Origin of the sequence: Kaistia sp. UC242_56, from assembly GCF_044452255.1 — a bacterium.
GTDB classification, from domain to species: domain Bacteria; phylum Pseudomonadota; class Alphaproteobacteria; order Rhizobiales; family Kaistiaceae; genus Kaistia; species Kaistia defluvii_A.
This window is the reverse complement of record NZ_JBIOAN010000002.1, coordinates 3,795,134-4,487,500: the sequence shown is the minus strand read 5'-3', so window position 1 is coordinate 4,487,500 and position 692,367 is coordinate 3,795,134. Positions and strand designations below refer to the sequence as shown.

General features: G+C 65.9%; 633 protein-coding genes, 3 tRNA genes, 2 rRNA genes, 1 other RNA gene, 8 pseudogenes and 1 riboswitch (2 of these 648 only partly in view). Of the genes and pseudogenes, 316 read left to right on the top strand and 331 right to left on the bottom strand.

What is annotated here, in order from left to right:
• The 6 genes from ACHMWQ_RS23820 to ACHMWQ_RS23795 form a co-directional block, all read left to right on the top strand.
• Window positions 1–1,782, top strand: a 23S ribosomal RNA gene (locus ACHMWQ_RS23820) (it extends 970 nt beyond the left edge of the window).
• An 89-nt stretch (window positions 1,783–1,871) separates the two neighbouring features.
• Window positions 1,872–1,986 (top strand): 5S ribosomal RNA (gene rrf / locus ACHMWQ_RS23815).
• Window positions 1,987–2,985: 999 nt separating this feature from the next.
• Complete coding sequence (locus tag ACHMWQ_RS23810) at window positions 2,986–4,212, top strand: efflux RND transporter periplasmic adaptor subunit (protein WP_396309372.1); 1,227 nt, start codon at window positions 2,986–2,988, stop codon at window positions 4,210–4,212.
• Window positions 4,209–7,304 carry an efflux RND transporter permease subunit gene (locus ACHMWQ_RS23805; RefSeq protein WP_396309371.1) on the top strand — a complete coding sequence of 1,032 codons (3,096 nt, stop codon included), beginning with the start codon at window positions 4,209–4,211 and terminating at the stop codon, window positions 7,302–7,304. Before ACHMWQ_RS23810 ends, ACHMWQ_RS23805 begins: the two co-directional genes overlap by 4 nt.
• Window positions 7,305–7,388: 84 nt before the next feature.
• Window positions 7,389–8,615, top strand: a complete 1,227-nt coding sequence (chrA, locus tag ACHMWQ_RS23800; RefSeq protein ID WP_396309370.1) for a chromate efflux transporter — start codon at window positions 7,389–7,391, stop codon at window positions 8,613–8,615.
• Window positions 8,616–8,745: 130 nt separating this feature from the next.
• A complete protein-coding gene (locus ACHMWQ_RS23795; protein WP_396309369.1) occupies window positions 8,746–9,687 on the top strand; it encodes an alpha/beta hydrolase family protein in 942 nt (313 codons plus the stop codon).
• A 43-nt stretch (window positions 9,688–9,730) separates the two neighbouring features.
• Here ACHMWQ_RS23795 and ACHMWQ_RS23790 read toward each other — a convergent pair whose 3' ends face one another.
• From ACHMWQ_RS23790 to ACHMWQ_RS23780, 3 genes are all read right to left on the bottom strand, one after another.
• Window positions 9,731–11,236 carry a DHA2 family efflux MFS transporter permease subunit gene (locus ACHMWQ_RS23790; protein ID WP_354551502.1) on the bottom strand — a complete coding sequence of 502 codons (1,506 nt, stop codon included), beginning with the start codon at window positions 11,234–11,236 and terminating at the stop codon, window positions 9,731–9,733.
• A gap of 27 nt (window positions 11,237–11,263) precedes the next feature.
• Entirely contained in the window at window positions 11,264–12,325 is a 1,062-nt protein-coding gene (locus ACHMWQ_RS23785) for an HlyD family secretion protein (protein WP_396309368.1), read from the bottom strand.
• Window positions 12,326–12,429: 104 nt separating this feature from the next.
• Window positions 12,430–13,056: a MarR family transcriptional regulator gene (locus tag ACHMWQ_RS23780; protein WP_354551500.1), complete on the bottom strand. Its 627-nt coding sequence runs from the start codon at window positions 13,054–13,056 to the stop codon at window positions 12,430–12,432.
• 22 nt (window positions 13,057–13,078) lie between these two features.
• Between ACHMWQ_RS23780 and ACHMWQ_RS23775 the strand changes: the two genes are divergently transcribed.
• Window positions 13,079–13,840: a sulfite exporter TauE/SafE family protein gene (locus ACHMWQ_RS23775; protein ID WP_396309367.1), complete on the top strand. Its 762-nt coding sequence runs from the start codon at window positions 13,079–13,081 to the stop codon at window positions 13,838–13,840.
• Window positions 13,841–13,950: 110 nt separating this feature from the next.
• Window positions 13,951–15,120 (top strand): OpgC family protein, encoded by a 1,170-nt coding sequence (locus ACHMWQ_RS23770; RefSeq protein WP_396309366.1) that lies wholly within the window; start codon window positions 13,951–13,953, stop codon window positions 15,118–15,120.
• A gap of 62 nt (window positions 15,121–15,182) precedes the next feature.
• Here the strand turns inward: ACHMWQ_RS23770 and ACHMWQ_RS23765 are convergent, their stop codons facing one another.
• Window positions 15,183–15,362 (bottom strand): DUF465 domain-containing protein, encoded by a 180-nt coding sequence (locus ACHMWQ_RS23765; protein WP_354551497.1) that lies wholly within the window; start codon window positions 15,360–15,362, stop codon window positions 15,183–15,185.
• Window positions 15,363–15,622: 260 nt separating this feature from the next.
• On the opposite strand from ACHMWQ_RS23765, the gene ACHMWQ_RS23760 reads away from it, so the two are divergent.
• The gene (locus ACHMWQ_RS23760) at window positions 15,623–15,829 is read left to right on the top strand and encodes a YdcH family protein (RefSeq protein WP_266330330.1); all 207 of its coding nucleotides are present in this window, start codon (window positions 15,623–15,625) and stop codon (window positions 15,827–15,829) included.
• Here ACHMWQ_RS23760 and ACHMWQ_RS23755 read toward each other — a convergent pair.
• Window positions 15,802–16,503 (bottom strand): GGDEF domain-containing protein, encoded by a 702-nt coding sequence (locus ACHMWQ_RS23755; RefSeq protein WP_396309365.1) that lies wholly within the window; start codon window positions 16,501–16,503, stop codon window positions 15,802–15,804. The genes ACHMWQ_RS23760 and ACHMWQ_RS23755 overlap by 28 nt on opposite strands.
• A gap of 156 nt (window positions 16,504–16,659) precedes the next feature.
• Between ACHMWQ_RS23755 and purE the strand changes: the two genes are divergently transcribed.
• The 4 genes from purE to ACHMWQ_RS23735 all read left to right on the top strand — a co-directional run bounded on the left by purE (window position 16,660) and on the right by ACHMWQ_RS23735 (window position 22,668).
• On the top strand, window positions 16,660–17,124 hold the full coding sequence (gene purE / locus ACHMWQ_RS23750) for a 5-(carboxyamino)imidazole ribonucleotide mutase (RefSeq protein ID WP_396309517.1): 465 nt from the start codon (window positions 16,660–16,662) through the stop codon (window positions 17,122–17,124).
• The gene (locus ACHMWQ_RS23745; protein WP_396309364.1) at window positions 17,114–18,208 is read left to right on the top strand and encodes a 5-(carboxyamino)imidazole ribonucleotide synthase; all 1,095 of its coding nucleotides are present in this window, start codon (window positions 17,114–17,116) and stop codon (window positions 18,206–18,208) included. Before purE ends, ACHMWQ_RS23745 begins: the two co-directional genes overlap by 11 nt.
• 228 nt (window positions 18,209–18,436) lie before the next feature.
• Window positions 18,437–21,589 carry an isoleucine--tRNA ligase gene (ileS, locus tag ACHMWQ_RS23740; RefSeq protein WP_396309363.1) on the top strand — a complete coding sequence of 1,051 codons (3,153 nt, stop codon included), beginning with the start codon at window positions 18,437–18,439 and terminating at the stop codon, window positions 21,587–21,589.
• A gap of 86 nt (window positions 21,590–21,675) precedes the next feature.
• On the top strand, window positions 21,676–22,668 hold the full coding sequence (locus ACHMWQ_RS23735; RefSeq protein ID WP_396309362.1) for an LLM class flavin-dependent oxidoreductase: 993 nt from the start codon (window positions 21,676–21,678) through the stop codon (window positions 22,666–22,668).
• Between the two features lie 36 nt (window positions 22,669–22,704).
• Here the strand turns inward: ACHMWQ_RS23735 and ACHMWQ_RS23730 are convergent, their stop codons facing one another.
• The 4 genes from ACHMWQ_RS23730 to ACHMWQ_RS23715 form a co-directional block, all read right to left on the bottom strand.
• Window positions 22,705–23,265, bottom strand: coding sequence for a biotin transporter BioY (locus ACHMWQ_RS23730; RefSeq protein WP_396309361.1), 561 nt, complete (start codon window positions 23,263–23,265; stop codon window positions 22,705–22,707).
• Between the two features lie 129 nt (window positions 23,266–23,394).
• Window positions 23,395–23,994, bottom strand: a complete 600-nt coding sequence (locus ACHMWQ_RS23725) for an energy-coupling factor transporter transmembrane component T family protein (RefSeq protein ID WP_396309360.1) — start codon at window positions 23,992–23,994, stop codon at window positions 23,395–23,397.
• A complete protein-coding gene (locus ACHMWQ_RS23720; protein ID WP_396309359.1) occupies window positions 23,991–24,665 on the bottom strand; it encodes an energy-coupling factor ABC transporter ATP-binding protein in 675 nt (224 codons plus the stop codon). Before ACHMWQ_RS23720 ends, ACHMWQ_RS23725 begins: the two co-directional genes overlap by 4 nt.
• 84 nt (window positions 24,666–24,749) lie before the next feature.
• Entirely contained in the window at window positions 24,750–25,748 is a 999-nt protein-coding gene (locus ACHMWQ_RS23715; protein ID WP_396309358.1) for a 3'-5' exonuclease, read from the bottom strand.
• 168 nt (window positions 25,749–25,916) lie between these two features.
• On the opposite strand from ACHMWQ_RS23715, the gene ACHMWQ_RS23710 reads away from it, so the two are divergent.
• Entirely contained in the window at window positions 25,917–26,294 is a 378-nt protein-coding gene (locus tag ACHMWQ_RS23710) for an antitoxin Xre/MbcA/ParS toxin-binding domain-containing protein (RefSeq protein ID WP_396309357.1), read from the top strand.
• The gene (locus tag ACHMWQ_RS23705) at window positions 26,254–27,048 is read left to right on the top strand and encodes an RES family NAD+ phosphorylase (RefSeq protein ID WP_396309356.1); all 795 of its coding nucleotides are present in this window, start codon (window positions 26,254–26,256) and stop codon (window positions 27,046–27,048) included. Before ACHMWQ_RS23710 ends, ACHMWQ_RS23705 begins: the two co-directional genes overlap by 41 nt.
• Window positions 27,049–27,812: 764 nt before the next feature.
• On the opposite strand, the gene ACHMWQ_RS23700 is transcribed toward ACHMWQ_RS23705, so the two are convergent.
• Window positions 27,813–29,015, bottom strand: coding sequence for an MFS transporter (locus ACHMWQ_RS23700; protein ID WP_396309355.1), 1,203 nt, complete (start codon window positions 29,013–29,015; stop codon window positions 27,813–27,815).
• Window positions 29,016–29,808: 793 nt separating this feature from the next.
• On the opposite strand from ACHMWQ_RS23700, the gene ACHMWQ_RS23695 reads away from it, so the two are divergent.
• Together ACHMWQ_RS23695 and ACHMWQ_RS23690 are read left to right on the top strand one after the other, a co-directional pair.
• Window positions 29,809–30,450: a 2-dehydro-3-deoxy-phosphogluconate aldolase gene (locus tag ACHMWQ_RS23695; RefSeq protein WP_396309354.1), complete on the top strand. Its 642-nt coding sequence runs from the start codon at window positions 29,809–29,811 to the stop codon at window positions 30,448–30,450.
• Window positions 30,451–30,713: 263 nt separating this feature from the next.
• The gene (locus ACHMWQ_RS23690; RefSeq protein WP_396309353.1) at window positions 30,714–31,664 is read left to right on the top strand and encodes a tellurite resistance TerB family protein; all 951 of its coding nucleotides are present in this window, start codon (window positions 30,714–30,716) and stop codon (window positions 31,662–31,664) included.
• 257 nt (window positions 31,665–31,921) lie between these two features.
• Here the strand turns inward: ACHMWQ_RS23690 and ACHMWQ_RS23685 are convergent, their stop codons facing one another.
• The gene (locus ACHMWQ_RS23685; protein ID WP_396309352.1) at window positions 31,922–33,106 is read right to left on the bottom strand and encodes a pyridoxal phosphate-dependent aminotransferase; all 1,185 of its coding nucleotides are present in this window, start codon (window positions 33,104–33,106) and stop codon (window positions 31,922–31,924) included.
• A 135-nt stretch (window positions 33,107–33,241) separates the two neighbouring features.
• Between ACHMWQ_RS23685 and ACHMWQ_RS23680 the strand changes: the two genes are divergently transcribed.
• From ACHMWQ_RS23680 to ACHMWQ_RS23650, 7 genes are all read left to right on the top strand, one after another.
• A complete protein-coding gene (locus tag ACHMWQ_RS23680) occupies window positions 33,242–35,038 on the top strand; it encodes an IlvD/Edd family dehydratase (protein WP_354551471.1) in 1,797 nt (598 codons plus the stop codon).
• Between the two features lie 705 nt (window positions 35,039–35,743).
• Entirely contained in the window at window positions 35,744–36,037 is a 294-nt protein-coding gene (locus ACHMWQ_RS23675) for a hypothetical protein (protein ID WP_354551470.1), read from the top strand.
• Between the two features lie 16 nt (window positions 36,038–36,053).
• Window positions 36,054–36,233, top strand: coding sequence for a hypothetical protein (locus ACHMWQ_RS23670; RefSeq protein ID WP_396309351.1), 180 nt, complete (start codon window positions 36,054–36,056; stop codon window positions 36,231–36,233).
• A 127-nt stretch (window positions 36,234–36,360) separates the two neighbouring features.
• On the top strand, window positions 36,361–37,194 hold the full coding sequence (locus tag ACHMWQ_RS23665) for an isocitrate lyase/phosphoenolpyruvate mutase family protein (RefSeq protein ID WP_396309350.1): 834 nt from the start codon (window positions 36,361–36,363) through the stop codon (window positions 37,192–37,194).
• A complete protein-coding gene (locus ACHMWQ_RS23660) occupies window positions 37,191–37,898 on the top strand; it encodes a GNAT family N-acetyltransferase (RefSeq protein WP_396309349.1) in 708 nt (235 codons plus the stop codon). Before ACHMWQ_RS23665 ends, ACHMWQ_RS23660 begins: the two co-directional genes overlap by 4 nt.
• Complete coding sequence (locus ACHMWQ_RS23655) at window positions 37,895–38,368, top strand: GNAT family N-acetyltransferase (RefSeq protein WP_396309348.1); 474 nt, start codon at window positions 37,895–37,897, stop codon at window positions 38,366–38,368. Before ACHMWQ_RS23660 ends, ACHMWQ_RS23655 begins: the two co-directional genes overlap by 4 nt.
• Complete coding sequence (locus ACHMWQ_RS23650) at window positions 38,365–39,120, top strand: SDR family oxidoreductase (protein WP_396309347.1); 756 nt, start codon at window positions 38,365–38,367, stop codon at window positions 39,118–39,120. The genes ACHMWQ_RS23655 and ACHMWQ_RS23650 overlap by 4 nt, the downstream gene beginning before the upstream one ends.
• A 301-nt stretch (window positions 39,121–39,421) precedes the next feature.
• Here ACHMWQ_RS23650 and ACHMWQ_RS23645 read toward each other — a convergent pair whose 3' ends face one another.
• Window positions 39,422–40,387: a 2-hydroxyacid dehydrogenase gene (locus ACHMWQ_RS23645; RefSeq protein WP_396309346.1), complete on the bottom strand. Its 966-nt coding sequence runs from the start codon at window positions 40,385–40,387 to the stop codon at window positions 39,422–39,424.
• A gap of 230 nt (window positions 40,388–40,617) precedes the next feature.
• Between ACHMWQ_RS23645 and ACHMWQ_RS23640 the strand changes: the two genes are divergently transcribed.
• The 4 genes from ACHMWQ_RS23640 to hdhA all read left to right on the top strand — a co-directional run bounded on the left by ACHMWQ_RS23640 (window position 40,618) and on the right by hdhA (window position 44,425).
• Complete coding sequence (locus ACHMWQ_RS23640; RefSeq protein WP_354551456.1) at window positions 40,618–41,517, top strand: NAD(P)-dependent oxidoreductase; 900 nt, start codon at window positions 40,618–40,620, stop codon at window positions 41,515–41,517.
• Between the two features lie 448 nt (window positions 41,518–41,965).
• Window positions 41,966–42,808 carry a cytochrome b/b6 domain-containing protein gene (locus ACHMWQ_RS23635; RefSeq protein WP_396309345.1) on the top strand — a complete coding sequence of 281 codons (843 nt, stop codon included), beginning with the start codon at window positions 41,966–41,968 and terminating at the stop codon, window positions 42,806–42,808.
• Window positions 42,798–43,580 carry a molybdopterin-binding protein gene (locus tag ACHMWQ_RS23630; protein WP_396309344.1) on the top strand — a complete coding sequence of 261 codons (783 nt, stop codon included), beginning with the start codon at window positions 42,798–42,800 and terminating at the stop codon, window positions 43,578–43,580. Before ACHMWQ_RS23635 ends, ACHMWQ_RS23630 begins: the two co-directional genes overlap by 11 nt.
• Window positions 43,581–43,657: 77 nt before the next feature.
• Window positions 43,658–44,425 (top strand): 7-alpha-hydroxysteroid dehydrogenase, encoded by a 768-nt coding sequence (gene hdhA, locus ACHMWQ_RS23625; RefSeq protein WP_396309343.1) that lies wholly within the window; start codon window positions 43,658–43,660, stop codon window positions 44,423–44,425.
• A gap of 106 nt (window positions 44,426–44,531) precedes the next feature.
• Here hdhA and ACHMWQ_RS23620 read toward each other — a convergent pair whose 3' ends face one another.
• The 4 genes from ACHMWQ_RS23620 to ACHMWQ_RS23605 all read right to left on the bottom strand — a co-directional run bounded on the left by ACHMWQ_RS23620 (window position 44,532) and on the right by ACHMWQ_RS23605 (window position 48,947).
• Complete coding sequence (locus ACHMWQ_RS23620) at window positions 44,532–45,731, bottom strand: MFS transporter (protein ID WP_396309342.1); 1,200 nt, start codon at window positions 45,729–45,731, stop codon at window positions 44,532–44,534.
• Between the two features lie 145 nt (window positions 45,732–45,876).
• On the bottom strand, window positions 45,877–46,803 hold the full coding sequence (locus tag ACHMWQ_RS23615) for a DMT family transporter (RefSeq protein WP_396309341.1): 927 nt from the start codon (window positions 46,801–46,803) through the stop codon (window positions 45,877–45,879).
• A 98-nt stretch (window positions 46,804–46,901) separates the two neighbouring features.
• Complete coding sequence (locus ACHMWQ_RS23610) at window positions 46,902–47,441, bottom strand: MarR family winged helix-turn-helix transcriptional regulator (RefSeq protein WP_396309340.1); 540 nt, start codon at window positions 47,439–47,441, stop codon at window positions 46,902–46,904.
• 63 nt (window positions 47,442–47,504) lie between these two features.
• A complete protein-coding gene (locus tag ACHMWQ_RS23605; RefSeq protein ID WP_396309339.1) occupies window positions 47,505–48,947 on the bottom strand; it encodes an outer membrane beta-barrel protein in 1,443 nt (480 codons plus the stop codon).
• A gap of 233 nt (window positions 48,948–49,180) precedes the next feature.
• Here ACHMWQ_RS23605 and ACHMWQ_RS23600 point away from each other — a divergent pair, with 233 nt between their 5' ends.
• On the top strand, window positions 49,181–50,149 hold the full coding sequence (locus tag ACHMWQ_RS23600) for an SIS domain-containing protein (protein WP_396309338.1): 969 nt from the start codon (window positions 49,181–49,183) through the stop codon (window positions 50,147–50,149).
• A 168-nt stretch (window positions 50,150–50,317) separates the two neighbouring features.
• Here the strand turns inward: ACHMWQ_RS23600 and ACHMWQ_RS23595 are convergent, their stop codons facing one another.
• From ACHMWQ_RS23595 to hemH, 3 genes are all read right to left on the bottom strand, one after another.
• Window positions 50,318–50,764 (bottom strand): NfeD family protein, encoded by a 447-nt coding sequence (locus ACHMWQ_RS23595; protein WP_396309337.1) that lies wholly within the window; start codon window positions 50,762–50,764, stop codon window positions 50,318–50,320.
• Window positions 50,764–51,753 (bottom strand): SPFH domain-containing protein, encoded by a 990-nt coding sequence (locus ACHMWQ_RS23590; RefSeq protein ID WP_354551440.1) that lies wholly within the window; start codon window positions 51,751–51,753, stop codon window positions 50,764–50,766. The genes ACHMWQ_RS23595 and ACHMWQ_RS23590 overlap by 1 nt, the downstream gene beginning before the upstream one ends.
• 77 nt (window positions 51,754–51,830) lie before the next feature.
• Window positions 51,831–52,883, bottom strand: a complete 1,053-nt coding sequence (gene hemH, locus ACHMWQ_RS23585) for a ferrochelatase (RefSeq protein WP_354551438.1) — start codon at window positions 52,881–52,883, stop codon at window positions 51,831–51,833.
• Window positions 52,884–53,053: 170 nt separating this feature from the next.
• Here hemH and ACHMWQ_RS23580 point away from each other — a divergent pair, with 170 nt between their 5' ends.
• Window positions 53,054–54,556 (top strand): bifunctional metallophosphatase/5'-nucleotidase, encoded by a 1,503-nt coding sequence (locus ACHMWQ_RS23580; RefSeq protein ID WP_396309336.1) that lies wholly within the window; start codon window positions 53,054–53,056, stop codon window positions 54,554–54,556.
• 184 nt (window positions 54,557–54,740) lie between these two features.
• Here the strand turns inward: ACHMWQ_RS23580 and ACHMWQ_RS23575 are convergent, their stop codons facing one another.
• Window positions 54,741–55,868 carry a TRAP transporter substrate-binding protein gene (locus tag ACHMWQ_RS23575; protein ID WP_396309335.1) on the bottom strand — a complete coding sequence of 376 codons (1,128 nt, stop codon included), beginning with the start codon at window positions 55,866–55,868 and terminating at the stop codon, window positions 54,741–54,743.
• Window positions 55,869–56,070: 202 nt separating this feature from the next.
• Between ACHMWQ_RS23575 and ACHMWQ_RS23570 the strand changes: the two genes are divergently transcribed.
• Entirely contained in the window at window positions 56,071–56,856 is a 786-nt protein-coding gene (locus ACHMWQ_RS23570; protein ID WP_396309334.1) for a gamma-glutamyl-gamma-aminobutyrate hydrolase family protein, read from the top strand.
• Window positions 56,857–57,039: 183 nt separating this feature from the next.
• On the opposite strand, the gene ACHMWQ_RS23565 is transcribed toward ACHMWQ_RS23570, so the two are convergent.
• The 5 genes from ACHMWQ_RS23565 to ACHMWQ_RS23545 form a co-directional block, all read right to left on the bottom strand.
• Complete coding sequence (locus tag ACHMWQ_RS23565; protein WP_396309333.1) at window positions 57,040–58,143, bottom strand: nickel/cobalt transporter; 1,104 nt, start codon at window positions 58,141–58,143, stop codon at window positions 57,040–57,042.
• On the bottom strand, window positions 58,140–58,784 hold the full coding sequence (locus tag ACHMWQ_RS23560; RefSeq protein WP_354551430.1) for a DUF1007 family protein: 645 nt from the start codon (window positions 58,782–58,784) through the stop codon (window positions 58,140–58,142). Before ACHMWQ_RS23560 ends, ACHMWQ_RS23565 begins: the two co-directional genes overlap by 4 nt.
• A gap of 376 nt (window positions 58,785–59,160) precedes the next feature.
• Window positions 59,161–60,069 carry a LysR family transcriptional regulator gene (locus tag ACHMWQ_RS23555; RefSeq protein WP_354551428.1) on the bottom strand — a complete coding sequence of 303 codons (909 nt, stop codon included), beginning with the start codon at window positions 60,067–60,069 and terminating at the stop codon, window positions 59,161–59,163.
• 71 nt (window positions 60,070–60,140) lie between these two features.
• The gene (locus tag ACHMWQ_RS23550) at window positions 60,141–61,325 is read right to left on the bottom strand and encodes an amidase (RefSeq protein ID WP_396309332.1); all 1,185 of its coding nucleotides are present in this window, start codon (window positions 61,323–61,325) and stop codon (window positions 60,141–60,143) included.
• Between the two features lie 115 nt (window positions 61,326–61,440).
• Complete coding sequence (locus ACHMWQ_RS23545) at window positions 61,441–63,030, bottom strand: gamma-glutamyltransferase family protein (protein WP_396309331.1); 1,590 nt, start codon at window positions 63,028–63,030, stop codon at window positions 61,441–61,443.
• Window positions 63,031–63,780: 750 nt separating this feature from the next.
• On the opposite strand from ACHMWQ_RS23545, the gene ACHMWQ_RS23540 reads away from it, so the two are divergent.
• The 5 genes from ACHMWQ_RS23540 (at window position 63,781) to ACHMWQ_RS23520 (ending at window position 68,499) form a co-directional block, all read left to right on the top strand.
• Entirely contained in the window at window positions 63,781–64,914 is a 1,134-nt protein-coding gene (locus tag ACHMWQ_RS23540; RefSeq protein WP_354551425.1) for a type III PLP-dependent enzyme, read from the top strand.
• Window positions 64,915–64,927: 13 nt separating this feature from the next.
• The gene (locus ACHMWQ_RS23535) at window positions 64,928–65,500 is read left to right on the top strand and encodes a GNAT family N-acetyltransferase (protein WP_396309330.1); all 573 of its coding nucleotides are present in this window, start codon (window positions 64,928–64,930) and stop codon (window positions 65,498–65,500) included.
• Between the two features lie 124 nt (window positions 65,501–65,624).
• Window positions 65,625–67,055: a homospermidine synthase gene (locus tag ACHMWQ_RS23530; RefSeq protein ID WP_396309329.1), complete on the top strand. Its 1,431-nt coding sequence runs from the start codon at window positions 65,625–65,627 to the stop codon at window positions 67,053–67,055.
• A gap of 496 nt (window positions 67,056–67,551) precedes the next feature.
• Window positions 67,552–67,698, top strand: coding sequence for a DUF1127 domain-containing protein (locus ACHMWQ_RS23525; protein ID WP_266330395.1), 147 nt, complete (start codon window positions 67,552–67,554; stop codon window positions 67,696–67,698).
• A 438-nt stretch (window positions 67,699–68,136) separates the two neighbouring features.
• A complete protein-coding gene (locus ACHMWQ_RS23520; protein ID WP_354551419.1) occupies window positions 68,137–68,499 on the top strand; it encodes a hypothetical protein in 363 nt (120 codons plus the stop codon).
• Window positions 68,500–68,713: 214 nt separating this feature from the next.
• On the opposite strand, the gene ACHMWQ_RS23515 is transcribed toward ACHMWQ_RS23520, so the two are convergent.
• The 12 genes from ACHMWQ_RS23515 to ACHMWQ_RS23460 form a co-directional block, all read right to left on the bottom strand.
• Window positions 68,714–69,697: a WD40 repeat domain-containing protein gene (locus ACHMWQ_RS23515; RefSeq protein ID WP_396309328.1), complete on the bottom strand. Its 984-nt coding sequence runs from the start codon at window positions 69,695–69,697 to the stop codon at window positions 68,714–68,716.
• 124 nt (window positions 69,698–69,821) lie between these two features.
• Entirely contained in the window at window positions 69,822–70,898 is a 1,077-nt protein-coding gene (locus ACHMWQ_RS23510; protein ID WP_396309327.1) for a CobW family GTP-binding protein, read from the bottom strand.
• Window positions 70,899–71,328: 430 nt separating this feature from the next.
• Window positions 71,329–72,315 carry a dipeptide ABC transporter ATP-binding protein gene (locus tag ACHMWQ_RS23505; RefSeq protein ID WP_396309326.1) on the bottom strand — a complete coding sequence of 329 codons (987 nt, stop codon included), beginning with the start codon at window positions 72,313–72,315 and terminating at the stop codon, window positions 71,329–71,331.
• The gene (locus ACHMWQ_RS23500; protein ID WP_396309325.1) at window positions 72,312–73,319 is read right to left on the bottom strand and encodes an ABC transporter ATP-binding protein; all 1,008 of its coding nucleotides are present in this window, start codon (window positions 73,317–73,319) and stop codon (window positions 72,312–72,314) included. Before ACHMWQ_RS23500 ends, ACHMWQ_RS23505 begins: the two co-directional genes overlap by 4 nt.
• 1 nt (window position 73,320) lies before the next feature.
• Window positions 73,321–74,229 (bottom strand): ABC transporter permease subunit, encoded by a 909-nt coding sequence (locus ACHMWQ_RS23495; RefSeq protein ID WP_396309516.1) that lies wholly within the window; start codon window positions 74,227–74,229, stop codon window positions 73,321–73,323.
• Window positions 74,230–74,233: 4 nt separating this feature from the next.
• Window positions 74,234–75,244 (bottom strand): ABC transporter permease subunit, encoded by a 1,011-nt coding sequence (locus tag ACHMWQ_RS23490; RefSeq protein WP_396309324.1) that lies wholly within the window; start codon window positions 75,242–75,244, stop codon window positions 74,234–74,236.
• A gap of 204 nt (window positions 75,245–75,448) precedes the next feature.
• Window positions 75,449–77,038 carry an ABC transporter substrate-binding protein gene (locus ACHMWQ_RS23485; protein ID WP_354551408.1) on the bottom strand — a complete coding sequence of 530 codons (1,590 nt, stop codon included), beginning with the start codon at window positions 77,036–77,038 and terminating at the stop codon, window positions 75,449–75,451.
• Window positions 77,039–77,180: 142 nt separating this feature from the next.
• Window positions 77,181–78,107: an NAD(P)-dependent oxidoreductase gene (locus tag ACHMWQ_RS23480; protein ID WP_396309323.1), complete on the bottom strand. Its 927-nt coding sequence runs from the start codon at window positions 78,105–78,107 to the stop codon at window positions 77,181–77,183.
• Window positions 78,108–78,211: 104 nt separating this feature from the next.
• On the bottom strand, window positions 78,212–79,018 hold the full coding sequence (locus tag ACHMWQ_RS23475) for a creatininase family protein (protein WP_396309322.1): 807 nt from the start codon (window positions 79,016–79,018) through the stop codon (window positions 78,212–78,214).
• A gap of 81 nt (window positions 79,019–79,099) precedes the next feature.
• On the bottom strand, window positions 79,100–80,503 hold the full coding sequence (locus ACHMWQ_RS23470; RefSeq protein ID WP_396309515.1) for an 8-oxoguanine deaminase: 1,404 nt from the start codon (window positions 80,501–80,503) through the stop codon (window positions 79,100–79,102).
• A 15-nt stretch (window positions 80,504–80,518) separates the two neighbouring features.
• Complete coding sequence (locus ACHMWQ_RS23465) at window positions 80,519–81,874, bottom strand: 8-oxoguanine deaminase (protein ID WP_396309321.1); 1,356 nt, start codon at window positions 81,872–81,874, stop codon at window positions 80,519–80,521.
• 85 nt (window positions 81,875–81,959) lie between these two features.
• Window positions 81,960–82,349 (bottom strand): RidA family protein, encoded by a 390-nt coding sequence (locus ACHMWQ_RS23460; protein ID WP_396309320.1) that lies wholly within the window; start codon window positions 82,347–82,349, stop codon window positions 81,960–81,962.
• A 414-nt stretch (window positions 82,350–82,763) separates the two neighbouring features.
• Between ACHMWQ_RS23460 and ACHMWQ_RS23455 the strand changes: the two genes are divergently transcribed.
• From ACHMWQ_RS23455 to ACHMWQ_RS23420, 8 genes are all read left to right on the top strand, one after another.
• Window positions 82,764–83,777, top strand: a complete 1,014-nt coding sequence (locus ACHMWQ_RS23455) for an ABC transporter substrate-binding protein (RefSeq protein WP_396309319.1) — start codon at window positions 82,764–82,766, stop codon at window positions 83,775–83,777.
• Between the two features lie 96 nt (window positions 83,778–83,873).
• Window positions 83,874–84,695, top strand: a complete 822-nt coding sequence (locus ACHMWQ_RS23450; protein ID WP_354551397.1) for an ABC transporter ATP-binding protein — start codon at window positions 83,874–83,876, stop codon at window positions 84,693–84,695.
• Complete coding sequence (locus ACHMWQ_RS23445; protein WP_396309318.1) at window positions 84,692–85,570, top strand: ABC transporter permease; 879 nt, start codon at window positions 84,692–84,694, stop codon at window positions 85,568–85,570. The genes ACHMWQ_RS23450 and ACHMWQ_RS23445 overlap by 4 nt, the downstream gene beginning before the upstream one ends.
• Before the next feature lies 1 nt (window position 85,571).
• Complete coding sequence (locus tag ACHMWQ_RS23440) at window positions 85,572–86,885, top strand: cytosine deaminase (RefSeq protein WP_396309317.1); 1,314 nt, start codon at window positions 85,572–85,574, stop codon at window positions 86,883–86,885.
• A gap of 2 nt (window positions 86,886–86,887) precedes the next feature.
• On the top strand, window positions 86,888–88,303 hold the full coding sequence (locus ACHMWQ_RS23435) for an FAD-binding oxidoreductase (RefSeq protein WP_396309316.1): 1,416 nt from the start codon (window positions 86,888–86,890) through the stop codon (window positions 88,301–88,303).
• A gap of 1 nt (window position 88,304) precedes the next feature.
• Window positions 88,305–88,886 (top strand): NAD(P)H-dependent oxidoreductase, encoded by a 582-nt coding sequence (locus tag ACHMWQ_RS23430; protein WP_396309315.1) that lies wholly within the window; start codon window positions 88,305–88,307, stop codon window positions 88,884–88,886.
• A gap of 4 nt (window positions 88,887–88,890) precedes the next feature.
• The gene (locus ACHMWQ_RS23425; RefSeq protein WP_396309314.1) at window positions 88,891–89,478 is read left to right on the top strand and encodes an NAD(P)H-dependent oxidoreductase; all 588 of its coding nucleotides are present in this window, start codon (window positions 88,891–88,893) and stop codon (window positions 89,476–89,478) included.
• A 722-nt stretch (window positions 89,479–90,200) separates the two neighbouring features.
• Entirely contained in the window at window positions 90,201–90,818 is a 618-nt protein-coding gene (locus tag ACHMWQ_RS23420) for an ankyrin repeat domain-containing protein (protein ID WP_396309313.1), read from the top strand.
• Between the two features lie 57 nt (window positions 90,819–90,875).
• Here the strand turns inward: ACHMWQ_RS23420 and galU are convergent, their stop codons facing one another.
• Complete coding sequence (gene galU, locus ACHMWQ_RS23415; protein ID WP_354551387.1) at window positions 90,876–91,754, bottom strand: UTP--glucose-1-phosphate uridylyltransferase GalU; 879 nt, start codon at window positions 91,752–91,754, stop codon at window positions 90,876–90,878.
• A 149-nt stretch (window positions 91,755–91,903) separates the two neighbouring features.
• Here galU and galE (ACHMWQ_RS23410) point away from each other — a divergent pair, with 149 nt between their 5' ends.
• The 3 genes from galE (ACHMWQ_RS23410) to ACHMWQ_RS23400 all read left to right on the top strand — a co-directional run bounded on the left by galE (ACHMWQ_RS23410) (window position 91,904) and on the right by ACHMWQ_RS23400 (window position 95,608).
• On the top strand, window positions 91,904–92,896 hold the full coding sequence (galE, locus tag ACHMWQ_RS23410; protein ID WP_396309312.1) for a UDP-glucose 4-epimerase GalE: 993 nt from the start codon (window positions 91,904–91,906) through the stop codon (window positions 92,894–92,896).
• 97 nt (window positions 92,897–92,993) lie between these two features.
• A complete protein-coding gene (locus ACHMWQ_RS23405) occupies window positions 92,994–94,247 on the top strand; it encodes a lytic murein transglycosylase (RefSeq protein ID WP_396309311.1) in 1,254 nt (417 codons plus the stop codon).
• Window positions 94,248–94,303: 56 nt separating this feature from the next.
• Entirely contained in the window at window positions 94,304–95,608 is a 1,305-nt protein-coding gene (locus tag ACHMWQ_RS23400; protein WP_396309310.1) for a DUF459 domain-containing protein, read from the top strand.
• A 304-nt stretch (window positions 95,609–95,912) separates the two neighbouring features.
• Here the strand turns inward: ACHMWQ_RS23400 and ACHMWQ_RS23395 are convergent, their stop codons facing one another.
• The gene (locus ACHMWQ_RS23395; protein ID WP_396309309.1) at window positions 95,913–97,334 is read right to left on the bottom strand and encodes a glutamate synthase subunit beta; all 1,422 of its coding nucleotides are present in this window, start codon (window positions 97,332–97,334) and stop codon (window positions 95,913–95,915) included.
• A gap of 10 nt (window positions 97,335–97,344) precedes the next feature.
• Window positions 97,345–102,037: pseudogene (gene gltB, locus ACHMWQ_RS23390) on the bottom strand (glutamate synthase large subunit).
• Window positions 102,038–102,620: 583 nt separating this feature from the next.
• Between gltB and ACHMWQ_RS23385 the strand changes: the two are divergent.
• Complete coding sequence (locus tag ACHMWQ_RS23385; protein ID WP_396309308.1) at window positions 102,621–103,682, top strand: threonine aldolase family protein; 1,062 nt, start codon at window positions 102,621–102,623, stop codon at window positions 103,680–103,682.
• A 54-nt stretch (window positions 103,683–103,736) separates the two neighbouring features.
• On the opposite strand, the gene ACHMWQ_RS23380 is transcribed toward ACHMWQ_RS23385, so the two are convergent.
• Window positions 103,737–104,201, bottom strand: a complete 465-nt coding sequence (locus tag ACHMWQ_RS23380) for an Hsp20 family protein (RefSeq protein WP_354551374.1) — start codon at window positions 104,199–104,201, stop codon at window positions 103,737–103,739.
• 283 nt (window positions 104,202–104,484) lie between these two features.
• On the opposite strand from ACHMWQ_RS23380, the gene ACHMWQ_RS23375 reads away from it, so the two are divergent.
• On the top strand, window positions 104,485–104,898 hold the full coding sequence (locus tag ACHMWQ_RS23375) for a hypothetical protein (RefSeq protein ID WP_396309307.1): 414 nt from the start codon (window positions 104,485–104,487) through the stop codon (window positions 104,896–104,898).
• Window positions 104,899–105,114: 216 nt separating this feature from the next.
• The gene (locus ACHMWQ_RS23370; RefSeq protein ID WP_396309306.1) at window positions 105,115–106,059 is read left to right on the top strand and encodes an alpha/beta fold hydrolase; all 945 of its coding nucleotides are present in this window, start codon (window positions 105,115–105,117) and stop codon (window positions 106,057–106,059) included.
• A 7-nt stretch (window positions 106,060–106,066) separates the two neighbouring features.
• Here ACHMWQ_RS23370 and ACHMWQ_RS23365 read toward each other — a convergent pair whose 3' ends face one another.
• Complete coding sequence (locus ACHMWQ_RS23365; protein ID WP_396309305.1) at window positions 106,067–106,546, bottom strand: Lrp/AsnC family transcriptional regulator; 480 nt, start codon at window positions 106,544–106,546, stop codon at window positions 106,067–106,069.
• Between the two features lie 128 nt (window positions 106,547–106,674).
• Here ACHMWQ_RS23365 and ACHMWQ_RS23360 point away from each other — a divergent pair, with 128 nt between their 5' ends.
• The 3 genes from ACHMWQ_RS23360 to ACHMWQ_RS23350 all read left to right on the top strand — a co-directional run bounded on the left by ACHMWQ_RS23360 (window position 106,675) and on the right by ACHMWQ_RS23350 (window position 109,227).
• Complete coding sequence (locus ACHMWQ_RS23360; RefSeq protein ID WP_266330250.1) at window positions 106,675–106,992, top strand: DUF1330 domain-containing protein; 318 nt, start codon at window positions 106,675–106,677, stop codon at window positions 106,990–106,992.
• 57 nt (window positions 106,993–107,049) lie between these two features.
• A complete protein-coding gene (locus tag ACHMWQ_RS23355) occupies window positions 107,050–108,297 on the top strand; it encodes a PLP-dependent aminotransferase family protein (protein ID WP_396309304.1) in 1,248 nt (415 codons plus the stop codon).
• A 192-nt stretch (window positions 108,298–108,489) separates the two neighbouring features.
• On the top strand, window positions 108,490–109,227 hold the full coding sequence (locus tag ACHMWQ_RS23350) for an SDR family oxidoreductase (protein ID WP_354551365.1): 738 nt from the start codon (window positions 108,490–108,492) through the stop codon (window positions 109,225–109,227).
• Window positions 109,228–109,275: 48 nt separating this feature from the next.
• Here the strand turns inward: ACHMWQ_RS23350 and hisN are convergent, their stop codons facing one another.
• Together hisN and ACHMWQ_RS23340 are read right to left on the bottom strand one after the other, a co-directional pair.
• Complete coding sequence (gene hisN, locus ACHMWQ_RS23345) at window positions 109,276–110,061, bottom strand: histidinol-phosphatase (RefSeq protein ID WP_396309303.1); 786 nt, start codon at window positions 110,059–110,061, stop codon at window positions 109,276–109,278.
• A 351-nt stretch (window positions 110,062–110,412) separates the two neighbouring features.
• Window positions 110,413–111,303 (bottom strand): N-formylglutamate amidohydrolase, encoded by an 891-nt coding sequence (locus tag ACHMWQ_RS23340; RefSeq protein ID WP_354551688.1) that lies wholly within the window; start codon window positions 111,301–111,303, stop codon window positions 110,413–110,415.
• Between the two features lie 203 nt (window positions 111,304–111,506).
• Between ACHMWQ_RS23340 and cpdR the strand changes: the two genes are divergently transcribed.
• Entirely contained in the window at window positions 111,507–111,869 is a 363-nt protein-coding gene (gene cpdR, locus ACHMWQ_RS23335; RefSeq protein WP_244670002.1) for a cell cycle two-component system response regulator CpdR, read from the top strand.
• A gap of 102 nt (window positions 111,870–111,971) precedes the next feature.
• Window positions 111,972–112,046, top strand: a tRNA-Val gene (locus ACHMWQ_RS23330).
• Window positions 112,047–112,161: 115 nt separating this feature from the next.
• On the opposite strand, the gene ACHMWQ_RS23325 is transcribed toward ACHMWQ_RS23330, so the two are convergent.
• Window positions 112,162–113,358, bottom strand: a complete 1,197-nt coding sequence (locus ACHMWQ_RS23325) for a succinylglutamate desuccinylase/aspartoacylase family protein (RefSeq protein WP_396309302.1) — start codon at window positions 113,356–113,358, stop codon at window positions 112,162–112,164.
• A 271-nt stretch (window positions 113,359–113,629) separates the two neighbouring features.
• Window positions 113,630–114,148, bottom strand: a complete 519-nt coding sequence (locus ACHMWQ_RS23320; RefSeq protein WP_396309301.1) for a hypothetical protein — start codon at window positions 114,146–114,148, stop codon at window positions 113,630–113,632.
• Between the two features lie 252 nt (window positions 114,149–114,400).
• On the opposite strand from ACHMWQ_RS23320, the gene sugE reads away from it, so the two are divergent.
• Window positions 114,401–114,718, top strand: a complete 318-nt coding sequence (gene sugE, locus ACHMWQ_RS23315; RefSeq protein ID WP_396309300.1) for a quaternary ammonium compound efflux SMR transporter SugE — start codon at window positions 114,401–114,403, stop codon at window positions 114,716–114,718.
• A 55-nt stretch (window positions 114,719–114,773) separates the two neighbouring features.
• Here the strand turns inward: sugE and ACHMWQ_RS23310 are convergent, their stop codons facing one another.
• From ACHMWQ_RS23310 to ACHMWQ_RS23290, 5 genes are all read right to left on the bottom strand, one after another.
• Window positions 114,774–115,490, bottom strand: coding sequence for a sugar transferase (locus tag ACHMWQ_RS23310; protein WP_396309299.1), 717 nt, complete (start codon window positions 115,488–115,490; stop codon window positions 114,774–114,776).
• Between the two features lie 91 nt (window positions 115,491–115,581).
• Window positions 115,582–116,589 (bottom strand): UDP-glucose 4-epimerase GalE, encoded by a 1,008-nt coding sequence (gene galE, locus ACHMWQ_RS23305; RefSeq protein WP_396309298.1) that lies wholly within the window; start codon window positions 116,587–116,589, stop codon window positions 115,582–115,584.
• A gap of 603 nt (window positions 116,590–117,192) precedes the next feature.
• On the bottom strand, window positions 117,193–118,086 hold the full coding sequence (locus tag ACHMWQ_RS23300) for a sugar phosphate isomerase/epimerase family protein (RefSeq protein WP_396309297.1): 894 nt from the start codon (window positions 118,084–118,086) through the stop codon (window positions 117,193–117,195).
• A gap of 26 nt (window positions 118,087–118,112) precedes the next feature.
• Window positions 118,113–119,150 (bottom strand): LacI family DNA-binding transcriptional regulator, encoded by a 1,038-nt coding sequence (locus tag ACHMWQ_RS23295; protein ID WP_396309296.1) that lies wholly within the window; start codon window positions 119,148–119,150, stop codon window positions 118,113–118,115.
• Window positions 119,151–119,313: 163 nt separating this feature from the next.
• Window positions 119,314–120,114 carry an IclR family transcriptional regulator gene (locus ACHMWQ_RS23290; RefSeq protein ID WP_396309295.1) on the bottom strand — a complete coding sequence of 267 codons (801 nt, stop codon included), beginning with the start codon at window positions 120,112–120,114 and terminating at the stop codon, window positions 119,314–119,316.
• A 237-nt stretch (window positions 120,115–120,351) separates the two neighbouring features.
• On the opposite strand from ACHMWQ_RS23290, the gene ACHMWQ_RS23285 reads away from it, so the two are divergent.
• Genes ACHMWQ_RS23285 through ACHMWQ_RS23270 form a run of 4 tightly spaced genes read left to right on the top strand, consistent with a single transcriptional unit; the run spans window position 120,352 to window position 124,862 of the window.
• Complete coding sequence (locus ACHMWQ_RS23285; RefSeq protein WP_396309294.1) at window positions 120,352–121,404, top strand: substrate-binding domain-containing protein; 1,053 nt, start codon at window positions 120,352–120,354, stop codon at window positions 121,402–121,404.
• 10 nt (window positions 121,405–121,414) lie between these two features.
• Entirely contained in the window at window positions 121,415–122,923 is a 1,509-nt protein-coding gene (locus ACHMWQ_RS23280; RefSeq protein ID WP_396309293.1) for a sugar ABC transporter ATP-binding protein, read from the top strand.
• Window positions 122,920–123,891, top strand: coding sequence for an ABC transporter permease (locus ACHMWQ_RS23275; protein ID WP_396309292.1), 972 nt, complete (start codon window positions 122,920–122,922; stop codon window positions 123,889–123,891). Before ACHMWQ_RS23280 ends, ACHMWQ_RS23275 begins: the two co-directional genes overlap by 4 nt.
• A complete protein-coding gene (locus ACHMWQ_RS23270) occupies window positions 123,888–124,862 on the top strand; it encodes an ABC transporter permease (RefSeq protein WP_354551343.1) in 975 nt (324 codons plus the stop codon). The genes ACHMWQ_RS23275 and ACHMWQ_RS23270 overlap by 4 nt, the downstream gene beginning before the upstream one ends.
• A 15-nt stretch (window positions 124,863–124,877) precedes the next feature.
• Here ACHMWQ_RS23270 and ACHMWQ_RS23265 read toward each other — a convergent pair whose 3' ends face one another.
• Complete coding sequence (locus ACHMWQ_RS23265; protein WP_396309291.1) at window positions 124,878–126,146, bottom strand: D-amino acid dehydrogenase; 1,269 nt, start codon at window positions 126,144–126,146, stop codon at window positions 124,878–124,880.
• A complete protein-coding gene (gene alr, locus ACHMWQ_RS23260; RefSeq protein WP_396309290.1) occupies window positions 126,143–127,309 on the bottom strand; it encodes an alanine racemase in 1,167 nt (388 codons plus the stop codon). The genes ACHMWQ_RS23265 and alr overlap by 4 nt, the downstream gene beginning before the upstream one ends.
• Before the next feature lie 127 nt (window positions 127,310–127,436).
• Between alr and ACHMWQ_RS23255 the strand changes: the two genes are divergently transcribed.
• A complete protein-coding gene (locus ACHMWQ_RS23255) occupies window positions 127,437–127,892 on the top strand; it encodes an Lrp/AsnC family transcriptional regulator (RefSeq protein WP_396309289.1) in 456 nt (151 codons plus the stop codon).
• A 137-nt stretch (window positions 127,893–128,029) separates the two neighbouring features.
• Here ACHMWQ_RS23255 and ACHMWQ_RS23250 read toward each other — a convergent pair whose 3' ends face one another.
• A complete protein-coding gene (locus tag ACHMWQ_RS23250) occupies window positions 128,030–128,161 on the bottom strand; it encodes a hypothetical protein (RefSeq protein ID WP_396309288.1) in 132 nt (43 codons plus the stop codon).
• A 285-nt stretch (window positions 128,162–128,446) separates the two neighbouring features.
• Between ACHMWQ_RS23250 and ykgO the strand changes: the two genes are divergently transcribed.
• Both ykgO and ACHMWQ_RS23240 read left to right on the top strand, forming a co-directional pair.
• A complete protein-coding gene (ykgO, locus tag ACHMWQ_RS23245) occupies window positions 128,447–128,572 on the top strand; it encodes a type B 50S ribosomal protein L36 (RefSeq protein WP_018181353.1) in 126 nt (41 codons plus the stop codon).
• A gap of 73 nt (window positions 128,573–128,645) precedes the next feature.
• Window positions 128,646–129,236 carry a hypothetical protein gene (locus ACHMWQ_RS23240; RefSeq protein ID WP_396309287.1) on the top strand — a complete coding sequence of 197 codons (591 nt, stop codon included), beginning with the start codon at window positions 128,646–128,648 and terminating at the stop codon, window positions 129,234–129,236.
• A gap of 185 nt (window positions 129,237–129,421) precedes the next feature.
• Here ACHMWQ_RS23240 and pyk read toward each other — a convergent pair whose 3' ends face one another.
• The 3 genes from pyk to ACHMWQ_RS23225 are packed head-to-tail and all read right to left on the bottom strand — an operon-like array spanning window position 129,422 to window position 132,427.
• Window positions 129,422–130,861: a pyruvate kinase gene (pyk, locus tag ACHMWQ_RS23235; protein WP_396309286.1), complete on the bottom strand. Its 1,440-nt coding sequence runs from the start codon at window positions 130,859–130,861 to the stop codon at window positions 129,422–129,424.
• A complete protein-coding gene (locus tag ACHMWQ_RS23230) occupies window positions 130,858–131,466 on the bottom strand; it encodes a DUF1036 domain-containing protein (protein ID WP_396309285.1) in 609 nt (202 codons plus the stop codon). Before ACHMWQ_RS23230 ends, pyk begins: the two co-directional genes overlap by 4 nt.
• 52 nt (window positions 131,467–131,518) lie before the next feature.
• Window positions 131,519–132,427 carry a DMT family transporter gene (locus tag ACHMWQ_RS23225; RefSeq protein WP_396309284.1) on the bottom strand — a complete coding sequence of 303 codons (909 nt, stop codon included), beginning with the start codon at window positions 132,425–132,427 and terminating at the stop codon, window positions 131,519–131,521.
• Between the two features lie 67 nt (window positions 132,428–132,494).
• On the opposite strand from ACHMWQ_RS23225, the gene ACHMWQ_RS23220 reads away from it, so the two are divergent.
• From ACHMWQ_RS23220 to ACHMWQ_RS23210, 3 genes are all read left to right on the top strand, one after another.
• Entirely contained in the window at window positions 132,495–133,319 is an 825-nt protein-coding gene (locus tag ACHMWQ_RS23220) for an N-formylglutamate amidohydrolase (protein WP_396309283.1), read from the top strand.
• A 61-nt stretch (window positions 133,320–133,380) separates the two neighbouring features.
• On the top strand, window positions 133,381–133,686 hold the full coding sequence (locus ACHMWQ_RS23215) for a DUF1244 domain-containing protein (RefSeq protein WP_396309282.1): 306 nt from the start codon (window positions 133,381–133,383) through the stop codon (window positions 133,684–133,686).
• A 91-nt stretch (window positions 133,687–133,777) separates the two neighbouring features.
• The gene (locus tag ACHMWQ_RS23210; protein WP_266330224.1) at window positions 133,778–134,029 is read left to right on the top strand and encodes a DUF2312 domain-containing protein; all 252 of its coding nucleotides are present in this window, start codon (window positions 133,778–133,780) and stop codon (window positions 134,027–134,029) included.
• 78 nt (window positions 134,030–134,107) lie between these two features.
• Here the strand turns inward: ACHMWQ_RS23210 and ACHMWQ_RS23205 are convergent, their stop codons facing one another.
• The 4 genes from ACHMWQ_RS23205 to ACHMWQ_RS23190 all read right to left on the bottom strand — a co-directional run bounded on the left by ACHMWQ_RS23205 (window position 134,108) and on the right by ACHMWQ_RS23190 (window position 139,922).
• Window positions 134,108–134,281 (bottom strand): hypothetical protein, encoded by a 174-nt coding sequence (locus ACHMWQ_RS23205; RefSeq protein WP_266330223.1) that lies wholly within the window; start codon window positions 134,279–134,281, stop codon window positions 134,108–134,110.
• Window positions 134,282–134,595: 314 nt separating this feature from the next.
• Entirely contained in the window at window positions 134,596–136,296 is a 1,701-nt protein-coding gene (locus ACHMWQ_RS23200) for a DUF882 domain-containing protein (RefSeq protein WP_396309281.1), read from the bottom strand.
• A gap of 343 nt (window positions 136,297–136,639) precedes the next feature.
• Window positions 136,640–138,367, bottom strand: coding sequence for a murein L,D-transpeptidase (locus ACHMWQ_RS23195; protein ID WP_396309280.1), 1,728 nt, complete (start codon window positions 138,365–138,367; stop codon window positions 136,640–136,642).
• 55 nt (window positions 138,368–138,422) lie between these two features.
• Entirely contained in the window at window positions 138,423–139,922 is a 1,500-nt protein-coding gene (locus ACHMWQ_RS23190; protein ID WP_396309279.1) for a sigma-54-dependent transcriptional regulator, read from the bottom strand.
• Window positions 139,923–140,167: 245 nt separating this feature from the next.
• Here ACHMWQ_RS23190 and ACHMWQ_RS23185 point away from each other — a divergent pair, with 245 nt between their 5' ends.
• On the top strand, window positions 140,168–141,976 hold the full coding sequence (locus ACHMWQ_RS23185) for a M3 family oligoendopeptidase (protein WP_396309278.1): 1,809 nt from the start codon (window positions 140,168–140,170) through the stop codon (window positions 141,974–141,976).
• A 137-nt stretch (window positions 141,977–142,113) separates the two neighbouring features.
• On the opposite strand, the gene ACHMWQ_RS23180 is transcribed toward ACHMWQ_RS23185, so the two are convergent.
• Window positions 142,114–143,046: an AraC family transcriptional regulator N-terminal domain-containing protein gene (locus ACHMWQ_RS23180; protein ID WP_396309277.1), complete on the bottom strand. Its 933-nt coding sequence runs from the start codon at window positions 143,044–143,046 to the stop codon at window positions 142,114–142,116.
• 76 nt (window positions 143,047–143,122) lie between these two features.
• Between ACHMWQ_RS23180 and ACHMWQ_RS23175 the strand changes: the two genes are divergently transcribed.
• Window positions 143,123–143,950, top strand: coding sequence for an oxidoreductase (locus tag ACHMWQ_RS23175; RefSeq protein ID WP_396309276.1), 828 nt, complete (start codon window positions 143,123–143,125; stop codon window positions 143,948–143,950).
• A gap of 153 nt (window positions 143,951–144,103) precedes the next feature.
• Here the strand turns inward: ACHMWQ_RS23175 and ACHMWQ_RS23170 are convergent.
• A pseudogene (locus ACHMWQ_RS23170) lies at window positions 144,104–146,003 on the bottom strand (ABC transporter ATP-binding protein).
• Window positions 146,004–146,226: 223 nt separating this feature from the next.
• On the opposite strand from ACHMWQ_RS23170, the gene ACHMWQ_RS23165 reads away from it, so the two are divergent.
• From ACHMWQ_RS23165 to ACHMWQ_RS23130, 8 genes are all read left to right on the top strand, one after another.
• Window positions 146,227–146,451 (top strand): AbrB/MazE/SpoVT family DNA-binding domain-containing protein, encoded by a 225-nt coding sequence (locus ACHMWQ_RS23165; protein ID WP_266330218.1) that lies wholly within the window; start codon window positions 146,227–146,229, stop codon window positions 146,449–146,451.
• Complete coding sequence (locus ACHMWQ_RS23160; RefSeq protein ID WP_396309275.1) at window positions 146,448–146,840, top strand: type II toxin-antitoxin system death-on-curing family toxin; 393 nt, start codon at window positions 146,448–146,450, stop codon at window positions 146,838–146,840. Before ACHMWQ_RS23165 ends, ACHMWQ_RS23160 begins: the two co-directional genes overlap by 4 nt.
• Before the next feature lie 100 nt (window positions 146,841–146,940).
• Window positions 146,941–148,296, top strand: a complete 1,356-nt coding sequence (locus ACHMWQ_RS23155; RefSeq protein WP_396309274.1) for an ABC1 kinase family protein — start codon at window positions 146,941–146,943, stop codon at window positions 148,294–148,296.
• A 202-nt stretch (window positions 148,297–148,498) separates the two neighbouring features.
• Window positions 148,499–148,624 (top strand): aa3-type cytochrome c oxidase subunit IV, encoded by a 126-nt coding sequence (locus ACHMWQ_RS23150; protein ID WP_354551313.1) that lies wholly within the window; start codon window positions 148,499–148,501, stop codon window positions 148,622–148,624.
• Between the two features lie 105 nt (window positions 148,625–148,729).
• A complete protein-coding gene (locus ACHMWQ_RS23145; RefSeq protein WP_396309273.1) occupies window positions 148,730–149,929 on the top strand; it encodes a Re/Si-specific NAD(P)(+) transhydrogenase subunit alpha in 1,200 nt (399 codons plus the stop codon).
• A gap of 2 nt (window positions 149,930–149,931) precedes the next feature.
• The gene (locus ACHMWQ_RS23140) at window positions 149,932–150,423 is read left to right on the top strand and encodes a proton-translocating transhydrogenase family protein (RefSeq protein WP_354551310.1); all 492 of its coding nucleotides are present in this window, start codon (window positions 149,932–149,934) and stop codon (window positions 150,421–150,423) included.
• 10 nt (window positions 150,424–150,433) lie between these two features.
• The gene (locus tag ACHMWQ_RS23135; RefSeq protein ID WP_354551309.1) at window positions 150,434–151,840 is read left to right on the top strand and encodes an NAD(P)(+) transhydrogenase (Re/Si-specific) subunit beta; all 1,407 of its coding nucleotides are present in this window, start codon (window positions 150,434–150,436) and stop codon (window positions 151,838–151,840) included.
• 369 nt (window positions 151,841–152,209) lie between these two features.
• Window positions 152,210–152,959: a DUF6065 family protein gene (locus ACHMWQ_RS23130; protein WP_396309272.1), complete on the top strand. Its 750-nt coding sequence runs from the start codon at window positions 152,210–152,212 to the stop codon at window positions 152,957–152,959.
• A gap of 49 nt (window positions 152,960–153,008) precedes the next feature.
• Here ACHMWQ_RS23130 and ACHMWQ_RS23125 read toward each other — a convergent pair whose 3' ends face one another.
• The 5 genes and pseudogenes from ACHMWQ_RS23125 to ACHMWQ_RS23105 form a co-directional block, all read right to left on the bottom strand.
• Window positions 153,009–153,914, bottom strand: coding sequence for a tetratricopeptide repeat protein (locus ACHMWQ_RS23125; RefSeq protein WP_396309271.1), 906 nt, complete (start codon window positions 153,912–153,914; stop codon window positions 153,009–153,011).
• Window positions 153,915–154,055: 141 nt separating this feature from the next.
• Window positions 154,056–154,286 carry a 30S ribosomal protein S21 gene (gene rpsU, locus ACHMWQ_RS23120; protein ID WP_018181327.1) on the bottom strand — a complete coding sequence of 77 codons (231 nt, stop codon included), beginning with the start codon at window positions 154,284–154,286 and terminating at the stop codon, window positions 154,056–154,058.
• Window positions 154,287–154,739: 453 nt separating this feature from the next.
• Window positions 154,740–155,462 (bottom strand): cell cycle transcriptional regulator TrcR, encoded by a 723-nt coding sequence (locus ACHMWQ_RS23115; protein ID WP_354551306.1) that lies wholly within the window; start codon window positions 155,460–155,462, stop codon window positions 154,740–154,742.
• 218 nt (window positions 155,463–155,680) lie between these two features.
• Complete coding sequence (locus ACHMWQ_RS23110) at window positions 155,681–155,968, bottom strand: hypothetical protein (RefSeq protein WP_396309270.1); 288 nt, start codon at window positions 155,966–155,968, stop codon at window positions 155,681–155,683.
• A gap of 302 nt (window positions 155,969–156,270) precedes the next feature.
• Window positions 156,271–157,270: pseudogene (locus ACHMWQ_RS23105) on the bottom strand (NAD(P)H-quinone oxidoreductase).
• Here ACHMWQ_RS23105 and ACHMWQ_RS23100 point away from each other — a divergent pair.
• Both ACHMWQ_RS23100 and ACHMWQ_RS23095 read left to right on the top strand, forming a co-directional pair.
• Window positions 157,239–157,559, top strand: coding sequence for a DUF1192 domain-containing protein (locus ACHMWQ_RS23100; protein ID WP_396309269.1), 321 nt, complete (start codon window positions 157,239–157,241; stop codon window positions 157,557–157,559). The pseudogene ACHMWQ_RS23105 and the gene ACHMWQ_RS23100 overlap by 32 nt on opposite strands.
• 238 nt (window positions 157,560–157,797) lie before the next feature.
• Window positions 157,798–158,325 carry a DUF1465 family protein gene (locus ACHMWQ_RS23095; protein WP_396309268.1) on the top strand — a complete coding sequence of 176 codons (528 nt, stop codon included), beginning with the start codon at window positions 157,798–157,800 and terminating at the stop codon, window positions 158,323–158,325.
• A gap of 109 nt (window positions 158,326–158,434) precedes the next feature.
• On the opposite strand, the gene rpmE is transcribed toward ACHMWQ_RS23095, so the two are convergent.
• On the bottom strand, window positions 158,435–158,659 hold the full coding sequence (gene rpmE, locus ACHMWQ_RS23090) for a 50S ribosomal protein L31 (RefSeq protein WP_266330388.1): 225 nt from the start codon (window positions 158,657–158,659) through the stop codon (window positions 158,435–158,437).
• A gap of 236 nt (window positions 158,660–158,895) precedes the next feature.
• Here rpmE and ACHMWQ_RS23085 point away from each other — a divergent pair, with 236 nt between their 5' ends.
• Window positions 158,896–160,698 (top strand): ABC transporter transmembrane domain-containing protein, encoded by a 1,803-nt coding sequence (locus ACHMWQ_RS23085; protein WP_396309267.1) that lies wholly within the window; start codon window positions 158,896–158,898, stop codon window positions 160,696–160,698.
• A gap of 193 nt (window positions 160,699–160,891) precedes the next feature.
• On the opposite strand, the gene ACHMWQ_RS23080 is transcribed toward ACHMWQ_RS23085, so the two are convergent.
• The 6 genes from ACHMWQ_RS23080 to tkt form a co-directional block, all read right to left on the bottom strand.
• A complete protein-coding gene (locus tag ACHMWQ_RS23080; RefSeq protein ID WP_354551299.1) occupies window positions 160,892–161,920 on the bottom strand; it encodes a peptidoglycan -binding protein in 1,029 nt (342 codons plus the stop codon).
• 3 nt (window positions 161,921–161,923) lie between these two features.
• Window positions 161,924–162,937, bottom strand: a complete 1,014-nt coding sequence (locus ACHMWQ_RS23075) for a flagellar motor protein MotA (RefSeq protein ID WP_396309266.1) — start codon at window positions 162,935–162,937, stop codon at window positions 161,924–161,926.
• A gap of 244 nt (window positions 162,938–163,181) precedes the next feature.
• Window positions 163,182–164,213, bottom strand: a complete 1,032-nt coding sequence (locus tag ACHMWQ_RS23070) for a class I fructose-bisphosphate aldolase (protein ID WP_396309265.1) — start codon at window positions 164,211–164,213, stop codon at window positions 163,182–163,184.
• 188 nt (window positions 164,214–164,401) lie between these two features.
• On the bottom strand, window positions 164,402–165,601 hold the full coding sequence (locus ACHMWQ_RS23065; protein WP_354551294.1) for a phosphoglycerate kinase: 1,200 nt from the start codon (window positions 165,599–165,601) through the stop codon (window positions 164,402–164,404).
• Window positions 165,602–165,713: 112 nt separating this feature from the next.
• Window positions 165,714–166,721, bottom strand: coding sequence for a type I glyceraldehyde-3-phosphate dehydrogenase (gene gap / locus ACHMWQ_RS23060; RefSeq protein WP_396309264.1), 1,008 nt, complete (start codon window positions 166,719–166,721; stop codon window positions 165,714–165,716).
• 90 nt (window positions 166,722–166,811) lie between these two features.
• The gene (gene tkt, locus ACHMWQ_RS23055) at window positions 166,812–168,794 is read right to left on the bottom strand and encodes a transketolase (protein ID WP_354551292.1); all 1,983 of its coding nucleotides are present in this window, start codon (window positions 168,792–168,794) and stop codon (window positions 166,812–166,814) included.
• 241 nt (window positions 168,795–169,035) lie between these two features.
• On the opposite strand from tkt, the gene ACHMWQ_RS23050 reads away from it, so the two are divergent.
• From ACHMWQ_RS23050 to ftsH, 23 genes are all read left to right on the top strand, one after another.
• Entirely contained in the window at window positions 169,036–169,362 is a 327-nt protein-coding gene (locus ACHMWQ_RS23050; protein ID WP_354551290.1) for a DUF4164 domain-containing protein, read from the top strand.
• A gap of 112 nt (window positions 169,363–169,474) precedes the next feature.
• Window positions 169,475–169,846 carry a cell division protein ZapA gene (locus ACHMWQ_RS23045; protein WP_266330198.1) on the top strand — a complete coding sequence of 124 codons (372 nt, stop codon included), beginning with the start codon at window positions 169,475–169,477 and terminating at the stop codon, window positions 169,844–169,846.
• A gap of 105 nt (window positions 169,847–169,951) precedes the next feature.
• Window positions 169,952–170,111, top strand: a non-coding RNA gene (gene ssrS, locus ACHMWQ_RS23040) — 6S RNA.
• 33 nt (window positions 170,112–170,144) lie between these two features.
• Entirely contained in the window at window positions 170,145–170,717 is a 573-nt protein-coding gene (locus tag ACHMWQ_RS23035; protein ID WP_396309263.1) for a 5-formyltetrahydrofolate cyclo-ligase, read from the top strand.
• A 19-nt stretch (window positions 170,718–170,736) separates the two neighbouring features.
• Entirely contained in the window at window positions 170,737–171,558 is an 822-nt protein-coding gene (locus ACHMWQ_RS23030) for a TIGR00282 family metallophosphoesterase (RefSeq protein ID WP_396309262.1), read from the top strand.
• Window positions 171,559–171,671: 113 nt separating this feature from the next.
• Window positions 171,672–172,466 (top strand): inositol monophosphatase family protein, encoded by a 795-nt coding sequence (locus ACHMWQ_RS23025; protein ID WP_354551284.1) that lies wholly within the window; start codon window positions 171,672–171,674, stop codon window positions 172,464–172,466.
• A gap of 230 nt (window positions 172,467–172,696) precedes the next feature.
• Entirely contained in the window at window positions 172,697–173,230 is a 534-nt protein-coding gene (locus ACHMWQ_RS23020) for a thiamine phosphate synthase (RefSeq protein ID WP_396309261.1), read from the top strand.
• 16 nt (window positions 173,231–173,246) lie between these two features.
• The gene (locus ACHMWQ_RS23015) at window positions 173,247–174,338 is read left to right on the top strand and encodes a tetratricopeptide repeat protein (protein ID WP_396309260.1); all 1,092 of its coding nucleotides are present in this window, start codon (window positions 173,247–173,249) and stop codon (window positions 174,336–174,338) included.
• Window positions 174,339–174,426: 88 nt separating this feature from the next.
• Complete coding sequence (locus ACHMWQ_RS23010) at window positions 174,427–175,176, top strand: YebC/PmpR family DNA-binding transcriptional regulator (protein ID WP_354551278.1); 750 nt, start codon at window positions 174,427–174,429, stop codon at window positions 175,174–175,176.
• Window positions 175,177–175,311: 135 nt separating this feature from the next.
• Window positions 175,312–175,917 carry a hypothetical protein gene (locus ACHMWQ_RS23005; protein WP_396309259.1) on the top strand — a complete coding sequence of 202 codons (606 nt, stop codon included), beginning with the start codon at window positions 175,312–175,314 and terminating at the stop codon, window positions 175,915–175,917.
• Window positions 175,918–176,009: 92 nt separating this feature from the next.
• Complete coding sequence (gene ruvC, locus ACHMWQ_RS23000; protein ID WP_266330190.1) at window positions 176,010–176,519, top strand: crossover junction endodeoxyribonuclease RuvC; 510 nt, start codon at window positions 176,010–176,012, stop codon at window positions 176,517–176,519.
• 75 nt (window positions 176,520–176,594) lie between these two features.
• A complete protein-coding gene (gene ruvA, locus ACHMWQ_RS22995; RefSeq protein WP_266330189.1) occupies window positions 176,595–177,212 on the top strand; it encodes a Holliday junction branch migration protein RuvA in 618 nt (205 codons plus the stop codon).
• A gap of 28 nt (window positions 177,213–177,240) precedes the next feature.
• Window positions 177,241–177,711, top strand: coding sequence for a hypothetical protein (locus ACHMWQ_RS22990; protein ID WP_396309258.1), 471 nt, complete (start codon window positions 177,241–177,243; stop codon window positions 177,709–177,711).
• Window positions 177,708–178,742, top strand: coding sequence for a Holliday junction branch migration DNA helicase RuvB (gene ruvB / locus ACHMWQ_RS22985; RefSeq protein WP_354551271.1), 1,035 nt, complete (start codon window positions 177,708–177,710; stop codon window positions 178,740–178,742). The genes ACHMWQ_RS22990 and ruvB overlap by 4 nt, the downstream gene beginning before the upstream one ends.
• A 77-nt stretch (window positions 178,743–178,819) precedes the next feature.
• Complete coding sequence (ybgC, locus tag ACHMWQ_RS22980) at window positions 178,820–179,287, top strand: tol-pal system-associated acyl-CoA thioesterase (protein ID WP_396309257.1); 468 nt, start codon at window positions 178,820–178,822, stop codon at window positions 179,285–179,287.
• Between the two features lie 231 nt (window positions 179,288–179,518).
• On the top strand, window positions 179,519–180,229 hold the full coding sequence (tolQ, locus tag ACHMWQ_RS22975; protein WP_266330185.1) for a protein TolQ: 711 nt from the start codon (window positions 179,519–179,521) through the stop codon (window positions 180,227–180,229).
• 3 nt (window positions 180,230–180,232) lie between these two features.
• Window positions 180,233–180,685 carry a protein TolR gene (gene tolR, locus ACHMWQ_RS22970; protein ID WP_354551267.1) on the top strand — a complete coding sequence of 151 codons (453 nt, stop codon included), beginning with the start codon at window positions 180,233–180,235 and terminating at the stop codon, window positions 180,683–180,685.
• A gap of 3 nt (window positions 180,686–180,688) precedes the next feature.
• On the top strand, window positions 180,689–181,633 hold the full coding sequence (locus ACHMWQ_RS22965) for a cell envelope biogenesis protein TolA (RefSeq protein WP_396309256.1): 945 nt from the start codon (window positions 180,689–180,691) through the stop codon (window positions 181,631–181,633).
• 125 nt (window positions 181,634–181,758) lie between these two features.
• On the top strand, window positions 181,759–183,138 hold the full coding sequence (tolB, locus tag ACHMWQ_RS22960) for a Tol-Pal system beta propeller repeat protein TolB (RefSeq protein WP_396309255.1): 1,380 nt from the start codon (window positions 181,759–181,761) through the stop codon (window positions 183,136–183,138).
• 257 nt (window positions 183,139–183,395) lie between these two features.
• Window positions 183,396–183,914 carry a peptidoglycan-associated lipoprotein Pal gene (pal, locus tag ACHMWQ_RS22955; protein ID WP_266330181.1) on the top strand — a complete coding sequence of 173 codons (519 nt, stop codon included), beginning with the start codon at window positions 183,396–183,398 and terminating at the stop codon, window positions 183,912–183,914.
• A 154-nt stretch (window positions 183,915–184,068) separates the two neighbouring features.
• Complete coding sequence (gene ybgF, locus ACHMWQ_RS22950) at window positions 184,069–185,043, top strand: tol-pal system protein YbgF (protein ID WP_396309254.1); 975 nt, start codon at window positions 184,069–184,071, stop codon at window positions 185,041–185,043.
• The gene (gene tilS, locus ACHMWQ_RS22945; protein ID WP_396309253.1) at window positions 185,030–186,361 is read left to right on the top strand and encodes a tRNA lysidine(34) synthetase TilS; all 1,332 of its coding nucleotides are present in this window, start codon (window positions 185,030–185,032) and stop codon (window positions 186,359–186,361) included. Before ybgF ends, tilS begins: the two co-directional genes overlap by 14 nt.
• 138 nt (window positions 186,362–186,499) lie before the next feature.
• Window positions 186,500–188,422 carry an ATP-dependent zinc metalloprotease FtsH gene (gene ftsH, locus ACHMWQ_RS22940; RefSeq protein ID WP_354551259.1) on the top strand — a complete coding sequence of 641 codons (1,923 nt, stop codon included), beginning with the start codon at window positions 186,500–186,502 and terminating at the stop codon, window positions 188,420–188,422.
• A 67-nt stretch (window positions 188,423–188,489) separates the two neighbouring features.
• Here ftsH and ACHMWQ_RS22935 read toward each other — a convergent pair whose 3' ends face one another.
• The gene (locus tag ACHMWQ_RS22935) at window positions 188,490–189,053 is read right to left on the bottom strand and encodes a cysteine hydrolase family protein (RefSeq protein WP_396309252.1); all 564 of its coding nucleotides are present in this window, start codon (window positions 189,051–189,053) and stop codon (window positions 188,490–188,492) included.
• Window positions 189,054–189,347: 294 nt separating this feature from the next.
• Between ACHMWQ_RS22935 and glmM the strand changes: the two genes are divergently transcribed.
• Both glmM and ACHMWQ_RS22925 read left to right on the top strand, forming a co-directional pair.
• A complete protein-coding gene (gene glmM, locus ACHMWQ_RS22930; protein WP_396309251.1) occupies window positions 189,348–190,691 on the top strand; it encodes a phosphoglucosamine mutase in 1,344 nt (447 codons plus the stop codon).
• 287 nt (window positions 190,692–190,978) lie between these two features.
• Window positions 190,979–191,755 (top strand): outer membrane protein, encoded by a 777-nt coding sequence (locus ACHMWQ_RS22925; RefSeq protein WP_396309250.1) that lies wholly within the window; start codon window positions 190,979–190,981, stop codon window positions 191,753–191,755.
• Between the two features lie 78 nt (window positions 191,756–191,833).
• Here ACHMWQ_RS22925 and ACHMWQ_RS22920 read toward each other — a convergent pair whose 3' ends face one another.
• Entirely contained in the window at window positions 191,834–193,522 is a 1,689-nt protein-coding gene (locus tag ACHMWQ_RS22920) for a glycosyltransferase family 4 protein (RefSeq protein ID WP_396309249.1), read from the bottom strand.
• A 194-nt stretch (window positions 193,523–193,716) separates the two neighbouring features.
• Between ACHMWQ_RS22920 and ACHMWQ_RS22915 the strand changes: the two genes are divergently transcribed.
• A complete protein-coding gene (locus ACHMWQ_RS22915; protein ID WP_396309248.1) occupies window positions 193,717–194,889 on the top strand; it encodes a phosphoserine transaminase in 1,173 nt (390 codons plus the stop codon).
• 207 nt (window positions 194,890–195,096) lie between these two features.
• Window positions 195,097–196,683 (top strand): phosphoglycerate dehydrogenase, encoded by a 1,587-nt coding sequence (gene serA, locus ACHMWQ_RS22910; protein ID WP_354551247.1) that lies wholly within the window; start codon window positions 195,097–195,099, stop codon window positions 196,681–196,683.
• 278 nt (window positions 196,684–196,961) lie between these two features.
• On the opposite strand, the gene ACHMWQ_RS22905 is transcribed toward serA, so the two are convergent.
• Window positions 196,962–197,891: a DMT family transporter gene (locus ACHMWQ_RS22905; protein WP_396309247.1), complete on the bottom strand. Its 930-nt coding sequence runs from the start codon at window positions 197,889–197,891 to the stop codon at window positions 196,962–196,964.
• 158 nt (window positions 197,892–198,049) lie between these two features.
• On the opposite strand from ACHMWQ_RS22905, the gene ACHMWQ_RS22900 reads away from it, so the two are divergent.
• The 7 genes from ACHMWQ_RS22900 to ACHMWQ_RS22870 all read left to right on the top strand — a co-directional run bounded on the left by ACHMWQ_RS22900 (window position 198,050) and on the right by ACHMWQ_RS22870 (window position 206,624).
• Window positions 198,050–198,562: a ClbS/DfsB family four-helix bundle protein gene (locus ACHMWQ_RS22900; protein ID WP_396309246.1), complete on the top strand. Its 513-nt coding sequence runs from the start codon at window positions 198,050–198,052 to the stop codon at window positions 198,560–198,562.
• A 131-nt stretch (window positions 198,563–198,693) separates the two neighbouring features.
• Window positions 198,694–200,352 (top strand): mucoidy inhibitor MuiA family protein, encoded by a 1,659-nt coding sequence (locus ACHMWQ_RS22895; protein ID WP_396309245.1) that lies wholly within the window; start codon window positions 198,694–198,696, stop codon window positions 200,350–200,352.
• Window positions 200,353–200,502: 150 nt separating this feature from the next.
• The gene (locus tag ACHMWQ_RS22890; RefSeq protein ID WP_396309244.1) at window positions 200,503–201,795 is read left to right on the top strand and encodes an adenylosuccinate synthase; all 1,293 of its coding nucleotides are present in this window, start codon (window positions 200,503–200,505) and stop codon (window positions 201,793–201,795) included.
• 51 nt (window positions 201,796–201,846) lie between these two features.
• Window positions 201,847–203,694 carry a hypothetical protein gene (locus ACHMWQ_RS22885; protein WP_396309243.1) on the top strand — a complete coding sequence of 616 codons (1,848 nt, stop codon included), beginning with the start codon at window positions 201,847–201,849 and terminating at the stop codon, window positions 203,692–203,694.
• A 23-nt stretch (window positions 203,695–203,717) separates the two neighbouring features.
• Window positions 203,718–204,635 (top strand): lipid kinase YegS, encoded by a 918-nt coding sequence (gene yegS / locus ACHMWQ_RS22880; RefSeq protein ID WP_396309242.1) that lies wholly within the window; start codon window positions 203,718–203,720, stop codon window positions 204,633–204,635.
• A 51-nt stretch (window positions 204,636–204,686) separates the two neighbouring features.
• Window positions 204,687–204,792, top strand: a riboswitch (TPP riboswitch).
• A 64-nt stretch (window positions 204,793–204,856) separates the two neighbouring features.
• Window positions 204,857–205,786 carry an ABC transporter permease gene (locus ACHMWQ_RS22875; protein ID WP_396309241.1) on the top strand — a complete coding sequence of 310 codons (930 nt, stop codon included), beginning with the start codon at window positions 204,857–204,859 and terminating at the stop codon, window positions 205,784–205,786.
• The gene (locus ACHMWQ_RS22870) at window positions 205,680–206,624 is read left to right on the top strand and encodes an ABC transporter substrate-binding protein (RefSeq protein WP_396309240.1); all 945 of its coding nucleotides are present in this window, start codon (window positions 205,680–205,682) and stop codon (window positions 206,622–206,624) included. Before ACHMWQ_RS22875 ends, ACHMWQ_RS22870 begins: the two co-directional genes overlap by 107 nt.
• A 72-nt stretch (window positions 206,625–206,696) precedes the next feature.
• On the opposite strand, the gene ACHMWQ_RS22865 is transcribed toward ACHMWQ_RS22870, so the two are convergent.
• The 3 genes from ACHMWQ_RS22865 to ACHMWQ_RS22855 form a co-directional block, all read right to left on the bottom strand.
• Window positions 206,697–208,505 carry an adenylate/guanylate cyclase domain-containing protein gene (locus ACHMWQ_RS22865; protein WP_396309239.1) on the bottom strand — a complete coding sequence of 603 codons (1,809 nt, stop codon included), beginning with the start codon at window positions 208,503–208,505 and terminating at the stop codon, window positions 206,697–206,699.
• Between the two features lie 184 nt (window positions 208,506–208,689).
• Window positions 208,690–209,607, bottom strand: a complete 918-nt coding sequence (rpoH, locus tag ACHMWQ_RS22860) for an RNA polymerase sigma factor RpoH (RefSeq protein WP_354551230.1) — start codon at window positions 209,605–209,607, stop codon at window positions 208,690–208,692.
• Window positions 209,608–209,730: 123 nt separating this feature from the next.
• Window positions 209,731–210,741 carry an RluA family pseudouridine synthase gene (locus tag ACHMWQ_RS22855; protein WP_354551228.1) on the bottom strand — a complete coding sequence of 337 codons (1,011 nt, stop codon included), beginning with the start codon at window positions 210,739–210,741 and terminating at the stop codon, window positions 209,731–209,733.
• Between ACHMWQ_RS22855 and ACHMWQ_RS22850 the strand changes: the two genes are divergently transcribed.
• Window positions 210,740–211,129 carry a hypothetical protein gene (locus ACHMWQ_RS22850; RefSeq protein ID WP_396309238.1) on the top strand — a complete coding sequence of 130 codons (390 nt, stop codon included), beginning with the start codon at window positions 210,740–210,742 and terminating at the stop codon, window positions 211,127–211,129. The two genes, ACHMWQ_RS22855 and ACHMWQ_RS22850, sit on opposite strands and share 2 nt — an antisense overlap.
• A gap of 125 nt (window positions 211,130–211,254) precedes the next feature.
• A tRNA-Glu gene (locus ACHMWQ_RS22845) sits at window positions 211,255–211,329 on the top strand.
• 79 nt (window positions 211,330–211,408) lie between these two features.
• Here the strand turns inward: ACHMWQ_RS22845 and ACHMWQ_RS22840 are convergent.
• Window positions 211,409–212,308, bottom strand: coding sequence for a LysR family transcriptional regulator (locus tag ACHMWQ_RS22840; protein ID WP_396309237.1), 900 nt, complete (start codon window positions 212,306–212,308; stop codon window positions 211,409–211,411).
• A 95-nt stretch (window positions 212,309–212,403) separates the two neighbouring features.
• On the opposite strand from ACHMWQ_RS22840, the gene ACHMWQ_RS22835 reads away from it, so the two are divergent.
• On the top strand, window positions 212,404–213,384 hold the full coding sequence (locus ACHMWQ_RS22835; RefSeq protein ID WP_396309236.1) for an NAD-dependent epimerase/dehydratase family protein: 981 nt from the start codon (window positions 212,404–212,406) through the stop codon (window positions 213,382–213,384).
• A gap of 7 nt (window positions 213,385–213,391) precedes the next feature.
• On the opposite strand, the gene ACHMWQ_RS22830 is transcribed toward ACHMWQ_RS22835, so the two are convergent.
• Both ACHMWQ_RS22830 and ACHMWQ_RS22825 read right to left on the bottom strand, forming a co-directional pair.
• Window positions 213,392–214,510 (bottom strand): hypothetical protein, encoded by a 1,119-nt coding sequence (locus ACHMWQ_RS22830; protein ID WP_396309235.1) that lies wholly within the window; start codon window positions 214,508–214,510, stop codon window positions 213,392–213,394.
• 211 nt (window positions 214,511–214,721) lie between these two features.
• Complete coding sequence (locus ACHMWQ_RS22825; protein WP_354551219.1) at window positions 214,722–215,297, bottom strand: DUF1134 domain-containing protein; 576 nt, start codon at window positions 215,295–215,297, stop codon at window positions 214,722–214,724.
• A 264-nt stretch (window positions 215,298–215,561) separates the two neighbouring features.
• Here ACHMWQ_RS22825 and chpT point away from each other — a divergent pair, with 264 nt between their 5' ends.
• On the top strand, window positions 215,562–216,338 hold the full coding sequence (gene chpT / locus ACHMWQ_RS22820) for a histidine phosphotransferase ChpT (RefSeq protein WP_396309234.1): 777 nt from the start codon (window positions 215,562–215,564) through the stop codon (window positions 216,336–216,338).
• A 202-nt stretch (window positions 216,339–216,540) separates the two neighbouring features.
• On the opposite strand, the gene ctrA is transcribed toward chpT, so the two are convergent.
• Entirely contained in the window at window positions 216,541–217,242 is a 702-nt protein-coding gene (gene ctrA, locus ACHMWQ_RS22815) for a response regulator transcription factor CtrA (RefSeq protein ID WP_266330150.1), read from the bottom strand.
• Window positions 217,243–217,703: 461 nt separating this feature from the next.
• Between ctrA and ACHMWQ_RS22810 the strand changes: the two genes are divergently transcribed.
• Window positions 217,704–218,111 (top strand): flagellar export protein FliJ, encoded by a 408-nt coding sequence (locus ACHMWQ_RS22810; RefSeq protein ID WP_266330149.1) that lies wholly within the window; start codon window positions 217,704–217,706, stop codon window positions 218,109–218,111.
• A 57-nt stretch (window positions 218,112–218,168) separates the two neighbouring features.
• Here the strand turns inward: ACHMWQ_RS22810 and ACHMWQ_RS22805 are convergent, their stop codons facing one another.
• A complete protein-coding gene (locus ACHMWQ_RS22805; RefSeq protein WP_396309233.1) occupies window positions 218,169–218,798 on the bottom strand; it encodes a GNAT family N-acetyltransferase in 630 nt (209 codons plus the stop codon).
• Window positions 218,795–219,088 (bottom strand): DUF3572 domain-containing protein, encoded by a 294-nt coding sequence (locus ACHMWQ_RS22800; protein ID WP_354551214.1) that lies wholly within the window; start codon window positions 219,086–219,088, stop codon window positions 218,795–218,797. Before ACHMWQ_RS22800 ends, ACHMWQ_RS22805 begins: the two co-directional genes overlap by 4 nt.
• A gap of 95 nt (window positions 219,089–219,183) precedes the next feature.
• Here ACHMWQ_RS22800 and ACHMWQ_RS22795 point away from each other — a divergent pair, with 95 nt between their 5' ends.
• Together ACHMWQ_RS22795 and ACHMWQ_RS22790 are read left to right on the top strand one after the other, a co-directional pair.
• Window positions 219,184–219,555: a response regulator gene (locus ACHMWQ_RS22795; RefSeq protein WP_354551212.1), complete on the top strand. Its 372-nt coding sequence runs from the start codon at window positions 219,184–219,186 to the stop codon at window positions 219,553–219,555.
• Window positions 219,556–219,933: 378 nt separating this feature from the next.
• Window positions 219,934–220,878: an IS110 family transposase gene (locus ACHMWQ_RS22790; protein ID WP_396309232.1), complete on the top strand. Its 945-nt coding sequence runs from the start codon at window positions 219,934–219,936 to the stop codon at window positions 220,876–220,878.
• Window positions 220,879–221,013: 135 nt separating this feature from the next.
• On the opposite strand, the gene rpmG is transcribed toward ACHMWQ_RS22790, so the two are convergent.
• From rpmG to ACHMWQ_RS22775, 3 genes are all read right to left on the bottom strand, one after another.
• Window positions 221,014–221,181 carry a 50S ribosomal protein L33 gene (gene rpmG / locus ACHMWQ_RS22785; protein ID WP_018181260.1) on the bottom strand — a complete coding sequence of 56 codons (168 nt, stop codon included), beginning with the start codon at window positions 221,179–221,181 and terminating at the stop codon, window positions 221,014–221,016.
• A gap of 87 nt (window positions 221,182–221,268) precedes the next feature.
• Complete coding sequence (locus tag ACHMWQ_RS22780) at window positions 221,269–222,471, bottom strand: MFS transporter (protein WP_396309231.1); 1,203 nt, start codon at window positions 222,469–222,471, stop codon at window positions 221,269–221,271.
• A gap of 416 nt (window positions 222,472–222,887) precedes the next feature.
• Complete coding sequence (locus ACHMWQ_RS22775) at window positions 222,888–223,337, bottom strand: DUF983 domain-containing protein (RefSeq protein ID WP_396309230.1); 450 nt, start codon at window positions 223,335–223,337, stop codon at window positions 222,888–222,890.
• A 220-nt stretch (window positions 223,338–223,557) separates the two neighbouring features.
• Here ACHMWQ_RS22775 and ACHMWQ_RS22770 point away from each other — a divergent pair, with 220 nt between their 5' ends.
• From ACHMWQ_RS22770 to dprA, 4 genes are all read left to right on the top strand, one after another.
• The gene (locus tag ACHMWQ_RS22770; protein WP_266330142.1) at window positions 223,558–224,514 is read left to right on the top strand and encodes an aspartate carbamoyltransferase catalytic subunit; all 957 of its coding nucleotides are present in this window, start codon (window positions 223,558–223,560) and stop codon (window positions 224,512–224,514) included.
• A gap of 7 nt (window positions 224,515–224,521) precedes the next feature.
• Complete coding sequence (locus tag ACHMWQ_RS22765) at window positions 224,522–225,844, top strand: dihydroorotase (protein WP_396309229.1); 1,323 nt, start codon at window positions 224,522–224,524, stop codon at window positions 225,842–225,844.
• Between the two features lie 69 nt (window positions 225,845–225,913).
• Complete coding sequence (plsY, locus tag ACHMWQ_RS22760; protein ID WP_396309228.1) at window positions 225,914–226,531, top strand: glycerol-3-phosphate 1-O-acyltransferase PlsY; 618 nt, start codon at window positions 225,914–225,916, stop codon at window positions 226,529–226,531.
• A 1-nt stretch (window position 226,532) separates the two neighbouring features.
• On the top strand, window positions 226,533–227,843 hold the full coding sequence (gene dprA, locus ACHMWQ_RS22755; protein ID WP_396309227.1) for a DNA-processing protein DprA: 1,311 nt from the start codon (window positions 226,533–226,535) through the stop codon (window positions 227,841–227,843).
• Between the two features lie 48 nt (window positions 227,844–227,891).
• On the opposite strand, the gene ACHMWQ_RS22750 is transcribed toward dprA, so the two are convergent.
• On the bottom strand, window positions 227,892–228,107 hold the full coding sequence (locus ACHMWQ_RS22750) for a hypothetical protein (protein ID WP_396309226.1): 216 nt from the start codon (window positions 228,105–228,107) through the stop codon (window positions 227,892–227,894).
• Window positions 228,108–228,347: 240 nt separating this feature from the next.
• Here ACHMWQ_RS22750 and topA point away from each other — a divergent pair, with 240 nt between their 5' ends.
• The 3 genes from topA (at window position 228,348) to ACHMWQ_RS22735 (ending at window position 235,377) form a co-directional block, all read left to right on the top strand.
• Window positions 228,348–231,113, top strand: a complete 2,766-nt coding sequence (gene topA, locus ACHMWQ_RS22745; RefSeq protein WP_396309225.1) for a type I DNA topoisomerase — start codon at window positions 228,348–228,350, stop codon at window positions 231,111–231,113.
• 133 nt (window positions 231,114–231,246) lie between these two features.
• Window positions 231,247–233,634 (top strand): ribonuclease R, encoded by a 2,388-nt coding sequence (gene rnr, locus ACHMWQ_RS22740; protein ID WP_396309224.1) that lies wholly within the window; start codon window positions 231,247–231,249, stop codon window positions 233,632–233,634.
• Between the two features lie 99 nt (window positions 233,635–233,733).
• The gene (locus tag ACHMWQ_RS22735) at window positions 233,734–235,377 is read left to right on the top strand and encodes an acyl-CoA dehydrogenase family protein (RefSeq protein WP_396309223.1); all 1,644 of its coding nucleotides are present in this window, start codon (window positions 233,734–233,736) and stop codon (window positions 235,375–235,377) included.
• Here the strand turns inward: ACHMWQ_RS22735 and ruvX are convergent.
• Together ruvX and ACHMWQ_RS22725 are read right to left on the bottom strand one after the other, a co-directional pair.
• The gene (ruvX, locus tag ACHMWQ_RS22730; RefSeq protein WP_396309222.1) at window positions 235,356–235,883 is read right to left on the bottom strand and encodes a Holliday junction resolvase RuvX; all 528 of its coding nucleotides are present in this window, start codon (window positions 235,881–235,883) and stop codon (window positions 235,356–235,358) included. The two genes, ACHMWQ_RS22735 and ruvX, sit on opposite strands and share 22 nt — an antisense overlap.
• Before the next feature lie 8 nt (window positions 235,884–235,891).
• The gene (locus ACHMWQ_RS22725; protein WP_396309514.1) at window positions 235,892–236,506 is read right to left on the bottom strand and encodes a YqaA family protein; all 615 of its coding nucleotides are present in this window, start codon (window positions 236,504–236,506) and stop codon (window positions 235,892–235,894) included.
• Window positions 236,507–236,673: 167 nt separating this feature from the next.
• On the opposite strand from ACHMWQ_RS22725, the gene ACHMWQ_RS22720 reads away from it, so the two are divergent.
• The gene (locus ACHMWQ_RS22720; protein ID WP_396309221.1) at window positions 236,674–237,375 is read left to right on the top strand and encodes a metal-dependent hydrolase; all 702 of its coding nucleotides are present in this window, start codon (window positions 236,674–236,676) and stop codon (window positions 237,373–237,375) included.
• A gap of 507 nt (window positions 237,376–237,882) precedes the next feature.
• Here ACHMWQ_RS22720 and ACHMWQ_RS22715 read toward each other — a convergent pair.
• Complete coding sequence (locus tag ACHMWQ_RS22715; protein WP_026303994.1) at window positions 237,883–238,158, bottom strand: DUF1153 domain-containing protein; 276 nt, start codon at window positions 238,156–238,158, stop codon at window positions 237,883–237,885.
• Window positions 238,159–238,487: 329 nt separating this feature from the next.
• Here ACHMWQ_RS22715 and mnmA point away from each other — a divergent pair, with 329 nt between their 5' ends.
• The 5 genes from mnmA to ACHMWQ_RS22690 all read left to right on the top strand — a co-directional run bounded on the left by mnmA (window position 238,488) and on the right by ACHMWQ_RS22690 (window position 241,560).
• Complete coding sequence (gene mnmA, locus ACHMWQ_RS22710; protein WP_396309220.1) at window positions 238,488–239,681, top strand: tRNA 2-thiouridine(34) synthase MnmA; 1,194 nt, start codon at window positions 238,488–238,490, stop codon at window positions 239,679–239,681.
• 9 nt (window positions 239,682–239,690) lie between these two features.
• Window positions 239,691–240,380, top strand: a complete 690-nt coding sequence (locus ACHMWQ_RS22705) for a class I SAM-dependent methyltransferase (protein WP_354551189.1) — start codon at window positions 239,691–239,693, stop codon at window positions 240,378–240,380.
• A gap of 82 nt (window positions 240,381–240,462) precedes the next feature.
• Window positions 240,463–240,539 (top strand) — tRNA-Met (locus tag ACHMWQ_RS22700).
• Between the two features lie 103 nt (window positions 240,540–240,642).
• Window positions 240,643–240,918 carry an Arm DNA-binding domain-containing protein gene (locus ACHMWQ_RS22695; protein WP_396309219.1) on the top strand — a complete coding sequence of 92 codons (276 nt, stop codon included), beginning with the start codon at window positions 240,643–240,645 and terminating at the stop codon, window positions 240,916–240,918.
• A 48-nt stretch (window positions 240,919–240,966) separates the two neighbouring features.
• A complete protein-coding gene (locus tag ACHMWQ_RS22690) occupies window positions 240,967–241,560 on the top strand; it encodes a tyrosine-type recombinase/integrase (RefSeq protein ID WP_396309218.1) in 594 nt (197 codons plus the stop codon).
• Between the two features lie 257 nt (window positions 241,561–241,817).
• Here the strand turns inward: ACHMWQ_RS22690 and ACHMWQ_RS22685 are convergent, their stop codons facing one another.
• Genes ACHMWQ_RS22685 through ACHMWQ_RS22660 form a run of 6 tightly spaced genes read right to left on the bottom strand, consistent with a single transcriptional unit; the run spans window position 241,818 to window position 248,007 of the window.
• Window positions 241,818–243,080 carry a polysaccharide biosynthesis/export family protein gene (locus ACHMWQ_RS22685; RefSeq protein WP_396309217.1) on the bottom strand — a complete coding sequence of 421 codons (1,263 nt, stop codon included), beginning with the start codon at window positions 243,078–243,080 and terminating at the stop codon, window positions 241,818–241,820.
• Window positions 243,077–244,342: a hypothetical protein gene (locus ACHMWQ_RS22680; protein ID WP_396309216.1), complete on the bottom strand. Its 1,266-nt coding sequence runs from the start codon at window positions 244,340–244,342 to the stop codon at window positions 243,077–243,079. Before ACHMWQ_RS22680 ends, ACHMWQ_RS22685 begins: the two co-directional genes overlap by 4 nt.
• Window positions 244,339–245,349, bottom strand: coding sequence for an SDR family NAD(P)-dependent oxidoreductase (locus ACHMWQ_RS22675; RefSeq protein ID WP_396309513.1), 1,011 nt, complete (start codon window positions 245,347–245,349; stop codon window positions 244,339–244,341). Before ACHMWQ_RS22675 ends, ACHMWQ_RS22680 begins: the two co-directional genes overlap by 4 nt.
• Before the next feature lie 53 nt (window positions 245,350–245,402).
• A complete protein-coding gene (locus ACHMWQ_RS22670) occupies window positions 245,403–246,095 on the bottom strand; it encodes a sugar transferase (protein ID WP_396309215.1) in 693 nt (230 codons plus the stop codon).
• Window positions 246,092–247,228, bottom strand: a complete 1,137-nt coding sequence (locus ACHMWQ_RS22665) for a DegT/DnrJ/EryC1/StrS family aminotransferase (RefSeq protein WP_396309214.1) — start codon at window positions 247,226–247,228, stop codon at window positions 246,092–246,094. Before ACHMWQ_RS22665 ends, ACHMWQ_RS22670 begins: the two co-directional genes overlap by 4 nt.
• Before the next feature lie 56 nt (window positions 247,229–247,284).
• Window positions 247,285–248,007, bottom strand: a complete 723-nt coding sequence (locus tag ACHMWQ_RS22660) for an NDP-sugar synthase (protein ID WP_396309213.1) — start codon at window positions 248,005–248,007, stop codon at window positions 247,285–247,287.
• 418 nt (window positions 248,008–248,425) lie between these two features.
• Here ACHMWQ_RS22660 and ACHMWQ_RS22655 point away from each other — a divergent pair, with 418 nt between their 5' ends.
• The gene (locus tag ACHMWQ_RS22655; RefSeq protein WP_396309212.1) at window positions 248,426–249,103 is read left to right on the top strand and encodes a LuxR C-terminal-related transcriptional regulator; all 678 of its coding nucleotides are present in this window, start codon (window positions 248,426–248,428) and stop codon (window positions 249,101–249,103) included.
• Here ACHMWQ_RS22655 and ACHMWQ_RS22650 read toward each other — a convergent pair.
• Entirely contained in the window at window positions 249,084–249,956 is an 873-nt protein-coding gene (locus ACHMWQ_RS22650; protein WP_396309211.1) for a sensor histidine kinase, read from the bottom strand. The two genes, ACHMWQ_RS22655 and ACHMWQ_RS22650, sit on opposite strands and share 20 nt — an antisense overlap.
• 681 nt (window positions 249,957–250,637) lie before the next feature.
• Between ACHMWQ_RS22650 and ACHMWQ_RS22645 the strand changes: the two genes are divergently transcribed.
• Together ACHMWQ_RS22645 and ACHMWQ_RS22640 are read left to right on the top strand one after the other, a co-directional pair.
• Window positions 250,638–251,252, top strand: a complete 615-nt coding sequence (locus ACHMWQ_RS22645) for a helix-turn-helix transcriptional regulator (RefSeq protein ID WP_396309210.1) — start codon at window positions 250,638–250,640, stop codon at window positions 251,250–251,252.
• Window positions 251,253–251,384: 132 nt separating this feature from the next.
• Complete coding sequence (locus tag ACHMWQ_RS22640) at window positions 251,385–252,344, top strand: aldo/keto reductase (RefSeq protein ID WP_396309209.1); 960 nt, start codon at window positions 251,385–251,387, stop codon at window positions 252,342–252,344.
• Between the two features lie 263 nt (window positions 252,345–252,607).
• Here ACHMWQ_RS22640 and ACHMWQ_RS22635 read toward each other — a convergent pair whose 3' ends face one another.
• From ACHMWQ_RS22635 to ACHMWQ_RS22610, 6 genes are all read right to left on the bottom strand, one after another.
• Window positions 252,608–254,059: a lipopolysaccharide biosynthesis protein gene (locus ACHMWQ_RS22635; protein ID WP_396309208.1), complete on the bottom strand. Its 1,452-nt coding sequence runs from the start codon at window positions 254,057–254,059 to the stop codon at window positions 252,608–252,610.
• A gap of 18 nt (window positions 254,060–254,077) precedes the next feature.
• On the bottom strand, window positions 254,078–254,869 hold the full coding sequence (locus ACHMWQ_RS22630; protein ID WP_396309207.1) for a hypothetical protein: 792 nt from the start codon (window positions 254,867–254,869) through the stop codon (window positions 254,078–254,080).
• Between the two features lie 70 nt (window positions 254,870–254,939).
• On the bottom strand, window positions 254,940–257,240 hold the full coding sequence (locus ACHMWQ_RS22625) for a GumC family protein (protein WP_396309206.1): 2,301 nt from the start codon (window positions 257,238–257,240) through the stop codon (window positions 254,940–254,942).
• A gap of 1 nt (window position 257,241) precedes the next feature.
• Window positions 257,242–259,230: an asparagine synthase (glutamine-hydrolyzing) gene (gene asnB / locus ACHMWQ_RS22620; protein WP_396309205.1), complete on the bottom strand. Its 1,989-nt coding sequence runs from the start codon at window positions 259,228–259,230 to the stop codon at window positions 257,242–257,244.
• A gap of 6 nt (window positions 259,231–259,236) precedes the next feature.
• Entirely contained in the window at window positions 259,237–260,493 is a 1,257-nt protein-coding gene (locus tag ACHMWQ_RS22615; protein WP_396309204.1) for an O-antigen ligase family protein, read from the bottom strand.
• Complete coding sequence (locus ACHMWQ_RS22610) at window positions 260,490–261,710, bottom strand: glycosyltransferase family 4 protein (protein ID WP_396309203.1); 1,221 nt, start codon at window positions 261,708–261,710, stop codon at window positions 260,490–260,492. The genes ACHMWQ_RS22615 and ACHMWQ_RS22610 overlap by 4 nt, the downstream gene beginning before the upstream one ends.
• Window positions 261,711–262,105: 395 nt before the next feature.
• Between ACHMWQ_RS22610 and ACHMWQ_RS22605 the strand changes: the two genes are divergently transcribed.
• Window positions 262,106–264,910, top strand: coding sequence for an AMP-binding protein (locus tag ACHMWQ_RS22605; RefSeq protein WP_396309202.1), 2,805 nt, complete (start codon window positions 262,106–262,108; stop codon window positions 264,908–264,910).
• 86 nt (window positions 264,911–264,996) lie between these two features.
• Here ACHMWQ_RS22605 and ACHMWQ_RS22600 read toward each other — a convergent pair whose 3' ends face one another.
• On the bottom strand, window positions 264,997–265,683 hold the full coding sequence (locus ACHMWQ_RS22600) for a hypothetical protein (protein WP_396309201.1): 687 nt from the start codon (window positions 265,681–265,683) through the stop codon (window positions 264,997–264,999).
• 17 nt (window positions 265,684–265,700) lie between these two features.
• Here ACHMWQ_RS22600 and ACHMWQ_RS22595 point away from each other — a divergent pair, with 17 nt between their 5' ends.
• Entirely contained in the window at window positions 265,701–266,396 is a 696-nt protein-coding gene (locus tag ACHMWQ_RS22595) for an alpha/beta fold hydrolase (protein ID WP_396309200.1), read from the top strand.
• Between the two features lie 184 nt (window positions 266,397–266,580).
• On the opposite strand, the gene ACHMWQ_RS22590 is transcribed toward ACHMWQ_RS22595, so the two are convergent.
• Window positions 266,581–266,832, bottom strand: a complete 252-nt coding sequence (locus ACHMWQ_RS22590; protein ID WP_396309199.1) for a GlsB/YeaQ/YmgE family stress response membrane protein — start codon at window positions 266,830–266,832, stop codon at window positions 266,581–266,583.
• Between the two features lie 390 nt (window positions 266,833–267,222).
• Here ACHMWQ_RS22590 and ACHMWQ_RS22585 point away from each other — a divergent pair, with 390 nt between their 5' ends.
• The gene (locus ACHMWQ_RS22585) at window positions 267,223–268,407 is read left to right on the top strand and encodes a GGDEF domain-containing protein (protein WP_396309198.1); all 1,185 of its coding nucleotides are present in this window, start codon (window positions 267,223–267,225) and stop codon (window positions 268,405–268,407) included.
• Window positions 268,408–268,451: 44 nt separating this feature from the next.
• Here ACHMWQ_RS22585 and ACHMWQ_RS22580 read toward each other — a convergent pair whose 3' ends face one another.
• Window positions 268,452–268,715 carry a hypothetical protein gene (locus ACHMWQ_RS22580; RefSeq protein ID WP_396309197.1) on the bottom strand — a complete coding sequence of 88 codons (264 nt, stop codon included), beginning with the start codon at window positions 268,713–268,715 and terminating at the stop codon, window positions 268,452–268,454.
• The gene (locus ACHMWQ_RS22575; protein WP_396309196.1) at window positions 268,712–269,140 is read right to left on the bottom strand and encodes a hypothetical protein; all 429 of its coding nucleotides are present in this window, start codon (window positions 269,138–269,140) and stop codon (window positions 268,712–268,714) included. Before ACHMWQ_RS22575 ends, ACHMWQ_RS22580 begins: the two co-directional genes overlap by 4 nt.
• Before the next feature lie 577 nt (window positions 269,141–269,717).
• On the opposite strand from ACHMWQ_RS22575, the gene ACHMWQ_RS22570 reads away from it, so the two are divergent.
• The 4 genes from ACHMWQ_RS22570 to ACHMWQ_RS22555 all read left to right on the top strand — a co-directional run bounded on the left by ACHMWQ_RS22570 (window position 269,718) and on the right by ACHMWQ_RS22555 (window position 276,013).
• Window positions 269,718–270,506 (top strand): SDR family NAD(P)-dependent oxidoreductase, encoded by a 789-nt coding sequence (locus tag ACHMWQ_RS22570; protein ID WP_396309195.1) that lies wholly within the window; start codon window positions 269,718–269,720, stop codon window positions 270,504–270,506.
• Window positions 270,507–271,083: 577 nt separating this feature from the next.
• Window positions 271,084–272,154, top strand: coding sequence for an HlyD family secretion protein (locus tag ACHMWQ_RS22565; RefSeq protein WP_396309194.1), 1,071 nt, complete (start codon window positions 271,084–271,086; stop codon window positions 272,152–272,154).
• A complete protein-coding gene (gene rbbA / locus ACHMWQ_RS22560) occupies window positions 272,151–274,901 on the top strand; it encodes a ribosome-associated ATPase/putative transporter RbbA (RefSeq protein ID WP_396309193.1) in 2,751 nt (916 codons plus the stop codon). Before ACHMWQ_RS22565 ends, rbbA begins: the two co-directional genes overlap by 4 nt.
• A complete protein-coding gene (locus ACHMWQ_RS22555) occupies window positions 274,901–276,013 on the top strand; it encodes an ABC transporter permease (RefSeq protein ID WP_396309192.1) in 1,113 nt (370 codons plus the stop codon). The genes rbbA and ACHMWQ_RS22555 overlap by 1 nt, the downstream gene beginning before the upstream one ends.
• 33 nt (window positions 276,014–276,046) lie before the next feature.
• Here the strand turns inward: ACHMWQ_RS22555 and ACHMWQ_RS22550 are convergent, their stop codons facing one another.
• Both ACHMWQ_RS22550 and ACHMWQ_RS22545 read right to left on the bottom strand, forming a co-directional pair.
• Entirely contained in the window at window positions 276,047–276,571 is a 525-nt protein-coding gene (locus ACHMWQ_RS22550) for a cupin domain-containing protein (protein ID WP_396309191.1), read from the bottom strand.
• Between the two features lie 126 nt (window positions 276,572–276,697).
• The gene (locus tag ACHMWQ_RS22545) at window positions 276,698–277,489 is read right to left on the bottom strand and encodes a phosphatase PAP2 family protein (RefSeq protein WP_396309190.1); all 792 of its coding nucleotides are present in this window, start codon (window positions 277,487–277,489) and stop codon (window positions 276,698–276,700) included.
• A 196-nt stretch (window positions 277,490–277,685) separates the two neighbouring features.
• Between ACHMWQ_RS22545 and ACHMWQ_RS22540 the strand changes: the two genes are divergently transcribed.
• Together ACHMWQ_RS22540 and ACHMWQ_RS22535 are read left to right on the top strand one after the other, a co-directional pair.
• Complete coding sequence (locus ACHMWQ_RS22540) at window positions 277,686–278,381, top strand: response regulator (RefSeq protein ID WP_354551086.1); 696 nt, start codon at window positions 277,686–277,688, stop codon at window positions 278,379–278,381.
• On the top strand, window positions 278,378–279,550 hold the full coding sequence (locus ACHMWQ_RS22535; RefSeq protein ID WP_396309189.1) for an ATP-binding protein: 1,173 nt from the start codon (window positions 278,378–278,380) through the stop codon (window positions 279,548–279,550). Before ACHMWQ_RS22540 ends, ACHMWQ_RS22535 begins: the two co-directional genes overlap by 4 nt.
• A 327-nt stretch (window positions 279,551–279,877) precedes the next feature.
• Here ACHMWQ_RS22535 and ACHMWQ_RS22530 read toward each other — a convergent pair whose 3' ends face one another.
• Window positions 279,878–280,600 carry a GntR family transcriptional regulator gene (locus ACHMWQ_RS22530; protein ID WP_396309188.1) on the bottom strand — a complete coding sequence of 241 codons (723 nt, stop codon included), beginning with the start codon at window positions 280,598–280,600 and terminating at the stop codon, window positions 279,878–279,880.
• Window positions 280,601–280,876: 276 nt separating this feature from the next.
• On the opposite strand from ACHMWQ_RS22530, the gene ACHMWQ_RS22525 reads away from it, so the two are divergent.
• On the top strand, window positions 280,877–281,839 hold the full coding sequence (locus tag ACHMWQ_RS22525; RefSeq protein ID WP_396309187.1) for a dihydrodipicolinate synthase family protein: 963 nt from the start codon (window positions 280,877–280,879) through the stop codon (window positions 281,837–281,839).
• Between the two features lie 176 nt (window positions 281,840–282,015).
• Window positions 282,016–282,873 carry an SDR family oxidoreductase gene (locus ACHMWQ_RS22520; protein WP_396309186.1) on the top strand — a complete coding sequence of 286 codons (858 nt, stop codon included), beginning with the start codon at window positions 282,016–282,018 and terminating at the stop codon, window positions 282,871–282,873.
• A gap of 67 nt (window positions 282,874–282,940) precedes the next feature.
• Here ACHMWQ_RS22520 and ACHMWQ_RS22515 read toward each other — a convergent pair whose 3' ends face one another.
• Window positions 282,941–284,131: an acetate/propionate family kinase gene (locus ACHMWQ_RS22515; protein WP_396309185.1), complete on the bottom strand. Its 1,191-nt coding sequence runs from the start codon at window positions 284,129–284,131 to the stop codon at window positions 282,941–282,943.
• 179 nt (window positions 284,132–284,310) lie between these two features.
• Here ACHMWQ_RS22515 and ACHMWQ_RS22510 point away from each other — a divergent pair, with 179 nt between their 5' ends.
• Window positions 284,311–286,707: a phosphoketolase gene (locus tag ACHMWQ_RS22510; RefSeq protein WP_396309184.1), complete on the top strand. Its 2,397-nt coding sequence runs from the start codon at window positions 284,311–284,313 to the stop codon at window positions 286,705–286,707.
• 53 nt (window positions 286,708–286,760) lie between these two features.
• Complete coding sequence (locus ACHMWQ_RS22505) at window positions 286,761–287,600, top strand: universal stress protein (RefSeq protein ID WP_396309183.1); 840 nt, start codon at window positions 286,761–286,763, stop codon at window positions 287,598–287,600.
• A 184-nt stretch (window positions 287,601–287,784) separates the two neighbouring features.
• On the opposite strand, the gene ACHMWQ_RS22500 is transcribed toward ACHMWQ_RS22505, so the two are convergent.
• The 4 genes from ACHMWQ_RS22500 to ACHMWQ_RS22485 all read right to left on the bottom strand — a co-directional run bounded on the left by ACHMWQ_RS22500 (window position 287,785) and on the right by ACHMWQ_RS22485 (window position 291,241).
• Complete coding sequence (locus ACHMWQ_RS22500) at window positions 287,785–288,768, bottom strand: zinc-dependent alcohol dehydrogenase family protein (protein WP_396309182.1); 984 nt, start codon at window positions 288,766–288,768, stop codon at window positions 287,785–287,787.
• A complete protein-coding gene (locus ACHMWQ_RS22495) occupies window positions 288,765–289,442 on the bottom strand; it encodes a CBS domain-containing protein (protein ID WP_396309181.1) in 678 nt (225 codons plus the stop codon). Before ACHMWQ_RS22495 ends, ACHMWQ_RS22500 begins: the two co-directional genes overlap by 4 nt.
• 679 nt (window positions 289,443–290,121) lie before the next feature.
• The gene (locus ACHMWQ_RS22490) at window positions 290,122–290,832 is read right to left on the bottom strand and encodes an autoinducer binding domain-containing protein (protein ID WP_396309180.1); all 711 of its coding nucleotides are present in this window, start codon (window positions 290,830–290,832) and stop codon (window positions 290,122–290,124) included.
• A 250-nt stretch (window positions 290,833–291,082) separates the two neighbouring features.
• Window positions 291,083–291,241, bottom strand: coding sequence for a hypothetical protein (locus ACHMWQ_RS22485; protein ID WP_396309179.1), 159 nt, complete (start codon window positions 291,239–291,241; stop codon window positions 291,083–291,085).
• 79 nt (window positions 291,242–291,320) lie between these two features.
• Here ACHMWQ_RS22485 and ACHMWQ_RS22480 point away from each other — a divergent pair, with 79 nt between their 5' ends.
• A complete protein-coding gene (locus ACHMWQ_RS22480) occupies window positions 291,321–291,581 on the top strand; it encodes a hypothetical protein (protein ID WP_396309178.1) in 261 nt (86 codons plus the stop codon).
• On the opposite strand, the gene ACHMWQ_RS22475 is transcribed toward ACHMWQ_RS22480, so the two are convergent.
• Complete coding sequence (locus ACHMWQ_RS22475) at window positions 291,565–292,293, bottom strand: GntR family transcriptional regulator (RefSeq protein WP_396309177.1); 729 nt, start codon at window positions 292,291–292,293, stop codon at window positions 291,565–291,567. The genes ACHMWQ_RS22480 and ACHMWQ_RS22475 overlap by 17 nt on opposite strands.
• Before the next feature lie 263 nt (window positions 292,294–292,556).
• Here ACHMWQ_RS22475 and ACHMWQ_RS22470 point away from each other — a divergent pair, with 263 nt between their 5' ends.
• From ACHMWQ_RS22470 to ACHMWQ_RS22440, 7 genes and pseudogenes are all read left to right on the top strand, one after another.
• Window positions 292,557–293,366 carry a carbon-nitrogen hydrolase family protein gene (locus ACHMWQ_RS22470; protein ID WP_396309176.1) on the top strand — a complete coding sequence of 270 codons (810 nt, stop codon included), beginning with the start codon at window positions 292,557–292,559 and terminating at the stop codon, window positions 293,364–293,366.
• A 30-nt stretch (window positions 293,367–293,396) separates the two neighbouring features.
• Window positions 293,397–294,368, top strand: coding sequence for a cyclase family protein (locus tag ACHMWQ_RS22465; protein ID WP_396309175.1), 972 nt, complete (start codon window positions 293,397–293,399; stop codon window positions 294,366–294,368).
• Window positions 294,369–294,523: 155 nt separating this feature from the next.
• Window positions 294,524–295,600: an ABC transporter ATP-binding protein gene (locus ACHMWQ_RS22460; RefSeq protein ID WP_396309174.1), complete on the top strand. Its 1,077-nt coding sequence runs from the start codon at window positions 294,524–294,526 to the stop codon at window positions 295,598–295,600.
• Window positions 295,601–295,635: 35 nt separating this feature from the next.
• Window positions 295,636–296,538 (top strand): ABC transporter permease, encoded by a 903-nt coding sequence (locus ACHMWQ_RS22455; protein ID WP_396309512.1) that lies wholly within the window; start codon window positions 295,636–295,638, stop codon window positions 296,536–296,538.
• A gap of 6 nt (window positions 296,539–296,544) precedes the next feature.
• The gene (locus tag ACHMWQ_RS22450) at window positions 296,545–297,393 is read left to right on the top strand and encodes an ABC transporter permease (protein ID WP_354551060.1); all 849 of its coding nucleotides are present in this window, start codon (window positions 296,545–296,547) and stop codon (window positions 297,391–297,393) included.
• A gap of 124 nt (window positions 297,394–297,517) precedes the next feature.
• Window positions 297,518–298,752 (top strand): annotated as a pseudogene (locus ACHMWQ_RS22445) (PotD/PotF family extracellular solute-binding protein).
• Window positions 298,753–298,843: 91 nt separating this feature from the next.
• The gene (locus ACHMWQ_RS22440; RefSeq protein WP_396309173.1) at window positions 298,844–299,932 is read left to right on the top strand and encodes an ABC transporter ATP-binding protein; all 1,089 of its coding nucleotides are present in this window, start codon (window positions 298,844–298,846) and stop codon (window positions 299,930–299,932) included.
• A gap of 96 nt (window positions 299,933–300,028) precedes the next feature.
• Here the strand turns inward: ACHMWQ_RS22440 and ACHMWQ_RS22435 are convergent, their stop codons facing one another.
• The 9 genes from ACHMWQ_RS22435 to ACHMWQ_RS22395 form a co-directional block, all read right to left on the bottom strand.
• On the bottom strand, window positions 300,029–300,739 hold the full coding sequence (locus ACHMWQ_RS22435) for a L,D-transpeptidase family protein (RefSeq protein WP_396309511.1): 711 nt from the start codon (window positions 300,737–300,739) through the stop codon (window positions 300,029–300,031).
• A 166-nt stretch (window positions 300,740–300,905) separates the two neighbouring features.
• The gene (locus tag ACHMWQ_RS22430) at window positions 300,906–301,043 is read right to left on the bottom strand and encodes a DUF1349 domain-containing protein (RefSeq protein ID WP_396309172.1); all 138 of its coding nucleotides are present in this window, start codon (window positions 301,041–301,043) and stop codon (window positions 300,906–300,908) included.
• A gap of 16 nt (window positions 301,044–301,059) precedes the next feature.
• Complete coding sequence (locus ACHMWQ_RS22425) at window positions 301,060–301,548, bottom strand: SRPBCC family protein (protein WP_396309171.1); 489 nt, start codon at window positions 301,546–301,548, stop codon at window positions 301,060–301,062.
• Complete coding sequence (locus ACHMWQ_RS22420) at window positions 301,523–301,879, bottom strand: ArsR/SmtB family transcription factor (protein ID WP_396309170.1); 357 nt, start codon at window positions 301,877–301,879, stop codon at window positions 301,523–301,525. Before ACHMWQ_RS22420 ends, ACHMWQ_RS22425 begins: the two co-directional genes overlap by 26 nt.
• 158 nt (window positions 301,880–302,037) lie before the next feature.
• Window positions 302,038–302,739, bottom strand: coding sequence for a VIT family protein (locus tag ACHMWQ_RS22415; RefSeq protein ID WP_266330095.1), 702 nt, complete (start codon window positions 302,737–302,739; stop codon window positions 302,038–302,040).
• Window positions 302,740–302,772: 33 nt separating this feature from the next.
• Window positions 302,773–304,131: a sensor histidine kinase gene (locus ACHMWQ_RS22410; RefSeq protein WP_396309169.1), complete on the bottom strand. Its 1,359-nt coding sequence runs from the start codon at window positions 304,129–304,131 to the stop codon at window positions 302,773–302,775.
• Window positions 304,124–304,804 carry a response regulator transcription factor gene (locus ACHMWQ_RS22405; RefSeq protein WP_354551051.1) on the bottom strand — a complete coding sequence of 227 codons (681 nt, stop codon included), beginning with the start codon at window positions 304,802–304,804 and terminating at the stop codon, window positions 304,124–304,126. Before ACHMWQ_RS22405 ends, ACHMWQ_RS22410 begins: the two co-directional genes overlap by 8 nt.
• Entirely contained in the window at window positions 304,801–305,376 is a 576-nt protein-coding gene (locus ACHMWQ_RS22400; RefSeq protein WP_396309168.1) for a cytochrome b/b6 domain-containing protein, read from the bottom strand. The genes ACHMWQ_RS22405 and ACHMWQ_RS22400 overlap by 4 nt, the downstream gene beginning before the upstream one ends.
• Complete coding sequence (locus tag ACHMWQ_RS22395; protein WP_396309167.1) at window positions 305,369–305,650, bottom strand: PepSY domain-containing protein; 282 nt, start codon at window positions 305,648–305,650, stop codon at window positions 305,369–305,371. Before ACHMWQ_RS22395 ends, ACHMWQ_RS22400 begins: the two co-directional genes overlap by 8 nt.
• Window positions 305,651–305,920: 270 nt before the next feature.
• On the opposite strand from ACHMWQ_RS22395, the gene ACHMWQ_RS22390 reads away from it, so the two are divergent.
• Window positions 305,921–306,808 carry a cation diffusion facilitator family transporter gene (locus tag ACHMWQ_RS22390; RefSeq protein ID WP_396309166.1) on the top strand — a complete coding sequence of 296 codons (888 nt, stop codon included), beginning with the start codon at window positions 305,921–305,923 and terminating at the stop codon, window positions 306,806–306,808.
• Window positions 306,809–306,811: 3 nt separating this feature from the next.
• Complete coding sequence (locus ACHMWQ_RS22385) at window positions 306,812–307,477, top strand: hypothetical protein (protein ID WP_396309165.1); 666 nt, start codon at window positions 306,812–306,814, stop codon at window positions 307,475–307,477.
• A gap of 29 nt (window positions 307,478–307,506) precedes the next feature.
• On the opposite strand, the gene ACHMWQ_RS22380 is transcribed toward ACHMWQ_RS22385, so the two are convergent.
• From ACHMWQ_RS22380 to ACHMWQ_RS22370, 3 genes are all read right to left on the bottom strand, one after another.
• Window positions 307,507–309,186 (bottom strand): EAL domain-containing protein, encoded by a 1,680-nt coding sequence (locus ACHMWQ_RS22380; protein ID WP_396309164.1) that lies wholly within the window; start codon window positions 309,184–309,186, stop codon window positions 307,507–307,509.
• A 633-nt stretch (window positions 309,187–309,819) separates the two neighbouring features.
• Window positions 309,820–310,476, bottom strand: a complete 657-nt coding sequence (locus ACHMWQ_RS22375; RefSeq protein ID WP_396309163.1) for a TetR/AcrR family transcriptional regulator — start codon at window positions 310,474–310,476, stop codon at window positions 309,820–309,822.
• 95 nt (window positions 310,477–310,571) lie between these two features.
• Window positions 310,572–311,516 carry a nucleoside hydrolase gene (locus tag ACHMWQ_RS22370; RefSeq protein ID WP_354551044.1) on the bottom strand — a complete coding sequence of 315 codons (945 nt, stop codon included), beginning with the start codon at window positions 311,514–311,516 and terminating at the stop codon, window positions 310,572–310,574.
• 103 nt (window positions 311,517–311,619) lie between these two features.
• On the opposite strand from ACHMWQ_RS22370, the gene ACHMWQ_RS22365 reads away from it, so the two are divergent.
• From ACHMWQ_RS22365 to ACHMWQ_RS22320, 10 genes are all read left to right on the top strand, one after another.
• Window positions 311,620–312,633 (top strand): isopenicillin N synthase family dioxygenase, encoded by a 1,014-nt coding sequence (locus tag ACHMWQ_RS22365; RefSeq protein ID WP_396309162.1) that lies wholly within the window; start codon window positions 311,620–311,622, stop codon window positions 312,631–312,633.
• 81 nt (window positions 312,634–312,714) lie between these two features.
• On the top strand, window positions 312,715–314,043 hold the full coding sequence (locus ACHMWQ_RS22360) for an NAD(P)/FAD-dependent oxidoreductase (RefSeq protein ID WP_396309161.1): 1,329 nt from the start codon (window positions 312,715–312,717) through the stop codon (window positions 314,041–314,043).
• A gap of 161 nt (window positions 314,044–314,204) precedes the next feature.
• Window positions 314,205–315,065 carry an ABC transporter substrate-binding protein gene (locus ACHMWQ_RS22355; RefSeq protein ID WP_396309160.1) on the top strand — a complete coding sequence of 287 codons (861 nt, stop codon included), beginning with the start codon at window positions 314,205–314,207 and terminating at the stop codon, window positions 315,063–315,065.
• A 75-nt stretch (window positions 315,066–315,140) separates the two neighbouring features.
• Window positions 315,141–316,085, top strand: a complete 945-nt coding sequence (locus ACHMWQ_RS22350) for an amino acid ABC transporter permease (RefSeq protein ID WP_354551038.1) — start codon at window positions 315,141–315,143, stop codon at window positions 316,083–316,085.
• Window positions 316,082–316,885: an amino acid ABC transporter ATP-binding protein gene (locus ACHMWQ_RS22345; protein ID WP_396309159.1), complete on the top strand. Its 804-nt coding sequence runs from the start codon at window positions 316,082–316,084 to the stop codon at window positions 316,883–316,885. Before ACHMWQ_RS22350 ends, ACHMWQ_RS22345 begins: the two co-directional genes overlap by 4 nt.
• 370 nt (window positions 316,886–317,255) lie before the next feature.
• A complete protein-coding gene (locus ACHMWQ_RS22340) occupies window positions 317,256–317,690 on the top strand; it encodes a cysteine rich repeat-containing protein (RefSeq protein ID WP_396309158.1) in 435 nt (144 codons plus the stop codon).
• A gap of 5 nt (window positions 317,691–317,695) precedes the next feature.
• Window positions 317,696–318,304: an OmpA family protein gene (locus tag ACHMWQ_RS22335; protein ID WP_396309157.1), complete on the top strand. Its 609-nt coding sequence runs from the start codon at window positions 317,696–317,698 to the stop codon at window positions 318,302–318,304.
• 167 nt (window positions 318,305–318,471) lie between these two features.
• Window positions 318,472–318,810 (top strand): YciI family protein, encoded by a 339-nt coding sequence (locus tag ACHMWQ_RS22330; RefSeq protein WP_396309156.1) that lies wholly within the window; start codon window positions 318,472–318,474, stop codon window positions 318,808–318,810.
• A gap of 98 nt (window positions 318,811–318,908) precedes the next feature.
• The gene (locus ACHMWQ_RS22325; protein WP_396309155.1) at window positions 318,909–319,265 is read left to right on the top strand and encodes a hypothetical protein; all 357 of its coding nucleotides are present in this window, start codon (window positions 318,909–318,911) and stop codon (window positions 319,263–319,265) included.
• 280 nt (window positions 319,266–319,545) lie between these two features.
• Complete coding sequence (locus ACHMWQ_RS22320) at window positions 319,546–321,276, top strand: FAD-binding protein (protein WP_396309154.1); 1,731 nt, start codon at window positions 319,546–319,548, stop codon at window positions 321,274–321,276.
• Window positions 321,277–321,429: 153 nt separating this feature from the next.
• On the opposite strand, the gene ACHMWQ_RS22315 is transcribed toward ACHMWQ_RS22320, so the two are convergent.
• The 3 genes from ACHMWQ_RS22315 to ACHMWQ_RS22305 are packed head-to-tail and all read right to left on the bottom strand — an operon-like array spanning window position 321,430 to window position 325,086.
• A complete protein-coding gene (locus ACHMWQ_RS22315; protein WP_396309153.1) occupies window positions 321,430–322,911 on the bottom strand; it encodes an aldehyde dehydrogenase family protein in 1,482 nt (493 codons plus the stop codon).
• Window positions 322,912–322,965: 54 nt separating this feature from the next.
• Window positions 322,966–324,594, bottom strand: coding sequence for a GMC family oxidoreductase (locus ACHMWQ_RS22310; RefSeq protein WP_396309152.1), 1,629 nt, complete (start codon window positions 324,592–324,594; stop codon window positions 322,966–322,968).
• A 60-nt stretch (window positions 324,595–324,654) separates the two neighbouring features.
• Entirely contained in the window at window positions 324,655–325,086 is a 432-nt protein-coding gene (locus ACHMWQ_RS22305) for a MaoC family dehydratase (RefSeq protein ID WP_396309151.1), read from the bottom strand.
• A gap of 424 nt (window positions 325,087–325,510) precedes the next feature.
• Between ACHMWQ_RS22305 and ACHMWQ_RS22300 the strand changes: the two genes are divergently transcribed.
• The 8 genes from ACHMWQ_RS22300 (at window position 325,511) to ACHMWQ_RS22265 (ending at window position 334,967) form a co-directional block, all read left to right on the top strand.
• Window positions 325,511–326,737, top strand: coding sequence for a CaiB/BaiF CoA transferase family protein (locus ACHMWQ_RS22300; RefSeq protein ID WP_396309150.1), 1,227 nt, complete (start codon window positions 325,511–325,513; stop codon window positions 326,735–326,737).
• Window positions 326,738–326,759: 22 nt separating this feature from the next.
• Window positions 326,760–327,218, top strand: coding sequence for a MaoC/PaaZ C-terminal domain-containing protein (locus ACHMWQ_RS22295; RefSeq protein WP_354551026.1), 459 nt, complete (start codon window positions 326,760–326,762; stop codon window positions 327,216–327,218).
• Between the two features lie 73 nt (window positions 327,219–327,291).
• Window positions 327,292–328,899, top strand: a complete 1,608-nt coding sequence (locus tag ACHMWQ_RS22290) for a choline dehydrogenase (RefSeq protein ID WP_396309149.1) — start codon at window positions 327,292–327,294, stop codon at window positions 328,897–328,899.
• Between the two features lie 89 nt (window positions 328,900–328,988).
• Window positions 328,989–329,969: an ABC transporter substrate-binding protein gene (locus tag ACHMWQ_RS22285; RefSeq protein ID WP_396309148.1), complete on the top strand. Its 981-nt coding sequence runs from the start codon at window positions 328,989–328,991 to the stop codon at window positions 329,967–329,969.
• A gap of 113 nt (window positions 329,970–330,082) precedes the next feature.
• Window positions 330,083–331,612 (top strand): sugar ABC transporter ATP-binding protein, encoded by a 1,530-nt coding sequence (locus ACHMWQ_RS22280; protein WP_396309147.1) that lies wholly within the window; start codon window positions 330,083–330,085, stop codon window positions 331,610–331,612.
• Window positions 331,609–332,631, top strand: a complete 1,023-nt coding sequence (locus ACHMWQ_RS22275) for an ABC transporter permease (RefSeq protein ID WP_396309146.1) — start codon at window positions 331,609–331,611, stop codon at window positions 332,629–332,631. Before ACHMWQ_RS22280 ends, ACHMWQ_RS22275 begins: the two co-directional genes overlap by 4 nt.
• A complete protein-coding gene (locus ACHMWQ_RS22270; protein ID WP_396309145.1) occupies window positions 332,631–333,656 on the top strand; it encodes an ABC transporter permease in 1,026 nt (341 codons plus the stop codon). The genes ACHMWQ_RS22275 and ACHMWQ_RS22270 overlap by 1 nt, the downstream gene beginning before the upstream one ends.
• A 192-nt stretch (window positions 333,657–333,848) precedes the next feature.
• On the top strand, window positions 333,849–334,967 hold the full coding sequence (locus tag ACHMWQ_RS22265) for a LacI family DNA-binding transcriptional regulator (protein WP_396309144.1): 1,119 nt from the start codon (window positions 333,849–333,851) through the stop codon (window positions 334,965–334,967).
• A gap of 67 nt (window positions 334,968–335,034) precedes the next feature.
• Here the strand turns inward: ACHMWQ_RS22265 and ACHMWQ_RS22260 are convergent, their stop codons facing one another.
• The 3 genes from ACHMWQ_RS22260 to ACHMWQ_RS22250 all read right to left on the bottom strand — a co-directional run bounded on the left by ACHMWQ_RS22260 (window position 335,035) and on the right by ACHMWQ_RS22250 (window position 338,810).
• Entirely contained in the window at window positions 335,035–336,249 is a 1,215-nt protein-coding gene (locus tag ACHMWQ_RS22260) for a CaiB/BaiF CoA transferase family protein (RefSeq protein WP_396309143.1), read from the bottom strand.
• 184 nt (window positions 336,250–336,433) lie between these two features.
• A complete protein-coding gene (locus tag ACHMWQ_RS22255) occupies window positions 336,434–338,056 on the bottom strand; it encodes a GMC family oxidoreductase (protein ID WP_396309142.1) in 1,623 nt (540 codons plus the stop codon).
• Window positions 338,057–338,084: 28 nt separating this feature from the next.
• Window positions 338,085–338,810, bottom strand: a complete 726-nt coding sequence (locus ACHMWQ_RS22250) for an FCD domain-containing protein (RefSeq protein ID WP_396309141.1) — start codon at window positions 338,808–338,810, stop codon at window positions 338,085–338,087.
• Between the two features lie 219 nt (window positions 338,811–339,029).
• On the opposite strand from ACHMWQ_RS22250, the gene ACHMWQ_RS22245 reads away from it, so the two are divergent.
• Window positions 339,030–340,505, top strand: coding sequence for an aldehyde dehydrogenase family protein (locus tag ACHMWQ_RS22245; RefSeq protein WP_396309140.1), 1,476 nt, complete (start codon window positions 339,030–339,032; stop codon window positions 340,503–340,505).
• 52 nt (window positions 340,506–340,557) lie between these two features.
• Window positions 340,558–341,658: a mandelate racemase/muconate lactonizing enzyme family protein gene (locus ACHMWQ_RS22240; protein WP_396309139.1), complete on the top strand. Its 1,101-nt coding sequence runs from the start codon at window positions 340,558–340,560 to the stop codon at window positions 341,656–341,658.
• Between the two features lie 199 nt (window positions 341,659–341,857).
• On the opposite strand, the gene ACHMWQ_RS22235 is transcribed toward ACHMWQ_RS22240, so the two are convergent.
• From ACHMWQ_RS22235 to ACHMWQ_RS22210, 6 genes and pseudogenes are all read right to left on the bottom strand, one after another.
• A complete protein-coding gene (locus ACHMWQ_RS22235) occupies window positions 341,858–342,064 on the bottom strand; it encodes a hypothetical protein (RefSeq protein ID WP_354551011.1) in 207 nt (68 codons plus the stop codon).
• A 172-nt stretch (window positions 342,065–342,236) separates the two neighbouring features.
• A pseudogene (locus ACHMWQ_RS22230) lies at window positions 342,237–345,181 on the bottom strand (PAS domain-containing protein).
• A gap of 289 nt (window positions 345,182–345,470) precedes the next feature.
• A complete protein-coding gene (locus tag ACHMWQ_RS22225) occupies window positions 345,471–346,730 on the bottom strand; it encodes an NAD(P)/FAD-dependent oxidoreductase (RefSeq protein ID WP_396309138.1) in 1,260 nt (419 codons plus the stop codon).
• Window positions 346,731–346,736: 6 nt separating this feature from the next.
• Window positions 346,737–347,204 carry an MgtC/SapB family protein gene (locus tag ACHMWQ_RS22220; protein ID WP_354551007.1) on the bottom strand — a complete coding sequence of 156 codons (468 nt, stop codon included), beginning with the start codon at window positions 347,202–347,204 and terminating at the stop codon, window positions 346,737–346,739.
• Window positions 347,205–347,293: 89 nt separating this feature from the next.
• A complete protein-coding gene (locus ACHMWQ_RS22215; protein WP_396309137.1) occupies window positions 347,294–348,331 on the bottom strand; it encodes a DNA topoisomerase IB in 1,038 nt (345 codons plus the stop codon).
• Window positions 348,315–348,551: a hypothetical protein gene (locus ACHMWQ_RS22210; RefSeq protein WP_396309136.1), complete on the bottom strand. Its 237-nt coding sequence runs from the start codon at window positions 348,549–348,551 to the stop codon at window positions 348,315–348,317. Before ACHMWQ_RS22210 ends, ACHMWQ_RS22215 begins: the two co-directional genes overlap by 17 nt.
• Before the next feature lie 238 nt (window positions 348,552–348,789).
• Between ACHMWQ_RS22210 and ACHMWQ_RS22205 the strand changes: the two genes are divergently transcribed.
• Both ACHMWQ_RS22205 and ACHMWQ_RS22200 read left to right on the top strand, forming a co-directional pair.
• On the top strand, window positions 348,790–349,185 hold the full coding sequence (locus tag ACHMWQ_RS22205) for a cupin domain-containing protein (protein WP_396309510.1): 396 nt from the start codon (window positions 348,790–348,792) through the stop codon (window positions 349,183–349,185).
• Window positions 349,186–349,300: 115 nt separating this feature from the next.
• On the top strand, window positions 349,301–349,975 hold the full coding sequence (locus tag ACHMWQ_RS22200) for an HAD-IA family hydrolase (protein ID WP_396309135.1): 675 nt from the start codon (window positions 349,301–349,303) through the stop codon (window positions 349,973–349,975).
• A 39-nt stretch (window positions 349,976–350,014) separates the two neighbouring features.
• On the opposite strand, the gene cyoD is transcribed toward ACHMWQ_RS22200, so the two are convergent.
• The 4 genes from cyoD to cyoA are packed head-to-tail and all read right to left on the bottom strand — an operon-like array spanning window position 350,015 to window position 354,086.
• Window positions 350,015–350,404: a cytochrome o ubiquinol oxidase subunit IV gene (cyoD, locus tag ACHMWQ_RS22195; protein WP_354551002.1), complete on the bottom strand. Its 390-nt coding sequence runs from the start codon at window positions 350,402–350,404 to the stop codon at window positions 350,015–350,017.
• Entirely contained in the window at window positions 350,401–351,087 is a 687-nt protein-coding gene (locus ACHMWQ_RS22190; RefSeq protein ID WP_396309134.1) for a cytochrome (ubi)quinol oxidase subunit III, read from the bottom strand. Before ACHMWQ_RS22190 ends, cyoD begins: the two co-directional genes overlap by 4 nt.
• Window positions 351,084–353,087: a cytochrome o ubiquinol oxidase subunit I gene (gene cyoB, locus ACHMWQ_RS22185; protein ID WP_396309133.1), complete on the bottom strand. Its 2,004-nt coding sequence runs from the start codon at window positions 353,085–353,087 to the stop codon at window positions 351,084–351,086. The genes ACHMWQ_RS22190 and cyoB overlap by 4 nt, the downstream gene beginning before the upstream one ends.
• Window positions 353,088–354,086, bottom strand: a complete 999-nt coding sequence (cyoA, locus tag ACHMWQ_RS22180; RefSeq protein WP_396309132.1) for a ubiquinol oxidase subunit II — start codon at window positions 354,084–354,086, stop codon at window positions 353,088–353,090. It abuts the gene before it with no gap.
• Between the two features lie 359 nt (window positions 354,087–354,445).
• Between cyoA and ACHMWQ_RS22175 the strand changes: the two genes are divergently transcribed.
• A complete protein-coding gene (locus ACHMWQ_RS22175) occupies window positions 354,446–356,071 on the top strand; it encodes a GMC family oxidoreductase (protein ID WP_396309131.1) in 1,626 nt (541 codons plus the stop codon).
• A 9-nt stretch (window positions 356,072–356,080) separates the two neighbouring features.
• On the opposite strand, the gene ACHMWQ_RS22170 is transcribed toward ACHMWQ_RS22175, so the two are convergent.
• From ACHMWQ_RS22170 to ACHMWQ_RS22145, 6 genes are all read right to left on the bottom strand, one after another.
• Window positions 356,081–357,052, bottom strand: a complete 972-nt coding sequence (locus ACHMWQ_RS22170; protein ID WP_396309130.1) for a LacI family DNA-binding transcriptional regulator — start codon at window positions 357,050–357,052, stop codon at window positions 356,081–356,083.
• 124 nt (window positions 357,053–357,176) lie between these two features.
• Complete coding sequence (locus ACHMWQ_RS22165; protein WP_396309129.1) at window positions 357,177–357,968, bottom strand: SDR family NAD(P)-dependent oxidoreductase; 792 nt, start codon at window positions 357,966–357,968, stop codon at window positions 357,177–357,179.
• Between the two features lie 45 nt (window positions 357,969–358,013).
• Window positions 358,014–358,973, bottom strand: a complete 960-nt coding sequence (locus tag ACHMWQ_RS22160; RefSeq protein WP_354550994.1) for an ABC transporter permease — start codon at window positions 358,971–358,973, stop codon at window positions 358,014–358,016.
• A gap of 4 nt (window positions 358,974–358,977) precedes the next feature.
• Window positions 358,978–360,534 carry a sugar ABC transporter ATP-binding protein gene (locus ACHMWQ_RS22155; RefSeq protein ID WP_396309128.1) on the bottom strand — a complete coding sequence of 519 codons (1,557 nt, stop codon included), beginning with the start codon at window positions 360,532–360,534 and terminating at the stop codon, window positions 358,978–358,980.
• Entirely contained in the window at window positions 360,531–361,529 is a 999-nt protein-coding gene (locus ACHMWQ_RS22150; RefSeq protein ID WP_396309127.1) for an ABC transporter permease, read from the bottom strand. Before ACHMWQ_RS22150 ends, ACHMWQ_RS22155 begins: the two co-directional genes overlap by 4 nt.
• Before the next feature lie 146 nt (window positions 361,530–361,675).
• Complete coding sequence (locus tag ACHMWQ_RS22145) at window positions 361,676–362,776, bottom strand: sugar ABC transporter substrate-binding protein (RefSeq protein WP_396309126.1); 1,101 nt, start codon at window positions 362,774–362,776, stop codon at window positions 361,676–361,678.
• A gap of 667 nt (window positions 362,777–363,443) precedes the next feature.
• On the opposite strand from ACHMWQ_RS22145, the gene ACHMWQ_RS22140 reads away from it, so the two are divergent.
• The 10 genes from ACHMWQ_RS22140 to ACHMWQ_RS22095 all read left to right on the top strand — a co-directional run bounded on the left by ACHMWQ_RS22140 (window position 363,444) and on the right by ACHMWQ_RS22095 (window position 374,740).
• Window positions 363,444–364,907: an aldehyde dehydrogenase family protein gene (locus ACHMWQ_RS22140; RefSeq protein WP_396309125.1), complete on the top strand. Its 1,464-nt coding sequence runs from the start codon at window positions 363,444–363,446 to the stop codon at window positions 364,905–364,907.
• A gap of 4 nt (window positions 364,908–364,911) precedes the next feature.
• The gene (gene xylB, locus ACHMWQ_RS22135; protein ID WP_396309124.1) at window positions 364,912–366,432 is read left to right on the top strand and encodes a xylulokinase; all 1,521 of its coding nucleotides are present in this window, start codon (window positions 364,912–364,914) and stop codon (window positions 366,430–366,432) included.
• A 31-nt stretch (window positions 366,433–366,463) separates the two neighbouring features.
• The gene (locus ACHMWQ_RS22130) at window positions 366,464–367,144 is read left to right on the top strand and encodes an HAD-IA family hydrolase (RefSeq protein ID WP_396309123.1); all 681 of its coding nucleotides are present in this window, start codon (window positions 366,464–366,466) and stop codon (window positions 367,142–367,144) included.
• Window positions 367,145–367,154: 10 nt separating this feature from the next.
• Window positions 367,155–367,997, top strand: coding sequence for a MurR/RpiR family transcriptional regulator (locus ACHMWQ_RS22125; protein ID WP_396309122.1), 843 nt, complete (start codon window positions 367,155–367,157; stop codon window positions 367,995–367,997).
• Between the two features lie 37 nt (window positions 367,998–368,034).
• Window positions 368,035–368,739: a ribose-5-phosphate isomerase RpiA gene (gene rpiA, locus ACHMWQ_RS22120; protein WP_396309121.1), complete on the top strand. Its 705-nt coding sequence runs from the start codon at window positions 368,035–368,037 to the stop codon at window positions 368,737–368,739.
• A 251-nt stretch (window positions 368,740–368,990) separates the two neighbouring features.
• Window positions 368,991–370,079, top strand: a complete 1,089-nt coding sequence (locus tag ACHMWQ_RS22115; RefSeq protein ID WP_354550983.1) for a substrate-binding domain-containing protein — start codon at window positions 368,991–368,993, stop codon at window positions 370,077–370,079.
• A gap of 98 nt (window positions 370,080–370,177) precedes the next feature.
• Window positions 370,178–371,704 carry a sugar ABC transporter ATP-binding protein gene (locus tag ACHMWQ_RS22110; protein ID WP_396309120.1) on the top strand — a complete coding sequence of 509 codons (1,527 nt, stop codon included), beginning with the start codon at window positions 370,178–370,180 and terminating at the stop codon, window positions 371,702–371,704.
• A gap of 58 nt (window positions 371,705–371,762) precedes the next feature.
• Window positions 371,763–372,776: an ABC transporter permease gene (locus ACHMWQ_RS22105; protein WP_396309119.1), complete on the top strand. Its 1,014-nt coding sequence runs from the start codon at window positions 371,763–371,765 to the stop codon at window positions 372,774–372,776.
• Between the two features lie 205 nt (window positions 372,777–372,981).
• Entirely contained in the window at window positions 372,982–374,019 is a 1,038-nt protein-coding gene (locus ACHMWQ_RS22100; RefSeq protein WP_396309118.1) for an amidohydrolase family protein, read from the top strand.
• Window positions 374,006–374,740: an iron-sulfur cluster assembly protein gene (locus tag ACHMWQ_RS22095; RefSeq protein WP_396309117.1), complete on the top strand. Its 735-nt coding sequence runs from the start codon at window positions 374,006–374,008 to the stop codon at window positions 374,738–374,740. The genes ACHMWQ_RS22100 and ACHMWQ_RS22095 overlap by 14 nt, the downstream gene beginning before the upstream one ends.
• Before the next feature lie 322 nt (window positions 374,741–375,062).
• Here ACHMWQ_RS22095 and ACHMWQ_RS22090 read toward each other — a convergent pair whose 3' ends face one another.
• The 5 genes from ACHMWQ_RS22090 to ACHMWQ_RS22070 all read right to left on the bottom strand — a co-directional run bounded on the left by ACHMWQ_RS22090 (window position 375,063) and on the right by ACHMWQ_RS22070 (window position 379,938).
• Window positions 375,063–376,247, bottom strand: a complete 1,185-nt coding sequence (locus ACHMWQ_RS22090; protein ID WP_396309116.1) for a saccharopine dehydrogenase C-terminal domain-containing protein — start codon at window positions 376,245–376,247, stop codon at window positions 375,063–375,065.
• 133 nt (window positions 376,248–376,380) lie between these two features.
• A complete protein-coding gene (locus ACHMWQ_RS22085; RefSeq protein WP_396309115.1) occupies window positions 376,381–376,875 on the bottom strand; it encodes an Lrp/AsnC family transcriptional regulator in 495 nt (164 codons plus the stop codon).
• A gap of 4 nt (window positions 376,876–376,879) precedes the next feature.
• Complete coding sequence (locus ACHMWQ_RS22080) at window positions 376,880–377,617, bottom strand: aspartate/glutamate racemase family protein (protein ID WP_396309114.1); 738 nt, start codon at window positions 377,615–377,617, stop codon at window positions 376,880–376,882.
• A gap of 36 nt (window positions 377,618–377,653) precedes the next feature.
• Window positions 377,654–379,363, bottom strand: a complete 1,710-nt coding sequence (locus ACHMWQ_RS22075; protein WP_396309113.1) for a GMC family oxidoreductase — start codon at window positions 379,361–379,363, stop codon at window positions 377,654–377,656.
• Window positions 379,364–379,461: 98 nt separating this feature from the next.
• Window positions 379,462–379,938, bottom strand: coding sequence for an Lrp/AsnC family transcriptional regulator (locus ACHMWQ_RS22070; RefSeq protein ID WP_396309112.1), 477 nt, complete (start codon window positions 379,936–379,938; stop codon window positions 379,462–379,464).
• 142 nt (window positions 379,939–380,080) lie between these two features.
• Here ACHMWQ_RS22070 and ACHMWQ_RS22065 point away from each other — a divergent pair, with 142 nt between their 5' ends.
• The 6 genes from ACHMWQ_RS22065 to ACHMWQ_RS22040 all read left to right on the top strand — a co-directional run bounded on the left by ACHMWQ_RS22065 (window position 380,081) and on the right by ACHMWQ_RS22040 (window position 388,411).
• The gene (locus ACHMWQ_RS22065; protein ID WP_396309111.1) at window positions 380,081–381,559 is read left to right on the top strand and encodes an aminotransferase class V-fold PLP-dependent enzyme; all 1,479 of its coding nucleotides are present in this window, start codon (window positions 380,081–380,083) and stop codon (window positions 381,557–381,559) included.
• Entirely contained in the window at window positions 381,516–382,442 is a 927-nt protein-coding gene (locus ACHMWQ_RS22060; protein ID WP_396309110.1) for an MBL fold metallo-hydrolase, read from the top strand. Before ACHMWQ_RS22065 ends, ACHMWQ_RS22060 begins: the two co-directional genes overlap by 44 nt.
• 43 nt (window positions 382,443–382,485) lie before the next feature.
• Window positions 382,486–384,234 carry a SulP family inorganic anion transporter gene (locus tag ACHMWQ_RS22055; RefSeq protein WP_396309109.1) on the top strand — a complete coding sequence of 583 codons (1,749 nt, stop codon included), beginning with the start codon at window positions 382,486–382,488 and terminating at the stop codon, window positions 384,232–384,234.
• 149 nt (window positions 384,235–384,383) lie between these two features.
• Window positions 384,384–385,808 carry an NAD-dependent succinate-semialdehyde dehydrogenase gene (locus tag ACHMWQ_RS22050; RefSeq protein WP_396309108.1) on the top strand — a complete coding sequence of 475 codons (1,425 nt, stop codon included), beginning with the start codon at window positions 384,384–384,386 and terminating at the stop codon, window positions 385,806–385,808.
• Window positions 385,809–385,812: 4 nt separating this feature from the next.
• Window positions 385,813–387,543, top strand: coding sequence for a GMC family oxidoreductase (locus ACHMWQ_RS22045; RefSeq protein WP_396309107.1), 1,731 nt, complete (start codon window positions 385,813–385,815; stop codon window positions 387,541–387,543).
• Between the two features lie 211 nt (window positions 387,544–387,754).
• Entirely contained in the window at window positions 387,755–388,411 is a 657-nt protein-coding gene (locus tag ACHMWQ_RS22040) for a TetR/AcrR family transcriptional regulator (protein WP_354550964.1), read from the top strand.
• A gap of 66 nt (window positions 388,412–388,477) precedes the next feature.
• Here the strand turns inward: ACHMWQ_RS22040 and ACHMWQ_RS22035 are convergent, their stop codons facing one another.
• Entirely contained in the window at window positions 388,478–388,690 is a 213-nt protein-coding gene (locus ACHMWQ_RS22035) for a hypothetical protein (RefSeq protein ID WP_396309106.1), read from the bottom strand.
• A 204-nt stretch (window positions 388,691–388,894) separates the two neighbouring features.
• Here ACHMWQ_RS22035 and ACHMWQ_RS22030 point away from each other — a divergent pair, with 204 nt between their 5' ends.
• The 6 genes from ACHMWQ_RS22030 to ACHMWQ_RS22005 all read left to right on the top strand — a co-directional run bounded on the left by ACHMWQ_RS22030 (window position 388,895) and on the right by ACHMWQ_RS22005 (window position 396,766).
• The gene (locus tag ACHMWQ_RS22030; protein ID WP_396309105.1) at window positions 388,895–390,487 is read left to right on the top strand and encodes an ABC transporter substrate-binding protein; all 1,593 of its coding nucleotides are present in this window, start codon (window positions 388,895–388,897) and stop codon (window positions 390,485–390,487) included.
• Window positions 390,488–390,554: 67 nt separating this feature from the next.
• The gene (locus ACHMWQ_RS22025; RefSeq protein WP_396309104.1) at window positions 390,555–391,547 is read left to right on the top strand and encodes an ABC transporter permease; all 993 of its coding nucleotides are present in this window, start codon (window positions 390,555–390,557) and stop codon (window positions 391,545–391,547) included.
• Between the two features lie 17 nt (window positions 391,548–391,564).
• On the top strand, window positions 391,565–392,389 hold the full coding sequence (locus ACHMWQ_RS22020; protein WP_396309103.1) for an ABC transporter permease: 825 nt from the start codon (window positions 391,565–391,567) through the stop codon (window positions 392,387–392,389).
• Entirely contained in the window at window positions 392,390–393,403 is a 1,014-nt protein-coding gene (locus ACHMWQ_RS22015) for an ABC transporter ATP-binding protein (protein ID WP_396309102.1), read from the top strand.
• Window positions 393,400–394,374 (top strand): ABC transporter ATP-binding protein, encoded by a 975-nt coding sequence (locus ACHMWQ_RS22010; RefSeq protein WP_396309101.1) that lies wholly within the window; start codon window positions 393,400–393,402, stop codon window positions 394,372–394,374. Before ACHMWQ_RS22015 ends, ACHMWQ_RS22010 begins: the two co-directional genes overlap by 4 nt.
• 61 nt (window positions 394,375–394,435) lie before the next feature.
• Window positions 394,436–396,766, top strand: coding sequence for a molybdopterin-dependent oxidoreductase (locus ACHMWQ_RS22005; RefSeq protein WP_396309100.1), 2,331 nt, complete (start codon window positions 394,436–394,438; stop codon window positions 396,764–396,766).
• A gap of 251 nt (window positions 396,767–397,017) precedes the next feature.
• Here the strand turns inward: ACHMWQ_RS22005 and ACHMWQ_RS22000 are convergent, their stop codons facing one another.
• The 6 genes from ACHMWQ_RS22000 to ACHMWQ_RS21975 all read right to left on the bottom strand — a co-directional run bounded on the left by ACHMWQ_RS22000 (window position 397,018) and on the right by ACHMWQ_RS21975 (window position 402,791).
• Entirely contained in the window at window positions 397,018–398,421 is a 1,404-nt protein-coding gene (locus ACHMWQ_RS22000) for an FAD-dependent oxidoreductase (RefSeq protein ID WP_396309099.1), read from the bottom strand.
• The gene (locus tag ACHMWQ_RS21995; RefSeq protein WP_396309098.1) at window positions 398,400–398,678 is read right to left on the bottom strand and encodes a (2Fe-2S)-binding protein; all 279 of its coding nucleotides are present in this window, start codon (window positions 398,676–398,678) and stop codon (window positions 398,400–398,402) included. The genes ACHMWQ_RS22000 and ACHMWQ_RS21995 overlap by 22 nt, the downstream gene beginning before the upstream one ends.
• Window positions 398,659–399,765: an NAD(P)/FAD-dependent oxidoreductase gene (locus ACHMWQ_RS21990; RefSeq protein ID WP_396309097.1), complete on the bottom strand. Its 1,107-nt coding sequence runs from the start codon at window positions 399,763–399,765 to the stop codon at window positions 398,659–398,661. The genes ACHMWQ_RS21995 and ACHMWQ_RS21990 overlap by 20 nt, the downstream gene beginning before the upstream one ends.
• Window positions 399,762–400,487, bottom strand: coding sequence for an aspartate/glutamate racemase family protein (locus ACHMWQ_RS21985; protein ID WP_396309096.1), 726 nt, complete (start codon window positions 400,485–400,487; stop codon window positions 399,762–399,764). Before ACHMWQ_RS21985 ends, ACHMWQ_RS21990 begins: the two co-directional genes overlap by 4 nt.
• A 153-nt stretch (window positions 400,488–400,640) precedes the next feature.
• Window positions 400,641–401,579 (bottom strand): 4-hydroxy-tetrahydrodipicolinate synthase family protein, encoded by a 939-nt coding sequence (locus tag ACHMWQ_RS21980; RefSeq protein WP_396309095.1) that lies wholly within the window; start codon window positions 401,577–401,579, stop codon window positions 400,641–400,643.
• A gap of 309 nt (window positions 401,580–401,888) precedes the next feature.
• Window positions 401,889–402,791: a hypothetical protein gene (locus ACHMWQ_RS21975; protein ID WP_396309094.1), complete on the bottom strand. Its 903-nt coding sequence runs from the start codon at window positions 402,789–402,791 to the stop codon at window positions 401,889–401,891.
• Between the two features lie 288 nt (window positions 402,792–403,079).
• Here ACHMWQ_RS21975 and ACHMWQ_RS21970 point away from each other — a divergent pair, with 288 nt between their 5' ends.
• A complete protein-coding gene (locus ACHMWQ_RS21970; protein ID WP_354550949.1) occupies window positions 403,080–403,472 on the top strand; it encodes a PRC-barrel domain-containing protein in 393 nt (130 codons plus the stop codon).
• A 232-nt stretch (window positions 403,473–403,704) separates the two neighbouring features.
• The gene (locus tag ACHMWQ_RS21965) at window positions 403,705–405,126 is read left to right on the top strand and encodes a PAS domain S-box protein (protein WP_396309093.1); all 1,422 of its coding nucleotides are present in this window, start codon (window positions 403,705–403,707) and stop codon (window positions 405,124–405,126) included.
• 19 nt (window positions 405,127–405,145) lie between these two features.
• Here ACHMWQ_RS21965 and ACHMWQ_RS21960 read toward each other — a convergent pair whose 3' ends face one another.
• The gene (locus ACHMWQ_RS21960; RefSeq protein ID WP_396309092.1) at window positions 405,146–405,517 is read right to left on the bottom strand and encodes a response regulator; all 372 of its coding nucleotides are present in this window, start codon (window positions 405,515–405,517) and stop codon (window positions 405,146–405,148) included.
• Window positions 405,518–405,794: 277 nt separating this feature from the next.
• On the opposite strand from ACHMWQ_RS21960, the gene ACHMWQ_RS21955 reads away from it, so the two are divergent.
• The 8 genes from ACHMWQ_RS21955 to ACHMWQ_RS21920 all read left to right on the top strand — a co-directional run bounded on the left by ACHMWQ_RS21955 (window position 405,795) and on the right by ACHMWQ_RS21920 (window position 414,591).
• Window positions 405,795–406,040 (top strand): hypothetical protein, encoded by a 246-nt coding sequence (locus ACHMWQ_RS21955; RefSeq protein ID WP_354550945.1) that lies wholly within the window; start codon window positions 405,795–405,797, stop codon window positions 406,038–406,040.
• A 273-nt stretch (window positions 406,041–406,313) separates the two neighbouring features.
• Window positions 406,314–409,418 (top strand): autotransporter domain-containing protein, encoded by a 3,105-nt coding sequence (locus ACHMWQ_RS21950; RefSeq protein ID WP_396309091.1) that lies wholly within the window; start codon window positions 406,314–406,316, stop codon window positions 409,416–409,418.
• Between the two features lie 113 nt (window positions 409,419–409,531).
• A complete protein-coding gene (locus ACHMWQ_RS21945) occupies window positions 409,532–410,296 on the top strand; it encodes a DUF4198 domain-containing protein (protein WP_396309090.1) in 765 nt (254 codons plus the stop codon).
• A gap of 71 nt (window positions 410,297–410,367) precedes the next feature.
• Window positions 410,368–411,009, top strand: coding sequence for a cobalt transporter CbiM (gene cbiM, locus ACHMWQ_RS21940; RefSeq protein WP_396309089.1), 642 nt, complete (start codon window positions 410,368–410,370; stop codon window positions 411,007–411,009).
• Entirely contained in the window at window positions 410,993–411,607 is a 615-nt protein-coding gene (locus ACHMWQ_RS21935; RefSeq protein ID WP_396309088.1) for a hypothetical protein, read from the top strand. The genes cbiM and ACHMWQ_RS21935 overlap by 17 nt, the downstream gene beginning before the upstream one ends.
• Window positions 411,604–412,374, top strand: a complete 771-nt coding sequence (gene cbiQ, locus ACHMWQ_RS21930) for a cobalt ECF transporter T component CbiQ (protein ID WP_396309087.1) — start codon at window positions 411,604–411,606, stop codon at window positions 412,372–412,374. Before ACHMWQ_RS21935 ends, cbiQ begins: the two co-directional genes overlap by 4 nt.
• The gene (locus tag ACHMWQ_RS21925; protein WP_396309086.1) at window positions 412,375–413,139 is read left to right on the top strand and encodes an energy-coupling factor ABC transporter ATP-binding protein; all 765 of its coding nucleotides are present in this window, start codon (window positions 412,375–412,377) and stop codon (window positions 413,137–413,139) included. It begins immediately after the preceding gene.
• Window positions 413,140–413,292: 153 nt separating this feature from the next.
• Window positions 413,293–414,591 (top strand): DUF1576 domain-containing protein, encoded by a 1,299-nt coding sequence (locus tag ACHMWQ_RS21920; RefSeq protein ID WP_396309085.1) that lies wholly within the window; start codon window positions 413,293–413,295, stop codon window positions 414,589–414,591.
• On the opposite strand, the gene nikR is transcribed toward ACHMWQ_RS21920, so the two are convergent.
• A complete protein-coding gene (nikR, locus tag ACHMWQ_RS21915; protein WP_396309084.1) occupies window positions 414,588–415,121 on the bottom strand; it encodes a nickel-responsive transcriptional regulator NikR in 534 nt (177 codons plus the stop codon). The genes ACHMWQ_RS21920 and nikR overlap by 4 nt on opposite strands.
• 131 nt (window positions 415,122–415,252) lie before the next feature.
• On the opposite strand from nikR, the gene ACHMWQ_RS21910 reads away from it, so the two are divergent.
• From ACHMWQ_RS21910 to ACHMWQ_RS21875, 8 genes are read left to right on the top strand one after another with little or no spacing between them, the layout of a single operon-like run.
• Entirely contained in the window at window positions 415,253–415,771 is a 519-nt protein-coding gene (locus ACHMWQ_RS21910; protein WP_396309083.1) for a Na+/H+ antiporter subunit E, read from the top strand.
• The gene (locus ACHMWQ_RS21905) at window positions 415,764–416,024 is read left to right on the top strand and encodes a monovalent cation/H+ antiporter complex subunit F (protein ID WP_266329985.1); all 261 of its coding nucleotides are present in this window, start codon (window positions 415,764–415,766) and stop codon (window positions 416,022–416,024) included. The genes ACHMWQ_RS21910 and ACHMWQ_RS21905 overlap by 8 nt, the downstream gene beginning before the upstream one ends.
• A gap of 1 nt (window position 416,025) precedes the next feature.
• Window positions 416,026–416,268, top strand: a complete 243-nt coding sequence (locus tag ACHMWQ_RS21900; RefSeq protein WP_354550935.1) for a hydrogenase subunit MbhD domain-containing protein — start codon at window positions 416,026–416,028, stop codon at window positions 416,266–416,268.
• A 2-nt stretch (window positions 416,269–416,270) separates the two neighbouring features.
• Window positions 416,271–416,645 (top strand): monovalent cation/H(+) antiporter subunit G, encoded by a 375-nt coding sequence (mnhG, locus tag ACHMWQ_RS21895; protein WP_396309082.1) that lies wholly within the window; start codon window positions 416,271–416,273, stop codon window positions 416,643–416,645.
• Window positions 416,642–417,520 (top strand): hydrogen gas-evolving membrane-bound hydrogenase subunit E, encoded by an 879-nt coding sequence (gene mbhE, locus ACHMWQ_RS21890; RefSeq protein ID WP_396309081.1) that lies wholly within the window; start codon window positions 416,642–416,644, stop codon window positions 417,518–417,520. Before mnhG ends, mbhE begins: the two co-directional genes overlap by 4 nt.
• A gap of 16 nt (window positions 417,521–417,536) precedes the next feature.
• Window positions 417,537–417,911 (top strand): cation:proton antiporter subunit C, encoded by a 375-nt coding sequence (locus ACHMWQ_RS21885; RefSeq protein WP_354550931.1) that lies wholly within the window; start codon window positions 417,537–417,539, stop codon window positions 417,909–417,911.
• Window positions 417,905–421,003 carry a complex I subunit 5 family protein gene (locus tag ACHMWQ_RS21880; protein ID WP_396309080.1) on the top strand — a complete coding sequence of 1,033 codons (3,099 nt, stop codon included), beginning with the start codon at window positions 417,905–417,907 and terminating at the stop codon, window positions 421,001–421,003. Before ACHMWQ_RS21885 ends, ACHMWQ_RS21880 begins: the two co-directional genes overlap by 7 nt.
• A gap of 7 nt (window positions 421,004–421,010) precedes the next feature.
• Window positions 421,011–421,691: an urease accessory protein UreF gene (locus ACHMWQ_RS21875; protein ID WP_396309079.1), complete on the top strand. Its 681-nt coding sequence runs from the start codon at window positions 421,011–421,013 to the stop codon at window positions 421,689–421,691.
• A 450-nt stretch (window positions 421,692–422,141) separates the two neighbouring features.
• Here the strand turns inward: ACHMWQ_RS21875 and ACHMWQ_RS21870 are convergent, their stop codons facing one another.
• The 7 genes from ACHMWQ_RS21870 to ACHMWQ_RS21840 all read right to left on the bottom strand — a co-directional run bounded on the left by ACHMWQ_RS21870 (window position 422,142) and on the right by ACHMWQ_RS21840 (window position 428,338).
• The gene (locus ACHMWQ_RS21870) at window positions 422,142–423,155 is read right to left on the bottom strand and encodes a L,D-transpeptidase (protein WP_396309078.1); all 1,014 of its coding nucleotides are present in this window, start codon (window positions 423,153–423,155) and stop codon (window positions 422,142–422,144) included.
• Between the two features lie 121 nt (window positions 423,156–423,276).
• Window positions 423,277–423,585, bottom strand: coding sequence for a hypothetical protein (locus ACHMWQ_RS21865; protein ID WP_396309077.1), 309 nt, complete (start codon window positions 423,583–423,585; stop codon window positions 423,277–423,279).
• A gap of 90 nt (window positions 423,586–423,675) precedes the next feature.
• Window positions 423,676–424,731, bottom strand: coding sequence for an urea transporter (locus ACHMWQ_RS21860; RefSeq protein WP_396309076.1), 1,056 nt, complete (start codon window positions 424,729–424,731; stop codon window positions 423,676–423,678).
• A gap of 404 nt (window positions 424,732–425,135) precedes the next feature.
• Window positions 425,136–426,839, bottom strand: coding sequence for an urease subunit alpha (gene ureC, locus ACHMWQ_RS21855; RefSeq protein WP_354550923.1), 1,704 nt, complete (start codon window positions 426,837–426,839; stop codon window positions 425,136–425,138).
• 1 nt (window position 426,840) lies between these two features.
• Entirely contained in the window at window positions 426,841–427,152 is a 312-nt protein-coding gene (locus ACHMWQ_RS21850; RefSeq protein WP_354550922.1) for an urease subunit beta, read from the bottom strand.
• 9 nt (window positions 427,153–427,161) lie between these two features.
• Window positions 427,162–427,464, bottom strand: a complete 303-nt coding sequence (ureA, locus tag ACHMWQ_RS21845) for an urease subunit gamma (RefSeq protein WP_266329972.1) — start codon at window positions 427,462–427,464, stop codon at window positions 427,162–427,164.
• Between the two features lie 25 nt (window positions 427,465–427,489).
• A complete protein-coding gene (locus ACHMWQ_RS21840) occupies window positions 427,490–428,338 on the bottom strand; it encodes an urease accessory protein UreD (protein WP_396309075.1) in 849 nt (282 codons plus the stop codon).
• Window positions 428,339–428,721: 383 nt separating this feature from the next.
• Here ACHMWQ_RS21840 and ACHMWQ_RS21835 point away from each other — a divergent pair, with 383 nt between their 5' ends.
• The 4 genes from ACHMWQ_RS21835 (at window position 428,722) to ACHMWQ_RS21820 (ending at window position 432,738) form a co-directional block, all read left to right on the top strand.
• Entirely contained in the window at window positions 428,722–429,255 is a 534-nt protein-coding gene (locus tag ACHMWQ_RS21835) for an urease accessory protein UreE (protein WP_396309074.1), read from the top strand.
• Window positions 429,256–429,306: 51 nt separating this feature from the next.
• Window positions 429,307–429,942, top strand: a complete 636-nt coding sequence (gene ureG, locus ACHMWQ_RS21830; protein ID WP_354550919.1) for an urease accessory protein UreG — start codon at window positions 429,307–429,309, stop codon at window positions 429,940–429,942.
• 342 nt (window positions 429,943–430,284) lie between these two features.
• Window positions 430,285–431,385 carry an NAD(P)/FAD-dependent oxidoreductase gene (locus ACHMWQ_RS21825; RefSeq protein ID WP_396309073.1) on the top strand — a complete coding sequence of 367 codons (1,101 nt, stop codon included), beginning with the start codon at window positions 430,285–430,287 and terminating at the stop codon, window positions 431,383–431,385.
• Window positions 431,386–431,775: 390 nt separating this feature from the next.
• A complete protein-coding gene (locus ACHMWQ_RS21820; protein ID WP_396309072.1) occupies window positions 431,776–432,738 on the top strand; it encodes an IS110 family transposase in 963 nt (320 codons plus the stop codon).
• A 16-nt stretch (window positions 432,739–432,754) separates the two neighbouring features.
• On the opposite strand, the gene ACHMWQ_RS21815 is transcribed toward ACHMWQ_RS21820, so the two are convergent.
• The 8 genes from ACHMWQ_RS21815 to ACHMWQ_RS21780 form a co-directional block, all read right to left on the bottom strand.
• Window positions 432,755–433,504 carry an SDR family oxidoreductase gene (locus ACHMWQ_RS21815; RefSeq protein WP_266329967.1) on the bottom strand — a complete coding sequence of 250 codons (750 nt, stop codon included), beginning with the start codon at window positions 433,502–433,504 and terminating at the stop codon, window positions 432,755–432,757.
• A 25-nt stretch (window positions 433,505–433,529) separates the two neighbouring features.
• The gene (locus ACHMWQ_RS21810; RefSeq protein ID WP_396309071.1) at window positions 433,530–434,297 is read right to left on the bottom strand and encodes an SDR family NAD(P)-dependent oxidoreductase; all 768 of its coding nucleotides are present in this window, start codon (window positions 434,295–434,297) and stop codon (window positions 433,530–433,532) included.
• Window positions 434,298–434,563: 266 nt separating this feature from the next.
• On the bottom strand, window positions 434,564–435,553 hold the full coding sequence (gene denD, locus ACHMWQ_RS21805; protein WP_396309070.1) for a D-erythronate dehydrogenase: 990 nt from the start codon (window positions 435,551–435,553) through the stop codon (window positions 434,564–434,566).
• 27 nt (window positions 435,554–435,580) lie between these two features.
• Complete coding sequence (locus tag ACHMWQ_RS21800; protein WP_396309069.1) at window positions 435,581–437,518, bottom strand: hypothetical protein; 1,938 nt, start codon at window positions 437,516–437,518, stop codon at window positions 435,581–435,583.
• On the bottom strand, window positions 437,515–438,492 hold the full coding sequence (locus ACHMWQ_RS21795; protein WP_354550911.1) for an ABC transporter permease: 978 nt from the start codon (window positions 438,490–438,492) through the stop codon (window positions 437,515–437,517). Before ACHMWQ_RS21795 ends, ACHMWQ_RS21800 begins: the two co-directional genes overlap by 4 nt.
• 17 nt (window positions 438,493–438,509) lie before the next feature.
• On the bottom strand, window positions 438,510–440,417 hold the full coding sequence (locus tag ACHMWQ_RS21790) for a sugar ABC transporter ATP-binding protein (protein ID WP_354550910.1): 1,908 nt from the start codon (window positions 440,415–440,417) through the stop codon (window positions 438,510–438,512).
• A gap of 97 nt (window positions 440,418–440,514) precedes the next feature.
• On the bottom strand, window positions 440,515–441,498 hold the full coding sequence (locus tag ACHMWQ_RS21785) for a substrate-binding domain-containing protein (RefSeq protein WP_354550908.1): 984 nt from the start codon (window positions 441,496–441,498) through the stop codon (window positions 440,515–440,517).
• A gap of 96 nt (window positions 441,499–441,594) precedes the next feature.
• A complete protein-coding gene (locus ACHMWQ_RS21780; RefSeq protein WP_396309068.1) occupies window positions 441,595–442,350 on the bottom strand; it encodes a FadR/GntR family transcriptional regulator in 756 nt (251 codons plus the stop codon).
• 331 nt (window positions 442,351–442,681) lie between these two features.
• Here ACHMWQ_RS21780 and ACHMWQ_RS21775 point away from each other — a divergent pair, with 331 nt between their 5' ends.
• From ACHMWQ_RS21775 to ACHMWQ_RS21725, 11 genes are all read left to right on the top strand, one after another.
• Window positions 442,682–443,641 carry a class I mannose-6-phosphate isomerase gene (locus tag ACHMWQ_RS21775; RefSeq protein WP_396309067.1) on the top strand — a complete coding sequence of 320 codons (960 nt, stop codon included), beginning with the start codon at window positions 442,682–442,684 and terminating at the stop codon, window positions 443,639–443,641.
• Complete coding sequence (locus ACHMWQ_RS21770; RefSeq protein ID WP_396309066.1) at window positions 443,638–445,929, top strand: glycosyltransferase family 4 protein; 2,292 nt, start codon at window positions 443,638–443,640, stop codon at window positions 445,927–445,929. Before ACHMWQ_RS21775 ends, ACHMWQ_RS21770 begins: the two co-directional genes overlap by 4 nt.
• A gap of 37 nt (window positions 445,930–445,966) precedes the next feature.
• Window positions 445,967–447,265: a glycoside hydrolase family 130 protein gene (locus tag ACHMWQ_RS21765; RefSeq protein ID WP_396309065.1), complete on the top strand. Its 1,299-nt coding sequence runs from the start codon at window positions 445,967–445,969 to the stop codon at window positions 447,263–447,265.
• Between the two features lie 144 nt (window positions 447,266–447,409).
• Window positions 447,410–447,973, top strand: coding sequence for a gluconokinase (locus tag ACHMWQ_RS21760; RefSeq protein WP_396309064.1), 564 nt, complete (start codon window positions 447,410–447,412; stop codon window positions 447,971–447,973).
• A 159-nt stretch (window positions 447,974–448,132) separates the two neighbouring features.
• Window positions 448,133–449,257 (top strand): ABC transporter ATP-binding protein, encoded by a 1,125-nt coding sequence (locus ACHMWQ_RS21755; protein WP_396309063.1) that lies wholly within the window; start codon window positions 448,133–448,135, stop codon window positions 449,255–449,257.
• A gap of 14 nt (window positions 449,258–449,271) precedes the next feature.
• A complete protein-coding gene (locus ACHMWQ_RS21750; RefSeq protein ID WP_396309062.1) occupies window positions 449,272–450,399 on the top strand; it encodes a spermidine/putrescine ABC transporter substrate-binding protein in 1,128 nt (375 codons plus the stop codon).
• 378 nt (window positions 450,400–450,777) lie between these two features.
• Complete coding sequence (locus ACHMWQ_RS21745) at window positions 450,778–451,668, top strand: ABC transporter permease (RefSeq protein ID WP_396309061.1); 891 nt, start codon at window positions 450,778–450,780, stop codon at window positions 451,666–451,668.
• Window positions 451,665–452,507, top strand: coding sequence for an ABC transporter permease (locus tag ACHMWQ_RS21740; RefSeq protein WP_396309060.1), 843 nt, complete (start codon window positions 451,665–451,667; stop codon window positions 452,505–452,507). Before ACHMWQ_RS21745 ends, ACHMWQ_RS21740 begins: the two co-directional genes overlap by 4 nt.
• 412 nt (window positions 452,508–452,919) lie before the next feature.
• Window positions 452,920–454,053 carry a pyridoxal-phosphate-dependent aminotransferase family protein gene (locus ACHMWQ_RS21735; RefSeq protein WP_396309059.1) on the top strand — a complete coding sequence of 378 codons (1,134 nt, stop codon included), beginning with the start codon at window positions 452,920–452,922 and terminating at the stop codon, window positions 454,051–454,053.
• 155 nt (window positions 454,054–454,208) lie between these two features.
• Window positions 454,209–455,579, top strand: coding sequence for an LLM class flavin-dependent oxidoreductase (locus ACHMWQ_RS21730; RefSeq protein WP_396309058.1), 1,371 nt, complete (start codon window positions 454,209–454,211; stop codon window positions 455,577–455,579).
• Between the two features lie 159 nt (window positions 455,580–455,738).
• Complete coding sequence (locus ACHMWQ_RS21725) at window positions 455,739–456,917, top strand: M24 family metallopeptidase (protein WP_396309057.1); 1,179 nt, start codon at window positions 455,739–455,741, stop codon at window positions 456,915–456,917.
• A gap of 3 nt (window positions 456,918–456,920) precedes the next feature.
• Here ACHMWQ_RS21725 and choV read toward each other — a convergent pair whose 3' ends face one another.
• The 3 genes and pseudogenes from choV to ACHMWQ_RS21710 all read right to left on the bottom strand — a co-directional run bounded on the left by choV (window position 456,921) and on the right by ACHMWQ_RS21710 (window position 460,020).
• On the bottom strand, window positions 456,921–458,099 hold the full coding sequence (gene choV, locus ACHMWQ_RS21720; protein WP_396309056.1) for a choline ABC transporter ATP-binding protein: 1,179 nt from the start codon (window positions 458,097–458,099) through the stop codon (window positions 456,921–456,923).
• A gap of 1 nt (window position 458,100) precedes the next feature.
• The gene (gene choW, locus ACHMWQ_RS21715; protein ID WP_354550890.1) at window positions 458,101–458,952 is read right to left on the bottom strand and encodes a choline ABC transporter permease subunit; all 852 of its coding nucleotides are present in this window, start codon (window positions 458,950–458,952) and stop codon (window positions 458,101–458,103) included.
• Window positions 458,953–459,068: 116 nt separating this feature from the next.
• Window positions 459,069–460,020 (bottom strand): annotated as a pseudogene (locus ACHMWQ_RS21710) (choline ABC transporter substrate-binding protein).
• 354 nt (window positions 460,021–460,374) lie between these two features.
• On the opposite strand from ACHMWQ_RS21710, the gene betB reads away from it, so the two are divergent.
• Together betB and betA are read left to right on the top strand one after the other, a co-directional pair.
• A complete protein-coding gene (betB, locus tag ACHMWQ_RS21705; RefSeq protein ID WP_396309055.1) occupies window positions 460,375–462,477 on the top strand; it encodes a betaine-aldehyde dehydrogenase in 2,103 nt (700 codons plus the stop codon).
• 116 nt (window positions 462,478–462,593) lie between these two features.
• Window positions 462,594–464,264 (top strand): choline dehydrogenase, encoded by a 1,671-nt coding sequence (gene betA / locus ACHMWQ_RS21700; protein WP_396309054.1) that lies wholly within the window; start codon window positions 462,594–462,596, stop codon window positions 464,262–464,264.
• Between the two features lie 7 nt (window positions 464,265–464,271).
• Here betA and ACHMWQ_RS21695 read toward each other — a convergent pair whose 3' ends face one another.
• The 12 genes and pseudogenes from ACHMWQ_RS21695 to ACHMWQ_RS21640 form a co-directional block, all read right to left on the bottom strand.
• A complete protein-coding gene (locus ACHMWQ_RS21695) occupies window positions 464,272–465,036 on the bottom strand; it encodes an electron transfer flavoprotein subunit beta (RefSeq protein WP_396309053.1) in 765 nt (254 codons plus the stop codon).
• A complete protein-coding gene (locus ACHMWQ_RS21690) occupies window positions 465,029–466,156 on the bottom strand; it encodes an electron transfer flavoprotein subunit alpha/FixB family protein (RefSeq protein WP_396309052.1) in 1,128 nt (375 codons plus the stop codon). Before ACHMWQ_RS21690 ends, ACHMWQ_RS21695 begins: the two co-directional genes overlap by 8 nt.
• A 1-nt stretch (window position 466,157) precedes the next feature.
• Window positions 466,158–468,053: a (Fe-S)-binding protein gene (locus tag ACHMWQ_RS21685; RefSeq protein ID WP_396309051.1), complete on the bottom strand. Its 1,896-nt coding sequence runs from the start codon at window positions 468,051–468,053 to the stop codon at window positions 466,158–466,160.
• A pseudogene (locus ACHMWQ_RS21680) lies at window positions 468,050–470,114 on the bottom strand (FAD-dependent oxidoreductase). Before ACHMWQ_RS21680 ends, ACHMWQ_RS21685 begins: the two are co-directional and overlap by 4 nt.
• A complete protein-coding gene (locus tag ACHMWQ_RS21675; protein WP_396309050.1) occupies window positions 470,114–470,641 on the bottom strand; it encodes a DUF5943 domain-containing protein in 528 nt (175 codons plus the stop codon). Before ACHMWQ_RS21675 ends, ACHMWQ_RS21680 begins: the two are co-directional and overlap by 1 nt.
• A complete protein-coding gene (locus ACHMWQ_RS21670) occupies window positions 470,638–471,636 on the bottom strand; it encodes a dipeptidase (protein ID WP_396309509.1) in 999 nt (332 codons plus the stop codon). The genes ACHMWQ_RS21675 and ACHMWQ_RS21670 overlap by 4 nt, the downstream gene beginning before the upstream one ends.
• Window positions 471,637–471,641: 5 nt before the next feature.
• Entirely contained in the window at window positions 471,642–472,760 is a 1,119-nt protein-coding gene (locus ACHMWQ_RS21665; protein WP_396309049.1) for a 2Fe-2S iron-sulfur cluster-binding protein, read from the bottom strand.
• A gap of 2 nt (window positions 472,761–472,762) precedes the next feature.
• Window positions 472,763–474,022 (bottom strand): SRPBCC family protein, encoded by a 1,260-nt coding sequence (locus tag ACHMWQ_RS21660; RefSeq protein WP_396309048.1) that lies wholly within the window; start codon window positions 474,020–474,022, stop codon window positions 472,763–472,765.
• Between the two features lie 106 nt (window positions 474,023–474,128).
• Window positions 474,129–474,698 carry a sarcosine oxidase subunit gamma gene (locus ACHMWQ_RS21655; protein ID WP_396309047.1) on the bottom strand — a complete coding sequence of 190 codons (570 nt, stop codon included), beginning with the start codon at window positions 474,696–474,698 and terminating at the stop codon, window positions 474,129–474,131.
• A complete protein-coding gene (locus ACHMWQ_RS21650; protein WP_396309046.1) occupies window positions 474,691–477,678 on the bottom strand; it encodes a sarcosine oxidase subunit alpha family protein in 2,988 nt (995 codons plus the stop codon). The genes ACHMWQ_RS21655 and ACHMWQ_RS21650 overlap by 8 nt, the downstream gene beginning before the upstream one ends.
• The gene (locus ACHMWQ_RS21645) at window positions 477,678–477,962 is read right to left on the bottom strand and encodes a sarcosine oxidase subunit delta (protein ID WP_396309045.1); all 285 of its coding nucleotides are present in this window, start codon (window positions 477,960–477,962) and stop codon (window positions 477,678–477,680) included. The genes ACHMWQ_RS21650 and ACHMWQ_RS21645 overlap by 1 nt, the downstream gene beginning before the upstream one ends.
• A 10-nt stretch (window positions 477,963–477,972) precedes the next feature.
• Window positions 477,973–479,226, bottom strand: coding sequence for a sarcosine oxidase subunit beta family protein (locus ACHMWQ_RS21640; protein ID WP_396309044.1), 1,254 nt, complete (start codon window positions 479,224–479,226; stop codon window positions 477,973–477,975).
• A 231-nt stretch (window positions 479,227–479,457) separates the two neighbouring features.
• On the opposite strand from ACHMWQ_RS21640, the gene ACHMWQ_RS21635 reads away from it, so the two are divergent.
• Both ACHMWQ_RS21635 and ACHMWQ_RS21630 read left to right on the top strand, forming a co-directional pair.
• The gene (locus ACHMWQ_RS21635) at window positions 479,458–480,486 is read left to right on the top strand and encodes a GlxA family transcriptional regulator (protein WP_396309043.1); all 1,029 of its coding nucleotides are present in this window, start codon (window positions 479,458–479,460) and stop codon (window positions 480,484–480,486) included.
• Between the two features lie 96 nt (window positions 480,487–480,582).
• Window positions 480,583–481,248: a hypothetical protein gene (locus ACHMWQ_RS21630; protein ID WP_396309042.1), complete on the top strand. Its 666-nt coding sequence runs from the start codon at window positions 480,583–480,585 to the stop codon at window positions 481,246–481,248.
• Between the two features lie 168 nt (window positions 481,249–481,416).
• On the opposite strand, the gene ACHMWQ_RS21625 is transcribed toward ACHMWQ_RS21630, so the two are convergent.
• On the bottom strand, window positions 481,417–481,596 hold the full coding sequence (locus ACHMWQ_RS21625; RefSeq protein WP_396309041.1) for a hypothetical protein: 180 nt from the start codon (window positions 481,594–481,596) through the stop codon (window positions 481,417–481,419).
• 144 nt (window positions 481,597–481,740) lie between these two features.
• Complete coding sequence (locus ACHMWQ_RS21620) at window positions 481,741–481,953, bottom strand: hypothetical protein (RefSeq protein WP_354550868.1); 213 nt, start codon at window positions 481,951–481,953, stop codon at window positions 481,741–481,743.
• Window positions 481,954–482,158: 205 nt separating this feature from the next.
• Here ACHMWQ_RS21620 and ACHMWQ_RS21615 point away from each other — a divergent pair, with 205 nt between their 5' ends.
• On the top strand, window positions 482,159–482,341 hold the full coding sequence (locus ACHMWQ_RS21615) for a hypothetical protein (RefSeq protein ID WP_354550867.1): 183 nt from the start codon (window positions 482,159–482,161) through the stop codon (window positions 482,339–482,341).
• Between the two features lie 116 nt (window positions 482,342–482,457).
• Here ACHMWQ_RS21615 and ACHMWQ_RS21610 read toward each other — a convergent pair whose 3' ends face one another.
• Window positions 482,458–482,832 (bottom strand): MmcQ/YjbR family DNA-binding protein, encoded by a 375-nt coding sequence (locus ACHMWQ_RS21610; protein ID WP_396309040.1) that lies wholly within the window; start codon window positions 482,830–482,832, stop codon window positions 482,458–482,460.
• On the bottom strand, window positions 482,829–483,908 hold the full coding sequence (locus tag ACHMWQ_RS21605) for a transporter substrate-binding domain-containing protein (protein WP_396309039.1): 1,080 nt from the start codon (window positions 483,906–483,908) through the stop codon (window positions 482,829–482,831). Before ACHMWQ_RS21605 ends, ACHMWQ_RS21610 begins: the two co-directional genes overlap by 4 nt.
• Before the next feature lie 387 nt (window positions 483,909–484,295).
• Between ACHMWQ_RS21605 and ACHMWQ_RS21600 the strand changes: the two genes are divergently transcribed.
• Window positions 484,296–484,658 (top strand): hypothetical protein, encoded by a 363-nt coding sequence (locus tag ACHMWQ_RS21600; RefSeq protein WP_396309038.1) that lies wholly within the window; start codon window positions 484,296–484,298, stop codon window positions 484,656–484,658.
• 55 nt (window positions 484,659–484,713) lie between these two features.
• Here ACHMWQ_RS21600 and ACHMWQ_RS21595 read toward each other — a convergent pair whose 3' ends face one another.
• Both ACHMWQ_RS21595 and ACHMWQ_RS21590 read right to left on the bottom strand, forming a co-directional pair.
• The gene (locus tag ACHMWQ_RS21595; RefSeq protein ID WP_396309037.1) at window positions 484,714–485,781 is read right to left on the bottom strand and encodes a D-TA family PLP-dependent enzyme; all 1,068 of its coding nucleotides are present in this window, start codon (window positions 485,779–485,781) and stop codon (window positions 484,714–484,716) included.
• Window positions 485,782–485,836: 55 nt separating this feature from the next.
• Window positions 485,837–486,592, bottom strand: coding sequence for an SDR family oxidoreductase (locus ACHMWQ_RS21590; protein WP_396309036.1), 756 nt, complete (start codon window positions 486,590–486,592; stop codon window positions 485,837–485,839).
• Between the two features lie 181 nt (window positions 486,593–486,773).
• Here ACHMWQ_RS21590 and ACHMWQ_RS21585 point away from each other — a divergent pair, with 181 nt between their 5' ends.
• From ACHMWQ_RS21585 to ACHMWQ_RS21545, 9 genes are all read left to right on the top strand, one after another.
• Complete coding sequence (locus ACHMWQ_RS21585; protein WP_354550859.1) at window positions 486,774–487,148, top strand: RidA family protein; 375 nt, start codon at window positions 486,774–486,776, stop codon at window positions 487,146–487,148.
• 284 nt (window positions 487,149–487,432) lie between these two features.
• The gene (locus ACHMWQ_RS21580; protein ID WP_396309035.1) at window positions 487,433–488,416 is read left to right on the top strand and encodes an HWE histidine kinase domain-containing protein; all 984 of its coding nucleotides are present in this window, start codon (window positions 487,433–487,435) and stop codon (window positions 488,414–488,416) included.
• Between the two features lie 6 nt (window positions 488,417–488,422).
• Complete coding sequence (locus tag ACHMWQ_RS21575) at window positions 488,423–488,803, top strand: response regulator (protein WP_354550856.1); 381 nt, start codon at window positions 488,423–488,425, stop codon at window positions 488,801–488,803.
• Between the two features lie 169 nt (window positions 488,804–488,972).
• Window positions 488,973–489,155, top strand: a complete 183-nt coding sequence (locus tag ACHMWQ_RS21570) for a hypothetical protein (protein WP_354550855.1) — start codon at window positions 488,973–488,975, stop codon at window positions 489,153–489,155.
• A 470-nt stretch (window positions 489,156–489,625) separates the two neighbouring features.
• Window positions 489,626–491,098, top strand: coding sequence for a M81 family metallopeptidase (locus tag ACHMWQ_RS21565; RefSeq protein ID WP_396309034.1), 1,473 nt, complete (start codon window positions 489,626–489,628; stop codon window positions 491,096–491,098).
• 345 nt (window positions 491,099–491,443) lie between these two features.
• Entirely contained in the window at window positions 491,444–492,874 is a 1,431-nt protein-coding gene (locus tag ACHMWQ_RS21560; protein WP_396309033.1) for an MFS transporter, read from the top strand.
• Between the two features lie 71 nt (window positions 492,875–492,945).
• Window positions 492,946–494,199 (top strand): aminopeptidase, encoded by a 1,254-nt coding sequence (locus ACHMWQ_RS21555; protein ID WP_396309032.1) that lies wholly within the window; start codon window positions 492,946–492,948, stop codon window positions 494,197–494,199.
• Window positions 494,200–494,546: 347 nt separating this feature from the next.
• Entirely contained in the window at window positions 494,547–497,174 is a 2,628-nt protein-coding gene (gene mprF, locus ACHMWQ_RS21550) for a bifunctional lysylphosphatidylglycerol flippase/synthetase MprF (RefSeq protein ID WP_396309031.1), read from the top strand.
• Window positions 497,171–498,577: a virulence factor family protein gene (locus tag ACHMWQ_RS21545; protein ID WP_396309030.1), complete on the top strand. Its 1,407-nt coding sequence runs from the start codon at window positions 497,171–497,173 to the stop codon at window positions 498,575–498,577. Before mprF ends, ACHMWQ_RS21545 begins: the two co-directional genes overlap by 4 nt.
• A gap of 124 nt (window positions 498,578–498,701) precedes the next feature.
• Here the strand turns inward: ACHMWQ_RS21545 and ACHMWQ_RS21540 are convergent, their stop codons facing one another.
• The 3 genes from ACHMWQ_RS21540 to ACHMWQ_RS21530 all read right to left on the bottom strand — a co-directional run bounded on the left by ACHMWQ_RS21540 (window position 498,702) and on the right by ACHMWQ_RS21530 (window position 501,693).
• Window positions 498,702–499,130, bottom strand: coding sequence for a DoxX family protein (locus ACHMWQ_RS21540; protein ID WP_396309029.1), 429 nt, complete (start codon window positions 499,128–499,130; stop codon window positions 498,702–498,704).
• Between the two features lie 98 nt (window positions 499,131–499,228).
• Window positions 499,229–501,127: a DUF2207 domain-containing protein gene (locus tag ACHMWQ_RS21535; protein WP_396309028.1), complete on the bottom strand. Its 1,899-nt coding sequence runs from the start codon at window positions 501,125–501,127 to the stop codon at window positions 499,229–499,231.
• Window positions 501,128–501,138: 11 nt separating this feature from the next.
• The gene (locus ACHMWQ_RS21530) at window positions 501,139–501,693 is read right to left on the bottom strand and encodes a LemA family protein (protein WP_354550845.1); all 555 of its coding nucleotides are present in this window, start codon (window positions 501,691–501,693) and stop codon (window positions 501,139–501,141) included.
• A gap of 240 nt (window positions 501,694–501,933) precedes the next feature.
• Here ACHMWQ_RS21530 and ACHMWQ_RS21525 point away from each other — a divergent pair, with 240 nt between their 5' ends.
• Entirely contained in the window at window positions 501,934–502,518 is a 585-nt protein-coding gene (locus tag ACHMWQ_RS21525) for a hemerythrin domain-containing protein (RefSeq protein WP_396309027.1), read from the top strand.
• Between the two features lie 12 nt (window positions 502,519–502,530).
• Here ACHMWQ_RS21525 and ACHMWQ_RS21520 read toward each other — a convergent pair whose 3' ends face one another.
• The 10 genes from ACHMWQ_RS21520 to ACHMWQ_RS21475 form a co-directional block, all read right to left on the bottom strand.
• Window positions 502,531–503,994, bottom strand: a complete 1,464-nt coding sequence (locus tag ACHMWQ_RS21520) for a patatin-like phospholipase family protein (protein WP_396309026.1) — start codon at window positions 503,992–503,994, stop codon at window positions 502,531–502,533.
• Window positions 503,995–504,076: 82 nt separating this feature from the next.
• Complete coding sequence (locus ACHMWQ_RS21515; protein WP_396309025.1) at window positions 504,077–504,925, bottom strand: ABC transporter permease subunit; 849 nt, start codon at window positions 504,923–504,925, stop codon at window positions 504,077–504,079.
• Entirely contained in the window at window positions 504,922–505,692 is a 771-nt protein-coding gene (locus tag ACHMWQ_RS21510; protein ID WP_396309024.1) for a taurine ABC transporter ATP-binding protein, read from the bottom strand. The genes ACHMWQ_RS21515 and ACHMWQ_RS21510 overlap by 4 nt, the downstream gene beginning before the upstream one ends.
• A gap of 285 nt (window positions 505,693–505,977) precedes the next feature.
• Window positions 505,978–506,994: a taurine ABC transporter substrate-binding protein gene (tauA, locus tag ACHMWQ_RS21505; protein WP_396309023.1), complete on the bottom strand. Its 1,017-nt coding sequence runs from the start codon at window positions 506,992–506,994 to the stop codon at window positions 505,978–505,980.
• A gap of 449 nt (window positions 506,995–507,443) precedes the next feature.
• Window positions 507,444–509,915 (bottom strand): membrane-bound PQQ-dependent dehydrogenase, glucose/quinate/shikimate family, encoded by a 2,472-nt coding sequence (locus ACHMWQ_RS21500; protein ID WP_396309022.1) that lies wholly within the window; start codon window positions 509,913–509,915, stop codon window positions 507,444–507,446.
• A 346-nt stretch (window positions 509,916–510,261) separates the two neighbouring features.
• Window positions 510,262–510,807, bottom strand: coding sequence for an RBBP9/YdeN family alpha/beta hydrolase (locus ACHMWQ_RS21495; protein ID WP_396309021.1), 546 nt, complete (start codon window positions 510,805–510,807; stop codon window positions 510,262–510,264).
• 236 nt (window positions 510,808–511,043) lie between these two features.
• Window positions 511,044–512,246, bottom strand: a complete 1,203-nt coding sequence (locus tag ACHMWQ_RS21490) for a lytic murein transglycosylase (RefSeq protein ID WP_396309020.1) — start codon at window positions 512,244–512,246, stop codon at window positions 511,044–511,046.
• A 143-nt stretch (window positions 512,247–512,389) separates the two neighbouring features.
• A complete protein-coding gene (locus tag ACHMWQ_RS21485) occupies window positions 512,390–512,737 on the bottom strand; it encodes an MmcQ/YjbR family DNA-binding protein (protein WP_396309019.1) in 348 nt (115 codons plus the stop codon).
• A 73-nt stretch (window positions 512,738–512,810) separates the two neighbouring features.
• A complete protein-coding gene (locus ACHMWQ_RS21480) occupies window positions 512,811–514,397 on the bottom strand; it encodes a peptide chain release factor 3 (protein WP_354550832.1) in 1,587 nt (528 codons plus the stop codon).
• Window positions 514,398–514,471: 74 nt separating this feature from the next.
• Window positions 514,472–514,831, bottom strand: a complete 360-nt coding sequence (locus ACHMWQ_RS21475) for a DUF423 domain-containing protein (protein WP_396309018.1) — start codon at window positions 514,829–514,831, stop codon at window positions 514,472–514,474.
• Between the two features lie 274 nt (window positions 514,832–515,105).
• On the opposite strand from ACHMWQ_RS21475, the gene ACHMWQ_RS21470 reads away from it, so the two are divergent.
• Complete coding sequence (locus tag ACHMWQ_RS21470; protein ID WP_396309017.1) at window positions 515,106–515,948, top strand: NAD-dependent epimerase/dehydratase family protein; 843 nt, start codon at window positions 515,106–515,108, stop codon at window positions 515,946–515,948.
• 223 nt (window positions 515,949–516,171) lie between these two features.
• Here the strand turns inward: ACHMWQ_RS21470 and ACHMWQ_RS21465 are convergent, their stop codons facing one another.
• The 3 genes from ACHMWQ_RS21465 to ACHMWQ_RS21455 all read right to left on the bottom strand — a co-directional run bounded on the left by ACHMWQ_RS21465 (window position 516,172) and on the right by ACHMWQ_RS21455 (window position 518,358).
• Window positions 516,172–516,732 (bottom strand): methylated-DNA--[protein]-cysteine S-methyltransferase, encoded by a 561-nt coding sequence (locus ACHMWQ_RS21465; protein ID WP_396309016.1) that lies wholly within the window; start codon window positions 516,730–516,732, stop codon window positions 516,172–516,174.
• A 42-nt stretch (window positions 516,733–516,774) separates the two neighbouring features.
• Window positions 516,775–517,575, bottom strand: coding sequence for a potassium channel family protein (locus tag ACHMWQ_RS21460; RefSeq protein WP_396309015.1), 801 nt, complete (start codon window positions 517,573–517,575; stop codon window positions 516,775–516,777).
• Window positions 517,576–517,662: 87 nt separating this feature from the next.
• Window positions 517,663–518,358, bottom strand: coding sequence for a GntR family transcriptional regulator (locus tag ACHMWQ_RS21455; RefSeq protein ID WP_396309014.1), 696 nt, complete (start codon window positions 518,356–518,358; stop codon window positions 517,663–517,665).
• Window positions 518,359–518,738: 380 nt separating this feature from the next.
• Between ACHMWQ_RS21455 and ACHMWQ_RS21450 the strand changes: the two genes are divergently transcribed.
• Window positions 518,739–520,133: an FAD-binding oxidoreductase gene (locus tag ACHMWQ_RS21450; protein ID WP_396309013.1), complete on the top strand. Its 1,395-nt coding sequence runs from the start codon at window positions 518,739–518,741 to the stop codon at window positions 520,131–520,133.
• Between the two features lie 49 nt (window positions 520,134–520,182).
• On the opposite strand, the gene ACHMWQ_RS21445 is transcribed toward ACHMWQ_RS21450, so the two are convergent.
• The 5 genes from ACHMWQ_RS21445 to ACHMWQ_RS21425 all read right to left on the bottom strand — a co-directional run bounded on the left by ACHMWQ_RS21445 (window position 520,183) and on the right by ACHMWQ_RS21425 (window position 526,141).
• Entirely contained in the window at window positions 520,183–521,181 is a 999-nt protein-coding gene (locus ACHMWQ_RS21445) for a LacI family DNA-binding transcriptional regulator (protein WP_396309508.1), read from the bottom strand.
• 294 nt (window positions 521,182–521,475) lie between these two features.
• Window positions 521,476–522,585 (bottom strand): substrate-binding domain-containing protein, encoded by a 1,110-nt coding sequence (locus tag ACHMWQ_RS21440; protein WP_396309012.1) that lies wholly within the window; start codon window positions 522,583–522,585, stop codon window positions 521,476–521,478.
• A 29-nt stretch (window positions 522,586–522,614) separates the two neighbouring features.
• Complete coding sequence (locus ACHMWQ_RS21435) at window positions 522,615–523,658, bottom strand: ABC transporter permease (RefSeq protein ID WP_354551656.1); 1,044 nt, start codon at window positions 523,656–523,658, stop codon at window positions 522,615–522,617.
• Between the two features lie 81 nt (window positions 523,659–523,739).
• On the bottom strand, window positions 523,740–525,245 hold the full coding sequence (locus tag ACHMWQ_RS21430; RefSeq protein ID WP_396309011.1) for a sugar ABC transporter ATP-binding protein: 1,506 nt from the start codon (window positions 525,243–525,245) through the stop codon (window positions 523,740–523,742).
• A 134-nt stretch (window positions 525,246–525,379) separates the two neighbouring features.
• Window positions 525,380–526,141, bottom strand: a complete 762-nt coding sequence (locus ACHMWQ_RS21425; protein ID WP_354550821.1) for an SDR family oxidoreductase — start codon at window positions 526,139–526,141, stop codon at window positions 525,380–525,382.
• Between the two features lie 169 nt (window positions 526,142–526,310).
• On the opposite strand from ACHMWQ_RS21425, the gene ACHMWQ_RS21420 reads away from it, so the two are divergent.
• The gene (locus tag ACHMWQ_RS21420; protein WP_396309010.1) at window positions 526,311–527,339 is read left to right on the top strand and encodes an L-idonate 5-dehydrogenase; all 1,029 of its coding nucleotides are present in this window, start codon (window positions 526,311–526,313) and stop codon (window positions 527,337–527,339) included.
• Window positions 527,340–527,644: 305 nt separating this feature from the next.
• Here the strand turns inward: ACHMWQ_RS21420 and ACHMWQ_RS21415 are convergent, their stop codons facing one another.
• Window positions 527,645–528,076 (bottom strand): hypothetical protein, encoded by a 432-nt coding sequence (locus tag ACHMWQ_RS21415; protein WP_354550819.1) that lies wholly within the window; start codon window positions 528,074–528,076, stop codon window positions 527,645–527,647.
• 267 nt (window positions 528,077–528,343) lie between these two features.
• Between ACHMWQ_RS21415 and ACHMWQ_RS21410 the strand changes: the two genes are divergently transcribed.
• The 3 genes from ACHMWQ_RS21410 to ACHMWQ_RS21400 all read left to right on the top strand — a co-directional run bounded on the left by ACHMWQ_RS21410 (window position 528,344) and on the right by ACHMWQ_RS21400 (window position 530,620).
• Window positions 528,344–528,871 (top strand): HPP family protein, encoded by a 528-nt coding sequence (locus tag ACHMWQ_RS21410; protein ID WP_354550818.1) that lies wholly within the window; start codon window positions 528,344–528,346, stop codon window positions 528,869–528,871.
• Between the two features lie 64 nt (window positions 528,872–528,935).
• On the top strand, window positions 528,936–529,862 hold the full coding sequence (locus tag ACHMWQ_RS21405; protein WP_354550816.1) for an ABC transporter ATP-binding protein: 927 nt from the start codon (window positions 528,936–528,938) through the stop codon (window positions 529,860–529,862).
• Window positions 529,859–530,620 carry an ABC transporter permease gene (locus ACHMWQ_RS21400; RefSeq protein WP_354550815.1) on the top strand — a complete coding sequence of 254 codons (762 nt, stop codon included), beginning with the start codon at window positions 529,859–529,861 and terminating at the stop codon, window positions 530,618–530,620. Before ACHMWQ_RS21405 ends, ACHMWQ_RS21400 begins: the two co-directional genes overlap by 4 nt.
• A gap of 59 nt (window positions 530,621–530,679) precedes the next feature.
• Here the strand turns inward: ACHMWQ_RS21400 and ACHMWQ_RS21395 are convergent, their stop codons facing one another.
• Window positions 530,680–531,066 carry a YciI family protein gene (locus tag ACHMWQ_RS21395; protein WP_396309009.1) on the bottom strand — a complete coding sequence of 129 codons (387 nt, stop codon included), beginning with the start codon at window positions 531,064–531,066 and terminating at the stop codon, window positions 530,680–530,682.
• A gap of 209 nt (window positions 531,067–531,275) precedes the next feature.
• On the opposite strand from ACHMWQ_RS21395, the gene ACHMWQ_RS21390 reads away from it, so the two are divergent.
• On the top strand, window positions 531,276–532,913 hold the full coding sequence (locus tag ACHMWQ_RS21390; protein ID WP_396309507.1) for a Na+/H+ antiporter: 1,638 nt from the start codon (window positions 531,276–531,278) through the stop codon (window positions 532,911–532,913).
• A gap of 204 nt (window positions 532,914–533,117) precedes the next feature.
• On the opposite strand, the gene ACHMWQ_RS21385 is transcribed toward ACHMWQ_RS21390, so the two are convergent.
• On the bottom strand, window positions 533,118–533,885 hold the full coding sequence (locus ACHMWQ_RS21385) for a glucose 1-dehydrogenase (RefSeq protein ID WP_396309008.1): 768 nt from the start codon (window positions 533,883–533,885) through the stop codon (window positions 533,118–533,120).
• Between the two features lie 242 nt (window positions 533,886–534,127).
• On the opposite strand from ACHMWQ_RS21385, the gene mgrA reads away from it, so the two are divergent.
• A complete protein-coding gene (gene mgrA, locus ACHMWQ_RS21380) occupies window positions 534,128–535,135 on the top strand; it encodes an L-glyceraldehyde 3-phosphate reductase (protein ID WP_396309007.1) in 1,008 nt (335 codons plus the stop codon).
• Between the two features lie 98 nt (window positions 535,136–535,233).
• Here mgrA and ACHMWQ_RS21375 read toward each other — a convergent pair whose 3' ends face one another.
• Window positions 535,234–535,950: a FadR/GntR family transcriptional regulator gene (locus ACHMWQ_RS21375; RefSeq protein WP_396309006.1), complete on the bottom strand. Its 717-nt coding sequence runs from the start codon at window positions 535,948–535,950 to the stop codon at window positions 535,234–535,236.
• Window positions 535,951–536,278: 328 nt separating this feature from the next.
• Here ACHMWQ_RS21375 and ACHMWQ_RS21370 point away from each other — a divergent pair, with 328 nt between their 5' ends.
• Window positions 536,279–536,776 carry a murein L,D-transpeptidase family protein gene (locus tag ACHMWQ_RS21370; RefSeq protein ID WP_396309506.1) on the top strand — a complete coding sequence of 166 codons (498 nt, stop codon included), beginning with the start codon at window positions 536,279–536,281 and terminating at the stop codon, window positions 536,774–536,776.
• Window positions 536,777–536,873: 97 nt separating this feature from the next.
• On the opposite strand, the gene ACHMWQ_RS21365 is transcribed toward ACHMWQ_RS21370, so the two are convergent.
• Together ACHMWQ_RS21365 and ACHMWQ_RS21360 are read right to left on the bottom strand one after the other, a co-directional pair.
• Window positions 536,874–537,458, bottom strand: coding sequence for a hypothetical protein (locus ACHMWQ_RS21365; protein ID WP_396309005.1), 585 nt, complete (start codon window positions 537,456–537,458; stop codon window positions 536,874–536,876).
• Entirely contained in the window at window positions 537,455–538,090 is a 636-nt protein-coding gene (locus ACHMWQ_RS21360) for a YjbE family putative metal transport protein (protein WP_396309004.1), read from the bottom strand. Before ACHMWQ_RS21360 ends, ACHMWQ_RS21365 begins: the two co-directional genes overlap by 4 nt.
• A 248-nt stretch (window positions 538,091–538,338) precedes the next feature.
• Between ACHMWQ_RS21360 and ACHMWQ_RS21355 the strand changes: the two genes are divergently transcribed.
• Window positions 538,339–539,568, top strand: a complete 1,230-nt coding sequence (locus ACHMWQ_RS21355) for a class I SAM-dependent methyltransferase (RefSeq protein WP_396309003.1) — start codon at window positions 538,339–538,341, stop codon at window positions 539,566–539,568.
• Between the two features lie 203 nt (window positions 539,569–539,771).
• On the opposite strand, the gene ACHMWQ_RS21350 is transcribed toward ACHMWQ_RS21355, so the two are convergent.
• From ACHMWQ_RS21350 to ACHMWQ_RS21325, 6 genes are all read right to left on the bottom strand, one after another.
• Window positions 539,772–540,878, bottom strand: coding sequence for a DUF1513 domain-containing protein (locus ACHMWQ_RS21350; protein WP_396309002.1), 1,107 nt, complete (start codon window positions 540,876–540,878; stop codon window positions 539,772–539,774).
• Complete coding sequence (locus ACHMWQ_RS21345; protein ID WP_396309001.1) at window positions 540,868–541,971, bottom strand: imelysin family protein; 1,104 nt, start codon at window positions 541,969–541,971, stop codon at window positions 540,868–540,870. Before ACHMWQ_RS21345 ends, ACHMWQ_RS21350 begins: the two co-directional genes overlap by 11 nt.
• Window positions 541,968–543,182 carry a di-heme oxidoredictase family protein gene (locus tag ACHMWQ_RS21340; RefSeq protein WP_396309000.1) on the bottom strand — a complete coding sequence of 405 codons (1,215 nt, stop codon included), beginning with the start codon at window positions 543,180–543,182 and terminating at the stop codon, window positions 541,968–541,970. The genes ACHMWQ_RS21345 and ACHMWQ_RS21340 overlap by 4 nt, the downstream gene beginning before the upstream one ends.
• A gap of 11 nt (window positions 543,183–543,193) precedes the next feature.
• On the bottom strand, window positions 543,194–544,606 hold the full coding sequence (locus ACHMWQ_RS21335) for a multicopper oxidase family protein (protein ID WP_396308999.1): 1,413 nt from the start codon (window positions 544,604–544,606) through the stop codon (window positions 543,194–543,196).
• Between the two features lie 119 nt (window positions 544,607–544,725).
• Entirely contained in the window at window positions 544,726–545,991 is a 1,266-nt protein-coding gene (locus ACHMWQ_RS21330) for an imelysin family protein (protein WP_396309505.1), read from the bottom strand.
• A gap of 48 nt (window positions 545,992–546,039) precedes the next feature.
• Window positions 546,040–546,540, bottom strand: a complete 501-nt coding sequence (locus ACHMWQ_RS21325; RefSeq protein ID WP_396308998.1) for a hypothetical protein — start codon at window positions 546,538–546,540, stop codon at window positions 546,040–546,042.
• A 420-nt stretch (window positions 546,541–546,960) separates the two neighbouring features.
• Here ACHMWQ_RS21325 and ACHMWQ_RS21320 point away from each other — a divergent pair, with 420 nt between their 5' ends.
• The 4 genes from ACHMWQ_RS21320 to ACHMWQ_RS21305 are packed head-to-tail and all read left to right on the top strand — an operon-like array spanning window position 546,961 to window position 549,860.
• On the top strand, window positions 546,961–547,212 hold the full coding sequence (locus tag ACHMWQ_RS21320) for a hypothetical protein (RefSeq protein ID WP_396308997.1): 252 nt from the start codon (window positions 546,961–546,963) through the stop codon (window positions 547,210–547,212).
• Window positions 547,213–547,219: 7 nt separating this feature from the next.
• On the top strand, window positions 547,220–547,972 hold the full coding sequence (locus ACHMWQ_RS21315) for a metal ABC transporter ATP-binding protein (protein ID WP_396308996.1): 753 nt from the start codon (window positions 547,220–547,222) through the stop codon (window positions 547,970–547,972).
• Complete coding sequence (locus tag ACHMWQ_RS21310; RefSeq protein ID WP_396308995.1) at window positions 547,972–548,844, top strand: metal ABC transporter permease; 873 nt, start codon at window positions 547,972–547,974, stop codon at window positions 548,842–548,844. The genes ACHMWQ_RS21315 and ACHMWQ_RS21310 overlap by 1 nt, the downstream gene beginning before the upstream one ends.
• 32 nt (window positions 548,845–548,876) lie before the next feature.
• On the top strand, window positions 548,877–549,860 hold the full coding sequence (locus ACHMWQ_RS21305; RefSeq protein ID WP_396308994.1) for a metal ABC transporter substrate-binding protein: 984 nt from the start codon (window positions 548,877–548,879) through the stop codon (window positions 549,858–549,860).
• Between the two features lie 186 nt (window positions 549,861–550,046).
• Here ACHMWQ_RS21305 and ACHMWQ_RS21300 read toward each other — a convergent pair whose 3' ends face one another.
• From ACHMWQ_RS21300 to ACHMWQ_RS21255, 10 genes are all read right to left on the bottom strand, one after another.
• Entirely contained in the window at window positions 550,047–550,637 is a 591-nt protein-coding gene (locus ACHMWQ_RS21300) for a protein-S-isoprenylcysteine O-methyltransferase (protein WP_354550793.1), read from the bottom strand.
• A 9-nt stretch (window positions 550,638–550,646) separates the two neighbouring features.
• Window positions 550,647–551,879 carry a lipase gene (locus ACHMWQ_RS21295; RefSeq protein WP_396308993.1) on the bottom strand — a complete coding sequence of 411 codons (1,233 nt, stop codon included), beginning with the start codon at window positions 551,877–551,879 and terminating at the stop codon, window positions 550,647–550,649.
• Complete coding sequence (locus tag ACHMWQ_RS21290; protein WP_396308992.1) at window positions 551,876–552,829, bottom strand: sugar kinase; 954 nt, start codon at window positions 552,827–552,829, stop codon at window positions 551,876–551,878. Before ACHMWQ_RS21290 ends, ACHMWQ_RS21295 begins: the two co-directional genes overlap by 4 nt.
• 83 nt (window positions 552,830–552,912) lie before the next feature.
• Window positions 552,913–554,088, bottom strand: coding sequence for an iron-containing alcohol dehydrogenase (locus ACHMWQ_RS21285; RefSeq protein WP_396308991.1), 1,176 nt, complete (start codon window positions 554,086–554,088; stop codon window positions 552,913–552,915).
• Window positions 554,089–554,230: 142 nt separating this feature from the next.
• Window positions 554,231–555,634, bottom strand: coding sequence for an aldehyde dehydrogenase family protein (locus ACHMWQ_RS21280; RefSeq protein ID WP_396308990.1), 1,404 nt, complete (start codon window positions 555,632–555,634; stop codon window positions 554,231–554,233).
• 10 nt (window positions 555,635–555,644) lie between these two features.
• Entirely contained in the window at window positions 555,645–556,058 is a 414-nt protein-coding gene (locus ACHMWQ_RS21275) for a type II toxin-antitoxin system VapC family toxin (RefSeq protein WP_396308989.1), read from the bottom strand.
• The gene (locus ACHMWQ_RS21270; RefSeq protein WP_396308988.1) at window positions 556,055–556,492 is read right to left on the bottom strand and encodes a hypothetical protein; all 438 of its coding nucleotides are present in this window, start codon (window positions 556,490–556,492) and stop codon (window positions 556,055–556,057) included. The genes ACHMWQ_RS21275 and ACHMWQ_RS21270 overlap by 4 nt, the downstream gene beginning before the upstream one ends.
• Before the next feature lie 73 nt (window positions 556,493–556,565).
• Window positions 556,566–557,930 (bottom strand): glutamine synthetase family protein, encoded by a 1,365-nt coding sequence (locus ACHMWQ_RS21265; RefSeq protein ID WP_396308987.1) that lies wholly within the window; start codon window positions 557,928–557,930, stop codon window positions 556,566–556,568.
• Between the two features lie 186 nt (window positions 557,931–558,116).
• On the bottom strand, window positions 558,117–559,697 hold the full coding sequence (locus tag ACHMWQ_RS21260; protein ID WP_396308986.1) for an amino acid permease: 1,581 nt from the start codon (window positions 559,695–559,697) through the stop codon (window positions 558,117–558,119).
• 194 nt (window positions 559,698–559,891) lie between these two features.
• Window positions 559,892–560,755, bottom strand: coding sequence for an N-formylglutamate amidohydrolase (locus tag ACHMWQ_RS21255; protein WP_396308985.1), 864 nt, complete (start codon window positions 560,753–560,755; stop codon window positions 559,892–559,894).
• 122 nt (window positions 560,756–560,877) lie between these two features.
• Between ACHMWQ_RS21255 and ACHMWQ_RS21250 the strand changes: the two genes are divergently transcribed.
• Window positions 560,878–561,717, top strand: coding sequence for a MurR/RpiR family transcriptional regulator (locus ACHMWQ_RS21250; RefSeq protein ID WP_354550778.1), 840 nt, complete (start codon window positions 560,878–560,880; stop codon window positions 561,715–561,717).
• A 275-nt stretch (window positions 561,718–561,992) separates the two neighbouring features.
• Here ACHMWQ_RS21250 and ACHMWQ_RS21245 read toward each other — a convergent pair whose 3' ends face one another.
• The 9 genes from ACHMWQ_RS21245 to ACHMWQ_RS21205 all read right to left on the bottom strand — a co-directional run bounded on the left by ACHMWQ_RS21245 (window position 561,993) and on the right by ACHMWQ_RS21205 (window position 572,045).
• The gene (locus ACHMWQ_RS21245; RefSeq protein WP_396308984.1) at window positions 561,993–563,375 is read right to left on the bottom strand and encodes an FGGY-family carbohydrate kinase; all 1,383 of its coding nucleotides are present in this window, start codon (window positions 563,373–563,375) and stop codon (window positions 561,993–561,995) included.
• 8 nt (window positions 563,376–563,383) lie between these two features.
• Window positions 563,384–563,746 carry an L-rhamnose mutarotase gene (gene rhaM, locus ACHMWQ_RS21240; protein WP_396308983.1) on the bottom strand — a complete coding sequence of 121 codons (363 nt, stop codon included), beginning with the start codon at window positions 563,744–563,746 and terminating at the stop codon, window positions 563,384–563,386.
• A gap of 23 nt (window positions 563,747–563,769) precedes the next feature.
• Complete coding sequence (locus tag ACHMWQ_RS21235) at window positions 563,770–565,140, bottom strand: FGGY-family carbohydrate kinase (protein WP_396308982.1); 1,371 nt, start codon at window positions 565,138–565,140, stop codon at window positions 563,770–563,772.
• Between the two features lie 5 nt (window positions 565,141–565,145).
• Entirely contained in the window at window positions 565,146–566,201 is a 1,056-nt protein-coding gene (locus ACHMWQ_RS21230; protein WP_396308981.1) for a class II aldolase/adducin family protein, read from the bottom strand.
• Between the two features lie 351 nt (window positions 566,202–566,552).
• Entirely contained in the window at window positions 566,553–567,659 is a 1,107-nt protein-coding gene (locus tag ACHMWQ_RS21225) for a substrate-binding domain-containing protein (protein ID WP_354550771.1), read from the bottom strand.
• A 68-nt stretch (window positions 567,660–567,727) separates the two neighbouring features.
• Complete coding sequence (locus ACHMWQ_RS21220) at window positions 567,728–568,678, bottom strand: ABC transporter permease (RefSeq protein ID WP_354550770.1); 951 nt, start codon at window positions 568,676–568,678, stop codon at window positions 567,728–567,730.
• Between the two features lie 7 nt (window positions 568,679–568,685).
• Window positions 568,686–569,672, bottom strand: a complete 987-nt coding sequence (locus tag ACHMWQ_RS21215; RefSeq protein WP_396308980.1) for an ABC transporter permease — start codon at window positions 569,670–569,672, stop codon at window positions 568,686–568,688.
• The gene (locus tag ACHMWQ_RS21210; protein WP_396308979.1) at window positions 569,672–571,180 is read right to left on the bottom strand and encodes a sugar ABC transporter ATP-binding protein; all 1,509 of its coding nucleotides are present in this window, start codon (window positions 571,178–571,180) and stop codon (window positions 569,672–569,674) included. Before ACHMWQ_RS21210 ends, ACHMWQ_RS21215 begins: the two co-directional genes overlap by 1 nt.
• Before the next feature lie 73 nt (window positions 571,181–571,253).
• On the bottom strand, window positions 571,254–572,045 hold the full coding sequence (locus ACHMWQ_RS21205; RefSeq protein WP_396308978.1) for a DeoR/GlpR family DNA-binding transcription regulator: 792 nt from the start codon (window positions 572,043–572,045) through the stop codon (window positions 571,254–571,256).
• Window positions 572,046–572,336: 291 nt separating this feature from the next.
• On the opposite strand from ACHMWQ_RS21205, the gene ACHMWQ_RS21200 reads away from it, so the two are divergent.
• The 4 genes from ACHMWQ_RS21200 to ACHMWQ_RS21185 all read left to right on the top strand — a co-directional run bounded on the left by ACHMWQ_RS21200 (window position 572,337) and on the right by ACHMWQ_RS21185 (window position 577,100).
• A complete protein-coding gene (locus ACHMWQ_RS21200; RefSeq protein ID WP_396308977.1) occupies window positions 572,337–574,439 on the top strand; it encodes a bifunctional rhamnulose-1-phosphate aldolase/short-chain dehydrogenase in 2,103 nt (700 codons plus the stop codon).
• Between the two features lie 299 nt (window positions 574,440–574,738).
• Window positions 574,739–576,031: an L-rhamnose catabolism isomerase gene (gene rhaI, locus ACHMWQ_RS21195; RefSeq protein ID WP_354550760.1), complete on the top strand. Its 1,293-nt coding sequence runs from the start codon at window positions 574,739–574,741 to the stop codon at window positions 576,029–576,031.
• A gap of 254 nt (window positions 576,032–576,285) precedes the next feature.
• A complete protein-coding gene (locus ACHMWQ_RS21190) occupies window positions 576,286–576,549 on the top strand; it encodes a glycine zipper domain-containing protein (RefSeq protein ID WP_266329816.1) in 264 nt (87 codons plus the stop codon).
• 287 nt (window positions 576,550–576,836) lie between these two features.
• Window positions 576,837–577,100 carry a glycine zipper domain-containing protein gene (locus tag ACHMWQ_RS21185; RefSeq protein ID WP_354550758.1) on the top strand — a complete coding sequence of 88 codons (264 nt, stop codon included), beginning with the start codon at window positions 576,837–576,839 and terminating at the stop codon, window positions 577,098–577,100.
• 97 nt (window positions 577,101–577,197) lie between these two features.
• Here ACHMWQ_RS21185 and ACHMWQ_RS21180 read toward each other — a convergent pair whose 3' ends face one another.
• Window positions 577,198–577,839, bottom strand: a complete 642-nt coding sequence (locus ACHMWQ_RS21180; protein WP_396308976.1) for an ABC transporter substrate-binding protein — start codon at window positions 577,837–577,839, stop codon at window positions 577,198–577,200.
• Between the two features lie 214 nt (window positions 577,840–578,053).
• Complete coding sequence (locus tag ACHMWQ_RS21175) at window positions 578,054–579,076, bottom strand: peptide ABC transporter substrate-binding protein (protein WP_396308975.1); 1,023 nt, start codon at window positions 579,074–579,076, stop codon at window positions 578,054–578,056.
• A gap of 193 nt (window positions 579,077–579,269) precedes the next feature.
• On the opposite strand from ACHMWQ_RS21175, the gene ACHMWQ_RS21170 reads away from it, so the two are divergent.
• From ACHMWQ_RS21170 to ACHMWQ_RS21160, 3 genes are all read left to right on the top strand, one after another.
• The gene (locus ACHMWQ_RS21170) at window positions 579,270–579,899 is read left to right on the top strand and encodes a hypothetical protein (protein WP_396308974.1); all 630 of its coding nucleotides are present in this window, start codon (window positions 579,270–579,272) and stop codon (window positions 579,897–579,899) included.
• 132 nt (window positions 579,900–580,031) lie between these two features.
• Window positions 580,032–581,291: a hypothetical protein gene (locus ACHMWQ_RS21165; RefSeq protein WP_396308973.1), complete on the top strand. Its 1,260-nt coding sequence runs from the start codon at window positions 580,032–580,034 to the stop codon at window positions 581,289–581,291.
• The gene (locus tag ACHMWQ_RS21160) at window positions 581,237–582,010 is read left to right on the top strand and encodes an FUSC family protein (RefSeq protein WP_396308972.1); all 774 of its coding nucleotides are present in this window, start codon (window positions 581,237–581,239) and stop codon (window positions 582,008–582,010) included. The genes ACHMWQ_RS21165 and ACHMWQ_RS21160 overlap by 55 nt, the downstream gene beginning before the upstream one ends.
• A 177-nt stretch (window positions 582,011–582,187) precedes the next feature.
• Here the strand turns inward: ACHMWQ_RS21160 and ACHMWQ_RS21155 are convergent, their stop codons facing one another.
• The 9 genes from ACHMWQ_RS21155 to ACHMWQ_RS21115 all read right to left on the bottom strand — a co-directional run bounded on the left by ACHMWQ_RS21155 (window position 582,188) and on the right by ACHMWQ_RS21115 (window position 589,999).
• On the bottom strand, window positions 582,188–583,273 hold the full coding sequence (locus tag ACHMWQ_RS21155) for a hypothetical protein (protein ID WP_396308971.1): 1,086 nt from the start codon (window positions 583,271–583,273) through the stop codon (window positions 582,188–582,190).
• A gap of 73 nt (window positions 583,274–583,346) precedes the next feature.
• The gene (gene yut / locus ACHMWQ_RS21150; RefSeq protein ID WP_396308970.1) at window positions 583,347–584,369 is read right to left on the bottom strand and encodes an urea transporter; all 1,023 of its coding nucleotides are present in this window, start codon (window positions 584,367–584,369) and stop codon (window positions 583,347–583,349) included.
• Window positions 584,370–584,486: 117 nt separating this feature from the next.
• On the bottom strand, window positions 584,487–585,395 hold the full coding sequence (locus tag ACHMWQ_RS21145; protein ID WP_396308969.1) for an urease accessory protein UreD: 909 nt from the start codon (window positions 585,393–585,395) through the stop codon (window positions 584,487–584,489).
• Entirely contained in the window at window positions 585,395–586,030 is a 636-nt protein-coding gene (ureG, locus tag ACHMWQ_RS21140; protein WP_354550747.1) for an urease accessory protein UreG, read from the bottom strand. The genes ACHMWQ_RS21145 and ureG (ACHMWQ_RS21140) overlap by 1 nt, the downstream gene beginning before the upstream one ends.
• 20 nt (window positions 586,031–586,050) lie before the next feature.
• The gene (locus tag ACHMWQ_RS21135; RefSeq protein ID WP_396309504.1) at window positions 586,051–586,782 is read right to left on the bottom strand and encodes an urease accessory protein UreF; all 732 of its coding nucleotides are present in this window, start codon (window positions 586,780–586,782) and stop codon (window positions 586,051–586,053) included.
• A complete protein-coding gene (ureE, locus tag ACHMWQ_RS21130) occupies window positions 586,754–587,380 on the bottom strand; it encodes an urease accessory protein UreE (RefSeq protein ID WP_354550743.1) in 627 nt (208 codons plus the stop codon). Before ureE ends, ACHMWQ_RS21135 begins: the two co-directional genes overlap by 29 nt.
• 31 nt (window positions 587,381–587,411) lie before the next feature.
• Window positions 587,412–589,133: an urease subunit alpha gene (locus ACHMWQ_RS21125; protein ID WP_396308968.1), complete on the bottom strand. Its 1,722-nt coding sequence runs from the start codon at window positions 589,131–589,133 to the stop codon at window positions 587,412–587,414.
• Window positions 589,134–589,173: 40 nt separating this feature from the next.
• Complete coding sequence (locus tag ACHMWQ_RS21120; RefSeq protein ID WP_354550740.1) at window positions 589,174–589,659, bottom strand: urease subunit beta; 486 nt, start codon at window positions 589,657–589,659, stop codon at window positions 589,174–589,176.
• Window positions 589,660–589,696: 37 nt separating this feature from the next.
• On the bottom strand, window positions 589,697–589,999 hold the full coding sequence (locus tag ACHMWQ_RS21115) for an urease subunit gamma (RefSeq protein WP_266329803.1): 303 nt from the start codon (window positions 589,997–589,999) through the stop codon (window positions 589,697–589,699).
• Window positions 590,000–590,842: 843 nt separating this feature from the next.
• Between ACHMWQ_RS21115 and aspT the strand changes: the two genes are divergently transcribed.
• Window positions 590,843–592,534 carry an aspartate-alanine antiporter gene (aspT, locus tag ACHMWQ_RS21110; RefSeq protein ID WP_396308967.1) on the top strand — a complete coding sequence of 564 codons (1,692 nt, stop codon included), beginning with the start codon at window positions 590,843–590,845 and terminating at the stop codon, window positions 592,532–592,534.
• Between the two features lie 266 nt (window positions 592,535–592,800).
• On the opposite strand, the gene ACHMWQ_RS21105 is transcribed toward aspT, so the two are convergent.
• The 5 genes from ACHMWQ_RS21105 to ACHMWQ_RS21085 all read right to left on the bottom strand — a co-directional run bounded on the left by ACHMWQ_RS21105 (window position 592,801) and on the right by ACHMWQ_RS21085 (window position 598,650).
• The gene (locus ACHMWQ_RS21105; protein ID WP_396308966.1) at window positions 592,801–594,357 is read right to left on the bottom strand and encodes a TolC family protein; all 1,557 of its coding nucleotides are present in this window, start codon (window positions 594,355–594,357) and stop codon (window positions 592,801–592,803) included.
• Window positions 594,354–596,228, bottom strand: coding sequence for an FUSC family protein (locus tag ACHMWQ_RS21100; RefSeq protein ID WP_396308965.1), 1,875 nt, complete (start codon window positions 596,226–596,228; stop codon window positions 594,354–594,356). The genes ACHMWQ_RS21105 and ACHMWQ_RS21100 overlap by 4 nt, the downstream gene beginning before the upstream one ends.
• 4 nt (window positions 596,229–596,232) lie before the next feature.
• Window positions 596,233–597,276 (bottom strand): multidrug transporter subunit MdtN, encoded by a 1,044-nt coding sequence (gene mdtN, locus ACHMWQ_RS21095; protein WP_396308964.1) that lies wholly within the window; start codon window positions 597,274–597,276, stop codon window positions 596,233–596,235.
• A 2-nt stretch (window positions 597,277–597,278) separates the two neighbouring features.
• On the bottom strand, window positions 597,279–597,527 hold the full coding sequence (locus tag ACHMWQ_RS21090) for a YtcA family lipoprotein (protein WP_354550730.1): 249 nt from the start codon (window positions 597,525–597,527) through the stop codon (window positions 597,279–597,281).
• Between the two features lie 226 nt (window positions 597,528–597,753).
• A complete protein-coding gene (locus ACHMWQ_RS21085; RefSeq protein ID WP_396308963.1) occupies window positions 597,754–598,650 on the bottom strand; it encodes a metallophosphoesterase family protein in 897 nt (298 codons plus the stop codon).
• 184 nt (window positions 598,651–598,834) lie between these two features.
• On the opposite strand from ACHMWQ_RS21085, the gene ACHMWQ_RS21080 reads away from it, so the two are divergent.
• Together ACHMWQ_RS21080 and ACHMWQ_RS21075 are read left to right on the top strand one after the other, a co-directional pair.
• Window positions 598,835–599,290, top strand: a complete 456-nt coding sequence (locus ACHMWQ_RS21080; RefSeq protein WP_354550726.1) for an NUDIX domain-containing protein — start codon at window positions 598,835–598,837, stop codon at window positions 599,288–599,290.
• Window positions 599,291–599,499: 209 nt separating this feature from the next.
• Window positions 599,500–600,000 (top strand): N-acetyltransferase, encoded by a 501-nt coding sequence (locus tag ACHMWQ_RS21075; RefSeq protein WP_354550724.1) that lies wholly within the window; start codon window positions 599,500–599,502, stop codon window positions 599,998–600,000.
• Window positions 600,001–600,270: 270 nt separating this feature from the next.
• Here the strand turns inward: ACHMWQ_RS21075 and ACHMWQ_RS21070 are convergent, their stop codons facing one another.
• From ACHMWQ_RS21070 to ACHMWQ_RS21055, 4 genes are read right to left on the bottom strand one after another with little or no spacing between them, the layout of a single operon-like run.
• Complete coding sequence (locus ACHMWQ_RS21070; RefSeq protein ID WP_396308962.1) at window positions 600,271–602,346, bottom strand: hypothetical protein; 2,076 nt, start codon at window positions 602,344–602,346, stop codon at window positions 600,271–600,273.
• Window positions 602,343–605,168, bottom strand: a complete 2,826-nt coding sequence (locus ACHMWQ_RS21065) for a DUF4159 domain-containing protein (protein ID WP_396308961.1) — start codon at window positions 605,166–605,168, stop codon at window positions 602,343–602,345. Before ACHMWQ_RS21065 ends, ACHMWQ_RS21070 begins: the two co-directional genes overlap by 4 nt.
• A complete protein-coding gene (locus ACHMWQ_RS21060) occupies window positions 605,165–606,121 on the bottom strand; it encodes a DUF58 domain-containing protein (RefSeq protein WP_396308960.1) in 957 nt (318 codons plus the stop codon). Before ACHMWQ_RS21060 ends, ACHMWQ_RS21065 begins: the two co-directional genes overlap by 4 nt.
• Entirely contained in the window at window positions 606,087–607,103 is a 1,017-nt protein-coding gene (locus ACHMWQ_RS21055) for a MoxR family ATPase (protein ID WP_354550717.1), read from the bottom strand. The genes ACHMWQ_RS21060 and ACHMWQ_RS21055 overlap by 35 nt, the downstream gene beginning before the upstream one ends.
• 131 nt (window positions 607,104–607,234) lie before the next feature.
• On the opposite strand from ACHMWQ_RS21055, the gene ACHMWQ_RS21050 reads away from it, so the two are divergent.
• The 4 genes from ACHMWQ_RS21050 to ACHMWQ_RS21035 are packed head-to-tail and all read left to right on the top strand — an operon-like array spanning window position 607,235 to window position 609,980.
• On the top strand, window positions 607,235–607,843 hold the full coding sequence (locus tag ACHMWQ_RS21050; protein ID WP_396308959.1) for a DUF1285 domain-containing protein: 609 nt from the start codon (window positions 607,235–607,237) through the stop codon (window positions 607,841–607,843).
• On the top strand, window positions 607,840–608,478 hold the full coding sequence (locus ACHMWQ_RS21045) for a CoA pyrophosphatase (RefSeq protein WP_354550715.1): 639 nt from the start codon (window positions 607,840–607,842) through the stop codon (window positions 608,476–608,478). Before ACHMWQ_RS21050 ends, ACHMWQ_RS21045 begins: the two co-directional genes overlap by 4 nt.
• Window positions 608,479–608,742 carry a DUF6111 family protein gene (locus ACHMWQ_RS21040; protein WP_396308958.1) on the top strand — a complete coding sequence of 88 codons (264 nt, stop codon included), beginning with the start codon at window positions 608,479–608,481 and terminating at the stop codon, window positions 608,740–608,742.
• Window positions 608,739–609,980 (top strand): CCA tRNA nucleotidyltransferase, encoded by a 1,242-nt coding sequence (locus ACHMWQ_RS21035; protein ID WP_396308957.1) that lies wholly within the window; start codon window positions 608,739–608,741, stop codon window positions 609,978–609,980. The genes ACHMWQ_RS21040 and ACHMWQ_RS21035 overlap by 4 nt, the downstream gene beginning before the upstream one ends.
• Window positions 609,981–610,031: 51 nt before the next feature.
• Here the strand turns inward: ACHMWQ_RS21035 and ACHMWQ_RS21030 are convergent, their stop codons facing one another.
• The 5 genes from ACHMWQ_RS21030 to ACHMWQ_RS21010 all read right to left on the bottom strand — a co-directional run bounded on the left by ACHMWQ_RS21030 (window position 610,032) and on the right by ACHMWQ_RS21010 (window position 617,181).
• Entirely contained in the window at window positions 610,032–610,916 is an 885-nt protein-coding gene (locus ACHMWQ_RS21030; RefSeq protein ID WP_396309503.1) for a cytochrome c1, read from the bottom strand.
• Window positions 610,917–610,944: 28 nt separating this feature from the next.
• Window positions 610,945–612,213, bottom strand: coding sequence for a cytochrome b/b6 (locus tag ACHMWQ_RS21025; RefSeq protein WP_266329781.1), 1,269 nt, complete (start codon window positions 612,211–612,213; stop codon window positions 610,945–610,947).
• Window positions 612,214–612,231: 18 nt separating this feature from the next.
• A complete protein-coding gene (gene petA, locus ACHMWQ_RS21020; RefSeq protein ID WP_354550709.1) occupies window positions 612,232–612,792 on the bottom strand; it encodes a ubiquinol-cytochrome c reductase iron-sulfur subunit in 561 nt (186 codons plus the stop codon).
• A 284-nt stretch (window positions 612,793–613,076) separates the two neighbouring features.
• Window positions 613,077–614,912: an ABC transporter ATP-binding protein gene (locus tag ACHMWQ_RS21015; protein ID WP_396308956.1), complete on the bottom strand. Its 1,836-nt coding sequence runs from the start codon at window positions 614,910–614,912 to the stop codon at window positions 613,077–613,079.
• A 418-nt stretch (window positions 614,913–615,330) separates the two neighbouring features.
• Window positions 615,331–617,181 carry an ABC transporter ATP-binding protein gene (locus ACHMWQ_RS21010; RefSeq protein WP_396308955.1) on the bottom strand — a complete coding sequence of 617 codons (1,851 nt, stop codon included), beginning with the start codon at window positions 617,179–617,181 and terminating at the stop codon, window positions 615,331–615,333.
• A gap of 61 nt (window positions 617,182–617,242) precedes the next feature.
• Here ACHMWQ_RS21010 and ACHMWQ_RS21005 point away from each other — a divergent pair, with 61 nt between their 5' ends.
• The 6 genes from ACHMWQ_RS21005 (at window position 617,243) to ACHMWQ_RS20980 (ending at window position 622,396) form a co-directional block, all read left to right on the top strand.
• Window positions 617,243–617,740: a tRNA (cytidine(34)-2'-O)-methyltransferase gene (locus ACHMWQ_RS21005; RefSeq protein ID WP_396308954.1), complete on the top strand. Its 498-nt coding sequence runs from the start codon at window positions 617,243–617,245 to the stop codon at window positions 617,738–617,740.
• Complete coding sequence (hemF, locus tag ACHMWQ_RS21000) at window positions 617,727–618,614, top strand: oxygen-dependent coproporphyrinogen oxidase (RefSeq protein ID WP_396308953.1); 888 nt, start codon at window positions 617,727–617,729, stop codon at window positions 618,612–618,614. The genes ACHMWQ_RS21005 and hemF overlap by 14 nt, the downstream gene beginning before the upstream one ends.
• Before the next feature lie 281 nt (window positions 618,615–618,895).
• Window positions 618,896–619,771 carry an S-methyl-5'-thioadenosine phosphorylase gene (locus tag ACHMWQ_RS20995; protein WP_396308952.1) on the top strand — a complete coding sequence of 292 codons (876 nt, stop codon included), beginning with the start codon at window positions 618,896–618,898 and terminating at the stop codon, window positions 619,769–619,771.
• Window positions 619,772–619,878: 107 nt separating this feature from the next.
• Window positions 619,879–620,421: an adenine phosphoribosyltransferase gene (locus tag ACHMWQ_RS20990; RefSeq protein WP_396308951.1), complete on the top strand. Its 543-nt coding sequence runs from the start codon at window positions 619,879–619,881 to the stop codon at window positions 620,419–620,421.
• Between the two features lies 1 nt (window position 620,422).
• Window positions 620,423–621,067 carry a glutathione S-transferase gene (locus tag ACHMWQ_RS20985; protein ID WP_396308950.1) on the top strand — a complete coding sequence of 215 codons (645 nt, stop codon included), beginning with the start codon at window positions 620,423–620,425 and terminating at the stop codon, window positions 621,065–621,067.
• Between the two features lie 69 nt (window positions 621,068–621,136).
• Window positions 621,137–622,396, top strand: coding sequence for a DUF4282 domain-containing protein (locus ACHMWQ_RS20980; protein WP_396308949.1), 1,260 nt, complete (start codon window positions 621,137–621,139; stop codon window positions 622,394–622,396).
• 100 nt (window positions 622,397–622,496) lie between these two features.
• Here the strand turns inward: ACHMWQ_RS20980 and ychF are convergent, their stop codons facing one another.
• The 3 genes from ychF to ACHMWQ_RS20965 are packed head-to-tail and all read right to left on the bottom strand — an operon-like array spanning window position 622,497 to window position 625,021.
• Window positions 622,497–623,591, bottom strand: a complete 1,095-nt coding sequence (gene ychF / locus ACHMWQ_RS20975) for a redox-regulated ATPase YchF (RefSeq protein WP_354550697.1) — start codon at window positions 623,589–623,591, stop codon at window positions 622,497–622,499.
• An 8-nt stretch (window positions 623,592–623,599) separates the two neighbouring features.
• A complete protein-coding gene (gene pth, locus ACHMWQ_RS20970) occupies window positions 623,600–624,355 on the bottom strand; it encodes an aminoacyl-tRNA hydrolase (protein ID WP_396308948.1) in 756 nt (251 codons plus the stop codon).
• A 39-nt stretch (window positions 624,356–624,394) separates the two neighbouring features.
• Complete coding sequence (locus ACHMWQ_RS20965; RefSeq protein ID WP_396308947.1) at window positions 624,395–625,021, bottom strand: 50S ribosomal protein L25/general stress protein Ctc; 627 nt, start codon at window positions 625,019–625,021, stop codon at window positions 624,395–624,397.
• A gap of 255 nt (window positions 625,022–625,276) precedes the next feature.
• On the opposite strand from ACHMWQ_RS20965, the gene exbB reads away from it, so the two are divergent.
• A complete protein-coding gene (gene exbB, locus ACHMWQ_RS20960) occupies window positions 625,277–626,194 on the top strand; it encodes a tonB-system energizer ExbB (RefSeq protein ID WP_354550692.1) in 918 nt (305 codons plus the stop codon).
• Between the two features lie 8 nt (window positions 626,195–626,202).
• Window positions 626,203–626,622: a TonB system transport protein ExbD gene (gene exbD / locus ACHMWQ_RS20955; protein ID WP_396308946.1), complete on the top strand. Its 420-nt coding sequence runs from the start codon at window positions 626,203–626,205 to the stop codon at window positions 626,620–626,622.
• Between the two features lie 169 nt (window positions 626,623–626,791).
• On the opposite strand, the gene ACHMWQ_RS20950 is transcribed toward exbD, so the two are convergent.
• The 5 genes from ACHMWQ_RS20950 to lgt all read right to left on the bottom strand — a co-directional run bounded on the left by ACHMWQ_RS20950 (window position 626,792) and on the right by lgt (window position 631,212).
• Window positions 626,792–627,724 (bottom strand): ribose-phosphate pyrophosphokinase, encoded by a 933-nt coding sequence (locus ACHMWQ_RS20950; RefSeq protein WP_266329763.1) that lies wholly within the window; start codon window positions 627,722–627,724, stop codon window positions 626,792–626,794.
• A gap of 150 nt (window positions 627,725–627,874) precedes the next feature.
• Window positions 627,875–628,312 carry a hypothetical protein gene (locus ACHMWQ_RS20945; RefSeq protein ID WP_354550690.1) on the bottom strand — a complete coding sequence of 146 codons (438 nt, stop codon included), beginning with the start codon at window positions 628,310–628,312 and terminating at the stop codon, window positions 627,875–627,877.
• 197 nt (window positions 628,313–628,509) lie between these two features.
• Window positions 628,510–629,280 carry a peptidoglycan editing factor PgeF gene (gene pgeF / locus ACHMWQ_RS20940; protein WP_396308945.1) on the bottom strand — a complete coding sequence of 257 codons (771 nt, stop codon included), beginning with the start codon at window positions 629,278–629,280 and terminating at the stop codon, window positions 628,510–628,512.
• 52 nt (window positions 629,281–629,332) lie between these two features.
• Window positions 629,333–630,391, bottom strand: a complete 1,059-nt coding sequence (locus ACHMWQ_RS20935; RefSeq protein ID WP_396308944.1) for a class I SAM-dependent methyltransferase — start codon at window positions 630,389–630,391, stop codon at window positions 629,333–629,335.
• Window positions 630,388–631,212: a prolipoprotein diacylglyceryl transferase gene (gene lgt / locus ACHMWQ_RS20930; protein ID WP_396308943.1), complete on the bottom strand. Its 825-nt coding sequence runs from the start codon at window positions 631,210–631,212 to the stop codon at window positions 630,388–630,390. The genes ACHMWQ_RS20935 and lgt overlap by 4 nt, the downstream gene beginning before the upstream one ends.
• Window positions 631,213–631,362: 150 nt before the next feature.
• Between lgt and ACHMWQ_RS20925 the strand changes: the two genes are divergently transcribed.
• The gene (locus tag ACHMWQ_RS20925; RefSeq protein WP_396308942.1) at window positions 631,363–631,659 is read left to right on the top strand and encodes an accessory factor UbiK family protein; all 297 of its coding nucleotides are present in this window, start codon (window positions 631,363–631,365) and stop codon (window positions 631,657–631,659) included.
• 135 nt (window positions 631,660–631,794) lie between these two features.
• Window positions 631,795–632,130, top strand: coding sequence for a GIY-YIG nuclease family protein (locus ACHMWQ_RS20920; protein WP_396309502.1), 336 nt, complete (start codon window positions 631,795–631,797; stop codon window positions 632,128–632,130).
• A gap of 73 nt (window positions 632,131–632,203) precedes the next feature.
• On the opposite strand, the gene ACHMWQ_RS20915 is transcribed toward ACHMWQ_RS20920, so the two are convergent.
• The gene (locus tag ACHMWQ_RS20915; protein ID WP_396308941.1) at window positions 632,204–633,091 is read right to left on the bottom strand and encodes a branched-chain amino acid aminotransferase; all 888 of its coding nucleotides are present in this window, start codon (window positions 633,089–633,091) and stop codon (window positions 632,204–632,206) included.
• 256 nt (window positions 633,092–633,347) lie between these two features.
• Here ACHMWQ_RS20915 and ACHMWQ_RS20910 point away from each other — a divergent pair, with 256 nt between their 5' ends.
• From ACHMWQ_RS20910 to ACHMWQ_RS20900, 3 genes are read left to right on the top strand one after another with little or no spacing between them, the layout of a single operon-like run.
• On the top strand, window positions 633,348–633,884 hold the full coding sequence (locus tag ACHMWQ_RS20910; protein ID WP_396308940.1) for a MarR family winged helix-turn-helix transcriptional regulator: 537 nt from the start codon (window positions 633,348–633,350) through the stop codon (window positions 633,882–633,884).
• 19 nt (window positions 633,885–633,903) lie between these two features.
• On the top strand, window positions 633,904–634,614 hold the full coding sequence (locus ACHMWQ_RS20905) for a response regulator (protein WP_266329752.1): 711 nt from the start codon (window positions 633,904–633,906) through the stop codon (window positions 634,612–634,614).
• A 43-nt stretch (window positions 634,615–634,657) separates the two neighbouring features.
• Entirely contained in the window at window positions 634,658–636,148 is a 1,491-nt protein-coding gene (locus ACHMWQ_RS20900) for an ATP-binding protein (protein WP_354550679.1), read from the top strand.
• 7 nt (window positions 636,149–636,155) lie between these two features.
• Here the strand turns inward: ACHMWQ_RS20900 and ACHMWQ_RS20895 are convergent, their stop codons facing one another.
• The 6 genes from ACHMWQ_RS20895 to ACHMWQ_RS20870 form a co-directional block, all read right to left on the bottom strand.
• Window positions 636,156–636,974 (bottom strand): VOC family protein, encoded by an 819-nt coding sequence (locus ACHMWQ_RS20895; protein ID WP_396308939.1) that lies wholly within the window; start codon window positions 636,972–636,974, stop codon window positions 636,156–636,158.
• A gap of 152 nt (window positions 636,975–637,126) precedes the next feature.
• A complete protein-coding gene (locus ACHMWQ_RS20890; protein WP_396308938.1) occupies window positions 637,127–637,480 on the bottom strand; it encodes a tRNA-binding protein in 354 nt (117 codons plus the stop codon).
• Between the two features lie 52 nt (window positions 637,481–637,532).
• Entirely contained in the window at window positions 637,533–638,198 is a 666-nt protein-coding gene (locus ACHMWQ_RS20885) for a TetR/AcrR family transcriptional regulator (protein WP_396308937.1), read from the bottom strand.
• Between the two features lie 58 nt (window positions 638,199–638,256).
• A complete protein-coding gene (gene proC, locus ACHMWQ_RS20880; protein WP_396308936.1) occupies window positions 638,257–639,081 on the bottom strand; it encodes a pyrroline-5-carboxylate reductase in 825 nt (274 codons plus the stop codon).
• Between the two features lie 191 nt (window positions 639,082–639,272).
• Entirely contained in the window at window positions 639,273–639,776 is a 504-nt protein-coding gene (locus tag ACHMWQ_RS20875; protein ID WP_266329747.1) for a YbjN domain-containing protein, read from the bottom strand.
• 341 nt (window positions 639,777–640,117) lie between these two features.
• Entirely contained in the window at window positions 640,118–640,330 is a 213-nt protein-coding gene (locus ACHMWQ_RS20870; protein WP_266330359.1) for a cold-shock protein, read from the bottom strand.
• A 607-nt stretch (window positions 640,331–640,937) separates the two neighbouring features.
• On the opposite strand from ACHMWQ_RS20870, the gene ACHMWQ_RS20865 reads away from it, so the two are divergent.
• On the top strand, window positions 640,938–641,135 hold the full coding sequence (locus ACHMWQ_RS20865) for a hypothetical protein (protein WP_396308935.1): 198 nt from the start codon (window positions 640,938–640,940) through the stop codon (window positions 641,133–641,135).
• A 24-nt stretch (window positions 641,136–641,159) separates the two neighbouring features.
• On the opposite strand, the gene ACHMWQ_RS20860 is transcribed toward ACHMWQ_RS20865, so the two are convergent.
• Together ACHMWQ_RS20860 and lepB are read right to left on the bottom strand one after the other, a co-directional pair.
• Window positions 641,160–642,329 (bottom strand): MFS transporter, encoded by a 1,170-nt coding sequence (locus tag ACHMWQ_RS20860; protein WP_396308934.1) that lies wholly within the window; start codon window positions 642,327–642,329, stop codon window positions 641,160–641,162.
• A 156-nt stretch (window positions 642,330–642,485) separates the two neighbouring features.
• Window positions 642,486–643,259, bottom strand: coding sequence for a signal peptidase I (lepB, locus tag ACHMWQ_RS20855; protein ID WP_396308933.1), 774 nt, complete (start codon window positions 643,257–643,259; stop codon window positions 642,486–642,488).
• Window positions 643,260–643,473: 214 nt separating this feature from the next.
• On the opposite strand from lepB, the gene ACHMWQ_RS20850 reads away from it, so the two are divergent.
• The 5 genes from ACHMWQ_RS20850 (at window position 643,474) to ACHMWQ_RS20830 (ending at window position 647,329) form a co-directional block, all read left to right on the top strand.
• Window positions 643,474–644,532, top strand: coding sequence for an LLM class flavin-dependent oxidoreductase (locus ACHMWQ_RS20850; RefSeq protein WP_396308932.1), 1,059 nt, complete (start codon window positions 643,474–643,476; stop codon window positions 644,530–644,532).
• A 332-nt stretch (window positions 644,533–644,864) separates the two neighbouring features.
• The gene (gene minC, locus ACHMWQ_RS20845) at window positions 644,865–645,569 is read left to right on the top strand and encodes a septum site-determining protein MinC (RefSeq protein WP_266329741.1); all 705 of its coding nucleotides are present in this window, start codon (window positions 644,865–644,867) and stop codon (window positions 645,567–645,569) included.
• A 20-nt stretch (window positions 645,570–645,589) separates the two neighbouring features.
• On the top strand, window positions 645,590–646,405 hold the full coding sequence (minD, locus tag ACHMWQ_RS20840) for a septum site-determining protein MinD (RefSeq protein WP_354550664.1): 816 nt from the start codon (window positions 645,590–645,592) through the stop codon (window positions 646,403–646,405).
• Complete coding sequence (gene minE, locus ACHMWQ_RS20835) at window positions 646,402–646,689, top strand: cell division topological specificity factor MinE (RefSeq protein WP_354550662.1); 288 nt, start codon at window positions 646,402–646,404, stop codon at window positions 646,687–646,689. Before minD ends, minE begins: the two co-directional genes overlap by 4 nt.
• A 172-nt stretch (window positions 646,690–646,861) precedes the next feature.
• Window positions 646,862–647,329 carry a DUF4126 family protein gene (locus ACHMWQ_RS20830; RefSeq protein ID WP_396308931.1) on the top strand — a complete coding sequence of 156 codons (468 nt, stop codon included), beginning with the start codon at window positions 646,862–646,864 and terminating at the stop codon, window positions 647,327–647,329.
• Window positions 647,330–647,439: 110 nt separating this feature from the next.
• Here ACHMWQ_RS20830 and ACHMWQ_RS20825 read toward each other — a convergent pair whose 3' ends face one another.
• The 7 genes and pseudogenes from ACHMWQ_RS20825 to ACHMWQ_RS20795 all read right to left on the bottom strand — a co-directional run bounded on the left by ACHMWQ_RS20825 (window position 647,440) and on the right by ACHMWQ_RS20795 (window position 650,517).
• The gene (locus tag ACHMWQ_RS20825) at window positions 647,440–647,670 is read right to left on the bottom strand and encodes a SlyX family protein (protein WP_354550659.1); all 231 of its coding nucleotides are present in this window, start codon (window positions 647,668–647,670) and stop codon (window positions 647,440–647,442) included.
• A 74-nt stretch (window positions 647,671–647,744) separates the two neighbouring features.
• Window positions 647,745–649,016: an RNA polymerase sigma factor gene (locus ACHMWQ_RS20820; protein ID WP_396308930.1), complete on the bottom strand. Its 1,272-nt coding sequence runs from the start codon at window positions 649,014–649,016 to the stop codon at window positions 647,745–647,747.
• Window positions 649,017–649,071: 55 nt separating this feature from the next.
• Entirely contained in the window at window positions 649,072–649,611 is a 540-nt protein-coding gene (locus tag ACHMWQ_RS20815; protein WP_396308929.1) for an SRPBCC family protein, read from the bottom strand.
• Window positions 649,612–649,634: 23 nt separating this feature from the next.
• Complete coding sequence (locus tag ACHMWQ_RS20810) at window positions 649,635–650,054, bottom strand: YciI family protein (RefSeq protein WP_396308928.1); 420 nt, start codon at window positions 650,052–650,054, stop codon at window positions 649,635–649,637.
• A gap of 41 nt (window positions 650,055–650,095) precedes the next feature.
• Window positions 650,096–650,227: a hypothetical protein gene (locus ACHMWQ_RS20805; RefSeq protein WP_396308927.1), complete on the bottom strand. Its 132-nt coding sequence runs from the start codon at window positions 650,225–650,227 to the stop codon at window positions 650,096–650,098.
• Between the two features lie 15 nt (window positions 650,228–650,242).
• A pseudogene (locus ACHMWQ_RS20800) lies at window positions 650,243–650,290 on the bottom strand (hypothetical protein); the annotation flags it as partial.
• Window positions 650,290–650,517, bottom strand: a complete 228-nt coding sequence (locus ACHMWQ_RS20795) for a YciI family protein (RefSeq protein WP_396308926.1) — start codon at window positions 650,515–650,517, stop codon at window positions 650,290–650,292. The pseudogene ACHMWQ_RS20800 and the gene ACHMWQ_RS20795, both read right to left, overlap by 1 nt.
• 204 nt (window positions 650,518–650,721) lie before the next feature.
• Here ACHMWQ_RS20795 and ACHMWQ_RS20790 point away from each other — a divergent pair, with 204 nt between their 5' ends.
• Window positions 650,722–651,750, top strand: coding sequence for an Ldh family oxidoreductase (locus ACHMWQ_RS20790; protein ID WP_396308925.1), 1,029 nt, complete (start codon window positions 650,722–650,724; stop codon window positions 651,748–651,750).
• On the opposite strand, the gene ACHMWQ_RS20785 is transcribed toward ACHMWQ_RS20790, so the two are convergent.
• Window positions 651,737–652,693 carry a DMT family transporter gene (locus ACHMWQ_RS20785; RefSeq protein WP_396308924.1) on the bottom strand — a complete coding sequence of 319 codons (957 nt, stop codon included), beginning with the start codon at window positions 652,691–652,693 and terminating at the stop codon, window positions 651,737–651,739. The two genes, ACHMWQ_RS20790 and ACHMWQ_RS20785, sit on opposite strands and share 14 nt — an antisense overlap.
• A gap of 109 nt (window positions 652,694–652,802) precedes the next feature.
• Window positions 652,803–653,558, bottom strand: coding sequence for a helix-turn-helix domain-containing protein (locus tag ACHMWQ_RS20780; protein ID WP_396308923.1), 756 nt, complete (start codon window positions 653,556–653,558; stop codon window positions 652,803–652,805).
• A gap of 97 nt (window positions 653,559–653,655) precedes the next feature.
• Between ACHMWQ_RS20780 and uvrB the strand changes: the two genes are divergently transcribed.
• Window positions 653,656–656,484 (top strand): excinuclease ABC subunit UvrB, encoded by a 2,829-nt coding sequence (uvrB, locus tag ACHMWQ_RS20775; protein ID WP_396308922.1) that lies wholly within the window; start codon window positions 653,656–653,658, stop codon window positions 656,482–656,484.
• Window positions 656,485–656,748: 264 nt separating this feature from the next.
• On the opposite strand, the gene ACHMWQ_RS20770 is transcribed toward uvrB, so the two are convergent.
• Both ACHMWQ_RS20770 and ACHMWQ_RS20765 read right to left on the bottom strand, forming a co-directional pair.
• On the bottom strand, window positions 656,749–657,465 hold the full coding sequence (locus tag ACHMWQ_RS20770; RefSeq protein WP_354550643.1) for an MgtC/SapB family protein: 717 nt from the start codon (window positions 657,463–657,465) through the stop codon (window positions 656,749–656,751).
• 85 nt (window positions 657,466–657,550) lie between these two features.
• The gene (locus tag ACHMWQ_RS20765) at window positions 657,551–658,276 is read right to left on the bottom strand and encodes a phytochelatin synthase family protein (protein WP_396308921.1); all 726 of its coding nucleotides are present in this window, start codon (window positions 658,274–658,276) and stop codon (window positions 657,551–657,553) included.
• A gap of 604 nt (window positions 658,277–658,880) precedes the next feature.
• Here ACHMWQ_RS20765 and chvE point away from each other — a divergent pair.
• The 3 genes from chvE (at window position 658,881) to mmsB (ending at window position 662,879) form a co-directional block, all read left to right on the top strand.
• A complete protein-coding gene (gene chvE / locus ACHMWQ_RS20760) occupies window positions 658,881–659,951 on the top strand; it encodes a multiple monosaccharide ABC transporter substrate-binding protein (protein WP_396308920.1) in 1,071 nt (356 codons plus the stop codon).
• A gap of 106 nt (window positions 659,952–660,057) precedes the next feature.
• A complete protein-coding gene (gene mmsA, locus ACHMWQ_RS20755) occupies window positions 660,058–661,590 on the top strand; it encodes a multiple monosaccharide ABC transporter ATP-binding protein (RefSeq protein WP_396308919.1) in 1,533 nt (510 codons plus the stop codon).
• A complete protein-coding gene (mmsB, locus tag ACHMWQ_RS20750; RefSeq protein WP_396308918.1) occupies window positions 661,587–662,879 on the top strand; it encodes a multiple monosaccharide ABC transporter permease in 1,293 nt (430 codons plus the stop codon). The genes mmsA and mmsB overlap by 4 nt, the downstream gene beginning before the upstream one ends.
• Before the next feature lie 283 nt (window positions 662,880–663,162).
• Here mmsB and ACHMWQ_RS20745 read toward each other — a convergent pair whose 3' ends face one another.
• From ACHMWQ_RS20745 to ACHMWQ_RS20730, 4 genes are all read right to left on the bottom strand, one after another.
• A complete protein-coding gene (locus ACHMWQ_RS20745; RefSeq protein ID WP_396308917.1) occupies window positions 663,163–663,990 on the bottom strand; it encodes an SDR family NAD(P)-dependent oxidoreductase in 828 nt (275 codons plus the stop codon).
• A 130-nt stretch (window positions 663,991–664,120) separates the two neighbouring features.
• Complete coding sequence (locus tag ACHMWQ_RS20740) at window positions 664,121–664,396, bottom strand: TM2 domain-containing protein (protein WP_354550633.1); 276 nt, start codon at window positions 664,394–664,396, stop codon at window positions 664,121–664,123.
• A 242-nt stretch (window positions 664,397–664,638) separates the two neighbouring features.
• Window positions 664,639–664,872: a hypothetical protein gene (locus tag ACHMWQ_RS20735; RefSeq protein ID WP_396308916.1), complete on the bottom strand. Its 234-nt coding sequence runs from the start codon at window positions 664,870–664,872 to the stop codon at window positions 664,639–664,641.
• Between the two features lie 212 nt (window positions 664,873–665,084).
• On the bottom strand, window positions 665,085–665,705 hold the full coding sequence (locus tag ACHMWQ_RS20730) for a glutathione S-transferase family protein (RefSeq protein WP_396309501.1): 621 nt from the start codon (window positions 665,703–665,705) through the stop codon (window positions 665,085–665,087).
• Window positions 665,706–665,871: 166 nt separating this feature from the next.
• Between ACHMWQ_RS20730 and modA the strand changes: the two genes are divergently transcribed.
• From modA to modC, 3 genes are all read left to right on the top strand, one after another.
• Entirely contained in the window at window positions 665,872–666,675 is an 804-nt protein-coding gene (modA, locus tag ACHMWQ_RS20725; RefSeq protein WP_396309500.1) for a molybdate ABC transporter substrate-binding protein, read from the top strand.
• Window positions 666,676–666,740: 65 nt separating this feature from the next.
• Window positions 666,741–667,436, top strand: coding sequence for a molybdate ABC transporter permease subunit (gene modB, locus ACHMWQ_RS20720; protein WP_396308915.1), 696 nt, complete (start codon window positions 666,741–666,743; stop codon window positions 667,434–667,436).
• On the top strand, window positions 667,433–668,500 hold the full coding sequence (modC, locus tag ACHMWQ_RS20715; RefSeq protein ID WP_396308914.1) for a molybdenum ABC transporter ATP-binding protein: 1,068 nt from the start codon (window positions 667,433–667,435) through the stop codon (window positions 668,498–668,500). Before modB ends, modC begins: the two co-directional genes overlap by 4 nt.
• A gap of 45 nt (window positions 668,501–668,545) precedes the next feature.
• On the opposite strand, the gene ACHMWQ_RS20710 is transcribed toward modC, so the two are convergent.
• Window positions 668,546–668,926 carry a septal ring lytic transglycosylase RlpA family protein gene (locus ACHMWQ_RS20710; RefSeq protein WP_396309499.1) on the bottom strand — a complete coding sequence of 127 codons (381 nt, stop codon included), beginning with the start codon at window positions 668,924–668,926 and terminating at the stop codon, window positions 668,546–668,548.
• Between the two features lie 200 nt (window positions 668,927–669,126).
• Complete coding sequence (locus ACHMWQ_RS20705) at window positions 669,127–669,918, bottom strand: DUF72 domain-containing protein (RefSeq protein ID WP_396308913.1); 792 nt, start codon at window positions 669,916–669,918, stop codon at window positions 669,127–669,129.
• 71 nt (window positions 669,919–669,989) lie between these two features.
• Between ACHMWQ_RS20705 and ACHMWQ_RS20700 the strand changes: the two genes are divergently transcribed.
• Window positions 669,990–670,229, top strand: a complete 240-nt coding sequence (locus ACHMWQ_RS20700; protein ID WP_396308912.1) for a DUF2892 domain-containing protein — start codon at window positions 669,990–669,992, stop codon at window positions 670,227–670,229.
• Window positions 670,230–670,249: 20 nt separating this feature from the next.
• Here the strand turns inward: ACHMWQ_RS20700 and ACHMWQ_RS20695 are convergent, their stop codons facing one another.
• Complete coding sequence (locus tag ACHMWQ_RS20695; RefSeq protein WP_354550619.1) at window positions 670,250–670,504, bottom strand: GlsB/YeaQ/YmgE family stress response membrane protein; 255 nt, start codon at window positions 670,502–670,504, stop codon at window positions 670,250–670,252.
• Between the two features lie 75 nt (window positions 670,505–670,579).
• Window positions 670,580–670,999, bottom strand: a complete 420-nt coding sequence (gene arfB / locus ACHMWQ_RS20690) for an alternative ribosome rescue aminoacyl-tRNA hydrolase ArfB (RefSeq protein WP_396308911.1) — start codon at window positions 670,997–670,999, stop codon at window positions 670,580–670,582.
• 110 nt (window positions 671,000–671,109) lie between these two features.
• Between arfB and ACHMWQ_RS20685 the strand changes: the two genes are divergently transcribed.
• Window positions 671,110–671,298: a hypothetical protein gene (locus ACHMWQ_RS20685; protein ID WP_354550615.1), complete on the top strand. Its 189-nt coding sequence runs from the start codon at window positions 671,110–671,112 to the stop codon at window positions 671,296–671,298.
• A gap of 143 nt (window positions 671,299–671,441) precedes the next feature.
• Here ACHMWQ_RS20685 and ACHMWQ_RS20680 read toward each other — a convergent pair whose 3' ends face one another.
• The 3 genes from ACHMWQ_RS20680 to ACHMWQ_RS20670 form a co-directional block, all read right to left on the bottom strand.
• The gene (locus ACHMWQ_RS20680) at window positions 671,442–671,765 is read right to left on the bottom strand and encodes a GYD domain-containing protein (RefSeq protein WP_396308910.1); all 324 of its coding nucleotides are present in this window, start codon (window positions 671,763–671,765) and stop codon (window positions 671,442–671,444) included.
• 127 nt (window positions 671,766–671,892) lie between these two features.
• Entirely contained in the window at window positions 671,893–672,150 is a 258-nt protein-coding gene (locus ACHMWQ_RS20675; protein ID WP_354550612.1) for a hypothetical protein, read from the bottom strand.
• A gap of 165 nt (window positions 672,151–672,315) precedes the next feature.
• Complete coding sequence (locus ACHMWQ_RS20670; RefSeq protein WP_396308909.1) at window positions 672,316–673,305, bottom strand: substrate-binding domain-containing protein; 990 nt, start codon at window positions 673,303–673,305, stop codon at window positions 672,316–672,318.
• Window positions 673,306–673,781: 476 nt separating this feature from the next.
• Here ACHMWQ_RS20670 and ACHMWQ_RS20665 point away from each other — a divergent pair, with 476 nt between their 5' ends.
• From ACHMWQ_RS20665 to ACHMWQ_RS20655, 3 genes are all read left to right on the top strand, one after another.
• A complete protein-coding gene (locus tag ACHMWQ_RS20665; RefSeq protein WP_396308908.1) occupies window positions 673,782–674,522 on the top strand; it encodes an ATP-binding cassette domain-containing protein in 741 nt (246 codons plus the stop codon).
• Window positions 674,523–674,555: 33 nt separating this feature from the next.
• Complete coding sequence (locus ACHMWQ_RS20660) at window positions 674,556–675,551, top strand: ABC transporter permease (protein WP_266329701.1); 996 nt, start codon at window positions 674,556–674,558, stop codon at window positions 675,549–675,551.
• Between the two features lie 292 nt (window positions 675,552–675,843).
• Window positions 675,844–676,209: a winged helix-turn-helix domain-containing protein gene (locus ACHMWQ_RS20655; RefSeq protein WP_396308907.1), complete on the top strand. Its 366-nt coding sequence runs from the start codon at window positions 675,844–675,846 to the stop codon at window positions 676,207–676,209.
• Window positions 676,210–676,212: 3 nt separating this feature from the next.
• Here the strand turns inward: ACHMWQ_RS20655 and ACHMWQ_RS20650 are convergent, their stop codons facing one another.
• The 5 genes from ACHMWQ_RS20650 to ACHMWQ_RS20630 form a co-directional block, all read right to left on the bottom strand.
• Window positions 676,213–677,454, bottom strand: coding sequence for an NAD(P)/FAD-dependent oxidoreductase (locus ACHMWQ_RS20650; RefSeq protein ID WP_396308906.1), 1,242 nt, complete (start codon window positions 677,452–677,454; stop codon window positions 676,213–676,215).
• A gap of 51 nt (window positions 677,455–677,505) precedes the next feature.
• A complete protein-coding gene (locus tag ACHMWQ_RS20645; RefSeq protein ID WP_354550603.1) occupies window positions 677,506–678,333 on the bottom strand; it encodes a lytic murein transglycosylase in 828 nt (275 codons plus the stop codon).
• Window positions 678,334–678,512: 179 nt separating this feature from the next.
• A complete protein-coding gene (locus ACHMWQ_RS20640) occupies window positions 678,513–679,010 on the bottom strand; it encodes a YaiI/YqxD family protein (protein ID WP_396308905.1) in 498 nt (165 codons plus the stop codon).
• A 297-nt stretch (window positions 679,011–679,307) separates the two neighbouring features.
• Complete coding sequence (locus ACHMWQ_RS20635) at window positions 679,308–680,543, bottom strand: lytic murein transglycosylase (protein WP_396308904.1); 1,236 nt, start codon at window positions 680,541–680,543, stop codon at window positions 679,308–679,310.
• A gap of 76 nt (window positions 680,544–680,619) precedes the next feature.
• Window positions 680,620–681,420: a DUF1194 domain-containing protein gene (locus ACHMWQ_RS20630; protein WP_396308903.1), complete on the bottom strand. Its 801-nt coding sequence runs from the start codon at window positions 681,418–681,420 to the stop codon at window positions 680,620–680,622.
• 169 nt (window positions 681,421–681,589) lie between these two features.
• Here ACHMWQ_RS20630 and ACHMWQ_RS20625 point away from each other — a divergent pair, with 169 nt between their 5' ends.
• On the top strand, window positions 681,590–683,104 hold the full coding sequence (locus ACHMWQ_RS20625) for a DHA2 family efflux MFS transporter permease subunit (protein WP_396308902.1): 1,515 nt from the start codon (window positions 681,590–681,592) through the stop codon (window positions 683,102–683,104).
• Here ACHMWQ_RS20625 and ACHMWQ_RS20620 read toward each other — a convergent pair.
• From ACHMWQ_RS20620 to ACHMWQ_RS20610, 3 genes are all read right to left on the bottom strand, one after another.
• Window positions 683,018–684,919, bottom strand: coding sequence for a diguanylate cyclase domain-containing protein (locus ACHMWQ_RS20620; RefSeq protein WP_396308901.1), 1,902 nt, complete (start codon window positions 684,917–684,919; stop codon window positions 683,018–683,020). The two genes, ACHMWQ_RS20625 and ACHMWQ_RS20620, sit on opposite strands and share 87 nt — an antisense overlap.
• Before the next feature lie 164 nt (window positions 684,920–685,083).
• The gene (locus ACHMWQ_RS20615) at window positions 685,084–687,147 is read right to left on the bottom strand and encodes an elongation factor G (protein ID WP_396308900.1); all 2,064 of its coding nucleotides are present in this window, start codon (window positions 687,145–687,147) and stop codon (window positions 685,084–685,086) included.
• A gap of 272 nt (window positions 687,148–687,419) precedes the next feature.
• Complete coding sequence (locus ACHMWQ_RS20610) at window positions 687,420–687,938, bottom strand: DUF992 domain-containing protein (RefSeq protein ID WP_396308899.1); 519 nt, start codon at window positions 687,936–687,938, stop codon at window positions 687,420–687,422.
• 240 nt (window positions 687,939–688,178) lie between these two features.
• On the opposite strand from ACHMWQ_RS20610, the gene ACHMWQ_RS20605 reads away from it, so the two are divergent.
• Window positions 688,179–689,153 (top strand): magnesium transporter CorA family protein, encoded by a 975-nt coding sequence (locus tag ACHMWQ_RS20605; RefSeq protein WP_396308898.1) that lies wholly within the window; start codon window positions 688,179–688,181, stop codon window positions 689,151–689,153.
• Here the strand turns inward: ACHMWQ_RS20605 and ACHMWQ_RS20600 are convergent.
• The 3 genes from ACHMWQ_RS20600 to ACHMWQ_RS20590 all read right to left on the bottom strand — a co-directional run.
• Window positions 689,150–690,592 (bottom strand): phospholipase D-like domain-containing protein, encoded by a 1,443-nt coding sequence (locus ACHMWQ_RS20600; protein WP_396308897.1) that lies wholly within the window; start codon window positions 690,590–690,592, stop codon window positions 689,150–689,152. The genes ACHMWQ_RS20605 and ACHMWQ_RS20600 overlap by 4 nt on opposite strands.
• 54 nt (window positions 690,593–690,646) lie before the next feature.
• Entirely contained in the window at window positions 690,647–691,051 is a 405-nt protein-coding gene (locus ACHMWQ_RS20595; RefSeq protein ID WP_396308896.1) for a VOC family protein, read from the bottom strand.
• Between the two features lie 212 nt (window positions 691,052–691,263).
• On the bottom strand, window positions 691,264–692,367 hold the 3' portion of the coding sequence (locus ACHMWQ_RS20590; protein WP_354550582.1) for a pyridoxal phosphate-dependent aminotransferase. Its footprint extends 99 nt past the window's final position; only the last 1,104 of its 1,203 coding nucleotides appear in the window; its start codon lies beyond the right edge, outside the window — the gene reads right to left on this strand; it ends in the stop codon at window positions 691,264–691,266.

Sequence of the window (692,367 nt, the reverse complement as noted above, 5' to 3'; positions counted from 1 at the left end):
CAACCCTGACCGCCAGCTAAGGCCCCCAAATCATGGCTAAGTGTGAAAGGATGTGGGGATCCCAAAACAACCAGGATGTTGGCTTAGAAGCAGCCATCATTTAAAGAAAGCGTAACAGCTCACTGGTCTAAATAAGGGTTCCTGCGCCGACAATGTAACGGGGCTCAAGCCATGTGCCGAAGCTGCGGATTTGATCTTCGGATCAAGTGGTAGCGGAGCGTTCCGTAAGCCTGTGAAGGAAGACTCGTGAGAGCTTCTGGAGGTATCGGAAGTGCGAATGCTGACATGAGTAACGACAAACAGTGTGAGAGACACTGTCGCCGAAAGTCCAAGGGTTCCTGCGTAAAGCTAATCTGCGCAGGGTTAGCCGGCTCCTAAGGCGAGGCCGAAAGGCGTAGTCGATGGGAATGAGGTGAATATTCCTCAGCCTGCGGGTAGTGACGAATGCCGTGTATTGTAGTGCCTTATTGGATTGGTGCTGCAGTGAAGGTGTTCCAGGAAATAGCTCCCGCTTATAGACCGTACCCTAAACCGACACAGGTGGACTGGTAGAGTATACCAAGGCGCTTGAGAGAATGGTGCTGAAGGAACTCGGCAAATTGCCTCCGTAACTTCGGGAGAAGGAGGCCCTCGTCTTGGGCAACCAGGGCGAGGGGGCACAGACTAGGGGGTAGCGACTGTTTACCTAAAACACAGGGCTCTGCGAAGCCGTAAGGCGACGTATAGGGTCTGACGCCTGCCCGGTGCCGGAAGGTTAAGAGGAGAGGTGCAAGCTTTGAATCGAAGCCCCGGTAAACGGCGGCCGTAACTATAACGGTCCTAAGGTAGCGAAATTCCTTGTCGGGTAAGTTCCGACCTGCACGAATGGCGTAACGACTTCCCCGCTGTCTCCAGCACCTACTCAGTGAAATTGAATTCCCCGTGAAGATGCGGGGTTCCCGCGGTCAGACGGAAAGACCCCATGAACCTTTACTATAGCTTTGCACTGGCATTCGTGTTTGCATGTGTAGGATAGGTGGTAGGCTTTGAAGCATGGGCGCTAGCTCGTGTGGAGCCATCCTTGAAATACCACCCTTGTGAATATGAATGTCTAACCGCGGTCCGTCATCCGGATCCGGGACCGTGCATGGTGGGTAGTTTGACTGGGGCGGTCGCCTCCCAAAGTGTAACGGAGGCGCGCGATGGTGGGCTCAGACCGGTCGGAAATCGGTCGTCGAGTGCAATGGCATAAGCCCGCCTGACTGCGAGACTGACAAGTCGAGCAGAGACGAAAGTCGGCCATAGTGATCCGGTGGTCCCACGTGGACGGGCCATCGCTCAACGGATAAAAGGTACTCTGGGGATAACAGGCTGATGATGCCCAAGAGTCCATATCGACGGCATCGTTTGGCACCTCGATGTCGACTCATCACATCCTGGGGCTGGAGAAGGTCCCAAGGGTTCGGCTGTTCGCCGATTAAAGTGGTACGTGAGTTGGGTTCAGAACGTCGTGAGACAGTTCGGTCCCTATCTGCCGTGGGTGTAGGAATATTGAGAGGATCTGTCCTTAGTACGAGAGGACCGGGATGGACGTACCTCTGGTGGACCTGTTGTGGCGCCAGCCGCATTGCAGGGTAGCTATGTACGGACGGGATAACCGCTGAAAGCATCTAAGCGGGAAACCCACCTCAAAACGAGTATTCCCTTGAGAGTCGTGGTAGACCACCACGTTGATAGGCCGGGTGTGGAAGTGCGGCAACGCATGTAGCTTACCGGTACTAATAACTCGATTGGCTTGATCATTCTCATTAATCCATGCTCATCCCAGGTGATCTCCAAGAGAGCACCGACAATGAACATCGATGACAAAACCAGTTTCTGTGCTTCGCCGGCCTGGTGGTCATGGCGAGGAGCCTGAACCCGATCCCATTCCGAACTCGGCCGTTAAACTCCTCTGCGCCAATGGTACTTTGTCTTAAGACACGGGAGAGTAGGTCGCTGCCAGGCCTGCAAAGCACAGAAAAAACAAACCCTTCGAGACACTCAATCTTCTCTCTACGATGACAAACACACAAAACCCCGCCGCGCCAAAAGCCGGCGGGGTTTTGTCGTTCTGGGCACAGGCAAAGGGAAATGGCGGAGCGCGAGGGGGCCGAGGTAAGGCCGCGTCATAGCTCCCAAGCCTAGCTCGGCCCGAGGCCAGGACGCGAAAGCGCCAGACCAGACCGCCGGAAAAACCGTCCCAGTACCAACGCGGAGGCCGAGCGGCAGAACCGCGTGCACAAGAAGCCCAGGCAATCCGGCGCCCCAGCGCGATCCTCCATCGAGAACACCGCAGACCCTGATCCGACCGCAAGTTCGAAGACCGCCGCCAATCCGACGTGCCAATGCCGTCGGTACAAGCAGCGCCGTTGCCACCAAGCGCATCGAGCGAACCTGCATTCCTGGCAATCGGATAATCCAGCCCGAAACCCGGCCCGATCGGCCCAACTGACGCGAGCCGTCATCCACCTGGCCCAGCCCCCTCCTTCTGCCGGCCTTTCCAGAAACCGCTTTGGCCCTCGGCAGGGGAGGAGCATTCTTCCTTCCGAGCTTCCGAGCTTCCGAGCTTCCGAGCTTCCGAGCTTCCGAGCTTCCGAGCTTCCGAGCTTCCGAGCTTCCGAGCTTCCGAGCTTCCGAGCTTCCGAGCTTCCGAGCTTCCGAGCTTCCGAGCTTCCGAGCTTCCGAGCTTCCGAGCTTCCGAGCTTCCGAGCTTCCGAGCTTCCGAGCCAAAAGAGCCCGTCCAAGTGGCGACGATCCAATCGACCGGTGTTGCGGAGTTAGCACGAGTTCAGAGCGAACGGCGGTGTTCGGCGAGCGGCACGTTGACAGTTCTGTACGCCAGGTACACTAATTCCGGCCTGATGATCGAGGAAGCAACCCTGCGTGGCGCGTTTCCGCGATCTTTGTTTTTGCCATGCGCCTGCCAGCTTTCAGACCGGCTTCGCGCTCACTGGATTGCCAATCATGAAGCGGTTTATCCTTGCTACGATCCTGCTCGTCGTCGTCGTGGCGATCTGCGGCGGCTTGATCTGGTTCAATTTCTTCCGCGACAAGATGATTGAGCAATTCTTTGCCGGAATGAAGGCGCCGGTCGTCACGATTTCGGCGATCACGGTCGAGCCGGCCCAGTGGACGCCCGGCATCGAGGCGGTCGGCACCGCGGCGGCGGCCGAGGGCGTCGATGTTGCCGTGCAGACGGGCGGCATCGTCGAGAAGATCCTGTTCAAGGCAAACGACAAGGTCCAGCAGGGCCAGTTGCTCGTGCAGATCGACGATGCGGTCGAGCGCGCCGGCCTGGTCAGCGCCAACACCGCCGTGGCCGTCAGCCAGGATGCGCTGAGCCGCGCCCAGGCGCTGCTGCAGCGCAATGTGAGTACCGTCGCCTCGCTGCAGGACGCCCAGAACAATCTGGACAAGGCCAAGGGCGCACTGACCCAGCTTGAGGCGACCCTCGACGAGAAGGCGATCAAGGCGCCCTTCGCCGGCACGATCGGCATTCCGAAGATTGATGTCGGCCAGTATGTGCAGCCGGCGACCGTCGTCGCGACGCTGCAGAATCTCGACCGCATCAAGGTCAATTTCAGCGTGCCCGAGCAGGAGCTCGGTTCGCTCAAGATCGGCCAGCCGGTCCGCTTCGGGCTCAAGGAAGACGAACTGAACTTCAGCGGCACGATCACCGGTATCGATCCGAAGATCGACGCGGCTTCGCGGCTGGTGAGCGTGCAGGCACTGCTCGACAATCCGGATGGCACGCTGCGTCCGGGCCAGTTCATTCGCGTGCGCGTCGACCTTCCCGTTGAATCCGACGTGATCGCCTTGCCGCAGACGGCGGTGACCATCAGCCTCTACGGTGCCTATGTCTATGCCGTGCAGGACGCTCCGGCCGACGCCAAGGCTTCAGAGACCAAGCCTGGGGAAGCCAAGCCCGCCGAGGCCAAGCCGGCCGAAGCCAAGCCCGCGGATGGCAAGCCGGCGGATGCGGCGGCGCCAAACCTCATCGCCAAACAGATCTTCGTGAAGGTCGGCCGTCGTTCGGGCGACATGATCGAGATCCTGGAAGGCGTGAAGCCGGGCATGCAGATCGTGACGTCCGGCCAGAACAAGCTTTCCAGCGGCAGCCCGGTCGCGGTCGATAATTCCGTCCAGCCGGTCAAGGGCGCCACCGTGAACCCGGAGGCTTCCAAGTCATGAGCTTCTCCGAACTCTTCATCCGCCGTCCTGTCCTCGCAACGGTCGTCAGCCTGCTGATGCTGTTGCTGGGCGCGCAGGGCATCCTGTCGATGTCGATCCGCCAGTATCCCAAGGTGGACGAGACGGTCGTGACCGTCACCACCGTCTATCCGGGCGCCAGCGCCGACGTCATCCAGGGCTTTATCACCTCCACCATCGCGAAGTCCGTTTCCTCGGCTGAGGGCGTGGACTACGTCACGTCCAAGAGCTCGCTCGGCGTGTCGACGGTTTCCGTCTACATGCGGCTGAACACCAATCCGGACAAGGCGCTGACCGAAGTCATCGCCAAGGTCCAGCAGGTGCGCGGCCAGCTTCCGGACGAGGCGGAAGACCCGGTGATCCAGAAGGGCACGGGCTTCCAGTTTGCCCTCATGTATCTGGCTGCGCGCAGCGACACGATGAATGCGCAGCAGCTCACGGATTACCTTATCCGCGTAATCCAGCCGCGTTTCGCCACCGTTGATGGTGTCGCCAATGCGGAGATCCTCGGCGCGCAGGAATTCGCCATGCGCGTCTGGATCGATCCGGTCGCGCTCGCCTCGCGCAATGTGACCGCGACCGATGTTCTGACGGCTATCAAGGGTTCCAACTTCCTGTCGGCTCCCGGCAAGACGAAGAACGAGTTCTACGCTTATTCGATCGAGGCGAAGACGACGCTGCAGGATCCCGAGACCTTCGGGGCGCTGCCGATTCGCTCCAATGGCGCGGATATCGTCCGGCTGCGCGACGTCGCCAACATCGAGCTCGCCGCGGCTTCGACCGATACGGAAGTCCGCTTCAACGGCAAGGAAGGCGTGTTCCTCGGCATCTTCCAGACGCCGTCGGCCAACCCGCTCGACGTGGCGTCGGGCGTCCGTCGCGAATTGCCGCTGATTGCGGATTCGCTGCCGGAAGGCATGCATATCGAGCTCGTCTACGATTCGACTGAGGCGATCAGCGCGTCGATCGAGGAGGTTATCCGGACGATCCTGGAGGCATCGGCCATCGTCGTGGTCGTGATCTTCCTGTTCCTCGGTTCGTTCCGATCGGTGATCATTCCGATCGTGACGATTCCGCTATCGTTGATTGGCGTCTGTTTCATCCTCTGGGCGCTCGGCTATTCGCTGAATACGCTGACCCTGCTCGCCATGGTTCTGGCGATCGGCCTCGTCGTCGACGACGCGATCGTGGTGGTGGAGAACATCCACCGCCACATCGAGGAGGGGCTGAAACCGATGAAGGCCGCGATCGTCGGCATGCAGGAGATCACCGGCGCGGTGATCACCATGACGATCACGCTGGCGGCTGTGTATGCGCCGATGGCCTTCACCCAGGGCGTGACCGGCGCGTTGTTCCGCGAGTTCTCGCTGACGCTCGCCGGCGCGGTGATCCTGTCGGGTTTCGTCGCCTTGACGGTGTCGCCCATGATGTCCGCCCGCATTCTGAAGCCAGGCGGCGGCCGCATCCAGCATTTCATCGACCGTGTCTTCGAAAGCTTCAGCCACTGGTATGCCCGCCGCCTGATCGGTTCGCTGAAGGTCCGGCCGATCACGCTGCTGATGGTCGCCGCCATCCTCGGCACCATGGTGTTCCTGTTCCTCAACACGGCGTCCGAACTGGCGCCGGAGGAAGACGAGGGCGCCATGTTCACGCTGATCACGGCGCCGCAATATGCGACGATCGACTACACGCAGCTCTATGTCGATGAGATCGCGCAGAAGACCGCCGATATTCCCGAGCGCCAAGCCCTGTTCTCCATCGCCGGTTCCGGTTCGGCCAATTCGGCCTTCTCCGGCCTGGTGCTGAAGCCTTGGGCCGAGCGCACGCGCGGCCAGCCTGCGGTGCAGGCGGAGGTCCAGGCGCGTCTCGACAAGGTGGCGGGCGTGCAGGCCTTCGTGTTCGCGGTGCCGTCTCTGCCGGGAACGGGCGGCGGTTTGCCGATCCAGTTCGTCATCCAGTCGACTGAGCCCGCCGATCGCGTCTACGCCGTGGCGGAGGAGATCAAGAACCGCGCCATGGCGTCGGGCAAGTTCATCGTCGTGCAGAACTCGCTCTCCTTCGATACGCCGAAGGTGAATGTGGTGATCGACCGCAACCGTGCCGCCGCGCTCGGCGTCTCGGTCGCCGAGATCGGCAATACGCTGACGCTGCTCGTGGGTGAGAACGGCATCTCGAAGTTCGATCGGGAAGCGCGCGCCTATGACATCATCACCCAGGTCCCGGAGAAGTACCGTCTGAATCCGGAAAGCCTCGGGACCTTCTTCGTCCGGTCGCAGGCCGGCGACATGGTGCCGCTCTCTTCGGTGGTGTCTATCAACACGGAAGGTTCGGCGCCGGCGATCGAGCAGTTCAACCAGCTCAATTCGGCCACGCTGGCGGCGCTGCCGCGTCCGACGGTGACGTCGGGCGATGGCTTGGCCACGCTGCAGCAGATCGCGAGCGAGGTGCTGCCGTCCGGCTACTTTATCGAATATGCCGGACAGTCGCGTACGGAATTGGAGACCGGCAACTCGCTGCTGATCGTGTTCGGCCTTGCCATCGTCGTCATCTATCTGGTGCTGGCCGCGCAGTTCGAAAGCTTCCGCGATCCGCTGATCATCATGATGTCGGTGCCGCTTTCGATCTTCGGCGCGCTGATCCCGCTCAATTTGGGCGCGGCGTCGCTGAACATCTATTCGCAGGTGGGCCTGATCACACTTGTGGGGTTGATTACGAAACACGGCATCCTGATGGTGGAGTTTGCCAACCAGCAGCGCGAGGAGCGTGGCCTCAACCGGCATGATGCGATCGTCGAGGCCGCGCGCGTGCGTCTGCGGCCGATCCTGATGACGACGGCCGCCATGGTGTTCGGCGTGCTGCCGCTGTTGTTTGCGGAAGGCGCCGGCGCCAAGGCCCGCTTCTCGATGGGCCTGGTCATCGCGACCGGCATGTCGATCGGTACGGTGTTCACGCTGTTCGTCGTGCCGATGTTCTACACCTACCTCTCCAGCGCGCATGCGAAGCGCGACGAGGACGAGGAGCAGCCGGCGGTTCCCGCCACGGCGACGACGGCCGGCGCGGCCCCGGCCCACTGACGCCGTCGAAATGAAGTTTGGAAAGCGGCGCCTTCGGGCGCCGTTTTCTTGTGGGTGTCATGAAAGGGGTGCAATCCTGCCGGGATGACCCGCCCCGCGATCGTTTCGACCGAAGTCCCTGGCCTTGCAAAGGGGACGCCGACGGTCGCGCGGGTATTCCGCGAGTTCCTGCGCCTCGGCCTGACCTCGTTTGGCGGCCCCGTCGCGCATATCGGCTATTTTCGCGACCGCTTCGTCAAGCGGCTCGGCTGGCTGGACGAGGCGGATTTCGCCGACCTGGTGGCGCTATGTCAGTTCCTTCCCGGCCCCGCCTCCAGCCAGGTCGGCATGGCGATCGGGCTGGAGAAGGCAGGTCTTGCCGGCGCGCTGGCCGCGTTTGTCGGTTTCACCCTGCCTTCCGCCCTCCTCATGGCGCTGATCGCCTATGGCCTCAGCTCCAACGGGGAGCTGATCGATGCCGGCGTGCTGTCGGGGTTGGCGATCGTGGCCGTGGCGGTCGTGGCTGAGGCAGTGCGGGGGATGGCGCTGTCGCTTGCCACCGGAAGGCTGCTCGGCGGTGTGGCGCTGGCCGCGACGGCGCTGGCGCTCCTCGTGCCCGGGAGCTTTGCCCAGATCGCCATCCTGCTCGGCGGCGGGCTGGCAGGCTATTGGTTCAGCCGCCCGGTTATCCGCGTCGTCGAGCTCGCGCCGGGCGCAACAATGTCCCGGCGCAACGGCATCGCAGCGCTCAGCCTCTTCGCCGTGCTGCTCGTCGCCCTCCCCATCCTGGCCGCGACGACCCATTCGCAGACCGCCGTTCTGGCCAGCGGGCTCTACCGGACGGGCGCGCTCGTCTTTGGCGGTGGCCATGTGGTGCTGCCATTGCTGAAGGATTCGGTCGTCGCCACCGGGCTGGTGGCGGAGCCGGCCTTCGTGGCCGGCTATGGCGCGGCTCAGGCGATGCCGGGGCCACTCTTCAGCCTTTCGGCCTATCTCGGCGTCGCGGCGGGGGTGCCGACGCCGTGGCTCGGTGGAGCCCTTGCCGTCGTCGCCATCTTCGCGCCTGCCTTGTTGCTGGTCGTGGGCGTCCTGCCGTTCTGGCGGCAGCTGCGGCGGGTGGAGGCCGTTCGCCGCGCTCTCAGCGGCGTTAACGCGGCGGTTGTCGGGCTGCTGGCGGCGGCGCTGTACGATCCGGTCTTCGTCACCGCCATACACGGCCCGCGCGATCTCGCCTTTGCCGTGCTCTGCTACGCGCTGCTGGTTTTCGTGCGTCTGCCGGCCTGGCTGGTGGTGCTGCTGGCGGCCGGCGCGGGCTGGATCCTCGGCGGCTGAACGGCTTGCGGATCGATGCCGAAAGCATCGATAGTGGTGAGGCAGGCCGTTACGCGGGGGCCTCTTGGGGCCAGGGACGGCGCTGATTTGAGATCGTTGACGACGACGTCGTGCTTCCAGGGGAAATTTGATGCTGAGAAAATGGCTGCTTGCCTCCGTCATGCTGGCTGCGATCGTCGCGCCGGCGGCGGCCGATGACGTGACCGCGAAGATGCGCGATGCGTCGAAGATCGCGCTTGCCCGCCCGGCCGGCGAGACGACGGAAAGCACGGTACGGATCGCGCGCGGCGACGAGACCATCGTCGGCACGCTCGCGCTGCCCAAGGGCGTCGAGAAGCCGCCCGTCGTGCTACTGTTGCACGGCTTCACCGGCAAGCGCGACGAGCTCGAGGTCGCCGGCACCAAGGAAGGCGTCTATTCGCGAACTGCCCGCCTGCTGGCCGAACGCGGCCTGGCCAGCCTGCGGATCGATTTCGTCGGCTCAGGCGACAGTTCGGGCAAGTGGGAAGATACGACCACCTTCAGCCAGATCGCCGATGCGGTGGCTGCCTTCGACTGGCTGAAGAAGCAGGACACTATCGATCCCGGCAGGATCCACGTCATCGGCTGGAGCCTCGGCGGGCTGGTGGCGTCGCACCTCGCTTCCGTGCGTCCGGTCGATAGCGCCACGCTCTGGGCGCCCGTCGCCAATCCGGCCTTCAGCTTCGGCGTCGTGCTGGGCCAGGATACCGTTAACAAGGCGATGGCGGCCACGGACCCCAACGAACTGATCGAGGGCACCTTGCCATGGGGCGCCAAGACGTCGCTCAAGGTTCCGTTCTTCAAGTCGCTGTTCGCGACGGATCCCGTCGCGGCGATCGCGCAATATGGCGGGCCGCTGCTGGTCATCGTCGGCACCAAGGACACCGTCGTGACGCCGCAGCCGGCGGCCGGCCAGCTCTTCCTGGATTATCACACGGGCGAGGAAGGGCTGATGGTGCTCGATACCGACCATGGCTTCGATGCCTTCACCGGCCCGGCGACCCTGGACGAGATGGTCGGCGCGACGCTGAGCTTCATCGAAGCGCACTGAACGACAGGCGTGCCGGCGGACGGATTCCGCCGGCGCGCTTCGCTCATTCGAGAGCGACGTGCTGGGCCGGGCCCTTCTGTGGCTTGTAGCGCATGAAGGCCAGCAGCGGGATCGTGGCCAGCGTCACGAACATCATGAGCTTGAAATCGTCGATATAGGCGATGAAGGCAGCGTCGCGGGTGATGACGGCGTTGATCCGCGCCAACGCTTCGAGATTGCCGGCGGCGGCGTCGGCCGGCATGGCCGGGTTGAACGGCGTCACATGGCCGGCCAGCACCTCGTGGCCGATCTGCGTGTTCTGCGACAGCAACGTCGCCACCAGCGAGACACCGATCGACGAGCCGAGATTGCGCACGAGGCTGAACAGGCTGGCCGCGTCGGTGCGCCAATGCGCCGGCAGGGTCGCGAAGGCGATCGTCGAGAGCGGCACAAAGACGAAGCCGAGGCCGAAACCCTGCACGATGCCGGTGGTCATGAACGGCCAGGCATCCATTTCCGGTGCCCAGGTCGTCATTTCGTAGAGCGACCAGGTGGTGGCGCCCAGCCCGACAAGGATCAGGATGCGCGGGTCGACCTTGCCCATCAGCCGGCCGACGACGAGCATCGCCACCATGGTGCCGACGCCGCGCGGCGCCAGGATCATGCCGGTGGTGATGACGGGATAGCCATAGAGGTTCTGCAGCATGGGTGGCAGCAGCGCCATCGTCGCCAGCAGGATGATGCCGATGATGAAGATGAAGACGAGCCCGGTGACGAAGTTGCGGTCCTTGAAGATGTGCGGATCGATGAAGGTGTTCTTGGCCGTCGCCATGTGAATGGTGAAGATCCAGAAGCCGATCGCCATCAGCGCCACTTCGATCAGGATCTCGGGCGAGGAGAACCAGTCGAGCTGCTCGCCGCGATCGAGCATCATCTGCAGTGCGCCGATGCCGAGGCTGAGGAAGGCGAAGCCGAAGAAGTCGAACTTGCGGGCGCGAAGCGGTCCTTCCGGCAGGAAGGCGCCGATGCCGAGAAAGGCGATGATGCCGACTGGCAGGTTGATGAAGAACACCCAGCGCCAGTTGAAGGCGTCGGTCAGCCAGCCGCCCAGCGTCGGGCCGATGATCGGGCCGACCATGATGCCGGCGCCCCACATCGCCATGGCCTGGCCGTGCTTTTCCTTCGGATTGATGTTGAGCAGCACGGATTGCGACAGCGGCACCAGCGCGGCGCCGAACAGGCCCTGCAGAATGCGGAACCCGACCATCTGCGTCAGGCTGCCGGAGAGGCCGCACAGCATCGAGGCGAGGGTGAAGCCGGCGACGCAGGTCATGAACAGGCGCTTGATGCCGATCTGGTCGGCAAGCCAGCCGGTGATCGGCGTGGCGATGGCGGCGGCGACGATATAGGAGGTCAGGACCCAGGTGATGGTGTCCTGCGCGGCGCCAAGCGAACCCTGCATCGAGGGCAGCGCGACATTGGCGATCGTCGTGTCGAGCACCTGCATAATCGTGGCAAGCATGATCGATACGGTGATGAAGCCACGATGCTGAACCGCTGGCGCGCTCATTCTGGCGACTTTCCGGTGCGCGGCGTCCTAGTTGGCAGCCGCGGCTTCCGCTGGAGGCGTGGAATTGGCGGCGATCGCATGGCTGAAGCCTGGGAGGGTCCGCTTGTATTCGGTATCGACTTCCACCGAGGCGCTGAGGCCCGTGCGGAGGGTCGAGAAGTCGACCGCGCCATCCAGGCGCAGCCGGACCGGCACGCGCTGCACGACCTTGACCCAGTTGCCGGAGGCGTTCTGCGCCGGCAGCAGCGAGAAGGCCGAGCCGGTTCCGGCGTCGATCGATTCCACATGCGCCGTGAACGGCCGGTCGGGATAGGTGTCGAAGGTAACCCGCGCCGTCTGTCCCACCTTCATGTGGGTCAGGTCGGTTTCCTTGAAATTGGCCTCGACATAGGTGGTGGCCGTCTCGACCAGGCTGAGCAGCGCCGTCGGCGCCATCGCCGGATTGGTCACATACTGGCCAATCCTAAGGCGGTCGGTCTGCGAAACGACGCCGTCGCTCGGCGCAAATACGGTGGTCTGCTTCAATGCCAACGCGGCTGCTTCCTGCGCGGCCTGCGCCTGCATCACGGTCGGATGCTGGTCGGTCGGCACGTTGGGATCGCCACCCAGCGCGGTGAGCGCGCCCGACACCTTCTCGCGCGCCTGGGCGACGAGCTGTTCGGCGACGCGAACATTGTTCTGGGCGGTGTCGAAATCGGCGTTCGACGTCACGCCGCGCGCCAACAGGTCCTGCTGGCGCTGAAATGTCTTCTGACGGTAGGCGAGCGTGTCCTCGCCGGATTGCTGCTCCGACAGCGCCTGCTGGTAGCTGGAGCGCAACTGATCGACCTGCAGCCGGGCGACGGCGACCGCCGCCTCTGCCTGGCGCAGGGCCAGCTGATAGGGCTCGGGATCGATACGGAAGAGCAGGTCGCCCTTCTTGACGTGATCGTTCTCGTGCACCGCGACCTCGACGATCCGGCCGGACTGGTCGGCCGTGATCGTAACGCGGTTCTGTTCGAGATAGGCATTGTCGGTCGAGGCATAGCGCCCGCCGGTCAGCCAGAGATAGCCGCCGCCAACGGCCAGAATCACCGGCAGCGCCAGCATGAGGAAGAGGCGTCCGCGGCGTGTCTTCCGCGGCGCAGGCTCGGATGCCGACTGCAGGACCGGAGGCTGGGCCTCGGACGTCCCGCCATCTCCCGCTTCGGCGCTCATAGCAAGGCCTTCTCGGACAGCTTGGTCGCGGCATCCTTGGCGGCTTCGCCGCAGCCGGATTCGAAGCCGCGGGTGGTCATGTTGCTGCGGATCCGGCTCAGCAGATCGATCAGCATCTCCGACTCTTTTTCGGAGATGCCTTCGAGCGCGGTAGCGATCACCTCGTTGCCGATGATCTTCATCTGGTCGAGCAGCGGGCGCACGCTTTCGGTCAGGTGCAGGCGGCGAGCCCGCCGGTCCGCCGGATCGGGAACGCGGGCGACAAAGCCCATCGCTTCCAGCCGGTCGATATGGCGCGACAGGGTGATCGGCTCGACATCCAGCGCATCCGCGACGGAGGCCTGGTTCGAGCCCTCATTGTGGAAGAGATAGGCCATAACCTGCCATTGCGCGCGGGTCAGGCTGCAGCTCTGCCCCTTCTGATCGAAGGCACGGCGAACCAGACGCGCGACGTCGTTGATCAGAAAGCCGAGGTGCTTGTCAGAAGGCAGCGTATTCATAGGTCGATATATAATAAGCTCGCGTATGTTACGCAATGTGAGTCTGTCGCCGCAAAAGGCTCCAAAGCAGGAGATATACTGGATTTTGGCGGCGAACGAGGGTAAATCGTTCCAACCTGCCATACTCCTCGCCAAGCGACACCGCATGTTCACCGAATTCGCATTCTACGCGGCTGCGATCCCAGCCGTGGCCGTCGCAGGCTTGTCCAAGGGCGGATTTGGCGGCGCGATGGGCATGCTGGCCGTTCCCATCCTGGCTCTGGTGATCTCGCCGGTTCAGGCGGCCGGCATCATGCTGCCGATCCTGCTCGTGATGGATGCGATCAGCCTCTATTTCTACCGCCGCATCTTCGATCGGCCGACGCTTGCCGTCATGCTGCCGGCGTCGATCGTGGGCATCGCGGTCGGCTGGGCGACGGCCGCCTATGTGAAGGAGGATTTCGTCCGCCTTCTGGTTGGCCTGATCTCCATCGTGTTCGCCCTGAACTACTGGTTTGGCGACCGGTTGCGGGCGCTGCCGGCGCGGCCCAACGGCGCCAAGGGGTCGTTCTGGGGGCTGCTGGCCGGCTTCACCTCGTTCGTCAGCCACGCCGGCGCGCCGCCGTTCCAGATGTACGCGCTGCCGCTCCGGCTCGACAAGCAGGTGTTCGTCGGTACCTCGGTGATCTTCTTCGCCGTCACCAATGCGGTGAAGCTCATTCCCTATTTCTTCCTCGGCCAGTTCGACGCCGCCAATCTGGAAACGGCCGCGGTGCTGTTTCCGCTCGCCGCGCTGACGACGGTTCTCGGCATCTGGATCGTGCGGGTGATGGACCAGACCGTCTTCTACGGTCTTTCCTATCTGTTCGTGATGCTGATCGGGCTCAAATTGACCTGGGACGGAGCCCTGTCCCTCCTGGCGCATTGAAACCGGCATCCACCGCCGCAAGCTTGCCTTGTTCGCCAGCTAGGCGAACCCGATACTTGTCCGTTCCTGTCATCTGAGGCTTCCGGGTGCATCGAGCATTGTCGACTTCCATGACGCGTGACTATCGGATCGATTTTTTCCGGGGTTTGGCGCTCATCTCGATTTTCGTGAACCACATCCCGGGTAACCTATATTCGAACTTCACGCACCGGAACTTCGGCCTGTCGGACGCGGCCGAGATTTTCGTGCTGCTCGCCGGCATCTCGGCGGCGCTTGCCTACTATCCGCGCTTCGTCTCGGGCCAATCGGGGCAGGCGGTCGGCCGTATTAGCAAGCGCATTGGCACGCTCTATGTCGCGCATCTCGCCTCGATCGCCTGCGGTTTTGCGATCTACGCCGGCGCCTCGCTCTGGCTGGATCAGCCGGGCCTGATGATCCCCGATGAACGCCACTGGATCGTCGAGCAGCCGGTGCGCGCCCTGGCGGGCATCGGCATGCTCACTTACCAGACCGGCAACTTCAACATCCTGCCGATGTACATGGTCATGATGGCGATGCTGCCGCTGATCATGCTGCTGGCCCGTATCCGCCTGTCGCTGGCGCTGGCGGCGAGCGTGGCGCTCTGGGCAATCGCCAATGCCTGGCGCCTCACGCTGCCGAGTTTCCCCGGTGGGGGCGGCTGGTATTTCAACCCGTTCACCTGGCAGCTGCTGTTCGTGATCGGTTTCGTCGGCGGCGTCATGCTGCGGCGGGGCGACCGGCTGGCCTTCTCGCGCCCGCTCTATGGGCTGGCGATCGCTTATCTCGTGGCCTCAGCCATCCTGGTGTTCGCCCATCTCTGGGACTATTTCCCGACCCTGCCCGAATGGGTCTGGCTCTCCGGCTTCAACAAGAGCTGGGTCGGATTCTTCCGCCTGCTGCATGTGCTGTCGATCGCCTATGTCGTGATCTACAGCCCGCTGCCGGCCATGCTGGCGGGCTGGCTCGACCAGGGCAACTGGATCGTTCGATTGGGTCGCCACACCCTGCCAGTGTTCTGGACCGGGACCATCCTGAGCGTCACGGGTCACATCATCCGCGAGAGCGTCTTCGGCCTGCCCAATGACCCGACCTTCACCGCCACGGGCATGGTGCTCGACACGGTGCTGATCGGTGTGGGGTTGAGCGTCCTGTTCGCGCTGGCCTGGTATCTCGACTGGACCGGACCTGCGCCGAAGTCCCGCCAGCGGCTCGAAGCGGAGGATCCGATCGGGCCGCGGCGCGCCGTTCCGGCCGAATAGTCCCTACTAAAGCAAAAGCGCCGCGTTGGACGCGGCGCTTCGCATGACCCTTTCGTCATCAATCAGTGAACGGTGTTCCCTACCTTCAGTCGGGCGATCTCGTCCTTCAGCTGCAGCTTGCGCCTCTTCATGGCCGCCAACTCGAGCGTATCGGCGCTCGGATGGTTCGTGACCTGGTCGATTTCCCTGGAGAGCGCCTCATGGCGACGCTCCAGCTCGGCAAGATGCGATTCGATGGACATTAAAACTGCCTCCCTTCGTTGATCGATGACGGCACGCGGATCGTGCCATAGACGGGGGTTGCTGTGAACCGGGAACTGTCACACGCCGGTCATATCAATCCGACCAGCCTGTAAACCGGCTCAGTTTGGATCTGTGCCTTGCGGCCGTCCGGTTCAAGGGGGGAAGGTGAGATAGGGTGCTCGCGCCCGCTGGGCGGAGCATGTATCGTCGCGCGTCGGCGCCGTCAGGGGCCGGGCGGAACTCGGCGAGGTTGGGGCGTATGACCGAGGAAGAAGAGCGGGAAATCCGGTTCGAGCTGGCGCGGTTGCGGCAGGAACACAGCGATCTCGACGCGGCCATTTCCGTCATGTCGGAGACCGGCAAGATCGATCCGTTGCGGATCCAGCGCCTCAAGAAGCGCAAGCTGGCGTTGAAGGACCGGATCGTCGCGCTGGAGGATCAGCTCCTGCCGGACATCATCGCCTGACCGCAGGCCATTCCCTCTAGCAGAAGCCGGTCCGCTGTGGCGATCACCTGGTCGGCGGTCGCGCCGGGCTCGATCATTACCACCGCCGATCGCGTGGCCAGGCTGGCGCCCGCTTCCAGAACGTCTTCCAGACCGGCGATGGCGCGCTGCAGGCCGAGCACGCGATGGCCGCAATCGGCCGTGGTGGAGTTCCACAGCACAACCGCGAACTGTTCGTTGCCGGTCCGGGCGGTCACGTCGCAGGAGCGGATGCCGGTGCGCAGCGTCTCGCCGATGAGGCGCAGCGCGCGGTTCAGCCCGCTTTGCCCCTGGGCATCTCGGATCGCGTCCATGCCGTCGACATCGATCAGCGCGATCCCGCAGGTCATGGGATAGCGCGTCTGGAAGGCGATCGCCCGCTCGATTTCGCGGATGAAGGCGCGGCGGTTGAACAGTCCGGAAATCGGCTCTTCGGCGGCCTCCACCTCCAGCGCGGCGATGCGGTGCTGGCTGGCGTCGAGCGCCCGGCGCAGCGCGGCGACCTCCTCCGAAAGCCGCATCACCAGCGAGCGCTGCTCGACGGGCAGGTCCGCCGATCCGCCGCCATCCTCGCTTTCGCGACGACGAGCGATCGGCCTCGGATCGTATCCGGAGACGACAAGGTTTTGCGGCTTGAGGACGGGTGCGCTGGACATGGGGCGATTTTGCCCGCGCTTGGTTCAATTCTGGTTAACGGCGGGTAAGGCTGTTTCCGCGCCTTGCGGCGAGGGCATCCCTCTCTATAATCCGCGCCTTCCCGCAATGTCGGAGACGAAAGCTTGGCAGAGACTACGGCGCCAATCGCCATCATCATGGGCAGCCAATCTGATTGGCAGACGATGCGGCACGCGGCCGAGACGCTCGATGCGCTCGGCGTCGCGCATGACGACCGGATCGTCTCGGCGCACCGGACGCCCGACCGGTTGATCGAATTCTCGAAGACGGCGCGCGACAAGGGCTTTAAGGTGGTAATCGCCGGCGCCGGCGGCGCGGCGCATCTGCCTGGCATGTGCGCGGCGATGACGCCGCTGCCGGTGCTGGGCGTCCCCGTCGAATCCAAGGCGCTCTCCGGCCAGGACAGCCTGCTTTCGATCGTGCAGATGCCGGGCGGCATTCCCGTCGGCACGCTGGCGATCGGCAAGGCCGGCGCGATCAACGCGGCGCTGCTCGCCGTCGCGATCCTCGCCCTCAACGACGCGGCCCTTGCGGCGCGTCTCGATGATTGGCGCGCTGCCCAGGCTGCGCGGGTTGCGGAAAGCCCTTCGGATGACCTCTGAAAAGATGCTGCCGCCCGGCTCGACCATCGGCATTCTCGGTGGTGGACAACTGGGCCGGATGCTGGCCACGGCCGCGGCCGAACTTGGCTTCCGCTGCCATGTCTATCGCCCCGACGGCGAGAGCCCGGCTTTCGACGTCGTCGCGGCGCGGACCACGGCGGCCTACGAGAACCAGTCGGCGCTCGCGGCGTTCGCCGGCTCGGTCGACGTCGTCACCTATGAGTTCGAGAACGTGCCGGCCGACACGGCATCCTTCCTGGCCGAGCAGGTCGACGTCCTGCCGAGCCCGCATGCGCTGGCCGTGTCGCAGGACCGCCTCACCGAAAAGGAGCTGATGCAGAGCCTCGGCATTCCGGTGGCGCCCTTTGCGCAGGTCGAGGATCTCGCGTCCCTGGAAGCCGCCCTCGAAGCGCTCGGCCGCCCGTCGATCCTGAAGACGCGCCGGTTCGGCTATGACGGCAAGGGCCAGGTGGCGATCCGCGCCGGCGATGACGTGGCAGCGGCCTGGGAGGCGATCGGCCGCCGGCCGGCGGTGCTGGAAGGCTTCGTCACCTTCGTCCGCGAGGTCTCGGCGCTGGTCGTGCGCGGCCGGGACGGCGAGACGTCGGTCTACGACACGGTCGAGAACGTGCACCGCAACCATATCCTCGCGACCTCCACGGTGCCGGCGCAGCTTTCGTCCGCCACCACCGAAGCCGCGCGGGAGATCGCGGCCAAGGTGGCGAGCGCGCTCGATTATGTCGGGCTGCTGGCGGTCGAGATGTTCGTGGTCGAGGAAGAGGGCAGCGAACGGCTGATCGTCAACGAGATCGCGCCGCGCGTGCACAATTCCGGTCACTGGACGCAGGATGGCTGCATCGTTTCGCAGTTCGAGAACCACATCCGCGCGATCGCCGGCTGGCCTCTGGGCTCGACCGAGCGCCATTCCAACGCGGTGATGACCAATCTGATCGGCGCCGAGGCCGACGACTGGGCGGCTCTTGCTGCCGAGCCCGGCGCCCGGCTGCATCTCTACGGCAAGGCCGAAAGCCGGCCGGGCCGCAAGATGGGGCACGTCAACCGGATTTCTCCGAAGGTCGGCTAAGTCGAAGACCCTCACCCTACCCTCGCCCGCCTGCGGGAGAGGGTAGGGTGAGGGTCTTTCTTGCCTTCCATACGGTCGGTCCATGCCGACCCTTACAACCTTGCCCGTCGCCTCCCATATCTGCGCTGCCCCCTGGGGGTGGCGCCCTTGCCGCAAAGGCGCTATCGAAGGCGCCAATTTCCGTCCCGGAATTCGCTGCCGTTTTCCGCCAGAATAAAGACATTCGCCATGACCGAGCCGAAGACCGTCTATCCCGCCGCCGAGCCGTCGCCGTCCTTCCCGAAGATCGAGGAAGCGATCGGCGCGTGGTGGAAGGAGAACACGATTTTCGAACGCTCGATCGAGCAGCGCCGGGAGCAGGGCGCGTCGGAATTCGTCTTCTATGACGGACCGCCCTTCGCCAACGGCCTTCCCCATTACGGCCATCTCGTCACCGGCTTCGTGAAGGATCTGGTGCCGCGCTATCAGACGATGCGCGGCAAGGTCGTCGATCGTCGTTTCGGCTGGGATTGCCATGGCCTGCCGGCCGAGCTGCAGTCGGAAAAGGAACTCGGCGTTTCCGGACGTCTCGAGATCCTGAAATACGGCATGGCGCGCTTCAACGAGCATTGCCGCACCTCGGTGCAGCAGTTCACGTCGGACTGGGAATATTACGTCACCCGTTCGGCGCGCTGGGTCGATTTCAAGAACGATTACAAGACGATGGATCTCTCCTTCATGGAGAGCACCATGTGGGCGTTCAAGCAGCTGCACGACAAGGGCCTGATCTATGAGGGCTACCGCGTCGTGCCCTATAGCTGGGCCGCGCAGACGCCGCTGTCGAACTTCGAGACCCGCCTCGACAATTCCTACCGCATGCGCCAGGACCCGGCGCTGACGGTCGGCTTCCTGCTCGACCCGGTCGCCGGCGAGAGCGTGCCGACGCGCCTGCTCGCCTGGACGACGACGCCCTGGACCCTGCCGTCCAACATGGCGCTCGCGGTCAAGGCCGATGCCAACTACGCCGTGCTGGAAAAGGACGGTCAGCGCGTCATCCTCGGCGCGCCGCTGGTCGCGAACTATGCGCATGAACTGGCCGACTTCACCGAAGTCGGAACGGTTTCGGGCGCCGATCTTGTCGGCCGCACCTATCAGCCGCTGTTCCCCTTCTTCGCCGGCGAGCGCGAAGCGGGCGCTTTCCGCGTGCATGCGGCCGCCTTCATCGAGATGACCGACGGCACCGGCGTCGTCCACATCGCTCCCGCCTTCGGCGAGGACGACATGGCGCTGTCGCAGTCGAACGGCATCCCGGTCGTCGACCCCGTCGACTTCGCCGGCAATTTTACCGAGCTGACGCCGCCCTACCAGGGCGTGAACGTCTTCGAGGCGAACAAGGACATCATCCGCGACGTCAAGGCCCAGGGCGCCGTGCTGCGCCACGAGACCTATGACCACAACTATCCGCATTGCTGGCGCACCGACCAGCCGCTGATCTACAAGGCGCTGCGCTCCTGGTATGTGAAGGTCTCGGCCTTCAAGGACCGCATGGTCGAGCTCAACCAGGGCATCGACTGGGTGCCGGGCCATATCAAGGACGGCCTGTTCGGCAAGTGGCTGGAGAATGCCCGCGACTGGAACATCGGCCGCAATCGCTTCTGGGGTTCGCCGATCCCGGTCTGGAAGTCGGACGATCCGAATTATCCGCGCCTCGACGTCTATGGTTCGATCGACGAGATCGAGCGCGATTTCGGCGTGCGCCCGCATGACCTGCATCGCCCCTATATCGACGACCTGACCCGCCCGAACCCGGACGATCCGACCGGCAAGTCGGTCATGCGCCGCGTCGAGGACGTGCTGGATTGCTGGTTCGAATCCGGCTCGATGCCGTTCGCGCAGGTGCATTACCCGTTCGAGAACAAGGACTGGTTCGAGAGCCACTTCCCGGGCGATTTCATCGTGGAATATGTCGCGCAGACGCGCGGCTGGTTCTACACGCTGATGGTGATGTCGACGGCCCTGTTCGACAAGGCGCCGTTCCGCTCGGTGATCTGCCATGGCGTCGTGCTCGACGAGAACAAGCAGAAGCTGTCGAAGCGGCTGAAGAACTATCCGGACCCGATCGAGGTGTTCAACACCTACGGCGCCGACGCGCTGCGCTGGTATCTGGTGTCGTCGCCGCTGCTTTCCGGCGGCGATCTCGCCATGCCGAAGGACGGCCGCACGATCGCCGAGACCGTGCGCCAGGTCCTGCTGCCGATCTGGAACGCCTATTCGTTCTTCACGCTCTACGCCAATATCGACGGCATCAAGGGCCGGATGGTCACCACCGCCGAGGCCGAACTCGACCGCTACATCCTCGCCAAGACCGCGGATCTGATCCGCGGCATCGACGCGGCGATGGAGAAGCTCGATCTCGCCGGCGCCACCAGCGCGTTCCCGCCCTTCATCGAGGCGCTGAACAACTGGTTCATCCGCCGGTCGCGCGAGCGCTTCTGGAAGGCCGAGAAGGACGCCGACAAGCAGGCGGCCTATGACACGCTCTACACCGTGCTCGTCACGATGACGCGTGCCCTGGCGCCGTTCCTGCCGTTCCTGACCGAGCATATCCATCGCGCTCTGGTGAATGGCGAAAGCGTGCACTTGGCCGATTGGCCGGATGCTTCGGCGCTGGTCGACGACAAGGCGCTGGTCGAGCGCATGGATCTCGCCCGCACGGTAGCCTCCGCCGCCGCCTCGATCCGCACCGTCAAGAACCTGCGCACGCGCCTGCCGCTCCGCCGGCTCACCGTCGCCCATCCGGGCTTCGAGAAGCTGGCGCTGCTGAAGGACGTCATCGCCGACGAGGTCAACGTCAAGGAAGTCGTGCTGGCGGTCGACCCGTCCGCCTTCGGCCAGGTCGTGCTCGCCGTCGATCCGAAGATCGGCAAGCGGCTCGGCAAGGGCTTGAAGGACGTGCTGAACGCGGCGCGGGCCGGCCAATGGGAAGATCTCGGCGGCGGCCGCTATGCGGTGGCGGGCCAGACCATCGAGCCCGGCGAATACGAGCTGCGCTTCAAGGCCAATGAAGGCCTGGACGCGGTCGCCTTCGATGGCGCCGCCGGCGTGGTCGTGCTCGATACGCATGTCGATGAAGCGCTCGAGCGCGAAGGCGTGGCGCGCGACTTCATCCGCCTGGTGCAGGTGGCGCGCAAGGATGCCGGCCTCAATGTTTCTGACCGCATCCATATCGAGGTGAAGATCGCCAACGGCCTCGGCGACGTGCTCGTCGACCATGCAGAGACGATCCGCGCCGAGACGCTGGCCGAGACGTTGCGCCCGACCGACGACCAGCCGGAAGGCTTCGTCTCGGAGACGAGCCTCCTGGAACAGCCGATCGCGATCGGCGTCCGCGTCGCTCGCTAAGATGCGGATCTAACGAATGTTATCGCCCGGCCGACCTCGGCCGGGCGAAGTCTTTTCCGGCCTTTGCCGCATGATTGGGGATTGCCATGACGCCCTTGTCCATTCTCGAACTCGTACGCGTGACGGAAGAGACGGATGCGCGGGGCGCGCTCGACAATGCCCGCGACCTCGCCGCCCATGCCGAACGATGGGGCTATAACCGCATCTGGGTGGCCGAGCATCACAACATGCACGGCATCGCCAGTGCCGCGACCTCGATCGTGCTCGCCCATATCGCGGCTGGAACGAAGACGATCCGCGTCGGCGCCGGTGGCATCATGCTGCCGAACCACGCGCCCTACATCATCGCCGAGCAGTTTGGCACGCTCGCCAGGCTCTTTCCCGGCCGCATCGATCTGGGCCTCGGCCGCGCGCCTGGCACCGACCAGATGACGCTCAGGGCGCTGCGCCGCTCGCCTGGCAATGCCGAGAACTTTCCGCAGGACGTGTTGGAATTGCAGGCGTTTCTGGCGCCGGCCGGACCGGACCAACGCATCGTCGCCGTGCCGGCGGCGGGCACCGAGGTGCCGCTCTGGATCCTCGGATCGAGCAATTTCGGCGCGATGCTGGCGGCCGAACTCGGCCTTCCCTATGCCTTCGCCTCGCATTTCGCGCCCGACCTGCTGCTGCCGGCGCTGGAGATCTACAAGAGCCGCTTCAAGCCGTCGGAACAGCTCGACCGGCCCTATGCCATGGTCGGCGTCAATGTGATCGCGGCGGAGACGGATGCCGAGGCGACCCGGCTGGCGACGACGCAGCAGATGTCGTTTACCGACATGTTCCGCGGCGCGCGGGGGCTTTCCAAGCCACCGATCGACGATATCGAGACCTATTGGTCACCCATGGAGAAGGCGCAGGCGATGGGCATGCTGGCCCGTTCGATCGTCGGGTCACCTTCGACGGTCCGCGCCGGCCTCGACGCGCTGGTCAAGGAGACGGGCGCCGACGAACTGATCCTGGTTTCGGACGTCTACGACCATTCGGCGCGGCTGCGCTCGGTCGAACTAATCGCTGAAAGCTGGGGGATCGGCGCCGGTTAACAGCGCCGATCCTGTTAGCCATCCGGTAACGCCGCGTTATCGCACCGTCTGCATCAGCGGGTAGGAGCGGCGCACCGTCTCGGCGATGACGGCGGCGACGCCGGCCTTGATCAGATCGCCCGGCACGAAGATCATCGAGCCCTTGGTCGCATCCCAGAGCGACAGCTTGGCGACCATGGCCAGCCACGGGATGCCGATCAGGTAGACGATGCCGATACCGCCAATGACAGAAAAGACGAAGAACCAGACCGTATTCATCCGTCGCCAGTTCAGTTCGGTCAGCCAGCCGGTGACGAAGGCGGCGATCGGCCAGGACAGGATGAAGCCGGCGGTCGGGCCGAAGAACACCGACAGGCCGCCGGCACCGCCGGAGAGCAGCGGCAGGCCGAGCGCGACCAACAGCACGAACAGCAGGATGGCGAGGCCGCCGCGCTTGGCGCCGATCAGCGATCCCGCCAGCATGACGCCGAGCGTCTGCGCGGTGATCGGCACCGGCAGGAAGCCGACCTGGATGGCCGGCACTAGATTGATCGCCGCCATCAGGGCCGCGAACAGCGCGATATAGACGATGTCGCGGGTCGATACGTCCTTGGTCATTGGATTGGGTCCCCTATCCCGATTTGTCACTCGTTTCAAACTCCGTCGCAGAAGTCGTCTGCCAAGACGCCCGCGCTTTACTTCACCTCTCCCTCAGGGAGAGGTGAGGGTAGGTTCTCCTCGTCCGCCTTAGCGCTCATAGCCGCGCGCCTCGATAGCGTCGGCGAGTTCGTCGGCGGATTTCAGCGTGCGGATGACGAGCGGCACGATCAGCGCCAACGGATTGGCGGCGAGCCCGCGCGCGGCCTGCGCCTCGCGGATATGGCGGAATTCCTCCGAGATCAGCGGCACGAAGCGGATGGCGAGCGCGATGGCGAGCCCGACCTTCTCGGGATTCACGCCGATCGGCTTCAGCGGGCCGAGCCCCCACTCGACCAGTTCCGCCATTTCCGAAATCGGCGTCGACAGCGTCACGGCGCTGGCGAGCAGGATCAGGGTGGCGAAACGGGCTACTGCCAGCAGGCCATCTGCCACCGAGCCAAACAGCAGGTGGAAGACGAAGACGAGGCCGAGCAGGATCGCCGGACCGCGCAATTGCGCCATCAACTGGCGGAAGGGCGCGCCGGTCGAGAGATAGACCGCAAAGGCGACCGGCACGCTCAAAAAGGCGAGCCAGATCGAGGGCGTGAGGAACAGCGCCAGCGAGGCGACTAGCAGGCCCGCGACCTTGGCGCCGGCGGAAAGCCGGTGTAGCGGCGAATGGCCGGGGTGATAGAGCCCGATCGTCATCGCATCCGCTCGCGATAGAAGGGCAGCACCTCGGAGGGCAGGCCGTCGGCGGCGACGCGGCCATTCTCGATCATCAGAATGCGCTCGAAGCCGGCGATCAGATCGAGATCGTGGCTGACCACGAGGGCCGGATGCGGCAGCGCATCGATGGCGGCCGCCACCCGGTTGCGGTTGCGGAGGTCGAGCAGGGTCGTCGGCTCGTCGAAGACGACGATCTCGGGGTCGGTGACCAGCACGGCGGAGAGCGCCACCAGCTGCTTCTCGCCGCCGGAAAGCAGATGCACCGGCCGTTCGCGCAGATCGCCGAGATTGTAGCGGGCCAGCGCCGCGTCGATGCGGCTGGCGATCTCGGCCTTCGGCACCTTGCGTGCCTTGAGGCCGAAGGCAAGATCCTCGCCGACGATCGGCATGACGATCTGGTGGTCGGGGTTCTGGAACACGAAGCCGACCTTGCGGCGGATCGCCTTGACGTCCTTCTTCGTATCCACGCCGTCGACCAGCACGCGGCCGATCTTCGGCAGGACCAGGCCGTTCAGCAGGCGCGCAAAGGTGCTCTTGCCGGACCCGTTGGCGCCGACGATGCCGATGCGCCGCTCGGGCAGGGCGAGGTCGATCTCGACCAGGACAGGCCTGTCATCGAAATCATGGCTGACGCCTTCCAGCACGATCATGGCCCGTTCGGCGCCCCTGCTTTGCGGATTGTGCACTGCCGCATGCGATAGAGGCTGTGATGCGCCGGGTCAATTGTCGCGCACTCAGTCGATCGTGTCGGTGGGGTGACAGGAAATCCGATAGCTGTAAGGGCCTATCTCGGAGATCGAGACCCAGTCGCCGGCCTGCGCGCCACTTGTGTCAAAGAACGCACTTACCCAAGCTCGCTTTCGAAACAGCTTCTTCGAACCATCGAGATCGGTGGCGATCACGCCGCCGCCCCAATGGATGCGGATCTCGCGACTGGCGGCCTCGGCCATGTTCGAGCCGCCGATCGCATCGGCCGGAAACCGATCGAAGAAGTCCTTCAGGTAGATGTGCTTGTGCTTCAGGTTGCCTTCCGTCAGCTGCGACACGCCGATATGCCGTTGCTGCGATTCGATTGCTTCGAGCTGCGCCGAGATCGAAAGCCGCGAGGGCGTGGACGGGCTTCGGCCGAGATCGCCACGGCTCGCGGTGCTGGCTGCCTTCGCCCGGACGCCCTCGGCGTGCAGGACCACTTCCGCCGCGGCGCGCGCGTCTTCGCCGGCGTCGTGGTGGTTGAACCGAAGGCCCAGATGCGCCTTCAGGCTGGCAAGGCCATGCCCGCCATTGCCCTTCAGCTCGGGCCAGGCTGCGCGCGCCACCTGGACGCTGTTGTGCCATTGCCAGGCGGGAGCCACGAGGTCGATATCGGCGCAGGCGGCGGCGACGGCGCTGCGGTCGAAGCCGGAATGCTGGTAGACCGTGTGGCCCCGCAGCGCCACCTCGAGCACCGGCAGCACATCCGCGAAGGTCGGCGCGCCCTCGACCCTCTCGGCCGTGATGCCGTGCAGGCCACTCCAGAGCCAGATTCGGGTCTGCGGATTGACCAGGGTCACCCAGGTCTCGATGCTGTTGTCCGGGCGGACGCAGGCGACGCCGATTTGGCAGATGCTGCCGCGGTGATTGTTGGCCGTTTCGACATCCAGCGCGAAGAAGCGGAATGGACCCTGAGGGAAGGGCGTCACGCGGGCGGAGGATAGTGCGACCGCCGCGAACAGGCTTTCTTCGATAGAGGGCAAGGAAACGCTCCGGGATCGCGGGGACGGCGGGCTCTGCCGGTTGTCCGAATGCGATAGAGCCTGCCCTGCGCCGGGTCAATCCGCGCGAGGCCGCACACAAGATCGGAGCGATCCATCCTTTCCATGGAAAGAATTTTGACCTATATTTCCTCTGGAAAGGAAATGGCGATGCTGAAGCTTCAACCTGCTGCCCGGCCCGAGGCCGGTCCGGTCATCACCAAGGCGGCCCTTCGCGCCGCGGACCAGTTGCGCCTGACCGCGCGGGTACTGGCGGCGACGATCGGCGTCAGCGAGGCGACGGTATCGCGGATGCGGCGCGACGAGTTCCGGCTCGAGCCGGGCACCAAGCCGTTCGAACTCGCCATTCTGTTCATCCGCCTGTTCCGCTCGCTCGACGCGATCGTCGGCGGCGATGGCGCCGTCGCCAAGGCCTGGCTGGACAATCCCAATCTCGTCCTCGACGCCCGGCCGATCGAGAAGCTGCAAACCGTGAGCGGGCTGGTCGATGTCATCGCCTATCTGGACGCGCGTCGAGCTCTCGTCTGAGTTCCGCAGTTTCGCCGGACCGTGCTGGCGCCTGGTCGAGGCGCAGCATCGGGTTTCGACGCTCAAGCTGACCGATACGCTGGCCGAGCAGGCCCTGCTGGAAGACCTGATCGAGGCGGCCAAGCCGGCGATTCCGCCGGAGTGCCGCCATCTCGATTTCCTGCTGGCGACGCCGTTCCGCTATGGCTCGATCTATCCCTATGGCTCGCGCTTCCGCCGCGCGGGACGGACGCTCGGCGTCTATTACGCCGCCGAGGACCCAAAGACGGCCGTGGCCGAGATGGCCTTCTACCGGCTGCTGTTCTTCGCGGAGTCGCCGGCCACCCCCTGGCCGAAGGATGCGGCCGAATACACGGCCTTTTCCGCCGAGGTGGCGACCGGGCGCCTGCTCGACCTCACTGCGCCGCCCCTATCCGACGACGCGGCGATCTGGACAAACCGCACCGACTATGAGGGCTGCCAGGCCTTCGCCGAGGCCGCCCGCGCGGCCGATGCCGACATGATCCGCTACCGGTCGGTGCGCGATCCGGCGGGCGGCGGCAATCTGGCGATCCTGATGTGCCGCGCCTTTGCGCGCCCGGTTCCCGGCGACCGCCAGACCTGGCGCATGCGTCTGAGCGCCAGCGGCGTGCAGGCGCTCTGCGAGTTTCCGCGCCAGGCGGTGGAGTTCCCGCGCGAGACCTTCGTGGCCGATCCCCGCATCGCCGGCCTGAACTGGGATCGGGCGGGTGTTGCGGGGCGGGTGCGTTCCTGATCGGTCGTTGAATGCTGGGTCGCTCAGGCCGGAAACGCGATCCTCTCTCGAGTGCCATTCGAAGACCTCGACCCTCATCCTGAGGTGCCCGGCGCAGCCGGGCCTCGAAGGAGGGTCCAGGGAAATCCCTTCTGGGGACGAATAAGGGTCGTCAAATTCCGGTGGTTGCCCACTGGAGCCTCCTTCGAGGCTTCGCTTCGCGAAGCGCCTCAGGATGATGGCGGAGGGGGCGGATGGAGATGGAGGTTCCGGAGGTTAGGATCGTCGCCACCAGCGAGCAAAACCGTCATTGACGGTAAGCAAGGCCCTCACCCAACCCTCTCCCGCAAGCGGGCGAGGGCTTTTCGGCCGGCGCCTTTCACGATGCCGGGGAAGGGCGCAGGCGGGCTCCCTCTCCCGCGTGCGGGAGAGGGTCGGGGTGAGGGGCGGGTGCGCTCCTGAGGGGCGGGCTCACAATTCGAAAACCTCGACCATCATCCTGAGGTGCCCGGCGCAGCCGGGCCTCGAAGGAGGGTCCAGGGAAATCCCTTCTGGAGACGGATAGGACTTCGTCGAATTCCAGCAATTGCCCCCTGGAGCCTCCTTCGAGGCTTCGCTTCGCGAAGCGCCTCAGGATGATGGCGGAGGGGATGGATGGGCCGGAAGTTCTGGAGACTGGATCGTCGCCGCCAGCGAGCAAAGCCCTCACGGCCGGCAAGCAAGACCCTCACCCAACCCTCTCCCGCGTGCGGGAGAGGGTCGGGGTGAGGGGCCTTTTCTTGCCCTCAAGCCGGCTGAAACCGCCGGCGGGGCAGCGGCGGGAAGGCGAGGGCGATCGCCACCGCGCCGAGGCCGACGATCGACGAGCCGATGAACAGCCACGCATAGTTCTGGAAGGTGTCGAAGATCCAGCCGCCGATCCAGGGCCCGAGCGCCATGCCGACGCTCGACAGCATCGTCGCGGCCCCGAGCACGGCGCCGAGATTCTTCTGGCCGAAATAATCATGCGCCAGCACCGCATAGAGCGGCATCACGCCGCCATAGGCAGCGCCGAAGATCATTGCGAGCAGGTAGAACTGCTCGAGCTGGCCAACGACGCTGTAGGCCGCGATGACGATCGCCTGCACCAGCAGGCCCGCCACCAGCACCGGCTTGACGCCGAGCCGGTCGGCGCCGACGCCGAGCAGGATGCGACCGCCGAGCCCGGCCAGCCCCTCGACGCTGTAGATGCTGACGGCCGCCATCGGCGAGACGCCGCAGACGATGGCATAGCTCACCATGTGGAAGATCGGGCCGGAATGGGCCGCGCAGCAGGCGAAGAAGGTGAGCCCGAGAATCCAGAACTGCGGCGAGCGCAGCACCTCGCGCATGGCCATGCCGCCGGATTCGACGGCCGGCGCCCCCGCCAGGGCTGGGGCAGGCGCTGCCGGAGGCCGCCGCAACATCAGCGTCGCAGGCAGCAGCACAACCCAGGTGCCGATGCCGATGGCGAGCATGGCGAAGCGCCAGTCATAGGCGGTGATCAGCCAGCGTGCGAAGGGCGAGATCGTCATCGGCGCCATGCCCATGCCGGCCGAGACCAGCGAGACGGCGAGGCTGCGATGGGTGGTGAACCAGCCGGTCACCGCCGCGGTGACGGGCGCGAAGAAGGCGCTGGCGGCGAGGCCGACGAGAATGCCGTAGGTCAGCTGGAAGGCGAGCAGCGAGGTCGCCCGGCTCGCCAGCACCAGCGCCAGTCCGAGCAGCAGCGACCCGATCAGCACGACGATGCCGGGCCCGAAGCGGTCGCTGGCCGTGCCCCAGGCGATGCCGGCGACGCCCATGACCAGGAAGTTGAGCGTCATGGCGCTGGAGATGCCGGCCCGGGACCAGCCGGTCTCGAGCGACATCGGATCGAGAAAGACGGCGAGCGAGAACATCGTGCCGACGGCGACACAGCCCATCAGCGCGCCTGCGAAGACGACGAGCCAGCGTTGGAAATTGCTCATGCTGCGAACCCCTCCAAGGAAGTTGGGCGGTCGCGAGGCTTGCCTTCCGCCGCCGATGAAACCTCGACGAACGAGGCAGCAAGGTTTCGACAAGTGGCGCGGATTTTCTTGAGGGAGTTTTCGGGAAGGAAGGGAAGGGAAGTAAGACCCTCACCCCAGCCCTCTCCCGCGCGGCGGGAGAGGGGGGGAGGCCGCGCCCGGCCTCGGCCCTGTGGCTAGCGGGCGCTCTGCCTCACCTCCCCCTGCGGATAACCTTGGAGAACCACCATCCTCAACATGCTGAGGAGGCCCGAAGGGCCGTCTCGAAGCACGCAGGGCGGCGCCGGCATCAAGCCCGGCCCCTAGGCAGGCTTCGAGACGGCTTGCTGCGCAAGCCTCCTCAGGATGTCGGATATCGAGACCTGCAGACAGATTTTCAGGCTGCGAACAGGGCGGCTGAGGCACTCCCGCCACGCGGGAGAGGGCGGGGTGAGGGTTTTGCGTCCGGCTGACGGCGACCGGAGTTGCCCTTCCCCTCTCCCATGGGGAGAGGTCGACGGCCGCAGGCCGGCGGGTGAGGGGTTGAAACCTCACCGTAGAAATCGCATCCCCTCACCCGGAGCTTCGCTCCGACCTCTCCCCATGGGAGAGGTGAAGGGGCGCTCCGTATCATGGACCATCCGCCTGAGGCGCCCGTCACAGCGGGGCCCAAAGGGAGGATCCATTGACCGCCTCCCCCTTTTCTTCGGTGTCCGAATGGGAAAGCGCCAGATCGCTCTTCCGCTCCGCCGACCCATTGGTTAGAAACACACTCATGACCCAGAACCTCACCGCTCTCCTCCCGATCGTGAAAGCCGCGCCGGTTGTTCCGGTGCTGATCATCGATGACATCAAGACCGCCGTACCGCTCGCGCGGGCGCTGGTCGCCGGCGGCCTGACGGCGCTCGAAGTGACGCTGCGCACGCCGGCCGCGCTCGACTGCATCCGCGCCATCAAGGCCGAGGTCGAAGGCGCCAATGTCGGCGCCGGCACGATCCTCAACCCGAAGCAGTTCGACGAGGCCGTCGCGGCCGGCTCGACCTTCCTCGTCAGCCCCGGCGCCAGCCCGAAGCTGATCGCGCATGCGGCCGGTTCGCCCGTGCCGCTGCTGCCGGGCGTCGCCACGGCCGGCGAGGCGATGTTCCTGCTCGAGGAAGGCTATGGCGCGGCGAAGTTCTTCCCGGCCGAGCAGGCCGGCGGCGCGCCCTACCTGAAGGCGCTGTCGTCGCCGCTGCCGGGCCTGATGTTCTGCCCGACTGGCGGCGTCAGCCTGAAGAATGCGCTGAGCTATCTGTCGCTGCCCAACGTGATGTGCGTCGGCGGCTCGTGGGTCGCGCCGGCAAGCGCGATCGCGGCCGGCGACTGGGCTGCGATCACCACCCTGGCGCGCGAAGCCTTCGAGCTGCGCGCCGCCTGAGCCCGCGATCTGGCGCTTCCCTCATCCGCTTGCGGGGAGGGCACTCCAAAGTCTTCGCCGGCAAAGCCAATCGTTTCGCAGCAATCACAACGAGTTCGTCAGGCCGCATCTGCGCAGAGCAGGGGCGGCCTTTCCTTTTCCGCCATCGATTTCGTCGCGATGATTTTGATCGTCGAGGCGGGATCTTGCCTTGTCGTGGCAACCGGTGCTCACTACTTCCCCCAAGGCGCATTGGCGCGGCTTTTTGGATAGGGAAGAGTGAGATGATCGACGGCAAGAGCATTCTCGACCAGCTACTCGGCGCGACGACCGGGCAAGGCGGCGGCCAGGGGCAGGGCGGCCTCGGTGATCTCAGCCGGATGAGCGGCTCGCTCGGCGGCGGCGGCGGTCAGCCGTCTTCGCCTGGCGCCGGATCCGGCGGCCTCGGTGACCTTCTGGGCGGCATGCTCGGCGGCGCGGGCGGCGGTGCGGCCGGTGGAGCCGGCGCTGGCGGTCTCGGCGACCTGCTCGGCGGCATCATGGGCGGCAATGGCGGCGGCTCGGCCGCCGGCGGGTCGCGTGGCGGCCTCGGCGACGTGGTCGGCAAGGTCACGGAATACGCCAAGCAGAATCCCGGCCTGTCGACGGCGGCGGCCGGCGGTCTCGCCGCGGTGCTGTTCGGCGGCAAGGGCCCGAAGCTCAAGGCCGATGCGCTGACGCTGGGCGGCCTCGCCGCGATCGGCACGCTCGCCTACAAGGCGTTCCAGCAATACAAGATCAACAATCCCGACGCGCCGGCTGCCCCGGCGTCGGCCGGAACCCCAGCGGCACTGCCACCCGCGGATTCGCCCTTCCATCCGGCCAACGCGCCGGGTGGCCCCGATGCGATGGCGCTGACGATCGTTTCGGCGATGATCGCCGCGGCCAAGGCCGACGGCACGATCGACGCCGAGGAGAAGCAGAAGATCCTCGGCAAGCTTGGCGAGGGCGGCCTGTCGGCCGAGGAGCGTGATTTCCTCAATCAGGAGCTCGCTGGCCCGCTAGACATCAACAAGGTGGTGAATTCGGCAACAGGCCCCGAGCACGCGATCGAGCTTTATGCCGCGTCGCTGCTGGCGATCGATCCTGACCATCCGGCCGAGCGCGCCTATCTCGACATGCTCGCCGCCCGCCTTGGCCTCGATAACGGGCTCAAGAGTGAGATCGAGCGGGTGATCGCCGGCGCGGCGGCGTAAGGGGCGAGTCCTCGCAAAAAAACCCTCTCCCGCATGCGGGAGAGGGTTTGGTGCTGATGACGGCGCTTGCTTCACCTCTCCCTGAGGGAAAGGTCGACGCACGCAGTGCGGCGGGTGAGGGTTTACGGTCTCATCCAGCCTGGCGCGTCGGAACTCTATTCGGATAGGTCCCTAAACCCTCACCCGGAGCTTCGCTCCGACCTCTCCCTCAGGGAGAGGTGAAGGGAAGGGGCCTGTCGCCCCATCCCCCAGCCCGCTTAGGCCGCCTTGATGTTCGCCTGCAGGAATTCGTCGATGCGGGCGATCGCCTTGCGGATGTTTTCCGTCGAGTTGGCGTAGGAGAGGCGGATATAGCCTTCGCCATGGATGCCGAAATCCGGGCCGCCGATCGTGGCGACGCCGGCCTGCTCCAGCAGAGCGGAGGCGAGCGGCTTGGCCTTCCAGCCCGTCGCCTTGATGTTCGGGAACGCGTAGAACGCGCCCTTCGGCGTCGCGCAGGAAACGCCCGATATCTTGTTCATCTCCTCGACCACGACATGGCGGCGACGGTCGAATTCCGCGACCATGGCATGCACCGCGTCCTGCGGGCCGGTCAGCGCGGCGAGGCCGGCGAACTGCGCCGGCGCGTTGACGCAGGACCAGCAATTCACGGCGAGCTTGCGCACCTTGTCGACCAGCACCGTCGGCCAGACCGAATAACCCATACGCCAGCCGGTCATGGCATAGGTCTTTGACCAGCCGTCGAGCAGGATGACGCGGTCGCGGATCTCGGGATAGGAGAGCAGCGAGGTGTGCTCCAGCCCGTCATAGATCATCTGGCCGTAGATCTCGTCGGACATGATCGCGACATTGGGCCACTTGGCGAGGCCGGCGACGAGCTTGTCGATCTCGCTCTTCGGCGTGACGCCGCCGGTCGGGTTGGCGGGCGAATTCAGGATGATCAGGCGGGTCTTCGGCGTGATCAGCGCCAGCGTCTCCTCGGCGGAGAAGGCGAAGCCGTTCTCCTCGCGGATCGGCACGGCGACCGGATTGGCGCCGGTGAACTCGATCATCGAGCGGTAGATCGGGAAGCCGGGATCGGGATAGAGGATATCGGCGCCGGGTTCGCCGAACATCAGGATCGCCGCGAACATCGTCACCTTGCCGCCCGGCACCACCACGACATTGTCGGGCGAGACCGGCGCGCCGGTGCGCTTCGCAACGTCGGCGGCGACCGCTTCGCGCAGCGGCAGGATGCCGGTCGCCGGCGTATAGCCATGCTCGCCGTCGCGCAGCGCCTTCACCGCCGCCTCGACGATATGCTCCGGCGTTTTGAAGTCGGGCTGGCCGATGCCGAGATTGATGATGTCGCGGCCCTGGCGGGCGAGATCGGTGGCGCGGGCGAGCACCGCGAAGGCGTTCTCCTCGCCGATGCGATCGAAATTGGCGACTGTCTGGAACATATGTAGCCTCCCTGGGTATGTCCTTGCGGCGGCTGATTTTGTTGCGCGCCGGGATCAGACGATCCTTGATTTCGTATGATGTTTCAGCGCATCCTCACGCCAAAATCAAACTCGATTTTCCGGGAGCCTCTTACCATGTCGTCCAACACGCCGCTCAAGCTTCGTTCGCAGTCCTGGTTCGATAATCCGGATAATCCCGGCATGACCGCGCTCTACATGGAGCGCTATCTGAACTATGGCCTGACGCGCAAGGAACTGCAGTCCGGCAAGCCGATCATCGGCATCGCCCAGACCGGTTCGGACCTGTCGCCGTGCAACCGCCACCACCTGGTGCTGGCCGAGCGCGTTCGCGAAGGCGTGCGCGAGGCGGGCGGCATCGTCATGGAATTCCCCGTCCATCCGATCCAGGAAACCGGCAAGCGCCCGGGTGCGGCACTCGACCGCAACCTCGCCTATCTCGGCCTGGTCGAGCTGCTCTACGGCTACCCGCTCGACGGCGTCGTACTGACGATCGGCTGCGACAAGACCACCCCGGCCTGCCTGATGGCGGCTGCCACCGTCAACATCCCGGCGATTGCGCTTTCGGTCGGCCCGATGCTGAACGGCTGGTACAAGGGCGAGCGCACCGGCTCGGGCACCGTCGTCTGGAAGCAGCGCGAGCGGCTCGCCGCCGGCGAGATCAACTATGAAGAGTTCATGGAGATCGTCGCCTCGTCCGCGCCGTCGACCGGCTATTGCAACACGATGGGCACGGCTTCGACGATGAACTCGCTGGCCGAGGCGCTCGGCATGCAGCTGCCGGGTTCGGCCGCCATTCCGGCGCCGTATCGCGAGCGCCAACAGATCGCCTACGAGACCGGCAAGCGCGCCGTCGAGATGGTCTGGGAAGACCTGAAGCCTTCCGACATCATCACCCGCGAAGCGATCGAAAACGCCATCGTCGTCAATTCGGCGATCGGCGGCTCGACCAATGCGCCGATCCACATCAACGCGATCGCCCGCCATATCGGCGTCGAGGTCTCGGTCGATGACTGGCAGACCGTCGGCCACAAGGTGCCGCTGCTGGTCAACCTGCAGCCGGCCGGCAAGTATCTCGGCGAAGACTTCCAGCATGCCGGCGGCGTCCCCGCCGTCGTCTCCGAACTGATGAAGCACGGCCTCATCCATGAGAATGCGATGACCGTCAACGGCAAGACGATGGGCGACAACTGCCGCAAGGCCGAGATCGAGCTGCCCGACGTCATCCGCACGTTCGATACGGCGCTGGTGCACGATGCCGGCTTCATCGTGCTGCGCGGCAATCTGTTCGACAGCGCCATCATGAAGACGAGCGTGATCTCGAAGGAATTCCGCGATCGCTACCTGTCGAACCCGAGCGATCCCGAGGCCTTCGAAGGCCGCGCGATCGTGTTCGAGGGCCCGGAGGATTACCACCACCGCCTCGACGATCCGGCGCTGGAGATCGACGAGCACTGCATCCTGTTCATCCGCGGCACCGGCCCGATCGGCTATCCGGGTGCGGCCGAGGTCGTGAACATGCAGCCGCCGGCAGCGCTCATCAAGCGCGGCATCCTCTCGCTGCCCTGCATCGGCGACGGTCGCCAGTCGGGCACGTCGGGTTCGCCGTCGATCCTCAACGCCTCGCCGGAAGCCGCCGCCGGCGGCGGTCTGGCGCTGCTCAAGATGAACGATCGCGTCCGCATCGACCTGAACAAGGGTTCGGCCAACATCCTGATCTCGGATGAGGAACTGGCCGAACGCCGTGCAGCGCTCAACGCCCAGGGCGGCTTCCATGTGCCGCCGAGCCAGACGCCGTGGCAGGAAATCCAGCGCGCCATGACCGACCAGCTCGCCGACGGCATGGTCCTGAAGCCCGCCGTCAAGTACCAGAAGGTCCACCAGACCTACGGTATCCCGCGCGACAACCACTAAGCCCTTCCGGGAAGCCCACGGCTTTCCGGATCGCTTTGACAGATCCTCATGACCGGCCCCCGTGGCCGGTCATGTTGTTTTCGGGGGGCTCTTCACCTCTCCCTGAGGGAGAGGTCGGAGCGAAGCTGCGGGTGAGGGTTTAGGGAACCATCCGGATCAAGCGCCGGTGAGGCCAGCCAGTCGCGGTGAAGCCGTAAACCCTCACCCGCCGGCCTGCGGCCGTCGACCTCTCCCTCAGGGAGAGGTGAAGGACATCCGCGCAGCGTCACCCGCCGCCGTCATCCCGGCGAAGGCCGGGATCCAGACGCGCTGGGGTCACACGGTCGAGCGCGGCTTCACCGCCGGTGTTCCTGGACCCCGGCCTTCGCCTTGGAGATGGCGGAGTAAGGGACCCTCACCCCAGCCCTCTCCCGCAAGCGGGAGAGGGGGCGGTTCCGGCCTCTCCCATGCGCCTCCGCGTCGATGACTCGCGCCGGCGGGAAGCCCTCGCCCGCTTGCGGGAGAGGGTTGGGTGAGGGGCTTGCTGGGACGTCGCCGGCGAGTTGCAAATCCCGCGACGTTGTCACCGGCGGTGTTCATGGGTCCCGGCCTTCGCCGGGGCGACGGCGGCGTTTGGCCCCCTTTGCGGAAAAGCCCACCCGGATCCAATTCCATCGCGCCCCATCTTCGCTTAAATAGCGCTTTGCCATGCAAGCGGAGGCTGCCTTGCCGCAACTCAGGATTTCGCCGGAAGGCATCGCCGAGCACTTCTGGCTCGTGCCGGACAACAAGCCCGCCTTTGTCATCGAACCGGACGATCTCGACCTTTCCGACGATTTGCTCGACCGGATCGAGGCTTGGGGCGACGCCTTCGACGCCGTCTTCGATCCGGCCAATCCGACCGCGACGCGCTTCGCCTCGCCGGAAGCCGAGATCGTATGGCGCGCCGAGGGCCATGCCATCGCCGCCGCCATCCGCGAGGAATTGGGCGACGAGTGGGACGTCGAAACGCGCTTCTGACGCCAAGGGGGGAACCATGAGCAAGCTGAACCGGGTGTGGCATGACGCCAATCCGATGCCGGAAAACCCGACGCTCGACCAGCGCGTCGAATGGCATCTGGCCCATACCGCCCATTGCGGCTGCCGGCCGATCCCTCGCCTCGTGCTGGAGGAACTGGCGCGGCGCGGCATCGCGGTGCCCGAGACCGTGCGCTGAGCCGCATCCCCTGACACAAGGTTGCCAGGGCTAACGCGTTGCAGGAGCGCGCTTTCTCCGCGCAAACCGCTTTCCACTTCGCCTGAAAACGCTCTAGGATCGAGGCGTCGGAGGGTGAGGGGAAAAGATGACATCGATATCGGCGCGGCGCGCCGCCTTTCGCAGGCTGCACGAGTCGGGATGCTTCGTCCTTCCCAACCCCTGGGACATCGGCAGCGCGCGGTTGCTCGCGGGGCTCGATTTCAAGGCGCTGGCCACCACCTCGGGCGGCTTCGCCTTCAGCCGTGGCCTGCCGGACGGCGCCGTGTCGCGCGACGTTATGCTGGCGCATGTCGGCGAAATCGTCGAGGCGACCGATCTTCCCGTGAACGCCGATTTCGGCAATGCCTTCGCCGATGACGCGGAAGGCGTCGCCACCAATGTCAGCCTCTGCGTCGATACCGGCGTCGCCGGCCTCTCGGTCGAGGACATGGCCCCGGACCGTTCGCTCTATGGCTTCGAGCATGCCGTCGACCGCGTGCGCGCGGCGCGCGCCGCCATCGACGCGTCGCGGCAGGACGTGCTGCTGACCGCGCGCAGCGAGGCGCTGCTGGTGGGCCACCCCGATGCGCTGAACGAGGCCTGCCGGCGCGTCGCTGCCTTCGCCGAAGCCGGCGCCGATGTGCTGTTCGTGCCGGGCAAGCTCGACGCCGCCGCCACCGCCGCGGTGCTTTCGGCGGGGGGCGGCAAGCCGGTCAACGTCATCGCGCTCGATCCGGCGCAGTCGATCGCGGAGATCGCCGCCCAGGGCGTGCGGCGGATTTCGCTCGCGACCGGGCTTGCCCGCGCCGCCTATGGCGGTTTCCTGCGGCTGGCGCGCGAAGTGGCGGGGGCCGGCACCTTGACCGAACTGGCGCAGGCCGAGCCCGGCGCCGATCTGAACCGCGCCTTCGCGCCCTTTGCCAGAGGCAGCCAATCGTGACATCGACCGCAACGCTGCCCGTCGGCATCGAACTCGACACCACGCCGGGCGAAAGACCCGGCCGCGTGACGCTTCAGGGCCGCTTCGTCGACCTCGTGCCCTTCGACCTCGCCGCCCATGGCCGCGATCTCTACGACGCCTCCAGTGGGCCGGAGAATGACGGGCTCTGGCCCTATCTCTGGCAGGGTCCCTTCGCCGATTATGAAAGCTTTTCCGCCCACTATGCGGAAGCGGCGAAGAAGGACGATCCGCTGCTGTTCGCGATCCTGGACAGGAAGACCGGCCGCGCCGTCGGGCATGCGGCGCTGATGCGGATCGTGCCGAATGACCGGGTCGTCGAGGTCGGCAACATCCTCTATACGCCGCTGTTGCAGCGCACGATCGGCGCCACCGAGGCGATGTATCTGCTGGCGCGCCATGTCTTCGACGATCTCGGCTATCGCCGCTACGAGTGGAAGTGCAACGATCTCAACGCGCCGTCGCAGCGCGCCGCCCGGCGCTACGGCTTCCGCTATGAGGGCACGTTCCGCCAGCACATGATCGTCAAGGGCCGCAACCGCGACACGGCCTGGTTCTCGATGCTCGACAGCGAATGGCCGCGCGTGAAGCAGGGTTTCGAGGCCTGGCTCGACCCGGCCAATTTCGACGACGAGGGACGGCAGATAGCGAGCCTTGATACTGGCGGGGCGGAGACGGCGTCGTGAACCGGCCGCCGCGTCGCGGCGGCCCGGACGATCGCCTCGCCATCGAGGCGCTGCAGCAGGCTGCCTATGCCCGGAACCGCGCCAGGCTGGGCGTCGAGCCGCTGCCGCTGCTCGCCGATTATGGCCGGCTGTTCGACACGCATGAATTCTGGCTGCTGGACGGGGTGATGGCGCCGCGGGGGCTTCTGGTGCTCGAAAAGCGGCCGAAGGACCTGCTGGTCTGGAGCGTTGCCGTCTCGCCGGTGGCGCAGGGCCAAGGCGTCGGCAACCGGCTGCTGGACTTCGCCGAGACGCGGGCGCGCGATCTCAAGCGCTGGAAGCTGCGGCTCTATACCGGCGAGAAGCTCGTCGAGAACATCGCCTGGTACCAGCGGCACGGATACGCGATCGAAGGGCGGGAGGTGCTCGAGGATCGCACGATCGTTCACATGCTCAAGACAATCGACAAGAACACGGGAGGAATTTCATGACGGGACGTCTCACGGGCAAGCGCGCCTTTCTGACGGCGGCGGGCGCCGGCATCGGCCACGCCACGGCGCTCGCCTTCGCGGCGGAGGGCGCCTATGTCATCGCCACGGACCTGAAGCCGGAGCTGATAGCGGATCTGAAGGCCGGCGGTGTCGCCGAGGTGCATGCGCTCGATGTGCGCTCGACGGCGGCGGTCGATGCGCTGGCGGCGCAGGTCGGGCCGGTCGACATCCTGTTCAACTGCGCCGGCTTCGTGCATCACGGCACGGTGCTGACGACATCGGACGAGGACTGGGATCTCTCCTTCGACATCAACGCCAAGGCGATGCACCGCACCATCCGCGCCTTCCTGCCGGGCATGCTGGCGAAGGGCGAGGGCTCGATCATCAACATCTCGTCCGGCGCGAGCTCCGTGCGCGGCATCCCGAACCGCTATGCCTATGGCGCCTCGAAGGCCGCCGTCGTCGGCCTGACCAAGGCGGTCGCCGCCGACTACATCCGCCAGGGCATCCGCGTGAACTCGATCGCGCCGGGCACGATCCAGTCGCCCTCGCTCGACGGCCGCATCGCCGAGCAGGCGGAAAAGCAGGGCAAGACGGTGGAGGAGATCCGCCAGCAGTTCATCGACCGCCAGCCGATGGGCCGCCTCGGCACCGCCGAGGAAATCGCCTCGCTGGCGATCTACCTGGCGTCCGACGAGTCGCGCTACACGACGGGCCAGGTCTATCTGTCGGATGGCGGATTCTCGCTTTGAGAAACTGGGGCTTCTCCCGGTTGGGCGCGAGTGGCGGGGATGCGACCCCTCCCCAAAACCGGATCTGCCGGTTTTGACCCTCCCTCAAGGGGAGGGTTCCAGAAAAGAAGAAGCCGGCAATCGAGGGATTGCCGGCTGCCAAAGATCTCGGGCGTCCCACCCATCCTCCGCGGCCGAACCCTCCCCTTGAGGGAGGGTCGAAAGCGTGGAGCGCTTTCGGGGAGGGGGCCTGCGCGAGCCCATATCTCGAGGCAAGATGTCCCTCTCCCTGAGGGAGAGGGACTTCCAAAGGGCCCGCGCCTTACTTCTTGTTCCAACCGGTGAACGGCGTCTCGGAGACGGGGCTGAGCGGCGGCTTGCCGTCGAGCCAGGCGGTCAGGTTATCGATGACGCGCTGGCCCATGGCGTCGCGCGTGAACACCGAGGCCGAGCCGACATGCGGCAGCAGCACGGCGTTTTCGAGCGCGATCAGCTCGGCGGGAACCTGCGGCTCCTTCTCGAACACGTCGAGGCCGGCGGCGGCGATCCGCTTTTCCTGCAGCGCCTTGATCAGCTCCGCCTCGTCGACGACGGTGCCGCGGCCGATATTGATCAGCACGCCGCGGGGGCCGAGCGCGTCGAGCACGGCGCGGTTGATGACCTTCTCGGTCGAGGCGCCGCCGGGCAGGACGCTCAGCAGCGTGTCGACGGCCCCGGCCATCTCGGTCAGGTCGGCGTAATACTTGTAGGAGACATCCTCGGCCGGGCGGCGGTTGTGGTAGACGACCGGGACGCCGAAGGCCTCGAGGCGGTGGGCGATGGCCTTGCCGATGCGGCCGAGGCCGACAATGCCGACCATGCGGTCGCGCAGCGAGCCGCTGAGCGGATAGTTGGCGGTCGGCCACTTGCCGGCGCGCAGATAGCGCTCGGAAGCGGAAAGCTCGCGCACCGTCATCAGCAGCAGGCCGAGCGCGGTGTCGGCGACTTCCTCGGTCAGCACGTCCGGCGTGTTGGTGACGATGATGCCCTTGGTGGCCGCATATTTCGCATCGACCAGGTCATAGCCGACGCCGAAGCTTGCCACGATCTCGAGCGCCGGCAGCTTGTCGATCAGCGCGGCATCGACGGCGCCGCCCACGGCGACCGCCTGGATGCGCGGCGCGACTTCGGCGAGCAGGGCGGCCGGGTCCTTGGCGTCATAGAGGCGATGCACGGTGAACTTGGCGTCGAGGGCATCGTTGACGTTCTTTTGCATGCGCCCGGGCATGAGAAGTTCGGGCCGAGACATGGGGGCTCCTTGCGGCTGGCTGTGCGCGAACCCGGTTGGCGCAGCGCCGGCACCGGATTCGTGTGATCGGTAACATGATTTCGGCGATCGATCCCGGCTGATCTGTGCCGTCGATCCGATCGGGTGGTGTTTCCTCGCGGGACCGGCGGTGGTTTGCCTTGTCCTGAACCGGTTTCGCACTCTAATCTGCGAATGAAATCAAATGCAAACACCCAGGGAGGGGTTGCGTCATGTCGAACCGCACCGTCGGCTTTATCGGGCTTGGATTCATGGGCGAGGGGATGGCGACCAACCTGCTCACCAAGGGCAACCCGCTGCTGGTCATGGCCAATCGCCGTCGCGAGGCGGTCGAGCGGCTGCTAGCGCTCGGCGCGCATGAGGTGGCGACGCCTGCCGACATGGCGCGCGGCGCCGACGTGATCTTCCTCTGCGTGACGGGCTCGCGCGATGTCGAGCAGGTGATCGAAGGCAAGGACGGCATCCTGGCCGGCGCGCGCAAGGGGCTGATCGTCATCGACTGCTCGACCGCCGAGCCGACCTCGACGCTGCGCCTCTCGGGCCGCATGGAAGCGCAGGGCGTGACGCTGGTCGATGCGCCGCTGGGCGGCACGCCGGCCGGCGCCGCCGCCGGCAAGCTGCAGGCGCTGGTCGGCGCCAGCGACGAGGTGTTCGCCTCGATCCAACCGCTGATCGCCTGCTGGGCGGCGACGATCGTGCATGTCGGCCCGGTCGGCGCCGGCCACAAGATGAAGCTGATCAACAACTTCCTCTCGCTCGGCTATGCCGCGCTCTATTCCGAGGCGCTGGCCGTCGGCCAGAAGGTCGGCATCACCCCGGACACGTTCCATTCGGTGATCAGCAAGGGCCGCATGCATTGCGGCTTCTACGATACCTTCATGAACTACGTCATCGACGGCAACGAGAACGCCCATCCCTTCACCATCTCCAACGCTTACAAGGATCTGCGCTATCTCGCGTCGATGGCGGATTCGGCCGGCGCGGTGAACACGCTGGGCGACGCGGTGAAGAACAATTTCGCCGCCATGGCCGCCTCCGGCCAGGCCGAGAAGTTCGTGCCGATGCTGGCCGACTTCATCGCCGCGCAGAACGGGACGAAGCTGAAGGGGTGATCGGCTCCTTCTTCCTTCGTGAAGGCGTGGGCTGCAGGAAGGCAGCCCACCGTCTCCGCCTGCCTTGATGCCTTAGGCCGCGGGGCAGCTCGCCAAACATCTGAGTATTCCAGGCCATCGACCGGCTCCGCCATCATCCTGAGGTGCTTCGCGCGAGCGAAGCCTCGAAGGAGGCTCCAGCGGGGCATTGCGGCTTGCAGACGAACTCAGGCAAAATCCGCCCCGCGATCTAATTCGGGCGTTCCCTGGACCCTCCTTCGAGGCCCGGCTTCGCCGGGCACCTCAGGATGATGGTCGTGTTTTGGGAATGACCTCCCGGGCGAATTACTTGGCGGGGCTACACCCGCGAATGCTTCGCGAAACTTCGCGGGCGAAAAGAGCGTAGAATGGTTGGGCCCGGAAAAGGGGCGGCCGTTTCGACCGCGTGCCGGGCCGGCGGAGTCCGGCCATGTCTGCGATCTCGGAAGAAGGCGTCCCGCGACGCCAGCTGATCTATCGCCACCGTCTCGTGGTCCGGATCACCCACTGGATCAACGTGCTCTGCATCACCGTGCTGCTGATGAGCGGGATGCAGATCTTCAACGCGCATCCAGCCCTCTATCTGGGCCAGCGCTCGCATTTCGACAGCCCGGTGCTGGCGATGCGGCAGGCGCCCGATACCGACGACAACCCGGTCGGCCTTACCACCATCCTCGGCCATGACTTTACCACCACCGGCGTTCTGGGCGTGTCGCGCGAAAATGGCGCCTCCGTCGAGCGCGGTTTCCCGAGCTGGGCGACGCTGCCGAGCTTCCAGGATCTCGCCACCGGACGACGCTGGCACTTCTTCTTCGCCTGGCTGTTCGTTGCCAACGGCCTCGTCTACCTCGCCTGGAGCCTCGCCTCCGGCCATCTGCGCGAACTGGTGCCCGACCGCGACCAGCTCCGCCATATCGGCGCGTCCATCTGGGAGCACATGCGGCTGAAATTCCCGCGAGGGGACGAGGCGCGTCACTACAACGTGCTGCAGAAGCTCGCCTATTTCGGCATCGCGCTGGTCGTGCTGCCGCTGCTGGTCCTGGCCGGCCTCGCCATGTCGCCCGGCATCGACGCAGCCTTTCCCTGGCTCGTCGATATCCTCGGAGGCCGGCAGACGGCGCGCACCATCCACTTTGTCTGCGCCACGCTGGTGGTGCTGTTCATCCTCGTCCACCTCGTCATGGTGCTGATCTCCGGCGTCTTCAACAATCTGCGCTCGATGATCACCGGCCATTACGCCATCGAACCCGAGGAGAAGTCCGATGCGCGCTGATAAGGGCTTCGACCGCCGCGGTATCCTGAAGCGCGCCTTCGTGCTGGGCGGGACGCTGGTGCTTGCCGGCTGCGACCAGCTTTCCAGCGCCGACTGGTTCCGCCGCATGCTGTTCCGGGCGGAAAACCTGACCCGCACGACGCAGCGCGCCATCCTCGGGCCCGATGACATGGCGCGCGAATATGGCGAGGCGGACATCTCGCCCGACTTCAAGCCGAATGGCAGCATCGATCCGCAGGACGAGGATTATCTCGCCCTGTCCGCCAATGGCTTCCAGGATTGGCGCCTGAAGGTCGGCGGGCTGGTGGAGCGGCCGATGGAATGGTCGCTGGCGGATCTGCGCGCCATGCCGTCGCGCACCCAGATCACCCGGCATGACTGCGTCGAAGGCTGGAGCTGCATCGGCAAGTGGAAGGGCGTGCCGCTGAAGGCGCTGCTCGACCAGGTCGGGCTGAAGCCGGAGGCGCGCTACATCGTGTTCTATTGCGCCGACACGCTGGAGCAGACGCTGGCCGGCGGCGCCAAATATTACGAAAGCCTCGGCTTGCCGGATGCCGAGCATGCCCAGACCATCCTCGCCTATGAGATGAACGGCGAGACCCTGCCGGTCGCGCATGGCGCGCCGCTGCGGCTGCGGGTCGAGCGCCAACTCGGCTACAAGATGGCGAAATACGTCATGCGCATCGAGGCGGTGGCCGATTTCGCGGCGATCGATGGCGGCCAGGGCGGCTTCTGGGAAGATCGCGGCTACGAATGGTATGCCGGGATCTGAACCGGCCGGCCGGATGACGGCGCTGGTCGATCGTGACAGAGTGAAGGGCTTTCCCTGGATCAATGTCGGGTGCCGTCATGACGATCAGCCAGCTCCTCAACCTCGATGCGGATGTCGCCATCGTCACGGGGGCAGCGGCGGGCATCGGCCGTGCCATCGCGACGACCTTCGCCGAAGCCGGCGCCGCGGTCGTGGTCACCGACCTGAAGCCGGAAGGCGCGATCCAGGTGGCCGACGCGATCGTCGCGAAGGGCGGCCGGGCGATCGGCATCGAATGCAACGTCACCGACGAGGCGCATCTGGCGCGCGCCGTCGAGCAGGCGGTGTCGCAATTCGGCAAGCTAACGATCCTTGTCAACAATGCCGGCGGCGGCGGACCCAAGCCGTTCGACATGCCGATGAAGGATTTTCGCTGGGCGTATGAGCTGAACGTCTTCGCGCTATTCCGCCTGATGCAGCTGGCGGCGCCGCAAATGGAGCAGGCCGGCGGCGGCGCGATCCTCAACATCTCGTCCATGTCGGGCGAGAACAAGAACCAGCGCATGGCGTCCTATGGTTCGTCCAAGGCGGCGGTCAACCATCTCACCCGCAACGCCGCCTTCGACCTCGGCCCCAAGAACATCCGCGTCAACGCCATCGCGCCCGGCGCGATCAAGACTGACGCACTGCAGAGCGTGCTGACGCCGGAGATCGAGGCGGCGATGCTGAAGCACACACCGCTCGGGCGGCTCGGCCAGCCCTCCGATATCGCCAATGCGGCGCTGTTCCTCTGCTCGCCGGCGGCGGCGTGGATCAGCGGCCAGGTGCTGACGGTCTCGGGCGGCGGCGTGCAGGAACTCGACTGATCGGCTAGAGCGTTTTCGAGCGAAGTGGCTACCGGTTCGCGTGAAGAAAACGCGATCTCACAAGGAGCTAGAGCCTTTCACCGCTTCAGGGAAACGGTGAAAGGCTCTAGGCGCGTCCGCGCCGCGACGGCCGTAGCACCATGCGGGCGGTGCTGTTGACCACGATCGTGCCGACGACGGTGAAGACCGTCAGGCACAGGAAGGCGCCGAACAGGCCGAGCCGGTCGCCAAGGAAGCCCAGCGCCAGCACCGGCAGCGCGTTGGCGAGATAGCCGGTGATGTAGAAGGTCGAGACCCAGGTGGCGCGCCGGTCGGGCGGGGCGATGCGGTTGACCACGCCGGCGCCGCCGACAAAGGCCGCGCCATAGCCGATGCCGCTGCCCAACGTGCCGAGCACGAACAGCAGTGGCGACGCGGTCCAGATGGCGAAGGCGCAGGCGAGGATCGCCAGCGCGATCAGCGTGGTGCCGAGCACCATCGCCTTGTTGGAATCGAGCCGCTGGCTGGCGAGCTGGCTGATGCCGGCGACGAGCTGGAAGGCCGCGACGATGACGCCGGATGCCGCCTGGCTGTTCACCTTCAGCAATTCATGCACGAAGGTGACCCCGAGCCCGGCAAAGGTCGAGCCGACGGCCCAGGCGATGATCAGCGCGCCCGCCGCGACCGTGAAGGCGGCGTAGCGGCCGGTCGGAACGACGTTTGCGGCGACCGTTTGCGGCGTCTCGACGATGCGCGAGGCCGGCTGCCAGGAGGCGGTGACCAGGCCCAGGATGGCGACCAGCGCCAGGGCGGCGATCAGGATGGAGGGGAGATGCAGCGGCCAGGCATCGAAATGGAGCGCCGCCGAGCTGATCACCGGCCCGAGCGCGCAGCCGCCGGTGAAGACGGCGGTGGCGAGAACGGCATTTGCGCGTGCGTCCGCCTTGGGATCGAGCTCGATCAGGGCGGCATTGGCGATGCCGGTCAGGCCGCCGGTGCCGGCGCCGGCCAACAGCCTTCCGATCAGCAGCGTGGCCAGATTGCCGGCCGAGGCGAAGATCAGCGCGCCGGCGATCACGATGCCGAGCGAGACGATGATCAGCAGCCGCCGGTCGGGCAGGCGGTCGGAAAGCCGTCCCAGAACGACCAGCGCGGCGAGCGTGCCGAAGGCGTAGATGGCGAAGATGAAGGCGACGGTGAACGCGTCCAGCGACCACATCACCCGGTAGCTCGTATAGAGCGGCGACGCGGCGGTGCTGTTCAGCAGCGCGACCATGATGGCGAGGGCGACGAAGAAGCGCGCCTGTCGGTTGGCGGGAAGGGCCATGGGGTATTCCGGGGAGAGCACGGTCTGGAGCCGCGCGCGGGAGCGGCGCGGAAGGGCGACGTTCGGGCGATGCGGTTCGCTGTCTTAGCGCGTTTTCGGGCGGGCGGCTGCGGCCTTTCTGCCGCGCCGGGCGAGAAGCCGAGGCTCAGCCGTCCAGAACGTCGACCGGCTCCTGCCGCTCCGGCGCCTTCACGCGCTCGCGGTAGAGCAGATAGAGGCCGCTGGCGATGATGATGCTGGCGCCGACCAGGGTGCGCGGCGCCGGCACGTCGTTGAAGACGACATAGCCAAGCAGGATCATCCAGATCAGGCCGGTATACATGAACGGCGCCAGCACCGGCACGGCGGTCTGCTTGTGCGCGCGGACCAGGCACCAGTGGCCTGCGAAGGCGAGCGCGCCGGTCATGAACATGCAGACCCCGACCAGCAGCGTCGGCGGCGCGCTGATCGTCGGCAGGGCAGTGGGCGACAGCACCAGCATCGGGATCAGCGCCGAATAGAGCAACAGGCCGGCGCTGCTGTCGGTGCGGGTCAGGAGCCGGGTCGAGAGGATGTAGAAGGCGTTGGAGAAGGCGGCGCCGAGCGACAGGAAGATCGCCGGCTTCAGCGATCCGAAGCCGGGCATGGTGATGACCAGCACGCCGACAAAGCCGACCAGGATCGCGGCCCAGCGGCGCGGCCCCGCCCATTCGCCAAGCAGCGGACCGGCCAGCGCCGCCGTGATGAAGGGCGCGGAGAAGCCGATCGACATGGTCTGGTCGAGCTGCAGCTCATGGATGGCGAGGAAATTGAACACCGTCGAGCCGGCCAGGAACATGCCGCGCATGAATTGCAGCACCGGCCGCCGCGTCTTGTAGAGCGCGATGGCGCGCCACGGCTGGAACACCAGGATGGCGAGCAGGACCTGGACTGCGAAGCGGAGCCAGACCACCTCCATGACCGGCACGAACTGGCCCGCATATTTGGCGCAGGCGTCGGTGCAGGCGAACAGCAGCATGGCGAGCGAGTAGATGGCGATGCCGCGCAGGCGCAGCGTGGCCTCCGCATCGGCGGTCGGCAACGGGGAAGACATCCGGGCTCCGGGAAGTCGGTCGGGGGAGGATGCCCGTGAGGGGGCAGGCGCTATCGGCGATCGGGCCTTGCCCAATCAAGCAGATTGCGCCGCCCGGCTCAAGCCGCCGTTTCGGCGTTCTCCGGCGCGATAGCGGCCGCGTCCGCCTTCGATTCCGTCTCCGGCTCGGCTTCCGGCTCGTCGATCGCGTCGTCTTCGCCGTCCTCGGGGATGGCCGAGAGGTTGCGCTCGATCTGGCGAAGGAGCTTGCGCAGGCGCTTGACGTCCTTGTCGTCGAGACCGGCGAGCGCTTCCTTTTCGAGGCGCTTCCAGCCCTTGTCGATGTCGACGATGGCGTCGCGGCCCTGCTGTGTCAGGTAGACATGCGCCTGGCGGCCGTCGCCCTTGGAAGCCTTGCGCTCGACGTAACCCTGGGCGGCGAGGCGGCTCACCATCTTGGTGACGGTGGGCGGCTGAACGGCCAGCGATTGCGCCAGCTGGCTCATCGAGAGGCCATCCTGCTCGGAGAGCGTCTTCAGAACGCTGTCCTGGCCGGGATGGAGCCCGATCCGCGCGAGATGACTACCTGAACGCCCACGAGCGGCACGCGCTGTCTGGGCGAGGCGGAAGGTGATCGTTTTGCGGTGATTGAAGGCCATGATGTCCCGCATAACCGGTGAACGTGTCGGGTTGATGACACGGCAAACGAAATCAGCTGAAAATCAACGCTGCAGGCGCAAACCGACCGTGACGGTGGTGGTCGGATAGTCTCCGCCCGGCTGCGCACTCTTGTAGTATTCCTGCGAGAAACGGCCGACAAGCCAGGCGGCGCGATTGATTTTCCACGTCACCCCGAAGCCGGCTTCATAGGTCACGTCGGCGGCGTTGATGCCCTGGTAGTCCTGGTACTGGTAGCCGAGGTCGGCCTCGAGCGTCAGGTTGCGGCGCAGCGCATGCTGGGCCTTCAGCCCGACATCGTAGACGATCGAGCCGGCGGAGCTCGAATCCGTCGTCGGATCGACATAGGTGGCGGCGCGCAAAGTGAAGTTGGTCAGCTCGGTCGGCGCCCACAGCACGTTGCCGTCAATGGTCATGGCATTCAGCGGCTGGAACGCATTGTCGTCATAGCGCTCGTGATGCCAGCCGATGGCGAGTTCGCCCCGGAGCACCGGATCCGCCGAATAGGCGATGCCGCCGCGCAGCGTCACGCCCTGGCTGGCGCGACTGAAGCCGTTGGGATCGATCTTCTGGCGGAAGCTGCGGTCGGAAAGCTCGGCCTCGACGAAGGGGGTGAGAACCGGCGTCACCTCGTAGCCGACGCGGGCGGCGGCGCTGACCAGGGTGTTGTCGCGGTAGCCCTGCGGGATGGTGACGTCGCCGGCCTTGCCGTCTTCATAGCCGGAATAGGCGATGTTGCTGCGCAGCTGCAGCACGGTGCGGCCCAGCGTGCCATCCAGCGTCGCCCCGGCCGCATAGGTGTTGATCCCCGGCGGGTTGTCGACGCCGGTCGGGTAATCGAGGTTGGAGAGCGACTGCGTCTCGTAATTATAGGCCGCCCGCAGACGCAGCGCCCAGTCGCGCGGCAGGTCGATGCGGGCATTGGCTTCGGCATCCACGGTCGGCTTCGGGGCGACGGAGGTGTCGGTGAAATAGTCGTAGGTGCCGTGGAACTTGAAGTCGAGCGCGTGCCGGCTCCAGTCCGACCTGACGATCAGGTCCGGCACCAGGGTCAGCAGCCCCGACGGTCCCCCGGTCGCGGAACCCGCCGCGTTCGAGGTATAGCCGCCGCGCAATTCGATCGAGGGCAGCACGGTGAAGCTGCCCATGCGGATGCCGAGCGGGTCGTAGCTGGAGGCATCGAGCGCATCGGCGGTGCGGTTGCGCGGCCGGGCCGGCTCGTCCTCCTCGGCGATGATCGGCGCGATGCGCTCGGTGCGCACGGCGCGGCCGGTTTGCAGCGGCTCGTCGCGGCCGGTGCCGGTGGTCTCTGTCGGCAGGGTGAGGTCGACGGCGGCCTGTCCGTCGCTGCCGCGCAGGCTGCCGAAGGCGTCGGTGTCGTCGAGCAGAGCGGCCGGCAGGGCGGCGTCCTGGGCCCGGGCAACCGTCGTCGATGCGAGCGCCGTGAGGAGCGCCGCCGACAGGATGAGCCGGACTGGAATGTGCATTGCCGCTTGCCGTGGCCTTCTGACGAAAACGGGTAGCGACCGGCGAGCCGGACACTATGGTTTCCGAACCGTAAACGGCCTTGGTTAAGAGAAGGTTGTCACGGCCTCTCCGCCGCACAGCGTTTTCCGGCGGCGCGGGCTGGCCGGGCATGCTAAAAGCCCGCCAGAAAACGGATGCGGAGTGAACGATGCCGGTGGCGGGCAAGACAGGCGAACATCGGACGAGCGTGGAGATGGCGGGTCCGTCGGTCGCCTCGGCGCTCCGGACGCTGGAAAGCGAGCGCGCCGGCCTCGATGCCCTCGCCGCCGCCTTCGCCGGGCCGCTGGCCGCGCCCTTCGCCGAAGTCGTCGACATGATCCGCGCCCATGGCGGCCGCGTCGTCGTCACCGGCGTCGGCAAGAGCGGCCATGTCGGCGTCAAGATCGCGGCGACGCTGGCGTCCACCGGCACGCCGGCCTTCTTCGTCCATGCCGCCGAGGCGAGCCATGGCGATCTCGGCATGGTCGGCCGCGACGACATTATCCTGGCGCTGTCCTGGTCAGGCGAGACGGCGGAACTGCGCGCTGTGGTCGAATATGCGAGCCGCTTCCGCACGCCGCTGATCGCCGTCACCTCCAATGCCGACAGCACGCTGGGCCGCCAGGCGAGCCATGTGCTGGCGCTGCCGCGCGCCGAAGAGGCCTGTCCGCATGGCCTTGCGCCGACGACCTCGGCGGTTATGCAATTGGCGCTGGGCGATGCGCTCGCCATTGCTCTGCTCGAGACGCGCGGCTTCACGGCGCAGGATTTCCGCCTGTTCCATCCCGGCGGCAAACTGGGCGCCAGCCTGCATTTCGTCCGCGACGTGATGCACAAGGGCGCGTCGATGCCGGTGGCGCCTTCCGGCGCGCCGATGACGGAAGCGATCGTGACGATGACCGCCAAGGGATTGGGCTGCCTCGGCGTGATCGACGGCGACGGCGCGCTGATCGGCATGATCACGGATGGCGACCTGCGCCGTCATATCGGGCCGGACCTGCTGTCGCGCAGCGTCGACCAGGTGATGACCCGCTCGCCGAAGACGATCCAGCCCGACATGCTGGTGGGCGCGGCAATCGATCGGCTGAACGCCGCCAAGATCACCGTGCTGTTCGTGGTCGAGGACGACCGGCCCGTCGGCGTGCTGCACATGCACGACCTGCTGCGCATCGGCGTAGCGTAGGGTTTTTTCACCTCTCCCATAGGGAGAGGTCGGAGCGAAGCTCCGGGTGAGGGGTTGAGGCTGACGTGGAGAGGACTGAACCCCTCACCCGCCGGCCTTTGGCCGTCGACCTCTCCCTGTGGGAGAGGTGAAGCAAGATCGAGGCTATCCGTCATCGATATTGGCTTGTTACGCCGCCACGACCTTCAGGACGGCGCCGTCGAAGCCGGTGACGCGGACGCGGGTGCCGGCCGGCAGGTCGGGGCCGGTGACGCTCCAGGTCGTGTCATCGATGCGGATGCGGCCATGACCGTTGGAAATCGGTTCGGCCAGTGGATAGACGCCGCCGACGAAGCGCGCCGCGCGCTGGTTCAGATGCGGCTGGTCGCCCGGGCGACGCTCGCGCGAATAGAAGCGCCGGCCGAGAATGACCAGGACCAGTGCCAGCGCGACGAACAGGATCGCCTGTGCCTGCCAGCTCACCACGACGAGAAGCGCCAGCGCGCCGACGATCAGCGCGGCGATGCCGAACCACAGGAAGAAGGCGCCGGGCGCCAGCACCTCGACGCCGAGCAGCAGCAGGCCGAGGATCCACCAGCTCCAGGGGCCGAGCTGCCGGACCGCCTCGACGATCATTAGAACGATCCTTCGCCGGAACGCGGCACGCTGGAGGTCTGGCGGCGGCGCTGGGCGGGTTCCGGGTCGGGGCCGCCAAAGGCGCCGCGCGCGAGTTCCGCGATGCCGCCAATCGAGCCGATCAGCGCCGTCGCCTCGACGGGCAGCATCAGCACCTTCTGGTTGGGGGCGGAGGCGAGCTTTTCCAGGGCCTTGGTATAGCCCTGCGCGACGAAATAGTTGATCGCCTGCACGTCGCCGGCCGCGATCGCCTTGCTGACCAGCTCGGTCGCCTTGGCCTCGGCTTCCGCCGAGCGCTCGCGCGCCTCGGCATCGCGGAAGGCGGCCTCGCGCCGGCCCTCGGCCTGCAGGATCTGCGCCTGCTTCTCGCCCTCGGCCTTCAGGATGGCCGACTGGCGCGCGCCTTCCGCCTCAAGGATCTGGGCGCGCTTCTCGCGCTCCGCCTTCATCTGCCGGCCCATGGAATCGACGAGATCGGCCGGCGGCACGATGTCCTTGATCTCGATGCGGGTGATCTTGATGCCCCAGGAAGCGGCGGCGGAATCGACGACGCGCAGCAGCCGGTCGTTGATCTCGTCGCGATGCGACAGCAGCTGGTCGAGATCCATCGAGCCCATGACGGTACGGATATTCGTCATGGTCAGGTTCAGCAGCGCGTTCTTGAGGCCGTTCACCTCATAGGCGGCGCGGGCCGCGTCCAGCACCTGGTAGAAGGCCACGCCATCGACCGAGACGGTGGCGTTGTCCTTGGTGATGATTTCCTGCGTCGGGACGTCGAGCACCTGCTCCATCATGTTCATCTTCGCGCCGATGCGGTCGATGAAGGGGACGATCAGGTTGAGGCCGGGCGACAGGGTGCGGGTATAGCGGCTGAAGCGCTCGACCGTATAGCTATGCCCCTGTGGCACTGTCTTGATGCCGGCGATCAGCACCAGAATGACAAGAACGACGACCACCAGCACCGTGATGTCGAAACCGAAAAATCCCATCGCCCAATCCCTCTGCCACGCCTGTCGCGGTCAGAGGAGGTGTAGGGATTTCGATCCGGCGACGCAATTGGCGCCGGTCACACCCAGCCGAGCAGTTCGCGGCGCACGAGGTGTTCCAGGAGGGCCATGCCTTCCGGGCTGTCGTTGAGACAGGGAAGGGCGGCAAACTGCTCGCCGCCATGGTGGCGGAAGATCTCGGCGTTCTCGCCGGCGATTTCTTCCAGCGTCTCGACGCAATCGGCCGAGAAGCCCGGCGTCACCACGGCGATGCGCTTGACGCCGGCCTTGGCCAGGGCCTCGACGGTCTTGTCGGTATAGGGCTGCAGCCATTCCGCCTTGCCGAAGCGCGACTGGAAGGTGGCGCGCAGCTTGTCCTTCGGCCAGCCAAGCTGTTCGCGCAGCAGGCGGGCGGTCTTCACGCAATGGCAGTGATAGGGATCGCCCAGCTCGAGATTGCGCTTGGGCAGGCCGTGGAACGACGCGAGCACGATCTCCGGCTCGAAATCGAGCGCCGCGATCGAGCGCTCGACCGAGGTGGCGAGTGCCGCGATATAGACGGGGTCGTCGTGATAGGCGGGCATGGTGCGGACGGCCGGCTGCCAGCGCATGGTGCGCAGCTTGTCGAAGGCCTTGTCGTTGACCGTCGCCGTCGTCGTAGCGGAGTATTGCGGATAGAGCGGCGCGATCAGGATCCGGTCGCAGCCGGCGCGCTTCAGCCCGTCGATCTTTTCCGCGATTGAGGGGGTGCCGTAGCGCATCGCCCACTCGACGACGATCTTGCCATTGTCGGCAAAGGCGGCCGAGAGCTTGTCGGACTGCGAGCGGGTGATGGTGCGCAAGGGCGATTCGTTGCGCTCCTTGTTCCAGATCGACTCGTAGTTCTTGCCGGATTTCTGCGGGCGCGTCGTCAGGATGACGCCGTTCAGCAGCGGCCACCAGATCAGCTTCGGCACCTCGATGACGCGCGGATCCGAAAGAAATTCCTTCAGATAGCGCCGCATCGACCAATAGTCGGTCGCATCCGGCGTTCCGAGATTGACGAGGAGCACGCCGACCCGGCCGATCGAAATCGGCGGATGGTCGGCAGGCTTGCTCTTGGGAGGGGCGATATCGGCGGTCTGGCTGGTCATCGTGCCGGAACTTACCCTCAACCTCGCGCGGCGCGAAGGGGTGGGGTGCATTTTCATCCGTCGCGCGTTGTCGCAGCGCCGTTCGCGCGTCGGCGCTATGCGATTGCAACATGAGCATGGCATGCTTGGCCTACACGCCCCTCGCACAACCCTGACCGGAGATCGCCCTCATGTTCGGACGCCAGCGCAGCCTGCGATTCGGCCTTCTCGCCTTCGCCGCCCTTGTCGCGATGCCGGCATGGGCCGCGCCGGTGACGATCACCTTCGTGCAGACCAACGACATCGACCGGATGGAGGAACTGGACGGTCGCGGCGGTTTTGCCAAGCTGGCCACCGTCGTCGAGGCCGAGCGCGCCAAGGGGCCGACTCTGTTCGTCCATTCCGGCGACACCATCTCGCCGTCGCTGCTCTCGGGCATCGACAAGGGCGTCCACATCATCGACATCCTCAACCAGATGAAGGTCGATGTGATGACGCCCGGCAACCACGAATTCGATTTCGGGCCGGACGTCTTTCACGCGCGCATCGGCGAGGCGACGTTTCCCGTTGTCACCTCGAACATCCGCGAAAAGGACGGCAGCCAGCCGAAGAACACGATCGACGAGAAGATCGTCGAGATCGAGGGCATCAAGATCGGCTTCTACGGCCTGACCACCGAGGACACGCCGGTGGTCGCCACCTCGGGCGACACGGTCTTCAACCCTTCGATCGAGACCGGCAAGGCCAAGGGCAAGGCGCTGCGCGAGGCGGGCGCGGATTTCGTCGTCGCCGTCGTGCACACGCCGCTTTCAGTCGATATCGCGCTGGTGCGCAACCACGCCGCCGATCTGGTGCTGTCCGGCCATGACGAGCACCTGCTGACCTTCTTCGACGGCAAGACGGCGCTGACGGAATCCGGCGCGCAGGCGGAGAGCATCGTCGTCACGCGGGTGACGATCGACAAGAGCGAGAAGGACGGCAAGACGAAGGTCGAGTGGCGGCCGCATTTCGAGATCATCGACAGCGCCACCGTGACGCCAGATCCGAAGATCGCCGGCGTGGTGAAGGCCTATCAGGACAAGCTCGACGCCGAGCTGAAGGTCGAGATCGGCACCACCCAGACGCCACTCGACAGCCGCCGCGCCACGGTGCGCGGCGAAGAAGCGGCGATCGGCGACCTGATCGCCGATGCGATGCGCGCCTCGGTCGGCGCCGACATCGCCCTCACCAATGGCGGCGGCATACGCGCCGACAAGGAATATCCGGCCGGCACCGTGCTGACGCGCGCCGATGTCTTCAGCGAGCTGCCCTTCGGCAACAAGACGGTGAAGCTGGCCGTCACCGGCAAGGCGCTGAAGGCGGCGCTCGAAAGCGGCTTCAGCCTGGCGGAGGCGGCGGCGGGCCGCTTCCCGCAGGTCTCGGGCCTCGTCGTCGAGGTCGACCTGAAGCAACTGCCCGGCATGCGGGTGAAGAGCGTCACGGTGAACCGTGAGCCGCTCGACCCGGACAAGAAATACACGCTCGCCACCAACGACTATGTCGCCGATGGCGGCGACGGCTATGTCGCGTTCAAGGACGCGGCGCGGCTGATCAGCCCGGTCGACGCCAAGCTGATGGCGAGCGACGTGATCGACTATATCGCGGCGCAGAAGACGATCGCCCCGAAGCCGGAAGGCAGGATCGTGTTCCGGTAGGTTCGGGAAGGTTAGGAAAGGCCCTCACCCCAGCCCTCTCCCGCGAGCGGGAGAGGGGGGGATCGCCGGCTCCCGGCATTTCCCAAGCTTCAGCGCGACTGGCACACTCCGGCATCATCCTGAGGCGCTTCGCTTCAGCGAAGCCTCGAAGGAGGATCCAGCGGAGGGACGATGGGCTTGAACCCTAGAGCCCCTTGGCCTGCTGGGCGAAGCCGAAGCTCTCGAACGAGAATTCGGCGACACGGAACGACTGGTAGATCTGGTCGCGGAACAGCTTCCACGGCTCGTAGATCGCCTTGAAGCGCGGGTGCTCTGCCGCGAGTTCGGCATAGAGCTCGAACGACGCCTTGTAGGCGGCCTCCAGAAGGTCGGTCGGGAAGGGCCGCAGTTGCACCCCCTTGTCGATCAGGCTGCGGATGGCCGTGTTGTTGCGCACATCGTAGCGGGCGAGCATCTCGTGCGAGGCCTGGCCGGCGGCCGTGCGCAGCGCCACCTTGTAGAGCTCCGGCAGCGCCTCGAAGGCCGGGCGGTTGACGAGCAGGTGGACGGACGGTCCGCCCTCCCACCAGCCGGGATAGTAGTAATAGGGCGCGACCTTGTAGAAGCCGAACTTCTCGTCCTCATACGGCCCGCCCCATTCGGCGGCGTCGATCGTGCCATCGGCCAAGGCGGCATAGATCCCCTCGGGCGCGATCTGCTGCGGCTCGACGCCCAGCCGGGCGAGCACGGTGCCGCCGACGCCGGCGATGCGCATCTTCATGCCGGCGATCTCCGGCAGGCTGCGGATCTCGCGCCGGAACCATCCGCCCATCTGCGCGCCGGTATTGCCGACGACGAAGGAGACCAGGTCGTAGTTGGCATAGAAGGTGTCGAGCAGGTGCTGGCCGCCGCCATCCGTGATCCAGGCGTCCTGCATCCGGGCGTTCATGCCGAAGGGCAGGGCGGTGCCGATCGCGAAGGCGGGGTCGAGATCCATATAATAGTAGGAACAGGTCTGGTGGGCCTGGATCGTGCCGTTACGAACGGCATCCAGCGTCTCGGCGCCGGGCGCGAAATGGCCGGGCGTCTCGATCTCGATGCGAAACCGGCCGCCGGTCAGCGCCGCGATCGTGCGCGCCATCGCCTCGGCGCTGCCATGAATGGTTTCGAGCGAGGCGGGGAAGCTCGATTGCAGCCGCCAGACGATGTCGGGCAGGCTGGACGTGACCGCGGGGGCGGCCAGCGCGGGGGCGGCGGCGCCTGCCACCGCCACGCCGGGGGCGATGACGGCGGTACGCAGGAACGTGCGTCGATCCGGTCGGTTCGGAGCCATTCCTTACCTCCTGGTTGGTCAGGGCAGCCATCGCGGCCGGGACTCAACGCCTTTCGGCGGCTGTCTCGGCCGGGGCTGCCGGCGTCCGGGGGAACGCCTATGGGGGGCTCGGTGGGTAGCCGGCAGAGTTGGCGAAAAGACGGCTTTTTGCCATGGTCCGGTGTAAAAGGAGCGAAATGCCTCACAGCAAGCGATCTGGATCATGACGGAACTGAAGAATGCCTCGCCTCTCGTGGCCGTTGCGGCCGATGTGCGCGAGTTCGAGGGCTATCGCTGGCACGCCGCTTCCGAGACCTATGTGAAGGCGGTCCTGACCGGCGCCGGCGGCATTCCGGTGATCGTGCCGTCACTGGGCGACGCGCTCGACATCGAGGCGCTGCTGGAGCGGGTCGATGGCGTGCTGGTCACCGGCAGCCGCTCCAACGTCCATCCTTCGCTCTATGGCGAAAGCGCCGATCCGCGCACCGAGCCCTATGACCCGGCCCGCGATTCGACCACGCTGCCGCTGATCCGCGCCGCGATCCGGCATGGCGTGCCGCTGCTCGCCATCTGCCGCGGCCAGCAGGAACTCAACGTGGCGCTCGGCGGCACGCTGATCTCGGAAGTGCAGGAGCATCCCGGACGCCACGATCACCGCGCGCCGGTTTCCGAGGTCCAGGCCGAGCGCTTCGCGATCCGCCACCCGGTCCGGATCATCGCCGATGGCTGTTTCGCCCGCATCGTCGAGCGCGACGAGATCGAGGTGAACTCGCTGCACCGGCAGGCGATCGGCGAACTGGCCGAAGGGCTGGTCGTCGAGGCGTTGGCGGCGGATGGCACGATCGAGGCGGTCAGCGTCCGCGACGCGCCGGGTTTCGCCGTCGGCGTGCAATGGCATCCGGAATATTGGGTGACGACCGACGCGCCCTCCGCCCGGCTGTTCCGCGCCTTCGGCGAGGCGATGCGGGCGCGCCTGGCCTCGCGCGGTCGCCTGGCTGCGGCGGAGTAGGGAGGAGGCCCTTCCTTCACCTCTCCCTGAGGGAGAGGTCGGAGCCAAGCTCCGGGTGAGGGTTTAGGGAACCATCCGGGTAGAGCTGCGCCTTGCAAGAGCCAGAACGGCGAGGCCGTAAACCCTCCCCCGCCGCACTGCGTGCGTCGACCTCTCCCTCAGGGAGAGGTGAAGGAAGCGAAATTAGCCTGCGGCCAAGGCGCCGCCGAGCATCAGCAGGCCGAAGAGCAGGATGCCGCTGGCGACGGCGATCTGCAGGCCGTTGACGACGCGCAGCTGCGTCCGCGTCTCGCCGCCAGAAAAGCGCAGCGCCAGGTCCTTGGCCTTGACCGCCAGGGTCGCCAGCGCCGAGACCGTCAGACCGGTGCCGAGCGCCATCAGCAGCACTGACAGGATGCCGGCCCAATAGAGCTTCTGCGATACGGCGAAGACCAGCACGATGATCGCGCCCGAGCACGGTCGGATCCCGACGGCGAGGATCGCCGTCCAGGCCCGGCCGACGGTCAGCGGGCGGTCGAGCTGGGACGGGTCGGGCGCGTGCGAATGGCCGCAATCGCAAGCGAGGCTGGTCGCCCCGGACGGGACGCGGCTGTCGGCGAGCCCCGTGGCCGAAAACCCCGCATTGGCGAGGCCGGCGGGAGCGACCCGGGGCCCGAAGGCGAGATTGCGGCCGAGCCGGTGATGGGGATGATTGCAGGTCGCGGGATCATGCTCGACGACTGGCGCATCCGGATTGGACTCCTGGCCGCGTCCCGACAGCTTCATCCAGAGCAGCCAGACGCCGCAGAGCGCGATCAGCGCGTAGCTGGCGATCTCCAGCGCATCGGTCGCCCGCGTCATGGTCATCGCGGTCACGTTGAGAATCAGCGTGCCGACGGAAACCACGAGGATGGCGGTCAGCGCCTGCACCAGGGCGGAGGCAAAGGAGATGACGATGCCGCGCTTCAGCCGGTCGCCGGTGGCCAGCAGATAGGAGGCGATCACCGCCTTGCCATGGCCGGGGCCGACGGCGTGGAACACGCCATAGGCGAAGGACAGCGAGACCAGGATGAGGGCGGCGTGGCCGCTCTGCGACAGGTTGGCGAGCGCGTCGGTCAGGTCGCGGTAGAACACCGATTGCTGGCGCGCGATCCACTGGAAGAGCGGGGCGAGGGGGCCGGCCCAGCCGACTGTGCCGCCGCCATCGGGCGTGGCGATGCCGAACGGGCTCGGCGCGGCGAGGGCAAGGGTCGGCATCGCGCTGGCGGCGACGGCGCCGATCCAGCGAAAGGCGCGGGATGGCTTCATGAACAGCGGATCGTGATCTGGGCCGCGAGGCTCGAGGCCGCGTCGGCGAGTTCATCGGGCAGGTCGCGCTGGTCGGCCGGGATCGCGGCAAGCTTGGCCATGATGTCGGCGTCGAGCTCATGCGGCGGCGCGTAATGCGCCGTGCAATTGGCCGGCGCGCCGGTGAGCGTGATGGCGTGGTGCTTCACGAAGTTGAAGGCGACGAAATATTCGGGGTCGAACACTTCCAGCGTCGTCGTCTCGCCGACCGCGGTCGGCGTCTTCAGCGGCAGCGTGTAGAACAGCGTCAGCCGGCTGTCGTGGAAGTCGAGCCAGTATTCGGACGGCGCCTCGACCGGCGCGCGGCGGCCATTGACCTTCAGCCGGGTGAAGTAGTGGTAGTCCTTCAGCGACTCGACATTGACCTTGGCGAGCGGCTGCAATTCCTCGTCCGACAGCTTGCCGTCGCCATTGGCGTCGAGGCCCTGGATGGCGAAGGCCGTGAAGGCCTGGTCGAACTGCCAGATATGGCGGATCGCCGACATCTTGCCGTCGGCGTCGAACAGGATCTCCTCCTTCGCATCGACAAAGACATGCGGATGCGCCTGGGCTGCGGTCGCGAAGAGCGCGGCGAAGGCGAAGACGATCAGGGATCGAAGCATGCGATGGGTCTCTGCGGAAAGGCGAACGGCCTGAAAGGGCCAGACAAGTGCGGCCAGATCGTGTCGAGCCGGAGGGGCTGACTATCAGAGCAAGATCCCTCTTGCCGGATTCGGCCTTCTCACCTCTCCCTGAGGGAGAGGTTCGCACAACGTGATCTAGCCGCAAGAAAACGTGTTGCTCCGTCGTCATCCCGGCGAAGGCCGGGATCCATACACACCGGCCTTATCGGCAAAAAGCTGACCACGGCTCACTTGGCCGGTGTTCATGGGCCCCGGCCTTCGCCGGGGCGACGAGCTTCCATGCACCTCATTCCGCGCGTTGTTGAGGTCGTGCAGAAGTCTCCTCAGGGAGAGGTGAAGAAGTGCACAAAGCCCTCTAGCAATTGCCGCCATGCGGGCCGTTCTTGTCGAACCACTTCACCAGGAAGTCGATGAAGCTGCGCACCTTGCCCGAGAGATGGCGGCGGTGCGGATAGACGGCGTGGATGGCAGCGCTGGCGGGCTCGTAGGCCTCCAGCACGACGCGCAGACGGCCGGCCTCGATATCGTCCTTGACCACCAGATGCGGGACGATGGCGAAGCCGAGGCCGGACAGTGCCGCGAGGCGCGCGGCGTTGGGGCTGTCGACCTCGACGCGGCCCTTGACCGGCACCGTCACTCGCTCGCCGTCGATCAGGAACGGCCAGTTGGTGCGGTAGGCGACGTTGGAATCGATGACGCAGGGCTTGCCGGAAAGCTCCTCCGGGCGCTCCGGCAGGCCATATTGTTCCAGCACGGCGGGGCTTGCGACGGCCGAGATGCGGAACGAGGCGAGGCGGCGGGCGATCAGGCTTGAATCGGTCAGGGTCGAAATGCGGATGGCGACGTCGAAGCCCTCATCGACGAGATCGACGAAGCGGTCCTCCAGATGCAGCTCGAGCGAGATCTCCGGCTCGCTGACCACGAATTCCATGATCGCGCGGCCGAGCTCGCCATCGCCGAAGGTGCGCGGCGCCGAGACCTTGAGGCGGCCGCGCGGCGCGGCATGGGCGTCACCGACCGAGGACTGCAGGTCCTCGATCCGCTGCAGGATCTCGGTCGCGTCGCGGGCATAGCCCTGGCCGACCTCGGTCAGCGACAGGGTGCGTGTCGTGCGGTTGAGCAGGCGGGCGCCCAGTTCGTCCTCGAGTTCGCGGACATATTTGGAGATCAGCGCCTTCGAGCGGCCCATCTTGCGCGCGGCGGCCGAAAAACCGCCGGCCTCGACGACCTCGACGAAGGTCTTCATCCGGGTGAGCGTATCCATCGTGCCGCCTAGGGTATTTCGAGCGAAGGGGGAGCCGGCCCGCGCGAGGCGGCGTGAGCCGGCGAAGCGGACTAGCCGGCCATGATCCGGGCGGCGAGATCGATCAAGGCGCGGTCGCGGCCGGCCGGCGCGATCAGCGAGACGCCCAGCGGGCATCCCTCATGGTCGGCGAGCGGCAGGCTGATCTGCGGCAGGCCGGCGAGACCGGCGGTGCAGAGCATGGAAAGCGCGCGGTTGCGGTAGGATTCGAGCTCGTCGCCGCCAAGCCCGATGCGCGGTGCGATGCCGGGCGTGGTCGGGATGGCAAGGACGGTATTGTCGCCGAGCAGGCCGCGCACGCGCGCCCGGACCTGGGCGCGGCGCAGGGCGGCGGCGTCATATTCCTCGCGGGTGACGTGGCTCGCCCATTCGAAGCGCTCGCGCACGCCGGGGCCGAAGCTCGGCTGGCGGCTCTCGATCCATTCGCCATTCGCCTGCCAGGCTTCATAGGCCTGCATGGTGCGGAAGATCATGCGCCAGGCGGCGAGCCCATCCGGCGCGACGATGACGGCGCCGGCCGGCTCCAGATGCGCGGCGATGCGCGGCGTCGCCGAACGGACGGCGGCTTCTTCCAGTTCGCCGAGCAGCAGGGCGTGGATGTCGTCGCCGACCAGGAAGCGGGTCAGCGGCGTGTCGCTCTCGTCCTCGCCCAGCAGCACGGCGCCGACGCGGGAGAAGGTATCGGCGTCGCGGGCGAACCAGCCGACCGTGTCGAAGGTCTCGGCCAGCGGCGCGACACGCGAAATGTCGATGCGTCCATGCGTCGGGCGGATGCCGAGCAGGCCGTTATAGGAAGCCGGCGCGCGCACCGAGCCGCCGGTGTCGCTGCCGAGCGCGAAATCGACCAGGCCGCCGGAGACGGCGGTGGCCGAGCCGGAGGACGAGCCGCCCGGAATGCGGCCGGGCGCGCGGACGTTGATCGGCGTGCCGTAATGGTGGTTTTCGCCATTCATCGAATAGGCGAACTCGTCCGTGTGGACCTTGCCGACGAAGCGGGCGCCGGCATCGAGCAGGAGTTGCACGGCGGGCGCGGTCTCCGTCTTGTCGCCGCTCTCGGCGCGCTTCAGCGGGTGGCCGACGCCGGTCGGATAGCCGGCGACGTCATAGAGATCCTTGATCGCCATGGTGAGGCCGACGAGCGGCCCGGTCGGGGAGGACGGCACTTCAACGGCGGGATAGTCGACGAACGCATGGACCGGATCATTGGCGAGAAGCATGGGCGTCTATCGACTCCTGGATGGGATATCGGGGCGACGCCATCGCGGCGTCGCTTTGCAGGCGATTCATAGCGCCATTCTCGGGTATTTGCCAAAAAAGAGCGCGCCGGGCGCGTCAGGCGGCGATGGCGGCGCCGTCGGAACGTGGATCGCTTGCGCCGAAGATTCGGCCATCCTTGCGCCGCACCAGCGCGCCGGCATGGCCCATGGTGTCGGAATAGGCCTCGTCCAGCACGGCGACCTCGTGGCCGGCCCGCTCCAGCGCGATCAGAAGGTCGGGATCGAACCGGTTTTCCACGCGCAGATTGGTGTGGTCCGAGCCCCAGGTGCGGCCGAGCAGCCAGCGCGGGGCGTCGATCGCCTCGCCCAGATCCATGCCGAACAGCGCATGCCGGCTCATCAGGGCGGCCTGCGTCTGCGGCTGGCCTTCGCCGCCCATCGTGCCATAGCTCATGATGCGGCCATCGTCGAAGCGGGCGAGCGCCGGGTTCAGCGTGTGGAACGGCTTGCGGCCGGGCTCGAGCGGATTGAGCGCGCGCGGATCGAGCGAGAAGCTGGCGCCGCGGTTCTGCCAGGTGATGCCGGTCGCCGGCAGCACGACGCCGGAGCCGAACTCCCAGAAGATCGACTGGATATAGGAGACGGAGAGGCCGGAGGCGTCGATCGCGCCGAGCCATACCGTGTCGCCCTTCTTCGCCACCTGAGGCCAGGGCGCGGCGCGGGACATGCTGATCTGCGCCGCCTCGCGGTCGAGCACGCGCGGCGACAGATGCACGGAGAGATCGCCGGCGAAGATCGGGTCGGTGACATGCTTGTCGCGGATCAGGAAGGCGCGCTTGGTCGCCTCGACCAGCCCGTGAACATGCTCGAAGCTCTCGCCGCGCTTGACGTTGAGCCGCTCGAAGATGCCGAGGATCAGCAGCGAGGCGAGGCCCTGGGTCGGCGGCGGCGAGTTGAAGACCGTGGCGCCCTCGAGCCGGACGGAGAGGGGGGCGCGCAGGCGCGCCTCATGCGCGGCGAGATCGTCGCGCGTCACCGGGCATTCGAAGCGCTCGAGATCGCCGGCGATCTCGCTGGCGACGTCGCCCTTGTAGAAGTCGAGGAAGCCGGCGCGGCCGAGATGTTCGAGCGTATCGGCGAGGCGCTCCTGGCGGATCGTCGCGCCAAGCTCCGGCGCCTTGCCGTCGACCAGGAACACGTCGTTGAAGCCGGGGGCGGCGGAGAGGTCGGCCAGATGCTGCGCCGTCAGCCTTGCCTGCGAGCGGGTGACGCTTATGCCCTTCTTGGCATGTTCGACGGCGTTGGCGAGCAGGGTGGGGCGGTCGATCCGCCCGCCCAGGCTCTGCGACAGTTCATAGGCGGTGTTCCAGCCGGAAACCGCGCCGGCGACGGTGAGCGCCGCGTCGGGGCCGCGCGTCGGGATCGTGTCATAGCCCTTGCCGCGATAGGCCTTGATGGTGGCGAGCGAACCGGCGCCGCCGCAGGCTTCGAGATAGCGCGGATCCTTGCCGGGCTCGCGGATCAGCCAGAAGCCGTCGCCGCCAATGGCATTCATATGCGGGTAGACCACGGCGATGGTGGCGGCGGCGGCGATCACCGCTTCGATGGCGTTGCCGCCGGCCCGGATGATCTCGGCCCCCGCTTCCGCTGCAGCCCTGTGGGGGGCCACAACCATGCCCTTTTCGCCGACGACGGTCTCGTTCACATGCAGCACTCCTGTTGCCGCTTCTGCATAGGCGATCGGGCCGATTGCCGGAAGCACGAATCAATCGCAGTGGCGGGCGCGTTAAGCCTGTTTGGCAGGCGGAATCCGGCTCCTGGAGGGGGCTGCCAAGCCCCTGTGGCGACACAAAAATGTCGTGATTCCGTCATGTCGGCAGCGCTGCGGCCGCCCCTGCATGATTTTTGTGCCCGAGGGGCAAAAACCGCTTGAATGTTAACCGCGTTGGGCCTACGTACCGCTTGCCCAATTATCGCACGTGCCTGTGGTTGCGTGCCGACCGGTGGGGCTTCGGACAAGAGGCCGAAGCGACGCCCAAGACCCTCACAAAGAGAGGGTCCCAGGAGTTCGGGAGAGATCCCGATAAGGTCGGCAGCCGGAAAGCGAAACCGGTGAACTCCGTCTCCGCGGAGGACGCGACTTGAAGCAACGACGTAGCGGGCTTTTTTGGTCTCGGACGGCTCTCCATCGGCCGTAGTCACTGAAGAGGCACTACATCCTTGCCGGGCGTGCGGATCGGGTCTCCCGTTCCAAGCGAAGGCAGCGCTCACGATAAACGCTGGCCGTTTGTCCCAAGCGACTGCTACCCGCGAAAACTGCCGGCTTACCCCGGCAAAAACGGCTCGTCTTCAACGTTCCGATCGCGTCCATAGCGCTCGGCGCGGCGATTTCGCTCCGGTTTCGTCCCGCTTCGCAACGCTTTTCTGGCCTTGGCAGGCCATCGGGGAGACCCTCATGACCGCTCGCATCATCGACTTCCTCAATAGCCGACGTCCCGAAGGCCCGTGCCTTGTCGTGGATCTCGATGTCGTGCGGGAGAATTATCTCACCTTTGCGCACGCCCTGCCCGACACCCGCGTCTTCTATGCGGTGAAGGCCAATCCGGCTCCGGAAGTGCTGGCGCTGCTCGCCTCGCTCGGCTCGAACTTCGACTGCGCGTCGGTCGCCGAGATCGACATGGCGCTGGCTGCTGGCGCGACCCCGGACCGCATCTCCTTCGGCAACACCATCAAGAAGGAGCGCGACGTCGCCGCTGCCTTCGCGCGTGGCATCGACCTTTATGCGGTCGATTGCGAAGCCGAAGTCGACAAGGTCGCCCGCGCCGCTCCCGGCACCCGCGTGTTCTGCCGCATCCTGTGCGACGGCGCCGGCGCCGAATGGCCGCTTTCGCGCAAGTTCGGCTGCGAGCCCCAGATGGCTGTCGGCGTGCTCGAGCATGCCCATCGCCAGGGCCTGCGCGCCTATGGCGTTTCGTTCCATGTCGGTTCGCAGCAGGCGAACACCGAAGCCTGGGACGGCGCGCTCGCGTCGGCCGCCGGCATCTTCCACACGCTCGCAGAGCGCGGCATCCAGCTGTCGATGGTCAATCTCGGCGGCGGCTTCCCGACCCGTTATCTCAAGGAGATTCCGGGCGTGGAGAACTATGCCTCGTCGATCGACTCGGCCCTGAAGCGCCATTTCGGCAACCGGATCCCCGAGACGATCATCGAGCCGGGCCGCGGCATGGTCGGCAACGCCGGCATCATCAAGACGGAAGTCGTGCTGATCTCCAAGAAGAGCGACTCCGCCGACGACCTGCGCTGGGTCTATCTCGACATCGGCAAGTTCGGCGGCCTGGCCGAGACGATGGACGAGTCGATCCGCTACCCGATCCGCACGGCGCACGACCACGACGAGAAGACGGCCTGCGTGCTTGCCGGCCCGACCTGCGACTCGGCCGACGTCCTTTACGAAAAGACGCCGTATCACCTGCCGGTTTCGCTCTCGATCGGCGACGAAGTGCTGATCGAAGGCACGGGTGCCTATACGACGACCTATTCGGCCGTCGCCTTCAACGGCTTCAAGCCGCTCGAATCCTTCGTGATCTGAGGGAATTCCATCGATGATTCAGATCGACGTGGAGGCGCCCGGCGAAGCCGGCGCCCGGGAAATGCTGCTTGACCGGACCATGGGGCCGGATCGCCACCAGAAGACCTCCGAACGCCTGCGGGAAAATCGCCTGCCGGCGTCCGGCCTGGCTCTCGTCGCCCGCGATGGCGACGCGATCATCGGTACGGTCCGTCTGTGGAACGTTGCGGCCGGCGGCCGCGACGCGCTGCTGCTCGGGCCGCTGGCGATCGCGCCGGAACGGCAGAGCGAAGGCCTTGGCGGCAAGCTGATGCGCGCCGCGCTGAACCGCGCCGCCATGTTCGGCCATGGCGCCGTGATCCTGGTCGGCGATGCCGAATATTATGCCCGCTTCGGCTTTTCCGCCGCGGCGACGCAGAGCCTGCTGATGCCGGGGCCCGTGGAGCGCAAGCGCTTCCTGGCCCTGGAACTCCGCGAAGGCGCTCTCGACGGCGCTTCCGGAATGCTGGTCGCGACAGGCGACTGGTCGGTCCCGCCGCTCTCCGCGCCGGACTTTCCGCTGGTTGCAAGCCCGTCCGGGCTCGACCTGGCCGACACAAGCCGCTAGGCTCCCGCTTCAAACCGGTCGTGGATGGAAGAGCTGACGCTCCTCCATCCACGACTTTTTGTTTGTCACGAAGGAAGGGTACGGTACCCCACTTGTTGATTTCGACTTTGAGGAGTGTCTCGCTATGACGACTTGGCCTGTCTACGGTCGCATCAATGGCCCCGTGGTCATCATCGGCTTCGGTTCGATCGGGCGAGGGTTCCTCCCGCTGATCAGGCGCCATTTCGCGCTCGACCAGCCGCAGATCACGGTCATCGAACCGAGCAGTGAAAACGTCGGACTGATGGCCACCTACGGCGTGAAGCACGTCAAGGCGGCGCTGACGCGGGAAAACTTCCGCGAGATCCTGGCGCCGCTGCTGGCTCCCGGCGGTTTCTGCGTCAATCTCTCGGTCGACACCTCCTCGCTCGACATCATGAAGCTCGCCCGCGAAATGGGCAGCCTCTATATCGATACGGTGATCGAGCCCTGGCCGGGCTTCTATTACGATCACAAGGCCGATCCGGCCTCGCGCTCCAACTATGCGCTGCGCGAAGAGCTGCTGACGGAAAAGCGCGCCAATCCCGGCGGTCCGACCGCGGTTTCCTGCTCCGGCGCCAATCCGGGCATGGTGTCGTGGTTCGTCAAGCAGGCGCTGCTCGACGTGGCGCGCGACCTCAACATCGAGCATGACGAGCCGAAGACGCGCCGCGAATGGGCAGCCCTGATGAAGGCGACCGGCGTCAAGGGCATCCACATCGCCGAGCGCGACACCCAGCGCGCCCGCGTCGCCAAGCAGCTCGACACCTTCATCAACACCTGGTCGGTCGAGGGCTTCATCTCCGAAGCGCTGCAGCCGGCCGAGCTTGGCTGGGGCACGCATGAGCGCTGGATCCCGGACCATGCCCGCACGCATGACACCGGAAGCGGCGCGGCGATCTTCCTGCTCGGCCCGGGCGCCGATACGCGCGTGCGCTCCTGGTGCCCGACGCCGGGCCCGCAGCTCGGCTACCTCGTGACGCATAACGAGGCGATCTCGATCGCCGACCACTTCACGGTGCGCGAAGAGGGCGAAGTCGTCTATCGCCCGACCTGCCACTACGCCTACCACCCGTCCAACGACGCGGTGCTGTCCCTGCACGAAATGTTCGGCCGCGCCGGCAAGCGCCAGTCGAAGCAGCACATCCTCAGCGAGGAAGAGATCATCGCCGGTCGCGACGAGCTCGGCGTGCTTCTGTACGGCCATGCCAAGAATGCCTACTGGTATGGCTCGCGGCTGACGATCGACGAGGCGCGCGAAAACGCGCCCTACCAGAACGCTACCGGCATGCAGGTGACGTCGGCGGTGATCGCCGGCATGGTCTGGGCGCTCGAGCATCCGACCGCCGGCATCGTCGAGGCGGACGAGATGGACTACCATCTCTGCCTGCGCATCCAGCGGCCCTATCTCGGCACCGTCGAGGGCATCTACACCGACTGGACGCCGCTCACCGATCGCCCGGGCTTCTTCCCGGAAGACATCGACGAGAGCGACCCCTGGCAGTTCCGCAACGTGCTGGTCCACAATCTGGGCTGACTTCTCCGACGCGAGGCGGAGTCCTTCGCCTCTCCCTCAGGGAGAGGTGAGCATGGCGCCTTCGCCGGCGCGACGCGTTCATTCTGAGAGTGGCGCTCAAGTCGAGCAAGACCATGAGGACCGGGCTTTGGCCCGGTCTTTTTTTATGCGCTTGCCGGGGCAGGGCGCATCCGCCGTCGATGCCGCCTGCCGATTAGGCAGGGCCCGCGGCTGCCGCGACATGCGTCACGGGCATGTCTCCGCCGGCTTGCCGCCCCGATGCGAGCACATTCGGTACCTGGGTGCCGCAATTCGGCCGCAGCGCTTAATGTGCAGTGCAATATGACAGCGAAATTAATGCTGCTCTGCGTCAGGCGCATCGCTGGCATGAGCTTTTTCGCAGTGCTCATTCCGTCGGCATCAGCCTATATCAGCGTCAACAAGAACGGCGACAGAGAAATCCGGCGCCAGTTCGACAGAGATCAGACCGAATTCAAAAGGACATCCGAAAATGGCTATGAACATCGTTGCTTCCTACAAGACCTGGCGCAAGTTCCGCGAGACCTACAACGAGCTTTCCCGCCTGAACAACCGCGAGCTTGCTGACCTCGGCATTCACCGCGGCGAGATCGAGCGCGTCGCCAAGCAGGCCGTCGGTTACTAAGACTTCCGACACGCGCTATAAGTTCAAGGAATTCGCAGGGAACCTCCTCCCCTCCAAGTCCCTGCGATCGGCGCCGCGCTGACCTCCTCCCCGGCAACGCGCCACCTTCAAACGCCCGTCGACCTCCTCCCCGACGGGCGTTTCTTCTTCGACGCCATGCCGTTTTCCTCCCAAAACCATGCGTCAGACGCCGGCAGACGCGACCGAGTCTCGAGCCTCCCCTTCGGCTCCCGGTCGCGCGCCGGCGTCATTTTTTTTGGGCCTTGGCTCTCCGCCCGCTCCGGGCCGGCACGCGCCCCAGGCGGGCAGACCGAACATCCCACCTTGGAATGATTTTGACTTACCTTCCGTAACGTCGTAACGGCGTTTCGGGGGCGTTTGACGGGATGAGTCGGCCCCGCTTCCGGAGGGGAATTCGACATGCCAAGAATTAGCCAGATGTTTATCGGGACCGCGGTGATTTATGTGATCATCGGCATGCTGGGCGGCATCATCATGGGCGCGCAGCAGGACTTCAGCCTTGCGCCGGCCCATGCCCATCTCAACCTGATCGGCTGGGTATCGCTCGCGCTGATGGGCTTTTATTACAACGCCAATCCCGCCAAGGCCGAGAGCCGGCTCGCGCTGATCCAGTTCTGGGTCTCGACGATCGGCCTCTGGATCATGATCCCGGGCCTGGTGCTGACGCTGCGCGGCGCACCGGCCGGCGAACCGATCGTCATCCTGGGATCGCTGATCACGCTGGTCGGCATGATCCTGTTCGCGACCGCGATCTTCCGCAAGGCCCCCAGCCTGCGCTGAAGTATTTGGCCCGCGCGTCTCCGCACCTCTCCCTGAGGGAGAGGTCGGAGCGAAGCTCCGGGTGAGGGTTTAGGGAACCTTCGGAAGAAGGCGCGACGGCCGGGAGACAGGTCGGTGAGGTCGTAAGCCCTCACCCGCCGACCTGCGGTCGTCGACCTCTCCCTCAGGGAGAGGTGAAAGGGCAGCCAGCTTCGTGAGCGTCTCGCTGGCCGTCTCAGCCGGCGAGGTCGATGACGCCGGCTTCGCCGCCTTCGGTGCCGAAGACGAGGCGGATGCCCTTCTTGTCCCAGGCGAGCGCGCTGATCGGGCCGCCATCGGCCGGCTTGCGCAAGATCGCTTCATCGCTGTCGGCAAAGCGAACCGCCAGCACCATGCCGTCCCGGTAGCCGATCGCCACGACTTCCTCGGTCGGGTGGCAGGCGACGAAGCTGACGATCTGGTCGCGCACGCCCAGCTGCAGCGGCTGCTTGCCCATGGGGCCGTCCTTGAAGTGGAACGGCCACAGCACGGCCATTTCCGCGCCCGACGTCGCGAGGAACCGGCCCTTGGCCGACCACGACATCGACTTCACCTTGCCCGGATAGCCCGACATGCGCATGTGGCCACCGCCGTCGGCGACGCGCCAGCCATGCAGCGAATTCTCCTGCATGGTCGTGATGACGTTCTTGCCATCGGGCGAGAAGGTGACGCCGAGATGCGAGCCCTTCCATTCGAACTCGGTCGGCTTGGCATCCGTGCCGATCCACCAGAGCGACACGCCATTGTAGCGCGCGACGGCGAGGCGCAGCCCCTTGGGCGCGAAGGCGAGGCCGGCGGCGGTGCGCTCATGCTCCAGCACGCGCTCCTTGCCATTGGCGAAGCGCACGAAAACCTGGCGGCCGCTGGCATAGGCGATCGTGCCGTCCGGGCCGCAGGCGACCTGGTCGATCCACTTCTTCGGCTGCACCGCGATCTCGTCGATCTTGCCGCTCGCGTCGATCGCCGTGACGCGACCGTCATCGCCGGTGGTGATCAGCCGGTCGCCATCGAGCGTGCGGGCGGCGGCAAGCAGGCCACCGGAATGGACGTCGTGCTTCTCGGCGGAGGGGCCGCTGACCAGGGCGACCTTGCCGTCGCCGAGCGCGAAGACCGGCTCGGAACCCAGAAACTCGGCGGCGACGACATAGGCGTCGAGAGGAAAGGACTGGATCGTGGGCAAGAGGCGTTTCCGGTCGATGTCTGTCGTGGATTTTGGGAGAGATCAGGCCGCGTCACCCGGAATGTCTTGGGATGACGCGGCCTTCAAGGGTAGAGGGCGGCGAGGGGCCGGCCCGTTCCGGGGCTCAGGCGGCGACGAGGCAATCCTCGAAGCTCTTGCGAAGCGCCTGCTCGTTCAGCTTGCGGCCGATGAAGACGAGACGGCTCTCGCGCTTCTCGCCCTCGGCCCAGGGGCGCTGATGCGTGCCTTCGACGATCATGTGCACGCCCTGCAGCACATAGCGGTCCGGATCCTTGTCCATCGCCAGGATGCCCTTCAGGCGCAGGATGTTCGGACCCTCGACCTGGGTGATCTCCTGGATCCAGGGGAAGAACTTGTTCGGATCGAGCGTGCCGCCGCGCAGCGAGACGCTGAACACGGATTCGTCATGGCGCGGATGGTGGTGGTGATGGTCGTGATCATGGTCATGACCGTGATGGCCATGGTCGTGGTCATGATGGTGGTGATCGTGGCCGCAATTCTCGTCATGGACGTGATCATGGTCATGATCGTCGCCCTCGAGGAATTCCGGGTCGAGCGTCAGGATGCGCTCGAGATCGAAAGCGCCGCGGTCGAGCACCTTGGTGAGATCGATGGCGCAGCGCTCGGTCCGGTGGATCGTCGCATGCGGGTTGATCTCGCGGATGCGGCGCTCGACGGCGGCGAGCTTCTCAGCGTCGACGAGATCGGCCTTGTTGAGCAGGATGACGTCGGCGAAGGCGATCTGTTCCTCGGCCTCCGGCGCGTCGTCGAGCCGGGTCAAAAGGTTCATCGCGTCGGCGACGGTGACGACGGCGTCGAGGCGCGACTTGGCGCGGACATCGTCATCCATGAAGAAGGTCTGCGCGACCGGGGCCGGATTGGCGAGGCCGGTGGTCTCGACCAGGATGCCGTCGAAGCCGCCCGGGCGCTTCATCAGGCCCTCGACGACGCGGATCAGGTCGCCGCGCACCGTGCAGCAGACGCAGCCATTGTTCATCTCGTAGATCTCTTCGTCGCTCTCGACGATGAGGTCGTTGTCGATGCCAATCTCGCCGAATTCATTGACGACGACGGCGTATTTCTTGCCGTGGTTTTCCGAGAGGATGCGGTTCAGCAGCGTCGTCTTGCCGGCGCCGAGATAGCCGGTGAGCACGGTGACCGGGATCTGGGTTTCCGTCATGAAATGTCTCCGGCGCGGAACATCAGCCCGCGCAAAAGGGGGAATGGGTTGCCGCCTGATATAAGGGATGTCGGCGCCGATTGCGATGGGTCACGCTGCGACAATGGCCGTTCGCGTCCGCGCAAAATTTCCATCTCCCAAACATCAATAGGGTGAGGAGCGGTCGCAGGCCGCGTCTCGATCCACGCGCGATTTCGGTGCGTCCTTCGAGACGGCCCTGAAGGGCCTCCTCAGGATGTCGAAGGCGGTGCGTGTTCCGTCCAGATGGCGCCGGCCCTTTACCTCCCCCTGAGGGGGAGGTCGGAGCGAAGCTCCGGGTGAGGGTTTAGGGAACTGTCCGGAGAGGCCGTAAACCCTCACCCGCCGGCCTTCGGCCGTCGACCTCTCCCTCAGGGAGAGGTGAAGGAAAGCGGCTTCCAATTGGGGGGACCTAAGCCGCCCGGTCATCCCGCTCGACGGCCCAGCAGGCGACTTCGGTTTCGCCGTGAAAGCGCAGTTCCGGGCGGTCGACGCGGCATTTGTCGAAGGCGAGCGGGCAGCGCGGGTGGAAAGCGCAGCCGGATGGCGGGTTGAACGGCGAGGGCAATTCGCCCTTCAGCCGGACCCGGTCGCGCTGGCGCTCGGGATCGGCCATCGGCGTCGCCGAAAGCAGCGCCTGCGTATAGGGATGCATCGGCCGCTCGAACAGCTTTTCACGGGGGGCACGTTCGACTACGCGGCCGAGATACATGACCAGGATCTCGTCCGCCATGTGCCGCACGACCGCCAGGCCATGGCTGATGAACAGGTAGGAAAGGCCGAGGCTATCCTGCAGCTCGACCAGCAGGTTGAGCACCTGCGCCTGCACCGACACGTCGAGCGCCGAGACCGGCTCGTCGAGCACCAGGATCTTCGGCCGCAGCATCAGCGCGCGGGCAATCGCGATGCGCTGGCGCTGGCCGCCGGAGAACATATGCGGATAGCGGTCGGCATGCTCGGGGCGAAGGCCGACCCGCTGCAGCATGTCGAGCACGGCGGCCTTGCGTTCGGCCGCGCTCATTTCCTTCCGGTTGATCACCAGCGGCTCGGCCAGCGCATCGATGATCCTCTGGCGCGGATTGAGCGAGCCATAGGGGTTCTGGAAGACGATCTGCACGTCGGAGCGCAGCTTCTTCAGCGCCGCCTTGTCGGCGGTGACGATGTCGGTATCGCCGATGACGAGCTGCCCCTCGCTCGGCTCCTCGATCATGGTGACGAGGCGGGCGAGGGTGGACTTGCCGCAGCCGGATTCGCCGACGACGGCCAGCGTCTTGCCGGCGTGCAGGGTGAAGCTGGCCTCGGCCAGCGCCTTGATGGTGGCGGCGGGCTTGAAGGCGCCGCGGCTCACCGAATAGAAGCGCGCCAGCTTGCTGGCTTCGAGGACGACGGGCGCGTTCATGCCGCGACCTCCCTGCCTTCGGGGTGGGGATGGCCGATCGGCCGGCCATGCGTCAGCGGATAGTGGCAGAGCGCGAAGCCGGCGATGGCGCCCTGGCGCGGCGGCAGCTTGGTGCGGCAGCGTTCGGTGGCGAAGCGGCAGCGCGGCTCGAACAGGCAGGCCGGCGGCCGGTCGAACTGGCCGGGCACGACGCCGGGGATCGAGGGCAGGCGCTTGCCCGTCGCGCGTTCCGGCAGGGCGGCCAGCAGCGCCGCCGTATAGGGGTGGTGCGGATCGGCGAAGAGTGGGCCGACCGGCTGTTCCTCGATCTTTTGCCCGGCATAATGCACCGAGACGCGCTCGGCCGTTTCGGCGACGACGCCCATGTCGTGGGTGATCAGCACCAGGCCGGTATGGGTCTCGCGCTGCAGCGAGACGAGCAGCTCCAGGATCTGCGCCTGGATGGTCACGTCGAGCGCCGTGGTGGGTTCATCGGCGATGATCAGCTTGGGCCGGCAGGCGAGCGCGATCGCGATCATCACGCGCTGGCTCATGCCGCCGGAAAGCTGATGCGGGAAGGCGGAAAGCCGCCGTTCGGGATCCGGGATGCCGACGGCCTCGAGCAGTTCGATCGAACGCTTTCGGCGCTCGCTCTTGGAAAGGCCGAGATGGACCTTCAGGCTTTCGCCGATCTGGTAGCCGACCGTGAAGCATGGGTTGAGGCTCGACATCGGCTCCTGGAAAATCATCGCCATGTCCTTGCCGACGAGCCGGCGCCGCTCGCGCGGCGTCAGCGTCAGCAGGTCGCGGCCGTCAAAGGCGAGCGTCTTGGCCGAGACGGTGGCGGTCCAGGGCAGCAGGCCCATCACCGCCAGCATGGCGACCGACTTGCCGGAGCCGGATTCGCCGACGATCGCCAGGATCTCGCCGCGGTCGACCGTGAGCGACACGCCGTCGACGGCGCGGAACTGGCCGGAGCCGGTCTTGAAGTCGACCGTCAGGTCGGAGATTTCGAGAAGCGGCATGTCAGCTCCTCCGCATTTTCGGGTCGAGCGCATCGCGCAGCCCGTCGCCGACAAGGTTGATGGCAAGCACGGTGATCAGGATGGCGAGGCCGGGCTCGGTGACGATCCAGGGCGCGGATTGCAGGAATTCGCGCGCCGAGGCGAGCATCGCGCCCCATTCGGGCGAGGGCGGCTGCGCGCCGAGGCCGAGGAAGCCGAGCGCCGCTGCCTCCAGGATGGCGTTGGAGATGGTCAGCGCCGCCTGGACGATGATCGGCGCCATGCAATTGGGCAGTACCGTCTTGAACATGATCCGCAGCGTGCCGGCGCCGCCGACGCGGGCCGCCGTCACATAGTCGCGCGTCTTCTCCTGCATTGCCGACGCCCGCACCAGGCGGACGTAATAGGGAAGGTAGACCACGGTGATCGCGATGATCGTGTTGGTCAGGCTCGGGCCGATGATGGCGACGATGACGATGGCGAGCAGCAGGCTCGGCACCGACAGGATGACGTCCATCGCCCGCATGATCACGATTGACGGCCAGCCCGGCGCGAAGGCGGCGACCAGGCCGAGCACGATGCCAACCACCATCGAGGCGACCACCACCGACAGGCCGATGAACAGCGACAGCCGGGCGCCGAAGATCAGGCGCGAGAGCATGTCGCGGCCGATCTCGTCGGTGCCGAGCAGGAAGGCGCTATTTCCCCCCTCGACCCAGGCGGGCGGGATGCGGGTGAACTCACGGAACTGCTCGATCGGCGAATAGGGCGCCAGGAAATTGGCGAAGATGGCGACGAAGACCAGCAGGCCGAGCAGGATCAGCCCGATCAGGGCGGCGCGGTTTTCGGAGAAGTCGCGGAAGAAGGAGGCGAAGGGACCGGGCGGCGCCTTCGGCTCGACCATGGCGGCGGCGGTCCGCTCGGCAGGCATTCTGTCAGCGGGCATGGCGGATCCTCGGGTTGAGCACGCCGTAGAGCAGGTCGACGAGAATGTTGATGACGATGACGATGCCGGAGACCAGCAGGATGCCGCCCTGCAGCACCGGATAATCGCGACGCTGGATCGATTCGATCAGCCAGGAGCCGATGCCGGGCCAGGAGAAGATGTATTCGGTCAGCACCGCACCGGCCATCAGCGCGCCAACCTGCAGGCCGATCACCGTGACGACGGGGATCAGCGCGTTGCGAAGCGCATGGATGCCGACGACGCGGAAGGGCGACAGGCCCTTGGCGCGGGCGGTGCGGACGTAATCCTCGCCGAGGATTTCCAGCATGGCCGAGCGGGTCATGCGGGCGATGGTGGCGAGCGGAATGGTGCCGAGCACGATGGTCGGCAGGATCAGATGCGATACGGCCGAGCTGAACGCGCCCTCCTGGCCGGAGAGCCAGCTGTCGATCAGCATGAAGCCGGTGACGGGCTCGAAATAATAGAGCAGGTCGATGCGGCCCGAGACGGGAGTCCAGCCGAGATCGACCGAGAAGAACAGGATCAGCAGCAGGCCCCACCAGAAGATCGGCATGGAGAAGCCGGTCAGCGCCGCGCCCATCAGCGTGTAATCGACGAAGGTGCCGCGCCGGGTCGCCGCGATCACGCCGGCCGGAATGCCGAGGATCGTCGCGAACAGCATGGCGCAAATGGCCAGTTCCAGCGTCGCCGGAAACAGCGTCGTGAATTCGGTCAGGATCGGCGTCTGCGTCGAGATCGAGGTGCCGAAATCGCCATGCGCGATCTGCCAGAGATAGTCGAGGAACTGTTTCCACACCGGCTGGTCGAGACCGAGTTCATGGCGGAAATGCGCCAGACGCTCGGGCGAGATGCCGCGCTCGCCGGTACGGGCCTCGACCGGGTCGCCCGGCACGAGCCGGATCGCGATGAAGGTGAGGAAGGCGATGGCCAGGAAGGTCGGAATGACCAGCAGCACGCGCCGGATGATGAAACTGAACATGGTGATACCGCCTGGAAGGCGAGGCGGGAGGCGCCGTCACGGCCGTCATCCCCGCGAAAGCGGGGATCCGCCCTGGCCCTTGCGGGCCGGCGGATCCTGGGGCTTGCGTGAGCCTGCCGGACCGCGCGCGACGCGGCCCGCCAGGCTCATGGCATTACCCGGAACGACGGAGGTGTGGTGCCCCCCGTCCTCGTCCGTCGCTTGCTACTCGAGACCGACTTCGGCGAATTCACGCCGTCCGAGCGGGCTGACCTTGTAGTTCGTCACGTTCTTGCGGATCGGCTCGTACACGATCGAATGCGCGACGTTGAAGACCGGCGCTTCTTCATGCGCGATCACTTGCATCTGCTCATAGAGCTTGGCGCGCTCCGCCACGTCGAAGGTCGACTTGGCCTTCTGGAACAAGGCCTCGAAGTCCTTGTTGCACCACTTCGACAGGTTCTGGCCGCCCGGACGGGCGCCCTCGCAGCCGAGCAGGAAGAAGAAGTTGTCGGGATCGCCATTGTCGCCGCTCCAGCCGAGCTGGCCCATCTGGTGCTCGCCGGCCTGCATGCGCTTGCGGTATTCGCCCCACTCATAGGAAACCAGGTGGGTCTTGATGCCGACCTTCTCGAAATCCGCCTGCATCAGTTCGGCGATGCGCTTGGCGTTCGGGTTGTAGGGGCGCGTTACCGGCATCCACCACAGATCGCTCTCGAAGCCTTCCGCGACGCCGGCGGCCTTCAGCATTTCCTTGGCCTTGGCCGGGTCATACTTGTAGGGCTCGATCGCGTCGTTGTAGCTCCAGATCGTCGGCGGAATGAAGTTCTTGGCCGCCTGGCCGGCGCCGCCATAGACGTCCTTGATGATCGTCGCCTGGTCGATCGCCATCGTCAGAGCCTGGCGCACTTCCTTCTTGTCGAAGGGCGGCTTGGTGACGTTGAACGACAGATAGGCGATGTTGAGGCCCGGCTGCGACAGCAGGTTGACGTTCGCGTCCTTGCCCATGGCGTCGAGGTCGGCCGGGTTCGGGCCGATCATCACCTGGCATTCGTTCTTCTGCAGCTTGGCCCAGCGCGCGGTCGGGTCCTTGGTGATGGCGAAGACGAGGTCGTCGATCTTGGCCTTCGGGCCCCAGAAGTCCGGGAACGCCTTGAAGCGGATGACGGCGTCCTTCTGGTAGGCGACGAAGGTGAAGGGACCGGTGCCGATCGGCTGCTGGTCGACCGTCTCGGGCTTGCCCGCCTTCAGCATCGCGTCGGCATATTCGGCCGACATGATGGTGGCGAAATCCATGCCGAGATTGGCGAGGAAGGGCGCGTTCGGCTTGGTCAGCGTGAACTTGACCGTGTAGTCGTCGACCTTGTCGATCGACTTCAGCAGCGTCGGCATCTCCATGTCGTTGAAGTAGTCATACGCGCCGCCGGAGACCTTGTGGTAGGGATTGTCTTCCTTCCACATCCGGTTGAACGAGAACAGCACGTCGTCGGCGTTGAAGTCGCGCGTCGGCTTGAACAGCTTCGACGAATGGAACTTCACGCCCTTGCGGAGGTGGAACGTGACTTCCATTCCGTCGGGCGACACGTCCCAGCTCTCGGCCAAGGCCGGGCGGATCTTGGTCGTGCCCGGCTCGAACTCGACGAGCTGGTTGAACACCGGCCGGGCGGCGTCGAACGACGTGCCGGTGGTGTTGATCTGCGGGTTGAAGTTTTCCGGGCTGCCTTCCGAGCAGTAGACCAGAGTTTTCGCCTCGGCCGCCGAAGCGAGGCCGGCGGCCAGCATGGTTGCCGCCAACAGGCGGGCAAAATTCCTCATTCAAAACTCCCCTGGCTAGCGCCATCCAAAGCGCTTTAGGCCCGCCTTTTAAACCGGGTTCCTTGAGGAACCTCATCTTGGCGGGAAAGCTGCAGTCGAGCCGAGGCCGGCCACTATTGCAAGAGGGATTTTGGCCGCTTGATCAAAGATTGAGCGCGCCACGAACTTTGGCAACGATCGCCGCCGAGGAGCGCAGGTGGGATTCGAGCGTCAGGTCGGCGATGCGCGGCGTCAGAACGAGATTGGGGACAGCGGCGAAGATCGAGCCGGCCTCGCTGTTGAGCGGCTCGGTTTCGAAGCCGTCGAAGGCGGCACCGCGCAGGCGGCCGATCGACAGCATGTTGGCGACCGCTGCTTCGTCGACGACGCCGCCGCCGCCGACCGAAATCAGCACCGCGGTCGGCTTCAGCCTGGCCAGCGCCACCGTGCCGACGCGACCGATCAGTTCGGGACGGGCGGGCAGGTGGACGCTGACCACATCGGATTCGCTGAGCAGCGCGTCGAACTCGACCCGCTGGACATCGCGCCAGACGGGATGGGCGGATTTCAGGAACGGATCCCAGCCGATCACCTTCATCCCGAGCGCCTGGGCGCGCTGGGCGGCGGCGCGGGCGCCGAAATCGAGCCCGACCAGGCCGATCGTGCGGCCGTTGATCTCGCGGCCGACGAGATGGCCGCGCGGCCACTTGCCGGCCATCACCTCGCGCGTCGCGAAGAAGGCGCCGCGCATCAGCATCATGGCGCTGGCGATGACATATTCGCCGATCGCGTCGGCCATCATGTCGGGCGCGCGGACGATCGAGACGCCGCGCGCCTCGCAGCTCAGCATGTCGATATTGTCGGAAACGGCGCCGACCTGGCCGATGACGCGCAGGTCGAGCGCCTGCGCGATCAGGGGGATGTCGACCACCGTCCGGTCGCGGATGATCAGCGCCTTGGCGTGGCGCACGGCGCGCGACAGGCTCGGCAGGTCGCTGCCGAGCGTCGGCTCGTAATGAACCTCGAAATCGCGGGAGAGATCCGCGATCGCGTTCTTGTGCATGAACTCGGAAATGACAATGTCGACCACGCCCGCCCCCGGACATACGCTCCGTCAGATGCGGCCGCGCTGTTGCGTCATGCTAGCAACAGACGCCTGACATTCCCAAGCGTTTTCGGTCGAATTCCGTAGTTTCAGGCCGGCGCCTTCCAGAGTCGGGCCAGATCGAAGCGGGCCATTTCCTGCAGCAGCTCGACGAAGGCCGATGCCTGGTAGTCGACCATCTGCCGGCCCCGATCGGCGGTTGCACGCGAGGCGTCGCCGACGGCGCCCTTGGGGTTGAGATCCTGCGCCTTCCAGGCCGCGCGCGCCGGGGCGCTGTGGAAGCGGAGGCGCTTGAACTCCTTCAGGAGGTCAAGCTGGGTCGAGCGGAAGTCCTCTGTCTTTGACATGTCGACCAGATCGGGCCGGAAATGCAGCATGATCGAGGTTTCGACGTCGCCGCCATGGATGCCGTAGAGATATTCCTCGGCCGGCACCATGCCTTCGGGTTCGCCGACGGCGGTCCAGCCGGTCGAGACCACCAGCATCTCGTGCTTGATGCGCAGCTCGCGGGCGATGATGTCGGCGACCGGCACGTTGCCGCCATGCGAGGTGACGATGACGAGCTTGCGGACGCCGGCGCGGGCGATGCTGTCGCCGATCTCCATCCACATGCGGATCGCGGTTTCCCACGTGAAGGTCAGCGTTCCGGGCGAGGAGATGTGCTCGTTCGACTTGCCGATCGACTGCAGCGGCAGGAAGGTCGCCGGCAGCCCCTCGGGCAGCATCTCGATGACGCGCTTCACCATCCCTTCGCCGATGCAGGCATCGGTGAACACGGGCAGGTGCGGGCCGTGCTGCTCGATGGCGCAAACCGGCAGGACTGCGATCCAGTCCTTTTCGCCGCCCAGGAAGGAAGGCGCCTGCATCTCATGCCAATAGGGGCGGGGAAGGGTCATTCCGAAGTCTCTTTCACGGATCGTTGCGATGGGGCCGGCGGACATGGGCCGCGCCTGCCGGGCAGGAAGGAATGCCTGTTGTCATAGCGCTTCCAGGAAGGCGCGCGAAGCCTGATGATGCTCGTGGCGAAGGCGCGCGACATCGACGCCGACCGGCGCGCCGTCCTCGACCCGCCATTCGCCCTTCACCATGACGCGGTCGGCCGCGTGCGCGCCGCAGAGCACGAGAGCGGCGATCGGATCGCCCGCGCCGGAGAAGCGCAGATCGTCGAGCGACCAGAACGCAATGTCGGCCTGCTTGCCGATGGCGATGGCACCCAGATCGTCGCGGCCGAGGCAGCGGGCCGAACCTTCCGTCGCCCAGCGCAGCGCGTCGCGATGGGCGACGCTCGCCGCATCATAGCGCAGCCGGCCGATCATCAAGGCGTGGCGGACGGCTTCCATCAGGTTGGAATTGTCGTTGGAGGCCGAGCCATCGACGCCGAGACCGACGGGTGAGCCTGCCGCTTCCAGCTCCTTCGTCCGGCAGATGCCGGAGGCGAGCACCATGTTGGAGGTCGGGCAATGGCAGATGCCGACGCCGTGGCGGCCAAGCTTCGTGACCTCCGCATCGTCGAAATGGATGCCATGCGCGAGCCAGGTCCGGTTCGACAGCCAGCCGCATTCCTCCAGATAGTCGACCGCCGACATGCCGTGCCGGGCATGGGCGAAATCGGCTTCCTGCTTCGTCTCGACGAGGTGGGTGTGCAGCCGACAATCGTGCCTCTCGGCCAGCGCCGCCGTCTCGCGCATCAGCCGCATCGACACGTCGAAAGGCGCGCAGGGGGCGAGCGCGACGCGGGTCATCGCGCCGTCCGAACGGTCGTGGTAGCGGCCGATGACGCGCTCGCAATCGGCGAGGATGACGTCGGTGTCCTGCGTCGCGCCGCCGGGCGCCACCGCCTGGCTGTCGTCGCCGGCCTTGTCGCCGACGACATCAAGCGCGCCGCGCGACAGGGTCATGCGCAGGCCGACGGCTTCCGCCTCCTCGGCCTCGATGTCGAGCGCGTGCTCGAGGCCGGCCGGGAACATGTAGTGGTGGTCGGACGCGCAGGTGCAGCCCGACATCAGCAGTTCCGTCACTGAAAGCCGGGCGGCGAGGCGGAAATTGTCGGCGTTCACATGCCGCGTCCAGATCGGATAGAGCGCCTCGATCCACGGCCAGAGCGATTTGTTGATCGCCTTGGGATGCGCCCGCGTCATGGTCTGGAAGAAGTGGTGGTGGGTGTTGACGAGGCCGGGCGTCACGACATGCCGGCCGGCGTCGAAGATCGTCTGAACCGGGTGGGCGGGTTCGGCGCCCTTGCCCACCAGCTCCACGATCCGGCCGCCTTCGACCACGACGCCGCGCTCGGCGCCATCCGCCAGCACGGCGATCGGGTCCTTGATCCAGGTGCGGGCGGTGCGCTTCGTCTCCCTCTCCCGTTGCGCGGGCGAGGGCGCCAGTGGGAGCCTGGCCACCTACACCGACTCCAGAAAGGCCTTCGCCGCCTGGCCGTGTTCGTAGCGGAGCCTGGCCAGGTCCATGCCGACCGGCACGCCCTCCTCGACGCGCCAGTCGCCCTTCACCATGACGCGGTCGGCCTTGTAGGCGCCGCAAAGGACGAGGGCGGCGAGCGGGTCGCCAGCGCCGGAAAAGCGCAGTTCGTCCAGCGTGTAGAGCGCCATGTCGGCCTGCTTGCCGACGGCGATCGAGCCGATGTCGTCGCGGCCGAGGCAGCGCGCCGAACCCTGCGTCGCCCAGCGGAACGCGTCGAAATGGGTGACGCTTTCGGCATTGTAGGTGAGGCGATTGATCATCAGGGCGTGGCGGACGCCTTCCATCAGGTTGGAATTGTCGTTCGACGCGGAGCCGTCGACGCCGAGGCCGACCGGCGAGCCCGCGGCTTCCAGCTCCTTCGTCCGGCACTGGCCGGAGGCGAGCACCATGTTGGAGGTCGGGCAATGCGAGACGCCGACGCCATGGCGGCCGAGGCGCATCACTTCCTCGTCGTTGAAGTGGATGCCGTGCGCCAGCCAGACCCTGTCGTTGAGCCAGCCGCATTCCTCGAGATAATCGACCGGCCGGTAGCCGAAATGCTCCATGCAGTAGTCGTTCTCGTCGCGGGTCTCGCCGAGATGGGTATGCAGCCGGCAACCGCAGCGCTCGGCGAGCGCCGCCGTCTCTACCATCAGCCGCTTGGTGACGTTGAAGGGCGCGCAGGGGGCGAGCGCCACCTGCAGCATCGAGCCTTCGGACTTGTCGTGGTAGCGGTTAATCACGCGCTCGCAATCGGCCAGGATGACGTCGGTATCCTGCACCGCGCCCTGGTCGGCATTGCCACCGTCTTCCGTCGTCAGGTTGAGTGCGCCGCGTGTCAGCGTCATGCGGACGCCGAGCTTGCCGGCCTCTTCCGCCTGGATGTCCATGGCGTCATCGAGGCCCGGCGGGAACAAATATTGGTGATCGGAAGCGGTGGTGCAGCCCGAGATCAGCAGCTCGGTCAGGGCCAGGCGGGTGGCAAGCCGCAGATTGTCCGGATTGACGTTCTTCGCCCAGATCGGGAACAGCGCCTGCAGCCAGGGGAACAGTTCCTTGTTGATCGCCGCCGGGTGCGCCCGGGTTAGCGTCTGGAACATGTGGTGATGCGTGTTGACGAGACCGGGCGTCACGACATGACGCGAGGCGTCGAAAACCTTGTGGACCGGATGGCTCGGCTCGGCGCCCTTGCCCACCAGTTCCTGGATCTTGCCGTTCTCGACGACGACTCCGCGTTCCGCCCCTTCGGCGAGGACCGCGATTGGATCCTTCAGCCAGACTCTCTCGCTCGTCGTCATGTCGTTTCCTGTCCTGTCGCGCGTCGCTGGACGCGGGGTGCCGCTGGCGGCCGGCATCGCAAGATGCGCGCCAGCCCCCGGCCGTTCATTCCGCCCGGGCGGCGACGGCCTCGATCTCGACCAGGAATTCCGGCCGGGTGAAGCCGCCGACAATGTAGAGGGTGGAAGCCGGCAGCGGGTCGCTGACGAAGCGATCGCGCACGTTCATGTAGCGGCGCATGTCCTCGCGCCGGGTGACGAAGGCGTTGAGGCGGACGATGTCGGAGAGATCCATGCCGCCGGCGGCGAGGATCGAGCGGATGTTCTCGAAGCAGATCTCGGCCTGCGCCTCGATGTCCTCCGGAATGCTGTCATCGGCGCGGATGCCGAGCTGGCCGGAGGTGAAGATGAAGCGGCTGCCGGCCGGGGCCTCGACGCCGTGGCTGTAGCGGCCGAAGGGCGGACGGATGTCCGTGGGGGTCAGGGGAAGGTTCACCGATGGGCTCCGGGGTCAGCAATGCGGGCGAGAAGGGTAGGGGCGGGACCGCTCCGGTGGCAAGGGCGGGCGCGTGGCCGAGGGCGCGGACAAGCCCTGGAGCGCAGGGCCGCCGTCGACTGCCTGCTCGCTGCGCAGCCGGGCCGGCATCGTTTCGCTTTGGGTGCTCAGAATCATGCCCGCTGCCGCTATCTTGGGCAGAGTTCGTCGCATAATATGCCGCGACTTTCCGAAGGGCAGGCGGAGGACAGGGCCTGGCACCGGGGCGCCGTCCGGCCACGCGAGGGGCGTTGCGTGGCATGTGTCTTGCGTCGGGAGCCTGATTTCTGGGCTTCGGGCCACGAACCGGGCAAGCCCGTTCGGAAACAACACGATCTGCGGCCGCTGGGGTTGCCGCAACAAGGGGAAGGCGAAGTGCTCATGACATCCATCAGGACTAAGTTCATCGGTCTGGCGGCCGGCGCGGCGGCGGTGGCCTTTTCCGGCCAGGCCTTCGCCCTCGACGAAGTCAGCTTCGGCACCAACTGGCTGGCCCAGGCCGAGCATGGCGGCTTCTACCAGGCCGTCGCCGATGGCACCTACGAGAAGTACGGTCTCAAGGTCACGATCGTGCAGGGCGGCCCGCAGGCGGCCAACCGCCAGCTGATGCTGGCCGGCAAGACCACCTTCAACATGGCCGGCAATCTGGTCGAGACCTTCGCCGCCGTCGAGGAAGGCATTCCGCTGGTCGAGGTCGCCGCGATCTTCCAGAAGGAACCGCAGGTCCTGATCGCCCATCCCGACGTCGAGAAGTTCGAGGACCTCGCCAAGCTCGACACGCTGCTGCTGTCGAAGGATGGCTATGCCTCCTATTTCCAGTGGATGAAGTCGGCCTATCCGGGCTTCCGCGACGAGCAGTTCAAGCCCTACACCTTCAATCCCGCGCCGTTCCTGGCGGATCCGAAGTCGGCCCAGCAGGGCTACATCACCTCCGAGCCGTTCGAGATCGCCAAGCAGGCTGATTTCAAGCCCAAGCTGTTCCTGCTCGCCGACCAGGGCTTCAGCACCTATTCGACGCTGATCGAAGGCACGCAGGAATATGTCGCCGCGAATCCCGACATCGTCCAGCGCTTCGTCGATGCCTCGACGGTTGGCTGGTACAATTATCTGTACGGCGACAACAAGGCTGCCAACGACCTGATCAAGAAGGATAATCCCGAGATCACGGACGAGCAGATCGCCTACACGATCCAGACCATGAAGGATTACGGCCTGGTCGATTCCGGCGATACGCTCGACAAGGGCATCGGCTGCATCACCGATGCGCGCGTGCAGGATTTCTACGAGAAGATGGTCAAGGCCGGCGTCACCAAGCCGGGTCTAGACCTGTCCAAGGTCTACACGACCAAGTTCACCTGCAAGGGCGTGGGCAAGGAACTGAAGAAGTAGGGGCGGCGACGCTCCAGGCATTGCCGGGCTCGGTCCGGCAATGCCATCGCCAGTCTGGTGGCGCGTTTCGCCACTTTAGTTGAGGAAACGGATTTCTTGTCTCTCGCACCCAGCAGCCCGCCCTCCGCCTTGTCCGGACGGCCTATCGTGCGCCTCGAGCATGTATCGAAGACCTTCTCGAACGGAACCATCGCGCTGAAGGACATGTCGCTGTCGATCGGCGCCGGCGAGTTCATCAGCCTGCTGGGCCCCTCGGGCTGCGGCAAGTCGACGGCGCTGCGGATGCTGGCGGGACTGGGCGAACCGAGCTCCGGCAAAATCGTCTGGCCCGACCAGCCCGAGCCGAAGGCCAGTGACAAGAGCGAGGGCGAGATCGGCTTCGTGTTCCAGGAGCCGACGCTGATGCCCTGGGCGACCGTGTTCAAGAATGTCTGGCTGCCGCTGCGCCTCAAGGGCATCTCGCAGGCCGCCGCGCGGCCCCGCGTGATGGAAGCGCTGGAGATGGTCGGGCTCGACAAGTTCGCCGATTCCTATCCGCGTGAGCTCTCGGGCGGCATGAAGATGCGCGTCTCGATCGCCCGCGCGCTGGTCACCCGCCCGCGCATCCTGCTGATGGACGAGCCCTTCGCGGCGCTGGACGAGATCACCCGCCAGAAGCTCAATGACGACCTGCTGCGCCTCTGGGAGCAGTTCGGCTGGACCATCGTCTTCGTCACCCATTCGGTTTTCGAATCCGTCTACCTGTCGAGCCGCATCGTCGTCATGGCCGCCCGTCCGGGCCGCGTCATTGACGAGATCGACGTCGATGCGCCGCATCCGCGCGGCATCGGCTTCCGCACCTCGCAGGCTTATGGCGACTATTGCCGCCGGGCTTCGGAATCCCTTCTTTCCGCCATCGGAGCGGCCGACCACCTATGACCAGCATCGATCAGGGCCCGTCCGTGGCCCATGCCGCGCAGGAGACTGCGCATCCGGAACCCGCCATCGTGCCGGCGCCGTCCATGCCGGTCACCGAGCGCGTGCTGCGCGTCGCCATCCCGCTCGTGATGCTCGCCGGCCTGATCGGCCTCTGGGCCTGGTATGTCGCGGCCTACAACATCCCGAAATACATACTGCCGGGCCCGGACCTGGTGCTGCAGTCGCTGATCAAGGATTGGCCGATCCTCGGTACCGCGCTGCTGGTGACGCTGAAGATCACCTTCGCGGCGCTCGGCATCGCGCTGGTCGGCGGCGTCGCGCTGGCGATCCTGCTCACCTCGTCCAAATGGGTCGAGCTGGCGCTGTCGCCCTACATGGTGATCCTGCAGGTGACGCCGGTCGTTGCCATCGCGCCGCTCATTCTGATCTATGCGCCGTCGACCCAGTCGGCGCTGCTGATCTGCGCCTGGATCGTCGCCTTCTTCCCGGTGCTCTCCAACACGACGCAGGGCCTGAAGAGCACGGACCACAATTTGCTCAACCTGTTCGAGCTCTATGGCGCCAGCCGCTGGCAAACGATGATCCACCTGAAGCTGCCGGCCGCGCTGCCCTATTTCCTGGCGGGCCTGCGCATCGCCGGCGGTCTCGCGCTGATCGCCGCCGTGGTGGCGGAATTCGCCGCCGGTTCGGCCGGCGCCGGCTCGGGCCTCGCCTTCCGCCTGCTCGAATCGCAATACCGCCTCAACATTCCCCGCCTGTTCGCGGCGCTGATCCTGCTCTGCGGCACCGGTGTCGTGATCTATGGCGCCACCAGCCTGATCTCGCACCTGGCGCTCCGCCGCTGGCACGAGAGCGCGATCCGGCGGGAGAATTGAGATGACGAAGGGTTTTGCCGCGATCCCCGATGCGGATCGCTATGTGCTGGCCAATGCGACGCTGCCCTCGGTCACCGTCGACGGCTTTGATGGGCGCGATGTCGGCGAGGGGCTGATGCGCGCCGATATCGTCGTCGCCGACGGCAGGATCGAGGCGCTGCGGCCGGCCGGCAGCGTCGCCGAGCTGCCGGTCTTCGATCTCGACAAGGGCCAGGTCTGGCCCTGCTTTGTCGACATGCACACCCATCTCGACAAGGGCCATATCTGGGCCCGCCGCGAGAACCCGACCGGCGATTTCGCCGGGGCGCTCGCCGCCGTTGATGCCGATCGCGACGCGAACTGGTCGACCGCCGACGTTCGGGCGCGCATGGAATTCTCGCTCCGCTCGGCCTATGCGCACGGCACGAAGCTGATCCGCACGCATATCGATTGCGTGCCGCCGCAGTTCCCAGCCTCCTGGCCGGCCTTCGCCGAGGCGCGCGACGCCTGGGCCGGCCGCGTCGACCTGCAGGCCGTGGCGCTGTCGCCGATCGAGCTGTTCCTCGACGAGACGGTGCGCAAGCGCCTGACCGACACGGTTGCCACCTATGGCGGCGTGCTGGGCGGGTTCACCTACATGACGCCGGGGCTGGAGACCGCGCTCGACCATCTCTTCGCCATGGCCTCGGAAAACGGCTTCGACATCGATCTGCATGTCGACGAGACTGCCGATCCGAATGCCCGTTCGCTCCAGGCGATCGCAGAAGCGGCGATCCGCACCGATTATGAGGGGCAGGTCACGGTCGGTCATTGCTGCTCGCTGGCGCGGCAGGAGGAGAGCGAGGCGGACCGGACGATGGATCTCGTCGCCGAGGCCGGCCTTGCCGTCGTCTCGCTGCCGATGTGCAATCTCTATCTGCAGGACCGGCATGCCGGCCGCACGCCGCGCTGGCGCGGCGTGACGCTGCTCAACGAGATGGAAGAGCGCGGCATCCGCGTCGCCGTCGCTTCCGACAATACGCGCGACCCGTTCTATGCCTATGGCGACCTCGACGCCGTCGAGGTGTTCCGCGAGGCGGTGCGCATCCTGCATCTCGACCATCCGCTCGATGGCGCCGCGCGTGTCGTCACCACCAATCCCGCCGCGATCCTGCGCCGTTCCGATGTTGGCCGCATCCGCGTCGGCGACCCGGCCGATCTGGTGCTGTTCCGCGCCAGGACCTGGTCGGAATTCCTGTCGCGCCCGCAATCCGATCGCATTGTTTTGCGCCAGGGCAAGGCGATCGACCGGACCTTGCCCGATTATCGCGACCTCGATTCCCTGTTTGGACACTGATCATGGCTCACCAATTCCGTAACGACCTCGAAGCGCTGAAGGCCGATCTCGACGGCATCGCCATCGAGGAGAATCCCGCGCTGGTGAAGCAGAAGAGCCGTGACTTCTTCTGGTACTCGCCCGTCCTGAAGGCCCAGCTCGACAACGTTACCGCCGATCTGGTGGCGACGCCGAAGGACGAGGCGGAGGTAATCCGCATCCTCAAGGCCGCCTTCAAGCACGACGTTCCGGTCACGCCGCGCGGCACCGGTACCGGCAATTACGGCCAGGCCATGCCGCTTTCCGGTGGGCTCATCCTGAACCTTGCCGAGATGAACAAGGTCAAGGAGATCCACCCCGGCCGCGTTATCGCCGAGCCCGGCGTCGTCGTCGCCCAGCTCGACGCCGAGACGCGCGCCCATTCCGGCCAGGAACTGCGCATCCATCCCTCGACCGCCAAGACGGCGACGATCGGCGGCTTCATCGCCGGCGGTTCCGGCGGCGTCGGCTCGATCCGCTGGGGCGGCCTACGCGATATTGGCAACGTGCTGCGGCTCCGGGTCGTCACCATGGAGGCCGAGCCGCGCGTCCTGGAACTGACCGGCTGGGAACTGCACAAGGTGATGCACGCCTATGGCACCAACGGCATCATCACCGAAGTCGAGATGCCGCTGACCACGGCCTATGATTGGGTCGACGTGCTGGTCGGGTTCGACGATTACATGGACGCGGTGCGCTATGCCGACAGCCTCGGCAATGCCGATGGCCTGCTGCTCAAGGAACTCGCCACCGTCGCGGCGCCGATCCCCTATGACTATTTCCTGCGCCACCAGAAATTCCTGAAGCCCGGCCAGTCGCTGGCGATCGTCTCGCTCGCGCCGCATGCGGTCGACGCCTTCGTCGCCTTCACTGAGCGGGCCAAGGGCGAGATCGTCTTCCGCTCCGACACGGCCGAGGATCTGAAGGGCCTGCCGCCGGCTTACGAGCTCGGCTGGAACCACACGACGCTGCGGGCGATCCGCGTCGATCCGTCGATCACCTATCTGCAGTCGATGTATCCGCCGCCGCACCATATCGAGAAGATCGAGACGCTGACGAAGCTGCTCGGCGACGAGGTGCCCGGCCATCTGGAATTCGTCCGCTTCGACGGCAAGATCACGCCGATGGGCCTGCCCATGGTGCGCTACACCACCGAAGAGCGGCTGGAGGAGATCATCCGCATCCATGAGGACCATGGCTGCCCGATCTTCAATCCGCACCGCTACACGCTGGAGGAGGGCGGCATGAAGCAGACCGACCTCGCCCAGCTCGCCTTCAAGCGCGAGGCGGACCCGAAGGGCCTGCTCAATCCGGGCAAGATGATCGCCTGGGAAGATCCGGACTTCGATTTCACCACTACCAAGACCTTCCTGTTCCCGGGACTGCAGCAGGCGAGCTGACATGCGCGTTCTGGTGCTCTACGCGCATCCGGTCGAGACGAGCTTCCACGCGGCGGTGCATCGCACCGTCGTCGAAGCTTTGGCGCGCGCCGGGCACCAGGTCGATGATTGCGACCTCTACGCCGAGGGCTTCGATCCCGTGCTGTCGCGACAGGAGCGGATCGACTACCACGACCTCGCCCGCAATCGCCGCAACGTCGATCCCTATGTCGAGCGCCTCTTGAAGGCCGAGGCGCTGGTGCTCGTCTATCCCGTCTGGAACTTCGGCTTTCCCGCAATCCTGAAGGGCTTCTTCGACCGGGTGTTCCTGCCCGGCGTGTCGTTCCGGATGGAAGGCGGCAAGGCGGTCAACAATCTGCAGAACATCCGCAAGCTCGCGGCGGTGGCGACCTATGGCGGCGCGCGCTGGAAGGCGCTGCTCGTCGGCGACCCGCCGCGGAAGAGCGTCCGGCGCGTGCTCCGGGCGCAGACCCGGCCCCTCGGCCGCGTGCCCTACTTGGCCCATTACGACATGAACCGCTCGACGGAGGTGACGCGCTCGGCGTTCCTCCGGCGCGTATCGAAAGAGATGGAACGTTTTTAGAGCCATGCGCGCCCTTGTCGTTTTCGCCCATCCCGTGCCGGAAAGCTTTGGCGCCGCCCTGCGCGACACCACCGTGGCCGCGCTTCGCAACGCCGGCCATGAGGTCAAGCTGCTCGACCTCTATGCCTCCGGTTTCGATCCGGTGATGGGGGCGGACGAGCGCCGCGTCTACAACGAGCCCGGCATCAACGAGCTTCCGGTCGCCGACCATCTCGCCCTGATCAAGTGGTGCGAGATCCTCGTCTTCGTCTATCCGACCTGGTGGTACGGCCCGCCGGCCATGCTGAAGGGCTGGCTGGAGCGGGTTTGGGTGCCGCATGTCACCTTCACCATGCCGACGGCGACGCAGGGGCCGCGCCCGGGCATGACCAACATCCGCAAGATCGCCGTGGTGACGACCTGCGGCGCCAGCTGGATGCTGTCGAAATTCGTCGGCGAGCCGGGTCGGCGCATTCTCCTGCGCGGCATCCGCACGCTCTGCCATCCGCTCTGCCGCACCAGCTATACCGCGCATTACAAGATGGACAGTTCGACGCCGGAAAGCCGGGCGCGCTACCTGGAGAAGGTTGGCCGAAAGATCGGCAAGCTGTAGCCCCGCATTGCCCGCATCAACGTGACCATTGCGAGCCACGGTGTGTTGCCTCATTTTCATGGAATGAGCGAGAGCCTGAAAAAGCATGAGCGGATGGAACTGCGGAAAGCCATTGGCAACCGTTCCATTCCTGCCCCGGCCGTCCGACCCTACTTACGAGGGCCGGACTATCTGATCTCGTACGCCTGCTTTGCTTGTAGGAAATCGTGGAAATGCAGTGGCGATACGGATCACGCGTGTCCCGAATGCCAAAGACCTCTCGCCTTGATGGGGCGCTCCTTCCGCGCGCCTAGAAGGCGCGACGTCGATCAGTGGGAGAAGATCAGCAGGCTGTGGGCAGCGGGGTTCCGATTTTGGAGCTATCGAAGCTTCCGTGGCGCAGAGCCGTATCCTGATGATCTCAGAGACGTCGATGACTGGATCCGTCGCAACCCCGGACATCCCATGCGAATACGGGGCTTGAGCGGGTAGCCTTCGACGCAGGGCGAGGCGATTTGACTCGCTGGACGCAGGATCCATGAGGAAAATGCGGTTCACGATAGGCGCCTCGGCGGTCTACAAGAGATGATGCTGGCGGGCCGATCCTGACCGTGTCCGTCCCTTAACTCAGCGCCAGGATTGCCATCATGCCGATCCGTCGTCCGCCTGCTCCGTCCAGACGAGCGTTTCTCCTCGGCGGCCTCGCCGCCGCCGTCACAACCCGTTTGATGGTGTCCGGTGTCATGACCGCTTCCGCCCAGACCTCCGCCTCGGACGCGCTGTTTGCCGCGGTCGGGCGCAACGACGAAACCGCCGTGGCCGATCTGCTTGCGAAGGGCGTGGATGTCGATGCCCGCAATGCCGATGGCGCAACAGTGCTTCTTGTCGCCACGCACCAGAATCGCGTCGGGGTCGCGCGACAGCTGATCCTGGCCGGCGCCGACGTCAACGCCAAGGACCGCATCCAGGACAGCCCCTACCTCTATGCCGGTGCGCGTGGCCATCTGGAGATCCTGAAGCTGGCGCTCGCCCACGGCGCGGACCTCAAAAGCACCAACCGCTATGGCGGCACGGCGCTCATTCCAGCCGCCGAGCGCGGCCATGTTGAAACCGTCCGCACCCTCATCGAGGCGGGCGTGGCGGTCGATCATGTCAACAATCTGGGATGGACGGCGCTGCTCGAGGCGATCCTGCTCGGCAATGGCGGCGAGCGCCATGTCGCGATCGTCAAGCTGCTGCTCGACGGCGGCGCGGACCCGTCGCTGCCGGATCGCGACGGCGTCACGCCCTTGCGGCATGCAAGGCAACGCGGCTTTCAGCCGATCGTCGCGCTTCTGACGAAGGCCGGCGCCCGCGAGTAGGCGCGGGGCAGGGGACACGAAGCGGGCGGGCCGCTTCGTGTCGTGTCGGTGGGCGCCTTAGCGTGCCAGCAGCTTTTCCAGCTCGGGACGGAATTCCGCCGCGATATCCGGACGGTCGAGCGCGAAAGCGACGTTGGCGGCGAGGAAGCCGACCTTGTTGCCACAGTCATAGGTCTCGCCGTTGAAGCGGCAGCCGTAGAAATACTGGCGGTCCATCAGGCGGAGCATGGCGTCCGTCAGCTGGATCTCGTTGCCGGCGCCCTTTTCCTGCTTGGACAGCAGGTCGAAGATCTGCGGCTGCAGGATGTAGCGGCCGTTGATGTAGAGGTTGGACGGCGCGACTTCCGGCTTTGGCTTCTCGACCATCGCATTGATGCGGAAGGCGGTGCCATCCAGCTCGTTGCCGATGCCGACGATACCGTACTGGTGGGTCTGAGACGGGTCGCATTCCTCGACCGCGAGGACGTTGCCGCCCCATTCCTCATAGACCTTGACCATCTGCTTCAGGCAGCCGGGCTCGCCCTTCATGACCATGTCCGGCAGCAGCACGGCGAACGGCTCGTTGCCGATCATCTCGCGCGCGCACCAGACGGCATGGCCGAGGCCGAGCGGAACCTGCTGGCGGGTGAAGCTGGTCGATCCGGGCTTCGGCAGGTCCTTGGTCAGCAGGTCGAGCGCCTCCTGCTTGCCGCGACCCGACAGCGTGGCCTCCAGCTCGTACTGGACGTCGAAGTGATCCTCGATGACCGCCTTGTTGCGGCCCGTGACGAAAATCAGATGCTCGATGCCGGCTTCGCGCGCCTCATCGACAGCATATTGGATCAGCGGACGATCGACGACCGTCAGCATCTCCTTGGGCATGGCTTTGGTCGCGGGGAGAAAGCGGGTGCCAAGGCCTGCGACGGGAAATACGGCCTTGCGGATCTTCGGGTTCATGGACGCCTCACAGATGCATCGGTTCGGTCAGCATATCGGTAGATTCCTAACAGGAACGCTAATGAAAAGGGTGAATATTTCAAGGCCATCAAGACTTCGTTCACCTATTCATAGTTCATTAACATTACGAATCTGCTTGGAGTTTCGAAGTGGCTGTTTTGGTGACGGGTGGAGCCGGATATATCGGTAGCCACATGGTGTGGCGTCTTGTTGACGCTGGTGAGGCGGTCGTGGTTCTCGACCGGCTGTCCACCGGCTTTCAATGGGCCGTGGCGCCGGAGGCAACCTTCATCCAGGGCGACATCGCCGACGAGGCGCTGGTCGAGCGACTGGTCGCCGAGCACGCCATCGACGCCGTGATCCATTTCGCCGGTTCGATCGTCGTGCCGGAATCGGTTTCAGACCCGCTCGGCTATTATCTGAACAACACCGTCAAATCCCGCGCGCTGATGGCGGCGGTGATCCGCGCCGGCGTGCGCCACTTCATCTTCTCCTCGACCGCCGCCGTCTATGGCGACACAGGCACCGAGCCCGTGCTGGAAAGCGCGGCCACCGTGCCGCAATCGCCCTATGGCCGCTCGAAGCTGATGACCGAGATGATGCTGGAGGACGCGGCGAAGGCGCATGACTTCCGCTATGTGGCGCTGCGCTATTTCAACGTCGCCGGCGCCGATCCGCGCGGCCGCACCGGGCAATCGACCAAGGGCGCGACGCATCTGATCAAGGTCGCCTGCGAAACCGCGCTCGGGAAGCGGGACCAGATCGAGCTGTTCGGCACCGATTACGACACGCCGGACGGCACCTGCGTGCGCGACTACATCCATGTCGCCGACCTTGCCAACGCCCATGCCGACGCGCTCGCCTATCTGCGCAGCGGCGGCGACAGCCTGGTGGCGAATTGCGGCTATGGCCACGGCTATTCCGTGCGCGAAGTGCTGGAGTCCGTGCGGCGCGTCTCGGGCAGGGAATTCCGCGTCGTGGAGAGGGAGCGCCGCCCCGGCGATGTTCCCGCTGTGGTCGCAAATTCGACACGGGCACGCAGCACGCTGGGCTGGACGCCCATGCATGACGATCTCGACCAATGCGTCGCGACGGCGCTGGCGTGGGAGGAGGCGCTCGGTCGGCGCAATCAGCGCGACTGAGACGGAGGGACCGGACTGGGGCCGGTCAAAGCGTGAGGAAGCATCCGGACGGGGGCCCGGACCAGCATTGATACCGATACAAGGAGTCTTCTGAGACATGGCATTTTTGAGCTCGCCCGTTTCCGTCATGCGGCCGTTCGCGGCTGCCGGAACCCGCGCAGTTTTGTTGGTCTTCCTGCTTTTGGCCGGGCTGTTACCCGCCATGGCGGATGCGGCAGGCGCGCGATGGGTGGCGAGTTTCTGGCCGACCGCCCAGAAGGCCGGCATCTCGCGCAGCGTCTATAACAGCGCGCTTGGCAACTTCACCCCCGATCCCGACGTGCTGGCCAAGGCCGGCTCGCAGGCCGAATTCGTCAAGCCGCTCTGGGAGTATCTGGACGGCGCCGTCTCGCAGAAGCGGCTGGAGAATGGCCGCGACGCGCTGCGCCAGTATGGCCGGCAGTTGCAGCAGATCGAGCAGGCCTATGGCGTCGACCGCAGCGTCGTCGTCGCCATATGGGGCATGGAATCCTCCTATGGCCAGGTCCTCTCCAATCCGAAGATCGTCAAGAACACCATCCGTTCGCTGGCGACACTCGCCTATCAGGGCGGCTCGCGCGCCAAATATGGCCGCCAGCAGCTCATCGCGGCGCTGAAGATCCTGGAGCGCGGCGACGTCGACGCCCGCCACATGGTCGGCTCCTGGGCGGGCGCCATGGGCCACACCCAGTTCATCCCGACCACCTACCAGGCCTATGCCGTCGATTTCGATGGCGACGGCAAGCGCAATGTCTGGACGTCGGAAATCGACGCGCTCGCCTCCACCGCCAACTATCTGGCCAAGATGGGCTGGCGGTCGGGCCAGACCTGGGGCTACGAGGTCGAACTGCCGGCGAGCTTCGACTGGCGCCACAATGATTCCGGCAAGGCGCTGACCCTCGACCAGTGGCGCAAGATGGGCGTTCATCGTGTTGCCGGGCGGCAGTTCCCGGCCTCGAACGACACGGCGACGCTTTATGCGCCGGCCGGCGCCGGCGGGCCCGCCTTCCTGCTGCTGCATAACTTCAAGGTGATCAAGCGTTACAACAACGCCAATGCCTATGCGCTCGCGGTTGGCCATCTGGCCGATCGGCTGCGCGGCGGCGGCGATTTCGTCTCGGGCTGGCCGCGCGACGTGCGGCCGCTGGCGGCGGCCGAAAGGGCGGAATTGCAGACATTGCTGGGACGGCGCGGCTTCTATTCCGGCACGGTCGATGGCAAGATCGGCGCTGGCACCCGCCAGGCAATCCGCTCGTTCCAGGCTTCGGCCGGCGACATCCCGGACGGCTACGCCTCAACGGGGGTGTTGCAGCGACTGCGGTCCGGCAGGTAGGATTATTCCTTTAGGGAAGGTCGCGAGGGCAGGCGACCTTGTGGCCGGATGTCGTCATGCTGGTTCGTATCCTTCGCGCGTTCGTCGCCCTTATCCTGGTTTCCGTCGCGCTGCTGAGCGCGACGGAGCCTTCGGTCGCGCAATATCGCCGTGGACCGGCCGGGTTCCTCGATCGGCTGTTCGGCATCGAACGGCCGCCGCCGGACCAGTTTCTCATGCCGCCGGAGGATGTCGGCCGCCGCCGGCAGCCCTCGGGGCAGCGTCCGCCGCGCCAGTCGGGCGACCAGCCGCCGCCGGTGCGCAAGAAGCGGCCCGCCGCGCCGGCCGAGCCGATCTACCCGGCGCTTGAAATCCAGCCCAAGAATCCCGACGCCCGGAAGGTGCTCGTGGTCGGCGATTTCGTCGCCGGCGGCCTCGCCTGGGGTCTCGATCAGGCCTTTGCCGAGGAGCCCCGGCTCGCCGTCATCGATCAGAGCGACGGGCCGTCCGGCTTCGTGCGCGATGATCATTTGGACTGGGCCGCCAAGATCGGCGAAAAGCTCGACGCCGAGAAGCCGGACATGGTCGTGGTGCTGATGGGCGCCAATGACCGCCAGCAGATCAAGACCGCGGACGGCCGCCTGTCGCCGGGAACGCCGGAATGGCAGAAGGCCTACCAGCAGCGCGTGGAGCGCTTCCTGCTGGCGCTCAAGGTCTATGGCAAGCCGGTTTACTGGGTCGGCGCGCCGCCGCTTCGTTCGTCGGACGCGTCGGCCGACATGGCGCAGCTCAACACGCTCTTCAAGGTAGGGGCCGACGCGGTCGGCGCCCATTTCATCGACGTCTGGGACGGCTTTGCCGACGAGAGCGGCAAGTTCATCGCCCGGGGCCCCGACGTCGACGGACAGATGCGCAACCTGCGCCTCAGCGACGGCATCAATTTCAGCAAGGCCGGCAAGCGCAAGCTCGCCTTCTTCGTCGAGCGCGACATCCGCCAGGATAGCGGGCTTGGTCTGCCGATGAGCGCGATCACGCCGACCAACCCGAACGCGGCGACCGAGATCGGGCCGGATGGCAAGGAGCGCCAGGTCGGCCCGGTGGTGTCCCTGACTGATCCGGATCCCGGCGCGGCCAGCGCCAAGCTGGCGGGAGCGGCCGACCAGGCCGGCCCCGGCCCCGCGGCCGACAGCCTGCAATACAAGCTGACGGTGAAGGGCGAGGCGCCGGCAGCGAAGCCCGGCCGGGTCGACGACTTTGCCTGGAAGCCGCCACATGCCGAGGACGACAGCGCCGCCTCGTCTTCCTCCAGCATCGTAGACGGCATCGTCATCCTGCCGGCCCCGACCGCGGGCGTTCGCGGCATGGCTCCGGCCGTGGAGTAGGGGGGAAGACCATCACCCCAGCCCTCTCCCGCGCGCGGGAGAGGGGGCGCGCATGCGTCCCTCGCCAAGCCACGAGATCGATGAAGAGCGCTGACCAAAACGCTCGCCCGCCTGCGGGAGAGGGTAGGGTGAGGGCTAGGGAACAATCCTGTGAGACCGTAAACCCTCACCCGCCGCCCTTCGGTCGTCGACCTCTCCCTCAGGGAGAGGTGAAGACATGGCTTGCGGAGAGCTGGCACATAAAAAAAGCCCCCGCCGGTAGCCGGCGGGGGCTTTTCATTTCCTTGGATGCTGCGAGCCGGCCTTACCAGGCGAGGTTCGAGGCGCCCATCAGGTGCTTGTCGATCGCATGGGCCGCCTGGCGGCCTTCGCGGATCGCCCAGACGACGAGCGACTGGCCGCGGCGCATGTCGCCGGCGGCGAACACCTTGTCGACCGAGGTCTGGTAGCTCTGCGTATCGGCGGCGAGGTTGCCGCGCTTGTCGAGCGTCGCGCCCAGTTCGGTCAGCATGCCCTCGTGAACCGGATGGGCAAAACCGATCGCCATGAAGACGAGATCGGCGCGGATGATGAACTCCGTGCCTTCGATCGGCCGGCGCTTCTCGTCGACGCGGGCGCACTGCACGCCCGTGACCTTGCCGTTCTTGCCGACAACGCCGAGCGTCGCGCAGGCGAATTCGCGTTCGGCGCCTTCGGCCTGCGAGGACGAGGTGCGGAACTTGGTCGGCCAATAGGGCCAGACCGCCAGCTTGTCTTCGCGCAGCGGCGGCATCGGGCGGATGTCGAGCTGGGTGACGGCAAGCGCGCCCTGGCGGAACGAGGTGCCGACGCAGTCAGACGCCGTGTCGCCGCCGCCGATGACGACGACGCGCTTGCCGGTGGCGATGATCGGCTCCTCGTGGATCTCCTCGCGGCCGACCCGGCGGTTCTGCTGGACCAGGAAAGGCATGGCGTAATGCACGCCTTCCAGTTCCGCGCCCGGCAGCTTCGGATCGCGCGGGGCCTCGGCGCCGCCCGTGAGCAGCACGGCGTCATGGTCGGCGACCAATTCGGCCATCGGCTTGTTGACGCCGATGTTCACGCCGTAATGGAAGGTCGCGCCTTCGGCCTCGATCTGCGCCACGCGCCGATCGATGAAGTGCTTCTCCATCTTGAAGTCCGGAATGCCATAGCGAAGCAGACCGCCGGCCTTCGCCTCGCGCTCGTAGACATGGACGTCATGGCCGGCGCGGGCGAGCTGCTGGGCAGCCGCCATGCCGGCAGGACCGGAACCGACGATGGCGATCCGGCGGCCGGTCTTGACCGAAGCGATCTCCGGCTTGATCCAGCCCTGGTCCCACGCCTTGTCGGCGATCGACTGCTCGACCGACTTGATCGCGACCGGCGTGTTCTCGAGGTTCAGCGTGCAGGCTTCCTCGCACGGGGCGGGGCAGACGCGGCCGGTGAACTCCGGGAAGTTGTTGGTCGAGTGCAGGTTGCGCGAGGCTTCCTGCCAGTCGTTCGAATAGACGAGATCGTTCCAGTCCGGGATCTGGTTGTGAACCGGACAGCCGGTGTCGCCATGGCAGAACGGAACGCCGCAATCCATGCAGCGCGCCGCCTGCCGAACGACGTCCTGGTCGTTCAGCGGCAGGGTGAATTCCCGGAAGTGCCGGATGCGGTCCGCAGCCGGCTGATACTTCTGGTCCTGGCGGTCGATTTCGAGGAAGCCCGTTACCTTACCCATTCTTTCCCCCTTACTCGGCCGCCACGCCGTAGCGCGCGCGTTCCATCTCGATCAGTGCCCGCCGATACTCGACCGGCATGACCTTGCGGAATTTCGGACGATAGCTCTCCCAGTTCTCCAGGATCTCCTTGGCCCGGCTCGAGCCGGTGTAGTGGAGATGCTTGGAGATCAGCAGGTGGAGACGCTCGTCATCGTGGCGATTCATGTTCGATGTGATGTCGATCCGGCCCTTGTGCTCGATGTCGCCGCCATGGTGGTGCAGCTTCTCCAGCAGGTCGTCCTCTTCCTGGACAGGCTCGATCTCGACCATCGACAGGTTGCAGCGCTGGGCGAAGGTTTCGTCTTCGTCGAGCACATAGGCGATGCCGCCGGACATGCCGGCCGCGAAGTTGCGCCCGGTCTGGCCGATGACGACGACAATGCCGCCGGTCATGTATTCGCAGCCATGATCGCCGCAGCCTTCGACGACCGCCACCGCGCCCGAATTGCGGACGGAGAAGCGCTCGCCGGCGACGCCGCGGAAATAGGCCTCGCCTTCGGTCGCACCGTAGAGAACGGTGTTGCCGACGATGATCGACTCTTCCGGCACGATGCGGCTGTTCTCGGCCGGGCGCACCACGATGCGTCCGCCGGAAAGGCCCTTGCCGACATAGTCGTTGCCTTCGCCGATCAGGTCGACCGAAACGCCGCGCGCCAGGAAGGCGGCGAAGCTCTGGCCGGCCGTGCCGCGCAGGGTGATCGCGATCGTGTCGTCCGGCAGGCCGTCATTGCCGTAGCGCTTGGCGACCTCGCCCGAGAGCATCGCACCGGCCGAACGGTCGGTGTTGTGGATCTCGGCCTCGATCTTCACCGGGGTGCCGGTGGCGAGCGCGGGCTGTGCCTCGGCGATCAGCTTGCGGTCGAGCACATGCTCGATCGGATGATGCTGGCGCTGCGTGTGACGGATCTCGTCCGGGCCGGCCTCGACCTTGTGGAACAGCTTGGTGAAGTCGAGCCCGGCTGCCTTCCAGTGGTTGACCGCCGCGACCTTGTCGAGCCGGTCGGACTGGCCGATCAGCTCTTCGAGGTGGCGAACGCCCATGGCGGCCATCAGCTGGCGAACTTCCTCGGCGACGAAGAAGAAGAAGTTGATAACGTTCTCGGGCGTGCCCTTGAAGCGCTTGCGCAGCACCGGGTCCTGGGTGGCGACGCCAACCGGGCAGGTGTTGAGATGGCACTTGCGCATCATGATGCAGCCGGCGGCGATCAGCGGCGCCGTCGAGAAGGCAAATTCGTCCGCGCCGAGCAGCGCGCCGATGATGACGTCCCGACCGGTCCGGAAGCCGCCATCGACCTGCAGGGCGATGCGCGAGCGCAGGCCGTTCAGGACGAGGGTCTGCTGGGTCTCGGCCAGGCCGATTTCCCACGGGCTACCGGCATGCTTGAGCGAGGTCAGGGGCGAAGCACCCGTGCCGCCCTCGAAGCCGGAGATCGTGATGTGGTCGGCGCGCGCCTTGGCGACGCCGGCGGCGACCGTGCCGACACCGACTTCCGAGACGAGCTTGACCGAGACGTCCGCCTGCGGGTTGACGTTCTTCAGATCGAAGATCAGCTGGGCCAGATCCTCGATCGAGTAGATGTCATGGTGCGGCGGCGGCGAGATCAGGCCGACGCCCGGCGTCGAATGCCGGACCTTGGCGATGGTCGCGTCGACCTTGTGGCCGGGCAGCTGTCCGCCTTCGCCGGGCTTGGCACCCTGCGCCACCTTGATCTGCATCACGTCGGAGTTGACGAGATATTCCGTCGTCACGCCGAAGCGTCCCGAGGCGATCTGCTTGATCGACGAGCGCATGGAATCGCCGTTCGCCATCGTCACGAAGCGCTCGGCTTCCTCGCCGCCCTCGCCGGTGTTCGACTTGCCGCCGATCCGGTTCATGGCGATCGCGAGGGTGGTGTGCGCCTCGCGCGAGATCGAGCCGAACGACATGGCGCCGGTGGCGAAACGCTTGACGATCTCCGAGGCCGGCTCGACTTCCTCGAGCGGCACCGGCGATGCGCCAACGTCTTCCGCCATCTTGATCTCGAACAGGCCGCGCAGCGTCAGCAACGCCTTCGACTGTTCGTTCATCGCCCGGGCATAGTCCTCGTAGCGCTCCCACGAGCCGACGCGGACGGCATGCTGCAGGTTCGCCACCGAATCGGGCGACCAGGCATGGCGCTCGCCACGGATGCGGAAGTTGTACTCGCCGCCGATGTCGAGCGTGTTGCGCAGCACCGCGCCATCGCCGAAGGCCTCGGCGTGACGGCGCACGGTCTCTTCCGCGATCTCGGCCAGGCCGACACCCTCGATGGTGGTGGCGGTGCCGAAGAAGTAGCGGTCGACGAACTCGCTCGCGAGGCCGATCGCATCGAAGATCTGCGCGCCGCAATAGGACTGGTAGGTCGAGATGCCCATCTTGGACATGACCTTGAGGATGCCCTTGTCGATCGACTTGACGTAGCGATGCACGATCTCTTCGTCGTCGACCTCCTCGGGGAAGTCCTTCTTCATGTCGGTCAGCGTCTCGAAGGCGAGATAGGGATTGATCGCCTCGGCGCCGAAGCCGGCCAGCACGCAGAAATGATGCACTTCGCGGGCCTCGCCCGTCTCGACGACGAGACCGACCGAGGTGCGCAGGCCCTTGCGGATCAGGTGATGGTGCACGCCGGCCGTGGCCAGCAGTGCCGGAATCGGGATCCGGTCCGGTCCAACCATGCGGTCGGACAGGATGATGATGTTGTAGCCGCCATGGACGGCTGCCTCGGCGCGCTCGCAGAGCCGCTCCAGGGCGTCAGCCATGCCTTCGGCGCCCTGTGCCACGGCATAGGTGATGTCGAGCGTCTTCGACTGGAACGGGTTGTCGTCCAGTTCGCCGATGGCGCGGATCTTCTCGAGATCCGGGTTCTCCAGGATCGGCTGCCGGACTTCGAGCCGCTTGCGGCGACCGGCGCCCTGCAGGTCGAACAGGTTCGGCCGCGGTCCGATGAAGGACACGAGGCTCATGACCAGTTCCTCGCGGATCGGATCGATCGGCGGGTTCGTCACCTGGGCGAAGTTCTGCTTGAAGTAGGTGTAGAGCAGCTTCGACTTGTCGGAGAGGACCGAGATCGGCGTGTCCGTGCCCATCGAGCCGACGGCTTCCTGGCCGGTGGTGGCCATGGGGGCCATCAGCAGCTTCAGGTCTTCGCCGGTGTAGCCGAACGCCTGCTGGCGATCGAGCAGCGTCACGTCGGTGCGCGGCGCGCGCGGCGGCACGGAGGGCAGATCTTCGAGCACGATCTGGGTGCGCGCCAGCCACTCCTGGTAGGGGAGCTTGGTGGCGAGCTCGGTCTTGATCTCCTCGTCGGAGACGATGCGGCCCTGTTCCAGGTCGATCAGCAGCATGCGGCCCGGCTGAAGCCGCCACTTGGTGACGATCTTCTCTTCCGGGATCGGCAGCACGCCGGATTCGGAGGCGAGCAGCACGTCGCCATCCTCGGTGACGAGGTAGCGTGCCGGGCGCAGGCCGTTGCGGTCGAGGGTCGCGCCGATGCGCACGCCGTCGGTGAAGGCGACGGCGGCCGGCCCGTCCCAGGGCTCCATCAGCGCGGCATGGTATTCGTAGAAGGCACGCCGCTGCTCATCCATGAGCGGGTTGCCCGCCCAGGCTTCGGGGATCAGCATCATGGCCGCGTGGGGCAGCGAGTAGCCGCCCTGCACCAGGAATTCGAGCGCGTTGTCGAAGCAGGCGGTGTCCGACTGCCCCTCATAGGAGATCGGCCACAGCTTCGAGATGTCGTTGCCGTAGAGCTCGCTGTCGACCGAGGCCTGCCGCGCCGCCATCCAGTTGACGTTGCCGCGCACCGTGTTGATCTCGCCATTATGCGCGACCATGCGGTAGGGATGCGCCAGGCGCCAGGACGGGAAGGTGTTGGTCGAGAAGCGCTGATGCACGAGCGCGATCGCGCTCTCGAAGCGCTCGTCGTGGAAGTCACGATAATAAGGCGCCGAGCTGCTCGGCGAGGAACATGCCCTTGTAGACGATGGTCCGCGCCGACAGCGACACGACGTAGAAGTCGTTGTTCAGGCCGGAATAGGCCGCGTAGATGCGGTTCGAGATCACCTTGCGGATGATGAACAGCCGCCGCTCGAACGCGTCCTCGCTCTCGATGTCCTTGCCGCGGGCAATGAACACCTGGCGATGATGCGGCTCGGTCGCCGCGATGTCGGGCGCCTTGGAGAGCGACGAGTTGTCGACCGGCACGTCGCGCCAGCCGAGCAGCACCTGGCCCTCGGAAGCGACGACTTCCTCGACGATCTTCTCCATGCCGGCGCGGACTTCCGCGTCCTGGGGCAGGAAGAGGAAGCCGACGGCATAGCTGCCCGGCTCGCTGAGCGCGAAGCCCAGGCGCGTAGCCTCCTCCGAAAAGAACCGATGCGGAATCTGCACGAGCATGCCCGCGCCGTCGCCCATCAGCGGATCGGCGCCGACCGCTCCGCGATGCTCGAGGTTGCGGACGATCTGCAGCCCGCTCTGCACGATGCGGTGCGACTTCTCGTTCTTCAGGTTGGCGATGAAGCCGACGCCGCAGGCATCGTGCTCATTGCGCGGATCATAAAGGCCTTGGGCGCCTACGCCGCCGGCCTTGTTGCGTGCGGCGGTGCTTTTGGCGGCGCGGGCCGTCGCCGCTGCTGCCATCTGCATTTCCGCTTCACGTAAGACCTTCGGCATCTGAGTGCCCTCTCATCCTCTATGGTTCATCATTCGACGTTGAAACCGGCCGCTCTCCCGCCCGTTCGCTGGAACGTTTGGATGACCAACCGGCGCATCGCCGTATTCATTATAAGACGCAACCGCGTCCAAACCGCCGCATCGCGCCGTCAGGCGTGCGACCCCGACCCGTCAGGGCCGCATCCTATCGCAAGCAAGGTTCATTCCGAACTCGCCCGCGCCTGCTTCGCATGTCGCCGAAACCATCGGCTCCGGACTCGATAATGGGACAGCAAGACTGTCCTAATTCAAGGCGCGCCAAAATGCCAGAACTCTTCTAGTTCGGCAAGCGCCTCGGTGATCACGCATTATGTTTGTTACGAAAGGAGCGTGGCAAGCACACTTAAGGTGATGATGATGCCATGGAAGCGCAACAAAATTGCGAAAGACGCGGTGGACGCTGCGGTAGCGGCTTCCGGCGAGCGGGCACGCCGATCGCGGCCGGGACGCTGTATTTTCACCGTCTCCGGGTGACAAAGGGGTTGCGCTGGGCGGCCCGTCCCCGCGATATGGCGCCATGATTTTTGCAAGCGATAACTGGACGGGGGCGTCCGACCGGGTGGCGGCCGCGCTCGTCGAAGCGGCGGGTGGCTATGCCCCCGCCTATGGCAACGATCCGCTGACGGCTGCGGTCGAGGCGGCCTTTTCGCGGGTGTTCGAGCGCGAGGTAGCGGCGTTCTTCGTCGCGACGGGAACGGCGGCAAACTCGCTGTCCCTGGCCCAGTTCTCCAAGCCGGGCGGCGTCGTGTTCTGCCACCGCGACGCCCATATCGCCGTCGACGAGGGCGGCGCGCCGGAGTTTTTCGGCGGCGGATCGCGATTGCACCGGATCGATGGCGCGGACGGCAAGCTGTGGCCGGCCGACCTCGCCGCCGCGATAGCGCTCTATCCCGCCGATTTCATTCATCACGGCCAGCCGGCCGCGGTCTCGATCAGCCAGCTGACCGAGATCGGAACCGCCTATAGCCCGGCGGAAATCGCGGCTCTCGCCGCGGTCGCGCATGAGGCCGGCCTGCCGCTCCATATGGACGGTGCGCGATTCGGCAATGCGGTCGCCGGGCTCGGCGTCACGCCGGCCGAGGCGAGCTGGCGCGCCGGCGTCGACGTCATGTCGTTCGGCGGATCGAAGAATGGCTGCTTTGCCGCCGAGGCGGTCGTCTTCTTCAATCCGGAGCAGGCGAAGGGCTTCGCGTTTCATCGCAAGCGCGGCGGCCACCTCTTTTCCAAGAGTCGATTCGTCGCGGCGCAGTTCTCGGCCTATCTCGAGGCGGATCACTGGCTGGGCCTGGCGTCGCATGCCAACGCCATGGCGCGGCGGCTGGCCGAGGGCATCGAGGCGGGCTCGGGCTCGAGCCTCGCCTGGCAGCCGCAGGGCAATGAGGTCTTTGCGTTGATCTCGAAGACTGCCGATGCCCGGCTGCGCGCGGCGGGCGCTGCCTATTATGAATGGCCGACGGCGGGACCGATTGCCGCACCCTTGGACAATCAGTCAATTCTTGTGCGGCTGGTGACCAGTTTCCAGACGCAGGCATCGGAAGTGGATGCGTTTCTGCAAATACTTTCGGCAGATGCGGCCTAAAAAATAGGCGTCCCACTTGCGTGGGACGCCCCATCCTTCAGGCTGTGGCGCTGCTTACGCAGCCTTGGCCTCGATCTGCTGGCTGACATTCTTGCCGCTGGAAATCGCGATGGTGCGCGGCTTCATGGCCTCGGGGATCTCGCGGACGAGATCGACATGCAGGAGGCCGTTCTCGAGGCTGGCGCCCTTCACTTCCACATGGTCGGCGAGCTGGAATCGGCGCTCGAACGAACGTCCGGCGATGCCGCGATACAGCACTTCCGAATCCTTGCCTTCCTCAGGCTTCTTCTCGCCCTTCACGGTCAGCGTGTTTTCACGCGACTCGATCGACAGATCGCTGTCGCCGAAGCCGGCTACCGCCATGGTGATGCGATAGGCGTTCTCGCCGGTGCGCTCGATGTTGTAGGGCGGATAGCCCGGCACGCCGGCTTCGACGCCGGAGGCCTGGTCGAGAAGGGAAAAGAGCCGGTCAAAGCCGACGGTGGAGCGATAGAGCGGGCTCAGATCAAACGTACGCATGGTTGTCCTCCTTGGAGCGACGGTTCGTTTCGAAGTTCACGACGGCTCCGCCATCCGATGGCCGGGGCCGCATGTCTCAGTCGCGGACCCTCTTTTGGCATCCGCAAGGAGGATGTGGGGACAAGTTCTGGGCGGTTCAAGAGGGGGGTGGACGCCGGCTTCTTCACAAGCCTGAACGCCATATGAACGACCAATTCGGATGATGTTCAGGCGCCTGCGGATAGGTTCACCATCAATGCCGGCGATGAAGAGATCGCTCGGTGCATCCGCTGGAGAGACATCAATGATGAAGTCCATTCTCGCCACCTCCGCCCTGGTCGGCGCCCTGCTGCTGCCGATCGCGGCGCAGGCACAGGATTACCGCTTCGAAGGCGGGCGCGGCGGCTACGGCGGTTACAATGACGACCGCGGCTATCGGGACGATCGCGACTATCGCCGCCCGCCGCCGCCCCGTCGCCAGCTTGACGGCCGCCAGATCTACCGGTTGCTCGCCCGCCAGGGCTACGCCCGCATCGACATTATCAACCGCCGCGGCGACGCCTATATCGTCCGCGCCATCGGTCCGCGTGGCCGGGACGTCATCGTGGTGGTCGATTCCTGGTCCGGCGAGATCGTGCGCCGCCGGGTGATCGAGAATGACTGGCGCGGCGATCGCGGTTGGCACGGTGGTTGGGGCAATGACTGGCGCCGCTGGTAGTCCCGTTTCCGGAGCCATTCGGCTATGACCGGTCGGTCGATCTCGAATCCGCCCCCCGCGCGAGGTCGGCCTGTCAGCCGGCGACATCCCTGGATGTCGCCGGTTTCTTCTTGTCCGGGCGAGGCCGGTTGCGGCCCGTCGCTTGTCGCTCTCCGGTTGGTCGGCTAAGACCGGTTGGCCCTGAATGCGATGCTCGAATGCGGAACCGCGTGGCGGATGAGTTTGCAATCCTCTCCTGACAATCCCGTCCCCGAAGGCGCCGTCGAGCAGACCGTCACGACCGTCGACGGGGTCAAGCTGCGCGCCGCTTACTGGCGCCCCCCGGGACAGCGGAAGGGTACGGTCTGCCTTATCCATGGCCGCGCCGAAGCGATCGAGAAATATTACGAAGTCGTCGGCGAACTGCTGCAGCGCGGCTTCGCGGTGGCGAGCTTCGACTGGCGCGGGCAGGGCGCTTCCGACCGGCGGCTCGCCAACCCCCGCAAGGGCCATGTCGACGATTTCTCCGAGTTCGAGCGCGATCTCGAGGCGTTCATGCAGCAGGTGGTGCTGCCGGACTGCCCGCCGCCCTTTTTCGCGCTGGCGCATTCGACGGGCGGCCTGGTGTGCCTGCGCGTCGCGCGCCGGTCGCGCCAGACTTTTGCGCGCATGGTGCTGGTGTCGCCGCTACTCGATTTCGGCGGCTTCGCGCCCTCGCGCGCGCTGATCAACTTCACGGCCGGCTGCTTTTCGCTGCTCGGCCTCGGCGATGCCTTCCCGCCCGGCTCGAAGATCGCCCAGGTCGAGGAGCGCGGCTTCAAGGGCAATCCGCTCACCAGCGATCCGCGCCGCTTCGCCCGCTCGATCGCCATTGGCCAGACGCGGCCGGAGCTGATGGTCGGCCCGCCCACCATTTCGTGGCTGCACGCTGCCTGCCGCGCCATGAACGAGGCGGCCGATCCCGCCTTCGCCGCAAGCATCCGCATCCCGACCCTGATGATCGCCGCCGGCGAGGACCGGGTGGTGTCGCCGCTGGCGATCGAGCGCTTTGCCCGCGAGATGCGGATCGGCGCGCAGATCGTCATCCCCGGCGCGCGGCACGAGATCCTGATGGAGCGCGATCCGATGCGCGGCCTGTTCTGGGCCGCCTTCGACGAGTTCATCCCCGGCTCCGAGGCGTGATGACAGGCTAGCGCCTGGCCCCGGTCTCGGCCGTCGACAGGCCGTTCGATTTGGTCGTGTCCAGAATGACCATGGTCGAGGTCTCGGCGACGCAGGGAATCGCCTGCAGAGCGGCGGAGATGAACTGCCGCAGCGCTTCGATATCCCTAACCCAGACCCGCAGCAGATAATCAACGCTGCCGGTGACCAGCAGGCATTCGGTGATCTCTGGCCTGTCCTCGATCGCGCTCAGGAATTGGCTCGCCGCATCCGGCGTCTGCTTGGCGAGGCGAACACTGACCACCACGCAGATCGAGAGCCCGAGCGCCAGCGGGTTGATCCGGGCCGAATAGCCCTGGATGACGCCGCTCTCCTCCAGCCGCTTGATGCGCCGGCTGCAGGGCGTCGGCGACAGGCCGACCCGTTCGGCCACTTCGAGGTTGGACATGCGGCCGTCGGCCTGCAGCACGGCCAAGATCCGGCGGTCAATCGGGTCGAGTTCGACCATTGGCGTTTTTCCCTAACGAAGCGGCCTCTGCGAGCGAGTTCTTGCGAGGCTAAGGCGAGCCCCACGAAAAATTGCACGGATTCGCTCGCCATTCGAGCGCTATTGTCTAGCAAACAAGGGAGACGACTATGCCGGCCTATGTGATCTGTACGATGGCGATCCACGACCCCGTGACCTACAAGAAGTACACCGACCGCACGCCGCCGATCGTCAAGCGGCATGGCGGCCGGTTTCTGACGCGCGGCGACGAGGTTTCTGCGGCCGAAGGCCCGCCTTTCACCGACCGCATGGTGATCCTCGAATTCCCCAGCAAGGCGCATGTCGATGCCTGGATCAAGGATCCCGACTATGTCGAGGCCTGCCAGTTCCGCTACGCCGCCTCGACCGGCCGGATGATCGTGCAGGAAAGCCGCGGCAATACCGAGGATCCCGATCCCAGGCTCTGACGCTTCCGGCGGGCGCGACGCCCGCCGAACTTTCCTGAACCTTCGAGGTTTCCGACGATGGCGAATGCCAAGGCAAGCACCACCCGGCCGCAGACGGCGGCCTGGCTCCGGTCCAGCAACGATATTTCGCAGCAGTTCCTGGCCTTTGGCGGTCGTGCCGACGTCGTCAGCCTCGCCGGCGGCCTGCCGGCGGCCGAACTCTATCCGGTCGCCGAGGTGCAGGCCGCGGCGCAGGCGGCGATCGCTCGCCATGGCGCGACGATCATGGAATATGGCCCGGTCGAGGGCCTGCCGGCGCTGCGCCAGCTGATCGCGGCGCGCGCCTCGGCCGAGACCGGCGGCACCTTCACGGCGGCGAACGTGCTGCTGACAACCGGCTCGATGCAGGCGCTCGACCTGATCGGCAAGGTGCTGGTTGATCCGGGCGAACTGATCGTCGCGCAGGCGCCAACCTATCTCGGCGCGCTCGATGCCTGGCGGCCGCGCGCCCCCAGCTATCGGCCGCTCGACTGGACGCTGACCGATCCCGATTTCGACGCGACGCTGGCGCGGGCGAAATTCGTCTATTCCGTGCCGAACTATTCCAACCCAACCGGCGTGCTGGTGTCGCAGGAGCGGCGCATCGCGCTGCTCGACAAGGTGCTGGAAGCTGGCACCTGGCTGGTCGAGGACGACCCGTATCTTTCGATCCAGCTCGACGGTTCGCCGGGTCCGAGCATCTTGAGCCATTCGGTCGCCCGCTCGACCCGGCCGGGACCCTATGACGGGCCCGTGATCTATCTCGGCACGGTCTCGAAGAGCCTGGTGCCGGGGCTGCGCGTCGGCTGGGTGATCGCCGAGGCCGGCATGATCCAGAACCTGGCCCTCACCAAGATGGCGAGCGACCTCAGCGGCAGTCTGCTGACGCAGGCGATCGCGCTGGAGCTGATGGAGCGCGAATTCGACCACCAGCATTCGCGCTCCATCGTGCCGGTCTATCGCGAGCGCCGCGACGCGCTGCTGCGCGAGGCGGATGCGCGGCTTGCCGACTGGTTCGAATGGGAGGTGCCGGTCGGCGGCATGTTCGTCTGGATGCGCTCGAAGGGCGACGCGATCGACACCGACGCGCTCTACAAATTCGCGGTCGAGGAAAAGGTCGCCTATGTCCCAAGCAGCGTTTTCGACTTCACCGGCGAAAACCGCTTTGCCATGCGGGTCAATTTCACCCGCAGTTCGCCAGAGGTGATTGCCGAAGGCGTGCGCCGCCTGGCGCGGGCGATCGAGCACTATCTCTCCGCCCGTCAGCAGCTCGACGGCGCGGCTTGAGGTGCGGCACATGGAAGGCCAGCAAGAATAGTCACCTCTCCCTGAGGGAGAGGTCGACGCACGTAGTGCGACGGGTGAGGGTTTACGGACTCACTGCATAGTTCCCTAAGCCCTCACCCGGAGCTATCGCTCCGACCTCTCCCTCAGGGAGTGGTGAGGGGACCGATTTTGCCAGATAGAGAGCGCTAAGCCATGGACCTGAAACTGAACGACAAGACCGCCCTCGTCTTCGGCGGCTCGCGCGGGCTTGGACGCGCCATCGCGGCCGAGCTGGCGGCGGAGGGCGCCAAGGTCGTGATCGTCGCGCGAGATCCCGCCCGCGTCGAGGCGACGGCCAAGGAACTCGGCGTCATCGGCATCGCCGGCGACGTTTCGAAGCCTGGCGCCGGCCGCGCGCTGGTGCAGCAGGCGGCCGAGAAACTGGGCCGCAGCGTCGATATCCTCGTCACCAATACCGGCGGTCCCGCGCCCGGCAATTTCGAGGCGATCACCGATCAGGCCTGGCAGGCGGGCTTCAACAATCTCTGGATGAGCTTCGTCGAAAGCGTCGGCGAGGCGCTGCCGGCGATGAAGGCAAACGGCTTCGGCCGTATCCTGGCCGTCACCTCCGTTGCGGCCAAGGAGCCGCAGCCGGGCCTGGTGGTCTCCAACGGCCTGCGCGCCGGCCTGCTCGGCCTCGTCAACGCGATCAGCCGCGACGTCGCGGCGTCGGGTGTGACGGTCAACGCGCTGCTGCCGGGCTACACCAATACGGACCGGATGAAGGAAGTCGGCGTCACCAGCGCATCGATGGGTTCGAAGATCCCGGCCGGCCGCATCGGCGAACCGGAAGAGTTCGCCGCGCTTGCCGCCTTCCTCGCCTCCGAGCGCGCCAGCTACATCACCGGCCAGGCGATCGCTGTCGATGGTGGCCTGCTGCAGTCGATCTGAAAGTCGCCTTCTTCACCTCTCCCCACGGAGAGGTGAAGAACTCCCCGCTCAGCCCGCGCGGTTCAGCGTCTCCAGGATCTGGTCGTGCAGGCGGGCGTCGCCGGATGCCACCACGCGGCCGCCGGATGCGGCCGAGCCGCCGTCCCAGCTGGTGACCCGGCCGCCGGCGCCTTCGATCACCGGGATCAGTGCCACGATGTCATAGGCATGCAGGCCAACCTCGATCACGGCATCCGCAAAGCCCGCGGCCACCATGCAATAGGCGTAGCAATCGCAGCCATAGCGGGCGAGGCGGACCTCGTTCTCGACCCGGTCATAGGCCTCGCGATCGCTGCCCTTGAACAGCGACGGCGTGGTCGTGAAGAGCACGGCATCCGAAAGCTTGTCGCAGGCTCGGGTCTTCAGGACCCGGTCGCCTTCCGGCCCGGTGTACCAGGCCCGTGCGCCGTTGCCGGCGAAGCGTTCGCCGGTGAAGGGCTGGGCCATCATGCCGAGCGAGGGCCTGCCGCCGGTGGTAAGGCCGATCAGCGTGCCCCAGACCGGCAGGCCGGAAATGAAGGCGCGCGTGCCATCGATCGGATCGAGCACCCAAACGTTCTCGGCGTCGAGATTCTCGTCGCCGAACTCCTCGCCCATGATGCCATGCGACGGGTAATGCTCGTTGATCAGCGCGCGCAGCGCCTCTTCAGAAGCGCGGTCGGCGACGGTGACCGGATCGAAGCCGGTGGCCGCTTTGTTCTCGACGGAATTGAGTGCGCGAAAATGCGGCATGATCGCTTTTCCGGCAGAATCAGCGAGCCGATCGAGGAAGGCAATCAGGGTCGGATCGGTCATTCTAGGCTCCAAAAGGCTGCTGCAGACGTGCCATGCGCTATATGCATAACGACACCCCGTTCAGGCGTTCCTGTCTAACAATCTGATTTCAAATGTCTATTTCAATTCGTTGGCGGGACGCTTCGCCGGCCGGGGCGTCTGACGTGGCGGAATCGTCGCACTCGGGCGCGAGCGTAGGAAAGGGTCTTGATCTTTTTGCAGTGCAAGCGCAATTTATTGCGGTGCGGTACATCGATTGGCGTCGATCTACCGCTGCCCTTCTTGGGCGTTTCCTCCCTAGACTTGGGCCGCCTCGTTTGACGAGCGGCCCTTTTTCTGCCCGCAGTTCCGTTTTCGCGATGGTGGGTAGGGCTACTCCGCCGCTTCGGCGAGCGGGTAAAGCGCGGCGTCCGGCAGGCTCGACAGCGCCGCCGCGAACCGCGCCAGATCGGCCGCGAGCCGATCATAGCCCGCATTGGGCTGCAGCGTCCGCTCGTTCATATAGAGCCCGCGATTGATCTCGATCTGCAGTGCATGCAGGCCGCGGCTGGGGCGGCCGTAATGCTCGGTGATGAAGCCGCCGGCATAGGGCTTGTTGCGGGCGACCGCATAACCCGCGTCGCTCAGGATCGAATAGGCGGCTTCCGAAATGCCCGGCGCGCAGCTGGTGCCATAGCGGTCGCCGAGCACGATGTCCGCCCGCGCCCTGCCGGGCAGGGTCCGCACGCTGGAGGGCATGGAGTGGCAATCCACCAGCACGCAATAGCCAAAGCGCTCATGCGTCGCCGCCAGCGTCTGGCGCAGCGTCTCGTGATAGGGCTTGTAGACCGTCTCGATGCGATGGAGCCCCACCGCCACCGGGATCGGCTCGGCATAGATCTCGACATTTTCCGAGACGACCCGGGCGATCGTACCCAGGCCACCGGCGACCCGAAGCGAGCGGATATTGGCATACGACGGCAGGTCGCCATCGAACATGCGAGGGTCCAGTTCGTAGGGCTCGCGGTTCACGTCCAGCCAGGCGCGGGGAAAATGCGCCCGCATCAGGGGCGCGCCGAGCGGCACGACGGACGCAAACAATTCGTCGACGAACGTATCCTCCGAGCGGCGGATCGTCTTCTCGTCGAGCTTCGAGGCCTCCAGGAAAGCCGCCGGGTAGACGCGGCCGCTATGGGGCGAATTGAACACGAAGGGTATGCGCTGCTCGGCCGGAGCCACCACCTCGAAGGGAAGCGCGTCTGCAAAATCCGGCGCGGCGTTGATGATCGTTCTCCTCGCGGTTGCGGCCGGGGCCGCGTCCTGTCCGAAGGGCCCATTCTATGTCGTCTGGCGCGCTTCGGGCAGGGGAAGTTTCGCTCCATTCACCCGATCTTTACTTCGTTCAGCCGTAATTCAATAACCAAATCGCCCAGGCCGCGCATAGTAGGCGCCTTGCGAACGAGATCGACCGTCCAGCCATGGATTCCCTGATGAACCGCATCCTGCTTGCCGAAGACGACAATGACATGCGCCGCTTTCTGGCGAAGGCGCTGCAGAATGCCGGCTATGATGTCGTGTCCTTCGACAATGGCCGCAGCGCCTATGAACGCATCCGCGAAGAACCCTTCACCCTGCTGCTGACGGATATCGTCATGCCGGAGATGGACGGCATCGAATTGGCGCGCCGCGCCACCGAGCTCGATCCTGATCTGAAGGTGATGTTCATCACGGGCTTCGCCGCCGTCGCCCTCAATCCCGATTCGAACGCGCCCAAGGATGCGAAGGTGCTTTCCAAGCCTTTCCATCTGCGCGATCTGGTCAATGAGGTAGAGCGGCTGCTCGCCGCCTGAGGGAGTTTTCAACAGGGTCGAAAAACGAGGCTTGAAGCTTCGGAAATCGCCCTGTATACCCTCGCTCACGCCGCCGGTCCCGCCGGTCGCGTTGAGAAGGATGGGCGTGTAGCTCAGCGGGAGAGCACTACGTTGACATCGTAGGGGTCACAGGTTCAATCCCTGTCACGCCCACCATCCTCCCTCCGCCGAAATCGCTGACCTCAAAGCCGCCGGCCTCGCGCCTCGGTTCGTCGTCGATTTTCCGGAAGCCTCCAGAGTCCAGACGCCTTCCCAAGCCTTCGGTCCCGGATCACTCGGGATAGGTCTCGGCCCCGTCCGGCGCGGACTGGTGGAAGAGAATGAAGGCGAGGGGATTGCCGGGCTCGGCCATCGCGTCGCTCCGCAGGCCTGTCACCTCGCCGGCCACGCCGCTGGAATATTCAGCCACCACTTCGCCGAAGCCGTTGCGCTGGATCGCGATTCTCTGCCCGGCTTCGACCTTGTCGTTGAGCTTGACCAGAAGCTCCACCAGGCCGCCCTGGGTCGCCAGGACGGGGAAGGCGCTGTTGCCGACAAACACGCCCACATCCTTGCCGGTGCGGCCCATCGCCCCCGCCAGGATGCCGTGGTGCTTGAGGACATTCATCGTGCCCTCCACGAACAGGGCGATCATGTCGAGGTCCAGGATGCGGGCAGCGCCGACCTCCGCGCAAAAGGACGGGACGCCCGCGTCGACCAGCGCATTGTGCAGGACCCCCGGATAGACGTGGTTGTCGAAGACCTGGCCGATCGGAAACAGATCCACCATCGCCTTGATTTCGGGCACATCCATGCCGGCGAGGTTGAAGGCCGCGACTTCGAACCCCGTCGTCCCGGTGTGGAAGTCGATCGCCGCGTCGGCGTTGGGCCGCAGCAGGCGGTTAAACAGAAGCCCTGCATGCCGGCTGGGCGCGGTGATGCCGTTCTCGTTGCCGGGCCATTCCCGATTCATGTCGATCAGGTCCTGGCCCCGGCCATAATTGGGCCACCGGCGCTGCAGGCTCTCGATGGCCGGGCGGGCGACATCCGTGACGGCCATGACCGTGCCCGACATCTCCGCGGGGTCAAGTTGGTTGATCACGGTCTGCACCGTGTGGATGGAGCTCATTTCGTCGCCATGCACGCCGCTCACCAGAACAACACGCTTGCCGGGCTTCGCGCCCCGGACGACGACAACCGACACATACCAGTGCTGTCCGCTCGGCATCTCCACGCCCTGGAGATACAGAAGATGCTTCTGCCCGGGCTCCAGGTCCTCGACATGGAGTGTGCTGACGACCTTTTTCCCCTGGATGATCTCGCCGGTGTAGACGGTGCCGTGCGCCGATTTGGACGCGGCGCCGTCGCCCGATGCCGTAGCTTCTTGGGCGCTGGCGCTGTGCGCGCCCAGGGCCGACGCTCCCACGGCCGCCAGCGAAGCCATCAGGAAGTCGCGCCGATCGGCGCCTTCTTTGGATTGGGTGGGCATGGCGGGCCTTCCTCCTGAGCTGCCAGGGCCGGGTGCGCTCTCCCGGACTTCGGCCAACCATACTGGCGCTCCCCGGCACCCCTGACCAGTCCGCATGCGGAGGAATTCTTCTGTGACTGCAAGGTGGCTCGGAACGCGGCGGAGATCCCGTGGGCGCGATAGGGGAATCGTGCGATCGGTAGAGCGGTATCGGTTGGCCGCCACTGGAGCCGGCACTCTGGGAGATTGCTGAGCGCCTGGCGTCGGCGAAGTCCGAGGGGGCCAGGGGGCGTCAGGCGCCGTCGGGAAGGCTCGACGCCCCGGCTTCGCCGGCAGCACAGGCGGATTGCCGCCGGGCTTGCACCGTCTTGCAGTCGAGCTTCGCGTCGCGGGACCATTCCAGCGCCCAGAGCGGCAGGTCCAGAAGCACGAAGTAATCGCCCTGCCGACCGCGCATCGCTTCGCCCACCCAACCGCCGACGATCATCGCCTCGACCCGGGCGAACTGGAAGGCGCGGACGTCGAGCGCATGAACCAGCGCCTCGGCATGGGAGTGCGCCAGGTATCCGACTTGCACGCCGTTGATCATAACCCGGACGGCGGTCGAATGGCCAAGGTGATCGCGCTCCGGGATCAGGTCTGCGACAACGGAAATCTGGTGTCCAAGCTCTGTCTTTCCGCCGGCAATCGTATCCAGGGCCGGTTGAAAATATCGTTCGCCTGCCGCCGCACAGGCGAAGTCGCCATCGCCGTCCACCCTCCAGACGCTGCTGCGAGGACGGCGGCGGAACAGGGCGAAAAACCAGCGCATCCGTTCATCTCCCGCTACGTCAACAAAGGCTACAGCGAGCAGGCAGTGGCCGTCGACTAAATTAGTTCAAATTTTGAACCAAAATGCGGATTAGCCGTCGGAACGCAGGCATTCATCGTCCCGGTTTGGGCCTCGCTACGAGGCTCGCACTCTTGCTCCACTGTCGTCGCGCAGTTATCTTTCGGGCAGAGGACGACCTCCCCATCATGGGAAACATTTCCGGGACGGCCCGGCCCTTTCGAGGAGGGCCTGATGGCCTGGGTTTATCTTCTGCTTGCCGGCGTGTTCGAGGTGGTCTGGGCTTCGACGATGAAGCACTCGGATGGCTTCACGAAACTCACCCCGACGATCATCACCATTGTCACCATGATCATCAGCTTCGGCCTGCTCTCGGTCGCGATGAAGTCGCTGCCGCTGGGCACGGCCTATGCGATCTGGACGGGCATCGGCGCTGTCGGCGCGTTCTGCGTCGGCGTCTTCGTCCTGGGCGAGGCGGCGACCCTGTTCCGCATCGCCAGCGTCGCCTTCATCATCCTCGGCCTAGTCGGCCTCAAGGTCTCGACGCCCTAGTGCGCGGCGCGGCGTTGCGCAGGGGATAGCCAGGCGCGCCGCGGCGAAGGCTTCGTCAGTATTCGCCGCGGCCCAGCAGGACCACCGGAATGGTCTGGGCCAGGATGGCCAAGTCCTGCAGGAGGCTCATCTGCCGGACATAGATCGCGTCGAGGCGGATGCGGGTGTGGTAATCGGTGTCGGAGCGACCGGAAACCTGCCACAGCCCCGTCATGCCGGGGCGGCAGAGATAATAGGCCTCGAAATGGCGCGTATTGTAGCGCTCAGCGTCGGCGATTTCGCGCAGCAGCCGTGGGCGCGGGCCGACCAGGCTCATCTCTCCCTTCAGGACATTGATCAACTGGGGGAGTTCATCGAGGCTGAACTGGCGCAGGAAGCGGCCCATAAGCGTGACGCGAGGGTCTCCTTTCAGCTTGTAGCGGGACTCGTAGTCGAGCCGTGCCTGGGGATTGTTGGCCAGATAGGTCTCCAGCCTGCGCTCGGCATCGGGCTCCATCGTGCGGAACTTGTACATGGCGAAGCGGCGTCCGCCGCGTCCGATGCGGTGCGAGCGAAAGAAGATCGGCTTGCCGCCAAGGCCAATCAAGCCGGCGATCAGAATGGCGACCGGCAGCAGCAAGAGAAGCATCGCTGCCGCCAGCACTATGTCAAAGCCGCGCTTGAGGCGGTATTCGCGGGCGTCGACTCCTCGGCGCCGTCGCTCCGGGGCGGAGGCCGGGATAATCGCATTTTCCAGGGATCTGGCCGAGGCGATTTCGAATTTCGGGTCCATCGCTCACCTACGCAAACTGGGTTCAAGGCCGGGCCGCCTTCTGTGCCGTATTCACAGCGTTGAAGCCGGCGGATGGGGTCGAGACTTCGAATTAAGTCGCTTGGACGATTGATTTCGGCTGGCGCGAGGCGAGTTCGGCCAAGGCCGTGCCGAGGATCGTGTCGATGTCGGAATGCTGCGTCGTGAAGCCGAGCGTGCGGCGCGCCAGGGTCGGGTCGGCATAAAGGATCGGTGGGTCGCCTTGCCGTCGGGGCTGGATGGTGCTCGGCACGGGATTGCCGGTCTGGCGCGCGGCGGCATCGAGGATCTGCTGCACGGAGAGGCCTTGCCCGGTCCCGAGATTGAGCGCGAGGCTCTCGCCACCCCGCGCCAGATGTACAAGCGCCAGGCCATGGGCCCGGGCCAGATCGGTGACATGGATATAGTCGCGCACACAGGTGCCGTCCGGCGTCGCGTGATCGTCGCCATAGATCTCGATCGAGGGCAGGATGCCATGGGCAGCCATCAATACCCGCGGTACAAGATGCGTCTCGGGCGAGTGCCACTCGCCGATCTCGCCCGCGGGGTCGCAGCCGCAGGCATTGAAATAGCGCAGGATCACGTGGCGGCTGTCATAGGCGTGGGCATAGTCCCGGATGATCTGCTCGCCCATCAGCTTCGATCGTCCATAGGGGCTGATCGGCCGTTGCTCGGCACCTTCCGGCACGGGCAGGACGTCCGGCTCGCCATAGGTCGCGCAACTGCTGGAAAAGACCAGCCGATCAATGCCTGTCCTGCGCGCGGCGTCGAGGACGGAAAGCGTGCCCAGGACGTTGTTGGAATAATAGGCCGCCGGATCGGCGACGGACTCGCCGACATAGGCGAGGGCGGCGATGTGGCAGATGGCGGCGGGCGTGTAGAGGCGGATGGCGCCTTCCAGAGCGGCCACGTCGCGAATGTCGCCCTCGACCAAGGGGCCCCAGCGCACGGCGCTGCGATGGCCGCGCGCGAGATTGTCGAAAGCAATGGGCAGGTAGCCGGCCATGGCCAGTTGCTTGCAGGTGTGGCTGCCGATATAGCCGGCGCCGCCCGTCACCAGGATCGCGCCCCGCGCCGTCATGTCGAACCCGCTTGTTCACGATGAGACGATCCAGCCGGGCAGCCGGCTTCGATAGAGATCTTCATGCGATACCCCCGCGGCATTCTCGCAAGATCCAGTTCATGGTCTGCAATAAACTCACCTCCGCCGGCCGATGACATGAGGCCATCGAACGACAGAAAGGCCGTTTCGGAAGATGAGGGCCCCCTGAAAGCACATGCATTGCAAGCCGGAAACGCTTACGTCTCTGGCGTCTGCCCCTCAAGGGGCTGGGAATGCTAGGAATCCGGCGCGTGCCAGCCAATAACCCGTCTGCATTTCGCAGGCATCGAGCGGATATTTAAAAATCCGTAATAATTCTACGCTAGTGGTTCGGATACTGGAGTCAAGAGGTTTTCGACTCGCCGGATCGGCTGCGGCTAGCGTATTGCGGGCGAGCATCAGCCGCGTTCGCTTGCCATCGCGATGTGAAGACTCGCGTATCCCTTCAGGGATAGAGATTTAAGCTTGCATTACGCTGGGTAACTTATGGGTTTCGAGCGTCCGGGCGAAGGCGGAGACGCCCGTCTCGCGATGAGTGTGCCGGTGCGGCGGGAGCGCCCGTCCCGCACCGGCTTCCTTGGATTACCAGTCGACGCTGCCGCCGATCGCCTGGGCCTGCTTGGCGGCGTGCATCTGGGCCTGGGTGAACTCCATCGCGTGGCGGCAGAGATCGGTGGAGTCGGTCCAGAGATTGCGCCAGATGCCGAGAATGCCGGTCAGCGGCTCGCCGGCGACGGCGGAGGAGAAGGATTCAAAGCAGATCGGGCCCTGATAGTTGGCCTTCACCAGCCCGCGGAAGATCTTCACGAAGTCGATCGAGCCGGTGCCGAGATAGCCGCGATGCGACTCGCCGGTGTGGAAATAGCCGAGATAATCGCCGGTATCGATGATCGCCTGCTCGGCGTCGGCTTCCTCAATGTTCATGTGGTAGCAGTCGAGGTGAACCTTGACGTTGGCCATGCCGACGCGCTTGCAGAGCTCGACGCCCTGGGCGGCGGTGTTGATGACGTTGGTCTCGTAGCGGTTCACCACTTCGAGGCCGAGCGTGATGTTGCTCTTGGCGGCTTCTTCCGCGACGCGCTGCAGAACTTCGACCGCGCCGGCGACGCCCTCCCTGGTGGCGGCGGTGAAATATTTCTGGAAGCCGGAATAGAGGATGCCCGTGATATGGGTGCCGCCGAGGTCGCGCGTGGTCTTCACAACCTGCATCAGATGCGCCTCGCCGCGCGCCTTCTTGCCCGGGTCGCCGGCCGAGATATCGCAGCTGTCATCGAGGCCGAGCGAGGTGGTGATGCCGAGCCCGGCCTTCTCCAGCTCCTTGCGGGTGAAGTCGATGTCGATGAGCGAGGGATCGAGCGCCGGCGCTTCGATATAATCGTAGCCCAGCGATGCCGTGCTCGCGATCGCGCGGGCCGCTTCCTCATGGCTCCAGCCGCCGACCCAGACCTGTGCGTGGACGCCCAGCTTGTTTTTCATGGTGTTCCTCCCTCGTATCTCGGAGCTCAAGCGGCCCCTGTTGAAATTCCGTCTTCTACCGAAGGCGCGGCCGTCGACGCCCGGATCTCCAGGCTGCATTTCAGCTGGATATGCGCCGGCGGCGAAACGTCGCCATCGATCCGTGCCTTGAGCCGCGCCCAGATCGCCTCGCCGATTTCCGTTACCGGCTGGCGGATCGCGGTCAGCGGCGTGGCGCGCGCCCGCATCCAGGCATAGTCGTCGAAGCCGATCAGCGAGATCGGCCGCGGAATGCCGATCTGCCGTTCCGCCAGTGCCGCGAGCGCGCCGAGCGTGGTGAAATTGGTCAGCGCCAGAATGGCCGTCGGCCAGCGGTTGGCATCGAGCCATTGCGAGAGACGGGTGGCGGCCAGTTCGAAATGGCCGCCCGCCTCGAGAGTGACGGGCGGCGGCAGGCCCGCGCGCGCCAGCGTCGCGCCAATGCCGGCGCAGCGCTCGCGGATGTTGCCAAGTGTGAGCACGGAGGCGGCGACCAGGATGCGGCTATGGCCGAGCTCGAGCAGATGCCGCGCGCCGGTGGTGCCGGCGTCTTCATTGTCGACCGATACGGTGTCGGCGGCGGGGTCGCGGGTGATGCGATCGGCGATGACATAGGGCACGCCGGCGTGCTCGATCCGAGCGCGCGCAGAAAAGTCGTCGGAGCAGGGGATGACGACCAGTCCCGCCGGGCGCCAGGCCAGCATGGCGGCGAGGCGCGAATGCTCGGTCGCCTCGTCGCCATTGGAACTGGCGACGATGAGTTCGTAGCCCTGGTCGCGCAGCGAGGTTTCGACCGCGGAAACCACCGAGGTGAAGAAGGGATTGTCGAGATCGGGGACCAGCACGGCGATGATCCGAGCCTTGCCGGTGCGCAGAAGCGCCGCCGCCCGGTCGGCCTGGTAGCCCAGTTCCCGCGCCGCCTGGCGGACCCGCTCCGCGAGCGCCGGATTGACCGGCTTGCTGCCATTCATGACATTCGAGACGGTGCCGGGCGACACGCCCGCCCGCTCGGCGACGTCGCGTATGGAAATCGGCTTGTCCGACATGGGGACGGCGACCTCTCGGCCGGAACGAAGCCCGCGGCTCGTCCCGAAAAAACGATTTACAAACCGTTTTAGGCCGACGCCGCTATCGCCGCAACACCCATCCTCTGCCATCAGAGCAGAATGGCGCTGATGGGAGGGACGAGATCTCCTGGGGGAGCCGCTACTATTCGCCGACCAGGCCGAGGCTGGCGGCGCGTTCGCGCAGCAGGGCCAGCAGTTCGATGCGGCGCGCCTCCGGCGTATCGATCGGCAGCACGAAGCAGAGCGTCAGGGTCATGGCGCCGCGTCCGTCGAGGATGGGCGCCGCCAGGCACCAGGTGAAGCGGTCGGCCAGAGCCGCGCTTTCGCTGTAGCCCTGCTGGCGCGCCAGCGCGATGGCGGCGAGGAACTCCTCCTGCGGCAACCACCGTCCATCCGGCAGCCGGTAATCCTCCGGCGGGATGAATGCACGGACGGCGTCCTCGTCCATGTGGCTGAGAAGCAGCCGGCCCGACGCGGTCCAGGGGATCGGCACCTCGACGCCGACCTGGCTGGAAATGCGGAACGGCCCGGCGGAATCGCGGCAATCGAGCACGACATATTTGTTGCCGCGCAGGCTGCAGAGCTGCACCGTCTCGCCGGTTTCGGCGGCCAGCCGGTCGAGCGTCTCGATGATGCGCGGATAATGCGCGTTGTGATGGCTGTAGGCCCAGCCGAACAGGTGCATGGCGTGGCCGAAATAGACATGCCCGTCGGTTCCCACCGTCTCCAGCATGTCGGCTTCGAGCAGGCGATTGACGATCTCGTAGGTCGTCGAGCGCGGCGCGCCGATCCGCCGGGCGATGTCGCCGACGCGCATCGGCGCCCGCTGACGCAGCAGCGCCTCCAGCAGGATGATGACGCGGTCGATGCCGCGCTTGCGCTCGCCCCCGGTTGCCGTTGCTGTCTCGGGCCGGCTTCTTTCTAGGGTCTCGGTTTCCGTCATGAGATGCCTGGTTCGTTGCTTGGATGGCGGGCGGGCGAAGGCCCTTGAAAGATATCGTGGCTCAGATTAGCCTCTCTTTTGTCCGATATACAGACGCACTGTCTAGTATATCGGACAAAAATGGGGGCCCGGGCGGAGAGTTCACGGCGATTGGCAGACAGGCCGCGTCATGGCGGCTGCGCGATCCTGCATTGTCGTTTCCCTGCGCGTCGAGGCACAACCTTCCAGGGGAACAACATGAAGAAGTCTTCGCTTTTTGCATCCGCAAGCGTGCTCGGCCTCGGTATCCTTCTGAACGTTCTGGGCGCCTCGCATGCCGACGCCGCCGCCAACTGCATCAAGGGTGACCGCAAGGCGCCCTATACGCTCGGCTGGGCCAACATCTACTCCGTGCCGACCTGGATGAAGCAGACCCAGGGCACGATCGAAGCGGAAGTCGAGCAGCTGAAGAAGGAAGGGCTGGTCGACAAGCTCGTCGTGACCGACGCGCAGGGCGACTCCAATGTCCAGATCCAGCAGATCCAGTCGATGATCGACGCCAATGTCGATGCCATCATCCTGATCGCCGGCTCGTCGACAGCGCCCGCCCGCGTGCTGGCCGATGCCTGCGCCAAGGGCATCGCCATCATCAATTTCGACAGCCTGGTCGACACCAATGACGTGACCGCCAAGGTCAATACGGACTCGCACCAGTGGGGCGAGCAGGCCACCAAGTTCATGATCGATGCGCTGGGCGGCAAGGGCAAGATCATCATCCTGAACGGCCCGGCCGGCGTCTCGGTCAGCGACGATCGCCGCGCCGGTGGCAATGACCTGCTCAAGGCCAATCCGGACATCCAGATCCTGGCCGAGACCAATACCGCCTACAACGTTGCCCCGGCGCAGGAGGCGGTGACCAGCCTGCTGTTTGCCAATCCGGAAATCGACGGCATCCTTTCCTTCGGCGGGGCACTTTCGGCCGGCGCCGTGCTGGCCCTCGACAAGCAGGGCCGCGAGCAGGTGCCGATCACCGGCGAGAATGCCCGCCAGTTCCTGGAACTCTGGAAGGAAAAGGGCCTGAAGAGCTGGGCGACGATGCAGCCGAACTGGCTGGGCGCCTTTGCGGCCTACACCGCCGTGCAGGCGCTGGAAGGCAAGGACGTGCCGGCCTTCGTCAAGGTGCCGCTGCCGATCATCGACAATTCCAACATCGACGAATACCTGGCCCGCGCCAAGGACTTCCCGGCCGACGGCTATATCTATTCGCCGTATGACCGCGAGCTGTTCGCCAAGCTTCTGGCCCAGAAGTAAGGCTCGAGCCGTGGCATCGTCCGTGCCCATCCTCGCCGCGCGCGGGGTGTCGAAGGCGTTCTTCGGCAACCCGGTCCTGCGCTCGGTGTCCATCTCCCTTGAGCCGGGCCGCATCCATGCGTTGCTCGGCGAGAATGGCGCGGGCAAGTCCACGCTGATCAACCTGCTGTCCGGCGCTCTGCGTCCGGACAGCGGGACTATCGAGATCGACGGCAAGGCCGTCTCGCGCCACAGCCCGCCGGAGGCGCGCCGCGCCGGAATCGCGGTGGTGCAACAGGAACTGAGCCTCACCAACTCGCTGTCGATCGCGGAAAATATCGGCCTCGGCGCCTATCCGCGCCGCTTCGGGCTGGTCGATTATCCGGCGCTGGCGGCCAGGGCCAAGGCGGCCTGCGACCTTGTCGGCCTGAACGAACCGCTTTCGACGCCGGTCGGGGAATTGTCGCTTGGCCGCCGCCAGATGGTCGAGATCGCCAAGGCGCTTTATCGCAAGCCGCGCGTGCTGATCCTCGACGAGCCAACCTCGTCGCTCTCCGCCACCGAAACGCGCATCCTCACCACGCTCCTGGAAAAGCTGCGCGGCGAGGGCATCGCCATTCTCTATATCTCGCACCGCCTGGACGAGGTGATGCAGCTTTGCCAGCACGTCACCGTGCTGAAGGACGGCACCTGCACCGCGGACCGCCCGCTGGAGGGCGTCAATGCCGCCGGGCTGGTGCGGCTGATGGTCGGACGCGATCCCGGCGATCTGTTTCCGCGCTGGGATAGCACGCGGACCGAGCGCGTGGCGGTTTCCGTCAACCGGTTTGCAGCCGGGCTCATGCGCGATGTCGATCTCGAAGTCCGCGCCGGCGAGGTCGTCGGCATTGGCGGCCTGGTCGGGCAGGGACAGGAAGACCTGCTCCTCGGCCTCTATGGCGCCATTCCCGCCAAGGCGGCCTCGGCCGTCATCAACGACGCGTCGGGACTTCCGGCCAACGTTCCCCAATCCAATACGCGCGGGCTGGCCTATGTGCCGGCCGACCGCAAGCGCGAAGGCCTGCACCTGATCCATCCGATCGTGACCAATCTGATGCTGCCCGCATTCGCCCGCATGCCAGCGCTGAAACTGCGCAGCCGCGCCCGCGAGCGCGAGACGGCGATGGGGCTCGCGCTGCAATTCGCCATCAAGGGCGATCTCGGTCGCGCCGCGCAGGCGCTTTCCGGCGGCAACCAGCAGAAGGTCGCGCTGGCGAAATGGATGCCGCTCGATCCCGCCGTACTGCTTCTGAACGATCCGACGCGCGGCGTCGATGTCGAGACCAAGCGGGAGATCTACGCCATGCTTCGCGCTTTCGCGGCCGCCGGCAAGGCAGTCGTGCTGCTCAGCTCCGACACGCCGGAGCTCGTCCATCTCTGCGACCGCGTCGCGGTCGTGCGCGAGGGGCGGTTGGTCACGCTGCTGGAGCGCGGCGAATTGAGCGAGGAGGCGATCGTCGCCGCCGCCATGGGCGCCGAGCCGGAAAGGGCGGCGGCATGAGCGACGCATCCATCTCCCCGCACGCCCGTTCGGGCTCGCTCTATTGGGCGATCCAGGTCAAGCGCAACATCGGCGTGCGCGGCCTGTTCGTCGTCGTGCTGGCCTTCATGGTCGCCTATGGCTTCCTGTTCCACGGCCTCTTCACCGGTTCGGGCTTCGCCAAGTTCACCCAGAGCTGGTTCCCGCTGGCCCTCGTCGCCATGGCGCAGGCAATCCTGATGCTGACCGGCGGCATCAGCCTCGCCATCGGCGCACTGGTCAGTCTCGGCGCGGTGCTGGCCGCCACTACCGTGACCGGCCCGCTCGGCGTCGCCGGCGGCACGGCGCTGGTCTGCCTCGTCGGTCTTGGCATCGGCGCGGTGACGGGCGTCATCGTGGTCAAGCTGCGGTTGCCGGCGATTGTCGTCACGCTGGCCGGCTCGTTCATCATCGCTGGCGCGGCCCTGCTGGTGCTGCCGCGGCCGGGCGGGGCGATCCCGCCTTGGCTGTCGGACCTGCTCGCCGGCAACACGCCCGCCGCCTTCGGTGTGCTGGTCGTCGTCGTGCTGCTCTGGAAGCTCTATCTGGCAACGCCGCTCGGCCTCAGCCTCTACGCGGCTGGTGAAAATCCGGTCGGTGCCTATCGCTCCGGCGTGCCGGTCGATGCGGCGCGCATCGCGGCCTATGCGATCAGCGGCCTGCTCTGCACCGGCGCCGGCCTGTTCGTCGCAGCGCAGACCGGCTCCGGCGACCCGATCATCGGCAATTCCTTCACGCTCAACTCGATCGCCGCCGCCGTTCTCGGCGGCATAGGCTTCCTGGGAGGCCAGGGCACCATGCGCGGCGCGCTCGCCGGCAGCCTGCTGCTCAGCCTGATGATCTCGGTGATGTTCTTCCTGGGCTTCACGCCGGTGGCGCAATATGTGGCGCAGGGCCTGATCATCATTGGCGCCGTCGCCATTCCGCAATTCCGCATGAGGGCCCGATGAGCATTCGCGACGCCGGATTTCTGTCCCGATCCCGCATCCTCGCGGTCGTCACCAGCCGGCCGTTCCTGACCTTCGCCATCGTGGCGCTGGTCTGGATCGTCGCCAGCTTCGTCTCGCGCGGCTTCGGCGCCTATGGCCATCTGCGCTATCTGGTCGAGCTCGCCGCCGTCATCGGCATCGTCGCGGCCGGCCAGACCTTCGTCGTCATCGCCGGCGGCATCGATCTCTCGGTCGCGGCGATCGTCACGGTCGCCGCCGTCGGACTGCCGCTCTTCGCCATCGACGCCGACCCGACCGGCCTGACGCCGATCCTCGCCGTGCTCGCCATGACCACGGCGATCGGCCTCGTCAACGGCCTCGGGGTCGCACTGCTGCGCGTGCATCCGATGATCATGACGCTGGCGATGGCGACCTTCCTGCAGGGTCTCTTGATCATCATCGCCGGCGGCAGCGCCGTCACCGCGGCCAACCCGCTGGTCAGCTGGGTCGGCAATGCGCGGCCTCTAGGCATTCCGGCCGGCATCCTCGTCTGGGTGGTCATCTCGGTCGTCGTTCTGGTCGTCATGCACGCGACGCCGTTCGGCGCGCGGCTGTTCGCCATGGGCGCCGGGCCGCTGGCGGCCAAGCTCTCCGGCGTGCCGATCGCCAGCACGACCATGGCCGTCTACGGCATCAGCGGCTTCATGTCGGGGCTTGCCGGGATCATCGTGCTCGGCATGAACGGGCAGGGCTATGTCGGCATCGGCGATCCCTACCTCCTCGCCTCGATCGCGGCCGTGGTCCTGGGCGGAACCTCGATCCTGGGCGGCCTCGGCACCTATGCCGGCTCGATCCCTGGCGCCATCCTGCTGGTGACGATCACGGCGCTGATCACCGTCGTCAACGCCTCGCCGGGCTGGCGCAGCATCCTGTTCGGCACGCTGATCCTCGCCCTGCTGCTGCTCTCGGGCCGGGAGGCGGCGCGACGCTAGGCGCGCCGCCTCGCTTCAGGCCGCCATCCGGCTGCCATAGCGCGCCAGGCTGAGATCGTCGGACTGGATATCCGGCTTCTTGCCGTCGATCAGGTCGGCGAGCAACTTCCCCGACCCGCAGGCCATGGTCCAGCCCAGCGTGCCGTGGCCGGTGTTGAGATAGAGATTGCTGTATTCCGTCGCGCCGATCACCGGCGTGCCGTCCGGGGTCATCGGGCGCAGGCCGGTCCAGTAGCTGGCCTGCGACTGGTCGCCGGCGCCCCCGAACAGATCTTCCACCGAATACACCAGCGTCGCCTTGCGGGATGGCGGCAGGTCGCGGTTGAAGCCGGCAATCTCCGCCATGCCGCCGACCCGGATCCGGTCGCCGAGGCGGGTGATCGCGATCTTGTAGGTTTCGTCCATGACGGTCGAGACAGGGGCGCGGCTCTCGTCAACGATCGAAACGGTGATCGAGTAGCCCTTGACCGGATAGACCGGCACGCGCAGCCCGAGCGGCTTTAGCAGCTGCGGCGTGAAGCTGCCCATGGCGGCGACGAAGCGATCGGCGGTGATTTCGCCGCGTGTCGTCTTTACCGCGACGATGCGCTTGCCCTCGGTGCGGATGCCGAGGATGTCGACGCCATACTGGAAGGTGACGCCCAGGGCCTCCGCGCGCTTGGCCAGTTCGTTCGTGAACTTGAAGCAGTCGCCCGTCTCGTCATGGGGAAGCTGCAGCCCGCCGACAATCTTCTCGCGCACATGGGCGAGGCCGGGCTCCGCCGCGATGCAGCCGGCCGGGTCGAGCACCGAGAACGGCACGCCGTCGCTCTTCAGCACGGCGATGTCCTTGCCGATGCCGTCGAGCTGCTTCTGCGTCCGGAACAATTGCAGCGTGCCCTTCGCGCGGCCGTCATATTCGATGCCGGTTTCCTCGCGCAGTGCGATCAGGCAATCGCGGGAATATTCCGCCAGCCGGACCATGCGGCTCTTGTTGACGGCGTAGCGGGCCGAGGTGCAGTTGCCGAGCATCGCGATCACCCAGCGCCAGGTGTCGGCATCCAGCATCGGCTGGATGATCAAGGGGGCATATTTCATGAACACCCACTTCATCGCCTTCTGCGGGATGCCGGGGGCGGCCCAGGGCGAGGAATAGCCGGGCGAGATCTCGCCGGCATTGGCGAAGCTGGTCTCCAGCGCCGGGCCCGGCTGGCGGTCGATGACCGTCACCTCGTGCCCCGCCTTGGCCAGATAATAGGCGGAGGTCACACCGATGACGCCGGCCCCGAGAATGGTGATCTTCATGACTGCCCCTGTCCGCCTTCGCGGCTTGACGGATATGCGTAGTGCCGATGGTAGCGCTGACCGAGACGGGTCAGGATCTCGTAGGAAATGGTGTCGGCGTCGGCCGCGACCGCTTCCAGCGTCTGGTTGGGTCCGATCATCTCGACCAGCGTGCCGGGCGCGAGGGCGTCTTCGGCAAGCGCCGTGACATCGACCATGAGGCTGTCCATCGAGACCCGACCGACAATTGGCAGCCGTTTTCCCTCGAACCACGCAGCACCGCGATTGCTAAGCGAGCGCGGCAGGCCGTCGGCATAGCCGGCGGCGAGCGTGGCGATGCGGGTTTCGCGCGGGGTGACATAGGCGCCGCCATAGCCCACCGCCGTGCCGGCCGGGACGGTGCGGGTCTGGATGACGCGCACGTCGAGCCGGACGACCGGGTGCATCGGGTTTTCCTCGGCCACGGTCGGGGCGGCACCATAAAGCGCTACGCCCGGACGGGCGAGATCGCCGCGATAATCCGGGCCCAGAAACACCCCGCCGGAATTGGCGAAGGAGACGGGAATGCCGGGGAAGAGAGCGCTGGCGGTTCGCATCGCGGCAAGCTGGCTCGGGCTCGCGGTGTGGTCGGGCTGATCGGCGCAGGCGAGATGGCTCATGATCAGGGTCAGGTGGAGGCCCGCCAGCCCGGCCGGGTCAGCCGCCAGCGCTTGCAGTTCCGGCAGGGAGAGGCCCAGCCGGGCCATGCCCGTATCGACCTGCAGCGCCGCCTGCAGTTCGATGCCGCGTGCCAAGGCCAGCGCCGACCAGGCCTTTGCCTGATCCAGCGCATTCAGGACGGGGATAGCACCGAGATCGGCGCAGGCTGTCTCGCTTCCCGGCATCAGCCCGTTCAGGACGTAAAGCCTGGCGTCGGCGGGCAGGAAAGGCTTCAGCCGCACCGCCTCGATGAAATGGGCCACGAAGAAGTCGCGGCACCCTGCCGAATGCAGCACCGGCACGACCTCCGCCGCGCCGAGGCCGTAGGCGTCGGCCTTTACCACGGCCGCGACCGGCGTCGGCGCCGCCGTCCGGCAGAGCCTGCGATAGTTTTCGACCAGCGCGGCGAGGTCGATGGTCAGCCGCCCGCAGGCGGCCGTCTCATCCACGCCGCTCGCCATTTTAAGCCTCACGGTCTCGTTCATCGATGCCCACCCCTTCGCCTCAGACCAGCATATTGCTTCATCCTGCGAACTTCCGATCGAAGAGTGCGCCTTTGTGCGATAGAAGAGGCTTTAAAGATCGTTTCTGCGACGGATTGAAAGAAACTGCATGTCGGGTCTCGACGCCATCGACCGCAACATCATCCGGCTGCTGCGCCTCAATGCCCGGATCAGCAACGCCAAGCTCGCGGAAGCCGTCGGGCTGTCGCCTTCCGCCTGCCTGCGGCGGGTCAACCTATTGGAGCAGACCGGAATCATCCGGGGCTATACGGCGCTGGTCGGGACCGGGGCGGAGGAGGGGATCGCCGTCATCGTGCAGATCACGCTCGACCGGCAGACGGAGGAATATCTGAACCGCTTCGAGGCGGCGGTGCGGAAATATCCCGAGATCCGCGAGTGCTTCCTGATGACCGGCGGCTCCGACTATTTCCTGCGGGTCGAGGTGGACGGCGCCGCCAATTTCGAGCGGGTGCACAAGGAGATCCTGTCCGCTCTGCCGGGGGTCGCCCGCATCCACTCGAGCTTCGCGATCCGCAACGTGCTGTCGTCGCGCCGGCCCGCGTGACTAAGGAGCGTGTGCCGATTCTCGATGGACCCCGGGCACGCAGCTCGGTGAGTCTTCTTGCAAAAAAAAAGACCCGCCCTGTGAGGGGCGGGTCGATCGGGAGGATCGATTGAGAGGGGGTCGATCCGTGGGCGCCGTCAGCGCTGGCCGCCCTTGTGCGACGGATCGTGATCCTTGTTCTGGGATCCATGCGAACCCTGCTGCGGGCCCTTCTCAGAGGTCTGGCCCTGCTGGCGCTGTCCGGACTGCTCTGCGCCCTTCTTGCCCATCTCGGAGGCTCGTTTCGGGTCGTTTGCAAAATTGCCAGATCCGGTGCGTTGATCTTTATTAGGCATCTCACTCACTCCGCTTAACCCCGTCCGCGTAAGAAACTGTCCAGCGGGGCAATCGTTCCGAACTTTGCCGCATAACGTTACGTCGCAGCTCGGAATCACCGGATTCTGGCCCGTTCGTGTTGACAAGCCATAGCCGCGCTGCCTATGGTCCGGCCGAATTTTCGAGCGGGCGCCCCGGCGCTCGTGTCGTTCCCAGAACCCTTTCGCGAGCGTCGCGCCATGAAGATCAAGAACTCGCTCAAGTCCCTTCTCGGGCGTCACCGCGCCAACCGGCTCGTGCGCCGGAAGGGCCGTGTATTCATCATCAATAAGGTCAATCCGCGCTACAAGGCCCGTCAGGGCTAAGGAGCGGGCGCGCCACGGCGTGCCATCTGGATTAGATTTTGACGATGCCCGCATGACGGCTTAAATTGCCATCATGCGGGCATTTGTCATTTCTATCGTCGCGTTGACCGCTCTTTCGTCGGTGGCTCTTGCCGCACCGCCTGGTGCTGCCGATTCGGCAGACAAGAGCGACCGTCTGGCGAGCCAGAGCATCGACCAGCTTTTCACCTCGCTTGCCAAGCCGGGCGACGAGGCGGCCGGTGCTGCCGTCGAGGCGGAACTGCAGCGCCGTTGGCGCAATTCCGGCAGCGATACGGTCGACCTGCTGATGCTGTGGGCGACCGAGGCGATCTCGGCCAAGAACTTCCCCCGCGCCTTCGATTATCTGGATGCCGTTACCACGCTGCGGCCCGATTATATCGAGGGCTGGAACCGGCGCGCGACGCTGTTCTTCCTGCAGGATGAATATGGCAAGGCGCTCTCGGACCTGGAAAAGGTGCTGGCGCTGGAGCCCCGCCATTTCGGCGCTCTGGCGGGCTTGGGCATGATCCTGAACGAGATCGACCGCAAGAAGGAAGCGCTGATCGCCCTTCAGAAGGCGATCGCCATCGATCCCTATCTCGACGACCAGGTCCGCGACGCCATCAAGAAGCTCGAGCCCGAAATCGACGGGCGAGAAATCTAGCGGCCGGCGCTCTCTCCGAACGATTTCGACAGTCCCGGCTCGCCTAAGCTTTCGCCCATAGAAAAAGCCGGCCTCCGCGAGGAGGCCGGCTTTTTTATCTCTGCGGCGAAGCCGGATAGGGAAGGGCAGGTCCCACAAGCGGCGGAACCGGTATCGGGCCGTCCCTAGGCAGCCCGGAGCGCCGCCTAGCGGCGACCCTCTTCCGCGCCGGTGCCGACATAGGCGATGCGCAGCATGTTGGTGGCGCCCGGCGTGCGGAGCGGCACGCCGGCCGTGATGATGATCCGGTCGCCGGGCTTCGCGAATTCCTCGCGGTTGGCGATGAAGCAGGCGCGGTTCACCATGTCGTCGAGATTGTAGGCATCGTCGCTGACGACGCAGTGCAGGCCCCACACGACCGACAGGCGCCGGGCCGTCGAGACGATTGGCGACAGGGCGATGATCGGGGTCTGCGGACGCTCGCGGGCGGCGCGCAGGCCGGTCGAGCCCGAGGCGGTGTAGCAGCAGATCGCGGCGAGGTTCAGCGTCTCGGCGATCTGGCGCGCAGCGGCCGAGATCGCGTCTGCGCCGGTTGCTTCCGGCTCGGTGCGCTGGGCGTGCATGATGTTCTTGTGGTTCGAATCGAGCTCCACCTGGGTGGCGATCCGGTCCATCGTCTCGACGGCTTCGATCGGGAAGGCGCCGGCGGCGGATTCCGCGGACAGCATGACGGCGTCGGCGCCTTCATAGACGGCCGTGGCGACGTCGGAGACCTCGGCGCGGGTCGGAACCGGCGCCGTGATCATCGATTCCAGCATCTGCGTGGCGACGACCACCGGCTTGCCGGCGCGGCGGCAGGCCCGGGTGATCTGCTTCTGGATGCCCGGAACCTGTTCCAGCGGCATCTCGACGCCGAGATCGCCACGCGCGACCATCAGCGCATCGGAGATCTCGATGATCTCGGCCAGACGCTGCACGGCCTGCGGCTTCTCGATCTTCGACATGATGCCGGCGCGGCCTGCGGCGATCTTGCGCACTTCGGCGACGTCGTCGGGACGCTGCACGAAGGAAAGCGCGATCCAGTCGACATTGGCCTGGAGGGCGGCGTCGAGATCGGCGCGGTCCTTCTCGGTCAGCGCGCCCGTCTTGATCGTCGAATCCGGGACGCTGACGCCCTTGCGGTCGGAGAGCTTGGTGCCGACTTCGACGGTCGTGAGCGCGCTCTTGCCATTGGTCGAGATCACGCGAAGGCGAACCTTGCCGTCGTCGATCAGCAGACGGTGGCCGGGTTCGAGCACTTCGAGGATTTCGGGATGGGGCAGGAAGACGCGACCCTGCGTGCCGGGGGTCGGATCGCTGTCGAGCGTGAAATTCTGGCCGACCGAGATGTCGATCGACTTGTCCGCAAAGGCGCCAAGGCGCAGCTTCGGACCCTGGAGGTCGGCGAGTATGCCGATCGGGCGGCCGACATCGGCTTCGACGGCGCGGATGATGCGAACGAGATCGTTCAGCTTCTCATGCGTCGTGTGGCTCATGTTGATGCGGAACACGTCGGCGCCGGCCCGGAACAGGGCCTCGATCATCTTCTTGTCGGAAGAAGCCGGACCCAGGGTCGCGAGAATCTTGACCTTACGCGACCGTCTCATTTGCGTTGCGCTCCTTGCTGTGCAGGTTCGTTGAGCTGGATCGTCCAGCTGGTTTGTTCGCCGGTATCGACTTCGAAGAAGCCGGAACGGTTAAATCCACGCGGCACGCAATCTTCGGTGCCTTCGATGGTAAACATTTTGTCTTTCGTGCACATCACGTATTTGCCGCTCCACTCGCCGCCGTGGTCGTAGTCGACCGCATAGACGTAATAGTAGCGTGACACGAGCGTGCCGCTGACGAGCGTCTCGCAGCTATTGACGGGGACGTTCCACCAGCCTTCGGTCGTCCAGATTTTCTTGTCCTTATAGCCGATGGCGACGCCGACACGACTGGGCGTCTTGTTGCAGAGGCGCAGATCGGCAGACGCCGGCGCCGATTGCAGGAACAACGCTCCCAAAGCGACAAGTAAGGCGAGAAGGGCCGAGCGCGGCCAATGTCGAAGCTCGTATGATCGCATCGATGAGGTCGCGAACCAGTTGAGGCAGGAGGCTGCTTTATGGCGCTGCTGCTTTCCAGCTGTCAACCTTGGGATAGGCGAAGCGACGGGCTCCAGAAGCCGCGTCCGATGCGGGCTTGCCGCCGATTTCAGTCCGATGAATCGCATTTCTCTGATAATCAAAATAAACGCGGCTGCATGATGGCTAAAACCCTTTTCGTCAACCGCCGCGTTGCGGTCGGGCGATGAAGATGCCGGCGAGGATGAGGGCGCCGCCGATGGCCTGCGCCATCGAGACGGCCTCGCCGAGAAACAGCCAGCCGGCCAAGGCCGCGGCGACCGCTTCCAAGAAGATTACCAGCGCTGAAAAAGCGGCAGGCAGATGGCCGAGCGCGAAAGCGAGCATGCCCTGGCCGCCGGCATGGCTGATGAAGGCAAGGCCGGCGAGCGAAGCGGCACTCTCGACTGAATCGGGCAGGATGCGCGGCTCCGTCGCCAGCGCTACGGCGAGCAGGATGATGCTGGTGACCAGCGTGGACAGGAAGGTGATCTTGCCGGCCGAGGATCGGCGGCGCGCTACCCGGACCGCCAGGAAATAGCAGCCGAAGAAGAAGGAGGTGATGACGCCGTAGAGATCGCCGTCGAGATGTTCGGGGCGGATGCGCCAGCTCATTCCGATCAGGAAGGTGGCGCCGAGCAGACACAGCGCGAGGCCGGCCAGCACGCCGCGCCCCACCTTTTCGCCGATCAGCAGGCCCGAGCCCAGCACGACCCAGACCGGCGCCATGGTGGCAAGGAAGGTGGCGTTGGCGACGCTCGTCTTCAGGATCGCCAGATGCCAGAACAGCAGGTCGCCGGCGAACAGTCCCCCGGCCACCAGGATCGCGCCGTCGATCCGCCAGATCGAGCTCAGCGGTGCGCCGGACCGGCGCGCTTCGAACAGCGCCCAGGCGAGCAGAAGCGGCAACGCTCCCCCGACGCGCCAGAAGGCGCTGGCGAAGGGGCCGACATCCGTCAGGCGGACGAAGATCGGCGAAATGCCCATCGCCATCGCGCCCAGGATGAGGGCGGGAATCGCGAAGGCGGCGACGGAGGCGGGTGGCGGCGGGGTTGGTGAAGCGGCGGGCAAGGCGATCTCGCGGGAAGGGCAGCACATTCCTATGGCAGCCGTCCGGCCGGGTCACTATGATTTAACCATGCGCGATGCTTTAAATCCGACGCCGGCTGCCGAAGCCGTGCCTGCCGATGCCGCCTTCGAGATCCTCCCGGGGGATGCGGGCGCGGGATTGATCCTGCTTTGCGACCATGCCTCCAGCCATGTACCGGCGGACTATGACTCGCTCGGCCTGCCGCCTTCCGAATTCGAGCGCCACATCGCCTATGACATCGGCGCGGAAGCCTTGACGCGGGCGCTGGCCGCGTGCTTCGGCGTGCCGGCCGTGCTGTCGCATTTCTCCCGGCTGCTGATTGACCCCAATCGCGGCCTCGACGACCCGACCCTGATCATGCGGCTCTCGGACGGCGCCGTGATCCCGCGCAATGCGCGGATCGACGGGGAGGAGCGCGAGCGCCGGATCGCGCGCTTCTACCAGCCCTATGACGATGCGGTGAACCACACGATCGAGGCCGGCATGGCCACCGGGCGGATCCCGATGATCCTGTCGATCCACAGCTTCACCCCGCTCTGGAAGGGGCGGCCGCGTCCTTGGCATGCGGGTATCCTGTGGGATGCCGACCCGCGGCTGGCCCGGCCGCTGATCGAGGGGCTGGCGCGCGATCCCGCCATCGTCGTTGGCGACAACGAGCCCTATCATGGGGCGCTGAAGGGCGACACGCTCTATCGCCACGCGACCCGGCGCGGGCTTGCGCATGCGCTGGTCGAGATCCGCCAGGACCTGATCGCTGATCCGGCCGGCGTCGCCGAATGGGCCGATCGGCTGGCCGGGGTGCTCACCGACCTCAAGGTTGGCGAAGCGCCGCACCAGGTCGAATTCTACGGCTCGCTCGCCGACCCCCGCTAGCGGCAACGGGCAAGCCCCGGCAACGGACCTTCGGGTCCCTCACTTTCGAAGGCAGGCTGTCATGACCCAACTTGACCCGCAAACGACGATCGAACTCGAGGCGGCGGCCTTCCGCAGCTTGGTCGAGCATCTGCGGACGCGCAGCGACGTGCAGAACATCGACCTGATGAATCTTGCCGGCTTCTGCCGCAATTGCCTGTCGAACTGGTATCGTGAGGCCGCCGAGGCGAAGGGCGTGGCACTCTCCAAGGAGCAGTCGCGCGAGATCGTCTACGGCATGCCCTATGCGGAGTGGCAGAAGCTGAACCAGCGCGAGGCGACGGCGGAACAGCAGGCGGCCTTCGCGGCCAATCGCCCGGACCATTGACGCACCGGCACGTCCTTTGTGGACTTGACCCATTCGGCTAAGTCGGGCACTCACGCTCGCCTGTCGCCAAACTTTTTTGAGGTTCCCCACCATGGCTGAAGACGAAGTCCAGGGCGTCGCCGCCGCCCAGCTCAGATCCATTGTCGAGCGGATCGAGCGACTCGAGGAAGAGAAGAAGGCGATCGCCGACGACATCAAGGACGTCTATGGCGAGGCGAAGGCCAACGGCTACGACACCAAGGCGCTGCGCAAGATCGTCGCGCTGCGCAAGCAGGACGCCAATGAGCGCGAAGAGCAAGAGGCGATCCTCGAACTCTACAAGAACGCGCTCGGCATGGTCTGATCCAGCCTATCCGTCCGACGGGGTCGATCGGAGCGCTGCTCCGATCGTGCGCCGCCGGCCGGCATGACGATGGGGGGGCTACTTGCCCTTGTTCTCGGCCGGCAGGTGCTGGCCATAGGCCCGCTCGCGCTCGTCGCGCGTCCGCACCAGGTCTTCATAGGCTTGGCGGGCCTCCGCCGACAGCGATACCCGCTTTACCGGGGCCGCCTTCTTGCGCGGGGCCTTCTTGAAGCGATCGTTCGTCTCGGTCATGGCGCGCGCTTCCTCTCAGGGCTGATCCACAGCCTATATCAGCCCCTTGCGGCAGCCGACAGGTCCCGTCCGCCGTTTTGAAGCGCGCCGCTCGCCGAGCCCCGCGCCGGCCCGCGTCCCAGCCCTCCGATTCCCTGAGCGATTCCGTACCCAGCGGCCGTCCATGCCGTGGGCAGGCTGATGCGAAAACCGCTCGGCCGTCCTTCATCCTGCTCGTCCAGGCGCGCTCGGACGGCGGGGTCAGAATCCGGCCAATAAAAAAGCGCCGCAGCATGTCGCTACGGCGCTTTTGTTTTCTGCAATCCTGCCGGCGGTCAGCGCTTCAGGAAGGCCGTCCGACCGATCGTCTCGAGCTGCGCGAATTCCTGCGTGCCGAGGTGATGGACCAGCGGGCCGGCGAAGCGGTCCGTCCGGAGCCCTTCATAGGCGATGCGACCAAAGCCGAGGCGGATCGAGCGCTCTGGTGCCGTGAACAGTTCCGGCATCAGGAAGGGCGTCGGCATCTGCAGGTTGGCGTAGGGCTTCTGACGGGTCGAGCCGGTGCGGGTGACCAGTTCGATCGTTGCAGCCTCATAGGCAACCGGCGTCAGGCGAGCCAGCGGATCGTTGGCCACCACCGGCGCCGCGGCCTGCAATCCCGAGGCATTGCCACGCGATGCGAGCTTGGCTCCGCCGGTAACCGAAGCCTTGGCGACGGTCTTGGCGGCGTGGCCGGCGACGATCGCGCCAGTCGCGGCGTCGATATGCGGCGCGGCGGTTTCGTCGAAGGTCAGCGGTGCGGCATAGGCCATCATCGCGTCGCTGGAGGGTTTGCCCTTGCCAACGGCCTCGGCGATGGCGTCCGCCGCGGTGCCGGACTTGCGCAGACCGGCGACCTGGGCGTTGGCCCTGGCCGAGCTGGTCGCTTCAAGCGCCGCGAGCGTATCGGTGATGCCGCTGCCATAGGCCGGCGCCGGCTGCACAGGCGATGCCTGCGGGATCGGCGCGACGCTGGCCATCGCCATGATGGGACGGGCGACCGGCGAACGGCGCGGAGCCGGCGGGAAAGCGCCAACGGCTTCGGTATCGGCGGCTGCGACGACGACGGCTTCGGCCTCGCGGTTCGGGGCCGGGCGCGGCAGCGGTGCGGACGCCGTTGCAAACGGCACGGCCTCCTCGGCTGCCGGTTCGTCCGTCTTGGCTACTGCCGCGACCTGGACGGCATCCGCATCGGCTTCCATCGCGGCCGGAGCCTTGCCCGGCTTCGCGACCGGAGCCGCGACGGCGGGGATATCGTCCTCGTCGGCGGAATCATTGCCGGTCAGGCGGCTGAACCAGGACTTGCCCTTGCTCGGCGAGGCGCTGGCCATCATGACCGAACCGCCGCCGGCCTTGCGGGCCTTGTAGGCAGCAAGCGCCTGCTCATAACCGGGAAGCGGCCGGCCATCGGACGGCACATGCAGCGTCTTGCCGTTCGGGAAGATCCGCACGAGCTGTTCGCGCGTCATCTTCGGCCAATGGCGGACGCTGCCCGTGTCCATATGGACGAAGGGCGAGCCGGAGGTGGGGTAGAAGCCGACGCCGCCAACCTGCATCTTCAGGCCGATGGCCCGGAGCTTGGCCAGCGGAACGTCCGGCATGTAGAAATCCATCGCCTTGCCGAGCATGTGCTGGCTCTGCTTGGCGACGCCGCGGGAACGCGAACGGAGCATGCCGTTGGTCGCGGGCGAGCGATAGCCGCAGATGACGGTGATCGGCACGCGCGACCCGGCCTGCTGGTACACTTCCCAGATCAGGTCGAAGAGCTGCGGGTCCATCTTCGTCGGCTCGTTCTTGCGCCAGTCGCGCAGGAACACGTTGAGCTGCTTCAGCCCGGCCGGGTCGTATCGGCCGTTGCGCTTGAAGACGATGGTGGCCGTCTCTTGTGTGTGGGCGTTGTGCAGCTTGAGCGCGCGGTCGCCCGCGGCGGCGTCTGCATCATCGATGGGCGCCGTGACGACCATTGAGCCGGCAACGACGGTGGTTGCGAGGAGCATGCGAAAAGCGGTGCTGCAACGCTGCAGCAGGCTCCGGTCTCGCTCGAACTGATCGGTTTGCTTAATCAATGTGCTTCTGCGTCCTTGCCCGGAATGGGCCCCCGTGAAGGGCAGAATGCTTGAAGAGAGTTAACCAGCATTTACCGTAATCGACCTTTCTTGGACCCCGTTTCCGGGGTTCACCTGCCGATCACGGCATTGTCATTTCGCAACAGTCGGCGGCAATCGTGGCATTTGAGGGGCAAAAAGAAAACCGCGCAGGACATCGTCCAGCGCGGTTTCGCACATTTCATCGCCGGAAACAGCGGGCCGGCGCCCTGCAACCCAAGGCGCCGGGCCGATTTCAGCCCTGCAGGCCGAGCGCTTTTTCGACCCTGGCGTTGAAGCCGTAAATGTCCGGGCGGGTCTGGACAACGCCATTATCGTCGACGAAAGCCGTGAAATAGGTCAGGTGAATCGGGATCCGATTCGGCAGATTGATCCATTTTTCCTTGCCGCCGACCATTTTGCGAAGGCGCTGCTGCGACCATCCGCCCTGATGCGCCAGCAGCACGTCGGCGAATTCCAGGGGATCCTGGACGCGGACGCAGCCATGGCTGAGCGCGCGGTCGTCGCGCTTGAAAAAGCTCTTCGACGGGGTGTCGTGCAGGTAGACGGAGTGCTCGTTGGGGAACAGGAACTTGACGTTGCCCAGCGCATTGTCATCGCCCGGCGGCTGACGGATCATGATCTGGCGCGCGTTGACATTGCTCCAGTCGACCATCTGCGGATCGACCGGGCGGAACTTGCCATCGACATTCGCCAGCACCTGATAGCCCTTGCGCGACATGTAGCTCGGGTCGCGCCGAACCGCCGGCAGCATTTCCTTCATCGTGATCGAAGCCGGGACGTTCCAGCTCGGATTGACGACGATCGATTCCATCGCGTCGGAGAAGACCGGGGTCTGGTTGGTGATCTTGCCGACCACAGCGCGGGTGGTGTGGATCACCTTGCCGTTCTCGACCACGCGAACGTTGTATTCGGGGATGTTCGCGATGATGTGGAAGGCGCCGAGGTCGCGCGGCATCCAGCGCCAGCGCTCCATATTGGCGATGATTTCCGCGGTGTTCGACTTGCCCGTGCCGTTGATGAAGGCGACCGTGGCGTTGCCGGCGATGCCATCCGCCTTCAGCCCCTTGTCGGCCTGGAAGCTCTTCACCGCCTGCGCCAGCGTCTCGTCATAGACCTCGGGCGCCTCGCTCGGCGCCGGCAGGTCGAAGCGGGCGCGCAGCAGCGGCACGCGCGGATCGGAGAGGCCGACCTTCATCGACTTGCCGCCGGGTACCGGCGCATGAACCGTCGCGGTCTCGCCGCCGCGCGCGGTAGCGAGCGCCTGCTTCAGGCGCAGATAGCCCTCGTGCTGCGGATTATAGCCGGCGATCGCCGCCGCGCCGTCGCTGGCGGTCGAGACGGTCGTCAGCACCTCGATCGGATCGGGCAGCAGCGGCTTCAGCGTGATCAGCTTGCTGATCGAGGACGGATCCAGCCGGCCCGCATAGGCCTGGCGGGCATAGGTGAGGACCGCCTTGCTGAGCAGCATGTCGACCGAGGCCGCGATGTCCGGGCCGGCCGGGGTGCTGGAGCCCAGGGTCGCCGGCGGCAGCTTGTAGGCGGCGGGGTCGAGCCCGTCTTCGGCGGCGGCCGCGATCCGGTCCATGATCCGGCGCGCCTGCGGCGTGTAGACGCCTTCGACCATCCAGACAGGCTGATAGTCACGCTCGGCATAGAACTCGACCATGGCGGCGCGGTCGCGCTTGTCGTTGAACGAGAGCTTTTCCTGCGGCGCGGTGAGCAAGCCCTTCAGGGCGCGCGCGGCCGGATCGCTGGCGACGTCGGCCAGGGTCAGGCTGGCGGCGCTGCCTGCGCGCTCGCGAAACGTCTTGCCTTCCGGCAGGTAGGCATGGGCCGAGCCGACCGACAACCCGATCAGCGCCGCGCCTGCCAGGAGTGTCTTCGTCGCCTTGAACATCATCTCGCCCGAACCCTTCATGACTTCCGAACCTTTCGAGCCGTACCGGAGCGATACCGTCACGGTCGGTGCCTGGCACCTGTAGACATCAATTCCATGGACCGCGCTGCGATCCACGTCACTCTGCCGCAATCTTCCCGGCCCCGGATTTCTCGCCCGTCTCGGCAATGCCGAGTTCTTTGAGTTTGCGATAGAGAGTCGAGCGGCCAATGCCGAGTTTCCGCGCCACCGTTGCCATGCGGCCACGGTAGCGATCGAGCGCCAGCCGGATCACCTCCGCCTCGATCTCGGCCAGCGGCCGGACGTCGCCGCCGGCATCGACGGCGGCGATCGTAGCGTCGCCCTGTGGCGCCAGGGCGGTTGGCGGCGCGTCGGATAGACGCGGCCGGTCGAATGGGATCACCGCGTTGCTCTCGATCGCGACCGGCGCGCTCGGGATGGCTTCGTGGCGGCTGGCGATCTGCGGGAAATCGGCCGGCGTGAGCATCGGGCCGTCCGCCAACGCGACGGCGCGGAAGACGGCGTTTTCCAGCTGCCGGACATTGCCGGGCCAGGCCTGCGACCTCAGCAGGTCCAGCGCTTCCGGCGCGATACCGCGTAAGCTGCGCTTGCCCTGTTCGGAAGCGAAGCGGGCGGCGAATTGCTGGACCAGGTCCGGAATGTCCTCCCGCCGGTCGCGCAGGGGCGGCACGCGGATCGGGAAGACGTTGAGGCGGTAATAGAGGTCCTCGCGAAACTGCCCCTGCCGGATGCGGTCGATCAGGTCGTGATCGGTCGCGGCGATCAGGCGGATGTCGATCCGGAGGGGGCGCTTGGCGCCGACCGGCTCGATCTCTCCCTCCTGGAGCGCGCGCAGCAGGCGAGCCTGGACGTCGAGCGGCAGTTCGTCGATGCCATCGAGGAACAGCGTCCCGCCCTGGGCCTGTTGCAGCTTGCCGGGATGTCGGGCGGAGGGGCCCGTCTGCAGGCCGAACAGGGTCGCATCCAGCAGGCCGGGAGCGAGCATGCCGCAGGAAACGGCCACGAAAGGCTTCGATTTGCGGTCGCCGCTGCCATGGATGGCGCGGGCGATGCGTTCCCTGCCGGTGCCGCTCTCGCCTTCGAGCAGGATGGGCATCGGCGATCCCGCGGCGCGCAGGCCAAGCTGGACGACCCTGGCCATGGCCGGGCTTGTCGTCACGAGATCGTCGAATGTGAGCGTGTCGCCGGCGGCGCGGCGGCTCCGCGCCAGTTCCTTTTCCAGCGCGCCCAGACGCAGCGCGTTCCGGATCGAGACTTCGATGCGTTCGGGCGAGGCAGGTTTGACAAGGAAATCCGTGGCGCCGGCGCGGATCGCGCTCGCGGCCTGGTCGGTGCCGCCCTGCGCCACCTGGACGATCACCGGCAGCGTCCGGCCGGTTCGGGACAGGCGTTCCAGCACACCGATGCCGTCGAGCTCGGGCAGGACGAGATCGAGAATCATCGCCTCGAAGCGCCCGCCATCCGGCGCGGCCAGCCGCTCGAGCGCGGCGCGGCCGTCCGACAGCGCGACGACGTCCAGGCCAAGCGCAACGGCCGCCGCTTCCAGAAGCCGCCTTTGCGCGGGATCGTCGTCGACGATGAGGATCTGGGCGGGCATGCGGCGCTTTGCAATTTCGGGATGAGAGCGGCACGGCGCAGAGCGGCGCCAGGGTGCCTGTCGGTCCATGATCGGATCGTCGCGTTAACGTCCTGTTACCCGTGCGGCCCCGATGCGCCGATGCGCACCGTTCGATCACGCGGGTTGATCGAGAGGGGGGTGGGCCCCTAAGTATGGACCATCTTTCTCGCGCTATCGGATCCTCCATGCCCTTCATCAATGCGATCCCGAAGAGCTCGGCTCACATGAGCTCCGCTCTTGCCACCCAGCCCGCCGATGCGGCGCTTGGCGCACTGCCGGAGTGGAATCTGGCCGACCTCTATCCCGGCATGGACTCGCCCGCGCTGGCCGCCGACCTCGCCCGGGCGCAGACCGATTCGGTCGCCTTCGAGACCGCCTACAAGGGCAAGCTGGAAGCGCTCGCCCGCGATGGCGGCCTGGTCGAGGCGATCGTCGCCTGCGAGACGCTGGAGGAATTGCTCGGCCGCATCATCTCCTATGCCGGTCTCGTCTATTCCGGCGACACCACCGATCCGGTCGGCGCAAAGTTCTATGGCGACGTGCAGCAGAAGATCACCGATGCCGGAACGCATCTGCTGTTCTTCACGCTGGAGCTGAACCGGATCGAGGACAGCGTGCTCGAGACCGCGATGCAGGCGGATGCCAGGCTCGCGCACTATCGGCCGTGGATCGAGGATGTCCGCAAGGAGAAGCCGTACCAGCTCGAGGATCGCGTCGAGCAGCTCTTCCACGAGAAGTCGGTCACCGGCCGCGGCGCGTGGAACCGGCTGTTCGACGAGACGATGGCCTCGCTCCGCTTCGACGTGAACGGCGAGGAGCTGACGCTCGAGCCGACGCTGAACCTGATGCAGGATCCGGACGAGGCCAAGCGCAAGGCGGCGTCCGATGCGCTGGCGGCGACCTTCAGGGAAAACATCCGCCTGTTCACCCTGGTCACCAACACGCTGGCCAAGGACAAGGAAATCTCGGATCGCTGGCGCGGCTTCGAGGATGTCGCGGCCTCCCGCCACCTCGCCAACCGGGTCGAGCCGGAAGTGGTCGATGCGCTGGTCGCGGCCGTACGCGAGGCCTATCCGCGCCTGTCGCACCGCTATTACAAACTCAAGGCCAAGTGGTTCGGCAAGGATGCGCTCGACCATTGGGATCGCAACGCGCCGCTGCCGAAGGTGCCGGGCCGGACGATTCCCTGGACCGAGGCGCGCGACACCGTGCTGTCGGCCTATGGCGATTTCGCGCCGGAAATGGCCGAGATCGCCAAGGAATTCTTCGACAAGAACTGGATCGACGCGCCCGTGCGCCCGGGCAAGTCGCCCGGCGCCTTCGCGCATCCGACGGTGCCCTCGGTGCATCCCTATGTCCTGCTCAACTACCAGGGCAAGACGCGGGACGTGATGACGCTGGCGCATGAGCTTGGCCATGGCGTGCACCAGGTGCTGGCCGCACCGCAGGGCGCGCTGATGGCGCCGACGCCGCTGACGTTAGCCGAAACCGCCAGCGTGTTCGGCGAGATGCTGACCTTCCGCGCGCTGCTCGACAGCCAGACCGATCCGGTCCAGCGCAAGGCGATGTTGGCGTCCAAGGTCGAGGACATGATCAACACGGTCGTGCGCCAGATCGCCTTCTATTCGTTCGAGCGCAAGGTCCACATCGCCCGGCGCGAGGGCGAGCTGACCTCCGACCAGCTGAACGCGATCTGGATGGAAGTCCAGGTGGAGAGCCTGGGCCCGGCGATCCGCCTCGGCTCCGGCTATGAGACGTTCTGGACCTACATCCCGCACTTCATCCATTCGCCGTTCTACGTTTACGCCTATGCGTTCGGCGACTGCCTGGTGAACTCGCTCTATGCCGTCTACCGGCAGTCGGAGAGCGGCTTCCAGGAGAAGTACTTCGACCTGCTGAAGGCAGGCGGCACCAAGCATCACTCGGAACTGCTGGCGCCGTTCGGGCTCGATGCGACGGACCCGTCCTTCTGGCAGAAGGGCCTTTCGGTGCTCGAAGGCTTCATCTCCGAGCTGGAAGCGATGGAGGCCTGAGGCTTCCGATCCTCTCTTAAGCGGGAAAGCTCGGCGCCATGGCGTCGGGCTTTTTTTTGTTCGAGGTACGATGCTAGGAGCCTGGCCCCGTTCCGTCTGGAATCATGATCGGCTGTGCGGACGATCCAGCCCCCTAGTCAGGCGATTTCGCCTAAATGGCGCCTGACCCATTTTGCTTCTTCCGACGCCGTGCGCCCGAAATGTCGCTTGAAATCCCGGCTGAACTGGGCGGGGCTCGCATAGCCGACCGACATCGCGACCTCCGCAATCGTTCTTTCCTGGCTGGCGATCATCAATCTTGCCTCGTGCAGCCGCATCTCCTTCACGTACTGGATCGGACTGCTACCCGTCAGTTCCTTGAAGTAGACGTGGTAGGAGGGGACGCTCATCCCGACAGCTCTGGCCAGATCGAGGATCGAGATTTCAGAGCCGTAGTTTTCCCGCAGCCATGCCACGCTTTGTATGACTTTTCCCGCGGTGCCGTTCTGTCGAACCGCCGCGATCATCGCGCCGCCTTGCGGACCGATCAGCATCCGGTAGTGCAACTCGCGCAGGAGACCTGGCCCCAGGACGCCGATTTCGGCTGGGCTGCCCAGCGCCTTCAGAAGGCGTAGGAGCACATCCTCGATATCGGCATCCATCCTACTGGAACCGAGACCTCGTGGCTTGTCGCTCTTCAGCGCCGCCTGCCGCTCTAATTGCATGGCGATTTCGGCGGCCAATTGCATGTCGAATTCTACATAGACCGCGATCAGCGGGCGCTCAGGGCTCGCGACCGAATCCATCCGGAAGGGGACCGGCACCGAAACGGCCAAGTAATGGTCCTCGTCGTATTGAAAGACTTCGCCTTCGAGGATGCCTCGCTTGCTCCCGCGCAGCACGAACACGGCGCCGGGTTTGTAGAGCACCGGGATGTCCTGCAGCACGGCCTCGGTGCGCAGGATGCGCACGCCGCTGAGCGCTGTCGGGTTATATCCGTGACGCGGCGCGAGACGATCCGCCAATGCCATCAGCGCGTCTCGCCGGGATGGTGTTTCCCCGTCTCTGATAGGAATTGGCAAGATATTCATAGAATGTGCAATCGATAGACCCATATCGCGATACTATTGATCAAGCCATCCCCTCCAGCAAGGATGTTGGCAGATCATGTCACCAAAGATCTTATTCATAACCGGCGCCAATTCGGGTTTCGGTCTGGCGATCGCAGCGGCTGCAATCCAGGCGGGCCACACGGTGATCGGATCCGTACGCTCCGAGGCCTCCCGCGCCACGCTCGCCAAGGCTCTTCCCGAGGTTCATTCTGTTCTCTGCGACGTGACGGAGTTCGATCGCCTGCCGGATGTTGTCCAGGAGGCGGAGGCGGCACATGGCCCCATCGACGTCCTGATTAACAATGCCGGCTACGGCCATGAGGGCGTGATCGAGGAGTCACCAATCGAGGAGATGCGCCGACAGTTCGATGTCAACGTTTTTGGCGCCGTTGCCGTCGCCAAGGCGTTTCTTCCAGGCTTCCGGTCGCGCCGCCGGGGCTTCATCGTCAACGTCACCTCGATGGGCGGCATGATCACAATGCCCGGAATTGCCTATTACTGCGGCAGCAAGTTCGCCCTCCAGGGAATCTCGGAGGTGATGCGCTCGGAAATGGCCCCGTTTGGCGTGCATGTGACGGCGCTTTGCCCTGGTTCGTTCCGGACGGACTGGGCCGGACGCTCGATGGTCCGCACCGAAAGATCGATCGCGGACTACGATTCTCTTTTTGATCCGATACGCGCGGCCCGGCGGGCCGTCAGCGGCAAGCAACTCGGCGATCCCGAAAAGCTGGCCGCAGCCGTTCTGACCTTAATCGAATCCGACAATCCGCCGCCGCAACTTCTGCTCGGCAGCGACGCCTACCGGCTGGTGTCGGCGAAAATCCAGCGCCTCCAGCAGGAAATCGAGACCTGGCGGGAGCTCACCCTGTCCACGGACGGTTAAGCCGCGGCCTGGATGGAGCGGGCGCGGCCGAGGCGACGCTTGCGATCCTGGCCTTGCCGGCTCTCGGAGAACTGTCTCGCCCGCCGGATCCTCCTGAGAGGCTTCGCTGACGCGAAGCCCCTCAGGATGTTGGCGCAGCCCGGAGAAGGCTGGCTATAAACTCGCCTGCGCCCGGTAGAGCCGGGCATAGGCGCCGTTCGCCGTGATCAGCGCTTCGTGGCTGCCTTCCTCGACGATGCCCGACTCGGTCAGCACGAGGATCCGGTCGGCCCGCTGCACGGTCGACAGGCGGTGGGCGATGACCAGCGTCGTGCGCGAGCGCGCCAAAGTAAGCAGCGCCTGCTGCACGGCCCGTTCGCTCTCATTGTCGAGCGCGCTGGTCGCCTCGTCGAAGATCAGGATCGGTGCGTCCTTCAGCATGGCGCGGGCGATGGTCAGCCGCTGCTTCTGCCCGCCGGAGAGCTTCACCCCGCGCTGGCCGATGTCGCTGGCATAGCCGTCCGGCAGCGCCAGGATGAAGTCGTGCGCGTTGGCAGCCCGCGCCGCCGCCTCGACCTCGGCATCGGTGGCATCGGGCCGGCCGTAGCGGAGGTTCTCCATCACCGTGCCGGCAAACAGGTAGACGTCCTGCTGCACGATGCCGATGTTCCGCCGCAGCGCATCGAGCCGGATGTCGCGGATGTCGATGCCGTCGACGAGGATCCGCCCCTCCGTCACGTCGTAGAAGCGCGGGATCAGCGCACAGAGCGAGCTCTTGCCCGCGCCGGACGCACCGACGAGCGCCACGAACTCTCCCGGCCGGATCGAGAGCGACAGGTTGCGGAGCACATGCGGGCCATCCTCCTCGTAGCGGAATCCGACCTTTTCGAAGGCGATCGCGCCGCGGGCGCGGCCGAGGGCGATCGCGCCGGGACGATCCTGGATGTCGGGCTCCGTCTCGAAGATCTCCATCACCCGCACGAAGCCGGTGAAGCCGCTCTGCCAGAGGCGGGCGAGGTTGGCGAGACGGTCGACCGGGTCGATCAGCACGCCGACGCAGAGCAGGAAGGTCAGCAGTTCGGCAACGCCGAGCCCCGCTTCAACGACCCGGACCGCGCCGGCGACGATCACCATGACCGTCACGATCTGCGGGAACACCGTGGTGCCCGACCAAAGAAACGCCTCGCTGCGATAGCCAATGCGCCGGCCTTCGAGAAAGCGCTGGTTGGCAATTTCGAAGCGCTGGTTCTCCAGCGCCTCGTTGGCGAAGGACTGCACGACGCGGATGCCGGCGAGGGAATCCTCGACCCGCTCGCTGACGCCGCCGACGCGCTCCTTCACCTGCAGCATGGCGGCATTGACGCGGTTGTTGAAATAGAGCGCGTAGAAGGCCGCCGGCGGAATGAAGGCGAGGATCATCAGGGCGAGCGGAACGTCGAGCGTGAACAGGATCGCTGTCACGCCGCCGAACTTGAGGACCGCGATGGCGAGGTCCTCCGGGCCGTGGTGATAGAGCTCGCCCACGTCGAACAGGTCGTGCGTGACGCGGCTCATCAGCTGGCCGACGCGCTGGCGGTCGTAGAAGCGGAAGGAGAAGCTTCTGGCAGTGGGCGAAGAGCTCGCGCCGGAGCGCCGCCTCCATCTTGGCGCCCATCATGTGGCCCTGATAGTCGACGAAGAGGGTCGCGAATGCCTGCACGACGAGCAGGGCCAGCATCAGCCCGCCCATGGCGTAGATCGCGGGTAGCGTCGACGACGGATCGTCCGCGCCGATCAGCAGGCGCGTCACATGGTTGGCGCAGAGCGGCAGCAGCAGCGCCGTCACGGAGATCAGCACGGCGCAGGCGAGGTCAAGCGCCAGCAGCGGCAGATAGGGCCGGTAGTAGCCGAGCAGCTTGGCAAGCCGCGCGCGGGTCAGCCGCGGCGTCGAGGCCTCGGTCGGATCTTCCGATAGCAAAGCCGCGCGCGGAAAGGCGCGTTCGGCATTCGCAGCGGATGGAGCGGGAAGAGGGGAGTGTTCGCTTTCGCTAGCGGCGTCGTCGCGCGCCTGCATTTCCGGAGAACGGATAAGCATAGAGTCTCATGTCCTGGTGGTTTTCAAAGGCTTCCTTCTGGTTGGACATGAGGGTTCTCATCGGATGCTCCCGGTCTCTCGTTTGGCGAGCCGGCACTATGATCGCGCGGGCCACGCCGGGCAATGTCGAGGGGGTGGAAACCGGCCGACCGTGACTTTTCGGCACCGGCGATGGCCATCTGGTCATGAATGTTGTACATTCTGTATAACTGGAGTGTGCGCCATGAAGCTTGAAATCAAGAAGATCGGCAATTCGACCGGTCTGATTTTGCCGAAGGAACTGCTGACGAGGCTCGACCTGCAGCAGGGCCAATGGCTGAGCGTGACCGAAAATGCCGATGGCTCCATCCGCCTTTCGCCCTTCGATCCGGAATTCGACAAGGCGATGCGCATCGTCGACGACGTCATGGACGAATATCGCGATACCCTGCGGGAACTGGCGAAGTGAGCGAGCCGCGCTGGCTCACCCTGGAGGAGGTGCTGGTCGCGCATGAGCGGCAGATCGCCAAATTCGGAGGGCCGGCGGGGATACGGGACGCGGGTGCGCTGGAATCGGCGTTGGGCCGGCCTCGCAACAAGTTGGCATATGGCGGAACCGATTTAGCCAGCCTGGCTGCGGCCTATGCGTTCGGCATCGCGCGCAACCATCCCTTTGTCGACGGTAACAAGCGCGCCGCCTTCGTTGCGATGATGCTGTTCCTGCGTCTCAACGATGTGCGTTTCGCGCCGTCTCCCGCCGAGGCGACGCTCGCCATTCTCGGGCTCGCCGCGGGCGAGATCTCCGAGGAAAACCTCGCGCGTTGGATTCGGGAGAGACTTCCCCCAGCGACCGAGTAGCGCGGCGGGTTTTTCGGGCGTCGGCTTGCTTATGGCTTTCGGCACCGCATCTTAGGGGCACGCTTCCCTTCGCGTCTCCTTCCCGAGAGAGCTTGCCCCCATGTCCGATTCCGAACGCAACCGTCTTACCGGCCGCCTCTCCCGCTATGCCCGCGTCGGCGTGAATGTCGGCGGCGTCGCGGCCAAGGTGGCGGGGGCGCGGCTGTTCGGCAGCTCCCTCGACAAAGGCAAGAATGCGTCGGAGCTGGCCGCCGCGCTCGGCGGGCTGAAGGGGCCGTTGATGAAGGTCGGGCAGATCCTCTCGACCGTGCCCGACCTCGTGCCGCCGGAATATGCCGAGGAACTGTCGCAGTTGCAGGCCAATGCGCCGCCGATGGGCTGGCCCTTCGTCAAGCGGCGCATGCAGGCGGAGCTCGGTCCGAACTGGGAAAAGCGCTTCCAGCTTTTCGAGCATGCGCCGGCCGCGGCCGCTTCGCTCGGCCAGGTGCATCGCGCCATCGCCGGGGATGGCAAGGCGCTGGCGGTCAAGCTGCAATATCCCGACATGCAGTCGGCCGTCGAAGCCGACCTCTCGCAGCTGAAGATCCTGTTCTCGGTCTATCGCCGGATCGACAAGGCGATCGACACCAGCGAGATCTTCGAGGAGATCGGCAACCGCATCCGCGAAGAGCTGGACTATGGTCGCGAGGCGCGCCACGCGCTGCTCTACAAGATCATGCTCGACGGCGAGACGCTGGTGCGCGTGCCGGAGGTGGAGCCGGCGCTCTCGACCAACCGGCTGCTCGCCATGCAATGGCTCGACGGCAACCGGCTGCTCGACTATCGCGACCGGCCGCTCGACGAGCGCAACCGCATCGCCACCGCCATGTTCAATGCCTGGTGGTCGCCCTTTGCCCGCTATGGCGTGATCCATGGCGATCCGCATCTGGGCAACTACACCGTGTTCGAGAACGAGGCGGGCGAGGCCGCCGGCATCAACCTGCTCGATTATGGCTGCGTGCGCATCTTCCCGGCCAAGTTCGTCGCCGGCGTGGTCGACCTGTTCCACGGGCTGCGCGACAACGACCGCGACCGGATCGTCTCGGCCTATGAGATCTGGGGCTTTGCCGGTCTTTCGAACGAATTGATCGAGGCGCTCAACATATGGGCGCGCTTCATCTATGGGCCGCTGATCGACGATCGCGTCCGCACCATCGCCGATGGCGTGGCGCCTTCGGAATATGGCCGCCGCGAAGCGTTCCAGGTGCATCAGGTGCTGCGGGAGAAGGGGCCGGTGACGGTGCCGCGGGAATTCGTGTTCATGGACCGCGCCGCCGTCGGGCTCGGTTCGGTGTTCCTGCACCTGAAGGCGGAAATGAACTTCCATCGCCTGTTCGCCGAAACCATCGACGGTTTCGACCGCGACATGCTCGATCACCGCCAGAAGGCGGCGCTGGGCGGGGTCGGCCTGGCCTGAGCCCTTTCTCGCGACATCGGTTGGCGGGGTAGGGGCTTGTTTGCCCCTCCGCCTGCGACATCACGCCCAATCGCCGTTTTTCAGCACCGCTAGAGTATGGCGAGGCCCGGTCCTTGCTATGGTGGCGATGGCGGATTGCCCGGCCTGCCCAAGTGTTGTAAAGGCCGCTCACGTTTGGTTTGCGCTGAAGGATGGATGCACCATGTCAGATAGCCCGATGGACTACCCGGAACATGAGAGAACCTATGCGTTCTTCACCGGCCTGACCAAATACGGCACGATCGCCTGCGTGGTGATCCTGGTGCTGATGGCGATTTTCCTGGTCTGAGTTCGACATAGACTCATCCGGCAGCCTGGCTGCCGGATGTCGCGATACCCGACGACTTGACTGAGCGGGCACATTGCGAGGCCCGCCGCTCCATAGGAAAACGCCATGAAGATTGGTGTGCCGGCGGAGGTGGACGGGCTGGAAAGCCGCGTTGCCGCGACGCCTGAGACGGTAAAGAAGTTCATCGCGCTGGGCGCCGAGGTGTCGGTGCAGTCTGGCGCCGGTGTCGCCTCGCGCATTCCCGATGCCGAGTATGCCGCTGCCGGCGCGACCATCGCGGCTTCCGCCGCCGATGCCGTGCGCGATGCGGATATCGTGCTCAAGGTTCGCCGGCCCCTCGCCGAGGAGCTGCCAAACTACAAGCGCGGCGCGCTGATCGTCGCGACCATGGACCCCTATGGCCATGAGCAGGATGTCGTCGCCATGGCCGGCGCCGGCGTGACGGCGATCGCCATGGAGTTCATGCCGCGCATCACGCGCGCCCAGGTCATGGACATCCTGTCGAGCCAGGCCAACCTCGCCGGCTACCAGGCCGTGATCGACGCGGCTTATGAATATGACCGCGCCCTGCCGATGATGATGACCGCCGCCGGCACCGTGCCGGCCGCCCGCATCTTCGTCATGGGCGCCGGCGTCGCCGGCCTGCAGGCCATCGCAACCGCCCGCCGTCTCGGCGCCGTGGTGACGGCGACCGATGTCCGCCCCGCCGCCAAGGAGCAGGTGGAATCGCTGGGCGCCAAGTTCGTCGCCGTCGAGGATGACGAGTTCAAGCAGGCCGAAACCGCCGCCGGCTACGCCAAGCCGATGTCGGCCGAATACCAGGCCAAGCAGGCGGCCCTCGTCGCCGAGCACATCAAGAAGCAGGACATCGTCATCACGACGGCCCTGATCCCCGGCCGCGCCGCGCCCCGCCTCGTCTCGGCCGCCATGGTCGCTTCGATGAAGCCCGGATCGGTTCTGGTCGATCTCGCGGTCGAGCGCGGCGGCAATGTTGAGGGCGCCAAGCCCGGCGAGGTCGCTATTGTCGACGGCAAGAAGATCGTCGGCCACCTGAACGTCGCGGGCCGCATCGCCGCGACCGCCTCGCAGCTTTATTCCAAGAACCTGTTCGCCTTCGTCGAGACGCTGATCGACAAGGCCGCCAAGACCGTGTCCGTCAACTGGGACGACGAGCTGGTCAAGGCGACCGTGCTGACGCGCGACGGCGCCGTCGTCCATCCGGCCTTCAGGCCGAAGGACGCGCCGGCGCCCGTGCCGGTCGAAGAGCCGAAGCCGATTCTCGTTGCTGAGCAGGGGGCCAGCTGAACATGGCAAGTCTTACGCCCGATCAGGCGGCTAGCGCCGCCAAGTCTGCTGCCGACGCCGCAAGCGCCGCGGCGAGCGCCGCGCAGGAAGCTGCCGCTGCCGCGCAGATCTATGCCGACCAGGCGGCCGGCGGGCTTGGCGATGTCGCCGGCGCCGTCGCCCATGCGGTTTCCGGCGGGGCCATCGACCCCTTCGTCTTCCGCCTCTCGGTCTTCGTGCTGGCGATCTTCGTCGGCTATTACGTCGTGTGGCAGGTGACGCCGGCGCTGCATACGCCGCTGATGTCGGTCACCAACGCGATCTCCTCGGTCATCGTCGTCGGCGCGCTGCTCGCGGTCGGCGTCGATGCGGCGGTCGATGCGGCCGCTGCCTCCGGCCATGCCTGGGCGCAGGGCTTCGGCTTCGTCGCCCTGATCCTCGCCAGCGTCAACATCTTCGGTGGCTTCCTCGTCACCAGTCGCATGCTCGCCATGTACAAGAAAAAGACGAAGTGAGGCCGCGCCGATGACAACCGCAAATATCACGGCGCTGCTCTACCTCGTCTCCGGCGTGCTGTTCATCATGGCGCTGCGCGGGCTTTCGAGCCCGGCAACCTCGCGCCAGGGCAATCTGTACGGCATGGTCGGCATGGGGATCGCGATCCTCACGACGCTCGTGCTGGCCGCGCCCAAGAGCGGCACGGCCTGGGGCCTGATCATCGTCGGCCTCGCCATTGGCGGCGGCGCCGGCGCGATCATCGCCCGCCGTATCGCCATGACGCAGATGCCGCAGCTGGTCGCCGCCTTCCACTCGCTGGTCGGCCTCGCCGCCGTCATGGTGGCGGCTGCGGCGCTCTATGCCCCGGCCGCCTTCGGCATCGGCGATATCGGCCACATCCATGGCCAGGCGCTGGTCGAGATGTCGCTCGGCGTCGCCATCGGCGCGATCACCTTCACCGGCTCGGTCATCGCCTTCGCCAAGCTGAACGGCAACATGTCGGGCAAGCCGATCCTGCTGCCCGGCCGTCATTTCACCAATGCCGGCCTGTTCATCCTTCTGGTAGCGCTGGTCGTCGCGCTGGTGTTCACGGAAAGCCACCTGATCTTCTGGCTGATCGTGATCGTCAGCTTGGTTCTCGGCGGCCTGATCATCATCCCGATCGGCGGCGCGGACATGCCCGTCGTCGTGTCGATGCTCAACTCCTATTCGGGTTGGGCAGCGGCCGGCATCGGCTTCACGCTGGGCAACACGGCGCTGATCATCACCGGCGCGCTGGTCGGCTCGTCGGGCGCGATCCTTTCCTACATCATGTGCAAGGGCATGAACCGCTCGTTCATCTCCGTCATTCTCGGCGGCTTCGGTGGCGAGACGGCGGGCCCCGCCGGCGGCGGCGCGGTCGAGCAGCGCCCGGTCAAGCAGGGCTCGGCCGAAGACGCGGCCTTCATCATGAAGAACGCGTCGAAGGTCATCATCGTGCCGGGCTACGGCATGGCGGTCGCCCAGGCCCAGCACGCGCTGCGCGAAATGGCCGACAAGCTCAAGGCGGAGGGCGTCGAGGTCAAGTACGCCATCCATCCGGTGGCGGGCCGCATGCCGGGCCACATGAACGTGCTGCTGGCCGAGGCAAACGTTCCGTATGACGAGGTCTTCGAGCTCGAGGACATCAATTCGGAATTCGCCCAGGCCGACGTCGCCTTCGTCATCGGCGCCAACGACGTGACCAACCCGGCCGCGAAGACGGATCCGACCTCGCCGATCTACGGCATGCCGATCCTCGACGTCGAGAAGGCCGGCACGGTGCTGTTCATCAAGCGCGGCATGGGCTCGGGCTATGCCGGCGTCGAGAACGAGCTGTTCTTCAAGGACAACACGATGATGCTCTTCGCCGACGCCAAGAAGATGGTCGAGAACATCGTCAAGTCGCTCGGCTGATCTTCAGGCCGATGCAATATCTCGAAAAGGCCGCCTCCGGGCGGCCTTTTTGCGTTGGCACGTCCGAAGCGCCAAGGTCCTTGCGGCCGGAAGGGTTGACGTAGGGGAGGGCTTTCTTCAGGCTGCTTGCCGGGGGCGATTCAAACCCAATGGGGGTCCATGGATGACTGATCGCAAGCCTTACGTTCCGCCTGTCCTGTCCAAGCGTTCGAAGATCGGCCCAATCGTCGCGGCGACATCGCCCGTCATCTGGACGTCAAGCTAATCGCTTTGCATGGTCCGTCGTCCGGACGGACCATGCATCAGATGCCGCGATCCGATCGCTGACGGCCATCGGGAACCAAGTCGGATGAAAGCGACCAGGCAAGCATGAAGCTCATCGCCTATGTGCTGGACGGCCACGAGCTCGACATCCGGCCGGCGCGGCCGAACCGCGCCTGGATGGATGCTTATTTCGAACGCTACGCCTATGGCTGCCTGCCGCTGCTGATGGCGAACATGCATGGTTGGGAGATCCTGTCGCCCGTGAGCTTCACGGCGATCTGGAACGGCGGCGCCAACAAGGATTGCGTCGCCATTCTCGAGGACGAGGATACGAACGGCGTCATCCTCAGCTTCTTCGGCGCTGGAATCATCACCTACAAGGTGCCGGCCGTGTTCCGGACCGAGCCGGGCTACGACCTGATCATCCAGGCCCCGCCGAACAATCCGGTCGACGGCGTGTCGCCGCTTACCGGAATCGTCGAGATGGATTGGGCCTCGACCGTCGTCTCGATGAACTGGCAGCTGACCCGGCCGAATTTCGCCGTCCGGTTCAGGAAGGGGCAGCCGATCTGCCAGATCGTTCCCGTGAAGCGGGGCGAACTGGAGAGCTTCGAGCCGGAAAAGAGAAAGCTCTCCGACGATCCCGAACTTGCCGAATACATGAGGCAATGGGGCGAGAGGCGGGGCGTGTTCCAGCAGGCGCTGAAGGATCCCGATTCACCCGAGCGGCGGCAGAAATGGCCCGGAAATTACCGGCGCGGCACGGATGTATTTGATGAGCGCGCGGCGCCGGGCGACCACCTGACCCGGCTTCGGCTGAAGCCCTTCGAGGATCCGGACGTCCAGCCAGACTAGCCGTCGCGACCGCAGGCGGGGCTCCGAGCGGTCCCCGCCCGATGTCGGCCTAGCTGGCGGGGGCCGTGCGGCGCATGCCGTCGCGGGCCGGGGCGTAGCCGGAATTGAGCGTATGGGCGCGGTTGAAGGCGGCGTAGGCCGCGTCGCGCTCGCCCAGCTTCTCCAGCGCCAGGCCCTGATTGGTCCAGCCCTGGTAATTGTCCTTGTCGCGACGGACGACGGCGTTGAAGTCGTCGAGCGCAGCCTTGTAGTCGGCGGTCGCGAGATAGGACAGGCCACGGCCGAGATGCGGGGCGACCGCGTTCGGCGCATAGGTCATCGACGCGGTGAAATCGGCGATGGCATCGTTGTGGCGGCCCTGGCCCTGATAGATCAGGGCGCGATTGTTGTAGGCCTTGGGATCCGTCGGCTCGAGCTCGATCGCCTTGGAGAAATCGGCGAGCGCCATGTCGATCTGGCCCTGCGAGCGATAGAGATTGCCGCGGCCGACATAGGCTTCGTTGTAGCTCGGATTGATCTCGATCGAACGATTATAGTCCGACAGCGCCTGGCCGTTCTGGTTCAGCTTGCGCTGGACGAGGGCCCGGTTCGAATAGGCCTGGTAGAAGCCCGGATTGATCTCGATGGCGCGGTTGAAGTCGGCGAGCGCCTGGTCGTAACGACCCGCGCGGCCGAGCGCCGTGCCGCGCACATTGTAGCCCGAGGCGTCGCTGGGATTCTGGTTCACGACCGAACTGAGCGACGAGATGTTCGCTTCCGAGCCCATGGCGCGGTCGACATCGTCGAAGTCATGAACGTTGGATGCCGTCTGGCAGCCTGCGAGCGCCAGCGCGCCGGCGAGCGCGACCCAGAGCGGCCGCTGCGCCAATCCGCCCATCGACCTCAAGGCAAGCGCCTGGCTGCCGATCGCGGTCGAGGCCGGGCTCGCGGATGAAAACCTGCCGAGCGCCATCATGAGCGTAGCTCCCAAACGGGCGCCCATGGCGAATGGAAAGGGCGCAAGAAAACAAAAGGAAACGAGCCCGAAACAACGGGCTCGTCACCTCTGAACTTCAAAGCGAAAAAGCAGGCGAAAGCAGGGCGACGCCCCGGCTTATCAACGCTTCGGCTTGGGAGCCGCGACGATGCCGCCTTCGCGCTGGGCGCGCTTGCGAGCCAGCTTGCGAGCACGACGGACGGCTTCCGCCTTCTCGCGTGCCTTCTTCTCCGAGGGCTTCTCGTAGAAGTTGCGCAGCTTCATCTCACGGAAGATGCCTTCACGCTGCATCTTCTTCTTGAGAGCCTTGAGCGCCTGATCGACGTTATTGTCGCGAACGAGTACCTGCACGCGGGAGCGTCCTATCTTGATCCGGTCCGGATGAAATCTCGGGGGAGACGAGGCAGGGCGACAAAAGCCGCTTATCAACACCGTCCCAATTGTGGTCGCTCTCATAGCAGAAGGGGGGAGGCGATGTCAAAGCGGAGAGCCGCCGAAACAAGGTAAATTCTCGTTTTCGCCGGGTCAGCGTGGCTTTTTGGCCCGCGTTCCGGGAACGAGAGCCCGGAATCCGCGAGCGCTAGAGGCCGCCACAAGGCTGATTCAAGCAGAATCCGGCGCTGGAAGCAATTCTTCGCGAGTGAGTCGCAATCGCATATCGCGCCCGCCTCGAGGAATCGTTGCCGCGGGCAAAAGAAAAGGCCCCGCCCGGTGGGCGAGGCCTTTATGTCGGCATCTCTCAGGCGCCGGCTAAGGGGCGGGGCGGCTGTGGGAGCCCCCTCCATCCGGCCGCGTGGCCCGGGATCAGGCCTCGTCTTCGTCCTCGTCGACGGGGCCCTTCAGCGACTTGAGCTTGGCAAAGACGGCGTCGGCGTCCAACTCGTCGTCCTGCGGCTCTTCCTGGCGATAGGAGCGCAGGGCAGCCGAGGCCAGGGCGTCGGCGGCGGTCGTCTCTTCCGTCGGCAGCAGGGTCTCGCCCTCGGCGCCGATTTCACGCGGCGGCGCGTTCTTGGCGGCCTTCTCGACTTCGAAATCGAGGTCGATCTGCGAGCACAGGCCGAGCATGACCGGGTCGGACGGCGTCAGATTGGTGGAATTCCAGTGGCTGCGGCCGCGGATCGAATCGATCGTCGGCTTGGTCGTACCGACCAGACGCATGATCGCGGCGTCCTTCAGCTCCGGGTGGTTGCGCAGCAGCCAGAGAATGGCGTTGGGGCGATCCTGACGGCGCGACACCGGCGTGTAGCGCGGACCCTTGCGCTTCTGCACGGGCACGCGGACGCGCGTCTCTGCCATCTTCAGCCGGTACTTCGGATCCTTCTGGGCGCGGTCGATTTCCTCGCGCGTCAGCTGGCCCGTCGTTACAGGATCGAGGCCCTTGATCGTCTGGGCAGCCTCGCCGTCGGCGATTGCCTTCACTTCGAGTGGGTGAAGCTTGCAGAAATCGGCGATCTGGTCGAAGCCGAGAGAGGTATTCTCGACGAGCCATACGGCGGTTGCCTTTGGCATCAGCGGGATAGTCGACATAATTCTCTCCTGGTCGCTCTCCCGGTGGTCGGCCGGAGGAGCAGAGCAATCGTCTGAATGACGGGAATGGGCCGATATATAGACCGGTGCCTTTCCCGACGCAAACAATGCTTGCCGAGGGAAACGCCAAGCTGGCCTTTCCCGATCCCTCGATCGACGACAAAAGCCGGATGCGACCGTGGTCGCATCCGGCAATCTTGCGTTCGCCCGCCGCAGAATTACGGGGCGGGGGTCGCCGGAGCCGGCGTTGCCGGGGCCGGGGTGGCCGGAGCAGGGGTAGCCGGAGCCGGCTCAGGGGTCGACGGCGCGGGCGCCGGGGCCGGAGCGGGCTCAGCAGGCTTCGCGGGTTCCGGAGCCGGGGTAGCCGGGGCGGGGGCCGGCGTCGACTGCTCGACGGCTGCCGGCGTGGGCGGCGCGACGGGCGTGCGGGATTTCCACCAGAAATAGGCGATCACCAGAACGATGATGACGACGACGACCCAAACCCAAGTATTTTGGCGTTGCATGTTGTCCTCCGGGGTGCGTGTTGCACCGACAAGCGCAATCTTACATCGAATCGTCCCCTTCCAAGAAGAGGAAACGATGGGTTACGTTTTACGCGGTCTCGAAATCTACTGCATGGAGGCTGATCAAGGGCGTAAGCCCGCCGATTCTCAGCCTCTATCCAGCGGATCTCGACGGGGAGCCACCGATGTTACGCTTGGCAGCGCCGGCGAACTTCGACGCTCCCCAGAGGGGCAACGACTCTCGCCCGCTCTGGTTTCAGCGGACGAACCATTTTCGCGCGGGAGGGGCGCGGCCGGGTCACTCAGACGGTCAGGACGATCTTGCCGATATGGCCGGAGCTCTCCATCCGCCGATGCGCTTCCGCGGCCTGCAGCAGCGGGAAGGTGGCATCGATCCGCGGCAGGAGCTCGCGGCGCTCGATGAGGGGCCACACCTTTTTCCTGGAGCGCGCGGGCAATGCCCGCCTTGAAGGCGATCGTGCGCGGGCGCAGCGTCGATCCCGTCAGGGTCAGGCGCTTGGCGAGCAGGCGGGTAAAGTTCACGTCGGCGATCGGCCCGTTCAGGAAGGCGATCTGGCCGATATGGCCGTCCAGTGCGGCGGCGTCGAAATTGCGCTCGATATAGTCGCCGCCCACCATGTCGAGGATGACGTCGGCGCCGTGGCCCTCGGTCACCGCCTTTACGACGCTGACGAAATCCTCCGTATGGTAGTTGATGGCGTGGCTGGCGCCGAGCTCGACGCAGGCGGCGCATTTCTCGGCCGATCCGGCCGTCGCCAGCACGGTGGCGCCGAACGCCTTGGCCAGCTGGATCGCCGTGGTGCCGATGCCGGACGTGCCGCCATGCATGAGGAAGACATCGCCCGCCTTCAGGCCGCAGCGCTCGAAGACATTGTGCCAGACGGTGAAGAAGGTTTCGGGCAGGGCGGCCGCCTCGACCAGACTCAGACCCTTGGGGACGGGGAGGGCATTGGTCTCGTGGACGGCGACATATTCGGCATAGCCGCCGCCGGCGACCAGCGCCGTCACGGTATCGCCGATGGCGAAGCGCGTGACATTGCGGCCGAGCGCCACGACATGGCCGGCGACTTCCAGGCCCGGCAGGTCGGAGGCGCCTTTGGGCGGCGGATAATGCCCCTGCCGCTGCGCCACATCCGGCCGGTTGACGCCGGCCGCCGCCACCTGGATCAGGATCTCGTGCTCGAACGGGTGCGGCACGGGGCGCTGGGTCGGCTGCAGAACGTCCGGCCCGCCCGGCTCGGAAATGGCGATGGCGGTCATGGTTTCGGGAACAGCGTTCATCAACGTCTCCTTGGACTTCGGCGCCCTGACTGGCAAAGGCCGATTCAATCTTGCTATCTTTGGACCAGGCGGGACCCAAAAACGAGTGGAGCGCATCATGGCCCTTTTCGACGACGTCCCGGTGGAAAAGCCGTCGCCGCATCGGATCGGCGAGGATCTGGGGCGGCTTTCGATCGATGAACTGACCGACCGCATCGCCTTGATGGAGGGCGAAATCGCGCGGCTGCGCGAGGCGATCGCCGCCAAGACGGCGTCGCGCGAGGCGGCTTCTTCCTTCTTCAAGACGTGAGGGACGGAGCGCCACGGCGGCGTTAACGGCTCGTTAAGGTTTCGGGAGCCTTAATGAGGCGATCCAGCGATCTGGATGTGACTGAAGCGTTCTGTTGGTCTCCTCCCTCTGTCGCCTCACAAGAGCCGTTCATCGCGGCTCTTTTTTTGACTTCCGGGTTCGCAGGAGTCAAAATCCGGAAAACTTGCGCCCCGCTTGCCCCTGGTGGACGAGCACGGCTGCGCAGCGGAATGGCTTCATGACAGACGATAGCCCTGGGCAAATCGATCCGCCGGTCGTTTTCGGCAGGCGGTTTGCGTTTTCGGACACTTTCCGTGGCCTTTTCCGGGAAGGGATGCTGCTCGTCGAAGAGACGGCGGCCTATCTGGACGGCGACGGCCGGGCCGAATCACGCGACCTCCCGCGCGCCGCCTCGCTCACCTACGCCACCGAATCGATGCGGCTGACGACCCGGCTGATGCAAATCGCCTCTTGGCTGCTGCTGCAGCGGGCCGTCAACGAGGGCGAGATGACCTTCGAGCAGGCGGGCACGGAAAAGGCCAAGGTGCGGCTGCGCGGCTTCGGCACGCTGACCGAGGGGCCGAACTGGCAGGACCTGCCGGTGCGCCTGCGCGAGCTGATCGAGCATTCGGTGCGGCTGCAGGAGCGCGTCATCCGCCTCGACGATGCCATGTACAACGTCGCCAATGCCGAGGAGCCGGCCGAGAACCCGGTCAGCCGCCAGCTCGGCCAGCTGGCGCGCGCGTTCGGCTCGGGCGGCGAATAGGCGCCCGGCGCTTCAGCGGTAGCAGCCCTGTCGACAGCCAACTTCCAGGCAAACAAAAACCCCGGCCAATGACCGGGGTTTTCTTATTCCAGTACTTCGAACGGGCGAATTAGCTGCCCATGAAGCCCTTGAACTTGTTGTTGAAGCGCGAGACGCGGCCGGCGCGGTCGAGCAGGGTCTGGTTGCCGCCGGTCCAGGCCGGGTGCGTCGACGGGTCGATGTCGAGGTTCATGACCGAACCTTCTTCGCCATAGGTCGACTTGGTCAAATATTCGGTCCCGTTCGTCATCACGATCTTGATCGTGTGGTAGTCGGGATGAATGCCATTCTTCATCGTCTGGTCCTCGCGGCTCGGTCCGTTGGACCGCATGGTCGTCGCCCGCCGAAGCGGAAGCGCCGTCCTGATCAATGGGGAAAACGGCTGCTTGCGACCGGCCGTCCTGTGGGGCGACGATATAGCCCAGCGTTCCGGCCGGCACAAGAGGCGGCTTGCCTTGAAACACTGCCGCCGTCGGTGCATCTAGGCGCCATCGAGGCGATCGCCTCCGGGAATGACTGAGACGGGTGCCGATGGCGGACCGAGACGCGATACCGAGCGACGCCGCGGGCGCTGCCAAGACTGGACGCCGCTCGCTGCGGCCGCTGGCCATGCTGCGGCCCTATGTGCTGCGCCGCAAGCCGCAGCTGGTCGGCGCGATCCTCGCGCTGGTGATGGCGGCGCTGGCAACCCTGACCGTGCCGCTGGCCGTCCGCCGCATGATCGACCACGGCTTTACCGCCGACAATGCCGGCACGATCAACGTCTATTTCATGGCGCTGATCGGCGTCGTCGCGGTATTGGCCACCGCTTCCAGCCTGCGCTTCTATTTCGTCACCTGGCTCGGCGAGCGCGTCGTCGCCGACCTCCGGGCCGACGTTTTCCGCCATCTTTCAGCCCTCGGCATCGATTTCTTCGACCGCAACCGTTCCGGCGAGATCGCCTCGCGTCTCACAGCAGACACGACGCAGATCAAGTCGGTCGCCGGCGCCAGCATTTCGATCGCACTGCGCAATCTGGTGATGTTCATCGGCGGCGTGGCGATGATGATCGTCACCAGCCCCAAGCTTTCCGGCCTCGTGCTGATCGCGCTGCCGATCGTCGTACTGCCGCTGGTCGGCTTCGGCCGCCGCGTCCGGCTGCGCTCGCGCAAGGCGCAGGACCTGCTGGCGGATGCCTCCGCCTATGCCTCGGAAGCGGTCGGGGCGATCCGCATCGTCCAGGCCTTCACAGCCGAGGCGACGGTGGCGCGGCGATTCGCCGAAAGCGTCGAGGGCGCCTTTGTCGCGGCGCGCAATTCGACGGTCGCCCGCGCGGCGCTGACCGGCTTCGGCATCTTCATGGTGTTCGCCAGCATGGTCGCCGTGCTCTGGTGGGGCGCGCAGGACGTCATGGCCGGCCGGATGACGCCGGGCACGCTCGGCCAGTTCCTGATCTATGCGGTGATCGGTGCCGGTGCGCTCGGCGAGCTGTCGCAGGTCTGGGGCGACATTTCCAACGCGACCGGCGCCGCGGAGCGGCTGGCCGAAATCCTGGCCGAGAAGCCGTCGATCGCCGCACCTTCGAAGCCGCGGCGACTGGCCGAGCCTGTCCGGGGCGCCGTGGCGTTCGAGGATGTCGGCTTCGCCTATCCCGAAGGCGGGCGGGGCCCGGCGATCCGCCATATCGGCTTCCGCGTCGAGCCGGGTGAACGCGTCGCCGTGGTCGGTCCGTCCGGGGCCGGCAAGAGCACGCTCTTCAACCTGATGCTGCGCTTCTACGATCCGCAGCAGGGCCGCGTGACGGTGGATGGCGTCGATATCCGCGATCTCGATCCCGTCGCCTTGCGCAGCCATATCGCCATCGTGCCGCAGGATACGGTGGTGTTCGCTGCGAGTGCGGCTGAGAATATCGGCATCGGCCGCCCCGGCGCCGACCGCGACGCGATCAAGCGGGCGGCCGTCTCCGCCCATGCCGACGCGTTCCTAGCGACACTGCCGGAGGGCTACGAGACCGAACTCGGCGAGCGCGGCGTGACGCTTTCCGGCGGCCAGCGCCAGCGCATTGCGATTGCCCGCGCCATCCTCAAGGACGCGCCGATCCTGCTACTCGACGAGGCGACCTCGGCGCTCGACGCCGAGAGCGAAGTCGCCGTTCAGGATGCGCTGGACGAATTGATGGTCGGCCGCACGACGATCGTCATCGCCCACCGCCTGGCGACGATCCTCAAGGCCGACCGCATCCTGGTCATGGAGGGTGGCGCCATCGTCGAGGAAGGCACGCACGAGGCCCTCGTGCGCCATGGCGGCCTCTATGCGAGGCTCGCCCGCCTGCAGTTCCGCGAAGACGCCGCCTGAGCCTCAGTCGGCGACGAGACGCGTGCTCGGTGACCCAATTTGGCGTCATCCCGGGCTTGACCCGGGATCCATGCAGCCGCGCGGTCGGGAGGCCATCTCCAGCGCTCCGGCTGCATGGATCCTCGCTTGCGCGAGGATGACGGCGGAGGGCTGGCCCGGGCGACCTGATTTCTCGGTCGCTGTCAGAGCGCGCCTACCGCTCGGTGAGCTTCAGCTCGATGCGGCGGTTGCGCGCGTAGGCGGCGTCGTCATTGCCCTGGACCAAGGGCTGGAACTCGCCAAAGCCGGCCGCGACCAGATGGATCGGCTGGACGCCCTGGTCGACCAGAAAGCGCACCACCGCGATGGCGCGGGCAGCCGACAGTTCCCAGTTGTTGCGATAGCGGCCGGACCCGGAAAGTGGACGGGCGTCGGTGTGGCCGTCGACGCGCAGGACCCAGGCGATCTCGGGCGGGATCTCGCCCTCCAGCACCTTGAGCGCATCGGCGAGCTTGGTCATCTCGACGCGGCCTTCGTCGTTGATTTCGTCCGAGCCGGACGGGAACAGCACTTCGGACTGGAAGACGAACCGGTCGCCGACGACGGTGATATCCGGCCGGTTGCCGAGGATCTCGCGCAGGCGGCCGAAGAAGTCGGAGCGATAGCGCGACAGTTCCTGCACGCGCTGCGCCAGCGCCACATTCAGGCGGCGGCCGAGATCGGCGATCTTCGTCTGGCTCTCGGTATCGCGCTTTTCCGAAGCGCCGAGCGCCTCTTCCAGCGCGCCGATCTGGCGGCGAAGGGCGGCGATCTGCTGGTTGAGGATCTCGACCTGCGACAGAGCCTTCTGGCTGACGACCTTCTCGTTTTCGAGCGCCTTGGTGATGATGGCGATCTGGCCCTCGGCGGAGCCGGCCGCCGCGGTCGACGTATCCGCCGCGCCTTTCAGCCGGTCGCGCTCGGCCTCGGCCGAGGCGAGGCTCGCCTGCAGGCTCGCTAGCTGGTCGGCGGCATCCTGCTTGCCCGCCCGTTCCATGGCCAGCAGCTCGGTTAATTCGGCGATCTGGCCGTTCAGACGGTTCAGCACCGTGTCCTTGCCGGTGATCTCGCGGGTCTGCAGGAATTGCAGCAGCGCGAAGATCGACAGCAGGAAGATGAAGACGAGCAGGAGGTTCGACAACACGTCGACAAAGGCCGGCCAGACATCGCTCCTGGCCTCGCGTCGGCGTCCGCGAACGGCCACCGCCTACTCCCCGGCCGGCTGCTTGAGGGCCTTGGCGATCACTTCCAGCAATTGCTGCATCTCGCGCTGCTGGTCGGCCTGCTGCTCGACCCAGCCGCGCACGACCTGCTGCTCGCTGCGCATGTGCTGCACCAGGCCCTGGATGCCTTCGGCCAGATTGGCCATCGCGGCCGTGGCACGCTGCGTCGACCCGCCGGAGCCGCCGCCGCCTTCATGCACGGCAGCCGTCAGCCGTTCGATGGCGACGCGCAGGTCCTCGCCCGAGGAAGCCGCGCCTTCGCGAACGTCGAGCATGCTCGGATCAAGGTCGGTGACCGTCGAGAGCCAGTCTTCCAGCTCGGTATAGAACTTGTTCTGCGCCTGTCCGGCCTGCAGGTCGAGGAAGCCCAGGATCAGCGATCCGGCCAAGCCGAACAGCGAGGACGAGAACGCCGTTCCCATGCCCTTCAGCGGTCCTTCGAGCCCGGACTTCAGGTCCTCGAAGATGACGGAGCTGTCGCCCGTGCCGACATTCAGGCTGCGGATCGCGTCGGCGACCGCGCCGACCGTCTCCAGCAGGCCCCAGAAGGTGCCGAGGAGGCCGAGGAAGATCAGCAGGCCGGTCAGGTAGCGCGAGGTGTCGCGGTCCTCGTCCAGGCGCATCAGGATCGAATCGAGGACCGAACGCATGGTCTGGGTCGAGATCGACATACGGCCGATGCGGTCGCCGAGGATGGCGGCCATCGGCGCCAGTAGAACCGGCGCGCGGTCCATCTCGATCGAGCGGTCGGCATTGCGGAAGCCGTTGACCCAGCGGATTTCCGGGAAGATCCGGATGACCTGGCGAAAGGCCAGCAGGATGCCGATGAACAGCACGCCGATGATGACGCCGTTCAGGGCCGGGTTGGCAAGGAAGGAGGTGTAGACCTGGCGGTAGAGGATCAGCGCCACGAAGGCGGCGATGATCAGGAAGATGATCATCCGCCACAGATAGACCTGTGGGCTGGCAAGTTTGTAAGGGTCGAAGTCTCTTGCCATCGTTCTCCGCCGGATCACGCTGCGTCTCGTTTCGCTCCGCATGTCCCGCCACCAGATGCTTGCGCTGGCCGAACTGCCAAGTCTCGGATCGAGAGTGCCAAGTCCTTTCCCAGCGTGCGGCGCGGCAGGCCGCGTCGCACTCCGGTGATCAAGGTTTAACGTGATTTGACGGAGGATAGAAAGTCCTTAACGCGTCGCGGCGCGAGCGGAAGACGCTTTCCCCTCCGTCATTTGCGCCCGGCGCTCAATCGGCCTGACGCTCCAACTCCGCCGTCCACTCGCCGAGCGAGGCGAGGCCGTTCATTCGCGCCCGATGCAGGAAGGCGTGCTGCCCCGCGGCGACGTTCTCCGGCTTGCCGGCCCAGGCCTTGAGGGCGGCTGCCTGGAGCGCGCGGCCGTAGGAGAAGGTGATCTTCCAGGGGCGGTTCGGGATCTGGTTGATCAGCGACAGATGCTCGGTCGCCAGCACGTCGGACTGGCCACCCGACAGGAAGGCGATGCCCGGAACGCTGGTCGGCACGGTTGCGTGGAACGCGGCGACGGTCCGCTCGGCAACCTCGGACGGGGCGGCGTTCTGGCCGCTATCCTTGCCGGGCACGATCATGTTCGGCTTGAGGATCATGCCGGTCAGGTCGACGCGGGCCTTTTCCAGTTCGTCGAACACGGCCTCGAGCGTCGCCTCCGTGACCTTCTGGCAGGTCTCGATCGTGTGGGTGGCGTTCGGATTGTCCATCAGGACTTCCGGCTCAACGATCGGGACGATGCCGTTTTCCTGGCAGAGCGCGGCATAGCGGGCGAGCGCATGCGCATTGGCGGAAAGCGCGCCCGGGGTCGGCAGGTTCGCGCCGATGGTGATCACGCCGCGCCATTTGGCGAAGCGCGCGCCCAGCTTGTAGTATTCGACCAGCCGTTCGCGCAGGCCGTCCAGGCCTTCGGTGACCGTCTCGCCGGGATAGAAGGCGAGGGGCTTCGCGCCCATGTCGACCTTGATGCCGGGAATCGAACCATTGGCCTGGATCAGTTCGACCAGCGTCCGGCCGTCGCGGGCGGACTGGCGGATCGTCTCGTCGAACAGGATGACGCCCGAAATGTGCTCGCGCATCGCCGTATCGGCCGAGAACAGCATTTCGCGATAGTCGCGACGGCTGTCCGCCGTCGATTCGAGAGCGATCCCATCGAAACGCTTCTTGATCGTGCTCGAGCTTTCATCCGCCGCGAGAATGCCCTTTCCGGGTGCGACGAGACGACGGGCAATATCCTGAAGGCCTTCGGTCATGCGGAGCGATCTCTTCCCAAACGCGGACCTGGACCGTCCAGGCCGCCCGTAGGCTGCATAGCGCGTCGGGTTAGGTTTTGCACTGCAAAATTAAACGTTTCCGAGCCGCTAAAGCTCGGAAGTTGTTTAATTTTACAGATCAAATTATCGCAAAGAGCGGAACCGTCTGCTGTTGCAGTGCGGGATACTCAGCCGTTCCGGCGCAGCACTTCGACGCCGGGGAGGGGCTTGCCTTCCAGCCATTCGAGAAACGCGCCGCCCGCCGCGGAGACATAGGTGAAATCTTCGCTGACGCCGGCATGGTTCAGCGCGGCTACGGTATCGCCGCCGCCGGCCACAGACAGCAGCTTGCCGGCCTTGGTGCGCTGGGCCGCGTGGCGGGCCACCTCGACCGTGCCGCGGTCGAACGGCTCCATCTCGAAGGCGCCGAGCGGGCCGTTCCAGACCAGCGTCGCCGCTTCGTCGATGGCGGAATTGATGCGGGCGACCGACAGCGCGCCGACGTCGAGGATCATGCCGTCATCCGGGATGGCGTCGATGCCATAGGTCTGGGTCGGCGTGTGCGCCTGGAAGTGATAGGCGACGGTCGCATCGACCGGCAGGATGATGGCGCAGTTGGATTCCTGCGCCTTGATCAGGATCCGGCGCGCGGTGTCGGCCAGGTCCTTCTCGCAGAGCGACTTGCCGATCGAATAGCCCTGGGCGTGCAGGAAGGTGTTGGCCATGCCGCCCCCGATCACCAGCGCGTCGACCTGGGTGACGAGGTTTTCGAGCAGCTCGATCTTGGAGGAGACCTTGGCGCCGCCGACGACGGCGATCACCGGGCGCTGCGGGCTGGTCAGCGCCTTCTCGAGCGCCTCGAGCTCGGCCTGCATGGCGCGGCCGGCATAGGCCGGCAGCTGGTGGGCAAGGCCCTCGGTCGAGGAATGGGCGCGGTGCGCGGCCGAGAAGGCGTCGTTCACATAGATGTCGCCCAGTTCGGCGAGCGCGCTGGTGAAGATCGGATCGTTCTTCTCCTCGCCCTTGTGGAAGCGGGTGTTCTCCAGAAGCAGCACGTCGCCGTCCGACATCTTGGCGATCGCGGCGGCCGCGTCATTGCCGATGCTGTCATTGGCGAAGGCGACCGGACGGCCGAGCAGCGTCTCCAGCGCGGGCACGACGGGGCGCAGCGTCATCTCCGCGACGCGCTCGCCCTTGGGGCGGCCGAAATGCGCCAGCAGGATCGCCTTGCCGCCGCGCTTCGTCACGTCGCGGACGGTCGGCAGGATGGCGCGGATGCGCGTGTCGTCGCTGACCATGCCGTCCTTCATCGGGACGTTGAGGTCGACGCGGATCAGGACGCGCTTGCCCTTGACGTCGGCGGTATCGAGGGTCCGGAAGGTCGACATGCGCGCTCTCTCCTACAGGGCGTGGATCGCCCTTCAATGTGAAAATGGCCCGGAGATCGTCCGGGCCATCTGGTTCTAGCTGATCTGGTTTCGCCGGATCAAATCGTCTCGATTAAATCGTCTTGGCGAAATAGGCCGTCATGTCGGCCATGCGGTTCGAGAAGCCCCACTCATTGTCGTACCAGGCCAGCACGCGGACGAAGTTGCCCTCGATGACCTTGGTCTGGTCGAGGTGGAACGTCGAGGAGTGCGGGTCGTGGTTGAAATCGTGCGAGACGTTCGGCTGGTCGGTGATCGCGAGCACGCCCTTGAGCGGGCCGGCAGCCGCGGTCTTCATCGCCGCGTTGATCTCGTCGACCGTCGTGTTGCGCTCGGCGACGATCTTGAGGTCGATCAGCGAGACGTTCGGCGTCGGGATGCGGATGGCGCTGCCGTCGAGCTTGCCCTTCAGTTCCGGGATCACCAGGCCGATCGCCTTGGCGGCGCCGGTCGAGGTCGGGATGGCCGAAAGGGCGGCGGCGCGGCCGCGGTAGAGATCCTTGTGCATCGTGTCGAGCGTCGGCTGGTCGCCGGTGTAGGAATGCACCGTCGTCATGTAGCCGTGCTTGATACCGACCGTCTCCTGCAGGACCTTGGCGACCGGCGCCAGGCAGTTTGTGGTGCAGGAACCGTTCGAGATCACCAGGTGGTCCTTGGTGAGGCCCTCATGGTTGACGCCGAACACGGCGGTGTAGTCGGCGCCGTCGCAGGGAGCCGAGACGATGACGCGCTTGGCCCCGGCCGTGAGGTGAGCGGCAGCCTTGTCGCGGGTCGTGAAGATGCCCGTGCACTCGAGCGCGATGTCGATGTCGAGCTCCTTGTGCGGCAGCTCGGCCGGGTTGCGGATCGCGGTGACCTTGATCCGGCTCTTGCCGATGACCAGCGTGTCGCCGTCGACGATCACTTCATGCGGGAAGCGGCCATGGACCGAATCGAAGCGGAGCAGGTGGGCGTTGGTCTCGACCGGGCCGAGATCGTTGACCGTGACGACTTCGATGTCGGTCCGGCCCGACTCGACGATCGCACGAAGGATGTTCCGGCCAATTCGGCCGAAGCCATTGATAGCAACCCGCACCGCCATATTCGATCTCCTTGAAGCGCGTGACGCGCCTTCGTCCGTTTCGGCCGGGCGCGTGCCCGGCCGGGGTTCAGTTCAGGGTTCCGGCTCGGCTTACTTCAGCCGTGCCAGCGCCGCCTCGGCGGCATGCTCGGCCGTTATGCCGAAATATTCGTAGAGCTTGTCGGCCGGCGCGCTGGCGCCGAAGCCGTTCATGCCGATGAAGATGCCGTCGACGCCGATGAAACGGTCCCAGCCGAGGCGGATCGCCGCCTCGATGCCGACGCGAACCTTCGAATTACCGAGGATCGACGCCTTGTAGGCGTCATCCTGCTCTTCGAACAGCTCGAAGCTCGGAACCGAGATGACGCGGGCCGTGCGGCCGGCTTCCTCGATCTTCGCCTTGGCGTTCATGGCGATCTCGACTTCCGAACCGGTCGCGAACAGCGTCACGTCGGCATTGTCGGGACCGGCCAGCAGGTAGGCACCCTTGGCCGACTTGTTTTCCGAGACGTGCTCGGTGCGCAGCGTCGGCAGGTTCTGGCGCGACAGGGCCAGCACGGAAGGATTGTGCGGGCTCTCGACGGCGATCTGCCAGACTTCCGCCGTCTCGACCGCGTCGGCCGGACGGAAGACGCGCAGATGCGGGATCGCCCGCAGCGCCGCGACATGCTCGACGGGCTGGTGGGTCGGGCCGTCCTCGCCGAGGCCGATCGAGTCATGCGTCATGACATAGATGACGCGCTCACCCATCAGCGCCGACAGGCGGATGGCCGGGCGGGCATAGTCGGTGAAGACCAGGAAGGTGCCGCCATACGGGATGAAGCCGCCATGCAGCGCGATGCCGTTCATCGCCGCCGACATGCCGAATTCGCGGATGCCGTAATGTATGTAGCGGCCGGCATAATCGTCCGGCGTCAGCGGGATCTGGATCTTCGCGCGGGTCAGGTTGGAGCCGGTCAGGTCGGCCGAGCCGCCGGCCAGTTCCGGCAGAACGGTGGCCAGCATGTCCAGCGCCATCTCGGACGACTTGCGGGTCGCGACCTTCGGCTTGGTCTCGGACAGGTTCTTCTTGTAGGCGTCGACGGCGGCGTCGAGGCCGGCCGGCAGTTCGCCCTTCATGCGGCGTTCGAATTCCGAACGCACGGCGGCGTCGGCCGCGGCAAAGCGGGCTTCCCAGGCGGCGCGCGGCGCTGCCAGTTCGGCAGCGGCCTTGTGCCAGTCGGCATAGACGTCTTCCGGGATCTCGAACGGCGCATAGGGCCAGCCGAGCGCCTCGCGGGCACCGGCGATTTCCTTGTCGCCCAGCGCCGAGCCATGCGAGGCATGGCTGTCGGCCTTGGTCGGCGCGCCATAGCCGATGATCGTCTTGCAGGCGATCATGGTCGGGCGGTCGGAATTGCGGGCGCGCTCGATGGCCGCGGCGACTTCTTCCTGATCCAGGCCGTCGACGCGCTCGGCGTTCCAGCCGCTCGCCTTGAAGCGCGCAACCTGGTCGACCGAGGTGGAGAGGTCGGTATGGCCGTCAATGGTGATGCCGTTGTCGTCGAACAGCACGATCAGCTTGTTCAGCTTCAGGTGGCCGGCAAGGTCGATCGCCTCGTGGCTCACGCCTTCCATCAGGCAGCCGTCGCCCGCGATCACATAGGTGTAGTGGTCGACGAGGTCGTCGCCATATTCGGCGTTCAGCATGCGCTCGGCGAGCGCGAAGCCGACCGACATGGCCAGGCCCTGGCCGAGCGGACCGGTGGTCGTCTCGACGCCCGGCGTCACGAAGTTCTCGGGATGACCCGGCGTCTTCGAATGAAGCTGGCGGAAATTCTGCAGCTCGCTGATCGGCAGAGCCTCGGAGCCCAGCAGGTGCAGCACGGAATAGAGCAGCATCGAGCCATGGCCGGCCGACAGGATGAAGCGGTCCCGGTCGGGCCAATGCGGCTGGGCGACGTCGTATTTCAGGAAGCGCGTGAACAGCACCGTGGCGACATCGGCCATGCCCATCGGCATGCCGGGATGGCCGGACTTGGCCTTTTCGACCGAATCCATCGCGAGCGCACGGATGGCGTTTGCCATGCGCTTGTGGGTGTCAGGAGCTGTCATCTTTGCTTCCACGCTTGTGGGCCGGACCACTGCTCACTTGTCGAGCAGCGAGCGGCCTCGTTGTTCTGTGGGGGTAGGTACCCGGCCGCCGGACCGTCGCGGAAAGGCGCTGCGACAAATAACAGACCACCTTGGTGAGTCAATCTCGTGACCGTCCTTCGCGACCGGCGCGCATCCCGGAAATTCGCGGAAAATGCCCGTCGGAGCGTAGGCCATTGACGCCCCGTTTCGGGCCTGCCTAATGTCCGGGACGATTTCTGACCGGCTGCATCAGGGAGATTCCGCCACAATGCGAGGGGCGTCGCCCATTGACGGTGCGTTGCGGCGCTTGAGCGCGGCGCTGGACGGGCTGGAGGGAGCCGTCGATCGACGGCTGAACGCCGGCGCACGGCTCGGCGAGATCGAGAACGAAATGCAGCGCATCGGGCTGGACCGCTCGCGCCTGGCGCAATCCGTCGATGCGGCCGAAGCCCGCTCCGAGCGCCTGGAAGAAGCCAACAAGGAAGTTTCCCGCCGCCTCGTCGCCGCCATGGAAACGATTCGCTCCGTGCTCGAACGACACGACTGACGCGTTTCGGGCAGCGCCGGACCCGGTCCGCGCGACGAGACGCGATCAACCAAGCAGCTAGGGACGTCTTCCCAGTTTTGGGAACAGCGAGACGGCCCTGACGGGAGAGACCATGCCGCAAGTCAATGTCACGATTAACGGCAAGACCTACCGCATGGCCTGCGATGACGGGCAGGAGGCCCATCTCGAAGGCCTGGCCGACCGTCTGAACGAGATCATCGGCCAGTTGCGCCAGAGCTTCGGCGAGATCGGCGACCAGCGCCTGACGGTCATGGCCGCCATCACCATGGGCGACGACCTGGCCGAGGCGCACCGGCGCATCCGCCGGCTGGAGGCGGAGCTTGCCGCCATCAACGAGACAAAGACCGCGGTGATCTCGCGCTTCGAGGAATCGGAGGCGAGCATCGCGCGCGCCATCGAGCAGGCGGCCGGGCGGCTCGAGGGGCTGGCGCAGAAGCTCGTCGCCGTCGACAAGCGCGACTGATCGGCCGTTCGAACGTCCGCGCGCGGCCTCGCGCGAGCAGGTTCCTGCGAACATCGCGTCGAGAGCGCTGGCTAAGCGGCATGTGGTCGCCTATATCTGGTTTCGGCGAGACTGCGCGGTGCGACAGGAGCTCACAATTCCCCGGGGCCTTATCGATCCAAACGGGGGCTGTCCCTGACTGGAGCCGTGGTTCCGGTCATATGGCTCCCACCTACACTGTAGGTTCCCTGGGATCGATCACTCCATCGGCCCATCGTGGCTCGCCACCCTATCCTTTCTTCCAGCTTCCCCTGTTGCCGTGACGAACAAAAGCCAGCTTCGCGCCGCCGCCCTTGCCCGACGCGACGCCGTCGACTCGTCCGCACGCGCCGCGGCTGCGGACCGGGTGCTTCGTCAGGCGGGAACGCTGTTCGACCGGCCCGGCCATGTCGTTTCCGGCTACTGGCCGATCCGCAGCGAGGCCGATCCGCGCCCGTTGCTGGAGCGCGCGCGCCTCGCCGGCGCGTCGATCGCGCTTCCCGTGCTGCTCGATGCCGAGACGCTGCGTTTCCGCCTTTGGCAGGCGGGCGCCGCGCTTGAGCCGGCAGGTTTCGGCACGGTCGGGCCATCGGCCGAGGCGCCCTTTGTCGTTCCCGACATCGTCATCCTGCCGCTCGCGGCCTTCGACCGGCGCGGCCATCGCATCGGCTATGGCAAGGGGCATTATGATCGCGCGGTCGCGGGGCTGGTGGCTTCCGGCGTGCAACCTTTGCTGGTTGGGCTTGCCTTCGCGGTGCAGGAAGTCGACAAAGTTCCCTTTGAGCCGCACGACATCCCCCTCGATTACATCCTGACCGAGGACGAACTGATCGCTGCGCCAAAGCCTGGCTGACCGATCGAAAGGGAACTGCGTGCGACTTCTATTTCTGGGCGACATTGTGGGACGCTCCGGCCGAAACGCCGTCATCGAAAGGCTGCCGGGTCTGATCGATCGCTACAAGCTCGATTTCGTCGTCATCAACGGCGAGAACGCGGCAGGCGGCTTCGGCATCACCGAGGAGATCGTGCGCGACGTGCTGGATGCGGGCGCTGATGTTATCACCACCGGCAACCACGCCTTCGACCAGCGGGAGGCGCTGGTGTTCTGCGAGCGCCAGCCGCAGTTCCTGCGCCCGGTCAATTATCCCATGGGCACGCCCGGGCGGGGCGCTAACCTATTCATCGCTCGCAATGGCGCGCGGGTCCTCGTCGTCAACGCGATGGGACGCATCTACATGGACGCGCTGGACGACCCCTTCGCCGCCATCGACCGGGAGGTCTCGGCCTGTCCGCTCGGCGAGCAGGCCGACGCGATCATCATCGATTTCCATGCCGAGGCGACCAGCGAGAAGCAGGCGATCGGCCATCATCTCGATGGACGCGTCACCCTCGTCGTGGGCACGCACACCCATGTGCCGACCTCGGATTGCCGGATCCTGGCGGGCGGCACCGCCTACCAGTCGGATGCCGGCATGTGCGGCGACTATGATTCCGTGCTCGGCATGGACAAGGAAGAGCCGGTCCGCCGCTTCCTGACCAAGATCCCGTCCGGGCGGTTCCAGCCCTCCGGCGGCAACGCCACCTTGTGCGGTCTGGCCGTCGACGTCGACGACACGACGGGGCTCGCCCGCTCGGTCTCGCCGCTGGCCATTGGCGGCGTCCTCGAAGAGCGGTTGCCGACCTTCTGGGGTTGACGCCGATCGTCATTCCGTGATGGGAGAGGCAAACGCTTCCCCCATTTCAGATTTGCTCCGTCCGGGCGCGGTTCGCCTCGATACCGCCGGACGATGCTGCAGGAGTTTCCTTTATGGCCCGCTCGGCCCTTCTCAATGTCATGGTCAGCGCCGTCACCAAGGCCGGCCGTCCCCTCGCGCGCGACTTCGGCGAGATCGAGAACCTGCAGGTTTCGATGAAGGGTCCGGCCGATTTCGTCGTCGCCGCCGATCGCAAGGCTGGCCAGGCGCTGGTCGCCGAACTGAACAAGGCGCGGCCCGGCTACAGCTTCCTGACCAAGGATCGCGGCCTGCTTCCCGGCCCCGACGAGTCGCATCGCTGGATTGTCGACCCGCTCGCCGGCTCGACCAATTTCCTGCACGGCATTCCGGTGTTCGGCGTTGCCCTGGCGCTGGAGCGGGAAGGGCAGATCGTCGCGGCGGTGTTGTTCAACCCCGTCACCAACGACCTCTATGTCTCCGAGCGGGGCGCCGGCGTGTTCCTGAACGATCGCCGCCTGCGGGTCGCCGGCCGCACGGCGCTGGCCGATTGCGTCGTCGCGACCGGCATTCCGCATCTGGGCACGCCCGATCATCCGGGCGCCATCCGCAAGCTGCAGAGCGTCATGATCGAAGTGGCCGGCATGCGCTCCAGCGGTTCGCCGGTGTTCGAGCTGGCGTCGGTCGCCGCCGGCAGGATCGATGCCTACTGGCAGGAAGGCCTCCAGCCCTGGGATATCGCGGCCGGCGCGCTGTTCGTGCGCGAGGCCGGCGGCAAGAGCTCCGACCTCTGGGGCGGCGAGAAGATGATCGATACCCGCAGCATCTGCGCCGGCAACGAGAAGATCCAGGGCCGCCTGCTGACGGCGCTCACCACCGCCCGCGGCTGAGCGAGCCAAAGCCCCGCACATGACGGCTTGAATGGCGTCGTGCTTTCGCCATAAGGCTGTGGCGTTTTCGGATGCGTTGTTGAAGGCGATCATGGCCAAGAAGAAAAAAGCCCCTCCGCCAGAGCCGTTTGCGCGCCTCTGCCTCGTCACGCCGGCGGGCCTCGATCCCGAGGCCTTCGCACCCGTGCTCGACTCGGTGCTGAAGGCCGGCGACGTCGCGACGCTGTTCATTGCGTCGGAGACGTCGAATGCGGGGCGGATTGCAGCGCATCGCCGAGGCGCTGGTGCCGGTGGCGCAGGCCAATGGCGTCGCCGTGATCGTGCCGAACGACACGCGCCTTTTCGGCCGCTCCGGCGCGGACGGGCTGCATGTCGATACCGGCCTCGCCGATCTCAAGGACGCGATGGAGACGCTGAAGCCCGACCATATCGTCGGCGCCGGCGGCATCACCACCCGCCACGACGCGATGCTCGCTGCCGAGGCGGACTGCGACTACATCTTCTTCGGCCGCTTCGACGGCGACACCGCCGAAGAGATCTTCGACAAGGCGTTCGACCTGGCGTCCTGGTGGTCGGCGGTGTTCGAGATCCCGGCCGTGGTGATGGGCGGCCGCACGCTGGCCTCCGTCGAGCCGGCCGTCGATGCTCGCATCGAGTTCGTGGCGCTGCGCTCCGCGATCTGGGACCATCCCGAAGGGCCGGTCGCGGCGGTGACCGAGGTCAACCGGCTGATCGCCGCCCGCCAGGCCGAAGCGACGCCATGACCCGGCGGGCCGCGCCATGATGAAGCGAACCGCGGTTCTCGCTGCTCTGGTTGCGGCCATGGCACTGCCGATGCAGGCTGAACCGGCCGGGGCCGCGTCCGGCAAGGCGACTGCCACCACCACCGAACCCGCCAAGCCCGCGGGCGAGGAAAAGTCGATCGGCGTCGCCCCTGTGGTCGGCTCGACCGGCACGCTTGGCGTGCCGCCGCCAACGGCTGGCCTGCTGCCCAGCGCCGAAGACCTGATCAAGTCCGGCCGAGCGCTGAACGATGACAGCGAGGGCGATCTCGCCTTCGGCGCGTTCCAGCGCGGCCTCTATCTCACAGCATTCCAGATCGCGATGAGCCGTGCGCAGCGGGGCGATGCCGCCTCGGCGACGCTGGTCGGCCGGCTCTATGCCGAGGGGCTCGGCGTCAAGCAGAGCGATAAGGCCGCCGCTGCCTGGTACCAGCAGGGCGCGCTGGGCGGCGATCCCAACGCTCAGCTGGCGCTCGGCTTGATCTATCTGGATGGCAAGGGGCTGAAGAAGGATCGCGCCAAGGCGGCCGACGCCTTCGAGCAGGCGGCCGAGTGGAACGAGCCGCAGGCGCTCTACAATCTCGGGCTGTTCTATCTGGAAGGCAATGTCCGGCCGCGCGACCCGCAGAAGGCGGCGACGCTGTTCAGCAAATCGGCCGGCCAGGGCAATGTCGACGCCCAGTTCGCGCTGGCCCAGCTCTATTCCGAGGGCGAGGGCGTGCTGCTCGACGACGGCATCGCGACGATGTGGATGGCGAAGGCGGCAAAGGCCGGCCATGCCGACGCGGCGGTCGAATACGGTATCCGCCTGTTCAACGGAATCGGCACCCAGAAGGACATCATCGCTGCAGCCGGCTGGTTCCAGCGCGCGGCCGAGGCGGGCAACGCCGTCGGTCAGAATCGGTATGCCCGGATTCTGGCCAGCGGCATGGGCGCGGACCCGGATCCCGTCGCCGCCGCGAAATGGCATCTGATCGCCGAGAAGCGCGGCGCCAAGGACGAATGGCTCGACGAATTCGTCAAGAAGCTGCCCGAAAGCGAGCGCAAGGCGGCCGAGACCGCAGCGGAACGCTGGCCCTCCGGCCACTGAGCCGACTTTATTTTGGCCTTTCGAGCTTCTATAAGCGTGGCGATCGCGCGGCGCCGCGCCGCCCATTTGCTTCAATAGGACGCCTCAGATGGCCGGACATTCCCAATTTAAGAACATCATGCACCGCAAAGGTGCCGCCGACGCCAAGCGCTCGCAGGCCTTCGCCAAGCTGGCGCGTGAAATCACCGTTGCCGCCAAACTCGGCCTGCCGGATCCGAAGATGAACTCGCGCCTGCGCCTGGCCATCCAGAACGCCCGCGCGGAAAACATGCCCAAGGACGTTGTCGACCGCGCCATCAAGAAGGCGGCCGGCGCCGATGGCGAGAACTATGACGAGATCCGCTACGAGGGTTACGGCCCCGGCGGCATCGCTGTCGTCGTCGAGGCGCTGACCGACAACAAGAACCGCACGGCGAGCGCGGTGCGCTCCTATTTCACCCGCTCCGGCGGCGCGCTGGGTGAGACCGGCGCCGTCTCGTTCATGTTCGATCATGTCGGCCAGATCGTCTACAAGCCCGAGGCCGGCTCGGCCGACAAGGTACTGGACGCTGCGATCGAGGCCGGCGCCGACGACGTGCAGAGCGGCGAGGAAGGACACGAGATCATCACGTCCTTCGAAACCCTCAGCGATGTCGCCAAGGCGCTGGAAGAGACGCTGGGCGAGCCGGTATCGGTCAAGGCCATCTGGAAGCCGCAGAATCTGGTCCCCGTCGACGAGGAGAAGGCGGTCGGCGTGATGAAGCTGATCGACGCGCTCGACGACGATGACGACGTGCAGAACGTCTACACCAACTTCGAAGTCTCCGACGAAGTCATGCAGAAGCTGACCGCCGCCTGAGTCTTCTCTGCCGTTGCCGGCCCGAGTCGCTCGGGCCGGCCTTTGCCTTTGCCGCACCCGCTCGACAGCGTGCCGGCGCGCCCTAGTTGCTCCCCGCGATGGCCATGTCCGGCCGTCTTGGCTTCGGAGTGACCCATGCGCCTTCTTCCCCTTGTTTCCGCCGGCTACCTTTTGATCCTCGGCTCCACCGCCGCGCTGGCGCAGCAGGCGGCCATGCCTGACCGCATCGGCGGCACGGTGGAGAGTTTTGCCGGCGACCGGCTGGCGATGAAGACCGCCGACGGCCAGGTTGCGACGGTGCTGATCCCGCCCACGGTCAAGGTCACGGCGCTGGAAAACCGCAAGCTCAGTGACATCAAGGCGGGCGACTATGTCGGCTCGGCCGCCGTGCAGGGGACGGACGGCAAGCTGCACGCGCAGGAAGTGCATATCTTCGCCGAGAACATGCGCGGCGCGGGGGAGGGCCACCGGCCGATGTCGGGGCCCAGCCGGTCGATGACCAACGCGACCGTCACCACCGTGATCGCCGATCCCCAGGGCCAGACGCTGCGCCTCACCTATAAGGGCGGCGAGCAGGATATCGAGGTCGGCCCCGAGGCACGGATCGTCGCCATCGTCCCCGGCGACCGGGCGCTGCTGAAGCCGGGCGCCGCTGTCTCGGTGTTCGTCACCAAGGATGCTGATGGCAGCCTGTCGGCCCGCGCCGTGCAGGCCGAAAAGGACGGCGTGAAGCCGCTTTGACGGCAGGGGCCGGGGCCGCGGAGGCCCCGGACTTTCCTCGATGTTCCCCGAATGTTCTTCCCAATCGCGCCGGGGTCGGCTAGGCCTTTGGCATGACACACACGATTCGCATCATCGGCATCGACCCCGGGCTCCGCCGCACCGGTTGGGGCATCGTCGAGAGTCGGGGCAATGCGCTTTCCTTCATCGCGTCCGGCACCGTCAAGGCGCAGCTGGATGGCGAACTGGCGCATAGGCTGGTGACACTGCATACGGGGCTGACCGAGGTCATGCGCCAGTATCAGCCCGACGAAGCGGCCGTGGAGCAGACCTTCGTCAACAAGGACGCCGGCGCGACGCTGAAGCTGGGCCATGCGCGCGGCATCGCGCTGCTGGTTCCGGCGCTGGCCGGCCTCTCGGTCGCCGAATATTCGCCGAACTCGGTCAAGAAGACGATCGTCGGCGCCGGCCATGCCGGCAAGGAGCAGATCCGCATGATGGTGAAGGTGCTGCTGCCCAAGGCCGAGTTCGACACCGACGACGCCGCCGACGCGCTCGGCATCGCGATATGCCATGTTCATCACCGCGTCTCGCTCGCCCGCATGATGCGGGCGGTGGGCTAACTTCGTCTCGACGCATCACTGGATCCGGCAGGGCCGCCACCTTCCGGGTTCCCGCTTTCGGAGGCTGGTGGAAGCATGATCGGCAAGCTCAAGGGGATCGTCGATTCGTTCGGCGATGACTGGGTCATCCTGGATGTCGGCGGCGTCGGCTATCAGGTGCATTGCTCGACCCGGACGCTGCAGGCGCTGCCGGCTCCCGGCGAGGCGGCGCAGCTCGCCATCGAGACCTATGTCCGCGAGGACATGATCAAGCTGTTCGGCTTCGGCGCCGATGTCGAGCGCGAGTGGTTCCGCCTGCTGATGACCGTCCAGGGCGTCGGCTCCAAGGTGGCACTCGCCATTCTGGGCATCCTGAAGCCAGCCGATCTCGCCACCGCCATCGCCCTGCAGGACAAGGCGCAGGTGTCGCGTGCGCCAGGCGTCGGGCCGAAGGTCGCCGCCCGCATCGTCGCCGAATTGCGCGACAAGGCGCCGGCTTTCTCGACCGCCGATCCGACCTTCGTGGCGCTACAGAACGAATTGCACGACAAGCGCGCGCCGCAGCCGGTCGCGGACGCCGTTTCGGCGCTGACCAATCTCGGCTATGCGCAGCTGCAGGCGAGCGCTGCGGTTGCGGCGGCGGCGCGTTCCGCCGGCGAGGACGCCACCACCGAAACGCTGATCCGCCTGGGCCTCAAGGAACTGGCGCGATGACCGGGGCCTTGATCGGCAGGGTGCTGCCGTGACCGAGATACGCGCCGCGCTGGCCAGCCGCTGGCCGACGATCGTGATCTTCATGCTGTTCGGGCCGCTGCTGGTCATGCTCGCCGACATGGCGCTGGAACAATTGAGCCAGGAGGACGGGCTCAGCCTTGCCCGGCTGCGGAGCTGGATCGTCGAGGACGTGTTCTTCGTGCCGCGCTTCCTCTTCATCCTAGGCGCGGTGCCGGCCGGCCTTCTCGGCGCGCTGGTCGCCTGGCGGGATTCGCGCGGGCGGACCTCCGGCCGGCTGATCGCCATGCTGTCGGCAGGGCTCGGGCTCGCCACGGCGATCTTCTTCGCCCGCAACCTGTTCGTCTTCACCCCGCCGCCTTTCGGCGCTCAACTGGCAATCGGGGGACGCGCCTTCGTCAGCGTGGTCCTGGCCGGCCTCGTCTGTTACGGACTGAGCCGACCATTCGCGCGGCCGGTGTTGTCGCAGGAGGAACGATGAGCGACAGCCGCCTGGTAGCCCCCGAGTTCCAGAGTGAAGACTTTGACCGCACGCTGCGGCCGCAGGTCCTGGCCGATTTCGTCGGCCAGCAGCAGGCGCGCGCCAACCTTTCGGTGTTCATCGAGGCGGCCCGCTCCCGCAAGGAAGCGCTCGACCACGTGCTGTTCGTCGGGCCGCCCGGCCTCGGCAAGACGACGCTGGCGCAGATCGTCTCGCGCGAACTCGGCGTGAATTTCCGCGCGACCTCCGGACCGGTCATCGCCAAGGCCGGCGATCTCGCGGCGCTGCTGACCAATCTCGAAGAGCGCGACGTGCTGTTCATCGACGAGATCCATCGCCTGAGCCCGGCGGTGGAGGAGATTCTCTATCCTGCGATGGAGGATTTCCAGCTCGACCTGATCATCGGCGAGGGGCCGGCGGCACGTTCGGTGAAGATCGACCTGGCGAAATTCACGCTGGTCGCTGCGACAACTCGTCTCGGCCTGCTGACCACGCCGCTGCGCGACCGCTTCGGCATTCCCGTGCGGCTGCAGTTCTACACCGTGCAGGAGCTGGAGCACATCGTGTCGCGCGGCGCCAAGATGATGGGCATCGGCATGACGCCGGATGGCGCGACCGAGATCGCGCGCCGCTCGCGCGGCACGCCGCGCGTCGCCGGCCGCCTGCTGCGCCGCGTGCGCGATTTCGCCCTCGTCGAGGGTCCGGGCACGATCACGCGTGAAGTGGCGGATGGCGCGCTGCTGCGGCTCGAGGTCGACAGCATGGGGTTCGACTCGCTCGACCGGCGCTACATGTCGACCATCGCCGTATCCTTCGGCGGCGGGCCGGTCGGCATCGAAACGATCGCGGCGGCCCTGTCGGAACCGCGCGACGCGATCGAGGAGATCGTCGAGCCCTACCTGATCCAGCAGGGTTTCGTGCAGCGCACGCCGCGCGGTCGGATGCTGACGCCGCATGCGTTCCGCCATCTCGGCCTCGCCGTGCCGAACAGCGCCATCATCGAGGCGCCGATGCTCGATCTCGACGGCTAGATCGCATAAGTCACGCCGGAAACGAGCGAAAGCGCGCTTTGGCGCGTCGGGACCGCATGAGAAGGAGCCAGCATCGCATGAGCCAGGACGGCATCCAGGTCGACTATCCCCACCTCGCCGGGCGGCACACGCCGCAGGGTCATGTGCTGCCGGTGCGGATCTATTTCGAGGACACCGACTTCTCCGGCGTCGTCTATCACGGCTCCTATGTCCGCTTCCTGGAGCGCGGGCGCAGCGACTATGTCCGCCTGCTCGGCGTGCATCACAGCGAGTTGCATGCCGGCGAGACGGGCGAGTCGATCGCCTTCGCCGTGCACCGCATGGAGATCGACTTCAAGCGACCGGCGCGCATCGACGACGTCGTCGAGGTGCTGACCCGGCCCAAGGAAGTGCGCGGTGCGCGAATCCTGCTGTCGCAGACCATTCGTCGCGGTTCGGAGATCCTGATCGAGGCGGTCGTGACGGTGGTGCTGGTCAATGCGGCGGGCCGGGCGCAGCGAATCCCGGACAGCCTCGCGCAGCGCTTCGCGGCGGCCCCGAAATAACCATTGCTTAACCATGCCGGCGCTATAGAGAAGGCGTCGCGACAGCATGGGCGAGCTGGCCAAAACGCCCTCAAATGAACAAATTTGAGGGCGAGACAGCCAATCGGATTGTTGTATCCGGCCCGATGCTTGCAAGGACTTGTTCCAAGGCGGGGATCGTCGCCAGGTACCGCGTCCTGTCCTCGCTGGCTGCGAGATGCGAGTGATCAACTCCGAGAGGTTGTAAAGCGAATGAATCCGGTCGACGTGGGCCAGGTAGCGCTCGACGCGCCGGCAAGTCTGTCGCTTTTGTCCCTGTTCTGGCAGGCGCACATCGTCGTCAAGCTGGTGATGCTCGGGCTGCTCGTCTCCTCGATCTGGAGCTGGGCCATCATCATCGACAAGGTGCTGCTGTTCGGACGCGTCCGTCGCCAGATGGATCGCTTCGAGAAGGTGTTCTGGTCCGGCCAGTCGCTGGAAGAACTCTACCGCTCGATCTCCACCCGTCCCGCGACGTCGATGGCCGCGCTCTTCGTCGCCGCGATGCGCGAATGGAAGCGATCGTTCGAATCCGGCGCCCGCTCGCCGATGGGCCTGCAGATGCGCATCGACAAGGTGCTCGACGTAACCCTGTCGCGCGAAGCCGAGCGGCTGGAAAGCCGTCTGCTGTTCCTCGCCACCGTCGGCGCCGCCGGTCCGTTCATCGGCCTGTTCGGCACGGTCTGGGGCATCATGTCCTCGTTCCAGGCCATCGCCGCTTCCAAGAACACCTCGCTGGCCGTTGTCGCCCCCGGTATCGCCGAGGCGCTGATGGCGACCGCGATCGGCCTGTTCGCCGCCATTCCCGCCGTTATCGCCTACAACAAGCTCGCAAGCTCGGCCGGCAAGATCTCGTCGCGTCTCGAGGGTTTCGCCGACGAGTTCTCGGCCATCCTGTCGCGCCAGATCGACGAGAGGGCCTGAACCATGGGCATGTCGGTCGGCGGTCGGTCGGGAGGCGGTGGACGCGGTGGACGCCGTCGCCGGCGCACGACTGGCGTCATGAGCGAAATCAACGTTACGCCGTTCGTCGACGTCATCCTCGTGCTGCTGATCATCTTCATGGTCTCGGCGCCGCTGCTGACGGCCGGCGTTCCGCTGGATTTGCCGCAAAGCCAGGCCAAGGCCCTCACGGCCGACAAGGATCCGATTTCCGTCAGCATCAATGCCGACGGCAAGATCTTCCTGCAGGAGACGGAGATCTCGCTCGACGAGATCGTGCCGAAGCTCAAGGCGATCGCCGCGGCTGGTTATGAAGAGCGCATCTTCGTGCGCGGCGACAAGACCAGCAATTACGGCGCGATCATGCAGGTGATGGGCGCCATCTCGAGCGCCGGCTATCGCAACATCGGGCTTGTCACCGAGGCGACGGACGGCTGATCCATGCGCGTCGGGCTCGCCTTTTCCGCCGTTGCCCACCTCTCGGTTCTCGCCTTGGGGCTCTTTGGGCTGCCCGACAACAAGCCGTTCGATGCGACCATGGTCGAGTCGATGCCGGTCGACCTCGTGCCCATCTCGGAACTGACCAGTCTGCAGAAGGGCAAGAAGACCGCCGAGGTCAAGAACAAGCCGTCTCCGAACAAGCCTTCCGAGAAGGAGACGCCGAAGCCGTCGCCGACGCCGCCGAAGCCGGCGCAGCCGTCGACGCCGCCTCCGCCGCCCCCGCCGCCGCAGCCCAAGTCGGAACCGACGCCGCCCGCGCCCACTCCGCCTGAGCCCACGCCCGCACCGCCCGAGCCGACGCCGCCGGAGCCGCCCAAGCCTGCCCCGGCCGAGGTGAAGCCCGAGCCGACGCCCGAACCCGCGCCTGCGCCGAAGGAGGCCGAGGCCACGCCGCCGCAGCCCGCACCCAAGCCGCGCGTCAAACCGCAGCCGCCGAAGCCGGTCGAGACCGCCGAAGCGCCGAAGAAGCAGCCGGACAAGCCAGCCAAGCAGCCCTCGCAGAGTACGACGCCGTCGGATTTCGACCCCGACCGCATTGCCGCCCTGCTGGACAAGACCAAGCCGACCGGCGGCGAGACGCGGAGCCAGGAACAGGAATCGTTTGGCGCGGAAGAGGAGCGCAATCCGAGCGCGACGATGACCCAGAGCGAGATCGACGCGCTGCGCGCGCAGATCCAGCGCTGCTGGAACATTCCGGTCGGCTGGACGGATCCGAAGGACGTCACCGTCACGATCCGCTTCAAGCTGAACCAGGACGGCACGGTCAATGGCGTGCCGTCGATCCAGCAATATCCCGGCCAGCCAGTATGGTACGGTCGCCGCGGATCGAGCGGTTGGCGCCGTTCTCCAGTGCGGCCCGTATCAGCTTCCGGCCGAGAAGTATGATCTTTGGAGCGAGGTCCAGATGCGATTCTCCCCGCAAGGATGAGAATCGCCGTCGTCACTGCTCTGCCGTTATCTTCGGCCACAACCGAACCAGCACAGAAGATTTGGATTACAGGAACAGCACCATGACGGTTCACGCCCCCGATACAGGCGCCGCGGCCGGTCCGCGCCGCCTAAGCCGAATGTCCTTCGGAGCGGCCCTGCTTTTCGCCGCTGCCTTCGTGGTGGCGACTGTCCCGTTCACCCAGCGCGCCGAAGCCCTGATCGAGCTCGACGTGACGCAGGGCAATGTCCAGCCGCTGCCGATCGCCATTCCGACCTTCATCGGCGGAACGCAGGCCGACGCCCAACTTGCGGCGGACGTCTCCGGCGTCATCGCCGCCGACCTGAAGCGCTCGGGCCTGTTCCTGCCGCTCGACCAGGCCGCCTTCATCGAGAAGATCACCAACGCCAACCAGACGCCCAACTTCCAGAGCTGGACGGTGATCAAGGCGCAGGCGCTCGTCACCGGCGGCGTCACCCGCCAGTCGGACGGAAGGCTGCGCGCCGAGTTCCGCCTGTGGGACATCTATGCCGGCCAGCAGATGGCCGGGCAGCAGTTCTACACGACGCCGGAAAACTGGCGCCGCGTCGCCCATATCATCGCCGACGCGATCTATGAGCGCCTGACCGGCGAGCAGGGCTATTTCGACAGCCGCGTCGTCTACGTCGACGAGAGCGGCCCGAAGGACAAGCGCGTCAAGCGCCTGGCCATCATGGACCAGGACGGCGCCAATTCGCGCTACCTGACCCGTGGCAACGACCTGGTTCTGACGCCGCGCTTCAATCCTTCCGCGCAGGAAGTCGTCTACATGTCCTACGGCGCCGACCAGCCGCGGGTCTATCTGCTCAACATCGAGACCGGCCAGCGCGAACTGGTCGGCAATTTCCCCGGCATGACCTTCGCGCCGCGCTTCTCGCCCGATGGCCAGCGCATCGTGATGAGCTTCGAGGACCAGGGCAACGCCAACATCTATGCGATGGACCTGCGTTCGCGCCGCACCACGCGTCTGACCAACTCGGCCTCGATCGATACCAGCCCGTCCTATGCGCCCGATGGCTCGCGCATCGTCTTCACCTCGGATCGTGGCGGCAGCCAGCAGATCTACGTGATGGGCGCCGACGGCTCGAACCCGCAGCGCATCTCGTTCGGCCAGGGTTCCTACTCGACCCCGGTCTGGTCGCCGCGCGGCGATCTGATCGCCTTCACGCGCCAGTCGGCCGGCGGTTTCGCCATCGGCGTGATGAAGCCGGACGGCTCGGGCGAGCGCATCCTGACCGAGGGCTTCCACAATGAAGGCCCGACCTGGTCGCCCAATGGTCGCGTGTTGATGTTCTTCCGCGACACGCCTGGCGCGAATGGCGGTCCGCAGCTCTGGTCGGTCGATCTGACCGGCTATAACGAGTTCAAGGTCCCGACGCCGGCCTTCGGCTCGGATCCCGCCTGGTCGCCCTTGATCAACTGAGATCGAGCGGATAGTTTCCAAGCCGTCGGCGCCCCGCGCCGGCGGCTTTTTTCATCGCCGTGCGTATTTCGGTAATCATGTTCCCGCCCCTCGTTAGGCATGTGGGAATTCAGGCCGGGCCTAGTGTTTTCCGGCAACCGTCTCGCTCCCACGGCCGTGCGTTAACCTCCTCTCAACCACGTTTTTGAACCCGCGCTTAACCAACGGGCTGCTAATACCGCCTCATGTCCGAGTATGGTGGACAAGGAGTTATCTTCATGACGAATACTCACCCCATTCTGCGCGGCGCCAAGTTCGTCGTGTTCCTCGGTGCAGCGCTTGCGTTGGCAGCCTGCGCCAATAAGCCGGGCGCCGGTGGCGCTGGCGGCGCCGGCGGTTACGGCTCCGGTGGCATTGGTTCGGCGAGCCCGGGCAGCGCCCAGGATTTCGTCGTCAATGTCGGCGACCGCATCTTCTTCACGACCGACCAGACCGAAATCTCGTCGGCCAACCGCGCGACGCTGGACAAGCAGGCCCAGTGGCTGCAGCAGTATCCGCGCTACCAGGTCACGATCGAAGGCCATGCCGACGAGCGCGGCACGCGTGAATACAACATCGCGCTGGGCGCCCGTCGCGCCACCAACACCAAGAACTACCTGGTTTCGCGCGGCATCAATCCCGCCCGTATCCGCACGATCTCCTACGGCAAGGAGCGGCCTGTCGCCGTCTGCAACGACATTTCCTGCTGGTCGCAGAACCGTCGTGCCGTCACCGTGCTGAACAACGCCGGCTCGTGATCGCTGTCCACCATACGGTTTGACGGAAACGGCGGCCTCTGGCCGCCGTTTCTGTTTGTGCGACGCCGCAATTTGGCCGAACTCAACCCGCCCAGATAGGCAGATGAAGACGATAGAGCGGCGGACCCGCGACGATCCTTCAACGGATGGGCTGATGAAACAGAGAATTCCGATCCTGACCGCCGTGCTGTTCGCAGCCGGGCTGACCTTCGCCACGACCGGCCCGGCCGATGCCGGCCTGTTCGACCGGCTGAAGCGCGGCCCGGAGGAGCAGGTTCCGCCGGCAGGGGTTGGCGATGGCGGTTTCGCGCCGGCGCAGGCGACCCCGAATGACGGCCAGGCGAGCATGCGCATGGACCGCATCGAGCAGCAGATGCGCGACATGACCGGCCAGATCGAACAGCTGACCTTCCAGGTCCGCCAGCTGCAGGAGCAGTTGCAGCGCCTTCAGGGTGGTGGTGGCGCCGATGCTGGCGCCGGCAAGCGTTCCGAAGCGCCGCCGCTGCGCGCGCGCGTGCCGTCGCCGGCCGCCGCCAATGCGCCGCCTGCCGCGCGGGGCGGCGATCCGATCGGCCAAGCCATCGGCTCGACCGATGGCGAGATGGAAGGCACGGTGCCGGTCGGGCAGGGCGCCCCGCCGCGCGATCTCGGCCAATTGACGCTCGACCCCAATGCGCCGATCGACCTGTCGCAGGGCGGCGCCGCGGTGCCGGGCGCCGCTGCCGGTGCAGCTCCGCGCTCCACGGGTAGCCCGCGGGGCGACTATGACGCGGCCTACAGCCAGGTGCTGAAGGGCGACTATGACGTCGCCGAGGCGTCGTTCCAGCAGTTCCTGCGCCAGTATCCCGGCGATCCGCTCGCCGCCGACGCCCAGTATTGGCTCGGCGAGAGCCTCTATGCCCGCCAGGATTACCGCGGCGCTGCGGATTCCTTCCTCTCCGGCTACAAGAAGTATCCCAAGAGCGGCAAGGCGCCCGATATGCTGCTGAAGCTCGGCATGTCGCTCGCCGGCCTCAAGCAGCGCGAGGCGGCCTGCGCCACCTATGCCGAAGTGCTGAAGCAGTATCCGAAGAGCTCGAATGCCCTTGTCCAGCGGGTCAAGCAAGAACAGGCCAGTGCCAGCTGCTGATAGCTCGCTGCTGAACGACGGCGCGAGGCTTGACGACCTGTTCGCACCGTTCGCGGAGACGGAATGCCTGGCCCTTGCCGTCTCGGGCGGGGCCGACTCACTGGCTCTGCTCCTTCTCGCGCAACGTTGGCGCACCGCTCGCCCGACCGGGCCCGACCTGCTGGTGCTGACCGTCGATCATGGCCTTCGGCCTGAATCAGCCGCCGAGGCCCGCTTTGTCGGCGAGATCGCGAAACGCCACGGACTTCGATTCCAGTCCCTGCTTTGGACGGATCCCGCTCCCCTTCGCGGAATCGAGGCCGCCGCCCGCGCCGCGCGTTATGCGCTACTGCTCGACGCGGCGCGCCAGGCCGGCGCGACCCACCTTGCCACCGCCCATCATCGCGACGACCAGGCCGAGACCTTCCTCATGCGCCTGGCGCGCGGTTCCGGTGTCTACGGGCTGGCTGCCATGGCGCGGGATGTCGAGCGCGCCGGCATCCGCCTCGTCCGGCCGCTGCTCGACGTGCCGCATGATGACCTCGTTGATGTCGTCCGCGCTGTTGGGCTCCAGCCCGTCGACGACCCGCACAATGCCGATCCCGCCTTTGACCGCGTCCGCTTTCGCCGGCTGATGCCGATCCTCGCTGCCGAAGGGCTGGATGCGGAGACACTGGCGGCCACGGCGAAGCGACTGGGCCGCGCGGCGGCGGCGCTCGACAGCTATGTCGGACGGCTGTTCGAGCGGGCGGCGACCCTCGACGCCACCGGCGGCGTCCGGCTCGATGCCGCCGCCTGGAACGGGGAGCCGGAGGAGGTGCGCCTGCGGGCGCTCGCCCGCATCCTGCGCGCGGCCGGCGGTGCGGCCTATGTTCCGCGGCTGGAAAGCCTGGAGACGCTGGAAATGGCGATGCGCCAGGCGCTCCAAGGCGAGCCATCCGTTAAACTCGCACGCACCCTGGCCGGGGTGTTGATCGACCTACGGCAGGGCGTCTACCGCTTCCAGCGCGAGCCGGGGCGCGAGGGTTTGGCCGAAATTACAGTCGAAAGCGGCTTTTCCGGCATCTGGGACGGCCGATTTGCTGTCCGCATGACGTCCGGGGCGGCGGGGGCGTTTACCATCGGCGCGCTGGGAGCCGAGGGGCGGCGACAATTTGCCGTCTGCGTACCGAAGGGCATGCCACGCGCCATTGAGGCGCTGCCGGCGCTGCGGCGAAATGGCGAAATCGTTGCGGTTCCGGGGCTGGGCATCGCGGCGGATGCGGCGCTCGGCGTAGGGTTCGAGGCGTCCTCACTGGTGGGTGAGCGGATGCTGGAACCGGTCCGATCAGCCGAATGAGCCGCCGGATCTAAACCATTGCCGCATTTTCCGCGCTTTCATTGGCATAGCTCATATTGGCTTAAGCGGTCGGGCCACCTATCTTAGCTTTCAAATGAGCGGCACCTCGGCCGTAATCCTGCCCTTGAAGGGATTCTGATGAACGCGAATTTTCGCAACTTCGCAGTTTGGGTCATCATTGGCCTGCTGCTGATCGCCCTGTTCAATCTGTTTCAGAACCCGGGACCGCGCGCCGCCGGCCAGGACATTGCGTATTCGCAGTTCCTCAGCGACGTCGATAGCGGACGCGTGAAAAGCGTCGTCATCGCCGGACAGCAGATTTCCGGCAGCTATACCGACAATTCCAGCTTCCAGACCTTCGCGCCCAATGACGCGGATCTGGTCAAGCGCCTCGAGAACAAGAGCATCTCGATCACGGCGAAGCCGCCGACCGAAGGCGGCACCTCGCTGATCGGCGTGCTGATCTCGTGGTTCCCGATGTTCCTGATCCTCGCGGTCTGGATCTTCTTCATGCGCCAGATGCAGGGCGGCGCCGGCGGCAAGGCGATGGGCTTCGGCAAGTCCAAGGCCAAGCTGCTGACGGAAGCCCATGGCCGCGTCACCTTCGACGACGTCGCGGGTGTCGACGAGGCCAAGGAAGATCTTCAGGAGATCGTCGAGTTCCTGCGCGACCCGCAGAAGTTCCAGCGTCTGGGGGGCCGCATTCCGCGCGGCGTGCTGCTGGTTGGCCCTCCGGGCACCGGTAAGACGCTGACGGCCCGCGCCGTCGCCGGCGAAGCCAATGTGCCGTTCTTCACCATCTCGGGTTCCGACTTCGTCGAAATGTTCGTCGGCGTCGGTGCGTCCCGCGTGCGTGACATGTTCGAGCAGGCGAAGAAGAACTCGCCCTGCATCATCTTCATCGACGAAATCGACGCGGTCGGCCGTCATCGTGGCGCCGGTCTCGGCGGCGGTAACGACGAGCGCGAGCAGACGCTGAACCAGCTGCTGGTCGAGATGGATGGCTTCGAGCAGAACGAAGGCGTGATCATCATCGCGGCGACCAACCGTCCCGACGTGCTGGATCCGGCGCTGCTGCGTCCCGGCCGTTTCGATCGCCAGGTCATGATCCCGAACCCGGATGTCATCGGCCGCGAGAAGATCCTGAAGGTCCATGCCCGTAAGGTGCCGATGGCGCCGGATGTCGACCTGAAGACGCTCGCCCGCGGCACTCCCGGCTTCTCCGGCGCCGATCTGATGAACCTGGTCAATGAAGGTGCCTTGCTCGCGGCCCGCCGCAACAAGCGCATCGTCACCATGGCCGAGTTCGAGGACGCCAAGGACAAGGTGATGATGGGCGCCGAGCGCAAGTCGATGGCGATGACCGCCGAAGAGAAGCGCAACACCGCCTATCACGAGGCCGGCCACGCGATCATCGCGCTGCTGCTCTCCGGCACGATCGACCCGATCCACAAGGCCACGATCATTCCCCGCGGCCGGGCGCTCGGCATGGTGATGACGCTGCCGGAATCGGATCGCTACAACTGGACCTACGAGAAGGCCAAGTCGCGACTGATCATGCTGTTCGGCGGTCGCGAGGCCGAGATCCTGACCTTCGGTCCGGAAAAGGTGACGACCGGCGCCAGCGGCGATATCCAGATGGCAACCGGACTTGCGCGCTCCATGGTGATGGAGTGGGGCATGTCGGAGCGTCTGGGCCGCGTGCGCTACCGTTCGAACGAGCAGGAAGTCTTCCTCGGTCATTCGGTCTCGCAGTCGACCAACATTTCCGACGAGACCGCCAAGATCATCGACGAGGAAGTGCGCAAGCTGATCGAGGAAGGGGAGAGCGAGGCGCGTCGCCTGATCACGGAAAACCGTGACAAGTTCGTCGCCATCGCCGAAGCCCTGCTCGAATACGAGACGCTGTCGGGCGAGGAGATCCGCAATCTCCTCGAAGGCAAGCCGCCCATCCGCGACACCGGGGACGATGTCCCGCCGTCGCGCCCCTCGGTGGTGCCGACGACCCGCGGACCTCGCCCGAAGGGCGACACCGGCCTCGAGCCGCAGCCGCAGGTCTGATCGACCGCATGAATGCAAAAAGGGCGGGACCTGGGTCCCGCCCTTTTTCTTTGTCCGTTCGGTCGTCTCAGGCGGCCTTGCTGGCGGCAGCCGCGCCGATCACGGTTTCGGAATCGGTGATCGTCGCGCCATAGATGGTGCGCAGATAGTCGATCGCCGCAGCGCTATCGACGCCGTCGAACACGCAGATGCCATCGGTCGGGATTTCGATGCCATAGCCGCGAATGAAGGCGCCATAGCTGGAGTGCCGGACGCAGCAATGGGTGTGCTGGCCCACGATGACGACGTCGGTGACGCCATAGCCCTGCAGGATCTCGTGCAGTCCGGTCTCGTCGAAGGCGCCGTAGAAGCGCTTGGGCGAGACGATCTCGCGCGGGGCGCCGATCGGCTTCAGCGTGTCGATGACGTCGGCGCCGCGCGTGCCGGCCATGGCGTGCGGCCCCCAGATGGCGATCTCGGCATCATCGGCGCGATGGGCATCATTCGAATAGACGAGAAGCCAATCCGGATTGGCGCGCGCATGATCGATCAGCCTGGCGATAACAGGCACGATCTTCGATGCGTGCATTTCATTGTTCAGCACGCCCGAGTAGAAGTCGTTCAGCATGTCGACGATGATGAGGGCCTTCATATCCTGCTCCTGATGCGGGAAGGGAAGCCCCCCTTGCCATCGCGCCCGGCGGGGCGAAATGCACATTGCGTGTGCGGCTGAAATATTCGGCTTCCGAACCAAATTTCGGCAAGCCTGGCCAAATTGCTCAATGAAATCTGGACCTTATGGTCAAGGAATCGAGCCTGGATTTGTCGGCGTCGGAAGCGGGCGAGCTGCAACGGGCCCGCGTGTAACAAGTGCTTATGATTTTTGAACGGTTTCGCCGCAATGCTGGGTTAAGACTGCCGGCGAATAAGGAGACGGATTCGACGCATGGCTCGCAAATTCTTCGGTACCGACGGCATTCGGGGCAAGGCCAACGCCTTTCCGATCACCCCGCAACTGGCACTGCAGGTGGGGATCGCCGCGGGGCTGGCGTTCCGGAATGGCGGCCATCGGCACCGCGTGGTGATCGGCAAGGATACGCGCCTGTCCGGCTACATGATCGAGCCGGCGCTGACGGCGGGGTTCACGGCTGCCGGCATGGATGTTTTCCTGCTCGGCCCGATGCCGACGCCCGCCGTTGCCATGCTGACCCGCTCGCTGCGCGCCGATCTCGGCGTCATGATCTCCGCCTCGCACAACCCGTATGAGGATAACGGCATCAAGCTGTTCGGTCCCGACGGCTACAAGCTTTCCGATGAGACCGAAGCCAAGATCGAGGCGCTGATCGAGGAGGACCTTTCCGGTCGCCTGGCTGGCTCCGCCGACCTCGGCCGCGCCAAGCGCATCGATGGCGCGCAGGAGCGCTATGTCGAATTCGCCAAGCGGACCCTGCCGAAAACCCTTGACCTCGCCGGCCTGCGCATCGTCGTCGATTGCGCCAATGGTGCCGCCTACAAGGTGGCGCCTGCCGTGCTTTGGGAACTGGGCGCGGAGGTGATCACCATCGGCGCCGAGCCGAATGGCTTCAACATCAACCTCGATGTCGGTTCGACGGCAACGGATGCGCTGCGCAAGAAGGTGCATGAAGTGCGCGCCGATATCGGCATCGCGCTGGATGGCGATGCCGACCGGGTCATCATCGTCGATGAAAATGGCGAAGTGGTCGATGGCGACCAACTGATGGCCGTCGTCGCCCAGTCCTGGGCCGAGGACGGGCTTCTGTCGCAGCCGGGTATCGTTGCCACGGTCATGTCCAATCTCGGCCTGGAGCGCTTTCTGGCCTCGATCGGCCTCAGCCTTGCCCGCACCAAGGTCGGCGACCGCTATGTCGTCGAGCACATGCGCCAGCACGGCTTCAATGTCGGCGGCGAGCAGTCCGGCCACCTGATCCTGTCCGATTTCTCGACCACGGGCGACGGCCTCGTCTCGGCGCTGCAGATCCTCGCGGTCGTGCGCAAGACCGGCAAGCCGGTCAGCGAAGTCTGCCGCCGCTTCGAGCCGGTACCGCAGATCCTCAAGAACCTGCGCTTCGGCGGCGGCAAGCCGCTGGAGAAGGCAAGCGTCAAGGCAGCCATCGCCGATGGCGAGGCGCGGCTTGGCAAGACCGGCCGCCTGGTCATCCGCCCCTCCGGCACGGAGCCGCTGATCCGCGTCATGGCCGAGGGCGACGATCATGCCCTGGTGGAAGCCGTGGTCGACGACATCATCGGTGCATTGAAGCTGGTCGCCTGAGCGGCCGCTTTCCGGTCTTCGCCAACGTTATCCACGGACGGGCCGTCGCGCTTGCTTGGCGCGGGGGCCCGAACCTTTTCCTGCAGGCGGAAATCTGCCGCGGGAGGCGGCGCTGGCACTTCGAAACGGCATTTTTGACACGGCCGTTATGCTTAACCTTCCGTTGCGGCGGAAAGATTCTGGTTAAGAGTTGTAGTTAATCCGATGTTAAAAGGTTCTGGCTGAAATTCCGTCCCATGAGTTTCGGGATTGCGCAAGTCGTGGTCCGGCCTTCGATGGGGGATAGGATGACCAGATCAAGAATAGCGGCCCTCGCGATTGCGGCGGGCCTTGGCTGTACAGCGCCCGGCGGCGCCGCGATCGCAGCGGACCTGCCTTATGTGGAGCCCGTGCCGCTGGCAACCGGCGGCTGGTACCTGCGCGGCGCCATAGGCATGAGCAACCAGCGCCTCGGCAATCTCGACTACCAGTATTTCGAGACCCCCGGCTACGCGACCGAGTGGATCAATAAGGGCGATTTCTCGTCCGCCCCGACCTTCAGCCTCGGCGCCGGCTATCAGTTCAACGACTGGTTCCGCGCTGATTTGACCGGGCAGTATCGCGGCAAGGCGGATTTCTCCGCGACGCAGCGCGTGACGCCGCTGGAAGGCGCTCCCTTTAGCGACGACTATACCGCGCAGAAGTCCGAATGGCTGTTCCTGGCCAATGGCTATGTCGATCTCGGCACCTATCACGGCATCACGCCCTATGTCGGCGCCGGCATCGGTACGTCGCGCAATACGATCTCCGGCTTTCGCGACGTGAATACGGAACTGAATGGCGGCGGTTATGCCGGCAGCGATTCGCAGTGGAACTTCGCCTGGGCGCTGCATGCCGGTCTCGGCTTCAAGGTGACCGAGAACCTGATCTTCGATCTCGGCTACAGCTATGTCGATCTTGGCAATGGCAAGACCGACACCGCCTACAACATCGACCCGAATTATTCGCGGCCGAACGATGGCTTCAAGTTCAAGAACATCACCTCGCATGATGTGAACTTCGGCATCCGCTACCTGTTCAACTGATCGTTCCACCCGCAGGATGCGAGGCGCGCCATGGCAGCATGGCGCGCCTTTTTGCATCCGGGGGAGGGCCAGGAACGGCTAGACCTGCGTCGGCTCGATCGGCGCTCCACGCCGAAGCAGGCGAAGGGCTAGCCGCGTCGCCAAGCGGCTCGCGTCCTCGACGCGCAAGGTATGTAACCTGAGCCGGCGGGCGTCTTCCGATTTCGCAGCATCGACGTCCGTGAATTCGAGGGTCAGCGTGATCCGGCGTCCGAAGCGTCCGATGTCGACCGGCAGATGCAGCCACCGCTTTCGGAAGACCCTCGGCCTCAGCGTGAAGGCGCCGACGAAGACGTCGTTGATTTTTATCCGAACGCTCTGTTGCCAGCACCGATCCGGAAACGCCGGACGAGCGCGGAAGCTCAGAACCGGCTTGCGTATTTCCGCGGGCAAAACGAGCGTCAGGGCCGCGATCCGCTTGTCGTTCCAGGTGCCTTTTCGCCCGCTAGCGGACCAGCCGTCGTCGAGCACCTGCCAGCCCTGTTCGGGGCGGCTGAAATCGATGGAAATGCCGCTATCCTGCTTGGTCCCCCGGGGCGGCACGGCAACCTCGGATGCCGCCGCGGCCGCGCTTCGTATCTGCTCCGCATATCGCGCCGCATTCCCTTCGGGATGGAATTTTTCGAGTGCCTTTCTCCGGCCATTGTCGCCCAGGCGTCGTCGGAGGCCGCCGTCGCTCGACAAAGTCGCCAGTGCCGGGACGAGGCCGGCAAGGCAGGCCGGCTCGTCGTCCAGTGGGGAGGGGACGAGAATGCCGGTCGATTCGTCCACCTGCTCAGGAATGCCGTCGACGGCGGTGGCCAGCACCGGAAGTCCCGTGGCCATCGCTTCGAGAATCGAGATCGGCATACCCTCCATCAGCGACGGCAGCGCGAAGATGTCTGCGGCGGCGAGCAGATCCGGAATATCCGAGCGGTATCCGAGCAGGACGACATGCGCGGCCAGGCCGAATTCCTCGATCGTCTGCCGGATCCCGGCCAGATAGGCCTCTGCTCCCTCGCCCGCGAAAACCAGCTTGATGCGGTCGCCTGCGCCGGGTTGCTCCTGTCGCAAGCGATGCAGGGCTTCGATCAGCAAGTGCTGGCCTTTGCTGATTTCGACGCGGGCCGACACCAGCACCACTACCTCGTCCTCTGCAATACCGAGCGCGCGCCGGACACGGGATCGGGTGCCTTCGCTTGCCGGCTCGAAGAAGGACGCGGCGCAGCTATTGGCGATCGTCACCGTCGGGGCCGTAATTTCCGGGATCAGTGTCGCAAACTTCCGGCGATTGGCCTCCGAGACCAGGACGATCTGCGCTGATGCATTCATCGCGTCGATGGCGCTGGAAAGCAGGGTTGGCTGCAAGCGCCGGACCCCGTCCGGCACACCGTTCACGACGCTGACATAGGGGATGTGCCGACGGCGCGCCTCCTGCTTCAGCGCCAAATGCGAGTTGATGACGCCCGCATCGACGAAGAGGATGACGTCCGGCTGTGACCGGTCGAGCAGGTCGGCCGCTTCGTGAAGGCGATGGGCCGAGCGCATCGCATTCGATTCGCGACATCGCGAATTGTGGATCGCGATGCCTTCCTCACCGACGGACGAGAAGAAGGTCTCGCTTGCCAAAGTGAAATTGTAGCCGAATGCGACGTCGAACTCAGCGGCAAGACCTATCGCCAGTCGCCTGGCGACGTTTGCTGTTCCGCCCGCCTGGTCGTCGTCGGTGAGGATGAGAAGCTTGGACAAAATGGGAAGGCTCCGTTCCCGACGATACGCGACTTGATAGATTGTATATACCCAGAAACTAATATCTAAAGTTGTATCGAGCCTTTCGAAAATCGTTTGGCTTGGCTGTCATTGACTTCCCCCTACCTCAGGCGTAAACGCGTCGGCGGGACACGCCTCCCCAACGAGGCGCTGACTATCTGAGAGGATAGAAAATGGCTGACTTCGCTACGCCCGCCCGCCGGCCGGTGAACGCAAACTATTCTTCCGGCCCCTGCGCCAAGCGTCCTGGTTGGACCCTGGATGCGCTCAAGGATGCGGCCCTCGGCCGATCCCACCGGGCCAAGATCGGCAAGACCAAGCTCCAGAACGCCATCGACCTGACCCGCGACGTGCTCGGCGTTCCCGCCGACTACCGCATCGGCATCGTTCCGGCGTCCGATACGGGCGCCGTCGAGATGGTGCTGTGGTCGATGCTCGGCGCCCGCGGCGTCGACATGCTGGCCTGGGAGTCCTTCGGCGAAGGCTGGGTCACCGATGTCGTCAAGCAGCTGAAGCTGGAAGACGTCCGCACCTTCACGGCCGATTACGGCAAGCTTCCCGACCTCAACAAGGTCGATTTCGACCGCGACGTCGTCTTCACCTGGAACGGCACCACTTCGGGCGTCCGCGTTCCGAATGGCGACTGGATCGACGCCGACCGCGCCGGCCTGACCATCTGCGACGCCACCTCGGCCGCTTTCGCGCAGGATCTCGCCTGGGACAAGCTCGATGTCGTGACCTTCTCCTGGCAGAAGGTTCTCGGCGGCGAGGGCGCCCATGGCATGCTGATCCTGAGCCCCCGCGCCGTCGAGCGCCTCGAGACCTACAAGCCAGCCTGGCCGCTGCCGAAGATCTTCCGCATGACCAAGGGCGGCAAGCTCATCGACGGCATCTTCGTTGGCGAGACGATCAACACGCCGTCCATGCTGGCGGTCGAGGATTATCTCGACGCGCTCACCTGGGCGAAGTCGCTGGGCGGCTGGAAGGCCCTGCAGGCCCGCGCCGACGCCAACCTCAAGGTCCTGGCCGACTGGGTCGAAAAGACCAGCTGGATCGACTTCCTGCCGGTCGTCGAGAACACGCGTTCGAACACGTCGGTTTGCCTGATCATCACCGATCCGGCCATCAAGGCGCTCGACGACAAGGCGCAGGCCGCCTTCGCCAAGGCCGTCTCGACCGCGCTCGACAAGGCCGGCGTCGCCTATGACATCGGCTCCTACCGCGATGCGCCCGCCGGCCTTCGCATCTGGGCTGGCGCGACGATCGAGGCTTCCGATCTCGCCATCGTCACCGAGTGGCTCGACTGGGCTTTTGCCTCGCAGAAGGCCGCCCTCCAGGCCGCCTGATCCAACGCGCTTCCTGGCCGGGGTTCGCCCCGGCCGACATTCCCATTCCCCGTTTGATGCGCCAGCTTGTCCCGTTGGCGTCATCCCCGCGAAGGCGGGGATCCGTTCCGCCCAAGGCTTCGGCTGGATGGATCCCGGATCTCCGCTTCGCTTCGTCCGGGATGACGACTGATGGTGACGGCGGCGAACCCAAAGGAACCATTCACTATGGCACCGCGCGTTCTCATTTCCGACAAGCTCTCCAAGACCGCCGTCCAGATCTTCAAGGATCGCGGCGTCGAGGTCGACTATCTGCCCGACCTCGGCAAGGACAAGGAAAAGCTGCTCGAGATCATCGGCAATTATGATGGTCTCGCCATCCGCTCGAATACCAAGGTGACCGAGAAGGTCATCGCCGCCGCGAAGAACCTTCGCGTCATCGGCCGCGCCGGAATCGGCGTCGACAATGTCGACATCCCGGCCGCGACCGCCAAGGGCATCATCGTGATGAACACGCCCTTCGGCAATTCGATCACCACGGCCGAGCACGCCATCGCGATGATCTTCGCGACCGCGCGCCAGATCCCCGAAGCCAATGCCTCGACCCAGGCCGGCAAGTGGGAGAAGAACCGCTTCATGGGCGTCGAAGTGACGGGCAAGACGCTCGGCATCATCGGCTGCGGCAATATCGGCTCGATCGTCGCCGAACGCGGCGTCGGCCTCAAGATGCGCGTCATCGCCTTCGATCCGTTCCTGTCGCCGGAGCGCGCGATCGATCTCGGCGTCGAGAAGGTCGAGCTGGAGGAGCTGTTCCGCCGAGCCGACTTCATCACCCTGCACACGCCGCTGATCGACAAGACGCGCGGCATCATCGACGCCAAGGCGATCGCGATGATGAAGGACGGCGTCCGCATCATCAATTGCGCGCGTGGCGGTCTTGTCGTCGAGAAGGATCTTGCCGAGGCGCTGAAGTCCGGCAAGGTGGCCGGCGCCGGCTTCGACGTGTTCGAGGAAGAGCCCGCGACCGAGAACGTGCTGTTCGGCCTGCCCAACGTCGTCGCCACGCCGCATCTCGGCGCTTCGACCACGGAAGCGCAGGAGAACGTCGCGCTGCAGGTTGCCGAGCAGATGGCCGATTACCTGGTCAAGGGCGCCGTCTCGAACGCGCTCAACATGCCGTCGATCACCGCCGAGGAAGCGCCGCGCCTGACGCCGTTCGTCAAGCTCGCCGAACAGCTCGGTTCGTTCGCCGGCCAGCTGACCGAGACGGGTATCACGGCGATCAAGCTCGAATATGAAGGCGCCGTCGCGGAGATGAATGTCCGCGCGCTGACCGCCGCGGCGCTCGCTGCCGTGCTGCGGCCGCAGCTGCAGACCATCAACATGGTCTCGGCCCCGGCCATCGCCAAGGAACGCGGCATCGCGGTGGAGGAAGTCCGTCGCGAGCAGCAGGGCGCCTATGAGAACTACATCCGCCTGACGGTGACGACGGAGCGCCAGGAGCGTTCGGTCGCCGGCACGGTGTTCGGCGACGTCAAGCCGCGCATCATCCAGATCAAGGGCATCAACATGGAGGCCGAGCTCGGTCCCCACATGCTCTACGTCACCAACAAGGACAAGCCGGGCTTCATCGGCCGCTTTGCCAGCTTGCTCGGCGCCGAGGGCATCAACATCGCCACCTTCAACCTCGGCCGGAAGGCTGCCGGCGAGGATGCGATCGCGCTGATCGAAGTCGACGAGGCGATCTCGGACAGCGTCATCGACCGCGTCAGCGCGCTCGAAGGTGTCGTCCAGGCCAAGCGCCTGACGTTCTGAGACTGGGCTTCAGTGCCGGAATGAAGAGGGGCGACGGGCAACCGTCGCCCTTTTTTCTTTGCTTTCTGCCGGGGCGGTCATGGTGGGGATGTGCGGCAAGCGCCGGCGGCTCGACCCGACACCGCCGTCATCCTCGCGAAGGCGAGGATCCATGCAGCCGTGCCATTGGGAGCTTCATGCATTCGCCAACCCGGCTGAATGGATCCCGGGTCAAGCCCGGGATGACGGCGAGGGTGGGGTGAGTGGAAGCGGGACGAGGCCGGGCGGGAAGGCGCAAGCTACCGCCCGAAGGAGCGAATCCTGGCGAGGCTCAGCTGCGCCAGGGCTATGCCGCCGAGGATCAGCGCGTAGCCGGCGCCGTGATACCAGCGCGGCTGTTCGCCGAGGAACAGGATGGCGATGATCGAGCCGAATACCGGCAGCAGGTGGAAGAACGGCCCGGCGCGGTTGGGGCCGATCAGGGCGACGCCGCGATTGAAGAACATGTAGGCAACGACCGACGGGATCACGACGACATAGGCGAGCACGGCGAAGGTCAACGGCGTCGCGTGCATGACCTTGCCGGAGGCGATCTCCCAGACGCAGAAAGGCACGATCATCGCCGCCCCGGCGGGGATCGTGAAGCCCAGCATCGACAGGTAGTGGATGCGCGGCCCCTTCTTCAGCAGCGCCGAATAGAAGCCATAGCAGCTGATCGCCACCAGCATGATGATGTCGCCGACATTGAGCGTCATGTGCAGCAGCACGGCCGGATCGCCGCGGCAGATGATCAGGATGACGCCGCAGAGCGACAGGCAGACGCCGGTGATCTGCGCCACCGTCATGCGATCGCGGAACAGGATCAGCGACCAGACGCCGATGACCAGCGGCGCGATTGACTGCATCAGAAGGCCGTTGATCGCCTCGGTATATTGCAGCCCGTAATAGGCAAGCGTGTTGTAGGCGCCGATGCCGGAGGCGGCGAGCAGCAGCATCACGGCGAGGCTGCCGCGGATTGCCGGCCAGTCGCGTTTCAAATGCGGCCAGGCGAAAGGCAGGATGATGACCGAAGCGCCAGCCCAGCGCACCTGCGCCAGCGCGACTGGCGGGATGCTGCCCGCGACATAGCGGCCGAGCACGATATTGATCGCCCAGAACAGGAAGGTGAGGGCGAGCAGCAGATAGGGCCGGTTGAACAACCAGGCGAAGGCCCGCGAAAGCAATGACATGAACTGGCCTCGGACAGCGGAACGTCTGGATAGCGCTGTCGGGTGGTCGCTGCCAAGCGCCAACGCCTCGCTGGGCGGCTGCGATGGTCGTTTGCCGGTTTGCAGCGGCGCGGCGGCATGGCTATGCCTTCGCGCTGATGAGGATGGAGGCATGGTTCATGGCGGTTCCGACCAGCAAGGCTGAGCTTCTCGAGGCGATCGAAACCAGCTTCGCCAAGCTGATGCAGGACCTTTCGACCGTGCCGGCCGGTCGGACCGCCGAAAAGACGCTGGAGGGGCATGTGCGGGATACGCGCATCAGCGTGCACGACCTCGTCGCCTATCTGACGGGATGGAACGAGCTCGTGCTGAAATGGCATGCGCGGCGCGATGCCGACCTGCCTGTCGATTTTCCCGAGACCGGCTATGCATGGAACCAGCTCGGCGCGCTGGCGCAGAAATTCTACGCCGATTATGAGGACGTGCCCTTCGACGCCTTGCTGAGGCGTTTCGCTGATGCCAAGGCCCTCATCATTGAGCTTATCGAGCGCCAGGACGATGCCGCGCTCTATGGCGAACCCTGGTACGGCGCCTACACGATGGGCCGGATGATTCAGTTCAATACATCCTCGCCCTATGTGAATGCGCGTGGGCGCCTGCGCAAATGGAAGAAGGAAAACGGCATCGCCTGAAGCGCTGCCGTGCCGCTTTTCATGGAATTCGCGCAATTGTGGCGCGGCGATACCACAATCGCGCGTTATGCGGCAGGAAGCGCGCCGGCGGTTCCATGGGTGGCGGCGCTTCATCATGCAGGGGAAGCCCGATGGCCAAGACAATCCTCGCTCTGACGCTGGCGGTGCTGGCCGCCTCCAGTGCGAATGTGCACGCCGCCGACCTGCCGCTCGGCAGCCGGATCACCGCCGTGACCGTGCATCCGCAAGGAGCGGCCGTGCTTCGTGAGGCGGCGTTCTCGGTGCCGCCCGGCGTCAGCGTGCTGGTAACGGATGATCTGCCGGCCGATATGGTCGCCGACAGCCTGCGGGTCGAGGGCCTGGCGGCGGGCGGCGTCACCATCCGCTCGGTCGAGACGCGCGACGCCAAGGTGGATGCGGACGCCGATCCGGCCCGCGCCGCTATCCTGGCCGAGATCGAGGCGCTGCGGGATCGGCTCGGCGCGCTCGACGACAAGCGGGCGGCGCTGGATCTGCGCGTAAAATTCATCGACCAGTTGGCCGAGAGCGTGCCGCAGGGTCTGGCCAAGGGCATGGCGGAGGGCAAGTCGATCGGCGACTGGGTCCTGACCGCCGAAGGCCTCGGCCTCGAGCGGGAGAAGATCGACCAGCAGCGCGCGGCAATCGCCATCGACCGGCGCGGCATCGAGAAGACGCTTGCGACCCGGCAGTCCGCGCTGGACGATTTTCCGGTTGCGGCGCCAAAGCTGGAGGCGCGGATCGAGCTTCTGGCCAATCAGGCAGCGACCGGCAAGCTGACCCTCGGCTATCGCACGCAATCGGCGGGATGGAGCCCGGCCTACGACATCTCGCTCGCGCTCGGCGAAGCGTCGGCCGAGCCGAAGCTGGAACTGGTCCGCCGGGCCGAGCTGCATCAGGAGACGGGCGAGGATTGGGCCGGCGTGGTGCTTTCGCTTTCCACCAGCCGTCCTGCCGAAGGCACGCAGGCGCCGGAACTCGGCGAAAGCGTCGTGCGCTTCGCGCCGCGTTTCGCCCAGGACGAGGCCAGCGAATCGATGGCGCTGGTGCGCCCGGCGCCCGCGCCCCCGGCGCGTTACAAGATGGAGGCCGCCGACGGTGGCGCGGATGCGATCCCACAGGCCGAGGCGGTTGCCGATTTCGGCGATTTCCGTGCCGAGTACCGGATTGCGGATCCCGTTTCGGTCGCTTCGGGGGAGGGCAGCCGCTCGGTGCGGATCGCGACGGAAGATCTGGCGCCGACGCTGGAGGTGCGCGCCGTGCCGGCGGTCAGCGACGCCGCCTATCTGACGGCGCGCTTCCGCAACACTTCCGGCGCGCCCTATGTCGGCGGAAATGCGGTGCTCTATCGCGATGGGGCTTTCGCGGGGACCGTGCCGCTTGCTTTCACCGCGCCCAATGCGGAACTGACGCTGGGCTTCGGCATCGACGACAAGGTCGCCGTCACCCGCACCACGCTGGAGCGCAAGACCGGCGAGCGCGGGCTGATCTCGTCCGAGAAGACCGACGAGCGGCGCTATCGTATCAAGGTCGAGAATCGGCACGCCCGGCCGATCTCGATCGTCGTGCTGGACCAGCTTCCCGTCTCCGAGGCCAAGACCATAACCGTGCAGGCTTTGCCGGAGGCGACGCCGCCGACCGCGAGCGCCGTGGACAGCAGGCGCGGGGTGGTCGCGTGGGGCTATGATTATGCCGCCGGCGAAACAAAGGAGATCACCCACGCCTTTGCCGTCAGCTGGCCGGCCGATCAGGACGTATTCTGGGAGAATTGAGGGTCTGACATGCTCCGGCGGGGGTCGCGCCGGGCAGTTGGAGTCTATATAGTCCGCGCGCTTCGTCCTGGCAGCCTGCCGGGACGAAGCCTATCGCGCGCCGCGCATTGCGGCACAAGCAGTGGCTGGACGTCGAAAAAGGAAGTCTCAATGGCGAATGTAGTCGTCGTCGGATCGCAATGGGGCGACGAAGGCAAGGGCAAGATTGTCGACTGGCTCTCCGAGCGCGCCGACATCGTCGTGCGCTTCCAGGGCGGACATAACGCCGGCCACACGCTCGTCATCGACGGCGTTTCCTACAAGCTCAGCCTGCTGCCGTCCGGCGTCGTGCGTCCGGGCAAGATGGGCGTCATCGGCAATGGCGTCGTCGTCGACCCGCATGCGCTGGTGGCCGAGATCGGCCGCCTGGCCGCGCAGGGCGTCGCCGTCTCGCCCGAGAATCTCCGCATCGCCGAGAACGCCGCGCTGATCCTGTCGCTGCATCGCGACCTCGACGCGTTCCGCGAGAACAGCAATTCCGGCACGCGCATCGGCACCACCAAGCGCGGCATCGGCCCGGCCTATGAGGACAAGGTTGGCCGTCGCGCCATCCGCGTCATGGACCTCGCCGACCTGCCCGCGCTGCGCGACAAGATCGAACGGCTGCTGGCGCACCACAATGCGCTGCGCCGCGGTCTTGGCCAGGAAGAGATCCTCGCCGAAACGCTCTATGAAGAGCTTGCCTCGGTCGCCGACAAGGTCCTGCCCTTCATGGATTCCGTCTGGCAGCTGCTCGACCGCGAGCGCCGCGCCGGCAAGCGCATCCTGTTTGAAGGCGCCCAGGGCGCGCTGCTCGACATCGACCACGGCACCTATCCCTTCGTGACCTCGTCCAACACCGTGGCCGGCCAGGCCTCGACGGGTTCGGGCGTCGGTCCGGGCGCGGTCGGCTATGTGCTCGGCATCACCAAGGCCTATACGACCCGCGTCGGCGAAGGCCCGTTCCCGACCGAGCAGACCGGCGAGATCGGCGATTTCCTCGGCACGCGCGGCCATGAATTCGGCACCGTCACGGGCCGCAAGCGCCGTTGCGGCTGGTTCGACGCGGTGCTGGTGCGCCAGACGATCCGCACTTCCGGCATCACCGGAATCGCGCTGACGAAGCTCGATGTTCTCGACGGCCTTGAAGAAATCAAGATTTGCGTTGGATATAGGCTGGATGGTCGCGAAATCGACTATCTTCCGGCTTCGCAGGCCGCGCAGGCCCGGGTCGAGCCGATCTACGAGACGCTGGAAGGTTGGAAGGATACGACCGCCGGTGCCCGTAGCTGGAACGATTTGCCGGCGCAGGCCGTAAAGTATGTCCGTCACGTCGAGGAATTGATCGGAGCGCCCGTCGCGCTCCTGTCGACCAGTCCGGAACGGGACGATACAATTCTGGTTCAGGATCCGTTTCAGGACTGAGGTTGTCGATCACAGGCGCCGGTTCGGACGTGTAGTTAGTAGAATGGGACGATGACCGACTATTACGCGGTATTGAAAAAGGCGGTTTCCGGGTTCGAGAGCGAATCCGGCGACGCGCGTCGTTCAGTTTACGACAAGGCGCGCACGGCGCTGATCGGACAGCTGAAGTCCATCGACCCACCTCTGACGACCTCCGAGATCTCGCGCCAGCGCCTGGAATTGGAAGAGGCGATCCGCAAGGTCGAACGCGAGGCCAGCGCCGCGCGTCCGGCCCCGGCTCGCGTCAGCGCCGCGGCGGCCGTCGCCGAAGCGCTGGCGGTTCCCGACGAGTCTGTCTCGCTGGACGAATCCGAATATGCCGAGGAGCTCGAGCACGAGCTGGAAGAGACGGTAGCGCCTCCGCCACCGCCTGCGCCGACCCCGCCGCCGGTTGCGCCGCGTCCCCGGCCGCCTGCGCCGCCGACGCCGCGCGCGCCCGTTGTTGCGCCGACCCCGGCGCCCCCGCCGCCGCGTCCGCCGCAGGATGTCTATCCCGAAATCGACAGCGACGACGAACACGATCATCAGCCCGAGCACGAGCCGGAACCCGACTGGCACGAGCCGGAGCCGCCGGCGCCCGTGCGGCAGCCGCCGCCGGTGCAGCCGCAATGGCCGCAGGTTTCGCCCACCAAGCCGAGCGCCTATGACCGCGCCGCGCCGCAGGGCCGCCGCGAGCCCCCCATGGTTGCGCCCGATCCGATCGACGAGCCGCGCTTCGATGTCGATGCGGATCACGATGACGGTCGTCATTTCAGCGCCGACGCCGATTGGGCGCCGGAGCCGATGCGCGTCACGCCCATGGGCAATGACGGTGTCGAGGAGCCGCGGGAGCGCCGGGCGTCGCGCCGCGAGCGCAACCGGGATGCCGAGCGTCCGCCCGTCTATGTCGAACGCGCCAAGCCGTCGCGCTGGCCGACCCTTATCCTGCTGGTGCTGATCGGCCTGATGCTGGGCGGCATTGCCGCGCTCGCCTGGTCGCAGCGCGGCGTGGTCAAGGACGTCATCGGCGACCTGATTTCCTCGGCCGACACCAGCGCCAAGCCGACGCTGGGCGAGGATCCGATCCCAACCGCATCGGCTCCCGTCAGCAGCAAGAACGCGGATCGCCTGGGTGGCGCTCCGGAAGAGGCGTCGCCCAAGGCGGTGCGCACCGTCGAGGCGCAGCCTGCCACGGACGGCGAAGAGGCGGATCCGCTCGCCGGCGTCATGACGCCGGATGGTACGGGTCCCGTCGCCGCGGCACCGGCGGCGTCAGAGCCCGCGGCCAGCGAGCCTGCTCCGGCTGAAGCTCCCAGCGCGCCGGCCGCCGGCAGCGCCGATGAGTCGCTCGTCGCACAGAAGGCCATTCTGTACGAACAGCCGACCGACGGCAGCCAGAACGTCAAGATCGTGAATGCCAACGTCACGTGGAAGTTCAACGCGAACTCGCCGAACGGTCCGGAGATCCAGGCCAATCTCGATGTTCCCGAAAAGAACATGAAGGTGACGCTGAACATCCGGAAGAACAACGACCCGGCGCTTCCGGCCAGCCATCTCGTCGAGATCGTCGTCGATACGCCGGCCAATTTCGCGGGTGGCGGCATCAAGTCGGTGCCGGCGCTGGTGATGAAGCCGACCGAGGAATCGCGCGGCCAGCCGCTCGATGGCGCCGCGGCGAAGGTCGCCGACGGCTTCTTCTGGATCGCCTTCTCCAACGATGCCGGCCCGCTCGCCCAGAACGTCGCGCTCATGCGCGAGCGCAACTGGATCGACCTGCCAATCGTCTACAACAACGACCAGCGCGCGATCCTGACCTTCGAGAAGGGCACGCCCGGCCAGCGGGTCTTCGACAAGGCCATGACCGCCTGGGGCAACAAGTAGTCTCCCACCCAGCAGGATGGACCATGAAGATCCGGCTCATCCTGCATGGCAAGGCGGCGCGGGATCCCCGCGTCCGCGAGGCGGTCGGCGCGGTTCGCGCTGATGGCCATGTCGTTGAGGTCCGCGTCACCTGGGAGGCGGGCGACGCTGGACGTTTCGCCCGCGACGCCGTTGCCGATGCGCATCGCGGCGCGATCGATTGCATAGTGGCTGGCGGTGGTGACGGCACGGTCAACGAGGTCTTCGCCTCGGCGCTTGGCGCGGAGCCGCCGGACTCCTGCACGTTCGGCATCCTGCCGCTCGGCACCGCCAACGATTTCGCGCATTCCACCAACATTCCCGTCGATGATTTGACCGCGGCGCTTCGGCTGGTCGTCCAGGCGCCAGCCTCGCGCATCGACGTCGGCAGCCTGAACGGTCGCGTCTTCGTCAATCTCGTCTCGGGCGGCTTCGGCTCCCGCGTCACGGTCGAGACCGATCCCGACCTGAAGCGGCGCCTCGGCGGGCTCGCCTATGTCGTGACCGGTGTGACGCGGTTTCGCGAGCTCTCCGCCAGCCAGGGCCGCTTCCGCGCCGAGGGCTTCGAGTGGGAAGGCAGCTTCCTGGCGCTCGCCATCGGCAATGGCCGCCAGGCCGGCGGCGGCATCGTGCTGTGCCCCGAGGCGCGCCTCGACGACGGTCTGCTCGATCTCGCCATCCTGCCGGAACTGGCGGGCGACGCCCGCCTCGATGCCTTCACGCAGCTCTTGCTGCAGGGCGCGGCGGCGGTCGAAAGCCTGCAGGTCAAGACGCGCAGTTCCTGGATCGAATTCGATTCGCACGAGGCTCTGCACATCAACCTCGACGGCGAACCCGTGAAGACGCGGCACTTCCGTGTCGAATGCCGTCCCGCTTCCCTCCGCGTCCATCTCGGTCGGACTCCGCTCAACGGCACCGCATAGCAGCTCGTCAGCGAGGGGTCTTGCACCGCGCCGCGTCCTCGGCCATGCTCCGGCCATTCCGAGGGGTGTTCGCGGACGCGAGCTGAGATGGCCTAGGGCCGAACCCTTCGAACCTGATCCGGGTCATGCCGGCGAAGGGACGGGAAGCTGGTTCACGACGTCTGCTCGTCCCCATCGCTATAGGCATGGCCTCGTCCGTATTCCGGAGGAGCGGCTTCGCCATGGTGGCAAGGGCTGAGTTTGAGGCGGGAGACAAGCGGCGCGGCTGGATGGCCGGCGTCCTGCGGGGCCTTATCGTCGCCGTGGCGCTGGTCGCCATCTGGCAGGCGGTGATCCTCGTCTTCGCGCCGCCGCCCTTCATGCTGCCGCCGCCCTCTCGCGTCTGGCGCGCTCTGGTCGAGCGCCCCGATCTCTGGCGGCGCGATGCCGTCACCACCCTCATCGAGACCGTATCCGGGCTGATCACCGGCGCGCTGGCCGGCATCATGCTGGCGCTGGTCATGACCTTCGTGCCGGCGATCCGCCGCATCCTGATGCCGCTGCTGATCGTCACCCAGGCGTTTCCCGTCTTCGCCATCGCGCCGCTGCTCGTTCTCTGGTTCGGCTTCGGCATCGGCTCGAAGATCGTCATGGCGACGATCGCCATCTTCTTCCCCGTGGCCTCGGCCTTTCATGACGGTCTGGCCCGTACCGAGGCCGGGCTGATCGACCTGAGCCGGCTCTATCGCGCCCGGCGCTGGCAGGAAATCCTCTATCTCCGTGTGCCCGACGCTCTCCCGGCGCTGGCCTCCGGCCTGCGGGTCGCCGCCGTCTATGCGCCGGTCGGCGCGCTGATCGGCGAGTGGGTCGGCGCCTCCTCCGGGCTCGGCTACGCCATGCTGATGGCAAACGGCCGTGCACAGACCGACGTCGTCTTCGCCGCGCTGGTCATCCTCGCCGCCATGGCCGTGCTGGTCCGCGCCGTGGTCGAGATCGCCACCCGCCATATCGCCCCCTGGGCGCCAGAACCCTCCGCTAACATTCTGCATCTGCAAAGGAAAACGCATGAAACCCTTCATCCGGCTCGCGGCGCTCGGTCTGGTAGCGGCCCTGACGATCGGACCGGCTCAGGCGGCCGACAAGCTGACCGTGCTTCTCGACTGGTTCTATAACCCCGACCACGCGCCACTGGTGATCGCCAAGGAAGCCGGCTTCTTCGAGAAGCATGGCCTCGACGTCGAGATGATCGCGCCGGCCGACGCCTCGGCGCCGCCGCGGCTGGTTGCTGCCGGGCAGGCCGACATCGCCATCACCTATCAGCCCGACCTGATGCTTCAGGTGAAGGAAGGCCTGCCGCTGACCCGCATCGGCACGCTCATCGAGACGCCGCTCAACGCGCTGATCGTGCTCAAGGACGGGCCGATCCGGTCGCTTGCCGATCTCAAGGGCAAGAAGGTCGGCTATTCCGTCGCCAGCCTGCAGAACGCCTATATCGGCGCGATCCTCAACTCGGTCGGCCTGAGCGAGAAGGACGTCGAGATGGTCAACGTCAACTTCAACCTCTCGACCTCGCTGATGTCCGGCCAGGTCGATGCGGTCATCGACGGCTATCGCAATGTCGAGCTGATCCAGCTTGGCATCGAGGGCAAGCCGGGCGTCGCCTTCTTCCCGGAAGAGCATGGCGTGCCGGCCTATGACGAACTGATCTATGTGACGCGCAACGAACTGCGCGGCGACCCGCGCATGGCCCGCTTCCTTGCCGCCGTCGAGGACGCGACGATCTTCCTGACCAATCATCCGGACGAGGCGCTGGCGATGTTCGTCAAGTCGCACAAGGAACTGGATGACAAGCTGAACCGCGAGTCGTTCGCGGCGACCCTGCCGCGCTTCGCCAAGCGTCCGGCCGCGCTCGACATCGGCCGCTATGACCGCTTCGCCGCGTTCATGAAGGCGAGGGGGCTGCTGGACACGGTCCCGCCGATCGACAGCTACGCGATCGCACCGCGCTAATCGTTTCAGACGAAACCTTGACCCAGCCCTCAGTCGCAGCAGCGGAGGGCTGGGTTGATCGGCTCGCGGCGCCTAATCGGGAAGGCCCGCCATCTGCAGGCCTTCCATGTATCGGTCGAGCGCCGGGCCGGCGAGGTTCTGGATGCCTGCGCGCACGCCGGCCAGGGTCAGCGCCGGGTTCTCGGCCAGCAGCCGGCGCACGGCATGCCGCGCCAGGCTCGTCTGGCCGGCAAGGGCTGCCGAGGTCGCGAGCAGGCGATAGGCCCAGACCATGCCGGGGCGGCCATGCAGTGCCTGCGCTGCCCAATGCGCCGCCTCGGCATAATGCCCGAGCAAGAAGTGGCAGGTGGCCATGCCGGCGAAGGCATTGAACTGGATCGGATCTTCAGGGCTCAGCGCGATGGCTTTCTCGAAGCTCTCTATGCCCAGTTCCGGTCGCTCCGAATAGGCCTGCGCGTAACCCAGCCGGGTCCAGGCCCAGGCGAAGGTGCTGTCCAGCGCGATCGCCCGCTCGATGAAGAGCAGTGCCCGCGACTGGTCGGTTTGCAGGATGGAGAAGGTGGCGCCGATCGCGGTCATGACGAGCGGGTCCGGCTCCGCCAGTTCCGCGGCCAGTTCGGCGAGGTCGATGGCCTCGGCGCGATCCCGGATGGGATCCTCGGACCAGAGATAGGTGATCTGCTGGCTGAGGCACCAGCCCTTCAGGCTGAGCGCGCCGCTGGAGCGGGGATCGATCGCCAGCGCCTTCTCCAGCAGCGCCAGGGCGGCGGCGTTGTCCTCGCGCCGATGGGCCCAGAAATGCGGCATGGCCTGCAGGATCAGGTCGTGCGTCTTCAGCGTCTCCGCCGTCTTGCGCTTGGCCCGTTCGATCTCGGCCGTCCGGATCGCGGGACGAAGCGCGCCCGCGACCAGCGTCGCGACATCGTCCTGCAGCGCGAGCGGATCGTGGATGGTGCCGTCCTTGCGGCCGGACCAGAGATGCGCGCCCGTTTCGGCCTCGACCAGCTGGGCGGTGACGCGCAGCACCTCACCGGACTGGCGCACGCTCCCCTCGATCACGTAGCGCACGCCGAGATCGCGGCCGAGCGAGCGCACGTCGGTCGGCTTGCCCTTGTAGGTGAAGGCGGAATTGCGGGCGACGACGCGGATGTCGCGCACGCGCGACAGCGTCGCGGTCATTTCCTCGACCACGCCATCGGCGAAGGATTCATGATCGGCGCGCGGCGACAGGTCGTCGAAAGGCAGCACCACCGTGAGCGGGCGGAGATCCGGCGCCTCCGCCGGTTTCAGGGCGGGAACCGCCAGGCTGCCGGGGGTCAGCGTCTGCCCCGCCGTCGGCACCAGGCGCGGCATAGGCTTGCCCTCGGGCATCCAGAACCAGGCTTCGACGGGGTAGGGGATGCTGCGCAGGGACAGGAAACCGGCCGGCTTGAACGCGGCGGCGGGCTCGCCCAGCAGCTGCCAGCGCACGGAATGGGTGATGGCGATACCGCCCGGCGGGGCGGCCGTCTGCAGCCGCATGGCAAAGCCGATCGCAGCGCCGAAGCGGTCGTCATCGGTCAGGATGAGGTCGGCCAGAACGATCGCGGCCCGGACTTCGATCGGCGGGCGATCACGCGCCGCATTGCGGGCGGCCATGCCGTTTTGGAAAGCCATCGTCCATTCCACGGCGTCGAGAACGCTGGCGAATTCGATCAGGCCGCCATCGCCCATCGTCTTGATGATATGGGCGCCAAAGCGGGCAATCGTCGGACGCACGAGGTTGCGATAGATCGAGCGGACTTCGCGGATCGCGCCGAGCTCATCCCGCTGGATCAGCTCCGAGTAGCCGACCATATCCAGCGCAGCAATGACGGTCAGTCGACGACGCGCGCGCGCCATGATGGTTCCCCGACACCGAATTGTATGAGCAATGTGGCCCGCCGAAGCTTACGCTGGGGCACGTCCCTATCAGCCGCATACAACATCGCCGTCGCTTTCGCAACGGTTTCGTTTGTCAGGAAAGTCGAAAGTGTCTCGCGTTGGCAGAAATGTCGCCCAACGCGGCAGGACCGGCGCCTGAGCCTCAGGCGTCGGTCGCGGCGAGCTCGTCCTCGCCATGGTTGCGCTCGAGATCCCGAGCGCCCCTTTTGACGGCCTTCTGCACCTTTTCGAAGGCGCGGACCTCGATCTGGCGAACGCGTTCGCGGCTGACGCCGAACTCGGACGAGAGTTCCTCGAGGGTCATCGGGTCCTCGGCGAGGCGGCGTGCCTCAAAGATCCGGCGTTCGCGGTCGTTCAGGACGCCCATCGCATCGCGCAGCAGCTGGCGACGGTTGTCGGCCTCTTCCTGGTTGGCGAGGATGGTTTCCTGGTTGTCGCTGTCGTCGACCAGCCAATCCTGCCACTCGCCGCCTTCGGTGTCGGCGCGAAGCGGCGCGTTCAGCGAGGCATCGCCGCCGAGGCGACGGTTCATCGAGATGACGTCCTCGGTGGTGACGCCGAGCTTGGTAGCGATCTGCTCGACCTGGTGCGGCTTCAGATCGCCTTCCTCGAGCGCCTGGATCTGGCTCTTCATCTTGCGCAGATTGAAGAACAGGCGCTTCTGGTTGGCGGTCGTGCCCATCTTGACCAGGCTCCACGACCGCAGGATGTACTCCTGGATCGAGGCCTTGATCCACCACATGGCATAGGTCGCGAGGCGGAAGCCCTTTTCGGGCTCGAACCGCTTTACGGCCTGCATCAGGCCGACATTGCCCTCGGAGATCACTTCGCCGATCGGCAGGCCGTAGCCGCGATAGCCCATGGCAATCTTGGCGACGAGACGCAGATGGCTCGTCACCAGACGGTGCGCGGCGCTGCGGTCGTCATGTTCCTTGTAGGCCTTGGCCAACATATATTCTTCATCCGGCGCCAGCATGGGAAAGCGGCGGATGTCGTCGAGATAGCGTGAGAGTCCGGCTTCGCCGGACGCGATGACAGGAAGACTTGCTCTGGCAGCCATATGTGCCCCCTCCGTTCTTGCCGGCGTTCCCCGAAAGCCAACACCGGTCGCGGCCATGTTGGCCCGCATGGAGATATATAGGCACGAAATACAAGTTTAACAGGACTCATCGGTCCCAAAGCATCACAGTCCGGTGAAAGCCTCGATCAGATTGGCCAGATCCTCGGGCGGCTCACTTTCGAAATGCAGCGTTTCGCCGGTTGTCGGATGCTCGAAACCGAGCAGCCAGGCATGCAGCGCCTGACGGTGGAACGAGGCGATCGCCGAGCGCGCCGGTTCCGGGATCAGGCTCATCTTGGTCAGGAAGCCCTTGCCATATTCCTGGTCGCCGATCAGCGGATGCGCCATGGCCGCCATGTGGACGCGGATCTGGTGCGTGCGGCCGGTTTCCAGCCGCAGGTCGATCAGGCTGGCGATCGGGTTCTTCGGGTCGCCGAAGCGGTCCTGCACCGTGTAGTGGGTGATCGCTTCCTTGCCGCCGGTCTTCAGCACGGCCATCTTCAGCCGGCTGGTCGGCGAACGGCCGATCGGCGCGTCGACGAGGCCATAGGGCAGGGACGGCACGCCCCAGACGATGGCGCGATAGCCGCGCTCGAGCGGGCCGGTGCGCCCATGGTCGGCAAACTGGTTGGCCAGGCGCTTGTGGGCGCGGTCGTTCTTGGCCACGACCATAAGCCCGGTCGTGTCCTTGTCGAGCCGGTGCACGATGCCCGGCCGGCGCACGCCGCCAATGCCGGAAAGGCTGTCGCCGCAATGGGCGATCAGCGCGTTGACCAGCGTGCCCGACCAGTTGCCGGCGGCCGGATGGACCACGAGGCCTGCCTGCTTGTCGATGACGAGCAGGTCGCTGTCCTCATAGACGACGTTGAGCGGGATCGGCTCGCCTTCCGGCTCCGGTGCGACGGCCGGCGGCACGGCGACGCGGATGACGTCGCCCGCGTTGACCGCCTTTTTGGCCTCCACTATGGTCGCGCCGCCGATAGAGACGTGGCCGGCCTCGATCAACACCTTGAGGCGGCTGCGGGAAAGCTCGGCGATCGCGGTGGCCAGATAGGCGTCGAGGCGACGGCCTGCCGCGTCCGGTTCGACCACGAGGTCGACGATTTCCTCGCCGTCATCCGGAAACTGATCCATGGTCAACTCTACTTCCTCTTCGAACCAGCCCGGCGCGCAGCAGCCCGGCGGCGATACGCCCCTCGATCCCGCCGTCGAGCGCGTCCGGCTGAAGCTGAGACGTCTGATCCTGGTATCGAGTTTGACGGTGGTGCTCGGCTTCGTCGCCGTGCTGTTCGCCGTCATCTATCGGATCGGCCCCGGCGGAAGCAAGTCCGGTCTCACGCCATCGTCGGCGGAACTGCGCATCGAGCAGGCGATTCCAGTCGGCGCGCGGGTCATTTCCTCGTCGCTGAACGGCGACCAGTTGGCCCTGACGCTGGATGCTGCCGGCGCCACCCGCGTCGTGATCCTCAACATCAATACGGGCAAGGTCCTGCGCAACATCACGCTGGGCGTCACGCCGTAGGATTTCCGCCATTTGGCCTCCCTGCGGCGAAGTTCTGCACAGGGAGATGCGAAGAACCTTGGCGAGATGGCTTGCCAAGGTTCCGATCACCCGGTATATCGCCGTCATCCGCAGCAAACGGATCCGCGCCCATCGTCTAGCGGTCAGGACGTCGCCCTCTCACGGCGAAAGCAGGGGTTCGATTCCCCTTGGGCGTACCAAAATTTGCACCTCCCCCAGAAATGATTGATCTCTGAGTTTTTGTTGCCTCAACGGCTCTAGTCCTGCGTTGGGACCCGTTCAGCCTTCCAGTGGCTTGCCGGCGACGTAGTCGCTGAGCCCCGCGACGAGGTGGTCGAAGACCAGCCGCATCCGACGCACCGTGCCGAGATCCTCATGCATCGCGACCCAGCATTCGAGCGGGTAGGCGAATTCTTCCGGCACGAGATGCACCAGATCGGGATCAAGCGCCGCGAGACGGCTCTGGCAGCCGCCAATCCCGAGGCCGGCGCGGATCGCGGCGAGTTGCGTCGTGTCGCTGTCGGTGCGCAGGCTGAACATGTCTCGCGTCAGCGGCAGGCCGAGCTTCTGCAGGGCGCGGATGGCCGGGGAATCGCGGTCATAGCCGATCAACGCATGGCCTGAGAGCTCGGCCAGCGTCCTCGGCGTGCCGCGCTGCGCCAGATAGCGCCGATGGGCATGCAGGCCGATATCGACCGCGCCGATGCGCCGCGCCAGCAGCGCGCCCTGGGTCGGCCGCGCCATGCGCACGGCGATGTCGGCCTCGCGCCGCATCAGGTCCTCGTTGCGGTTGGACACCACCAGCTCGATGGCGATATGCGGATGCCGCTCCAGAAAGGGCCGCAGGATGGCCGGCAGGATCTCGGTGCCGACCACCTCGCTCGCCGTCAGCCGGACCGTGCCGCGATCCTCGCGCGCTTCGCCCGAGGCGGCGCGGACAAGGGCATCGGCCGCGGCCGCCATGGTTGCCGCATGCGGTTCCAGCTCCAGCGCCGCCTCGGTCGGCGTCAGGCCCGTGCGGGAGCGCGTGAACAATACGACGCCCAGCGATCGCTCCAGTTCGTCGATGTGACGGCCGATCGTCGGCTGGGTCAGGCGCAAACCGCGCGCGGCCTTCGAAAGGCTGCCATCGCCGAGCACGGCGAGGAAAGAGCGGAAATGATCCCAGGATGGCGTCATAATACAAGAATGTATGACTGCTATCCAAAGTTCAACAATTTAAAATGGAAGCGCGACGCGCGATCTTCTCGTCATCGGAACGACAGGAGATGATCATGACGGATAGCAGGATTGCCTTGGTGGTTGGCGCAACGGGCGGCGTCGGCGGCGCAGTGGCGCGCGTGCTGCTCGCCCGTGCCTGGAAGGTGCGCGGGCTGAACCGGGACCCGGCCGCGGCCAGCCGCAAGCCGGGCGGCGAGGGCATCGAATGGGTCCGGGGCGACGCCATGAACGCCGCCGACGTAATCGCCGCTGCGAAGGGCGCCGAGGTGATCTTCCATGGCGCCAATCCGCCCGGCTATCGCAACTGGAAGGGTCTGGCGCTGCCGATGCTGGAAAGCACGATCGCCGCGGCCAAAGCGGTCGGCGCGCGCATCGTCTTCCCGGGCACGGTCTACAATTTCGGCCCGGATGCGCGGCCCCTGGTCAACGAGACCGCATCGCAGCGGCCCACGACCCGCAAGGGCAAGATCCGTGTCGCCATGGAGCAGCGTCTGCGCGAGACGGCGGCGGCGGGAACGCCGGTGCTGATCGTGCGCGCCGGCGACTTCTTCGGTCCCCATGCCGGCAACAACTGGTTCACCGCTGGAATCGTCAAGCCGGGCGTTCCCGCGACGACCATCCGCTACCCCGGCAAGCGGAATATCGGCCACGCCTGGGCCTATCTGCCGGACCTGGCTGAGACGATGGTGCAACTGATCGAGCGCGCCGACGCCTTGGGGCCGTTCGAGGTCTTCCACTTCCGCGGCCACTATTTCGAGCGCGGCGTCGAAATGTCGGAAGGCGTGGCGGCGGCGGTTGGAAGGCCGGGCAGCCGGATCCGGGGCTTCCCGTGGTTCGCCGTCTATCTTGGCGCGCCGTTCGTCGAGATGTTCCGCGAGCTGATCGAGATGCGCTATCTCTGGACGGAGCGGCTCGAACTCGACAATCGCAAGCTTCTCGCCTTTCTCGGCCAGGAACCGCATACGCCGCTGCCCGAGGCCCTGCGCACGACGCTAACGGCGATGGGCTCGATGCCGGGCGCTCCTAAAGCCTGAACGGCGCTCAGGCGCCCGTGCCGGCGTGCTGGAGGGCGCGGATGCGCTCGGCGAGGCCGGGGGCGGGCGCCGGCGTCTCCTCGGGCGGCGGGGGGAGCAGGGTGACGAGACCCGGCCCCTCGTTGCGCTCGCTGGCGAGCCGGGCGACGGCGGCGCCGAACTCGATCAGTTTTTCGCGCAGCACGGCGCTTTCCTCGGCGCTGGCCGTGCCGCTCCGCTGCTTCCATCCCTCGAGATCGGCCAGGAGGGCGGCGTTGCGGCTCTCCAGTGACAGGATCCGCGCCTCCAGCTCCATCTTCTGGTCGCGCAGCGCCATGCCGCTCATCTCCGCCGCCTCGGCATCGACCAGGCGGACCGACAGGTCCTGGATCTTCGCATGCGCGTCGGCGAGGTCGGTCTCGCGCTGCTTCAATTGGGCGATCGCGGCCCGCATGGTCGATTCGCTCTCGACCTCGCGCTCCGACTGTGCTTCCACCCGCCGCCGCTCGATCGCCAGATTGGCGCGCAGCGTCGACAGCTCGGATTCAAAGCCGGCGCTCGCCACTTCATCGACGGTGGAACTCATCTTCACGGCCGCCAGCGCATCGCGAAGATTGTCGAGCTCGGTGTCGCGGGCGATGATCTCAAGCCGCTGTTCTTCGCGTTCGGCGGTAATCTTCTCCAGGCTTTCCTCCGCGCTCTCCAGCTTCAGCCGCATCTGCTGCAGGCGCTTCTCGCCCTCGGCGCGGTCCGTCGCGGCGGCGGCGACGGCGAGGTCCGCCTCGGCAACTCGTACTTCCAGTGCGGCGCGGCGCTCTTCCAGCGCGACGATGTCATCGGCGGAGAGCGTGCCCTGCGCGGTCAGGTGCGTGATGACCTCGCGCTTGCGGTTGATGTCGATTAGCTGCTCGGTCACCTGCGTCTTGAGGCGCTCGATGGTCTGGTTGAGGGTTCGCGTCGAGAGGGCGAAGCCGGCGCGGATCTGATCCTTCTCGGCCTGGATCTCGGCGCGGGTCATCGGCAGCGTGCGCTCGATGTTGCGGCGGGTGAGGCGCAAAGCGCGGCGCCAGACCGGCGGCATGACGACCAGGGCAAGGATCCCCGCCGACAGGAAGCCGAGTGCGAAGTACATCAGCGCTTCAATCAATGCACCGTCTCCGGATGTCCGTCGCGCCTGAGGACGGGCCGGCAAGGCCCAATCCCGCAGTCATCGGCTTCCCCGCGCCAGCCCACGCGCAGTTTCCCTAATGACATCCTCCGAAGCTCGGAGTCCAGCCACAAGCGCGTGTCGCGGGCCGGTCGGCGCCGGTTCCCGCGCGGTGTTGCGCCGCCGCCCGCCCTGCGGGCGTTCCAACCGATCAGAAGGGGTTCCAGGTCTGGCGGTCGGTGAACTTCAGATAGCCAATATTGAGGCCGAGACGGGCGCCCAGGCCGGAAACGATCGGCACGATGAAGACGTCGTCGCGCGAAAGCACCGTCATGCCGACGCCGCCGACCAGGAAGGCCGAGCCGTTGACGCCGCCGAAGCGCGAATAGATCGCGTTGATCGAGGGCAGATTGTAGACGAGCATCATCACGCGCGAGCCTTCGCCGCCAATGTCCCAGCCGAGCGACGGACCCTGGAAGAAGACCTGATGCTGGCCGGCATTCTTGGTGTAGAGCGTGCCATTACCATAGCGCAGGCCCGCGAACAGCGCGCCCGAACCCTGCTCGCCCAGGATATAGCCGTTCGGCATGCCGTATTTGGACACCGCGTGCTCGACGACCGAGGCGAGCCCGCCCGACACTTCGCCGAAGAAGCGATGACCCGTATTGACCAGCTCGTCGGACGAATATTGCTGCGGATTCTGCGCATAGGCCGGGCGAAGAGCGAGGAGCGGCGCGGCCAGCGCGATCAACGCGAGACAGAAAGTAAGACGCAGGCTGCGGGTCATGTCGGTCGGCTCCTTGTCGTGGCGGCTGTCATGGCACGGAACCGATCCCCGACGGGTGGCGGAAACCGGCAGCAGGCGCGCGAATCACCGACAAGAGTGTAAGTGAAAAAAGGGCGGCATTCTGGCGTGGTCCCGGCCCGCAAGCTGGCGCGCCGGTTGCAGCCTCGCGCGTGGCGGGCGGTTGGCAGCATCGCTGGGCCGGTGTATCCCCGAAGCACCTATTTTCCATGCGTTGATTCGTGCCAATCAGGGGGATGACCCGTCATGACCAATGAGATCGAACTCGAAGCCCTCGATCTCGCGGCGCTGCTTTGCAGCCGCGTGTGTCACGACATTATCTCGCCCGTCGGCGCGATCAACAACGGCCTCGAGGTTCTCGACGAAGAGACCAATGAGGAAATGAAGGCCTTCGCCTTCGACCTGATCCGCAAGAGCGCCCGCCAGGCCTCAGCCAAGCTGCAATTCGCCCGTCTTGCCTTTGGCGCGGCCGGTTCGGCCGGCGCCGAGATCGACATCGGCGACGCCGAGAAGGTCGCGCGCGGCTATATGGACGGCGAAAAGGCCGAGTTCTCCTGGACCGCGCCGCGCGCGCTGATGCCGAAGAACCAGGTCAAGCTGATCCTCAACCTCGTGCTGATGGCGACCGCCGCCGTGCCGCGCGGCGGTTCGATCAAGGTGACCGTCGAGGGCGAGCCGTCCAAGCCGGACGTCACCTTCCACTGCTCAGGCCCGAGCGCGCGCATTCCGCCCGCCTTCGAAAAGCTCATCCCGGGCACGATCGTCGACGTCAACATCGATGCGCATGCGGTGCAGCCCTATTATGCCGGCCTGCTGGCGCGCAGCTGCGGCATGACCGTGGCGGCGGTGCTGGAGGGCACGGACGTGATCATCACCGCGCGCTCGACCGCCGCGGCGCCGGTGGTTGAGGAAGCTCCGGCCGAGGCGCCCGCGGGCGAGACGATGTTCGCCGAAGCCGCCCCGGAGGCGGCCGAGCCGGTCGCCGTCGCCGCCGTGGCGGACGAGGCAACCCACCAGGCCTGATCGGCCTGACGGCTGCACCCGGCGCAGCCCTCGGAGCACATTCAAGCCGCGCGGATCGATGGATCGGCGCGGCTTTTTCTTTGTCCGGCAAAGGCTTGGAAAGGGGCGGGGGCTTGAACGTGCCATGAGAGGCCGCCGTTTGAGCCAAAGAAAAACCCCGCCGGGGGCGGGGCTTTTCACATTCCAGCCGGGGGAGGACCGGCTATGCGCTTGCGCGCATCTGAACTTCGTCGGGCTCGCGCAGCACGTAGCCGCGGCCCCAGACGGTCTCGATGTAGTTGAGGCCGTTGGTCGCCGTCGCCAGCTTCTTGCGCAGCTTGCAGATGAAGACGTCGATGATCTTCAGTTCGGGCTCGTCCATCCCGCCATAGAGATGATTCAGGAACATCTCCTTGGTGAGGGTTGTGCCCTTGCGGAGCGAAAGCAGCTCCAGCATCTGGTATTCCTTGCCCGTCAGGTGCACGCGGCTGCCATGAACCTCGACCGTCTTGGTGTCGAGATTGACCGTCAGCTCGCCGGTGATGATGACCGACTGGGCATGGCCCTTCGAGCGGCGCACGATCGCATGGATGCGCGCAACAAGCTCGTCCTTGTGGAAGGGCTTGGTCATGTAGTCGTCGGCGCCGAAGCCGAGGCCGCGCACCTTGTCCTCAATGCCGGCCAGGCCGGAAAGGATCAGGATCGGCGTCTTCACCTTGGCGACGCGCAGCGACCGGAGAACCTCGTATCCCGACATGTCGGGCAGGTTCAGGTCGAGCAGAATGATGTCGTAATCGTAGAGCTTGCCGAGATCGACACCCTCTTCGCCGAGATCCGTCGTGTAGACGTTAAAATTCTCGGACTTGAGCATCAACTCGATGCTCTGCGCCGTGGCGCTGTCGTCCTCGATCAGCAGAACTCGCATACCAATCCCCTCAATTGCCTATCCTGGGCTTGGCGCTCCGGCCTCGAAAACCGGTGCTTGGAAAACGGCTCACCCCGATTCGAAGGCTAACGCTTAATGGTTAACAAATTCTGATTCGTGCTCACAAGGGGTTCAGGCGAATTATTCGGAAATCGCCCAAGCTCTTTGAGATTCCGAGCGAATTGGTGTGGATTGCACCCTTTCGCTCAATTGCACGAAATCCGGTAACCAATTGGTCGGACTCACGGAATTAGGATGAAGGCACCGCAGACGGGGTTTACCCGCCCTTAAGCCCTCCTGCGCCATGATTAACGCGAGACGTAAACGAAAGGTTAGCGCGAGGTCGTCGGCTTAAGGTTTTGACAAGTTTGATGGCCGTTAACCACAGCGGCGACGAAAACGTCCCCGAGGCCGTCGGCATCGCAGCGCGTCTACGTCTCAGTGTTCAGGGAGTAACGAGTATGAAGTCGCGTGATAGCATCATTCGGCTAAAGCGTTTCCAGGCCGAGGAAAAACGTCGGCAGGTCAACCAGATCCAGACCATGGTCGCCGAGTTCGAGCGCATGGCCCGCGACCTCGAAGACCAGATCAATGTCGAGCAGGAACGCGCCGGCATCCGGGACACGTCGCATTTCGCCTATCCGACCTTCGCCAAGGCGGCGATGGCGCGGCGCGACAATCTCCGCGCCTCGGCGCAGGATCTCGAGGCGCAGCTGGCGGCGGCCCAGGCCGGGCTCGACCTGGCGCTCGACGATCTCGCCAAAGCCGAGCAGATGGCGCTCCGCGACCAGGAGCGAAATGCAGCCGTCGACCTAGCCGCGACGCGTCGTCCGGCCCGCTCGACCGCCGCCGAGCGGCGGTCCTGGTAGGGGGCTAACAGCATCGGCGCTGTTAGCGTTTCGTTAACCTTGCGGTAAGCGCCGGCCTCAGGCCGACGGCGTCGGATCGATCAACGCGACATGCGGGCCCGCCGTCCTCGGCAGGTGGCCGTCGAGGCGCGGATCGGTCGAGACCTCGATCGCGAACTTGAACGGCGTGAAGCCGGATCGCTTGTAGAAGCGCAGGGCGGCCGGATGGTCGAACGAGCAGGTGTGGAGCCAGACGCGCTCCGTGCCGCCGTCCCAGGCGACGGCAAGCGCCGCATTCATCAATTGACGCGCCGCGCCGGTGCCGGTCGCCTCGGGCACCACGCCAAACATGGCGATCTCGACATGATCCGGTCCACCTTCGCCCCGATGCAGTTCGGCCAGACCGATCGGCACCCCGTCCTGCTCCAGGAAGTGGATCTCGGTCGACGGCTTGGCGAGCAGGGCGGCGAGCTCGTCATCCGACATCACGGCGCGCGAGAACCAAAGCCAGTCGGTGCCGATGCGGCGGTAGAGGTCGCGATAGGCGGCGAGATCCGGCTTCACGACGTGGCGCACCGTCCGGCCGCCCTCCGCCTCGGCGGCCGGGGCAGGGCGGTTCGTCATTTCCAGATAGGTGACGACATTGGCGATCCGGCCGGGCGGCAGGTCGGTATAGCCGTCGAGGTCGAGGGCGATCGTTTCCGTCATTCCAGAATTTCCCGGTCGAGCAGGTAGCGTGCGGCGGCGATCAGCGTCGGGCGGATGTTGCCGCGCGCGGCGAAGACGAGCAGCAGCGGCTCGTTTTCGAGGAAATATTCGAGCACCGCGGCCAGGAAGCCCGGATCGCCGGCCGCATCGCGCAGCGTCTCGGGCCCGAGCCCGACCAGCGCCAGGAAGCGGCCCAGCTCCTCCGGTTCCGATGCCAGGAAGGCCAGGCCTTCGATCGCCAGCCTTTCCGCGCCCTCGAGATCGAGGGGCGGCTCTTTCTGCCGGATCATGCATTTGCCTTTCCGAAACGAATCTTCGCTAAAGTGGAGATCGATACCATCTAGTAGACGCCGTCGACGGGATCGAGGGCTGCAAGAAGGGACGAATGGCAAAGACCGTTCTCGTGGTGGAAGACAACGAGCTCAACATGAAGCTCTTCCACGACCTCCTCGAAGCGCATGGCTATAATATTATCCAGACCCGCAACGGCCTGGAAGCGCTCGAACTCGCCCGCACCCATCGCCCCGACCTGATTCTGATGGATATCCAGCTGCCCGAGGTCTCGGGCCTCGAAGTGACGAAGTGGATCAAGGAGGACGACGAATTGCGCGTCATCCCGATCATCGCCGTCACCGCCTTCGCCATGAAGGGCGACGAGGAGCGCATCCGCCAGGGTGGCTGCGAGGCCTATCTGTCGAAGCCGATTTCGATCGGCAAGTTCATCGAGACGGTGAAGACCTATCTCGGCGACGCCTGAGGCGACTTTTTCCCAATTCGTGCTGCTGGCCGGAACTGTAGCCATCATCCTGAGGTGCCCGGCGAAGCCGGGCCTCGAAGGAGGGTCCAGCGAACGCCCTTGATCTGGATCGCGAGCGGGTTTCGCCGGACTTTCGGACGTTGTCTGCATACTGGAGTGCCCCGCTGGACCCTCCTTCGAGGCTTCGCTTACGCGAAGCACCTTGTATTAGCCGGTTGTGCAAGGATGGGGGTGCCGGAGCAGGAAGAAGGTGACCGGCGGATCGTAGGCACCTGAGCCGGTTTGGGCTGATCCTGAGCTGGATCGCGGTCACCGCTTCATCGGACCCGGATGGTTGAACGAACGCAAGGTTCGCATCACAAGGTGGGGACGACGAAGATGAACCAGTCTAACACGATCGTGGCCGGCATCGACACGGGAAAGGCATTTCTCGACATCGCCATCGACGGCCGGACGGACCATTGGCGGGTCAGCAATGATCGATCCGGTTGGCAGCAACTGGCGGCGCTGTTCCACGCCGAGGGCGTCGAGCGCGTCGGCATTGAGGCGAGCGGCGGCTACGAGCGCGGTGTCGTCGCCCATCTGCGGGCCGCCGGCCTTTCCGTCACCCTTCACCAGCCGGCACAGATACGTGCCTTCGCCGCGATGACAATGCGCCGGGCCAAGAATGATCGCCTCGACGCCCGGTTGATCGCCGCCTTCACGGCGCTGCTCGCCACCACCCGCCCGGCACCCGATCCGCGTTTCCTCGCGCTCGCGGATCACCTGACTTTCATCGAACAGACCGAGGAGGACATCGTCCGCGCCAAAACCCGGATCGAGCATCAGGCCGAGCCGCGTCTGCGACGGCAGCTCGAGGCCGATCTCGCCCGTGCCAGGTCCCGGCGCGACCGCGAACTCGCCCGCCTCGAGGCGGCCTTGCGCTCCCATGCCGATCTTGGCCGTCGCCTCGATCTGGTTCTCTCCGTTCCCGGCATCGGCCTTCGGACCGCTCTCGCCCTGATCGTCGCCATGCCGGAACTGGGAACGCTGTCGCGGGAACAGGCCGCCGCCCTGGCCGGCCTGGCGCCCTTCGATCGCGACAGCGGCAAGCAGCATGGCGTCCGGCATATCGGCGGCGGTCGCGCCCGGGTTCGAACCGCCCTTTACGCCGCCGCCCTGCCGGCCTCGTATCGCTGGAACAAGGCTCTCGTCGCCATGCGCCAAAGGCTCGCCGACCGCGGCAAGACCCACAAGCAAACCATGATCGCCTGCGCCAGAAAGCTCCTCATCTACGCCAATACCGTCGTCCAGAGAGATACCCCATGGGCGATCGACGGATAATGGTTGCTCAGGATGATGGCGGAGCAGGTCGATCGGCCTGATAGACTCAGAGGCTTGGACAACTGCCGCCCTCACATTTGAGACAACAAAAAAGGCGCCGAAACGGCGCCTTTTTCGAAACTTCCGAAACCGATCTTACTTGATCTTGGCTTCGCGGAACTCGACGTGCTTGCGCGCGACCGGGTCGTACTTCTTGGCCGAGAACTTCTCGGTCATGGTACGCGAGTTCTTCTTGGTGACGTAGAAGAAGCCGGTGTCAGCAGAGCTCACGAGCTTGATCTTGATCGTGGTGGCCTTGGCCATGGTCAAACCTCAAAATTGTTGCGCGCAGCGTAGCTGGAACTGGCCCGGCGCCTTTGTGCGCGCACCCTACGGATTCAGAACTGAAAGTCAAGAAAGCTTCTTGGACACTCCCTTGGAAACTGCCTTGGGAAGGCGCGCCAGCCCGATCCGAATGATCAGCATGGCGAGATAGGCGGCGAAGAACAGGCCGATTCCGATGGCGAAGCCGTGCGGATTCCAGACATCCATCGCGACGCCCAGGGTCGCCGGGCCGACGAGCCCGCCCAGCGAATAGCAGAAGACGAAGGCGGCGTTGGCGGCGGCCAGGTCCGAGCCGGTGAAGCGCGAGCCGAGATGGGCAAGGCCCACCGTATAGAGCGAGCCGATGACGCCGCCCCAGATCGCCAGAGCGATCATCAGCGGCCAGAACGAGGCGGCCACCAGCGGCAGGATCGCCGCGCCGAGCATGCCAAAGGCGGCGATGATCATCAACAGCTTCCGCCGGTCCATCCGGTCCGACAGCATGCCCATCGGCATCTGCAGCAGAATGTTGCCGATCGTGACGCCGATGCCGAGCAGGATGACCAGCTCGCGCGTATGGCCGACGCGCTGGCCATAGATCGGCAGCAGCGCGAAGGCGCCGGTCTCGATCGTGCCGAACAGCAGCGCGGCGCCGGTGGCGGCGGGCGCCAGGAACAGGAAGCGGCCGAAGGAGTGCTTTTCGCGGCGGTCGAGCTTGGGCGCGACGGGCAAGCCGCACAGCACGGGAATGATGCCGAGCGTCAGCACGCCGGAGCCGATCAGGAAGGGCAGCATGCCCTGCGTGCCGGTCAGCGACAGAATCACCGGGCCGAGCGCGAAGCCGCCGGAAAGCACCGAGGCATAGATGCCCATGACGATGCCGCGCCGGGCGGGCGGCGCTGCCGAGCTGATCCAGAATTCCGACAGCACGAAGGTGGTGGTGACGGCCGCGCCGCCGACCAGGCGCAGCAGGAACCAGGCCCAGAAGGGCGCGATATAGAAGAGGGGCAGGGCGGCTGCGAGGGTGAGGATCGCCAGCGCCAGCAATTGCGCCGTGCCGATTCGGGCGGCGAGCTTCGAGACGAACGGGGTGACGGCGATCGCGGCCAGGCCCCAGGTGGCGGTGTTGATGCCGATCCAGGTCGAGGAAATGCCCCGGTCTTCCAGCGTCAGCGCCAGGAGCGGCAGCGTGATCGAGAAGCCGAGGCCGACGGCCGCGACGGATCCGATCGCCGCGACGAGGCCGATCGTGCCGCCGCCATCGGTCCGCCGCCCGGATGCCATGGTCATGTATTCGCCTCGGATACTGAATTGCAGCGCTGTGTCGTTAAAGGACGGCGCCGTTCTAGACGCTGCGCCGGCTGGGGTCGAGAGGGGGAGGCTGGTTCAGCCCGTGTCGGATCGGGAGCAGGAGCAGGGTTCATGGTGTCAAACTTGAACTTCACCTCTCCCGGAGGGAGCGGTCGGAGCGCAGCTCCGGGTGAGGGTTTAGGGAACCATCCGGATAGAACAACATGCCGCCGGGAGCCTGAGCGGTGAGGCCGTAAACCCCCACCCGCCGGCTCCGCCGTCGACCTCTCCCTCAGGGAGAGGTGAAGGGGAGCGCTGCTCTTCGAGCCAGTCGGGATCCTGTATGACGGATGGGATCAGGGTGAGGCCGGACTTTGTCCGAAAGCCGGCTTTCGCATTTTAAGACCGTCCGGCCCTTAGCCCGAATCGGCGCGCCATGCTTCCGGTGCGTGGTCGTCGGCGTCGCCGTCGGGGTCGAAGCCGTGCATGTAGAGCGCCCATTGCAGCCCGACGATGGCGCCCTTGATCGGCCGCAGCAGGCCGAGCGTCAGGACCGCCGTCAGCGGCAGCCAGATCGCCAGATGCGTCATGTTGGAGAGATGCCAGGCCATTTCGACGATCAGCATCAGCGGCACCACGATGTGGGCGACGATGGTGATGGTGAAATAGGGCGGGGCGTCGTCGGCGCGCTGGTGCGACAGGTCCTCGCCGCAAACGTCGCAGGCATTGGCGACGGTGAGATAGCCGTTGAACATCCGGCCCTTGCCGCAGGCCGGGCAGCGGCAGAAGAAACCGCGCGACATCGCCTGCCACAACGAACGCTGCGGGCGGACGGTCGCTTCGGAACTGCTGGTCCACTCGTTCATCGGCTTCTCCTTGACGCGGCTAATATCGCGCCTGCGCCGGGGGATACAAGCCGACGCGGCAATCCACCGCGCGGCCGGCTCCGCCTTCGCCCGCGCATCTGCACCGTCGGCGCGGCATCAAACCTTCGTCTGGCGCGGCGTCGGCGGGCGTGCAAAACACACAGCGAAAGGCCCGCCGGTCTTGTCGCCCGGGGCGGAAGTCAATATAGGGGTCGCTTCAATGAATGAGCTCAAAGCCAGTCCCGCCGCAGTGTTCGCGCATCGCCACCTGCTAGGCATTGAAGGTCTCCTGCCCGCGGAGATCATCGCCCTTCTCGATCTCGCCGAAGAGGCGGTCGAAGTCAGCCGACAGGTCGAGAAGAAGAAGGCCGTCCTGCGCGGCCGCACGCAGATCAACCTGTTCTTCGAGGCCTCGACGCGGACGCAATCCTCGTTCGAGCTCGCCGGAAAGCGCCTCGGCGCCGACGTCATGAACATGTCGGTCGGCTCGTCCTCGGTGAAGAAGGGCGAGACGCTGATCGATACGGCGATGACGCTGAACGCCATGAACCCCGACATCCTGGTGGTCCGCCACCACGCGGCCGGCGCGGTTCACCTCTTGGCGCAGAAGGTCGGCTGCTCGGTGATCAATGCCGGCGACGGCGCGCATGAGCATCCGACCCAGGCGCTGCTCGATGCGCTGACTATCCGCCGCCACAAGGGGCCGATCCACGACCTGACGGTGGCGATCTGCGGCGACATCCTGCATTCGCGTGTCGCCCGCTCCAACATCATGCTGCTGAACGCGCTCGGCGCCCGGGTGCGCTGCATCGGGCCGTCGACGCTGCTGCCGAAGGGGCTCGACCGTCTCGGCGTCGAGATCTTCACCGACATGCGCAAGGGTCTGAAGGATGTCGACATCGTCATGATGCTGCGCCTGCAGCGCGAGCGCATGGATGGTTCCTTCGTGCCTTCGGTGCGCGAATATTTCCACTTCTTCGGTCTCGATGCGGAGAAGCTGGCCTATGCTCGGCCCGGCGCGCTGGTCATGCATCCCGGCCCGATGAACCGGGGCGTCGAGATCGACTCGGCCATCGCCGACGGGCCGCAGAGCCTGATCCGCGACCAGGTCGAGATGGGCGTCGCGGTGCGCATGGCGGTGCTCGAGGCACTCGCCCAGAACCTTCCGAACGGATGAGGGCGAGATGATGCCGGATCGCCTGAAAGAAACCCAACGCCCGCTGGTGCTCGCCAATGCGCGCGTCATCGACCCGTCGCGCAAGCTCGACGCGCGCGGCTCCGTCATCATCGCCGATGGCGTGATCGTGGCGGCTGGACCGGAGGCGGACAACGCCGCCGTACCGGATGGCGCCGAGATCGTCGATTGCCGCGGCGCAGCCGTCATGCCCGGCCTGATCGACATGCGCGTCTTCATCGGCGAGCCGGGCGGCGAGCATCGCGAGACCTTCGCCTCGGCCGGCCAGTCGGCCGCCGCCGGCGGCGTCACCACCGTCATCATGATGCCGGACACCGATCCCGTGATCGACGACGTGGCGCTGGTCGACTTCATCGCCCGCCGCACGCGCGACACGGCGCTGGTCAACGTCATGCCGATGGCCGCCATCACCAAGGGCCTGAAGGGCCGGGAGATGACGGAGTTCGGCCTGTTGCAGGATGCCGGCGCCGTCGGCTTCACCGATGGGCGGCACTCGATCACCAATGCGCTGGTGCTGCGCCGGGCGCTGACCTATGCCCGCGATTTCGGCGCGCTGATCATGCACCACCCGGCCGATCCGGACCTGACCGGCTCGGGCGTGATGAACGAAGGCGAGACGGCGACCCGGCTCGGCCTTTCCGGCATTCCGAAGGAAGCCGAGATCATCATGCTGGAGCGCGACATTCGCCTCGCGGCGCTGACGCGTGGCCGCTACCACGCGGCGCAGATCAGTTGCGCGGAATCGCTCGATATCATCCGCCGCGCCAAGAAGGCGGGGCTCGCCGTCTCCTGCGGCGTCTCGGCGACGCATCTGGCGCTGAACGAGCTCGATATCGGCCCCTATCGCACCTTCTTCCGGCTGTCGCCGCCGCTTCGTTCGGAAGATGACCGCCAGGCGATGATCGAGGGCGTCGCCGACGGCTCGATCGATGTGATCGTCTCCAGCCATGATCCGCAGGACGTCGACACCAAGCGCCATCCCTTCGCGGAAGCCGCCGACGGCGCGGTCGGGCTCGAAACCCTGCTCGCGGCGACGCTGCGCCTCGTCAACAATGGCGATGTCGACCTGCTGACGGTAGCGCGTGCGCTTTCGACCCGGCCGGCGGAACTGCTCGGCCTGCCGGGGGGCAAGCTGACGCCGGGCGCGCCCGCCGACATCATCCTGGTCGATTCGGCGATGCCCTGGATCTGCGACGGCGAGAAGCTGCGCTCGCGCTCCAAGAACACGCCGTTCGAAGGCGCGCGCTTCGAGGGCCGCGTGCTCCGGACAATCGTTGCAGGCCGGACCGTCTACGCATACGCTGGCGACTGATTTCACGTTTCCCGGTGGCTGGATTTCCCAGGCACCGCGCCATCTTTTCGAGTTCGGGGGAATCCTGCCATGCCGCAGCCGGTTGGCTGGGACTTAAGTGCGTCGCTCGCCGTGGCGGCGCTGGTGCTTGGCTATCTCCTGGGCTCGATCCCGTTCGGGCTGATCCTGACGCGCTTCGCCGGCCTCGGCGACATCCGCTCGATCGGCTCGGGCAATATCGGCGCCACCAACGTTCTGCGCACCGGCAACAAGAAGCTGGCCGCCGCGACGCTGATCGGCGATGCGCTGAAGGGCACCGTCGCCGTGCTGCTGGCCGGTCATTTCTGGGGGCCGGAAGCGGCGCTCCTGGCGGGACTTGGCGCCTTTCTCGGCCACATCTTCTCCGTCTGGCTGCGCTTCAAGGGCGGCAAGGGCGTCGCCACCTATCTCGGCGTGCTGATCGGCCTCGCCTGGCCGATGGCGCTGCTGTTCGCGGCGGTCTGGATCGCGGTCGCCTATATCGCCCGCTATTCCTCGCTCGCGGCGCTGGTGGCGAGTGTCCTCGTGCCGATCGTGCTGCTGGCGACCGGCGACATCCCGAAGGGGGGGCTGTTCGCGGTTCTGGCAGTAATCCTGATCCTCAAGCACAGCACCAACATCCGGCGGCTGCTCGGCGGCACCGAGAGCCGCATCGGCCAGAAGGGCTGACATGGCGCGCGGGGAAAATGGTTCTCCCCGCGACGCTGGACGGCCCGCCGACGTTCGCCTGAGCGACGACGAGCGCGCCGCCTGGCTGCAGCTGATCCGAAGCGAGAATGTCGGACCCGTCACCTTCCGCGAGCTGATCCGCCATTTCGGCTCGGCCGTCGCCGCTCTCGAAGGGCTGCCCGAACTCGCCGCCCGCAGCGGCCGACGCGTCCGCATTGCCAGCCGCACGGAAGCCGAGCGCGAGATCGACCAGCTTTCCCGCCTCGGCGGCCAGTTCGTGGGGATTCGCGAGGCGGGGTATCCCGCCTGGCTGAAGGCGATCGATGCCGCCCCGCCGCTTCTCTCGGTTCGCGGCAGCCTCGCCGTGCTGGAGAAGCCGATGATCGCCATTGTCGGCGCGCGCAGCGCCTCGGTGGTCGGCTGCCGGCTGGCGCAGCGTCTGGCGCGCGATCTCGGCGATGGCGGCTTCGTCATCGCTTCGGGCCTGGCGCGCGGCATCGACGCGGCGGCGCATGAGGCGGCGCTGGATGGCGGCACTGTCGCGGTCTTCGCGGGCGGGCTCGACCGGCTCTATCCGCCGGAAAACGCCGCGCTGGCCGACCGCATCCTGGAAAGCGGCGGGGCGCATGTCTCGGAAATGCCGCTCGGCTGGGAGCCGCGCTCGCGCGATTTTCCCCGCCGCAACCGGCTCGTCGCCGGCATGGCGTCGGGCACGGTCATCGTCGAGGCGGCGCAGCGTTCTGGATCGCTGATCACCGCGCGGCTCGCCGGCGAACAGGGCAGGGCGGTGTTCGCCGTTCCGGGGTCGCCGCTCGATCCGCGCGCCGCCGGCACCAACCAGCTGATCAAGCAGGGCGCGCATCTCGTTACCGAAGCCGCCGACGTGCTGGAGATCGTCGCGCCGATGCTGGGCCGCGCCTTCGCGCCGCAAGCCGGCTGGCCGGTCGGCGGTAGCGACGGTCTGGCGGAGCGTCGCTTCGACGGGGCGTCATTCCTCGATGCGGACGACAGGCTGGATGCCGACGCCATGCCGGACGACGAGGCGTCGGCGCGGGAGGGCACAACCCGCCACGCCGCGTCCCGGCCGGGCATGGCGAACGAGGGGCCGCGCGCGGTTGTGCCGGATGCCGCGCAGCACGACCGGGATCGCGACCGGCTGGTCGAGGCTCTGGGGCCGGCGCCGACCGAGATCGACGCCCTGATTCGGTTCACCGGCCTGTCGGCGGCGCTGGTGCAGATGCTGCTATTGGAACTGGACCTGGCCGGCCGGATCGAGCACCACGCCGGCCAGCGCGTCTCGCTGCTGCACTAGGCCAACTGGGGCCCGGGCGTCTCCGTCAGGCGCCTGAGCGGCGCCGGGCTATCCGGGATGGCCCGGGCGCTGGCTTTCCTGCCGGGCTTCTTCTTCCGAGACGGCGAGCAGGTAGGAGAGAAACTCCATCCCCGCGCCGGAGGCCATGCTGCGCAGCTCCCTCGTCATCTCGGCGATGTAGCGGGCCTTCGCATGACGCAGGTCGGCCGTGGCGATGTTGGGTGCTATGCCGTCGCGGCTGGTATCTTCCGGTTGCCACCCCATATCCATACCTCGATTGTTGCAAGGCGTGCATCGACTCTCATATAGTTGCGTTTGCAACCCAATGCAACCATCTGGTGCAGCGTCGCTTGGCGTGACAGCCTTCATTGACAGTCAGGGTGCTTTCCGGGATTGTCCAGCCCGAATGCGCCCACACCGTGGGCCGGCGGGATTTCCGCCTTGTTCCAATTCTCGTCGGATCGGGTTTTCGTGGCTCGTCCGGCCTTTTCGTAAATGGCATTGATGAATCTCGTCATCGTGGAATCGCCTGCAAAGGCGAAAACGATCAACAAGTACCTCGGCTCCGACTATCACGTCGTGGCGTCCTACGGCCATGTCCGCGACCTGCCGTCGAAGGACGGCTCGGTGCTGCCGGACGAGGACTTCGCGATGAGCTGGGAGGCGGACCCGAAGTCCGCCAAGCGCCTTGTCGACATGGCCGCCGCCGCCAAGGCCGCCGACCGCATCATTCTTGCAACCGACCCGGATCGCGAAGGCGAGGCCATTTCCTGGCACGTTCTCGAAGTCCTGAAGCAGAAGCGGGCGATCAAGGACAAGCCGGTCGAGCGCGTGGTGTTCAACGCGATCACCAAGCAGGCCGTCCTCGAGGCGATGAAGAACCCGCGTCCGATCGACGTGGCGCTGGTCGACGCCTATCTGGCGCGCCGGGCGCTCGACTATCTGGTCGGCTTTACGCTGTCGCCGGTGCTGTGGCGCAAGCTGCCGGGCGCCCGCTCGGCCGGCCGCGTCCAGTCCGTGGCGCTCCGCCTCGTCTGCGACCGCGAGAACGAGATCGAGATCTTCAAGCCGCGCGAATACTGGTCGCTGCTGGCGACGCTGGCGACGCCGCGCGGCGACGAGTTCCAGGCCCGCCTGGTCGGCGCCGACGGCAAGAAGATCAGCCGCCTCGACGTCGGCACTGCCGAGGAGGCCGAGGCGTTTCGCGCGGCGCTCGACGCCGGCCGCTATACGGTGGCCGAGATCGAGTCGAAGCCGGCCAAGCGCCATCCCTTCGCGCCCTTCACCACCTCGACCCTGCAGCAGGAGGCGAGCCGCAAGCTCGGCTTCGCGCCGAACCGCACCATGCAGCTGGCGCAGCGCCTCTATGAGGGCGTCGAGCTCAGCGGCGAGACGGTCGGTCTCATCACCTATATGCGTACCGACGGCGTCGACATGGCGCCGGAGGCGGTTGCCGCTGTCCGCGGCGTGATCGGCACCGATTTCTCGGCCAAGCACCTGCCGGACGCGCCGCGCCGCTACCAGACCAAGGCGAAGAACGCCCAGGAAGCGCATGAGGCGATCCGCCCGACCGACCCGACCCGCCGTCCGCGCGACGTCGCCCGCTATGTCGAGCAGGACCAGGCCCGCCTCTACGAGCTGATCTGGAAGCGCACCGTCGCCAGCCAGATGGAATCGGCGGAGATGCAGCGCACCGCCGTCGACATTCTCGTCGAAGCCGGCGGCCGCAAGATCGACCTGCGCGCCTCCGGGCAGGTCATGACCTTCGACGGCTTCCTCGCTCTCTATAATGAGGACAAGGACGAGGAGGGCGACGAGGACGAAGGCCGCCTGCCGCGCATGGAGAAGGCCGAGAGCCTGACCAAGAAGGCGATCGCCGCCACCCAGCATTTCACCGAGCCGCCGCCGCGCTACAGCGAAGCGACGCTGGTGAAGCGCATGGAAGAGCTCGGCATCGGCCGTCCCTCGACCTATGCCGCGACGCTGACCGTGCTGCGCGACCGCGAATATGTCCGCCTCGACAAGAAGCGCCTCGTGCCCGAGGACAAGGGCCGCCTGGTCACGGCGTTCCTGCAGAGCTTCTTTGCCCGCTATGTCGAATATGATTTCACCGCCGATCTGGAAGAGAAGCTCGACCAGATCTCGGCCGGCGAGATCGCCTGGAAGGACGTGCTGCGCGAATTCTGGCAGCGTTTCGCCGCCGATGTCGGCGAGACCAAGGAACTGCGCGTCACGCAGGTTCTGGACGCGCTGAACGACCTGCTTGGGCCCCACATTTTCCCGGCGCGCGCCGATGGCGGCGATCCGCGCACCTGCCCGTCCTGCGGCGCCGGCCGCCTGTCGCTGAAGCTCGGCAAGTTCGGCGCCTTCATCGGCTGCTCGAACTATCCGGAATGCCGCTTCACCCGCCAGCTCGTGGCCTCCGGCGACGATGCGACGCCGGGCGAGAATGGCGAAAACGGTTCGGTGCTCGGCGCCGAGGGTTCGAAGGTGCTGGGCAAGGATCCGGCGACGGGTCTCGACGTCACGCTGCGCAGCGGCCGTTTCGGTCCCTACGTCCAGCTCGGCGAACCCGAAGGCAAGGAAAAGCCGAAGCGCGCCTCGCTGCCCAAGGGCTGGGAAGCCGCGACGCTCGACCTCGACAAGGCGCTCGCGCTGCTGTCGCTGCCGCGCGACGTCGGTATCCATCCCGAGGACGGCAAGCCGATCCAGGCCGGTATCGGGCGTTACGGTCCGTTCCTGCTGCATGACGGCAAATACGCCAATCTCGACAGCGTCGACGAGGTGTTCGTCGTCGGCATCAACCGCGCCGTCGACGTCATCGCCGAGAAGAAGGCGCGCGGCGGACGGCCGGCCCGCGCCGGCGCCGAGCCGATCAAGACGCTGGGCGATCACCCGACCCTGGGCGGCCCGATCACCGTGCATGCCGGCAAGTATGGCCCCTATGTGAAGCATGGCGCCGTCAACGCCACGCTGCCGAAGGCCTTGCCGCCGGAAACCGTTTCGCTCGACGAAGCCGTCGCCCTGATCGCCGAGAAGGCGGGCAAGGCTCCGGTCAAGAAGACGCGCGCGGCTGCAAAGCCGAAGGCGGAAGCCAAGACCACCGCGAAGAAGGCCCCGGCGAAGAAGGCCGCTGCCAAGGTCGCGGATGGCGACGGCGTGTCGGAAGACACGCCGAAGAAGGCTCCTGCCAAGAAGGCTGCCGCCAAGAAGCCGGCCGCGAAGAAGACCGCGACAAAGAAATCGCCTGCCGAGGCCGACGCCGAGTAGCCGGCCGCCGCGTCACGCATTCTCGAGGCCGGCTGTTGCCAGAATGGACACAGCCGGCCATTCTCATTTCTCCCCCTTGGGAGAGGCCGGGCGCAGTCCCGGCCGCCCCCATTCCGAACTGGACATAATTTACTTGGCCAAGAAGCCAGATACTCCCCCCAAAGCCGCCAAGGTCCGGACGCCCGGCGCGAGATCCGCGACGCGTTCCGCAGCCTTCGCCAAGGCCTCCGGCAAGCCGGTCGCCCCCGTCGCCCCGCCTGCCAACGGCATGCCCTCGCGCGAGGCGATCCTCGCCTTCATCGCCGAACATCCCGGCAAGGCGACCAAGCGCGAGATCTCGAAGCATTTCGGCATTTCCGGCGGCGCCCGCATCGCGCTGAAGCGCACGCTCAAGGAATTGAGCGAGGACGGCCTCGTCGAGAAGAACCGCAAGAAGCTGTCGCGTCCGGGCGATATCCCGCCCGTCACCGTGCTGCTGATCACCGAGCGCGATGAGCATGGCGAATTCGTCGCCCAGCCCGCGCTCTGGGACACCGACCATGGCGCCGCGCCGCGCATCCTGATCCGTCTCAATCGCGGCAAGCCGCTGGTTCCGGCGCCCGGCATCGGCGACCGCGTGCTGTCGCATGTCGACGCCGCCGACCTGGAAGAGACCGGCTTCGCCCATACCGGCCGCATCATCAAGGTGCTGGAGAAGCGGGCCGCCTCCATCCTCGGCGTCATCCGCATCACGCCCGGCGGCGCCCGCGTGCTGCCGGTCGATCGCAAGCAGAAGGAAGCCGAAGTCGAGGCCGACGACCTGAACGGCGCCAAGAATGGCGATCTCGTTTCGGTCGAGGCCAAGCGCATGTCGCGCTTCGGCCTGCCGCGCGTGCGCGTGGTCGAGATCATCGGCGACATGTCGAGCGAGAAGGCGGTCTCGATGATCGCCATCCATGCGCACGACATTCCCTACATCTTCCCGCCGCAGGTTCTGGAAGACGCCGAGAAGGCCAAGCAGGCGAAGATCGCCGGCGGCCGCGAGGACTGGCGGCAGGTGCCGCTCGTCACCATCGATCCGGCCGACGCCAAGGACCATGACGACGCCGTTTATGCCGAGCCGGACACCGACCCGGAAAATCCCGGTGGCTTCCTCGTTACCGTCGCGATCGCCGACGTCGCCTGGTATGTGCGCCCGAATTCGGCGCTCGACCGCGAGGCGCTGAAGCGCGGTAACTCGGTCTATTTCCCCGACCGCGTCGTGCCGATGCTGCCCGAGCGCATCTCGAACGATCTCTGCTCGCTGCGCGAGGGCGAGGATCGCCCGGCGCTGGCCGTGCGGATGCAGTTCACCGCCGAGGGCAAGAAGAAGTTCCATTGGTTCCACCGCATCATGATGCGTTCGGCGGCCAAGCTCTCCTACAGCCAAGCGCAGGCCGCGATCGACGGCCGGCCGGACGACAAGACCGGGCCGCTGCTCGGGCCGATCCTGAAGCCGCTCTGGGCGGCCTATGCCGTGATGAAGCGCGGCCGGGACAATCGCGAGCCGCTCGATCTCGACCTGCCCGAGCGCAAGGTCATCGTCGGCGCCGATGGCTCGATCGACAAGATCGTCATTCCCGAACGCCTCGACGCGCACAAGCTGATCGAGGAGTTCATGATCCAGGCGAACGTCGCGGCGGCGGAAACGCTGGAGCGCAAGGGTTCGCCGCTGGTCTATCGCGTGCATGACCAGCCCTCGCTGGCCAAGCTCGAATCGCTGCGGGAATTCCTCGCCACGATCGAGATGAACCTGCCGAAGAGCGGCAATCTGCGCCCGAGCAACTTCAACACCATCCTCGGACGGGTGAAGGACAGCGAGCACGCGGCCCTCGTCAACGAGGTCGTGCTGCGCTCGCAGAGCCAGGCGATCTACAGCCCCGACAATATCGGCCATTTCGGCCTCAACCTGCGCCGCTACGCGCATTTCACCTCGCCGATCCGCCGCTATGCCGATCTGATGGTGCATCGCGCGCTGGTGCGGGCGCTGGAAATGGGCGAGGGCGGGTTGCCGGACGGCATGGACAAGGACCTCCCGGCGATCGCCGAGGAGATCTCGACGGCCGAGCGCCGGGCCATGGCGGCCGAACGCGAGACCATCGACCGTCTCGTGGCGCATTGGCTGGCCGATCGCATCGGCGCGCAGTTCCATGGCCGCATCGCGGGCGTCACCCGCGCCGGCCTGTTCGTCAAGCTGGACGAGACCGGCGCCGATGGCTTCGTGCCGATCGGCTCCATCGGCTCGGACTTCTACCAGTTCGACGAGGCGCGCCAGGCCGTGATCGGCTCGCGCAATGGCGAGATGTTCCGCCTGGGCGACAGCGTCGACGTCAAGCTGGTCGAAGTGGCGCCGGTCGCCGGCGCGCTTCGCTTCGAGCTGATGTCCGATGGCAAGCTGCTTCCCAAGGGAGAACGCAAGGTTGTGGAGCGCGAGTTCCGCGGTCGCGGCGGGCGTCCTGCCGGAGCGGCGTTCAAGGGTCGGCCGGGGGGCAAGCGGCGCTAGAAAAATCTCAAATCCTTGAGGCAAGACACCGGCGCCTTTTGCCCCTATTAACCTTGGCGGGCCATAAGGGACGCGGGCCGAGGACGGGGCAGGAGACGCATGGTTTCGCCGGATTATGAGACGCACGAAGTCAACAACCAGGTCGCGTTTCGCGTCGGCGCGAACCTTTATGCGTCCGACCCGGTGCTGGCCGCCCTGGTCGAGGGCCTGCCGCGGCCGGTGGTCGAGGGGCTTGCAACCCATGGTCAGCAATGGGGATCGGCCGAGATGGCCGATCTCGCGCGGCTGGCCAACGCCGTGCCGCCGGTTCTGAAGACGCATGACGCTGCCGGGCGCCGCGCCGATACGGTCGAGTTCCACCCTGCCTACCATGCCCTGATGCGGCGCAGCGTGGCCGCAGGCCTGCAGGCGTCGATCTGGGACGCCAGCGGCGACGAGGCCAGCGTTCGCGCCGTCGCCCGTGCCGCCCGCATCTACATGACCGCGCAGGTCGAGGCCGGCCATGTTGGCGCGATGTCGGTGACCAGCGCCAGCGTCGCGGCGCTCGCGCACGCGCCGAAGCTCGCCGAAACCTGGCTGCCGATGATCCGTTCGCGGCGCTACGATTCGCGCGTCATCCCCTCGGCGCAGAAGGCGGGCGCGCTGTTCGCCTTCGCCACGACCGAGAAGCAGGGGGGCTCGGATCTTCGCTCCAATTCGACGCGGGCCGAGGCCTCGGGCGACGGCAGCCACCGGCTCGTCGGCCATAAATGGTACGTTTCGGCGCCGATGAGCGACGCGCTGCTGGTGCTGGCGCAGACGCTGGAAGGGCTCTCCTTCTTCCTTGTGCCGCGCTTCCTGCCCGACGGCAAGCGCAACCCGATCCGCCTGGCGCGCCTCAAGGACAAGCTCGGCACCCGCTCCAACGCGGTCGCCGAGGTCGAATTCCCCGGCACGACCGGCTTCTTGGTCGGCGAGGCCGGGCGCGGCGTCTCGACCATCAACGAGACGGTGACGCTGACCCGCGTCGACAGCGCCGTCACCTCGGCCGGAATTTCGCGCGCCGCACTTGCCGAGGCCGTGCATTACGCGCGCCACCGCAAGGCCTTCGGCGCGCCGCTGCTCGACCAGCCGCTGATGACCCGCGTGCTGGCTGACTTGGCGCTCGACGTCACCGCTTCGGCGGCGCTCGCCTTCCGCCTGGCGGAAGCCGTCGACCGCTCGCATGACGATCCGCTCGAGGCTGCCTTCGCGCGGCTGATGACGCCCGTGGTGAAATACTGGATCACCAAGGTGACCCCGTCCGTGGTCGCCGAGGCGATCGAGTGCACCGGCGGCAACGGCTTCGTCGAGGAGAGCCATCTGGCGCGGCTCTATCGCGACGCCTTGGCGCCGGCGCTCGCCGACGGCCCCGGCAACGTGCTCTGCCTCGACGTGCTGCGCATCCTGCGCCGCTCCTCGGATTCGCTCGAAGCAGTGCTGCGGGTGATCGAGGACGGGCTCGGCCAGGCCGCGCGCTCGACGCTCAACGTGCTGCGCGCCGCCACCGCCGTGGCGCTGGCCGATGAGGGCTCGGCCCGCATCCTGGTCGAACAGCTGGCCATGACGGTTGCCGCCGCCGCGATGCGCCGCCGCTTCCCGGCCGTGATCGCCGATGCGTTCCTGGAATCGCGCCTCGGCAAGCCGTGGCGTTCTACCTATGGCATGCTCGACGCGCGCTTCGATGCGCGCGCCTTTGTCGACTATATCTGCCCGAAGGGCTGATCGTCCTCGAGATCGCGCGCGTCCTGGATGTCGCGCGTGATCTTCTGCATGCGGTCGAGCGCGCCCTGCAGGATGAAGGCGGCCGCCATCTTGTCGACCAGCTCGCCGCGCCGCTTGCGGCTGGTGTCGGCCTCGAGCAGCGTGCGCGTCACCGCAACGGTCGACAATCGCTCGTCCCAGAACGACACCGAGATGTCGATCTTCGGCAGCAGATTGCGCACGAAGGCGCGCGTCGCCTGGGCGCGCGGGCCTTCCGAGCCGTCCATGTTGAGCGGCAGGCCGATGATGATGCCCGCGACCTGGCGCTCGCGGATCACCTTGATCAGGGCCTCGACGTCCTGGGTGAACTTCACCCGGTTGATCAGGACCAGCGGCGAGGCGATGCGCCGGCCGAGATCCGAGATCGCGACGCCGATCGTCTTGGTGCCGAGATCGAGGCCGATCAGGCCGGCGGCCGGCGGCAGCGCCTGCTGCAGTTCCGCGAAATCCAGGATGGTGCCGGTCATGGCCGCCTTCAGATGTAGATGACGGCGACGAAGCCGAGGATGACGACGATCGTGCCGACGATCATCACCGTCGAGAAATGCCGGTCGATGATGGCGCGCGCCTGCGGCCCGAAGGCATAGAACAGCCCCGCCACCAGGAAGAAACGCAGCCCGCGCGTGATGATGCAGGCGATGATGAAGGTGGCGAGGTTCAGATGCGCCACGCCCGAGGCGATCGTCACCAGCTTGAACGGGATCGGCGTCAGCCCCTTGGCGACGATGATCCAGCCGCCCCATTCGTCGAAGCGCAGCTGGAAGGTATGGAAGGCTTCCTGCAGATTGTAGAAGACGATGACCGGCTGGCCGATCGCCTCGTAGAGCCCGGCGCCGATGGCATAGCCGGCAAGGCCGCCCAAAACCGAGAAGACCGTGCAGACCAGGGCCGCGATCCAGGCGCGCTCGCGCCGCGCCAGCACGATGGCGGCGAGGATCGGATCGGGCGGAATCGGGAAGAACGACGCTTCGGCGAAGGACACCACGGCCAGCAGCCAGAGCGCATGCGGCCCGGCCGAGAGTTCCATGCATCGGTCGAAGAGCCGCTTCATCAGCCCTGGGCGGGCGGCCTTCGGCGCGGTTGCTTCCATGTCCGTCACGTTCCCTCCGGTCGGTTCACCCGCCCTTATCACGGATCATGCCGCGCGCGGCAAGCAAGCCCGCCGGGGCGCGGCAAGATTGCGCGCCCGCGGGGGTGTTTAATCGGCCCGCCGCCGCCATATTGGAGCTGAAATTCGACAGAAGGATGAATCTCTCCATGCAGCTTACCTGGCTCGGCCATTCGGCCTTTCGCGTCGAGATCGACGGCGCCGTCATCCTGATCGACCCGTTCTTCACCGGCAATCCGAGCTTTCCTGGCAATGAAGAAGCCTGGACGCGCGGCGTCACGCATATCCTGCTGACGCATGGCCATGGCGATCACCTCGGCGACACGGTCGCGATCGCGGCGAAGACCGGCGCCAAGGTGGTGGCGGATGCGGATCTCGCCAGCTACCTCGCCCATAAGGGCGTCGCCAAGGTCGACCCGATGAACACGGGCGGGACTACCGACCAGGGCGCGTTCCGCGTGTCGATGACGGTGGCGCACCATTCCTCCGCCACGCTGGACGAGAACGGCGTCTCGCATTCGCTCGGCCATCCGCATGGCCTTGTCATCGCCGCCCCCGGCGAGAAGACGCTCTACCTCGCCGGCGATACCGACATCTTCTCCGACATGGCGCTGATCGACGAGATCTACCAGCCGAAGATCGGCATTTTGCCGATCGGCGACCGTTTCACCATGGGCGGCAAGGTCGCGGCGCTCGCGGCGCGGCGCTTCTTCCATTTCGAGACGGTGATCCCTTGCCACTATGCGACGTTCGGCCTGCTCGATGCGACGGCCGACGTCTTCGTCGAGGCCATGCAGGGCGCCGACACCAAGGTGGCGGTCCCGGCGATCGGCGAGACGCTGACGCTCTGAGGGGCGTTTGGCGTATTCACTTGCTCCGCCCTCGCCCCACGCTCGCCGTCATCCCGGGCGAAGACCCGGGATCCATTCAGCCGGGTTGGGTGCAAGCCTCCCGCAACCCCGGCCCTATGGATCCTCGCTTCCGCGAGGAGGACGGCGGAGGGTGAGGATGCGGCTTACCTTCTTTCGGAGGAGCCTCCTTGCAGAGGCTCCAAAGTTGCCCGCTGTCCCCCGCGCCCAGGCAGGTCGTCGCCCCGGCGCAGGCCGGGGCCCATAAACACTGGCCAAGCAGAATTTGATCCGACCTTCTGGTCCAAGCCGGTGGGTCTGGATCCCGGCCTTCGCCGGGATGACGGCCGAGGGTGGCTCCCGTGGCGAGGGTTTCTCTTGAGTCGAACGGCGAACCGGCGCCCCCGGCCAACCGACCGGCGGCACGTCAAAAAATCCAAAAGAAAAGGCCGGCGTTGCCGCCGGCCTCTTGGTCCTTTTGAAGGTCAACCGGTGGCCCGGTTGCCCGATCTACTGGCGATATTGCTGAATCCGCGTCGTCCGCAGCCCGGCAAGGCCGTGCTGGTCGATCGATTGCTGCCAGGAGATGAATTCCTCGACGGTCAACGTATAACGCTGACACGCCTCTTCAAGGCTGAGCAGGCCCCCCCGCACCGCCGCGACAACTTCTGCCTTACGGCGGATAACCCAACGTTTCGTGTCCCGCGGCGGCAAATCGGCAATCGTAAGCGGACTACCGTCCGGTCCGATAACATATTTGACGCGCGGACGCATTTGATCGGTCATTCTACTCTCACACACTCAACCTGACCTTGTCGAAGGCGAGACTACGACGTCGGCTTTAAAAATTGACTAAGCCCCCGGCAACGCTTCGGTAAGGTTTGCAACCGCCTGCAGCCGCCCGAAATCCGCGCGGGCGCGACGGCCGGTCGCCCCAGCGCCGCAGCTATGCCGGGCCGCCGGGACGCTCCCATTCCAGGTTGTGGCGTCGCTTGCGCCTTGAAGATGACGCGATCGCCGCTATAGTCCCGCCCTTAACGCGGCTCTGCCGCCTCCTGCGTTTCTGCCGCGGCCTGAAACCTGTTCGTGCGGCATCCCGGCAAGGCATTCCCACCATGCTCAACAGTCTCGATCTTCCCGGCCGCCCCGAGGACACGCGCATCGTCGTGGCCATGTCGGGCGGGGTCGATTCGTCGGTTGTCGCGGGATTGCTGAAACGCGAGGGCTATGACGTCGTCGGCATGACGCTGCAGCTCTACGATCATGGCGAGGCGACGCACCGCAAGGGCGCCTGCTGCGCCGGGCAGGACATTCACGACGCCCGCCGCGTCGCGGAGAGGCTCGATATTCCGCACTACGTGCTCGACTATGAGGAGCGCTTCCGCAAGTCGGTCATCGATCGCTTCGCCGAGAGCTACATCGCCGGCGAGACGCCGATCCCCTGCGTTTCCTGCAACCAGACGGTCAAGTTCTCCGACCTGCTGACCACGGCGCGCGAACTGGGCGCGGCGGCGCTCGCCACCGGCCATTATGTCCAGAGCCGGCTGCAGCCGAACGGCCATCGCGGCATGTTCCGCCCCGCCGACCTCGACCGCGACCAGAGCTATTTCCTGTTCGCGACGACGCCCGAGCAGCTCGATTTCATCCGCTTCCCGCTCGGCCATCTGACCAAGCCGGAGACGCGCGCCATCGCCCGCGAGCTCGGCCTGGAGATCGCCGACAAGCATGACAGTCAGGACATCTGCTTCGTGCCGAACGGAAAATATTCCGACGTCATCGAGCGGCTGAAGCCGGGCGCGGCCGAGGGCGGCGAGGTCGTGCATATCGACGGCCGCGTGCTCGGCCGGCACGAGGGCATCATCCATTACACGGTCGGCCAGCGCCGCGGCCTCGGCATCGCCTCGGCCGATCCGCTCTATGTCATCCATCTCGACGCGCGGCGCGGCCGGGTCATCGTCGGCCCGCGCGAGGCGCTCGCCGCCCGCCGGCTGGTGCTGCGCAACGTGAACTGGCTGGGCGATGCGCCGCTGGAGGCGATCGGCGCCGACGGGATGGAGATCTATGCCCGCGTCCGCTCGACGCGCGCGCCGCAGCGGGCGCAGATCGTGCAGAAGGATGGCGAGACCCAGGTCTCGCTGATCGACGGCGAGACAGGTGTCGCGCCGGGCCAGGCCTGCGTATTCTATGCGGGCCAGGGAGAGGGGGCTCGCGTCCTCGGCGGCGGCTGGATCAGCCGGGCCGAACGCGACGCCGAGGCGGAGCAGGCGCTTCGCCGCCTGATCGTGACGGATACCGTCGCCGCAGCATGAGGGAGAGCAATGCCGGAATTCTTTGAAGACGTCGCCCGCAAGTGGAAGTCCTTTGCGAGCAAACGCCGTTCTTCCAACCGGATCGACGAGAACGCCGTTCGCAATACCTACGCCCGCTGGGCGCCGGTCTATGACCGGGTATTCGGCTATGTCTTCGAATCGGGCCGGCGCGCCGCCGTCGCCTTCGTCAACGAATTGCCGGCCGGTCGCATTCTCGAATGCGGCGTCGGCACCGGCATCTCGCTGCCGCATTACAGCACCGGCCATCGCATCACCGGCATCGACCTGTCGCCGGAAATGCTGGAGATTGCGCGCGAGCGCGTCACGGCGGGCAAGCTCGACCATGTCGAGGCGCTGGAAGTCGCCGATGCCGGCGACCTGCAGATGGCGGACGCCAGCTTCGACACGTCGGTCGCCATGTTCGTGCTGACCGTGGTGCCGGACCCGCGCGCCGTGATGGGCGAACTCGCCCGCGTCACCAAGCCGGGCGGCGCCGTCGTGCTGGTCAGTCATTTCCCGGAGCAGAAGGGCTGGCGCGGCTGGCTCGGCGAGCGTCTGGCGCCGCTTTCCGCAGCGCTCGGCTGGCACATGGATTTCGACATCAGCCGCATCCTGGGCCGCTCCGATCTGCGCCTGGTCGACCGCCGGCGGGTGGGTCCGATCGGGTTTTTCACACTGCTTGTGTTTGAACGGGCCTGAAGCGTTCTGGCTGCTTGACAGCCCTCGGCCCGGCTCCCTATAAGCGGGCCATTCCAGCCGGCGCCCCAAGCGCCGGTCCTGGGGCGGAGTAGCTCAGCTGGTTAGAGCAGCGGAATCATAATCCGCGTGTCGGGGGTTCAAGTCCCTCCTCCGCTACCAACTTCCTCCATGCGAGTTCGCCGCCGTCCAAGACGTCGCGCAAAGCCTTGATCGCCTCACCCTTTGCGTTCACTCCTGTATCTGGACGTCCCAAGGCATCCCGATGCCGAGCATGGTACTGGGTTGGCCCCGCGCTGGTGATACCATACGGGAGGACAGCATGGCGCTCACGGATGCAGCTTGCCGAAATGCAAAGGCGGCCGAGAAAGACTTAGAGCTGGGCGATTCTGGTCAACTCTACCTGCTCGTTCGCCCCAACGGCTCAAAGCTATGGCGTCTGAACTGCAAGTTCGGGGGTCGACAGCATACCCTTTCGCTTGGATCGTACCCAGGGGTTGCCCTCGCGCCAACGCGCGCTGCGCGTGAGGCTGCGAAGTAGAAGCTCGCGACCGGGCACGATCCTAGCGCGAAGGACCTCCCCGTTGGGGTGCCTCCCATCTCCCGACATTTCAAGACCGTTGCGACGGCTTGGTTCAACAGCAAGTCAACAGGCTGGGTGCAAGCTCATGCCGATCGTGTTTGGTCGCGCCTTGAGGGCGATGTGCTTCCTGCGATCGGAATGAGGGACGTTGCGGAGATCAAGCCAGCTGACATTCTGGCGATTGTTCGGAGTGTCGAAAGTCGCGGCGCATTGGATGTCGCCAAGCGCATCCGGCAGACCATCAGTTCAATCTTCCGATACGCCGTAGCCTCGAGTTTGGCGACCACTGACCCGGCCGCGCCTTTGGTCGACGCAATGCTGCCGAAGCCGAGGGTGAAGCGGACGCGGGCTACCGGCGTTGCCGAGACCGTCGCAGGGTTTACGGTCAGCAGGGAGCGCTGGCTGACGGCGATGTCCAGCACGTTGGCGCGGAGGGCGTGCGGCTCGACGCTGGATAGACGAGGGCGACGAGATCGCCGGCCTCAACCGCTTGCCCAAACGCGACCTCGTGCTTCAGAAGGCCTGCGATCTCGTCTCCGAACGTGTTTTCGACACGGACATCGAGATTGCGCTAGGGCGGTGAATGTTCTTCAGTCGTAGCGTTCATGGGTCGGGAATCTCTTAGTGTCTTCCCGTGGCTTCGGTAGGAGGTCGATGGTTGAGGTGTCGCTGCTGCTAGCCCCTGGTTTGCCTCCTCTTAGTCAGCAACGCCGTTCGCGTGAGTTCTGTGAATAAGGATGGGTTACGCATGTCGGTCTAGCTCGCGGCAAGCCATCTGGATCCAGCATCGAACGACCGGGCGAGCTCAACTCCGCTAAAAGGCGTCAAGCTCCACGGCTGGCGTCACGCAGCATATATTACCTAGCGGAAACGGTTGGCTCGACGGTGCTGGCCAGTTGCGCCTCGATCACGTCTCCCGGCAGAACCTCGGCATCTTCGTCGACGGTGAGGGTCTGCCAGGCATTGCCGACCTTGCGGACGATCGTGACCTTGACACCCGCGTCTCCCTCGGGAAGTGGCGCCGAATGGCCGCCGCCCAATGGATGCAGCTTCTCGCTGGCTGCGCGAAGCTTGATGCCGAGATCCACCAGACGCACGTTGGAATCGGTCAAGTCCCGCAGAAGCGCGATCCGCCTCTGGGTGGCGGTCCGCTCCAGCTGACGCGCATAGTCGCCTTGCTGGTAGCGCGCCCGCATGAGTTCGACGGTCGTTTCAAGCCTACGGCTCGAGGACAGCAGGAGCGCGCGTCGGACATCGGCCATCCGTGTGTTGGTCAGGTTGCCGGACTCATAGAGCTTCTTCACCCGATCGAGGTCCTCCTCGTCGGCCTTCACCGCGTCTTCTTCATCATGTTCCCGCTTCAGCAGAACCTCAATCTGGTTGCCGGCCCCTTTCAGCGACTGCTCAAGATAGGCGCGCTCTCGCTCGATATCGTCGCGGGCGACCTTCATGGAATCGATCTCGTTCTGGGCAATGGCCGCCACCGCATCCGGAGGAAGTGGAGACCCCGCCGGGGGAGCGGGGTCGAAACTCGGCTTGTCCTCCAACTCGGCCTGGGTGCGCTGGTTGCGAAAGCGCTCGCGGATGTAGTCCATCCAGAGCGAGCCATAGACGCCCTGCAGGTCGATCGGATCCTGGACCGACTGGTTGATCCGCGCCCGCATCACGCTGTATCCGCCGGCAACCGCGACGGCTTGTCGGACCGTCATCAACGGGCGATAGGCCTGCTGGCCGGGCGTCAGCACGTCGCCTTTGATGTAGATCGGGCGATAATCTACGATCGCCGTGGTCACATCGCTGGACTTGAGGAGGATGGCCTGCTCGCGCCCGTCCGGCATCCGGATTCGAAAGATCGTCGCCGGCAAGGTCCGTTCAAGCCTCGCCTGCAGTTCGGCCAACGTCAGCCCGGCCACCGGCATCATGCCGATCTGCGGCAGTGCGATGGTGCCATCGAGCTGGACCACGGCCTGATGCGCTCCGTCGGGAATGGTGGCGATGTTGATCTGCACGGTGTCGCCGGGCGAAATCCGGTACTCCGCCGCGGTTTGCGCCGCCCTGGCAAGCGCCACCGTCGCCGTGATGGCGACTACGGCTAGCGCGATCTGTCGGACGAGGGTCATTTTCCGATGTCTCCCGCGGGACTAGCGCCCAGCTTCGTCGGCCAGTCGAGCCGCGATACGAATTCCAGGACCGGGCCACCGGGATTGTCCCAATTGCTTGACCAGATGATCTGCGACGCGTCCGGAGAGGGCGAGGCATGCGTCTCGCTCCAGTAGTCGAACGGTACGTTATGGGTCTGGACGATGCGGCGCACTTCGCCGCTGCCATCGAGCCGCAGCGCGACCACCTCGCGCGAAAACGGCGCCCAACCGGGATGCCGGGACACTTCGGCGGGATCGCCGGCATAGCTGACGATTGCCCAGCCAGGCCGCCGGATGGCCCGCAACGTCACATGCTGCGCCTCGCCGTAACGCATCAGCGGCGTGACGACCCCGTCGGACAGGCGGCGCTTGATGATCTGGTATTTGTCGGGATCGGACTTGCTGATGCCGACATAGACCTCGCTGCCATCGCTATCGACCGTCATGTCGCCGTGACCGGGCCGATGGTGCTCGCTCCAGCGCTGCTTCAGCGTCCCGTCGATCGCAAAGACGTAAGCCTGATCGATGCCGTCCGCCGTCTCCTGAAGGCATAGGATGTTCAGGCCGAGCGGCGAGATGGCGCAGGCGTTGTTGGTGCCCGGCAGCTGCGACAGTTCGATGTCGGGGAACTTCTTCCGTGTCGCGAGATCGAAGGCAAAGACGACCTGGCCGCCGCCATCGCGCATCGCCCTTACGGCGACGCGGTGGCCGTCGCGGCTCGGATTGCCCTTGTAGGGGCCGAACTGGAACTCGTGGTGGTCCGTCGAAACGAACAGGATCTCCTCCCGATTGGTCCGGGGCGCCCAGGTGAAGATCGACTGGCCGCCGACACAGATCATCCGTTCGCTATCTTCCGGGTGCCATTCACATTCGGTAGACCGGGTGCGCCGGAACAGCGGTTTGTAGGTCTGACCGTCGAAGAAGCACATGCCGTCGCAGCCATTGCTGAGGACGAGCAGGCTCTGATCCGCGTTCCATGCCTGGGCGCTCGAATAGCGGTGGCTGCAATAGGCCTCCCGGCAAACGATACCGGCGCCAAGCATTCCTGGTTTGGTGATGCGCGTGAACTCGGTTCCGAACGCCGGGTCCCATGTCACCTCCAGATAGCCGGGAAGCTCTGTCCCTGCGGGCGCGATGGTCGCGGGCGTGGTGGCTGTTGCGCCGATTCCGATCAGCGGCGCGGCGATCAGCACGGCGGCGGCGCTCAAAAGCGTCGCCGCGATCCGGGCGCTCGCCCTCACGTTATGTAGCCTTTTTCCCGGCGCACCCGGCCTTGGTCGAGGCGGTCGCGCCACCAGTTGATCGTCTTTCCGACCCCGTCGCGCAGGGTGGTTCGCGCCCGCCAGCCGGTTTCGCTTTCAAAGCGCGAGGAATCAGCCAGCAACGCACGAACCTCGGAGTTCTCCGGGCGCAAGCGGCTCTCATCGCGCTGAACGGCTTTCCGACAGGAGCTGATCTCGACGACCAGGGAGAGCAGGTCCGAGATCGTCACCGCGCGCTGGCTTCCTGCATTGTAGGCATGGCCAAACTCTATGCCGTCCGCGCTGCCGGCGGCGAGAAACGCCGCTGCGGTGTCCTCGACGAACGTCATGTCGCGGACTGGGCTCGTATCGCCGACCATGATGGCGGGGCATTCGCGATCGAGAGCCTGCCGGATGATCGTCGGGAGAATGGCGCGTTCGCTTTGCCGCGGGCCGAACGTATTGAAGGGCCGCAGGATGGCGACGGGGACGCCGTAGCAACGCGCGTAGGATTCCGCCATCATGTCGGCGCCTATCTTGGAGGCCGAGTAAGGGGATTGCGCCTGAAGCGGATGGGTTTCCCGGATCGGCATCGTGATTGCGGTGCCGTAGACCTCGCTCGTCGACGTATGGACAACCCGCTCGGTTTCCCATTGGCGCGCCGCCTCCAGGACGTTGAGCGTGCCCAGGACGTTGGTTTCGACATAGGATTGCGCGGCCGAATAGGAATAGGGGATCGCGATCAGCGCCGCCAAATGGAAGACCACCGCCTGGTTGCGCAGGATTCGGTTCATGAACGCGCTGTCGCGAACGTCACCCCGGACCAGCCGCAGTGCGCTGCGGATCGAATCCGGCAAATCATCCAGCCAGCCATGGCTGTCGAATGAGTTGTAAAGCGCCAGCGCCGTTACCTCGGCCCCCTCGCGGACAAGCGCCTCGGTGACGTGCGAGCCGATGAACCCATCCGCACCGGTAACCAGGACCTTCTTTCCCCGATACTTCGACATATTGCGCTCCATGGCGGCGATATCGTTCAGATTCTGTCCGCTGGTTTCGAGCGTCATGGATGACGGCCTCGATCCCCCAGGTTTGGTGCGGCTGGCACCCGGCCGAAGATCGCCATCGCCCCCCGCGCCATCCAGGCGACGTCGGAGGCAATCGTGCGATGCGGAAAATAGGCGAGGTCGAGCTTGGCCTTGGCCGGGAACAGCGTTCGGCGGTAGAAGCGCGTCGGTTCCTCTGTCGACGGATAGAGCTGGGCTTCGTGGCGGAAGAGGACCTGGCTTGGACCGAGCAGCCCGGGCTTGTAGCGAAGAACCGCTTCGTAGCCACCGCGAAAGCAATCCGCGAATGCCAGGCTTTCGGGTCGTGGTCCGACGATCGCCATGTCGCCGCTGAGCACGTTCCAGAGTTGCGGCAACTCATCGAGCTTGGTGACGGCCAGGATCCGCCCGATCGGCGTCATGCGGCTGTCGCCCTCAATGGTCAGGGGAAGGCCGGGCGTGTCGCAGTCGGGGTGGAATTTGCGGAACTTGTACATCTGGAATGGTCGGCCACCGGTGCCGACGCGGGTCTGCGCAAACAGGATTGGCTGGCCGCCTTCGAGATAGAGCGCCAGCGCGATCAGCCCGAACAAAGGCGCCAGGAAGATTGCGGCCGAGCCGGCAATGCCGAGGTCGAGGGCACGTCGCGCCCAGCCATGGGCGGCATCCGAAACCTCCGGCAGATCCAAGGCAGCATGCTGGATACTCATGCGGCTGACCCCAGATGCGTTTCGGTTCCGAGCGATGCGGCCAGGGCTGCCACTACGGCCTCCACCGTCGTCGCCGTGATTTCGGGGTGCAGGGGTATGGTGAGCTCGCGTTGGGCGAATGCCTCCGTCTGCGGAAGATGGATTCCGGGAAAGCGTTGCCTGTAGAGCGTCATCATGTGCACCGGCGGATAGTGGATCGTCGTCTGTATCCCATGCGTGCGCAGCCGGTCGATGACGTCTTGCCGCTGTACCGTTTCGGGAAGGATGATCGGCATGATGTGATAGGCGGAAGGGCGCGGGGCACTGAACGGGACGGCCACGGCCGGGCAGTGCTGCAGGATCAGGCGCCTGTACAGGACCACCAGGATGCGTCGGATCTCGTTCCATTCCAGAAGCCCCTGCAACTGCACGAGACCGATGGCTGCCCGCATCTCGTCCAGGCGATAGTTGAAGCCGAGCATCGTAACGTCATAGGTCGGGGTACGACTGTTCAGCCTCTGATGGGTGCCGCTGGACATGCCGTGACCGCGCGCCAGGCGAATTCTGTCGCGCAGGGCAGGGTCGCGGGCAATGACGGCGCCGCCCTCCGCCGTCGTCATGTTCTTGTTTCCATAGAAGCTGAATGCAGCTGCGACGCCATACGTGCCGACTTCCTTCAGACCCGGCGCATGCGCGGCATCCTCGATCAGCAGGAGCCCGCGCCGGGCGGCAAAGGCCTGCCAGGCATCGCGGTCGGCCAGATAGCCGGCGAAGTGAACGAGAATGATCGCCTTGGTGCGGGGCGTGCACCGGGCTTCCGCCTCGGCGAGCGACATCAAGGGTACGTCGGCTGACTCGATGTCCACGAAGACCGGGGTCGCGTTGACGTAGAGAACCGCGTTGGCGGTCGCCACGAAGGTCAGGGCGGGAACCAGCACCTCGTCACCGGGGCCGATGTCGAGAGCGTGCAGGATCAGGTGGAGCGCCGCCGTGCAGGAGCCGACGGCCACGCAGTCGTCGGAGCCATGTAGGTTGGCAAAGGCCTGTTCAAAGGCCTGCACCCGGTCTCCCATTGTCAACCATCCGCTGTCGATGACCTCGGACAGCGCAGCCTTCTCCGGCATTCCCACAATTGGAGCACTTACCATGAGCATTGTCGTGTCCTTCACCGTTGCGGTTGGCGATGGGGCTGCAGAGCGTTCTGTCGCGATCAGGCTGCCGTGGCGGATGCCTCGATCGAAGCAGAGTTTTCATCCCAGGCGATGGCTTGCGCGCTCTGGAAGTCGTCAATGCGGCCGATGTCGAGCCATAGGCCGGTGTGCTTGTAGACATGCACCTTGCTTCCATTCTGAAGCATCTGCAGCATCAGGTCGTCGAAGCCGAATGGCACGCCGGACGGGACGAACTGCAGGACGTCCGGGTTCATGCAGTAGAGCCCCATGCTGACAAGGTGCGACAGCGTCGGTTTTTCCCGGAAGAGCTGGACGGCGTCTTCTTCCTCGTCGATGACGCCGAAATCCATCTTGATGGTTCGGTAAGTTGTCGCGATGGTCACCGGGCCCTGATGCTTGCGATGAGCCGCGATAAAGCGGCTCAGGCTCAGATCTGTCAGGACATCGCCATTGAGAACCAGAAAAGGTTCGTTCAGCTCGTCCCGGATCAACGAGAGCGGCCCAATGGTACCGAGCGGCTCCATCTCCTGCGTATAATGGATGTTCAGGTTCCACTGCTCGCCATTGCCACAGAAACTGCGGATCAAATGGCCGAGATATCCGGTCGTGATGTAGATATCCTGGATTCCGTTGCGTCGCAGCCACTTCAGAAGCAGTTCAAGGACGGGCCGCGCGCCGATAGGCATGAGCGGCTTAGGCAAAACCGAAGTGAAGGGACGCAACCGTGTGCCCATGCCACCGCATTGAATGACCGCTTTCATGAGTTCCTCCTCCGTCCGGCCGTCCGGCCCGCTATCCTTGGGATGCGTAGTTCTTGATATTGTTTGGAGCCCGGCGCCTGTGGGTCACTAAAGAGCAGGCGATTTGCTCTGGGCGGCTCCGGCACTTCTTCCGGATCCAACACACCCGATGGTATGTTCATGCCCGGGAGCTGTCTTCGTGCGTTTGAATGGTAGTGATTTGTTAACTGTGCTGTACACTCGGCCGCGAAACTGATGTCGGTTTCCTCCTTCGACGCCCCGGCCGGGAGACGGCTGTTGACGGACTGGAGCGCAGAATAGGCGACGGGCGGAGATGAATGACCGTCGGCCGGCCGTACGCATCTTGAGGGTATCGAGCGATCTGTCGCTACAAGACGCTTGATGCGAGGGCTCTTCGAGCCAGCAAAGGGCATACAGCATGTGTCGAATTGTAGTCGCCGATGATCATGGTCTCTATCGACGTGGTCTGCGGAGCGCGCTGGCAACAGTCATCCCAAACGCGGAAATCTTCGAGGCCCAGAATTTTGATGCCGCTGTCTTCCTTCTGGAAGAAAAGGCGCCCGTTGACCTGGCCATACTGGACCTTCACATGCCGGGCTTGTTGGCGCCGGAGGCGCTCGTCGATTTGTTGCCGATCTATCCGGACACCCGTTTCGCCATCATCTCCGGATCAGAGGCTAAATCCGACATTCTCGCGACGCTTTCCGCCGGGCTGCACGGTTTTATCGCCAAGTCCCAGTCGGATGAGGAAGTCGCTCACGCTGTCCAGGAGATCCTCGCAGGCCGCATCTACGTGCCCTCCCTGCTGTCCCAGGCCTCGGAGCGGCACAGAATACAGCCTGCCAAGATATCCGATCGACTGCGGAATGGTCGATCGATTGGAATGAGCAGCTTGGAAGGCCTGACACAGCGGCAGCGCAGCGTGCTGAAGTTGATTGCGGAAGGGTATTCGAACAAGGAAATCGCGCGCGATCTGCAAATCGCTGAGGCGACGACCAAGATCCACGTTGCTGCCGTTATGCGCCACCTTGGCGCGCGCAATCGTACGGAAGCGGCCGTCCTGCTCAAGACGCTGCTTACAAAAAGGATGAACTAGAGCTTTCGTCATTGCGCGACAGGCACAGGGAGTAGCGCATGCCATCGTCCGACATCTCCACGCTGGGAGAGTGGCCGATGAGCGGCGCTCCGCAGGTGCCGAGAATGCTGGAGCCGAACCCAAGATGGGCTGACTTCGCCATCGTACGGCGTCCTTGCTCGCTCCACATGAACAGGATGTCACCATCGGAATTCGCGGGCACGGACCATTCGACGCTGACGTGGCCACCGGGGGTGCCTAGGGCGCCGTGCTTCAGGGAGTTTGTCGCAAGTTCATGAACGACGAGGGCGAAACTCTCGGCTGTACCTTCGGACATCGGGATCGACGGCCCATGGATCGTGATGTTGTGCTCCTGGCGATAGGGCTTCAGAGTCAGGGTCACGATGTCTTGGAGCAGGCCGGTTCTTGTGGGATGTTGTGTCAGAAGCTGATGTGCCGCTTGGAGTGCACGGATCCTCTCGATCAGCGCTCGCCGGTAGTCAGCGACGTCGCCGTCCGGCGTGTCTATCAGATTGGCCAGTGCTGTGATCGTGGGAAACAGGTTGCTGAGGCGATGACGGAGTTCGAGTACGGAACTTTCGCGCTTCAGGTCGCTCGCTCGCCGTAGCGTTCCATTTCGGCGCTCGGCAGGTGGTGCATAGCGCCTGTCCGTGCTGCCTTGGATTGCGGCATCTAGCACTTCGCCATCATCAGCGATGATCGAGAGACCAGTTTCTGGGTGCTCCAAGGATTGACGATGTGGGTTTGGGCTGGGCTCGGCTGTGATTGGTATCGCCGGGGCGGGCGAAGACGCCGACGTCGCTCTATCCCGTTGTTGCCTAGTCTCGCGCCGGTACTGGAATCCGACCAGCATGGCGACGATCCCGCCCCCCAATATCAGCAGTTCAAGAAGGGGGGTCGTTCCAGCGACTAAAAGCTCTGAATGGTAACAGGATACCACCCACGCCAGAAAGCCGGCATTCAGAAGTGTCGCAGCCCAGGTTAGGAAATTGCCTTGAAGGAGCACCGCGGCACAAAATAGGCCTACCAGACCGAACTCAAGTGCCGCCTCTCCGTCAGAGAGCGGGACCAATTTCGAAGCAATAGTGCAACAATGGCAAAAAATGCTAAGGCACTCTTTGCTATTCTGGTTTCCAAACTGGCGATTTTTGCCCCCCGTAGATCGGGTTGTTTAAAAAATAATACAACTTTTGAACTAGTTGGTCGATCGCAAGATCTAGTCCTCGCGTATGATTGTGGAGGTACGACTTTGGCGAGATGTTTGGCGCGGGCTGGAGGTTATATTCGCATTGCAGGCACGCGATTCACGAATTGGTGATCTCGTCGTGATGCACGCTGTGAGACCTCCTGTGGGTACAGGGTGATTAGGGACCACCCTGGGTTCTTCTTCTTGGCAATGAACCATTCAAGATCGCGATTTTTTATTTAGCGATTTTGAATTTACAAGCAGGGCTCCGCGATGTTTTTAGAAAAAAATAGTGGAAATCGAGACTCTAGATGTTCCGGTAGAAATGTAATCGTCGGAAGTGTCAGTTTGACGCGCGCGATCCTTTCAACGCACGTTGGCGCCTGCCGGGACAAGGGAGAAGTGACCGCGATTGGAAGAAATGCAGAGTCCGCGTTGGCGATCCTCGATCGCATCGGCTTCGGCTATATCGTCTTTGACGCCCAGCGCAAAGTCATCGGTTGGAATGTCCTCGCGCAGGCTACGCTGGAGCGCAGGGGTGAAAAGGCCGATACGCCAGTCGAGATTTCGGGTGCCTTCCGGCGGTTGATCTCGAACCTATCGGTTCAACTCCTGCCCAATTCGGTTTCCTGGGTTGTCATGCCGAGTCGATACGGCAAGCCGGTGATTCTGAGCGAACCGCACAGCGTATCGGAGGAGGCGAGTATCGTCGTCTTGATCGATCGCGACGCGCGACCACACCCGAATCCCCAGACGCTGCAGCGAATGTTCAGCCTGACAAGCGCGGAGACACAACTGGCGCTGTGTATCGCGCGGGGAGACTCTCCCCTCGACATCGCGCGGAGTCGTCAGCTCAGTCGCACGACGATCCGCTCCCAACTAGCCTCACTGTTTGCCAAGACCGAGACGAAACGTCAGGCAGAGCTGGTTTCGCTACTCGATAGAATGGCCGTGCTTCCCTGATTAGACGGCTCATCGCGTCGGGTGACAGTTTTCTGGACATGATCCAAGGCCGGGGCTGACAATCTTCTTGTTGCCCGGCATGGGCCCATTCCCTGTTCGCTTTTGATCCCGACTTAAAAACGAGTATTCGTGATGAAACAGGTCTTTGTCGAAGCTATAGGCACGCAAGTATCAAGTGTCGGCTTTGGCTGCGCTTCGCTTGGTTCTCGTGTGGGAACCCGCGAGGGGCTCCAAGCGCTGGAGCGCGCCTACGAAGCCGGCGTAACCTGGTATGACGTGGCGCCTTCGTATGGCGACGGCGCGGCTGAATCAATCTGGGGCGAGTTTGCATGCAGGAGGCGCGACCGCGTTTGCGTCTGCACTAAAGTTGGCATGCGCCCGCCGACGACATCCACTGCCATGCGGCTGCTGAAGCCGTTGTTCCGGATCGGTATTGCAGCGTTTCCAGTACTCAAGCAGTACTCTTCAAGAGTGCGGTCCACGCCATTCAAGGTACCACTGTCCGCGGAGGTGATGAGATCCGGCGTCGAGGAGAGCCTGAGACGTCTTCGTACAGATTATGTCGATGTTCTTGCACTACATCGACCGACTGTCGAAGAACTTGCTCACGAGGATATCATCCGGGCCGCGGAGCGCCTGGTTCAAGATGGGAAGGCTCGCGCCATCTCGGTCGCAGGAAATCTTGAGGCCGGCATCCGATCTCTCGGTGAAACGTTACCCTATGGTTTGGTGCAGATTGCGAATACACCAATTGAGCGAAACCTTGGGAAGTTGAAGGAGCGAGCCGACTCCCGCAGGACGTTTATAACTCATGGGACATTTTCATGCCTTGATTGGGTAATTGCGAAAATAAATACGAACGAAAAAGTACGGGCCGCTCTTCTTGATTTCGGTTTTCGCGGCGATCCCCCCGAAATTGCTACAGAATTTCTGGCCGATTACGCTTTCTCGACGAATTCCAATGGGGTAACGCTAGTTTCGATGCTCCGGAAGTCCCATCTCGATTTTAACCTGCGGCGATTGAAGAGCTACCCAACACCCGAGCGGCTGACTTCTATTGTCGCCGCGCTCGATGCGGCGACGACAGACTGATCGACCGGCAACGTCGCGGAATTCCTCGACAAGAATCTCCCACAATGCTGAGAGCTGGATCGAAAAAAATCCGGCGGACAATCGCGCCATCCGGCTCCGCTCTGCATCATATGAGCGATGGGCAAGATCACGCGCCAGTCGTCTAGCCGACGAGCGCCCCTACGCTCGCCCGGCAGCAGGGGCCCATTCCTCGTTGCCAGACACTGAACCTGCTTTGCCATCTTCAGGGCCCCATCCAGAAACCTCGAGGCCAACCCACCTTGCTAGACCTTTTTGAGTGCAGCCCTAGTCCATTCCTGCGCGTCGCGCTGAAGCGCGAGCGCCGCGAAGACGAGGCCCGGGAGGATGTTCAATCGCCTGTATATGTAAAGCGCCATGGCCGAATGCCAAACCACCAGGGCCAAGGTGATGCCGAGCGCAGCACCAATGGGGCCATACAGGACGACGCCTATCGCGCCGCCCAGGATATTGGTCAAAGCGCCCGCAATCATGGTGGTTGCCGCGGCCCATTCGTGGCCGGTCATGGTCAGGAGATTCTGCTGCGGTCCCATGAGTGACGCAAAGACATAACCCAGGATGAGGATCCGGGTGATCGGCGCCGCCGCGACAAAATCGTCGCCGAAAAACTGCAGGAGCGGTTCGACGATGACCAGGAGGGGAACCGCGAGGCCGATCGCGCTGGCAAAACAGAGGACGGAGGCTCGCGAAAACAGGTGTCGCAATCCGTCCAGGTCGCTGCGGGCATGCAGATCTGCCGCCGTCGGCGAGAACATCGTACTGATGGCAATCCGCGACAGCCCTACGAGCATTGCAACATTGAGCCCGATGGCAAAGATGCCGGCGTTGCGGACGTCTCCGGTCCACCCGAGGAGCATGACGCCCGTCCGGCTGATGAAGACATCCAGTCCGGCGAGTAGCATGATCGGAGGTGCCGCCGCCCACCACTGGCGCGCCGCGTAGCTCGCCGGCTGACGGCGTAGGGTCGGCGGGCACAAGCGGATGGCGGTGGAGAAGGCGAGCCCTGCTGTTACGGCGGAACTCGTCACGGCGGCCATCATGACGAGGGAGGCATCCAGCGTCCATGAGCCGGCCAATGCCGCCAGGCCTACGAGGGTCAGAAGCAGCCCATCTCGCACGATGCGCTCCGGCAGCAGGGCGGAGATGACGCCGCCAAAGGCGCGCACCAGGGTCGCCCCGATGGCGTAGGCGGTGATGAGCGGCACGCCGGCCATGCCGAGCAAGAGGCTGGTCTCCAACTCGCGATCGACATGATGCGAGAAGATCAGGACCAGAAGCGCGCCGACCAGTCCGGCCACGCTCGCGACGATCAGCGATCGCCACAGCGCGAAGATGATCACGCCGCGGGCCAGGTCCATCCGCCCGACGGCGCTATAGGCCGGCACGAAGCGCAGCAACGACACATTGAATCCGAGCGTCGACAGGTAGCCGAGCACCGTCGTCCAGGCCATGGTATAGGCGTAGATGCCATAGCTGGTGGTGCCGACGAGACGTGCGATCAGCAATTGCGCAAGGCTGGTCAGGCCTGCCCCGCCAATATAGACGAGCAGGGCGAAAATGCTCGCATGGGCCAGAGTCCGGCCATTCCTTCGGGCATTCTTGTCGCCGCCTTGCGCCGCACCGGCGAGCGGCTCTGCGCGGGCTGTAAGGCTAGACTTGGGCTGTCGGCTCCGATTTCCTTGCACGCGGCTGTTCATTTGCGTTGTCCTGTCATTTTAAACTTCTGCCCGGATCTCATCTGACACCTGCATTCGCACGGTAGCGTGCATATCTCCGGCGCCGCGCAGACGATCCGTGATGATGCTTTCGACAAAGGCGATGCAGGATTTCATAGATGCTTGGTCTGTCGGCTGTATCGACAGTATATTTCGATCCGTTCCAGATAGAATTCTGTTTACGTCGTCGAAAATGAGGAAAGAATTCAGATTTGTTGAGATTTTGGCCTCAAAGAGACGCTCTGCCTTTGGCTCGTGCCGCATCCTCTCCCGCAGACGGGTTTCGACGACGTCACGTGGCGCCAGGAGGCGGATGGCGAAATCGGCCTCGGGCGCGAGATCGAGGGCCTTCGAGAGCAGCGCGTCGTTGGCGGCGCCGTTGAAGATTGCCAGAGTACCGATAGCCTGCACGAAACCCTGATCGAAGATGACGATGTCTTCGGACTTCTGGGCGGCGTCCCAATATCTCGAGAGGTTTACGATGTATTGCCAGAGCCGTATTCGCCAGATTATCCTAGATGGCGGCATGGTCTTAACCAAGCATCCAGAGATGCTTATCTCCTTTTGTGCGATTGGTGATTTGGCGATCGTGTAAGTGGTGTGCATAAAGGCAGCCCAGATCCGGTAGGCGAAATACAAAATGCCGTACCGATCAAAGCGATTGCTCTGCTTGTTCGGTTGATAACTTAGCATGACGTTCGCTTTGTATCCGCTCTCGCGCAAATGACTGGCGAGCGCATGAGCGAAAGTGGTTTTGCCGGATCCTGGGGGGCCGAAGAGCTCTATGATCATGGCAAGTCAAATCCGATTTGTTGGCGCTCTCGAACGCCTTGGGCGGACGAGCGGACGACTGGCTTGTCGGTCATCGCGGACCGGCGAGCAGAAGATCGCCGCTATCTCCGAAGCGGTAGCCGGCGTGCTGTTTCAGATTTACCTGGGTCAGGACGCTGACGACGGGTTGGGGCCGATCGTCGAACGGAGCGTTGCTGTTGAGGCCGTCTAAGACGGCACGCGCCAAATTCCGCTGCGTCGCGCCCCAGCGAACGACAAAGAGGATGGCGTCGGCCCAAGCTGTCACGAGCCTCGCTTCGGGGCCCTCCAGCCCGGTGGGGCCATCGATGATCACGACCGTGTAGGCCTGGCGAAGCGGACCGATCAGCTTCGAGGCGTCTGCGGATACCATGAGCGGGAGCAGATCACAGGAGATGTCCGGGGCCGGCATGTAGTCGACACCGATATCCGGCATCTTTTCTACGGCGTCTGACAGCGCGCAGGCGCCGATCAGGAAGTCCGTAAAGGTGGCGCTGGTGGGCGTGCACGTGAACGCGCTGCGGAACTCGCGCGTCAGTCCGCTGCCCTTTTGATCGAGATCGAGAAAGAGCACATGTTCGCCGAGCCGTGCGGCGGTGAGGGCGATGCTCCAAGCTAGCGTCGTCTTGCCTTCCCGCCGGTCGCTCGATGCAATCATCAAGATATTGGGAAGGCGCAGTCCCTCGTCCGGGGACGCCATCGAAATCAACAGCGATCGCAGCGCCCGCGTATAGACCGACTTCGGCTCCGTCAGCAGTATGTGGCTCAACCGACGCGCCTGTGGCCGCGCCGTCCTCGGCAGAAGCCCGGCGCTGGGGATGCCCAGCGCCGCCTCGGTTTCGGCCTCGCCGCGCAGCGTGCGATCGGAGTTCCGGCGCAGGATCGCAATCACGGCGCCCAGCGTGCCGAACACGACCATCCCCGGCGGAATGAGGAAGGCGGAGGACAAGGTCGTCGGTTTGGTCGGCCGCCGGGCTTCGGACCAGACCGCGATCCCTGGGGCGGGAGACTCGATCTGCTGGATCAGCTCCTGTTGGTGGGTCAGCAGGTCGTTGTAGCGCCGCGATGCGACGTCGACCTGCAGCTCGAGGGCGCGTAGGCCGGACAGCTGACCCGCCGCATCGTCCGCAGCCGCTTTGAGCGCATTGTGGCGTTGCTCGAGCAAGGCCAGTTGTGCCCGATCGGTGCTCGCCTTCTCGTTCAGCTGGGCGATGGCCTGCTCGAGGGGATCCGCGCGGTTCGGATCGGAGCCAGCGTCGCCTGCCGCCACACCATCGGGACGGGTGCCGACTGCCTGGCCTGCGGCGGGACCCATGAGGGATTGCGACCCGATCGCGGCTGCCAGCTCCGCAGTCGACGCCCCTGGGTTGCGCAGCGTCTGGAGGCTGTGCAACGTCTGGATTTGATCGATCCGCTTGGTGGTTTCGGCAAGGTCGGCACGAATGAGGGAAATCTGCCGGCCGAGCTGGGTGATTTCCTGGCCGCTGGTGTCGGTATTGGCGGGATCGCGCGAGCCATGGGTCAGGCGGTAGGCTTCGAGCTGGTCGGCGGCGCTCGCCAGTTGGCTCTGGGCCACCGGCAGGCTATTCTTGACCGAAGCGAGGGCCTGTTCCTTCGAGGCAAGGCTGCGCCGTGCCAGGTCCTCGACATAGACGCGGGCCACCGTGTTCGCGACCCGGGCCGCATAGTCGGGATCGGGGCCGGTGAAGCCGATCGTGATGATCCGCGAACGGAGCTCCTGGCCAACCCGCAGGCTGGTCTTCAAGCGGGCACGCGCCGAGGCGTCGGCTGCCTCCTGGGGTGGAGCGGAAGCGGCGCTTCCAGACAGGATCCCGTGCAGGAAATGGCTGGCGGAGGCGCGCGCCGCTCGCAAGGTTTCGAGCTGATTGCCGACGAAGGACGACGATTTCGGTGGGCTTGGGTCGGCAGTTGCTGGAGTCCGGTCCGCGTCGGCCCCGCGAAGCGCTTCGAGCACATGCCGCAGATGCGCGTCGGAGATCAGCATCGTCAGATGACTGTCGATCGTCGGGTCCAGAGCATCCTGCGGGGCGGGTCCGGAGGCGGACTGCGCTCTGCCACTTGCCGGATCGACGACGATCTGCGTGCTGGCGGTGTAGAGGGGCGGGCGGGCCAGAGCGGAAAGTCCAGCGAGGGCGCCGCCAAGAAGCGCGAAACCGAGGATGAACCACTTCCGTCGCAGCAGCGTGACGGCGACCTGCGTGGCCGGCGAAGGCACCGGCGCGTGGGACCTGTCGAGTGACGGCAGCCGTAGACGCCGGCCGGTGTCCCGCGCGGTCGTCAGCGTCTGGGGAGCCCGCCGCCGATAGATATTGCTGACAATGGAGCCTTCCATTTCATACCCCTGCCAACGCGAATTCCCGAGATGAAGGGGCCCGGGTCGCGGACGATTGTTCGCGACGCCAGGCCTGGAACATCAGAACCGACCACAGGTCGCGCGAATGATCCCGACTACCGGTTAGATGTTCGCGCCAGCAGGTGTCGATGAGGTCTAGATCGAGGAAGTCGTCCTGATCCCGCCGCAGATCCGCCAGAAGGTCGGAGGACCATTCGTGCAGGGGACCCTTGAGCCAGTCTCCGACCGGCACGTCGAAGCCGTGTTTCGGCCGATCGACCAGCTGCGGCGGCAGATAGCGTCCGAGTAGCTGGCGAAGGATCCACTTTCCCTTGCCGTTGCGCACCTTGGCGCGGGTCGGAAGCTGCCAGGCGAACTCGATGACGCGATGATCGAGGATAGGACACCGTGTCTCCAGACTGTTCGCCATGCTGGCGCGATCGAGCTTCACCAGGATGTCGCCGGGGAGGTAGCCGGTCGTATCGTCGAGGAGGAGGCGCGACACGAGATCATCGAGCAATGGTCCTGCCTCTGCCAGCGACGGCGCATAATGCGTGAGGTTCTTTTCTGAGGCGCCGATCAGCCGGCGATACATCTCGGGTTCGTCGCCGGCGGCAAGCAGGCGGGCCAGGCGATCGAACTGGTCCGGGCGCATGGCGCGGCGCATGCGCCCGGGGATCGGCAATCGGGTGAAGAGATCCTGGCGGGTGCCGCGAGCGAGCAGGGCGAACAGTCCGGACGAAGTACGGCGTAGCGGCGCTCCCCATCCATGCCAGCGAGCCAGCCGGGCGCCGAGAAAATGGCGCGAGTAGCCGGCGAAGCTCTCGTCGCCGCCATCGCCGGTGAGGGCGACGGTCACTTGCTCGCGGGCGAGCCGCGAGACCAGCAGGGTCGGGATCTGCGATTCATCCGCAAACGGCTCATCCCAAATGCGCGGCAATTCGGGGATGACCTCGCGAGCGGCGTTTGGCGTCAAGCGAAGCTCGGTGTGATCGGTGCCGAGGTGTCGTGCGACGTCCGATGCCTGGGACGACTCGTCATAGCCCGCGTCGCCGAAGGCAATCGTGAAGGTTCGCACCGGCTTGGGGGACTGGGCCTGCATCAGCGCGACGACGGTTGCGCTATCGATACCGCCCGACAGGAACGCCCCGAGAGGGACGTCTGCGACCATCCGCTCGCGAACGGCGCGCCGCAGAAGGCCGTCGAGGCGGGTAGTGAGTTCCTCGTCCGTACCGTCGAGTAGGTGTTGACGCGACTGAACCGCCACGCTGGTCAGCGACCACCATGAACGAACCCGCGACCGCAGCGCCGCGACATCGCGGGCCGCGCCGAATTCGGCTGCGGTCAGGGACAGCAGCGAGCCGGGCGGCAGCTTGAAGGCTCCCTGCCAGATGCATTGATGATCCGGTATCCACCCCCTGGCCAGCATGGCCGAGGCGGCGCCGAAATCCAGTTCGTGGTGGAAGTCCGGAAAGACGTTCAGCGCCTTCAGCTCGGACGCGAAGATCAGGGCATCGCGCGTCGGGGCGATGTAGAGCGGCTTCTTGCCGACGCGATCGCGGGCGAGATGAAGCGTCCTGGCCTGGCGATCCCATAGTGCGAATGCGAACATGCCAACAAAGCGCGGGAGCGCCGGTTCGAGGCCCCAGCGCTCGATCGCCGCCAGCATCACCTCTGTGTCGCTGCCGCCTAGGAACGCTTGACCTGTTCCTTCCAGCTCCCGGCGCAACTCGCCAAAATTGTACACTTCGCCATTGAAGGACATGATGAACCGCCCGCTGGCTGACTGCATCGGCTGGCGCCCGGCCTCGGATAGGTCGACAATGGCCAGGCGCCGGTGACCCAGCGCGAGACCCGCGTCGCTGTCGGTCCACAGGCCCTCACCATCCGGTCCGCGGTGATGCAGGGTTTGCGTCATCGTCGCGATCGACCTTAGCGCCCGACTATCGGCCGCGTTCGGTGCTAGGAGGATTCCGGCTATCCCGCACATCGGGCATCATCCTTTAGGGGGTGAGGCTGCATCTGTCGTCGGGGCGCCACCCGCGACGAGACAGAGGGTCAGGACGAACCACATGATCGGATGTCGAATGATCAGGTGGGGGAGGCTGAAGACGACGAGCGACACCATGAGCGCCAGCAGCGCATCGAGCCGCGCCCGCCAGACCAGGAACGCGGCGGTGCCCATGAGCCAGACGAGCGCGCCGACCGCGACGATGCCGCCCTGGGTGTAGAGATCGAGGAATGTGTTGTGCGCCTCGAATGGACGGGGCAGGTCGCCATTCCCGTGGATGTTGGGGCGCTCGAGATGCGGCCCCGGCCCCAGTCCGAGCGACGCGGATTTGAGGCCCCGCTGAAGCGCTTCGGTCCACAGTGTCAGGCGCAATTCCGCGGTTTCCGCAGTTGCCTCGCCGCCTTTGTCCTTGGTCAGGCTCTTGGCGAAGCTCTCCGCGTCGCTGAGTTTCGCCAGCCCAAAGGGAGCGAGCGCCATGGTCAGAGGAAGGGACGCCATGACCAGGACAATGGCGGCCTGTCGACCCAGACTGGCGGTTCCTCGCCTCACCGTGAGCCAGGAGCGGAGGCGCAGGCCGAGGAAGATCAGCCAGGCCAGCACCGAGGTGTACAGAAAGGTATCGCTCTTTGTCAGTCGTCCGACATAGAACGGCAGGATCATGCCGACGAAGCCAAGCACCCTGGCGACAGGCTTTCTAGTGGTCGTTGCCAGATGCAGGGCGAGCGGGCCGAACGCAGCGCAATAGAGGGCGATCTGGTTTGGATTCAACGACCAGCCGCGAAAGCGATCCCAATACCAAGGCTCGATTCCGGGCTGGTGCAGCCATCCCGATGCCAGCCCGACCTGAATGATGAAGGTCGCATTGGCGATGCCTACCACCCACCATGCACAGCAGCGCAGGCGGTGATCTGCGTCCGGCTCCGCTGCCGCCAGGCAGGTCACGCTGGCCAGCAGGAGATACGCGATGCTGTCGTGCGATATGCCCGCGAGGTCGAGGATGTCCGTGAAATAGCCGGTGAGGGTGCCCGCCCCGAGCGCTAGCGTCAGGATGACCCAGAAACAGACAAGGCGCACCGCGGCCGGCGTCACCTCCAAGGCACCGCCGGCCATGATTCGTCCCAGCGACAGTGCAATCCAGAGAAACAAGCAAAGTTCACCAGGGCCGAACGGCAGGCCGGGCAGCTCAAGCTGTGACGCGTAGGACATCACAATCCCGGTGGCGAGGAGCGCGTCGCGTGTCATTGGCGGCCTGCGCTCAGCTTAGGGGAAGCTCCAGCCTCGGCTGCGACCGGCTCCGCGGCGCGTGTCGCGTCGCCGGTTGGGTTGCCGTTCAAGACGCGGTGGTAGACATCGCGATATTGCTCGACCACGCGCGCCAGATCGTAGCGACCGCGCACGAGCGCGATGGAGCGGGCGCCCATCTGTCTCGCGGCGACCGGATCGGCGAGAAGGTCTACGATCGATGCCGCCAAAGCTTCGGGATTTCGGGGAGGAACGAGATAGCCGTTTCGCCCGTCTTCGACGACGTCGTTGCAGCCCGGCATGCGGGTGGCGACGATGGGCAGGCCGGCAAGCCCTGCTTCCAGCAGCACACGGGGAACGCCCTCACGGTATTCCGTCGGAAAGGCGAACACGTCCGCCATGGCGAGAAGCGTCGGGACGTCCCGGCGCGCGCCCAGCGCAATCACATGCGGCGCGAGATCATCAATGGCGGCTTGATCGACGGCGAAGGGGCCCTCCGAGTCGCGGGGCCCGACGAGCAGGAGGCGGAACTGTCTGCGCCGGGTCAGGACGGCAGGGACCGCCTTCAGGAGCGTTGGAATGCCCTTCTGGCGTGTCAACCGGCCGACAAAGAGAACGATTTCGGCCGATCCCAGTCCCAGCTGTTGGCGTAGCTCAGCCGGGGAGGGGCCGTTTTTTTGCGCGGCCAGGAAGGCATCGACATCGATGCCCGAGCTTCCGATCAACTGGCTCGTCTCAGGATCGACCAGGCGTTGCTGCCTGAAGAAGGCCTGATCCTCCCGGTTCTGGAACACTGTCACGGTGGTCCATCGTGACACGAGCCGTTGCAGGCCGCAGAAGACGGGTCGCAGGGCGAGGGCACGCGGCTCCGTCGACGAGAACACCCAGCCGAGGCCGTTGATGGTGCGAATGACAGGGACGGCACCGCGTGCGGCCAGCGGCGTCAGCAGATTAGGCTTGGTGTCGAAGCTCTGGACCAGGTCCGGCCGCAGCTCCTTGATCAGTCCGCGCAGCTGCCTGATTGCCGTCCAGCCCCCGCCAAAACTGCCGAAGCGATCGAAGGCATATCGCCGGTGAGGCAGTTCGTAGCGGGCGAATTCAGCGCCATCGCCGCTCGAGACCGCCGTCACCTGGAAGCCCCGTTCGCGCAGCGCGAGCAGAAACGGTATCCGCAGGGCATGGTCCTCGCCGCCAATGCAAACCAGATGCGGATGCATTCTTGCTCTCCAAGCGGATCCCGGCACGCAGGCTGGCGAGAAGGGACTGCCGTCGGTTTCGACGCCAAGAGCCGGAGGTCTCGCGTCCCCCTCTCGAAATCAGGCTAGGAGCATGCGGGATCGCTGTCCTCGTTCATTCGCATGAGGTCTACGTCGAGGCCCGCCTTCGACTACCGGCTGGCGAAGCCAGTCTCGCCGTCGGCCCTTTACTGCCCGAATAGCGGCGGATCGCAGAACGTCCCTCAGCCCGAATTGACGGATCAGGGGCGCCGTGCCCTCGGCCTGCGCTTGAACACTCGGCAGACGCCGGCGCGTCATTCGTTCAAACGATGCGATGCGTTGTGCGCTCACGTACGACGTCAGCGACACCTATTCAGTCAAAGCTGGAGCTGCGCATGATTAATGCCGAGTCACGCAGTCGCTTGATGCACTCAGCCGACATGACCTCGTCCCTTGATGTTGAGGCGGTATCTCCGGCAAACCACGTAGGTCAAGGCGGTGGTAAGCTTGCGAGCAGGGGGAGCGACGTTCCCCGCCCCGCCTGGTTGGCGGCGCCAGAACTTCCCCTCGATCTGAATGGACCCATTGGTTCCTTCGTGAAGCTGGATGAGGCGTTTTCCGATACGGTCGCGTTCGCGCATCTGGAACAGATCGCCGCCAATCAGGGAAACAAGTTGGCGGTCGACGACGGCATCACCCCGCTCAGCTATTCGGAATTGTTGAGCGCGGTGGCAAGCTTGGCCAGCACCATCCTTGCAACGGTTCCCCCGGGGGAGGCCGTCGGGGTACTCTTGGGTAATTGCACCTGGTATCCGGTCGCGGTATTGGCCGCGATGGCCTCTGGTCGACCGGCCGTCTCGCTCAATCCGCGGGATCCGCCCGAGCGACTGAAGGGGGTTTTCGTCAGTGCGCGATTGTCCGCGATTGTGAGCGACCGCTCGGATCTCGCTTTCGCGGTGACCGGAGGACATGGGAGGTGGATCGATCCGACGCACTGTCTGGCGGCCGCAAAGGCGGGGGATCTCGCGGCGCTATCGCGACAGGTCTCTGTCGATGCGCCTGCACTCGTCCTGCATACGTCGGGCAGCACCGGCGTGCCGAAGGGCATTGTCAGCAGCCAGCGCAGCATCCTTGAACGCGTCCGGCAGTCCGTGAACGCCTGCCATATCGGTCCGAACGACATCTTCATGCCGCTCACCGGCCCGGCGACAATAGCAGGCTGCCGCGAGATGCTGACTTCGATCCTGTCGGGTGCAACGCTCTTTGTCGTCGACATCGAGAGCGCCGGAATACGCTTGGTCCGCCATCTAATGCAGTCGCGGCACGTGACGATAACCTATATCGTGCCGGCTTTGATGCGTGTCCTGATGAGGGATGCGCAAGCCGGGGCGTTTTCGTCGCTTCGCATCGCGCGGCTCGGTGGCGAGTCAGTACTCTGGTCTGACATAGACGTGATCCGACGGGCGGTTGGCGAGTCCTGCTTTGTCCAGGTCAGCTATTCCTCGACCGAGTCGACGGGAACGCAGTGGTTCTTGCCGCGCGACTATCCGGAACAGGGCGCGACGGTTCCCGTCGGCTATCTGGTTCCCGGCATCGACTATGCGGTCATCGATGAGAACGGCGAGGCCGTGCCGCCGGGTGGCGAGGGCGAATTGTGGATCCGGAGCCGGCACACGATGCTCGGCTATTGGGAAAACGGGCGCGTCGCTCCGCTTCAAGCGGAGCCGGGCGACCCGAGGCAGCGGATCTTCCCGACAGATGATCTCGTCCGTATCGACGAGAATGGCCTCACCTGGATCGCGGGCCGGAAGGGGCGTCTGGTCAAGATCTACGGTCGGCGGGTCGAGCCGGCGGAATTGGAGCTTGTCTTGCGTCGCTCTCCGGACGTTCGCGACGCCGTCGCCATCGTAACGACCGCCAACCAGATCGTCGCCTTCGTCGTTCCCGAGGTCGGCGCCGGTTCTGACTTCGTCCAGGTCCTGCGCGATCGTATCCGGGCGTCGCTGCCATCTGCTATTCACCCGACACGGCTGCACTGCGTCGAAGAAATACCGCGGCTTCGGGGTGGCAAGGTCGATAGTGCCACGCTTCGCATTCAGGACGACGCGTCGATCAATAGCTGCGATGCGCCGGTATCTGTGGAAGAGGCCGGGACGGATGGCGTCGAGCATGTGGTGGCGCAGACCTGGAGGGCTGTGCTCAAGCGAGGCGTGACGGACGGTCGCTGGGACGAGGCGGGTGGGGATTCGCTGACGCTGTTGCAATTGGTGATGGAGCTTGAAGTTCGACTCGAAAGGGAACTCGGCCTGGAGGCGTTCACTGTGGACATGACCTTCTCCGATATCGTCCACGCCGTCACCGCCTCCGGCTCCGACAGGGGCGTCGCGCAGGAAATTGGTAGCGCGCTGCCGATCCTGTTCATGCTGCCCGGGTCAATCGGCTACGGTCCGAGTCTGGCGGCTTTCGGCGCGGAGATGGGCGATGTCGCTCGTGTTGTTGCCGTGCGCTATCCGGACCTTGTCGACATTCTGGCCGGTAACGAGTCGATTTCCGTCATGGCCGATACGGCGTTCGAGCAGATCCGCTCGGCCCAGCCTGAGGGGGACGTGGCTCTGATCGGCTATTCGCTTGGTGGCGCCGTGGCCTTTGAAGTGGCCGAGCGGCTCATTGCGACCGGGCGGAAGATCAAGTTCCTCGGGATCCTCGACACCAACATACAGCCGGTCGCCCACGACTATCGCGAGACCATAGCCCGCACGACGCAGCGTATCCAAACACACCGGATGACCTTTGACCGGCTGCTGTGCCGAGCGATTGCCAAAGCTTGCGTCAGGTATGGGCACGAGGCGTGGCTCGCCAATTGTCTGGAGCGGTTGGCCTGGTACCCGCTCGCCAGGGCCCGTTTCCTGCTGCGGTTGGAGCTTGAGGATGTTCTGCGGATGCAGGCGTTCTGGCGTTGGCTCGCGCAGCCGAAGTCGTTGTTGCCGATCACTGCCACTCTGTTTCGCTGCGACCGTCGGCATCTGTCGTCGGATCTCGGCTGGGGCTGCTTCTTTGACCGCCTCGACATCATCTCAATCGTGGGTGGCCATCTTGATATGCTCGTCGATCCGCATCTCGGCTACAATCGCCCACTGATTGTGCGTGCTTTCATCACCGGGGATGTGCAAACGACGGTGACCTCGCACGTCGCCCCCTAGCAGTGACACTCGTGGTAATTTACCATTTTTGCCATCAGTGGCCTCGAGCGGAAATTCAAATGCCGGCGTCGGCTTTCGGGCGACCGCTACATGCGAAAGTGGAGTCGAACACCAGCAGTTTTTTGCTCCGTGTAGAACTTGAGCCCTTCGTCGCTCCGAGGATTTGGAAGGACGGTCAACGTGGCTCGTTCTAGCCTCAACGCGTGGGTTACACGCAGTATTCGGTAATGAGATCTGCTCTCGGCCCGGCACACTTCGGCTTTGGCGATCTCGGTCGAACCCAGCTCGATCAGCCCGAGGTCGCCGGGATCGGCAATCGACGTCGCCTTGACTTCGAAGAACCATGTGGCTCTTCCGCTTTGGATCTCAAAATCGTATCCGAGCCAGTCTTCGCCTTTCTCGCCACACGCGTGGACGCGATACTCCGACTTCCAGCACCCGTAGTCGACGACGCGGTTTCGCCCGAATTTCGCTTTCAGCAAAGCGAACGCAATGGCTTCACCGAAGTAGCCAATGACCTTCTTTTCATCGTCGGTCATGCAACTGGTCGAGTTTCCATACCCACCTGAGCCGCCACCACCGCCACCTCCGGGAGGCCTCGGTACGGTCGCGATCTCGCGCGCGGTCTTCGTGCTCAATGCCAACAGGTCGGCATTGCTCTGGGCGAGGTCGTTGATTTGCTGTGTCACCGCCGCGAGGCTCGTTTGCCCGATGACAAAGTCGCCACCGGAGTACTTCAGGATCCGAGGAGGGTTAGTCCAAGTCAGATTCATGGCTCTCGGAGGCGGATTTGACCCCCCCGATCGTTTTCGTGCCCGGCCTGCTGTGTTCCGCAGAGGTGTTCGCTTCACAGATCCCGTCCTTATGGTCGTTCGGACCGGTTACTGTCGCGTCGACCCTCGGCGGAGAGACCATGGAGGGGATTGCCTCCTCCATCCTGCGCGATGCCCCGCCGCGCTTCGCCTTGGCCGGCATTTCGATGGGCGGATATGTCTGCATGGAAATCATGCGCCAGGCACCGGAAAGGGTGGCGAGACTCGCGCTGCTCGACACGTCCGCCCGACCCGACACGCCGGAGCAATCGGACCGACGTCGGGCGATGCTGGTCCAGGCGCGTCAGGGCGACTTCGCAGCATGGGTCGAAGAAGCGCTCACCTCGATCATGCACCCCGCTCGCCATGCGGATGCCGGTCTGCGGGCGGTCAACAGACGGATGGGGCTGGCTGTCGGCCTCGATGGCTTCGCCCGCCAAACCGAGGCCACGATCGGTCGTCGTGACTCCCGTCCGGAATTGTCGGCGATCCATGTGCCGACCCTCGTGCTGGTGGGCGAGGACGACAAACTCATCCCGCCGGAAAACTCGAAGGAGATCGCGGCTTCCATTGCGGGGGCCGAGTTGGTCATCGTTCCGGACTGCGGTCACTCGTCGGCGCTGGAACAGCCCGATCGGGTGTCTTCAGCCTTGGTGACATGGATGCGGGCGTAACCGGCGACGTCCGCGACAGGCTGCCTTCTGGAGGGATCACACGGACACGAACGTCGCAGGCGAAGGTTTCAGAAGTTGTGTTCGTGACGGGTTGAACAACCAGCCCCTTTTGCAACGGCGGCGCCTGGCCACAATCGGCCCGCCGGGACCGCCCGGCGGGCTCTTTCTGGAAGAGGGAGGGGCGCTAGCGCCGGGCCGCTCGTCCAATGGCGATCAGGATGCAGGCGCCGACCAGGCCTGCGATGAGGTAGCCGAGCCAGCCCGAGAAGCCGACGCCAATCAGCCCGAAGAGGAAGCTGGCGACGATGGCACCCACGATGCCGAGAATGATGTTCAGCAAGAGCCCGGTGTCGCTCTTCATGATCATAGAAGCGATCCAGCCGGCCAAACCGCCGATGATGATCGCAGCAATCCAACCAATGCTTCTGTCGTCCATGCTTGGCCTCCTAGTCGACAATCGACTCGATCATTGAGGCATGACGCTCGACACTCGGCAAGTTACTGCACCGGCTTAGGGTGAATGTCCGATTGCTTGGGAGTCGGCCTGTGTCTTCAGGGTATCACTTGCGCCACTATTCCTTCGTGCCGGACGGCGCCGGATTTGGAGACGAGTTCTCTTGGACGGTCGCCAACGCGGCTCGATCCGCCGGGGCGGGTGCGCGGGCGCGTTGAGAGGCGGGTCCGCCACAATCCGTCGGCGTTTTGATGCAGCCCGGGCCTTTTCGCTATGCCTTCTGGAGTCTCGCCCCTATAGCGGTTGCGCTAGCGTTTCAGAGGGCGATCCAGCGTTGCTGTGGCGCGCGGAAGTGACGGGGGTCAAATCCAGATGGACGGAACGGTTATCCGCATCACACTTTCGCTGATCGTTCCGAGCCTGATCCTGGTCTTCGCCATTGCCTTTGTCTGCACATGGCTCGTCGAGCGGAAGCGTCCCTATCTGTTGCTCCTGGCGGCCGGTTGCGGATTGTTCGCGTTGGGCAGTACGTCGCAGATTCTGTATTGGCCGCCCGATACCGGCATCAATGCTCTGGTCTCAGGCACGATCTACACCTGTGCCGTGATCGCCGTCTCGGAAGGCGTGCTTTCGAGATCGGGCAGACGCTCGAAGATGCTGGTCAATCTGGCGCTGGTCCTGACCATTTCGGCGCTCCTGTGGTACTTTTTCTATGTTGACCGGAACCTGATCGCGCGCGTCTACATCCAGAACTTTGGATACGGGCTGATCTTGCTTGTCGCGGCCATCCGGCTTGCCGACCTGAGGAAGGGGCGGGTTGCCGATCGGATCCTGTTCTGGACCCTGTTGCTGTTTGCCGTTCACTTCTTCCCGCGCACGCTGCTCACCATCGGCTTCTCGGCGCCCGCCGGAGCCAAGGCTTTTGGCAATTCCGTGTTCTGGCAGGCGCTGCAACTGTCCATGGCGGTGCTGGGGTCCAGTCTCGCCTTCGCGATCATCGGGGCGGCCATCTCGGACCTGATCGACGATCTCCGCCGGGAGCGGGACAGCGACCACCTGACCCGGGTCCTCAACCGCCGCGGCTTCGAGGCGGCCGTGGAGGCGCGCCGCATGCGCCACGGCTCGCGCGCGTCCCTGGTCGTTTGCGATGTCGACCAGTTCAAGGCCATCAACGACGCCCATGGTCACGCGGTCGGAGATCGCGTCCTGGAACGCGTCGCGACCATCTTGCGAACGTCTTCGGAGGCGGACGATCCGGTCGGTCGTCTGGGCGGCGAAGAGTTCGCGATCTATCTCGCGGGGGCGAGCGGCGCGGAAGCCTATGATTGCGCCGAGCGTCTTCGGGAGGCGATCGCCCGGACGGATTTTTCCGATCTCGACCTCTCTCGCCCCGTCACGGCCAGCTTCGGTATCGCCACCACCGCAGGCGGGCCGTGGGGCGACCTCTACAAGGAAGCCGATGGCTGGCTCTACGAGGCCAAGAACGCGGGGCGGAACCGAACCTTGCCGGAACCGGTTCAGAGCATGCCGGACGTTTCCCTGCGTCTGCCGGCCTAGTGGGCGGCGGAGCTTCTTCGGAAACCTGAAGCGATCTCAGCCCTTCACTTCTTGGGGAAGAGGAACTGCAACTGCGCCCGGACTTGCCACTGTGGTCCGATATCGTCGGGAGCGATCACATTATAGTAGGCGCCGATCTGCGCATTGACCGGCTGTTTGCCGATCCGGAAGACCCGGCCAAACGCGCCGCCGACCGGCAGCGTCCAGCGATTGTCGTTGTCGGCGTTCCAGTCCGCCGTGACCAGCGGTGACGATGAAAGATACCAGCCGTCCTTGAAATTGTAGTTCACGAAAGGCTGCAGCGTCATCTGGTTGGCGTCCTTCCGGCCGGGTCGCCGGCAAACGACCAGATATTGTTGATCAGCGCGCCGTAGACCCACGGTCCGTCCATGATGAGGCCGACGGCGGTTGGTCCAGCGCCCCATTTGCCGGTGCCCAGGTCCTGGTCCGTGGCGGTCGGCAGCAGGAAGGCCGGCCCGACGCCCCAGATAAACTTGCCCGAGTGCGCCGGGGAGAGAAAAGCGCTGGCCGTCGTGTCGCCGAGGCCGAAGGTTCGCTCGCCGTCCGGGGTGAGTTGCGGCTGCGAAATGACCGGCACGATCGTCCTGGTTATCAGGTTCCAGTCCGGCGAAAGGTTTATCGGGATGACCGGCTGTATATTGATGACTTCCTGGGTCTTGTCGTAGGCCCCGTAGCCGAAGTTGGTGTTGAACTGGAACGGGAGGCTGATCATGTCCGCGACGGGATTCTGCGCCGCCTTGGCCAGGGCCTCGGTGCTGGCGGATCGGTCTTCGGCGAGGGCGCTTCCGGCCCCGAACAGGACTGCGACCAGCGCGACCTTGAACCAGGAACGCGCGTGTCCCGGGCCGTTGCCTCCGGCGCAGGGAGACGTGTCCATTCTCTCGATCGGGCGATATGGGCACTCAACTGGCGCGTCTATGGCTGTTGAAGTCATATCGGTAGCCCTTTTGAGGGTTCAGCTACCCGGCTGGCGCTACGGCTAACTTGGAGAGTAGCATGCCGTAGCGGAAGCGTCACGAAACACTTGGTCTGCCGCTCGCCAAAACTATCGTCTCCAGAATAGGCTTCCGATATAGCCGCCGCTCCACTGCGCCTGTCATGAAGACAGTGTGCGAGCGAATTCGCGGCAACCCCTCCCAGGTCCTCAAAGCCTCGGCGTCGCACGCGCTCCCGGAGCCATGCGGAACGCGACGTGCCCTTCCGTCGCCCGGCCGTTGACATTTACATGATCTCCATCATATTTGCCAACAATGATGACGACCATCATTTAATCAGCAGAGAGATCCCTTATGACCAAGCTGCCTTCCGTGCTCATCACCGGCGCCTCGTCGGGCATTGGCGCGACCTATGCCGATCGCTTCGCCCGGCGGGGGCACGATCTGGTCCTGGTTGCCCGCGACGGCGCCCGCATGGAGGCGCTCGCCGCCCGGCTGCGCCAGGATACCGGCGTCGCCATCGACATTCTGCCGGCCGACCTCACCCAGCGGGAGGATCTGGCCAGGGTCGAAGCGCGGCTGCGCGAGGACGAGACGATCGGCATCCTGATCAACAATGCCGGCGCGGCTCTTTCCGGGGCGTTTGACGAGCAATCGCTCGACGATATCGAACGCCTGGTTGCGCTCAACACGACGGCGGTTGTCCGGCTCGCCAATGTCGCCGCCAGTCGCTTTGCGAAGGCCGGCTCCGGCGCGATCATCAACATCGCCTCGGTCGTCGGCCTCGTTCCCGAATTTGGCCAGACCGTCTATGGCGCCACCAAGGCCTTCGTCACATTCCTCTCGCAGGGCATGACCCACGAGCTGGCGCCCAAGGGCGTCTATGTCCAGGCCGTGCTGCCCGCGGCCACCGCGACCGAAATCTGGCAGCGCGCAGGCGCCGACACGAGCACGTTGCACACGATGATGCGCGTGGACGAACTGGTGGATGCGGCCCTGGTGGGCTTCGACCGCCGGGAGACGATCACCATTCCGCCGCTTCCCGATGCGGCGCAGTGGGACAGCTACCAGGCCGCCCGCCAGGCGATGCTCCCCGGCTTCGCCAATGCGCGCGCCGCCGAGCGTTATCGCGCCGCCAGCTGACGGCTGTCGGCCCAGCGGCTTGACCTCGCCGCATTTGCCGCCGGAGCCTATGGGGCCGCCGCCGTCGCGCTCAAGCCTACCAAGCTGAGCATGATCGAAGCGGTATCCATCCCGCGGGTGGCCCAAGGCTTGGCATGCGCTCGTCGAACAGGTGGACCTCCCCGAGGGCGCAAAGGTGCTGAACCAAGCTGGCTTGGGCGGCGTCGGCACGTTCGCCATGCATGAAGGGCATGCACGGCCCCAAGCCGCGACTGGCTCGGCCGCCGGCGAACCGGTCCGTTGCAGCGCATCACATTTACTCGACGGGGATTGCCGATCGTGGCGATATCTTCCAGATTACCCCAAGGCGCAACCCGGGCTTGTGCTGGCAAAAAGCAACCACTGTTTTCGCAGGCTTCGTTAAGGCAATTTGTCCAGTCTCTGTATTGCGTTCGGAGTAGATGTATTTCACCTCTGAGGACCCATCGCTGATCTCGTGAAGAGGAAGCGTTCGGGATGACAGATCGGGAGAGGCGCCTCTCCGTCTTGTTCAGGCCGTTTCGAGGGGGCATGTCCGCGAGGCCATGACAATTCCAGTATGAGCCATGCCAAACGCAACTGGCTGATCGTGGGTCTGCTGGTGGTGCTCGCCGGAATCGCGTTTTATGCTTGGCAGCGATCTAACGACGGTGCCTTGCCCGCAGGCATAGCGAGCGCGAACGGCCGCATTGAAGCGGTTGAAATCGACATTTCGGCGAAGTCGCCGGGACGCATCAAGGAGATCCTGGCGGAGGAGGGCGATTTCGTGAAGGCCGGCGACGTGCTGGCGCGCATGGACACGGCCCAGCTGCAGGCCAAGCGTCGCGAAGCCGAGGCCCAGCTGCAACGCTCCCGGATCGCCGTGGATACCGCCAATCTGCTGGTCACCCAGCGGCAGGCCGAGAAGAAGACCGCTGAAGCCGTCCTCAGCCAGAGGCAGGCCGAGCGCGATGCGGCGGAGCAGCGGTTCAAGCGTTCGGAGAAGCTCGCCGCCAGCAACACGATCTCGCAGCAGACCCTGGACGATGACAGGGCGGCCGAACGCGGCGCCGCCGCGGCGGTGGCCGCCGCCGAAGCGCAGCTGGTAGCCAGCGACGCGGCGATCAATACGGCGCGGGCGCTGGTCGTCGACGCCCAGGCGGCGCGAGAAGCGGCCAGCGCCGCCACCGAGGCGATCGACACGGAAATCGACGATGCGATCCTCCGCTCGCCGCGCGACGGGCGGGTTCAATATCGCGTGGCCGAACCCGGCGAGGTGCTGGGCAGCGGCGGCAGGGTGATCAACCTCGTCGATCTCGAAGACGTCTACATGACCTTTTTCCTGCCCACCGCCGAGGCGGGGCGCGTGGCGATCGGCAGCGAGGTCCGGCTGATCATGGATGCCGCGCCGCAATACGTCATACCGGCCAAGGCCACCTATGTTGCCGACGTGGCGCAGTTCACGCCCAAGACGGTCGAGACCGAGGAAGAGCGGCAGAAGCTGATGTTCCGCGTCAAGGCCAGGATCGAGCCGGAGCTGCTGCGCAAATATGTCCAGCATGTGAAGACCGGCCTGCCCGGCACGGCCTATGTCAAGCTGGATCCAAAGGCCGAGTGGCCTGCCGCTCTGCAGGGAAACCTGCTCCAATGAAGCCTGGAGCGCCGCCCGAGCCGGTCGTCCGGCTGCAGGGCGTCGGCCAGACCTATCGGTCGCTCGCGGCGCTGCAGGAAATCACGCTGGATATCCCGTCCGGCTGCGTGGTCGGCCTGATCGGACCCGACGGCGTCGGAAAATCGAGCCTCCTGTCCCTGGTGGCGGGCTCGCGCGTGATCCAGCGCGGCAGCATCACCGTGCTCGGCGGCGACATGGCGGATGCGGCCCACCGCCGGCGCACCTGTCCCCGCATCGCCTACATGCCGCAGGGGCTGGGCAAGAACCTCTATCCGTCGCTCTCCGTCTTCGACAATGTCGATTTTTTCGGACGCCTGTTCGGCCTCGGCCGAAAGGAACGGGAACGCCGCATCGGCGCGCTGCTGGAGAGCACCGGGCTGGCGCCTTTCGCCGACCGGAGGGCAGCCAATCTTTCCGGCGGGATGAAGCAGAAGCTCGGGCTCTGCTGCGCGCTGATCCATGATCCGGACCTCCTCATTCTCGACGAGCCGACGACCGGCATCGATCCTCTGTCCCGCAAGCAGTTCTGGGAACTGATCGAACGCATCCGCGCCAACCGCGACGGCATGAGCGTGATCGTGGCCACCGCCTATATGGAGGAAGCCGCGCGCTTCGACTGGCTGGTGGCCCTGGACGCCGGGCGCGTGCTCGCGACCGGCACGCCCGGCGAACTGCTGGCCCGGACAGGCGCCGCGGACCTGGATGCGGCCTTCATCGCCCTGTTGCCCGCCGAGGCGTCAAAAGGTCATGAGGCGGTGGTTCGACCCGCCCGCCTGCCGGCCGCCGACGGCGAACCGGCGATCGAGGCCGAGCACCTGACGAAGCGCTTCGGCAATTTCACGGCCGTGGACGATGTCAGCTTCCGGATTGCACGGGGCGAGATCTTCGGCTTCCTCGGCTCGAATGGCTGCGGCAAGACCACGACCATGAAGATGCTGACCGGCCTGCTCGCGGCGAGCGCCGGGCGGGTCCGGCTGTTCGGGCGGGAGGTCGATCCGCGCGACATCCAGATCCGCCGCCGCGTCGGCTACATGTCGCAGGCTTTCTCGCTCTATTCCGAGCTCACGGTCCGCCAGAACCTGGAACTGCATGCCCGGCTGTTTGCCTTGCCGGAGGCCGGCATCCCGGCGCGGATCACGGAGGTGGCGCGACAGTTCGGCCTGATCGAGCAGATGGGCGCGCTGCCGGACGAACTGCCGCTCGGTATCCGCCAGCGATTGTCGCTGGCGGTCGCGATGATCCATTCGCCGGATATTCTGATCCTCGATGAGCCGACATCGGGCGTCGACCCGGTCGCGCGGGACAATTTCTGGCGCATCCTCATCGAGTTGTCCCGCCGCGACGGGGTGACGATATTCGTATCCACCCATTTCATGAATGAGGCCGAGCGCTGCGATCGCATCTCCCTGATGCATGCGGGCAAGGTCCTGGTGAGCGACACGCCCGAGGCGATCGTGGCCAGCCGCTCGGCGCCGACCCTGGAAGCCGCCTTCATCCGCTATCTGGAGGATGCGGCCGGCGATACGGCCCGCAACGCCACGCCCGCGCCGTTGGTCGTTGGCGATTCCAGGCATGCCGAGGAGAGCGCCGCCCGCCTCCTGTTCGATCCGCGCCGGATGCTGGCCTATACGAAGCGCGAGAGCGTGGAACTGCTGCGCGATCCCATCCGCGCGACCCTGGCGACGATCGGCAGCCTGCTGCTCATGTTCGTGATCGGCTACGGCATCAACATGGATGTCGAGAACCTGTCCTTCGCCGTTCTCGACCATGACGACACCGCCATTAGCCGGGACTATGCGCTCCAGCTTTCCGGTTCGCGCTACTTCACGGAGAAGCCGCCCCTGACCGGCTATGCCGACATGGACCGGCGGATGGAGCGCGGCGAGATCAGCTTGGCGCTCGAGATCCCGCCGGGCTTTGCGCGCAATCTCGCGCACGGCCGCGACGTCACCGTCGGCGCCTGGATCGATGGCGCCATGCCGACGCGGGCGGAGACGATCCGCGGCTATGTCGAGGGAATGCATTCGACCTGGCTCGCCCAGAAGGCGCGCGAGGCCTATGGCAAGGCGGCGGACCAGCGCGATTTCCAGCTGGAGGTCCGATACCGCTACAACCCGGATGTCCGCAGCCTCGACGCCATGGCGCCGGCCATCATTCCCATGCTGCTCCTGATGATCCCGGCCATGCTGGCGGTCCTGAGCGTCGTGCGCGAGAAAGAGCTTGGGTCGATCACGAATTTCTACGTCACGCCGGTGACGCGGATGGAATTCCTGATCGGCAAGCAAATCCCCTATGTCGCGCTGGGGATGCTCAACTTCCTGCTGCTGACGGCCTTCGCGGTCTACGGCTTCCGGGTGCCCTTCACCGGCAGTTTCGCGACCTATGCCGCCGCCGCCTTCCTCTATGTCGTCATCGCGACATCGATGGGCTTCTTCCTGTCGACCTTCATGCGCAGCCAGATCGCCGCGATCTTCGCCACCGTGCTGCTCACGATGATCCCCGCGTCGCAATATTCGGGAATGATCGATCCCGTCTCGTCGCTGCAGGGGGCGGGCGCGTTCATCGGGCAGATCTACCCGGCCACCTATTTCATGACGATCTCGCGCGGGGTGTTTTCGAAAGCGCTTGGTTTCCATGATCTTTGGGGCGCGTTTGTCCCGCTGCTGATCACGGTTCCCCTCGTCATCGGCCTCAGCGTCGCCTTCCTCCGAAAGCAGGCCCGCTGATGCGACTGACCAACATCTTTCAGCTGGGCGTCAAGGAACTGCGGGTCCTGCTGCGGAACGTCACGCTGCTCCTGCTGATCGCCTATTCCTTCTCGCTGCAGGTCTACACCGCCTCGCGCGCCTTGCCCGAGACGCTCAACCGCGCGCCCATCGCCATCGTCGACGAGGACCGGTCGGCCATCTCCGACCGCATCGCGAGCGCTTTCTACCTGCCCTATTTCGTCGAGCCGAAGCTGATCTCGCAGTCCGAGATGGACAGCCGGATGGATGAAGGCCTGGATACGTTCGCGCTCGACATTCCCCCCAACTTCCAACGCGACCTTCTCGCCGGCCGGTCGCCGACCATCCAGCTCAACATCGATGCGACGCGCATGACCCAGGCCTTCACCGGGGGAGGCTATGTGCAGTCGATCGTTTCCGGTGAGGTGAGCGAGTTCCTGGCGCGCCACAGGGAGGAGACGCAGCTTCCCGTCGGGCTCGACCTGCGCGCGCGCTTCAATCCGGAGCTGAACAAAAGGTGGTTCGGCGCGATCAACGAACTGATCGAGGCGATCACGATGCTGTCCGTGATCCTCACGGGCGCCGCGCTGATCCGCGAACGCGAGCACGGGACGATCGAGCACCTGCTGGTGATGCCGGTGACCGCCTTCGAGATCATGGTCGGCAAGCTGTGGTCGATGGGACTGGTCGTGCTCGTGGCCGCTACCTTCTGCCTGCTCGTCGTCGTGCAGGGCCTGCTGGCGGTGCCGATCCACGGGTCGCTGCTGCTGTTCCTCACGGCCGCCGCTCTGGATATCTTCGCCATGACCTGCCTCGGCATGTTCCTGGCCACCGTTGCCGGCTCGATGCCGCAATTCGCCCTGCTCGTGATGATGGTGCTGATTCCGCTGCAGCTTCTGTCGGGCGGTGTCACGCCGCGGGAGAGCATGCCCGAGATCATCCGGATCATCATGTTCGCGGCGCCCACCACCCATTTCGTGATGCTCTCGCAAGCCGTCCTCTTCCGCGGCGCGGGCATAAGCGTCGTCTGGCCGCAACTCGTGGCCTTGCTGGCGATCGGCGTCGCGCTCTTCACCTTCTCGCTGAACCGCTTTCGCCAGTTTCTGGGCTGAGCCGCGCGCGGGCCGCCGCCCTGGCGCGATCCGCTACGGATGTTTGTGGATCGGGTCGACCCAGTAGACTTCCTCTGGCTTCTCGACGGGATCGACGGTGTCGATATTGACGACGACCGCCTCATTGTCGGAACGGACCAGCACGCATTCCAGCGTCTGGGTCGGATCGGCGTTGATTTCCTGGTGCGGCACGAAGGGCGGCACGAAGATGAAGTCACCCGCTTCGGCCTCGGCGACGAACTCCAGCCGATCGCCCCAGCGCAGCCGGGCGCGGCCCTTGACCACGAAGATCACGCTTTCCAGTTCGCCGTGATGATGCACGCCGGTCTTGGCGTTGGGCGCGATCTGCACCGTGCCAGCCCAGATCTTCTGCGCGCCGACGCGGGCATGGTTGATCGCCGCCTGCCGGTACATACCCGGCGTCTGGGCCGTGTTGTCGTCGAGCTGGTTGCCCTTGATGACGCGCACGCCGTCATGTTTCCAGCGCGGCGTGGCCGCGGGATCGTGCCGGTGGTCGTGATCCCGAGCGGGATTGTCGGAAGGGTCGTTCTGGCTCATCGGATCTGCCTTGTCCTAGTCGGAGCGGCCACTAGCTCAGGCCGTCCCCTCTTCGTCCATGATAGCGCTCCGTCGAGACGGAAGAACGGCCAAATCAACCGCTGAAGAGGGCGATGTCGCCTCCAGCTAGCGTCGGCGGACCGGATGGTAGCCGACGCCCTGCCAGAACCGTCGATCGATCCGCTCGCCATTCCTGGAGAATAGAGGCCAGAGCCAGGCCATGAGCCAGAGCAGGAGCATCCAGGCCATCACGACATCCGAGAGGAAATGAGCGCCGAAGGCGATCCGGTTGATGGAGACGGCGAACACGACGGGCAAGAGCGCGACGATCGCCGCCTTCTGCCAGCGGCTCGGCAGAAGCAGGGCGAGGGCCAGGAGGGCGATGGCGGAGGACGCCTCTCCGGACGCGAAGGAGCAATTGCGCGCGCAGGCGGAGGATACCTGCCAGGCGGGCGTGAAGGGCAGGCTGCCCCCGAATTCCAGGATCTCATGCGGCCGCGCCCGGCCGACAAGGCCTTTCAGAGACTGGATCAGCACGCCTGGCCCCAGCGCGTAGAACGCCAGGAAGAAGATCGCCTTGTGCGGCCGAAGCAGCCAGCGCTGCGGAGCGATCGCCTGGAGGAGAAGGAGCGCCATCACTCCCGGCAGAATCAGGAAGGGCAGGGCGCGGTTCCAATCGCGCAGCGCGATCAGCAGCGGTTCTCGGGACAGCGGAAAGCCCCCGTTCCCCGTCGCGAAGCCGTGCGACACGGCGAGATCCAGGCCCGGAAAGGCCATGAAGAGGACGGCCGCCAGCAGCGTCAGGACGCCCGCTACCTTCGCCGGCTTCGCCTCGATGTAGGATCGAACGCTGTGTAGGGCCGCGCGCCATGCGCGGAAGTCGACCTCGGAGGCCGGCAGGGGATTGATGTGGGTCATGTCGTCCGTGACTCGGAACCGGGGAGGGCGGGGCGAGCGGGACGATCGTGGCGTTCTGTCAAGAAATGGCGGAGATACGGTGCGCAATCGCCCGACAGGGGGCCCATCGGCCGGTTTGCCCGGTCCTGTTAATTGCCACCCGGACCTCGCCGCCTCATAAGGCGCTTCGGAAGATGAGCGTTGCGAGGGGTTGGGCATGGTCGATAAGGGTCTCATTCTTCTGGTCGAGGACGAGCCGGAAATTGCCCAAATTCTCGACGCCTACCTGGTGCGGGACGGGTTTCGCACCGTGCGCGCGGCCGATGGAGAGATCGCTCTCACGCACCACGCCGTGTTGTCGCCGGATCTGATCCTGCTCGACATCCGCCTGCCCAAACTCGACGGCTTCGAAGTGCTGGCGCGGATCCGGCGCGAGAGCCAGACGCCGACGATCCTGGTCACGGCCATGGCCGAGGATCTCGACCGGCTGGCCGGACTTCGGCTCGGCGCCGACGACTATGTCGTCAAGCCCTTCAATCCCCAGGAGGTGGTTGCCCGCGTGAACGCCGTCTTGCGGCGCACCCGCCATGGCGGGGGCACGACGGTGCTTCGCTGCGAGGGGGTCGAGGTCGATCTCGATGCCCATGCGGCGTTTGTGGTGACAGCGGGCGATCGCCAGTCCCTGCCGCTGACGCTGAGCGAATTCCGCATCCTGGCCTACATGATACGCCGCCCCATGCACGCTTTCGACCGGGCCGATTTGCTGGATGCCTGCCTGCCGGATAGCGGCGCGATGGCGCGCACCGTCGATACCCACATCGCCAATCTGCGCCGCAAGCTGGAGGACCTCGGCGCGCCGGGCTTCTTCGCCGCGGTCCGGGGCGTCGGCTACCGGTTCATGGATCCGCGATGAAACTCACGCTTCAACGCGTTCCGCTGGGCGTGCTGACCGCCCTGACCATGGCGGTGCTGCTGGTCGTCAGCGTCATCCTGGTATTTCTCGGCGTAGTCGCTCTGGAGTCGACGCTGGAGCGCCGAACGCTCGATCGCCTGCCCAGCGACGCGTCGGCGGCTTATCTCGACTTCAATGCCGGCCGCATGCCGACGCAGGACGGCGTGCGCGCCCTGCTGAACAGCTTGCCCACGGTCGAAAGGCAATCCGAAACCGAGGGCCAGCTGACGATCCTGGCGCTCGCCATGATCGTGGCTCTCGTTGGCAGCCTGTTTGGTTATTGGCTGGCGCGCAAGATCAGCCGACCGCTCGAGGTCCTGGCGGCCGCGACCGAAAACCTTCGCGCCGGCGACTTCAGCGTCCGCGTGGGGCCGGTCGGCAATGCCGCCAAGGAGGTGGCGCTTCTGGTCCGCAGGTTCGACGCGCTCGCGAGCGAGCTTGAAAGCATGGAAAGCCGGCTTCGCTTCAACACGATGGCCGTCGCGCATGAACTGCGGACGCCCTTGACGGTTCTTCGCGGCAACCTGCAGGGCATGGCCGACGGCGTCTTCCCCATCGATCGGACCCGGATCGTCCAGCTGCTGCTGCAGGTCGAAGGGCTCTCGGCGCTGGTCGAAGATCTGCGCACGCTGTCGCTAGCGGCAGGCCAGAAGCTGGTCACCCAACGCCTGCCGCTCGACCTTTCGGTCGAGGTGGGGCAGGTGCTGGAGGCGTCGGGCCATCTTCTCGAGAAGGCCGGCATGACAGTCGAAACCGCACTGCAACCCGTCCGGATCGTCGGCGATGCGCCGCGGCTTCGGCAGGCCGTCCTCGCCTTGGTGGAAAATGCCACGCGCTACGCGGCAGCGGGGGGCGTGCTGCGCTGTGAAGTGGGCCTGCAGGGTGGCCAGGAAGCCTGCATCCGCCTGCTGGATCGCGGGCCGGGGCTGCCCGAAGACGTCTCTTCCGAGTCTGTCGATCTGTTCTGGCGGGCCGACACGTCGCGCTCGCGGGCAACCGGCGGCAGCGGTCTCGGTCTTTCGGTCGTGAAGGCGATCGCCGCCGCGCATGACGGGCGCCTCGAATTCGCCAAACGCCCCGGCGGCGGCGCGATCGTCTCGATCATCCTCCCCGTCGAGGCGGGCCCCTGACGCGGCCGGTCGCTTTGGGATGCGCGACGGAGGTGCAAGCGATCGGGAGATAATCCCGCCAGTGGTCAGGCCAGCCGGCGGGATCTGGGTCGTTTACTCGAGCTGGCCGCTCGTCGGCAGCGTCGCGGCGATGCGCTGCAGCCTTGCCGACTTCTCGAGTGCCGGCTTCGCGTAGGTCTTCTTCATCTCAAGCCCCCTTAGGCATTGTTGACGCCGCGTCTTCTGCCATTCCCTGGCTCGACTGTCGATTGAATCGCGACGCCATCCCCACCTGAAATTGTCGGATTGACTGCCGGAGCTTCTCGCTCGCGGCCGATCCGAGCCGCGTCAGATGGCAATGCGGGCGTTGGTGCGGCCGTCGGCCGTGATCGACGCCTGGATGTGGCGGACGATCTGGTCGGCATGGGCGCTTGCCAGGGCATCGGCGCGATCGATGTCGCGCGCGACGATCGCCGCGATCATGTCCTCGTGTTCGTTGACATATTCGCGCGGCAGCACGTCGTGGAACGAGGAATAATAGAGCCGCAGGATGCGCCGGCCCTCGTCCAGGAGCTGAGTGAACAGGTCGGTGTAGTAGCGGTTGCGGCCGGCGCGCGCGATCTCGAGGTGGAAATCGCGGTTGGCGCCGATCATGGCGAGCGCGTCGCGCGCTTCGACCGCCTGGATGAAACTCGCCTGCAAGGCCCCGATGCGCCGGATGTCCTCCTCGCGATGATGCGCGGCGGCGAGACGCGTCGTGACCCGGTACATCAGCGTCAGCGCATCGAAGAACTGCGGCAGGCCGAGAAAATCGATGTTGGCGACGATGGTGGCGCGGTTCGGCAGCGTCGTGATCAGCCCTTCGGCCGCAAGACGAACGAGCGCCTCGCGGATCGGCGTACGCGACAGCGAAAAGCGCTGCGCCAGCTGCACTTCATCGATCGGGCTGCCCGGCGGCAGCACCAGTTCGATGATGTCGTTGCGCAGCGCCTCATAGACATGGCCCACCCCGGAACCCCGGCGATGGCTCATGGCCGCTTCGACCGCCTGCTCGTCCTGCCGTTTGGTCATGGTCACCCGCCCCTCGCGTTCCGCTGCCGCCTTCTTAGCCAACAACGCGGTGGCGTGAAAAGTGTCGATGCCTTTCCTTCCGATTGTCGAGAAATCGGATGCAGGAAGTTTGCGGGCCATCGTGCGGGATCGCTTCTAGGTGGGGAATGCCGGGGCCGCCTCGCATGGTAGGAAGAGTGTCGACAATTAAAATACAAATGATAGGATGCGTCAGGATCAATGCCGTTTCGGGCCTGTGCGCCGCGAAGCCGAAAAACAGGCTCTGAGGAGAACCCCATGACATCAGCCATTTTTTCCGGCTGCATTCCGGCGTTGATGACGCCGTGCAAGGCTGACCGCTCGCCCGACTTCGACGCGCTGGTGCGCAAGGGCAAGGAACTGATCGCCCATGGCATGTCGGCCGTCGTCTATTGCGGCTCGATGGGCGACTGGCCGCTGCTGACCGATGCGCAGCGCATGGAAGGCGTCGAGCGCCTGGTCGCGGCCGGCGTCCCTCTGGTCGTCGGCACCGGCGCGATCAACACCGCCAGCGCGGTAGCCATCTCGGCCCATGCGCAGAAGGTCGGCGCTCAGGGCCTGATGGTCATTCCGCGCGTCCTGTCGCGCGGTTCCTCGGTGGCGGCGCAGCGCGATCATTTCAAGGCCATTCTCGCCGCCGCTCCCGACCTGCCGGCCGTGATCTACAACAGCCCGCACTATGGCTTCGCCACGCGCGCCGACCTGTTCTTCGCCCTGCGCGCCGAGCATCCGAACCTGATCGGCTTCAAGGAATTCGGCGGCCCTGCCGACATGTGCTACGCGGCCGAGAACATCACCAGCCGGGACGACACCGTCACGCTGATGGTCGGCGTCGACACGGCCGTGTTCCACGGCTTCGTCAATTGCGGCGCCACCGGCGCGATCACCGGCGTCGGCAATGCGCTGCCCAAGGAAGTGCTGCATCTCTTCGCGCTCTGCAAGGCAGCCGCCAAGGGCGACGTGACGGCGCGCGCGCGGGCGCAGGAACTGGAGAGCGCCCTCAAGGTGCTATCGTCCTTCGACGAGGGCGTCGACCTGGTGCTCTACTACAAGCATCTGATGGTGCTGAAGGGCGACGCCGAATACACGCTGCACTTCAACGAGAGCGACGTGCTGAGCGACAGCCAGCGCAACTATGCGACCGCGCAGCTGGCGCTGTTCGAAACCTGGTACGCCGAGTGGAACAAGCAGTTCGCCGGCGCACAAAAGCACGCCGCCTAAAGAACGAGCATCGGAAGGCCGCCGCCAACGGCGGCGGCCTTCATCGGTGGCGTTATCGACACTGGCCTCGGACGACCTGTGGGTCGGCGAGAGGTCAATCATGGGGAACGATAGGGGCAGGGTACCGTTGACCCGGGGACTGGCGGCGGATGCCGCGCCCCCAAAACGGAGTTCCTATGACCGATTATCCCAAGCCTCCCTTCGACACCCCGCAGCAGTCGATTCCCGGCGACACCGCCAAGATGAACCCGGTGCCCGATCACGGCGAGAGGTCCTATGAGGGCTCGGGCCGGCTGAAGGGCAAGAAGGTCGTCCTGACCGGCGGCGACAGCGGCATCGGACGCGCCGTCGCCATCGCCTATGCGCGCGAAGGCGCGGATCTGCTGATTTCCTATCTCGACGAGCATAATGACGCGAAGGCGACTCAGGAACTGGTCGAGAAAGCCGGCCGGACCTGCATCCTGGTGCCGGGCGACATCCAGAACGCCGCACATTGTCGAAGCGTCATCGAGCGCGCCGTGAAGGAATTCGGCCGTATCGACGTCCTCGTCAACAATGCCGCCCATCAGGCGAGCTTCGACGATATCGGCGATATCTCCGACGAGGAGTGGGAGCTGACGTTCCGGGTGAACATCCATGCGATGTTCTATCTGACCAAGGCCGCCGTTCCGCACATGCCGGAGGGGGCCAGCATCATCAACACTGCATCGATCAACTCGGATGCGCCCAATCCGACCCTGCTCGCCTACGCGACGACAAAGGGCGCGATCCAGAATTTCACGGCCGGCCTCGCCCAGCTTCTGGCCGAAAAGGGCATCCGCGCCAATGCGGTAGCGCCCGGACCGGTCTGGACGCCGCTGATCCCGGCGACGCTTCCGCCGGACGCGGTGAAGAATTTCGGCAAGCAGGTGCCGATGAAGCGCCCGGCGCAGCCGGTCGAACTTGCGACGGCCTATGTCATGCTGGCCGACCCGCTGTCGAGCTACGTGTCCGGCGCGACGATCGCCGTCACCGGCGGCAAGCCGATCCTCTAGCCTTTGGTGCCCACGCCGCTCTGCCTTCACCCCGTTTCGGGTGAGCGCAGGGTGGCGCGCCGCGCGGCTAGGTCAGCCCGACACTCGCCAGGGTGTGCCGTGCGATCATCTTCTCCTCGTCGGTCGCGATCACGCGCACCTCGACCCGGCTTTGCGGCGCGCTGATGAGCGCGTCGCCGCGTTCGTTGGCTGCGGGGTCCAGCACGACGCCCAGCCATTCCAGCCGCTGGCAGACTGCGGCCCGTATGGGCGGCGCGTGCTCGCCGATCCCCGCCGTGAAGATCAGACCATCGAGCCCGCCGAGCGAACTCGCCAGCCCCCCGGCTTCGCGGCCAATCCGGTAGGTGAACAGTTCCACCGCCTCGGCGGCCCGCGGATCCGGGCTTTCGAGCAGGGTGCGCATGTCGCTGGAAATCCCGCCCGAAACGCCGAGTAGGCCCGACCGGCGGTAGAGAAGATCCTCGACCTCGCTGGCCGTCATCCCCCGCTCCTGCAGCAGATAAAGAATGACGCCGGGATCGAGCGTGCCGGGCCGCGTGCCCATCACCAGGCCGTCCAGCGCGCTGAACCCCATGGTCGTATCGATGCTGCGTCCGTGATCCAGCGCGCAGAGGCTGGCGCCATTGCCGAGATGCGCCACGATCACCCGGCCGCGGGCCAAGGCGGGCGCGAGGTCGGGCAGGCGGCTGGCGATGGATTCATAGGACAGGCCGTGAAAGCCGTAGCGGCGAATGGCCATGGCCTCGTATTCGCGCGGCAGCGCAAAGCGGCTGGCGACGGCCGGCATGGTGTGGTGAAAGGCCGTATCGAAGCAGGCGACCTGCGGCAGATCGGGTCGCGCGGCGGCGATCGCCCGGATCGGCGCGAGGTTTTGGGGCTGGTGCAGAGGCGCCAGCGGCGTGATCCTGTCCAGCGCTGCCAGGAGGTCCGGCGTCACCCGTTCGGGCTCGGCATGATCGGGTCCGCCATGCACCACCCTGTGGCCGACGGCGATCAGTCGGTCCAGGCCAAGATGCGCCTCCGTCCAGTCGATCACCTTTTCGAACAGCGGCTGCGAGCCCCCGGCCGCAGCATCCGGCCAGTGCTCGTCGACCAGCGCGTTGCCGTCGGCGTCCCAGGCCTGGAAATGCGGATGGGCCGTGATCGCCTCGATCTCGCCGCGCAGCGCAAGCGCCAGCGTGTCGGGGCGGTCCACGCGGAACAGCGCGAATTTGAGGCTGGAGGAGCCGGCGTTCAGGGTCAGGATCGCTTCGGTCATGGTCCGGATCCCCTCCGTGGCCCGTCTGTTTCGCCGCGGGCCTTGCCTTGATGCAAATCAAGGCGCCCCCTGCAGCGGCGCCGCAGTCTCCAGCGCACGGGCTTTTTCCGCCGATTGCGCTATTCTTGGTAATGCAAGCCATAGTGGATCCTTCGCGGCCTCACAACGGAGCGTGCCGTATGACAACCGCTGAACAGGACGTATCCGGAGCGGGGTCGCAGCCCTTGTCGCCGGACGAGGTACGGCTGATCAACGCCTGGTGGCGGGCGGCGAACTATCTCTCCGTCGGCCAGGTCTATCTGCTGGCCAATCCGCTTCTGCGCGAGCCGCTGACCCCGGCGCATGTCAAGCCGCGCCTGCTCGGCCACTGGGGCACCACGCCGGGCCTCAACTTCATCTACGCGCATCTGAACCGGGTGATAAAGCGCGAGCATGCGAGTGTGCTCTACATTGCCGGGCCCGGGCATGGCGCGCCGGGCGTCGTCGCCAGCACCTGGCTCGAAAGCACCTATAGCGAGCTCTATCCCGAGATTTCGCAGGACGAGGCGGGCATGGGCCGCCTGTTCCGGCAGTTTTCCTTTCCAGGCGGCATTCCCAGCCATGCCTCGCCGGATACACCGGGTTCGATCCATGAGGGCGGCGAGCTCGGCTATTCGCTGAGCCACGCCTTTGGCGCCGTCTTCGACAATCCGGATCTCGTCGCGGCCTGCGTCGTGGGCGACGGCGAGGCCGAGACGGGCCCCCTCGCCACCGCCTGGCACGGCAACAAGTTCCTCAACCCCGCCCATGACGGCGCCGTGCTGCCGTTTCTGCATCTCAACGGCTACAAGATCGCCAATCCGACCGTGCTGGCCCGGATCCCACACGCCGAACTCGAAGCCTTGCTGCGCGGCTATGGCTATGCGCCGATCTTCGTCGAAGGCGACGAGCCCATGGCGATGCACCAGAAGATGGCGGCCGCCCTCGACGTCGCCTTCGCTTCGATCCGCGCCATCCAGCAGAAGGCCCGGGCCGGCGGCGGCACGGCCGAGCGGCCGGTCTGGCCGATGATCGTGCTGCGCTCGCCCAAGGGCTGGAGCGGGCCGAAGACGGTGGACGGCAAGCAGACCGAGGGCTCCTGGCGCTCGCATCAGGTGCCGTTCACCATGGAAAAGCCGGAACATCTCGGCCTGCTGGAGGCATGGCTACGCAGCTATGTGCCAGAAGAGCTGTTCGACGCGGCGGGAAGGCTGCGGCCGGAAATCGCCGCGCTGGCGCCCGTGGGCGACAAGCGGATGAGCGCCAATCCACATGCCAATGGCGGCGCCTTGATGCGGCCGCTCAAGCTGCCGGATTTCAGGGATTACGCCGTCGCCGTGCATCAGCCGGGCGGCGCCAATGCCGAAGCGACCCGGATCAGCGGCGGCTTCCTGCGCGACGTGATGGAGAAGAATGCGGCGAACCGGAATTTCCGCGTCTTCGGCCCCGACGAGACGGCGTCCAACCGGCTGCGGGACCTGTTCGAGGTAACCAGCCGGGCCTGGGACGCCGAGATTCTGGCTTCGGACGATCACCTGTCGCCCGATGGCAGGGTGATGGAGATCCTCAGCGAGCATACCTGCCAGGGCTGGCTCGAAGGCTATCTGCTCACCGGCCGGCACGGCTTCTTCTCGTGCTACGAGGCGTTCATCCACATCGTGGATTCGATGTTCAACCAGCACGCCAAATGGCTGAAGACGTCCAAGGAGGTCGCGTGGCGGCGGCCGATCGCATCGCTGAACTACCTGCTGACCTCGCATGTCTGGCGACAGGACCATAACGGCTTCAGCCATCAGGATCCGGGCTTCGTCGATCATGTGGTGAACAAGAAGGCCGAGATCGTCCGCGTCTACTTTCCGCCGGACGCCAATACGCTGCTCTATGTCACCGACCACTGCCTGCGCAGCTGGAACCGCATCAACGTCATCGTCGCGGGCAAGCAGCCCAGTCCGCAATGGCTGACCATGGACGAGGCGATCAAGCACTGCGCGACCGGCATCGGCATCTGGGAATGGGCCAGCAACGATCGCGGCGCCGAGCCGGACGTCGTCATGGCATGCTGTGGCGACGTCCCGACGCTGGAGACGCTGGCCGCCGTCGACCTGCTGCGCCAGTACCTTCCCGACCTCAAGGTGCGGCTCGTCAACGTCGTCGACCTGATGACGCTGCAGCCGAAGACCGAGCATCCGCACGGACTTTCGGATGCCGATTTCGATGAATTGTTCACCCGCGGCAAGCCCGTGATCTTCGCCTATCACGGCTATCCCTGGCTGATCCATCGCCTCGCCTACAAGCGGGCCAACCACGAAAACATGCATGTGCGCGGCTTCAAGGAGGAGGGCTCCACCACCACGCCCTTCGACATGGTGGTGCGCAACGAGCTCGACCGTTTCCATCTGGTCGCCGATGTGGTCGACCGCGTGCCGGGCCTCGGCGCCGCAGCGGCCTACGTCAAGCAGGCGATGCGGGACCGGCTGACCGAGCACTATCACTACGTCCGAGAACACGGCGCCGACATGCCGATGGTGGCCAACTGGCGCTGGCCGGGCGCGGAGTGACGAAGCGGGGCGGCGGCAGAACCGGAAACGGCCCCCAACCGAAGGAGCCCACTATGACGAATGCCCGTCTCGCCTATATGCCCCTGATCACGTATCCCGGTTTAGCCCCAGATGAGTCCATCATTGCGGCCGTAGCCTTTGCAGGAGCCCTGGGTTGCGAGCTTCAAGCGACGACCTTCTCAGTAAAAATCCCGCCCGTGAGCTCACCGATTGGCAATTTCCTGCTGAACATCCCTGAGCTAATCCGAACCACGGAAGAGAACAGTCTGGCCGACTGCCTTCGCCTTCAGGATCTGGTTCACCGGTGGGCAGATGGACGGATCAAGGCTCAATGCTCAAGCAAAAAGCTGATGCTCGGCCTGGCGGCAAATGCGGCGGCTATTGAGGCAAGGTACTACGATGTATCGTTGGTGCCCTGGGCCGTTGACAACCTTGTCATACAAGAACTGGCTCAGTCGGTCGTCTTTGATGCCGGCAGACCCGTCATTCTGGTTCCCCCATCGGCCACATCAAAGCCGATTGGGCATGTGGCGGTAGCCTGGGATGGCAGTCGAGTCGCCGCCCGCGCACTCGCCGATCTGATGCCCCTGCTGGCCCAGAATACCTTCGTCACGGTCCTGACCGTTCAAAATGAGAAGCCATTGGAAGCGCCCGACCTTGCTGAAGCTTTGGCAGCTTCACTAAAGAAACGTGGTGTTCAGGCTCTCGCGCGAAACGTTGAACTGGGCGGCAGGGAAATCGCCGAAGCCTTGCAGGAAACGGCACTCGAGATCGGCGCGGATCTGATGGTCATGGGCGGGTTCGGACACACGCGCCTCCGTGATTTCATCCTGGGGGGCGCCACCAAAGGGGTTTTCTCCGACCTACGTCTTCCCGTCCTGTTTTCGCATTGACCAACCGCATTTCCCGGCGCGCCGGCGATCCTGCCGATACCGCTCATGCTGGCGATCGAGCTGATCGTCACCCTCTATCTCGTCGCCGAAGCGGGTGGCAATGGAACCGCACCCGGCCCGGCCAGGGCCCGGTCCTGCTCGGGCCACGCCGCGCGTGAACGGATAGCGCGATGGAAGATGCGGGTCAGGGCACCAGGACGGCGGCGCCCTGGAAGCGGCCGGCGCGAAGATCGGCCAGCGCCTCATTTGCCTTTTCGAGCGGGTATGTGGTCGTGGTCGTGCGGATCCTCGCCTTCGCGGCGATGGCGAGGAAATCGATTCCGTCCTGCCGTGTCAGATTGGCGACCGAGACCAGGCGACGCTCTTTCCAGAGGAGTTCGTAGGGAAAGCTTGGAATGTCGCTCATATGGATGCCGCCGCAGACGACCGTGCCGCCCTTTTTGACCGCTCGCAGCGCCTGTGGCACCAGCGCGCCGACGGGCGCGAAGAGGATCGCCGCGTCGAGCGGTTCGGGCGGCAGTTCGTCCGAGCCGCCGACCCAGACCGCGCCGAGCGAGCGCGCCATGGCTTGCGCCGCCGTGTCGCCGGGCCGCGTGAACGCGTAGACATCGCGCCCCTGCCACCGGCAGACCTGCGCCAGGATATGGGCGGCGGCGCCGAAGCCGTAGAGGCCGATCCGCTCGCCATTGCCGGCGATGACGAGCGAACGCCAGCCGATCAGGCCCGCGCACATCAGCGGCGCCGTGGCGACGGGATCGTCAAATCCATCGAGCGGAAACGCGAAATCGGCCTCGGCCACCACATGGGTCGCGAAGCCGCCATCGCGCGTATAGCCGGTGAAGGCCGGCTCGTCGCAGAGGTTTTCGCGGCCCGATCGGCAATAGGGACAATGTCCGCATGTATGCGCGAGCCAGGGGACGCCGACGCGGGCGCCGAGCTGCGGAAAGGCGACTCCGCCCCCTTGCGCCTCGACGATACCGACGATCTCGTGGCCTGGGATGAGGGGCAGCGGGATATGGCTGAGTTCGCCATCGACGACATGCAGATCGGTTCGACAGACGCCGCAGGCTTCGACCCGGATGCGCAGTTCGCCGGGTCCCGGAACAGGATCGGGCCGCTCCTCCTGCACCAAGGGTTGCCGGATGGCGCGCAGCACCATGGCCCTCACGGCAGAATCGCCATTCCGGAAAGCGGCTCGATATAGATGAGCTCTTCCCGGACCGACTTCACGCCCGGAACGTTCTCGGCCGCGACCCGGGCGGCGGAGCGGCTGCGATCGTCGAAGATCGTTCCGGTCAGCTCAACTTCGCCATTCTCGACCTGCGCCCGTATGAAACCGCCCCAGCCTCGCCGGGCAAGCTCGGATTCGATGTCGGCCCGAATTCGCTCGTCATCCGAAACGCGCCGCGGTTCCGATGACAGGATTTTGAGCATCGCCCGCATCAGGTCCGAACGGGTCAGGATGCCCACCAGCTTGCCCTGATCCACGACCGGCAGGCGCTTGACGCGATGCTTGATCATTAGTTCGACGGCTTCTTCCAGCGGCGCATCCTTGCGCGTCGTCACGACATTGCGCGCCATCACCTCGCCGACCTTGCGGCCATGCAGGTGGACATACTGGTCGGCCTCGGCCCCTTCCGAGGTCAGCCATTCCAGCCACCAGGACCGCTTCGGCTCGGTTCCCAGCTCCGGCCGCTGCAGGAAGTCGGCCTCGCTGACCACGCCAAGCAGCTTGCCGTCTTGCGAGACCACGGGAAGTCCGCTGATCCGTCGCGCCAGCATGAGGCGGGCAGCGTCTTGGATCGACATATCGGATCCCGCGCTGACGACGGGTGCGGTCATGACACTATCCACGAGCATTTCGATCTCCCGCATCTGTGTTGACTGTGCTGACGTATCGCGAAGCCTGCCCATCCATAGCTGTGCGACCAGAAAACCGGATCAAGGCCACCCTTGCCTGACTCGAAGCGCTGAATGAGCGGATCGAGCAACCATGAGGCTAGAAACCCAGGGTCAGATCCGCGGTGATCTTGCTTGCGATCCAGAACAGTACAGCCACAGCTATAATAAGGCCAGTATATTCAACGAGCCTGTGCATGACGCTACTCCCGCACGCCTGGCTTGACGTCAGAGAAGCATCCGGTAGAGGTCGCAAACAACTCCGGTAAATTACGTAGCGGTAAAAGGTGAAGCTATACGACCGGTTCTTGCCTGGGATCTGCAGGGCAGGAGAGGGCGACTAGTCGTCCTTCGCATCCGAGACCGGGGCCTTCCGGCTCCCCTTTGGGCGTGCCTGGCTGTGGCAGCGGCGAGCTTGGTGCAGGGCCTCGATCAGGGTATTGGCGAGCTCCGGCTCCCCCAGCGCTTCCGCCTCATGCACCAGAAGCGACAAGTGCCGTTCCATTTCCGCTAGGCGCTCATGTGGCTGCATGATCGGGCTCTCCTCGATCTCTTATAGGCTGATCGCCTTGACGTCTCAAAGATATTGATGAGGTATGCCGCGTGGGCGCGACGCCTTGTCTTAGAGAGAGGCGAAGATGGCCGCGGCCTGGGTCCGGGTGCTGACTTCCAGCTTCTTCAGGATTTCGATGACGTGATAGTCGATCGAGCGCTTGGTCTGCCCGAGGATGACTGCAATCTCGGTGTTCGTCTTGCCGCCCGCCATCCATTTCAGGATTTCCCGCTGCAGCGGGCTGAGCGAGCGGTATTTCGCGCTGCCAACCGAAGTCTGTCCCGAGATCAGTCCGATCGCCGCGGCGCGCTGGGTCGCCACCATGCCGAGGATGGCCGCGGCCTGGGTGACATCCTTGTGGTGCTCTCGAGCGGACCAGGACAGCAGCGTCAGGGCGCTGATCTGGTCCGGCTTGCTGAGCAGCGGCACGGTGACGCCGCTCACCAGCCCCGACGATTGCACATATTCAAGATAATCGAACCGGTTCTGGGCCTGCCACGTCGCATGGGTCCAGTGCAGGGGGGCTCCGCTGCTGGCGGCATAGTCGAGCAAGGGATCCCGTTCGGACCATCCGTTACGCTCGTAGGCCACGAGGTCGTCATAGGACCAGTTGGTCAGGGTGGGGTCGGTCATGAACTGACCCTTGGCCGTCTTCTCGGAACCCAGATTGAAACTGTCGAATCCCAGCGATTGTACAGCGGAGTGAATGACTGATTTCAACTCGATTTTGTCATTCGCGTTGCATATGTCGGCCACGGCCTTTGCGGTTATATCCAGCAAGTGCAATAGAATTCTCCAGTCCGACCAAGTTATTGTTCCTGTCGTGCTGGGTAGATTGGGGCTGGGTCCGCGTTATCAAATTACCATTTCGTTAGACTTGGCTATGCTGCGACAATTCGATGCGTATTGGGAAATACCTTGACGGCCAAGCACCGCAGGCAGGCCGGATTCGCTCCGAATGGCCTTCCCGCGCAGGATTCCCACGATCGCGCTGCGGAGATCGTCATTGTCCTCGATGGCGACGTGTTCATCAGCATGGCGGGCGCAGGTTGAAGCGAGCCTTCCCCTCGACAACCTCATGCGCCATCGCCACGCCCAGCAGCCTGGCGATGCCCTGGACGATGTAGAGCCCGAGGCCCGAGCCGCTTTTCCGGTTCGCGCCTGGGCCGCGATAGTGTTTGTCGAACAACCGGTCGGGATCCGGCAGGGCGACGGCGGGCCAGTTCCCGACCGCGTTGCCGCTTCGTTCGCCGTCTTCGCGGGGTTCGATGCGGATCGCGACAGGCGATTGGGTGGTGAATATTCCAGCGCGTTGTTGTCCAACAGCACTTCGAGCAGCGCGCGCGATCCGTTTCGACGGCGGCGACGGCGCCGGGATGGAATTCCAGTTGCTCCGGCTCGGCCGAACGCGCGGCGGCCTCTTCGATCAGCGCCTCCATGTCGAACGGTTCGCGGTGCAGCCGCAATCGGCCGTGTTCCAGGCGGTCGGCATAGTTGCGGCGATCGACGATGTCAGGCCTCCGTGTTGAGGGAGAGCACGTCGACATAGAGCGGCCCGAAAACGGTGCCCGCCTCGGCGTCGCCGGTCTCCTTGACGACGAGGGCCCGGACGCTGGTGACGAGGTGGTCGCGCATGGCGGCAGCGGCCCCGGTCGGGTTGTTTGCGGCGATCTCCTCGTAGATCCGCTCGTGATCGCGATAGATCGAATCCATCTCGCGCGTGAAGCCGCCCGAGGTGCCACCGGCGATCATCTGCTGGTCGAAGAGGTTGTCGAGGATGCCGGCCAGGCGACGGCTGCCGGAGATCAGCGCGATGGTGCGATGGAAGCGCGCGTCCGGCTCGAGATGAGCGCGGACATTGGTCGAGGTCGACTTGTACGCTTCCTCGACCTCGTCGAGCGACTGGCGCAGCTTGCGCAGTTCCGGCGGCGTGATCCGCATCGCAGCGCGGTAGGCGGCGGGCACTTCGAGCAGCACGCGCAGGCTGAAGATTTCCTCCAGATCATGCACGGTCGTTTCCAGGATCCGGGCGCCGCGATTACGCTCGAAGCTGATCATGCCGAGCTCCTCGAGCTTCAGCATGGCCTCGCGCACCGGGGTGCGGGAGACGTTGAGCTTCTCGGCGATCTCCTGGACCGAATGCAGGCTGCCGGGTGCGAATTCGCCGACGACGATCGCATTGCGGACGATCTCGAAGACCCGTGTCGCGAGGCTCTTCTGATGCAGGTCTGTGCTTTTCATCAAGGTTCGCTTCTCGGTGAGCCGGCGGTCGATTTCTGGCGACACGATACCGGTAGGTCGCATGGATCACACCCATGCAGCGCAGGATTGTGCCCGGAAACCGGATGTTTTCACCGCCATCCCCGGTTGATGCGCGTGAATGATCAGGATTTCACCTATCGCTCAACAAGGCGTCGGCGTGCGCCGCGTTTCTGTGCATTCGGGTCGTTGACTTGCATGTGTAGTGTGACATGCTACTCCCATCATACACGCACGGAGCCATGATGAAAATCGCGGTTGCACAGGTCGGATCGATCAAGGGCGCGGCGGCGGAAAACGCGGAAGCCGTCGTTCGCTGGATCGAACAGGCGGCGTCGGAGGGCATCGTCCTCACGGTTTTCCCGGAATGCTGCCTGACCGGTTACGTCTACAACGACCGGTCCGAACTCGAGGCGGCGGCGATCGTGGCGACGGGGCCGGAGATCGAGCGGATCCGGGCGGCCTGCGCCGAGCTTTCGATGCATGCGGTCGTCGGCCTGTTCGAGGCGGATGGCGGCCATGTCTACAACACCGCGCTGCTGATCGGGCCGGAAGGCGTCATCGGCCGGCATCGCAAGCGCCATCTGCCGTTCCTCGGCGGCGATCGTTTCGTTGACCAGCCGGAGGGGATCGAGCCGGCGGTGTTCGACACGCCGGTCGGCAAGATCGGCCTGGCGATCTGTTACGAGATCCGCTTCCCGGAAGTTGTGCGCACGCTGGTGCTGAGCGGCGCCGAGATCGTGGTGCTGCCGACCAACTGGCCGGTCGCGTCGCGGATCCTGGCCGATCTGTTTACCCCGGTCCGGGCCGCCGAGAACTTCGTCTATTTCCTGGCGGCCAACCGTAATGACAGCGAGGACGGCACCACCTTTCTCGGGTCGAGCCAGATCGTCGATCCGATCGGCAAGGTAATTGCCCATGCCGGGACGGAGACGGGCCTGTTCGCGGCCGAGGTCGACCTGGATCGGGCGCGCAACAAGACGATCATCTTCGAGTCGGGGGAATTCGAGATCGCGCCGTTCAAGGATCGGAAGCCCGAAACCTATCGACTTTGAGCCAATAAGAGACGGAGAGGGGATATCGGTATGTGTGTTGCTTGTTACGTGGACGCGGCGACGAAAGACAAGATCATCGCCTATAACGCCGAGTTCCATAAAGTAACGAAAAGTCCGTTCGGCAAGAACGACCAGATCGGCATGCTCAACCTGATCGATGGGGAATCGCGGTCGGCGATCCTGAGCCGGGCCGATGCCAGCAAGGTCTTCGATCTCTCGGTCGATCATTTCATCGGCATGCCGGGCTGGTTCGGCGCCGGCGACCAGCCCTATCAGATCTGGATGACGCATACGCCGGCCGGCGAGATCGTCGCGGACAGCATGAACAAGGGCATCGAGGCGAATACGCTGGTCGCCTATTCCGGCGACGGCATCTCGATGTACACCCACTGCGGCACGCATATCGATACGCTGAATCACTTCGGCTATAACGGGAAGATCTTCAACGATTACAGCGCCAAGGATCACCTTGGCAGCCGCAGCTGGAACGTGGCGGGCCCGGAACTGCATCCGCCGATCTTTGCGCGCGGCGTGATGCTGGATGTCGCCGCGCTGCATGGCGTCGACGTCCTGCCGCCCAGCCACGCGATCGGCGAGGATGACCTCAAGGGCTGCCTGGCGCACCAGAACATCAAGCTGAACTTGGGTGACGTCGTGCTGATCCGCACGGGCCAGATGCGCCTCTGGCCGGACATGGCTTTCGTCGCCAATACGCCCGGCATCAACCGCGAGGGCGCGGAATTCCTGGCCAAGAACGGCGCCATCATGATCGGCGCGGACAACCTCACCGTCGAGCAGACGCCGACGCCGGATCCGATCAACTTCTTCCCGGTCCACACCTACCTCCTGGCGGAGGCCGGCGTGCCGCTGCTCGAGATGATCAATCTCGAGGAGATGTCGGAGGCGCGCTGCTACGAGTTCGCCTTCTTCGGCGCCTGCATCAAGCTGCGCGGCGCGACGGGCGCGCCGATGCGCCCGGTGGCGATGCCGCTGTCCAACTGATCGATCGCGGCGCGCCCCAAGGGGTGGCCGCGCTCCATGACGAACACCGCATCCAGGAACCGGCAGCGCCTCATCAGGGCCGCTGCCGGGAAGGCAGACATGCGTCCGCAGAGACGCGGCCTTCGCCCGGACGTCGAATGCAGGGAACCAGAGCCATGTCACCATTGCTGCAGTTGCACGCCGTCGAAAAGGGCTTCGGCGGAACTCCGGTTCTCCGGGGGATTAATCTCGCACTCAGCGGCGACAGCTATATCTCGCTGCTGGGTCCCAGCGGCTCGGGCAAGACCACGCTTCTGCGCGTCATCGCCGGGTTTGACGAGCCGGATCGCGGCGACGTTATCCTGGATGGCAAGCGGGTCGACGATGTTCCGACCTACCAGCGCCATATCGGCTTCGTGTTCCAGAATTTCGCGCTGTTTCCGCATCTGAGCGTGGCGCGCAATATCGGCTTCGGGCTGGAAAACCGCGCCATCGGCGCGATGCCGGCGGCCGAGCGGCGCGACCGCGTCGCCGCGATGATCGAACTGGTCGGCCTGACGGGGCTGGAGGATCGCGGCATCGCGCAGATTTCCGGCGGCCAGCGCCAGCGCGTGGCCCTGGCGCGGACGCTGGTCACGGAGCCGAAGCTGGTGCTGCTCGACGAGCCGCTCGGCGCGCTCGACGCCAATCTGCGGACGCGCATGCGCGACGAGCTGCGCGCCATTCGCGAACGGCTCGGTGTCACCTTCCTGCATGTGACCGGCAGCGAGACCGAGGCGCTGGCCATGGGCGATACGGTGATCGTGCTCGCCAATGGGCGTATCGCCCAGTCCGATCTGCCGGACACCATCTATAGCCAGCCGGCCAGCGCGGAAATCGCGCGTTTCCTTAATTGCTACAATATCTTCCCGGGCGTTCGTGACGGCGGTGAGTTCGTCGGTCCCGTCGGCCGCTTCGCGATTGCCACCGCCTCTGTCCGCTCGGTCGATACGGCGCCGGCCTATGCCATCCGGCAGGACAAGATCGCGGTGAAGCCGCAAGGGGCAGGGGCGGGCGACGGCGAGGAAAGCGTCGGCGGCACCTTCATCGCCAGCGAATATTCCGGCGCGGCCGTGCTTTCCTTCTTCGCCCTCGACGATGGCCGCGTGATCGAGGTCGAGGACCATCTCAGCCTCCGCGAGGCGCCGGCCTATGCCGAGAAGCAGCGCTACAGCCTGACCTGGCAGACGCGCGACGCGCTGGTGTTCGCGTGAGCGCGCCGATGGACAAGGGACAGCCTTCCATGACGATGACCACCACCGCCGCTGCCGCCGAACTCCCGGCCGCCCAGTCCACCGCCCGCCGGTCGCGCCAGCGCACGGCCTATTGGCTGATCGCGCCGGGCGTCCTCTGGATGCTGCTGTTCCTCGTCCTGCCGATCGGCATGATCCTCTACGTCTCGTTCTGGACCCAGACGACCTTCGCCATCCAGCCGGTGCTGACGACGAAGAGCTGGACCACCTTCTTCTCCAGCGACACCTATCTCTCGGCGCTCTGGACCACCGTCCGGATCTGGCTGACCGTGCTGTTCGCGACCATCCTGGTCGGCTACCCGGCGGGGCTGTTCGTCGGCCTGTTCGTCAAGAACAAGACGCTGCAGACGGTGCTGCTGACGCTCTGCGTCATTCCCTTCTGGACCTCGTTCTTGATCCGCGTGCTGGCCTGGCGGCCGATGCTCGGCAAGGAAGGCGCGATCAACATCGTGCTGCAATGGCTCGGCATCACCAGCGCGCCGATCGATGCGCTGCTGTTCTCCGAGCTCTCGGTCGTGATCGGCATGACGCAGATCTACTGCGTGTTCATGGTCGGCCCGATCGCCTTCATGCTCGGCCGCATCGATCCCAACATCATCGAGGCGGCACGCGATCTCGGCGCCGGCTTCGGCCGCATCTTCCGCACGATCATCCTGCCGCTGTCGCTGCCGGGCGTCGTCGTCGGCTCGATCTTCGTCTCGGTCATGGTGCTGGGCGAGTTCGCGACCTCGGCGGCGCTGTCGGGCCGCAAGGTCAACCTGCTCGGCAACATCATCGTCACCCAGGTCGGTTCGCTGAAATGGGCCTTCGCCTCGGTGATCGGCGTGGTGCTCACCCTCATCATCGGCGTCGTCGTGGCGGGTCTGCTGCGCGTCGTGAACCTGCGCAAGGAGCTCTGAGCGATCATGCAGTCGACATTCGTGAAGCCAGCGCTCGGCCTCTACATCGTCCTGTTCCTGACCTTCCTCTATGCGCCGATGGTGGTGCTCGCCATCATCTCCTTCCAGACGGGACCGGAAGGCGGGCCGCAATTCCCCATCGTCGAGTGGTCGACCTACTGGTACCGGCACCTGCTCGGCCTGGTGCCGCCGAGCCGCATCGCGCCGCTGCCGGTCGGCTCCGGGCTGCTGCGCTCGCTGGCGCTCGCCTTCATGACCATGGTCGTCTCGACCACGCTCGGCGTCATGTCGGCCCAGGCTTTCCGCAGCCGCTTCAAGGGTTCGGGCGTCGTCTTCTACCTGATCGTGCTCGGCATGATGGTGCCGGGCCTGCTGGTCGGCCTCGGCATGTCGCTGGTCTCGAACGTGCTGGGCATCGACCGTCATTGGTGGGGCACGGCTTTCGTCCTGCACGTCGTCTACACCTATCCCTTCGCCTTCCTCGTGATGCTGGCGATCTTCAACCGCTTCGACCAGAGCGTCGAGGAAGCCTCCTGGTCGCTGGGCGTGTCGCCGGCGCGGACCTTTCGAAAGGTGACGTTCCCGCTAATCTTCCCGGGCGTGCTGTCGGCGATGATGTTCGCCTTTACGCTCAGCTATGACGAGTTCTCGCGCACGCTGTTCGCCTCCGGCCGCGACCTGACGCTGCCCTTGGCGATCTACGGCACGTTCTCCGTCGAGATCCATCCCAACATCTTCGCCTTCGGCGTGCTGACGACCCTGTTCTCCTTCGCGCTGCTCAGCGTCTACGGGGTGCTGATGGGCCTGTCCGTACGGCGCGCCAAGCAGGTTGCAGTCCAGGAGGAGGCGGCCTGACCGCCCGCCCGTCATTCAAGAAGGAGGCGGCTCTTCCGCCTCGTCCCCCGCGTGTTCCGGCCCCGCCGCCTGACGGGTGCCGGTCATAACAAAAGCAGCAGGCAAAACCAGACCGAGGTGGACCATGAACAAACAAATGGAGATGACGCGTCGCTTCCTGCTCAAGGGTGCGGGCGCAGGTGCAATGGCAGTTGCGGCGGGCAGCGTGCCCTTCGCCTCGGCCTCGCGGGCCTTCGCGCAGGACAGCGCGCTGGCAAATGAGAGCCTTCGGACGATCGGCCTGTCGGTCACCGTGCAGGAACGCATCCTGGCCGACTTCAAGACCGCATCGGGCGTCGGCTCGGTTTCGGGAACGGCCTCGACCCATCCCGATGCGCAGACCAAGATCCTTTCCGGATCGGCCGACTATGATTGCTGGGAAACCAATGTCGAACGGCTGCCGGCCGTCGTCATGACCAACAATGTCGAAGCCGTGCCGGTCAGCGCCCTGAAGAACTGGGCCAACATTCGCGACACCTTCACCAAGCCGAACGACAAGTGGGCCGCCAACGCGCAGATCACCGGCCAGATCTGGGCCGATGAAGGCCAGACCAAGCTCTGGCTGGTGCCCGCCGTCTACAACTACGACTCGGTCGGCTACAATCCCGAGATCGTTTCCGACGAGGAAGCCAATAGCTGGACGGCGCTGTTCGACCCGAAGTGGAAGGGCAAGTCCGGCCTCAACACCGATCCGCTGACCGCGCTCGGCCAGGTGTTCATGGCGATGAACACGCTCGGCCTTTCCGAGGTGAAGAACCCGGCCAACCCGTCGCCCGCCGAGATCGACGAGGCGATCAAGTTCCTGATCGCCAAGAAGAAGGACGGCCAGTTCCGCGCGCTCTGGGGCGATTTCGGCGAGCTCGTCAACCTGCTGGCTTCGGGCGAAATGGTCGTCTGCGACGCCTGGCAGCCGGCGGTCATGGCCGTCAAGGCGCAGGGCAAGGCCTGCCGCTACGCCGTGCCGAAGGAAGGCTATCGCGGTTGGGCCATCGGCCCGGCCATGCTCGCTTCCTCGCCCAACAAGGAAGCGGTCGCCGCCTATGCCGATTACTGGCTGTCGGGCCCTCCGGGCATCGCCGTTTCGGAGCAGGGCTACTACTCGCCCTCGACCAATCTGAAGCAGTTCATGGCGCCGGAAAAGTATGCCTTCTGGTACGAGGGCAAGCCCTGGGTCGGCGCGCCCGAGCGCGGCATTAAGGAAGGCGATCTGCGCGACGGCGGCTCGCTGGAGCAGCGCGCGGCCAATGTCGCCTACTGGCACCAGTGGCCGGAGGAGATGACCACCTCGTACAGAAGTGGGACGAATTCCTCAGCGCCTGACGCGGCTTCCACCAATTGGAGCGGCGTTTGTCGACGCCGCTCCTCCAACCGAATGCGCGATCGCGTCCGCGCCCGGCACCAGGAGACTCCCGTGGGCTACGATCTCGAACTGATCAATCTCGGCAAGACCTATGACGATGGCACCACCGCCGTCGCCAATTTCGACCTGTCGGTGACCAAGGGCGAGTTCATCGCCTTCCTGGGACCGTCGGGCTGCGGCAAGACGACGACGCTGCGGATGATCGCGGGGTTTGAATCGATCACCTCGGGCGACATCCGCATTCGTGGCCAGCGGGTCAACGACCTGCCGCCGGAGCGCCGCCCGACCTCGACGATCTTCCAGAGCTACGCGCTGTTCCCGCACATGACCGTCCGCCGCAACATCGGCTACGGCCTCGAAGTGAAGGGCATGGCCAAGGCCGAGCGCGACGCCAAGGTCGAGCGCATGATCGCCAATCTGGGGCTGGAGGACATTGCCGATCGCCGCCCCGACAAGCTCTCCGGGGGCCAGAGGCAGCGGATCGCGCTCGCCCGCGGCCTGGTGGTCGAGCCCGATATCCTGCTGCTCGACGAGCCGCTCGGCGCGCTGGATGCCAATCTGCGCAAGTCGATCCAGAACGAGCTGAAGCTGCTGCAGCGCACGCTGGGCATCACCTTCGTCTTCGTCACGCATGCGCAGTCGGAGGCGCTGTCGCTCTCGGACCGGATCGTGGTGATGAATCGCGGCCGCGTGGAGCAGATCAGCCGGCCGCACGAGCTCTACACGCGGCCCAACACGGCTTTCGTGGCGCAGTTCATCGGCCGCAATACGGTGTTTGATGGCGTCATCGGGACGGTCGAGGGCGGGCATGTCGCAGTCGATACGCCAATCGGCCGGCTGGTCGGCGTCGCCAATGGCGCGATCGCCGCCGGTGAGCGCGCCAAGATCGTCATTCCGGCCGAGGCGATCGACCTCAAGGTGCAGGGGGCCGGCGATGTGCAGCCTGGCAACGCCATCGCCGCGCGGATCGCTCGCAGCCATCGGGTCGGCAATGTGCGGCGTTTGGCCGTCGTGCTGCCGGATGCGCGCACCGTCGCGCTCGAGGCGCATGTCGACAAATATCCGGATGACACCTTCGCCGACGGTCGCGACCTCGTCCTGACCTGGCTGCCCGACCGTGCGACCGTGATCGCGGCCTGAGTGGGCCAAGGCCACGGCGAAGCCGCGATCGAGGCGTCTGCCGCTGCTTGACGGCAGACTGCCCCGGACCCGCTGAGCTGCTTCGTCGGCTCTCGACTAGGCGGGGAGGACGAGCACCTTGGTGTTGACCGGCGTGCGCGCATAGAGGTCGAGCATGTCCTGCGTCAGCAGGCCCGTGCAGCCGCTGGTCACGCCGGTTCCGATCGAGCGGGCCACGCGGGTGCTGTAGATCGTGTAGAGCGTGTACTTGCCGTCCTGATAGAGATAGAGCGTGCGCGCGCCGAGCGGATTGTCGGGCCCCCCCGGCATGCCGGCGGCATATTTTCCGGCCTCGGGCTGGCGCGCGATCATCTCCTTGGGCGGCGTCCAGGTCGGCCATTCGGCCTTGCGCCCGACATAGGCCTCGCCGCTCCACAGGAAGCCCTCGCGGCCGACATTGGCGCCGTAGCGGGTGGCATTTCCGTCGCCCTCGATGCGATAGACGTAATGCTTGGCGGGGTCGATGATGATCGTTCCCGGCGCTTCCTTGCTGGGATAGCGCACGGTGCGACGATAATATTTTGGATCGACCTTGCTGATATCCACGGCGGCGATCGGGAATTTGTCGTCGGCCACCGGTCCATAGGCCCGAACCGCCTCGGCGTGGCTCATGCCGCCCGAGGACGCGCAACCGGTCAGGCTCAGCGCACCGAGACCGAGGGCGGAACCCAGCAGAAACGATCGGCGGTTAAGCTGCCCCGGCCCGGCTTCGGGCAGAGCTTCCTCAGGCAGCGCATCGCCACCGGCAAACATACGGTCCATGATCATGATGTCGGAGTGTCCCATGTCCTGTTGCCCGCCCCCCGAAAGACTTCGGCGCACAGCAGCGAAAATCTTGCCGAACTGACATTGCCGCCAAACCGCTCGATTGGCAAACGCAGCGTGTCGCTGCGTCGCCATGTCATGGCTCAGCGTTGCAAAAGGGTCGCGAAAACTAGCCGTGCAGCGGGTTGGCGATCGGGGCGCCGAGCTGGAAGCGCGTGAATCGAACCTGGAAGCCGGCGCGCTGCGGCGAGCAGGCCATCGGCCCGACTCGCACGTCGCGGTTGTCCGGGAACGGGCAGAGCCGCATCAGCTGCCATACAGGCTCATCGATCCAGCCAGGCGGCGAGCCCGTCCAGCGTCTGCAGCCCATATTCCACCGCGCCGAAGCCGATGACCTCCCGACGCCGCTGGGCGCTCGGATGCAGCTGGCGCAAGGTCAGGACCGTCTTGCCGTCGGACTGTTCGTCGAACGTCACGGTCATGCGAAAGCGCTCGGGATCGTCGTCGGCGGGCGTGCCATAGTCCATCACGATCCGCTCGTTCGGCACGATCTCGAGAAAGCGCATCAGGTTGGGGAAGCGCTGCTCCCGGCCTTCGAACACGCCCACCATGTCGAACCGCCAGAGCCCGCCCTCGCGGATATCGGCCTCGTGGCTTTCGATGCGAAGGCCGGCCGGGCCATACCATTCGGCCAAGGCCGCGGGGTCCATCCAGGCGGCGAAGACCTTTTCGCGCGGGTGATCGAGAAGCTTCACCAGCACGATTTCCCGATCAAGCGACCAGGTCTCAAACAGATTTGTCATGTCCTTCATCCTCCGCCTCCCTCCTGTCCAAATAAGCTTCCAGCCGATCCAGCCGCTGGGCCCAGCGTCGACGCTCCGCTTCCATCCAGTCCGCCGCTTCCTCGAAGCGCGGCTGCACCAGCCGGCACCAGCGGCTGCGGCCGCGTTTCTCGCTGGCGATCAGGCCGCAATCCTCCAGCACCTTGAGATGCTGGACGAAGGAAGGCAGCGCCATGTCGAAAGGCTCTGCCAGCGCGCTGACCTGCACCTCGCCCTCGGCCAGCCGCGAGACCACGGCGCGACGCGTCGGGTCGCTGAGTGCGTGGAAGGCGAGATCGAGTGGCGACGAACGGTAAGGCATGTGCCTTAGTATCAGGGCCTGTGCAGCCGGTCAAAGAAAATGGGAGGACCTGGGTTCGGGGGGAGGGCGCTTCAGCTCGATTTGGGACCGGGGAGGCGGAGGTTGGCCGCCCCGGTCTGCGTTGCCGGTTGGGTGTTTGCGTTGAACGCGAGGGTGCCTCAGACGACCGTGCCGAAGGCCGCGCCGATGCCGGCGGTGATCGCCATCGCGATCGCGCCCCAGAAGGTCATGCGGATCGTGGCTTTCAGCACATTCGCGCCACCGGCCTTGGCGCCGATGGCACCGAGCAGGGCCAGAAAGGCGAGCGAGGCGATCGACACCGCCGGCACCACCCAGGAAGCCGGCGCGATCAACGCTGTCAGCAGCGGCATCAGTGCGCCGATCGAGAAGGTCGCGGCCGATGCCATCGCCGCCTGGATGGGTCGGGCCGTGGTGATCTCGGAGATGCCGAGCTCGTCGCGGGCATGCGCGCCGAGCGCATCCTTTGCCATCAGCTGCTCGGCCACCTGGCGGGCGAGAGCGCTGTCCAATCCCCTCTGCTCATAGATCTGGGCGAGTTCCTGTCGCTCGGCCTCGATATCGGTCGCCAGTTCCGCCCGTTCCCGGTCGAGATCGGCGTTTTCGGTGTCGGCCTGCGAACTCACCGAAACATATTCGCCGGCGGCCATCGACATGGCGCCCGCCACCAGGCCGGCGATGCCCGCCAGCAGGATCTCGCTCGGCCCGGACGCCGCCGCGGCGACTCCGACGATCAGGCTGGAGGTCGAGAGGATCCCGTCATTGGCCCCGAGCACCGCCGCTCGGAGCCAGCCGATGCGATGGACCAGATGGTTTTCCCGGTGGGTCAAATGACGTGGCATCTTCGGTTTCCTGGGTGCGGGGGGAAGCGGAGTTTATGGGGTGGGCTTGGGAGTCAACGGCGGGAATGTCAGCACGGCCATCGTGCCGATCGCCGGATCGGCCGAGATCGCGAAACGGCCGTCATGCAGGGCGGCGATCCGCTTGACGATCTCAAGGCCCATGCCGAGGCTGTCACCGGCCTTGGCCATCGGCGCATCGTCGCTTGTCGCAACGTGATAGAGGCCCGCCTTGTCGACCACCGCGATCCGCGGGCCCGGGCCGGCGCAAAGCTCGATATCGGTGCCGGGCGGCGTGTGGGTGACGGCGTTGGTGATGAGGTTCATCAGTGCGTCCTCCAGGAGCCCGCGATCCCCCAGCATGGCCCCGGCGTCGCTTTCCACGAAGGCGATCGCGTGAGCATGATCGTAGACCCAGGGGCCCATGGAGGCCACCACGCCCCGGCCAAGCTGGGCCAGGTCGATCGGCTTGAAGCCCTTGCGTTCGATCGCCTCGAGGCGGCCGAGCGCCGTGATCTGGCCGACGAACCGGGCGAGCCCCTCGACGTCCTTTTCCATGCGCCGGGCGCGGGGACTGTCGATCTGGCCGAGCTCGAGCTGCAACATGGCGAGCGGCGTGCGGATCTCATGCGCGACGGCCGTGGTGAACAGCTTCTGTTCGCGCATCAGCCGCCCGATGCGGGCGAGCGAGCGATTGACGGCCACGCCCAGCTCCGCGACTTCCCTCGGCATCTGGCTGATGTCGATCTTGTGCTCCGGGTCGAGCGGGTCGATGGCTCCGGCCTGGCGCGCCGCCGCCTTGACCGGCCGCATTGCGAGCCAGGTCGAGACGAGCGAACCGCCCAGGACCAGCACCAGTTGCAGCAGCATGGGGATGGCGAGGTGATCGGCGAATTCGTGACCCAGTGCGCGCCACATCACCGCTTCGTTCTTGTCGAGGATGGCGATCTCGATCACCACTTCCTGGCCGTCGATCTGCATGGACCGTCCGCCCGCCACGGCGATCGGCTTGCCCTGGCTCAGAAGCCGTGTCCAGCGATCCGGCGGATCGATCTCCTCAGGCAGCAGATGCTCGCGGCATTGATCACCGCAATTCGAGAAGATCCGCGTGCCATCGAGGGTTCGGATGCGGGCGACGCGGGTGGGGCTGTCGGGGCCGAACCCTCCGATCGAAGCCGGCAACTCGAAGGCCCACTGGCCATCCTTGCGGGAGATGCCCTGCGCCAGCAGCGCCGTCTCGCGCTCGATCATCAGCGAGCCGAGTTCGGAATCGTCGAAATAATAGTCGGCGAAGACGATGACGAGTTGCGCCGCCATCGCCACGACGGCGAAGAAGACGATGCGCCAGGCGATCGTCGCGACCAGGCCGGGCCGGCGCGCCGCCCGCTCAGCCATGGGTGAGGTCCCGCAGGAGATAGCCGGCGCCGCGCACCGTCTCGATCGCCAGGCCGGCCTCGATTCCCTCCAGCCGCTTGCGAAGCCTCGATATGGCAAGCTCGATGGCATTGGCGGAAAGCTCATCGCCGAATTCGGAGAGCTTCGCCTCGATCCGCTCCTTGGGTACGACCGTTCCGGCGTTGCGCAGCAGCACGGCGAGCACCGAGCGCTCGCGCGGCGACAGCGCGACGGTCTCCCCGGCGCAGGACAGGACGGCGCTGGTCGGGTCGAAGGCGACATGGCCCAGCTCGATCAGGTCGGCGACATGCGCCGGCGCGCGCCGCAGCAGCGCGCGGCAACGCGCCAGCAGCTCGAAATGGTTGAACGGCTTGACCAGATAGTCGTCCGCGCCGGCGTCGAGGCCGGCGATCCGTTCATCCACCGCGCCGCGCGCGGTCATGATCAACACGGGGATGGTGTGGCCATCGGCGCGGATGCCGCGGACGAGATCGAGCCCGTCGCCATCCGGCAGGCCGAGGTCGACGAGCAGCAGGTCATAGGGCGCGACCGCGATGGCGGCGCGGGCGTCGGCAACCGTTTCGACGCCGTCCACGCGCCATTCCGCCTTGTGGATGGTTTCAATGAGGAGCTCGCGAAGGCGCGGGCTGTCTTCGACGAGCAGGATCCTCATGCCTTCTTGCGACCCGTCACCATCGACAAAACCAGGTTCTCGCGATGCCGGAAGCTCTCGAACAGCGCGGCGGCGGCATGGAACAGCGCGAGCACCATGATGGCATTTGCCAGCGTGCCATGCACTTCCTGCAGCCAGTCCTCGCCCCAGAAAGCGTCGAGGCCCATCATCCAACCGGTCAAGCATACGCCCGACAGCAGGACCATGAGAAGGATCATCATGACCGCGCCGGCGGGATTGTGACCCAGGTGGCGTGGCTCGCGGCGTTGGACCAGGGCGCGCAGATAGGGCAGCAGCCGGCGCGGCGTCGGGAAGAAATCGGAAAAGCGGGCATGGCGCGTGCCGATGAAGCCCCACACCAGGCGGATCGCCAGTGCCGCGGCGACCGTATAGCCGGCGGCGCGATGCAGCGCGTGGCCGGGTTCCAGAGTGAACAGGTTGAGGATGCAGGCGGTGACGATGGTCCAGTGAAAGAGCCGGACGATCGGGTCCCAGACGCGGATCGTGGCCGCCCCTTTCGGGGCGACCGGGCAATCCGTGGGCGAGACGCTTGTCTCGCCGCGATCAATCACCGATCTCGGCCTTCACGATCGAGCCGTCGACCGGGTTGAAATAGACCTCGGCCTTCTTGTTGGCCTTGTCGTAGCCGTAGATCTCGTAGCACGAGCCCGTGACCTTGAAGGTCTTGATCTTCTGGTAGCCCATGTCGGCGATCTTCGCCTTCATGGCCTCCTGGCTCATCCAGGCCGATTTGGGCTCCTTGGTGCAGGCGGGGCCGGCAAGGGCCACGCCCGCCAGAAGCGGCAGCGACAAGGCGGCGAGGGCGACAGTCGAGACAATACGCATGGGAAACTCCGGGGTTGCTGTTTCGCACGGCCACCGGCCGGCCACCGCAATGTGGCGGAACGAGCTGTCAGTCCGCTGTCAGGCGGCGATTCCGGTCCGGACGCCCGGCGGGGAGGGGGCTCTCACTGCGATCTCGAAGGGGGCGCCCTTTTTTGTGGGCGCGCTCCTTCAGGACCGGCTTTCGCCGCTTTCGTCCTGCAAGGGCGTCACATTACCAAGCCATGCTAGACTTGCCCGACCGGCCCCGCGCCAATGCACTCGAAGGTTTCCATGAAAAAGGCCATGAAGTTTGCGATCGGCAGTCTGGCGGTGAGCTTCGTCGTGCTGGGCATCAAATATGTCGCCTTCGCCGTCACGGGCAGCCTGGCGCTCTATTCGGACTTCCTGGAAAGCATCATCAATGTCGGCACCTCGGTGGCCGCCATCGTCGCCATCCGGGTTTCCGCCCTCCCGGCCGATGCCAACCATCCGTTCGGGCACCACAAGGCCGAGTATCTCTCGGCGGTGCTGATCGGCGTCATGATCATCGTCGCCTCGCTCCTCATTTTCCATGAGGCGTGGGCCGGCTTCCTCGACCCGAAGCCGATCGAGGCGCCGGCGCTCGGCCTGACCGTCAGCATGGGTGCGACCGCGATCAATGCCTTGTGGGGGCTGCTGATCATTCGCTTCGGCCGGCGCGCCCGGTCAGCATCGCTCGTGGCCGACGGCAAGCATATGCTGGCCGATGTCGTGACGTCGCTGGGCGTCCTGGTCGGCGTCGTCCTGGTGGTCTTCACCGGCATGGTGGTGCTCGACGCGGCGATCGCGGCGCTGGTGGGGCTGCATATCCTCTGGAGCGGCTATGGCGTGCTGCGCGAAAGCGCCAGCGCGCTGCTCGATGAAGCCGTTCCGGCCAAGACGCTGGATACGATACGCGGCATTATCTCCACCCAGGCGCCGGAAGCGATCGAGGCCCATGACCTCCGTACCCGGCATGCCGGTGCGGCCACCTTCATCGATTTCCACCTGGTGGTGGACAGCGAAATGAAGATCGCGACGGCCCATGCGGTCTGCGACCGCCTGGAATCAGCGCTGGAGGCGGCGGTTGACGGCGCCGTGGTCAGTATCCATGTCGAGCCGGCCAACAAGGCCAAGCACAAGGGAATTGTCGTCCTATGATCGTTGCTGCTGCCCATGCCAAGCCGACCAGGCGCGACGGTGCCCACCATGACTGAGTTGATGACGGGGCTGGTGCGCCCGACCGATGTGCCCTTTGCGGACCGGCTGCGCCTTGCGGCCGAGTTGGCAGCGCAGATGTACGAGGCAGGGCTGATCCGGGCCGACCGGCTTGCCGACGCCCCGCACGACATCGCGACCTATGGCGATTTTACCAAGGACGGCCGTGAACTGGGTCGGGACCTGGCGCGCTATGAGGCGTGGCGCTGCAACGATGCCGTCTACGCCGCCCTCGACGGCTACAGCGGCTTGCTGGCCGAGCGGCTGGAGGCGCTTCAGCTGCGCTGGGCGGCCGAGAACGAGATCCAGCCGAGATTTCGCGTCGGCGACCGCGTTGTCTGGCCCAAGGTCCGCGGCCAGGACAATATGGGAACGGTGGTGTCGATCGAGCCGGGTGGGCGTTATTCGATCCAGCATGACAACGCGGCGAAGACCGGTTCGTCCTTGCGGTTCCTGGTCGATTTCGAGGCGTGCCGCGCCGAGGGAGAGCCTGCGCCGTCGCGGCTTTCTTCGCTCAAGGGGCTTCCCGGCAAGATATGGGCGGCGATCTCCGCGCTGCTCGCCCTGGAGGCGATGGACTTCACCATGCGGGTCGGTCTGCTGCTTCCCTAAATCGCCTTCTCGGAAGGGATTATCCCGATTCAGACGCCCTCGCCCAGGGATCCCACACGCCGTCCGTGGTTCTGGCAAAGCGACCAGGGCAGTTGATTGGAATTGGCGAAGGCGAGCAGACTTCCGGCAGGGACACTGGCGCTATAGCGCCAGCCCTGGGCAAAATTGGCTCCCGACAACTGGAAGTAGCTCTCCTGCTCCTCCGTCTCGATGCCCTCGACGATCACGGAGATTCCGAGGTCCTTTGCCATGCCGAGGATCGAGGGAATCAGCCGGGCCCGGATGGTGTCGCTGCCGACGCTCTGCGTGAAGATCATGTCGACCTTGATCGTGTCGACCGACAGTTCTCCCAGATAGGCCAGGTTGCTGTATCCGGTGCCGAAGTCGTCGATATAGATCCGGTAGCCCTTGGCATGCAGCGCCCGGATCGTCGCCATGGCGCCTGGCGTGTCGATCGGCTGCCTCTCGGTCAGTTCCAGCGCGATGCGCCGGGGACTGATGTCCTTGGCCACGATATGGGTCTCCAGGGCCAGCAGGAATCGTGGGTCCGTCAGGTCCCGCGACACGATGTTGATGCTGATCACAAAATCCGGCTCGTCGCTGAGCAGGCTGCGCAGTTCGCGGCTCGCCGTTTCGATGGCAAAGCAGGTCAGGTCGGTAATCAGCGCGCTTTGTTCCGCGCAGGCGATGAAGGCCGTCGGTGGGATTTTCTCGTTCGAGCGTAGCGTCCAGCGCATCAAGGCTTCCGCGCCGGATACCCGGCCGCTGCCAAGATCGACGATCGGCTGATATTCGAGCGAGATTTCACCGGTGCCGAGCGCGCGCCGCAGGCGATTTTCGAAGGTCGCCCGCTTGCGTTGCATCTGGAGGAATATCAGCGCGAAGCCACCGCCGATTGCAGAGCCCAGCAGGACCAGTAGGACGATCGGCAGGCTGAATTCGCGCCAGATTTCTTTCAGACCAATCACTTGTACCTGGCAGACAAACGAGCTTTCCAGGCATTCCGCAAAAATGATGCGCAGCCCTTTGCGGATCGGCGTGTGCGAAAGCAACGCGGCAGCGCTGAGGCCGACCCTCGGGCCATAGATCGTCGTGACGGCGCCGGACAGGGGATTGACCAGAACCGTGCTGACGGGGCTGCCGCCTCGGGTCTGCGGGCCGGTGGGGGCGACCATCAGGCTGAAATTTCCCTTCATGATGATGGTCGATTTCACCCCGGGGGCCGAAGGCAGTTCGACGTTGCGCCAGGTCTCGGCGCCACTGGTCGCTCGAAAGAGAGGGGGGCCGAAGGTATCAATGGAAACTCGGATCTGGCCCGCACCGCTGCTGCACAGGACGACATTGCCCTGCCGATAGGCCGCGTCCCGGATCGTGTAGGTTTCGAGCACGATGGACCGCATTTCGGCGAGAAAATCCGGCGAGCACCGGTCTGCGGAAATGGCTTCCAGCCTGTCGAACGCTCCCTGGATTTCTCCGCGCTGCAGACGCAACCGGTTGGTGGAAGGGCCCCCGCTCGATTGCAGGCTCGGCAAGATGACAGTGTACAGACCCAAGAGGGTGGCAATCAGCCCGATGCACGCCCCGCCGAAAATGCCGGCGATTAACCAAGTCAAAGTTGCCGCTAAGCTTGGGCCGTCATAGCTGAGGCTGGTTCGATCAACGTTAGGGAGGATGGATAGTCGGGGCAGCCGAACGGGGATCCACTGCATTGGGTCATCTTCTCGGCCAGAATTTCATGTCGATTAAAACAGAAATTTAAATCATCTCTAGTCCTTGTCTTATCAGAGAATTTCTGAAGCCCTCCTGGGTCCCGACGAAGCGCGGCCTGCCCAAGTGCCGGACCGCACGACGCCGCTGCTTGCTGCTTGGCCAAGGCGAGGCCCGCTAGGGAGCGGACGCCTGTCGCGACAGGGTCGGGCGAGGCATTCAACGGCCTGAAGCTCTCTCGAAACGGATCGAAATGCCTCGGCAACGCCTTGCCGACCGCTTGCGACGTCGGTGCGGGAGGGCGACTGGTTCTGTCGTTGCAGACGCCGGCGGAGCGGCATAGCGTCCGCGAGACGGACGCTAGGGCGCGCCGACGTTCCGAAGTGCGGACTGGCCCAGCATCAGATCCATGCGTCGCAGAATCAGCGCAGACCGCCCCAGTGCAAAGGCGCCGGCTTCAAGCCTCTCCTGCAGGGAGAGGGCGGATTGGAAGACGCCGGGAACGGGATGGTGCAGCCGATGGACCATGGTCGCCGCAGGTGTGGGCTATCGGACCGGCCCTGTCGACTGCCCCTCGGTGAACAGCCCGTTCACCGAGGGGCATGTGCGCTGGTCTGACGCTTCAGGGTGCGCGTTCAGCCGTCCTGGCGCTGCGGGACGGCTTGCCGCGCCACCGCCGCCTCGGCATTGGGGCCGAGCAGGACCTTGCCATAGATCGGCTGGTAGCGCTTCCGGTCGGCGGCCGACTCGCGGAAATACAGCGTGTAGTGGCCGATCTGGTGGAAATAGGTGATCCGGGCGCGGACGAGCGCCTCGTCGGCCGGATAGTCGAGCGCGAGGAACGCCTTCTCCAGCAGCGAGATGCGCAGATCGTCCGCCGCCGCCATCTCGTCGGCGAGCTTGCGCGATCCGCGCGACCAGTCGCGCACCGCCAGGTCGAGCAGCGGGCTGAACGGATCCTCGTTGACCCAGGTCAGCACGATGATCTCGAAGAACACCAGGCCGTCCGGATGCGGGTTCCTAGCCAGGGCCTCGAACGGCCGGCAATTGCGCGCGCGCCATTCTTCCAGCAGGGCTTCGCGCAGGTCCTTGATGCTGGAGAAGTGGAAATAGAAGCTGCCGCGCGTCACCTTGAACTGCTTGGCCAGCACATCGATCTTCACGTCGGCGATGCCGCGCTTTTCGAGCACCTTGAGCGCCGCGGCGACCCAGGCTTCGCGCGTCAATGTCTTGCGCCGAACGGCCGGCGCTTCCTTGGTGCCTTGCCTGGCGGGTCGGTCGGTCTTCGGCAAATCGCGCTCCAGCAATCGGTGACGTACAGGCGACAACCATAGCCCAGCCGCGCGGAGGTTGTGGCCGGAAAATCCGGCCACAACCTGTTGCGACGTCAGTCGAGCGAGCCGATGCGCTCCAGCATTAATTCGAAGAACGGCGCCGGATCGATCCGGCGCAGCACGTTGCAATTGCGGCGACGGCCGGTGACATGCCACCAGTCGACCACGGTCATGCCGATCGTCTCCGGCGACACGATGTCGATCGTGACGTTGCACTGGCGCTGCTCGTAGATCTCCGGCGCCAGCAGATAGCCGGTGACGCAGGCGTCATGGATCGGCCGCGCCGTCGTCGCGAATTTGTGGCTGCCATACTGGCGATAGAAATCGGCCATGTTGGCCGCCTCGATCGCCGCCCGCTTGCCGGTCGCCCGCAGCCGGTCGAGCCATTCGACGGTCATCTCGGCGGTATAGGTGCAATCGATCGGGCACATCGTCACCGGCACGCCGGATTCGAACACGACATGCGCCGCGTGCGGGTCGACGAAGATGTTGAATTCGGCCGCCGGGGTGGCGTTGCCGCCCTGGAAGAAGCCGCCGCCCATCAGGACGACTTCGCGCAGGCGGGGAATGATCCGCGGCTCCATCACCATCGCCATGGCGAGATTGGTCATCGGACCCAGGGTGCAGACCGTCAGTTCGCCTTCCGGCGCGGCCATGATCGTGCGGACGAGGTAGTTGACGGCGTGCTCGTCCTGCGCGGCGACCGACGGGGCAGGGAGGTCGGCGCCGTCCATGCCGGTCGGGCCATGCACATATTCGGCCGTCATCAACTTCTTCACCATCGGCCCGGTGCAGCCCGCATAGACCGGGACGTCGGAGCGCCCGGCCAGTTCGACCACCTTGAGCGCATTCTCCGTCGTCAGCTTGAGCGGCACGTTGCCGCCGACCGTCGTGACGCCCACCACCTCGAGTTCCCCAGGAGAGCCCAGGGCGAACAGGAGCGCGAAGGCGTCATCCTGTCCGGGGTCGGTGTCGATGATGATCTTGCGCGGAGCCACGGCGTTTCCTTGTCGATGCTGTGGGAGGAAGGGCCTGACTATTGCCAAGCGACGCGATCCGAGAATACAGTACTGTATCTTATGTTCAAGATGGGAGGCTTGCATGGTTGCAGAGGCACGCGGAGATTTTTCGCACATTCCGATCCTCGACGTTTCGGGGCTGTATACCGGCGATCCCGCTGACGCCCGCGCCGTCGCCGAGACGCTGCGCGGCTATCTCGAGACGGTCGGCTTCCTGTATGTTTCGGGCCACCGCGTGCCGAGCGAGGATGTCGAGGCCGTGCGCAGCATGAGCCGCGCCTTCTTCGCCCTCCCGGACGAGCAGAAGCTGAAGCTCAAGATCGACAAGAACTTCCGCGGCTACCTGCCCTTCAACGGCTCGACCATCGTCACGTCTTCGGTCGCCAAGGTCAGCAAGCCGAACCAGAGCGAATCCGTCTTCTTCATGCATGAGGTGGCGGCCGATCATCCGGACGCGCTGGAAGGCAAACCGCTGCAAGGCCCCAACCAGTGGCCTTCGGAAGCGGAACTGCCCGGCTTCCGCGCCACGATCGATCGCTATGTCGCCGAGATGAGCGCCCTGGCGCGCGAGCTGGTCAGCGCGATCACGGTATCGCTCGGCCTGCCGTCTGACAGCATGAACCGCTATTTCGAGAATCCGACGACCTTCCTGCGCCTGCTGCACTACCCGACGCAGCCGGAAGAGGCTGGCCTGTTCGGTTCCGCGCCGCATACCGATTACGGCTTCATCACCCTGCTCGCGCAGGACAATGTCGGCGGCCTCGAGGTCAAGAACAAGGCTGGCGACTGGATCCCCGCGCCGCCGATTCCCGATACGTTCGTGATGAATGTCGGCGACATCCTCGCCCGCTGGTCCAACGACCTGTTCGTGTCGACGCCGCACCGCGTCATCAACCGCTCGGGCCGCGAGCGCTATTCGCAGCCCTTCTTCTTCGATCCCTCGATGGACGAGACGATCGAGGTGCTGCCGCCCTGCATCCCGGCCGGCACGCAGGCCAAATACGAGCCGGTGGTCTATCGCGACTATCTGATGGAGCGCATCGACAAGAACTATCACTACCGCAAGGGCGCGGCGGCTGCCCCGCAGGCGACCTAGCGCATAATCCTGCGCCTCGAGCCGATGGGCCGGACGGAAAACGCCCGGCCCACCGGCATCCTGACTGCGAAAGGACCAAGTTTGGGGCCACCCACTGATTCCGTCGGATCCTCCGACACCCAGCCGACATCGTCCGATGTCGTCGTCATTGGCGGCGGCATCATTGGTTTGAGCACGGCCCTGTTCCTTGCGCGGGAAGGGCTGTCCGTTGTCGTCTGCGAAAAGGGTCAGTTTGCCGGCGAACAATCGAGCCGCAACTGGGGCTGGGTTCGCCGCATGGGCCGCGATCCGCGCGAACTGCCGCTGGTCGTCGAGGCCATGCGCCTCTGGGACCAGATGGAGATGCTGGTCGGCCGCGATGTCGGCTTCCGGCGCACCGGCATCCTCTATCTCTGCGAGACCGACGCCGACGTGGCGCATCACCGGGGCTGGATCGCCCGCGCCGGCGCGCATGCGCTCGACACGCGGATCATCTCGGGTCCGGAACTTGCGGCCTTGTTGCCCGGCGCCACCCGGCCGTTTCACGCCGCGCTCTACACCGCCAGCGACGGCCGCGCCGAGCCGCAGAAGGCCGCTCCGGCGATCGCCGCCGCTGCGGCGCGCGACGGCGCCGTGCTGCTGGCCGATTGCGCCGTGCGCGGGGTCGAGACCAGCGGCGGCGCGATATCCGGCGTCGTCACCGAGCGAGGCCGGATTGCGACGAAGCGGGTGGTCATCGCAGGCGGTATCTGGTCCAGCCAGCTTTGCCGGACCCTGGGGCTGCGCCTGCCGCAACTCGGCATTCGGTCCTCGGTGCTGCGCACCGCTCCCGTCGACGATGGTCCGGAGGGCGCCGCCTGGGGGCCGCGCTTCGCCTATCGCAAGCGCCTCGATGGCGGCTATACGATCGCCGTTGGCAGCCGCAGCCTGCATGACGTGGTGCCGGACAGCTTTCGCTTCCTCGGCGATTTCGTGCCGATCCTGAAGCGCGAATGGCGCCACATGCGCCTCGGCTTCGGCGCGCCACTCGTGGCCGGCCTGCGCCAGAGCCTGCGTGGCGCCGAGGGCGCGGCGATGGCCTTCGAACAGACGCGAACGCTCGATCCGCAACCCCGCCAGCGCCAGCTCGCCGCCGCCTATGCCGCGCTGCAGGACGTGTTCCCGGTTTTCAAGACTGTGCCCGTGGTGCAGCAATGGGCCGGCATGATCGACGCCACCCCGGACGCGGTGCCTGTGATCTCGACCGTACCGACCCATCCGGGCCTGGTGATCGCCACGGGCTTTTCGGGGCATGGCTTCGGCATCGGTCCGGCGGCCGGGCGGCTCGCGGCGGATCTGGTCACGGGTGCGACGCCGATCGTCGATCCGCGCGCCTTCCGCTATGAGCGCTTCATCGACGGCACGCGGCCGCAACCGACGACGGGGGTCTGAGGCCAAGGCGCGCTTTGAACCGACGCGGGTCGGCATCCAGATTGACGAGTTTTCGAAATCCAAACCCGCCCCGAAGAGTGCGGGCTGGATTGCGGGGAAGCCCCACCGGTTGGGTGGGGACGAGACAACGGACTTCCAGGAGAGATCGAGAGGAGATGATTATGAACCGATATCTGAAGCCGATGGCAGGGCTGGGACTTGCGCTGGGTCTGGCGGCCTGGTCCGCGGGACCGGCGTCGGCCGAGATCGCCAAGTCGCCCGAGGTGGCCCAGACGGGCACGCTGGCGATCGCCAACACGCTCGACTTCGCGCCGTTCGAATATCTCGATGCCGATGGCCAGCAGACGGGCATCATCATCGAACTGGCCGGCGAGGTCGCCAAGCTGGTCGGCGCTAAGCTCGACATCCAGCGCACGCCCTTTCCCTCGATGATCCCCGGCCTTTCCGCCGGCCGTTTCAAGATCGCCTGGGAGACCTTCTCGGCCAATGAGGATCGCCTGAAGCAGGTCGATTTCGTCATGTTCCTGAAGGCCGGCGTGGCCGCGTCGACGGCGCCGGACCTGGTCGCCTCCTTCACTGGCGACCATCCGCTTTGCGGCAAGCGCGTCGGCGTCTCGGCCGGCACCGCTTCCGACTTCCTCGTCGACAAGCTGGATGCCGAATGCAAGGCCGCCAACCTGCCGCCGATCCAGAAGTCGGTCTTCAACGCCTCGACCGACATCATCCAGGCGGTTCTGTCCGGCCGCATCGATGCGCGCCTCGACGACGCCACCGCGTCCAGCTATTTCGAGGTGACGAGCAAGGGCAAGCTGGTCGTGCTGCCGGAGCTCTATGACGTCGCGCCGCTCGGCATGGCGGTCGCCAAGGGCGACGCTGCCACCCAGACGATGATGATCGAGGCGCTTTTGGAGCTGTTCAAGAACGGCACCTACCAGAAGATTCTCGACAAGTACGGCATGGGCAAATACGCCATCCGGGAACCCTATTTGGTCGACAGCATGGACAAGGTCCGCAAGGACTGAGTTTGTCGGCGCCGGGCGTCACGGCGTCCGGCGCCGCTCCCATCGACACCCCCAAAGCTTCGAGGAACCGTGCGGATGAGCCTGGTTGAGCCGAAAAACACTACCGGGCTTCCATTGGATCTACCCGTTGAAGAACTGGTCGTGGTGCCGCGCCGGCGCTATGGCATCTGGATCGGCATCGCGATCGCGATGCTGTTCGCCTTCTTCATCGGCAAGGCGTTCGCGACCAATCCCGCCTTCGATTGGGGAACGGCTGCCAACTACCTGTTCCATCCGTCGATCATGCGCGGCCTCGGCAAGACGCTGCTGCTGACGGTCGTGATCATGGCGGCGGCCATCGTGATCGGCACGATCATCGCTATCATGCGCGTGTCGCCGAGCGCGGTGCTGCAGACCTTCGCCAGCGCCTATGTCTGGTTCTTCCGCGGCGTTCCGGCGCTGATCCAGCTGATCTTCTGGTTCAACCTGTCGCTGCTGTTCCGCACGGCGTCGCTGTCGATCCCGGGCATCGGCACGGTCTTTTCGGTCAATACCAACGACTTCATGACGCCCTTCGTCTCGGCCGTCGTCGCGCTGTCGCTCTGCGAGGCGGGCTATCTGGCCGAGATCATCCGCGCCGGCATCAAGTCGGTGCCGCATGGCCAGTTCGAGGCGGCGAGCGGCCTCGGCATGTCCTACCGGCAGATCCTGCGCCGGATCATCCTGCCGCAGGCGATGCGCTTCATCGTGCCGCCGACCGGCAACGAGGCGATCAGCCTGCTGAAGATGACGTCGCTCGTCACCTTCATCGCCGTCGACGACCTGTTCTATACCGCGCAGAGCATCTATGCCCGCACCTTCGAGACCATCCCGCTGCTGATCGTAGTGGCGTTCTGGTACCTGTTCGTGGTCACGGTGATGTCGATCGGGCAGCACTTCCTCGAGCGCTATTACGGCCGCAGCGACCGCCGCCAGGAGAACCCGCTGATCCGGCTGCTGCAATCGATGCTTGGTTCTCGCAAGGGGAGTGTCCAGCCATGACGTCTCAGGGGGAAAGCCGTGCGCGCTTCGGCGTGCCGGCGGATGCGATGGTCTTCGCGCGCTCCGTCCGCAAGTCCTATGGCTCGCTCGATGTCCTGAAGGGCATCGACCTGGCCGTGCCCAAGGGTTCGGTCGCCTGCATCATCGGGCCATCCGGCTCGGGCAAGAGCACCTTCTTGCGCTGCATCAACCACCTCGAGCAACTGACCGGCGGCGTGTTGCTCGTCGATGGCGAGTTCGTCGGCTACGATCTTCGCGACGGCAAGCTCTACGAGGTGAAGGACAGCCTGCTCTGCAAGCGCCGCGCCGATATCGGCATGGTGTTCCAGTCGTTCAACCTGTTCTCGCACATGACGGTGATGGAGAACCTGATCGAGGCGCCGACCCGCGTGCGCGGAATGCCCGTCGCCGAGGCCAAGGCCAGCGCCGAGGTCCTGCTGGCGCGCGTCGGCCTCTCCGACAAGGCCGGTCGCTATCCGCGGGAACTGTCCGGCGGCCAGCAGCAGCGCGTCGCGATCGCCCGCGCGCTTGCCATGAACCCCAAGGTGCTGCTGTTCGACGAGCCAACCTCGGCCCTCGACCCGGAACTGGTCGGCGAGGTGCTGCAGGTGATGCGCGACCTTGCCGAAAGCGGCATGACGATGGTCGTGGTGACGCACGAGATCGGCTTCGCCCGCGAAGTCGGCGACGACCTGATCTTCATGGATGAGGGCGTCATCGTCGAACGCGGCGAACCGCGCGAGGTCATCGCCAACCCGCAATCGGCACGCACTCGCGAATTCCTCTCGCGCGTGCTGTAGCGCGGCTTTCCTCCACTCCCTCCGGCGGCACGCATCGCGCTGGGGCTTCGCGCCGCCAGCGCTCGCGCCCGCTTTGGCGCTGTCATGCAAATTTATCTCGGCGTTCGGCGAATCTGTGCGTAAATGACGTGCATGTCGTTGAGGAATTGCACGTCTTCCGACTTCGGAAGCGCGGCCTTTTCCTGGCGACGGTTGGAGTCTTTCGGTCCGCCAAGGTAGTTGCAGGATGGCATGCGTGGGAGGGCAGATCCACGCGGCCCCTGCGGGCGGGGCATTCGCCGAAGATCCAGATGGACGAATTTGAAATGTCGGCGGTCGCGTCGGGCGTTCACCCCGGGGCCGTAACGACGGTTAGCGGGGGAATGAAACGATGCGTATTTCAAGTCGAAGGCTGCTCGGGGCGGGGCTGGCAGCGGGGCTCCTGATGGGCCTGGCGGGATCCGTCTCGGCGCAGACGATCAGCTATTCGGAAGCCGGCGCCTTGCTCGCCAAGAGCTGCGGCAAGGACATCGAAAAATACTGTCCCAAGGTCAATCTCGGCGGCGGGGCGCTCAAGGACTGCCTGCAGGAGCGGGCGGCCCAGATCAATCCGCAATGCATCGCCGACTACAAGATCGTGGTGGCGTCGCTGAACGAGCGCCTTGCGGCGCAGGCTGCGGTGACCAAGGCGTGCCGCGGTGACGCGACGCAGTTCTGCCAGGGCACGGCGCCCGGCAACGCGCATTACCTCAACTGCCTGAACGCCGCCAAGAAGGTTGTCAGCAAGCGCTGCACCACCGCCATCACCAACGCTGGCTGGAATTGAGCGTCATGTCGAGATCGATCCGCAATACATCGCTTCTTTCGCTCGCTGTCGTCGGCATGCTTGCCGGCGGGCTCACCTCCGCCGGCGCGCAGACGGCGCTGAGCGGCGACCAGATCGTCCAGACCATGGGCAGCGCGGCGCGGGCCGCCCCTCCAGGTCTCTCGGCCGCGCTCATCCGCCAGGCCGTGCAGCAGCACATGATCGACAATCCGGGCATGCCGATCACCTGGAAGCCCCTGGAACTGCTGGATAACCTCGCGCAGATCGACGTGCAGATCCAGTTTGCGCTGAATTCGGCGATCATCCGGCCGGAATCCTATTCGACCATCGGCTCGATCGCCGATGCGCTGCATCACCCCATTCTGGGCGGATACAAGTTCGTCGTCACCGGCAACACCGACACGACCGGCAACCGCAAGGACAATCTGGCGCTGAGCCAGGCCCGCGCCGACGCCGTGGTGGAAGCGCTGACGACGACCTTCAGCGTCGACCCCGCCCGCGTCGAGGCGGTCGGTCTCGGCGAGGAGGCGTTGGAAGACGTGAAGAATCCGAAGAACCCGATCAATCGGCGCGTCCAGCTGATCAATATCGGCAAGTATCTGCCCGGCAAGTAGGCCGCCGGATAGCAGAGGTCGCGTCGCAAGACGCGGCCTCCCTTTTGCGCCGACGCGTGACGCCGGCGCAAAATCTCCCGGCGCCGTGTCGAATCCGGGGTGGGTGGTCCGTCGTTCCGGCGAGGGCAGGGCAGGACGCCCGGCCGAGGACCGTGACAGGACCGCCGATGACACAATATCTCGTCGCCATCCACCACCCCGACGATTTCGACCCCTCCATGGAGTCGGAAGCCACCATCCGCGACATTCAGGCGCTCAACGTCGAGATGAAGGCGGCCGGCGTCCGGCTGTTCGCGGGCGGACTGCAATCAGCCGCCAGCGCACGCTCGCTGCGGCCGCAGCCCAATGGCGAGGTCCACGTCACCGACGGGCCCTATATCGAGGCGAAGGAGCATGTCGGCGGCTTCTGGATCCTGGAAGTCGGCACGCCCGAGGAAGCGCTGGAATGGGGCCGGAAGGCCGCGATCGCGTGCCGCGTACCGGTGGAAGTGCGAGCCTTTCACTGACGGCTTCGAAACATCCGCGGCATTGACGCTGTGTCACAAAGGACGTCAGGTTGGGCGGCTAAGATAGTGCATGTCCAACCCGCCTCGGAGTGCGAGAGATGCCGGTATCGAAGAGCGACCTCGAAGAGGTCCTGGTGAAAGGCGCGGCGGAGGGCTTGACCAGCCGCCAGCTGTTCGACCGGGTCCGCAGCCATTATCCCAAGGCGAAGACCGGGAAGATCGTTCGCGCCGCGTTTCACGCCCTGAGCGAACCGACGCTGAAGGATCGGGCCGTGCTCGATGTCATCTACGCCCTGGCGCTGCAGCATCGGCTCGATGAATCGCCGGATGACGGATCCGGCGAGAATGACGAGGCCGAGGTTGCGAAGGTTTCGCCGCCGAAGCGCGTGAAGTCCAAGGCGGCGACCCTGCCGCTGCCCGAGACCGCCAAGAAGCGTCGCAAGAAGGGCGCGTAGCGAACCCAATTTTCACGCATGCTGGAGGCCGAGCCCTTGAACTGGGCCGCCAGCCGGGCGTCGAGCGACCCAGCGTCGCCAACGTGCAGAACATGTCGACGTTCGGTTGGCGCTGAAAGCGCTCTTTCCGCTGCCTATCGCCCGCCATTCCTAGATTGCCTCAGGTCTCGTAGTCCGATATCCATTGTCAATGAAAGCGCTTTCATTGCGAAGGGAGGCGCTGGTCTTGCTGGGAGATGCCGGCTGGCGATGGGAATCGGCCGGCCGCGAAAGGATCGGGATGCCAAGCGAACTCAGGGAAATCACGACGGACGTGCTCGTCATCGGCAGCGGCGGCGCCGCGTTGCGGGCAGCGCTCGAGGCCCAGGAGGGCGGCGCCGAGGTCACCGTCGCCATCAAGGGCGAATTTCGGCGCAGCGGCGCGACCTTCCACTCCGTGGCCGAGGTCGGCGCGTTCAATGTGCCGGACGGCGCCGGTGACGCGGAAGACAGTCCCGAGGTGTTCCTGGACGACATCCTGACCGCCGGGCAGGGCATGTCGGATCCGCGCCTGTCGGCGATCCTCGCCGAGGAGGCGGAAGATGCGCTGCGCTATCTGGAAGGCTACGGCGTTCCCTTCGAGCGCGTCGGCCCCGAGGCGGGCGAACCTTACCTGACGTTCAAGGCCTGCTTCTCGTCGAAGCCGCGTTCGCATGTGATCAAGGATCACTTCAAGCCGATCGTGAAGGCGCTGGGCAGCGAGGCGACGCGACGCGGTCTCTCGGCGCTCGACCGGCTGATGATCAAGGACCTGATCGTGCGCGACGGCGAGTGCCTGGGCGCGGTCGCGGTGGATGCCGAGGGGAAACTGGTCGTCATCCGCGCCAAGGCGACGATCCTGACCACCGGCGGTGCCAGTCAGCTCTTCCGCACCAACCTCTACCCGTCCGATATCACCGGCGACGGCTATGCCATGGCGCATCGCGCGGGGGCGCATCTGGTCAACATGGAGTTCATGCAGGCCGGCGTCTCGATCATCGATCCCTTCGTGAACCTGTTCGGCAACTATCTCTGGGATGCGCGCCCCAACCTGACCGATCGGGACGGCAAGCCCTTCATCACCGACTACCTGCCCGAGGGGCTGACCCTCGATGCGGTGATCCACGAGAAGCAGCGGCATTTCCCGTTCAGCTCCAGCGACATCTCCCGCTTCATCGAAATCTCGATCCAGAAGGCAATCAACGAAGGGCGCGGTACCGACAAGGGCGGATTGCTGCTCGATTTCATCCATGACGATCTCGACGCCATCCTGGCCGATCAAAGCCGCAGCGTCGCCAAGATGTGGCCGCTGACCTATGACTGGTACAAGGAGCGCGGCACGGACCTGCGCAAGGACAAGGTCGAGATCACCTGCTCGGCGCATGCGATCAATGGCGGCTTGCGGATCGATGGGGACGCCCAGTCCAACATCAAGGGCCTGTTCGCTGCCGGCGAAGTGGCGGCGGGGCCGCATGGCGCCGACCGGCTGGGCGGCAACATGTCCGTGACCTGCCAGGTGTTCGGCGGCCGGGCCGGCAGGGCGGCGGCGGCGCGGGCGCGCGAGATCGATCATCGTCCGCTGGCCGATCCGCTCGATGGGCATGCCGCCCTGCTCGAGGGGGCGAACGGCGCCTCGAAGCGCGAACTGCCCGAGCTACGGGCCAGGCTGCAGAACGCCGCCAACCGCCATCTGCTGATCCTGCGCGACGAGGCGGGTCTCCAGGCCTTCCGCGCCGAATGCGCCGAGATCCGGGAGAGCCTGGAGACCGAGGCGCGGATCGATACGCCGGCCGAGACCGTGCAGGCGCTGGAGCTCGAAAACCTGATCGCGGTCGGCGAGCTGATGGCGCTGGCGGCCCTGGCTCGCCCCGAAAGCCGCGGCAGCCATTATCGCGAGGACTTCCCCGAGCGGGATCCGGCCTTCGAGCACAACATCCTGCTCGACCGCCATGCCGAGGACGGCTTCTTCCGCGCCCGGCTGGGCGATCTCTGAACCGCATTTCGGGCTCGCGCGCGGCGCGTGCGAGCCCGGTTTGGCCGGCCTTGGCCCTTAGGAGCAAATGGAAACGGGCGCTGCGAGGGATCGCAGCGCCCGTCATTCTTATTGGGCCAGACTTGATCGGAAGGAGAGCGTCGCGCTCCGCCTTCAGCCCTTGGCGGTGTAGTAGGGCTCGCGCTTGCCGAGATGGGCGAACACCGTCTTGACGTTGGTGAACTCGTCGAGGCCGGCCTGGCCCATTTCGCGGCCGAAGCCGGACGCCTTGTACCCGCCAAACGGCATCTGCGGCGAACCGTCGATGGTCGTGTTGATCCAGACCGAGCCGCTGCGCAGCTTCGGCGTGATCTGATGCGCGGTGTCGAAATTCTTGGTCCAGAGCGAACTCGCCAGACCATAGATCGTGTCATTGGCCAGGCGCACGGCCTCGTCCTGATCCTTGAAGCGGATGATCGACAGCACCGGCCCGAAGATCTCCTCGCGGAAGATCGTCATGTCAGGCGTGACATGGTCGAAGATCGTCGGCTGGACAAACAGGCCGGCGTCCTGATTGGCGGCTTCGCCGCCCAAAAGCACGCTGGCGCCCTCGGCCTTGCCCTTGCTCAGATAGGAGCAGACCTTTTCGAAATGCTTGTCGCTGATCATCGCGCCGACATCGGAATCATCGGCATGGATGTCGCCGAGCTTGAGCGACTTCGCGCGGGCCACGAGACGGGCGACGAAATCGTCGGCGATCGTCTCGTCGACCAGAAGCCGCGTGGCCGAGCAGCAGCATTCGCCCTGATTATAGAAGATGCCGTAGAGCGAGCCGTCGATGGCGTCCTCGAGATCGGCATCGGCGAAGACGATGTTGGCCGATTTGCCGCCGAGTTCGAGCGAAACGCGCTTCAGCGTCTCGGCCGAGTTGGCGAGGATGCGGCGGCCGATCGCGGTCGAGCCGGTGAAGGAGACGAAATCGACGTCCGGGCTCTTCACCAGGGCTTCGCCGACCGGGTCGCCATAACCGGTCACGACCGACAGCACGCCTTCGGGGATGCCGGCCAGCGTGCCGAGGCGCGCCAGTTCCAGCGCCGTGCCGGAGGTGAATTCGGACGGCTTGACCACGACGGTGCAACCGGCGGCCAGCGCGAACGGCACCTTCTGGGCGAAGATCAGCGCCGGGAAATTCCACGGGATGATCATGCCGACGACGCCGACCGGCTCGCGGTGGATCCAGCCGGCCTTTTGCGGGCCGAGATTGGAGTAGGTCTCGCCGTGGACCTGCATGGCGAGGCCGGCGGCGAAGTGGGTCAGCGAGACGACATTGCCGAGATCGCCGCGCGCCTGGCGGATCGGCTTGCCGGCTTCGTCTACCTCGATGCGGGCGAGGCGCTCGACATTCTCCTCGATCAGATCAGCCCAGCGGCGCAGCACGGCGGCCCGCTCCATGCCGGTCTTATTCGGCCACGGGCCGTTGTCGAAGGCGTCGCGGGCCTGGGCGATCGCCGCGGCGGCGTCCTCGGCCGTGCCCTGTTGAAAGCGGGCGACCAGACGGCCGGAGCCGGGCGAAACGCGCTCGATCATCGGGCCCACGCCGGTGCCTTCACCGGCCAGATGGTGGGCGTAATCGCGTGTCGTGAAGATGTGGTTCATGACGTCATTCCTTCGATGCAAACGGTTCATACAGTGTTCAAAGCGGATTCTGGTTCAGCCAGCCCGCTGGAGCGATGCGGCGTTGCCGAGACCGACGCGATTGCCGCGAATGAAATCCGAGGCGCGCTCGCCGATCATGATGCTGGGGGCGTTGGTATTGCCCGAGACCAGGCGCGGCATGATCGAAGCGTCCGCGACCCGAAGGCCGTCCACGCCGCGCACCCGCAACTCGGTGTCGACCACGGCCATCTCGTCCTGGCCCATTTTGCAGGTGCCGACCGGGTGATAGCCGGACCGCGCACGCTCACGGATATAGGCCTCGTATTCGGCCCGGCTGCGGCACTTCGGGCCCGGCATGAATTCGTCGGTGGCGAAGCGGGACATGGCGGGCTGCGCCATGATCTCCTGGCCGACCTTGACACAATCGATCGTGCGCTCGACGTCGTAGGGATCGCCGAGGAAATTCGGGTCGATCGAGGGCGCCACACGCGGATCGCTGCTGCGCAGCGTCACGGCGCCACGTGCGCGCGGATGCATGAAGTAGCCGTTCAGCGTGCAGCCGTTGCCGGTGATGGTGGCGTCGGTGTCGTTGACTTCCTCGACGCCGGTGCCGGGCAGGAAATGGTACTGCAGATCCGGCGCGTCCAGGCTCGGATCGCTCTTGCAGAAGGCGCCGCCCTCGACGATCGTCCCGGCGATCGGACCATTGCGGAACAGCGCATACTGGATCGCCGGCATGATCTTCCGGGTCGCCTTCTTGTAGACGTCGTAGCTGTCGACGTTCTTGACGTTGTACATCATGAACACGTCGAGATGGTCGTGCAGGTTCTCGCCAACGCCGGGAAGATCGACCAGCGTGCGGATGCCGTGGCTCTTCAGATGCGCCGAGGGGCCGACGCCCGAGAGCATAAGCAGCTTGGGCGAGCCGATCGCGCCGGCCGAAACGATCACCTCGCGCGAGGCGCGCTCGATCACCGTGCCGTTGCCCTTGATCAGCTCGACGCCGACGGCGCGGTTGTTCTCGATGACAATGCGCTTCGCCAGCACGCCTGTGCGGACCGTCAGGTTGGGACGGTTGCTGGCCGAGCGCAGATAGGCCACGGCGGCGCTGCAGCGGCGGCCGTCGCGGTTGGTGGTCTGGTAGAGACCGGTGCCGGGCTGGGTCGCGCCGTTGAAGTCGGCATTATAGGGCATGCCGTATTCCTGGCAGGCCTGGACAAACGCCTTGCTGAGCTTGTGCGGATGGCGCTGGTCGACGACGCTGAGCGGGCCGTCAATGCCGTGATAGGGTGCTGAATATTTCTCGTTGCTCTCGGCGCGCCGGAAATAGGGCAGCACGTCGCGATAGGCCCAGCCGGGACAGCCCATCTCTTCCCAGTTGTCATAGTCCTCGGCATTGCCGCGAATATAGACCTGGGCGTTGATCGATGAGCCGCCGCCCAGAACGCGGGCCTGCGGATAGAGCGGGGTGATGCCGCCCTGGTGCTGCTGCGGCGCCAACTCGTAGCGCCAGGTCAGCGGTCCCTTTGTCGTCTTGTAGAAGCCGACCGGCATATGGATGTACGGGTTCCAGTCGCGCGGGCCCGCCTCCAGCAGAAGCACCTTGGCGTCGGGATCTTCCGACAGTCGGGTTGCGAGCGCGGAGCCAGCGGATCCGCCTCCCACGACGATGAAATCATACATGGCTGTCCTCCCATATTTTCTCTGATTTGCCCGGTGCGGCGTTGGCGCCCGGGCAGCTGGTCAGCTCACCCATTTCAGGATGTGTTCGCCGATGCAGACGGTCTCGTCGTTCTGGTTGGTGACGGAGATTTCGGAACGGGCCCGGCGGCGCTCGGTGTCGATTTCGCGGACGGCATAGCGCAGCCGCACGGTGTCGCCGATAAAAACGGGCTTCAGGAAGCGGATCCGGTCGTAGCCGAGCGAAACCGGGGTCTCGGTGGCGCGGACATCCGGCACCCGCTCGACGATCATCGTGGAACAGGTCGACATGAAGGCGATGATCAGCGCGCCGTGGGCGATGCGGCCTTCATAGGCCGAGCCCGACATGGCGGCTTCGTCGACATGGTTGGGCGAATGGTCGCCGCTGACCTCCGCGAAGGCGTTGACGACCGCTTCGCTGACTTCGCGCTCCAGCGTCACCGAGTCACCCACATTCAGATAGAAATCCGTCACGCTTGGTATCCTCCGGGCACTGCATTGCCGGTCCGCACAAGGGACAGTCCGGGCTAGTCGGTAATCCCCGTGCGGCCGGAACAGCGAGCCGCTTCAAGGGGATGGATCGCCGCGATGCCGGCAGCGCCGCCTCGCATGGCAAGAAAGTCGCTCCTGTTTCATTCTCCTGAAGCGAGAATGAAAACGCTTACATTTCTGAATGCTATAGCCTTTTGGAGCGCCGTGCAATGGGTGTCTTTCGGCGGCATCATTTCGCGGTCGGCCCTGCCGATCGCCAAGAATATGAGGCGATACGTGGAGAATTTAGGGAGTGTCGCTCCGGTTCCCACCGAACAGGACGCTCGCACGGCCCCATTGCCAAGCCGTGAAACATGCGATAAGCCTGAATGAAATCGCTTTCAGAACTCGTTTCATTGGAGGGGCCGTGCGCCATCTCGAGGGTATCCGGATCGTCAGTTTCAACCATTTCCTGATGGGGCCGGTCGGAATCCAGTTCCTGGCGGATCTCGGGGCTGACGTCATTGCGATCGAGCCCGTGGAGGGCGCGTTCCAGCGCAAATGGGGCGGCGCCAACCGCTTCCTGGACGGCCAGACCATGCTCCAGCTGACCGGCAACCGGAACAAGCGCAGCCTGGCGCTGGACCTGAAGAGCCCGGAAGGGCTGGCGGTGGCCAAGAAGCTCGTCGAGAGCGCCGATGTCGTGGCGGAGAACTACCGTCCCGGCGTCATGGCCAAGCTCGGCCTCGGCTTCGAGGATATCCGCAAGGTCAATCCGGGCATCATCTATGCGGCCGCGTCCGGCTTTGGACCGGATGGCCCCTATGCCAAGCGCCCCGGCCAGGATCTGATCGTCCAAGCAATGTCGGGTCTCGCCGCGATCACGGGAACGCAGGACGATGGACCGCGCGCCGTCGGCGTTTCCGTGGTGGATCACCATGGCGCCGCGCTGTTCGCGGCCGGCATTCTGGCGGCACTGCTGCGGCGCGAGCGTTCCGGGGAGGGCGGCCGCGTCGATGTCAGCCTGCTCAGCGCCGCGCTCGATCTACAGATGGAATCGCTGGTCTGCTTCCTCAATGGGGCGCGCGACGACGATGTGCGCCAGACCGGCCGTCTCTCGGGCTGGTACTACGGCGCCCCCTACGGAATCTATTCCACCCAAGACAGCTTCATCGCGATTTCGCTCGGGACCCTCGAGGCGATTTCCGAGGCGATCGAGATTCCCGAGGCGGAGCGCATCCCCAACAGCCAGGCCTATGAGCGGCGGCAGGAAGCGGCGGCCGGCATCGCCAGGGCGCTGAAGAAGCGCAGCACGGCGGAATGGAGCGTCATCCTGGCCGAACGCGGCATCTGGCACTCCGAAGTCAACGACTACACCCATCTCGCCGAGGACCCGCAGGTGGTCCACAACGGCAATTTTGTCACCGTGCCGGGGGCGACCGGCTCGCCGATCACCCTGGTGACTCATCCGGTCCGCTATGACGGGGAAGCGCCAGGTGTCCGGCTGCCGCCCCAGAAGCTAGGCGCCCAGACTGCCGAGATCCTGGCCGAGCTCGGCTATGACGAGGCGGGCGTCAAGGCCCTTTTCCAAGGCGGCGTGGTGGGCGGCGAACCGGCTCACGAGACCGCCCCGTCGCTCGTCGCGGCGCAATGATCCCAAAGGATAGGCCATCACCATGAAGTCCATGCATGCAGAGATCGGCGACGCCGTTCGTTTCTCCAAGACCGTCGGCGAGGCCGATGTCTATCTCTATGCCGGCATCACCGGCGATTTCTCCGGCAACCACGTCAATGACGAGTTCATGAAGAAGTCGATCTATGGGCAGCGCATCGCCCATGGCGCGCTGACGATCGGCTTCATGTCGACTGCCTCGACGCTGATGATCGAGCGCAGCCTGTCGCAGGGGATCGACTCCACCCCGGTGTCGCTCGGCTACGACCGCGTGCGCTTCCTGGCGCCGGTTTTCTTCGGCGACACGGTCAACGTCACCTACACCATCAAGGAAGTCGACGAGGAGCGCCGGCGGACGCGCTCCCAGGTCGAGGTGCACAACCAGAAGGGCGTGCTGGTCGCGGTCGGCGAGCATCTTCTGAAGTGGGTCAAGAACGAAGTGGCCGAGACCGAGGCCGCCTAGCCTCGTTCACCAGTTCCAAGACGCGACCCCCCTGGTTTGCAGCGGCGGTCGCGGAGGCGTGAGGGAAGAGACAATGACCGACTATGTGATCGTCGGCGCCGGTTCGGCGGGCTGTGTCCTGGCCAACCGTTTGAGCGCAGACCCCGCCATCAATGTCGTTCTGCTCGAGGCCGGCGGGCCCGATCGCAGTCCGTTCATCCATATGCCGGCCGGCTACCGGCAGCTGATGCTGTCGGGCGCGGTCGACTGGGGTTACCAGACTGTGCCGCAGAAGCACTGCAACGGCCGCACGTTCCAATGGCCGCGCGGCAAGGTGCTGGGCGGAAGCAGTTCGGTCAATGGCATGGTCTATATCCGCGGCCACGCCTCCGACTATGACGGCTGGGCGCAGATGGGCAATCGCGGCTGGTCCTATTCGGACGTGCTGCCCTATTTCAAGCGCGCCGAGAACTGGGAACTGGGCGAGGACGAGTTTCATGGGAGCGGCGGGCCGCTGCATACCTCGCGAGTGCAGGAGTTTCATCCGCTGGCACGCGCCTGGCTGGAGGCGGGCGTCCAGGCCGGCTATCCGCGCAATCCCGACGTGAACGCCTCGAGCCAGGAAGGCTTCGGCCCGCTCGACAGCACCATCACCAAGGGGCGACGCGCCAGCACGGCCTATTGCTATCTGCGGCCGGCGCTGACGCGGCCGAACCTCCGCGTCATCACCCATGCGCTGGCCTCGCGCGTGCTGATCGAGGGCGGGCGCGCCGTCGGCGTCGAATATGTGCGCAAGGGCCGGACGGAGGTCATCCGCGCCGATGCCGAGGTGATCCTCGCCGGCGGCGCCATCAACTCGCCGCAGCTTCTGCAGCTTTCCGGTGTCGGCGACGGCGACCATCTGCGTTCGGTCGGCATCCGCGCCGTGCATGACCTGCCGGGCGTCGGGCAGAATCTGTCCGACCACGTGGCCACCGAAATCCAGCAGGAATGCACCCAGCCCATCTCGCTGCTGAAGGAGTTGAAGCCGGTCAACATCGCCAAGTCCCTGGTGCGCTACGCGCTGACGCGGGACGGCCCGATCGCGCATCCGGGCATCCAGGCGGTCGGCTTCGTGAAGTCACGGCCCGATCTGGTTGCGCCGGACATCCAGTACCACTTCATCATGATCATGTATGGCGAGCATGGCCGCACCTTGCACAAGTCGCATGGCTATCAGCCGCTGATCAATGTGCAGCGACCGGAGAGCGTGGGCACCGTCCTGATCCGATCGAACGACCCCACCCGGCATCCTGAAATCGATCCAAATTATTTGGCAGCTGAAGAAGATGTGCGTGTTCTCCGGGAAGGCGTGAAAATCTGTCGTGACGTGTTGGCGCAAAAGGCGTTTGATCCGTATCGTGGAATTGAAGTTTCACCCGGACCCGATGTAAAGACGGATGCCCAGATCGACGAGTATGTCCGTCGATCCGCCCATACGCAGTATCATCCGGTCGGCACCTGCAAGATGGGCGCCGATCCGATGGCGGTCGTGGATGCGGCGCTGCGGGTGCGGGGGCTGGGTGGGCTTCGCGTGATCGATGCGTCGATCATGCCGAAGATGGTGAGTGCGAATACGAACGCCGCGACGATCATGATCGCCGAAAAAGGGGCAGACATGATACTCGGCGGACGTGAGGCCTACGCCGCTGGCGTGGCCTGACTAGGGGAGGGGGCTTTTGGCAGAAAGCCCCGGATTGATAAGCGCGGATTTCGGACCCCGCTCAACATGGTCCGAGGGAGGAAGTTAATATGATCAATCGTCGTTCGTTGCTGCAGATCGCCGCCGGTGGCGCCGCTCTGGGTGCCTTTGGCCTGCGCCCGGCCTATGCCAACATGCCGAAGCTGAAGGAAAAGGACACCTACAAGATCGGCTTCGCCCAGACCGAGAGCAACAATCCCTGGCGCCTGCAGCAGACCAAGAGCATGCAGGACGAAGCCAAGAAGCGCGGCTGGCAGCTGGTTTATACCGACGCCGCCGGCTCGGCCGCCAAGCAGGTTGCTGACGTTCGCTCCATGATCGCCCAGAAGGTCGACGTCATCCTGCTCGCCCCGCGCGAAGAGCGCCCGCTGATCCCCGCCGTCATGGAAGCCAAGAAGGCCGGTATCCCGCTCTTCCTGATCGACCGTGGCGTGGATCCGAGCCTCGCCAAGGGCGGCGAAGACTACGTTGCCTTCATCGGCTCCGACTTCGTCGAGGAAGGCCGTCTGGCCGCCGAGGCACTGGTCAAGGCCGTGGACGGCAAGGCCAAGATCATCGAGCTGGTCGGCACCGTCGGCTCCTCGCCGGCCAATGACCGCGCCAAGGGCTTCGCCGATTACATCAAGGACCATCCGGGCATGCAGGTCATCGCATCCCAGTCCGGCGATTTCGCCCGCGACAAGGGCCGCCAGGTCTTCGAGACGCTCTACCAGGCGCATCCCGAGGCAACGGCGCTCTATTCGCACAATGACGAAATGTCGATGGGTGCCATCGCTGCCATGGAAGCGGCCGGCAAGGTCCCGGGCAAGGACCTGATTATCGCTTCGATCGACGGCACCAAGGACGCTGCGCAGGCGCTCATGGACGGCAAGATGGTCGTCGTGGTCGAGTGCAACCCGAACTTCGGTCCGGCTGCCTTCGACGCCGTGGTCAAGTATGGCAAGGGCGAGGCCGTCGCGCCGCGCCTGGTCAACAAGGACCGCGTTTTCACCAAGGAAAACATCGCGGCCTACCTGCCCGAGGCTTACTAAGCCTTGCCAGCGGGCGCCCTCGGGCGCCCGCTTTGCTTCAGCTTCGATCATTCCTCGCGACAGCCGTAGCCGGATCGGTTTCGGCTGTCGTCAGCTTCGAGACAGAGTCGCCCATGGCTACCGCAGAACCTTTTCTGTCGATGCAAGGCATCAACAAGTCCTTCGGCAATATTCCTGCCCTGATCGACGCTTCGCTGGAAGTGCGCGAAGGCGAGGTCATGGCCCTGATCGGCCAGAATGGTGCCGGCAAGTCCACGATGATCAAGGTCCTGAACGGCTTCAGCCGCAAGGACGCGGGCACCATCACGGTCAACGGCGCGCCCTGGGCCGCGACGTCGCCTGAAATGGCGCAGCGCGGCGGCATCTCGACGATCTTCCAGGAAATCAATCTCATTCCCTTCCGCTCCGTGACCGAGAACATCTATCTCGGACGCGAGATCAAGACGCGGCTGGGCCTGCTCGACCTTCGGGCGATGCAGGCGGGTGCCCGGAAGCTGCTGGCCGAGTTCGACATCGATGTCGACGTCCGCCGGCCGCTGGGCGAATTCTCCACCGCGATCCAGCAGATGGTCGCCATCGCCCGCGCCGTTTCGTTCGATGCGCGCCTGGTCATCATGGACGAACCGACTTCCTCGCTCGACGAGACCGAAGTCGGCGTCCTGTTCGAGACCATTCGCCGGTTGAAGGCCAAGCGCGTCGCGGTCGTCTTCGTCAGCCACAAGCTCGACGAGCTCTATGCCGTCTGCGACCGCGTCACCGTCATGCGCGATGGGCGCACCGTCGCCGTCTCGACCATGGCCGACATGAGCAAGCTGCAGCTCGTCGCCACCATGCTCGGTCGCGACCTCGCCGAGGTTCGCCGTGCCGGCGCGACCGCCTTCACCGAGGGAACGCGCGCGATCGGCGAGGAACTGCTTGCCGTGCAGGATCTGGCCGTCGGCCGCCGCGTGAGCGACGCGAGCCTATCCGTCCGTCGTGGCGAGATCGTCGGCCTGGCCGGTTTGCTCGGCGCCGGCCGCACCGAGACGGCACGCGCCATCTTTGGCGCCGATCCGCACGAGAAGGGCAGCATCCGCCTGCAGGGCAAGGAGACCGAATTCACCGCCCCCGCCGACGCCATCAAGGCCGGCATCGGCTTCTGCTCCGAGGATCGCAAGCATGAGGGCATCATCCCCGGCATGTCGGTTCGCGAGAACCTGACGCTGGCGCTCCTGCCCGCTCTGTCGCGCGCCGGCATCGTCGACGAGACGCGGCAGCGCGAGATCGTGCTGCGCTTCATCAAGGAGATCGGTATCAAGTGCTCGAGCCCCGAGCAGAAGATCCGCGAACTCTCCGGCGGCAACCAGCAGAAGGTCCTGCTGGCGCGCTGGCTCTGCATGAACCCGAAATTGCTGATCCTGGACGAACCGACGCGCGGCATCGATGTCGGCGCCAAGGCCGAGATCCAGCGCCTGATCCGCAAGCTCGCGGATGATGGGCTCGGGGTGCTGATGATTTCGTCCGAAATCGAGGAAATCGTCGAGGGCTCGGACCGGGTCTTCGTGTTGCGGGACGGCAAGATGACCGCCGAATTCGATGGCGAGGCCATCACCGAACCCGCGGTCATGGATGCCATGGCCCACGCGCATGGAGAAGTCGCATGAGTTCCACGACCCAGAATGCGCCTTCGCCGGTGCCGGGAAGCGTCGGCTCGCCGCCGCGCGGCGGCATCGCCTCCCTGCTGTCGCGCCGCCATATCGGCACGATCGCGGCGCTGATCGCGCTGTTGATCTTCAACTTCATCTTCACGCCGCACTTCGCCACCATGCAGACGCTGTCGGTGAATCTCACCCAGGTCTGCGTGATCGTCATTGTCGGCGTCGGCATGACCATGGTCATCGCCACCGGTGGCATCGACCTCTCGGTCGGCTCGATCATGGCGATCGCTGGCGCCTTCGCGCCGCAGGTCTTCCAGGGCATGCTGTTCCCGGTGCCCAATCTCTATGTCGGCATTGCGCTCGCCATCGTTCTGTCGATCACGATCGCCGGCTTCTTTGGCCTGTTCAACGGCTGGCTGGTGTCGAGTTTCCGCGTACAGCCGATCATCGCGACGCTGATCCTCTACATCGCCGGTCGCGGCATCGCTCAGGTCTGGACCAATGGCGACCTGCAAGTCTTCAAGGTGCCGGAATTCCAGCAGATCGCGATCGGCCGCGTCTTTGGCGTGCCCTTCCAGGTCTGGATCATGCTGGCGCTGGTGCTGGCCGCAGCATGGGCGCTGCAACGTACGGTGTTCGGCCGGCAGGTGCTTGCGGTCGGCGGCAATGAGCAGGCAGCCCGCCTCGCCGGCATTCCGGTGCGTCGCGTCAAGCGCATGGTCTATGTCATCTCGGGCGTCTGCAGCGGCATCGCCGGCCTGATCGTCATCGCGATGAACTCGGCCGCCGACGCCAACCTCATCGGCATGGGCATCGAGCTCGACGTGATCGCGGCGGTCGCGGTCGGCGGCACCCTGCTCAGCGGCGGCCGGGCGACCATCATCGGCACGCTGCTTGGCGCGCTGATCATCCAGCTTGTTCGCTACACCCTACTCGCCAATGGCGTTCCCGACGCGGCGGCCCTCGTGGTCAAGGCCGGACTGATCGTGCTCGCCGTCTGGCTCCAAAGGCAGGATCGCGCGTAATGCCTCGTCTTCACGCCTCCGCCGGCTTCGGCGCCCTTCTCGCACTCCTGCTGATCATCGGCTTCGGCGCCTGGCGCTATGATGGCTTCATCAGCGAGTACAACATCCTCACGGTGCTGCGTTACAACTCGATGTTCGCGCTGGTCGGGCTCGGCATGTGCTTCGTCATCATGACGGGCGGCATCGACCTGTCGGTCGGGTCCGTCGCGGCCCTTTCCAGCGTCGTCGCCGCGTATCTCAGCCCCTATGGCCTGATCCCCGGTCTGCTCGGCGGACTGGCGGCGGGTCTTGCCGCCGGCACCATCAACGGCTTCATCATCTCCAAGATGAAAATTCTGCCGTTCATCGCCACACTGGCGACGATGCTCGCCGCCTCCGGCGTCGCCCTGCTGATTTCCAACCAGCAATCGGTTCCCGCCTCCTACGACACCAATTTCATGGCGCTCGGCCAGGGTGACTTCGCCCTCTATGCGCCCGAATGGGTCAATGGCGAGGATGCCGGCTTCCTCGGCGCGGTCATCCGCATCTTCCTGGGCTTCCCGATCCCGGCCTGGATCGCGGTCTTCGCCTATCTGCTGGGTTCGCTGATTCTGAACCGCACCGCCTTCGGCCGCCATGTGCTGGCGGTTGGCGGCGGCGAGGAAGCCTCGCGCCTGATGGGCCTGCCCACCGACCGCACGATCTTCCTGGTCTATGTCATGTCCGGCTTCCTGGCCGGCATGGCGGGCGTCATCCTGGCGGCCCAGTTCGGCGCCGGCCAGCCGATCGAAGGCGTGGGCTGGGAACTGTTTGCCATCGCCTCGGTGGTGGTGGGCGGCACGCTCCTCACCGGCGGCAAGGGCTCGGTCGGCGCCACCCTGGTCGGAACGCTGCTGCTCGGCATCCTGTTCACCGTGCTCAACTTCGAGAACGGCATGGGCTGGATCAGCCTCAGCGCCTACTGGCAGTCGGTCCTGCGCGGCGCCTTCCTGTTCGTGGTGGTGATCCTGCAGAGCCGGCTCACCCGCTCCGCCGCGACCGCCTGAACGAGCTTGCGGCCCGTCCCCGGATCTTCCGGCGCCGGGCCGCAACGCCCGGCTCCACACGGGGTTCGATAGGGCCGGTTTCCTCCCGAACGGGGACCGTGCCGGATCCCGGGTGAGGCGGCGCACCCATCCCGTTCCGCCGAACCCGGCGCGTCGCTTGCGACGTTCGGGCTTCTGCTTCAGAGTTCCGGCATGGATAGACCCGACAAGAAAGCTGCGTCACCCTCCCAGAAGCAGGCGGAACCGCCGGCCCCCGGGGCGGTGCGCGCCAAGCTCGAGGACGTGGCCAGCCTGGCGAAGGTGTCGCTCGCCACCGCCTCCCGCGCGATCAACCAGCCGGACATCGTACGGCCGGCGATTCGCGAGCGGGTGCTGCGCGCCGTCGAGATGCTGGCCTATTCGCCGGATCGCATGGCCAAGGCACTGAGCTCCGGCCGCAGCCATACGGTTGGCGCCGTGGTGCCGACGTTGGGCAACGCCATCTTCGCCGATGGCGTCGAGGCGCTCGAGGTGGGATTGGGCGCGCGCGGCTACACGCTGATCCTCGCCCATTCGCAATATGATCCGGCGCGCGAATTCCGGCAGATCCGCTCCATGCTGGAATATGGCGTCGACGGGCTGGTTCTCGTCGGCGATTCCTTCGCCCCCGACGCCCTGCCGCTGATCCGCCATCACCGGCGGCCGCTGGTTACCACCTATGTGTGCACGTCGCGCCAGGGCATTCCGGCGATCGGCATCCAGAACCGGCGGGCCACCTATGGCATGACGCGCTATCTGCTGGAGCTCGGCCACCGCGAATTCGCTGTCATCGCCAATACCGGGATGCCGAACGACCGTTCGCAGGCGCGCCTCGACGGCATCCTTGAGGCGATTGCGGAGGAGGGCATTCGCCTACCGCCGGACCGGATCTTCGAAGCCGCGCAGCCCACGATCGTCGCCGGTCGCGAGGCCTTCCGCCAGCTTCGCGCCGCCCATCCCGGCGTCACCGCCTTCCTCTGCACCACCGACGCCATGGCGGTCGGCGCCTTGGCCGAGGCACGTCGCGAGGGCATTCGCGTTCCCGAGGATATTTCGATTACCGGCTTCGACGATGTCGAGATCGCCGGCGAGACCGATCCGCCGCTGACGACAGTGCGCGTTCCCGCGGCCGAGATCGGCACGCTGGCGGCTGACCACCTGATCAGCCTCATCGAAGGCGAACCGATCCCCATGAGCACGCAACTGGAAGCGGCCCTGGTCATTCGCGGCTCGACCGGTCCCGTCGCGGCGCCGGTTCTGCGCAAGCGCCGCTCCCGCGCCGCAGTCGCCTGAGGTTGACGCTCGTCTCTGGACGTACGCTCTCCGCGCCAGGTAGCGAATCGTCCCGCAGCCGTCCTTCCTAGACCGCTTCGGCGAGAGCCTGCGGTTGCCGGGACGCCGCCACGGCGCGGGCAGCGACGAGGCGGTCTATCTCGGCCGCGTCGTAGCCCAGTTCCCCCATGATCTCGTGCGTGTGCTCGCCGATCTCCAGCGCCAGCACGCGCAGTTCCGGCACGGCGCCATCATAGCGATTGGGGTGGTTGACGAGATGCACCGTCCGGCCGCGCACCGTCACTTCGCGGAAGACTTCGGCATGCTGGATCTGCGGATCGCTGAGGAGATCGTCGTAGAAGTGGATCGGCGCCCACCAGATGGCATGGGAATCGAGCCGTTCGCCCAGTTCGTCCCGCGAGAAAGGCGCCGTCGCGGCGCAAAGCCGCCGGGCATATTCGTCGCGTTCGCGATAGCGGTCGACGCCGGCGATTTCGCGCAGCGCGTCGCAGTCCAGTGCCTCGGCCAGCACGCTAGCGTCGCAGAGCGAGATCACGACATGCCCGTCCGTGGTCGGGTAGACGCCATAGGGCGCGGCGTGGAACCAGGTGGCGAGGTTTGACTCGCGCTGGAGGATGTCGCGGGTCATGCCGCCGGCAAAGAAATTGACCAGCGCCTCGCCCTGCAGGTCGAGGCCGGCGTTCAGCAGGCTCGCCTCGACGCGGGTGCCGACGCCCTCGCGCAGGCGGCGGACGAGCGCACCCAGAATGCCGATCGCCAGCAGCGCGCCACCATGCTGGTCGACGATGGCGGCGCCGACGGGCGTCGGCCCGCCATTGGGCGTTCCGGTGACGCTGATCAGCCCCGACCGGGCCTGCACCAATATGTCCTGGCCCGGCTTCTGCGCCATCGGGCCCGTGGAGCCGAAGCCGGAAGCGGAGGCAAAGATCAGCTTGGGATTGATCGCCCGCAGCTCCGCCTCGCTGAAGCCGAGCTTGCTGAACACGCCGGGGCGAAAATTCTCCATCACCACGTCGGCGCCGGCGATCAGGCGGCGCGCGACCTCGCGGCCTGCCTCGCTCTTCAGATCGATGCCGATCGAGCGCTTGTTGCGATTGGCGCAGAGATAGAATCCGCTAATGCCCTCGACAAAGACATCGGCTCCCGACCAGCGCCGTTCATGCGCGCCGTCGATCGGCTCGACCTTGATCACGTCGGCGCCCATGTCGGCCAGATATTGCGCGCCCGCCGGGCCCTGCAGGAAATGGCAGAAGCTGATGATGCGGATTCCGTTAAGCAGCATTGGGGAGCATTCTCTGAGCCAGGAGCAGTGTCTCTGAAAACGCTTTCATTATTTATCGGCCGCGGTCAATCGAGAAGTGCCTTGCTTGCTATGTTTCGAGGTTCGTGAAGACAAACTGTCGGAAGATAGGGCCAGGGCTATCCCCCTCCCGCGGGCGGGAGAGGGGGCTGGCCGGCCGCGCTGCTTAGCGCGGATTGAGGATGAAGTCGGCGCAGCGGTCGCCCAGCATCATCGCCGGCGCATTGGTGTTGCCGGCGTTGATGTTCGGCACCGCCGACATGTCGCAGACCCGCAGCCGTTCGACGCCGCGCACGCGCATGCGGGAATCGAGCACCGCCATCGGGTCGCCATCCGCGCCCATCTTGCAGGTGCCGGCCGGGTGATAGTTGGTCTTCACGAAGCGCCGGCAATGGGTCCGCAGCGCCTCCTCGTCCGGATCAGGCTGGGCGGGCAGGGCAACGCGCTCGATCCGGCGGGCGAGTGGCTCGGTGTGGAAAGCGCGCAGGAAGAAGCGCTGTCCGGCCACCATCTGGCGCATGTCGTCCTCGTCCTTGAGCAGATTCGGCGAGACGAGCGGCATGGCGGAGGGGTCGGCCGAGCGCAGCTTGACGTAGCCGCGCGACTTCGGCTTGACCACCACGGTGGTGATGGTGACGCCATAGGTGTCCTTCATCGACTTGCGCGTGTCGCGGTCGAGATAGACGATCGGCACGCAGAAGGCCTGGATGGTGGGCGGCGCGTCGGGATCGAGCGGGTTGACGAAGGCGCCGGCCTCGACGCCGGCCGTGGTGATTGGGCCGCTGCCGAACAGCTTGAACTGGATGCCGTTCTTCAGCATCCGCCAGCCATTGCCCTGGTTGAAATAGCCGAACTTGCCATTGGTCGTGCCGGTGATCGGCACTTCCGGATGGTCGATCAGATTGGCGCCGACGCCCGGCAGGTCCACCTTGCACTCGATGCCGTGCTCGGCCAGATGGGCCGCCGGCCCGATGCCGGAGAGCATCAGCAGCTTGGGGCTGACCAGCGCGCCGGAGCTGACGATCACCTCGCCCTTGGCATAGGCCGTGTGCTCGGTCTCGCCGATGCGATACTGGACGCCGACGGCGGCGCCGTTCTCGATCAGGATGCGCGAGACCTCGGCATGCAGCCGGACGGTCAGGCGCGGATCGTTCTTCAGCGGCTCGACGAAGGCATAGGCGGCGCTGCTGCGCTTTCCGGCCCGGTTCATGAACTGGTAGAAGCCGACGCCGCGCTGCGATGGACCGTTGAAGTCGGGATTGAACGGCTCGCGCAGCGCCTGCACCGTCTGGACGAACCAGCGCGACAGTTCGTTGACATGGCCGGGGTCGGAGACGAGCAGCGGGCCGTCGGCGCCATGGGCGTCGTTGTTCAGCCTGTTGTTGCCTTCCATGCCGCGGAAATGCTGCAGCACCGCGTTCCAGCTCCAGTCGGCTCCGTCATTGTTGCCGCGCAGGATCTGGTCCCATTCGTCGTAATCGGAGGGACGGCCGCGAATATAGACCTGCGCATTCACCGACGAACCGCCGCCGAGCACATTGCCCTGCGGGATATCATGCTCGCGGCCATCGAGATGCGGCTGCGGCACGGTCGTATGGTACTTCATGTACTTGCTGCCATTGATCATCTTGAAGATGCCAGGCGGCATGTCGAGCAGGGGGTGATGGTGCGAATGCCCGGCCTCGAGCAGCAGGACGCGGTGATTGCCCTTGGTGACCAGTTGCGCGGCGGCGACGCAGCCGGCCGACCCGCCTCCGACGACGATATAGTCAAACTCCTCCCGAGCCACTCTCGAAATCCTCCCTGGTATCCGTGAATTAGAACGTGCCGCGGACCGTCTCCCACGCCTCGCTCAGATGGGCGAGAAGCGCCTTTTCGGCGGCGTCTGGATCCCGGTCGATGATGGCGTCGAAGATGGCCTTGTGGCCGGCGTAGTAGACCAGGTTCTGTTCCGGCGAGCGGCTCATGCTCTGCCAATGCTCGAACAGCCAGGTGACGAAGGCCCGATGCACGGCCGGGAACACCGGATTTCCCAAAATACCGTAGAAAACAGCGTGAAAGGCGACGTCGGTATTGTCGAACAACACGGGATCGTCGATCGCGGCGTGGTTGCGCTCGAGCGCGGCGCGGAGCGCGGCGATGTCTTCCTTGCGCGCATGCAGGGCGGCGTGCCGCACCAGCGATGCCTCGAGAAAGATGCGCACGTCGTAGAGGGTCTTCACGCCGCCATCCTGCCGCAGCAGGTGGCTGACCACCCCGCCGACGGCGGAGAAGGCCGCATCATAGCCGGGCTTGCGCACGACCGGCCGGTGGCGCGGCTTGCTTTCGAGCAGGCCCCGGGTGGTCAGCGTCGCGATCGCCTCGCGCACCACCGTGCGGCTGATGCCGAAACGACCCATCAGGTCCCGCTCCGGTGGCAGGAGGCTGCCGTTCTCCAGCAGGCCGGAAACGATATCCTGTTCGATCGTCGCGACGACGATGTCGGCGGCGCGGTGCTCCCCGGTGCGGGGCGGCATGTCGTCGAGCGTCAGGTCGTTCAGCATGGGTCTCCATCCGGCCTGCGAAGTCCGTTGCCGCAGCAATCCACCAATCGCCCGCGAAGATCAATAGCGTGCATCTGGACCGACCAAAAAATCGGGCGATTGGCGCCGGCTGGCGTCAACCACCGATAAATCTTTGTGAATTCCAGAACAATTGACAAATTGGGATGAGGTGTGGTCCAACCTCTTCAAAATTTGGTCCGACCAAATCTGGAGGAAGTTGTGCTCGAAAAGCTTGGTGGCGTCGTGGCGGAAACCCCGTCGCATATCGGTATGTTCATTGACGGCGCCTGGCATGCCGAAAGCGCGGCGCCGGTGGTCGAGATCGAGAACCCCGCCAATGGCGACATCATCGGCACCGTTCCGGGGGGCTCCGCGGAGCATGCGCAGGCGGCCCTCGACGCTGCCAAAAGGGCACAACCCGGATGGGCGGCCATACCCGCCCCGGAACGCGGCCGGCTGGTCGGCCTGCTGGCCGATGCCGTGCGCGACCATCGCGATCTCCTCGCCCATGTCGTCGTCGCCGAGCAGGGCAAGCCGCTCAACCAGGCCTATGGCGAGATCGGCGCGACCGAGGCGTTCCTGCGCTATGCGGCCGAGAGCGCACGCCGCATCGAGGGCGACATCATGCCCTCCGACGCCGCCAATGAGGAAATCTGGATCCGCCGCGCGCCCTATGGCGTGGTGGTGGGTCTGACGGCGTGGAACTATCCCTCGGCGCTGACGGCGCGCAAGCTCGGTCCGGCGCTGGTCGCCGGCAACACCTTCGTCCTCAAGGCGCATGAGTTCACGCCGCTGTCGGGCCTGGCCATCGCCGCCCTGGCGGAGAAGGTCGGCATTCCGGCCGGCGTCTTCAACGTGGTGACGGGAACCGGTCGCACGGTCGGCCAGGCTCTGGTCGAAAGCCCGCAATCCGACCTGATCACCATGACCGGCAGCACGCGCGCCGGCCGCGAGATCTATGCCTCGGGCGCCGCCCGCATCAAGCCGATTCGCCTCGAACTCGGCGGCAAGGCTCCGTTCATCGTCATGGAAGACGCCGATATCGACCGCGCGGTCGAAAGCGCGGTGACGGCGCGCTATACCAATTGCGGCCAGATCTGCACCTGCAACGAGCGCATGTATCTGCACCGCGCCATCGCGGATGAGTTCATCCAGAAGTTCATTGCCCGCAGCCGCGCCCTCGTCATCGGCGATCCGCTCGACAATCCCGACATCGGGCCGAAGATCAGCGGTCCGGAGGTCGATAAGATCGCCGATATCGTGCGCCGCAGCGTCGAGGCCGGCGCCGAGGTCCTGCTCGAAGGCGGCAAGCTGAGCGAGGGCGTCCACTCCAAGGGCCATTGGTATGCGCCGACCGTCCTGCTCGCGAAGGACAATGCGATCCCGGCCATGCGCGAGGAGATCTTCGGGCCGGTCGTGCCGATCGTCATCGTCGACGATTTCGAGGAAGCGGTGCGGCTCGCCAACGATTCCGACTATGGCCTCTCCGCCTATGTCTACACCGGCAGCCTGAAGCGGCTGATGCGGGTCGCGGCAGGCCTGAACTTCGGCGAGATCTACTTCAACCGCACCAATGGCGAGCTTCTTCAGGGCTTCCATAGCGGCTGGGGACAGTCCGGCCTCGGCGGCGAGGACGGCAAATACGGCCTGGATGGCTATTTCCAGAAGAAGACCATGTACGTCAACTGGGGCTGATCTGGCTTCGCCGGGTCGTTCGACACCAAAATTCTCCAAGGGGAAGATAAACATGTCCAGCCGTCAGGCCATTACCGGCATCCGATCGCGCGTCTTCCGGGTTCCGCTTGAGGAACCGATGCAGGATGCGCGGCACGGCCTGCAGACCTATTTCGAACTGGTGACGGCCGAGATCGAGACTGCGGACGGCCAGTCGGGCCTTGGCTATACCTACACGATCGGCACCGGCGGCCACGCCACCAAGGCGATGATCGACCACGACCTCGCGCCGATGCTGATTGGCCACGACGCCGACGATATCGATACGCTTTATGACGAGATGCAGTCGCGCCTGCACTATGTCGGCCGTGGCGGCATCGCCTCCTTCGCCATCTCGGCGATCGACATCGCGCTGTGGGATCTGCGCGGCCTCCGGCAGAACCTGCCGCTCTGGAAAATGGCGGGCGGCGCCGGCAAGTCGCCCCTGACCTATCGCGGCGGCGTCGATCTGAACTATCCGATCGAGAAGCTGGTCCAAAGCGTGGGCGGCTATCTCGACCAGGGCTACCGCGCCATCAAGATCAAGATCGGCAAGCCGGACCTGGCCGAGGACGTGGCGCGTCTGCGTGCCGTGCGCGAGCGGATCGGACCGTCGAACAAGCTGATGGTCGACGGCAATTTCGGCTATGACCTCGACCGCGCCATCGCGGCGGGCAAGGCCTTCGAACCGTTCGATCTGACCTGGTTCGAGGAGCCGATGGAACCCGATGACTTCGCCGGCTATGGGGAACTCGCCAAGGCGACCCGCGTGCCGCTGGCGATGGGTGAAAACCTGCACACGCTGCAGGAGTTCAAGCATGCCTTCGAGCATTCGTCGCTGTCCTTCATCCAGCCCGACGCGTCGAATTGCGGTGGCGTCACCGGCTTCCTGCGTGTCGCGAAGCTGGCCGAGCCGCTGGGGATACCCGTCTGCAGCCATGGCATGCAGGAACTGCATGTGAGCCTCGTCCCGGCCGTGCCGAATGCCGGCTGGCTGGAGGTGCATGCGTTCCAGATCGATCGCTACACGCTGCGCCCGCTGGTGGTGGTGGATGGCCGCGCCGTGGCGCCGGACGAGCCGGGCAGCGGCGTTCGGTTCGACTGGGCCGCGCTGGAAGCTCTTCCTACCGCTTGACGCTTCTCGCCGCCTCCTTGAGCGGCGAGGCGCTCCAACCGATTGACCAGAATTGATATTTCGAGCGAGGCCGTGACGGCGGCGCTCCAAAGGGTCCGAGAAATGAAAAGCCCCGGAAGCCTCAGCGCATGCAGCGTTCAGGCTTCCGGGGCTGTTTCTATTTCCGGCTTGTAAGCAAAGGACGGAACGGCGGGCCGTTCTATTCGCCGAGGCGCTCGATCAGGCCGCCATCGGCGCGCTCTTCGTCGGTCAATGCGGAGGTGCCGGTCTTCTGGCCTGGGGCGGGAAGTTCGGTCTGACGCACGACGCAGGCGGCCCGCTGCAACGCGGATCTCGCCTCATCGCTGATCGACTGCTCGGCGAGTTGCTCAAGCTCCTCGCGAAGTGTCGGTAGTGATTGCTCCATATCCGTTCTCAAACCCCGATTCAGGGCGAGAGACAGCTCTCACCAGAGATACAAGTTTATCCGACCTCGGTTGCAAAGTCGAATGCCGGAAGGGGCGGCACGAGCGTTCTAGCGGAACGTGCACACCCCAGATCACGCCTACGGCCGGATGATGCTTAGCCGGCTTTAGAAGCTATTCCTCGCCCGGCGAGGACGATGCGGTAGCCGCCTCGATGGCCGCCTGCATGTCGTCCCCGTCATAGGGCTTTCGCAGCAGAATGCCGGGCTTGCCGGGCAAGGCAGGCGCCTGGCTGTCGCCGGTGGCGAAGACGATCGGGATCTCGGGCTGCATCGCCCGCGCCATCAGCGCAAAGTCGGCGCCGGAGATGCCGGGCAGTCCGAGATCGGTCACGATGACATCGATCGGATGGGCCTCCAGGGCGGCGAGCCCCTGCTCGGCATCGCGCGCTTCGATGACCTCGTGGCCGAGTTCCTCCAGCACGTCGGTGGAGTTGATCCGGATCATCACCTCGTCTTCGACCAGCAGCACGCGCAGCGGCCGGGCTTCCTGCTGGACCGGCGGCGGGGGCGCGACGGGCCGGGCGGCCTCGGGCGCCGACAGCACCGCCTTGGCGGCATTGCGCTGCTGCTCGTTACCGAGCACATGGCGGATCTTCCGCGCCAGCGCCTCGACGGTGTAAGGCTTGGAAAGCAGCTCGACATTGGCGTCGAGCCGGCCGCCATGCACGATGGAATTCTCCGTATAGCCGGAGGTGAAGAGAACCGCGATGCCGGGGATTCGCTCGCGTGCCTTGCGGGCGAGATCCGTGCTCTTCAGCGTTCCCGGCATCACCACGTCGGTAAAGAGCATGTCGATCGGGATGCCGCTTTCGATGATGCTGAGCGCGCTGTCGGCATCCTTTGCCTTGAGGACGCGATAGCCGAGCCCGCCCAGCATGTCGATCACGGCGGCGCGCACTTCCTCATCATCCTCGGCGACCAGAATGGTCTCTTCGCCGCCGGTGACGGGGCCATAGTCCTGGGTGGACGGGACATCTTCCGTTGCTGCGTGCGCGGGAGATAGAGCTTCACCGTCGTGCCATGGCCGAGCTCGCTGTAGATCTTGACGTGTCCGCCGGATTGTTTGGTGAAACCGAACACCATGGCAAGGCCGAGCCCCGTGCCCTTGCCGGCCGGCTTGGTCGAAAAGAAGGGTTCGAACACGCGCGACATGACTTCGGGCGTCATGCCGCAGCCTGTATCGCTCACCGCCATCACGACATACTGGCCGGGAACCACCTCGGGCTGGGCGCGGGCATAGGTCTCGTCGAGGAAGGCATTGCCGGCCTCGATGGTCAGCTTGCCCGTGCCCTCCATCGCGTCGCGGGCGTTGATGCAGAGATTGAGCAGGGCGTTCTCGATCTGGGTCGGATCGGCGAAGGTGTTCCAGAGGCCGCCGGAGACGAGAACCTCGATCTCGATGCTCTCGCCGAGCGTCCGCCGCAGCATGTCTTCCATGCCATAGACGAAGCGGCCGACATTGAGGACCTTCGGCGCCAGGGGCTGGCGGCGGCCGAAGGCGAGCAACTGGCTGGCGAGCTTGGCGCCACGCCCGACCGCCGTCAGGGCTGTGGCGACCCGGCGCTCGGCCCGCTCGTTGCCGGATATGTCGCGGCTCAGCAATTGCAGATTGCCGGAGAGAACCTGCAGCAGATTGTTGAAATCATGCGCCACGCCGCCGGTCAGATTGCCGATCGCTTCCATCTTCTGGGCTTGCTGCAGCGCTGCTTCGGCGCTGCGACGTTCGGCCATCTCGGCGTCCACGCGCGCCTCGAGCGTCTCGGTCCATTCAGCAAGCGCGCGTGCCGTGGCCTTGGCTTCCTCGATGTCGGTATTGGTCCCGACCCAGCGTCGGATCGAGCCATCGTCGTCCCGCACCGGCATGGCCCGAACCAGGAACCAGCGATAGCTGCCATCGGCGCGGCGGATGCGGAACTCGGTCTCGTATTGCGTGCCCGCTTGCAGCGCTGAACGCCATTTGGCGGTGATTGACAGCACGTCGTCGGGATGGACCAGCGACAGCCAGCCATCCTCGTCGAGATCGCCGGCTCCGGCGCCGCTATAGCGGTAGACCTGGTCGTTGAACCAGTCGAGTTGTCCTTCCGGCGTCGCCGTCCAGAAATGGTTGGGCATCACCTGCGCGAATGTGCGGAACTGCGCCTCGCTGGCATTGGCTGCGCGGCGCGCCAGCACGCGTTCGGTGACGTCGGTGCCCTGGGCGAAGATGCCGATGATCGAGCCGGTATCGTCACGAAGCGGGTGATAGACGAGATCGACGAAGCGCTGCTCGCTTTCGTCGTCCGGCAGGCGCCGCAGCATCACCGGCAGTTCCAGGCCGATGAACGGTTCGCCCGTCTCGAAAACCCGGTCTAGCCGCTCGAAATAGCCCTGACCGGAGAGTTCCGGCAGCGCCGCACGGATCGGCTTGCCGACGATGTCGCGATGGCCGACCAGAGCCAGATAGGCCGGGTTGGCCAGATCGAAGACATGGTCGCGTCCCGTCAGCCGCGCCATGAAGCCGGGGGCCTGCTGGAACATCTGGCTGAGCCGTTCCCGCTCGCCCTGGAGCCACTGCTCCGCTTTCACTTTGGAGGTCGTCTCGACGACGATGGCGATGACGCCGATCGGCAGGCCGTTTTCGTCCGGGATCGGCGAATAGTCGAGGTTCATCCAGACCTGCTCGGGAACGCCGTTTCGATACAGCGTGAGCTCCTGGTCCTTGTATGCGAGGGTGCCCCCGCCGAGGCCAACCTTCATCACATGGGCGTTGAAATCGGCGACCTCGGGCCACCCCTCGAGCACTTTGCTGCCGAGAATGACGGGATGACGGCCGCCCGCAAAGCGGGAATAGCCGTCATTGTAGATCATCACGCCATCGGCGCCCCAGAGCATAACGATCGGCACGGGCGAGCGCAGGACGAGTCCGATGGTCGTCTTCAGGGATTGCGGCCAGTCGGCGACCGGCCCGAGGGAAGTGGACGCCCAATCATAGCTGGCGATGCGCTCGGCCATCTCGCCGCCGCCTGCCAGAAAGCCGGTATCCGAGCCAGACGACGCGGGCGTATTGTTCTGGCTCATATCCGTGAACTTCTTCCAGTTGCGCAGGCTAATCGTTTGCGATCAAGCGGTTATAGGGGCATCGACACCCCGTTTCAAATGAAACAGGACATCATCCGGTCGTGAACGCTGCATCGGCAGGCTAGAATAGTCGAGGGTCGCAGCGGAGCTGGTGCATGTCCCTCAACGCGATCCCAATTCCTCCCCGGAAACATCTGCCAGACTCCCCGATCTTCCAATCTATACAATCATCCGGTGTTCCATCCTCGCGCGGCACCTATCGCTGGCGCTCCCGGGATCGTATCTTTCATCAAGTTGAAGGCTGCCCGCGATCCAGCGCGAAATCGTCGAACCAAGGCCGCGGCGCGCCCGCGACGAGTTCGGCGATGATGCGCGAAGCCATGAAGCTGAAGGTGATGCCGTTGCCGCCATAGCCATAGGCCGCGAGGATGTTGCGCGCGCCCGGCACCGGGCCGATCAAGGGAAGTCCGTCTTCCGTCTGGCCGAATGCCGCCGTCCAGGACGAGGTAAAGGTGTAGTCGCGATCGGGCCATAGAGCGCGCATCCGGCGAGCGAGGGTTGCCGATTTCTCGGCCATCTTCTTGTCGCGCTCGTCCGCGTCTTCGATCACCTCATCCTCGCCACCCACGACGATCTCGTCCGATTGGGTCAGGCGGGCATAGAGGTAGGGATCGTCCGCCTCCCAGAGCAGCGCCCGGTCATTCCAGATCGCGTTGCGCGGCACGGGGCCTGTCGAGACGCACCAGGTCGAGACGATGCTGTGCAGATCGGAGCGGACGAAATCGGGCATGTCATAGCCGGTCGCCAGCACAATCTTCTTGGCGTGCAGCGAGGCGCCGGAGGCCAGCGCGACATAGGCCGCGTCGTCGTCCCAGTCGTAGCGAACCGCCTCGTCGGCAACCAGCCGCGCGCCGCCCCGGAACGCGGTCTGAAGCAGGCCGTGCGAAAGCAGGACGGGATCGGCTTCGGCCGATCCCGGGGAGATGAGAGCCGCCGGCCTGTCGAAGCCGAAGGCGCCGATCAGTTCCTCGCGCGAGAGCAAAGCCCCAGGCAGCCCGGCCTGGGCGCGGGCCGCGTGCTCTTGCGCCAGATCGCCGGCGCCTTCGCCGGCGGGCTCCAGATAGAGCGAGGGCCGCAGGGCAAACTGGCAGGGCAGGGCGAGTTGCTCGACCATATCGGCGATGCCCGATACCGCGAGAAGGCTGCGCTGGTAGACGGCGGAAGCCTTCTCGAAGCCGTAGAGATCGGCTAGTTCGACCAGGGGCGTGTCGATTTCCCAAAGCAGCATCGCGGTGCTAGCCGCCGTGCTGCCGCGTCCGGGAAATGCCCGGTCGACGACGATCACCGAATGGCCGGCCCGCGTCAGGATTTCCGCTGTCATGGCGCCGGTTATGCCGGCGCCGACGACCACGACGTCGCAGCTGACTGTCCCTGATACGCGCAGCAGCGGCATCTTCTGCGGCCAGTGAAGCTGCCATGGGCCGGAGCCGTTGCGGAGCGGATGGATCGAGGAATTGCTGGATGGGCTTGCGAAGTCGAGATCAGCCACGATCCCTCACCGGCCGCGGGGGAGAAAGGACAGCAGGCCGAAGGTTGCCAGGGCAATCACCGTGCAGAGCAAGGCGATCTGCCAGAAGCCCAGTCCGACGGCGAGCCCGGCCGCGCCGGCGAGCCACATGCCGGCCCCGGTGGTGAGGCCATGCACTTCGCCCTTGGAGAAAAAGATCAGTCCAGCCGCCAGGAAGGCGACGCCGGCCGTGGTGGCCTCGACGAGGCGCAGCGGGTCGATCCGGATTTCCTGGCCGCCGAAATCGCCCAGATGCGTGATTTCGGTCGCGATGATCGCGATGGCCGCCGTACTCACGCAGATCAGGATGTGCGTGCGCAGTCCGGCGGGGCGGTTTCGCCATTCCCTTTCGAAACCGACGATGGCGCCGAGCACGGCTGCCAGCAGCAGGCGGGCCGAGATGACGGAGAAGGGCAGCCAGGTCTTCTGGCCAAACTGCTGTGCGAACTCTTCCATATCTGGCGCTATGCCTCCTTTTGGCCCGCCGTTAAACGGTTTCGCCTTGATCCGGTTCCAGCGCGAACGCACAAGGTTTTCGAGGCGGCTCAGGAGGCGATGAGGCGCTTCACGAGGCTCTCGCTGCGCTTGCGCAAGCCGACGCTCCGGCAGGTCTTCACGATGGCGGGCAGACCGCCCGCGGCGAAGGCCTCGACGATGCGGGAATGGACGTAGCTCTTGCGGGTGACGGCCGGGGTATTGCCGAGGCGCTCCGCCACTTTCCGCATGACGGCCCCGATCTGGCGGCGCTGCCGCGTTTCGACTGTCTCCGGCTCCATCGCGGCAAATTCCTGCGCCGCGAGCGCGTTGGCAGCCAGCATCCGGAGATCTTTCGCGGTGATTTCGGCGCCGGAGATCTCTTTCAGATAGGCGTTGATCTCCTGCGCATGGATGGGCCGGACCACGCCGGAAGCATCCTGATATTGCAGCAGGCGGCGGCCCGGAAGTTCGGCGATCCGGCTCAGCGCGCGAGCAAGCGGGGAATGCAGCACCGTACAGCGGAACTGCGTGCCGCCCTTGCCGCGAAAGCAGAGCAGGACCTGCTCCTTGCCGAGGCTCGAATGGCGCTTGAGCAAAGTTGCCGCACCGCGAGCACCGCTGGTCGAGACATAGGCCTCGCAGCCGACGCGAATATGGGTCTCGTCGAGGATCGCGACGGCGCAGGCGAGCGCCTTCGAGCGGTCGAGCTTCCGGCGCGCCATGTCGGCCCGGACGCGGGCGCGGATCTTCGGCAGCACGTCGAGAAGAAGGGCCAGCCTCTCGATCTTTCGGGATTCGCGAACGCCGGTCCAGTTCTCGTGATAGCGATGCTGCCAGCGCCCGGCCGCATCGCGGCCGATCGCCTGCAGATGCGAGGTCGGGTCGCTCGAGATGCGGACGTCTTCATAGGCGGGCGGGATGGCCAGCTTGGCGATCCGCTCCAAGGCAGCCTTGGCGCGGATCGTCCGTCCCTTGCGATCGACATAGGAGAAGCCACGACCGCGGCGGCGCCGGCGGATGCCAAGATCTTCGGCGCGCGCCCGCTTGAGCCCTTCCAGCGGCTCGGACGCGGCTACGGCTTCCTCGAGCTCAGAGCTGTCCGGCATCATGGTCCTGCGGGATATGACCGCCCGAACGCGGCGCGGCAGCGCCGAAGTCGATCATCGCGCGACGGGCCTCCCGCTTTTGTTCGCGGGCGGTGCCCCGGGCCAGGAGGTTGGACGCTTCCGTCCAGTAGTCGAGCGGATGGGACCAGATCGGTCGACCCTTCGCCTCGAAGATCCGCTCGGCTTCGGCCCGGATGGACTGTTCTGAAATTGCCGTCATGGCTGTCTCCTTGCTGATCGAGATGATGGTCGGTGATTGCTCCAACGACAGCGCGCCTCGCGAGTTCCGGCAACATCACGGGAGAGCGGGAGGAAATTTTCGAACGTGGGGCGGCAGCTTGTTCGCGTTCCGCCTCACCGCTCTGTCGGCGCCGCAGGCAGGCCGAGAAGCGGCCATCGCTTTGTGCGAAAACACGCTATGTCTTTGTCATCGGAACGAACCGGGCGAGGACTGCGAAATGGAAATCAGGCGAGTTGGCACCCAGGCATCCGGCAAGGGGCCTGCGGACTGGTTCACCGGCACCGTGCGCATCGACCCGCTGTTCAACGGGTTCGACCCGGCGCGCGTGCAGGGGGCGAACGTCACCTTCGAGCCCGGCGCGCGGACGGCATGGCACACCCATCCGCTGGGGCAGACCCTGATCGTCACGTCGGGCAAGGGCCTGGCGCAGCGGCTCGGCGGCGCGGTCGAAGAGATCTTTCCGGGCGACGTGGTCTGGTTCCCGCCTGGCGAAAAGCACTGGCATGGCGCAGGCCCGACGACGGCGATGACCCACATCGCCATCCAGGAAGTCTTCGAGGGCAAGGTCGTCGACTGGATGGAGCCGGTCACCGAGGAGCAATACCGGCGCTGAGGGTCGCGGTCTGCATAGGCGGGGCTGACAGCGGGCGGCAAGGCGGGTAAGGGTCGCAGCGACCCATTCCGGCGCTGCCGCGACCCGCGCGCACGCTATCAGCAAGAGGCTTTCCATGACGACGGATGCGCTGTTCGGCGGACGTTCCTTTGCGGCCTTCCTGTTCGACATGGATGGAACGCTGTTGACCTCGATCGAGGCGGCGGAGCGCGTCTGGTCGGACTGGGCCGGCCGGCATGGCCTCGACGTCGCCGCCTTCCTGCCGACGCTGCACGGCAAGCGGGCCATCGACACGGTACGCCAGCTGGCCTTGCCGGGCGTCGATGCCGACGCTGAAGCGGACTGGATTCTCAAGGCCGAGATCGACGACGTCGACGGGGTGCGGGAGATCGGCGGCGCGGCGGCGTTCCTCGGCGCGCTGCCGGCGGATCGCTGGGCTTTGGTCACCTCGGCGCCGCGTCTCCTCGCCCTTCGCCGGCTTGAGGCCGCGGGCCTGACGCCGCCGGCCGTGTTCGTCACCGCCGACGATGTGGCGATCGGCAAGCCCGAGCCGGACTGTTACCTGCTAGCCGCCAGCCGGCTCGGCGTCGTGGCGTCGGATTGCCTGGTGTTCGAGGATGCCCCGGCTGGCATCGAAGCCGGCGAGCGCGCCGGCGCCAGCGTGCTGGTGATCCAGGCGACGCACACCGCGCCGCTCGCTTCCAGCCATCCCGGCGTCAGCCATTATGAGGGATTGCGGGTCTCCAGCGACGCAGACGGCCGGCTGACCGTACTGCGCGACATCCGCTGAGGATGTGCCGGGTCGGGCGCGGAAGTGGCGCCTGGCCGCTCACATGTTCTTCATCTGCTCCATCATCTGGTCGGGCATCAGATTGTGGTTGAGGTTCGCCATGATCCAGAGCGAGCCGGCCAGCACCAGGAAGACGATGAACACGCCAAAGGCGAGGGCCAGCACGTTGTTGGTGCTGTCGGGCGAGGTGGTGATGTGCAGGAAGAACACCAGATGCACGCCCATCTGGGCGATCGCCAGCACCACGAGGCCCATGGCGATGCCCGGCCCCCAGAGCAGGTCGGAACTGGCGACGTAGAACGACATCGCCGTCAGGATGACCGCCAGCACAAAGCCGACCAGATAGCCCAGGACGCCGCTGGCGATCGATTCCGAGATCTGCTCGTCGCCCGGTGCGACGTCATGCTGGTCGACGGGGTGCGAGGTCATGATGTCGTTCCGATCAGGTAGACAACCGTGAAAAGGGCGACCCAGATGATGTCGAGGGCATGCCAGAACAGGCTGAAGCACATCAGCCGGCGCAGGATGCGCGGATGGAAGCCCTTGACCGCGACCTGCGCCATCATCGTGCCGAGCCAGAGCAGGCCGGTGAAGACATGCAGGCCGTGCAGCCCGACCAGCGCGAAGAAGGCCGACAGGAAGGCGCTGCGCGTCGGCCCGGCGCCCTGGTCGATCATGATCGCGAATTCCTGCAGTTCGAGACCGAGAAAGACGAGCCCGAGCACGCCGGTCGCGAGCAAAGCGACTTGGGTCCAGAGGTGGTTGCGAACCTGGCTGGCGATCATCGCCAGCCCGCAGGCGAAGCTCGATGCCAGCAGGCAGGCCGTCTCGATCGCGACGCGCGGCAGTTCGAACAGCTGCCTGCCGCTCGGCCCGCCGGCGGTTGCATCGACCAGCACCGCATAGGTGGCGAAGAAGGCCGAGAACATGATGATGTCGCTGAGCAGGAAGATCCAGAACCCATAGGCGACGACGGTGCGCTTCGATGCCGGCCCGCCCTCGCCATGGCCGGTGGCATCTCCGCCATGATGGCCGTGGCCATGGCCCTTGGCGCGCGGCTGGTGTCCCATCCTGTAGGGGTCTGTGTCGGGGCTGACGGCGATGTCGCTCATGCCGGTTGCCTCAGCGTGGGCAGCGCTTCCTCGCGCAGGCGGCGGCGCTCGCGATCGAGCCGCGCCACTTCCTCGGCCGGGATTTCGTATTCATCGACATCGCGCCAGGCGAAGACGACGAAGGTGGCGAAGGCGCCGACGAGGCCGAGGATCACCATCCACCAGATGTGCCAGATCAGCGCGAAGCCCATGAGGGTGGTGAAGAAGGCTGTGACGAAACCGGTCGGCGAATTGCGCGGCATCTCGATCGCCTCATAATCAGGCTCCTGCACCAGCCGCTGCGCGGCGAGCGCCCGCTGCTTGATGCCCCAATAGGGCTCCTCGTCCTCGACATTCGGCAGCACGGCGAAATTGAACACCGGCGGCGGCGAGGTCGTCGCCCATTCCAGCGAGCGGCCGTCCCATGGGTCGCCGAAGACGTCGCGCAGCCTCTCGCGGTCGCGGATGCTGACATAGAGCTGCGCCGCCTGCGCGACGATGCCGGCCAGGATGCACAGCGCGCCGACCGCCGCCAGCAGCAGCCAGGGCCGCCATTCCGGCACGTCGTAATGCTGCATCCGCCGGGTCATGCCGAGCAGGCCGACGACGTAGAGCGGCATGAAGGCGAGATAGAAGCCGACGACCCAGAGCCAGAAGGCGAGCTTGCCGAGCCTCTCGTCGAGGGTGAAGCCGAATACCTTGGGGAACCAGTAGGTGTAGCCGGCGAAGGCGCCGAACAGCACGCCACCAATGATGACATTGTGGAAGTGCGCCACCAGGAACAGGCTGTTGTGCACCAGGAAATCGGCCGGCGGCACGGCCATCAGCACGCCCGTCATGCCGCCGATGACGAAGGTGACCATGAAGCCGAGCGTCCAGAGCACCGGCGTGGTGAAGCGGATGCGGCCCCCATACATGGTGAAGAGCCAGTTGAATACCTTCACCCCCGTCGGCACGGCGATGATCATCGTCGCGATGCCGAACACGGCATTGACGTTGGCGCCGGCGCCCATGGTGAAGAAGTGGTGCAGCCAGACGAGGAACGAGAGCACGCAGATCGACATCGTCGCCAGCACCATCGAGCGGTAGCCGAACAACGGTTTGCTGGAGAAGGTCGAGATCACTTCCGAGAAGATCCCGAAGGCCGGCAGGATCAGGATGTAGACTTCCGGATGGCCCCAGATCCAGATCACGTTGACATACATCATGACGTTGCCGCCGGCTTCGTTGGTGAAGAAGTGGAAGCCGAGGTAGCGGTCGAGCGCCAGCATGGCGAGGGTCGCGGTCAGCACCGGAAAGGCCGCGACGATGAGCAGGTTGGAGGCGAGCGACGTCCAGCAAAACATCGGCATGCGCAGATAGCTCATGCCGGGCGCCCGCATCTTGAGGATCGTGGTGACGAGGTTGATGCCGGTCAGCAGGGTGCCGACGCCGGATATCTGCAGCGCCCAGATGTAATAATCGACGCCGACGCCGGGGGAATACTGGATGCCGGAAAGTGGCGGATAGGCGAGCCAGCCGGCCTGCGAGAATTCGCCGATCACCAGCGACAGGTTGATCAGCAGCATGCCGGAAGCGGCGAGCCAAAAGCTGACGGAATTCAGCGTTGGAAAGGCAACGTCGCGCACGCCGAGCTGCAACGGGACGACGATGTTCATCAGCCCGATCACGAAGGGCATCGCCACGAAGAAGATCATGATCGTGCCGTGCGCCGAGAAGATCTGGTTGTAGTGCTCGGGCGGCAGATAGCCCTGCGACTGGAACGCGACCGCCTGCTGCGTGCGCATCATCAGCGCGTCGACGAAGCCGCGCAGCAGCATGACCAGCGCCATCAGCGTGTACATGACGCCGATCCGCTTGTGGTCGACGGAGGTGATCCATTCGCGCCAGAGATAGGGGACATGGCCCTTGGCGACGACCCAGGCGAGCACGCCGAGCGCCACGACGATCACGAGGCCGGAGGCGATCAGGGGGATCGGCTGGTCGAAGGGGATCGCGTCCCAGGAAAGCTTGCCGAGCATCTATCCCTCCTGCTTCGACGATAGGGACGCCGGCATCATGGAGTGCGGCGCCTCGGCATCCGGCATTCCCGGCATGGCGGGCATTTCGACTTTGGGCGCCTCCGCGCTGGCGGGCGCAGCGTGCATCGGACCGGTGGCAGGCCCGGGACCGGGGGGAAGTTTCTGCGTCAGGATCGACCGGAAAAGCTCCGGCGAACCGAGCTTGTAGATCGTCGGCGGCACGTTCTGGGTCGGGTGCGACAGGGCGATATAGGCCGCGTCGTCGAGCACCTTGGTCGATTGCTGCGCCGTCTCGACCCAGGCTGGGAAATCGGCTCCGGCCACCGCGCGCACGGTGAAGTTCATGCCGGAAAAGCCATTGCCGCTATAGTTCGACGACAGGCCATGAAACTCGCCCGGCTGGTTCGCCAGCAGGTTCAAGTTCGTCCGCATGCCATGCATCGTGTAGATCATGCCGCCGAGCTGCGGCACGAAGAATGCGTTCATCACCGAGGACGAGGTCAGCTCGAAATGCACCGGCGTCCCGGCCGGTATAATAAGCTGGTTGACGGTCGCGATGCCCTGTTCGGGATAGATGAACAGCCATTTCCAATCGAGCGAGACGACCTGGACTTCGAGCGGCTTGACACTGGCGACCAGCGGCTTCGGCGGATCGAGGTCATGCGAGCCGATCCAGGCGATGCCGCCGAGCAGCACGACGACGAGGATGGGAATCGCCCAGACGATCAGTTCGATCTGCCCGGAATAGACGAAGTCGGGCTGGTAGCTGGCCTTCTTGTTCGAGGCGCGGAACCACCAGGCGACGAACAGGGTGACGAGGATGGTCGGGATGACGATCGTCAGCATGATCGCCACGGAATTGATGAGGATCAGCTTCTCGGCCTGGCCGACCGGCCCCTGGGGGTTGAGCACGCCGATGCAGCCACTGCCCGTCACCGCCACGATCGCCAGCGCGACCCATCGCAGGCCCGCGGCACGGCGTCGCTTCCACTCCGTCATTCAAGCGCTCCGTGTCGTGGCGACAAGCGTACGAGAAAGCGATCCGGAAGATTGAGACGAGAAACGCGCCGGCGCGTCGGACGCGCTGGCCACCGATCAAGATAGAAGAATGGCTTCAAACGGCAAGGGACGGCTTTGGCCGTCTGGGCCGGGTTCAGTACCCTTGCGGCAACAGCCTGCGACGCATGCGCAGTGGGGTGCATATTTGGCGAAGCGCGAGGACTTTCCATGCGCTAGGCTCGGCGGATCGGGTGCGCCGGCGGGGGGAGACTGTCTGCGCACCGGCTTTTTCGAGCGCGCGAAGGGAAGTCCATGACATCGGGCTGGTTCCCCGCGCCGCTTCGCGATGGAGGTTCTGGATGCCGGATTATATCATCGTCGGCGGTGGCTCCGCCGGCTGCGTCATGGCGGCCCGGCTGAGCGAGGATCCTGACGTGTCGGTGCTGCTGCTCGAGGCCGGCCCGCGCGACACCGATCGCTACATCCATATGCCGGTCGGCTTCTTCAAGATCTCCGCCGGGCCGCTCTCCTGGGGCTACGAGACGGAGCCGGGCAAGGCCGTCAACGGGCGCACCATCCCCTATCCGCAGGGTCGCGTGCTCGGCGGCGGCAGTTCGATCAACGCCCAGGTCTTCACCCGCGGCTGTCCGGAGGACTATGACGCCTGGGCCGAGGAGGAGGGCTGCACCGGCTGGTCGTTCCGCGAGATCCTGCCGCTGTTCCGCCGCTCCGAGGACAACGATACCTTCGCCGGTCCGTATCACGGCCATGGCGGACCGCTGGGCGTGAGTAGCGGCTCGCCGCATCCGCTGACCCGCGTCTTCGTGCAGGCGGCGCAGGAGGCGGGGCTGCCGTTCAACCCGGACTTCAACGGTCCGCACCAGGCCGGCACCGGCTTCTACCAGTCGACCACGCGCAAAGGCCGCCGCTGCAGCACGGCCGTCGGCTATCTCAAGCCGGCGCTCGGCCGGCCGAACCTCACCGTCCGCACGGACGTGCTCACCCGCCGCATCGTCGTCGAAGGGGGCCGCGCCGTGGGCGTCGAGATCGCTACTGACGGGCGCAGCGAGATCCTGCGCGCCGACCGCGAGGTGATCGTCGCCTCGGGCGCCATCGGCTCGCCCAAGCTGCTGATGCTTTCCGGCATCGGCCCTGCGGCGCATTTGCGCGAGCATGGCATCTCGGTCGTGCATGATCTGCGCGGCGTGGGGCAAAACCTGCAGGACCACACCAATATCGACATCGTCTACCAACTGAACGGGCCGCACAGCTTCGACAAATACAAGAAGCCGCATTGGAAGCTGATGGCAGGGCTTGAATATCTGGCGCTCGGCAAGGGGCCGGTGGCATCGAACATCGTCGAGGGCGGTGCGTTCTGGTGGGGCGATAGGGCGGAGAAGACGCCGGACCTGCAATTCCATTTCCTGCCCGGCGCGGGCGTGGAAAAGGGCGTCGGCTCGGTGCCGGGCGGCAATGGCTGCACGCTCAACTCCTACCATACGCGCCCGCGCTCGCGTGGGTCGGTGACGCTACGCTCGGCTGACCCGAACGACGCGCCGCGCATCGACACCAACGCGTTTTCCGACCCCTATGATCTGGCGCGCGCCGTCGACGGCGTGAAGCTCAGCCAGGAAATCATGGCGCAGGACGCGTTCAAGCCTTTCCTCGCGGGCGAGCACATCCCCGGCAAGGGCGTGCGTACGCTCGCCGAGTACCAGGAATTCGCCCGCTCGGCGGCGCGCACCGCCTATCACCCGGTCGGAACCTGTCGCATGGGCCATGGCGAGGACGCGGTTGTCGATCCGGAATTGCGCGTGCACGGCATTGAGGGGCTGAGGGTCTGCGACAGCTCGATCATGCCGCGCCTCGTCTCGTCCAACACCAACGCCCCGACGGTGATGATCGGCGAAAAAGCGTCGGACCTGATCCGCGGCAACCGGAGCGGCGCGCGGGAGGCGGTCCGCGAAGCGGCGCTCGAGGCATGACGCGCCGCGCTACCGCTGCGTCGTCGCGCGCTCGGCGAGGCGGACGGGCACTGTCGTGGTGACGCCGTCGGCGGGCTCGGGGTCGGCCATGCGCGCATGCAGGATGGCGATCGCGGCCGCGACCATGGCCTGATGGCCATGCACCACCGTCGTCAGGTCGAACGAGCCCCAGGCCGCGGCCGGCACGTCGTCATAGCCAGCGACCAGCACGTCCTCCGGGATCCGCAGACCCGCCCGGCGCAAGGCATCGAGCGCGCCGAAGGCCATCAGGTCGTTGGCGCAGAAGAGGGCGTCGGGAACCTTGCGCCGTTCCGCCATGGCGGCGGCCGCCTGGAACGCGTCTTCATAGAGATAGTCGCCCATGGCGGTCTCCACGCGATCGAACCCATGCAGGGCGAGGCGCTCCCGGAAGCCGCGCAGGCGTTCGCCGCTTGCATAGTCGCTGGGCGTGCCGCCGATGAAGCCGAAGGATCGGGCACCGCGGGCGACGAAGAGATCGGCGACGAGCGCCGCGCCCCCGGCATTGTCGGAGCAGACCGACGAGATCCACTGGTTGCGCGCCGGCGTATTGAACGAAACGATCGGAATGCGGATGCGGGCGAAGGCCTCGGCCGCTGCCTGGGTCACGACCGGAAGCGCGCTGACGATGGCGTCGACGCGGTAGCTGGCGAGGCGGGGCAGGATGCCGTCCAGCGCGTTGCCACCATCGACGCTGGCGAGCAGAACCTGGTGCCCGGTTTCCTGCAACGCCCGCGAAAAAGCGTCGACCGCCACGGCATAGAAGGGATTGGAGCTGTCGCTGACGACGATGGCGACGAGGTCGGAGCGATGCTTGAGCAGCATGCGCGGCAGGAAGTTGGGGCTGTAGCCCAGTTGCTCCGCCGCTTCGAATACCTTGCGGCTGGTCTCTTCCGAGACGCTCTTGCCCTTGTTGAAGGTGCGCGACACGGCCGACTGCGAAACGCCGGCGAGGCGCGCCACATCCGTCGATGACGGGTACCTTCTCGAGGCTTTCATGAGGTGAACCATTTGCGGGAATGACGGGCGCCTGCCTAGCGCCCGCCGGTGCCTTGTTCAACGGAAACCTGTGTTTCCGGCGCCGATCTCAGATCGTCTTCAACATGCCGCCATCGACGAAATAGGTGGAGCCAACGGAATAGCTGGCCCGGTCCGAACAGAGAAACACGAAGAAATCGGCGATTTCTTCCGGCGAGGCGAAACGGCCGATCGGCGCGTTCTCGCGGGCCAGATTGTCGATGTAGCCCTTCCAGTCGCCGCCGGTTTCGGCGGTCAACTGCGTCGCCGTCTTGATCCAGTCCGGCGTCAGAACGAAGCCCGGATTGATCGCGTTGACGCGGATATTGTGCGGGATGAACTCGGTCGCCATCGTCTTCGACGCCATGATCAGCGCCGCCTTGGTGACGTTGTAGATCGGCTCGTACCAGAGCGGCTGGGCGGCGCAGATCGAGGCGTTGTTGAGGATGACGCCGCCGCCGCGCCGCTTCATCGAGGGAACCAGCCCGCGCGCCAGCCGGACTGCCGCCATGACATGCAGGTCCCAGTAGAACTGCCACTTGTCGTCCGGCGCATCCAGGATGGTCTCATTGCTGCCGGTGCCGGCATTGTTCAGGAGGATGTCCGCGCCGCCAAAGGCTTCCTCGGTCGCGGCCAGCAGCCGGTCGCAGCCCAGCGCCGTGGCGACGTCGCAGTCGACGGCAACCACCTGCACCGCATGGGCGGCGAGGATTTCCTCGCGCGCCGCCGCCAGCCGGTCGGCATCGCGCGCGGCGATGACGACATGGGCGCCCTCCGCCGCGAAGCCCTTGGCTACCGCCAATCCGATGCCGATGCTGCCGCCGGTGATGACGGCAACCTTGTCGCGAAGTCCGAGATCCATGCTTGTGCTCCTGGCCTCTTGAGAGTGGCCCTTTGAAAAACGCGATTACTTGACGATCGGGATTTTCGACCGGTCGATGGTGATGGCGACGGCGGCGACCAGGACGACGCCGAAGACGATGTTCTGGGCGAAGATGTTGACGCCCAGAAACGTCATGCCGATGCGAACCACCGAGATGATCAGCGCGCCGACCAGCGTGCGCCAGATGCTGCCGACGCCGCCCGTGATCGCGGTTCCGCCGACCACGACCGCGGCGATCGAAGGCAGCAGCAGCTCGCTCGCCAAGGTTGGCGATCCGCTGGCGAGCCGGCCGACAAGGACGATGCCGGCGAGCGCCGCGCAGGCGCCCGACAGGACGAAGGCGATGATCTTCTGGCGGTCGACCTTGACGCCGGAGGCATAGGCCGCCGGTTCGCCGGCGCCGATCGCGGCGCTGTAGCGGCCGAAGCGCGTGCGGCTTTGCAGGATGTGCGCGATGGCGAGCACGATCAGCGCAATGATCACGACGTTAGGGATTCCGAACACCGTGCCGGTGATCCAGCCGAGATAGGCGCGCTCGCTGTCGCCCAGCGTGATCGAGCGCTCCTTCGAAGTGACCAGGGCGGCGCTGTAGAGCACGCCGCCCATGGCGAGCGTCGCGATGAAGGACGGGATGCGCAGGCGGACATGGGCGATGCCGGAAAGCAGGCCCGCCAGCGCGCCGAGCGCAAAGGCGAAGGCGAAGGCGCCATAGCCGAAGCGCGACAGTGTCAGCGCCACCGCCACGCTCGAAAGCGACGCCATCGACTGGATCGACAGATCGATGCCGCCCAGCATGATGACGAAGGTGACGCCGGTCGCCAGGATGAACAGCACGGCGGTGTCGCTGGCGAGCTGCAGCAGCGTATTCATCTCGAGGAAGGCGGGCTGGAACGCACCGACCAGGATCACCAGCAAGATCAGCGTGGCGAGAGGCAGCCACTGGCGCAGTCCATCGGTGCGGATCGTCTCGATTATGCTGTTCATCGCGCTACACCATGTGTCCGATGAGATCGACCTGCTGCGGCTTGTGCCCGGGCTCTGCGCCGACACGGTGGGTGATGACGCCATCGCGCATCACCAGCACCGTGTGGCTCAACCCGATCGTCTCCTCCAGCGTGTCCGAGGTCAGGATGACGGCCACGCCTTCGGCAGTGACGGCTCGGATGAGCTCGTAGACCTCCTCCTTGGCGCCGACGTCGAGACCGCGAGTCGGGTGGTCGAGGATCAGGATGCGCGCCTTGGCGTTCAGCCACTTGGCGAGCACGACCTTCTGCTGGTTGCCGCCGGAGAGATTGAGGCAGAGCGTGTGGATGCCGGGCGTGCGGATCCTCAGCTTCTTCACCCAGTCCTGCGCCAGCCGCTTTTCCTCCCGCGTGTCGATCAGGCCGTGCTTCGTCAGCGTGCCGAGATCGCCCAGCGTGATGTTGGCGGCGACGGGCAGGAACAGCACCAGCCCCTCGACCCGGCGTTCGCGCGGAATGTAGCCGACGCCGATATCGACGGCCTCGGCCGGCGAGCGCAGCGTCACCGTCTTGCCATGCGCGATAAGCTTGCCGCCATCATGCGGCGCGAAGCCGGCCAGCGTCCGCGTCAGTTCCTCGCGGCCGGAGCCGATGACCCCGGCAATGCCGAGGATCTCGCCGGCATGCAGCTTGAAGTCGATGTCGCGATAGGCGCCGGCGTGGCGGAGCCCTTCGAGTTCCAGGACCACCTCGTCGCGATAGGGCACCTGCAGCGGTTCGCGGTAATATTCCGCCTGCAGGCTGCGGCCGACCATCAGATGGTGGAGTTGCGTGACGTCGGCCTCGGCGGCGACCAGATCGGCGACGACGGCGCCGTCCTTCATCACATAGATGCGGTCGGACAGTTCCAGCACTTCGTCGAGACGGTGCGAGACGAAGATGAACGAGGCGCGGGCGCGCAGGGCGCGGACGCGGGCGAACAGGATGTCAATCTCCGCCCGCTCCAGTACCGAGGTCGGCTCGTCGAGCAGGATGACCAGATGGCCCGGCGCGTTTTCCTCCAGCGTCAGCGCCTTGGCGAGTTCCACCATCTGCCGGGCGGCGAAGTCGAGATCCTCGGCCCGCATCCTCGGATCGGCGTCGATCTGCACCTTGGCAAGCTGGCGCGACGCGGCGGCGTAGAGCGCGCGCCAGTCGACGATGCCGAAGCGGCTGAATTGCTTCTCATTGCCGAGATAGATGTTCTCGCCAACCGTCAGATTGGTCAGCAGCGATTGCTCCTGGAACACCATGCCGATGCCCTGGCGCATGGCGTCGGAAGCGCTGATGAAGCGGGTCTTCTTGCCGTTCAGCAGGATGTCGCCGGAATCTGGCTGGTAGACGCCGCTGAGGATCTTCATCAGCGTCGACTTGCCGGCGCCGTTTTCGCCGACCAGGCCGACGACTTCGCCGGGCCGGATCTCGATCGAGACGTCCTTCAGCGCATGGACGCCGGGAAAGCGCTTGTCGACATGGACGAGCGCGAGCGCGGGTGGGACGGCCTCGGCCGGCTTGGGGGCGGGGTGGAGTTGGGTGACGTTCATTTGACGATCCGCATCCGCTTGCGATCGATCGACAGGGCGACCGCCGCGATGATCATCAGGCCCTGCACGCCGATCTGCACGCTGGGCGGCACGCCCATCAGCACCATGCCGTTCGACAGCACGACGACGATGAGAACCCCGACCAGCGTCTGCAGCACGCTGCCCTGGCCGCCGGATAGCGCCGTGCCGCCAACGACCACGGCGGTGACGGTGGTGAACAGGCGGCCATTGCCGATCTGGGCATTGCCGAGACCGAGTTGGGCCGCGGCCAATACGCCGCCAACGGCGTAGAACACGCCCGCCAGCGTGAAGGTCAGAATGCGGACGCGGCCGACGGGAATGCCCGACAGCGCCGCCAAGTCCTCGCCGCCGCCGAGCGCATAGATGTAGCGGCCGAGACGGGTGTAATTCTGGATGACGAGCGCAATCAGCAGGCAGAACAGCGCCAGCCAGACGCCCCAGGGAAATCCGAGGAAGCGTTCGATCGCGAGGCCCCGGATCATCGGGTCGTTGATGCGGATCGCCATGCCGCCGAGCAGCGCATTGGCGGCGCCCACGCCGACGAACCACATGCCGAGGGTCACCATGAAGGAGGGGATCTTCAGGCGCACATGGATGACGCCATTGGCGAAACCGACGCCGGCCCCGACCAGAAGCACGATCAGAATGCCGAACAGGCCGAAGGTGTTGGAATTGGCGCCGTTCAGCACCAGCATCGACAGGATGACGGCGGAGAGCGTCAGGCCGCCCTCGACCGAAAGGTCGATCGAGCCCATCAGGATGATGAAGGTGGCGCCGAGGCCCAGCACCAGGGGTATCATCGCCGCCTGGCTGATGCGGACCATGTTGCCGAAGGTCATGAAATTGGGATTGATCAGGGTGATCAGGCCGCAGAGCAGCACCAGCACGATCAGCGGCGCCCAGGCTGCCAGGCGCCAGCGCCTCCGCGGCGCAGGCTTCGCCGCCTGGGAAGAAATCGAAGCATCAAGGGTCATTGGCCGGATCGCCTCATGGGAAATCGATCGGGATGCGCATCGCCGCGAACGAAGGTTCGGGACGGGGAACGCGCGGCAGGTCGCCGGCTCCGATACACAGGAGCCGGCGATGGGCGCACACCAGGCGCGCCCGCCCCGGGAGGCGGTCAGTCGTACTGGATCTGGCCGCTGACACGGCCCCAGATGTCGTTCCAGTCCATCTTGGGCTCGGCCGCGATATTCTCGGCATAGTAAGTATTGGCGTTCTCGTCGGTGATGATCACGCCCTTGCCGTAGAATTCCCGATGTTCCTTCGGCTCCTTGGCGGGGTCGAAGACGCCGGTCTTGGCCGCGTAGCCGATGGCGAGGCCCATGCCGCCCTGCCAGTACGGATCCCAGGCGACGGTGCCGGCCAGTTCGCCCTTCTGGATCGCCTCGACGGCGAGCTGGATGCCGTCCACGCCCGTCACTGGCACCTTGCCGGCGCGGCCGTCGGCGCGCAGAGCCTCCACGGCGGCGAGCGCCATGTCGTCATTCGCCGCCCAGATGCCGGTGATCTGGTCGCCGAACTGGGTCAGCCAGGCATTGGTCTTGTCGAGCGCCTCGGTCGCCGACCAGTTGGCGACCTGGTAGTCGAGCAGCTTGACGTCGGGATTAGCGGCGAGCGCCTCCATCAGGCCCTTCTTGCGCTCGATGGCGGGCACGTTCGACTCGATGCCGCCCAGCGCGACGATGCCGCCCTTGCCGCCCATCTTCTTGATCAGCGTCTCGGCCATGGCTTTGCCGTAGGGCACGCCGCTGAACGAGATGTGGGCGACGTAGTTGGGATCGTAATCCCAGGGATGCAGGTCGGCCGGCTTGTTCCACTGGGTGACGACATAGGCGCCGGCGGCCTTGGCGGCCTCGACGATCGCCCGGGCGTCCGGGCTGTCGTTCGGATCGACGTTGATGACGGCATTGCCGCCTGTCTTGGCCAGGATCGCCTTGATGTCGGCGATGCCCTTCTCGCTGTTGCCCTCGGTGACGAGGGTGACGTAGTCGGCACCGACCGACTTGGCGAAGGCTGCCCCGCCCTTGTTCCAGGTCGCATGATAGGGGTTGGACAGCGACCGGATCGAATTGACGACGGTCGGCTTGTCGGCGGCAAAGGCGGATCGGGTGAGGATGGCCGGGAACACGCCCGCCATGCCGATCAGGCCTGCGCCCTTGAGGATGTCTCGCCGCTTGATCGGCTTCCCCAATGTGCCGGAGATGAGTTTATTGCCCATTGAACACTCCTCCCTGTTTGGAGCGCCCTGGCCGCCGGGGCTCCGCTTTTATGTGTCGTTTCCGGCTGTCCGTCTTCCCTCGAATTGATGATTCCGCCACCGGCGAACGGCGTTGGCGCGCCTGTCGTCCGGATGCAAAAGGCTGGCGGCTGTCTCTCGGACTTTCCGCAACGACCCATTATGTTTTCTGGCCTTGCATAGCTATGCACGCACGGGAAAGGCTGTCAATCGGCGCTTGAGGGCCTGTCGTCGTCGGCGGCTGGCGATTTTGTAGTGTGCAATGCACGCGGGCTGCGGTGCTGTGCGAGATGGAAAATAGGCGCCGCAGGTGGGCGCGAAAGGGGCGACCAGATCAAGCCCCTCGACATCGTAGTAAAACTATCAAGCTCGCCGATGGGGCGCTCTTGTTAGCCCTGGCTGCGCGGCGCTAGGCCAAGGTCGGAAGGCCAGCATCCTGAGCGCTTCAGGGCGCGGAAAAGGCAGCGATCCTAGACGTTTGGGTTAGGCACCCCGCACTGTCTTGCCGCTTCCACAGCTCGCGCGTCGGCCGGCCTTGTGCTTGTGTAGTTATGCTATATTCTGCCGCCATGCACGGCCTCGGATGGGCTGTTTCCATGCCCGGCACGGGTTCGAATGAGCGTGCCGCCGGGTCACAGGGACGGATGAAATGATCTCGGAATTGAGTGGTAAGCTGTTCATCGGTGGCGGCTGGAAGACGGGCGCGGGTGCCGGCATCGCGGTCCTCAACCCGGCGACGGGCGAGTCGATCGGCGAGATCGCCGCCTCGACCGCGGACGAGATCAACGAGGCCGTCGCCGCGGCGCGCGCCGCCTTCCGCGGCTGGGCCGACCTGCCGGCCAAGGCGCGCTCGGCCGCCCTGCATCGGCTGGGCGACGCCATCGCCGCCGACGCGGATGGCATGGCGCGGATCATGACGATGGAGCAGGGCAAGCCGCTCAACGAGGCGCGCGGCGAAATCCTGAAGCTCGCCGAAGCCTGCCATTTCTACGCCGAGGAAGCGGTCCGCGTGCATGGCGAGATCGTGCCGGGCGACACCACCGATCATCACAGCCTGGTCATCCGCGAGCCGATCGGCGTCGTCGGCGCGATCACGCCCTGGAACTATCCGGCCGAGCTAGTCGGCTGGAAGCTGTGCGCCTCGCTCGCCGCCGGTTGCACCATCGTCATCAAGCCGGCCGATCTGACGCCATTCACGGCGCTGGCGATCGCCCGGAAAGTCGAGGAAGCCAAGATCCCGGCCGGTGTCGTCAATGTCATCACCGGGCCGGGCTCCGTGGTCGGCCAGGCGCTGGTCGAGCATCCCGGCGTCGACAAGATCGCCTTCACCGGCTCGAGCAGCGTCGGCCTGCGGATCCAGCAATCCGCCACCACGGTCAAGCGCATGTCACTGGAGCTTGGCGGCAATTGCCCGATGATCGTGACGGAATCGGCGGATCTCGACGCGGCCGTCAAGGGCGCAGTGCGCCGCTCGTTCCGCAATATGGGTCAGATCTGCATCGCGATTAACCGCGTCTATGTCGCCCGTCCGATCTATGAGGCGTTCCTGGCCAAGGTGAAGGTCGCGGCCGAGGCGCTGACCATCGGCAACGGCCTCGACAAGCCGGATGCCGATCTCGGCGCGATGGCTTCGGCCGATCCCCTCGCCAAGACGAAGGAGCATCTCGCCGATGCGCTGGCCAAGGGCGCGCGGCTGGTGACAGGCGGCGCGGCGCCGGAAGGCGAACAGTTCGCGCGCGGGCATTTCTTCCGCCCGACCGTGGTTGCCGATTGCACGCATGCCATGAAGGTGATGAGCGAGGAGACGTTCGGGCCGCTGCTGGGAGTCGCGCCCTATGACGGTCTCGACGAGGCGATCGCGCGCGCCAACGACACACCCTACGGCCTCGCCTCCTATGTCTACGCCAAGGACATGGACGAGGTGCGCTACCTGACCACGCGGCTCGACTACGGCAATGTCGCGGTCAACAATGTCGATGCCGGCGTGATGAACGCGCCCTATGGCGGCCGCAAGCAGAGCGGCGTCGGCTATGAGCATGGTCGCGAGGGAATGCTCGAATATTTCAACTTCAAGCATATCCGCATCCGCCACGATGAGCCGAAGGGGCGCTAGCATCATGCGGGCCCTTTTGGGGATCGATATCGGCACGTCCGGCTGCAAGGCGCTCCTCATCGACGAGGCGGGCAGCGTGCTCGCCAGTTCGACCGCGCCCTATGGCCTGTCGCAGCCGCGTCCCGGCTGGACCGAGCAGGATCCCGCGCTCTGGATCGAGGGCGCCCGCCAGTCGGTCGCCGCCGTCCTGGCCGAGCGGGGCGATGTCGAGATCGCCGGCATTGGCCTTTCCGGCCAGATGCACGGTCTGACGCCGCTCGACGAAGCCCATCGCGTGTTGCGGCCGGCTTTGCTCTGGAACGACCAGCGCAACGGTGCCGAATGCGCCGAGATCACGGAAAAGGCCGGCGGCCTTGAGGCGCTGCTGGCGCTCACCAACAACCGCATGCTGGTCGGCTATACCGGCGGCAAGATCGTCTGGATGCGCAACCACGAGCCGGAGCTGTACGCAAAGCTCCGCCACGTCGTGAACCCGAAGGACTATCTGCGCCTGGTGCTGACCGGCGAGATCGCCACGGAAGTCTCGGATGCTTCCGGCACCGGCCTGTTCGATGTCCGCAAGCGGTCATGGTCCGGCGAACTGCTCGAACGTCTTGAAATCGATCCGGCGCTGCTGCCGCCTTGCCATGAATCGCAGGTCGTTACCGGCCGGGTGAACCGCTCCGGCGCGGCGCTGTTTGGCTTGCCGGAGGGCATTCCGGTCGTGGGCGGTGGCGGCGACAGCGTCATCCAGACGCTCGGTTCCGGCGTGATGATGCCGGGCGAATTGCAGACGACGATCGGCACGGCCGGCATTGTCGCGAGCGCGCTCGAAGCGCCGGAGGATAATCCTGACGGCCGGCTCCAGGTGTTCTGCAATGTCGCGCCGGATATCTGGCACTGCATGGGCGTCTCACTTAATGCCGGCGGCGCCATGTCGTGGTTCCGCGACACGATGGGCTCGATGGGGCAGGGGAGCGAAAAGCTCTCCTTCGACGAGATCGTGGCCAAGGCGGCGATGAGTCCTGCTGGTGCGAAGGGCCTGTTCTTCCTGCCCTATCTCTATGGCGAGCGCTGCCCGCATCCCGATCCGATCGCGCGCGGCGCCTTTGTCGGGCTGACGGCCCGCCACGACGGCGGCGACCTGGCGCGCAGCGTCATGGAAGGCGTCACCTATGCGCTGCGCGATATTCATGGATTGATGCAGCGGATCGGCATGCAGCACAGCGTCATCAAGGCGTCGGGCGGCGGGGCGCGTTCGGCGCTCTGGCGCCAGATGCAGGCCGATTTGTTCGATTGCGAAGTGGTGACGACCGAGGGCGCGGCCGAGGGCGGTGCATTTGGGGCGGCGCTGGTGGCGGGCGTCGGCGTCGGCATCTGGCCGGACGCGAAGACGGCGGCGCAGCTCTGTAAGCCGCTGACGCGCCAAATGCCGGATCGCGAGACTGGCGACACGCTGCGCCGGGCCTTCGGCATCTTCGAAGGCCTCTATCCGGCTTTGTCGCAAAGCTTTGCGGCGATTGCGGAAGCGAAGCTCGATGCGTGACGAGATCGGTATTGTCGACAGAGAGACGGACATGACTAAGCCGCTGCCTGCCTATGGGGCGCTGATTTTCGACCTCGACGGCACGCTGATCGACAGCGCGCCGGATATCGCGGCGGCGGTGAATGCCTATTTGCGCTCGCGCGGCTGGCCGGAGCAGGAGACGGAATTCGTCGAGCGCTTCATCGGCAATGGCCCGCGTCGGCTGCTGCTCGACATGCTGGTCGAGCTCGGCCTGCCGAGCGACGACGAGACGATTCGAGCCGCGCATGCCGCCTATCTCGCCCATTATGGCGAGGCGCCGGCGCGGCTGACGCGATTCTACAGCCATGTCCGCGAGGATCTGGCGGCGCTGAAGCAGGCAGGGTTTCGCCTCGGCATCTGCACCAACAAGCCGCATTCGCTGACGCTACGCGTCCTCGACCTGCTCGGCATCGCGCCCCTTTTCGATGCCGTGCTTGGCGCGGATGCGGTGCCGGCCTGCAAGCCCGATCCCGGCCATCTTCTGGCCGTGACGAAGCTTATGGGGCTTCGCGAGGGCGAGTGGGCCTATGTCGGCGACACTACGGTCGACCAAGCGACAGCAGTGGGCGCCGACGCGCCGTTCTTCGTCGTTCCCTGGGGCGGCGGCAAGCTGGTGCCGGCAGAGCCCGAGCAGCGGCTGACACGGCTGCTCGATCTCATGGCCTACCGGCCCGTCCAAGCGGCCAGCTGAGGGATAGCGGATGTCGACCAACAGCCTGCTGCAGCGCATTCTCCAGGAGCACGACCGGATGGGGCCGGCCGAGCAGCGCCTGGGCAATTTCGTCAAGACGCATCCCGGCAAGGTCATCCATATGAGCATGGCGCGGCTGTCGCAGGAATGCGACGTCAGCGACCCGACCGTGATGCGCTTCTGCCGCCGCTTCGGCTTCGAGGGCTATCAGGACTTCAAGCTCAATCTGGCGCAGAGCCTCGTGCCGTCGGCGCCCTTCGCCTATGAGCAGATCGTGCCCGGCGACTCGATCGAGAACATCGTCCGCAAGACGGCGCGCAATTCGCTGAATGCGATCCAGCGCGCGCTGGAGGATCTGCTGCCCGCCCAGATCGAGGAGGGCGCCCGGCTGCTGCAGGCGGCAAGCTGGGTCGGCATCTACGCCACCGGCATTTCCGAGGTGACGGCGGTCGACGCCGAGCACAAGTTCCAGCGGCTCGGCATGCGCTGCGCGGCCGTGATGGGCCGCACCAAGCAGTGGCTGCACGCCGAAGCATCGCGGCCCAATGAGGTGGCGCTGATCTTCTCGCAGTCCGGCCACACCAAGCAGATGATCGAACTGGCCATCGCTGCCCGCACCGGCGGCGCCCGGGTCGTCTCGATCACGGCGGCGGACAGCCCGCTGGCGCATGTCTCCGACGTGCTGATCGCGGTGACGCCCTACGACCGCACGGAACTGCTGACGCCGCTCGCCTCGCGGCTCAACCATCATTTGGTGATCAACATGCTGGTGACCTCGATCGCCGTCACCAGCGGCAGCGAATTCCCCGACCAGTTGCCGGCGCTCGATTCGTGGCAGACCGACAAGATCTGACCGCCGGCCGATCCGTTTCGCATTCGAAGGACAAGACATGACCACTCAGGATGAAGCCAAGAAGGTAGCCGGCCGCAAGGTGATCGAGGAATTCGTGCGCGACGGCATGAAGCTCGGCCTCGGCTCCGGCACGACGTCGCATTTCTTCGTGCGCGAGCTTGGCAAGCATGTCGCCGCCGGTCTCAAGGTCACCTGCACGACCACGTCGCGCGCCACCAATGACGTCGCGCGGGAAGTCGGCATCAAGATCACCGATCCCAACGAGATCGGCGAACTGGACCTGACCGTCGATGGCCCGGACGAGATCGACCGGCAGTTCCGCATGATCAAGGGCGGCGGCGCCTGCCTGCTCTGGGAAAAGATCGTCGCCCATGCCTCGAAGCAGATGATCACCATCTGCGACGAGACCAAGATCGTCGATCAACTCGGCGGCTTCCCGCTACCGGTCGAGGTGGTGCAGTTCGCCTGGAAGCAGACGGAGCGGATGGTTTCGCGCCTGCTGGCCGAGCACGGCATCGCCGACGCTGTCATCGTGCGGCGGATGAAGGACGGCCAGCCTGTCGTGACCGATAGCGGCAACTTCATCCTCGACTGCCGCTGCGGCGTCATTCCCAATCCGGAACAGCTGGAAATCAAGCTCAACCAGATCCCGGGCGTCGTCGAGAATGGCCTGTTCACGCGGGAATCGCAGGGAATGGTCGTCGGCTGCTTCGACGGCACCGCCTACGTTGCCATGCGGTGATGTAGTAAAACAAACATCCCGCTCCAGAACGGTTCCGTGGCCAGCTTCCAAGCTTCCCCGTTGTGGCGGGGAGGTGCCGGATTGGGGTGTCTGCGATTTCCATATATTCGACTATCAGATCAACTATTTAAGCCAAAAATACCGGATCGCCACGCGCCGCTAGGCCATTGACAGTGCGTCGTGATGTAGTGAAACTAGATTGCATTCCAGTCGGCAGGGATCAGGGAGCCGATGGGACATGGGAGGATTGAGTGACAAACGTGAACAACCTCAGCCGTCGCGGCCTGCTCAAGGCAGGCGCGGCTCTCGGTGTCGGAGCAATGGTCGGCGGGAGCAGCAGCGCTTTCGCGGCGGACCGCGTCTTCGTTCCCTATAGCAACAAGAGCCTCGACTACTACTTCTTCGTCATCCAGGAAGAGGCCGTGAAGCGCGCGGTCCAGGCGAACAAGTGGGAATTCCAGGCGACCAACGCCAATTTCGACAACACCCGCCAGCTGGAGCAGTGGCAGAGCCTGATGCTCTCCGACCCTTCGGCGATCATCAGCGACCCGATCGACAGCCAGGCGATCGTTTCCGCGATCCGCCGCTATAACCAGAAGGGCATTCCGGTCGGCATCATCGACACGCCGGCCGATGGCGGCGACGTCGCGATCACCGTCTCGTTCGACAATTACCTCGGCGGCCAGATGGCGGCCCAGGAAATCATCAAGCGCCTGACCGCCAAATATGGCAGCCCGAAGGGTACCGTGCTGAACTGCTTCGGCGCGCTGCAGAGCGTCGCCTGGCGCCTGCGCAAGGAAGGCATGGACGCCGAGTTCGCCAAGTATCCGGAAATCAAGTATCTCGCCCGTCCGACCGAAGGCGCGCTCGACCAGATGCTGGCCGTGACGCTTTCGACGCTGTCGGAATTCCCGGATCTCGACGCGGTGCATGCTCCCTCCGATTCGCCTTCGCGCGGCATCGTGACGGCGCTGCAGCAGAAGGGTCGCTGGAAGAAGGTCGGCGAGGAAGGCCACGTCATCTTCGTCAACATCGACGGCGAGCCGGTCGCGCTGAAGTGGATCCAGGACGGCTTCATGGACGCCTGCGTGTCGCAGGATCCGATCGCCTACGGCCAGATCGCGGTCGAGATGCTCGGCACCTATTCGATGAAGAAGCAGGCCGTTCCAATCGGCCCTTACGAGAACAAGAAGTACTTCTGGGAGAAGGGCGAGATCGTCGCCGGCAAGACCGGCCCGACGCTGATCATTCCGCCCTTCATCATCGACAAGTCGAATTCGGCCGATCCGCGCCATTGGGGCGCCATCGCCGAGATCGAGTGGAAGATCCCCTACACATAGTCGGCAAGGACGCCGCGCCGGTGGACCCGTTCCTCCGGCGCGGCGTTGCCTTCTGTTGCGCCGCGCTCGATGCGCGGCCGTTCCGTTTTTGACAGGAGATGCGCGTGACCGTGCCGATGACATCCAGATCGCAGTCCGCGAGCGACTATGTTCTGCGCGTGGAAAACCTTGGCAAGGTCTATGGCGGCGCCGTGGCGCTGCGCGATGTCAGCCTCGCCATCCGCCGCGGCTCGATCCATGGCCTGCTGGGCGAAAACGGCGCCGGCAAGAGCACGCTGGTCGGCATCATGTCGGGTCAGCGCCAGCCGACGACGGGCACCATCTATCTCGATGGCGTGGCGCTCGGCCATGCCGATGTGCCGTCCATGGAAGAGGCGGGCGTCTTCCTGGTCACCCAGGAGCCGATGATCATCGATCACCTCTCCGCTGCGGAAAACCTGATGCTCGGCATCTGGCCGCGCCGCTTCGGCTTCGTAAACTGGCGCAAGCTGCGCAAGGACGCCGCGCGGATGCTGGCCGGCACTGGCATCGATCTCGACAAGCCGGCCGGCAAGCTCGACGCCGTGGCGCGTCGCAAGCTCAACATTCTCCGCGCCATGTTCAGCGGCGGCAAGATCATCATCCTCGACGAGCCGACGGCGGCTCTGACCGTCGAGGACCGCAAGCAGCTATTCGATTTCATGCGCCGGCTGAAGGTCGACGGCGTCACCTTCATCTTCATCTCGCACTACAATGACGAGATCCTCGATATTTGCGACGCCGTCTCGGTGCTGCGCGACGGCGTGCTGGCCGGCGGCTCCGAGGATGTCGGCAGCCTGACCTCGGCCCAGCTTTCCGAACTCGTGCTCGGACGCGGCCTGGTGCTGTTCCAGCGCGAGCGTCGCAGCTTCGCCGACGATGCGCCGGCCGTGCAGCTCCGCGATATCGTTGGTCCCAGCGTCCGCGTTCCCGCGCTCGACCTGCGCCCCGGCGAGGTGGTCGGCTTCACCGGTCTGCCCGGCGCCGGCGCCAAGGAACTGGCGCGCTGCATCTTCGGCCTGACGCCGGTGCAATCCGGCACGATCCGCTTTGCCGATGGCACCGAGACGCAGAAGCTGCCGAGCCATCCGCGCGATGCGTTCGAAGCCGGCATCGCCTTCCTGTCCGACGACCGTCGCCGCGATGGCGCCATCGGGCAGATGTCGATCGGCGCCAATATCTCGCTGTCGTCGCTCTCCGCGGTGGCCAATGCCGGCTTCCTGAGCAAGGACGCCGAGCTGAAGCTTTCGGACCGTTATTTCGCGGCGATGGATATCAAGGCGCCGTCGGCCGCCGTCGCGGTCGATACGCTGTCGGGTGGCAACCAGCAGAAGGTCTGCCTCGGCCGCGTGCTGGCGACGGGGCCACGCGTGCTGATCCTCGACGAGCCGACGCGCGGCATCGATGTCGGCGTCAAGCAGGACGTGCTCCGGATCGTCGACGATCTGAGCCGGACCGGCGTCGCCGTCATCATCGTCTCGACCGATACCGACGAGATCACCCGCGCCGTCGACCGGGTCTGCATCTTCGAGAACGGCACCATCGCCCGCGAGCTCACCGGCTCCGAGATCACCAATGACCGGCTCCGGGGGCTTGAGCCTGCCTAGGTCCACATTCGGATCTTGCGCCGGCCACCCGGGATGCCATGCTGACAACGAGGAAGAGATGAGCCGCACGATGACCGTCGCCGCCAAGACCGCGAGCCCCACCGGCGCCGCCCCGACCACGAACGAAGGCGGCCGCTCCGCGCTCGGCTGGGTGCTGCACAACGTGGTGTGGATCTGGCTGATCGCGCTGGTCGTGATCTTCGGCCTGTTCAACCAGTTCTTCTTCACCGTCAACAACATGCAGAACATCATGGTGCAGGCCACGGTGCTCGGCATGCTCGGCCTCGCCGTGGCGCTGCCGCTGCTGGTCGCCGAGATCGACCTGTCGCTGCCGGCCAATCTCGGCTTCTCTTCGGCGATCGGCGCGATGGCCTATTCCGACTGGGGCCTGCCATGGTTCCCGGGCATGCTGGTCGGCGTCGGCGTCGCCACCTTCATCGGCTTCTTCAACGGCCTCTGCATCACCAAGCTCAAGATGGTGTCGCTGATCCAGACGCTCTCGATGATGATCATCCTGCAGGGCGCGCTTCTGGCGCTGACCCAGGGCCGCACCATCACCAATCTTTCCGACGGCTATGTCTGGATCGGCCAGGCGACGATCGGCGGCTGGCCGATCATGCCCTTCATTTTCGTCATTGCGCTGGTCGGCGTTGGCATCCTGCTCTCCAACACCGTGTTCGGCCGCCGCGTCTATGCGGTGGGCGGCAATCCGGTCGCCTCCAATTCGGCCGGCATCCGCGTCGACCGGGTCAAGATCCTGACCTATACGCTGGCCGGCTTCCTGGCCGGTTGTGCCGGATTCCTGCTGGCGTCCTGGCAGATGGCGATCACCTCGAACCAAGGCTCGAGCTATCTGCTCTATGCCATCGCGGCCCCCATCATCGGCGGCGTCAGCGTGTTCGGCGGCCGCGGTAATGTCATCGGCGTGCTGGGCGGCGTGCTGCTCCTGACGATCATCCAGGTCGGCCTCGCCATCATCTCGGTGCCGTCCTTCTATGTCGGCATCATCGGCGGCGTCATGATCTTCATCGCGGTTGCCATCGACGCCATCCGCGTGCGCTATTTCAGCTGACCGCGCATCGCGCTAGCGTTGCGCATCGCGCCGAGCGTCGCGGAGGAGACCATGGGAAACAGCGCCGGAGGCGTGCTGTTTCCGTGACTAGGCCGGCCCTGGACAGACCATAAGGCGCGAAGGGCAGCGTGCCGTCGATTGCAAAGCTTCTTTGCAGGGACGGTCCGCGGCCTAGTCTCTGCCAGGAAGATCCAGGGAGGGATCCATGTTCGTTACGCCGGACGGAGAGCGCATTCTGATCGTCGATGGCCATACCCACCTCTGGGATGGGCGGCCGGAGAACTGGCGCAACGACTATGGCCGCACCTTCATCGACACGTTCTGGGGCGGGCATGTCGGATTCACGCCCGTCGACAAGCGCTGGACGCAGGACCAGTTCCGCTACTACGGCGCGGAAAAGGCCGCCCGCGACCTGTTCGTCGACGGCTATTGCGATGCCGCCATCATGCTGCCGGTCGATCTCCGGGATTTCTACAAGGACGGCTTCAACACCACCGATCAGTGCAGCGAGCTGAAGGCACTTTGCCCGGACCGCATCGTGCTGAACGGCCGGATCGATCCGCGCGAGGGCGCGCGCGGGCTGGCAAGGCTCGAGCAGGACCACGACCGCTTCGGCTTCAAGGGCGTCAAGCTCTATACCGGCGAATGGAACGGCATCTCGCGCGGCTACCGCCTCTCCGACGATTTCGTGAGGCCGTATCTGGAGAAGTGCCGCGAACTGGGCATCACCATCATCCATGTCCATAAGGGGCCGACGACGCATCCGCTCGACTATGACGCCTTCGATGTGCGCGACGTCGACAACGTCGCGACGAGCTTTCCGGACCTGACCTTCGTCGTCGATCATTGCGGCATGCCGCGCATCGACGATTTCTGCGCCGTCGCCGGCCAGGAGCCGAACGTCTATGGCGGGCTGGCGCTGGTCACCTCGTTCATCCGCGCCCGGCCGCGCCATTTCAAGACGATGCTGATCGAACTGCTCTGGGGCGTCGGGCCGGACCGGCTGATCTTCGGCTCGGACTACGCGATCACCAGTCCCGACTGGATCATTGAGGCGTTCATGGCGTTCGAGCTCGATGAGGAAGATACGACCGAGGCGGGACACGCGCTCGACCTCGATGCCAAACGCAAGATTCTGGGCCTCAACGCCGCCAAGCTCTACGGGCTCGACGCCGATGCGTTGCTGAACCTGCCGCCGGTCGATCTGCCGGCAGCCGAGGCATCCCGCCATGCGGCCGAATGAGGCCACGCCGTCGCCCGCTGCGCCGTTGGCGGTCGCGGACAGCTTGACCGAGGCGCGAGCGGAAGAGGTGCGCCTCGCTCTGGAGACGATCCGCGACCCCGAACTGGACGAGACGGTCACGGCGATGGGGTTCATCAAGTCGATCGAGGTCGACGGCGGATCGGTCGGCGTTGCCTTCCAGTTGCCGACGCAATGGTGCGCGGCGAACTTCGCGTTTCTGATGGCGGCCGACATCAAGGCAGCCCTGGTGGCGCTGCCTTGGGTCACGTCCGCCGAGGTGGTGCTGCGCGATCATTTCGCGGCGCGGCGCATCAATGAAGCGGTCGCGCAAGATCTCTCCTTCATGCAGGCGTTTCCGCAAAAGGCCGAAGGCGAACTGGACGGCCTGCGCCACACCTTCCTGGAGAAGGCCTTTCTGGCCCGCCAGCACGCCGTGCTCGACGTCCTGCCCAAAGGCGGAAACCTGCCGCTGCCGGCGCTATGGACGGTTCCGGATCTGGAACGGATCGCGCGCGATACTTCAAGCATTGCCGAGCCGGTGGCGCGCTATCTGGCGCTGCGCCGCAATCTGCCCGGGGACCGGGCCTTCGTGACGGCGCAGGGCGAGCCTGTCGAGATCGCGCACTGGGCGGTGCATATGCGTAGCGTGCGCGGCACGGCGGTCACCATGGCGGCCAATGCCGAGCATTGCAGGGTCCTAGCGGCGGCCAATCCGGACTGATTTTCGAGAAGAGTTAGATGCGGCGCGGGCGGGATAGGGGCTCGACTACCTATGCGTTGGTCAGGGCAAGAAACCGGAAAAACTGCCCTGTTCCCCGTGCCGCCACGTCCGGTTGACGCGCGCCGCATCTGGTAGGGCAACCCACGAGCGGCGCGATGGTTCCCGGTCGGGGCGATGTCCCGGCCGACGGGCTTTTGTCGGTTCCTGGATGTCCGGCCGGCAGCGTAACAAGCGAGCCGATTTCTTCAGTCGAGCCGCATTCTCCCTTACCTCGCCCTGAGGGATGGGTCAGGGAGGAAGTGTGTGGTTCCAGACTTCACTCTTATGCGGGCAGGAGGCCCGCCGCCTTGGCGTGGCGGCGGGCGCCATCGGCAGGATGCGGCTCTGCCGTCTTTTCCTGCCTCCCCTGGCTGTTGGTGGTGCCGGATCCGTCCGGCCGGTAGACGCCGCCGAAGCGATTGGCGAGGAACGCCGCCATCGGAATGTCTTCCTGTCGGACCAGGCCCGTGGCGGGAAGCTTGCCCTCGGCCAGCAGGTCGAGCACCGCGCAGGCGGCCGAGGCCGTCGTCAATTGGATCGCGCTGCAGGCGCTCGGGACTTCCCCGCGGCTATAGATCTTCTTGGCGTAGATTTCTTCGACAAGCCGGCCCTGCTTCATGCCGCTGACGCTGACGAAGATCACCACCACGTCCTGCCGTGTCGTCGGCAGCGACTGTTCCAGGATATCCTTCAGCAATTCGCGCCGGGCGCCGAGGCGGAGATCGTCCAGCAGCACCTTCATGATCGCCGCATGGCCGGGATAGCGGACCGTCTTGTAATTGAGCCGCCGCACCTTGCCGGAGAGCGTCTCGCACAGCGTGCCGAGGCCGCCGGAGGTGTTGAACGCCTCGTAGAGCACGCCGTCCAGCGAGAATTCCTCACGTTCTTCCAGCGGCGGCACCGAGACGAGCCGTCCATTGGTGATCGCCTCGCACGGCTCGCAATATTCGTTGATGACGCCGTCCGTGCTCCAGGTCAGGCTGTAATTGAGCCCGTTGGAGGGAAACTGCGGCAGCGCGCCGACCCGCATGCGGATGCTGTCGAGGCTGTCGAAATCGCTCGCCATGTCGCTGGCGACGATCGAGATGAAGCCGGGTGCGAGGCCGCATTGCGGGATCAGCGCCGCGCTGGCGGTCGCGGCCATGGCCTTCACGAAACGGGTGCTGGCGACGTCTTCGGTCAGGTCAAGATAGTGGACGCCGGCTGATATCGCGGCCGTGGCGACGGCGGTGGTCAGGTGGAAGGGCAGGGCGCTGATGACGGCGAAGGAGCCTGCCAGGGTTTCGGCCAGCGCGCCTTCGGTGGCGACATCGACCACGCGGTGTGTCAGGCGCGGCCGTGCCGGCAGGGCGTCGAGGCTCGCTTCGCTGCGGTCGACCAGTTCGACCCGGTAGTCACCCGTCTCCGCCAGCATCGACGCAACGGTGCTGCCGATCTTTCCGGCTCCAACGACGGTGATGGTCTTCATGGCAGCGGCTCCCTCGCTCTCGAGGTGCCGATTGTCCGGGGCGGACGATGCGGTCGCCAGCGTGGAAAACGAAGCTCGACCGCCGTTCCGCCGACAAAAGGACGGCCCGGCCGACGAAATGACGGAAGCGCCGTCAGCCCTTGTCGAAATTGGTCGTCATGATGATCGAGCTGCGGCAGCGCTCGACGCCGGGAAGGTTGATGATTTCGTCGAGCACGGCGTCCAGATCATCCATCTGCGGCGCCTCGACCATGAGAGCGAGGTCGAAGTCGCCGCTCACCGTGTGGCAGGTCAGCACTTCCGGCAGCCGCCGCAGCCTTTCCATCACGGCCGGCTGCATGCGCTGCACCAGGCTCAGCATGACGATCGCCCGGCTCGCCGGCGTGCCGAGATTGCGTGACAGGATGGTGGAATAGCCGAGGATGACGCCGCTCTTCTCGAGCTTGGCGATCCGCTCGTGCACGGTGGTCCGGCCGAGCTTCAGCTTGCGCGCGAGTTCCGTGACGGATTCCCGCGCATTCTCCTGCAACAGGGCGATCAGCTTGCGGTCGGTGCTGTCGAGCGTGGGCTGCTTGTCCCGGACACGGCCGCTGGAAGCTGCTTCTTTGCCGGAGCCGGGACTGTCCATCGGTTCAGTAGCCTCCCTGATAGGTCCGGCGCCGGCCCGCTCCCTGTACGAAATCGATCATCGTCAGGAAGTCGAACACATGCCGGCCCGTCGCCCGCTGTACCGCCGCAGCGTAAAGGGGAAGGTTGGAGCATTCCAGCAGGATCGCGCCGATTTCGGGATGTTCCTCGACCAGCTTCACGGCGCGCTCGACGACTTCCTTTTCGACCGCCTCGCTGTCGAGCTCGCCCTTCTCGTCGAGAATGGCATAGCGGAAGGCCGGCGCGTCCTGCAGCCCCGCGACATGCAGCGTCCGGGTCGGATGCGGATAGGCGTAGGAGAGCAACTCCGGCGTCAGCCGATCCTTGTTGGCGCAGAGGACGCCGATCGAGGCGCTGGGCGCCAGGGTTGCCGCGATGAAGGGCAGTTGCAGCAGGCTCGACAGCATCACGGGGATGTCGAGAGCCGCGGCGACTTCCTCCTGGAAATACAGCATGTAGCCGCAATCGCTGGTGATCGCCTTGACGCCCATGCCCTGCAGCTTCTTCGCGGCGGCGACCACCGAGGGCGCCATCGAGCGGTCGCCCTCATTGATCAGGCTGTCGATGGTGACGTCGTAGATCGTTTCGTAGAGCACCGGATAATTGTAGCTCCAGGCGTTGCCGACATCGCCCGGCGGGAAGGGATTGGAGCAGGCGATCAGCAGGATGCCGATCTCATGGCCATAGCTCTGCGCATCCGGACGAACCCGATAGATTCCCACGTTCCTCGTCTCCTGAATTGGTCCTGCGTTCGGCCCTTAGCGCCCGGCCAGGATATCGTCGGCGATCTTTTCGGCGATCATCATCGTCGTCAGGTTGATGTTGGCGGCCGGGATCGACGGCATGATCGATGCGTCGGCGACGCGCAAGCCCTCGACGCCATAGACCGAGCCATGCGGATCGACCACGGCGTTCGGATCATCGGCCCGGCCCATGCGGTTGGTGCCGCAGGGATGCCAGTCGCCCTGCACGCCGGCGCGGATCCATTCTTCCATCAGCTTCTCGTCGGCCATGGTCTTGTCGAGCGGGAAGCGCTTGTCGATGGCCGCGCCCAGCACCAGCTGCCGCGCCGCGCCGCCGAGATCGAGCAACCCGGCCGCGACATTGGTGATGATCTTGTTCATCGCCGTCGGCGCGGTCAGGTTGCGCAGCGAAGCCGCGTAGATGCCGGGCCAGAAGGCGCTGACGTAGTCCGACACCGGGCCCAGTGTCAGGAACCCGGCGACTTGGCGCGCCGTGGTCATGAAGCGCTCGAGATCCCGATTGTCGGAGAGATAGTTGAAGGCGACGAAGGGCTCGGAATGGGGCGAGGCGTCGTTCAGCCGCACGATGCCCTTCGAATAGGCCTTGTTGGGACCGAAATTCACGGTAGCGAGGCGCTCGCCCAGCCGCGTCGCGGCAAAGCGGCCGGAGACGGTCAGCTTCATGTCGACGCGCGGCGTCTGCGGGTGACCCGAGCTCCAGCGCATATGCATCAGGAAGCCGTTCTTGGCGGCGCGCGAAAGCTGGCCCTCCGGCTTCAGATGCACGCCGAAGCCGATCAGCGGGTGGTCCAGGAGGTTCTCGCCGACGCCGCGCCGGTCGGCGAGCACGGCGACATTGTGCTCGGTGAGATGCTCGGCGCGGCCGATGCCGGCGCGCATCAGCAAGGCCGGGCTGTGCAGCGCGCCGGCCGACAGGATGACCTCGCCGGCTTCGATACGCTCGTCCTTGCCGTCGCGGCGGATGGTGACGCCGGTGATGCGGCGGCCTTCCGCGGTCAGCCCCTGCACCACGGTTCCGGAGAGGATCTTCAGGTTCGGGCGACGGCGGGTCGACTCGTCGAGATAGCCCGCGGCCGCCGAAACCCGGTGGTTGTAGGCATTGTTGCGGCCGAACGGGAAGCAGGCGTCGCCGACCTGCTGGTGGCTGTCGTCGAGATAGGGAATGCCGGCTTTGCCGACCACGTCGCGGAAGGCGAGGGCGAACGGGCTCCAATATTCCGGGAAGGTGCGGCGGATCGGGATGCGCCCTTCGGTGCCGCTCAGCGGCGTCGTGAAATCGAGGTCGCGCTCGATCTTCTTGAAATAGGGCAGGCAGTCGTCCCAGGACCATCCGGCCGCGCCCATCGCCTGCCACTCGTCATAATCGGTAGCGAGGCCGCGGATCAGCACCTGGGCGTTGACCGAGGAGCCGCCGCCCATGACGCGCGCCTGCTCGTAACGGCGCTCGGGCATCGCGGCCTTGATCCCGTCCGGCGACTTGTTGCCGATCGGGCCGGTATAGGCCTTCAGCTCGGTCCAGTAGCGATAGGGCTGGAAATAATCCGGCAGGAAGCCTTCGCCATAGATCGTGGCGGGGACCGCTTCGGGCGGGGTGTCGGGACCCGCCTCGATCAGCAGCACGCGGCGCTTCGGGTCGGCCGAAAGCCGGTTGGCCAGCACGCAGCCGGCAGAGCCGCCGCCAACGATGATATGGTCGAAGAACATGGCAAGCCCGCAAATCCGCTGATTAAAACAACTGTTTAATTTCTAGATCCACGATCGGGCATCGTCAATCGGACTGCGCGGCCTGGGGCATGCCCCGGCTATCCGCCGAGATCGCGGATCGGGAAGGGGCGCTGTTCGGCGATCGCTTCCATGGCGAAATAGGAGGTGACCGTGTCCAGTTCGACCTTCTCGATCAGGCGCTGGTAGGAGCGGTCGTAGCTCGCCAGATCGTGCGTGACGATCTTCAGCATGTAATCGTAGTCGCCGCCGATCCGGTAGAAATCGATCACTTCCGGCATGGACTGCACATGCTGGCGGAAGGTTTCGAGCCACGCCTTGGAATGATGGCGGGTGCGGATCATGACGAAGACGACCACGTCGAGATCGACCGCGGCGCGGTTGAGGCGGACCGAATAGCCCTGGATCACCCCGCTCTGCTGGATCGCCTGAAGCCGCCGCCAGCAGGCGTTCTGCGACAGGTTCACCGTCTCCGCCAGCTCGCGCTGCGAAAGGGATGAATCATTCTGCAGGGCGCGCAGAATCCGCAAGTCCATGTGATCGAATTTTGGCTTCATGATCCGATCAGGTGATCTATTTTGGACGCTCATGTCAATCAGATCGGTGTATTTTACGCGTTTGGAAGTTGAAATGATGGTTTGAATGACCCGTTCCGGCCTCGGCCTGCCACGGGCTTCTTCCTTCAGAAGGCGCACGGCCATGGATACTCCCCGCGACACGATCGAGACCGTCAATGCCACGCCGCTGCAGCGTTTTCGCGCCGGCCTCGCGAGTCCCGATATCGTCCGCGAACTGCGCGAAGGGCTGATCGGCGAGGGGAAGCTGATCGAAGGCCCCTTCGGGCCGAAGCCCTTGCTCTATGCTGATTACGTTGCCTCGGGCCGGGCGCTGCGCCAGGTCGAGAGCTTCGTCATGGAAGAAGTCCTGCCCTTCTACGCCAACAGCCATACCGAGGCGTCCTATTGCGGTGGCGCGATGACGCGGATGCGCCGCGAGGGGCGCGCCACTATCGGCCGCCTGGTCGGCGCCGACGCGGATTGCGCCGTCATCTTCACCGGCTCCGGGGCTACCGCCGGGATCAACCGGCTGGTCTCCCTGCTCGGCGTCGCCGATGCGGCGCAGCGTGGCGAAAATCCGCTGGTGATCGTCGGCCCCTATGAGCACCACTCCAACATCCTGCCCTGGCGCGAGAGCGGCGCCGAGGTGATCGAGATCGCCGAGGCGGCCGAAGGCGGCCCGGATCTCGGCGAGCTCGAAGCGACACTGGCGCGAACCGGCGACCGGAGCCTTCGCATCGGCGCCTTCTCGGCCGCCTCCAACGTCACCGGCATCACAACGGATACGGATGCGGCGACGGCGCTGCTGAAGCGGTATGGCGCGCTCGCCGTCTGGGACTATGCCGGCGGCGGCCCCTACATGCCGATGAACATGGCGCCGGGCGAGGGCCTGGCGAAGGACGCGATCGTGCTGTCGCCGCACAAGTTCGCCGGCGGACCCGGCGCTTCCGGCATTCTCGTGGTGCGGAAATCCGCCGTGACGCAGACGCGGCCAAGCTGGCCCGGCGGCGGCACCGTGTCTTTCGTTTCGCCCTGGGGCCATGATTATGTGAAGGATCTCGCCGCGCGGGAAGAGGCGGGAACGCCGAACGTCGTGGGCGACATCCGCGCCGTGCTGGCCTTCCTCGTCAAGGATGCGGTCGGCCAGGCCTTCATCGATCGCCGCCACGCGGAGCTGAACGCCCGGGCGTTGGCCGTATGGTCGCAGAATCCGCGGCTGAAGCTGCTCGGCGTCGATAAGGGCGAGCGGCTGCCGATCTTCTCCATGCGCGTGCTGAACGGCGAAGGCGGCTTCGTCCACCACCAGCTCTTCACCCGCATGCTGAGCGATTGCTTCGGTATCCAGGCGCGCGGCGGCTGTGCCTGCGCCGGACCCTATGCGCATCGCCTTCTCGGCATCGACGAGGACGCCTCCAACGCGATCCGCGCCAGCATCGGCGCCGGCCAGGAAATCGAGAAGCCCGGCTGGGTCCGGCTGAACCTCAGTTTCCTGATGGACGATGCCAAGGCCGATTTCCTGATCCGCTCGGTCGACCAACTGGCGCGCGACCCGTCTGCTGCTTCCGCTTATCAGGTCGATGTCGCGACGGCGAAGTTTCGTCCTGCCGACAAGGCGGCCTGACTTGGCCGGTCGACCGCAGGTAACGGGGTTCTTCGATCCCCGGACGTTCTCGATCCAGTATGTCGTGGCCGACCCGGCGACGCGGCGCTGCGCCGTCATCGACCCCGTCCTCGACTTCGACGAGAAGTCAGGCTCGGTCGCGAGCCGGAATGCCGATCGCCTGCTCGACTTCATCGCCTCGCAAGGCCTGACGCTGGAATGGATCCTCGATACCCATCCGCATGCGGATCATCTTTCGGCCGCCGATTATCTGCACCGCAGTACGGGGGCGCCGACCGCGATCGGCGAGAAGGTGGTGGGCGTCCAGACGATCTGGAACGACATCTACAATCGGACCGACCTGCCGGCGGACGGGTCGGCCTGGGATCGGCTGTTTGCCCATGGCGACCACTTCCGCATCGGCGATCTCGAGGCGCGGGTGATGTTCTCGCCCGGCCACACGCTGGCGTCGATCACCTATGTCGTGGGCGACGCGGCTTTCGTGCACGACACGCTGTTCATGCCGGACAGCGGCACCGCGCGGGCGGATTTTCCGGGCGGCTCGGCCAGCGATCTCTGGCGCTCGATCCAGGCGATCCTGTCGCTTCCGGACGAGACGCGGCTGTTCACCGGGCATGACTACCAGCCTGGTGGCCGCAAGCCCGCATGGGAGAGCACGGTCGCCGAACAACGCGCCCGCAACACGCATGTTTCCACCTGTGCGAGCGAGGCCGAGTTCGTGGCGCTGCGCAGCCGGCGCGATGCGACCTTGCCAATGCCGAAGCTGATCCTGCATGCCTTGCAGGTGAATACGAATGGCGGTCGGCTGCCCGAGCCGGAAGCCAATGGCCGACGTTATCTGAAGATCCCGATCGGCGCGCTGGGCGAGCCGGACTGGGGCTGATCGTTCCCATCTCTGACGCCTTCCTCCAACACGGGCCTGAAGCGTGATCGCGAGACTGCTGCAACGAAGCCTCCCCATTCTCGACTGGGGCCGCCGCTACAATCGATCGACGCTGACCAATGACCTGATCGCCGCGGTGATCGTCACGGTGATGCTGGTGCCGCAATCGCTCGCCTATGCGATGCTGGCCGGCCTGCCGCCGCAGGTCGGGCTCTATGCGTCGATGCTGCCGTTGGTCGCCTACATGCTGTTCGGCACCAGCCGGACGCTGGCGGTCGGCCCGGTCGCGGTCATCTCGCTGATGACGGCCGCCGCGATCAGCCAGGTCGCGGCGCCGGGATCGCCGGAATACCTCGCCATGGCGGTGGCGCTCGCCTTTCTCTCCGGCGTCATCCTAGTGCTGATGGGCGTGTTCCGGCTCGGCTTCCTGGCCGGCTTGCTCAGCCGTCCGGTGATTTCCGGCTTCATCACCGCCTCAGGCGTGCTGATCGCCGTCAGCCAGCTCAAGCATGTTCTCGGTGTCCCGGCCGGCGGCAGCACCTTGCCCGAGATGCTGGCAGGCCTCTTTCGAACGCTCCCGCTCGTCAATCCCTATACGGTCCTGATCGGCGTCGGGGTCGTCGCCTTCCTGATCTTCGTGCGCTCACGACTGAAGGGCGTGCTGCTGCGGCTTGGCCTCGGCCGCGCCGCGGCGGAACTGATCGTGCGGCTCGGGCCGATCGCGGCGATCGTCGTGACGACGGCGGCGGCGGTCGCCTTCGACCTCCAGGCCAAGGGCGTGCAGCTGGTCGGCGCCATCCCGCAGGGCCTGCCGGTGTTCGCGCTGCCGGATCTATCGATCGAGACGGTGACGCGCCTGGCGGGGCCCGCCTTGCTGCTCAGCGTCGTCGGCTTCGTCGAGTCGATCTCGATCGCCCAGACGCTTGCCTCGAAGCGGCGGCAGCGGATCTCGCCCAATCAGGAACTGATCGGGCTTGGCGTCGCCAATCTCGCCTCCGGCTTTTCCTCGGGCTATCCGGTCACGGGCGGCTTTGCCCGCTCGGTGGTCAATTTCGACGCCGGCGCCGAAACGCCCGCGGCCGGGCTCTATACCGCCATCGGCATCGGTCTCGTCACGCTGTTCCTGACGCCCTATCTCGCGCACCTGCCGCAGGCGACACTGGCCGCGACCATCATCGTCGCGGTCCTGTCGCTGGTCGACATCGCGGCGATCCGGCGCGTCTATGCCTATTCGCGGCCGGATTTCGTCGCGATCTCAGCGACGATCCTGGTGACGTGGATCTGGGGCGTCGAGATCGGCGTCGTCACCGGCGTGGCCGTGTCGCTGATCCTGCATCTCCAGCGCACCAGCCGGCCGCATATGGCTGTCGTCGGCCAGATGCCGGGGACCGAGCATTTCCGCAATGTCGAGCGCCATGCCGTTCTGACCGACGAGGCCGTGCTCGGCCTGCGCGTCGATGAAAGCCTCTATTTCGGCAATTGCGGCTTCCTCGAAGACAGCGTGTTGCGGCTGGTGGCGGAGCGGCCGAAGGTGCGGCACCTGATCCTGATGTGCCCGGCCGTCAACACGATCGATTCCAGCGCGCTCGACAGCCTGTTCGAGATCAACAGCCGCCTGCAGGACGCGGGAATCCAGTTTCATTTGTCGGAAGTGAAGGGGCCGGTGATGGACCGGCTGCGCCGATCCGATTTTCTCGCCAAGCTGTCGGGACGGGTGTTCCTGAGCCAGATCGAGGCGATCCGGACGCTGACCGCGCCGGCCCTAGTGCCGTCTCCTGGCGACGGCATCTGAAATAGAATCCTATTCCGGTTGCACGGCGGCTTGCCAAACGTTGGTTTTGATATTGATGACCGCCGTCGGGGCAAGGCGCGTTTTCACTTGAGCGCGCATTCAAATAAATGTTTTAAATGATTGATTAGGATCTAGCCAAGGCGCGCCCCATGTACGCTGCACCGACCCTGCTGATCAACGGGATCGCCCGTTCGACCTTTGAAACGGCTTCCAACGTCATCGTCAACCCGGCAACCGGGCAGGAACTGGCGCCGCTGCCGATCGCCTCGGCCGAGGATGTCGCGGCGGCGATCGAGGCAGCGGACGCAGCCTTTCCGGCCTGGAGCCGCAAGGCGCCGGTCGAGCGCGCCCGCGTGCTGCGCCGTGCGGCCGATCTGATCCGGCTGCGGGCCGACGACATCGCCACCGGACTGACGCTGGAGAACGGCAAGCCGCTGGCGGAAGCGCGGGGCGAGATCCTCGCCACCGCCGAGGTGTTCGACTGGTTCGCCGATGAAGCACGCCGCGCCTATGGCCGTATCATCCCGGGTCCGCAGGATGGCCGCATGGTGGTGCTCAAGGAGCCGGTCGGCGTGGTGGCGGCGATGTCGCCCTGGAACTTCCCGGCCATGACCTCCGGCAAGAAGGTCGCCGCCGCGCTTGCCGCCGGCTGCACCGTCGTGCTCAAGCCGGCCGAGGAAACCCCGTCCGCGCCGCTCGCGATTGCGCAGTGCCTGCATGACGCCGGCCTTCCGGCGGGCGCGCTCAATGTCGTCCTGGGACGTCCGGCTGATATCTCGACCCAGATCATGGCGTCGCCCAAGGTCGCCAAGGTGTCGTTCACCGGCTCGACGGCTGTCGGCCGCGAACTCGCGCGGCTTGCCGCGCCCGGCCTGAAGCGCCTGACGATGGAACTGGGCGGCCATGCGCCGGTCCTGGTCATGGACGATGTCGATCCGGCTTGGGCCGCCGCCCGTTCCGCGACCGCGAAGTTCCGCAATGCCGGCCAGGTCTGCACCTCGGCGACGCGCTTCTTCGTGCATCAGTCGATCTATGAGGCCTTCGTCGCCGAGTTCGCCCGCCTCGCCAAGACCGTGCAGGTCGGAGACGGCCTCGATCCGGCGACCGTGATGGGGCCGCTCACCAATGCGCGCCGCGTCGACGCGGTCGAGCGGCTGACGGCCGAGGCGGTTTCCTGCGGGGCCCGCCTGGTCGCCGGCGGCAAGCGCATCGACCGGCCGGGCAATTTCTTCGAGCCGACCGTGCTTGCCGACGTGCCGGCCCATGCCAAGGTGATGAGCGAGGAGCCGTTCGGCCCCCTGGCGACGATCACCCCCTTCGCCGATCTCGACGAAGCGATCGCGGCCGCCAATGCCGTGCCGTTCGGGCTTGCCGGCTATGCGCTCACCCATTCGACCGCCTATTCCCGCCGCATCGCCCGCGATCTGAAGGTCGGCGTCGTTGGGATCAACACCTTCGTCGCCAGCAGCGCGGAAACGCCGTTCGGTGGCGTCAAGGATAGCGGCTATGGCGTCGAAGGCGGCATTGAGGGGCTCGATTCCTATCTCGTCACCAAGTTCGTGAACGAAGGCTGAGGCCATGCCGGAGCTGACCTGCGATTTCGTCGTCGTCGGCGGCGGTTCGGCCGGCTGCGTCATGGCGAGCCGCCTGTCGGAGGACGGCAAGTATCGCGTGATCCTGCTGGAAGCGGGCCGCGATACGCCGCCCGATCGGGTCGAGCCCGCCATTCTCGACAGCTATCCGCGCGTCGCCTATTTCAACGCCAAGAATGTCTGGCCGGAATTGCGCGTCCATCTCCAGCCGGTGCCGCACAACAATCCCGGCAAGGCGGTGCCTCGGCGCTACGAGCAGGCGCGACTGATGGGCGGCGGCTCCAGCCTCAACGACATGCAGGCCAACCGCGGCACCCCGGACGACTATGACGACTGGGCGCGGGTCGGCGCGACGGGCTGGGACTGGGAAGGCGTGCTGCCCTTCTTCAAGAAGGCGGAGCGCGATCTCGACTATGCCGGCGATCTGCACGGCCAGACCGGCCCGCTGCCGATCCGGCGCATCTTTCCCGACGCCTGGCCGAAATTCTCGCACGCCGCGGTCGAGGCCTGGGGCGCGGCCGGTTTCCGGCAGTTGCAGGACCAGAACGGCGAATTCGGCGACGGATTCTTCCCGGTCGCGATCTCCAACATCTACGATCGGCGCGTCTCGACGGCGATCGCCTATCTCGACAACAAGGTCCGCCAGCGCCAGAACCTGACGATCCTCCCGAACGCCATGGTGAAGAAGCTCATCGAGCGGAATGGCCGGATCACCGGCGTCGAGGCGCAAACGGAGCAGGGCCCGCAGACGATCGTCGCCGGCGAAACCATCATCTGCGCGGGCGCCCTGCATTCGCCGGCCTTGCTGATGCGCGCCGGCATCGGGCCGGGCGACACGCTGCGTCGTCTCGGCATCCCGGTCGTCGCGGCCCGGCGCGGCGTCGGCCAGAATTTGCAGGAACATCCGACGATCTCGATCTCGTCGCACGTCAAGCCGGACGCCCGCCTCGGCAAGAAGCTGCGGCGCCATATCCATACGGCGTTGCGCTATTCCTCCGGCGTCGAGGGCGGTGATCCGCAGGACATGTACATGGTCGCGATGACCACCTCGGGCTGGCATCCGGTCGGCCAGCAGGTCGGCTCGCTGATGACCTGGGTCAACCGGGCCCATTCCAGAGGTTTCGTTACGCTCGAAAGTGCCTCGGCGGATGCCGAGCCGCATGTCGAGTTCGCGCTGCTCTCCGACAATCGCGACGTGCAGCGGTTGAAAGCCGGCATGCGGCTGATCGCCAGGCTCTACGACACGCCGGCGATGCAGTCGGTCGCCAACGATCCGTTCCCCACCAGCTATACCGAGCGGATCCGCGATCTCGGCGTCATCAGCACCAAGAACTACGTCATGACCAAGATCCTGGCGACGATGCTGGACGGACCGGACTGGATGCGGCGGCTGCTGTTGAAGCACGTCGTCACGTCGGACGCGCCGGTCGCCGCCATGATGGCGGATGACGACCTGCTGGAAGCCTTCGTGCGCGAGAAGGCGCATGGCGTCTGGCATGCCTCCGGCACCTGCAGGATGGGCAGCGTCACCGACGAGGATGCGGTGGTCGGCCCGTCCGGCAAGGTGATCGGCGTCGAGGGATTGCGCGTCGTCGATGCCTCGGTGATGCCGTTCACGCCGCGCGCCAACACAAATTTGCCGACCATCATGATCGCCGAGCGGATGAGCGCATTGATCCTGGCGGAGCGAAAAGAAGGCCACCGTACTGCCTGGTAATGCGTTACGACGGCAAAACATGGTGAAAAGGCCGGCCAAAACCTGCAGTTAGCGTTCTGCGGGTGTTCGGGCGTGATGGCCAATCGGACGTGGTGGAGGTTAACCTGTAATCTGCGGCGCAGGTCGCCAATGAGCGCCGAGTCGGCGCGGGTGCGCAGGTCGGATCGGATTGGGGAGAACGGGTGCCTTGGTCGTATCGGAAAGCACAGCAATGGCAGGCAAGGAAGCGGACACGCGGGAGCGGCTCATCAAGGCTGCGCTACGGGTATTCGCCGATCGCGGCATTGCTTCCGCCACCTTGCGCGAGATCACCGTCGAGGCGGGCGCCAACGTCGCCGCGGTGAACTATTACTTCCGCTCGAAGGAAGAACTGACCCGCACCGTGCTGGAAGCCTGCCTGCGGCCGATCAACGAGAGCCGCCTGCATTCGCTGGAGAAGCTGGTGGCTTTGAACGGCGACGCGGCCATCCCGCTCGAAAACCTGATCGAGGCGCTGGTCCGGCCGATGGTCGAGCAGAGCCTGGACGAATATGGCGGCCGCTCGCCCGTGCGGCTTCTGCTGCAGGTGCGCGCGCTGCCGCAGCCCTTGACCAACACCATTCTCGCCAACCAGTTCGACAGCATCCATCGCCTGTTCGTCGAAGCGCTGGGCCGGGCGCTGCCGGAGCTCACCCGCGAGGAAATCGGCCTGCGCTATGACTTCGCCCGTGGCGCCATCATGCAGATCCTGGGCGACCTCGACCCGGCGGCGCGCGACCTGCCGGATCTGCCGATCAAGCAGGCGCGGCTCGACAACGAGACGCTGATCCGGCAGCTCGTCCACTTCATCGCCGCCGGTTTTCGCGCCCCTGCCTTCGCGAGCCCCTGAGCCGCTGCGCGCCAAGGCCCGCCTCGGGATTGGGCAGGCCGCGCCCCGGCCCGTTGCAGCACCACCCTAGACCTCGTCCGAGCCGCAAATCCTGCGAGCCCTTCGTCGCCGCGTGACCGGCGCGAAGGCGAGCGTTGCTGCGCCGTCGCGCCCGATTTCCGACGCGGAAGGGCGGATGCCTCCCTCGTTGGAGTCTTCGGTCAGGATGCAATCCTTCCTGCCCGCTAAAAGCGCTTGACCAGCAACAAAACATTCGTTTGAAATGAAGGTATGAAACATATTTTTTGCTTCTGGGACTGACTTAGGCGGCGTTTGCCTCGGGGAGGGCGGACGCAGTTGCTATTTTGCCGAAGGAGTGGCCTCGCGCGTGCAGCCGGGTGCCGACCGGCAAAAGCGGCGCCGCGCAGCGCGGTGGTCGTGAATGGCGGGACGGCAGTCGTCGCGCTTCGGTTTCGTCATGCAGTCATCAAGGGGAGTTCATTCATGCGTCCAGCTAAGTTGCTACTCGGTCTCGGCGCGGCGCTTTGCGCGCTGACGTCCTTCGCGCAGGCGGAAGAGCCGGTGCGCGGCGGAAACGTCACGTTCCTGATGTCGCCCGCGCCGCAGATCCTGACGTCGGCGATCACGACGGCGGGCGCGGAACAGGTGGTGTCGTCGAAGATTTCCGACAGCCTGTTCACCTATGACTACGACCTCAATCCCAAGCCGCTTCTGGCCGAGGGCTTTTCGGTCAGCGATGACGGCCTGCGCGTCACGATCAACCTGCGCAAGGGCGTGAAGTGGCATGACGGCAAGGAGTTCACCTCCGAGGACGTCGCCTTCACCACCATGGAAGTCTGGAAGGTCCTGCACGGCCGCGGCCGCACCATCTTCGGCAACGTCACCGCCGTCGAGACTCCCGATCCCTACACGGCGATCTTCGTTCTCTCGAAGCCGTCGCCCGGCATGCTGAAGAGCCTGGCCGCGCAGCAGGCGCAGATCCTGCCCGCGCATCTCTACAAGGGCACGGACATCGCCACCAACCCGGCCAATCTCAAGCCGATCGGCACCGGCCCGTTCAAGTTCGTATCGTTCGCGCCGGGCGACAATCTGGTGCTCGAGCGCAACCCGGACTACTGGGACAAGGGCAAGCCCTATCTCGACAAGCTGATCTTCCGCTTCATCCCCGATCCGGCCACCCGCGCCTCGGCGATCGAATCCGGCGAAGCCCAGATTGCGCCGCAGAACCTGGTGCCGATGGCCGATCTCGAACGCCTCTCCGCGACTGGCGAATTCGACATCACGACCAAGGGCTACGAGTTCCAGAACGAGATGGAGATGATCGAATTCAACCTCGATGATCCCGTCATGAAGGACAAGCGCGTCCGCCAGGCGATCGCCCATGCGATCGACCGCGACTGGATCGTCGAGAACATCTTCTTCGGTTATGGCAAGGCGGCCGAGACGCCGCTGCACCAGCAGCTGACCGAGATGTTCGACGCGAGCGGCGTGCCGCAATACGCCTTCGATCCGGAAAAGGCCAAGGCGCTGCTTGACGAGGCCGGTTACAAGCCGAACGCCAACGGCATCCGCCTGAAGCTCACCGTAGATCCGCTGCCCTATGGCGAGCACCAGGCGAGCATCGCCGCCTATATGCGCGAAGCCTTCCGCGCGGTCGGCATCGACCTGACGGTGCGGGCGCAGGATTTCGCCGGTTTCGTCAAGCGCGTCTACACCGATCGCGACTTCCAGTTCACCGTCAATCTGCTGACGGGCGGCTCGGATCCGACGATCGGCACGCAGCGCACCTTCTGGTCGCAGAGCTTCAAGCCCGGCGTCGGCTTCTCCAACGGCTCGCATTATGTGAACCCGGAGATGGACAAGCTGCTTGAGACGGCGGCTTCCGAAATGGATCCCGCCAAGCGCAAGGCCGAGTATCACGACTTCCAGAAGCTCGCCATGGAAGACCTGCCGGTCTTCCCGCTGGTCGCGGTCGAAAGCGTGACCATTGCCAGCAAGCGGCTCAAGAACCATACGATCGATGCCAACGGCACCTACAGCAACTTCGCCAACGTCTATCTGACGCCGGCCCAGTAAGCTGGACGGGAGCCGGCGGCGATCTATCCGCCGGCTCCCGTTCCCGATCCGCCCGCCACCCGGAGACATGACCGCCTTGAACCGGCATCTGTTGCATTATCTTGGATGGCGGCTGCTCCAGTCCCTCGTGGTCATCACCATCGTCGTGATCGGCAGCTTCATGCTGTTGCACCTCGTCCCCGGCGACATGGTCGATGTTCTCGGCGGCCAGCGCGGCGACATGGACGCCGAGCTGATGGCGACGTTGCGCACGCGCTACGGCCTCGACCAGCCAATGCTGGTCCAGCTCTTCAATTACGTCACCGGGGTGCTGCAGGGCGACCTCGGCTATTCCTTCCGAAACTCGAATACCGTGCTGTCGCTGGTGTTGCAGCGCCTGCCGGCGACCATCCTGCTGGTGGTCTGCTCGGTCGCCGTCGCCGTCTTCATCGGCACGCTGGCCGGCGTCTTCGCCGCCCGCCATGTCCACCGCCCGATCGACGTCATCATCTCGATGGTGGTGCTGATCTTCTACGCCACGCCCGTCTTCATGACCGGCCTCGGCCTCGTCATCATCTTCAGCGTCAAGCTCAAGCTGCTGCCGGTCGGCGGGCTGACCACGCCCGGCGTCGACATGACGACGCTGCAAATGGTCGGCGATGTCGCGCAGCATCTGATCCTGCCGGTCCTGTCTCTGTCGCTGTTCTACATCGCGATCTATGCGCGCCTCGCCCGCGCCTCGATGCTGCAGGTGCTGAATCAGGATTATATCCGCACCGCCTATGCCAAGGGGCTCGGCACCAGCCACGTCATCATCGGCCATGCGCTGCGCAATGCCTTGCTGCCGGTCGTCACCATGGTCGGCCTGCAGATCGCCGAACTGTTCGGCGGCGCGGTGCTGACCGAGACGATCTTCAGCCTGCCCGGCGTCGGCCGCCTTGCCTATGACTCGGTGTTCGAGCGCGACTATCCGCTGATCCTCGGCGTGCTGCTCGTCTGCTCCTTCGTCATCATCCTCGTCAATCTGATCATCGACCTCATCTACACGCTGCTTGACCCGCGCGTCGAAGTCAGTCGCTGAAACGCAAGGGGATCATCATGCTTCGCCGCGTCCTGCTTTCCCCCGCCGGTTTCGTCGGCCTGTTCCTGCTGCTGATGATCGTCGGCATGGCGCTTTCGGCCGGCTATTTCTTCCCCAAGGGGCCGTGGGCGCTGGTGGCGCGTCCCTATATGTGGCCGGACCAGCGTCCGGGCCTGCCTTTCGGCACGGATTCGCTCGGGCGGGATATCCTGGCGGCAATCTTCTACGGGGCGCGCGTGTCGCTGATCGTCGGCCTGGTCGCCACCGTCTGCGCGCTCGCGGTCGGCATCACGGTCGGTTCGATCGCCGGCTATTTCGGCCGCGGCGTCGATGCCGTGCTGATGCGCATCACCGACGCCTTCCAGACCATTCCGGGCTTCCTGTTCGCCATCGTGCTGGTGTCGATCCTGTCGCCCTCGGTTACCAACATCGTCATCGCAATTGCCGTCGTCTCTTGGCCGCCCGTGGCGCGGCTGACGCGCGCCGAGGTGCTGCGCGTGCGCGAGACGGAATATGTCCAGTCCTGCAAGATCATCGGCATGTCGACGCCGCGCATCATCCTGACCCAGGTGCTGCCCAACAGCCTGTCGCCGGTCATCGTCGTCGCCGCCGTTCTGGTCGCCACCGCCATCATCACCGAGGCCGGCCTTTCCTTCCTCGGGCTTGGCGATCCCAACGTCATGAGCTGGGGCACGCTGATCAATGTCGGCCGGCCCTCGATCCGCAGCACCTGGTTCATCTGCGTGCTGCCTGGCCTGTTCGTCGTCATGACCGTGCTGGCGCTGAACCTGCTTGGCGACGCGATCAACGATGCGCTCAACCCCCATTTCAGGAAGCGATAGATGATGCCGAACGCTTCCGTGCCGAGGGAAAGCCTGCTCGATGTCGAGGGGCTTTCGATCCTGATCAAGGACAAGCGCGGCGATGTGCGCGCGGTCGAGGATGTCAGCTTCTCCGTCGCCGCCGGTGAGACGCTGGCGCTGGTCGGCGAATCCGGTGCCGGCAAGTCTCTGACGGCACTGGCGCTGATGCGGCTCCTGCCAAAGACGCTGGCCGTCGAGGCGAAGCGCATCACGCTGGCCGGCAAGGACCTGACCTCGCCATCCGAGCAGGACATCCGCAAGGTGCGCGGCTCGATCATGGCGATGATCTTCCAGGACCCGCTTTCGGCGCTCAATCCGGTGCTGACCGTCGAGCGCCAGTTGGTCGAGGCGATCCGCCTGCACGAGACGATCTCGCGGTCGGATGCCCGCGCGCGGGCGCTCGAACTGCTCGACATGGTGCGCATTCCGGCAGCCAGCGCCCGGCTCGGCGAATATCCGCACCGGCTTTCCGGCGGCATGCGCCAGCGCGTCATGATCGCCATGGCGCTGGCCGGCCGGCCCAAGCTGATCCTCGCCGACGAGCCGACGACGGCGCTCGACGTCACCATTTCCGGACAGATCCTCGACCTGCTGAAGGAATTGCAACGCGATCTCGGGCTCGGCATGCTGTTCATCACGCATGATCTGCATGTCGTCCGATCCGTCGCGCACCGGGTCGCGGTCATGTATTCCGGCCGCGTCGTCGAAAGCGGCACGGTGGCGGATGTGTTCGAGCGGCCGCGCCATCCTTATACCGAAGGCCTGATCCAGGCCCGCCCGCATGGCAGCTTCGTCACCGATGGCCACCGGCTGCGGGAGATCGCCGGCACGGTGCCGGTTCCTTCCGCCCGGCCGCCCGGCTGCGCCTTCGAGCCGCGCTGCGTCCGCGCCGAGGCCGATTGCCGGCAGATTGTGCCGCCGCTGACGCCGGAGCCCGGAACGGCCCGGTCGTTCGCCTGCTTCCACCCGCTGCAGCAGGAGCAGTACGCATGAGCCCGCGCCTGCAGATCGACGCCATGGTGGTTGAGCACCGCACGAGGCGCGGCGTCGTCCATGCCGTCGCCGGCGTCAGTCTGGAGCTGGAAGCCGGCGAGACGCTTGGGCTGGTCGGCGAATCCGGTTGCGGCAAGTCGAGCCTCGCCCGCGCCATTGTCGGCCTCAACACGCCGAAATCCGGCGCCATCCGCATTGATGGCCGCGACACCGATCCAAGCCGTCGCGGCGCGCAGGCGCGCGATATCCAGATGGTGTTTCAGGATCCCTATGGCTCGCTCAACCCCCGCATGAGCGTGCGCGAACTGGTCGAGGAGCCGCTGTCTGTGCATCGGCTCGGCAATCGCGCCGAGCGTGCCGCCCGCGCCAAGGCGCTGCTGGAGCGGGTCGGCATCTCGGCCGCCATGCACGACCGCCTGCCGCACCAGCTCTCCGGCGGCCAGCGCCAGCGCGTCGGCATTGCCCGCGCCATGGCGCTGGAGCCGAAGATCGTCATCTGCGACGAGCCCGTCTCGGCGCTCGACGTCTCTGTCCAGGCGCAGGTGCTCAACCTGCTGCTCGACCTGCAGAAAGAACAGGAACTAACCTTCCTGTTCATCTCGCATGACCTCGAAGTCGTGCGCTATGTCTCGCACCGGATCGCCGTCATGTATCTCGGCGTCATCGTCGAGATTGGCCCGGCTGAGGGCGTCTGGTCGCTGCCGCTGCATCCCTACACGCGCGCGCTGATGCAGACGGCGGGCGATGCCGAGCGGGTCGCGGCCACGGGGCCGATGGTGACGCTCGCCAGCGAATTGCCCAACCCGCTGCATCCGCCGAGCGGATGCCGGTTCCGGACAAGATGCCCCCTTGCAATCGAGGTCTGCGCCCGCGATGTTCCGGCGCTCGAGGACTTTGGCGACGGCCATCGCGTCGCCTGTCATCGCGCCAGGGAATGGGCGGGGACCGCAACGCCGGCCGCCCATGCCTGACTGCGGGTCTTGCGTCCGGTGGGATGACCGAGCCTGACGAGCGAATTGCGAAGGTGAAACCATGACCACGACCAGCCGCAAGTTCCAGTCCCTGGCCCATTGGGGCGCGTTCACCGCCCATGTCGAGGATGGCAGGCTGGTCAGCGTTTCGCCCTTCGCGGGCGATGCGCAGCCGAACGACCTGATCGATGCATGGCCTGAAATGGTCTATGCCGAAAACCGCATCCGCCGGCCCTCGATCCGGCGCGGCTGGCTGGAGACGGTCGGGCGCGGCCTGCCGCATCCGGGTTTCGGCCGCGGCGACGACACCTTCGTCGAGGTTTCGTGGGACGAGGCGCTTGGCCATGTCCAGCGCGAGCTGGAGCGGGTGCGCAGCCAGTATGGCAATCCCTCGATCTTCGGCGGTTCCTATGGCTGGTCGAGCGCCGGGCGGCTGCATCATGCGCGCACGCTGGTCCACCGCTTCCTGGCGACGATCGGTGGCTGCACCGGTCAGGTGACCAATTACAGCTATGGCGCGGCGATGCGGCTGCTGCCGCATGTGCTGGGCGACATGGCGGCGGTGGCGGGCCCGGTCACGGACTGGCCGGCGATCCTGGAAAACTGCCAACGCTTCGTCGCCTTCGGCGGTATCGCCGGCAAGAACTGGAAGATCCATTCCGGTGGCGGCGGCCTGCATCCCTATGGCGGATGGATGGACAAGGCGGCGCAGAGCGGCGTCAGCTTCGTCAACATCTCTCCCTTGAAGACCGACACCGCCAACGTCATCGAGGCCGAGTGGATCCAGATCCGCCCCGGCACCGACATGGCCCTGATCCTGGCGACGGCTTGGCTGGTCCATGCCCGCGGCAAGACTGACATGGATTTCGTCAACCGCTACTGCGTCGGCTTCGACCGCTTCCTGGCCTATCTGCAGGGCGCCGAGGACGGCATCGTCAAGGATCCGGCCTGGGCCTCGGCGATCACCGGCCTGTCGGTCGAGGCGATCACCGGCTTCGCCGAAAGCCTGTTCGACCGGCGGGTGCTGCTGACCGCCGCCTGGTCGCTGCAACGCGCGGAAAATGGCGAGCAGCCCTATTGGGGCCTCGTGGCGCTGGCGGCGATGCTGGGCCAGATCGGCCTGCCGGGCGGCGGCGTCGCCTTCGGCTACGGCTCGATGAACGGCATGGGCGCGCCGCTCTATGATTTGCCGATCTCCGGCATGTCGGTGCCGAAGGTGCCGGGGGAGCTGAAGATCCCGGTGGCGCGCATCGCCGACCTTCTGCTGCGGCCCGGCGAGCCGTGCGAATTCGACGGCAAGAGCTTTCCTTATCCCGATACAAGGCTGGTCTACTGGGCTGGCGGCAATCCGTTCCATCATCACCAGGACCTGTTCCGCCTGCGCGAGGCGTTCCAGCGGCCCGACACGATCGTCGTGCATGAGCCCTGGTGGACGGCGACGGCGCGCCATGCCGACATCGTGCTGCCGGCAACGACGCCGCTCGAGCGCAACGACATTGGCGGCTCCTCGCGGGACCCCTATCTCTTCGCCATGCAGAAGGCGATCGAGCCGGTCGGCGAGGCACGCGGCGACTTCGAGATCTTCAGCGCGCTGGCCGACCGCATGGGCGTCGGCGCCGCATTCCACGAGAACCGCAGCGAAGAGGAATGGCTGCGCGTCATCTATGGCCGCTTTGCTTCGAAGATGGCGGAGCGCGGGTTCAACCCGCCTGATTTCGACACCTTCTGGGAGGCGGGCCATGTCCGGATTCCGGATCCCGAGGGCGGCTTCAACCTCTATGAGCCGTTCCGCGAGGACCCCGCCGCCCACCCGCTGGCCACCCCTTCGGGCAAGGTCGAAATCTATTCCGAGACGGTCGCCGGCTTCGGCTATTCCGAGTGTCCGGGCCTGCCGGTCTGGCGCGAGCCGACCGAGTGGCTTGGGTCGGAACTGGCCGAGCGCTATCCGCTGCACATGATCTCCAACCAGCCGGAAGACAAGCTGCACGGTCAGATGGATGCGAGCGCGCCGAGCCGCCGCAACAAGGTGCGCGACCGGACCGGCCTCGTCATGAACCCGGCCGATGCGGCCGCGCGCGGCCTTGCCGATGGCGACGTCGTCCGCGTCTTCAACGATCGCGGCCTCTGCCTGGCCGGCCTGCGCATTTCGGAGCTGATCATGCCGGGCGTCGTCTGCCTGCCGACGGGAGCGACGTTCAACCCGATCTCCGACGGCGCCGGCGGGCTGATCGAGAACCATGGCAATCCGAACGCGCTGACCAAGGACATCGGCACGTCGCGCCTTGGCCAGGGCCCGAGCGCCCAGACCTGCCTGGTCGAGGTCGCGCGCCACGAACAGGAAGCCGCCCCGATCACCGTCCTGGCCCAGCCGCCGATCGAAGCCGCGGCCTAGTCAGACCCTCACCCCAACCCTCTCCCGCAAGCGGGCGAGGGGGCTCGCCAGCGCTTGTTGTCGGGCCCGGTGCGCTTGGTGAGATTTGTCCGATTCACCCGCTCCGGCATCATCCTGAGGCGCTTCGCGCCAGCGAAGCTTCGAAGGAGGGTCCAGCGAAGCGCCGAGGCCGTCGACGGATATCCGTGCCGTGCGCCTCAGGATGAGGGCGGAGGGTTCCGAGCGGTTTCGAAATGAGAAGCGGAATTCGCCTAAGCGTCCGAGCCGGTATGGCCCTGGCCCGTGTGGCTGGCGGCGAGTTCGGCGACCGTGATCGGGCGGCCGGGCGTGCGCAGGCTCGGCCGCGAGAAATCGGTGACGGCGGCGCCCAGTTCCTCGGCCAGCACGCTCACCAGCGACAGGGTGCATTGCCGGCCCTGGCAGGGGCCCATGCCGCAACGCGTCGCCGCCTTGACCTGCCGCGTGCCGGTGGCGCCTTGCGCGATCGCGGCGCGGATGCGCGAAACCGGTACTTCCTCGCAGCGGCACAGCAGCGCCACGCCATCGGCCTTGGCCGCCGACAGCGTCGGCGCATAGAGCGCGTCGACAAAGCGCCGCGCCCGCAGCCGCCTGCGCCGTTCCGCCAGCACGGGCGATACGGCTTCCGCATGCGCCTCGGTGGTCACGGCACCCAGTTCGCGCGCGACGTCGAGCGCCGCGAGCTTGCCCGTCAGCGTCGCGAGATAGCCGCCCGAAATTGCCGCCGCATCGCCGGCGAGCCAGATGCCGGGGACCGAGGACCGGACCTCGTCCGTCGTGGTCATCGCATAGCACTGCGTCTCGGCATTCCAGTGGCTGGCGCAGCCGAAGGAGACGGCAAGCTGGTCGTTCGGCACGACGCCGTCATGCAGCGCCACCAGGCTTGCCTCGATCTGGTGCTCGCGGCCGTGCGAGCGGAATGCCAGTCCTTCGGCGCGGTCGTCGCCGAGCACGCGCAGATCGGTAGCATGGCGGAAAACCGGAATGCGGGCGGCGCGCATGCGGGCGAGCAGCTTGATGCCGCTCATCGCCAGCGCCGGGTCGCCGGCCAGCCCCGGTACATGGCGCAGGCTGGAGAGAAAGCGTCGCCGCGGCGTGGTGTCGACGATGGCCAGCGGTGGTGCGCCGGCCTCCAGCAGTTGCAGCGCCGTCAGCAGCAGCAGCGGGCCGTTGCCGAACAGCACGAAACGACCCGACGGCACGGCGGCGCTCCCCTTCAGCAGCGCCTGCAACGCGCCGACGGTGACGACGCCGGGCAGCGTATGGCCGGGCAGGACGACCGGCCGCTCCATCGATCCCGTGGCGAGGACGACGGCGCCGGCCCGCAGGCGGCAGGTCTGGCCCTCGAGGCCATAGACCAGCGTGTCGCCATCGCGCGCCCAGACGCTGGCGCCGCGGACATGCTGCGCTCCGGATTGCTGGAAGGCTGTGGCGAGCGGCTGCCCCCATGCTTCGTAGTGAACGCGTTGCGTGCGCGTGATCCCACGCAGGATCTGGCCGCCGATCGCCGGCTGGTCATCGAGCACGGTGACGCCGAGGCCGTGGCGGCGCGCTTCGATCGCGGCCGCCATGCCGGCCGGACCGGCGCCGATGATGGCGACATCCGTCGCCGGGTCTACGCGCGCAAATTCCGGCATATCACCATTCCGTCGCGCACCGGCGTCAGGCACGCCTGTACATTGCTTCGTCCGTCCAGCTCGACCGTGCATTCGAAGCAGGCGCCCATCAGGCAATAGGGGGCGCGCGGCTGGCCGCTCGGCGTCTGCCGCGTCGGCACCAGATCGTGGCGCAGCAGGCAGGCGGCGACCGTTTCGCCCGGATGCGCGTCGAAGCGCTGGCCGTCGACGGTGACGGTCAGGCGCGCATCGGTGGGGTCAAGGAGCGAGCGCAGCATCGAAGCGCCTCGAGGACAGGGTGACGAGTTCGGCCGGCAGCGCGTCGGCGGCGATGGCGGGGCCAACGATCTCCGCATGCGCGGCGGCCAGCGTGATGCCGGAATGGCAGGCGACGGCGAAGGCGCCGGGGCAGGTCTCGGAGCGGGCATAGATCGGCATGCCATCCGCCGGCATGACGCGGATCGCGCCCCAGCTGCGCAGCACTCGCGCCGAGGCGAGGAAGGGGAATTCGCGAATGGCGCGCTGCGCGTGGCTGGCCAGGATCGGCAGCGTGGTGCCGGGTGTCACGACGTGATCCTCATGGCTGTTGCCGAACATGACGCTGCCGGCGCGAGCCTGCCGTGTCGTCGGCGTTGCGTGCGCGATCAAGGGCGGCAGCCGCTCGGTGACGACGATCTGGCCGCGCACCGGCTTCAGCGGCACGCGCATGCCCGCCGTGGCGGCCAGCGGTTGGGTGGCGAGGCCGGCGGCGACGACGACGCGTTCGGCTGGATAGCGGTTTTCCGCGCAGAACACGGTGAGCTGCGACCCGGCCATGCCGATGGACAGCGCCCTTTCGTTGCGGAGGATCTCGACGCCGAGCCCGCGCGCCTGCACGGCCAGCGCCTGCGTCAGCAGCAGCGGGTTGGCGTGGCCATCGGCCGGGCACCAGCTGCCGCCAATCACGTCGGGTCCGACTTTCGGCAACCGCTCGCGGATGAAGGCGGGGTCGACCATGACGACATCGTCGGGAATGTCGGGCTGGCCGGAGAGCCTGGCGACCATGTTCACGCGGGACGTGAGTTCCTCGTCCGAGAGGCAGAGGCTGAAGCCGCCGCGGCGGTCATATTCCGGATCGATGCCGGTCGCGGCCAGCAGCTCCGCGGCAAAGGCCGGCCAAAGCGAGGCCGAGCGCCGGCTCCATTGCGCATAGGGCGGGTGGTTGGCGCCCTTGCCCTGCACCCAGACGAGGCCGGCATTGCCATAGGAGGCGCGCGGCTCTTGGTCGGAGCCGTCCAGGATGACGACGGAAAGCCCGGTGCGCGCCATGCCGACCGCGAGCGAAAGCCCTACGATTCCGCCCCCGATGACGATGGCGCGTTTCACGCCGCGCTCCCCGGCTCGTGCGGCGCCTGCGGATAGACGCGCGGTTTGACGCCGGCCATCAGCCAGTCGCCCAGCGTCACGATGTCATAGACCGGCAGGCCGAGCGCGCGCGAAACCTCGGCGGCATAGGGCGGCATGTTGGTGCATTCGAGCACGATGGCGCCGATCTCCGGCGCGCGGGCCACGAGCCTGCGGGCGGCGGCGATGACTTCGTCGCGCAGCGCGGCGTGGCCGGCATTGCGGTTGTCGCGGATCATTCCCCAGAACACGCCGTCGCGCGGCAGGCCCTCCGTCGGCACTGCGTGATCGACGCCGACGGCGGCAAAATGATCCGTCGTCAGCTTGGCCGCGTCCATGGTCAGCACGCCGACCGTGCGTCCGTTGGGCAGCAGGCGCTCTATGATCGGGATCTGCAGCAGGCTCGACGTCGCCACCGGGACGGGCAGGGCGGCGGCGAGCGCCTTCTGGTGGAGGGCGAGGAAGCCGCAGGTGGTGGAGATCGCCCTGGCGCCATGCGCCACCAGGTCGAGGCCGGCGGCGATGAAGGCGTCGAGCAGGCCCTCGGCGCGGCCGTCGATCACCCTGAGCGCATCGGCTCCGCGCACGATGCGGTACTGCACCGGATAGCCCCAGCTGTCGATGTTGCCGGCGTCGCCGGGCGCGCGCGCGAAGGCGGTGTCGAGGATCAGCAGGCCAAGGCTCGTACCGGATACCGTCGTCACGGCCTGCTCTCCGTCACTGGAACAAACTTGGGGCCGGCGCGCCGCATAGGAACCGCGTGGCCGATGCGGCAAAGGCGCCGCGGGGAAGGCGGCCGTGGGAGGCGGCCGCCTTCCGGCCCTGGGAGGCGGCCGCCTTCCGGCCCTGGGAGGTCGTTACTCGGCAGCGATCCGGCTTGCGGCGTTGAGGCCGTACTGGTCGAGCAGGCCGAGCGTGCGCATGATCTCGACGCCCTTGTCGAGCGCCGGGCCCTTGAGGCCGGTAAGCGGGCGACGCAGGTCGCCGGCCGGCAGGCCGACCGCCTTCATCAGCGACTTCACCGCGACCGGGTTGATGGCCGAATAGGTATAGTGCAGCAGCGGCAGCAGGCGCATGTAGCTCTCGCGGAAGGCGAAGCCGTCCGTGTCGGCCGTCCACGGCTTGGACAGGGCCGCCATTTCGGCCGGCGCGAGGTTGCCGGTCATGTTGGCGGTGCCGTGCCCGCCGAGCGCCATGGTCGGGACGACCAGGCCGAGATTGGGCGAGTCGCAGCACATGATGGCGACGTCCGGGTTGCCGGCGATCACCTGCGCCACCTGGCCGACGCGGCCGGTCGATTCCTTGTGAACCACGAAGTTTGGATGCTGGAACAGCCGCAGCAGCGCCTCGTGGCCGAGATCGGTCTTCACCCGCGGCGGGTTGTTGTAGATGCCCATCGGCAGTTCCGTCGACTCGGCGATATCGAGGAAATACTGCTCGATGTCGGCTTCCGAGGCGCAGATATAGGCCGGGGCCGCGAGGATCGCGCCATCGGCGCCTTCGCCCTTGGCGAAGCGCACCAGGTCGATCGAGGTCTTGGTGTCGCCGCCGGTGCAGCCATAGAACAGCTTCATCCCGCCGGTCTTCATCTTGGCGGTCTTGGAGATGATCTCGCGGCGCTCTTCCATGCTGAGCATCGAGATCTCGCCGGTCGAGCCGAGGATGAGAACGGCCGCGGTGCCGTTGTCTTCCTGGAACTTCAGCAGATCCTGGAACGCCTTGAAGTCGACCGTTCCATCCGCGTTGAACGGGGTGATCAGGGCGACGAAGGACCCTTCAATACGCATCTTGCTCATTGTGTCTGTCTCCGAAAGCCATTCGCGGCCGTCTCGCCCGGGAGGCGCGCCACCCATCCAAGAAACCTCGTTTCAGGCATCTCGGTCTTCGGATTGAAACATGCATTTGAAATGACTGTTCGTCAACGAGCTTCGCATCGGCTGTGACGCCACTGGCGTGTAGGATTTGCTCGCGATCGGGCTCATGGGAGACGTTTCTTGCTGGCCAGGCAGTACAACTCGCGGAGCGCGGCAGGGTCGATCGCTGGCGCGGGCACAAAAATGCCGCCGCTCCTGCGAGCGGCGGCATTCGGGTGCCGAGAGGGACGGTTAGCGACGGACGGCGACGGTATCCTCGTCGCGACGGCTGCCGGCATAAGCGGCGGCGACCGAGGCGATGAAGGCGCCGACCAGCATGGCGACAACCGACAGAAGCGAGGTCGTCAGGGCTGCCTTGCGGGCCGTGTCGGCCGCTTCCTTGGCCTTGTCCTTGACGGACTGGATCTGGGCCAGCACGTCATTGACGCGCTTTTCCGCATCCGCCTGGGGCATGCCGGTCCGGCTGGAAACCAGCTGGGCCAGATAGGCCTTGTCGCCGGGTGGGAATTCACCCGCGGTGGCGTCCTGGAGCAGGATGCGGGTAACTTCGCCACGAACGGCGGCGTCATCGCCCTGAACCGGTGCGGCAGCGCCAGTCTGGGTTGCCGGGCGGAACATCAGGTCGATGAAATAGCCGCTCGGATCGCCGACATTGCTGGTCGACGAGGTGGCACCCTGCGCAGCGCCCTGGGCCGCACCGGAAACCAGCGCGGTCGTGGACTGCACGCCCTGGGACACAACCGAACCAACGGCGGAGGAGAGCAGGCCGACCACGATGATCGTCGCGACGCACCACGCGATGAAGCCGTGGACGGTGTCGCGGAAGAACACCTCGTCGGTGTGGATGCCGACCCACTTGGTGCGGAGGCGGCCGGTGATGTAGCCGCCGAAGCCGGAGGCAACCCACTGCGTGATCAGAAGCCAGATCACGGTGGAGACCGCAACGGTGGTTGCCGAAGCGCCTTCACCTGCCCACGGAGACACCGCGGCCAGTCCGAGGCCCGAGCCCAGCAGGGCCATGACGAGAGTGACCGTGATCGCTGCTGCGGCGCCGGCGAAAATAGCACTCCATGACACGGCAGATTGCGACGACTCCGGTGCCGGAGACGTCGATTCTACTTCGATGATGGCCATCTTTTCACCCTATCTGAAGAACAGAGCGAGAAGAATGATGATCGGAATTGGCACACCGAGCAGCCAAAGCAAGATACCGCGACCCATAACAGCCTCCTAGTTGAAATTATCGGCAGTTCAACGGGGAGGGCACTGTTTGGTTCCCGCACTCTCAACATTGTGTTGCGGCGGTTGGTCGGCAATAGCATCCGGATGAATTCGGCGCCGCTGTGGATAAGCTCCAGGGGCATGGAACCATCCGGTATCGTTCGAATTGAACGGTCACTCTACCAATAAGGATGGATCAACATGACGAAGACCCTCACCGCCCTGGCCATTTTCGCGGCTCTGACGGTTCCTGCCATGGCGCAGGATTCGAAGCCCGCGCCGCAGGAGACGGTCGGTGTCGCAACGCTGGATCCGGCTACGATCGCCACGGGCTGGCGTGCGTCCAAGATCATCGGATCGACGGTCGAGAACGAGAATGGCGACAATATCGGTTCGGTCGATGACCTGATCCTGACCGCCAACCAGCAGGTGCCCTATGCCGTGCTTTCGGTCGGCGGCTTCCTCGGCATCGGCTCCAAGCTCGTCGCCGTTCCCTACATGGATCTCGACACGACCCAGAAGGGCAAGACGATCCTCCGCGCAGCGACCAAGGAGAGCCTGACCGCCGCTCCGGAATTCAAATACGCAGAATGACGGTTCCGCCTCGCGTCGTCTGAACTGCACGGATCGGGAAAGTCTCGCCAGGATTGGCGGGACTTTTTCGCTTTGTGATGGCCGTTGTCCTCTCGGAGCCTTTTCCTTCGATGCGCATTTACCATCTTCCGCAACAGGCGCGATGCCGCTTGATTTGTGGATCGGTTCAACGACCTATAGATGAGACAGTGACGGACTCCGGGAGGGCAGATTGGGTCCTGCATTGGGCGATATGATCAACGAACCGTCGCATGGCGAAGCAGAACTGACCGATCTTGACCGGATGACGCGTAGTTTCGGCCAGATTCGGGACTTCGTGGACGTGCTCCCCGCAGCTATTTATACGGTCGATTCCCAAGGCCGGATCACCTCGTTCAACGAGGCGGCCGTAGAATTATGGGGGCGCCGTCCTGTCCTGCATGCGGAAAAATGGAGCGGCGCCTGGCGCCTTCAGAAGCCAGACGGCTCGCCATTGCCGCACGAGGCCTGTCCCATGGCTGTGGCGCTGTCGGAGGGCCGCCCCCTGCGCGGCGCCGAGGCGGTGGCCGAGCGACCAGATGGCACGCGCGTGCATTTTTCGGCCTATCCCACCCCGCTGCGGGATCCGAACGGCGCGATCGTCGGCGGCGTCAACATGCTGGTCGATATCACGGAGCGCAAAAGTTCGGACCTGTCGGCCGCCGTTCTATCGGCGATCGTCGAATCCTCGCATGACGCCATTGTCAGCAAGGACCTGAACGGCATCGTCGTCAGCTGGAATGCAGGCGCGGAAAGCCTGTTCGGCTACACGGCGGCGGAGATGATCGGCAAGCCGATCGCGCTGCTGATCCCGCCCGATCGGCAGGATGAGGAGCCCGCCATCCTCCGGCGCATCCGCAATGGCGAGCGGGTGGACCATTTCGAGACGGTGCGCCGGCGCAAGGATGGCAGCCTGGTCGAGATCTCGCTGACGATTTCTCCCGTGCGGGACCGCAGCGGCCGCATCATCGGCGCCTCCAAGATTGCGCGCGACATCTCCGATCGGCGCCAGGCGGAGCAGCAGCAGCGCCTGATCGTCCGCGAGATGAGCCACCGCATCAAGAATCTGTTCGCCATTGCCGGCTCGATCGTGTCGATGAGCGCGCGCGCCGCCGCGACGCCGGCCGAACTGGCGAAATCCGTCCGCGAGCGGCTCGACGCGCTGACGCGGGCGCATGAGCTGACCCGTCCGGGGCTGATCGACGACATCGACACGGGCGGCGGGGAACAGAACCTGCGCGACTTGATCCAGGCGATCCTGCTGCCCTATCGGGGCGATAACGAAAGCACGCCGCGCCTGGTGCTCGCCGGTCCGGATATCGTCGTCAACGGTTCCGCGGTGGCCAGCCTAGCGCTCGTGTTCAACGAATTCGCCACCAATGCCGCCAAATATGGCGCGCTATCGGCGGCGGAGGGGCGGGTGGAGGTAAGCTGGGCTGTTCATGACGGCATGCTGGCCGTCGACTGGCGGGAGTTCGGCGGCCCGAAGATCGCGCATCGGCCGCAGCGCCAGGGCTTTGGCAGCACGCTCGCCAACCGGGTCGTGGTCGGTCAACTGGCCGGCTCGCTGGAATATGCCTGGGATCTGGACGGCTTGGCGATCCATCTCGCCATCGCGCGCGATCAGCTCGGCTGAAACACGGCGTGGGGTGTTTTTAGCCCGTCATGTCCCATAGCGCCTTCGAAACCCGGCCCATGTCATAGGGCTTGGCGAAGAAGGCGCTGTCGGTCGGCAGGATGTCGGAGGTCGGCGACTGGTGGCCCGAGACCAGGACCAGCTTTACCGGCGGCCAGCGCTCGCGCACGGCATGCGCCAGGCGGATCCCATCCATCGAGCCGGGCATGTCGATGTCCGTGAACAGGATGGTTATCTCCGGATGCGCCTCAAGCATCTGGATCGCCTGGTCGGCATTTGCCGCTTCAATGACCTTGAAGCCGGCTTCCACCAGATCGTCCGCTGCTGCCATGCGAACAAGACCTTCATCCTCGACGACGAGAATGACGGGTGGTCCATTGGAGATGCTCATCACAATAGGGTACCCAACCTTGGCAACACCCGGACACTGGCGACCGGGCCGAATATCTCAGCAGGCGCGACGATAGTTTGCGTCATGCTTGCGTTGCTATGAACCGTCCAACGGAGTTAGCTCCGATTTCGTTCCGGCAAGTCACGTCTTGGCGTCACAATATCACCAGGAGGTTAAGAGGACGCTTCCAGGAACGGCGTTGGGAACCAACTTGCCCCGCGGAAGCTTTAGCCTAGCCGGGGTGAATGTCTCGCCTTCGGTCTCCTGGAGACCACCCATGTTCCATACCTGGCTCAATCTCAACATGCTGGCGTTCGAATCGCAGCAGGTGATTTTCCTGCGCCTCATGACGCTCGCAGCGGGCGGACGGGATGCCCAGCGCGAAGCCGAGCTGATGCTGCGCGAAAAGGTTCTCGCCGCGTCGCAGTCCTCGGTGCGGATGGCCGGCGGTGCTTCGCTCGACAGCGTGGTGCAGACCTATCGCAAGACCGTGCGCGCCAACGCCCGTCGCCTGTCGCGATAAACGGGCCTGCCGCCGCCGCCGGCGGGGACAATCAATCCCTTGTTAACCATAGTTTAAGGCGCTTCGCGTCACCTATCGTCGGGAATCCCGATGCCTCTGCAAGGCCTTGGGGCCTATGGCAGGTGTCGGGGCGACAATATGGTTGGGCGGCGAAATTTCAGTTCGGGTCGGCGCGAGGCAGATGGCCTCGCTGTGTCCCGGTCAGTCGCGCCCCGCCGTTCCGCGCCGTGGCGAACTCTCTCTTGGGCTTTCGCTCCCCTTTGGTTAGGCCTGTTGTTGCCGGCTACGGCGCAGGCGGCCTCCGATCGCGAGTTCAACGGAACCGAGTCGGCTGGGTCAGAACAGATCACCGCGAATGACGGCGATACGGTCCGCTTCAACGAGACCAGCACCGCCGACCAGGCCAACATCATCAACAATTCCGGCGGCTCGACCTATTTCTACGATGCCAGCACCGCCGACGACGCCATCCTGACCAATAACGGCACGGGAAGCCTGTCCTTCGGCAATGCCAGCACAGCCGGTAATTCGACCATCGTCAACAATGGAGGCGGCTCGCTCGGCTTTAGCGGCACGGCCAGCGCCGGCACCGCCAAGGTCACCAACAATGGCACCACACTGTTCAGCGGCTCTTCGACGGCGGACGGCGCCACCTTCGTCACCAATGCCAGCGGCACGCTCACCTTCGCCGACACTAGCACGGCGGGCACCTCGAAGCTGACCGTCAACGGCAAGATGGAATTCACCGACGCTGCCAGCGCCGGAACGGCCGAGATCACCAACAATACCACCGGCGTGGTCGATTTTCTCGACGCCAGCACGCTGGCCGGCGCCTCGCTCAACAATAGCGGCATCGTCAACTTCGCCGGCACCAGCAGCGCCGGCATCGCGACGCTTACCAACAACGCCACTGGCGCCATCGTCTTCTCAGAGCAGGCCTCGCTCGGCGCCGTGGCGCTGCTGTCGAACAGCGGCCAGGTAACGTTCAAGGGCAGCAGCACGGCGGCGACCGGCTTCCTCGCCAACAATGCCGGCGGCTCGATCCTGTTCACGGAGACGAGCACGGCCGGCAATGCGCGCATCGGCAATAGCGGTTCGGTCGCCTTTTCCGGCTCCAGCTCGGCCGGCTCGTCCGATTTGATCAACAATATGGGCTCGGCGATCGCCTTTTCCGGCAACAGCACGGCGGCCCAATCGACGATCAACAATGCCGGCCGCGTCGATTTCTCCGGCTCGAGTTCGGCCGGCGCGGCCAAGATCACCACGGGCGGCGGCGGGCTCACCACCTTTGCCGGCAACGCCACGGGCGGCACCGCCTATCTGATCGCGGACGAGGGTGCGACGGTCGATTTCTCGCAGGTCACGAGCGGCATCGCCGTCGGTACCATCGAGGGCGCCGGCACCTTCCGGCTGGGCGGCAAGGTACTGACTGTCGGCAGCGGCAATCTCTCGACCACCGTCGACGGCACCATCGAGGATGGCGGCATTGGCGGCGGCACCGGCGGCTCGCTGGTCAAGGTCGGCACCGGCACGCTCAGCCTCGGCGGCGTCAGCCTCTACACCGGCCGCACCGACGTTGAGGCCGGGACGCTGCAGGCGGCGAAGAATGGCGCGCTGGCGGAAAAATCCGCCTTCACCATCGCCGCCGGTGCGACGCTGGATCTCGCCGGCTTCAAGGCGACGATCGGCTCGCTGGCCGGCGCCGGCGCGGTCACCCTGAACGCCGCGACCAGCGCGCTCTCGGTCGGCGGCGACGGCACCTCGACGGTGTTTTCCGGCATGATCTCGGGCGAGGGCGGGCTGAACAAGTTCGGCGCCGGCACCTTGGCGCTGACCGCCGACAATGCCTACCAGGGCACGACGACGATCACCGGCGGCACGTTGCAGGTCGATGGCGGCATCGCCGATTCCTCCGTCGTGGTCGGGGCGAACGGTACGTTATCCGGCATCGGCACGGTGGGAGCGACCACGGTCGCCGGCATCCTTTCCGGCGGCAATGCCGCGTCTCCAGCCGGCACGCTCACGATCCGGGGCGATTTGGCGCTGCAAGCGACCGCAACCTTGCGCACCACCGTCACGGCCAATGGCATGAGCCGGGTCTCCGTCGAAGGCGACGTCGATATCGATGGCAGCACGCTGAAGCTGGCGGTCTCGGCCGTGCCGCTGCAGGTCGGCACCTCCTACACGATCCTTTCCGCCACCGGCACGATCACCGGCACCTTCGGCAACACGCTTTCCGACTACGCCTTCCTCGACCCGACGCTCGACCAGACGACGCAGATGATCAGCCTCAAGCTGGATCGCAACGACACGACCTTCGCCTCGGTCGGCGCGACCCCGAACCAGAGGGCGACGGGCGGGGCCGTGGAGCAGCTCGGCTCCGGCAATGCGGTCTATGACGCAGTGCTGCCGCTCGAAGTGGCGACGGCGCGCGCCGCCTTCGACAACCTATCCGGCGAGATCCACGCGACGGCGCTCGGCACCCTGCAGGCGCAGAGCGAGCAGACGCGGACGACGCTGTTGAACCGGATGCGCAATTCCGGCTGGGTCGAGGGCTATACGCCGTGGCTCACCGGCTATGGCGCGCAGTCCAACTTCGACGGCGACGGCAATGCCGCGGGCGGGTCGCGCAATTCGGCCGGCATCATGGCCGGCATCGACCGCACCACGGAGAACGTCCGCGTCGGTCTCGCTGTCGGCATGGACAAGGGCAAGATCTCGCTCGACGACCGCGACAGCTCGGCCGACCTGCAATCCTTCATCCTGGCCGGCTACGGCCAGTGGAACTACGAAGCCCTGCGCGTGCGCGGCGGTGTTGCGATGGCGCTGCACGAGCTCGACGTCGAGCGTCAGATCCACGTTTCCACCCTCAACGGCACGGCGAAGAGTAGCTATGACGGCTGGACCGCGCAGGCCTTCGCCGAGCTCGGCTATGTGCTGCGCTTCGGCGCCAGCGAGGTCGAACCGATGGCAGGCTTCGCCTGCGGCCGCACCGATCTCGACGGCTTCACCGAGGATGGCGCCGGCGCGGCCAATCTCACCTCGGCGGGCGGCGCGCTCTCGGGATGCGCCACCACGCTCGGCCTTCGGGCCAGCCATCGGTTCGATCTCGATAACGGCCTCTGGATCAAGCCGCGCGCCGCAGTCGCCTGGACTCATTCCTTCTCGGACGAGACGCCGACGCTCGGCATGGCCTTTGCCGGCAGCGACACGTTCCAGATCGCCGGCATCGGGCCCAGCCGCGATGCGGCGACCGTGGATGCCGGTCTCGATTTCGGCCTGGTCTATGGCGCCAGCGGCTTCGTCAACTATGCTGGCCGCTTCGCCGCGGGAGAGGACAGCCATGCAGTGCAGCTCGGCGTCCACATCGCCTACTGACGCCGGTTGCATAAACCGGTTCGGCCACGCCGAAAACGTGCAGTCGCCGCTTGACGCGTATGACGTTCCGATACAATCCTCACATCCAGTCGGTCTGGATGTGAGGATTGGTTGTGAAGTTCGTACGCATCATCGCCTTGGCGGCCGCCATTGCCGCTCCCTCCCTTGCCCAGGCGCATTTCCAGGAAATCCTGCCCTCGACCGATAATTTCGGCGCCGAGGACAAGGCGCTGGACCTCGACCTCGTCTTTACCCACCCGATGGATCGGGGCCCGACCATGGACATGGCGAGGCCCGTGCGCTTCGGCGTGGTGACGTCCGAGGGGGAGACGGATCTGCTGGGAACGCTGGTCGAGGCGCCGCGCGACGGCAAGATGGCCTGGAAGACCAGCTACAAGCCAGCCAAGCCCGGCGCCTACACCTTCTTCGTCGAGCCGAGCCCCTATTGGGAGCCGGCCGAGGGCAAGTCCATCATCCATTACGCCAAGGTCGTCATCGATGCGTTCGGCTGGGGTTCGGACTGGGACCGGCCGGTCGGCCTTCCCGTCGAGATCGAGCCGCTGGCGCGCCCGAACGGCCTTTGGACCGGCAATCTGTTCAGCGGCGTCGTGCGCCGCAACGGCGAACCGGTGCCATTCGCCGAAGTCGAGGTCGAGTGGGTCAATGACGGCTCCGTCACGCCGCCGGCCGATGCCTACGTCACCCAGGTGGTCAAGGCGGACGGGCAGGGCGTGTTCCACTACGCCATGCCGCGCGCCGGCTGGTGGGGTTTCGCCGCCCTTGTCGATGCGGATTATCAGCTGCCGGATCCCGACGGCCAGCCGAAGCCGGTCGAGCTTGGCGGTCTGATCTGGGTCCAGGCCCGGGACATGAAATAGCGCCCGTGCGGGGCGGCCTGCTTTCGCCTCTCCCCCAGGGAGAGGTGAAGTAAGCGAGGGACGAGTACGTTATGGCTCATATTCCGGATGGCGTCTTGTCGGTCCCTGTCCTGGCGGGCGGCGGCGTCGTCACCGCCGCGGCCCTGGCCTATGCGCTGAAAAAGCTCGACGAGGACAGCCTGCCGCGCGTCGCCGTTCTTGCCGCGCTGTTCTTCGTCGCGAGCCTGATCAGCGTCGCCGTCGGGCCGACCAGCGTCCATCTGCTGCTGTCGGGGTTGATGGGGCTGATCATCGGCTGGGCCGCCGTGCCGGCCGTCTTCGTCGGGCTGGTGCTGCAGGCGGTCTTCTTCGGCTTCGGCGGCGTCACCACGCTGGGCATCAACACGATGAACATCGCGCTGCCCGGCGTGCTCTGGGCGATGCTGTTCGCGCCTCTGCTCGTCGATGCCGCGCCGCGCCGTGCGGCGTGGGTGGGCGCCGTCGTTGCCGCGCTCTCGGTCGCGACCACCGCCATCCTGGTGGCGCTGGTGCTGACGCTGAGCGATTCCAGCTACACGCTCTCGGCGCGGATCGTGCTCTTCTCCTATGGCCCGCTGCTGGTCGGCGAGGCTGTCATCACCGGCTTTGCCTGCGGCTTCCTCGCCCGCGTCAGCCCGGACATGCTCGGCGCGCGCGCCCTGCGGCGGGGAGGCAAGATTGCCGCGTCGTCCTGATCGCTTCCGCCTGCTGATGCTGGCGACGGCGGCGCTTCTCGTCGCCGCCAGTCCCGCCTCGGCGCACCGACTCAAGGTGTTCGCCTCGGCGATCGGGTCGAGCATCGAGGGCGAGGCCTATTTTGTCGGCAGCGGACCGGCCGCCGGCGTCGACGTCACCCTGCGCGACACGGCGGACAAGGTGCTGCAATCGGGCAAGACGGGGCCGGATGGCAAATTCGCGTTGAAGGCGACGGGAACTGGCGACATCACCGTCACGGTCGACGCGGAAGACGGTCATGTCGCGCGCTTCACCGTCGCGGCCTCCGAGCTGGATTCGAACCCGCCCGCGGCCGTGCCACCTGCCTCTGCCGCGCTGGCAGGCGATGCCAAGCCTGTCGACGCCTCGATGCCTGCCGCCGCCGCGCCGGCCGTGTCGATGGCTGATCTCGAGATTGCCGTGGCGCGCAAGGTCGCGCCGCTCGCCGCCCAGATCGACGCGCTGCAATCCGCCCTGCGGATCCAGGACATCATCGGCGGCATCGGCTACATCGTCGGGATATTCGGGCTGGTCGCCTTCCTGAAGTCGCGCCGCCCTGCGAAAGATCGCCAGTCATGAGCGGCAAGGCGAGCGCCGCGGCCATCTTCGCGGAAAACCGCGATGCAGGTCCGCTCGCCGCCATCGATCCGCGCGTCCGCCTGGCGGCTGCGATCACCTTCCTGGCGCTGCTGGCGGTGTTGCAGACGGCGCCCGCTCTCGTCGCCGCCTTGCTCGCGGCGCTGGCTGTCGCCGTCTTCGCCCGGCTGCCGTTCCGCGCGACGCTGCGCCGGCTGACGGCGGTCGAGGGATTCCTGCTGTTCCTGCTGCTGACCCTGCCGCTCACCATGCCGGGCCATGCGCTGTTCAGCCTCTTCGGCCTGCCTGTCTCGGAGGAGGGCGTGCGCCGCGCCATCGTCATCATCGTCCGCGTCAATGCCGGCGTGCTGATGGCGGCGGCGCTGCTCTCGACCATGGGCACGATGCGGCTCGCCGGCGCCATTAGCGGCATCGGCGTGCCCCCGCGCATCGCGCATCTGTTCCAGCTCACCGTGCGCTATGTCGGCGTCTTTCACGAGGAATATGCCCGGTTGCGGCGGGCCATGCGGGCGCGGGGCTTTCGCGCCGGCAGCAACCGCCATAGCTGGCGCAGCCTCGGCCATCTGCTCGGCATGTTGGTGCTGCGCAGCGCCGAACGGGCCGAGCGGGTCGCCTGGGCGATGCGGGCGCGCGGCTTTTCCGGCCAGTTTCCCGCCTTCGCGCAGCGCCGGCTGGAGCGCGCCGATCGTCTCTTCATCCTCATCTGGCCGGTGCTTTTGATTGCGCTCGCCTGGCTGGAGTTCGGCTGAATGAACGCGCTGCCCCCGCCGCTGATCCGCCTTTCCGGCATCGTCGCCGGCTATGCCGCCGCCAAGCCCGTGCTCGATGGCGTCGATCTCGTGCTCAACCCGGGCGAGCGCATGGTGCTGCTCGGCACCAATGGCGCCGGCAAGAGCACGCTGCTGCATGTCATCACCGGCTTCATTCCCGCCAGCGCCGGCACGGTCGAAGCGTTTGGCGCGGTGCGGCGTACCGAGGCGGATTTCCGCAGCGTGCGCGTGCGCGCCGGCCTCGTGTTCCAGGACGCGGACGACCAGCTCTTCTGCCCAACCGTGATCGAGGACGTCGCCTTTGGGCCGCTCAATCTCGGGCAATCGCGCGAGGAAGCCTATGAGACGGCGCGGGCGACGCTCCGCTCGCTCGAACTCGGCCATCTCGCCGACCGGGTCACGCACCGGCTGTCAGGCGGCGAGAAGCGGTTGGTCTCGATCGCCGCCGTGCTCGCCATGCAGCCGGAAGTGCTGCTGCTGGACGAGCCGACGGTGGGGCTCGATCCCGATGCCTATGCCCGGCTCAGCGACATTCTCGAAGCGCTGCCCCAAGCGATGATCATCGTGGCGCATGACGCACATTTCATGGCGCGCTTCGCCACCTGCGCGCTGCTTTTGAAAGATGGCCGCGGCCATCGCGGCAGCGTCCACCAGCATCCGCACCATCACAGTCATGCCCATGTGCATTTCGAGCATGATGTCGAGGGCTCGCTGCCGGTCGGCCTCGGCGCGCATCCCCTCTGAGCGTCGCGGCGCGGATGGCTCTGCGTCCGCTCCCTGTGCGCTGCGTCTCAGTCTGAGGCGCTCGGAGAGGTTTTAATTTCCGTGACGCCTCTGCCATGATACGGGCGAGCCTGCCGTGCGAGGTCACGGTGGATCAGGCGACGGAATCACACGATGAGCGCATCGAACGCGACCCTGCAGGAGGCGACGCCCGAGCTCTCCAATGATGGCCTGCTCGGCATCGTCGCCCTTGTCGCCGTCCTATTCGTGGTGTTCGGCCTTGTCGTCTCGCCGCCGGGCGACATCGTGCCCGGCCTCGTCAAGATCCTGCTCGCCCGGGACACGCTGATTACCGACTATATCGGCGTCGGTGGCATGGGCGCCGCCTTCGTCAATGCCGGCCTGCTGACGCTGGTTTCCGCCGGCATCTACCGCCTCGCCGGCGCGAAGATCGGCGGCGCCTCGATCGCCTGCCTGATGCTGGTGCTGGGCTTCGGCCTGTTCGGCAAGAACCTGCTCAACATCTGGCCGATCATCGGCGGGGTCTATCTCTATTCGCTCTACAAGCAGGAGGATTTCGCCGCCCATATCAACACGGCCTTCTTCGGCTGTGCGCTGGCGCCGGTGTTCTCCGAGATCCTGTTCTCGACCGCCATTCCGATGTCGATCGGCCTGCCGCTCGGGCTGGCGACGGGTCTGCTGATGGGCTTCATGCTGCCGCCCGCCGCCGCGCAGCTGTTCAAGGCCCATATGGGCTTCAGCCTCTACAATATGGGGTTCACCGCCGGCATCGTCGGCACGCTGGTCGTCGCTATCTACAAGTCCTACGGCTTCGTGCCCGACCCGGTCTTCATCTGGACCACCGGCAACAACTGGCTGCTCGGCTCGTTCCTGACCGTGCTGTTTCTCGGGCTGGTCGCGGGTGGCCTCTATGTCGACCGCGCATCGCTTGGAAAGCTGAAGGAGATCCTGGCGCTCTCCGGCCAGTCGCCGAGCGATTTCGTGGCGCTGGTCGGCATCGGCCCGACGCTCGTCAACATGGGCGTCACCGGCGCGATCGGCATGGTCTATGTGCTGCTGGTCGGCGGCGACCTGAACGGCCCGGTGATCGGCGCGATCTTCACGATGGTCGGCTTCGCCGCCTACGGCAAGCATCCCAAGAACGTGTTGCCGATCATGGTCGGCGTCTTCATCGGTTCGCTGGCCAAGCCCTGGAGCGCCTCCGATCCTTCGATCGTGCTGGCGGCGCTGTTCGGCACGACGCTGGCGCCGATCGCTGGCCGCTTCGGCTGGTATTGGGGCATCGTCGCCGGCTTCGTGCATTCCTCCGCCGCGCAGGCGGTCGGCGTGCTGCATGGCGGGCTCAATCTCTACAATAACGGCTTCGCCGCCGGCATCGTCGCCTCCGTGCTGGCGCCGGTGATCACGGCGATCCAGTGGCGCAAGGCCGACAAGCCGGAAGAGAAGCTCTAGTCATGGCTGTGCCCGGGATCCTCCCCATGAGCGTGATCGTGACGATGCCCATGGCCATGGTCGTGGCCGTCGTCGTGATGGTGATGGCGGTGCGTGTGGCCCTGTTCCGGCTCGGCATGTTCCACCGGCATGATGTGCAGGGCGCCATGGCGCACGCCGCGCTGGCTGATCACGCTGTCGGCGAAGGCCTGCAGCTTCGACACCGTGCCGCGCAGGATCGAGACCTCGAGGCAATTGTCATGGTCCATATGGACATGGGTGGTCGAGATCGACATGTCGGAATGGTGATGGTGGTTGGTGGTCAGCCGGCTCGCCAGCGCCCGGGTCTCGTGGTTGTAGACGTAGGTCAGCGTCGCATGGCAGATCTCGTCCGCGCCGGCCGCCTCGGTCGCCGCCGCCTGGGCGCGCGAGAACTCCGAGCGGATGATGTCGCGCAGCGCTTCCGACCGGCTCTGATAGCCCTTGCTCTGGCAAAGTGCGTCGATGCCTTCCAGCAGGTCGTCGTCGATCGTCACCGTCACGCGCTGCATGGCCGCTTCTCCCTAAATATTTGTCATGGTTAGCATAAAATGAATGGCGCGCCGTCTCCAGCATCTCGCTGCGAATTGCATGCGACATCGCCGCAATCTAGAGTCTGCCGGGTCGCTCGGGGGTGAATGACATGGATCAAGACAGTCGGAAATCCGTCGCGCCGCAGGGCATGCTCAGCCTCTGGCTGGTGCTGTTCGTCGTCTGGATGGTCGCCAATTCCACGCTGGCCGTCGAAGTCGCCATCCTCGGCGCGGTGATCACCCTGGCGCTGGCCTATGTCTTCACCTCGAGCAGCGACGCCTGGCGCCGGATTCGCTGGACGCCGGCGGGCTTCTATCACTTCCTCGCCTATAGCGGCACCTTCCTGGTCGAGCTGGTCAAGGCCAACATCGCCATGATGCGGGTGGTCTACGCCCCGCGCATCGATATCCATCCCGGGGTGGTCAAGATCCGCACGAAGTTGAAGTCGCCGATCGGCCGGCTGGCGCTTGCCAACACCATCGCGCTGACGCCCGGGTCGCTCGTCCTCGATATCAAGGGCGAGACCTTGTACATCCACTGGCTCGACGTCCAGACGACCGATCTCGACAAGGCGACCGAAGCGCTCGCCGGCCCGTTCGAGACGCATCTGGAGAAAGTCTTTGGCTGAGTTCATCATCCAGATCGCCGCGATCCTGATCTTTCTCGCCATCCTGTGCGGCGTGATCCGGCTCGTCATCGGCAGGACGCTGGTCGACCGCATCGTCGCCATCGACATGCTGACTGTCATCTCGATTTCGCTGATCGCCCTCTACGCGCATGTATCCGGCCGCTTCGTCTATATCGACGTGGCGCTGGTCTATGGCCTGCTCAGCTTCCTGGCGGTGCTGGCGATCGCGCGTTTCCTGGAAAAGGGGCTCTAGCGTGCTCGAGTTCCTGCTCCTCCTCGTCTGCGCCAGCATCCTCGTCAGCGGCATCCTCGCCGTCTGCCTGAAGGATGTGCTGCCCGCCATGGTGGCGTCCGGCTTGGCGAGCCTGTTCGCGGCAGTGTCGTTCCTGCTGCTGGCCGCGCCCGACGTGGCGATGGCGGAAGCGGCGATCGGCTCCGGCCTCGCCACCTTCATCTTCCTTTACGCCATCCGCAAAACCGGCAACGGAAAGGGCTGAGCATGATCGAGCTGATCGGCAGCCTGTTGATCCTGGCCGGCGCCATCTTCCTGTTTTCGGCTGGCGTCGGCATCCTGCGCATGCCCGACACCTTCACCCGCATCCAGTCCGGCACCAAGGCGACGACGCTCGGCAACATGCTGGTGCTGGCCGGGCTCGCCTTCTACCACCCCGGCTGGACCTTCAAGCTGATCCTGGCGATCTACTTCGTGCTGATGACCAACCCGATCTCGTCGCACGCGCTGTCGCGCGCCGCCTACCGCATCCGCACGCCGATGACCTCGACCACCGGCGTCGACATGCTGGCCGAGGACGAGGCCGGCGAGAGCGGGGCGAGGCCGCCATCTGGCAGCGCCGGACGGAGGAAGCGCTCATGATGCGCCACGTCCTGGTCGCGGTTATCGTCGTGCTGTTCGGGCTGATCTTCGCGCGCATGGTCGGCGGCTATGTCGAGCTGGACGCGCTGCGGCCGCTGGCGCTCGATTATGTCACCCGCGCGCCGGTCGAGCTCGGCACGCCCAACATCATCACCGGCATCCTGATCACCTATCGCGGCTTCGACACGCTGGGCGAGGTGGCGGTTCTGTTCATGGTGGCGGCCAGTGTCGGCCTGCTGCTGAAGAAGGATGACGGCAAGGCGTCCATCGCCAAGGTTTCCAGCGACAAGGCCGCTGGCGAGAAGACGCCGGCCGCGAAGCCGGTGCTCGCCAGGACGGAGGCGGCAAGGGCCGCCGCGGCCCGGGCAGCGGCGGCGAAGGCCAATGCCAGCGCCCGCGCCGCGACAGCCGGCACCGTGGCCGTAAAGACCGCCCGGGCGGCGGAGCCGGCGGAAGACGATGAGGCGCCGCAGCGGGAGCCGAGCGAGATCGTCCGCACCGGCACGGAAGTCCTGCTGCCGCTGATCTTCACCTTCGGCGCCTATGTCATCGTCAACGGCCATCTCTCGGCCGGCGGCGGCTTCCAGGGCGGCGCCATCGTCGCCTCCGGCGTCATGCTGATGCTTCTGGCACGACCGGGCGCGACGCTCAACGTCGCGCTGCTCTCGATCGTCGAATCCTTCGCCGGCGTCTTCTATGTCGGCCTCGGCATTCTGGGCCTGGTGCTGGCCGGGGGCTTCCTCGATCCGCGCTTCCTGCCCAAGGGCGAGTTCGGCGCCTTCATCAGCGCCGGCGCCATCCCGCTCATCTCCGCGCTGCTCGGCATCAAGGTCGGCGCCGAGCTCAGCGTCATCATCGACCGCTTCAGAAGCTGAGCCGGGGAAACGGGACATGACGACAGGCCTACCGGTTTCCACCATCCTGCTGATCACGGGCTTCGGGCTCGCGCTGATCGGCATCTGGGGCATGCTGACCCACCGCAATATCCTGCGCATCATCATCGGCTTCGCCGTGATGGACACCGGACTGCACCTCGTCATGGTCGCGACGGGCTACATCACCGCCGGCACGGCGCCGATCCTCGACGCTGCCTTGAGCCAGGCCGATGCGCCCCACCGCGCCATCGACCCGATCCCCTCGGCGCTGGTGGTCACGGCGATCGTCATCGGCCTTTCGGTGACGGCCGTCATGCTCGCCTACGCCATCCGCCTCTACGCCGCCAAGAAGACGCTCTCCATCGACGCGTTCACGGAGTCGAAATGGTAGACGCGCTTTTCCATCCGCTGAACATCTTCCTGTTCGGCCTCGGCGGCGGCTTCGTCATTCCGCTGCTCTACCGGCTCGGCAAGCCGTGGCTGCATGCCGGCTTCTTCGTCGCGCTGATCGGGATCGTCGCGGTCAGCGGCGTCTCGTTCGCCGGCCTGCTGCAGGGCGGGCCGACGATCGAGGTGCTGACGGGCGTCGGCCTGCCGCCCATGTCGATCAATCTGCGCTTCGGCCTCTGGGAAGGCTTCTTCACCTTCGGCGTCAATCTCGTGGCGCTGCTGGGTGCGCTGCATCTCTGGGATCGGCTCAAGGGCAATTACGGCGCGCTGCTGCTCTATCTCATCCTGGTGATGGGCATAGACGGCATGGTGATGACCCGCGATCTGTTCAATCTCTTCGTCTTCCTGGAGATTGTCTCGATCGCCACCTATGGCCTGCTCGGGCTGGAGCGCAACGCGGCCGCGATGTCGGCGGCGTTCAAATACATCATGGCGACCGTCATCGCCTCGACCCTGTTCCTGCTCGGTTCGGTGCTGCTCTATTACGTCACCGGCACGCTCAACATCGACGCGCTGATCGAGCATCGCGCTCAAATCACCGGGCCGATCGGCATCGCGGCGCTCATCATGGTGCTCGCCTGCCTGATCCTTGAGCTGAAGCCGTTCCCGGCCAATGGCTGGGGCCTCGATGTCTACGAGACGGCGCCGAGCGGCATCGCGTCGATGGTCTCGGTCGGCGTTTCGGCCGGCGTGTTCTTTGCGCTGATGAAGCTGCTGCCGCTGTTCGAGGACCAGCTCGGCATCATCGCCGTCTCCGGCGGCATCAGCTTCCTGTTCTCCAACCTGATCGGCTGCACGCAGACCAAGGTGCAGCGGATGCTCGGCTATTCGTCGATCAGCCAGATGGGCCTGATGATGCTGGCCCTGGCGCTGCTGACGGAGATCGGCGCCACCGCCTCGATCCCGCTCGTCGTCGGCGGCCTGTTCGTCAACCACCTGCTCGCCAAGGCCGGCCTGTTCTGGCTCGCCGGGGTGTTGCGCCAGGACGATGTCGACGCGCGCACCAGCCTTTCCGGCCGGCCGCTTCTGCTTGCGCTGCTGGCGCTGTTCATGGTCGCGATCGCCGGCCTGCCGCCATTCCCCGGCTTCTGGGCCAAGTGGGAGCTGGTGATGCAACTGACCAGCGCCGGCAAGCTGCCCTGGATCGCCGTGATCCTGACCGGCTCGCTGCTCGAAGCCGCCTACATGTTTCACTGGTTCGTCCGCGCCATGCGCCCGTCCGACGCGCGGGCCGAGGCGAGGCCGGACCTCGTCGCGCTGCTGCCGATCTTCGGCATCGCGCTGTTGCTCGTCGTCGCCGGCTATATTGCTGCCCGGCTGTCCGGCGCGGCATCGCTCTGGATCTTCGCACCGCTTGCCGTCGGCGTCGTGCTCTATGCGCTCGATCGGCTGCCCGGCCGGTTGAAGGCCGTGCTGATGCTGATCGCCGTGGCGCTGGTCGGCTTCTGGCTGGCCGAAAGCGCCACCGGAATCGCCCGGCTCTTCGCCGTGCTGCTGCTCGGCGGCAGCCTCGTCATCGCCGCCGCCAGCCTCTATCGCGACGATCCGCGCCCCGGCTATTTCCCGATGCTGGCGGTGCTGCTGCTCTCGATCCCGGCGCTGCTGCGCTCCTCGACCAGCCTCGAATTCTTCTTCAGCTGGGAAATCGTCACGCTCGCCTCCTGCTTCCTGATCGCCAAGGGCAGGGGAGCGGGGCCGCATGTGCTGACCTTCCTGCTGTTCTCGCTGCTCTCGGCCTTCTTCCTGCTCGCGGGCTTCGCCGGTATCGCCTCGGTCAGCGGCACCACCAGCCTTTCGGCGCTGCTGACCGCCGGCCCCGACGCCACCACGGCGCTGGTGTTGCTCGGCATCGGCTTCCTCATCAAGGCGGGCGCCATCGGCGTGCATGTCTGGCTGCCGGGCGCCTATGCGGAAGCGGATGATGATTTCACCGCCATGCTCTCGGCCGTGGTCAGCAAGGTGGCGATCTTCGGCCTTCTGACCGGCACCTATCTGGCGATCCGCTCGCAAGCGGCTCTCGAACTCGCCCATGGCATGGCCTGGATCGGCATGCTGACGACGATCGCCGGCGCGGTGATGGCGCTGCGCCAGACCGACTTCAAGCGGCTGCTCGCCTATTCCAGTATGAGCCAGCTCGGCTATATCGTCACGGCGATCGCGCTGATGAGCCATCTCGGCTGGGTCACCGCGCTCTATCTCGTCGCCAACCACATGATGGTGAAGGGCATATTGTTCCTCGCCATCGCCGGTATCATTCTTCGCACCGGCACGAGGTCGTTCGGCGAGACGGGCGGTCTGGCGCGCGCCATGCCCATCACCTTCATCCTGTTCGTGGTCGCCATCATTTCGATGTCCGGCCTGCCGCCGCTGATGGGCTTCGGCGGTAAGTGGCTGCTGCTTTCGGCCATGACCGACAAGGGCTGGAACTTCCTCGCCGCGGCCGGCCTTTTCGCCACCTTCCTCGGCTTCCTCTACATGATCCGCCTCGTCGCCGGCCTGTTCCTGGGCAAGCGCCAGCGCGGGCAGGAGAGCGTGCGCGAACTTCCGCTCGCGCTGCTGGTGCCGCAGGCGCTGCTGGTCGTCGGCATCCTGGTGCTGTCGCTCTATCCGAAGCTGCTGATGGACCCCGTCTCGGCGGCGATCGACCCGCAATTCGCCTCGACGCTGGTCTGGGAGGGCATGTCGCTCTACACGATCTACGGCTACTGGAACCCGACGCCGGTGATGCTGATCGCCGTCGCGGTGGCGGCCGTGCTCGGCGTCATCGCCTGGGCCGTCTATCGCAGCGGCGTCGGTCGCACGGGCAATCTGGCGCGTTTCTACGCCTATTATCGGCGCGGGATCGAGGTGGCCGTGCCGCCGGTCGCCACGCTGTTCTGGCAGGGCGTCACCGACTTCACGCTCGCCACCGCCGCCACCTTCCGCCAGGTCTATACCGGCAACGGGCAGACCTATGCGATGGTGGTGCTGTTCTATTTCCTCGCGCTCTATCTCGCGAGCACCGGCCCTGCCGGCTTCTGGATCGCAGGCTGACATGAGCATGACCACGCCCCCCGACGAGATGATCCCGCTGCACCTGCTGCGGCTGGTCAGCCCCAGCCTGCCGGTCGGCGCCTTCTCCTATTCGCGCGGCCTCGAATATGCCGCCGAGGCCGGCTGGGTGCATGACGAGCCTTCCGCGAAGACCTGGATCCACGGCACGCTGGAGAACTCCTTCGCCGTGCTCGACGGCGCGCTGTTCTGGCGGATGAGCGAGGCGCTGGCGCGCGACGACGCGGAAGCCTTCCTCCATGCGGATGCCTGGCTTTCCGCCGGGCGCGAGAGCCGCGAATTGCAGCTCGAGGACCGCCGCATGGGTGAGGCGCTGCTTCGCCTGCTCGCCGATCTCGAAGTGCCGCAGGCGCAGCTCTATCTCGGCCGGCCCTTGACCTATCCGGCCGCCTTCGCGATTGCCGCGCATCACTGGAACGTCTCGCCGGCGGCGGCGCTGAAGGGCCTGATGTGGACGATCGCCGAGGGTCAGGTCGCGGCGCTCTTGCGCCTGGTCAAGCTCGGCCACACCGCCGGCCAGCGTATTCTCATCGACGCGGTGCCGGTGATCGAACGGGCCGTGGCGACGGCCCGCAGCCTCGAAGACGACGAGATCGGCAACGTCTCGGTCGCGATGGCCATGGCCAGCGCCTGGCACGAAACGCAGTATTCGCGGCTGTTTAGGTCTTAGCGGGGGCTGGTTGCCCAGATCCTTGAACCTTCCGGTCCGATCGATTGGCCCCGCCATCATCCTGAGGTGCTTCGCAGGAGCGAAGCCTCGAAGGAGGATCCAGCGAGCCACTCCGGTTCGCAGACGAGGGGAACTCCGCCCGGATCCAGATGAGGAATGTTCACTGGACCCTCCTTCGAGGCCCGGCTTCGCCGGGCACCTCAGGATGATGGTCGAGGGTTGGAGCACGCAAACCACCACCTTCCGGCGTCATCCGGGCTCGACCCGGATCCATGCCGCTGAAGCCGAACGCGTGCGAGCCGCCCGAAATCCCGGCTGGATGGATCCCGGATCGCCGCTTCGCGCCGTCCGGGATGACGACGAGGGTGGAGTAGGATCGGTACTTAATTCTTCCTCGGCACATCGGGGGAGAGGCGAGGGGACGCCCGACGCCGTGCCCACACCTTCCCCTCACACCGTGTGCTGGTCGTTCAGGATAACGAAATCCTTGCCCGAGCGGCTGTCGGCGCTGAGCGGCAGGTCGACCGTCACCAGCACCACCCCTGGCTTCATCCGCTGGCGTATGGCGTCGTTGATGCTCCGGTCGGCGCGGATGCGGGTGAGCGTGCTCTGGTCAGCGCTCTGCGCCGCCACCTTCGGGTCGGTGCTGTAGCCGATCGGCTTCCAGTGCAGTTCCTTGTCGTCGGCGTCGAGATGCGAGAGCACGAAGACGTGGTTGCCGAGCGGACGCGACGGCTGCAGGATCGTCGCGCCGCCATCGGCGACGATCTCGCCATCGTCGAGCACGATCACCCGGCTGTCGGCGCTGGAGATCATGACCGAGGTCGCCGGCGGGCTGTAGGGCGCCTGCGGCGAGGCCGGAATCTGCTTTTCCTTCAGAGTCGAGACCGTGTGGTCGAAATCCTTCTCCGCCTCGGCCGAGAGCACCATGCCGGGATGGATCACCGTCTCGGGGAAGGTGGCGCTGTCGGCGATGATCACCGGCGTGCCGACATGGGTCACGGTGAACAGCTTGGTCGAGAACGCCATCGGCAGCCGCACGCAGCCATGCGAGGCCGGGTAGCCCGGCAACTGCCCGGCATGCAGCGCGATGCCCGACCAGGTCAGCCGGTTCATGTTCGGCATCGGCGCTTCGTTATAGGTCGAGGAGTGGTGGTCCTTGTCCTTCTGCAGGATGGTGAACACGCCCGTCGGCGTGTCGTGGCCGGGCTTGCCGGTGGAGCAGGTCGAGACGCCGATGCGGACGCCGTTGCGATAGACATAGACGCGCTGGTCGGGCAGCGAGACGACGATCGCCACCGGCCCGTAAGGCGAGCGCTCGGGGTGCCATGTGAACTCGCCCGGCTTCAGCGCGTCGACCGTCTCGACGATGGCGGCGACGGCCTGTTCCAGCGACGCGGCGGCAAGGAGCGCGCCGGAGCCCAGCAGCAGGGTGCGTCGGGAAGGATGCCGCCAGGTCGTCATGGATTTTCGCGCTCCGCATGCCGGGCGGAAGCTCGTCCCGAGCCCGCCGCAAATCAGTTTCGGCAACTCTACCGACAGAGGCGAGCGGGGTACAATCGTTTTGGCGGCGGGGCGGCTCGGGCTATTCGCCGTCGCTGGTCATGGCCATGACGTCGATGAAATTGCCCTTCTTGTCGAAACGGCAGGCGAAGGCCTTGATGCCCTCGCTGCCCTTGTCGACCGTGCCCTGGATCGACAGGCTGCCATCCCGGGCTTTGACGATCTTGCCAGTCTTCACATACATCGGCTTGGTGGCGTACATGGCAGAAACCTCGCCCCGGCAATAGGCGGGCATGTTGCCTCGGCTGATGGCGGTTCCCGCGCCGGTGGACGCGGCGAGAAGGGCGGTGACGGTGGCCATGCCACCCAGCCGGACGAGCGTACTCTTCATGACGGGCCTCGCGCAAACCAGGAAGCGCCGCCAATTGGCGACGTCTCCCTGCAAGCTAGATCGCCAACCGCCGAAGGCAAGGCCGCGCGGTTAGCGCAGGCCCCTGAGATAACGCGCGCGGTTGTCCTCGGGGTTCGTCGCCTCGGCCGGCGGCACCGGGACCAGCGCCTTGAAGCCATATTGGCCGATCAGCATTAGCCAGGTGACGAGCACGAAGGTCGAGGTCAGCACCGGCATGCCGATCGGCTTCAGGAAGATTGCGATCGAGGCCCAGAGCCAGGTGGTCACGACGATGCCGAACAGCGTGTAGGCGAAACTGCGCCAGGTCAGCACCAGGAAGAAGCCGCCCAGCGCGATCGCGGTCAGCGCCGCATTGTAGCCGAACAGGCCGTCGCGGATCGCGCCTTCGGGCCCGCCGAACAGGCCGGCGACGAGCGCCGCGCCGGCCGCGCCGATCAGCGCCATGCCGGCCGAGATGCGCGAATTGACGGCGATGCCGATGACAATCAGGTAGCCGGCGATCCAGTTGTCCTGGAAGAAGATCTGCCCGATGGCGTTGCCGATGCCCATGTACCAGGTGGGCAGGGCATAGGCGATCGCCGCGTCATACTGGTCGGGCGAGACGGGCTTGGCGAGCGGCCCCGCCTCGATCGCCGCGAATTTCAGCACGGCGAACAGGAACAGCCAGCCGACCAGCACGAAGGGCGAGGTCAGCGCCGCCACCTTGTGCGGCCCGAGCAGCGTCGCGATGGTCGAGAAGGCGATGGTGGTCATCGCGGCCGCGAAGACGATGTAGATCGTCATATGGAAGGACGGCACCGCGCCGCTGCGGAAATCCGCGCTGGTGAAGGCGACCAGCGCCAGCCCGACCAGCGCGCCGTTGAAGCCGAACAGCCCATCGCGGATCAGGCCCCTGTCGGCCTGGAGCAGGATGGCGGTGGCGGTCGCCACGACGACGCCGAGAATGCAGATCGCGCCATAGACGGCCGAATTGAAGAACAGCGCCAGCAGGATGATCAGCCCCGTCAGCGGGTTGTTCTGGAACACCACCTGGCCGATGCCGCGCAGGCTCCAGTCGACGAAGCCGAGGGTGGCATGGTCGCGAAACCGGTCCTGGAACGGAAATTCTGTCTGTGTCTGGGTCACGAGCTTTCTCCCCCTGGAGCCGAATGGTTCTGTCTTGAAACGACTGGGCCGTCTTCACCTCTCCCCGAGGGAGATCCTTGCGCAATGTTCTTCCAGATCTCCGGCCATCATCCTGAGGAGCCCGGCAAAGCCGGGCCTCGAAGGAGAGTCCAGAGAACACCGCCCGCGTTTGGTTGCGAATGGCATCGTCTCGCTGGATCGTCCTTCGAGGCTTCGCTGACGCGAAGCACCTCAGGATGATGGCGGAGCTTGCAGCGGCGTGACGGAAAATCACGTTCCGCCAACCTCTCCCAAGAGAGGCGAAGGGGCAGTTTTCCGCCAAATCGGATACCAGCTTCCTGAAAAGAAAACCCCACCGGACGTATCCGGTCCGATGGGGCTTGTGTCCGTCGCTTGCCGTTCTGTCAGAACAGGAAGTAGCGCTGCGCCATCGGCAGGGTTTCCGCCGGTTCGCAGGTGATCAGCTCACCGTCGATGCGCACCTGGTAGTTCTGCGGATCGACCTCGATCTTCGGCGTCAGCGAATTGTGGATCATGTCCTTCTTGCGCACGCCGCGGGTGCCCTTGACCGCCACGAGCTGCTTCTGCAGCTGCAGGGTCTCGCCGATCTTGTCGTCGAGGGCCGCCTGCGAGACGAAGGTGACGCCGGTCTTGCCGCGGGCGCGGCCGAGCACGCCGTACATCGGCCGGTAATGCACCGGCTGCGGCGTCGAGATCGAGGCGTTGGGGTCGCCCATCGGGGCGGTGGCGATCATGCCGCCCATGATGACCAGCGACGGCTTGACGCCGAAGAAGGCCGACTTCCACAGCACGAGATCCGCGCGCTTGCCGACTTCGATCGAGCCGATCTCATGCGCGAAGCCATGGGTGATGGCCGGGTTGATCGTGTATTTGGCGACATAGCGCTTGCAGCGGAAATTGTCGTTGCGCTCGCTGTCTTCCGGCAGCGGGCCGCGCTGCACCTTCATCTTGTGCGCGGTCTGCCAGCAGCGAAGCGTGGTTTCGCCGATGCGGCCCATGGCCTGCGAGTCCGACGACATCATCGAGAATGCGCCGAGATCGTGCAGGATGTCCTCGGCCGCGATCGTCTCCTTGCGGATGCGGGATTCGGCGAAGGCGACGTCTTCGGGGATCTGCGGGCTCAGATGGTGGCAGACCATGAGCATGTCGAGATGCTCGTCGATCGTGTTGATCGTATAGGGCCGCGTCGGGTTGGTGGAGGAGGGCAGGATGTTTTCCTGGCCCGCCGCCGTGATGATGTCGGGTGCGTGGCCGCCGCCGGCGCCTTCCGTGTGGAAGGAGTGGATGGCGCGGCCCTTCATTGCCGCGAAGGTGTCGGCGACGAAGCCGCTCTCGTTCAGCGTGTCGGAGTGGAGGGCGACCTGCACGTCCATCTCGTCGGCAACCGTCAGGCAGTTGTCGATCGCGGCCGGCGTGGTGCCCCAGTCCTCATGCAGCTTCAACCCGATGACGCCGGCGCGGATCTGTTCGCGCAAGGGCTCCGGCAGCGAGGCGTTGCCCTTGCCGAGCAGGCCGACATTGATCGGCAGTTCCTCGATCGCTTCCAGCATGCGGTGGATGTACCACGGGCCGGGCGTGACGGTGGTGGCGAGCGTGCCGACCGAGGGGCCGGTGCCGCCGCCGACCAGCGTCGTCGTGCCGCTGGTGAGCGCTTCCTCGGCCTGCTGCGGCGCGATGAAGTGGATGTGGGTGTCGATGCCGCCGGCGGTCAGGATCTTGCCTTCGCCGGCGATGACGTCGGTGCCCGGGCCGATGATGATGTCGACGCCCGGCTGGATGTCGGGATTGCCCGACTTGCCGATCGCCTGGATGCGGCCATCCTTGATGCCGACATCGGCTTTGATGATGCCCCAGTGATCGAGGATGATCACATTGGTAATCACCAGGTCGGCGACGTCGGCCGCGTTGCGCTGGCTCTGGCCCATGCCGTCGCGGATGACCTTGCCGCCGCCGAAGGTGACTTCGTCACCATAGACGGTGCGGTCTTCCTCGATCTCGATGATCAGGTCGGTATCGGCCAGGCGAACCCGGTCGCCCTTAGTGGGGCCATAGAGCGAGGCGTAATTCTCGCGCGTGATCTTCGCCATCTCAGACCTCCAGCTTTCCCATGACCTTGGCATTGAAGCCGAAGACAGCGCGGTCGCCGTCGAGCGCTACCAGTTCGACGGTGCGCTCCTGTCCGGGCTCGAAACGGACGGCGGTGCCGGCCGGGATGTTGAGGCGGAAGCCCCGGGTCTTGTCGCGGTCGAAATGGAGCGCCGTATTGGTCTCGTAGAAATGATAGTGCGAGCCGATCTGGATCGGCCGGTCGCCCGAATTCGCGACGTCGACGGAGATGACGGTGCGGCCGACATTATATTCGATGTCGCCGTCCTCGAGGATGTATTCGCCTGGGATCATGACGCGCCCCTACGGTATGGGATTGTGGACGGTGACCAGCTTGGTCCCATCGGGGAAGGTGGCTTCGACCTGGATGTCGTGGATCATCTCGGGCACGCCCTCCATGACCTGATCGCGCGTCAGCAGCGTCGCGCCATAGGACATCAGCTCGGCGACCGTGCGGCCGTCGCGCGCGCCTTCCAGGATCGCCGCGGACACATAGGCGATGACTTCCGGGTAGTTGAGCTTGACGCCGCGGGCCAGGCGGCGTTCCGCCACCAGGGCCGCGGTGAACAGCAGAAGCTTGTCTTTCTCGCGTGGTAGAAGTTCCATCGGCGGTCCCCAATCGTATCCGTGTTTACGTGGCCCAGATGCGCGGCGCGTTGGCGGCCTTGCCCTGGCATGATGTCCTGAGCGCATCCCATGCCCGGACGAAAAGTGCCTTACCTTCCGAAACCCGCGGCCCGAGATAGCGGCAGACGACCGCGTGCTCGAGCTGGCTGACGGTGAACACGTCGTCCGCCTGGCTGCCGACGGCCTCGCGCACCCGCTCGGCCGCGTCCTCGGCCATGGGGCCGGCATAGATCATCGTGCCCCAGGTCGGCTGGCCGGCCAGCGCATAGGGCGCGCCCTGCAGGACCGAGCCGCCCGGCAGCCGCACCTGTTCGAACCAGATCGGCCTGCCATCGCGTATGATCTCGATGCGCTGGCGCAGGGTGCCGGTCTCGAAGCGCTCGCCCGCCGCCGGCCGCCCGAGGCAGATGAAATCCCAGCCGACATAGGTGGCGCCAGCTTCCAGCGTCACGCGCGTGTCGATCGAGGCATCGGCGCCGTCGAAGACGATGGTTTCCTGCGGCAGGTATTCGCAGATGGCATGGGCGCCGACGTCGATCGTCGTCGCCTGGGTGCTGCGGCCGTGCTCGCTGCGATAGAACTTGGTGGCGCCGGGCGTGGTCAGCACCGCGCGGGCGTCTTCGGCCAGATGGAAGCGCAGGTCCAGCTGGTCGCCGCCGGCGACGCCGCCTGGCGGATGCAGCAGGTAGACGTGGCAGGTGCCGTCCTTTTCCGGATGGAACGGCTTCTGGACGACGAGCGGGCCGAGATGGCGGCGGCGCATCAGCCGGGTCTTGCCGGCATTGACCGCGAACCAGAGTTCGAGTTCGGCGAGCCAGCGGCTCGGCTGCGCCGCATAGTGCGCGCGCGCCATCGGAACGGCATCCGGCGAAGCTCCCTCGGCGAGCAAAAGCGGTCTCACTTTGGTCCCTGGTCCCGATCCGGCCGGCCCTTTGGATGGGCGCAGCGACGATAGTCGCCGAAGGCTATCACACGGAGTTGCCCCTCCGGCAACCACAAATATTCATTTGCGTGCTCAAAGACTTGGCAGTTGTGCGCCCGATCCCGGGGCTATGCGTGCCGTCCCGAAAATCGCGGCCGAGCTTTCCATCGGCGTGGAAAAAGAGGCAAACTGTCGGCCATCGCATTCGCCCCCAAGACGCGACATCTATCACTGGTATAAGGGGGCAGCCAAGCGGCGCTCCGGCCATGCCGGTGCGGCATCGCCGGGCGGATCTGTTGAACTGGGGAATGGGAATGCTGAGGGCAGTCGCTGTCCGGCGCGCGTCGGACGCCGCCGTGGAAGGTCAGGAGCCGCCGGCCGGTCGCGCGGTGCTGCAGCATGACGAGCGCCATCTGCGCCGCCGCCTGATCGAACTGGTCGATGGCCGCAAGGTGATGGTCGACCTGGCCGAAACGGTCGTGCTCGACGCCGGCGACAGCCTGGTTCTGCAGGATGGCAGCACGATCGCCATCGCCGCGGCCTATGAGCCGCTCTACGAGGTCTTCGCCCGGGACCCGGTCCACCTGCTCGAACTCGCCTGGCATATCGGCAACCGCCATCTCGCCGCCGCGATCGAGCCGACCCGCATCCTGATCCTGCGCGATCACGTCATCCAGGCGATGCTCGAAGGGCTCGGCGCGCGGGTGAAGGAGATTGTCGCGCAGTTCAATCCGGTGCGCGGCGCCTATTCCGGCCATGGCGAGCACAGCCATGGTCATGCGAGCCACGATCACGCCGGGCATGGCGATCACGGCCATGATGATGCTCACGGCCATTCGCACGATTGAGTTTTGCGTCGCGGCTTCGCCGCGCGCTCCAGCAACACGAGGCGAGCTCTGATGACATCGAAAAACGGCCCCCTTCGCGTCGGTATCGGCGGCCCCGTCGGCTCCGGCAAGACGATGCTGACCGAGAAGCTCTGCAAGGCGATGCGCGACGAATTCTCCATCGGCGTCATAACCAACGACATCTACACCAAGGAAGACGCCATGATGCTGGCGCGCCGGCAGGCGCTGTCCGAGGACCGCATCATGGGCGTCGAGACCGGCGGCTGCCCGCACACGGCGATCCGCGAGGACGCCTCTATCAACCTGCAGGCGATCGCGGAGCTCAACCGCAAGATCCCCGATCTCGATATCGTCTTCATCGAATCCGGCGGCGACAATCTGGCCGCGACCTTCTCGCCGGACCTCGCCGACCTGACGCTCTATGTCATCTCCGTCTGCCAGGGCGAAGAAATCCCCCGCAAGGGCGGCCCGGGTATCACCCGCTCCGACTTCCTCGTCATCAACAAGAGCGACCTCGCGCCTTATGTGAATGTCGATCTCGACGTGATGGAGGTCGACGCCAAGCGCATGCGCGGCACGCGCCCCTTCGGCTTCACCGACCTGACGCGCGGCAAGGGCCTCGACCGGGTGGTCGATTACATCGTCGAGCATGGCGGCCTCCGGATGGACGCGCGCAAGAGCGCGTGAGGGGAGCTTGGCGAAAGCGGCATCCACCTCTTCCTGAGGTAATTTTCGCGTGGCCTCATCCTCAACATGCTGAGGAGGACCGAAGGGCCGTCTCGAAGCACGCAGAGCGGCGGCGACATCCTTGCACCTCAGGCGGTGCGTGCTTCGAGACGGCTTGCTTCGCAAGCCTCCTCAGGATGTTGGAGATCGAGACCGGCATAACTTCGACGTTCGTTACGCGAGGACTTCCGTCCAGAGAGGTAAGGCGGCCGATTCCACCTCGCAAAATCTTGCTCTATAGACCGCAGGGCGCGCTGATTCCGTCGGCGCGCCTGCCGTGCGGTCCTGGATTCGAGTGCGCTCATGGATGAAGTCGAATGCGTCGTCGTCGGCGCGGGGGTGGTCGGGCTCGCCGTGGCGCGCGCGCTGGCCAATGCCGGCCGCGAGGTCCTGCTGATCGAGGCCGAGGACGCCATCGGCACCCAGACCTCGTCGCGCAACAGCGAAGTCATCCATGCCGGCATCTATTATGCGCCGGGCAGCCGGATGGCGCAGTTCTGCGTCGCCGGCAAGCTCGCGCTCTATGAGTATTGCGCCGAGCGCGGCGTGCCGCATGCCCGATGCGGCAAGCTGATCGTCGCCGCCGACGAGGCCGAACGCGGCCGGCTTGGCGCGATCGCCGCCCGCGCCGCCGCCAATGGCGTGCACGACATGCGCGAACTTACCGCCGCCGAGGCGATCGCGCTCGAGCCGAACCTTGCCTGCGCCGGCGCGCTGCTGTCGCCCTCGACCGGCATCATCGACAGCCACGCCTTCATGCTGGCGCTGCACGGCGATGTCGAGAGCGCCGGCGGCATGGTGGTGTTCTCAAGCCCGCTTCTCGCCGCCAGGCCGGATGGCGACGGCATCGTGCTGTCGATCGGCGGCACCGAGCCGATGCAGCTTCGCACCAGGCTGCTGATCAATTCGGCCGGCCTGTTCGCGCCCGCCGTCGCCCGCACGATCGAGGGGCTCGATCCCGCTGCCATCCCGACCGAATATTATGCCAAGGGCAGCTACTTCACCCTGTCGGGCCGCTCGCCCTTCTCGCGGCTGATCTATCCCGTCCCCGTGCCGGGCGGCCTCGGCACGCATCTGACGATCGACATGGGCGGCCAGGCGCGCTTCGGCCCGGATGTGGAGTGGATCGACGCGATCAACTACGACGTCGACGCCTCGCGCATCCCGCTCTTCGTCGAGGCGGTGAAGCGCTACTGGCCGGATGTCAGCGCCGACCGGCTGCAGCCGGGCTATTCCGGCATCCGCCCGAAGATCGTGCCGAAGGGCGCGCCGGGCCAGGATTTTGTCGTCCAGGACGCGTCCGCGCATGGCGTCGCCGGCCTGATCAACCTGTTCGGCATCGAATCCCCCGGCCTCACCGCCTCGCTGGCACTGGCGGAGCATGTCGCGGCGCTGGCGGGATAGGCGGCTTCGTCCGTCAGACGGGCTGCTCGCTTCACCTCTCCCTGAGGGAGAGGACAAGAGAGCGCGGCCTTGTCTCGGCGGCATCCCATCCTCCGGCGTCATCATCGCGGAAGCGAGGATCCATTCAGCCACCTTCCGACGGCGGCTGAATGGATCTCGGGTCTCGCTGCGCTCGCCCGGGATTGTCTGTCGCGGATTTGGTAGAGGGTTGGAGCCGGTTGCGGGTTCAGGGCGGCCACCCTGAAACCCGCTCCATGGCCGAGACCGTCCCGGGATGGGGCTTTGGGCCCGTCGTCATCTGGGTCCGGTCGTGGACCGGCTTCGTTTGCTTGTTGACTTGAAAGGGCCGCGCTTCCGCGAGCCCGTAGACAATCCGAAGCCAGGACGAACATGCCATCAACCTATCCTTCCGTCGAGGCTATGCCTTGCATTCTCGGTATCGATGTCGCGAAGGACACCGTCGTCCTGCACGACAGTGCCTCCGGCCAGACCCTCACCATCGCCAACAGTCCGGGCCCGCTCAAAAAGGCCCTCGCCACCTTCGTCCATGCCGAACTCGTCATCTGCGAGGCGACCGGCGGCTATGAACGCGCCACCCTTGATGCGGCTCTCGCCGTAGGCATCGCCGCGCACAAGGCAGAGCCCGCCCGCGTCAAGGCCTTCATCCGCTCGCATGGCGGCTACGCGAAGACCGATGCCATCGATGCACGCTGGCTTGCCCGCTATGGCCAGGATCGCTTCCACACTCTGCAACGCTGGCAACCGGCCGATCCCCGCCGGCTCGCCCTGGCGGGCCTGGTGCGCTATCGGCAGGATCTTCTCAAGCAGCGCACCCAGGCCAAGAACCGGCGCAAGGCACCGGGATCCGAGCCGGTCGCCGACCTGCTGGACGACATGGTGCAGTTCCTCGACAGCCAGCTCGTGGCGCTCGACAAGACGATCGCCGCGACGATCGCCAGCCTTCCGGAGATCGCGCAGGCCGAAAGGGTCCTGCGTGGCGTCGCCGGCTTCGGTCCGGTTGTCTCTCGTGGCCTGCTCGCCCTGATGCCGGAGCTTGGTACCCTGTCCAGGCGTCAAGCCGCGAGCCTGTCAGGCCTCGCCCCGCATCCCCGCGATTCCGGCCAGAGCCGCCAGCATCGCCATATGCGCGGCGGGCGCACCGAGCTCCGGCCGCTGCTGTTCATGGCAGCTCTGACAGCCGCGAGGGTCAATCCCGCGCTCTGCGGCTTCTACGAAAGGCTCTGTGCCGCCGGAAAGCCGAAGCGCCTCGCCCTCGCCGCAGTCGCCCGAAAGCTCATCATCATCGCCAACACACTGCTCAGGCCAATCACAAACCAAAAACAACTGACTTGATGACGGCGAGTATGGATCAGCCCCGGCCGACGAGCGGCATCTTGGTGGCCATGATCGTCATCTGCAGGATGTTGGCGTCGAGCGGCAGGCCCGCCATGTGGACGACCGCGTTGGCGACGTGGCTGACGTCGAAGGTCGGCTCGACCTTGATCGACAGGTCCGGCTGCAGCACGCCCTTCTTCATCTGGCTCGCCATCGGCGTCTCGGTGTTGCCGATGTCGATCTGGCCGCAGGCGATGTCGTACTTGCGGCCGTCGAGCGCGGTCGACCGGGTGAGGCCGAGCACGGCATGCTTCGAAGCCGTGTAGGGCGCCGAGTTCGGGCGCGGCATCACGGCTGAGATCGAGCCGTTGTTGATGATGCGGCCGCCCATCGGCTTCTGGTCCTTCATGATACGGAAGGCGGCCTGGGTGCAGAGGAAGACGCCGGTGACGTTGGTGTCGATCACGGCCTTCCAGCTTGCGACGTCGAGGTCCTCGATGTTGACCGGCGGGGCGTTGACGCCGGCATTGTTGAACAGCACGTCGAGACGGCCGAAGCGGTTCTTGATCTCGCCGAACAAAGCGGCGACCGAGGCCTCGTCGGTGATGTCGGACGGGATCGCGACGGCGTCGCCGCCGGCCTCCTTGACGACTTCCTCGAGCGGCTCGGCGCGGCGGCCGGTGACGACCAGCGTGTAGCCCGCGGCGGCCAGCGCCAGGGCGACGGCCTTGCCGATGCCGGTGCCGGCGCCGGTGACGAGCGCGATCTTGCCAGTGTTGGACATAAGCGTTCCTTCCAGGATTGGTTTGTTATTGGGCGAGGAAGCCGCCGTCGACCGGCAGCGTGTGACCTGTGACCATGGAGGCGCCAGGGCCGGCCAGGAAGAGGATCGCGCTCGCGACCTCTTCCGGATCGGCCAGGCGGCGGAGCGGCGTCATCGCCTCGATCCGGGCGACCAGCTCCGGATCGGCGACCAGGCCGGCGATGAAGGGCGTGCGGACATAGGTCGGCGCCACGGCGTTGACGCGGATGCCGTTCGGCGCCCATTCGACGGCCAGCGCGCGGGTCATGTTGACGATCGCGCCCTTGGTGGTCTGGTAGGAGATGTTCGGGTAGAGCCCGCCGCCGGAAAAGCCCATGATCGACGAGACGTTGACGATCGAGCCCTTCGTGCCGGCGGCGATCATGTGGCGCGCCGCGATGCGCGAGGCGAGGAAGGTGCCCGTCATGTTGACGTTCACCACCGTGTCCCAGTCGGCGAGGGTCAGGTCGACCGCCGGGCGTCGGATCGCCGTGCCGGCGCTGTTGACCAGGATTTCGAGCGTCTTGGCCCGTTCGGTGACGGCCTCAAAGGCTGCCTCCAGGCTTGCCTCGTCGGCGACGTCGGCGACAACCGCGAAGTGGTCGGCCTCGTCGCCCAGCGTTGCCAGGATTTCGGCCGCGACCGGGTTGCGGTCGAGGATGGCGACGCGGGCGCCGGCCCTTGCCAGCGCCTGCGCGCTGGCAAGGCCAATGCCGGAACCGCCGCCGGTCACCGCGGCGACGCGGCCGGTCAAGGAGAAGGGATCGCTCGCCATTGTCTTACGGTTCCGGCTCGGGTTGGCGCCCCTCGGCGCAGGGCAGGATGCATTCCGGTGGAGCAGGTCACTCCCCCCTCCCTTGGAGACTCTTGCATAACATCCGATGTCGTCGCCCCGGCGAAGGCCGGGGCCCATGGAACACCGGCCACGGAGACCGTGGCTTGGTCTTCCGGCCAGATGGCGGCGTATATGGATCCCGGTTTTCGCCGGGATGACGGCGGCATATGCGAAAGTCTCCCTCAGGGAGAGGTGAAGAAAGACGATCAGCCGCCGATCTTGCCGCCGAGTTCGTCCTCGACATGGGCGCGGATGATCTGGTCGAACGAGGTCTCGGCCTTGAAGCCGAGCGACAGGGCGCGGGTGGTGTCGAAATCGCGGGCCCAGCCGGCGACGATCCGGTCGATGGTCTCGTCCTTCTCGTGGCGGATCAGCTTGACGGCCTTGTCGCCGGCAACCTGGCGCAGCGCCTCGATTTCCTCGCCGACCGTGGCCGAGAGGCCCGGCATGTTGAGCGTGCGGCGCGGGCCGACCTTCTCAAGGTCGATCGTGCCGGCATGGACCAGGAAGCCGACGGCCGAGCGGGGGCTCGCGAACCAGTGGCGCACGTCGGGCGACACCGGCAGCACGGCTTCCAGGCCGACCAGCGGCTCGCGCAGGATGTTGGAGAAGAAGCCCGAGGCGGCCTTGTTCGGCTTGCCGGGGCGAATGCAGATCGTCGGCAGGCGGATGCCGATGCCGTCAAAGAAGCCGCGGCGCGAATAATCGGCCAGCAGCAGTTCGCCGATCGCCTTCTGGGTGCCGTAGCTGGTCAGCGGCGTCTCGAAGAACTCGTCGCCGATCTTGTCGGGGAACGGCGCGCCGAACACGGCGATCGACGAGGTGAACACCACGCGGGGCTTGTAGCCGGACTTGGCGTTCTCGAGCCGGATCGTGTCGAACAGGTAGCGCGTGCCGTCGAAATTAATGCGGTAGCCCTTGTCGAAATCCGCCTCGGCCTCGCCGGAGACGATGGCCGCCAGATGGAAGATCACGTCCGGACGGTTGGCGATCAGCGTCTGCGAGGCTTCCGGCGCCGACAGGTCGATGGTCAGCGTCTCGGCCGGGCCGTCAAAGCCCTTCGGCGCCTCGGGGGCGACGACGTCGGCGAGGGTGTAGCGGCTGATCTCCTTGCCGCCCAGATGACCGTCCGCGACAAGCTTGTCCGTCAGCTTACGGCCGACCATGCCAGCCGCGCCGATGATAAGGATATGCATAGTACAACCTCGAATAATGAAACGAAATCAGGACAGTCGGATTCGCGCTACCGCGTAGGGTGCCAGTGTAAGCATGCGATCGTCAAAAGGTTTGGCCAGCGTATCCAGCGCATTTCCGTCCTGCGTCGCGGCCACAAAGCTGTTGGCATCGAGCAAGAACCGGTCGCGCGGCGCGCCGGGCAGGGCGACAGACTGTTCGGACCCGGTGCGATTGGCAAGCCAGAGTTCGATACCATCCCCGGTCTCTGCGGCGATCGCCTCGATCGTGTCCGGCGTCGTCACCTTGCGCAGCGGCTTGCCGGCCAGGCGCGCCATGCCGCGCAGGACGTGGAACATCGGGAACACGCCGCCGACCTCGTCGAAATAGGGCTGCGGCCAGGCATGCCGGGCATGCACCAGGCCGAACGCGCCGGTCGTGCCGCCGAGCGTGATCGTTGTGGCGCCGCCTTCGGCGAAGCGGGCAAAGAAGCCGAGCGCCCAGGCGGCGCCGAGCAGGCCGCGATGGCGGGGATCGTTGAAGTTCATCGCCTGGCGGATGTTGCCCGGGTTCTTCAGCGGCGCCTCGCCATAGGGATTCATCCGCATGCCGATGGCGCTCGGGCCGACCGCATAGGGCTTGCCGTCGGCGATGGCGCGGGCGCTGAGCGCGATTGCGGGCAGCGTTTCCAGGCCCTCGGTGATCGAGGTGTCGTCGCCGGCATGCAGCATGGCCGTCGTCGTGAACGAGACGAGATCGATGAGGTCGACCGGCGGCCGCTTGCGGTTCATCTCGGTGAACAGGCTGAACATGCCGCCGCCGATGCGGGCCTTCGGGAAGGCCTTGCGAGCGGCCTCGAAGAAGGCGCGCGGCGGCGGGGCGGGCGGCCAGACGCTGCCCGGCAGGGTGCATTTCAGATCCGGCAGCGGCGACAGCAGCACGGTCTTGAACGGCGAGCCCATGTCGGCGACGTCGCGGCCGAGCGCCGCGATCTCGGCCTCGAAGCCCTCGACCGACTGGACGACCGCCTCGAGCCAGGGCTCGGCCTCGAGCGACCGCGCCGTGGCGAGGATGCCGCCCAGCGTGGTGAAGTCATGTCCGAGCGACGGGTCGTAATAGCCGACCAGCACCTTGGCGCCGACGAGATGCAGCCGGTCGCGCCGGGCGATCGTGTCGGTGATCTCGGAAGGGTCGAGGCCGAGACCGAGCGCCGGCACCGTGCCGATCACGTCGCCGAGTGTCACCTGGCCGGCGACCGAACCGGCCTCCGACGCCGGCAGCGCGCCGGTGACCGTCAGGCGAACCGCCTGTTCGATCCGCTCATCCTTGGGCAGCGTGTAGGGCCAGGGCAAGGCGAGCGGCCGGACATAGGTCTTGTACGAGGCGTCGGTCCAATTGCGCTGGTCCTCCATCTCGTAGGTGTCGCCTTCCATCCGGCAGGTGACCTTCAGCCCCGGCGCCGCCTCATGGGTCAGCGCGCGCAGATCCATCATCGGCTGGACGGGATCGATGATGTCGGGGAAGCGGCTTTCGACGATGGAGCCGTCGACATGCTCGATCGTCACCGGATGGCCGGAGACATCGGCGATCGGATGCAGCACGACGAAGCCGGTGCGGTTGGTGAGGAAGGGCGTTTCGGCGCTGCCCTCGGCCGAGAAGTCGAGGCGGCCTTCGGCCGAGCCCTCGATGCGGGCCGAATAGCGGAAGGCCTGGTTGTCGTCGAGCGCCAGCGCCTTGTAGGTGACGGTGAAGCCATCGGCACGCTCGTCGACGACGAGATCGGAGATTACCGGGTTGTAGGTGCCCCAGTTCTTGTCGCGCACGATGAAGGAAATCGCGCGGATGATCTCGACGCCGCCAAAGCGGATATGGCGCAGATTGCCGGTGTCGAGCTCGGCGGTGAGCGCCCCCGCCCTCAGGATGCGGAGCGGCGTGACGGGTTCGTCGGTGCCGAAGAGCCGGATTGCGAGGGAAGGGGCGTTGTTCATCGGCTGATCCTCGAGGAAACCAGACGCTCGACCAGAAGGGCGAGGATGATGATGGTGCCGATCGCCGTGCCCTGCCAGAAGGGCGAGACGCCCATCAGGTTCAGGCCGTTGCGGATCATCACCATGATGAAGACTCCGATCAGCGTGCCGAACATCGAGCCGCGGCCGCCGAACAGGCTGGCGCCGCCAATGACCACGGCCGCGATCGCGTCCAGCTCCATCGAGTTGCCCATCAGCGGATCGGCGGAGAGTAGCTGGCTGATCGAGAAGGTGATGGCCACTGCGGCGAAGGCGCCGGATAGCACATAGGGCAGGATCGAATAGAAGGTGGTGTTGAGGCCGGCGGCGCGGGCGGCTTCCTTGTTGGAGCCGACGGCGTAGATGGTGCGGCCGCCCTTGGTGTAGGTCAGGTAAGCCCAGGCGACGACATAGAGCACGATCAGGAACAGCACGTTGGACGGGATGCCCAGTACGTCGGTGTAGACGATGCTCTGCATGCCCTCGGGGATGTTCGAGATCGCCGTCTGGCCGGAAAAGATGTAGGCGAGGCTGCGGCCGATCGCCATGACGCCGAGCGTCACCACGAAGGGCGCCAGCCCGAACACCGTGATCAGCGTTCCCGAGATCAGGCCGATGAAGCCGCCGGCGACGACCGCGATGCCGATGGCCGGCACGATCGGCACATGCTGCAGCGACAGGCCGAGGATGATGCCGGTCAGACCCGCCACCGAGCCGACCGAGAGGTCGATGCCGCCGGTCAGGATGACGAAGGTCATGCCGACGGCGACGATGCCGATCACCACGGACTGGTCGAGCAGGTTGAAGATGTTGGACTTGGTCAGGAAGTAGGGCGACAGCAAGGAGAGGCAGACAGCGATCAGCAGCGCCAGCAGCAGCATGCGGACTTCGAGCCGCTGCGCGATCTTCTTGATGGGCGAGGCCGGGGCCTGACGGGAAAGGGTCTCTTGGACCATGGGCGAAGTTTCCTTGCTCACAGCGTTGCCGCCATGGTGTCGATGCGGGACTTGATGGTTTCCGGAGCGGGCAGCGGGCGGTCGGTCGGCAGCGACAGCCCGACCCAGCCGAGGTCGTGGCCGCGCGGACTGGTCATCGGCACGACCAGTGTCGTGCGCGCGCCGTCGGGTTCCGGCACGAAGACCGGCTCGCGGCGCTTGAGCGCCTCGGGGATGCGGGTGGCGGCGAGCTCGCGCGCCTCGCCGGCCTTGAAGCCGGGGTCGAGCGCCGGGTTGCTCGCGACCGCGTTGAGGCAGATCAGCCGGTCGCCCTCGATCAGGCCCCAGAAGCCGGCGCCATTATGGGCGCGGGCGAGCTCGTTCAGCATCTCGGTATTGCGCACCATCGAGGTGCGCGGAGCGGCGAGCAGGGTCAGGCTTTCCTCGTCGAGCATGGCGCTCGGCAGGTCGGCCGTGGTGCGGCCGTCGCTCATCACCACGACGCGGTCGGAAAGGCCGAGCAGCTCCTCGAAATCGGAGGAGACGACGACCAGCGCCACGCCCTGGGCCGCGATGTCGCGCAGCATGGTGTAGATCGAGGCGCGGGTGCCGATGTCGACGCCCTTGGTCGGCTCGTCGAGGATCAGCACCTTGGGCTCCAGCAGCAGCCAGCGGGCGATGATGATCTTCTGCTGCATGCCGCCGGAGAAATTCAGCATCGAGGCGTCCATCAGACGGTCCTCGGGCATGCCGAGGCCGGCGAGCAGCTCCTTCACCTTGCGCTCGCGCGAGGCGTAGCTGCAGAAGAAGCCGCGATGGGCGCCGAGATGGGCGAGCAGCAGGTTTTCCTTGACCGAGAGGTCGGGCACGATGTTCTGCGTGCGGCGATCCTCGGCGACGAAGCCGAGGCCGGCGCGGATCGAGGTCTGCGGGCTGTCGCCGCGCAGCGACTTGCCGTTCAGCACGACCTCGCCGCCCGTGCGGGGGCGGAGGCCGAAGATCGCCTCGACGGTCTCCGAGCGGCCGGCGCCGACCAGGCCGCCAATGCCCAGGATCTCGCCCTTCTTCACCGAGAAGGAGACGTCGCGCACGGCCGGCGTCGAGCTCAGATTGCGGACCTCCAGCGCCACCGGCGCGTCGATCTCGCGGGTATGGGTGTCCTTGCGCTCGTAGATCGCGCCGAGTTCGGCGCCGACCATGGCGCGGATCAGGTCCGCCTGCGACAGCGAGGCAGTCTCGCGCGCATTCATCACGGTGCGGCCTTCGCGCAGCACGGTGACGCGGTCGGTGATGGCGAAGACTTCTTCCAGCCGGTGCGAGACGAACACCAGCCCGTGGCCGGTGTCCCGCAGCCGCGCCATGATGTCGAACAGGCGCTCGGCCTCGCCCGGGCTCAGCGATGCGGTCGGTTCGTCGAAGATCAGCAGCTTGGCGCGCACGCCCAGCGCCTTGGCGATCTCGACCAGCTGCTTCTGCGCCGAGGAAAGGCGCCGCACTTCCCAGTCGAAGGGCAGGCTGTCGCCCTGGCCGAGATCGTTGAGGATCTCCTGGCCGCGCTGACGCAGCTGGCTGTAATCGAGCCGGCCGGGGCGGCCGAGTTCGGGCAGGAAGATGTTTTCCAGAACCGTGAGGTCGGGGACGAGGCTCGTCTCCTGCATCACGATGGCGATGCCGATGCGCAGCGCGTCGCGCGTCGAGCGCAGGCGGATCTCGTGGCCGCGATAGGAGAGGTCGCCGCCGTCGAGCGTGTAATGGCCGGAAATGACCTTGGAGAGCGTCGACTTGCCGGCGCCATTGGCGCCCAGCAGGCCGTGCACTTCGCCTTCGCGAAGCTCGAAGTCGGCGCCCTGCAGCGCCCGCGTCCGGTCGAATGTCTTGGTGATGCCCCGCGCGACGAGGAGGGGGGAAACGTCTGCCTCCGCGACGGGTGCCAAATTGGGCTGCAACGAATCATGCTCCTGAAGACGGCCTCGACGCGATCCTGCGCGGGGGCGGAAGGATAGGAAACCCGTCGCGCGGCGGGGCCGCGCGACGGGTTATGTATCAGACTTCGTTGGCGAAGACGGTCCGACGGATGGTCGGCAGTTCCTGCTCGATATTCGTGCTGGTGATGGCGACGATCGGCACGGTGATCTCGGCCTTCGGCTTCTTGCCGTCGAGCACTTCAAGCAGCGCCTCGCCGGAATTGACGCCCATCAGGAAGGGCTGCTGCATGCCGGAGACGACGAGGTCGCCCGACTTCAGCAGGTCGACGAATTCCGGAATGCCGTCGAAGGCGGCGACGAGCACTTCGCCGTTGCGACGGGCCGCCTTGATGGCGCGCAGCGCGCCGATGGCCGGCTGGTCGGTCTGGATGAACAGGCCGCGCATGTCCGGGTTGGCGGTGAGCAGGTCCTGCGTGAACTTGAAGGTCTCGTCGGCGGTGTAGCTCTGCATCTGCTGCAGGCCGGCTTCCTTGCCGGTGAAGCCGCCTTCCTTGAGGCCGTCGAGGAAGCCCTTGGTGCGGGCCTGGCCGTTCTTGCGGGCCTGCGAGATGGCGACGATGCCGACCGAACCGCCTTCCCAGCCCTTCTTCTTCAGCGCCTCGGCGAGCGCGACGCCGACGTCATGCGCGCCCTTGTAGTTGTCGGACGAGATGAAGGAGGCGAACTCGCCGGCATTGGTGCCGATATCGCCGATGACGACCGGGATGCCGGCCTTCTGGGCGAGCGCGAGCACGCTCGGCGCGGTCGAGGAATCGGTCGGCGAGATGATGATGCCGGCGACGCCACGGGCGATCGAATCCTGGGCGTTGCGGAGCTGGGTCTCGGCGCTGTTATGGCTGTCGAGCGCCTGGAAGTTGAAGCCCTTGGCCTTGACCGTCTCCTCGATGCCCTTCGACAGATAGCGCCAGAAGGGCAGGTCGAGGCCCGGCGTCAGGTAGACGATTTCCTTGCTGGCCGCGCTGGCGGCGGAGATGCCGCCAAGCCCGGCGCCGGCGAGCAGCGTGGTGCCGGCGGCAAGCTTCAGGAATGTCCTGCGTTCCATAGTGTTTCCTCCCATTGGATCAGCCATGATCGGCTGCGTTGAAGATAGGTTTCGCCGGCGGCCGCGCGTCCTCGCTTGCGGCCCGCCGAATTCGCGTCAGCCGCCCCCCTTCAGGAAGGGTTGCGTCGTCGTGTAGATGCGTCCCGTATGGGCGGCGAAGGCCTCGGCCGCGGCCTCGGGATCGCGCGCCTTGACGGCGGCGACGATGGCGACGTGGTCGGCATAGCTGGTGGCGATCGCCCCGGGGGAGGCCATCGCCTCGCGCCGGTACTGCATCATGTAGGCGTAGAGATCGGTGCTGATGTCGGCGAGCAGCGGATTGCCCGAGGCCTGGTAGAGCGCGACATGGAATTCGCGGTCGCTGATCAGGAAGCGGACGGGATCGTCGAGCGTCTCCGTCTGCGCCTCCAGCAGCGCCTCCAGCACGGCGACGCCGGCATCGTCGATGTTGCGCGCCGCGTCGGCGACCACCTGGCGGTCGACCAGTAGCCGCGCCGCATGCACGGATTCGATGTCGTAGGAATTGACGGCCCGCGCCATGGCGAAGCCGACCGCGACCGGCCCGACATCATTGCTGCGCACCCTGGTGCGGGCGCCGTGCGAGATTTCGAGGATGCCGCGCGCCGCCAACATCTGGATGCCGCCGCGCACCGCGTCGCGGCTGACATTGAGCGCATCGGCGAGCTGGCGCTCGCTCGGCAGCGCATCGCCGACCTGCAGGATGCCCGACGCGATCAGGGTCGCGATCTTGTCGCTGATGACGGTCGTCAGCGGACGCTTCACGATCGCTTCCCGAAAGGTCGGGAGCTCCGCGATGAGGCCGGGATCACTGACTTTCGCCGAGGACGACATGGCACCTACTAATGGACTGATCGGACCAGCAGACCAGTTGCATTAATCGCGCCGCCCTCGCGGAGTCAAGCGTCCGATGATGGCGCTATCATTTCCTCCACGTCGCGATGCGTCGGGGCCGCCTCCCGCGCGGGCCTTCGCGGAAAAGGTTGGCTCCGTCAGGCCGCTCTGGCCGACCCCCAGAGCCAGTTAGCCGATCGACGGGCAGGTTTGTGGGAACGGAGCCGCGCCGGTCGCGTTGGGTCCATGTCTTCGGTGATGGAGATGCTTGGCGTTCGGCCGCATCCATCGTCACGGCGACTGTCTGAAAAGCACGAAACAGGAGCGATTCATGACAATCGAACATGCGTCCATGCGAACCGTCCGCAAGCCCTGGGGAAAGAACGATCTCCGGCCGTGGAATGAGATCCATGACGATCCCGACGCCGTTGGGGAGATCTGGTTCCAGCGAAAGAGCCAGGACGTCGCGGACCCCGAACTTCTCCTCAAGCTGCTCTTCACGAGCCAGCCGCTTTCCATCCAGGTGCATCCGGATGACGACTACGCCCACAAGATGGGCCAGCCGCACGGCAAGACCGAAGCGTGGTACATCCTCGACGCCGAACCCGATGCTGCTGTCGCCGTCGGGTTGACGCGCGAGATCGGGCCGGATGAATTCCGCAGGGCGATCGAGGACGGCTCGATCGCCGATCTCGTCCAGTGGCACCCCGTTCGCGCCGGCGAGGTGATCTTCATCCCGGCCGGCACCATTCATGCGATCGGCCCGGGGCTGGTCCTGGCGGAAATCCAGCAGCGCAGCGACACGACGTTCCGGCTGTTCGATTACGGCCGCAAGCGCGAGCTGCATGTCGAGGACGGCGTTGCCGTGGCCCATGCCGGCCCGCCGGAAGCGCAGCCCAAGCCGCACCGGCTGGGGCCTTCGCGCACCGTGCTGATCGCCAACCCGTTCTTCGTGTTGGAGCGGGTGACGCTGGAGCCGGATACCACGCGCGTCCTGAATGCGCCCGGCGAGACCTGGATCCTCGGCCTCGATGGCGACGCGACGCTGGGGCCGACGCATGTGGCCGTCGGCGAGGCCGTTTTCCTCGACCATGAGCGCTGCACGATCAGCGCCGGCGAGGGCGGCCTGACCGCGCTTTGCGCCTATCTCGGACCGGAAGCGCATCCCGATCTTCTGGAGATGCCGGACGCGACCGTTATCGACTTGGCAGCCCGCCGCGCGGGCGCGCCGAATTCTCATCCCGGCGGAAAGGCTGGCGCCTCGTCCCGCATCACGGAGGTTCCTCTATGACCATTGTACACCGGACTTCGACCACCACGCGGGTGGCTTTCATCGGCAATTCGCTTCCGCGCCGCTGCGGCATCGCAACCTTCACGACCGATCTGCAGCAGGCGATCGCGGCGACCGGCAGTGCCGATACCGCCATCATCGCCATGACAGATTGTGGTCGAAGCTATGACTATCCGACCAGCGTCGCGCTCGAGATCCAGGAAGCCACGCTCGAGGACTATGTCGCGGCGGCGGACTACCTCAATCGTGGCGGCTTCGATGTGGTGTCGCTGCAGCATGAATTCGGCATCTTCGGCGGCGAGGCCGGCAGCCATGTGATCGCGCTGCTGGCGCGGCTGGACATGCCGGTCATCACCACGCTCCATACTGTTCTCGCCGAGCCGACCGATGCGCAGCGCCGCGCGCTCGACCGCATTATCGACTTGTCCTCGCGGATCGTCGTGATGGCGGAGAAGGGCCGGGAGTTGCTGCGCACCATCTATCGTGTGCCGGCCGAGAAGATCGACGTCATCCCGCACGGCATTCCCGATTTCGACTTCGTCGACCCGGAACCGGTGAAGGCGAAGCTCGGCTTCGGCGACCGCACCGTGATCCTGACCTTCGGCCTCCTGTCGCCCAACAAGGGCATCGAGGTCATGATCGACGCGATGCCGCAGATCCTGGAAAGCCGGTCCGACGCGGTCTATGTCGTGCTGGGCGCGACCCATCCCAACCTCGTGCGCGACCAGGGCGAGAACTACCGCGACAGCCTGGTCGAACGGGCGCGCCATCTCGGCGTCGAGGACCATGTCGTCTTCAAGGACCAGTTCGTCGATCGCGAAACGCTGCTCGACTACATCGCCATGTGCGATGTCTACGTGACGCCTTACCTCAATGAAGCGCAGATGACCTCGGGCACGCTCGCCTACAGCTTCGGCCTCGGCAAGGCGGTGGTCTCGACGCCGTATTGGCATGCGAGCGAGCTGCTGGCGGATGGCCGCGGCGTGCTGGTGCCCTTTGGCGACGCCAAGGCGACCGGCGCGGCGATCGCCGACCTGCTGACCGATGACGCGCGCCGCGAGGCGATGCGCAAGCGGGCCTATTCGACCAGCCGGTCGATGACCTGGGAGAGCACGGCCAAGCGTTACCTGGCCTCGTTCGAGACGGCACGCCGTGGCGATCGCCTGAAGCTCATCCCCCCGGCAAGCACCGCCATGCTTGCCAATGTCCCGCCACCGGCCATGCAGCTCGGCCACCTGCTTGCGATGTGCGACGATACCGGCCTGTTCCAGCATGCGGTTCATTCCGTGCCGGATCGCCATCACGGCTACTGCGTCGACGACAATGCGCGCGCGCTGCTCGTTGCCTGCGCCCTGAACAAATCGGGCGAGCAGCGCCTTTCCGAACCGCTGACCGCCCGCTTTGCCTCGTTCATCCAGCATGCCTGGAACCCCGACACGCGCCATTTCCGCAATTTCATGAGCTTCGACCGGCGCTGGCTGGAGGATCGCGGCTCGCAGGACAGCCACGGCCGCACGCTCTGGGCGCTGGGCGAAGCCTCGGCCAACGATGCGAGCCCCTCGCGTCGACGCTGGGCGGCCTCGCTGTTCATCGCGGCGCTGCCCACCGTCGAGGAATTCGGCTCCCCGCGCGCCTGGGCGTTCACCTTGCTCGGCCTGGATCCCTATTGCGCCGCATTTCCGGGTGATCCTATCGCCGAGCGGCACCGCACGTTGCTGGCGGACCGGCTTCTGGCGCTGCTGGAGCAGACCGAGACCGAGGATTGGGTGTGGTTCGAGAATGGGCTTTCCTATGACAATGCACGTCTGCCCCAGGCCATGATCGCCACCGGCCGGGCCACCCGCAATGCGGACTACCTGGCGGCGGGTCTGCGCAGCCTGCGCTGGCTGATCCAGATCCAGACCTCGCCCAAGGGCCAGTTCCGCCCGGTGGGCAGCGCCACCTTTGGCGAGCAGCGCAAGCCGCCGCTTGCCTTCGATCAGCAGCCTCTCGAGGCGACCGCCACGATTTCCGCCTGCCTCGCGGCATGGCGGGCCGATGGCGACGGGTCGTGGACAGCCGAGGCGAAGCGCGCCTTTGGCTGGTTCCTCGGCGAAAACGACCTCTCGGTGTCGCTGGTCGATCCCGAGACGGGCAGCTGTCGCGACGGGCTGCATCCCGATCGCGCCAATGAAAACCGCGGAGGTGAATCCGTCGTGTCCTATCTTCTGAGCCTGGCCGAGATGCGCCAGCTCGCACGCCTCAGTGGCGATCGTGTGAAACCGGAGCTGCGAGCGCTCCGTGCTTGAACTCGCCCCCAATCCCATCAGTCAAGGCGACGTCGAATTGACACACGTCACGTTCCTGAATCGCCAGGCGCTCTATCTGCGCCCGGATCCTGCTCGCGTCGTGGTTCGGCCGTTCAAACCGGCGACCGAACCACGCGATCTCCATCCGAAGGAAAAGACCCGCGCCAACCACATCGTGGACCGCGTGCTTGGCCTCGACCCGGAAGCGGCCGCCAGCCAGTTGATCGACGTGCTGGAGAATTTCGACGGCCGGCATCGCAATCTGCTGCGGACCTTCGAATTCCGCTGCGACGAGATGGAAGAGGCCTTCGATCCGCATCCTCCTTTCAGCCGGATCCAGCGCCAGCTGATCGGTGCGTATTTCCTGCATGAGTATTCGTTCGAGGCTGCGGCGCTGTTCAACCCCAGCATCGTGCCGCATCCCGACCAGTCGGGCGCGGGGGAAGGCGAGAAACGTTTCGTCCTCAGCCTGCGGTCGGTCGGCGAGGGCCATATCTCGTCGCTCACCTTCCGGTCGGGAACGGTGACGGCCCAGGGCATCGTCACCGTGGATCCGACGGTTCGGCTGGCCTCGGTGCCGAAGGTGGTGGCGCGCTCGCCGGTGCCCGACGGCGAGGCGGTCGAACTCGCCTTCTCGCCCGAGGAAGACATCAGCGAGCGGCTGATCTTCCCGATCACCGCCTCGCAATCGAACGGCATCGAAGATGCGCGCTTCGTGGAATTCCACGATGGCCCCCGCAAGACCTATTACGCCACCTACACGGCCTATAGCGGCAGCGCGATCCGTTCCGAGCTGATCGAGACGACGGATTTCCAGACCTTCCGCATGGGCCCGATGCGTGGCAGCGCCGCCCGCAACAAGGGCATGGCGCTGTTCCCGCGCAAGATCGATGGCCGCTATGCCATGATCGGCCGGCAGGACAACGAGAACCTGTACCTGATCTATTCGGACGATCTGTTCTCCTGGGATGGCGGTGTCGCCATCCTGCGGCCGCGCTTCCCGTGGGAGTTCGTGCAGATCGGCAATTGCGGCTCGCCGATCGAGCTCGACGAGGGCTGGCTGCTCCTGACCCATGGCGTCGGACCGGTCCGCAAATATTCGATCGGCGCCGTGCTGCTCGACAAGGACGATCCGTCCAAGGTGCTCGCGCGTTCCAGCGAGCCGCTGGTGCGGCCGGAGCCGTCCGAGCGGGAGGGCTATGTGCCGAACGTCGTCTATACCTGCGGCGCCATGCGGCACGGCGACTATCTCGTCCTGCCCTATGCCGTCTCGGACACGTTCTCCGCCTTCGCGACGATCCGGATCGACGCCCTGCTGCGCGAAATGCGCGGCTGAACCGTCAAGCCGCGCCATCCTTTCCATACGGAAGGGTGGCGCGGCTGCGCCTCGACGGGGATGCTCTCCGGTGGACGCGCGCCCTCGGCTCGCGCTATCCCTTGTCGGGTTGGTTTCTCAACGGGGTGGGGCGGAACGCATTTCATGGTGACGACGCAATCGGAACACGGCGCGGCCGCACGGCTCGCCATCATCGTCATGGGCGTCTCCGGCTCGGGCAAATCCAGCATCGGCGAGGGCCTGGCCGAAGCGCTCGGCATCGATTTCGTCGATGGCGACGGGCTGCACAGCCCGGCAAACGTCGCCAAGATGGCGAGCGGCACGCCGCTGGTCGATGACGACCGGTGGCCCTGGCTCGACAGGATCGGCGCGACGCTGGGCGACCGCGCGGCCCATCCCGCCGGCATCGTCGTTGCCTGCTCGGCGCTGAAGAAGATCTATCGCGACCGGATCCGCGCCGCCGCCGGCCAGCCGATTCGCTTCGTCTTCCTCGACGCGCCGCAATCGCTGGTCAAGGACCGGCTCGGCGCGCGCAAGGGCCACTTCATGCCGCCCAGCCTGCTCGACAGCCAGTATGCGACGCTGGAGCGTCCGGGCGCGGACGAGCCCGACGTGCTCGCCGTCGCAGTCGATGTCTCGATCGCCGCAATCGTGCGCCGCGCGGCCGCCGAGCTTGCCGGCGGCGCCGCGGTCAAGCCCTTGAACTGACGAGGATTTGGCCCTCCGGCGCAAAAGCGGAACAAGAAACTCAGCCGGGCCGGATCTTGGCAACAATCCAACTCGATTCTTGCCGAGCGGCCCCGTACTAGTTTCCTGGCGGCGGCGGTCACGCCGTGGCCCCTCCCGGCTTCTGGTTCGCAATCGCCCATGACGCAAAGCCACCCTCCGATCGCAGTCGCGCTGCAAGGCGTCGCCAAGAGCTTTGGCGGCGAGCGGGTGCTGTCCGGCCTGTCGCTGGAGGTGCCACGCGGCGAATTTCTGGCGATCGTCGGCCCGAGCGGCAGCGGCAAGACCACGGCGTTGCGCATCATCGGCGGTTTTGAAGCGCCCGACGAGGGGACGGTCTGGATCTCCGGCGAGAATGTCACGGCCGTTCCAGCCGAACGGCGCGACGTCAACACCGTGTTCCAGAGCTATGCGCTGTTCCCGCATATGAGCGTCATCGACAACGTCGCCTATGGCCCGCGGATGCGCGGCGTCGGCCGCAGCGCCCGCCGCAGGAAGGCCGGCGAACTGCTGGAGCTGGTGCGTCTTTCCGATGTCGGCGACCGCAAGCCGAACCAGCTTTCCGGCGGCATGCAGCAGCGCGTGGCGCTGGCGCGCGCGCTCGCTAACGAGCCGGCCGTGCTGCTGCTCGACGAACCGCTCGGGGCGCTCGACCGGAAGCTGCGGGAAGAGATGCAGCGCGAGCTTCGCCGCATCCAGACCGAGCTCGGCGCCACCTTCATCTACATCACGCATGACCAGGAAGAGGCCTTCGGCATGGCCGACCGGCTCGCGGTGATGCGCCATGGCGGCTTCGAGCAGATCGGTGACCCCGCGACGATCTACGATCGCCCGGTCAATGCCTGGACCGCGCTCTTCGTCGGCAGCGCCAACCAGATCCGCGCCACTCTCGGCGAAAGCGGGGCCCTTCTGTCCGACCTCGGCCCCCTCGCGGCCTCGCATGTCGACCCCGCGCTGAAATCCGGCGATCCGGCTCTGGTGATCGTCCGGCCGGAAGAAACCCGCTTCCTCCGCGCCTCGGCGGATGCCGCCTCCGGCCCCAACCGCTTCGCGGCCCGCCTCGTTGACGCCGTGGCGCTCGGCCCCTCGCTGCGGCTGCGCGCGGTGACAGCCGGCGGCATCACCTTTGAATCGATCGAGCGCCGCGCTAGTTCGGACGGCATCGAGTGCCTTCCCGGCGACGCCGTCCTGGTCTCCTTCGCGGACCGTGCCGCGCGCGCCTATCGCGACGAGCCCGTTGCCAATTCCCTTCGTCCGTCCTCCTGACAAGGATCCCCGTCATGACCCGGCATCTGCTTCTTCCCAACGGTTCCCTTCGCGGCGCGGGCTTCAGCCGCCGCTCCGTCCTCGGCCTGCTGGGCGCAGCCCCGGCGGCGCTCGCCGTCGCTTCGGCCTTCCCGCGCGGCGCTTCGGCCGAGACCACTGGCGGCACGCTCAACGTCTTCTCCTGGCCGAACTATTTCTCCAATGAGAGCCTGGCCAACTACACCCGTAAGTCGGGCGTGACGCCCAACATCACCAGCTATGATTCCAACGAGACGCTGTTCGCCAAGCTGAACAGCCCGGCCGGCGCCGATTTCGATCTCGTCATCCCGAGCTCGAGCTGGATCAAGCAGATGGCCGACAAGGGCCTGCTGCAGGAGATCGACCACAACCGGCTGAACTTCGCCTCGCTCGATCCGGCGCTGCTCGACCGCGACTATGATCCCGGCAACAAATACTCGATCCCGAAGGACTGGGGCGTGCTCGGCGTCGTCTACGACCCGGAAGCCGTCGGAGCTGAGATCAAGACCTGGCAGGACTTCCTTGATGCCGGCGCCAAGCCTGGCGTCAGCGGCAAGGTGCGCCTGTCGGATTCCGGCTGGGAAACCATCGGCATGTCGCTCTGGACGCATGGCAAGGACTGGAACAAGGCGACCGAAGCCGAGATCCGCGCCGCCGGCGAGGAGATCAAGGCCTTCGCCAAGCATGTGAAGACCTTCTCCGGCCTCGATCCGAACCAGCTGGCCAATGGCTCGATCGTGCTGGCGCAGACCAACCAGGGCACGGCGCGCGCCGCCATCGGCCTCAATCCGAAGCTCAAATTCGTCGTGCCGGGGCCGATGAGTGAGCTCTGGGTCGACAATTACGCCATCCCCGCCAAGGCGCCGAACCTCGACCAGGTCTACGATTTCCTGTCCTACCAGCTTGAGCCGGAAGTGCAGCTTTCCGAGACGCAGTATATCGGCTTCCCGGCGGCGCTCGCCGGCCTGCGCGAGAAGCTGCCGGCCGACACCAAGAACGCCGACCTGATCTTCGGCGGCAAGGATCTGGACTTCTCCAAGCTGACCTCCTTCGTCGTCGACCCGGCGACGATCGGCGTCTATCTCGAAGTCCAGGCCGAGATCCAGGCCGCGGCGGGCGGGTGAAGCGGGTTGATCCGCTCCGGGAATAGCCCTGGCATGACTCGACCATCATCCTGAGGTGCCCGGCAAAGCCGGGCCTCGAAGGAGGGTCCAGGAAACGCCTTGATGCCGATAGCGGGCGGCTCTCGACGGACTTCCGGTCCGTGCCTGCACAGTCGAGTGTCTGGCTGGACCCTCCTTCGAGGCTTCGCTGACACGAAGCACCTCAGGATGATGGGGGAGCTTGATCCGGGGCGGTCTCGACGGGGCAACAAGCTCCGTCCGCCCCCTCTACCGCTTGCGGGAGAGGGCTGGGGTGAGGGACTTTCTTGGCGCGAGGGTCTCCTCCGCGCGCGATGAAGAAGCAGGCGCCGTCTCGATGTATCTTGCGCAAAAGGGCCTATGATCTCCGCGAGCAAACCTAGTCAGCTGACATCCAAGCGCGCGCCCTCGGCGCGCGTTTCCGATCACCTGTTCGCTGCCATCCCGACCGCCTGGCTCGCCATCTTCTTCCTGGCGCCGCTGGCCTTCACGGTCGTCTATTCGTTCGGCAATTCGCTGTTCGGCGCGGTCGAGCTCGGCTTCACGCTGAAAAACTACCAGACCGCGCTTTCCGGCTTCTACCTTTCGACCTTCCTGCGCACCGTGCAGTTCGCCATCACCGCCTCGGCGCTTTGCCTCGCCGTCGCCTTTCCCGTCGCCTATTTCATCGCGCGCAAGGCCGGGCGCTTCCGCACGCTGGCGCTCGTCCTGATCCTCATTCCCTATTTTTCGTCCTTTCTCGTCCGCGTCATGTCGTGGCAGATCCTGCTGGCGCGCGGCGGCGTGTTCGAGGTGGTGCTGAATTTCCTGCATCTGCACGAAGGGCCGCTCGATCTGCTCGACACCAAGACCGCCGTCTTCATCGGCATGGTCTATGCCTATCTGCCGATCGCCATCGTGCCGCTTTTCGTCGTGCTCGACCGCATGCCGCCCGCTTTGCTCGAGGCGAGCCGCGATCTCGGCGCCAGCCGCTTCCAGACCTTCTGGGCCGTGACATTGCCGATGGCGCGGCCTGGCATCGCCACCGCCGTGCTTCTGACCGCCGTGCCGATGCTGGGCGAGATGGTTATCCCAAAACTGCTCGGCGGCAGCCGCGGCGTGCTGATGGGGCAGGCGATCTCGTCGCAATATCTGCAATCGCAGAACTATGCGCTCGGCTCGGCCATGGCGGTGCTGGTGCTGGTCGCGGTTGCGGTCGTCGTCGCCGCGCTCGCCCGGCTCACCAAGGGTTTCGCCGAGGTGGCGACATGAGCGTCCGCATGGATGGCCGGCAGAAGCGCATCACCGATGCCGGGCTGACGCTCTGGTTCGGCCTCGCGATCCTGTTCCTGTTCGCGCCGCTCGCCATCTCGATGATCTATTCGTTCAATGTCGGCGTCGTCGGCAAGCAGACGTCGAATTTCACCGGCTGGACGCTGGAATGGTATCCGGCCGCCTGGAACGATCTGGCGCTGCGTCGCTCGGTCCAGACCAGCCTCTACGTCGCCTTCTGGGCGGCGCTGATCGCGCTCGGCATGGGCGCCTCGCTCGGCTATGCGCTGGTGCGCCATCCGAGCCCGCAGGTGCGAAAATGGCTGTCGGGCCTCACCTATATCCTGCTGATCGTGCCGGAAGTGGTCATCGGCGTCTCGCTGCTGCTGTTCTATGCCGTCACCGGCATTCCGCTCGGGGCGGCGACGCTGATCGCCGGCATCACCCCGGCGGCCATCGCGGTCACGGCGCTGATCGTGCGCGCCCGCGCGCTGACGCTCGACCCGAAGCTGGAGGAGGCGGCCGCCGATCTCGGCAGCACGCGGCTGAAGACGCTGTGGTTCATCGTCCTGCCGCAGCTTTTGCCGGCGATCCTGGCGGGCGGGCTGGTGTCCTATGCCTTCTGTTTCGACAATCTGGTCGTCGCCGCCTTCCTGACGACGCCAACCGTCAACACGCTGCCCGTCTATCTCTATGGCAGCCTGCAATACGGCCCGGCACCCTCCGTCTATGCGGCGGCGACGGTCGTTTTCCTGTTCACGGTAACCCTGCTCGGACTCGCGGCGCTCTGCTTCCAGCTTTCGCGACGTTCGGGGCGGGTGCGATCGGTAGGCGGGTGATGAGCGCGACCGTGCCGCTTCACCCGTCTCCGATCGTCCGGCCCCCTATGGCCCAAGACCCGCTCATCATCCTGAGGTGCCCGGCAAAGCCGGGCCTCGAAGGAGGGTCCAGGGAACGTCCCGACGGAGATCTTGAGGGTAGCTCGGCAGATCTCCAATTTCGTGCGCGCCCCCGTGGGCTCCGCTGGACCCTCCTTCGAGGCTTCGCTACCGCGAAGCACCTCAGGATGATGGCGGTGCAAACCGATTGGCTTGGGCGGCCGAAAGGCCCGCATTTGTCAACCCGCACCATCCGTTCGGCGCGCATCCCGAGCCTGCCTAATACCTCAACCGGAGCTTTGCTCCGACCGCTCCCTCCGGGACAGGTGAAAGCCAGATCCTCCGATCCGGCTGCCAGCACGAGACCCAGTTCATGACCCAGTTCTCCGCCCAAGACCTGCTCGATCCGCCCGCCTATCCCAATGTCGGCTATGCGCTGCTGGCCGACCGGATCGGCGCGGTGATGCGAAGCTTCGACGATGTCGTCTTCGTGCAGGCGGAAGCGGTCGTGGCGCTGGAAGCGGTGGCGGCCAGCCTCGCCAAGCCGGGCCTTCGCGTCCTCAACGTCGTCACCAGTATGTATGGCGACTATTTTGCCGCCTGGCTGCGCCGGGGCGGCGCTATCGTCGAGAATGTCGTGGCCGAACTCGGCCGGCCCGTCGATCTCGCGGTCTTCCAGGCGGCGCTCGACGCGATGGCCGAGGTCGATGTCGTCGTGCTTGTGCATGGCGAGGCCGCGAACGGCGTCTTGAACCCGTTGCCGGAGATCGCCGAGGCCGCCAAGGCGCGCGGCGCGTTGCTGGTGGTCGACGCCGTCGCCTCGATCGGCGCGCATACTTTCGAGGTCCAGACGTTCGGCATCGATATCGCCGTCATCGGCCCGCAAAAGGGACTCGGCGGCCCGGCCGGCCTTTCCGCCATCTCGGTCAGCGAGGCGGCCTGGGCGAAGATCGCCGAGGAGCCGGCGCTGCGGCTCTCGACGCTGTCGCTGCTCGATCTCAAGGAGAAATGGCTGGATCTCGGCGCCGATGCGCTGCCCGGGACGCCGGCGCCGCTCGAATTCTGGGCGCTGGATGCGGCGCTCGACCGGATCGACGCGGAAGAAGACGGCATCGAGACGGTGATCGAGCGCCACCAGCTTGCCGCCCGGGCGACGCGCGCCGGCCTCCGCGCGCTCGGCGTAACCCCGTGGATCGAAGAAGACGCTTCCGCCTCGGCGCTGGTGACGGCGGCGCCGGTTCCTTCCGGTATCGAACCGCAGGCACTGGTCGACGCTGCCGCCGAGTTCGAGGGCTCGGCCATCAGCCTCGGCGTCGGCGGCGTCGAGCATCTGCTGGTCCGCCTCAACCACACGGGCATCCGCGCCGCCTATCGGCCGGTGGTCGCCAATGTCGTCGCTTATGGCCAGGCGCTGGCCGCGCTCGGCGAGAGCGTCGATATCGACGCGGCGATCGAGGCCGTCGCCAAGACCTACCAGGACGCCGAGCCGGTGGGGTCGGCGGAATAGGCCGTTCTTCACCTCTCCCTGAGGGAGAGGTCGACGGCCGCAGGCCGGCGGGTGAGGGTTTACGGCCCCACCGGAGAGTTTCCTAAACCCTCACCCGGCTCTTCGAGCCGACCTCTCCCTCAGGGAGAGGTGAGAAGCCAGCACCGGAACCGCCCATGACCGCCCGAACGATCCATCTGAACGCCTTCGAGAATTGCTCGCCGGTCAACATCTCGTCCGGCCTCTGGCGCCATCCGGAAGACCAGTCGCACCGCTACAAGGATCTGAGCTACTGGACGGAGCTGGCGGTGATGCTGGAAGGGGCGGGCTTCGACTCGATTTTTTTGGCCGACGTGCTCGGCATGCTCGACGTCTATCAGGGCAAGCCGGACGCGGCCTTGCGCACCGCCACACAGGTGCCGATCAACGATCCCCTCTCGATTATTTCCGCCATGGCGGCGGTCACGAAAAAACTTGGCTTCGCCGCCACCGTCTCGCTGACCTACGAGCAGCCCTACAGCTTCGCCCGCAAGATGACGAGCCTCGACCATGCGAGCCAGGGGCGCGTCGGCTGGAACATCGTCACCTCCTATCTCGACAGCGCCGCGCGCAATCTCGGCGGCGGCGAGCAGCTCGCGCATGACGAGCGCTATGATCGCGGCGACGAGTTCATGGAGGTGCTCTACAAGCTCTGGGAAGGGTCCTGGGAGGACGATGCCGTCGTCATCGACAAGGCGAGGGGCGTCTATGTTGATCCCGCCAAGGTCCATCCGATCGCGCATCAGGGTCGCTATTTCACCGTGCCCGACGCCTTCATCGCCGAGCCCTCGCCGCAACGTACGCCGGTGCTGTTCCAGGCCGGTTCGTCCTCGCGCGGCCAGCAATTCGCCGCCACCCATGCCGAGGGGGTCTTCGTGCACGGCACGCGGCCGGAGGTGATCGCGCCCGTCGTCGCCAATGTGCGCGCCCGCGCGGCGGCGCTCGGCCGCGACCCGCGCAGCATCAAGGCCTTCGCCGTCACCACCATCATCGCCGCTGAAACGGACGGCGAGGCGGAGGAGAAATACGCGGAACTGCTCTCCTATGGCGATTACGAGGGCGCGATGGTGCAATTCGCCGGCCCGCTCGGCCTCGACGTGTCGAAGTTCGATCCCGACATGCCGCTGACCGAAATCAATCCGAACGCGGCGCAGTTCGCCCGGCATCTGTTTTCGGACGCCGATCCCGACGTCGTCTGGACGCTGCGCGACATCGCCCATTACATGGGCGTCGGCGGCATGGGCCCGAAATTCGTCGGCTCCGGCAAGACGATCGCCGACGAGATGGAGCGCTGGGTCGAGATCGCCGATCTCGACGGCTTCAACATCACCTATGCCATCCGTCCCGGCACCTTCGTCGACACGGTGAAATACGTCGTGCCGGAACTGCGCCGCCGCGGCCTGATGCGCTCGGCCTATGACGGCTCGACGTTCCGCGAGCGCCTCTATGGCAAAGGCCAGAAGAACTTGCGCGACGACCATCCGGGAAGGAAGTTCTGGAGGGGGTAGGGGGCTTCCTTCACCTCTCCCATGGGGAGAGGTCGGCCCGCAGGGCCGGGTGAGGGGTTGCGGCCTCACCGGAGAAAGCTCAACCCCTCACCCGCCGCACGTTGTGCGTCGACCTCTCCCTATGGGAGAGGTGAAGGAAGTCAGTTGGAGACCTTGCCGATGTTTTCGCTTTCAGACGCCCAGCGCTTCATGCAGGCCGAGGGCATCGATGCCTGGCTGCTGGTCGATTATCGCGGCAGCAATCCGCTGCTCTGGCACATCCTCGGCGTCGTCCGGAACCCGACCCGCCGCGCCTTCCTGATCGTGCCGCGAACCGGCGCGCCGGTGCTGCTGATCCATACCGTCGACCAGTTCTTCTTCCACGACGTTGACATCGACAAGCGGATCTTCCGCGGCTGGGTCGAGATGCGGGCGATGCTGCGCGACCTGCTCGGACCGGCCAAGACGCTGGCGCTGGAATATTCGGAAGAGGGTGGCGTGCCGACCGTCTCCTGGACCGATGCCGGCACCGTCGAACTGCTGCGGAGCTGGGACTACCGGATCGTCACCTCGGCCGATCTCTTCCAGGTCTCGGCCGCCGCCTGGGACGATTTTGCGATCGAGTCCCACAAGCGCGCCTGCGTCGTCGTCGCCGGCATCAAGGACGCCGCCTTCGACCGGGCGAAATCAGCCATCCGGGTTAACAAGCCGCTAACAGAATATGAGCTGCAGCAGTTCATTTTTTCCGAGTTTGACCGCCTCGGCCTGGAGACTGAAGGTCAGCCCGTGGTGCAGGTCAATGGTCATTCCGGGATCGTCTCCTACGAGCCGAAGCCGGAAGGATCGGCGACGATTGGCGCCGGCGACTGGCTGCTGATCGATTTCTGGGCGCGCTATCCCGGCGAGCGCAACGTCTATTCCGACATCGCCTGGGGCGCCTATGCCGGCGCGGTCATACCGGAAGAGCTCCAGGCCGTCTTCGACATCGTTCGCCACGCCCGCGACGCCGCGCTGCAAGCGATTGAAACCGCTTGGGAAAACGGCGAGACGCTGGAAGGCTGGCAGGTCGACGATGTGGCGCGCGGCATCATCGCGGCTGCCGGCTACGGCGACAATTTCCACCACCGCACCGGCCACAGCATGGGGCCGGGCAAGCGGCTGCATGGGCTCGGCGTCAATCTTGACAACCTCGAAACCCACGACACCCGTCGCATCCTGCCGCGCACCGGCTTTTCCATAGAGCCGGCGATCTATCTGCCGGAATTCGGCGTCCGGCTGGAGATCAACGTGTTCCTCGATCCGGTCGCGGGACCCACGGTGACGACGCCGACCCAGACGGAAATCGTCAGGCTTGTCTGAGGTTTAGGCGTTGCGGCGAAGCAGGCTCGCATAGATCTCGTCGTCGCCGCAAAGGCCGGCGAGGCGGCCCAACTGGTCGACGAAGACGATCGGGTGGTCGGATTGCCGCTTCAGCGCGATCGCCGCATTGAGCTTGAGATCGACGGGCGCGACGATGATATCGCAGGGCGTGTCGAAGCTCGCGGCATCGCCCTCGACGACGCCAAGCTTGCCCTCGCAGCCATTCACTTCGACCCCGACCGGCCGGTCGGCGGCGTCGACGCGGATGCGCACCAGGCCCTCGCGGTCGAGCAGGACGGCGCCCTCGGCGCGGCGCAGCGCGCGGGCCGGCGTCATCACCGAACGTCCGCGCAACACGTTCAACGGGTTGGTATGCTTGACGAATTCGGCGACATAGGCGTTGGCGGGGCGGAGCAGGATTTCCTCCGCCGTGCCCGCCTGGACGATCCGGCCGCCCTCCAGGATGGCGATCTTGTTGCCGAGCTTCATCGCCTCGTCCAGGTCGTGGCTGACGAACAGGATGGTCTTCTGGATCCGGCTCTGCAGGCTGAGCAACTCGTCCTGCATCTTGTCGCGGATCAGCGGGTCCAGCGCCGAGAATGGCTCGTCCATCAAGAGGATGTCGGCGTCGGTCGCAAAGGCGCGCGCCAGCCCGACGCGCTGCTGCATGCCGCCGGAAAGCTCATGCGCGTGCTTGTCGGCCCATTGCGTCAGCCCGACCATGGCGAGCTTCTCGTCGACGATGCGCTTACGCTCGTCCTTCGGAATGCCGCGGATTTCCAGGCCGAAACCGACATTTTCCCGCACCGAGCGCCAGGGCAGGAGGCCGAATTGCTGGAACACCATCGAGACGGTGCGCATGCGGATCTCGCGCAGCATGGCCTCGCCACAGGCCGCCACGTCGACCGGCTTGCCGTCGTGCGAGACCGAGACGCTGCCGCGCGCCACCGTGTTGAGTCCGTTTACCGCGCGGAGCACCGTGGATTTGCCAGAGCCGGAGAGTCCCATCAGCACGCAGATCTCGCCGCGCTCGACCGTCAGGTTGACGCCGGCGGCGCCAAGCACCGAGCCGGTCTGGACCAGGATCTCGTCGCGTGTCGCGCCCTTGTCGATCAGCGCCAGCGCTTCTTTCTGGCGGTCGCCGAAGACGATGTCGACATCGCGGAATTCGATCGCCGCCATCTCAGCGCTTCCCCGACTTGGGCTCGGGGCGCTTGCAGACGCGGTCGAGCACGATTGCGAGAAGCACGATAGCCGCGCCCGCCTCGAAGCCCATGCCGATATTGACGGAATTGAGCGCGCGCACCACCGGCTTGCCCAGCCCGTCGGCGCCGACAAGGGCGGCGATCACCACCATGGAGAGCGACAGCATGATGCACTGGGTGACGCCGGCCATGATCGTCGGCATCGCATAGGGCAGCTCGACCTTGTAGAGCAGCTGCCGCCGCGTGGCGCCAAAGGCCTTGCCGGCCTCCTGCAACTGGCTCGGGACCGAGGAAATGCCGAGATGGGTCAGGCGGATCGGCGCGGGAATGGCGAAGATCACGGTCGAGATCAGGCCGGGCACGGCGCCGAGCCCGAACAGCACCAGGGTCGGGATCAGGTAGACGAAGGTCGGGATCGTCTGCATCAGATCGAGGATCGGCCGGATGCCGGCATAGAGCCAGGGCCGGTGCGCGGCGGCGATGCCGATCGGTACGCCGACGACGACGCAGACGACGGTGGCCCAGATCACCAGCGACAGCGTCTCGAGCGTCGCCTGCCAGTAGCCGAGATTGATCACCAGCAGGAAGGCGATGACCGTAAAGGCCGTCAGGCGGATCGAGCGATGCAGCGCATAGGCGATCGCGCCGAAGATGGCGATGAGCAGAAGCGGCGGCGTCAGGATCAGCAGGTCGGTCAAGCCGTCGATCAGCGAACCGAGGACGAGCGAAATGAAGTCGAAAAGCCACTGCGCATGCAGATTGAGGAAGTCGACGAAGGTCTTGATCCAGGAGCCCAGCGGGATCTTGTGCTCGGTCAGCCAGCTATACATGGGAAGGGTCTCCGGCGGCCGTTAAAGACCGTCCGGGCGGTTACAGCTCCGCCCGGTCTTGCAGCGCGGTCGATGTCGACGCCAGCAAGCCGGCGTCGACAGGGACGGGATTTCGATCAGAGGCCGAGGCTCTTCTTCACGGCCGGCAGGCCGGGCTGGCCGTCGATCGTGTTGACGCCGGCAAGCCAGCCATCGAGCGCGGCCGGATTGGCCTTCAGCCAGGCGGTGGCGGCCGCATCCGGGTCCAGTCCGCCATCCAGGATGCTGGAACATGACCTGGCCTTCGATCGGCAGGGTGAACTTCATGTTCTTGATCAGCGCGCCGACATTCGGGCACTCTTCGAGGAAGCCCTTGCGCACGCTGGTCGAAACCGTGGCGCCGCCGAAATTCGGCCCGAAGACGTCATCGCCGCCATCGAGATATTCCATCTTGAACTTCTCGTTCATCGGATGGGGCGCCCAGCCCAGGAAGACGATCGGCTCTTCGCGGCGGCCGGCGCGATCGACCTGCGAGAGCATGCCCTGTTCGCTCGATTCCACCAGTTCGAAGGAGCCGAGATCGAACTTGTTGGCCTTGATCATGTCGAGGATCAGGCGATTGCCGTCATTGCCCGGCTCGATGCCATAGATCTTGCCGCCGAGCTTGTCCTTGAACTTGGCGATGTCGGCAAAGGTCTTCAGGCCCTCGTTGAAGAGGTAGGTCGGCACGGCGAGCGTATATTTGGCGCCTTCGAGATTGACGCCGACCACTTCGACCGAGCCGTCATCCTGATAGGGCTTCAGATCGGCGGCCATGGAGGGCAGCCAGTTGCCGAGGAAGACGTCGATATCCTTGTTCTTCAGCGAGGCGTAGGTGACCGGCACCGACAGCACCTGCAGCTTCGGCGTGTAGCCGAGCCCGGTCAGGATGCGCGAGGTCAGGCCCGTCGTCGCCGAGATATCGGTCCAGCCGACATCGGAGAAACGCACGGTCTTGCAGGAAGCGGGCTCGGCCGCATAAGCGGTGCCGGCGAGCGCGACGACGCAGGCCGCAGCCGCCAAGGTCTTCGACAGTATCGAATTGAGCATTCAGATTCTCCCAACGGGCGGCCATGCGGAAACGGCCGCTGCTCCCCACCAAGCATAGCGCAGCATGGGACGCGTTGAAGCGTCCTATACATTGGATCTGGTGATAGTCCCCGTGGCGATGTGTCCACCGCTCTTCGTTATTTGTCCAATCAACATCAAACGGAGCGCCATGTCACGCGCATTGTTTGCTCGTTCAATGCTCGAAAGAGCCGTTTTTCTAAGCGCCTGAGTCATTCCTTGTCATTTGTGACGCTGGGGAAGTGCGCGGGCGCATCACGCGGCGCGTAATTATTGATTGCTTGTTCAATCAAGATGCCTGACCATTGAACGGCTTGATGGCGGAAGGGGAATGACATGCGTGAGGCCGGTTCCGTCCGGGTCGAAGCCGAGGACGTCCGGAGACGGCAGCTGATCGAGGCGACGATCGAATCGCTCGCCGATGTCGGTTTCGCCGCCTGTACGCTGATGGATATCGCCCGCCGCGCCGGTGTCTCGCCCGGGCTGGTGGCGCATTATTTCGGCGACAAGGAAGGCCTGCTGGAGGCGACGCTCCGCCATCTCGCCGGTCGGCTCGCCCGGCTGGTGTCGATCCGGCTGGCGCAGGCGCGCACGCCGCGCGAGCGGATCCAGGCCGTCATCGACGCCAATCTGGCGCCCGAGGAATTCGACCGCCGCACCGCCAGCGTCTGGCTCGCCTTCTGGGGCCAGGTGATCCATTCGGCCCGCTTCAAGCGCGTGCAGAACGTCTATCAGCGCCGCATGCTTTCCAATCTGCGCCATGGCCTGAAGCAGATCGTGCCGGCGCGCGAGGCGCAGTCGATCGCGATCGCCATCGCGGCGGTGATCGACGGGCTCTGGCTGCGCGAGACTCTGGCGGCCGAAGGCGAGCCGCATGGCGCGGGGGCGCGCGCGATCGCCACCGCCTTCGTCGATGCGCAGCTGGCAGCCGTCCGGCCGCGCGCCGCCATCGCCGAGCCGCCGACGAACCGGGGCGGCCGCGACCATGCCATCCGCAATCACATCGGCGGCCGTGCCCATCCGGCCGTCGAGGCCCGCAGCTTCGCCACGATCAATCCGGCAACCGGCGAGACCCTCGCCGAAATCGAGATCTCCGGCCCTGCCGAGATCGAGGCGGCGGTGAAGAGCGCCAGGCGCGGCCAGAAGATCTGGGCCTCGATGACCGGCAGCCAGCGCGGGCAGATCCTGAAGCGCGTCGCCAGCCTCCTGCGCGAGCGCAATGATGAACTGGCGCGGCTGGAGACGCTCGATACCGGGAAGCCGATCCAGGAAACCTCGGTGGTCGACGTGCTGTCCGGCGCGGATTGCATCGACTATTTCGCCGGTCTGGCGGGGGCGATCACCGGCGAGCATGTCGATCTCGGGCCGGAAGCATTCGGCTATACGCGCCGCGAACCGCTCGGCATCGTCGCTGGCATCGGCGCCTGGAACTATCCGCTGCAGATCGCCTGTTGGAAGGCGGCCCCGGCGCTCGCCGCCGGCAATGCGATGATCTTCAAGCCGGCCGAGCTGACGCCGCTGACGGCGGTGAAGCTGGCGGAGATCATGACCGAGGCCGGCGTGCCGGACGGCGTCTTCAACGTCGTGCAGGGCTTTGCCGAGACCGGACGGCTGCTGACGCGCCATCCCGATATCGCCAAGATCTCGCTGACCGGCGAAGTCGGCACCGGCAAGAAGGTGATGGCGGACGCGGCCGAGACGCTGAAGCAGGTGACGCTGGAACTAGGCGGCAAGTCGCCCTTGCTGGTCTTTGAGGACGCCAATCTCGACGATGCCGTCTCCGGTGCGCTACTTGCCAATTTCTATTCGGCCGGCGAGGTCTGTTCGAACGGCACCCGCGTCTTCGTGCAGGAGAGCGTGCGCGAGGCGTTTCTGGAAAAGCTCGTCACCCGCACCAACCGGATGATTGTCGGCGACCCGCTCGATCCGCGAACCCAGGTCGGCGCGTTGATCTCGGAAGCGCATATGCAGAAGGTGCTCGGCTATATCGAGCGCGGCAAGGCCGAGGGCGCCAGGCTCCTGACCGGCGGGCACCGCGTCGTCGATGGCTCGCTTTCGAAGGGCGCCTTCGTCGCGCCGACGGTCTTCGATGGCTGCGCCGACGACATGGCGATCGTGCGCGAGGAAATCTTCGGGCCGGTCATGGCCGTGCTGTCGTTTCGCGACGAGGAAGAGGCGATCGCGCGGGCCAACGACACGCCCTTCGGCCTGGCGGCCGGCGTCTTCACCCGCGATCTGGCGCGCGGGCACCGGGTCATCGCGCGGCTGCAGGCCGGCACCTGCTGGATCAATCACTACAACGTCACGCCGATCGAACTGCCCTTCGGCGGCTTCAAGCAATCCGGCCTCGGTCGCGAAAACTCCAAGGCTGCGCTCGAGCACTACACCCAGCTGAAGAGCGTCTACGTCAATCTGGGATCCATCGACTCGCCCTACTGATTCCGCGCCATTCCGTGATTCATGGCAACAGGGAATGGCTTCAGCTCTTTGTTTGATCGCGTTTTCTTCACGCGAACCGGTGGCCACTTCGCTCGAAAAAGCTTCAGGAGGATGCCGTGCCGAACGGGAACGCTGAAAGCTTCGACTATATTGTCGTCGGCTCGGGTTCCGCCGGTTCGGTGCTGGCCAACCGACTGACCGAGGATGGCCGCCATACCGTCCTCGTACTCGAATATGGCGGCTCCGATCGGTCGGTGCTGATCCAGATGCCGGCGGCGCTGTCGATACCCATGAACATGGCGCGCTATAGCTGGCGCTATGAGACGGAGCCCGAGCCTCATCTGGACGGGCGCCGGCTGCATTGCCCGCGCGGCAAGGTGCTGGGCGGTTCGTCGTCTATCAACGGCCTCGTCTATGTGCGCGGCAATCCGCTTGATTTCGAACGCTGGGAGGAGGAGGGCGCTTCCGGCTGGGCCTACCGCGACGTGCTGCCCTATTTCCGCCGGGCCGAGGCGCGGCAGGAGGGCGGTGACGACTGGCGCGGCCAGGACGGGCCACTCGCCACCCGCTACGGCTCGCTGGAGAACCCGCTCTACAGGACCTTCATCCAGGCGGCGGCCGAGGCTGGCTATCCCACTACCGATGACATCAACGGCGCGCAGCAGGAAGGCTTTGGCCGGATGGACATGACGGTGAAGGATGGCGTGCGCTGGTCGACGGCGAACGCCTATCTGAAGCCGGCCATGACCCGTCCCAATCTCGAAGTCCGCACCCATGCGCTTGCGACGGCGATCCTGTTCGAGGGGCGTCGCGCCGTCGGCATCCGCTATGAGCAGGGCGGCGTTTCCAAGGAAGTCCGCGCCCGGCGCGAGGTGATTCTCTCCGGCGGGCCGATCAACTCGCCGCAGCTTCTGAAGCTCTCGGGCGTCGGTCCCGCCGGTGAATTGCAGGCGCTGGACATTCCGGTGGTCGCGGACCGGCCGGGGGTCGGCGAGAATCTGCAGGATCATCTGGAGTTCTATTTCCAGATGGCCTGCACCCAGCCGATCACGCTCTACGCGTGGTCCGGGCTGGTCGGCAAGGGCATGGTCGGGGCGCAATGGCTAACCACCGGCACCGGGCTCGGCGCCAGCAATCACTTTGAAAGCTGCGGTTTCATCCGCTCGCGCCCGGGCATCCGCTATCCCGACATCCAGTATCATTTTCTGCCGATGGCCGTGACCTATGACGGCACCGGGCTTGCCTCCGAGCATGGCTTCCAGGCGCATGTCGGGCCGATGCGCTCCAAGAGCCGGGGCCATGTCCGGCTCGCCACGCGCGACCCGCATGTCCATCCCAGCATCCGCTTCAACTATATGAGCCATGCCGACGACTGGACCGAGATGCGCGCCTGCGTGCGGCTGACGCGGGAGATCTTCGCCCAGCCGGCCTTCGCGCCCTATCGCGGGCGCGAGATCCAGCCGGGCGCGGATGTGGTCAGCGACGAAGCGATCGACGCCTTCATTCGCGCCAAGGTGGAAAGCGCGTATCACCCGTCCTGCAGCTGCAAGATGGGGGCGGTCGACGACCGAATGGCCGTGGTCGATCCGGAAACGCGGGTGATCGGCGTCGAGGGGCTGCGCGTCGTCGACAGCTCGATCATGCCGTCGGTGACGACCGGCAATCTCAACGCGCCGACCATCATGATCGGCGAGAAGGCGTCAGACCATATTCTCGGGCGGCCGATGCTGGTTGCCGCCCATGCGCGCTATCATGTCGCCGAGAACTGGCAGACGGCCCAAAGGTGACGCGCGTCTAGAACTCGATCAGCCGGTGGCTGCGCAGATAGGCGAGGATCGCCTGCGCCTTTTCGGTGGGGGTGCCGTCCGTGACGAGGGTGCCGCCCTTGCTCTCGCTGGTGATGGCCGCCGCCATGCGGGCATGGCCGGATTTCTTCTCCGTCGCCTTGAGCACGACCGGCTTCCTGGCCGGTTCGGTGCGCCATGCCGTCGATGTGGCCTCGGTTGAGGCGGGTGCCGGTAATGTTACGGACTGGCCCGACACGCGGCGCAGATGGCTGTAGCGCGGCGTGAGCGGCGCCATCGGATGCACGGCGATGATCGCCGGAAGGCGGACCGTGACGCGGCGCCGCTGGCCCTTGGGCAGGAATTGCGTGATCTCGGCCTGGCCCTCCGCCACGGCGAGATCCAGCGCCTGCGCCACAATCGGCAGGCCGAGGCGTTTGGCAAGCGCATAGGGCAGCATGCCGCTCGCCTCGCCGCCTTCCGTCCGGCTACCGGTGAGGATCAGGTGGAAGCCCTGCAAGCGCGCGGCGAGCGGGGGCACGATGTCCTGCCCGCCCGGCACCGGAAGGATCTCGAGCGGCGCGGCGCTGTAGGCGAGGTAGTCGGCCAGTGCCGGCTCGTTCGGGTCGCCGGCATGGAGGATCGTGACCTCACCGCCGGCCTTGCGCGCCAGTTCCAGCGCCAGCAGATCGTTACGATCCGGCCGCGCCGCGCCGCTCACCGGATTGCGGCCGATCGAGACGAGGACGGCGATGCGGAGCTGCCAGCTATCCATCGGCCCGCGCCTCGTCGACGGCATCGCCCGGCCAGTTTCGCCCGGCGGTCTCGCTCACAAGCGCCTGCATGACCGCTTGCGCATCCGCGACAATGGTCAGATCGGCGCGACGGGCAATCGGGGCGCTGGCATCGCTGTTGATGGCGATGACATGCCGGCAGGCGCGGATTCCTTGCAGATGCTGCACGGCGCCGGAAATGCCGATCGCCATGTAGACGCTGGCCTGAACCGTCTTGCCGGTAGCGCCGACCTGCTTGTCCCTGGGGAAGCGGCCATCGTCAACGGCGACGCGGCTGGCGCCGATCGCCGCGCCGAACAGGTCCGCCACCGCTTCGAGCGTCGGGACGTCGCGCACGCCATTGCCGGCCGCGACGATGAAATCGGCCTCCTCGAGCGGCAGCGCCGCCCCCGCGACCGGCTTGAGCCCGAGGTCCCGATAGAGGCCCGGCGCCACGGCATGGGCGGCGTAGTCGAGCCGTTCGCCGGCGCCGAGGAAGGGCAAGGCAGCATCGATCGCGCCGGGGTCGAGCAGGATGAACCGCGGCAGGCCGCGCCGGGCCAGCACGGTGCCGCCTTGCCGGTTGCAGGCAACCGAGACCGGCTTCAGTTCGACGACATGGGTTGCGATCTCTACGTCCAGCGCCGCCGCGGCGCGTCGGCCGAGATCGCCGGTGCCCGTCGGGCTGTCCGGCATCAGGACATGGCGCGGCTGGAAGCGATCAATGACGTCGGACAGTACTGACACCTCCAGATCCGGCAGAAAGGCGCCATTGCCGCATTCCGGCACGGCGAGGATCCGGTCCGCGCCAAAGGGCCCCAGATCCTCCGCCAGATCGCCCAGAACCAGCACCAGCACGGGGGTGGCGGGATCGGCCAGGATCGCAGCGGCGGCGATCGCCTCGCGGGCCGGCCCATCAAGGGCGCCGCGATCGCTATGCGCCACGACCAGCAGGGTCGCCGTCGCCTCGCTGACGAGGCGCAGCGGCCTGGAGGTCGCCGTCGCGACGGGCGAAAGCGTGATGTCGCCGGCTTCGCCTTCCTCGCCCAGCACGATCCGGCGGATACCTTCGGGCGTGATCCGGAAGGGGCGTCGCGGGTTTATGCGCCGGGTGCCGCTCATCTCAGGCCTCCAACGACGCGGCGACAAGTTCGGCGATATCGAGGATTTCCGGCCGCTTGCCGACGACGCCTTCCAGCATCGCCGTGCAATTGGGACAGGCGACGGCGATGATGCCGGCACCCGTTTCGCGCGCATCGTCGACGCGGATATCGGGTATCCGCCTCTTGCCGGGTATGTCCGTCAGCGGCGCGCCGCCGCCGCCGCCACAGCAGCGGCCGCGCAGGCCGGATCGCTCCATCTCGCGCACCGCCACGCCCATACCGGCGAGCAGGGCGCGCGGCGCGTCGATCTCGCCATTATAGCGGCCGAGATAGCAGGGGTCGTGATAGGTGATCGGCCGAGGATCCTCTCGAGCGCCGAGTGTCAGCGCGCCGCTGCGCGTCAGTTCTGCCAGCAGGGTCGTGTGGTGCAGCACGGCGTAGCGCCCGCCCAGCGCGGGATATTCGTTGCGAAGGCTGTTCAGCACATGCGGGTCGGCTGTGACGATCCGCTTGAAATCGAGGCTGTCGAGCGTCGCGATATTGGCCTTCGCCAGGGTCTGGAACGTCGCCTCGTCGCCGAGCCGGCGGGCGGTGTCGCCCGTATCGCGTTCCAGCGTGCCGAGCAGGGCGAAGTCGACCTTGGCCGCCTTCAGCGATCGGACCAGTGCGCGCAGCGTGCGCTGATAGCGCATGTCGAAGACGCCTTCGCCGGCGACCAGAAGAATGTCGATTGCCTCGCCGGGCTGCGCCTGTCGCACATCGAGATCGACCGCCCAGTGGGGCCGCGCCGCATGGGGAAAGCCGCCGACCGTGCCGGTCTCGCGCAGATGGGCGAGGGTTTCCGGCCCCTTGCCGGGGATGTCGCCATGCGCCAGCGTTTCGAAGCGGCGCAGATCGACGATGGCGTCGACATGCTCGATCAGCATCGGGCATTCCTGCACGCAGGCGCGGCAGGTCGTGCAGGACCAGAGCGTCTCCGGCGCCACCAACGTTGGCAGGATGGCCGCGTTCGGCGCGCCAAAATGCTTGCCGATCGGAAGCCCCGGCGAGGGACTGCCGGCATAGGCGGCGTCGCTGCCGCCCGTCATGCCGACGACGAGATCCTGGATCAGCTTCTTAGGGTTGAGCGGCTGGCCGGCGGCGAAGGCAGGGCAGGCCGCCTCGCACTTGCCGCACTGGACGCAGGCGTCGAAGGAAAGCAACTGGTTCCAGCGGAAATCGGCCGGCTTCTCGACGCCGAAATCGCCCGCCTGAATGTCCAGAAGCTTCAGGCCCGTGGAGGGATGGGTGAAGCGCTCGGGGCGGGGATGGAGGCCCATATGCAGCAGCCCGGCAACGGCATGCTTCATCGGCCCGCCCGTGCCGATACCCAGCGCCAGTTCGGCCGTGCCGGCGAGAAGGAAAAGCAGGATGAGCGCCGCGAAGCCCGCGACCAGGCCGGAAACGGGCAGGCTCGCGCCGGTGATCACGCCGAGCAGGACAAGCCCGAGCGCGAAGGCGGCGAGGCTGTAGGGCAGGCGGCTCCAGGCGCCCCGGGACAGCCGCGCTGGCGGCTTGCGGCGACGGAGCCAGACGAAGACGCTGCCCGAAAGCATGATGAGGGCGGCGATCGCGATCAGCCAATCGAGGCCGGGCGAATAGAGCAGCAGGCCGTAATTGATGCCGACCAGCACCAGCGCGGCGATGGCGCCGCCCGCCACGGCCATGTGCGTTCGGGCGATATAGGGATCGCGCGCTACGATATGGTGCAGGTCGACGAAATAGCGCTTCGGGATGGCGAGCAGGCCGAGCCAGTTCACGCGGGCCTTCCGGCCCTTCCGCCACAGCCCGGCCCGCCGCCACACGCCGACGATGAGGACCAGGACGGCAAGCCAGAACAGGATCGTGACCGCGCCGGCGAGCGGAAACACTGTCAAAAATCCTTGCAAAGGCGCAGCGCATCATAGATCGCGCCGTGGATGTTGTGCTGGGAGATGCAGTCCCCGACCCGGTAGAGCAGATAGTGGTCGCCGGACAGGTCTTCGGCAAGGGCGGGCTGCGGCTCCGCCGCGAAGAGCCGGGCGACATCGATCTGGCCGCGGTTGAGCGAGCCTTCCTTCAACTCCCAATAGAGCCCGTCATTCGGCAGGATGCCGTTCTCGATGACGACCTGATCGACGGCGCGCTCCTCTAGCGCCTCGGTATATTCGTTGCGCAAGACGGCGATCTTGTTGTCGCCCTCGGCATAGACGCGGTCGAGCCAGTGGTTCGGCGTCATCACGACGTCCATCGCATAGAGGCGGCGATAGAAGATCGGGAAGGTCGTGCCGCCGACATCGTCGGCGATCTTCACGTCGGGCGTCACGATCTCGACCGTGCTGCCGCGCGTCGCCAGAAAGTCGGCGACGCCCGCGCCGGCATGGGTGCTGACGGCGTCGTAGACGAGGACGTTCCTGGCCGGCTCGACGCGGCCGGAGAGAATGTCCCACGAACTGACCGCCAATCCGTCCGCCACGCCCCAGCCCGCGACATCGCCGCTATGGCTCGCCCCGCCCGTGGCAAGCACCACAATGTCCGGCTGCTCGCCCAGGATCATCGCGGCCGTCGCCTCCGTGCCCATGCGCCGGTCAACGCCGAGGCGTTTGGTCTCCATGTCGAACCAGCGGACGATGCCGGCCATCTGTTCGCGCTGCGGCGCCTTGGCGGCGAGATTGATCTGGCCGCCGACGGCCTCATTCCGTTCGAACAGCACGACTTCATGCCCGCGAGCCCGGGCGACGCGGGCCGCCTCCAGCCCGCCCGGCCCGCCGCCGACCACCACCACCTTGCGGATCGGGCCGGTCGAGCGGGCGATGACATGCGGCATGGTCGCTTCGCGCGAGGTGGCGGCGTTCTGGACGCAGAGCACGTCATGGCCATTATACTGCCGGTCGATGCAGTAATTCGCGCCGACGCATTGCTTGATCTCGTCCTCGCGACCGTCGCGGATCTTCTCGACCATATGCGGATCGGCGATCTGCGCCCGCGTCATGCCGACGAGATCGACCATGCCGCCGGCAAGGATGCGCTCGGCCTGTCCGGCGTCGCGGATGCTCTGCGCATGCATGACGGGAATCGTGACCACGGATTTGATGCCGGCGGCGAGATGCACGAAGGGTTCCGGCGGCAGCGCCATGGGCGGCATGCAGTTCGCCAGCGTGTTGTGCGTATCCGCGCCGGAGCCGATGACGCTCAGATAATCGATCAGCTTGGTCTCGCTCATCGCCTGCGCGATCTGCTTCAGCGTCTCGTGGTCGAGCCCGTCCTCGTGGAACTCGTCGCCGCACATGCGCAGGCCCACGCAGAAATCCGCACCCACTGCTTCGCGAACCGCCGTCAACACCTCGATGCCGAAGCGCATCCGGTTTTCGAGGCTGCCGCCGAACTCGTCGCTCCGACGGTTGGTGCGCGGGCTCCAGAACTGGTCGATCAGGTGCTGGTGCGCCGCCGAGATCTCTATGCCGTCGAGACCGGCGGCCTGGACGCGCTTCGCAGCTTTGGCGAAATCGCCGACGATGCGGCGGATTTCCTCGATTTCGATGATCTTGGCATTGCCGCGATGCACCGGTTCGCGGATGCCGGACGGGGTCATCAGATGCGGCCAGTGCTCGCCATGATAGGAGGATCGGCGCCCCATATGAGTTCGCCTGGATCATGATCTTCGCGCCATGCCGGTGCATGGTTTCGGCGAGCCGGGCGAGCGGATCGATGACGGCGTCGGTGGAGAGATTGACCGATTTCCACCAGCCCTGCGGGCTGTCGATCGAGACCGGGCTGGAGCCGCCGCAGATCGCCAGGCCGAGGCCACCCCTGGCTTTTTCCTCGTAGTAGCGGATGTAGCGATCGCCCGGCAGGCCGCCGGGCTCGGCACAGACCTCGGCATGCGCCGTCGAGACGACGCGGTTGCGGATCGTGACCTGGTTGAGCGTGATCGGCGAGAGCAGATGCGGGTAGCGCATCAGGCGGCCATCGGCATGACGCGGAAGGTACAATGCGCATGGCCCTCGGCGGCGCACTGCGTTTCGCGGCTGACCGTCCGGTAGTCGCGGCCCTCGCTTTGCCCGACCCAGTCCATCGCGCCGGCGAACCAGCCTTCGAACATGTAGCAGAGCCGGCCCGTGACGCCCGGCTGCTGCAGCACGAAGGACGAGTGCCAGAGCGCGATCTCGGCCTCGCCGGTGGCGGGATCAGCCGAGAGGAAGGCGAACTGGCCCCAGCCGCGCTGCGACAGACGCTTCAGATAGTGCTCGAACACGGCGAGACCCTTGAGGCCATGCGTCTTCGCCTCCTTGTCGCACCAGAAGAATGCGGATTTGTAGCCGGCCGGGTAGAGGATCTCGGCATAGCGGTCGCGGCCAAGCGCGGCTTCCACGGCGAGGTGGTTGTTGGTGAAGAAGTGGCGCGGCACATAGAGCATCGGCAGGCCGTCCGTCCTCCAGACGCCGGTCTCCTCGTCGACCTCGATAGGCAGGAGCGGCTGCATCATGCGCCCCAGACGGTTCGGAAGGTCCGCAGCCAGTTGCCGCCGATGATCTTCTCGATCCGGGACGCGCTCCAGCCGGCCTTTTCCATCGCCGTTGTCAGGTTCGGCCATTCGCCGATGGTGCGGATGCCTTCCGGGTTCAGCACGGTGCCGAAATCGGTCAGGCGGCGGTGGCGGCCCTTGTCATGGGTGATCCAGTCGAAGAAGGCGCGGTCATAGCCTTGCGTGAAATCCGTGCCGACGCCGACATTGTCCTCGCCGACGATGTTGGCGACATAGTCGATCGCCTCGACATAATCGTCGACCGTCGCCTCGGTGCCGCGCTTCAGGAAGGGCGGGAACATGGTGACGCCGACGAAGCCGCCATGATCGGCGATGAATTTCAGCTGCTCGTCGCTCTTGTTGCGCGGATGCGCCTTCAATCCCGAGGGCAGGCAATGCGAATAGGTGACGGGCTTTTTCGACTCGAGGATCGTCTCTTCCGATGTCTTGGCGCCGACATGCGAGAGGTCGATCAAGATGCCCACGCGGTTCATCTCCGCGACGACTTCGCGGCCATAGCCGGAAAGGCCGCCATCGCGCTCGTAGCAGCCCGTGCCGATCAAATTTTGCGTGTTGTAGCAAAGCTGTACGACGCGCACGCCCTGGTCGGCGAAGGCCTCGACATAGCCGAGATTGTCCTCGAAGGCGGCGGCGTTCTGGAAGCCGAGGATGATGCCGGTCTTGCCGTCCGCCTTCGCCTTCACGATGTCCTCGGCCGAACGGATCAGCGTCAGGATATCGGCATTGTCGCGGATCTCCCGCTTCATGGTTGCGATGTTGTCGACGGTCGCCTGGAATCCTTCCCAGACCGATACGGTGCAATTCGCGGCCGAAATCCCGCCTTTCCGCATGTCCTCGAAGACGGAACGGTCCCATTTCGAGATGATCAGCCCGTCGATGACGAGGCTCTTGTCGTGCAGCGCGCTCATGGATCCCCCGGATACCGGCTCCCTCATCTCTCTCATCGCTCGACCACCAGGTCGCTGGTCGGTCTGGCGCAACAGAGCAGCGTCATACCGGCGTCGATCTCGCGCTGGCGGATGCCGCCCTGGTGCTTCAATTCGACCGTGCCGGAGACGAGCTTCGACTTGCAGGTGCCGCACAGGCCCTTGGTGCAGGAAGAGGGCAGGCGGACACCGGCGCGGCGGGCCGCTTCGAGCACCGGAACGCCTTCCGGACAGTCGATGACGCGGCGGGTCTTCGAAAACTCGACGCGATAGACCTTTCCGACTGGCATTGCGGCCTCGGCTTCGAGCACGGCCTCCTGTTCGGCGCCGGAAAGCTTGGCGAAATCAAAGCTTTCCTCGTGATGGCGGGTCATGTCGAAGCCGGCATCGGCGAGCATGGCGCGGACTGCCGCCATGAAGGGGGCCGGGCCGCAGACGAAGATCTCGCGTGTTAACCAGTCGTTAGCCATGAGGTGCAGGATTGGTAACGTCAGCCGGCCGCGATAGCCGCCCCAGGCTTCGCTGCCGCTGTCGGCCTCGCAGACCGCGGCGAAGCGGAAGCTTTTCGACTGCCGCGCCATCGTCTCCAGCTCGCTGCGAAAGATGATGTCGACGGGCGAGCGGGCGGCGTGGACGAAGACAATGTCGCGCGGTTCGGCGAGGTCGTGGAAGGTGCGCGCCATCGACATCAGGGGGGTGATGCCGCTGCCGCCGGAGAGAAACAGGTATTTCTCCGCCGGATGGTTCAGGCAGCTGAACTCGCCCATCGGGCCGATCGCCTTGACGGTCGCGCCGGGCTTCAGATGGTCGTGCAGCCAGTTCGAGACCGGGCCGCCGGGCACGCGCTTGACGGTGATCGAGACGAGGTTGGGGCGGGTCGGTGCCGAGGAGATCGTGTAGCAGCGATGGATCGCTTCGCCGTCGATGTCGAACTCGAAGGTCAGGAACTGGCCGGGCCGGTAGGCGAAGCGATGCGGCAGGCGGGGGGCGAGCAGGAACGTCTTGACGTCATGCGTCTCGTCGCGGACGGCGCGGCAGACGAGGATGTCGTCGCTCTCGCCGGTCCAGACCGGGCCGCCCTCCAGAAAGCGGGCGACCGGGTCCTGCAGCAGGGCGCCATTGCCATCCGCCATCGTCACCGCCCGAGATGCGCGGCCATGCGGCCGACATACCAGCGACAGAATTTCTCGACGAGGAATTCGGTGTGCGGCGAGTAGGGGCCGGGCTCGTAGGCCGGGCTGCGCGCGCCCTGCTGGGCATAGCCGACCAGGGCGCTGTCCTGTGCGTTGGTGGCGCTCCAGACCTCGGTCAGGTTGGCGAGATCGTAGTCGACGCCCTCGACCGCATCCTTGTGCACAAGCCATTTCGTGCGCACCCGCGTCGTGCCGGCATCGATCGGCATCACGCAGAAGGTGACGATGTGGTCGCTCATGAAATGGTGCCAGGAGTTCGGCTGCGTCCAGAACGACAGCGCGCCGTGATTGGCGCGGGTGAACTGGCCGAGCAGCTTGCGGCTCGCGCGCTTGGTGTCGAGCGTATGCGCCTCGCCGGCGCCGTCGAGCGGCAGCCGCTCGGTGCGGAAGCCGGTGATGCGGCTGTCGAGCCGCTCGATCTCGCGCGAGGGCAGGCCGCTTCCCTCCCAGACGGCGTGGCTGTCGCGCACCAGGCAGGCATAGCGCTCGGCCTGGGCGCGGTCCTGCTCGTCCATCTCGTCCGGCGCGAAGCCGAAGCCATAGGCGAAGAGCGGCACGGTCAGTTCGGGATGATTGCCGGCGCAGTGGTAGCACTCGCGATTGTTCTCCATCGCGAGCTTCCAGTTGCCCTGCTCGATGATGTCGCTCTCGAAGGCGATCTTGGTGTTGGCGATGTCGTGCGGGGCGATATAGGGGCCCATCTCGCGCGCCATCTCGTCGAAATCCTCCGGCGGCTCGTCGGCGAGGCAGAGGAAGATCAGCCCTTGCAGCGAGCGGACATGCACCCGCTTCAAACCGTGGCAGGTCCGGTCGAATTCAGCGCCCATATGCTCGGCATGGATCAGTGCGCCGGAGAGGTCGTAGGTCCAGGCGTGGTAGCGGCAGACGATGTTGCCGACGGTGGTCTTCTCGTCATGCAGGATGCGCGCCCCGCGATGGCGGCAGACATTGTGGAACGCCTGGATGCCCATGTCGTCGTCGCGCACGACGATGACCGAATAGCGGCCGATATCGACCGTCATCGCGTCGCCGGGCTCCGGCACGTCCGGTTCGACCCCGACATAGATCCAATGGCGGCCGAAGATCAGCTCCATGTCGGCGGCGAAGATCTCCGGACTGACATAGAAGGGCGCATCGAGGCTGTGCCCGGGCCGGCGATTACGGATCAGCGCCTTCAGCGGTTTTTCGGGACTGTCGAGCATCGGCTCAGCTTTCGTGAAGGCGGACCCTGGGTCCCGCTCATTCTGCTACCCGTCCTGCCGTCCCATGCGTGCCGGAACGACATCTTCTCGCCGGAAGGCGACACGCTCAATCGCCATGAAAGTCCCGCGCCGCTTCCAGCAGGAAGCCGTGCACATAGGGGGCGAAGGAGCGCCAGCATTCGACCCGGTAGGTCGGCGCGTCATCCTCGCGGATCAGCACGATTTCCGCCTTGCCGAGCAGGGTGCGGGTGGCGAAGCCAGATGGGAACGCGGCAGCCGACAGGTCGAGCGGGCAGCCGGCATTGAGCACGTCGGCGGCATTGGCGCCGCGAACCGCGAGGCCGACATTGCGGTGGCTGATCTCGACCAGCGCATGGAACCTGTCGCCGAAAGCTTCGGCGACTTCGGCGGCGATGGCGTCGGCGTCCGCCGTGTCGCCGATCAGCAGCCACTCGTCCGGGCCGAGCCGTATCGACCGGCGCGGACCCGGCGAGGCGCGGTTGATGGCGAGGTCGAGCGGGAAGCCGGCCACCGCGCCCAGTTCGGCGGCCAGCGCCGGCCGCAGCCGCAGCGCGAAGCGGGCGGCGTCGGGGAGCGGCGCGATCTCCGGTGTTCCAGTCGAGGCGGACGCGGTCAGCGCCGCGGCGCGGGTGGCCCTGGCGATGGTCTCAAGCATGAACGCGCTCTCCCGTGGCATCGAAGAAGGCCGGCGCTGTTACCGTCGCCTTGGTGAAGCTGCTCGGCGTCGTCACGAAGACCTCGCTGCCGATGCGCGCGCGGCCGCCCTCGACCAGCGCCAGCGCGATCGAGCGGTCGCAGGCCGGGCTCCAATAGCTCGAGGTGACATGGCCGAGCGCATGGATCGGGATCGGCTGGTCGCGGTCGGCGACGATCTGCGCGCCCTCGTCGAGAAGGAGGGTGGGGTCGTCGGCCAGGATGCCGACCAGTTGCTTGCGGCCGGGCGCGACCAGATCCGGACGTGCCAGCGAACGCTTGCCGACGAAATCCGGCTTTGCCTTGGCGATCATGCCGGCAAGGCCGAGATCGTCCGGCGTGACGGTTCCGTCGGTTTCCTGGCCGATGATGACGAAGCCGCGCTCGGCGCGCAACACATGCATGGCCTCGGTGCCATAGGGCGTCAGGCCGAACGCCGCGCCTCGTGCAAAAATCGCTTCCCAGACCGCGCGGCCATAATCGGCGGGCACGTTGATCTCGAAGCCGAGTTCGCCGGTGAACGATACGCGGAACAACCGTGTCGGCACGCCGCAGATGAAGCCGGTTCGGACGGCCATATGGGGGAAGGCGTCATTGGAAAGATCGATGCCGGCAAGCAGCGGCGCGATCAGCTCGCGCGCCTTCGGGCCCTGCACGGCGATGACGGCGAACTGCTCGGTGGTCGAGGTCAGGAAGACCTCCAGCTCCGGCCATTCGGTCTGGAGATAATCCTCCATATGCGCGAGCACGCGCGGCGCGCCGCCGGTGGTGGTGGTGACGTGGAAGCGGTCGGGCGCCAGCCGGGCGACGACGCCGTCGTCGAGGATGTAGCCATCCTCCTTCAGCATCAGCCCGTAGCGGCAGCGGCCGGGTTCGAGCTTCAGCCAGCCATTGATATAGATGCGGTTCATGAACTCGGCCGCATCGGGGCCGACGACCTCGATCTTGCCCAGCGTGCTGGCGTCGAAGATGCCGACATGCTCGCGCACCGCCGCGCATTCGCGCGCGACCGCCTCGCGCATGTCCTCGTCGCCGCGTGGAAAATACCAGGCGCGCTTCCAGAGCCCGACATCCTCGAACCGCGCGCCCTGTTCCTCGGCCCAGCCATTGATCGGCGTTTTTCGCTCGGGGTCGAACAGCGCATCGCGCGACGGGCCGATCAGCGTGCCGAAGGTGACCGGCGTATAGGGCGGCCGGAAGGTGGTGGTGCCGACCGCCGGCAGGGGCTTGTCCAGAATGCCGGCGACGATGCCGAGCGCGTTCATGTTCGAGCTCTTGCCCTGGTCCGTCGCCATGCCTGTCGTGGTGTAACGCTTGACGTGCTCGACGGATTCGAAGCCCTCGCGGACGGCGAGGTGGATATCTTTCGCGGTCACGTCGTTCTGGAAATCGATGAACGCCTTGATGCGAGCGGGATCGGCATCGGTGGGCAGCACGCGAACCGGCCAGAAGCCGGTCGGCGTCGGCGTGGCCGTGAAGGTGCGGCTGCCGCTGTTTCCGGCGGCGGCGCTGCCGGCGGCAAAGCCTTCGGCGAGGATCTCGCTGAGATCGTAGCGGCCATTGGCGGCGCCGGCCGAGCGGGTTGCCTGGACCGGTTGATCCGGCACGAAGGCATCGAGCGCCGGATCGAAGCGCAGCTTGCCGCGCGACTGCGAGAACAGATGCACCGAGGGCGTCCAGCCGCCCGACATGCCGACGCAATCGGCGGCCACGATTTTCCGCGCGCCGATCTTGCCTTCCGGGGACACCGGCGCGACGGCGAGGCCGGTGACGCGCCTGGTGCCGGTCGCGGCCAGGACGGTGTGGCCCGTCAGGGCCGTGACGCCCTTTGCGCGCAGCGCGGCCAGTTCCGGCCCGCAATCGCTTTCGGGCCGGATATCGACCAGCGTCACGTCGAGCCCGGCATCGGCGGCGTCGAGCGCCGCCGCATAGGCCGAGGCGCCGTTAGTGACGAAGACGATCCTGCGGCCGGGGGCGACGGCATAGCGGTTGACGAAGGCGCGCACGCTTTCCGCCAGCAGGATGCCGGGACGGTCATTGTCGGCGAAGACCAGCGGCCGCTCATGCGCGCCGGTCGCCAGCACAACCTCGCCGGCGCGGACCTGCCACAGTCTTTCGCGCGGCAGGTGGGCGGGGGCGTCTGCGAGATGGTCGGTGATGCGTTCGGCGAGCGCGACGTGATTGTGGTTGTAATAGCCGAAGGCGGTGGTTCGCGGCAGCAGCGTGACGTTGCTTCGCGCGCGCAATTCGGCAAGCGCTTCCGCCATCCATTCCTGCGCTGCCTTGCCGTCGATGAGCGAGGTCCGGTCGTGCAGCAGCGTGCCGCCCATCTCCGCCTGCTCGTCCGCGAGGATGACGCGCTTGCCCGTCTCCGAGGCGGCGAGCGCCGCCGCGAGGCCGGCCGGGCCGCCGCCAACCACCAGCACGTCACAATGGGCGTGGCGGTTGGCGTAGCGGTCGGCATCCGGCTCGGTCGGCGCCCGGCCGAGACCGGCGGCGGCCCGGATCTTCGGCTCGTAGACGCTGTCCCAGAACCGGCGCGGCCACATGAAGGTCTTGTAGTAGAAACCGGCGACGAAGACGGGCGACAGCACGTCGTTGATCGCGCCGACGTCGAATTCGAGCGACGGCCAATGGTTCTGCGAGTGGGTGACGAGACCTTCGCGGGCTTCCGCCACCGTGGCGCGGTTGTTCGGGTCGATCTTGCCGGGGCCGCGATCGACCGAAAGCAGCGCGTTCGGCTCATCCGAGCCATGGCTGAGGAAGCCGCGCGGCCGGTGATATTTGAACGAGCGGCCGACGAAATGGATGTCATGCGCGATGAGCAGCGAGGCGACGGTATCGCCGGCAAAGCCCGTCAGAGTCCTGCCATTGAAGGCGATCGAGACGGGCTTCGACCGGTCGATGCGGCCCCCCCGGGGCAGGCGGTTGCGGCCGGCCATCAAAGGCTCCCTCCGCCGGCCGGCTTTTCGCCCATCCTGTAGCTCTCCAGGATGCGGTCGCTCACCGTGTCGCGCAACGCATTGAACCAGCGCTGGCAACCATGCGCATGGTTCCAGCGCTCGGCCATCAGGCCCTTCGGATTGGTCCGGTAGAACAGGAATTCGGCCCAGGCCTGATCGTCGACCACCTGGGGATCGCGGGGACGGGCGATATGTGCCTCGCCGCCGCCGCGAAATTCGATCTCCGGCCGGTCGCCGCAATAGGGGCAGGGAATGAGCAGCATGGTCGGGCCCCTAATGCGCGACGGCGGCGGCGGCCGCTTCGTCGATCAGCCGTCCGGTGCGGAAGCGATCGAGGGTGAAGGGCGCGTTGATCGGGTGCGGCTCGCCCTTGGCGATGGTCCAGGCGAAGACGTTGCCGGAGCCGGGCGTCGCCTTGAAGCCCCCAGTACCCCAGCCGCAATTGACGTAGAGGCCGGGGATCGGCGTCTTGCCGATGATCGGCGAGCGGTCGGGCGTCACGTCGACGATGCCGCCCCAGCTCCGCAGCATCCGCATCCGCGAGAATTGCGGGAACAGTTCGCAGATCGCGTCGAGCGTATGGATCGGAATGTGCAGCCCGCCCTGCTGGCTATAGGAGATGTATTGGTCAGTGCCGGCGCCGATCACCAGTTCGCCCTTGTCGGATTGGGAGATGTAGGCGTGCACGGCGTTCGACATCACCACGCAGGGAAAGACCGGCTTCACCGGCTCGGAAACCAGCGCCTGAAGCGGGAAGCTTTCGAGCGGCATACGCAGCCCGGCGCGCGCCATCACCACGCTGGTGTGGCCCGCGGCGACGACGCCGACACGCTTTGTGGCGATGAAGCCCTTCGAGGTCTCGACCCCGGCGATCGCGCCGCCGGCATCGCGGCGGAAGCCGGTGACCTCGCAATTCTGGATGATATCGACGCCCATCGCGTCGGCGCCGCGCGCATAGCCCCAGGCAACCGCGTCATGCCGCGCCACGCCGCCGCGCCGCTGCAGGGCCGCGCCGACGATCGGATAGCGCAGGTCGGGCGAGATGTTGAGCGGCGGGCAGAATTCCTTCGCCTCGTCCGGCGTCAGCCATTCGTTGTCGATGCCGGCCAGGCGGTTGGCATAGACATGGCGCTTGAAGCTCTGCACGTCGTGGCTGTTATGCGCCAGCATCAGCACGCCGCGCTGCGAATACATGACGTTGTAGTTGAGTTCCTGCGACAGCCCGGCCCAGAGCTTCATCGCATGCTCGTAGATCGCCTCGCTCTCCTCATAGAGGTAGTTGGAGCGGATGATCGTGGTGTTGCGGCCGGTATTGCCGCCGCCGAGCCAGCCCTTCTCGATCACCGCGATATTGGTGAGGCCGTGTTCTTTCGCGAGGTAATAGGCGGTGGCGAGGCCATGGCCGCCGCCGCCGGCAATGACCGCGTCATAGGCCGCCTTCGGCTCGGGCGTGCGCCATTGCCGCTCCCAGCCCTGATGGGCGTTGAAGGCTTCCGAGATCAGCGATTTCAGCGAGAAACGGCGCATGGGGAACCCCGATTACCGGCCGAGCTTGGCGCGAAGCCAGCGGCCGATCTGGCGCGATAGCGACGCGAATTTGAGGTTTTGCGACGGCGCGCCGCCTTCCTTCGACCTGCTCCAATTCCAGGGTGTATTGACGCCGTTCCCGCGGGCGGGGATCATCGATTCCGGATCCGGCAAGACTTCGAAAAATTCAACAAGACTTCGAAAAATCGGGCAGCCGGCAGGGAAATCGTCATGCAGAAGCCGGTCGAGAGATCGACGATGCCCGTGTCGCTGATGCCGGTCGCCGAGGCGCCGCGCGTCTATGGCTTCATGCTGGCGCCGCAGTTCTCGATGATCGCCTTCACCTCGGCGATCGAACCGCTGCGGCTGGCCAACCGCGCCGCCGGACGCGCGCTCTATGAATGGCGGCTCTATTCGCCGGATGGCCGGGCGATCGAGGCGTCGAACGGCGTCGCCGTCGCGGTCGATGGCGCCTATGCCGAGGCGGGCGGGCTGGCGGCGGCGATCGTCTGTGCAGGGCTGGATGTCCAGACCCATGGTCATCGCGAGCTGATGGCGGTGCTGCGCCGGCTGGCTTCGTTTGGCGTCGGCATCGGCGCGGTCTGCACGGGAACATACGTACTTGCAAAGGCGGGCCTGCTGGATGGGCATGCGGCCACGATCCACTGGGAGAACTTCTCCAGCCTGGCCTCGGAATTTCCGGATCTCGATCTGAGCCAGGAACTGTTCGAGATCGACCGCAACCGCTTCACCTGCGCCGGCGGCACGGCGGCAGTCGACATGATGCTGTCGCTGATCGCCGGGCATCACGGCGTCGACATCGCCACCGAGGTCACCGACCAACTGATCCACCACCGAGTCCGCGACGCCGCCGAACGACAGCGGATGGATCTGCGCGCCCGGCTCGGCGTCGCTCATCCGAGGCTGCTCGCCGTGGTGGCGCTGATGGAGCAGGCGATCGAGCGGCCGCTCACCTGCCAGGAACTGGCGGCGAAGGCGGGCTGCTCGACGCGGCAGCTGGAGCGGCTGTTTCACAAATATCTCGGACGCTCGCCGACCCGGCACTATTTGACCATCCGGCTCGAACGGGCGCGCGAATTGCTGCGCCAGACCAGCCGGCCGATCCTCGCCATCGCGGTCGAATGCGGCTTCGTCTCGGCCTCGCACTTCTCGAAAAGCTATGTCGAGCATTTCGGCCGGACGCCCCGCGCCGAGCGCAACGCGCTGCGCAGCGGAATCCCCGTGCGCGCCGCCAGCTAGTTTTTCGCGCCCTCGTCGGCCTCTCCCGGCCACCTATATCGGAACGGGTGCCCCATCCGCGCGTTGCGGACGAAACAGACATGAGAGGAGATCGACATGAGACACGCATCCCTGGCGCTCGCAGCGTCGATCGCAACGCTGGCGCTGGCGGTCCCCGCGCAGGCGCAGGACGCCGACAGCATGACCTTTTTCGTCACGAGCGCCGGCTCGGTCAAAGGCGCGGATCTGGGCGGGCTCGATGGGGCGGACACGATCTGCCAGACGCTCGCCACCAAGGTCGGCGCCGGCAAGCGCGCCTGGCATGCCTATCTCTCGACGCAGGAAGCCGATGGCAAGCCGGCGGTGAATGCGCGCGACCGCATCGGCAAGGGGCCCTGGCAGAACGCCAAGGGTGTCGTCATCGCCAAGGACGTCACCGAGCTGCACAGCGACGCCAACAATCTGAACAAGGAGACCGCGCTGACCGAAACCGGCGCCACGGTGAACGGCCGCGGCGACATGCCGAACACCCATGACATCCTGACCGGCAGCCAACCGGACGGCACCGCCTTCCCGCCCGGCGAGGACAAGACCTGCGGCAACTGGACGAAAGGCGGCGTCGATGGCGCGGCCATGCTCGGCCACCATGACCGGATCGGCATCAACGACAGCGCGCCGATGAAATCCTGGAATTCGTCGCATCTGACGCGGGGCGGCTGCAATCAGGCTGCCTTGCAGAGCACCGGCGGCGCCGGGCTGCTCTACTGCTTCGCCACGAACTAGGCGCGATGCCGAAACGTCGAGGCGATCACGCTTCGTGATGGTGGGTGAGTGGTCGCGTTCGGCGGTTGGCTAGAAGGGAGCGCACTCTGGCCGCGCCTAGCAGCTATCGCGCTGGCACCTCGCCCCGCGCGGACGTCTCTTCAAACGGGGATCGCGAGGGCCGGCGGGTCAGTCTGCCTCGGCCTGCCGGTGGCAGCTGCTGCCGGGGGGCAAGGCGGATGGCTCGGTCAGGTTGTTGAACAGCAAGGCATCGGCAGCCTGTCGCAGCGACTTCTGGACGGCGGGGTCGTCGGCCTGAGCGGCAAGCTCAAGGCACTCCATCGCTTGTTTTTCGCGATCGGAGATCATTGGCGTTCCTCCTCTTTCGGTAGGCGGGAGCGCAATTCTCTCTCAGCCACTGGCAGCCGAGGCCTCTATGCCAATGGTGCAGTAAGTATGGAGTCCAAAGCGATGAAAGTACAGACCGAGCGAATCAGTTTGTAAGGGATCGCATCAATGGCGGGTGCCAGAATGGTTCAAAATTTGAACTTGTTCGATCTTGGGAATGAGTTCGCTGTCGTAGATCTGGCGCTGATCTTCGTCGAGAGCGGTGACGCCATTCTCGATCACCAGCTTGATGATGCGGTGTGCGTTGGAGCGCCGGCCGATCTGACCTTCATCCACCAAACGATCCAAGGCTGCTGTGAGAAAAATTCGTCGCGACATATTCCGACCACCCTGTCGAGAAGAACCGGAATAAAGAATCTGCCTCCTTCGAGATTCGGTCAAGCGGTGGTATGGAACCGTTCTGGGCCATTCTCCCTCATCCACAACAAGTTGGGCGATTGCGTCGCATCGACCGTTGACGGATTTTCGTGTCGATGCCTCATGCAAACCAGTCATATGTCGGTCGGAACGAAGGATAGCATTGATGAACAAGAAACTTACGGCGCTGCGGGCTCGTCTGGTCGAAGCACAGCAGAAGCTGATCACCCAGGCGGTGGATGCCGGCGGGCTGCCGACCGATGGCGCGCTGCGCAAGATCTCCGATCTTGAGAATGCGATCATGGCCGTCGAGCACATGATGGAAGACGTCGGCCACGGCAAGGGCTGAGCCGAGCCGCGTTCTAACGTGCGAAGCGGGCTGCAGCGTCGCGCCGGTTCTCGTTACAGCCGATGTCGTCCCCGAAGCGCGGCTGCCCCCGGCGCGCCGCTTCGAGGGCGCCAGCTTTAATCGATACGGCGGGCGAGGCGTTTCGGCGCGATCAGGCGATAGCTTCGCTCAAGCAGCGCCGCGATCTCGGCCCAGTCAGGATCGTCGTCGACGCGGATGCCGACCCATCCCCTGTGACCCAGATAGGGCGGCACGAAGAACCGGTCGGGATCGGCACCCACCAGGATCGACTGGCTGCTATCCGGCGCCTTGAGCCAGACCGAGGCGCGGCCATCGCCGCGCTTGAGCATGGCGAAGATCTTGCCGCCGACGCGAAAGGTCGGATCGCCCCACGCCTCCTGCTCGGCCGCGTCCGGCAGGGCCAGGCAGAGTTTCCGCACTCGATCGATCGGCTGGTCCGGCACGATGGCGCGCTCCGGCGTTCGGATCAACGTTCGCCCAGATAGCTGAACAGGGTCTGCTTCCACCAGTCGCTATGGACGTTGTCGAGCAGGGCGACGTCGATATTCTTGCGCAGTGGGCTGCCCAGTGGCAGGCCGATGCCATAATTCTGCGGGTCAAAGACGATGTCGAGCACCTGGATCGACGACGAATAGTGCTGCAGCACAATCCAGGCCAGCAGCGGCTTGTCATAGACGAAGGCGTCGATTTCGCCGGCCTTCAATGCCTTGAGGCCGTCCTCGGCGGAAGCATAGCCCCGATATTTGATGCGCTGGGTCTTCAGATAATCGACGCTCGAGCTATCCGAGATGGCACCAACCCGGATCGACGCCAGATCGTTCACATTGGTGACGATCCCCTGCAGGGCGCTGGTGGTCAGCGCCGAGGTAACGCCCGCCGTGAATACGGCGATGGCGATGATCGAGACGGCCATCCAGAGAATGGCGAGCGACCGTCCGGCGAGCGTAATCGGCGTGTGGACACCCGTGCTGGCCTGCGTCATCGCCTCGGCCGACCACCAGATCGACGCCCCGATGCCGCGCGCCCCGCCGAAATGCTCGTTGCGGCGGCGCTCGAACACCCAGATCAGGAAGCCGACCAGCAGCGCCAGGCCGATCAGCGCGCCGACGGCCTGCAGGAAGCCGAGCGACAGCATGGAGCGGAGGATCACCGTCCAGCGCGACCCCTCGGTGAGCGAGACGGCGATGCCGAGGCCGGTGCGATAGAAGGGCTGGCTGAAATCGAGGATCTCGGCACGCGGGCCGGTAATCGTCAGCGCCGCGACGGCGGCGTCATATTTGCCGGAGGCCGTGCCATCAATCAGCGCTTCGACGGTCCGTTCCTCGGCGAGGCGATATTTGACGCCGAGCTTGTCGGCGATGCGCTGCCACAAGTCGATGCTGATGCCGGTCCAGACGCCGTCGGTGCCCTTGATCGCGAAAGGCGCGGCCTGCTTGGTGCCTATGACGAGTTCGCGGGCCGGGCCCGGGGCCTCCTGAGCCGAGGCGCCTGCGATCCCCAGCGCCAGCCAGAGGCCTGTCAGTAGCGAGAAGAGGACCCTGAGCATCGCCGGTCACCATTTCCTGGATCGGCATGCGAAGACGCGGCCGATCTCCCGCCCGGTTCTAGCGAAAGCGGTCAGGATATCCAGTGCCTTTATGGCGTCAACGCCCGCTCGAAAAGCGGCGCGATGGCTTCGTTTTCTTCAGGAAAGCTACCGCGCTGTCGATAATTGGCCCCGCCGTGACTCCGACAGGAGCACGACACACCAAGCGCCGCCTGGCGGGTGCCCAATCCCGGCCTTGCACCATGACCTCGAAACGTCCGCGCCTGAGGGTCGTATCCGGGCCGGTGTGGTCGTTTCGGGCTCGCTCATCAGAAAGCGATGCGGCATTATTATATTCAACGATTCGAGGACTATGTCCCTAACCTTGAACACCCCCGGAGAAGGTCAGTGTTGTTTCCCCGATTTCGCTCCAAGGAACGCGATGTTCGCAGCGACGTCGAGCGTCTGACCTTGGTGCAGAATTCCATTACCAAGGTAATTGGCGAGGTCGAGCAGGAATTGGCGGGCCTGACAGCCCGGATCGAGGATGCCCGCGCGCGCGCGGCCTTTCTCTATGGCGACATGATCGAGGGCGAGTCCGACGACAATGCCCGCGACGCCGCCATCCTTGCCGATGCGGAGCGGATCCTCGTTCGCGGCGATCGCCGGATCGAGGAGATCCACCACAATCTGTCGTTTCTGGTCGACCTGCGCCACCGCATGACGGCGGAGACCGAGCGGCTGCAGGCCTACGCTGCCGAGGGCGAGTAGAAACTGCTGCAGTCCGGCCCCGGCCGGAGCCGGGACCTTGTCCTGTCGTTGGGGTTCAGTCGACCCGGCCGCGTGCCGCGACGGCGATGGTTTCGACGACGTGGTCGCCCGACACCAGATTGACGTGATCGAACAGGTTCGAGACGGGGCAGGCGTGGTTGGGCAGGATGCGTAGCCGCTCGCCGACCTCCGGCTTCTCCGCCGAGGCCGAGAAGTCGATGTTGCCGTGTTCCTCGCTGAGGCCGTATATCACCGCGTCGGGATAGCCGAGCACCATGCCGTAGCCGTTCTGGCCCAGCAGGTCGCTGGTCAGCGCCTTGGAGCCGGCGTCGATGATGGCGCGGTCCTCGGTCGGGCGGCTGACGACGGTGACGAGCACGTTGAGTGCGCACTCCTCGACAGTCGCCACGCCGCGCGAGACCAGCGAGCGATCGTAATAGATGTAGGTGCCCGGGCGGTATTCGGTGGCGATCGTCGTCTCATGCGCCCGCCAGATGTCCGGCGTGCCGCCGGTCGATATCGTCCTGGCGGGCAGGCCGGCGGCGGCCAGCTTCTCCGCGGCTTCTTCCAGCCATTTGCGCGCGCCGGCGGCGTCGCCAGCCGGCGGATAGGTCATCAGCCCGCCGAAGACGAGGCCGCGCTTGCTGGCGATCAGGCGGGCGAGGGCAACCGCATCATCCGGCGTCTGCACGCCGCAGCGGCCCGCGCCGGTATCGCATTCGACCAGCACGGAGAGCGGCGCGTCGGCGCTGTCGGCGAAGGTCTCGGCATAGCCTTCGACGACGAAGGCGCTGTCGGCGGTAACGGCCAGCGTCACGCGTTCGGCCAGTTGCTTCAGGCGGTAGAGCTTTTCCGGCGCCAGGATGTTGTAGGGCAGGAAGATGTCCTCGATGCCCGCGTCCGCCATGACCTCGGCCTCGCCGAGCTTTTGGCAGGTGATGCCGATGGCGCCCAGTTCGAGCTGGCGCTTGGCGAAGAAGGGCAGCTTGTGGGTCTTGATATGCGGCCGCAGGCGGACGCCGTGTTCATCGGCGAAATCCTGCGCCTTCTGGAGGTTGGCGTCGGCCCGGTCGAGATCGACCAGGACGCAGGGGGTCTGGAGCGTATCGATATGTCTCGGCATGATGTCCTCGCCATGTCGCCGGCCGGCGAATGGATGTTGATGAAGGCCCGGTCCGTCAGAATACGTCGCGGATAAAGCGCAGATTGCCTGCCGTCAGTCCGGCATCGACGGGGAGCGCCACGCCGGTGATCGCGCCGGCGAGCGGCGAGGCCAGGAAGACGGCGGCGTTGGCGACGTCGGCGGGCGTCGTCAGCCGGCCCAGCGGATAATGCTGCACCACCTTGGTCAGAAGGCTCGGATCCTTCTCCATGCGGTGATCCCAGGCCGGCGTGCGAACCGAGCCGGGGCAGATGCAGTTGGCGCGGATGTTGTCGCGGCCGTTTTCCACGGCGATCGACCGCATATAGGCGACGAGGCCGGCCTTGGCCGCGGCATAGGCCGGGTTGCCGTAGTGGGCGAGCGCATTGACGGTCGAGGTCATGACGATCGAGCCGCCGCCATTGGCGATCATCGCCTTCAGGGTCGGGTCGATCAGGTTGAAGCTGCCGGTCAGGTTGATGTCGACTTCCTGGTTCCAGGACTGCTGGTCGACGGCGTCCATCGTCTCGGCCCGGGTATAGCCGGCATTGCTGACGAGGACGTCCGGCGTTCCTTGCTCGGAGACGATGGTCGCCACCGCGCGCGCTGTCTCCTCGGCATCGGTCAGCTCGAAGACGAACTTCACAACGCCGTCCAGGGCTTCCAGCAGCGACGCGTCGCGGTCGCAGGCCGTCACCCGCGCGCCGGCGGCCAGAAAGGCGGAAACGAGGGACCGGCCGATGCCGCCACCCGCGCCGCTGATCACCACATGCTTGTCTTCCAGACCGAACATCGCCGTTCCTCCATGTGCAGCAAGGCTCGACCGGATCGGTGGACAAAGCAACGGGTGCGACGCCCGAATTTGCTGCTTTCCTGTCGATAATGCAGGCGAATTCCTTTAGCTTGCCGCCGCTACACAGCGCTGATCTATCGCCCGCCCGCGGGCGTTCCACATGGCAGAAGGGGCTTGTTACATGAGCAAATTGAAGATCGTCTATGGGGCATCGCATGTGCCGCTTTCGCCGGCCGTGCGCGCGGGCGATTTCGTCTATGTCTCGGGCCAGGTGCCGACCGATTCCACCGGCACCGTCGTGGCCGGCGGCATCGAGGCGCAGACGAAGCAGACGCTCGAAAACGTCAAGGCCGCGCTGGCGCTGGCCGGCTGCACCATGGACCAGGTGGTGAAGACCTTCGTCATCATCACCGACGCGCGCGATTTCGGCGGCTTCAACAAGACCTACGCCACCTTCTTCCCGAAAGACCCGCCGGCCCGCACCACGGTCGAGGCCCGGCTGATGATCGACATCAAGGTCGAAATCGAAGCGATCGCCTACGCTCCCCAGAGTTAAGCGGCCATGCGTGGCTCCGGCGTGATCGGAGCCACGCCTTGCGCGCCGCCGCACCCCGCCTTGTCAGTCCGCGACCCTCGGCATGCGCCGCCGAGCGGCTGGTTGTGGACGCGCTTCCGCTATCGCAGATTCCGCCAAATCGGGCTGGTTTGGGCCCTCCGCCAGCAGTTCCCATCGAAAGGCGGAGCATCCTTCACGCTTCCTGAGCGTTGCAGTGACGCGTAGCGCCCAGGAGAGCTCGGCCAAAAGGGTCAGCCCAGAGCGCGGAAATGGCAGGATAGAACATGACGCTTGAGGAATTATATCGGCTGCTCCGGAGTGGTCATATCCAGACCCAAGCGATCGTCGATACCCTCCATGAGCCCCTCATCGTGCTGGATAAGGCCTTCACGGTCTGCAATGCCAATCCCGCCTTTTATCGAACCTTCGGCACCGACATGGACGGCACAATCGGGCACAGCCTGTTCGAGCTCGGCAACGGCCAGTGGGACATTCCCGAGCTGCGCACGCTGCTCTCGGACGTCGTGCCCAAGGCTTCGGCGATCGTCGGCTACCAGGTCAACCATGATTTTCCGGGCCTCGGCGAGCGGTCAATGTGCGTCACGGCACGGCAGCTTGCGATCCCCGGCAACAGCAGCACGCAAATGCTGGTGGTGTTCGAGGATGTGACGGACCGGCAAAGGGCGGAGGCGCGCAAGGACATCCTGATCGCGGAGACGCGGCACCGGATGAAGAACCTGATCGCCACGGTGAAGGTGATCGCCCGGCAGACGGAAGTCGCTGGGGTGACCGGGGCCGAGTATCGCGACCGTTTTCTGGGACGGGTCGATGCCCTGCTGATCGCGCAGGACTTCATCTCGGCAAGCGGGGCGAATGCGGACCTCGCCGCGCTCATCGACCAATGCCTGTCGCCGGTCGCCGGGGAGCGGACCGACCTGGTCGCCAGCCCGGCGGTCAGCTTGTCGGAAAACCAGGTGCTGCCCCTGTCGATGATCCTGCATGAGCTGGCGGTCAACGCGCTCAAATACGGCGCCCTGGCTGGCGATGGCGTCATTCGAGTCAAATGGAATACGGAACTGGAAGAGGGAAGCCGGCGTTTGGTCTTGCAGTGGCAGGAAGTGGGAGGTCCCCCGGTGGCTCCGCCGAAACACATAGGCTTTGGGACCCGTCTCATTGACTACAGCATCAAGGCAGAGGGTGGCAGTGCGATCTTTCATCACGATCCCGAGGGATTGCGTGTGGAGATAACCTTGCCGATACAGCAGTAGGTAGTTGTGGCATCATCCAGTACAGATTCAACGCCGTTCGAAATTCTTATTGTCGAAGACGAGTATCTCATCGGGATGGAGCTGGTCCAGATCCTGGAGGATAGCGGCTATGTGGTGGTCGGCCCGATTGCGACCGTCTCCGCTGCTGTCGCGACCATCGAACGCAATGCGCCCAGCGCCTGCATCCTGGACGTCAACCTCCGGGGCGAGATCAGCGCGCCCGTGGCGGATTGCCTGAAGGCCAAGCATGTGCCGTTTTTCCTGTCGAGCGGCTACAAGCAGGAAACGATAAACCAGGAGCCGGCCTTCAGCGGCATTACCAATATCGGCAAGCCGGCAAAGCCGGAACAGCTGGTTTCCGCGCTGGATCTGCTCCTGAAGGCGTAGTGCCTTCATAAGCAGCGCACCTAAGCCGGCGCTGGAATGGCCGGTGAGCGCACCGTCGGGTTGTCAACCGTTCGAACGAACAGTAGCAGGGGCTTTTGTCCCTGTGGGAATGCACGGTGAACCGCGACTTGCTGGATCCCGTGCAACCCGCTGTGGGGCGAAGATGACAATGCAGAAGACAGCCCGTTACATCCAGGACCTGTCCACCGAGCTCAGCCAGCTCGCAAGCCAGCATGAGTTGCGCGATCTCGCCTATCTGCTCAGCCTGGCAGCCGAGGAGGCGCGCTCGAGCGCCGAGACCGGAACCTACACGCGCCTCCCGCCCCCTCACTCGCCCGACGAGGCCGCCTGATCCGGAATGACTTTCTCGCGGATGGACCGGTCCCGGGAAGATGCAATTGCGCCTCCGCCGCAGGCGAATTTTTGCTGGACGGGCGCCTTACGGTTCTGCCAAATTGCGTAGCGTCAACAATGCCATGGGGGCACTATGAAGAAGACCTACGAAAAGCCGGCGCTCGTGAAGTCGGCACTCCTGCAGCGTGTCGCCGCTGAGCCGTATGTGAGCGGTTACGTTCCGTAGCCAGCGCGCGCATCGCTACGCCTGATCGAGCCCGCCGCGTGGTCCAGCCCCGGCGGGCTTTTCTTTGGCAAGCGCTATAGGGTCGCGTTCGGTACGCCGGGGCTTGCGGTCGAGCGGGGCCTAAGAATACCTTTCGAGCCAGACGGCAGCATGGACGCGACGCGCGCCGGATGCATCGCCGACACCCACCAGGGAACTCGGATCCGGGATCCGAGGGACCGCTTCCGGAACGCCCCCGCATCATGCGCATCTTCACCGCTTCGCTCGCGACCGAAACCAATACGTTCTCGCCGGTTCCGACCGACCGCGCGAGTTTCGAGATGGCGTTTTATGCCGGACCCGGCCAGCATCCTGAGACGCCGACGCTCTGCTCGTCGCCAATGGTGGCGCTGCGCCGCCGGGCCAAGGCGGATGGCATCGACCTGATCGAGGGCACGGCGACCTGGGCCGAGCCGGGCGGGCTGCTGCAGCGCCAGACCTTCGAGGGGCTGCGCGACGAGATCCTCGACCAGCTGCGCGCCGCGCTGCCGGTCGACGCCGTCGTGCTCGGCCTGCATGGCGCGATGGTGGCGCAGGGTTATGACGATCCCGAAGGCGACCTGCTCGCCCGTATCCGCGAGATGGTCGGCCCCGACGTGCTGATCGCGGCCGAGCTCGACCCGCACAGCCATCTGACGGCGAAGCGGGTGGCGAATTCCAACATCCTCGCCGCCTTCCTCGAATTCCCGCACACCGATTTTTACGAGCGCGGCGAACATGTCGTTGATCTCGCCATCCGCACGCTGCGCGGCGAGATCAAGCCGGTGATCTCGACCTTCGACTGCCGGATGATTGACGTGTTCCCGACCAGCCGCGAGCCGATGCGCTCCTTCGTCGACCGGATGAAGGCGATGCACGGCAAGGACGGCATCCTGTCGGTGTCGCTGATCCACGGCTTCATGGCCGGCGACGTGCCGGAACTCGGCACGCGCATGCTGGTCGTCACCGATGACCGAAAGGCCGAAGGCGACGCCTTGGCCAAAAAGCTCGGCATGGAGATCTTCTCGCTGCGGGGCAAGACGATGATGCCGCAATTGTCGATCGACGCCGGCATCGACAAGGCGCTGGAACTGGCCGCGACCAAGCCCGGCAAGCCGGTAGTCATCGCCGACACCTGGGACAATCCCGGCGGCGGCGTGGCCGGCGACGGCACGCTGATCCTGCACCGGATGATCGAGCGCGGCGTCGACAATGTCGCCGTCGCGACGATCTGGGATCCGATCGCCGTCACCTTCTGCCTGGCGGCAGGCGAGGGGGCCAAGATCCAGCTCCGCTTCGGCGGCAAGGCGGGACCGGATGGCGGCGCCCCGATCGACGCCATGGTCGAGGTCGTTCGGGCCGTGACCGAGGGCTGGCAGAGCTTTGGCGCCAGCCGCGTCACCTTCGGCCCGACGGCGCTGGTGCGCATTCTCGGCACCCAGATCGACGTGATCCTCAACACCAACCGCACCCAGACCTTCGAGCCCGACGCCTATTCCAATCTCGGTCTCGATCCGCTGTCCAAGGAACTGCTGCTGGTCAAGTCGACCAATCATTTTCACGCCGGCTTCCTGCCGATCGCGGCCGAAATCCTCTATATCGACGCCGGCGCGCCTTATCCGTCGAACCCGCGCGTCACCGATTATCGCAAGCTGAACCGGCCGATCTGGCCGCGCGTCGAAAACCCGCATGGCTGACGTGGCATGTCGGCCCCGGCAGACCCCTCCCCAAAACCGGCTTTGCCGGTTTTGGCCCTCCCTCCAGGGGAGGGTTCCGGGAGCGTGTGTTTGACGGTGGAGCCAGACCGCATTTCCTTTTGAACCCTCCCCTTGAGGGAGTGTCGAAAGCGCTCGCGCGCTTTCGGGGAGGGGCTCTTTGATAAAGGCCCGACGCACGACATGGCGGACCATGCACCTACCCAGAAGCGGCAGCGCGCCGCAGAGGGTTGTGCTTGCCGGCCGAAAGCGCGATGACTCCTGTGTCCGATGTGTCGCCGGCTGGCATCATGTCGCCTCATCTCTTCTCCTGAGCCGTCGGCCGGCATGACCTCCGTCCCATCCCAGACCTCGCCCCATAAATCGACATGGATTGCCCTGCTCGTCGCGGGAGCTTTCTTCATGGAGAATCTGGATGGCACGGTCATTGCCACCTCGCTGCCACAGATGGCGCATTCCTTCGGCGTCGCGCCGGTGGATCTCAATATCGGCATGTCGGTCTACATGCTGACGCTGGCGATCTTCATCCCGGCCAGCGGCTGGATGGCGGACCGGTTTGGCGCGCGCACGGTCTTTGCCACTGCGGTCGCCGTCTTCACCCTCGCCTCCGTCTTCTGCGCGCTCAGCGAAAGCGTGATGGGCTTCGTGCTCGCGCGCATCCTGCAGGGCGCCGGCGGCGCGATGATGGTGCCGGTCGGGCGGTTGGTCGTGCTGCGCAACACCTCCAAATCGGAGCTGATGCGGGCGATCGCGGTGCTGACCTGGCCGGCTTTGTCCGCGCCCATCCTGGGCCCGCCTCTGGGCGGCTTCATCACCACCTATGCGTCATGGCACTGGATCTTCATCCTGAACGTGCCGATCGGCATCGTGGCGCTGGCGCTGTCGTTCTGGCTGATCCCCAACCAGCGCGGCGACGATCGCCAGGGCTTCGACTGGCTGGGCTTCGCGCTCACCAGCGTCGCCTGCGCCGGGTTGATGTACGGGCTCGATCTCGTCGGCCAGACGGAGAGCGACTGGGTGATCGGCGCCGGCATTCTCGCCGCCAGCGCGCTGTTCTTCTGGGTGGCGCTGCGCCATTCGAGCCAGCACCCGCATCCCTTGCCGGATCTCTACGGGCTGACGATCCAGACCTTTGCCGTCACCATAAAGGGCGGCTCGCTGTTCCGCACTGCCGTCAGCGCCGTTCCCTTCCTGCTGCCGTTGATGTTCCAGCTCGGCTTCGGCCTCGATCCGTTCCAGGCCGGCCTTTATGTGCTGGCGCTGTTCGCCGGCAATCTCGCCATGAAGCCGCTGACCAGCCTCGTGCTGCGCAGTTTCGGCTTCCGCAACACGCTGATCGGCAATGGCCTGTTCTTTGTCGCGACCCTGTTCGGCTGCGCGATGCTGACGCCGGCGACGCCCTGGCTGGTCATCATGCTCGTCCTGTTCCTGAGCGGCGCGGCGCGCTCGATGCAGTTCACCGCGATCGGCACCATGGCCTTTGTCGACGTGCCGCAGGAACGCATGAGCGGCGCCAACACGCTGTTCAGCCTGGTGCAGCAGATCACGTTCGGCCTCGGCATCGCGCTCGGCGCCATCGCGCTGCGGCTGGCGGATGCCTGGCTGACGCCGGATGTGAGCGGGCTGACGCTGCGGGATTTCCACGCCGCCTTCCTGATCGTTGGCGTGGTGGGCCTGCTCGGCCTCTATGACAGTTTCGCCCTGCCGCATGATGCCGGCGCGCCGGTGAGCAAGCACCGCGCCCGGGCGCGCGCCTGAGCCTTAGGGGTTTCCTGTTCGGCTCGCCCTCCGCGGGCCGATCGAACGAAAACGAAGACTGGAGTGCTGGCATGACCAAGTTGAACAAGGATCCGTCTCTCACCCACGAGCAGAAGCTCGACCGGCTTGGCGAAGTGGCCGTTCGCGTCGGCCTCGGCCTGCAGCCGGGCCAGGAACTGGTGATGACCGCGTCGCTCGACGCGCTGCCGCTGGTGCGCCGGATCACCGAGCACGCCTACAAGGCCGGCGCCTCGCTGGTGACGACGCTGTTCTCCGACGAGGAGGCGACGCTGATGCGCTATCGCCATGCCCCGGACGGCAGTTTCGACGTCGCCTCGGGCTGGCTCTATGACGGCATGGCCTCCGCCTTCCGCAATGGCGCGGCGCGCCTCGCGATTGCCGGCGAGAACCCATCCCTGCTGGCGGGGCAGGATCCCGACAAGGTGTCGCGTGCCAATCGTGCCCGCTCGAAGGCCTATATGCCGGCCCTCGAACTGATCGCTGGCTTCGACATCAACTGGACCATCGCTTCCTTCGCCTCGCCGGCCTGGGCCAAGGCGGTGTTCCCGAACGAGACCGAGGAAGTCGCCGTCGCCAAGCTCTGGGACGCAATCTTCGCCGCCTCGCGCGTGGATCTCGTCGATCCGGTCGCGGCCTGGGCCGAGCACAACAAGGCGCTGCATGCCCGCACCAAGCTGCTCAACGACAAGCGCTATTCCGCGCTTCGTTTCGTCGGCCCGGGCACCGACCTGACGGTCGGGCTCGCCGACGACCATGAATGGGAGGGCGGCGCCTCGACGGCCAAGAACGGCATCGTCTGCAACCCCAACATCCCGTCCGAAGAGGTGTTCACCACGCCGCACAAGAACCGCGTCTCGGGCCATGTCACCAGCACCAAGCCGCTCTCCTACCAAGGCACGCTGATCGAGGACATCCAGGTGCGCTTCGAGGAAGGCCGTATCGTCGACGCGACCGCGCGCAAGGGCAGCGACGTGCTCTCCAAGGTGCTGGACACGGACGAGGGCGCGCGCCGGCTCGGCGAAGTGGCGCTGGTGCCGGATTCCTCGCCGATCTCGGCCAGCGGCCTGCTGTTCTACAACACGCTGTTCGACGAGAACGCCGCCTGTCACATCGCGCTCGGCCAGGCCTATGCCAAGTGCATCCGCGGCGGCGACACGATGAGCCAGGAAGATCTTGCCGCGCGGGGGGCGAACAAGAGCCTGATCCACATCGACTGGATGATCGGCTCGCGCCATATCGACATTGACGGCATCGGCCAGGACGGCGCTGTCGAGCCGATCATGCGGCAGGGCGAATGGGCCTGACGCTCGGCCGTCACAACTTCATGCCAGAAGAGCCGGGCAGCGCAATCGCCCGGCTCTTTTCGTTGCGTGACTGAATTATCGCAGCGGATGACCGTCAATCTTTCGAGAGGCGCAAGCGACGCAGCGTTCGGCCTCAATCCAGCCAGAATTGAAGCCCTTGAAGCTTACGGTAAGATGCAACGAGAAGGCAGCGCTTTGGCGGGTCGGGACTTCGGTCCCCTGGCTTGGCCGGAGCTGCGAAGTCCACGATGACCCATAGCGCTACTTTATCGACCCGGCAGGCAGAACGCCGTCCGGGATCCAAGAACCGACCCGAAGCGGACAGCCGTCCGGGACCGCGGGAAGCCATGCTGGAAGAGTTCGAGGCAGCCGACCGTCTGGACGATTCAGAGCCGGTGGCCGAGCCCCGCTTGGAGCGGCTGCGGGCGCTTCTGGCGCCCTGGCGGCCTGCGATCACCGCGGTGGCCGGCATCATCGTCGTGGTGCTGGTCTGGCTCGCCATCTCGAAGCTGATTGCCGAAGTCGACTACAATGACGTGCTCGACACGCTGCATGCGACGCCGGTTTGGGCTATCTTCGCGGCGCTCGGTTTCACCGCGCTCAGCTTCCTGGCGCTCAGCATCTACGACCTGTCGGCCCTGCGCTACCTTGGCCGCCAGGTGCCGTATCCCATCGTTGCGCTGACCGCCTTCTGCGCTTATGCGGTGGGCAATACGGCCGGTTTCGGCCCGCTTACCGGCGGCGCCATCCGCTATCGCTTCTATGCCCGCCTGGGCTTCGAGCCGGCGGACGTCGCCAAGGTCGTCGCCTTCGTCACGGTCGCCTTCGGCCTCGGGCTTGCCGGCGTCACCGGGCTTGGCCTTGCCTTCGCGGCGCATGATTTGGCCGAGCCGCTGTCGCTGCCGCCCGTGCTGCTCCGCGCGCTGGGCGGCGCCATCCTGCTGGCGCTGGCCGGCCTTCTTGCCTATTCGGCCTTCGGCAAGGGGCGGGTCGGCTGGGGCGGGCTCTCCTTCATCCTGCCGCGTCCCGGCATCATGCTGGCGCAGTTCGCCGCCACCATCGTCGACGTCTCCACCGCCGCCGCCGTGCTCTGGGTCCTGCTGCCGCAGACCGATGTCGGCCTGCCGGCCTTCGTCGCGGTCTATGCGGTGGCGATCGGCCTCGGCGTCGCCAGCCATGTCCCGGCAGGGCTCGGCGTGTTCGAGGCGGTGATCATCGCCGTCGTCGGCCGTACGGCATCGGTCGACCAGGTGCTGTCGGCCCTGATCCTCTATCGCGTCATCTATTACGGCGTGCCGCTGCTGGCGGCATCCGGCCTCGTTACCGGCATGGAGGTGCGCCGTGCGGCCTCCGGCGTCAACGCCTCGCGCTTCCTGCGCGCCGGGGCGCAATTGTCGCCGCGCGTGCTGGCGACGCTGACCTTCGCGCTGGGCGGCGTGTTGGTGCTCTCCGGTGTCACACCCGCCGCCGACCAGCGGCTCGACATGCTCTCCGGCCTGCTGCCGTTGCCGATCCTGGAGGGCGCGCATTTCCTGGAGAGCGTGCTTGGCCTCGGGCTGATCGTGGTGGCGCGCGGCCTGGCGCATCGGCTGGATGGCGCCTGGTGGGCGGCGATCGTCTCTGTCGGGGCGGCGGTCATGCTGTCGCTGCTGAAGGCGCTCGCCATCAGCGAGTCGATCGCGCTCGCCCTATTGTTCATCGCGCTGCTGGCGACCCGCCGCGAGTTCAACCGGCCTGCCTCGCTGCTGCACCAGCGGCTGACGCCGGGCTGGCTGCTGGCGATCGCCACCGTCATCGTCACCGCCGCCGCGGTCATGTTCTTCGTCTATAGCGACGTCGAATATTCGAGCCAGCTCTGGTGGCAGTTCGAATTCTCGGAAGAGGCGCCGCGCAGCCTGCGGGCGCTGCTGGGCGTGGTCATCGCGGCCGGATCGCTGGCGGCCTGGTCGCTGCTGCGCCCCTCCAAGGGCAAGACCGGGCAGCCCGATCCGGAAGAGATCGCCGAAGCGGTCAAAATCCTTGCGACCCAGCCCCATCCCGATGCGAACCTGGTTCGCATGGGCGACAAGACGCTGCTCTTCTCCGACGATCGTCGCGCCTTCATCATGTTTGGCCGCCAGGCCCATTCCTGGGTGGCGCTGTTCGACCCGATCGGGCCGCGCTCGTCCTGGCCGGGGCTGATCTGGCAGTTCGTCGAGATGGCGCGCGCCGCCGGCGGCCGGGCGATGTTCTACCAGGTGATGCCGGAGAACCTCGCCCTCTATGCCGACGCCGGCTTGCGCGCCTACAAGCTCGGCGAGGCCGCGCATGTCGACCTGCAGTCCTTCGACCTCAAGGGCGCCAAGCGCGCCAGCCTGCGCCATGCCTTCAACCGCAGCCAGCGGGAGGGGCTGAGCTTTGAACTGCTGGAGCCCGATCAGGTCGCGGAGTCGATCGACGACCTGCAGCGGATCTCCAACCTGTGGCTGGCCGAGCATCGCGCCCGTGAGAAGCGCTTCTCGCTGGGCGCCTTCGACCGCGACTATGTGATGGCGCAGCCTGCTGCCGTCGTGCGGCGCGAGGGGCGCATTGTCGCCTTTGCCACCGTCATGACGACGACGATGAAGCAGGAGGCGACCGTCGACCTGATGCGGTTCGAGCCGGAGGTTCCGGCCGGAACGATGGAATTCCTCTTCATCAGCCTGATGCTCCAGCTGAAGGAGCGGGGCTATCACTGGTTCGATCTCGGCATGGCGCCGCTTTCGGGCCTCTCCGAAAGCCCGGCAGCGCCGTTCTGGCACCGCATGGGCCGCGCCGTGTTCGAGCACGGCGAACGGTTCTATAATTTTCATGGGCTCAGGGCCTTCAAGGCGAAGTTCCAGCCCCAATGGCAACCCCGTTACATCGCCGTATCGGGGAGCATGTCGCCAGCACTCGCGCTCGCCGACGTAACGGTGCTGATCAGTGGCGGGCTCAAGGGAGTGGTTGGTAAATGATCCGAAATTGGCTGTTTGCGTCCCTGTTCGCCTGCGCGTCGCTGCCGGCGATGGCCCAGGACGCGCCCGCCGGCAGCGCGCCGCCGAAGCCCGACGGCTTCAATGCCGGCCTGCTCGGCAAGCCCGAGATCCTGCTGCCGACCGAAGCCGTCACCGGCGCCGTCTTCCTGTTCTCCGACAAGGAGGGCTGGACGCCGGCCGACGAAGCCACGGCCGCCACCCTGCAGAAGTCCGGCGCTATCGTGATCGGCATCGACACGCCGAAATTCCTGGCCGGCTTGGAGGCCGACAAATCCGAGGATTGCGCCTATGTCGTCGGCGACATCGAGGATCTGAGCCATCAGATCCAGCGCCAGCTCGGCACCAGCATCTATCATTCGCCCGTCATCGCCGGCATCGGCACCGCCGGCGCCCTGGCGCTGGACCTGGCGGCACAGACGCCCGACGCCACTATTGGCCGAAACGTCGCCGTCGATCCGGCGCTGGCGCTGCCGCTGGTCAAGCCGCTCTGCACCGACGCGCCGCGCACGGAAGTGCCAGGCGGCGTCACCTATGGCCTGGAGAAGGGCGATCCGGCCAATCCGGTCGACGTGATCTTCACCGCTTCGGCGCCCGCCGACGGCAAGGCGCATGTCGCTGACTTGCAGAAGCAGGGCTTCAAGCTCAAGGACAAGACGGTCGAGGGCGATGCCCGCGCCGCGTTACTGGAACGTCTGCAGCACCTCCTGGTGCCGAAGTCTTCCGATGCGGACCCGCTCGCCGACCTGCAACTGATCGAGCTGCCGGCGACGTCGAAGTTCGACACGCTGGCGATCGTCTTTTCCGGCGATGGCGGCTGGCGCGATATCGACAAGTCGGTCGCGGAAGCGCTGCAGAAGGAAGGCGTGCCGACCGTCGGCGTCGATTCCCTGCGCTATTTCTGGTCGCAGAAGACGCCGGACCAGACCTCGGCCGACCTCGCCCGCATCATCGAGGCCTATACCGAGCGCTGGGGCGTCGATCACGTCGTCCTGATCGGCTATTCCTTCGGCGCCGACGTGTTGCCGGCCGCCTATAACCGCTTGCCCGCCGACACCAAGGATATGGTGGCCCAGCTCTCGCTGCTCGGCCTTTCCGAGGCGGTCGATTACGAGATCTCGGTCGGCGAGTTTCTCGGCACCAGCTCCAGCGAGGGCCAGACCCTGCCGGACCTGAAGCAGATCAAGCCGGCGCTGGTCCAGTGCGTCTATGGCGAGGAAGAGGACGATTCCGCCTGCCCGAAGGTCGAGGGAACCGGCGTCGAGATGATCAAGACGACGGGCGGGCATCACTTCGACGGCGATTATGACGCGCTGGCCGCCAAGATCCTGGATGGCATCAAGCGCCGCGTCCCGGCCGGCGCACACCCGCAGGCGAAGAAGTAGGCGGTCGCAGGTAGACACCCGCCGGCCTTTGGCCGTCGACCTCTCCCTCAGGGAGAGGTGAAGGGGAGATCGTTATGAGAGGGGCAGTGACCGGCCGGGCACTGCCCTTGCCTGTGTGCCCTATTCAAGCCGCTAGGCGGCCGCCCTTCCAAGCAAGGGACCTGCGCAGGGTCAGTCTTTCGCCCGGGCCGTGCACGGCGGCGAAGAGCAGGCCGGCGATGAAGGTGAAGTGGTCGACGAAGAAGCCGAACTCCGCCTGGTTGCCGCTCCAGTGCGAGGGCCCATGGAAGGCGAGCGCCAGGAACAGGATATAGGCGGCGGCGAGAAGCGCGGCTTCGGAAAAGAACGCGCCGGTCAGCAGCGCGATCGCCAGAGCCGTCTCGAAGATCGCCGCCACCCAGGCCAGGAATTGCGAGACTGGGAAGCCGGCGGAGGCGATGTAGCCGGCGGTCGCGTTCATGTCGATGAACTTGAAGGTCGCCGCCATCACGAAGACGCCGCCGAAAATCAGGCGCGCGATGAGCAGTGCCAGGGTCTTGAATGTGCTGTCCATGGATCGGTCCCTCCGAAACGTCGCTCTATTCCCAAGCGACGGATGAGGGAGGCCGGTTTCGACATGCGGCCGGATGATTTTAGTTCTGGGCCCTGCGATTACCAGCCGGAACCGCCGCCGCCTCCACCGCCGCCCCCCGACGACCCACCGCCGCTGCTGCCGCTGAAACCGCCGGAACCCGAACTGGAACCGGGCGCGGTCGCGGCTGCGGCCACGGTCTGCGACAGGCCGGAGCCGAGGCGGTCGACCAGGCTGCCGACGTCCCGGTTGCCGCTCGCGATATACCAGCTCGATACGGCCGCGGTCGCTCCCGCCGCCGCCAGGATGCCGGCGAACTTTGCCGCCCAGGCATTTTCGACGTCGAGCGCCACAGCATAGGGCAGGTAGCGTTCGAACAGTTCCGGCGTCTTTTCCGGCGGATGCAGCATTTCCAGCCGGTGCTCTTCGGCGATGCCGAGATATTGCCGGAAGCCGGCGATGGCATCGCGCAACTTCTGCCCCTCCGGCGTCGGCGCACGCATCCACGAGAAGGACGAGGCCAGCATGGGCAGAAGGGCGAAGGGCAGCACGAGTACCGCCAGATCGATCGGACTGCGCACGGCGCTGAGAAATACGCCGAGGCCCGCGCCGCCAAAGGCGAGCGCGAAGATGCCGATGAACAGCAGGGTGAAGATCCGCTTGTACCAGGGGCTGCCGCGCAGCGAGCGTAGGGTCAGCCCGACCACGATGGACGGCACTGACAGGAACACCAGGCTGAAGGCGGCGACCATGCCGTTTTCGCCCATGGCGACCACCAGCCCAATCGCCGCCAGCGCATAGGCCGCGACCGTGATCAGCACGCCGCCGGTGAGCCAGCCGCTGTTCATGTTGAACACGGTGCCGGAATAGGCCTTCTCGAGCCCGCGGGCCAGCGTCGTCCGGGCGTTGGAAAGGGTGGCGTGGTTCGATTGGACGAGCGAGATCTCGCCGCGGCTGCGAAACAGCGCTTGCGCCGCCGCCGCTTCCGGCGCGGGGATCGCCTTGCCGCCCGGCATGCGGGTCACGACCAGGGTCTTGTCGCTGTCGGTGATCTTCAGCTGGCCCTTGACGCCGAGATCGAGGATCGCGGCGGTGAAGACGCGATCGTCGAAGTCCATTTCCGAAATGTAGCGGGTCGCGGCGGCCGAAAGCCCCTCGGGGGGCGTAAAGAGGGGAATGATCGGGCCGGGCCTGGGGTCGCGGCCGGCCTTGCGCCAGGCCTGGAACAGGTAGAGCAGCCCGCCGGCACCGCCGAGCAGCGCGAAGATCGCGCCGATATTGTCCTTGAGCCACCAGACGGTGCGCCGGCTGGTGCTTGGCGGCTCGACCACGCCTTTCGGCCAGGCGGCGGCAACCGTCAGGCCGTTATGCGCCGGCAGGGACGCCGTCGTGCGGAAGACGATCCGTCCCGGATCCTTGGAAACGACCGTGGCATCCTGGCCGCGGTCGCCCTGCTGGCCGGTATAGATCGCCGTATTGCCGAACGGGACGGCCTCGGGCAGCGTGATCCGCGCCTCGGCGACATCGATCGGGAAGGTCCAGCCGGTGCCGGTCGCGTTCCAGTACAATTCGTCGAAACCGTCGAAGAAGCCGATCTGGCGCGTGGTCCGGTAGCGGATGACGTAGTCGTGCGGGCCGGGCTCGATCAGCGTATCGGCCGAGCCGATGCGGATGCGCTTGCCATTGGCCAGTGACTCAATTTCGAAGGGTTCGTTCTGGCCGTCGCGGGTGACGGATTCCACGTCGAAGCCGACGACCACCGAGCCGCCTCGGTCATCCCGGTAGGTGGTCGGGAAGTCGCGCAGGATGCCGCGCCGGATCTCGTTGCCCTCGGCCTGGACGCGGATGGTCTCGACCACGTCGAGGTCGCCATTGCGCTGCACGGTCACGTCCGAGACGAAGCGCAGGATGCGCTCCTCGGCGGAGGCGGACGCCAGCGACAGCAGGAGAGCGATCAGGAACCCGGATATGCGCAGCATGGGAATACGCCTCAGAACGAGACCTTGGGCGGGATCTGCGCGGCGGCGCGATCCTCGATCTCGTAGAAGGCCTCGGCGTGGAAGCCGAACATGTTGGCGACCAGTACGGCCGGAAAGGTCTGGATCGCGGTGTTCAGGTCGCGCACGGTGCCGTTGTAATAGCGGCGCGCCATCTGCATCTCGTCCTCGACGCTCGCGAGCTGGGCCTGGAGCTCCCGGAAATTCGCGTCGGCTTTCAGGTCCGGATAGGCCTCCGAAATCGCGATCAGCCGGCCGAGCGCGCCGGAAAGCGCCTGGTCGGCGGCCGCCTGGCTCTTAACGTCGCCGGCGTTCATGCTGGCCGCGCGCTTGGCGGCGACATCCTCGAAGATGCCCTTTTCATGCGCGGCGTAGCCCTTGACCGTCTCGACCAGGTTGGGGATCAGGTCGGCGCGGCGCTTCAGCTGGACGTCGATGCCGCTCCAGCCCTCATGGGCGAGGTTTCGCTTGGTGACGAGGTTGTTGTACAGGCTGACCGCATAGAACGCGGCGGCCACGATCACGGCCAAAACAATCCATGTGGTCAAGGTCTTTCCCCTCGGCTTGGCGGCGCCGGAACGCTCGGCCCTTGTCGAATCCTGCCGGTTGCGGCGGTGCTGGCTTGTTGATAGCGCTTCGCGGCAAGGTTTGCGAAGTCGCTTTCATGCCACCCGGCCGAATCGCGCCGGCGCGGGCGAGGGCGCATCCCTTGGTTTGGCCATTCCGATCCCTATCTCTGGGACCTTGTCCCGTCCCCGATGTTTCCGGCCCTCGCGGCCCAGGTGCCCATGACCGATTCCGCCACGCTTGCGCTCGAAACCCGCACCGGATTGCCAGAGACGCTGCGCTTCCTCGCTGAGCTCTATCCGCGCGAGGTCTGGACCGGCCACGCCAATCTCGGCATGACGGCGCGCTTCTGGCTGCAGCGCCACGACGCCTTTCGCGAGCAGGGCCGGATCATGGCCGCCGGGCTGGTGGATTTCCGGGAAGGAAGGATCGAGCCGCGCGCCTTCGGGCCCTGGCTGGTGCCGCGGCTGCAGCGCTTTCTCGGCGAGCTCGAGGGCCATCACCAGATCGAGGACTACCAGTATTTTCCCGTTTTCACGGCGGCGGAGCCACGCCTGGGGCATGGCTTCGAACTGCTCGACGGCGATCACCAGACGATCCATCACTGGATCGATTCCGTGGCCGAGACGGCGAACGGCTTGCTCCGGTCGCTCGATGCCGATCGCGACGCCCTGTTGCGGGCAAGCGACGCCTATGCCGATGCGAGCGGCGCCATGCTCGCGGGGCTGATGCGCCATCTGGCCGACGAGGAAGACCTGATCATCCCGCTGATCCTCGACCGGACCGAGGACGGCATCGGCATTTAAGGAACTGCGGCGTCAGTTGCGCGCGATCTGCGCCCGGCCGATCGCGTCGAAGATCCGGGCGCGCTGGCGCGATTCGCGGGCGACCTTCTGGATGTTCGCATTGTTCCGCACCGCCTCGCGGCCAGCCTGGATCACCAGATCGACCTGCTGCTTGTCGAGGCGCAGCCGGGTCGGGATGTTGTTGAGCGCCCGGTACAGCGACGGATCGGCGTTGCGGAACGACAGGTGCTCGGTAGTGACGACGACGTCGCGGCAGTTCCAGCCGACGAGCGTGCCGCGCGTGCGCAGCACCTGCGCATTGGTAAGGCCGCAGCGATATTCGATCAGCTGCTGCTGCCACTGGTTGAAGGCGAGGTCGACCGCGTCGAAGCCGTGACGGGTGGAAGCGGAGATCGTCGTATCCGCAACCGAGCGCAGGATCTTGCCGATATGCGGCGGCTGCTGCGATACGCCCCAGTCATACTCGTTCTGGACGCCGGCATCGGTCACGATGAACAGGAAGTGGCGGATGCGCACCGCCTGATACGCCGACAGCGGGGCATAGGGCGTGGTGGCCTGGGCCCGCTCCAGCGACATCGCGCTGATGCCGAGATTGTCGGTCAGGCCGCCATCCAGAAGGCGGACATATTTGAGATCGCTGTTGGACTGGTAGGAATCGAGCATCCGCGCATAGGCCTGCAGGCGGACGGACGGGTTGTCGGAATCGATCGCCTTCTGCAGCCAGGCGGGCCTTTGATACTGGCACTGGCCCCTGGCCGGCGTGGCGAGGATGACGGGCGAGAACACGACCGGAACCGCCGCCGAAGCGGCGACCGCATCGGCGATCTTCACCTGGTCGAGATCGCTGCAAAGCGCCGAGAAAGTATCCTGGGTGAACAGGAACGGCGTGCGGTTGTAGATGTCGGAGGCGGTGATCCAGACGATCGGCCTGTCCGGCTTGTGGAAGGCCGCGAAGGTCGCGCCCTCGAACAGTTGCTCGTCGAGCCAGCGGCCGAAGCTGTTGCGATCGTTGGCGCCGCCATCGACGACGGTGCGCGCCAGATTGCTCGGCGTGAAGCGGGTCCGCATGTAGCTCTCGGCGTCCATCGCCAGGAAACGATCGCGGAAGTCGGTATATCCCTCCTTGCCCTTGTAGCCGAGATAGGCGGCCATGACGGCGCCGCCGGAGGTGCCGGCGACCGAGCGGACGTCATCGACCAGGCTGCGTTCGGTGGGATGCTCGTCGATGATGAGCGTGTCGAGCTCGGTCAGCGCGCCATAGGCGAAGGCGGCGGCGCGGGTGCCACCGCCGGAAAAGGCCAGCGCCAGGATGGTGCCGCCGTCATCGTCGGGATCGGGAAGGGCGGCGGGCGACGGCGGGCCGGCCTGTGTCCGCGTCTGGTTGATCGGCGTGGTGTCGGTGGCCGAACACCCCGACACGGCGATCCCTGCCGCCAGCACGACAAGCCGCAGCGCTGCTCCCCACCCGTCTCGCACTGTCGACCCCCTCCGCCCCGTCCCAGCAAGGCAGTCTAGGGCGCGAGGGCTTAATCGTTCAACAACCCAGCGTCCGAGACACCTAGGCCTTGCCGGCCCAGGGCACCAGGCGACGCTCGATCCAGCGCAGGATCGCCTCCAGCGCGAAGGCGACGGCGGCGATGACGAGGATGCCCATCAGCACCACGTCGGTGACCAGGAACTGCGCCGCCGACTGGATCATGAAGCCGAGGCCCCGCGAGGCGGCGACCAGTTCAGCCGCGACCAGGGTGGACCAGCCGGCGCCGAGCGCGATGCGGATGCCGGTCAGGATCGAGGGCAGGGCGCTGGGCAGCACGACATGGCGAAGCAACTGGCCGCGCGTGGCGCCGAGCGCGCGGGCGGCGTTCAGCCGGTCCGGGTCGACGCCCTTCACGCCGGACGCGGTGGAAATGACGATCGGCGCCAGCATGGCGATGCCGATGATCAGGATCTTGGACGGCTCGCCGATGCCGAACCAGATGATCACCAGCGGCAGATAGGCGAGCGGCGGGATCGGCCGCAGGAACTCGATGATCGGATCGAAGATGCCGCGGCCGATGCGGCTCGAGCCGATGGCGAAGCCGACCGGCACGGCAATCAGGGTCGCGCCGACGAGGGCTGCGAAGACGCGGCCGAGGCTGGCCGAAAAGTGCTGCCACAGCGTCGCGTCGACGAAGCCCTCGCGCGCGACCGTCAGGAACGCCCGGCCCACCTCAAAGGGCGAGGGCAGGAACAGCGCCGAGACGAGCCGGAAATGCGACGCGATCGCCCAGGCGAGGAGCAGGGCGGTGAGGGTCAGGCCGGCGGTGATCGCGACGACCGGGCGCTTGCGCGGGGGTATGGGCTGCCGGGCTGCCTCGGATTTGGTGCGGGATGGTGCGAGGCTGGCTTCCGCAAGATCAAGGCTCATGCCGCTTCCCTCTCAAAGATGCTGTCGAGCAGGTCTTCGCGCGCCGCGACGAAGGCCGGGCTCGACTTGATCGAACGGGCGCTTTCCCCGGCCAGGCGACGCCGGCCGAAATCGACGTCGAGCCGGCGAATGATGCGGCCGGGGGCGGGCGTCATGACGATGATGCGGGTGGCGAGGTAGAGCGCTTCTTCGACGCCATGGGTGATCAGCAGCGTGCCGGCGCTGCTCTGGTCCCACGCGTTGAGCAGCAGGTCCTGCATGCCCTCGCGGGTCATCGCGTCGAGCGCACCGAGCGGCTCGTCCATCAGCAGGAAGGCGGGATCGGCGGCGAGCGCCCGAGCCAGGCCGACGCGCTGGCGCTGGCCGCCGGAGAGCTGCCAGATCGGCCGGTCGCCGAGCCCGGCAAGGCCGACAATGTCGAGCAGGCGGTCGGCCTGGCGTCGCCGCTCGGCCTGGGAGACGCCGGCGAGGCGCGCGGCGAAGGCGACGTTTTCCGCCGTCGACAGCCAGGGGAACAGCGCATCGTTCTGGAAGACGACGGCGCGCTCGGCGCCGGGTCCGGCGACGGGCCTGCCGTCGACCAGGACGCGGCCGGAGTCGGGCGCGAGGAAGCCGGCGGCAAGGTTGAGCAGGGAAGTCTTGCCGCAGCCGGAGCGCCCGACAATGACAACGAACTCGCCGGAAGCGATGTCGAGCGACACATTCGAAAGCACCGGCGCCCCGCCATCATAGCGGAGCGAGACGCTTTCCAGCGCGAGATGGGGCATGGGTGTTCGTCCTTCCTTGCCGGCTGCTGGCGTTTGTTCGCCAAAGTTCCCGCCGCTCCGACGTCATCCCCGCGAAGGCGGGGATCCATTCAGCTTCCGTCGCACGTCGGCTGAATGGATCCCGGGTCAAGCCCGGGATGACGGCGAGCACGGGTTGGTCCGCTACGTATGTGCCGAACGGCAACCGCCCCGAAAACGGTTTGGCCCGTTCCGCGACAGAGGGGCGCGGAACGGGCCGGGTGTTGTCGCGGCTTGGGCCGGCCGCCGACGGCCGCCGCGACGACCTCAGTTGGAAGCCTGCGCCTCGGTGACGAACTTGGTGGTGACGTAGCCGCTATAGTCGGGCAGCACGGCCGGGATCTTGCCCTGCTCCTTGAGGAAGGCCGAGGCGTCGGCGATCGCCTTCACCGTGCCGCCACCGAGCAACGCGTTCGATGCCTGCTCCTCCAGCAGCGGGAAGTGGTAGCCCTTCAGCAGCGCCGGGACTTCTTCGACCTTGGCGCCGGTCAGCCGCGCGATCTTGGCGGCCTGTTCCGACTTGGCGTCCCAGGCTTCCGGATTGGCGCGGAAGTCGGCATAGGATTGGCCGGTCACCTTGACGAAGGCCTTGACCGCATCGGGATGCGCATCGGCGAATTCCTTGCGGACGATCCAGGCGTCGAAGGTCGGCGCGCCGAAGGTCGCGACCTGAGCCGAGTCGGTCAGCACCTTGCCGTTTTCCTTGATCTTGCCGAGCGCCGGATCCCAGACATAGGCCGCGTCGATGTCGCCCCGCTCCCAGGCGGCGGCGATCTCCGGCGGACGCAGGTTGAGGACTTCGACGGTCTTCGGATCGATGTTCCAGTGCTTCAGAGCCGCGAGTAGGCTGTAGTGCGTGGTCGAGACGAAGGGCACGGCGATCTTCTTGCCGACGAGATCCTTCGGTTCGTTGATGTTGGCGCCGTTGCGCACGACGAGCGCCTCGGATTCGCCGATCAGGCCGACGATGAAGATCGTCTCGATCGGTAGTTCGCGGCTGGCGGCGGCGGCCAGCGGGCTGGAGCCGACATAGCCGATATCCACCGCGCCGGAAGCGATCGCGGCGATGACGTCGGCGCCGGAATCGAACTTCTTCCAGTCGATCGTGGCGTTGGCGGCCTTCTCGTAGACGCCGTCGGCCTGCGGGACCTTGGAGGGCTCGACGACGGTCTGGTAGCCGATCGTCAGCTTGGTCTGGTCGGCGCGGGCCGTGGCGCCGGCGGCGAAGGTGAGGCCGATCGCGGCGGCCGTGGCAACGAAGGTGCGGCGGGTGATGCGTGACATGGTTCTGTCCTGAGATGAGCGCGCAGGCATCCGTTCGCTGAACGGGAGCGCGGGCAAAGCAAAGAGGTTGGAAAGCGCCGCGCGCGGCGCGGCATCGCCATCAGGCGATCTCGACCGATCCGTCGGTCAACAGAGCCGGGTTGTCATGGGCGTCGTGCTCCCTTTGGGGCTTAGCCGTTGTTGGCGCGGGGCAAGCCGATCCGGAAATCGCCGCGGCGGTCGATCATCCGACCGTGCCTTCAGACTAGGAATGACGCCTTAGATGATAAAGGCAGTCGTTTTTAATTTTGAGGAATGGCGGGGTCGTTCATTGCGCGTTTTTCGCCTCCGGCGGAGGCCGGCTGACCCTGGGGGAGCTTGGTCGTGCGATGGCGATCGGGCGTCGCCAATGAAAAAGGGAGGGCGCTTGCGCACCCTCCCTCGGATTGTTCGCATCGCTGGATGCGGCGTCAGTTCGCCTTGGGCAGGCTGTAGGCGATGATGTAGTCGCCGCGATCGGGCGACTGGCGCGCGCCGCCGGCCGAGATCACCACGAACTGCCGGCCGGATTCCGGCGACACATAGGTCATCGGGGTCGCCTGGGCGCCGACGGGAAGGCGGCCCTTCCAGAGTTCCTCGCCCGTCTTGCTGTCGAGCGCGCGCAAATAATAGTCCTGCGTGCCGGCATAGAAGACCAGGCCGCCGGCGGTGGTCGTCGGACCACCCAGCGAGGGCATGCCGACTGGGATCTGCAGGCCGGTCTTCATGCCGAGCGGGCCGGTATCCTGCAGCGTGCCGGCCGGAACCTGCCAGGCAATCTGGCGCGTCTTCAGGTCGATGCCGGTGATCGTGCCATAGGGCGGCTGGTGGCAGGGCACGCCGAGCGGCGACAGGAAGCCGTTCTTCAGCGCGCCATAGGGCGTGCCCTTCTGCGTGCCGAGGCCGTCATGCACCGCCGACGGGCCGTAATTGTCAGCCACCTCGCGCGGCAGCAGTTCGACGAACTGCGGCATGCGGATGTCGTTGACGACGAGCAGGCCGTTGGCTTCATCGACCGAGGCGCTGCCCCAGTTCATGCCGCCATAATAGCCCGGGAAGATCAGCGAGCGGGTGGTGCCGGGCGGGGTGAATTCGCCCTCATAGCGCATCTTCTTGAACTCGATGCGGCAGTAGAGCTGGTCGAACGGCGTCGTGCCCCACATCCGCGCCTCGGTGAAGGGCTCCGTGCCGATCGAGGGCATGCCGACCGAATAGGGCTGGGTCGGGGAGAGGAAGTCCTCCTTGACGCCGCCGGTCTGGGGAACGGGCTTTTCCTGCACTTCGGCGATCGGCTTGCCGTCGCGCCGGTCGAGCATGAAGATCTGGCCGCGCTTGGTGACCTGGATCAGGGCCGGGGTCGTGCCGCCCTTGCCGTCCGGCACGTCGTAGAGAGCCGGCTGCGAGGGAACGTCATAGTCCCAGAGGTCGTGATGCACGGTCTGGAACTTCCAGCGCTCGCGGCCGGTGGCCATGTCGAGCGCCACCACCGAGGCGGTGTAATCCTCCGCCGCCTTGGAGCGGTGCGCGCCGAAGAAGTCCGGCGTCGCATTGCCGGTCGGCAGGTAGACGAGGCCGAGCGCGTCGTCATAGCTCGGCGTCGACCAGACATTGGGCGTGCCGCGCGTATAGCTCTCGCCTGCCGGCGGGGCGCCGGTGATGGACGGGTTGCCGAGATCCCAGGCCCAGGCGAGTTCGCCGGTGCGGGCGTTGAAGGCGCGGACCGCGCCCGAGGGCTCGCCGGTCTCGACATTGTCCCAGACCCAGCCGCCGACCAGGATCAGGTCGCGCATGACGGTCGGGGCCGAGGTCTGGAAGTAGAAGCCGGCCTTGACGTCGCCCATGCCGTTCTTGAGATCGACCGTGCCGTTATTGCCGAAGCCCGTGCAGGGCTGGCCGGTCTTGGCGTCGATCTGGATCAGCCGGGCGTCGATCGTCGTCATGACGATGCGGGCGCCGCAATTGTCGGCGACCGGGGCGGGAGCCGGAGCGGCAGTTTCGGCGGCCGGGGTCGCGGTCTCCGTGCCATCGGCGGGAGCCGGTATTGCCTCGGTCGCGGCGGGTGCGGCGGCAGGCGCCGCGGCGGCCGGCACGGTCACCGGCTCATAATAGCTGACGCCTCGGCAACGCTGCCAGAGCGGCGACTTCGCCTGCGGATCGAACTTCCAGCGCAGCTCGCCGGTTTCGGCGTTCAGGGCGTGGACGATGTTGTGCGGCGAGCAGGTATAGACCGTGTCGCCCACCTGGAGCGGCGTGTTCTGGTCTTCCGAGCCGGAAATTGCGGGGTCGCCGGTCTGGAAGGTCCAGGCGACCTTGAGGTCCTTGACGTTATCACGGTTGATCTGGTCGATCGGCGCGTAGCGCGTGCCGTGCGAGGTGCGGCCATACTGGCGCCAGTCGGTGGCGCCCGCCGCCGCTGCGGGGACGGCCGGCGGCGCATCGGCCGAGGCGACCGCATTGCGGATCACGCCATGCGGCGTGAAGGCATAATAGGCCGTGACGCCGAGCGCGACGATCAGCGCCAGCGCGCCGAGAAGGGCGGGGGCCGAACTGCGGCCGCGCGCCGGGAAGGCCGGCACCAGCAGAAGCGCGAAGACGGCGAGCACGGCCGGCGCGACGAGGCGCGGCACCAGCGGCCAGAAATCGAGGCCGACTTCCCAGAGCGCCCAGGCGAGGGTGGCGAGCAGGATGGCGATGTAGAGCCAAGGCGCAACGGGCCGGCGCAGGATGTAGAGGATGCCGACGACGACGAGGCCGATGCCGGCCAGCGCGTAATACCAGGAGCCGCCGAGCAGGATCAGCTGGACGCCGGGAACGGCGAGCCCCAGTCCGACAAGCGCGACGATGATTCCAAAGAGGACGAGCAACCATCCGCCAATGCCAAGCGGAGCTCTCGAACTGGCCATTTTTTCACCTCGGTAAGGGGCGTCGCGGCCGGGGGGAGGCGGCGCCTCGTTTGCGATTGAGCCCGACGGGCCGACAACGCCATGCGCGCCTGGCGGCACGCGGGCTCAACGCGAGCCCGGTAAATAGTATAGTTGCCTATCTAATTTGACGCAACGCATCGGGCTTGACGGCCATGCGATGGCCTCCATCCGCGCTTGCGACCTGCAGGATTCGATAAGGCTTCGCCCTCGACGCTACGTCAGCTCGGGCGGCGACGGGTCCGGCCCACCCATGACGACGGCCCGCGCCGATGCGGGATCGGCGACGGCAAGCCTTCGGATGGGGCGAATCGCCGTGGCGGACGGATCAGGCCGCGGCGCAGATCGGCTGGCTGCCCAGCTGCGAGGCGAGCCGGAAGCCGGCCGGCCAGTGACCATGGCCGCTCTCGGTGTTGACGTGCCCGGCATGGCCGAGATCGATCAGTTCCGAGCCCCAGCGCGCGGCGAACAGCCGCCCACGCTCGACCGAGATATACGGGTCGTTGCGGCTCAGCGCGAGCGTGGTGGGGAAGGGCAGGCGTGACAGCGGAACGGGGGCGAAGCCGGAAAGCGGGTGATCAGCAGCGAGCGACTCGGTATCGGCCGGGGCGACCAGCAGGGCGCCGGCGATCGGCGCGCGCGGATGGCGGCGGGCATAATGCGCGACCAGGACCGCGCCGAGGCTGTGGGCGATCAGGACCGGCTGCCGGGTGCGGCGGATGGCGGTATCGAGGCGGGCGAGCCAGTCTTCGAGCTTGGGCGCATGCCAATCATCCTGCTCGACGATCCGCGCGTCGGCATCGACATCGAGCCAGCGGCGCTGCCAGTGGCCGTGGCCGGACCCTTGCCAGCCGGGAATGATCAAACGGGACATGGCGCAATCTCTGCCCAGGAATTGGATGGCTCCAAGAATAGGGCAGGCAGGCTCCGGGTCGAAGGAATGAGGGTCCAAGCTTTTCCGGCATGCCGGATTATCTTCCCTCAGATCGCGAGATGCTTGGAAGCGCAACCGCTGCGCGCCTTCACCCCGGCCGGTCGTGGACGATTCCCGCTTGAGGCGCGCGGTCCGCAAAAAAAGAGGCCGAGCGCTGCCGCCCGGCCTTTTGGTCCTCAGCTGCCGGCGCGCAGGCGCTGCAGCAGCGCGGCGTCGGGATAGGAATCGGCGGGCATGCCGAGATCGATCTGCATCGCCTTCACCGCCGAACGGGTGCCAGCGCCGATCATGCCGTCGACCTTGCCGACGTCATGGCCGCGCTTGGCGAGAAGCTTCTGCAACTCGATGACTTCCTTGTAGGGAAGCTGCTTGACGTTGTCGCCGCGTCCGACCTGCGGCGCGCCGGCAAGCCGGGTGGCGTAGTAAGCGGCCGTCGTCGCGTAGATGAAGGACTGGTTCCATTCGAGATAGACGCGATAATTCTGGTAGGCGAGGAAGGCCGGACCGCTGCGGCCCATCGGCAGCAGCAGCGACGCCTTGTAATCGGTGGTCGGAAGCTTGGAGCCGGGAGCGACGGTGACGCCCATCTTCTGCCAGGTCGAGACCGGATGCTGGATCTGTAGATCGGCCTGCGACCAGTCGAGATCGGCGGGGACGCGGACTTCGGTCAGCCAGGGCTGATCGCGCTGCCAGCCTTCATGCACCAGCAGATTGGCGGCGGAGGCGAGCACGTCCGGGACGCTCTTGATCAGGTCGCGGCGGCCGTCGCCATCATAGTCGACGGCGAAATCCCGATAATGCGTCGCCAGGAACTGCACCTGGCCGAGTTCGCCGGCCCAGGGGCCCTTCATTTCTGCAGCCGTCAGGTCGCCACGGTCGATGACGGTGAGCGCCGCCATTAGCTGGTCGTGGAAGAGCTGCGGGCGGCGGCAGTCATAGGCGAGCGTCGCCAGCGAACGCAGCGTCGGCATGTCGCCGAGATTGGCGCCGAAATCCGTCTCGAGGCCCCAGAAGCCGACGAGCACGGCGGCCGGGACGCCGTAATCCTTCTCGATCCGGTCGAACAGCGCGGCGTTCGACTTGATCAGCTGCGCGCCCTTCTGCAGCCTATACTTCGCGACCATGCGGTCGGAGAATTCCAGGAAGCTCTGCGAGAAGACGTTCTGCGCACGGTCCTTGGCGATGACGTCGGGCGCATAGGCGATGCCGTCCAGCGCCGAGATCGTCTTGGCCGAAATGCCGCTCTGGGCGGCTTCCTGGCGCACGCCATCGAGCCAGGCGGGGAAGCCGGATGCGTCCTTGCAGGAGGCAGCGAAGGCCGGGGCGGCGGATAAAGCGAGGGCGAAGAATGTCGCGAGCTGCAAGCCAGCTTTTCGCATGGGGGAAAACCTCCGAGGGGAATGCCGGGGGGCATGATGCCGGGCCGGGATGCGGCCCAATCGTTTGAGCGGTCTTTGACCATCGCAATCCGTCGATTCCGTGACGAAAGCAACGGCCTCTGCAATCCTTGATGGGTCCGGCTTCAGCCGGCGGCGGAGTCGAAGGCCTTCAGAATCCGCTTCGGCGCGGTCTGGCGCCATGACTTTTCCACCAGCGGCGCCAGGTGGTCGGCGTCGATCGCGGGCAGGCGCACCAGCACATAGGCGTAGCCGCGGAAATGGTCGGTGGTGAAGAAGATCTCCGGCTCGACCGCGATCAGCATGTCGCGATCGCCGAAATCCATCTTGAGCGCGAAGCTGCTGCCATCCTCCTGCATCCGGCCGAAGAAGGTCTTGCCGAGATAGAAGGAGAGCGTGCCGTGGGTGACGCCCTCGCGCACCTCCGGCAACGCCAGGAAGATCTGCTTCAGCCCATCCGTATCGACCGGCATCGTCTCGCCCCGCCAGGAAGGATCCTCGCAGGGCAGTTTGCGCCGGTTGCGGCCGGGTTGCCAGCCTGCCGGATCAGGCGGCTTCTTCGCGCTGGTAGTCCTTGATCTCGCTGGCGGTAATGCCGGGCGTGCGGTCGAGCTCATAGCGCAGCTCGAAGGCGGAAGGAGCCATGAACACCGGGGCGCCATCGAGATCGGACGCCATGGACGAGCGGTGGCGATCGATGAAGGTTTCGAGCGCGACCTTGTCGGGCGAGGTTACCCAGCGGCAGACCGTGAAGCGCGAATGCTCGAAGTCGATCGGCAGGCTGTATTCGACCTGCATGCGTTCCTTCAGCACGTCGAGCTGCAGCGCACCGACCACGCCGATGATCGCCGGCGAGCCGTCATGCGGCACGAAGACCTGCACGACGCCTTCCTCGGCCATCTGCTGGAGGGCTTCCTTCAGCTTCTTCGCCTTCATCGGATCCTGCAGCCGGATGCGGCGCATGATTTCCGGCGCGAAGCTCGGCACGCCGCGGAAGACGAGGTTCTCGCCCTCGGTCAGCGTGTCCCCGATCCGGAGCGTACCATGGTTCGGAATGCCGACCACGTCGCCGGCAAATGCCTCGTCGGCGAGCAGGCGGTCCTGCGCGAAGAAGAATTGCGGGCTGGACAGCGGGATCGGCTTGCCGGTGCGCACCAGCTTGGCCTTCATGCCGCGCTGCAGCTTGCCGGAGCAGACGCGCAGGAAGGCGATGCGGTCGCGATGGTTCGGATCCATGTTCGCCTGGATCTTGAACACGAAGCCCGACATCTTCGGCTCGGTCGGCTCGACGGTGCGGCCCTCCGCTTCCTGCGGACGCGGCGAAGGCGCGAAAGCGGCGAGCGCGTCGATCAGGTCGTGGACGCCGAAATTGCGCAGCGCCGAACCGAAATAGACGGGGGTCAGATGGCCCTGGCGGAAGCTGTCGGCGTCGAAGCCGTTGCCGGCGCCTTCGATCAGCTCCATTTCCTCGCGGAACAGGGCGACGGCCTCCGGCGTGGTCAGGCCGTCGATCTTGGGATCGTTCGGGCCCGAGACCGGGATGACGGAATTGTCGGTATCGATGCGGCGGACCGTCCGGGCGACGATGTCGTAGGTGCCGGCGAATTCGCGGCCGCGGCCGATCGGCCAGGTCATCGGCACGGTATCGAGCGCCAGCACCTTTTCGATTTCGTCGAGCAGGTCGAAGGGATCGCGTGTCTCGCGGTCGAGCTTGTTGACGAAGGTGACGATCGGGATATCGCGCAGGCGGCAAACTTCGAACAACTTGCGCGTGCGGTCCTCGATGCCCTTGGCGGCGTCGATCACCATGACGGCGGAATCGACGGCGGTCAGCGTGCGATAGGTATCTTCCGAGAAGTCTTCATGGCCCGGCGTGTCGAGCAGGTTGAAGATCTTGCCGCCATACTCGAACGTCATCACCGAGGTGACGACGGAGATGCCGCGCTCGCGCTCGATGCCCATCCAGTCGGAACGGGTCTGGCGGCGGTCGCGCTTGCCCTTCACTTCGCCGGCAAGCTGGATCGCGCCGCCCATCAGGAGCAGCTTTTCGGTCAGCGTCGTCTTGCCCGCATCGGGGTGCGAGATGATGGCGAAGGTCCGGCGGCGATCGACGGGTCCGGTCAGGGCGTCCATGAAACAGTCTTCTAACGGTTTTTGAGGTGGCGCATCGATAGACGAGACCGGCCCGAAAGGCCAGCCCGAAGCGTCTAGCGCTTGCGCATCAGCAGCGAGGCGACCGCAATACCGAGCCAGCCGAGGATCATCGTCGTGCCGCCGATCGGCGCCACGAAGGAGAGAGCCGCGCTGCCGGAGAGGCTGTGGAAGGTCAGCGCGCCGGAAAATCCGATCAGGCCGAGCGCGATCGCCCAGGCGGAAATCGACATCAGCAGCGCCGTCGTCGGCACGAAGAAGCCGAGCGCCAGCAGCGCGGGCGCCTGCGCCATCGCCATGTTGCCGGCGGTCGCCAGTCTCTCGCCGCCCGGCAGGTGCGCGCCGGCGGCGGCCAGGGCCACGCCGATCATGCCGGCGAGACCGGCGACAACCAGAAGCGCCTTTTGTCCGTTCATGTGCCTGTTCTCCCAAAGTCCTTGCCGAAGCCTGCCATCGGCGACCCGCATTCTCCCGACCGAATAGAACCGATTGCGCCGGCGCGCGTCGTGGCAAAACCGCCCAACCCGCTGGAGGATCGAGGGGCTGCGCAAGCGCGAGATATTCCGCTGGGGCATTGTCACATCGCGATCCGATGCTATGTTAGCGCTGTCATCGCGGCTCCGCCGCCTCGCGTCACAGGCCGGTCAGGCGTTGCCGCCGGCATCCAGTCCAGAGCTTCGGGAGAGAAACATGATCATCGTTACGGGTGGAAGCGGTCTTGCGGGTCGCGCGGTGGTGAAGGATCTCGTCGAGCATGGCTACGAAGTCGCCTCGATCGACATGGCCCTGCCGCCGCCGGGGCAGGGCGTGCCGTTCAGCAAGGTCGATCTGACCGACTACGGCCAGGCGCTGGCCGCCTTCTCCGGGATCGACGATCGCTTCAAGAAGGCAACCGGGATCATCCATCTGGCCGCGATTCCCGCGCCGGGCCTGGCGCCCAACCACGTCATCTTCGAGACCAACATGATCTCGACCTACAACGTGTTCGAGGCGGCGCGGGTGCTCGGCATCAAGAATGTCGTCTGGGCCTCGAGCGAGACGGTGCTCGGCCTGCCCTTCGAGACGCCGCCGCCCTACGTGCCGGTCGACGAGGCCTATCGTGGCCGACCCGAGACGGCCTATTCGCTGTCCAAGTTCCTCGGCGAAGAGATGGCCAAGGAATTCTGCCGCTGGGATCCGGAAATGAAGATCTTCGGCCTGCGCTTCTCCAACGTCATGCCGCCGGAGCGCTATGCGGAATTCCCGGCCTTCGACGCCGACATCAACGCCCGCAAGTGGAACCTCTGGGCCTATATCGACGTGCGCGACGCCGCGCAGTCGTGCCGGCTGGCGCTGGAATCGCCGCTTAGGGGCGCCGATGTCTTCGTCATCGCCAATGAGGACGGCGTCATGAGCCGGACGAATGATTCCCTGCTGGACGAGGCGTTCCCCGGCATCGAGCGCAAGCGCCCCATCAGCCCGAACGAGACGCTGCTCTCGATCGACCGCGCGAAGAAGGTGCTCGGCTACAAGCCGCAATACGGCTGGCGGTAGGGGCGCGGGCGGGCGTCGCCCGCGTTTCTCCGAGAAGGACACGATCTACGAACAGACTCCGCCGTCACCCCGGCCTCCGAGCCGGGGTCCATAAATCAGGGTTTTTGGGGAGGTACGCACCGCTCCACCCAGGCTCGGCCTGAGAGGCTTCGGCTGAATGGATTCCTGCTTTCGCAGGAATGACGGAGGTGTGTCCCGATCGACAGTGGCTGGCGCTGAGCCGTCAGGCTCCGTCCGGACGGCTGCCGAACAGCGGCAGCTCGTACAGCTTGGCGCGGCTTTCGATGGCGAGGACCCGGCGCTTGGTGGCGATGCCGCCCGTGCCGGAGAAGCCGCCCATCTTGCCCCCGGCCGCCAGCACGCGGTGGCAGGGGATGAGGATCGGATAGGGATTTTCGCCGAGCGCCCGGCCGACGGCGCGCGCCGCGCCCGGTTCGCCAATCGCCGCGGCAACCTCGCCATAGGTGAGCGTCTGGCCGGGCGGGATCGCGCGGGTCACGTCATAGACGCGCTGGTTGAAGGGCGGGATATGATCGGGGTCGAGCGGGACGGCGGTCAGGTCATCATCCGCGCCTTCGAGCAGCGCGACGATCGCTGCGATGGCCGACTGGACAAAGGCCGGCGGCTCCTCGGAGTGCGCATCGGGGAAGCGGCGCGCCAGCGCCAGGCGCGTCTGCTCGGCATCGGCGCCCGGAAATTCAACGCCCGTGATGCCGCGCGCGCTCCAGCTGATGCCGCAGCGGCCGATCGGCGTATCGAACAGGGCAAGGCCTTGGGTGGTCATCCCCGCAATCTAGCACAAACCGGGAACGAGACCAGCCACCGGCTAGCTGTTGCCATCGTCGGGAATGGCCAGGATCTCGCCGCAGGCCTTGCAATGGACGGCGTCCGGGTCGTGCATCTGCAGGGCGCAGCGCGGGCAGGGAAAGTACACCTTGTTGGGCCGGAAGATGGATTGCGCCAGGCGCACGAACAGCGAGATGCCGCAGATCATCGTGACGATGGCGGTCAGCTTGCCCCAGGGCCCGGGCAGGGTGATGTCGCCGAAACCGGTCGTGGTGACGGTCGCGACCGTGAAGTAGAGCGCGTCGATATAGCCGGCGAAGCCGGGGCTGAAGCGGAAGAAGAAGGTGTAGATGAAGCCGGTGGCGACGAACAGGAACGTCACCAGGTTGAGCACCGCCTGCACCGGCTGCTGCCAGCGGGCCAGCTGGCGTTTCGACAGCGGCCGCCACAGGAAGCCGCTGCGCGACAGCGACCAGAGCCGCAGGATGCGCAGGAAGCCCAGATTGGCGAGATAGGCCGGAAACAGCAGCGTGATCAGGATGAAGATGTCGACGATCACCGTCGGCTGCCGCAGCCAGCGTTTCAGGTCGGTTTCCGCCAGCCCCCGGCAGGTCAGGTCGACGGCGAGCACGATCGCGATGGCATAATCGTACCAGAGGAAGGCCGAGGCATCGCGGATCATCGGGGTGGCGATGAAGAAGGCGATGATCAGCAGGTCGATGGTGACGACGCAGGTCTGGAACAGGCGGGCCGGCCTGGCGCGGCTGTGATAGAGAAAATGCAGGTGCCGCCGCAGCCGGGCGAAGCCACCGTCCATCGCGCTCTTGGAATTGGATTGCATAAGGGCTCGCTCAACCGCCCGAGTGGCAGCCATGACACGGCCGGGGCCGCTCGGAACTCCGGCTTCAACGCGCCGGCGGGACCAAGCCTATAGATGGGCCAGGGTCGGGTCCAACGGCTTCCGCGTCTCGATCCCTTCGGAATAGATGTCGCGGACCCGGTTGACATGGTCGCGGATCGTGGCCGTCGCGCTTTCGAGGTTCCGGTCGGCCACCGCTTGGACGATCGCCGCGTGCTCGTTGCGCGAGACGTCGAAGAGTTGCTCGTTGGGCGAGGAGAAGTTGGCGCGCAGCGCCTGGATGCGCGGGTCGACCGAGCCATAGACCTCGGCCAGCAGGCTGTTGCCGCAGGCGACGAAGAAGGCCTTGTGAAAATCCTGGTCGAGCGTGTGATAGGTCTCGCGCTGGTAGCCGTCGCGCATCTTTTCCATCTCCGCGAAGGTGCTCGACAGCGCCTTCAGCAACCGCGCCTGGCCCCGTTCCATGGAAAGCCCCAGCGCGTAGCTTTCGAGTTCGATGCGCAGCTCGCAGAGTTCGCGCACCTTGTCGATGGTCGGGAAGGGGACGTAGCAGCCCCGCTGCGGCTGGATTTCGACGAGGCCGAGCGACTGCAGCTGGAAGAACGCCTCGCGGATCGGCGTCTTGCTGGTGCCGAAGGTCTCGGCCACGGCCTTTTCGCTCAGCATGGTGCCGTAGGCGATCTCGCCATGCACGATGCTGTGCAGCAGGCGATCGAATGCCCGGGCGGTCAGCGACTTGGGCCGATCGAGAGGCAGGGCGGTCATCGGCGGCGGCTCCCCTTGCTGACGTTGCGAGGCCACGCCGGTGGCCTGGCTTCGGCTGGACGATATTTCGACCGTTGAAGAATGGCATGGCACATGCGCGCGCCCGCCGGAAGCCTGACTGTCACGGGCGCCGCCGCTTCCCCCTTTTTATCCCTGCCCTCGGGTCCGGGGCACCTGTCCAAATGGACGAGGTGTCCGGACGGGATCGGGCCGTCGAGGGCGCAAATTGAAGGCGCTTTCGGCCTTTGTTCTGCTCTAGAGGCATTTCCTTCTGCGGACGTCGGTTGCCAGATCCCAAGTTTTAAAATATCTCAGATATGAATTTGAGGAAAGGCTGGATCGGTCGGCTCGCGGCGCGGTTCTTCCGGACGGAGATGGGTATGGATACGACCGAGACGACGCTGGACGAGACGATCCTGATCCGGGACGTCGACCGCGGATCGCACTACATCCGCGACTGGACCGGCGAGGCGGACGGCAACCCCTCCTTCGTGGCGCGCCCACGCTCGGTCGCCGAGGTTGTCGATCTCGTGCGCTATTGCGCCGAGAAGGGCTTGGCCATCGTGCCGCAGGGTGGTCACACAGGCCTGGTCGAGGGCGCATCGGCGCGGATCGAGGGCGGCCATGTCCTGGTCAGCCTGGAGCGCATGAACCGGATCCGGGCGATCGATCCGCTCAATTTCAGCGTCGAGGTCGAGGCCGGCTGCGTGCTGGAAGTGCTGCACCAGGCTGTCGAGGCGGAGGATCTAATGTTCCCGCTGTCGCTCGGCGCCAAGGGCAGCTGCCAGGTCGGCGGCAATGTTGCGACCAATGCCGGCGGCATCAATGTGCTGCGCTACGGCATGATGCGCGACCTCGTGCTCGGCCTGGAAGTCGTGCTGCCGGATGGCCGCGTTTGGAACGGGCTGAAGACGCTGCGCAAGGACAATACCGGCTATGACCTCAAGCAGCTGTTCCTGGGTTCGGAAGGCACGCTCGGCATCGTCACGGCGGCGTCTCTGAAGCTGTTCCCGCGCCCGAGCAGCATCGAGACGATGTTCCTGGCGGTCGCATCCGCCAGCGATGCCATTCGCCTGTTCGCCGCCGCGCGTCGGCATCTGGCCGACCTGCTCTCGGCCTTCGAATTGATCTCGGACCGCAGCGTCGAGCTGGCGCGCACCATGCCGGACATCTCCAATCCGCTCGGCACCGGCGCGCCCTATTACGTCCTGCTCGAAGCATCCTCCAGCGGCCCGCTCGATCTCGAGGCGCTGGTCGGCGGCTTCCTCGAATTCGCCATGGAAGAGGAAATGGTGCTCGACGGCGTGCGGGCCTCAAGCGTCACGCAGGCGCAGAGGATCTGGGCGATCCGCGAAGGGGTCGTCGAGGCGCAGGTCAAGCACGGCACCTATCTGCGCACCGACGTGTCCGTGCCGATCTCGCAGGTCGCCGCCTGCATCGACGAGGTCGAGGCGGCGTTGGCCGAGACCGTCGCCGATGGCGTCGTGCTGACCTATGGCCATATCGGCGACGGCAACATGCATTTCGTCGTGATGCCGCCGCGCGACATGCCGGAGGGCCCGGACCGGCGCAACTGGATCAAGGCGAGCGAGGCGGTGATCTTCGAGGTGGTCGACCGTCTCGGCGGCTCGATCAGCGCCGAGCATGGCATCGGCCGCGCCAAGCGCAGCGCCTTCGAGAAGCGTGCCTCGGCGACGCAGATGGACCTGCTGCGCACGCTTAAATCCGGCATCGATCCGGCCAACCGGATGAATCCCGGCGCGATCTTCGAATGACGGCCTGAGAGCCTTCACCTCGACGACCGTGATCGGGCCTTTGGCCCGGTCACGTGCTTTCGCGCTGGATCACCCGGAACGGCATTTCGTGGGTCTCCGGTGCGATCCGCTGGCCCTCGCGCCGCGCCTCGATCGCGCGCAGCAGCAGGCGGCCCGCCGTGCGGCCGATCTCGAACGCATCGACGGAAACCGTCGTGAGGCGCGGATGGGCGCAGCGCGACACCTCGAAATCGCCGAAGCCGGCGATGGCGATCCGCCCCGGCACGGCCCAGCCGCGCCGATGGCATTCCATCAGCGCGCCGAAGGCGGAGAGATCGGAAACGCAGATCGCGGCATCGACCTCGGGCCATTGCTCGACCAGCTGGACGATCGCCTCGCCGCCCTGTTCCATCGAGATCGGCGGACTGCCGAACGAGATGATGCGGGAGGGACCCAGTTGCAGTTCGGCGATCGCCTGGCTGTAGCCGACGCGGCGATCGGCGCCGCGCGTGTCGCGATTGCTGGTGCCGCCGATGAAGCCGATGTTGCGGTAGCCGCGCACGTAGAGGTCGTGCACCAAGGCGCGGATGGCTGCCGCGTTGGAAAAGCCGACGACATGCTCGACCGGCTCCTGCGGCAGGTCCCAGGTCTCGATGACGGGAATGCCGACGGATTCCAAGAGCCGCCGCGAGCGCGGGCTGTGCGAGCCGCCGGTCAGGATGATGCCTTCGGGCCGGCGCGTCAGCATGGATTCGAGCAGCGTCTCCTCCTTCTCGACGAGATAGTCGGTGCGGCCGAGCAGGAGCTGCAATCCGCTGCCTTCGATCGCCTCGCTGACGCCGCGCACTGTGTCGGAGAAGTTGGAATTGTTGATCGAGGGGATCAGCGTGGCGACGAAGCCCGAGCGCTTGGACGAGAGCGTGCCGGCGGTCTGGTCGAGCACGTAGCCGAGTTCATCGACCGCGGCCATGATCCGGCGACGGGTTTCGTCCGAGATCGGGCCGCCCTTCTTCAGCGCGCGCGACACCGTCATGGTCGAGACGCCGGCGCGCTCGGCGACGTCGGCCATGGTGGGCTGGCTCTTCGGCGTTCGGCCGGGGGGATCGGTCGCCATCGTCTCTATCCATGGGGCGGCGCGGGACATACCGCGCCGTGGGGAAAAAGGCTGAAACAGCCGGGTGCGGGATATGCCGTCTCGGCGAAGCGTCGTCGTTAGCCCAGCCACGCCCGGAGCGCCAGAGCAGGGCGCACGACACCGGCCGGGGCGAGCGCCTGTGCGGCGCGGGCCTCTCTCCGGGGCGGTGGACTTAGCATGGGGGGAACCGGCGGCGACGCGAGGCCGCCACCGGTCAGGACGTGGCGCTTACTGGACGCCCCAGATCTTCTTGTATTCGGCGCGATAGCCATTGTCGGGGTCGAAGACGTTCTTCGGGCCGCCGTCAAAGGCAACATTGTCCGGCGTCACGAGATGGACGCCCGGGACGTAGCCCGACCACTTTTCGCCGGCAAAGGCGCGGTTCAGCTCGTCGACGAGCTGCCAGCCCTGCATCGCGAGGGGCTCCGGCACGGTAGCGGCCTGGTGGTCCTTGGCGCGGATGCGCTGATAGGCCGATTCCGAGCCGTCGCCGGCCGAGATGTTTTGCGGATCGCCGTCACCGGCAATGCCGGCAGCCTGCAGCGCCGGTGGCATGAAGTCGAAATAGAGGTCGTTGATCGCCAGCGAATGAGTCCACTTGGCGCCGTTTTGCTGCAGCAGCGTCGTGGTCAGCTGCGGGATGCGCGTCGAGACGTCGGCGAGCGGCGTATCCTGGAAGGAGACGACCGTGCAGCCGGCGCACTTCTTGATCCACTCTTCCATGGCGCGGCCCTTGGCGATGGCGATCGCATAGGTCGAGTCGGCGAACACGACCACGCCGGCCTTGCCGTCGGAATCGGCGATCGCCTTCATCGCCGCGACCTTGGCGACTTCCATCGCATCGGTGGTGACGTTGGCGAAGATCGGCGTGCCTTCGAGCGGGCCGGGAACGGGGCCGGAATGCCAGCCGACCATGAGGATGCCTTCCTTGGCGGCGCCCTCCAGTCCGGCCTTCTGCTCGACGGCATCGCTGCCGCCGACGATGATGGCGTCCGGCTTCAGGGCGATCGCCTGGGAGAGCGCCGTGGCCTGGCCCGAAACGGTGCCCTGGCCGTCGATCTCGCGATAGTCCCAGCCGATCGCTTCGGCCGCTTCCTTGGCGCCCTGCGACACGCCCAGGATGCCGCCATTGCGCATGTCGCCGGCGACATAGACGACGGTCTTCTTGCCGACGGCCTTGGGGCCGGTGGTGGGGCCGTCCCACTTGTCGGCGCGGCCGACGGCCTTGGCGACGACGGCCTTGGCCTCGTCGACGAAGGCGTCGGCGTGGGCGACCATCGGAATGGCCATCAGGGCGACGGCGCTGGCCGCGGCAAGCAACAGGTTACGTGACTTCATGAACTTCCCTCCGAGTTGTGACGGGGTTCTTAAGTGCCCGTCTTTTTGAATGGCTTGTTGTTGGTGCCGCGGCGGCGCTGGGCGTAGCCGGCGATGCCGATGGCGATCAGCAGCGTGACGCCGTTGAACATCGGCTCGACCCAGAACGAGCCGCCGAACTGCTGGATGCCGGCGATGCCGACCGCCAGAATGGCGACGCCGGCGAGCGTGCCCCAGACATTGACGCGACCCGGCTTGATCGTGGTCGAGCCCAGGAAGGCGCCGACCAGAGCCGGCAGCAGATATTCGAGGCCGACGCTGGCCTGGCCGATGCGCAGTTTTGAGGCGAGCAGCACGCCGGCCACCGCCGTCAGCGCGCCGGATGCGACGAAGGCGCCCATGGTGTAGCGCTGGACTGGAATGCCGTTGAGCGCGGCGGCCTTCGGATTGGCGCCGATGGCGTAGAGATAGCGGCCGATCGGCAGGTGCTCGAGGATCAGCCAGAGCACGATGGCGAGGCCGATCACGTAGAACCCGGTGATCGGCAGGCCGAACACCATGGTTCCGTTCAGCGACAGGAAGCCCTGCGGCAGCTGCGCCACCACCTGGCGGCCTCCAGTGTGCCAAAGCGCGACCGCATAGAGCACGGTGCCGGTGCCGAGCGTCGCGATGAAGCTATCGATGCGGGCGACCTCGACCAGCAGGCCGTTCAGCAGGCCGACGCAGGCGCCGAGCACGATGACGATCAGCACGGCGAAGGGCCAGGGAATGCCGGCCATGGTCTGCAGGCTGATGGCCAGGATATGCCAGAGCACGATGCCGTAGCCGACGGTCAGGTCGATCTTGCCGGCGGCCATCGGGATCATGGCGGCGAGCGAGAGCAGCGCGATGATCGCCTTGTCCGAGATGATCGACCGCACGTTCAGCATGGTCGGGAAGGTCTGCGGCAGGATCAGCGAGAAGATCACGATCAGCAGCACCAGCAGGATCGGCAGGCCATAGACCGGGATGCGGCGGCGCAGGCGCTCGCCGAAGGAAGCGTTCTTCAATTCGCTGCGGGTCGGTTCCAGCGCATCGGAGCGGACGGAGTTCATGGACATGGGCGCGGTTCCTGGAGCGTTTTCGAGCGAAGTCGGGTCCGGTTCGCGGAAGAAAACGCGACTAAACGAAGGGTTCTAGGCTGCTTCCGACGCGGAGGCCGCGGTGATCACCGATTGCGTGGTCAGGGCAGGGCCGGTCAGTTCGGCGATGATCCTGCCCCGGTTGAAGACGAGCGCCCGATGGCAGATATGGGCGATTTCCTCGAAATCGGTCGAAACGACGACGACGGCGAGGCCCTTTTCCAGCGCCTGCGCGATCAGCCGGTAGATCTCGGCCTTGGCCCCGACATCGACGCCGGCGGTCGGGTCCTCGGCGATCAGCAGGCGGCGGTTGGTGGCGAGCCAGCGCCCGACCACGACCTTCTGCTGGTTGCCGCCGGAAAGCCCTTCGATCGGCAAATCGGGATCGTTGGGGCGAAGGCCGACAGAGGCGCCGAGTTCGACCGCCTGGCGCGCCTCGGCGCGGGGCGACAGATAGGAGAGCAGGCCGCGGCCGATGGCGGCCGGGTTGAGGAAGGCGTTTTCCCGGACGGAGAGCGAGAAGGCGACGGATTCCTCGGTGCGGTCGCGCGCCACCAGGCCGATGCCGGACTGGAGCGCGGCGCGCGGGGAGGAGAGGTCCGGCGCCTGGCCGTCGATCTCGATCGTGCCGCGATGCGGCGCGGCGCCGAACAGCGCGCGGCCGATCTCTTCCTGACCCGCGCCGCGCAGGCCGACGAGGCCGAGCAGTTCGCCCTGTCGGATATCGAAGCTGACCGGCCCGGCGGAGGGCGTCTCCAGGTCGCGGATGACGACGCGGACCTTGCCAGAACCGAGCTCGCCCTTCTTGAACAGCTCCAGTGTCGTCGAACCGACGATCAGGCTGACCAGCTCGTCCGGGGTCGTTTCGGAAACCGGCTTCTCGCCGACCTTGAGGCCGTCGCGCATTACGACGACACGGTCGGCGATGCGGAAGATCTCGTCGAGCCGGTGCGAGACGTAGATCATGCCGACGCCCCGGGCGCGCAACCGGCGGATTGCCTCGAACAGGCGCTCCACCTCATCGGCCGGCAGGCTGGCGGTGGGTTCGTCGAGAACGAGGAAGTCGCAATCGACCACCAGCGCGCGGGCGATCGCGACCAGCGATTTTTCCGTGCGGCTCAGCGCATGGACGCGGGTCGTGGGGTCGAGGTCGCAGCCGACCAGTTCCAGCGCCGTCGCGGCGCGCTGCTCAGTCGCTTTCCAGTCGATCAGGCCGCGCTTGCCGCCGCGGCCGGCGAAGCCCTGGGCAAGGCCCATGTTCTCGGCCACGGTCATCCATTCGACGAGGCCGAGATCCTGATGGATGAAGGCGACCTTCTGGCGTTCGCCGCGCGCCTGGGCGCGATGCCGGTAGGGTTCGCCGCCGATGGTGACATGGCCGCTATCGGCGCGAAAAATGCCGCCGAGGATCTTGATCAAGGTCGACTTGCCGGCGCCGTTTTCGCCCAGCAGCGCCACGACCTCGCCGCGCGCCACCTCGAAACTGACGCCCTTCAGCGCTCGCGTGCCGCCAAATGACTTGGCGACATCGTCGAAGCGGAGGACCCCTCCGTCGATCATGGTGTTCCCTCCTGGATGCGGCGCGGTCACCGCTTATCGCATCGTCCGGCTCTGTGTCCGGTTATTATTGTTATCGATAACAATCTTAGGCCTGTCAAGCGCGGCCAGCGAACCGGCCGCGCACTTAGCGGTCGCTAGAGGCTGGCGGTGATGCCGCCATCGACATAGAGGATGTGGCCGTTGACGAAGCTGGAGGCGTCGGAGGCGAGGAAGATCGCGGCGCCGGCCAGTTCCTGCACGTCGCCCCAGCGCCCGGCCGGCGTCCGGTTGGCGAGCCAGCCGGAGAAAGCTTCGTCGGCGACGAGGGCGGCGTTCAGCTCGGTCTTGAAATAGCCGGGGCCGATGCCGTTGACCTGGATGCCGTAGCGGGCCCAGTCGGTCGCCATGCCCTTGGTCAGCATCTTCACGGCGCCCTTGGTCGCGGTATAGGGGGCGATGCCCGGCCGCGCCATTTCGCTCTGCACCGAGCCGATATTGATGATCTTGCCGCGTCCGCGCGGAATCATGCGGCGACCGACCGCCTGGCCGACCAGATAGACGCTGTCGATATTGGTGGCGACGATCTTGCGCCACGCCTCGAGCGGGAAGTCCTGCAGGGGCGTGCGGTGCTGCATGCCGGCATTGTTGACGAGGATGTCGATCGGGCCGATGTCGGTCTCGATGGCCTCGATGCCGGCGGTCACCGCGTCGGGATCGGTGACGTCGAAGGCGGCGGTGCGGACGTCATAGCCCTTGGCCGCGAGTTCGGCGCGCGCCTGCTCCAGCCGCGTCTCGTCCCGGGCGTTGAGGACGATGCGGGCGCCGGCCGAGGCGAGCGCGTCCGCCACGGCATAGCCGATGCCCTTGCTGGCGCCCGTGACGAGGGCCAGTCGCCCGCTGAGATCGAACAGGTTCACGCGATCACTCCCCAGAGCATTTTTGATTGGTCGTTGAGATAGGTTGGTATCGATAACAAGGGGCTGTCAAGCTGGTCCGGCGCCGGCGCCGTGTCTTGGAGCCGGGCTGACTTGCACTGGGGCGGGATCCTGATATCGATAACAAAAAGCCTGCCGAGGGAGAGAACCGATGCGCGCCGTCGTCATTCATGCCGCCCATGATCTCAGGATCGAGGAGCGGGAGGTCGGGGCGATGGGGCCTGGCGAGGTCACCGTCCGTATCGAGGCCGGCGGCATTTGCGGCTCGGACCTACACTATTACCAGCATGGCGGCTTCGGTACGGTGAAGCTGCGCGAGCCGATGATCCTAGGCCATGAGGTGGCCGGCACCGTTTCCGCCGTCGCGCCGGACGTCACCCGCGTCAAGCCGGGCGACCGTGTCGCCGTCAACCCGTCGCGTCCGTGCCGCGCCTGTCGCTACTGCTATGAGGGCCTGCCGAACCAGTGCCTCAGCATGCGCTTCTATGGCAGCGCCATGCCGATGCCGCACATCCAGGGCGCGTTCCGGCAGGAACTGGTCTGCATGGCGAGCCAGTGCGAGAAGGGCGACAAGGCCTCGGTCGCCGAACTGGCGATGGCCGAGCCCTTCGCCGTGACGCTGCATGCCCTGTCGCGCGCGCCGTCGCTGCTCGGCAAGCGCGTGCTGATCACCGGCTGCGGTCCGATTGGCGCGCTGACGGTCGCCGCCGCCCGATTTCATGGCGCGGCCGAGATCATCGTCACCGATGTCGTCGACGAGCCGCTCGCCTACGCCCGCGAACTGGGCGCCGACCGCACCATCAACATGGCGCGCGAGCCCGAGGCGCTGGCCGCACTCGCCGTCGACAAGGGCAGCATCGGCGTGATGTTCGAATGTTCCGGCAATGAGCGGGCGCTGCGCTCCGGCCTCGACGTGGTCCGGCCGCGCGGCACCATCGTCCAGGTCGGCCTCGGCGGCGAGCTGTCCCTGCCGCAGAACGTCGTCGTCGCGAAGGAGATTTCGCTGACGGGTTCGTTCCGCTTCCATGACGAGTTCCCGCTGGCGGTCCAGCTGATCGACGCGCGCAAGGTCGACCTGCGCCCGCTGCTCACCGGCAGCTTCGGCATCGAGGATGCGCGCGAGGCGTTCGAGACGGCCGGCGACCGTAAGCGCGCCATGAAGGTCCAACTGGCGTTCTAGGGGAGGGGGGGGGCGCCGCCCTCTCCACCCCTCCTCAGCATGTCGAGGCTGGTGTGACGCTGGGCCGAGCCACGAAGATTTCAGCAGGATCAGAGCCATGTCCGGCTCGGCCGTCATCCCGGCGACGGCCGGGATCCATACGCACGGGCCTGCCGGAGAGAGGCTTGCCAGGGTTTTCTGGGCCGGTGTTCATGGGCCCCGGCCTTCGCCGGGGCGACGGGCGCGTCCATGCGCCTGAGGCCGGATCCCAGTTTTTAAGGTTGCGCCAAGGTTTCCCGAACCGCGAAGGCCCCAGCCGGATCCCGTTACCGGCGCCGCGGGCGGGGCGGTTCCGGTTCTTCCCAATCCTCGTCCCAGTCATCGTCGAGATCCGCGTCCGGATCGTCTTCGTCGTCCTCCAGCTCTTCCTCCTCGTCGTCATCCTCTTCCTCCGGCGGTTTCGGCCGCGGACGGCGGGAGAGGTAGCGCAGGATGCCGCCATTGATGGCGAGCGCCAGGGCGAGCAGCAGGAAGTTGACGATCGGGCTGGAACTGTCGATCCACCAGGTGAGCAGCACGCTCCAGGGCAGTCCGAGCACCAGCCCCAGCACGGCGGCCAGCGGATTTTCCGCCACCATTCCGAACGCGCTCAGCGGCACGAGCAGCAGCGCGAAGATGGCCCATGCCACATAGATCAGAAACAGAATGCGGATCAGGCGCCAGCGCATGGTGGGTTCGGTGCAGTTGGATCGCGGCATCGCCCTCCGACGCGGCCGGACGGAACATCACCTCCGCCGGGCTCGAGTCTAGGCGTTCCTGCTTTCCAGAATCTTTCAGGCCTCGCGCGTGCGGAGAGGTTGTGGATAGCCCGGATTTGCCAGCCTGCCGCGTCCGGCGCCACGACAGCCGGGGTTTTCTGCGAAGCGCCGCTTTTCTAGGCGAGGATTGCTCGTTTTTTCGCCAATCTTCGCCTAGAAAAGCAAGCCCATTCTCCGGGCGCCCGATCTTTCCAGCACAGCAGCCCCATGACCCGCCGCCTTCGTCCTTTCGTCACCCGCCATGAAGTGCGCTCCGGCAATACGCTGACGCATCTGAAATCCGGTCTCGGCGGCGCCATCGGCATTGGCGCGGTCGGCGCGGCGGCGGCGCTGACGCATGAGCCGTTCCTGATCGCGCCGTTCGGCGCGTCGGCCGTGCTGCTGTTCGGCCATCCGGCGAGCCCGCTGGCGCAGCCGGCCAATGTGATCGGCGGCTATCTCGTCGCCACGCTGGTGACGCTGCTGGCGCTCGCCTTCTTTCCCGGCGCCTGGGTCGCGGCGGCGGCCGGCGTCGGTGTCGCCATCGCGCTGATGTCGATGCTGCGCATCACCCATCCGCCGGCAGGCGCCATTCCCATCCTCGCCGCCACCTCGACCATCCAGGGCGGCACGCTGCTCGGCGTCGTGCTGGGCGGCAGCATCGGCCTCGTCGGCGTCGCCTCGCTGCATCACTGGCTGCCGCCGCGGCACGAATATCCCAAGCGCCCGCCGGTCAAGGATGTAGCCGCGCCCTGAAATTTGAGTGCGCTGTTGCATAAATCTCGCCGAAATGCCGACTGCCTCGGCTATTATCGGCGCCATGCAAAACATCATTTCCGTCGCGAATCTCTCGAAAGTCTATGCGTCAGGCTTCGAGGCGCTGAAAGGCGTGACCCTCGACATCCGTCGGGGCGAGATCTTTGCGCTGCTCGGCCCGAACGGCGCCGGCAAGACGACGCTGATCAGCATCATCTGCGGCCTCGTCAATCCGTCGACCGGCACCGTGTTGGCCGATGGCCATAACGTCGTCACCGAATACCGCGCCGCCCGTTCCCGCATCGGCCTGGTGCCGCAGGAGCTGACGACCGACGCGTTCGAAACCGTCCTGGCGACCGTCACCTTCAGCCGGGGCCTGTTCGGCAAGCCGCCGAACCCGGCCCATATCGAAAAGATCCTGCGCGAGCTGTCGCTGTGGGACAAGAAGGATTCCCGGCTGCGCACGCTGTCCGGCGGCATGAAGCGCCGCGTGATGATCGCCAAGGCGCTGTCGCACGAGCCGGAGATCCTGTTCCTCGACGAGCCGACGGCCGGCGTCGATGTCGAGCTCCGGCGCGACATGTGGGAAGTGGTGCGGCAGCTGCGCGAGAGCGGCGTCACCATCATCCTGACGACCCACTATATCGAGGAAGCCGAGGAGATGGCCGACCGGATCGGCGTCATCCATCGCGGCAAGATCATCCTGATCGAGGAAAAGGCCGAGCTGATGCGCAAGCTCGGCAAGAAGCAGCTGACGCTGCAATTGCAGGAGCCGCTTCACGCCATTCCGGACGGCCTCGGCGACTATGGCCTTGCCCTCGGCGCTGGCGGCAACGAGCTGATTTACAGCTATGACGCCGATGCCGAGCAGAAGGGCATCGCCGACGTGCTTGGCGCGCTCGGCAAGGCCGGTATCCATTTCAAGGATCTGCAGACGAGCCAGCGCTCGCTGGAAGAGATCTTCGTCAGCCTGGTGAGTGAGCGGTCATGAATCTTTACGCAATGCGCGCGATCTATCTCTTCGAGATGGCGCGGGCCGGCCGCACCGTGCTGCAAAGCATCATCGCGCCGGTGATCTCCACCTCGCTCTACTTCGTCGTCTTCGGCGCGGCGATCGGTTCGCGCATGCAGGCGATCGACGGCGTCACCTTCGGCTCGTTCATCGTGCCAGGGCTGATCATGCTGTCGCTGCTGACGCAGAGCATTTCCAACGCGTCTTTCGGCATCTACTTCCCGAAATTCACCGGCACCATCTACGAAGTGCTGTCCGCGCCGGTGGCGCCGTTCGAGATCGTCATGGGCTATGTCGGCGCGGCGGCGACGAAGTCGATCATCCTCGCCCTGATCATCCTGGCGACGGCCGGCCTGTTCGTGCCGATTGAGATCCAGCATCCTTTCTGGATGCTGCTGTTCCTGGTGCTCACCGCCGTCACCTTCAGCCTGTTCGGCTTCATCATCGGCATCTGGGCCGATGGCTTCGAAAAGCTGCAGCTGGTGCCGCTGCTGATCGTGACGCCGCTGACCTTCCTGGGCGGCAGCTTCTATTCGATCACCATGCTGCCGCCGGTCTGGCAGAAGATCGCGCTGCTCAATCCGGTCGTCTATCTGGTCAGTGGCTTCCGCTGGAGCTTCTTCGGCACCGCCGACGTCCATGTCGGCATCAGCGTCATCATGACCCTGGTTTTCCTGGCGGTATGCCTCGGCATCATCACCTGGATCTTTAAGACCGGATACCGGCTCAAGAACTGATCGAGCCGAGAGGCCGCGCGTCACCGCGCGGCTTCCGGATCGGGCGTCCGGGCGGACGATCAGGCGGGGGCCGTCTCTTCCACTTCGCCGAGCGTGCCGGGCATGAACAGCGAGATCGGGCGAAGCTCGTAGGCGCCGCCGGGGTTGGCGCGGGTCAGGTCGCGCGCAACCGCAAGCGCGGCTTCGCGGTCGGCGACGTCGACGACATAGAAGCCGAGCAGCTGCTCCTTGGTCTCGGCATAGGGGCCGTCGATCACCCGGTCCTGGTTCTTCAGGAGGGTCGTGGCGGCCTTGGTCGGATGCAGCCGCGCGGTCGGGCCCAGCTGGCCGTTGCGGGCGAGCGTCTCGTGCACACCGTGCAGGCGGGCCATGACCGCGTCGTCTTCCTCCTTCGTCCAGCCGGTGACGACCTCTTCGGAATGATAGCAAAGGATGGCGTAGAGCATCGGACGGGTTCCTCCTCCTCCGAGCGGGTCTCGCGCCAGTCGGCGACGCCCGCTGTAACATTCATGATATCGCCCGGAACTATAACCAGCCTGCCTTCGCAATTTGGCGCCCGGCGGTCGCGAAAAAGTCGAACTGAAACGGTTCCTTGGCGAAGTGCGATGCGTCGCAGTATATCGGCTTCGGCCGCGAAGTCAGGATCCAGCATCCCTTGGAAACCATCACCATCGTTCTCGTGCTGCTGCTTGCCGTGGTGGTCAGCGAGTATCTCTCGCGCATGCTGCGACTGCCGATCCCTCGCCCGCTGGTCCAGATCGCGCTGGGCGGTGCGATCGGGCTGATCGGCGATTTCCAGGTCACGCTCAATCCCGACATCTTCTTCCTGCTGTTCCTGCCGCCGCTGCTGTTCCTGGATGGCTGGCGCATTCCTAAGGAAGAGCTGGTCCGCGACAGCAAGACGATCCTGGCGCTGGCCTTCGGCCTGGTGGTCTTCACGGTGCTGGGCGTCGGGCTGTTCATCCATGCCATGATCCCGGCCATGCCGCTTGCCGTCGCTTTCGCACTGGCGGCGGTGCTGTCGCCGACGGATCCGATCGCGGTCTCGGCCATCGCCGCGCGTGTCCCGATCCCGAAGCGCATGATGAACATCCTGGAAGGCGAGTCGCTGCTCAACGATGCGTCGGGCCTGGTCTGCCTGCGCTTTGCCGTCGCCGCCGCGCTGACGGGAACCTTCTCGCTCTACGAGGCGACGGCGGATTTCGTCTGGGTGGCGGTGGGCGGCCTCGGCGTCGGCTTCGTGGTCACCACGATCATCAACGCCGCCAAGAACTGGATGGCGCGCCATTATGGCGAGGACACCGGCTCGCAGATCCTGATCAGCCTGCTGATCCCGTTCGCCGCCTATCTGCTGGCAGAGCATCTAGAATGCTCCGGCATCCTCGCGGCGGTTTCCGCCGGCGTGACCATGAGCTTCAGCGAGGCTTCCGGCCAGGCCATGGCGACCACGCGGGTTCGCCGCAGCACCGTCTGGGACATGATCCAGTTCGCGGCCAACGGCATCATCTTCGTGTTGCTCGGCGAACAATTGCCGGCGATCCTGCGCAGCGCCGCCGAAACGGTCCGCCTGACCGGCCATCACGATCCCGGCTGGCTGCTGATCTATGTGCTCGCGATCAACCTGGCGCTGGCGGTGCTCCGCTTCGCCTGGGCCTGGGTGTCGCTCGGCTTCAGCCTGTTTCGGGCGCGGCGGCGCGGCATCGTCATCGAGCGGCCCAGCTGGCGCTTCGTCGTGGCGATGTCGCTGGCCGGCGTGCGCGGCGCGATCACGCTCGCCGGCGTGCTGACCTTGCCGCTGGTTCTGAACGACGGCTCGCCCTTTCCCGCGCGCGACCTCGCCATCTTCCTGGCGATGGGCGTGATCATCCTGTCGCTGGTCGCCGCCAGCATCGGCCTGCCGCTGCTTCTGCATGGCCTGCATCTGGAAACCAATACAGGCCAGCGGGCGGAGGAGGACCGGGCGCGGATGGCGGCGGCGGAGGCTGCCATCGCCGAGGTCGAGCGCGTGCAGCACGAACTGGCGGAAGGCAAGTCGGATGCCGATCTCTACGTCGCGGCCGCGGCGCGGATCATGGATCTCTACCGCGCCCGCATCGAGGCGCAGTCGCGCGCCGGCGAGGATGCGGCCCTGGCCCGCCAGATCGAGGCGATCGAGGCGCGGCTGCGCGTCGCCGCGCTGAAGGCAGAGCGCATGACGATCTACCGCCTGCTGCGCACCCGCAAGATCGGCAGCGAGACGGCGCGCAAGCTGGTGCGCGAACTCGACCTGATGGAAGCGCGCTACGAGGGGTGAGGGGGCTTTTCGTTTGGCGAGGTGCCCCCGCGCCCACCAACCCACCGGCGTCATCCCGGGCGGAGACCCGGGATCCATTCAGCCGTGCCGCCGGGAGTTTGCTCGGCTCTGTATTCCGGCCGGATGGATCCACGCCTTCGCGAGGATGACGGCGAGCGTGGGGCTTGCTTGCCCGCTTCGTGCGCCCCGCTGCGCCCCTCCGCCCTACACCACGGCCGTCACGCCGCCATCGACATAGAGGATGTGGCCGTTGACGTAGCTCGAGGCGTCGGAGGCGAGGAAGATCGCGGCGCCGGCCAGTTCCGGCGTTTCTCCCCAGCGGCCCATCGGCGCGCGCTGCGCCAGCCAGGCGTGGAAGCTCTCGCTTTCGACCAGCGCCTTGTTCAGCTCGGTCTTGAACCAGCCGGGACCGATGCCATTGACGTTGATTCCGTGCTTGGCCCATTCCGCGCACATGCTCTTGGTCATCATCTTTATCGCGCCCTTCGAGGTCGAATAGGGCGTGATCGTCGCGCGACCGAGCTCGCTCGTCACCGAGCAGATGTTGATGATCTTGCCGCGCTTGCGCGGGATCATCTTGCGCGCCACGGCCTGGCCGACGAGGAAGGCCGCATCGACATTGGTCGCCAGCACCTCGCGCCACTGTTCCAGCGTGAAATCCTCGAGCGGCAGGCGCTTCTGCGTACCGGCATTGTTGACGACGATGTCGATCGGCCCGATGTCGCGCTCGATGGCGTCGACCGCGCTAGCGACGGCCTCAGCATCGCAGACGTCGAATACCGAGGCGCTGGCGTTGAGGCCGGCATCGCGCAGTTCGGCCGCGGCCGGCTCCAGCGTCTTGGCATCGCGGCCATTCAGAACGACGGTCGCGCCGGCCTCGGCGAGGCCGCGCGCGATGGCGAAGCCGATGCCCCGGCTCGATCCGGTGATGAGCGCGACCCGGCCCGTCAGGTCGAAGAGTTTCGTCGTCATGCAGTCCTCCCGATCGGCGGTTCGATCCGCCTGAATTTCCCGGCCCGGTTGATCGCATGGCCTGCCGGGTCGCGCAACGCGGGCCCTGGGGAGCCCTGCCATGCGCGGGCGATGCCCGATGCTTGACGAAGATGCGGCAAGCGCCCAGAATTGTCACTTCGTTTGACGATTTTCGGTGCATAGCGCGTTCGCCTTGCCGGCTCGATCCGGCTGGCCCGCTGCGCATCCCTGAGGATTTTTCCATGGTCTATCAAGCTGCCGCCAATCGCTATGACGCGATGAAGTATAACCGTGTGGGCCGGAGCGGGCTGAAGCTGCCGGAGATATCGCTGGGCCTCTGGCACAATTTCGGCCATGACGGCAAGGTCGAGACGATGCGGGCGATGTGCCACCGCGCCTTCGACCTCGGCATCACCCATTTCGATCTCGCCAACAATTACGGCCCGCCTCCCGGCTCGGCCGAGGAATTCTTCGGCACCATGGTGGCCGGCGACTTCAAGCCCTATCGCGACGAACTGATCATCTCGTCCAAGGCCGGCTATCTGATGTGGCCGGGTCCCTATGGCGAATGGGGCAGCCGCAAATATCTGATCGCCAGCCTGGAGCAGAGCCTGAAGCGCATGAAGCTCGACTATGTCGATATCTTCTATTCACACCGCTTCGATCCGGAGACGCCGCTGGAAGAGACGATCGGCGCGCTCGATGCGATCGTCCGCCAGGGCAAGGCGCTCTATGTCGGCATTTCCAGCTATTCGTCCGCCCAGACCGCCGAGGCCGCGGCGATCGCGCGCCGGCTCGGCACGCCGATCGTCATCCACCAGCCGCGCTATTCCATGCTCGACCGCTGGACCGAGAAGGACCGTCTGCTCGACACGCTGGAGACGGAGGGCATGGGCTGCATCATGTTCTCGCCGCTTGAGCAGGGCGTGCTCTCGGACCGTTACCTGAACGGCATCCCCGCCGACAGCCGGGTCCGTCATTCTCAGTCGCTGCGCGAAAGCGCGCTATCGGCGCAGAACCTGGAGCGGGTGAAGGGGCTGAACGACATCGCCAGGGCTCGCGGCCAGACGCTGGCGCAGATGGCGCTTTCCTGGGTGATGCGGGATGGCCGCATGACGTCGGCGCTGATCGGCGCCAGCAAGGTCTCGCAGATCGAGGACGCCGTGGCGAGCCGCGACAAGCCGACCTTTACCGCGGACGAGCTCGCCGCGATCGACAGGCTGGCCATTGACGGCATGCTGAAGGGCTGATCGACCCGGCGCCGTCCTGCCTGTCTGCGGGCAGGACGGCGCCGATCAAGCTTTGGCCTATGGCCTTGGATGTCTTGTAAAGAAGAATTACAAGTCGGTCAGCGATCCCGGCGGGAGTCGGTCAGGCGTCGGCGTGCCTCCACCAGGTGGAACTTGGTGTAGAGTGCGGCCTGGTCGGCCTGCTGACTGGCGATGGCGTCGGAGATGTTGCGGTGTTCCTCGACGATGGTGCGGCGCCGCTGCTCGGAGCCGAGGCGGGTCATGTTGAGGGCGCTGCGCATCCAGTCCTCGATCCGGCCTTTCAGGCTTTCGAGCACGGCGGGGAAGACTTCGTTGCCGGTCGCGTTGGCGATGGCGAGGTGGAAGGCGAAATCCTCTTCCAGCCCGGCCTCGCCGGACTGCAGCGCATGTTCGAAGGCGCCGAGCCGGGCCTCGATCTCGGCCAGTTCGGCGTCCGACCTGCGCTCGGCCGCGAGGCGGGCGCATTCGGTCTCGATGGCGATGCGAACCTCGGTGACGCGCAGCACGCTGGCGACCTGCTCCGGCGGCGTCGAGGCCAGCAGTCCGCCCGGCGGCTTGTGCGAGACGAAGGTGCCGGCGCCCTGGCGCGCGATGACCAGCCCGTCCGCCTGCAGCCGCTGCAGCGCTTCGCGCACCACCGGCCGCGACACTTCGAACGCCTTGCAGATATCGTTTTCCGACGGCAGCCGGTCGCCGGCGGCGAAGGTGCCGGAGACGATCTGTTCCAGGATCTGGCCGTAAAGGATATCGGCGAGCTTTTCGCGCCGCGCCGGCTTCAGTTGCAGATCGACCATCCGCCTCTCGCTTTCCTGTCGCTCCGACTCATGTCGCGAAGGGTAGCCCGCCGCAACGTTTTTCCGAATGGCTGGCAACGCACTAAAGGATTGGCGCCGACACGGGAAGGCGAGCCAGGGCGCAAATGGGCCTCGATTTCGCCTGCCGAGAAATGCTCGGAGGCGCGGCAGAGGCGGGAGACCAATGAATGTTTGGCGGCCTTCCCGTCGAAATCGCTAGCCTTTGCATGGCTTTGGCGGTTTGATGGCGCCGGTTTCGGTTGTTTTCGAGGTTCGTGTGCGCGTCTGGTTTCGGGTTGCCACCATCGCCATCGTGCTGGTCACCGGCATGTTGGGCTATCACCACGGCATGGCGCGCATCGGCTCGGGGCCCGTGCCGTCCATGGCGTCTGGCGAGCGGCAGGCCGACCGGATCATCGTCGACAAGTCGGACCGGCGGCTTGAATTGCGCCAGGGCGATGCCGTGCTCGCCACCTATCGCATTTCGCTCGGCGGCGCCGCCGATGCCGGCCCCAAGCGCCGCGAGGGCGACCAGAAGACGCCGGAAGGCGTCTATGCCATCGACTGGCGCAATCCGAAATCGATGGCGCATATCAGCCTGCACATCTCCTATCCCAACGAAGCGGACCAGGCCGCGGCCGAGGCGGCGGGTCACTCGCCCGGCGGCAACATCATGATCCACGGCCTGCCAAACGGCTGGGGCTGGCTGGGGCCGGTGCATCATCTCTGGGATTGGACAGACGGCTGCATCGCCGTCACCAACAAGGAGATGCAGGAGATCTGGTCGAAGGTGCCGAACGGCACGCCGATCGAAATCCGAAGCTAGAGCGTCTTCGAGCGAAGTGGGTATCGGTTCGCGTCCAGAAAACGCGCCCCAACGGGAGTTGGAGCGTTGCGCCGTTTCAAAGAAACGGCAAAAGGCTCTAGCTGAACCAGCGCCACGCGAACTCGCCGTAGAACAGTAGCCAGAAGGTCGCGAGCAGCATCAGCCGGCGCCTGAGGTCGAACCGGCGGCGGAGCGGCGCGTCGATCGCGGCAACGAGGCTGCTTGCCACGGTAAAGCGCAGCAGGCGCACCGGTATCGTGACGCCGAAGAAGAGCAGGGCGGTCAGGCCCTCCTTGCCGGCGGCGACCGCGTAGACCTTGTAGGGAATGCCGGTGACCGACCCGCGCAGCATGGCGAGCGGCCAGTCCGCGCTTGCCATGCCGGCCATGCCCTTGGCGATCATCCCGGAGGAAACGAAGGGGACGGCGGCCAGAAGATTCGTTGCGGCGACGGGATCGGCCAGGCCATAGCGCCACATGATTATGCCGCCGCAGGCCGCGCCGATCGCCGCCGCGAGCGAGGCCAGCAAGGCGACGCGCAGGCCCATGGCGACGGCGATGAAGGTCAGCAGCACGTCGGCGACGATAAAGAAGACCGTCGCCTCGGCAAAGCTCCAGACAAAGGCGGCTGCGATGGCTGCCAGCGGCAGCAGGGAGGAAGGAGTGCGCGGCGCGGCGCTCAAAATACCCCGGCGACATCAGCGAAGTGGAACACTTCCAGCCCGCCATCGAAGATCATCTTGAAGGCCACCCAGGCGATAACGGCCAGGCCGACATAGGCGATCCACGGCATCCGCTTCAGCAGGCGGGCGACGAAATTGGCGGCGACGCCCATCAACGCCACCGACAGCACGAGGCCGACGACCAGCACCCAGGTGTGCTCGCGCGCGGTGCCGGCCACCGCCAGCACGTTGTCGAGCGACATCGACACGTCGGCGATGATGATCTGGGTGATGGCCTGCTTGAAGGTCTTGCCGGGCGCGCTCTCGGCGCTGGCGATCGCCGCCTGCTGTTCGGCGGCCTCCGCGTCATGGTCGGTGCGGATCTCGCGCCAGAGCTTCCAGCAGACCCAGAGCAGCAGGATGCCGCCCGCCAGCGTGAGGCCAATAATGCCGAGGAGCTTGGTCGCGAACAGGGCGAAGATGATGCGCAGGACGGCCGCCGCCGCGATGCCGACGATGATCGCCTTCTTGCGGACGTCCTTCGGCAGGCCGGCGGCCGCCATGCCGACTACGATCGCGTTGTCGCCGGCAAGGACAAGGTCGATGAGGACGACGGTCGCGAGCGCGACCAACTCGGCAGCTACAAAATCCATTAGAGGTGAAGCCTCGGGGAGGTCATGGGTGGGTTCTGCACATCTGGGGCACGGCGATCCGAATGTCCAGTGAAAGCGGGTCACCCTTGGGGTGTGGATGCCGTCCCAATGCGCGGCGTCGTGAGCGGGTTGCGCGGTTTCGAGAGCTGTCGATTTGTAAAACCGTCTACGCACCGGGCTGTACGCTTTCCGGTTGCACAAACGTCGTCGAGCCGCTTTGATCCTATTCGTTGGACGGGGGAGTGTGCATGCGCCTGTTATCTCATCTGCTGAAGCGGTTCGTGCGAAATGGCCGTCTCACCGTGCTCGACCATGAGGGCAAGCGGCATGTCTTCGGGTCCGGCCAAAACGGTCCTGACGTCACGATCCGCTTCGCCGACAAGAAGGTCGAGCGCGAGATCTTCCTCAATCCCGAATTGAAGACCGCCGAAGCCTATATGGACGGGCGGATGACCGTGGAGAATGGCGGCACGGCGTTCGACCTCCTGTCGCTGTTCTCGGTCAATCGCAGCGGGCTCGCGGCGCATCCGATCCAGAAGGGTTTGCGCAAGGTCTGGCGGACGCTGCGTCGTAGCCAGCAGCGCAACTCGATCCCGCGCGCGGCCGAAAACATCAAGCATCACTACGATATCCCGCCGAAGTTCTACCGACTCTGGCTGGACGATACGATGACCTATTCCTGCGCCTATTATACCGCGCCGGATGTCGGGCTGCACCAGGCGCAGATCGACAAGCTTCGCCACATCGCCGCCAAGCTGAGGCTCGAGCCGGGCATGCATATCGCCGAGATCGGTTCCGGCTGGGGCGCGCTCGCGACGTTCCTGGCGCGCAATTACGACGTGCGCGTCACCTCCGTGTCGCTCTCGCCCGAACAGATCGGCGTGGCGCGGGCGCGGGCGCTCGAAGAAAACGTCGCCGACAAGGTGACCTTCCTCGAGCAGGACTATCGTCATCTCGAAGGCAGCTATGACCGCGTCGTCTCGATCGCCATGATGGAGGCGATCGGTGTCTCGAATTTCGACAATTACTTCGAGACCATCCAGCGCCTGACCAAGCCGGGCGGCTTCGCGCTCGTCCATTGCATCGGCCGGATGTCGCCGCCCGGGACGACGGCGCCGTTCATCCGCAAATACATCTTCCCCGGCGGCTATGTTCCGGCACTGTCGGAAGTGTTCGCCTCGCTGGAGCGGACGGGAACCTGGTGCGCCGACATGGAGAGCCTGCGGCTGCACTATTACTGGACGATCCGCGACTGGCGGCTTGCCTATGAGGCGAAGCGGGAGGAAGCCGTCGCCATGATGGGCGATCGCTTCTGCCGGATGTGGGATTTTTATCTGGCCTCGGTCGAACTCGGATTCCTGCACGGCTCGAACTTCGTGTTCCAGATGCTGCTTTCCAAGCAGCGCGACGACGTCCCGGTGATCCGGGACTACATCGTCGACGAGGAACGCCGGCTGGCGGCGGTGCACGCGGAGTAGGGGGCTCGATCGAGCGCTCTATTCGTTACCTCTCCCTGAGGGAGAGGTCGGAGCGAAGCTCCGGGTGAGGGTTTAGGGAACCCGCAGGATAGAACCGCCGGCACCCCTTGAAGCGCCAAGCCGGATAGGCCGTAAACCCTCACCCGCCCGCCTGCGGCCGTCGACCTCTCCCTCAGGGAGAGGTGAAGATCCCGTGTCCGGCCTCAGATCCGTCTTAGGTGGTTGTCGAACTGGGCGTCGCGCCTCGCGACCGGCGTCAGCCTGCCGCTTTCCGCGCGCATGACCCGGCCGTCGCCGGCGGTCGCCAAAAACGCTTTGCCTTCGGTCGCGGCGACGCCGCAGCCATCCGGCAATGCCACGACATCGCGAAAATCGCCGCTGGTTGCGTCCCAGAAGAACACCTGGCCGCCGATCGGCGACGAGGTGGCGATGGTCGAGCCGTCGCGGCTCGCCACGACCGAGCCGATATAGTTGCGGGCCAGCGGCGCTACCTTATCCGGAAAGGCCATCAGCTTCGCCTTGCCGTCCCTGCCGATGCGGCCGACCAGCGGTGGTCGGACGCCGCGCTCGCCCTCCCACTGGCAGCCGAACCAGACGGCGCCGGCGCCGTCGAAGGTCATGTGGCGCATGGAAAGCCGGTTGAGCGAGCCGTCCAGAACCGTCTCGTCGAGCAGGTCGCCGGTAGCGCTGTCGATGCGCACGATCGAGGGGCGCATCTCGGCCAGGTTCAGCTTCTGACGGCCGTAATCGGGATGGGTTTCGATGCCGCCATTGGCGATCACCAGCGTGCGGCCATCGCCGGCGAGCAGCATTTCATGCGCATCGACGCCATGCGTCTCGAATTCGCCGATGCGGTCATAGCTCTCGCCGCTCGCATCATAGATGCCGACGACGCCGCGCGAGCGATCCTCGCCGAAGCGGTTCTCTGTCGCATAGAGCAGACGGCCATCGGCGGAAAAGATGCCATGGCCGAAGAAATGGTGGCCCTCGGGCGGGGTGATGGTCGCCAGCGGCGTGCAGGAACCTGCGTCGACAATGACGGCGAAATAACCGGGCCGGCGGGCAAAGACGGCAAGACGCTTGCGCTCGGGATCGATGGCGATGTCATGCGCGCGGCCGGCGAGCTTCATTCGGCCGACCGCCGCGCCCCGCTCGTCGATGAGAAGCAGTTCATGCTGGCGCGGGCCGACGCGGACCGAGGAGACGAAAACCTGCCGCGCAGTCGCGCCGCCTTCTTCGCGGGCAAATGGCAGGATCGCGCGCAGCGCGCGTCCCGCCAGGCCGCGTATGCCGCTCGCCTCAGTCGCCATCGAGCGCATTGAACCCCGGCGAGATGCCCGCCGCCTCCGCGAACCGGAAATTGAAGATATCCTCGACCGTCTTCAGCACCTCGAAGGCATGCTGCAGCCGGGCATAGCTGGCCGGGTCGGCCAGCGCCTCCGGCCAGGGCTTGCCGACATCGATCGACTGGCGGAAATCGGTCATCGCCGCTTCGGTCGCGGCCAGCAGCGTCGCGGCCTGGGCGGGCGTCAGGCTGAACACGTCAGAGCGTTCGACCAGCCGGTCGATCGCATCGGCGGACGCGTTCAGGTAGGCGAAGCTCTCGCCGGATTTGACGAAGGCGCCACGGCCGGGTTTCGCCGTCTCGATCGATTTGCCCAGCGCCGGCAGAAGGCGCTGGTCGCGCATCTGCTGCAGGCCGGTGACAACCGCCTTCAGGATCTCGACCAGCGGCTCGGTCGCGTCGCGATAAACGATGTTGGCGCCGCCGGGGCTCAGCATCAGGTCGCGCCAGCCGCTCTGGCGGGTCCATTCGGTCACCGCTTCGGTGGCGATCAGGTTGAGGTTCTCGGCGATGCGAAGCGCCAGCTGGCAGCGATAGGCGGAGGTCTCGGCGTCGTCGGATGCGCCGAAGACCAGTGCCTCGAAGGCCGGCATGCCCTGCACGGCGGCGCTCTTCTTAGCGATCGCGCCGGGCTCGAGCAGCGCCGGATCGGGCTTTGCCAGGATCTGGCGCAACTGGCGCGCTCCGGTCCCATGCGGATCGGGCAGGAAGGAGAAGCGCTCCAGCCGGGCCTTTTCCGCCATCGGGCCGAAGCGCAGGAAATCGACATGAGCCCAGGCCTGCAGCACGGCCGTGAAGGCGGCGCGAACCTTTTCGTCCGGCGCCGCGGTCGGGTTCTTGCAGCTCTCGCTCATCCCCGCGACCAGCTTGGCCGTCGCGTCGCGCAGCGCCTCGTAGGACGGGATGAAATAGTCGTCGATCGCCTTCTTCGCGACCTTGTCCAGCGCTTCGGTGCTGGGACCGGGCTTGGCCGGTGCGTCGCCGGATTGCGCGAAGGCGCGCCGCGCCGCGAGCAGCAGGGGCGACAGCAGCAGCAGGCGTTTGGTGATCGCGATCATAGCGTTTCCAGATAGGCGACGAGCGCGGCCCGGTCGGCCGCCACAAGGGCTTCATAGCGTGTTTTGGCGGCCGTGGCTTCGCCGCCATGCGCGCGGATGGCCTCATCGAGTGTGCCGGCCCGGCCATCATGCAGGTAGCGTCGGTCGGCATCTTTGCGAAAGGCCAGGGTGGTAAGCGGTGCCGTGCGCCATTCGGACGAGGCAACGCCCGGTTCGCCGACGCCGTCATCGAGGGCCGGGCCCATGTCGTGCAGCAGCAGGTCGCTATAGATCGCGACCGTGCCGCCGCCCTTGGCCGGCAGGCTAGGCACGTGGCAGGCGGCGCAGCCGGCCGAAGCGAACAGGGCAGCGCCGGGCGGCGGCGGATCGACCGGCTTCGGCGCGGCGAGGCTTTTCAGATAGGCGTTGAGCAGCCGCACCATCTCGCCGGAGATCTCTTCATTGTCGAAGGTCGGGCTTCGGCCATCGGGAGCCGCGAGGCAATCGGGCTCGGCCTTGGTGCAATCGCCATGCGGGAAGGGCGCCAGCGGGCTCGACATGCCGATATCCAGCATGAAGGCGTCAGAGGTCATCTGGCTCAGGCTCGGCGCGGAGGCTTTCCAGCCATAGCGGCCGAGCATCGGCTTGCCGTCGACCTGCACGAAATGCGGCCGGCCGCCAATGCCGTCGGGATGCGTCCTGTTGCGTTCGGCGAGCGCCAGCACGGCGGCCTCGTCCACCTTTTCGATCAGGCCGATGCCGCGCAGCGAGGGCGCCTGGCGGGGGCCGAGGCGGGTCTCGGGCGCAAGATCGCCTCGGCTCGGCGCGAAGATGACGGCCAGCGGCCCGCGGGCCACGTCCGGCAGCGCATAGGTGACCGTCCCTTCGCTGATCAGGCCGGAGACCGCGCGAGGCTGGATCTGGCGGCCATAGACCGGGTCGGTGATGCCATGCGCATCGCCGAGGCGCGTTGCGAGCCCGCGCTGCGCCAAAGTGCCGTCGGGCTGCACGGTGAGCTTGGCCGAGAGCGCCTTGCCGGAATGGCAGCTGGCGCAGCTCTTCTCGTTGAACAGCGGCCCGAGCCCGTCATTGGCGAGCGTCGAGGAGGGCGCCTGCACCCAGATTCGGTCGAACAGCGCCTTTCCGATCGCCGCGTCCAGCCCATCGGCCGTGGCGAGCGCAGGCAGCGCGGTGAACAAAGCGAGCGCGAGAATGGCGTGGCGCAGGCGCATCGGCGCGATCCTCACGCGACCTCGTACCACGCCATCATGCCGGTCTCCTGATGCTCGATGATGTGGCAGTGGAGCATCCATTTTCCGGGATTGTCGGCAACGAAGGCGATCTCCATCCGCTCCTTCGGCAGCAGCAGCACCGTATCGGCGTGGTGCTCCGGCAGGTCGCGGCGGTTCGATTTCAGCACACTGAAGCTGTGCCCATGCAAATGGATCGGGTGCATGTGCGGCGTGACGTTGCGCAGCTCGAAAATATAGGTCTTGCCGCGTTCCAGCGTCGCCATGGGCGGCGGAATCTGCTGCATGTCGCTCGGCCAGGATGCCTTGTTGATCGCCCAGAGATTGCTCTCCGAAAGGCAAAGCGGGCCGAGCGGCGCACCATCGGCGACGAGATCCGCGACGGCGGCACCGGTGGCGGTGGCCGAGAAGGTGATCGGAAACCGCGTCGCGTTCGCAAGATCGGGCGCCGGTATCCGGCCAGCAGCGAGCGGTGCCGGATCGAACGGCCCCTTCCGGCGCGCCGGACCCTGCGCGACGAGATGGGCGAGCGGCACCGGCTTGGCGGCGAAATAATCGACCAGCGTCGCCGTGCCGCCATCCGCCGGGGTGCGGACGATCAGGTCGGCGCGCATCGCCGGCCCCATGCGCCAGGAGCGCAGCGGGAAGGGCGGGCAGGCAATGCCGTCGATCGCCACCACCGCGGCCTCGGCGCCTTCAATGCCGATCTCGGTCAGGCGGGTCGGGTCGACATTGACGATGCGCAGGCGGACATCGGCGGAGGCCGGCAGGGTGATGTCGGGGAGGATCGCGCCATTGACGCTGCGCACCGTGCCGAAAGTGCCGGCCTTGCCGGCGCCCTCCTGGGTCAGGAAAGGCAGGAAGCCGGTGCCGGCCTCGTCGATGCGCCAGTCCTTCAGCACCACCAGTTCGTCGGCGTCATAAGGCTCCGGCGCGTCACCCTCGACGATCAGGATGCCGACCAGGCCGCGGCCAAGCTGTTCGGCCGAGTTGCAGTGCGTGTGGAAGAAGAAGGTGCCGGTATCGGGCGGCACGAAGGAATAGTCGTAGCTCTCGCCCGACTCGACCGGCGGCTGCACCAGATAGGGCACGCCGTCCTGGTCGTTGGGCAGGCGAATGCCGTGCCAGTGGATCGAGACATGCTCGCCCGGCCGGGTCAGCCCGTTGACGAGATGGGTGTTGAGGCGCTGTCCGAGCTTCACGCGCACGATGGGCGGCAGCGCTGCGTCGGTGAAGGTCCAGAGCGGCAGGCTCTTGCCGTTGAAGCAGGGCAGGGAAAGCTGGCGCTCGGCCGCCTTCAGCTGGAGCGAGACGACGCTTTCCGCGCCGACGGGGGCCGTGGGCGGCAGCGGCCGGGTAAAGGCGGGAGCGCTCCCCGGGCGGCCAAACAGGACGGAGCCTGCCATGGCAGCGGAACCGAGAAGGACGGAACGGCGCGAGATCATGATCGGGGGGCTCTGGTGGCGTGGCCACGGAAGGTGGCCACGCCGGAATTGCGGCCCGCAATAGGGGCCAATTGTGACCGTTACTCGGCGGTGACGGCGGCCGGGTTGTCGAGGCTGTCGGAACCTTCGACCTCGATCTTCAGGCCGAGCGCCGCGACGACGGCTTCGACCGCGCGGGTCTGGCCGACGAGACCGTCGATCGCCGCCTGGACGATGGCGTTGCCGGCTGCGTTGTCGGGGCCGATCATCTGGTCATAGGCTTCGCCCTTGTCGGACGTGTCCTTGAGGACCTGCATCTTGGCGGTGGTGACAGCCAGCGCCTCGTCGACGCGCTTGGCGGCGTCGGCGTTCTTGGCAGCCGCCAGCTCGCGGATGCTCGGGCCCTCGACGACGGAGCCGTCGGTGCGGGTATACTTGCCCTGCCAAGCGGCGACCATGCCAGCCTGGTCGTAATAGTGGCTGTTGGCCGTGTTGTCGGAGAAGCAGTCATGCTCCTCTTCCGGATCGTGCAGGATCAGGCCGAGCTTCATGCGCTCGCCGGCCAGTTCGCCATAGGAGAGGGAGCCGATGCCGGTCAGGATCGTGGCGAGGCCGCCCTCGTCACCCTTGGCGGCCAGCTGCTTGCGCGCCTCGCCATCGGCTTTCCAGTTGGCGGCCATCTCTTCGAGATCGGCGACCAGCAGGTCGGTCGCTGCCTTCAGGAAGGCGGCGCGGCGGTCGCAATTGCCATTGGTGCAGTTCTTGGTGTCGTAATCGGTCGCGGGACGGTTGCCGGCGCCCGGACCGGTGCCGTTCAGGTCCTGGCCCCAGAGCAGGAATTCGATCGCGTGATAGCCGGTGGCGACATTCGCCTCGACGTCGCCGGCTTCCTGCAGCTTGTGCAGAAGCTCGGCATTGATCACCGTCGCGTCGACCTTGTCCGGGCCGATCTGCAGCGTCTTGTTGGCGATGACGTCGGCGGTATAGAGCGGGTTCGAATCCGAGCTGTCGCCATAGGACTTGGCGTCGACATAGTCGATCAGGCCTTCATCGAGCGGCCAGGCGTTCACGCGGCCTTCCCAATCGTCGACGATGGCATTGCCGAAGCGGTAGACCTCGGTCTGCTGATAGGCCGGGCGCGAAGCCTTCCACGCGTCGCGGGCAGCGGCCAGCGTCGCATCGGTCGGGTTGGCGATCAGCGCGTCGACGGCGACGTTCAGCGCCTTGGCGCCGGCCAGCGCGTCTTCATACTTCGCCTGCGCGATGTCGCCATAGGTCTTGAGCACGGCGCTGGCGGCCGGGGCGTCGGCGGCCAGGGCGGGCGCGGCGCCCGACAGGGCAAGCACCGCCGTGGCGGCGAGAAGCATCTTCTTGAGGTTCACAATCGTCTCCGTGCGTGAATGGGTGCGGTGAATTCAGTGAAACAGCCGGCGGCAGGGGCGGGTGGCGATCTCGTGGATCACGGCCTGCGGAACCGGAATGAGGATCTGGCCGGTATCGGCGAGGGCTTCGGCGAAGTTCCGGGTGGCGCGGACGACCTCGGCATGGCCCTCCGGCAGGATCAGCCGCTCCATGGCCTCGAGCAGGCTGCCTTCGTCATGGTTCTGGCAGGCGGCAATCATCGAAACGGCGCAGCATTCGTCGAGGCAAAGGCGCGGGCAGTGCGAGGGCGACAGGCCGGCGGGCCGGTCCATCCAGCTGCGCAGCGCTTCGACCCAGTGCGCCAGCGCGCCAAGCACGCGCCGGCCCTCGGCCGAACCCAGTTCCTCGGCATAGAGGCTCGCGGCCAGGTCCCAGCAGGTCGCCGAACCGCGCTCGCAGCCCTGCATCCAGCGGCGCAAGCCTTCGACAACAAGCTTTTCCGGCTGCCGCTCGAGATAGCGGTGGGTGCCTCCGCAAGGCAGGCGCGTCGCCATTAGCGCTTATCCTTGGAATGCGCGCGCCGGGCCGAATGCGGCTGTGCGCGGGGGAAGGTGAAATCCATCGTCCACTCCAATCAACAGGGAAGGCCTGTTGTCAAAGCGTCCACCGATCGTGGCGCGGATGGGCGACGTTTGGACCTCTTGGCCAGGTGAGTCAAGAATATGTAACACCTTGAAATTATTCTAATTCCAGTATTCGAGGCCGCTCTGGCGTTGAGTTCTTGATCGGCCTGCGGAATTGGCAAGGACGACTTTGGCAGTCCCGAGATATCGATCACCGCGCAAGCGATCCCCACCGCGACGGGCCTGCGACCCTGTCGCGGTCGCCGGTTCGAAAAATCCGCCGCGCGCCTCTTGCATCGTGTGAAATGATATAACATAACATCTGGCAATCGGCAGCGAGACGGACCAGCCATGGCAAACGCGAACCCAGGCATAGCGACGAAGGGCGGAACCATCCCCGCCCCGGCGCACGGGCAGGATCCCCACCATGGTCACAGCCATGCGCATTCCGCCGGCCATGAGCACGCCGCGCCGCACGACGCCGTCGCCATCCCGCGCGCCTATAAGCATTCGATGTTCCTCGCCTCGGCTATCGAGCGCCTGGTGATCGCGGTGCTGCTGATCGGGTTGATCTGGCTCGGCATCTTCTGGGCGATCGCCTGAGGCCGACATGCTGAAACGCAACGCTCCCTCCATCCGCCTCGACAATCTGACGCTGTCCTACCGGCGTCACCCGGCGGTGCATCACCTCTCGGGTACGTTCGCGCCCGGTTCGTTCACCGCGATCTTCGGCCCGAACGGCGCCGGCAAGTCGACGCTGCTCAAGGGCATTGTCGGTTTGATCAAGCCGGATAGTGGCCGCATCGCCCTCGACGGCGTCGGCCGCTCCGATATCGGCTATCTGCCGCAGCAGAGCGCGCTCGACCGTTCCTTTCCCATGCGCGTGCTCGACGTCGCGGCCATGGGCCTCTGGCGCAAGGCGGGCATCTTCTCGTCGATCGGCCGCAAGCAGCTCGGCGCGGTCGAGGCAGCCCTGGCTTCGGTTGGGCTGACCGGCTTCGAGGACCGCATCATCGGCACGCTGTCGGGCGGTCAGTTCCAGCGCGCCCTGTTCGCCAGGCTGCTGCTGCAGGACACGCGTCTAATTTTGCTCGACGAGCCGTTCACGGCGATCGACGCGCGCACGACCGAGGAATTGCTGGCGCTGATCCAGAGCTGGCATGGCGAGGGGCGCACGGTCGTCACCGTGCTGCACGACCTCGACATCGTGCGCGAGCGCATCCCCGAAACCCTGCTTCTCGCGCGTGAAAAAGTTGCCTGGGGCCCGACGGCCGAGGTGATGACCGACGCCAATCTCGCCCGCGCCCGGCACCTGCACGAGGCGTTCGAAGACAATGCCGAACTGTGCGAGATGCCCGCCTGATGGCCCTTTATGATCTTCTCTTCGGGCCGTTCATCGAATTCGGCTTCATGCGCCGCGCCCTGATGGGGTGCCTGGCCCTGTCGATATCCGGCGCGCCGATCGGCGTGTTCCTGGTGCTGCGCCGCATGAGCCTGATGGGCGATGTGATGGCACATGCGATCCTGCCCGGTGCCGCGATCGGCTTCCTGCTGTCGGGCTTCTCGCTGTTCGCGATGACGGTGGGCGGCGTCGCGGCCGGCCTGCTGGTGGCGCTTGGCGCCGGCGCCATCGCCCGCACGACGCCGCTGCGCGAGGATGCGAGCTTCGCCGCCTTCTATCTCGTCTCGCTCGGGCTTGGCGTGATGATCGTCTCGATCAAGGGCTCGAACATCGACCTGCTGCATGTGCTGTTCGGCAATGTGCTGGCGCTCGACGATCCGTCGATCTACCTGATCGGCGGCATTGCGACCGTGACGCTGCTGTCGCTGGCGCTGATCTACCGGCTGCTGGTCGCGGAATGCTTCGATCCCGGCTTCCTGAAGAGCGTCGGCGGCGCCGGTGGGCTGGCGCATTTCCTCTTCCTGGCGCTGGTCGTGCTCAATCTGGTCGGCGGCTTCAACGCGCTCGGCACGCTGATGGTGGTTGGCCTGATCGTCCTTCCCGCCGCCTCGGCCCGCTTCTGGAGCGAGACCGTGCCCGGCCAGATCGGCGCCTCGGCCATCATCGGCATCGTGTCGTCGCTGGTCGGCCTGCTGGTTTCCTATCACGCCGAATTGCCGACCTCGCCGGCCATCATCCTGGCGGCCGGTGCGATCCACGCTGTCTCCATACTCGCGGGCCGCCATGGCAGCTTTGCCAGCCAGGCGCTGCGGGCAAGGCACCTGAGGGGCTGAATTCTACGTTTCCAATGCAGGAGAACTACCCAATGAAGTCAAGTCTTTGGCTCATCGCGGCGGCGCTTGTCCTGAGCACGGCGCTGCCGGCCCAGGCCGCCGACAAGCTCAAGGTCGTCGCGACCTTCTCCGTTCTCGGCGATCTCGCGTCCGAAATCGGCGGCGACCACGTCGAGGTCCGCACGCTGGTCGGCCCGAATGGCGACGCGCATACCTTCGAGCCGAGCCCGGCCGACGCCAAGGCGATGGGCGGCGCGGCGGTGCTGGTCGAGAACGGCCTCGGCCTCGAAGGCTGGCTCGGCCGGCTGATCAAGGTCTCCGGCTTCAAGGGCGAGAAGGTGATTGCCACCACAGGCGTCAAGCCGATCGCCTGGACCGGCGCGGAGGAAGAGGAGGGGCATGACCACGACAAGCCGGAGGCCAAGGCCGAGGGGGGGCACGATCATGACGGCCACGACCACGCAGCGCATGAGGGCCATTCGCACAGCGTCGATCCGCATGCCTGGCAGAACCCGCTGAACGGCGTGCTCTATGTCCAGAACATCGTCGCCGGGCTCTCCGCCGCCGACCCGGAGCACGCGGCGGAGTACAAGGCCAAGGGTGAAGAGCTGGCCACGGCGCTGAAGGCGATCGACGCGAACTTCAAGGCGGAATTCGCCAAGGTGCCGGCAGAGCGGCGCAAGATCGTCACCAGCCATGACGCCTTCGGCTACTTCGCCGATGCCTATGGCATCCAGTTTGTCGCGCCGGAGGGCGTGAGCACGGAGAGCGAGGCCTCGGCTGCCGACGTCGCCAAGATCATCCGCCAGATCAAGGCGGAGAAGATCACGGCGCTGTTCGCCGAGAACATCACCGATCCGCGCCTGCTGAACCAGATCGCGCGCGAGACCGGCGTCACGATCGGCGGCGAACTCTTCTCCGACGCGCTGTCGCCGCCGGACGGCGCGGCGCCGACCTATCTGAAGATGTTCGAGAACAACGGCGCGAAGCTTCTCGCGGCGATGAACGCCAACTGAGTTTCTTCGTTTCAACGAGCGTCGGCAAATCGCTGGCGCTCGTTCCACACTCCGCGTCATCCCTGCGAAAGCAGGGATCCATGCCGCCGAAGCCTTGCCGATCGAGACGCCCCATGCCCCGGCTGTATGGATCCCGGGTCAAGCCCGGGATGACGGCGAGGGTGGTAATCCTGATCGGCTAACCCCTTAGTAAATATACGGGATCAGCCGGGCGGTCTTGCTTGCATAGTCGCGATAGACGCCGCCGAATGTGTCCAGCATCAGCTTCTCTTCCTTCTTCACGCGGAAGAAATAAAGGATGCCGACGCCGACGATGCCGGCGAGGCCGACGAACCAGTTCTGCAGCAGAAGCGCCTGCGCGATCGCCATCAGCCAGAATGACACATACATCGGGTGGCGGACATAGTGGTAGACGCCGCTCGTCACCAGCGTGTGCTTGGCGCGGATCTCCAGCGTCGCCGACCAGTTGTGGCCGAGATCCTTGTGGCTGCGATAGAAGAACCAGAGATAGGCGATGACGGCGACGATGCCGGCATAGGCGACGGCGGGCGAGAAGGGCAGGTTGGCGCCTCTGGGCGCGCCCATGCCGGTCAGCGCCCAGAAGCCCGGAACCAGGCCGAGGCCGACCACCGAGATCGCCACCAGCGTCTGCTGGCCGCCGCGATTGCGGGAATCCACGATGGCATGCTTGCGGGCGCGGCGCTGGTGGGGAAGGCGGATGATGAACCAGATCACCAGTCCGGCGACCCAGCACATCGTGGCGGCAAATTGCGTCATGTCGTCCCCTCAGGCTTCCGTATGGTTCCGCGCTGCCGGCTTCTCGGACAGGGAGAAGCGCTCGCGCAGGACCATCGGACCACAACAAATCTGGAAGAAATCATAGAAGTAGCGGCGCGTGTTTCCCATGACGAACTGATAGTGCACACGGAAAAGACTGTTGCGGATGCGGCTGTAATCGGTCGGCTGCAGCATTTCGCGGATGCGCACATTGAGCACATGCGGAAAAACCCGGTCCGGCGACGGCTTGAGCCGCATCAGCCTGGCGGGGTCGGTGCGGTAGAAATTCACCACGTCGGTCAGGGTCTGGAATTCCAGCCAGTCGACGCCATCCTCGGCCTGCAGGCGCTGGACCCGGGCGCGAAGCTGCTTCGCCGCCGGGTGCAGGCCGAGCTGCAGCACGCAGGACCCGACCGTCATCACCGAGATCGGCAGGCCGCGCCGGGTGATGTCCGGATCGAGCGAGAGCGCGCGTTCGAGTGCCTCGAGCGCGAAGACGCTGCCCTGGCTGTGGCCGATGATCAGCAATTCGTCGAGCCCCGGCTCGGCCGCGACGGTGACGATTTCGCGGGCGAAGCGGTCGACGCGCGCTTCCATGTCCGGCCTGCCGCCGCGCATATATTCGCCCATGAAGACGCGCGCATCGAGCAGGTGGCTGACGAACCAGCGGTTTCCCGGCCATCGCATCAGCCCGACATAGACGAGCACGCCGACAATGGGCGCCAGCCAGGGAGCGAGTGCGTGATCGAGGCGCAGGACGAGCGCAGCGGCCATTCCGGCAGCGATGACGAACAGCAGTGAGAAGAAGAATGGCGCGACGAAATAGAGGCCGAAGCGCCAGGCAGCGAGGAAATAGCGAAAGATCGTGCCGGAGACGAGGAAATCGGCCAGGAGCCCGAGGGATAGCGGGATGCGCTGCCAGATCGGCCGGGCAAAGTCGCCTTTCACCAAATCATCCCAGGCGAGCAGGCGAAAATCGGTCTCGACGGTCCAGCCATCGCCCCGGGTCTCGATCTCGGTGCGCCAGACATGGCCATCCGGCGACGGGCGGGCCGGAGTCGGCGTGGCCTCGACATCCCAGGTGGTGCGAAAATGGCCGAGCTCGCGCGCCTGACGGGCGAAGAACTTTTCCGGCGCAACGGGATCGTAGCCGCCGAGATAGAGCACGCAGCGACGAACCGGGCGTCCGGCCGTCGTCGAGGGCTCCCGGAGGGGAGCGTTGGCCAGATCGCCTGTCGTCATTTTCGGTTGAGGAGCGCCGCTTCGACGTCGCTGCGCGTCGGCATCGGCGCGACGGCGCCATAGCCTTCGGTGGCGAGGCCGGCCGCCGCATTGGCGTAGCGCGCGGCGGCGAAGGCGTCCCGGCTGCGCAGATATTCCGTTAGGAAGGCGCCGTCGAACGTGTCGCCGGCGCCGGTGGCATCGACGGGCTTCACCGGGATCGCCGGGATCACCATGCGCTTTTCCTTTGTCGCGACCAGCGCGCCATCGGCGCCCAGCGTGACGATGACGATCTTCGGGCCGAGGCCGAGGTAGAAATCGGCGATCTTGTCGGCGTCCTTCTCCCCGGTCAGTTCGAAGGCGTCGTCGGAGCTGGTCTTCAGGATATCGGCGAGCGCGGCCGCGGCATGGATGACGGCGCGGGCGCGCTCGATCGGCCAGAGGCGCAGGCGCAGATTGGTGTCGTAGGAAACCAGCACGCCGGCTTCGCGCGCGGTCTTCAGCGCCTTGAAGACGAGGTCGGCGGCCTGCGAGGAAATCGCCTGGCTTATGCCGGAGGTGTGGATCACCTTGGCGTCGCGAATGTAACCCAGCGACAGCTCTTCCGGCGTCATCCGGCTCGCGGCCGAACCGGCGCGGCGATAGGAGAAGACATGGCCTTCGGGGCCGTGCGTGACGAAATAGATGCCGGTCGGCGCGGCGGGGTCGATCTTGACCGCGCTGAAATCCACGCCTTCCTTCTTCCACAGATCGAGGAAGGACTGGCCGAAATTGTCGGCGCCGACGGCCGTCACATAGCCGACCGAAGCGCCCTGGCGGGCGGCCGCGATCGCGCAGTTCGACGTGTCGCCGCCATGCCCCGGCAGGAACGCCTCGGAGCCCTTGGCCTGATTGAGTTCGAACAGGGGTTCGCCAATACAGACGATGTCAGGGCTCTGGGTGACAGGGCTCTGAACGGTAGGGCTCGGCATTGACGTTTCTCCGGACGCGAATGGTGCCCTTCATGGCGTGTCACGCGCGGCGGTGCAAGACCACGCCGCGCGTGCAGTCGCTCTCAGAGCTTGCCGTTGATTGCGTTCCGGAACAGGAGATCATAGTCGGCGGCGGTCACGGCGATAGGATTGCCGCCGGTCGAGGGGTCGAGTTCCGCCATGCGGGCCGCTTCCGGCAGCACGGTTTCATCCACGCCGATTTCCTTCAGCGTGTGCGGAATGGCCAGTTCCTCGCGAATCGCCAGCACCCAGTCGACGAAGCTCGACGCGCTCTGGCCGGGCAGGTCGAGATAGCGGGCGGCGGCCGCCAGCTTGGCGTCGATCGCCCGGGCGTTGAAGGCGAGCACATAGGGCATGACGACGGCGTTGGTCAGGCCGTGATGCGTGCCGCGCAGGCTGGAGCTCGGATGGCTCATCGCATGCATCGCGCCGAGACCTTTCTGGAAGGCGACCGCGCCCATCGACGAGGCGATCAGCATCTGCGAGCGCGCCTGGATGTCGTGGCCGTCCTTTACGGCCTTGGGCAGCCAGTCCTTGACCAGCCGCATCCCTTCGAGCGCGATGCCGGCCGACATCGGGTGGAAGAACGGACTGCAGAACGCCTCCAGGGAATGCGACAGCGAGTCCATGCCGGTCCAGGCGGTGATCTTGGCCGGCAGGTCGACGGTCAGCTCCGGGTCGGAGATGACGATCTTCGGCAGCATCAGCGGATGGAAGATGATCTTCTTGGTGTGGTCGGACGGATCGGTAACGACCGAGGCGCGCCCGACTTCCGAGCCCGTGCCGGCGGTGGTCGGAATGGCGATGATCGGGGCGATGCCCTTCGGGTCGGCGCGGGTCCACCAGTCGGCGCGGTCCTCGAAATCGAACACCGGCCGCGTCTGGCCCGACATGAAGGCGATGGTCTTGCCGATATCCATCGCCGAGCCGCCGCCAAAGGCGACGACGCCGTCATGGCCGCCGGCCTTGTAGACGGCAAGACCCTCATCGAGATTGGCGAGCGTCGGATTGCCGTCGACCTTGGAGAAGACGGCGTATTCGACCTTGGCCTCGTCGAGGATCGCCAGCGTCTTCTTCACGATCGGCAGCGCCACCAGGCCGGGATCGGTGACGAAGAGCGGCTTCTTCATGCCGGTCGCCGTCAGCGCCGCCGGCAGCTCGGCGATACGGCCGGCGCCAAAGCGGATGGCGGTGGGATAGGACCAGTTCGCGTTCAGCGAGGCGTAGTTGTCGAGCATCTCGGGATCCTTTGCTTCACCTCCCCCTGGGGGAGGTCGACGGCGAAGCCGGTGGGAGAGGGTAGGGGAGGTATCCGGATAGGGCGTAAACCCTCACCCGGCCCTGTGGGCCGACCTCTCCCTCAGGGAGAGGTGAAGTGACCTAGTCGGTCTTGGTGCGAAGGTGAAAGCTCTTCGGCCGGGTCAGTTGCTCGTAGCCGACCTGCGACAGGCTGGCGCCGCGACCGGTTGCCTTGACGCCGGTCCAGGCGAGCGCCGGATCGACATAATCGCAGCGGTTCATGAACACCGTGCCGGTCTCGATCCGGTCGCCGATCGCTTCGGCCGCGGCGAGGTCCTCAGTCCAGATCGCGGCGGTGAGGCCGAATTCGGAATCGTTCATCAGCTGGATGGCTTCCTCATCCGACTTGACCTTCATGATGCCGAAGGCCGGACCAAAGGTCTCTTCCGTCATCACCCGCATCGAATGGTCGACATCGACCAGAACCTGGGGCGCCAGATAGGGCGTGCCGGCCTTGGCCTCCGGGAAATGGCTCGGGTCGATCAGGCCCTTCGCGCCCTGGCGGATGGCTTCGTCGATCTGGCCCTGGATGAACTCGGCCGCCGAGGCGCGCACCACGGGGCCGAGCGTCGTTTCCGGATCGGTGGGGCTGCCGAGCTTGTAGGCGTTGACGGTGGCGACGACGCCCTCGACGAAGCGGTCATAGACCGCCTTATGCACATAGACGCGTTCCATCGCGCAGCAGGACTGGCCGGAATTGAAGAAGCCGCCATCGACGATGTTTTCGACCGCGAAGGCGAGGTTGACGTCCGGCCGGACATAGGCCGGATCCTTGCCGCCCAGCTCCAGGCAGGTGGCCGGGAAGTTCGGCGCGCCGGCGACGGAGGCCATGATGTTGCGGCCGCCGGCGGTCGAGCCGGTGAAGCCGACTTGGTCGACGAGGCCGGAGCGGATCACCTTGTCGGTCGTCTCATGCGTCATGTTGACGAACTGGAACACGTCCGCCGGCAGGCCGCCCTTGGCGAAGGACGAGGCGAAATGCTCGGCCACCAGCGCCGTCTGGCTCGAATGCTTCATCACGACGGTGTTGCCGGCGAGGATCGCCGGCAGCACGGCATTGAGCGCCGTCATGTAGGGGAAGTTCCAGGCCGGCAGGTTCAGGCAGACGCCGAGCGGCTCGCGGCGGATATAGCGCTTGAAACCTTCCTTCGGACCGGCGTCGATATCGGCCAGCGACTTCGCCGCGATGGCGATCATGTAGCGGGCGCGCTCCTCGAAGCCGCGCATCTCGCCATGGCCATAGCGGATCGGCCGGCCCATCTGCCAGGCGATCAGCTCGGCCACCTTGTCCTTCTCCGCCACCATGGCATCGACGAAGGCGGTCGCAATTTTTTCACGCTCGGCGACGGGAACCGTGCGCCAGTCGCGCTGCGCCGCCTTGGCCTTTTTCAGCGTGGCGAGGACGTCGGCTTCAGAAGCCAGCGGCCGCTCGGCATAGACCGAGCCATCGACGGGCGTGATGATCTTCAGGACGGGGGCGTTCATAGTGGTTCTTTCAACAAGCAATAGCCCGGACGTGCCCGGCTTCAGCATAGTCAAGGATAAGGCGGTCTCGAGTCATTATTGTGAGATCATATTCCCGGGCTGTCGCGATGATGATCCGGTCGGCGGGATCGCGCGGGGGAGTTCCGGGTAGAAAAGCGGAATCGATGAGAACGCCCGGCGGCAACTGGGCCAGCCTTAGATTGGGCGCCTTCAGGAGCCGATCCAGCCAGGCCTTCGGTCGCGTCGGCAGAGTCAGTCGATTGCGCGCGACGAGGAGCCCGATTTCCCATGCCGATATGGGCGACAGGAAGACCGGCATAGCTTCGTCCTCGGCATCGTCCAGCGCCGCAATGGCGGGCTCGGCCAACTCGGCGTTGCCCGCGACCCAGATCATGGCGCAGGTATCGAGAAGAAGCTGCGTCACGCGGCATCCTCACGACCCTGGCTCGATTTGCCCCATGCCATATCGGCCCATTCGCCATCCGCCGGAGCCGTCAGATCGGTTCCCGGTGCGATCGTGAACGTACCGGCCATGTAGCCAAAGAGTGGGTTGCGGCGAGGCGACTTCTTGCCGGCCGCTTTGCCGCCTTCGCCTGTCTGGCGGGACGAGGCGATAGGCTTGACCCGACGAAAGACGAGGTTGCGGCCTTCCAGGTCCACCTGCTCGGTTTCAAAGCCGGCCGACAGCCACGCCTTCGTCATGACGTTGTTGCTGGCATTGTTGCTCCACCAGGCCCGATGCGTTTGGGATGGCGGAAGCGGAAAGCCCAGAATTCCCTCGATCTCCTCGAACGTCATCCGGATCTCCGACTCTGTGCAGCGTTCGAGGAAGTGGGCCAGCGGGTCATATTTGCTCATGGGGCCTCCCTCCAAAGAGTTCAGGTGACGCTAGGGAATAAACATGAGTGTGTCAAATACACACTCTATGTGTTCAGTACCGCTCGAAGCCGCGCTGCAACTCCCAATCCGTGACGCGGCGGTCATATTCGTGCTGCTCCCAGCGGGCGGTGTGCAGATAGTGCTCGACCACCTCGTCTCCCAGGGCCGCGCGCAGCACCTTGGACCCGTCCAGCGCTGCGATCGCGTCGCGCAGCGTCTTCGGCACCTCGGGCAGGTCGGCGGCATAATAGGCGTCGCCGGCGAAGGCCGGTTCCAGTTCCAGCTTCTCGTCGATGCCGTGCAGGCCGGCCGCGATCAGGCCCGAGAAGGCGAGATAGGGGTTCAGGTCGGAGCCGCCGATGCGGCATTCGGTGCGCACCGACTTGCCCTCGCCGACGACGCGGAAGCCGGCGGTGCGGTTGTCGACGGACCAGACGGTCTTGGTCGGCGCGAAGGTGCCGACCTGGAAGCGCTTGTAGGAGTTGATGTAGGGGGCGAGGAAGGCCGTCATCTCGCCGGCATGCGCCAGATGGCCGGCGAGCCAGGATTTCATCGTCGCCGACATGCCGAGCGTGTCCTTCGGATCAGAGAACAGCGCCTTCTTGCCGGAGGCGTCCCAGAGCGAGGAATGGATGTGCGACGAGGAGCCGGCGAGGTCGTAGCGCCACTTCGCCATGAAGGTGACGGCGCGGTTCTGGAGATGGGCGATCTCCTTGATGCCGTTCTTCATGATGACGTGCCAGTCGGCCATTTCGAGGGCTTCCGCATAGCGGATGTTGACCTCTTCCTGGCCCGGGCCCCATTCGCCCTTGGAATTCTCGATCGGGATGCCGGCGCCCATCAGGCCGTTGCGGATGGCGCGCAGCAGCGGCTCGTTCTTGGTCGTCTGGAGGATCTGGTAATCCTCGATATTGTCGCCCATCGTCTTCAGGCCGCGCCAGCGCTTGCCGCTCGCGCTTTCGGTCGTCTCGTTGAAGGCGTAGAATTCGAGTTCCGAGGCGAAGAACGCCTTCATGTCGCGGTCGGCCAGTCGCTTCAGCTGCGCCTTCAGGATCGAGCGCGGCGCATGGGCGAGGTCCTCGCCATGATGGTCGCAGACATCGGCCAGCATCAGCGCCGTGCCCTCGAGCCAGGGAATGCGGCGCAGCGTCGTGATGTCCGGCTTCAGCACGAAATCGCCATAGCCCTTCTCCCAGCTCGCCGCCTTGTAGCCGGGCACCGGCTCCATATCGATGTCGACGGTGAGGAGATAGTTGCAGGCATGCGTTTCGTTGATGGCGCTGTCGAGGAAGAAGCGGCCGGTGAAGCGCTTGCCGACGAGGCGTCCCTGCATGTCGGGGAAGGCCACGATCACCGTGTCGATCGTGCCGTCGGCGATTGCCGTCTCGAGCTCATTCAGCGTCAGGTTTCCGGCCATGGCAGTTCCTTGTTCGATCCGTCGAGCGCTTCTGCTTGCGGGCAGCCCGATCGGATCCGGCCGCCCTCCAGCCCTTCGGGCCGGGGCAAGAAGCGGTGAGCCTCAGTGCCGGAGGCGCACCTCCGGGATGGCAGCATGCCGCTTGGGCGGGACCGGGCAGCGAGTGGGCCGCCCGGTCCGCAAGGTTCAGATCTCGCCAACCGCCTTTTCCGCCGCGGCGATTTCGGCCTGCCGCTTGGCGATGACGTCGCCGATCGGCGGTCCCTGGAAGCGGCGGTTCTCGAAGGCGAGCCAGATGATCGCCGTCAGTACCAGGAAGCCGATGGTGATGTAGAGCGCCCATTCGTTCGGCGGCTGAACGCCGATGAAGAAGATCAGCACCATAGAGATGATGGAGAGTACAGCGAACAGGGAGAACAGGCCGCGCCCCATGTTCCACGGCCCCATCGCCGGCCATTTGGCCGTGCCATAGGCAAACAGGCCCAGCACGATCGGGATGACGAAGGAGAAGAACAGGAAGATGACCGTGCAGGAGACGACGATCGTATAGACCGGCGTGTCGCCGATCGAGACGAGCGACGAGCCCCAGACGAACAGCACGGCGAGGATCGCGCCGGTCCAGATCGCCGCGACTGGCGTGCGGAACTTCGGGCTCACCTTGGACAGCGCCCGCGAGGCCGGCAGGCCGCCATCGCGCGAGAAGGCGAAGATCATGCGCGACACCGAGGTCACCGTCGCCAGGCCGCAGAGGAACTGCGAGAGGAAGATCGCGATATAGAGGATGACCTTGACCGTCGGGTTCACCTGGGCGTCCATGCCCCAGAAGAAGACGTTCCAGCCCTGCTTGGCCGCGTCGTCCATGTTGGGCAGCATCAGCACGAACGAGCACAGCATGATGTAGCCGAACACGGCCGACCAGACGACCGACATCACCATGCCGCGCGGCACGGAGTGGGCGGCCTTCACGGTCTCCTCGGAAGTATGCGCCGAGGCGTCGTAGCCGGTGATCGTATAGATCGGCAGCAACAGGCCGAGCAGGAAAACCCACCAGCCCGACACGGCCGGCCAGACCGGCGCGCCGGTCAGCGTGCCGTCGGCGGCCATCGTCGCCTGGCCGGAATAATTGCCGAAGGTGAAGAGCCGGGCGAAATCATAGCTCGGCGCGGCGGCGAGGCAGACGATCGCCAGCACCACGGCGGTGACGAAGATCAGATAGCCGGAGAAGTCGGTGAGCTTGGCGGTGAGGCCGATGCCCATGTGGTTGATCAGCGCCTGCGCGCCGGTCAGCACGGTGAGGAACAGCACGCGCGAGGTCGTCGTGTCTTCCCAGCCGAAGGTCGGGCCGAAGGCGCCGACGAAGAAGTAGTAGGTGCCGACATTGATGGCGCCGAGCACGGTGACGAGGCCGAGCAGGTTGAACCAGGCCGTGACCCAGCCGGTGAAGCGGTTGCCGAGGATCGAGCCCCAGTGATAGAGGCCGCCGGCGGTCGGATAGGCGGAGCTGATCTGCGCCATCGCCAGCGCGAAGACGCCCGAGATCAGGCAGCCGACCGGCCAGCCGATGCCGATGCCGGCGCCGCCGGCGCCCGACGTCGCCTGGGCGAGCGAATTGATGCCGCCCGAGAGAATGCAGATGATCGAAAACGAGATGGCGAAGTTCGAGAAGCGGCTCATCCGCCGTTCGAGCTCCTGTGCGTAGCCCATGGAATGGAGGACGTGGATGTCCGCCTTCTTGTCGCTGTCGGAATACCCCTCGCGATGGCTCATCAAGTGCTCCCGTCTCTGTTGCCCGTCCGGCCGCAGCCCGGCTGCGTTTCGGATCGGATGAAGTTCCCCTTTGTTCCGCGCCGGGCGGCGATATCCGCTCGGGTAGTTTCGGGCTTTCGGTCTGCGCCGTTCGGCCCGCCCTGCTTCCTGCTTGTTCTTGTCGTTCGCCGTCGCGGAGGACGGCGTTGTCTCCCTTAGTCTTCCTGCGCCGGTGAAAGGCCGAGCGCGGCGGCGCTTTCGACGAGCGCGTCGCCCAGCCGCTCGACCCAGGCCGCGACATCGGTGGCGCTCTCGACGAGATCGTTGCGAACCTCGATCATGACGTGCGGCAGGCCGCGGTCGAAGCCGTGCCGGCGGATCGTGTAGTCGACATTGTCGCGCGCCGAATAGGGCTCGTCGTCGCCGACCACCAGCGCGGGATCGCGCCGGAGCGCCGACAGCATCGCCTCGGCAAAGCTGCGCTCGCCGCTGGAAATCATGCCGACATGCCAGGGCCGCGACATGCCGCGATAGACCGGCGTGAAGGAATGCAGCGTGACGATCACGCTGGGCTTCCCGGCTGCGACGCGCGCCTCGACGAGATCGTCGATCGCGGCGTGGAACGGCGCCCAGATCGCGTCGACGCGCTGCTGCCGCGCATCCGGCCCGAGATCCTGGTTTCCGGGGATCGCGGTATCTTCCGACAGCGTCGTGATCGCGTCCGGCAGGCCCGGCTCGCGGTTGCAGTCGATGACGAGGCGCGAATAGCTCTGCAGGATCGCCGGGCCGCCAAGCCGGGCGGCGAGGCCCAGCGTCATCGCCGCCGCGCCGGGATCCCAGGCGATGTGGCGCGTCAGCGCCTCGGCCGGCAGGCCGAGGTCGCCGAGTGCCTTGGGAAGGCGGTTGGAGGCGTGTTCGCAGAGAAAGACGAAGGGGCCGGCGGCGCTGTCCTGGAGATCGACCACGGGCGGCTCGTCGCTCGCGAGCAAGGGCGTTGCCGCCTCGTCTGCCGCGCCTGCCAAGCCATCCGCCATCACCCGATCCCCCGATCGCCGCGCCTGATACCGGCGCTGCGACATCGTTCGACTCCCCGATGCCGCTGAACTGAAATATACGTTACAGGGTGGGTGTTGCGCGTCAATTCTGAAGTGCAGGCGTCAACTGCCTTCCGATGCGGCAACAGGGGCGGCGGCAGAGCGGCATGAACAGCGGGAATGGGGCTTCGATCGCCGAGCAGATTCGGCGCGATCTCGGGCGGCTGACGCCGAATGAACGTCGCGCGGCGCATCGGCTGCTGGCCGAATATCCGATGGCGGGGCTCGATACGGCGGCCCGCTTCGGCGAGGCGGCCGGCGTCAGCGCACCGACCGTGCTGCGGATGATCGCCAAGCTCGGCTTTTCCAGCTATGGCGCCTTCCAGGACGGGCTGAAGCAGGAGCTGGCGGCGCAGCGCGCCACGCCCCTGACCAAGGGCGGCATCCGGCCGGCCGGCGATCCGCTCGATGCGTTCGCGCTGGCCGCAATCGCCAATCTCCGCGCCACGGCGGAGAACGTACCGCGCGAGGAATTCGACGCCGCCGTGCGGCTGATCGCCGACCCAAGGCGGCCGCTGCATCTGCTGGGCGGCCGCTTCACCGATGCGATCGCCGCCTATATGGCCGCGCATCTGCGCGTGCTGCGGCCGCATGTCCAGCATATCGAGGGCCAGCCGGCGGCCTGGTTCGACCGTCTGCTCGACATCGGCAAGCAGGACGTGATCGTCCTGTTCGACATCCGGCGCTATTCCGACGATCTCGTCGTCTTTGCCGAGCGTGCGGCCCGGCAGGGGGCGCGGATCATCCTGATCACCGATCCCTGGCTTTCGCCGATCTCCAAGGTCGCCCGCCATGTCCTGCCGGCGCATGTGCCGGCGCCGTCGGTGTGGGATTCGAGCGCCGGCCTGCTGCTGCTCGCCGAGGCGCTGACGGCTGCCGTCGCCGAGCAGAGCCGCGTGGCCCGCGACCGGCTGGAAGCGCTGGAACGCCTGCGCCGGGGCGAGTGAACGCGGGGGCTTCTTTTACCTCTCCCTGAGGGAGGCTTCGCATAGCCGCGAAGATCTTCATTCGAAACTTCAGCGCGTGGGAGCGTTCGTCGCCCCGGCGAAGGCCGGGGCCCATGAACATCGGCCCAGCAAACCCTGGCTAGCCTCTCTCCGGCGAGCCTGCGGGTATGGATCCCGGCCTCCGCCGGGATGACGGCCTTGGTACTTGGCGAGGGTGGGAAGGGCATCCTCAGCATGTTGAGAGGATGGTACTCTCTCAGAGATGCCCCCGCTTCTCACTCCGTCGTCTCGCGCCAGGCGGTCGCGTAGGCCGTGAGGTCGTGCGCGAAGGGCGGGGCGGGATCGGCGTCGGGGAGGCCAGGGCCGACGCCTTCCGGGCCCTTGGCGAGCAGGGCCGCGCCTTCGGTCGTGCCGGTGGCATCGGTGCGGGCGACCACGGGGCGGCCGACGATGCTGGTCAGCGCCGACAGGAACAGCGCGTTGCGGGAGATCGGCCCTTCGACGACGATCGGGCCGGCGGCGCCTGTCAGTTGCAGGCAGGTCTCGGCGGTCAGCGCGCAATAGAGGCTTGCCGCCACGATCCTCTCGCCCGGCGTCAGCGTCGCCGGATCATGGCTCCAATGCCCCTCGCGGAAGGCGAAGGGCCCCGTGCCGGGCGCGAACGACGGCAGCGCCATGATCCGCTCGTTCACGACGCGGGCAATCTCCGCCTCGGTCGGCACGGCCTTCGAATCGCCGGTCAGCAGCGAATATTCGCGTCCCGCCATGAAACGGGCCGAGGGCACGGCGCGGCCGAGCGCATCGACATTGGCGAGGCAGTCGCGGGCCGGGTCGAGATCGGCGATCGAGCCGCCGACGGCGAACAGGATCAGCCAGGTGCCGGTCGAGATCACCGAGAACGGCGCGCGGCGACGCAGGACATGCGGCAGCAGGCTGGCATTGCTGTCATGGATGCCGGCGACGACGCGGCAATCGGCGGGCAACCCCGTCTTCGCGGCGAGTGCCGGCAGGAGCGTGCCGGCGGTGTCCCAGGGATGCACCATCGGCGGGAACAGCTTCGACCAGCCGCGATCATCGGCGAGCCGGGAGAAGGTGCCGGCCTCCGGGTTCCAGAGGTCGGTATGGCAGCCAAGCGTCGTCGGCTCGCTGACGGCGACGCCGGTCAGCCGCCAGACCCAGTATTGCGGATAGAACAGGATCGTCTTCGCGCGGCCGAAGGCGGAAGGGTAGGTCCGCTCCTGCCAGAACAATTGCCGACCGACATTGAGTCCGCCCGGCAGGTCCGGCGACAGCGTCTCCCAGAACGCCCCGCGCAGGGCGCGGTAGGCCTCGGCGACGGAATCCGGTCCCTTGAACTCATAGTCGAGGATCGGCATGACGAGGTCGTCGCCGTCGGTGACGGCGATCGCCGCGCCATGGGTGGTGGTCGAGATGCAGCCGACCGCCGCCTGGCCGGCGAATTCCGCCAGGCCCTCCAGGATCCATTTCCAGATCCGTTCGACGTCGAAATGCGGATAGAGCCCCTCGGTCAGGACCTCGTTGGTGGTGGTGCGGATCGCGAGGATCGCGCGCGTCTCGTCATCGACCAGCGCCAGCTTGGCGTTGGTCTTGCCGATGTCGAGGACGATGGTGGCCTTGGGGAGGGAAGCGTGGGGCATGGAACCGGTCACGGCATGTGGAAGACGGTTTCGAGCGGTGTCGCGATCGGCTCGTTATTCGGATGCGACGCCATGATATCCGCCATATGCGCCCACCAGCGCTGCATGACGGGATAGCCGGGCAGGGCGTCCATGCCGTGATCGTCGGTGCGCCAGAGCACGGCGAACAGCGTCGAGGTCTCGCGGTCCAGATGGATCGAATAGTCCGAGACGCCGGCTTCCTTCAGCAGGGCCGAAAGCTCCGGCCAGATCTCGTCATGGCGGCGCTTGTATTCCGCTTCCTGGCCCGGATGGAGTTGCATCTTGAAGGCGTATTTCTGCACGGGAATCTCCTGGACGGATCGCGGGACGTCTCCGCGCGACCATAACATTTCAGAGCCGGATGGGTGATGCCTCAGGCTTCCGCCTGCTCTTTCCACTGCGCCGCATAGGCCGCGAAATCGCCGCCGAGCGGTTCGGCAGGCATCGGGTCCGGCGCGGCCTTGCGGCTGGAATCGGGGCCATCGGCCAGCAACGCCGCGCCTTCCGTCGTGCCGGTCGCATCCGGACGGCCGATCACCGGCCGGTCGACCAGCGCCGCTAGCGCCGCGAGGAACAGTCGGTTTTTGGCAAACGGGCCTTCGATCAGCACAGGCCCCTGCGCGCCGGTGAGGGTCAGGCAGGTCTCGGCGACGAGGGCGACATAGAGGCTGGCCGCCGCCGTCCGCTCGCCCGGCGCAAGCGTCGCAGGCTCGACCGACCAACTGCCCCGGCGATTGCCGAAAGGTCCGTTGCCGGCGACGAAGGCGGGCAGCGCCATGATCTTGCGCCCGAGGACGGTGGCGATCTCCGCCGGGGACGGCTCGGTCGCCTTGCCGTCGGTCAGGATCTCGAATTCGCGCCCCGCCATCGACATGGCCGACGGCACCGGCCGGGCGAAGGCATCGGCATAGGCGAGGCCGCCGCGCTCGGGGTGCAGATGATCGAGGCTGCCGCCGGCGGCGAACGAGATCATCCAGGTGCCGGTCGAGATCACGGTAAAGGGCAGGGCGCGGCCCAATATGTGGGGCAGCAGGCTGGCGTTTGAGTCATGAATGCCGGCGACGACGCGGCAATTGGGGGACAGGCCGGTCCGTTCCGCGATCTCGGGCAGCACGGGCCCAACCGTGTCCCAGGGCGCGGCGCGGGGCGGGAACAGCTTTGTCCAGCCCTGCGCGTCGGCGAGCTTCGAATATGTCTGGCCACGGCCATTCCAGAGGTCGCTATGCGCGCCGAACGAGGTCGCCTCGGCGACGCGCTTTCCGGTCAGCCGCCAGACCCAGTATTGCGGATAGGGCACGATCGCTGTCGCCTTCGCGAATTCCTCGGGGAAGCGGCGCGCCATCCAGAACAATTGCCGCCCGGCATTGAGCCCGCCCGGCAGGTCGGGCGACAGGATCTCGGCAAAGTCGCCGCGTGCGGAACGGTAGTCATCGGCGAATTCGTCGGGACCGGCGAATTCATAGTCCAGCACCGGGAGCGCCAGTCCGTCGTGGCCCAGCACCGCGATCGCCGCGCCATGCGTCGTCGTCGAGATCGCGGTGATCTCGGCCTGGCCGGCAAATTCCGTCAGTCCCTCGAGAAACCATTCCCAGATGCCGTCGACGTCGAAATGCGGGTAGGGCGGTCCCGGCTGGACGGTGTTCTTGCGGGTGCGGATGGCGAGCACGGCGCGGCTGTCGAAATCGAGCAGCGCCAGCTTGGCGTTCGACTTGCCGATGTCGAGGACGGCGACAGCTTTGGGCATGATGGTCAGTTCTTCGCGGCGGCGGCAAGCGAGCGGCGATAGATCTCGGCGTCCCACGTCACCAGCTCCTGTTCCTCATCGACCGTGAGGAAGCGGAGCGACGCGTCGGCCTCGATCCGGCCGGTCACGTCGGCCAAAGCGCGGGCGAGCGCGTCGCCGCCGCGCAGCACCTCGCGGTGGATCAGCACGCCCTTGCCAGGCACGGCGAGCAGCATGGGCGGCAGCTCCGAACGTTCGGCGACAGCGGAGGGCGTATCGCCTTCGGCCAGCACCGCGGTGCCACTGCCGAGGAACACGACGTGATCGGGATAGAGCGTGCCGCGCGCTGCGATGGCGAGGCGGGCGGGATCGGTCGCGGTGGCATGCGCCGCCGGGTCGGTCGGCAGGCGATAGGGCGAGCCCTCGGCCAGCGCTTCCAGCGCGGCGATATCGGCGGCCGGGGCCGGGCGAACGGGCTCCGCCAGCGCCGTGCCGACGCGCTCGATCAGGGCGACCGCCTCGGCCACCGTCTCGGCGGCGACGATCAGGCCATGATTGCCGAGGAGTACGACGTTGGTGCCGGCCGGCGACACGGCGTCGATCTCGCGCGCGAGCGGCAGGCCTGGCTTCACATAGGGAACATAGGACCAGACGATGCCGTCGATCCCGTCCAGCCGGGCGGCGATGGCGTCGCGCGCATCGGCGCGGGCGACCTGCGCGACCGTCTCGACGCAATGGATGTGCAGCACCACGGCTTGCGGCAGCACGGCATGGACCGAGGTTTCGACCGAGGGGCGCAGTCCCTGCGGATTGGCGTCCGCGACGACGAAATCCGTCGCCTTGGCGGCGCGCTCGTCATTGGCGTGGATCGCGTCGAGCAGCGGCGGCAGCGAGACAGGCAGGAAGATCTCGCGCTCCTCGGCTTCCGCGAGCCAGGTGCCGGACGCCTTGACCCAGAGTACGCCGGCGCGCTTCAGCGAGGTATTGCCGCCGGCCGCCTGCGTGCGCAGCGGATCGCGCCCCAGCATGGCGGAGGCCTGGCGAAGGGCTGCGAATTCGGCGTCGTCGGTATGCGTGGTCAAGTTCCGGCTCCGGATGGGTAGGTGGTAGCGCGCTCTTTTACTTCTCCCCCAGGGAGAGGTCGGAGCAACGGTTGAAGGCCGTCCTGCAAGTCTCGATCTCTTCATCCTGAGGTGCCGCCGTCAGGCGGCCTCGAAGGACGCAGGGCATCGGTGCAATCCTGAAATAGACCCGCGCCAGGGCAGTGCGTCCTTCGAGGCTTCGCTGCGCGAAGCACCTCAGGATGATGGAGATGGGGGCGCTGCAGAGCAGCTTGCACGGATGGGCGGAAGTCTTCTCGGGGAGATCGTCGGGACTTCTCAAAGGGAAACGCGGGGCATGGCCAACCATGCCCCGCGTCCAGAAAGCCTCGACTAGAAGTCGAAGTCGTTGATGTTTTCCTTGGTGAAGGTGTAGGGCGCGCCGAGCAGGATCTCGGAGCCGTTGATCACCTGGAGTTCACCGAGCTTGCCGGCCTTGACCGAGGTCGCGCCGGGCTTCAGGTCGCCATCGGCGGCGGCGCGCAGCGTGTACATTGCTGCGTAGCCGAGATCGACGGGGTTCCAGAGCACGACCGATTTGACGCAATCCTTGGCGACATAGGGCTTCATCGCGTTCGGCGTGGCGAGGCCGATGACGGCGACCTTGCCGCACTGGCCGGCCTGGGTGACGGCCTCGGCGGATGCCGGGGTCGCGACCGAGGTCATGCCGAAGATGCCCTTGAGGTCAGCGCCATGCTTGTTGATCAGCGTCGTGGCCTGGTTGAAGGACAGGACGTTGTCTTCCTGCGCTTCGACCGTCTCCAGCCACTTCATCTTGGGATGGCACTTTTCCTGATAGGCGGCCATCTCGGAGATCCAGCGCGCCTGGTTCGGCGTGGTGAAGGTCGATGTGACGATGGCGAACGAGCCGTCCTCGCCGATTTCCTTCGCCATGTTGTCGACGAGCGACTTGGCGATGCCATTGAACTCGGCCTGGTTGACGAACCACTGGCGCGCATTCGGCTCGGAGTTGGCGTCATAGCCGACGACGTTGATGCCGGCGGCGAGTGCCTTCTTCAGCACCGGTGCGATCGCGACGGGATCGTTGGCGGCGAACAGGATGCCGTCGACGCCCGACGTGATGTAGTTGTCGATGAACGAGATCTGCTGGTCGATGTTCGCCTGGGTCGGGCCGTCGGTCTTGGCGTCGACATTGCCCAGCTCCTTGGCGGCGTCGGCAATGCCCTTCGAGGTGGCATTGAAATAGCCGATGCCGATCAGCTTCGGCACGTCGACGACCTTGATCGGCTTGCCCTTGCGATCGGGCTGGTTGGTGACTTCGCCGCCATCATAGGGCTTGGCGACAGGCGCCGCCGCCGTGCCGTCGCAGGCGAGCGGGTTGGTCGGCAGGTCGTCGCCGCCCGTCCAGGTCGCGGCGAGGGCCGCACTGCTCACGCCGAGGCTCAGTCCAATCGCCAGGGCTAGGGTTCTCTTCAGCATTTGCTCTTCTCCTCCAAAATGACGACGGGTCTTTTTTGTTACGGCGAGACCCGATCGTCTCCTCCCGATCAGCCGTCACCGTTGCGGCTGAAGATGTTGCTCGCGACGATCGCGAGTATGAGCACGAGGCCGATGACGACGATGGTGCCGTCTCCCTTGACCCCGGACAGAGCGAGACCGTTCTTCAGCGCCTGCATCAGGATGAGGCCGAGGACGGTGCCGATGATGGTGCCGCGGCCGCCGAAGATCGACGTGCCGCCCAGAACCACGGCCGTGATGACATCGAGCTCCAGCCCGGTGCCCATGTCGGAACGTGTCGTCGAGACGCGCGAGACGAAGATGACGCCGGCCACGCCGGCGACAAGGCCGGAGGCGGTGTAGATCAGCATCTTGGTGCGATCGACGCCGATGCCGGAGAAGCGGGCGCCGGTCTCGTTGGCGCCGGTCGCGTAGGTGGCGCGGCCAAAGGTGGTGAGGCCGAGGATCACGGCGGCGATGATGACGAGCACGCCGAGGATCCAGAGCTGCGTCGGCACGCCCCAGACCTCGCCCTGGCCGAGCACGAAGAACCATTCCGGATAGCCACGCACCGAGCGGGCCTGGCTGATGCCCTCGGCAAGCCCGCGATAGAGCGCCAGCGTCGCCAGCGTCGCGATCAGCGGCGGCACCTTGAAGCGGGTGATGATCAGCCCGTTGATCAGGCCGCCAATGCCGCCGGCGAGCACGGCCAGCACCATGGCGGCCGGCAGCGGCAGGCCGAGATTGTGCCAGAACACGCCGAGCAGGATCGCAGTCAGGCCCAGGATCGAGCCGACAGAGAGATCGATGCCGCCGGTGACGATGACGAAGGTCATCGCCAGCGCGACCAGCCCGACCTCGGTCATCAGCCGGCCCTGGTTGAGCAGGTTGGCGGTGGTGAAGAAGCGATCCGACTGGGTCGCCAGCGCGGCGAGCACGATAACCAGGAGGATGGCGAGGATCGTCTCGTGCCGAAGCAGGGAGCGAAGGGTTGCGGTCATCGGAACGTCACCGGAGCCGGCGTCGACGCGCCATGTCGGCGAGCACGGTGATGAGGATCAGCAGACCCTGCACCGAGCGCAGCCAATAGGCGGAGACGTTGAGGAAGATGAGCGAGGAGGCGATCGCGGCGAACAGGATCGCGGCCAGCGTCGAGCCGATCACCGTGCCGGTGCCGCCGAGGATCGAGACGCCGCCGACGACGGAGGCGGTGATCACGGTCAGCTCCAGATTGGGCGGGACGGTCGACTGGATCACCTGCAACTGGGTTGCGAACAGCACGGCCGCGATGCCGGCGAAGGCGCCGTGGATGGCGAAGACGATCACCGTCGAGCGCTCGACCTGGATGCCGGCGACGCGCGCGGCCTCGACATTGCCGCCGATGGCGTAGATCGTCCGGCCGAAGCTGGAATAGCGCATCCAGAAGGCGACCAGCGCCGTCAGGATCACCATGAACCAGACCGGCGAGGGCACGCCGAGCAGGCGGAACTGCGCGATCAGATAATCCTCGGGCAGGTTGGTGATCCAGGCGCCGGCGGTGACGCTGATCAGCCCGCCCTTGAGGATCGACAGCATGCCGAGCGTCACGACGATGGACGGGATGCGGAGATAGGCGACCAGCGAGCCGACGCCGGCATTGACGACGATGCCGATGAGGACGGGCGCCAGCCAGGCGAGCCAGATCGGATAGCCGTTGACCGCCAGCAGGCCCGAAATCGTCGCCAGCACGCCGATCAGCGAACCGACGGCAACGTCGATATGGCCGGAGATGATGACCAGCGACATGCCGATCGCCGCGACGGCGATATAGGCGTTGCCGGCGAAGATGTTGGAGATGTTGTTGGCGCCGAAGAAGCGCGGGCTGATGATGCCAACGACGATGAACAGCGCCGCGATGGCGCCGAGCAGGATGAATTCCTGGCCATAGGCGGCGACGCGTTTCAGCAGGCGCATCGGCGGGGCGGGACGGGCGGTGACAGGAGCGGACATCGACATCACGCCACCTCCGCCAGCGTCTGGGTCTGCATCATGGCGGTGCCGACGCTGTCGGGCGTCGCATGCGCGCGGTCGAATTCGGCGACGATGCGGCCATTGTTCATGACTAGCACGCGGTCGCTCATGCCGAGCACTTCCGGCAGCTCGCTGGAGATCATCAGCACGGCGAGCCCCTGGCCGGCGAGCCGGCTCATCAGCGCGTGGATTTCCGCCTTGGCGCCAACATCGATGCCGCGCGTCGGCTCGTCCATGATCAGAACGCGCGGCTCCGTCGCCACCCATTTGGCCAGCACGACCTTCTGCTGGTTGCCGCCGGAAAGCTGGCGGACCCGCTGTTCCGGACCGCGGGCGCGGATGCCGAAGCGCTTGATCAGCTCGCGCGCCAGGCTCGATTCCTTGGCGCGGTTGATGATGCTGGCCGTCGAGATCCGGTCGAGCAGCGACAGCGACAGGTTTTCACAGATGGTCTGCGACTTGATCAGGCCCTGCAGGCCGCGATCTTCCGGCACATAGGCGATGCCGAGATCGCGCGCCTGTTTCGGGCTGGTGATGGCGATCGGCTTGCCGTCGAGCAGGATTTCGCCCGAGGTCGCCGGCGTGATGCCGAACATGGTCAGCGCCAGTTCGGTGCGGCCCGATCCGATCAGGCCGGCAATGCCGACGATCTCGCCGGCGCGCAGCGTCAGCGAGATGTTTTCGATTTCGTCGCGATAGCCGACATTGCGCAGTTCCAGAACGGTCGCGCCGATCTCGGTATTGGCCTTCGGGAACAGCTGGTCGACGGGGCGGCCGACCATCATGGAGACCAGTTCGGCCTCGGTGATGTCGCCGATATCGCTTGTGCCGACATAGGCGCCATCGCGCAGCACCGAGACGCGGGTGGCGAGGGCGAAGATCTCGGGCATGCGGTGCGAGACATAGACGATGGCGACGCCGCGATCGCGCAGGCGGCGCACGACGTCCATCAGCCGGCGCGCATCGGCATCGGCAAGCGCCGCCGTCGGCTCGTCCATGATCAGTACGCGGGCGTCCTGCGACAGCGCCTTGGCGATCTCGACGCGCTGGCGGTTGGCGACCGAGAGGCTGCCGACGCGGGCATCGACGTCGAGGTCGTGGCTGTCGAGATCGTCGAGCAGCCGGCGCGCTTCGTTGCGCATCTTCGGCCAGTCGAGGGCGTTCATCGTGGTGCGCGGCGCGTGGCCGAGAAAGATGTTTTCGGCGACCGAGAGCTCGGGGAAGAGCAGGAGTTCCTGGTAGACCGTGGCGATGCCGGCGGCGCGGGCCTCGCGCGGCGAGGCGAAGCGAACGACCTCGCCATTGACGCGGATATCGCCGCTATCGGGGGCATGGACGCCGGCCATGACCTTGATCAGCGTCGACTTTCCCGCGCCGTTCTCTCCCATGAGCGCATGCACTTCGCCCGGTCGGACATCGAAGGAGACGTTCTTCAGCGCGTGAACGCCGGCGAACGACTTCGAGACCCCGTCGAGTGCGAGGATCGGCTGCATAACGTGGCGTTTCCCTTGAATATTCGGCTTTGCGCCGATTCTTATTGGCCGGGATTGGCGGGACTTGCGGGCATCAGCTTTCCGGCGGGACCTCCACGACGTCGACGATGACGCCGGCGTCCCGCAGCATGTCGCAGGCTTCCTGCGGAGCGGAACTGTCCGTGATGACCCGGTCGAGCTGGGTCAGCGGACAGAGGATCAGGCTGCCGCGCGGCTGGAACTTCGAGCCGTCGACCAGCGCGATCACTTCCTCGGCCTGCTTCAGCATCTTCTGTTCGGCCTTGATCAGGACGGGATCGCCCTCGATCAGGCCCTGGCGGCGGATGGCATGGGCGCCGAGGAAATATTTCCCGGCATAGAAATGCTCGATCACCGTGTCGCTGGTGTAGGGGCTGACGACCATGCGCTGCTCCCGATGCACGTCGCCGCCGGGCAGCACGACCTGGCAATCGCCATTGGCGATCAGATAGAGCGCGAGATCGAGCGAATTGGTCAGCACGCGCAGCTTGCGCTCGGCGATATAGGGGCCGAGGCAATAGGTGGTCGTGCCGCCATTGACGATGATGGATTCACCGTCTTCGACCAAGCCGGCGGCGGCCCGTGCGATCGCCCGCTTGGCAGCGAGGTTCTGCAGCCGGGTTTCCTCGAAGGCCGGCGTCATCAGGCTGCCGATGCCGTTCTCGCCATGCAGCCGTTCGGCGCCGCCGCGCACCTTGCGCAGTTGGCCGACATCGTTGAGCGCGGTGATGTCGCGACGGATCGTGGCCTCGGAAGCGCCGGTGAGGCCGACGAGCTGCGCCACCGTGACGACGGGGCGCTCGGCCACCTCGCCGAGGATGATCCTGTGACGCTCGATTTCGTGCATGCGACCCTCCGACTGGCCGGGATTTTCCAAGCTTTCCGATGATTGTCAATCAAAAACGATCATCATCGATAATGATGCGGCGCAAAAGGATCATTATCGATCATATTGCGCTGCGATATGGCTGGTATCTGACCGCTTTTGATTGACAAAGCCCGAAGCTGCTGACAGATCATGAGCCGCAATTGCGTGGTCCTCGGCTCCCAAGGCCGAGCGACGTCCCCCGTGGATGGTTCGCCGATCCGAATGCGCTCGCATCTGCGCGGCGGCGACCGATCAAGAGCAGCTTTGATCATGACCTCACCCGCCTCCTCGCACCGCCTCGACAATCGCTGGGATGACGCCAAGGCCGCCGGCCTCAGCGAATCCGAGCTTCTGCTCTATCGCTCGAACCTGCTCGGTTCCGACAAGCGGATCACCAATTTCGGCGGCGGCAACACCTCGGCCAAGGTCACCGAAAAGGACCCGCTTTCCGGCGAGGACGTCACGGTGCTCTGGGTCAAGGGCTCGGGCGGCGATGTCGGCTCGATGAAGCTCGACGGTTTCGCGACCCTCTACCAGGACAAGCTCGAAGCGCTGAAGGGCATCTATCGCGGCCTCGAGCATGAGGACGAGATGGTCGGCCTGCTGCCGCACTGCACGTTCAATTTGAACCCGCGCGCCGCCTCGATCGACACGGCGCTGCACGCTTACGTCCCCTACAAGCATGTCGACCACATGCACCCGGACGCGATCATCGCCATCGCCGCGTCGCAGAATTCCAAGGAACTGACGCAGCAGATCTATGGCGACACCATCGGCTGGCTGCCCTGGAAGCGCCCCGGCTTCGAGCTCGGCCTGTGGCTGTCGAAGTTCGCCAACGAGAACCCCAACGCCAAGGGCGTCGTGCTCGAGAGCCACGGCCTGTTCACCTGGGCCAACACCTCCAAGGACGCCTATGAGCTGACGCTCGAGATCATCAACAAGGCGATCGAGTGGTTCGCCAAGGAGACGGAAGGCAAGCCGATCTTCGGCGGCGCCGTCTCGCAGTCGCTCGACGCCGACAAGCGCCGCGCCGTGGCGGCCGCCCTGATGCCGCAGATCCGCGGCCGCATCGGCAAGACGGAATCGAAGATCGGTCATTTCGACGACCAGCCGGCCGTGCTCGAATTCGTCAATTCCGCTCAGCTTCGCGCATTGGCGGCCCTCGGCACGTCCTGCCCCGATCATTTCCTCCGCACCAAGATCCGTCCGCTGGTCGTCGACTACGACCCGGCCAAGGACAATCTCGATGAGGTGCTCGCCGGTCTCGACGGCGCGCTCGACGCTTATCGCGCCGATTACGCCGCCTACTACGAGCGCTGCAAGCATGCCAACAGCCCGGCCATGCGCGACCCCAACGCCGTCGTCTACCTGATCCCCGGCGTCGGCATGATCACCTTTGCCCGCGACAAGGCGACCGCCCGGATCGCCGGCGAGTTCTACGTCAACGCCATCAACGTGATGCGCGGCGCCTCGACGGTCTCGACCTATGTCGGCCTCGACGAGCAGGAAGCCTTCGACATCGAGTACTGGCTGCTCGAAGAGGCCAAGCTGCAGCGCATGCCGAAGGCGAAGTCGCTGGCTGGCCGCATCGCCTTCATCACAGGCGGCGCCGGCGGCATCGGTTCGGCCACCGCCGTCCGCTACCTGCAGGAAGGCGCGGTCGTCATGATCGCCGACATCGACCAGAACGCGCTCGACACGACCGTCTCGGGCCTCGGCGCCAAGTTCGGCAAGGACAACATTCGCGGCGTCATCGCCAACGTCACCAGCGAAGCGGCTGTCGAGAAGGCATTCCACGACACGCTGATCGAATTTGGCGGCATCGACATCCTCGTCTCCAATGCCGGCATCTCGTCGGCGGCGCCCTTCGAGGAGACGACGCTGGAGACCTGGGACAAGAACATCGCGATCCTGGCGACCGGCTACTTCCTCGTCTCGCGCTCCGCCTACCGGATCATGAAGACGCAGAAGCTCGGTGGCTCGATCGTCTTCATCGCCTCGAAGAACGGGCTCGCGGCGTCGGCCGGCGCTTCCGCCTATTGCACCGCCAAGGCGGCCGAGATCCATCTCGCCCGCTGCCTGGCGCTGGAAGGCGCGCCGTTCGGCATCCGCGTCAACACGATCAACCCGGACGCGGTGCTGCGCGGCTCGAAGATCTGGCAGGGCGAGTGGCGCCAGCAGCGCGCCGAATCCAACAAGATCGGCGAGGACGATCTCGAGGAATTCTACCGCAACCGCTCGCTGCTGAAGCGCAGCGTGTTCCCGGAAGACATCGCCGAGGCCGCCTATTTCCTCGCCGCCGACCTGTCCAACAAGTCGACCGGCAACATCATCAATGTGGATGCGGGCAACGTGATTTCGTTCACGCGGTAAGTTCGAGCGGAACGCTTCACCTCTCCCTGAGGGAGAGGTCGACGCACGCAGTGCGGCGGGTGAGGGTTTACGGCCTCACCGGGCAAGTTCCCTAAACCCTCACCCGGAGCTGCGCTCCGACCTCTCCCTCAGGGAGAGGTAAGAAGTCGGAGCCGTCCGGATGGATCCGGCGCCGGAGTGAGGGAAGTGCAAAGCCTCTTCGTCATCCCGCTTACCTCGGGGATGACGGAGATGGATGGATTTCGGCGTGTCCGCAGGACGGACCGTTACGCAAAACTGGCTTGGGGAGGACCCGCCACATGACCGATCTTCCGATCTCTTCCGATCTTCTGGCCGAAAAGAACAAGGCCGAGGAAGCCGCGCTCGCCAATGACTATGCCTCGCTCGGCGAGCAGCTCGACCGGCGCGGCATCGACATCGACGTCATCACCCGCAAGGTCGCCGCCTTCACCGTCGCCGTTCCTTCCTGGGGCGTCGGCACCGGCGGCACGCGCTTCGCCCGCTTCGCCGGCCCCGGCGAGCCGCGCGGCATCTTCGAGAAGCTGGACGATTGCGCCGTCATCAACCAGCTGACCCGCGCGACGCCCAACGTCTCGCTGCACAACCCCTGGGACAAGGCCGACGTCAGGGAGCTGAAGGCCAAGGCGGATTCGCTCGGCCTCGGCTTCGACGCGATGAATTCCAACACCTTCTCGGACGCCAAGGACCAGAAGCATTCCTACAAGTTCGGCTCGCTGTCGCATACCGATGCGGCCGTGCGCCAGCAGGCGATCGAGCACAACATCGAGACGATCGAGATCGGCAAGGCGCTCGGTTCCAAGGCGCTGACGGTGTGGATCGGCGACGGCTCCAACTTCCCCGGCCAGTCGAACTTCACCGGTGCGTTCGAGCGCTATCTCGGCGCGATGAAGTCGGTCTATGCGGCGCTGCCGGATGACTGGCGCGTCTTCACCGAGCACAAGCTCTATGAGCCGGCCTTTTACTCGACCGTGGTGCAGGACTGGGGCACCAACTACATGATCGCCCAGGAACTCGGCCCCAAGGCGTTCTGCCTCGTCGACCTCGGCCACCATGCGCCGAACGTCAATATCGAGATGATCGTGGCTCGGCTGATCCAGTTCGAGAAGCTGGCCGGCTTCCACTTCAACGATTCGAAATATGGCGACGACGACCTCGATGCCGGGTCGATCAACCCGTTCCAGCTCTTCCTCGTGTTCAACGAACTGGTGGATGCCGAATACCGCAAGGCCAAGGGCTTCACGCCCGCCTATATGATCGACCAGTCGCACAATGTGACCGATCCGATCGAGAGCTTGATGACCAGCGCGATCGAGATCCTGCGCGCCTATACCCAGGCGCTGCTGGTCGACCGGCCCGCGCTCGCTGGCTACCAGGAATCGAACGACGTGCTGATGGCGAACCAGTCGCTGAAGCGCGCCTTCACCACCGATGTCGGTCCGATCCTCGCCAAGGCGCGGCTGGCCAAGGGTGGCGCGATCGACCCGGTCGGCGTGTATCGGGCCGCCGGCTACCGCGCCAAGGTTACGGCCGAGCGGCCGTCGTCCGGCGGAAGCTCTAGCGGCATCGTGTGACTATTATACTTCTGTTGACAACGGAATTAGAAGAGTCAGGTCCGATTCGACTTGCCGCTTCTCTGTGCTCTTCAGAACAGCTAGCTTGACTTCAAGCCTGACTGACCCTTCAAGGGGCGCGGGTGCATGGCTTTGATGTCGGTCTCCGGCGATTCTCGCGAATGCCGGGGTCCGGATCGAGCGCCAATGCGGGGGAACCGGACGGGTCCGCTCGGACGGCCTCCCTCGGGGGTTCACATCGACAGGAGAGATTGATGAAGAAGGCTTCTACGCTCGTTATGCTCGTTGCCCTCGGCGCAGTGGCAGCTGGCTGCACCACCGGTTCGCGCGCTGGTGATGGTGCCGTTGTCGGCGGCCTCGCCGGTGCAGCCATCGGTGGCATCGCTGGCGGCAGCGTTGGTGCGGCAGCTATCGGCGCTGGCGTCGGTGCGGTCACCGGCGCGATCATCGCTGACGCGACCGGTCGCTGCTACTGGAAGGACCGTTACGGCCGTCGTCACTACACGTCCTGCCGCTAATCGCTTCCCAGGGCATGAGACGGACCGAGGCGCGCAGCGCATCGTCCGTCACGTGCCTCGACAGATCGCGTGGCCGCCCGAACCCAGCGGGGATGGTGCGGCTGCCGACCTAAAAACGGCCGGAACCTGGTTCCGGCCGTTTCTTTTTGCCTCGGCTTTGGGGCCTTTGGCGCCCCGACGATAAAGCGGGACACGTCGCCTCGGAACCCATCGCGGACCTCCTGCATTACAATTTGGCAATCATGCATTCAGGACGTGCCCCCCGGCGGCGTCCAGAGGAGGTCGACATGAAGAAAAGTTCCCTGGTGATCGCTCTAGCCCTGACCGGCGCCGTCCTTGCAGGCTGCACGACTGGTTCCCGCACCGGTGACGGCGCCGTTGTCGGCGGCCTCACGGGCGCAGCGATCGGCGGAATTGCCGGCGGCAGCGTCGGCGCAGCGGCGATCGGCGCTGGTGTTGGCGCAGTGACCGGCGCGATCATCGCGGACGCGACCGGTCGTTGCTACTGGCGCGACAATTACGGCCGCCGCCACTACGTCGCCTGCCGCTAAGCCGGTTGCACCGACGCTAGAGCCTTTCTCCGTTTCGCTGAAGCGGTGAAAGGCTCACTCCTCACGCGGACCGGTACCCGCTTCGCTCGAAAACGCTCTAGTTGACCGCGAGGAAGCGGGTCGGGTGGACGTTGAGCGGATTGTCGCTCCAGCCCGTCAGCGTCGGCGATACCAGCGATAGCGAGACATAGCCGAGCAGGGGAATGATCGGCGCGTCGGCGGCAAGCAAGGCCGCTGCCGCGCCAAGTTCCTGTTTGCGACGCTCGACATCCATGTCGACCGCCGCCTGGTCCAACAGCTTGTCATAGTCGCGGTTGTTGTAGCGCGGGTAGTTGAAGCGGACATTGTCGCTGCGCAACACCGTCAACAGGTCGATCGGATCGGCCTCGTCGGCGATCCAGCCAGTCCGCGCCACATCGAAATCCCCACCATCGCGCAGCCGCGCGAAATGCGCCGGGTTCGGCTCGGTGACGATCGTCGCCTCGACTCCGATCGTCTTCCACTGATCCGCGATGACGCGGGCTGTCTCCTCATGGCCAAGGCCGGTGCCGACGCGGATGGTGAGGCGCAGCGGCTTGGGTCCAGCCTCATCCTTCGCCTCTTCTTCCGTGGCAGCGGGTGCCGCAGCCTTTGCCTCGGGCTGGTCGGCCACCGCCTTGTCGTTAGCCGGCTTCTCAGCCACCGGGGCCGCATCGCCCGGGACGGTGACGCTCGGCTTTGCCGTAATCGAATAGGTCACGTCGGGGTTGGCGCCATCCTTGGTGCCGGAAGCGCCCGGCTCCGCCGGCTGGGTGTCCGTGGCCTTGCCGTCCGCGGCGTTCGCCGGCGTCGCGGCGCTCGCCGAGGCGGTCGGCTTGGCTGCCTCCTCAGGCTTCGGAACGACGGCGGCGACCTCGCGGAAGCCCGCGGCCTCGAGCAGTTTGCGCGCCTCGGCGCGGCGAGCCTCGATGGGCTCAGGCGCAGCGGCGGGCGCGCCGGCGAGGGCAGGGGGGGACCAGCGTCTCGGCCGGCACCATGCCGCCCGACCACACCGCGCCGGCCAGCGCCTCGCGGTCGATGGCGAGCGACAAAGCGCGGCGCACCTCGACCTTGTCGAACGGCTTCTTGGCCGTGTTGATTGCGAAATAATAGGTGCCGGGGAAGGGCGCGAGCCGCAGCGCGCTGCCGAATTCGCCCTTCAGTTCTGGCAGGTTCTCGGTCGGCACGTCGGGGCAGGAAAGCACTGCCTTGGCGCGATAGGCCTCGACGCAGCCGGCGACATCCTCGAAGGCCTTGTAGACGACGCTGTCGATCGGCATCGCCTTGGCGTCGCGGAAGCGCGGGTTCTTGACGAGGATATAGCCGTCCTTCTTGTCGATCGCGGCGAGGCGATAGGCGCCGTTCGAGACGATCTTGCCAGTGGTGCCGAAATCGGCGCCGAGCTTGCGGATCGAGGCGACGTTGACGGGGAGCGCCACCGGAAGCGCCAGGCGGCCGAGGAAAGTCGGCACCGGCCGTTCGAGCGTGATCTCCAGCGACTTCGCATCCGGCGCTGCCACGCCCAGCGTATCCGCCTTGGCGTTGCCCTGCTGGATGGCGGAGGCGTTCTTGATGACGAGCAGCGGCCCCGTCTCGGTCGCGCCGGTCTCGGGCGCGAACAGGCGGCGGAACGACGCCACGAAATCGGCGGCCTTGACCACATCGCCATTCGACCAGCGCGCGCCGTCGCGCAGCTGGAAGGTGTAGACGAGGCCGTCGGGCGAGATGGTCCAGCTTTCGGCGGCGCCGGGTATCGTCTTGCCCTCGCCGTCGAGCGCCACCAGGCCTTCGAACAGGTCGTAGAGGATCGGCGTTTCGTTGAAGGTCGCGGCCTTCTGCGGGTCGAGCGTTTCCGGGGCCTTCACCAGCCCGCGCGGATAGATCACGTCGGCGCTGGCGGGAAGCGCGGCAGTCGCCGCAAGCATCGCGCCGGCGATCCAGGCGAATCGCATCATCATGTCTCCGTATCCGTCCCGACCCGGGCGCGATAATCGTCAGAATTCAGGCGATCTCAAGCCTTTGTCGTGCTTTTCCGCGATCGTGCTGCAGAAGGTTCCGCCCACCCGGTCGAAGGGTCGATGCAAGGGATGCGGGCGCGCCGTAGATTTGCTAAGGTGGCGGCATGAGATCGCATCACTCCGGAGCCCAGGGATGACCGACGCCAGCGGCAGGCAGGGTTCGCCTTCCAATGTCCGCCATCTCGCCGATGCGATCCGCAAGGTTCGGCTGGCGGAGGCGGAGCGCGCCGACGTGGTGGTGGAGCTGAGGGACGCCGAACGGGCCAGGCTCGACCTGCTGGCCGATGAATTGCGCGGCGTCTTCGCGGAGGTTCCCGAGGACGACGACCAGTTCGTGGCGCAGATCGACACCGGAAGCCAGCCGCGCTTCTGGATCGACATGACCTCCTTCGTCTCGATGGCGCGCGACCGGCGCACCTATCGCTTCCTGAAGGATACGCGGCTCGGCCGCACCGTCATCCTCGAAACCGCCGATCTCGACGACATGGCCGATTGCGTCATGCACTATGTCGCCGAGCGCATCATCGAGCGCGACCGCGCGCTGGAGGGCGACTGGCTGTTGCGCCGCGCCGCCGCGCAGGCGGAGACGCCGCGCCGGGAACGGCGCCGGATCGGTCGCGAACCGGCGGTCGAGGCTCCGACGGTGGTGGCCCCTGCCACGGCGGTCGCGCCGACGGGCTGGATCGTCGCGGCGTTCCTGGCCGGCATCCTGGTCGGCGTCGTCGCACTGCTCGCTTATGCCTGGGTACATGTTGGCGGCTGACGGCGCGCGGTGACGTCCGCGCGATCGCCGCGTTCCCCTGCCAAGCTTTACCAACTATAAGATTGGCCTCCTGAATCGTTGAAGCCTATGGTTGTGGCCACGGCGACGGCCAGTGCGATAGTGGTACAGCGGATGCATTATAAGCCTGCCGAATGGCTCGTGAACCTGACGCGGCTCAATCCGAAATCGGCCTGGCCGTGGCGGCAATCAGTTCGCCTGGCGCTGGCGGTGACGGTGCCGATGGTGGTCGGGCTGATGATCGGGCAGACGGAAGCCGCGATCATGGTGTCGCTCGGCGCCTTGCTGAATTCGATCAAGGTCCAGTCCGGTCCCTATTCGGTCCGACTCCACAATTTCCTGATCATCGTGCCCATCGCCATGTCGGGCTACGTGCTGGGAGCGGTAGTGTCGGGTCACGGGCTGCTGACGCTGGTAATGCTGGTTCTGGTCGGTATCCTTTCCGGCCTGATCAGCGGCTATGGCGCGGTGTTCTCCAAGGCCGCGATGCAGATGATGATGCTCGCGGTCATCGCCGGCGCTGGCGATCCCCCGTCATCGGTCTGGCTGCCGGCGGTGCTGTTTGCCGGCGGCGCGGCCTTCGCCGCGCTGTTGCTCGGGATCCAGGCGGCTTTGGACCGCCATCTGCCGGAGCGCAAGACGCTGGCGCATCTGCTGCATGCGTTGTCCCACCTGGCGCGGATCGATGGCGATCCGCCGGCGGTTCAGGGCGGATCGGCGCTCGACACCCCGTTCGAGCAGCAGCGCCGCCATGTCACTGACGCCATGCTCAAAGCCTATTCCGACCTGCTCGAAACCCGGCTCGGCAGTGACGGCAGCACGCAGGACGGCGATCACCGCGCCGCGATCCTGTCGACGGCGAGCCTGATCTTTTCCACCCTGGTTGCCGGTGGCAATTCGGCCGAGGCCCTGCACACGGCCGGCCATCGGCTCGAGCAGATCGCCAATGCCGTGGCCAGGCGGGGCGGACGGCCGGCCGGCGCTAAGGCGGCGCCCGACGCGCCGCCGCTGGTGCGCTATGTCGCTCGGCTGTGCGACGAGATCTGGCCGGGCGAGGCGCGCCGGCCCCAGGCGGAAGCCGGCGCCTCGCGCTCGCATTCCATGCACGCGCCATCCTGGCTCGAGCGGCGCTGGTGGCTCGACCGGATCGGCCGCCTCGCGCCGGGGCGTGACGCCGTCATCTCGGCGCTGCGGCTGGCGCTTTGCCTGGCGATCGCCTTTGCCGCGCAAAGCTATCTGGGCGGCGTCCGCTCCTACTGGATCCCGCTCTGCGTGGTGATCGTGCTGAGCCCGACCTCGGCTCCGTCTTCGTGCGGGCGATGCAGCGTTCAATCGGCACGATGGTGGGCGTCGTCTTCGGCGTGGTCATCCTGACGCTTATCCCGAAGGGGATCTGGCTACTCGCCTGCATGGCGGCACTGGGGGTGGTTCTGCCGGCGGCCGCACAGCGCGGCTATGCCATGCAATGCGCCTTCCTGACGCCGCTGATGCTGATCCTGATCGACATGACCGCGCAGGGGACTGTGGATTTCGGTCCGCAGCGGCTTGTCGATACGCTGATCGGTTCCGCCATCGCGGTCGTGTTCGGCTATCTGATCTGGCCGCGCGATCCCGCCCCCGAGATCCGCCAGTCCTTCAACCGCGCGATGGCCGCGTCGGAAGCCTATCTGCGCGCTGCCTGCGCGACCGGCACCGGCGACAAGCGGGCCGCGGAGGGACAGCTGTTCAGCGCGATGACGGTCGCCTATCGGAGCCTGTCCAATGTGCGCGCCGGCCTGCAGCGCGCCATCGCCGAACCGCCGCCCGCCAGCCGCGAGGCCGCCGCCTGGTTCCCGGCCGTGGTCGAGGCCGAACGCCTCTGCGATCGCATCACCGGATTGGCGCAGCTCCATCTCTCGGGCGCCGTCACCCTCGATCCCGCGAGCGTCGAGCGCCGCGTCGCCATGCTCGAGAGCCTGCGCACGGGTTCCGCGGCCGGCGGCACGGAGGCGCCGGAGGCACTCGTCGCAGCGAGCCCGGATGCGGACGCGGCGTTCCAGGAGATCGATTTCGAACTGGCGCGGCTGTCGCAGCTGATGCAGCCGGCGCAGTAGGGGCTGGGGCAAGACCCGCGTTTTGCCCCGCTAGAGCACCGACGGGATAACGAACCGTCGGTGGTGACAGAAGGCCTTTGGGTGGAGGCAGGCGCGTGGTCCGAACCTCGCCCGCTGCGGGGAGGATGGGCGAGGGCGTTTGGTCCTCGCACGCAGGCGGCCTAAGCCGCGCTGCGCCTAGATCGCGCTGCTGATCGCCTCGTTCGACGCGGAAGCGGCGCCGGGGAACGGCCCCGTGACGTCGAGCACCGAGGTCGGCGTCAGGGTCGCCACGGCGACCTGCTGGATGAACGGGGCATATTCGACGCGCATGGCAAGATAGCTGCGTCGGCATTCGGCCCGGTCGTGGATCACCGGCAGACCTGCGGCGACGAGCGCATCATAAAGCCTGTCGAAGCGGTTGGTGTCAGCGGAACGGCCGTGCGGGCGGGGCGGTGCGCCGACGCCGAGCGCGCCGGCGATGAGGCGCATCGTCGTGGCGCCCTCGCGGCGGCAGAGCCGGGCCTCCGCCGGCGCCTGGCGACCCAGGCAGGCGGTCAGGGCGTTGGCGGTATCGAGCACGCTGAGCGACGTGGCGATCCAGCTCGTGCCGGGATAGATCGACGGCACATAGGACAGGATCGGCGAGAGCGTATGGGTCTCGCGGATGCCGCGGAACCAGTTTTCCCAGTCCTCCCAGCCCTCGGTAATGCCGCCATCATCCTTCTTTTCCAGGAGCCAGCCCAGATAGCGCTCGCTGCTGGCCTCGTCCTCGGTGCGGGCATAGAACCAGCCGACCCGGCGCTCGCGGGTTTGGATCGCGGCCTGGTAGCCGGGAACGAAGGTGAAGAGCAGCATGACGACGGCGAGGCCGATCGCCGCCTGGAACACGGCGAGATATTCGCCGACCAGCGTCGAGGGCGTGAGATAGCCGAGCGTGCTGAGCGCCGAGCCGCTGGCGCTCAGCGCCCGCCAGAAATCCGGCTCGATCCGCAGGCCCCAGAGAATGCCGGTGAACGCGATCTGCACCAGCAGGAACCACGTCACCACCGCGATCAGCACGAAGAGCGGCATGATCCAGGCCTGGCGGCGCTGGATCTCGGTGTAGCCGATGCTCCGGCCGATGAAGCGCTGGATGATGGCAACTGCGCTCCGCCGGGCATTGCGCTCGACGAAGTCGTTCGATTTCGAGTTCAGCAGGGCGACGACGACGATCGAGCGGAAATAGAGGGCGAGCAGGATGGCGCCCACGAGACAGGCCAGAACATACAGCGCGATCGTCATGGTTTTCCCGGAACAGGCAGAGGGACGGCGAAGACGGTTCGTCTCGGCGGGGGACGGGAGCGCGGGGCTCCCGTCAGGGGCTCTTCTTGAACAGCCCGCCCTGCATGAGGCCATGCGGATGCGGCTTCAGGTCGGCCTTGGGCAGCAGGAACAGCCAGGTCACGAAGACGAACGGGGCCGTGAAGGTGGGGATGCCGAGCGGCGCGACGCCGGCATTCATGGCGCCCTGGACCAGCACGGTGAAGACGGTGCCGAGCAGCGCGAAGACGAGAACGCGCGGGGAGGGTGCATAGAAGACGCAGCCGAGGCCGACCGCCGTCAGGACCGGGCTGAAGCCGTAGAGGCCGGCCGTCACGGCGGCGAGGCTGGCGCCCAGCGCCAGCGAAACGGCCAGCGCCACCGCCGCACCGACCGCCGCGAGCCCGGCAGCCCAGGCCGACGAGACGAGCAGTCCCACCAGCACGAGCACGCCGCTGACCGGATTGTTGATCAGGAAGACCTGCGCCGGTCCCTTGAGCCAGGCCAGGAACAGCTCCGTGACATTCAGCGCGGATTCCGCGCCGGCCGTATCCAGCGCATGCGGCAGGGCGGCCGGGCCCATCGAGGCGATCGGCAAATGGCCGAAGGAATAGGCGCCCAGCACCAGGAACCAGGTGGTCAGCACGAAGGGGAAGGTGAGTGCCGGCGCTTCCCAGGTCTTCATGATCTTGGAAACGGCGAGCATGACGACGGTCGAGACCGCCGCGCCGACGAGAAGGATGAACCACATCGCCGCGCCATCGGCGAGCAGGGTCGGCACCGCGACGCCGACCAGCACGCCGTTGAAGCCGAACATTCCCTGTTCGAGCGACGTCTGGTCCACGTTCAGCAGCATGGCGGTGACGGTCGCCACGACCAGCGCCACGACCGCGCCGATGGCGATGTCGATCTGGCCGCTGGCGATCGCGCCCCAGATGATGGCGGCGAGGAAGAACAGGCCGGTCAGGGGATTGTTCTGGAAGATGACCTGGCCGGCGCCGCGCAGATTGATGTCCAGGAAGCGCGCGAGCGCATTCTTTTGCGTGAAGCCTGTCCAGGCCGAGAGCGCGTCCGACATCCTGTCCCCCTCATCGATGGTCGCCCCTCGGCGACGTGACCGTCCCAAATCGGCTGCCGCCGCCGGCGAGGCGCCGGCGGGTCGTTTGCGGTGGTGCGGCGACCTGGCGGTCGCGCCTCAGGCCCAGAGAAAGTTCTCGGGCACCTTGTGGCCGGCGGCGATCTCGCGCGCCTCGGACCAGAACTCGCGGATCTTGGCCATGGCCGGCGCCGATTCCATCGACAGCACCTTGAAGATGATGCCGGCGTCGTTCGGCAGGCGGCTGGCGCCGTAGGCGATCTCGTTTTCCGCGTCAAAGGCCGGCGTGACCCGGTCGAACAGGGCGTCGGCGTGCTCCTTCGGCGTCAGCACGATGACGTTGCCGAAGACATGGAAGCCGCCCATCACGCCCATGCGCGAGAGTTCGCTGATGTGCGGCTCGATCACGAACTTCTCCGTGAACAGCGCCGTGCCATCCGGCCGCGCCGCCTCGACGGTCGACGAGAACAGCTTGTACTGGAAGATCTCGCCGTCGCCGTAATGCTTGCGGCCCGGCATCAGGATCTCCGAGTAGATCAGCGTCGCCGTCGGATCGACCGAAACCTTGGTCGCCTGGATGAAGCGCGAGTTCTTTGCCGGAATGATCGGGCGCGCGATGTATTCCAGATAGGAGCCGGCCGCCAGCGTCAGTTCCTGGGTCTGGCTGGCATAGTTCGCGTCCATCTCGTGGATGCGGGTCGCCGACTGGGTCGTGACATGCGCCTGCGAGCCGGCCGCCATGTCGATCTCGATGATGTTGCGGTCCCCCTGCAGGATACCGCCGGCATTCGAGATGATGGAGACGCAGGGCAGGCCCGGCATCTCCTCGTCCCAGTAGAGCGCCTGCTGGACGATCAGGGGCGCACGGCGGTGCAGGGTGCGCAAGAGGCTGCGATGCGGACCCGGTTCGAAACCGAGCCGCAACATCGCGTTCTTGCCGAAGGAGCCGCTCGGCAGCTGAGGGGGCTCATCCTGATAAGCCCCCAGTTCCCGGGCGCCGCTGAACATTACGCGCCTGCTTTTTCGGTGGTTTCGAACAGCAGGTTCTGGCGGATCAGGTCGGTCAGCTCCTCGATGCCTTCGTTTGTCTTGCAGTTGGTGAAGACGAAGGGCTTCTTGCCGCGCATCATGCGGGAGTCATCGTCCATGACCTGCAGGCTGGCGCCGACATAGGGAGCCAGATCGGTCTTGTTGATGACCAGGATGTCGGAATGGCTGACGCCGGGGCCGTTCTTGCGCGGGATCTTGTCGCCGGCGGCGACGTCGATCACGTAGATGAAGAAGTCGACCAGGGCCGGGCTGAAGGTGAGCGTCAGGTTGTCGCCGCCGCTCTCGATCAGAACGAGGTCGGAATCGGGGAACTTCGCTTCCATCTCCTCGACGGCGGCGAGGTTCATGCTCGGGTCTTCGCGGACGGCCGTATGCGGGCAGCCGCCGGTCTCGACGCCGATGATGCGCTCTTCCAGCAGGATGCCGCGCAGCGTGCGCTGCACGTGCTTGGCGTCTTCGGTGGTGACGACGTCGTTGGTGATCACCAGGATCCGATAGCCGAGCTTCACGAGCACAGGCGTGATCGCCTCGATGATGGCGGTCTTGCCGGAGCCGACGGGTCCACCAATGCCGATGCGGGGGATCTTTTTCATAGTGCTATCCAGCTACCTTGTTAGTTCATGAACATGCGGACGTGGCCCTTGACGTGGACCGCCGCGAGAATGTCGATGATCGGCGAGAAGCTCGCCATTTCGTCGACGGTCGCATCCGCGACCCTCTCATAAGCGGTACCCACCTGGGCCGTGACGTCCAGAAGGATCTTCTGCGTATCGACGAACGAAATCCGCATCAGGCGCAGCGCGGCGCTGAGCACGCCGTTGGCCACGCCATATTGATGGACGCCGAACGCGTCGCGCCGGTTGGCCTTCAGCGTGCCGAGGGTGATGGCGAGGCTGACCGGATGGGTGCCGGGCGTCTCGCCGCTCTTGATCCTCTGGAACCAGTCGCGCGGGAGCGGTTCCTCGATCATGCCGGCCGACAATTCGCAGAGCTTCTTGCCCATGCGAACCGTCATCAGGCGCGTTTCCTCGTTCAGCTTGCGCTGGTAGGTCAGCCGGTCGATCCGCATCAGCTCGTCGACATCGCCGGCCTCGACCGCCCGATGGGCGCAGAGCACCGCCACGCCATCGCTGGTGGCAGCCTGCCACATCGATGTTTCCGTGTAGGTGCGCAGCGTCGCCGGGCCATCGACGATGCCCTGCTGAATGGCGGTTTCCAGTCCGTTCGAGAACGAGAAACCACCGACCGGCAGGGCGGAGTCGGCGAATTGCAGCAGATAGAGCAGTTCCGGCAGGGGCCTGTCGGAACCGCCTCCCTCAGTGGTCATGATCGTGGTCATGGGAATGGCCGTGGCCATGCGAATGTCCATGACCATGGGCGTCCTTCGATGCATTGTGATGCGAATGCGGCGTGTCGCTGGCGCCCCCGAACAGGCGGCGCGATTCATGCGGCGCCAGATAGGGGATCACCTCCGAGCCGGGCATGAACTCGTGACGGACGCCCGGCAGGGCGTGCGTCTTCATCACCGAGTTCATCACCTTCTTGTCGACGGTGAGCGGCACGTAAACCTTGGTTCCCTTGACGACGGCCGGCCAATGCTGGTTGCCCAGTGCATGGCCAAGCTCGAACAGGGTCTGCACCATCTTCTCGACCTGCTCGCCGACGACTTCCTGCAGGTCGATGATCATCACTTCGCGCAGGGTGATGCGGGCGACCACGGCCGCCCGCTTGGCTTCGTCCCAGATCAGGACGTCGCCATCATGCAGGTGCGAGTTGCGATCGAGCGAAAGAGCCAGCTCGACATCGCCGAGCGTCGCCTTGCGGAGCCGGCTCTTCTGGGCCTCCCACTGGTCCAGTTCGAGCCAGTCGATGGTCGCGCCGTCAAGGGACTTGGCCCATTCCGGATCCCGAACGTTACCAAGCGTGCTTTCGATAAGTATCATGCGTGCCTCTGCTGCATGGGAATGCAGGCGATCAACTGAAGAAATAGAGCTGGTTGAGCGAAATGCTCGTCGGCGGCTCGACCGTCACATGCTTGCCGTCGATGGTGACCGCGAAGGTCTCCGGATTGACGTCGATGTTCGGCAGATAGTCGTTGCGGACCATGTGCTGCTTGCCGAGCGTGCGCGTGCCGGAAACCGGGCTGATCATGCGCTGCAGGCCGAGCTTCTCGCCGATCTTGTCGTCATAGGCGGCGCGCGAGACGAAGGTGATCGAGCTCTTCTGCATCGCGGTGCCGAAGGCGCCGAACATCGGGCGGTAGTACATCGGCTGCGGCGTCGGCAGCGAGGCGTTGGGGTCGCCCATATTGGCCCAGGCGACGAAGCCGCCCTTCAGCACCATCTTCGGCTTGGCGCCGAAGAAGGCCGGCTCCCACAGCACCAGGTCGGCGAACTTGCCGGGCGCGATCGAGCCGATCTCGTGCGCGAGGCCCGAGGTGAGGCAGGGATTGATGGTGACCTTGGCGAGGTAGCGCAGGACGCGGAAGTTGTCGTTGTCCGGGGCATCCTCTTCCAGCTGGCCGCGGGCCTTCTTCATGGCGTCCGCGGTCTGCAGGGCGCGCAGGAAGTTCTCGCCGATGCGGCCCATGGCCTGCGAGTCGGAGCCGATCATCGAGATGGCGCCGAGGTCGTGCAGCACGCTCTCCGCGACGATCGTCTCCGAGCGCACGCGGCTCTCGGCGAAGGCGACGTCGGAGGGGATCTTCGGATTGAGGTTGTGGCAGACCATGATCATGTCGAAGAGCTCGGCAACCGAGTTCTTGCCGCATGGCAGGGTCGGGTTGGTCGAGCTTGGCAGCACGTTGCCCTGGCCGACGACCTTGAGCAGATCCGGCGCATGGCCGCCGCCGGCGCCCTCGCTGTGGAAGGTGTGGATGGTGCGGCCGTCAAAGGCGGCGATCGTGTCCTCGACATAGCCGGATTCGTTCAGCGTGTCGGTGTGGACGGCGACCGAGACGTCATACTCGTCGGCGACCGAAAGGCAGGCACGGATCGCCGACGGCGTCGCGCCGTAGTCCTCGTGCACCTTGAAGCCGGCGCAGCCACCATGCAGCTGCTCGATCATCGGGCCCTTGCCCGTCGAGTTGCCCTTGCCGAGCAGGCCGACATTGATCGGCAGCCCCTCGATCGAGCGCAGCATCATTTCCAGATTCCACGGACCATTGGTGGTCGTGACGCCGTTGCTGCCGTCGACGGGGCCGATACCGCCGCCCCAGATGGTGGTGATGCCGTTCGAAAGCGCGGCATAGACCTGCTGCGGCGAGATGTAATGGACGTGGGTGTCCATGCCGCCGGCGGTCAGGATCAGGTGCTCGCCGGAAATCGCGTCGGTCGAGGCGCCGGTGACCAGGCCCGGCGTGACGCCGTCCATGGTCGAGGGGTTGCCGGCCTTGCCGAGGCCGACGATGCGACCGTTGCGGATGCCGACATCGGCCTTGACGACGCCGAGCGTCGGCTCAAGAACCGTGACGTTGGTGATGACGAGATCGAGGCAGCCGGCTTCCTGCGTCAGCTGGTTCTCCGAACCCATGCCGTCGCGCAGCGTCTTGCCGCCGCCATATTGAAGCTCATCGCCGTAGACGGCGCGCAGATCCTGTTCGATCTCGACATAGAGGTCGGTATTGCCGAGCCGGATCTTGTCACCGACGGTGGGACCGTAGAGATCAGCATATTGCTGACGGGACATCTTGGTCATGACGCCGTACCTTTGGAAACTGGATGGGAAGGACGAGGGATCACTTCGCGGGCTTGGTCTTCTGCGCCCGTGACTTGAAGCCGAGTTCCTCGGCCTTCGCGATCGAATGCTTCTTGTTGGGCCTGTAGTCGGGCGTCGGGCCGTCGCCGGTCCAGCCGTCCACCAGGTTATTGAATCCGTAGACGAACTGCTTGCCGCCATAGGGGACCAGCGTCACGTCCTTTTCGTCACCCGGCTCGAAGCGGACGGCGGTGTTCGCGGGGATGTCGAGGCGCTGGCCGAAGGCGGCGGCGCGGTCGAATTCGAGATAGCGGTTTACCTCGAAGAAATGGAAATGCGAGCCGATCTGCACCGGGCGGTCGCCGGTGTTGCGCACGGTCACCGTGGTCCGCGGGCGACCCGGATTGAGCTCGATGAAGCCGGGAGCGACGACATAGCCCCCCGGTGCCGTCGGAGCCGGTTTGGTCGCAGCTGCGTCCGCAGGCTTCGATGCGCTGGCGGGCGCGGGTGTCGATTTATTGGCCAAGGCAACCTCCTGAAGCGTTTAGTCGGCCCGGAGCCGGTCAGACGATTGGGCTGTGCAAGCTGACGAGGCGGCTGCCGTCGGTAAACACGGCTTCCACCTGGATCATGCCGAGCATGGCGGGGACTTCGTCCATCACGTCATTGACCGTGAGGACATGACGGGCGCCATCCATGACTTCTTCCACCGACTTGCCTTCGCGCGCGCCTTCCAGCACGTACTGGCAGAGTACGGCCACCGTCTCGGGATGGTTAAGCTTCAGGCCCTTGGCCTTACGCTTGAGCGCGACATCCGCCATCGTGTGGATGATAAGTTTGTCAAACTCCCGCGGTGTCAAATGCATCGTCGTCTCCGAACTTGTTGAAGCTGATCTACACTGGCTGACATCGATCTATGCCTTGGCATATCGCTCCAGCTTTGTGAAAGTCGATGGCGGCCGAACGGTTTTTTTGGGAGATTGTCCAGGAGACCTGCCGCGCGGCTATCGAATCCTGGCCGCCGCGTGGTCTTTTCTGCGCTCCCCATTTCGCCGAAAAGGGCGATTCGCCAAGCGCATCTCCCGAGTATCCGACGGCGCAGGCGATCCCCTTGCTAAGCCCTCCGCCGCATCGCCTGCATCGAAGCTATATGAGGGCAGGTCACACGACAAGACTATGTCGTAGAACTGCCGTTTTGGGACTATAGGCGCTGCTCCGCCGACAGCTCAACAGATTGGTCGATCGGTTGCCAACCGGAAGTTGCCATGATATTGTGCATGTTGGTTCAAAATCCGAAGTATAAATAATTTGGAAGGTAAAACTTTCGAATATTGGATTGCCGGAAGCCCTGCTTTGCGCTTGCTGGAAATGATATCGGCCGCTGTTGCTGTGATATTTAATCGGCCCGGCAAGCGCGAGTTGCAGGCCCGGATGTGAACCGTCGCCAGCGTTCTTGCCCCCAGGATGACCTCTTGCTGGTCCGCGCCGAGAGTCTGGCGCGAATTCCATCACCGTCTTCCCGATTCCATGGTCCTGTGATGATCTGGTAGCCTTCGAGACGTGGCGGTCGGAAGATGATCGCCTGTCGTTGTCGCGCTGCCTCCGGCGCTGTCTTGCGCGAGACGCGGTCGTCCGGGACGATCGCCACCCCATCAAACCCGCGGGCCAGCCTTCCCTTTCCCGCGGCCGAAGAGCCGAGATTGAAAGACATGTGGAAATGGTTGGTCGACACGCTGCGGACGAACCCCGAGATCGCCGTGTTCCTGTGTCTCTCCATCGGCGCCTATATCGGCAAGCTGTCCTTCAAGGGCGTGGGCCTCGGCGCGGTGACGGGAACGCTGCTGACCGCGCTCGTCGTCGGACAGCTCGGTATTACGGTCTCGAACGACGTGCGGGCCATCTTTTTCCTGCTGTTCCTGTTCGCCATCGGCTATGGCGTCGGCCCCCAGTTCGTACAGGGCATCGCCAAGAACGGCCTGCCGCAGGCGCTGTTCTCGATCCTCATCTGCGCGCTGTGCCTGGGCACGGCCTGGGTGGCGGGCCGCATCGCCGGCTATGACATCGGCTCGACCGCAGGATTGTTTGCCGGCGCATCGACCATCTCGTCGGCGCTGGCGCTTTCGGTCGACGCGATCGAACAGCTAGGCCTCGCCGCCGGCGAGACCACCCGGCTGGTCAATGCGGTGCCGACGGCCTTCGCCATGACCTACATTTTCGGCACCATCGGCGCGACCATGATCATCTGCGTCGTCGGGCCCAAGCTGCTCGGTATCGACCTGGTGGCGGCCTGCCGGGCCTATGAGCGGAAGATGGGCGGCCATGGCCAGTCCGGCGACGGCCTGCGTGCCTGGCACCTGCACATCGTGCGCGCCTACCGCATCGGCGATGGCTCCGACTGGATCGGCAAGAGCGCGTCCGAGATCGAGGCCGGGCACGGCCTGGCGCAATTGTTCATCGAGCGGATCCGGCGCGATACGCAGATCGTCGATGCCACGGCGGACATGACGCTGCGGGTCGGCGACGTGGTGGCGGTCGCCGGCAATCGCGCGGTCATGATGCAGCTCACCAGTCCCACGCTGGTCGAGGTCGAGGACGCCGAGCTGCTCAATGTGCCCGTCGAGGGTACGGAAATGCTGATCACCAATCGCAAGGTGAACGGCAAAACGCTCGCGGAGCTCGCCGAACTGCCCAGCACGCGGGGCATCTTCCTGCGCCGCATTCGTCGCGGCGCCACGGGAATCGATATTCCGGTGCTGCCGGCGACCACGCTTCATCGGGGCGACGTCGTCACCGTGGTCGGCCGGCCGCAGGATATCTCGCGGGTGCTGGCCGCCTTCGGGCGCGCCGACCGCGCCACGGAGGAGACGGACATTGCGCTGGTCGCGGCGGCGATCGTCATCGGCGCCATCCTCGGCTCCATCGTGCTGCGGATGGGCTCGGTGCCGGTCACGCTATCGTCCTCCGGCGGCGTCCTGCTGGCCGGCATCGCGCTCGGCTGGCTGCGTTCGGTCCATCCGACCTTCGGCCGGGTGCCGCCGGCGGCCAACTGGCTGATGAATGCGCTGGGCCTCAACATGTTCATCGCCGTCGTCGGCCTGTCCTCCGGCCCCAGCTTCGTCGCCGGCGTGCAGGAGCTGGGCTTCAGCCTGTTCCTCTGGGGCATGGTGGTGACGAGCGTGCCGCTGATCCTGGCCCTCTATATCGGCCGGTATGTCTTCCGCTTCGACGACGCGATCCTGCTCGGCTGCGTCGCCGGGGCGCGCGCCTCGACCGCGTCCCTCGGCATGCTGACGGCCCGCGCCAAGAGCCAGACGCCGGCCCTCGGCTTCACGGTCAGTTGCGCCGTGTCGAACACGCTTCTGACCATCGGCGGCATCCTGATCGTGCTGCTGGCGCGGTAGGTCTCCCTCCGTCGTCATCCCGGCGGAGGCCGGGATCCATACCCGGTGGCCGGGGAGATGAGCCACGGTCTTGTCAGCCGGTGTTTATGGGCCCCGGCCTTCGCCGGGGCGACGCGTTCCGGTCCGGTCCAATGGCTTCGCGCGCGGGAGAGGGGGCTCGACTGTGTCCTGTCCACGCTTCGCTCACCGTCGATGACGATGCCGGCCAAAACCCTCGCCCGCTTGCGGGAGAGGGCAGGGTGAGGGTCTGGCATCCTGCGCCGCGTCTACCGGTAGGACAGCGTCTCGGCGGCGCGCGGCGACGTCATGGCGCCCAGTACGAAGGCCAGATTGGCGGCGGCGACCAGCGAGGCGGCGTGCGCCTCGGCCCGCGCCTGGCGGGCGTCGAGCAGGCCGCTATCGGCGACGGTGGCGGCCGTTACCGTGCCGAGCCCGTTGCGATAGGCGTCGAGCGCCGCGTCATAGGTGATGGCGGCCGCGTCGGTCAGCTTGCTGGCCGCGCGATAGGACGCCAGCGCCGAGCGCAGCGTGTTGGACGCCACCACCATTTCGCGGACGGCCTCTTCCTGCGTCTTGGCGAAGGTGGCGCGCGCCACGGCGGCGCGTGATTCAGCCGCCTTCAGATTGGCGGCGCGCAGGCCGCCGTCATAGATCGGCATGGTGGCGCCCACGAGCACGCCGGCGCCGGAGCCCTGCTGGCCGATGGTAGGCAGGCCGGCGGTGTTGAAACCGCTGGTGCCCTGGCCGGCGACGCCGGAGAGGAACACCTTGGGCAGGAAATCGGCATTGGCGACGTTTATGCCCGCCTCGCCGGCCTTCATGTTGGCATAGCTCGCCAGCACGTCCGGCCGGCGCGCCAGCGCCTCGCGGACCATCTCGTCGGTTGAGACGTCGGACGGGGCCGGCAGGCGGCGACGGCCGGAATTGGCGATCTTGATGTCGAGGGTCGGCGACACGCTCATCGCGGCGAGCAGCGCCTGGTAGGCGTCGCGCTGCTGGCCCGACGCCACCACTTGGCGCAATTCGGACTGCGCCACCTGCTGGCGCGCCTGCGCGACCTCGACCGTGGTGCCGAGGCCTTTCTTCTCGCGCGCCACGGCGGCGTCGAGAATGGCGCGGCTGTTGCTCAGCGACTGGCCGGCGACTTCGGTGCGCGTCTGCGCCGCGCCATATTGGTAATAGGTGCGGGTGACGTTGAAGATCAGCAGCTGGTGCGCGCCGTTGAAGGTGACGTTCGCCGCTTCCAGCACGTGCTTGGCAACGTCGGTGGCGGCCTTGCGCTGGCCGAAGTCGAACACCAGCCATTGCAGCGCCACCGCCGCGGTCGCGCCGCTGACATTGGTCTGGATATCCTTGCGCTCACCCAGCACGTCGATCGGCGTGGTGATCTGCTGGCTGCCGCCGATGACATTGGCCGAGATGGTCGGCAGGAAGGTCGATTCGGCGATGCCGACGGCCAGCGCCGCCTGGCGCGCCTGTTCCCAGGCGACGCGCGTGGTCGGGTTGTGGCGGGCGGCGAGGTCGATCAGGTCGGGCAGCTGGTACACCTTGCCGGGGCGCACTTCCGGCGCCGCGGGCAGGGCGGTCAGCTCTGGATTGCCGCGCACGCCGAAATCGCGCGAGGTCGACGGCGCGGAAGGGGGCTGCGGCAGCAGGCTGACGGTCGTCTTGCGGCCCCGCTGATAGGGCTCGTCCGGTGAGGCGGGCGCCAGTTGCTCGGCATATTGCGCGCAGCCCGCCAGCAAGGCCAGCAGGCTGGTGGTGAGGGCGAAGCCGACGCCTGCGCGGGCGCGTCGACGCGGTCGGGAGGGGATCGCCATCATGCCTCGGTCACCAGTGCCGTCTCGATTCGGGAAATGCGTTCCGCAGCCGTAGCACGAGGGGCGGCGGGGGCGTCCAGGGTTTGTTGGCTGGCCGACCCGTCCGGCGGCGTCGCCGTGGCGACCGCCTTCGACAGCCGCGCCAGCCGCGCCGCCTCGTCCGGGTCGGGCGCGGGCGCCAGCAGCAGGCTCGCCGGCAGGTGCTCCGCCTCGGCGATCATGGTCTGGAAGCGGCGGATGTCGGCGGGGCTCGGGCGCAGCGACGCGGGCTCGTAATGCGCCATGGCGAGCTGGTCGGCGGCCTGCCGCAGGTCGACAGTGGCCGCCGCCGCCTGGTCGACGAGGGTGCGGCGGTTGTCGCGCGGCAATGCGGCCAGGCGCGACAGGGCGGCGAGCGCATTGGAGAGCCCGCTGCGCACGCCCGTGACCACGCCGACCGGCCAGATCCGCGTGAAGATCAGGTAGACGAGCACGTTGCCGAGGAGGATGCCGACGATGCGGTCGCGTGCGGAATCCATGTCGAGGCTCGGCTCGAAGCCCTGCAGCACGGTGAGCAGGAAGGCGAGGCCGATCTGCACGCCGCCATAGGAGATCCGCTCGCTGCCCGAGGACACCCAGGCGGCCGGCAGCATCGCCACGAAGACGAGCCCCATCAGCCCGCCGACGCTGGTCAGGCTGGGGATGACGAACAGGATTGCGGCCATGCCCATGGCGGCGCCGATCAGGCAGCCGACGATGCGCAGGGTGAGCTTGTGCACCGTCTCGCCGGTGGTGCCGAGCGAGGCGACGAAGCAGGTGATCATGGCGGTATGGATGCCCTGCCAGTCGATGCCGGCATAGACGATGTAGGCGATCATCGCGGCCAGCGTGGTCTTCAGCGCAAAGCGCTGGTGCGCCGGATTGCTGAGCGCGTCGGCGGCGAAGAAAGGTTCCTGCGCCATGGCCGGCCAGGCAGGCTCGGGATCGGCCATGTCGCGCAGCATGGCCCAGGCCTCGCGCAGCGCCGGATCGCCGGATGGCAGAGGCGTGTCGGGCGCGGGAATCGCGGCTTCGGCCTTGAGCGCCGCGGCGACACGCTCGCACTGCGCGGCGAGCTGGCCGCGTTCCTCGTCCGTCACCGTATCCGGCATCGCGGAGACCGCCAGCAGCAGCGCGTAGCTCTGCTCGATCGCCTGCGCCAGCATGTTGGTGACCCGGCTCGGCACGTAATGCAGGATGCGGGTCAGCAGGGCGCGCTGGTCGTGCTCGGCATTGCCTTCGCGCAGCAGTTCTTGCACCCGCGCCAGGCTTTCGGCGTCGTTGCGGCGAAGATGCTCGCCCGCCGCCTCGATCCGCTCGCGCACCGTGGTCCGCAACAGGGTGGAGGGTTTCCAGCCCAGCACCAGGTTGAAGCAGAGCATCAGCGCCATCGGCATGGTCACCATCTGCCAGGCATAGAGCAGGCCGCGCGTCACGACCTCGCCGAGCGGCGCGGCGCTGACCAGCGTCAGCGCGAAGGTGATCACCAGCGCCATGTCGGAGCCGAGCGGCCCGAGCTTGCTGACCGAGCCGAGATAGACGAAGGCGAAGGAGGCGAGCGCCATCACCGCCAGCCGCAGGAACGGCACCTCGATCGTCCAGCGCGTCAGCAGGAAGACGAGCGCGACGAACACCGTGACCAGGATGGTGGCGCCGATCGCCAGCACAATGTTGGTCGAGGCATCCTGCTTCATCAGGTAGACGATCAGGTAGCAGCCGATCGCCGGCTCCGGGATCTTGTAGATCATGGCGACGGCGGCCACGAGCGCGCAGAGCAGCGCGACGCGCCAGGTCATGCCGAACCGGCCCTCGAAGGGCTTCAGGTCGGCGACAAGCTGGTGCATCCGGAGCGACATGGCCTCAGCAGCGGTCTTCGCTATGGATGGTGGCGATCGCCGAGGCGCCGACGCGCATCAGCTCCTGCGGCGGATTGTCGAGCAGGATGCGGACCGGGAAGCGCTGCGAGATGCGCACCCAGTTCAGCGTTTTCGGCACATAGGGCAGGCTGCGCGGAAACAGCAGCACTTCCTCCGAGCTGACGCCCCAGCCGATACCGACGACCCGGCCGCGCAGCGGCACCGAGCGGCTGGCTAGGACAAAGGCGGTGGCGCAGGCGCCGTCCTGCAGCTGCCGCAGCTCCGTCTCGCGGAAGGCGGCGGTGACGAACCATTGTTCCGTGTCGATCAGGGTGAAGACCGACTGGCCGGTGATGACGAACTGGCCCGTCGACACGGCGAGGCCGGCGACGAGACCGTCATGCGGCGCGCGCACCTGCGTGTCGGCGAGGTTCCGCTCAGCCAGCGCCAGCGCGGCGCGGCGGGCGGAAACCAGCGCCTCGGCGCCGTCCAGCGTGCTGACCAGCGCATCCGCCGCCTCGCGCTGCGCCAGCGCCTGGTTCAGGCTGATCGTGGCGTCGCGCTTGGCGGTCGCCGCGTCATCGACCTGCTGGGCGGTGACGTAGCCCTTGGGGCGGAGCGCGGTCAGGCGCTGCAGCGTCTGGGTCGCGAGGTCGAGATTGACGCGGGCACGGGAGATTTGCTCGCTCGCCACGGCGGCGTTGGAGGTCTCGGCGCGGATCGTGCGCTGCTGCGCGGCCAGCGCCGCCTCGGCGATCAGCAGGTCCGCCTTGGTCTGTTCGACGGCGAGGCGGTAGGGCACCGGATCGATCGCGAACAGCAGGTCGCCCCGCTTCACCCGGCCGTCGTTCTTGACCGCGATCTCGATGATTCGGCCCGGCACGGTCGAGGAGATGTTGACCAGATTGGCCTGGACGACGGCGTCGTCTGAGCTCGGGTTCAACTCGCTCTGGCGTAGATACTTCCAGCCGAGCACGCCGGCGCCCGCGATGATGACGAGGGCCACGACGCCGCCGAGCGCCTTGCCGAGGAAACCGGGCTTGCTCATTGTCAGCGTCCGAAAAAGGCGAGGGAAGCGGCGAAGGAAATCCCGGCCGCGAGGCAGACATAGACCAAGAGCCGCAGCGGCAGCCGGTCGTCCAGCCCGATCAGCACAAAGGCGACGCGGATCGCCACCGCGCCGAGAATGCCGATGGTTGCGCAGGCGAGCCAGGCCGGGAAATAGGCGCCGAAAAGCGGAATGGCCGGCGCTCGGGTATCCGAGCAGCCAGCCAGGGCGATCGCGGCAAGCGGTGCCAAGCGAGCGCAGGACATTGATTTCATGAGACGCCAGCCCCCAATTCCGAGCGCGGCGGCTCGTCATCCTTCTATGAAAGGATTACCGTTAGCGCCCGCCGGCTGCAACCAGCGGGTGCTCAGTGTTCATCGGCCGCGTGTTCTTTTAAGATGCCGAATCCGGCCATCGGATACGGGATCGCGTCGCGAGGAATTGTCCGGCCCCGGATGCTCGCCGCCCGCCGACAGGCTAGACGATGTCGCGCTCGCGGATGACTTCGATCCCGGAGCCCGGCGCGCCATAGCCGCGCTCGACCAGCGAACAGCGCCAGTTGCCGGGCTCGCCCTCGATGCCAAACAGGTTATAGCGGCCGGCGGGCTTGTGCCCGCCCGGCGCATTGGCTGCCGACGGCACGCCGATCACCGGCACGGGTCCGTGCGGCCCTTCGAGCGTCTCGAAGCTGTCGATGTGGGTGTGGCCATGCAGGATCAGCTCGGCGCCGACTTCCTTGATGATAGCGCGGATCCGGCCAGCGCCGACCAGACGCTTGTGCCAGTTCGTCGCGTTCCTGAAGGGCGGATGGTGAATGAGCACGACACGGAAGAAGCCGTCCTCGCGGGCGCGGATCAGCCGCTCGCGCAAGGCCGGCAGGCACTGCGCGTCGACATGGCCCGTGGCCATGAACGGGCCGGAGGCGCGGGCGCTGGAAACGCCGATGATGGCGACCGGGCCGCGGCGGCGCAGATAGGGAAAGGTGACGCGGCCGAAGGAAAGCCCCTCGTCGCCCGTCGCATAGGGCGCCCACAGCGCCAGCGCCTTGGCGAGTGCGCCCGGCACATAGGCATCGTGATTGCCGGGCACGAACGAGACGTCGTGCGGCAGGCCCACCGCCTTCAACCATTCGCCGGCGGCGACGATCTCGGCCGGCAGCGCGATGTTGACCAGATCGCCCGTGACGGCGATGTGATCGGGCTTCCTCGCCAGCATGTCCTCGACCAGGCCAGCCAGCACCTGGCCGCCCAGCGAACGAACGCGGTTGCGCTGCCAGTTGACGTAGCCGATCACCCGCTTGGAGGCGAGTTCCATCGTGCGCGGGCGGGGCAGGGGGCCGATATGCGGATCGGAGATGTGGGCGAGAACGAACATCCTCTGGACTTAACGAAGCGCGGCCCCAGCGTCCAGTTACGATCCGCCGCAGGGTGCCCCTCGCGTCGCAGGAAGGCGGACGGGGCGAAGTGGCAACATGGCGCGTTCAGGCAGACAGGCGGCCCATGGCCTGCCATGTTTGGCGTCTATCGTCCGTTGCCCGCCAATCTGAATCGAAATCCGCATGTATTCCGCTCTTGCCCGCCTCGGAACCCTCGTCGCGCCCGTGCTGCGCGGCATGACGCTCGGCGTGCGCGGCGCCTGTTTCGATGCCGAGGGCCGCATCTTCCTCGTCCGCCACAGCTACATGCCGGGCTGGTACCTTCCCGGCGGCGGCGTGGAACGCGGCGAGACCGTGCAGGACGCGCTGCTGCGGGAGCTGCGCGAGGAAGGCGGCATCGAGGTGGACGACATGCCGGCGCTGTTCGCGATCTACGTCAATCCGAAGCGGCGGCGCGACCACGTGCTGGTCTTCGTCTCGCGCAGCATCCGCCGGCCCAGCCCGCCCGATTATCCCAATCGCGAAATCGCCGAGGCGGGCTTCTTCGATCTCCAGGCCCTGCCGGAGGCGACGACGCCGGCAACGCGCCGCCGGCTGGCCGAGATCTCAGAGGGCGCGCCGATCGCGCCGCATTGGTGATTGCCGAGGCCCCCGACCCATGTTATTGCGCCTTGGACCTCGATCCGGAACCCTGAATGACTCCGAGCCTTATCCTGCTGCGACGACGAACCGACGGCCGTGACCTCCTGTCACGCGACGCCGTTCGTTCGCCTGTCCCCGGGATCCGCCATACCTGATCGGTGGCCTCCGTCGGACCGCGCCATGCCATTCCGACGAGAAACAATTCCATGAAGATCGATTCCTTCACCGTCCAGGCCGAGCAGCCTGCCGACGATGCCGCCATCGAAGCGCTGCACGAGATCTCGTTCGGCCCCGGCCGGTTTGCGCGGGCTGCGTCGCTGCTGCGCGAGGGCGTCCCGCACGATCCCGAGCTTTCCTTCGTCGCAAGATCGGGCGAGCGCCTGATCGGCTCGGTGCGGCTGACGCCGATCCGGATCGGCGGCAAGCCCGCCATCCTGCTCGGGCCGCTGGTCGTCGTGCCGGAGTGGAAGGGCCGGGGCGCCGGCAAGTCGCTGATGCGCACCTCGATCGCGGCGGCGAAGGAAGCCGGCCATGCCGTGATCCTGCTGGTCGGCGACGAGCCCTATTACGGCCCGTTCGGCTTCATCCGGCTGAAGCCCTACCAGATCACCCTTCCGGCCCCGGCCGACCCGGCCCGCGTCCTCGTCTGCCCGCTCACCGACGACGCCCTGGAAGACCTCGGCGGCGCCGCGGAACGCGCGGCTTAGAGCTGCGGCGAGGCCGTAAGCCGCTCGCTGAGCGCCCGGGGCTTCAGGCCAGCTTTGTCTTTCCCCCCGGCCATCATCCTGAGGTGCTTCGCGTGAGCGAAGCCTCGAAGGAGGGTCCAGCGGACCGCCGAAATCTCCCCCTGCGAGCGCCGGTTCCTACGAGGCCAGAGGGAATCCTGAGCGCTCTGGAACCTCCTTCGAGGCCCGGCTGAGCCGGGCACCTCAGGATGATGATTGGGCGGTTTGCAAAAAAAGCGGGACCGCGCCGCCCTACCGCCCCTCGCGATACCAGGTCGCCGCCATGACGCCGAGCAGCGCGGCGAGGCCCAGGAAGCCGGAGAAGAGCGGCCAGCGGTCGACGCCCTTCAACACCGAGGCCTCCGTCATCCGCACGCCCATCCAGTCGCGGCCCGACATGGAGCGGCCGGGGCGCATCGGCACGATGCGCGGCAGGTCGGCCTTGCCGTCCGTGACCATGCGGGCGATGTGCCCGCCGGTCGCGTCGACCACGGGCTGCAGCTTGTCGAAGGTCGATAGCACGTCGGTGAATTCGCGCGGATTGGCGGGGCCGACATGCGCGAAGGCGCGATATTCGCCGTCCTCGACCCGCCAGAGGCCGATTTCGTCGGCCACCATCTCGGCATGGAAGCGGCCGGGCGCCTGCGGGGCGAGGGTCAGCGTGCGGCGTGCGCCGGACGGGGCGATGACCGTGACCGGGCCGATCGTCTCCTGCATGGTCTGGCGGTCGACGAGGAGCGTCGCGCCGCGCGCCGTTGCCCGCAGCGCCTCTTCCTCGAGGTCCGGCTCCTTCATCAGCCAGTGCGCCAGCCGGCGCAGCAGGTCGACATGCGGGCCGCCGCCCTCGAAGCCGCGCGCCCAGAGCCAGACTTGGTCGGAGAGCATCAGCGCGACGCGGCCCTTGCCCTCGCGGTCGAGCACCAGCAGCGGATCGTCGTCGGCGCCCTTCATGATGGTCTCGCCGCCCGGCTTGTCGACCTCGACCTGCCGGAACCAGCGGCTCCAGCGCGGCGGCTCGGCATCGGCGCCTTCGAGGCCGCGCGTCACGGGATGGCGTTGGCCGAGATCGGTCACGCGCGGGGTGAAGGGCTTTTCGATGACGCGGCCGGTGGGGGCCGCCGGCAGCACATCCGCCAGAGGCGTGCTCCAGAGGCTGTCATCCGAGGCGTAGTCCGGCCCGGAGGCGACCAGCAGCGCGCCGCCCTCGCGGACATAGCGGGCGATGTTGTCGAAATAGATGGTCGGCAGCACGCCGCGCTGGGCGTAGCGGTCGAAGATGATCAGGTCGAATTGGTCGATCTTGACCGAGAACAGCTCGCGAGTCGGGAAGGCGATCAGCGAAAGCTCGTTGATCGGCGTGCCGTCCTGCTTTTCCGGTGGGCGAAGGATGGTGAAATGGACGAGATCGACCGAGGCGTCCGATTTGAGCAAATTGCGCCAGATCCGCTCGCCGGCATGCGGCTCGCCGGAGACCAGAAGCACGCGCAGATTCTCGCGGATGCCGTCGATGACGGCGGCGGCGCGGTTGTTGACGGGGGTGAGTTCGCCGTCGAGCGGGGCGGCCTCGAATTCGTAGATGTTCTGTCCGGCATGGGCGATCCGGATCGGAAAGCGGTTCAGCGCGCCCGGCGTCACGGTTTCCGTGGCGAGCGGCTCGCCGTCCAGGCTGATGGTGACGCGGACCGGCTCATTGGAAGGCGCGCCCTGGTCGATCACGCTGTATTCGATCGTCTGGTTCTCGCCGACGATGGAAAAGCGCGGCGCCGAGCGGATCACCATCTGGCGGTCGCGCTCGTCGTCATGACCGGAGACCAGCGCATGCAGCGGCGCGCCGCCAAAGGGCGAGGTCGGCGGCATCGGCACGTCATGCACCTCGCCATCGGTCAGCATCACGACGGCGCCGAGCCGTTCCGGCGCGACATCGGCGAGAGCCGCCTGCACGGCGGTGAACAGTTCCGTGCCGTCGACCGGCGCGCCGCCGGTCTTGCCGCCGGCCTCGACGACGCGCAGGTCGATGCTGCGCAATTCGCCGAAACGCTTTTCCAGCGCGGCGCGGGCGTCGGCCGTCATGCTGGCGCGGCCATCGAGATCCTGGCTGGCGCTCTTGTCGACGACGAGCGCCACGACGGTCGGCAGAGGTTGCCGGTCCTCGGCGAGCAGCACCGGCCCGGAAAGGGCGGCGATCAGCGCCACCAGCGCCAGCAGGCGCAGCCAGCCGCCGCGCAGCCGGCGCAGCAGCAGCGGCGCCACCGCGAGCAGGCCGAGCACGGCCACCGCCACCAGCCAGGTCAGCGGGATGAGCGGCGCGAAGGTCAGGGACCAATTCACTGGCCTAGCCTCTCCAGAAGCGCCGGCACATGGACCTGGTCGGCCTTGTAGTTGCCGGTCAGGGTGTACATGACGATGTTGATGCCGGTGCGATAGGCGAGTTCGCGCTGGCGCGGGTCCGGCGGCACGGTCGGCACGAGGTAGCGGCCGTCGGGATCGGTCGCCCAGGCGGCGGCCATGTCGTTCTCGGTGATCAGGATCGACGAGACGCCATCGCCCGGCCGGGCCGGACGCTGCGCGGCGGTGGCGTCGTCCTCCGGCGGGGAAGCCTCGACCCAAAGCTGGCCGCCGCTATAGCGGCCGGGAAAGTCCTCGAGCAGGTAGAAGGCCTTGGTGAGCACGTGGTTGCCGGGCACCGGCTCGAGCGGCGGGATGTCGAGGCCGGAGAGCATGGCGCGCAGCCGTTCGGCCGCCGGCGTGCCGCCGAAGCCGGTCGAGCCGGGCGCCCGTTCCAACTCGTCGCGGGTGTCGAACAGGATCGAGCCGCCCTGTTTCATATAAGCGTCGATCTTGGCCAGCGTTTGCGAGGAGGGCATGGGCGACGACGGATCGATCGGCCAGTAGAGCAGCGGGAAAAAGCTCAGTTCGTCCTTCTCGATATCGACGCCGAGCGGATTGTCCGGCTCCATCGCCGTGCGGGCACTGAGCGCGCGCGACAGGCCCGCCAGGCCGGCCTCGCTCATGTCGTCGATCTCGCTGTTGCCGGTCCGGACATAGGCGAGCCGCGACTTGTTTACGGCGTCCATGGCGAACTGGTCGCTCGCCGCATCGGCATGGGCCGGCGGGGGCGCCAAACCATGCATCAGGGTTAACAGGACGATAACAGACGCGGTCGCGTGACGGCGCATCCGGAGGCCCCCGTTCAGCCAGAGCACGGCGAGCGCGTCGGCGATCAGACAGACCAGCGCGGCGAGCAGCAGCCAGGGCGAAAGGTCGATCGGCGCCGTGGTCGGATAGGGCCGGAGCTCGGCCCGGCTCATCGCGCTGACGTCGAAAGGCGGCAAGGTGGCGTCGGGTGCCAGCACGTTGATGGCGCGGAAGCCGTCCTCGCTGCCATAGAGGCCCGGCGGATGTTCGGCGCTGGGGTCGACCGGCGCGCCGGAGGCCGGCAGCGGCCGCGCCATCGGATCGCTGGATACGAAATGGCCGAAGCCATCCAGCAGCCGGTAGGGCGGCAGCGTCGCGCCAGCCGCGCCCTCGACCGTCTTGGCGGCGCTGTCCTGCATCAGCGGCACCGAGGCAAAGGCCGAAATCCGGCGCAGCATCTCCACGAAAGTACCGGAAAGCGGCAGGTTCGACCAGCTGGCGTCGGCGGTGACATGGAACAGCACCAGCCAGCCCTTGCCGAGCGGCGCGGCGGTGACCAGCGGCGTGCCATCGGCGAGGGCTGCCCAGGTTCGGGCCGGCAGATTGGCGTCCGGCTCGGCCAAAACCTGGCGCCGAACCTCGATATCCGGCGCGATCGCGAGACCGGCGAACGGGCTGGCGGCGGCGAAGGAGGCGAGTGGCTGCGGCGACGACCAGGAGAGGCTGCCGCCGAGCACGCGGCCACCTTCTCGAAGCCGCACGGGGATCAGCGTGTCGGTATCGGCGCTCGCCGCCGCCAGGCGCGGCCCCGCGAAGCGCAGCAGCGTGCCGCCGGCCTCGACCCAGGTTGCGAGCTTTTCCTCGACGTCAGGCGTCAGCGTGCCGATATCCGCCATGGCGATCACGGCCGCGCCGGCCTCGATCATCTGCGGCACGGCGAGCGCCGCATTGGCATCGCGCGGCTCGATGACGTCGGCAAAGGGCTGAACCGCGCGGGTGATGTAGTAGAGCGGCGAGAGCAGCGGCTGGGCATTGTCGCTCGAGGCGCCGGAGATCAGGCCGATGCGGCGACGCTTGAAGCGGTCGTCCAGAAGCTGCACGGCGCCGGCCGTCTGCTGGCCGGCAATCTCCACCCGGACGATCTCGTTGCGCAATTCGGTCGGCAGGTTGAAGACGGCGTCGGTGCGCAGGTCGCCGGTCTTGAACGCGAACGGCGCTTCGCCGACCGAGCGACCGCGCATGTCGCGGGCGACCAGCGTGCCGCTGGAAGCGGCCGCGCCATCGCTGCGGATCGCGGAAAGCGTCAAGGCGTCGGCGGTGGCGACGGGCGCCGCGAGCCCGAGCAGAGCCTTGCCATCACTGCCATAGACCGTGACCGGTGCCTGAATAGAGCTCTCCAGAAAGCGGCCGAAATCCTCCGCGTCCTGGCCGCCAAGGCCATTCGAAAGCCAGGCGACGCCGCCGAATTCGGTCGCATTCGCCGTCGATCGCAATGCGGCGGCGATGGCCGCCCGGTTGGTCGGATAGGGGCGCGGCACGAGCGCATCAAGGCGTGTGCGGATCGCCGCGCCATCGGTGGGCGCGAATTCCTGGTTGGCAGGCTCCGCCGTGGCGATCAGGCCGACCGGCCGGCCGGCGCTCTCGGCCAGCTGCACGATGCGGCGGGCGGTATCGATCCGGGTTTCCCAATCGCGGGCGGAGGCCCAGTCATTGTCGATGACGACCAGCAGCGGTCCCGAGCCGGGTGCGCTTTCGCCCGTCGGCCGCCAGATCGGCGCGGCGAGCGCCAGGATGACGAGCCCGGCCAGCAACAGCCGTAGTGCCGTCAGCCACCAGGGGCTGCGCGCGGGCTGTTCGTCGCGCCGGGCGATTTCCGCGAGGATTCGTGTCGGCGGGAAACTTTCGAGACGTGGCTTGGGCGGGGTCAGCTTCAGCAGCCACCAGATCGCCGGCAGCAGCACAAGCGCCGCGAGCACCAGCGGTGCGCCGAAGGCGAGGGGGAGGCCGGCGATCATGCCCGATCTCCCTGGGTGGTGCGGGTGGAAAGCCGGGCGTGCAGCGCCAGCAGCGGCTCGGTCGCCGGGCGGTCGGTGCGGTGGGTCAGATAGGTCCAGCCCAGGCGGCGGCAGGTTGCGGCCAGCGTTTCGCGGCGGGCGACGAGGCGATTGCGATAGTCCTCGGCGATCTGCTCGGCGCGGCCGATCGTGTAGAGCGCGCCGCTTTCGGGATCGCGAAACTCAGTGCGGCCGGCATACGGAAAGATCTCTTCGACCGGATCGCGGATCTCGACCAGATGGACGGTGGCGCCATGGCGGGCATATTCGGCCAGGCGCGCCTCGATCTCGTCGAGCGGATCGAGAAAATCGCCGATGACCACCAGATCGGCAAAGCGGCTGAGCCGCATGGCGGAGGGAAGGGCCGGCTGGTCGGTGTTGAAATGGGTCAGCGTTTCCGCCAGGCGCTCGGCCGCATTGCGCGACAGGATCGGGTCGCTGAGGCCGAGCAGGCCGATGCGCTCGCCGGCTGCTGCCAGCAGGTCGCCCAGCGCCAGCAGCAGGAGGACGGCGCGGTCGCGCTTGGAAGCGAGCGCCAGGCGCGAGCGGAAATCCATCGAGCGGGAGAGGTCAGCGGCCAGCCAGACGGTATGCGCCGCCTCCCATTCGCGCTCGCGGATGTAGAAGTGGTCGTCGCGGGCCGAGCGGCGCCAGTCGATGCGGCCGGGGGCCTCGCCGGCCACGAAGGGCCGAAACTGCCAGAAGGTCTCGCCGGGGCCGGCGCGGCGGCGGCCATGCCAGCCGGCCAGAACCGTGGTCGCAACCCGGCGCGCCTCGACCAGCAGGTCCGGCAGGCTCTTGGCCAAGCCCTTGGCCTCAGCCAGATTCGTGCCGACACGGCTGGATGCCTGCACGGAAGCGCGCGCCTCGCTCAAGATGTCACCCGATTCGTGACTTGAGGGTCCCGATGACATCGCGCACCGTGAGCCCGTCGGCCCGGGCCGCGAAGCTCAGGCTCATGCGGTGCTGAAGCACCGGTTCGGCCAGCGCGATCACGTCGTCGACCGATGGCGCATAGCGCCCGTCGATCAGGGCGCGAGCGCGGACGGCGAGCATCAAGGCCTGGCTGGCGCGGGGACCGGGTCCCCAGGCGATGACACCGGCAAGCTTGCTGTCGGCGATTTCGCCCGGCCGCGCCGAGCGAACGAGATTGAGAATCGCCTCGACGACGCTCTCGCCGATCGGCAGGCGGCGCACAAGTTGCTGGATGGCCTTCAGCGACTGGGCGTCCGTCACCTTCTCGGCGACGGCATCGCTGGCGCCGGTGGTCTCGAACAGCATCTTCCGCTCGGCGTCGCGATCGGGATAGAGCACGTCGATCTGCAGCAGGAAGCGGTCGAGCTGCGCTTCGGGCAGGGGATAGGTTCCCTCCTGCTCCAGCGGGTTCTGCGTCGCGAGCACATGGAAAGGGCTCGGCAGGTCGTAGCGCTGGCCGGCGACGGTGACGTGATACTCCTGCATGGCCTGCAGCAGCGCGGACTGCGTGCGCGGGCTGGCGCGGTTGATTTCGTCCGCCATCAGGAGCTGGCCGAAGATCGGTCCCTTCAGGAAGCGGAAGGAGCGGCGGCCGTTCTCGTCCTGGTCCATCACCTCCGAGCCGAGGATGTCGGAGGGCATCAGGTCGGGCGTGAACTGAACGCGGCGTTCCTCGAGGCCCAGCACGATGCCGAGGGTTTCGACCAGCTTGGTCTTGGCAAGGCCGGGCACGCCGACCAGAAGGCCATGGCCGCCGGCCAGCAGCGTTACCAGCACGCGCTCGACAACCGTCTCCTGGCCGTAGATCACCTTGCCGATGGCAGCGCGGGCTGCCTTGATCGAGGCGACGGCCGCGTCGGCTTCGGCGATCGTGCGGCCCGGATTGACGTCGGCGATGGAGGTCTGATTGAACGCGCTCATATCGGCCCATATAGTTTCGGTTACGGTCGCGACGAGACCGAGTGACTCGATCCGCGTACAATCTTCGCACGACCGGCATGGCAGCGTCAGCCTCTGGCTCCGCCGCCCTGCACGGAAGGATGATACTTAGCATGTCAGTTACAAAGCAGGGCGAAACCAAGGCCGAGGACATTTCGGTGCCGGGTTCGGCCCTCTCGGGGCTTATCGAACGGGCGGGCAAGCTGCGCGGACCGGCGCCGGTCCATCTCTGGAATCCGCCCCATTGCGGCGTGATCGACATCCGGATCGACCGGAATGGCGCCTGGCATCACGAGGGCCGGCCGATCCTGCGCGAGGCGCTGGTCAAGCTGTTCGCCACCCTTTTGCGCCGTGAGCCGGACGGCAGCTACGTCCTTGTCACGCCGGCCGAAAAGCTGACGATTTCCGTCGAGGACGTACCGTTCATCGCGGTGGAACTGGCCATCGAAGGCGAAGGGGCGGCGCAAACCGTGGTTCTCCGCACCAATGTCGGCGACGTCGTCACCGTCGATGCCGAGCATCCGCTTCGGGTCGCTCCCGGGCATGCGAAGGATGGGCTGGTTCCTTACGTCCTGGTCCGTGGCGGGCTCGAAGCCCGGCTGGCGCGGCCGCTGGTGCATGAGCTCGCTTCGGCGTTCGAGCAGCGCGGCGCGGAAATCGGCGTGGTTTCCAGCGGTCACTTCTTCGTCATCGGCCCGGCCGAAGCGGCGGTGACGTCTTGACGCAGTTTGACGATGACGATCCTTTCCGGCCGGATCATTTCTTCGAGCGGGCGCGGCAGCGGTTGCTGCCGCTCGAGCATCCGCTGGTCGCGGATCCGAACGAAATCGTCATCAACCCGGAATTCGTGCCGCCGAAAGGCTTTGTCTGGCGCGAGGCGGCAGTGCTGATTCCCATCGTCGAGCGCAGCACCGCCACCGTGCTGATGACCCGGCGGACGATGCAGTTGCGCAAGCATCCCGGCCAGATCGCTTTCCCGGGCGGCAAGATCGATCCGACGGACGCGGATGCGACGGCCGCCGCGCTGCGCGAGGCGCAGGAGGAGATCGGGCTGGACCCGGCTTTGGTCGAGCCGATCGGCGGGCTGGACCCCTATATCGCCGGCACAGGCTACCGGATTACTGCCATCGTGGCGCGGGTGGCGCCCGATCATCACCTGGTGCTGAACCCGGCCGAGGTTGACGCGACCTTCGAAGTACCGCTCTCTTTCCTGATGACGCCAGAAAATCACCAGACGATCAGTCGCGAATTTGATGGCGTCCGGCATTCTCTCTATCAAATGCCGTATGACGAACACCATATCTGGGGAGTGACCGCCGGGATCATCCGCGGTCTCTATGAGAGACTCTTTCAATAGATGCTGCGATTTCTCGCCATTACACTGTTCTGCTTCCTGGCGCCGTTCCTAGCCTATGCCGGCTGGCGCCAGTTCGCGCCCGGTTCGTCGCTGGCCCGCGAGGACTGGGACTACAAGGTGCTTTCTCGCTTGTCGGCGGCCGGTGTCGTGCTCGTGCTGATCGCCGTGATCGGGCTGGTCCATTTTTCCGGCGGTGAGGTCGGAACGACCTATCACCCGGCCGAATTCCGCGATGGCAAGCTGGTCCCGGGTGGCTTCGATTGACCCAGAGGGATTGCAGGCAGGCGGCGTTCCTGACCCAGCCGCTGGTGCGCCAGGTGCTGGAACTGCTGTCGACCGATGGCGAGGAAGCGCGTGTCATCGGCGGCGCCGTGCGCAACACGCTGATGGGCCTGCCCGTCGCCGACGTGGATGTCGCCACGACGGCCGTGCCGGAGACGGTGATCGCGCGCGCCGAGGCCGCTGGCCTCAAGGTCGCGCCGACCGGTATCGAGCATGGCACGGTGACGGTGATCGGCGATCGCCATGTCGTCGAGGTGACGACGCTGCGCGAGGACATCGAAACCGATGGTCGCCGCGCCGTCGTGCGCTTCGGCCGCGACTGGCAGGTCGATGCCGAGCGGCGTGATTTTACCCTCAACGCGCTATCCGTCGATATCGAGGGGACGTTGCATGATCCCGTCGGCGGTCTCGCCGACCTCGACGCGCGAAAGATCCGTTTCATCGGCTCGGCCGACCGGCGCATTGCCGAAGATCGCTTGCGGGCTCTGCGCTTCTTTCGTTTCCACGCCGCCTATGGCGCCGGAGCTCCGGACCCGGAGGGGCTGGCGGCGACCATCCGCGCCCGCCACGACCTAGCCGGGCTTTCGGCCGAACGCGTCGGCCAGGAGATGCGCCGTCTGGCCGTGGCGAACGGCGCGGTGCCGACCCTGATCCTGATGCAGGAAAGCGGCATCCTTCCGCTGATTTCCGCCAGCGTCGGCGACTTGGTCGCCCTGGCGCGCCTGCCCGATTTCGAGCCTGACGGACCGTTTCCTGCGCTGCGTTTCGCCGTGCTGTTCGGCCGCGTGCAGGAGGATGTCGACCGGATCGGCCTGCGCTTCCGGCTTTCCAATGCCGAGCGCAACCGCATGCGCGCAGCGCTTTCGGCCGCGACCGATATCGTCAGTTCGCCGCCCGACGCCGATCACGCGACGCTCTATGTGATCGGGGAGGGCGCCTTTCGCGACGGGCTGATTTTTGCCGCTGCCAAGGGGCAACTCGGGCATGACGATTTCGCGGCGCGCCTCGCTGCGGCGCGGGAATGGCCGATCCCGACCTTCCCGCTCTCCGGCCGGGACGTGGTCGAGCTTGGCGTGGATCGCGGTCCGCTGGTCGGCCTGCTGCTTAAGAAGCTGGAGCGCGAGTGGATCGACGACGATTTCCACGCCGATGCGGAAACGCTGCGCCAGAACCTCAAGGCGTTCCTGACGAGCTTCCAGCAGCAACAGCAGCAGCAATAAAAAAAGGGCCCCGTCGGGGCCCTTTTTCAATGCATGTCTGCCGGTCGCGCCTTAGTGGGCGACCTTGGCCCAGATCTTCTTCTTGGCGAAGTAGAGCAGGCCGGCAAAGACGATCAGGAAGATGATCACCTGGAAGCCGATGCGCTTGCGCGCGTCGAGATGCGGCTCGGCCGTCCACATCAGGAAGGCCGCGACGTCGCGCGAGTACTGGTCGACGGTCTCGGGCGTGCCGTCGGCATAGGTGACCTGGCCGTCCGAGAGCGGCGGGGCCATGGCGATCGCCGAGCCGCTGCCGAAGCCGACGTTGTAATGCAGGCCGGGGCCGACGGTGACGCCTTCCGGCGGCTCGCGGTAACCGGTCAGCAGGCCGTGGATGTAGTCCGGGCCGCCTTCCTGGTACTGGGTGAAGATATCCAGCACGAACCAGGGGAAGCCGCGCTCGACGGCGCGCGCCTTGCCCATCAGCGACAGGTCCGGCGGAGCCTTGCCATTGTTCGAGGCCGCGGCCGCTTCCGGATTGGGGAAGGGCGACGGGAAGCGGTCCGACGGGCGGGCCGGACGCTCGAACATGTCGCCGGCGTCGTTCGGTCCGTCCTGCACCTGGAAGGTCGCGGCAAGCGCCTTGACCTGCGCCTCGCTGAAGTGCGGTCCGCCGGGCTGGCCCAGATTGCGGAAGCTCATCAGGTTCATCGAGTGACAGGCGGAGCAGACTTCCTTGTAGACCTGGTAGCCGCGCTGCAGCTGCGCCGTATCGAACTTGCCGAACACGCCAGCGAAGCTCCAGGGCTCCTGCGTCGGATGAACGAGCGGGTAGTGCGGCGTCTCGTGGGCGGCTTCCTCGGCGGCGCTGACGGGGCCGGCCACCAGCGTCGCCGAAGCGACGCTGAGGGACAGGACCAGGCCAAACCGCGCGATTTTCTCGGAAAGGGTCTTCATCATGATCGATCCGTGATCCTCTCGCGGCTTACTTGCTCTGCGGCGCGGCGGGCGCACCGGCGGTGACATTGGCCGCACCCTTGCCGAGAACCGACTCGGTGATCGACGCGGGCAGAGGCTTCGGCTTCTCGAACAGGCCGAGCAGCGGCAGGATCACCAGGAAGTGGAAGAAGTAGTAGACCGTCAGGATACGCGAAGCGATGACGTATCCACCTTCCGCCGGACGCGAGCCGAGATAGCCCAGGCCGATCGACACGATCACCAGGATCCAGAAGAACTGGCGATAGAGCGGGCGGAAGTTGGCCGAACGGACCTTCGAGGTGTCGAGCCAGGGAACCACGAACAGCACGGCAATGGCGCCGAACATCGCGATGACGCCGCCCAGCTTGTCCGGGATCGAACGCAGGATCGCGTAGAACGGCAGGAAGTACCATTCCGGAACGATGTGCGCAGGCGTCACAAGCGGGTTGGCCGGGGTGTAGTTGTCCGGATGGCCCATGAAGTTCGGCAGGTAGAACACGAACCACATGTAGACGATCAGGAAGACGACCAGGCCGAGCGCATCCTTGACGGTGAAGTAGGGATGGAAGGGCAGGGTGTCCTGGCTGGACTTGACCGACACGCCGGTCGGGTTGTTCGAGCCGGGAATGTGCAGCGCCCAGATGTGCAGGACGACGACGCCGGCGATCATGAACGGCAGAAGGTAGTGCAGCGAGAAGAACCGGTTCAGCGTCGGGTTGTCGACGGAGAAGCCGCCCCAGAGCCAGGTCACGATGGTCTCGCCGACGATCGGGATCGCCGAGAAGAGGTTCGTGATCACGGTGGCGCCCCAGAAGGACATCTGTCCCCAGGGAAGCACATAGCCCATGAAGCCGGTGGCCATCATCAGCAGGAAGATGATCATGCCGAGGATCCACAGCACCTCGCGCGGCGCCTTGTAGGAGCCGTAGTAGAGGCCGCGGAAGATGTGAACGTAGACGGCGATGAAGAACATCGACGCGCCGTTGGCATGCAGGTAGCGCAGCAGCCAGCCATAGTTCACGTCGCGCATGATGCCTTCCACGGAGGAGAAGGCCAGCGAGGTGTGGGGGGTGTAGTGCATCACCAGCACCACGCCGGTGACGATCTGCGCCACCAGCATGAAGGCGAGGATGCCGCCGAAGGTCCACCAGTAGTTCAGGTTCCGCGGATTGGGGAACACGATGAACGACGAATGGATGAGCCCGCCGATCGGCAGGCGTGCCTCGAACCACTTCAAGAAAGCGTTCTGCGGCTGATAGCTAGATGGTCCGGACATGATCTCGATTTCCCCCGGTCAGCCGATCTTGATCTTGGTATCGCTCAGGAAGGAATAGACCGGAACGGCCATATTCTCCGGAGCCGGGCCGCTGCGGATGCGGCCGGCCGTGTCGTAGACCGAGCCATGGCAAGGGCAGAACCAGCCATTGTATTCGCCAGACTGGCCGAGCGGAATGCAGCCCAGATGGGTGCAGACATTGACCATGACGAACCAGTTTTCCTTGCCGGCCGCGGCGCGGTTGGCATCGGTGGCCGGAGCGTCGAGCTGCAGGTTGGCGTTGCGCGCGACCGGATCCTTGAGCTCGGAAAGCGAGGCCGCCTTGGCGTCGTCGATTTCCTTCTGCGTGCGGTTGCGCACGACCACGGGCTTGCCGCGCCACTTCACGGTCAGCGAGTCGCCGGGTTGCAGGGCGCCGATGTCGACTTCCGTGGAAGCGAGCGCCAATGCCGACGCGTCGGGATTCATCTGATTGATGAAAGGCCAGACGGCGGCCGCGACACCGACAGCGCCTACTGCGCCGGTCGCAATATACAGAAAGTCGCGGCGGGTCGGTTCTGCCGTAGCATTTTCAGCCAAGATGATCCCCTCATAGTCCTCGGAAGCGGGCGCTGCCGTCGTCATCGTCCGTATGCGGCCCACATCAGTGCGATGTCCGGAACGCCCGGCCGAAATGGATGGGAAAACCGGCATGGTCCCCATCTGTCAGATTAGAAGCTGTTTAGCCACCGACGGCGAGGAATGTCCAGAGAGCGCTCACCCGATGCGCACATTGTCGCGGGAAGGCGACCGGATATGCGCAGGGATCGGGTGGAAAGAGGCGGGCGGCCGCGTGGCCGCCCGCTCTGTCCCTGCGGTGGGACTCAGTTGGCGTGCAGGTCCAGGAATCCGCCCGACTGCCGATGCCAGAGACCGGCGTAGAGGCCGTTCTGGCGCAGGAGCTGCTCGTGCGTGCCGGTTTCGACGATATGGCCCTGGTCGAGCACGATCAGCCGGTCCATCGCCGCGATGGTGGAGAGGCGGTGCGCGATGGCGATCACGGTCTTGTTCTCCATCAACCGAAGGAAGCTCTCCTGGATCGCGGCCTCGACCTCCGAATCGAGCGCCGACGTCGCCTCGTCGAGGATCAGGATCGGCGCGTCCTTCAGGAGCACACGGGCAATGGCGATGCGCTGCCGCTGGCCGCCCGAGAGCTTGACCCCGCGCTCTCCGACATGCGCGTCGAGCCCCCGGCGTCCCCTTGGATCGCTCAGCCCCTCGATGAAGCCGTCGGCATGCGCCTGGCGGGCCGCTTCCCGCACCGCTTCTTCCGAGGCGTCGGGGCGGCCATAGAGGATGTTGTCGCGCACCGAGCGATGCAGCAGCGAGGTGTCCTGCGTGACCAGGCCGATCTGCTGCCGAAGACTGTCCTGCGTCACGTCCGAGACGTTCTGCCCGTCGATTAGCACGCGGCCGGCCTCGACGTCGTAGAAGCGCAGCAGCAGGTTGACCAGGGTCGACTTGCCGGCACCCGACCGTCCGACCAGGCCGACCTTCTCGCCCGGCTGGATGGTGAAGCTCAGATCCTCGATGATTCCGCCCGCCTTGCCATAGTGGAAGCGGACATTCTCGAAGCGGATCTCGCCCTTGTCGGCGACGAGCGGCCGGGCGGCCGGCTTGTCAAGCAGGTCGTAGGGGCGCGCGATCGTCTCCAACCCCTCCTGCACGGTGCCCATCTGCTCGAAGATCCCGACCGCCACCCACATGATCCAGCCGGACATGTTGGTGATGCGGATGGCGAGGCCGGCTGCCACCGCGATGGCGCCCAGCGTGATGGCCTCGAACGACCACAGCCAGACGGCCAAGGTGCCGGTCGCCATGACGAGCAGGCCGTTCAGGCTGGAGACCGTGGCGTTCATCGCCGTGATCAGCCGCGTCTCGTTCTTGAAGGCGGCGGTGTGCTCGACCAGCGCCTCCTTGGCATATTCGTCCTCGCGCTCGGGATGGGCGAAGAGCTTCACCGTCTGGACGTTGGTGTAGCTGTCGACGATCCGGCCGGTGAGCTGCGAGCGCATCTCGGACATGATGGTCGCGCGGTCGCGGATGCGCGGAACGAACCAGGCCAGCGTCGCGACATAGGCGATGATCCAGATCAGCAGCGGCATCGCCAGCCGCCAGTCGGCGCTCCAGAAGATCACCAGCGCCGAGCCGGCGAAGATCGTGACGAACCACAGCGCGTCGATCACCTGCGTCACCGATTCGCGCAGCGCCGGGCCGGTCTGCACGATCTTCGAGGCGATGCGGCCGGCGAAGTCATTGGCGAAGAAGGTGATCGACTGGCGCATGACGTAGTGGTGCGTCTGCCAGCGGATCAGATTGGTGAAGTTGGGCGCGATGGTCTGCTGGTTGACGAGGTCGTGCGCCAGCGCCGCCAGCGGCCGGGCGATGACGATGACGAAGCCCATCCAGAGAAAGGTCGGGCCGTAATCGGCCAGGATCTCGCTCGGCGTGGTCGATTTCAGCAGGTCGACGATCGAGCCGATATAGCGAAGCATCGCGATCTCGATCAGCGATACCACCAGACCGATCGCCATCAGGATCAGCAGGTACGGCCAGATCTGGCGGCAATAGCGCCAGTAGAAGCCGACCAGTGTCGACGGCGGCATGCTGCCGTCATGACTGCGGAACGGATCGATCCGGGATTCGAAGAAGCGGAACATGGGGAAGTCCAGAGTTTGGATGCTGGACCGCGCCTCGGGCGCGCGGCTCGACGTTGGATTGCGGACGCGCGTCTCCGGCGGGAGAGGGCGCATCTTCCGGCGGAAGCGAGGAGCCTGGGCGTACCGGGACCGGACAGGAGCGGGTAGTCCGGAAGAGTGGCCGGTGGGGCCAGGAAAGCGTCAGAGCGTGGCGTGCATCGCCTGACGGGGGCAGATCGCGGGCCGGATGTTCAACAGGATATTTTCCATCCAACCCTCCCGGATCTGCGCTGCGGCGCGCGAAACGCGGCGGCAACTCATGCAATCAGAGGATGCTAGCGCGGATTTCACTTCAAATCCCGCATTTTCGCGGTGCGAGCGGGTTTTCGGGCGTCTTGTTGCGGATGGGTGACAGGCGCTTGGCTTGTCAGCCGTCGCGCTACTCCGCCGCGATCTCGTGCGGAGTGAGGCCGCCGATGAAGCCGCCGGACTGGCGGGCCCAGAGCGAGGCATAGAGGCCTTGCGCTGCCAGCAGTTCCTGATGCGTGCCGGTCTCGACGATCCGGCCTTCGTCCATGACGACGAGGCGGTCCATCGCCGCGATGGTGGACAGGCGGTGCGCGATGGCGATCACCGTCTTGTCCGCCATCAGCCCCTCGAGCTGTTCCTGGATCACCGACTCGATTTCCGAATCGAGCGCCGAGGTCGCCTCGTCGAGCACGAGGATCGGCGCGTCCTTGAGCAGCACGCGGGCGATGGCGATGCGCTGGCGCTGGCCGCCGGAAAGCTTCACGCCGCGTTCGCCGACATGGGCGTCATAGCCGGTGCGGCCGCGCGGGTCGGCGAGACCCTCGATGAAGCCGTCGGCGGCGGCCTGACGCGCCGCCAGGCGCACGGCTGCGTCGTCGGCGTCGGGCCGGCCGTAGCGGATGTTGTCGCGCACCGAGCGGTTGAGCAGCGCCGTATCCTGCGTGACGACGCCGATCGCGGCGCGCAGCGAGCCTTGCGTGACGGTGGAAATATCCTGCCCGTCGATGCGGATCGCGCCGCTCTCGAGGTCGTAGAGGCGCAGCAGCAGGCTCACCATCGTCGTCTTGCCGGCGCCGGAGCGTCCGACCAGACCGATGCGTTCGCCGGGCTTGACCACCAGGTTGACGCCGCGCAGCACCGGCGTCTTGCCGCCATAGTTGAAGACCACGTCGTCGAAGGCGATTTCACCCTTGCTGACAATCAGCTGCGGCGCGTCGGGTTGGTCGATCAGCCCATGCGGGCGGGCGATCGTGCGCATGCCATCCTCGACCGTGCCGACATTGTCGAACAGGCCGGTGAGCGTCATCATCACCCGGCCGGACATGACGGTGAGCCGCATGACGAGGCCGAGCGCCACCGCCGTCTCGCCGGCGCTGATCGAGCCGCGCATCCAGAGCACGACCGCCGCCGCGCCCGTTGCCCCGATCAGCAGGGCATTGGTGAACTGCATCAGGATCGACAGCGTGGTGAGCAGCCGGTTCTGTTCGAGCATCCGGCCGGTCTGCTCGGCGATGGCGTTGCGGGCCGTGTCTTCCTCGCGGCCGTCGCGGGCGAACAGCTTCACCGTCTGGATGTTGCCGTAGATGTCGGCGAGCTTGCCGGTCAGAAGCGAGCGCGCCTCGGACGCGGCGGCGGCGCGCTTGCGCACCTTGGGCACGAAGAAATAGGCGAGCGTCGCCAGCGCCACGACCCAGATCGCCAGCGGCACCGCCATCAGCAGGCTGACATCGGCGAAGATGAACAGCGCCGAGACGACGAAGACCGAGATCACCCAGAGCGCATCGATCACCTGTGTGATCGACTGCGTCAGCGCCGAGCCGGTCTGCACGATCTTGGTGACGATGCGGCCGGAGAAATCGTTCTGGAAGAACGAATAGGACTGGCCGATCACATGCAGATGGTTGAGCCAGCGCACGCGCGCGGTCAGGGCCGGCGGCAGGGTCTGGTTCGACAGGATGGTCTGGATCGCGTTGACCAGCGGCCGCAGGAACAGGACCACGACGGCCATGCCGGCCAGTTGCCAGCCATGATCGGCCAGGAAGGTCGCCGTCTGGCCGTTGGCCATCAGATCGACCAGGCGGCCGACATAGGAATAGATCGCGACCTCGGCCAGCGAAACGGCGAGGCCGGCTGCCATCAGCGCGACGACATAAGGCCAGACGGGCATGAGGAAATGGCGGTAGAAGGCGAGCAGGCCGGTCGGCGGATCGTTTTCCTCAGGGACAAACGGATCGATCAGATGTTCAAAGTAGCGGAGCATGCCGGATCCTGTATCACCCTTGCCGCGAGCCTGCCGCGCCAATCCAATATATGAAGGCCAGATGCCCCGCATTGCGCTTTATCAGCCCGACATCCCCCACAATACAGGGGCGATCCTGCGATTCGCTGCCTGCATGGGCGTGGATGTCGACATCATAGAGCCTGCCGGCTTCGACCTGTCGGATCGCGGATTGAAGCGGGCGGGCATGGACTATGTGGAGCGCGCCGCGCTTCGCCGCCATATTTCTTTCGAATCCTTCGAGATTTTCCGGGCGGAGCAGGGCAGCCGGCTGGTGCTGCTCTCGACCAAGGCCGCGATCCCCTATACCGATTTCGCCTTCCGCCCGGACGACATGCTGCTCTTCGGCCGCGAGAGCGCCGGCGTGCCGCCATCCGTGCACGAACGCGCCGAGGCGCGACTGATCGTCCCTATGCGGCCGGGATTGCGCTCGATCAATCTCGCCATGACGGTCGCCATGGTAACTGGCGAGGCGCTCAGGCAGACCAGTGGCCTGCCGGGCGGACCCGCTGTTGAGGAAGACACACATGGCACTGCCTGACGCAATCGAGGACAAGAAGGCCCGCGCGAGCACCTGGTTCGCCGAATTGCAGGGTCGCATCATCGCCGGCTTCGAGGCGCTGGAGGACGCGGCATCGCCCGCGCTCTATGGCGACAAGGTAGGCCGGTTCGAGCGCAAGCCCTGGAAGCGCACCGATCACACCGGCGCGCCGGGCGGCGGCGGCACCATGGCGCTGATGCATGGCCGTCTTTTCGAAAAGGTCGGCGTGCACGTCTCGACGGTGCATGGCAGCTTCGCGCCGGAATTCGCCAAGGAAATGCCGGGCGCGTCGGAGGATCCGCGCTTCTGGGCAGCGGGCATCTCGCTGATCGCGCACATGACCAATCCCAACGTCCCGGCCGTGCACATGAACACGCGCATGGTGGTGACGACCAAGCAGTGGTTCGGCGGCGGCGCCGACCTGACGCCGGTGCTCGACCGCCGGCGGACGCAGGAGGATACCGACAGCGTCGCCTTCCATGCCGCCATGCGCGGCGCCTGCGAGCGCCATCCGGTGGCCGATTACGAGCGCTACAAGACGTGGTGCGACGAGTATTTCTTCCTGAAGCACCGCAACGAGCCGCGCGGCATTGGCGGCATCTTCTATGACGGCCACCAATCCGGCGACTGGGACGCTGATTTCGCCTTCACCCAAGATGTCGGCATCAGCTTCCTCGCCGCTTACGACGCGGCCGTGCGCGCCAATTTCGAGACGCCCTGGACCGAGGCCGACCGCGAGGAGCAGCTGATCCGGCGCGGCCGCTATGTCGAGTTCAACCTGCTCTACGATCGCGGCACGATCTTCGGCCTCAAGACCGGCGGCAACATCGACTCGATCCTGTCGTCGATGCCGCCCGTGGTGAAGTGGCCGTAAGAGATTTCACGCGTACTCCACTGAATGTTGCATCGTCACAGGGGAGTTGCGCCGTCGCCCCGGCGAAGGCCGGGGCCCATGGACACCGACCGAGAAGGTTGCGGCTCTGCCTTATGGTCATGGGCCCGTGTGTCTGGATCCCGGCCTCCGCCGGGATGACGGCGGCGGGTGTCGACTCGATCCAGGTGAACAGCCCGAGCCTGCCCTCTGCCGATCCCGCTTGAGCTTGTCCGGCCGCTTTGCCATCTTCGCGGCTCCACGGACAAGGCAGGTACGGATCCATGACCAAGGCGGTTCTCGGCATCATCGGCGGGTCGGGGCTCTATGACCTGCCGGGCCTCGAAGGCGCGGAATGGCGCACGGTCGAGAGCCCCTGGGGCCAGGCTTCCGACCAACTCCGCTTCGGGGGGATCGGCGCGACGGAGATCGTCTTCCTGCCGCGCCATGGCCGCGGCCATCGCCTGTCGCCATCCGGCATCGACTATCGCGCCAATATCGATGCGCTGAAGCGCGCCGGCGTCACCGATCTCGTTTCCGTCTCTGCCGTCGGCTCGCTGAAGCAGGAGCATTTTCCCGGCGAGTTCGTCATCGTCGACCAGTTCATCGACCGGACGGTGGCGCGGGTCTCCAGCTTCTTCGGCAATGGCTGCGTCGCGCATGTCTCGATGGCCCATCCGGTCGCGCCGAAGCTGGTCGAGCAGATCCGCCGCGCCGCCGAGGCCGAGGCAATCGACCATCATGTCGGCGGCACCTATGTCTGCATGGAGGGACCGCAATTTTCCTCGGTCGCCGAATCGCAGCTCTATCGAAGCTGGGGCGCGTCGGTCATCGGCATGACCAACATGCCCGAGGCCAAGCTCGCCCGCGAGGCGGAGATCGCCTATGCCACCATCGCCATGGTGACCGACTATGATTGCTGGCACCCCGGTCATGAGGCGGTATCGGTGGAAGCGGTAATCAAGGTGCTCGGCGACAACCGCGACAAGGCGCAGCGCCTTGTAGCGCGGCTGGCCCGGGACTTCCCGGCCGAGCATGAACCGTGCCCGATCGGCTCCGACCGCGCGCTCGAGCATGCCATCATGACGGCGCCGCATGCGCGCGATCCCGAACTGATGGCCAAGCTCGACGCCGTTGCCGGCCGCGTGCTGGCGCGCTGACCCCCTGCTATCGGCCAAACGCCGCAGCGTTTGCCGTCTTGGAACTGGACGCGGGCCGAAAGCTGGGGCAAGCCTTAACCAACATCCGCAGAAATCTGAAAGCCATCATGACCTCTGCCCTGAACGACATCGCCGCCTCGATCCGCACGATCCCGGATTACCCGAAGCCGGGCGTCCAGTTCCGCGACATCACCACGCTGCTCGGCAATGCGCGCGCATTCCGCCGCACGATCGACGAACTGGTCCAGCCCTGGGCGGGCGCCAAGGTCGACCAGGTCGCCGGCATCGAAGCACGCGGCTTCATCATCGGTGGCGCCGTGGCGCACCAGCTTTCGGCCGGCTTCGTGCCGATCCGCAAGAAGGGCAAGCTGCCCTTCGATACGGTCAGCATGTCCTATGCGCTCGAATACGGCACGGACGAGATGGAGATGCATGTCGACGCGGTCGGCAAGGGCGACCGGGTGATCCTGGTCGACGACCTGATCGCAACCGGCGGCACGGCCGAGGGCGCGGTCAAGCTGCTGCGCCAGCGCGGCGCCATCGTCGAGGCGGCCTGCTTCATCATCGACCTGCCGGAACTGGGCGGCGCGGCCAAGCTCCGGGCGCTCGACGTTCCGGTCCGCACGCTCGTCACCTTCGAAGGGCACTGACATGCCGGATTTTACTATTGTCATCGGCTCGCGCCAGTGGTCGAGCTGGTCGATGCGGCCATGGCTGGTCCTGCGGCAGACCGGCGCGTCCTTTGACGAGGTGGTGCTGCAACATCGCACGGCCGCCGGCAAGGCGGAGGCGGCCGCTCTCGGGCCGACCGGCCTGGTGCCGCTGCTGATAGACCGTCGTACCCAGGTGCCGATCAAGATCTGGGATTCGCTGGCGATCTGCGAATATCTGGCCGAGTGCTATCCCGATCGCGGGCTCTGGCCGTCCGATCGCATGGCCCGCGCGACCGCGCGCTCGATCTCGGCCGAAATGCATTCGGGCTTCCGGCCGCTGCGGATGGCGCTTGCGATGGATCTGTTCGAGCATTTCCCAGGCGCCGGCCTCGATGAGCCCGGCGTTGCCGAGGACATTGCGCGGATCGATGCGATCTTCCGCGATTGCCGCACTGCCTTTGGGCTCGGTGGCCCCTATCTGTTCGGACATCGGACGATTGCGGACGCCATGTACGCCCCGGTCGTCAGCCGTTTCCGGACCTATGCGCCGGAACTGTCGGAGCACGCCGCGGAATATGTGGCCACAATGCTGGCCGATGAGGGCTTCAAGGCTTGGGAAGATGCGGCGCGCCGCGAATTATGAGACTCTGGCGCGACTCGCCGGCGGACGGAGCGCTGCGATGCGCGTGGAGTGCTTCTTTGGGATGACGACATGACCTCCTTCTTTGACCTCTTCAAATGGGATCGGTTCGTTGCGACGTCGGTCATCGAACTCCTGTTCTGGCTGCTGGCAGCCATCGCCGTCCTGTTCGGCATTTCGGGCCTGCTGAACGGCCTGGCGCTCGTCCAACTCGCCCCGGTTAATGCGCTGCTCGCCATCGCCTTCAGCATCATCGGCACGCTGGCGGCGATCGTCGCGGCGCGCGTGGCCTGCGAAGCCGTCATCATGCTGTTCCGCGTCAACGAGAACCTGATGGACATTCGGGACAATCTCGCGACGCCGGTCGAGCGCACGCCTTTCGTCGCTGCGCCGGCGCCCGTGGTCGAAGACCCGTTCGTCATGGCGTTCGAGGAGATGCTGCCGGCGCCGCCCGAGCCGGTTGTGACCCCTGTCGCGACGCGCGCCGAGGGCCGCTGGAGCGAGACGCGGGCACCCGCGGCGCGGACGTCCGAGACGGCGCGCGTTCCCGAACCGCGTCCCGAGGGAAAATCGAGCGAGACCAGTTCGCTGGAGGCAAGGCTGGCCGAGATCCGCGCCCGGCGCGACGGCGTGGCGGCGGCTGCCGCGCGCGCGGCCGCGACGACGGCGGCGCCCGCCGTGACGGATGCGGGCCTTGCCGGTGCGAGGCTGCATCTCGAAGAGGCCGCGGCGCCGAAATGGGAAGCGCCGCCGGTCATCTCTGCGCGACGCGACGAAGCCAAGCCCGAGCCCGTCAAGGCTGCGGCCGTCGAGGTCAAGCCGCCTGTCACCGAGCCCAAGCCCGCCATCGCCACGGCCCCGATCGTGGAGGCCAAGCCTGTCGAGCCCAAGGCTCCTGAGGTGAAGCCGGCGGAGGTGAAGGCGAGCGACCCCAAAGCGGTTGAGACGAAAGCTCCGGACGTCAAGGCACCCGAGGCGAAGGTCGCTGTCCAGTCCGCTCCGGACGTGCAGGCGCCGGCCGCCAAGGCTGCGGAGGCCGTGGCGTCGGAGGTGAAGGCACCCGAGGTGAAGGCGCCGGAACCGAAGCGCGGCGAATCCAAGAAGGCCGACTCGAAGAAGACGGCCAAGCTGGCGGACGCCGCCGTCATGAAGGCGGTCGAGGAAGCGCTGGTGGAGGTGGTCCAGGAAGCGCCTCAGGACACGCCGAAGGACGCGGCTACCGAAGCTGCCGACCGACTCGTCGAGGAGGCTACCAAGGCGCTGGTCGACGAGGCGGAGGCGACGATCGTCGCGGCGGGGCCTGAAAGGCAGAAGACCAACGACGCCGCCTGAGCATCCGGCCCAGCAGGGCTCCGAAGCTTCCTAGGCAGAATAGAAAAAGCCCCGGCGAAGGGTGTTTCGCCGGGGCTTTTGCTTGTCGGGGCGTTGCGCCTCAGGTGTTGAAGCGGAACAGCAGCACGTCGCCATCGGCGACGACATATTCCTTGCCTTCGTCGCGGGCGCGGCCCGCTTCCTTGGCGCCGGCTTCGCCGCCGAGGCGGGTGTAGTCGTCAAAGGCGATCGTCTGGGCGCGGATGAAGCCGCGCTCGAAATCCGAGTGGATGACGCCGGCGGCCTGGGGGGCCTTGGTGCCCTTGGTGATCGTCCAGGCGCGGGCTTCCTTCGGGCCGACCGTGAAATAGGTGATCAGGCCGAGCAGGTCGTAGCCGGCGCGGATCAGGCGGTCGAGGCCGGGCTCTTCCAGGCCCAGCGTCTCCAGGAACTCCGCCTGCTCAGCGGCGTCGAGCTGGGCGATCTCGGATTCGATCGCGGCCGAAATCGTCACGCAGCCGGCGCCCTGCGCCTTGGCCATCTCGAAGACGCGGTCGGAATGCGCGTTGCCGGTGGCCGACGCGGATTCCTCGACGTTGCAGACATAGAGGACCGGCTTCGACGTCAGCAGGTTGAGCGCGTCGAACATGGGGCGGTCATCGGCGGAGACGTCGAGCAGGCGCGCGGGCTTGCCCTGGCGCAGCAGTTCCAGCGCGGCGTCCATCAGCACGACCTGGGCCTTGGCTTCCTTGTCGGTGGCGGCGCGTTTGCGCAGCGGGGTGACGCGGCGCTCCAGGCTGTCGAGGTCGGCGAGCATCAGCTCGGTTTCGACCGTCTCGGCATCGGAGACCGGATCGATACGGCCTTCGACATGGGTGATGTCGCCATCTTCGAAGCAGCGCAGCACATGGGCGATGGCGTCGACTTCGCGGATGTTGGCGAGAAACTGGTTGCCGAGGCCTTCACCCTTCGAGGCGCCGCGCACGAGGCCGGCGATGTCGACGAAGGTCAGACGGGTCGGCACGATCTGCTGCGACTTGCCGACTGCGGCCAGCTTGTCGAGGCGCGGGTCGGGAACCGCGACTTCGCCGGTATTCGGCTCGATGGTGCAGAACGGATAGTTCGCCGCCTGCGCCGCCGCCGTCTTGGTCAGCGCGTTGAAAAGGGTCGACTTGCCGACATTCGGCAGGCCGACGATCCCGCATTTGAAGCCCATGATGTTCCTTACTCGTCCTTGACGCCGAAGAGGCGCTTCAGCCCCGCCGCGAACGGCCCACCGGCCGGCGGCGAAGCTGGTGAAGATGATGGTGTGCCCGACGCACCAGCGGAAGCCGTCGCCTCGACCTTGGCGGACTTCGCCGGCCTTTCGGCCGCGTCCGGCTTGTCGCCCTTCGGGGCTTTTGCCGGCTTGTCGGGCTCGAGGCTGCGATGCAGCCGATTGGCGAAGGTGGCGTCCTTGCCGTCGGCCAGCAGCGCGGCATTCTCGGCCACGGCGTCGAGCAGCAGATTGATCCACTCGCCGTCGACCTTGGCGAAATCATGCAGCACGTAGCCGTGCACGAGTTCCTTGGAACCCGGATGGCCGATGCCCAGCCGAAGCCGCCGATAGTCCTCGCCGACATGCGCCGAGATCGAGCGCAGGCCATTATGGCCGCCATGGCCGCCGCCGGTTTTCATCCGGATCTTGGCCGCGGGCAGGTCGAGCTCGTCATGCATGACGACGATATCGGCGTTGGGAATCTTGTGAAACCGGGCGGCTTCGCCAACGGCGCGGCCGCTTTCGTTCATATAGGTCTGGGGCTTCATCAGGAGCGTCTTGCGCCCTGCGAGCGTGCCCTCGGAGACCAGCGCCTGGAAGCGCGAGCGCCAGGGGCTGAAGCCATGGCGGCGGTGGATCGCATCCGCCGCCATGAAGCCGATATTGTGCCGGTTGAGCGCGTATTGGCTTCCCGGGTTACCGAGGCCGACAATGAGGAGCATCCTGCTTCCCCCACGCAAAAACCGGGAAAGTGCCGAAGCTTACGCCTTGGCGGCGGGAGCAGCCTCGGTGGCCGCAGCTTCGTCTTCTTCGCTCTTCAGAGCGGCCGGAGCCGCGATCGTCGCGATCGTGAAGTCACGCTCGGAGATGACGGGGGTCACGCCAGCGGGAAGCTGGACGGCCGAAATGTGGATCGAATCGTTGATGTCGAGGCCGGACAGGTCGACGACGATGTGATCGGGGATCGCATCGGCCTGGACCGTTGCTTCGATCTCGTGACGAACGATGTTCAGCACGCCGCCGCGCTTGAGGCCGGGCGACTGCTCTTCATTGATGAACTGCACGGGGATCTGGACGTGCAGGGTCGAGCCAGCGGAGACGCGCAGGAAATCGACGTGGATCGGCTGATCGGTAACGGGGTGCAGCGCGTAGTCGCGCGGGATCACGCTGATCTTCTCGCCGTTGACGTCGATCGTGGCCACGGTCGTCAGGAAGCCACCAGCGTGGAGCTTCATGAAGATCTCTTTGTGGTTCAGTTCGATCGCCAGCGGAGCCTGCTTGTTGCCGTAGATGACGGCCGGAATCTTGCCTTCGCGACGCGACGCCCGGGCGGCCCCCTTGCCCACGCGGTTGCGGACAGAGGCCGTGAGCTCGTAAGTATTGCTCATCGGTATTCTCCTTGTGTGAAACAGAAAAAGGCCGCGGTGCCTCCAGGGGTGTCGGCGCGGCCGGCGTCCTTATAGACGAGGGAGTCCGATCGAACAAGCGCGCTGCGGCGGAAGCGGCGGAAACGCTGGCCTCGCGCCAGGAAATTCGGACACATCGGTCCGTGCCGCCGGCGCCACGGAGTGCGCGGGTTGCGTCGGCTGGGTCCGTGCGTTATTCGGAGTGTAATACTCATCTTTAAAACGGTACGTGTCGCCATGCTTGCTAGTCTTTGTCGAGGGGCGGCCCTCTGGGTCGCCATCGTCGCTTTGTCGCTCCCCATCGGCAGCACGATGGCGTTCGGCCAGGCCGGAGAGGCGCCAGCCGCCTCCGCGCCTGCGGCAGCAGCACCAACTCCGGCGCAGCCGATCGCTCCCGAGCCCGCCTTGCCGGATTCGGTCGAGGCGCCGGCCGGCGAACCCGGCGTCGATCGTTCGACCCTGCCGCATGACCTGTCGCCGATCGGCATGTTCACCAACGCCGACATTGTGGTGAAGGGCGTCATCGGCGTGCTGATCGCCGCCTCGATCCTGACCTGGGCCATCTTCCTGTCGAAGACGCTGGAACTCGCAGCATTGCGTCACAAGACGCGGGCGCTGGGCGAGCGTGTCGCACGCTCGCGCACGCTGCCCGAGGCGGAAGCGCAGGTTGGACGGCGCAAGGATCCGGCCGCCAGGCTGGTGCAGGCCGCCGTCGAGGAAGTGTCCCTGTCGGCCGGGCTTTCGGCCGAAGGCATCAAGGAACGCGTCGCCTCGCGCTTCGAACGGATCGAATCCGGCGCGGGGCGCGAGATGATCCGCGGCACGGCGGTGCTCGCGACGGTCGGCTCGCTTTCGCCCTTTATCGGCCTGTTCGGCACGGTCTGGGGCATCATGAATTCGTTCATCGGCATCAGCCAGGCCAACACGACCAATCTTGCCGTCGTCGCCCCCGGCATCGCCGAAGCGCTGTTCGCGACCGCGATCGGCCTGGTCGCCGCCATCCCGGCCGTGCTGTTCTACAATGTGTTCGCCCGCATCATCGCCGGCAACAAGGCGGTGATCGCCGACGTTTCGGCCGAGACGATGCGCCTGGTTTCGCGCGATCTGGACCGAGCCGACGCACGAGGCCCTTCGCGCCTCGCCGCGGCGGAGTGAGGGAAGCCATGGCAGGCAAGCTCACCCATCACGACGACGAACTGGTCGAGAACAGCGAAATCAACGTCACGCCGTTCATCGACGTGATGCTCGTGCTGCTGATCGTGTTCATGGTCGCCGCGCCGCTGGCGACCGTCGATGCGCCCGTCGACCTGCCGCGTTCCAACGCCAAGGCGGCGCCCCGCACCGACAAGCCGATTTTCCTGTCGCTCAAGCCGGACCTGTCGCTGGTTCTCGGCAACGATCCGGTCGCGGCCGAAGGCCTCGGCCCGGCGCTCGACGCGCTGACCAAGGGGAACCGCGAGGAGCGGCTCTATCTCCGCGCCGATCGCAAGGTGGCCTATGGCGACGTCATGGAACTGATGAACAAGCTGCGTGACGTCGGCTATGCCAAGGTGGCGCTCGTCGGGATGGACGGTGCCCGGTAGGGGCGAGCCGCATCCCGTCCCAAGACCGCCTGAGGCGGGTGGCGCTCCCAAAGGGGCAGGGTTGAGAAAGGTCGGCTTCCGTTATTGAACGGTGGCCTGCAGCTGAAAGCAAAAAAAAGGCCCGGACTGCCTGACTGGCATCCGGGCCTTTTTCTTGTCTGCAGCGCTATCAGATGAACAGGCTCGAGACCGACTTCTCGCTGGCGGTGCGGTTGATCGCTTCGCCGATCAGGGTCGAGATCGAGGTGACGCGGATGTTCGGCGCCTTCTGGACCGCTTCCGTCGGCTGGATCGAGTCGGTGATCACCAGTTCCTTGAGCATGGAATTGCTGATGCGGGCGACCGCGCCCCCCGAGAGCACGCCATGGGTGATGTAGGCGACGACCGACTTCGCGCCCTGGGCCAGCAGCGCCTCGGCGGCGTTGCACAGCGTGCCGCCGGAATCGACGATGTCGTCGAACAGGATGCAGTCGCGTCCCTCGACATTGCCGATGATGTTCATGACTTCGGATTCGCCCGGCCGCTCGCGGCGCTTGTCGACGATGGCGAGCGGCGCATCGATGCGCTTGGCCAGCGCACGGGCGCGCACCACACCGCCGACGTCGGGCGACACGACCATGACATTCTCGAGCTCGTAATGTTCCTTGATGTCACGCGTGATGACGGGAACCGCGAACAGATTGTCGGTCGGGATGTCGAAGAAGCCCTGGATCTGGCCGGCATGCAGGTCGAGCGTCAGGACGCGATCGGCGCCGGCATGGGTGATCAGATTGGCGACCAGCTTGGCGGAGATCGGGGTGCGCGGGCCGGCCTTGCGGTCCTGGCGGGCGTAACCGAAATAGGGAAGGACCGCCGTGATGCGGCGCGCGGAGGACCGGCGCAGCGCATCGATGATGATCAGCAGTTCCATCAGGTGGTCGTTGGCCGGGAAACTGGTCGACTGGACGACGAAGACGTCCTCGCCGCGCACGTTTTCCTGGATCTCGACGAAGATTTCCTCGTCCGCGAAACGACGGACTGAGCACTTCGCCAGCGGGATTTCGAGATAGGTGGCGATCGCCTCGGCGAGCACCCGGTTGGAGTTTCCGGCAACCAGCTTCAAGGTCTCGTGTCCCGACGTGAGGAGGTATAGGGCGAGCCAACCCCGCAAGGAGGTCGTTCGTTCAGGCGGCGCGTTGTACCAACTGCGCTGCCGCACTGCAAACGCGATTCGCGCGCGGGCGGCAAGCGCAGATTGGAGTCGATGTCGCGGTCACGCTCCCGATCCCCAGGCGACGATGGAAGCAACGGTGCGGCGCGCGACGTTCGAGATGGTGGCGTCGTCGACGCCCTGCCACGGATCCTGCGAGCCGTTCGCCGATGTTTCCTGGCCGGAAATCCGGTGGACGCGACGTCCGCTGGCGTCGAGCACGTCCCAGACATAGACGAGGATCGTGCCGGTGGAGTCGCCGACGGCGGAGAGATAGCCCTTGACCACGTAGTTGGCCTGCGGATCGCCCGACGGCACGAGCGCGACGTTTTGCGCCAAGGCTTCCTGGCCCAGTTGCGACGAAAGCTTGGTGAGGATGTTGCCGGGAGCGCCCGTCACAGGCGCGAACGAGAACTTGGCGTTGGCGAGCGGCACTGCCGGCAGGGCTGGCGTCGTGGGTGCGGAGGCCGTCGCCGAACCGGACGACGAGCCAGAGCTCAACGTATTGTTGCAAGCTGCCAAAGCAAACGTGGCCAACAGGATGGCGGCGCATGCGAGCAGCCGATTTCCCTTCACCATCATGGCGATCGTCCTTCCGGCGCGGTCGTCAGGACCCCTGGAGCCTGTCTAGCGGCAATTCAATACGGGGTCCAGACGCGGTTTCCCGAACTGCATGATTGCGGGGCCTTCCGGGCTACTTACGCGACGATCGTGATCGCATGCAGCAGCCGGCCATAGTCGGGCTCGCCGGCATGGGTCGTGCGCCGGTAGGAGAAGAAACGGCCGGGGTCGGCATAGGTGCAGAGCGCCAGGTCATCGACCGTGCCCAGCCCGGCGGCCCGCAGGCGCATGCCGATGAAGGCCGGCAGGTCGAACTGGTGATGCTCGGCGCGCCCCGACGGGGCGAAGAACGCATCATTGGCCGCGTCGGCCTCAAGAAAGCGGGCGCGGAATTCCGGCCCGACTTCATAGGCCGATCGGGAGATGGTCGGTCCGAGCACGGCCACGATCCGTTCCCGGCGCGCGCCCAGCGCTTCCATGGCGGCGACGGTCGCCTCCAGCACACCGGTGAAGGCGCCCTTCCAGCCGGCATGCGCCGCGCCGACGACGCCTGCCGCGCCATCGGCGAAGAGCACGGGGCCGCAATCGGCCGTGCCGACGCCGATGGCTATCCCCGGGTGGTTGGTGACGACGGCGTCCGCCTTGGGGCCTTCGCCAACCGGCCAGACCGCATCGACGGTGACGACGTCGGGACTGTGCACCTGGTAGGGGGTGGCGAGCCGGTCGGCCGCGACGCCCAGATCCGCCGTGACACGGGCCCGGTTCTCCATCACATGCGTGCGCTCGTCGGCCGAGCCGACGCCGCAGTTCAGGCTCGCATAGATGCCTTCCGAAACGCCGCCCTGCCGCGTGAAGAAGCCATGCCGGATGCCCGGGAGGGCGGAGAGGGCGTCGGCGGTGATCTTCATGGCGTGTCTCCTGCAAGGCGGGAAGGGTAGGGCTTGATCCGACGAATCGATGTCATCCGAAAGGCGGGGCGACCAGATTGCCGCCTGTCACGCAGAGCACTTTGAACAGGGAGCCCATCGCGGCCGGGCCGGCCAAGCGCTCGACGGCGGCGCGGATCGCGTCCTGCGTGGCGGCGTCCTTGCCGGCGCCGAGCCGGCCGGCCCGTTCGAGCAGGCCGAGCGCCAACAGGAAATCGCCCTGCGTCCAGATGGCCGAGGCGCGGGCGCCGTTTGCCTCGGCGGTGCGGGAAAGCGCAGCGAAATCGACATGCACGGTGAGGTCCGCTTCGCCGGGATGGGCCAGCGGATCGTCGAAGGCATGGCTGCGGAGCGCCTGCAGGGTGTCGCCATAGCCGGATTCGGCATGGCCATAGTCGATCGTCAGGAAGGCGCCGCCGGAGTGTTGCAGCCGGGCGGCGAGCGTCGCCATGATCGCCGCCGAGATCGAGGCGGTCTCGACCAGCGAGCCTTCCGGCGCCCGGTCGTCCGCGCCGTCGAAATGCGCATTCCCTCGGAGGCCGAAGGCGAGCCGCCCTTCGCTGACGCCGACCATCCGTTCCGCCCAGCCATCCGCCGTGCGGAGGAACTGCCGGACCGGCAGCGCGTCGAAGAGTTCGTTGGCGACGACGATCGCGGGGCCTTCCGGCAGCGCGTCGATATGCTCGATCCAGTCGATGGCGTGCCCGGCGAGCGTATCGGCCTGGATGGCGCGCAGCCGGGGGCTGGTCTCGACAAGCACGATGGTCGCGGCTTTTTCGAAGTCGGGCGCGACCTTCGCTGCGCGCAGCGCATCGGCCATGAGCGTGCCGCGGCCGGGACCGATCTCCGCCAGGACGAAGGCGGCCGGGCTGCCCATGCGCCGCCAGGTCTCTACCGCCCACAGCCCGATCAGTTCGCCGAACATCTGGCTCACTTCCGGCGCGGTGACGAAATCGCCGGCGGATCCGAACGGTTCGCGCGTCGTGTAGTAGCCAAACTCGGGGTCGCCGAGACAGGCGGCCATATAGTCGGCGATGGTGATCGGGCCGAAATTCTCGATGCGATGGACCAGCTTTTCGGCCAGCGGGGTCATGCAGCGGCGACCGGACGGCGCGAGGCGACGACGAGCAGGATGATGCCAGCGATCACCAGCGGCAGCGAGAGCAGCATGCCCATGGTGAGGCCGCCGGAGAAGTAGCCGATCTGGATGTCCGGCTCGCGGAAGAATTCCGAGAAGATGCGGGCGAGGCCATAGCCGATCGCGAAGATCGCCGAGATGAAGCCGGGCTGGCGCAGGCGCAGCTGCTTGTGGGTGAAGAAGCGCAGAACGAGAAAGAGCACCAAACCTTCGAGCAGGGCTTCGTAAAGCTGGCTCGGATGGCGGGGCTGGCTGTCGGCATTGGGGAAGATGATCGCCCAGGCGACATCGGTCGGGCGGCCCCAGAGCTCGCCATTGATGAAATTGGCGATGCGGCCGAACAGCAGGCCGAAGGTGACCGAAGGCGCGACGACGTCGATCAGCGACCAGGTCGGGATCTTGCGGGAGCGCGCAAACAGGATCATGGCGATGACGGTGCCGAGGAAGCCGCCATGGAAGGACATGCCGCCATTCCACACCTGGAAGATCTGCCAGGGGGCGGCCAGGAACATCGGCAGGTCGTAGAAAAGAACGTAGCCCGCCCGCCCGCCGACGATGATGCCGATCGTCGCCCAGACCACGAAGTCGTCGATGTCGATCGACTTCATCGGCGCGCCGGCCGGGCCCCAGAGCCTGGCATTGTTGACGAGGCGCTTGGCGTACCACCAGCCGATCAGGATGCCGACGATATAGGCGAGCGCGTACCAGCGGATCGCGAACGGGCCGATCTGGATCAGGGTCGGGTCGATGGCCGGGAAGGGCAGGGCGAACAGCATCAAGTGGCTCCGGCGGTCGGTCGGGCGGCATTGGTGCGCTGATCCGGGGGGAAGGGTCAAGCCCGGGCGTGCGCGACCCCTCGACACCTTGTTCGCCGGAGGGCACGCAACCATACTAGAAGGGAGATACCGTTACCCCGGAGGCTGCCCATGAACACGACCCCGAACCGGCTGTTCGACGAATTCGCCAAGCTGATGACCGACGCCGCCGGCATGGCGCAGGGCGTCAAGCGCGAAGCCGAGACCGTGATGAAGCATCAGGCCGAGCGCCTGTTTGCCGATATGGACTTCGTCAAGCGCGATGAGTTCGATGTCGTTCGCGAGATGGCGCAGAAGGCGCGCAGCGAGAACGAGGCACTGACGGCGCGGGTCGCCGAGCTGGAGGCCAAGCTGGCGGTGCTGACCCAGGGCCATATCGTTGCCGTGCCCTCGACCGACGAGCGCTAAGCGCACAATCGGCTCACAAGATCTAATTAAACCCGGGTAATATTTGACATTGGAATATTGCCCGGGTAAAAAGCCGCGCTGTGCGGCTGCTCGATCGTGGCCGCTCTCAACAAGACGATCCGGGGAGCGGATGACATGCAGCGCGACGAGCGGAAGGCGGCCATTTCCGCCTACAAGAAGCGGGAAGACAGCGTGGGCATCTATGCCGTCCGCTGCGCCACGACGGGCGAAGCCTGGGTCGGCAAGGCGCCCAATCTGGATGCGATCCAGAACCGTCTCTGGTTCACGCTCGGACATGGCACGTGCACGGCGGCGAGCCTGCAGGCTGCCTGGAACCGGCACGGCTCAGACGCCTTTCGGCTCGACGTGCTCGAGCGGCTGGAGCCTGAGGAATCCGCCTATATCCGCAATGCGGTCCTGAAGGAGCGCTGCCAGCACTGGCGGGCAGAACTTGGCGCGCAGACCGTCTGACATTCCCACAAAGAAAAACGGCCGGAGAAATCTCCGGCCGTTTCTTTTGTTTCTCGAGGATCCCGCGACTGGATCAGGCGAGGACCTTGGCGCCCTGGACGAGGTCCGTATAGGCCTGCATCAGGTCCGCGCTGATCTTGCCCGGCGTGAACTTGTGCTCGCCGATCTCGGAGACGGGCGTGACTTCGGCGGCGGTGCCGCAGAGCCAGCATTCGCTGAAGGTCGAAAGCTCTTCCGGGGCGATCCGGCGCTCGATCACTTCAAGGCCGCGCGACTTGGCAAGGCCGATCACCGTCTGGCGGGTGATGCCATTCAGGAAGCGGTCGGCCAGCGGCGTGTGGATGACGCCATCCTTGACGAAGAACACGTTGGCGCCCGTCGATTCCGCGACATTGCCTTCCCAGTCCAGCATCAGCGCATCGGCATAGCCGCAGGCTTCGGCGGCATGCTTGGAGATCGTGCAGATCATGTAGAGACCCGACGCCTTGGCCAGCGACGGAGCGGTGCGCGGATCGGGACGGCGATACTTCGCCCAGTCGAGACGGATGCCCTTCAGGCGCTCGGCAGGGGTGAAGTAGGACGGCCATTCCCAGGCGGCGATAGCGACGTTGATCTTGTTCTTCTGGGCCGAGACGCCCATGGCCTCGCTGCCGCGCCAGGCGATGGGGCGCAGATAGCCGTCGACCAGGCCGTTCTTGGCGAGCGTCGCGTTCGAGGCCTCGTCGATCTCCTCGATCGTGTAGGGGATCTTGAAATCGAGGATTTCGGCCGAATGGAACAGCCGCTCGGTGTGCTCGCGCAGCTTGAAGATGGTGCCGTTATAGGCGCGCTCACCTTCGAACACGGCGCTGGCATAGTGCAGGCCATGGGTGAGTACGTGAATCTTCGCGTCCTTCCACGGAACGAAGGATCCGTTTATCCAGATCCAACCATCTTTCTGGTCGAAGGGGACCGCGCTCATTTTCCTCACTCCATATCGGCCGCCGGCTGCGGCCGCGCCCTGTTGGCGTTGATTGTCGTGCCTATTTCTCGCGCCGGTTGGGCAAAGTAAAGCCAGTTCCAGCAACGACTTTTTTGCGCCGCCTTGAAACAGTCGGTAAAGTGCCGGTCGAAACGCGATCGCGCGAGAGGGTGTCGCGGGAAGGGAAACGGCTGGCGCGTTCGATCATTTCGTCGCGGCCACTCATCAGGTAACAATCGAACCAAAATATGTCAATATGGCTGACATAAATTTCGCGACCGATTCGAAGGGACCGGCATCCGTGCAGCGCGACGAGTCCGTCAAAACGCCTCTTTCGGTCCAGGAACAGCCCGAACTGGTGCTGATCGAACTGCTCTTCTACGCCTATCGGGACTTCGTCTCCGATCCGGACGTCGTGCTGGCGAAGTTCCAGTTCGGCCGCGCCCATCACCGCGTGGTCCACTTCGTAAACCGCCATCCGGGCATGCGCGTCGCCGACCTGCTGGACATCCTGAAGATCACCAAGCAAAGCCTCGGGCGCGTGCTCAAGCAACTGATCGATACCGGCTATATCGAGCAGGTGCCGGGGCCTGTCGATCGCCGGCAGAGGCTGCTTTATCCGACCGCCAAGGGCAGGGCGCTCGACCAGCGTCTCACCGAACCGCAGGCGGAACGCATCCGTACCGCGCTTGAGCCGTTGGGTCCGGAAGGGCGCCTCGCGGCCGAGCGTTTCCTTCGGCTGATGATCGATCCGTCCGAACGGGATAAGGTCGCGCAGATGATCGAGCAGTGATGCGCGTGGAGTATGCACGATGAGCGATTTGGCAACCGCCCCCCTGGCCGATGATGCGCCGCATCTTCTCGTCATCGACGATGATGCGCGCATTCGCACGCTTCTCTCGCGTTACCTGAACGACAACGGCTTTCGCGTCGATGTCGCGGCCAACGCCGCCGAGGCGCGCGGCCGACTCGGTGGCCTCGCCTTCGATCTGCTCGTCGTCGACGTGATGATGCCGGGCGAGACCGGGCTCGAGCTTCTCCGGAGCCTGCGCGAGACGATGGAGGTGCCGATCCTCATGCTGACCGCGCGCACCGAGATCGAGAGCCGCATCAAGGGCCTGGAACTCGGCGCCGACGACTATCTCGGCAAGCCGTTCGAGCCGCGGGAACTGCTGCTGCGGATCAACGCGATCCTGAAGCGCGGCACCGCGACCGCGGCGCCGCTGATCGAGCAGGTCCGCTTCGGGCCCTTCACCTTCCACATCGCCCGGCGTGAGTTGCGGCGCGGGCAGGAGACGATCCGGCTGACGGATCGCGAGCGCCAGATCATGGCCGTCTTCGCCGAGACGCCGAACGAGACCGTGCCGCGCCTGTCGCTGCTGGCCGAGGACGAGCCGGCCGGCGAGCGTACCATCGACGTGCAGATCAACCGGCTCCGCCGCAAGATAGAGGTCGATCCCGCCAACCCGCTCTTCCTGCAGACGGTGCGCGGCATCGGCTACCGTCTGGTGACCGAAGCGTGACGCCATCCCGCCAGTCGGCTGTCGCTACCCGGGGTCGGCGCTGATGGACAAGCTTCCGCCTTCCATCCCAAGCCGTCGCGTGACCGGCGGCTGGGCTGAGTGGCCCGCCGTGGTCGCGCTGCGCCGCCTGGCCCGATCGCCGGCTGCCAATTCTCTGCGCCGGCTTGCGCGCCGCGCGCAACCTGTCCTCGACGTCTTGCTGGTGCCCTATCGCTTCCTCGGCAAGCGGATGGCGGCGGCGATGCCGAAGGGGCTCTATGCCCGCGCGCTGATCATCATCATCACGCCGATCGTCATCCTGCAGTCGGTGGTTGCCTTCGTCTTCATGGAGCGTCACTGGCAGACGGTGACGCAGCGCCTTTCGGCCGCGACCGTGCGCGACATCGCGGCGATCGTCGACCTGATCGACACCTATCCCGCCGATCCCAACTTCACCCAGATCATCCGCATCGCGCAGGACCGGCTCGGCCTGACCATTTCGGTCATCCCCAACGAGCCGCTGCCGCCGGCGGCGCCGAAGCCGTTCTTCTCGCTGCTCGACAGCGCGCTGTCGCGCGAGATCGGCCGTCAGATCAACAAGCCCTACTGGATCGACACGGTCGGGCGCTCCAACCTCGTCGAGATCCGCATCCAGCTCGGCGACAAGGTGCTGCGCGTGCTGGCTCGCCGTAGCCAGACCTATGCGTCCAATTCCGAGATCTTCATCTTCTGGATGGTGGGCACCAGCCTGGTGCTGCTGACGATCGCGATCGCCTTCCTGCGCAATCAGATCCGCCCGATCCAGCAGCTCGCCGATGCGGCCGAGAATTTCGGCATGGGCCGCGAAATGGCGGATTTCAATCCGCGCGGCGCGCGCGAGGTGCGACGCGCTAGCGCCGCCTTCATGGAAATGCGCAACCGCATCGAGCGGCAGATGGAACAGCGCACGACGATGCTGGCCGGCGTCAGCCACGACCTGCGCACCGTGCTGACGCGCTTCCGCCTGCAATTGGCGCTGCTGCGCGAAACGCCCGACATCCGCGCCATGCGCCGCGACGTCGACGACATGCAGCGCATGCTGGAGGGCTATCTGGCCTTCGCCCGCGATGACGCAGACGAGCCGACGGCGGCGACCAATATCGCGACGCTGCTGGCTGAGGTCGCGGAGAACGCCAGTCGGGTGGGGCACGACGTTTCGCAGGACTTCACGGGCGATCCGATCGTCAGCATCCGCCCGAACGATTTCAAGCGCTGCCTGTCCAACCTGGTGATGAATGCGTGCCGGCACGGCGACCGCATCGAACTGCACGGCTCGCATGTCGACGGCTGGCTCGTCATCCATGTCGATGATGACGGGCCGGGTATCGAAGAGGCGGAGCGCGAGGCGGTGTTCCGGCCATTTTACCGGCTCGACGAAGCGCGCAATCTTGACGAGAGCGGCACCGGCCTCGGCCTGCCAATCGCCCGCGACATCGCGCGCTTCCATGGCGGCGATGTCACGCTGTCCGATGCGCCGGGCGGCGGCTTGCGCGCCACGGTCCGCATTCCGGCCTGATCAGGCCTCAGGCGCCCGGCTGCAGGCGGATGCGAGTGCCCCAGGGGTCGAGCAGTTCGCGCTCGGCGTGGATCCCCGAACCCGCCAGGGTCACATAGGCGAGGCCGTTGCGCTCGGGATCGCGCTTGCCCGCGCCCCGGCTCTGCCAGTGGTTGGCGCCGATATGGTGGTGGTAGCCGCCGGACGACAGGAACGAGGCGCTGGGCATCGTCGTGACTTCGTCGAGGCCGACTTCCGACTTCCACCAGTTCGCCGCCACCGGGGCGTCGCCGACACGCAGATGCACATGGCCGATGCGCAGGAATTCCGGCGCGCCGCTCCATGGCGAAGGCCGCTCTCCGAGCGAAGAGACGATCGCATTGACGTCGAGCGGATCGGTCGCCATGCGCACATGCGGGCCTTCCCAGACCCACTCGTCGGTCGGGCGATCGGAATAGATCTCGACGCCATTGCCTTCGGGGTCGGTCAGGTAGAACGCCTCGCTCACCAGATGATCCGCCATGCCGTCGACGGGCAGGCGCTTCTCGCTCGCATACAGGATCCAGCGGCCGAGATCGGCGCGCGTCGGCATCAGGAACGCGGTATGGAAGAGGCCCGCCTGCCGGGTATCGTCGCTCGTGCCGCGCGGATGCGGCTCGATCACAAGGAACGGCACGCCGCGGGCGCCGAGCGTCACGGTCCCGCCGGCGCTCGAGATCGTCTCCAGGCCCAGGACGTCGCGGTAATAGTCGGCGACCTTCTCGACGTCATGCGCCTTGAGGCCGACCTCGGCGATATGGATCGGACGGGTCAGGGAAAAGGGCAGTCCGGTTTCGGCTTGGCTCATGGCGTGGCGACCTCTGGTTGAAACCAATACCTAGTCATTCAGGTCCGGGATCGACAGTCGCACGCCAGTGAACACACCGTCCAATGGCGGCGGAAGCCTTGCGGGATCGCGTTTTCTTCAAGCGAACCGGTACCCACTTCGCTCGAAACGCTCTAGAACAGGCGGCCGCCATCCGGCACGGTCCGCTCGACGGCGGTCAGCACCACGTCGCCCTCGGCGTCCGGCATGCCGAGTGTAAGAACTTCCGACATGAAGGGGCCGATCTGGCGCGGCGGAAAGTTCACGACCGCCATGACCTGGCGGCCGATGAGCTCGGCCGGCTGGTAATATTTGGTGATCTGGGCCGAGGACTTCTTGCGGCCGATCTCCGGACCGAAGTCGATGACCAGCTTGATCGCCGGCTTGCGCGCTTCCGGAAAGGGGCCCGCTTCTACGATGGTCCCGACCCGGATATCCACCTTGAGGAAATCGTCGAAGCTGATCGTCTTTGGGGCGGGCGCGTCCATGTCGTCTCTCCGTTGGCTGACCGCTCACGGGGCAGCATGACGAGCCGCCGGGTCAAGCGGCCGGCTGGGCCGTGTCAGGCTTCGGCTCGCGCGGCCTGCGCTCCGGACGATGGCGATGAAGCCGGTTGGCGACGCGGCAGACCAAGCCCGCGGCCCGGTCGGTGCGACGCGACCACGTCTCCGCATGTTCCAGCGCCCGGTCGAGCGCCGCCATCGTCTTCGACAGGTCGGGATCTTCATCCTTCAGCCATACCGGTAGGACGCGCGACATCATCAGCACGAAGCCCTGCGTCCGCGCCGCGCCGCGCAGGCCGTCGGTTGAGATGCCGGCCCCCGCCAGCGTGAAGCGGGCGCTGTCGAGGGCGACGCGGTTGAGGCAGAGCGCGAGCGCCGGGTCGCGCCGGGCGGATTCGGCCAGATGGCCGATCGCGGCGCGATACGGCGCCATCTGGTCGAGGCGCTTCATGATCAGGTCGAACAGCCGGTCGCGGCCCGACTCGTCCGTCGAGGGCGTCTCGGCTCCGTCGAGCACGGCACGGTCGATACGGCGCATGAAGTCGGCGAGGATGTCGATCTTGCCGTCATACGCCTCGCGCAGCGCTCCCAGAGAAAGCCCGGCCCGGGCCGCGATGTCGCCAAGGCCGATTTCGGCATAGGGCTTCGCGGACAGCAGACCGAGCAACGCGTCGACGATTTGGGTCTTCGTCTCGTTCGGCATGATGCAATCTCCTCTATTCCCTCTATCTAGGGATGCCTTGTGGCGGAGACGAGGCTGATCAGCCGGCCAGTTCCTCGGCGCGCTGCTTGGCGGCCGCAACCGCGCGCACGAGAAGCGGTGCCAGGCCGTCCTCCGCCATCAGCACGTTCAGCGCCGCCGCCGTGGTGCCGCCCGGCGAGGTCACGTTCTTGCGCAGGGTGTCGGCCGGCAGCGGCGACTGATTGAGCAGTTCGCCGGCGCCGACGATCGTCTGCCGGGCGAAGCGGGCGGCGAGCTCCGGCGTGAAACCGGCCTCGATGCCGGCCTTGGTGAGGCATTCGACGAGCAGGAAGACATAGGCAGGGCCGGACCCGGAGACGGCGGTCACCGTGTCGATCAGGCTCTCCGTCTCGACCCAGCCGAATTCCCCAACCGCCGCAAGCAGGGCGCCGACCAAGTCGCGATCCTCTGCTGTCACGGCCGGATTGGCGAAGGCGCCGGTCATGCCGCGCCCGACCTGGGCCGGCGTGTTCGGCATGGTGCGCACGATGGCGCCGCCAAGCGCGGCTTCGAGCGTCGCGATCGTGGTGCCCGCGGCAATCGAGATCGTCACTGTGCCCGGGCCGATCAGGTCCCGCACGGCGGGAAGCGCCGTGCCCATCATCTGCGGCTTGACCGCCAGCAGCAGCACACGCGCCGTGACGCCGGCGGGCGCGCTGGTCTCGTGTGCGATGCCATGCGCGGCCAGAAGCGCCAGCGTCTCTTCCGGCGGCTTCGGGTCGACGACGATCACCGCCTTCGGGTCCAGCCCGGAGGCAAGCCAGCCGGTCAGCAGCGCGCCGCCCATCTTGCCGGCGCCGATGAGGACGATAGGGGAGGAGGGCGTCAGGGCGGAGAGAGACATGCGGAAGCGCTCGTTCGTGAATGGCGACGATGTGTCTGTACGGCGCTCCGCGCCGGCGCGAAAGGCCTCTCCCATGCGCCGCGCCGCAGGCTGGGCAAGGAGACGCGGTCAGGCAGACGCTGTCCGGCCAAGGGGCCGGCAACAGAGGAGAGGAAGGCGGCGCGCGGGTTACACGCGCCGGCCTCGATCGATCAGGCTTCGCCGACCGTCTCGAACAGGACGGTTTCGAGCGCCTCGGCGGCGGACTTGCCGGCCCAGACCACGAACTGGAAGGCCTGGTAATAGCGCTCGCAGCTTTCGATCGCGTTTTCCAGCAGTCCCTCGACCTGGCGGCTGTTGGGTTCCGCGCCGCCGGCCAGCAACAGCGTCTGCCGATACATGACGACGCCTTCCTTGCTCCAGAGGTCGAAATGGCCGATCCAGAGTTGCTCGTTCACCAGGGAAAGCAGGCGCATGACTTCGGTCTTGCGCGGGTCTGTCACTTTCAGATCGAAGGCGCAGGCCAGGTGCACCGCCTCCATGTCCTCCATCCAGGAGAAGGAGACGTGGTAGTCGCACCAGCCGCCGGCGATGGAGATGGTGATCTCGTCGTCGCCGGATCGCTCGAAGCTCCAATCATTGAGCCCTGCGATGTGCTCGATCATATCGACCGGATTGGACTGCCGGTCTTCGGTCTCGAAGTCGATGAGGCTCATGGCCGACCCTCGCGCTTGATCGGGGAAAACGCAACGCAACAAAACGACTGCCGAAAGCAGATCTTCAGAGCCAGCCCTCCTGTTGAGCAAGAACCGGTCCGCCCCGTGCGGAAAAACCGGTATCCATCTCGTTCTCAACGGTGGCGCCAGGCAGAGCAGCGCGAATCTTCATTGAGTATCAGTATATAGGGAGCCTAAGAAATTTCGCGATGACTTTTCCTCCACTGGGGTGTCGGAATTGTGGACGCTCAGGCAGGCGGCGCCCCTGGCGGTTCTCCAGACCTAAAAAAGCCGCCGGCGTGGCCGGCGGCTTTCTCGATCATGTCGCGATGGCGAAGGTACTAGCCCGGCTGCAGATCCACGGCCTTCGGGCCCTTGCCGCGCTTGTCCGGCTCGGTCTCGAATGTGATCCGCATGCCATCGTTCATGTTCGAAATACCCGAACGCTCGACGGCCGTGACGTGAACGAACACATCCTTGCCGCCGTCATCAGGGGTAATGAAGCCGAATCCCTTCGACGCATTGAAGAATTTGACTGTACCAGTCTGTCGCATCGCTGTTCCTTTCCCGTTCTCTTCATTCTGCCAGCCGCTCCGCTCGGCCAGCACACTCCAGGCACTCAGGTTGTCGGGGAAAGGTCTCTGCGTCTTATCGATATCGTGCGGTCGCTCACGCTAGCCGCCCCGCGAATGTCGTAGCATCCGACGCGCTTTGTTCCAGTCTCCGTCGGGTCCTTTGCCCGTGCAGGGCAAAATATGCTTCAGCATTCGCAGAAAATCAATGCCCTACATTCCCATACGTAAGGTATCGCGTTGCTTGGCAAGACTGCAACCTGCCTTACCATTATTCTATATGTTCGACTGACGGTAAGCATGGCTTGGCAGGCAGGGCATATTGCGTTGCGGCACCTTGAGGCCAAGGCGCCTTGCGCTGCAAGGGGAGCATGCCCAGATAGGTAGGCGCGAGGAGCCCGAAACGAACCTCCGGAAACGGAAGCCGGCGTGTCATTCAACTGGCATGAACGCTGCATATTGCGGGGCGGAAACGCCGAATACGCGCTTGACGAAAATTTGACGTCACGCAACGGAACAAAGTCGGACGGATCGCATTATATCTCACGATCATATTTATCGTGTTCGCAGGGCAGGGCGGAGATCGATGATGTCAGGGTTCAGCGCGGATAATCTGCTGGCAGCGGCGGCAGTCTGGGTTGCAATCATGTTGCCGAGCGCGGCGTTCGGCCACGACCCCGTTTCGGAGGGCGTGGTGGCGCAGCGCTGCCATGCCAGCCAAGTCCAGGCTCAGTCCTCCGACACCGTCCCGGATCTTGTCCGCATCGGGTCCGATCGCGCGGCCTGATCCCTAGCTGATATCTACCTGCATTCAGGCGGCCGGCGCCGTTGCCGGCTGTTGCCGGGCGAGGTGCCAGGAAGCCAGCGCCACAATCAGGGCCGCGACCGTCAGCGTGGCGCCGACCAGAGGTAGCTTGTCATAGGTCGCGCCCATGGTGATGGCGAGCCCGCCCACCCACGCGCCGCCGGCATTGCCGACATTGAATGCACCCTGGTTCAGCGTAGACGCCAGATTGGGCGCCTCGCCGGCGCATTCGATCACGCGCATCTGCAGGGGCGCGATCAGGATGAACATCACGCAGCCCCAGACGAAGACGCTGATGCAGGCGCCGATGACGGAATGGCTGGTGTAGGTGAACTGCGCCAGCACGAGGATCAGCGCGGTGAGGGCGCCGAGGATCGTCGGCATCAATTTCCAGTCCGCCAACCGGCCGCCGATCAGGTTGCCGATCGTGATGCCGACGCCGAACAGCAGCAGCACCCAGGTGACCTGATGCGGCGCTAGGCCGGTCACGGTCTGCAGGATCGGCGCGATATAGGTGAAGCAGGCAAAGGTGGCGGCTGCCGACAGCACGCTCACGGCCATGGCGAGCCAGACCTGCAGGCGCTTGAACACGGCAAATTCGCGCATCAGGCTCGGTGGCGCGGTGGCGCCGCGGTCGGACGGAACCCAGGCGATGATGGCCGCGACCGAGACCAGGCCGATCGCCACGACGGCCCAGAAGGTGGCGCGCCAGCCGGCGATCTGTCCGAGCGCGGTGCCGCCCGGCACACCGAGAATGTTGGCGAGCGTCAGGCCGGCGAAGACCAGCGCCATGGCCTGGGCGCGCTGGTTGCGCGGCACCAGCGTGCCCGCGACGACGGCGCTGATGCCGAAGAACGCGCCATGGCCGAAGGCGGTAAACACGCGCGCCGCCATCAGCAGCCCGTAGGTGGGTGCGACGGCGCAGAAGATGTTGCCGACCACGAACAGCATGGCCAATCCGACCAGCGTGATCTTGCGCGGCAATCGCGCGGTGGCCAGCACGATGATCGGTCCGCCGATGACGACGCCGATCGCATAGCCGGTGATCAGCAGGCCCGCGCTTGGGATCGAGACGCCGAGATCCGCCGCCACTTCCGGCAGCAGGCCCATGATGACGAATTCAGTCGTGCCGATGCCGAACGAGGCAATGGCCAGGGCGAAGAGGGCGATCGGCATCAGGAAGTCCGGCGGTGAAGGGCGGTGCGGCTGGAGAGGCGCGATGGACGAGAGAATGACCGCCGACCTGCGCATTTTGCAATGCACAAATCGTCGGTCATTGCATTTTGCAACGCACGTTCAGTGAGGCGCGGGGGATGATCCCCGCAGAGCCGGTCAGGTGATGGAGGTGAAGAGCCGGTTCCAGCGGATCGACCACGGCCACTTCCAGAATTCCCAGACGCGTGCGCCGTCGGCGATCGAGAAGAACACCCAGCGGGCCTTGCCCTCGACATTCTCGTTGGGAACGAAACCCATCGACTGCATGTCGCGCGAATCCGCCGAATTGTCGCGGTTGTCGCCCATCATGAATAGGTGGCCGGGCGGAACTTCATATTTGGGCGTGTTGTCGAACGAGCCGCGATCGCCCTCGATCTCGATGATCTGGTGCTTGACGCCGCTCGGCAGCGTTTCTTCGTAGCGCGGCGCGGAGATCGTGTTACCGAAGAAATCCTTGGTCTCGTAAGGCTCGATCGGCTGGCGCTCGACCATCTTGTCGTTGATGTAGAGCCGGCCATCGATCATCTGCACGGTGTCGCCGGACTTGCCGATGACGCGCTTGATGAAATCGGTCGAATTGTCCTTCGGTCCCTTGAAGACGACGATGTCGCCCTGGTTCGGCTCCGAGCCCCAGATGCGGCCTTCGAACGGTCCCATGCCGAACGGGAACGAGTAGCGCGAATAGCCGTAGGAATATTTCGAGACGAACAGGTAGTCGCCGATCTCCAGCGTCGGGATCAGCGAGCCCGACGGAATCTCGAAGGGCTGGAACAGGAAGGTTCGCACGATGAGTGCGATGATCAGCGCTTCGGCGAAGACGCGGATGGTGCCGCCGAGACCGTCCTTGGACGACTTCTTTTTCTCGGCGGTCTTCTCTAGTTCAGCCATCATGCGACTTTCAGCCGATTGGGGAGCCTGTCATTTAGGCGATGCCGGCCCGAGCGGCAACCGAAAGCCGTCGGGCCCGCCCGCCCGTCGGCGATGCGATGCTCGTATCGGTTGACGATGCGTCTTCCTGCGTCGGGGCTGACCAGCGACGGGGATATCGCCATATCTGCGGCGATCCGGGCCGTTCTGCTCCGAAGCGCCCGAAGAGGTGACCCCAATGGAATTCGGCATCTATACCTTCGGCGACAATATGCCCGACCCGATAACGGGTGCCCGGCTCGATCCGGTGCAGCGCGTGCGCAATCTGATCGAGGAGATCGAACTGGCCGACCAGGTCGGCCTCGACGTCTTCGGTCTCGGCGAGCATCACCGGTCCGACTATCTGGTATCCGCCCCCGACGTGATCCTGGCGGCCGGCGCGGCGCGGACGAAGACGATCCGTCTCTCCAGCGCCGTCACGGTTCTCTCCTCGGACGATCCAGTCCGTGTCTTCCAGCGCTTCTCGACGCTCGACCTCGTGTCCAACGGTCGCGCCGAGATCATGGCCGGGCGCGGCTCGTTCATCGAATCCTTCCCGCTGTTCGGCTTCGACCTCGGTGACTATGACGCGCTGTTCGCGGAAAACTTGGACCTGCTGCTGAAGCTGCGCGAAGCCGAGCGGGTGACCTGGCCCGGCGGCCATCGCGCCGCGATCCACGACCTCGGCGTCTATCCGCGTCCCGTCCAGGATCCTCTGCCGGTCTGGATCGCGGTCGGCGGAACGCCGCAATCGGTCGTGCGGGCAGCGGTGCTTGGCCTGCCGCTGGCGATCGCCATCATCGGCGGCAACCCGGCCCATTTCCAGCCGCTGGTCGACCTCTACCATCGCGCCGCAAAGGAATCCGGCAGCGACCCGACCCATCTGCGCGTCGGCATCAATTCGCACGGCTTCATCGCCGAGAATTCGCAGGACGCGGCCGACATCGCCTATCCGCCCTTCGCCGCCGTGATGACCAAGCTCGGCAAGGAGCGCGGCTGGCCGCCGACAACGCGCGGCCAGTTCGAGGCCCAGCGCCGACTGCATGGCGCGCTCTTTGTGGGCAGCCCCTCGGAGGTGGCCGAAAAGATCCTCTACCAGCACGAACTGTTCGACCATGACCGCTTCCTGATCCAGTTCAGCGTCGGCACGCTGCCGCATGACAAGATGATGAAGTCGATCGAGCTGTTCGGGACCAAGGTGGTGCCGGAGGTCCGGAAGGCGCTGGCCGCGAAGGCGGAAACGGCCGCTGTCCCATAGGCTTGTGGCGGGATGTTGATGCTCCGCAGCGCCGCGACAATCGTTAACGCGGGGCTGATTCGGGGCCTGCTGGCGATTCGCGGGGAGGGCGCCCTGGCTGAGAGCGGCGCGTTGCGGGATGACGCAGCGACCGGCAGGAAAACGCAGGAAACGAGCGGCTTTTCGCGTTCGTGTTGATGGGGCCGGCGCCTGCAACTCGAATTTTTTTGCGCGCCCTAACCCCTTCGGAATTCCTCACTTTTGCCCTTCAAACCCTTAACGGGCCCCGCGTGGTTAACCACTCGTTAACCAGCGTGTCGCACACATTGCTTAACAGAAGGCAAAGAGCGACCGTGGCTACTCCCGCTTCCAAACAACGCGCAGCAATCCGGTTCCGGGGAAGGTCCTTCCTCGCTACCGTCCTGGCGCCCGAGCTTCCGCTGGCCGATTGGCTGGCCGAACTCGACAAGCTTTCCAAACGTTCCGAGGGCTACTTCGCCAGTCGCCCCGTCATTCTCGACGTCACCGGCCTCGCCATCACCAAGCGCGACTTCGCAGAGCTGATCGCCATGCTCTACGAGCGCGAGATCAAGGTGATGGGAGTCGAGGGCGCCGATCCGTCCTGGCTCGGCTTCGGCATGCCGCCATCCGTCAGTGGTGGCAAGCAGACCGAAATCCTGCACAAGCCGTCCGCCGAGCCACCCAAGAACAGCTTCGTGGACCGCGCGGTCCCGTCGCTGCTGATCGAGACGCCGGTCCGTTCCGGCCAGTCGATCATCTTCCCGCAGGGCGACGTGACCGTGGTCGGCTCCGTCGCCTCGGGCGCGGAGATCATCGCCGGCAACTCGATCCATATCTACGGCACGCTGCGCGGTCGCGCGATCGCCGGGTCGACCGGCAATGCCGGGGCGCGGATCTTCTGCCAGAAATTCGAGGCCGAACTGATCGCCATCGACGGCCTCTACCAGACTGCGGATGACCTGGATGCGAGCCTTCGCGGCCGATCGGTCCAGGCCTGGCTCGCAAATGACAAGATGAACATGGCGGCGCTGGCCTGAGCCAGCAAGGAGCACAAGCAATGTCTCAGGTTCTCGTTGTGACATCGGGCAAGGGCGGGGTGGGCAAGACGACGTCCACCGCCGCCATCGGCGCTGCATTGGCCCTGTCCGGCCAGAGGGTTGCCGTCGTCGATTTCGATGTCGGCCTGCGCAATCTCGATCTCGTCATGGGCGCGGAGCGCCGCGTGGTCTACGACCTCATCAACGTCGTGCAGGGCGAAGCCAAGCTCCAGCAGGCGCTGATCCGCGACAAGCGGCTCGACACGCTCTATGTGCTGCCCGCCTCGCAGACCCGCGACAAGGATGCGCTCACCGAAGAGGGCGTCGCCCGCGTCATGGAAGAGCTGCGCGGCCATTTCGACTGGGTCGTCTGCGACAGCCCGGCCGGCATCGAGCGCGGCGCCATGCTGGCCATGCGCCATGCCGACGTCGCCATCGTCGTCACCAATCCGGAAGTCTCGTCGGTGCGCGATTCCGATCGCATCATCGGCATGCTGGATTCGAAGACGGTCAAGGCCGAGAAGGGCGAGTACATGGAGAAGCATCTCCTGCTCACCCGGTACGACGCAGCCCGGGCCGAGCGTGGCCAGATGCTGAAGGTCGAGGACGTTCTCGAGATCCTGTCGATCCCGCTGCTCGGCATCATTCCCGAGAGCGAGGCCGTCCTGAACGCCTCGAATGTCGGCTGCCCGGTCACGCTGGTCGACACGGACAGCGCTCCGGCGCGCGCCTATCTCGACGCGGCCCGCCGCCTCGAAGGCGAGACCATCCCGATGGTCGTTCCGGCTGAGCGGCGCGGCTTCATGAGCAAGCTTTTCGGTCGGAGGGCTGCATGACGATCTTCAACTTCTTCAAGCCTTCGCGTTCTTCCGCGCCGGTGGCACGCGACCGGCTGCAGATTCTGCTGCAGCACGAGCGGGTCACGGCAGGCGCCAGCGACCTGATCGCCAAGCTCCGGGAAGAGATCCTCGGCGTGATCGCCCGCCACGTCGACATCCCGGCCGACAAGGTCCAGGTGAAGATGCAGCGCGGCGATGCCGTCTCGACGCTGGAGGTCGAGATCGAACTGCCGAACCCGATCCGCCAGCGGCGGAAAGAGGGCGCCGAGGCAGCCGCTTAACCCAGAAGGCCGGCATCGTTGCCGGCTTTTTCATGCGCGTCCGCGCAAGCTTGATCGGGGCGTGGCATCAACCGGCGGAAGCCGGAGGATTTCTTTCCGACGTTGACGATTTTTCTGGCCAAGGCTACCGGAAATCCCGCACCTATGGTTGTGGGCAACGAAGGGGGACAGCATGTTCATTTACGTTCTGGCACTTCTAATCGGCGTCGTCGCGGGGCTCCGCGCCATGACCGCGCCGGCCGCGGTCGCCTGGGCCGCCTATCTCGGCTGGATCAACCTGGATGGCAGCTGGCTCTCCTTCCTGAGCCACTGGCTGGCGCCGCTGATCCTCACCTTGCTCGCCATCGTCGAGCTGATCACCGACCAGTTGCCGTCGACGCCGAGCCGCAAGGTGCCGGTGCAGTTCGGGACGCGCATCTTCATGGGCGCCGTCTGCGGCGCGGCGATCGGCTTCGCCGGCGGGGTCTGGATCGTCGGCCTGATCGCCGGGGCGATCGGCGCCGTCATCGGTACGCTGGGTGGCTATGAGGCGCGCCGTAGCCTCGTCGCGGCGACGGGCGGCAAGGACCTCGCGATCGCGCTGCTCGAGGACGGCATCGCCATCGCCGTAGCGCTCTGGGTCGTCGCCTACGTCACCTGAGTGTTCGGCCTGCAGCGCGACGCGCGAGCGGGGCACGCACTATCCTTCACCTCTCCCTGAGGGAGAGGTGAGATGGGGGCTGTTTCACCCTTCAATGTCCCGAGTGGCCGTCAATAATGCGGCGGCGGGGGCTCGGGCAGGCCGGGGCGGCCGATCTGTTCGGTCGTCTCGCGCAATTGGTCGGTCAGCTGGGAAATCTTGCGGGTCAGGAAATCGATCTGCTTCCACTGCGCGGTGATCGCGCTGTTCAGATCCTCGATCGTCTCGTCCTGATAGGCGATGCGGATTTCCAGCGCCTCGATTCGGCTGGCAAGAGCGCCGCCAGCGTCCGTGTCGGTCATCCGATCCTCCTGTGCCACAGCGCTGCTCCCTACGGCGTGTCGGCTTCCGGCGCAAGGGCGGGCGAGGGCCAGGCTCAAACGGCGATGCCATTGGCACAGGTCGCGGCGCGATCGAGCAGCAGCTGGCGCTCGCGCATGTTGCGGGTGAGGGCGGCGGCGCGTTCGAAATCGGCCTGCGCCTCGGCGAGGCGGCCGAGCTTCATCAGCAGATCGGCGCGGACGCCCGGCAGCAGATGCGAAGTGGCAAGCACCGGCTCGTTCGCCAGCGTTTCGACAAGGGCGAGGCCGGCTGCCGGCCCTTCGGCCATGGCGACGGCGACGGCGCGGTTTAGCTCGACGACGGGCGAGGGCGCGATCCGGGCCAGTTCGGCGTAGAGGCTGGCGATGCGGCCCCAATCGGTCTGCTCGGCGGTCGGCGCGCGGGCATGGCAGGCCGCGATCGCCGCCTGCAGCGTATAGGTGCCGCGGGGGCCGAGCGCTTCGGCGCGGGTCAGCGCCGCGAGGCCGCGACGGATCAGCAGGTGATCCCAGCGCGTGCGGTTCTGATCCATCAGCAGCACCGGTTCGCCGTTCGGGCCGACCCGGGCGGCGAAGCGCGACGCCTGGATTTCCATCAGCGCGACGAGGCCATGCACGTCCGGCTCATTCGGCGCGAGGCCGGCCAGGATGCGGCCGAGGCGAACCGCCTCGTCGGCCAGTTGCGGGCGGATCCAGTCCTCGCCGGCGGTGGCCGAATAGCCCTCGTTGAAGATCAGGTAGATGACCTCGATCACCGAGGCGAGGCGCTTGGCCCGCTCGTCGCCGCGCGGCACTTCATAGGGCACGTTGGCATCGGCGAGCGTGCGCTTGGCCCGCACGATGCGCTGCGCCACGGTCGGCTCGGGCACGAAGAAGGCGCGGGCGATCTCGCCGGTCGAAAGCCCGCCGATCAGCCGCAGCGTCAGGGCGACGCGAGCCTCGGCGGAGAGGATCGGATGGCACGCCGTGAAGACCAGCTTCAGCAGGTCGTCGCCAATGTCGTCGTCGAGCCGCGCCTCGAGCGCATCGACGACGCTGTCCTGGTCGAGATCGCTGATATAGCCGATCTCGGCGTGCTTCTCGTCGGCCAGCTTGCGGTGGCGGATGCGGTCGATGGCGCGCCGCTTGGCGGTCGCCATCAGCCAGGCGCCGGGATTGTCGGGAATGCCGGTTTCCGGCCAGCGTTCCAGCGCCGCCACCAGCGCATCCTGCGCCAGCTCCTCGGCCTGGCTGATGTCGCGCAGCATGCGCGCAAGGCTGGCGACGAGCTTTGCCTGCTCGATCCGCCAGACCGCGCTGATCGCCTGATGGGTTTCGGTACGTGTCACGGCTGCGGATCAGGCCACGTCCCGTCGGCAGACGCAAGACACGCGGCGCGAGGACCTATCGTCCCTCCGTCGCCATCTTGAGATTGGCGAGGCCGGTCGCGAAATCGCGGCCGATCAGATGGTCCATGTCGACGAATATTCCGAACAGCTTGCCGATGAACGGCGTCGGGCCTTCCATGCTCCAGCGCACGCGTGTGGCGTCGCCATCCGGCTCCAGCGTGAATTCGGTGAGGTTGCTGGCTCGCATCGGCCTGGTGAAGTCGAGGCGAATGCGGACGAGGGAAGGCGGCGCGGTGTCGGCGATCTCCATCCGTCCGGCGCCAGCCTTGCCGTCCCCGCTCCACTGGTAGACCGCGCCCTTGCCGGCCGGTGCGCCATCGAAGCTTCGCTTCATGGTCGGGTCGATCGTTTCATAGGGCGACCATTCGGCCCAGCGATGGAAATCGTTGATCAGCGGAAAGATCGCGGCCGCCGGCGCCTGGATGCGCGCCTGGCGCTCGACGCGCAGGCGGCCCGGAAGCGTCGCGGCATAAGCGAGGACCGCAAGGATCGCGACGACCAGAATGATCGCCGCGATGAGAAGGAATTTGAGCATGATGGTCTTCCGGCCGGCGCAGGCTAGCGCCCGGCCGAGCCCCCCTGCATGGTCTCGAAGCCGGCGGCGGCTTGCTGCACGTCGGCGGGGAAGTCCTCCATTTCCTGGACCTGGCGGACCTCGATGATCTCGTTGTCGCCGGCCGGGCACCGGCTGGCCCATTCGATCGCTTCGGCGCGCGACTTGACGTTGATCATCCAGTAGCCGCCAAGCACCTCCTTGGCCTCCGCGAATGGGCCGTCGCTGACCCTGGGCTTGCCGCCCTGAAAGTTGACCCGCGCGCCCATGGAGGGCGGATGCAGGCCGTTGCACGAGAGCAGGATGCCGGCGTCCTGCAGGGCCTGATTGTATTTCATCATCTGGGCCACGGCGTCCGCCTCCGGCATGGTGCCCGGCGTCGCGGTCTCGTAGCCCTTGGGGATCATCAGCATCATGAAGCGCATGGTCTTGTCCTGTTCTGCGTGGTGGGGTCGTGCGGGAATGTTCAAGCGGGCCTTGCGCCCGCTTCCATCTGGCGGAGGCGATCGATCGCCTCGCTGGGTCCGAAATCCTCGAGTTCAAACAGCTGCCGCAGCTCGATCTCGCCCTCCTTGCCGTCACCGGCGGGGTTCGGCATCCGCTTCGCCCACTCGATCGCCTCGTCGCGTGATTTGACCTCGATGATCGTGTAGCCGGCGATCAGTTCCTTCGCTTCGGCGAAGGGGCCGTCGATGACGGAGCGCTGGCCGCGGGCGGAAAGAGGATCCGGGCGCCTTTGGAGGAGGGCTGGAGGCCGGAAGCATCGAGAAGGGCGCCGGCCTTGGCGAGTTCTTCGTGATAGGCCGTCATCTCGGCAATCCGCCTTTCTTCCGGCATCACGCCGGCTTCCGTGTCGTTGTTGGCCTTGACGAGGATCATGAACCGCATGGCGAACTCCTCTGGATCGGGTGCCTTGGCGAGCCGGGCAGCTCCGGCTTCTGACAACACGACGGATGACCGACAGCGGGATCGACAGGGCGCGATGCCAATTTTCGCCAATCGACCGGAGAGGGCTTCCCGCCCGTCACGTTGTCGGCGCTCCGGGGCGCTGGTAGACAGGCACCAACGCGATATTGGGCAGGATGGCACGATTTGAACCAGGCACATTCCGGCGACACGGTCGCCCTCGAGCTCGACCAGGTATTCGAACTCTCGAAGTCCGTGCTGATTGCGGCCGGGCTCAGCGAAGCCCAGGCCACGCCGGTCGCCCGCGTCATCACCGAGGGACAGCGCGATGAATGCCATTCGCATGGCCTGTTCCGGCTGCCGGGCTGCGTCCAGACGATCAACCATCCGCGCTTCAATCGAGCCGCCGCGCCGGTTGTCGAGAACACCACGGCGGCGGTGACCAAGGTCGATGCCGGCTTCGGCTTCTCGCTGCCGGCCTTCGAGGCGGCATTGCCGACTTTCGTGGAGAAGGCCAAGTCGATCGGCGTCGCCGTGCTGGCGATCAATCATTGCTTCCACTTCTCGGCGCTCTGGCCCGAGATCGAGATGCTGACGGCGCAGGGACTGGTCGCCATCGCCATGACGCCGAGCCATAGCTGGGTCGCGCCGGCGGGCGGCACCAAGGGAGCGCTCGGCACCAACCCGATCGCCTTCGGCTGGCCGCGCGAAGGGCAGAATCCCTATGTGTTCGACTTCGCCACCAGCGCGATCGCGCGCGGCGACATCTCGCTGCACAAGATGGCCGGTAAGCCGCTGCAGCCGGGGTGGGCGATCGACGCGGACGGCAATCCCACCACCGATGCGGCGGCAGCCCTCAATGGCGCGATGCTGACCTTCGGCGGACACAAGGGCTCCGCGCTCTCGACGATGATCGAGCTGCTGGCCGGGCCGCTGATCGCCGACATGACCAGCCTTGAATCGATGGATTTCGACGATGGCGTCAAGGCGGCGCCGGCGCATGGCGAGATCCTGATGGCCTTCGATCCGAAGATCCTCGGCGGCACGCGCGACAACCAGGCGAGCAGCGAGCGGCTCTTCTCGGCGATTTCCGACCAGGGCGCGCGGCTACCCTCGCTTCGGCGCTACGAGGCGCGGGCACGCAGCCTGGCGCATGGCGTGCGGATCCCGCGCCATCTCTATGAGCAGATCATGAGCCTGCCTAGGGCGGGCTGACCGCCGGCCGGTCGCCCTCGCGGGCGCGGTGCGCGGTGACGCAGGCGAGCACGCTCGCCACCACCAGGACGATGGCGACGCTTTCCAGCGTCGTCGGCAGGCGGCGTTCCCACAGGAATCCGTAGAGCAGCGCGAAGAGCGTCTCGAACAGGATCATCTGGCCGACCATGGTCAGCGGCATCAGGCGGCTCATCCAGTTCCAGCAGGCATTGCCGATGATGGAGGCGCAGAACGCGACGCCGGCCGCGACCCCGGCGAAGCGCAGCCACGCGTCGGCTTCGTGGGATTGCGCGCCGATCAGCAGCGCCGGCGGCAGCAGGAGCAGCGCCAGCCCCCCGGTGACCACGCCGGTCAGCAGGTTCCAGTCATAGGATGAGATATGCCGGACGCGGACCAGCCAGCGGGCATTGCCGACGGCATAGCTCGTCCAGGAGGCCAGCGCGCCGATGGCGCAGGCGAGGCCGACCAGTCCGCCCGGCCGCAGGCCCGCATCGATCGATCCGAGCGACTGCCAGCCGATGCAGAGAATCCCCGCCGTGCCGAGCACCAGCGACGGCGCCAGCCGGATCAAGGGCGTTGCGCCCTGGTCGCGGCTGCCGATCAGCGTGACCGCCACCGGCAGGAAGCCGATGATCAGCGAGGTCATGGCGATGCCGCCAAGCTGCACGGCGCTGGCGAGCAGGACGTAATAGATGATGTTGCCGAGCAGGCTGAGCCAGACCAGCGCTCCCCATTCGCGCGCGCCGAGGCCGCGGGTGAGCCGGCGCCAGCGCGGCGCGATCAGCGCGGTCGCGAACAGGCCATAGGCGAGATAGCGGGCGGCGGCGAGCTGCAGCGGCGTGAATTCGCGCACCAGCTGCGGGGCGAGGAACACCAGGCCCCACAGCGCGCCGGCCGCGACGCCGCAGCCCACTCCAATCCACATCCTGCCGTCGCTTGTCACGATCATCTCCCGGAAAGACCCGGTGATGTCATGTCGGGCTGCGCGGTTCTCGGCCGAAGCTATCGCATTTTAGGCCCGGCCTCGCCAAGCGCGTTCGGCGCGCTGTCCGTCAACGGGACAGGCCTTCGGCGCGCCTTTGGCGGCGATAGGCGGCGGGCGTCAGGCCGGTGGCGCGGCGCATGGCGCGGGTCAGCGCGTTCTGGTCGGAATAGCCGGCGCGAAAGGCGAGTTCGGCGATCGGCGCATCCGATGTCGCCAGCCATTCGCGCACTCGCTTCAGGCGCAATTCCGACAGCCAGGCCGCCGGCGTCGTGTCGAGTTCGCTGCGGAACAGCGCATGCAGGCGGCTGACGCTCATCGCGGTGCGCTCGGCCATCGCCTCGGTGGTCCAGGAACGGTCGGGCGCCGCCTCGATCTGGCCGAGCAGGGCGGCCAGCCGCGATTGCGGCCGGGCCGGCGCCTGCACCAGCGCATCGAGCAGCAGCGGCAGCCAGTGTTCCAACTGGTCGCCGCGCGCGCCGCCACCGCCAGCCACGAAGCTCATATAGTCGACCAGCCGGTTCGCCGCCGGCGCCAGCGGCAGGAAGGGGCGGGCGACGAGGCGGTCGGCGACTTCCGGATCCAGGCTGGCGAGGTCGAGGTCGACGATCAGCGAGCGATTGGCGCGGTCGCCTGCCTGCGAATGCGGCGCGCCGGTCTCGACGAAGGCGGCGCGAAACGCATCGAGTCGCTGTTCCCGTCCGGCGATGTCGATGGCCAGCGTTCCCTTCAGCGGCAGGACCAGCTGCGCGAAATCGTGCCGATGCGGATCGCTGGCGCCGCCATAGCTGCGGATATCGAGGTTGAGGAGGGCGTTCTGGCGCATCCCCCGACTATATCAGTCTCGTGCCGGCATTCCGAAGCGGCAAACTTTGCATCCGACCTCTTCAAATTCGCATCCGGACGTTCTACTTTTCGTACCCATGGCCAAGCGTCCCAAAACTTCCGGCTTCGGCGAAGCGCCGCAGGCTCCGCTCGAAGGTACTCCCCTGTCGGGCAACATCGCCGACTGGATGGAGGAGATCGCGCGCGCGGCGGATGCCGAGCCGATCGCCCCCAAGCCGAAGCGCGCCCCGCGCGCCCGTCCCGAGCGCATGCAACTGGTTGACCTGCCGGTCGATGCCGGTCGCAAGGCGAAGGGCAAGAAGACCGATAAGAAGGCGGAAGGCGACACGCACAAGTCCGGGCGCGGCACGTCGATCGGCGTGGCGGCGACGGCGCGCGAGCGCGCGGCCAGCGGCCTCAACCCGGTTTCCGGCCTGGAGATCAGCCTCGAGGAAGCGGAATCGATGTCCGCCTCGTCGGTGACGGCGACGGTCGCGGCGCTTTCGGCGCTGATCGAGACCGGCCGTCCCGAAATCAAGGACAAGACCTGGGTGCCGCACCGGCCGCCGCGGCCGGAGAAGTCGGAAGGCGGCAAGCCGTTCCAGATCGTCTCGCCCTTCGAGCCGCGCGGCGACCAGCCGAATGCGATCCGCGAACTGGTGGCCGGCGTGGCCGAGCAGGAGCGCGACCAGGTGCTGCTCGGCGTCACCGGCTCCGGCAAGACCTTCACCATGGCCAAAATCATCGAGGAGACGCAGCGGCCCGCTCTGATCCTTGCGCCGAACAAGACGCTCGCCGCCCAGCTCTATGGCGAGTTCAAGTCGTTCTTTCCGGAGAACGCCGTCGAATATTTCGTCTCCTATTACGATTATTACCAGCCGGAAGCCTATGTGCCGCGCACGGATACCTTCATCGAGAAGGAATCCTCCGTGAACGAGCAGATCGACCGCATGCGCCATTCGGCGACGCGTTCGCTGCTGGAGCGCGACGACGTCATCATCGTCGCCTCGGTTTCCTGCATCTACGGTATCGGCTCGGTCGAGACCTATACGGCGATGACCTTCGGCATCACGCTGGGCGAGAAGCTCAACCAGCGTCAGTTGCTCGCCGACTTGGTGGCGCTGCAATACAAGCGCCAGGACCTGAACTTCGTGCGTGGCTCCTTCCGGGTGCGCGGCGACACGGTCGAAATCTTCCCGGCCCACTTGGAGGACCGCGCCTGGCGCCTGTCGCTGTTCGGCGACGAGGTCGAGAGCATCACCGAGTTCGATCCCTTGACCGGGCAGAAGACGGCCGAGCTCAAATTCGTCAAGGTCTACGCCAACTCGCACTATGTGACGCCGAAGCCGACGCTCAACCAGGCGATCGCCTCGATCAAGCAGGAGCTGCGCCTGCGTCTAGCCGAGCTGGAGGCGGCCGGCCGCCTGCTGGAAGCGCAGCGGCTGGAGCAGCGCTGCCGTTTCGACATCGAGATGATCGAGGCAACCGGCGCCTGCGCCGGCATCGAGAACTATTCGCGCTATCTCACCGGCCGCCTGCCGGGCGAGCCGCCGCCGACCCTGTTCGAATACCTTCCCGACAACGCGCTTGTCTTCACCGACGAGAGCCACGTCACCATCCCGCAGATCGGCGGCATGTATCGCGGCGACTTCAGGCGCAAGGCGACGCTGGCCGAATATGGCTTCCGCCTGCCTTCCTGCATGGACAACCGGCCGCTGCGCTTCGAGGAATGGGACGCGATGCGCCCGCAGACGGTGCACGTCTCGGCAACGCCCGGTAGCTGGGAGATGGAAGCGACCGGCGGTGTCTTCACCGAGCAGGTCATCCGCCCGACCGGGCTGATCGATCCGCCGGTCGAGATCCGCACCGCCAAGACGCAGGTCGACGACCTGCTCGGCGAAGTGCGCGAGACCGCCAAGAAGGGCTACCGCACGCTGGTCACGACCTTGACCAAGCGCATGGCCGAGGACCTGACGGAATATCTGCACGAGAACGGCGTTCGCGTCCGCTACATGCACTCCGACGTCGAGACGCTGGAGCGCATCGAGATCATCCGCGACCTGCGGCTCGGCGCCTTCGACGTGCTGATCGGTATCAACCTGCTGCGCGAAGGCCTCGACATCCCGGAATGCGGCCTCGTCGCCATCCTGGATGCGGACAAGGAAGGCTTCCTGCGCTCCGAGACGTCGCTGATCCAGACCATTGGCCGCGCCGCGCGTAATGTCGACGGCAAGGTTATCCTGTATGCCGATCGCATCACCGGCTCGATGGAGCGGGCGATGGGCGAGACCGAGCGTCGCCGCGAAAAGCAGATGGCCTACAACATCGAACACGGCATCACGCCGGCTTCGATCAAGCGCGATATCGGCGACATCCTGTCCTCGGTCTACGAGCAGGATCACGTCACGGTTGATGCCGGCCTCGCCGATACGGCGCTTGTCGGCAACAATCTGAAGACGCATCTCGACGCGCTCGAAAAGAAGATGCGCGACGCCGCCATGAACCTCGAATTCGAGACGGCGGCCCGCCTGCGCGACGAGATCAAGCGCCTGAAGGAGACGGAACTGGCCATTGCCGACGATCCGCTGGCGCGGCAGTCGGCGATCGACGATCGCACCGGCGGTTATCGCGGCGATCGCAAATATGGCAGCGCCGCCAACCTGCCGCCGGAACCCGCGACGCGGGCCCGCAAGAACGATCTCGACGAGATGACGGTGAAGCGCACCGAGATCCCCGTCGCGACGCGGGCGCGCAAGCCGCATCTGGACGAGATGGGCGCGAGTTCGAACATGACCTCGGTCGCCGCCGACGAACATGAGCGCCCGCAGCGGCCTGATCCGATGACGACCAATCATCGGCCGGGCGGGCGTTCGGTCGGTGGCCGGGCGGGCAGTTCGGCCGGCCGCAAGGGACCGAAGCGGCGATAAGGGTCGGGCTCCGTCCGCTCCCTCGCCCGCGCGGTGGGAGTGGGGCGGTGGTGAGGAGTTGCTTTCCTTTCTTGAACCCTCCCCTTGAGGGAGGGTCGAAAACGCTCTTCGCGTTTTCGGGGAGGGGCGATTTACCGGGCGGCTGCTGTCTGATGCATGGCCTACTCGGCGGTTCCACGACGAACCCCTCCCCAAAACCGCATCTCGCTTTGGCCCTCCCTCAAGAGGAGGGTTCAGACGGAGGCCGGTCGCAGAGCGCGGGCCTCAGTCCTTGGTGCTGATCGCCCAGGAGGCGTGGATGACGCCGGGCAGGCTGCCGATCCGGCGGGCCACGGCGTCCATCTCCGCGGCGTTGACGGCGGTATTGACCAGCGTCGCGACGATTTCGGCGAGGTTCTCGCCGCGATCGACGACTTCGAGATCGCCGGCCGGATAGTGCGCCTTTTCGAGCATGTCGGCGACGATGGTGCGCAGCCGCGGCAGGTCGCTGTCGCGCACCGTGACGGTCACCTCATAGGTCGCCTCGGATGCCTCCTCGTTGAGCGGAATGCGGTTGATGGCATTGACCAGCGGCCGCAGCAGCGTGTTACCGGCGATGACGAACACCGTGACCAGGGCCGCATGCGCGATCATGTCGGCGCCGGCACAGGCGCCGATCGCCGCCGCGCACCAGAGCGTCGCGGCTGTGTTGAGGCCCCGGACGTTCATGCCCTCGCGCATGATCGCGCCGGCTCCGAGAAAGCCGACACCGGAAACGACATAGGAGATGACCCGGACCGCTTCCGCCGGGCCGGTGATCGCCATGGCGAGATCGACGAAGGCGGCCGCGCCGACGGCGACCAGCACGTTGGTCCGCAATCCGGCGGTGCGCTGGCGATACTGGCGCTCGGCACCGACCGCCGTGCCGAAGATGAAGGCGGCCGTCAGGCTGACGACGGTGTCGAGGAAGGGCCAGAACTCGAAGACTTCAATGAAACGCACGGTCGGTCCTGCCAGTGACGAGGCGAATCAGACGGCTCATCCTAGCCGAGAGCGGCTGGACCTTCATGACGGCAGGGGCGGCTCGTCAGGGCGAGGGTGGTTTCGATACCAGCACGTAGCCCCGCGTCCGGTTGCCATTGTCGGCGTCGGGCGTGTTCATCGCGGCGAAGAGGTCGGCGGCGGTGACCCAGACGGGCGGATATTTGTAACGGGCGACGTCGAGAATCAGGAAGCGGTCGCTGTCGGCGTCATAGGCGGCCAGCGGCGAGATGTGGCCGCCGAGTTCCTGCCGAATCGACTTGCGCAGGTAGTTGACGATAACGAACTGGCCGGGCGTTGCCAGATGCTTGCGCGCCGCGCTTCGGAACGCGTCGAGGCTCGTGTCCTCGGCATGGGTCACCGTGACGGTGAGCGGCTGGGTCGCCAGCACACCGCCCAACTGATCGAGCGTCATGCCCTGCATCAGGATGGTGCTGCGCTGGACCACGGCGTCGGTCTTCGCGTCGAGCAGGTTGTCCTGCGTGAAGGTCCGGTAGGGGCGGTATTCCGGGACGTCGGGCGCCGGCACGCCGGCTGCGTTCAGCACCATCACCATCGAGGCGACGCCGCAGAAGGACTGGGTCTTCTGGGTGACGAAATTCTGGACGAGCGGAAAATAGGCTTCGCGGGCTTCGGACTCGATCAGCAGGGCTTCGCCGCTCTCGGTCGCCGCGCCGACCAGGTTTGCCGGCAAGGGCAAAGTCTCGGCCCGGGCCTGTCCGGCCGAGACCAGGAGCAGAAGAAGCGCGACGCGCAGAGCCAAGGCGATCATGGTGGCGAACCCGAAGCTTTGATGATCCCGCTCGGTATCATGCCGCGCTTTTTGCTTCGGCGCGAGTCGGCGCCCCTGAAGCAATAGGGCACGGGCCGCCATGGTGGTGAATCCTGCTGCGGCAGATATGGCGCCTTGCCCGCTCGGTCGTCTGCCAGTAGTTCCCCTTACGGCATGCGGTTTGACTGTCTGCCGGATCGCGCAATTCCTGCGCTCCCTGGGGATATTCCGGTTCAGCGCCGCTTAGACCTGCGAGGCCGATCGCCTGATCGCGACGCAGCCGATCGGCATGACTTGCGAGGCGGGAAGCGCGACTCGGCGCGTTCATTCATCCGACTATTGCCAAGCGCTCTGAAATTACCGCCAAATTCACCGTGCAGGCGGAGTGGAAGCGCTACACGCAAAAACGTGTTTGACTGGAGGCCGAAATAAATCATACCAAGTCGTGCCGAGCGGAGTCTGGCCCGGTAGGGCGGGTGGACGAACGGCCGCAACCGAGAGGTTGCAGGGCATTGTGATCGTAGGTTCGTGAAGACAGAGCTCGCTGACACAAGCGGCTTGGCGACACGCGTGAGCAAACGTCGTACTATTAGGGAGAAGACGAATGAAGTTGTTCAAGTCCGCGCTCGCGGCAGTTACCGTCAGCATGCTGGCGCTCGCACCGGCAGCGCATGCAGAAGACAAGGGCCTGATCGGCGTCCTGATGCCGACGAAGACGTCGCAGCGCTGGATCAACGATGGCGACGCCGTCAAGTCCCAGCTCGAGGCCAAGGGCTACACGGTCGACCTGCAGTACGCTCAGGACGATATCCCGAACCAGCTCAGCCAGCTCGAGAACGAGATCACCAAGGGCCCGAAGGCCCTGATCATCGCCTCGATCGACGGCACGACGCTGTCGGACGCGCTGCAGAAGGCTGCCGACGCCGGTGTCGTCGTCGTCGCCTATGACCGCCTGATCAAGAAGACCCCGAACGTCGATTACTACACGACCTTCGACAATTTCGGCGTCGGCGTCATCCAGGCGACCTCGCTGGTCAAGGGCCTCAAGGAACGCTTCCCGGACACCAAGCCGTGGAACGTCGAGCTGTTCGGCGGTTCGCCGGACGACAACAACGCCTTCTTCTTCTATGACGGCGCCATGTCGGTCCTGCAGCCGCTGATCGATGACGGCTCCATCAAGATCGTCTCCGGCCAGGTCGGCATGGACAAGGTCGGCACGCTGCGTTGGCTCGCCGCCACCGCGCAGGCCCGCATGGACAACCTGCTGTCGGCCAACTACTCGGACGGCAAGCGCGTCGACGGCATCCTGTCGCCGTATGACGGCCTGTCGCGCGGCATCATCGCTTCGCTGCGTGGCGTCGGCTACGGCACCGCCGAGCAGCCCTGGCCGATCGTGACCGGCCAGGACGCCGAGACCGCTTCGGTCAAGGCGATCATCGCCGGCGAGCAGTACTCGACCGTGTTCAAGGACACCCGCGACCTCGCCAAGTCGACCGTCGAGCTCGTCGACACGGTCCTCTCGGGCGGCAAGCCGGAAAACCTCGACACCAAGACGTACAACAACGACGTCAAGGTCGTGCCCTCGATCCTGCTGACCCCGCATGAGGTCGACAAGACCAACTACGAGAAGCTCGTGGTTGAGTCGGGCTACATCAAGGCCGACGAACTCAAGTAATCACACGATCCAGATTGGGGGCCTCGCCCAGGCGAGGCCCCTTCTCGTCTGGCGGGCGAGGGGCTAACGTCCCCTGGTCCGTATACCTGCGCCGGAGCGGTCCGCCATGCCTTCCTATATTCTCGAGATGCGCGACATCACCAAGACCTTCCCAGGGGTCAAGGCGCTCTCCAACGTCAATCTCAAGGTCGAGGAAGGCGAAATCCACGCCATCTGCGGCGAGAACGGGGCCGGCAAGTCGACCCTGATGAAAGTGTTGTCGGGTGTCTATCCGTCCGGCGACTATGAAGGCCAGATCATCTATCGCGGCCAGGAATGCCACTTCAGGGGCATTCACGACAGCGAGGAGAAGGGCATCGTCATCATCCACCAGGAACTGGCCCTGGTCCCGATGCTGTCGATCGCCGAAAACATCTTCCTCGGCAACGAACACGCGAAGTTCGGCGTGATCGACTGGGGCGCGAACGAGAAGCGCACCCGCGCCCTGCTGAAGAAGGTCGGTCTCAGCGAGGACCCGAACACCCTGATCACCAATATCGGCACCGGCAAGCAGCAATTGGTCGAGATCGCCAAGGCGCTGAGCAAGGAAGTCGAACTGCTGATCCTGGACGAGCCGACGGCAAGTCTTTCCGAGAAGGACAGCCAGGCGCTGCTGGATCTGCTGCTGGAATTCAAGCGCGAGGGCATCACCTCGATCATCATTTCGCACAAGCTGAACGAGATCAATCGCGTCGCCGACCATGTCACGGTCATTCGCGACGGGCGCACGATCGAGACGCTGGATCGGAGCGAGATCAGCGAGGACCGGATCATCACCTCCATGGTGGGCCGCTCGCTCGAGGACCGCTATCCGCCGCGCGATCCCAAGATCGGCGAGGTCTTCTTCGAGGTGAAGAACTGGTCGGTCTACCATCCGCTGCATGCGGACCGGCAGGTCATCAAGAACATCAACCTGAATGTCCGCAAGGGCGAGGTCGTCGGCATTGCCGGACTGATGGGCGCCGGACGGACCGAATTCGCCATGAGCCTGTTCGGGCGCAGCTATGGCCGCAAGATCACCGGCGAGGTCGAACTGCACGGCAAGCCGGTCGACGTCTCGACGGTGGGCAAGGCGGTCAAGCAGGGCCTCGCCTATGTCACCGAGGACCGCAAGGTCTTCGGCCTCAACCTGATTGAAGACATCAAGAACAACATCACCATCGCCAATCTGAAGGGCGTGTCGACGAACGGCGTCATCAACGACCTCCGGGAACTCGACGTCGCCAACGAATACCGCACCAAGACCAACATCCGCTCGCCCAGCGTCTATCAGAAGACCGGCAATCTCTCGGGTGGCAACCAGCAGAAGGTGGTGCTGAGCAAGTGGCTCTTCGCCAATCCCGAAGTGCTGATTCTCGACGAGCCGACGCGCGGCATCGACGTCGGCGCCAAGTATGAGATCTACACGATCATTGCGCGGCTGGCGGCCGAGGGCCGGGCGATCATCGTCATCTCATCCGAAATGCCCGAGCTTCTTGGCATCTCCGACCGCATCTACGTCATGAACGAGGGTGCGATCGTCGGCGAGATGCCGGCGAGCGAGGCGAGCCAGGAAAAGATCATGCGCGCCATTGTGCGCGGAGAAGGAAAAGCAGCATGAGCACCGATACCGCTCCAAACCCCCAGACCGGCGTCGCCCAGGACGTCCCGACCGGCACCCGCGTCCCCGTTTCGTCGTTCGTCTCGAACCTGCGCGAATACGGGCTGATCCTGGCGCTGATCGCCATCATGGTGTTCTTCCAGCTGACGACCGGCACGCTGTTCAAGCCGGTCAATCTCAGCAATCTCGTGCAGCAGAACAGCTTCATCATCGTGATGGCGCTCGGCATGCTGCTCGTCATCGTCTCCGGCCATATCGACCTCTCCGTCGGCTCGGTCGCGGGCTTCATCGGCGCGCTGGCCGCGATGATGATGGTGATCTGGCCGCTGGGCGGCTTCTTCGCCAACCCGCTGGTCGTCGCCATCCTCTGCCTTATCGTCGGCGGCGCGATCGGCGCGGCGCAGGGCTACTGGATCGCCTATCACCGCATACCGAGCTTCATCGTCACGCTCGCCGGCATGCTGGTCTTCCGCGGCCTTTGCCAGGGACTACTGGGTGGCGGCTCGTCGGTCGGCCCGTTGCCGGATTCGTTCAAGGCCCTGAGCTCGGGCTTCCTGCCGGAAGTGCTCGGCACCTGGGTGCTGATCCCTCCGACGGTCAATGCCGCCGGCAAGACGGTTTTCGGCAGCGGCGTCACGCTCAACCTGACCACGCTCCTGCTCGGCGTCATCGCCGTGCTGGCCTATGCCGTTTCGGGCCTGCGCGCCCGCCGCACGCGCGAGCGTCATGGCTATGAGGCAGAGCCCTTCGTCCTTTTCGTCGTCAAGACGATCGTCGTCTCGGCGCTGGCGCTGTTCTTCGTCTACCAGTTCGCCGTCTATCGCGGCTTCCCCATCGTGCTGGTCGTCATGGGCATCCTGGTAGCGTTCTTCGTCTTCATCACGCGGCACACCACGATCGGCCGCCGCGTCTATGCGATGGGCGGAAACATCAAGGCGGCGCAGCTTTCGGGCATCAAGACCGAACGCCTGACCCTGCTCGTCTTCATCAACATGGGCGTGCTTTCGGCACTGGGCGGCCTGATCATCGCGGCGCGTCTTGGCCAGGCCGTGCCGGCCGCGGGTCTCGGCAGCGAGCTCGACGTCATCGCGGCGGTGTTCATCGGCGGTGCGTCCGCCATGGGCGGCGTCGGCCAGGTGATAAGCACCGTCGTCGGCGGCTTCATCATGGGCGTGATGAACAACGGCATGTCGATTATGGGCGTGAACGTCGACTGGCAGCAGGTGGTCAAGGGCCTCGTGCTGCTCGGCGCCGTGGTGTTCGACGTCTACAACAAGAACAAGGGCTGACGGCTTCCAAGCCGCGGCACGGTTCGAATGAAGAAGCCCCCGCTCGGTCGAGCGGGGGCTTTTTTGTTGGTCGGTGGTGGGGGGGGGCGGAAGTCGGAAGACCCTCACCCCAGCCCTCTCCCGCACGCGGGAGAGGGGGCTCGCCGAGCCCGCTTGGTTACGGCGCGCCCTGCCAACATAGACCCCCACCTCGACACCACGCCGCCCGAAAAGCCCTCGCCCGCTTGCGGGAGAGGGTTGGGTGAGGGCCTTGCTTGTCTGGATGCAGCGCCGAGCCTCGGCCTTACCCCTTCAAAAACGCCTTGAACTTGTCGCCGAAATCCTTGTGCCAGCGCGACAGCGGCGGGCGGTTTTCGACGATGTCGCCGGCGGCCCAGAGGATGCGCTTCTCGTCGGTGGCGCGGTCCACGTCATTGTCCGGGCAGAGGATGTAGAAATCGCCGCGATCGAGCGAGGCGATCATGAAGTCGACCGTCTGTTCCGGCGTCCAGGCGGCGGCCGGCTTCTCGGTGCGGTCGCCCTTGGTGAGGTAGGACCAGACGAAGCCCGGGATCAGCAGATGCGCCGTGACCTTGGCGCCCTCGATGTTGCGCAGTTCATGCGCCAGCGCTTCGGTCGCCACCTTCACGCCGGCCTTGGAGACGTTGTACCCCGCATCGCCCGGCGGCGTGGTGATGCCCTGCTTGGAGCCGGTGTTGATCACCAGCCCGGGCTCGGTGCCTTTCAGCATCTCGGGAACGAACACCTGCATGCCGTGCACGACGCCGAACAGATTGGTGCCGATCACGCGCTCCCAGTTTTCGAACGAACCGAGCACCGGGCCTGCGCCATCGGTGCCGGCATTGTTCATCAGCACATTGACCTTGCCGAAGCGCTGGTAGACCGCGTCCTTCAGGCGCTCGATGTCGTCGCGGCTGGCGACATTGGTGCGGACCGCCAGCACGTCGGGGCCGAGTTCAGCCGCCGCCGCGTCGAGCGCGTCCTGGCGATAATCGGCGATGGCCACCTTCATGCCCAGGGCCAGGAACTTCCTGGCGGCGGCGAGGCCGATGCCGGAGGCGCCGCCGGTGATCACGGCGACATGGTTCGGGGCGAGCGCAGGATGGGTCATGGCGTGGCGTCCGGGTTTGGGAATGGGCGCGTAGCTAAGGACGCCCGCGCCGGATTGTCCAGACGCCGTGGCAGATCCTCTCGACCGGCCAGGATTTCGCGCGAAAGTGGCGAGCGGCCTTTCGCGGCGCTCAGAACATCCCGGCCATCATCCGCTGGCGGATCTCGTTCTGGCGCTGGCGGATCATGCCCGGGATCAGGAAGGCATCGATCAGAAGCCAGATGAAGCCGATGGCGATGAAATAGCTGAGGATCTGCAGCACGGCGGTTCCCGGCCGGCCCAGATAGAAGCGGTGGGCCGAGACGAACCAGAGAAACAGCCAGAGCAGATAGGCGGTGGCCGTGCTCGGGCTCTCATTGGCCACGCGCATCTCGATCAGCATTTGTTGTTCGGTCGTCAGCGGCATCTATCTTCCCCTATCCGCGGCGACCATAACCGAACCGGGCAGAATAGGAAGGGACCCGCATCGCGTGTATCGCCATGCCGCAGGTCGCTGCCCGCGGCGGCTTCACTTTTCGCAAGAACGGAGCGGGGCGGCCAGCCAGAATTGCTCGATCTCGAAGGAGTCGTGGTGCTGACGGCGCTCGCCGCCGGCGGGAGGCCGGCGGACCTGGACGCGTTCGTGCGGACGGGGAGGACGATTGAACATCAGCCATTCACATCCGCTTGGGCGACGACCGGAATGACCGGGCCGAGCGAAACGCCGCTCCGCGTCGCCTGCCGGGTCGGTTCGCCATCCGGCGCGCTCGCGCCGCCGATGGCATGGACGGCGACGATCGCCACGACGATGGCAGCGTAGGCCGCCATCCAGAGATAGAAGGCTCCGCGCGTCGCCCGCTCGCGCCGATGGCTCCCGCTGAAGCTCCTGTTCGTGTCGTCCATGCTCATCATCTTTTCCCGTCGATCTTGCCGTCAGCCGCGCCCGTCCCACGCTCCTATTCAGAGCCTCGACTACGGCGCTCGTCCGGATGGATTGTGGCTTTGCCCGACAGATATCGTGTCGAAAGTAAGGGCTTGGAATCACGGTTAAAAATCCGTGAAAGCCGTTCATAGACGGTGACCGCTGAACTGTCTGTGAACGCCGTCACCGCCCCCTACGGCCGCCAGTCGATTCCGATATGCCGAGGCCGCGCCGCGACGCGGGCAAGCCAGGCGCGGATCGCGGGATAGCGGCTAAGATCGTAGTCAGCTTCCTCGGCGACATGGGTGTAGCCATAGAGCGCGATGTCGGCGACGGAGAAGGCCGGACCGCCGAAGAAGTCATGCTTCGCCAGGAACGCCTCCATGATGCCGAGGACGCGGTTGCCCTTCTCCTGCCATTCGTCGATCCGGTGCCCCATGGTCTCGCGACCGCCGGGGATGTAGTGCAGCCAGTTGCGCGCCACGGCGATCACCGGCTCATGGCTGTACTGCTCGAAGAACAGCCACTGGTAGCAGATGGCGCGATCATAGGCGTCGGCCGGGATCAGCGCGCTGCCCTCGGCCAGATGCAGCAGCATGGCGTTCGATTCGGCCAGCGGCCGTCCATCCGGCAAGATCAGCAGCGGCACCTGGGCGTTCGGATTGAGCGCCAGGAATTCCGGGCTCGTCGTCTGCCCGCTGCCCTTCACGAAGTCGACGATCCGGAACGGAATGTCGAGCTCGTGCATGGCAAGGCGCGGCTTGTAGCAATTGCCCGAGAACTGCATCGAATAGAGCGTGTATTCGGCGACCATCATCATCCCCCTTGCTTTGCGTCAGGCTAGCCGGGGCGGGCGCGCCGCGTCCAATTCCAATTCGTGCAGCCGGCATCAACGGGAGTGATCCTTCCGGAAGGGGCGTTGATCGCATCGACATTTCCGTGCAGAAATATCGCTCCGATTTGAGGAGCTCTCCATGTCGATCCATCGCCTCCGCCGCGGACTTGTCCTTCTTGGCAGCCTTGCCTTTCTTGTCGCGCCGCTTGTCGCCCCATTCGCCGCCACGACGGCGCAGGCGGCCGACGTCACCGTCTTCGCCGCCGCCAGCCTGAAGAATGCACTCGACGGCGCGGCGGCCGCCTACAAGGCCAAGACCGGCAAGGAATTGGCGATCAGCTATGCGAGCTCGTCCAACCTCGCCAAGCAGATCGAAGCGGGGGCGCCGGCCGACATCTTCTTCTCCGCCGATCTCGACTGGATGGACTATCTGGCGAAGAAGGACCTGATCGACCCGGCGTCGCGCGTGACGCGGCTCGGCAACACGCTGGTTCTGGTCGCGCCCAAGGATTCCGCCGCCACGCTGACGATCGCCAAGGATTTCCCGCTCGCGGAAGCGCTGGGTGCGGATGGCAAGCTCGCCATGGGCTCGATCGATTCGGTTCCGGCCGGCAAATATGGCAAGGCGGCGCTGACCGCGCTGGGCGTCTGGGATTCGGTCGCGCCGAAGGTCGCCCAGGCCGACAGCGTCCGCAGCGCGCTCGCCTTCGTCGCCAAGGGCGAGGCGCCGTTCGGCATCGTCTATGGTACCGACGCCAGGGCCGAGCCCAACGTCAAGGTGGTGGGCATTTTCCCCGAGACGAGCCATCCCTCGATCGTCTACCCGGTCGCCCGGGTCGCGGCGTCCACCAGTCCCGATGCCAAGGCGTTCCTGGAATGGCTGAATTCGGCGGAAGCCCGCCCGAGCTTCGAGGCGCAGGGTTTCACCTGGCTCGAGGGACGCGGCTAGGCGGCTGGATGTCGTGAGGCTGGCGACCTAGTCTCGATGCTGGCGATTCCCCAAGCGGCTGATGGATGAACGGCTTTCTCTCCCCCGAAGAATGGACCGCCATCGGCCTTAGCCTGAAGGTGTCGTCCGTGGCGACGCTGGTCAGCCTGCCGGTCGGCATCGCCATGGCGATGCTGCTGGCGCGTGGGCGCTTCTTCGGCCGGACCTTGCTGGACGGCCTGGTCCATCTGCCCCTGGTGATGCCGCCCGTCGTCACCGGCTACCTGCTGCTGCTCGCCTTCGGCCGCAAGGGGCCGCTGGGCGCCTTCTTCGAGCACACCTTCGGCCTTGTCTTCGCCTTCCGATGGACCGGCGCCGCGCTCGCCTGCGGCGTCATGGGCTTTCCTCTGATGGTGCGGGCGATCCGCCTCTCGATCGAGAGTATCGACCGGAGGCTCGAGCAGGCGGCTTCGACGCTCGGCGCGGGCAGGGCGCTCGTCTTTCTGACCGTCACCCTGCCACTGGCGCTGCCGGGCATCCTGGCCGGCGTGGTGCTCTCCTTTGCCCGTGCCCTGGGTGAGTTCGGCGCTACCATCACCTTCGTCTCCAACATTCCCGGCCAGACCCAGACGATTCCGTCCGCCATCTACGCGCTGATCCAGACGCCGGATGGCGACGCCGCGGCGCTGCGGCTGACCGCGATCTCGATCGCCATTTCGCTGGCCGCGCTCGTCCTGTCCGAATTCCTCGCCCGCCGCGTGGCGCGGGGAGGGGTGGCATGACGCTCTCGATCGCGATCCGCAAGCAACTGGGGCAGTTCTCGCTCGATATCGCGCTGGAGACAGGGCCCGGCGTTACGGCCCTGTTCGGACGTTCCGGGTCGGGCAAAACCTCGCTCGTGAATCTGGTGGCCGGTCTGTCCAGACCGGACCAGGGGCGGATCGTGCTCGACGGGCGGACGCTGGTCGATACCGAGCGGTCGATCTTCGTGCCGGCCGGAAGGCGGCGCATCGGCTATGTCTTCCAGGAGGGGCGGCTGTTTCCGCATCTCTCCGTGCGCTCCAACCTGCTCTATGGCCGCTGGCTGACGCCGCAGGCGCGGCGCTGGGGCAGTCTCGACGAGGTAGTGGACCTGCTCGGCATCGGCGCGCTGATGGCGCGGATGCCGCGGGATCTCTCAGGCGGCGAGAAGCAGCGCGTCGCGATCGGCCGGGCGCTGCTGTCGAGCCCCGATTGCCTGCTGATGGACGAGCCGCTGGCGGCGCTCGATCGCGAGCGCAAGGCCGAGATCCTGCCGTTCATCGAGCGGCTGCGCGACGCCAAGCGACTCCCCATCGTCTATGTCAGCCATTCGGTCGAGGAGGTGGCGCGCCTGGCCGATACGGTGGCGCTAATCGAGGCAGGGCGCGTCGCCGCGCTCGGGCCGGTCGGCGAGGTATTCGCGCGCCTCGATGCGATCGGGGAGTGGGAGGCCGGCGCCGTGCTGGAGGCGACCGTGCTGGCCCAGGATCCGGAAGCCGGCGTCACCCGGCTCGATCACCCGGCCGGGTCGCTGGTCGTACCCTCGATCGAGGCGCCGATCGGCAAGCGGCTGCGCATCCGTATTCGGGCCCGCGATGTGACGCTGGCCGTGGGCGAGCCCGGCCGGCTCTCGGTCCGCAACCGCCTGAGGGCGGAGATCGTCTCGATCGGCGAGGGTCGCAGCCACGATGTCGGCATCCGCCTCGACGTCGGCGGGGAGCCGATGCTGGCGCGGGTCACGTGGGACGCTGTGCGGGATCTGGAACTGGTTCCGGGCCTCGCCGTCACCGCGCTGGTCAAGGCCGTGGCGCTGGACGGGACTTAGGCTCGCTCCACCATCGGAGGCGATGGGACCGAGCCTTGCCGGAGATCAGGCGGGGCAGGAGTTCTTCACGGCGGCGCCGTCGACGACGAGGCGGACCTTGGCGGTGCCTGACTTGACCATGCCGAGCTGCTGCGCCGCGGCGCGCGAGACGTCGATCACTCGGCCGCCGGTGAAGGGGCCCCGGTCGTTGATGCGGACGACGACATACTTGCCGTTCTTGAGGTTCTCGACCCGGACGCGGGTGCCGAAGGGCAGCTTGCGGTGGGCGGCGGTCAGGGCGTTGGGGTTGTTGCGTTCACCGTTGGCGGTCTTGCCGCCGAGGGCATACCAGGAGGCTCGGCCACACTGGGTCCCGGCTTCGGCCGGAAGGCTCCCGAAGGAGAGGGCCGCACCGGCGGCTACGAGAGCGGCCGTCACGGCCGCGATACGCAATTTTACCTGCACACTGGATCTCTTCGTTTTCGCGTTCGCCGACGCGGATTGCACCCAAAACGGAAACAAGCTTCGTTGGCTGTTTATCAACAGCCGAAAAAGGCGAGAATTGGGCGCTGGATTGTTCACAAAATCGATGCAACCGGGTGCAACCGGTTGGGAATCGACGAGCGTCGGCGGGGCCCCAGACTGACTCAGCGGGAGGCGAGTTTCTCGATCAGCGCCATGGCGGCAAACGGCGCCTTCGGCTTGAAGCCATTGATCATGTAAATGAAAACGTCGCGCTTGCCGGCCTTGGCCGGCTTCTCCGCGAGCAACGGCAGGTCGGCGGGGACACCGCCCTCGGCCCAGCGCTCGGCGCGCTTCTTCCACTCGGAAAGAGCGGACTCCGGATAGCCGATTTTTTCCTCTTCGGATGCATTTTGCAGGCGTGCATAGACGAAGCCGGCCGTCGGGTCGGCAATCTGGGGGTGCGTCTCGGAATCGGCTACCACCACCGCGACGCCATGCTTGCGGGCCAGCGCGATGAATTCCGGCGTCTGGAAGCTCTCGTGACGCACCTCGACCGCATGGCGGATGGCGATGCCGTCGACCGTCTTCGGCAGCAGTTCGAGGAAGCCAGCGAAATCCTCGGCGTCGAATTTCTTGGTCGCCATGAACTGCCAGTTGATCGGCCCGAGCTTGGGGCCAAGCTCGGTGACGCCGCTGGCGAAGAAGCGCGAGATCGACTCGCCCGCCTCGGCGAGCACGCGGCGGTTGGTGGCAAAGCGCGGGCCCTTCAGCGCGAAGACGAAATCGTCCGGCGTCTCGTCGGCCCATTTGCGGAAGCTCTCCGGCTTCTGCGATCCGTAATAGGTGCCGTTGATCTCGATCGAGGTGAGCTTGGAACTGGCATATTCGAGCTCGCGCTTCTGCGGCAGCCCGGCCGGATAGAAATTGTCCCGCCAGGGTTCGAACGTCCACCCACCTATGCCAACCCGGATCATCGCCTACCTCTCCATTGGAACGGGCACGACACTCGCGCGTTCAACCCCTGTCAGCAATCGGAGAAAAAATCATGTTTCGGGCAAAACCCCCCGTTGTCGTTCCGGAAGTCTCGACCGAAGGCCGCATCGTCTCTGTGGTTGCCGGCCTCATCCTCGCGGCGGCAGCGGTCAAACCACGGCCGAACCGGCTGCTTTCCGTGCTCGCCCTGGCGACTGGCTCTTATCTCGCCTATCGCGGCGCCACTGGTCACTGCCCGCTGACGAAGGCCGTGCATGATCATTGCCCGGAATGGGAAAGCCGGGTTCGCTGAACCCGGCCGTCTCTTTTCGATCAGGCGCGCTTCTTGACGATGACGCCCCAGATCAGCAGTACGATGACCGCTCCGACGATGGCGCCGATAAAACCGGCCTGGTCGTTGGGGCCGTACCAGCCAATGGCCTGACCCAGATAGGTGGCCAGGAACGCGCCGGCGATGCCCAGGATAACTGTCAGAATGAAGCCGCTCGGCTCATTGCTGCCCGGGGTGATGAACTTGGCGATGACGCCAGCCACGAAGCCGATGATGATGGTCCAGATGATGCCCATGAGGCTCTCCCCGTAATGATGCCGCAGCAGCGGCCGCGGCAAAATGTTGCACGGGTTCTGCTGATTTGGCGAGGGCTAATCGACCTTCACACCGCCGCGCATGGCCTTGACCCCGGAACGTTTCGCCTTGCCCTCCAGACGCCGCTTTTTCGATGCGAGCGTCGGTTTCGTCGCACGCCGCGGTGTCGGCGGAATCAAGGCTTCCTGGATCAGCGCCACGAGACGCTCCAGCGCGTCGGCCCGGTTTCGGGCCTGATCCCGAAAGCGCTGGGCTGTGATGACGATGACGCCATTTTGCGTCAGCTTGGATCCTGCCAGCCGCATCAGCCGCACCGCGACCGCGTCGGGCAGCGCGCGCGAACGCCGCGCATCGAAGCGCAGCTGAACCGCGCTCGAAACCTTGTTTACGTTCTGCCCACCCGGTCCGGAAGAGCGGATGAAGCTCTCCTCGATCTCGCTGTCGTCGAGGGCAATGTCGTCATTGATGCGGATCATGAGTGGCCTTCCAGGCCGACCCCATAGCATGGCCGCACGCTCTTCGGCAGGGGGTGTCGCAGCGGCACGCGACTTGTGCTAGAATCACCGAGCAGAGAACGGGGGTAACGATGGATCTCCAGTTTGGACTAGCTGTCGCACTCGTGGTCGTCGCTGGCTTTCTGCTTGCCAACAAGGCCGGAGCCGGCCCGATCATCTGGGCCGATCATGGCGTTGCTTCGCAGCGGTCGATGATGCTTTCCGGGGTGTCGTTCGTCTTCGACGGCACGCTGCCGCGCATCAGCCTGCCGCCGCGCTGAGCCTCGCGGAGCGCGATGATCGATCTTCCTGCCGATGCCATGGCACGGCGGGTAGGGTGTGGCCGCATTTTGCATGCTCCGCTAGCGCCTCTAGGCTTGGCCTCAAGTGAAGCGACCTGTCTGCTTTGTCGGAAGCGGCTGGATCAGGCCGGTGGCGAGTACGCTCCGGTCTTCGCCTTGCGCATCGCTTCCACCCCTTCGGCTGGGGTCATCAACACTGTGGTCTCGAATTTCGACAGGGAGCCGGTCGCGCTGGTCGCGAGCGCCACGGCCGCCGCCGACACATTGTCCGGGAATTCGGCAATGATCACGACGTCGAATTCGCCGAGAGCGAAATAGAAGGCGTGCAGCTTGCCGCCCATCGACTCCACGACCTTGCGAACCGCATCTTCGCGGTTCTGCGGATTGGCCACCATCGCCTTGACGGCGCTGGCGGCGTAGGAGACCTGCAGAAGATAGTGAGCCATGAGGTCCTCCCCTGGGACGCGGACGCCCCGGTTGCCCGCCTCGGATCCGGCAGATCGCCGGGCGCGGGACAAGAGTGAACCTCATGCTGACCCAAGGGAAGGTTCGCGGCGGGTGCTCGCGAGAGTTTTACTGCTTGGCCTGGGCCTCGGCGATGGCCTTGTCATAGGCGGCGCAGATCTCGTCGAAATTCGTGGTGCGTTCGGCGACACGGTCGACCTCGACCTGCCGCTTGCGCCATTCCGCAGCCTGGCTCGGATCCTTCGTGGTGATCTGCTTGACCAGGTCGGCGAGCGAAATCGACTTGGCCTGAAGCTCCTCCTCGGTGCAGGCGAAGGCCGGTGTCGCGGCCAGAAGGAGCGAAAGTGCCAGGATGGTGCGGCGCATCGTCTGATATCCTCGTCTTGAAGTCAGTCCCCGGTCCGATATAGAGCCTCGGCGCATGCGATGCACGCCCGGCGATCGGGCCTGAATGGAAAAGGGGCGCCATGGGCGCCCCTCTAGTGGTCAGTCGATGCCCCGGGCCCGTCTCGATCCGTGGGGCTGTCTGGATTACTTGGCCAGGCAGCTGTCGACATTCTCCGGCAGGCAGGTGTCGAGGCCCGTGAACAGGATCTCGTCAACCTTTTCGCCATTGATCAGCTTGATCATGGCGTCCGGCGCCTTGTAGCCCATTTCGAACGGCCGCTGGCCGATCTGGGCATGGCTGCGACCGGCCTTGAGCGCGTCGATCTGCGGCGGCAGCGTGTCGCCGGCGATGATCACGAGGTCCTTGCTCTTCAGGCGTTCCATGACGCCGTCGGTGACCTGCGCATAGGCCTGCGGGGCGAACTGGGCCCAGCCGCCGACGAGCACGAAGGCGTCGAGCTTCGGATTGGCGGTGAAGGTATCGCTCATCTGCTGGTTGGCGAGGTCGGACTGGTCGTTGGTGAACAGCGGGCAGCCCGCCGGCTCGGTCCAACCGTTCTGGCCGGTCAGCTTGTCGACATCCTTGGCACCGGCCAGCGTGTCGCGCACGCCGGCGGCGCGGGCGGCGATGTTGGCGGCCGCGACGTTGCCGAGCTGAAGGCAGACGGTGCCGCCCTTCTTCAGCTTCTGCAGTTCCTCGCCCATCTTGACGCCCATCAGGTAGTTGTCGGTACCCAGATAGGCTTTGCGGAGCGCGGCATCTTCCTTGTTCAGGTCGGCGTCGACCGTCATCACGGGGATGGTGGGCGCGCGCTGCTTCAGCAGATTGGCCATGGCCGGCGCGTTGGACGGCGAGATGGCGATGGCGGCGACGCCCTTGGTCAGCAGGTCGTCGACGATTTGGACTTCGCCGGCTTCATCATTGCTGGAAGCAGGGCCGGTATAGAGGCAAGTATAGCCCTTGCCCTGGTTCTCGGCGTTCCACTTCTGGCAGCCCTTGTTGATTTCCTCGAAGAAGGGATTGTCGAGACCCTTCACGACGATGGCGAGGACCTTGTCCTCCGCGCGCGCCGCGCCGAGGCTGAACGCCAGGCAGGTGGTGGCAAGCGACAGTATCGCGAGTGTCTTCTTCATGCTGTTGTCCTCCCGAGACAATAGAAATCCGTCGTCCGCCACCCTATGAAAGTCGCGCATTCCTGGATCCCGGGTGTTCCCGGTCATCGCGGCGCGAACGATTTTGGGCCCTCTGTCGTATCAGCGGACACAACCAACTAAATTCCGAAAGCGAACAAAGTCAATCCGATTAATCCTATGAAATGCGTCATGCTGCATCGCATTGTAAGTTTTTGCATCGCAATATGCGCCGTTCCGCCACCCATTTTCATATCAGTATACTAGCTATGCTGCCGAACCGAGGTATAGCGGTTTATAGCGGGGCAATAAAACTGGGGTGCCTCAGCGGCATCGTCGCGCTATTTGTCTGATGTTAAAGTTGACGGCGCTCTGGCGCGCCAATAAGGGTAAAAAGAGACCCGGGCGGCGTCGCCGCACCGGACACCAGGGAAACGACGGGCCGGCCAACGGCCTGCGTGGCAGGGAGGAGCGCCGGGATGACTGTCCTGGAACTCAAGGGCATTTCGAAGCATTTCGGGGCGATTCAGGCCCTGAACGACGTTTCGCTGACCATCGAACCCGGCGAAGTCGTCGGGCTGATGGGCGACAATGGCGCCGGCAAGTCGACGCTGGTGAAGATCATCGCCGGCAATTTTCCGCCGTCGCACGGCACCATGCGGGTGCTGGACCGAGAGGTCCATTTCCACAAGCCGGTCGAGGCGCGCGAGAACGGCATCGAGGTCGTCTATCAGGATCTTGCGCTCTGCAACAATCTGACGGCGGCGGCCAATGTCTTTCTCGGCCGCGAGCTGAAGCGCGGTTTCGGGCCGATCCGCATCCTCGATTACGCGACGATGTACAAGCGCGCGGCGGCGCTGTTCAAGGAGCTGAAGTCGGAGACGCGGCCGCGCGATCTCGTCAAGCAGATGTCGGGCGGGCAGCGCCAGGCGGTGGCGATCGCCCGCACCCGGCTCTCCGATTCGAAGATCGTGCTGATGGACGAGCCGACGGCGGCGATCAGCGTGCGACAGGTGGCCGAGGTGCTGAACCTGATCCGCCGCCTGCGCGACCAGGGCATCTCCGTGATCCTGATCAGCCACCGCATGCCGGACGTGTTCTCCGTCTGCGACAAGATCGTGGTGCTGCGGCGCGGCACGAAGGTGGCGGACAAGCGGATCGCCGACAGTTCCCCGGAAGAAGTGACGGCCTTGATCACCGGCGCGCTCGAGCGCGCCTGACATCGAGCGAAAGGAAGAGGGAGGACGTTACAAATGGCTGTTTCGCTCGACGACACCATCAACCACCAGACGCACAGCACGCTGAGCTGGCTGCTGTCGCGGCAGACCTTCTGGGTATTCCTGGCGGCGGTGCTGGCTTGCATCGCGCTGACCTTCATGACCGACACCTTCGCGACCAAGAACAATCTGTTCAACGTGACGCGCAACTTTGCCTTTGTCGGCATCGTCGCGATCGGCATGACCGTGGTGATCATTTCCGGCGGCATCGACCTTTCGGTCGGCTCGACGCTCTGCCTCTCGGCGATCGTCACTGGCCTGGTGATGAGCGCCGGCTATCCGCTGGCGGTCGGCATCGCGCTGGCGCTGGTCGCCGCCATCCTCGTCGGCATCGTCAATGGCGTGCTGATCGCCTATGTCGGGATGCCGCCCTTCGTGGTGACGCTCGGCATGCTTTCGGTGGCGCGAAGCATGGCGCTGGTGCTGTCCAACAACAAGATGGTCTACCAGTTCGGCCCCGACCAAGCCCTGCTGCTGCAGCTCGGCGGCGGTACCACGCTGGGGATCGCCAATCCGCTGATCGTGCTGGCCGTGATGGCGCTGATCGCCGGCTTCGTGTTCCGCTGGACCGGTTGGGGGCGGCACATCTTCGCCATTGGCGGCAATGAGCAGGCGGCGGTGCTGACCGGCGTACCTGTGAAGCGCATCAAGGTCGGCGTCTACGTCATCTCGGCGCTGACGGCGGGCATTGCCGGCGTACTGATGACCGGCTGGCTCGGCAGCGTGACGACCAATCTCGGCACCGGCATGGAACTGACCGTGATCGCGGCGACCGTGATCGGCGGCGCCAATCTCGCCGGCGGCGTCGGCACCGCGTTTGGCGCGGTGGTCGGCGCGGCGCTGATCGAGGTCATCCGCAACAGCCTGATCCTGCTGGGCATCTCGACCTTCTGGCAAGGCGCCTTCGTCGGCAGCTTCATCGTGATCGCGGTGGCCTTCGACCGAATCCGCAGCTTCCGCCAGTCGGACTGAGCAGAACCTCCGGGCGCCGTCTCGTGCCGGCGCCCGGAGTTCTATAAGCGGCGTCTTCTTCAACTCTCCCTCAGGGAACGGTCGGAGCGGAGCTCCGGGTGAGGGTTCAGGGACCTATCCGGGTGAGGCCGTAAACCCTCACCCGCCGCACTACGTGCGTCGACCTCTCCCTCAGGGAGAGGTGAAGAAGACAGGGTGCCTTGATCAAGCTGATAGCTGTGGAACTCCCTCGACGGTCGGGCCGGGCATGCGCCAGAATGCGCGTCCCGTTCCCATGGAATCCTGAAACCGCATGAGACTTCCCAACCAGACCGAAGGCCTGCGTTTTCGCCTCGTGCTCAAGCCTGGCTTCGCGCTCGGGCCGGGCAAGGCGGATCTGCTGGAGGCGATTGCGGAGACCGGCTCGCTCTCCGGCGCCGGGGCGCGGCTCGCGATGAGCCCGAAGCGCGTCTGGAACCTCGTTCGCGAGATGAACACCGCGTTCCGGGATCCGCTGGTCGAGACCGAGAAGGGCGGCACGGGCGGCGGCGGCAGCGCGCGGCTGACGCCAATCGGCCGGCTCGTGCTCGATCGCTATCGTGCCATGGAGGCGGAGACGAATGCGCGCATCGCCGCCGGCGTCGCGGAGTTGCGCGGGCTTTTGCGCGACGAAGGCTGAGCCTCAGGCCGGCATTGCTTCCAGGCGTGCCAGAATGCCCTTGGCGGCGGCGATGCCCGTGGCGAAGCTCGCCTGCAGCAGATAGCCGCCGGTCGGCGCCTCCCAGTCGATCATCTCGCCCGCGACGAACACGCCGGGCAAAGCCTTCAGCATCATGCCGTCATCAATGCCACTCCAGGCAACGCCGCCCGCGGTGGAGATCGCGCGCTCGAGCCCTTCCGTGCCGGTGAGCCGGATCGGGACCGCCTTGATCAGGCCGGCCAGCGCGTCTGCGTCGCGCGGCAAGGCCGGGCCATTTCCTTCGCGCATCAGGTTGATGGCGACGGGCGGGAGATGCGCCGCCTTGCGCAGCAGGTTGGACAGCGACTGGCCCGGCTTCTGCGCCGCGATCCGCGCCGAAAGCTCGGCCGCGCTGCGGCCCGGCGCGAGGTCGAGATGGATCGTCGCGTGGCCGTCGCGAGCGATTGCGTCGCGCAAGGGCGCCGACAGCGCGTAGATGAGGCCGCCCTCAAGGCCATGCGCCGTCACCATCGCTTCGCCGCGCAGCGTGATGTCCTGGAAGCCGATCGCAAGCGCCTTCAACGGTGTGCCGGCGAAGCGGGTCTTGAACAGGTCGGACCAGCCTGTCCGGAAGCCGACATTGGCCGGCCGGAGCGGCGTGACGTCGACGCCCTTTTCCCAGAGCCTGTCGGCAAAGGCGCCGTTCGAGCCCAGGCGCGGCCAGCTGGCGCCGCCGACGGCCAGCAGCGTCGCATCGGCCATGGCCGTTTCGGTCGAGCCGTCCGCATGGCGGAAGATCGGCTGGCGGTCGGCGTCGAAGCCCAGCCATTCGTCGCGGAGACGGAAACGGACGCCGAGTTCGTCGAGCCGGCGCAGCCAGGCGCGCAGCAGCGGCGAGGCTTTCATCGAGGTCGGGAAGACGCGGCCGCTGGAGCCGACGAAGGTCGCTTCGCCAAGCGCTTCGGCCCAGGCGCGGAGCTCGGCCGGGGGAAACGCCTCGACCAGGGGCGCAAGCCGGCTCGACGCGGCGCCATAGCGGGGGAGGAAGTTCTCCAGCGGTTCGCTATGGGTCAGGTTGAGGCCGCCACGCCCGGCCATCAGCAGTTTGCGGCCGATGGAGGGCATGCGGTCATGCACCGTGACGGCGAGACCGGCCTTGGCGAGCGTCTCGGCGGCGATCAGGCCGGCAGGGCCGGCGCCGATGATCGCCACGGAGCGTGGCTTGGGGGAGGGTGTGTTGGACATCGCCGCGGTTTGTCGGTCGAAACCGCGGCGATCGCAAGAGGCTGATTGCGCCTAGCGCTTGCCGACCAGCTTGTCGGCGAACAGAGCGGCGCTCTTGGCATAGACGCCGGCCTTGTTCCACTCCCGCAGCACGGCGAAGTTGTGCGAGCCTTCTTCCCAGCTGCCGCCGCGCTGCCAGCCGTAACCCTTGAGGTAATTGGCGGTGGAGGCGAGCACGTCGATCGGGCTGTTGCGCAGGTCGGCATGGCCGTTGCGGTCGAAATCGACGGCGAAGCGGATGTAGGAGGTCGGCAGGAACTGGGTCTGGCCGAGTTCACCCGCCCAGGCGCCTTTCATCTGCGCCGGCGACAGGTCGCCACGCTGGACGATCTTCAGCGCGGCCATCAGCTGGTCCTGGAAGAAATCGGTGCGGCGGCAATCGAAGGCCAGCGTCGCGAGCGAGCGGAAGGTCGACATGTTGCCGCTGCCGGCGCCGAAATCGGTCTCCATGCCCCAGATCGCGATCAGGATCGGGCCGGGGACGCCATAGGTCTTCTCGATCGCCGCGAGCGTGCTGGCGTAGCGCTGCATCAGCTGCTTGCCCTTGGCGACGCGGCCCGGCGAGACGACGCGCTTGGCATACACCTCGAAGGGCTGGGCGAAATGCTTCTGGTTACGATCGAGCTTGATGACGCGCGGATCGTAGGTAACGCCGGCGAGCGCCTGGTCGACGACGCTGCGCGAGATGCCCGACGAAACGGCCTCGGCCTTGAAATCCTGCAACCACGCGCCGAACTGCGCGGGATCCTTGCCGCAGGTTGCAGCTTCAGCCCGTCCCAAACCGGCCGCAAGCGCGACGGAAAGAACCAGGGCCGACAGGCGGAGCTTCGAGATCTTCATAATAAGCCTTTGTCTAGTCGGAACGGCCGTTCACTATGCGGGCTTCGCGAGCACGCGCAAGACGACACTAGTCGAGCGATGGTTACCTAGCAGTTGAGGGTGCGCCCAAGTGTTATCTTGGTCACACTTTGGGCGGTGTTTTGGGCTGCCAGCGTTGTTTGCAGGGATGGATGCGCGTTCTAGCCGAAGCCTGCCCGCTTCAGCCGGACGATGGCGAGATCGAGCGCGGACAGGAATGCCGACCGGTCGCGCGGCGAGAACGGCCTGGGGCCGCCGGTGACGGCGCCGGCCGAGCGCAGGTCTTCCATCAGGTTGCGCGTTGCCAGCACATTGCCGATCGAAGCCTCGGTGAATGGCCTGCCATTGGAGCCGATGACGTCGGCGCCGGCCTTGATGCAGCGGTCTGCCAGCGGGATATCGGCCGTAATGACGATATCACCCCGGCCGACGCGCTCGGCGATCCAGTCATCGGCGATGTTCAGGCCGCTCGGCACGACGACGCGCTCGATCCAGGGCTCGCGCGGGATGCTGATCGGCGTGTTGGCGACCACATGCACCTTGAGGCGGTGCCGCTCGGCGACCTTGTAGATCTCCGCCTTCACCGGGCAGGCGTCGGCATCGACATAGATCTCGATCGGGCGGGAGGCTTGGGGGGAATTCTCGGTAGGAGCAGACATTCGATACTCGAAAAGGAAGAAGGGCCGCCCTTCCGGACGACCCTTCCATTGTCAGACCGCGACCCGGCGCGAGGCCGGAGGAAAGCCGGTCACGCGGCGCAAACCTCTGCAAAGAGAGAGATCCGGACCATTGGAACCGACATACGCGGTGAACGACAATGAGACACTAGACCACCTCCTTTCGATTGTTGATGACATGGTTAACGTAGCGCGTTTCCGCCCGATTCGTAAGGGCAGCCGATACGCTTCCGCAGCGGCGCGCTGTTTTTGCATCAGATGGCCAGGGCGGAAGCCGGCTCAGCGGATCGAGCGCAGCATGCCGGCATCGGGGAAGCAGGTGGCGCGGCGGCCGTTCGCTTCTTCCCACGCGCCGATGGCGATGCGCGTCTTAAAGCCGACGAGACCATCCGCCGTGCCGACATCGACGCCGCGCTTTTCGAGCCTTTCCTGCATGGCGCGGACGTCGGAGCGGGTGAAGCCGCCGACATCGCCCCAGGGATTGGCGATCGCGCCGGCGCCGCGCAGCCGATCGCCGAGATGGCCGATGAACAGGGCGTAGAGATCGGACTCGTTGTAGCTCTTCAGCACGTAGAAATTGCCCGAGACGATGAAGGCGGGGCCATGCCGGCCGGCCGGCATCAGCAGATGGCCGATGCGGTCCGGCGTTCGGCCGGCGAGCTTGCCGCCGCCAACGGGGCGCACGCCCATCGCCTGCCAGGCCGCGAGCGGCTTGCCCTGTTCCGGGCCTTCCAGGCTGCAGGAGACGTTTTCGGGAACCTCGACCTCGACGCCCCAGCCGACCCCGGGCTGCCAGCCGCTCTGGCGCAGGTAGTTGGCGATGGAGGCGAGGCTGTCGGGCACGGAATTCCAGATGTCGCGTTTGCCGTCGCCGTCAAAATCGACGGCGAGCGTCAGATATTTGGATGGCAGGAACTGCGGCTGGCCGAGCGCGCCGGCCCAGGAACTGCGCATCTCGTTCAGCCCGATATGGTCGCCGTCGACGATCTGCAGCGCCGCGAGGAATTCGGGATAAAAGCTCTTCTTGCGCGCGCCCATGAACGCCTCGGTCGCCAGAGCCCGGACGGCGGAGTAGGGCATTTTGGCGGCGCCATAGCCGGACTCGCGGCCCCAGATCGCCACGACGATTGGCGCCGGCACGCCATAGGTCTTCTCGATCTTGGCCAGGGTCTTGGACCATTTCGCCATCAGCGTGCGTCCGCCATTGGCAAGGCCGGCCACCTTCGCTTCGCTGAAATAGCGGGCGGGGCCGGAGAACTCGGCCTGGCGCTGCGGTTCTTCCTTCTTGCGCGGGACGCCGGGCGGAGCGAGGTCGGGCAAGCTCCAGTCCAGCGTCAGGCCGCTCAGCGCCGTGTCCAGCGTCTGGCGCGAGATGCCGCGCTTGGCCGCGTCTTCGCGCACCGTGCTCGCCAGCCAGGCCTGGAACTGCCTCTCGATGCGGGCCTTGTCGGCGGTCTGGGCGGTTGCCGGCAGCGCGGCGAGGAAAAGCAGGCAGAGGCAGAGCAGAATGCGCACGGGATCGGTCACCTGGCCGTGAAAGGGATATGCACGGCACCTTGGCGAAGCCGGGCCCTTCGCGCAACCTTGTCCGTCAGCGTGGCGCCGTGCGGCCGCCGCCTTCGCCCGTCAGGCAGTCGGTTTCCGGCCCGGCGATCCGATCCGCCACGGGCAGGATTGGCAGCGGGCGCGCGGCGATTTCCGTCACCAGCTTGCGGCGGATCGCGACCTCGAACTGGTCGACGTCGGAGACCGCCAGGGTGAAGGCGCCTTCTCCCCCCATCACGCAATCCCGGTAATAGGCGTCGAGATTGTCGATGTCGAACACGCTCGAACTCCCGCTATGCGGCGGCTTCAGCATGATGGCCAGCCCGTTGATCGTGATGCCGCGCGCCACGACCCGGTCGCGTATGCCGGGGACGGTCGGTCCCATGTTGTTGGGTCCGTCGCCGGAGATGTCGATGGTGCGCCGGGTGCCGCGATAGCCATTGTCGTCGAACAGCGCGGCCGCGAAGGCGAGACTGCCCGAGATCGAGGTGCCATAGCGGCCGATCACCTCGCCCGGCGCGATGCGGGATGCTACGGCGTCGGCGCTTTCCGCCCCGTCGATCAGGCTCCAGGGCACGATGATCGTCTGGGAGTTGATCCCGGACCACTCGACATAGGCGAGCGCGATGCGTCCCATCGGCCCCGACTGGATCGCAGCGAGGACCTCGGGATGGCGCAGCGCGTTGACGTAGCCCTGGCGCTGCAGATCCTGCTCGTCGGCATCCATGGAGCGGGAGACGTCGACGGCCAGGATCAGTTCGAGATCGACGGGGATCTCCTGGGCACGAGCGGACGGCATGCCTGTAATCATCAGCAGGCCTGCGATCAGCACTGGCGAAAGCCGCATGGCGCACCTCGATCATCTTGGGTTGCGGGCGCCCCCAAGGTTCAGCCTAGGGCGCTGTCGGCATGCCGCAAGGGAGCGGGTGTAGATTCCTGTCGGCCCCATGCCATCCCCGGCGCGCCAGACAGGATTCTCGGCTACATTCCGCGCAGCGATGGCGGTGGAGACGAGCGTGACCGAAGCGGGCGTAGAATTTTCTCCGTCAGGCGAGACGAGCCGACGGCGCTATGTGCTTGCCGCCACCATTCTGGCCTCCGGCATGGCCTTCATGGACGGCTCGATCATCACGGTCGGCCTGCCGGCGATCCGCGCCAATCTCGGCGCCAGCTTCGGCGAGGCGCAGTGGACCTCCAACGCCTACACGCTGACGCTCGCCGCCTTCACCCTGCTGGGCGGCGCCGCGGGCGATGCCTATGGCCTGCGCCGGGTCTTCATGCTGGGCATCGCCCTGTTCGGGCTCGCCTCGGCGGCCTGCGGCTTCGCCTGGTCGCCCGAAAGCCTGATCATCGCCCGCACCATCCAGGGCGTCGGCGGGGCCCTCATGGTGCCGGGTTCGCTGGCGCTGATCTCCGCGCATTATCCGGCCGACATAAGGGGGCGGGCGATCGGAACCTGGGCAGCCGCCTCGTCGATCGCGCCGGCGATCGGCCCCATCATCGGCGGCGCGCTGGTCGATCTCGGTTCCTGGCGGGCGCTGTTCCTGATGAATGTGCCGATCGCGATCGGGGCGTGGTTGCTGTGCCGTTCCAAGGTTCCCGCCGATGCGCGTACGGTCGCGGTGCGGATGGACTGGATCGGCGGCGCCTTCGCCGTGGTGGGTCTCGGCGTGCTCGCCTATGGGCTGACGGATCTGGGCGCCTCAACCGGCATCCGCTTCGACCTGGCGGTCGCATTGTCCCTGGCCGGAGCGGCGGTGCTCGTCGTCTTCGTGATCTGGGAAGCGATCACGCCCGCGCCGATGATGCCGCTCGGCCTGTTCGCCAACCGGATGTTCTCGGGCGTCAATGTGCTGACCCTGCTGCTCTATTTCGCGCTGGCCGGCGCGTTGTTCTTCCTGCCGACGGCGCTGATCCAGGCGCATCACTATCCCGCCGCTCTGGCCGGTTCGGTCTTCCTGCTCTTCGTCATCGTCATGGGGCTGCTGTCGCGCTTCGGCGGCGGGCTTTCCGACCGGATCGGCGTGCGGCCCTGCCTCACGGTCGGGCCGATCCTGACTGGCATCAGCTTCCTCCTGCTGTCGCCGGCGGTCGCCAACGGGGCGTTCTGGACGGCGATGGTGCCGACCATGATGCTGATGGGGCTGGGCATGGGCATCACCGTCGCGCCGCTCTCGACGGCGGTGATGAACGCGGCGCCGGAAGCGCGGCGCGGCGCGGCCTCCGGCATCAACAATGCGGTGTCGCGGGTCGCCGGCCTGATCGCCGTGGCCAGCCTCGGCATCGCCGTCACCTATGGCTTCGACGGCGTACTCCTGGGCGCTTCCGACGACGCGGCGCGGTTGGTGCGCGAGGCGGGCTTCGGCGGCAATATGGGCGCGGTTGAGGGGACCGATCCGGCGGCGGTGCGGGCGCTTTGGGCGCAGGCCACGATCTCGGGCTTTTCAGCCGTGGCGCTCGTCTGTGGCGTCTTCGCGATCGCGGGCGGGCTGGTCGGCTGGCTGTTCACCGGCAGCCGCCATGAGGTCTAAGACAGTCTTGTCCCACGCGAATGTTTTGTTTTCGCCGGCGGGCGAAGCCTCCGCGACCCGGTAGGCGCCGCCACCGCTGGCCTTGGCGTCATAGAGCGCGATATCGGCGAGCCGATAGGCGTCTGCGAAATCCGGTCCGCCATTCGCCACCGCGGCGATGCCGATGCTGGCGCCGGTGGTGACGACGGAATCCGCGAAGCCGATTGGTTCGCAGATGCGTTCGATCAGCAGCCGGGCCGTCTGCTCGACCTCGGCGGGCGGGGCCTGGATCAGCAGCGCGAATTCGTCGCCGCCAATGCGCGCGGCAATGTCGTTCTTGCCGAGGCAGGCGCGAATTCGGTCGGCGATGGCGAGCAGGGCGTGGTCGCCGAATTGATGGCCGAACCGGTCGTTGATCGGCTTGAAGTGGTCGAGATCGATCAGCACGAAGCAGAAGCTGCGCGCCTGCTCGTTCCAGCGCCGGAAACTTTCGCCGAGGGCGGCCCGGTTCGACAGGCCGGTGAGCGAGTCGTGATGGGCGCGACGGTCCAGTTCCTCCTGGCGGGCGCGCCGGCGCGTGATGTCCTGTATCGTGCCGACGGCGCGATAGGGGCGGCCTTTGGCGTCGCGCTCGACGACGCTGCCCCGGTCGAGCACCCAGATCCAGCGGCCGTCCTTGTGGCGCAGGCGCTGCTCTATGCTGTAGCGCGGCGTCCGCCCTTCCAGGTGATCGCGGATGCGCCGCTTGCTTTCCAGCGCATCGTCGGGATGGCGCAACTGGTCCCAGGTGTCGGCCGTCTCTTCCAGCTCGTCGCGCTCATAACCGAGGATCGCGTACCAGCCGTCGCTGAAATAGGCGCTGTTATCGCCGATGCACCAGTCCCACACGCCTTCGCCCGAGCCGGCCAGCGCATAGCGCAAGCGCTCCTGGCTCTCCTTCAGGGCGCGCGTCATGGCGTAGAGCCCCGCCAGGGCGGCGGCGACGAACAGCGGCGGGATGGTGATGAAGCTCAGGGCCAGTTCCGTGCGCTGCAACTGCCACGCGAGGGATCGGCTGATCGCCGTGTTCGGCCACTCGCCGATGATCACCAGCTGGACGATCCCGAGCGACAGCAGCGAACTGGTGATCGCGGTCGCCGGGGGGCCGAAGCGGATGGCGCACCAGAGCAGCGGCACGGTGAAGAAGCTGACCATCGACACGTTGGCGTGGCGCATGACCACGATCGACGCGGCGATGATGGCGACAATGGCGAGATATTCGAGAATTCGCACCGTGCTGCCGGAGCGCAGCGCGCTCCGGAATGTTCCGACCCAGCCCATTTTGCCCATGGCGAAATGGGGAGCGAGGATGATCAGCGCGCTGGCAGCGTTGAGGCGCCAAAGCGTGGCTAGGCTGTCGGAAAAGACGACGCCCTCGAACCAAACCAGGGTCGCTGCGGCGCCGATCGCGCTCAGCAGGGTGGCCAGCGACAGGATGGCGATAAGCGCGGCGACGCTGGCGACACTTTCCAGTCCCGATGCGAGCAGGTTCAGCCGACGCGCGAGGATGACGACCACCGCCACCTCGACCATGTCTGATGCCGCGATGGCGATGCCCATCGGCCCGGTGCCCAGGACAGTCTGGATGACAACGCCGGCTGCCAGGCCGCCCATCGCTACCCACGGCAGTTGCCGGACACCAAGCGCGAGGACCAGGATTACCGTCACGCCGTTGGCGGGCCAGAACGCCGCCTCGTTGCTTGCGACCAGCATCAGCCACAGGCCGATTGCCGCCCCTATCCCATAGACGAGGGCACCCGAGGCGAACGAGATCACGGGGGAAAGAAAACGCTGCACGGTTCGCGCCCTGGTTGTGGGTTCTGCAATCCTCAAATCGCAGCAATTCGTTGAGGAAGAGCGAAGATGGTCCGGAAAATTGGACCCATGCGGCGCAAAAGCGGCGGCGGCGCAACGGAAACCGGAGAGCGGCGCGGCTCTCCGGTCCGGTAGGGGCGCCCAACTCAGGCGGCGCGGGTTCCCTTCTTGTCTGCAACCTGGTCCGCCAGGCGGCCGGTCAGCTCGGCCAGATGGTCGAAGCGGCTGGAATAGGTGCCGACGCCGGCGGTCGCAGAGCGCAGTTCGACGATCAGTCCACGCATCTCCGATTCCGGGATTTCGGCCTCCACCACGTCCCAGCCGGGCCAGCCGGCCTTGGCATCGAAGCCGAGCAGCTGGCCGCGTCGTTGCGTCACCATCATGTTGACCCGCGAACTTGCTTCGGACGGCACGGTGACCGAAACATGCAGAACGGGCTCAAGGAGGACGGGGCTGCAGGCCTCCAGCGCCTCGCGCATGCCGATCTGCGCCGCCGTGCGGAACGCCTGATCGGACGAGTCGACGCTGTGATAGGAGCCGTCCGTCAGCTTGACGGCAACGTCGACGACCGGAAAGCCGAGCGGGCCGCGTTTCAGGACGTCCTGCACGCCCGCCTCGATGGCCGGAATGTAGTTTCGCGGCACCACGCCACCGGTGATGGCGTCCTCGAACAGGAAGCCGTTGCCGCGCCTTTGCGGCCGGATCTCCAGCACGCAATCGCCGAACTGGCCGTGCCCGCCGGACTGCTTCTTGTGGCGGCCTCGGACGGTCGCCTGGGTGCGGATGGTCTCACGATAGGGGATCGTGGGTGGCCGCGTCTCGACCTTGAGGCCGTAGCGCGCGGCGAGACGCTCCAGCGCAACCCTGAGATGCATCTCGCCCTGGCCGGCGAGGCGGATCTCGCTTGTCTCTTCGTCCTGCGTAACCACCAGGGCAGGGCTCTCCTCCGAGAGGCGCTGCAGGGCGGCCGAGAGCTTCGTCTCGTCCTTGCGCTCGGCCGGGCTGACCGCCAGCGCGATCACCGGCTCGGGCGTGGCGAGCGGCGCGAGTTGGACCGGCGGCTGCTTGCCGGTGGCGAGCGTCATGCCGGTAGCGGCGCCATCGAGCTTGCCAAGCCCGACCACCTCGCCAGCGCCGGCGGGATCCCGCTTGGCGACCTGCTGGCCGATGACCCGCAGCAGCCCGGAAACCCTGCCGACCGGCCCGTCCGGGCCGACCAGTTCGGCGCCGTCCTGGATCGTTCCCCGCATCACGCGGGCGATGGACAGCTTGCCGGCATGGCCAGTGTGCACCGTCTTGAGCACCTGGACGACCGTCTCCGGGCCATCGTCGAGGCCGAGACGCTTGGCTGTCGCCGCGACGTCGGGCGCTTCGTGCCGGATCGCCTTCAGCAGGCGGCCCACGCCATGGCCGTGCAGGGCGGAGCCGATCAAGACGGGGCAGACCAGCCCGGCGCGCATGTCGGCGACGAGGTCGGTCAACACATGCTCGCGGGAGGGTTCGACGTCCTCGAGCAACTCCTCCATCAGGGAATCGTCATAGTCGGCGAGCTTTTCCAACATCGCATAGCGTTCGCGCGCCTCGTTGACGCGAACCTCGTCGGTCATGTCGATCAGTTCGCTTGGCGCATATTCGCGGTAGATGAAGGCGCGCTCCAGCGCCAGGTCGACGAAGCCGGTGACGACATCATGCTGGCGGATCGGGATATGGCGCAGCAGCAGCGGCACGCCGCTGGCCGGCTGGAGCAGGTCCAGCGTCTCGCGAACGCCCTTCTCGCTCTTGTCGATCTTGTTCAGGAAGAGGATGCGCGGAATGCCGAGCGCCTCGAGCCGCCGCAGGATCAGCTGCAGCGCGCCGACCTTCTTCTCGTCGGGTTCGGCGACGACGATGGCGCAGTCGACCGCGGCAAGCACTGCCTCCGCTTCATGCGCGAATTCGACGGAGCCGGGGCAATCGAGCAGGCTGATGCGCTCGCCCATGAAGCTGGTTTCGGCGACGTTGAGCTCGACGCTCATGGCATGGGCCCGGGCTTCCGAGCCGGCATCGCCGACCGCCGTGCCGTCGCCCACCAGGCCCTGCCGATGGATGGCGCCGGTTCGAGCCAGGATGGCTTCCATCAGCGTGGTCTTGCCGCTGCCGAACGGTCCGATCAGCGCGATCGCCTTGGGGCCGGCGCTTCTGCCGACTCCACCTCCGTTCCTGTCCGTCATCGCTTCCTCCGTTCATGAAATGTTCTTGTGGCATTCTCATGTCTTGGACGCGTGGACCGGCGCCAGTATCCCGGCCCGCCTCGGGATCGTCTCAGGGAATACCGGATGTGGCAAGGCATTCGGCACGGAGGGCCCGAAAACGAAAAAAGGCCCGCGCCGTGGCGCGGACCTTTCCATCCTTGCGGATGCCGATTGTTTCGACGGCCCCGAAGGGCCGGATCGTCGATCCCGCGAGTTTCAACTCTTCGGGATCGCGACCGCTTCGGCCTGTCTTAGTTGACCGGGTCGAGCAGCAGCGCGGCGCCGCCAGCGGCGACGTTGAGGCCGACCTGGCCGGTCACGCTGATCGGCTGCAGGGCGATCGAGCCGCGCGTGCCGCCAAACAGGACGTTGGCGCCGACGCCGCCGACAACGGTGGCTTCCGCCGTCGCGCCGAGATAGAGGCCGCCCAGCGAACCGCGGTGATAGCCGGCGGTCGGTGCGAACACGGCCCAGATCAGCTTGCCCTGGCTGGTCCAGCCGAGGTCGACGCCGAGCTTCTTGATGTTGCCGACATACTGTTCCGGAGCGCCACGGTTGGGACGGAAGGTGCAGGCAACTTCCTTAGCCGAACCAATGATATAGCCGAGGCCCGAATTGATGTCGCAGCCCAGCGTGCCGATGCGGACGCCATTGCGGCCGTCTTCGTAGACCGGAGCGGTCGAGATATCGGCAGCCTTGGCGGCGCCGAGGCCGGCCAGGGTCAGGGCAGCAGCGGTTGCAATCAGCTTAAGGGAAACAAACTTCGACATAATGAATTGTTCCTTTCGTGTTAGGCACCGGCATCGTTGCCTTTGCCGGCATTACGTGGTTCGCCCGATGGAGGATCTAGCGAACCTGGGGGGACGGCCGAGGCTCGGCCTTACAACGGGTCTTGCGCGAGTTCGATCCCATCGACATACGACTTGGGTCCGTCATGACAAACGTTTGCTGGCGGCGCAAGGGACAAGGCGTACAAGTCTTGTCGTTCGGTTAACGCACTGGAGCCCTGCATGCTTACTGCCTACGCGATTTCCGATGCCGGACTGGGGCCCCTTTCCCCCGAGGCGACGGCAGCCGGGGCGCCTGCCGCTTGGCTCGACCTTTTTGCGCCGACTCCCGAAGAGGAGCATGCGGCGGAGGCCTTTCTCGGCGCGCTGGTGCCGACGCGGGAAGAGACGCAGGAGATCGAATTCTCCAGCCGCTTCTATGTCGAGAACGGCGTCGTGTTCATGACGGCGAGCGTTATCGCCGGCCTCGATGCCGGCCATCCGGTGCTGACCCCGTTTACCTTCGGCGTCGGCAAGTCGAAGATCGTCACGCTGCGCTATGAGGATACCAAGGCATTCCGCCAGTTTCTGTCCGTTGCGCCGAAGCCGGATGGCGGCTGCGGCACGCCGACCGGCATCTTCAATGGCCTGCTGGAGGCGTTCATCGCCCGCACGGCCGATGTGCTGGAGCACATCGCCCAGGCCGTCGACCGGATCAACAGCGAGATCTTTACCCGCAAGGCCAGCGAGCGGATCCGCTCCAAGCGCCTGTCGATCCTGATCGGCGCGATCGGCATGCAGGGCGACCTGGCCTCCAAGGCGCGCGAGAGCCTTTCCTCGCTGGAGCGGCTGGCGCAATACGCCGCCGCCATGCTGCCGGATCAGGCGCTGAAAAACGGCAACGGCACGCGGCTCAAGCTGGCTTTGCGCGACGTGCGGTCGCTCGAGGACCACGTCAATTTCGTCCTCAACAAGATTACCTTCCTGCTCGATGCGACGTTAGGTCTCGTCGCCAACCAGCAGAACCAGGTGGTGAGCGTGCTGACGGTAGCCTCCACCATCCTGATGCCGCCGACGCTGATCGGCACCATTTACGGCATGAACTTCAAGGACATGCCGGAACTGGGCTGGGGCTTCGGCTATCCGCTGGCGCTCGGGATCATGGTGGTGTCGGCGCTGGTGCCGTTCCTCTATTTCAAGCGGCGCGGCTGGCTCTAGAGATAGGGCGTGAGCAGCCGGGTCGCCGCGTCGCGCAGCCGGACCGGCAGTTCGCGCTGTCGCAGTTCCTGGACGGTGATGGTGCGCCCTTTCGCCTGCTTGGTGTCGATCAACTGGTCGATCTCGGCGGCGAAGTCGGTGTCGTAGGATTCGACATTGAACTCGAAATTGAGCCGCAGGCTGCGCGCGTCCCAATTGGCGCTGCCGAAGAGCACCCAGGCGCCGTCGACCGTCATCAGCTTGGAATGGTCGAAGGGCGGTGCGGCGCGGGCGATCTGGCAGCCCGCGCGGATCAGCGGCGCCAGCGAGGCGTCCATCGCCCAGTCCATATAGAACTGGTCGGATTTTTCCGGCAGCAGGATCTCGACCGAAACGCCGCGCAGCGACGCCAGCACGAGTTGGGAGTTGATGCGGTCATCCGGCAGGAAATAGGGCGTCACGATGCGGATGCGGCGCTCGGCGCGCGCGATGGCCGCCGCCATGGTCCACATCAGCTTTTCATTGTCCTCGTCCGGACCGCTGGCGATGCCGCGCGCCGGGATCGTGCCACTGGCGCCAATCTCGGGGAACCAGGCCGGGCCTGCCAGCAATTCTTCGGTCGTGAAGGCCCAGTCCTCGACGAAGGTTTCCTGCAGGTGCGAGACCACTGGACCCTCGATGCGGAAATGAACGTCCTGGACGGCGTGTCCTTCCGGGATCTCGATCTGCTGGTAGAGATTGCCGGCGCTGATGTTCATGCCGCCGGTAAAGCCATGACGGCCGTCCGTCACCATCACCTTCTTGTGGTTGCGAAGGTTGATGAACGACATCTTCCAGGGCGCGACTTCGTGCAGGAAGCGGGCAACGGGGACGCCGGCCGCCAGAAGCCGGTTATAGGCCGGGTTGCTCAGATAGCCGCCGCCGATGCCGTCCAGCAGCACGCGCACCGCGACGCCGCGGCCATGCGCGGCGATCAGCGCGTCGATGATCGGCGCACCGCCCTGGTCGTCATGGAAGATGTAGCCGGAAATGCCGACGCTGCTGGTCGCCGCGTCGATGGCGCGGATCATCTCGGGATAGGCTTTGTGGCCATCCACCAGCGGGGTGATCGCGTTGCCGGACAGCAGGGTGCGGCCGGTGATGCGCAGGCCGAACTTGGCGAGCGGCTCGAGGTGCTCGTCCTCGCCCTGGGCGATATCGGTCGATTTCAGCGCAAAGCGGGATTCCGGCGGATCGACGTCGGCACCCGGATCGGACAGCTTGATCGCCTTGCGGCGGACGCGGTTGACGCCCAGCAGGAAGTAAAGCAGCGGCCCGATATAGGGCGACAGCCAGGCGACGCCGATCCACGCGATGGTCGACTGCGGATTGAGCCGGGTCAGCAGCGCATGCACCGTCACCGACGAGGCCAGGCAGATATGCACGAACGAGAAGAAGAGGGCGAAATGATTGCCCGTCATGGCCGGATGCCTGTGGAGTGACCGCTAGCCAGGTGGGACGACCGAAGGGCAGGGCTACGGCGCACCGTTGATCTCCACGATGTTCCGGTCCGGGTCCATCAGATAGAGCTGCGGGAACCCGGCCAACCCCTCGCGAATGACGAAGAGGCGCAGCGGGTCGCCTTCCTCGGCGTCCTCGCGAAAGCCTTCCGCGACCAGATGGTCCAGTACCCCGTAGAAATCGCGGGTGTGAAACGAGAAATGCGCGTCGTTGTTGTCGATCGTGGCCGCCGCGCGGAACGTGCCTTGCGGATACAGGATCAGGTGGATCTGGATGCCGTGGCAGACGAGCCACGCGCCTTCCGTCTTGAAGGGCGGGCGAGCCAGGCGCTCCAGCCCGAACGCCCTTTGATAGAAGGCAACGGAGCGCTCGAGGTCGGTGACGACGATCGAGACGTGATGGACGCGCAGATCAAGCATTCCGATAGTCTCCCCCGATCGGATGATTCCGAGCCTTGTCGCCGGCATTGACCGGAGGATAGGGCCAAGCCGGGGCCATGTCTTGCGGGATATTGGGCCAAGCCGCCAAGCCGGATGCGGCCGTCACGGACCGCGCCGGGGCGCGATCCGGATGTCGAGAGGAAGGGCGGGCGAGGATCGCTCGCCCGGCTTCCCCGCCTGGCGCGAATGCCCTAGCGGAGATTGCCGCAGAAGCGCTGGATGCGCGTGCAGGCCTCTTCCAGCGCCTCGGTCGAGGTGGCGTAGGAGATGCGGAAATAGGGCGCCAGGCCAAAGGCCGAGCCCTGGACGACCGCGACGCCTTCCTCTTCCAGCAGCGCCGTGACGAAGTCCTCGTCGGTCTTCAGCAGCTTGCCGCCGGCCGTGGTCTTGCCGAGCGTGCCGGCGCAGGACGGGAACACGTAGAACGCGCCTTCCGGGTTCGGGCAGACGATGCCGTTGGCCTGGTTCAGCATCGAGACCACGAGGTCGCGGCGCTTCTTGAAGATCTCGGCGTTCTTCGGGATGTAGTCCTGCGGACCGTTCAGCGCCTCGACGGCGGCCCATTGCGAAATCGACGACGGGTTCGAGGTCGACTGCGACTGGATCGTGCCGATCGCCTTGATCAGCTCGACCGGGCCGCCGGCATAGCCGATGCGCCAGCCGGTCATGGCATAGGCCTTGGAGACGCCGTTTACGGTCAGCGTGCGGTCATAGAGCCTGGGCTCGACCTCGGCGATGGTCGCGAACTCGAAACCGTCGAAGACGAGATGCTCATACATGTCGTCGGTCATGATCCAGACCTGCGGATGCTTGAGCAGCACATCGGCGAGCGCCTTGAGCTCGGCCCGCGTGTAGCCGGCGCCGGTCGGGTTGGACGGCGAGTTCAGGATCAGCCACTTGGTCTTCGGCGTGATCGCGGCTTCGAGCGCGTCCGGGCCGATTTTGAAGCCCTGCGATTGCGGTCCGACGATCTCGACCGGCGTGCCGCCGCCAAGCGCCACGATCTCCGGGTAGGAAACCCAGTAGGGCGCCGGGATGATGACCTCGTCGCCGGGGTTCAGCGTCGCCATCAGCGCGTTGTAGAGCACCTGCTTGCCGCCCGTGCCGACCGTGATCTGGTTCGGGGCATAGGTCAGGTTGTTCTCGCGCTTGAACTTGGCGGAGATCGCCGCCTTCAGCTCGGGAATGCCGTCGACGGCGGTGTACTTGGTCTTGCCCTCGCGGATCGCCTGGATGGCGGCTTCCTTGATGTTCTCCGGCGTATCGAAATCAGGCTCGCCCGCGCCGAGCCCGAT

Coding starts and splice junctions, on each gene's coding strand:
- ACHMWQ_RS23810 (WP_396309372.1), top strand. CDS start 2,986: ATGAAGCGGTTTATCCTTGCTACGATCCTGCTCGTCGTCGTCGTGGCG.
- ACHMWQ_RS23805 (WP_396309371.1), top strand. CDS start 4,209: ATGAGCTTCTCCGAACTCTTCATCCGCCGTCCTGTCCTCGCAACGGTC.
- chrA (WP_396309370.1), top strand. CDS start 7,389: ATGACCCGCCCCGCGATCGTTTCGACCGAAGTCCCTGGCCTTGCAAAG.
- ACHMWQ_RS23795 (WP_396309369.1), top strand. CDS start 8,746: ATGCTGAGAAAATGGCTGCTTGCCTCCGTCATGCTGGCTGCGATCGTC.
- ACHMWQ_RS23790 (WP_354551502.1), bottom strand. CDS start 11,236: ATGAGCGCGCCAGCGGTTCAGCATCGTGGCTTCATCACCGTATCGATC.
- ACHMWQ_RS23785 (WP_396309368.1), bottom strand. CDS start 12,325: ATGCTGGCGCTGCCGGTGATTCTGGCCGTTGGCGGCGGCTATCTCTGG.
- ACHMWQ_RS23780 (WP_354551500.1), bottom strand. CDS start 13,056: ATGGCAGGTTGGAACGATTTACCCTCGTTCGCCGCCAAAATCCAGTAT.
- ACHMWQ_RS23775 (WP_396309367.1), top strand. CDS start 13,079: ATGTTCACCGAATTCGCATTCTACGCGGCTGCGATCCCAGCCGTGGCC.
- ACHMWQ_RS23770 (WP_396309366.1), top strand. CDS start 13,951: ATGACGCGTGACTATCGGATCGATTTTTTCCGGGGTTTGGCGCTCATC.
- ACHMWQ_RS23765 (WP_354551497.1), bottom strand. CDS start 15,362: ATGTCCATCGAATCGCATCTTGCCGAGCTGGAGCGTCGCCATGAGGCG.
- ACHMWQ_RS23760 (WP_266330330.1), top strand. CDS start 15,623: ATGACCGAGGAAGAAGAGCGGGAAATCCGGTTCGAGCTGGCGCGGTTG.
- ACHMWQ_RS23755 (WP_396309365.1), bottom strand. CDS start 16,503: ATGTCCAGCGCACCCGTCCTCAAGCCGCAAAACCTTGTCGTCTCCGGA.
- purE (WP_396309517.1), top strand. CDS start 16,660: ATGGGCAGCCAATCTGATTGGCAGACGATGCGGCACGCGGCCGAGACG.
- ACHMWQ_RS23745 (WP_396309364.1), top strand. CDS start 17,114: ATGACCTCTGAAAAGATGCTGCCGCCCGGCTCGACCATCGGCATTCTC.
- ileS (WP_396309363.1), top strand. CDS start 18,437: ATGACCGAGCCGAAGACCGTCTATCCCGCCGCCGAGCCGTCGCCGTCC.
- ACHMWQ_RS23735 (WP_396309362.1), top strand. CDS start 21,676: ATGACGCCCTTGTCCATTCTCGAACTCGTACGCGTGACGGAAGAGACG.
- ACHMWQ_RS23730 (WP_396309361.1), bottom strand. CDS start 23,265: ATGACCAAGGACGTATCGACCCGCGACATCGTCTATATCGCGCTGTTC.
- ACHMWQ_RS23725 (WP_396309360.1), bottom strand. CDS start 23,994: ATGACGATCGGGCTCTATCACCCCGGCCATTCGCCGCTACACCGGCTT.
- ACHMWQ_RS23720 (WP_396309359.1), bottom strand. CDS start 24,665: ATGATCGTGCTGGAAGGCGTCAGCCATGATTTCGATGACAGGCCTGTC.
- ACHMWQ_RS23710 (WP_396309357.1), top strand. CDS start 25,917: ATGCTGAAGCTTCAACCTGCTGCCCGGCCCGAGGCCGGTCCGGTCATC.
- ACHMWQ_RS23705 (WP_396309356.1), top strand. CDS start 26,254: ATGTCATCGCCTATCTGGACGCGCGTCGAGCTCTCGTCTGAGTTCCGC.
- ACHMWQ_RS23700 (WP_396309355.1), bottom strand. CDS start 29,015: ATGAGCAATTTCCAACGCTGGCTCGTCGTCTTCGCAGGCGCGCTGATG.
- ACHMWQ_RS23695 (WP_396309354.1), top strand. CDS start 29,809: ATGACCCAGAACCTCACCGCTCTCCTCCCGATCGTGAAAGCCGCGCCG.
- ACHMWQ_RS23690 (WP_396309353.1), top strand. CDS start 30,714: ATGATCGACGGCAAGAGCATTCTCGACCAGCTACTCGGCGCGACGACC.
- ACHMWQ_RS23685 (WP_396309352.1), bottom strand. CDS start 33,106: ATGTTCCAGACAGTCGCCAATTTCGATCGCATCGGCGAGGAGAACGCC.
- ACHMWQ_RS23680 (WP_354551471.1), top strand. CDS start 33,242: ATGTCGTCCAACACGCCGCTCAAGCTTCGTTCGCAGTCCTGGTTCGAT.
- ACHMWQ_RS23670 (WP_396309351.1), top strand. CDS start 36,054: ATGAGCAAGCTGAACCGGGTGTGGCATGACGCCAATCCGATGCCGGAA.
- ACHMWQ_RS23665 (WP_396309350.1), top strand. CDS start 36,361: ATGACATCGATATCGGCGCGGCGCGCCGCCTTTCGCAGGCTGCACGAG.
- ACHMWQ_RS23650 (WP_396309347.1), top strand. CDS start 38,365: ATGACGGGACGTCTCACGGGCAAGCGCGCCTTTCTGACGGCGGCGGGC.
- ACHMWQ_RS23645 (WP_396309346.1), bottom strand. CDS start 40,387: ATGTCTCGGCCCGAACTTCTCATGCCCGGGCGCATGCAAAAGAACGTC.
- ACHMWQ_RS23640 (WP_354551456.1), top strand. CDS start 40,618: ATGTCGAACCGCACCGTCGGCTTTATCGGGCTTGGATTCATGGGCGAG.
- ACHMWQ_RS23635 (WP_396309345.1), top strand. CDS start 41,966: ATGTCTGCGATCTCGGAAGAAGGCGTCCCGCGACGCCAGCTGATCTAT.
- ACHMWQ_RS23630 (WP_396309344.1), top strand. CDS start 42,798: ATGCGCGCTGATAAGGGCTTCGACCGCCGCGGTATCCTGAAGCGCGCC.
- hdhA (WP_396309343.1), top strand. CDS start 43,658: ATGACGATCAGCCAGCTCCTCAACCTCGATGCGGATGTCGCCATCGTC.
- ACHMWQ_RS23620 (WP_396309342.1), bottom strand. CDS start 45,731: ATGGCCCTTCCCGCCAACCGACAGGCGCGCTTCTTCGTCGCCCTCGCC.
- ACHMWQ_RS23615 (WP_396309341.1), bottom strand. CDS start 46,803: ATGTCTTCCCCGTTGCCGACCGCCGATGCGGAGGCCACGCTGCGCCTG.
- ACHMWQ_RS23610 (WP_396309340.1), bottom strand. CDS start 47,441: ATGGCCTTCAATCACCGCAAAACGATCACCTTCCGCCTCGCCCAGACA.
- ACHMWQ_RS23605 (WP_396309339.1), bottom strand. CDS start 48,947: ATGCACATTCCAGTCCGGCTCATCCTGTCGGCGGCGCTCCTCACGGCG.
- ACHMWQ_RS23600 (WP_396309338.1), top strand. CDS start 49,181: ATGGCGGGTCCGTCGGTCGCCTCGGCGCTCCGGACGCTGGAAAGCGAG.
- ACHMWQ_RS23595 (WP_396309337.1), bottom strand. CDS start 50,764: ATGATCGTCGAGGCGGTCCGGCAGCTCGGCCCCTGGAGCTGGTGGATC.
- ACHMWQ_RS23590 (WP_354551440.1), bottom strand. CDS start 51,753: ATGGGATTTTTCGGTTTCGACATCACGGTGCTGGTGGTCGTCGTTCTT.
- hemH (WP_354551438.1), bottom strand. CDS start 52,883: ATGACCAGCCAGACCGCCGATATCGCCCCTCCCAAGAGCAAGCCTGCC.
- ACHMWQ_RS23580 (WP_396309336.1), top strand. CDS start 53,054: ATGTTCGGACGCCAGCGCAGCCTGCGATTCGGCCTTCTCGCCTTCGCC.
- ACHMWQ_RS23575 (WP_396309335.1), bottom strand. CDS start 55,868: ATGGCTCCGAACCGACCGGATCGACGCACGTTCCTGCGTACCGCCGTC.
- ACHMWQ_RS23570 (WP_396309334.1), top strand. CDS start 56,071: ATGACGGAACTGAAGAATGCCTCGCCTCTCGTGGCCGTTGCGGCCGAT.
- ACHMWQ_RS23565 (WP_396309333.1), bottom strand. CDS start 58,143: ATGAAGCCATCCCGCGCCTTTCGCTGGATCGGCGCCGTCGCCGCCAGC.
- ACHMWQ_RS23560 (WP_354551430.1), bottom strand. CDS start 58,784: ATGCTTCGATCCCTGATCGTCTTCGCCTTCGCCGCGCTCTTCGCGACC.
- ACHMWQ_RS23555 (WP_354551428.1), bottom strand. CDS start 60,069: ATGGATACGCTCACCCGGATGAAGACCTTCGTCGAGGTCGTCGAGGCC.
- ACHMWQ_RS23550 (WP_396309332.1), bottom strand. CDS start 61,325: ATGCTTCTCGCCAATGATCCGGTCCATGCGTTCGTCGACTATCCCGCC.
- ACHMWQ_RS23540 (WP_354551425.1), top strand. CDS start 63,781: ATGACCGCTCGCATCATCGACTTCCTCAATAGCCGACGTCCCGAAGGC.
- ACHMWQ_RS23535 (WP_396309330.1), top strand. CDS start 64,928: ATGATTCAGATCGACGTGGAGGCGCCCGGCGAAGCCGGCGCCCGGGAA.
- ACHMWQ_RS23530 (WP_396309329.1), top strand. CDS start 65,625: ATGACGACTTGGCCTGTCTACGGTCGCATCAATGGCCCCGTGGTCATC.
- ACHMWQ_RS23525 (WP_266330395.1), top strand. CDS start 67,552: ATGAACATCGTTGCTTCCTACAAGACCTGGCGCAAGTTCCGCGAGACC.
- ACHMWQ_RS23520 (WP_354551419.1), top strand. CDS start 68,137: ATGTTTATCGGGACCGCGGTGATTTATGTGATCATCGGCATGCTGGGC.
- ACHMWQ_RS23510 (WP_396309327.1), bottom strand. CDS start 70,898: ATGACGGAAACCCAGATCCCGGTCACCGTGCTCACCGGCTATCTCGGC.
- ACHMWQ_RS23505 (WP_396309326.1), bottom strand. CDS start 72,315: ATGAACGCGCCCGTCGTCCTCGAAGCCAGCAAGCTGGCGCGCTTCTAT.
- ACHMWQ_RS23500 (WP_396309325.1), bottom strand. CDS start 73,319: ATGCCGCTTCTCGAAATCTCCGACCTGACGGTCGACTTCAAGACCGGC.
- ACHMWQ_RS23495 (WP_396309516.1), bottom strand. CDS start 74,229: ATGCCTGCCGAGCGGACCGCCGCCGCCATGGTCGAGCCGAAGGCGCCG.
- ACHMWQ_RS23490 (WP_396309324.1), bottom strand. CDS start 75,244: ATGTTCAGTTTCATCATCCGGCGCGTGCTGCTGGTCATTCCGACCTTC.
- ACHMWQ_RS23485 (WP_354551408.1), bottom strand. CDS start 77,038: ATGAGGAATTTTGCCCGCCTGTTGGCGGCAACCATGCTGGCCGCCGGC.
- ACHMWQ_RS23475 (WP_396309322.1), bottom strand. CDS start 79,018: ATGACCCTTCCCCGCCCCTATTGGCATGAGATGCAGGCGCCTTCCTTC.
- ACHMWQ_RS23465 (WP_396309321.1), bottom strand. CDS start 81,874: ATGACGACGAGCGAGAGAGTCTGGCTGAAGGATCCAATCGCGGTCCTC.
- ACHMWQ_RS23445 (WP_396309318.1), top strand. CDS start 84,692: ATGACCAGCATCGATCAGGGCCCGTCCGTGGCCCATGCCGCGCAGGAG.
- ACHMWQ_RS23440 (WP_396309317.1), top strand. CDS start 85,572: ATGACGAAGGGTTTTGCCGCGATCCCCGATGCGGATCGCTATGTGCTG.
- ACHMWQ_RS23435 (WP_396309316.1), top strand. CDS start 86,888: ATGGCTCACCAATTCCGTAACGACCTCGAAGCGCTGAAGGCCGATCTC.
- ACHMWQ_RS23430 (WP_396309315.1), top strand. CDS start 88,305: ATGCGCGTTCTGGTGCTCTACGCGCATCCGGTCGAGACGAGCTTCCAC.
- ACHMWQ_RS23425 (WP_396309314.1), top strand. CDS start 88,891: ATGCGCGCCCTTGTCGTTTTCGCCCATCCCGTGCCGGAAAGCTTTGGC.
- ACHMWQ_RS23420 (WP_396309313.1), top strand. CDS start 90,201: ATGACCGCTTCCGCCCAGACCTCCGCCTCGGACGCGCTGTTTGCCGCG.
- galU (WP_354551387.1), bottom strand. CDS start 91,754: ATGAACCCGAAGATCCGCAAGGCCGTATTTCCCGTCGCAGGCCTTGGC.
- ACHMWQ_RS23405 (WP_396309311.1), top strand. CDS start 92,994: ATGGCATTTTTGAGCTCGCCCGTTTCCGTCATGCGGCCGTTCGCGGCT.
- ACHMWQ_RS23400 (WP_396309310.1), top strand. CDS start 94,304: ATGCTGGTTCGTATCCTTCGCGCGTTCGTCGCCCTTATCCTGGTTTCC.
- ACHMWQ_RS23395 (WP_396309309.1), bottom strand. CDS start 97,334: ATGGGTAAGGTAACGGGCTTCCTCGAAATCGACCGCCAGGACCAGAAG.
- ACHMWQ_RS23385 (WP_396309308.1), top strand. CDS start 102,621: ATGATTTTTGCAAGCGATAACTGGACGGGGGCGTCCGACCGGGTGGCG.
- ACHMWQ_RS23380 (WP_354551374.1), bottom strand. CDS start 104,201: ATGCGTACGTTTGATCTGAGCCCGCTCTATCGCTCCACCGTCGGCTTT.
- ACHMWQ_RS23375 (WP_396309307.1), top strand. CDS start 104,485: ATGATGAAGTCCATTCTCGCCACCTCCGCCCTGGTCGGCGCCCTGCTG.
- ACHMWQ_RS23370 (WP_396309306.1), top strand. CDS start 105,115: ATGAGTTTGCAATCCTCTCCTGACAATCCCGTCCCCGAAGGCGCCGTC.
- ACHMWQ_RS23365 (WP_396309305.1), bottom strand. CDS start 106,546: ATGGTCGAACTCGACCCGATTGACCGCCGGATCTTGGCCGTGCTGCAG.
- ACHMWQ_RS23360 (WP_266330250.1), top strand. CDS start 106,675: ATGCCGGCCTATGTGATCTGTACGATGGCGATCCACGACCCCGTGACC.
- ACHMWQ_RS23355 (WP_396309304.1), top strand. CDS start 107,050: ATGGCGAATGCCAAGGCAAGCACCACCCGGCCGCAGACGGCGGCCTGG.
- ACHMWQ_RS23350 (WP_354551365.1), top strand. CDS start 108,490: ATGGACCTGAAACTGAACGACAAGACCGCCCTCGTCTTCGGCGGCTCG.
- hisN (WP_396309303.1), bottom strand. CDS start 110,061: ATGACCGATCCGACCCTGATTGCCTTCCTCGATCGGCTCGCTGATTCT.
- ACHMWQ_RS23325 (WP_396309302.1), bottom strand. CDS start 113,358: ATGCCCACCCAATCCAAAGAAGGCGCCGATCGGCGCGACTTCCTGATG.
- ACHMWQ_RS23320 (WP_396309301.1), bottom strand. CDS start 114,148: ATGCGCTGGTTTTTCGCCCTGTTCCGCCGCCGTCCTCGCAGCAGCGTC.
- sugE (WP_396309300.1), top strand. CDS start 114,401: ATGGCCTGGGTTTATCTTCTGCTTGCCGGCGTGTTCGAGGTGGTCTGG.
- ACHMWQ_RS23310 (WP_396309299.1), bottom strand. CDS start 115,490: ATGGACCCGAAATTCGAAATCGCCTCGGCCAGATCCCTGGAAAATGCG.
- galE (WP_396309298.1), bottom strand. CDS start 116,589: ATGACGGCGCGGGGCGCGATCCTGGTGACGGGCGGCGCCGGCTATATC.
- ACHMWQ_RS23300 (WP_396309297.1), bottom strand. CDS start 118,086: ATGAAAAACAAGCTGGGCGTCCACGCACAGGTCTGGGTCGGCGGCTGG.
- ACHMWQ_RS23295 (WP_396309296.1), bottom strand. CDS start 119,150: ATGTCGGACAAGCCGATTTCCATACGCGACGTCGCCGAGCGGGCGGGC.
- ACHMWQ_RS23290 (WP_396309295.1), bottom strand. CDS start 120,114: ATGACGGAAACCGAGACCCTAGAAAGAAGCCGGCCCGAGACAGCAACG.
- ACHMWQ_RS23285 (WP_396309294.1), top strand. CDS start 120,352: ATGAAGAAGTCTTCGCTTTTTGCATCCGCAAGCGTGCTCGGCCTCGGT.
- ACHMWQ_RS23275 (WP_396309292.1), top strand. CDS start 122,920: ATGAGCGACGCATCCATCTCCCCGCACGCCCGTTCGGGCTCGCTCTAT.
- ACHMWQ_RS23270 (WP_354551343.1), top strand. CDS start 123,888: ATGAGCATTCGCGACGCCGGATTTCTGTCCCGATCCCGCATCCTCGCG.
- ACHMWQ_RS23265 (WP_396309291.1), bottom strand. CDS start 126,146: ATGAAGATCACCATTCTCGGGGCCGGCGTCATCGGTGTGACCTCCGCC.
- alr (WP_396309290.1), bottom strand. CDS start 127,309: ATGAACGAGACCGTGAGGCTTAAAATGGCGAGCGGCGTGGATGAGACG.
- ACHMWQ_RS23255 (WP_396309289.1), top strand. CDS start 127,437: ATGTCGGGTCTCGACGCCATCGACCGCAACATCATCCGGCTGCTGCGC.
- ACHMWQ_RS23250 (WP_396309288.1), bottom strand. CDS start 128,161: ATGGGCAAGAAGGGCGCAGAGCAGTCCGGACAGCGCCAGCAGGGCCAG.
- ykgO (WP_018181353.1), top strand. CDS start 128,447: ATGAAGATCAAGAACTCGCTCAAGTCCCTTCTCGGGCGTCACCGCGCC.
- ACHMWQ_RS23240 (WP_396309287.1), top strand. CDS start 128,646: ATGCGGGCATTTGTCATTTCTATCGTCGCGTTGACCGCTCTTTCGTCG.
- pyk (WP_396309286.1), bottom strand. CDS start 130,861: ATGAGACGGTCGCGTAAGGTCAAGATTCTCGCGACCCTGGGTCCGGCT.
- ACHMWQ_RS23230 (WP_396309285.1), bottom strand. CDS start 131,466: ATGCGATTCATCGGACTGAAATCGGCGGCAAGCCCGCATCGGACGCGG.
- ACHMWQ_RS23220 (WP_396309283.1), top strand. CDS start 132,495: ATGCGCGATGCTTTAAATCCGACGCCGGCTGCCGAAGCCGTGCCTGCC.
- ACHMWQ_RS23215 (WP_396309282.1), top strand. CDS start 133,381: ATGACCCAACTTGACCCGCAAACGACGATCGAACTCGAGGCGGCGGCC.
- ACHMWQ_RS23210 (WP_266330224.1), top strand. CDS start 133,778: ATGGCTGAAGACGAAGTCCAGGGCGTCGCCGCCGCCCAGCTCAGATCC.
- ACHMWQ_RS23205 (WP_266330223.1), bottom strand. CDS start 134,281: ATGACCGAGACGAACGATCGCTTCAAGAAGGCCCCGCGCAAGAAGGCG.
- ACHMWQ_RS23200 (WP_396309281.1), bottom strand. CDS start 136,296: ATGCTCCTCGCAACCACCGTCGTTGCCGGCTCAATGGTCGTCACGGCG.
- ACHMWQ_RS23190 (WP_396309279.1), bottom strand. CDS start 139,922: ATGCCCGCCCAGATCCTCATCGTCGACGACGATCCCGCGCAAAGGCGG.
- ACHMWQ_RS23185 (WP_396309278.1), top strand. CDS start 140,168: ATGAGCTCCGCTCTTGCCACCCAGCCCGCCGATGCGGCGCTTGGCGCA.
- ACHMWQ_RS23180 (WP_396309277.1), bottom strand. CDS start 143,046: ATGAATATCTTGCCAATTCCTATCAGAGACGGGGAAACACCATCCCGG.
- ACHMWQ_RS23175 (WP_396309276.1), top strand. CDS start 143,123: ATGTCACCAAAGATCTTATTCATAACCGGCGCCAATTCGGGTTTCGGT.
- ACHMWQ_RS23165 (WP_266330218.1), top strand. CDS start 146,227: ATGAAGCTTGAAATCAAGAAGATCGGCAATTCGACCGGTCTGATTTTG.
- ACHMWQ_RS23155 (WP_396309274.1), top strand. CDS start 146,941: ATGTCCGATTCCGAACGCAACCGTCTTACCGGCCGCCTCTCCCGCTAT.
- ACHMWQ_RS23150 (WP_354551313.1), top strand. CDS start 148,499: ATGTCAGATAGCCCGATGGACTACCCGGAACATGAGAGAACCTATGCG.
- ACHMWQ_RS23145 (WP_396309273.1), top strand. CDS start 148,730: ATGAAGATTGGTGTGCCGGCGGAGGTGGACGGGCTGGAAAGCCGCGTT.
- ACHMWQ_RS23140 (WP_354551310.1), top strand. CDS start 149,932: ATGGCAAGTCTTACGCCCGATCAGGCGGCTAGCGCCGCCAAGTCTGCT.
- ACHMWQ_RS23135 (WP_354551309.1), top strand. CDS start 150,434: ATGACAACCGCAAATATCACGGCGCTGCTCTACCTCGTCTCCGGCGTG.
- ACHMWQ_RS23130 (WP_396309272.1), top strand. CDS start 152,210: ATGAAGCTCATCGCCTATGTGCTGGACGGCCACGAGCTCGACATCCGG.
- ACHMWQ_RS23125 (WP_396309271.1), bottom strand. CDS start 153,914: ATGATGGCGCTCGGCAGGTTTTCATCCGCGAGCCCGGCCTCGACCGCG.
- ACHMWQ_RS23115 (WP_354551306.1), bottom strand. CDS start 155,462: ATGTCGACTATCCCGCTGATGCCAAAGGCAACCGCCGTATGGCTCGTC.
- ACHMWQ_RS23110 (WP_396309270.1), bottom strand. CDS start 155,968: ATGCAACGCCAAAATACTTGGGTTTGGGTCGTCGTCGTCATCATCGTT.
- ACHMWQ_RS23100 (WP_396309269.1), top strand. CDS start 157,239: ATGGCGGTCATGGTTTCGGGAACAGCGTTCATCAACGTCTCCTTGGAC.
- ACHMWQ_RS23095 (WP_396309268.1), top strand. CDS start 157,798: ATGACAGACGATAGCCCTGGGCAAATCGATCCGCCGGTCGTTTTCGGC.
- rpmE (WP_266330388.1), bottom strand. CDS start 158,659: ATGAAGAATGGCATTCATCCCGACTACCACACGATCAAGATCGTGATG.
- ACHMWQ_RS23085 (WP_396309267.1), top strand. CDS start 158,896: ATGGCGGACCGAGACGCGATACCGAGCGACGCCGCGGGCGCTGCCAAG.
- ACHMWQ_RS23075 (WP_396309266.1), bottom strand. CDS start 162,937: ATGGCAAGAGACTTCGACCCTTACAAACTTGCCAGCCCACAGGTCTAT.
- ACHMWQ_RS23070 (WP_396309265.1), bottom strand. CDS start 164,213: ATGACCGAAGGCCTTCAGGATATTGCCCGTCGTCTCGTCGCACCCGGA.
- ACHMWQ_RS23065 (WP_354551294.1), bottom strand. CDS start 165,601: ATGTCGACCTTCCGGACCCTCGATACCGCCGACGTCAAGGGCAAGCGC.
- gap (WP_396309264.1), bottom strand. CDS start 166,721: ATGGCGGTGCGGGTTGCTATCAATGGCTTCGGCCGAATTGGCCGGAAC.
- tkt (WP_354551292.1), bottom strand. CDS start 168,794: ATGACAGCTCCTGACACCCACAAGCGCATGGCAAACGCCATCCGTGCG.
- ACHMWQ_RS23050 (WP_354551290.1), top strand. CDS start 169,036: ATGTCCGGGACGATTTCTGACCGGCTGCATCAGGGAGATTCCGCCACA.
- ACHMWQ_RS23045 (WP_266330198.1), top strand. CDS start 169,475: ATGCCGCAAGTCAATGTCACGATTAACGGCAAGACCTACCGCATGGCC.
- ACHMWQ_RS23025 (WP_354551284.1), top strand. CDS start 171,672: ATGGCCCGCTCGGCCCTTCTCAATGTCATGGTCAGCGCCGTCACCAAG.
- ACHMWQ_RS23015 (WP_396309260.1), top strand. CDS start 173,247: ATGATGAAGCGAACCGCGGTTCTCGCTGCTCTGGTTGCGGCCATGGCA.
- ACHMWQ_RS23010 (WP_354551278.1), top strand. CDS start 174,427: ATGGCCGGACATTCCCAATTTAAGAACATCATGCACCGCAAAGGTGCC.
- ACHMWQ_RS23005 (WP_396309259.1), top strand. CDS start 175,312: ATGCGCCTTCTTCCCCTTGTTTCCGCCGGCTACCTTTTGATCCTCGGC.
- ruvC (WP_266330190.1), top strand. CDS start 176,010: ATGACACACACGATTCGCATCATCGGCATCGACCCCGGGCTCCGCCGC.
- ruvA (WP_266330189.1), top strand. CDS start 176,595: ATGATCGGCAAGCTCAAGGGGATCGTCGATTCGTTCGGCGATGACTGG.
- ruvB (WP_354551271.1), top strand. CDS start 177,708: ATGAGCGACAGCCGCCTGGTAGCCCCCGAGTTCCAGAGTGAAGACTTT.
- ybgC (WP_396309257.1), top strand. CDS start 178,820: ATGAGCCAGGACGGCATCCAGGTCGACTATCCCCACCTCGCCGGGCGG.
- tolQ (WP_266330185.1), top strand. CDS start 179,519: ATGAATCCGGTCGACGTGGGCCAGGTAGCGCTCGACGCGCCGGCAAGT.
- tolR (WP_354551267.1), top strand. CDS start 180,233: ATGGGCATGTCGGTCGGCGGTCGGTCGGGAGGCGGTGGACGCGGTGGA.
- ACHMWQ_RS22965 (WP_396309256.1), top strand. CDS start 180,689: ATGCGCGTCGGGCTCGCCTTTTCCGCCGTTGCCCACCTCTCGGTTCTC.
- tolB (WP_396309255.1), top strand. CDS start 181,759: ATGACGGTTCACGCCCCCGATACAGGCGCCGCGGCCGGTCCGCGCCGC.
- pal (WP_266330181.1), top strand. CDS start 183,396: ATGACGAATACTCACCCCATTCTGCGCGGCGCCAAGTTCGTCGTGTTC.
- ybgF (WP_396309254.1), top strand. CDS start 184,069: ATGAAACAGAGAATTCCGATCCTGACCGCCGTGCTGTTCGCAGCCGGG.
- ftsH (WP_354551259.1), top strand. CDS start 186,500: ATGAACGCGAATTTTCGCAACTTCGCAGTTTGGGTCATCATTGGCCTG.
- ACHMWQ_RS22935 (WP_396309252.1), bottom strand. CDS start 189,053: ATGAAGGCCCTCATCATCGTCGACATGCTGAACGACTTCTACTCGGGC.
- glmM (WP_396309251.1), top strand. CDS start 189,348: ATGGCTCGCAAATTCTTCGGTACCGACGGCATTCGGGGCAAGGCCAAC.
- ACHMWQ_RS22925 (WP_396309250.1), top strand. CDS start 190,979: ATGACCAGATCAAGAATAGCGGCCCTCGCGATTGCGGCGGGCCTTGGC.
- ACHMWQ_RS22915 (WP_396309248.1), top strand. CDS start 193,717: ATGGCTGACTTCGCTACGCCCGCCCGCCGGCCGGTGAACGCAAACTAT.
- serA (WP_354551247.1), top strand. CDS start 195,097: ATGGCACCGCGCGTTCTCATTTCCGACAAGCTCTCCAAGACCGCCGTC.
- ACHMWQ_RS22905 (WP_396309247.1), bottom strand. CDS start 197,891: ATGTCATTGCTTTCGCGGGCCTTCGCCTGGTTGTTCAACCGGCCCTAT.
- ACHMWQ_RS22900 (WP_396309246.1), top strand. CDS start 198,050: ATGGCGGTTCCGACCAGCAAGGCTGAGCTTCTCGAGGCGATCGAAACC.
- ACHMWQ_RS22895 (WP_396309245.1), top strand. CDS start 198,694: ATGGCCAAGACAATCCTCGCTCTGACGCTGGCGGTGCTGGCCGCCTCC.
- ACHMWQ_RS22890 (WP_396309244.1), top strand. CDS start 200,503: ATGGCGAATGTAGTCGTCGTCGGATCGCAATGGGGCGACGAAGGCAAG.
- ACHMWQ_RS22885 (WP_396309243.1), top strand. CDS start 201,847: ATGACCGACTATTACGCGGTATTGAAAAAGGCGGTTTCCGGGTTCGAG.
- yegS (WP_396309242.1), top strand. CDS start 203,718: ATGAAGATCCGGCTCATCCTGCATGGCAAGGCGGCGCGGGATCCCCGC.
- ACHMWQ_RS22875 (WP_396309241.1), top strand. CDS start 204,857: ATGGTGGCAAGGGCTGAGTTTGAGGCGGGAGACAAGCGGCGCGGCTGG.
- ACHMWQ_RS22870 (WP_396309240.1), top strand. CDS start 205,680: ATGAAACCCTTCATCCGGCTCGCGGCGCTCGGTCTGGTAGCGGCCCTG.
- ACHMWQ_RS22865 (WP_396309239.1), bottom strand. CDS start 208,505: ATGGCGCGCGCGCGTCGTCGACTGACCGTCATTGCTGCGCTGGATATG.
- rpoH (WP_354551230.1), bottom strand. CDS start 209,607: ATGGCTGCCAGAGCAAGTCTTCCTGTCATCGCGTCCGGCGAAGCCGGA.
- ACHMWQ_RS22850 (WP_396309238.1), top strand. CDS start 210,740: ATGGTCAACTCTACTTCCTCTTCGAACCAGCCCGGCGCGCAGCAGCCC.
- ACHMWQ_RS22855 (WP_354551228.1), bottom strand. CDS start 210,741: ATGGATCAGTTTCCGGATGACGGCGAGGAAATCGTCGACCTCGTGGTC.
- ACHMWQ_RS22840 (WP_396309237.1), bottom strand. CDS start 212,308: ATGACGCCATCCTGGGATCATTTCCGCTCTTTCCTCGCCGTGCTCGGC.
- ACHMWQ_RS22835 (WP_396309236.1), top strand. CDS start 212,404: ATGACGGATAGCAGGATTGCCTTGGTGGTTGGCGCAACGGGCGGCGTC.
- ACHMWQ_RS22825 (WP_354551219.1), bottom strand. CDS start 215,297: ATGACCCGCAGCCTGCGTCTTACTTTCTGTCTCGCGTTGATCGCGCTG.
- chpT (WP_396309234.1), top strand. CDS start 215,562: ATGACCAATGAGATCGAACTCGAAGCCCTCGATCTCGCGGCGCTGCTT.
- ctrA (WP_266330150.1), bottom strand. CDS start 217,242: ATGCGAGTTCTGCTGATCGAGGACGACAGCGCCACGGCGCAGAGCATC.
- ACHMWQ_RS22810 (WP_266330149.1), top strand. CDS start 217,704: ATGAAGTCGCGTGATAGCATCATTCGGCTAAAGCGTTTCCAGGCCGAG.
- ACHMWQ_RS22805 (WP_396309233.1), bottom strand. CDS start 218,798: ATGACGGAAACGATCGCCCTCGACCTCGACGGCTATACCGACCTGCCG.
- ACHMWQ_RS22800 (WP_354551214.1), bottom strand. CDS start 219,088: ATGATCCGGCAGAAAGAGCCGCCCCTCGATCTCGAGGGCGCGGAAAGG.
- ACHMWQ_RS22795 (WP_354551212.1), top strand. CDS start 219,184: ATGGCAAAGACCGTTCTCGTGGTGGAAGACAACGAGCTCAACATGAAG.
- ACHMWQ_RS22790 (WP_396309232.1), top strand. CDS start 219,934: ATGAACCAGTCTAACACGATCGTGGCCGGCATCGACACGGGAAAGGCA.
- rpmG (WP_018181260.1), bottom strand. CDS start 221,181: ATGGCCAAGGCCACCACGATCAAGATCAAGCTCGTGAGCTCTGCTGAC.
- ACHMWQ_RS22780 (WP_396309231.1), bottom strand. CDS start 222,471: ATGACCATGGCATCCGGGCGGCGGACCGATGGCGGCGGCACGATCGGC.
- ACHMWQ_RS22775 (WP_396309230.1), bottom strand. CDS start 223,337: ATGAACGAGTGGACCAGCAGTTCCGAAGCGACCGTCCGCCCGCAGCGT.
- ACHMWQ_RS22770 (WP_266330142.1), top strand. CDS start 223,558: ATGAATGAGCTCAAAGCCAGTCCCGCCGCAGTGTTCGCGCATCGCCAC.
- ACHMWQ_RS22765 (WP_396309229.1), top strand. CDS start 224,522: ATGATGCCGGATCGCCTGAAAGAAACCCAACGCCCGCTGGTGCTCGCC.
- plsY (WP_396309228.1), top strand. CDS start 225,914: ATGCCGCAGCCGGTTGGCTGGGACTTAAGTGCGTCGCTCGCCGTGGCG.
- dprA (WP_396309227.1), top strand. CDS start 226,533: ATGGCGCGCGGGGAAAATGGTTCTCCCCGCGACGCTGGACGGCCCGCC.
- ACHMWQ_RS22750 (WP_396309226.1), bottom strand. CDS start 228,107: ATGGGGTGGCAACCGGAAGATACCAGCCGCGACGGCATAGCACCCAAC.
- topA (WP_396309225.1), top strand. CDS start 228,348: ATGAATCTCGTCATCGTGGAATCGCCTGCAAAGGCGAAAACGATCAAC.
- ACHMWQ_RS22735 (WP_396309223.1), top strand. CDS start 233,734: ATGGTTTCGCCGGATTATGAGACGCACGAAGTCAACAACCAGGTCGCG.
- ruvX (WP_396309222.1), bottom strand. CDS start 235,883: ATGACCGGCACCATCCTGGATTTCGCGGAACTGCAGCAGGCGCTGCCG.
- ACHMWQ_RS22725 (WP_396309514.1), bottom strand. CDS start 236,506: ATGGAAGCAACCGCGCCGAAGGCCGCCCGCCCAGGGCTGATGAAGCGG.
- ACHMWQ_RS22720 (WP_396309221.1), top strand. CDS start 236,674: ATGCAGCTTACCTGGCTCGGCCATTCGGCCTTTCGCGTCGAGATCGAC.
- ACHMWQ_RS22715 (WP_026303994.1), bottom strand. CDS start 238,158: ATGACCGATCAAATGCGTCCGCGCGTCAAATATGTTATCGGACCGGAC.
- mnmA (WP_396309220.1), top strand. CDS start 238,488: ATGCTCAACAGTCTCGATCTTCCCGGCCGCCCCGAGGACACGCGCATC.
- ACHMWQ_RS22705 (WP_354551189.1), top strand. CDS start 239,691: ATGCCGGAATTCTTTGAAGACGTCGCCCGCAAGTGGAAGTCCTTTGCG.
- ACHMWQ_RS22695 (WP_396309219.1), top strand. CDS start 240,643: ATGCCGAGCATGGTACTGGGTTGGCCCCGCGCTGGTGATACCATACGG.
- ACHMWQ_RS22685 (WP_396309217.1), bottom strand. CDS start 243,080: ATGACCCTCGTCCGACAGATCGCGCTAGCCGTAGTCGCCATCACGGCG.
- ACHMWQ_RS22675 (WP_396309513.1), bottom strand. CDS start 245,349: ATGTCGAAGTATCGGGGAAAGAAGGTCCTGGTTACCGGTGCGGATGGG.
- ACHMWQ_RS22670 (WP_396309215.1), bottom strand. CDS start 246,095: ATGAGTATCCAGCATGCTGCCTTGGATCTGCCGGAGGTTTCGGATGCC.
- ACHMWQ_RS22665 (WP_396309214.1), bottom strand. CDS start 247,228: ATGCTCATGGTAAGTGCTCCAATTGTGGGAATGCCGGAGAAGGCTGCG.
- ACHMWQ_RS22660 (WP_396309213.1), bottom strand. CDS start 248,007: ATGAAAGCGGTCATTCAATGCGGTGGCATGGGCACACGGTTGCGTCCC.
- ACHMWQ_RS22655 (WP_396309212.1), top strand. CDS start 248,426: ATGTGTCGAATTGTAGTCGCCGATGATCATGGTCTCTATCGACGTGGT.
- ACHMWQ_RS22650 (WP_396309211.1), bottom strand. CDS start 249,956: ATGCTGGTCGGATTCCAGTACCGGCGCGAGACTAGGCAACAACGGGAT.
- ACHMWQ_RS22640 (WP_396309209.1), top strand. CDS start 251,385: ATGAAACAGGTCTTTGTCGAAGCTATAGGCACGCAAGTATCAAGTGTC.
- ACHMWQ_RS22635 (WP_396309208.1), bottom strand. CDS start 254,059: ATGAACAGCCGCGTGCAAGGAAATCGGAGCCGACAGCCCAAGTCTAGC.
- ACHMWQ_RS22630 (WP_396309207.1), bottom strand. CDS start 254,869: ATGATCATAGAGCTCTTCGGCCCCCCAGGATCCGGCAAAACCACTTTC.
- ACHMWQ_RS22625 (WP_396309206.1), bottom strand. CDS start 257,240: ATGGAAGGCTCCATTGTCAGCAATATCTATCGGCGGCGGGCTCCCCAG.
- asnB (WP_396309205.1), bottom strand. CDS start 259,230: ATGTGCGGGATAGCCGGAATCCTCCTAGCACCGAACGCGGCCGATAGT.
- ACHMWQ_RS22615 (WP_396309204.1), bottom strand. CDS start 260,493: ATGACACGCGACGCGCTCCTCGCCACCGGGATTGTGATGTCCTACGCG.
- ACHMWQ_RS22610 (WP_396309203.1), bottom strand. CDS start 261,710: ATGCATCCGCATCTGGTTTGCATTGGCGGCGAGGACCATGCCCTGCGG.
- ACHMWQ_RS22605 (WP_396309202.1), top strand. CDS start 262,106: ATGATTAATGCCGAGTCACGCAGTCGCTTGATGCACTCAGCCGACATG.
- ACHMWQ_RS22600 (WP_396309201.1), bottom strand. CDS start 265,683: ATGAATCTGACTTGGACTAACCCTCCTCGGATCCTGAAGTACTCCGGT.
- ACHMWQ_RS22590 (WP_396309199.1), bottom strand. CDS start 266,832: ATGGACGACAGAAGCATTGGTTGGATTGCTGCGATCATCATCGGCGGT.
- ACHMWQ_RS22585 (WP_396309198.1), top strand. CDS start 267,223: ATGGACGGAACGGTTATCCGCATCACACTTTCGCTGATCGTTCCGAGC.
- ACHMWQ_RS22580 (WP_396309197.1), bottom strand. CDS start 268,715: ATGACGCTGCAGCCTTTCGTGAACTACAATTTCAAGGACGGCTGGTAT.
- ACHMWQ_RS22575 (WP_396309196.1), bottom strand. CDS start 269,140: ATGATCAGCCTCCCGTTCCAGTTCAACACCAACTTCGGCTACGGGGCC.
- ACHMWQ_RS22570 (WP_396309195.1), top strand. CDS start 269,718: ATGACCAAGCTGCCTTCCGTGCTCATCACCGGCGCCTCGTCGGGCATT.
- ACHMWQ_RS22565 (WP_396309194.1), top strand. CDS start 271,084: ATGAGCCATGCCAAACGCAACTGGCTGATCGTGGGTCTGCTGGTGGTG.
- rbbA (WP_396309193.1), top strand. CDS start 272,151: ATGAAGCCTGGAGCGCCGCCCGAGCCGGTCGTCCGGCTGCAGGGCGTC.
- ACHMWQ_RS22555 (WP_396309192.1), top strand. CDS start 274,901: ATGCGACTGACCAACATCTTTCAGCTGGGCGTCAAGGAACTGCGGGTC.
- ACHMWQ_RS22550 (WP_396309191.1), bottom strand. CDS start 276,571: ATGAGCCAGAACGACCCTTCCGACAATCCCGCTCGGGATCACGACCAC.
- ACHMWQ_RS22545 (WP_396309190.1), bottom strand. CDS start 277,489: ATGACCCACATCAATCCCCTGCCGGCCTCCGAGGTCGACTTCCGCGCA.
- ACHMWQ_RS22540 (WP_354551086.1), top strand. CDS start 277,686: ATGGTCGATAAGGGTCTCATTCTTCTGGTCGAGGACGAGCCGGAAATT.
- ACHMWQ_RS22535 (WP_396309189.1), top strand. CDS start 278,378: ATGAAACTCACGCTTCAACGCGTTCCGCTGGGCGTGCTGACCGCCCTG.
- ACHMWQ_RS22530 (WP_396309188.1), bottom strand. CDS start 280,600: ATGACCAAACGGCAGGACGAGCAGGCGGTCGAAGCGGCCATGAGCCAT.
- ACHMWQ_RS22525 (WP_396309187.1), top strand. CDS start 280,877: ATGACATCAGCCATTTTTTCCGGCTGCATTCCGGCGTTGATGACGCCG.
- ACHMWQ_RS22520 (WP_396309186.1), top strand. CDS start 282,016: ATGACCGATTATCCCAAGCCTCCCTTCGACACCCCGCAGCAGTCGATT.
- ACHMWQ_RS22515 (WP_396309185.1), bottom strand. CDS start 284,131: ATGACCGAAGCGATCCTGACCCTGAACGCCGGCTCCTCCAGCCTCAAA.
- ACHMWQ_RS22510 (WP_396309184.1), top strand. CDS start 284,311: ATGACAACCGCTGAACAGGACGTATCCGGAGCGGGGTCGCAGCCCTTG.
- ACHMWQ_RS22505 (WP_396309183.1), top strand. CDS start 286,761: ATGACGAATGCCCGTCTCGCCTATATGCCCCTGATCACGTATCCCGGT.
- ACHMWQ_RS22495 (WP_396309181.1), bottom strand. CDS start 289,442: ATGACCGCACCCGTCGTCAGCGCGGGATCCGATATGTCGATCCAAGAC.
- ACHMWQ_RS22480 (WP_396309178.1), top strand. CDS start 291,321: ATGCGGATCGCGACAGGCGATTGGGTGGTGAATATTCCAGCGCGTTGT.
- ACHMWQ_RS22475 (WP_396309177.1), bottom strand. CDS start 292,293: ATGAAAAGCACAGACCTGCATCAGAAGAGCCTCGCGACACGGGTCTTC.
- ACHMWQ_RS22470 (WP_396309176.1), top strand. CDS start 292,557: ATGAAAATCGCGGTTGCACAGGTCGGATCGATCAAGGGCGCGGCGGCG.
- ACHMWQ_RS22465 (WP_396309175.1), top strand. CDS start 293,397: ATGTGTGTTGCTTGTTACGTGGACGCGGCGACGAAAGACAAGATCATC.
- ACHMWQ_RS22460 (WP_396309174.1), top strand. CDS start 294,524: ATGTCACCATTGCTGCAGTTGCACGCCGTCGAAAAGGGCTTCGGCGGA.
- ACHMWQ_RS22455 (WP_396309512.1), top strand. CDS start 295,636: ATGACCACCACCGCCGCTGCCGCCGAACTCCCGGCCGCCCAGTCCACC.
- ACHMWQ_RS22450 (WP_354551060.1), top strand. CDS start 296,545: ATGCAGTCGACATTCGTGAAGCCAGCGCTCGGCCTCTACATCGTCCTG.
- ACHMWQ_RS22435 (WP_396309511.1), bottom strand. CDS start 300,739: ATGATCATGGACCGTATGTTTGCCGGTGGCGATGCGCTGCCTGAGGAA.
- ACHMWQ_RS22430 (WP_396309172.1), bottom strand. CDS start 301,043: ATGCGGCTCTGCCCGTTCCCGGACAACCGCGACGTGCGAGTCGGGCCG.
- ACHMWQ_RS22425 (WP_396309171.1), bottom strand. CDS start 301,548: ATGAAGGACATGACAAATCTGTTTGAGACCTGGTCGCTTGATCGGGAA.
- ACHMWQ_RS22420 (WP_396309170.1), bottom strand. CDS start 301,879: ATGCCTTACCGTTCGTCGCCACTCGATCTCGCCTTCCACGCACTCAGC.
- ACHMWQ_RS22415 (WP_266330095.1), bottom strand. CDS start 302,739: ATGCCACGTCATTTGACCCACCGGGAAAACCATCTGGTCCATCGCATC.
- ACHMWQ_RS22410 (WP_396309169.1), bottom strand. CDS start 304,131: ATGGCTGAGCGGGCGGCGCGCCGGCCCGGCCTGGTCGCGACGATCGCC.
- ACHMWQ_RS22405 (WP_354551051.1), bottom strand. CDS start 304,804: ATGAGGATCCTGCTCGTCGAAGACAGCCCGCGCCTTCGCGAGCTCCTC.
- ACHMWQ_RS22395 (WP_396309167.1), bottom strand. CDS start 305,650: ATGCGTATTGTCTCGACTGTCGCCCTCGCCGCCTTGTCGCTGCCGCTT.
- ACHMWQ_RS22390 (WP_396309166.1), top strand. CDS start 305,921: ATGAAAAAGGCCATGAAGTTTGCGATCGGCAGTCTGGCGGTGAGCTTC.
- ACHMWQ_RS22380 (WP_396309164.1), bottom strand. CDS start 309,186: ATGCAGTGGATCCCCGTTCGGCTGCCCCGACTATCCATCCTCCCTAAC.
- ACHMWQ_RS22365 (WP_396309162.1), top strand. CDS start 311,620: ATGGTTGCAGAGGCACGCGGAGATTTTTCGCACATTCCGATCCTCGAC.
- ACHMWQ_RS22355 (WP_396309160.1), top strand. CDS start 314,205: ATGAACCGATATCTGAAGCCGATGGCAGGGCTGGGACTTGCGCTGGGT.
- ACHMWQ_RS22350 (WP_354551038.1), top strand. CDS start 315,141: ATGAGCCTGGTTGAGCCGAAAAACACTACCGGGCTTCCATTGGATCTA.
- ACHMWQ_RS22345 (WP_396309159.1), top strand. CDS start 316,082: ATGACGTCTCAGGGGGAAAGCCGTGCGCGCTTCGGCGTGCCGGCGGAT.
- ACHMWQ_RS22340 (WP_396309158.1), top strand. CDS start 317,256: ATGCGTATTTCAAGTCGAAGGCTGCTCGGGGCGGGGCTGGCAGCGGGG.
- ACHMWQ_RS22335 (WP_396309157.1), top strand. CDS start 317,696: ATGTCGAGATCGATCCGCAATACATCGCTTCTTTCGCTCGCTGTCGTC.
- ACHMWQ_RS22330 (WP_396309156.1), top strand. CDS start 318,472: ATGACACAATATCTCGTCGCCATCCACCACCCCGACGATTTCGACCCC.
- ACHMWQ_RS22325 (WP_396309155.1), top strand. CDS start 318,909: ATGCCGGTATCGAAGAGCGACCTCGAAGAGGTCCTGGTGAAAGGCGCG.
- ACHMWQ_RS22320 (WP_396309154.1), top strand. CDS start 319,546: ATGCCAAGCGAACTCAGGGAAATCACGACGGACGTGCTCGTCATCGGC.
- ACHMWQ_RS22315 (WP_396309153.1), bottom strand. CDS start 322,911: ATGAACCACATCTTCACGACACGCGATTACGCCCACCATCTGGCCGGT.
- ACHMWQ_RS22310 (WP_396309152.1), bottom strand. CDS start 324,594: ATGTATGATTTCATCGTCGTGGGAGGCGGATCCGCTGGCTCCGCGCTC.
- ACHMWQ_RS22295 (WP_354551026.1), top strand. CDS start 326,760: ATGAAGTCCATGCATGCAGAGATCGGCGACGCCGTTCGTTTCTCCAAG.
- ACHMWQ_RS22290 (WP_396309149.1), top strand. CDS start 327,292: ATGACCGACTATGTGATCGTCGGCGCCGGTTCGGCGGGCTGTGTCCTG.
- ACHMWQ_RS22285 (WP_396309148.1), top strand. CDS start 328,989: ATGATCAATCGTCGTTCGTTGCTGCAGATCGCCGCCGGTGGCGCCGCT.
- ACHMWQ_RS22280 (WP_396309147.1), top strand. CDS start 330,083: ATGGCTACCGCAGAACCTTTTCTGTCGATGCAAGGCATCAACAAGTCC.
- ACHMWQ_RS22275 (WP_396309146.1), top strand. CDS start 331,609: ATGAGTTCCACGACCCAGAATGCGCCTTCGCCGGTGCCGGGAAGCGTC.
- ACHMWQ_RS22270 (WP_396309145.1), top strand. CDS start 332,631: ATGCCTCGTCTTCACGCCTCCGCCGGCTTCGGCGCCCTTCTCGCACTC.
- ACHMWQ_RS22265 (WP_396309144.1), top strand. CDS start 333,849: ATGGATAGACCCGACAAGAAAGCTGCGTCACCCTCCCAGAAGCAGGCG.
- ACHMWQ_RS22260 (WP_396309143.1), bottom strand. CDS start 336,249: ATGCTGCTTAACGGAATCCGCATCATCAGCTTCTGCCATTTCCTGCAG.
- ACHMWQ_RS22250 (WP_396309141.1), bottom strand. CDS start 338,810: ATGCTGAACGACCTGACGCTCGACGACATGCCGCCCCGCACCGGGGAG.
- ACHMWQ_RS22240 (WP_396309139.1), top strand. CDS start 340,558: ATGTCCAGCCGTCAGGCCATTACCGGCATCCGATCGCGCGTCTTCCGG.
- ACHMWQ_RS22235 (WP_354551011.1), bottom strand. CDS start 342,064: ATGGAGCAATCACTACCGACACTTCGCGAGGAGCTTGAGCAACTCGCC.
- ACHMWQ_RS22220 (WP_354551007.1), bottom strand. CDS start 347,204: ATGGAAGAGTTCGCACAGCAGTTTGGCCAGAAGACCTGGCTGCCCTTC.
- ACHMWQ_RS22215 (WP_396309137.1), bottom strand. CDS start 348,331: ATGCCGGACAGCTCTGAGCTCGAGGAAGCCGTAGCCGCGTCCGAGCCG.
- ACHMWQ_RS22210 (WP_396309136.1), bottom strand. CDS start 348,551: ATGACGGCAATTTCAGAACAGTCCATCCGGGCCGAAGCCGAGCGGATC.
- ACHMWQ_RS22205 (WP_396309510.1), top strand. CDS start 348,790: ATGGAAATCAGGCGAGTTGGCACCCAGGCATCCGGCAAGGGGCCTGCG.
- ACHMWQ_RS22200 (WP_396309135.1), top strand. CDS start 349,301: ATGACGACGGATGCGCTGTTCGGCGGACGTTCCTTTGCGGCCTTCCTG.
- cyoD (WP_354551002.1), bottom strand. CDS start 350,404: ATGACCTCGCACCCCGTCGACCAGCATGACGTCGCACCGGGCGACGAG.
- ACHMWQ_RS22190 (WP_396309134.1), bottom strand. CDS start 351,087: ATGAGCGACATCGCCGTCAGCCCCGACACAGACCCCTACAGGATGGGA.
- cyoB (WP_396309133.1), bottom strand. CDS start 353,087: ATGCTCGGCAAGCTTTCCTGGGACGCGATCCCCTTCGACCAGCCGATC.
- cyoA (WP_396309132.1), bottom strand. CDS start 354,086: ATGACGGAGTGGAAGCGACGCCGTGCCGCGGGCCTGCGATGGGTCGCG.
- ACHMWQ_RS22175 (WP_396309131.1), top strand. CDS start 354,446: ATGCCGGATTATATCATCGTCGGCGGTGGCTCCGCCGGCTGCGTCATG.
- ACHMWQ_RS22165 (WP_396309129.1), bottom strand. CDS start 357,968: ATGGATCTCGGACTTCGCGACAAGGTTGCCGTCATCACCGGCGGCAGC.
- ACHMWQ_RS22160 (WP_354550994.1), bottom strand. CDS start 358,973: ATGAACAGCATAATCGAGACGATCCGCACCGATGGACTGCGCCAGTGG.
- ACHMWQ_RS22155 (WP_396309128.1), bottom strand. CDS start 360,534: ATGAACGTCACCCAACTCCACCCCGCCCCCAAGCCGGCCGAGGCCGTC.
- ACHMWQ_RS22150 (WP_396309127.1), bottom strand. CDS start 361,529: ATGACCCTTGATGCTTCGATTTCTTCCCAGGCGGCGAAGCCTGCGCCG.
- ACHMWQ_RS22145 (WP_396309126.1), bottom strand. CDS start 362,776: ATGGGCAATAAACTCATCTCCGGCACATTGGGGAAGCCGATCAAGCGG.
- ACHMWQ_RS22140 (WP_396309125.1), top strand. CDS start 363,444: ATGATCTCGGAATTGAGTGGTAAGCTGTTCATCGGTGGCGGCTGGAAG.
- xylB (WP_396309124.1), top strand. CDS start 364,912: ATGCGGGCCCTTTTGGGGATCGATATCGGCACGTCCGGCTGCAAGGCG.
- ACHMWQ_RS22130 (WP_396309123.1), top strand. CDS start 366,464: ATGACTAAGCCGCTGCCTGCCTATGGGGCGCTGATTTTCGACCTCGAC.
- ACHMWQ_RS22125 (WP_396309122.1), top strand. CDS start 367,155: ATGTCGACCAACAGCCTGCTGCAGCGCATTCTCCAGGAGCACGACCGG.
- rpiA (WP_396309121.1), top strand. CDS start 368,035: ATGACCACTCAGGATGAAGCCAAGAAGGTAGCCGGCCGCAAGGTGATC.
- ACHMWQ_RS22110 (WP_396309120.1), top strand. CDS start 370,178: ATGCGCGTGACCGTGCCGATGACATCCAGATCGCAGTCCGCGAGCGAC.
- ACHMWQ_RS22105 (WP_396309119.1), top strand. CDS start 371,763: ATGAGCCGCACGATGACCGTCGCCGCCAAGACCGCGAGCCCCACCGGC.
- ACHMWQ_RS22100 (WP_396309118.1), top strand. CDS start 372,982: ATGTTCGTTACGCCGGACGGAGAGCGCATTCTGATCGTCGATGGCCAT.
- ACHMWQ_RS22095 (WP_396309117.1), top strand. CDS start 374,006: ATGCGGCCGAATGAGGCCACGCCGTCGCCCGCTGCGCCGTTGGCGGTC.
- ACHMWQ_RS22090 (WP_396309116.1), bottom strand. CDS start 376,247: ATGAAGACCATCACCGTCGTTGGAGCCGGAAAGATCGGCAGCACCGTT.
- ACHMWQ_RS22085 (WP_396309115.1), bottom strand. CDS start 376,875: ATGGACAGTCCCGGCTCCGGCAAAGAAGCAGCTTCCAGCGGCCGTGTC.
- ACHMWQ_RS22075 (WP_396309113.1), bottom strand. CDS start 379,363: ATGTTCTTCGACCATATCATCGTTGGCGGCGGCTCTGCCGGCTGCGTG.
- ACHMWQ_RS22070 (WP_396309112.1), bottom strand. CDS start 379,938: ATGAAGCCAAAATTCGATCACATGGACTTGCGGATTCTGCGCGCCCTG.
- ACHMWQ_RS22065 (WP_396309111.1), top strand. CDS start 380,081: ATGGATACTCCCCGCGACACGATCGAGACCGTCAATGCCACGCCGCTG.
- ACHMWQ_RS22060 (WP_396309110.1), top strand. CDS start 381,516: ATGTCGCGACGGCGAAGTTTCGTCCTGCCGACAAGGCGGCCTGACTTG.
- ACHMWQ_RS22050 (WP_396309108.1), top strand. CDS start 384,384: ATGTACGCTGCACCGACCCTGCTGATCAACGGGATCGCCCGTTCGACC.
- ACHMWQ_RS22045 (WP_396309107.1), top strand. CDS start 385,813: ATGCCGGAGCTGACCTGCGATTTCGTCGTCGTCGGCGGCGGTTCGGCC.
- ACHMWQ_RS22040 (WP_354550964.1), top strand. CDS start 387,755: ATGGCAGGCAAGGAAGCGGACACGCGGGAGCGGCTCATCAAGGCTGCG.
- ACHMWQ_RS22035 (WP_396309106.1), bottom strand. CDS start 388,690: ATGTTTCATACCTTCATTTCAAACGAATGTTTTGTTGCTGGTCAAGCG.
- ACHMWQ_RS22030 (WP_396309105.1), top strand. CDS start 388,895: ATGCGTCCAGCTAAGTTGCTACTCGGTCTCGGCGCGGCGCTTTGCGCG.
- ACHMWQ_RS22025 (WP_396309104.1), top strand. CDS start 390,555: ATGACCGCCTTGAACCGGCATCTGTTGCATTATCTTGGATGGCGGCTG.
- ACHMWQ_RS22020 (WP_396309103.1), top strand. CDS start 391,565: ATGCTTCGCCGCGTCCTGCTTTCCCCCGCCGGTTTCGTCGGCCTGTTC.
- ACHMWQ_RS22015 (WP_396309102.1), top strand. CDS start 392,390: ATGATGCCGAACGCTTCCGTGCCGAGGGAAAGCCTGCTCGATGTCGAG.
- ACHMWQ_RS22010 (WP_396309101.1), top strand. CDS start 393,400: ATGAGCCCGCGCCTGCAGATCGACGCCATGGTGGTTGAGCACCGCACG.
- ACHMWQ_RS22005 (WP_396309100.1), top strand. CDS start 394,436: ATGACCACGACCAGCCGCAAGTTCCAGTCCCTGGCCCATTGGGGCGCG.
- ACHMWQ_RS22000 (WP_396309099.1), bottom strand. CDS start 398,421: ATGCCGGAATTTGCGCGCGTAGACCCGGCGACGGATGTCGCCATCATC.
- ACHMWQ_RS21995 (WP_396309098.1), bottom strand. CDS start 398,678: ATGCTGCGCTCGCTCCTTGACCCCACCGATGCGCGCCTGACCGTCACC.
- ACHMWQ_RS21980 (WP_396309095.1), bottom strand. CDS start 401,579: ATGAGCAAGATGCGTATTGAAGGGTCCTTCGTCGCCCTGATCACCCCG.
- ACHMWQ_RS21975 (WP_396309094.1), bottom strand. CDS start 402,791: ATGGCCATCATCGAAGTAGAATCGACGTCTCCGGCACCGGAGTCGTCG.
- ACHMWQ_RS21970 (WP_354550949.1), top strand. CDS start 403,080: ATGACGAAGACCCTCACCGCCCTGGCCATTTTCGCGGCTCTGACGGTT.
- ACHMWQ_RS21965 (WP_396309093.1), top strand. CDS start 403,705: ATGATCAACGAACCGTCGCATGGCGAAGCAGAACTGACCGATCTTGAC.
- ACHMWQ_RS21960 (WP_396309092.1), bottom strand. CDS start 405,517: ATGAGCATCTCCAATGGACCACCCGTCATTCTCGTCGTCGAGGATGAA.
- ACHMWQ_RS21955 (WP_354550945.1), top strand. CDS start 405,795: ATGTTCCATACCTGGCTCAATCTCAACATGCTGGCGTTCGAATCGCAG.
- cbiM (WP_396309089.1), top strand. CDS start 410,368: ATGGCTCATATTCCGGATGGCGTCTTGTCGGTCCCTGTCCTGGCGGGC.
- cbiQ (WP_396309087.1), top strand. CDS start 411,604: ATGAGCGGCAAGGCGAGCGCCGCGGCCATCTTCGCGGAAAACCGCGAT.
- ACHMWQ_RS21925 (WP_396309086.1), top strand. CDS start 412,375: ATGAACGCGCTGCCCCCGCCGCTGATCCGCCTTTCCGGCATCGTCGCC.
- ACHMWQ_RS21920 (WP_396309085.1), top strand. CDS start 413,293: ATGAGCGCATCGAACGCGACCCTGCAGGAGGCGACGCCCGAGCTCTCC.
- nikR (WP_396309084.1), bottom strand. CDS start 415,121: ATGCAGCGCGTGACGGTGACGATCGACGACGACCTGCTGGAAGGCATC.
- ACHMWQ_RS21910 (WP_396309083.1), top strand. CDS start 415,253: ATGGATCAAGACAGTCGGAAATCCGTCGCGCCGCAGGGCATGCTCAGC.
- mnhG (WP_396309082.1), top strand. CDS start 416,271: ATGATCGAGCTGATCGGCAGCCTGTTGATCCTGGCCGGCGCCATCTTC.
- mbhE (WP_396309081.1), top strand. CDS start 416,642: ATGATGCGCCACGTCCTGGTCGCGGTTATCGTCGTGCTGTTCGGGCTG.
- ACHMWQ_RS21885 (WP_354550931.1), top strand. CDS start 417,537: ATGACGACAGGCCTACCGGTTTCCACCATCCTGCTGATCACGGGCTTC.
- ACHMWQ_RS21880 (WP_396309080.1), top strand. CDS start 417,905: ATGGTAGACGCGCTTTTCCATCCGCTGAACATCTTCCTGTTCGGCCTC.
- ACHMWQ_RS21875 (WP_396309079.1), top strand. CDS start 421,011: ATGACCACGCCCCCCGACGAGATGATCCCGCTGCACCTGCTGCGGCTG.
- ACHMWQ_RS21870 (WP_396309078.1), bottom strand. CDS start 423,155: ATGACGACCTGGCGGCATCCTTCCCGACGCACCCTGCTGCTGGGCTCC.
- ACHMWQ_RS21865 (WP_396309077.1), bottom strand. CDS start 423,585: ATGAAGAGTACGCTCGTCCGGCTGGGTGGCATGGCCACCGTCACCGCC.
- ureC (WP_354550923.1), bottom strand. CDS start 426,839: ATGGCGAAGATCACGCGCGAGAATTACGCCTCGCTCTATGGCCCCACT.
- ACHMWQ_RS21850 (WP_354550922.1), bottom strand. CDS start 427,152: ATGATCCCAGGCGAATACATCCTCGAGGACGGCGACATCGAATATAAT.
- ureA (WP_266329972.1), bottom strand. CDS start 427,464: ATGGAACTTCTACCACGCGAGAAAGACAAGCTTCTGCTGTTCACCGCG.
- ACHMWQ_RS21840 (WP_396309075.1), bottom strand. CDS start 428,338: ATGGCGCGCGCGCACTATGCGGCGCAGCCGAGCCGCTGGCTCGCCGAA.
- ACHMWQ_RS21835 (WP_396309074.1), top strand. CDS start 428,722: ATGCTGAGGGCAGTCGCTGTCCGGCGCGCGTCGGACGCCGCCGTGGAA.
- ureG (WP_354550919.1), top strand. CDS start 429,307: ATGACATCGAAAAACGGCCCCCTTCGCGTCGGTATCGGCGGCCCCGTC.
- ACHMWQ_RS21825 (WP_396309073.1), top strand. CDS start 430,285: ATGGATGAAGTCGAATGCGTCGTCGTCGGCGCGGGGGTGGTCGGGCTC.
- ACHMWQ_RS21820 (WP_396309072.1), top strand. CDS start 431,776: ATGCCATCAACCTATCCTTCCGTCGAGGCTATGCCTTGCATTCTCGGT.
- ACHMWQ_RS21815 (WP_266329967.1), bottom strand. CDS start 433,504: ATGTCCAACACTGGCAAGATCGCGCTCGTCACCGGCGCCGGCACCGGC.
- ACHMWQ_RS21810 (WP_396309071.1), bottom strand. CDS start 434,297: ATGGCGAGCGATCCCTTCTCCTTGACCGGCCGCGTCGCCGCGGTGACC.
- denD (WP_396309070.1), bottom strand. CDS start 435,553: ATGCATATCCTTATCATCGGCGCGGCTGGCATGGTCGGCCGTAAGCTG.
- ACHMWQ_RS21800 (WP_396309069.1), bottom strand. CDS start 437,518: ATGAACAACGCCCCTTCCCTCGCAATCCGGCTCTTCGGCACCGACGAA.
- ACHMWQ_RS21795 (WP_354550911.1), bottom strand. CDS start 438,492: ATGGTCCAAGAGACCCTTTCCCGTCAGGCCCCGGCCTCGCCCATCAAG.
- ACHMWQ_RS21785 (WP_354550908.1), bottom strand. CDS start 441,498: ATGGAACGCAGGACATTCCTGAAGCTTGCCGCCGGCACCACGCTGCTC.
- ACHMWQ_RS21780 (WP_396309068.1), bottom strand. CDS start 442,350: ATGTCGTCCTCGGCGAAAGTCAGTGATCCCGGCCTCATCGCGGAGCTC.
- ACHMWQ_RS21775 (WP_396309067.1), top strand. CDS start 442,682: ATGACAATCGAACATGCGTCCATGCGAACCGTCCGCAAGCCCTGGGGA.
- ACHMWQ_RS21770 (WP_396309066.1), top strand. CDS start 443,638: ATGACCATTGTACACCGGACTTCGACCACCACGCGGGTGGCTTTCATC.
- ACHMWQ_RS21760 (WP_396309064.1), top strand. CDS start 447,410: ATGGTGACGACGCAATCGGAACACGGCGCGGCCGCACGGCTCGCCATC.
- ACHMWQ_RS21755 (WP_396309063.1), top strand. CDS start 448,133: ATGACGCAAAGCCACCCTCCGATCGCAGTCGCGCTGCAAGGCGTCGCC.
- ACHMWQ_RS21750 (WP_396309062.1), top strand. CDS start 449,272: ATGACCCGGCATCTGCTTCTTCCCAACGGTTCCCTTCGCGGCGCGGGC.
- ACHMWQ_RS21745 (WP_396309061.1), top strand. CDS start 450,778: ATGATCTCCGCGAGCAAACCTAGTCAGCTGACATCCAAGCGCGCGCCC.
- ACHMWQ_RS21740 (WP_396309060.1), top strand. CDS start 451,665: ATGAGCGTCCGCATGGATGGCCGGCAGAAGCGCATCACCGATGCCGGG.
- ACHMWQ_RS21735 (WP_396309059.1), top strand. CDS start 452,920: ATGACCCAGTTCTCCGCCCAAGACCTGCTCGATCCGCCCGCCTATCCC.
- ACHMWQ_RS21730 (WP_396309058.1), top strand. CDS start 454,209: ATGACCGCCCGAACGATCCATCTGAACGCCTTCGAGAATTGCTCGCCG.
- ACHMWQ_RS21725 (WP_396309057.1), top strand. CDS start 455,739: ATGTTTTCGCTTTCAGACGCCCAGCGCTTCATGCAGGCCGAGGGCATC.
- choV (WP_396309056.1), bottom strand. CDS start 458,099: ATGGCGGCGATCGAATTCCGCGATGTCGACATCGTCTTCGGCGACCGC.
- choW (WP_354550890.1), bottom strand. CDS start 458,952: ATGTATAGCTGGCTGACCGAGCACAAGATCCCGCTGGGCTCCTGGATC.
- betB (WP_396309055.1), top strand. CDS start 460,375: ATGCGTGAGGCCGGTTCCGTCCGGGTCGAAGCCGAGGACGTCCGGAGA.
- ACHMWQ_RS21695 (WP_396309053.1), bottom strand. CDS start 465,036: ATGGATAGCTGGCAGCTCCGCATCGCCGTCCTCGTCTCGATCGGCCGC.
- ACHMWQ_RS21690 (WP_396309052.1), bottom strand. CDS start 466,156: ATGAGCGGCACCCGGCGCATAAACCCGCGACGCCCCTTCCGGATCACG.
- ACHMWQ_RS21675 (WP_396309050.1), bottom strand. CDS start 470,641: ATGATGCAGCCGCTCCTGCCTATCGAGGTCGACGAGGAGACCGGCGTC.
- ACHMWQ_RS21670 (WP_396309509.1), bottom strand. CDS start 471,636: ATGAGGGAGCCGGTATCCGGGGGATCCATGAGCGCGCTGCACGACAAG.
- ACHMWQ_RS21665 (WP_396309049.1), bottom strand. CDS start 472,760: ATGGCGGATGGCAATGGCGCCCTGCTGCAGGACCCGGTCGCCCGCTTT.
- ACHMWQ_RS21660 (WP_396309048.1), bottom strand. CDS start 474,022: ATGCTCGACAGTCCCGAAAAACCGCTGAAGGCGCTGATCCGTAATCGC.
- ACHMWQ_RS21655 (WP_396309047.1), bottom strand. CDS start 474,698: ATGCTTGAGACCATCGCCAGGGCCACCCGCGCCGCGGCGCTGACCGCG.
- ACHMWQ_RS21650 (WP_396309046.1), bottom strand. CDS start 477,678: ATGGCCGGCCGCAACCGCCTGCCCCGGGGGGGCCGCATCGACCGGTCG.
- ACHMWQ_RS21645 (WP_396309045.1), bottom strand. CDS start 477,962: ATGCTGCTCATTCCCTGCCCCTATTGCGGCGACCGGCCGGAGATCGAA.
- ACHMWQ_RS21640 (WP_396309044.1), bottom strand. CDS start 479,226: ATGCGCCGTTTCTCGCTGAAATCGCTGATCTCGGAAGCCTTCAACGCC.
- ACHMWQ_RS21635 (WP_396309043.1), top strand. CDS start 479,458: ATGCAGAAGCCGGTCGAGAGATCGACGATGCCCGTGTCGCTGATGCCG.
- ACHMWQ_RS21630 (WP_396309042.1), top strand. CDS start 480,583: ATGAGACACGCATCCCTGGCGCTCGCAGCGTCGATCGCAACGCTGGCG.
- ACHMWQ_RS21625 (WP_396309041.1), bottom strand. CDS start 481,596: ATGATCTCCGATCGCGAAAAACAAGCGATGGAGTGCCTTGAGCTTGCC.
- ACHMWQ_RS21620 (WP_354550868.1), bottom strand. CDS start 481,953: ATGTCGCGACGAATTTTTCTCACAGCAGCCTTGGATCGTTTGGTGGAT.
- ACHMWQ_RS21615 (WP_354550867.1), top strand. CDS start 482,159: ATGAACAAGAAACTTACGGCGCTGCGGGCTCGTCTGGTCGAAGCACAG.
- ACHMWQ_RS21605 (WP_396309039.1), bottom strand. CDS start 483,908: ATGCTCAGGGTCCTCTTCTCGCTACTGACAGGCCTCTGGCTGGCGCTG.
- ACHMWQ_RS21595 (WP_396309037.1), bottom strand. CDS start 485,781: ATGCCGAGACATATCGATACGCTCCAGACCCCCTGCGTCCTGGTCGAT.
- ACHMWQ_RS21590 (WP_396309036.1), bottom strand. CDS start 486,592: ATGTTCGGTCTGGAAGACAAGCATGTGGTGATCAGCGGCGCGGGTGGC.
- ACHMWQ_RS21585 (WP_354550859.1), top strand. CDS start 486,774: ATGAGCAAATTGAAGATCGTCTATGGGGCATCGCATGTGCCGCTTTCG.
- ACHMWQ_RS21580 (WP_396309035.1), top strand. CDS start 487,433: ATGACGCTTGAGGAATTATATCGGCTGCTCCGGAGTGGTCATATCCAG.
- ACHMWQ_RS21570 (WP_354550855.1), top strand. CDS start 488,973: ATGCAGAAGACAGCCCGTTACATCCAGGACCTGTCCACCGAGCTCAGC.
- ACHMWQ_RS21565 (WP_396309034.1), top strand. CDS start 489,626: ATGCGCATCTTCACCGCTTCGCTCGCGACCGAAACCAATACGTTCTCG.
- ACHMWQ_RS21560 (WP_396309033.1), top strand. CDS start 491,444: ATGACCTCCGTCCCATCCCAGACCTCGCCCCATAAATCGACATGGATT.
- ACHMWQ_RS21555 (WP_396309032.1), top strand. CDS start 492,946: ATGACCAAGTTGAACAAGGATCCGTCTCTCACCCACGAGCAGAAGCTC.
- mprF (WP_396309031.1), top strand. CDS start 494,547: ATGCTGGAAGAGTTCGAGGCAGCCGACCGTCTGGACGATTCAGAGCCG.
- ACHMWQ_RS21545 (WP_396309030.1), top strand. CDS start 497,171: ATGATCCGAAATTGGCTGTTTGCGTCCCTGTTCGCCTGCGCGTCGCTG.
- ACHMWQ_RS21540 (WP_396309029.1), bottom strand. CDS start 499,130: ATGGACAGCACATTCAAGACCCTGGCACTGCTCATCGCGCGCCTGATT.
- ACHMWQ_RS21535 (WP_396309028.1), bottom strand. CDS start 501,127: ATGCTGCGCATATCCGGGTTCCTGATCGCTCTCCTGCTGTCGCTGGCG.
- ACHMWQ_RS21525 (WP_396309027.1), top strand. CDS start 501,934: ATGACCGATTCCGCCACGCTTGCGCTCGAAACCCGCACCGGATTGCCA.
- ACHMWQ_RS21515 (WP_396309025.1), bottom strand. CDS start 504,925: ATGAGCCTTGATCTTGCGGAAGCCAGCCTCGCACCATCCCGCACCAAA.
- ACHMWQ_RS21510 (WP_396309024.1), bottom strand. CDS start 505,692: ATGCCCCATCTCGCGCTGGAAAGCGTCTCGCTCCGCTATGATGGCGGG.
- tauA (WP_396309023.1), bottom strand. CDS start 506,994: ATGTCACGCATCACCCGCCGCACCTTCGTTGCCACGGCCGCCGCGATC.
- ACHMWQ_RS21500 (WP_396309022.1), bottom strand. CDS start 509,915: ATGGCCAGTTCGAGAGCTCCGCTTGGCATTGGCGGATGGTTGCTCGTC.
- ACHMWQ_RS21495 (WP_396309021.1), bottom strand. CDS start 510,807: ATGTCCCGTTTGATCATTCCCGGCTGGCAAGGGTCCGGCCACGGCCAC.
- ACHMWQ_RS21490 (WP_396309020.1), bottom strand. CDS start 512,246: ATGCGAAAAGCTGGCTTGCAGCTCGCGACATTCTTCGCCCTCGCTTTA.
- ACHMWQ_RS21485 (WP_396309019.1), bottom strand. CDS start 512,737: ATGCCGGTCGATACGGATGGGCTGAAGCAGATCTTCCTGGCGTTGCCG.
- ACHMWQ_RS21480 (WP_354550832.1), bottom strand. CDS start 514,397: ATGGACGCCCTGACCGGACCCGTCGATCGCCGCCGGACCTTCGCCATC.
- ACHMWQ_RS21475 (WP_396309018.1), bottom strand. CDS start 514,831: ATGAACGGACAAAAGGCGCTTCTGGTTGTCGCCGGTCTCGCCGGCATG.
- ACHMWQ_RS21470 (WP_396309017.1), top strand. CDS start 515,106: ATGATCATCGTTACGGGTGGAAGCGGTCTTGCGGGTCGCGCGGTGGTG.
- ACHMWQ_RS21465 (WP_396309016.1), bottom strand. CDS start 516,732: ATGACCACCCAAGGCCTTGCCCTGTTCGATACGCCGATCGGCCGCTGC.
- ACHMWQ_RS21460 (WP_396309015.1), bottom strand. CDS start 517,575: ATGCAATCCAATTCCAAGAGCGCGATGGACGGTGGCTTCGCCCGGCTG.
- ACHMWQ_RS21455 (WP_396309014.1), bottom strand. CDS start 518,358: ATGACCGCCCTGCCTCTCGATCGGCCCAAGTCGCTGACCGCCCGGGCA.
- ACHMWQ_RS21450 (WP_396309013.1), top strand. CDS start 518,739: ATGGATACGACCGAGACGACGCTGGACGAGACGATCCTGATCCGGGAC.
- ACHMWQ_RS21445 (WP_396309508.1), bottom strand. CDS start 521,181: ATGGCCGACGTCGCCGAGCGCGCCGGCGTCTCGACCATGACGGTGTCG.
- ACHMWQ_RS21440 (WP_396309012.1), bottom strand. CDS start 522,585: ATGAAGTCACGTAACCTGTTGCTTGCCGCGGCCAGCGCCGTCGCCCTG.
- ACHMWQ_RS21435 (WP_354551656.1), bottom strand. CDS start 523,658: ATGAACTCCGTCCGCTCCGATGCGCTGGAACCGACCCGCAGCGAATTG.
- ACHMWQ_RS21430 (WP_396309011.1), bottom strand. CDS start 525,245: ATGATCGACGGAGGGGTCCTCCGCTTCGACGATGTCGCCAAGTCATTT.
- ACHMWQ_RS21420 (WP_396309010.1), top strand. CDS start 526,311: ATGCGCGCCGTCGTCATTCATGCCGCCCATGATCTCAGGATCGAGGAG.
- ACHMWQ_RS21415 (WP_354550819.1), bottom strand. CDS start 528,076: ATGCCGCGATCCAACTGCACCGAACCCACCATGCGCTGGCGCCTGATC.
- ACHMWQ_RS21410 (WP_354550818.1), top strand. CDS start 528,344: ATGACCCGCCGCCTTCGTCCTTTCGTCACCCGCCATGAAGTGCGCTCC.
- ACHMWQ_RS21405 (WP_354550816.1), top strand. CDS start 528,936: ATGCAAAACATCATTTCCGTCGCGAATCTCTCGAAAGTCTATGCGTCA.
- ACHMWQ_RS21400 (WP_354550815.1), top strand. CDS start 529,859: ATGAATCTTTACGCAATGCGCGCGATCTATCTCTTCGAGATGGCGCGG.
- ACHMWQ_RS21395 (WP_396309009.1), bottom strand. CDS start 531,066: ATGCTCTACGCCATCCTTTGCTATCATTCCGAAGAGGTCGTCACCGGC.
- ACHMWQ_RS21385 (WP_396309008.1), bottom strand. CDS start 533,885: ATGACGACGAAACTCTTCGACCTGACGGGCCGGGTCGCGCTCATCACC.
- mgrA (WP_396309007.1), top strand. CDS start 534,128: ATGGTCTATCAAGCTGCCGCCAATCGCTATGACGCGATGAAGTATAAC.
- ACHMWQ_RS21375 (WP_396309006.1), bottom strand. CDS start 535,950: ATGGTCGATCTGCAACTGAAGCCGGCGCGGCGCGAAAAGCTCGCCGAT.
- ACHMWQ_RS21370 (WP_396309506.1), top strand. CDS start 536,279: ATGTTGGGCTATCACCACGGCATGGCGCGCATCGGCTCGGGGCCCGTG.
- ACHMWQ_RS21360 (WP_396309004.1), bottom strand. CDS start 538,090: ATGGATTTTGTAGCTGCCGAGTTGGTCGCGCTCGCGACCGTCGTCCTC.
- ACHMWQ_RS21355 (WP_396309003.1), top strand. CDS start 538,339: ATGCGCCTGTTATCTCATCTGCTGAAGCGGTTCGTGCGAAATGGCCGT.
- ACHMWQ_RS21350 (WP_396309002.1), bottom strand. CDS start 540,878: ATGGCGACTGAGGCGAGCGGCATACGCGGCCTGGCGGGACGCGCGCTG.
- ACHMWQ_RS21345 (WP_396309001.1), bottom strand. CDS start 541,971: ATGATCGCGATCACCAAACGCCTGCTGCTGCTGTCGCCCCTGCTGCTC.
- ACHMWQ_RS21340 (WP_396309000.1), bottom strand. CDS start 543,182: ATGCGCCTGCGCCACGCCATTCTCGCGCTCGCTTTGTTCACCGCGCTG.
- ACHMWQ_RS21335 (WP_396308999.1), bottom strand. CDS start 544,606: ATGGCAGGCTCCGTCCTGTTTGGCCGCCCGGGGAGCGCTCCCGCCTTT.
- ACHMWQ_RS21330 (WP_396309505.1), bottom strand. CDS start 545,991: ATGCTTCTCGCCGCCACGGCGGTGCTTGCCCTGTCGGGCGCCGCGCCC.
- ACHMWQ_RS21325 (WP_396308998.1), bottom strand. CDS start 546,540: ATGGCGACGCGCCTGCCTTGCGGAGGCACCCACCGCTATCTCGAGCGG.
- ACHMWQ_RS21320 (WP_396308997.1), top strand. CDS start 546,961: ATGGCAAACGCGAACCCAGGCATAGCGACGAAGGGCGGAACCATCCCC.
- ACHMWQ_RS21315 (WP_396308996.1), top strand. CDS start 547,220: ATGCTGAAACGCAACGCTCCCTCCATCCGCCTCGACAATCTGACGCTG.
- ACHMWQ_RS21310 (WP_396308995.1), top strand. CDS start 547,972: ATGGCCCTTTATGATCTTCTCTTCGGGCCGTTCATCGAATTCGGCTTC.
- ACHMWQ_RS21305 (WP_396308994.1), top strand. CDS start 548,877: ATGAAGTCAAGTCTTTGGCTCATCGCGGCGGCGCTTGTCCTGAGCACG.
- ACHMWQ_RS21300 (WP_354550793.1), bottom strand. CDS start 550,637: ATGACGCAATTTGCCGCCACGATGTGCTGGGTCGCCGGACTGGTGATC.
- ACHMWQ_RS21295 (WP_396308993.1), bottom strand. CDS start 551,879: ATGACGACAGGCGATCTGGCCAACGCTCCCCTCCGGGAGCCCTCGACG.
- ACHMWQ_RS21290 (WP_396308992.1), bottom strand. CDS start 552,829: ATGCCGAGCCCTACCGTTCAGAGCCCTGTCACCCAGAGCCCTGACATC.
- ACHMWQ_RS21285 (WP_396308991.1), bottom strand. CDS start 554,088: ATGCTCGACAACTACGCCTCGCTGAACGCGAACTGGTCCTATCCCACC.
- ACHMWQ_RS21280 (WP_396308990.1), bottom strand. CDS start 555,634: ATGAACGCCCCCGTCCTGAAGATCATCACGCCCGTCGATGGCTCGGTC.
- ACHMWQ_RS21270 (WP_396308988.1), bottom strand. CDS start 556,492: ATGAGCAAATATGACCCGCTGGCCCACTTCCTCGAACGCTGCACAGAG.
- ACHMWQ_RS21265 (WP_396308987.1), bottom strand. CDS start 557,930: ATGGCCGGAAACCTGACGCTGAATGAGCTCGAGACGGCAATCGCCGAC.
- ACHMWQ_RS21260 (WP_396308986.1), bottom strand. CDS start 559,697: ATGAGCCATCGCGAGGGGTATTCCGACAGCGACAAGAAGGCGGACATC.
- ACHMWQ_RS21255 (WP_396308985.1), bottom strand. CDS start 560,755: ATGTCGCAGCGCCGGTATCAGGCGCGGCGATCGGGGGATCGGGTGATG.
- ACHMWQ_RS21250 (WP_354550778.1), top strand. CDS start 560,878: ATGAACAGCGGGAATGGGGCTTCGATCGCCGAGCAGATTCGGCGCGAT.
- ACHMWQ_RS21245 (WP_396308984.1), bottom strand. CDS start 563,375: ATGCCCCACGCTTCCCTCCCCAAGGCCACCATCGTCCTCGACATCGGC.
- rhaM (WP_396308983.1), bottom strand. CDS start 563,746: ATGTTATGGTCGCGCGGAGACGTCCCGCGATCCGTCCAGGAGATTCCC.
- ACHMWQ_RS21235 (WP_396308982.1), bottom strand. CDS start 565,140: ATGCCCAAAGCTGTCGCCGTCCTCGACATCGGCAAGTCGAACGCCAAG.
- ACHMWQ_RS21225 (WP_354550771.1), bottom strand. CDS start 567,659: ATGCTGAAGAGAACCCTAGCCCTGGCGATTGGACTGAGCCTCGGCGTG.
- ACHMWQ_RS21220 (WP_354550770.1), bottom strand. CDS start 568,678: ATGACCGCAACCCTTCGCTCCCTGCTTCGGCACGAGACGATCCTCGCC.
- ACHMWQ_RS21215 (WP_396308980.1), bottom strand. CDS start 569,672: ATGTCGATGTCCGCTCCTGTCACCGCCCGTCCCGCCCCGCCGATGCGC.
- ACHMWQ_RS21210 (WP_396308979.1), bottom strand. CDS start 571,180: ATGCAGCCGATCCTCGCACTCGACGGGGTCTCGAAGTCGTTCGCCGGC.
- ACHMWQ_RS21205 (WP_396308978.1), bottom strand. CDS start 572,045: ATGCACGAAATCGAGCGTCACAGGATCATCCTCGGCGAGGTGGCCGAG.
- ACHMWQ_RS21200 (WP_396308977.1), top strand. CDS start 572,337: ATGACCTCACCCGCCTCCTCGCACCGCCTCGACAATCGCTGGGATGAC.
- rhaI (WP_354550760.1), top strand. CDS start 574,739: ATGACCGATCTTCCGATCTCTTCCGATCTTCTGGCCGAAAAGAACAAG.
- ACHMWQ_RS21190 (WP_266329816.1), top strand. CDS start 576,286: ATGAAGAAGGCTTCTACGCTCGTTATGCTCGTTGCCCTCGGCGCAGTG.
- ACHMWQ_RS21185 (WP_354550758.1), top strand. CDS start 576,837: ATGAAGAAAAGTTCCCTGGTGATCGCTCTAGCCCTGACCGGCGCCGTC.
- ACHMWQ_RS21175 (WP_396308975.1), bottom strand. CDS start 579,076: ATGATGATGCGATTCGCCTGGATCGCCGGCGCGATGCTTGCGGCGACT.
- ACHMWQ_RS21170 (WP_396308974.1), top strand. CDS start 579,270: ATGACCGACGCCAGCGGCAGGCAGGGTTCGCCTTCCAATGTCCGCCAT.
- ACHMWQ_RS21165 (WP_396308973.1), top strand. CDS start 580,032: ATGCATTATAAGCCTGCCGAATGGCTCGTGAACCTGACGCGGCTCAAT.
- ACHMWQ_RS21160 (WP_396308972.1), top strand. CDS start 581,237: ATGCAGCGTTCAATCGGCACGATGGTGGGCGTCGTCTTCGGCGTGGTC.
- ACHMWQ_RS21155 (WP_396308971.1), bottom strand. CDS start 583,273: ATGACGATCGCGCTGTATGTTCTGGCCTGTCTCGTGGGCGCCATCCTG.
- yut (WP_396308970.1), bottom strand. CDS start 584,369: ATGTCGGACGCGCTCTCGGCCTGGACAGGCTTCACGCAAAAGAATGCG.
- ACHMWQ_RS21145 (WP_396308969.1), bottom strand. CDS start 585,395: ATGTTCAGCGGCGCCCGGGAACTGGGGGCTTATCAGGATGAGCCCCCT.
- ureG (WP_354550747.1), bottom strand. CDS start 586,030: ATGAAAAAGATCCCCCGCATCGGCATTGGTGGACCCGTCGGCTCCGGC.
- ureE (WP_354550743.1), bottom strand. CDS start 587,380: ATGATACTTATCGAAAGCACGCTTGGTAACGTTCGGGATCCGGAATGG.
- ACHMWQ_RS21125 (WP_396308968.1), bottom strand. CDS start 589,133: ATGACCAAGATGTCCCGTCAGCAATATGCTGATCTCTACGGTCCCACC.
- ACHMWQ_RS21115 (WP_266329803.1), bottom strand. CDS start 589,999: ATGCATTTGACACCGCGGGAGTTTGACAAACTTATCATCCACACGATG.
- aspT (WP_396308967.1), top strand. CDS start 590,843: ATGTGGAAATGGTTGGTCGACACGCTGCGGACGAACCCCGAGATCGCC.
- ACHMWQ_RS21105 (WP_396308966.1), bottom strand. CDS start 594,357: ATGATGGCGATCCCCTCCCGACCGCGTCGACGCGCCCGCGCAGGCGTC.
- ACHMWQ_RS21100 (WP_396308965.1), bottom strand. CDS start 596,228: ATGTCGCTCCGGATGCACCAGCTTGTCGCCGACCTGAAGCCCTTCGAG.
- mdtN (WP_396308964.1), bottom strand. CDS start 597,276: ATGAGCAAGCCCGGTTTCCTCGGCAAGGCGCTCGGCGGCGTCGTGGCC.
- ACHMWQ_RS21085 (WP_396308963.1), bottom strand. CDS start 598,650: ATGTTCGTTCTCGCCCACATCTCCGATCCGCATATCGGCCCCCTGCCC.
- ACHMWQ_RS21080 (WP_354550726.1), top strand. CDS start 598,835: ATGTATTCCGCTCTTGCCCGCCTCGGAACCCTCGTCGCGCCCGTGCTG.
- ACHMWQ_RS21075 (WP_354550724.1), top strand. CDS start 599,500: ATGAAGATCGATTCCTTCACCGTCCAGGCCGAGCAGCCTGCCGACGAT.
- ACHMWQ_RS21065 (WP_396308961.1), bottom strand. CDS start 605,168: ATGATCGCCGGCCTCCCCCTCGCCTTCGGCGCACCGCTGGTGCTCGCG.
- ACHMWQ_RS21060 (WP_396308960.1), bottom strand. CDS start 606,121: ATGTCATCGGGACCCTCAAGTCACGAATCGGGTGACATCTTGAGCGAG.
- ACHMWQ_RS21055 (WP_354550717.1), bottom strand. CDS start 607,103: ATGAGCGCGTTCAATCAGACCTCCATCGCCGACGTCAATCCGGGCCGC.
- ACHMWQ_RS21050 (WP_396308959.1), top strand. CDS start 607,235: ATGTCAGTTACAAAGCAGGGCGAAACCAAGGCCGAGGACATTTCGGTG.
- ACHMWQ_RS21040 (WP_396308958.1), top strand. CDS start 608,479: ATGCTGCGATTTCTCGCCATTACACTGTTCTGCTTCCTGGCGCCGTTC.
- ACHMWQ_RS21030 (WP_396309503.1), bottom strand. CDS start 610,916: ATGAAGACCCTTTCCGAGAAAATCGCGCGGTTTGGCCTGGTCCTGTCC.
- ACHMWQ_RS21025 (WP_266329781.1), bottom strand. CDS start 612,213: ATGTCCGGACCATCTAGCTATCAGCCGCAGAACGCTTTCTTGAAGTGG.
- ACHMWQ_RS21015 (WP_396308956.1), bottom strand. CDS start 614,912: ATGTTCCGCTTCTTCGAATCCCGGATCGATCCGTTCCGCAGTCATGAC.
- ACHMWQ_RS21010 (WP_396308955.1), bottom strand. CDS start 617,181: ATGCTCCGCTACTTTGAACATCTGATCGATCCGTTTGTCCCTGAGGAA.
- ACHMWQ_RS21005 (WP_396308954.1), top strand. CDS start 617,243: ATGCCCCGCATTGCGCTTTATCAGCCCGACATCCCCCACAATACAGGG.
- hemF (WP_396308953.1), top strand. CDS start 617,727: ATGGCACTGCCTGACGCAATCGAGGACAAGAAGGCCCGCGCGAGCACC.
- ACHMWQ_RS20995 (WP_396308952.1), top strand. CDS start 618,896: ATGACCAAGGCGGTTCTCGGCATCATCGGCGGGTCGGGGCTCTATGAC.
- ACHMWQ_RS20990 (WP_396308951.1), top strand. CDS start 619,879: ATGACCTCTGCCCTGAACGACATCGCCGCCTCGATCCGCACGATCCCG.
- ACHMWQ_RS20985 (WP_396308950.1), top strand. CDS start 620,423: ATGCCGGATTTTACTATTGTCATCGGCTCGCGCCAGTGGTCGAGCTGG.
- ACHMWQ_RS20980 (WP_396308949.1), top strand. CDS start 621,137: ATGACCTCCTTCTTTGACCTCTTCAAATGGGATCGGTTCGTTGCGACG.
- ychF (WP_354550697.1), bottom strand. CDS start 623,591: ATGGGCTTCAAATGCGGGATCGTCGGCCTGCCGAATGTCGGCAAGTCG.
- pth (WP_396308948.1), bottom strand. CDS start 624,355: ATGCTCCTCATTGTCGGCCTCGGTAACCCGGGAAGCCAATACGCGCTC.
- ACHMWQ_RS20965 (WP_396308947.1), bottom strand. CDS start 625,021: ATGAGCAATACTTACGAGCTCACGGCCTCTGTCCGCAACCGCGTGGGC.
- exbB (WP_354550692.1), top strand. CDS start 625,277: ATGCTTGCTAGTCTTTGTCGAGGGGCGGCCCTCTGGGTCGCCATCGTC.
- exbD (WP_396308946.1), top strand. CDS start 626,203: ATGGCAGGCAAGCTCACCCATCACGACGACGAACTGGTCGAGAACAGC.
- pgeF (WP_396308945.1), bottom strand. CDS start 629,280: ATGAAGATCACCGCCGACGCCCTCTCCGCCCTCCCGGGCATCCGGCAT.
- ACHMWQ_RS20935 (WP_396308944.1), bottom strand. CDS start 630,391: ATGACCCCGCTGGCCGAAAAGCTGGTCCATCGCATCGAGAATTTCGGC.
- lgt (WP_396308943.1), bottom strand. CDS start 631,212: ATGCTGTTCGCCCTGCCCTTCCCGGCCATCGACCCGACCCTGATCCAG.
- ACHMWQ_RS20925 (WP_396308942.1), top strand. CDS start 631,363: ATGAACACGACCCCGAACCGGCTGTTCGACGAATTCGCCAAGCTGATG.
- ACHMWQ_RS20920 (WP_396309502.1), top strand. CDS start 631,795: ATGCAGCGCGACGAGCGGAAGGCGGCCATTTCCGCCTACAAGAAGCGG.
- ACHMWQ_RS20915 (WP_396308941.1), bottom strand. CDS start 633,091: ATGAGCGCGGTCCCCTTCGACCAGAAAGATGGTTGGATCTGGATAAAC.
- ACHMWQ_RS20910 (WP_396308940.1), top strand. CDS start 633,348: ATGGCTGACATAAATTTCGCGACCGATTCGAAGGGACCGGCATCCGTG.
- ACHMWQ_RS20905 (WP_266329752.1), top strand. CDS start 633,904: ATGAGCGATTTGGCAACCGCCCCCCTGGCCGATGATGCGCCGCATCTT.
- ACHMWQ_RS20900 (WP_354550679.1), top strand. CDS start 634,658: ATGGACAAGCTTCCGCCTTCCATCCCAAGCCGTCGCGTGACCGGCGGC.
- ACHMWQ_RS20895 (WP_396308939.1), bottom strand. CDS start 636,974: ATGAGCCAAGCCGAAACCGGACTGCCCTTTTCCCTGACCCGTCCGATC.
- ACHMWQ_RS20890 (WP_396308938.1), bottom strand. CDS start 637,480: ATGGACGCGCCCGCCCCAAAGACGATCAGCTTCGACGATTTCCTCAAG.
- ACHMWQ_RS20885 (WP_396308937.1), bottom strand. CDS start 638,198: ATGCCGAACGAGACGAAGACCCAAATCGTCGACGCGTTGCTCGGTCTG.
- proC (WP_396308936.1), bottom strand. CDS start 639,081: ATGTCTCTCTCCGCCCTGACGCCCTCCTCCCCTATCGTCCTCATCGGC.
- ACHMWQ_RS20875 (WP_266329747.1), bottom strand. CDS start 639,776: ATGAGCCTCATCGACTTCGAGACCGAAGACCGGCAGTCCAATCCGGTC.
- ACHMWQ_RS20870 (WP_266330359.1), bottom strand. CDS start 640,330: ATGCGACAGACTGGTACAGTCAAATTCTTCAATGCGTCGAAGGGATTC.
- ACHMWQ_RS20865 (WP_396308935.1), top strand. CDS start 640,938: ATGTCAGGGTTCAGCGCGGATAATCTGCTGGCAGCGGCGGCAGTCTGG.
- ACHMWQ_RS20860 (WP_396308934.1), bottom strand. CDS start 642,329: ATGCCGATCGCCCTCTTCGCCCTGGCCATTGCCTCGTTCGGCATCGGC.
- lepB (WP_396308933.1), bottom strand. CDS start 643,259: ATGATGGCTGAACTAGAGAAGACCGCCGAGAAAAAGAAGTCGTCCAAG.
- ACHMWQ_RS20850 (WP_396308932.1), top strand. CDS start 643,474: ATGGAATTCGGCATCTATACCTTCGGCGACAATATGCCCGACCCGATA.
- minD (WP_354550664.1), top strand. CDS start 645,590: ATGTCTCAGGTTCTCGTTGTGACATCGGGCAAGGGCGGGGTGGGCAAG.
- minE (WP_354550662.1), top strand. CDS start 646,402: ATGACGATCTTCAACTTCTTCAAGCCTTCGCGTTCTTCCGCGCCGGTG.
- ACHMWQ_RS20830 (WP_396308931.1), top strand. CDS start 646,862: ATGTTCATTTACGTTCTGGCACTTCTAATCGGCGTCGTCGCGGGGCTC.
- ACHMWQ_RS20825 (WP_354550659.1), bottom strand. CDS start 647,670: ATGACCGACACGGACGCTGGCGGCGCTCTTGCCAGCCGAATCGAGGCG.
- ACHMWQ_RS20815 (WP_396308929.1), bottom strand. CDS start 649,611: ATGCTCAAATTCCTTCTCATCGCGGCGATCATTCTGGTCGTCGCGATC.
- ACHMWQ_RS20810 (WP_396308928.1), bottom strand. CDS start 650,054: ATGCGCTTCATGATGCTGATGATCCCCAAGGGCTACGAGACCGCGACG.
- ACHMWQ_RS20805 (WP_396308927.1), bottom strand. CDS start 650,227: ATGCCGAACCCCGCCGGTGACGGCAAGGAGGGCGAGATCGAGCTGCGG.
- ACHMWQ_RS20795 (WP_396308926.1), bottom strand. CDS start 650,517: ATGCGGTTCATGATCCTCGTCAAGGCCAACAACGACACGGAAGCCGGC.
- ACHMWQ_RS20780 (WP_396308923.1), bottom strand. CDS start 653,558: ATGCGCCAGAACGCCCTCCTCAACCTCGATATCCGCAGCTATGGCGGC.
- uvrB (WP_396308922.1), top strand. CDS start 653,656: ATGGCCAAGCGTCCCAAAACTTCCGGCTTCGGCGAAGCGCCGCAGGCT.
- ACHMWQ_RS20765 (WP_396308921.1), bottom strand. CDS start 658,276: ATGATCGCCTTGGCTCTGCGCGTCGCGCTTCTTCTGCTCCTGGTCTCG.
- chvE (WP_396308920.1), top strand. CDS start 658,881: ATGAAGTTGTTCAAGTCCGCGCTCGCGGCAGTTACCGTCAGCATGCTG.
- mmsA (WP_396308919.1), top strand. CDS start 660,058: ATGCCTTCCTATATTCTCGAGATGCGCGACATCACCAAGACCTTCCCA.
- mmsB (WP_396308918.1), top strand. CDS start 661,587: ATGAGCACCGATACCGCTCCAAACCCCCAGACCGGCGTCGCCCAGGAC.
- ACHMWQ_RS20745 (WP_396308917.1), bottom strand. CDS start 663,990: ATGACCCATCCTGCGCTCGCCCCGAACCATGTCGCCGTGATCACCGGC.
- ACHMWQ_RS20740 (WP_354550633.1), bottom strand. CDS start 664,396: ATGCCGCTGACGACCGAACAACAAATGCTGATCGAGATGCGCGTGGCC.
- ACHMWQ_RS20735 (WP_396308916.1), bottom strand. CDS start 664,872: ATGGACGACACGAACAGGAGCTTCAGCGGGAGCCATCGGCGCGAGCGG.
- ACHMWQ_RS20730 (WP_396309501.1), bottom strand. CDS start 665,705: ATGGTCGCCGAATACACGCTCTATTCGATGCAGTTCTCGGGCAATTGC.
- modB (WP_396308915.1), top strand. CDS start 666,741: ATGAACGGCTTTCTCTCCCCCGAAGAATGGACCGCCATCGGCCTTAGC.
- modC (WP_396308914.1), top strand. CDS start 667,433: ATGACGCTCTCGATCGCGATCCGCAAGCAACTGGGGCAGTTCTCGCTC.
- ACHMWQ_RS20705 (WP_396308913.1), bottom strand. CDS start 669,918: ATGATCCGGGTTGGCATAGGTGGGTGGACGTTCGAACCCTGGCGGGAC.
- ACHMWQ_RS20700 (WP_396308912.1), top strand. CDS start 669,990: ATGTTTCGGGCAAAACCCCCCGTTGTCGTTCCGGAAGTCTCGACCGAA.
- ACHMWQ_RS20695 (WP_354550619.1), bottom strand. CDS start 670,504: ATGGGCATCATCTGGACCATCATCATCGGCTTCGTGGCTGGCGTCATC.
- arfB (WP_396308911.1), bottom strand. CDS start 670,999: ATGATCCGCATCAATGACGACATTGCCCTCGACGACAGCGAGATCGAG.
- ACHMWQ_RS20685 (WP_354550615.1), top strand. CDS start 671,110: ATGGATCTCCAGTTTGGACTAGCTGTCGCACTCGTGGTCGTCGCTGGC.
- ACHMWQ_RS20680 (WP_396308910.1), bottom strand. CDS start 671,765: ATGGCTCACTATCTTCTGCAGGTCTCCTACGCCGCCAGCGCCGTCAAG.
- ACHMWQ_RS20675 (WP_354550612.1), bottom strand. CDS start 672,150: ATGCGCCGCACCATCCTGGCACTTTCGCTCCTTCTGGCCGCGACACCG.
- ACHMWQ_RS20670 (WP_396308909.1), bottom strand. CDS start 673,305: ATGAAGAAGACACTCGCGATACTGTCGCTTGCCACCACCTGCCTGGCG.
- ACHMWQ_RS20665 (WP_396308908.1), top strand. CDS start 673,782: ATGACTGTCCTGGAACTCAAGGGCATTTCGAAGCATTTCGGGGCGATT.
- ACHMWQ_RS20660 (WP_266329701.1), top strand. CDS start 674,556: ATGGCTGTTTCGCTCGACGACACCATCAACCACCAGACGCACAGCACG.
- ACHMWQ_RS20655 (WP_396308907.1), top strand. CDS start 675,844: ATGAGACTTCCCAACCAGACCGAAGGCCTGCGTTTTCGCCTCGTGCTC.
- ACHMWQ_RS20650 (WP_396308906.1), bottom strand. CDS start 677,454: ATGTCCAACACACCCTCCCCCAAGCCACGCTCCGTGGCGATCATCGGC.
- ACHMWQ_RS20645 (WP_354550603.1), bottom strand. CDS start 678,333: ATGAAGATCTCGAAGCTCCGCCTGTCGGCCCTGGTTCTTTCCGTCGCG.
- ACHMWQ_RS20640 (WP_396308905.1), bottom strand. CDS start 679,010: ATGTCTGCTCCTACCGAGAATTCCCCCCAAGCCTCCCGCCCGATCGAG.
- ACHMWQ_RS20630 (WP_396308903.1), bottom strand. CDS start 681,420: ATGCGGCTTTCGCCAGTGCTGATCGCAGGCCTGCTGATGATTACAGGC.
- ACHMWQ_RS20615 (WP_396308900.1), bottom strand. CDS start 687,147: ATGACGGACAGGAACGGAGGTGGAGTCGGCAGAAGCGCCGGCCCCAAG.
- ACHMWQ_RS20610 (WP_396308899.1), bottom strand. CDS start 687,938: ATGTCGAAGTTTGTTTCCCTTAAGCTGATTGCAACCGCTGCTGCCCTG.
- ACHMWQ_RS20605 (WP_396308898.1), top strand. CDS start 688,179: ATGCTTACTGCCTACGCGATTTCCGATGCCGGACTGGGGCCCCTTTCC.
- ACHMWQ_RS20600 (WP_396308897.1), bottom strand. CDS start 690,592: ATGACGGGCAATCATTTCGCCCTCTTCTTCTCGTTCGTGCATATCTGC.
- ACHMWQ_RS20595 (WP_396308896.1), bottom strand. CDS start 691,051: ATGCTTGATCTGCGCGTCCATCACGTCTCGATCGTCGTCACCGACCTC.